773 protein-coding genes, 15 tRNA genes, 3 rRNA genes, 19 pseudogenes and 1 riboswitch (2 of these 811 only partly in view) are annotated in these 922,746 nt (G+C 61.0%); of the genes and pseudogenes, 359 read left to right on the forward strand and 451 right to left on the reverse strand.

The genetic code is table 11. The annotated features are described in order from the left end of the window. The 3 genes from aat to infA form a co-directional block, all read left to right on the forward strand. Positions 1 to 549: the 3' portion of a leucyl/phenylalanyl-tRNA--protein transferase gene (aat, locus tag NVB75_RS07785; protein WP_258346719.1), read on the forward strand. 132 nt of this gene lie to the left of the window's left edge; the window shows 549 of its 681 coding nt (coding positions 133-681); the start codon falls outside the window, past its left edge; it ends in the stop codon at positions 547 to 549. Between the two features lie 55 nt (positions 550 to 604). Continuing rightward, entirely contained in the window at positions 605 to 1,312 is a 708-nt protein-coding gene (locus NVB75_RS07790) for an arginyltransferase (protein ID WP_017479517.1), read from the forward strand. 100 nt (positions 1,313 to 1,412) lie between these two features. Further along, positions 1,413 to 1,631 (forward strand): translation initiation factor IF-1, encoded by a 219-nt coding sequence (gene infA, locus NVB75_RS07795; protein ID WP_002553999.1) that lies wholly within the window; start codon positions 1,413 to 1,415, stop codon positions 1,629 to 1,631. A gap of 236 nt (positions 1,632 to 1,867) precedes the next feature. Here infA and clpA read toward each other — a convergent pair whose 3' ends face one another. Both clpA and clpS read right to left on the reverse strand, forming a co-directional pair. Then, positions 1,868 to 4,138, reverse strand: a complete 2,271-nt coding sequence (gene clpA, locus NVB75_RS07805; protein ID WP_010172706.1) for an ATP-dependent Clp protease ATP-binding subunit ClpA — start codon at positions 4,136 to 4,138, stop codon at positions 1,868 to 1,870. Positions 4,139 to 4,167: 29 nt separating this feature from the next. Beyond that, entirely contained in the window at positions 4,168 to 4,557 is a 390-nt protein-coding gene (clpS, locus tag NVB75_RS07810) for an ATP-dependent Clp protease adapter ClpS (RefSeq protein ID WP_177048401.1), read from the reverse strand. Between the two features lie 224 nt (positions 4,558 to 4,781). On the opposite strand from clpS, the gene cspD reads away from it, so the two are divergent. Beyond that, positions 4,782 to 5,042: a cold shock domain-containing protein CspD gene (gene cspD / locus NVB75_RS07815; RefSeq protein ID WP_275712049.1), complete on the forward strand. Its 261-nt coding sequence runs from the start codon at positions 4,782 to 4,784 to the stop codon at positions 5,040 to 5,042. A 70-nt stretch (positions 5,043 to 5,112) separates the two neighbouring features. On the opposite strand, the gene icd is transcribed toward cspD, so the two are convergent. Beyond that, entirely contained in the window at positions 5,113 to 6,369 is a 1,257-nt protein-coding gene (gene icd / locus NVB75_RS07820) for an NADP-dependent isocitrate dehydrogenase (protein ID WP_003219599.1), read from the reverse strand. A 494-nt stretch (positions 6,370 to 6,863) separates the two neighbouring features. Here icd and NVB75_RS07825 point away from each other — a divergent pair, with 494 nt between their 5' ends. The 10 genes from NVB75_RS07825 (at position 6,864) to NVB75_RS07870 (ending at position 18,316) form a co-directional block, all read left to right on the forward strand. Beyond that, on the forward strand, positions 6,864 to 9,089 hold the full coding sequence (locus NVB75_RS07825; protein WP_258346720.1) for an NADP-dependent isocitrate dehydrogenase: 2,226 nt from the start codon (positions 6,864 to 6,866) through the stop codon (positions 9,087 to 9,089). Between the two features lie 228 nt (positions 9,090 to 9,317). Then, on the forward strand, positions 9,318 to 9,764 hold the full coding sequence (locus tag NVB75_RS07830) for an NUDIX hydrolase (RefSeq protein ID WP_258346721.1): 447 nt from the start codon (positions 9,318 to 9,320) through the stop codon (positions 9,762 to 9,764). 59 nt (positions 9,765 to 9,823) lie between these two features. Continuing rightward, positions 9,824 to 10,948 (forward strand): tRNA 2-thiouridine(34) synthase MnmA, encoded by a 1,125-nt coding sequence (gene mnmA, locus NVB75_RS07835; RefSeq protein ID WP_258346722.1) that lies wholly within the window; start codon positions 9,824 to 9,826, stop codon positions 10,946 to 10,948. After that, positions 10,945 to 11,568 (forward strand): high frequency lysogenization protein HflD, encoded by a 624-nt coding sequence (hflD, locus tag NVB75_RS07840; protein ID WP_010172715.1) that lies wholly within the window; start codon positions 10,945 to 10,947, stop codon positions 11,566 to 11,568. Before mnmA ends, hflD begins: the two co-directional genes overlap by 4 nt. A 124-nt stretch (positions 11,569 to 11,692) precedes the next feature. Further along, the gene (purB, locus tag NVB75_RS07845; RefSeq protein ID WP_017479511.1) at positions 11,693 to 13,063 is read left to right on the forward strand and encodes an adenylosuccinate lyase; all 1,371 of its coding nucleotides are present in this window, start codon (positions 11,693 to 11,695) and stop codon (positions 13,061 to 13,063) included. A gap of 84 nt (positions 13,064 to 13,147) precedes the next feature. Next, entirely contained in the window at positions 13,148 to 14,314 is a 1,167-nt protein-coding gene (locus tag NVB75_RS07850) for a cupin domain-containing protein (protein WP_258346723.1), read from the forward strand. Beyond that, complete coding sequence (locus tag NVB75_RS07855) at positions 14,307 to 14,729, forward strand: GNAT family N-acetyltransferase (protein ID WP_219273151.1); 423 nt, start codon at positions 14,307 to 14,309, stop codon at positions 14,727 to 14,729. Before NVB75_RS07850 ends, NVB75_RS07855 begins: the two co-directional genes overlap by 8 nt. A gap of 237 nt (positions 14,730 to 14,966) precedes the next feature. Then, positions 14,967 to 15,704 carry a secretin N-terminal domain-containing protein gene (locus tag NVB75_RS07860; protein WP_258346724.1) on the forward strand — a complete coding sequence of 246 codons (738 nt, stop codon included), beginning with the start codon at positions 14,967 to 14,969 and terminating at the stop codon, positions 15,702 to 15,704. 494 nt (positions 15,705 to 16,198) lie between these two features. After that, positions 16,199 to 17,524 (forward strand): isocitrate lyase, encoded by a 1,326-nt coding sequence (gene aceA, locus NVB75_RS07865; protein ID WP_003219577.1) that lies wholly within the window; start codon positions 16,199 to 16,201, stop codon positions 17,522 to 17,524. Positions 17,525 to 17,776: 252 nt separating this feature from the next. After that, positions 17,777 to 18,316 carry a DUF1523 family protein gene (locus tag NVB75_RS07870; protein ID WP_258346725.1) on the forward strand — a complete coding sequence of 180 codons (540 nt, stop codon included), beginning with the start codon at positions 17,777 to 17,779 and terminating at the stop codon, positions 18,314 to 18,316. Positions 18,317 to 18,393: 77 nt separating this feature from the next. On the opposite strand, the gene NVB75_RS07875 is transcribed toward NVB75_RS07870, so the two are convergent. The 12 genes from NVB75_RS07875 to NVB75_RS07930 form a co-directional block, all read right to left on the reverse strand. Beyond that, positions 18,394 to 18,972, reverse strand: a complete 579-nt coding sequence (locus NVB75_RS07875; RefSeq protein ID WP_258346726.1) for a TerD family protein — start codon at positions 18,970 to 18,972, stop codon at positions 18,394 to 18,396. Positions 18,973 to 19,001: 29 nt separating this feature from the next. Then, positions 19,002 to 19,577, reverse strand: a complete 576-nt coding sequence (locus tag NVB75_RS07880) for a TerD family protein (protein ID WP_076016769.1) — start codon at positions 19,575 to 19,577, stop codon at positions 19,002 to 19,004. 33 nt (positions 19,578 to 19,610) lie between these two features. Continuing rightward, entirely contained in the window at positions 19,611 to 20,645 is a 1,035-nt protein-coding gene (locus tag NVB75_RS07885; RefSeq protein WP_258346727.1) for a TerC/Alx family metal homeostasis membrane protein, read from the reverse strand. 12 nt (positions 20,646 to 20,657) lie between these two features. Beyond that, complete coding sequence (locus tag NVB75_RS07890) at positions 20,658 to 21,107, reverse strand: tellurite resistance TerB family protein (protein WP_076016767.1); 450 nt, start codon at positions 21,105 to 21,107, stop codon at positions 20,658 to 20,660. 63 nt (positions 21,108 to 21,170) lie between these two features. Next, a complete protein-coding gene (locus NVB75_RS07895) occupies positions 21,171 to 22,343 on the reverse strand; it encodes a TerD family protein (protein ID WP_258346728.1) in 1,173 nt (390 codons plus the stop codon). Continuing rightward, entirely contained in the window at positions 22,340 to 22,930 is a 591-nt protein-coding gene (locus tag NVB75_RS07900; RefSeq protein ID WP_258346729.1) for a TerD family protein, read from the reverse strand. The genes NVB75_RS07895 and NVB75_RS07900 overlap by 4 nt, the downstream gene beginning before the upstream one ends. A gap of 102 nt (positions 22,931 to 23,032) precedes the next feature. Then, positions 23,033 to 23,983, reverse strand: a complete 951-nt coding sequence (locus NVB75_RS07905) for an HpcH/HpaI aldolase/citrate lyase family protein (RefSeq protein ID WP_258346730.1) — start codon at positions 23,981 to 23,983, stop codon at positions 23,033 to 23,035. Then, the gene (locus tag NVB75_RS07910; protein WP_258346731.1) at positions 23,983 to 25,077 is read right to left on the reverse strand and encodes a cysteine protease StiP family protein; all 1,095 of its coding nucleotides are present in this window, start codon (positions 25,075 to 25,077) and stop codon (positions 23,983 to 23,985) included. Before NVB75_RS07910 ends, NVB75_RS07905 begins: the two co-directional genes overlap by 1 nt. Next, positions 25,070 to 25,828 carry a trehalose phosphatase gene (locus tag NVB75_RS07915; RefSeq protein WP_258346732.1) on the reverse strand — a complete coding sequence of 253 codons (759 nt, stop codon included), beginning with the start codon at positions 25,826 to 25,828 and terminating at the stop codon, positions 25,070 to 25,072. The genes NVB75_RS07910 and NVB75_RS07915 overlap by 8 nt, the downstream gene beginning before the upstream one ends. Next, entirely contained in the window at positions 25,818 to 26,954 is a 1,137-nt protein-coding gene (locus tag NVB75_RS07920) for a phosphoribosyltransferase domain-containing protein (RefSeq protein ID WP_258346733.1), read from the reverse strand. Before NVB75_RS07920 ends, NVB75_RS07915 begins: the two co-directional genes overlap by 11 nt. Positions 26,955 to 27,023: 69 nt before the next feature. Beyond that, positions 27,024 to 28,163, reverse strand: a complete 1,140-nt coding sequence (locus NVB75_RS07925) for a trypsin-like peptidase domain-containing protein (protein WP_258346734.1) — start codon at positions 28,161 to 28,163, stop codon at positions 27,024 to 27,026. A gap of 79 nt (positions 28,164 to 28,242) precedes the next feature. Further along, positions 28,243 to 29,241: an ATP-grasp domain-containing protein gene (locus NVB75_RS07930; RefSeq protein ID WP_258346735.1), complete on the reverse strand. Its 999-nt coding sequence runs from the start codon at positions 29,239 to 29,241 to the stop codon at positions 28,243 to 28,245. Positions 29,242 to 29,832: 591 nt separating this feature from the next. Here NVB75_RS07930 and NVB75_RS07935 point away from each other — a divergent pair. From NVB75_RS07935 to nuoN, 13 genes are all read left to right on the forward strand, one after another. Next, complete coding sequence (locus NVB75_RS07935) at positions 29,833 to 30,246, forward strand: NADH-quinone oxidoreductase subunit A (protein ID WP_003219575.1); 414 nt, start codon at positions 29,833 to 29,835, stop codon at positions 30,244 to 30,246. Positions 30,247 to 30,256: 10 nt separating this feature from the next. Beyond that, complete coding sequence (locus NVB75_RS07940) at positions 30,257 to 30,931, forward strand: NADH-quinone oxidoreductase subunit B family protein (RefSeq protein WP_003219572.1); 675 nt, start codon at positions 30,257 to 30,259, stop codon at positions 30,929 to 30,931. Between the two features lie 72 nt (positions 30,932 to 31,003). Beyond that, the gene (gene nuoC, locus NVB75_RS07945; RefSeq protein WP_258346736.1) at positions 31,004 to 32,788 is read left to right on the forward strand and encodes an NADH-quinone oxidoreductase subunit C/D; all 1,785 of its coding nucleotides are present in this window, start codon (positions 31,004 to 31,006) and stop codon (positions 32,786 to 32,788) included. A 2-nt stretch (positions 32,789 to 32,790) separates the two neighbouring features. Beyond that, positions 32,791 to 33,288 (forward strand): NADH-quinone oxidoreductase subunit NuoE, encoded by a 498-nt coding sequence (gene nuoE, locus NVB75_RS07950; protein ID WP_003219568.1) that lies wholly within the window; start codon positions 32,791 to 32,793, stop codon positions 33,286 to 33,288. Continuing rightward, positions 33,285 to 34,640 (forward strand): NADH-quinone oxidoreductase subunit NuoF, encoded by a 1,356-nt coding sequence (gene nuoF / locus NVB75_RS07955; RefSeq protein WP_258346737.1) that lies wholly within the window; start codon positions 33,285 to 33,287, stop codon positions 34,638 to 34,640. Before nuoE ends, nuoF begins: the two co-directional genes overlap by 4 nt. 135 nt (positions 34,641 to 34,775) lie before the next feature. Then, on the forward strand, positions 34,776 to 37,490 hold the full coding sequence (gene nuoG / locus NVB75_RS07960) for an NADH-quinone oxidoreductase subunit NuoG (RefSeq protein WP_258346738.1): 2,715 nt from the start codon (positions 34,776 to 34,778) through the stop codon (positions 37,488 to 37,490). After that, on the forward strand, positions 37,487 to 38,494 hold the full coding sequence (gene nuoH, locus NVB75_RS07965; protein ID WP_003219563.1) for an NADH-quinone oxidoreductase subunit NuoH: 1,008 nt from the start codon (positions 37,487 to 37,489) through the stop codon (positions 38,492 to 38,494). Before nuoG ends, nuoH begins: the two co-directional genes overlap by 4 nt. 11 nt (positions 38,495 to 38,505) lie before the next feature. Further along, positions 38,506 to 39,054: an NADH-quinone oxidoreductase subunit NuoI gene (gene nuoI, locus NVB75_RS07970; RefSeq protein ID WP_003174725.1), complete on the forward strand. Its 549-nt coding sequence runs from the start codon at positions 38,506 to 38,508 to the stop codon at positions 39,052 to 39,054. A gap of 9 nt (positions 39,055 to 39,063) precedes the next feature. Next, a complete protein-coding gene (gene nuoJ / locus NVB75_RS07975) occupies positions 39,064 to 39,567 on the forward strand; it encodes an NADH-quinone oxidoreductase subunit J (RefSeq protein ID WP_017476146.1) in 504 nt (167 codons plus the stop codon). Positions 39,568 to 39,569: 2 nt separating this feature from the next. Then, positions 39,570 to 39,878 (forward strand): NADH-quinone oxidoreductase subunit NuoK, encoded by a 309-nt coding sequence (gene nuoK, locus NVB75_RS07980; RefSeq protein WP_003219560.1) that lies wholly within the window; start codon positions 39,570 to 39,572, stop codon positions 39,876 to 39,878. Beyond that, a complete protein-coding gene (gene nuoL / locus NVB75_RS07985) occupies positions 39,875 to 41,728 on the forward strand; it encodes an NADH-quinone oxidoreductase subunit L (RefSeq protein ID WP_003219559.1) in 1,854 nt (617 codons plus the stop codon). Before nuoK ends, nuoL begins: the two co-directional genes overlap by 4 nt. Positions 41,729 to 41,777: 49 nt before the next feature. Beyond that, positions 41,778 to 43,310 (forward strand): NADH-quinone oxidoreductase subunit M, encoded by a 1,533-nt coding sequence (nuoM, locus tag NVB75_RS07990; protein ID WP_076016753.1) that lies wholly within the window; start codon positions 41,778 to 41,780, stop codon positions 43,308 to 43,310. A gap of 7 nt (positions 43,311 to 43,317) precedes the next feature. Further along, positions 43,318 to 44,781: an NADH-quinone oxidoreductase subunit NuoN gene (gene nuoN, locus NVB75_RS07995; RefSeq protein ID WP_017476148.1), complete on the forward strand. Its 1,464-nt coding sequence runs from the start codon at positions 43,318 to 43,320 to the stop codon at positions 44,779 to 44,781. Positions 44,782 to 45,020: 239 nt separating this feature from the next. Here the strand turns inward: nuoN and NVB75_RS33325 are convergent, their stop codons facing one another. From NVB75_RS33325 to NVB75_RS08005, 3 genes and pseudogenes are all read right to left on the reverse strand, one after another. Further along, the gene (locus tag NVB75_RS33325) at positions 45,021 to 45,842 is read right to left on the reverse strand and encodes a methyl-accepting chemotaxis protein (RefSeq protein WP_371132463.1); all 822 of its coding nucleotides are present in this window, start codon (positions 45,840 to 45,842) and stop codon (positions 45,021 to 45,023) included. Between the two features lie 36 nt (positions 45,843 to 45,878). Then, a pseudogene (locus tag NVB75_RS33330) lies at positions 45,879 to 46,700 on the reverse strand (cache domain-containing protein); the annotation flags it as partial. Between the two features lie 70 nt (positions 46,701 to 46,770). Next, the gene (locus NVB75_RS08005; protein ID WP_167410187.1) at positions 46,771 to 48,090 is read right to left on the reverse strand and encodes a Na+/H+ antiporter family protein; all 1,320 of its coding nucleotides are present in this window, start codon (positions 48,088 to 48,090) and stop codon (positions 46,771 to 46,773) included. A 1,390-nt stretch (positions 48,091 to 49,480) separates the two neighbouring features. Between NVB75_RS08005 and NVB75_RS33335 the strand changes: the two are divergent. After that, positions 49,481 to 49,627: pseudogene (locus NVB75_RS33335) on the forward strand (HAMP domain-containing protein); the annotation flags it as partial. Positions 49,628 to 49,729: 102 nt separating this feature from the next. Continuing rightward, positions 49,730 to 50,485 (forward strand): methyl-accepting chemotaxis protein, encoded by a 756-nt coding sequence (locus tag NVB75_RS33340; RefSeq protein WP_375378937.1) that lies wholly within the window; start codon positions 49,730 to 49,732, stop codon positions 50,483 to 50,485. A gap of 136 nt (positions 50,486 to 50,621) precedes the next feature. Here NVB75_RS33340 and NVB75_RS08015 read toward each other — a convergent pair whose 3' ends face one another. Genes NVB75_RS08015 through NVB75_RS08030 form a run of 4 tightly spaced genes read right to left on the reverse strand, consistent with a single transcriptional unit; the run spans position 50,622 to position 53,234 of the window. Beyond that, on the reverse strand, positions 50,622 to 51,938 hold the full coding sequence (locus tag NVB75_RS08015; protein WP_258346741.1) for a sensor histidine kinase: 1,317 nt from the start codon (positions 51,936 to 51,938) through the stop codon (positions 50,622 to 50,624). Next, positions 51,935 to 52,603 carry a response regulator transcription factor gene (locus tag NVB75_RS08020; RefSeq protein WP_076016748.1) on the reverse strand — a complete coding sequence of 223 codons (669 nt, stop codon included), beginning with the start codon at positions 52,601 to 52,603 and terminating at the stop codon, positions 51,935 to 51,937. Before NVB75_RS08020 ends, NVB75_RS08015 begins: the two co-directional genes overlap by 4 nt. Continuing rightward, on the reverse strand, positions 52,603 to 52,926 hold the full coding sequence (locus NVB75_RS08025; RefSeq protein WP_177029077.1) for a PepSY domain-containing protein: 324 nt from the start codon (positions 52,924 to 52,926) through the stop codon (positions 52,603 to 52,605). Before NVB75_RS08025 ends, NVB75_RS08020 begins: the two co-directional genes overlap by 1 nt. Next, positions 52,926 to 53,234, reverse strand: a complete 309-nt coding sequence (locus NVB75_RS08030) for a PepSY domain-containing protein (protein WP_258346742.1) — start codon at positions 53,232 to 53,234, stop codon at positions 52,926 to 52,928. The genes NVB75_RS08025 and NVB75_RS08030 overlap by 1 nt, the downstream gene beginning before the upstream one ends. A 159-nt stretch (positions 53,235 to 53,393) precedes the next feature. Between NVB75_RS08030 and NVB75_RS08035 the strand changes: the two genes are divergently transcribed. From NVB75_RS08035 to codA, 7 genes are all read left to right on the forward strand, one after another. After that, positions 53,394 to 54,473 carry a patatin-like phospholipase family protein gene (locus tag NVB75_RS08035; RefSeq protein ID WP_258346743.1) on the forward strand — a complete coding sequence of 360 codons (1,080 nt, stop codon included), beginning with the start codon at positions 53,394 to 53,396 and terminating at the stop codon, positions 54,471 to 54,473. A gap of 180 nt (positions 54,474 to 54,653) precedes the next feature. Continuing rightward, positions 54,654 to 55,010: a 6-carboxytetrahydropterin synthase QueD gene (queD, locus tag NVB75_RS08040; protein ID WP_003190259.1), complete on the forward strand. Its 357-nt coding sequence runs from the start codon at positions 54,654 to 54,656 to the stop codon at positions 55,008 to 55,010. Positions 55,011 to 55,103: 93 nt separating this feature from the next. Beyond that, the gene (locus NVB75_RS08045; protein ID WP_258346744.1) at positions 55,104 to 55,556 is read left to right on the forward strand and encodes a GNAT family N-acetyltransferase; all 453 of its coding nucleotides are present in this window, start codon (positions 55,104 to 55,106) and stop codon (positions 55,554 to 55,556) included. A gap of 10 nt (positions 55,557 to 55,566) precedes the next feature. Beyond that, on the forward strand, positions 55,567 to 56,190 hold the full coding sequence (locus NVB75_RS08050; RefSeq protein WP_258346745.1) for an NUDIX hydrolase: 624 nt from the start codon (positions 55,567 to 55,569) through the stop codon (positions 56,188 to 56,190). A 202-nt stretch (positions 56,191 to 56,392) separates the two neighbouring features. Beyond that, on the forward strand, positions 56,393 to 57,661 hold the full coding sequence (gene codB / locus NVB75_RS08055) for a cytosine permease (RefSeq protein WP_258346746.1): 1,269 nt from the start codon (positions 56,393 to 56,395) through the stop codon (positions 57,659 to 57,661). Continuing rightward, a complete protein-coding gene (locus tag NVB75_RS08060; RefSeq protein WP_258346747.1) occupies positions 57,658 to 58,875 on the forward strand; it encodes a PucR family transcriptional regulator ligand-binding domain-containing protein in 1,218 nt (405 codons plus the stop codon). Before codB ends, NVB75_RS08060 begins: the two co-directional genes overlap by 4 nt. 27 nt (positions 58,876 to 58,902) lie before the next feature. Further along, positions 58,903 to 60,138 (forward strand): cytosine deaminase, encoded by a 1,236-nt coding sequence (gene codA, locus NVB75_RS08065; RefSeq protein ID WP_258346749.1) that lies wholly within the window; start codon positions 58,903 to 58,905, stop codon positions 60,136 to 60,138. A gap of 2 nt (positions 60,139 to 60,140) precedes the next feature. Here codA and NVB75_RS08070 read toward each other — a convergent pair whose 3' ends face one another. From NVB75_RS08070 to NVB75_RS08095, 6 genes are all read right to left on the reverse strand, one after another. Continuing rightward, positions 60,141 to 62,291, reverse strand: a complete 2,151-nt coding sequence (locus NVB75_RS08070) for a lipase family protein (protein WP_258346750.1) — start codon at positions 62,289 to 62,291, stop codon at positions 60,141 to 60,143. Positions 62,292 to 62,302: 11 nt separating this feature from the next. Beyond that, entirely contained in the window at positions 62,303 to 63,097 is a 795-nt protein-coding gene (locus NVB75_RS08075) for a hypothetical protein (RefSeq protein WP_258346751.1), read from the reverse strand. Beyond that, the gene (locus NVB75_RS08080) at positions 63,090 to 63,932 is read right to left on the reverse strand and encodes a DUF4123 domain-containing protein (protein ID WP_258346752.1); all 843 of its coding nucleotides are present in this window, start codon (positions 63,930 to 63,932) and stop codon (positions 63,090 to 63,092) included. The genes NVB75_RS08075 and NVB75_RS08080 overlap by 8 nt, the downstream gene beginning before the upstream one ends. Beyond that, positions 63,932 to 65,974: a type VI secretion system tip protein TssI/VgrG gene (gene tssI / locus NVB75_RS08085; protein WP_258346753.1), complete on the reverse strand. Its 2,043-nt coding sequence runs from the start codon at positions 65,972 to 65,974 to the stop codon at positions 63,932 to 63,934. The genes NVB75_RS08080 and tssI overlap by 1 nt, the downstream gene beginning before the upstream one ends. 311 nt (positions 65,975 to 66,285) lie before the next feature. Continuing rightward, on the reverse strand, positions 66,286 to 67,275 hold the full coding sequence (locus NVB75_RS08090) for a diaminopimelate epimerase (RefSeq protein ID WP_258346754.1): 990 nt from the start codon (positions 67,273 to 67,275) through the stop codon (positions 66,286 to 66,288). Further along, positions 67,272 to 68,033 (reverse strand): FadR/GntR family transcriptional regulator, encoded by a 762-nt coding sequence (locus tag NVB75_RS08095; RefSeq protein ID WP_017476170.1) that lies wholly within the window; start codon positions 68,031 to 68,033, stop codon positions 67,272 to 67,274. Before NVB75_RS08095 ends, NVB75_RS08090 begins: the two co-directional genes overlap by 4 nt. 234 nt (positions 68,034 to 68,267) lie before the next feature. Between NVB75_RS08095 and NVB75_RS08100 the strand changes: the two genes are divergently transcribed. Genes NVB75_RS08100 through NVB75_RS08130 form a run of 7 tightly spaced genes read left to right on the forward strand, consistent with a single transcriptional unit; the run spans position 68,268 to position 74,465 of the window. Then, on the forward strand, positions 68,268 to 69,008 hold the full coding sequence (locus NVB75_RS08100; protein ID WP_258346755.1) for an SDR family oxidoreductase: 741 nt from the start codon (positions 68,268 to 68,270) through the stop codon (positions 69,006 to 69,008). A 28-nt stretch (positions 69,009 to 69,036) separates the two neighbouring features. Beyond that, entirely contained in the window at positions 69,037 to 69,882 is an 846-nt protein-coding gene (locus NVB75_RS08105) for an ureidoglycolate lyase (RefSeq protein ID WP_258346756.1), read from the forward strand. Positions 69,883 to 69,902: 20 nt separating this feature from the next. Further along, a complete protein-coding gene (locus NVB75_RS08110) occupies positions 69,903 to 71,180 on the forward strand; it encodes an L-fuconate dehydratase (RefSeq protein WP_258346757.1) in 1,278 nt (425 codons plus the stop codon). A 38-nt stretch (positions 71,181 to 71,218) separates the two neighbouring features. After that, the gene (locus NVB75_RS08115; protein WP_258346758.1) at positions 71,219 to 72,064 is read left to right on the forward strand and encodes an amidohydrolase; all 846 of its coding nucleotides are present in this window, start codon (positions 71,219 to 71,221) and stop codon (positions 72,062 to 72,064) included. 11 nt (positions 72,065 to 72,075) lie between these two features. Beyond that, positions 72,076 to 72,849 (forward strand): SDR family oxidoreductase, encoded by a 774-nt coding sequence (locus NVB75_RS08120; protein WP_063031471.1) that lies wholly within the window; start codon positions 72,076 to 72,078, stop codon positions 72,847 to 72,849. Then, complete coding sequence (locus NVB75_RS08125) at positions 72,846 to 73,193, forward strand: L-rhamnose mutarotase (RefSeq protein ID WP_258346759.1); 348 nt, start codon at positions 72,846 to 72,848, stop codon at positions 73,191 to 73,193. Before NVB75_RS08120 ends, NVB75_RS08125 begins: the two co-directional genes overlap by 4 nt. Before the next feature lie 51 nt (positions 73,194 to 73,244). Next, complete coding sequence (locus NVB75_RS08130) at positions 73,245 to 74,465, forward strand: sugar MFS transporter (RefSeq protein WP_258346760.1); 1,221 nt, start codon at positions 73,245 to 73,247, stop codon at positions 74,463 to 74,465. Here the strand turns inward: NVB75_RS08130 and NVB75_RS08135 are convergent. After that, a complete protein-coding gene (locus NVB75_RS08135; RefSeq protein WP_258346761.1) occupies positions 74,407 to 75,228 on the reverse strand; it encodes a helix-turn-helix domain-containing protein in 822 nt (273 codons plus the stop codon). The genes NVB75_RS08130 and NVB75_RS08135 overlap by 59 nt on opposite strands. Before the next feature lie 92 nt (positions 75,229 to 75,320). Here NVB75_RS08135 and NVB75_RS08140 point away from each other — a divergent pair, with 92 nt between their 5' ends. After that, positions 75,321 to 75,566, forward strand: coding sequence for a hypothetical protein (locus NVB75_RS08140; protein ID WP_258346762.1), 246 nt, complete (start codon positions 75,321 to 75,323; stop codon positions 75,564 to 75,566). 276 nt (positions 75,567 to 75,842) lie between these two features. Beyond that, the gene (locus NVB75_RS08145) at positions 75,843 to 76,994 is read left to right on the forward strand and encodes an MFS transporter (protein WP_258346763.1); all 1,152 of its coding nucleotides are present in this window, start codon (positions 75,843 to 75,845) and stop codon (positions 76,992 to 76,994) included. Between the two features lie 43 nt (positions 76,995 to 77,037). Here the strand turns inward: NVB75_RS08145 and NVB75_RS08150 are convergent, their stop codons facing one another. From NVB75_RS08150 to NVB75_RS08175, 6 genes are all read right to left on the reverse strand, one after another. Next, positions 77,038 to 77,652 (reverse strand): type III secretion effector protein, encoded by a 615-nt coding sequence (locus NVB75_RS08150; protein ID WP_258346764.1) that lies wholly within the window; start codon positions 77,650 to 77,652, stop codon positions 77,038 to 77,040. Positions 77,653 to 78,148: 496 nt separating this feature from the next. Further along, a complete protein-coding gene (locus tag NVB75_RS08155) occupies positions 78,149 to 78,346 on the reverse strand; it encodes a hypothetical protein (protein ID WP_258346765.1) in 198 nt (65 codons plus the stop codon). 214 nt (positions 78,347 to 78,560) lie between these two features. Next, positions 78,561 to 79,091, reverse strand: coding sequence for a hypothetical protein (locus NVB75_RS08160; RefSeq protein ID WP_258346766.1), 531 nt, complete (start codon positions 79,089 to 79,091; stop codon positions 78,561 to 78,563). 633 nt (positions 79,092 to 79,724) lie between these two features. Beyond that, positions 79,725 to 82,130 (reverse strand): TonB-dependent receptor, encoded by a 2,406-nt coding sequence (locus NVB75_RS08165; protein WP_258346767.1) that lies wholly within the window; start codon positions 82,128 to 82,130, stop codon positions 79,725 to 79,727. A gap of 96 nt (positions 82,131 to 82,226) precedes the next feature. Further along, on the reverse strand, positions 82,227 to 83,201 hold the full coding sequence (locus NVB75_RS08170) for a FecR family protein (protein ID WP_258348558.1): 975 nt from the start codon (positions 83,199 to 83,201) through the stop codon (positions 82,227 to 82,229). Between the two features lie 32 nt (positions 83,202 to 83,233). Next, complete coding sequence (locus tag NVB75_RS08175; protein ID WP_258346768.1) at positions 83,234 to 83,734, reverse strand: sigma-70 family RNA polymerase sigma factor; 501 nt, start codon at positions 83,732 to 83,734, stop codon at positions 83,234 to 83,236. A gap of 146 nt (positions 83,735 to 83,880) precedes the next feature. Here NVB75_RS08175 and NVB75_RS08180 point away from each other — a divergent pair, with 146 nt between their 5' ends. After that, positions 83,881 to 84,438: a GNAT family N-acetyltransferase gene (locus NVB75_RS08180; RefSeq protein WP_258346769.1), complete on the forward strand. Its 558-nt coding sequence runs from the start codon at positions 83,881 to 83,883 to the stop codon at positions 84,436 to 84,438. Here the strand turns inward: NVB75_RS08180 and NVB75_RS08185 are convergent. Further along, positions 84,416 to 85,300: an EamA family transporter gene (locus NVB75_RS08185; protein ID WP_258346770.1), complete on the reverse strand. Its 885-nt coding sequence runs from the start codon at positions 85,298 to 85,300 to the stop codon at positions 84,416 to 84,418. The genes NVB75_RS08180 and NVB75_RS08185 overlap by 23 nt on opposite strands. Positions 85,301 to 85,415: 115 nt before the next feature. Between NVB75_RS08185 and NVB75_RS08190 the strand changes: the two genes are divergently transcribed. Further along, a complete protein-coding gene (locus NVB75_RS08190) occupies positions 85,416 to 86,228 on the forward strand; it encodes a helix-turn-helix domain-containing protein (RefSeq protein ID WP_258346771.1) in 813 nt (270 codons plus the stop codon). Positions 86,229 to 86,358: 130 nt separating this feature from the next. Continuing rightward, positions 86,359 to 87,483, forward strand: coding sequence for an IS481 family transposase (locus tag NVB75_RS08195; protein ID WP_258346772.1), 1,125 nt, complete (start codon positions 86,359 to 86,361; stop codon positions 87,481 to 87,483). An 823-nt stretch (positions 87,484 to 88,306) separates the two neighbouring features. Here the strand turns inward: NVB75_RS08195 and NVB75_RS08200 are convergent. The 5 genes and pseudogenes from NVB75_RS08200 to NVB75_RS08220 form a co-directional block, all read right to left on the reverse strand. After that, on the reverse strand, positions 88,307 to 89,662 hold the full coding sequence (locus NVB75_RS08200; RefSeq protein ID WP_258346773.1) for an MATE family efflux transporter: 1,356 nt from the start codon (positions 89,660 to 89,662) through the stop codon (positions 88,307 to 88,309). A gap of 22 nt (positions 89,663 to 89,684) precedes the next feature. After that, the gene (locus tag NVB75_RS08205; protein WP_258346774.1) at positions 89,685 to 90,248 is read right to left on the reverse strand and encodes a DUF2239 family protein; all 564 of its coding nucleotides are present in this window, start codon (positions 90,246 to 90,248) and stop codon (positions 89,685 to 89,687) included. Between the two features lie 165 nt (positions 90,249 to 90,413). Further along, a pseudogene (locus NVB75_RS08210) lies at positions 90,414 to 90,536 on the reverse strand (acetamidase/formamidase family protein); the annotation flags it as partial. Between the two features lie 145 nt (positions 90,537 to 90,681). Continuing rightward, on the reverse strand, positions 90,682 to 91,806 hold the full coding sequence (locus NVB75_RS08215) for an IS481 family transposase (protein WP_258344060.1): 1,125 nt from the start codon (positions 91,804 to 91,806) through the stop codon (positions 90,682 to 90,684). A gap of 855 nt (positions 91,807 to 92,661) precedes the next feature. After that, positions 92,662 to 93,132 carry an Lrp/AsnC family transcriptional regulator gene (locus tag NVB75_RS08220; RefSeq protein WP_017479794.1) on the reverse strand — a complete coding sequence of 157 codons (471 nt, stop codon included), beginning with the start codon at positions 93,130 to 93,132 and terminating at the stop codon, positions 92,662 to 92,664. 124 nt (positions 93,133 to 93,256) lie between these two features. Between NVB75_RS08220 and NVB75_RS08225 the strand changes: the two genes are divergently transcribed. Continuing rightward, positions 93,257 to 94,501 carry a methionine gamma-lyase gene (locus NVB75_RS08225; protein WP_258346775.1) on the forward strand — a complete coding sequence of 415 codons (1,245 nt, stop codon included), beginning with the start codon at positions 93,257 to 93,259 and terminating at the stop codon, positions 94,499 to 94,501. A gap of 185 nt (positions 94,502 to 94,686) precedes the next feature. After that, the gene (locus tag NVB75_RS08230; protein WP_258346776.1) at positions 94,687 to 95,376 is read left to right on the forward strand and encodes a helix-turn-helix transcriptional regulator; all 690 of its coding nucleotides are present in this window, start codon (positions 94,687 to 94,689) and stop codon (positions 95,374 to 95,376) included. Positions 95,377 to 95,499: 123 nt separating this feature from the next. Here NVB75_RS08230 and NVB75_RS08235 read toward each other — a convergent pair whose 3' ends face one another. The 5 genes from NVB75_RS08235 to NVB75_RS08255 all read right to left on the reverse strand — a co-directional run bounded on the left by NVB75_RS08235 (position 95,500) and on the right by NVB75_RS08255 (position 130,608). Further along, positions 95,500 to 97,458 (reverse strand): MacB family efflux pump subunit, encoded by a 1,959-nt coding sequence (locus tag NVB75_RS08235; RefSeq protein ID WP_258346777.1) that lies wholly within the window; start codon positions 97,456 to 97,458, stop codon positions 95,500 to 95,502. A 3-nt stretch (positions 97,459 to 97,461) separates the two neighbouring features. Beyond that, a complete protein-coding gene (gene macA, locus NVB75_RS08240; RefSeq protein ID WP_258346778.1) occupies positions 97,462 to 98,613 on the reverse strand; it encodes a macrolide transporter subunit MacA in 1,152 nt (383 codons plus the stop codon). A 329-nt stretch (positions 98,614 to 98,942) separates the two neighbouring features. After that, positions 98,943 to 110,360, reverse strand: a complete 11,418-nt coding sequence (locus NVB75_RS08245) for a non-ribosomal peptide synthetase (RefSeq protein WP_258346780.1) — start codon at positions 110,358 to 110,360, stop codon at positions 98,943 to 98,945. Next, positions 110,357 to 123,280, reverse strand: a complete 12,924-nt coding sequence (locus tag NVB75_RS08250; protein ID WP_258346781.1) for a non-ribosomal peptide synthetase — start codon at positions 123,278 to 123,280, stop codon at positions 110,357 to 110,359. The genes NVB75_RS08245 and NVB75_RS08250 overlap by 4 nt, the downstream gene beginning before the upstream one ends. A 1,046-nt stretch (positions 123,281 to 124,326) precedes the next feature. After that, positions 124,327 to 130,608, reverse strand: a complete 6,282-nt coding sequence (locus NVB75_RS08255) for a non-ribosomal peptide synthetase (protein ID WP_258346782.1) — start codon at positions 130,606 to 130,608, stop codon at positions 124,327 to 124,329. A 487-nt stretch (positions 130,609 to 131,095) separates the two neighbouring features. Here NVB75_RS08255 and NVB75_RS08260 point away from each other — a divergent pair, with 487 nt between their 5' ends. Both NVB75_RS08260 and NVB75_RS08265 read left to right on the forward strand, forming a co-directional pair. Continuing rightward, positions 131,096 to 131,890, forward strand: a complete 795-nt coding sequence (locus tag NVB75_RS08260) for a helix-turn-helix transcriptional regulator (protein WP_258346783.1) — start codon at positions 131,096 to 131,098, stop codon at positions 131,888 to 131,890. Beyond that, a complete protein-coding gene (locus NVB75_RS08265; RefSeq protein WP_258346784.1) occupies positions 131,890 to 133,377 on the forward strand; it encodes an efflux transporter outer membrane subunit in 1,488 nt (495 codons plus the stop codon). Before NVB75_RS08260 ends, NVB75_RS08265 begins: the two co-directional genes overlap by 1 nt. Positions 133,378 to 134,146: 769 nt before the next feature. Here NVB75_RS08265 and NVB75_RS08270 read toward each other — a convergent pair. From NVB75_RS08270 to NVB75_RS08295, 6 genes are all read right to left on the reverse strand, one after another. Next, on the reverse strand, positions 134,147 to 135,487 hold the full coding sequence (locus NVB75_RS08270; protein ID WP_258346785.1) for a sorbosone dehydrogenase family protein: 1,341 nt from the start codon (positions 135,485 to 135,487) through the stop codon (positions 134,147 to 134,149). Positions 135,488 to 135,622: 135 nt separating this feature from the next. Further along, a complete protein-coding gene (locus NVB75_RS08275) occupies positions 135,623 to 136,588 on the reverse strand; it encodes a pyridoxamine 5'-phosphate oxidase family protein (RefSeq protein WP_258346786.1) in 966 nt (321 codons plus the stop codon). A 2-nt stretch (positions 136,589 to 136,590) separates the two neighbouring features. Next, positions 136,591 to 137,490, reverse strand: coding sequence for a LysR family transcriptional regulator (locus tag NVB75_RS08280; RefSeq protein ID WP_258346787.1), 900 nt, complete (start codon positions 137,488 to 137,490; stop codon positions 136,591 to 136,593). Next, on the reverse strand, positions 137,490 to 138,410 hold the full coding sequence (locus NVB75_RS08285; protein WP_258346788.1) for a LysR family transcriptional regulator: 921 nt from the start codon (positions 138,408 to 138,410) through the stop codon (positions 137,490 to 137,492). Before NVB75_RS08285 ends, NVB75_RS08280 begins: the two co-directional genes overlap by 1 nt. Positions 138,411 to 138,576: 166 nt before the next feature. Beyond that, entirely contained in the window at positions 138,577 to 139,197 is a 621-nt protein-coding gene (locus tag NVB75_RS08290) for a glutathione S-transferase family protein (protein WP_258346789.1), read from the reverse strand. A 124-nt stretch (positions 139,198 to 139,321) separates the two neighbouring features. Then, positions 139,322 to 140,194: a LysR family transcriptional regulator gene (locus tag NVB75_RS08295; RefSeq protein ID WP_258346790.1), complete on the reverse strand. Its 873-nt coding sequence runs from the start codon at positions 140,192 to 140,194 to the stop codon at positions 139,322 to 139,324. Between the two features lie 190 nt (positions 140,195 to 140,384). On the opposite strand from NVB75_RS08295, the gene NVB75_RS08300 reads away from it, so the two are divergent. After that, entirely contained in the window at positions 140,385 to 141,158 is a 774-nt protein-coding gene (locus NVB75_RS08300; RefSeq protein ID WP_258346791.1) for a glucose 1-dehydrogenase, read from the forward strand. Between the two features lie 13 nt (positions 141,159 to 141,171). Beyond that, positions 141,172 to 142,218, forward strand: a complete 1,047-nt coding sequence (locus tag NVB75_RS08305; protein WP_258346792.1) for an L-idonate 5-dehydrogenase — start codon at positions 141,172 to 141,174, stop codon at positions 142,216 to 142,218. A 101-nt stretch (positions 142,219 to 142,319) separates the two neighbouring features. Here the strand turns inward: NVB75_RS08305 and NVB75_RS08310 are convergent, their stop codons facing one another. The 5 genes from NVB75_RS08310 to NVB75_RS08330 form a co-directional block, all read right to left on the reverse strand. Beyond that, a complete protein-coding gene (locus NVB75_RS08310) occupies positions 142,320 to 143,627 on the reverse strand; it encodes an IS4 family transposase (RefSeq protein ID WP_258348560.1) in 1,308 nt (435 codons plus the stop codon). Between the two features lie 870 nt (positions 143,628 to 144,497). Beyond that, the gene (locus NVB75_RS08315; protein ID WP_258346772.1) at positions 144,498 to 145,622 is read right to left on the reverse strand and encodes an IS481 family transposase; all 1,125 of its coding nucleotides are present in this window, start codon (positions 145,620 to 145,622) and stop codon (positions 144,498 to 144,500) included. A gap of 190 nt (positions 145,623 to 145,812) precedes the next feature. After that, on the reverse strand, positions 145,813 to 146,607 hold the full coding sequence (gene fetB, locus NVB75_RS08320) for an ABC transporter permease (protein ID WP_258346793.1): 795 nt from the start codon (positions 146,605 to 146,607) through the stop codon (positions 145,813 to 145,815). Then, positions 146,604 to 147,281 carry an ATP-binding cassette domain-containing protein gene (locus tag NVB75_RS08325; RefSeq protein ID WP_258346794.1) on the reverse strand — a complete coding sequence of 226 codons (678 nt, stop codon included), beginning with the start codon at positions 147,279 to 147,281 and terminating at the stop codon, positions 146,604 to 146,606. The genes fetB and NVB75_RS08325 overlap by 4 nt, the downstream gene beginning before the upstream one ends. A 212-nt stretch (positions 147,282 to 147,493) precedes the next feature. Further along, on the reverse strand, positions 147,494 to 147,958 hold the full coding sequence (locus NVB75_RS08330; protein WP_258346795.1) for a metallophosphoesterase family protein: 465 nt from the start codon (positions 147,956 to 147,958) through the stop codon (positions 147,494 to 147,496). A gap of 192 nt (positions 147,959 to 148,150) precedes the next feature. Between NVB75_RS08330 and NVB75_RS08335 the strand changes: the two genes are divergently transcribed. Then, positions 148,151 to 149,356, forward strand: coding sequence for a DUF1835 domain-containing protein (locus tag NVB75_RS08335; RefSeq protein WP_258346796.1), 1,206 nt, complete (start codon positions 148,151 to 148,153; stop codon positions 149,354 to 149,356). A 249-nt stretch (positions 149,357 to 149,605) separates the two neighbouring features. On the opposite strand, the gene NVB75_RS08340 is transcribed toward NVB75_RS08335, so the two are convergent. Continuing rightward, entirely contained in the window at positions 149,606 to 150,094 is a 489-nt protein-coding gene (locus NVB75_RS08340; protein WP_258346798.1) for a type VI secretion system tube protein Hcp, read from the reverse strand. Between the two features lie 187 nt (positions 150,095 to 150,281). Between NVB75_RS08340 and NVB75_RS08345 the strand changes: the two genes are divergently transcribed. The 3 genes from NVB75_RS08345 to NVB75_RS08355 all read left to right on the forward strand — a co-directional run bounded on the left by NVB75_RS08345 (position 150,282) and on the right by NVB75_RS08355 (position 155,401). Further along, positions 150,282 to 151,196, forward strand: a complete 915-nt coding sequence (locus NVB75_RS08345) for an NAD synthetase (RefSeq protein ID WP_258346799.1) — start codon at positions 150,282 to 150,284, stop codon at positions 151,194 to 151,196. Further along, positions 151,193 to 151,753: a hypothetical protein gene (locus tag NVB75_RS08350; protein WP_258346800.1), complete on the forward strand. Its 561-nt coding sequence runs from the start codon at positions 151,193 to 151,195 to the stop codon at positions 151,751 to 151,753. The genes NVB75_RS08345 and NVB75_RS08350 overlap by 4 nt, the downstream gene beginning before the upstream one ends. A 177-nt stretch (positions 151,754 to 151,930) precedes the next feature. Then, on the forward strand, positions 151,931 to 155,401 hold the full coding sequence (locus NVB75_RS08355) for a hypothetical protein (RefSeq protein ID WP_258346801.1): 3,471 nt from the start codon (positions 151,931 to 151,933) through the stop codon (positions 155,399 to 155,401). A gap of 71 nt (positions 155,402 to 155,472) precedes the next feature. On the opposite strand, the gene NVB75_RS08360 is transcribed toward NVB75_RS08355, so the two are convergent. The 15 genes from NVB75_RS08360 to NVB75_RS08430 form a co-directional block, all read right to left on the reverse strand. Then, positions 155,473 to 156,225 carry a hypothetical protein gene (locus NVB75_RS08360; protein WP_258346802.1) on the reverse strand — a complete coding sequence of 251 codons (753 nt, stop codon included), beginning with the start codon at positions 156,223 to 156,225 and terminating at the stop codon, positions 155,473 to 155,475. Between the two features lie 121 nt (positions 156,226 to 156,346). Further along, positions 156,347 to 157,393 carry an EscU/YscU/HrcU family type III secretion system export apparatus switch protein gene (locus tag NVB75_RS08365; protein ID WP_258346803.1) on the reverse strand — a complete coding sequence of 349 codons (1,047 nt, stop codon included), beginning with the start codon at positions 157,391 to 157,393 and terminating at the stop codon, positions 156,347 to 156,349. 3 nt (positions 157,394 to 157,396) lie between these two features. Beyond that, positions 157,397 to 158,209, reverse strand: coding sequence for a type III secretion system export apparatus subunit SctT (gene sctT / locus NVB75_RS08370; protein WP_003208312.1), 813 nt, complete (start codon positions 158,207 to 158,209; stop codon positions 157,397 to 157,399). Positions 158,210 to 158,215: 6 nt separating this feature from the next. Further along, the gene (gene sctS / locus NVB75_RS08375; RefSeq protein ID WP_003208314.1) at positions 158,216 to 158,485 is read right to left on the reverse strand and encodes a type III secretion system export apparatus subunit SctS; all 270 of its coding nucleotides are present in this window, start codon (positions 158,483 to 158,485) and stop codon (positions 158,216 to 158,218) included. Positions 158,486 to 158,495: 10 nt separating this feature from the next. Next, positions 158,496 to 159,149 carry a type III secretion system export apparatus subunit SctR gene (sctR, locus tag NVB75_RS08380; RefSeq protein WP_003208316.1) on the reverse strand — a complete coding sequence of 218 codons (654 nt, stop codon included), beginning with the start codon at positions 159,147 to 159,149 and terminating at the stop codon, positions 158,496 to 158,498. Further along, positions 159,146 to 160,147 carry a type III secretion system cytoplasmic ring protein SctQ gene (sctQ, locus tag NVB75_RS08385; protein ID WP_258346805.1) on the reverse strand — a complete coding sequence of 334 codons (1,002 nt, stop codon included), beginning with the start codon at positions 160,145 to 160,147 and terminating at the stop codon, positions 159,146 to 159,148. Before sctQ ends, sctR begins: the two co-directional genes overlap by 4 nt. Then, entirely contained in the window at positions 160,144 to 160,593 is a 450-nt protein-coding gene (locus NVB75_RS08390) for a hypothetical protein (protein WP_258346806.1), read from the reverse strand. Before NVB75_RS08390 ends, sctQ begins: the two co-directional genes overlap by 4 nt. Continuing rightward, positions 160,583 to 161,137 (reverse strand): hypothetical protein, encoded by a 555-nt coding sequence (locus NVB75_RS08395; RefSeq protein WP_258346807.1) that lies wholly within the window; start codon positions 161,135 to 161,137, stop codon positions 160,583 to 160,585. Before NVB75_RS08395 ends, NVB75_RS08390 begins: the two co-directional genes overlap by 11 nt. 545 nt (positions 161,138 to 161,682) lie before the next feature. Beyond that, on the reverse strand, positions 161,683 to 163,005 hold the full coding sequence (locus NVB75_RS08400) for a FliI/YscN family ATPase (RefSeq protein WP_258346808.1): 1,323 nt from the start codon (positions 163,003 to 163,005) through the stop codon (positions 161,683 to 161,685). Beyond that, the gene (locus tag NVB75_RS08405; protein ID WP_258346809.1) at positions 163,002 to 163,580 is read right to left on the reverse strand and encodes a FliH/SctL family protein; all 579 of its coding nucleotides are present in this window, start codon (positions 163,578 to 163,580) and stop codon (positions 163,002 to 163,004) included. Before NVB75_RS08405 ends, NVB75_RS08400 begins: the two co-directional genes overlap by 4 nt. Then, positions 163,573 to 164,190, reverse strand: coding sequence for a type III secretion protein (locus NVB75_RS08410; protein ID WP_258346810.1), 618 nt, complete (start codon positions 164,188 to 164,190; stop codon positions 163,573 to 163,575). Before NVB75_RS08410 ends, NVB75_RS08405 begins: the two co-directional genes overlap by 8 nt. After that, complete coding sequence (gene sctJ, locus NVB75_RS08415) at positions 164,187 to 164,969, reverse strand: type III secretion system inner membrane ring lipoprotein SctJ (RefSeq protein ID WP_258346811.1); 783 nt, start codon at positions 164,967 to 164,969, stop codon at positions 164,187 to 164,189. Before sctJ ends, NVB75_RS08410 begins: the two co-directional genes overlap by 4 nt. Positions 164,970 to 164,973: 4 nt before the next feature. Then, on the reverse strand, positions 164,974 to 165,411 hold the full coding sequence (locus NVB75_RS08420) for a hypothetical protein (protein WP_258346812.1): 438 nt from the start codon (positions 165,409 to 165,411) through the stop codon (positions 164,974 to 164,976). A gap of 9 nt (positions 165,412 to 165,420) precedes the next feature. Next, positions 165,421 to 165,651 (reverse strand): hypothetical protein, encoded by a 231-nt coding sequence (locus NVB75_RS08425; protein WP_003208330.1) that lies wholly within the window; start codon positions 165,649 to 165,651, stop codon positions 165,421 to 165,423. 31 nt (positions 165,652 to 165,682) lie between these two features. Beyond that, positions 165,683 to 166,249 carry a type III secretion protein gene (locus tag NVB75_RS08430; protein ID WP_258346813.1) on the reverse strand — a complete coding sequence of 189 codons (567 nt, stop codon included), beginning with the start codon at positions 166,247 to 166,249 and terminating at the stop codon, positions 165,683 to 165,685. 48 nt (positions 166,250 to 166,297) lie between these two features. On the opposite strand from NVB75_RS08430, the gene NVB75_RS08435 reads away from it, so the two are divergent. After that, positions 166,298 to 167,062: a tetratricopeptide repeat protein gene (locus NVB75_RS08435; protein ID WP_258346814.1), complete on the forward strand. Its 765-nt coding sequence runs from the start codon at positions 166,298 to 166,300 to the stop codon at positions 167,060 to 167,062. A gap of 128 nt (positions 167,063 to 167,190) precedes the next feature. Here the strand turns inward: NVB75_RS08435 and NVB75_RS08440 are convergent, their stop codons facing one another. The 7 genes from NVB75_RS08440 to NVB75_RS08470 form a co-directional block, all read right to left on the reverse strand. After that, a complete protein-coding gene (locus tag NVB75_RS08440) occupies positions 167,191 to 167,571 on the reverse strand; it encodes a hypothetical protein (RefSeq protein WP_076014152.1) in 381 nt (126 codons plus the stop codon). Positions 167,572 to 167,585: 14 nt separating this feature from the next. Beyond that, the gene (locus tag NVB75_RS08445) at positions 167,586 to 168,866 is read right to left on the reverse strand and encodes a type II and III secretion system protein family protein (protein WP_076014153.1); all 1,281 of its coding nucleotides are present in this window, start codon (positions 168,864 to 168,866) and stop codon (positions 167,586 to 167,588) included. Then, entirely contained in the window at positions 168,863 to 171,001 is a 2,139-nt protein-coding gene (gene sctV, locus NVB75_RS08450) for a type III secretion system export apparatus subunit SctV (RefSeq protein WP_258346815.1), read from the reverse strand. Before sctV ends, NVB75_RS08445 begins: the two co-directional genes overlap by 4 nt. After that, on the reverse strand, positions 170,998 to 171,333 hold the full coding sequence (locus NVB75_RS08455) for a lipopolysaccharide assembly protein LapB (protein ID WP_017477037.1): 336 nt from the start codon (positions 171,331 to 171,333) through the stop codon (positions 170,998 to 171,000). The genes sctV and NVB75_RS08455 overlap by 4 nt, the downstream gene beginning before the upstream one ends. Beyond that, positions 171,333 to 171,689 carry a hypothetical protein gene (locus NVB75_RS08460; protein WP_218264571.1) on the reverse strand — a complete coding sequence of 119 codons (357 nt, stop codon included), beginning with the start codon at positions 171,687 to 171,689 and terminating at the stop codon, positions 171,333 to 171,335. Before NVB75_RS08460 ends, NVB75_RS08455 begins: the two co-directional genes overlap by 1 nt. Before the next feature lie 28 nt (positions 171,690 to 171,717). Beyond that, a complete protein-coding gene (locus tag NVB75_RS08465) occupies positions 171,718 to 172,611 on the reverse strand; it encodes an FHA domain-containing protein (RefSeq protein ID WP_258346816.1) in 894 nt (297 codons plus the stop codon). A 115-nt stretch (positions 172,612 to 172,726) separates the two neighbouring features. Further along, a complete protein-coding gene (locus tag NVB75_RS08470) occupies positions 172,727 to 172,888 on the reverse strand; it encodes a hypothetical protein (RefSeq protein WP_003207273.1) in 162 nt (53 codons plus the stop codon). Between the two features lie 563 nt (positions 172,889 to 173,451). Here NVB75_RS08470 and NVB75_RS08475 point away from each other — a divergent pair. Both NVB75_RS08475 and NVB75_RS08480 read left to right on the forward strand, forming a co-directional pair. Further along, on the forward strand, positions 173,452 to 176,670 hold the full coding sequence (locus NVB75_RS08475) for a type III effector HrpK domain-containing protein (RefSeq protein WP_258346817.1): 3,219 nt from the start codon (positions 173,452 to 173,454) through the stop codon (positions 176,668 to 176,670). 72 nt (positions 176,671 to 176,742) lie between these two features. Next, positions 176,743 to 177,189, forward strand: coding sequence for a winged helix-turn-helix domain-containing protein (locus NVB75_RS08480; protein WP_258346818.1), 447 nt, complete (start codon positions 176,743 to 176,745; stop codon positions 177,187 to 177,189). A gap of 799 nt (positions 177,190 to 177,988) precedes the next feature. Here the strand turns inward: NVB75_RS08480 and NVB75_RS08485 are convergent. Further along, a complete protein-coding gene (locus NVB75_RS08485) occupies positions 177,989 to 178,849 on the reverse strand; it encodes a Dyp-type peroxidase (protein ID WP_258346819.1) in 861 nt (286 codons plus the stop codon). 159 nt (positions 178,850 to 179,008) lie between these two features. Here NVB75_RS08485 and NVB75_RS08490 point away from each other — a divergent pair. Both NVB75_RS08490 and NVB75_RS08495 read left to right on the forward strand, forming a co-directional pair. Continuing rightward, positions 179,009 to 180,633 (forward strand): annotated as a pseudogene (locus tag NVB75_RS08490) (NADP-dependent glyceraldehyde-3-phosphate dehydrogenase). A 154-nt stretch (positions 180,634 to 180,787) separates the two neighbouring features. After that, positions 180,788 to 181,849, forward strand: a complete 1,062-nt coding sequence (locus tag NVB75_RS08495) for an FUSC family protein (protein WP_063028737.1) — start codon at positions 180,788 to 180,790, stop codon at positions 181,847 to 181,849. Here the strand turns inward: NVB75_RS08495 and NVB75_RS08500 are convergent, their stop codons facing one another. After that, a complete protein-coding gene (locus tag NVB75_RS08500; RefSeq protein ID WP_258346820.1) occupies positions 181,850 to 182,713 on the reverse strand; it encodes a LysR family transcriptional regulator in 864 nt (287 codons plus the stop codon). Between the two features lie 106 nt (positions 182,714 to 182,819). On the opposite strand from NVB75_RS08500, the gene NVB75_RS08505 reads away from it, so the two are divergent. Next, positions 182,820 to 183,665: an alpha/beta fold hydrolase gene (locus tag NVB75_RS08505; protein ID WP_258346821.1), complete on the forward strand. Its 846-nt coding sequence runs from the start codon at positions 182,820 to 182,822 to the stop codon at positions 183,663 to 183,665. 230 nt (positions 183,666 to 183,895) lie between these two features. Here the strand turns inward: NVB75_RS08505 and NVB75_RS08510 are convergent, their stop codons facing one another. Further along, positions 183,896 to 184,648: a TetR/AcrR family transcriptional regulator gene (locus NVB75_RS08510; protein ID WP_003211721.1), complete on the reverse strand. Its 753-nt coding sequence runs from the start codon at positions 184,646 to 184,648 to the stop codon at positions 183,896 to 183,898. A 363-nt stretch (positions 184,649 to 185,011) separates the two neighbouring features. Between NVB75_RS08510 and NVB75_RS08515 the strand changes: the two genes are divergently transcribed. The 4 genes from NVB75_RS08515 to NVB75_RS08530 are packed head-to-tail and all read left to right on the forward strand — an operon-like array spanning position 185,012 to position 189,644. Beyond that, positions 185,012 to 185,719 (forward strand): ABC transporter ATP-binding protein, encoded by a 708-nt coding sequence (locus tag NVB75_RS08515; RefSeq protein WP_258346822.1) that lies wholly within the window; start codon positions 185,012 to 185,014, stop codon positions 185,717 to 185,719. Beyond that, positions 185,716 to 186,915, forward strand: a complete 1,200-nt coding sequence (locus tag NVB75_RS08520; RefSeq protein WP_218264236.1) for an ABC transporter permease — start codon at positions 185,716 to 185,718, stop codon at positions 186,913 to 186,915. The genes NVB75_RS08515 and NVB75_RS08520 overlap by 4 nt, the downstream gene beginning before the upstream one ends. Then, positions 186,908 to 188,389 (forward strand): TolC family protein, encoded by a 1,482-nt coding sequence (locus NVB75_RS08525; protein WP_063028725.1) that lies wholly within the window; start codon positions 186,908 to 186,910, stop codon positions 188,387 to 188,389. Before NVB75_RS08520 ends, NVB75_RS08525 begins: the two co-directional genes overlap by 8 nt. Next, a complete protein-coding gene (locus NVB75_RS08530; protein ID WP_258346823.1) occupies positions 188,379 to 189,644 on the forward strand; it encodes an efflux RND transporter periplasmic adaptor subunit in 1,266 nt (421 codons plus the stop codon). Before NVB75_RS08525 ends, NVB75_RS08530 begins: the two co-directional genes overlap by 11 nt. 122 nt (positions 189,645 to 189,766) lie before the next feature. Here NVB75_RS08530 and NVB75_RS08535 read toward each other — a convergent pair whose 3' ends face one another. The 6 genes from NVB75_RS08535 to NVB75_RS08560 form a co-directional block, all read right to left on the reverse strand. After that, positions 189,767 to 191,185 carry an FAD/NAD(P)-binding protein gene (locus NVB75_RS08535; protein ID WP_258346824.1) on the reverse strand — a complete coding sequence of 473 codons (1,419 nt, stop codon included), beginning with the start codon at positions 191,183 to 191,185 and terminating at the stop codon, positions 189,767 to 189,769. An 86-nt stretch (positions 191,186 to 191,271) separates the two neighbouring features. After that, entirely contained in the window at positions 191,272 to 191,859 is a 588-nt protein-coding gene (locus NVB75_RS08540; RefSeq protein ID WP_258346825.1) for an AMP-binding protein, read from the reverse strand. A gap of 145 nt (positions 191,860 to 192,004) precedes the next feature. Then, positions 192,005 to 193,396, reverse strand: coding sequence for an LLM class flavin-dependent oxidoreductase (locus NVB75_RS08545; protein WP_258346826.1), 1,392 nt, complete (start codon positions 193,394 to 193,396; stop codon positions 192,005 to 192,007). Beyond that, positions 193,396 to 193,737: an acyl-CoA dehydrogenase gene (locus tag NVB75_RS08550; RefSeq protein WP_017477002.1), complete on the reverse strand. Its 342-nt coding sequence runs from the start codon at positions 193,735 to 193,737 to the stop codon at positions 193,396 to 193,398. The genes NVB75_RS08545 and NVB75_RS08550 overlap by 1 nt, the downstream gene beginning before the upstream one ends. Positions 193,738 to 193,749: 12 nt before the next feature. Next, positions 193,750 to 194,946, reverse strand: a complete 1,197-nt coding sequence (locus NVB75_RS08555) for an SfnB family sulfur acquisition oxidoreductase (protein ID WP_258346828.1) — start codon at positions 194,944 to 194,946, stop codon at positions 193,750 to 193,752. Positions 194,947 to 195,100: 154 nt separating this feature from the next. Next, entirely contained in the window at positions 195,101 to 195,664 is a 564-nt protein-coding gene (locus tag NVB75_RS08560) for a helix-turn-helix domain-containing protein (protein ID WP_258346829.1), read from the reverse strand. Between the two features lie 92 nt (positions 195,665 to 195,756). Here NVB75_RS08560 and NVB75_RS08565 point away from each other — a divergent pair, with 92 nt between their 5' ends. After that, positions 195,757 to 196,677 (forward strand): DMT family transporter, encoded by a 921-nt coding sequence (locus NVB75_RS08565; protein ID WP_258346830.1) that lies wholly within the window; start codon positions 195,757 to 195,759, stop codon positions 196,675 to 196,677. A gap of 5 nt (positions 196,678 to 196,682) precedes the next feature. On the opposite strand, the gene NVB75_RS08570 is transcribed toward NVB75_RS08565, so the two are convergent. Then, positions 196,683 to 198,260, reverse strand: a complete 1,578-nt coding sequence (locus NVB75_RS08570; RefSeq protein WP_258346831.1) for an ATP-binding cassette domain-containing protein — start codon at positions 198,258 to 198,260, stop codon at positions 196,683 to 196,685. A 186-nt stretch (positions 198,261 to 198,446) separates the two neighbouring features. Here NVB75_RS08570 and NVB75_RS08575 point away from each other — a divergent pair, with 186 nt between their 5' ends. The 9 genes from NVB75_RS08575 to NVB75_RS08615 all read left to right on the forward strand — a co-directional run bounded on the left by NVB75_RS08575 (position 198,447) and on the right by NVB75_RS08615 (position 207,038). Continuing rightward, complete coding sequence (locus tag NVB75_RS08575; RefSeq protein ID WP_258346832.1) at positions 198,447 to 201,368, forward strand: monovalent cation/H+ antiporter subunit A; 2,922 nt, start codon at positions 198,447 to 198,449, stop codon at positions 201,366 to 201,368. Continuing rightward, a complete protein-coding gene (locus NVB75_RS08580; protein ID WP_003192163.1) occupies positions 201,368 to 201,712 on the forward strand; it encodes a Na+/H+ antiporter subunit C in 345 nt (114 codons plus the stop codon). Before NVB75_RS08575 ends, NVB75_RS08580 begins: the two co-directional genes overlap by 1 nt. Then, on the forward strand, positions 201,709 to 203,391 hold the full coding sequence (locus NVB75_RS08585; protein ID WP_258346833.1) for a monovalent cation/H+ antiporter subunit D: 1,683 nt from the start codon (positions 201,709 to 201,711) through the stop codon (positions 203,389 to 203,391). The genes NVB75_RS08580 and NVB75_RS08585 overlap by 4 nt, the downstream gene beginning before the upstream one ends. Beyond that, positions 203,388 to 203,876: a Na+/H+ antiporter subunit E gene (locus NVB75_RS08590; RefSeq protein ID WP_177071035.1), complete on the forward strand. Its 489-nt coding sequence runs from the start codon at positions 203,388 to 203,390 to the stop codon at positions 203,874 to 203,876. The genes NVB75_RS08585 and NVB75_RS08590 overlap by 4 nt, the downstream gene beginning before the upstream one ends. Then, positions 203,873 to 204,151, forward strand: coding sequence for a K+/H+ antiporter subunit F (locus tag NVB75_RS08595; protein ID WP_003211751.1), 279 nt, complete (start codon positions 203,873 to 203,875; stop codon positions 204,149 to 204,151). The genes NVB75_RS08590 and NVB75_RS08595 overlap by 4 nt, the downstream gene beginning before the upstream one ends. Further along, positions 204,148 to 204,516 carry a Na+/H+ antiporter subunit G gene (locus NVB75_RS08600; protein WP_258346835.1) on the forward strand — a complete coding sequence of 123 codons (369 nt, stop codon included), beginning with the start codon at positions 204,148 to 204,150 and terminating at the stop codon, positions 204,514 to 204,516. Before NVB75_RS08595 ends, NVB75_RS08600 begins: the two co-directional genes overlap by 4 nt. Before the next feature lie 87 nt (positions 204,517 to 204,603). Next, complete coding sequence (locus tag NVB75_RS08605) at positions 204,604 to 205,533, forward strand: tetratricopeptide repeat protein (protein ID WP_258346836.1); 930 nt, start codon at positions 204,604 to 204,606, stop codon at positions 205,531 to 205,533. 133 nt (positions 205,534 to 205,666) lie between these two features. Beyond that, positions 205,667 to 206,419 (forward strand): 3-oxoacyl-ACP reductase family protein, encoded by a 753-nt coding sequence (locus NVB75_RS08610; RefSeq protein WP_258346837.1) that lies wholly within the window; start codon positions 205,667 to 205,669, stop codon positions 206,417 to 206,419. A gap of 31 nt (positions 206,420 to 206,450) precedes the next feature. Continuing rightward, positions 206,451 to 207,038 carry a TetR/AcrR family transcriptional regulator gene (locus tag NVB75_RS08615; protein WP_258346838.1) on the forward strand — a complete coding sequence of 196 codons (588 nt, stop codon included), beginning with the start codon at positions 206,451 to 206,453 and terminating at the stop codon, positions 207,036 to 207,038. Positions 207,039 to 207,241: 203 nt separating this feature from the next. On the opposite strand, the gene NVB75_RS08620 is transcribed toward NVB75_RS08615, so the two are convergent. Further along, positions 207,242 to 208,162, reverse strand: coding sequence for a LysR family transcriptional regulator (locus NVB75_RS08620; protein ID WP_026013300.1), 921 nt, complete (start codon positions 208,160 to 208,162; stop codon positions 207,242 to 207,244). A gap of 182 nt (positions 208,163 to 208,344) precedes the next feature. Between NVB75_RS08620 and NVB75_RS08625 the strand changes: the two genes are divergently transcribed. The 5 genes from NVB75_RS08625 (at position 208,345) to NVB75_RS08645 (ending at position 213,643) form a co-directional block, all read left to right on the forward strand. Further along, complete coding sequence (locus NVB75_RS08625) at positions 208,345 to 209,019, forward strand: epoxyqueuosine reductase QueH (RefSeq protein WP_026013301.1); 675 nt, start codon at positions 208,345 to 208,347, stop codon at positions 209,017 to 209,019. Between the two features lie 112 nt (positions 209,020 to 209,131). Next, entirely contained in the window at positions 209,132 to 210,595 is a 1,464-nt protein-coding gene (locus NVB75_RS08630; RefSeq protein ID WP_017133127.1) for a methylenetetrahydrofolate reductase C-terminal domain-containing protein, read from the forward strand. 489 nt (positions 210,596 to 211,084) lie between these two features. Further along, complete coding sequence (locus tag NVB75_RS08635; protein ID WP_017133129.1) at positions 211,085 to 212,068, forward strand: DUF1852 domain-containing protein; 984 nt, start codon at positions 211,085 to 211,087, stop codon at positions 212,066 to 212,068. Between the two features lie 27 nt (positions 212,069 to 212,095). Then, entirely contained in the window at positions 212,096 to 213,130 is a 1,035-nt protein-coding gene (locus tag NVB75_RS08640) for a methionine synthase (protein WP_258346840.1), read from the forward strand. 3 nt (positions 213,131 to 213,133) lie between these two features. Continuing rightward, on the forward strand, positions 213,134 to 213,643 hold the full coding sequence (locus tag NVB75_RS08645) for a flavin reductase family protein (protein ID WP_026013302.1): 510 nt from the start codon (positions 213,134 to 213,136) through the stop codon (positions 213,641 to 213,643). Positions 213,644 to 213,744: 101 nt separating this feature from the next. Here the strand turns inward: NVB75_RS08645 and NVB75_RS08650 are convergent, their stop codons facing one another. Together NVB75_RS08650 and NVB75_RS08655 are read right to left on the reverse strand one after the other, a co-directional pair. After that, entirely contained in the window at positions 213,745 to 214,476 is a 732-nt protein-coding gene (locus tag NVB75_RS08650; RefSeq protein WP_074862223.1) for a CbtA family protein, read from the reverse strand. 18 nt (positions 214,477 to 214,494) lie between these two features. Beyond that, positions 214,495 to 214,707 carry a CbtB-domain containing protein gene (locus NVB75_RS08655; protein ID WP_017133133.1) on the reverse strand — a complete coding sequence of 71 codons (213 nt, stop codon included), beginning with the start codon at positions 214,705 to 214,707 and terminating at the stop codon, positions 214,495 to 214,497. 1 nt (position 214,708) lies between these two features. Continuing rightward, positions 214,709 to 214,848: riboswitch (adenosylcobalamin (AdoCbl) riboswitch) on the reverse strand. A 290-nt stretch (positions 214,849 to 215,138) separates the two neighbouring features. Between NVB75_RS08655 and NVB75_RS08660 the strand changes: the two genes are divergently transcribed. Further along, the gene (locus NVB75_RS08660; protein WP_143013305.1) at positions 215,139 to 215,348 is read left to right on the forward strand and encodes a hypothetical protein; all 210 of its coding nucleotides are present in this window, start codon (positions 215,139 to 215,141) and stop codon (positions 215,346 to 215,348) included. A gap of 171 nt (positions 215,349 to 215,519) precedes the next feature. On the opposite strand, the gene istB is transcribed toward NVB75_RS08660, so the two are convergent. Together istB and istA are read right to left on the reverse strand one after the other, a co-directional pair. Next, a complete protein-coding gene (istB, locus tag NVB75_RS08665) occupies positions 215,520 to 216,266 on the reverse strand; it encodes an IS21-like element helper ATPase IstB (RefSeq protein ID WP_093385958.1) in 747 nt (248 codons plus the stop codon). Beyond that, positions 216,263 to 217,813 carry an IS21 family transposase gene (gene istA, locus NVB75_RS08670; RefSeq protein ID WP_017133136.1) on the reverse strand — a complete coding sequence of 517 codons (1,551 nt, stop codon included), beginning with the start codon at positions 217,811 to 217,813 and terminating at the stop codon, positions 216,263 to 216,265. Before istA ends, istB begins: the two co-directional genes overlap by 4 nt. A 615-nt stretch (positions 217,814 to 218,428) precedes the next feature. On the opposite strand from istA, the gene NVB75_RS08675 reads away from it, so the two are divergent. After that, entirely contained in the window at positions 218,429 to 219,469 is a 1,041-nt protein-coding gene (locus tag NVB75_RS08675) for a hypothetical protein (protein ID WP_017133138.1), read from the forward strand. Between the two features lie 129 nt (positions 219,470 to 219,598). Here the strand turns inward: NVB75_RS08675 and lepB are convergent, their stop codons facing one another. After that, complete coding sequence (gene lepB / locus NVB75_RS08680) at positions 219,599 to 220,267, reverse strand: signal peptidase I (protein WP_258346842.1); 669 nt, start codon at positions 220,265 to 220,267, stop codon at positions 219,599 to 219,601. Between the two features lie 161 nt (positions 220,268 to 220,428). Between lepB and NVB75_RS08685 the strand changes: the two genes are divergently transcribed. The 6 genes and pseudogenes from NVB75_RS08685 (at position 220,429) to NVB75_RS08710 (ending at position 223,975) form a co-directional block, all read left to right on the forward strand. After that, entirely contained in the window at positions 220,429 to 220,980 is a 552-nt protein-coding gene (locus NVB75_RS08685) for a dihydrofolate reductase family protein (protein ID WP_258346843.1), read from the forward strand. 311 nt (positions 220,981 to 221,291) lie between these two features. Next, entirely contained in the window at positions 221,292 to 221,633 is a 342-nt protein-coding gene (locus NVB75_RS08690) for a DUF6124 family protein (protein WP_258346844.1), read from the forward strand. 165 nt (positions 221,634 to 221,798) lie between these two features. Beyond that, the gene (locus NVB75_RS08695; protein WP_258346845.1) at positions 221,799 to 222,287 is read left to right on the forward strand and encodes an Hcp family type VI secretion system effector; all 489 of its coding nucleotides are present in this window, start codon (positions 221,799 to 221,801) and stop codon (positions 222,285 to 222,287) included. After that, positions 222,284 to 222,996: pseudogene (locus NVB75_RS08700) on the forward strand (DUF4225 domain-containing protein). Before NVB75_RS08695 ends, NVB75_RS08700 begins: the two are co-directional and overlap by 4 nt. 427 nt (positions 222,997 to 223,423) lie before the next feature. After that, positions 223,424 to 223,600 carry a DUF4225 domain-containing protein gene (locus tag NVB75_RS08705; protein ID WP_258346846.1) on the forward strand — a complete coding sequence of 59 codons (177 nt, stop codon included), beginning with the start codon at positions 223,424 to 223,426 and terminating at the stop codon, positions 223,598 to 223,600. A 51-nt stretch (positions 223,601 to 223,651) separates the two neighbouring features. Next, on the forward strand, positions 223,652 to 223,975 hold the full coding sequence (locus NVB75_RS08710; protein ID WP_258346847.1) for a hypothetical protein: 324 nt from the start codon (positions 223,652 to 223,654) through the stop codon (positions 223,973 to 223,975). 1,372 nt (positions 223,976 to 225,347) lie between these two features. Here the strand turns inward: NVB75_RS08710 and cysS are convergent. Together cysS and NVB75_RS08720 are read right to left on the reverse strand one after the other, a co-directional pair. After that, entirely contained in the window at positions 225,348 to 226,736 is a 1,389-nt protein-coding gene (cysS, locus tag NVB75_RS08715) for a cysteine--tRNA ligase (RefSeq protein ID WP_258346848.1), read from the reverse strand. A 20-nt stretch (positions 226,737 to 226,756) separates the two neighbouring features. Then, entirely contained in the window at positions 226,757 to 228,457 is a 1,701-nt protein-coding gene (locus NVB75_RS08720) for a glutamine--tRNA ligase/YqeY domain fusion protein (protein ID WP_258346849.1), read from the reverse strand. Between the two features lie 246 nt (positions 228,458 to 228,703). On the opposite strand from NVB75_RS08720, the gene NVB75_RS08725 reads away from it, so the two are divergent. Both NVB75_RS08725 and lpxH read left to right on the forward strand, forming a co-directional pair. After that, positions 228,704 to 229,207 carry a peptidylprolyl isomerase gene (locus NVB75_RS08725; RefSeq protein WP_258346850.1) on the forward strand — a complete coding sequence of 168 codons (504 nt, stop codon included), beginning with the start codon at positions 228,704 to 228,706 and terminating at the stop codon, positions 229,205 to 229,207. Next, a complete protein-coding gene (lpxH, locus tag NVB75_RS08730; protein WP_258346851.1) occupies positions 229,204 to 229,953 on the forward strand; it encodes a UDP-2,3-diacylglucosamine diphosphatase in 750 nt (249 codons plus the stop codon). Before NVB75_RS08725 ends, lpxH begins: the two co-directional genes overlap by 4 nt. Positions 229,954 to 230,121: 168 nt before the next feature. Here lpxH and NVB75_RS08735 read toward each other — a convergent pair whose 3' ends face one another. From NVB75_RS08735 to NVB75_RS08765, 7 genes are all read right to left on the reverse strand, one after another. Continuing rightward, on the reverse strand, positions 230,122 to 231,651 hold the full coding sequence (locus NVB75_RS08735) for a DHA2 family efflux MFS transporter permease subunit (protein ID WP_063028684.1): 1,530 nt from the start codon (positions 231,649 to 231,651) through the stop codon (positions 230,122 to 230,124). Next, positions 231,651 to 232,868 (reverse strand): efflux RND transporter periplasmic adaptor subunit, encoded by a 1,218-nt coding sequence (locus tag NVB75_RS08740; protein ID WP_258346852.1) that lies wholly within the window; start codon positions 232,866 to 232,868, stop codon positions 231,651 to 231,653. Before NVB75_RS08740 ends, NVB75_RS08735 begins: the two co-directional genes overlap by 1 nt. 15 nt (positions 232,869 to 232,883) lie before the next feature. Beyond that, a complete protein-coding gene (locus NVB75_RS08745) occupies positions 232,884 to 234,347 on the reverse strand; it encodes an efflux transporter outer membrane subunit (RefSeq protein WP_258346853.1) in 1,464 nt (487 codons plus the stop codon). Then, positions 234,344 to 234,817, reverse strand: a complete 474-nt coding sequence (locus NVB75_RS08750) for a MarR family winged helix-turn-helix transcriptional regulator (protein ID WP_063028678.1) — start codon at positions 234,815 to 234,817, stop codon at positions 234,344 to 234,346. The genes NVB75_RS08745 and NVB75_RS08750 overlap by 4 nt, the downstream gene beginning before the upstream one ends. A gap of 145 nt (positions 234,818 to 234,962) precedes the next feature. Further along, the gene (locus NVB75_RS08755; RefSeq protein ID WP_258346854.1) at positions 234,963 to 238,646 is read right to left on the reverse strand and encodes a translocation/assembly module TamB domain-containing protein; all 3,684 of its coding nucleotides are present in this window, start codon (positions 238,644 to 238,646) and stop codon (positions 234,963 to 234,965) included. Further along, positions 238,646 to 240,373: an autotransporter assembly complex family protein gene (locus tag NVB75_RS08760; protein WP_023658973.1), complete on the reverse strand. Its 1,728-nt coding sequence runs from the start codon at positions 240,371 to 240,373 to the stop codon at positions 238,646 to 238,648. Before NVB75_RS08760 ends, NVB75_RS08755 begins: the two co-directional genes overlap by 1 nt. Positions 240,374 to 240,437: 64 nt before the next feature. Further along, positions 240,438 to 241,088: an N-acetyltransferase gene (locus NVB75_RS08765; protein WP_003211798.1), complete on the reverse strand. Its 651-nt coding sequence runs from the start codon at positions 241,086 to 241,088 to the stop codon at positions 240,438 to 240,440. Positions 241,089 to 241,291: 203 nt separating this feature from the next. On the opposite strand from NVB75_RS08765, the gene xthA reads away from it, so the two are divergent. Continuing rightward, on the forward strand, positions 241,292 to 242,104 hold the full coding sequence (xthA, locus tag NVB75_RS08770; protein ID WP_003211800.1) for an exodeoxyribonuclease III: 813 nt from the start codon (positions 241,292 to 241,294) through the stop codon (positions 242,102 to 242,104). Positions 242,105 to 242,305: 201 nt separating this feature from the next. After that, positions 242,306 to 243,646: a phosphate ABC transporter substrate-binding/OmpA family protein gene (locus NVB75_RS08775; protein WP_258346855.1), complete on the forward strand. Its 1,341-nt coding sequence runs from the start codon at positions 242,306 to 242,308 to the stop codon at positions 243,644 to 243,646. A gap of 139 nt (positions 243,647 to 243,785) precedes the next feature. Here NVB75_RS08775 and NVB75_RS08780 read toward each other — a convergent pair whose 3' ends face one another. Further along, complete coding sequence (locus NVB75_RS08780; RefSeq protein WP_226476315.1) at positions 243,786 to 245,015, reverse strand: acyl-CoA dehydrogenase; 1,230 nt, start codon at positions 245,013 to 245,015, stop codon at positions 243,786 to 243,788. A gap of 150 nt (positions 245,016 to 245,165) precedes the next feature. Between NVB75_RS08780 and NVB75_RS08785 the strand changes: the two genes are divergently transcribed. From NVB75_RS08785 to NVB75_RS08800, 3 genes are all read left to right on the forward strand, one after another. Then, the gene (locus NVB75_RS08785) at positions 245,166 to 246,095 is read left to right on the forward strand and encodes a LysR family transcriptional regulator (protein ID WP_076014198.1); all 930 of its coding nucleotides are present in this window, start codon (positions 245,166 to 245,168) and stop codon (positions 246,093 to 246,095) included. Between the two features lie 167 nt (positions 246,096 to 246,262). Continuing rightward, positions 246,263 to 246,661, forward strand: a complete 399-nt coding sequence (locus NVB75_RS08795) for a MerR family DNA-binding transcriptional regulator (protein WP_003211806.1) — start codon at positions 246,263 to 246,265, stop codon at positions 246,659 to 246,661. Between the two features lie 12 nt (positions 246,662 to 246,673). Continuing rightward, a complete protein-coding gene (locus NVB75_RS08800; protein ID WP_177027202.1) occupies positions 246,674 to 247,573 on the forward strand; it encodes a hydroxymethylglutaryl-CoA lyase in 900 nt (299 codons plus the stop codon). A 1,381-nt stretch (positions 247,574 to 248,954) separates the two neighbouring features. On the opposite strand, the gene NVB75_RS08805 is transcribed toward NVB75_RS08800, so the two are convergent. Continuing rightward, the gene (locus tag NVB75_RS08805) at positions 248,955 to 250,586 is read right to left on the reverse strand and encodes an AMP-binding protein (RefSeq protein WP_258346856.1); all 1,632 of its coding nucleotides are present in this window, start codon (positions 250,584 to 250,586) and stop codon (positions 248,955 to 248,957) included. A 145-nt stretch (positions 250,587 to 250,731) separates the two neighbouring features. Between NVB75_RS08805 and NVB75_RS08810 the strand changes: the two genes are divergently transcribed. From NVB75_RS08810 to NVB75_RS08825, 4 genes are read left to right on the forward strand one after another with little or no spacing between them, the layout of a single operon-like run. After that, positions 250,732 to 251,895: an isovaleryl-CoA dehydrogenase gene (locus NVB75_RS08810; protein ID WP_258346857.1), complete on the forward strand. Its 1,164-nt coding sequence runs from the start codon at positions 250,732 to 250,734 to the stop codon at positions 251,893 to 251,895. A 14-nt stretch (positions 251,896 to 251,909) separates the two neighbouring features. Beyond that, positions 251,910 to 253,517, forward strand: coding sequence for a carboxyl transferase domain-containing protein (locus tag NVB75_RS08815; RefSeq protein WP_258346858.1), 1,608 nt, complete (start codon positions 251,910 to 251,912; stop codon positions 253,515 to 253,517). Positions 253,518 to 253,532: 15 nt separating this feature from the next. Further along, a complete protein-coding gene (locus tag NVB75_RS08820; protein WP_258346859.1) occupies positions 253,533 to 254,339 on the forward strand; it encodes a gamma-carboxygeranoyl-CoA hydratase in 807 nt (268 codons plus the stop codon). Further along, positions 254,336 to 256,273: an acetyl/propionyl/methylcrotonyl-CoA carboxylase subunit alpha gene (locus tag NVB75_RS08825; protein WP_258346861.1), complete on the forward strand. Its 1,938-nt coding sequence runs from the start codon at positions 254,336 to 254,338 to the stop codon at positions 256,271 to 256,273. Before NVB75_RS08820 ends, NVB75_RS08825 begins: the two co-directional genes overlap by 4 nt. On the opposite strand, the gene NVB75_RS08830 is transcribed toward NVB75_RS08825, so the two are convergent. Further along, a complete protein-coding gene (locus NVB75_RS08830; RefSeq protein WP_258346862.1) occupies positions 256,270 to 256,917 on the reverse strand; it encodes a LexA family transcriptional regulator in 648 nt (215 codons plus the stop codon). The genes NVB75_RS08825 and NVB75_RS08830 overlap by 4 nt on opposite strands. Before the next feature lie 130 nt (positions 256,918 to 257,047). On the opposite strand from NVB75_RS08830, the gene NVB75_RS08835 reads away from it, so the two are divergent. Further along, the gene (locus NVB75_RS08835) at positions 257,048 to 257,410 is read left to right on the forward strand and encodes a DUF3077 domain-containing protein (RefSeq protein ID WP_258346863.1); all 363 of its coding nucleotides are present in this window, start codon (positions 257,048 to 257,050) and stop codon (positions 257,408 to 257,410) included. Between the two features lie 466 nt (positions 257,411 to 257,876). Further along, positions 257,877 to 259,028, forward strand: a complete 1,152-nt coding sequence (locus NVB75_RS08840) for a M14-type cytosolic carboxypeptidase (RefSeq protein WP_258346864.1) — start codon at positions 257,877 to 257,879, stop codon at positions 259,026 to 259,028. A gap of 55 nt (positions 259,029 to 259,083) precedes the next feature. Here NVB75_RS08840 and NVB75_RS08845 read toward each other — a convergent pair whose 3' ends face one another. After that, positions 259,084 to 259,623: a cytochrome b gene (locus tag NVB75_RS08845; RefSeq protein ID WP_010166924.1), complete on the reverse strand. Its 540-nt coding sequence runs from the start codon at positions 259,621 to 259,623 to the stop codon at positions 259,084 to 259,086. Continuing rightward, positions 259,620 to 260,711 (reverse strand): catalase family peroxidase, encoded by a 1,092-nt coding sequence (locus tag NVB75_RS08850; RefSeq protein ID WP_258346865.1) that lies wholly within the window; start codon positions 260,709 to 260,711, stop codon positions 259,620 to 259,622. Before NVB75_RS08850 ends, NVB75_RS08845 begins: the two co-directional genes overlap by 4 nt. Before the next feature lie 171 nt (positions 260,712 to 260,882). On the opposite strand from NVB75_RS08850, the gene NVB75_RS08855 reads away from it, so the two are divergent. Both NVB75_RS08855 and NVB75_RS08860 read left to right on the forward strand, forming a co-directional pair. Then, a complete protein-coding gene (locus NVB75_RS08855; RefSeq protein ID WP_076014211.1) occupies positions 260,883 to 261,389 on the forward strand; it encodes a sigma-70 family RNA polymerase sigma factor in 507 nt (168 codons plus the stop codon). Further along, a complete protein-coding gene (locus NVB75_RS08860) occupies positions 261,386 to 262,138 on the forward strand; it encodes an anti-sigma factor (RefSeq protein WP_258346867.1) in 753 nt (250 codons plus the stop codon). Before NVB75_RS08855 ends, NVB75_RS08860 begins: the two co-directional genes overlap by 4 nt. Here NVB75_RS08860 and NVB75_RS08865 read toward each other — a convergent pair. The 7 genes from NVB75_RS08865 to NVB75_RS08895 form a co-directional block, all read right to left on the reverse strand. After that, entirely contained in the window at positions 262,135 to 263,136 is a 1,002-nt protein-coding gene (locus tag NVB75_RS08865) for a spore coat protein U domain-containing protein (RefSeq protein ID WP_375378914.1), read from the reverse strand. The two genes, NVB75_RS08860 and NVB75_RS08865, sit on opposite strands and share 4 nt — an antisense overlap. Before the next feature lie 10 nt (positions 263,137 to 263,146). Further along, positions 263,147 to 265,462, reverse strand: coding sequence for a fimbria/pilus outer membrane usher protein (locus tag NVB75_RS08870; RefSeq protein WP_375378915.1), 2,316 nt, complete (start codon positions 265,460 to 265,462; stop codon positions 263,147 to 263,149). A 119-nt stretch (positions 265,463 to 265,581) separates the two neighbouring features. After that, entirely contained in the window at positions 265,582 to 266,367 is a 786-nt protein-coding gene (locus NVB75_RS08875) for a molecular chaperone (RefSeq protein WP_258346869.1), read from the reverse strand. A 26-nt stretch (positions 266,368 to 266,393) separates the two neighbouring features. Beyond that, positions 266,394 to 266,894: a spore coat U domain-containing protein gene (locus tag NVB75_RS08880; RefSeq protein ID WP_258346870.1), complete on the reverse strand. Its 501-nt coding sequence runs from the start codon at positions 266,892 to 266,894 to the stop codon at positions 266,394 to 266,396. Positions 266,895 to 266,898: 4 nt separating this feature from the next. Beyond that, positions 266,899 to 267,435 (reverse strand): spore coat U domain-containing protein, encoded by a 537-nt coding sequence (locus tag NVB75_RS08885; RefSeq protein WP_258346871.1) that lies wholly within the window; start codon positions 267,433 to 267,435, stop codon positions 266,899 to 266,901. 18 nt (positions 267,436 to 267,453) lie between these two features. Next, positions 267,454 to 267,996, reverse strand: a complete 543-nt coding sequence (locus NVB75_RS08890; RefSeq protein WP_258346872.1) for a spore coat U domain-containing protein — start codon at positions 267,994 to 267,996, stop codon at positions 267,454 to 267,456. Then, positions 267,990 to 268,481, reverse strand: a complete 492-nt coding sequence (locus tag NVB75_RS08895; RefSeq protein ID WP_258348563.1) for a spore coat U domain-containing protein — start codon at positions 268,479 to 268,481, stop codon at positions 267,990 to 267,992. The genes NVB75_RS08890 and NVB75_RS08895 overlap by 7 nt, the downstream gene beginning before the upstream one ends. Positions 268,482 to 268,711: 230 nt before the next feature. Here NVB75_RS08895 and zapE point away from each other — a divergent pair, with 230 nt between their 5' ends. Both zapE and NVB75_RS08905 read left to right on the forward strand, forming a co-directional pair. Beyond that, positions 268,712 to 269,827 carry a cell division protein ZapE gene (zapE, locus tag NVB75_RS08900; protein WP_258346873.1) on the forward strand — a complete coding sequence of 372 codons (1,116 nt, stop codon included), beginning with the start codon at positions 268,712 to 268,714 and terminating at the stop codon, positions 269,825 to 269,827. Positions 269,828 to 269,837: 10 nt separating this feature from the next. After that, positions 269,838 to 271,160: a leucine-rich repeat-containing protein kinase family protein gene (locus tag NVB75_RS08905; RefSeq protein WP_258346874.1), complete on the forward strand. Its 1,323-nt coding sequence runs from the start codon at positions 269,838 to 269,840 to the stop codon at positions 271,158 to 271,160. Positions 271,161 to 271,282: 122 nt separating this feature from the next. Here NVB75_RS08905 and NVB75_RS08910 read toward each other — a convergent pair whose 3' ends face one another. Both NVB75_RS08910 and NVB75_RS08915 read right to left on the reverse strand, forming a co-directional pair. Then, the gene (locus NVB75_RS08910) at positions 271,283 to 271,990 is read right to left on the reverse strand and encodes a YebC/PmpR family DNA-binding transcriptional regulator (RefSeq protein ID WP_008431478.1); all 708 of its coding nucleotides are present in this window, start codon (positions 271,988 to 271,990) and stop codon (positions 271,283 to 271,285) included. A gap of 109 nt (positions 271,991 to 272,099) precedes the next feature. Beyond that, positions 272,100 to 273,413: an MFS transporter gene (locus tag NVB75_RS08915; protein WP_258346876.1), complete on the reverse strand. Its 1,314-nt coding sequence runs from the start codon at positions 273,411 to 273,413 to the stop codon at positions 272,100 to 272,102. Between the two features lie 266 nt (positions 273,414 to 273,679). Here NVB75_RS08915 and NVB75_RS08920 point away from each other — a divergent pair, with 266 nt between their 5' ends. Further along, positions 273,680 to 274,552, forward strand: coding sequence for a LysR substrate-binding domain-containing protein (locus NVB75_RS08920; protein ID WP_076014221.1), 873 nt, complete (start codon positions 273,680 to 273,682; stop codon positions 274,550 to 274,552). 115 nt (positions 274,553 to 274,667) lie between these two features. On the opposite strand, the gene NVB75_RS08925 is transcribed toward NVB75_RS08920, so the two are convergent. Beyond that, the gene (locus tag NVB75_RS08925) at positions 274,668 to 275,525 is read right to left on the reverse strand and encodes a LysR substrate-binding domain-containing protein (RefSeq protein WP_258346877.1); all 858 of its coding nucleotides are present in this window, start codon (positions 275,523 to 275,525) and stop codon (positions 274,668 to 274,670) included. Positions 275,526 to 275,637: 112 nt separating this feature from the next. Between NVB75_RS08925 and NVB75_RS08930 the strand changes: the two genes are divergently transcribed. From NVB75_RS08930 to NVB75_RS08940, 3 genes are all read left to right on the forward strand, one after another. Beyond that, complete coding sequence (locus NVB75_RS08930) at positions 275,638 to 276,747, forward strand: 2-aminoethylphosphonate--pyruvate transaminase (RefSeq protein WP_258346878.1); 1,110 nt, start codon at positions 275,638 to 275,640, stop codon at positions 276,745 to 276,747. A 143-nt stretch (positions 276,748 to 276,890) separates the two neighbouring features. Continuing rightward, positions 276,891 to 277,718 carry a phosphonoacetaldehyde hydrolase gene (gene phnX, locus NVB75_RS08935; protein ID WP_258346879.1) on the forward strand — a complete coding sequence of 276 codons (828 nt, stop codon included), beginning with the start codon at positions 276,891 to 276,893 and terminating at the stop codon, positions 277,716 to 277,718. Between the two features lie 122 nt (positions 277,719 to 277,840). After that, entirely contained in the window at positions 277,841 to 278,401 is a 561-nt protein-coding gene (locus NVB75_RS08940) for a cytochrome b (protein WP_178903537.1), read from the forward strand. An 86-nt stretch (positions 278,402 to 278,487) separates the two neighbouring features. On the opposite strand, the gene NVB75_RS08945 is transcribed toward NVB75_RS08940, so the two are convergent. After that, positions 278,488 to 279,393 (reverse strand): 1-aminocyclopropane-1-carboxylate deaminase/D-cysteine desulfhydrase, encoded by a 906-nt coding sequence (locus NVB75_RS08945; RefSeq protein WP_258346880.1) that lies wholly within the window; start codon positions 279,391 to 279,393, stop codon positions 278,488 to 278,490. Between the two features lie 57 nt (positions 279,394 to 279,450). After that, the gene (locus tag NVB75_RS08950) at positions 279,451 to 281,490 is read right to left on the reverse strand and encodes an NADPH-dependent 2,4-dienoyl-CoA reductase (RefSeq protein ID WP_258346881.1); all 2,040 of its coding nucleotides are present in this window, start codon (positions 281,488 to 281,490) and stop codon (positions 279,451 to 279,453) included. A gap of 211 nt (positions 281,491 to 281,701) precedes the next feature. Between NVB75_RS08950 and NVB75_RS08955 the strand changes: the two genes are divergently transcribed. From NVB75_RS08955 to NVB75_RS08965, 3 genes are all read left to right on the forward strand, one after another. Continuing rightward, on the forward strand, positions 281,702 to 282,832 hold the full coding sequence (locus tag NVB75_RS08955; protein ID WP_258346882.1) for a carbon-nitrogen hydrolase family protein: 1,131 nt from the start codon (positions 281,702 to 281,704) through the stop codon (positions 282,830 to 282,832). Between the two features lie 4 nt (positions 282,833 to 282,836). After that, positions 282,837 to 283,871: an AraC family transcriptional regulator gene (locus NVB75_RS08960; protein ID WP_258346883.1), complete on the forward strand. Its 1,035-nt coding sequence runs from the start codon at positions 282,837 to 282,839 to the stop codon at positions 283,869 to 283,871. 300 nt (positions 283,872 to 284,171) lie between these two features. Continuing rightward, the gene (locus NVB75_RS08965) at positions 284,172 to 285,191 is read left to right on the forward strand and encodes a pyruvate dehydrogenase (protein WP_258346884.1); all 1,020 of its coding nucleotides are present in this window, start codon (positions 284,172 to 284,174) and stop codon (positions 285,189 to 285,191) included. A gap of 144 nt (positions 285,192 to 285,335) precedes the next feature. Here the strand turns inward: NVB75_RS08965 and NVB75_RS08970 are convergent, their stop codons facing one another. Further along, entirely contained in the window at positions 285,336 to 285,806 is a 471-nt protein-coding gene (locus NVB75_RS08970) for a MarR family winged helix-turn-helix transcriptional regulator (protein ID WP_258346885.1), read from the reverse strand. 146 nt (positions 285,807 to 285,952) lie between these two features. On the opposite strand from NVB75_RS08970, the gene aceE reads away from it, so the two are divergent. Further along, on the forward strand, positions 285,953 to 288,622 hold the full coding sequence (aceE, locus tag NVB75_RS08975; RefSeq protein ID WP_258346886.1) for a pyruvate dehydrogenase (acetyl-transferring), homodimeric type: 2,670 nt from the start codon (positions 285,953 to 285,955) through the stop codon (positions 288,620 to 288,622). Here the strand turns inward: aceE and NVB75_RS08980 are convergent, their stop codons facing one another. Beyond that, positions 288,623 to 289,474, reverse strand: a complete 852-nt coding sequence (locus NVB75_RS08980) for a DUF2242 domain-containing protein (RefSeq protein ID WP_258346887.1) — start codon at positions 289,472 to 289,474, stop codon at positions 288,623 to 288,625. Between the two features lie 89 nt (positions 289,475 to 289,563). Beyond that, positions 289,564 to 290,463, reverse strand: a complete 900-nt coding sequence (locus NVB75_RS08985; RefSeq protein ID WP_258346888.1) for a LysR family transcriptional regulator — start codon at positions 290,461 to 290,463, stop codon at positions 289,564 to 289,566. Positions 290,464 to 290,590: 127 nt separating this feature from the next. On the opposite strand from NVB75_RS08985, the gene NVB75_RS08990 reads away from it, so the two are divergent. Further along, positions 290,591 to 291,769: an MFS transporter gene (locus tag NVB75_RS08990; protein WP_258346889.1), complete on the forward strand. Its 1,179-nt coding sequence runs from the start codon at positions 290,591 to 290,593 to the stop codon at positions 291,767 to 291,769. A 115-nt stretch (positions 291,770 to 291,884) separates the two neighbouring features. Then, positions 291,885 to 293,219, forward strand: a complete 1,335-nt coding sequence (nhaA, locus tag NVB75_RS08995) for a Na+/H+ antiporter NhaA (protein ID WP_258346890.1) — start codon at positions 291,885 to 291,887, stop codon at positions 293,217 to 293,219. Positions 293,220 to 293,309: 90 nt separating this feature from the next. Here nhaA and NVB75_RS09000 read toward each other — a convergent pair whose 3' ends face one another. The 10 genes from NVB75_RS09000 to NVB75_RS09045 form a co-directional block, all read right to left on the reverse strand. Continuing rightward, positions 293,310 to 295,184 carry a SurA N-terminal domain-containing protein gene (locus NVB75_RS09000; RefSeq protein WP_258346891.1) on the reverse strand — a complete coding sequence of 625 codons (1,875 nt, stop codon included), beginning with the start codon at positions 295,182 to 295,184 and terminating at the stop codon, positions 293,310 to 293,312. A 230-nt stretch (positions 295,185 to 295,414) separates the two neighbouring features. Further along, positions 295,415 to 295,687: an HU family DNA-binding protein gene (locus tag NVB75_RS09005; RefSeq protein WP_003174819.1), complete on the reverse strand. Its 273-nt coding sequence runs from the start codon at positions 295,685 to 295,687 to the stop codon at positions 295,415 to 295,417. A 146-nt stretch (positions 295,688 to 295,833) separates the two neighbouring features. Next, entirely contained in the window at positions 295,834 to 298,230 is a 2,397-nt protein-coding gene (gene lon, locus NVB75_RS09010) for an endopeptidase La (RefSeq protein WP_258346892.1), read from the reverse strand. A 151-nt stretch (positions 298,231 to 298,381) separates the two neighbouring features. After that, complete coding sequence (clpX, locus tag NVB75_RS09015; RefSeq protein WP_003207856.1) at positions 298,382 to 299,665, reverse strand: ATP-dependent Clp protease ATP-binding subunit ClpX; 1,284 nt, start codon at positions 299,663 to 299,665, stop codon at positions 298,382 to 298,384. A gap of 112 nt (positions 299,666 to 299,777) precedes the next feature. Then, the gene (clpP, locus tag NVB75_RS09020) at positions 299,778 to 300,413 is read right to left on the reverse strand and encodes an ATP-dependent Clp endopeptidase proteolytic subunit ClpP (protein WP_003174822.1); all 636 of its coding nucleotides are present in this window, start codon (positions 300,411 to 300,413) and stop codon (positions 299,778 to 299,780) included. Between the two features lie 92 nt (positions 300,414 to 300,505). Then, positions 300,506 to 301,816 carry a trigger factor gene (gene tig, locus NVB75_RS09025; RefSeq protein ID WP_076014238.1) on the reverse strand — a complete coding sequence of 437 codons (1,311 nt, stop codon included), beginning with the start codon at positions 301,814 to 301,816 and terminating at the stop codon, positions 300,506 to 300,508. Positions 301,817 to 302,218: 402 nt separating this feature from the next. Further along, a tRNA-His gene (locus tag NVB75_RS09030) sits at positions 302,219 to 302,294 on the reverse strand. A gap of 82 nt (positions 302,295 to 302,376) precedes the next feature. Beyond that, positions 302,377 to 302,461 (reverse strand) — tRNA-Leu (locus tag NVB75_RS09035). Between the two features lie 53 nt (positions 302,462 to 302,514). Further along, positions 302,515 to 302,590: transfer RNA gene (locus NVB75_RS09040), tRNA-His, on the reverse strand. 32 nt (positions 302,591 to 302,622) lie between these two features. Beyond that, positions 302,623 to 302,699 (reverse strand) — tRNA-Arg (locus NVB75_RS09045). A 230-nt stretch (positions 302,700 to 302,929) separates the two neighbouring features. On the opposite strand from NVB75_RS09045, the gene folD reads away from it, so the two are divergent. Beyond that, complete coding sequence (folD, locus tag NVB75_RS09050) at positions 302,930 to 303,784, forward strand: bifunctional methylenetetrahydrofolate dehydrogenase/methenyltetrahydrofolate cyclohydrolase FolD (protein WP_258346893.1); 855 nt, start codon at positions 302,930 to 302,932, stop codon at positions 303,782 to 303,784. A 208-nt stretch (positions 303,785 to 303,992) separates the two neighbouring features. Next, positions 303,993 to 304,925 carry a D-alanyl-D-alanine endopeptidase gene (pbpG, locus tag NVB75_RS09055; protein WP_258346894.1) on the forward strand — a complete coding sequence of 311 codons (933 nt, stop codon included), beginning with the start codon at positions 303,993 to 303,995 and terminating at the stop codon, positions 304,923 to 304,925. 47 nt (positions 304,926 to 304,972) lie between these two features. Here pbpG and NVB75_RS09060 read toward each other — a convergent pair whose 3' ends face one another. Then, complete coding sequence (locus NVB75_RS09060) at positions 304,973 to 305,602, reverse strand: peptidase C39 family protein (protein WP_258346895.1); 630 nt, start codon at positions 305,600 to 305,602, stop codon at positions 304,973 to 304,975. 263 nt (positions 305,603 to 305,865) lie between these two features. Here NVB75_RS09060 and NVB75_RS09065 point away from each other — a divergent pair, with 263 nt between their 5' ends. Beyond that, positions 305,866 to 306,027, forward strand: coding sequence for a hypothetical protein (locus NVB75_RS09065; protein WP_010166825.1), 162 nt, complete (start codon positions 305,866 to 305,868; stop codon positions 306,025 to 306,027). 4 nt (positions 306,028 to 306,031) lie between these two features. On the opposite strand, the gene NVB75_RS09070 is transcribed toward NVB75_RS09065, so the two are convergent. Continuing rightward, positions 306,032 to 306,442 (reverse strand): hypothetical protein, encoded by a 411-nt coding sequence (locus NVB75_RS09070; RefSeq protein WP_017476929.1) that lies wholly within the window; start codon positions 306,440 to 306,442, stop codon positions 306,032 to 306,034. 216 nt (positions 306,443 to 306,658) lie between these two features. Between NVB75_RS09070 and NVB75_RS09075 the strand changes: the two genes are divergently transcribed. From NVB75_RS09075 to NVB75_RS09085, 3 genes are read left to right on the forward strand one after another with little or no spacing between them, the layout of a single operon-like run. After that, complete coding sequence (locus NVB75_RS09075) at positions 306,659 to 309,880, forward strand: efflux RND transporter permease subunit (protein WP_258346896.1); 3,222 nt, start codon at positions 306,659 to 306,661, stop codon at positions 309,878 to 309,880. Then, positions 309,870 to 311,036, forward strand: coding sequence for an efflux RND transporter periplasmic adaptor subunit (locus NVB75_RS09080; RefSeq protein WP_258346897.1), 1,167 nt, complete (start codon positions 309,870 to 309,872; stop codon positions 311,034 to 311,036). The genes NVB75_RS09075 and NVB75_RS09080 overlap by 11 nt, the downstream gene beginning before the upstream one ends. Next, positions 311,020 to 312,438, forward strand: coding sequence for an efflux transporter outer membrane subunit (locus NVB75_RS09085; RefSeq protein WP_258346898.1), 1,419 nt, complete (start codon positions 311,020 to 311,022; stop codon positions 312,436 to 312,438). Before NVB75_RS09080 ends, NVB75_RS09085 begins: the two co-directional genes overlap by 17 nt. A gap of 220 nt (positions 312,439 to 312,658) precedes the next feature. Here NVB75_RS09085 and NVB75_RS09090 read toward each other — a convergent pair whose 3' ends face one another. Continuing rightward, positions 312,659 to 313,111 (reverse strand): hypothetical protein, encoded by a 453-nt coding sequence (locus NVB75_RS09090; RefSeq protein WP_258346899.1) that lies wholly within the window; start codon positions 313,109 to 313,111, stop codon positions 312,659 to 312,661. 469 nt (positions 313,112 to 313,580) lie between these two features. Here NVB75_RS09090 and NVB75_RS09095 point away from each other — a divergent pair, with 469 nt between their 5' ends. After that, positions 313,581 to 313,829 carry a DUF6124 family protein gene (locus NVB75_RS09095; RefSeq protein ID WP_258346900.1) on the forward strand — a complete coding sequence of 83 codons (249 nt, stop codon included), beginning with the start codon at positions 313,581 to 313,583 and terminating at the stop codon, positions 313,827 to 313,829. A 5-nt stretch (positions 313,830 to 313,834) separates the two neighbouring features. On the opposite strand, the pseudogene NVB75_RS09100 reads toward NVB75_RS09095, so the two are convergent. The 3 genes and pseudogenes from NVB75_RS09100 to NVB75_RS09110 form a co-directional block, all read right to left on the reverse strand. After that, positions 313,835 to 313,963, reverse strand: a pseudogene (locus NVB75_RS09100) (outer membrane lipoprotein carrier protein LolA); the annotation flags it as partial. Beyond that, positions 313,960 to 315,243 carry a Zn-dependent hydrolase gene (locus NVB75_RS09105; protein WP_258346901.1) on the reverse strand — a complete coding sequence of 428 codons (1,284 nt, stop codon included), beginning with the start codon at positions 315,241 to 315,243 and terminating at the stop codon, positions 313,960 to 313,962. The pseudogene NVB75_RS09100 and the gene NVB75_RS09105, both read right to left, overlap by 4 nt. A 178-nt stretch (positions 315,244 to 315,421) precedes the next feature. Further along, a complete protein-coding gene (locus NVB75_RS09110; protein ID WP_102369544.1) occupies positions 315,422 to 316,909 on the reverse strand; it encodes an NCS1 family nucleobase:cation symporter-1 in 1,488 nt (495 codons plus the stop codon). 600 nt (positions 316,910 to 317,509) lie between these two features. On the opposite strand from NVB75_RS09110, the gene hydA reads away from it, so the two are divergent. The 3 genes from hydA to preA all read left to right on the forward strand — a co-directional run bounded on the left by hydA (position 317,510) and on the right by preA (position 321,754). After that, on the forward strand, positions 317,510 to 318,949 hold the full coding sequence (gene hydA / locus NVB75_RS09115) for a dihydropyrimidinase (RefSeq protein ID WP_003207833.1): 1,440 nt from the start codon (positions 317,510 to 317,512) through the stop codon (positions 318,947 to 318,949). 163 nt (positions 318,950 to 319,112) lie between these two features. Next, positions 319,113 to 320,480 carry an NAD(P)-dependent oxidoreductase gene (locus NVB75_RS09120; protein ID WP_258346903.1) on the forward strand — a complete coding sequence of 456 codons (1,368 nt, stop codon included), beginning with the start codon at positions 319,113 to 319,115 and terminating at the stop codon, positions 320,478 to 320,480. Continuing rightward, the gene (gene preA / locus NVB75_RS09125) at positions 320,480 to 321,754 is read left to right on the forward strand and encodes an NAD-dependent dihydropyrimidine dehydrogenase subunit PreA (protein WP_258346904.1); all 1,275 of its coding nucleotides are present in this window, start codon (positions 320,480 to 320,482) and stop codon (positions 321,752 to 321,754) included. Before NVB75_RS09120 ends, preA begins: the two co-directional genes overlap by 1 nt. Before the next feature lie 137 nt (positions 321,755 to 321,891). On the opposite strand, the gene NVB75_RS09130 is transcribed toward preA, so the two are convergent. Further along, the gene (locus tag NVB75_RS09130) at positions 321,892 to 322,512 is read right to left on the reverse strand and encodes a TetR/AcrR family transcriptional regulator (protein ID WP_003207828.1); all 621 of its coding nucleotides are present in this window, start codon (positions 322,510 to 322,512) and stop codon (positions 321,892 to 321,894) included. Positions 322,513 to 322,741: 229 nt separating this feature from the next. On the opposite strand from NVB75_RS09130, the gene copC reads away from it, so the two are divergent. The 9 genes from copC to NVB75_RS09175 all read left to right on the forward strand — a co-directional run bounded on the left by copC (position 322,742) and on the right by NVB75_RS09175 (position 331,278). Further along, positions 322,742 to 323,107, forward strand: coding sequence for a copper homeostasis periplasmic binding protein CopC (copC, locus tag NVB75_RS09135; RefSeq protein WP_003207825.1), 366 nt, complete (start codon positions 322,742 to 322,744; stop codon positions 323,105 to 323,107). A 3-nt stretch (positions 323,108 to 323,110) separates the two neighbouring features. After that, positions 323,111 to 323,968: a copper homeostasis membrane protein CopD gene (copD, locus tag NVB75_RS09140; protein ID WP_258346905.1), complete on the forward strand. Its 858-nt coding sequence runs from the start codon at positions 323,111 to 323,113 to the stop codon at positions 323,966 to 323,968. Between the two features lie 148 nt (positions 323,969 to 324,116). Next, entirely contained in the window at positions 324,117 to 325,385 is a 1,269-nt protein-coding gene (locus NVB75_RS09145) for an OprD family porin (protein ID WP_258346906.1), read from the forward strand. 284 nt (positions 325,386 to 325,669) lie between these two features. Then, a complete protein-coding gene (locus tag NVB75_RS09150) occupies positions 325,670 to 326,491 on the forward strand; it encodes an NAD(P)-dependent oxidoreductase (RefSeq protein ID WP_093207960.1) in 822 nt (273 codons plus the stop codon). Between the two features lie 30 nt (positions 326,492 to 326,521). Further along, positions 326,522 to 327,397: an SMP-30/gluconolactonase/LRE family protein gene (locus tag NVB75_RS09155; RefSeq protein WP_258346907.1), complete on the forward strand. Its 876-nt coding sequence runs from the start codon at positions 326,522 to 326,524 to the stop codon at positions 327,395 to 327,397. Positions 327,398 to 327,448: 51 nt separating this feature from the next. Continuing rightward, entirely contained in the window at positions 327,449 to 328,420 is a 972-nt protein-coding gene (locus NVB75_RS09160; protein WP_258346908.1) for a TRAP transporter substrate-binding protein, read from the forward strand. Between the two features lie 63 nt (positions 328,421 to 328,483). Then, the gene (locus NVB75_RS09165) at positions 328,484 to 329,011 is read left to right on the forward strand and encodes a TRAP transporter small permease (protein WP_258346909.1); all 528 of its coding nucleotides are present in this window, start codon (positions 328,484 to 328,486) and stop codon (positions 329,009 to 329,011) included. Beyond that, on the forward strand, positions 329,012 to 330,292 hold the full coding sequence (locus tag NVB75_RS09170; RefSeq protein WP_010166793.1) for a TRAP transporter large permease: 1,281 nt from the start codon (positions 329,012 to 329,014) through the stop codon (positions 330,290 to 330,292). A 128-nt stretch (positions 330,293 to 330,420) separates the two neighbouring features. Then, positions 330,421 to 331,278: an aldose 1-epimerase gene (locus NVB75_RS09175; protein WP_258346910.1), complete on the forward strand. Its 858-nt coding sequence runs from the start codon at positions 330,421 to 330,423 to the stop codon at positions 331,276 to 331,278. 121 nt (positions 331,279 to 331,399) lie between these two features. Here the strand turns inward: NVB75_RS09175 and NVB75_RS09180 are convergent, their stop codons facing one another. The 7 genes from NVB75_RS09180 to ercA form a co-directional block, all read right to left on the reverse strand. Beyond that, positions 331,400 to 332,545, reverse strand: coding sequence for an HlyD family secretion protein (locus NVB75_RS09180; protein ID WP_076014258.1), 1,146 nt, complete (start codon positions 332,543 to 332,545; stop codon positions 331,400 to 331,402). Further along, entirely contained in the window at positions 332,542 to 334,200 is a 1,659-nt protein-coding gene (locus tag NVB75_RS09185; RefSeq protein ID WP_258346911.1) for an MFS transporter, read from the reverse strand. Before NVB75_RS09185 ends, NVB75_RS09180 begins: the two co-directional genes overlap by 4 nt. A gap of 134 nt (positions 334,201 to 334,334) precedes the next feature. Then, positions 334,335 to 334,688 (reverse strand): hypothetical protein, encoded by a 354-nt coding sequence (locus NVB75_RS09190; RefSeq protein WP_258346912.1) that lies wholly within the window; start codon positions 334,686 to 334,688, stop codon positions 334,335 to 334,337. Between the two features lie 2 nt (positions 334,689 to 334,690). Then, the gene (locus NVB75_RS09195) at positions 334,691 to 335,665 is read right to left on the reverse strand and encodes a hypothetical protein (protein WP_258346913.1); all 975 of its coding nucleotides are present in this window, start codon (positions 335,663 to 335,665) and stop codon (positions 334,691 to 334,693) included. A 135-nt stretch (positions 335,666 to 335,800) separates the two neighbouring features. Continuing rightward, positions 335,801 to 337,279, reverse strand: a complete 1,479-nt coding sequence (locus tag NVB75_RS09200) for an anion permease (RefSeq protein WP_258346914.1) — start codon at positions 337,277 to 337,279, stop codon at positions 335,801 to 335,803. A 79-nt stretch (positions 337,280 to 337,358) separates the two neighbouring features. Continuing rightward, the gene (locus NVB75_RS09205) at positions 337,359 to 338,729 is read right to left on the reverse strand and encodes a hybrid sensor histidine kinase/response regulator (RefSeq protein ID WP_258346916.1); all 1,371 of its coding nucleotides are present in this window, start codon (positions 338,727 to 338,729) and stop codon (positions 337,359 to 337,361) included. Next, entirely contained in the window at positions 338,713 to 339,876 is a 1,164-nt protein-coding gene (gene ercA, locus NVB75_RS09210) for an alcohol dehydrogenase-like regulatory protein ErcA (RefSeq protein ID WP_003207798.1), read from the reverse strand. Before ercA ends, NVB75_RS09205 begins: the two co-directional genes overlap by 17 nt. Before the next feature lie 237 nt (positions 339,877 to 340,113). Here ercA and NVB75_RS09215 point away from each other — a divergent pair, with 237 nt between their 5' ends. Then, positions 340,114 to 340,779: a response regulator transcription factor gene (locus NVB75_RS09215; protein WP_063028558.1), complete on the forward strand. Its 666-nt coding sequence runs from the start codon at positions 340,114 to 340,116 to the stop codon at positions 340,777 to 340,779. A gap of 30 nt (positions 340,780 to 340,809) precedes the next feature. On the opposite strand, the gene NVB75_RS09220 is transcribed toward NVB75_RS09215, so the two are convergent. From NVB75_RS09220 to NVB75_RS09230, 3 genes are read right to left on the reverse strand one after another with little or no spacing between them, the layout of a single operon-like run. After that, positions 340,810 to 341,625, reverse strand: a complete 816-nt coding sequence (locus NVB75_RS09220; RefSeq protein ID WP_258346917.1) for a sulfite exporter TauE/SafE family protein — start codon at positions 341,623 to 341,625, stop codon at positions 340,810 to 340,812. 9 nt (positions 341,626 to 341,634) lie between these two features. Beyond that, a complete protein-coding gene (locus NVB75_RS09225) occupies positions 341,635 to 342,879 on the reverse strand; it encodes an FAD/NAD(P)-binding oxidoreductase (protein WP_258346918.1) in 1,245 nt (414 codons plus the stop codon). 52 nt (positions 342,880 to 342,931) lie between these two features. Beyond that, positions 342,932 to 343,267 (reverse strand): helix-turn-helix transcriptional regulator, encoded by a 336-nt coding sequence (locus NVB75_RS09230; RefSeq protein ID WP_010166774.1) that lies wholly within the window; start codon positions 343,265 to 343,267, stop codon positions 342,932 to 342,934. 86 nt (positions 343,268 to 343,353) lie between these two features. On the opposite strand from NVB75_RS09230, the gene NVB75_RS09235 reads away from it, so the two are divergent. After that, positions 343,354 to 344,217 (forward strand): MBL fold metallo-hydrolase, encoded by an 864-nt coding sequence (locus tag NVB75_RS09235; protein ID WP_258346919.1) that lies wholly within the window; start codon positions 343,354 to 343,356, stop codon positions 344,215 to 344,217. A gap of 67 nt (positions 344,218 to 344,284) precedes the next feature. Here NVB75_RS09235 and NVB75_RS09240 read toward each other — a convergent pair whose 3' ends face one another. From NVB75_RS09240 to NVB75_RS09250, 3 genes are all read right to left on the reverse strand, one after another. Beyond that, positions 344,285 to 345,910 carry a methyl-accepting chemotaxis protein gene (locus NVB75_RS09240; protein WP_258346920.1) on the reverse strand — a complete coding sequence of 542 codons (1,626 nt, stop codon included), beginning with the start codon at positions 345,908 to 345,910 and terminating at the stop codon, positions 344,285 to 344,287. A 120-nt stretch (positions 345,911 to 346,030) separates the two neighbouring features. Continuing rightward, positions 346,031 to 346,261 (reverse strand): hypothetical protein, encoded by a 231-nt coding sequence (locus NVB75_RS09245; protein ID WP_258346921.1) that lies wholly within the window; start codon positions 346,259 to 346,261, stop codon positions 346,031 to 346,033. A gap of 140 nt (positions 346,262 to 346,401) precedes the next feature. Continuing rightward, positions 346,402 to 346,884, reverse strand: a complete 483-nt coding sequence (locus NVB75_RS09250; RefSeq protein WP_017476898.1) for an Lrp/AsnC family transcriptional regulator — start codon at positions 346,882 to 346,884, stop codon at positions 346,402 to 346,404. A 195-nt stretch (positions 346,885 to 347,079) separates the two neighbouring features. On the opposite strand from NVB75_RS09250, the gene NVB75_RS09255 reads away from it, so the two are divergent. The 5 genes from NVB75_RS09255 (at position 347,080) to NVB75_RS09275 (ending at position 353,289) form a co-directional block, all read left to right on the forward strand. Then, the gene (locus NVB75_RS09255; RefSeq protein ID WP_258346922.1) at positions 347,080 to 348,315 is read left to right on the forward strand and encodes a 3-methyl-2-oxobutanoate dehydrogenase (2-methylpropanoyl-transferring) subunit alpha; all 1,236 of its coding nucleotides are present in this window, start codon (positions 347,080 to 347,082) and stop codon (positions 348,313 to 348,315) included. Between the two features lies 1 nt (position 348,316). Continuing rightward, entirely contained in the window at positions 348,317 to 349,375 is a 1,059-nt protein-coding gene (locus NVB75_RS09260; RefSeq protein WP_010166768.1) for an alpha-ketoacid dehydrogenase subunit beta, read from the forward strand. Further along, positions 349,376 to 350,659 (forward strand): dihydrolipoamide acetyltransferase family protein, encoded by a 1,284-nt coding sequence (locus tag NVB75_RS09265; protein WP_258346923.1) that lies wholly within the window; start codon positions 349,376 to 349,378, stop codon positions 350,657 to 350,659. It abuts the gene before it with no gap. Between the two features lie 3 nt (positions 350,660 to 350,662). Continuing rightward, entirely contained in the window at positions 350,663 to 352,042 is a 1,380-nt protein-coding gene (gene lpdA / locus NVB75_RS09270; RefSeq protein WP_258346925.1) for a dihydrolipoyl dehydrogenase, read from the forward strand. A 227-nt stretch (positions 352,043 to 352,269) separates the two neighbouring features. Continuing rightward, on the forward strand, positions 352,270 to 353,289 hold the full coding sequence (locus NVB75_RS09275; protein WP_093207909.1) for a branched-chain amino acid aminotransferase: 1,020 nt from the start codon (positions 352,270 to 352,272) through the stop codon (positions 353,287 to 353,289). 139 nt (positions 353,290 to 353,428) lie between these two features. On the opposite strand, the gene NVB75_RS09280 is transcribed toward NVB75_RS09275, so the two are convergent. Then, complete coding sequence (locus NVB75_RS09280; protein WP_258346926.1) at positions 353,429 to 354,325, reverse strand: GNAT family acetyltransferase; 897 nt, start codon at positions 354,323 to 354,325, stop codon at positions 353,429 to 353,431. Positions 354,326 to 354,610: 285 nt separating this feature from the next. On the opposite strand from NVB75_RS09280, the gene ctlX reads away from it, so the two are divergent. The 7 genes from ctlX (at position 354,611) to NVB75_RS09315 (ending at position 360,691) form a co-directional block, all read left to right on the forward strand. Beyond that, positions 354,611 to 355,537, forward strand: coding sequence for a citrulline utilization hydrolase CtlX (ctlX, locus tag NVB75_RS09285; RefSeq protein ID WP_258346927.1), 927 nt, complete (start codon positions 354,611 to 354,613; stop codon positions 355,535 to 355,537). Between the two features lie 11 nt (positions 355,538 to 355,548). After that, complete coding sequence (locus NVB75_RS09290; protein WP_258346928.1) at positions 355,549 to 356,595, forward strand: ornithine cyclodeaminase; 1,047 nt, start codon at positions 355,549 to 355,551, stop codon at positions 356,593 to 356,595. Positions 356,596 to 356,968: 373 nt separating this feature from the next. Further along, on the forward strand, positions 356,969 to 357,748 hold the full coding sequence (locus tag NVB75_RS09295) for an ABC transporter substrate-binding protein (protein ID WP_167663064.1): 780 nt from the start codon (positions 356,969 to 356,971) through the stop codon (positions 357,746 to 357,748). Between the two features lie 172 nt (positions 357,749 to 357,920). Continuing rightward, the gene (locus NVB75_RS09300) at positions 357,921 to 358,622 is read left to right on the forward strand and encodes an ABC transporter permease (protein ID WP_076014275.1); all 702 of its coding nucleotides are present in this window, start codon (positions 357,921 to 357,923) and stop codon (positions 358,620 to 358,622) included. After that, the gene (locus NVB75_RS09305; RefSeq protein WP_258346930.1) at positions 358,619 to 359,332 is read left to right on the forward strand and encodes an ABC transporter permease; all 714 of its coding nucleotides are present in this window, start codon (positions 358,619 to 358,621) and stop codon (positions 359,330 to 359,332) included. The genes NVB75_RS09300 and NVB75_RS09305 overlap by 4 nt, the downstream gene beginning before the upstream one ends. Positions 359,333 to 359,335: 3 nt before the next feature. Continuing rightward, complete coding sequence (locus NVB75_RS09310) at positions 359,336 to 360,181, forward strand: ABC transporter ATP-binding protein (protein ID WP_207198363.1); 846 nt, start codon at positions 359,336 to 359,338, stop codon at positions 360,179 to 360,181. A 12-nt stretch (positions 360,182 to 360,193) separates the two neighbouring features. Further along, the gene (locus NVB75_RS09315; protein WP_003208571.1) at positions 360,194 to 360,691 is read left to right on the forward strand and encodes an Lrp/AsnC family transcriptional regulator; all 498 of its coding nucleotides are present in this window, start codon (positions 360,194 to 360,196) and stop codon (positions 360,689 to 360,691) included. Positions 360,692 to 360,805: 114 nt separating this feature from the next. Here the strand turns inward: NVB75_RS09315 and NVB75_RS09320 are convergent, their stop codons facing one another. From NVB75_RS09320 to NVB75_RS09340, 4 genes are all read right to left on the reverse strand, one after another. Beyond that, the gene (locus tag NVB75_RS09320) at positions 360,806 to 361,636 is read right to left on the reverse strand and encodes a TIGR03915 family putative DNA repair protein (protein ID WP_258346931.1); all 831 of its coding nucleotides are present in this window, start codon (positions 361,634 to 361,636) and stop codon (positions 360,806 to 360,808) included. Then, positions 361,633 to 362,853 (reverse strand): putative DNA modification/repair radical SAM protein, encoded by a 1,221-nt coding sequence (locus tag NVB75_RS09325; protein WP_017476886.1) that lies wholly within the window; start codon positions 362,851 to 362,853, stop codon positions 361,633 to 361,635. Before NVB75_RS09325 ends, NVB75_RS09320 begins: the two co-directional genes overlap by 4 nt. 184 nt (positions 362,854 to 363,037) lie before the next feature. Further along, positions 363,038 to 364,375 carry a lysine N(6)-hydroxylase/L-ornithine N(5)-oxygenase family protein gene (locus tag NVB75_RS09335; protein WP_258346932.1) on the reverse strand — a complete coding sequence of 446 codons (1,338 nt, stop codon included), beginning with the start codon at positions 364,373 to 364,375 and terminating at the stop codon, positions 363,038 to 363,040. A gap of 128 nt (positions 364,376 to 364,503) precedes the next feature. After that, positions 364,504 to 364,986, reverse strand: coding sequence for a sigma-70 family RNA polymerase sigma factor (locus NVB75_RS09340; protein WP_258346933.1), 483 nt, complete (start codon positions 364,984 to 364,986; stop codon positions 364,504 to 364,506). A 270-nt stretch (positions 364,987 to 365,256) separates the two neighbouring features. Here NVB75_RS09340 and NVB75_RS09345 point away from each other — a divergent pair, with 270 nt between their 5' ends. From NVB75_RS09345 to NVB75_RS09355, 3 genes are read left to right on the forward strand one after another with little or no spacing between them, the layout of a single operon-like run. Further along, positions 365,257 to 366,429 (forward strand): efflux RND transporter periplasmic adaptor subunit, encoded by a 1,173-nt coding sequence (locus NVB75_RS09345; protein ID WP_258346934.1) that lies wholly within the window; start codon positions 365,257 to 365,259, stop codon positions 366,427 to 366,429. Further along, positions 366,430 to 368,397, forward strand: a complete 1,968-nt coding sequence (locus tag NVB75_RS09350) for a MacB family efflux pump subunit (protein ID WP_258346935.1) — start codon at positions 366,430 to 366,432, stop codon at positions 368,395 to 368,397. Between the two features lie 7 nt (positions 368,398 to 368,404). After that, entirely contained in the window at positions 368,405 to 369,799 is a 1,395-nt protein-coding gene (locus NVB75_RS09355; RefSeq protein WP_258346936.1) for an efflux transporter outer membrane subunit, read from the forward strand. Positions 369,800 to 369,826: 27 nt separating this feature from the next. Here NVB75_RS09355 and NVB75_RS09360 read toward each other — a convergent pair whose 3' ends face one another. After that, complete coding sequence (locus NVB75_RS09360) at positions 369,827 to 371,455, reverse strand: PvdJ/PvdD/PvdP-like protein (protein ID WP_258346937.1); 1,629 nt, start codon at positions 371,453 to 371,455, stop codon at positions 369,827 to 369,829. A 172-nt stretch (positions 371,456 to 371,627) separates the two neighbouring features. Between NVB75_RS09360 and pvdM the strand changes: the two genes are divergently transcribed. The 5 genes from pvdM (at position 371,628) to NVB75_RS09385 (ending at position 379,617) form a co-directional block, all read left to right on the forward strand. Then, positions 371,628 to 372,974, forward strand: coding sequence for a pyoverdine-tailoring dipeptidase-like protein PvdM (gene pvdM / locus NVB75_RS09365; RefSeq protein ID WP_076014284.1), 1,347 nt, complete (start codon positions 371,628 to 371,630; stop codon positions 372,972 to 372,974). A 9-nt stretch (positions 372,975 to 372,983) separates the two neighbouring features. After that, positions 372,984 to 374,264: an aminotransferase class V-fold PLP-dependent enzyme gene (locus NVB75_RS09370; RefSeq protein ID WP_258346938.1), complete on the forward strand. Its 1,281-nt coding sequence runs from the start codon at positions 372,984 to 372,986 to the stop codon at positions 374,262 to 374,264. An 87-nt stretch (positions 374,265 to 374,351) separates the two neighbouring features. Continuing rightward, positions 374,352 to 375,200: a formylglycine-generating enzyme family protein gene (locus NVB75_RS09375; protein WP_258348564.1), complete on the forward strand. Its 849-nt coding sequence runs from the start codon at positions 374,352 to 374,354 to the stop codon at positions 375,198 to 375,200. 203 nt (positions 375,201 to 375,403) lie between these two features. Beyond that, a complete protein-coding gene (locus NVB75_RS09380) occupies positions 375,404 to 377,062 on the forward strand; it encodes a cyclic peptide export ABC transporter (protein ID WP_076014286.1) in 1,659 nt (552 codons plus the stop codon). A 95-nt stretch (positions 377,063 to 377,157) separates the two neighbouring features. After that, complete coding sequence (locus NVB75_RS09385) at positions 377,158 to 379,617, forward strand: TonB-dependent siderophore receptor (protein WP_258346939.1); 2,460 nt, start codon at positions 377,158 to 377,160, stop codon at positions 379,615 to 379,617. Between the two features lie 75 nt (positions 379,618 to 379,692). Here the strand turns inward: NVB75_RS09385 and NVB75_RS09390 are convergent, their stop codons facing one another. The 5 genes and pseudogenes from NVB75_RS09390 to NVB75_RS09410 all read right to left on the reverse strand — a co-directional run bounded on the left by NVB75_RS09390 (position 379,693) and on the right by NVB75_RS09410 (position 406,837). Beyond that, positions 379,693 to 380,652, reverse strand: a complete 960-nt coding sequence (locus tag NVB75_RS09390) for an alpha/beta hydrolase (protein ID WP_258346940.1) — start codon at positions 380,650 to 380,652, stop codon at positions 379,693 to 379,695. Positions 380,653 to 380,712: 60 nt separating this feature from the next. Continuing rightward, a pseudogene (locus NVB75_RS09395) lies at positions 380,713 to 391,104 on the reverse strand (amino acid adenylation domain-containing protein); the annotation flags it as partial. A 129-nt stretch (positions 391,105 to 391,233) separates the two neighbouring features. Further along, positions 391,234 to 399,150, reverse strand: a complete 7,917-nt coding sequence (locus NVB75_RS09400) for a non-ribosomal peptide synthetase (RefSeq protein ID WP_258346942.1) — start codon at positions 399,148 to 399,150, stop codon at positions 391,234 to 391,236. Between the two features lie 2 nt (positions 399,151 to 399,152). After that, a complete protein-coding gene (locus tag NVB75_RS09405; protein ID WP_258346943.1) occupies positions 399,153 to 405,698 on the reverse strand; it encodes a non-ribosomal peptide synthetase in 6,546 nt (2,181 codons plus the stop codon). Between the two features lie 155 nt (positions 405,699 to 405,853). After that, the gene (locus tag NVB75_RS09410) at positions 405,854 to 406,837 is read right to left on the reverse strand and encodes a TauD/TfdA family dioxygenase (RefSeq protein ID WP_258346944.1); all 984 of its coding nucleotides are present in this window, start codon (positions 406,835 to 406,837) and stop codon (positions 405,854 to 405,856) included. Positions 406,838 to 407,026: 189 nt separating this feature from the next. On the opposite strand from NVB75_RS09410, the gene NVB75_RS09415 reads away from it, so the two are divergent. Both NVB75_RS09415 and NVB75_RS09420 read left to right on the forward strand, forming a co-directional pair. After that, positions 407,027 to 407,278 carry a type II toxin-antitoxin system HicA family toxin gene (locus tag NVB75_RS09415; RefSeq protein WP_258346945.1) on the forward strand — a complete coding sequence of 84 codons (252 nt, stop codon included), beginning with the start codon at positions 407,027 to 407,029 and terminating at the stop codon, positions 407,276 to 407,278. Continuing rightward, entirely contained in the window at positions 407,275 to 407,631 is a 357-nt protein-coding gene (locus NVB75_RS09420) for a type II toxin-antitoxin system HicB family antitoxin (protein WP_258346946.1), read from the forward strand. The genes NVB75_RS09415 and NVB75_RS09420 overlap by 4 nt, the downstream gene beginning before the upstream one ends. Here NVB75_RS09420 and NVB75_RS09425 read toward each other — a convergent pair whose 3' ends face one another. Next, entirely contained in the window at positions 407,632 to 408,804 is a 1,173-nt protein-coding gene (locus NVB75_RS09425; RefSeq protein ID WP_258346947.1) for an MFS transporter, read from the reverse strand. Positions 408,805 to 408,939: 135 nt separating this feature from the next. Between NVB75_RS09425 and NVB75_RS09430 the strand changes: the two genes are divergently transcribed. Next, positions 408,940 to 409,524 carry a TetR/AcrR family transcriptional regulator gene (locus NVB75_RS09430; RefSeq protein ID WP_258346948.1) on the forward strand — a complete coding sequence of 195 codons (585 nt, stop codon included), beginning with the start codon at positions 408,940 to 408,942 and terminating at the stop codon, positions 409,522 to 409,524. A gap of 914 nt (positions 409,525 to 410,438) precedes the next feature. On the opposite strand, the gene NVB75_RS09435 is transcribed toward NVB75_RS09430, so the two are convergent. From NVB75_RS09435 to NVB75_RS09455, 5 genes are all read right to left on the reverse strand, one after another. Then, complete coding sequence (locus tag NVB75_RS09435) at positions 410,439 to 411,947, reverse strand: MDR family MFS transporter (protein ID WP_258346949.1); 1,509 nt, start codon at positions 411,945 to 411,947, stop codon at positions 410,439 to 410,441. After that, positions 411,937 to 413,067, reverse strand: a complete 1,131-nt coding sequence (locus NVB75_RS09440) for an HlyD family secretion protein (RefSeq protein WP_258346950.1) — start codon at positions 413,065 to 413,067, stop codon at positions 411,937 to 411,939. Before NVB75_RS09440 ends, NVB75_RS09435 begins: the two co-directional genes overlap by 11 nt. After that, a complete protein-coding gene (locus tag NVB75_RS09445; protein ID WP_258346951.1) occupies positions 413,064 to 414,512 on the reverse strand; it encodes an efflux transporter outer membrane subunit in 1,449 nt (482 codons plus the stop codon). Before NVB75_RS09445 ends, NVB75_RS09440 begins: the two co-directional genes overlap by 4 nt. A gap of 103 nt (positions 414,513 to 414,615) precedes the next feature. Beyond that, complete coding sequence (gene bglX, locus NVB75_RS09450; protein ID WP_258346952.1) at positions 414,616 to 416,877, reverse strand: beta-glucosidase BglX; 2,262 nt, start codon at positions 416,875 to 416,877, stop codon at positions 414,616 to 414,618. A 112-nt stretch (positions 416,878 to 416,989) separates the two neighbouring features. Then, a complete protein-coding gene (locus tag NVB75_RS09455; protein WP_258346953.1) occupies positions 416,990 to 417,733 on the reverse strand; it encodes a helix-turn-helix domain-containing protein in 744 nt (247 codons plus the stop codon). Between the two features lie 162 nt (positions 417,734 to 417,895). Here NVB75_RS09455 and NVB75_RS09460 point away from each other — a divergent pair. The 3 genes and pseudogenes from NVB75_RS09460 (at position 417,896) to NVB75_RS09470 (ending at position 421,115) form a co-directional block, all read left to right on the forward strand. Beyond that, positions 417,896 to 418,697: pseudogene (locus NVB75_RS09460) on the forward strand (SDR family oxidoreductase). Then, on the forward strand, positions 418,690 to 420,516 hold the full coding sequence (locus NVB75_RS09465) for a glycoside hydrolase family 15 protein (RefSeq protein ID WP_258346954.1): 1,827 nt from the start codon (positions 418,690 to 418,692) through the stop codon (positions 420,514 to 420,516). The pseudogene NVB75_RS09460 and the gene NVB75_RS09465 overlap by 8 nt, the downstream one beginning before the upstream one ends. 137 nt (positions 420,517 to 420,653) lie before the next feature. Then, positions 420,654 to 421,115 carry a cysteine hydrolase family protein gene (locus NVB75_RS09470; protein WP_258346955.1) on the forward strand — a complete coding sequence of 154 codons (462 nt, stop codon included), beginning with the start codon at positions 420,654 to 420,656 and terminating at the stop codon, positions 421,113 to 421,115. 660 nt (positions 421,116 to 421,775) lie between these two features. On the opposite strand, the gene NVB75_RS09475 is transcribed toward NVB75_RS09470, so the two are convergent. Beyond that, positions 421,776 to 421,910: a hypothetical protein gene (locus tag NVB75_RS09475; protein ID WP_258346956.1), complete on the reverse strand. Its 135-nt coding sequence runs from the start codon at positions 421,908 to 421,910 to the stop codon at positions 421,776 to 421,778. Between the two features lie 113 nt (positions 421,911 to 422,023). Between NVB75_RS09475 and NVB75_RS09480 the strand changes: the two genes are divergently transcribed. After that, positions 422,024 to 422,932 carry an alpha/beta fold hydrolase gene (locus NVB75_RS09480; RefSeq protein WP_258346957.1) on the forward strand — a complete coding sequence of 303 codons (909 nt, stop codon included), beginning with the start codon at positions 422,024 to 422,026 and terminating at the stop codon, positions 422,930 to 422,932. On the opposite strand, the gene NVB75_RS09485 is transcribed toward NVB75_RS09480, so the two are convergent. From NVB75_RS09485 to NVB75_RS09495, 3 genes are all read right to left on the reverse strand, one after another. Next, positions 422,910 to 425,105 carry an ATP-binding protein gene (locus tag NVB75_RS09485; RefSeq protein ID WP_258346958.1) on the reverse strand — a complete coding sequence of 732 codons (2,196 nt, stop codon included), beginning with the start codon at positions 425,103 to 425,105 and terminating at the stop codon, positions 422,910 to 422,912. The two genes, NVB75_RS09480 and NVB75_RS09485, sit on opposite strands and share 23 nt — an antisense overlap. Then, positions 425,102 to 425,689: a biliverdin-producing heme oxygenase gene (locus NVB75_RS09490; protein WP_258346959.1), complete on the reverse strand. Its 588-nt coding sequence runs from the start codon at positions 425,687 to 425,689 to the stop codon at positions 425,102 to 425,104. Before NVB75_RS09490 ends, NVB75_RS09485 begins: the two co-directional genes overlap by 4 nt. A 131-nt stretch (positions 425,690 to 425,820) precedes the next feature. Continuing rightward, a complete protein-coding gene (locus NVB75_RS09495; protein ID WP_177067867.1) occupies positions 425,821 to 426,789 on the reverse strand; it encodes a GlxA family transcriptional regulator in 969 nt (322 codons plus the stop codon). A 90-nt stretch (positions 426,790 to 426,879) separates the two neighbouring features. Between NVB75_RS09495 and inhA the strand changes: the two genes are divergently transcribed. Continuing rightward, positions 426,880 to 427,560: an isonitrile hydratase gene (gene inhA / locus NVB75_RS09500; RefSeq protein ID WP_258346960.1), complete on the forward strand. Its 681-nt coding sequence runs from the start codon at positions 426,880 to 426,882 to the stop codon at positions 427,558 to 427,560. Here the strand turns inward: inhA and NVB75_RS09505 are convergent. After that, positions 427,557 to 427,898 (reverse strand): antibiotic biosynthesis monooxygenase, encoded by a 342-nt coding sequence (locus NVB75_RS09505; RefSeq protein ID WP_093207817.1) that lies wholly within the window; start codon positions 427,896 to 427,898, stop codon positions 427,557 to 427,559. The two genes, inhA and NVB75_RS09505, sit on opposite strands and share 4 nt — an antisense overlap. A gap of 27 nt (positions 427,899 to 427,925) precedes the next feature. Further along, entirely contained in the window at positions 427,926 to 428,555 is a 630-nt protein-coding gene (locus tag NVB75_RS09510) for a LysE family translocator (protein WP_258346961.1), read from the reverse strand. A gap of 94 nt (positions 428,556 to 428,649) precedes the next feature. On the opposite strand from NVB75_RS09510, the gene NVB75_RS09515 reads away from it, so the two are divergent. From NVB75_RS09515 to NVB75_RS09525, 3 genes are all read left to right on the forward strand, one after another. After that, the gene (locus tag NVB75_RS09515) at positions 428,650 to 429,975 is read left to right on the forward strand and encodes a PLP-dependent aminotransferase family protein (protein WP_258346962.1); all 1,326 of its coding nucleotides are present in this window, start codon (positions 428,650 to 428,652) and stop codon (positions 429,973 to 429,975) included. Positions 429,976 to 430,278: 303 nt separating this feature from the next. Beyond that, the gene (locus tag NVB75_RS09520; protein WP_017476852.1) at positions 430,279 to 430,581 is read left to right on the forward strand and encodes a DUF6124 family protein; all 303 of its coding nucleotides are present in this window, start codon (positions 430,279 to 430,281) and stop codon (positions 430,579 to 430,581) included. Between the two features lie 204 nt (positions 430,582 to 430,785). Next, complete coding sequence (locus tag NVB75_RS09525; RefSeq protein WP_258346964.1) at positions 430,786 to 432,228, forward strand: PAAR domain-containing protein; 1,443 nt, start codon at positions 430,786 to 430,788, stop codon at positions 432,226 to 432,228. 64 nt (positions 432,229 to 432,292) lie between these two features. Here the strand turns inward: NVB75_RS09525 and NVB75_RS09530 are convergent. Beyond that, positions 432,293 to 432,439 (reverse strand): annotated as a pseudogene (locus NVB75_RS09530) (transposase domain-containing protein); the annotation flags it as partial. A gap of 111 nt (positions 432,440 to 432,550) precedes the next feature. Here NVB75_RS09530 and NVB75_RS09535 point away from each other — a divergent pair. From NVB75_RS09535 to NVB75_RS09605, 15 genes are all read left to right on the forward strand, one after another. Further along, positions 432,551 to 433,039 (forward strand): cell division protein, encoded by a 489-nt coding sequence (locus tag NVB75_RS09535; protein WP_258346965.1) that lies wholly within the window; start codon positions 432,551 to 432,553, stop codon positions 433,037 to 433,039. Further along, complete coding sequence (locus NVB75_RS09540) at positions 433,032 to 434,474, forward strand: TIGR01777 family oxidoreductase (protein WP_258346966.1); 1,443 nt, start codon at positions 433,032 to 433,034, stop codon at positions 434,472 to 434,474. Before NVB75_RS09535 ends, NVB75_RS09540 begins: the two co-directional genes overlap by 8 nt. 9 nt (positions 434,475 to 434,483) lie before the next feature. Continuing rightward, positions 434,484 to 436,919 carry a PEP-utilizing enzyme gene (locus NVB75_RS09545; RefSeq protein WP_258346967.1) on the forward strand — a complete coding sequence of 812 codons (2,436 nt, stop codon included), beginning with the start codon at positions 434,484 to 434,486 and terminating at the stop codon, positions 436,917 to 436,919. Positions 436,920 to 437,569: 650 nt separating this feature from the next. Beyond that, positions 437,570 to 439,009: an undecaprenyl-phosphate glucose phosphotransferase gene (locus NVB75_RS09550; RefSeq protein WP_258346968.1), complete on the forward strand. Its 1,440-nt coding sequence runs from the start codon at positions 437,570 to 437,572 to the stop codon at positions 439,007 to 439,009. Continuing rightward, positions 439,009 to 440,469, forward strand: a complete 1,461-nt coding sequence (locus NVB75_RS09555; RefSeq protein ID WP_258346969.1) for a mannose-1-phosphate guanylyltransferase/mannose-6-phosphate isomerase — start codon at positions 439,009 to 439,011, stop codon at positions 440,467 to 440,469. Before NVB75_RS09550 ends, NVB75_RS09555 begins: the two co-directional genes overlap by 1 nt. Beyond that, positions 440,469 to 441,380, forward strand: a complete 912-nt coding sequence (locus tag NVB75_RS09560; protein WP_063028458.1) for a glycosyltransferase family 2 protein — start codon at positions 440,469 to 440,471, stop codon at positions 441,378 to 441,380. The genes NVB75_RS09555 and NVB75_RS09560 overlap by 1 nt, the downstream gene beginning before the upstream one ends. Positions 441,381 to 441,409: 29 nt before the next feature. Further along, complete coding sequence (locus tag NVB75_RS09565; protein WP_258346971.1) at positions 441,410 to 442,174, forward strand: polysaccharide biosynthesis/export family protein; 765 nt, start codon at positions 441,410 to 441,412, stop codon at positions 442,172 to 442,174. A gap of 14 nt (positions 442,175 to 442,188) precedes the next feature. After that, entirely contained in the window at positions 442,189 to 444,180 is a 1,992-nt protein-coding gene (locus tag NVB75_RS09570) for an exopolysaccharide transport family protein (RefSeq protein WP_258346972.1), read from the forward strand. Then, a complete protein-coding gene (locus NVB75_RS09575; RefSeq protein ID WP_258346973.1) occupies positions 444,180 to 445,370 on the forward strand; it encodes a glycosyltransferase in 1,191 nt (396 codons plus the stop codon). Before NVB75_RS09570 ends, NVB75_RS09575 begins: the two co-directional genes overlap by 1 nt. Beyond that, positions 445,360 to 446,688: a cellulase family glycosylhydrolase gene (locus NVB75_RS09580; RefSeq protein WP_258346974.1), complete on the forward strand. Its 1,329-nt coding sequence runs from the start codon at positions 445,360 to 445,362 to the stop codon at positions 446,686 to 446,688. Before NVB75_RS09575 ends, NVB75_RS09580 begins: the two co-directional genes overlap by 11 nt. Positions 446,689 to 446,696: 8 nt before the next feature. Further along, the gene (locus tag NVB75_RS09585) at positions 446,697 to 447,914 is read left to right on the forward strand and encodes a glycosyltransferase family 4 protein (protein WP_258346975.1); all 1,218 of its coding nucleotides are present in this window, start codon (positions 446,697 to 446,699) and stop codon (positions 447,912 to 447,914) included. Beyond that, entirely contained in the window at positions 447,905 to 449,008 is a 1,104-nt protein-coding gene (locus tag NVB75_RS09590) for a glycosyltransferase family 1 protein (RefSeq protein WP_258346976.1), read from the forward strand. Before NVB75_RS09585 ends, NVB75_RS09590 begins: the two co-directional genes overlap by 10 nt. A 2-nt stretch (positions 449,009 to 449,010) precedes the next feature. After that, positions 449,011 to 450,438, forward strand: a complete 1,428-nt coding sequence (locus NVB75_RS09595) for an O-antigen ligase (protein ID WP_258348565.1) — start codon at positions 449,011 to 449,013, stop codon at positions 450,436 to 450,438. 2 nt (positions 450,439 to 450,440) lie between these two features. After that, the gene (gene murJ / locus NVB75_RS09600; protein ID WP_258346977.1) at positions 450,441 to 451,856 is read left to right on the forward strand and encodes a murein biosynthesis integral membrane protein MurJ; all 1,416 of its coding nucleotides are present in this window, start codon (positions 450,441 to 450,443) and stop codon (positions 451,854 to 451,856) included. Between the two features lie 15 nt (positions 451,857 to 451,871). Beyond that, positions 451,872 to 452,936, forward strand: coding sequence for an acyltransferase family protein (locus tag NVB75_RS09605; RefSeq protein ID WP_258346978.1), 1,065 nt, complete (start codon positions 451,872 to 451,874; stop codon positions 452,934 to 452,936). A 112-nt stretch (positions 452,937 to 453,048) separates the two neighbouring features. On the opposite strand, the gene NVB75_RS09610 is transcribed toward NVB75_RS09605, so the two are convergent. Then, positions 453,049 to 453,630 carry a DUF4174 domain-containing protein gene (locus tag NVB75_RS09610; RefSeq protein ID WP_258346979.1) on the reverse strand — a complete coding sequence of 194 codons (582 nt, stop codon included), beginning with the start codon at positions 453,628 to 453,630 and terminating at the stop codon, positions 453,049 to 453,051. A gap of 164 nt (positions 453,631 to 453,794) precedes the next feature. Continuing rightward, entirely contained in the window at positions 453,795 to 454,415 is a 621-nt protein-coding gene (locus NVB75_RS09615) for a glutathione S-transferase (RefSeq protein WP_258346980.1), read from the reverse strand. A 70-nt stretch (positions 454,416 to 454,485) separates the two neighbouring features. Here NVB75_RS09615 and NVB75_RS09620 point away from each other — a divergent pair, with 70 nt between their 5' ends. Beyond that, positions 454,486 to 454,701: an AbrB/MazE/SpoVT family DNA-binding domain-containing protein gene (locus NVB75_RS09620; protein ID WP_003208231.1), complete on the forward strand. Its 216-nt coding sequence runs from the start codon at positions 454,486 to 454,488 to the stop codon at positions 454,699 to 454,701. On the opposite strand, the gene NVB75_RS09625 is transcribed toward NVB75_RS09620, so the two are convergent. Both NVB75_RS09625 and NVB75_RS09630 read right to left on the reverse strand, forming a co-directional pair. Beyond that, positions 454,698 to 455,276 carry a GNAT family N-acetyltransferase gene (locus NVB75_RS09625; protein WP_258346981.1) on the reverse strand — a complete coding sequence of 193 codons (579 nt, stop codon included), beginning with the start codon at positions 455,274 to 455,276 and terminating at the stop codon, positions 454,698 to 454,700. The two genes, NVB75_RS09620 and NVB75_RS09625, sit on opposite strands and share 4 nt — an antisense overlap. A gap of 72 nt (positions 455,277 to 455,348) precedes the next feature. Beyond that, positions 455,349 to 457,706 carry a DNA polymerase II gene (locus tag NVB75_RS09630; protein ID WP_258346982.1) on the reverse strand — a complete coding sequence of 786 codons (2,358 nt, stop codon included), beginning with the start codon at positions 457,704 to 457,706 and terminating at the stop codon, positions 455,349 to 455,351. 230 nt (positions 457,707 to 457,936) lie between these two features. On the opposite strand from NVB75_RS09630, the gene NVB75_RS09635 reads away from it, so the two are divergent. The 6 genes from NVB75_RS09635 (at position 457,937) to NVB75_RS09660 (ending at position 465,716) form a co-directional block, all read left to right on the forward strand. Further along, positions 457,937 to 460,171, forward strand: a complete 2,235-nt coding sequence (locus tag NVB75_RS09635; protein WP_258346983.1) for a TonB-dependent siderophore receptor — start codon at positions 457,937 to 457,939, stop codon at positions 460,169 to 460,171. 195 nt (positions 460,172 to 460,366) lie between these two features. Continuing rightward, positions 460,367 to 461,248 carry a LysR family transcriptional regulator gene (locus NVB75_RS09640; protein ID WP_258346985.1) on the forward strand — a complete coding sequence of 294 codons (882 nt, stop codon included), beginning with the start codon at positions 460,367 to 460,369 and terminating at the stop codon, positions 461,246 to 461,248. Between the two features lie 120 nt (positions 461,249 to 461,368). Beyond that, complete coding sequence (locus NVB75_RS09645; RefSeq protein ID WP_258346986.1) at positions 461,369 to 462,475, forward strand: tartrate dehydrogenase; 1,107 nt, start codon at positions 461,369 to 461,371, stop codon at positions 462,473 to 462,475. Between the two features lie 2 nt (positions 462,476 to 462,477). Then, positions 462,478 to 463,926: an aldehyde dehydrogenase family protein gene (locus tag NVB75_RS09650; RefSeq protein WP_258346987.1), complete on the forward strand. Its 1,449-nt coding sequence runs from the start codon at positions 462,478 to 462,480 to the stop codon at positions 463,924 to 463,926. A gap of 32 nt (positions 463,927 to 463,958) precedes the next feature. After that, a complete protein-coding gene (locus NVB75_RS09655) occupies positions 463,959 to 464,717 on the forward strand; it encodes an SDR family oxidoreductase (protein ID WP_258346988.1) in 759 nt (252 codons plus the stop codon). 27 nt (positions 464,718 to 464,744) lie between these two features. Continuing rightward, positions 464,745 to 465,716: a cyclase family protein gene (locus NVB75_RS09660; RefSeq protein WP_063028426.1), complete on the forward strand. Its 972-nt coding sequence runs from the start codon at positions 464,745 to 464,747 to the stop codon at positions 465,714 to 465,716. 49 nt (positions 465,717 to 465,765) lie between these two features. Here NVB75_RS09660 and NVB75_RS09665 read toward each other — a convergent pair whose 3' ends face one another. The 3 genes from NVB75_RS09665 to NVB75_RS09675 all read right to left on the reverse strand — a co-directional run bounded on the left by NVB75_RS09665 (position 465,766) and on the right by NVB75_RS09675 (position 469,830). Then, positions 465,766 to 466,233: an SRPBCC family protein gene (locus tag NVB75_RS09665; RefSeq protein ID WP_258346989.1), complete on the reverse strand. Its 468-nt coding sequence runs from the start codon at positions 466,231 to 466,233 to the stop codon at positions 465,766 to 465,768. A gap of 92 nt (positions 466,234 to 466,325) precedes the next feature. Beyond that, entirely contained in the window at positions 466,326 to 468,218 is a 1,893-nt protein-coding gene (mrdA, locus tag NVB75_RS09670; protein ID WP_010166602.1) for a penicillin-binding protein 2, read from the reverse strand. Positions 468,219 to 468,414: 196 nt separating this feature from the next. Next, the gene (locus NVB75_RS09675) at positions 468,415 to 469,830 is read right to left on the reverse strand and encodes an aldehyde dehydrogenase family protein (RefSeq protein ID WP_258346990.1); all 1,416 of its coding nucleotides are present in this window, start codon (positions 469,828 to 469,830) and stop codon (positions 468,415 to 468,417) included. A 101-nt stretch (positions 469,831 to 469,931) separates the two neighbouring features. On the opposite strand from NVB75_RS09675, the gene NVB75_RS09680 reads away from it, so the two are divergent. Continuing rightward, complete coding sequence (locus NVB75_RS09680) at positions 469,932 to 470,822, forward strand: LysR family transcriptional regulator (protein WP_258346992.1); 891 nt, start codon at positions 469,932 to 469,934, stop codon at positions 470,820 to 470,822. Between the two features lie 77 nt (positions 470,823 to 470,899). On the opposite strand, the gene rrf is transcribed toward NVB75_RS09680, so the two are convergent. The 5 genes from rrf to NVB75_RS09705 all read right to left on the reverse strand — a co-directional run bounded on the left by rrf (position 470,900) and on the right by NVB75_RS09705 (position 476,117). Continuing rightward, positions 470,900 to 471,015 (reverse strand): 5S ribosomal RNA (gene rrf / locus NVB75_RS09685). A 172-nt stretch (positions 471,016 to 471,187) separates the two neighbouring features. Further along, positions 471,188 to 474,081: ribosomal RNA gene (locus NVB75_RS09690) — 23S ribosomal RNA — on the reverse strand. Between the two features lie 234 nt (positions 474,082 to 474,315). After that, positions 474,316 to 474,391, reverse strand: a tRNA-Ala gene (locus tag NVB75_RS09695). 30 nt (positions 474,392 to 474,421) lie between these two features. Then, positions 474,422 to 474,498 (reverse strand) — tRNA-Ile (locus tag NVB75_RS09700). Positions 474,499 to 474,580: 82 nt separating this feature from the next. Continuing rightward, positions 474,581 to 476,117, reverse strand: a 16S ribosomal RNA gene (locus tag NVB75_RS09705). The 16S, 23S and 5S rRNA genes sit together here with 2 tRNA genes alongside, the layout of an rRNA operon. Positions 476,118 to 476,816: 699 nt before the next feature. Here NVB75_RS09705 and rhtA point away from each other — a divergent pair. Then, positions 476,817 to 477,704 (forward strand): threonine/homoserine exporter RhtA, encoded by an 888-nt coding sequence (gene rhtA / locus NVB75_RS09710; RefSeq protein WP_167665788.1) that lies wholly within the window; start codon positions 476,817 to 476,819, stop codon positions 477,702 to 477,704. A 167-nt stretch (positions 477,705 to 477,871) separates the two neighbouring features. Next, entirely contained in the window at positions 477,872 to 478,153 is a 282-nt protein-coding gene (locus NVB75_RS09715) for a hypothetical protein (protein ID WP_076016657.1), read from the forward strand. Between the two features lie 12 nt (positions 478,154 to 478,165). Here the strand turns inward: NVB75_RS09715 and NVB75_RS09720 are convergent, their stop codons facing one another. Beyond that, positions 478,166 to 478,726, reverse strand: a complete 561-nt coding sequence (locus NVB75_RS09720; RefSeq protein WP_258346993.1) for a TetR/AcrR family transcriptional regulator — start codon at positions 478,724 to 478,726, stop codon at positions 478,166 to 478,168. Positions 478,727 to 478,813: 87 nt separating this feature from the next. Here NVB75_RS09720 and NVB75_RS09725 point away from each other — a divergent pair, with 87 nt between their 5' ends. Together NVB75_RS09725 and NVB75_RS09730 are read left to right on the forward strand one after the other, a co-directional pair. Continuing rightward, the gene (locus NVB75_RS09725; RefSeq protein WP_167665787.1) at positions 478,814 to 479,545 is read left to right on the forward strand and encodes an SDR family oxidoreductase; all 732 of its coding nucleotides are present in this window, start codon (positions 478,814 to 478,816) and stop codon (positions 479,543 to 479,545) included. A gap of 35 nt (positions 479,546 to 479,580) precedes the next feature. Continuing rightward, entirely contained in the window at positions 479,581 to 480,171 is a 591-nt protein-coding gene (locus tag NVB75_RS09730; protein WP_258346994.1) for a 2-hydroxychromene-2-carboxylate isomerase, read from the forward strand. Here NVB75_RS09730 and NVB75_RS09735 read toward each other — a convergent pair. From NVB75_RS09735 to NVB75_RS09745, 3 genes are all read right to left on the reverse strand, one after another. Next, on the reverse strand, positions 480,168 to 481,976 hold the full coding sequence (locus NVB75_RS09735) for an aminopeptidase P family protein (RefSeq protein ID WP_258346995.1): 1,809 nt from the start codon (positions 481,974 to 481,976) through the stop codon (positions 480,168 to 480,170). The two genes, NVB75_RS09730 and NVB75_RS09735, sit on opposite strands and share 4 nt — an antisense overlap. 36 nt (positions 481,977 to 482,012) lie before the next feature. Beyond that, on the reverse strand, positions 482,013 to 483,173 hold the full coding sequence (locus tag NVB75_RS09740) for a cysteine desulfurase family protein (RefSeq protein ID WP_076016650.1): 1,161 nt from the start codon (positions 483,171 to 483,173) through the stop codon (positions 482,013 to 482,015). 228 nt (positions 483,174 to 483,401) lie between these two features. Continuing rightward, entirely contained in the window at positions 483,402 to 483,671 is a 270-nt protein-coding gene (locus NVB75_RS09745) for a DUF547 domain-containing protein (protein WP_076016660.1), read from the reverse strand. A gap of 397 nt (positions 483,672 to 484,068) precedes the next feature. Between NVB75_RS09745 and msuE the strand changes: the two genes are divergently transcribed. From msuE to NVB75_RS09765, 4 genes are read left to right on the forward strand one after another with little or no spacing between them, the layout of a single operon-like run. Next, entirely contained in the window at positions 484,069 to 484,632 is a 564-nt protein-coding gene (gene msuE, locus NVB75_RS09750) for an FMN reductase (protein WP_063028405.1), read from the forward strand. Positions 484,633 to 484,641: 9 nt separating this feature from the next. Then, complete coding sequence (gene ssuD, locus NVB75_RS09755) at positions 484,642 to 485,787, forward strand: FMNH2-dependent alkanesulfonate monooxygenase (RefSeq protein WP_003210130.1); 1,146 nt, start codon at positions 484,642 to 484,644, stop codon at positions 485,785 to 485,787. A gap of 47 nt (positions 485,788 to 485,834) precedes the next feature. Continuing rightward, positions 485,835 to 487,022, forward strand: coding sequence for an acyl-CoA dehydrogenase family protein (locus NVB75_RS09760; protein ID WP_258346996.1), 1,188 nt, complete (start codon positions 485,835 to 485,837; stop codon positions 487,020 to 487,022). 11 nt (positions 487,023 to 487,033) lie between these two features. Further along, entirely contained in the window at positions 487,034 to 488,137 is a 1,104-nt protein-coding gene (locus tag NVB75_RS09765) for a sigma-54-dependent Fis family transcriptional regulator (RefSeq protein ID WP_010166567.1), read from the forward strand. Here the strand turns inward: NVB75_RS09765 and NVB75_RS09770 are convergent. Continuing rightward, on the reverse strand, positions 488,129 to 488,491 hold the full coding sequence (locus tag NVB75_RS09770; protein WP_258346997.1) for an antibiotic biosynthesis monooxygenase: 363 nt from the start codon (positions 488,489 to 488,491) through the stop codon (positions 488,129 to 488,131). The two genes, NVB75_RS09765 and NVB75_RS09770, sit on opposite strands and share 9 nt — an antisense overlap. Positions 488,492 to 488,581: 90 nt before the next feature. On the opposite strand from NVB75_RS09770, the gene soxR reads away from it, so the two are divergent. The 5 genes from soxR to NVB75_RS09795 all read left to right on the forward strand — a co-directional run bounded on the left by soxR (position 488,582) and on the right by NVB75_RS09795 (position 493,197). After that, positions 488,582 to 489,022, forward strand: a complete 441-nt coding sequence (gene soxR / locus NVB75_RS09775) for a redox-sensitive transcriptional activator SoxR (protein ID WP_258346998.1) — start codon at positions 488,582 to 488,584, stop codon at positions 489,020 to 489,022. A gap of 90 nt (positions 489,023 to 489,112) precedes the next feature. After that, a complete protein-coding gene (locus tag NVB75_RS09780) occupies positions 489,113 to 489,574 on the forward strand; it encodes a VOC family protein (RefSeq protein WP_258346999.1) in 462 nt (153 codons plus the stop codon). Between the two features lie 238 nt (positions 489,575 to 489,812). Beyond that, positions 489,813 to 490,688: an alpha/beta fold hydrolase gene (locus NVB75_RS09785; RefSeq protein ID WP_258347000.1), complete on the forward strand. Its 876-nt coding sequence runs from the start codon at positions 489,813 to 489,815 to the stop codon at positions 490,686 to 490,688. A gap of 98 nt (positions 490,689 to 490,786) precedes the next feature. Then, on the forward strand, positions 490,787 to 492,091 hold the full coding sequence (dctA, locus tag NVB75_RS09790) for a C4-dicarboxylate transporter DctA (RefSeq protein ID WP_003207293.1): 1,305 nt from the start codon (positions 490,787 to 490,789) through the stop codon (positions 492,089 to 492,091). Between the two features lie 191 nt (positions 492,092 to 492,282). Continuing rightward, entirely contained in the window at positions 492,283 to 493,197 is a 915-nt protein-coding gene (locus tag NVB75_RS09795; protein WP_226478050.1) for a LysR substrate-binding domain-containing protein, read from the forward strand. An 861-nt stretch (positions 493,198 to 494,058) separates the two neighbouring features. Here the strand turns inward: NVB75_RS09795 and leuD are convergent. Both leuD and leuC read right to left on the reverse strand, forming a co-directional pair. Continuing rightward, positions 494,059 to 494,673 carry a 3-isopropylmalate dehydratase small subunit gene (leuD, locus tag NVB75_RS09800; RefSeq protein WP_258347002.1) on the reverse strand — a complete coding sequence of 205 codons (615 nt, stop codon included), beginning with the start codon at positions 494,671 to 494,673 and terminating at the stop codon, positions 494,059 to 494,061. Beyond that, positions 494,670 to 496,091, reverse strand: coding sequence for a 3-isopropylmalate dehydratase large subunit (gene leuC, locus NVB75_RS09805; RefSeq protein WP_258347003.1), 1,422 nt, complete (start codon positions 496,089 to 496,091; stop codon positions 494,670 to 494,672). Before leuC ends, leuD begins: the two co-directional genes overlap by 4 nt. A gap of 251 nt (positions 496,092 to 496,342) precedes the next feature. Here leuC and NVB75_RS09810 point away from each other — a divergent pair, with 251 nt between their 5' ends. Genes NVB75_RS09810 through NVB75_RS09845 form a run of 8 tightly spaced genes read left to right on the forward strand, consistent with a single transcriptional unit; the run spans position 496,343 to position 502,496 of the window. Then, entirely contained in the window at positions 496,343 to 497,545 is a 1,203-nt protein-coding gene (locus NVB75_RS09810) for a PepSY domain-containing protein (protein WP_258347004.1), read from the forward strand. Beyond that, positions 497,542 to 498,081, forward strand: a complete 540-nt coding sequence (locus tag NVB75_RS09815) for a thiamine pyrophosphate-binding protein (protein WP_167663539.1) — start codon at positions 497,542 to 497,544, stop codon at positions 498,079 to 498,081. Before NVB75_RS09810 ends, NVB75_RS09815 begins: the two co-directional genes overlap by 4 nt. After that, the gene (locus tag NVB75_RS09820) at positions 498,078 to 498,407 is read left to right on the forward strand and encodes a hypothetical protein (protein WP_258347005.1); all 330 of its coding nucleotides are present in this window, start codon (positions 498,078 to 498,080) and stop codon (positions 498,405 to 498,407) included. The genes NVB75_RS09815 and NVB75_RS09820 overlap by 4 nt, the downstream gene beginning before the upstream one ends. Beyond that, complete coding sequence (locus NVB75_RS09825) at positions 498,404 to 498,964, forward strand: DUF6162 family protein (protein WP_258347006.1); 561 nt, start codon at positions 498,404 to 498,406, stop codon at positions 498,962 to 498,964. The genes NVB75_RS09820 and NVB75_RS09825 overlap by 4 nt, the downstream gene beginning before the upstream one ends. Before the next feature lie 25 nt (positions 498,965 to 498,989). Then, on the forward strand, positions 498,990 to 499,910 hold the full coding sequence (locus tag NVB75_RS09830; RefSeq protein WP_063028374.1) for a metal ABC transporter substrate-binding protein: 921 nt from the start codon (positions 498,990 to 498,992) through the stop codon (positions 499,908 to 499,910). After that, positions 499,907 to 500,653, forward strand: coding sequence for a metal ABC transporter ATP-binding protein (locus NVB75_RS09835; RefSeq protein WP_258347007.1), 747 nt, complete (start codon positions 499,907 to 499,909; stop codon positions 500,651 to 500,653). Before NVB75_RS09830 ends, NVB75_RS09835 begins: the two co-directional genes overlap by 4 nt. Further along, on the forward strand, positions 500,650 to 501,549 hold the full coding sequence (locus NVB75_RS09840) for a metal ABC transporter permease (protein WP_258347008.1): 900 nt from the start codon (positions 500,650 to 500,652) through the stop codon (positions 501,547 to 501,549). The genes NVB75_RS09835 and NVB75_RS09840 overlap by 4 nt, the downstream gene beginning before the upstream one ends. Next, positions 501,549 to 502,496 (forward strand): metal ABC transporter solute-binding protein, Zn/Mn family, encoded by a 948-nt coding sequence (locus NVB75_RS09845; protein ID WP_258347010.1) that lies wholly within the window; start codon positions 501,549 to 501,551, stop codon positions 502,494 to 502,496. Before NVB75_RS09840 ends, NVB75_RS09845 begins: the two co-directional genes overlap by 1 nt. Before the next feature lie 384 nt (positions 502,497 to 502,880). Here NVB75_RS09845 and NVB75_RS09850 read toward each other — a convergent pair whose 3' ends face one another. The 5 genes and pseudogenes from NVB75_RS09850 to NVB75_RS09870 form a co-directional block, all read right to left on the reverse strand. After that, positions 502,881 to 503,105 carry an MbtH family protein gene (locus tag NVB75_RS09850; RefSeq protein WP_003209001.1) on the reverse strand — a complete coding sequence of 75 codons (225 nt, stop codon included), beginning with the start codon at positions 503,103 to 503,105 and terminating at the stop codon, positions 502,881 to 502,883. An 80-nt stretch (positions 503,106 to 503,185) separates the two neighbouring features. Continuing rightward, positions 503,186 to 504,586: an aspartate aminotransferase family protein gene (locus NVB75_RS09855; protein ID WP_076015329.1), complete on the reverse strand. Its 1,401-nt coding sequence runs from the start codon at positions 504,584 to 504,586 to the stop codon at positions 503,186 to 503,188. A gap of 150 nt (positions 504,587 to 504,736) precedes the next feature. Then, positions 504,737 to 505,510: an N-acetylmuramoyl-L-alanine amidase gene (locus tag NVB75_RS09860; RefSeq protein WP_258347011.1), complete on the reverse strand. Its 774-nt coding sequence runs from the start codon at positions 505,508 to 505,510 to the stop codon at positions 504,737 to 504,739. Positions 505,511 to 505,632: 122 nt separating this feature from the next. Continuing rightward, positions 505,633 to 506,952: an ATP-binding protein gene (locus tag NVB75_RS09865; protein WP_017479473.1), complete on the reverse strand. Its 1,320-nt coding sequence runs from the start codon at positions 506,950 to 506,952 to the stop codon at positions 505,633 to 505,635. After that, positions 506,952 to 507,631, reverse strand: a pseudogene (locus NVB75_RS09870) (response regulator). Before NVB75_RS09870 ends, NVB75_RS09865 begins: the two are co-directional and overlap by 1 nt. A 175-nt stretch (positions 507,632 to 507,806) precedes the next feature. On the opposite strand from NVB75_RS09870, the gene dsbD reads away from it, so the two are divergent. The 4 genes from dsbD to NVB75_RS09890 all read left to right on the forward strand — a co-directional run bounded on the left by dsbD (position 507,807) and on the right by NVB75_RS09890 (position 511,711). After that, positions 507,807 to 509,537 carry a protein-disulfide reductase DsbD gene (gene dsbD, locus NVB75_RS09875; RefSeq protein ID WP_017479474.1) on the forward strand — a complete coding sequence of 577 codons (1,731 nt, stop codon included), beginning with the start codon at positions 507,807 to 507,809 and terminating at the stop codon, positions 509,535 to 509,537. Next, entirely contained in the window at positions 509,537 to 510,406 is an 870-nt protein-coding gene (locus NVB75_RS09880; protein WP_063028362.1) for a TlpA disulfide reductase family protein, read from the forward strand. The genes dsbD and NVB75_RS09880 overlap by 1 nt, the downstream gene beginning before the upstream one ends. Further along, complete coding sequence (dsbG, locus tag NVB75_RS09885; protein ID WP_258347012.1) at positions 510,382 to 511,143, forward strand: thiol:disulfide interchange protein DsbG; 762 nt, start codon at positions 510,382 to 510,384, stop codon at positions 511,141 to 511,143. The genes NVB75_RS09880 and dsbG overlap by 25 nt, the downstream gene beginning before the upstream one ends. A gap of 385 nt (positions 511,144 to 511,528) precedes the next feature. Continuing rightward, a complete protein-coding gene (locus tag NVB75_RS09890) occupies positions 511,529 to 511,711 on the forward strand; it encodes a hypothetical protein (protein ID WP_258347013.1) in 183 nt (60 codons plus the stop codon). Positions 511,712 to 511,990: 279 nt separating this feature from the next. Here the strand turns inward: NVB75_RS09890 and NVB75_RS09895 are convergent, their stop codons facing one another. Continuing rightward, on the reverse strand, positions 511,991 to 524,929 hold the full coding sequence (locus NVB75_RS09895; RefSeq protein ID WP_258347014.1) for a non-ribosomal peptide synthetase: 12,939 nt from the start codon (positions 524,927 to 524,929) through the stop codon (positions 511,991 to 511,993). Positions 524,930 to 524,990: 61 nt separating this feature from the next. Beyond that, entirely contained in the window at positions 524,991 to 525,749 is a 759-nt protein-coding gene (locus tag NVB75_RS09900) for a thioesterase II family protein (RefSeq protein ID WP_258347015.1), read from the reverse strand. Between the two features lie 277 nt (positions 525,750 to 526,026). Here NVB75_RS09900 and NVB75_RS09905 point away from each other — a divergent pair, with 277 nt between their 5' ends. Further along, entirely contained in the window at positions 526,027 to 526,578 is a 552-nt protein-coding gene (locus NVB75_RS09905; RefSeq protein ID WP_076953019.1) for an RNA polymerase factor sigma-70, read from the forward strand. Positions 526,579 to 527,414: 836 nt separating this feature from the next. Here NVB75_RS09905 and NVB75_RS09910 read toward each other — a convergent pair. The 3 genes from NVB75_RS09910 to NVB75_RS09920 form a co-directional block, all read right to left on the reverse strand. Continuing rightward, the gene (locus NVB75_RS09910; RefSeq protein ID WP_258347016.1) at positions 527,415 to 528,428 is read right to left on the reverse strand and encodes a GNAT family N-acetyltransferase; all 1,014 of its coding nucleotides are present in this window, start codon (positions 528,426 to 528,428) and stop codon (positions 527,415 to 527,417) included. Between the two features lie 66 nt (positions 528,429 to 528,494). Then, positions 528,495 to 529,283 carry an ABC transporter substrate-binding protein gene (locus tag NVB75_RS09915; protein WP_258347017.1) on the reverse strand — a complete coding sequence of 263 codons (789 nt, stop codon included), beginning with the start codon at positions 529,281 to 529,283 and terminating at the stop codon, positions 528,495 to 528,497. A 99-nt stretch (positions 529,284 to 529,382) separates the two neighbouring features. After that, the gene (locus NVB75_RS09920) at positions 529,383 to 530,006 is read right to left on the reverse strand and encodes a TetR/AcrR family transcriptional regulator (protein ID WP_258347018.1); all 624 of its coding nucleotides are present in this window, start codon (positions 530,004 to 530,006) and stop codon (positions 529,383 to 529,385) included. 154 nt (positions 530,007 to 530,160) lie between these two features. Between NVB75_RS09920 and NVB75_RS09925 the strand changes: the two genes are divergently transcribed. From NVB75_RS09925 to NVB75_RS09960, 8 genes are all read left to right on the forward strand, one after another. Next, entirely contained in the window at positions 530,161 to 531,939 is a 1,779-nt protein-coding gene (locus NVB75_RS09925; RefSeq protein WP_258347019.1) for an acyclic terpene utilization AtuA family protein, read from the forward strand. Positions 531,940 to 531,951: 12 nt separating this feature from the next. Continuing rightward, positions 531,952 to 532,824 (forward strand): SDR family oxidoreductase, encoded by an 873-nt coding sequence (locus tag NVB75_RS09930; protein ID WP_258347020.1) that lies wholly within the window; start codon positions 531,952 to 531,954, stop codon positions 532,822 to 532,824. A 3-nt stretch (positions 532,825 to 532,827) separates the two neighbouring features. Continuing rightward, positions 532,828 to 534,444: a geranyl-CoA carboxylase subunit beta gene (atuC, locus tag NVB75_RS09935; protein ID WP_258347021.1), complete on the forward strand. Its 1,617-nt coding sequence runs from the start codon at positions 532,828 to 532,830 to the stop codon at positions 534,442 to 534,444. A 70-nt stretch (positions 534,445 to 534,514) separates the two neighbouring features. Next, entirely contained in the window at positions 534,515 to 535,672 is a 1,158-nt protein-coding gene (gene atuD / locus NVB75_RS09940; RefSeq protein ID WP_003209038.1) for a citronellyl-CoA dehydrogenase, read from the forward strand. Then, the gene (locus tag NVB75_RS09945; protein WP_258347022.1) at positions 535,669 to 536,442 is read left to right on the forward strand and encodes an enoyl-CoA hydratase/isomerase family protein; all 774 of its coding nucleotides are present in this window, start codon (positions 535,669 to 535,671) and stop codon (positions 536,440 to 536,442) included. Before atuD ends, NVB75_RS09945 begins: the two co-directional genes overlap by 4 nt. A gap of 838 nt (positions 536,443 to 537,280) precedes the next feature. Beyond that, positions 537,281 to 539,215, forward strand: a complete 1,935-nt coding sequence (locus NVB75_RS09950) for an acetyl/propionyl/methylcrotonyl-CoA carboxylase subunit alpha (protein WP_258347023.1) — start codon at positions 537,281 to 537,283, stop codon at positions 539,213 to 539,215. Between the two features lie 71 nt (positions 539,216 to 539,286). Then, complete coding sequence (locus tag NVB75_RS09955; protein ID WP_017479491.1) at positions 539,287 to 539,829, forward strand: exonuclease domain-containing protein; 543 nt, start codon at positions 539,287 to 539,289, stop codon at positions 539,827 to 539,829. Positions 539,830 to 539,876: 47 nt separating this feature from the next. Continuing rightward, on the forward strand, positions 539,877 to 540,161 hold the full coding sequence (locus tag NVB75_RS09960; protein WP_014337306.1) for a pyrimidine/purine nucleoside phosphorylase: 285 nt from the start codon (positions 539,877 to 539,879) through the stop codon (positions 540,159 to 540,161). 65 nt (positions 540,162 to 540,226) lie between these two features. On the opposite strand, the gene NVB75_RS09965 is transcribed toward NVB75_RS09960, so the two are convergent. Both NVB75_RS09965 and NVB75_RS09970 read right to left on the reverse strand, forming a co-directional pair. Further along, the gene (locus tag NVB75_RS09965; RefSeq protein ID WP_258347024.1) at positions 540,227 to 541,033 is read right to left on the reverse strand and encodes an MOSC domain-containing protein; all 807 of its coding nucleotides are present in this window, start codon (positions 541,031 to 541,033) and stop codon (positions 540,227 to 540,229) included. A 39-nt stretch (positions 541,034 to 541,072) separates the two neighbouring features. After that, positions 541,073 to 542,008, reverse strand: coding sequence for a chemotaxis protein CheV (locus NVB75_RS09970; RefSeq protein ID WP_258347025.1), 936 nt, complete (start codon positions 542,006 to 542,008; stop codon positions 541,073 to 541,075). A 552-nt stretch (positions 542,009 to 542,560) separates the two neighbouring features. Here NVB75_RS09970 and NVB75_RS09975 point away from each other — a divergent pair. The 3 genes from NVB75_RS09975 (at position 542,561) to NVB75_RS09985 (ending at position 544,877) form a co-directional block, all read left to right on the forward strand. Next, entirely contained in the window at positions 542,561 to 543,007 is a 447-nt protein-coding gene (locus NVB75_RS09975) for a hypothetical protein (RefSeq protein WP_258348566.1), read from the forward strand. A 320-nt stretch (positions 543,008 to 543,327) separates the two neighbouring features. Next, complete coding sequence (locus NVB75_RS09980; RefSeq protein WP_258347026.1) at positions 543,328 to 544,221, forward strand: sensor histidine kinase; 894 nt, start codon at positions 543,328 to 543,330, stop codon at positions 544,219 to 544,221. Next, entirely contained in the window at positions 544,218 to 544,877 is a 660-nt protein-coding gene (locus tag NVB75_RS09985; protein WP_258347027.1) for a response regulator transcription factor, read from the forward strand. Before NVB75_RS09980 ends, NVB75_RS09985 begins: the two co-directional genes overlap by 4 nt. On the opposite strand, the pseudogene yegS reads toward NVB75_RS09985, so the two are convergent. Further along, a pseudogene (yegS, locus tag NVB75_RS09990) lies at positions 544,839 to 545,763 on the reverse strand (lipid kinase YegS); the annotation flags it as partial. The gene NVB75_RS09985 and the pseudogene yegS sit on opposite strands and share 39 nt — an antisense overlap. Positions 545,764 to 545,939: 176 nt before the next feature. Here yegS and NVB75_RS09995 point away from each other — a divergent pair. From NVB75_RS09995 to NVB75_RS10010, 4 genes are all read left to right on the forward strand, one after another. Then, complete coding sequence (locus NVB75_RS09995; protein WP_010166452.1) at positions 545,940 to 546,116, forward strand: hypothetical protein; 177 nt, start codon at positions 545,940 to 545,942, stop codon at positions 546,114 to 546,116. Between the two features lie 72 nt (positions 546,117 to 546,188). Beyond that, positions 546,189 to 548,348, forward strand: a complete 2,160-nt coding sequence (locus NVB75_RS10000; protein ID WP_258347030.1) for a mechanosensitive ion channel family protein — start codon at positions 546,189 to 546,191, stop codon at positions 548,346 to 548,348. Between the two features lie 51 nt (positions 548,349 to 548,399). After that, the gene (locus tag NVB75_RS10005; protein ID WP_258347031.1) at positions 548,400 to 549,746 is read left to right on the forward strand and encodes an amidohydrolase; all 1,347 of its coding nucleotides are present in this window, start codon (positions 548,400 to 548,402) and stop codon (positions 549,744 to 549,746) included. A gap of 162 nt (positions 549,747 to 549,908) precedes the next feature. Continuing rightward, positions 549,909 to 551,216: an IS4 family transposase gene (locus NVB75_RS10010; RefSeq protein ID WP_258348568.1), complete on the forward strand. Its 1,308-nt coding sequence runs from the start codon at positions 549,909 to 549,911 to the stop codon at positions 551,214 to 551,216. A gap of 126 nt (positions 551,217 to 551,342) precedes the next feature. Here the strand turns inward: NVB75_RS10010 and NVB75_RS10015 are convergent, their stop codons facing one another. Further along, the gene (locus tag NVB75_RS10015) at positions 551,343 to 552,467 is read right to left on the reverse strand and encodes an IS481 family transposase (RefSeq protein ID WP_258344060.1); all 1,125 of its coding nucleotides are present in this window, start codon (positions 552,465 to 552,467) and stop codon (positions 551,343 to 551,345) included. Between the two features lie 886 nt (positions 552,468 to 553,353). After that, the gene (locus NVB75_RS10020; protein ID WP_258347032.1) at positions 553,354 to 554,067 is read right to left on the reverse strand and encodes a UTRA domain-containing protein; all 714 of its coding nucleotides are present in this window, start codon (positions 554,065 to 554,067) and stop codon (positions 553,354 to 553,356) included. Between the two features lie 351 nt (positions 554,068 to 554,418). On the opposite strand from NVB75_RS10020, the gene NVB75_RS10025 reads away from it, so the two are divergent. From NVB75_RS10025 to NVB75_RS10050, 6 genes are all read left to right on the forward strand, one after another. Then, on the forward strand, positions 554,419 to 555,486 hold the full coding sequence (locus NVB75_RS10025; RefSeq protein WP_017479502.1) for an ABC transporter substrate-binding protein: 1,068 nt from the start codon (positions 554,419 to 554,421) through the stop codon (positions 555,484 to 555,486). 220 nt (positions 555,487 to 555,706) lie between these two features. Further along, on the forward strand, positions 555,707 to 556,513 hold the full coding sequence (locus tag NVB75_RS10030; protein WP_258347033.1) for an alkaline phosphatase family protein: 807 nt from the start codon (positions 555,707 to 555,709) through the stop codon (positions 556,511 to 556,513). Beyond that, positions 556,492 to 557,355, forward strand: a complete 864-nt coding sequence (locus NVB75_RS10035; RefSeq protein WP_258347034.1) for an ABC transporter permease subunit — start codon at positions 556,492 to 556,494, stop codon at positions 557,353 to 557,355. Before NVB75_RS10030 ends, NVB75_RS10035 begins: the two co-directional genes overlap by 22 nt. Next, on the forward strand, positions 557,342 to 558,142 hold the full coding sequence (locus tag NVB75_RS10040) for an ABC transporter permease (RefSeq protein WP_003219747.1): 801 nt from the start codon (positions 557,342 to 557,344) through the stop codon (positions 558,140 to 558,142). The genes NVB75_RS10035 and NVB75_RS10040 overlap by 14 nt, the downstream gene beginning before the upstream one ends. Further along, complete coding sequence (locus NVB75_RS10045) at positions 558,139 to 559,128, forward strand: ABC transporter ATP-binding protein (RefSeq protein WP_258347035.1); 990 nt, start codon at positions 558,139 to 558,141, stop codon at positions 559,126 to 559,128. Before NVB75_RS10040 ends, NVB75_RS10045 begins: the two co-directional genes overlap by 4 nt. A gap of 29 nt (positions 559,129 to 559,157) precedes the next feature. Continuing rightward, positions 559,158 to 559,811: an HAD family phosphatase gene (locus tag NVB75_RS10050; protein ID WP_076015301.1), complete on the forward strand. Its 654-nt coding sequence runs from the start codon at positions 559,158 to 559,160 to the stop codon at positions 559,809 to 559,811. 278 nt (positions 559,812 to 560,089) lie between these two features. Here the strand turns inward: NVB75_RS10050 and NVB75_RS10055 are convergent, their stop codons facing one another. From NVB75_RS10055 to NVB75_RS10065, 3 genes are all read right to left on the reverse strand, one after another. Continuing rightward, a complete protein-coding gene (locus tag NVB75_RS10055) occupies positions 560,090 to 560,263 on the reverse strand; it encodes a hypothetical protein (protein WP_258346372.1) in 174 nt (57 codons plus the stop codon). A gap of 375 nt (positions 560,264 to 560,638) precedes the next feature. Continuing rightward, a complete protein-coding gene (locus NVB75_RS10060) occupies positions 560,639 to 561,763 on the reverse strand; it encodes an IS481 family transposase (RefSeq protein ID WP_258346772.1) in 1,125 nt (374 codons plus the stop codon). Between the two features lie 192 nt (positions 561,764 to 561,955). After that, positions 561,956 to 562,918, reverse strand: coding sequence for a zinc-binding dehydrogenase (locus NVB75_RS10065; RefSeq protein WP_258347037.1), 963 nt, complete (start codon positions 562,916 to 562,918; stop codon positions 561,956 to 561,958). Positions 562,919 to 563,023: 105 nt separating this feature from the next. Between NVB75_RS10065 and NVB75_RS10070 the strand changes: the two genes are divergently transcribed. Both NVB75_RS10070 and NVB75_RS10075 read left to right on the forward strand, forming a co-directional pair. Next, positions 563,024 to 565,138: a carboxy terminal-processing peptidase gene (locus tag NVB75_RS10070; protein ID WP_258347038.1), complete on the forward strand. Its 2,115-nt coding sequence runs from the start codon at positions 563,024 to 563,026 to the stop codon at positions 565,136 to 565,138. A gap of 111 nt (positions 565,139 to 565,249) precedes the next feature. Then, positions 565,250 to 567,028, forward strand: coding sequence for a bifunctional diguanylate cyclase/phosphodiesterase (locus NVB75_RS10075; RefSeq protein ID WP_258347039.1), 1,779 nt, complete (start codon positions 565,250 to 565,252; stop codon positions 567,026 to 567,028). A 1-nt stretch (position 567,029) separates the two neighbouring features. Here the strand turns inward: NVB75_RS10075 and NVB75_RS10080 are convergent, their stop codons facing one another. The 5 genes from NVB75_RS10080 to NVB75_RS10100 form a co-directional block, all read right to left on the reverse strand. Further along, on the reverse strand, positions 567,030 to 567,416 hold the full coding sequence (locus NVB75_RS10080; protein ID WP_258347040.1) for a tetratricopeptide repeat protein: 387 nt from the start codon (positions 567,414 to 567,416) through the stop codon (positions 567,030 to 567,032). Beyond that, positions 567,416 to 567,787, reverse strand: coding sequence for a hypothetical protein (locus NVB75_RS10085; protein ID WP_010166435.1), 372 nt, complete (start codon positions 567,785 to 567,787; stop codon positions 567,416 to 567,418). The genes NVB75_RS10080 and NVB75_RS10085 overlap by 1 nt, the downstream gene beginning before the upstream one ends. After that, positions 567,784 to 568,122 (reverse strand): helix-turn-helix transcriptional regulator, encoded by a 339-nt coding sequence (locus NVB75_RS10090; RefSeq protein WP_258347041.1) that lies wholly within the window; start codon positions 568,120 to 568,122, stop codon positions 567,784 to 567,786. Before NVB75_RS10090 ends, NVB75_RS10085 begins: the two co-directional genes overlap by 4 nt. A 97-nt stretch (positions 568,123 to 568,219) precedes the next feature. Further along, positions 568,220 to 568,675, reverse strand: a complete 456-nt coding sequence (locus tag NVB75_RS10095) for a YkvA family protein (protein ID WP_258347042.1) — start codon at positions 568,673 to 568,675, stop codon at positions 568,220 to 568,222. Between the two features lie 482 nt (positions 568,676 to 569,157). Beyond that, positions 569,158 to 569,898 (reverse strand): FKBP-type peptidyl-prolyl cis-trans isomerase, encoded by a 741-nt coding sequence (locus tag NVB75_RS10100; protein WP_003211122.1) that lies wholly within the window; start codon positions 569,896 to 569,898, stop codon positions 569,158 to 569,160. A gap of 246 nt (positions 569,899 to 570,144) precedes the next feature. On the opposite strand from NVB75_RS10100, the gene NVB75_RS10105 reads away from it, so the two are divergent. The 8 genes from NVB75_RS10105 (at position 570,145) to NVB75_RS10140 (ending at position 582,524) form a co-directional block, all read left to right on the forward strand. Further along, a complete protein-coding gene (locus tag NVB75_RS10105; protein ID WP_258347043.1) occupies positions 570,145 to 571,956 on the forward strand; it encodes a cytochrome c in 1,812 nt (603 codons plus the stop codon). Between the two features lie 31 nt (positions 571,957 to 571,987). Next, on the forward strand, positions 571,988 to 573,118 hold the full coding sequence (locus NVB75_RS10110) for a catalase family protein (protein WP_258347044.1): 1,131 nt from the start codon (positions 571,988 to 571,990) through the stop codon (positions 573,116 to 573,118). A gap of 1,267 nt (positions 573,119 to 574,385) precedes the next feature. Further along, positions 574,386 to 574,484, forward strand: a complete 99-nt coding sequence (kdpF, locus tag NVB75_RS10115) for a K(+)-transporting ATPase subunit F (protein ID WP_003219423.1) — start codon at positions 574,386 to 574,388, stop codon at positions 574,482 to 574,484. A gap of 108 nt (positions 574,485 to 574,592) precedes the next feature. Next, positions 574,593 to 576,299: a potassium-transporting ATPase subunit KdpA gene (gene kdpA / locus NVB75_RS10120; RefSeq protein ID WP_076015290.1), complete on the forward strand. Its 1,707-nt coding sequence runs from the start codon at positions 574,593 to 574,595 to the stop codon at positions 576,297 to 576,299. A 10-nt stretch (positions 576,300 to 576,309) separates the two neighbouring features. Further along, complete coding sequence (gene kdpC / locus NVB75_RS10125) at positions 576,310 to 576,969, forward strand: K(+)-transporting ATPase subunit C (RefSeq protein WP_258347045.1); 660 nt, start codon at positions 576,310 to 576,312, stop codon at positions 576,967 to 576,969. An 11-nt stretch (positions 576,970 to 576,980) separates the two neighbouring features. Next, positions 576,981 to 579,053, forward strand: coding sequence for a potassium-transporting ATPase subunit KdpB (gene kdpB / locus NVB75_RS10130; protein WP_258347046.1), 2,073 nt, complete (start codon positions 576,981 to 576,983; stop codon positions 579,051 to 579,053). Between the two features lie 130 nt (positions 579,054 to 579,183). Continuing rightward, positions 579,184 to 581,835, forward strand: coding sequence for a sensor histidine kinase KdpD (locus NVB75_RS10135; RefSeq protein ID WP_258347047.1), 2,652 nt, complete (start codon positions 579,184 to 579,186; stop codon positions 581,833 to 581,835). Continuing rightward, positions 581,832 to 582,524, forward strand: coding sequence for a response regulator (locus NVB75_RS10140; RefSeq protein ID WP_010166411.1), 693 nt, complete (start codon positions 581,832 to 581,834; stop codon positions 582,522 to 582,524). Before NVB75_RS10135 ends, NVB75_RS10140 begins: the two co-directional genes overlap by 4 nt. Here NVB75_RS10140 and NVB75_RS10145 read toward each other — a convergent pair. Next, entirely contained in the window at positions 582,484 to 583,407 is a 924-nt protein-coding gene (locus tag NVB75_RS10145; protein ID WP_258347048.1) for a LysR family transcriptional regulator, read from the reverse strand. The two genes, NVB75_RS10140 and NVB75_RS10145, sit on opposite strands and share 41 nt — an antisense overlap. 105 nt (positions 583,408 to 583,512) lie before the next feature. On the opposite strand from NVB75_RS10145, the gene NVB75_RS10150 reads away from it, so the two are divergent. Beyond that, positions 583,513 to 585,027: an MFS transporter gene (locus tag NVB75_RS10150; protein WP_258347049.1), complete on the forward strand. Its 1,515-nt coding sequence runs from the start codon at positions 583,513 to 583,515 to the stop codon at positions 585,025 to 585,027. A 79-nt stretch (positions 585,028 to 585,106) separates the two neighbouring features. On the opposite strand, the gene NVB75_RS10155 is transcribed toward NVB75_RS10150, so the two are convergent. Both NVB75_RS10155 and NVB75_RS10160 read right to left on the reverse strand, forming a co-directional pair. Then, positions 585,107 to 585,183: transfer RNA gene (locus NVB75_RS10155), tRNA-Asp, on the reverse strand. Positions 585,184 to 585,202: 19 nt separating this feature from the next. Continuing rightward, positions 585,203 to 585,278 (reverse strand) — tRNA-Val (locus tag NVB75_RS10160). Between the two features lie 201 nt (positions 585,279 to 585,479). Between NVB75_RS10160 and NVB75_RS10165 the strand changes: the two genes are divergently transcribed. The 3 genes from NVB75_RS10165 (at position 585,480) to NVB75_RS10175 (ending at position 589,472) form a co-directional block, all read left to right on the forward strand. Continuing rightward, the gene (locus tag NVB75_RS10165) at positions 585,480 to 585,998 is read left to right on the forward strand and encodes a sigma-70 family RNA polymerase sigma factor (protein ID WP_258347050.1); all 519 of its coding nucleotides are present in this window, start codon (positions 585,480 to 585,482) and stop codon (positions 585,996 to 585,998) included. 7 nt (positions 585,999 to 586,005) lie between these two features. Beyond that, positions 586,006 to 586,986, forward strand: a complete 981-nt coding sequence (locus NVB75_RS10170; RefSeq protein WP_258347051.1) for a FecR family protein — start codon at positions 586,006 to 586,008, stop codon at positions 586,984 to 586,986. A 77-nt stretch (positions 586,987 to 587,063) separates the two neighbouring features. Continuing rightward, complete coding sequence (locus NVB75_RS10175) at positions 587,064 to 589,472, forward strand: TonB-dependent siderophore receptor (RefSeq protein ID WP_258347053.1); 2,409 nt, start codon at positions 587,064 to 587,066, stop codon at positions 589,470 to 589,472. A 148-nt stretch (positions 589,473 to 589,620) separates the two neighbouring features. Here NVB75_RS10175 and NVB75_RS10180 read toward each other — a convergent pair. Together NVB75_RS10180 and NVB75_RS10185 are read right to left on the reverse strand one after the other, a co-directional pair. Continuing rightward, positions 589,621 to 589,697 (reverse strand) — tRNA-Asp (locus NVB75_RS10180). 20 nt (positions 589,698 to 589,717) lie between these two features. Continuing rightward, positions 589,718 to 589,793 (reverse strand) — tRNA-Val (locus tag NVB75_RS10185). 161 nt (positions 589,794 to 589,954) lie between these two features. Here NVB75_RS10185 and rdgC point away from each other — a divergent pair. From rdgC to sugE, 3 genes are all read left to right on the forward strand, one after another. Further along, positions 589,955 to 590,875 (forward strand): recombination-associated protein RdgC, encoded by a 921-nt coding sequence (gene rdgC / locus NVB75_RS10190; protein WP_008430455.1) that lies wholly within the window; start codon positions 589,955 to 589,957, stop codon positions 590,873 to 590,875. A gap of 155 nt (positions 590,876 to 591,030) precedes the next feature. Beyond that, positions 591,031 to 591,996, forward strand: a complete 966-nt coding sequence (locus NVB75_RS10195) for a bile acid:sodium symporter family protein (protein WP_258347054.1) — start codon at positions 591,031 to 591,033, stop codon at positions 591,994 to 591,996. 105 nt (positions 591,997 to 592,101) lie between these two features. Next, positions 592,102 to 592,416, forward strand: a complete 315-nt coding sequence (sugE, locus tag NVB75_RS10200) for a quaternary ammonium compound efflux SMR transporter SugE (RefSeq protein ID WP_003190128.1) — start codon at positions 592,102 to 592,104, stop codon at positions 592,414 to 592,416. Between the two features lie 121 nt (positions 592,417 to 592,537). Here the strand turns inward: sugE and NVB75_RS10205 are convergent, their stop codons facing one another. The 4 genes from NVB75_RS10205 to NVB75_RS10220 all read right to left on the reverse strand — a co-directional run bounded on the left by NVB75_RS10205 (position 592,538) and on the right by NVB75_RS10220 (position 597,289). Further along, positions 592,538 to 594,412: an MFS transporter gene (locus tag NVB75_RS10205; RefSeq protein ID WP_258347057.1), complete on the reverse strand. Its 1,875-nt coding sequence runs from the start codon at positions 594,410 to 594,412 to the stop codon at positions 592,538 to 592,540. Positions 594,413 to 594,481: 69 nt separating this feature from the next. Then, positions 594,482 to 595,636, reverse strand: coding sequence for a TDT family transporter (locus tag NVB75_RS10210; RefSeq protein ID WP_258347058.1), 1,155 nt, complete (start codon positions 595,634 to 595,636; stop codon positions 594,482 to 594,484). A gap of 106 nt (positions 595,637 to 595,742) precedes the next feature. Beyond that, positions 595,743 to 596,054, reverse strand: coding sequence for a cupin (locus NVB75_RS10215; RefSeq protein WP_063028285.1), 312 nt, complete (start codon positions 596,052 to 596,054; stop codon positions 595,743 to 595,745). A gap of 41 nt (positions 596,055 to 596,095) precedes the next feature. Continuing rightward, a complete protein-coding gene (locus NVB75_RS10220; protein ID WP_258347059.1) occupies positions 596,096 to 597,289 on the reverse strand; it encodes an MFS transporter in 1,194 nt (397 codons plus the stop codon). Positions 597,290 to 597,380: 91 nt separating this feature from the next. On the opposite strand from NVB75_RS10220, the gene NVB75_RS10225 reads away from it, so the two are divergent. Beyond that, the gene (locus NVB75_RS10225; protein WP_258347060.1) at positions 597,381 to 597,926 is read left to right on the forward strand and encodes a TetR/AcrR family transcriptional regulator; all 546 of its coding nucleotides are present in this window, start codon (positions 597,381 to 597,383) and stop codon (positions 597,924 to 597,926) included. 893 nt (positions 597,927 to 598,819) lie between these two features. Here NVB75_RS10225 and NVB75_RS10230 read toward each other — a convergent pair. The 4 genes from NVB75_RS10230 to NVB75_RS10245 all read right to left on the reverse strand — a co-directional run bounded on the left by NVB75_RS10230 (position 598,820) and on the right by NVB75_RS10245 (position 602,004). Next, the gene (locus tag NVB75_RS10230; RefSeq protein ID WP_003217229.1) at positions 598,820 to 599,599 is read right to left on the reverse strand and encodes an ABC transporter permease; all 780 of its coding nucleotides are present in this window, start codon (positions 599,597 to 599,599) and stop codon (positions 598,820 to 598,822) included. Continuing rightward, a complete protein-coding gene (locus tag NVB75_RS10235; protein ID WP_017480239.1) occupies positions 599,596 to 600,528 on the reverse strand; it encodes an ABC transporter ATP-binding protein in 933 nt (310 codons plus the stop codon). The genes NVB75_RS10230 and NVB75_RS10235 overlap by 4 nt, the downstream gene beginning before the upstream one ends. Positions 600,529 to 600,663: 135 nt before the next feature. After that, positions 600,664 to 601,287 (reverse strand): glutathione S-transferase family protein, encoded by a 624-nt coding sequence (locus NVB75_RS10240; protein ID WP_258347061.1) that lies wholly within the window; start codon positions 601,285 to 601,287, stop codon positions 600,664 to 600,666. A 57-nt stretch (positions 601,288 to 601,344) separates the two neighbouring features. Beyond that, positions 601,345 to 602,004, reverse strand: coding sequence for a transglutaminase family protein (locus tag NVB75_RS10245; protein ID WP_258347062.1), 660 nt, complete (start codon positions 602,002 to 602,004; stop codon positions 601,345 to 601,347). A gap of 191 nt (positions 602,005 to 602,195) precedes the next feature. On the opposite strand from NVB75_RS10245, the gene NVB75_RS10250 reads away from it, so the two are divergent. Together NVB75_RS10250 and NVB75_RS10255 are read left to right on the forward strand one after the other, a co-directional pair. Beyond that, positions 602,196 to 604,643, forward strand: coding sequence for an acyl-CoA dehydrogenase (locus tag NVB75_RS10250; protein ID WP_258347063.1), 2,448 nt, complete (start codon positions 602,196 to 602,198; stop codon positions 604,641 to 604,643). Positions 604,644 to 604,717: 74 nt separating this feature from the next. Beyond that, positions 604,718 to 605,125 (forward strand): PA2817 family protein, encoded by a 408-nt coding sequence (locus NVB75_RS10255; protein WP_003217220.1) that lies wholly within the window; start codon positions 604,718 to 604,720, stop codon positions 605,123 to 605,125. A gap of 106 nt (positions 605,126 to 605,231) precedes the next feature. Here the strand turns inward: NVB75_RS10255 and NVB75_RS10260 are convergent, their stop codons facing one another. Continuing rightward, positions 605,232 to 606,164: a LysR family transcriptional regulator gene (locus NVB75_RS10260; RefSeq protein WP_258347064.1), complete on the reverse strand. Its 933-nt coding sequence runs from the start codon at positions 606,162 to 606,164 to the stop codon at positions 605,232 to 605,234. 91 nt (positions 606,165 to 606,255) lie between these two features. Between NVB75_RS10260 and NVB75_RS10265 the strand changes: the two genes are divergently transcribed. Continuing rightward, positions 606,256 to 606,882, forward strand: a complete 627-nt coding sequence (locus NVB75_RS10265; protein ID WP_258347065.1) for an alanyl-tRNA editing protein — start codon at positions 606,256 to 606,258, stop codon at positions 606,880 to 606,882. 177 nt (positions 606,883 to 607,059) lie between these two features. Here the strand turns inward: NVB75_RS10265 and NVB75_RS10270 are convergent, their stop codons facing one another. Together NVB75_RS10270 and NVB75_RS10275 are read right to left on the reverse strand one after the other, a co-directional pair. Continuing rightward, positions 607,060 to 608,628: an alkaline phosphatase gene (locus NVB75_RS10270; RefSeq protein ID WP_258347066.1), complete on the reverse strand. Its 1,569-nt coding sequence runs from the start codon at positions 608,626 to 608,628 to the stop codon at positions 607,060 to 607,062. Further along, complete coding sequence (locus NVB75_RS10275; RefSeq protein ID WP_258347067.1) at positions 608,628 to 609,182, reverse strand: GNAT family N-acetyltransferase; 555 nt, start codon at positions 609,180 to 609,182, stop codon at positions 608,628 to 608,630. Before NVB75_RS10275 ends, NVB75_RS10270 begins: the two co-directional genes overlap by 1 nt. Positions 609,183 to 609,371: 189 nt before the next feature. Here NVB75_RS10275 and NVB75_RS10280 point away from each other — a divergent pair, with 189 nt between their 5' ends. From NVB75_RS10280 to NVB75_RS10300, 5 genes are read left to right on the forward strand one after another with little or no spacing between them, the layout of a single operon-like run. Further along, a complete protein-coding gene (locus NVB75_RS10280) occupies positions 609,372 to 609,779 on the forward strand; it encodes a biopolymer transporter ExbD (protein ID WP_258347068.1) in 408 nt (135 codons plus the stop codon). Positions 609,780 to 609,781: 2 nt separating this feature from the next. After that, on the forward strand, positions 609,782 to 610,516 hold the full coding sequence (locus NVB75_RS10285) for an energy transducer TonB (RefSeq protein ID WP_258347069.1): 735 nt from the start codon (positions 609,782 to 609,784) through the stop codon (positions 610,514 to 610,516). Positions 610,517 to 610,540: 24 nt separating this feature from the next. After that, positions 610,541 to 612,823 (forward strand): TonB-dependent receptor, encoded by a 2,283-nt coding sequence (locus tag NVB75_RS10290; RefSeq protein WP_258347070.1) that lies wholly within the window; start codon positions 610,541 to 610,543, stop codon positions 612,821 to 612,823. A gap of 17 nt (positions 612,824 to 612,840) precedes the next feature. After that, positions 612,841 to 613,488, forward strand: a complete 648-nt coding sequence (locus tag NVB75_RS10295) for a MotA/TolQ/ExbB proton channel family protein (protein ID WP_258347071.1) — start codon at positions 612,841 to 612,843, stop codon at positions 613,486 to 613,488. A 55-nt stretch (positions 613,489 to 613,543) separates the two neighbouring features. Continuing rightward, positions 613,544 to 614,761, forward strand: a complete 1,218-nt coding sequence (locus NVB75_RS10300) for a phospholipase D-like domain-containing protein (protein ID WP_017480227.1) — start codon at positions 613,544 to 613,546, stop codon at positions 614,759 to 614,761. A 197-nt stretch (positions 614,762 to 614,958) separates the two neighbouring features. Here the strand turns inward: NVB75_RS10300 and NVB75_RS10305 are convergent, their stop codons facing one another. From NVB75_RS10305 to NVB75_RS10315, 3 genes are read right to left on the reverse strand one after another with little or no spacing between them, the layout of a single operon-like run. Continuing rightward, entirely contained in the window at positions 614,959 to 615,507 is a 549-nt protein-coding gene (locus tag NVB75_RS10305) for a hypothetical protein (protein WP_258347072.1), read from the reverse strand. Positions 615,508 to 615,527: 20 nt separating this feature from the next. Then, on the reverse strand, positions 615,528 to 615,845 hold the full coding sequence (locus tag NVB75_RS10310; RefSeq protein WP_258347073.1) for a hypothetical protein: 318 nt from the start codon (positions 615,843 to 615,845) through the stop codon (positions 615,528 to 615,530). Further along, the gene (locus tag NVB75_RS10315) at positions 615,842 to 616,000 is read right to left on the reverse strand and encodes a hypothetical protein (RefSeq protein WP_017480224.1); all 159 of its coding nucleotides are present in this window, start codon (positions 615,998 to 616,000) and stop codon (positions 615,842 to 615,844) included. Before NVB75_RS10315 ends, NVB75_RS10310 begins: the two co-directional genes overlap by 4 nt. A gap of 357 nt (positions 616,001 to 616,357) precedes the next feature. Between NVB75_RS10315 and icmH the strand changes: the two genes are divergently transcribed. From icmH to NVB75_RS10365, 11 genes are all read left to right on the forward strand, one after another. Next, on the forward strand, positions 616,358 to 617,176 hold the full coding sequence (gene icmH / locus NVB75_RS10320; protein WP_258347074.1) for a type IVB secretion system protein IcmH/DotU: 819 nt from the start codon (positions 616,358 to 616,360) through the stop codon (positions 617,174 to 617,176). Between the two features lie 29 nt (positions 617,177 to 617,205). Continuing rightward, a complete protein-coding gene (locus NVB75_RS10325; RefSeq protein WP_258347075.1) occupies positions 617,206 to 619,143 on the forward strand; it encodes a type VI secretion system Vgr family protein in 1,938 nt (645 codons plus the stop codon). Between the two features lie 46 nt (positions 619,144 to 619,189). Then, entirely contained in the window at positions 619,190 to 619,618 is a 429-nt protein-coding gene (locus NVB75_RS10330; protein ID WP_258346610.1) for a DUF1795 domain-containing protein, read from the forward strand. A gap of 55 nt (positions 619,619 to 619,673) precedes the next feature. Then, positions 619,674 to 624,299 carry an RHS repeat-associated core domain-containing protein gene (locus NVB75_RS10335; RefSeq protein WP_258347076.1) on the forward strand — a complete coding sequence of 1,542 codons (4,626 nt, stop codon included), beginning with the start codon at positions 619,674 to 619,676 and terminating at the stop codon, positions 624,297 to 624,299. After that, a complete protein-coding gene (locus NVB75_RS10340; RefSeq protein ID WP_258347077.1) occupies positions 624,296 to 624,778 on the forward strand; it encodes an immunity 26/phosphotriesterase HocA family protein in 483 nt (160 codons plus the stop codon). The genes NVB75_RS10335 and NVB75_RS10340 overlap by 4 nt, the downstream gene beginning before the upstream one ends. Before the next feature lie 171 nt (positions 624,779 to 624,949). Next, positions 624,950 to 625,336: an RHS repeat domain-containing protein gene (locus tag NVB75_RS10345; RefSeq protein WP_258347078.1), complete on the forward strand. Its 387-nt coding sequence runs from the start codon at positions 624,950 to 624,952 to the stop codon at positions 625,334 to 625,336. Then, a complete protein-coding gene (locus tag NVB75_RS10350; RefSeq protein WP_258347079.1) occupies positions 625,333 to 626,718 on the forward strand; it encodes an RHS repeat domain-containing protein in 1,386 nt (461 codons plus the stop codon). The genes NVB75_RS10345 and NVB75_RS10350 overlap by 4 nt, the downstream gene beginning before the upstream one ends. 82 nt (positions 626,719 to 626,800) lie before the next feature. After that, positions 626,801 to 627,235 (forward strand): hypothetical protein, encoded by a 435-nt coding sequence (locus NVB75_RS10355; RefSeq protein ID WP_258347081.1) that lies wholly within the window; start codon positions 626,801 to 626,803, stop codon positions 627,233 to 627,235. Positions 627,236 to 627,345: 110 nt separating this feature from the next. Beyond that, positions 627,346 to 627,453: a hypothetical protein gene (locus NVB75_RS33345; RefSeq protein WP_375378938.1), complete on the forward strand. Its 108-nt coding sequence runs from the start codon at positions 627,346 to 627,348 to the stop codon at positions 627,451 to 627,453. Next, positions 627,450 to 627,623: a hypothetical protein gene (locus NVB75_RS33350; RefSeq protein WP_375378939.1), complete on the forward strand. Its 174-nt coding sequence runs from the start codon at positions 627,450 to 627,452 to the stop codon at positions 627,621 to 627,623. The genes NVB75_RS33345 and NVB75_RS33350 overlap by 4 nt, the downstream gene beginning before the upstream one ends. Positions 627,624 to 627,810: 187 nt before the next feature. Beyond that, positions 627,811 to 629,370: a DUF3396 domain-containing protein gene (locus NVB75_RS10365; protein WP_258347083.1), complete on the forward strand. Its 1,560-nt coding sequence runs from the start codon at positions 627,811 to 627,813 to the stop codon at positions 629,368 to 629,370. Positions 629,371 to 629,449: 79 nt separating this feature from the next. Here NVB75_RS10365 and NVB75_RS10370 read toward each other — a convergent pair. The 4 genes from NVB75_RS10370 to NVB75_RS10385 all read right to left on the reverse strand — a co-directional run bounded on the left by NVB75_RS10370 (position 629,450) and on the right by NVB75_RS10385 (position 629,863). Beyond that, positions 629,450 to 629,525, reverse strand: a tRNA-Gly gene (locus tag NVB75_RS10370). 3 nt (positions 629,526 to 629,528) lie between these two features. Further along, positions 629,529 to 629,604, reverse strand: a tRNA-Glu gene (locus tag NVB75_RS10375). 104 nt (positions 629,605 to 629,708) lie between these two features. Beyond that, positions 629,709 to 629,784, reverse strand: a tRNA-Gly gene (locus NVB75_RS10380). A 3-nt stretch (positions 629,785 to 629,787) separates the two neighbouring features. Next, a tRNA-Glu gene (locus NVB75_RS10385) sits at positions 629,788 to 629,863 on the reverse strand. A 370-nt stretch (positions 629,864 to 630,233) separates the two neighbouring features. Here NVB75_RS10385 and NVB75_RS10390 point away from each other — a divergent pair. Beyond that, complete coding sequence (locus tag NVB75_RS10390; protein ID WP_258347084.1) at positions 630,234 to 630,992, forward strand: hypothetical protein; 759 nt, start codon at positions 630,234 to 630,236, stop codon at positions 630,990 to 630,992. A 121-nt stretch (positions 630,993 to 631,113) separates the two neighbouring features. Beyond that, a complete protein-coding gene (locus tag NVB75_RS10395; protein WP_258347085.1) occupies positions 631,114 to 631,926 on the forward strand; it encodes an alpha/beta fold hydrolase in 813 nt (270 codons plus the stop codon). A gap of 36 nt (positions 631,927 to 631,962) precedes the next feature. Here the strand turns inward: NVB75_RS10395 and NVB75_RS33355 are convergent, their stop codons facing one another. From NVB75_RS33355 to NVB75_RS10410, 4 genes and pseudogenes are all read right to left on the reverse strand, one after another. Continuing rightward, the gene (locus NVB75_RS33355) at positions 631,963 to 632,844 is read right to left on the reverse strand and encodes a methyl-accepting chemotaxis protein (RefSeq protein WP_375378940.1); all 882 of its coding nucleotides are present in this window, start codon (positions 632,842 to 632,844) and stop codon (positions 631,963 to 631,965) included. Next, a pseudogene (locus NVB75_RS33360) lies at positions 632,824 to 633,930 on the reverse strand (HAMP domain-containing protein); the annotation flags it as partial. The gene NVB75_RS33355 and the pseudogene NVB75_RS33360, both read right to left, overlap by 21 nt. A 115-nt stretch (positions 633,931 to 634,045) precedes the next feature. Continuing rightward, complete coding sequence (locus NVB75_RS10405) at positions 634,046 to 635,470, reverse strand: PLP-dependent aminotransferase family protein (protein WP_258347087.1); 1,425 nt, start codon at positions 635,468 to 635,470, stop codon at positions 634,046 to 634,048. A gap of 202 nt (positions 635,471 to 635,672) precedes the next feature. Then, positions 635,673 to 636,434 (reverse strand): SDR family oxidoreductase, encoded by a 762-nt coding sequence (locus NVB75_RS10410; protein ID WP_008431261.1) that lies wholly within the window; start codon positions 636,432 to 636,434, stop codon positions 635,673 to 635,675. 228 nt (positions 636,435 to 636,662) lie between these two features. Between NVB75_RS10410 and NVB75_RS10415 the strand changes: the two genes are divergently transcribed. Then, positions 636,663 to 637,670, forward strand: a complete 1,008-nt coding sequence (locus NVB75_RS10415; protein WP_258347089.1) for an NADP-dependent oxidoreductase — start codon at positions 636,663 to 636,665, stop codon at positions 637,668 to 637,670. Positions 637,671 to 637,809: 139 nt separating this feature from the next. On the opposite strand, the gene pyrF is transcribed toward NVB75_RS10415, so the two are convergent. Next, positions 637,810 to 638,508: an orotidine-5'-phosphate decarboxylase gene (gene pyrF, locus NVB75_RS10420; protein WP_258347090.1), complete on the reverse strand. Its 699-nt coding sequence runs from the start codon at positions 638,506 to 638,508 to the stop codon at positions 637,810 to 637,812. Positions 638,509 to 638,798: 290 nt separating this feature from the next. Here pyrF and NVB75_RS10425 point away from each other — a divergent pair, with 290 nt between their 5' ends. Both NVB75_RS10425 and NVB75_RS10430 read left to right on the forward strand, forming a co-directional pair. Beyond that, a complete protein-coding gene (locus NVB75_RS10425) occupies positions 638,799 to 639,563 on the forward strand; it encodes a response regulator (protein ID WP_076015347.1) in 765 nt (254 codons plus the stop codon). Next, positions 639,563 to 640,600, forward strand: coding sequence for a cell wall metabolism sensor histidine kinase WalK (locus NVB75_RS10430; protein ID WP_258347091.1), 1,038 nt, complete (start codon positions 639,563 to 639,565; stop codon positions 640,598 to 640,600). The genes NVB75_RS10425 and NVB75_RS10430 overlap by 1 nt, the downstream gene beginning before the upstream one ends. A gap of 28 nt (positions 640,601 to 640,628) precedes the next feature. On the opposite strand, the gene NVB75_RS10435 is transcribed toward NVB75_RS10430, so the two are convergent. The 9 genes from NVB75_RS10435 to NVB75_RS10475 all read right to left on the reverse strand — a co-directional run bounded on the left by NVB75_RS10435 (position 640,629) and on the right by NVB75_RS10475 (position 649,347). Beyond that, positions 640,629 to 641,693, reverse strand: a complete 1,065-nt coding sequence (locus NVB75_RS10435; protein ID WP_076015250.1) for an AI-2E family transporter — start codon at positions 641,691 to 641,693, stop codon at positions 640,629 to 640,631. A gap of 73 nt (positions 641,694 to 641,766) precedes the next feature. Then, positions 641,767 to 642,585 (reverse strand): DUF4892 domain-containing protein, encoded by an 819-nt coding sequence (locus NVB75_RS10440; RefSeq protein WP_258347092.1) that lies wholly within the window; start codon positions 642,583 to 642,585, stop codon positions 641,767 to 641,769. 102 nt (positions 642,586 to 642,687) lie between these two features. Then, a complete protein-coding gene (locus tag NVB75_RS10445) occupies positions 642,688 to 643,542 on the reverse strand; it encodes an alpha/beta hydrolase (RefSeq protein WP_258347093.1) in 855 nt (284 codons plus the stop codon). Beyond that, positions 643,539 to 644,348, reverse strand: coding sequence for an alpha/beta fold hydrolase (locus tag NVB75_RS10450; RefSeq protein ID WP_258347094.1), 810 nt, complete (start codon positions 644,346 to 644,348; stop codon positions 643,539 to 643,541). The genes NVB75_RS10445 and NVB75_RS10450 overlap by 4 nt, the downstream gene beginning before the upstream one ends. A 98-nt stretch (positions 644,349 to 644,446) precedes the next feature. Then, positions 644,447 to 644,890: a hotdog fold thioesterase gene (locus NVB75_RS10455; protein WP_076015246.1), complete on the reverse strand. Its 444-nt coding sequence runs from the start codon at positions 644,888 to 644,890 to the stop codon at positions 644,447 to 644,449. 31 nt (positions 644,891 to 644,921) lie between these two features. Further along, the gene (locus NVB75_RS10460; protein ID WP_258347095.1) at positions 644,922 to 646,589 is read right to left on the reverse strand and encodes an AMP-binding protein; all 1,668 of its coding nucleotides are present in this window, start codon (positions 646,587 to 646,589) and stop codon (positions 644,922 to 644,924) included. Between the two features lie 928 nt (positions 646,590 to 647,517). Then, positions 647,518 to 647,967 (reverse strand): phosphohistidine phosphatase SixA, encoded by a 450-nt coding sequence (gene sixA, locus NVB75_RS10465; RefSeq protein WP_102606228.1) that lies wholly within the window; start codon positions 647,965 to 647,967, stop codon positions 647,518 to 647,520. After that, positions 647,964 to 648,314 (reverse strand): DUF4389 domain-containing protein, encoded by a 351-nt coding sequence (locus NVB75_RS10470; RefSeq protein ID WP_177008480.1) that lies wholly within the window; start codon positions 648,312 to 648,314, stop codon positions 647,964 to 647,966. Before NVB75_RS10470 ends, sixA begins: the two co-directional genes overlap by 4 nt. Positions 648,315 to 648,321: 7 nt before the next feature. Beyond that, entirely contained in the window at positions 648,322 to 649,347 is a 1,026-nt protein-coding gene (locus NVB75_RS10475) for an NAD(P)H-dependent glycerol-3-phosphate dehydrogenase (RefSeq protein ID WP_258347096.1), read from the reverse strand. 195 nt (positions 649,348 to 649,542) lie between these two features. On the opposite strand from NVB75_RS10475, the gene NVB75_RS10480 reads away from it, so the two are divergent. The 5 genes from NVB75_RS10480 to fabB all read left to right on the forward strand — a co-directional run bounded on the left by NVB75_RS10480 (position 649,543) and on the right by fabB (position 656,501). Next, positions 649,543 to 651,675: a TonB-dependent siderophore receptor gene (locus NVB75_RS10480; protein ID WP_258347097.1), complete on the forward strand. Its 2,133-nt coding sequence runs from the start codon at positions 649,543 to 649,545 to the stop codon at positions 651,673 to 651,675. 20 nt (positions 651,676 to 651,695) lie between these two features. Beyond that, positions 651,696 to 652,607 carry an ABC transporter substrate-binding protein gene (locus NVB75_RS10485; protein ID WP_258347098.1) on the forward strand — a complete coding sequence of 304 codons (912 nt, stop codon included), beginning with the start codon at positions 651,696 to 651,698 and terminating at the stop codon, positions 652,605 to 652,607. Continuing rightward, on the forward strand, positions 652,604 to 654,505 hold the full coding sequence (locus NVB75_RS10490) for an ATP-binding protein (RefSeq protein WP_258347099.1): 1,902 nt from the start codon (positions 652,604 to 652,606) through the stop codon (positions 654,503 to 654,505). The genes NVB75_RS10485 and NVB75_RS10490 overlap by 4 nt, the downstream gene beginning before the upstream one ends. A gap of 248 nt (positions 654,506 to 654,753) precedes the next feature. After that, positions 654,754 to 655,269, forward strand: coding sequence for a 3-hydroxyacyl-[acyl-carrier-protein] dehydratase FabA (gene fabA / locus NVB75_RS10495; protein ID WP_003210552.1), 516 nt, complete (start codon positions 654,754 to 654,756; stop codon positions 655,267 to 655,269). 11 nt (positions 655,270 to 655,280) lie between these two features. Beyond that, complete coding sequence (fabB, locus tag NVB75_RS10500; RefSeq protein ID WP_258347100.1) at positions 655,281 to 656,501, forward strand: beta-ketoacyl-ACP synthase I; 1,221 nt, start codon at positions 655,281 to 655,283, stop codon at positions 656,499 to 656,501. 894 nt (positions 656,502 to 657,395) lie between these two features. Here the strand turns inward: fabB and NVB75_RS10505 are convergent. The 4 genes from NVB75_RS10505 to NVB75_RS10520 form a co-directional block, all read right to left on the reverse strand. Further along, positions 657,396 to 658,703 (reverse strand): IS4 family transposase, encoded by a 1,308-nt coding sequence (locus tag NVB75_RS10505; RefSeq protein WP_258348477.1) that lies wholly within the window; start codon positions 658,701 to 658,703, stop codon positions 657,396 to 657,398. A 185-nt stretch (positions 658,704 to 658,888) separates the two neighbouring features. Continuing rightward, positions 658,889 to 660,514, reverse strand: a complete 1,626-nt coding sequence (locus NVB75_RS10510) for a methyl-accepting chemotaxis protein (RefSeq protein ID WP_258347101.1) — start codon at positions 660,512 to 660,514, stop codon at positions 658,889 to 658,891. 135 nt (positions 660,515 to 660,649) lie between these two features. Then, the gene (locus NVB75_RS10515; RefSeq protein ID WP_258347102.1) at positions 660,650 to 661,114 is read right to left on the reverse strand and encodes a DUF3859 domain-containing protein; all 465 of its coding nucleotides are present in this window, start codon (positions 661,112 to 661,114) and stop codon (positions 660,650 to 660,652) included. A 67-nt stretch (positions 661,115 to 661,181) separates the two neighbouring features. After that, a complete protein-coding gene (locus NVB75_RS10520; RefSeq protein ID WP_258347103.1) occupies positions 661,182 to 662,186 on the reverse strand; it encodes an amidohydrolase family protein in 1,005 nt (334 codons plus the stop codon). Between the two features lie 140 nt (positions 662,187 to 662,326). Here NVB75_RS10520 and NVB75_RS10525 point away from each other — a divergent pair, with 140 nt between their 5' ends. Continuing rightward, the gene (locus NVB75_RS10525; RefSeq protein ID WP_017477540.1) at positions 662,327 to 662,743 is read left to right on the forward strand and encodes an OsmC family protein; all 417 of its coding nucleotides are present in this window, start codon (positions 662,327 to 662,329) and stop codon (positions 662,741 to 662,743) included. 64 nt (positions 662,744 to 662,807) lie between these two features. After that, the gene (locus NVB75_RS10530) at positions 662,808 to 663,680 is read left to right on the forward strand and encodes a pirin family protein (protein WP_258347104.1); all 873 of its coding nucleotides are present in this window, start codon (positions 662,808 to 662,810) and stop codon (positions 663,678 to 663,680) included. 135 nt (positions 663,681 to 663,815) lie between these two features. On the opposite strand, the gene NVB75_RS10535 is transcribed toward NVB75_RS10530, so the two are convergent. From NVB75_RS10535 to NVB75_RS10550, 4 genes are all read right to left on the reverse strand, one after another. Next, positions 663,816 to 664,544 carry a dienelactone hydrolase family protein gene (locus tag NVB75_RS10535; RefSeq protein ID WP_258347106.1) on the reverse strand — a complete coding sequence of 243 codons (729 nt, stop codon included), beginning with the start codon at positions 664,542 to 664,544 and terminating at the stop codon, positions 663,816 to 663,818. A gap of 66 nt (positions 664,545 to 664,610) precedes the next feature. Next, complete coding sequence (htpG, locus tag NVB75_RS10540; protein ID WP_026077971.1) at positions 664,611 to 666,515, reverse strand: molecular chaperone HtpG; 1,905 nt, start codon at positions 666,513 to 666,515, stop codon at positions 664,611 to 664,613. Between the two features lie 89 nt (positions 666,516 to 666,604). Then, positions 666,605 to 667,057 carry a PaaI family thioesterase gene (locus tag NVB75_RS10545; RefSeq protein WP_063028212.1) on the reverse strand — a complete coding sequence of 151 codons (453 nt, stop codon included), beginning with the start codon at positions 667,055 to 667,057 and terminating at the stop codon, positions 666,605 to 666,607. Continuing rightward, positions 667,054 to 667,530 (reverse strand): PaaI family thioesterase, encoded by a 477-nt coding sequence (locus NVB75_RS10550; protein ID WP_258347107.1) that lies wholly within the window; start codon positions 667,528 to 667,530, stop codon positions 667,054 to 667,056. The genes NVB75_RS10545 and NVB75_RS10550 overlap by 4 nt, the downstream gene beginning before the upstream one ends. Before the next feature lie 158 nt (positions 667,531 to 667,688). Between NVB75_RS10550 and NVB75_RS10555 the strand changes: the two genes are divergently transcribed. Both NVB75_RS10555 and NVB75_RS10560 read left to right on the forward strand, forming a co-directional pair. Continuing rightward, entirely contained in the window at positions 667,689 to 667,931 is a 243-nt protein-coding gene (locus tag NVB75_RS10555; RefSeq protein ID WP_017477534.1) for a hypothetical protein, read from the forward strand. A gap of 371 nt (positions 667,932 to 668,302) precedes the next feature. Further along, positions 668,303 to 671,710 carry a dermonecrotic toxin domain-containing protein gene (locus NVB75_RS10560; RefSeq protein WP_258347108.1) on the forward strand — a complete coding sequence of 1,136 codons (3,408 nt, stop codon included), beginning with the start codon at positions 668,303 to 668,305 and terminating at the stop codon, positions 671,708 to 671,710. Positions 671,711 to 671,797: 87 nt separating this feature from the next. Here the strand turns inward: NVB75_RS10560 and brnQ are convergent, their stop codons facing one another. From brnQ to sdhC, 10 genes are all read right to left on the reverse strand, one after another. Then, complete coding sequence (gene brnQ, locus NVB75_RS10565) at positions 671,798 to 673,111, reverse strand: branched-chain amino acid transport system II carrier protein (protein WP_258347109.1); 1,314 nt, start codon at positions 673,109 to 673,111, stop codon at positions 671,798 to 671,800. Between the two features lie 417 nt (positions 673,112 to 673,528). After that, positions 673,529 to 674,410: a succinate--CoA ligase subunit alpha gene (gene sucD, locus NVB75_RS10570; protein ID WP_003210566.1), complete on the reverse strand. Its 882-nt coding sequence runs from the start codon at positions 674,408 to 674,410 to the stop codon at positions 673,529 to 673,531. Next, a complete protein-coding gene (gene sucC / locus NVB75_RS10575) occupies positions 674,410 to 675,576 on the reverse strand; it encodes an ADP-forming succinate--CoA ligase subunit beta (RefSeq protein ID WP_003210567.1) in 1,167 nt (388 codons plus the stop codon). Before sucC ends, sucD begins: the two co-directional genes overlap by 1 nt. 214 nt (positions 675,577 to 675,790) lie before the next feature. Continuing rightward, positions 675,791 to 677,227 (reverse strand): dihydrolipoyl dehydrogenase, encoded by a 1,437-nt coding sequence (gene lpdA / locus NVB75_RS10580; RefSeq protein ID WP_258347111.1) that lies wholly within the window; start codon positions 677,225 to 677,227, stop codon positions 675,791 to 675,793. A 95-nt stretch (positions 677,228 to 677,322) separates the two neighbouring features. Continuing rightward, complete coding sequence (gene odhB, locus NVB75_RS10585) at positions 677,323 to 678,558, reverse strand: 2-oxoglutarate dehydrogenase complex dihydrolipoyllysine-residue succinyltransferase (RefSeq protein ID WP_017477530.1); 1,236 nt, start codon at positions 678,556 to 678,558, stop codon at positions 677,323 to 677,325. 44 nt (positions 678,559 to 678,602) lie between these two features. Continuing rightward, positions 678,603 to 681,434: a 2-oxoglutarate dehydrogenase E1 component gene (locus NVB75_RS10590; RefSeq protein ID WP_003210570.1), complete on the reverse strand. Its 2,832-nt coding sequence runs from the start codon at positions 681,432 to 681,434 to the stop codon at positions 678,603 to 678,605. 262 nt (positions 681,435 to 681,696) lie between these two features. Further along, complete coding sequence (locus NVB75_RS10595; RefSeq protein WP_003210571.1) at positions 681,697 to 682,401, reverse strand: succinate dehydrogenase iron-sulfur subunit; 705 nt, start codon at positions 682,399 to 682,401, stop codon at positions 681,697 to 681,699. A gap of 11 nt (positions 682,402 to 682,412) precedes the next feature. Then, positions 682,413 to 684,188 carry a succinate dehydrogenase flavoprotein subunit gene (gene sdhA / locus NVB75_RS10600; RefSeq protein WP_003210572.1) on the reverse strand — a complete coding sequence of 592 codons (1,776 nt, stop codon included), beginning with the start codon at positions 684,186 to 684,188 and terminating at the stop codon, positions 682,413 to 682,415. Positions 684,189 to 684,191: 3 nt separating this feature from the next. Beyond that, positions 684,192 to 684,560: a succinate dehydrogenase, hydrophobic membrane anchor protein gene (gene sdhD / locus NVB75_RS10605; protein ID WP_003210573.1), complete on the reverse strand. Its 369-nt coding sequence runs from the start codon at positions 684,558 to 684,560 to the stop codon at positions 684,192 to 684,194. After that, positions 684,554 to 684,928 carry a succinate dehydrogenase, cytochrome b556 subunit gene (gene sdhC, locus NVB75_RS10610; RefSeq protein ID WP_008433998.1) on the reverse strand — a complete coding sequence of 125 codons (375 nt, stop codon included), beginning with the start codon at positions 684,926 to 684,928 and terminating at the stop codon, positions 684,554 to 684,556. The genes sdhD and sdhC overlap by 7 nt, the downstream gene beginning before the upstream one ends. 363 nt (positions 684,929 to 685,291) lie before the next feature. On the opposite strand from sdhC, the gene gltA reads away from it, so the two are divergent. Further along, the gene (gene gltA, locus NVB75_RS10615) at positions 685,292 to 686,581 is read left to right on the forward strand and encodes a citrate synthase (RefSeq protein ID WP_003210575.1); all 1,290 of its coding nucleotides are present in this window, start codon (positions 685,292 to 685,294) and stop codon (positions 686,579 to 686,581) included. A gap of 162 nt (positions 686,582 to 686,743) precedes the next feature. Here gltA and NVB75_RS10620 read toward each other — a convergent pair whose 3' ends face one another. The 3 genes from NVB75_RS10620 to NVB75_RS10630 all read right to left on the reverse strand — a co-directional run bounded on the left by NVB75_RS10620 (position 686,744) and on the right by NVB75_RS10630 (position 689,802). Continuing rightward, positions 686,744 to 688,402, reverse strand: a complete 1,659-nt coding sequence (locus NVB75_RS10620; protein WP_003210576.1) for a cation acetate symporter — start codon at positions 688,400 to 688,402, stop codon at positions 686,744 to 686,746. Beyond that, the gene (locus tag NVB75_RS10625; protein ID WP_003210577.1) at positions 688,399 to 688,710 is read right to left on the reverse strand and encodes a DUF485 domain-containing protein; all 312 of its coding nucleotides are present in this window, start codon (positions 688,708 to 688,710) and stop codon (positions 688,399 to 688,401) included. The genes NVB75_RS10620 and NVB75_RS10625 overlap by 4 nt, the downstream gene beginning before the upstream one ends. A 240-nt stretch (positions 688,711 to 688,950) precedes the next feature. After that, positions 688,951 to 689,802, reverse strand: coding sequence for a glycine betaine ABC transporter substrate-binding protein (locus NVB75_RS10630; protein WP_258347113.1), 852 nt, complete (start codon positions 689,800 to 689,802; stop codon positions 688,951 to 688,953). 330 nt (positions 689,803 to 690,132) lie between these two features. Here NVB75_RS10630 and NVB75_RS10635 point away from each other — a divergent pair, with 330 nt between their 5' ends. Beyond that, a complete protein-coding gene (locus NVB75_RS10635) occupies positions 690,133 to 691,686 on the forward strand; it encodes a glycosyl hydrolase family 17 protein (RefSeq protein WP_258347114.1) in 1,554 nt (517 codons plus the stop codon). Positions 691,687 to 691,784: 98 nt separating this feature from the next. Here the strand turns inward: NVB75_RS10635 and NVB75_RS10640 are convergent, their stop codons facing one another. Next, entirely contained in the window at positions 691,785 to 692,153 is a 369-nt protein-coding gene (locus NVB75_RS10640) for a hypothetical protein (protein ID WP_258347115.1), read from the reverse strand. Between the two features lie 236 nt (positions 692,154 to 692,389). On the opposite strand from NVB75_RS10640, the gene NVB75_RS10645 reads away from it, so the two are divergent. Together NVB75_RS10645 and NVB75_RS10650 are read left to right on the forward strand one after the other, a co-directional pair. After that, positions 692,390 to 693,688, forward strand: a complete 1,299-nt coding sequence (locus NVB75_RS10645) for a serine protein kinase PrkA (RefSeq protein WP_010166231.1) — start codon at positions 692,390 to 692,392, stop codon at positions 693,686 to 693,688. After that, complete coding sequence (locus NVB75_RS10650; RefSeq protein ID WP_003210582.1) at positions 693,681 to 694,469, forward strand: VacJ family lipoprotein; 789 nt, start codon at positions 693,681 to 693,683, stop codon at positions 694,467 to 694,469. The genes NVB75_RS10645 and NVB75_RS10650 overlap by 8 nt, the downstream gene beginning before the upstream one ends. A 30-nt stretch (positions 694,470 to 694,499) precedes the next feature. Here the strand turns inward: NVB75_RS10650 and NVB75_RS10655 are convergent, their stop codons facing one another. From NVB75_RS10655 to NVB75_RS10665, 3 genes are all read right to left on the reverse strand, one after another. Next, positions 694,500 to 696,491, reverse strand: coding sequence for an FUSC family protein (locus NVB75_RS10655; RefSeq protein WP_258347117.1), 1,992 nt, complete (start codon positions 696,489 to 696,491; stop codon positions 694,500 to 694,502). Between the two features lie 72 nt (positions 696,492 to 696,563). Beyond that, positions 696,564 to 697,547, reverse strand: coding sequence for a GlxA family transcriptional regulator (locus NVB75_RS10660; RefSeq protein WP_258347118.1), 984 nt, complete (start codon positions 697,545 to 697,547; stop codon positions 696,564 to 696,566). 34 nt (positions 697,548 to 697,581) lie between these two features. Continuing rightward, positions 697,582 to 698,487: a DUF808 domain-containing protein gene (locus tag NVB75_RS10665; RefSeq protein WP_063028192.1), complete on the reverse strand. Its 906-nt coding sequence runs from the start codon at positions 698,485 to 698,487 to the stop codon at positions 697,582 to 697,584. A gap of 198 nt (positions 698,488 to 698,685) precedes the next feature. Between NVB75_RS10665 and NVB75_RS10670 the strand changes: the two genes are divergently transcribed. Beyond that, on the forward strand, positions 698,686 to 699,636 hold the full coding sequence (locus NVB75_RS10670) for a hypothetical protein (protein WP_258347119.1): 951 nt from the start codon (positions 698,686 to 698,688) through the stop codon (positions 699,634 to 699,636). 9 nt (positions 699,637 to 699,645) lie between these two features. Here the strand turns inward: NVB75_RS10670 and NVB75_RS10675 are convergent. The 4 genes and pseudogenes from NVB75_RS10675 to NVB75_RS10690 all read right to left on the reverse strand — a co-directional run bounded on the left by NVB75_RS10675 (position 699,646) and on the right by NVB75_RS10690 (position 708,397). After that, positions 699,646 to 701,066, reverse strand: a pseudogene (locus NVB75_RS10675) (efflux transporter outer membrane subunit). After that, positions 701,063 to 704,188 carry an efflux RND transporter permease subunit gene (locus tag NVB75_RS10680; protein ID WP_258348575.1) on the reverse strand — a complete coding sequence of 1,042 codons (3,126 nt, stop codon included), beginning with the start codon at positions 704,186 to 704,188 and terminating at the stop codon, positions 701,063 to 701,065. Before NVB75_RS10680 ends, NVB75_RS10675 begins: the two are co-directional and overlap by 4 nt. 5 nt (positions 704,189 to 704,193) lie before the next feature. Then, positions 704,194 to 707,256 carry an efflux RND transporter permease subunit gene (locus tag NVB75_RS10685; RefSeq protein WP_258347120.1) on the reverse strand — a complete coding sequence of 1,021 codons (3,063 nt, stop codon included), beginning with the start codon at positions 707,254 to 707,256 and terminating at the stop codon, positions 704,194 to 704,196. A gap of 13 nt (positions 707,257 to 707,269) precedes the next feature. Next, positions 707,270 to 708,397 (reverse strand): efflux RND transporter periplasmic adaptor subunit, encoded by a 1,128-nt coding sequence (locus NVB75_RS10690; protein ID WP_258348576.1) that lies wholly within the window; start codon positions 708,395 to 708,397, stop codon positions 707,270 to 707,272. A 240-nt stretch (positions 708,398 to 708,637) separates the two neighbouring features. Between NVB75_RS10690 and NVB75_RS10695 the strand changes: the two genes are divergently transcribed. Next, positions 708,638 to 709,243 carry a TetR/AcrR family transcriptional regulator gene (locus tag NVB75_RS10695; RefSeq protein WP_258347121.1) on the forward strand — a complete coding sequence of 202 codons (606 nt, stop codon included), beginning with the start codon at positions 708,638 to 708,640 and terminating at the stop codon, positions 709,241 to 709,243. A 211-nt stretch (positions 709,244 to 709,454) separates the two neighbouring features. After that, positions 709,455 to 709,913: pseudogene (locus NVB75_RS10700) on the forward strand (transposase). Between the two features lie 118 nt (positions 709,914 to 710,031). Here the strand turns inward: NVB75_RS10700 and NVB75_RS10705 are convergent. Continuing rightward, the gene (locus NVB75_RS10705; protein WP_258347122.1) at positions 710,032 to 710,472 is read right to left on the reverse strand and encodes a heme-binding protein; all 441 of its coding nucleotides are present in this window, start codon (positions 710,470 to 710,472) and stop codon (positions 710,032 to 710,034) included. Positions 710,473 to 710,739: 267 nt separating this feature from the next. On the opposite strand from NVB75_RS10705, the gene gcl reads away from it, so the two are divergent. From gcl to NVB75_RS10745, 8 genes are all read left to right on the forward strand, one after another. Next, on the forward strand, positions 710,740 to 712,515 hold the full coding sequence (gene gcl / locus NVB75_RS10710) for a glyoxylate carboligase (protein ID WP_063028181.1): 1,776 nt from the start codon (positions 710,740 to 710,742) through the stop codon (positions 712,513 to 712,515). Between the two features lie 10 nt (positions 712,516 to 712,525). Then, positions 712,526 to 713,308, forward strand: coding sequence for a hydroxypyruvate isomerase (gene hyi / locus NVB75_RS10715; protein WP_258347123.1), 783 nt, complete (start codon positions 712,526 to 712,528; stop codon positions 713,306 to 713,308). 87 nt (positions 713,309 to 713,395) lie between these two features. After that, positions 713,396 to 714,286: a 2-hydroxy-3-oxopropionate reductase gene (locus NVB75_RS10720; protein WP_017477510.1), complete on the forward strand. Its 891-nt coding sequence runs from the start codon at positions 713,396 to 713,398 to the stop codon at positions 714,284 to 714,286. A 152-nt stretch (positions 714,287 to 714,438) separates the two neighbouring features. Next, positions 714,439 to 715,734 (forward strand): glycerate kinase, encoded by a 1,296-nt coding sequence (locus tag NVB75_RS10725; RefSeq protein WP_258347124.1) that lies wholly within the window; start codon positions 714,439 to 714,441, stop codon positions 715,732 to 715,734. Beyond that, positions 715,724 to 717,139 carry a pyruvate kinase gene (gene pyk / locus NVB75_RS10730; protein WP_076015200.1) on the forward strand — a complete coding sequence of 472 codons (1,416 nt, stop codon included), beginning with the start codon at positions 715,724 to 715,726 and terminating at the stop codon, positions 717,137 to 717,139. The genes NVB75_RS10725 and pyk overlap by 11 nt, the downstream gene beginning before the upstream one ends. 131 nt (positions 717,140 to 717,270) lie before the next feature. Further along, positions 717,271 to 718,143, forward strand: a complete 873-nt coding sequence (locus NVB75_RS10735; RefSeq protein WP_258347125.1) for an urea transporter — start codon at positions 717,271 to 717,273, stop codon at positions 718,141 to 718,143. A 31-nt stretch (positions 718,144 to 718,174) separates the two neighbouring features. Continuing rightward, positions 718,175 to 718,999: an ion transporter gene (locus NVB75_RS10740; RefSeq protein WP_258347126.1), complete on the forward strand. Its 825-nt coding sequence runs from the start codon at positions 718,175 to 718,177 to the stop codon at positions 718,997 to 718,999. 105 nt (positions 719,000 to 719,104) lie between these two features. After that, a complete protein-coding gene (locus tag NVB75_RS10745) occupies positions 719,105 to 720,109 on the forward strand; it encodes a sulfate ABC transporter substrate-binding protein (protein WP_258347127.1) in 1,005 nt (334 codons plus the stop codon). A 157-nt stretch (positions 720,110 to 720,266) separates the two neighbouring features. On the opposite strand, the gene NVB75_RS10750 is transcribed toward NVB75_RS10745, so the two are convergent. Next, positions 720,267 to 720,881 carry a DUF5666 domain-containing protein gene (locus tag NVB75_RS10750; protein ID WP_258347128.1) on the reverse strand — a complete coding sequence of 205 codons (615 nt, stop codon included), beginning with the start codon at positions 720,879 to 720,881 and terminating at the stop codon, positions 720,267 to 720,269. Positions 720,882 to 721,059: 178 nt separating this feature from the next. Between NVB75_RS10750 and NVB75_RS10755 the strand changes: the two genes are divergently transcribed. Further along, on the forward strand, positions 721,060 to 722,256 hold the full coding sequence (locus NVB75_RS10755; RefSeq protein ID WP_167663625.1) for an MFS transporter: 1,197 nt from the start codon (positions 721,060 to 721,062) through the stop codon (positions 722,254 to 722,256). Here NVB75_RS10755 and NVB75_RS10760 read toward each other — a convergent pair whose 3' ends face one another. Together NVB75_RS10760 and NVB75_RS10765 are read right to left on the reverse strand one after the other, a co-directional pair. Next, positions 722,257 to 722,661: a type II toxin-antitoxin system HicB family antitoxin gene (locus tag NVB75_RS10760; protein WP_258347129.1), complete on the reverse strand. Its 405-nt coding sequence runs from the start codon at positions 722,659 to 722,661 to the stop codon at positions 722,257 to 722,259. A gap of 21 nt (positions 722,662 to 722,682) precedes the next feature. Next, positions 722,683 to 722,871 carry a type II toxin-antitoxin system HicA family toxin gene (locus NVB75_RS10765; protein ID WP_026077965.1) on the reverse strand — a complete coding sequence of 63 codons (189 nt, stop codon included), beginning with the start codon at positions 722,869 to 722,871 and terminating at the stop codon, positions 722,683 to 722,685. A gap of 215 nt (positions 722,872 to 723,086) precedes the next feature. On the opposite strand from NVB75_RS10765, the gene NVB75_RS10770 reads away from it, so the two are divergent. Next, the gene (locus NVB75_RS10770) at positions 723,087 to 723,965 is read left to right on the forward strand and encodes a LysR family transcriptional regulator (protein WP_258347130.1); all 879 of its coding nucleotides are present in this window, start codon (positions 723,087 to 723,089) and stop codon (positions 723,963 to 723,965) included. A gap of 82 nt (positions 723,966 to 724,047) precedes the next feature. On the opposite strand, the gene NVB75_RS10775 is transcribed toward NVB75_RS10770, so the two are convergent. The 14 genes from NVB75_RS10775 to phnC form a co-directional block, all read right to left on the reverse strand. Next, complete coding sequence (locus tag NVB75_RS10775; RefSeq protein ID WP_258347131.1) at positions 724,048 to 725,532, reverse strand: M10 family metallopeptidase C-terminal domain-containing protein; 1,485 nt, start codon at positions 725,530 to 725,532, stop codon at positions 724,048 to 724,050. A gap of 346 nt (positions 725,533 to 725,878) precedes the next feature. After that, positions 725,879 to 726,628 carry a phosphonate metabolism protein PhnP gene (gene phnP / locus NVB75_RS10780; protein WP_258347132.1) on the reverse strand — a complete coding sequence of 250 codons (750 nt, stop codon included), beginning with the start codon at positions 726,626 to 726,628 and terminating at the stop codon, positions 725,879 to 725,881. After that, positions 726,619 to 727,182: a phosphonate metabolism protein/1,5-bisphosphokinase (PRPP-forming) PhnN gene (gene phnN, locus NVB75_RS10785; RefSeq protein WP_258347133.1), complete on the reverse strand. Its 564-nt coding sequence runs from the start codon at positions 727,180 to 727,182 to the stop codon at positions 726,619 to 726,621. The genes phnP and phnN overlap by 10 nt, the downstream gene beginning before the upstream one ends. Next, positions 727,182 to 728,330, reverse strand: a complete 1,149-nt coding sequence (locus NVB75_RS10790; RefSeq protein WP_258347134.1) for an alpha-D-ribose 1-methylphosphonate 5-triphosphate diphosphatase — start codon at positions 728,328 to 728,330, stop codon at positions 727,182 to 727,184. Before NVB75_RS10790 ends, phnN begins: the two co-directional genes overlap by 1 nt. Next, the gene (gene phnL / locus NVB75_RS10795) at positions 728,320 to 729,039 is read right to left on the reverse strand and encodes a phosphonate C-P lyase system protein PhnL (RefSeq protein WP_063028155.1); all 720 of its coding nucleotides are present in this window, start codon (positions 729,037 to 729,039) and stop codon (positions 728,320 to 728,322) included. The genes NVB75_RS10790 and phnL overlap by 11 nt, the downstream gene beginning before the upstream one ends. Next, the gene (phnK, locus tag NVB75_RS10800; protein WP_275712443.1) at positions 729,039 to 729,848 is read right to left on the reverse strand and encodes a phosphonate C-P lyase system protein PhnK; all 810 of its coding nucleotides are present in this window, start codon (positions 729,846 to 729,848) and stop codon (positions 729,039 to 729,041) included. The genes phnL and phnK overlap by 1 nt, the downstream gene beginning before the upstream one ends. Continuing rightward, positions 729,809 to 730,675: an alpha-D-ribose 1-methylphosphonate 5-phosphate C-P-lyase PhnJ gene (locus tag NVB75_RS10805; protein WP_258347136.1), complete on the reverse strand. Its 867-nt coding sequence runs from the start codon at positions 730,673 to 730,675 to the stop codon at positions 729,809 to 729,811. The genes phnK and NVB75_RS10805 overlap by 40 nt, the downstream gene beginning before the upstream one ends. Continuing rightward, positions 730,668 to 731,744: a carbon-phosphorus lyase complex subunit PhnI gene (locus NVB75_RS10810; protein ID WP_258347137.1), complete on the reverse strand. Its 1,077-nt coding sequence runs from the start codon at positions 731,742 to 731,744 to the stop codon at positions 730,668 to 730,670. Before NVB75_RS10810 ends, NVB75_RS10805 begins: the two co-directional genes overlap by 8 nt. Next, complete coding sequence (gene phnH / locus NVB75_RS10815; RefSeq protein ID WP_063028147.1) at positions 731,744 to 732,334, reverse strand: phosphonate C-P lyase system protein PhnH; 591 nt, start codon at positions 732,332 to 732,334, stop codon at positions 731,744 to 731,746. Before phnH ends, NVB75_RS10810 begins: the two co-directional genes overlap by 1 nt. Further along, entirely contained in the window at positions 732,334 to 732,771 is a 438-nt protein-coding gene (gene phnG, locus NVB75_RS10820; RefSeq protein ID WP_017477491.1) for a phosphonate C-P lyase system protein PhnG, read from the reverse strand. Before phnG ends, phnH begins: the two co-directional genes overlap by 1 nt. An 11-nt stretch (positions 732,772 to 732,782) precedes the next feature. Continuing rightward, positions 732,783 to 733,487 carry a phosphonate metabolism transcriptional regulator PhnF gene (phnF, locus tag NVB75_RS10825; RefSeq protein WP_258347138.1) on the reverse strand — a complete coding sequence of 235 codons (705 nt, stop codon included), beginning with the start codon at positions 733,485 to 733,487 and terminating at the stop codon, positions 732,783 to 732,785. A 36-nt stretch (positions 733,488 to 733,523) separates the two neighbouring features. Then, a complete protein-coding gene (phnE, locus tag NVB75_RS10830) occupies positions 733,524 to 734,306 on the reverse strand; it encodes a phosphonate ABC transporter, permease protein PhnE (protein WP_003210621.1) in 783 nt (260 codons plus the stop codon). Positions 734,307 to 734,454: 148 nt separating this feature from the next. Beyond that, positions 734,455 to 735,456 carry a phosphonate ABC transporter substrate-binding protein gene (gene phnD, locus NVB75_RS10835; RefSeq protein WP_258347139.1) on the reverse strand — a complete coding sequence of 334 codons (1,002 nt, stop codon included), beginning with the start codon at positions 735,454 to 735,456 and terminating at the stop codon, positions 734,455 to 734,457. Positions 735,457 to 735,487: 31 nt separating this feature from the next. After that, positions 735,488 to 736,321: a phosphonate ABC transporter ATP-binding protein gene (gene phnC, locus NVB75_RS10840; RefSeq protein ID WP_258347140.1), complete on the reverse strand. Its 834-nt coding sequence runs from the start codon at positions 736,319 to 736,321 to the stop codon at positions 735,488 to 735,490. Positions 736,322 to 736,831: 510 nt separating this feature from the next. On the opposite strand from phnC, the gene NVB75_RS10845 reads away from it, so the two are divergent. Next, positions 736,832 to 737,242: an NUDIX domain-containing protein gene (locus NVB75_RS10845; RefSeq protein WP_258347141.1), complete on the forward strand. Its 411-nt coding sequence runs from the start codon at positions 736,832 to 736,834 to the stop codon at positions 737,240 to 737,242. A gap of 386 nt (positions 737,243 to 737,628) precedes the next feature. Next, on the forward strand, positions 737,629 to 738,087 hold the full coding sequence (locus NVB75_RS10850) for an HIT family protein (RefSeq protein ID WP_258347142.1): 459 nt from the start codon (positions 737,629 to 737,631) through the stop codon (positions 738,085 to 738,087). Positions 738,088 to 738,130: 43 nt separating this feature from the next. Here NVB75_RS10850 and NVB75_RS10855 read toward each other — a convergent pair whose 3' ends face one another. The 10 genes from NVB75_RS10855 to ccmA all read right to left on the reverse strand — a co-directional run bounded on the left by NVB75_RS10855 (position 738,131) and on the right by ccmA (position 745,444). Further along, a complete protein-coding gene (locus NVB75_RS10855; RefSeq protein ID WP_167663638.1) occupies positions 738,131 to 738,535 on the reverse strand; it encodes a hypothetical protein in 405 nt (134 codons plus the stop codon). 15 nt (positions 738,536 to 738,550) lie between these two features. After that, complete coding sequence (gene ccmI, locus NVB75_RS10860; protein ID WP_258347143.1) at positions 738,551 to 739,744, reverse strand: c-type cytochrome biogenesis protein CcmI; 1,194 nt, start codon at positions 739,742 to 739,744, stop codon at positions 738,551 to 738,553. After that, positions 739,737 to 740,210, reverse strand: coding sequence for a cytochrome c-type biogenesis protein (locus tag NVB75_RS10865; RefSeq protein ID WP_258347144.1), 474 nt, complete (start codon positions 740,208 to 740,210; stop codon positions 739,737 to 739,739). Before NVB75_RS10865 ends, ccmI begins: the two co-directional genes overlap by 8 nt. After that, positions 740,207 to 740,743, reverse strand: coding sequence for a DsbE family thiol:disulfide interchange protein (locus NVB75_RS10870; protein ID WP_008434782.1), 537 nt, complete (start codon positions 740,741 to 740,743; stop codon positions 740,207 to 740,209). Before NVB75_RS10870 ends, NVB75_RS10865 begins: the two co-directional genes overlap by 4 nt. Continuing rightward, positions 740,740 to 742,728 carry a heme lyase CcmF/NrfE family subunit gene (locus NVB75_RS10875; protein ID WP_003210631.1) on the reverse strand — a complete coding sequence of 663 codons (1,989 nt, stop codon included), beginning with the start codon at positions 742,726 to 742,728 and terminating at the stop codon, positions 740,740 to 740,742. The genes NVB75_RS10870 and NVB75_RS10875 overlap by 4 nt, the downstream gene beginning before the upstream one ends. Positions 742,729 to 742,731: 3 nt before the next feature. After that, the gene (ccmE, locus tag NVB75_RS10880) at positions 742,732 to 743,187 is read right to left on the reverse strand and encodes a cytochrome c maturation protein CcmE (RefSeq protein WP_008434786.1); all 456 of its coding nucleotides are present in this window, start codon (positions 743,185 to 743,187) and stop codon (positions 742,732 to 742,734) included. Further along, a complete protein-coding gene (gene ccmD, locus NVB75_RS10885) occupies positions 743,184 to 743,360 on the reverse strand; it encodes a heme exporter protein CcmD (protein WP_008434788.1) in 177 nt (58 codons plus the stop codon). Before ccmD ends, ccmE begins: the two co-directional genes overlap by 4 nt. After that, positions 743,357 to 744,112, reverse strand: coding sequence for a heme ABC transporter permease (locus NVB75_RS10890; protein WP_003210634.1), 756 nt, complete (start codon positions 744,110 to 744,112; stop codon positions 743,357 to 743,359). The genes ccmD and NVB75_RS10890 overlap by 4 nt, the downstream gene beginning before the upstream one ends. 85 nt (positions 744,113 to 744,197) lie before the next feature. Beyond that, complete coding sequence (gene ccmB, locus NVB75_RS10895) at positions 744,198 to 744,866, reverse strand: heme exporter protein CcmB (protein WP_093207517.1); 669 nt, start codon at positions 744,864 to 744,866, stop codon at positions 744,198 to 744,200. Next, positions 744,863 to 745,444: a cytochrome c biogenesis heme-transporting ATPase CcmA gene (gene ccmA, locus NVB75_RS10900; RefSeq protein WP_003210636.1), complete on the reverse strand. Its 582-nt coding sequence runs from the start codon at positions 745,442 to 745,444 to the stop codon at positions 744,863 to 744,865. The genes ccmB and ccmA overlap by 4 nt, the downstream gene beginning before the upstream one ends. A 252-nt stretch (positions 745,445 to 745,696) precedes the next feature. Between ccmA and NVB75_RS10905 the strand changes: the two genes are divergently transcribed. The 4 genes from NVB75_RS10905 to NVB75_RS10920 all read left to right on the forward strand — a co-directional run bounded on the left by NVB75_RS10905 (position 745,697) and on the right by NVB75_RS10920 (position 749,397). Continuing rightward, positions 745,697 to 747,280, forward strand: a complete 1,584-nt coding sequence (locus NVB75_RS10905) for a flagellar hook-length control protein FliK (protein ID WP_258347146.1) — start codon at positions 745,697 to 745,699, stop codon at positions 747,278 to 747,280. Then, on the forward strand, positions 747,277 to 747,606 hold the full coding sequence (locus NVB75_RS10910) for an EscU/YscU/HrcU family type III secretion system export apparatus switch protein (RefSeq protein ID WP_003210638.1): 330 nt from the start codon (positions 747,277 to 747,279) through the stop codon (positions 747,604 to 747,606). Before NVB75_RS10905 ends, NVB75_RS10910 begins: the two co-directional genes overlap by 4 nt. Positions 747,607 to 747,769: 163 nt before the next feature. Beyond that, complete coding sequence (locus tag NVB75_RS10915; RefSeq protein ID WP_258347147.1) at positions 747,770 to 748,150, forward strand: Rap1a/Tai family immunity protein; 381 nt, start codon at positions 747,770 to 747,772, stop codon at positions 748,148 to 748,150. Positions 748,151 to 748,233: 83 nt separating this feature from the next. Next, positions 748,234 to 749,397 (forward strand): hypothetical protein, encoded by a 1,164-nt coding sequence (locus NVB75_RS10920; RefSeq protein WP_258347148.1) that lies wholly within the window; start codon positions 748,234 to 748,236, stop codon positions 749,395 to 749,397. Positions 749,398 to 749,430: 33 nt separating this feature from the next. Here the strand turns inward: NVB75_RS10920 and NVB75_RS10925 are convergent, their stop codons facing one another. The 14 genes from NVB75_RS10925 to flhA form a co-directional block, all read right to left on the reverse strand. Further along, positions 749,431 to 749,826, reverse strand: coding sequence for a DUF2802 domain-containing protein (locus NVB75_RS10925; protein ID WP_076015167.1), 396 nt, complete (start codon positions 749,824 to 749,826; stop codon positions 749,431 to 749,433). Then, entirely contained in the window at positions 749,827 to 750,309 is a 483-nt protein-coding gene (locus NVB75_RS10930) for a chemotaxis protein CheW (protein ID WP_177023221.1), read from the reverse strand. It abuts the gene before it with no gap. Positions 750,310 to 750,382: 73 nt separating this feature from the next. Beyond that, a complete protein-coding gene (locus NVB75_RS10935; protein ID WP_258347149.1) occupies positions 750,383 to 751,177 on the reverse strand; it encodes a CheW domain-containing protein in 795 nt (264 codons plus the stop codon). Between the two features lie 142 nt (positions 751,178 to 751,319). Further along, complete coding sequence (locus NVB75_RS10940) at positions 751,320 to 752,108, reverse strand: ParA family protein (protein ID WP_076015165.1); 789 nt, start codon at positions 752,106 to 752,108, stop codon at positions 751,320 to 751,322. A 51-nt stretch (positions 752,109 to 752,159) separates the two neighbouring features. Continuing rightward, positions 752,160 to 753,047 (reverse strand): flagellar motor protein MotD, encoded by an 888-nt coding sequence (gene motD, locus NVB75_RS10945; protein ID WP_003210644.1) that lies wholly within the window; start codon positions 753,045 to 753,047, stop codon positions 752,160 to 752,162. A 142-nt stretch (positions 753,048 to 753,189) separates the two neighbouring features. Continuing rightward, the gene (locus tag NVB75_RS10950) at positions 753,190 to 753,930 is read right to left on the reverse strand and encodes a flagellar motor protein (RefSeq protein WP_017477474.1); all 741 of its coding nucleotides are present in this window, start codon (positions 753,928 to 753,930) and stop codon (positions 753,190 to 753,192) included. After that, positions 753,930 to 755,051 (reverse strand): chemotaxis response regulator protein-glutamate methylesterase, encoded by a 1,122-nt coding sequence (locus tag NVB75_RS10955; RefSeq protein WP_258347150.1) that lies wholly within the window; start codon positions 755,049 to 755,051, stop codon positions 753,930 to 753,932. The genes NVB75_RS10950 and NVB75_RS10955 overlap by 1 nt, the downstream gene beginning before the upstream one ends. A 49-nt stretch (positions 755,052 to 755,100) precedes the next feature. After that, complete coding sequence (locus NVB75_RS10960; protein ID WP_258347151.1) at positions 755,101 to 757,329, reverse strand: chemotaxis protein CheA; 2,229 nt, start codon at positions 757,327 to 757,329, stop codon at positions 755,101 to 755,103. A gap of 11 nt (positions 757,330 to 757,340) precedes the next feature. Then, positions 757,341 to 758,129, reverse strand: coding sequence for a protein phosphatase CheZ (locus NVB75_RS10965; RefSeq protein WP_017477471.1), 789 nt, complete (start codon positions 758,127 to 758,129; stop codon positions 757,341 to 757,343). Between the two features lie 18 nt (positions 758,130 to 758,147). Continuing rightward, on the reverse strand, positions 758,148 to 758,522 hold the full coding sequence (locus NVB75_RS10970; protein ID WP_005790040.1) for a chemotaxis response regulator CheY: 375 nt from the start codon (positions 758,520 to 758,522) through the stop codon (positions 758,148 to 758,150). A 170-nt stretch (positions 758,523 to 758,692) separates the two neighbouring features. Then, a complete protein-coding gene (fliA, locus tag NVB75_RS10975) occupies positions 758,693 to 759,433 on the reverse strand; it encodes an RNA polymerase sigma factor FliA (protein ID WP_003214541.1) in 741 nt (246 codons plus the stop codon). After that, positions 759,430 to 760,263: a flagellar synthesis regulator FleN gene (gene fleN, locus NVB75_RS10980; protein WP_003192912.1), complete on the reverse strand. Its 834-nt coding sequence runs from the start codon at positions 760,261 to 760,263 to the stop codon at positions 759,430 to 759,432. The genes fliA and fleN overlap by 4 nt, the downstream gene beginning before the upstream one ends. A gap of 105 nt (positions 760,264 to 760,368) precedes the next feature. Beyond that, positions 760,369 to 761,685 carry a flagellar biosynthesis protein FlhF gene (gene flhF / locus NVB75_RS10985; protein ID WP_017477470.1) on the reverse strand — a complete coding sequence of 439 codons (1,317 nt, stop codon included), beginning with the start codon at positions 761,683 to 761,685 and terminating at the stop codon, positions 760,369 to 760,371. 11 nt (positions 761,686 to 761,696) lie between these two features. Continuing rightward, the gene (flhA, locus tag NVB75_RS10990; protein ID WP_375378941.1) at positions 761,697 to 763,811 is read right to left on the reverse strand and encodes a flagellar biosynthesis protein FlhA; all 2,115 of its coding nucleotides are present in this window, start codon (positions 763,809 to 763,811) and stop codon (positions 761,697 to 761,699) included. 343 nt (positions 763,812 to 764,154) lie between these two features. Here flhA and NVB75_RS10995 point away from each other — a divergent pair, with 343 nt between their 5' ends. Beyond that, entirely contained in the window at positions 764,155 to 764,361 is a 207-nt protein-coding gene (locus tag NVB75_RS10995) for a DUF6124 family protein (protein WP_258347153.1), read from the forward strand. Between the two features lie 52 nt (positions 764,362 to 764,413). On the opposite strand, the gene NVB75_RS11000 is transcribed toward NVB75_RS10995, so the two are convergent. From NVB75_RS11000 to NVB75_RS11050, 11 genes and pseudogenes are all read right to left on the reverse strand, one after another. Next, complete coding sequence (locus NVB75_RS11000) at positions 764,414 to 764,620, reverse strand: cold-shock protein (RefSeq protein ID WP_258347154.1); 207 nt, start codon at positions 764,618 to 764,620, stop codon at positions 764,414 to 764,416. Between the two features lie 256 nt (positions 764,621 to 764,876). Continuing rightward, positions 764,877 to 765,155 (reverse strand): annotated as a pseudogene (locus NVB75_RS11005) (EscU/YscU/HrcU family type III secretion system export apparatus switch protein); the annotation flags it as partial. Between the two features lie 168 nt (positions 765,156 to 765,323). Then, positions 765,324 to 766,460 carry a flagellar biosynthesis protein FlhB gene (flhB, locus tag NVB75_RS11010; RefSeq protein WP_258347156.1) on the reverse strand — a complete coding sequence of 379 codons (1,137 nt, stop codon included), beginning with the start codon at positions 766,458 to 766,460 and terminating at the stop codon, positions 765,324 to 765,326. Between the two features lie 3 nt (positions 766,461 to 766,463). Then, a complete protein-coding gene (gene fliR / locus NVB75_RS11015) occupies positions 766,464 to 767,240 on the reverse strand; it encodes a flagellar biosynthetic protein FliR (protein ID WP_258348578.1) in 777 nt (258 codons plus the stop codon). A gap of 13 nt (positions 767,241 to 767,253) precedes the next feature. Continuing rightward, positions 767,254 to 767,523 (reverse strand): flagellar biosynthesis protein FliQ, encoded by a 270-nt coding sequence (gene fliQ / locus NVB75_RS11020; protein WP_003214552.1) that lies wholly within the window; start codon positions 767,521 to 767,523, stop codon positions 767,254 to 767,256. Positions 767,524 to 767,526: 3 nt separating this feature from the next. After that, a complete protein-coding gene (gene fliP / locus NVB75_RS11025; protein WP_003214554.1) occupies positions 767,527 to 768,270 on the reverse strand; it encodes a flagellar type III secretion system pore protein FliP in 744 nt (247 codons plus the stop codon). Next, positions 768,270 to 768,704 (reverse strand): flagellar biosynthetic protein FliO, encoded by a 435-nt coding sequence (gene fliO / locus NVB75_RS11030; protein WP_177070635.1) that lies wholly within the window; start codon positions 768,702 to 768,704, stop codon positions 768,270 to 768,272. Before fliO ends, fliP begins: the two co-directional genes overlap by 1 nt. A gap of 1 nt (position 768,705) precedes the next feature. After that, entirely contained in the window at positions 768,706 to 769,173 is a 468-nt protein-coding gene (gene fliN, locus NVB75_RS11035; protein ID WP_063028102.1) for a flagellar motor switch protein FliN, read from the reverse strand. Between the two features lie 34 nt (positions 769,174 to 769,207). Continuing rightward, complete coding sequence (gene fliM / locus NVB75_RS11040) at positions 769,208 to 770,176, reverse strand: flagellar motor switch protein FliM (protein WP_017477464.1); 969 nt, start codon at positions 770,174 to 770,176, stop codon at positions 769,208 to 769,210. A gap of 9 nt (positions 770,177 to 770,185) precedes the next feature. Next, a complete protein-coding gene (gene fliL, locus NVB75_RS11045; RefSeq protein ID WP_258347157.1) occupies positions 770,186 to 770,686 on the reverse strand; it encodes a flagellar basal body-associated protein FliL in 501 nt (166 codons plus the stop codon). 223 nt (positions 770,687 to 770,909) lie between these two features. After that, entirely contained in the window at positions 770,910 to 772,280 is a 1,371-nt protein-coding gene (locus tag NVB75_RS11050) for a flagellar hook-length control protein FliK (RefSeq protein WP_258347159.1), read from the reverse strand. 396 nt (positions 772,281 to 772,676) lie between these two features. On the opposite strand from NVB75_RS11050, the gene NVB75_RS11055 reads away from it, so the two are divergent. Next, a complete protein-coding gene (locus tag NVB75_RS11055) occupies positions 772,677 to 772,853 on the forward strand; it encodes a hypothetical protein (RefSeq protein WP_258347160.1) in 177 nt (58 codons plus the stop codon). A 335-nt stretch (positions 772,854 to 773,188) separates the two neighbouring features. On the opposite strand, the gene NVB75_RS11060 is transcribed toward NVB75_RS11055, so the two are convergent. From NVB75_RS11060 to NVB75_RS11185, 26 genes are all read right to left on the reverse strand, one after another. Further along, entirely contained in the window at positions 773,189 to 773,536 is a 348-nt protein-coding gene (locus tag NVB75_RS11060; protein ID WP_258347161.1) for an Hpt domain-containing protein, read from the reverse strand. A gap of 30 nt (positions 773,537 to 773,566) precedes the next feature. Then, entirely contained in the window at positions 773,567 to 775,285 is a 1,719-nt protein-coding gene (locus tag NVB75_RS11065) for a fused response regulator/phosphatase (RefSeq protein WP_258347162.1), read from the reverse strand. Next, positions 775,282 to 775,587 (reverse strand): STAS domain-containing protein, encoded by a 306-nt coding sequence (locus NVB75_RS11070; protein WP_017477460.1) that lies wholly within the window; start codon positions 775,585 to 775,587, stop codon positions 775,282 to 775,284. Before NVB75_RS11070 ends, NVB75_RS11065 begins: the two co-directional genes overlap by 4 nt. Before the next feature lie 186 nt (positions 775,588 to 775,773). Beyond that, positions 775,774 to 776,223 (reverse strand): flagellar export protein FliJ, encoded by a 450-nt coding sequence (fliJ, locus tag NVB75_RS11075; protein WP_008434833.1) that lies wholly within the window; start codon positions 776,221 to 776,223, stop codon positions 775,774 to 775,776. Positions 776,224 to 776,226: 3 nt separating this feature from the next. Then, positions 776,227 to 777,585 (reverse strand): flagellar protein export ATPase FliI, encoded by a 1,359-nt coding sequence (gene fliI / locus NVB75_RS11080; protein ID WP_258347163.1) that lies wholly within the window; start codon positions 777,583 to 777,585, stop codon positions 776,227 to 776,229. After that, complete coding sequence (gene fliH, locus NVB75_RS11085) at positions 777,575 to 778,339, reverse strand: flagellar assembly protein FliH (protein ID WP_063028094.1); 765 nt, start codon at positions 778,337 to 778,339, stop codon at positions 777,575 to 777,577. The genes fliI and fliH overlap by 11 nt, the downstream gene beginning before the upstream one ends. A gap of 10 nt (positions 778,340 to 778,349) precedes the next feature. After that, a complete protein-coding gene (gene fliG / locus NVB75_RS11090; RefSeq protein WP_017477457.1) occupies positions 778,350 to 779,369 on the reverse strand; it encodes a flagellar motor switch protein FliG in 1,020 nt (339 codons plus the stop codon). Then, entirely contained in the window at positions 779,362 to 781,137 is a 1,776-nt protein-coding gene (gene fliF, locus NVB75_RS11095) for a flagellar basal-body MS-ring/collar protein FliF (RefSeq protein ID WP_076015147.1), read from the reverse strand. The genes fliG and fliF overlap by 8 nt, the downstream gene beginning before the upstream one ends. A gap of 14 nt (positions 781,138 to 781,151) precedes the next feature. After that, on the reverse strand, positions 781,152 to 781,484 hold the full coding sequence (fliE, locus tag NVB75_RS11100; protein WP_076015146.1) for a flagellar hook-basal body complex protein FliE: 333 nt from the start codon (positions 781,482 to 781,484) through the stop codon (positions 781,152 to 781,154). A 130-nt stretch (positions 781,485 to 781,614) separates the two neighbouring features. After that, positions 781,615 to 782,997, reverse strand: a complete 1,383-nt coding sequence (locus tag NVB75_RS11105) for a sigma-54 dependent transcriptional regulator (protein ID WP_167663651.1) — start codon at positions 782,995 to 782,997, stop codon at positions 781,615 to 781,617. A gap of 6 nt (positions 782,998 to 783,003) precedes the next feature. Next, the gene (locus tag NVB75_RS11110; RefSeq protein ID WP_258348580.1) at positions 783,004 to 784,215 is read right to left on the reverse strand and encodes a PAS domain-containing sensor histidine kinase; all 1,212 of its coding nucleotides are present in this window, start codon (positions 784,213 to 784,215) and stop codon (positions 783,004 to 783,006) included. A 110-nt stretch (positions 784,216 to 784,325) separates the two neighbouring features. Continuing rightward, positions 784,326 to 785,801 (reverse strand): sigma-54 dependent transcriptional regulator, encoded by a 1,476-nt coding sequence (locus NVB75_RS11115; protein WP_258347164.1) that lies wholly within the window; start codon positions 785,799 to 785,801, stop codon positions 784,326 to 784,328. A 171-nt stretch (positions 785,802 to 785,972) separates the two neighbouring features. Then, complete coding sequence (locus tag NVB75_RS11120) at positions 785,973 to 786,269, reverse strand: flagellar protein FliT (protein WP_258347165.1); 297 nt, start codon at positions 786,267 to 786,269, stop codon at positions 785,973 to 785,975. 24 nt (positions 786,270 to 786,293) lie between these two features. After that, on the reverse strand, positions 786,294 to 786,683 hold the full coding sequence (fliS, locus tag NVB75_RS11125) for a flagellar export chaperone FliS (RefSeq protein ID WP_076015142.1): 390 nt from the start codon (positions 786,681 to 786,683) through the stop codon (positions 786,294 to 786,296). A 143-nt stretch (positions 786,684 to 786,826) separates the two neighbouring features. After that, the gene (fliD, locus tag NVB75_RS11130) at positions 786,827 to 788,227 is read right to left on the reverse strand and encodes a flagellar filament capping protein FliD (protein ID WP_258347166.1); all 1,401 of its coding nucleotides are present in this window, start codon (positions 788,225 to 788,227) and stop codon (positions 786,827 to 786,829) included. Between the two features lie 80 nt (positions 788,228 to 788,307). Further along, positions 788,308 to 788,670, reverse strand: a complete 363-nt coding sequence (locus tag NVB75_RS11135; protein ID WP_258347167.1) for a flagellar protein FlaG — start codon at positions 788,668 to 788,670, stop codon at positions 788,308 to 788,310. Between the two features lie 75 nt (positions 788,671 to 788,745). Next, positions 788,746 to 790,191 (reverse strand): flagellin, encoded by a 1,446-nt coding sequence (locus NVB75_RS11140; RefSeq protein ID WP_258347168.1) that lies wholly within the window; start codon positions 790,189 to 790,191, stop codon positions 788,746 to 788,748. A gap of 266 nt (positions 790,192 to 790,457) precedes the next feature. Beyond that, positions 790,458 to 791,387, reverse strand: coding sequence for a ketoacyl-ACP synthase III (locus NVB75_RS11145; RefSeq protein WP_258347169.1), 930 nt, complete (start codon positions 791,385 to 791,387; stop codon positions 790,458 to 790,460). 301 nt (positions 791,388 to 791,688) lie between these two features. Then, the gene (locus NVB75_RS11150) at positions 791,689 to 793,272 is read right to left on the reverse strand and encodes a flagellar hook-associated protein 3 (RefSeq protein WP_258347170.1); all 1,584 of its coding nucleotides are present in this window, start codon (positions 793,270 to 793,272) and stop codon (positions 791,689 to 791,691) included. Between the two features lie 14 nt (positions 793,273 to 793,286). Next, positions 793,287 to 795,320 carry a flagellar hook-associated protein FlgK gene (flgK, locus tag NVB75_RS11155; RefSeq protein WP_258347171.1) on the reverse strand — a complete coding sequence of 678 codons (2,034 nt, stop codon included), beginning with the start codon at positions 795,318 to 795,320 and terminating at the stop codon, positions 793,287 to 793,289. A 10-nt stretch (positions 795,321 to 795,330) separates the two neighbouring features. Continuing rightward, entirely contained in the window at positions 795,331 to 796,596 is a 1,266-nt protein-coding gene (flgJ, locus tag NVB75_RS11160; protein ID WP_258347172.1) for a flagellar assembly peptidoglycan hydrolase FlgJ, read from the reverse strand. Positions 796,597 to 796,600: 4 nt separating this feature from the next. Continuing rightward, complete coding sequence (locus tag NVB75_RS11165; RefSeq protein ID WP_258348581.1) at positions 796,601 to 797,689, reverse strand: flagellar basal body P-ring protein FlgI; 1,089 nt, start codon at positions 797,687 to 797,689, stop codon at positions 796,601 to 796,603. A gap of 27 nt (positions 797,690 to 797,716) precedes the next feature. After that, positions 797,717 to 798,412 carry a flagellar basal body L-ring protein FlgH gene (gene flgH, locus NVB75_RS11170; protein ID WP_076015134.1) on the reverse strand — a complete coding sequence of 232 codons (696 nt, stop codon included), beginning with the start codon at positions 798,410 to 798,412 and terminating at the stop codon, positions 797,717 to 797,719. A 53-nt stretch (positions 798,413 to 798,465) separates the two neighbouring features. Beyond that, the gene (gene flgG / locus NVB75_RS11175; protein WP_017477441.1) at positions 798,466 to 799,251 is read right to left on the reverse strand and encodes a flagellar basal-body rod protein FlgG; all 786 of its coding nucleotides are present in this window, start codon (positions 799,249 to 799,251) and stop codon (positions 798,466 to 798,468) included. Positions 799,252 to 799,313: 62 nt separating this feature from the next. Continuing rightward, positions 799,314 to 800,054 carry a flagellar basal body rod protein FlgF gene (locus NVB75_RS11180; protein ID WP_076015133.1) on the reverse strand — a complete coding sequence of 247 codons (741 nt, stop codon included), beginning with the start codon at positions 800,052 to 800,054 and terminating at the stop codon, positions 799,314 to 799,316. Between the two features lie 307 nt (positions 800,055 to 800,361). Then, positions 800,362 to 801,927 (reverse strand): sigma-54-dependent transcriptional regulator, encoded by a 1,566-nt coding sequence (locus NVB75_RS11185; protein ID WP_258347173.1) that lies wholly within the window; start codon positions 801,925 to 801,927, stop codon positions 800,362 to 800,364. Between the two features lie 266 nt (positions 801,928 to 802,193). On the opposite strand from NVB75_RS11185, the gene phhA reads away from it, so the two are divergent. The 3 genes from phhA (at position 802,194) to NVB75_RS11200 (ending at position 804,643) form a co-directional block, all read left to right on the forward strand. Then, positions 802,194 to 802,985, forward strand: a complete 792-nt coding sequence (gene phhA / locus NVB75_RS11190; RefSeq protein WP_063028067.1) for a phenylalanine 4-monooxygenase — start codon at positions 802,194 to 802,196, stop codon at positions 802,983 to 802,985. A gap of 105 nt (positions 802,986 to 803,090) precedes the next feature. Beyond that, positions 803,091 to 803,447 (forward strand): 4a-hydroxytetrahydrobiopterin dehydratase, encoded by a 357-nt coding sequence (locus NVB75_RS11195; RefSeq protein WP_003214616.1) that lies wholly within the window; start codon positions 803,091 to 803,093, stop codon positions 803,445 to 803,447. Then, positions 803,447 to 804,643 carry an amino acid aminotransferase gene (locus tag NVB75_RS11200; protein ID WP_258347174.1) on the forward strand — a complete coding sequence of 399 codons (1,197 nt, stop codon included), beginning with the start codon at positions 803,447 to 803,449 and terminating at the stop codon, positions 804,641 to 804,643. Before NVB75_RS11195 ends, NVB75_RS11200 begins: the two co-directional genes overlap by 1 nt. 141 nt (positions 804,644 to 804,784) lie before the next feature. On the opposite strand, the gene NVB75_RS11205 is transcribed toward NVB75_RS11200, so the two are convergent. Then, on the reverse strand, positions 804,785 to 805,594 hold the full coding sequence (locus NVB75_RS11205) for a UDP-2,3-diacylglucosamine diphosphatase (RefSeq protein ID WP_258347175.1): 810 nt from the start codon (positions 805,592 to 805,594) through the stop codon (positions 804,785 to 804,787). Between the two features lie 133 nt (positions 805,595 to 805,727). Here NVB75_RS11205 and NVB75_RS11210 point away from each other — a divergent pair, with 133 nt between their 5' ends. Together NVB75_RS11210 and NVB75_RS11215 are read left to right on the forward strand one after the other, a co-directional pair. Further along, the gene (locus NVB75_RS11210; protein WP_258347176.1) at positions 805,728 to 806,495 is read left to right on the forward strand and encodes an AraC family transcriptional regulator; all 768 of its coding nucleotides are present in this window, start codon (positions 805,728 to 805,730) and stop codon (positions 806,493 to 806,495) included. Between the two features lie 184 nt (positions 806,496 to 806,679). Continuing rightward, positions 806,680 to 807,570, forward strand: a complete 891-nt coding sequence (locus NVB75_RS11215; RefSeq protein WP_258347177.1) for a DMT family transporter — start codon at positions 806,680 to 806,682, stop codon at positions 807,568 to 807,570. On the opposite strand, the gene NVB75_RS11220 is transcribed toward NVB75_RS11215, so the two are convergent. Further along, positions 807,564 to 807,851, reverse strand: coding sequence for a SelT/SelW/SelH family protein (locus tag NVB75_RS11220; RefSeq protein WP_003214624.1), 288 nt, complete (start codon positions 807,849 to 807,851; stop codon positions 807,564 to 807,566). The two genes, NVB75_RS11215 and NVB75_RS11220, sit on opposite strands and share 7 nt — an antisense overlap. Before the next feature lie 83 nt (positions 807,852 to 807,934). Between NVB75_RS11220 and NVB75_RS11225 the strand changes: the two genes are divergently transcribed. After that, positions 807,935 to 810,124, forward strand: coding sequence for a patatin-like phospholipase family protein (locus tag NVB75_RS11225; RefSeq protein ID WP_258347178.1), 2,190 nt, complete (start codon positions 807,935 to 807,937; stop codon positions 810,122 to 810,124). 169 nt (positions 810,125 to 810,293) lie between these two features. Here NVB75_RS11225 and NVB75_RS11230 read toward each other — a convergent pair whose 3' ends face one another. Both NVB75_RS11230 and recQ read right to left on the reverse strand, forming a co-directional pair. Further along, positions 810,294 to 810,728 (reverse strand): MarR family transcriptional regulator, encoded by a 435-nt coding sequence (locus NVB75_RS11230; protein ID WP_258347179.1) that lies wholly within the window; start codon positions 810,726 to 810,728, stop codon positions 810,294 to 810,296. A gap of 121 nt (positions 810,729 to 810,849) precedes the next feature. Further along, positions 810,850 to 812,976, reverse strand: a complete 2,127-nt coding sequence (gene recQ, locus NVB75_RS11235) for a DNA helicase RecQ (RefSeq protein ID WP_258347180.1) — start codon at positions 812,974 to 812,976, stop codon at positions 810,850 to 810,852. A 330-nt stretch (positions 812,977 to 813,306) separates the two neighbouring features. Here recQ and NVB75_RS11240 point away from each other — a divergent pair, with 330 nt between their 5' ends. Both NVB75_RS11240 and NVB75_RS11245 read left to right on the forward strand, forming a co-directional pair. Beyond that, on the forward strand, positions 813,307 to 813,894 hold the full coding sequence (locus tag NVB75_RS11240) for a YecA family protein (protein ID WP_017477430.1): 588 nt from the start codon (positions 813,307 to 813,309) through the stop codon (positions 813,892 to 813,894). 20 nt (positions 813,895 to 813,914) lie between these two features. Beyond that, entirely contained in the window at positions 813,915 to 814,307 is a 393-nt protein-coding gene (locus tag NVB75_RS11245; RefSeq protein WP_258347181.1) for a YbaN family protein, read from the forward strand. Between the two features lie 117 nt (positions 814,308 to 814,424). On the opposite strand, the gene NVB75_RS11250 is transcribed toward NVB75_RS11245, so the two are convergent. Beyond that, entirely contained in the window at positions 814,425 to 815,111 is a 687-nt protein-coding gene (locus NVB75_RS11250; protein WP_177043010.1) for an HAD-IA family hydrolase, read from the reverse strand. A gap of 136 nt (positions 815,112 to 815,247) precedes the next feature. Here NVB75_RS11250 and NVB75_RS11255 point away from each other — a divergent pair, with 136 nt between their 5' ends. Further along, complete coding sequence (locus tag NVB75_RS11255) at positions 815,248 to 815,604, forward strand: DUF2784 domain-containing protein (RefSeq protein ID WP_258347182.1); 357 nt, start codon at positions 815,248 to 815,250, stop codon at positions 815,602 to 815,604. Here the strand turns inward: NVB75_RS11255 and NVB75_RS11260 are convergent. After that, positions 815,591 to 816,559 (reverse strand): SDR family oxidoreductase, encoded by a 969-nt coding sequence (locus NVB75_RS11260; RefSeq protein ID WP_258347184.1) that lies wholly within the window; start codon positions 816,557 to 816,559, stop codon positions 815,591 to 815,593. The genes NVB75_RS11255 and NVB75_RS11260 overlap by 14 nt on opposite strands. 96 nt (positions 816,560 to 816,655) lie before the next feature. On the opposite strand from NVB75_RS11260, the gene NVB75_RS11265 reads away from it, so the two are divergent. The 5 genes from NVB75_RS11265 (at position 816,656) to NVB75_RS11285 (ending at position 819,787) form a co-directional block, all read left to right on the forward strand. Beyond that, positions 816,656 to 817,540, forward strand: a complete 885-nt coding sequence (locus NVB75_RS11265; RefSeq protein ID WP_258347185.1) for a LysR family transcriptional regulator — start codon at positions 816,656 to 816,658, stop codon at positions 817,538 to 817,540. A 54-nt stretch (positions 817,541 to 817,594) separates the two neighbouring features. Next, positions 817,595 to 818,173, forward strand: a complete 579-nt coding sequence (locus NVB75_RS11270; RefSeq protein WP_102369684.1) for a DUF4337 domain-containing protein — start codon at positions 817,595 to 817,597, stop codon at positions 818,171 to 818,173. Positions 818,174 to 818,241: 68 nt separating this feature from the next. After that, positions 818,242 to 818,904, forward strand: coding sequence for an aminopeptidase P family protein (locus NVB75_RS11275; RefSeq protein ID WP_258347186.1), 663 nt, complete (start codon positions 818,242 to 818,244; stop codon positions 818,902 to 818,904). Between the two features lie 17 nt (positions 818,905 to 818,921). Next, a complete protein-coding gene (locus NVB75_RS11280) occupies positions 818,922 to 819,275 on the forward strand; it encodes a gamma-glutamylcyclotransferase family protein (RefSeq protein WP_017475765.1) in 354 nt (117 codons plus the stop codon). Positions 819,276 to 819,517: 242 nt separating this feature from the next. Next, positions 819,518 to 819,787, forward strand: a complete 270-nt coding sequence (locus NVB75_RS11285; RefSeq protein ID WP_087692753.1) for a short-chain dehydrogenase — start codon at positions 819,518 to 819,520, stop codon at positions 819,785 to 819,787. Positions 819,788 to 819,862: 75 nt separating this feature from the next. Here NVB75_RS11285 and NVB75_RS11290 read toward each other — a convergent pair whose 3' ends face one another. The 3 genes from NVB75_RS11290 to NVB75_RS11300 form a co-directional block, all read right to left on the reverse strand. Then, positions 819,863 to 820,321, reverse strand: a complete 459-nt coding sequence (locus NVB75_RS11290; protein ID WP_087692754.1) for a DUF2442 domain-containing protein — start codon at positions 820,319 to 820,321, stop codon at positions 819,863 to 819,865. Positions 820,322 to 820,324: 3 nt separating this feature from the next. Beyond that, positions 820,325 to 820,558: a DUF4160 domain-containing protein gene (locus tag NVB75_RS11295; RefSeq protein ID WP_169385986.1), complete on the reverse strand. Its 234-nt coding sequence runs from the start codon at positions 820,556 to 820,558 to the stop codon at positions 820,325 to 820,327. 110 nt (positions 820,559 to 820,668) lie between these two features. Next, positions 820,669 to 820,758: transfer RNA gene (locus NVB75_RS11300), tRNA-Ser, on the reverse strand. Between the two features lie 332 nt (positions 820,759 to 821,090). On the opposite strand from NVB75_RS11300, the gene NVB75_RS11305 reads away from it, so the two are divergent. The 3 genes from NVB75_RS11305 to NVB75_RS11315 all read left to right on the forward strand — a co-directional run bounded on the left by NVB75_RS11305 (position 821,091) and on the right by NVB75_RS11315 (position 823,852). Further along, positions 821,091 to 821,780 (forward strand): crotonase/enoyl-CoA hydratase family protein, encoded by a 690-nt coding sequence (locus NVB75_RS11305; protein WP_076015114.1) that lies wholly within the window; start codon positions 821,091 to 821,093, stop codon positions 821,778 to 821,780. Positions 821,781 to 821,996: 216 nt separating this feature from the next. Beyond that, positions 821,997 to 822,752, forward strand: a complete 756-nt coding sequence (locus tag NVB75_RS11310) for a 1-acyl-sn-glycerol-3-phosphate acyltransferase (protein WP_258347188.1) — start codon at positions 821,997 to 821,999, stop codon at positions 822,750 to 822,752. A 128-nt stretch (positions 822,753 to 822,880) separates the two neighbouring features. Further along, positions 822,881 to 823,852 carry a magnesium and cobalt transport protein CorA gene (locus tag NVB75_RS11315; RefSeq protein WP_017475769.1) on the forward strand — a complete coding sequence of 324 codons (972 nt, stop codon included), beginning with the start codon at positions 822,881 to 822,883 and terminating at the stop codon, positions 823,850 to 823,852. Positions 823,853 to 823,983: 131 nt separating this feature from the next. Here the strand turns inward: NVB75_RS11315 and NVB75_RS11320 are convergent, their stop codons facing one another. The 3 genes from NVB75_RS11320 to NVB75_RS11330 all read right to left on the reverse strand — a co-directional run bounded on the left by NVB75_RS11320 (position 823,984) and on the right by NVB75_RS11330 (position 828,270). Next, on the reverse strand, positions 823,984 to 824,712 hold the full coding sequence (locus NVB75_RS11320; protein ID WP_008434897.1) for an amidotransferase: 729 nt from the start codon (positions 824,710 to 824,712) through the stop codon (positions 823,984 to 823,986). A gap of 188 nt (positions 824,713 to 824,900) precedes the next feature. Further along, positions 824,901 to 827,048, reverse strand: coding sequence for a 3-hydroxyacyl-CoA dehydrogenase NAD-binding domain-containing protein (locus NVB75_RS11325; RefSeq protein ID WP_258347189.1), 2,148 nt, complete (start codon positions 827,046 to 827,048; stop codon positions 824,901 to 824,903). A 16-nt stretch (positions 827,049 to 827,064) separates the two neighbouring features. Beyond that, complete coding sequence (locus NVB75_RS11330) at positions 827,065 to 828,270, reverse strand: acetyl-CoA C-acetyltransferase (RefSeq protein ID WP_258347190.1); 1,206 nt, start codon at positions 828,268 to 828,270, stop codon at positions 827,065 to 827,067. A 680-nt stretch (positions 828,271 to 828,950) separates the two neighbouring features. On the opposite strand from NVB75_RS11330, the gene NVB75_RS11335 reads away from it, so the two are divergent. Further along, positions 828,951 to 829,754 (forward strand): cytochrome c, encoded by an 804-nt coding sequence (locus NVB75_RS11335; protein WP_258347191.1) that lies wholly within the window; start codon positions 828,951 to 828,953, stop codon positions 829,752 to 829,754. 106 nt (positions 829,755 to 829,860) lie between these two features. Here the strand turns inward: NVB75_RS11335 and NVB75_RS11340 are convergent, their stop codons facing one another. The 14 genes from NVB75_RS11340 to NVB75_RS11405 form a co-directional block, all read right to left on the reverse strand. After that, positions 829,861 to 830,664 carry a transglutaminase family protein gene (locus tag NVB75_RS11340; protein ID WP_010165966.1) on the reverse strand — a complete coding sequence of 268 codons (804 nt, stop codon included), beginning with the start codon at positions 830,662 to 830,664 and terminating at the stop codon, positions 829,861 to 829,863. Next, positions 830,661 to 831,611 carry an alpha-E domain-containing protein gene (locus NVB75_RS11345; RefSeq protein WP_177071199.1) on the reverse strand — a complete coding sequence of 317 codons (951 nt, stop codon included), beginning with the start codon at positions 831,609 to 831,611 and terminating at the stop codon, positions 830,661 to 830,663. Before NVB75_RS11345 ends, NVB75_RS11340 begins: the two co-directional genes overlap by 4 nt. Before the next feature lie 3 nt (positions 831,612 to 831,614). Further along, on the reverse strand, positions 831,615 to 833,024 hold the full coding sequence (locus NVB75_RS11350; RefSeq protein ID WP_017475776.1) for a circularly permuted type 2 ATP-grasp protein: 1,410 nt from the start codon (positions 833,022 to 833,024) through the stop codon (positions 831,615 to 831,617). 437 nt (positions 833,025 to 833,461) lie between these two features. Beyond that, positions 833,462 to 833,803: a ribonuclease E inhibitor RraB gene (locus NVB75_RS11355; protein WP_003193463.1), complete on the reverse strand. Its 342-nt coding sequence runs from the start codon at positions 833,801 to 833,803 to the stop codon at positions 833,462 to 833,464. A gap of 212 nt (positions 833,804 to 834,015) precedes the next feature. Further along, positions 834,016 to 834,276: a hypothetical protein gene (locus NVB75_RS11360; RefSeq protein ID WP_017475778.1), complete on the reverse strand. Its 261-nt coding sequence runs from the start codon at positions 834,274 to 834,276 to the stop codon at positions 834,016 to 834,018. Between the two features lie 79 nt (positions 834,277 to 834,355). Then, complete coding sequence (locus tag NVB75_RS11365; protein WP_063027992.1) at positions 834,356 to 834,961, reverse strand: START domain-containing protein; 606 nt, start codon at positions 834,959 to 834,961, stop codon at positions 834,356 to 834,358. Positions 834,962 to 835,005: 44 nt separating this feature from the next. Further along, positions 835,006 to 835,260, reverse strand: coding sequence for a YkgJ family cysteine cluster protein (locus tag NVB75_RS11370; RefSeq protein ID WP_026077765.1), 255 nt, complete (start codon positions 835,258 to 835,260; stop codon positions 835,006 to 835,008). Positions 835,261 to 835,421: 161 nt separating this feature from the next. After that, positions 835,422 to 835,904, reverse strand: a complete 483-nt coding sequence (locus tag NVB75_RS11375; RefSeq protein WP_258347192.1) for a translation initiation factor 2 — start codon at positions 835,902 to 835,904, stop codon at positions 835,422 to 835,424. Between the two features lie 104 nt (positions 835,905 to 836,008). Further along, positions 836,009 to 837,448 (reverse strand): PLP-dependent aminotransferase family protein, encoded by a 1,440-nt coding sequence (locus tag NVB75_RS11380; protein WP_076015100.1) that lies wholly within the window; start codon positions 837,446 to 837,448, stop codon positions 836,009 to 836,011. A gap of 314 nt (positions 837,449 to 837,762) precedes the next feature. After that, entirely contained in the window at positions 837,763 to 838,575 is an 813-nt protein-coding gene (locus NVB75_RS11385; protein WP_258347193.1) for an OmpA family protein, read from the reverse strand. After that, on the reverse strand, positions 838,572 to 838,934 hold the full coding sequence (locus tag NVB75_RS11390; protein WP_258347194.1) for a DUF4398 domain-containing protein: 363 nt from the start codon (positions 838,932 to 838,934) through the stop codon (positions 838,572 to 838,574). The genes NVB75_RS11385 and NVB75_RS11390 overlap by 4 nt, the downstream gene beginning before the upstream one ends. Positions 838,935 to 838,943: 9 nt before the next feature. Further along, entirely contained in the window at positions 838,944 to 839,759 is an 816-nt protein-coding gene (locus NVB75_RS11395) for an ABC transporter substrate-binding protein (RefSeq protein WP_258347195.1), read from the reverse strand. 83 nt (positions 839,760 to 839,842) lie between these two features. After that, positions 839,843 to 840,772, reverse strand: a complete 930-nt coding sequence (locus tag NVB75_RS11400) for an electron transfer flavoprotein subunit alpha/FixB family protein (RefSeq protein ID WP_004371223.1) — start codon at positions 840,770 to 840,772, stop codon at positions 839,843 to 839,845. A gap of 2 nt (positions 840,773 to 840,774) precedes the next feature. After that, positions 840,775 to 841,524 carry an electron transfer flavoprotein subunit beta/FixA family protein gene (locus tag NVB75_RS11405; protein ID WP_004371224.1) on the reverse strand — a complete coding sequence of 250 codons (750 nt, stop codon included), beginning with the start codon at positions 841,522 to 841,524 and terminating at the stop codon, positions 840,775 to 840,777. 554 nt (positions 841,525 to 842,078) lie between these two features. Here NVB75_RS11405 and NVB75_RS11410 point away from each other — a divergent pair. Next, positions 842,079 to 843,743, forward strand: a complete 1,665-nt coding sequence (locus tag NVB75_RS11410; protein WP_076015095.1) for an electron transfer flavoprotein-ubiquinone oxidoreductase — start codon at positions 842,079 to 842,081, stop codon at positions 843,741 to 843,743. Positions 843,744 to 843,914: 171 nt separating this feature from the next. On the opposite strand, the gene NVB75_RS11415 is transcribed toward NVB75_RS11410, so the two are convergent. After that, entirely contained in the window at positions 843,915 to 844,805 is an 891-nt protein-coding gene (locus NVB75_RS11415) for an AraC family transcriptional regulator (protein WP_017475788.1), read from the reverse strand. A gap of 181 nt (positions 844,806 to 844,986) precedes the next feature. Between NVB75_RS11415 and NVB75_RS11420 the strand changes: the two genes are divergently transcribed. After that, positions 844,987 to 846,039: an NAD(P)-dependent alcohol dehydrogenase gene (locus NVB75_RS11420; protein WP_258348583.1), complete on the forward strand. Its 1,053-nt coding sequence runs from the start codon at positions 844,987 to 844,989 to the stop codon at positions 846,037 to 846,039. A 137-nt stretch (positions 846,040 to 846,176) separates the two neighbouring features. On the opposite strand, the gene NVB75_RS11425 is transcribed toward NVB75_RS11420, so the two are convergent. From NVB75_RS11425 to NVB75_RS11450, 6 genes are all read right to left on the reverse strand, one after another. Continuing rightward, positions 846,177 to 846,980, reverse strand: a complete 804-nt coding sequence (locus NVB75_RS11425) for an IclR family transcriptional regulator (protein ID WP_258347197.1) — start codon at positions 846,978 to 846,980, stop codon at positions 846,177 to 846,179. A gap of 184 nt (positions 846,981 to 847,164) precedes the next feature. Then, positions 847,165 to 848,130: an L-arabinose ABC transporter permease AraH gene (araH, locus tag NVB75_RS11430; RefSeq protein WP_026077769.1), complete on the reverse strand. Its 966-nt coding sequence runs from the start codon at positions 848,128 to 848,130 to the stop codon at positions 847,165 to 847,167. 18 nt (positions 848,131 to 848,148) lie between these two features. Next, a complete protein-coding gene (gene araG / locus NVB75_RS11435; protein ID WP_258347198.1) occupies positions 848,149 to 849,657 on the reverse strand; it encodes an L-arabinose ABC transporter ATP-binding protein AraG in 1,509 nt (502 codons plus the stop codon). Continuing rightward, the gene (locus NVB75_RS11440) at positions 849,654 to 850,634 is read right to left on the reverse strand and encodes a substrate-binding domain-containing protein (protein ID WP_063027976.1); all 981 of its coding nucleotides are present in this window, start codon (positions 850,632 to 850,634) and stop codon (positions 849,654 to 849,656) included. Before NVB75_RS11440 ends, araG begins: the two co-directional genes overlap by 4 nt. Before the next feature lie 31 nt (positions 850,635 to 850,665). Then, on the reverse strand, positions 850,666 to 851,487 hold the full coding sequence (locus NVB75_RS11445; RefSeq protein ID WP_258347199.1) for an SDR family oxidoreductase: 822 nt from the start codon (positions 851,485 to 851,487) through the stop codon (positions 850,666 to 850,668). A 149-nt stretch (positions 851,488 to 851,636) separates the two neighbouring features. After that, entirely contained in the window at positions 851,637 to 852,116 is a 480-nt protein-coding gene (locus NVB75_RS11450) for a GNAT family N-acetyltransferase (protein WP_004371239.1), read from the reverse strand. A gap of 112 nt (positions 852,117 to 852,228) precedes the next feature. Here NVB75_RS11450 and NVB75_RS11455 point away from each other — a divergent pair, with 112 nt between their 5' ends. From NVB75_RS11455 to NVB75_RS11475, 5 genes are all read left to right on the forward strand, one after another. After that, positions 852,229 to 852,888: an HD domain-containing protein gene (locus NVB75_RS11455; RefSeq protein ID WP_258347200.1), complete on the forward strand. Its 660-nt coding sequence runs from the start codon at positions 852,229 to 852,231 to the stop codon at positions 852,886 to 852,888. An 86-nt stretch (positions 852,889 to 852,974) separates the two neighbouring features. Continuing rightward, positions 852,975 to 854,168 (forward strand): MFS transporter, encoded by a 1,194-nt coding sequence (locus NVB75_RS11460; RefSeq protein ID WP_258347201.1) that lies wholly within the window; start codon positions 852,975 to 852,977, stop codon positions 854,166 to 854,168. 85 nt (positions 854,169 to 854,253) lie between these two features. After that, complete coding sequence (locus tag NVB75_RS11465) at positions 854,254 to 854,601, forward strand: hypothetical protein (protein ID WP_063027966.1); 348 nt, start codon at positions 854,254 to 854,256, stop codon at positions 854,599 to 854,601. Between the two features lie 48 nt (positions 854,602 to 854,649). Continuing rightward, on the forward strand, positions 854,650 to 854,916 hold the full coding sequence (locus tag NVB75_RS11470) for a hypothetical protein (protein ID WP_017475797.1): 267 nt from the start codon (positions 854,650 to 854,652) through the stop codon (positions 854,914 to 854,916). A 56-nt stretch (positions 854,917 to 854,972) separates the two neighbouring features. Beyond that, entirely contained in the window at positions 854,973 to 855,353 is a 381-nt protein-coding gene (locus NVB75_RS11475; protein WP_258347202.1) for a Rho termination factor N-terminal domain-containing protein, read from the forward strand. A gap of 129 nt (positions 855,354 to 855,482) precedes the next feature. Here the strand turns inward: NVB75_RS11475 and NVB75_RS11480 are convergent, their stop codons facing one another. The 21 genes from NVB75_RS11480 to NVB75_RS11580 form a co-directional block, all read right to left on the reverse strand. After that, on the reverse strand, positions 855,483 to 856,211 hold the full coding sequence (locus NVB75_RS11480; protein WP_258347203.1) for a class I SAM-dependent methyltransferase: 729 nt from the start codon (positions 856,209 to 856,211) through the stop codon (positions 855,483 to 855,485). A 38-nt stretch (positions 856,212 to 856,249) separates the two neighbouring features. Further along, on the reverse strand, positions 856,250 to 857,170 hold the full coding sequence (locus NVB75_RS11485; RefSeq protein ID WP_258347204.1) for a PfkB family carbohydrate kinase: 921 nt from the start codon (positions 857,168 to 857,170) through the stop codon (positions 856,250 to 856,252). Then, positions 857,163 to 858,629, reverse strand: coding sequence for a cytosine permease (locus NVB75_RS11490; RefSeq protein ID WP_063027958.1), 1,467 nt, complete (start codon positions 858,627 to 858,629; stop codon positions 857,163 to 857,165). The genes NVB75_RS11485 and NVB75_RS11490 overlap by 8 nt, the downstream gene beginning before the upstream one ends. A gap of 198 nt (positions 858,630 to 858,827) precedes the next feature. Next, positions 858,828 to 859,829 (reverse strand): ADP-ribosylglycohydrolase family protein, encoded by a 1,002-nt coding sequence (locus tag NVB75_RS11495; protein WP_258347205.1) that lies wholly within the window; start codon positions 859,827 to 859,829, stop codon positions 858,828 to 858,830. Beyond that, on the reverse strand, positions 859,826 to 860,539 hold the full coding sequence (locus NVB75_RS11500; protein ID WP_258347206.1) for a GntR family transcriptional regulator: 714 nt from the start codon (positions 860,537 to 860,539) through the stop codon (positions 859,826 to 859,828). The genes NVB75_RS11495 and NVB75_RS11500 overlap by 4 nt, the downstream gene beginning before the upstream one ends. Positions 860,540 to 860,609: 70 nt before the next feature. Continuing rightward, positions 860,610 to 861,170, reverse strand: coding sequence for a DUF1285 domain-containing protein (locus NVB75_RS11505; RefSeq protein ID WP_258347207.1), 561 nt, complete (start codon positions 861,168 to 861,170; stop codon positions 860,610 to 860,612). A gap of 17 nt (positions 861,171 to 861,187) precedes the next feature. After that, positions 861,188 to 861,793 (reverse strand): DUF4823 domain-containing protein, encoded by a 606-nt coding sequence (locus tag NVB75_RS11510; protein WP_063027950.1) that lies wholly within the window; start codon positions 861,791 to 861,793, stop codon positions 861,188 to 861,190. A gap of 75 nt (positions 861,794 to 861,868) precedes the next feature. After that, the gene (locus NVB75_RS11515) at positions 861,869 to 862,837 is read right to left on the reverse strand and encodes a GTP 3',8-cyclase MoaA (RefSeq protein WP_258347208.1); all 969 of its coding nucleotides are present in this window, start codon (positions 862,835 to 862,837) and stop codon (positions 861,869 to 861,871) included. 139 nt (positions 862,838 to 862,976) lie between these two features. Next, on the reverse strand, positions 862,977 to 863,630 hold the full coding sequence (locus tag NVB75_RS11520; protein WP_004371278.1) for a TetR/AcrR family transcriptional regulator: 654 nt from the start codon (positions 863,628 to 863,630) through the stop codon (positions 862,977 to 862,979). Between the two features lie 437 nt (positions 863,631 to 864,067). Further along, the gene (locus NVB75_RS11525; protein ID WP_017475806.1) at positions 864,068 to 864,853 is read right to left on the reverse strand and encodes a TatD family hydrolase; all 786 of its coding nucleotides are present in this window, start codon (positions 864,851 to 864,853) and stop codon (positions 864,068 to 864,070) included. A 63-nt stretch (positions 864,854 to 864,916) separates the two neighbouring features. Then, positions 864,917 to 865,906 carry a DNA polymerase III subunit delta' gene (locus NVB75_RS11530; RefSeq protein WP_017475807.1) on the reverse strand — a complete coding sequence of 330 codons (990 nt, stop codon included), beginning with the start codon at positions 865,904 to 865,906 and terminating at the stop codon, positions 864,917 to 864,919. Continuing rightward, positions 865,899 to 866,531, reverse strand: a complete 633-nt coding sequence (tmk, locus tag NVB75_RS11535; RefSeq protein WP_258347210.1) for a dTMP kinase — start codon at positions 866,529 to 866,531, stop codon at positions 865,899 to 865,901. Before tmk ends, NVB75_RS11530 begins: the two co-directional genes overlap by 8 nt. A 19-nt stretch (positions 866,532 to 866,550) precedes the next feature. Beyond that, positions 866,551 to 867,681, reverse strand: a complete 1,131-nt coding sequence (mltG, locus tag NVB75_RS11540) for an endolytic transglycosylase MltG (RefSeq protein WP_258347211.1) — start codon at positions 867,679 to 867,681, stop codon at positions 866,551 to 866,553. Position 867,682: 1 nt separating this feature from the next. Next, on the reverse strand, positions 867,683 to 868,498 hold the full coding sequence (pabC, locus tag NVB75_RS11545; protein WP_258347212.1) for an aminodeoxychorismate lyase: 816 nt from the start codon (positions 868,496 to 868,498) through the stop codon (positions 867,683 to 867,685). Beyond that, the gene (gene fabF / locus NVB75_RS11550) at positions 868,498 to 869,742 is read right to left on the reverse strand and encodes a beta-ketoacyl-ACP synthase II (protein WP_258347213.1); all 1,245 of its coding nucleotides are present in this window, start codon (positions 869,740 to 869,742) and stop codon (positions 868,498 to 868,500) included. Before fabF ends, pabC begins: the two co-directional genes overlap by 1 nt. A 110-nt stretch (positions 869,743 to 869,852) precedes the next feature. Further along, a complete protein-coding gene (gene acpP / locus NVB75_RS11555) occupies positions 869,853 to 870,089 on the reverse strand; it encodes an acyl carrier protein (RefSeq protein ID WP_010165887.1) in 237 nt (78 codons plus the stop codon). A 192-nt stretch (positions 870,090 to 870,281) separates the two neighbouring features. After that, complete coding sequence (fabG, locus tag NVB75_RS11560) at positions 870,282 to 871,025, reverse strand: 3-oxoacyl-ACP reductase FabG (protein ID WP_177025745.1); 744 nt, start codon at positions 871,023 to 871,025, stop codon at positions 870,282 to 870,284. Between the two features lie 31 nt (positions 871,026 to 871,056). Then, the gene (gene fabD / locus NVB75_RS11565) at positions 871,057 to 871,995 is read right to left on the reverse strand and encodes an ACP S-malonyltransferase (RefSeq protein WP_258347214.1); all 939 of its coding nucleotides are present in this window, start codon (positions 871,993 to 871,995) and stop codon (positions 871,057 to 871,059) included. Between the two features lie 126 nt (positions 871,996 to 872,121). Continuing rightward, positions 872,122 to 873,132, reverse strand: a complete 1,011-nt coding sequence (plsX, locus tag NVB75_RS11570) for a phosphate acyltransferase PlsX (RefSeq protein ID WP_258347215.1) — start codon at positions 873,130 to 873,132, stop codon at positions 872,122 to 872,124. A 4-nt stretch (positions 873,133 to 873,136) separates the two neighbouring features. Further along, positions 873,137 to 873,319 (reverse strand): 50S ribosomal protein L32, encoded by a 183-nt coding sequence (rpmF, locus tag NVB75_RS11575; protein WP_004371305.1) that lies wholly within the window; start codon positions 873,317 to 873,319, stop codon positions 873,137 to 873,139. Positions 873,320 to 873,332: 13 nt separating this feature from the next. Further along, the gene (locus NVB75_RS11580) at positions 873,333 to 873,860 is read right to left on the reverse strand and encodes a YceD family protein (RefSeq protein ID WP_017475815.1); all 528 of its coding nucleotides are present in this window, start codon (positions 873,858 to 873,860) and stop codon (positions 873,333 to 873,335) included. 105 nt (positions 873,861 to 873,965) lie between these two features. Here NVB75_RS11580 and NVB75_RS11585 point away from each other — a divergent pair, with 105 nt between their 5' ends. After that, the gene (locus NVB75_RS11585) at positions 873,966 to 874,544 is read left to right on the forward strand and encodes a nucleoside triphosphate pyrophosphatase (protein ID WP_258347216.1); all 579 of its coding nucleotides are present in this window, start codon (positions 873,966 to 873,968) and stop codon (positions 874,542 to 874,544) included. 129 nt (positions 874,545 to 874,673) lie between these two features. Here NVB75_RS11585 and NVB75_RS11590 read toward each other — a convergent pair whose 3' ends face one another. From NVB75_RS11590 to rluC, 3 genes are read right to left on the reverse strand one after another with little or no spacing between them, the layout of a single operon-like run. Continuing rightward, the gene (locus NVB75_RS11590) at positions 874,674 to 875,666 is read right to left on the reverse strand and encodes a S49 family peptidase (RefSeq protein WP_258347217.1); all 993 of its coding nucleotides are present in this window, start codon (positions 875,664 to 875,666) and stop codon (positions 874,674 to 874,676) included. A 21-nt stretch (positions 875,667 to 875,687) separates the two neighbouring features. Further along, positions 875,688 to 876,350 (reverse strand): HAD-IA family hydrolase, encoded by a 663-nt coding sequence (locus tag NVB75_RS11595; RefSeq protein ID WP_258347218.1) that lies wholly within the window; start codon positions 876,348 to 876,350, stop codon positions 875,688 to 875,690. Further along, a complete protein-coding gene (gene rluC, locus NVB75_RS11600) occupies positions 876,337 to 877,296 on the reverse strand; it encodes a 23S rRNA pseudouridine(955/2504/2580) synthase RluC (protein WP_063027926.1) in 960 nt (319 codons plus the stop codon). Before rluC ends, NVB75_RS11595 begins: the two co-directional genes overlap by 14 nt. Before the next feature lie 747 nt (positions 877,297 to 878,043). Here rluC and rne point away from each other — a divergent pair. Then, positions 878,044 to 881,301 (forward strand): ribonuclease E, encoded by a 3,258-nt coding sequence (rne, locus tag NVB75_RS11605; protein ID WP_258347219.1) that lies wholly within the window; start codon positions 878,044 to 878,046, stop codon positions 881,299 to 881,301. Between the two features lie 67 nt (positions 881,302 to 881,368). Here the strand turns inward: rne and NVB75_RS11610 are convergent, their stop codons facing one another. From NVB75_RS11610 to NVB75_RS11655, 10 genes are all read right to left on the reverse strand, one after another. Further along, positions 881,369 to 881,956, reverse strand: coding sequence for an NTP transferase domain-containing protein (locus NVB75_RS11610; protein WP_258347220.1), 588 nt, complete (start codon positions 881,954 to 881,956; stop codon positions 881,369 to 881,371). Beyond that, positions 881,953 to 882,939, reverse strand: coding sequence for an XdhC family protein (locus NVB75_RS11615; RefSeq protein ID WP_258347221.1), 987 nt, complete (start codon positions 882,937 to 882,939; stop codon positions 881,953 to 881,955). Before NVB75_RS11615 ends, NVB75_RS11610 begins: the two co-directional genes overlap by 4 nt. Before the next feature lie 150 nt (positions 882,940 to 883,089). Beyond that, on the reverse strand, positions 883,090 to 884,109 hold the full coding sequence (murB, locus tag NVB75_RS11620) for a UDP-N-acetylmuramate dehydrogenase (protein WP_258347222.1): 1,020 nt from the start codon (positions 884,107 to 884,109) through the stop codon (positions 883,090 to 883,092). Further along, entirely contained in the window at positions 884,106 to 884,570 is a 465-nt protein-coding gene (locus NVB75_RS11625) for a low molecular weight protein-tyrosine-phosphatase (RefSeq protein WP_010165863.1), read from the reverse strand. Before NVB75_RS11625 ends, murB begins: the two co-directional genes overlap by 4 nt. After that, the gene (kdsB, locus tag NVB75_RS11630; protein WP_258347223.1) at positions 884,570 to 885,334 is read right to left on the reverse strand and encodes a 3-deoxy-manno-octulosonate cytidylyltransferase; all 765 of its coding nucleotides are present in this window, start codon (positions 885,332 to 885,334) and stop codon (positions 884,570 to 884,572) included. Before kdsB ends, NVB75_RS11625 begins: the two co-directional genes overlap by 1 nt. Beyond that, entirely contained in the window at positions 885,331 to 885,516 is a 186-nt protein-coding gene (locus tag NVB75_RS11635; protein WP_003174668.1) for a Trm112 family protein, read from the reverse strand. The genes kdsB and NVB75_RS11635 overlap by 4 nt, the downstream gene beginning before the upstream one ends. 24 nt (positions 885,517 to 885,540) lie before the next feature. Beyond that, on the reverse strand, positions 885,541 to 886,551 hold the full coding sequence (lpxK, locus tag NVB75_RS11640; protein ID WP_258347224.1) for a tetraacyldisaccharide 4'-kinase: 1,011 nt from the start codon (positions 886,549 to 886,551) through the stop codon (positions 885,541 to 885,543). Then, positions 886,551 to 886,979, reverse strand: coding sequence for a biopolymer transporter ExbD (locus tag NVB75_RS11645; protein ID WP_258347225.1), 429 nt, complete (start codon positions 886,977 to 886,979; stop codon positions 886,551 to 886,553). Before NVB75_RS11645 ends, lpxK begins: the two co-directional genes overlap by 1 nt. Next, a complete protein-coding gene (locus tag NVB75_RS11650) occupies positions 886,976 to 887,611 on the reverse strand; it encodes a MotA/TolQ/ExbB proton channel family protein (protein ID WP_063033914.1) in 636 nt (211 codons plus the stop codon). The genes NVB75_RS11645 and NVB75_RS11650 overlap by 4 nt, the downstream gene beginning before the upstream one ends. Before the next feature lie 109 nt (positions 887,612 to 887,720). Then, complete coding sequence (locus NVB75_RS11655; RefSeq protein ID WP_258347226.1) at positions 887,721 to 889,946, reverse strand: DNA internalization-related competence protein ComEC/Rec2; 2,226 nt, start codon at positions 889,944 to 889,946, stop codon at positions 887,721 to 887,723. A gap of 135 nt (positions 889,947 to 890,081) precedes the next feature. Here NVB75_RS11655 and NVB75_RS11660 point away from each other — a divergent pair, with 135 nt between their 5' ends. Then, entirely contained in the window at positions 890,082 to 890,597 is a 516-nt protein-coding gene (locus NVB75_RS11660; protein WP_258347227.1) for a DUF2062 domain-containing protein, read from the forward strand. Positions 890,598 to 890,600: 3 nt separating this feature from the next. On the opposite strand, the pseudogene NVB75_RS11665 reads toward NVB75_RS11660, so the two are convergent. Both NVB75_RS11665 and NVB75_RS11670 read right to left on the reverse strand, forming a co-directional pair. Beyond that, positions 890,601 to 891,971, reverse strand: a pseudogene (locus NVB75_RS11665) (histidine kinase sensor domain-containing protein). After that, positions 891,958 to 892,686 carry a response regulator transcription factor gene (locus NVB75_RS11670; protein ID WP_258347228.1) on the reverse strand — a complete coding sequence of 243 codons (729 nt, stop codon included), beginning with the start codon at positions 892,684 to 892,686 and terminating at the stop codon, positions 891,958 to 891,960. Before NVB75_RS11670 ends, NVB75_RS11665 begins: the two are co-directional and overlap by 14 nt. A gap of 204 nt (positions 892,687 to 892,890) precedes the next feature. On the opposite strand from NVB75_RS11670, the gene NVB75_RS11675 reads away from it, so the two are divergent. The 4 genes from NVB75_RS11675 to NVB75_RS11690 all read left to right on the forward strand — a co-directional run bounded on the left by NVB75_RS11675 (position 892,891) and on the right by NVB75_RS11690 (position 897,779). Beyond that, a complete protein-coding gene (locus NVB75_RS11675) occupies positions 892,891 to 895,644 on the forward strand; it encodes a response regulator (RefSeq protein WP_258347230.1) in 2,754 nt (917 codons plus the stop codon). A 232-nt stretch (positions 895,645 to 895,876) separates the two neighbouring features. Next, positions 895,877 to 896,866 carry a 2-hydroxyacid dehydrogenase gene (locus NVB75_RS11680; RefSeq protein WP_258347231.1) on the forward strand — a complete coding sequence of 330 codons (990 nt, stop codon included), beginning with the start codon at positions 895,877 to 895,879 and terminating at the stop codon, positions 896,864 to 896,866. Between the two features lie 71 nt (positions 896,867 to 896,937). Further along, positions 896,938 to 897,378 (forward strand): hypothetical protein, encoded by a 441-nt coding sequence (locus NVB75_RS11685; protein ID WP_093207240.1) that lies wholly within the window; start codon positions 896,938 to 896,940, stop codon positions 897,376 to 897,378. Further along, entirely contained in the window at positions 897,375 to 897,779 is a 405-nt protein-coding gene (locus tag NVB75_RS11690; RefSeq protein WP_258347232.1) for an META domain-containing protein, read from the forward strand. Before NVB75_RS11685 ends, NVB75_RS11690 begins: the two co-directional genes overlap by 4 nt. A gap of 117 nt (positions 897,780 to 897,896) precedes the next feature. Here NVB75_RS11690 and NVB75_RS11695 read toward each other — a convergent pair whose 3' ends face one another. Continuing rightward, complete coding sequence (locus NVB75_RS11695; RefSeq protein ID WP_004371382.1) at positions 897,897 to 898,358, reverse strand: TlpA disulfide reductase family protein; 462 nt, start codon at positions 898,356 to 898,358, stop codon at positions 897,897 to 897,899. 115 nt (positions 898,359 to 898,473) lie between these two features. On the opposite strand from NVB75_RS11695, the gene arsC reads away from it, so the two are divergent. From arsC to NVB75_RS11710, 3 genes are read left to right on the forward strand one after another with little or no spacing between them, the layout of a single operon-like run. Further along, positions 898,474 to 898,827, forward strand: coding sequence for an arsenate reductase (glutaredoxin) (gene arsC / locus NVB75_RS11700; protein WP_258347233.1), 354 nt, complete (start codon positions 898,474 to 898,476; stop codon positions 898,825 to 898,827). Then, positions 898,824 to 899,438: an NAD(P)H:quinone oxidoreductase gene (wrbA, locus tag NVB75_RS11705; protein WP_017475837.1), complete on the forward strand. Its 615-nt coding sequence runs from the start codon at positions 898,824 to 898,826 to the stop codon at positions 899,436 to 899,438. Before arsC ends, wrbA begins: the two co-directional genes overlap by 4 nt. Beyond that, complete coding sequence (locus NVB75_RS11710; protein ID WP_063027902.1) at positions 899,422 to 899,841, forward strand: DUF2069 domain-containing protein; 420 nt, start codon at positions 899,422 to 899,424, stop codon at positions 899,839 to 899,841. The genes wrbA and NVB75_RS11710 overlap by 17 nt, the downstream gene beginning before the upstream one ends. Positions 899,842 to 900,073: 232 nt before the next feature. Here the strand turns inward: NVB75_RS11710 and NVB75_RS11715 are convergent, their stop codons facing one another. Both NVB75_RS11715 and ttcA read right to left on the reverse strand, forming a co-directional pair. Continuing rightward, entirely contained in the window at positions 900,074 to 900,745 is a 672-nt protein-coding gene (locus NVB75_RS11715; RefSeq protein ID WP_258347234.1) for a DNA-3-methyladenine glycosylase I, read from the reverse strand. Positions 900,746 to 900,812: 67 nt separating this feature from the next. Beyond that, positions 900,813 to 901,637 carry a tRNA 2-thiocytidine(32) synthetase TtcA gene (gene ttcA / locus NVB75_RS11720; RefSeq protein WP_063027898.1) on the reverse strand — a complete coding sequence of 275 codons (825 nt, stop codon included), beginning with the start codon at positions 901,635 to 901,637 and terminating at the stop codon, positions 900,813 to 900,815. 362 nt (positions 901,638 to 901,999) lie between these two features. Here ttcA and NVB75_RS11725 point away from each other — a divergent pair, with 362 nt between their 5' ends. Together NVB75_RS11725 and NVB75_RS11730 are read left to right on the forward strand one after the other, a co-directional pair. After that, positions 902,000 to 902,602 (forward strand): Yip1 family protein, encoded by a 603-nt coding sequence (locus NVB75_RS11725; RefSeq protein ID WP_258347235.1) that lies wholly within the window; start codon positions 902,000 to 902,002, stop codon positions 902,600 to 902,602. 128 nt (positions 902,603 to 902,730) lie between these two features. Next, positions 902,731 to 903,225, forward strand: a complete 495-nt coding sequence (locus NVB75_RS11730; RefSeq protein WP_026077778.1) for a SprT family zinc-dependent metalloprotease — start codon at positions 902,731 to 902,733, stop codon at positions 903,223 to 903,225. Between the two features lie 123 nt (positions 903,226 to 903,348). Here the strand turns inward: NVB75_RS11730 and NVB75_RS11735 are convergent, their stop codons facing one another. Further along, positions 903,349 to 904,530: a CaiB/BaiF CoA-transferase family protein gene (locus NVB75_RS11735; RefSeq protein WP_258347236.1), complete on the reverse strand. Its 1,182-nt coding sequence runs from the start codon at positions 904,528 to 904,530 to the stop codon at positions 903,349 to 903,351. Between the two features lie 150 nt (positions 904,531 to 904,680). Further along, positions 904,681 to 906,015, reverse strand: a complete 1,335-nt coding sequence (locus tag NVB75_RS11740; RefSeq protein WP_258347237.1) for a dicarboxylate/amino acid:cation symporter — start codon at positions 906,013 to 906,015, stop codon at positions 904,681 to 904,683. 338 nt (positions 906,016 to 906,353) lie between these two features. Between NVB75_RS11740 and NVB75_RS11745 the strand changes: the two genes are divergently transcribed. Then, the gene (locus tag NVB75_RS11745; protein ID WP_258347238.1) at positions 906,354 to 907,352 is read left to right on the forward strand and encodes an AraC family transcriptional regulator; all 999 of its coding nucleotides are present in this window, start codon (positions 906,354 to 906,356) and stop codon (positions 907,350 to 907,352) included. 129 nt (positions 907,353 to 907,481) lie between these two features. Here NVB75_RS11745 and NVB75_RS11750 read toward each other — a convergent pair whose 3' ends face one another. The 3 genes from NVB75_RS11750 to NVB75_RS11760 are packed head-to-tail and all read right to left on the reverse strand — an operon-like array spanning position 907,482 to position 909,829. Next, entirely contained in the window at positions 907,482 to 908,828 is a 1,347-nt protein-coding gene (locus NVB75_RS11750) for an ATP-binding protein (protein ID WP_258347239.1), read from the reverse strand. Continuing rightward, positions 908,825 to 909,502 carry a response regulator transcription factor gene (locus tag NVB75_RS11755; protein ID WP_003214228.1) on the reverse strand — a complete coding sequence of 226 codons (678 nt, stop codon included), beginning with the start codon at positions 909,500 to 909,502 and terminating at the stop codon, positions 908,825 to 908,827. Before NVB75_RS11755 ends, NVB75_RS11750 begins: the two co-directional genes overlap by 4 nt. 18 nt (positions 909,503 to 909,520) lie before the next feature. Then, positions 909,521 to 909,829: a hypothetical protein gene (locus tag NVB75_RS11760; protein ID WP_017475848.1), complete on the reverse strand. Its 309-nt coding sequence runs from the start codon at positions 909,827 to 909,829 to the stop codon at positions 909,521 to 909,523. Positions 909,830 to 910,008: 179 nt separating this feature from the next. Between NVB75_RS11760 and NVB75_RS11765 the strand changes: the two genes are divergently transcribed. The 4 genes and pseudogenes from NVB75_RS11765 to NVB75_RS11785 form a co-directional block, all read left to right on the forward strand. Then, positions 910,009 to 910,734 (forward strand): 4'-phosphopantetheinyl transferase, encoded by a 726-nt coding sequence (locus tag NVB75_RS11765; protein ID WP_258347240.1) that lies wholly within the window; start codon positions 910,009 to 910,011, stop codon positions 910,732 to 910,734. Positions 910,735 to 910,962: 228 nt separating this feature from the next. Continuing rightward, positions 910,963 to 911,085, forward strand: a pseudogene (locus NVB75_RS11770) (4'-phosphopantetheinyl transferase); the annotation flags it as partial. Between the two features lie 181 nt (positions 911,086 to 911,266). Then, a pseudogene (locus NVB75_RS11775) lies at positions 911,267 to 911,371 on the forward strand (4'-phosphopantetheinyl transferase); the annotation flags it as partial. Positions 911,372 to 911,824: 453 nt separating this feature from the next. Next, a pseudogene (locus tag NVB75_RS11785) lies at positions 911,825 to 911,953 on the forward strand (4'-phosphopantetheinyl transferase); the annotation flags it as partial. Between the two features lie 87 nt (positions 911,954 to 912,040). On the opposite strand, the gene NVB75_RS11790 reads toward NVB75_RS11785, so the two are convergent. After that, positions 912,041 to 913,657 (reverse strand): ATP-binding protein, encoded by a 1,617-nt coding sequence (locus tag NVB75_RS11790; protein WP_258347241.1) that lies wholly within the window; start codon positions 913,655 to 913,657, stop codon positions 912,041 to 912,043. Then, positions 913,654 to 914,379 (reverse strand): response regulator, encoded by a 726-nt coding sequence (locus NVB75_RS11795; RefSeq protein ID WP_258347242.1) that lies wholly within the window; start codon positions 914,377 to 914,379, stop codon positions 913,654 to 913,656. The genes NVB75_RS11790 and NVB75_RS11795 overlap by 4 nt, the downstream gene beginning before the upstream one ends. 805 nt (positions 914,380 to 915,184) lie before the next feature. Between NVB75_RS11795 and NVB75_RS11800 the strand changes: the two genes are divergently transcribed. After that, a complete protein-coding gene (locus NVB75_RS11800; protein ID WP_258347243.1) occupies positions 915,185 to 918,082 on the forward strand; it encodes a ribonucleoside-diphosphate reductase subunit alpha in 2,898 nt (965 codons plus the stop codon). Between the two features lie 93 nt (positions 918,083 to 918,175). Here NVB75_RS11800 and NVB75_RS11805 read toward each other — a convergent pair whose 3' ends face one another. The 6 genes from NVB75_RS11805 to cheR form a co-directional block, all read right to left on the reverse strand. Further along, positions 918,176 to 919,228, reverse strand: coding sequence for a hypothetical protein (locus tag NVB75_RS11805; protein WP_258347244.1), 1,053 nt, complete (start codon positions 919,226 to 919,228; stop codon positions 918,176 to 918,178). A gap of 182 nt (positions 919,229 to 919,410) precedes the next feature. Beyond that, positions 919,411 to 920,733: a flagellar hook protein FlgE gene (gene flgE / locus NVB75_RS11810; RefSeq protein WP_258347245.1), complete on the reverse strand. Its 1,323-nt coding sequence runs from the start codon at positions 920,731 to 920,733 to the stop codon at positions 919,411 to 919,413. Between the two features lie 31 nt (positions 920,734 to 920,764). Then, entirely contained in the window at positions 920,765 to 921,493 is a 729-nt protein-coding gene (gene flgD / locus NVB75_RS11815; RefSeq protein WP_258347246.1) for a flagellar hook assembly protein FlgD, read from the reverse strand. Between the two features lie 16 nt (positions 921,494 to 921,509). Further along, complete coding sequence (gene flgC / locus NVB75_RS11820) at positions 921,510 to 921,962, reverse strand: flagellar basal body rod protein FlgC (protein WP_003214244.1); 453 nt, start codon at positions 921,960 to 921,962, stop codon at positions 921,510 to 921,512. A 3-nt stretch (positions 921,963 to 921,965) separates the two neighbouring features. Continuing rightward, complete coding sequence (gene flgB / locus NVB75_RS11825) at positions 921,966 to 922,373, reverse strand: flagellar basal body rod protein FlgB (RefSeq protein WP_003214246.1); 408 nt, start codon at positions 922,371 to 922,373, stop codon at positions 921,966 to 921,968. A gap of 235 nt (positions 922,374 to 922,608) precedes the next feature. Beyond that, positions 922,609 to 922,746: the final stretch of a protein-glutamate O-methyltransferase CheR gene (gene cheR / locus NVB75_RS11830; protein WP_258347247.1), read on the reverse strand. 690 nt of this gene lie beyond the right edge of the window; only the last 138 of its 828 coding nucleotides appear in the window; its start codon lies beyond the right edge, outside the window; it ends in the stop codon at positions 922,609 to 922,611.

A 922,746-nucleotide genomic window follows, 5' to 3' on the forward strand; every position in this document is an offset into this window, starting at 1 on the left:
TGCTTTCCCTGGTTCTCGGAAGGCCAGCCCATCCTCTGGTGGTCACCCGACCCACGCACCGTGCTGTTCCCCGACGAACTGCATGTGTCCCGCAGCCTCGGCAAACTGTTGCGCCAGCAGCGTTACACGGCGACCTTCGATCAGGATTTCGCCGCCGTCATTCAGGCATGTGCCGCACCGCGCAGTTATGCCGACGGCACCTGGATCACCGAAGCCATGCAGAGCGCCTACCTGCAACTGCACCAGCGCGGCTATGCGCACTCGGTGGAGGTGTGGGATCAAGGCGAACTGGTCGGCGGCCTGTATGGCTTGGCGATGGGCCAGTTGTTCTTCGGCGAATCCATGTTCAGTCGCGCCGACAACGCCTCGAAATTCGGCTTTGCCACCCTGGTCAGGCAATTGCAGGCATGGGGCTTTGTACTGATCGACTGCCAGATGCCCACCGACCACCTGCACAGCCTCGGCGCCCGCGCCATTCCTCGCAGCGACTTTGCCAACTACCTGCGCGACCATTTGGACCAAACCAGCTCTGCGCCATGGGTTTCCTAGGCGACTTTCCCGCACCTGGCTTACACTTATTTCAAAGCTTATCCGAGGGTTGATCATGACCGAGCTGGCGCGTTTGAAGTTTTATGCCACTCAACCCCACTCATGCAGCTATCTGCCCGATGAGCAGGCCACTACGCTGTTCCTCGACCCCAGCCAGCCGATGGACGTGCATGTGTATGCCGATTTGTCGGAAATGGGCTTCCGGCGCAGCGGCGACCACCTCTACCGGCCGCACTGCCAGAATTGCAACGCCTGCGTACCGGCGCGTATCCCGGTGGCGCAGTTCCTGCCGGACCGCAATCAGAAACGCATCCTCAAGCGCAATGCCGACCTGACCGTCACCGCTGCCAAACCGGGCTTCAGTGAAGAATATTTCGACCTCTACCAACGCTACATCGAACAGCGCCATGCCGATGGCGACATGTTCCCACCCAGTCGTGACCAGTTTTCCACCTTCCTGGTGCGCGACCTGCCCTTCTCGCGCTTCTACGAGTTCCGCCTTGAAGGACGCCTGGTCGCCGTAGCCGTCACTGACCTGCTGCCCAATGGCCTGTCGGCGGTCTACACCTTTTATGAGCCCGCCGAAGAGCGGCGCAGCCTGGGACGCTTTGCGATCCTGTGGCAAATCGGCGAAGCCTTGCGCATGGAATTGGAGGCGGTGTACCTCGGATACTGGATAAAAAACTGCAAAAAGATGAACTACAAGACCCAATATCGGCCCATTGAGCTGTTAATTAACCAAAGATGGGTCACCTTGAACTAGAACCTCTTGGCTTAAACACCCTTTTTCGGGCACAATGCACGCCGCTTTTGCCTGGCGCAGTTGCACCGGGCCATTCACTGGATACCGAGGGCTTTACTGCATGTCGAAAGAAGACAGCTTCGAAATGGAAGGCACTGTCGTCGACACCCTGCCCAACACCATGTTTCGTGTGGAGTTGGAAAATGGGCACGTCGTAACCGCGCATATCTCCGGCAAGATGCGCAAGAATTACATCCGTATTCTTACCGGTGACAAAGTGCGCGTCGAACTGACGCCCTATGACCTGAGTAAAGGGCGCATCACTTACCGCGCCCGTTAATCAAGTCAATACAAGACGCCCGGTTATGCCGGGCGTTTTTGTGCGCGCGCGATTTACCTGAAGCCAGAAATCCCTTGTGGGAGCGGGCTTGCTCGCGAATGCGGCGTATCAGTCACTGACTGTGTCGACTGGCACACCGCATTCGCGAGCAAGCCCGCTCCCACATTTGATCTGCATCGGTTTCAAGACAGCAAAAAGGCGCCTCTCGGCGCCTTTTTGTTTTGTTGCGTCAGCTATCAGGCCATTTCAGCCGTGGTCTCGAAGTCGAAGGTCAGCTCGCCGTCCTTCAGATCGATATGCACCACGCCACCGTGGTCTGCCAGTTCGCCGAACAGGATCTCTTCCGCCAGTGGGCGCTTGATCTTGTCCTGGATCAGGCGAGCCATTGGGCGAGCGCCCATTGCCGCGTCGTAGCCACCTTCCGCCAGCCAGTTGCGCGCCGCGTCCGTCACTTCCAGCTGCACGCGCTTGTCTTCCAACTGCGCCTGAAGCTCGGTGAGGAACTTGTCCACCACGCTTTTGATGACCTCATGGCTGAGGCGACCAAACTGGATAATGGTGTCCAGACGGTTGCGGAATTCCGGCGTGAAGCTCTTCTTGATCACTTCCATGGCGTCGGAAGAGTGATCCTGATGAGTAAAGCCAATGGAAGCCCGCGCGGCCGTTTCGGCACCGGCGTTGGTGGTCATGATCACGATCACGTTGCGGAAGTCCGCCTTGCGCCCGTTGTTGTCGGTCAGGGTACCGTGGTCCATCACCTGCAACAGCAGGTTGAAGACTTCCGGGTGCGCCTTCTCGATTTCATCGAGCAGCAGTACGCAATGTGGCTGCTTGGTGATCGCCTCGGTCAACAGGCCGCCCTGGTCGAAGCCGACATAGCCCGGAGGCGCACCGATCAGGCGCGACACGGTGTGACGCTCCATGTACTCGGACATGTCGAAACGCACCAGCTCGATACCCATAGCTTTGGCCAACTGCCGCGCCGCTTCGGTCTTGCCGACACCGGTAGGCCCGGCGAACAGGAACGAACCGACCGGCTTGTCCGGCGACTTGAGGCCCGCACGGGACAGCTTGATCGCGGTGGACAGCGAATCGATGGCCGCATCCTGACCAAACACGGTCAGCTTGAGGTCGCGCTCCAGGTTACGCAGCAGCTCCCTGTCGGAGGTGTTGACGTGTTTAGGTGGAATACGCGCGATCTTCGCCACGATGTCCTCGACCTGAGGCACGTCGATGCGTTTCACACGCTTCTCCACCGGCTGCAGGCGCTGGTAGGCACCCGCCTCGTCGATCACGTCGATAGCCTTGTCCGGCATGTGCCGGTCATTGATGTAACGCGACGCCAGCTCGGCAGCTGCACGCAGCGCCTCATCGGTGTACTCGATGCCATGGTGCGCTTCGAAACGCCCCTTGAGCCCACGCAGGATGCCGATGGTGTCCTCAACCGACGGCTCGGACACATCCACTTTCTGGAAGCGGCGCGCCAGGGCACGGTCTTTTTCGAAGATCCCGCGGAATTCCTGGAACGTGGTCGAACCGATGCAACGGATATCACCCGAAGACAGCAGCGGCTTGAGCAGGTTCGAGGCATCCATCACCCCACCGGAAGCTGCACCGGCACCGATGATGGTGTGGATTTCGTCAATGAACAGGATCGCCTGCGGGCGTTTTTTCAGCTCGCCGAGCAGCGCCTTGAAGCGCTTCTCGAAGTCACCACGGTACTTGGTCCCGGCGAGTAACGCGCCCAGGTCAAGGGAGTAGACGACGCTGTTGGCCAGCAGGTCTGGCACCTGGTTATCAACAATGCGTTTGGCCAGGCCTTCGGCTATCGCGGTTTTACCCACGCCTGCCTCACCGACCAACAGCGGGTTGTTTTTGCGACGACGCGCCAGGATCTGCGCCACGCGCTCAACTTCCAGCTCACGCCCTACCAGCGGATCGATCCGCCCTTGGCGCGCCAGTTCGTTGAGGTTGCTGGCATAGGCATCCAGCGGGTTGCTCGAAGAAGAAGACTCACCGCCCTCGTCATCCTGCATATCCTGCTCACCTTCTGAGTGATCGCCATGCCCTGGCACTTTGGAAATGCCATGGGCGATGTAGTTGACGACATCAATACGGGCAACGCTTTGCTGCTTTAGCAGGAATACGGCCTGGCTTTCCTGCTCGCTGAAGATCGCCACGAGCACATTGGCCCCTGTGACTTCGCGCTTGCCGGAGCTCTGTACGTGGAAAACGGCACGCTGCAGTACCCGCTGGAAGCCCAGGGTAGGTTGGGTCTCGCGGTCCTCGTCATGAACGGGGATCAACGGCGTGGTGGAGTCGATAAACTCCTGCAGGTCATGCTTGAGTTTGTCGAGATTGGCACCACACGCACGCAGTACGGTGGCGGCAGCTTCGTTATCCAAAAGTGCCAGCAGCAGGTGCTCGACGGTCATGAATTCATGACGCTTCGAACGGGCCTCCTTGAAGGCAAGATTGAGGGTGACTTCGAGCTCGCGGTTTAACATAGCTTCACCTCATACCCAAGTGGTCGGAGTTAACCGTCCTTCTCGATTTCACAGAGTAGCGGATGCTGGCTTTCCCTGGCGTACTGGTTGACCTGCATGGCCTTTGTCTCGGCGATGTCGCGGGTAAACACTCCACATACTGCCCGTCCTTCTGTGTGAACGGCCAGCATTACCTTGGTCGCCAACTCGCGGTTCAGGTTAAAAAACACCTCGAGCACTTCGACGACGAAATCCATCGGTGTGTAGTCATCATTGAACAAAACCACCTTGTACATCGGCGGCGCCTGTAAAGCAGGCTTGGCCTCCTGGACAGCAATGCCTGCAGAACCGTCGTCGTCTTCTTGACCATCCGGATGATCCTTATGGAGAGTCGGGCGATCCTGATTGAATGTTAGTCGAATCTGGCTGATTGCATGCATGGAAAGAAAGGTTCGTCAGTGGTTCAAATACAGTGGTGGGGGCGACCTGTCAGATTTTCAACTCTGACCGACTGGTCGCCTTGACTATCGGCAAATCAGTGTTACAACCAATAGAACCCACAGTGGGTAAAAAAGGTCCGCGCAGTCAACCTTATTTATTCGGGTTAGGACGGATAAACTGGATGATACTCCAGTGATGGAGTCTGGTGCAGAGGGATATGGGCATGGCGAGCGGTAAGGTCAAGTGGTTCAACAATGCCAAGGGTTACGGCTTCATCAACGAAGACGACAAGACTGACGACCTATTTGCGCATTACTCCGCCATCCAAATGGATGGCTACAAGACACTAAAGGCAGGGCAACCGGTTCTCTTCGATATCATTCAAGGACCCAAAGGCTTGCACGCGGTGAATATCAGCGCGGCAGCCAGCGCCAGCACAGCTATAGGAATCGTCGCTCAACAATCACAAGAACAGTCGGCCTGATCCGCCGCCGAGCAAACGTGCTAAAAAAAACCGGCCATCAGGGCCGGTTTTTTTATGCCTGCTTACAAGCCTACATATGCGAAATCAGCGCATCCCCGAACGCCGACGACGACAGCAACTTGGCGCCGTCCATCAAGCGATGGAAGTCATAGGTCACCGTCTTGGCCGAAATGGCGCCATTGGTGCCCTTGATGATCAGGTCCGCCGCTTCGGTCCAGCCCATGTGACGCAGCATCATTTCCGCCGACAGGATCAGCGAACCCGGGTTGACCTGGTCCTTGCCGGCATACTTCGGCGCGGTACCGTGGGTGGCTTCGAACATGGCCACGGTGTCGGACAGGTTGGCACCCGGCGCAATACCGATACCGCCGACTTCCGCCGCCAGGGCGTCGGACAGATAGTCACCGTTAAGGTTAAGGGTGGCGATCACGTCATATTCCGCCGGGCGCAGCAGGATCTGCTGGAGCATCGCGTCGGCAATCGCATCCTTGACCACCACATTCTTGCCGGTGCGCGGGTTCTTGAATTGCATCCACGGCCCGCCATCCAGCAGGGTCGCGCCGAACTCTTCGGCCGCCACTTCGTAGGCCCATTCCTTGAAGGCACCTTCGGTGAACTTCATGATGTTGCCTTTATGCACGATGGTCAGCGAGTCGCGGTCGTTATCCACAACATATTGCAGAGCTTTGCGCGCCAGGCGCTTGGTGCCTTCCAGGGACACCGGCTTGATGCCGATCCCACAGTTCTGGTCGAAACGGATCTTGGTGACACCCATCTCTTCTTTCAGGAACTTGATGACCTTGATGGCCTCCGGGGACCCGGCTTTCCACTCGATTCCGGCGTAAATATCCTCGGAGTTCTCGCGGAAGATGGTCATGTCCACATCGCCGGGCTTCTTGACCGGGCTTGGCACGCCTTCGAACCAGCGCACCGGGCGCAGGCACACATAAAGGTCGAGCTGTTGGCGCAGGGCCACGTTCAGCGAACGGATGCCGCCACCGACCGGAGTGGTCAGCGGGCCCTTGATGGAAACCACGTAATCCTTGACCGCATCCAGGGTTTCCTGGGGCAGCCAGGTGTCCTGGTCGTAAACTTGAGTGGCCTTTTCGCCGGCATAAACCTCCATCCAGGAGATCTTGCGCTTGCCGCCATAAGCCTTGTTAACAGCTGCATCGACAACCTTGATCATCACCGGGCTGATGTCGACGCCAATACCGTCACCCTCAATAAAAGGAATGATCGGGTTGTCAGGAACATTGAGAGAATGGTCTGCATTGACGGTGATTTTGTCGCCGACTGCCGGAACCTGAATCTTCTTGTATCCCATGCTGAACTCCATCTATGGATTAAACATCTGGCTGCGTTCGAGCCTACTCCAGATAAATGAGGACTGAAACCTCAGGCCCTGCACATTTGCGTCGAAAACAGCACATTTAGCGGCCTACAAGCTTGAAAGCAAAGGGAAAAGCGCCAATCTTGAGCACATCATGCGACTTTAGGCGTAACCCGCTGCCTGCGACCTTTAGACCAATGGACGACACACCTTTTGTATGAAGGCTCGGCGTAAGCATAGCGACCTATGTATAATGCCGCCGCTGACCAAAGAGTCACGACGGCCGACCGCTCTAGACAGACGCCCTCCGCCAGAAAAGCCGAGCTACTACAGTAGCTCACCCGCTTGACGCTCGACTGATGCAACCCAACATCACCGCGAAGAAACTTCGACATTTCGCTCATGGATGACTTTGAACGAACGCGCTTTACCCGGCGCATCTCGAGTTTCTGCGCATGCTTTCAGCAAAGAAGAGAGTTAATCCGAATATGCCCACCCGCTCGAAGATCATCTACACCTTCACCGACGAAGCACCAGCCCTCGCCACCTATTCACTGCTGCCTATCGTAGAGGCCTTCACCGCTTCCGCTGATATTGCCGTGGAAACCCGCGACATTTCCCTGGCCGCGCGCATCCTCGCAAGCTTCCCCGAGCAACTGGGCGCCAAGGCCGTGCCGGACCACCTCGCCGAACTGGGCGACCTGGCCGTAACCCCTGAAGCCAACATCATCAAGCTGCCGAACATCAGCGCTTCGACCCCTCAGCTGCAGGCCGCCATCAAGGAACTGCAAGCCCAGGGCTTCGACCTGCCGGACTACCCGGAAACCGTAACCACCGACGCGGAAAAAGAAACCCGTGCACGTTACGACAAGGTCAAGGGCAGCGCCGTGAACCCGGTACTGCGCGAAGGCAACTCCGATCGCCGCGCACCGCTGTCGGTCAAGAACTACGCACGCAAGCACCCGCACAAAATGGGCGCCTGGGCTGCCGACTCCAAGTCCCACGTTGCCCACATGAGCAACGGCGACTTCTACGGCAGCGAGAAAGCCGTACAGATCGAAGGCGCTGATGCCGTCAAGATCGAGCTGATCGCCAAGGACGGTACCGCTACCGTCCTGAAAGAAAAAACCAGCGTACAGGCTGGCGAGATCATCGACAGTGCCGTGCTGAGCAAAAAAGCCCTGCGCAGCTTCATCGCCGCTGAAATCGAAGACGCCAAGAAACAAGGCGTACTGCTGTCGGTTCACCTGAAAGCCACCATGATGAAGGTCTCCGATCCGATCATGTTCGGCCAGATCGTTGCCGAGTTCTATAAAGACGCACTGGCCAAGCACGCTGTGGTGCTGGAGCAGATCGGCTTCAACCTGAACAACGGCATCGGCGACCTGTACGCTCGCATCAAGGCCCTGCCGGCCGATCAGCAAGCGCAGATCGAAGCCGACATCCAGGCGGTATACGCCGCTCGCCCTTCCCTGGCGATGGTCAACTCCGACAAAGGCATCACCAACCTGCACGTGCCGAGCGACGTCATCGTCGACGCCTCGATGCCTGCCATGATCCGTGACTCCGGCAAAATGTGGGGCACCGACGGCCAGCTGCACGACACCAAGGCTGTGATCCCGGATCGCTGCTACGCCACCATCTACCAGGCAGTGATCGAAGACTGCAAGGCCAACGGCGCCTTCGACCCAACCACCATGGGCAGCGTGCCAAACGTTGGCCTGATGGCGAAAAAAGCCGAAGAGTACGGTTCTCACGACAAGACCTTCCAGATCAAGGCTGACGGCGTAGTCCGCGTCACCGACAGCAAGGGCAACCTGCTGATGGAACAGGCTGTTGAAGCCGGCGACATCTTCCGCATGTGCCAGACCAAAGACGCGCCGGTCCAGGACTGGGTCAAACTGGCCGTCAACCGTGCCCGCGCCAGCAACACCCCGGCCATTTTCTGGCTGGACCCACAGCGCGCACACGATGGCGTCGTGGTCGAGAAAGTTCAGGCTTACCTGAAAGACCACAACACCGAAGGCCTGGACATCCGCATCATGGCGCCGGTCGACGCGATGAAGTTCACCCTGGAGCGCACCCGCAAGGGCCTGGACACCATCTCGGTGACCGGCAACGTATTGCGCGACTACCTGACTGACCTGTTCCCGATCATGGAACTGGGTACCAGCGCGAAGATGCTGTCGATCGTGCCGCTGATGAACGGTGGCGGCCTGTTCGAAACCGGCGCCGGCGGTTCGGCTCCGAAGCACGTACAGCAACTGGTTGAAGAAAACTTCCTGCGCTGGGATTCCCTGGGTGAGTTCCTGGCCCTGGCCGCGTCCCTCGAGCATTTGGGTGTGAACTACAACAACCCGAAAGCCCTGGTACTGTCCAAGACCCTGGACCAGGCCACCGGCCAGTTCCTCGACAACAACAAGTCGCCATCGCGCAAAGTCGGCAACATCGACAACCGCGGCAGCCACTTCTACCTGGCGCTGTACTGGGCTCAAGCCCTGGCCGCCCAGACCGAAGACACTGCACTGCAAGCGCAGTTTGGCGAACTGGCCAAGACCCTGACTGCGAACGAGGCAAGCATTGTTGCCGAGCTCAACGCCGTCCAGGGCAAGCCAGTGGACATCGGTGGCTACTACGCACCGAACGCCGAGCTGACCAGCAAGGCCATGCGCCCAAGCGCCACCCTCAACGCGGCAATCGCTGCGCTGGTGTAAGGTTGTAAGGATGCAAAGAAGCCCCGGCCCTGTGCCGGGGTTTCTGTTTCTGGACATGGCGCTTTTATTGAAGAAACCCAATCAAAATGTGGGAGCGGGCTTGCTCGCGAAAGCAGTGGGTCAGTCAATATCTCTTTAACTGACACGCCGTATTCGCGAACAAGCCCGCTCCCACACTGAATGCAATCGCGCCTGAACACAGCGTTACACCTTGAATCGAGGCACTTTATGACTTGGCTACCTCACATCACCGTCGCCACCATCGTCGAAGACAACGGCCGCTTCCTGATGGTCGAAGAGCTCAAGGGCGGCCGCGCCGTGCTGAACCAGCCCGCCGGCCACCTCGACCCGAATGAAACCCTGACCGAGGCCGCCGTGCGCGAAACCCTCGAAGAAACCGGCTGGGACGTCGAAGCCACCGGGATTGTCGGGATTTACCTGTACACCGCTCCCAGCAATGGCGTGACCTATCAGCGCGTGTGCTTCACCGCCAAGGCCCTGAAACATCACCCGGACTACCCGCTGGACGAAGGTATCGTGCGCGCTCGCTGGCTGACTCGCGACGAATTGATAACCCTGCGCGAAGACTGGCGCAGCGAGCTGATTATCCGCTGCATCGACGATTATCTGGCCGGCCAACGCCACAGCCTCGAATTGATCCGCCCTTCTCTTTAGCCTTGCAGACGCGAGCCTGCTAGAATCGCGTCCTTTTTAAAGACTCCCGTTGAAATCCTATGCGTGATCCAGCCCCTTCTGACACACAAAAGAAGCGCGTCATCGTCGGTATGTCCGGCGGCGTGGATTCTTCCGTTTCCGCCGTTCTGCTCATGGAGCAGGGTTATGAGGTGGAAGGCCTGTTCATGAAGAACTGGGAAGAAGACGATGGAACGGAATATTGCACCGCCATGGACGACCTGGCGGATGCCCAGGCCGTCTGTGACAAAATCGGCATCAAGCTGCACACCGCGAACTTCGCCGCCGAGTACTGGGACAACGTGTTCGAGCACTTCCTGGCCGAATACAAGGCCGGTCGCACGCCGAACCCGGACATCCTGTGTAACCGCGAGATCAAGTTCAAAGCGTTCCTCGACTACGCGATGATCCTTGGCGCCGACCTGATTGCCACTGGCCACTACGTGCGCCGTCGCGACATCGATGGCCGCACCGAACTGCTCAAGGGCCTGGACGCCAACAAGGACCAGAGCTACTTCCTGCACGCCGTCGGCGGCGAACAGATCGCCAAGACCCTGTTCCCGGTGGGCGAGTTGGAAAAGCCCGAAGTACGCGCCATTGCCGAGAAACACGGCCTGGCCACCGCCAAGAAGAAGGATTCCACCGGAATCTGCTTTATCGGCGAGCGCCGTTTCAGCGACTTCCTCAAGCAGTACCTGCCGGCGCAACCGGGCGAGATCAAGACCACCGAAGGCGAGATCATCGGCCGTCACCACGGCTTGATGTACCACACCATCGGCCAGCGCCAGGGCCTCGGCATCGGCGGCCTGAAAGACGCGGGCGAAGAGCCGTGGTATGTGTTGGTCAAGGACCTGGAGCACAACGAGTTGATCGTGGGCCAGGGTAATGACCACCCATGGCTGTTCTCCCGCGCCCTGCTCGCTTCGGACATCTACTGGGTCAACCCGGTGGACCTCAGCAGCCCGCGCCGCCTGACCGCCAAGGTTCGCTATCGCCAGAGCGATCAGCCCTGCACCCTGGAAAAAACCGCCAGCGGCTATCGCGCCACCTTCGACGACCCGCAGCGCGCCGTAACGCCGGGCCAATCAGTAGTATTCTACGACGGAGAGATTTGCCTGGGGGGCGGCGTGATCGAAGTTGCCGAACCCTGGAGCAGCCAGGCATGAGCCCGACCCAGGAGCAATTGACGGCACTGGGCGGCGTGTTTCTCGCCGCGGTGCTGGTGGACAAGATCGCCAAGACCGGCCAGGTCACCGAGGCAGGCCTGACCTGCATGCTCGGCAGCCTGCTGATCCGCGACCCGAAGGACACCCTCGAAGTGTACGGCGGCGACGACCTGGCCCTGCGTGAAGGTTATCGCGCGCTGGTCGGCGCCCTGGAGCGCGACCCGAGCACCTTGCAGCGCGAGCCGCTGCGCTACGCGCTGTCGATGCTTGGCCTCGAGCGTCAATTGGCCAAGCGCGATGATTTGCTGGAAACCATCGGCAAGCGCCTGCCGCAGATTCAGTCTCAGGTCGAACATTTCGGCCCGGCCCACGAAAACGTGATCGCCGCCTGTGGCGCGCTGTACCAGGACACCCTGAGCACCTTGCGCCAGCGGATCCAGGTGCACGGTGACATGCGCAACCTGCAACAACCGAACAACGCCTCGAAAATCCGTGCCCTGCTGCTGGCCGGTATTCGTTCGGCGCGGTTGTGGCGCCAGTTGGGCGGTCATCGCTGGCAGTTGGTAATTAGCCGTCGCAAATTACTGAAAGAGCTTTACCCGTTGATGCGCAACGAATAAGTCGCAGCAACCGATTTTTTTATAGCCCCACGCGTAATACGCCGGTCAGTTGGCAACGGACCGGCGGATTTTTTCATGTATGATACGCGCCCCATTTCGTTGCCCGACTGTCCGAGAACACCCCATGCAGCTTTCTTCGCTCACTGCGGTTTCCCCTGTTGACGGCCGCTACGCCGGCAAAACCCAGGCCCTGCGCCCTATTTTCAGCGAATACGGTTTGATCCGTGCTCGTGTTCTGGTTGAAGTGCGCTGGCTCCAGCGCCTGGCCGCTCACCCTGGCATCAGCGAAGTGCCGGCGTTCTCCGCCGAAGCCAACGCGGTGCTGAACGCCCTGGCGGAAAACTTCGCTCTGGAGCACGCCGAGCGCGTCAAAGAGATCGAGCGCACCACCAACCACGACGTAAAAGCCATCGAGTACCTGCTCAAAGAGCAAGCGGCCAAGCTGCCGGAACTGGCCAAAGTCAGCGAGTTCATCCACTTTGCCTGCACCAGCGAGGACATCAACAACCTGTCCCACGCCCTGATGCTGCGCGAAGGCCGTGATGACGTGATGCTGCCACTGATGCGCCAGACTGCCGACGCTATCCGCGAACTGGCGATCCGTTTCGCCGACGTACCGATGCTGTCGCGCACCCACGGCCAGCCGGCTTCGCCGACCACGTTGGGCAAAGAACTGGCCAACGTGGTGTACCGCCTGGAGCGCCAGATCGCTCAAGTGGCCGCCGTGCCGCTGCTGGGCAAGATCAACGGCGCCGTAGGCAACTACAACGCCCACCTGTCGGCCTACCCTGAGATCGACTGGGAAGAAAACGCCCGCGCCTTCATCGAAGACGAGCTGGGCCTGGGCTTCAACCCGTACACCACGCAGATCGAACCCCACGACTACATCGCCGAGCTGTTCGACGCCATTGCGCGCTTCAACACCATCCTGATCGACTTCGATCGCGATATCTGGGGCTACATCTCCCTGGGCTACTTCAAGCAGCGCACCATCGCCGGTGAAATCGGTTCGTCGACCATGCCGCACAAGGTCAACCCGATCGACTTCGAAAACTCCGAAGGCAACCTCGGGATCGCCAACGCCCTGTTCCAGCACCTGGCCAGCAAGTTGCCGATCTCCCGCTGGCAGCGCGACCTGACCGACTCCACCGTACTGCGCAACCTCGGCGTGGGCTTTGCTCACAGCGTGATCGCGTACGAAGCCAGCCTCAAAGGCATCAGCAAACTGGAGCTCAACGCGCAGAAGATCGCCGCTGACCTGGACGCTTGCTGGGAAGTTTTGGCCGAGCCGATCCAGACCGTGATGCGCCGCTACAACATCGAAAACCCGTACGAGAAGCTCAAAGAGCTGACCCGCGGCAAGGGCATCACCTCTGAAGCGTTGCAAACTTTCATCGACGGCCTGGACATGCCAGCCGCCGCCAAGGCTGAGCTGAAACTGCTCACCCCGGCTAACTACATCGGCAACGCTGTGGCCCAAGCCAAACGCATCTGATAGCTGCTTGACCCTTTGAGACGCCCGGCAGCGCCGGGCGTTTTTATTCCCGTCTGAAAAGTGCTTTTTTTCAATAGGTTACACATGAATCCTGATATTCCTCTTCAACTTCTGGGCGGCATCACGGCACGCGAGTTTCTGCGCGACTACTGGCAGAAAAAACCGCTGCTGATCCGCCAGGCCATTCCTGATTTCGAAAGCCCGATCGACGCCGACGAACTGGCCGGCCTGGCGCTGGAAGAAGAAGTCGAGTCGCGCCTGATCATCGAACACGGCGAACGCCCGTGGGAGTTGCGTCGCGGCCCTTTCGCCGAAGATGCCTTCAGCACCCTGCCCGAGCGTGAGTGGACCCTGCTGGTGCAGGCCGTCGACCAGTTCGTGCCGGAAGTGGCTGAACTGCTGGAAAACTTCCGTTTCCTGCCGAGCTGGCGCATCGATGATGTGATGATCAGCTACGCCGCCCCGGGTGGCAGCGTGGGCCCGCACTTCGACAACTACGACGTGTTCCTGCTGCAAGGTTCCGGCAAGCGCAACTGGAAGATCGGCCAGATGTGCAACTCCGAAAGCCCGCTGCTGCAGCACGCCGACCTGCGCATCCTCGCCGAATTCGAAGAAATCGCCGAATGGGTGCTGGAACCGGGCGACATGCTCTACCTGCCGCCACGCCTGGCCCACTGCGGTGTGGCCGTGGATGACTGCATGACGTACTCCGTAGGCTTCCGCGCCCCGAGCGCGGCTGAAGTGCTGACCCACTTCACCGACTTCCTCAGCCAGTACCTGACTGACGAAGAGCGCTACACCGACGCCGACGCCCAGCCGGTCAGCGACCCGCACCAGATCCAGGCCGACGCCCTCGACCGCCTGAAGAGCCTGCTGGCCGAACACATGAGCGACGAGCGCATGCTGCTGACCTGGTTCGGCCAGTTCATGACCGAGCCGCGCTACCCGGAACTGGTCGCCGGCCCGGAAGTGGAAGAAGAAGACCTGCTGGGCAGCCTGCAAGACGGCGCCGTGCTGATCCGCAACCCAAGCGCACGCCTGGCCTGGTCCGAAGTGGACGACGACCTGCTGCTGTTCGCCAGCGGCCAGAGCCGCCTGTTGCCGGGCAAGCTGCGGGAACTGCTGAAGCTGGTGTGCGCCGCCGACGCACTGCACATCGACAATCTCGGCCCATGGCTGGCGGACGAAGATGGCTGCGCCCTGCTGTGGGAACTGGTCAAGCAAGGGAGCCTGGGGTTTGCCGATGAATAGAATTCACGTAAGTGTCGCGGACTGGCAAAAGGATATCGCCGAGATACGGCGCATTCGTGAAGCGGTATTTATCGCTGAACAATCGGTTCCACCGGAGCTGGAATGGGATGCTGACGACGCGGGTGCCGTGCATTTCCTGGCGTTCGAAGGCGACTTCCCCATCGGCACCGCCCGCCTGCTGCCTACCGGTGAGATCGGGCGTGTGTCGGTCCTCAAGGACTGGCGCGGCCTGAAGGTCGGCGACAAGCTGATGGAAGCCGTGATTGGCGAGGCCGAGAAACGCGGCCAGACCCGGCAGATCCTCAGTGCACAGGTCCACGCCGCGCCGTTTTATGAGCGCCTGGGCTTCAAGATTGTCAGCGATGAGTTCCTGGAAGTCGGGATTCCTCACGTTGATATGGTGCGCGAGGGCTGATCCGAGACCGCGCCGCGCCCTTCGCGAGCAAGCCCGCTCCCACATTTGATCGCATTCCAAGGATGTACTGGATCGAATGTGGGAGCGGGCTTGCTCGCGAAGGCGCCATCAGCAACACCTCAAAAGGCCCTGCCATCCACCGATGCCAGGGCCTTTTACCGTCTAGGATTCAACTTGCACCCCACCAGGCCGACAAACTGGCACTATCAAGCCTAATGACTCGCAGAGATAACGGACATGTCCCTACGCACCCTGCTCACCACTTTGCTCCTGGCCACCAGCTTCTCGGTGATGGCCGCCACCGAAGTCGTGCCCCTGAGTAACCGCACCAGCGCTGACCTGTTGCCCGTCGCGCAGAACTTTATCGGCAAGGACGGCACCGTCAGCGCCTACGGCAACCAACTGATCGTGAATGCCGAACCCGACAAGATCCAGGGCCTGCGCGCCTTGCTTGCGCAACTGGACACGCCTTCCAAACGCCTGCTGATCACCGTCGACACCAACGAGAACAACCAGCAAAGCAACGGCAACAATCAAACTCAGATCATCACCTACAGCACCGAGAGCCGCGACGGTGGGATCCAGCAAATCCAGGCCAGCGAAGGCGTGCCCGCGTTGATCCAGGTCGGCCAGAGCGTGCCGCTCACCACCACCCAGCCTGATGCCTACGGCCGCCCGCAGAACCAGACGCAGTATCGCAACGTGACTCAGGGCTTCTACGTCACCGCCAGCGTCACCGGTGAGACCGTTCACCTGAGCATCAGTACCAATCGTGACCGCATGAGCCAGGAACGTCCCGATGTAGTGAACGTACAAAGTACCGACACAACCGTCAGCGGACGCTTGGGCGAGTGGATCACTCTGGCCGGGGTCAATCGCCAGACCCAGGCCGACAAAACCACTACAACCCGCAGCTACTCTACTCAGGGGCGTGATGACCTGACCTTGCGGGTCAAAGTCGAGACCCTGAACTGAAGCACCAAAAACTGACTGGCAAGTCGTATTAGACTAAAGATGTAGTGCTTGAAAAAAAGCACTACAAAACATTTGACGATCCAAAAAAGCATGGGCATGATGGCCTCGCTCCCGCTAATCAGGGGCCCTGGCAAGGGCCTTCGGATCGTCGCTCTAAGCTACCCACCTGAGCCGATTCGTGTCTGTACCGCCCACAAGGTGTGTTTGACGAGGTTGCGACTGGAACGAAGTTGTCCCGAGGGACGGAAGCTAACCAGGTAACCCGGCAACACACTGATGGATCGTACAAAGGCCCACGATGCCTGAAGACCGTTCGCAGTTCGCCCTTACCTGCTCAACTCCCCCGCTCGATACTCGTTCATCCCGTCGCCTTCCCCGCCAAGCCTGACTTGACCGCCTAAGCTTCTGGTCAGCGAGCAGCCATTCCCACGCAACGATTGCGCGGCTGGCAAATGGAATTTTCCACCTAGACCTATGCGACGAGGTTTTTCCCCATGGCACTGACACGCGAACAGCAAATTGCAGCCCTTGAAAAAGATTGGGCTGAAAACCCACGCTGGAAAGGCGTGACCCGCGCTTATTCCGCTGCTGACGTCGTCCGCCTGCGTGGCTCGGTTCAACCTGAGCACACTTTTGCAAAACTCGGCGCCGAGAAGCTGTGGAAGCTGGTCACCCAGGGGGCCAAGCCGTCCTTCCGCCCAGAGAAAGATTTCGTCAACTGCATGGGTGCCCTGACCGGGGGCCAAGCGGTTCAACAGGTAAAAGCCGGTATCCAGGCGATCTACCTGTCCGGCTGGCAAGTGGCAGCGGACAACAACTCCGCTGAATCCATGTACCCCGACCAATCGCTGTACCCGGTGGACTCCGTGCCAACCGTGGTCAAGCGCATCAACAACTCGTTCCGCCGCGCCGACCAGATCCAGTGGAAAGCCGGTAAAGGCCCGGGCGACGAAGGCTACATCGACTACTTCGCTCCGATCGTTGCAGACGCTGAAGCAGGTTTCGGCGGCGTACTGAACGCCTACGAGCTGATGAAAAGCATGATCGAGGCAGGTGCTGCCGGCGTTCACTTCGAAGACCAGCTTGCATCGGTGAAGAAATGCGGCCACATGGGCGGCAAGGTACTGGTTCCAACCCAGGAAGCTGTTCAAAAGCTGACGGCTGCTCGTCTGGCTGCTGACGTTGCTGGCACTCCGACCATCATCCTGGCCCGTACCGATGCCAACGCGGCTGACCTGCTGACCTCGGATTGCGACCCGTACGACCAGCCGTTCGTGACTGGCGAACGTACCCAGGAAGGCTTCTATAAAGTGCGCGCCGGCCTCGACCAGGCGATCGCTCGCGGCCTGGCCTACGCGCCGTACGCCGACCTGATCTGGTGCGAAACTGCCAAGCCGGACCTGGACGAAGCTCGCCGCTTTGCCGAAGCCATCAAGAAGGAATACCCGGACCAACTGCTGTCCTACAACTGCTCGCCTTCTTTCAACTGGAAGAAGAACCTGGACGACGCGACCATCGCCAAGTTCCAGCGCGAACTGTCTGCCATGGGCTACAAGCACCAATTCATCACCCTGGCCGGCATTCACAACATGTGGCACAGCATGTTCAACCTGGCGCATGACTACGCCCGTAACGACATGACTGCCTACGTGAAGCTGCAGGAGCAGGAATTCGCTGACGCCGCCAAGGGTTACACCTTTGTGGCGCACCAGCAGGAAGTGGGCACCGGTTACTTCGACGACATGACCACCGTGATCCAGGGCGGCACCTCGTCCGTGACTGCGCTGACCGGTTCGACCGAAGAAGAGCAGTTCCACTAAGTACTGAGTACACGGCCACTGCGGCCCCAAGGAAGACCTAACCGCAGTGCCGCACGATCTGACGCCCCGACTGGTTCGGGGCGTTTTTTTTTGCAACAGTTTTATCCTGCACGGCATGACCGCCGTCAAACGGCACTGGGCAGGCAGATACGCCACTCTGCGCGCCCTGCAACGCTGAGTGACGACCAACTAAACATGCCCACCGGCGAAGAAAACGGGCAAAATTGCCACCTTATAGAATGGAGTGAAGGTATGAAGTTGCTCAAAGGCGTAATTCTGGGTGCAGCGCTGCTTATCGTCAGCGCCGGCGCGCTGGGGCTTTTCTACGTCCTCCCTCAACACGAGGTGGTGCTGATCACCGGAGGCGAGGTCAAGCGGGTCGATCACGATGGCGTGATCAATGCCGAGAACCCGGCTGATGGCCCGACCCGAGACGTTTACTTCATCAACACCGAGCACCCTGACACCAAAGACGTCATGGTCTACCGCAATGAAGACACCGGCTGGTCGTTCCCGTGGTATTTCAAGTTCGACTCTGCGGACATTCAGGCCAAGGCCCAGGGTTACTCTCGCAACGCTGAACAACTGGCGCTCATTCGGTACTACGGGTGGCGTATCAAGATATTGTCGGTGTTCCCGAACGTCACCGACATTGAAGCGACCAACAGCCGTGAAGAACCCTTCCCGCTGTTCAATACGGTGTTCCTGAGCCTCATTGCACTGGTGCTTATTGTCGTAGCGGTGTTCATCAAGCGCCGCCTGAAGCGGCGTCATCAGACGGTCGTTAGTTGACCCCAGTCCTGATTGCTTAAACGGCAGACAAGAAAAAGCCCCGCTCGAAAGACGGGGCTTTTTATTAACCCGATGGGTTAGCCAATGCTAACGCCATGGGCTTCAGCCAGAGGCTTCAGGCCACCAGCAAAACCCTGACCGATCGCCTTGAACTTGAACTCTTCGCCGCTGCGATAAAGCTCGCCGAAGATCATCGCCGTCTCAGTCGAAGCGTCTTCGCTCAAGTCGAAACGCGCCAGCTCTTTACCGTCAGCCTTGTTCACCACACGAATGAAGCTGTTGGCAACCTGACCGAAGGTCTGTTTGCGGGTTTCGGAGTCGTGAATGGTGACGGCAAATACCAGCTTCTTCACCAGCGGGGCCAGGGAAGTCAGTTTTACGGTCACTTGCTCATCGTCGCCTTCGCCGGCACCGGAGCGGTTATCGCCCATGTGCTCGACGGAACCGTCAGCCGACTTCTTGTTGTTGTAGAAAATGAAGCTGTTGTCGTCGAGCACCTTGCCGTTTTCACCTACGACGAAAACCGATGCATCGAGGTCGAACTCGGTGCCGTCCGTGACACGAGGGTCCCAGCCCAGACCTACAACTACTTCGGTCAACCCGGGGGCTTCTTTGGACAGCGATACGTTGCCGCCTTTGGAAAGACTTACAGCCATGATTAATTTCCTTGTTCTGGACGTGGGGGTTAGAAGCTCATGCCGTACGAGTTGGCCACTGCTTTCAGGCCACCTGCGAAGCCCGAACCAACGGCGCGGAATTTCCACTCGCCGTTGTTACGGTAAAGCTCGGCAAAGATCATCGCGGTTTCGGTAGAGGCATCTTCAGCAAGGTCATAACGAACAATTTCAGCACCGCTGATCTCGTTTACGACGCGAATGAACGAGCCGCCGACCTGACCGAAATTCTGCTTGCGAGCGTCTGCATCGTGAATCGTGACGGTGAACGCGATCTTGTCGATATCCGCAGGAACGCGGCTCAGATCAACTTTCAACACTTCATCGTCGCCATCGCCGGCACCGGTGCGGTTGTCGCCAGTGTGCTCGATGGAACCGTCAGCGCTTTTGAGCTGGTTGTAGAAAATAAAGTCGGCATCGCTGCGTACTTTGCCGTTGGCACCCAGCAGGAATGCGCTGGCGTCCAAGTCAAACTCAGTCCCGTCAGTCGCGCGCGGATCCCAGCCCAGACCGATCAGAATCTTGGTCAGTGTCGGGTCGGTCTTCGAAAGAGACAGGTTGCCGCCTTTTTGAAGGGTCAGTGCCATGAGTACAACTCCTTGTGGGTAATCTGTTTGAAATTACGATTTTTCGACTTCGACTTCTTCCTTTTGGGGGAAGATCACGCTGGCAAAAATACCGATGGCCAGTACAACGACAACAATGATCAAGCTGGTGTTCGGATCAATGTTGTAGCCGTGATGGAAAATATGGTCTGTCGCATTCAAGCCAAGTTTTACGGCAATGAAGAACAGCAGTGCGATGACCGCTTTTTCCAGGTGAACCAGGTAGCGCTTCAAGGCTTCCAGCACGAAGTACATGGTCCGCAGGCCGAGAATGGCGAAGAGCATTGCCGAGAACACGATCAATGGCTCACGGCTCACCGCGATAACTGCCGGTACAGAGTCAAACGCAAACAGCACGTCGGAGACTTCCATCACCACCAGGCAGAGGAACAGCGGGGTCGCGAACAAACCGCCTTTGGCGGCCAACGACATCCCGGCGTTTTCCGGTTTGGTCAGTTCGGCTTCCAGGGTCTTGCGACGTACAAAGAACGCATGACCGTGCAGTTTCGGCCACACCGGGAACAGTTTCTTGGCGAAACGGTAAGCGATGTGTTGGGAGTAATCCTCTTCTTCTTCGTCATCGCCGCCGCTGCGCAGCATCATGACGGCAGTCCAGCCGACGATGAGGGCGAAGACCACTTCGACCCACGGCCCCAGGGCCAACAGTCCGGTACCAATGGCAACGAAGATCAGGCGGAACACGATCGCGCCGAGGATGCCCCAGTACAGTACGCGGTGACGCAGACCATTGGGCACCTTGAACCAGGCAAAGATCGCCATGAACACGAACAGGTTGTCCACGCTCAGCACTTTTTCAAGGGCATAGCCGGTGATGAACAGCGTGGCGACTTCAGAACCGTGCTCGACGTACAGGAATCCTGCAAAAGCGAACGAGATGAGAATCCAGAATATCGACCAGGCCGACGCACGCGCCAGGCTGATGGGCTGGTCGCCACGGTGGGTAAACATGTCGAGTACCATCGCGCCAATCGCCAATGCTACAAACACGGCAATGGTCAGCGGGGGGAAACCCAGGTGGCTAACTTCCACAGTAATGTTCCTTTAGAGTTCAAAGTCAGCTGGGGGGAGACCCAGCTCGAGACAAATCAGGCGGCAAACGGCTTTTTCTTTTTCGTCGAAATCACCGTCCGACGCGCCAATGGCACAAGCGACACGAACGAGCAAACGACCGGCCCCGTCCTTGCCTTTGATCTTGCTGATGTTTTTCAGGGCTTCGGCCTGACCGATCTGGAAGTCGAATTCGAACTTGGCACACGCGTCGTTGAAGACCTTGATGACGTCGGTCAGGTTGAACACTTTCAGTTCGGGCGAGTTGCTGATGAACCCCGCCATCTTGGTTTTTTCTGCGGAGGTGACTTCACCATCGGCCGCCGCGACCATAGCGCAGCTGTTGGCGACAGCTTCCATGAACTCCCTGTTCTTGAACTTGCTCACCTCGGTGGTCAACTTCTCGCGGGCCAGCGCCGCATTCGTTTTCAGCCATGACAACATGTTGTTCACCTCAAGGGCGGGCCGGTCTGGCCCGCCGTATTCAATTGCAATTGGATAACCGGGTTACTTGGAACCTGCCGCCCAGCGCATACCCCAGCCGTAAGCCTTGTCCATCAGCGAATGACCCTTGTGGAAGTCAACGCGGCGGCTCACCTTGACGCTGCCACCGACGTTTTCCAGCAGGGCGATTGCACACATACCCAGGCGACCACCTTCTTCATTCAGGCGAACCTCGATAGGTGGTTGACCCGGGACATGGATAGTCACCACGCCATCGGTTTCCCGCCAGTTCGGGGCGCCTTCATAAATGAAGGCGAACACCAGGACCCGTCGAATCTCGCTCCAGTGCTTACCGTTGATGTGCAGCCATTCGCCATCGCTGACGGCGCCGGTACGGTCATCACCTTTGAGTTGAATGTAGGGGTCGTAATCCAGCTCGCCGAAGCAATTGCCCAGCGCCTGAACGACGCCCTTGGAACCGTCCTGCAACTCGTAAAGGCACCCGACATCCAGGTCAATGGCGTTGTTACGCGAGAAGAAACCGCCGCCCCCCTTGCCTTTGTTCCAGTTCAGGTTGACCTTGATTTCGCCAAAGCCGTCAGCGGTTTTTTCCAGGCTGATGGACGAGCGAGTCTTGTCGAGGGTAATTTTGCTGAGGCTGACCGATGGCTTCGGCGCCGCTGCCGGAGCAGGCACGGGTGCTGGCGCTGGAGTTGGAGCCGCGGGTGCAGGCGCCGCGACTTCAACACCAAAGTGCTGGGCCAACGGCTCCAGGCCACCTGCAAAACCCTGGGCTACACAGCGAAACTTCCACTCACCCTGGCGACGATAGAACTCACCCAGGATCAGTGCGGTTTCTTTCATGCCTGCGGTAGGTATCTGCGCCTCAATGCCGCCGGAAACAGTCAGCGCGAGATGAGAAACGCGGTCGAAGCTGGCCTTGTTCTCATAGATCGTTGCGGTCAACGCGACTTTCTCGACTGCCGCCTCAAGGCGCGACAGGTCAAGGGTGAACACTGCGCTACCGGCCGAGGACTCGGTCATTTGCACCGCGCCACCCAGCACATTGGTCTGCCCGTAGAAACACATATCGGTGTCGCCACGGACTTTTCCAGCGGCCCCAAGGACAAACGCAGACACGTCGATATCAGCGCCCGGAATGGCCGAGTAGCTGATATCCACCCGTACCTGGCCGGTGGCGACCGGCGCGTTTGCGCCTGGCCCCAAGGTCGTCATGACCGTACTGCCTGGATGGCCAGGTTGACCAGGTCGTCAGCTGTGCGGCCGTTGGTGACTTGACCGATAGCCTTGAATTCCCAGCCGCCGGCTTCGCGCACCAGGCTTGCCATGACCACACCGGTATGACTGCCCTTCTCGGACAGATTGAAGCGCGCCAGTTCGGTCTTGTTGCTCGCGTTGACGATACGGCAGTAGGCGTTGGCAATTTTTTCGAAGTTTTGCCCCGTGAAACTGTTCACGGTGAACACCAGCGATTTGACCGTGGCCGGCAGGCGCTGCAGGTCAACGTTGATGGTTTCATCGTCGCCATCGCCTTCGCCGGTACGGTTGTCGCCGGAATGCTTGATCGAGCCGTCGCGCGATTGCAATTGGCGGAACCACACCAGGTCCACTGGCTGAAGGTCTGCATCAAAAAGGATGCAGGAGGCATCCAGGTCGATCTCACCGCTGTTGCCCATCAACCGCCCCAGGAATCCGGCTTTCTCCGGATCCCAGCCCAGTCCGAGGCTGATCGCTGTAAGGCCGCCACCGCCCGCGGTTTTTTCCAGGGAGATTGTTTGGTTTTTAGTCAGAGTCAGGGCCATCGGTACGCTCCTTGTTAATCGTCGTTTTCTGGTGTGTACGGTTGTTGTCTTCAGCCACGCAGGCGGCCATTGGTTTCAGGACAAAAGCAGGTATGCCCTGAGTCATCGGCCGGCCTCGGCGAGACGAATCGGTTGTTCGGTGTGGCTGGTCTCCACATGCCTGACGCCATGCCATTTGGCACGCTCAAGGATATTGGTCGCCCATTTGAGATGAGTCGCTGGTTCGCACATCGCGTCATTGTGTTTGAAAACAGCGGGCGCGATCTCGTTCAGCATTAATTTGGCACAATTTAAATCCTCAACACTGACGCGCAGGCTGTCCTGGATAGTGTTGATCTGGCTCGGGTGAATCGCCGTCTTACCCACCAAACCATGAGCAATATCAAGGCCCAGCTCTTCCAGCAGCAGGTGCGGTGTGGCCAGTTGCTCGAACACCGGCGCCGTCAGGGCAAACCCTTGGGAGCCCATGACGCCGGCCAACATCGGGATCACATACCCCATGGGTGTGTTGTACAGCGTCATGTCCGGGTTACGCCTCAACCCCAGGCAACCCAGCAAGTCATTGCCGCCGATGCGCAGCGCGATGATGCGCTGCGCCAGTGTTTCGTTGAGCGCCGTCCCCAGCTCGACCATTGCCTGCGGATTGAAGACTTCCCGGGTTTCCAGGGTCGGCATCAGCAGCATCTGCGGGTTGGTAACCGCCAACTCCCACGCACGCAGGTTGGACAGGCTCAATTTGGGCACGACAAAGCCGTCGACATGAGCCATCAGCGGCCAATCGTTCAGCACCGCCGCCATCTGCCAGTCGCGCGGGCGCACAAACAGCATCGGCCCGTCTTCCGACCGGCCGCCCTGCTGCTCAATGGCGCTCAACAACCGATGCAGGTTGCGCAGGGCGGTGTCGACGTCGATTTCGGCAACCGCGTCCTCAAGACACACCACCATAGAGCGCAGTTGAGGCAGCTTCTTGCGAAACACTACCTCGAGAATGTCCTCACGGGTGGCCGGCATATAGAGCGTGGCACCCAGGGCGTAAGGCGATATTTTTTTCATCAGCTCAAGCTCCGGATGACGGTCACTGCACGGTAGGGGCCAAGGGCGGCCCCCACTTCCTCAACCGTCACACCGGCCCGTTCGGTCAGGTGCATCAGCAGTTGGACGTCCGGATCGCTGCGATCACGCACCAGCACCTGGTCCGGCACTCGGCGCAATACGGCGCGGGTAGCCTCGGCGATACCCGGCTTTACCCGGTTCAAATTGGTAATGCCAAAACGCTTGGCAATGACGTCGATCACGTCCAGCGCCGCCGACTGCAACTCAGTGCGCTGCGCTTGCGTCCATGCAGACGCTGGCGCGACGGCAGGCAATGCCCGGCGCGCGGCCTCGATCTGGTTCACAAAGTCGCGGGTCACATCGTGCTCATTCAGGTGGTCGTAGACCACGCACCCATGCAGCCCACCCTCGGCGGGCCAGATGGAGCGCGAGACCAGACCGGAAACCGTGGCGCCCAGGATGCCCGATGGAATCACCCAGTCTTCAGCGGACGCCGCCAGCCAGGCGCGCCCGCATGGATCGGCGAGTACCACAAGGCGTGGCTGCTCCGGGAACCGCGCATCGCCGTTGAGGCTGCGCTGGATTTCGCCGGAGATTGCGCCCTTTCCGGTCCAACCATCCACAAACACGATGTTTTCGGCGCCATGAGCGGCGATCACGGCCTCCAGGGCAACTTTGTCGATGCCACGGTCACGCACGATACTGATGCCGTAATGATGGGCATCACGCCCCAGATCCAGCAGAGCACGGCGCAGCAGCACGCCCAAGGGAAGGCCCGCGCGAACGAACGACACGAGCGCAATCGATGGCCCCTTGCAAGCCTGGTCCAGGGCCAGGGCCAAGGACTGAACGTCACTGGCCATCCTGCCCGCGTTTTGCTGCATCGCCCGCTGGTACAGCTCTTTGTGCACCTCGGTAGGCGCCGACTCCTGGCTGATCATCTCCGAGTAATGCTTTTGTCTGGTCTGGATCAGGCGCTCTTTCTCATGGACATCCGTCACTTCAATCTCGACGGGCTGCAGCAGGAACAGCACGTCTTCGGCCTGGTAGCTCCCGCTACCGACCGTGGTCAAATGGGCGAAGGCATCACGCATGGATCATCGCCTCCACGACTTTTGCCAGTTGGCTATTGGCCGGCGTTGCCCAGAAGTTGCATTCGTTCATAAAACCCAGGTCAGTCACGCTGTCGCCAAACCCCAACACCGGGCGTTCGCCGTGAGTGGCACGGTCTCGACGCAGCAGTTCCTGGACCGCATGGTGCTTGGCCAGGCCATTGGGCAGGAACGCGAGGTTGTTACCGTTGCCGTGAATATGCATGCCTTCCACAAGGCCGCGGGCCTGCACTTCTGCCAGTACCTTCTGCAGCACCGAGTCGTCGGACTCGTTGTGCTTGGTCACGACGTAGTTGAGCAGGCCTTGCTCTTCGACCACCCAGCCGCGCAGGGAAAAGCCCATTTCCTCGCCGATCGCCAAGGTTGCCGCGCTGAGCGCAGGCAATCGGCTTTGATAGGCGGCGAGCACCTCAGTCATCTGCCCATGCCAATCCCGGTCCAACGTCCCGTCGGGCTGAAGAATCACCCCACCGTGGGAGCACACTGCCCCTGCGACAAAGGGCAATTGCACGCGGCTGTAGGCTTCCACGCTGCGCGCGGTGACCGGAACCACATCGGCCGATTCCAGCAGCCACTCCACAAAACTTTTCTGCACTGCACTCATGTAACCGTTGGGCTGCCCATCGACATCCAGCGTCGCCGTATGCCGGGCACTGCCTTCGGGCATCTTGCGAGCCGTCTGGAACAACGTGTCATCCAGGTCTATGAGGATCAGGGGGCGCTTACTGCTCATCGACGATGACCTCTGCGTTCAATGCATCTATCAACGATTGCGGAACCGCCTGGGCAGGTGTTTCGCTACAGATCAACACCCGGTCGAATTGGCCCGGCCGCACGTTGTAAAGAAAATTGGGGATGCCCAGACCATAGTTGTCGGAGAACGACAACGCGTGGCCGATCTCATGCCCCAGGGCAATCGGCGAGCGGGTGGTGGAGCTGAAATGAACGTCGCCCCCCGCCTGTTCAAGGCGCTCGGCCAACAGGAACGGGCGCCACACGAATTCCCCGGTGCCTACCACGAGAATCCGTTCGCCCGGCTTCACCTGAATATCCGTTGCAAGCGTGTCATCCACATGACAAACGCCCAGACGCCCCCAATCGTTGCGCGGATCAATCGGCCAGTCGCCCACCGCCACCGCCCCGACATCCGGCATGTGCGGCAGCGGCGCGCTCACATCTTCAAGGAAGCGGTACGTGCCCTGAAGCAGCGACACCTCATCGGCCGTCTCGCCCAGAACCTTGCGCACGGCCCCTTGGGACCAATCGGTAAGCACGCACGTCACCACCCGCTCGACCTTGCTCAGCCCGGCCTCGATAAGCGCCCGGTGCAGATTGATAAACGTCTTGCCGGTTGAGGCCTCGTCGTCCACCAGCACCAGAGAACGCGCCTGATGCATCAGTTCGCGGATAGTGGGATCGGTTGGCTGATGGATCAAGTGCGCGCTGGCGTGGCTGTGCTCCTCTTCGAAGCGGGCGAACATTTCATCCCCCACCGGATGCCGGGTGCTCACCAGATAGACGGTGTCCTGGCGGGTCTTGCTGTACATGCGGTGCACGCCGGCGCCCAGGCCCACGGCGGTCTCGGCCATGCCGATCACCAGCACCGGCCCGGGCAAATCTGCGGGAATCTTCGCGGCGAGGCTTGCGTAACTGGCCTGCATGGCCGATGGGCGCACAGGGATATGCTTGCCCAGCACCCGCGATACAAACAGGAACGCGCGCTTTGGGTTGCGGCGTTCCGCGAATCCGAATAGTGATTCGGGTTCAAAGGCCGACTGGTCTATATCAACCTCCATCAACCCGCGCTTGAGCTGCGCGCTGAGTCGGCGTGTCGATGTTTTTAGTGCTGCGGATTCCATGTACGACATTCCTAAAAGAGGCGTTTAGTGAGTGCGATGCCCCTCACTTTTTCTTCAAACCGGGTGCCTCTACGGGTTTCTGGCTTCAATCCGCCAAAGCGAGGATTGAGCTTCACGGGCCATTTCCGAGGTTGAATACATTCGGCCCGTTGGGGATTTGGAAGGTGACACCTGGCAGGCATCCAGGAAGGCCAGGAGCAGGCCTGCCTTGACGGCAAAGTTCATGTTTTGCGCGTCCGGCAAGGTGGACGTCACCATGGCGATAACCCCGCCGCTGGTATCAAACAACGGGCTGCCACTGGACCCGGGCTGAATCGCGGCGGTGAATTGCAGCAAACTGGAATCGTTGTGCAGCCCGAACAAACTCGACACGCCTCCCTGGGTGACATGCACACCGCCTCCGGCCAGGCCCGCCATTGGAAAGCCCAGTGCAATCACTGATTCGCCCAGCGCACAACCGGCACCGTCCTTGAAGAGCACGGGCGATAACGTCGGGCAGTCCTGGACCCGCAACAGCGCGATATCGTTACGTTGATCGACCACGACCACTTCAGCGCGGTAACGGCCGGCAAAAGAAGAAATGTGCAGTTCCTGCATGCCCTCGATTACGTGGGCACATGTCATTACGTGACTGGGTGAAACGGCAAAACCGGTGCCCGTTGCAGAACCACGGTTTCTGGGAGAATCGCCGGAATAAGGGCGACGGTTTGGGTGTGCGTCATCGATGCTGATGCCCATGCGGCGCCCCATCGCGGCGAGGCCATAGGCGGAACCTTCGGCGAGCGCGCGGAACTTCCACTGATCGTTACGCTTGTAAAACTCGCCGATAACAATGGCCGATTCGCCGTTGTTACGCAAATCCAGGTGCAACTCGACCTGATTGTCGACCTGAAGACGCAACTCTTTGAGTTCACTGACAGGGCCTGCTGCGCCAAAGGTGTAAACGACCAGCAACACCCCTTCACTGCCGCCGGGCAACGCGGACAAATCAAGGGAACAACCGATCGAGGCTTGCTTGCCGCTCCACTCCATCCACTTCTGGGTGATTTGAAACAGCGCCGGATCGCCTGTTGGCAGGCGCTTCTCGGTCACCGGGAGCAATGCGACAGCAGCGTACTCACCGAAGGCGGTGGCGTTACCGGAGTCGAGTGTCCATGCAGTCTTTACACCTGAAATAGCGGTGTTTGCTCCGGGCGTAAGCGCCTTCATCCTAACCTTCCCTGATCGATGTGAGGGTGATTATGTCAAGACAGACACAATCATTCACTCTTTCTGTGGCGCGTTGATATCAATTAGAGGCGAGTACGGCGACCGTAATGGGCTTCACGCGTACGCCTTCGGCCCATTGACTCACCGGCTCCGGCAAACCCAGCCGACGAGTGGCGAAAATTCCGGCCAGGTTTACCCCGGTCGCGCGCGTATAGCCGATACCGCCGGAGTAGCGCGGATTGATCTCCAGCAGATAGGGAACGCCTTCAAGGTCGTCCCGCGTCTGCACGTTCACCAAGCCATCGCACTTGAAATGCGCCGCAGCCTTGAGGGCCAACTCCACCGCCGCTGATTCGCGCTCGAATGTCTGGTGAACGCCCTGCTTCCTCCTGCCCACGAATGCCACGGGTGTGCCCGCTTCGCACACCATGTCGACCGAACATTCGCTGCCGGCGAGATAAGGCATGACCAGCATCGGCGCACGCTCTGCGCCCGACCGGTAAATCTTCAGGTAAGTGTCGAAATCGATTTCCCGCGCATCCGGGTTTTGCAAACAGCGAAACGGGTCGACATCCGCCTTGAACCGCCAGAACCCCTGCCCGTAGATGCCGACCACAGGCTTGATGCAAACCTCGCCCTGCGCCGACAGCACCTCGTAGGCCGCCGCCAGTTCCTGGGCATTTGTGACTGTAATCGCCGGCGTGCAAGCGAGCCCCGCACGCTCGGCCTCAGCGGTGAACTGGCTTTTATCGTCCACCTTGTCAAAGGTCTCCATGGACATGCCGCCGGTGACAAGCCGCAAGCCGGCAGCCTCGAATCGCTCGCGGGCCGCCTCGTACTGGCTGCCAATACGTCCCGCGAGAATGACTTGGATACGGTGCTCAAGGGCCGTCTCAATCACCCAGTCGATACGTTCCTGGTTATCTTGAGGCTCTTGAAAGGCGACGTCGGCCTGCCCTGTGATCTCGGGCCGATCCTGGCGATGGGAGGCGAAGACCCTGACACCCGCCGGTAATGCTTCACGCGCACCTATAATAATGTCGCGCTGGCTGGATTGACCTTCAAGAAACCAGATCACGTGTAGCTCCTCAATGAACATCGGCGGAAATTGACGCACTCGTTGGGCTAACGCCCTCAACGCTGTGTAATTTTTCCGACACATTAACGAACATCAAGCAAAAGGCTATCTAAATCCTGTTTCGCCGTATCACAGACCGCAAACGCCCCACGCCTCGCCGAGGTCGCTTTCGCGCCTTTTTGGACCAAACATTGATCCAGAGCGGTATCCGCGTCGCCAAAGTCAGTTAAAAGATCCGCTTTACCAACTTGCGCCGCCCGCACAAGTAATAGCAACTTCCCCCGCTAAACGCCGAACAGTTGTTTAAAACCCACGCAAACAATATTCATTATCATTTAGAGCATGAAAACTTCGTTACCAGTTAAACAAAACACAATTCATTAAATGCGCGCTAATGCCCGCCCCACAAGGGCTACAGCCCCAAGAAGGTGCACTATGTCCTTATTCCATCGAATAATTTCGCTATAGGAATTTTACTTGCCCGGTGTTTAGCCATAAAATCACCGCGATTGATTGCGCTGCGACATATCGTCACTGCATCGTTACTTTTTCGAGCTCAGAGACCTTTGCTCTCTGTTAAGGATTTCCAGCATGACCGAAGCGACAGGACTCATGGCCCACAACTGGGGCTTTGCCATTTTCCTCCTCGGTGTTGTCGGCCTCTGCGCCTTCATGCTCGGTGTCTCCAGCCTCCTCGGGTCAAAAGCCTGGGGCCGCAGCAAAAATGAACCGTTCGAATCCGGCATGCTGCCTACAGGTGGCGCCCGCTTGCGGCTCTCAGCCAAATTCTATCTGGTCGCGATGCTCTTCGTGATCTTCGATATCGAAGCCCTTTTTCTCTTTGCCTGGTCTGTGTCCGTCCGCGAAAGCGGCTGGACCGGATTCGTCGAAGCCCTCGTTTTCATAGCAATTCTGTTGGCAGGCCTTGTCTACCTATTCCGAGTGGGCGCCCTTGACTGGGCTCCGGAAGCTCGTCGTAAGCGGCAAGCGAAGCTGAAACAATGAGGCTTTGGCGATGCAATACAATCTCACCAGGATCGACCCGGATGCTCCTAACGAGCAGTACCCCATCGGCGAACGGGAAACCGTTTCCGATCCGTTAGAAGACCAAGTCCACAAAAACATCTACATGGGCAAGCTGGAAGACGTGCTGAGTGGCGCGGTCAACTGGGGACGTAAGAACTCCCTGTGGCCGTACAACTTCGGTCTGTCCTGCTGCTACGTGGAAATGACCACCGCCTTCACGGCGCCCCACGACATCGCGCGCTTTGGCGCCGAAGTTATCCGGGCATCGCCGCGTCAGGCGGATTTCATGGTTATCGCCGGTACCTGCTTTATCAAGATGGCGCCGATCATTCAGCGTCTCTACGAGCAAATGCTCGAACCAAAGTGGGTTATCTCCATGGGTTCGTGCGCCAACTCCGGTGGCATGTACGACATCTACTCCGTGGTTCAGGGGGTGGACAAGTTCCTGCCCGTGGACGTCTACGTGCCTGGCTGCCCGCCCCGCCCTGAAGCATTTCTGCAAGGCTTGATGCTGTTGCAGGAATCGATTGGCAAGGAGCGTCGCCCACTTTCCTGGGTTGTCGGAGATCAAGGCGTATACCGCGCCGAGATGCCGTCACAAAAGGAACAGCGCCGCGAACAGCGTATTCAGGTAACCAACCTGCGCAGCCCCGACGAAGTCTGATCCAGAACCGCTTCTTTTATAGAACGAAAACCTGGCTTCATTCTTTACGTTGACCGAAAGCGATAAAAAACCATGACTACAGGCAGTGCTCTGTACATCCCGCCTTATAAGGCAGACGACCAGGATGTGGTCGTCGAACTCAATAACCGTTTTGGCCCTGACGCCTTCACCACCCAGGCCACACGCACCGGTATGCCGGTGCTGTGGGTGGCGCGTGCCAGGCTCGTCGAAGTCCTGAGCTTCCTGCGCAACCTGCCCAAGCCGTACGTCATGCTCTATGACCTGCATGGCGTGGACGAGCGCCTGCGCACCAAGCGCCAGGGACTGCCGAGCGGCGCCGATTTCACCGTGTTCTACCACCTGATGTCCCTGGAACGTAACAGCGACGTGATGATCAAGGTGGCCCTCTCCGAGAGCGACCTGAGCGTTCCGACCGTGACCGGTATCTGGCCCAACGCCAACTGGTACGAGCGTGAAGTGTGGGACATGTTCGGCATCGACTTCCCGGGCCACCCGCACCTGACGCGCATCATGATGCCGCCGACCTGGGAAGGTCACCCGCTGCGCAAGGACTTCCCTGCCCGCGCCACCGAATTCGATCCCTTCAGCCTGACCCTCGCCAAGCAGCAGCTTGAAGAAGAGGCTGCACGCTTCCGTCCGGAAGACTGGGGCATGAAGCGCTCCGGCACCAACGAGGACTACATGTTCCTCAACCTGGGCCCGAACCACCCTTCGGCTCACGGTGCCTTCCGCATCATCCTGCAACTGGACGGCGAAGAAATCGTCGACTGCGTGCCTGACATCGGCTACCACCACCGTGGTGCCGAGAAGATGGCCGAGCGTCAGTCGTGGCACAGCTTCATCCCGTACACCGACCGTATCGACTACCTCGGCGGCGTGATGAACAACCTGCCGTACGTGCTCTCGGTCGAGAAGCTGGCCGGCATCAAGGTGCCGGACAAGGTCGACACCATCCGCATCATGATGGCCGAGTTCTTCCGGATCACCAGCCACCTGCTGTTCCTGGGTACCTATATCCAGGACGTCGGCGCCATGACCCCGGTGTTCTTCACCTTCACCGACCGTCAGCGCGCCTACAAGGTCATCGAAGCCATCACCGGCTTCCGCCTGCACCCGGCCTGGTACCGCATCGGCGGTGTCGCCCACGACCTGCCGCGTGGCTGGGAACGCCTGGTCAAGGAATTCATCGACTGGATGCCCAAGCGTCTGGACGAGTACCAGAAAGCCGCCCTGGACAACAGCATCCTCAAGGGCCGGACCATCGGCGTCGCCCAGTACAACACCAAAGAGGCCCTGGAATGGGGCGTCACCGGTGCTGGCCTGCGTTCCACCGGTTGCGATTTCGACCTGCGTAAAGCGCGCCCGTATTCCGGCTACCAGAACTTCGAATTCGAAGTCCCGCTGGCGGCCAACGGCGATGCCTACGACCGCTGCATCGTGCGCGTCGAAGAAATGCGCCAGAGCCTGAAGATCATCGAACAGTGCATGCGCAACATGCCGGAAGGCCCGTACAAGGCGGATCACCCGCTGACCACGCCGCCGCCGAAAGAGCGCACGCTGCAACACATCGAAACCCTGATCACGCACTTCCTGCAAGTTTCGTGGGGCCCGGTGATGCCGGCCAACGAATCCTTCCAGATGATCGAAGCGACCAAGGGTATCAACAGTTATTACCTGACGAGCGATGGCGGCACCATGAGCTACCGCACCCGGATTCGTACGCCAAGCTTCCCGCACCTGCAGCAGATCCCTTCGGTGATCAAAGGTGAAATGGTCGCGGACTTGATTGCGTACCTGGGTAGTATCGATTTCGTTATGGCCGACGTGGACCGCTAAGCATGAATAGCACGCTTATCCAGACAGACCGTTTCACCTTGAGTGAAACCGAGCGCTCGGCCATCGAGCACGAGCTGCATCACTACGAAGACCCGCGCGCGGCGTCGATCGAAGCCTTGAAGATCGTCCAGAAGGAACGTGGCTGGGTGCCGGACGGCGCCCTCTACGCCATCGGCGAGATCCTCGGCATCCCCGCCAGCGACGTTGAAGGCGTGGCGACGTTCTACAGCCAGATCTTCCGCCAGCCGGTTGGCCGCCACATCATTCGCGTGTGCGACAGCATGGTCTGCTACATCGGTGGCCACGAGTCCGTGGTCAGCGAAATCCAGAGCAAGCTGGGCATCGGCCTGGGCCAAACCACTCCGGACGGCCGCTTCACGCTGCTGCCAGTGTGCTGCCTGGGCAACTGTGACAAGGCGCCGGCGTTGATGATCGACGACGACACATTCGGTGACGTGCAGCCTGCCGGCGTCACCCAATTGCTCGAGGGCTACCCATGACCCTGACTTCCTTCGGTCCAGCCAACCGCATCAAGCGCACGGCTGAGACTCACCCGCTGACCTGGCGCCTGCGTGACGACGGCGAAGCCGTTTGGCTCGACGAGTACCAGGCCAAGAACGGTTACGCGGCCGCGCGCAAATCCTTTGCCGACATGGCCCAGGACGACATCGTCCAGACCGTGAAAGACGCAGGCCTCAAAGGCCGCGGCGGTGCAGGCTTCCCCACCGGGGTTAAGTGGGGCCTGATGCCGAAAGACGAATCCATCAACATCCGCTACCTGCTGTGCAACGCGGATGAAATGGAGCCGAACACCTGGAAAGACCGCATGCTGATGGAGCAACTGCCCCATCTGCTGATCGAAGGCATGCTGATCAGCGCACGCGCGCTGAAGACCTACCGCGGCTACATCTTCCTGCGTGGCGAGTACACCACCGCTGCCAAGCACCTGAACCGTGCCGTGGAAGAAGCCAAGGCAGCCGGCCTCTTGGGCAAGAACATCCTCGGTTCGGGTTTCGACTTCGAACTGTTCGTGCACACCGGTGCCGGGCGTTATATCTGCGGTGAAGAAACCGCACTGATCAACTCCCTCGAAGGCCGCCGCGCCAACCCGCGTTCCAAGCCGCCCTTCCCTGCCGCCGTGGGCGTGTGGGGCAAGCCGACGTGCGTGAACAACGTTGAGACCCTGTGCAACGTGCCGGCAATCATCGGCGACGGCGTGGAGTGGTACAAATCGTTGGCCCGCGAAGGCAGCGAAGACATGGGCACCAAGCTCATGGGCTTCTCCGGCAAGGTCAAGAACCCGGGCCTGTGGGAACTGCCTTTCGGCGTGACCGCACGGGAGCTGTTCGAGGACTACGCCGGCGGCATGCGCGACGGCTACACCCTCAAGGCCTGGCAGCCAGGTGGCGCCGGTACCGGCTTCCTGCTGCCTGAGCACCTCGACGCACAAATGTACGCTGGCGGCATCGGCAAGGTGGGCACCCGTATGGGGACCGGCCTGGCCATGGCCGTGGACAACACCGTGAACATGGTGTCGTTGCTGCGCAACATGGAGCAGTTCTTCTCCCGTGAATCCTGTGGCTTCTGCACCCCGTGCCGCGACGGTTTGCCGTGGAGCGTCAAGCTGCTGATGGCCCTGGAAAACGGCGAAGGCCGTGAGGGTGACATCGAGACCCTGCTGGGTCTGGTCGGTTTCCTCGGCCCAGGCAAGACCTTCTGTGCTCACGCACCGGGCGCCGTGGAGCCATTGGGCAGCGCGATCAAATACTTCCGCTCGGAGTTCGAAGCCGGCATCGCGCCTACCAGCGCCGCCGTCCCGCCTCTGGCAAGGCCGATTGTAGTCGGCGCGTAACGCTTAACAAGGCGAAGGGTCCGTGCCCTTCGCCTTCTCATGTGCTGACGCCTTCATGGCTGTGTTGATGCACATGAATAACAAGATTCCATTAGCCACGCCCGCTGACACCGGGCCAACGAAGAACTTTGAACCATGGCCACTATCCACGTAGACGGCAAAGAGCTCGAAGTCGATGGGGCAGACAACCTGTTACAGGCGTGTCTGTCGCTAGGCCTCGACATTCCATATTTCTGCTGGCACCCCGCCCTTGGCAGCGTTGGCGCTTGCCGCCAGTGCGCGGTCAAGCAGTACACCGACGAGAACGACACCCGTGGTCGTATCGTGATGTCCTGCATGACCCCTGCCACCGACGGCAGCTGGATTTCCATCGAAGACGAGGAAGCGAAAGTATTTCGCGCCAGCGTCGTCGAATGGCTGATGACCAACCACCCGCACGACTGCCCTGTGTGTGAGGAAGGCGGCCACTGCCACCTGCAAGACATGACCGTGATGACCGGCCACAACGAGCGCCGGTATCGCTTCACCAAGCGTACTCACCAGAACCAGCAACTGGGCCCGTTCATCTCCCACGAGATGAACCGCTGCATCGCTTGCTACCGCTGCGTGCGCTTCTATAAGGACTACGCCGGCGGCACCGACCTCGGTGTGTTCGGCGCCCACGACAACGTGTACTTCGGTCGCGTTGAAGACGGCACCCTCGAAAGCGAGTTCTCCGGCAACCTCACCGAGGTCTGCCCGACCGGTGTGTTCACCGACAAGACTCACTCCGAGCGCTACAACCGCAAGTGGGACATGCAGTTCTCGCCGAGCATCTGCCATGGCTGCTCCAGCGGTTGCAACATCTCCCCGGGTGAGCGCTACGGCGAATTGCGTCGGATCGAAAACCGCTTCAACGGTTCGGTCAACCAGTACTTCCTGTGCGACCGTGGCCGTTTCGGCTATGGCTACGTCAACCGCGAAGACCGCCCACGTCAGCCACTGCTGGCCGACGGCGCCAAGTTGAGCCTCGACGAAGCACTGGATAAAGCCGCCGACCTGCTACGCGGTCGCAACATCGTCGGTATCGGTTCGCCCCGCGCCAGCCTCGAAAGCAACTATGCGTTGCGCGAGCTGGTAGGCGCCGAACACTTCTACTCGGGTATCGAAGCCGGTGAGCTGGAGCGTATCCGCCTCGTGCTGCAAGTTCTGAACGACAGCCCGCTGCCGGTTCCGAACATGCGCGACATCGAAGACCACGACGCGATCTTCGTCCTCGGTGAAGACCTGACCCAGACGGCTGCCCGTGTCGCCCTGTCCCTGCGCCAGTCGGTAAAAGGCAAGGCCGAAGACATGGCCGACGCCATGCGCGTCCAGCCTTGGCTCGACGCTGCGGTGAAAAACATCGGCCAGCACGCGCTGAACCCGCTGTTTATTGCATCCCTGGCTGAGACCAAGCTCGACGACATCGCTGAAGAATGCGTACACGCCGCGCCTGACGACCTGGCCCGCATCGGTTTCGCCGTGGCCCACGCCCTCGACGCCAGCGCGCCTGCCGTTGAAGGCCTGGACGCTGAAGCCGTTGAACTGGCCCAGCGCATCGCCGACGCCCTGCTGGCCGCCAAGCGTCCATTGATCATTGCCGGTACCTCGTTGGGTTCCAAGGCGCTGATCGAAGCCGCTGCCAACATTGCCAAAGCCTTGAAGCTGCGCGAGAAGAACGGTTCCATCAGCCTGATCGTGCCGGAAGCCAACAGCCTTGGCCTGGCCATGCTCGGTGGCGAGTCCCTCGACGCCGCTCTGCAAGCCGTGACCGACGGCAGTGCCGACGCGATCGTGGTGCTGGAAAACGACCTGTACACCCGCACTGATTCGGCCAAGGTCGACGCAGCGCTGAACGCGGCCAAAGTGGTGATCGTTGCGGACCACCAGAAAACCGCCACCAGCGACCGCGCCCACCTGGTACTGCCCGCCGCCAGCTTTGCTGAAGGCGACGGTACCCTGGTCAGCCAGGAAGGCCGCGCCCAGCGCTTCTTCCAGGTGTTCGATCCGAAGTACATGGACGCCAGCATCCTGGTTCACGAAGGCTGGCGCTGGCTGCATGCCCTGCGCGCCACCCTGCTGAACCAGCCGATCGACTGGACCCAGCTCGACCACGTGACTGCCGCCACAGCCGCAGCCGCACCGCAACTGGCGCGCATCGTCGACGCTGCACCGTCTGCCTCGTTCCGTATCAAGGGCATGAAACTCGCCCGTGAACCGCTGCGTTACTCCGGCCGTACCGCCATGCGTGCTGACATCAGCGTGCATGAGCCACGTACGCCACAAGACATCGACACCGCGTTCGCCTTCTCCATGGAAGGTTACTCGGGTTCGGTCGAGCCACGTCAGCAGGTGCCATTTGCCTGGTCGCCGGGCTGGAACTCGCCGCAAGCCTGGAACAAGTTCCAGGACGAAGTCGGTGGTCACATCCGCGCTGGCGACCCGGGCACCCGCCTGATCGAAAGCACCGGTGACTCGCTGAACTGGTTCACCAGTGTTCCGCGCCCGTTCAACCCGGCCCAGGGCACTTGGCAGGTTGTGCCGTTCTTCCACCTGTTCGGCAGCGAAGAAACTTCTTCCAAGGCCGCGCCGGTACAAGAGCGCATCCCTCAAGCCTACGTGTCTGTTGCCAAGTCCGAAGCCGATCGCCTGGGCGTCAATGACGGTGCCCTGCTCAGCTTGAACGTCGCCGGCAAGACCCTGCGTCTGCCACTGCGCATCAACGAAGAGTTGGGTGCTGGCCTGGTTGCATTGCCAAAAGGCCTCGCGGGGATTCCTCCGGCGATCTTCGGCCTCACCGTTGACGGTCTGCAGGAGGCAGCTCAATGACCTGGTTCACCCCTGAAGTGATCGACGTGATCATCGCGGTGGTCAAGGCCATCGTGATCCTGTTGGCCGTGGTCGTGGCGGGCGCCTTGCTCAGCTTCGTCGAACGTCGCCTGCTGGGCTGGTGGCAGGACCGTTACGGTCCGAACCGCGTTGGCCCGTTTGGTATGTTCCAGATCGCCGCCGACATGCTGAAAATGTTCTTCAAGGAAGACTGGACACCACCGTTTGCCGACAAGGTGATCTTCACCCTGGCACCGGTCGTGGCCATGAGCGCCTTGCTGATTGCCTTCGCAATCATCCCGATCACCCCGACCTGGGGCGTGGCGGACCTGAACATCGGCTTGCTGTTCTTCTTCGCCATGGCCGGCCTGTCGGTCTACGCGGTGCTGTTTGCCGGTTGGTCGAGCAACAACAAATTCGCCCTCCTGGGCAGCTTGCGGGCCTCGGCCCAGACCGTCTCCTACGAAGTGTTCATGGGCCTCGCGCTGATGGGCATCGTGGTGCAGGTGGGCTCGTTCAACATGCGCGACATCGTCGAGTACCAGGCGCAGAACCTGTGGTTCATCATTCCGCAGTTCTTCGGCTTCTGTACCTTCTTCATCGCTGGCGTCGCCGTGACTCACCGTCACCCGTTCGACCAGCCGGAAGCGGAGCAGGAACTGGCCGACGGTTACCACATTGAATACGCCGGCATGAAATGGGGCATGTTCTTCGTAGGTGAGTACATCGGCATCATCTTGATCTCGGCCCTGCTGGTCACGCTGTTCTTCGGCGGCTGGCACGGTCCGTTCGGCATCCTGCCGCAGCTGGCGTTCTTCTGGTTCTTCCTGAAGACCGCGTTCTTCATCATGTTGTTCATCCTGCTGCGCGCTTCCATCCCGCGTCCACGGTATGACCAGGTGATGGATTTCAGCTGGCGATTCTGCCTGCCGCTGACCCTGATCAATTTGCTGGTGACTGCTGCCGTTGTGTTGTTGAACACGCCAGCGGGCGCGGTTCAGTGAGGATTTGACCCATGTTCAAATATATTGGCGACATCGTTAAGGGTACCGGTACCCAGTTGCGAAGCCTGGTGATGGTGTTCGGTCACGGCTTTCGCAAACGCGACACCCTGCAATACCCGGAAGAGGCGGTGTACCTGCCGCCGCGTTATCGCGGCCGCATTGTCCTGACCCGCGACCCCGACGGCGAAGAGCGCTGCGTGGCCTGCAACCTGTGCGCCGTAGCGTGCCCGGTAGGTTGCATCTCGCTGCAGAAAGCTGAAACCGAAGACGGTCGCTGGTACCCGGACTTCTTCCGCATCAACTTCTCGCGCTGCATTTTCTGCGGCCTCTGCGAGGAAGCTTGCCCGACCACCGCGATCCAGCTGACACCGGATTTCGAGATGGCCGAGTTCAAACGTCAGGACCTGGTGTACGAGAAAGAAGATCTGCTGATCTCTGGTCCCGGTAAAAACCCTGATTACAACTTCTATCGTGTTGCAGGTATGGCCGTTGCCGGTAAGCCGAAAGGCGCCGCACAAAACGAAGCCGAGCCGATCAACGTGAAGAGCTTGCTGCCTTAAGGAAGAAAGATGGAATTCGCTTTCTATTTCGCATCGGGTATTGCAGTGGTGTCCACGCTTCGCGTGATCACCAACACTAACCCCGTGCACGCCCTGCTCTACCTGATCATTTCGCTGATCGCCGTGGCCATGACCTTCTTCAGCCTCGGCGCACCGTTCGCCGGTGTGCTGGAAGTGATCGCCTACGCCGGCGCCATCATGGTGCTGTTCGTGTTTGTGGTGATGATGCTCAACCTGGGGCCGGCCTCGGTCGCCCAGGAACGCGTCTGGCTCAAGCCCGGCATCTGGCTCGGCCCGGTGATCCTGGCAGCCCTGCTGCTGGCTGAACTGCTGTATGTGCTGTTCGCTCACCAGAGCGGCCAGGCCATCGGCCACACCACCGTAGACGCGAAAGCCGTGGGCATCAGCCTGTTTGGCCCGTACCTGCTGGTGGTCGAACTGGCTTCGATGCTGCTGCTCGCTGCAGCCATCACCGCCTTCCACTTGGGCCGCAACGAAGCCAAGGAGCAATGACGATGCCTGCTATCCCTTTGGAGCATGGTCTGGCGGTCGCCGGCATCCTGTTCTGCCTTGGCCTGGTCGGCCTGATGGTTCGCCGCAACATTCTGTTCGTGTTGATGAGCCTGGAAATCATGATGAACGCCGCGGCACTCGCGTTCATCGTGGCCGGTAGCCGTTGGGGCCAGCCGGATGGACAAGTGATGTTCATCCTGGTGATCAGCCTGGCAGCCGCCGAGGCCAGTATTGGCCTGGCGATCCTGCTGCAACTGTATCGTCGCTTCCACACGCTTGATATCGACGCTGCCAGTGAGATGCGCGGATGAACATGATCTTTCTGACTTTCGTATTTCCCCTGATCGGTTTCCTGCTGCTGTCGTTCTCCCGTGGACGCTGGTCGGAAAACCTCTCGGCCCTGGTGGGCGTGGGTTCCATTGGCCTGTCGGCAATTGTCGCCGCCTACGTCATCTGGCAATTCAACGTCGCACCGCCTGAAGGCGGCCACTACACCCTGGTGCTGTGGCAGTGGATGTCGGTGGAGGGCTTCAAGCCCAACTTCGCCCTCTACGTCGACGGCCTGTCGATCACCATGCTCGGCGTGGTGGTGGGTGTGGGCTTCCTGATCCACCTGTTCGCGTCCTGGTACATGCGCGGTGAAGCGGGTTACTCGCGCTTCTTCGCCTACACCAACCTGTTTATCGCGAGCATGCTGTTCCTGGTGCTGGGCGATAACCTGTTGTTCCTGTACTTCGGCTGGGAAGGCGTGGGCCTGTGCTCGTACCTGTTGATCGGTTTCTACTACAGCAACCGCAACAACGGTAACGCCGCACTCAAAGCCTTTATCGTGACCCGGATCGGCGACGTGTTCATGGCCATCGGCCTGTTCATCCTGTTCCAACAGGTGGGCACGCTGAACATCCAGGAACTGCTGGTGCTGGCACCGCAGAAATTCCAGGTCGGCGACTTCTGGATCACCCTGGCGACCCTGATGCTGCTGGGCGGCGCTGTCGGTAAATCCGCGCAACTGCCGCTGCAAACCTGGCTGGCGGATGCGATGGCCGGTCCTACCCCTGTTTCGGCACTGATTCACGCCGCCACCATGGTGACCGCCGGTGTCTACCTGATTGCCCGTACCCACGGCCTGTTCACCCTGGCGCCAGAGATTCTGCATCTGGTGGGCCTGGTGGGTGGCGTGACCCTGGTACTGGCCGGCTTCGCGGCCCTGGTTCAGACCGACATCAAGCGTATCCTCGCCTACTCGACCATGAGCCAGATCGGCTACATGTTCCTGGCCCTGGGCGTCGGTGCCTGGGACGGCGCGATCTTCCACCTGATGACCCATGCCTTCTTCAAGGCCCTGCTGTTCCTTGCTTCCGGTGCGGTGATCGTTGCCTGCCACCACGAGCAGAACATCTTCAAGATGGGCGGCCTGTGGAAGAAACTGCCGTTGGCCTACGCCAGCTTCATCGTCGGCGGCGCGGCCTTGTCGGCCCTGCCACTGGTGACCGCAGGTTTCTACTCCAAAGACGAAATCCTCTGGGAAGCCTTTGCCAGCGGTAACCACGGCCTGCTGTATGCCGGCCTGGTGGGTGCGTTCATGACCTCGCTGTACACCTTCCGCCTGATCTTCATCACGTTCCACGGTGAAGCCAAGACTGAAGCCCATGCAGGCCACGGCATTTCCCACTGGTTGCCACTGTCGGTGCTGATCATCCTGTCGACCTTCGTCGGTGCCATGATCACCCCGCCACTGGCCGGTGTTCTGCCGGAAAGTGCCGGCCATGCCGGTGGTGCAGCCAAGCACAGCCTGGAAATCGCCTCGGGTGCCATCGCCATCGCCGGCATCCTGTTGGCCGCCCTGCTGTTCCTCGGCAAGCGCCGCTTCGTCACCGCCATCGCCAACAGTGGCATTGGCCGCTTCCTTTCGGCCTGGTGGTTCGCTGCCTGGGGCTTCGACTGGATCTACGACAAACTGTTCGTCAAGCCGTACCTTGCGATCAGCCACGTTCTGCGCAAAGACCCGCTCGACCAGACCATCGGTTTGATCCCGCGCGCCGCCAAGGCCGGTCACACCGCCCTGAGCCGCAGCGAGACTGGCCAATTGCGCTGGTATGCAGCTTCCATGGCGGCCGGTGCCGTCCTGGTAATCGGCGCCATCATCGTGGTCGCGGTCTGACTATGCACATTGCGAACTTTGCGAACTTGCGAAAGGAAACGAGCCCGTCATGATTCTGCCCTGGCTAATCCTGATCCCTTTTATCGGCGGCCTGCTCTGCTGGATGGGTGAACGCTTCGGCGCCACCCTCCCCCGCTGGATTGCGTTGCTGACCATGTCCCTGGAACTCGCGCTCGGCCTCTGGCTGTGGGCCCACGGTGACTATTCATTTGCTCCGGCACCGGGTGTCGATCCAACCTTCGCGCTTGAATTCAAGCACGTGTGGATCCAGCGCTTCGGCATCAACGTGCACCTGGCCCTCGACGGCCTGTCACTGTTGATGATCCTGCTGACCGGCCTGCTGGGTATCCTCTCGGTACTCTGCTCCTGGAAAGAAATTCAGCGTCACGTGGGCTTCTTCCACCTGAACCTGATGTGGATCCTGGGCGGTGTTGTCGGCGTGTTCCTCGCCCTCGACCTGTTCATGTTCTTCTTCTTCTGGGAAATGATGCTGGTGCCGATGTACTTCCTCATCGCGCTCTGGGGTCACAGTTCTTCGGACGGCAAGAAAACCCGGATCTACGCGGCGACCAAGTTCTTCATCTTCACCCAGGCTTCCGGCCTGATCATGTTGGTGGCGATCCTGGGTCTGGTACTGGTCAACTTCAACAGCACGGGCGTGATCACGTTCAACTACGCCGATCTGTTGAAAACCAAGATGTCCCTGACCACCGAGTACATCCTGATGCTGGGCTTCTTCATCGCGTTCGCGGTGAAGCTGCCGGTGGTGCCGTTCCACTCCTGGTTGCCTGACGCTCACGCCCAGGCGCCGACCGCAGGTTCTGTGGACCTGGCCGGTATCCTGTTGAAGACGGCGGCCTACGGCCTGCTGCGTTTCGCCCTGCCGCTGTTCCCGAATGCCTCGGCCGAGTTCGCGCCGATCGCCATGACCCTCGGTCTGATCGGGATCTTCTACGGTGCGTTCCTGGCCTTCGCCCAAACCGACATCAAGCGTCTGATTGCCTTCTCGTCCGTTTCCCACATGGGCTTCGTACTGATCGGCATCTACTCCGGCAGCCAACTGGCGCTGCAAGGCGCGGTGATCCAGATGCTGGCGCACGGTGTGTCGGCAGCGGCACTGTTTATCCTCAGTGGCCAGCTGTACGAGCGCCTGCACACCCGTGACATGCGTGAGATGGGTGGCGTGTGGTCGCGTATCGCCTACCTGCCGGCCATCAGCCTGTTCTTCGCCGCCGCGTCCCTGGGCTTGCCGGGTACCGGTAACTTCATCGGCGAGTTCCTGATCCTGATGGGTGCCTTCGTGCATACACCGTGGATCAGTGCGATCGCGACTTCAGGCCTGGTGTTCGGTTCGGTCTACTCGCTGATCATGATCCACCGCGCGTACTTCGGTCCGGCCAAGTCCGACACCGTGCTGCACGGCATGGACGGTCGCGAACTGATCATGGTGCTCGGCCTTGCGGTACTGCTGATCTTTATCGGCGTGTACCCGCAACCGTTCCTGGATACCTCTGCCGCAACGATGCATGGCGTGCAGCAATGGTTCAGCACCGCCTTCACTCAACTCGCTTCGGCCCGGTAAGAGCGCTATGGAATTCACGATCCAACACTTTATCGCGCTTGCGCCGCTGCTGATCTCCAGCCTCACCGTTGTGGTGGTGATGCTGGCGATCGCATGGCGCCGCAACCACTCACAGACCTTCCTGATTTCCGTGGCAGGTTTGAACCTGGCCTTGCTGTCGATTATCCCGGCACTCAAGGTCGCACCGCTGGCGGTCACGCCGCTGTTGATGGTCGATGACTTCGCGCTGCTGTATATCGCGTTGATCCTCGTGGCCACCCTGGCCTGCGTTACCCTCGCCCACGCCTACCTCGGCGAAGGCGGCACGGGTTATCCGGGCAACCGCGAAGAGCTGTACCTGCTGATCCTGCTGGCTGCAACCGGCGGTATCGTGCTGGTCAGCGCGCAGCACCTGGCCGGCTTGTTCATCGGCCTGGAACTGCTGTCGATCCCGGTCTACGGCCTGGTGGCGTATGCCTTCTTCAACAAGCGCTCCCTGGAAGCCGGCATCAAGTACATGGTGCTGTCGGCTGCAGGTTCCGCGTTCCTGTTGTTCGGTATGGCCCTGCTCTACGCAGAAGCCGGCAGCCTGAGCTTCAGCGGTATCGGCCACGCCTTGGCAGCTTCCGGCAGCCCTGCGCCAATCGCCCAGCTGGGCCTGGCCATGATGCTGATCGGCCTGGCGTTCAAACTGTCGCTGGTGCCATTCCACCTGTGGACCCCGGACGTGTACGAAGGCGCCCCGGCGCCGGTAGCCGCGTTCCTGGCGACCGCGTCGAAAGTCGCGGTGTTTGCGGTGATGGTGCGTCTGTTCCAGATCTCCCCAGCGGCCAACACCGGTGTACTCAGCAACGTGCTGACCATCATCGCCATCGCCTCGATCCTGTTCGGTAACCTGCTGGCGCTGACCCAGAACAACCTCAAGCGTCTGCTGGGTTATTCGTCCATCGCGCACTTCGGTTACCTGCTGATCGCCCTGGTGGCGAGCAAGGGCCTGGCGATGGAAGCCATCGGCGTGTACCTGGTCACCTACGTGATCACCAGCCTCGGTGCCTTCGGCGTGATCACCCTGATGTCCTCGCCTTACAAAGGCCGTGACGCGGACGCCCTGTACGAATACCGCGGCCTGTTCTGGCGCCGTCCGTACCTGACTGCCGTGCTGACCGTGATGATGCTGTCCCTGGCCGGTATCCCGCTGACCGCTGGCTTCATCGGCAAGTTCTACATCGTGGCGACCGGTGTTGAAGCGCACGAATGGTGGCTGGTTGCTTCCCTGGTACTGGGCAGCGCCATCGGCGTTTTCTACTACCTGCGCGTGATGGTGACCTTGTACCTGATCGAGCCAAACCTGCGCCGTGTGGACGCCGAGTTGCACTGGGAACAGAAAGCGGGTGGCGTGATGCTGCTGGCAATCGCCCTGCTGGCGTTCTTCCTGGGTGTGTACCCACAACCGTTGCTCACCCTGGTGCAGCATGCGGTGATGGCGGGTTGATCGCTTAGTTAAACGCAGCAAGCAAAACGGCGCCTTAGGGCGCCGTTTTGCGTTTCTGGAGAAGATAATCTTGCCAGGTTGAAGAAGCTTGCCTCCCGTAGCAGCTGTCGAGCTCAAGCGAGGCTGCGTTGGCCACGCCGTCGTTATAGAGCCAGGCACAAGATCAAGTTGAGCCGACGCAGCCTCGCTTGAGCTCGACAGCTGCTACGGCATCTTCAGCAGTGGCGGTAAATCTGCAATCAAATCCTGAACTGCCCCACCAACTGCCCCAACCGCTGCCCCAGGTCCGCCAGGCTGCGGGAGGTCTGGGCGCCCTGTTGGGTTTCATCGGCCACGCTGTCCACCGCCACCGCAATCTGATGCACGCTGCGGTTGATCTCTTCGGCCACGGCGGTTTGTTCTTCCGCCGCGCTGGCGATCTGCGCGTTCATCGAGTTGATGGTGCCGATCAACTGCGCCATGGTGTCCAGGGACGCACCGGCTTCGTTGGCCTGGGCGGACGTGCCGTCGCCGGCATCGCTGGAGCGGCGCATGGATTCCACGGCGGCCTCGGTGCCTTTTTGCAGGCGGTCGATCATGCCCTGGATTTCCTGGGTGCTTTGCTGGGTGCGGCTGGCCAGCGCCCGTACTTCGTCGGCGACCACGGCAAAACCACGACCGGCCTCCCCTGCCCGCGCGGCTTCAATGGCGGCGTTGAGGGCGAGCAAGTTGGTCTGCTCGGCAATCGAGCGGATCACGCCAAGCACGCTGACAATCGACGACACGTCCTGCTGCAAGCTGTCCAGGGACACGCCGCTGCTGCGGATGTCGTTCACCAGCGCGTGAATCTGCGCGATGCTGCCGTCCACGACTTTTTTCGCAGCCTGGCCTTCGGCGTCAGTTTGCTGTGCCGCCACCGCTGCGCCTTGAGCACTGCGCGCTACTTCGTGGGCAGCAGAAGACATTTCGTTGATCGCGGTAGCCACCTGGTCCGTCTCGTGACGCTGGCGCTCCATGGCTTTTTCCGAGCGATTGGCTTGCTCGGCCACCTGACTCACCAGGCCGGTAAGCTGGGAGGTCATCTCGGTAATCTGCCGCACCAGGCCGTGGATCTTGTCGACAAAGCGGTTGAACGAACCGGCCAGTTCCCCCAGCTCGTCCTGGCTGGTGATGGCCAGGCGGCGAGTCAGGTCACCCTCACCGGCCGCGATGTCGTCGAGGTTGATCTTCATCAGGTGCAACGGCCGCAGGATGGTATTGGCCACCAGCATGCCCACGGCGGCGATCACCAGCAGCACCACCACGGCGATCCCGATAATACTCAGCACCACGCCTTCCATGCGCTTCTCGACCTTGGCCTGAACCTCGGCAACCTGTGCATCGATACCGTCCAGGTTCACCGACGTACCGATCACCATGTCCCATTTGGGCAGGTATTCGGTGTAGCCGAGCTTGGGCACCAGTTCGGTCTGGCCGGGCTGCGTCGAGCTGTATTGCAGGTAGTGGGTGCCGTCCTTGCCGACCTTCACCAGGTCGCGGTTGACGTAGACGCCATTCGGGTCGCGGTTGTCCTTGAAGCTTTTGCCGACGCCGTCCGGGCTGTTGCCCTTGAACAGGCGAATGGTCTCGGAGTCGTAGCCGAAGAAATAACCGTCCTTGCCGTAGCTGGTGTTGGACAGCAGCTTGACCACCTGTGCCCGCGCCGCCGTGTCGCCCTGGGCGGCAGCGTCGTACAGCGGCTTGATGGTGGTCATGGCCACCTCGACGTAACCGCGCAAGGTGGTCTTGGCGTCGTTGAGCAGGTTCTGACGGGTTTCTTCAACCTCGTTACGAGCCTGCTCCCGGAGGATCCAGACCGTGGTCAGGCTGATGATCACGGCAAACAACAACACGGGCAGGACACCAAGGGACAGTACTTTGGCCTTTAGACTCAGACGCATGGCTCTTCTCTCTTAAGGGACAACTTAAGAGGTTAACGGCTAGTTACAATAAATCTGTAGGACAATCCCGTCAGAGCGTCATCGCGGCAAACCAGCCAAACGCCAGCAGCGGAATGTTGTAGTGCAGGAACGTCGGCACCACGGTGTCCCAGATATGGTGATGCTGGCCGTCGATGTTCAAACCCGAAGTCGGGCCCAGGGTGGAGTCCGACGCCGGTGAGCCGGCATCACCCAATGCCCCGGCCGTGCCGACGATGCACACGATGGCCAGCGGGCTGAAGCCCAGCTGTACGCACAGCGGCACAAAGATCGCCGCGAGGATCGGCACCGTGGAAAACGACGAGCCGATACCCATGGTCACCAGCAGCCCCACCAGCAGCATCAGCAGTGCGCCCACACCGCGGCTATGGCCGATAAACGCCGCCGAGGCTTGCACCAGTGTCTGCACTTCGCCGGTGGCCTTGAGCACTTCGGCAAAGCCCGACGAGGCGATCATGATGAAGCCGATCATCGCCATCATCTTCATGCCTTCGGTGAACAGGTCATCGGTGTCGCGCCAGCGCACGATGCCCGACACCGAAAAGATCAGGAACCCGGCCAGGGCGCCGATGATCATCGAGTCCAGCCACAGCTGGATAATGAACGCAGCCGCAATCGCCAGGCCGGCCACCAACAGGGTCAGCGGGTTGTATTGCACCGCCACCTGCTCGACCCGCTCGATTTTCTCCAGGTCGTACACGCGCTTCTTGCGGTAGCTGATAAACACCGCCACCAGCAGGCCGACCACCATGCCCAGCGCCGGGAGGCCCATGGCATGGGTGACGTTGACGTGGCTGATGTCGACGCCGCTCTTGGCCACGTTGGCCAGCAGGATCTGATTCAGGAAGATATTGCCGAAGCCCACCGGCAGAAACATGTAGGGCGTGATCAGGCCGAAGGTCATGACGCAGGCGATCAGCCGACGGTCCAGCTGCAGCTTGGTCAGCACGTATAAAAGCGGCGGTACCAGCAACGGGATAAACGCGATGTGGATCGGCAGGATGTTTTGCGAGGCAATCGCGACTACCCAGAGCAGGCCGATCAACAGCCATTTGACGTGACTGCCGCCCGTGGCTTCCTGGCGATCCACCAGCAACAGGGCCTTGTCCGCCAGCGCATGGGCCAGGCCGGATTTGGCAATCGCCACGGCGAACGCGCCAAGCAACGCGTAGGACAACGCCACCGTCGCACCGCCACCCAGCCCGCTGTTGAACGCCTTGAGCGTTGCATCGATGCCCAGGCCGCCGGTCAGGCCACCCACCAGGGCGCCGACAATGATCGCGATCACCACATGCACGCGGGACAGGCTGAGCACCAGCATCGTGCCGACCGCGGCGATTACTGCATTAATCATCGTTACCTCAAGACAGAAAAACTAAAAAAAGCACACACCTGCCCGGGCTGCTGTCGGGAACGGCTGCCGCAAACCAGGTTTTAAGGGAGTTTTATTAGAGGGCGCGCACTTTGCAGCAGGTGGGCGGGCATGTCAAAGAACGGCGTCGCAAACGAGTTTAAATTGATCGTTTGAATAAAGAAAATTCTCCAGCGGCCGATACAGGCAGATCGTCTCTGTCGTATCGAAAGTTAAGGAAGGCTCCATGTCGCTCAGACAGCTGTCCATTCAATGGAAAATTACCCTGCTGGCAGGTCTTTGCCTGCTGGGCATCGTGACCTTGCTGGTAGGTCTCTCGCTGTACCGCATGGCGCAGAGCTCCGACCTGGTGAAAGCTTCCAGTATGGAAATGCTCGACGAAGCCGCCCAGGCGCGCATTGAAGCCCAGGGTGAAGTCCAGGCATTGGGCATTCGCCAGCAGTTCATGGACGCCTATCAATACGGCCACGGCTTTTCCCGGCAGGTGCTGTTCCTGCGCGAACAGGCCGAGAAACGCTTCCTGGATGCCTTCGACCTGCGCGAAGACCTGACCCGCCAGGTCAAGGCCGCGCTGCAAGCCAATCCGGAACTGCTGGGCTTGTCCTTGGTGTTCGAGGCCAACGCACTGGATGGCAAGGACGAGTTGTTCGCCAACCAGCAAGAGCTGGGCAGCAACGACAAAGGCCGTTTTGCGCTGTACTGGTCGCAGCCGACTGCCGGCAAGCTGACGTCGATGTCGCTGCCCGAAAGCGACATGTCCGACACCAGCGTCGGACCCAGCGGCGAAAAAGCCAACGCCTGGTTCACCTGCCCGCGTACCACCCTCAAGCCGTGCGTGATCGAACCCTACTTCTATGTGATCGACGGACAAAAGGTGCTGATGACCAGCATCGTCTTCCCGCTGATGGTCAACGGCAAAGTCATCGCCTCGCTGTCGGTGGACATCAACCTCAACAGCCTGCAAGCCGTCAGCCAGGGCGCCAGCCAGAAACTCTATGACGGCCAGACCAGCGTCAGCATCATCAGCCCGGTAGGCCTGCTGGCCGGCTACAGCCCGGACGCCGGCAAACTCAGCCAGCGCCTGGACGCCGTCGACACGGCCAACGGCGCGCAGTTGATCAGTTCGCTTTCCACCAGCACCCAGACCCGCAGCGTGCGCACCGACCATCAACTCAAGGTGCTGGCGCCATTCCAGCCGATCCCTGATGGCAAGCCGTGGGGCGTTTTGCTGGATGTACCGGAAAAAGTCCTGGTGGCCCCGGCTGAAGCCCTGAAGTCCAAACTGGATGCCGACAACGCCAAAGGCACCCTGCTGGAACTGAGCCTGGGCCTGCTGGCAGCAATAATCGGCCTGTTGCTGGTGTGGCTGATGGCCCGCAGCGTAACCCGGCCGATCCTCGGCGTGGCGCGCATGCTGGAAGACATCGCCAGTGGCGAAGGCGACCTGACCCGGCGCCTGGCCTACGACAAGCATGACGAACTCGGCGAGCTGGCCGGCTGGTTCAACCGTTTCCTCGACAAGCTGCAGCCGATCATTGCCCAGGTCAAACGCTCGGTGCAGGACGCCCGTGGCACGGCCGACCAGTCGGCGGCGATTGCCACTGAGACCAGTGCCGGCATGGAGCAGCAATACCGCCAGGTCGACCAGGTGGCCACCGCCTCCCACGAGATGAGCGCCACCGCTCAGGACGTTGCCCGCAGTGCAGCACAAGCCGCCCAGGCCGCCCGCGATGCCGATCAGGCCACCCGTGAAGGCTTGACCGTGATCGACCGCACCACCACCAGCATCGGCCACTTAGCCGCGGACATGAGCACCGCAATGACCCAGGTAGAAGGCCTGGCCGCCAACAGCGAGAAGATCGGTTCAGTACTGGAAGTGATTCGTGCGATTGCCGAGCAGACTAACCTGCTGGCGCTGAACGCCGCCATCGAAGCCGCCCGTGCGGGTGAAGCCGGTCGCGGTTTTGCGGTGGTCGCCGATGAAGTGCGCAACCTGGCGCAACGTACCCAGGAGTCGGTTGAAGAAACCCGCCTGGTAATCGAGCAACTGCAAAGCGGTACTCAGGAAGTTGTCGGCTCCATGAGCAACAGCCATCGCCAGGCCCAGGGCAGCGTCGAACAAGTGGGCCAGGCCGTGACCGCCTTGCGCCAGATCGGCGATGCGGTGACGGTGATCAGCGACATGAACCTGCAGATTGCCAGCGCCGCCGAAGAGCAAAGCGCGGTGGCCGAAGAGATCAACAACAATGTGGCGACGATTCGCGATGTGACGGAGTCGTTGTCCGAGCAGGCGAATGAGTCGGCGCGGGTCAGCCAGGCGTTGAACAGCTTGGCGAATCAGCAGCAGAGCTTGATGGATCAGTTCAAGGTTTGATGAGCCGCGGGATACTCTGGCGACAAGCCCGAGTATCCGTAGCAGCTGTCGAGCCTCGGCGAGGCTGCGTTGGCGGTATACCTGACACACCGCCAACGCAGCCTCGCCAAGGCTCGACAGCTGCTACGGTTTGTTTTCAATGGCGGCGTGGCAGGTCGATAACGACCTTTAACCCGCCCAGCTCGCTCTCCTGCAACAGAAGCACCCCGCCCCACACGTCGACGATATCCCGCACGATCCCCAGCCCAAGGCCGTGGCCGTCAGTCTGCTCATCCAACCGTGTGCCTCGGCTGAACACCTGGTCGCGCTGGCTCTCGGGAATCCCCGGCCCGTCATCTTCCACCACCAGCCGAAAGCCTTCCGGGGTTTCGCCGATGCTCAACACAATCTCCGCGTCCGCCCATTTACAGGCGTTGTCCAGCAGGTTGCCCAACAACTCCAGCAGGTCTTCGCGGTCCCACGGCAACTGCAAACCAGGTGGTACGCGGTAACTCAAATCCAGGTGTTCGCCATGGATCATGTTCAGGGTCGCCAGCAAGCCAGGCAATTCGCCATCGCAGTCAAACAGGGCGCCGGGCAGCGTCTCGCCGGCCAGGCGCGCACGATTGAGTTCGCGATTAAGCCGTTGTTGCACCTGCTCCAGCTGTTCGCGCAGCAGCTTGCTCAGTTGCGGATGGTCCTTGAGTTGTTCGCTGGATGCCACGCTCAGCAACACCGCCAGTGGGGTTTTCAAGGCATGGCCAAGATTGCCCAGGGCATTGCGCGAACGTTTGAGGCTGTCTTCGGTGTGGGCCAGCAAGTGGTTGATCTGCGCCACCAGCGGTTCCAGCTCTACTGGCACCTGGGTGTCCAGTTGCGAGCGCTGCCCCTGCTGCAGTTGCGCGATCTGGTTGCGTGCGGTCTCCAGCGGGCGCAAGGCGCGACGCACGGTGACCCGTTGCAGGAGCAGGATCAGCAACAGCGCCGCCAGTCCCAGCACCAGACCAATCTGGCGCATCAGGCGAAAGCTTTCCCTGACCGGGGTGTAGTCCTGGGCCACGCTGATGGAAATCGATTGGCCAAAACGCTTGTAGTCCGAACGCAGTACCAGCAACTGCTGGCCTTCCGGCCCCAATTGCAGGTTGCCCTTGAGCCCGGCTTGGGGAAGTTGTGGCAGTTCCTGGTCCCATAACGAGCGGGAACGCCAATGGGTGTCGGCGAAATCGATACGGAAATAGTGCCCGGAAAACGGCCGTTGATAGGCGGGAGACAGCCGCTGTTCATCCAGCTGCACGCCCATGGGCCCGCGCACCAACGCCACCAACAGGTTTTCGCTGTCGTTGCGCAAGCCCGATTCCAGGTAGCGTTGCAGGCCCATTTCGAACAGCCACAGGCTGGTCTGCGCCAGCACCAGACCGACGATCACCATTACGCTGATCAGCCCAAGGCTCAGGCGCCGCTGGATCGACTTCATGCAGGGCTGGCGCCGAAACGGTAACCCTGGCCGCGCCGGGTCTCGATCACGCTGCGGCCCAACTTGCGGCGCAGGTGATTGACGTGGACCTCCAGCACATTGGAATCACGCTCAGTCTCGCCATCATATAAATGTTCGGCCAAATGGCTTTTCGAAAGGATTTGTTCGGGGTGCAGCATGAAATAGCGCAGCAGCCGAAACTCGGCGGCCGTCAGTTGGATCTCCTCGCCATCGCGCATCACACACTGGCGGCCCTCATCCAGGTGCAAACCGGCAGCCTGCAAGGTGGGCTGATTGGCCTGGCCATGGGAACGGCGCAGCAAGGCCTGAACACGCAGGTGCAGCTCTTCGGGGTGAAAGGGTTTGCTCAGGTAATCGTCGGCGCCCGCCTTGAGCCCTTCGATACGCTCGGCCCACGAGTCGCGAGCGGTGAGGATCAGCACCGGTGTGGCCAGGCCGGCGGCACGCCACTGCGTCAACACTTCAAGCCCGGGCAAACCCGGCAGGCCGAGGTCAAGAATGATCAGGTCGTAGGGTTCGCTGCGCCCCTGATACACCGCGTCGCGCCCGTCTGCCAGCCAGTCCACGGCATAGCCCTGGCGATTGAGCCCGGCCATCAGCTCATCGGCCAGGGGTACGTGGTCTTCCACCAGAAGCAGGCGCATCAGTCGTCTTCCTTGTCTTTGAGCAGTTGACCGGTGTTGGCGTCGAGTTCGATCTCGCGCACCACGCCTTCCACCGTCAACAGTTCGATTTCATAGATAAACCGCACAGGGCGATCCTCGTGCTCTTCAAGCTCGGCATCCAGCAGTTTGGCGCCCGGGTAGCGCTCGAATGCCGGGCCCAGCAGATGCTCAAGCGGCGCGATCACGCCCTTCTGGCGCAGGCGCAGCGCTTCATCCTGGCCCAGATCCCGAGCGGCCAGGCCAGAGCAAAATGCCAGGAGCACCAGCGCCACTTGAACGCTGGTGCGTAGATTTACCTTCATTACGTATCCTGATGATCCTTGAGGACGGCGCCGGTGACGGCGTCCAGTTCCAGGTCCCACTCAACGCCCTGGGCATCGCGCAGTTCAACCTGATAAAGGTACTTGCCGTATTCCTCTTCAAGCTCGGTTTCATGCACGGTGGCATTGGGATGTTTGGCCAGTGCGATAGCATTGAGCTTCTCGAAAGACACAATGGTACCAGCGTCGCGCAACTTCAGTGCTTCGTCCGGCCCCAGGTCGCGAGCCTGGGCGACGCCAGCGGTGAGGGCGATGATACTGCTGGCGATCAAGGCTGTGAGGGTTTTCATGGTGAGTCTCCGTTTCAGGATATTTTGCCTACGGGGCTCACGGTACTGGACCCAACTTAACTGAAACTGAATTGCCACCATGGCAATTCTGCGCAATACCTTTGCCTGCAACCGCGCAAGATTTTCTATAATGCCCTGCTCGCGGTAAATGAGACCGGTATGACTGCTATCCACATGAAGTTCCCCGCCTTGACCCTCAAGGCCGGTAAACGCGCCTTCGCACGCATTCGTGAGCAGGGGCTTGCGCCTGCGGATGTCGGCATTCTTCCCGGCGCCGCTGGCGGCCCCAAGGCCCTCGGCATCCAAGGTCTGGACCTGGCGCTGTTCGGCGACTGGCTGCCACGCGCGCCACGGGAACGCTCGCTGATCGGCGCCTCGATTGGCTCCTGGCGGTTTGCCAGTGCGTGTCTGCCCGACCCGGTGCAAGGCCTGCTCGACCTGGGCCGGCTGTACAACGAACAGCGCTTTGCCAAAGGCGTGACCATGGCCGAAGTCAGCCAGAGTTGCGTGCGCATGCTCGATGATTTGCTGGCCGGCCGTGATGCCCGGGTGCTTGATAACCCGAACTACCGGCTGAATATCATGGTGGTCAAAAGCCACGGCCTGCTGGCGGACGATCATCGCGGTCGCCTTGGTCTGGGGCTGTCATCGGTGATCGCCGACAACCTGAGGGGCCGTGCGCGGCTGTCCCGGCACTTCGAACGGCTGATCGTCCACGACCCACGCCAGGCGCCTCCACTGCATGCGCTCAAGGATTTCCCCTCGAGGTTCCTGAATCTGGAACTGGGCAACCTGCGCCAGGCGTTGCTGGCGTCGGGTTCGATCCCCATGGTGATGCAAGGCGTGCGCGACCTGCCGGGCGCCGGTGCTGGCACCTATCGCGATGGCGGCTTGCTGGACTATCACCTCGACCTGCCCTACCACGGCGATGACATCGTGCTGTACCCGCATTTCACCGACCGGGTCATCCCCGGCTGGTTCGACAAGGGCTTGCCGTGGCGCCGCGCGAATCAACAGGGACTGCAGGATGTATTACTGCTGGCACCGTCGAAGGAATACCTGGCCCGCCTGCCCCACGGCAAACTGCCAGACCGCAGCGACTTCAAGCGCTTCATGGGCGACGACCCGGGCCGCAACAAGTACTGGCAAACCGCGATGAGCGAAAGCCAGCGGCTGGGGGACGAGTTTCTGCAACTCGCCGACACCGGCCAATTGGGCGAACGCCTGCTGGCCCTCTAGCGCCCTCTCCGTAGCAGCTGTCGAGCCCAAGCGAGGCTGCGTCGGCAGCCCCTCGGTTTGCCAGACAAACCGCAAACGCAGCCTCGCCAAGGCTCGACAGTTGCTACGCGGTATGCGCGCGGCCGCGACAAACTGTTAAACTCGCCGCCTGCCAGACACCTCACCGAGCTGAAAAACCCAGTGGAAATCTTCAAAGAGTTTACCTTCGAGTCCGCCCACCGCCTGCCCCACGTTCCGGAAGGCCACAAATGCGGGCGCCTGCATGGCCATTCGTTCAAGGTGGCGATCCACCTCAGCGGCGACCTCGACCCGCATACCGGCTGGATCCGTGACTTCTCGGAGATCAAGGCGATTTTCAAGCCGCTCTACGAGCGCCTCGACCACAACTACCTCAATGACATTCCGGGCCTTGAAAACCCCACCAGCGAAGTGCTGGCCAAGTGGATCTGGAATGAACTGAAACCGTTGTTGCCGGAACTCAGCGCGATTCGCATCCATGAGACCTGCACCAGCGGCTGCATCTATCGCGGCGAGTAAGCCGGCGATGTAAAAAACCACCCTTGCGGTGGTTTTTTTATGCCGGTGAGTCCCTTACAGTCAGGGCCTCTTGCACAGAAGGCGCACGCTGCGATGCCACCCCTTATCCGCCCCGCCACCGTCGACGATACCTCCGCCATCGAGGCCATCGTCCGCGCCGCCTACTCCCCGTACATCGAACGAATCGGGCGCAAGCCAGGGCCGATGCTGGATGACTATCGCCAGCAAGTTGCAGCCGGACGCGTGCATGTGCTGGAGCACGCAGGCCAGGTGCACGGCTTTGTCGTGCTGATCCATCACGAGAAGTACCTGCTGCTGGACAACCTGGCCGTCGATCCCGGCGCCCAGGGTTTGGGTTATGGCCGTTTATTGCTGGCGTTCACGGAAAGCCAAGCCAGGCAGGGCGCCATCCGTCTCTACACGAATGAGGCGATGAGCGAAAACATCGCGCTGTACACCCGCAAAGGCTATGTGGAAACCCATCGCGCCGAGGAAAACGGCCTGCGCCGGGTTTACATGCAAAAAGACCTCACCGCGTCGCACTGAAGGAGCTCCCATGGAAAACACCTGGCTGGCCCAAGCCAAGCGCCTGCAAGCATTGGCCTCCACGGGGCTGCATTTCTGCACCGATGACTTCGAGCGCGAGCGCCTTGAGGAAATCGCGCAGATCGCCCACAGCATGCTGGCGCAATTGGGCGAAGTGCCGCTGGAGCGCATCACCGGCCTGGTGCCGGATTTTGCCAAGCGCTATTCAACGCCGATGATTGATGTGCGGGGCGCGGTGATTGACGGCGACCGGATCCTGTTGGTGCGAGAGCTGACGGATGGCTGCTGGGCCTTGCCTGGTGGTTATGCGGATATTGGCCTGTCGGCGGCTGAAAACATCGTCAAGGAAATCCGCGAAGAGGCCGGGCTGACGGTCACCGCCCGGGCGCTGTACAGCGTCACCCACAAGGCCAAAGGCTTGTACCGGCCGGATATCCGCGACTTCTACAAACTCTACTTTCTGTGCGAACGGGTCGATCAACTGGCGCCCATGGCCGGTTTCGAAACCACGGAAGTCGGGTTCTTCAGCCTCGACGACCTGCCCCCGTTGTCCCGGGGCCGCACGATTGAAAGCGACCTTGAGGCCGCCTTCGCCTTTCATCGCGGGGAGATCACTCACACCCTGTTCGATTGAATAACCGGTGATCCAATTTGTATCACCCCTGCACTGCTTTCGCGCCTGACTGGGCAAAAAGACCAATCCCTCCTGCCCGCTGCCCCTGTTTGACTATAAATACTGTGCAACCTGCACAGTACTGACCGTGCGCCCGTCACTGCCTTGCACTTGGCACGACGGGTGCAATAGGCCTGCGTCACTCATTCAGGGAGAACGGCATATGACGCAGAACGAACCGGGCAATGACTACCCTCTCAGCGAGGTGCCCATGCATGCCCGCAAAGGCCTGGCCTCCACCGCCATGGTATTGCTGGGCTTCACCTTTTTTACCGCGACCATGTTCGCCGGCGGCAAGCTGGGGGTGGCCTTCAGCTTTACCCAGATGCTCGGCGTCGTGGCCCTGGGTAACCTGCTGTTGGGTATCTACGCCGCAGGCTTGGGTTACATCGCGTTCAAGAGCGGTTTGAACTCGGTGCTGATGGGGCGCTTCTGCTTCGGTGAAGTGGGGAGCAAGTTGAGCGACTTGATCCTCGGTTTCACCCAGATCGGCTGGTACGCCTGGGGCACCGCCACCGCTGCTGTGGTGCTGGGCAAGTATTTCGAGTTGAGCCAGGGCAGCGTACTGGGGTTGATGGTGCTGTTCGGCATGGTGTTCTGCGCGACGGCCTACGTGGGCTATCGCGGGTTGGAGATTCTGTCCTACATCGCCGTGCCGGCCATGGGCATTTTGCTGTGTCTGTCGATGTGGGTCGCCACGGTAAAAGTCGGCGGGTTGGAAGGGCTGCTGGCCGTGGTACCTACCGGTGAACTGGACATGTCCACCGCCATCACGCTGGTGTTCGGCACCTTCGTCAGCGGCGCGACCCAGGCCACCAACTGGACGCGGTTCTCGCGCTCGGCCAAGGTCGCGGTGCTCGCCAGCCTGATCGGCTTCTTTATCGGCAACGGCTTGATGGTGTTGATTGGGGCCTACGGCGCCATCGTCTACCAACAGCCCGACGTGGTCGAAGTGTTGCTGCTGCAAGGCTTTGCCATGGCAGCCATGGCAATGTTGCTGCTGAATATCTGGAGCACCCAGGACAACACCATCTACAACTTCGCCGTTGCCGGCTGCAACCTGCTGCGCACCAAGCGCCGCAAAACGGTGACCCTGGCCGGCGCGGTGATCGGCACCCTGCTGGCACTGCTGGGCATGTACGACATGCTGGTGCCCTACCTGATCCTGCTGGGCACGGTAATCCCACCGATTGGCGGGGTGATCATGGCGGACTTCTTCTATCGCTATCGCGGCCACTATCCGCGCCTGGCTGATACGCGCCTGCCGGCTTTCAACTGGCCGGGGCTGATCGCTTACGCCGTGGGTACGGTGCTGGCGTTTCACTCACCTTGGGTGGCGCCGTTAGTGGGGATTGTGGCGGCGTCGCTGACCTACATCGTGCTGACCAGTGTGCTACGGGTGCGGGCGCCCTTGGCTGACGTGCGGGCATGAGCCTGACGATAGCCGATGTGCTGGCCTTGCCTGGCCTTGAGTCGATGTGCCTGCGGGCCGGGGAAGCCGGCCTGGAGAACACGGTGCGCTGGCCCTATGTCGCAGAAAACAGCGGCATTGCAGAATGGGTGTTGGGCGGCGAACTGGTGTTTGTCACCGGCATCAATCACCCGCGGGACGAGGCCAACCTGCTGGTGTTGCTGGACGAAGCCTGTCAGCGCCAGGTCGCCGGCCTGGTGATCCTCACGGGGCCGGACTATATCCAGGCAATTCCCCAGCGTTTGCTGGAAGCGGCGCAAGAGGCGGGCATGCCGCTGATCGAACAGCCGTACTCGTTGAAGATGGTGCTGGTGACCCAGGCCATCGGCTCGGCGTTGATCCAGTCGCAACAGCTGGGGCGCTCGCGACATGATGTATTGGAACGCCTGCTGGCCGGTGATTACCAATCCCTGGATTTGCTGTTGCACCGCGCCGCGCAGTTGGGCATGCCGTTGGCCGGACACTGGCAGCTCGTCCAGCTGCAACTGGACGGCAGCGACGCGCTGTTTGCCCAAGGTGAAGCGCCGGAGGTGGAGGCACAGCTTGCCCGTCAGCACGATGCCATTTCCCGACGTTTGCGCCAGTTTTCGGCGCAGCACTCCTCGCGTTTGCCTGTGCTGGGGCGTGCCGGACAATGGACGTTGCTGTTGCCGGCGATGGACGCGGGTGCGGCATTGGCCAACCGCCAGTTGTTGGCCGGTTGGTTGAAAGCACTGAACCTGCGCCTGGCACCGTTGAAACTGTTTATCGGCCTGAGTGCTGCCGCGCAGCCTCCCGCGCGACTGGCTCAGGCCCTGGACGAGGCGCGCCAGGCGTTGGCCGCTGCACGACGGTTCAGTGAGCGCGCCGGGCTGTGTGTCTACGACGAGTTGGGGGTACTCAAATTGCTCAGCGGCGTACGTGATCGCGCCCTGCTCGACCAGTTTCTCAACGAACGCCTGGGGCCGCTGCTGCGGCACGACCTGCACCACGGCCCAAGCCTGATGCCGACCCTGGAGGCCTGGTTCCACGAGAATGGTAACCTTGTGGCCGCCGCCCAGCGGCTGGCGGTTCACCGTAACACCCTGACGCACCGCGTCCAGCGCATCGAAGCCCTGTGCGGGCTGACGCTGGACAATGCTTATGACCGCCTGGACATCGGCATCGCGCTGATGATCTGGCGGCTGTCTGCCTGACTGTTTTTTGCCAAGAGGAACTTGCCCATGCACATCATCAACGCCCGCCTGCGCAACCGTGAAGGCCTGCATGATCTGCACCTGGAACACGGCCGGATCGCCAGCATCACCCAACAAGGCGCGGCTCCCATAACAGGCCCCGACGACCTGGACGCCGCCGGCAACCTGGTGGTACCGCCCTTCGTCGAGCCGCACATTCACCTCGACGCCACCCTGACCGCCGGCGAGCCGCGTTGGAACATGAGCGGCACACTGTTTGAAGGCATCGAGTGCTGGGGTGAACGCAAGGCCACCATCACCCAGGAAGACACCAAGACCCGTGCCAAAAAAACCATCCAGACCCTGGCCGCCCATGGCATCCAGCATGTGCGCACCCACGTCGACGTCACTGACCCGGACCTCACCGCGCTCAAGGCCATGCTCGAAGTGCGCGAGGAAAGCGGCCACCTGATCGATCTGCAAATCGTCGCCTTCCCCCAGGAAGGCATCGAGTCCTACCGCAATGGCCGCGAGTTGATGGAAGAAGCCATTCGCCTGGGCGCCGACGTGATCGGGGGCATCCCGCACTTTGAATACACCCGCGACCAGGGAGTGAGTTCGGTGAAGTTTCTGATGGACCTGGCCGAGCGCACCGGTTGCCTGGTAGACGTGCACTGCGACGAAACCGATGACCCACACTCGCGCTTCCTCGAAGTGCTGGCCGAAGAGGCCCGCAGCCGCGACATGGGCGCCCGCGTGACCGCCAGCCACACCACGGCCATGGGCTCTTACGACAATGCCTACTGCGCCAAGCTCTTCCGCCTGCTGGGGCACTCGGGCATCAGCTTTGTCTCCTGCCCTACCGAAAGCATCCACCTGCAGGGCCGCTTCGACACCTTCCCCAAACGCCGCGGCGTGACCCGGGTCAACGAACTGCTGGAGGCCGGCATGAACGTCTGCTTCGGCCAGGACTCCATCGTCGACCCTTGGTATCCACTGGGTAACGGCAATATTTTGCGGGTGCTGGAAGCAGGGCTGCATATCTGCCACATGCTTGGCTACCGCACCCTGCAAAGCGCCCTCGACCTCGTCACCGATAACAGCGCCAAGGCCATGGCCCTGGGGGATCGTTATGGCCTGGAGCCAGGGCGTCCGGCGAACCTGTTGATTCTGTCTGCGGACAGCGACTATGAAGTGATTCGCAGCCAGGGATTGCCGTTGTATTCGATTCGTGGAGGCAAGGTGTTGATGAAACGCCGGCCGGCGCAGGTGGAGTTTTTGTAGGCTCATGTGATTGAGTCGATGTCGAGGGTTTGCGGCTTTCCCCAGCCGTCATCCGGTTGTGGCGGGATACTCGCCACTTGGGTGAGTTCGCGGTTTTGCGGGTGGGTGAACCAGCGTTTCAGGCTGGATTGCAGGGTTGGGGATGAAGCGTGGCTGCCATAGACGTCGCGGGCCTGGAGGTGGCGCCAGCGGAGGGTTGCCAGGCGGTCGCGACTGTCCTTCAGCCGGTCGACTTCCTGGCTCAAAGGGTCGTGGTGTTCGTAGCCACGCTGGTTGGCAGGACGATGCAGATCCAGCCTTTTTCGTTGTTCCCGTATCTGGTGCTGCATGGTGAACAAGGCTTTGTCGATCAGTTCAAATTCACGGGCAGTTACGAGGGTGCCATGGGTGTCCAGGGTTTGCTGCCAACGGCGCAACGTGGCCCAGGCGGCGGGGATGTAGCTGACGACCATGGAGTGATGGGTACTCTGAATAAGCTGTTTGATCAGGTTGGCGCGATCCGGCATATCGCCATTGAGCCTCAATGCGCGTTTGCAGGCCGCGTCCTCAATGGATTCACAGCCAGGGGTCCACAAGACGGAGGACTGTGTACCGTCCGGTAGCAGTATCGGCATGAAGTGCTGCTGCGCGCCGTGGTGCTGGTAAGGGTTGCCGGTCAGCCGTACCAGGCCCAAGGCAAACAGCAGGCCCCCGGGCGCAGGATTGCTGAATAGCACTACGGCGCCAGGGATCCAGAGTTTGGCGGTAGTGTTCATCCAGGGTGCGGGAACACTCGGGACAGGGTCGTTGTGGTTGACGATCCGGTGATGCACCAGAGCCGAGGCGCCGTCGGTGAATTCGGAGTCGGCAGCTCGGGGGGCTCCGTAGGTGTATAGGAGGATGTTGTAGTGGGTATCTTCGGTTCGACGTAATCCCTCAGCCAGTAACAAGGCAATCGCACCGCCGAGGCTGTGCCCGCAAATCACAATGCGCTGCCCTGTATAAAATTGGTCAAGGTAGCGCCGTACAAAATCATGCATGGCTTGATAAGCCTGGTAAAAGCCTTCATGAGCCTTGCCGACACCGTCAATGAAATTCACTTGATGGGCATTTGCATCCCTCAGTATGTCGACTCCGCTGGCCGTGCCCCTTACGGCAATAATGATCACTTCATCGTGATGACTGATAAATGCCTGGGTATCAGTGCCATCCTTTTCGTCGTCGAAAAAGTGCAGGCGTGCTGGATGCTCCTGCTCTTCACCCAACTCGGAGCGATTTTGCTGATATAACTCAGGATCGAAGGGCAAAATTTCGAAGCGCAGGGAATACGGTACCTCTTCCAATAACGGATAAAAGTGTTGTACTTGCTTAGCATCGACCTTCCAGGGTTCCTGATAGCCCGATAGTCTGTCGGCAAAGAAATGACCGACGCTAGGGTCCCGTTGAAAGCTGACTTGGTCTATGGGTTTTGCTGGGGGCTCCTGTCCAAAATCGCAATAGCTCAACGTGGACATAAGTGCCAACTGATAGAGGTTCAACGCACAGAATTGATCCTCGGTGGACAGCATAGGGCGCAGTGCTCGCAATGGGCGAACCTCAAGTACTGTGTGCCGGTTGGGAAATAAAACGACACCAACCAACGTCGGCTGGGGTGGCCCGAATCCAAGGTCGGCCATCATTTTTAGTGCATGTCGCGGGGGTCGATGAGTACGGGATACGATGCGTGGCAAGTGAGCGGCGTATCGGACCAGATCACGTACTTCGACCTGATAGAACAGGTCCGTCTGATTCTTCGAAAGGCTTCGTTCGATACGCTGGCCATCGGCCCGGAGAAAGCGGGTTTGTTCCGCACGAACCTGGAGCTCGGTGATGGGTAGCTTGTAAGCCAGACGCGTCATCAAATCGGTATAAGGCTTTTCTGAACCGGAGTAGCGTTCATCCAACTTAATGACGAGCGGACCACAGTAAAAATCATCTCGCCTGGCAAAGCCCTCACCATCCAAACGACCGAAGTACTCACGCCCCGCGCTGTCATACAATGTGTAAGGCAGACCGCCGTAGGCCTTTCCGTCCCCAAACTCATCTACTAGGCAGAAACTTGCCCAATGTCCTCTTAACGAACAAGCAGGTGCCTTGTCGCTAAAAAACGGTTGCTTCCATGCATCCTGTTTCATGAATAAGCTTCCTATTCTGTACACGTTGGATAGACGTCGCATACGCGTCCATCCGGCATTTTGATAGCTTTGAAATCAGTAGTATTCCCACGGCAATACGCAAACACATCGTCCAAGCTTTCCCCCATACAGCGTCTCCAGCCTCCCGGAACGGCAACCCAGTTGTCGTCTACAGCGGGTAGTTCCTCGTTTGCCACTGCCAGCACCATCCTCAGTGTTTTCCCCTCTAACTGATCCCGTTGTGCAAAGCCTCCTGCTCGTGACTTACTCGACTGTCCAATGGCGTCCAACGAATTACACATAAGGATTTTCCTGATCGCATGCAGCGGTCCGATCGTCCTGAAAAACCACTGACACCGCCCCTGTAACTCCTGAACACCCGACTCAGGCATTCCGGCCATACCGTCTTCCAACCGATCCCGCACATTAATAATTGCGAAATCCCCCCCGACATCCGCCGACCGCTCCCCCCACTTCGCGTACATATCAAACGTAATACTGCGCAACACCAACGGGCACCCATCCACCGTCTCCGTCAGCGGTACTTCAAAGCTCACCCGATTGGCCACTGGCTTCCCAAGGGTGTCAAAAACCTTGTCCTCCGGCCGCTTGCCCCGTCGTTTGGGCAGGGTGCAGGTCTCACCCGTTGCCGGCCGATAAGCCGCATCACTCTTGAAGCGAAAATTCGCCGGCAAATCGACTTCCAGGGTGAAACTGTCCGCCGGTTTCATCGCACAACCAGACGCAGCCAACACGCCACACACGAGCAACCCTCGCCACACGCTCAACATAAATCCTCTACGCATCCTGCTGCTCCCGCTCCACCCGACGCCACTCCCCAACCACCCGCTGAAAATGATCCTCCGGCACTTCCCCACGCATCGGCTGCCATCGAATAAACACATCCCCCGTGGCTTCCACCAACCGCCGCACCACCAAAAACTCCAGCTGTTCCGGCCTCTCCCATTGCCAAGCCCGCGCTTGTTCCAGCACCTGTTCCAGCCAGACTCTCGGGTCCTGAAATTCAGCCAGTTGACTGAGCGCCTCGCTGTACTCAGCCAGCAGATAACGCAGGATATTGGCCTGCAGAATCGCGCCCGCCTGTGGGTTCGGCACCTCCAGCCACGGCGCAGGATCGGGTACCGGATACGCCCCAGGAGCCGGGTTATCGACACAGCTCCAACGCTCACCCTGCCAGTAACACACGCTGATCAGCGGCCCGAGAAAAACAGGCCAGTCCCGAGCAGGCAGGTGAACCAACGCCCGCGCCAAGGTGCGGTTATCGTGGAAGCGGTACAGCGCCTGACTGCCCGCCGCTCCCACTACCAACCTGTCGCGCCAGTGCCGGCTAACACCCGATAAATCATCACCCGGCAGGCTGCCCAACCAGCCCCAATGACGCTGAGGGTTTTGCAACAAACCCACCAATCCGGGCTCGTTGACATGGTCGAGCAACAGGAGCATCGGCCCATCCGCCGCCATTTCCGTTGCGACGGTGTCACCATAGAGGCTGCGATACTCAGCGACCGTGCGTGTCGCCAGCAGTACCCCAAGCGCATCGCTTTCACCCTGTAGAACCAGGCACAGCCGGCGCCCTGCCTGCTGCTGTTCAGCCATCCACTGGCCAAGCGCGTTCTCCATCAAGCCGCCCTCCCGGTGGATTCGCACAGGCCTTCACGGCAGCGCTCGCACACTGGACAGAAGTCCGCATCCAGTCTTCTGGCCAGCTCCATGACTGCGCCTTGGATAACCGAAACCTTCGGCCCATCCGCTGCAAATGCGGACGCAGCAGCCACGTCACCCGGTCCAACTGGGCTGGCTGTTCGAGTCCCGGCAGGCACACCGCCCAGCGTGATGGGCCGACTGCTGAAAATCCCTCCGGCCTGAATCAGCAAATGCTCACCACCGGCCTTGAAGCTCAACTGCGCACCGGCATCGATAACCAGGTTGGCACCGGCCTTCAGATGGACCTGTTGCCCCGCTTCGATCACCAGGGTCTGGCCGACATGGGTCTGGCTGTTGCCCTGCACGTGCAAGTGATCATCAGCCCCAAGCCGAACCTTGCGGTCGCCGGCGATGCTGCGATGTTCCTCGTCTCCCAGGGTGGTCGTACTCAAGCCGTGGATGGTTTCCCGACGTTCGCCCACGACCTCCAGCCGACTGTCGTGGCCGACCTGCTGCTCCAGGTCGCGTTGGGCGCGCAGGTAGATGAGCTCGTGGCCGCTACGGTCCTCGAGGTGCAGCTCGTTGGCCCCCGCCCCGCCCGGCGAACTGCGGCTGCGCAGAACGCTACGGGTCTTGTGTTGCGGCAACGGATAGGCGACCGGTTGCAACGTGTTAGGCAGGCAACCGTTGATCACTGGCCGGTCCGGGTCGCCCTCCAGGAACGTCACCAAGACCTCCATGCCCACGCGCGGGATCATCACCGCGCCAAAGCTGTCGCCCGCCCAACCGGTTGCCACCCGCACCCAACAGCTGCTCTTGTCGTCGTTCTTGTCCAGGCGGTCCCAGTGAAAGCGAATTTTTACCCGCCCGTGTGCGTCGCAATGCACGTCCTCACCCACGGGGCCAGTGACCGTTGCGGTCTGACAGCCGCTGATACGCGGTTTGGGGTGCGTGAGCGGTGGGCGGTAAGCGGCGCGCCAAGGCGTTGCGGTAAATCGATTGCGATAGCCTTGGAATGCCTCGGCATCCACCACCGCCTCTTCCAGCACCTGCGGCTGATAGCCTTCGTGGCGCACGCTGGTGATCAACCACAAGTCATTGCAGGAGAGGTCCGGATGGTCGCGCAGCTCCAGGAAATGCCCACTGCGCAAAGCCGGCTGATCACTGCGGCCCAACGCCCGATGACGGTCCCGCTGATGACGTTCCAGGCTCCGTCGGGCCAACTGCGAACCTCGCAGGTGCCCCGTAAACCCCGCTGGATATTGATAGTCTTCAAGTACAGGCGAGGAACCGACCTGCTCCTGCAGGCGCAACGACGGATGTTCGAAGTCATAGTCACGCCGGACAACCTGAGTGCTGCGCGTGGCCAAGCGCACATCAAAACGCTGGATCACCAGTGCCTCGGCAGTTGGGCCACCGGCCGCACAAAAGTGCTGCGCCGGCAAACGACGAAACACCGTCTGATCATCACCAAGCACCAGTACATGGCCGTCCGTACTGTGGCGAAAGTGGTAGTGAATGCCCTCTTCCTCGCACAGCCGCTGGATAAAATGCAGATCGGTTTCCGCGTATTGCACACAGAACGTACGTGGCGGGTACACCACCGGCCCCAATTCAAAGGCATAGGCATCGGCGAAAATACCGTGCTGCTCAAGCACCGCCGCGATGATCTGCGGCACGCTGCGCTGCTGGAAAATCCGCTGGTCGCAACGATGGGCCAGATACGCCAAACGCGGAGCAAGGGTCAGGTTATAGCGGGTCAGCCGCCGGCCTGGGTCTTCCCGGCCAATGGCATAGATCTGCCCGTGAAGGCCTTCACCCGGCTCACCAAAATCCAGATAGGCCGGTTGGTGAAGCAGCTTCTCCAGATCAAGGCCGGGGTTTTCACTGACCCACTGCACTTCAATGAAAAAAGGCCGATCGATACTTTCGCTGCCTTTAAACGCCAGCACCTCAAGTTCCTGTTTTATTCCTGCGACGATCAGTTTGAAGCGTGACGAAACAAGCGTGTTGAACATCCGTTGTTACCCGCCATTCATTGTCGAGCTGAAATAGCTCCTCCACAAAACGCAGAGAACACCACTCAATTCGAAGCCGATAAAAAGTGCCTGAACCCCAGGAATACTAGCGATTTCAGGCGAAATTCGGCCGCTTCAAAATAAAAAAGAAGATTCGTACATCGATATTGGAAGGGTCTTTTATCAATTACAGAAATGCAGTTAAACAGCCATTACTCACTAACAGGAATACTCTTACGCCGCCATTCACCAAGACCGCTTATTTATAGAGAAGCAACTGACAAAGATAATTAAGCCAGCCACTCCGTTTTTCAAACTTCCTGCAGCCGCGCAGTCCCGAACAGGCTAACGCTCAGCAACTCACCCGCCTCTGTTTGCAACCGCACCGGTGCAGTACCGCCCGGCATCACCACCGCCACCTCGCCCGCCGTCACCCATCCTACAGACCACGCGGCGCAAGCCACGGCGCTTGCGCTGGTCCCGGAGGACGCCGTCGGCCCCTCACCACGTTCGAACACCCGCGCGATCACACGGTTACCTGAATCCCGGGCGACCCATTGCAGGTTGATCCCGGAAATACAAGGCTGTCCGGCCCCGACAGGTGGCGCAAAGGCAATCGCCCTCAGCGGATCGAACAACGCTGGCCGATGCATCTGCGCGTTGTCCGGTAACGCCGACGCTTCCTGTACCAACGTCACACAATGAGGGTTGCCCACCCGTACAAACTGGCTGTGGCGCCACTCAGGATTAAGTGCAGCCAGTGGCAAAACATGGCTCACCTCGGTTCCCTCAAGCGAGACCAAGCCAACGCCAACAGCCCCTACCGCCACAGGCCCGAACTCGGGACGCCCCAACGCCAGCCAGAAGCCCTGCACCTGTTCATACTCCGCAGGCTCAACCCGTGTAACCACTGGCGACAGCGCATCCGTCTTGTCGTGATGCACCCGCAGTTCGCAGCCTTGCGCCATCAATCCCTGGTCGGTCAACGACTGCGCAAAAATCGTCAGGCCGTTGCCACTGCGTTCCGCCAGGGAGCCATCCGTGTTAACGATCAACAGGTCAAAGGGCGGCGCTGCCTGAAACGGCCCCACCAACAAACCGTCACAACGATGCGCCTTGGCCTCTGCCGGGCGCGGCAAAGTACCCCAACCGCACTCGGCAGCAATCGCCGCCGATGCCCAGGCACCTCGGGTGCCAGCGGCCAAGTCGGCACGGTCCGGCACGTCGATACCCTTGCTGCGTAACTGCGCCGGGCTTACCACCCCGTAGATATTCCCGCGGGCGTCGTAGAACAGGGTCATTGCGCCGTCCGCATAAAGATCCGTACCACCTCTTCCAGGTGCTTGCGCATGGCCTGTCGCGCGCCCTCCGCGTCCCGTTGCTCCAGTGCATCGAGGATCTTGCGGTGCTCGTCTTCCGAGCGATGGGGCATGTCGTCCGAGGTGTAATGCGCCTGTAACCGCTGGAACATGCTGCCGTACCGATGCCCCAGCAGGTGCGCAATCATCAGCGCATAGGCCGGATTGCCCGAGGCCTGGGCGATACGGATGTGAAACAGGCGATCGCCCGGGTGGGTGTGGGAGCCTTCGCGATTGTCCTGCACGTTGCGCTCGAAGGCCTCACGGATACCCGCGAGTTCCTCGTCAGTGGCGTGTTTGGCCGCCAGGGCGGCGGCTTCCGGCTCAATCAGGCGCCGGGCCTGGAGCAGGGAAAACGGCGGAATCTCGGCGTTGAAATCCACATGCAGGTTGAGTTCCGGGTCGAACTCTTTCCATTGGTCCCGGGTGGCCTGGGCCATTACCGGTTCCTGGCTGACTTTCGGTTGCACCGGTTCACACACCAGCACGCCGTTACCCACCCGCACGTCCACCAGGCCGATCACCTCCAGGGCAATCATCGCTTCGCGAACGGAGGCGCGGCTCACGCCCAGCAGCTTGGCCAGCTCGCGTTCAGCCGGTAGACGACTGCCCGGCGGAAATTCTCCGCTGTCGATCAACGCCCGCAACTGGTCGGCAATCTGTCGATAAAGACGTTGGTTATCAATCACTTGAAATGGCATCTAGGCTCAGCTCGATTCATGCACGGCACGGTCCAGGTGATCAATCCGCAAAAAAGCCGCTTGTTGACCGCAAAGACCCATGCTAAAAATTGGATCAATGGCCTGACCATTGGATCGTTTCCAGTGTGCTGATCATAGCAAACCCACCACGGTTCGCTATGCCGCAGATGCAGGCGTTTCACGCCCTCAATGGCCTGACCATTGAGCCAATAATAACAATCAAGGGAGTCTGTCATGGACCTCACCGGTAAACGCGTGCTGATCACCGCCGCCGCCCAGGGCATTGGCCGCGCCAGCGCCGAAGCCTATCTGGCGGCCGGCGCCGAAGTGATTGCAGCCGACATCAATCAACAGGCGCTCGCTGACTTGTCGGGCGCGCAAACGGTCTTGCTCGACGTCACCGACGCCAGTGCTATTCAACGCCTTGCTGCCGAGATCGGCCCGCTCGATGTGCTGTTCAACTGCGCAGGCGTGGTGCACGCCGGCAATATTCTTGAATGCGCGGAAAGCGACTGGACGTTTGCCCTGGACCTGAACGTCACCGCCATGTACCGCATGATCCGCGCATTTCTACCGGGGATGCTGGCGGCGGGCGGCGGTTCGATCATCAATATGTCGTCGGTGGCCTCCAGCCTCAAGGGCGTGCCCAACCGCTTTGCCTACTGCGCCAGCAAGGCCGCCGTCATCGGCCTGACCAAATCCGTCGCGGCAGATTTTGTCACCCAACGCATTCGCTGCAACGCCATTTGCCCCGGCACCGTAGAGTCGCCTTCGCTGCAGCAACGCATCATCGAACAAGCCAGCCGTGAAGGCCGCCAGCAGGATGAGGTATACGCCGCCTTCACCGCCCGCCAGCCGATGGGACGCCTGGGTACGCCCCAGGAAATTGCCCAGTTGGCGCTATACCTTGGCTCCGATGCCAGCGCCTTTACCACCGGCACCACCCAGGTCATTGACGGCGGCTGGAGCAACTGACCGCCCACTTCCAATAAGAGGATTGCTCATGAAACTGCTGCGCTATGGTGAAAAAGGTCAGGAACGCCCGGCCCTGCTGGACGCTGATGGACGTCTGCGTGATTTGTCCGCTCACATCAGCGATGTCGCCGGTGACGCCCTGCTCCCGCAAAACCTCGCTCGCCTGCAAGAACTCGACCCCGCGAGCCTGCCCTTGGTACCGGGCAATCCGCGTTTGGGTGCCTGTGTCGGCCAAGTAGGAAAATTCATCTGTATCGGCCTGAACTACGCCGATCACGCCGCCGAAACCGGCGCCCCCATCCCTGACGAACCGATCATCTTCAACAAATGGACCAGCGCCATCGTCGGCCCCAACGACAATATCGAAATCCCCCGCCACTCCACCAAGACCGACTGGGAAGTCGAACTGGGGGTGGTGATCGGCCAGGGCGGTCGTTACATCGACGAACGCCAGGCCATGCAGCACGTGGCCGGCTACTGCGTGATCAACGATGTCTCCGAACGCGAATTCCAGCTGGAACGCGGCGGCACCTGGGACAAGGGCAAAGGCTGCGACACCTTCGGCCCGCTGGGCCCGTGGCTGGTCAGCCGGGATGAAATCGCCGACCCGCACCAACTGTCGATCTGGCTGGAAGTCGACGGCCATCGTTACCAGAACGGCAACACCCGCACGATGATTTTCCAGATTCCCAAACTGATCAGCTACCTCAGCCAGTTCATGAGCCTGCAACCGGGGGATGTGATTTCCACCGGCACCCCGCCCGGTGTCGGCCTGGGGATCAAGCCCACGCCGGTCTACCTCAAGCCAGGGCAAAAGATTCGCCTGGGCATCGAAGGCCTTGGGGAACAGAACCAGACCACGGTCGACGCCTGACAAGAACCAAGGAGCCGTTCATGACCACCATTACCGCGATTCGCGTCGAAGATATCCGCTTTCCTACGTCCCAGTCCCTGGACGGTTCCGATGCCATGAACCCGGACCCGGACTACTCGGCCGCCTATGTGATTTTGCAGACCGACAACCCGGCCCTTGAAGGCCATGGCCTGACCTTCACCATCGGCCGTGGCAACGAGATTTGCTGCGCGGCGATCCAGGCCATGCAACCGCTGCTGGTGGGCTTGACCCTGGAATGGATCGCCGAAGACATGGGCCGTTTCTGGCGGCATGTCACCAGCGACAGCCAGTTGCGCTGGATCGGCCCGGACAAGGGCGCCATCCACCTGGCCACCGGCGCGATCGTCAACGCCGCGTGGGATTTGTGGGCCAAGGCCGAAGGCAAACCCCTGTGGCGCCTGGTGGCCGACATGAGTCCGGAACAGCTGGTGCGGTGCATCGACTTCCGCTACATCACCGACTGCATCACCTCCAGCGAAGCCCTGGCCTTGCTGCGCCAACGCGCCGAAGGCAAGGCTGAACGCATGGCCGACCTGCAAGCCAATGGCTACCCCTGCTACACCACCTCGGCCGGCTGGCTCGGTTATGGCGACGAGAAGCTGCGCAGGCTGTGCCAGGAAGCGGTGGATGCCGGGTTCAACCACGTCAAGCTCAAGGTCGGCCACGACTTGCAGGACGACCTGCGCCGCGTGCGCATCGCCCGCGAAGTACTGGGCCCGGACCGCCAACTGATGATCGATGCGAACCAGGTGTGGGAAGTCGACACCGCCATCGATTGGGTGCGCGAGTTGGCGTTTGCCAAGCCGTGGTTTATCGAAGAGCCCACCAGCCCCGACGATATCGAAGGCCATCGCAAGATTCGCCTGGGTGTGGCGCCGGTCAAGGTCGCCACCGGTGAGATGTGCCAGAACCGGATCATGTTCAAGCAGTTGATCATGCGCGAAGCCATCGATGTGGTGCAGATTGACGCCTGCCGCCTGGGTGGGGTGAACGAGGTACTGGCAGTGATGCTGATGGCGGCCAAATATGGCCTGCCGGTTTGCCCCCATGCTGGTGGCGTAGGGCTTTGCGAGTACGTGCAGCATTTGTCGATGATCGATTACTTGTGCATCGCCGGCACTCACGAAGGCCGGGTGATCGAGTATGTCGACCACTTGCACGAGCATTTCGAGGAACCTTGCGTGGTGCGCGGCGCGGCCTATCTGCCGCCCAAGGCGCCAGGGTTCTCAATCCAGATGAAAGCCGCGTCCCGGGAGCAATTCCGCCACCGGCCGTGACCTGAAGCACACATTTGAATGGACGGAGCACAATAATAATGTCGTCCCCATCACCTTTGAGGCTCGATGCGCACCAGCATTTCTGGCGCTACCGGGCCGCTGATTATCCGTGGATCGGTGCGGCTGAGGCTGACCTGCGGCGGGACTTTCTCCCACAGAATTTGCGGCCGTTGCTCGACGCTGCCGGCCTGGACGGCTGCATTGCCGTGCAGGCCCGCGCCGGCGAGCAGGAAACCGACGCGCTGCTGGAAATGGCGCGGCAGCACCCGTGGATATTCGGCGTCGTCGGCTGGGTCGACCTGTGCGACCCAACTCTGGAATATCACCTGGAACAGTGGCAAGGCGCACCGAAACTGAAAGGCTTTCGCCATCAGATTCAAGACGAACCTACACCCGCCAGTTTCATGGCTGACCCGGGATTCTCCCGTGGCCTGCAGCACCTGCAACAACAAGGCTACGTCTATGAGGTGCTGATCCGCTGCGCCGACCTCGACGCCGCCACCGCCCTGTGCCAGCGCCACGACCAGCATCACCTGGTACTGGATCACCTCGGCAAACCCGACATCGCCAACGGCCCGGCCGCTTGGGCCGAACACCTGGCGCCCCTGGCCGCCCTGCCCCACGTCAGCTGCAAGCTGTCGGGCCTGCTCACCGAAGCCGGGGCCGACCAGCGCAACGCGCGTGCATTGCGCCCTTACATCGAACTGGCACTGGAACTGTTCGGCGCCGAGCGCTTGATGTTCGGCTCGGACTGGCCGGTGTGCCTGCTGGCTGGCGAATACCAGAGCACCTGCCAATTGCTGCAACAGACCCTCGGCCAGCTGTCGCCCAATGAACAGCAGGCCATCTGGGGCGGCACCGCCCAGCGGGTCTATCACCTTTAAGGAAACTGCCTATGAATCTGCATTTGCAGGACCGCGTGATCATCGTCACCGGCGGTGGCTCGGGGATTGGCGCCGCCATCTCCCTGGGGCTGATTGCCGAAGGCGCGATCCCGGTGATTTTCGGTCATCAACCGTTGTCGCCGGCCTTCGCGGCTGAGCTTGAACAGCAAGGCCAAAGCCACTTTATCCGCGTCGAGTTGCGCGATGAAGACGCCTGCCGCGCGGCCGTCAACGAGGTGTTGCAACGCTTCGGGCGCATCGACGGCCTGGTGAACAACGCCGGGGTCAACGACGGTGTGGGGCTGGACGCCGGGCGTGCCGCCTTCGTCGAGTCCCTGGAAAAGAACCTGATTCACTACTACTTGATGACCCATTTGTGCCTCGACGCCCTCAAGGCCAGTCGCGGGGCGATCGTGAATATCAGCTCCAAGACGGCCCTCACCGGCCAGGGAGGCACCAGCGGTTATACCGCCGCCAAAGGTGCGCAGCTGTCGCTGACCCGGGAATGGGCGGCGTCCTTGCTGGAGTTCGGCATCCGCGTCAATGCGGTGGTGCCTGCCGAGGTGCTGACACCGTTGTACCAACGCTGGATTGATGGCTTCGATAACCCCGAAGCCAAGCTCGCCGCCATCGTCGAAAAAATCCCCTTGGGCAAACGGATGACCACCCCCGAGGAAATTGCCGACAGCGTGTTGTTCCTGCTCTCACCTCGCGCGTCTCACACCACCGGGCAATGGCTGGTGGTGGACGGTGGCTACACCCATTTGGACCGGGCGCTGACATGAGCGGCCAACGTTACTGCCTGGCCCTGGACCTGGTCGACGACGAGGCATTGATCGTCGAGTACCAGCAGTTGCATCAACGCATCTGGCCCGCCGTGGCCGAACATCTGCGCAGCCAGCACATCGTGGAGATGCAGATCTGGCGCCTGGGCACACGGCTGTTCATGGTCATGGACACTGCGGCCGGGTTCAGCTTCGACGGGTTGGACCACGCCGCACGCGCCAACCCTGAAGTGCAAGCCTGGGAAACCCTGATGTGGCGTTTCCAGGTGCCCACGCCATGGACTGATCCTGGCGGCAAATGGCAGCCGCTGACGCAGATTTTCAGCCTCACCAATCAACCGTAGTACCCGCTGCATCGCACGCCTTGATCCCATAAAAACAACAGGAGAAGCGTCATGTTAAGCAAAGACACACACCTGCCTGGCACCCGCGCGGTGCCGACCTATCGCTGGGCGCTGATGCTGGTGACCAGCCTGTTCTTCCTCTGGGGCTTGTCCTACGGTTTGCTGGACGTCCTGAACAAGCATTTCCAGGAAGTCCTGCACGTCAGCAAGGCCCAGTCCGGGCTGTTGCAAGGTGCATATTTCGGCGCGTACTTCCTGATCGCCCTGCCGGCGGGGCTACTGATGGACCGCCACGGCTACAAGGCCGGGATCCTGTTGGGCTTGTGCCTGTATGCGGCGGGCGCGTTGCTGTTCATGCCGGCGGCAGCGGCAGCGAGTTTTCCGTTCTTCCTGTTCGCGCTGTTCGTCATCGCCTGCGGCCTGGGCTGCCTGGAGACTGCTGCCAACCCGTATGCCACGGTACTGGGCGAACCCCAGGGCGCCGAACGGCGGTTGAACCTGGCGCAATCCTTCAATGGCCTTGGTCAGTTCTTCGGGCCGCTGATTGGTGGCGCGATGTTTTTCAGCGCCGGCAGTACGCCGGCGTCGGACATGAATTCGTTGCAAACCACCTATGTAGTGATCGCCGTTCTGGTGTTGCTGGTGGCGCTGTTGATCGCCCGCACGCCGCTGCCGGATCTGCGCGCCCAGGAGCAAGCACTGCAACCGGTAGCCGGCAAGGGGCTGTGGCAATATCCGGAATTCGTCGGTGGGGTGATCACGCAGTTTTTCTATGTGGCGGCCCAGGTCGGAGTCGGTGCATTTTTCATCAACTACGTCACCGAACACTGGGCACAGATGGGCAGTCAGCAAGCGGCTTACCTGCTGTCGATCGCGATGCTGGCCTTCATGTTCGGGCGCTTTTTCAGCACCTGGTTGATGGGACGGGTCAGCGCGCAGAAGCTGCTGCTGATGTATGCGCTGATCAATATCGCCTTGTGTGCGCTGGTAGTGATTGGCGTCGAAGGCCTCTCGGTGATCGCGCTGATTGCGGTGTTCTTCTTCATGTCGATCATGTTCCCGACGCTGTTTGCCATGGGCGTGAAAAACCTTGGGCCGCATACCAAGCGCGGCAGTTCGTTCATGATCATGGCGATTGTCGGCGGTGCGCTGATGCCCTACTTGATGGGCAAGGTGGCGGATAACAGCACGGTGGCGCTGGCTTATTTGCTGCCTATGGGGTGTTTCGTGATTGTGGCGGTGTATGCCCGTAGTCGGTTGCGCCATCCATGAAGTAGCGCCCCGGCGTCGTTCCGAATGTGCGCCGGAACATGGCAATAAAGGCACTGACGTTTTCATAACCCAGATCCAGCGCAACCCGAGTGACCGGTGCATGCGCCGCCAGCAACTCCAACGCGCGCAACAATCGCGCGCGCTGGCGCCATTGGCTGAAGGTGAACCCGGTCTCGGCGACAAACCGCCGGGCCAGTGTGCGGGCAGAGACTCCGGCCCACTGCGCCCATTGTTCCAGCAGGCGGTTGTCGTCGGGGTTATCGGCCAGCGCCTGGGCGATGCGCAGCAAGCGCGGGTCCTGGGGCAGCGGCAAGCCGAACGGTTCCTGGGGCAAGCCGGCGATTTCATCAAGGATCACCTGGGCAATCCGGGCCTGTGTCGGCTGGAGCAGCGTCTGGCTCCAGGTTGCCGCGCGTCTGACAGCCTCCAGTAACAAGGCCGACGTGGCGATAACACACGTCTGTTGCGGCAGACCAGCACACGCCCGAGGGTCGACATACACACTCCAGCCATCAAACGGCCCGTGTGAACGCAAGGCGTGGGAACAACCGGGGGCAATCCACACCGCGTGAGTGGCCGGCACCACCCAATGCTGGTGCGCCGCCTGCACCGAGAGCAACCCGCGCTGGGCCCCGAGCAATTGCCCCCGGGCATGCTGATGGGGCGCGGTGCTGCGTTCGACGGGGCTGCTGCGCAACGTTGCCACCAGCAAGGGACCGCCGACTGCGTTAGCAAGTTGAGGTGCAACGAGGGTGGACGACATATGGCAGCTTTACCGCATTGAATGACCCGAATAAGGCAGTGTAGCCACATGTGCGCGCCTAGACTGCGGATTCATTCATTGAGGACTCCGTCATGCGTGCAGAAGACTTGCTTCCCGATCATCTCGACCAAGGCCAGTTCAATGGTGTGACAGTGCGTAAGGGCACGGTGGGGGCATTCCTTGTCAACGCCAGAACCTGGTGCGATCCGGCCACCCCGGATGAACAGCGATTACTGGCCGAACAGGACATGCTGCAAGCCCTGCCCGCCCTGAAAGCCCTGGGCTTGTTTGAGGTGCTACAGGTGCGGGATGCCGAATTGGCCCGGCTGCTGAAGTGAGAGGATCGGCCTGGAAGGTGGTAATCCACCGCAAGAATCCCGGGGTTCGCCAGTTCTCGCGGGGATTACACACCTTCCAGACCACCTCGCACATCAGACGATTACTCGTCCTACAGGCTGATAGTGGTTGGAAAGGCCAATCGCGTTCCATGATCCAGAAAAAATTGTTGCCCCGTGTTCAGGCACACCAAGGGAACCCGGCTCGCTCGATACGGCCTGATGTGCAAGGATGTTGCGCTGCACATCGTTCGTTGAACGCAAAACCAAGGATTTTTCATGACCGCCATCAGCACCCCAGCGCCCGTGGTACCCGGGCGGCTGGAACAAATGTCCACCCGCATCGCGTTTTTTATCGCCGGTTTCGGCATCGCCGCCTGGGCACCACTGGTGCCTTATGCCAAGGCCCGCGCCCAACTCAACGAGGGCACCCTGGGCCTGTTGCTGCTGTGCCTCGGCGTGGGGTCGATGATCGCAATGCCGGTCGCAGGGGCGCTGGCCTCACGCTACGGCATCCGGCGAGTGGCCACCGGCGGGACCCTTCTGATTTGCCTGGGCCTGCCGATGCTGGCAACGGTCACTTCGATTCCGCTGTTGGTGGCCGCGCTGTTCGTGTTTGGCGCCGGCCTCGGCACGGTGGACTCCACGGTCAACCTGCAAGCGGTGATGGTCGAACGGGCCAGCGGCAAGACCATGATGTCGGGCTTTCACGGGCTGTTCAGCCTGGGCGGGATTGTCGGCGCGGCAGGGGTCAGCGGGTTGCTGGGGCTGGGCTTGTCGCCATTGCAGGCCACCCTCGCCGTGATCGTGGTCATCGCGGTGGCCTTGCTCAAAGCCGGGCCGCACTTGCTGCCTTACGGCAGTGAAAGCTCCGGGCCGGCCTTTGCCATACCCCACGGCGTGGTGCTGTTTATTGGCTGCCTGTGCTGCATCGTGTTTCTTGCCGAAGGCGCCGTGCTGGACTGGAGCGCGGTATTCCTGAGCGCCGAGCGCGGCCTTGACGAAGCTTATGCAGGCCTCGGTTACGCAGCCTTTGCCTTGACGATGACCGTCGGACGCCTTACCGGCGACAGGATTGTTCGCCACCTTGGGGCAACCCGAGTGATTGTATTCGGCGGCGCCCTCGCCGCCGCCGGCATGCTGCTGGCGACACTCTTCCCGGCGTGGGAAACCGCTCTGCTGGGGTATGCATTGGTGGGTGCCGGGTGTTCGAACATCGTACCGGTGTTGTACACCGCCGTCGGCAAACAGACCGTCATGCCGGAACACATTGCCGTGCCCGCCATCACCACCCTGGGTTACACCGGCATTCTCGCCGGCCCTGCGGTGATTGGCTTTATCGCCCATGGCAGCAGCCTGAGCACGGCCTTTGTGCTGATTGCCGTGCTGCTGATCGGTGTGGCGATCAGTGGGAAAATATTGCGGGTTTGACGGGTAACCCCATAACGCCTCATTCGTAGAGGCGTTACCCGGGCTATCGGGTTTTATTGTGCTCGAGCCAACGATCAAGGGTTTTGTTACTGAGCCAACCCTCCTGGTGATGGCCGCCAAAAATACGCCGACCAGTGCCGTGGGCGTTTTCCAGGGACTGCAATAGCCCGGGGCGATCCACAATATTCTTCGCCATATACACCTGCTGCTCATCATATTTTTTTCGCGCCAGCCCCGTGGTGGGGTCCAGGACGGGTTCACCCTGGCTGTCGAGTTCGTCCGGGTCCTTGCTCATGGCCACCAGCAACTCGATGTTGACGTAGCCGATGTATTCAAAGAAGCCCTTACGGTCCCGGGATCTGTCACGCAACTCGGTGAACATCGCCTTGAATACCTGGACAAGCTCGGCGTTGCTCTTGGCGTGGAAAGGGTCCGGGCTGAAGGCACTGGGATCGCTGTTGCCGAACACCACACTTTCAGCCTTCGAAAGACTTTCCCGGGTGATGTAGCCGTCCTGATCGGTAATCGCATCGATCAGGCGCGGGCGCTGGACCAGTGCCTTGGCCAGCAAAATCGCACTGTCGAACTTCTGGTTATCGCCGATTTTTTTGCCGGCGATTCGTTGCAGCGAAGACAGCGTTAATCCGTCACTTTTCATGGAGTTCTTTCAGCATGGGAAAACTGACGTTCAGCGCTTTCACCAACTCGCTGTCTGGCAACTGAAGGTTGGGATTCGGTGACCCGGCGCGCGGGGCAACACCGTTTTGAAGCGTACGATGATGCGGCACCACCTCATAGGGCCTGGCCGACCGCAAAGGTGGCCTGTAACCGGAAGACCGAACAGCCGTAGCGCCAGGTTGATGATGGGCTTGCCGGCCAGCATCACCAGGTTCGATTGAAGCCGCCTTAGCGGTACGCCCCCCCTCACCCGCCGTCACATCAAGTGGGCCTGTACCACCGGGCTGCAGGTAGCCTGATCCGCGATCAATTCTCATGATTCATCTCCACCAATTTTAGATCCACGCTTGCCTGGACATCACCCCGGTAACGGCCGTATCGCTCGTGCGATTAACAAGCCAAAGGTGTGTGGTGCCCTGCAGACAATGGTTCCGCCGTAGCGAAGCGTTCCAATGACAACATGTAAAAAGCGAAAATCAGTTGGCTTTCCGGGAAGCCGGTTTCGTTTCCTGCCAAAGGCCTTTGATCGTGCCGACCACCGACCCCATCGCTGCGCAAAACTGGCGTAATGCAGAATTGTCAGCGGCAGGCAACTGACCATCGGGCAGCATACCCTTGATGAAATCATCGGCAGCCGGAGCCTGAAACGTGTGCTGCCCGGTGAAGTTCTTCACTCGCCGGGCCTCGGCACCCTGCTCGCGATTTATACCCTGCGGCAAAACATCACGACCCGCCGGCGGATTGGAGGCTGGCGGGGGGCCGGGATTGCGTGACCCAAACGACGTTGACGTCATGTCTAAGCCCTGCTGAGAAAGTGAGCGCAGCGGATTGATCAGGACAAGTCATCACGCCACGAAGCATTCGCAGCGCGATCAGGCCGTGACGGGTTTAGCGAGACAACCAGTCCAACGCGTCCTTGTGGATCCTGCCATCGTGGGGACGACTGCCAGTGTTATCCATTTTTTGGAGCAAATCGGAGCGCTGGGTGATTTCCCTCGCCAGTTGAATGAGTGCGTCCGTCTGCGGGCGACCGGTCAGAGGCTTCGCAGCACGTCGACGCAACCCATCGATTTCTATCGCGGGGTTCCAAAAGCCACTTTTCAAATCGCCAAACCGTTCAAGCATGGCTTGGGCAAGTTGCTTGTCGTCGTGGTATTTGAAAGGGTTTGTCGAGTTGATGATCATGGTAATTTTCAACTTGTCGATCAACCCATCCAACTGCCCCGTGGAACTGTGACGGTCAAGGGCGTCTACCAGTCCCGGTCGTTTCAGGATTTCCCTGGCCGCGCGGATGTTATGGTCGGTGGCGGCGTGACCCGTCAACGGTCTGCCCGCCATGTTCTCCAGGTTTTTCGGCGTGACGTATTGAGCCCCCCGTCCGCCAAAACTATCGAAATTGTCCAGAAGATGCTTGGCCAACTCTTCGTTAGTCTTGCCTGCATACAGCGGATCCGGCCTGCCGGAGACCGGGCCGCAATACCCAGGGTTCGGCTTTGGCGGTTTGCCGATACATGGCCGGCACGGCTCCGGGTCCGGCATCGGTGGCTTGCCGATACCTGGCCGGCAGGCTCCTGGGTCCGGCTTTGGCGGTTTGCCGATACCGGGTCGGCACGGCTCTGGATCCGGCAACGGTGGCCTGACGGGGACCGGGCCGCAATACCCAGGGTTCGGCTTTGGCGGTTTAACGATACCTGGGCGGCACGGTTCCGGGTCCGGCGTCGGTGGCCTGCCGATACCTGGCCGGCACGCTCCTGGGTTCGGTTTTGGCGGTTTAACGAAACAGGGGCGGCACGGAGGCGCAGTGTGGTTGTGAATTGAGGCAGTGGTCTGATTGGACACGGATACCGACATAGGTATCTCCTGTTCGGCTGGTTTTCAGGGAGCGCCTTATCCCCCAGAGCACCACGACGGAATGATCGTCCAGGCACTGAGTGAAAAGTGGGCAAACCTGTGTGGCCGAACGGTCGGATTCAGTTCCGGTGAAAGCGAGGAAAGGTCGCAGCCCGTGCCGACACTGCCGGAACAGGCTGCGACCGCTGAATCAACGGCGGGTCAAAATCCGACGCTGGCCTGCACAAAGAACGTGCGCGGCTGGCCCAGGTAGATCCCGGAGTTGTTGTCGCTGGAGCGGGTGTAGTGCTCCTGGTTGAAGACGTTTTTAACCCCGACGCCCAGCTTCAGGTTCGACAGCTGCGCGCCGAAGTCATAGCCGCTGCGCACGTTCACCGAGACATAGCCGGGAATGTCCCCGTACTGGCCATCGGCGGTCGGCTGAGTGATGTAAGTCGTGCCGGTACCCGGCGCACGCTGGCCGGACTGGGCGTAGACGTCCAGGTTGTGGGTCCAGTGGTTGATGTCGTAACGCAGCCCCAAGGTGGCCACTTCACGGGAGTACAGCGGCAAGTCGCGGCCCTTGAAGGCAACGTCGCCTTCGGAGGTGGCCTTGGTGTAGGTGAAGCCGGCGTTGGCGGTCAGGCCGTCCAGGCGCGGGTCCAGGTTCGACAGGTCGTAATGGGCCGACGCTTCGATGCCTTCGTGCTTGGTGGCACCGAGGTTGGTCCAGCCCACATCGTTGCTGACGTATTGCAGCTCGTCCGAGAAGTCGATGTAGAACAACGTCACTTCACCGCCCCAGACGTTGTCGTTGTAACGGGTACCGATCTCGTAGGTCTTGGCTTTTTCCGGGTTCAGGCCGTTCGCGGTCTGGTCGCCGTTACCGCCCTGGCCCAGCTGGAAGTACTGCAGGCTGCCGAAGGACGTTTCGTAGTTGGCGAACAGTTTCCAGGCATCGGAGACGTGGTACATCACGCTCAGGGCCGGCAGCGGTTCGTTGTTGTGAATCTCGCGGCGTTTCTCCTGGACCGTCGTGCCATTCAGGGCGACTACCGGACGGTCGTGCCATTCGGTACGGATCTGCTCAAAGCGAATGCCCGGGGTAACGGTCCACTTGCCGATATCAATCTTGTTATCGATGTAGAACGAGTTGGCCTCGGTGCCGCCGGTACGGTCCTGGTACACGTGGCCGTCATTCTGGCCTACCGGCGTCGGCACGTTATTGACCAGCGCCAGGCTGGTGGCCTGCTCATGCATGCCTTCCTTGAGGTAGCGATAACCGACGCTGACTTCCTGGGTACTCGGCCCCAGGTCAAACACGTGGGACACCCGCGGCTCGATGCCGAAGGTGTAGTAGGTGCGCGGGTAGGAACCCAGGGTTTTCAGGTCGCGGTTGGCAATGTTGCTGCCGCGGAAACTGTCGGAGTAATACGTCAGCACTTCAGCCTGGGTACGGTCGTCGATCTGCCGGATGTACTTGAAGGACATGTCCTTGCGCCGACCGCTGAAGTTGTCCCAGTCACGCACCGACTGATACGGGTTGGCGTCGTACTGCTTCTGGGTCAGGCCGCCGGGCATGTCGGCGCTGGCGTCGTAGTAGTGGAAGTTCAGCGAGAAATCGTCTTGATCGGTCGGCGCCCAGTGCGTCTTGAAGATCACGTCGTCGATGTCGTTGTCGTTGTTGCGGTCGCGGTAACCATCGCCCTTAGTCCCGGAATACAGCAACGCAGCGCCGATACCGTTGTCGGCGGTGCCACCGATGAAAGCGTTTTCAATATGCTTCCAGCCGCCGTGGGCTGCCGTTTCCAGGGTGGTGCCGACTTCACCGGAGAATTTTTCCGGGATGGCGCGAGTCACGAAGTTGATCACGCCACCAACGTTCTGTGGCCCATAACGCACGGAGCCCGCGCCGCGTACCACGTCGATGCTGTCGAGGTTGCCCGAGGAAATCGGCGCCATCGACAACTGCGGTTGACCGTAGGGGGCAAAGGCCGCCGGTACGCCGTCGATCAATACCGTGGAGCGTGGCGACAGGCGTGAGGTCAGGCCGCGCACGCCGACGTTGAGGGAAATATCACTGCCGCCGGTGCCGTTGGCCTCCTGCACCTGCACCCCGGGAATGCGCCGCAGCACATCGCCGACGCTCATCGCGCCCTGCTCCACCATGGCCTCACGACGGACCACGGTGCGCGCGCCGGGGTGGTTCTGCACCACTTCGGCATTCGCGTCGCCCAGCCAGTCGCCCACGACCTTGATGTCGGTGGCACCCAGCTCCAGCGGCGAACCGGCTTCGCCGGTGCCTTTGCCCAGCGGGCGTAAGGTCACGGAGCCGGCGTCGATCTGGTAATCCAGGCCGCTGCCTTGCAGCAATTGGCGCAGGGCTTGTTCTGGCGACAGCTTGCCGTCGACGGCCGGGGCTTGTTTGCCGGCCACCATGTCGGGGCTGAAGAACACTTGCAGCGACGTCTGCTGACCCAGCTGGCTCAATGCCGAACCCAGGGACTGAGCCTGGATATGAATCGTGTCGTCAGCATAGGCGGCCGGCAGTGCGGCGCTGACGGCCAGCGCCAGGGCGAGGGGTGCCCAACGGGATGATTTATTGTTTTTCACGGCGAGTTTTTTCACGTCGAACGGAGTCCTGTGATCGCAAGAGAGTGCGGCTGTTAATGCAAACCAGTTGCAGTTGCACAAGAAGACGAAGAACTCGGAAAAAACCTGAATCTATCGTGAAATTATTTCCTGGCTACCGTCCGGCAAGGTGCGCAAGGCCACCGGAAGAATGTGCGGCAAGGCCTTGAGCAAAGCGTCGGTGTCGGTGGATTTGAACACGCTGGTCAAGCGCAGGTTGCTCACCGCTGGTGCGCTGACCCGCAACGGTTGCTCGCGGTAACGTGAAACTTCCCGGGCCACTTCGCCAAGGGTGGCGTTGTTGAACACCAGCTTGCCGGTGCGCCAGGCCGTCAGTTCTTCGGGGTTGACGGCGTAGGCAGCCGCCACCTGGCCTTGGGTATCCACATGGGTGCCCCGGCCGGCCGTCAGCATCACGACGGCCTCGGATTGGCGTCCTTGTACCTTGACCGTACCGGCCTCGACCACCACACGGGTCTGGTCGTCATCGCGGCGCACGTCGAAACGCGTACCGGTGACCGTCACCTGCCCTGCCCCGGCCGACACCACAAAGGGCCGGCTGGTGTCATGCTCGACACTGAACATCGCCTCGCCCTGCTTGAGTTCGATACCGCGCTGGCCTTTTACGTAGTGCACCGCCACCACACTGCGGCTGTTCAAATCCATCAGCGAACCGTCGGGGAGCGCCACCTGCCGGCGCTCCCCCAGCGCGGTGCTGAATTCGGCGTTGTACGGCGCCGGATGATCCAGGCCACTGAACAACCCAAGGCCCAGGGCCACCGCCAGCACACTCGCCGCCACTGCATAACGCAGCACGGGCCGGCGCTTCGCACGCGGTTCCGGGGAATCGCACAGCGCTTGCAAGCGCGCCTTTGGCACCAGGTCAGTGGCACTCCACAAGCCTTGCAGCACATCGAACTCGTACTGGTGTTCGGCATGCTCAGCACGCCAGGCATCAAAACGCTCGCGTTCTTCGACGCTCAACGGGCCGTCCTGCACACGTACAAACCATTGCGCTGCTTCATCGCGGGCCGTCGCACTGCCGCAGGCACACTCACGGGTATCCATCATGGAAGGTCCTGTTTCAAAGCGGGCATTGGTCATGGCGCCATCGCGTCCAGGCGGTCACGTAGATGCCGCAGGGTGCGGATCATATACTTTTCCACCATGTTTTTAGACAGGCCCAGGCGCTCGGCGATTTCCTGCTGGGTCAGGCCTTCGATCTTTTGCCAGATGAAAATCTTGCGGCAATTAAGCGGCAGCTCGGCCAAGGCTCGCTCGATGGAGTCCGCCAACTGGATCGCGTGCATGAAATGCTCCGGGTCGCCACTGTGGGGCGAACGCTGATCAAAGGCCTCCAGCGTCAGCGCCTCCCGACGGTCTTCGCGACGATAGGCGTCAACTGCGATATTGCGCGCCGTTTGATGCAGATAGGCGCGAGGTTGCTCAACTGCGCTGGATTTGGACTCAAGCACCCGCACAAAGGTGTCGTGGGCCAGGTCCTCGGCCTGCTGACGGTTTCTCAGGCGGCGCGTCCAGGTCCCGATCAACTCTTCGTAGTGCTCGAAAAAGCCTGTTCTGCGGGGCGGCTGAGGAGTCATCAGGGTGCACTGGGGAGGCGGGGCGTGAATAGTAATGCTTCCTATTAAGTGGAGCAATTGCTTCCCGTCGTCCTCTTTCTCTGACCCTTGTACAACCCGCCCAATCCCGGCAGCATTCCCCCGTGACTTTCACGGACGACCACTTTATGACCCTGCCCTTTTTCGCCCCCGTACTCCTCACCACCCAGCGCCTGGGCCTGCGCCCGCCCCATCAGGATGATTGGCGCGCGCTGTTTGCCATCTGGTCCGACCCCGAGGCCATGCGCTACTTTTCCTTTCCCACCATGACCCGCGCCGAGCAGGCCGTTGAACGCTTCGGCCAATTGATGGAAGCCTCGATTGCCGGTGAAGACCTGGTGTGTATGGTGGAGTTGCTGGCCACCGGCGAGGTGATCGGCAGTTGCGACCTGTTCAATGTGGATGAGCAATGTGGTCGGGCCGAAATCGGCTTCACCCTGAACCGCCAGCACTGGGGCAAGGGCTACATGAGCGAAGCCGCCCACGCCGTGATCGACCACGGCTTCAACACCGTCGGGCTGCGCCGCCTTGAAGCCGATATCGACCCACGCAACCTGGGCTCCGCAAAATTGCTTGAGCGCCTGGGTTTTGTGCGCGAAGGCCTGTTGCGCGAGCGTTGGGTGGTGGGCGATGAGATCTCGGACAGCGCGCTGTATGGGCTGCTTAAGCGTGACCGCCCTGCCTGACCCACAACGGGCGTGCCTTCTTCATTCCCACGATCAAGGCCAACAGAATCAAGCCCATGGCCTGCCACTGCGAAACCCCGGGGCGCTCCCCCAGAATCAGCATCGAGCTGACGATACCAAACACCGGGATCAGCAGTGACAGGGGCGCCACCCGGGAAACCGGGTACTCGCGCAACAACAGGTTCCAGCCCCAATAGCAGAAGTGCGTCGCGCCATACACCTGGAACGCCAGCGAGAACAACGCCACGCCGTTCAACTGCCCCGGCAACGCGATAAAGGCTTGCGGGCCGTCCAGCAGCCACGTCAACAGCACCAGCGGCAACGGTGCAAACAGGCTGGCCCAGACCACGAAGGCAAAGATCTCCCGCACCCCGGAGACCTTGATGATGATATTGCCGATGCTCCAGGCCAACGCGCTGAACAGCACCAGGGCAAACCCCAGCATCGTGGCCGTGCCCTGCACACTCAACAGCATGCCCACCAAGCCCATGGCCGCCAGCGCCACGCTGATCAATTGCGGCAGGGACAGGCTTTCACGAAACAGCAGCACGCCCCAGCCCAGGGTGAAAAATGCGCTGAACTGGATCAGCAGAGACGCGCTGCCGGGAGGCACGCCCATGGCGATCCCGAGGTTGATCAAGGCCCACATCGCCACCCCGAAGATCAAGCCGTAGGCCGCCAGCCACTTCACGGCAACCTGGGGTCGTTTCACCAGAAACACCCAGGGCAACGCGGCCAGGGTGAAACGCAGTGCCGTGAGCAACAGGGGGTTGATCTCGGCCAGGCCCAGTTTGGTGATGGGGAAGTTGAATCCCCACACGGCCGTCACCAGGACGGCCAATAACAGGTGTTTGTGTTTCATGGTGACGGGTCCATTTGCGGGTTGGCACGACAAGAGGCCGTGCATCCGGCAGATTTTTTCGCAAACTGCGATGGCCCGCCTGCGTTTGTGGGTCAACAAAGGCTAGAATCAGGCCATGCCCGATATTCATCCCTACGAAAACACCCCACGTGACGTGGTCGTGACCGCCATCGACTATGCCGACGGTGAACTGTTCCCCGACCACGCGCACCCGCGCGGGCAGTTTGCGTATGCCAGCCGGGGTGTCATCACGGTCTACACCGCTACCGGCAACTGGGTGGTGCCGCCCCGCCGCGCGATCTGGGTGCCGCCGCATGTGTCCCACGCCATGCTGATGCGGGGGTCGGTGACGATGCTCAACACCTACATTCGCCCGCAGGCGGCGCGAAGGCTGGAGTTGCCGCAAACGTGCCAGGTACTGGATGTGTCGCCGTTGCTTGGGCAGTTGCTGGAAAAGGCCGTGGAGGTGCCTGCGCGTTATGCGATGGGGGGTCGCGATAGTTATCTGATGGGCTTGCTGCTGCATGAGATTGCCCAGATGCCGCTGTTGCCGCTTTGTGCGCCGTTGCCTGCCGAACCGCGATTGGCGAAGGCCTGCGAAGAGTTCCTGGCGGGGCCTTCGTTGGAGGTCAGCATTGATGCCATGGCGTTCGGCGCGGGGATGAGTCGCCGGACGTTTACCCGGCATTTTCGTCAGGCCACGGGTGTCAGTTACCTGCAGTGGCGCCAGCAAGCCTGCCTGCTGGCGGGGATTGTGCGGCTGGGCAATGGGGAACCGGTGACCAGGGTGGCGCTGGATTTGGGGTATAGCAGCCCGAGTGCGTTTGCTACGGTGTTCAAGCGAGTGTTGGGTGAGGTGCCGAGTCGTTATTTCGCCAAGGAGTTGCGGCGGGGGGTAGGTCGGGGTACATATCCGTTGTTTAGGTAACGGCTGCTTATGGTTCCGCTCTTACAGCGGCTCACTTTTGAACAGCGTGTACGGACCGGACACATGGTTGACGGATGTACGGGGACATGGTGGACACTTTTCGGCGAGCCAACTTCGCCGGAAATCCATCATGCCCTGGGACACGAGAGACGCCATGAGCCTGAAAGAAGAGTTCGTTGCCTTAGCCCGGCAACCCGGCAGTAATAAACGAGAGCTGTGTCGACGATTCGGGATCAGCCCCCAAACGGCGTATAAGTGGCTCAAACGCTACGAGGCCCAAGGCCGGTCGGGGCTGCAAGAGATGTCCCGCAAACCTATCACCAGCCCCAAGCTGACCGACCCTGCTCTAGAAACGGCGGTCATAGCGCTCAGGCAAGACCATCCCGCATGGGGTGGGCGCACGATCAGCAGCATTTTGAAAAAGCAGATTGCTCCCAGCACCGTCACCAATGTCCTGCATCGGCACGGGATGATTAAGCCTGCGCAGAAGGAACAATTGGCGAAGCTGAGGTTTGAGCACGATGCGCCTAACGATCTTTGGCAGATGGACTTCAAAGGGCATTTCCCGACGCAACAAGGCCGATGCCACCCCCTGACGTTGCTGGACGATCACTCGCGATTCAATTTGGCTATTCAAGCGTGTGATAACGAGCGTGGGGTTACGGTGAAGGAGAAGATGATCGAGGTATTCCAGCGTTTCGGATTACCGGCTCGCATCAACGTTGATAACGGCCCGCCATGGGGCTCTCCCCGCAACCCTGGAGAAATTACTGAGTTGAGTATCTGGTTGATTCGCTTAGGAATTCGGATCAGTTTCAGCCGCCCTTACCATCCGCAAACCAATGGAAAGATTGAGCGTTTCCATCGATCACTCAAGGCCGAAGTGCTTGATGGGCGCCAGTTTTCCACGATCAAGGAGGCTCAAACAGCGTTTGATCGATGGCGCGAGGTTTATAACCTGCAACGCCCCCATCAAGCATTGGACTACAAGGTGCCGATGGACCGGTATCGGGCCAGCCCCTGGGCTTATCCGCAGCAACTGCCAGAGTTTGAATACGGACCGGACGACCTATTGGCTAAGGTTTATGACAGTCGATTCCGCTTTCAGAAACGTTATTTCAGTATCGCCAAAGGCCTGGCTGGGCAGCACATCGCGATACGCCCAAAGCCTGAAAGTGAGGGGCTATTTGACGTCTACTTCTGCCATCACTTTTTGCGGACCATAGACGTGAATAAGCCTGATTACGGACCATAATGTGTCAACCATGTCCCCGCACATGTGTCCACCATGTGTCCGGTCCGTACAAACAGCGCAAAAGTAAGCAAAACGCTCTTGCCCCACCACTCGGCTCCTCGCCTAGGCTCGGAGTGCCCTCACTCCGGCTTTGGACCGTGGGCCGCCGTCATGGGCCATCCCTGGCCCAGGACGGCTAACCTGGCGTCCTGCCAGGTTACCCACGCTCCAAAGCCTGCGTTCGGCCAGCGTGGTTTAACGGGGCGCCTAAGATCAAAATCAAGATCAAAAGCACAGCGGCCTCCCGGCCGGCTTGAGTGTTGAAAAGCAAAATCAAAAGCTAAAGCGGGCACGGTCCAAATGTGGGAGCGGGCTTGCTCGCGAAGGTCGTTAACGATGACGCGGGCATTCTGGATGAACGCGGCGCTCTCAGGTTTTTCGCGAGCAAGCCCGCTCCCACAGAAAAGCAGATCTGTTTTCGCTCTGGTTTTTGCTTTTGCTTTTAACACTCAAGCCGGCCGGGAGGCCGCTGTGCCCTTGATCTGCTTTTGATTTTGATCTGACTGCCCCAATAAGCCCGAGGCCGAACGCAGGTATTGCGGAGCGGGTAAACCGGCAGGACGCCGGTTTAGCCGCGCCGGGCCATGGATGGCCCGTCGCGGCGGCCCGCGGAGCAATGCCGGAGTGAGGGAACGCCGAGCCACAGCGAGGCGCCGACAGGCGGGGCAGAGCGTTTTGGTTACTTTGCCGCTTTTGCAAAGTGACTCGCTGTAAGAGCGAAACCATAAGCGGCCGTTACCTAAATAACGGATATGTACTCCCCGCCCCCCCCCCCCAAAAAACCTCACACCAACCGCTTAATCTGCTTATGCCGCCAAACCAACCGGTAATACGCCGTCTGCAACCCCAGCATCGCCAGATACGTCACCGGAAACGCCATCCAAACCCCCTCCAACCCAAACCGCGCATTCAGCAGATAAGCCACCGGCAACTCCACCCCCAACACGCACACGATCGAAATCCCCACCGGCACCAGCACCACCCCGCTGGCCCGCATGATCCCGCCCACCACCGCCTGGAACCCAAACACCAAAATGCTCCAGAGCATGATATGCAACAGATGCTCAGCCTTGACCCGCGCATCCACGTCGGTAATGAACAACCCCAACAGCCAGTGCGACAACCCATACCCCAACACAATCAACCCACCCGTCAGGCACAGGTTGATCAAAATCCCCGTTCGCAGGATCGGCCCAATCCGCTCCAATCGCCCCGCCCCGATCGCCTGCGCCCCAAGAATCGACGCCGTGATCGCAATCGACAACGCCGGAAACTGCACATAGTTGACGATCTGCGTCACCGCCCCATACGCCGCCGTCGCCTGGGAACCATGGCTGTTGACCAGCGCCAGAATCACCAACTCCGACAACGACAACACCACCATCTGCAACCCGGTCGGCAGACCAATACGCAGCACCTTGCCCAAAATCACCCGGTCCAGCCGCAACGCCGCCATCAACTCGCGATCCGGCGCCATCACGTGTTTTTTATGCCGCAGCCGCAACACCAGAAACGTCATCGCCAGGGCATTACCCACCAGCCCCGCCACCACCGCGCTCTGAATACCCATTGGCGGCAAACCCAGCCAGCCCTTGATCAGTGCCGGAGTCAGCACCAGGCCCACGGTGGTCGACACCACCAGCGCCAGCAACGGCGACACCGTGTCACTCACGCCCCGCAGCAGTTGGGTGAACAGGATGAACACCAGCAGCAGCGGCATGATCAGCATCATCATCTGCGCATAACCCACCGCGTCATCCAGCACATCCACCGGTGTGCCCAGCGCCTGCATCGCCGGGCGCGCAAACACGCTGCCCAGCACCGCCGCGATCACCCCGATCAGGGCGCCAAGGGTCAGGGTGGCGCCGGTGATCGACTTGACCATCGAGGTTTCCTGCGCGCCCCACGCCTGGCCGATCAGCACCGAAGCGCCGGCCCCCAGGCCGATCACCAGGGCGATAAAGAAAAACACAATGGGGAACATCCCCGACACCGCCGCCAACGCCTGGGTACCGAGCATCTGCCCGACGTAGATACCGTTCAGCGTGCCGGAAAAGCTCTGGAGGAAATTGGACAGCACCATGGGTGCCAGAAAGATCAGATAGATCTGCCACAACGGTCGTTGCTGGGTGACTTCCATGGAGGTTCGGATCTCAATGCAATTAGGCAGGGAAAGCGTTGCGTGATAACCAGGCCAGGTACAACTTCACATCCACCGGCCAGTGCGCAATCTTGTTGGAAAAGTCAGCGCCGTCCTGGGCAAACAACGCCCGCGAGGCCTCTTCGAAACCCGGCAAGTCGCCGCCCAGGGCGCTCATGAAACGATAGCTGGATTCCTTGGCCTGGCGTTGCTCATCGTGCTCGGCATGGGCGTTGCGCGCTTCGTCCACCAGCCGGCGCAAGGCCGCCGAGGCGCCGCCGCGTTGTTGCCCCAGCCATTCCCAATGCCGTGGCAGCAGGGTCACTTCACGGGCGACCACGCCCAGCTTCGGTCGGCCTACGGTAGGTGACACTGGCACTTCGGCCTCCGTCACCGTGGCTGCCGGTTGTTGGGGCGTATAACCCGCGGGCCAGGGATAGTCGACTTGAACACCGCTGGCGTCATCAAACACCAACAAACTGCCGGTCGACAGGTCGAGACTTTTCAGGTTTTTGGCGACGTCGGCATAAGAGCCGGCGGCCACGCGTTGGTGGCCAAGGAAGGCGGTGCAGTGTGATGCGCTCATGACTTTTACCCGGAATATATTGTTTTACCCGGGTCATATTAGCCTGAATTTTATTTGTTGCAAGCCGCTCGATGCGAAACCACCAAACGATTACTGATGGCGGTCGCACCCATGGCGCCCACGCCCACGCCCAGGTCAAGCAACAGGCACTCGGCGGCCCTAGGCGCGGGCGCCGGTGGCAGCGGCGTCGTCACGGGCCGAGCCCTTGAGTTTGCCCATCTGTGCGGTGGCGGCCAGCGGGGCGTTGGCCAGGGGTGGGACGCGGGTTGGGTTGGTGTCGATCAGTTCCAGATGTATGCCGCTTTGGGTGGTGTACATATCCGTTTTTTGGGTGATGGCTGAAATGGGTTCCGCTCTTACAGCGGCTCACTTTTGAACAGCGTGTACGGACCGGACACATGGTGGACACATGTGCGGGGACATGGTTGACACATTATGGACCATAGTCTGGCTTGCTCACGTCGATTGTTCGTAGGAAGTGATGGCAAAAGTAGACGTCAAAAAGCCCATCACTTTCAGGATTAGGACGTATGGCAAGGTGATGCCCAGCCAGCCCCTTAGCTATGCTGAAATAGCGTTTCTGAAAGCGGAATCGGCTGTTATAAGCCTTGGCCAATACGTCGTCCGGTCCGTATTCAAACTCCGATAACTGCTGCGGATAAGCCCATGGGCTGGCTCGATACCGGTCCATCGGCACCTTGTAGCCCAACGCTTGATGAGGCCGTTGCAAGTTATAAATCTCACGCCATTGATCAAACGCTGTTTGAGCTTCCTTGATCGTGGAAAACTGACGCCCATTAAGCACTTCGGCCTTGAGTGACCGATGGAAACGCTCAATCTTTCCATTGGTTTGGGGGTGGTAAGGACGGCTGAAGCTGATCCGAATTCCTAAGCGAATCAACCAGATACTCAGCTCGGTGATTTCGCCAGGGTTGCGCGGCGAGCCCCAGGGCGGGCCGTTATCGACGTTGATGCGAGCCGGTAATCCGAAGCGCTGGAACACTTCAATCATTTTCTCTTTCACCGTGGTCCCACGCTCGTTATCACAAGCCTGAATCGCCAGGTTGAATCGCGAGTGGTCGTCCAGCAGGGTCAGGGGATGGCATCGGCCTTGTTGCGTCGGGAAATGCCCTTTGAAGTCCATCTGCCAAAGATCGTTAGGCGCATCGTGTTCAAATCTCAACTTTGCCGCTTGTTCCTTCTGAGCAGGCTGAATCAGCCCGTGTCGGTGCAGAACATTAGTAACGGTGCTGGGAGCGATTTGTTTTTTCAAAATGCTGCTGATCGTGCGCCCACCCCAGGCTGGATGGTCTTGCCTGAGCGCTATGACCGCCGTCTCTAGAGCGGTGTTGGTCAGCTTGGGGCTGGTGAGAGGTTTGCGGGACTTCTCTTGCAGCCCCGACCGGCCTTGCGTCTCGTAGCGATCGAGCCACTTGTACGCCGTTTGGGGGCTGATACCGAATCGTCGACACAGTTCTCGTTTATTACTGCCGGGTTGCCGCGCCAAGGCGACAAACTCTTCTTTCAGGCTCATGGCATCTCTCGTGTCCCAGGGCATGATGGTTTTCCGGCGAAGTTAGCTCGCCGAAAAGTGTCCACCATGTCCCCGCACACCCGTCAACCATGTGTCCGGTCCGTACAAACAGCGCAAAAGTAAGCAAAACGCTCTTGCCCCACCACTCGGCACCTCGCCTAGGCTCGGTGTGCCCTCACTCCGGCTTTGGACCGTGGGCCGCCGTCATGGGCCATCCCTGGCCCAGGACGGCTAACCTGGCGTCCTGCCAGGTTACCCACGCTCCAAAGCCTGCGTTCGGCCAGCGTGGTTTAACGGGGCGCCTAAGATCAAGATCAAAAGCAAAAGCACAGCGGCCTCCCGGCCGGCTTGAGTGTTGAAGAGCAAAAGCCAAATCAAAATCTAAAGCGGGCACGGTCAAAAATGTGGGAGCGGGCTTGCTCGCGAAGGTCGTTAACGATGACGTGGGCATTCTGGATGAACGCGGCGCTCTCAGGTTTTTCGCGAGCAAGCCCGCTCCCACAGAAAAGCAGATTTGTTTTCGCTCTGGCTTTTGATCTGGCTTTTAACACTCAAGCCGGCCGGGAGGCCGCTGTGCTCTGCTTTTGATCTGCTTTTGATTTTGATCTGCGGGCCCCGTCAACCACGATGGCCGCAAGCAGGCACGGTGGAGCGGGTAAATCGGCAGGGAAGCCGATTTAGCCGCGCCGGGCCATGGATGGCCCGTCGCGGCGGCCCGCGGAACCGGGCCGGAGTGCGGGCATGCCGAGCCTAAGCGAGGCACCGAGTGGTGGGGCAAAGACCTTTTGGTTACTTTTGGGGCGTTTGCCAAAAGTGACCCGCTGTAAGAGCGGAACCATAAGTGGCCGTTACCGAAGCAACGGATATGTACACCGTCAATCACTCAGGAAGCGGAATCACCCGCAACGGCCGCACCGACTTATAAGAAAAACTCGAATAAATCTCCTTAACACACGGCAACCCCTGCAACACTTCCCGCGCAAACTCCCCAAACGACTCCAGATCCTTCGCCACCACTTCCAACAAAAAATCATACCGCCCCGAAACGTTATGACACGCCACAATCTCGGGAATCTCCAGCAACCTTTGCTCAAACGCCCGAGCCACCTCGCGCGAGTGCGTGTCCATCATGATGCTGACAAACGCCGTCACCCCATACCCGAGCGCCTTGGGCGACAGGATCGCCTGATACCCCCCGATCACCCCGCTGTCCTCGAGGTTCTTCACCCGCCGCCAACACGGCGAAGTGGTCAGCGACACCCGCTCCGCCAACTCCGCCACCGTCAACCGCGCATTGCCCTGCAAGGCGTTTAAAAGCGCCTTGTCAGTCCGATCCAGATGAATAGGCATATCTTGCCTCAAAACGTCATTTTTATTGTTTTTCATCCCAATCTACCGGGTTTTCCCAGCAAACTATGGAACATTCGGCCGCAGTTATAAGCATAGCATTGTAGGAAATAAGGAGCGTCCGACCATGAAAAATAAACACAATACGTTCGGCTTTTCCACCCGTGCCATCCACCACGGCTACGACCCTCAAGACCACCACGGCGCCCTCGTGCCGCCCATCTATCTATCGGCCACCTTCGCCTTCCCCACCGCCGAATACGGCGCCGCCTGCTTTGCCGGGGAAGAGAGCGGGCACTTCTACACCCGCATCTCCAACCCCACCCTGGCCCTGCTGGAAGCGCGCATGGCCACCCTGGAAAACGGCGAAGCCGCCGTGGCCTTCAGCTCCGGCATGGGCGCGATTGCCGCGACGTTCTGGACCCTGTTGCGCCCCGGTGACGAAATCATCGTCAGCCAGACCCTCTACGGCTGCACCTTCGCCCTGCTGCATCACGGCATCGGCGAATTCGGCATCAAGGTGCGCCACGTCGACCTCACCGACCTGGCCGCCCTGCGCGAGGCCATCAACCCGGCCACGCGCATGATCTATTTCGAGACCCCAGCCAACCCCAACCTGCAACTGGTGGACATCGCCGCCGTCGCCGAAATCGCCCACCAACAACCCGGCATCACCGTGGTGGTGGACAACACCTACTGCACACCCTACCTGCAACGCCCGCTGGAAATGGGTGCCGACGTGGTGGTGCACTCGGCGACGAAATACCTCAGCGGCCACGGCGATATCACCGTCGGCATCGCTGTCAGCAGCCAGGCCCTGGCCCAGCGCATTCGCCTGCAAGGGCTCAAGGACCTGACCGGCGCGGTGATGTCGCCTCAGGATGCCGCCCTGCTGATGCGCGGCCTCAAGACCCTGGCTCTGCGCATGGACCGCCATTGCAGCAACGCCCTGACTATCGCCGAAGCCTTGCAGGCCCATCCCTTGGTGGAATGGGTGACCTACCCCGGCTTGCGCTCCTTCCCCCAATACGAATTGGCCGCCCGGCAGATGAAACAATCCGGCGGCATGATCGCGTTTGAACTCAAGGGCGGCATCGAGATGGGCCGGCGTTTCATGAATGCCCTCAAGCTGTTCACCCGGGCGGTGAGCCTGGGGGACGCCGAGTCACTGGCCCAGCACCCGGCCAGCATGACCCACTCCACCTACACCCCGGAACAACGCGCCCACCACGGGATTTCCGAGGGGCTGGTGCGGCTCTCGGCGGGCCTTGAGGATGTCGCCGATCTGTTGGCGGACGTTGAGCAGGCACTGCACGCCTGTGCCCCGAAACCGAAATCCAGGGTTGTGCAGCAAAACGTTCATCACGCTTGAGGTAAATTCACAACCAGGCGCGACGTTTACCAATAGCCCGGCCTGAAAAGGTCGGGCTTTTCCCGTTGAGCCCTGCACCGCAAAAAATTTGATCCATTCATTGGCCCGTTTGCGAAAGCCTGTACTAGCATACGAGGCGGCAGTCATGGAGATCACTGCCCTGTACGCCGCCCTCATTGAAACTCATGGATGAAATGATGAACTCACACCTGTTCCCCCACATTGGCAAAGTCATCGCCAGCACCGGCAGCCGACATTTCCCGCGCATGCTGCATGACCTGATCCTCACCCAACTGGCGGTCGATGCCACGCACATCACCCAAATGCCTGTGAGTTCACCGCGCAAGGGCGGCAGTTCGCGAATGACGGGGATCAGCCCGGTGTACACCGACCCGCTGCCAGGGCAGGAAGAGGCCCAGGCCGCCGCCCAACTGCACCTGACCCGGCGCAAGGATGACGTCAGCTACGTGCTCTCGGTGTATCGCTCGAACCCCTCCGAAAGCTTTTCCCAGCAGGAACGGATCATCCTGCAGGACTTCTCCTCCTTGCTGCTGCCGATGGTTGAAAAGCACATCAGCGCCCTGCAACCCAGCAGCCCGGACAGTGAAGCGCCGCAGCAACCAGGCATCGACACCTTGCGCCGGCGCTTCGAAGAACGCCTCGCGCAATCGGGGCTGGCCCTGTCCAGCCGTGAGCTGGAGGTGTGCGTGGGGTTGCTGGCCGGGCGTACCGCGCCGGAACTGGCGGAGCAGTTGGCGTTGAAGGTCAACACCATCGAGAGCTACCTCAAGCGGGCGGCGATCAAGATGGGCATCAGTGGCCGGCATTCGTTGATGCGGTGGATGTACGCCACAGAAGAAAACGCAACGCTCTAGAACACCGCAGGACAAATGTGGGAGCGGGCTTGCTCGCGAATGCGGTGTGTCAGTCAATACATGTGTGACTGATCCACCGCATTCGCGAGCAAGCCCGCTCCCAAATGTTGATCTCTACCCGGCTTAATCCCGGGCCAGGGCTTCAATCGGATCCAGCCGCGCCGCATTCCTCGCCGGCACAAACCCGAACACAATCCCGATCAGCGTCGAACACGCAAACGCCGTCACCACCGACCCCAGGGAAAACACCATTTCCCACTCTTTCACAAACAACGAAAACAGATAGCCAATGGCGAATGACAGCGAGATGCCGATCATCCCGCCAATCAGGCAGACCATCACCGCTTCCACCAGGAACTGCTGGCGAATATCCGATTGCCGCGCGCCCACGGCCATGCGAATCCCGATCTCGCGGGTGCGCTCGGTCACCGACACCAGCATGATATTCATCACCCCGATGCCCCCCACCAGCAACGAAATCACCGCGATCAACGACAGCAGCAACGCCAGGGAGCGGCTGGTTTTCTGCACCGTCTGCATGATGCTGTCGAGGTTGTTGGTAAAGAAATCCTTGGTGCCGTGGCGTTGCAACATCAGCTTGGTGACGTTCTCTTCCACCACCTTGCTCGGCTGACCGTCCTTGATCCGCACAGTGATGTTGTCCAGATGGCGCTGGCCCAACAGCCGCCCCGCCGCCGTCTCATACGGCACCCACACGTTCAGCGCCTTGCTGGCGGCAAACATGTTTTTGTTGTCCGCCGTCACCCCGATCACCGTGCAGGGCAGGTTGCCCACCAGGATCACCTGGCCCAACGGATCCACCCCGGGCCCGAACAACCGATGGCGCGTGTTGTGGTCGATCACCACCACCTGGGCCTGGCGCCGGGCGTCGCTTTCGCTGAAGGTAATCCCGGCTTCGAGCTTCAGGCCCTTGACCTGGAAGTAGCGGTCGCTGACACCATTGACCTGGGCATCCAGGTCGATGTTGCGGTAGCGCAACAACAGGTTGCGCCCCACCACCGGCGTGGCGCTGTCGACGTAATACAGCTGGTTCAGCGCCTCCACATCCGACGGCAACAATGTCTCGATGGCCGAGGCGCGGCTGTCACCGAAACTCTTGCCGGGAAAGATGTCGATGGTGTTGCTGCCAATGGCCTGGATGTCCTTGAGCACATAGCGCTTGGCACCTTCGCCAATGGCCGAGATCGACACCACCGAGGTGATGCCGATGACGATGCCGAGCATGGTCAGCAAGGTGCGCATGCGATGGGAAATCAGCGCCACCCAGGCCATGTTGAAAGCTTCCTTGAACAGCCCGAGGCTCGCCACCAACTTGCGTGCACCGCTGCGCTTGGGCTCGATGGGCGCTTCGGTGGGCAAGTCGAGGCCGACGCTCTCATTGTCGCGGTCACTGACGATCTCGCCATCGCGCACCTCAATGATCCGCTGGGCATTGGCCGCGACTTTCGGGTCATGGGTGACGATGATCACCGTGTGCCCGGCGGCGTGCAGCTCGGCCAGGATGCGCATCACTTCCTTGCCGCTATGGGTGTCGAGGGCGCCGGTGGGTTCGTCGGCGAGGATCACTTCCCCGCCATTCATCAAGGCCCTGGCGATACTCACCCGCTGTTGCTGGCCGCCGGATAGCTGGCTCGGCCGATGGGTCAAATGCCCCGACAAACCCAGTCGCGTCAGCAACTCCCCGGCCCGACTATGCCTGGCGGTTTCCGGCGTACCGGCATAAATCGCCGGCATTTCCACGTTATGCAACGCGCTCAAGTGCGCCAGCAAGTGGTAACGCTGAAAGATAAAACCGAAGTAGTCGCGGCGCAGTTCGGCCAGTTGCTCATCCCCCAGGGTGCGGGTTTCGATGCCATTGATCTTGTAGCTGCCGGCGGTGGCGTAGTCGAGGCCGCCGAGGATGTTCATCAGGGTCGATTTACCCGAACCCGAGGCCCCGGTGATCGCGACCATTTCTCCGGCATGGATGGTCAGGTCGATGCCCTTGAGGGCAATGAACTCGCGGTCACCGGCCATGAAACTGCGGACGATGCCTTTAAGTTCCAACAGTGGCTGAGTCATCAATCAGCCCCCCGCCACGGCGGGCGATGGATCACCGATCACCACCTTGTCGCCTTCGGCCAGGCCATCAAGGATCTGCACCTTGACGTTATTGTTGATGCCGGTCTTCACCTGTCGCGTGTTGGCCTTGCCCTTGGCGTCCAGCACCCGCACCGGGAAGCTGCCGTCGGCATTGCGCGGACCGAGTGCGGCCACCGGCACAGTCAGTGCGGCCTTGGCGGTGTCGAGCACGATCCGCACCTGGGCGGTCATGGCGATGCGCAGGCGGTGGTCGGGGTTGGGTACGTCGAACAGCGCGTTATAGAACACCGCGGTGTTTTGCTTCGGGGTGCCGGCGGTCTGGGTTTCGAGGAAGTTTTGCGGGGCGGGTTCAGTGCCGCGCAGTTTGGCGTAGTAGCGCTTGTCAGCCTCGCCGAGGATGGTGAAATACACCTGTTGGCCGGGGCTGATGTGGATCACGTCGGCCTCGGAGACCTGGGCCTTGACGGTCATGGTGTCCAGGTCGGCGAGCTTGAGCAGGACCGGCGCCAGTTGGCTGGCGATCACGGTCTGGCCTTCCTGGGTGACGATGCCCACCACGTCGCCGTCGATTGGCGCGACGATGCGGGTGTAGGCCAGGTTGATCTTGGCGGTGTCGATCTGGATGTGGGCGCTTTTGATCTGGGCGTCGAGGGACATCAGGTTGGCGCGCTGTACCTCGTAGTTGGATTCGGCGGTTTCGAAGTCCTGGCGGGACACGGATTCGTCCTCTTGCAGGCCCTGATAGCGTTCGTAGACGGATTTGGTTTCCTTGAGTTGCGCCGCGGTGGCGCGGCGTTGGGCCTGAAGGTTTTCTTCGTCGACCTGGGCTTTGCGCAGGGTGTTTTGCAGGATCAACGGGTCGATTTCGGCGAGCCATTGGCCCTTCTTGACCTTGTCGCCGACCTTTACCTTCAAGGATTTGAGCTGGCCGGAGACTTGGGCACCGACGTCGACCTGCTTGACGCCTTCGAGCAAACCGGTGGCCAGGACGGCGTTTTCGATGTCACTGCGTTCGGCGGTGGCGGTCAGGTATTGCGGCGCGTCTGCCGGGGCCTGCACGGTGTAGATGATCAGGCCCGCTGCGACGGTCAACACCAGGGCCAATCCTGCTTTTCGATACTTTGACTTTTCCATAAATGACCATAAGAGGTGTTGAAATGGGTCCGGCTTTTGGCTCGGAGTGCATATCCGTTTTTTGGGTAACGGCTGATATGGGTTCCGCTCTTACAGCGGCCAGCGTGGTTTAACGGGGCGCCTAAGATCGAAAGCTGAAGCGGGCACGGTCCAAATGTGGGAGCGGGCTTGCTCGCGAAGGTCGTTAACGATGACGTTGGCGTCCTGAATGAACGCGGCGCCCTCAGGTTTTTCGCGAGCAAGCTCGCTCCTACAGAAGGTTGCCCAAAATGACCCGCTGTAAGTGCGGGACACTAAGTGGCCGTTACTGCAGAAATGGATATGTACACTCACGAAACCCGCTCCCCAACCACAACCCCATCCCGCCACCAAGCCGCCAAACTAAAGACGTTGGGCGCCTTGAGTAGCGAAAAATGATTCCCCGGCCCATACCAAACCTCCAACACCCCCACGCACCCGCGCCACCCCTCAACCATCAACCCTTGCTCCCGCTGATTCCCCGCCGCATCCAGGGTCGGGTCCTCCGCCAACACCAACCGCACCACCCCCTCATACCGCCGGGCAGGCCGATAAACCGTACGCAACGCCGACGCATACGTGCGCGCCGGCCCATCCATCGCCTCCACCGAAGACCGCGCAGGCAACAACCCAACCCCCACCATCCCCCCATGCAACAACCGCCGCTGGGCCACCTCATCGCGCCCGGCAAAATCCACCGCATCAATCCCCAGGGACTTACCCGAAGCCACCTGCATCGACTCAATCAGCCGCAACAACGCCGCCGTCGTGGTATAGGGCCGACCCACCACCCCATTGCCCCCTGGCGCCTCGCTGTCGATCAAGGTCAACGACGCCACCTCACGCCCCTGGGCCTGCAACCGCGCGGCCATTTCAAACACCACCCAGCCGCCAAACGAATGCCCAACCAGATGCACCGGCCCCGAAGGACATTCCTGTTCCAGGGCCTGCAAATAACAGCGCGCCGCCGCCTCAACCTGGCTGTGCGGCACCGCTTCCCCATCCAGCCCGCGGGGCTGCAAGCCGAAGATCGGCCAGTCCCGGCCCAGCGCCTCGGTCAACCCCACAAACCCGGTCACGCTATCCCCCGCCCCCGGCACGCAGAAAATCGGCGCATGCCCGGCGCGTCCGCTCTGGATCCGCAACAACGGCTGATGCACCGGAACACTCGGCGCCTCGCTCAACGCCAGAGCCTCACCCAACGCCTGCCCCAACGCCTGGATATGCGGTGCCTGCATCATGCTCTGGTGATCCCCCGGCACTTCAACCTGGCGCAGTTGCCCAGGGGCCAACGCTTCATCCCAACCCAAATCCAGGCTGCGTCGCGACAGCTCCGTCGGCCGCTCTGCGGCGCTGAACAGGTGCACCGCCAACGGCATCGGGAACAGGCTGTAATGCGCCAGCGCATGCCCATGCCCGACTTCCCGCTCGATAAAACTCAACAGGTCCGCGTCCGAAGCCGCCGCCATCTGCGCGTACAACAAATGCCGATCGCGGCAGCGTTGCAGCAAACCAGCAAAGTCCAGCTGTCCAATCTGCGCTTCCAGTTGCTCAAGGCTCGCCAACTCATCCACACCTCCCTGTGCCTTCCAATACGCCGTGCACTGCAACAGCAAATGCCGCTTGAGGGCATCCGGCCCAGCCCAGCGCGCCTTGCCCTGGTCGGTCATGCGCGGCACGTAGCTGTCGATCAACCCGAGGAACGCCACCGGCTCGTCCAGGCCCTGCAGTTGCATCGCCACTTCATAAGCCAACACCCCACCAAACGACCAACCCGCCAGCCGATACGGCCCATGGGGTTGCACCGACCGAATGATCCCCACCAGCCGCGCCGCCAGGCCTTCCATGGTCTGCAACTGCGGTTCACCGAGGGGCGCACCGGGCAAGCCGTAGATCGGGTAATCCCCCGGCAGATGCCGGCCCAGCGCCGGGAAATACACGTCCATGCCGCTGAATTCATGCACCAGGAACAATGGCGGCTGGCTGCCGCTGGCGCGCACGGTGATCAGCGAGCTGTCGGCCTCCCGCGTCGTGCGTTGACCGAGCATCGAGGCGACCGAAGCGACGCTGGCGTGCTGGAACAGCTCGGCCAACGACACCTCAAGCCCCGCCTCTTCCATCAGGTTGACCAGCCGGATCGCCAGCAACGAGTGGCCGCCCAGTTCGAAGAAACTGTCGTGCCGACCGACCTGCTCCAGCCTCAACACCTCGGCCCAGAGGCGGGCCAGGGTCTGTTCCAGCTCATTGGCCGGGGCTTCAAACACGCGGCTTACCAGCGCTTCCATCGCAGGCACCGGCAGGGCCTTGCGGTCGACTTTGCCGTTGGCCGTCAGGGGCATTTTTTCCAGTGGCACATAGGCCGACGGCACCATGTAGTCCGGCAAATGCTGCAGCAGATGACTGCGCAGCACGTCGATGGCGAGCGGCTCGCCGGTGTAGTACGCCACCAGGCGCTTATCGCCAGGCGCATCTTCCCGCGCAAGCACCACCACATCCTTGATCCCGTTGCAGGTCGCCAGGCGCGCTTCGATTTCACCCAACTCGATGCGGAAGCCACGGATCTTCACCTGGTCGTCATTACGACCGATGCACTCCAGCAGCCCGTCCGCCGACCAGCGCCCAAGGTCGCCGGTGCGGTACAGCAAACCATCGCCAAATGGATCATCGACAAATTTTTCAGCCGTCAGCTCCGGCCGGTTCAGATACCCCTTGGCCACGCCGTGCCCGCCAATGCAGATTTCCCCGACCACACCCAGCGGCACCGGCTGCAAGTGCGCATCCAGCAAGTGGATTTGCGTGTTGGAAATCGGCCTGCCGATCGGCACGCTTTCAGCATCGGCGGCGATCGCCTGCACCTCATAGGTGGTGGCGTAGGTGGTGGTTTCCGTCGGGCCGTAGCAATGCACCAAGCGTAGCGTCGGCGCCCGGGCCAGCAGGCTGCGGAACGCCGCCGGGTCCGCTCGCTCGCCGCCGCACAACAGGATGCGCAGCCCGGCCAACGCGTCGGGAATCAGCTGCACGTACTGGTTGAACAGCGCGGTGGTGACGAACAGGATCGTCGCCCCGCCCGCCTTCAATACTCGGCCAAATGCCCCCCGGTCGAGCAAGGTGGCATGGTCGATCACCAGCACCTGGCCGCCGTTCAGCAGCGGCCCCCACACGTCCATGGTGCTCGCGTCGAACGCCGGGTTGGAGGCGAACACCACGCGATCATGGGCGCTGAAATCGGCATAGCCGTTGTTGATCACCAGCCGCGTGATGCCCCGGTGCGGCACCAGCACGCCTTTGGGGGTGCCGGTGGAGCCGGAGGTGTACATGATGTACGCCACCCGCTCCGAGGACTGCGACAGGTCCGGGTTGTGGCTCGGTTGCGGGTCCAGCGCCAGGGTGTCGAGGTCGATGCGTCGGGTCGGGTACTTGACGGACTCGCTGCTGTGGGTCAACAGCCAGACCGCGCCGCTGTCCTGCACCATAAAGGCCTGGCGCTCGGCCGGGGCGTTGATGTCCAGCGGCACGTAGGCCGCCGCGCATTTCAGGATTGCCAGTTGACTGAGCACCAGGTCAATCGAGCGCGGCAGCAGGATCGCCACATGGTCGCCAGGCTGCACGCCCAAGGTGCGCAGGTGATGGGCCAGTTGGTTGGCGCGGGTGTTCAGCGCGCCGTAACTCAGGCTGTCCTCGCCATGCGCCACAGCGATGGCGTTCGGGCGCGCCTGGGCCTGGGCTTCGAACAGGCGCTGCACGGTATGTTCGCGAGGGAACTCCCGTTGGGTGGCGTTGAACCCCACCCGCAGCTTTTCACGCTCCGCCGGCGGCAGAATCGACAGTTGGCTGATTGGGCCCGCTGCATTTTGCTCCAGGGCCTGCACCAGGTGTTCCAGGGCGACATGCAGGTACTCACAGAGGCGTGGCGCGCCCTGCCCCATGACATCAAAGCTAAACCCGTCACCCAGGTCATCGACACTCAGGGACAGGGCAAAGTTGGTGCGTTCCTCGGCCTTCAGCACGTGCATGCCCTGCCAGGCTTCAGCCACCCCACCGGCGTGCGGCGCACTGTGGCGATAGTTGAACAGCACGCTGAACAGCGGCGTATTGGCCGGCAACCCGCTGCAACGTTGGGCCAAGGCCAGTGGCGCATGCTCGTGACTGAGCAGTTGGGTCAGGCTGGCATGGGTCGCCATCAGCGCCGCGTGCACCGTGCGCTCACCCAGGTCGACCCGTAGCGGCAAGGTATTGATGAACACGCCCAATGCGCGCTCGGCGCCTTCACCGCCTTGCAACCGACCCAGCAATACGGTGCCGAACACCACCTGTTCACGGCCGGAAACCTTGCCCAATACCTGCGCCCAAGCCAAGTGCATCAGGCTAGCGGCACTTACCCCAAGATGACGCGCCAGGGTGCGCAGGCGCCCGTTCAACAGTGGGTCAACACTCAGGCGCGCCTGTTGCGCTTCACCCGGTGCATTCAACGCCAGCGTCGGCTCATCAATCTCCCCGAGCATCTCGCGGAAGAATGCTTCGTGCTCGTCCTCACGCATGCCCAAGCGCGTCTGCGCCACATAGTTGCGATACGGCACCGCCGCACCCAACTGCTCGCGACGGCCCAACAGACAGGCTTGCATCTCGTGCTGCAGGACTTCCAGCGCCACGTGGTCCATCACCAGATGATGGAACAGCAACAACGCAACCACCCGTTGGTTGGCCGGGTCTTCGGCGTACACCAGGCGCATCAACGGTGCCTGCCCCAGGTCCAGGCGGTGCTGATGGAAGCGCGCCTGCAAGTGCTCCAGCACATCGCCCGTCGCCTGAATCGCCTCGACCTGCAACGACGCCCGGCGCCACACCACTTGCACCGGTTCTTCCAGCCCGTCCCAGTGCATCGACGAGCGCAGGATGTCCTGCCGCTCGATCACCGCTTGCAACGCCTGGGCAAACGCTTCAAGGCGCTCGACGCTGGCGAAGGCAAACTGCGCCTGTAACAGGTACGCGTCACCCTGTTGCACGGCGCGATGGTGATACAGGATCCCGGCCTGCAATGGTGCCAACGGGTAGATGTCCTGCACGTTGGCCGCGCCGCCGGGAATGCTCGCGACAAGGCGGTCGATGACAGCCTGCTCCAGGTTCATCAGCGGGAGCATGTCCGGGGTGATCCGCGTGCAATCCGCAGCAATCCCATTGGCCGGCACCACCACTTCGCGACCACCACCCACGGCAGCCGCCAAGGCTGCAAGGGTGGGCTGACCAAACAACACTTTCACATCCGCCGACAACCCGACGCGACGCATGCGGCCGATCAGGCTGGCGGCCAGCAGCGAGTGGCCGCCCAGCTCGAAGAAATTGTCATGCCGACCGACCCGCTCCACCTTGAGCAAATCAGCCCAGAGGCCGGCTAGGGTGATTTCGGTCTCACCCACAGGCGCGACGTATTCCCGCGCGATCACCGATTCCAGGCCCGGTACCGGCAATGCCTTGCGGTCGAGCTTGCCGTTGGGACTCAGGGGCAAGGCCTCGAGGTGCATGAAGGTCGCCGGCACCATGTAGTCCGGCAACTGCTCCAGCAGATGGCTGCGCAGGGCGTCGATGTCGGCCTGCGTGCCGGTGTAGTAAGCCACCAGCCGTGAATCGCGGGCGACCACGGCGGCTTCGTTGATCTGCGGGTATTGCAGCAGTCGCGCCTGAATTTCACCCAGCTCGATGCGCAGCCCACGGATTTTCACCTGGTCATCGTTGCGGCCCAAATACTCGATAGTGCCGTCCGGCAGGTAGCGCCCGACGTCGCCGGTGCGATACATCCGGCCGTCACTGAACGGGTCCTTGAGGAAGCGTTCGGCCGTCAGCTCAGGACGGTGCAAGTAACCCCGCGCCACTTGCACGCCACCGATGAACAACTCGCCCACCACGCCCAATGGCACCGGCTGCAACTGCCCGTCCAGCAGGTACATGCGGGTGTTGGCAATCGGCTTGCCGATGGGGGTGTTGTCCGGCGTGACGGGGCCGGCGCAATCCCACGCCGTCACGTCCACCGCCGCTTCCGTCGGGCCGTAGAGGTTGTACAAACCGATGCCCGGCAACTGCTGCTTGAAACGGCGCACCAGGCTGCCGGGGAGCGCTTCACCGCTGCACATCACCCGCGCCAGCCCGGCGCTCTGGCTGACATCGCCGTGGGCCAGGAACACGTCCAGCATCGAAGGCACAAAGTGCAGCGTGGTGATCTGCTCGGCCTCGATCACATCACACAGGTAGGCCGGGTCTTTATGCCCGCCAGGGCGCGCCATCACCAACCGGGCGCCGGTGAACAGCGGCCAGAAAAACTCCCACACCGACACATCGAAGCTGAACGGGGTTTTCTGCAACACCCTGTCCTGGGCAGTCAGCCCGTACTCGTCCTGCATCCACAGCAGGCGGTTGACCACACCCGCGTGCTCGTTGATCACGCCTTTCGGTTGGCCGGTGGAACCCGAGGTGTAGATCACGTAGGCCTGATGCTGCGCGGTCAGCCCATCCACTCGTGGGTTGAACGTTGATTGGTGCTGCCAGGTGTTCCGGTCCAGGTCCACCACCGGCACCGTGACGTCGCCCAGCAGCGCACGGGTTTCGCCCTGTACCAGCACGGCGGCCGGTGCGCTGTCCTTGAGCATGTAGGCGATACGTTCCAGCGGATACGCCGGGTCCAGCGGCACATAACCGCCGCCCGCCTTGAGGATTGCGAACAGGCCAATGACCATCTCCAGGCCGCGCTCGACGCAAATCGCCACCCGCGAGTCCGGCTGCACACCCAGCTCCCGCAGATGGTGCGCCAACTGATTGGCCCGTTCGTTCAGCTCGCGATAGCTCAGGCACTCCGAGCCTGCCTTCACCGCCAGCGCATCCGGCGTTCTCGCCACCTGGGCTTCGAACATACCGTGCAGCGTCTGGTCGAGGTTGTAACCCACGGCGGTGTCGTTGAAGTCGAACAGCAGATGCTGGCGCTCTTGATCGTCCAGCAAGTCAGCCTGTTCCAGCACCGCCTGATCGTTATCCACCATGGCCTGCAGCACGCGGGTGAAATAGCCGACATAACGTTGCAGGGTCGACTCGTCGAACAACGCGATGGCGTATTCCAGGGTGCCGCGAATTTCGCCCCGGGTCTCGCCGAGGTTCAGGGACAGATCGAACTTGGCAAAGTGACTGTCCTCCACAATGCCTTCAAGGCTCAGGTCGCCGAGGGCCAGTACCGGCGCGTCACTGTCCTGCCAGGTCAACATTGTCTGGAACAGCGGGCTATGAGCCAGGCTGCGCAATGGCCGGGTGATTTCCACCACCTGCTCAAACGGCAGATCCTGATGAGCCTGGGCGTCCAGGGCCAGCCCCTTGACCCGCGCCAGCAGCGCCTCGGCGCTCAGCTCGCCCGAGGTATCAATGCGCACCGCCAGGGTGTTGACGAACAGCCCGATCAAGCCTTCCACCTCGGCCCGCTGGCGGTTGGCGACGGGCGAGCCAATCACCACTTCCTCCTGCCCGGCCAAGCGCGCGAGCAACGAGGCCCACGCCGTCATCATCACCATGTACAGCGTGGTGCCGTGGCGCTGGCTGAGGGCCTTGAGCCCGGCGGTCAGGCGCTCATCCAGATGCACGTCGACGCTGCTGCCGGCGTAGTCCTGCTGGGCCGGGCGTGGACGGTCGGTCGGCAACATCAGCAACGCCGGCGCACCGGCCAGGGTTTGCTGCCAATAGCTGCTCTGGCGATGCAACACTTCACCGCTGAGCCACAGGCGCTGCCACACGGCGAAGTCGCTGTACTGGATCGGCAATGGCGGCAAGGGATCAGCCTCACCGCGACTGAAGGCCTGATACAGCGCCATCAGTTCACGGGTCAGCACGCCCATGGACCAGCCATCGGACACGATGTGGTGGAGGGTCAGCAGCAACACGTGATGATCATCGGCCATGATCACCAGGCGCCCGCGCAACAACGGGCCGCGCTGCAAATCGAAAGGCGCCGAGGCTTCGCCCTGGACCAAGGCGTCCAGCACCTGCTGTGCTTCGGGGTGGCGGCGCAGGTCCTGCACTTGCAGGGGCATCACCTCTTCAGGCGGCACGATCAGCACCTGGGCGTCGTCATCCTGCTGGGCGAACCGGCTGCGCAAGGTTTCATGCCGCGCAACAATCCGCGCCAGGGCCCGTTGCAACGCATCGACGTGCAACTGCCCACGCAAGCGCAGGCCGATAGGAATGTTGTAGGCGGTGTTGGCACCTTCCATCAGCGCCAGAAACCACAGGCGTTGCTGGGCAAACGACAACGGCAACTCCGTGTCCCGCGCCGCCGGCAGAATATCCGGCAAGGTGCTGCGCCCCGCCTGGGCAAGCACCTGCGCCACGGCCGCCAGTTCGGCATTGGCGAACAACTCCCCCAGCGCCAGATCAACCCCAAGGCGCTGACGAACCTGGGACACCATGCGCATGGCCAGCAACGAATGGCCGCCCAACTCAAAGAAATGATCCTGGCGCCCAACACGTTCCACTTGCAGCACGTCGGCCCAGATCTGCGCGAGGACGGTTTCGATATCGCCATGAGGCGCCTCGTACTCGCGAGTGAAGACGGCGGCCAGGTCCGGTTTTGGCAGGGCCTTGCGGTCCAGCTTGCCGTTGGCGGTCAGGGGCAATGCATCGAGTTTTACGTAAGCCACCGGGACCATGTAGTCCGGCAGGTGCGCCACCAGATGCGCGCGAATATCGCCCACATCGAGGGGATCGAACTGCGGGTTTTCGGTGAAGTAAGCCACCAGCCGGGGCTGGCCGGGCTGGTCTTCACGGGCCAGCACCACCACTTCCTGAAGGCCAGGCAGTTGGTTGAGGCGGGTTTCGATTTCCCCCAGCTCGATGCGCACCCCACGGATTTTCACCTGGTCGTCGTTGCGGCCCAGGTACTCGATATTCCCGTCCGGCAACCAACGCGCGAGGTCGCCGGTGCGGTACATACGGCCCGGATTGAATGGGTCATCCAGAAAGCGTTCGGCAGTCATTTGCGGACGGTTCAGATAACCCCGCGCCACGCCCTTGCCGCCCACATACAGTTCACCGGCAACGCCCATGGGCACCGGGCGCTGCAGTTCGTCCAACAGGTAAACCCGGGCATTGGCGATGGGTTTGCCAATGTGCAGTGGCTGCCCGGGTTCAATTCGCCCGGAGGTGGCGACCACCGTGGCTTCGGTGGGGCCGTAGTTGTTGATCACCTCGAAACGCTGGGCGCGGGTGAACTGGCGCAGGCGGTCGCCGCCAATCAGCAAGGTGCGCAGGCTCGGGTGTTCGATGTTCTGGCTTAAGGCATATTCGGCCACCGGCGTGGGCAGGAAACACACGTCCAGCGGTCGCGCGCACCACCAGTCCAGCAGCGCGTCGATATCTTCCGCGCCGTCGTGGGCCGGCGGCAGGTGCAAGGTCGCGCCCACACACAGGGCCGGCCAGACTTCCCAGGCCATCGCATCAAAGCCAAAACCGGCAACGCTGGCAGTATGTCGGCCGGCGCACAGGTCAAACGCGGTGCAATGCCAGTCCACCAGGTTGGCCACGGTGTGGTGTTCCACCATCACACCTTTGGGCAGGCCGGTGGAGCCGGAGGTGTAGATCACGTAGGCCAGGTGGGACGGTGTGACAGCGACGTGCGGGTTGCTGGCCGTATGGTGATGCCAGGTAAAACGGTCCAGGTTGATCACCGGCACGTCGAGTGCAGGCAGGCGCTCCAGCAGGGCGTGTTGCGTCAGCACCGCGACCGGGGCGCTGTCGCTGAGCAGGTAGCTCAGGCGCTCGGCCGGGTGCGACGGGTCCACCGGTACATAGCAGGCACCGGCCTTGAGGATCGCCAGCAATCCGGCCAGGGTGTCCAGCCCGCGCCGGGCGACGATGGCCACGCGGTCGTCGGGTTTTACCCCCAACGCCAGCAGGTGATGGGCCAGCAGGTTGGCTTGTTGATTCAACTCGGCGTAGGTCAGCTGGCGGCCTTGATACACGGCAGCCACCGCGTCCGGAGTCAGCAGGGTTTGGGCCTCGATACGCCCGTGCAGGGTAGTACCTTGGGGGAAGTCGATGGCTGTCGCGTTGAACTGCTCCAGCAGCTGCCGCTGCTCAGCCTCGGGCAGCACCGACAAGCGATTCAAGGGTGTTTCGGGTGCCTGTTCCAGCGCCTGTACCAGGTTCCCCAGGGCAGTTTGCAGATAAGCGCACACCCGCTGCGGATCAACCTGGGCGCTGGCCAACAGGCTCAGGCTGAAGTCTTCGCCCAGGTCGTCGACGCTCAGGGTCAACGGGTAGTTGGTGCGTTCCTCGGAGCGCAACGCTTGAATACCCTGCCAGGCCGAGACCGCTTCGGCGCTCGCGCCACCTGCGCTATGGCGGTAGTTGAGCAACGCGCTGAACAGCGGCGTCGGCGCCACTACGCCACTGCAGCGCTGGGCCAGGGCCAGCGCCGCGTGTTCGTGACGCAGCAGGGTGGTCAGGCGGGCATGGGTCGCCTTGACTCCGGTGCGCACGTCTTCGGCACCCACATCCACCCGCAATGGCAAGGTGTTGATAAAGATCCCCAGGGCACGGTCAGTGTCGTGGCTGCCCTGCATACGGCCCATCAGCACCGTACCGAACACCACCTGCTCCTTGCCCGCCAGCACTCCCAGAACCTGGGCCCAGCCCATGTGGAACAGGCTCGCGGCGCTGACGCCCAACTGCCGGGCCTGGGCGCGCAAGCGCCGGCTCAGCTCCGGGGCCAGCGGCAGGCTGATCTCCTGAATGTTATCGCCATCGCCCTGCACATCCTGCAGGCCGTAGGGCAAGGTGGGTTCGCTGATGTCGCCGAGCATCTGCCGGAAGAACCCTTCGTGCTCCTGCTCGCTGATGCCCAGGCGCGCCTGGGCGACATAGTTGCGAAATGGCACCGCCTGGCCCAGTTCCCCCGCCCTGCCCAGCAGGCAGGCTTGCATCTCGTGGCAGACCACTTCCAGGGCGCTGTGGTCCAGTGCCATGTGGTGGAACAACAGCATGGCCACCACGCGCTGGCCGGCTTCATCCCAGGCCCGCACCAGGCGCAGCAGCGGCGCGCGGGTCACGTCCATGCGGTAATGGCGGCCATCGAACAGGCGATGCAACTGGGCGGCGATATCGCCGTCTGCCGGGTCCAGTTCAATCGCCTGCACCGGCAGGCGCGCCGTGCGCCAGACCACTTGCGACGGTTCTTCCAGGCCTTCCCACACCACGCCGGTCCGCAGGATGTCGTGACGGTCGATCACCTGTTGCAAGGCCTGGGCAAACCCCTCGAAACGCTCAAGGCTGTCGAAGGCAAACAGCGACTGCATGATGTACGGGTCGCCGTGCTCGGCACTCACATGGTGGTAGAGGATGCCCTCCTGCAACGGTGCCAGCGGGTAGATGTCCTGTACGTTGGCGACGCCACCCTCGACGGTCTCGAGGATGCGGTCGATGGACGCCTGGCTGAGGGTCGACAGGGTCAGCATCAGCGGGGTAATCGAGGTAGCGCCCGGCGCAATACCATTGGCCGGGACCTGTACCTCACCAGCCTTGGTGGCCGAGTATTCCCCCGCCTTGATCAGCTCGATCAGCGCCGGCTTGTGTTCCCGCAGCGAGGCCACCAATGCCGCGTCGCTCAGGGCCTGTTTGTTGCCTTGCACCGACAACTGATCGCCCTTGAGCGCCAGTTGCACATCCTTGGCCTTGAGTGTCGCCAACAGTTCGATGATGCTCACAGGACGATCTCCATTCGTTCGGTAATTGCGGCGTAGCCGGCCAGGGTCGGCTGTTCGAACAGGCCCCGCACATCGGCTTCCATGCCTTCCTGACGCAAGCGTCCGATCAAGCTGACGGCCAGCAACGAGTGCCCGCCCAGCTCGAAAAAGTTGTCGTGACGCCCTACCCGCTCTACCTTCAGCAGCTCGGCCCACAGCCGCGCCAGGGTGATTTCGGTATCGCCCACCGGGGCTTCGTACTCGCGCACGATCAGTGATTCCACACCCGGCGTCGGCAAGGCCTTGCGGTCGAGCTTGCCATTGGGGCTCAGGGGCAGAGCGTCCAGATGCACGAATACCGCAGGCACCATGAAGTCCGGCAAGCGCGCCAGCAGGTGCGCCCGCAACTGTTCGATATCGGCTGGCACGCCGGTGTAGTACGCCACCAGGCGTTCGTCCCGGGCCAACACCGCCGCTTCCTTCACCTGTGGGTACTCGGTCAGCCGCGCCTGGATTTCCCCCAGCTCGATGCGCAGGCCACGGATTTTCACCTGGTCGTCATTACGGCCCAGGTACTCGATATTGCCGTCCGGCAGGTAGCGCCCGACGTCACCGGTGCGGTACATCCGGCCTGGGTTGAACGGGTCCTTGAGGAAGCGCTCGGCCGTCAGTTCGGGACGGTGCAGGTAGCCGCGAGCCACTTGCACACCGGCGATAAACAGCTCACCCACCACGCCCAGCGGCACCGGTTGCAACCGGGCATCCAGCAAGTACATGCGGGTGTTGGCAATCGGCTTGCCGATAGGCGTGTTGTCCGGCACCACGGGCCTGGCGCAGTTCCAGGCGGTCACGTCCACCGCGGCTTCCGTCGGGCCATAGAGGTTGTACAAGCCGATGCCGGGCAATTGCTGCTTGAAACGCCGCACCAGGCTGCCGGGCAAGGCTTCGCCGCTGCACATCACCCGCAGCAGCCCTGCACTCTGGCTGACATCACCGTGGGCCAGGAACACATCGAGCATCGACGGCACAAAGTGCAAGGTGGTGATCCGTTCGGCTTGGATCACCTCGCACAGGTAAGCCGGGTCCTTGTGCCCGCCGGGGCGTGCCATGACCAACCGGGCACCGGTGAACAGCGGCCAGAAGAACTCCCATACCGACACATCGAAGCTGAACGGGGTTTTCTGCAGTACCGCGTCAGTGGCGTTCAGGCCGTAGGCGTCCTGCATCCACAGCAGGCGGTTGACCACACCGGCATGCTCGTTGATCACGCCCTTGGGCTGGCCGGTGGAGCCGGATGTATAGATCACGTAGGCCTGGTGCTGCGCGTTCAAGCCGGGAACCTGTGGGTTGGACACCGGCTGGTGCGACCAGGTGTTCTGGTCGAGACCCACCACCGGCACCGTCACGTCGCCCAGCAACGAACGGGTAGCGCCCTGCACCAGCAGCGCCGCGGGCTGGCTGTCTTGCAGCATGTAGGCCAGGCGATCCAGCGGGTATGCCGGGTCCAGCGGCACATAACCACCACCGGCCTTGAGGATCGCAAACAGACCAATGACCATCTCCAGACCACGCTCGACGCAAATCGCCACCCGCGAATCCGGCTGCACGCCCAGTTCACGCAGGTGATGCGCCAGTTGGTTGGCGCGCTGGTTCAGCTCGGCATAGGTCAGGCATTGCTCACCGTCCTTCACCGCCAATGCATCCGGCGTGCGCTCGACCTGGGCCTCGAAAAGACCGTGCAGGGTCTGCGCGAGGTCGTAATCAACCTCGGTGGCATTGAAATCAAACAGCAGTTGCTGACGCTCTGCATCCCCCAGGATCGGCAGGCGATCAAGGGCCTGGTGCGGGGCGTGCTCCAGGGCATTCACCAACTGGGTCAACGCCATCTGCATATAACCGCAGACCCGTTGTGCGCCCACCTGGGCCGGGGTCAACGCGGTGAAGTCATAACCGTCACCCAGGTCATCGACGTTCAGGGTCAACGGATAGTTGGTGCGCCCGTCATTAGTCAGGGTCTGCATGCCTTCCCAGGCGTGCTGCGCGTCCTGTGAACGGGTGGCGCCGCCCCGGTGGCGATAATTGAGCATCGAGCTGAACAGCGGCAGCGGCGCCGCCACCCCGCTGCAACGTTGGGCCAGGGCCAGGGAGGCATGTTCATGCCCCAGCAGCGCGGTGAGCCGGGCATGGGTGCTGCGCACGCTGTCGCGCACGCCTTGCCCGTCGATATCCAGACGCAACGGCAGAGTATTGATGAACACGCCAAGGGCCCGGTCCGCACCCTCGCCGCCCTGCATCCGGCCGACCAGCACCGTGCCAAACACCACGTTCGGCTTGCCCGACGTCACCGCCAACACCTGTGCCCATGCGAGGTGGAACAGGCTCGCGGTGCTCACGCCCAGCAGGCGCGCCTGGGCCCGCAAGCGACGGCTGACAGCCGCGTCCAGGTGATGCGTGAACGCTTCGATATCCCGACCATCACCCTGCACATCCTGCAAGCCAAACGGCAGCGTCGGCTCATGGATATCGCCGAGCATCTCGCGGAAGAACCCTTCATGCTCCTGCTCGCTGACACCCAGTCGCGCCTGCGCCACGTAATTGCGATAAGGCATTGGCGCGGCCTGCGGTGCGGTGTGCCCCAGCAGGTAGCCTTGCATTTCCCGCAGCACCACGTCGAACGCGGTGTGGTCGAGCACGATGTGGTGATACAGCAGCACCGCCACCACCCGCTGATTGACCGGGTCGTTGGCGTACATCAGGCGGATCAGCGGCGCCTGGGCGATGTCCAGCCGGTAGCGCCGGGCGTCGAAACGCTGATGCAGGCCGGCCAGCACATCACCGTCCAGATGCAGCGCTTCAACCTTCAATCGAGCCTTGCGCCATACCACTTGCACCGGCTGCGCCAAGCCTTCCCAGACCACGCCGGTACGCAGGATATCGTGGCGGTCGATCACCTGCTGCAAGGCCTGGGCGAAACTGTCCAGGCGCGCCTGGGTATCGAATGCCAGGTGCGATTGCAGCAGGTACGGATCGCCCTGCTCCGCCGTGAGGTAGTGGTAAAGAATGCCTTCCTGCAACGGCGCCAGCGGGTAGATGTCCTGCACATTGGCGGCGCCACCTGGCACGCTGGCGACGATCAGGTCGATGGTCGGCTGATCCAGCTCCACCAGGGACAGCATCGAAGGCGTGATGCGCTGGCAATCGGCAGCGATGCGATTGACCGGCACCACCACTTCCCGGCCACTGCCCACCGCCGCCGCCAATGCGGCCAATGTCGGCTGACTGAACAGCACCCGCACATCGGCGCTCAGGCCGACCTGGCGCATGCGCTCGATCAGACTCACCGCCAGCAATGAATGGCCACCCAGCTCAAAGAAATGGTCATGGCGGCCCACTTGCTCCACCTGCAACACCTCGGCCCAGATCCGCGCCAGGGTGGTTTCGACCTCGCCTTGCGGCGCTTCGTATTCACGGCTGAGCATGGCGGCCTGATCCGGCGCCGGCAGGGCCTTGCGGTCGAGCTTGCCGTTGGCGGTCAGAGGCCAGCTGTCGAGCTTCACGTAAGCCACCGGCACCATGGCCTCGGGCAGTTGGCTGTGCAGCTCGGCGCGCAGGGTTTCGATATCCAGCGGTTTTTGTTCGGTGAACCAGGCGACCAAGCGGCCGTCGCGCACCAGCACCACGGCTTCCTTGACGCCATCGACGGCGGCCAGGCGGGTTTCGATTTCCCCCAGCTCGATGCGCACACCCCGGACTTTTACCTGGTCGTCGTTGCGGCCCAAGTATTCAATATTCCCATCCGGCAGCCAGCGCGCCAGGTCGCCGGTGCGGTACATGCGGCCCGGGTTGAACGGGTCATCGAGGAAGCGTTGGGCGGTCAAGTCCGGGCGATTCAAATACCCACGGGCCACACCGCGACCGCCCACGTACAACTCGCCTGCCACACCCACCGACACCGGACGCTGTTGCTCATCAAGCAGGTACACCGTGGCATTGGTCATCGGCTTGCCGATATGCAGCGGCTGACCGGTGTGCACGGGGCCAGAGGTGGCGACCACCGTGGCTTCGGTCGGGCCGTAGTTGTTGATCACCGCGAAACGGCGCTCCTGATTGAACTGGCGCAGGCGATCACCGCCGATCAACAGGGTGCGTAGGCTTGGGTGTTCAAGCTCCTGGCTGAAGGCGTACTCAGCCACCGGCGTGGGCAGGAAGCTCACCTCCAGCGGTTGCGCCAGCCACCAGGCCAGTAGTTCGTCGATGTTTTCATTGCCCACCTGGGCCGGTGGCAGGTGCAGGGTCGCCCCTACGCACAACGCCGGCCAGACTTCCCAGGCCATGGCATCAAAGCCGAACCCGGCCACGCTGCTGGTGTGGCTATGGGCGTGCAGGTCAAAGGCTTCGCAGTGCCAGTGCACCAGGTTTTCCACAGTGCGGTGTTCCACCATCACCCCTTTGGGCTGGCCGGTGGAGCCGGAGGTGTAGATCACGTAGGCGAGGTTCGCCGGGGTCAGGCTGGCGATCTGGGGATTAGTCTCACCGGAATACGCGCCATGCAGGTCGACGATGGCCACCTCACCGAGCACGCCACGGGTGCTCTCCTCGGCCAGTACCGCGACCGGTGCGCTGTCTTGCAGCAGGTAAGCGATGCGCTCGGCCGGGTAAGCCGGGTCTACCGGGACGTAGGCCGCACCCGACTTGAGAATCGCCAGCAGGCCCACCAGCATCTGCGGGCCGCGTCGGCAGCAGATCGCCACGCGGTCGTCGGGCTGCACGCCCAACGCCAGCAGGTGATGAGCCAGCTGATTGGCACGTTGGTTGAGCTGTTGATACGTCAGGTGCTGGCCATCCTGGCTCACCGCAATCGCCTGCGGCAGGCGCTCGGCCTGGGCTTCAAAAGCCGCGTGCAGGGTGTGCCCTTGAGGGTAATCACGGGCGGTGGCGTTGAAGGTACGCAGGAGTTTTTCGCGCTCGGCAGCAGGCAGTACCGGCAACTGGTTCAGCGGCGTTTCCGGCGTTTGTTCAAGAGCGTCCACCAACTGTTCCAGCGCGCTGTGCATGTAGTCACACAGGCGTTGCGCACCGATGGACTCCAGGGCCAGCACCGTCAGGCCGAAGCCTGTGCCCAGGTCGTCCACGCTCAGGGTCAGCGGGTAATTGCTGCGTTCTTCGCCGCCCAGCAACTGCACGCCTTCCCAGATGCCGTGGCCGTCGCGGGCCATTTCGCCCGGGGTGCTGTGGCGGTAGTTGAGCAAGGCACTGAACAACGGCATCGAGGTCGGCACGCCGCTGCACCGCTGGGCCAGCGCCAGGGATGCATGCTCATGGCCCAGCAAGGCACTGAGCCGGGCATGAGTCGCCTTGACCCCGGCACGAACCGCGCTGGCGCCCACATCCACCCGCAGCGGCAAGGTGTTGATGAACATGCCCAGCGCCCGGTCGGCGCCTTCGCCGGCTTGCATGCGGCCCATTAATACGGTGCCGAATACCACGTCCTGACGGCCCGACGCGAGGCCGAGCACCTGGCCCCAGGCCAAGTGCATCAGGCTCGCAGCGCTGACCCCCAGTTGCCGCGCCTGTTCACGAATCCGCAGCGCCAACCCTGCATCGACGGGCAGTTCGGCCTCTTCGATATCCCGGCCATCGCCCTGCACATCCTGCACGCCAAAGGGCAGCGTGGGCTCGTCGATGTCGGCGAGCATTCCACGGAAGAACTGCTCGTGCTCCTGGGCGCTGACACCCAGGCGGGCCTGGGCCACGTAGTTGCGGAACGGTGCCGCGACCGGCAAGTCATCGGCCTGGTTGAACAGAAATGCACGCATTTCCTGGCCGACCACTTCCATGGCAGTGTGGTCCAGCGCCAGGTGATGGAACAGGAGGATCGCCGCGACCCGTTGGTTGGCCGGGTCCCGCGCATACACCATGCGCAACAGCGGTGCCTGGGTGATGTCCAGGCGATAGTGGCGGGCATCGAAGCGTGCGTGCAGCTGTTCAATCACGTCGCCATCGGCCGGGTCCAGCGGGATGTGCTGTACGACCAACTCGGCATGACGCCACACCACTTGCACCGGGCTGTCCAAGCCTTCCCACACCACGCCGGTGCGCAGGATATCGTGGCGCGCCACGACCTTTTGCAGCGCGCCCATAAAGGCCTGCAAACGCTCAACGCTGTCAAACGCCATGCGCGATTGCAGCAGGTACGGGTCGCCCTGTTCAGCGCTGATGTGGTGGTAAAGAATGCCTTCCTGCAACGGGGCCAGTGGGTAGATGTCCTGCACGTTGGCCGCACCGCCGGGCACCATGGCCACAATGCGGTCGATGGCCGCTTGATCCAGCGTGACCAGGGTCAGCATCGACGGCGTGATGCGCTGGCAATCCGGCGCAATGCCGTTGGCCGGTACCACGATCTCCCGGCCACTGCCCACTGCGGCCGCCAGCGCCGCCAGGCTTGGCTGGTTGAACAGCACCCGCACATCGGCGCTCAGGCCAGCCTGGCGCATGCGTTCGATCAGGCTGACCGCCAGCAATGAATGGCCGCCGAGTTCAAAGAAGTGATCAAAGCGCCCGACCCGTTCGACCTTCAAGACGTCCTGCCAGATCTGCGCCAGCAGCGTTTCCACCTCGCCCTCGGGGGCTTCGAAACCACGGCTGAGCAGCGACGCCTGATCCGGCGCCGGCAGGCCCTTGCGGTCCAGCTTGCCATTCGCGGTCAGCGGCAACAGTTCCAGCCAGACATAGGCCGACGGCACCATGTAGTCCGGCAGCCGGCTTTGCAGGTGCGCACGCAACGCTTCAATGCTCAACGGCGCCTGGGCGGTGTAGTAAGCCACCAGGCGCTTGTCGCCGGGTTCATCTTCGCGGGCCAGCACCACCGTGTCTTTCACGCCGGAATAGCTGGCCAGGCAACTTTCGATTTCGCCGGGTTCGATACGGAAACCCCGGAGTTTCAGCTGATGGTCGTTACGGCCCTGGTACAGCAAGGTGCCGTCCGCCTGCCAACTCGCCAGGTCGCCGGTGCGGTACAGCAGGCCGTCGCCGAACGGGTCGACGATAAACTTCTCGGCGGTCAGTTGCGGCTGGTTCAGGTACCCCTTGGCCACGCCCGCGCCACCGATGTACAGCTCGCCGACGACGCCCAGCGGCACCGGCTGCTGCCGCGCATCCAGCACGTAGGCACGGCTGTTGCCAATGGGTCGGCCAATCGGAATACCGCCCTCACCCACTGACGTGATCTCGAAGGTGGTGGAAAACGTGGTGGCTTCGGTGGGGCCGTAGCCATTCAACAGATGCTGCGGCGCGCCGTGCTTAAGCACCCGGCCGATCACCTGCGGGTCGAGCACATCGCCGCCGACGATCAGGTAGCGCAGCTGGCGGAACATCGGCATCAACCCATCGGCGTATTGGTGGAACAGCCCCGCCGTCATCCACAGAACGCTGACGGACTGCTCCTGCAGCAGGGCGGCGAAAGCAGCCTGGGACAGCAAGGTGGCGTGTTCGACCACCACCACACAGCCGCCATTGAGCAGCGGCGCCCACACGTCGAGGGTGCTGGCGTCGAACGCCGGGTTCGAGGCGAAGGCCACACGGTCACGCGAGTTGAAGTCGGCATAGCCATTGTTGATCACCAGCCGGGTGACCGCGCGATGGGGCACCTGCACACCTTTCGGTGCCCCGGTGGAGCCGGAGGTGTACATGATGTACGCCACGCTTTCCGCCGACTGGGCAAGGTTCGGGTTATGCCCAGGCTGCGTCCCGAGGTTCAGCGCAGCGAGGTCATTCAGCACGTGTTTGGCATGGCTGTCCTGCACCATAAATGCCTGGCGCTCTTCAGGCGCATTGACGTCCAGCGGCACATAGACCGCCGCACACTTGAGGATCGCCAACTGGCTCACCAACAAGTCGATGGAGCGTGGCAGCGCGATGACCACGCTGTCCCCCGGCTTTACGCCTTGATCGATCAAATAGTGGGCCAGGCGATTGGCCCGCAGGTTGAGATCGCGGTAACCCAGTGACGCATGGCCGTGCACCACCGCCACGGCGTCCGGGCTGGCCAGGGCCTGGGCTTCGAAGAGAGCGTGAACGGTTTCCCCGGCCGGGTAGTCGCGGGCGGTGGCGTTGAAACCCACGAGCACTTGTTGCCGCTCGGCAGGCGGCAGGATCGACACTTGATGCAGCGCAGTAGTCGGCGCCTGTTGCAGCGCCGTCACCAGGTTGCGCAAGGCACTGAGCATGTAGTCGCCGACACGTTGCACATCCACTTCGGCTACGCCTTGCACCGTCAGCGCAAAATCCACACCGAGGTCGTCGACGTTCAGCACCAGCGGGTAGTTGCTGCGTTCCTCGGAGCTGAGGATTTCGATCCCGGCGTCGGCGAACGGGCTGGCGCCTGGCGCTTCGCCCGGGGCACTGTGGCGATAGTTGAGCAAGGTGCTGAACAGCGGCAGCGCGCCGGACACGCCACTGCAACGCTGGGCCAGGGACAAGGACGCATGCTCGTGCCCCAGCAACTGCGCGAGCCGCGCGTGGGTGGCGCGTACGCCGGCCTGCACCCCCACCGCGCCGACGCTGACCCGCAGCGGCAAGGTATTGATGAACATCCCCAGCGCCCGGTCGGCACCCTCCCCGCCTTGCATACGGCCCAGCAATACCGTGCCAAATACCACCTCGTCCTGGCCCGATACCTGGCCGAGGACTTGCGCCCATGCCAGGTGCACCAGGCTGGCGGCGCTGACGCCGAGCTGCCGGGCTTGCTCCCGCAGGCCGAGGCTGAGGGCCGGGTCCACTGGCAAGTGCGCTTCACGCACACCGCTGCCGTCGCGATTCACATCGTGCAAACCGAAGGCCAGGGTCGGCTCGTCGATATCGCCGAGCATCTCACTGAAGAACGCTTCATGCTGCGCAGCGCTCACACCGAGGCGCGCCTGGGCCACGTAATGGCGGTATTGCACGGCGTCCGGCAGCAGGCCGGTTTCGCCTGCGAGGCTGGCGCTCATTTCTTCCACCAGCACCTGCAACGCGGTGTGGTCCAGCAGGATGTGGTGCAGCAGCAGGATGCCGACATGACGGCCCTGATCCTCGGCGTAGGCAAAGCGCATCAGCGAGGCGCGGGAGAGGTCGAGGCGATAGTGGCGTGGGTCGAAGCGTGCTTGCAGTTGTGCCAGAACCTCGCTGTGTGGATCCACGTCGACCTGCTCAACCACCAGCAGTGCCTGGCGCAGGACCACTTGCACCGGCTCGTCCAGGCCTTCCCACATGATGCCGGTGCGCAGAATATCGTTGCGCTCGATCACGCTTTGCAGCGCACGGATAAACGCCTCGACCGGCTCATGGCCGCTGAAGCTGAACTGCACCTGCAACACGTAGGGATCGCCCTCGGTGGTCGCCAGGTGGTGATAGAGGATGCCGGCCTGCAACGGGGCCAGACCGTAGATGTCCTGCACGTTACCGATACCGCCGGGCACGCTGGCGACGATATGGTCGATGGCCTGCTGGTCGAGGTCCACCAGCGGCAGCATATCGGGCGTGATGTGCCGGGTCGCTTCGCTGATCAGGTTGGCCGGGACCTGCACTTCCTGCTGCCCGCCCACCGCAGCGGCCAGCGCAGCCAAGGTCGGCTGGCCGAACAGCACCCGCACATCGGCGCTCAACTCCAGCTGGCGCATGCGCTCGATCAGTTTGACCGCCAGCAAGGAATGGCCACCCAGTTCGAAAAAGTTGTCCTGGCGCCCGACCCGGTCGATCTTCAGCAGGTCTTGCCAGAGGCTGGCAATCGCGGTTTCCACCGCGCCTTGTGGCGCGTCATAACCACGACGGGCCAGGGCGTCGGCATCGGGTGCCGGCAAGGCCTTGCGGTCGAGCTTGCCGTTGGTGGTGAGCGGGAACGTATCCAACAGCACGAAGGCGCTGGGCACCATGTATTCGGCCAGGGACAGCAGCAGGTGGTCCCGCAGCTCAGCGGCGGTGGGCGCGTGGTCCGGCTGGGCAATCACGTAGGCCACCAGACGCTTGTCGCCCGGCTCGTCTTCGCGGGCGATCACCACGGCCTCACGCACGCCTTCATAGGTCGCCAGGCGTGCTTCGATTTCCCCCAGTTCGATACGGAAACCGCGAATCTTCACCTGGTCATCGTTGCGCCCCAGGTACTCGACACTGCCGTCGGCCAGCAACCGGCCGAGGTCTCCGGTCTTGTACAGGCGCAGGCCGGTGACGGGGTCCGCCAGAAAGCGTTCGGCGGTCAGCTCATCACGGTTGAGATACCCCCGCGCCACCCCGGCACCGCCGACGTACAACTCGCCGACCACACCGCTCGGCACCGGTTCGCGGCGGGCGTCCAGCACATACAGTTGCAAGTCGGGAATGCGCACGCCAATCGGGCTCACGCCCACCAGCTGCGCGTCCGCCGCCTCCAGGGCACGATAGGTCACGTGCACGGTGGTTTCGGTGATGCCGTACATATTGACCAGGCGGGTCCCGGCGTTGGTCACCCGGGCGTACCACGGCTTGAGAATCCCGGGTTCCAGCGCTTCACCGCCGAAGATGACCTGACGCAGCGAGTGCAGCTGCTGGCTGCGGCCCTGTGCCGCGATCAATTGGCGGAACGCGCTCGGCGTCTGGTTGAGAATGCTGACACCGGCTTCACACAACAGTGCATAACACTCGTCCGGTGAACGGCTGACCAGCTGCGGCACCACCAGCAACTGCCCGCCGTGCATCAGCGCGCCCCAGATTTCCCACACGGAGAAGTCAAAGGCAAACGAGTGGAACAGCGCCCAGGTGTCATTGGCGTTGAACTTGAACCAGTGCTCGGTGGCACTGAACAACCGCGCGACGTTGCGGTGTTCGATCATCACCCCCTTGGGCAAGCCGGTGGAGCCGGAGGTGTAGATCACATAGGCGAGGCTGGACGAGCTGATCGCAACGTTGGGGTTAACGATGGGCTCGTGTTGCAGACTGTTGAGGTCGATCGACGTGACGTCGCCCACCAGATGACGGGTGTTGTCCTGCACCAGCACTGCCAGCGGCGCGCTGTCTTGCAGGGTGTAGGCGATGCGCTCCTGGGGGTAGGCCGGATCGATTGGTACGTAGCCCGCACCGGACTTGAGGATCCCCAGCAGGCCGATGATCATTTCCAGGCCGCGCTCGACGCAGATCGCCACCCGGTCGTCGGGGCGAATGCCATGCTTGAGCAGGCAGTGCGCGACCTGGTTGGCGCGTTCGTTCAGCTCGCGGTAGCTCAGATGTTGGTGTTCAAAGCGCAGCGCGACGGCCTCTGGATGGCTGGCGGCGTGGGCTTCGACTTGCTGGTGGATCAGGGCTGAATCGGCGTAGTGCTGGGTGCTGGCGTTAAGGCTGTGCAGCAGATGTTGGCGTTCGGCGGCAGGCAGGATGCCCAGACTGTGCAACGGTGCGTCTGGTGTTTGCTCCAGGGCCAGCACCAGGTTGTCCAGGGCGGTGTGCAGGTAATCGGCAATGCGCGCCGCGCCGATGGAGGCGTCCACCATCACGGTAAAGGCAAAGCCCTCGCCCAGGTCATCAACGTTGACCGTCAGCGGGTAGTTGGTGCGCTCTTCGGCGCCCAGCACCTGGATGCCTTCAGCGATATCGATCACCGCCTGGGTGTCCGAGGCATCGCTGTGACGGTAGTTGAGGATTGCACTGAACAACGGCGTGGGTGCGGCCACACCGCTGCAACGCTGGGCCAGGGCCAGGGAGGCGTGTTCGTGGTTGAGCAATTCGGTCAGGCGTTTGTGGGTGGTTTGCACCCCGTCGCGCACGCTTTGCTCGCCCACGTCCACCCGTAGCGGCAGGGTGTTGATGAACATGCCCAGGGCCTGATCGGAGCCTTCGCCCGCGCCCATGCGGCCGAGCATCACGCTGCCAAATACCACGGACTCGCGGGCGGAGACCTTGCCCAGCACCTGGGCCAGTGCCAGGTGCATCACGCTGGCGGGGCTGACACCCAACGGCCTGGCCTGGGCCCGTAGACGGCGACTTAGATCGCTGTCGACGGTGATTCGGGTTTCGTCGATGCCATGGCCGTCACCCTGCACATCCTGGAGGCCGAACGGCAGGGTGGGTTCATCGATGTCGGCGAGCATTTCGCGGAAGAACGCTTCGTGAGCCTGTTCGCTGACGCCGTGGCGGACCTGGGCGATGTAGTTGCGAAACGGTACCGGAGCGCCGGCCTGTTCGGTCTGGCCGGCGAGGTGCAGCTGGATCTCGCGGCGCACTACGTCGAGGGCGGTGTGGTCGAGGATGGTGTGATGAAACAGCAGCATGGCCACCACGCGCTGATTGCGCGGGTCTTCGGCGAACACCAGGCGCAGCAGCGGTGCCTGGCCGAGGTCCATGCGGTAGTTGCGGGCGTCGTAGAGGGCTTGCAGTTGGGTCATTGCATCGCCATCGAGGCGGGCTTCTTCGCAGACCAGGGAGGCTTTGCGCCAGACCACTTGCAGGGGTTCGTCGAGGCGTTCCCAGGCCATCGAGGTGCGCAGGATGTCGTGGCGGTCGATGACCCATTGCAGGGCCTGGGCGAAGGTTTCAAGACGGGCGCGGCTGTCGAACACGAACTGGGCGTGCAGCACGTAGGGGTCGCCCTGGTGGGCTGACAGGTGGTGGTAGAGCATGCCTTCCTGGAGTGGCGCCAGGGGGTAGATGTCTTGCACATTCGCCGCGCCGCCGGGGATGCTGGCGACGATGCGGTCGATGGCGGGTTGGTCGAGGTTGACCAGGGGCAGCATGTCCGGGGTGATGCGATAAGCCGGGCTGAGCCAGTCGCCGCCGTGTTGGGCGACGAGGTCGAGCAGTTGGGGTTTGTGGGCGATCAGTTGGTCCCATAGGGCGTCATCCAGCGCGTCGTCGTCACCCAGGATGATCAGGTCGCCTTCGTCCATTTGCAGGCGGATCGGGTGGGTGGAAAGAGCTGCCAGTAGTTTGCTGAACTGCATGGGGTAACCTGCTTTTTTGAGTCGGATACGGTTGAGGAGAAAGTCCGTTTTCAGCTGTCGCGTAAGTGCCTGGGAGGCCCGGGTTAAAGCGCGGGCGCGGTCGAGGATCGGGTGGCTTCCCGCAGGGTTTGGAAATTAGAGGATTCGGGGGGTGGGGGGTGACATGGGAAGCGGGGACAAAGCGGCTGGCTTGGGGGAACTTTCGTATTTGTTGGAGTGGGTTGGAGGGGGGGCATATCCGTTATTTGGGTGATGGCTTGTATTGGTTCCGCTCTTACAGCGGCTCACTTTTGAACAGCGCAAAAGTAAGCAAAACGCTCTTGCCCCACCACTCGGCACCTCGCCTAGGCTCGGTGTGCCCTCACTCCGGCTTTGGAGCGTGGGCCGCCGTCATGGGCCATCCCTGGCCCAGGACGGCTAACCTGGCGTCCTGCCAGGTTACCCACGCTCCAAAGCCTGCGTTCGGCCAGCGTGGTTTAACGGGGCGCCTAAGATCAAGATCAAAAGCAAAAGCACAGCGGCCTCCCGGCCGGCTTGAGTGTTAAAAGCAAAATCAAAATCTAAAGCGGGTACGGTCCAAATGTGGGAGCGGGCTTGCTCGCGAAGGTCGTTAACGATGACGCGGGCATTCTGGATGAACGCGGCGCCCTCAGGTTTTTCGCGAGCAAGCCCGCTCCCACAGAAAAGCAGATCTGTTTTCGCTCTGGCTTTTGATCTGGCTTTTAACACTCAAGCCGGCCGGTAGGCCGCTGTGCTTTTGCTTTTGATTTTGATCTGACTGCCCCAATAAGCCCGAGGCCGAACGCAGGTATTGCGGAGCGGGTAAACCGGCAGGACGCCGGTTTAGCCGCGCCGGGCCATGGATGGCCCGTCGCGGCGGCCCGCGGAGCAATGCCGGAGTGAGGGAACGCCGAGCCCCAGCGAGGCGCCGACAGGCGGGGCAGAGCCCTTTGCTTACTTTGGGGCTTTTCCAAAGTGAGCCGCTGTAAGAGCGGAACCATAGGTGGCCGTTACCTAAATAACGGATATACACACCACACCACCACTCAAATCCTACGTCTACGCCCCAACTGCGGAATCCCCAAAGCAGGCACCACCTCCACCCGCTCCACCCGCCTCCCAACCACCCCCGCCAACCCCACCACCGTCGGCTGACTGAACAACGAGCGCGCATCCACCTCCAACCCCGCCTTACGCATCCGCGCCACCACCCCCACGGCCAACAACGAATGCCCTCCCAACTCAAAAAAGTGATCCTGGCGCCCCACCCGATCCAGCTTCAACACCTCCGCCCAAACCCCCGCAATCACCGTCTCCACCTCCCCCCGAGGCGGTTCATAGGCACGACTCAAAACCGCCTCCACCCCAGGCTCCGGCAACCCCTTGCGGTCCAGCTTCCCCGCCGGATTAAGCGGCCACGCCTCCATGTGCACAAACGCCGAAGGCACCATGTACTCAGGCAACCCCTCCACCATGTAACTGCGCAACGCCTCAAGCCCCGGCACCGCATCACGCACGGTGAAATACGCCACCAACCGCTCATCCCGAATCAACACCGCCACCTCCCGCAACGCAGGATGCGCACCCAACCGCGCCTCAACCTCCCCCAGCTCCAGCCGCACCCCGCGCAGCTTCACCTGGAAGTCGTTACGCCCCAGAAACTCCAGATTCCCATCCGGCAAATACCGCACCAGGTCCCCAGTGCGATACAACCGATCCCCCACCACAAACGGGCTATCGATAAACCGCTCCGCCGTCATCTGCGCCAACCCCAGATACCCGCGAGCCACCCCCACCCCGCCGATGTGCAACTGCCCACTGCACCCCAGCGGCACCGGCCGGTCATGCTCGTCCAGCACATACAACCGGGTATTGCTGATCGCCCGCCCAATCGGCAACTGCAACGCAGGCACCGGCGCACCCGGTTCGAGGGTCCAGGCGCTGCTGTCCACCGTCGCCTCGGTCGGCCCATACACGTTGTGCAAACGCACCCCGGGCAACCGTGCCTGAACCCCACGAGCCAAGGCCTCGGTCAACTCGCCGCCGCCGCATAGGACGTCGGTAAGGCTGGTGCAGTCAGCGGACTCCTCCAGCTCCAGAAACTGCTGCAACATCGCCGGCACAAACTTGATCACGCTGATCTGTTGCTCACGAATCACCTGCGCCAGGTACGCCGGTTCACGGTGCCCATCGGGCCGCGCCAGGACCAGGCGCATGCCATTGGTCAGCGGCCAGAACAGCTCCCACACCGAACCGTCAAAACTGAACGGCGCCCGCTGCAACAACGCGCCCCCCTCGGCATTCGGGCACAGTTGCGAACCCCAGTGCATCAAGTTGCCCAGGCCGCGGTGTTCGATCATCACGCCCTTGGGCGTGCCGGTGGAGCCGGAGGTGTACATCACGTACGCCAGGTTGCCGACGCTCAACCCCGGCACCAGCGGATTACCTTCGGGCGCGTGCTGCCAGGCGCAGTGGTCGAAGTCGATCACCGGTATCGACACTTCCCCCGGCAAATCGCGGGTCGCGCCGTGTACCAGCAACGCCACCGGCGCGCTGTCTTGCAGCATGTAGGCGAGACGCTCGCGGGGGTAGCCCGGGTCCAGCGGCACATAGGCGCCGCCCGCCTTGAGGATGGCCAGCAAGCCCACCATCAGGTCCAACCCGCGCTCGACGCACAGGGCCACCCGCGAATCCGGCTGCACCCCGCGCTCGCGCAGGTGATAGGCCAGACGGTTGGCGCGCTGGTTGAGTTGGCGATAAGTCAGCTGTTGCTCACCGGCCTGCACCGCCACTGTATGGGGGGTGTGACGGGCATGGGCTTCGAACAGGGCGTGGACGGTCAGGTCCACGGGGTAGTCGGTTTCGCTGGCGTTGAAGTCCACCAGTTGCTGTTGCAGTTCGGTCGCGGGCAACACCTCCACGTCGAACAACCGCGCTTCAGGCGTCTCCACCAATCCCGTCAGCACCGTGCCGAGGTAGTCCAGCAGGCGCTGGGCACCGACCTTGCGGGGCGCCTTGGCCTTGAGCCGGAAACCGCTGGGCAGATCGTCCACCGTGAGCATCAGCGGGTAGCTGAGGATGTCTTCGCTGCTGAGCAATTCGATGCCGGGCTGCAGCGCCTGGAGTTCCTCGGCCGAGGCATGTCGGTAATTCAGCAGGCTGTTGAACAAGGGCGTGACGCCGCTGCAACGCTGGGCCAACGCCAGCGAGGCTTGCTCATGGGCGAGTAAGGCGCTGAGTTGCTGCTGCGTCTGCTTGATCGCCTCACGCACCGTCGACCCGGCCAGGCGTACCCGCAGCGGCAAGGTGTTGATGAACATGCCCAGGGCACGGTCGGCGCCCTCACCTGCTTGCAAACGTCCCAGCAGCACCGTGCCGAAGACCACATCGTCACGGCCCGAGACGCGCCCCAGCACCTGGGCCCAGGCCAGATGAAACAGGCTCGCCGCACTGACACCCAGGGTGCGCGCCTGCTCCCGCAGCCGCTGAACGAGTGCGTCGGAGAGCAGCACATCGGCCTCCTCGGTCGCGTGGCGATCCGCCTGGCGCTCCTGTAAACCAAAGGCCAGGGTCGGCTCGTCGACATCCGCCAGCCGCTCGCGGAAGAACGCTTCGTGTGCGGCCTGACGCTGCGGTGAACGGGTCTGGGCGACCACATTGCGATAGGGCACCGGCTCCGGCAGTTGCTGTTGCTGGCCGAGCAGATGTGCCTGGATTTCCGCCATCAGTACCTGAGTCGATGTGGCGTCGTTCACCAGATGATGGAAACGCAACATGCCCACCCAGCGGCGGTTCTGCGGGTCTTCGGCGTAATCCAGGGCCATCAGCGGCGCCTTGCGCAAGTCCAGTGGGCGCTGGCGTTCACGCAGCTGTTCGAGGATTGAATCCCCCTGAAGGGCCACCGGTTCCACGTCCAGAAGCGCCTTGCGCCACACCACTTGCATCGGTTGCTCGATGGCATCCCACGCCAGGCTGGTGCGCAGGATGTCATGGCGGTCGATCACCTGTTGCAGTGCCCGGGCGAAGGCATCCAGCTGTTCACGGCAAGCAAAGCTGAACATCGCGTGTTGCTGGTACGGATCGCGCTCGTCAGTGATGTGGTGATAGAGCAGGCCTTCCTGCAACGGCGCCAGCGGATAGATCTCCTGCACATTGGCGGCGCCGCCGGGGATGGCGGCGACGATGCGCTCGATCGTCGGCGGGTCCAGCTCGGCCAGTATCAGCAGGTCCGGGGTAATCAATGTGCAATCTGCAGGAACGCGGTTGGCCGGCACCTCAAGCTCGGTGCCCTGGCCGACCGCTGCCGCCAGCGCGGCCAATGTCGGTTGACCGAACAGCACCTGAACATCCGCCTGCAACCCGGCCTGACGCATGCGCTGTACCAGTTGCACCGCCAATAACGAATGGCCACCCAACTCAAAGAAGTGATCATGCCGCCCCACCTGCTCGACATGCAGCACCTCGGCCCAGATCTGCGCCAGAGTAATTTCCGTGGCGCCTTGGGGAGCTTCGTAGAGGCGGCTGACAAACGCATCGGCACCGGGTGCCGGCAAGGCCTTGCGGTCGAGCTTGCCGTTGGCGGTCAGGGGCAACGCGTCGAGTTTTACGTAGGCCTGCGGCACCATGTAATCCGGCAAGCGTGGCCTGAGATGGGCACGAAGCTGTTCAATCGCTACCAGCGCATGCTCGGTGTACCAGGCCAATAAATGCCCATCACGCACCAGGACCACCGCTTCAGTGACACCCTCATAACCCGCCAGGGCGGATTCGATTTCGCCCAGTTCGATACGCACGCCACGGATTTTCACCTGGTCGTCGTTGCGCCCCAGGTATTCGAGATTGCCGTCCGGCAGCCAGCGCCCCAGGTCGCCGGTGCGGTACATGCGGCCCGGATTGAAGGGATCATCAAGGAAACGCTCGGCGGTCATTTCCGGACGGTTCAAATAGCCGCGCGCCACGCCTTTACCGCCGACGTACAACTCGCCCGCGATGCCGATGGGTACCGGCCGCTGCTGCTCATCCAGCAGGTAGACCGTGGCGTTAGCGATGGGCTTGCCGATATGCAGCGGCTGCCCGACCTCAACCAGGCCAGAGGTGGCAACTACGGTGGCTTCAGTGGGACCGTAGTTGTTGATCACAGCGAAACTGCGTGCCTTGTTGAACTGGCGCAGGCGGTCGCCACCGATCAGCAAGGTGCGCAAGGTCGGGTGTTCGATGTTCTGGCTGAAGGCGTACTCGGCCACCGGCGTGGGCAGGAAGCACACGTCCAGCGGTTGAGCGCGCCACCAGTCCAGCAGCGCGTCGATGTCTTCGGCACCCTCGTGGGCTGGCGGCAAGTGCAAGGTCGCCCCCACGCACAACGCCGGCCAGACTTCCCAGGCCATGGCGTCAAACCCGAAACCGGCAACGCTGGCGGTGTGGCTGCCCGCGTGCAAGTCGAAGGCCTGGCAATGCCAGCCCACCAGATTGGCCACGGTGTGGTGTTCTACCATCACGCCCTTGGGCAGGCCGGTGGAGCCCGAGGTGTAGATCACATAGGCAAGATTGGCGGGTGTCATCGCTACTTGTGGGTTGCTCGCCAACTGCGCCGTGGCGTGGTCCAGATTGATCACCGGCACGCTCAATACCGGCAAGCGTTCGAGCAAATCCGTCTGCGTCAGCACCGCCACCGGCGCGCTGTCATCGAGCAGGTAGTTCAGGCGTTCGGCAGGATGGGCCGGGTCCACCGGCACATAGCAACCACCGGACTTGAGAACGCCCAGCAACCCCACCAGCGTTTCCAGGCCACGCCGGGCGACGATGGCCACCCGGTCGTCAGGCTTTACCCCAAGCACCAACAGCTGATGCGCCAGGGCATTGGCCCGTTGATTCAACTCGGCGTAGGTCAGTCGCTGGCCCTGGTATACCGCGGCTACCGCATGCGGGGCGAACGCGGCCTGGGTTTCGATGCGCCCGTGCAGGGTTTGCGCGGCCGGGTACGCGTGGGCGGTGGCATTCCAGCGTTGTAACTGCGCAGTTTCCTCAGGCGTGATCAATGAAAAATCAGCCAGGGCCAGCGCCGTATTTTCCAGGCCCTGTTCCAGCAGATACACCAGACGTTCCGCCAGGGCCTGCACCTCGTGTTGCTGGAAATACGCCTCGTTATAGACGCAGTGCAGGCACGCCGTGTCGTGGTAGCGATTGCTGCGCAGGTGGATCGCAAGCGGCAATGGCTCATGGTGATTGGAGACTTTGATCGCCCGGGCCGATGCCTGGCCGTAGCGAAATTCATGGTCGTCCTGTTCATAGGACACCGACAGGTCGAACAGCTGGCCACGGTCGGCGCGCAGCAAACCCAGCTCGCGATTCATCTCGCTCAGGGGAAAGCGCTGATGCCGAAAATCCTGCTTGAGTTGGTCGCGTACGCCACGCACTAACGCGCTGAACGGCAGGTCGTCGCAAAACTGCAAGCGCACGGCACTGACCTGAGTGAACAGTCCCAGGGTCGAACGAAAGCGCGCATTGGAACGGTTGAGAATCGGCAGCCCCACCACCCATTCCTGACGCTGGCCGGTGCGGCTGAAGTAGAGGTACATCGCAGCCAACAACACATGGAATGCCGATGCCTCGTAGTGGTTCGCCATGCGGGCCATGCGGTTGAGCAGCTTTGCCGGAAAGGGAGCCACGTAGGTGTTGCTCGGTGCCTGGCCCCTGGCAGGGTAACGGGGGCTCAGCAGCGGCTCGGGCAGCGCCTGATATTTGTCCAGCCAGTAGCTGCGGTCCCGGGCGTAACGGGCCGACTCACGATAGCGTTCATCGTTGTCGATGAAGTCGACATAGGACGGCGCCGACAGATCCGGTTGCCGGCCCTGCTCCAGGGCGCTGTAGATACCCGCGAGGGATTGCAGCATCTGGCCGAAACCCCAGCCATCGAGAATCAGGTGATGGGCCTGGGTGCCGAGGCGGTAATGCTGCTCATCGAGCTTGACCAGGAAGAAGCGGAACAACGGCTCGTCGACCAGCCCATAGGCCCGGGCCATTTGCGCCTGCAGCAAGGCCTCGGCCGCCGCCTCGGGGTCCGGCTGCCGCGAGACGTCATGCTGCGGCACCGATACCACCATCGCCTCGGCAAACGCCTGCCGGGGCAAGCCATCGGCGGCCACCTGCAACACCGTACGCAACGCGTCGTGCTTGGCCACCAGATGCTCAATGGCGCGCTGGATCAATGCGGGATTCACCGGGCCTGTGAGGTCGACATAACCGCCGATGTTGTACAGCGGCGAGTCGCCGAGGCGCAGTTGGTCCAGCCAGATATCCCGCTGGGCGGCGGTCAGAGGGAAATACGTCATAAGATCCTTCTCATGTGAGGTGTCGATAAGGCGCACAACGCCCCATTGAGGCGAAATCAATGGGATTTAAGCATCGCCCCAGAGGGCCGTATGTCACCCGAAACCCGGACAGCCGGATACCGCGCCGGGGTTGGCCGATGGTTCAGTGCTGAATCGATTAAATGGGTGTAGGACATTGGCTATCCCTGGCCGCTGCCTGACAGCCAAGCTTTTTCAAGAAAACAAATAAAAACGTTCTATATCAACTAGTTAATAAACTCTAAAACACCCTTCCTGTACGGCCCCACCTTATTTGTCCGTCAGAAATGACGAAATAATGGCGCGTTTTTTATGGCACGTTGTGTCCCTCGTTTCCGCTGCATACGTAGGACAAATCCCCGTGGCTAAATGAAGCCTCGAGCACCGACCCAGGTTCAAGGAGAACGGGAGGCCTGCAGACGAACGGGGGCAACCGTTGACGGTTTTCGACATCAAGGATGAGATGGCTATGAGTCTGACCAGCAGTATTCGGAATATGGAAAGTCCGCATTTTTATTTCGAGTTGGGGGAATTGATTTCAAGCACAGGCACTGAATACTTCGCAGCGAACATGCTGCAACTGGTCAACAAGTTGATACCGGTTCACCTGGTGGACCTCAGTGAATGGACCCTCGACGAGCACCAGGCCTGCGTGCTCGACATCACGTTACTCGGCAGCGATGGGTTGAAACAGGACTTGCCGCCACCGCGCACCCTGCATCATCGAGACGATCATCCGCTGCTGAAAAAAATGCTCGGCATGAACGACCCGCTGTTGATCCAGATGAATGCCAAGGCCAACAGTACCCACATCCGCGGCACCTCTCATCAGTGCAACCTGGTCTCGCGCCAGGCCAATCGACGTTGTGTGATTTCGTTCTATCGGCCCCATACCCAGCGCGCCTTTTCCCTGGCGGAGTTGTCGTTTCTCAAGAGCCTTTCGGAAACCTTGCTGCCCTTGATCGAGCGCCACGCGCAGATCAATCGACAGGCGCCGCTGGCGGCTCCCGAGCCCTCTAAAACCCTGTTGGAGCAGTCGCAATTGCAGCGCGAATTCTACAAACGCCTGTCACTCAGTGACATCACCTTATCGGCGCGGGAGCAAGAGGTGTGCCTGGGACTGTTGACCGGCGGAACCGTGCCGCAGATGGCCGAGAAACTCAGCGTGAAAAACAGCTCCATCGAAACCTACCTCAAGCGCGCGGCGGCCAAACTGGGCGTGAGTGGCCGCCATGGCCTGGCCAAGTGGATGGTTGGCGCGTGATGAAAAATCTGATGCTCGGCGTGGCGTGTGTGCTTGGTGGGTGTTCGCTGATCCCGGACTATCAGCGGCCCGAGGCGCCAACGCCGGCACAATACCCGGTGTACAACGCGGACAAGGTAGGCCCATCAGCCGCCGGGCCCGACTGGCAACAGTTGTTCCGTGACCCGGTGATGCGGCAGTTGATTGGCCAGGCACTGGTGAATAACCGTGACCTGCGGGTGGCGGCGCTGAATGTCGAAGCGTTCCAGGCGCAATACCGCATCCAGCGCGCGGACCTGTTCCCGGCGGTGTCTGCCACAGGTGCCGAAAACCGGCAGAAAGTCCCACGGCGCGCCACCAGTACCGGCAAGTCTGCGATCACCTCCACCTACTCTGCAACGCTGGGCGTGAGTGCTTATGAGCTGGATTTTTTCGGCCGCGTGCGCAGCCTCAGTGAACAGGCGATGCTGCAATACCTGGCCACTGAAGAAGCCCGGCGCAGTGCGCAACTGAGCCTGGTGGCCAACGTGGCCAACGCCTACCTGACCTGGCGCGCCGACCAGGAACTGCTGGCCCTGGCCCAGCAGACGCTGGCCTCGGACGAGCACAGTCTGCGCCTGACGTCGCGCAGCAAAACGGCGGGCAAGGCGACGTCGATCGATGTGATCCAGGCTCAGACCAGCGTCGAGAGCACGCGAGCAAGCATTGCCCGCTACCAGCGCCAGGTGGCCCAGGACCTCAACAGCCTGGCGTTGCTGGTGGGCGGGCCGGTGCCGGATTCTTTGCCGGCACAGCCGCTGTCCGCCGACCTGGTGGCGCGCGTGCCGGCCGGGTTGCCCTCGGACCTGCTGCAACGGCGGCCGGATATTGTTCAGGCCGAATATCAGTTGCAGGCGGCCAACGCCAATATTGGCGCGGCGCGGGCGGCGTTTTTTCCTTCGGTTACGCTGACGGCCAATGCGGGGACCTCCAGCAAGGATTTGTCGGGATTGTTCCAGGGGGGCTCGGGGAGTTGGGCGTTTCAGCCGCAGATCAACCTGCCGATCTTTAATGCGGGGAGTCTGAGGGCGAGTCTGGATTACGCGAAGATTCAGAAGAACATCTTTGTTGCGCAGTATGAGAAGTCGATTCAGACGGCGTTTCAGGAGGTCTCGAACGGGTTGGCGGCGCGCCAGACGTATAACGAGCAACTGGCGGCGCAGCGGGATTTTGTGCGGGCCAACCAGAAGTATTACGACCTGGCGCAGCACCGGTATCGCAGTGGGGTGGACAGTAATCTGGTGTTTCTGGATGCGCAGCGGTCGTTGTTCAGTTCGCAGCAGGCGTTGATTGTGGATCGGTTGGCGCAGTTGGTGGCGGAGGTGAATTTGTATACGGCGTTGGGTGGGGGGTGGGAATTGGGTTCCGCGGGGGTTGGGGTTGGGGTTGGGGGCATATCCGTTTCTTCCGTAACGGCCGCTTATGGTTCCGCTCTTACAGCGGCTCACTTTGGAAAAGCCCCAAAGTAAGCAAAGGGCTCTGCCCCGCCTGTCGGCACCTCGCCTAGGCTCGGTGTTCCCTCACTCCGGCATTGCTCCGCGGGCCGCCGCGACGGGCCATCCATGGCCCGGCGCGGCTAAACCGGCGTCCTGCCGGTTTACCCGCTCCGCAATACCTGCGTTCGGCCTCGGGCTTATTGGGGCAGTCAGATCAAGATCAAAAGCAAAAGCACAGCGGCCTCCCGGCCGGCTTGAGTGTTAAAAGCAAAGACAAAATCCAGAGCGAAAGCCAAATCTGAAGCTGATGCAGCTCTGCTTTTCTGTGGGAGCGGGCTTGCTCGCGAAAAACCTGAGAGCGCCGCGTTCATCCAGAATGCCCACGTCATCGTTAACGACCTTCGCGAGCAAGCCCGCTCCCACATTTTTTGGACCGTGCCCGCTTTAGCTTTTGATTTTGCTCTTCAACACTCAAGCCGGCCGGGAGGCCGCTGTGCTGTTGATCTGCTTTTGATCTTGATCTTAGGCGCCCCGTTAAACCACGCTGGCCGAACGCAGGCTTTGGAGCGTGGGTAACCTGGCAGGACGCCAGGTTAGCCGTCCTGGGCCAGGGATGGCCCATGACGGCGGCCCACGGTCCAAAGCCGGAGTGAGGGCACACCGAGCCTAGGCGAGGTGCCGAGTGGTGGGGCAAGAGCGTTTTGCTTACTTTTGCGCTCTTCAAAAGTGAGCCGCTGTAAGAGCGGAACCATAGGCGGCCGTTACCTAAATAACGGATATACCCCCAACATCAGCCACCCCCCTAAGGCCTCACCCACGCCACGCGCCACACCTTGTTCCCCACATCATCCGCCACCAGCAACGCCCCCTGCCCGTCCAGCGTCACACCCACCGGCCTACCCTGAGCCTCCCCATCGCCGTTCAAAAACCCAGTCAAAAAGTCAACAGGCTGACCCGAAGGCTTGCCATCCCGGAACGGAACAAACACCACCTTGTACCCCGCCTGCGGGTTACGGTTCCAAGACCCATGCTCCCCCACAAACACCCCATCGGCGAATCCCGCCGGCATCCCCCGCGCATCCGAAAAGGTCAGCCCCAACGGCGCCACGTGAGTCCCCAACGCGTAGTCTGGCGCAATAGCTTGGGCAACCTTGTCCGGACGCAGCGGCTGCACCCGCGTATCAACATGATCCCCGTAATAACTCCAAGGCCACCCGTAAAAAGCGCCCTCCCGCACCGAAGTCAGGTAATCCGGCACCAGATCACTGCCGATCTCATCGCGCTCATTCACCACCGTCCACAGTTGCGAGGAACCAGGCTTCCACGCCAGCCCATTGGGATTGCGCAACCCACTGGCGAACAGACGCTTCTGCCCACTGGCAAGATCCAACTCCCAGATCGCCGCACGCCCGTCCTCGGCTGCAAGCCCGTTCTCACCCACATTGCTGTTGGACCCCACGGTCACATAAAGCTTGGTGCCCTCAGGATTGGCCAGAACGTTCTTGGTCCAGTGATGATTGATCCCGGCCGGCAGATCGGTGACCTTCACCGGCGTGGCATCGATGTGAGTCTGGCCCGGAACATAAGGCACCTTGACCACCGCATCGGCATTGCCGATATACAAGGCATCACCCACCAGCGCCATGCCAAACGGCGACGTCAGCCCACTGAGAAACACGCTCTTCACCTCGGCATGCCCATCACCATCAGCGTCCCGCAGCAGCGTGATTCGGTCTGCGCTCGGCGTGTCGGCCCCCACCCGCCCCATCACAAACCCCATCGCCGCACGACGCGCCCAGGCAAGCAAGCCGGTGCCGCCATCCGTGGCGCCTTCAGACATGGGCGGATGGTTACTCTCGGCGACCAATACGTCGCCATTGGGCAAGGTGTACACCCAACGTGGATGGTCAAGGTTCTCGGCCAACGCCGTCACCGCAAACCCCTCCGGCGCCGTCGGTTGGGCATCGCCTGGCCAACCAACGGCCTTGGATACCTTGAGTGTCGGGATCAGCGATTCGGTGGCTTCGGGCAGTTGCGGGCTCGGCCCCACCCCGGCCTGAAACGGCAGTTTGGAGGATTCGCCACAGGCGCTCAGGGCAGCAGTGGCGGTGATCAGCAGCGCAAGGCGGCTTGGTGCATTCATCGGAAAACCTCGGGACAGCCCATCATTGGGCAGGCAAAATCCCGACGGAGTATTGCGTCATTCCCCGGCACCAAACACCGCCTCCCGCGCAATTGAGTTTTAACTCAGTCGCACGAGTGTGCTCGACAGCGCCCCTCAGACCCTCCATGGCCCCAATGACAGGCTGTAGGGAGAAAACGCTTCGAACTGCCAACGCAGCGCCAGCGCTGCCTCCCGCCGAACCAAATGCTCCACGGTCACCCGCCACAACCGTTCGGCGCCCTGGAACCCCGTCACCTCAGGCCCTTCAAGGATCACCTCGGCCCGCCCGGCAACCTGCAACACATCACCCGTAGCAAAATCCACAAACAACAACCCGGCAACCGGGTTGAGCTGCAAATTGCCCAAGGTGTTGAAAAACGAGTTGCCGGTAAAATCGGGAATCGTCAGCACGTCCCCGTCCACCCGCACAAACCCACGGTCGCCACCCCGGTGCGAAACGTCCACCGAACGCTTGGCCGCATCACCCTCCAGGTCCACATAACTGGCGACGAAGAACGTATCCGCGCTACGAATCAGCGCCCGGGCAGACTCATCGAGCGCGTTGGCGCGCTGCACCGCACTTTCAGCAGAACGCTGCCCCCGAGCACCCGGGTCCACCGCACGCAACTGGATGTACTTCGGACAATTGCCAAAAGTGTGCACCACGTCCACCGCAAAACCATCAGCGCCAGCCGTCCCCACAACCCCATTCATACGGTTGCGCCGCCGCGTATTCAGATCAATGCCCAACAGCCCCACCGCCGCACCTTTCTTCAGCCCCGCCCCGGCGGGATCAGCCACCGCAGGCAGGCTGTCGATACGCAAGCTGTAGGGGTCGGGCGAGTACACAAACCCCGGCGCGCCCTCCAGCAGCGTGGCCCACGGAAGCCCCTGATCATCCACGGCGCCCACCACCAGATAGAGCAACAACGCATAAAACGCCCGATGCTGCTCCGGCAAGTGATCCCGTATGACCTTGGCGCCGATCACCTCCATGCGCTCAGCCACGCCGGCACTTTGCTGCAATTGCCGCTCGCCGGCATGCCATGGCGAGACGGGGGACGCGTCCTGGTGGTTCATGATCAAGCCCTCTGTGGATGAAACGCCGGATGTTCACGCAATGCCGCCACCGTAAAATCAACAAAACTGCGCACCCGCATCGAAGCGTTGCGCCCTTCGCGGTAGACCACATGCACCGGCAGCGGCGGCGGTTCATGGGCCTGCAATACCCGACGCAATTGGCCGCTCGCCAAGTGCTCGTGGACCGGATAACTCAAGCACCGGATCAACCCTGCGCCCTGCACCGCCGCATTGATTGCGCCCTGCACCGTGGTGCAACCGAGGCGCGCGCGGGCCTTGATGCTGGAGGCCTGAAAATCCCATTGCACCCCGTCCGAATAGGCCTGGCTGGCGACCAGTCGATGCTGCTTGAGCGCTTCGGGTTGCAGTGGCTCGCCATGGGTTTCCAGGTAGCCAGGGCTGGCGCACACAATGTTGTGCACGTGGCCCACAGGCCGCGCAATCAGGGATGACCCGGGCAGTTCTCCCACCAGGATCGCCACGTCCAGGCCGTCTTCATTCAGGTTCGGATAATGGTCGTGGTAATGGGCAAACATCCGCACTCCGGGATAGCGCTCCAGGTAGTCGGCCAACAGCGGCGCCATCACATACCGGCTGAACAGAAACGGAAAAAACACCCGCAGATTCCCCTCGGCCTGCGCATGCGCACCCTGGGCAGACGCTTCGGCGGCGCTCACGCCATCAAGGATGCGTGAACAGTCCGCCATAAACCTCGCCCCGGCTTCGGTGAGGCGAATGCCCCGGGTGTTGCGCTCCAGTAACTGCACCCGCAAGCGCGTCTCCAGCCGGTCAATCGCGCGGATCACAGTGGGCCCCGAGATGCCCAGGCAGCGGGCAGCCGCAGCCAGGCTCGGCTGCCGGGACAGCGTCTGGAAAATCTGCATGTCGCGATAGCGGTCCATCAGGCCGGCCGCGGCATCGACGGGTTAAGCGCAGCATCCTGCCCCAGCCGGCTGACCAAAAAATCCACGAACGTGTTGACCTTCGCCGGTACCCGGGCGCTGTTCTGGAACACCACATGGATCGGCAACGCAGGCGGCTCGAAGTCTTGCAGGATGATCTCCAGTGCGCCTGCACGCACATCGCTGGCCACCTGATAAGACAGCACCCGCGTGACGCCCCAGCCCAGGCGCGCCAGGTTGATGGCGGCGTTGTTGGCCGTGACCACCAAGCGTGGCTCAACGGCCACGTTCAAAGGCTGGCCGCCTTCCATGAACTGCCATTCGCTGACCAACTGGCTGGAGGACGAGGTGACAATCTTCGCCTCCCGCAGTTGCCCGGGGTGCTGTGGCCGACCGTGCCGCTCAAGGTAAGCCGGCGCGGCGCATACCACGCGGCGCACTTCGCCGACCTTGATCGCCTGCTGGCCGGTTTCCTGCAAATGCCCGATGCGCACGGCCACGTCGACGCCTTCGTCGGTCATATTGACCACACGGTCCACCAGCAAGGCGTTGATGCTGACCTGAGCAAACTGGTCCAGGTACTCCCCCAGGATCGGCGCGACGAACAACTCACCGAACAACACGGGCGCGGTGACCGTCAGGTGCCCCCACGGGATCGAGAAGCTGCCGGCCGCTGCCTCTTCGGCCTCGGTCAGTTCGGCGAGGATGCGCCGGCAATCGTCCAGGTAACGCTGGCCAGCCTCGCTCAGGTGCAGGCTGCGGGTGGTGCGCGAGAGCAACTGCGTGCCGATACGCGCTTCCATCGCGGCAATGGCGCGGGTCACGCTGGGGGGCGAGATTTTCAGGCGCCGGGCCGCCGCGGCAAAGCCCTGTTCTTCGGCGACTGCGAGGAAAATCTGCATTTCCTGGAAACGGTCCATGAGCCCCCTTAATCGAATGTAGCCCACCAAACCAGTGGCTTGGGAGCGGTGGTGGCGAGGGAGCTTGCTCCCGCTGGGCTGCGTAGCGGCCCCAAAATGCTGGGAGCGCCGCGCACTGGAGCGCCAGCCCGGTCCAGCGGGAGCAAGCTCCCTCGCCACAAAATCTTCAAGCCTTCGCCAGGCCCACAGCGGTGCGTTGCATACCCACAAACCCCGGCAGCGCCTCGATACTGCCCAGCCAGGCGCGAACCTGCGGATAGTCGGCCAGCGAGACATTCCCTTCCGGCGCATGGGCGATGTAGGTGTAGTGCGCGATATCGGCAATCGTCGGCAGGTCACCGGTGAGAAAACGGCTCTGCCGCAACTGTTGCTCCACCACGTTGAGGAACCCATGGGAGCGGCTGATGGTCGCCTCGGCATCCAGTGCGGCACCGAACACGGTGATCAATCGAGCCGCGGCCGGACCGGTGTGCAGCGGCCCCGCCGCTGCCGAGAGCCAACGCTGCACTCGGGCCAACGCCAAAGGCTCGGTCGGCAGCCACTGGGTGTTGCCGTACTTACCGGCGAGGTACGCCAGGATCGCGTTGGAATCCGCCAGCACCACACCGTGGTCATCGATCACCGGCACCTGGCCGAAGCTGTTGAGGGTGGTCAGGAACTCGGAGGTTTTGTGGGCGCCTTGCTTCAGGTCCACCAACACCAGCTCGGCGGGCACGCCCAGCAGCGACAGCATCAGCTCGACCCGGTGGGAATGGCCAGACAAGGGGTAACGGTACAGTTTGATCATGACAGGCTCCGCGATGTGCCAGGGACTCGACCCGGTGATCGTGTCGATGGCGCTATCTTCCGCCGCTACGGCAGGTAGCAGAATAGCCAGTTTTTACAATCCAGCATTTCACCGGATGAAACAATCATTCACCGAACAACTCGCCGATCAGGTTGAACACGGTGGTTTTCACTGCGCTGTCGAGTTCGGTCCAGGCCAGGCCGGTCCTGGCCCGGAACGCTCCCAACTCCAGGTGCCTGGATACACAATTGGCCGGCAACGCCCGGGCCGCCTGCTGCGGCAACACCCCCACACCCAAACCGGCCGAGACCAGCGCCAGCATGGTGGTGAATTCGCCGAGTTCAGAGGCGATTTCCAGGGACACACCCACGGCCTGAACGAACTCGTCGTAGAACCCCGGGGCATACCGTCGGGCCAGGATAAACACCGGTACCTTGAGCAAGTCAGCCGGCTGAATGGCTGTCTGTGCCGCCAACGGATGATCGATGGGCAAGGCAACCACAAAGCTTTCCTGCAGCACCGCGCGGGTCTGCACGCCGGGATAGGCCGCCGGCAAACGCATCAGGCCGAAATCCAACTGACCGTTTTTCAGCGCCGCCGCCTGATCGGGGCCAGGCATGTCCTTGAGTTCCAGCTCAATTCGCGGATAGCGCTGATGCACCGCGCGAATCAACCCCGGCAGCAATTCCGGCAACACCGACGAGACAAATCCCAGGCGCACCCGGCCGATTTCCCCACGACTTGAAGCACGGGCGGCATCGGCGGCGCGAGTGGCCTGGTGCAGGGTGGCCTGGGCCTCGGGGAGAAACACCCGCCCGGCTTCAGTCAGCGTCACCGAGTGCCGGTTGCGGTCGAGCAGCCGCACACCCAGGCCGCTTTCGAGCAGCTTGATCTGCATGCTCAGCGCCGGTTGCACGATCGACAGCTGCGCGGCCGCCCGGCCGAAATGCAGTTCCTGGGCGAGCACGACAAAGGCGCGCAGGTGCTTGAGTTCCATCAGGAGGCTCCGGTTATTACAGTTTTTGATCACGGGATCACAAATGAAAATTGGACGCTGAACCCTGGCTGCGGTGAAGTTAGGTCCGTCATGCACGATATGACAGGGTTTGGTCTATCACAATAAGGACGGCACCTCGCACTCGGATTGTTAGTGTTGATCACCTGTCGCAGCCTCCGGAGATTGATCCATGCAAAGCGTTTTAGACAGCTTCCGCCTCGATGGCCGCCTGGCCTTGATCACCGGCTCCAGCGCCGGTATCGGTCTGGCCATCGCCCGTGGCCTGGCCCAGGCCGGCGCGCGGGTGGTGCTCAACGGGCGTAATCACAGCACCTTGCGCGACAGTGCCGCGTTGCTGGCGGCGGAAGGCCTGGAAGTCCATACCCAGGGGTTCGACGTCACCGACGGCGCAGCGGTAATGGCCGCCGTGGCAGATATCGAAGAGCGCCTGGGCCCGCTGGACATCCTCGTGAACAACGCCGGCATGCAGCGGCGCGGACCACTTGAGGATTACAGCGAAACCCACTGGCGCGAATTGATGAGCACCAACCTCGACAGCGCGTTCCTTGTCGGCCAGGCCGTGGCCCGCGCGATGATTCCGCGCAAGCGTGGGCGCATCATCAATATCTGCTCGGTACAGAGCGAACTGGGCCGCCCGGGCATCGCCCCGTATGCCGCCAGCAAAGGCGCGCTGAAGATGCTCACCAAAGGCATGGCCATCGATTGGGGCCCGCACGGGCTGACGGTCAATGGCATCGGCCCCGGCTATTTCAAGACCGAACTGAACGCCAACCTGGTGGCCAACCCCGAGTTCAGCGACTGGCTGGTGCAACGCACGCCGAGCCGGCGCTGGGGTGACGTCGCCGAACTGGCGGGCGCGGCCGTGTTCCTTGCCAGCGATGCGGCGAGTTTCGTTAACGGTCATATCCTGTACGTGGACGGTGGCATCACCGCCTCGCTGTAACCCGGAGAATTTCATGCACGCGATTGTCTGCCATGCCTCGAAAGACCTGCGGGTAGAACCGCAAACCGAACCCGTGGCGCTCGCCCCCGACCAGTTGCGGGTGCGCATTGCCCGGGGCGGAATTTGCGGCTCGGACCTGCACTACTACCAGCACGGCGGCTTCGGCACTGTGCGCCTGCGCGAGCCGATGGTGCTGGGCCATGAAGTGTCGGCGGTGATTGATGCCGTGGGCCGTGAGGACGGGCCGTTCAAAGTGGGCCAACGTTTGTCGGTCTCGCCATCGCGGCCTTGCGGGGGTTGCCGTTATTGCCATCAAGGGCTGCCGAACCATTGCCTGAACATGCGCTTTTACGGCAGTGCAATGCCCTTCCCCCATGTGCAAGGCGCGTTTCAACAGTCCCTGGTGATCGAGACGCACCAGGCGCATCTGTTGGCCGATCACGTCAGCCTTGCCGAAGGTGCGATGGCCGAACCCTTGTCTGTGGGTTTGCATGCGATCCAGCGCGCCGGAGCGATCTTCGGCAAGCGGGTGCTGGTGACCGGCTGCGGCCCTATCGGCAACCTGTTGATCGGCAGCCTGCGGGCCGCGGGTGCGGGAGAAATCGTCGCCGTGGACTTGGCCGCCGGGCCGTTGGCCTGCGCCGAGAAAATGGGTGCCAGCCGTACCCATAACCTGGCGGAAGACGCCGACGCGTTGAAGCGCTATACCGCCGAAAAAGGCTACTTCGACGTGATGTTCGAAGTCTCCGGCAGCGCCCAGGCCCTGCGCAACGGCTTGGAGTGCATGGCCCCGCGCAGCGTGCTGGTGACGGTCGGTTTGGGCGGTGAAGTTTCGCTGCCGCTGAATATGCTGGTGAGCCGTGAGATCGACTTGCGGGGTACCTTCCGCTTCCACTCGGAGTTTGCTCAGGCGGTGGATTTGCTGAATCGCCAGGTGATTGATGTGCGTCCGGTGATCTCCCACACCGTGCCGTTCAGCGAGGCGGTGAAGGCGTTTGAACTGGCGGCGGACAAGAGCCGGGCGATGAAGGTGATGCTGGATTTCGGTGTGGGTGACTGAACTGGGTGTATATCCGTTATTTGGGTAACGGCCGCCTAGGGTTCCGCTCTTACAGCCATCCCTTTCAAGGTCTGCGTTTAAAAGCCCGTTTAAGGCCATGTTTAAGTACGTTTATCCGACTTAGCCGCCTTAAGCACCCTAGCTGTTGAGACATGCGCCCGTGCCGCCTTACCTTCCAGCCACTCCTTGGGCTTGGCTACTTTGGGGCCACGAGGGCTTTTTGCTACGGACTTAGGTTTGATCATCCTTGCCAGGGCCAGCAATCGCTCTGCCAGCCCTTGCGGAGTCTTTTCAAGAGGGAAATTTTCCGCAGGCAATGCGATCTGCAAGCCTTGATAATCACTGCGAACATGCACCGCCAAATGGAAAATCGAAACCTCCCAACCCTCTGGCTGCGTTTCGCGGTGCGCCTGCTCAACGCTACGCTTGAGAACCGACAAAACGTTGTAAGCCAGGACCGCCGAGGCAAAGCCCAATAGCGCGGCTTTCGGGCTGCCAAGGCCTGTAATTTCACTGTCCAGTACCGACTCAAGGCGCTGAAACATTCCCTCGATACTCCAGCGATGACGGTATAAATCGGCTATCTGCCGGGCACCGATGGTGTCGGGCAAATTGCTCCAGAACCACATCACCAAATCACCTGAGTCATTCGCCGTTTGCAGGCTCAACTCAACACGTCGCCAGCGGCGGCCACCCTTAACTTCGATGATTTGTTCGCGAACGGTTCCGCTATCGACCGTCCCTGAGTCTTGCCACTGACTTTCCTGGACCAGGCGTGGATGCTTGCTGGGTTGGCGAACGATGAACGAAGCCCCCGTGTCCTCGCAGGCTTGCAGGACGGGCAGCGTGCAATAGAGCCGGTCAGCCATCCACAACTGGCCCGCGCATGCGCGGGCCAGTAGCGGTAAAACACTGACTCGCTCACTGGCGTAGGCATCTTCCCACGGCTGAAGATCAACGACTAAATCCAGGTCCGGATCGTAGGCAACTACTGAAAATCCTGGGCGCGCTGCGCCGCGCTCATTGCGCAGAGCGCCTAGACGTTTTTCAGTGGCCGGCAAGTGGTTGCCATCCACAATACGCAACTGCCAGCCGGGCAGGATCGATGAATGGCCGAGCGTTTCGACGGTTGGTATCAAACGCTCGGCACTGCCCGAAATGAGGGCGCGAAGCAGCTCGGGTTCGGTTCGCTTGATCTTGTCATAGAGTGCCGAAACACTGACCGAAAGGCCCTCCATCTTGCGCGCCGCCGCGTGTAACGACGGCCTCAAGCCCAATGAAACAAGGGACATCAGCTCCACAACGGTTGAAAACAAAAGCTCACGTGAGTACTGCCGTTGGCGGTGATCATCGAACACCTTGTCAACCCAAGCGGCATCTACTGCCTGCTCTAATATCAACTTGGTCATGACGCTGGCCGGCGCCTGTTTTTCAAACCGTTCTAAAACCTTTTCCCACATAGTTTCGTCGTCCTGACTGGATTGGTTAGGGGATTTTAAACCAAGACCTTGAAAGGGATGGCTCTTACAGCGGCTCACTTTTGAACAGCGCAAAAGTAAGCAAAACGCTCTTGCCCCACCACTCGGCACCTCGCTTAGGCTCGGTGTGCCCTCACTCCGGCTTTGGACCGTGGGCCGCCGTCATGGGCCATCCCTGGCCCAGGACGGCTAACCTGGCGTCCTGCCAGGTTACCCACGCTCCAAAGCCTGCGTTCGGCCAGCGTGGTTTAACGGGGCGCCTAAGATCAAGATCAAAAGCAAAAGCACAGCGGCCTACCGGCCGGCTTGAGTGTGGTGAAGCAAAAGCCAAATCAAAAGCTAAAGCGGGCACGGTCCAAATGTGGGAGCGGGCTTGCTCGCGAAGGTCGTTAACGATGACGCGGGCATTCTGAATGAACGCGGCGACCTCAGGTTTTTCGCGAGCAAGCCCGCTCCCACAGAAAAGCAGATTTGTTTTCGCTCTGGCTTTTGATCTGGCTTTTAACACTCAAGCCGGCCGGGAGGCCGCTGTGCTTTTGCTTTTGATTTTGATCTGACTGCCCCAATAAGCCCGAGGCCGAACGCAGGTATTGCGGAGCGGGTAAACCGGCAGGACGCCGGTTTAGCCGCGCCGGGCCATGGATGGCCCGGCGCGGCGGCCCGCGGAGCAATGCCGGAGTGAGGGAACGCCGAGCCTAGGCGAGGAGCCGAGTGGTGGGGCAAGAGCGTTTTGCTTACTTTTGCGCTGTTTGTACGGACCGGACACATGGTGGACACATGTGCGGGGACATGGTTGACACATTATGGTCCGTAATCAGGCTTATTCACGTCTATGGTCCGCAAAAAGTGATGGCAGAAGTAGACGTCAAATAGCCCCTCACTTTCAGGCTTTGGGCGTATCGCGATGTGCTGCCCAGCCAGGCCTTTGGCGATACTGAAATAACGTTTCTGAAAGCGGAATCGACTGTCATAAACCTTAGCCAATAGGTCGTCCGGTCCGTATTCAAACTCTGGCAGTTGCTGCGGATAAGCCCAGGGGCTGGCCCGATACCGGTCCATCGGCACCTTGTAGTCCAATGCTTGATGGGGGCGTTGCAGGTTATAAACCTCGCGCCATCGATCAAACGCTGTTTGAGCCTCCTTGATCGTGGAAAACTGGCGCCCATCAAGCACTTCGGCCTTGAGTGATCGATGGAAACGCTCAATCTTTCCATTGGTTTGCGGATGGTAAGGGCGGCTGAAACTGATCCGAATTCCTAAGCGAATCAACCAGATACTCAACTCAGTAATTTCTCCAGGGTTGCGGGGAGAGCCCCATGGCGGGCCGTTATCAACGTTGATGCGAGCCGGTAATCCGAAACGCTGGAATACCTCGATCATCTTCTCCTTCACCGTAACCCCACGCTCGTTATCACACGCTTGAATAGCCAAATTGAATCGCGAGTGATCGTCCAGCAACGTCAGGGGGTGGCATCGGCCTTGTTGCGTCGGGAAATGCCCTTTGAAGTCCATCTGCCAAAGATCGTTAGGCGCATCGTGCTCAAACCTCAGCTTCGCCAATTGTTCCTTCTGCGCAGGCTTAATCATCCCGTGCCGATGCAGGACATTGGTGACGGTGCTGGGAGCAATCTGCTTTTTCAAAATGCTGCTGATCGTGCGCCCACCCCATGCGGGATGGTCTTGCCTGAGCGCTATGACCGCCGTTTCTAGAGCAGGGTCGGTCAGCTTGGGGCTGGTGATAGGTTTGCGGGACATCTCTTGCAGCCCCGACCGGCCTTGGGCCTCGTAGCGTTTGAGCCACTTATACGCCGTTTGGGGGCTGATCCCGAATCGTCGACACAGCTCTCGTTTATTACTGCCGGGTTGCCGGGCTAAGGCAACGAACTCTTCTTTCAGGCTCATGGCGTCTCTCGTGTCCCAGGGCATGATGGATTTCCGGCGAAGTTGGCTCGCCGAAAAGTGTCCACCATGTCCCCGTACATCCGTCAACCATGTGTCCGGTCCGTACAGGCTTTTCCAAAGTGAGCCGCTGTAAGAGCGGAACCATAAGTAGCCGTTACCGCAGCAACGGATATGTACACAGTAGAGCCAACAAAAATACCTACCCCCCTCAGGGTCACACCCGCTCCTCAAGCCGATAGCGCAAAAACCGATGCCCCGGAGAAAACAACCGCCGGTAGGTAAGCAACACCGCACCTACCGTGCCCAGCGCCGACGCCGCAGCGATCAAAAACATAATCACGATCTGATAACGCACCGCGTCCACCGGGCTTTCTCCCGCCAGCACCTGACCCGTCATCATCCCCGGCAGGCTGACTATCCCCACCACCGTCATCTGGTTCAACGTCGGAATCATGCCCGCCCTGACCGCCTGGCGAATCGCATCCTGCGCCGCCTCCCAGCGTGAACCACCCAGAGCCAGGACCATCTCGATGGTGTTGCGCCCCGAGGTCAGCTCCTGGGTCATGCGCTCAATCCCCAGAGACACACCAGTGAGGGTATTACCAAGAATCATCCCGAGGATCGGAATCGCATACTGCGGCTCGTACCACGGGTGAATCCGAATGATCGCGAACAAGCCGACAGCCGTCACCAACCACGAACTGCCCCACACCGACACAATGCTGTCGGCCCGCTGGCCCGCATAGGTAAGCTTGCCGCGCCCGGCGGCCGAGAGCCCGGCGATCAGGGTCATCAGGCACATCAGCGGCAACACCACGTACCAGTAGGCGAACTCGAACACCCAACCCAACAGGTAACCAATCGCCAGCAACTGCACCACCGTGCGCACGGCAGCCCAGAACAGCTGACGTTCCAGGCCCAAACGCAACAGCAGTGACAGCGCGCCGTTGATCAGGATCAGCGAGGCGGCGATGGCCATGTCCAGTGCCGTGAGGTCGTGATAATTCATGGCTGCACGCCCCCCGTCAGCACGCCGGCGTCCATATGCAGGCGGGTGGTGCTCATGCGTTGTGCCTGCTCAAGGTCGTGGGACACCCAGATATAGGCGTGGTCGTGATCCGCTTCGACCCAGGCGTTGATCAGCGCCTCGACTTCCCGGGATGACGCCGGGTCGAGAGCGGCGGTGGGTTCGTCCAGCAGCAACACATCGGGATTGAGTTGCAGGGTACGGATCAGCGAAACCACCTGGGACTCACCGCCGGACAAGTCCCCGGCGTTTTTTGCCAGGAAGCCCGGTTCTTTCCCCGCGTGGGCCAGCAGTGCCTTGACGGCCTCCGCATCGAAACTGAGGTGGTGCAAGGCCTTGAGGCTGTAGGGGAAACGCAGGTTGTCTTCCACCGAGCCTTCGATCAGCGCCGGGCGCTGGGAGAGATAGCTGATACGGCTGCGGTACTGCGGGATTTGCGCGTTGGCGATGGGTTGGCCGTGCCAGAGGATTTCCCCTGAGCTGGGCGCGTCGAGCAAGGCAAGTGCCCGCAGGAATACGCTTTTGCCGGAGCCGGATGAGCCGGTAATAGAGATGCGATCGGCAGGGTGCAGTTGGAAGTTCGTGGGCTGCAGCAGTTGAAGCTGACGGCGCTCGTCCATACGCGTGAGCGCCCGGGTTTCTACTAATACGCTCATGGACTTGATGATCCCTGTTCCTGATTTAGACGCAATGGTAAGACAGGGCACGTCCCCAGTGGCGAGGGAGCTTGCTCCCGCTGGGCTGCGCAGCAGCCCCAAGAAATTAACGGTGTTTTTTCAGATGTATCACAGTGGCTTTATTGGGGCCGCTTCGCAGCCCAGCGGGAGCAAGCTCCCTCGCCACAACAAGCCCCCTGGCCACAAATGCTTCAGCGCTTGGGCTCAAGCGACACCAGCCGCGGCTTGAGGGATTTCTCCTGCACCTCAAGCAGCGCCAGGGTCACCGGCAATTTGAAGCGCCGCCGCCCTGCACTGCCGGGGTTGAGAAAAAGCCGGTCGCCGCGCCACTCAATCAGAGGCTTGTGAGAGTGTCCGGTAATCACCAGCCGGATGCCCGGCTCCAGCGCCTTCGGCACATCGGCGATGTCATGCACCAGCAGCGCCCGCCAGCCATTCAGCTCGAAATCCAGGCGGTCCGCCAGGTGCTCTGCCCAGGCTGCATCCAGGTCGTTATTGCCGCGCACCACATGCAACGGCGCAATCGAGGCCAGCAGCTCAAGAATTTCCGGGCTGCCAATATCCCCGGCGTGAACAATCTGCTCGCAGCCTTCCAGGGCCGCCAGGGCCTCGGCGCGGAGCAAGCCATGGGTATCGGAAATCACACCAACTTTCATGAACGTCTCCTGTGCACACACCGGCGCTCAACGCCGGGCGGCTTGCAATCAATCATTGCACTGCCTATATTTCCCGCATGGCGCCATCTACGCCACCCTCCGCGGAAAGGGCTGCGCCCAAGACCTTGACTGAATATCACATTTCTACGACTCCCAACCTTAAAGCGGACAAGGTTTGTGCAAGGAGATCGTATGTCGCAAGCATTCTCGTCCACTAACGGCCGTATCAACCTTGAGCAGCAACGCAAGCGCGCCAAGGAGCTGTTGCGCCGCCTGAAAAGCGCCGATGCCGCCGTTACTCCCACCTTATCCGAGGCTCAATGGCTGATCGCCAAGGAACTCGGGTTCCCCAGCTGGCCCAAGCTTAAAGCGCACGTCGATGCAGTGGATTTTGCCGCCCGCCACCCGGGTTTCGAAGCCAGCGATGAAGCCCGCACCACCCACTGGCGCTGCGGCAGTGACATTGCCCACAGCCTGGGCGTGGCGGGGTTCAAGGGGCACTTTCGGATGCTGATTGATCCGCTGTGCATGGGCCCGGTCCAGGACCTGCCAGCCGAGCAATACCAGGTCGTTCGCAGCCGCTATATCAGCCAGGTGTTTGCAATGGACGAGGCCGAAGTGACCCGCCGGCATGCAGACGAATACAAGCATCTGGAACAACTGGGCAACGCCGGTCATAGCGTGTTGTGGTGTGAGGCGGATGCTTACGACCAATTGTTCCTGATTCGGGCGCTGGCGGGGCTTGAGCGTTTGCCTGAAAAGCTCGAGCTGATCGAGGTCGACCGTATCCCCGGCGTGCAACGCTTTATCGGCATTGGCCAACTGGCGCCTGAAGTATTGGCGTGGCTGTGGCCACAGCGTCGGCGGGTCGATGAGGACATGCTGAAGCTGGCGCGGCAGGCCTGGCTGGCGTACTGCGACAGTTCGCCGATCAAGCTGGCGGAACTGGCCCGGGACAACCACACAGCCCTGCCCTTTTTGGCCCCGGCATTGCGCCGACAGTTGCAGGAGTTACCGGGTGTGCGGGACGGTTTGTCACTGACCGAGCGCCTTTCCCTGCACTACGTGGATGAGGCCGGGCCTGTGCCGTTTGGCAGGGTGTTTGCCGAGTTGATGGGCAAGCGCGAACCGCTGCCGTACCTGGGGGACATGATGTTCCATGCGCTGATGCGGCCACTGATTGATGGCGATAATCCACTGTTGATCGAGTCCGAGACTCAACTGCCGTGGCCTCAAGGTTTGTTGGCGTTGACTGCGTTGGGTCGTCAGGTTCTGAACGGCAAGGCTTACTGGCCGGACCATGCCAGCCAGGAACGCTGGCTCGGTGGCGTCTGTATCCAGCCCGGCCAACCTCACTGGGTGATTGACGAGGGTCTCGTTCCTCTCTGGCGCAGCTAAAATACAGAGCTACGTATGTCGCGCAGTAGCTGGCCTGTTGCGTGACTAAAGCGCTCGGTCAAGATATCCAGTAGGGCGCGCAAGGTCAGGCTGAAACAATCGGTACTTCCCACGCTTGCTCACGGATCCCGGCGTTTTTTGGAGAGTCTCGTCGACGACTGCGCGCGATTGTGTTCATCCCAATAGCACAAGGTCCGAGGAAAATAGAGGGTCGTCCTGACCTAAAGCAGTTCATGCCTGCTTCACCCCTCAAATCTTGACGTTCTGCCGGATGTTCCAACCAAACTTCACCGGGCCGCCTTCCTTGGCACCGTCGGCCTTTTGCGCCTGGTAGCTGACTTCCACGCTGGCAAAATTCAGAGCGATGTTTTCCTGAAGTCGTTCACTGTCATCTTCAGTACGGATGTCGTAGCCGCACACCAGCACCTCCTTCAAGGTGATGATCAAATACTCCACTGCGCTTGGGCCGCCCGCCTTGCGCACCACCAGACGCGCCTCCGGATAATGCTTGCCACTGGCACATGCCATCATCAGATTGGGGCTGGATTTATCCAGCGCTTTCTTGAGGTTCAGGTTGGCAATGCTGACCTTCCCCGCCCCACCACCCGTGCCGGCATGCATGGAACCCTCCTGGGACAAACCCCATGCCCAGCTGGCGATATCGATCTCGTCGCGATGGCTCTGGTCCCGCGACTCGCCCTTGATATCGCCCAGTTTCAAAAACATATCAGTGGCCATGCTTACTCCCTGTGTTGGTTTTCGCCGGTAGTGGCGAGGGGCGCACTCTTCCTTATGCGGCGTGGTGCTCACAAGACGCCCAAGCGGGATCGGGAAGTGCCTGTCTTGAAAAAGCGAACGCTCCTACATTCATGTGCGCCACGCCCTCTCTACTCTCTCGGCTCTCGCAAACTCCAGGAGTTAAGGAATGGCTGCTTCCCTGCTGAAAGACGGATTCCCTTCAGCCCATCTCACCACCCGCCAACGGATTGAAAGCAGCCTCGACCTGCACCGGTTGTTCTTCGCCATCGACAGCGATCCGGCGCTGATCGGCGCCGGCGTGGTGTACATCGATGAGCAGTTCAACGTAGTGACCCTGCGCGAATTCCAGCCGATTTGCAGCGTGGTGCCCAAGAAGGTGGTGTTGCGCGAGGCGCCCAGGTATGTGGGGCCTTCAGAGTTCAAGCGGATGCTGGCCCACGAACCTCGGGAGTCGAAACGGGTGGCCGAAGCGTTGAATACTGCAGTGACGTGCACGGGGGCGATACTGAGCTGGGTGGTGATTTCAAGTGGGATTGCGCTGATGCCATTTACGGCCGGGACCAGTGCGGTGATTACGTTTATTGGGAAAGCGGCTGCAACAGCGAGTATCGCGCAGTGCGTTGCGGGAGTGCTTCGAACTGGATTTGAAGTTGCGCTTCCTGCAGCTTATGACTACCTGGACAACGAAGCCTGGTATCGGGCCGTAATGGTTTTATTGGACAGCGTTGCCTTGCTGGGCATCGCGACCTCAACGTTGACCACGATAAAAGCGATCAATACGACCACAAAAGTAACCGGCAAGCCCTTACGACAAGTGCTGAGAGGACTTAACCGTCAAGAACGAGCGAAGCTGAATGATGAGCTGCTCAAGATCAGGGACCCGCGCCTGACACCGAAGCTACTCAAGTTAAAACAGGCTTCCGGTGCGGCCACCAAGCGCATCAGTGCAACACAAATGCAGAAAGCGACCACCAACCACATCAGAGATGCCTTGGCAGCAACGCTGGGTTTCACCAGCAGCGCCATGTCAGGAAACGTCAAGACACTGGCTATTGGTATCTATGAAGAGGTGAGCCAGTGAACAAGCATAAAAAGACAGCCCCCCAGGACAACCTGAGTGGCGACTTAAAAAACTGGAAAACAATGAGCGGGAAAGATCTTTATTACTCGGCTTTTTACATTGAAGACCCGCGCCCTCTGCTAAAGCGTTACATGCCGGTCATAGGGGGAGATCTTCTTGCTGGTTGTTTTTCGATTGCGATGGCCGCTCTCTTGGTGGCAGTAAGTTATCTCTCCGGACTCCAAATAGACGTGGTCACCAAAAGCGTTTTTTTCGGAGCGTTGGCGTTGAGCGTGGTGTTTTCTCTCGCCAAGGCGCAGGTGTTGGCCGGGCGAACTCATTGGGTCTGGATACATATAGGGGTTTATCTTATCTGCCTGCTGATATCGCTCCCTGCCATCACCTACCGCCCCAACACCTACCTCTACTCCATGGCCCTTCTTGGCCCACTCGTGGGCTTGCTGATCCTAAACAGCAACCGCTGCCGGGAAATGCGCCAGAAAATGCTTGAGATCCGGCACAAACGCGAAGCCATCATTGCGACGCTGAAAGAACAGGGAAGATGGAAGTGGTGGTGACCTGGACCTGATGTCGGGATGCATTGCCCACTGCGATGGAGACGCTGGGAGGCGTCGAGGACATTTCCGCGAATTCACACCCGTGAAAGCTTGTGACTTGTTGCCAACAAACCCGCTTTTACCCACTTGCAGCCCCTAGTATCGAGTCCTCGTGCGCCCCTCACATGGACTGAACCAATGATCACCCGTCCCGAAAAATCCGCCTCCCCCCGCGTCGATCAACCCAACGCTCCCCAGCGGGTTTTCGACGCCGTCCTGAACAAAGCCAAAATCCTTGCCAGCACCGGGCCGGGCGACAAAACCCTTAAGCCCGAGGACTACAAGGAAGTCACCGCCCTCCCGGCCAAGCTCGACATCGACAAGCTCAAGGTCATCTCCCAGGACAAAGACGCCGGGGTGATCTACTTCGAACAGGACGGCGTCAAATACAAGATCAGTGCCGAGGGTGCGGCGAACGCCCAGGACGGGTTCGACGTGCTGAAAAACCTGCGCTTCGGCCATGCCGTGGCCCCCGTCAACCAGGGCGGTCCCGACGAAGGCACGCCGCTGTACACCTTCCTCCAGACCCTGGCCGAAACCCAGGGTACCCCCGCCGGCAAGGCCATCGTCGAAAGCCTGAAGAACCCCGACCAGCAACTGCTGCGCGAGGACGGCGACGGCGTACGCCTGGCCAATATCAAATCCGTGGGCAAGGCCGAAGACGGCGTCCTCAAAGTGACCCTGGAAAACGGCCAGACCCTGGTCATCTCCGAATTGCTCACGCCCCAGGCCTTCAGCACCTACACCCAGGCCGGGGTGACCAAGGAGGCGCTCAATGACGGCAAAGCCAAGGGTTATGAAGAAGTCACCAGCCTGCCGGGAGACCTCGATTTCAGTCAGTTGAAGGTGGTGTCCGAAGACAGCAGCGCCGGGGTGATTCTGTTCGAACACCAGGGCCACAAGTACGCGATCAGCAAGTCCGAAGCCGACCTGCCGCAGCCCGGTGCCGACCTCAGCAACCCCAACCCCAACGCGGGCGGCACCTTCTACAACTTCCTCCACGCCGTGCACGCCAGCGAGGGTTCGCAGGCCTTCGACTACATCAAGAACGCCCAGTCCCTGCCCGGCCAGGCACTGCTGCGCAAGGACGAAGCCAGCCTGAAGCTGGGGGACATCAGCAAGGTCGACACGCCCATGGACGGCATTCTCGTGGTCAACCAGGCCGACGGCAAATTGCTGGTGGTGTCCAAGGACATCACCCCCGAAGCCTTTGCCACCTACACCACCCAGGGCCAAACCCTGGCCGGCATCGAAAAGGCCAAGGGCGACGGCTACACCCTCGCCGCTCCGGATGCGTACCTGCCCTCCACCGAAGACATCATGAGCGTCGGCGGCGCCGGTGATTATGGCCCCGGCCTGATCGCCTTCACTCAGCACAAGCCGGGGGGCAGCGAAGAGAAAATCGTGGTGTCGGAAGACAGCAACCCACAGCTGTTCGAGCAGATTTCCAGCTACCGCAGCGACATCGCCGCGCAGACCACCGACGTCGACAAGCTGCGCACCGACAACGGCCTGCCGCCCCTCAAGGATGTGTCCGTCGACAACCTGACCACCACCGAGAAAGATGAAAGCGGCAACCCGCTGTCGGTGCAGGACCTGTCGATGAAAACCCTGGTGGACAGCTACCGCGCCGGGGTCAAGGACGGCAGCATCGGCAAGGACGACCCACGCGCCAAGTTCCTGCGGGCGGTGGAAGCCCGAAGCATGGCCGACAATGGCATGTCGATCATCCCCGAGCACGGCTTCGGCAACCAGGGCATCGCCACAACGCCCATCGACGTGACCTCGCGGGACGTGCGCGACAACATCTTCGACACCAAGGCCATCGACCAGACCCTCAACGACCTGCTCGGCGACTCGACCATCCAGCACGACATCAAGGCCAATCACGACGCGGCGCTGGGTAAGGTCGACGGCGGCCAGGCCAAGGTCGACGAGACCCGGCAGAAACTGATCGACAGCACCTCCTCGGAGAATTTCACCAAGTACATCAAGTCCTTGCAGGACAGCGGCAAGACCGAACTGGCGACCCAGGAAATCCAGACCGCGTACACCGCCCTGGCCGATATCGACCCGGCCAAGGCCGACAACTTCCTGCAAAACCTGCAGATCGACGGCTACACCGACGCCGTTGAAAAGCTGATGGACGACCCGACCAAAATCTCCGACGACAACACCGCCCTGGCCACCACCGACAACACGATGGCGATCCTGTCGATGCTCAAGGGCGGCGCCGACGGTCTGCCGCGACAGGCGCTGGGGGTGTATTCGAAGTTCGTCGACCAGTTGCTCAAGGACAAAAACGCCGCCGCCGACTTCGGCAAGGCGATGATTTCCCTCGGCGATACCTGGCAGAAAAACGGCGTGATCAGCTTCAGCGACATCGACAAGGCGGTGAGCAAGGAAATCATGCCGGGCCTCAGCGAAGAGAACCGCAGTGCCTTCGTGAAGAACCTCAACTTCCTCAAGGACAACGGCGTACTCGGCTCGGTGGGCGGCGCGATCGGGATGGGCCGGATCGTCTACCAACTCGCAGGCCAGGGCGGCAAGCTCGCCGACACGCCGATGAAGCGCCTGGGCATCGCCAACGACTTCCTTGGCTTCCTCGGCACCGGCTCACACTTCGCCACGCTGGGCTTGAAGGTCTATGACAAGTTGCGCGGCACCAACGCCTACAAACTGATGGGCTTCGACCGTTCCCTGCCCGACCTGTGGGCCAAGCCCGGCGAGGGTTACCACGCGCTGCCCAAGGACGCCGAGGCGGTCCAGAAGAAGTACTTCGAGATCGTCGATCAGGCCATGGACGACGGCAAGGACGTGGGCAAGGCCCTCAACAGCGGCGGCTGGAGCGACGAAGGCGCGAAGAAGGTCCAGGAAGGCATCGAAAAAGGCATCGCCAGCCGCGGTGGCGTGGCCGGTGCAGGCTTTGGCGCGAAGTTCGCCAGCAGCGCGATCAAGGTGATCGGCATGGCCACCGACGTGGCGGGCGGCGTGATCAGTGTGGTCCAGGCGGCGTTTACCTTGCGTGACGGCGTGCGTGAGAAAGACCCGGTAAAAATCGCCTCCGGCTCACTGTCCATGGCCGGTGGCGTCAGCAGCCTGGTGGCGGCTGGCGGCGGCGTACTCACCACCCTGGGGGTAACCGGGCGGATCATTCCGTTCCTGGGGCCGGTGGGCTTTTTGATCTCCGGGGCGTTGTCGTTTGTCGGAGCGATCCTGAGCACGGTGCAGTCCCACAAACTGCACAAAATCTCGATGCAGAACTGGAATCAGATCCAGGACTTCAAGCAGGACGGGTTGCTCAAGCCCAACGGGGATGAGGCGTATGTGTGGTTGCAGACCTACCTGTCCGACTGGGGCCAGCGGGATGCGCCGCAGGACCAGAGTATTTTTGATTTCCGCAAGGAAGAGTGGGATGCCCGCTCGAGTATTCGTGGTGGCGACCATCGGCGGGACCATCCGGACTTTATCGGCGACGGAAATAACCGTAACTCAGAGGACTACAAGTACTCGCTGAAACCGTCGGAATGGACCAATGAAAACCACGACATCATTTGGCGGGTGGGGGATGGATATGGCGGTGAGTATCACGATGTAGACAAGCCCTGAGTGCCCCGGCACCCCGTAGAAACCCTGTGTGGCCGACCGGCCCCACAGGGTTCAGGATCAGGGTGGTGTGCTCAGCGGCGCGCCAGGTGAGCGGATGCCAGCTGTGCATTGCGATAACCGATAATGCCGTCCTGCCTGCCGTTGTCATCGATGGAATCCAATGCATGGCTCACATGAGGCCGCTTGACGATTTCCCGGGCAAGCAACGTCATGTTGTCCTGCGCCCAGTTGCCGCTCATCTCGCGCCCCGCCATTTTGAAGATCTGCCCAAGGTCTGCCACACCATTTCTTTGCGGGTTGCCGAACTCCTTGTAGTTATTGCCAAACGCCAGCGCCACGCTGGAGTCCGACATACTGCTATAAATATTGAACGGCGAAGAACCGCATGGCTTTGGCCTGCCAGGTTGCGGGCGGCAGGGTTTCGAGTAGCAAGGGTCAGGCGGCGGGCAGTCCGATAACTTGTTGGCAGCGTTCTTCGGATTATACCGGCCAATAATGCCGTCCCGATGACCGCCGTGGTCCACCGAGTCCAGCTCACTCATCACGTTATCGCGCTTGAGTACTTCCCTGGCCAGCATCGTCAGGTTATCCCGTTGTGGGTATCCCGTTAGTGGCCGCTCGGCAACCTCACGAATTTTTCCTTGTGTCGCATTGCTTGAACCCGACGGCCTGAAGGCATCGAAGTTCTTGTCAAACGCCAGGGCCAGGGCCGCGTCTGAATGCCGGGCATAGGCGTTGCCAGAGGGGCGATGCGCGTGCTGGGAGTGACCGTTGAGATACGAGTGCTGTGTGTGAGGCGTACTGAATGAATGGGTTAGCGTCATGATTGAATTTTCCTGGTCTGTTCGACATACCTGCCCTGCATGCCGTCGGAAAACGGAGTAGCGGCAGACTGTTGCTCTGTGGCGCAGCGGTCTGCTTCGGTTCCAGCGCTGCCCGCCGGCCTCAGATCAACCGTGCCGCCACCAACCAGTCCGCCACCGCCTGAAACGACGCATCCGGTACCGGGTCTCCCGGTACGGTCTTCCTGGCAATCGCCTGCGCCAGGTTTTTGTCCGGTGCCTGCGGGATGCCCAGGTCGAACGCCTCCTGCAACATCCCCAACGCCTCCTCCGGCGACGCCCGGCACACCACCACCGGCACCGGCGTTTCTCCACGCACATAGCGCACGCCAATCACCCAGCCGTCGGTGGTGCCGATCATCATCGACGCCCGACCCAACCCCAGCTTGGTGGCCAACGCCTGCATCTCCTGGCGCTGGCGCCGGCGCTCGCTCTTGATCAGCGGGTCGCCGTCAATGTCCTTGCGCTCGCGCTTGGTCTCGCTACGGGTCATTTTCATGTCGCGGCCGAACAGCCAGCGTTGCATCAACACGTCCACCCCGCCCACCAGGATGAAAGCGGCGAGTACGGTAAACACCAGCGGTTTGAGCACCAGAAAAAACGTCGATTCGATACACCCGGCGCCGCACCGCGAAGACTCCATCAATGCCTGCAACGCGTGCCGCCCCACCACGTAGAACGCCACGGCCAGCACATGTACCTTGATCAGGCCCTTGATGAATTCCACAAAATTGCGCAAGGCGAACAGCTTCTTGAAGCCTTCCGCCGGGTTGATGCGCTTGAACTCCGGCTTGATCGGCTCCACGGAAAACACAAAGCCGCGCATGGTGATGATATTGGTCAGGATCACCACCCCGGTGGTCACGGCCATCACCGGCAGGGTGATGCCGATCACCAGTTGCTCGGCATGGTCCAGCACCCGTGGCCACACCGTGGCGAAGGGTTCGATGTAGATCTGCGCGGTCAGGTCGATCAGCGCGGTGACCTGGGCCTGGGCCCGAGGTGCGAGGATGGAAATGCACAGGGTGCAAAACAGGATGACCATGCCCGAGACCAGGTCCTGGCTCTTGGCGACCTGGCCCTTCTTGCGCGCGTCCTTGAGCTTTTTGTCCGTGGCCGGTTGGGATTTTTCTTCGCTGGTATCGCCCATGCCTTACTCCATGCCCGCCAGGGTTTTCAGCAATTCTACGGTGCCGCGAAACTCTGCCAGTTGGTCCAGCATCAATGGAATCAGGAAGCCGATGTAGATCACCATCAGGATCGAGAAAAACAGGTTTTTCACCGGCAACGACAGGTCAAAAATGTGCAGGTTCGGCGCCATGCGCGACAGGTACGCGAGCATCAAGTCGGTGACCAGCAGCGAGATGATCAGCGGCGAGACCATCAGCACCCCGACGCGCATGATCTGGTCAAGGATCGACAGCACCGCCAGCAACGCCGAGCTGGCAAATACCGGGGTAAACGCGGTCACCGGCCAGAGCTGGTAGCTGTGGTAATAGCCGTCGACCATCAGGATAAAACCGCCGGACATGAAGAACAGCGTGATCAACATCACCGTCAGCAACGTGGACATCACACTTGATTCCCCGGTAGACAACGGGTCCACCAGTTGCGCCATGGTCGAGCCACGCTGCAGGTCGATCAACTCCCCCGCCACTTCCGCCGCCCAGAACGGTATGCCGAACAACAGGCCGATCAGGATGCCGATCAGGAATTCCTTGATCAGCAACCCGGCGATAAACAGGCTGCCGTGGTTGGGCATCGAGGTCATGGCGTCGAATACCGGCATGAACATCGGGATCGAAATCGCCACGGCCACGCAGCCGCGAATCATCCCGGTGAGCCCGAGGCGGTTGAACGCCGGGGTGATCACCACCACGCCCATGGCCCGGCAGGCGGCCAGCGAGGCCGAGCTGATCACCGGGTAGGCGACTTCGAGAAACTGTGCGGTAAGGCTGGCATCCATGGGGGGTCAGCGCGTCCACAGCGGGAAGTTGTCCAGCACCTGGCTGCCGAGTTCCGCCACTTGCCCCGCCAGCACCGGCCCCAGGAACACGATGGTCAGCAGCACCGCCACCAGCTTCACTACCTGGGGCAAGGTCTGGTCCTGAATCTGGGTCAGCGCCTGGAACAGGCCCACGCTCAAGCCGACGATAATCGCTACCCCCAGCGCCGGCGCAGAGAGCATCAGCACGGTCATCAGTGCCTGTTTCATCAATGACAGGAAAACGTCCTGGCCCATGGGTCGTGCCTCAGCCGTAACTCAGAATCAAACCGTGCATCAGGCGCGACCAGCCGCTCAATGACACGAACAGGAAGATTTTCAGCGGGATCGAAATCAGGTTCGGCGAGACCATCGACATGCCCATCGCCATCAGCACGTTGGACACCAGCAAATCCACCACCAGGAACGGGATGTACAGCAGGAACCCGATCTCGAAGGCCCGGGTCAGCTCCGAACTGACAAACGCCGGGATCAGCACCACCAGGTCGTCATCCCGCAGGTCGGCACGGGCTTCCGGCGACCAGATGGTCTCGGTGGCCTGCACGAAAAAGCCGCGCTCGGACTCGTTGGCAAAGCGCGCCAGGTGCGCCTGCAGCGGCGGGCGCAAGGCGTCGCCGAGGTCCTTGAGTTGCTCGACGTGCTCGATGTTCAGGTCGCGCCCTTCCACCTGGCGGTACATGTCGCCAATCAACGGCGTAGTCACGTACACCGAGAGAATCAGCGCGATGCCGTACAGCACCAGGTTCGGCGGCGTTTGCTGCACGCCCAGGGCGTTGCGGATCAGGAACAGCACCACCGAGATTTTCATGAAGCCGGTGAGGGTCACCACCGCCAGCGGGATCAACCCGATGGTGGCAACCACCAGGATGATCTCGATCAGGTTCGGCTGATAACCGGTCATGGGGTGGCGAAACTCAGCAGGCGCACACCCAGGCCATCACCGATCTTCACCAGTTGGCCCTGGCCGACGCGGCGGCCGTTGACCATCAGGTCCACGCCATCCACCGTTGGCGTGTTCAACTGCAGCAAGCTGCCCGCCCCCAGCTCCCGCAACTGCGCCAGGGTCAGTTCCAGGCTGCCGACCTGGCATACCAGCTTGAGGGGCAAATCGTCCAGAGCTGCGGCGGCATCGACATCAGTCATTGTGTTCTCCATGTCCAAAAGGGGCGATTTCAAAGGTTCCTGTAGCTGCAGCGATGAGCCGTCACGCCGGCAGCGGGCTTGCAGGCGGCCCTCAAGGTCCAGCAGCAGGCCGCTGCCGGCTTCGAGCATCAGCACATCGCCGGGCTGCAGGCTGCGCAACTCACCGAGGCTCAGCCATTGCTGCCCGGTAAGCACCGAGAGTGTCTGGCGCAGTGCGGGTAACGGGTCAGCCTGGACCTGACCGTGTTGCTCCAGCAACTGCGCCACCAGGAACGCAGCGCTTTCGCTCAGGTCAAGCTGAGCGGCCATTGGCGGGGTGTTGCCGAAGGTCAATGTCAGCGCCAGGTGCACGGGGTAAGACCGCGCCTCGTCACTGGCTTCGAGCAACTGCACGGGGTGGCCGAGCAACGGCTCCAGGCGCTCGATCAGATCCAGCACAGCCAGCTCCAGCAACAGCGAGCGCGGCAATGACGGCAGCACCTGCGCGTCAAACTGCAACGCCAGCGGCACCAGTACCTGTTCCAGGGCGGCAGCCGAAAGTCGCAGGCGCACCGGTGATTGCCCGAGCAGCAGTTGCACATCCCGGGGGTTTTTCAGTGGCTGAGGATCGGCGGCCCAGGCGACGCTCAAGTCCTGCCCGGCGCAGCGGCCCTGCCACGCATGGCGCCGGCGGTGCAGTTGGTTATGCACGGTGAGCAGCGCCGGGTCGTGGTGTTCGAGCCAAGGGCCCAGCGGGTCGGCAAGGGCGACGATCATGTGCCGAGCCCTTGTTCTTCACGCAGCTCGCCGGCCACTCGTTCGCTGCTTTCACGCCCGTCCAACAGGCTTTGCCAGGCGTCGGACTGACGCTGGCGGCTCAGGCGTTCCTGGCGAAACAGCTCACGCTCGCGCTCCTGGGTTTGCAGGGTGCTGGAGACTTGGCTGACGTCGCCTTCAAGCAAGCGCTCATCGTCGGACAAGCCTCGCAGGCGATCCTGGGCCGCTTGCCAACTGGCCACCGACAAGCCCTCTGTGAGTGAGGCGTAAATCTCGCCGGCTTCACGGGCAACGGCTTCACGGTGCAGGCGCAATTGCTCCTTGGCATCAGTCAGGGCGCCGTGGGTTTGCGCGCAGCGCTGCTGCTGCGCCGCCAACTGGCTCGCTGCCCGCTGTTCCCGCAGCACCCGCAGGGTTTGCAGGGTGCGCAGTTGTTCAGTCTTCATCGGTTCTTTTCTCCATCGTCATACCAACAGCGCACTCACTGAGTGCATGAAGATCGAATGTGGGAGCTGTAGAGTCCCGGCAACGCTGCAACATCGATGTCGGCTGTGCTGACGCCATCGCAGCCTCGCTAAAGCTCGACAGCTCCCACGCTGGATCTTGCTGTGCTTTCGGGTTCATGCCAGCACCTGGCGCATGCGAATCAAGGAGTGCATGAAGATCGAATGTAGGAGCTGTCGAGCCCCGGCGAGGCTGCGATAGCGGTGGGTCAGGCAGCATTGATGTTGGCTGTGCTGACGCCATCGCAGCCTCGCTGAAGCTCGACAGCTCCCACGCTGGATCGCGCTGTGCTTTCGGATTCATGCCAGCACCTGGCGCATACGGATCAAGGAGTGCATGAAGATCAAATGTGGGAGCTGTCGAGCCCCGGCGAGTCTGCGAAAGCGGTGGGTCAGGCAACATTGATGTTGGCTGTGCTGACGCCATCGCAGCCTCGCTGAAGCTCGACAGCTCCCACGCTGGATCTTGCTGTGCTTTCAGGCTCATGCCAGCACCTGGCGCATGCGAATCAAGGAGTGCATGAAGATCAAATGTGGGAGCTGTCGAGCCCCGGCGAGGCTGCGATAGCGGTGGGTCTGGCAGCATTGATGTCGGCTGTGCTGACGCCATCGCAGCCTCGCTGAAGCTCGACAGCTCCCACGCTGGATCTTGCTGTGCTTTCGGGTTCATGCCACCACCTGGCGCATGCGAATCAAGGAGTGCATGAAGATCAAATGTAGGAGCTGTCGAGCCCCGGCGAGGCTGCGATAGCGGTGGGTCAGGCAACATTGATATTGGCTGTGCTGACGCCATCGCAGCCTCGCTGAAGCTCGACAGCTCCCACGCTGGATCTTGCTGTGCTTTCAAGCTCATGCCAGCACCTGGCGCATGCGAATCAAGGAGTGCATGAAGATCAAATGTAGGAGCTGTCGAGCCCCGGCGAGGCTGCGATAGCGGAGGGTCAGGCAGCATTGATGTTGGCTGTGCTGACGCCATCGCAGCATCGCTGAAGCTCGACAGCTCCCACGCTGGATCTTGCTGCGCTTTCGGGTTCATGCGAGCACCTGGCGCATGCGGATCAAGGTGTGTTCGGGGCTGCTGGGTTCGTCGGCGTTTTGGCGCAGGAAGGCTTCGATCGCGGCATGGCGGGCGATCGCTTCGTCGGCCAGGGGGTCGCTGCCGGCGGAGTACTCGCCGACGCGGATCAGCATTTCGATTTCGCCGTAGCGCGCCATCAATTCACGGATGCGCATTGCCAGGCGCTTGTGTTCGTCACCCGCCACCTGCTCCATCAACCGGCTGCGACTGCGCAGCACGTCCACCGCCGGAAAGTAGTTGCGCTGGGCCAGTTCGGCGCTGAGGGCGATGTGCCCGTCGAGGATCGAACGCGCTTCCTCGGCCACCGGATCGCTGGCGGCGTCGCCTTCGGTGAGCACGGTGTAAAGCGCGGTGATGCTGCCGGTGGGCCCCGGGCCGGCACGCTCCAGCAACTTGGGTAAGGTGGCGAAAAACGACGGTGGATAGCCGCGACGTGTCGGTGGCTCACCCACCGCCAAGCCAATTTCGCGCTGGGCCCGGGCGAACCGCGTGAGGCTGTCCATCAGCAGCAGTACGTTGCGGCCCTGGTCGCGGTGGTACTCGGCCAGGGTGGTGGCGACAAACGCCGCACGTACTCGCTCGGCCGCCGGGCGGTCGGAGGTGGCGACTACCGCAACGGTCCGCGCGCGGGCCTGGGCGTCCAGTTGCACGTCCAGCAGTTCGCGCACTTCCCTGCCCCGCTCGCCGATCAGGCCGATGACAATCACATCGGCTTCACTGTTGCGGATGATGCTCGCCAACAATGAGGATTTGCCCACCCCGGGTTCGCCAAAGATGCCCATGCGCTGGCCCTGGGCAAGGGTCAGCAAACCATCGATGGAGCGAATGCCCAACGCCATGGAGCGTACGATCAGTTGCCGTGAGAACGGCGCCGGCGGCTCGGCGTGCAAGGGGTAAGTCTGCAAGTTCAAGGTCGGCGGTACACCGTCACCATCAAGAAACTCGCCCATGGGGCTGATCACCCGCCCCAGTTGCGCATCGCCTACCGCCACACCGAGGCTTTCGCCGGTGGCGATGATTTGCGTGCGGGTCGACAGGCCTTCCATGGAGCCGATGGGCGACAGGATCGCTTCATCACCATCAAACCCAATCACTTCGGCACTAAGGCTGCGGCCACTCACCGGATCGCGCAAATGACACAGCTCGCCGATGCTCGCCCCCGCCACGCTGGCCCGCAGCAACACCCCGCGAATACTCAGCACCGTGCCTTGCATCGGACGCAAACGGGCCTGAGACAGGCGATCGGTCAGGCGCGGCAGCAGTTGATTGAGGTTCATGCCACGCCCTCTTCGGCAAAGGGCAGCAGGCTGCGGCGCAGGGTTTGCAGCTGCGCTTCCAGCCCCAACTCAACCGAGCCCGCCGGGCTGCTGAGGCGGGCCTGGCCGGGGCTCAATTGCGCATCGGCCTCCACGGCAATGCCGTCCTTCAGCAACTGTTGGCGCAGGGCATTCACTTCGGCCGCTGGCACCCACAAGGTCAGCGCCTGGCCCTGACGAAACGCGCTCAACGCCTGCCGCGTGCAGCGCACCACCCGGTCGGTGTCGTCCAGCTCGCCGAGTACTTCACGCACGATGCCCAGGGCCAGGTCCGCCAGCGAAGCTTCAAGCCCGGCCAGGTAGTGCTGGACCTGGGCCTGGGTTTCCAGCAGCAGCTGCGCGACCTGTTCGGCGCCTTCCCGGCGGGCGCTCTCAAAGCCTTCGGCACGGGCGCTGTGCAGCCACTGGTCACTGTCGGCCTTGATCTGCTCGGCGTGTTCCTTGGCGGCTTGCACGAAGGCGAAACCATCGGTCCACAACGCCGCTTCATCGGCGCGCAAAATCCGCGCGGCGGGACGGCTGGGTAATTCACTCATGGGCAATCTCCTCCGAGAGCAACCGGGCAGCGACGGTCTGGACAATTTCCAGGTCGCGGGGCAAGCGCCCGCTATAACCCTTGGGGGCGACAAAACGCAGGGGCAACCAGCCCTGCAACTCGGCGGGCTGGGCCTGCAGCCAGGCGGCGACACAGGTGAGGCCATCGCGGTCGATAGCGTCGATCAACTCGGCGGGCTCCCGCAGCAGGTCGGCCGCGCCGCCCAACTGCCGGTTCGCCAGGGCCAGGGCAAAGGCTTCCTGACCGAGGCCTTCGCGCAATTCATTGACCACTTCGCGGCGGATCTCCCGGCTCAGGGTCGAGGCATGCCAGATCGCGCCACACAGCCTGGGCAATCGCTCAAATTGCCCCGGGTTCAGCAGCAACACCGGCAAATCGGCGGCGGGTGGCGTGACCAGATGCGCCAGCGGCGCCAGCTGATAATGGCTGGCCAGCAACTGCTCCAGGCGCGACCGAAAACGCGGATGCCCGTGCAAGGCTTGCAGCACCTCGACCGGCAGGCCTTCGCCGAAACACTCGCCGAGGCTTTGCTCGCGCACAAACTGCAACGGCTGGGCGATCAGGCCCTGCCAACGTTCAACCAGGCTCATTCACCCTCCTTGAGCACATACAACGCCTGGGACTGGCGCCGCGCCCAGTGCTGACGGGCCAACACGCCACACGCGCCGAGGGCGAGCAGCAGCAAACCGCCGACCAGCAACCGTGCCTGGTTGAGGTTGTCTTCCAACAGCCACAGGCCCATGAAGCGCGCCAATCGCGGTTGCGCCGGGTTCTGGCTGATGGACACGGCGGCCTTGATCGCCGTCACCGAAACGCCGTCGTAGCTCAGGCCGGAAATACCGTTGGCCACCAGGGTCTTGATCTGCGGGATCAGGGTATTGATATCGGTGCCCGGGTCGTAGCGCACCAGTACCGAGGCCGACGAGGGCGAGATCACTCGCTTGAGCAGGTCATTGTCCGGCAGCACCACATGCACCCGCGCCGAGACGATGCCGTCGATCTGCGACACCGAGTGGGACAGTTCTTCGCTCAAGGCATAGATCATCTGCGCCCGCTCCTGCACCGGCGACGACACCAGGCCGTTGCCCTTGAACACCTCGCCCATGTTGGAAAAGCTCTGCTGCGGCAGGCCGGCGTTGTCCAGCAGGGTCATGGCTTCGGCGAAGCGTTGTTCGTCGACCACCACTTTCAACTGGCCGTTGTCCTGCACCTTGCGCGTCGCCGGGATGCCGTCGCGCAGCAGCACCGCGACCATGGCGTTGGCGTCGCGCTCGCTGAGGTTGGTGTAGAGGTCCATGTCGCAGGCCTGCAAGAGGCTGGCGAGCAGGCCGATCAGCAGCAGGCGCAGGGCATGATTCGGGCTTGGCATGGCGTTATTGACCCTTGAGCAGCGTGTTGGCGGACCCGGAAATCTGCGTCGCACCGCGCACCACCATCTGGGTTTCGATGGAGTAGTCGAACATCTTGCCCAGTGAATGGACGATCTGGTCGACCTGCTGCTCGGCGACTTTCTTGCCAGGTTCTGCAGTGGGCGAGGCACCCGTGGTGCGAATATCCGCAGCGGCCACTTGGGGCGGCGCCGACGGGTTATTGGTAAGTAAATCGGCGCGCTCGGAAAAGGTCCGGGAGCGGTCGATAAAACTGTTCAGGCGCTCCATCAGGCCCGAGCCGATCTGATGGGGGCTGGCGCCCTCGGGCATGCCCTTGGCCGTATTGGCCATGTGCTCGAACAGATTCTGCGAGGCCCCGGCGGGCCCCGCGCCGGCGGACGGCGGCAAGGCCGTGGCGCTGGCAGCGAGAATGATGGTCATGGGTGCTCCCTACTCTTCGTCGTCATCGGACATGGCGTCATTCAGCATTTCCTGCGCCTTGGGCATGATGATGAATTGACCGCCGATGGTGACCGCCTGGGTGATCAGGGCATCGGTGAATTCGGCGTCGGTCATCTCCGGTTTGTCGGCGCTCTTGGCGTTATCCACCGCGGCGTTGAACTTGGCTTCAGGGCTGGCGCCACCGGGGGCGAGGTTGCTGTCTACGGCGGTTACGGACATGGTCATGCTCCTTTACTGGGGTTGGGGTGAATCAAGGGGTTTCGGTGCTCACCTGGGCACCGCGAAACACCCGCACGCCGTGCTCGCGCGCCACGACGGGCGCCGCGGCCTTGGGTTGCAGGTGATCCACATGCTGCTGAACCAGCGCCAGGTACGGCGGCGGCCCGGATACAAAGACTTCATCGCCCTCGGGGCCGTTGCGCATCGACAACTGTTGGCCGAACACATCGAGGTTGTTCAGATAGGCCTGCAACTGGTCCAGGTTCAGGGCGTTGGCCTTGAACAGCTTGGTGGTGATTTCGTCGCTGGCATTGAGGTACAGCAGGTTGCCGTCGAAGTACCAGGTCAGGCCGTTGGTGCTGCACAGCGTCTGCAAAAACTCCCCGGCGGTGGCGGCGCGCATGGTGCTGCGGGCCTTGCCACGCACCTTGTCCGAGAGCACCAGCGGGATGTCGAGGTTGTGGCCGAATTCTTCGAGGGCCGCGCGCACGTCCTGATCCACCAGTACGTAGGCGTAGGGTTTGGCAAACCATTCGGGCTCTTCATCGGCGTGGGCAATCGAGGCGCCAAACAGCACCGACAGACATAGGAGCGCCATGGAAAATATGCTTACATGACGTCCGCCTTCGCCCAACGAGTTGTGACGATGACCAAACACTTTTTGCTTGCCGGCAGCCTGTTGCTGGCCGCCTGTTCCAGTACTGCACCGAGCGATACCGATCGCTCGGTAAAGCTGGCCAACGATCTGAACCAACGCGGCGACTACGCCAGCGCGGCGGCGCTGTACGAACGGGCGGCCCAGCAACCGGGCGCCGGCATCGATTTGTGGCTCAAACTCGGCCAGGCGCGGCTCGACGGCAACGACGCGCCTGGTGCCGAACGCGCCTTCCAACAAGCCCTCGGCCTCCAGGCGCACAACGCCGACGCCTTGCTGGGCCTGGGCACCGCGCAACTGCGACTGGGCAAAACCCAACGCGCCGTGACGGCCCTGGGGCAAGCCGCAGAGGCCAGCCAGTCGCCGGTCGCGTACACCCGATTGGGCATCGCCCACGTGCTGAACGGCCAGGCGGTGACGGCACAAACCGCCTTCGCCAAAAGCCTGGGTCTGCAACCCGACGACCTCGACAGCCGCTGCAACCTGGCCCTGGCCTACGCCCTTGGCGGCCAGGCGCAACAGGCATTGGACACCATCGCCCCCGTCACCCAATCGCCCCGCGCGTTGCCACGGCATCAGCGAAATGAATTGTTGGTGCTGGTATTGGCGGGATACGAACAACGAGTGGCCAGCTTGCCGCTGGACGATATTCCGGCCGCTGAGCGCGCACGTCTGATCACCGAAGCCAACCGCATCAAAGCCATCAGCGATCCGATTGCGCAAGCGCGTGAATTGGGGCTGGTGGACACGCACTGACTGATCGTTCCCACGCTCTGCGTGGGAATGCATCCTGTGACGCTCCGCGTCACCTTGCATCCATCGCGGGACGCGGAGCGTCCGGGGCGGCATTCCCACGCAGAGCGTGGGAACGATCAGCGTGGGGTTCATTGCTCCGCTCCCGGAGCGCCCGCCTTGGCCTCTTGCTGAGCCTGACGCCGCTGCAACTGCTCCCGATCAAACCCCTCGATATACACCTGCGCCGCCCGCCCAACCGGCGCCGCCATCGCCGGCCCGGTGGCCCGCCCCTGATTCAAATCCTGCCGCTGCTCCACCATCTGCATCAAATTCAAATTGTTGGCACAGCCCAACGGCAAGGTCGCCTTGAAATCCTCATCCAGCCCAATCTCATCCTTGGCCGGCGGCTGCTGGCACTGGCTCGGCAACCCGTCCGCCTGATATTGCGGTGAGTAATACACCGGCGCCAGATGCGTCTTGCACCCCACCACCAACAGGGGCAAACACATCAACAAACGCGAAACTTTCATGACATGCCCCCTCATCAATTCATGTAAAAACCGAACGCCCCACCACTGCGTGGCCCCGCCGCTGCGGCGGTGGCAGGCTGCGCATCCAGCGGCGTGGCCAGGGTGCGACTGCGTACCGGCTCCACCAGGTACGGCGTGATCAAAATCACCAACTCGGTTTCATTGCGCTGGAAGCGCTTGGAGCGAAACAGGTTGCCCAGAATCGGCAAGTCACCCAGCAACGGCAGCTTCTCGATGTCCTGGCTGCTCTCACGCTGGAACAGCCCGGCAATCGCAAACGTCTGCCCGCTGCCCACTTCCACCCGCGTATCGGCGCGGCGCACGCTGAACGACGGCACATGGAAATTGCCGAAATCCACCGTTCCGCCACTCACCACACTGCTGACCTCCGGACGCACTTGCAGGGCGATCCGGCCGTTGGGCAGCAGCGTCGGGTTGAACAGCAGCGACACGCCGAACGACTTGTATTCGATCCCCACCAGGTCCCGATTCACCGGCACCGGAATCGCCACTTCGCCGCCCGCCAGGAAGCTCGCGGTCTGTCCGGTCATGGCGGTGATATTCGGCTCGGCCAGAATTTGCAGAATCCCGTTGGCCTGCAACGCGTCGAGCATGCCGTCGATATTGGTGTTGCCCGAACCGCTGCCCGCCGCCGCCAAGCCACCCGCGGTCGCCGCTGCCAGCGGCCCACCGGTGATCAGGCCGAAGGAAAACGTGCCGTTGCTGAACATGGCGTTCCAGTTCACGCCGTAGTGCAACAGCTCCGAGCGGGACACTTCAGCGAACCGCACGCGCAAATTGACCTGGGCCGCACCGGCATATTCAGTGGTGTTGACCGCGCTCTGAAAACCCTGGCCCTGGGGGTTGAGCAAGGCATTCAAATCCGTCGCCTCGCCCACGCTGCGCACCGTGCCCTTGGCGATCAAGCGGTTGCCGGCGCCGCTGATCTGCGCGCCATTGCCGGGATGCAATTCCTGCATCGGCGCGGTCACCGCCTGGGTGGCGCTGCTGACGGCCAGGGACAGGCTGGCGAGCTGTTTGCCGTCGCTGCCCAGGGCTATCAGGCTGGTATTGCCCGGGGCCTTGCCGAAGATATAGATCACACCGGGCGACACCACTTGCAGGTCGGCAATCCCCGGTTCGGCCACCAGCACCGACTCCACCGGGGCGACAAAATGCAGGATTCGGCCTTCACCGGAGGCGAGGCTGATGGAGCCTTGGGCCCCATTGGCAATGTCCTGGGCGCTGCACAAAAACGACGCCAACGTCAGCAACAACAGAGAAAAACGAATCATGAGGCAGACGCCAGGGAAGTGACGGAAGCCGCGGCAGGTGCACGGCGGTTGGAGGTATCGGTGAGGCTGATAGTCACCAGCGCTTGCAGGTTGTATTCAGTGGCCAGCTCGCGAAACGACAGCACCGCCAGCTCCAGTTCACCGCGCAGCACCAAGCGGCGCAGGCTGCGGCGCAATTCCGGATGCACCAGCAACACCGCGCTGTTGGCCTCGACGGTTTTGTCGCAGGCCTGGCGCAGTTGGGCGAGCAAGGCGCGGTTGACCTCTTCCGGGATCACTTCGCGGCTGGGCTCCTGGCGACGCAGGGACGCGCGCAGTTGGTCTTCCAAGCCCGGCGCCAATACCAGGGCACCAATCACCCGATTGCGGTCGGCATATTGATGGCTGATCTGCCGCGCCAACGCGGCACGCAGGTGTTCGGCGAGGCGGCCGGCGTCGGTTTCCCGGGCGCCCCACTCCACCATGGCTTCGAGCAAGGCCCGTTGATTGCGGATCGACACGCCCTCTCCCACCAGCAGGCGCAGGGTCTCGGCCACCCGCTGCAACGGCACCAGGCGCAAGGCTTCCTTGACCAGTTCGCCGTAGGTGGCTTCGGTGCGTTCAAGCAGCAGGCGGGTTTCCTGAATGCCAAGGAAGTCCGCGGCATAGCGGCGCAGGCTGCGCTCCAGCACGCCGCGCAGCACCTCATCCGGTAGCAGGAAACCGATGCCGGCGGTGCGCAACGCGTCTTCGTGCTGGCGCTCGATCCAGTGTGCGGCGCGGCCATTGAGGGGCGAATCGGCTTGCAGGGTGGCGATGTCCAGCAGTTGCACGTGCACCGGATCGTCCTGCAACAACAGGCAGTTGATCGGCATCTCGCCTTCGCTGACCGGCACGCCTTCCAGGGACACCCGGAAGCTGCCCGGCGTGGCCTTGGCGTCCATGTGAATGCCCGGCACCGGCATGTCGACGCCGAGGTCGCTGCGAATGTCGTGACACAGCGCTTCGATGCGCTGGCTCAACAGCTGGCGCGGTGCGCTGAGGGCCAAGGCGCTGCCGAGGGTCAGCAGCACCCGCGTGTCGGGGGCCACGCCGTAATCCTGCTCGGCCTGCACTTCCACCACCGGTTCCAGGGTCTCGATCAGCGCCTCGGGTTCCACCTGGTGTTCACGGGTATGACGGCGGTACATCACGAAGGCCGCGCCGCCGAACACCAGCGACAACCCGAGGAACACCCAGGTCGGAAAACCCGGGATCACGCTGACGCCGACCATGATCAATGCGGTCAGACCAAGGGCCCGGTAGCTGGCCCCCAACTGCTTGAGAATCTCGCTGCCGAGGTCACCCGACTCACCGTCGCTGTTGACCCGAGTCACCACGGTGCCCGCCGCTACCGAGATCAGCAGCGCCGGGATCTGTGCGATCAAACCGTCGCCTACGGTCAGCAGCGAATAGGTGTGCACCGCCGCGCCGAAGGTCATGTCGCGCTCGATCATGCCGATCAGCATGCCGCCCAGCAGGTTCACCGCGAGGATCACCAACCCGGCAATCGCATCGCCTTTGACGAACTTCATCGCCCCGTCCATCGCGCCGAACATCTGGCTCTCGCGCTCCAGGCGAGAGCGCCGGCGCCGGGCTTCGGCCTGGTCGATATCGCCGTTGCGCAGGTCGTTGTCGATGCTCATCTGTTTGCCGGGCATCGCGTCCAGGGTGAAGCGCGCCGCCACTTCCGCGACCCGCTCGGCGCCCTTGGTGATCACCACGAACTGCGCCACGGTGATGATCAGGAACACCACCATGCCCACCACCACCTGGCCGGCAATCACGAAGTCGCCGAAGGCCTTGACGATGTGGCCGGCGTCGCCGTGCAGCAGAATCAAGCGCGTGGTGGTGATGGACAGCGACAGGCGAAACAGGGTGCTGAGCAGAATCAGCGGCGGCAGCGCCGAGAATTCCACCGAGTGGCCGATGTAGAAAGCCACGATCAGGATCAGGATGCTCAGGGCGATGTTCAGGCCGATCAGCATGTCCACCAGGTAGGTGGGCAGCGGGATGATCATCATCACAATCGCCATCAGCATGAACGCGACGATGATCACGTCGGTACGCTGGGCGGCCATGCGCGCGATGCCGTTCAGGCGATTGAGCAGGTTCATGGCGCCACTCTCCGTGCAGCCAGGTAGCGTTTGAAGCACTGGCGCGCTTCGTCCTTGCGTTCGCCGTACCACAGCGCCCGGGCGCGTAGCAGCAACAGGCTGGCGGACTCGCCTTCCAGCGCCACCAGGCGGTCCAGGGCCGCGAGTGCGCGGGTAAAGTCGCCGCTGTCGGTAAACGCCAGCACCAGCGAGCGCAGCAGCAGGCCGTCGTCGGGCGCCACGCTCACGGCAATCAGCAACATCACCAGCGCACGCTGGGACTGGCCGTTGCGCCGGTACAGCTCGCCAATGCCCTTGAGCAATTGCACCGCGTCGTCGTTATTCCGGGACATCAGGCCTGGACCTCCGAGCGTTGTTGTTCGAGGGTGCGGCGCATCTCGATTTCCTCGCTGATCAGGTCATGGGCCAGCGCCTTGATCTCCGGCTCGGCGTCGAGGTTCGGCAACAGGTGCTGCATCACGTGATCCAGCAACTCCAGGGACCGTGCACTGCCGAACAGCAGCGAGTCGACGCCGGCGGCGCTGGTGAGTTCTTCCAGGTCACTGCGCAGGGAGCGGCGGGACTGGACCTTGCGGGTTTTCAGCACGGCCTCGAAGGCGGTGGCCTGGCGCGAATTGACCGGGCGGATCGCCTCCACCGGCGCGCTGCGCACATCACTGGGAATCAACGGACGGGGTTCGACTTTCATCCCGGGGCCTTAGCTGAAAAAAGCAGCGTCATAGGGTGAAGGTGAAGCGTTCTTCGCCACGGGCGAGGATCACCTGATTGTTCTCGATGCGTTCCAGTACCCAGTTGTCGGCCAGGGCCGCGCCGGGGTACAGGCGCTTGCCGCTGTCGTTGATCACATAGGGGTGGGTGCCGAACCACACGGCTTGAAAACGCACCCGGGGCCGGGCCGCATCCGCACGCACCGCGACCCGCGGGTTGAGCACGATCTGCTGGCCATAACGCTGGTCGAAGGCTTGTTGCAGGGCGATCCACTGAGGCTTTTGTGCACGCTCGAAGGAGCCGATGGCGTTGAGCTGGCCGTCGATGTCGTTGACCTTCACCGCGTCCAGGTGGGCGGCCTGCAATTGCCCTTCGAACCAGGCCTTGGCCTCGGCCCGGGAAGGCTTGACCACGGCTTTTTCGGCGACCGACTGTACGGCCTGCGCTTGCGGTGGATCGTTGCGAAAGGCCAAGGCACCGGCGCACACAAACAGCAAGGCGCTGGCAATGATCCACGGGGTGAAGGTGCGTGTGGCTACCGGCGGTTTTTCAGGGCTGCCCGGCAGCGCCAGGCTCACACCCGCCGTGCCGATGCGCAGTTGCAGCGGCAGCCGCGCGCGATGGCCGCTGCCTTGGGGGATACGGATATCACCGGCAGTGCCAGTGATCAGGACATCACCGCCAAGGGCTTCGACGGCCACCTGTGCACTTTCAAAACGCAGGCGCAGATGCAGTTCGGCGATTCCGGGATCGCTGAGCTGAAGGTCGGCTGCCAGGGCAGCGCCAAGGGTGTAGACCGGCTGGTCGAGCATCAGGGAACTGCCCTGGTGCAAACCGTGGGTCACGAGCAGGGTCGGCGCGCCGTTCGCGGCGGGCAGGCCCAGGGAAATCAAGGCTGTCATGGTTGGGTTTGCCCCCTTGAGAATCACAGGCAGCAACCACACCTGTGCCGATCAACAACGGTGCAACGGGGTCAGGCAGGTATACGGGCAGCGCCGGCGCCGCCCGTATGGCGAATCAGTTCTGCGGACGCTGTTTGGTGGCGTCGAGCTCTGCTTTTTTCGCGGTGCTGATCTCGGTGATCTTGGCCGACTTCTCGATGGCCATGTTGAAAGTTGCTTCCATCTTCGCGATAGCGTCGTCGGCGCCGCCTGCACTTACTGGTGGAGTAGTAGCCATGTTCAATCTCCTTGCATCGATAGGGAAGTTAAGCAGCATGCAAACCGAACCGAACTCCCCGCGTCAGACAGTGAGTTGGCAATGCAGCTGTCGGTTTGCATGGGAACCATACTACTCACGAATAAAACGCCTTCGCTGTGAAAGCTTGTGAAACGTTCAGGATGGGGGCTGTGAAAAATCCCGCTCAACCTGCCGTTGAGAAAATCTCATCCCCAGGCAGGCGCGGAACTTTTGTTGAAAATCCAATACATGACGAAACCCAATGATTACGGGGTCTTTCGCTTAAAGATGAACGGTTTTGAACAATGTAGAGGCCAATAACGCCTGGGCAAAAACGTTGACTACCCAACGATTCCTGAAAATAACGCAGACAACTTCACACTTTTAACTAATAGCCAATTGCCCAACTTTGCAGATATTGCCATTTGTAACAAAAGCGACTTGATCATCGCGTTTGATAGCTCGGCGCGGGCCTGCTCAATAACACTTCGCAACTTTCGCCCGCCCCAGTTAGTGCACTTGCACTAAATATCGATTGATATAAGACAACTTCCAGGTGATCTATGACTGCGATCCCGAATGGCCTTGATCCTGCCGATAACAAGGGCCCGGATGGCTCCCGGAGCACATTTGAAAAAGCCCTGTTCACGGCGGTCGACCGGCCGGTATTCGACCCCTCGAAAATCCGCGGCCCGTCCATCCCGCTGCCGTACCAGAACGTTCAGGCACCGGTGAACAACAGCATCACCTACACCCCGCTGGGCAGCGACAAACCGGTGACCCTCAAGCAGATCGACAACCCCAGGCTGTTTGAGCAATTGGTCAACCAGTACAACGCACAGCAAAGCGATGCGACCCTTGAGAAGAACCTGGCTGACAGCAAAAGCGCCGGCTACAAGGAGGCCGACGCCAGCACCGTGGCGCCCGGCTTGGGCAACTACAAGGCGATCGGCAGTACCACGGAATTGGGCCCGGGACTGATCCGCTACGAGACCAGTGCCGGCGACAAAATCGTGGTCAGCCAGAAGGAAACACCCGCGCTGTTCGCCCAGGTCAGCGGCGATTCGGCCAAGCTGTTCGCGATCAACGCCAGCCAGGCCGAGGGCTATCGCCTGGCCGGCCCCACCGAAACCATGGACCCCGCCGCGAATATCGGCCCACCCGAAGAAGTCGGCCCGGGTCTGATTCGCTATACCACGGCTTCGGGCGACAAAGTGATCGTGTCCCAGGACATCACTCCCGCGCTGTACGACCAGGTGGCCAAACTGTATGCCGGCAGCACCGGCGCCGCGGGCGCCTCGGACACGTCCTGGATCGACACCTCGTCGTTCGGCGTATCCGGCGCCAAGGACTGGGACACCATCACCGGCAACACCAGCGGCACGCCGACCAAGGAAGAACTGGACCTGAATCGGCCCAAGGCGGCCGCGCAATTGCTCTCGCAAAACTGGGATGCCTGGGGCCTGCACGGTGCGCCGATCGACTTCGCCAACCCGCCCACGACCCTGCCGCCCGAGGCCCAGGCCGTGCTCAAGTACGTCGCCAGCAGCCCGAGCCTGATGGCCGCGCTGGACACAGGCGGGCGTGGCAAGGCCGACAACGTGATCACCCATTCGGACGTCGACCATTTCATCGACAACGCCGGCAAGGACCTCGGCGCTGCGTCGAAATCCTATGGCAGCTTCCTCGGCAGCCACCCCGGCGACCTGGCCAAGGCCAATGCCAAGTCGGCGGCAATCCTGATGGCCAACGAGAGCCTGGCCGCCGGCGCCGGTTCAGCGATGCGCCCCGGTGACGCCAACCAGCGCAGCAACGACGGCATGCTGCGCACCGACAACCTGCAAGCCTTGGGCAGCGATTCGGCGCTGAGTACCGAGCTGACCGGCGCGGCGGCCATGTGGTCCAGACCCGGGATGTTCCATGCCCTGGAAACCGGTGGCGACAACCCGGCCACCGGCAAGTCGGACGGCATCGGCACCCGCGACAACATCGGCGCCTGGCTGGAAAAACAGGCGCCGAAAACCGACAGCGACACCCTGACCTTCCTCGACGGCGCCGCCACCCGTGATGCCGTCGCCGGCGTCGACACCTCGGGCCTGACCGCCGATATCCTGGCCAACCCGCAGAACTACAGCGGCGAGCAAAAAGCCGCAGTGCTGGTGCAACTCACCGACGCGCAAACCCGCCTGCTGGTGAGCGACTACGTGCCCCACGCCGGGCTGATGGACAAGTACACCTCGCCCCATTACGGCCTCAACCCCAACGAAGACAAGATCAAGGCGCAGCTGCAAAGCGGCATCGAAACCCTCTCGGCCGACCCGGATGTGCAAGGCTTCCTGCAAAACAATCGCGGCCCGGCACTGGCCGACATCGTCGACAGCAACCCGACGATGAAAGTCGCGATGCAGAACTACTACACCGACGACATCGAGACCGGCAAAAACCTTAACGACAACCTCAACGCCAAGGACCAGAACGGCAAGCAGATCGACATGGGCATAGGCCTGCAAAACGCGGCCAACGATACGACCATCGCCAACCTGGCGCTGGGGGGCAACGGCCATGTGGACCTGACCGGCATCGCCGCCAAGGCCGGGCAAAGTGACAACATCCAGCAGTACTACAAAAACCAACTGGTGACCGGCAAGGCCTTTACCGACGCGGTGGCCGGCGGCATGGACCCGACCGTGGCCGCCAGCAGCTTCGCCGCCAGCACCGCCTCGGCCCAGGCCTTCCTCGGCGACAAAGCCTCGGCGGATGACGCCGCCACCTTGCAGGTGAATTTCAACGAAGCGCTTGGCGACGCCCTGCTCGGCGGCGCCACCACCGACACCCTGAACATCACCCTGGGGGACGGCAAGGGCAACTTCGACGAAGCCAAGGTCACTGCCGCGATCAACGACGCCCAGCAAAAAGATCCAGAGATGTTTGTCACCTCGGACGGCGGCAAGATCGACCCGGCGCAAGTGGTGTCGATGCTGCGTTCGGTGTGGGACATCGGGCGTCAGGGCGACAAGATTGCGGACGCACTGCCCAAGGCCATCGAAGGCATGAAGTTCGGCGACGTCAGCCCGGCGTTCAAGCAAGGCCTGCTGCACATCGGCAGTGCGGTGTTGATGAGCGGCGTACTGATGGCCCGTTCCGCCAGCGGCAGCAACACGCCGGTGGCGGACGCGAACCGGGTATCCGCCGGGCTGCAATTTGCCGGGCTGTTGATGGAGGGCGGTACCAAATACGCCAAGGAAGCGGGTTACGGCATCACCTGGGTCAACCGCCCGGATGGCGGCACCATCGGTGACTTCCCCGGCAAGGTGCCGGTGGGCAAGGGTCCGCTGAGTCCGCAGCAAATCGCCAACCTCGGTGCGGCCGGCAAGATTATCGGCTCGGCGGGCGGGATTATCGGCGGTGTCATCGGGGTGATTGGCGGTGTCGACTCGTTGAAGAAAGGTGATTACCTGAGCGGCAGTTTCTCGGTGGCCACCGGTGTGCTGGGCACGGGTGCGGCGGTGGCCGGGCTGGTGGAGGCCGGGGCCGGGTTGTACGGTGCGACGGAAATCGGCGCGGTGGCCGGGACCATCAGCGGCATCCTTGGCGGGGCTACGGCGATTCTCGGCGGGATCGGCAGCGCCTTTCTGCCCTTCGCCCTGGCCGATGCTCACGGCAAGGCGCAGGACGCGTTCTACGGCGAGCTTGTGCCGGTGCTCAAACAATATGGTTTGACTGGCGGGCCTACGGAGCCGGGTGATTATCCGGAAGATCCGATCCCGGCGATCAACACCTGACCTTCCCTTGCAGCCTTGCGCGAAGGGAGCCGCGCGGGGTTGTGTTTTTGAACATGCACAAAGGTTAATCACATGACGTATTCACAACGCAGCCCTCTTGAAGACAGCGCTTTTGAAATTCACTTTGGGCCTTATCGACTGCTGCCCAGGCGTCATCTGCTGCTGAAAAACGGTGAGCCGGTGAGTTTGGGGAGTCGAGCCCTGACGTTGCTGATTGCCCTCGCTTCGCGGCCTGGTGAGCTGATGGAGAAGACCCAATTGCTGGACATCGCCTGGCCACGGTTGGTGGTGGAAGAGTGCAACCTGCGGGCGCAGATCAAGGCGATCCGCCGGGCGTTGGGGGATGATGATGCGGTCTATATCGCGACCGCGATGGGCCAGGGGTATCGGTTTTTTGCGCCGACCTGGGTTGAGCGTGGGGCTCGGAAAAAGCCGGTTGTGTTGGGGGTTTATAGTTGTCGGCGTTGTTTGGGGGGGGATTTGGATCGGGGGCATATCCATTATTTGGGTAACGGCTGAAATGGGTTCCGCTCTTACAGCGGCTCACTTTTGAAGAGCGCAAAAGTAAGCAAAACGCTCTTGCCCCACCACTCGGCTCCTCGCTTAGGCTCGGAGTGCCCTCACTCCGGCTTTGGACCGTGGGCCGCCGTCATGGGCCATCCCTGGCCCAGGACGGCTAACCCGGCGTCCTGCCGGGTTACCCACGCTCCAAAGCCTGCGTTCGGCCAGCGTGGTTTAACGGGGCGCCTAAGATCAAGATCAAGATCAAGATCAAAAGCAAGAGCACAGCGGCCTCCCGGCCGGCTTGAGTGTTAAAAGCAAAATCAAAATCTAAAGCGGGCACGGTCCAAATGTGGGAGCGGGCTTGCTCGCGAAGGTAGTTAACGAAGACGCGGGCATTCTGGATGAACGCGGCGCTCTCAGGTTTTTCGCGAGCAAGCCCGCTCCCACAGAAAAGCAGATTTGTTTTCGCTCTGGCTTTTGATCTGGCTTTTAACACTCAAGCCGGCCGGGAGGCCGCTGTGCTTTTGCTTTTGATCTTGATCTGACTGCCCCAATAAGCCCGAGGCCGAACGCAGGTATTGCGGAGCGGGTAAACCGGCAGGACGCCGGTTTAGCCGCGCCGGGCCATGGATGGCCCGTCGCGGCGGCCCGCGGAGCAATGCCGGAGTGAGGGAACACCGAGCCCTAGCGAGGTGCCGACAGGCGGGGCAGAGCGTTTTGGTTACTTTGCCGCTTTTGCAAAGTGACTCGCTGTAAGAGCGAAACCATAGGTGGCCGTTACCTAAATAACGGATATGCCCCCAAAACAAAACCCTCAGCGCACCAAGCTCAAATCCACCCGCCCATCAAGCACCGGCGGACACCAGTAATACCCCCCAGTCAACGGCTTACTAATGCGATACAACCCATCAACAATCCCATCCTCAAGCCCACTCATCCGCCGCAGTTGCGCTTCAAACGCATCAAACGAATGCCCAAACGCCAGGAACATCAACCCCGCCTGACCATTCTCGGCCCAAGGCATCGACCGCCGCACCACAAACGCCTCCGGGGTAAAACTCTCCTGGGCCGTACGCTTGGTGTGCGCCGACTCCGGCGCGTCCTCCAGCTCCTCGTTATCACCATGACGCCGACCAATAATGTGATCCCGCTCCAGAGCCGGCAACGCCGCAAACCCATCCAGATCATGCTGCCACTGCTGGATCGCCGCAAAGCTCGCACCACCCTGCGCCACCGCCGCATCCACCGCCGCATCATCATGCGGATTCTCAGTGCCATCCTCATAGTCGGTCAGGTCAAACCCGGTCTTGTAGCGAAACCCCTCGGTCATCTGCACCAGACCAAACCCCGGCGCCAGGGCCTTCTCGAACGCCCGGCTGCGCAACAGCAGCTCACCACGATCCACACCGTGCAACCAGACCCACAGCGCTTGCTGGGTCGATGGATTCTCCGCCCCCGGCCCGCTCACATGAGGGAACGCCCGCAACCCGTCAATCCGGGCGCCAAGGGCATTGACCAGCGGCTCACCAAAACCGACCACCGCACTGGCGTCCACCAACTGCACCAGCACATCCAGTGCGGCAGGCACGGCATCCAGCGACTCAATGGCAAAAAACAGATGGCGTGCCTGCAACGGCACCGGTGCGGCAAGAATGCCCGGCTGGTACTGACTCATGTGAACTCCTTCAAGAAAGCCGCGCAGTTTACCCGGCGAGCTCACGGTTGTGCTCAAGGTTTTCCAAGGTTCGCGGGTTAATGCGTCTAGCCCTTGCCACACGGGCCGTTGATGGGTGAATCTCTAGTCACGTTTTGCAACCATTCCAGGGGTAGCGACATGACCACCGACAACCTGCTCGCCCAGCTGTTTCCCACTGCCGCCGAGATTCCCGAGCAATTCCGGCTCGCGGCGCCCATTGAACAACGTGATTACCTGGTCGGCGGCCAGTTGCATGTGTGGAACGGCCCCTTGGCCGAAGTACGCAGCCCGGTGCAGTTGCGCGGCACCGACGGTGAGACGCCGGTGATCATCGGCAGCACCCCCTGCTGGACGCCGATACCGCCTTGACCGCCCTCGACGCTGCCGTGGCCGCCTACGACCGTGGCCAGGGCGCGTGGCCGACCATGCGTGTGGTGGATCGCATCCAGCACGTCGAAGCGTTTTTGCGGCGCATGCGTGAACAGCGGGACGCGGTGGTCAAGTTGCTGATGTGGGAGATCGGCAAGAACCTCAAGGACTCGCAGAAAGAGTTCGACCGCACCTGCGACTACATCACCGACACCATCAATGCCCTCAAGGAACTCGACCGCCGCTCCAGCCGCTTCGAGCTGGAACAGGACACCCTCGGGCAAATCCGTCGTGTACCGCTGGGCGTGGCGCTGTGCATGGGCCCCTACAACTACCCGCTGAATGAGACCTTCACCACGCTGATCCCGGCGCTGATCATGGGCAATACCGTGGTGTTCAAGCCGGCCAAGCTCGGCGTGCTGCTGATCCGTCCATTGCTGGAGGCGTTCCGTGACAGCTTCCCGGCCGGCGTGATCAATGTGATCTACGGCAGCGGCCGCGAGACCGTCAGCGCGCTGATGGCCAGCGGCAAGATCGATATCTTTGCGTTTATCGGCACCAACAAGGCCGCCAGTGACTTGAAGAAACTGCACCCGAAACCCCACCGCCTACGCGCGGCGCTGGGCCTGGATGCGAAGAACCCTGGGATCGTGCTGCCGCAGGTCGACCTGGACAATGCGGTCAACGAAGCCGTCACCGGTTCGCTCTCGTTCAACGGCCAGCGTTGCACCGCGTTGAAGATCCTGTTTGTGCATGAAGACGTGGTCGACAGCTTTATCGAGAAATTCAACCGCAAGCTGGCGACCCTCAAGCCTGGCATGCCGTGGGAAGACGGTGTGTCGCTGACGCCGCTGCCCGAGCAGGGCAAGGTCGATTACCTCGGCGGCCTGGTCACCGACGCACTGGCCCATGGCGCCAAGGTGGTGAACGAAAATGGCGGCGCCAGCCGTGGTTCGTTTTTCTACCCGGCGGTGCTGTACCCGGTGAACCCGCAGATGCGTGTGTACCACGAGGAGCAGTTTGGCCCGGTGGTGCCGATCGTGCCTTACCGCGACCTGGAGACGGTGATCGACTACGTACTGGAATCGGACTTCGGCCAGCAACTGAGTATCTTCGGCACCAGCCCGAGGGAAGTCGGGCGCCTGGTGGACGCGTTCGCCAACCAGGTGGGCCGGATCAATATCAATGCCCAGTGCCAGCGCGGGCCGGACAGTTTCCCGTTCAACGGGCGCAAGAACTCGGCCGAGGGCACGCTGTCGGTGCATGATGCGCTGCGGGTGTTTTCGATCCGTACCCTGGTGGCGACCAAGTTCCAGGCGAGCAACAAGGAACTGGTCAGCGATATCCTGCAGGAGCGCACGTCGAGCTTTCTGACCACTGACTATATTTTCTGAGCCCGACACCGATCTAAAAATGTGGGAGCGGGCTTGCTCGCGAAAGCGGTGGTTCAGTCGCCGGATGTATTGACTGACACGCCGCCTTCGCGAGCAAGCCCGCTCCCACATTGGAACTGAGTGAAGCCTGAACAACGAGGTTACCCTGATACCAATGAATCTCCCTCTCTTCGCCCGCCGCTTGCTGCGTCCGTTGCTGGACCCGTATCGGCGCTACCGTCACGCCAAATTGATCCACGCGGTACGGGTTTCCATTGGGTTGCTGGCCACGATCCTGCTGACCACCGGCATCAACCTGCCCCACGGTGAGTGGGCCTCGGTGACGATGTTGATCGTGATCGGCGGTTTGCAGCATCACGGCAATATCGGCAAGAAAGCCGTCGAGCGTGCATACGGCACGTTGATCGGCGCCAGCGTCGGTTTGCTGCTGGTGCTGCAACAGGCGTATCTGGGGCAGCCGCTGTTGACCTATTTGCTGATGTCGGTGGTGTGCGGGTTCTTTTCCTATCACGCCATCGGCAAGGGCGGATACATCGCGTTGCTGTCGGCCATCACCGTATTTATCGTCGCGGGCCATGGCGATAATCCGATATCGGACGGGCTGTGGCGCACGGTCGACATCCTGATCGGCATCGTCCTGGCCCTGGCGTTTTCCTTCGCCCTGCCGCTGTATGCGGTGTATTCCTGGCGCTACAACCTGGCCAGTGCCTTGCGCGATTGCGCGGCAATTTATAGCCGGATCATCAGCGGCCAATCGGTTACCGACGATGAACACCTCAAGCTGCTGAATCGCCTGAACGCCGCGATGCTGCAACTGCGTTCGTTGATGCCGTCGGTGTCCAAGGAAGTGCGGATTTCCATGACCGAGCTGGACACCCTGCAGCGGCATTTGCGGATGTGCATCAGCACCCTGGAGATCCTCGGCAACACCCGGCCCGACCCACGGGACAAGGAAGCCCTGGCGCGTATGCAAGTGGCCTTGAAGGCCGAGCATCGGCAGATCCGGGTGCAGTTGATCGGGATGGCGCGGGCACTGCAATCCGGGGCCACCGACCGGCTGGAACGGCCGAGCAACACGCCAACCCACGAGCAGACCTTTGAAGTGCCGGTGGTCAACGCTCTGGATGGCTACCGGTTACTGACCCTGCAACTGGCGGCGAACATTGATGGCATGCGCCAGCGCCTGGCCAAGAGCGCCAGCCACTGGAAAATCTGATCAGCCCCGGTGCAGCGCCTGTACCAACAGTTGCTGCAACGCCTGTAACCGGGGCTCGGGGCTGTCCTCGGCAAAGCGCAACACATTCGCCACTTCGGGCAGCGGCATCTGCTGCTCGAAAGGGCGATACACTTCCACGCGCTTGTCGAGATGGTCACTGCTGAGCAGGCCGATGCCCAACCCGGCGGCGATGGCCGATACCACACCCTCCACCGACCCACACTCCACCACCACCTGCCAGCGAATGCCCAAGGCGCTCAGGCGCTCCTGGGCCAGTTGCCGGTAAAAACAGCCGGGGCCGAAGGTGATCAGCCGCACGCTTTCGTCAGGCGCTGCCTGCCAGCCGGGCCGGGCGCACCAGTGCACCTGTTCGGTCCACAGCACCTGGTCCCGCGCTTCGATACGCGGGATGAAATCCTGGTGCAGCGCCAGGTCCAGCTCGCGGTCCACCAGGGCCTGGCGAAGTACGTGGCTCTGTTCCACCACAATCCGCACATCCAGTTGGCGGTGTTGCCGGGAAAACTGGCCGAGCAAGTTCGACAGCTCGGCCATCGGCACCTGTTCGGTGGCGCCCAGGCGGATGGAGCCTTGCAACTGCACCGGATTGAAATGCGCCAACGCTGCGTCGTGGGCCTCGATGATGCGCCGGGCGTGGACCAGCAGCTGCGCGCCGTCATCGCTGGCCACCAGGCGCTGGCCCTCGCGCTGGATCAATGGCCGTTCGAGTTGTTTCTCCAGGCGCTTGATCTTCCAGCTGACCGCCGACTGGCTGAGGTTCAGGCGCTCGGCCGCACGGGTGACACTGCCGGTTTCAACCACGGTTTGCAGGGCACGCAGCACATCAATGGGCAGTCGCTGGTTCATGATCAACACCTATGACAAAAACAGGATAGGTAGAGAGTAAGTTGTCATTGGTGTCATGACCAGCCGGGCTTTAGGGTAAAGCCTTCATTCACCGCGAGGATCTGTCATGACTGCCCTGCTTAACGAAACCGCACTGATCAACGGTTGGCGCATCGCCACTGGCCGCCATGGTGAAGGGCTGCCGGTGCTGTTGCTGCACGGCACGCCCGCCCATTCCATCATCTGGCGTAATGTGGTCCCGCACCTGACTGCCGCCGGCATGCAGGTCCATTTGTTCGACCTGTTGGGTTTTGGCGCTTCAGAGCGTCCACTCCAGGCCGATACTTCGGTGGCCGCACAAAGCCGCTTGATCGGCGATCTGCTGGACCACTGGGGGCTTGAGCGGGTGCACCTGGTGGGCCATGACATCGGCGGCGTCAACGCGCTGCTGTTCGCCCTTGACCATCCGCAGCGGGTGCACTCATTGACGATTGCCGACGCACCCAGCTATGACTCGTGGCCATCGCCCACCTGGCGCGGGATTCATCAGCGATTTGCCGAACATGCGCGCATGGCGCCCGACGAACACCGGGCGTTGATGATCCGACAACTGGCCATGGCCGTATTCGACAAGAGCGTGATGCAGGGCGCGCTGCTGGAGGAATACCTGGCGCCGATCAGTGGCGTGATCGGTCAGCCGGCGTTCTACCAGCATCAGGTGGCGCATTACGACTCGCGGTATACCGCCGATTTTGCGGAGCGCCTGCCGGGCATTGATTTGCCGGTGCAGATTTTGTGGGGCGCTGAAGATGAATGGCAGCCGCTGGCGTATGCACATCGCCTGCAAAACGACATTCGTGGGGCTGTGCTGCAGGTGGTGGAAAACGCCGGGCACTTTCTGATGGAGGATGCGCCGGAGCGGGTGAGTGAGTACCTTTTGGACTTTATTGGCCGGGTTCACGGTCAGCGCTGACCGCCATTTGTCGGGTATACACAAGCCAATAGACTTCACACTTTCTCTTACATATTTTTCACGTTTTATTCACATCTGGGAACGTAGTGTGAAGCCTCATCCGTTACAAACGCTGTAGTTAAAAACCCGCCGCCCCAGCGGGTTTTTTTTGCCCGGGATTTGAGTGTTTACACGGTTTCTGGAGAGAGGAGCCGAAGCAAACCGGCTCATTGCGAGCCGGTCTTGAGGGGTCAGCGAGCAACCTTGTTGACAGGCGACGCCGCTTGTTCACGTATCGCGCGCTGGGTATCGAGCACCCGCGCCAGGGCCGTTTCGGCTTCAGGGCTTTGCTGCGGCACACGAATCGCTGCCGACACCAGGGTAATCAGCTTGGCCATGACCTCGGCATCCGTAGCCGGGCGTCCCAGGCTCATGGAGTTCATCAGCAAGCGCAGCTCGGTACCGGCCATCACCCCGGAGATTGCCTTGAGGGCAAATTGCAAGCGAACCCCCAGTTCGTTGCGCGGCAGGTCTGGCAATGCCAGGGCGAACGCTTCAAAAAAGCGTTGGAACACCGGCTGGTAATGCACCTTGAGGTATTCCTGGATAAACGGCGAGGTGTCGCTGTATACCCGTCCCAGGAAACGGATGAAGGAACGCCCTTCCCCACTGGCCGGATCGCTGCGCTCCAGGCCCATGGCCGGGGCGAACAGCACACCCAGCAAGGTGTCGCAGTCCAGCGGGCCATCGGATTCGGCCTCGCACCTTGCCAGCAATTCCAGGCGCTGCTCGTTGAGCGGCTCCAGGCGCTGCATCAGCAGGGTCTTCATCAGGGAATCCTTGTCCCCGAAGTGGTAATTCACCGCAGCGAGATTGACCTGGGCCCTCTCGGTAATCTGCCGCAACAAAACGGCGTCATAGCCGTATTTGATGAAAAGAGCCTCTGTCGCATCCAGCAATCGAGTCTTGGTAACGTTTGGAGCGCTGAGTTTCTTCGCGACCATAGGGGGTGGGGTTCCACTGCGGAAATATTGTTTTAAAAATTAATTTGATTTTTTATACCGGGGCCGCTGCCTGAAAGCAAGTAGTGACACTGCGCCATACTATCCAAACCCAACAGAGCCGGGCTCATTCAGGGTAGCTGATGGACTTTTCAGGCGCCTGAAATGCCTCGTAGAAGAATCGTTTCAAGGGGTAAAACCGCTCTATATCCATGGCTGGCGGAACGGCGGGATCGCGGTTAGTATTCAAACAATATTTTAAAAACAAGAAATAAAACCAGTCCGTGACGTGTACCAGGCAGCCCCTGAACTTGTTACAAGAATTTTCGGGGGAAGCACGGCACTGTCGAGGCTGCAGGCGTAGTCATGATGACAGATATCCCCGCGCACTCAGGCTTCATTTCCCTGCAAGGCATCGGCAAAAGCTATCAGCTGGCCGGCCAGCACCTGTCGATTCTCAATGATGTATGCCTGGCCATCGAAACCGGTGACAGCTGCGGCATCCTCGGCGCATCCGGCTCCGGCAAAAGCACCCTGCTCAATATTCTCGGCCTGCTCGACCTGCCCGACTGCGGCCAGTACCGTTTTGCCGGCCATGACATTTTCAGCGCCAGCCCCGATCAACTGGCGTCGATCCGCAATCAGCAGATCGGTTTCGTCTTTCAAAGCTTCAACCTGCTGCCACGCCTCAGTGCCCTGGACAACGTCGCCCTGCCCCTGAGCTATCGCGGCGTGTCACGCCATGACTCGCTGGAACAGGCAATGCGCATGCTCCACCAGGTGGGCCTGGCCGAGCGCGCCCACCATCGCCCGGCCGACCTTTCCGGCGGCCAACGCCAACGGGTCGCCATCGCCCGCGCGTTAGTCGGCAACCCCTCGGTGATCCTTGCCGACGAGCCCACCGGCAACCTCGACAGCACCACCGCCCAGGAGATCATGGACCTGTTGCTGGCGCTCAACCGCGAGCAGCAGGTGACGCTGATCATCGTCACGCATGACCCGCACATTGCCGAACGCCTGAACCGCCAGATCCTGGTGCGCAATGGCGTGGTGCAAGAGGCCCGGCGCCTATGAGCCTGCGGGTCGAACAAAGCCTGAGCCAATTGCTGCATGAGGCATTTGTCAGCCTGCGCACCCTGGGCAAGCGCTCGATCCTGGCTTTGCTGGGCATCGTCATCGGCAGTTCCTCGGTAGTGGCGCTGATCAATATCGGGCACAACGCCGCCGAAGACGCGGCGATGATTTTCAAGGACATGGGCACTGACACGCTGGTGGCACAGTTCCCGCCCAAGGGCGCCAGCATTGCCCCTATGCCGGCCAGCCTGGACCTGGAGGCGGTGCGCCGCAGCGTGCCCGGCATCGCCCATATTGGCGCGATTTCGATGTTCAGCGGCCCGGTGGTGTTCCATGGCCGCACCTTCAATGGCAGCTTTGTCGGCAGTACGCCAGACCTCAAGGACGCCATGCGCCTGTCGGTGCGCGAGGGGCGTTTCCTGTCGACCTTCGACGCGGGGGAAACCTACGCGGTCGTCGGCGAACAGGTCGTCCAGGCCCTGAGTGCTCCCGGCGACCCGCTGCAACTGGGGGACCGGGTGCGCATCAATGACTACCTGTACCTGGTGGTGGGCATTCTTCAAAACCAGCCCCGGGCCATGCTGATCCCTGTACAGGCCAACGAATCGCTGTTCGTCCCAGCCCCGGGCATGCGCCGGATCTACTTCAGCCCGCAAATCGGCAATGTGGTAATCCGCGCCACTCCCGGCCAGGACATGGAGCGTGTCGCCCGGGATGCAGCCGTGGCGTTGCGAACCCAGCTCACCGACCACGATGTCGACATCCAGGTGCCCCAGCAAATGATCGACGGCATGACCCGCCAAAGCCGTACCTTCGCTTATCTGCTGCTGGCCCTGGGCGCGATTTCCCTGGTGGGCGGCGGCGTGGGGGTGATGAACGTGATGCTGATGAACGTCTCGGAGCGGCGTCGGGAAATCGGGATCCGCATGGCACTCGGTGCGCGCCAGCGGGACATTCGCAACCTGTTCCTGCTGGAGGCCGTCACCCTGACCGCTGTCGGCGCGTTATGCGGCGCGGTCGTGGGCATGACTGCCGCCTATCTGTATGCCTGGATGTCCGGCTGGCAGTTTTCCCTGGCGGTTGCCGCGCTGCCGCTCGGGGTCGGTAGCACCTTGCTGGTGGGGCTGTTTTTCGGGATCTATCCGGCCGTGTCGGCCTCGCGTCTGCAGCCGGTGGAGGCCCTGCGCGATGAATAAACGGCTGCTGTTGTTGACCGCCCTGGTGAGCCTGCACAGCGTGGCCGCCGACGTGGTGATTCGCCCGTCGGCGCCCAGCACCACCCGCAGCGGCTATGACCGCGGCGTGTCGTTGAATGCCCAGTCCACCACCCTGACCCTGGGCGACGCGGTGTACCTGGGCCTGCGCAACAACCCGGCGATTCGCAGCGCGTACCTGCAACGGGTGGCGCAGAAATTCGACCTGCGGGTGGCCGAAGACACGTTCAACCCCAAGCTGACCCTGAACAGCTACTACCGCGCCACCAAGGGCACCGACGACAGCGCCCGCAACGCCAACCTGGCGCCCAATGCCACCTTGCTCGGTGAGTACGGCACACGCCTGAGCATGAACTGGACCCAGCAACTGAACAACGCCGATCGCGCCGGGCGTTACCGCAGCGACGGCCTCGACCTGTCAGTGATCCAGCCTCTGATGCGCGGTGCCGGCTGGGACGCCACCACCGCCCCGCTGCGCCTGTCCCGCCTGTCGGAGCAGGCCAACCGCCTGAACCTCAAGGCCAACGTGGCGCAGACCATCAGCAACATCATCGCCACCTACCGCGAATTGCTGCGGGCCCAGGAACAGCTGACCATCGTGCAGGATGCCCTCAAGCGCTCCGGCACCTTGCTGGAAGTGAACAAGGCGCTGATCAGTGCCGGACGCATGGCCGAGTTCGAGATCGTGCAGACCGAAGCCGATATCGCCACCCAGCAACTGGGGGTGGAAGAAGCCCAGAACCAACTGGACACCAGCCGCCTGGCCCTGCTGCGCCTGCTGGCCCTTGACCTGTCGACGCCGATCCGCGCCACCGAGGCCCTGGAAGCCAAACCCATGGACATCGATAAACGCCAGGCCTTCATCCTGGCGCAGAACCAGCAGCCGGAATACCTCGCCACCCTGCTCGGCAGCCAGCAGGCCGACCTCAACCTGGTGATCGCCAAGGACTCCGGTCGCTGGCAGGTGGACCTGGTGGCCGGCGCCAACCAGATTCGGGCCGCCACCGACAACGACAACGGCTCTTCGAATAACCGGCGCTGGGACAGTTACGCCGGCGTGCAGGTGCAGATTCCCATCGGGGATATCAGCACCCGCCAGGCCGAGGTGCACGCGCGGGTCGATGTGGAAAACCAGGAGATCATCATCGCCGACGCCCGCCAGCAACTGGAGCGCAGCGTCAACGATGTGGTGCGCGACCTGGGCACCCGCTGGCGCCAGTATGAAATTTCCCAGCGGGCGGTGGAGCTGTCCAGGCGCAAGATCGAAATCGAGCGGGAAAAACTCAGCGCCGGGCGCTCCACGAACTTCCAGGTATTGAGTTTCGAAACCGACCTGCGCAACGCCGAGAACTCACGGCTCAATGCGCTGATTGCCTATTTGAACGCCCAGACTCAGCTCGACTTGACCCTGGGCATGACGCTGGAAAGCTGGGAAATCGCCCTCAATGACTACTAATCAGAAGCGCCTGTTGGGTGCCGTGTTGATTGTGCTGGTGGCCGCTGTCGGCATCACGCTGCTCAGCCGTCAAAGCCCGGCCGCCAATCAACCCGGCAACGCCGAACAATGGCTGGAGGTGAAGGTCGACCCACTGGTGCATCAGATCGGCCTGGTGGGCAAGATCGAGCCTGACACCACCTTCACCCTCACCGCGCCGTTCGACGGCAACGTGCAGGCCAACCTGGTGGAACAGGGCCAACGGGTGGAGGCCGGCCAGGTGCTGCTGCGCATGGACCCGGCCACCCTCGAAGTGCAACTGCGCGACGCCCTCTCCGCCCAGCTCAAGGCCCGGCGCACCGTGCAGGAAATGCAGGACTGGGACAGCGGCCAGCAAGTCGGTCGCGCCCGGCGCGGCCTGCGCACCGCCGAAATGACCGCCAGCAATACCCAGCGCAAACTCACCGAAAGCGAAAACCTGTTCAAGCGCGGCATCATCCCGCGCAACGAACTCGACGACCTGAAGCAACAGGCCACCCAGCAACAACTCGACCTGATAGCGGCCCGCAGCGAACTGCAACAGGCGATTGAACAAGGCAAGGGCGAATACCGGCAGATCGCCGATATGGAGCTGACTAATGCCACGGTGAAATATGAAGCACTGCGCACCTTGCTTGATGGCAAGGAGGTCAAGGCACCGTTCTCCGGCATCGTAGTGCCGGCGCCGGGCAGTAACTCATCGGCCCAGGGCGGCGGGAACACTAACGCGCCGGTGCAGGCCGGGAGCAAGGTCAGCCAGGGTCAGGTGCTGTTTGGACTGGCGAATATCGAGAAGCTGAAAATCGTCGCCAAGGTCTCGGAGCTGGATATCAACCAGTTGCACCAGGGGCAGGCGGTGGAGGTGCTGGGCGACGGGTTTGACGGGGAACGGCTGACGGGGTCGGTCAGCGTGGTCAGTGGCTTGGCGATTGCCAGCGACAGCCAGGGCAGCGCGCAATTTCCGGTCACCCTGTCGATTCCCAAGCTGACCCCGCAACAGTTGCAACGGGTAAGGTTGGGGATGAGTGCGCGGTTGACCATCGTGACCTACAACAATGACCAGGCGATTGTCGTACCGGCCCAGGCAATCAGTCGCGGGGACGGTGTGATGACGGTGGAATATCGGGCCGCGATGGACAAGCCAGTGGAGCGGGTGACCGTGACAACCGGGCAGTCGACGGCGCAGGGGGTGGAGGTGTTTGGGTTGAAGCCGGGGTTTGTGAAGGTCGGTTCCTGAATCGGCCCAAAGGCGAATGAAGATCAAAATGTGGGAGCGGGCTTGCTCGCGAATACGGAGTGTCCGTCAACCTATCAGTCGACTGATCCACCGCCTTCGCGAGCAAGCCCGCTCCCACATTATTAGATGCGTGCCAACCTTGCGGCGAGTGCCTTGGCCTGAATCGCCACATCCGTCACTGCGGTACTTTCCCACCACATCCCGCGCAACGGTGGGCCCATGGCAAACAGTCGCGGGCTCACCTGCCCGTTGGCATCCAGCACCGCCCCCGACACATCCGCCGCAATCCCCAACGCCAGCGGCCCGGGCTGAATCAACCCACGCTTGAGCAGTTGCCGGGGCAACGGCCGGGCCACGCGCCGCCAGTCGTATTCAATCCCGCTGGAGTTGATCAACGCAGCCCCCGACACCTGAACGATGGCCTGTTCGCCACGAGGACGCAGGCGAATCGTGACATCACCCTGCGACGGCACCAGCCCCTTGTACGAAGCTGCCCGAATCCGCAACCGCCCTTCCCCGTGCAACCGCGCCACCAACTCGGCACTCAAGGGCGGCGAGCGGTGGTGATGGCTTTCCCACCAGGGCCGAATATGCCGCACGAACTGGCGTTTCTCGGCCTCGCTGGCCTGGCTCCACAAACGCCCGATATGGGCGCGCACGGTGTCCAGCGGCGCTTGCCAGTCGATTCCCTGCTCCAGCGCCAGCTTGCATTGGCGGCGTACTTCCCGCAGCAATTGCCGAGGACTGCGCAGGCTGTGGTCTTCCCCCAGAAAGTCGACCCAGGCCGGTGGCTGCCGGCGCACGTGGGGCAGCAGGCCGTGGCGCGAAAAAATCTCGATGGGCCCGCGATGACCGGCCTGTTCCAGGGACACCACGGCGTCCACCATGGTCAGCCCGGAACCAATGATCAGCACCGTGGCTTGCGGGTCCAGTTGGGTCATGGCCTGCACATCCCACGGGTCGACCGCTGCCGCATTCAAGCCGCTGGATTCGGTCTGTGGTGTACGCGCTGCCGGGAACATGCCGGTGGCTAATACGGCAAACGTACCGCGCAGTTGCTGGCCGTCGCTCAAGGTCAACAGCGTGGAATGTTCGTCCACCTCAAGGTCTACCACTTCGGCGCGGACATGCTCGACGGTCGACGCCGATAACGCCTTGGCCTCCGCCAGCCGTTGTTGCGCGTACAAGCCAAAAATCCCACGGGGCGGGAACAGTTCACTGATGGGCACGTGCTGTTGATCCGACTCGGGCCAACCGCCGTCGGCGATGTAGGCGGTCAGCCACTGGGTCAGGTCATCGGCATTGTCCGGGTCGACGCTCATGCGGGCGGCGTTGCCGTTCAAGGTGTGCCCAAGCTCTACCGCACTGTAGGCCTCGCCGCGCCCCAGTTCCTGGCGCGGCTCGATCACCAGAATCTGCCGCTTGCCCGGCAGGCGCAGCAACTGCACCGCCAGCATCGTCCCGCTCAGGCCGCCGCCGACAATCAGCACATCGGCGTTGCGAATGGCGCTCGTCGCCTGTCCGCGTTCGGTTTCACTCATGAAATTGCGCCCTTACTGTCTGCCTGAATGGTTGTGGTAAACATCGCCCCGTGCAGTATCCAGCACATCGACAGGGGACGCCTAGTTCAGCTCGACTGTGGAAAGCCCAGGCTTTGGCCGCTCTTCAGCCATTGCTCAAGCACCGCCGCCAGGCCACCTTGCCAATGGGTACTCTCTTCGCTCCACAATTCGGTCTTGCCGGAAGGCTGCCACCAGCGGCAGAGCCGTTGTGAAGTGTCCACGGGGTCGATCCGTTGCACCACCGCCAACGGTTGAAACCCAGGGACATACGCATGGGTAGGCCGGATGCGCCACACCTGTTGCTGCAAGGCAGCAGGCTTCAGGTCATCCGCCAGGGTCAGGATCTGGCCACCGATTACCTGGGCGGCCAGGGCCAGCAGTAACAGACCGGGTTCGAAGGCACCGCTGAGGGCCAGCCGCGACTGTTCGGTAAAGCCCTGCTGACGCAAGCCATCAGCCAGGCGCTCGACATCTCGCAGCGCATCAATCCAGCGCCAGGCGTACCACTGGCCGTCACGCTTGTGGCGCAGGGCGCTGTGCAACGGGGTCACTTGTGCCCAATGGCGCAATTGCGCCAACGCCTCGGGCAGCACCGTGACCCGTTCGGCGGGCCATTCCACATCCAGCGGAAGTTCGAGTTCATGCACGCTCATAGGGTGATGCTCCTATTGGTGAAACAAGCATGCGGTGGTCCGCTGGCCGGGTTGACTCACGTAGCAGCTGCCGAGCCTTGGCGAGGTTGCGTTTGCGGTGTGTCAGGCAGGCCGCTGACGCAGCCTCGCCAAGGCTCGACAGCTGCTACGCGACGTTTGTCTTGCGCAAGGGACCAAGGTCACGATAGCTGGCCCCGGGATGGTTGTCCGCCAAGCGCGCGCCGTCTCCAAACAATTTCTCTCGCAGGGTGCCCTGGGCGTATTCAGTCTTGTACACGCCACGCTTCTGCAGCTCCGGCACCAGCAGCTCGACCGCGTCGATAAAGGTCTCGTGGGTCAGTGCATAGGCCAGGTTGAAGCCGTCCACATCGGTCTCCTCAACCCATTCCTGCAACAGATCGGCCACGGTTTCCGGGCCGCCGACAAACAACGGGCCAAAGCCACCGATGCCGACCCAGTCTGCCAGTTCGTTCGGGGTCCAGACCTTGTTCGGGTCGGCGGTGGAGAACGCTTCCACCGCCGATTGAATGGCGTTGGTGTGCACATGTTTGAGGGGTTCATCAGGCTTGAACTGGCTGAAATCGATACCGGTCCAGCCGGAGATCAGGGCCATTGCGCCTTCGTAGCTGACGTAGGATTTGTATTCCTCGAACTTGGCCTTGGCCTTGGCGTCGGTTTCGCCAACGATCACCGTCTGCAGGTTGAAGATCAGGATTTTCTTCGGATCACGGCCTGCCTCAGCCGCACGCCGACGGATGTCAGCAACGGTTTTCTTCAGCAGCACTTTCGACGGCGCGGCGACAAACACGCACTCGGCCTGCTCGGCGGCGAACTGTTTGCCTCGGCTGGAAGCGCCGGCCTGGTAAAGCACCGGCGTGCGTTGTGGCGAAGGCTCGCACAGGTGAATGCCGGGCACCTGGAAGTGTTTGCCGACGTGACGGATCTCGTGGATTTTGCTCGGGTCACTGAAGATCCGCCGCTCGCGGTCGCGCAACACGGCGCCCTCTTCCCAACTGCCTTCCCAGAGTTTGTAGCAAACCTCCAGGTATTCCTCGGCGTAGTCGTAGCGCGCATCGTGTTCGGTCTGGGCTTTCTGGCCGAGGTTCTTCGCGCCGCTTTCCAGATACGAGGTGACGATGTTCCAGCCGACGCGGCCCTTGGTCAGGTGGTCGAGGGTGGAAAGGCGCCGGGCGAACGGATACGGGTGTTCGAAGGACAGTGAAGCCGTCAGGCCAAAGCCCAGGTGTTCGGTGACCAGCGCCATGGGGGCGATCAGCGACAGCGGGTCGTTGACCGGCACTTGGGTGGCCTGGCGAATCGCCGCGTCACCGTTGCCGTTGTAGACGTCGTAGATACCCAGCACATCGGCGATAAACAGGCCGTCGAACTTGCCGCGCTCGAGGATTTTCGCCAGGTCGGTCCAGTACTCCAGGTCCTTGTACTGCCACGAGCGGTCACGCGGGTGCGCCCACAGGCCTGGCGACTGGTGGCCGACACAGTTCATGTCGAAGGCATTCAAGCGGATTTCACGAGGCATTAAACAGTACTCCGGGGGGCGACACCGTTGAGGTGGTAGTTGCCGACAATCTGGTATTTCCAGCGCAAGGGATCATCAAGGGTGGGTGGCAGTGCGGTGCGCTGGCCGGTGAGTTCGAATTCGGCGTTGCTGGCGGCAATAAGGGCTTCGGCGGCCGCGATCTGCGCTTCGGTGAGGGCAACCGGGCTGGGGTGGGTTTCGGCACGCTCGAACAAAGCGGCCGCGACCTCCACGCGAATCTGCAAATCGCCGAAGCGGCTGATCACGTAGGGGTCATCACTTTTCTCGACAAAGCGCCGGGTGCTTTCCAGCAGTTGGCGCGCCTGATTCAGTGCGGTCATGGATGCAGCTCCTCAGTTCCAGGCATGGCGTGCAGGCTTGACGCCGTTGAGCACAAAGTTGCCGATCAGGTGGTATTTCCAGCGGGCCGGGTCGTGCAGGGTGTGGGTACGTGCGTTGCGCCAGAAGCGGTCGAGGTTGTGCTTGCCGGATACCGAGCGGGTGCCGGCCAGTTCGAAGAGTTTGCTGCTGGCGAGCAACGCGGTTTCGGCTGACAACACCTTGGCCTGGGCGACCACCAGCGAGGCATTGGCCACGGTGTCTTCGTTGGGGTTGGCCAGGGCCTGGTCGACGGCAAGGCCGGCCTTGGCGAGGATCGCTTCGGTGCCGTGGACCCGCCATTCCAGGTCGCCGATGGCGGCGATGGTGAACGGGTCTTGCCAGCCGTGATCCTGCTGGCTGTCGATCCAGGGCCGGGCCTGGCGTGCATGGATTTTTGCTTGTTCCAGCGCGCCAAGGGCGATACCGGTGTCCACCGCTGCCTGGATGATCTGGGAAATCGGGCCGTTGGCGGTGGGTTGGTCGAAGGCCTGGTGGGCGGGGATCACCGCACTCAGCGGCACCTTCACACCGTCGAGGGTCACGCCGCCGCTGGCGGTGGTGCGCTGGCCGAAGCCGTCCCAGCTGTCGATCACTTGCAGGCCCGGCGCGTCCCGTTCGACAAAGGCGATGAACGCCTGGTCTTTTTCGTTGACGCCCACGGTCGGCACGATATGGGCGAACAGCGCACCCGTGCAGTAGAACTTCTCGCCATTGACGTACGCACTGTCACCGTCAAAGCGCACTTGCGTATCAAAGGTGCCGGCGTTCTTGCTCTTGGCTTCGGAGAAGGCGTTGCCGAAACGGTAGCCCTGCAAGACCTTGGCGAAGTAGTGCTGCTTTTGTTCCTCGCTGGCGGTTTGCAGGAGAATGTCGACAACGCCCAGGTGGTTCTGCGGAATTTGCCCCAGGGACGGGTCGGCGGCGGAGATCAGCTTGATCACCTCGGCCACCGTCACATAGGACACCCCGGCGCCACCGTAGGCCCTGGGAATGGTGATGCCCCACAGGCCGCTGGCGGAGAATTCATCCAGTTCGGCCACCGGCAGGCGTCGTTCGCGGTCACGCACACCGGCTTCGACGGCGAAACGCTTGGCCAACTCGGTGGCAACGGCAATGGCTTCGGCGTCTGAGCGAATGATGTGAGCAGGTTGCAGGGGTTGGGCTGACATGGGCCGACTCCAGGCTCCAGAGAGATACTGGGGTAATTGCAGGAGTCGTGCCTGAATCCAATGCTCAATAAAATCAGAGGGTTGCTTGTAAAACGGGGAAGTCGTCAGCGGTTCAAACTAGCAAAGTGTCCAACCACTGTTGCGCTGCCAACAGTTAGATCACCACGTTGCGCACAAACCGCACCGCCACGTCGCCGTCATTGCGATAGGCGTGAAGCTGGCGGCTGGCGAACATCAGGAACTCACCGGTGGCGACGTGTTTTTCCTCATCACCCAGCACCAGCGTCAGCGTGCCTTCGAACACGAACAGCTGCACGCTCCAGCCGTCGGGGTCCGGCTCGGGCATGTAGCGATCACCGGGCTCCAGGCGCATCTCCCATAGCTCCACCTCGCGGCGAGCGGTGGCTTTGGCCAGCAGCACGGCTTTGCTGCCGGCGATCTCACCGGCCCAGGCCAGTTCGTTGATACGGCTGTGGTCGGGGGCATCCGGGGCCTGGATCAGGTCGCTGAAGGCCACGTCCAGGGCTTCGGCCACCCGATCGAGGGTCGACAGGCTGACGTTCTTCTCCCCCGCCTCGATCGCCACCAGCATGCGCCGGCTGACGCCGGACTTTTCGGACAACGCCGTCTGGCTCAATTCGGCCGCATGGCGCAAACGCCGAACGTTCTGGCTGACGTGTTGCAGGACCGAGGCCCGTTGTGGATTTTCTTTGTGCACTATATTGCTCACAGGGTGGGGTTGCGCAGTATACTGCCCAGCTTGCGGCGCATTGTGCGGTCCGCGCCCCTACTGTGCAAGACCGAGCCGCCATGACCACCTCCCCGTTGTTTTCCCGTTTCAGCAAAGCCGAATGTGTATTGGTGGTGATCACCATGTTTTGGGGCGGCACCTTTTTGCTGGTGCAGCACGCCATGGCCGTGAGCGGCCCGATGTTTTTTGTCGGCCTGCGGTTTGCGGCGGCGGCTGTGATCGTCGGGGCGTTTTCATTGCGCAGCCTGCGAGGCCTGACGCTGTTTGAGTTGAAGGCCGGGTGCTTTATCGGTGTGACGATCATGTTTGGCTACGGTTTGCAGACCATTGGCTTGCAGACGATCCTGAGCAGCCAGTCGGCGTTTATCACCGCGCTGTATGTGCCGTTCGTGCCGCTGCTGCAATGGCTGGTACTGGGACGGCGGCCGGGGTTGATGCCGAGCATCGGCATCATGCTCGCGTTTACCGGGCTGATGCTGTTGACCGGCCCGGCCGGGGCATCACTGAATTTCAGTCCCGGTGAAATCGCCACGCTGATCGGTGCGGTGGCGATTGCCGCCGAGATCATCCTGATCAGCGCCTTTGCCGGGCAGGTGGATGTACGTCGGGTGACGGTGGTGCAATTGGCCACGGCTTCAGTGCTGTCGTTCCTGATGGTGGTGCCGATGGGCGAGGCGCTGCCGGCGTTTTCCTGGTTGCTGCTGTTCAGCGCGGTGGGCCTGGGGCTGACCAGCGCGGTGATTCAGGTGGCGATGAACTGGGCGCAGAAAAGCGTCTCACCGACTCGCGCCACGCTGATTTATGCCGGGGAGCCGGTGTGGGCCGGCGTGGTCGGGCGGATTGCCGGCGAGCGCTTCCCGCCGATTGCCATGGTGGGCGCAGCGTTGATTGTGGCGGCGGTGATTGTCAGCGAAATGAAAACCCGTCGGCAGCGGCTCGCCGAGCCCCAGATCGAACTGGAACACGAAAAGCAGGGTTAGACACCTCAGAGGCGCAACTCGCCGTCCAGGTTAATGGCTTGCAGAAACGCCTCGTCATGGGACACCACGATCAATGCACCCTGGTATTGATTGAGCATTTGCTCCAGGGCAATCCGGCTGGGCAAGTCCAGATGGTTATCGGGTTCGTCCAACAACAGCAATTGCGGCGGACGTTGGGCGTAGAGCTGCGCGGCCAGGGCAATTTTCAGGCGCTCGCCACCGCTCAGTTGGCAGGTGTCGAGCATCGCGCGGTCAGCATCAATGCCCATTTGCGCCAGCCGGGTACGCGCTTCGCTTTGCGGCAATAGCGGATTACTTTCGTAGAGCCATTGCACCGCCGTGCGTTGGGGGTGCTCCAGCCCGGCGTGTTGGTCCAGCCAGCCAATATGACAACTGCGCGCCAACTCACCGTCAGCCACCGGCAACTGGCCGGCAATCACCCGCAGCAGGGTCGACTTGCCACTGCCATTGGCCCCCAGGATCGCCATGCGCATCGGGCCGGTCAGGGTGAGATTGATCGGTGCGCGGCTGCCAAACGGCAGCACCACCTCGTTGAGTTGCAACACCAGCTTGCCCTGGGGCACCACGCTTTCCGGCGACAGCATCATGCGCTGGATCTCGGGCGCACATCGTGCACGCGCCTCGGCGATCCGCTGCTGTTGCTGCTCACGCGCCAGCTGCTGATTGAGGCGCAACTTGCCCTGGCTGTTTTCACTGCGCTCTTTCTGGGCGTTGGTGATCAGTTTGGTCTGATTGCCATCCCGGGCCTGGCGGTCGCCCCGGGCATTGCGGCGCTGCTGACGCTCCATCTGGATGACCGCTTCACGCTGCTCACGTCTGGCGTGCGCGCGCTCCCCCTGCAACGCCGACTGGAACGCTTGCTGCTCCTGCTCCCGTGTCGCCGCATAGTGGCTGTAATTACCGCCGTACACCGCCAAGCCCTTGGGCGACAGTTCGACAATCTCGTCCATGTGCTCCAGCAATCCACGATCATGGCTGATCAGCACCAGGCCGCCGGACCAGCGATCAATCTGCTGGGCAAGCTTGTGTTGCTGATCAATGTCCAGGTGGTTGCTGGGCTCATCGAGGATCAACCAGTCTGCCCTGGACAACCAGGCGCCCAGCAAGGCGACACGCTGGCGTTCGCCCCCACTGAGGGCCGCGGTAGGCGAGTCGGCAGCCAAGTGCCCCAGACCGATGTGTTCCAGGGCCGCCGCCAGTCGCGGCGCGCAATCCCATTGATCGACCGCCAGTGCATGGTCGTGCTCGTCCAGACTGCCCTCGGTGATACGCGCCAACGCCGCCAGCACTTGGTCGACACCTGCCAGCGCCGCTACGGTGGGATAGCGCTCTGGCTCCAGCAGTTGCGTCACCGCGTATACACTGCCCTCACGGCGCACATGCCCGCGGGTGGGCTGCAAGGTGCCCGCGAGCATTGCGCCCAACAAGGACTTGCCAGTGCCATTGGCCCCCACGAGGCCGGTCGCCCGGGCGCTGAAGGCATTGTTCAGGTTGTCAAACAGCATGCGTCCGTCCGGCAGGCTGTAGGCGACATGGTCAAGGTGTAGCAATCGCTGGGTCATCACACGTCCTTATGCAACAGGCTGAAAAAAACCTGTTAACAGCATACCTGCCCTGAATACAGGCATTGAAACAATGCCAAACAGTCTTTTTCAGCCTACCTTGTAGGATCCTGCCACATCTTGCCGTTTGGTGATCAAGATTCCGGCACGTATGATGCATCCCAAACTCCCGCAGATTAGAAGCCTATGTCCCTGATAGTTCTACTGCTTCTGCCCTTTATCGGCAGCTGTCTCGCGGCCTTGCTGCCGCACAACGCACGTAATACAGAGTCCCTGCTGGCCGGCCTCGTTGCCCTGGTCGGGACGGTTCAAGTCGCCCTGCTCTACCCCCAGATCGCCCATGGTGGCGTGATACGTGAAGAATTCATGTGGTTGCCCAGCCTCGGGCTGAACTTCGTATTGCGCATGGACGGTTTTGCCTGGTTGTTCTCGATGCTTGTACTGGGCATCGGGACGTTGGTGTCGCTGTACGCCCGTTATTACATGTCGCCGGAAGACCCGGTGCCGCGTTTCTTCGCATTTTTCCTGGCGTTTATGGGCGCCATGCTTGGCCTGGTGATTTCCGGCAACCTGATCCAGATCGTGTTTTTCTGGGAACTCACCAGCCTGTTCTCGTTCCTGTTGATCGGCTACTGGCACCACCGCGCCGATGCCCGGCGTGGCGCCTATATGGCGCTGATGGTCACCGGCGCAGGCGGCTTGTGCCTGCTGGCAGGGGTGATGCTGCTCGGGCATATCGTCGGCAGCTACGACCTGGACCAGGTCCTGGCTGCCGGTGATCAGATCCGTGCCCATTCGCTGTACCCGATCATGCTCGCCCTGGTGCTGATCGGCGCGCTGAGCAAAAGCGCGCAATTCCCCTTCCACTTCTGGCTGCCCCACGCCATGGCTGCACCGACGCCGGTGTCGGCCTACCTGCACTCGGCGACGATGGTGAAGGCCGGCGTGTTCCTGCTGGCCCGCCTGTGGCCGTCGTTGTCCGGCAGCGAAGAGTGGTTCTGGATTGTCGGCGGTGCCGGCGCCATTACCCTGCTGCTCGGCGCTTATTGCGCCATGTTCCAGAACGATCTCAAGGGCCTTTTGGCCTACTCCACCATCAGCCACCTCGGGCTGATCACCTTGCTGCTGGGCCTCAACAGCCCGCTGGCCGCCGTCGCCGCGGTGTTCCATATCCTCAACCACGCCACCTTCAAGGCATCGCTGTTCATGGCAGCGGGGATCATCGACCACGAAAGCGGCACCCGTGACATTCGCAAGCTCAGCGGCCTGGTGAAGCTGATTCCGTTTACCGCGACGCTGGCGATGGTCGCCAGTGCGTCCATGGCCGGCGTACCGCTGCTCAACGGCTTCCTGTCCAAGGAAATGTTCTTCGCCGAAACCGTGTTTATCTCCGCCACTGCCTGGGTGGAAATCGCCCTGCCGGTCATCGCGACTATCGCCGGTACCTTCAGCGTGGCCTATGCCCTGCGCTTTACCGTGGATGTGTTCTTCGGCCCTAAAGCCACCAACCTGCCTCACACTCCGCACGAGCCACCACGCTGGATGCGCGCGCCGGTGGAGTTGCTGGTGTTTACCTGCCTGCTGGTGGGGATTTTCCCCGCCCAGGTGGTCGGTTCGATCCTCGCCGCTGCCGCCTTGCCGGTGGTCGGCGGCGAGCTGCCGGAGTACAGCCTCGCCATCTGGCATGGCTGGAACGCGCCGATGATCATGAGCCTGGTGGCCATGTCCGGCGGTGTCGTGCTCTATCTGCTACTGCGCAAACAACTCAAGTTGGGCCGCTTCAAATATCCGCCGATCATCAGCTACTTCAACGGCAAGCGCGGCTTCGAGCGCTGCCTGGTGGTGATGATGCGCGGGGTGCGCAAGATCGAAAAACGCATCAGCACCAAGCGCCTGCAAACCCAGTTGTTCCTGCTGGTGCTGGCGGCGGTGATCGCCGGGTTGATCCCGATGCTCTACAGCGGTATCAGTTGGGGCGACCGGCCGAAGATCCCGGGTTCCATCGTGTTCGTCACCCTGTGGCTGCTGGCGATCGCCTGTGCCCTGGGCGCCGCCTGGCAAGCCAAGTACCACCGGCTGGCGGCCCTGACCATGGTCAGCGTGTGCGGCCTGATGACCTGCGTGACTTTCGTCTGGTTCTCCGCGCCGGACCTGGCGCTGACCCAACTGGTGGTGGAAGTGGTCACCACCGTGCTGATCCTGCTGGGCCTGCGCTGGCTGCCACGGCGGATCGAAGAAGTTTCGCCACTGCCCAGCTCGTTGCGCAAGGCACGCGTCCGCCGCCTGCGTGACTTGCTGTTGTCTACCGTGGTCGGCGGCGGCATGGCGCTGCTCTCGTACGCGATGCTGACTCGCCAGACTCCCAACGACATCTCCTCGTTCTACCTCAGCCGCGCCCTGCCCGAAGGCGGTGGCAGCAATGTGGTAAACGTGATGCTGGTGGACTTCCGCGGGTTCGACACTCTGGGAGAAATTACCGTGCTCGGTGCCGTGGCGCTGACCGTCTACGCCCTGCTGCGCCGCTTCCGCCCTTCGAAAGAAAGCATGGAGCTGCCCGCGCAGCAGCGCCAGCTCGCACCCGATGTAGCCACCGACCTGGTCAACCCGCGCCAGGCCAGCGACACCGCCCTGGGCTTCATGATGGTGCCGGCCGTGCTGGTGCGCCTGCTGCTGCCGATTGCCCTGGTTGTCTCGTTCTATTTGTTCATGCGTGGCCACAACCAACCGGGCGGCGGGTTTGTCGCCGGGCTGGTGATGTCCGTCGCGTTCATCCTGCAATACATGGTCGCCGGTACCCAGTGGGTCGAGGCGCAGATGAGCCTGCGGCCGATGCGCTGGATGGGCTTTGGCTTGCTGTCGGCAACGTTGACCGGGCTTGGCGCACTGTTTGCCGGCTACCCGTTCCTCACCACCCACACCTGGCACTTCAGCCTGCCGGTGCTGGGGGACATCCACGTCGCCAGCGCGCTGTTCTTTGACGTCGGCGTATACGCCATGGTGGTCGGCTCGACCTTGCTGATGCTTACCGCCCTGGGCCACCAATCGGTGCGTGCCCATAAACCCAGCAACCAGGCGAAAGCCGTTGCCAGCCAAGGAGGAGCCGCCTGATGGAAGAAGTCATCGCAATTGCCATTGGGGTCCTGGCGGCCTCCGGCGTCTGGCTGATCCTGCGGCCACGGACGTTCCAGGTGGTGATGGGCCTGTGCCTGCTCTCCTACGGGGTCAACCTGTTCATCTTCAGCATGGGCAGCCTGTTTATCGGTAAAGAGCCAATCATCAAGGACGGCGTGCCGCAAGACTTGCTCAACTACACCGACCCGCTGCCCCAGGCCCTGGTGCTGACGGCGATCGTGATCAGCTTCGCCATGACCGCGCTGTTCCTGGTGGTGCTGCTGGCGTCCCGGGGCCTGACCGGCACTGACCATGTGGACGGCCGGGAGCCCAAGGAATGAGCTGGATGAATCAACTGATCATCGCACCGATCCTGCTGCCGTTGCTGACCGCCGCGCTGATGCTGATGCTCGGCGAGAAACACCGCCCGCTCAAGGCACGGATCAACCTGTTCTCCAGCATGGTCGGCCTCGGCATCGCCGTGCTGTTGCTGTACTGGACCCAGAAAGGCGGCCCCGGCTCCATCGGCGTGTACCTGCCGGGCAACTGGCAGGTGCCATTCGGCATCGTGCTGGTGGTGGACCAACTGTCGGCGATGATGCTGGTGCTCACCGGGATCATCGGCGTCAGCGCGCTGTTGTTTGCCATGGCCCGTTGGGACCGTGCCGGCACCAGCTTCCATGCACTGTTCCAGATTCAGTTGATGGGCCTGTATGGCGCCTTCCTGACCGCCGACCTGTTCAACCTGTTCGTGTTTTTCGAGGTGCTGCTGGCGGCGTCCTACGGCTTGATGCTCCACGGCTCCGGTCGGGCGCGGGTGTCATCGGGGCTGCATTACATTTCGATCAACCTGCTGGCTTCGACCTTGTTCCTGATTGGCGCGGCGCTGATCTACGGCGTCACCGGCACCCTGAACTTTGCCGACCTGGCCCTGAAAATCCCGTTGGTACCGGAGGCCGATCGCGGCCTGCTGCACGCCGGTGCAGGTATCCTCGCCGTCGCCTTCCTGGCCAAGGCCGGCATGTGGCCGCTGAACTTCTGGCTGGCACCCGCCTACTCCTCGGCGAGTGCGCCGGTGGCGGCGATGTTTGCGATCATGACCAAGGTCGGCGTGTACACCGTGCTGCGCCTGTGGAACCTGCTGTTCTCCGGCCAGGCCGGGGCCTCGGCGCTGTTTGGCGGCGACTGGCTGATCTACGGCGGCATGGCGACCATCGTCTGCGCGGCGCTGGCGATGATCGCCGCGCAACGCCTGGAACGCATGGCCAGCCTGAGCATTCTGGTGTCCGCCGGGATCCTGCTGTCGGCGGTGGGGTTTGCCCAGCCAAGCCTGACGGCCGGGGCGCTGTTTTACCTGGTCAGTTCCACCCTGGCGCTGAGCGCACTGTTCCTGCTGGCCGAGCTGATCGAGCGTTCGCGCTCGGCCAACGACATGCCCCTGGACGACGAAATCGAAGCCCTGCCCAAGGCCATGGAATCCTTGCATCCACCGCCCGGCACCAACCTCGACGATGAGCAGAAAGCCGTCGTAGGCCAGGTCATTCCCTGGACGGTGGCCTTCCTCGGCCTGAGCTTTATCGCCTGTGCCCTGCTGATCATCGGCATGCCGCCGCTGTCCGGGTTTATCGGCAAGCTCAGCCTTCTCAGCGCGTTGATCAACCCGATGGGCCTGGGCAACGCCATCGACGAACCGGTACGCCCGGCGGCGTGGGGCCTGGTGGCGCTGTTGATCTTCTCCGGCCTGGCCTCGCTGATCGCCTTCGCCCGCCTTGGCATCCAGCGCTTCTGGACCCCGGAAGAACGCCCGTCGCCGCTGTTGCGCCGCTTCGAGTGTGTGCCGATTTTCTTCCTGCTGGGCCTGAGCATCGCCCTGACCTTCAAGGCAGAGCCGCTGATGCGCTACACCCAGGCCGCCGCCGAAAGCCTGAACAACCCGGAGCATTATGTGATGGCGGTCATGGCGACGCGGCCGGTGCCAAGCCCTGAAGCCAAGGCCGCCGCATTGGAGATGCAGCCATGAAGCGTCTGTTCCCTGCCCCGTGGCTATCGTTGGCACTGTGGTTGTTGTGGCTGGTGTTGAACCTGTCCGTCAGCCCCGGCAACCTGCTGCTGGGTGCGATTCTCGGTTTTGCCGCACCGCTGATGATGGCGCCATTGCGCCCGTTGCCGATCCGCATCCGCCGCCCGGGGGTGATCATCCGTTTGTTCTTCCTGGTAGGGCGTGACGTGATCATCTCCAACCTTGCCGTGGCCTGGGGCATCCTGACCTGCGGCTCGCGCCCGCCGCGTTCGCGCTTTATCAAGATCCCGCTGGACCTGCGGGATGCAAACGGCCTGGCCGTGCTGGCGATGATTACCAGCGTGACGCCGGGCACCGTGTGGTCGGAACTGGCCCTGGACCGCAGCATCCTGCTGATCCACGTGTTCGACCTGGATGACGAAGCGCAGTTTATCGAGCACTTCAAACACGCCTACGAACGGCCCCTGATGGAGATCTTCGAATGAGCGCCCTGCTCTCCAATGCGATCCTGTTCAGCCTGTTCCTGTTTTCCCTGGCCATGGTGCTGACCCTGGTGCGCCTGTTCAAAGGCCCGTCGGCCCAGGACCGGGTCCTGGCGCTGGACTACCTGTACATCCTGGCGATGTTGATGATGCTGGTGCTGGGCATTCGGTATGCCAGTGACACTTATTTTGAAGCGGCATTGTTGATTGCGCTGTTTGGCTTTGTGGGGTCGTTTGCCCTGGCGAAATTCCTGCTGCGTGGGGAGGTGATCGAATGATCAATGTTGGTGTGTTGCCGCTGTGGGTTGAAGTGATCGTCGCGGTGTTATTGGTGCTTAGCAGCCTGTTTGCGCTGATTGGCGCGATTGGGCTGTTGCGGATGAAGGACTTTTTCCAGCGCATGCACCCGCCGGCATTGGCCTCGACATTGGGTGCGTGGTGTGTGGCGTTGGCGTCGATTGTCTACTTTTCGGTGCTCAAGTCCGGGCCGGTGTTGCACGGTTGGTTGATTCCGATCCTGCTGTCGATCACGGTACCGGTGACCACCTTGTTGCTGGCCAGGACCGCGTTGTTTCGCAAGCGTATGGCCGGGGACGATGTGCCGGCTGAGGTCAGTAGCCGTCGGAACGACAGCGATAGCTGAAAATGCCGATAATTATCTGTCACCCCACCCCTTTCCACTCTACTTACCTTTATCGGACAACCTACCTTCCCGATACAGGTAATGACCATGTATACCCATTCCGATGCACTGACCACGCTGTTTGATTTGCTCAACTCGCTGAACGCGCTGATTTCACACTTGACGAGCCAGCAACAGGCAGCCAAGCAGCGGGGTCTCGAGTTGTATCAACTCGGTGAATTCGAAGAGTGCGAAACCCATTTGACCATCTCCGCCTCGGCCGGCGATGCCCCATCCCAATACGCCCTGGGCGAAGCCATCCGGCGCCGGGTCGGCAGTGTCGGCCCCGAGGCCAAGGCGTGGTACCGCCTGGCCGCCGCCCAGGATCATGTGTACGCCCTGATGCGCCTGGGTGGCGAAACCAACCTGGCCAAGGCCAAGACCCTCGCCCAGGCGCGTGCCGATGCTGGCGACGGCGAGGCGATGCTGCAGCTGTATGAATTGACCAAAGACCGCTCGTGGCTGAGAAAGGCAGGCGATGCAGGCTGTGCCGAGGCCTATTACATTGCGGCGCTGCTGTACGACAAAAACCCGGAAGCCAGTGACAACCGTGACTCCATGCTCAGGTACGCAGCCTTCAAGGGCTTCCCGCCGGCGATGAAGTGGCTGGCCAACATGCAGACCTATTACCGCAACCTCTCCTACCAACGCATCCACCTGGAAAAACGGCTGGCGCTGAATGACCTCGATGGCGTCATGACCTATGCCGGCGCACTCGGTGGGTTCGATATCGATGAAAGTGGCACCAACCGCTATCACTACCCCGAGAACAAAATCCACGCCTATGGGCTCTACTGGCTGGTCATGGACAGTACCCGGCAAAACCCACGGCATGCCGATGCCGCAGGCTACCTGCAACAGCTGGACAGCACGCTGACTGCCGAAGAAATGGAAACAGCCAAGGCGTATGGCCGCCAGTGGAAAACCGAGCACCCGGCGCTGTCGGAGTTCAGGTTGACCTATAGCGACCTGAAATGACCGACCGCTGATCACGGATTCGAGAGCACGCCCGGCAGTTAAAGATTAATTAATCCAAAAATAGCTTGGCTAAGCATTTCCAGGCTGATACGGTTTAGTGGATTATTTAATCCACTAAACCTCAGGCCTTCCCATGACAGCTCACACCCCTCGCTTTAACCAAAAAGTCGCCTTGGTCACCGGCGGTTCCCGCGGTATTGGCGAAGCCATCGTCCGTCGGCTTTCTGCTGAAGGTGCAGCGGTCGCGTTTACCTATTCCTCTTCTGCCGACAAGGCGCAAGCGCTGGTTGGCCTGATCGAAAGCAAGGGCGGAAAAGCCTTGGCGATTCAGGCCGACAGCGCTGATGTGGTGGCGATAGAACGGGCGGTCGCGACCACCGTCGAGCGCTTCGGCGCGTTGAATATCCTGGTGAACAACGCCGGGATCCTGCTGATGGGCACCGTCGACACCTTCAGCCTGGAAGACTTCGACCGGATGTTTGCGGTCAACGTGCGGGCCACGTTTGCGGCGGCCAAGGCGAGCTCGGCGGTGATGCACAAGGGTGACCGGATCATCACCGTCGGCAGCGTGGTCGCTCAACGTTCGGGCTTCCCGGGCTCCAGCGTCTACAGCATGACGAAGTCGGCGATCGCCGGTATGATCCGCGGCCTGGCGATTGATTTCGCCCCGCGCGGCATCACCGTCAACAACGTGCAGCCGGGCCCGACCAGCACCGACATGAACCCGGCAGATGGGCCCCATGCGGACATGATCAAAAGCCTGATCCCCTTGGGCCGCGTGGGCACCGCCGATGATGTTGCCGGTATGGTTGCTTATCTTGCGTCCGAAGACGCGGCATTTGTCACCGGCGCCAGCATGACCATCGACGGTGGTTACCTGGCCTGATCCATCACCTGCAATTTCCCCCGAGGTAACCATGGCAAGACCCAGAGCATTCGACCGCGACCAGGTGCTGCGCGAGGCCATTCGGGTTTTCTGCGACAAGGGGTTTGCCGCGGCCTCGACTGAAGAACTGATGCAGGCCATGGGACTGAGCCGCCAGAGCATGTACAACACCTTTGGCGACAAACGCCAGTTGTACCTGCTGGCGATGGCCGAGTATCAGCGCACCGGCGTCGATGATTTGATCGAGCGCCTGAACCAGGGCCCGACGCCGTTGCAGGCACTGCACGACACCCTGCAATCCTTCGCCACCCGCGCCCTGCGGGAAGGAACCGCGGGTTGCATGGGGGTCAATGCCATCTGCGAGTTCGGCATGGGTGATGAAGAAATCAATCAACTCACCGCCCACAGCGCCGACCGCTTGCGCAATGCATTCGAACAGACCCTTGAGCGTGCGCAGGAACAAGGCGAATTGGCCGCCGACACCAACCTGCCGGGCGCGTGTGATTTTCTGATGGCCACCCTCAGCGGCATGAAAGTCGCCAGCAAGGGCGGCGCAACGGTTGAGCAACTGGAGCGCATTGCGGGGTTTGCACTGCGGGCGCTCAGCGCAAACGCGTGATCTGCGTAATTGCATGGATTTGACCACCCATTTGCACTCGACTTGACCAGTTGTTTGCATCCTATTTGACCAGCGCACGCGTATGCCTTGACCCGCAGAAATCGACCCATTGCTGACACCTGAATGATGAGAAACCCCGATGCATCAGCGTATCCAGGCCATGCCCCAGATACCCTTTTGTTTCCAGCCTTGGTTGTATCCCACTATTCCCGAACCGCACTGATCCCCGCGAGCGTTGAGAAGGACGTGTCTTTCGCAGTCAGCAGAAAATCGCTCATATAAGGCGTAGCCAGCATGTCTGAGCGCACTGCCGCGAAAAGCGTGGGAAACAACCCCTTGTTACCCAGGCGCCGGGCAGTGACATATCCGCGCGAGGTGTATTCGTGAAGCGCCCAGTTGGGCAGGCAGCAAACGCCTCTGCCGGAAGCCACCAATTGCATCATCATCACCGTCATCTCGGAAGTTCGAACGTTGAGCGGTTCTATATCGGCGGGATCAAGAAAACGGGTGAAGATATCGAGCCTGTCTCGTTCGATTGGATAGGTGATCAGCGTGAGTGGCTTCAAGTCTTTTGGCTCGATGACGCTCTTCTCCACCAACGGATGGTGATTGTCCACAGCCAGCAATGCTTCATAGGTGAACAGCGGCACATAGGTGATCCCGTTCAGGTTGATCGGATCGGACGTCACGACTAAATCCAGATCTCCACGGGCCAAGGCAGGTAGCGGTGCGAACGAGAATCCGGATGCCAGATCCATCTCGACCTCCGGCCATGATGTCCTGAAAGCGTCAATGGCTGGCATCAGCCACTGGAAGCAGCTGTGGCACTCGATCGCGAGATGCAACCGCCCAGCCGAACCACCTGCTAACCGGCTGAAATCACGCTCGGCTTCGCGCAGCAATGGCAGCACTTCGTCGGCCAATCTCAGCAATCTCAGGCCTGCGCTGGTGAAGCGCATCGGCTTTGATTTACGAGTAAAAAGCGTCATCCCCATCCGTTCTTCCAGCTCTTTGAGCTGGTGGGAAATGGCTGACTGGGTCAGGTTCAGACGCTCAGCCGTTTCCACCAGACTGCTGGTGTCCCGCATGGCTTGTACGGTTTTAAGATGACGAATATCGATCATGACTATGAATAAAATTTGAGTTTGTGAGCAATAAAATTAGTTTGTCTCACCATAGATCAAGCGCCGACAATTGGTCTACTAGATAAACGGATTGGAAACACACTGATGGCTTTGGCCCAAACCTTCGAATTTCCCCACATTGGACGCATAGCTGGCGCGGAGATAAGCGAGGGACGTTCGCGATGACAGCAGTAAAGCGCCCCCTGCTCACCCTGCCCAACGGCGCCGACAAACTGCTCCTGCACTCCTGCTGCGCGCCATGCTCGGGAGAGGTGATGGAGGCGATCACGGCGTCGGGGATCGACTACACGATCTTTTTCTACAACCCGAACATTCACCCTGAGCGCGAATACCTGCTGCGCAAGGATGAAAACATCCGTTTTGCCGAAGACCATAACGTGCCGTTTGTCGATGCCGACTACGACACCGATAACTGGTTTGCGCGTGCCAAGGGCATGGAGCATGAACCGGAACGCGGTGTGCGCTGCACCATGTGCTTCGATATGCGCTTCGAACGGACGGCGCTTTATGCTTTCGAGCACGGCTTCAGCACGATCAGCAGCTCGCTGGGTATTTCCCGCTGGAAAGACATGAAGCAGATCACGGACAGCGGCATTCGCAGCGCGCAGAAATACCCCGGTGTCACCTACTGGGACTACAACTGGCGCAAGGGTGGTGGCTCGACACGAATGATCGAGATCAGCAAGCGCGAGCGTTTCTATCAGCAAGAGTACTGCGGCTGCATCTACTCGTTGCGAGACACAAATCACCATCGCAAGGATCAGGGGCGAGACATCATCCGGATCGGCGTGAAGTATTACGGGGATGAGGACGAAGACAGTTCAGCTCAGTCGTGATCTTCGAGAAACCGTACTCATAGGCATGAGGAAAACTCCTCACTTTATTTTGTGGTTGGAAGCGATGAGGATGCCCGGCTGAGTGTTCAGATCCCGTCGATACGGATAAAAAATGAGTGTGTTGAAAAAGGCGCTGCTAGATGGCGTGTTTACGTGCGTCGTTGAGTATGTGCCCAAACCTTCGTCGGAGCGCTTTACCGCTTTTGAAGCGCTGATGGAGCAATCGCGCCTTCACGAATGGCCGCTCGTTCCTGCTGTCGCAGATCGCGTCGGTGGCAAATTCGATATTGCTCCCGTAGATGCATGCGCTGCCCTCAAGGGGCCAACTCCAGCACTCATCCACTTTTCTGGCAAAGACCGTGAGCGTTCCGACCTGTTGTCTGAGTTGGACAGAATGGATCGCCTGGGTGTAAATCAGCTCTTGCTCATCAGTGGCGACCGGTTGCCAGGTCATCAGCCCGGCCAGCACCCGGTGCGTTATCTGGAGTCGGTGCCTGCCTTGCAAATCGCACGCGCGGCTCGCCCGGACTGGCTGTTGGGGGCTGCACTCAATCCATTTAAATATCGAGAAGAGGAAGGCTGCGCCCAGTATCTCAAAGCGCATAAGAAGCTTGCTGCCGGTGCAGATTTTCTCACACTCCAGTTGGGTTTCGATGCCAAGAAGCATATCGAGGCGATTACTTGGATGACCAGGCAGAAAACGGCCAAGCCTCTGCTGGCTTGCGTGATGGGGCTAACCGAGAAGCGCGCATCCTTGCTGAAAAGTGTGCCAGGCATCGTGGTCAGCCCTCCAATGCTTGGTGTACTTGCGGCTGAAGCAGCTGTTTCCAAGGAGCATGCTCGGTCACGCTGCACGGATCGCCTGGCCCTCCAGATCGTTGGCTTGCGATTGATGGGGTATGCGGGAATTCATCTGTCTGGCATCCATACCGCGCAAGAGCTTGAGGCTCTGGAGCAGAGAATTGCCATTTGGGAGAAGAACATCGGCTCGCTGGAACACTGGTCAGCAGCCTGGGCGGACAGCTGGCAGCCGCCAGGCCAGTTGGCAGTCACATTCAATCCGCCTGGAGCAAGCTGGTATCTGGGTGAGTCCAGCGTAAAGGCGACGTCGAAAGAAACGCTGCGCTATCACGTGTTGGCGGGCTTTCATTCGAGTCTGTTCAGCCGCACCAAATTGCTCGGCAAGGCTTTGGGGTGGGCCGTCCGCCGCCCGGTATGGTCGTCATACAGAGGGGCGTCTTTACTGCGCCAGTTGGAGCGGAGCCTAAAACGCCCGTTGGTAGGCTGCGACACTTGTGGGCAGTGTCGACTAGAGGACACGCTGTATATCTGCCCTGAGACATGCCCGAAAGGCTTGTCCAATGGCCCCTGCGGCGGCACTCACCTCAACAGGTGCGAGTTTGGGGATCGCGAGTGCATCCACAGCGTGAAGTACCGGACTGCCAAATCGGTTCGCCAAATTCAGATTCTCACGGATCGACTGATTCCTTGCGTTGAACAGGGCAGCCGTCACAGCAGCTCCTGGCCACGGTGGTTTGAAGCTGACGCTAGCCAGACCAGAGGGACATCCGATTGACGTCGAACTCACGGCAGGCACTGAGCCAGGAAAGTAACGGCTCGATGCCGCAGAAGCAGTCGATAGCGCCTCCGGTCATCGAATCAGTCAGGCGAACCCGCTACAAGGTTGCACGCAGGTATGGCCGGGTCACCATTGCCGAGCACGAATACTTTTACGTACGAGCCCAGGACATTCTGGTACGCAGCGATATTTTTCAAGGTTATCGAAAAGAGGGATTACAGCGATTCCTCTCGGCAAACGCAGCGGTAACCCCAGACTGAGATTCCACAATCCCCTTGGCGCCGCTCCGCTGCGCAATCATGAGCGTTCCTAATACTTTATTGAAATCAATTCGTTTTTATTCATACAGGCACCCCGCATAAAATGCGCCCAGCTCTTCACGACCGGCGATTTAAAGGCTGTGGCGTGAGAAAACGGAACGATGGCCACATCTGAAAGGCAATCAGCAAATTCAGGTCTGGCGCGACGAACAGGGTGTCAGGCACGATGAACAAAGAATTCACTTTTTCCATCAACAGCATCAGCTTTGATGAGCATTACACTCCTTCCGACAATACTCGGATCACGACCAACTTCGCCAATCTGGCCAGAGGTGCGAGCCGTGAGGAGAATTTGCGCAACACGCTCAAGATGATTGATAACCGCTTCAACGCTCTGGCGCATTGGGATAACCCTAAGGGGGATCGTTACACGGTCAAGTTGGATATCATTTCCGCTGAAATGAATATCGATGCTGAAAGTCGAGACCACACCATACCGCTGATTGAGGTGCTGAAAACGACGATTGTTGATCAAAAAACCGGCGAGCGTATCAACGGCATCGTGGGCAACAACTTCTCGTCCTACGTGCGGGACTACGATTTCAGCGTGCGCTTGCTGGAGCACAACAAGAACCAGGCCGGTTTCAGCACGCCAGAAGATTTTGGCGATTTGCACGGCAAGCTGTTCAAGTCGTTCGTCAATTCAAGTGCCTACAAAGAGCATTTTGCCAAGCCGCCTGTGATCTGCCTCAGTGTGTCGAGCACCAGAACCTACCATCGAACCGAGAACCAGCATCCTGTGCTGGGCTTTGAGTACGAGCAGGACGCGTACTCGTTGACCGACGAGTATTTTAAGAAGATGGGCTTGCAGGTTCGTTACTTCATGCCGCCCAACAGCGCCGCACCATTGGCCTTTTACTTCTCGGGTGATCTGCTGGGTGACTACACCAATCTGGAACTGATTGGCACCATCAGCACCATGGACACCTTCCAGAAAATCTACCGGCCTGAGATCTACAACGCGAATTCGGCGGCTGGAAAATCCTATCAGCCTAGTCTGAAGAACCAGGATTACTCGCTGACTCGCATCGTGTATGACCGAGAAGAGCGTAGTCGGCTGGCAGTCGAGCAAGGCAAGTTTGCCGAAGAACAATTCATCAAGCCCTATCAAGCCGTGCTTGAGCAATGGTCCGTTAGCTGCGCTTTCTGATTATTTAGAACATTAAGGTTATCCCCCATGAAAAAACTGTTGCCCACGTCGACGGCTGGTAGCTTGCCCAAACCTTCCTGGCTGGCCCAACCCGAGACACTTTGGTCACCCTGGAAACTGCAGGACGATGAGCTGGTCGAGGGTAAGCAAGACGCGTTGCGCCTTTCTCTGCATGAACAACAGCTGGCCGGCATCGATATCGTCAGTGACGGTGAGCAGACTCGCCAGCATTTCGTGACGACTTTCATTGAGCACCTCGACGGCGTTGATTTCGAGAAGCGCGAAACGGTCAGGATTCGTGATCGTTACGACGCGAGCGTGCCGACAGTGGTGGGCGCCGTTGCTCGGAAAAAGCCTGTGTTCGTTGAAGACGCAAAATTCCTGCGTCAGCAAACTGGGCAGCCTATCAAGTGGGCTCTGCCAGGGCCGATGACGATGATCGACACCCTTTACGACGCTCATTACAAGAGCCGTGAAAAACTGGCTTGGGAATTCGCCAAGATCCTCAACCAGGAGGCCAAAGAGCTGGAGGCTGCCGGAGTCGACATCATTCAGTTCGATGAACCTGCATTTAACGTGTTTTTCGATGAGGTCAATGACTGGGGTGTTGCCACCCTTGAAAGGGCCATTGAAGGACTTAAATGCGAAACCGCCGTGCACATCTGCTACGGCTACGGCATCAAGGCGAATACCGACTGGAAGAAGACGCTGGGCTCGGAGTGGCGACAATACGAAGAAGCGTTTCCGAAGCTGCAAAAGTCCAGCATCGATATCGTCTCTCTGGAGTGTCACAACTCCCATGTGCCGATGGATCTGATCGAACTCATTCGCGGCAAGAAAGTAATGGTCGGTGCAATCGACGTGGCTAACCATGCTATTGAAACGCCTGAAGAAGTTGCCAATACCCTGCGCAAGGCACTCCAGTTCGTCGATGCGGACAAACTCTATCCCTGCACCAACTGCGGCATGGCGCCGTTGCCTCGTCGAGTGGCCAGCGGCAAGTTGAACGCGTTGAATGCCGGCGCAGAGATCGTGCGCAGAGAACTTTCGAACGGGCGTTGAGCGATGTCACTTCCTGGTCAATCAATCGAGCCCTTGGGCTTTCGCGAAGCGCTCGGGCACTACGCATCGGGTATTACGGTTATTTCATCGCACGTTGATGGCGAGCCGATTGGCTTCACCTGTCAGTCGTTCTACAGCGTGTCGATGAGTCCGCCACTGGTGTCATTCAGCGTCATGTCCAGTTCGGCGAGCTATCCCAGGATTCGCCGGGCAGGACGATTCGCAGTCAATATCCTGTCGGGCGAGCAGGTGGATATTTCCAACCAGTTCGCTCGGCGGGGTACGGACAAATGGCTCGGGGTGGACTGGCAGGAATCGCCTCTGGGTAATCCGATCATCGCTGGCAGTTTGCACTGGCTGGATTGCGAAATTCACGCAGAGCACGTGGCAGGTGATCACGTGATCGTGATTGGTGAAGTGAAAGCGATGAACCTGCAACAAGCTACTGCGGGACAGCCGTTGCTGTACTTCAAAGGGCAATACCGCAACCTCGCCACACATAGCACGGTTTGAGCCGTTACGTGCGCAGGTTCGGGGACTTGGATGTTACAAAGGATCTGCCGCCACGTCGGTAACGGAATAATCAACGCTCCGCTACCGACGTGACCGCTGGCTTAAACGCGAGAAGCCTGTAGGGAGGGGTAAAGCGCATGCTCGGCCACTTTGCCGAAAATCAGACCCAGGCTCGTCCAGAGTACGACCTGAATGCCCAACGACGCTGTACGGAATTTCCACAACAGTACGGCAGAGAAGTTCTCCGGCACCTCATTGATGGTCGGAAACAGGTACGCGGCGACCGAGACGATCACCAGATAAAGCGCGACCCCACTGATGGCGCCACTCCAAGTGCCGTTTCGGGCCATCAGCTTGCGTCCGACATTGACCGAAATCACGGCAGCGATCAACGACACCAACATGATCAGGAAGAACAGCTGGGTGCGCAGCCCGATGGTGTCCGGGTTACCCACGGATGGCGGGTTCGGTGGATATTTCAGGCCCGGGATCAGGAACACCACCACGAACGCGGCCAGTGCCAGTAGCGCCGCGAGCCCACGAGGGCCAATGCGACCAATTCGGCCCAGCGCGTAGGCGAATACAAGCGAGAAAATGCCGCCCAGCGATACGCTGTAAACGACGACGCCGGTCAGTAGCCCCACGCTGCCTTGCATGTCGCGGCTCACCAGTTCTTCCTCTTCGTCGGCGTCACCGTGCATGTGCGCCATGCTTTCTTCGAAGGCAATCGCCTTGTCCACTTGCGGCTCACCGAACACCTTGGCGAACCCGAATGCCAGCAGGCCCGCAATCAGACCGACGAGCATGCCCCTGACGAGTAAACGACCAGTCATGTGAAAGACCTCAAATAATCAGTGGCAGGGGAAACCCAGAAGATGACGACCGTCGTGCACGAACTCATGAACGTAGGCACCGGAGAAAATCGCAGTAGCACCTTGTTCGGCACCGACAAAGTAGATTGCCAACATCAGCAACAGCCCACCGAAGATCGCCCACGGAAGCACTTCGCCAAGAGGGATCGTCGGGATGGAGATGTCTGTATCAGTAGTAGCGGTATAAGCCATGAGTACCTCTTGGGATTTCGCGTCCCGGTAATGGTGAGGAGGGTCGAAGAAAGGTCTGGCTTTCGGCGTGGAGCCGATCACAGTGGCGCGACCGCGTCGGATTTTGACCGACTTCTTGCTTCGTAACATAAAGATACAACTCGGTTAGTGTAGCCCTTCTGCGATGAGGCTTACATGAATTCTCACCAAGCTTTCGCGACGCTGATCGGGCGTAAATAAGGTTGCGCAGGATTTAAAGGAATGCTGTTAGCGACACTTCCCATGCAAGAGTGCCCGCTATTCTCCGATTTCTATCTGTGACCGCTGTCAACTTTGAGACGAGAACTGCCGACTCTTCATTCATGGGCGTGGATACCCCCAACGCCCTATGGTCGAGATGAGTGGCTGCTTGAGCTATCGTATCGAGATCATCCCAGCTTGAAGGCCATCTGATGAGCATCGACAAGACAACTCAACTGATCAGCACCCGCAATGAAGAAAATGCCAATCTGCTGCTCCGGGTCGGATGGACGCTGTTGCTCGTAGCTGACCGCCAAGAAGGTGCGTATCAGTGGCTGCATTATCAATTCGGGTGGCAGCGAACAGGCGTACCTCCTGAGATCACGTTTACCGGCGTCGAGGGTGGCCCCGATCCCTTCTGACAGCGTCGCTTCAGTGGCGTTGGCTCGTAAGCACCCCAAAATGATTGAGCCTTTACGGAACACGCCAAAAGTGCTCTGAATTCAGAAGATTGCATTGCACTTGACCACCCGTTTGCATTCGACGTGACCAATTGCATTCGACCTGACCAGCCCAGGCGCGAACAGTGTCCTTCAAGCGCGTCGGCGGCTTTTCACCCTACGCATTGAGTCACCTTTCAACTCGATGAAGTGGGATTTGTGAACGATTCTGTCGAGAATCGCGTCCGCGATTGTGGGGTCGGAAAATAAGTCATACCATTTTTCTTTCGGATACTGGCTAGTGATCAGCAATGAACCATTTTGTGACTGCTGATCAATTACGTCTAGCAGAAACGGGCCGAGCTGAGCATCGATGCCGCCTATGCCCAAGTCGTCGATGACCAGCAGCTCTGCGCGAATCAATTGCCGTCGTAGTTTCGGCATGGTGTGATCCGCGTAAGACAGGGAGATTTCTTCAAAGAGTTTGGTTGCTGTGCGATACAGCGTTGGTCGTCCAAGGCGGCAGGCTTGGTTCGCCAGGGCACAAGCCAGCCAAGTCTTTCCGGTGCCAGTTGCCCCCGTTATGATTACGTTCTGCCGCCGTATCAACCAGTCGCACTCCCCGAGAGCCATTACGGTATTCCGGTCTAGGCCACGGGATGATTTGAATTCAATCGTGTCCATCGTGGCCTCGCTCTCACGAAGCCTTGCAGCTTTCAACAGACGCGCAATCTTCCTGCTTTCTCGTTCGCTGTTTTCGGCGTCAACCATCAATCCGAGCCTTGTGTCGAACGCCTCTTTCAATAATGCCGGGGTTTCCAGTTGACGCTCGTAAGCCACGGCCATGCCGTGCAGCCCAAGGCTCACCAAATTCTGAACAGTGTTGAATACCGGTTTCATAGCGGCTCATCTCCTTGTGTTGCGTAATATTCGGCGCCACGAATGTTGGCGTGTTCGACCAAAGGGGCGGATCGTTGGGGGCTGGGCCGCAGATCGGACTCGTTACGAATGATTGCCCGCAGGCGCTCTGAACTGAGGATGTTCAGGTTATTAGCATACGCACAGGCTGATTCCAGCCGGGAGGCGGAGATGTCCCCTTTGCGTACATCTTGCTTCAAGCCTATGACTGCCTTCATGCCAGTCGCAAAGTCTCGGCGCAGAGCGAGATTGTCTTTCACGTACCGCAACGTCTCCTGGCCTATAGATTCAGCCCAGGCCATCAGTGCGTCTGGTTGCGAGTCTTGGTACCGACTATGGTTGGGTGCCAAGTGCTCGCTCAAAGTGCTGAATCCTCGTTGTCTGTTGACCTTATGCGAGGCTATGACGCGGCGCTGGTACACGATGTCCAGCCAATCGTCGCGCACGCGCAAATCAACTAGCAGGTTCGCAAAGTGATAGGGGACTGAGTAGCTGTGATCTTCAAATGCGACGTGGTAGTCAGTGCCCACGCGAATCTGGTAGACCCACTGACTGTAGCTGTACCGCTGTTCTGGGAGAGAGCCGAGCGCGGGGTAGTCGAGTTCAAGATACCGAGTGGCCCTGCTCTTAGGGTACGTTCGAGTCACCCGGTTGTTGAGCTGATCGACCCAGTATCCAATCTGTTCGTTTAGCTCTTCCAGCGAGAAGAATGTCCTGGTTCTCAGCCTTGCCAGCACAAACCGCTGTACGATTTGCACAGCAATTTCACCTAGCGATTTGTCTTTCGGTTTGCGAGGCCTGGCCGGAAATATCTTGAATCCGTAGTGCTCGGAAAGCTCGGAGTATGCACGGTTCAGAACGACCTGATCCCGAGTGTTTTTTGTGATCGCCGATTTCAAGTTGTCGGGGACAATGAAGCGTGGAACCCCGTCGAAATACTCAAGCGCCAGAACATTGCACCTGAGCCAATTCGGCGTCGTCTGATTGTCCACTGCCGTGGCGAATATGTAGCCGGAAGCTCCTAGCGTAGCCACGAATACCTGAGCCTGGGCAATTTCTCCTGTGTCCGGGTTTGTCACAGGCATAGTCCGTCCGCAGAAGTCCACGAAGCACTTGTCGCCGGGAAGGTGGATCTGCCTCATGCTTAGCTTTTGCTTATTCAGCCACTCACGATAAACCCTTGTAAATTGGGCGTATGAGGGGCCATCTGGCTCCGTTTCCCGAAACTCTTGCCAAAGCAATTCAAGGGTGATGTCTGGCAGTTTCAGTTGTTCGTGAATGGCGACCCAAGATGGGTACACTTTTCTCTGCGCTGTGGGCCTGCGCTGAGTATGTAGGCATTCCGCAAGCGCTTTATCGTCCAGGTGTCGCAGCTGTTCCCAGGTTTGTCCGCACAACTTCAACTGATCGCGCATAGTGCGAACTGTATTATGGGAAACTTTGGCCAAGCGACCGATTGATCTGTTTGACAAGCTGGCGTCGCATGCGAGACGCAGCACCTCGCGCTGCGATTGTACTGGCAGCCTCATGTGTCCTCCTCGCGATAGGCGTGTCGAAGCCTCACAAATCGCGCCGTGTGAATATTGCAGACAAACGGAAGGTGGCCGACTTGACGTCGAACGGGAGGGAACACAGAATGGTGGTGCGTAGGGCTCAAAACCTAACACCATCAAAAAAGCCTAGGGCTCCACCCCTGGGCTTTTTTGTGTCCCAATTCCACCGGCTAACTCCTAGCCTGGGCTCATTGTGAAACTCCTATTTGTTTGATTTATACGGCTTGCTGTCTAGCGCAGCGATGCGTGGCTATCCAGCAGGCGACTTCTTTGGACAGGGCGAAAAAGCCTCGACGACTAGGCACTTCAAAAAGTGGCACTTCGATAGTTCCACGCTGCTTGGCTTTTCGGAACGCGTCATACGAGGCGTATCCCAGCTCTCTCCACAACGCACTGCCTCCCACCATCAGGCCATATCGATCTTTGAGATCAAGCTCTAATTCGGATGCCAGGTTGTGGATTTCAAGAGGCTCGCGCATCGCACTTAATGTCCGGTTTGGTCACAGTTAATAGTAATAAACGACGTTCTTGCACTCCAGCCGTAAGGCTTCTACATTTTTTACGGTACAAACATTAGCTGGAAATTTGTAAGTGACTGACTTCAAACGAATTGCGAAAATTTATTCGGATTTCGCAGATAATGTGCGCGAACAAGTACCGGAAAATACCAACCCCCGCAGTAACACTGTGGAAATGCTCGCCGTGGGCTATTGGTTCGAGGGGCTGAGGCAGCGGACAGGTCTCAAAACGGCCTACGCGCTTGAGCTGCATTTCGAAGCGGATTCGTTTCGAAGGAATAGCAATGGCACGATTCGGCATTACCGAAGCAAGTGGTCAAGGTACGAGCAAAAAACGGTATCGCCCAAGGCCAAGACCTTGGCCAAGGTAGAGCTTCAGGCACCGGGATCTTCTCGCGATCTGAATCATCCGTTATGGACACTGCTCAAGCTAAGCATCAAGCAAGAGGAAATCGATTTCGACCATTTTTTTGGAACGTTGAATGCCGAAGTACAGGGGGTGTTGTTCCGAACCGCCAGCGACACGGCGTGGGGCAATTTACAGCGCGAATTGGTCACTCAAAACCTGCTAGAAAAGCTTGAGCGCAGGGCGAGTTTAGATAGCCTAGCGGCGCTGGTAGCCATAGTGATGGAAGCAGATCAGATGGGCCGTCGTGCCTTGGCTATCAAAGCAGCAGATTCGTTGCACAAAGTGCTTTTGATGCTCGCCATGGAGCTACAAGCACGCGGGGTCGCAGTGGTCTTGATCGACTGGCTAGTCTTCAATGTGTTGCCCCTTGGTGTACCTGCCCACTTAGAGGTTTGGATGAGTAGCACTGACTACATTCACGCGTCAGCTCATCTGAACGCCATGGTCTTCCATCATCCGGAACGACGTGGAAAGAGCCTTCCTTGGAAGCTACGCACCAGATTGATGTGCAAGCTTCTAGCCGGCGATATGGGATTGGACGTCATGTACGCGATGCGTCCGCAGTTTGCCTTGCGAGACGACGTCGGCGAGATCGCGGGGGACTTAGTGAAAGAGTTCCACAAAACGTCAGCACTCAGAACCTGGGGATGGATGTGCATCGTTGACGGCGAGCCTCAAAAGGTGCCACCCACATCGCTTTTTTAGCTTTCCACCACTGCGTGCTTTGGGTGGTCAAATCCAATGCAAACGGCTGGTCAAATCCGATGCAAACAGGTGGTCAAGTGGAATGCAAACGCTTGGTCAAGTGAGGTGCAATTTCCCATGATCAGCCCACTAGAGTATCGGCGCGCCAAATCGACCCAATCGTGGCATCCAATGGTTCAGGATCTGCGCTGACGCCAGGATATGGTGCGCATGCCCGATCAACAGCCGACGCGGCACGAACCCGATATAGCGAGAGTCATCGCTGTTGTCGCGATTGTCGCCCAGCATGAAGTAACTGTCGGCAGGCACCACCACCGGGCCGAAATCGCGTAACGCCCGTACCGTCGGCATGAACTGAATCGTGCGCTGGCTGTTGTTCGCACGCTCGGTCAGCTTTATCCCCGGGACCGTGTGGCCCGGAGCGATGGGCTCGCTGATGTCCTGCCCATTACTGTAGGTGGCCGGCGTACCGTTGACCCACAACACCTCGTCGCGCATTTCCAGGGTATCGCCGGGGATGCCGACAATGCGTTTGATCAAGCGCGTGCCGTCCTTGGGCGAAGAGAACGTGACGACATCGCCGCGCTGGGGGTTATCCAGTTTGGCCAGGGAAATATCGGTGAGGGGCAACTTGAGGTCATACGCCACGCGATTGACCAGCACCACATCACCTTCAAGCAATGTCGGGCGCATGGAGCCGGATGGAATGGGGTTCCAATCGGCCAGGGACGTACGGAAAACCCCGAAGCACAGCCAGAAAATGATCGCGTAACGGTAGCGGATTAACCAACGGCGCATAGATCCTCGCACTACAAAAAGGGATGCCAGCGTCCGCCAGGCAACCCGTGGTTATTTTTGGTAATACTCGCTTATTGCACCGGAAGATTAAATTAACATTAGCGTTACTGCCCCATGACAGTCGGTATTTTCAAGCACACAGAAAAGGAGTTTCACGCCCCATGGATAGCAAATGTTCGGTCTTTATCGCAGCCAGCGTCGACGGCTTTATCGCCCGGCCAGACGGTGATATCGAGTGGCTTCATCGCCCTGAGTACGAAGGCGCCGAATTGAACGGCGTGACCTATGAACACTTCATCACCACCGTGGATGCGCTGGTGATGGGCCGCAAGACCCTGGAAAAAGTGTTGTCCTTTCCGGAGTGGCCCTATGAGGGTTTTCCGGTGTTTGCGCTCTCTCATCAGTCGCTTGAGCTACCTGAGCATTTGAAGAGCAAGGTTGAGGTCGTGAGCCAGGATGTGACCGCCCTCGTGGCCGAGTTAGCCGAGCGCGGGATGAAACACCTGTATATCGACGGAGGCCAGACGATTCAGCAGTTTCTTGAGGCGGGTTTGATCGACGAGATGATCATCACCCGTATTCCAGTTGTGCTGGGCCAGGGAATTCCCTTGTTCAGCCAGTTGGGCAGTGGGCATGAACTTCGGCATATCGGCACGTATGCATCGGATAACGGGTTTGTTCAAAGCCGGTATGAGGTGAGTGGCAAGCGCTGATGGTCGCGGGTTAACACCCGGAAATTTCCGACAGCTTTTTAGGGTTGTCGCTCAGAAGATGGCTCCCTACTCTTCGGTGGTCGCTGCAAATTCAGCGACCGGGTTTCGCAGCCCGGGTAAACTCTAGACGCACAGCGTCCACCACAAGATAGCGGGCGCTTTTTTATGCCTGATGTTATGGCGGCTGTGCGCGGGATACCTTCGGGTATGCCGGGTGCCTAGAGTCCCGGTCTGCGAACCTGCGTACAGCTGCCACCCGATTGTCGTTTCGCAGCGATGGGTGGCGGCTCCATTACTCTAGGAGCGTCGTCATGATCAAAGACAGTCCAAACCCGCCACTCGATTCACCCTCGCTTCACGCGGCTACTCATCGGGCGATTAATCATTATCTGAATCCCTCTTCTGAACCTGATTCGCCTGACGAGAGCTCCAGGCTTTTTGTCGTGCGTGAAGGGTTGGACGCGGAGACGTTGTTGGTCAATGCATCGGAGGACTTGGCGTCGGTGCAGGTGTTAGCTACGAATCTGGCATTTGAAATCGATGGGCCGTCCCGGAGTGTCGCGTTGGGGATTTGCCGGATGTTGGAGGGGATTCAGTTATTGGTCGATAGCACCCTTGATCAATACGATGCACCACACAACCAACTACGTTAAAGAGGAAAAAACACAACGGGGTGGATCTATTCGATTTCAACTAGACCCGCCCCTCCATTAGAGAATAATCCTACATATTGCTCACACACTTCAAAGAGAATCTTCCGATATTTCCTATTTGCCATTTTTTGTATTCTGAAAACCAATAGATCAGGATGCTTCTTTATGGCTAACCACGGTTACATGACTATCAACGGAAAAAGCCAGGGTCTTATTTCCGCAGGCTGCTCTACACAAGACTCTATCGGCAACAAATGCCAGGAAGGGCATCGCGACGAAATAATGGTGATGTCCTATAACCACAACATGCTCAATGAAGGGAATGTCAGAGCTGCGACTCATGGGCCAGTGGTCATTACAAAAAACGTCGATAAAGCTTCACCTCTGTTGGCGGTGGCACTTTCCAAAAGAGAAGAGCTTAACTGCATCATCCATTTCTACCGTATTTCTCAGTTTGGCCAACACCAGAAGTACTACACCGTCGACCTACGGGGTTGCATCATCGCGGACCTTTCCCTTGACGTGCCCCACGCGGTACTGATGCACGATATAGATGCACAAGAGCATCTCTCCATCCGGTATCGGGAAATCATCTGGACTCACCATCTGGCCGGCACCAGTGGCTACAGTTCATGGCCCGAGACCGATCTATGAAACTAAATCAAGAACCATCAACGCCAACGTTTCATGAACTGTGGGAAGTCAGTCAAGCCGCAGCAAAGCTGACAAATCACGCCTGTGCGATCAGTGCGCGGCATCTCAAGGATGGAATTACACGGTCCATATTCAACCGGGAGGTTGCTTATTACGCGCGCAGTATTGTCAGGGATGTTGACAAGGTAAGAAGACTATTGCGCAAGGGTTGATGGAGATAAAGACAGAGCAGCGCAATCTCATAAATCAGTCAATTGAGATTGGCCAAAAAGGAATAGGTGTAGTCGCGGGTGCACTTCAAGTAGCGACAGGCGCTGGAATTTGCTACGCGTCAGTTGGTACTCTTTGCCTGATTGCAGGTATACCCTTGATGGCCCATGGTGCAAATAATGTCTACGAAAGTGGACACAATCTGATGACCGGACAATCAGATGCCGTTGGCCCAGTTCGCAGCGCTTATAAGTCTGCAGCATCCGCTATCGGATATGATGAGCGAGAAGCAAACATGGCCTATGGCGCTGTTGATATTGGGCTGTCTACCTACAGCGTCGTGAGGCACGTACTAAAACCTGATGCCTGGCGCTTATTCAGATATCTAAACACAGACCGCGTACGAGCATATAAAACCATGCACCCTGTTTCACTAGCAGCTGAGGCGGCGATAGACGGCCTGACACTAAAGCAGATATATGACGAGTCACAAAGATGATCGTATGGGCTTATCCGACATTTTCAATCTTGGGATTGGTATTCGCTTACTGCATGAAAGTGATCATCTCCAATAAAGACCTCAGCCACACAAAATTCCTACTTGGATTCGCGATAAATATATTTCTTATGATCACACACCTAGAGGCCGTCAAACTCGACAAATATTTATACTTTGGGACTTGCCCAGAACTCATCAACACTTACCCTCTCATCGGCTGGTTTGCTCTCGTGTGCTTCCTACTACATACATTAGCACTCCCAGTTAAACGCGACTTGAATTGGTGGTGGAAACGCCCCCAAAGAAATACTTAATAACGAACTAAAATTCAGAAAACAAAAACTTAGATTGCTTGGACATTCCTAGTGACGGAAAATCCGATACGAGTGACCCTCTACGCAAGGGGTATCACTCGGCGTCATCTACGATGGTAGATGGCGAGCGTGATGCAAACATGGCATATGGCTCTGTTGATATTGGGCTTTCTGTCTACGGCGTTACAAGACGTGTATTAAAACCAGATGCCTGGCGTTTATTTAGGTATCTCAATACGGACAAAATACGAGCATACAAGACCATTGGGTCCAACTTCATTGGCATTTGAAGCAGTTGCAGACGTCTTAACGCTAAAAAATTCGTATCAAGAGACAAAAAATTGATTATTTTAGCTTTCTTGATTTTTTCGGTATTCGGCATTCTATTTGCGTACAGCCTCAAAGTGATTCTTTCCAGCAAAAGCATTGGTTACACCAAGCTCCTGCTAGGCCTGGGGGTAAACATGCTTTTTATGAGCGTACACATGGACATCGTTAAATTTGATAATTTTTTGTACTTCGGACATCACCCGGAAATCATTAATAACTACGAGTCGGTTGGTTGGCTCGCATTTATCTGTCTTTTCCTGCATGCCTTAGCACTTCCCGTCAAACGTGACTTGAAGTGGTGGTGGCAGCGCTTACCCGGAGAGCCCCAAAGATGATCACCTGGACGTTTGATTGTTCCCATGCTCTGCGTAGGAATGCATACCGTGACGCCCCGCATCAACTCGTGCAGAACTTCAACCTCACATTGGCGGCGGGACGCAGAGCGTCCGGGGCGACATTCCCACGCGAAGCGTGGGAACAATCGATAAAGATGAAAATGAACACAACCTTGTGACAGCCCCAATCCGATACGACTGGCTTTCTTCACTCTGCATCCTCTGCGATAGGTTATGGCAAACAGGAACAAGCATGGCATATGGCTCTTTTGATATTTGGTTCTGTCTATATCCTTACAAGACATGTATTCGAACCAGATACCTAGCGTTTATTCAGGCATATCAGCACGAACAAGACATGAGTGGGACAACCAACTTCATTGGCATTTAAGACGATATTAGACAACATAACGCCAGAACAGCTTTTTCAAGAGATAAAAAGTGATTACTTTTAGTTTTCTTATATTTTCGTTACTTGGGATTTTATTTGCGCACTACCTTAAAGTGGTACTCTCCAGTAAAACCCTCGGATACACCAAATTTTTTATAGGGCTTGTGGTAAATATGTTTTTTATGAGAGCACATATGAATATCGTTAAATTTGATAATTTCTTATACTTCGGACATCACCCGGAAATCATTAATAACTACGAGTCTGTTGGTTGGCTCGCATTTATGTGTCTTTTCCTGCATGCGTTAGCACTTCCTGTCAAACGTGACTTGAAGTGGTGGTGGCAGCGCTTACCCGGAAAGTCCCAAAGATGATCACCTGGACGTTTGATTGTTCCCATGCTCTGCGTAGGAATGCATACCGTGACGCCCCGCATCAACTCGTGCAGAACTTCAACCTCGCATTGATGGCGGGACGCAGAGCGTCCGGGGCGGCATTCCCACGCGGAGCATGGAAACAATCGATAACGCTCTTGCCCCACCACTCGGCACTTCGCTTAGGCTCGGCGTGCCCTCACTGCGGCCAGCGTGGTTTAACGGGGCGCCTAAGATCAAGATCAAAAGCAGATCAAGAGCACAGCGGCCTACCGGCCGGCTTGAGTGTGGTGAAGCAACAGCAAAATCAGAAGCGGGCACGGTTTAAATGTGGGAGCGGGCTTGCTCGCGAAGGTCGTTAACGATGACGTGGGCGTCCTGATTCAACGCGGCGCCCTCATGTTCTTCGCGAGCAAGCCCGCTCCCACATTAAGCAGCTCTGCGCTTGATCTTGAGATGGCTTGCTCGCCCCTCGATGTGTCAACCATGTCCCCGCACAGGTGTCCCGTCCAAGACATGCTGTAAGAATCGCCACCCGAATAACGGATAGATAGGCAAAAAAACAGCCCCGAACCAGTCGGGGCGTTTTTTATTCAGCATTCACTCATCAAGCCTGATCAGCCAACCGCCACGTCGTCCCGCCCTTCCCGTCTTCCAACACCACACCCATCACGGTCAGTTGGTCACGGATACGGTCAGACTCCGCCCAGTCCTTGTTGGCCCGGGCAGTCAAACGTGCCTGAATCAGCGCATCAACTTCAGCGGCGTCCACACGCCCTTCAGCGCCTGCCTGCAGGAAGTCATCGGCTTCCATCTGCAGCACGCCCAGCACGCTTGCCAGCTCTTTCAAACGTGCGGCAAGCCCCGCCGCTGCGTCGAGATCGCTCTCGCGCAGGCGGTTGATCTCGCGCACCATTTCAAACAGCACCGCGCAGGCTTCCGGCGTACCGAAGTCGTCGTTCATTACTTCGGTAAACCGCGCAACAAACGCTTCGCCGCCCGCAGGCGCCACGGAGGGCAGGCCTTTCAACGCGTGGTAGAAACGCTCCAGGGCGCCTTTGGCATCCTTGAGGTTGTCTTCCGAGTAGTTGATCGCGCTGCGGTAATGGCTGGACACCAACAGGTACCGCACCACTTCCGGGTGATACTTTTCCAGCACGTCGCGAATGGTGAAGAAGTTGTTCAAGGACTTGGACATCTTCTCGCCATTGATGCGAATCATGCCGCAGTGCATCCAGGCATTGGCGTAGGTCTTGCCGGTGGCCGCTTCGCTTTGGGCGATTTCGTTTTCGTGGTGCGGGAACTCAAGGTCGCTGCCGCCGCCATGAATGTCGAAGGTCTCGCCCAGGCAGCAGGTGGACATTACCGAGCATTCGATGTGCCAGCCCGGACGCCCGGCGCCCCATGGCGACTCCCAGCTCGGCTCGCCGGGCTTGGTGCCTTTCCACAGCACGAAGTCCAGCGGGTCTTGCTTGGCTTCGTCGACTTCGATCCGTGCACCAATGCGCAGGTCTTCGATTTTCTTGCGCGACAGCTTGCCGTAGCCCATGAACTTGGCGACACGGTAGTACACGTCGCCATTGCCCGGGGCGTAGGCGTATCCCTTGTCGATAAGGGTCTGGATCATCGCGTGCATGCCCGGGATATGGTCCGTGGCGCGCGGCTCCATGTCCGGCTTGAGGATGTTGAGGCGCGCCTCGTCCTCGTGCATCGCAGCAATCATGCGCTCGGTCAGCGCGTCGAACGAATCGCCGTTTTCGTTGGCGCGATTGATGATCTTGTCGTCGATGTCGGTGATGTTGCGCACATACGTCAGGTCATAACCACTGAAACGCAACCAGCGGGTCACCAGGTCGAAGGCCACCATGCTGCGGCCGTGGCCGATGTGGCAGTAGTCGTACACGGTCATGCCGCACACGTACATGCGCACCTTGTTGCCATCCAGCGGCTTGAAGACTTCTTTGGTCTTGCTGAGTGTGTTGTAAATCGTTAGCACGACAGTTCCTTAAAACAGAATCACTGGCCCCACGAATCACGCAAGGTCACGGTACGGTTGAATACCGGAGCACCGGGTTTCGAGTCCTTGATATCCGCGCAGAAGTAACCTTCGCGCTCGAACTGGAAACGGTCTTCCGGCTGTGCGTCGCCAAGCGATGGCTCGGCACGACAACCAGTGAGTACTTGCAGGGAGTCAGGGTTGATGTTGTCCAGGAAGCTGGCGCTGTCCTCGGCCTTTTCAGGATTCGGCGAGCGGAACAGGCGATCGTACAGGCGCACTTCGCACTCGATGCTGGCCGCGGCCGGCACCCAGTGGACCACGCCCTTGACCTTGCGGCCTTCCGGGTTCTTGCCCAGGGTTTCCGGGTCGTAGGAGCAACGCAGTTCGACGATGTTGCCATCGGCGTCCTTGATCGCTTCGTCGGCACGGATCACGTAGCTGCCGCGAAGGCGCACTTCGCCGTTCGGCTCCAGGCGCTTGTAGCCTTTTGGCGGCTCTTCCATGAAGTCATCGCGGTCGATGTAGATTTCACGGGCGAACGGCAGCTTGCGCACGCCGAGTTCTTCTTTCTGCGGATGACGCGGCAGTTCGAGGTTTTCGACCTGGCCTTCCGGGTAGTTGGTGATCACGACTTTCAACGGACGCAGCACGCACATGGCGCGCGGGGCGTTCGCGTCGAGGTCCTGACGGATGCTGAACTCGAGCATGCCGTAGTCGACTACGCCGTCGGAGCGGTTGGTGCCGACCATCTCGCAGAAATTGCGGATCGACGCCGGGGTGTAGCCACGACGGCGGAAGCCCGACAGCGTCGACATGCGCGGGTCGTCCCAGCCGAACACGTGCTTTTCATCAACCAGCTGCTTGAGCTTGCGCTTGCTGGTGATGGTGTAGTTCAGGTTCAGGCGGCTGAACTCGTACTGACGCGGGTGCGCCGGTACCGGCAGGCTGTCCAGGAACCATTCGTACAGCGGACGGTGGCTTTCGAACTCCAGGGTGCAGATGGAGTGGGTGATGCCTTCGATGGCGTCCGACTGGCCGTGGGTGAAGTCGTAGTTCGGGTAGATGCACCACTTGTCACCGGTCTGGTGGTGATGGGCGTGGCGGATGCGGTACATGATCGGGTCGCGCAGGTTCATGTTCGGCGAGGCCATGTCGATCTTGGCCCGCAGTACACGGGCGCCGTCCGGGAACTCGCCGGCGCGCATGCGGTTGAACCAGTCCAGGTTTTCTTCCACCGAACGGTCGCGGAACGGGCTGTTCTTGCCCGGCTCGGTCAGGGTGCCACGGTATTCCTTGGCTTGCTCCGGGGTCAGGTCGTCGACGTAGGCCTTGCCGGCCTTGATCAACTCGACGGCCCAGTCGAACAACTGGTCGAAATACTTGGAGGCATAGCGCACTTCACCAGACCATTCGAAGCCCAGCCACTTGATGTCGCTTTCGATGGCGTCGATGTATTCCTGGTCTTCCTTGGCCGGGTTGGTGTCGTCGAAACGCAGGTGCGTGACGCCACCGAACTCCTGGGCCAGGCCGAAGTTCACACAGATCGACTTGGCGTGGCCGATGTGCAGGTAACCGTTGGGCTCAGGCGGGAAGCGGGTGACGATCTGCGTGTGCTTGCCCGAATCCAGGTCCGCCTGGATGATCGGGCGCAGGAAATTGACCGGGACGGCAGGTCCGGCCTTGGAATTCGAGGTAGGGTCGACAGTGGGCTTGCTCATAGGATCCTTGAACAGACGAAGTACTTGGCCGGGTGAGGCCGACAAACAAAGGGCTTATCATAGCCGATGCTGTCAAGGCCCTGACAGAGCGTGGCCAAAAACTGCTGCATTTATTGCATGGGCGGTAAAAAACCACCTCGAAATTCCCGCAGGTCACGCTAAACTGCGCGCCTTGGCTGCCGTTTTTGCCAAGCAGGTAAGGCGCAAAACGCCCAAACCCACGAATTCCTTGAAAGAGTAGTGAACATGACTCAAGTCAAACTGACCACCAACCACGGTGACATCGTCATCGAGCTGAACGCCGAGAAAGCGCCGATCACCGTCGCCAACTTCATCGAGTACGTTAAAGCCGGCCACTACGAAAACACTGTTTTCCACCGTGTCATCGGCAACTTCATGGTCCAGGGCGGCGGTTTCGAGCCGGGCATGAAAGAAAAGAAAGACAAGCGTCCAAGCATCCAGAACGAAGCGGACAACGGCCTTTCCAACGACAAGTACACCGTCGCCATGGCCCGTACCATGGAGCCGCATTCGGCCTCCGCGCAGTTCTTCATCAACGTCGCCGACAACACCTTCCTGAACCACAGCGGCAAGAACGTGCAGGGCTGGGGCTACGCGGTATTCGGTAAAGTCACCGCAGGCCAGGACGTTGTCGACAAGATCAAGGGTGTGCAAACCACCGGCAAGGCAGGTCACCAGGACGTACCGGTAGAAGACGTTATCGTCGAGAAAGCCGAGATCGTTGAGTGATATTGCTGATTTCAGATTTGCATCTGGAAGAGGAGCGCCCGGACATAACCCGGGCGTTTCTGGATTTACTGAACGGCCGCGCCCGTTCCGCCCAGGCGTTGTACATTCTGGGGGACTTCTTCGAAGCCTGGATTGGCGACGATGGGATGACGCCCTTCCAGCGTTCGATTTGCCAGGCTCTGCGCGAGCTGAGCGACAGCGGCACCCAGATATTCATCATGCATGGCAATCGGGATTTCCTGATCGGCAAGGCGTTCTGCAAAGCCGCAGGCGCAACCTTGCTCAAGGACCCGAGTGTGGTGCAGTTTTACGGCGAGCCCGTGCTGTTGATGCACGGCGACAGCCTGTGTACCCGCGACCTTGGCTATATGAAGCTGCGGCGCATCCTGCGTAACCCCATCACCCTGTTCATCCTGCGCCACCTGCCCTTGGGCACGCGGCACAAGCTGGCGCGCAAGCTGCGCAGCGAAAGCAGCGCCCAGGTGCGGATGAAGGCCAACGATATTGTCGATGTGACGCCTGAGGAAGTGCCGAGGGTGATGCAGCAGTTCGGCGTGCGTACGTTGGTGCATGGCCACACCCACCGCCCGGCGATTCACAAGCTGCAGATTGGCGAGCAAGCGGCCAAGCGCATTGTGCTGGGGGATTGGGACAAGCAAGGGTGGGCGTTGCAGGTGGATGAGCAAGGGTTTCAACTGGCGGCGTTTGACTTCGTCAACCCGCAGTTGGCACTGCCCGGCGCTTGACCCAGATCGTTCCCACGCTCTGCGTGGGAATGCATCCTGTGAGGCTCTGCGTCACGACCTTCAAAAGCGGACGCAGAGCGTCCAGAGCGGCGTTCCCACGCAGAGCGTGGGAACGATCATCAAAGCGGCGTTCCCACGCGGAGCGTGGGAACGATCATGGATTGAGGCTTAGTGGCCCGAAGCCTCCGGCCCGGCCTTCGCCGCAAACGGCGGTTTCGCCAGCCATACAATCACGATCAACGCCATGAACATCCACCCCAGCAACGTGAAGTAATCCACGGTGGACATCATGTACGCCTGGCTCGTCAGTATCTGATCAAGCTGCGCGTACGCCTTGTGCCCTGCCCCGCCGAGCGCCTGTAAGGCGTCCCGGGTGGCCGAGTCGTAGGTGGTCATGTTTTCGCTCATGTAGGCATGGTGCTGGTCCGCCCGGCGAATCCAGATCCAGGTGGTCAACGAGGCCGCAAAGCTGCCGCCCAGAGTCCGCAGGAAGGTCGCCAGGCCCGCGCCGTCGGCGATTTGCGCCGGTGGCAGGTCGGACATCAGGATGCTCAAGGTCGGCATGAAGAACAACGCCACGCCGATACCCATGAACAGCTGCACCAGGGCGATGTGCGTGAAGTCGACTTCATTGGTGAAGCCAGCCCGCATGAAGCAACTCAAGCCAATCGCCAGGAACGCCAGGCCAGCCAGCAAGCGCAGGTCGAACTTGTGCGCATACTTGCCCACAAACGGCGACATCAACACTGGCAGAATCCCGATCGGCGCCACCGCCAGGCCCGCCCAGGTCGCGGTGTAGCCCATCTGGGTTTGCAGCCATTGCGGCAGGATCAGGTTGATCCCGAAGAAGCCCGCGTACCCGAGCACCAACACAATCGTGCCGATGCGAAAGTTGCGGTAGGCAAACAGCCGCAGGTTGACCACCGGGTGCTCGTCGGTCATTTCCCAGATCACGAACACCGCCAGGGCAATCGCCGAGATCACCGCGCCGATGATGATGAAGTTCGACTCGAACCAGTCCAGGTCGTTGCCCTTGTCGAGGATGATCTGCAAGGCGCCGACGCCCACGATCAGGCTCAGCAAACCGACGTAGTCCATCGGCTGGTAGCTGGTGACCACCGGGCGTTTCTTCAGCTGCGAACGCACCACCATCACCGCAAAGATGCCGATGGGGACGTTGATAAAGAAGATCCACGGCCAGCTGTAGCTGTCGGTAATCCAGCCGCCGAGGATCGGCCCGGCAATCGGCGCCACCACCGTGACCATCGCCAGCAACGCCAGGGCCATGCCGCGCCTGGCGGGGGGATAGACCGCGATGAGCAGCGTCTGGGTCATCGGGTACAGCGGGCCGGCCACCAGGCCTTGCAGCACCCGAAAGCCGATCAGCTCAGGCATCGAGGTGGAGATACCGCAGAGAAACGAGGCCAGCACAAACAGGATGGTGGCCCACAGAAACAGCTTCACCTCGCCGAAGCGACGGCTCAGCCAGCCGGTCAGCGGCAGCGCAATGGCGTTGCTCACCGCAAACGAGGTGATGACCCAGGTGCCCTGCTCCGAACTCACGCCGAGGTTGCCGGAAATCGTCGGCAACGCCACGTTGGCAATGGTGGTGTCGAGCACCTGCATAAAGGTCGCCAGGGACAAGCCGATGGTGGCCATCAGCAAGCTGGGCGGCGTGAACGAGGCGTTATTGCTCATTAGCGTTGCGCAGCCTTTGGAGCGGCGACGCTGTTGTCATGAATCAACTGAGTGATCATGGCGTCAGCTTCGGCCAGTTGGCGGTCGTAGACGTTGGTGCTGAACGAGGCCTTTTGCGGGGCCTGCTGGGCCAGTACCGGGCCACTCTGGTCGTGCAGGTCGACGTTGACCACGGTGGACAAGCCCACACGCAGCGGGTGCTTGGCCAACTCTTCGGCGTTCACATGGATACGCACCGGCACCCGTTGCACGATCTTGATCCAGTTACCGGTGGCGTTCTGCGCCGGCAGCAAGGCAAACGCACTGCCGGTGCCCGCGCCGAGGCTGTCCACGGTGCCGCTGAACTTCACGTCGCTGCCGTAGATGTCAGATTCGATGTCCACCGGCTGGCCGATACGCATATCCCGCAGTTGGGTTTCCTTGAAGTTGGCGTCGATCCACAGCTGATCCAGCGGAATCACGGCCATCAACGCAGTGCCCGGCTGAACCCGCTGGCCCAGTTGCACGGTACGTTTGGCCACATAGCCGGTCACCGGTGCGATCAGGGTGCTGCGGGCGTTGGTCAGGTAAGCCTGGCGCAACTGCGCGGCGGCAGCCTGCACGTCCGGGTGGGACGAAATCACGGTGTCATCCACCAGGGCGCTGCTGGTCTTGAACTGTTGCTGCACGTTGGCCAAGGCGTTTTGCGCCGAGGTCAGGTCGTCACGGGCGTGGGACAGTTCTTCCTGGGAAATCGCGCCGCCAGCGGCGAGGTTCTTGCGTCGGTTGTAGTTGTCCTGGGCCTTTTGCACGTTGGCTTGTTGCGCCAGCACCTGGGCCTTCATGCCATCGACGTTGCTGTACAAGCCACGCACCTGGCGCACGGTGCGGGCCAGGTTGGCCTGGGCACTTTGCAGGCCGACGGCCGCGTCATTGGGGTCGAAGTTGATCAACACCTGGCCTTCATGGACCAGGTCGCCGTCGTCGGCCCCGATGCTCACCACGGTGCCGGTGACCAGCGGGGTGATTTCCACCACGTTGCCGTTGACGTAGGCGTCGTCGGTGCTTTCGCTGAAGCGGCCATACAGTTCGTACCAACCCCACACGCCCAGGGCGCCGAGGATGACGATCAACGCCAGGACAAACAGCATGACTTTGCGTTTGCGCGGGTTGCTGGTGGACGGTTGTTCAGGCTTTTTTGTTTCAGGAGCGTTGTTGCTGGTTTCGGCAGTGGCCATGACAAGTACCTTGAATTATTCAGTGCGCGTGGCTGGGGTGGTCGAGGCCACGTTATCGGCGTGGAAACCGCCGCCCAGGGCCTGCATCAGTTGAATCGAAAGATCGATTTGCTCGGCATTCAGGGTGGCCAACTGGCGTTGGGCCTGGAGTAATTGCTGTTCGATGCTGAGCACGTCCAGGTAATTACCGATACCTGAGCTGTACCGCTGGACGCCGGTGTCGTAGGACTGCTGGGCAATGTCAGCGGCGTGTTGCTGGGCCTGGATCTGCCGGCCGGTCTCGCGCAATTGCGAAAGTGTGTTGCCGATATCGCCCAAGGCTTGCACCAGGGTTTTGTTGTACTGGGCCACGGCCAGGTCGTAGTCGGCGTCGCGAGCGTCGAGGTCGGCGCGCAGGCGGCCGCCGTCGAAGATCGGCAGCGAGAGGGTCGGCGCTATGCTGAAGAAGCGGCTGGCCGAACCAAACATCGCATCCCCCAGCAACGACTCGGCCCCGGCGCTCGCGCTCAGGTTGAGGTTGGGGTAGAAACGGGTCTTGCTGGCATCGATGTTCTTGCTTGCAGCCTCGACACGCCAGCGTGCGGCGATCAGGTCCGGACGACGGCCCACCAGCTCGGCAGGCAACACCGAAGGCACGGCAACCGCGCTGGGCTTGAGCACGTTGGGGCGCACCAGTTCGCTGCCACGGTCCGGGCCTTTGCCGAGCAACACGGCGAGGGCGATCTTGGCGCTCTGCAGTTGTTTTTCCGCATCGATCAGTTGCGACTGGGAGCTGGCTTCCAGGCTCTCGGTTTGCTGGTACTGATACTGGCTGTCGATCCCGGAGTTCAGGCGACGCTGGCCCAGTTCGAGCATTTGCCGGGTGCGTTTGAGGTCATCGTTGGCCAGGTCGCGCACGATATGGGCCTGGCCCAGGTCGCTATAGGCCTTGGCGACGTTGGCTGCGAGGGTCAGGCGCGCGGCCTGTTGGTCGACTTCGGCGGCGCGGGCCTGGCCCAGCGCGGCTTCCCAGGCGGCACGCTGGCCGCCCCACAGGTCGAAGTTGTAATTGAAGCTGGCACCGATGTTGCGCACGGTGGCGTAGGCATCGCCCTCGCCCCGCGGGTCCTGGTCCTTGGCCAGGCGCGAACGGCTGACCCCGGCGCTGGCATCCAGGGTCGGCATGCGATCGGCGTCGGCGGCATAGGCTGCTGCTTCGGCCTGGTGGGCACGGGCGCTGGCCACTTGCATGTCGGGGCTGTTCTGCAGGGCTTCCTGGATCAGGCCGTCGAGCTGAGGGTCACCAAGGCCCTTCCACCAGTCGGCAGTCGGCCAGGCGGCGGTGGACAGGGTCACGCCGCTGAGGGATTTGCCGGTTTGCAGGTTATTGGCTTCGAGGCGTTTGCCTTCTGTGTTCAAGCCACTGAAATTGGCACAACCGGCCATAGTCATGGCCACCAGCACAAGGCTGAGGCCGGCACGCAAGGAGCGATTGTTCATGCACCACCTACCCGCTGAATGGTGATGGGGTCACCCGCAGCTATCAGAATTTTCTTCAAGATTTTTTCCAGGGTTTGCAATTCACCCGGCTCCAGCGCGCCTGCCAGTTGGTTCAAGGCCTGGGCACCGATGTGCGGCAGCATGTCGGCCACGCGCTGGCCTTCCGCGGTCAGCACCAACTGCACCTGGCGCCGGTCCTGCTCGGAGCGCTTGCGCGCCAGCAGGTCCTTCTGTTCCAGGCGGTCGAGCATGCGGGTCATGGAGCCGCTGTCCAGGGACAGGTTGCGGCACAGTTCGGCCGGGGTGTCGACGCCGTACTGGGCCATGATGATCAACACCTTGAACTGCGCGGCGGTGATACCGTGGGGTTCCATGTGGGTGTCGATGATCTTGTCTTTAAGCAGCGCAGCCCGGCCCAGCAGCAAGCCGAGGTGGCAGTTGTGAAAGTTTTCGGGGGTGAAGTGCTTCATCGTGACCAGCCTATTAACTGCCTAAGCAGTGAATGTGTGACACGATGTTACTGCCTAGGCAGCGAATGTCAAACGAATAGTTAGGTTGCTTGGTAATTAGCCGATAAAGGGTGGGAGCCGGGCTCCCACCCTTAACGTGTACGGATCAGAAATCGCGCTTGTAGAAAATATCCAGGGAGCTGGCGACGCCACTGGCCACTTCCAGGTACACCTTCTTGCTCAGCAGGTAGCGCAAGGCAATGGTGTTGGCCGGTTCAAAAACCCCGACGCCATAACGCAGGCTGAGCTTCTCCGAAATCTTGCCGCTGGCCACCACGGCGGTATTGGTGCCGCTGCCCTGGGTGTCCAGTTCAAAGTCCTGGATGCCCAGGTTCTTGGCGATGTCCGAAGTGACCCCGGCACTGCCCATCAAACCAAGACCCAGCGCCGCTTCTGCCAGCATGTTGTTGTCCTCACCGTTGGTGGTGCGTGATCGCCCCAACACCAGGTACGACAAGGCATCTTCCTGGGCCATGGCCGGCTCCGAGAAGATTTGCGTCGTCGGCTGCTCGGCACTGCCGCTCAGACGAATACCCGCGGTGACGGTCCGGGACGGCTCGGTGGTTATCCGCACCGCTTCGATATCCAGGAACGGCTGGTCAAGCGGCCCGGCGAACAGTAGCCGCGCACGACGCACTGTGAGGCGCTGGCCATAGGCGCGGTAGCGACCGTCGTTGAGCCACAGTTCGCCACGGGTGTCCATGTTGTCGCCGATGTGCACGTGGCCTTGCAGGTTGGCGGTGAGGCCAAACCCGGCGAAGCTCAGCTTGTCCTTGCCGACCTCCACGTCGATGTCCATCGCCATGGCCATCGGCGGTTTGCCCTCTTCGGTCTGGCTGCCGACGATCACCGTGTCATCCGAGACCTTGACCGTCGACGGCGGCAGTTCGCGCACAGTGATCTCGCCCCTGGGAATTTGCACCTTGCCGGAGATCGCCAGCTTGTCGTTCTTCATGCTGATTTTCAGGTCGGGTTCCACTTCCAGGGCCGCGTACGGCTCCACAGTAACCGGCAGTTGCGTGCCTTGCAGGGCGATGTCCACCGCCAGGGCCTGGCCCCAATCGATCTGGCCCTTGATAGTGCCCTGCCCGGCCTTGCCGCTGCGCCATCCGCCGCTGAGTTGCACGCTTTCGCCGGCAATCACCGCCTGGATATTCAGGCCTTCGAAACTGGTGGGCAGTTCCGGGCCGGAGATTTCGCCGCCGACCAGGTTGACGCTGCCGTTGACCTGAGGCGCCAGCAGGCTGCCGCCGATTCGCCCGTTACCGTTGAGCTTGCCGTTGAGTTTCTCGACCATGGGTACAAAGGGTCGGGCGACGGCGAGATCGAGGCCGGTCAGGCTGAAATTGCCGGTGACCGGTTTGTTCTTCGCCAGCGGATTGATCTGCGCCTGCAACAGCAACTCGCCGAGCTTGCCACCACGGAAGTTGAGCTGGGTGTCGATGCGCGTGGGGTTGAGGGTGGTTTCCAGCTTCAGCGTGTCGTACGGAAAATCCAGCCACTGATCCTTGTCCTTGACCCGCAGGGTGCCGCCGCTGGCATCCACCGAAACCACGCCTTTAGGGCCGCTGGCCGGCAGGTCAAGCTGTACGTCGGCATTGAGCTTGCCCTGCCAGGCGAAATCCTTGGGCAACCACTGGGCCAGGCTGTCGATGGGGAACTGCTTGAGGTGGTAACGCAGCTTCGGCTCAGGCATCAGGCGCTGGTCTTCGCCGCACAGGCTCGCCGGGCCGGAGACCCAGCAATGGGCAGCAAAGGTCAGCTTGCCGTCGGCCAGGCGTTCGATTTTCGCCGGTGCTTGCAGCTTCCAGTCCTGGCCACCGGCTTGCACATCGCCGCTGGCCAGGCGCCCGCGCCAGTTGCCTTTGTCGAGATTGCCGTCCAGGGCCAGGGCCAGCTTGAGCAAGGGGCCGGCCAGGTCGAGCTGGACTTTCTGGCTCTTGATATCGCCCTGGGCGCTGGCGGTGAAGGTGCCGAGCTGGGTTTCACCGGCCTGGATGCCACTGCCCTTCAAGTCGATTCTGGCGCGCTGGGCGGTATCGAGGTTTGCGTCCAGGGTCAGGTTTTGCAGACGATTGTCTTCAAAGGCCAGTTGTTGACCCACCAGGTTGAGCTTGCCTTGGGGGGCGTGCAGGGTGCCGGCGACGTCGAGGCGGCCGTTCATCTGCCCGCGCAGTTGCGGCCAGAGTTGGGCGAGGCGCGTCAGTTTGATGTCGATCTGCCCAGCCAGCCGTTGTTGCAGGCTGCCGCTGCCATAGATGCGGTTGTCGCCGAGGCGGATGTCGAGGGCACCGAGGGTCCACTGCTCGCCTGCGCCTTCGGCTTTGGCCTGAAGCACGGCGGGTTGGCCGCGCAAACGGCCCTTGAGGTCGAGGTCGGCATTGAGCTTGAGTTGCTCGTTCTTGATTTCACCCTTGCTGCGCAACGGGCCGGCCAGAGTACCCGGCAGTTCCGCGACCCAGTACGCCGGATTGATGGCCGACAGGTCCAGCGCAGTATCCCAGGCGATGCCATCGGCAAATTGCAGGTTCAGGTAGCCTTCGGCCTTGCCCTGGCCGGCGGCGAGTTTCAGCTCGGGGAGGAACACTTGCTTGAGGTCGCCGCTGAACGGGCTGGCCAGGCTGAACTTGCCCGCCGGGCCGTCGAGGTCGGCCTTGAAGTTGCCCAGGTAGTTGCCGTCCTTGTAGGAGACTTCGCCATTGAAGGTACGCAAGGCGACTTGGGGTTCGTCGATCACCGGGTACAGGCGATGCCAGGGGAAATCCAGCCAGTCGATTTTCGCGTCGGCGCTGAAGCCTTGCTGCCAGTCCAGATTGGCACTGAGCTTTAGGCTTTGCTTGTCGCCGGCATTCAGGTCCAGCCCGGCGATCTGCGCGCCCTTGGCGTCGACCTTGCCTTGCAGCAGCAGGTCCACCGGACCTTTTTCCGCCGGCAGGACGGCTTTGCCGAGCAGTTGGTAACCGTTGCTCAGGTCGCCCTTGGCGGTCAGGTCCAGCTGATTGAGTTGCAGGGTATCGGGCAGATCGGCGCTGGGTTTGAAGCCGTCGGCGGTGATGCGCAGCTGCGCCGGCAGGTTTTCCACCAGCGGTTGCAGTTCGCCGCTGAGTTTGGCCGGCAGGTAGCCGCTGCTGTCGGCGTCGAGCTTGAGGGTCTTGAGCAAATCACCATCGACCTTGAGCGCCAGCGTCCAAGGCGCACCGCCCGGCGCGTAAGGCAGGCTCAGGTTGCCGCTGGCGGCCAGCGGCCAATTGCCGGTGGGTTGCAGCAGGCCGGACAGGTCAAGGACCAAACCGTCCCGTTGCAGGTGCACCGAGTCGATCTGCATCCCGGCGGTGGTCCAGTGCGCCGCCAGTTGCAGGCCCTGAAGCTCTTCGCTGCCATTGAACAGCAGGCTGCCGATGCGGATGTCGCCCAACTGAATGGCGACTGGCAGTTTCAGGTCCGGCAGAGTAATCGGGCCGCTGCTTTCTTCGGTGCTGGGCGGAAATTGCAGGTTCACCTGCTCCACATCCAGCTGGTTGATGCACAAGGTCATGCGCATCAAACAGGCCGGCGACCAGTCGAACTTCGGTGCCTGCAGCTCCACGCGGCTGCTGTCTTGCTGCCACAACAGGTGGTCGGCACTCCACTGCCCGCCAAGGCGACCCTGGAAATTCTCCAGGGTCAAACCCGGCACCTGGCCCAGCACCCAACGGCTGCCGGCTTGGGTGCCCAGCACCGTCCACAGTGCCAGCACGATCACCACGAGGACCGCCAGAATGGCCAGCCCCGCTATTTTCAAACCACGCATCACAGCTCAGGCCCCATGGAAAAGTGCAAACGAATGCCGCCCGGATCTTCGAGGGCATGGGCCAGGTCGAGGCGGATCGGGCCGACCGGCGACACCCAGCGCACGCCCACACCCACACCGGTTTTCAGGCTCGGCATTTCCAGGGTGTTGAACGAGTTGCCTTGGTCGATAAAGGTCGCGATCCGCCATTTTTCGGCGATGGAATATTGATACTCGGCGCTAAGGGCCACCATGTAGCGGCCCCCAATGCGGTCGCCACGGTCGTTTTCCGGGGACAGGGTCTGGTACTCGTAACCCCGTACGCTCTGGTCACCACCGGCAAAAAACCGCAACGACGGCGGCACGGATTTGTAGCCGTTGGTGGCACTGCCGCCAAACTGCGCCCGGGCCAGGAAACGGTGGTTGTCCCACAGGGTGGTCAAGCCCTTGATTGTCGCCGTGCCGTAAAGCAGGTTGGTGTCGGAACCCAGGCCTTCCTTGGCGACCTTCGCGTCGAACAGCAGGCGATAGCCGTTGTGCGGGTCGATGCGGTTGTCGCTGCGCAGGTAGGAGTAACTGATGCCCGGCATCAGCAGCGTACTCAGGCCCGAGTCGTTGCCCAGGCGATATTCTTCGCGCTGCCATTTGAGCGAGATCACCCGCGTCCAGCCGCTGGGCAACTTGCTGTGCCACTCGGGGCCGAGGGTGAGCAGTTTACTCAGGGTGTCGGTGTTGGCGATTTCTTCATTCTGGTAGCCGCCGGCGAAACGCAGTTTGTCGGTGAGCGGCGGGTCCATGGGAATGTCGTACCACAGCCCGACGTTCTGCCGGGGCGCCGACAATTCGGCTTCCCAGCCATAACTGTGGCCCTGGGGGTTGACCCAGTGGCGCGTCCAGTTGGCCTTGCCCCGTGGACCGACGTCGGTCGAGTAGCCAAGGCCCAGGCCCATGGTGCGGGGCTTGCGGGTTTCGAGTTGCACGGCCACCGGGATCACGTCATTGGTCGAGGCGGCCGGGGCAGCGTCCACCCGCACGCCCTCGAAAAAGCCGCTGGATTGCAGGTTCTGGTTGAGTTCGGCGATCAGTTCGGAGTCGTAAGGCGCGCCGCTCTTGAACGGCACCATGCGTTGCAGCAAGTCTTCATCAAACGGCGTGTCGCCGGCAAAGCTGACCTTGCCCAAGGTGTAGCGTGGGCCGCTGTCATAAATGAGTTCGATATCGGCCACGCCCGCCTTGGGGTCGACCGAGAGTTTCTGGCTGGTAAAGCGCCCGCTGAAAAAGCCGTAGCGTGACGCCTGGTTCTGGATGACGCGCTTGGCGTCTTCGTAGTTGCCGTGGTTGAGCACGGCGCCGGATTTGAGTTGGTCGCTGGCGGGCACGCGAAAGGCTTTGAGGTCGGCGGCCTGGCCATCGACCCGAATCGTCACATTGCGCAAATGCACCGGTTCGCCGGGGTCGATGGTGAGGATCAGGCGCGGGTTCTTGCCGCCCTTCACATCGCTGGCAATCTGCGGTTGATAGTAGCCCAACGCCTGGGCAGCCTTGCGGGCCTGCTCCTCGGCGCCACGGCTGAACCGCAGCAGGGCTTCTTCGTCACGATCGCCGACCCCGCCGATATAGCCTTCGATGTTGGCTTTCAACGCGTCGTTTGAAGGCTTGATGCGCACATCCAATTCGCTTTGCGCCAAGGCGCCGCAGCTCGTGAACAGCAGAATCAAGCCGCTGGTAAATCTTCCTGGAAACTTCATAGGCCGGGATGCTACACGAGCTTGGGAGCGGGTTAGAACCCGGATTTGTCTGAATAATTCTGTCTCAAACCGTTGCAGCCTGTAACACCTGCGGATTTGCGTGAAAGAACACGTGTTCCAGAACAGGTCCTACAGCCACCTCGCCAATCTCTTCGTAGCCCTGGCGCTTATAGAACTCCAGATAGCGAGAATTCCCCGTATCCAGCACCACGCCAGAGGAATGCGGGTCTTCGGCGCACCAGTTGTGCACCGCTTCCAGCAATTGCTCACCGTAGTGTTTGCCCTGGAATTGCGGGTGAATCCCCAGCAACGGCAGCACATGCACCGAATCCGAGGGCAGGCACGCCAGCACCGCCTGATGGTATTCCAGGTAGCGCCGGGTGCCGCGCACACCGGTGCTCAGCCACATCCGTAACTGCCAGGCCCAGCTTTCGGTGATGCCCAGGCGGCGTGTCGGTGGCGCGATCAGGGCGATGCCGATCAGCCGGTCGTTGACCAACAGGCCAATGGCCGGCAGTTTCTGGAAGAAGTGTTGCTTGACCAGTTCACGCACCGTAGCGCGGACTCGCTGTTCGTAGCCGGGACGTTCGGCTTCGAAGATATAGGCGAACGTCGGCTCATGGCGATAGGCCTGGTACAACAGCGAACGGGCTTCGCGAGAATAGCCGCTGTCGAGCATGTGGATCTGGGCGATGGCAGTCGAGGTGTCAGGCATAACAGTGAATCTCCCCTGGGCGCTGACTCAAAAGGTTGCGCTCTTGTTATTACGAACGTCTGCGGCACTGTTTCGTTCAGTGTAGCCACCGGGCGTCGCTTCGCAGCCCAACGCAGCCTTGTGCCTCGGCAGCGGCTACAAGACTGGCTCCCGTCCTGCATTGTCGGCTAGCATCGCCCTTTTGCCAGACTGGACCGCCGACCATGAAAATCGTGTCTTTCAATATCAACGGGCTGCGTGCCCGCCCTCATCAGCTGGCGGCACTGATCGAGAAACATCAGCCGGACGTGATCGGCCTGCAGGAAACCAAGGTCCACGACGACCAGTTCCCGCTGGATGAGATCAAGGCCCTGGGCTATCACGTGTATTACCACGGGCAGAAAGGCCACTACGGTGTCGCCCTGCTCTCGCGCCAGGAACCGCTGGCGCTGCACAAAGGCTTTGCCAGTGACGAAGAAGACGCCCAGCGCCGCTTTATCTGGGGCACCTTCGCCGACGCCAATGGCAACCCGATTACCATCATGAACGGCTATTTCCCACAGGGCGAAAGCCGCGACCACCCCACCAAGTTCCCGGCCAAGCAGCGCTTCTACGAGGACCTGCAAACCTTGCTGGAGTCGCAGTTCAGCAATGACCAGGCCGTGGTGGTGATGGGCGACGTGAACATTTCCCCGGAAGACTGCGACATCGGTATCGGCGCCGACAACGCCAAGCGCTGGTTGAAAACCGGCAAATGCAGCTTCCTGCCGGAAGAACGCGAGTGGATGGCGCGCCTGAAGAACTGGGGCCTGGTGGACAGCTTCCGTCACCTCAACCCGGACGTGGCGGACCGCTTCAGCTGGTTCGATTACCGCAGCCGTGGTTTTGAAGACGAGCCAAAGCGCGGGCTGCGGATCGACGTGATCCTGGCCTCCCAAGGGCTGCTGCCCCGGGTGAAGGATGCCGGTGTGGATTACGACCTGCGTGGCATGGAAAAACCCTCCGATCATGCGCCGATCTGGCTGGAACTGAGCTGATTTCTTAACAGCAGCGCCGTTAAATGTGGGAGCGGGCTTGCTCGCGAATACGGTGTGTCAGTCACCGGATACGTCGACTGACACACCGTATTCGCGAGCAAGCCCGCTCCCACACTTTTTGACGGCGTGATGCCGGTCATATTGCTGAAACCTCTCTGACTTAATCTCGCGGCACTCCCTTTGGCTTGAGAAGGTGCCGGCATGATGCTGCGCGTTCTATCCCTGCTGGCACTGTTCAGCGCATTTCCCCTCGCCGCTTTTTCCACCCCACTGCCCTTCCCCGAATATGGCCCGGCCTTGCGCATCCAGGGTTCCAACACCATCGGCGCGGCGCTTGGTCCGGCGCTGGTCAAGGGGCTGATGGAGCAACAGGGGTTGCAAGCGGTGCACAGCGAGCCATCGGACCAAGCCAACGAACAACACATCATCGGCAAGACTCGCCAGGGCCAGCGGGTGACGGTGGAAGTGGCCGCCCATGGTTCCAGCACCGGCTTTAGTGCACTGAAAAAAGCCAGCGCCGACCTTGCGGCGTCTTCCCGGCCGATCAAGGACAGTGAATTGGTGGACCTGGAATCCCTCGGCGACCTGAAGAGCCCGGATGCTGAACAAGTCATCGCCATTGATGGCCTGGCGATCATCCTCAACCCGCGCAACCCGTTGGGTACGTTGAACACCGAGCAACTGGCGCAGATTTTCAGCGGCGAGGTTTCGACCTGGGAGCAAATTGGCGGCATCGGCGGCCAGATTCACCTGTACGCGCGAGATGATCAGTCCGGCACCTACGATACCTTCAAGGAGCTGGTGCTCAGCCGTCGCGGCAAAGCATTGGATGGCAGCGCCAAGCGGTTCGAGTCCAGCGAGGCGTTGTCGGATGCCGTCAGCCATGACCCGCAGGGGATCGGTTTTATTGGCTTGCCTTATGTGCGCCAGGCCAAGGCAGTCGCCATTGTCGATGGCGACTCACAGCCCATGCTGCCGTCGAACAGCCTGATTGCCACCGAGGATTACCCGCTGTCACGCCGGTTGTTTTTCTATCTGCCGCCGGCTGGGCACAACCCCTGGGCCAAGGCCTTGGTGGACTTTGCGCAAAGCAGCAAGGGCCAGGCGATTGTGGCCGCCAACGGCTTTATCGCCCAACAGGTACAGGCCATGACCGTGGAACCGCGAGCGCCGATGCCCGAGGATTACCAGGCGATTGCCCGGCAGGCGCAGCGGCTGACCGTGAATTTCCGGTTTGAGGAAGGCAGCGCCAGCCTCGACAACAAGGCGCGCCAGGACTTGGTGCGGGTGGTGGCTTATATAAAGCGCCACGGCAAGCTGGACAAGCAGGTGACGCTGGTGGGGTTTGGGGATGCCAAGAGTGATGCGCAACGGGCGGCGCTATTGTCGAAGTTGCGGGCGATGGCGGTGCGGCGGGAGTTGGTCAAGAGCGGCGTGGTGCTGAGGGATATTCGCGGATTTGGCGCGCAGATGCCGGTAGCGGCGAATACGGCGGATGAGGGACGGATCAAGAATCGGCGGGTGGAGGTTTGGGTGTATTGAGGACGCGGAGCGTCCGGGGCAGCATTCCCACGTAGAGCGTGGGCACGATCAACTGGCCTCATCGCGGGCAAGCCCGGCTCCCACAGTGACTGCATTCCCCTGTGGGAGCTGGCTTGCCTGCGATGAAGACGCCTCGGTGTTACTGGCCGCTGCGCATCATCTCCCGTGGCACATACTTGCCGATTTCGAACTTGCCGATCGCCGCGCGGTGCACTTCGTCCGGGCCGTCGGCCAGGCGCAGGGTGCGCTGCATGGCGTACATGTAGGCCAGCGGGAAGTCGTTGGAGACGCCGGCGCCACCGTGGATCTGGATCGCACGGTCGATCACCTTCAACGCCACGTTCGGCGCCACTACCTTGATCTGGGCGATTTCGCTTTTCGCGACCTTGTTGCCCACGGTGTCCATCATATAGGCGGCTTTCAGGGTCAGCAGGCGCGCCATGTCGATTTCCATCCGCGAGTCGGCGATCTTGTCGATATTGCCCCCCAGACGAGCCAGCGGTTTGCCGAAAGCGGTGCGGCTGACGGAACGCTTGCACATCAATTCCAGCGCGCGTTCGGCCATGCCGATGGAGCGCATGCAGTGGTGGATACGGCCAGGGCCAAGCCGACCTTGTGCGATTTCAAAGCCCCGGCCTTCGCCCAGCAGGACGTTTTCGTACGGCACCCGGACGTTTTCGAAGTGCACTTCCGCGTGGCCATGGGGCGCGTCGTCGTAGCCGAACACCGGCAGCGGGCGCACGATTTTCACACCCGGTGCATCCACCGGTACCAGGATCATCGAGTGCTGCTGGTGGCGCGGCGCATCCGGGTTGCTCAGGCCCATGAAGATCAGGATCTTGCAACGCGGGTCGCAGGCGCCGGAGGTCCACCATTTTTTACCATTGATCACCCACTCGTCGCCGTCACGTACCGCACGGGCCGCCATGTTGGTGGCATCGGAGGACGCCACGTCCGGCTCGGTCATGGCGAATGCCGAGCGGATCTCGCCACGCAGCAAGGGCTCCAACCAGCGCTGTTTCTGTTCTTCGTTGGCGTAGCGCACCAGCACTTCCATGTTGCCGGTATCCGGGGCCGAGCAGTTGAACGGCTCGGGCCCCAGCAAGGAGCGGCCCATGATTTCCGCCAGGGGGGCGTATTCCAGGTTGGTCAGCCCTGCGCCCAGTTCGGACTCCGGCAGGAACAGGTTCCACAGGCCTTCGGCTTTAGCCTTGGCTTTCAACTCTTCCATGATCGCGGTGGGCTGCCAGCGGTCACCTTCGGCAACCTGGCGTTCGAATACAGGCTCGGCCGGGTAAACGTAAGCGTCCATGAACGCGGTGACGCGTTCACGCAGTTCCTGAACCTTGGGCGAATAGGCGAAATCCATGGGCAGCACCTTCTCAATGGAGGTTGTTGAGGTCATGAATCGATGCTAGAACAGCGTTGATAATTTACCTAGCCTATTCTCGGCGTGTATTAACATTCATCACCGATATATGATCGGCGTATGGACACCTAACAATAAGAGCGCAGCGAAATGAATTTGAGCAAGGTCGACCTCAACCTCTTCATCGTCTTTGACGCGATCTACACCGAAGCCAACCTGACCCGTGCCGGGCAGATTGTCGGGATTACCCAGCCGGCGGTGTCGAACGCTCTGGCCCGCCTGCGGGAGACGTTCAACGACCCGCTGTTCGTGCGTACCGCCCAAGGCATGGTGCCCACGCCCATGGCCCAGAACATCATCGGCCCGGTGCGTAATGCCCTGTCGCTGCTGCGGGTATCGGTGCAGGAAAGCCGGATTTTCAACCCGCAACAGGCCGCCAAGACCTACCGCATCAGCATGACCGACCTCACCGAAGCGGTGATCTTGCCCGCACTGTTCCAGCGTTTGCGCCGCCTGGCGCCGACGGTAGTGATCGAGAGCTTTCTGTCCAAACGCCGGGAAACCACCAAGGAACTGGCGGCCGGTCGCCTGGACTTTGCGGTGGATGCGCCGCTCAACACCGACCCGCAAGTGCGCCATGTAAAGCTGATGGAAGACCGCTACGTGTGCGCCATGCGCAAGGGGCATCCGATGGCGGGCAAGGACAAGCTCACGCTGGATGACTACCTGTCGCTGACCCACATTCATATCTCCAGCCGGCGCAACGGCCTGGGCCACGTCGACCTGGCGCTGGGCAAGATGGGCCTGCAGCGCAAGATCGCCCTGCGCTCCCAGCACTACCTGATGGCCTCGCAAGTGTTGCAGCAGACCGACATGGTGATGACCGTGCCGGAGCGCTTTGCCCGGCGCCATGAACTGCACTGGTTCAACCTGCCGGTGAATGATGTGCCCATGGTGGAAACCCACCTGTACTGGCACGAAAGCACCGACCAGGACCCGGCCAACCGCTGGATGCGCGAGCAAATGATCGAGTTATGCCAGCAAGTGACGGCCCATGAGAAGAAGCTGGATAAACTGTAGGAGCGAGCTTGCTCGCGAAAAACCCGAGAGCGCCGCGTTGAACCAGACAGCCCGCGTTATCGTTAGCGTTTTTCGCGAGCAAGCTCGCTCCTGCAGTGGGTAATGCGCTTGACGTTAACGTCAACCAGCCATTAGCTTAACGCTCAAGACACTCCTTGAGCGCCCCCATGAGCACGACCTACAGCATCTCCGACCTCGCCCGCGAGCTCGACATCACCACCCGCGCCATTCGCTTCTATGAAGAACAAGGCCTGCTGTCCCCGGAACGCCGGGGCCAGGAGCGCATTTATTCGCCCCGGGACAAGGTCAGCCTGAAGTTGATCCTGCGGGGCAAGCGCATCGGCTTCTCCCTGGCCGAGTGCCGGGAGCTGATCGAACTCTACGACCCCACCAGCGGCAACCAGAAACAGCTGCACAGCATGCTGGCGAAAATCGCCGAGCGCCGCGAGCAGCTGGAGCAACAGTTGCTGGACATCGAACAGATGAAGCTGGAACTGGACACCGCCGAAGAGCGTTGCACCCAGGCGCTGGAACAGACCATTCAGGGCCAGGTTGGCCATTCATAAAAGGTAGCTGCCATGTCCCTTCCCTCTCATGTGCGCCTGGTGGAAGTCGGTCCGCGCGACGGCCTGCAGAATGAAGCGCAACCCATCAGCGTCGCCGACAAGGTGCAATTGGTGGACGCCCTGAGCGCCGCCGGCCTGGGTTACATCGAAGTCGGCAGTTTTGTGTCGCCCAAGTGGGTGCCGCAGATGGCCGGGTCGGCCGAGGTGTTTGCGCAGATCCAGCGCAAGCCGGGCGTGACCTATGGCGCACTGGCGCCGAACCTGCGGGGTTTTGAAGATGCGCTGGCGGCGGGCGTTAAGGAAGTCGCGGTGTTTGCGGCGGCGTCCGAGGCGTTTTCCCAGCGCAATATCAACTGCTCCATCAGTGAAAGCCTGGAGCGCTTCGTGCCGATCATGGACGCGGCCAGGCAGCATGGCGTGAGCGTGCGGGGTTATGTGTCGTGTGTGTTGGGTTGCCCCTATGAAGGTCAGGTCGCACCGGAACACGTCGCGGTAGTCGCTCGCGAGCTGTTTGCCATGGGCTGCTATGAAGTGTCCCTGGGCGATACGATCGGCACGGGCACCGCAGGCGCCACGCGGCGGATGTTCGAGGTGGTCGGCGCGCAGGTGCCACGGGACAAGCTGGCCGGTCACTTCCATGACACCTATGGCCAGGCCATTGCCAATATCTACGCCAGCCTGGAGGAAGGTATCCAGGTGTTCGACAGCTCTATTGCGGGCCTCGGCGGGTGCCCCTATGCCAAGGGTGCCAGCGGTAACGTCGCGACCGAAGATGTGCTGTACCTGCTCAATGGCCTGGGCATCGAGACGGGTATCGACATGGACAAGCTGATTCTGGCGGGCCAGCAGATTTGTACGGTCCTCGGGCGCCCCACGGGTTCGCGTGTGGCGAAGGCTCGCAGCGCGGGTTGAGTAGCGCGCCTGTGACGATGTGTTACCTCGCGGCTACACATCGGGTAACACGGGAACATATCTTGTCGCATTTCCTGAAGGAAATTTCTCACCAAAAAATTAAGCCATTGATTTTAAAGGACTTTAAAAAGTTGGCACGGCTTCTGCTATCTCTATTGCATAACAAGAATAAAAAGCACCAAACCTAATAAAAATAAGACGTAACGACTCTGACATAACAAAAACAACACGGCAGAGACGCAGCTAACAGATTTTTTTGGAGAAGATGTGCTTCGCAGGGTACGGCTAGCCGAAACCCGCAACCGGATAGAGAAGAACAAAAAACTACCTTCAGGTAGCTACCCTCTGGTTGGATCGCGTGCGAAGAAGCAGATCAGCGCTCAAAAAAATACGTTTGCTCTTGACCCCGGATGGGGGTCGCCAAAAACAGCGGTAAAGGGCCACGGTTGCCAAAAACAACAACAGACCGCCCCTCAATAATAAAAAAGAGCACGCAACGACAAATTAAAGGGGACCTTCGGGTCCCCTTTGTGCTTTCTCGGGGAAGGTGATTTGGGTGTATATCCGTTTTTTGGGTGATGGCTGAAATGGGTTCCGCTCTTACAGCGGCTCACTTTTGAAAAGCGCAAAAGTAAGCAAAACGCTCTTGCCCCACCACTCGGCACCTCGCCTAGGCTCGGTGTGCCCTCACTCCGGCTTTGGACCGTGGGCCGCCGTCATGGGCCATCCCTGGCCCAGGACGGCTAACCTGGCGTCCTGCCAGGTTACCCACGCTCCAAAGCCTGCGTTCGGCCAGCGTGGTTTAACGGGGCGCCTAAGATCAAGATCAAAAGCAGATCAACAGCACAGCGGCCTACCGGCCGGCTTGAGTGTTAAAAGCAAAATCAAAATCTAAAGCGGGCACGGTCCAAATGTGGGAGCGGGCTTGCTCGCGAAGGTCGTTAACGATGACGTGGGCATTCTGGATGAACGCGGCGCTCTCAGGTTTTTCGCGAGCAAGCCCGCTCCCACAGAAAAGCAGATCTGTTTTCGCTCTGGTTTTTGCTTTGGCTGTTAACACTCAAGCCGGCCGGGAGGCCGCTGTGCTTTTGCTTTTGCTTTTGATCTTGATCTGACTGCCCCAATAAGCCCGAGGCCGAACGCAGGTATTGCGGAGCGGGTAAACCGGCAGGACGCCGGTTTAGCCGCGCCGGGCCATGGATGGCCCGTCGCGGCGGCCCGCTTCGCGGTGCCGGAGTGAGGGAACACCGAGCCTAGGCGAGGTGCCGACAGGCGGGGCAGAGCCCTTTGCTTACTTTGGGGCTTTTCCAAAGTGAGCCGCTGTAAGAGCGGAACCATAAGTAGCCGTTACCTAAATAACGGATATACACCCAGAGCCCCCTCACCCCCTCCCCAACTCCTCAATCATAATTTCCCGCATCCGAAACTTCTGAATCTTCCCCGTCACCGTCATCGGAAACTCATCCACAAATTTAAAATGCTTGGGCATCTTGAAGTGCGCAATCCGCCCCTTGCACCACGTCTGCAGCTCAAGCTCATTAGCCACATGCCCCGGATGAAACTTGATCCATGCCACAATCGCCTCACCATAACGCTCATCCGGAATCCCGATCACCTGCACATCCGCCACCGCCGGATGAGTAAAGAAAAACTCCTCCAACTCCCGCGGGTACACGTTCTCGCCACCACGAATGATCATGTCCTTATTACGCCCGGCGATGCACACATACCCATGTTCATCCATGGTCGCCAGGTCGCCGGTGTGCATCCAGCCCGCCTCGTCGATAGCCTCACGAGTGCTGTCAGGATTGTTCCAGTAACCCAGCATCACACTGTAGCCACGAGTACACAGCTCACCTATCTGGCCCCGCGCAACCGTGTTACCCGCCTCGTCGATGATCTTGCTTTCCAGCTGTGGCTGGGTACGACCGACGGTGGTCACCCGCCGCTCTAGGTCGTCATCCGGCCCGGTCTGCAACGACACCGGGCTGGTTTCAGTCATCCCATAGGCAATCTGCACCTCACTCATGTGCATCTCGCTGATGACCCGGCGCATCACTTCGATCGGGCAGGTGGCGCCGGCCATGATCCCGGTGCGCAGGTGCGACAGGTCGAATTCAGCGCGGCGCGGGTGATCAAGCATGGCGATAAACATGGTGGGCACGCCGTAAAGCCCCGTGGCCCGTTCTTCAGCAACGGCGCTCAGGGTCAGCAGCGGGTCGAAACCGTCATTCGGATAGATCATTGTGGTGCCATGGGTGATACAGCCCAGGTTGCCCATCACCATGCCAAAGCAGTGATACAGCGGCACCGAGATCACCAGGCGGTCTTGCGCGGTCAATCCCAGGCTTTCGCCAACCATGTAGCCGTTATTGAGGATGTTGTGGTGACTGAGGGTGGCGCCTTTGGGAAAGCCGGTGGTGCCGGAGGTGTACTGAATGTTGACGGGTTGATCGAAGTGCAGGCTGGCCTGGCGGGTTTGCAGTTGCTCGGGCGGAATGCCTGCGCCGAGCGCCGCCAATTGCGACCAGGGCGTGAACCCCGGGGGCGGGCTGGGATCCAGGCTGACGATGCCGCGCAGGTCGGGCTTCAATTCCTGCAGCATGCCGTGGTAATCGGAGGTCTTGAACGACCCGGCGCACACCAGCCACTGGCAACCGGATTGCTTGAGTACGTACTCCAGTTCACTGCTGCGATACGCCGGGTTGATGTTGACCAGAATCACGCCGAGCTTGGCGCTGGCGATCTGGCTGATGCACCACTCGGCGCAATTCGGGGCCCAGATGCCCAGGCGGTCGCCGGTTTGCATCCCCATGGCCAGGAACGCACGTGCATGCAAATCAACCGTCTCTGCCAGTTGCCGCCAGGTGTAGCGACGCTGTTGATGGGCCACGACCAACGCTTCGCCGTCGGGGTAGCGCGAAACCGTTTGATCAAAGGCTTGGCCGATAGTCATGGCCAGCAAGGCCTTGTCTTGAGAGCCACGGCTGTAGCTCAGATTCGATTGAACCATAACGACCCCTGTTGTCTTTTTTGTAGGTTGACGTAAACGTAAACTACGATTGACAGGCCTGCAACGCAAGTTTACGTTAACGTAAAGGTGATCGCCCTACCCGGCGCATTGGCCACACAAAAACAACGCTAGAAGGTGCCCGTCCATGAGTTACCCCTCCCTGAACTTCGCCCTCGGTGAAACCATCGACATGCTGCGCGACCAGGTGCAGTCCTTCGTGGCCAAGGAGCTGGCGCCACGGGCTGCGCAGATCGATATCGACAACCTGTTCCCCGCCGACATGTGGCGCAAGTTCGGCGACATGGGCCTGCTGGGCATCACCGTACCGGAAGAATACGGCGGCGCCGGCCTGGGCTACCTGGCCCACGTGGTGGCGATGGAAGAGATCAGCCGGGGTTCGGCTTCGGTGGCGTTGTCCTACGGCGCGCACTCCAACCTCTGTGTCAACCAGATCAACCGCAACGGCACCCACGAGCAAAAACTCAAGTACCTGCCCAAGCTGATCAGCGGCGAGAACGTTGGCGCCCTGGCGATGAGCGAACCGAACGCCGGTTCCGACGTGGTCTCCATGAAGCTGCGCGCCGATAAACGCGGCAGTGTGTATGTGCTCAACGGCAGCAAGACCTGGATCACCAACGGCCCCGACGCCAACACCTACGTGATCTACGCCAAGACTGACCTCGAAAAAGGTGCCCACGGCATCACCGCGTTTATCGTCGAGCGCGACTCGAAAGGCTTCAGCCGCAGCAACAAGTTCGACAAGCTCGGCATGCGCGGCTCCAACACCTGCGAGCTGTTTTTCGATGACGTCGAAGTGCCGGAAGAAAACATCCTCGGCGCATTGAATGGCGGCGTGAAAGTGCTGATGAGCGGCCTTGATTACGAACGCGTGGTGCTCTCCGGGGGCCCGACCGGAATCATGCAGGCCTGCATGGACCTGATCGTGCCCTACATCCACGACCGCAAGCAGTTCGGCCAGAGCATCGGCGAGTTCCAGCTGATCCAGGGCAAGGTCGCCGACATGTATACCCAACTCAACGCCAGCCGCGCCTACCTGTACGCGGTGGCCCAGGCCTGCGAGCGCGGCGAAACCACGCGCAAGGATGCCGCCGGGGTGATCCTGTACAGCGCCGAACGTGCTACCCAGATGGCCCTCGACGCGATCCAGATTCTCGGCGGCAATGGCTATATCAATGAATTCCCGGCGGGCCGTCTGCTGCGTGACGCCAAGCTGTATGAAATCGGTGCCGGCACCAGTGAGATCCGGCGCATGTTGATCGGTCGCGAACTGTTTAACGAAACCCGCTGAACGGAGCGCGCACCATGGCTACCCTGCACACCCAGCTCAACCCGCGCTCGGCGGAATTCGCCGCCAACAGCGCGGCGATGCTCCAACAGGTCGACGCCCTGCATACGCTGCTCGCCCAAGTGCAGCAAGGCGGCGGCGCCAAGGCTCAGGAGCGGCATACATCCCGAGGCAAACTGTTGCCGCGCGAGCGGATCAATCGCTTGCTCGATCCTGGCTCGCCGTTCCTTGAACTCAGCCAACTGGCCGCTTACCAGGTGTATGGCGAAGACGTGCCGGCGGCCGGGGTGATTGCCGGGATTGGTCGGGTGGAAGGCGTCGAGTGCATGATCGTCGCCAATGACGCCACGGTGAAAGGCGGTTCGTACTACCCGCTGACAGTCAAAAAACACCTGCGCGCCCAGACCATCGCCGAACAGAACCGCCTGCCGTGCATCTACCTGGTGGACTCCGGCGGCGCCAACCTGCCGCGCCAGGACGAAGTGTTCCCGGACCGCGAACACTTCGGGCGGATCTTCTTCAACCAGGCCAACATGAGCGCCCAGGGCATTCCGCAGATCGCCGTGGTGATGGGCTCCTGCACCGCCGGTGGCGCCTATGTGCCGGCCATGGCGGACGAAGCAATCATGGTGCGCCAGCAAGCCACCATCTTCCTCGCCGGCCCGCCGCTGGTGAAGGCGGCGACCGGTGAAGTGGTCAGCGCCGAAGACCTGGGCGGTGCCGATGTGCACTGCAAGATTTCCGGCGTCGCCGACCACTATGCCGACAGCGACGAACATGCGCTGGCCCTGGCCCGGCGCAGTGTGGCCAACCTCAACTGGCGCAAGCTGGGGCAATTGCAACAACGCACGCCGCTGGCACCGCTTTATAGCAGCGAAGAGCTGTACGGCGTGATCCCGGCCGACGCCAAGCAACCGTTCGACGTGCGCGAGGTGATCGCGCGGCTGGTGGACGGCTCGGTGTTCGATGAGTTCAAGGCACTGTTCGGCACCACTCTGGTGTGCGGCTTTGCGCACCTGCACGGCTACCCGATTGCGATCCTGGCCAACAACGGCATCCTCTTCGCCGAAGCTGCGCAGAAAGGTGCGCACTTTATCGAGCTGGCCTGCCAGCGCGGGATTCCACTGTTGTTCCTGCAAAACATCACCGGGTTTATGGTCGGCCAGAAGTACGAAGCCGGCGGCATCGCCAAGCACGGTGCCAAGCTGGTGACGGCGGTGGCGTGCGCCAAGGTGCCGAAGTTCACCGTGATCATCGGCGGCAGCTTCGGCGCCGGTAACTACGGCATGTGTGGCCGTGCCTATGACCCGCGTTTCTTGTGGATGTGGCCCAACGCACGCATCGGCGTGATGGGCGCCGAGCAGGCGGCCGGCGTGCTGGTACAGGTCAAGCGTGAGCAGGCCGAGCGCGCGGGCCAGGGTTTCAGCAGCGACGAGGAAGCCGCGATCAAGCAGCCGATCCTCGACCAGTACGAAACCCAGGGCCACCCCTACTACTCCAGCGCACGGCTGTGGGACGACGGCGTCATCGACCCGTTGCAGACCCGCGACGTGCTGGCCCTGGCCTTGTCCGCTTCGCTGAACGCCCCCATCGAGCCGAGCCGCTTCGGCGTGTTCCGCATGTAAATGGAGCTGCACCCCATGACCGATTTCAACACCCTCGAACTGATCACCGACCCCCGTGGCTTTGCCACCCTGTGGCTCAGTCGTGAAGCCAAGAACAACGCGTTCAACGCCGAAATGATCCGCGAATTGATCATTGCCCTGGACCAGGTACAAGGCGACCCGGCCCTGCGGTTCCTGGTACTGCGTGGGCGCGGCAAACACTTCAGCGCCGGTGCCGACCTGGCCTGGATGCAGCAGTCGGCCGAGCTGGATTACCACACCAACCTGGACGATGCCCGTGAACTGGCGGAGCTGATGTACAACCTCGCCAAGCTGAAGATCCCGACGCTGGCGGTGGTTCAGGGCGCGGCCTACGGCGGTGCCCTTGGGTTGATCAGTTGCTGCGACATGGCGATTGGTGCCGATGATGCGCAGTTCTGCCTCTCGGAAGTACGCATTGGCCTGGCGCCGGCGGTGATCAGCCCATTCGTGGTGCAGGCGATCGGTGAGCGGGCTGCCCGCCGCTATGCCCTGACGGCGGATCGCTTTGGCGGTCAGCGGGCGCGGGAAATCGGTTTGCTGGCGGAAAGTTATCCCGCTGATGATTTGGACATCCACGTCGAAGTGTGGATTACCAACCTGCTGCTCAACAGCCCGGCAGCCATGCGCGCCAGCAAGGACCTGCTACGGGAAGTCGGCCACGGGGCGCTGACGCCCGCGCTGCGTCGCTATTGCGAAAACTCCATCGCCCGGATCCGCGTCAGCGCCGAAGGCCAGGAAGGCTTGCGCGCCTTTCTGCAAAAACGCGCGCCCAACTGGCAGCCTCAGGAGCCGCGTTCATGAAGACGCTTACCACTGTATTGGTGGCCAATCGCGGCGAAATCGCCTGCCGGGTGATGCGCACCGCCAAGGCCATGGGTTTGAGCACTGTGGCCGTGCACAGCGCCACGGACCGCGACGCGCGGCATGCCCGCGAGGCGGATATTCGTGTGGACCTGGGCGGCAGCAAGGCCGCCGACAGTTACCTGCAAATCGACAAATTGATCGCCGCGGCCAAAGCCAGCGGTGCCCAGGCGATTCACCCGGGTTATGGGTTTCTTTCCGAGAACGCCGGGTTTGCCCGCGCGATTGAAGCGGCCGGGTTAATCTTCCTCGGCCCGCCCGCCTCGGCCATTGATGCCATGGGCAGCAAATCTGCGGCCAAGGCGCTGATGGAAACCGCTGGCGTGCCGTTGGTGCCCGGTTACCACGGTGACGCCCAGGACCTGGAGACCTTCCGCCAGGCGGCCGAGCGCATCGGTTACCCGGTGCTGCTCAAGGCCACGGCAGGCGGTGGCGGCAAGGGTATGAAAGTGGTCGAGGACGTCAGCCAGTTGGCCGAAGCGTTGGCCTCCGCACAGCGTGAAGCGCTTTCATCCTTCGGCAACGCGCAGATGCTGGTGGAGAAATACCTGCTCAAGCCACGCCATGTGGAAATCCAGGTGTTCGCCGACCAGCACGGCCATTGCCTGTACCTCAACGAGCGCGATTGTTCGATCCAGCGCCGCCATCAAAAAGTCGTCGAAGAAGCCCCCGCGCCGGGCCTGAGTGCCGAGCAGCGCAAAGCCATGGGCGAAGCAGCGGTGCGTGCCGCACAGGCCATCGGTTACGTGGGCGCGGGCACGGTAGAGTTTCTGCTGGATGCCCGGGGCGAGTTTTTCTTCATGGAAATGAACACCCGGCTGCAGGTGGAACACCCGGTAACCGAAGCCATCACCGGCCTGGACCTGGTGGCCTGGCAGATCCGTGTGGCTCAGGGCGAGCCACTGCCGATGACTCAGGAGCAAGTGCCGCTGCAGGGGCATGCGATTGAAGTACGTTTGTACGCCGAAGACCCGGCCAATGATTTCCTGCCGGCCACCGGGCACCTGGCGCTGTACCGCGAATCCACGCCAGGGCCGGGGCGCCGGGTGGACAGCGGTGTCGAGCAAGGCGACAGCGTCTCACCGTTCTACGACCCGATGCTGGGCAAGCTGATTGCCTGGGGCGAGGACCGCGAGCAGGCGCGCCTGCGGCTGCTGAGTATGCTCGATGAGTTTGCCGTGGGTGGCCTGAAGACCAACCTGGGCTTTTTGCGGCGCATCATCGGCCATCCGGCGTTTGCGGCTGCCGAGCTGGATACCGGATTTATCCCGCGTTATCAGGGTGAGCTGCTACCTGCGCCAGGCGATCTGAGCGATGAGTTCTGGCAGGCCGCCGGCCAGACGTTCATGCAGACCCAACCGAGCAGTGATTCCAGTTCGCCTTGGGCAGACACGCGCGGCTTTCGCGCCGGCTTGCCGGCCGAGGTTTCCCTGCATTTGAGCTGCAACGGCCAGGATCGGCTGGTGACGCTGCAAGCCGGCGTTAACCCGCCACAGGTGCGTGGCGAGCAGTTGCTGGTCGACCAGCAAGGCGTGCGCCGCGCCCATCTGGCGGTACGCGAGGGTGGCAGTGTGTTTTTGCGTTGGGATGGCGAGGTGCATAGCGTCAGCCTGTTCGACCCGATTGCCGCCGTGGACGCCAGCCAGTCCCATCAGGGCGGCCTGACCGCGCCGATGAATGGCAGCATCGTGCGGGTGCTGGTGGAGGTTGGGCAATCGGTTGAAGCCGGTACGCAACTGGTGGTGCTGGAAGCCATGAAGATGGAACACAGCATCCGCGCGCCCCATGCCGGGGTGGTCAAGGCGCTGTACTGCCAGGAAGGGGAAATGGTCGGTGAAGGCAGCGCATTGGTGGAGCTGGAAGCCGCGAGCTAACACCTCGTGACCGCCTGCACCACCACGCCGATGATCCGGCATTCTTCGCTGAAGAGCATTTTCGGGTAGGTCGGGTTGAGCGGTACCAGGTAAAGCTGGCCGCTTTGCTTCACCAGTTTGCGCAAGGTCGCCTGGGGATTGAATGCCCATTGGGCCACCACCAGTTTGCCGGGCTCGGCCTTGATGGCCGGGTCCACCAGAACCATCATGCCCTCGGTGATGCTCAAGCCGCTGGGGGCAGCCATGGCATCCCCAATCACCCGCATCCAGAATGCCTTGCCACGGGCGTGGTAGTCGCTCATCTGGAAACGAGTCGCGCCATATGGCCGAGGTTCTTCCTGCAATGGGTACCCTCCCTTCCCTTCGCTCACCGGATAACGGTAATTCGGGTTGTAGTGCGGCGTCAGTTCCAGTTCCTCAGGAGATGGCGCAACCGCTTTTTCGCGAATCACCAGCGCCACCTCGAGGTCATCGAGGCCGAGCTCCTGCATCACCCGGTTCATGTCGGCCAGGCTCGGCACCCGACGCTTGTTCAGCCAATGGCCGACCCCGCCCTGGGACATGCCCAGGCGCGACGCCAGTTGATCCTGTGTGACCTTGAGGTCTTTCATGCTGGCCTTGACCAGCGCTATCCACTTATCCATGGGGCCTGACAATACGTTGTGTACTCCCAACGACAATAAACAGTTTGTAGTAATCAATAAAACGCCATAAATACGATTAGTACTAATATCGGTGGCAGGCTTTCGACATCCACCCAGAGCACCGACCTTTATGACGACAATCCCGTATTCCCTGCCCGAAATCTGCGATGAAGACGAGCTGCTGTTCATGCGCAGCAGTGGCGCCGCCCAACGCGCGCTGGACTATTACCTGAAAGAGGAGGGTACGCCACCCTCCGTTGACGACACCTTGTTCGAGGTCAAGCCCGGCATCAGCGACGAAGAAGCCCTGGTCCACGCTTCCGACCTGCTGCGCAGCGCGGCGGCCACCGCGTACGAATCGGCGAACAGCGCCCACGGCAATAGCCGGGACCTGGCATTTTCAGTGGTCTATTTGATTGATATGGCGAAGGTGATGGTGGAGCGGTCGCTGCGGGTTTCGGCAAGGGACACCGAACAGTCGGCCAGGATGTAACAGGCGGGAAGGAAAAATATTTCTATCCGAGGGATAAAAACATTTGACTTGCAAATGATAATGATTATTATTGGACCCAGCTGATCGCGAGATCAGTCGATAGACCAAGAGACCTTAGGTCGGACTCTTGGAATATCTCCTCATCAGGCTAATCACGGTTTTTGACCCGGCTCTTTGGCCGGGTCTTTTTTTTGCCAGTTTTTCCTGGCGTGGCTTCAGGCTAATGAAGACTGTGTGTTGCTTGATGGCGCGCATGGTAGCAAAAGACTATCGCCAAAAGAAAGTCGATCGAGCGCTCTAGGCCGGTTCTTCCCAAAATAGCACTTGAGAATCAATCTCATAGATTCTAAGCTGCTGCGGCGTCAAGGAGGACGCCCCCTCTTTACGCTGCAAAAATTGCATCCAGGCTTTACCCCGCTCCGGTGTAAAATGCCCGCCACAACACTCATATTCAGGCAACCAGACTATGACCGTGGCCTTGACCTCTATCAAGATCAGCACCGACTTCGACAGCGGCAATATCCAGGTACTCGACGCCAGTGATGCCCACCAGTTGCTGCTGGCCATCAAGCCCGATACGCGCAGCCAACACTTCCAGTGGTTCCACTTCAAGGCCGAGGGCATGCACGTGGGGCACACCCACACTTTCCGCCTGAGCAACGCGGGCCATTCTTCCTACAAGCATGCCTGGAGCGGCTACAACGCCGTGGCGTCCTACGACCATATCAACTGGTTTCGGGTGCCCACCCGCTTTGACGGCGAGACGCTGCACATCACCCTCGAAACCCGTGAAAAACAAGCCTGGTTCGCCTACTTCGAACCCTATAGCCGCGAGCGCCACGACTGGCTGATCGACCAGGCGCTGAACCGCGCCGGCACGCAATTGCTGGCCACCGGCAAAAGTGTCGAAGGCCGGGATATCCAACTGCTGCGCCGTGGCAAAGGCGAAGCCGGCAAGCGCAAGGTCTGGATCATCGCCCAGCAGCACCCCGGCGAGCACATGGCCGAATGGTTTATGGAAGGCATCATCGAACGCCTGCAGCAGGACGGTGACGCCGAGCTGAAAAAACTCCTGGCCGCTGCCGACCTGTACCTGGTGCCGAACATGAACCCTGATGGCGCCTTCCATGGGCATCTGCGCACCAACGCCATGGGCCAGGACCTCAACCGCGCCTGGCAGAGTGCGAGCCAGGAGATCAGCCCGGAAGTGCTGTTCGTGCAGCAGCAAATGGAAAAATACGGCGTCGACCTGTTCCTGGATATCCACGGCGACGAGGAAATTCCCTACGTGTTCACCGCCGGTTGTGAAGGCAACCCCGGCTACACACCGCGTATCGAGCAGTTGGAGAAACACTTCCGCAGCCACTTGAGTGGCCTCACCCGCGACTTCCAGACCGTGCACGGCTACACCCGCGACCTGCCGGGCGAAGCCAACATGACCTTGGCGTGCAACAGCGTTGGTGAGAAGTTCGATTGCCTGTCCCTGACCCTGGAAATGCCCTTCAAGGACAACGACGACGCGCCCAACCCGCACACTGGCTGGTCGGGCAAACGCTCGATGCAGCTGGGCAAGGATGTGTTGAGCAGCGTGGCGGATATCGTCGGCGTACTGCGCTAGGAATCCACCCTCCCCGGCGACGGCTGCACCACGGCAGCCGTCGCCGGGCAAGGCCTCAGTCCTTGGTCCCGGTCATGCTTTGCAGCACGCCGTCACGCCGGATCAAACCGTGGAACAGCGCCGCCGCCAGGTGCAACAGCACCGTCAGAAACAGCAAATACGCCAGATAACCGTGAGCCTTGCGCAACACCGCAAACAGTGGCGCATTCGCCCCCACCAGCGCCGGCAACTGCACCGAACTGCTGAGCATCACCGGATCGCCGGCCGCAGAAATCATCGCCCAACCCAGCAGCGGCAGCACCAGCATCAACGCATACAGCACCACGTGGGAGGCCTTGGCCGCCAACGCTTGCCACAGCGGCAAGTCCGCCGGAAGCGGCGGCTGACGGGTGGAAAACCGCACCACCAGGCGCACGATCACCAGTGCCAGGATCGCAATCCCCAACGGCTTGTGCAGGTGGATCAGCCACTCGTGGCGTTCCGATACCGAGGCCACCATGCCCGCGCCGATAAACAGCATGGCGATGATCATCAACGCCATCAGCCAATGCAGCAGCCGCGCCAGTGGAGCGAAAAACCGGGGTTGGGCATTCATGGCTTCGACTCCTTAGGGGCGCTGTGCAACTGGCTGACTTCGCTGGTGCGACGCAGGTAGGAACTGGCGTACGCCGCCGAACGGGCGGCCAGCAGTGGGTCATTCGAGGCTTCGATGCCGCTCGGCAGAACCAGTGGATCAAAGTTGATATCGCGGCAATCGCCGTCCATTTGCGGCTGGCTGCTTTCCAGCACCAGGGTCCCGGCATTCAGCACCTTGTGCTCACCGGTCCAGGTCTTGCTGGCGTCATCCACCGGGTCGCCCGGGTCGCCCGGGTTGGCCAGGGTGAGGTTCAACTGCCAGCGCAACGGCCCGGCCACCAGGCGCTGGGCCAGGTCTTTTTCGAGGAAGTCGCTGCCGGCGGGCGCCGTGGCCCCGGCAGCATCCTGGCTTTGGGGCACGACGCCCCAGCGCACGGCCTGGCGTTGGCCGCTGGCGTTTACCAGGTAAAACGCGTTGATGCCGTTATAGGTCTCAGTGGCGTAGCTGGCGGAAGGCTTGGCGGTCTTGACCCAGGCCAGGAAGGGCGCGGTCTCGGGGTGCGCCGCGAAAAACGCCGGCATACCTGCCGGGTTCGGCTTGCCAGTGGCCGGGTCAGGTGCGCCAGCCTTGAGCATCTCAAAGAAGGCTTCAGGCGTGCCCACCGGGAACACCGGCATGCTGTTCATCCCGGTGCGCCATTGCTGGCCGTTGGCCAAGCTGAATTGCAGGGCAAAACTGCGGATCGGCACGCTGCTGTCCGGCGCATACGGGTTACCGCTGGGCAGCGCAAAGCGCCCGATCACCGGGGTGCGCGCTTCGCTGAATACCTGGGCACTGGAGTACTGCCGCGCCTCGGGGCTGCTCTCGAAATAACCGGCCACGCACACGCCTTTGGCATGGTTGCGACGGTAGCCAGGGTGCAAACCGTTGTTGGTCTCCAGGGCGTTGACCAAGGTTTTGGGGCGCAACCGCTGTGGGTCGAGACTACCGTTGACGTAGGCAAACGCGCCGGCCACAACCGCAACCACCACGCCGATGCTGGCCAACCGAATTATCAGGCTTGCGGTGCTCAGCGGCGGACGGGGCGGTGATGAGTGATCTACCATGAAATAACTCCAGGGCCAGGGGCCTTGAGTGGGTGAAACATAAGGTCGGAACACTTGGGACGAACGCCAGCGCACTCTATTCCCTGGCCTGCTGTTTATTTTTATCGGCCTGGAATAACCTTCAACGCCGGACGTCTTCCTAGTCCCAGCGTAGTGACTAGCCAGAACCCCATGCACGAACTCGACGAACAGTTACGTGAACTCATCCCCAGGTTGCGGCGTTTTGCCGTGTCCCTGACGCGTAACACCAGCAGCGCCGACGACCTGGTGCAGGCAAGCCTTGAGCGCGCAATCATCAGTTGGGCCGACAAACGCCTCGAAGGCGACTTGCGCGCCTGGCTGTTCTCGATCCTCTACCGGCAGTTTCTCGATGCCCATCGGCGTTCCCGGCGGTACACGCGCATGTTGGAATTTTTCACCGGCCGCGATGATTCGCAGCCGTCGGTCGAGCGCACCGTCATCGCGCAATCGACCCTGCAAGCCTTCGATAAATTGAACACCGAGCAACGTGCCCTGTTGCTGTGGGTCTCGGTGGAAGGCTTGAGCTACAAAGAAGTCGCCGACATCCTTGAGGTGCCCCTGGGCACCGTGATGTCTCGCCTGTCCCGTGCGCGCCAGGCCCTGCGCCAGCTCAGCGACGGCGAAATCACCAGCCCTGCCCTGCGGATACTCAAATGATCAGCCTGCCTCCCAGCGAACGCGATTTGCATGCCTACGTCGATCACCAGCTCCTGGACGCTGACCGCCGCCAGCTCGAAACCTGGCTGGCAGCCCACCCGGACGTCGCCGCCCAGGTGCACGCCTGGCAACAGGACGCGCAGCACCTGCGGGCGTCCTTGAGCGGCGTGCTGCAACAGCCGGCCAACCCCGAGCTGGACCCGGCCCTGATTCGTCAGCGGGTCAAACGCCAGTCACGCCGCCATCTCGCAACCGCCGCCATGCTGTTGATTGCCGTCAGTGTCGGCGGCCTCGGTGGCTGGCAGGCCCGCCAGGCCACCCTTCTCGAGAGCATGGCGCCCATGAGCGACGCGATGCAGGCCTACCGCCTGTTTGCCCAGGACGGCATCTTGCCCGCCGACTACCACGTGCAGAGCGGTGGCGACATGCAAGGCTGGCTCGACCGTTACTTCAACCAGGCCTACCGCCTGCCAGACCTGAGCCAGGCCGGGTTCAAGGCGGTCAGCGGGCGCCTGCTCAGCACCGAACAAGGTGCTGCGGCCATGGTGCTGTATGAAGACCCCCAAGGGCGACGCATCAGTTTCTATATCCGTCCGCCAGGCCCGGAAAACAAATTCCTGCCCCGTGGCAGCCGCAGTGCTGACGGTCTGCAGGCCGAATACTGGTCGGGCGCGGGCTACAACTATGCGATGGTCAGCCCGCAAGACCCGTCGACCACGCAGATGCTCAAGCAGACGATGCGGTTCTAGAAGGCCACATCCAGCACCACGTTATCGACGTAGGTGCCGGCCGGCGGTGTGGTCTGGTTGGTATAGATCGCGGCGTTGTAGTTGAACACCTGGCTACCGGTACCCAAGCCATTCCCGGGATTCACCTCAGCCGTGGAGCTGGCGCGCCGGGCGGTGCTCACGCTGCCCCAGCGGGTGGTGGTGGCGCTTTTGAAAATGTCGTAATTCAGGAAATTGCTGCCAGAAACCATCCGCCGCTGCCCACCCACATTCACCGGGTTCTGGCCGTCGCTGATGCCCACGGTGTAGGCGCTGCCCTTGGTGCAGGCAATGGTGGCCTGCCCGTTCACGCTGGAAAAACCACTGACTACCGGCGCACTGCCGAAGGCGATGTTGGGTGCAGAGATTGTGCAGTCGTTGGCCACGGTCATGCTGACGGTCAGGGAAGCCGTGCCACTGCCGGTGTCCCGTATGACACAGAGAGAACCCACACCGAGGACCGAGCAATAATTCCAGGTCCAGGCAATGCTTAGTGTCTCAGTGTAAAGGCCGGCCGCCACATTGCTGCCGATGATGGAACTCAGATAAAGCGGCACGGTTTTCGTGCCCGGCCCGGATACCAGCCCCAGGCTTTGGGCGATGCCGGTAGCACCGAAATCGAATTGGGTACCACGGGTGATCGGGTAACTGGTGCTGTTATTGCCGTAGATCGTATAGCTGATGATATCCCCAGTGGGGCCGACCATGCCGCTGGTGGCCGACGTGATGGTTGCATAGAAGTGATCATTGGCTGCCAGCAACGAGATCAGCGTGGCCCCACAATTCAAGCCGGCATTGGTGGTGGAACTGGTCTGGGGAGCGGTGCGCACCGTCATCGAACTGATCGAGCCAAAGCCGGCCGGCGAGGTGGTTCCCGGCACCGAGCACGCGGCCATCACCTGTGTCGAAAAGCCCAGCCCCGCCAGCACCAGCACCAGCACCAGCAGCCCCACTATGCATTCCTTGCCCCGCACACCCACACTCCTTATCTCATTGGCAAACCAGCGGCCCGAGCAGCGGCACCTGTGCTTCGTTGATATCCAGATCGAACGTTGCCTGGCAGGTACGGCCCTCACCCACAGTGACTTGCAAGGTGTTGTGGGCCGCCAGGTTCTCCAGGTACACCAGGCCGTCCCAACCCACCACCGCCCGCGCGCCGGTTTGCTCGTGACGCACCTGGCTGCCCAGGGGCAGCTCCTGATGCCGGGCATCCACCAGGGTGATACTGGCCGCGATCACCCGGCGCACCGGGAATTCCAGCAAATAGCCGCTGCCGCGACGCACCGCCACCCGCTGCTCGACATTCGGCGTCTGCACGGTGACCGGCAGGTTCAGCGGGTCGATTTCATATTTGCCGCGGTAATAAGCACTGCTCCACGGCACCAGCAGATGCCCGTTGCGATCGGTTTCACCCACTAGCTGGTTTTCGTAAAGCACCGGCACCCCGGCATAACCATCGGTGCTCACCACCACAAACGCGTCATTCACCCGATTAGCCGCGAACACTTGCTTGTCCATCCACACCAACGAGCCGCTGGCATCCGCCCAGCGGGTCTCGGCGTCGCTGCTGCCATAGACGCCCGCCTGCAATTGCACCGACTGCATGCGCCAGGTCAGGTCGGCCTGGCGATAGGCCGGGCCGTCGCCACTGGCATACCCCAGGTTGTAGCCCACGCCGCCTTCGGACGGCACCGCCCGGCTATAGTTGACCCGCTGGCGACTCTCGCCCGCCTGGCTGCGCTCGTTGCTCAGTGCCAGGCTGCCGTAGATGTCGAACGGGATGACCAACTGCGCCTGCATGGCCCAGTTGCTGTCACCGACCTCGCGGTTGGCCGACAGGTAGAAACTGGTGTTGCGCCACAGCTGTTTGCTCCAGGTGAGATTCATCAGCCGGGTGCGGGAGTCATCGGCCGCCTGCACATCGAAATAGCCGGCACCGATGCTGCCGAAATCGTTGAGGTTCAGGCTCAGGGTCACCTGCTCGCTGCGTTTGCTGAGGCTCGCATAAGGGGTGTCGACCAGGGTCAGGTCGGCGTACTGGTCGCGACGCTCTACCCGTTGGTAAGACAGGCTGTAGCGCTGGTTGCTGTATTGATAACCGAAGCTCAGTTGCTGGCCGGTCTCGCCGTCAAACTGGCTTTGGCTGAGGGCTGTGTTGAGCACCCCGAAGTTGCCCAGCCGCACGTTGCCGCCGAGTCCGCCCAAGGTCAGGTCGCCTGCGGCTTCGGCATGGCTTTCCAGGGTGAAGTAGTCCGATACCCCGTAACGAAACGTGCCGCTGGCCACACCGGCGCCGTAGCCAAAATCCCGAAGGGTATAGTCCCGGCGCAAATTACCGGCCGCTACCGAAAAGTCCGACAGGCCTTTTTGCAATAACGTACTGGTGACGTAGAACGGCACCGTGGTTGAAACCTGCCGACCCAACGCATCGGTGGTGACCACCACGGCTTCGCCGGCACCGTTGATAAACGGCACGTTGGTCAGGGTGTAAGGGCCCGGCTGCAGGTCGGCACTGCTGGATTTGTAGCCGTTGATAAACAGGTCCACCGACGACGGCACCGCCGCCTCGCCGGCAAATTGTGGCAAGGGGTAAGTCACCAGGTCCGGGCGTACACCGAAGTCTCGCGACACTTGCACCCCGCCCAGGCGCACCGAACTGCTCCACGGCAACGCGCCGCTGATCACGTCGCCCGCCTCGTAGGTCAGCAGGCGTTCATCGTCGGAAAAGCGCCAGGTGGTGTCATAGCGCCGGTAGCCATTGTCCAGGGTACTGCCGCTGGTCTGGCCGCCAAAGGTGGTGCGGTACTGGCCGGTATTGGACAGCGTGCCCCACGTGTCGAACAGCCGCACTTCGTTGAAGATGCCCAGGTAAGTGCCCGCATCATCGGTGTCATTCAAGTAGGCGTCGTAGTTGAGCAACGCACCAAAACTGGTGAGTGCCTGGGTGCGAGGGTAGTTATCGCGGTTGCCGATGAACTGCACCGGCAACCATGCCGGCGGTACCGTCAGCATGAGGCGCTGGCCCTGGCTGTCGTAATCGGTGTGCAGGTCGGGCACGTGGTCCAGTGCGACCTCGGTGGTGATGCCGGCCGGCAGTTTCATGCCGATATCCCGCAAGGTCGCCGCCGGCAAAAACAAGCCGCCGGCGCGTTGATCCACGGCGACCACCCGGCCGGTGTCCAATTGGTTGACCACCAGTTCGAGGAACAACTGTGCATCGGCAACAGCCTCCATGTTGCTGGGGGGCGGCGGCAGCGGCGCGGCCATGCAAAGCGGCGCAAGCGCCAGGCCAGACAGGCCTCCCATCACCCACACCGTTCGCCATCGACTACGAGCCCGATCTTGGCTCACCAAGGCATTGTGTCCATCAATGGACATCTCCATCCGTTAAGACCCAGGGCGACTCCATGCCCTATTCCATTGCGTCAGCGTCCCGGTGCAAGGTTCTCCAGTTGCGTTGCGCCATTGACCCGTACCTGCAACGGCTGGTCGCCCGCGACACCTTCCGGCACCGGCCAGCGCATGGTTGCGCCCGGCAGTACATAGCCCAGCAAGCCGTCCACCAGCGGCCGGGTTTGCCCGCCCTGCTTGAACGCCACATCGGTGAGCCGCGCATGCACCGCGCCCTGGTTGCGCATCTCCACATAGTTGCGCCCGCCCACCGTGACCTTCTTCCAGCTCAGGTCAGGTTTGCCCGCGCCCTTGGGGTCGCGCTGGCGGGTCGCGTCGTCCTTGCTCCACAGGCCTGCGCCGTAGGCGAACAAGGGCACCGAATAGCGCATTTGAAAGCGGATTGCGGCGGCCGTCTTGCCATCGGCGGCAGGTGTTTCAGGAACGGCGCCAGGAATTTCGTCGATGATGATCCGATACGCCAGCTCCTGGCCCGGCGGTACTTCGCGGGTGCGGGTCAGGCGCACCAGTTGCTTCTGCCCCGGCTCGATCTTCGCCACCGGCGGGCTGCCGATCACGTCGCGCTGGTTCTGGTATTGCTCGTCGAAACCGCCCTGGCTCCAGGCAAATACCCGGATCTGCAGGTTGGCGGTCTCTGTACCGCGGTTCTCCAACCACAAGGCACTGGCCTGTTGATCGGCTTCCAGCACCGGATCGATGGGCCAGATCAGCACCGAGCTGGCGGCCTGGACCTGCCCGGCGCCCAATGCCAACAAGCCGATAAAACCCGCGACCCAATACCGCCGGGAAGCTGCACACATAGATTTCACTCCTCATGCCAATCGCCTTACCAGGACAGCTGCACCTGCAGCACGTCGCTGTACGTCCCCCCAGGCTGGTTACCCGGTAACACCACCCGGCCGTAAATCGGCAGGGTGATAGTGTTTGCATTGCTATAGGCCACGCTGACGCTTTGGCTGATCCCCAGGCTCTGACTGAACGCCGCGTCCCGAAACAGCTGATACGCCACTTGGGCACTGCCGCTGTTGAGCTGCATGCGCCGGCCACTGACGTTGTGCAAGCCACCATCCACGGTCATGTTCAAGGTGACTCCCGGCGTGCACTGCAGCGTCACCCCGCCGCTCAGCGCCACCGACACCGTGCTGGTGGACAACGATGAATAGCTGCCGAACGCCAGGCTGCCGTAATTCGTGCCACCGCCCACCACCAGGCAGCCTGCGGCAATCGTCGCGCTGACCTGGATGGTCTGGGTGGTCACCGCCAGCAACGACAACGGCATCCCCCAACCTGCGATGACCGCCAGCGCCGCCCAGCAGGCCCGTTTCATGGCACTAGAACGTCAGTTGCACGGACACCGTATCGGTATAGGTACCGGCCGGCAGCCCCGCCTTGCCCACGGCCTGGCCGTAGATATTCACGGTTTGCGCAACGCCCGTGCTCGCGCCTACGTTGATGGTTCCGTTGATCGCCAGGAGCGTCGAATGCCCGGTGTCGGTGTAGAAGTCATACGGCACATAGTTGGCAACGCCGTCGTACAGCGCCCGGGTGCCGCCGGTGGACTGGCCGTCATGGGAGCCGGCGCCCACGGTGATCACCGGCGAGGTGCCCGACGAGCACTGGATCGACAACGCACCCCCGCCGCCGCCCAGCACTTGCCCGGACTGGGTGGTGAACTGGCTGTTGGTGGTGCCGAAATTGATCGTACCGAAGTTCAAACCGGTGGTGCCGCCCACGCCGTTGACCAGGCAACTGTTGGTCAGGATCAACGTGGAGCTGATCTGCCCGGTGACCGTGGTCGCCGCCTGGGCGCCCGACACCCACACCAGTGCGACTAATGGAAAAACTGCTTTCGATACAAGTGCATGCATGATGTCCATCCTCATGGTTTACCAATCCAGAGTCACCGTCAGGGTGTCTGTGTAGATGCCGGCCGGTAGGGCCCTGGTATTCGCCACCACCGAGCCGAATACCGGGATTGGTACCTGTGTGCCCTGGGTCACGACGAAATTGCGTTGCTGGCCGATGCTGTAGGTGCTCCGGCCTGCGGGGTCGGCCGACAGCCGATACGGTATGGTTTGCCGGCCATTGCTCAGGCGCCGGGTGACGCCATCGCCATGGGCGCCACCGTCGATGGTCACGGTGAAACTGCTCACCACCGAAGGGTTGCAGGACACCGCCAGCGCGGCCTTGTCGCCATCGCTGATGCCGGCGCCCAGACCCTTGTCCCAGGTGGGCCCGTGGCTGCCGAAGTCCAGCAAGGCCGAGCCGCCATCCGGGCTCACCGGCGCGCTTTCGGTGCCCTTGCTTACCTGGCAACTGGCGGTGATCACCAGCCGTGCATGAATCTGCCCGGCCACCGCCGCCTGGGCGTCCTCGGCCAGCAGCAACAGGCCGCCCAGCGCGATGCAGGCCAGGGCGCGGCTTACCATGTCACCGTCACTTTGAGCAGGTCGGAATAACGCCCCACCGCCGGGATTTCCTTGAGCGGCTCGATGCGTCCGTAAAGTGGCAAGTCCACCGTGCCGGAGTCGGGCACGCGGCCGCTCACCGGCACGTCCACGGCCAAAGGGATGCGGCGCGCGGCGTCGGCATAAATTCGGTAGGGAATGGGTTTGATCGAAGGGGCGGCGGCGCCCAGGTAACGCACTTCTCCGACGCCGCCATGCAGGCCGCCGTCGACACGCATCTGATACGGCGTGTCCGGGTTGCACTCCAGGCGTGGCTGGCGCTGGCTGATCAACGCTGCACTCAACGGGCCTGCCGGGTCATCCAGGCGGGCGCCGCTGCCAAAATCCAGCACACCGAGCTGCTCGATGCCGGCCTCACGCGTGGTGCCGACCAACTGGCACCCCCGCTGCACGTCGATACGCACCTCAACCTGGAGCTGTGCACCATTCACCGTGTTGCAGAGCATCGCGCTCATGATTGCCAAGACTGCCTGTCCCTTCACGGCCCCAAATCCTTATACAGGGGTGACTACTGTGTATGAGGTTAGTCACTTGAAGAGAATCCGCCAGTCAGGTCATCCGTTTGGATCCGATCCAGCCATGCCTTTTCCAGATAGCTGGCGGTGTGCTTCTCTATTGGTCAAACCGCAACCGGCGCTCTAAAGTGAGCGACCACCGACATACAGAGTGACTGACATTGGCTGCTTTACCGCCCCTGCTCAAACGGTTGCTGGGTAAACCTGCGGCGACCGACACCGACCCCGGCATCGCGGCTTTTTTTCAAGGCAAGGCCCGTCAACAGGGCTACACCCTCAGCCCCAGCCAGTTGCAGGTCATCGAGGCCATGGCCCGACAAACCGCGCACCTGCTGGCCGGGCGTCCCACCCGCAGCCTGTACCTGCACGGCGCCGTGGGCCGGGGCAAAAGCTGGCTGCTGGACGGGTTTTTCCAGGCACTGCCGATGGCCGAGAAGCAGCGCGTGCACTTCCACGACTTTTTCGCCCGACTGCACCAGGGGATGTTTACCCATCGCCAGCAGCGCGATGCCCTGGGCGTAACCCTGGACGAGCTGCTCGATGGCTGCCGCGTGCTGTGCTTCGACGAGTTTCATGTGCACGACATCGGCGACGCGATGCTGATCAGCCGCCTGTTCAAGGCGCTGTTCCGGCGCGGAGTGTGGGTACTGGTGACCTCCAATTACCCGCCTGCCGGGTTGTTGCCGAATCCGTTGTACCACCAGCGATTCAAGCCGGTAATTGAGCTGATCAGTGCGCGCATGGACGTGATGGAAGTCAGCGCGCCCCAGGATTATCGCGGCCTGGCCCAGGCCCATGGCGATCAGCGTTTCACCGCTGGGCAGTTCGTCTGGCCGGGCACTTCCGTGCAACGCGAGGCCTTGGGGTTGCTCTCAGCGGATCACGCCCCCATCAGCCTGACCGTCGGAGCCCGGCAGTTGACTGCCCGCTGGCATCAGGGCCGCAGCATCGCCTTCACCTTCAGCGATCTGTGCGAACAACCGACCGCGGTCATGGACTACCTGCAACTGTGCCGCGACTATGACCATTGGATCATCGATGGCCTGCCGCATCTGGCGGAGTGCCCGATTGCCACCCAGCAACGGTTCATCAACCTGGTAGACGTGCTCTACGACCAGGACAAACACCTGGTGCTGATCGGCGAGCAGCCGCTGGAACAATCCCTCAGCGGCCAGGCCATCGACTTGGCCCGCACCGCCAGCCGCCTGGGGCAGTTGCAGAAGATCGGGCCGCAACCCGCTATCATGAGCGCCATTCACGCCCCTATTGCCGAGTGACACGCCGTTCATGGATACCCTTGCCCAACTCAAGGCCGGCCAATTGGCCGGCATCAAACGCCTGGACCTGCGCTGCGGGCTGACCGAGTTCCCCCGGGAGATCTTCGACCTGGCTGACTCCCTGGAAATCCTCAACCTTACCGGCAATGCCCTGAGCAGCCTGCCGGACGACCTGCACCGCCTGCCGCATTTGCGCGTGCTGTTCTGTTCGGAAAACGCCTTTACCGAAGTGCCGGAATGCCTGGGCCAATGCGCGCAGTTGAGCATGATCGGCTTCAAGTCGAACCAGATCAGCAGCGTCCCGGCCGCATCGCTACCGCCACTGCTGCGCTGGCTGATCCTCACCGATAACCGTATCAGCCAGTTGCCGAGCGAGCTGGGTGAACGGCCCTTGCTGCAAAAGCTGATGCTGGCCGGCAACCAGCTGGAGCAGTTGCCGCCAAGCCTGGCCCAGTGCAAAAACCTCGAACTGATCCGCATCGCCTCCAACCGCCTGACCCGTCTGCCCGACTGGCTGCTGACCTTGCCGAGCCTGACCTGGCTGGCCTACGCCGGCAACCCGGTAGAGATGGCCGTGGAAGAGGCCCGACATGACGCGACGCCAAACATTCCCTGGTCCGAGCTGGAATTGGGCGAAGTGCTGGGGGAAGGCGCTTCCGGGATCATCCGCAAAGCGTTCTGGACCCCGCCAACCGCGCCGGCCAAGGCGGTCGCGGTCAAACTCTATAAAGGCAGCATTACCAGCGACGGCTCGCCCCTGCACGAAATGCACGCCTGCATCGCTGCCGGACTGCATGCCAACCTGATCAAGGTAGAAGGCCGTGTCGTCGACCACCCGGAAGGCCAGGCGGCGCTGGTGATGCAACTGATCGAACCGAGCTACCGCAACCTCGCGGCCCTGCCGAGCCTGGCGTCGTGCACCCGGGATATCTACGAGCCCACCACCCGTTTCAGTGCGGACGTGGCGCTGCGCATGGCACGAGGCATCGCTTCGGTGGCGGCGCACCTGCACGCGCAAGGCATCACCCACGGCGACCTGTACGGCCATAACATTCTGTGGAATGAAGCCGGTGCATGTTTACTGGGGGACTTTGGTGCCGCGTCGTTTCACGCCACGGTCGACAGCCAGGAAACCCGCGCGTTGCAGCGTATAGAAGTGCGCGCGTTCGGCGTGTTGCTGGGGGAGTTGCTGGAAAGGATTGATACGGGGTTAAGCGAGGAAAAGCACGTGGCACTGGAAGCCTTGCGGGATAACTGCTGCCAGCCGGATGTGCTGGCCCGGCCCGAGTTCGAGGAAATCACAAGCTTGTTGCAGTCTTCCAAACTCCGCTAAACCCATGTGGGAGCGGGCTTGCTCGCGAATGCGGTGTGTCAGTCAATACATGCTTGGCTGGTACACCGTATTCGCGAGCAAGCCCGCTCCCACATTTGGACCGAGTTCACATCCGATTCGAATTAACCCGCCAACCCGACGAACATGTCCTGCACGTCGTCATGGTTGTCCAAGCCTTCCAGGAAGGCTTCGACTTCAGCCATCTGCTCATCGCTCAAACCGCTTACCGGGTTCTTCGCGATGTAACCCAGCTTGGCCGACAACACGGTGAAACCCTGCTCCGGCAAGGCTTTCTGCACGGCGTCCAGGTCGGTGGTCTCGGTGATGAACAGGGTGGTGCCCTCTTCTTCGCCTTCTTCGAAATCCTGGGCACCGGCTTCAATCGCGGCCATTTCCGGATCGGCGTCCGGGCTGTCCGGAGAAGCTTCGATCAGGCCCACATGGTTGAAGTCCCAGGCCACAGAGCCCGAAGCACCCAGCTGCCCCTTGCGGAACGCCACACGGATTTCCGCCACGGTGCGGTTGATGTTGTCGGTCACGCATTCAACGATCAGCGGCACCTGGTGCGGGGCAAAACCTTCGTAGGTCACGCGGTGGTATTGCACGGTCTCACCGAGCAGACCGGCGCCTTTCTTGATCGCGCGTTCCAGGGTTTCCTTGGGCATCGAGGCCTTTTTGGCCTGCTCCACCACCAGGCGCAAATGTGCGTTGGTGGCAGTGTCGGCACCGTTGCGGGCAGCAATGGTGATCTCTTTCACCAACTTGCCGAAGATCTTGCCCTTGGCATTGGATGCCGCTTCTTTATGTTTGACTTTCCACTGTGCGCCCATGACTCACTCTCTTCTGTCCATCGCGCCGAGACGTCTACTGGCCGGCGCTTTGGGGGCAGAGTTTATAGCGCTGAAACACTCTAATCCACCAAAAAACCGGCCATGCCCCTCAGGTCCGCAAGGGATTGATGGCGCGCTCACGGTCGGGCACGAAGTCGCCCACCTGCGCCAGCACCGCGGGCCTGGCGTTCCAGTACGGCATCAACACCAGCGAGGAAAACAGCGCGGCACCGGCAAACACAATGAACACCGTGACCGTGTCGAAGTAGCCCGGCAGCAAGCCGCCAAGGATCGCCCCCACCGAACCGCAGCCGTTGACGAACCCCGCCGCCGTCGCGCCGGCCTTGGCGGTACCAAAGTCGATGGCGGCGGTGCTGCTGATCATCGAGTCCGGCCCGTACAGGGTCAGGCCCATCACAAACAGCAGCGCCATCACCAGCGCCACACTGCCGGTGTGCAAGGCGCCCATGAACAACGCCAGGGCCACGGTCAGCGCCAACAGGCTGAGGACACAGGCCGGCATGCGCCGGGCGCCGAACAGTTTGTCGGACGCCATGCCGATCATGATCGGCCCCAGCAACCCCGCCAGCTCGAACGCCGTGGGCACAATCGCCGCACCGACCTTGCCCACCGACGGCATCTGCTCATACACAATCACCGGCCCCCACAACAGGATCGCGTAACGCGCCGGTTTCAACAGAAAGTACGCCAGCCCCAGGGTCAACACCGTACGGTTGCGCAAAATGGCACGCAGCGGCTCCAGCATACTGGCGTTCTTTTCAGCAGCCGTCTGTTCCGGCTCCGGCTCCACTGCCGGCAAGCCCACATCCTGTGGCGTGTTGCGCTGAAAAATGAAAAACAGCACCGCGACCACAAAGACCACAGCCGCACTGGAGATAAATGCCGCATGCCAGGTGCCGATCAGCGTATACGCCCACCATCCGGCAAACGGCGACGCCACCAGGCCACCAAAGGCGTAGCACGAACTCCACAAGCCCAGCACCCGGCCACGCTGCTGCGCCGGGAAGAAACTGCCAAGGTTCTTGCACAGCCCGGACCAGCCGGTGGACTGGGCCAGGCCCTGGATCAACATGCACGTGACAAAGATCGGCAAGGTGGCAAACGTGCCCATCACCAGGGCGGCGGCGGCGGAAATCAGCAACCCGCCGAGTACCACCACACGTGGCCCGAAACGGTCGGCGAGCATGCCCCAGGTGAACTGGCCAACGGCGTAGGCCGCGAGGTAGATGCCATCCAGGTTGGCCATCATCATCTTGTCCAGCGGGAAACTCGGGTCATCGACGATCCCCAGTTTGGCCACCGAAAACGCTTTGCGGGTGAAGTAGAAGGCCGCGTACGCCAGCCAGGTGATGGCAAAAATCTGCACGCGCCAACGCTTGATGTGACTCAAGGGAGTATTCATGGTGGTTCTGACCTCGGGTGTGAGTGTGCCGGCAGAATGAAAAGCAAACGCCTGTATTTTTATTGTTGAGCACTGCAGTACCGGCGCTTGGAGGGGCGCGGTATTGGTCAGATGAGTCCCGCTGGTAAGCACGCAGAAGACCCATGGCCGCCGAAGGTGTAGGACTCGACCCACGGCGACTGGGGCTATCAAAGCAATGGCTGACTAATAGGTAAAATCGATTTATCGTATTTCAAATATAAGCTGAGCTTGTAAGAGGATTCGCGATGTCGGTGTCCCACGCCCAACTCAAAGCCTTCCATGCGGTGGCCGTACACGGCAGCTTTACCCACGCCGCCGAGCGCTTGTTCCTCAGCCAGCCGGCCATTTCCGACCAGGTGCGCAAGCTCGAAGAACGCTTCGGCGTGCTGCTGTTTCATCGCAACAAACGCTCGGTGCGGTTGACCGACCTTGGCGAGCGCCTGTTGAGCATCACCCAGCGCCTGTTTGCGGTCGCGGCGGAGGCCGAAGAACTGTTGCAGGATTCCCGGGCCTTGCAAACCGGCACCCTGACACTCGCGGTGGATGCGCCCGTGCATGTACTGCCGCAGATCGCGCGCTTTTGCCAGCTGTACCCGGGCATCAGCGTGAAGATCGAAACCGGCAACACCGATGAATCGCTGTTTCGCCTCTACAACTACCAGGCCGACCTCGCGCTGCTGGGGCGAGACGTGGACGACGAGCGACTGCTGTCACTGCGCTTGCCCGATGATCAGTTGCTCGCGTTTGTCGCCCGCAACCACCCGTGGGCGGGCCGTGAGTCGATCTGCCTGGCGGACCTGGACGATACGCCGCTGGTGTTGCGGGAAATCGGCTCGGTGACCCGCCAGACCCTGGAGCAGGAAATGCACCAGGCCGGGCTGCGGATTCGCCCGGCGATCCAGGTGGAAGGCCGCGAAGCCGCGCGGGAGGCGGTGGTGGTGGGGATTGGCGTGGGGGTGGTGTCGGCTGCGGAGTTTGGGGCCGATTCGCGGGTGTATGCGATGCCGATCCGTGACTGTACGCAGCGGATGAAGGAAACCCTGGTGTGTTTGAAAGAGCAGAGTTCGCGGCGGGTGGTGGCGACTTTTCTGGAGATTGTGCGGGAGAGTTTGCGGTGAATTTGAGGGCCCCTTCGCGAGCAGGCCCGCTCCCACAGTTGACCGAGTTCTACCGATGGAATGTGGGAGCGGGCTCGCTCGCGAAGGGGCCAACTAGACCTTGAGCCAACACCCTCTAAGGCGCCAACTCGAAAAACGCCTGAATCAACCGCAACTCCCGCCGCCGCTCCATGCACCCGATCACATGCCGGTTCACCAGCCCCTCACCCTGGATCGGAATCGCATGCACCCGCGGGTCCCGACTGACCTCCATCGACGACACCACCCCAACCCCCAATTCCGCCGCCACTGCTTCCGTCACCGCCTCACGGCTGTCCAGCTCCAGCAACACCTTAGGCTGCACCCCGGCCTGGGCGCAGGCATCGTCAAAGGTGCGCCGGGTGATTGAGCTGGGCTCACGCAACACCATGATCACCTGATCCAACTGCTCCAACCGAATCCCCGCAGGCTCCGCCAACCACGGATGGCCGGCAGGCACCAACGCGCAAATCCGGGACTCGATCAACGGCTGCAAATGCAAACCCTTGCGCGGCTCCACCTCCGTCAACACCGCCACATCGGCGCGTTCCGACAACAGCGCCGAGAGGGTTTCCTGAGCGTTGCCCAGGCGCAAATTGACGGTGATCCCCGGATACCGCTGCCGCAGGCTGGCCAACATCGGCATGACCATGTGCGGCCCGTCCGCCGCCACTTCCAGGCGCCCGGTGAGCAGTTGCCGGTTGGCCTCCAGCAAGGTCTGCGCCTCCTCCACCAGGCCGAAGATCGCCCGGGTGATCGCCGCCAGCTTGGTGCCCTCCTCGGTCAACTCCACCCGCCGCGCGGTACGCCGCAGCAGGGCAATCTGGTAGTGCTCCTCCAGCGCCTTGATATGCCCGGTCACCGCCGGCTGGCTGATGAACAGGCGCTCGGCCGCCCGGGTAAAACTGCCCTCGCGGGCCACCGCATCAAACGCACGCAGTTGAAACAGGTTCATAGCTATCGGCCTCACTGATAGCTCGCATAACAACAAACAATTTGATTGATGACAAGCCAAACTGCAATTTAGGCGCCGTAAGTTCATCCCATTGTTTTGTGAGGACACACGAATGAGCACTGCCGCGCCGATCCTGCTGACCCCCGGGCCCTTGACCACCTCGGCCCGCACCCGCCAGGCCATGATGGTCGACTGGGGTTCATGGGATGACCGCTTCAACCAACTGACCGCCAGCCTCTGCGAGCAGCTGCTGGTGATCGTCAACGGCACCGCCAGCCACCATTGCGTGCCGTTGCAAGGCAGCGGCACCTTTGCCGTGGAAGCGGCCATCGGCACCCTCGTGCCACGGGACGGCAAGGTGCTGGTGCTGATCAACGGCGCCTACGGCAAACGCCTGGCGAAGATTTGCGAAGTGCTCGGCCGCGAGTTCAGTACCTTTGAAACCGCCGAAGACGAACCCACCACCGCCGCCGACGTCGACCGCCTGTTGCACGCCGACAAGGGCATCACCCACGTCGCACTGATCCATTGCGAAACCAGCACCGGGATTCTCAACCCGCTGCCCGAGATCGCCCAGGTTATCGCCCGCCACGGCAAGCGCCTGATCATCGACGCCATGAGTTCCTTCGGCGCGCTGCCGATCGACGCCCGCGAGGTGCCATTCGACGCACTGATCGCCGCCTCCGGCAAGTGCCTGGAAGGCGTACCGGGGATGGGTTTTGTGTTCGCTGAAAAGCAGGCGCTGGCCGCTGCCCAAGGCAACAGCCATTCCCTGGCGATGGACCTGTTCGACCAGCACAGCTACATGGCCAAGACCGGCCAGTGGCGCTTCACTCCGCCAACCCACGTGGTGGCTGCGCTGCACGAAGCGCTGCTGCAATACAACGAAGAAGGCGGCCTGCCCGCCCGGCACCAGCGCTACGCCAACAACTGCCAGGCGCTGCTGGACGGCATGGCCGAGCTGGGCCTGCGCAGCTTTCTGCCTGCCGCGATCCAGGCGCCGATCATCGTTACCTTCCATGCGCCGAAAGATCCGCGCTACCAGTTCAAAGAGTTTTACGAACGGGTCAAGGCCAAGGGTTTCATTCTGTATCCGGGCAAATTGACCCAGGTGGAAACCTTCCGCGTGGGCTGCATCGGCCATGTAAATCAGGCCGAGATGCAAGCCGCCGTCGCCGCGGTGGCCGAGGTGCTGCAAGAAATGAACGTGCTCGACATATAAGACTGAATTGCCCCCTGTAGGAGCGAGCTTGCTCGCGAAAAACCCGAGGGCGCCGCGCTCATCCAGCATGCCAGCGTCATCGTTAACGACCTTCGCGAGCAAGCGCACGCCTACATAAATCCCCTTTAAACAGGATCTGAACCATGAACTACGCAAACCCCACCCAGCTTCAAGCCGCGATCCTCGACTGGGCCGGTACCGTGGTCGATTTCGGCTCGTTCGCCCCCACGCAGATTTTTGTCGAAGCCTTCGCTGAATTCGACGTGCAGGTTTCCATCGAAGAAGCCCGTGGCCCGATGGGCATGGGCAAGTGGGACCACATCCGCACCTTGTGTGACCAGCCGCAAGTGGCCGAGCGCTATCGCAAGGCCTTTGGCCGCACACCGACTGACGATGACGTGACCGCCATCTACCAGCGCTTCATGCCGCTGCAGATCGAGAAAATCGCCGAGCACTCGGCGTTGATCCCCGGCGCCCTGGAGACCATCGCCAACCTGCGCAAGCAAGGGATCAAGATCGGCTCGTGCTCCGGCTACCCCAAGCAGGTGATGGACAAAGTCGTCGAACTGGCCGCCACCAACGGCTACGTCGCCGACCACGTGGTCGCCACCGACGAAGTACCCAACGGCCGCCCATGGCCAGCCCAGGCCCTGGCCAACGTGATCGCCCTCGGAATTGATGATGTCGCGGCCTGCGTGAAGATCGACGACACCGTGCCGGGCATTCTCGAAGGCCGTCGCGCCGGAATGTGGACCGTGGCGCTGACCTGTTCGGGCAACGCCCTGGGCCTGACCTACGAGCAGTTCCGCGCCCTGGACGCCGGCACACTCGCCAGCGAACGCACGCGCATCGAGGCCATGTTCGAAGGCTCGCGCCCGCACTACATGATCGACACCATCACCGACCTGCCTGCGGTGATCGCCGACATCAACCAGCGCCTGGCACGGGGTGAAATGCCGCAGGGCAACTGATCGAGATCAAAAGATCGCCTATACACCCTCCTCTCACGGGCAAACCTCGTAAAACAGGCTTACATTGAAAGGACTCCGTCGCAAAGAACGGAGGTTTGCCCTGATGAGTGAGGAAGAAAGCGATGCCCTGGAAAAATTCCGATACGCGTTACAGCACCATGTCGATTGCGTTGCACTGGCTGATGGTGGTGCTGCTGGCGGTGGTCTACGCCTGCATTGAGTTACGCGGGCAGTTTCCCAAAGGCAGCGGCGCACGTACGTTGATCGTGGAAATGCACTTCATGTTCGGCCTGACGGTGTTTGTGCTGGTATGGCTACGGTTGTTCGCCCGCAGCCTGGGGGTGGCGCCGAAGATCGTGCCGGCCCCGCCGCAATGGCAATCCTTCCTGGCTACCCTGATGCACATGGCGCTGTATGCCTTGATGATCGGCATGCCCATCGCCGGCTGGCTGATCGTCAGCGCCGAGGGACATTCGGTGATGTTCTACGGCATCGAGCTGCCACCGCTGATTGCCGAAAACAAGGCGTTGGCCAAGGAGATTGAAAGCTGGCATGTGCTGTTCGGCAAGGTCGGTTACTGGCTGATCGGGCTGCATGCGTTGGCCGGGTTGGCCCATCACTATGTGCTGCGCGACAACACTGCGTTGCGGATGATGCCCGGCAAGAGAGGGAACCTTCAGTAACCGTGGGAGCTGTCGAGCCCCAGCGAGGCTGCGATGGGATCACCGCGCAGTACCTGCCAGACCGCAGCGCCTGCATCGCAGCCTCGCTAAAGCTCGACAGCTCCTACAGGGAATCCCCGGCGGCCCTGCAGGCCACCGGTGTGGACGAAGATCAGGCGGGTGCCGGGGGAAAATCTCCCGGCTTCAATCTGCTGCTTCAATGCCAATAACGCCTTGCCGGTGTACAGCGGCTCCAGGGGCAGGCCACAGGCTTGCTCGGTGGTGTCGATAAAGGCCAGCAACTCGGGATCAACCTTGGCAAAGCCGCCCCGGCTGGCCTCCAGCAATTCATAACCCTCCTGCACAAGCGTGTGTACCTGCTGCGCTACCCCATGGTCGTCGGGCACCGCCAGCGCGCCATACACCGGATGCGCGCCCGCCTCGGCCAGCACCAATCCCGCCAGCGTGGTGCCGGTGCCTGCTGCCAGCCACCAACCGTGATAGTCCGCCCAGCCCAGGCCGCCTAACTGCGCCTGCGCCTGACTGACCAGCACCCCGCAGCCCAAGGCACCGGCCAATCCACCACCGCCTTCAGGCACCGGGTGCAGATGCGGGTACTGCTTGCGCCAGGGCAGCCAGAAGTCCGGCTCATTGCGCGCGCGATAGCCGCCATACCCCAGCCAATGCAGCTGCATGCCGAAGGCCTTGAGGTCGAGCACCGTGGGCGTGTCTTGTGGATGGCCACGCAGCAAGCCAACGGTAGGAAAGCCGAAGCGTTTCCCGGCCGCCGCCAGTGCATGCAAATGATTGGAGTAAGCCCCGCCCAGGCTGATGATCCCGCTGGCACCCGCCGCCCGGCCTTGCGCCAGGTGTTCGGTGAGCTTGAACCACTTGTTGCCGCTGATCAGCGGGTCGATGCGATCCAGGCGCAGCACGGCGACTTCCACCGGCCCCATCCAGTCCAGCTTCAGGGGTTCAAGGGGCGCGTGGGGAAGCCAGTCGAAAGGACCCATAAGGGCGGTTCTGCACAAGAAAAGGGGCGGTAGTCTACCACCGCCCCTTTTGCGTGTTTACAGCTCGGCCGCCAGGCGCGAACCCTGGTTGATGGCGCGCTTGGCATCCAGCTCGGCCGCCACGTCCGCACCGCCGATCAGGTGCACGTTCTGCCCGGCTGCGACCAGGCCATCCTGCAGTTCCCGCAGCGGGTCCTGGCCGGCACAGATGACGATATTGTCCACCGCCAGCACCTGCGGTTCACCCTCGGCGCCAATGCGGATATGCAGGCCTTCGTCATCGATCTTCAGGTACTCGACGCTGTTGAGCATCTGCACCTGTTTGTTCTTCAGGCCGGTGCGATGAATCCAGCCGGTGGTCTTGCCCAGGCCGTCGCCGACCTTGGACGTCTTGCGCTGCAGCAGGAACACTTCACGCGCCGGCGCATGGCACTCGGGCTTGATCCCGGCCACACCGCCGCGGGCTTCAAGCTGGGTGTCGATGCCCCACTCTTTCCAGAACGCCTCGCGGTCCAGGCTGGTGGACACGCCCTGGTGCACGAGGAATTCCGACACGTCAAACCCGATACCGCCGGCACCGATCACCGCCACGCGATGGCCCACCGGCTTGCGCTCCAGGATCACGTCCAGGTAGCTCAGCACCTTGGCATTTTCCACGCCCGGGATAGCCGGCGTGCGCGGCGCGATGCCGGTGGCGAGAATGATCTCGTCGTAGCCGCCCGCAACGAGCTGCTCAACGTCGACCCGAGTGTTCAGGCACAGCTCGACGTGGGTGGTCTGCAACTTGCGTTTGAAGTAGCGCAGGGTCTCGAAAAACTCTTCTTTGCCCGGCACGCGCTTGGCGATGTTGAACTGGCCGCCGATCTCGCTGGCCGAATCAAACAGCGTCACCTGATGCCCGCGCTCGGCGGCAACGGTGGCGGCCGCCAGGCCCGCAGGACCGGCACCCACCACAGCGATTTTCTTGATCTGCTTGACCGGCAGGTAGTTGAGCTCGGTCTCGTAGCACGCACGCGGGTTGACCAGGCAGGTGGTCAGCTTGCCGCCGAAGGTGTGGTCCAGGCACGCCTGGTTGCAGCCGATGCAGGTGTTGATTTCATCGGCGCGGCCTTCGGCGGCCTTGTTGACGAAGTCCGGGTCGGCGAGGAATGGGCGGGCCATCGAGACCATGTCGGCATCGCCTTCAGCCAGGATCTGCTCGGCAATTTCCGGGGTGTTGATCCGGTTGGTGGTGATCAACGGAATCTGCACCGCACCGCGCAACTTGGCGGTGACCTTGCTGAACGCGCCGCGCGGCACCTTGGTGGCGATGGTCGGGATGCGCGCTTCGTGCCAGCCGATGCCGGTGTTGATGATGGTTGCACCCGCCTGCTCGATGGCCTTGGCCAACTGCACGATTTCTTCCCAGGTGCTGCCGCCTTCCACCAGGTCGAGCATCGACAGGCGGAAGATAATGATGAAATTCGGGCCTACGGCTTCCCGCACCCGGCGCACGATTTCCACCGGCAGGCGCATGCGGTTTTCGTAGCTGCCACCCCAACGGTCGGTGCGGTGGTTGGTGTGGGCCGCGAGGAACTGGTTAATGAAGTAGCCTTCGGAGCCCATGATTTCCACGCCGTCGTACTCGGCGACCTGGGCCAGCAGTGAACAGGTGACGAAATCGCTGATCTGCTTTTCGATGCCTTCTTCGTCCAGTTCTTTGGGCTTGAAAGGGTTGATCGGCGCCTGGATTGCGCTTGGCGCGACCTGTTTCGGGCTATAGGCATAACGCCCGGCGTGGAGGATCTGCATGCAGATCTTGCCGCCGGCCTCGTGCACCGCTTTCGTGACGATCTTGTGCTTCTGCGCTTCTTCGTCGGTGGTCAGCTTGGCCGCACCGCCATACACCCCGCCTTCATCGTTCGGGCCAATGCCGCCGGTGACCATCAGGCCCACGCCGCCACGGGCGCGCTCGGCAAAATAAGCCGCCATGCGCTCAAAGCCGCCGGGTTTCTCTTCAAGGCCGGTGTGCATCGAGCCCATCAGGGTGCGGTTACGCAGGGTGGTGAAACCCAGGTCCAACGGGGCCAGCAGGTGCGGGTAGGCAGCAGCGGTCATGGTACAGCTCCACAACGGATCATCACGGGACGTGGAGCGCTCGAATGGCACTCCATCGGTTTATGTCCCACAGACTAAGAGGCTGCCGGTTGCCGCTCAATGACTGTAACTGACAAGTTATTGATCCAAATGCGCAGCGCCCCTTGGCAACCGCGTACATGAGCCCTACCCTAGGTACCGAACCCTGCACCCGGTCCGTTGTCTTTTTCCCATGCGTAAACTTCTTGGCTTCACCCTCATCATGGCCCTGGTCGCCGCCGTTTCCGCCTATCTGGTCTGGACCCAGGAGCGCCCCGTGGGCCATTACCTGTCCGACCTGCGGATCAACCTGGCCGTCGACCAAGGCGTGCCCGCCGACCGCGGCAACCTGCTGGGCATCCAGCCGGAACTGTTCCCCGCCGACTACCAGAGCCTGGAACGCCTGCACCTGAAGCTGGCGGCCTATCTGCAAAAGGCCCGCGACCAGGGCTTGATCAACGACAAAACCATCGTGGTGCTGCCGGAACATATCGGCACCTGGCTGATGGTCAGTGGCGAAAAGAACGAGCTGTATCAGGCCACCAACCTCAAGGAAGCGATGAACTGGCTGTCGGCGAGCAACCCCTTGTTGTTCCTGCGGGCACTGATCAGCGCCAAGGGTGATGACCGCATCGACGACGCCTACCTGCGCATGAAAGCCCCGGCCATGGCCCGCGACTATCAAGTGCTGTTCGGCGGCCTGGCCAAGGAGTTCGGCGTGACCCTGGTGGCCGGCTCCATTGCTCTGCCCAACCCGAGCGTCAGCCAGGGCCAACTGCAGATCGGCCATGGTGCGCTGTACAACACCAGCGTGGTATTCGACCGTGATGGCTTGGCAGTGGGCCAGCCGCAACGCCAGCTGTACCCGATTTTCGATGAGCGCGGTTTTATTGAGCCGGGCGACGAAAACAGCGTCAGCGTGGTCGAAACCCCGGCCGGGCGCCTGGGCATCCTGATCGGCAGCGACAGTTGGTACCCGGACAATTACCGCAAGCTCAACGAGCAAGGCGCCCAGTTGGTGGCCGTCCCGGCCTTCGTGATTGGCCGCGAGACTTGGGACAAGCCGTGGCGCGGCTTCAAAAGCGTGTCGACGCCGCCGGAAATCAGCCTCAAGCCCGAAGAACTCAGCGAAGGCGAAGCCTGGCACCGCCTGACCCTGATCAGCCAACAACCCATCAGCCAGGCCACCGCCGGCATGAGCGTGTTCCTGCGCGGGCAGTTCTTTGACATGGGCAGCGCCGGGCAAAGCTTCCTCAGCAGCAACGGCCAGGTGTTCGCCGACGGCAATGCCCGTGGCGCGCGCCTGCTGAACGTGTGGCTGTAACACGATGAAACCGGTGCGGCTTGGGGATTTGTCGGTGGGCTTCGTCCACACCTTGGCCGATGCGATCCACAGCCATGGCCTGGACCCGCAACCGTTGCTGCTGCAATACGGCCTCGACCCGGCCCGCTTGGCCGAGGCCGGTGCACGCTTGTCGATCCCGCGCTATATGCGCCTGGGCCACGCCGCCATCCAGCTGACCGGCGACCCTAGCCTGGGCCTGCGCATGGGCCAGCTCAGCCGCTTGAGCCAGGCCGGCCTCGCCGGTGTCACCGCCGCCCAGGCCCCCACCGTGCGCGAAGCCGCCCGCACCCTGACACGCTTCGAAGCGTTGTACGGCTCCAACTATCGTGGCCAGTCGAGCTTTCACGAGGACACGGATGGCGCCTGGTTGCGCTTCTATTCCATCAGCCCCTACAACGCCTACAACCGCTTTGTGGTGGATTCGATCATCGCCGGGTGGCTGCATCAGTTGTCGAGCCTGAGCCTGCAACCGGTGCAGGCGCAACGCATCGAAATCGAATTCGAAGCACCGGACTACAGCGAGCGCTACAGCGTGCTGGGAGACTGCCCGATCCAGTTTGGCGCCGACCACAACCAACTGCGCCTGAGCCAGCAAACCCTGGCCATGCGCAACCCGGAACATTGCCCGAGTACCTGGCAATTACTGGTGCAATTGTGTGAACGGGAACTGGAGCAGTTGACGCGCACCCGCAGCCTGCGCGAGCGCATTACCCGGTTGCTCGGGCCGATGCTCAATGGTGGCCGGGAACCCGACCTGGAAGAAGTGGCGTCACGCTTGAAACTGCCGACCTGGACCTTGCGGCGCAAGCTGGCGGAAGAAGGGACTCAGTTCCGGGCGATTCTCAATGACACTCGCCGCGACCTGGCCATGACCTACATTCGCGATACCGAACTGGCGTTCGGTGAAATTGCCTATTTGCTCGGCTTTGCTTCAGCAGAAGCCTTTCAACGCGCCTTCAAACGCTGGAACAGCCAGACCCCAGGGGAATTTCGCCGCAGTCAGCGGCATTCCGCCTGACGTCTGTCTTACAGCTCGGTGGCATCATCGGTCGGATCCAGCGGATCCAGTTCAAAGGCCTGGTACTCCAACAGTTCTTCCTGGTAATCGTCCATGGTTGACTCCTTGTTTTATGAAAAGGGGTTGCTTAATGACCTGCACAACCAGCCTAAAGTGCCGCCATGACGAAAAAATGTCCGTGGCATGACGTTCCTGCACTTCAAGATTAAACGTAGCAGTGTTGGGTTGATTTAGCCGGATGAATTTTAGATGCAACTGCAATCATTGCAATTGCAATCACAAGCGGAATTCCATTAGGGTATGGGCACCCGTTGCCAAGCGACCCTGCTCATGACTGCCAGCACCGAACGCTCTGCCCTGATCTGTATCGACGCCCTGAATGCAATGCAGCAGCCCCGCTGTTCGCCGCTGTATAGCGTGATGACCATGGCCAACACCCTGGAGTCCAGCCGGCAGGCGTGGGTGATTCGCGGCCAGTCGCGCTCGCGCCGGGCGATGAGCTGGCCCACCTGGTTTGCGCGCAACACCGGGGAAAAGCCCATGTTGTACCTGCACACGGCCGCCTCATCGGCGCAGTTGCGCGCATTGTCCAGCGAGACCCGCCAGCGGGGCATCTTGTGCAACGACAATGAAACCGGGCCTTCCCCTTCATTGCCCTTGTGGTTGGCCAGCAATCCCCACTGCACACCTTATGACCCGGCCTCCGGCGAGGAAGCCCGGGCGATTGTACTGGCGGGTTTGCAGGCGCTGTATGTCGACGGCGAGCCGGGGTTTTATTACCTGGCACTGCACGATCAACACGACGGGCCAGGGCCGAGCCCGCAGGATCGTGACCATGCGCTCAGGGGCATGTACCGGGTCCGGCGCTCATACACGAGTGAATTGAGGGTGCGGTTGCTGGGTGCGGGTCGAGCGTTTGAAGAAGTCGTGCACGCCGCGCAGTTGCTCGAAACGGACTGGAACGTCGAGGCACAACTGTGGAGCTGCCCCAGCTACACACGGCTGGCCCGCGAGGCGGAGGCGGCGCAACGCTGGAATCGCCTGCACCCGTTGGCACCGAAGCGCAGTTGTCATCTACGGGATTGCCTGGCTGGGGATGGCGCGCCGGTGGTCGCGGTTACCGGGTATCCGCAGCCGATCGTTGATCAGTTGGCGGGGCATGTGGATGCGCGGTTTGTAGCGTTGGGCGCGGGGTCGGTGGAAACGTCACCACCCAGTCGATATTGGGTAGCGGTGCTGGCATTGAAGGCGTTGGCGGACGACGGCCTTATCGAAGTAGAACAGGTAGAAGCCGCCCTGCATCGATATCACCTGAAATGACGATCTGTCATCCATCACAGATCAAATGTGGGAGCGGGCTTGCTCGCGAAGGCGGTGTATCTGCTGATATTCCTTTTGCTGACACATCGCTTTCGCGAGCAAGCCCGCTCCCACACTGGATCGTCGTCGCCTGGAGTCTTTGCTTCAGGGCTTACGCCTTCCACGGGTCTGCACGCCCGCCTCCACCGCCAGCCCCGCCGTGCGCTCCAGCGCCTCGGCAAAGCCCCGGCGCTGCTCGCTGTCGAGCTGCGACAAAAACAACTCTTCCACACTGCTTTCGTAGATTTTCCACATCTTTTTGCGCAACACCCGCCCCGCGTCGGTGATTGAGACAAAGGCTGCACGCCCATCACCGTCGGAGCGCGAACGCACCACCAGGCCGTCCTTTTCCAAACGGTCCACCAGGCGCGTCAGGTTGTAGCGCTCGATGGCCAGTACATCGGCCAATTCGTGCATGCGCCGGGTGCCATCGGGGCCACTTTCCAGGCCCCACAAAGCGTCGTACCAGGCATACGGCGGCAGACCGGCATCGGCCAGGCGCCGTTCGATTTCACGGATGACCGTCCTGTGGGCCCGAACAAAACGGAACCAGACATCAGGCTCTTTCGACGACATGTAACACCAATCCGGGGAATTTCAAGAAGGTTGCAATAGTAGCTCATCCCGCGCTAGATTCAGTCATGTAGTTGCAATTGCAACTACATTCGCAAAGCTCCCACAAGGAGCCCACACGCTGAAACCCGTCCACCCTGGAGCCTGACATGACCCCGAACACTGCAGTACGCCTCGACGACGATCCACAGGAAACCCGCGAATGGCTGGAGTCCATCGAATCGGTGCTGACCACCGAAGGCCGCCCGCGTGCGCATTACCTGATTGATCAGTTGCTGGATTTCGACGTGGCGCGGCATGGCGACTTCTACGGGCGGGTGACCACGCCCTACGTCAACACCATCCCGGTAGACCGCCAGTTGTCCTACCCCGGCAACCTGGCCACCGAGCGCCGGCTGAATGCGTTTATCCGCTGGAACGCGATGGCCATGGTGCTGCGCGCCGGCAAACATTCCGGCGTGGGTGGGCATATCGCGACCTACGCGTCGGCTGCCGTGCTGTATGACGTAGGCTTCGACCATTTCTTCCGTGGCCGAACTGACAGCTTCGATGGCGACCTGGTGTACATCCAGGGCCACTCGGCACCGGGCATTTACGGGCGGGCGTACCTCGAAGGCCGAATCAGCGAAGCACAATTGGACAACTTTCGTCGGGAGGCCGGTGGCGACGGTTTATCGTCCTATCCACACCCTCGCCTCATGCCGGACTTCTGGCAGTTTCCTACGGTGTCCATGGGTCTCGGACCGATCACCGCCGCCTACCAGGCGCGCTTCATGCGCTACCTCGAGTTCCGCGACCTCAAGCAACACCAGGGCCGCAAGGTGTGGGCGTTCCTCGGTGATGGCGAGATGGATCAGCCGGAATCCCTGGCGGCCATTTCCCTGGCCGGGCGCGAGAAACTCGACAACCTGATCTTCGTGGTCAACTGCAACCTGCAACGCCTCGATGGTCCGGTGCGCGGCAATGCGAAGGTGATCCAGGAATTCGAAAGCCTGTACCGCGCCGCCGGCTGGAACGTGATCAAGGTGATCTGGGGTGGCGGCTGGGATGCGCTGCTGGAAAAGGACAAAAGCGGCTTGCTGCGCCAGCGCATGATGGAATGTGTGGACGGCGACTATCAGAACTACAAATCGCAAAACGGCGCCTACGTGCGGGAACACTTCTTCGGCAAATACCCGGAGTTGCTTGCGCTGGTGGCGGACATGTCCGACGACGATATCTGGAAACTCTCACGGGGCGGCCATGACCCGGACAAGGTCTACAACGCCTACGCCGCCGCCGTCCGCCACAGTGGCCAGCCGACGGTGATCCTCGCGAAAACTGTCAAGGGCTTCGGCATGGGCGAGGCCGGCGAAGGCCAGAACATCAACCACCAGTTGAAAAAGATGGGCGCTGAAGCCGTCAAAGCCTTCCGCGATCGCTTCGGGCTGGAAGTGGCCGACGACCAACTGGCCGAAATCCCGTATCTCAAACCGGCCGCCGACAGCGAAGAAGCACGCTATTTCGCGGCTCGCCGCCAGTCGCTGGGGGGTTACGTACCGGCTCGCCACAGCGCGGTCGAGTCGTTGAAGATCCCCGAACTGGACGCCTTCGCCACCCAACTCAAGGACACTGGCGAGCGCGCGATTTCCACCACCATGGCCTTCGTGCGCATCCTCGGCACGCTGCTCAAGGACCCGAACCTGGGCAAGTTGATCGTGCCCATCGTGCCGGACGAGTCCCGCACCTTCGGCATGGAAAGCCTGTTCCGCCAGATCGGCATTCACTCCGCGGTCGGCCAGCTCTACACCCCACAGGATGCCGGTCAGCTTTCCTACTACAAGGAAAGCAAGGACGGACAGATCATGCAGGAAGGCCTGAATGAATCCGGCGCCATTTCCTCATGGATTGCTGCGAGTACGTCCTACGCCAACCACGGGTTGATGACCGTTCCGTTCTACATCTTCTATTCGATGTTCGGCTTCCAGCGAGTGGGCGACCTGGCCTGGGCCGCGGGCGATGCGCGGGCGCGGGGCTTCCTGCTGGGAGCGACCGCCGGGCGCACCACACTGATGGGCGAAGGCCTGCAGCATGACGATGGCCATAGCCATGTGCTGTCGTCGGTGATCCCGTGCTGCATTTCCTACGACCCGACCTTCGCCTTCGAGCTGGCAGTGATCATTCGCGAGGGCATGCGCCGGATGTATGTCGAGCAAGAGGACATCTACTACTACATCACCCTGCTCAACGAAAACTACCCGCACCCGGCGATGCCCGACGGTGTCGAGGATGGGATTCTCAAGGGCATGTATCGGTTGAAGGCGGCTGAAGACACCGCGCAACCACGGGTACAGCTGATGGGCAGCGGTTCGATCCTGCGGGAGGTCATCGCCGCTGCTGATTTGCTGCGGGATGACTTCGCCGTGGCCAGCGACGTGTGGAGCGTCACCAGCCTCACCGAGCTGCGCCGGGAAGGCCATGCCGTGGAACGCTGGAACCTGCTGCACCCGGAAAGCGAACCGCGTACCAGCTATGTCGAGCAGTGCCTGGAGGGCCAGGCCGGGCCCGTGGTGGTCGCCACCGACTACATGAAAATTTTTGCCGACCAGATCCGCCCGTTCGTGCCAGGCCGGCGCTTTGTCGCGCTGGGCACTGATGGCTTCGGACAATCGGATACCCGCGAAACCTTGCGCGAGTTCTTTGAGGTGGACCGTTACTTCATTGCACTGGCGGCCTTGAAGGCGCTGGCGGATGACGGCCTGATCAGCCGCGCCAAGGTGGCGGAGGCGATCAGCCGCTACGGGATCAACGTCGACAAGGCCAACCCCGTAGCGGTGTAGTTACTGCGCAGGCGTCGGCAGGGGCGGAATCGCTTCGGTCGGCGCCGGCAGCGTCGGGGTGGTTGCCTCTGGCGCTGGTGCCGGGGTTTCCTTGGGAGCAATCGGCGCTGGTTCTGCCGGCGGTACAACCGGCTCCGATGCCGCAGGCTCCACCGCCGGCGTCACCGGGGCTGCCGGTGTGGCTGGTGTGGCTGGTGCATCTTTCGGCACTTCTTTCGGGGATTCCTTAGGCGCCTCAACCTTATCGGCCGCCGGAGCTGCCTTTGGTTCCGGAATGCCCAGGTCAGCCTTGGGCTTCTCTGGAATGTGCGCAGCCTTTTTCACTTCCTGGGGCAGGAAAACATCCACCAGCGCGAAATAACGCTCATAGAACTTTGGCGCAGACACCGTCTCGCTGGCCACCTTGACCATCGAATCATCGGTGGAGCCAATCGGCATCGATACCGAACCCAACACACCCACACCGAGACTGGCGGAGTTGTTGACCTTCTTCAGCGCGTAGCGGTCCTGCAAGGCGTTGGCGAACATCGTCGAGTGATGATTACCACTGCCATCGTCGGCACAGACCACGTTGAAGCTGATCTGCAGGTGAGTTTCGCCGGTCTGCTGGAAGCTCTTGTTACCCGCCACCAGCTTTGGATCGCTGCTGGTAATGATGTAACCCTGGCTCAACAGCGCACGCCGCGCCGCTTCGCAGGCAGCGGTGTCACTGACCGGGTAATCACGGGAAAACGTACCGGAGTCGTCGAAATTCTCATGTTCATAAATAGCGGTCTTGGGTGACGAGCAGCCCGCAGCGCCCGCCAGCACCAGCGCCAACCCGAGGCTACGCAAGTGAAATGATGTCGACATCGAAAATCCTGAAGAAAACAGTCAGGGCGGTATTGTGCAACAGAACGTGGCCTTGGCGCGCGAATTCCTGTCGGTAAAACGTCACAGCCTTACGGGACGGTGTCTGCAGGAAAAAGCCGCTCGCCCATATGGTCGATAAACACGCGCAATTTCGCCGAGGCATGGCGACTTGATGGCCAGAGCATCCAGAAACTGCCGCTGTGTTCCAGGTAATAGTCCAGCACCCGCTGCAACCGGCCCTGCTCCACCGATTCGCGGACCATGAAGTCCGGCAGGCAGGCAATCCCCAGGCCTGCATGGGCCACATGCATCAACGATTCGATGGTGGTGGAGACCAGCGGCGCACGCAGGACCGGCTCCGGCAAGCCGGGTTCGGGGCGCAATGGCCAGGCTTCCAGCTTGCCGGTGGCGCAGAACTTGTGGCGCAGGCAGGCGTGGTCGTTCAAGTCCCGAGGCTGACGCGGCGTGCCATGCGAGCGCAGGTATTCCGGGGACGCCACCAGCACCAGACGGTAATACCCGAGGTGGCGCGCCATCAAGCGTGAGTCCTCGGGTTTGCCGGTGCGGATCACCGCGTCGAAGCCTTCCTCGATCACGTCCACCATGCGGTCGGAGAAGTCCACATCCAGCTCGATCTCGGGATAGGCCCGCATGAAATCCGTCAGCACCGGCATCAACAGGCCGCGCACTTGGGGCAGGCTCACACGCAGCTTGCCTCTGGGTGTGGCGGATGCCTGACTCAGTTCCTGTTCTGCGGCCTCGACTTCGGCCAGGATCCGTCGGGAGCGTTCGAGAAACAGCGCGCCCTCGCTGGTCAACGTGATACTGCGGGTGCTGCGATGGAACAGCCGCACACCCAGGCGCTCTTCGATGCGTGCGATGCTTTTGCCAATCGCCGAGGACGACACCCCCAGCAGACGCCCGGCCTCGGTAAAGCTGCGGGTTTCCGCCACCTGCACAAACACTGAAATACTGCCGAGGCTGTCCATCGTCCCGCTCCCAAGGATTGCGGACGTTGGCGTCCGATAAGTTCGGAACCTTAGCCTGTTTTTCTCCAGCGTGCAGCACCCTACTCTGGCTCCCTGCCCTTACATCTGAACACCGGAGCCACCCACCATGAGCGACAGCGCCTTACCTTCCCCGCCCCTTTCGGCCAGCCGTGAACGCCTGCCCCTGGGCGGCCTGCTGGCATTGGCTACCGCCGGCTTCATCACCATCCTCACCGAAGCCATGCCAGCGGGCCTGCTCCCGCAAATGGGCGCCGGCCTCGGGGTGTCCGACGCCTTGGTGGGCCAGTTGGTGACCCTTTACGCCCTTGGTTCGCTGCTGGCCGCGATTCCCCTGACCATCGCCACCCGGGGCTGGCGCAGGCGGCCGTTGCTGATGATTGCCATCGGCGGGTTTGCCTTGGTCAACAGTGTGACGGCGTTTTCCAGCGATTACCTGCTGACCCTGGTGGCGAGGTTCTTCGCCGGGGTGTTCGCGGGATTGCTTTGGGCGCTGCTCGCCGGTTACGCCAGCCGCATGGTCGCACCGCACTTGCAAGGCCGGGCAATTGCCGTGGCCATGCTCGGCGCGCCATTGGCGCTGTCACTCGGCGTGCCAGCCGGGACATTCCTGGGCACCACGGTAGGCTGGCGCCTGAGCTTTGCGATCATGACCGGCTTGACGGTTGTGCTGCTGGCCTGGGTGCGCTGGCAGGTCCCGGACTTTGCCGGGCAGCGAGCGGAAAAACGCCTGGGACTGCGTCAGGTTCTGGCACTGCCGGGGATTCGTCCGGTGCTGTTTGTGACCTTCACCTACGTGCTGGCCCATAACATTCTCTACACCTATATCGCGCCGTTCCTGGTACCCGCCGGGATGGCAGCGGACATTGATCAGGTACTGCTGGTGTTTGGCCTGGCAGCACTGCTGGGCATCTGGATGGTCGGCGCGCTGATTGATCAACGGCTGCGGGCCTTGTTGGTGCTCAGTTGCGGGATGTTCGCACTGTCAGCATTGGCGCTGGCGTTCTGGATTAGCTCGCCGGCCGTGATCTACACCACGGTAGCGTTATGGGGGCTGGCGTTTGGCGGCCTACCGGCATTGCTGCAAACGGCGCTGGCCAAATCGGCCGGGGATTCAGCCGATGCCGCGCAGTCGATGTTGGTGACAGTATGGAACCTGGGCATCGCCGGCGGAGGGCTGCTCGGCGGCATGTTGCTGCAAGGTTGGGGAGTGACATCGTTTCCATGGGCGGTCGCTGCGTTGGTCGTGCTGGCTCTGATGGCAACGTTGCGTTTAACCGATGTCTAAACGAAACGTGACGTGATGTTTCTTAACTCTTATGATCGCCCTGGGTGCGCTGCTGCATACGGCACAGCGCAGGTTAAAGGATAAGCATTGGTCGGGCCGCCAATGGAGACTTGTCGTGCCTGATAAACACCCTGCTATTCCTCGCCCCCAGGTTTTGGTCGAAGGCGCCCTGTCTGCGTTGGAGCGGTTTTCACGCATTGAGGCCGTCAGCGGCATCGTGTTGCTGCTGGCGGCGATTGTCGCGCTGATCTGGGCCAACAGCCCGGTCGCCGATTCCTACGAACACTTCTGGAATACCCCACTCACTATCGGGTTGGGAGACTTCACGGTCTCGCGCTCGTTGCACTTCCTGGTGAACGACGGGTTGATGACCATCTTCTTCCTGGTGGTGGGCGCCGAGATTCGCCAGGAGATCAGGGACGGCGCACTCGCCAACCTGAAACTCGCTACCCTGCCCTTGGGCGCTGCGCTGGGTGGCGTGCTGATGCCGGCCCTGATTTACACCCTGCTCAATCATGGCACCGAAGCGGCCAGCGGCTGGGCCGTGCCCACCGCTACCGACATCGCGTTTGCCGTAGGCGTGCTGGCGCTGCTGGGTAAATCGATTCCGGCTGGCGTGCGCATCTTGCTCCTGGCGCTGGCGATCATTGATGACATCGTCGCCATCCTGATCATCGCGATCTTCTACACCGCAAGCCTTGACTACATGGGCCTGGTGATCGCGGCCTGTGGGTTGGCGCTGGTGCTGATTTTCCAGCGGATGGGCATCGGCAAGGCCGTTGTGTACCTGTTGCCAGGGGCGATTGTCTGGTTTGGCCTGCTCAAGACCGGCGTCCATCCGACGCTCGCGGGCGTAATGCTTGGCCTGATAACGCCCGTGACTTCCAGACCGACTCGGGAACGCCCTCTGGACACCATCGGACGCACATTTAACGAACTGATGGACCGGCTTTCGCATCCATCAGAAAGTGCCCATCAGGTCGCCAAACCATTGAAGCAGTTGAGACAGGCCCAACGGGAAATGTTGCCGCCGGTGCAGCGGATTCAAGCCGGGTTACACCCATGGGTGGCCTTCGGCGTCATGCCACTGTTTGCCCTGGCCAACGCGGGGGTGAGCCTGCAAGGGTTCAACCTGGACGACCCGCTGCCCCACGGTGTGTTCATGGGGGTCATCCTGGCGTTGGTGCTCGGCAAGCCGCTGGGGGTGATGCTGGCGAGTTTCGTGCTGGTCAAACTGAATATCTGCAAACTGCCGGAGGGCGTGACCTGGAACGGCGTCGCCCTGGTGGGCCTGCTGGCGGGAATTGGTTTCACCATGTCGATTTTCATCTCGTCGCTGGCCTTCTCCGATCCGACGCTGCTGTCGGCTGCCAAGCTGAGTGTGCTGAGCGCTTCGACCCTGGCGGCTGTGATTGGCCTGAGTTGGGGCACGTTCAAGTTTGCGCGTTGAATCAACGGCTGGTTGAGTCAGCTGATTAGTGGATAAAAAAAGACCCCGGTCTCTTCAGGCCGGGGTCTTTTTATTCAGGCAGTAACGCGATCAGAACTTCTTGATCTCAGCCTTGGTTTCCAGCTGCTTGCGATAGGCAGCGAAGTCTTGCTGACCGATACGCGAAGCGAGGAAGCGGCGGTACTGAGCCTTCTCGTCATCGGTCGGGGCAGCGGCTTCGTTGACCGCGTTCAAGCGCACGATCACCAGGCTACCGTCTGGCAGGGTCACGCTGGTGAAGGTCGGCTTGTCCTTGGCCGCAGGCTTTGGCATGCGGAACAGGGCTTGCAGCACGGCTGGCTCGACGCCTTCCTGGCCACGAGTGGCCGCTTCGGTGACTTTCCAGGCCTGGCCATCCACCGGCTGGTTCAGCGGTGTCTTGCCATCACGCAGGTTGGCAATCAGCTCGTCCGCGTGAGTCTTCGCCGCAGCGCTTGCGCGCTCCTTGGTCAACTGGGCACGGATGGCCGTGGCAACGCTTTCCAGCGGCAGCTGGGTAGGCTTCAGGTGCTCTTTGGCACGCAGCACCACGATGGTTTCCGGATCCAGCTCGATGGCGGTGCTGTTGGCACCTTCATCCAGTACTTCAGGGCTGAATGCAGCGGTCACCACGGCACGGTTGGCAGCAATGCCTTCGCCACCTTCACGGCCAAACGGCGCGGAGGTGTGCACGGTCAGCTTCAGGTCCGACGCCGGCTGAGCCAGGTCGGAAGCTTCGAATGCAGCGTCTTCCAGTTGCTTGGTCGCGTCGACGAAACGCTGTTCAACCTGCTGGGTCTTGAGCTCGCGGGTCAGCTTGTCTTTCAGGCTGGCGAACGATGGCACTTCTGGTGCTTCAACGCCCAACAGCTTGATCAGGTGCCAGCCGAAGCTCGAACGCACCGGTGCCGAGACCTGGTCCTTGTTCAACGCATACAGCGCTGTTTCAAAGGCAGGGTCGTAGACGCCAGGGCCGGCGAAACCGAGGTCACCGCCGTTGTTCGCAGAACCTGGATCCTGGGAGAACTCTTTGGCCAGGGCTTCGAACTTCTCGCCTTTGGCCAGGCGTGCCTGGATCTCTTCGATCTTGGCCTTGGCCTGCTCGTCAGTGGTCTTGTCGTTGACTTCAATCAGGATGTGCGCCGCGCGACGCTGTTCAGCGAGGTTGGCTGTTTCTTTCTGATAGAGGGCTTGCAGCTCATCGTCCTTGACCGCGACCTGGTCGAAGAAGGAAGCCTTCTTCAGCTCCAGATAGTCGATGACCACCTGGTCCGGGGTCATGAACTCTTTGGCGTGCTGGTCGTAGTAAGCCTTGACCTCGTCGTCAGTGATCTTCACTGCCGCAGGGTCGGCCTTGACGCTGACGGTGGCGAAATCGCGGGTCTGTTTTTCCAGACGGGCGAAAGCGAGCACTTCGGCATCAGTCACAAAACCGCTGCCGGCAATACCCGCACGAACCTGGCCGATCAGCATTTCCTGGCTCAGCATCTGACGGAATTGCATACGGCTGTAGCCCAGCTGACGGATCACCTGGTCGAAACGCTCAGCGTTGAACTGGCCATCCACCTGGAATTCCGGCGTCTGCAGGATCACTTGATCCAGCGCAGCTTCGGAGAAAGCGAATTTCGAATCGGCAGCGCCTTGCAGCAGCAGCTTGCGGTCGATCAGGCTTTTGAGAGCGGCGTCGCGCAACAGCTTTTCGTCCAGCAAGGAAGCATCGAAGTCCTTGCCCAGCTGTTGCATCAGCTGGCGACGTTGCATGTCGACGGCCTGGCCCAGTTCGCTTTGGGTGATTTCCTCACCGTTGACCTTGGCCACGTCCTGCTTGTTGTTGGTCGAAGCCTGAAAAATAGCCTCGATACCGGTGAACGCCATCAATGCGACGATGATCCCGATAATAGTTTTGGCAATCCAGCCTTGTGAATTGTCCCTGATATTCTGCAGCATGCGTCCCCCAGAAACGGTTGAACTTCAAAATTAGGCAACCGTGGAGCGTGGGTAGAGTCCGGATAGAAGAAAGGCGCATCCGAGGATGCGCCTTCTCGTAACTGGCGGAGCGGACGGGGGTTTGAACCCACACCCCCGGCGTGGCGACCCGATGGATACTTGGGTCAGCTGCCGCTCCGCTGCCAGGTCAGACCTGCGTCCGACCCGGATGGGTAAGGCTTGAGCGAAGCTTAGTTAACGGCTTCTTTCAGGGCTTTACCGGCTTTGAAACCTGGTTTTTTGGCAGCGGCGATTTGCAGAGCCTTGCCAGTCTGTGGGTTACGACCAGTGCGAGCTGGGCGATCGGTCACAGAGAAAGTACCGAAACCAACCAGTACCACAGAGTCGCCGGCCTTGAGAGCGCCAGTGACGGATTCGATTACTGCGTCCAGCGCACGGCCAGCAGCGGCTTTCGGGATATCAGCAGATGCAGCGATAGCATCAATCAGTTCCGACTTGTTCACTCTAAGTCCCCTTTTATCTATTGAGTATGATTCTAAGTTTTTTGGTGAAAGCAAAAACCAGTGCTGAATGGCCTACAGACACTTAAGAGCCGCTTTATAACAAGGGCTCTAAAAAGCTGTCAAGGAAGCCCCCAGGCTTAAACGTATTAATGCGTGCTAATTCTTTCCTTAGAGTCAGACTCGCGTTTTTCATCCTTTGCAACTATCTCCGGAGCCACATCCGGCAAGGGCTCCGGCGCGTATTGCAGCGCAATTTGCAGGACCTCGTCAATCCATTTAACCGGTTTAATCTGCAGATCCTGCTTGATATTGTCAGGAATCTCCTTCAAGTCGCGAACATTCTCTTCAGGAATGATCACGGTCTTGATACCACCGCGGTGTGCAGCCAGCAATTTCTCTTTGAGGCCACCAATGGCCAGTACCTGACCACGCAGGGTGATTTCCCCGGTCATGGCGACATCCGCGCGCACCGGAATGCCGGTCAGGGCTGATACCAGTGCCGTGCACATGCCTACGCCTGCGCTAGGGCCGTCTTTCGGGGTCGCCCCTTCCGGCATGTGGATGTGGGTGTCGTGCTTCTCGTGGAAGTCCAGGGGAATCCCCAGGCTCTTGGCGCGGCTGCGCACCACGGTCTGCGCGGCAGTGATGGATTCGACCATCACATCACCCAGGGAACCGGTCTTGATCAGTTGCCCTTTGCCCGGGATAACAGCGGCCTCGATGGTCAGCAATTCGCCGCCCACTTGAGTCCACGCCAGGCCAGTGACCTGACCCACCTGGTCCTGCTGCTCAGCCAGGCCGTAGCGGAATTTGCGCACGCCCAGGAAGTGTTCCAACAGGTCAGCGGTGACCTTCACCGAGAAGCGTTTTTCCAGCGCATGTTCCTTCACGGCCTTGCGGCAGATCTTCGCCAGTTGACGCTCAAGCCCCCGTACACCGGCCTCGCGGGTGTAGAAACGAATGATGTCGCGGATCGCGTCGGCATCAAATTCGATCTCGCCTTTTTTCAGGCCGTTGGCCGCAATCTGCTTGGGCGAGAGGTATTTGACAGCGATGTTGATCTTCTCGTCTTCGGTGTAACCCGGCAGACGAATCACCTCCATCCGGTCCAGCAACGCTGGCGGAATATTCATCGAGTTGGAGGTGCACAGGAACATTACGTCGGACAGGTCGTAGTCGACTTCCAGGTAATGGTCGTTGAAATTGTGGTTCTGCTCGGGGTCGAGCACTTCCAGCAAAGCCGAGGCCGGATCGCCACGCATGTCGCTGCCCATTTTGTCGATTTCATCGAGCAGGAACAGCGGGTTGCGCACACCCACCTTTGTCATCTTTTGAATCAATCTTCCTGGCATCGAACCGATATAAGTCCGGCGATGACCACGGATTTCCGCTTCATCCCGCACGCCACCCAAGGCCATGCGTACGAATTTACGGTTTGTTGCGTGAGCAATCGACTCCGCCAGCGAGGTTTTACCCACACCAGGAGGACCGACCAGGCACAACACCGGGCCGCGAATCTTCTTCACGCGCTTTTGCACGGCGAGGTATTCGAGGATGCGTTCTTTGACTTCTTCGAGGCCGTAGTGATCGGCGTCCAGAATATCTTCGGCGCGGGCCAGGTCCAGGCGCACCTTGGTCTGGGCCTTCCACGGCACCTGCACCAGCCAGTCGATATACGAGCGAACCACGGTGGCTTCGGCCGACATCGGCGACATCTGCTTGAGCTTGTTCAGCTCGGCAGTGGCTTTGGTCAATGCGTCTTTCGGCAGGCCGGCGGCATCGATGCGCTTTTTCAGCTCTTCGATTTCGTTATGGCCTTCCTCGCTGTCGCCGAGCTCTTTCTGAATGGCCTTCATCTGCTCATTCAGGTAGTACTCGCGCTGACTGCGCTCCATTTGCTTTTTGACACGGCCGCGAATGCGCTTCTCGACCTGCAGCAGGTCGATTTCGGCATCCAGCAGCGCCAGGACGTGTTCGACCCTGGCCGACAAATCGATGATTTCGAGAATGTCCTGCTTCTGCTCGATTTTCAGCGCCATGTGCGCGGCCATGGTGTCGACCAGGCGGCTTGGCTCATCAATGCTGTTGAGGGAAGAGAGGACTTCTGCAGGAACTTTCTTGCCCAGCTGCACGTATTGCTCGAACTGGGACAGCAGGCTGCGCACGAACACTTCGGATTCGCGCTCAGGGGCGTCGACTTCGTCGATCAGCGTCACTTCGGCACGCAGGTGGCCGTCCACTTCCATGAAGCGCTCGACCGCACCACGCTGCTCGCCTTCCACCAGCACCTTGACGGTGCCATCAGGCAGCTTGAGCAGTTGCAGGACCGTTGCAACGGTACCGACGCGATACAGGGCATCTTCGCCCGGATCATCGTCAGCAGGATTTCTCTGGGCCAGCAGCAGGATCTGCTTGTCGCCCGTCATCGCGGCCTCGAGGGCTTCGATAGACTTCTCGCGCCCCACGAACAGCGGGATAACCATGTGCGGATAGACGACGACATCACGCAACGGCAGGAGAGGCAATTCGATGGTTGTCTTCATGATTTCGCCTCTATGACAGATGAAAGTAAGCTTGAAACCAAGATGGGGGCTGCCTGCAAAAAAAACAAGCGTAATGGCATCAGTTAAACGCAGTAAAAACAAAGGGGCCCGTCAAGGCCCCTTTATTTTGTACAGCTCGGCGGCGAAACGCTTACGCGTCTGGCGCAGCCTTGGCAGCCGGCTCACTGTTTTCGTAGATATACAGTGGCTTGGACTTGCCTTCTATAACGCTTTCGTCGATCACCACTTTACTCACCTCGGACTGCGAGGGGATTTCGTACATGGTGTCGAGCAGTACGCCTTCGAGGATCGAGCGCAAACCACGGGCGCCGGTCTTGCGCTCCAGTGCCCGCTTGGCCACCGATTTGAGCGCGTCAGCACGGAACTCGAGGTCCACACCTTCCATCTCGAACAGCTTGGCGTATTGCTTGGTCAGGGCGTTTTTCGGCTCGGTGAGGATCTGCATCAACGCAGCCTCATCCAGCTCGTCCAACGTCGCCAGCACTGGCAGACGGCCAACGAATTCCGGGATCAGACCGAACTTGACCAAATCGTCAGGCTCGACTTCACGCAGGGATTCACCGACTTTCTTGCCTTCTTCCTTGCTGCGTACTTCTGCACTGAAGCCAATGCCACCACGGGTGGAACGGTTTTGAATAACCTTTTCCAGACCGGAGAACGCACCGCCACAGATGAACAGGATGTTGCGCGTATCAACCTGAAGGAATTCCTGCTGTGGATGCTTGCGGCCGCCTTGTGGCGGTACGGAAGCAACAGTACCTTCGATCAGCTTCAACAGCGCCTGCTGCACGCCTTCACCGGAAACATCCCGGGTGATCGACGGGTTGTCGGATTTGCGCGAAATCTTGTCGATTTCATCGATGTAGACAATGCCCATCTGGGCCTTTTCCACGTCGTAGTCGCATTTCTGCAGCAGCTTCTGAATGATGTTCTCGACGTCTTCACCTACGTAACCGGCCTCGGTAAGAGTGGTTGCGTCGGCGATGGTGAAGGGAACGTTCAACAGGCGAGCCAGGGTTTCTGCAAGCAGGGTTTTACCCGAGCCTGTAGGACCGATCAGCAAGATGTTGCTTTTGCCGAGCTCGACATCGTCACTTTTCTTGTCACGCTGGTTCAGACGCTTGTAGTGGTTGTACACCGCTACGGCCAGAACCTTCTTTGCACGCTCTTGACCAATCACATACTGATCAAGGATGCCGCTGATTTCTTTAGGCGAAGGCAATTTATGCGCGCTGCTTTCGGCCTGGGCTTCCTGCACCTCCTCACGGATGATGTCATTGCACAGGTCGACGCACTCGTCGCAGATAAAGACCGAGGGGCCGGCAATCAACTTGCGTACTTCATGCTGGCTTTTGCCACAGAAGGAGCAATAGAGCAGCTTGCCGTTGTCCTCGCCGTTGCGGGTGTCAGTCATTCGTTCGATCCAAATCCGATAGGCTTGCAACACAAGATGAAGGCTATTGAGGGCTTTTTCAAGCCCACTGGTGGTCGGACCTGCCGACCAGCCCTATTTTGAGCTGCTTATATTAAGCGGGGCGCTTTTCGATCACTGCGTCGATCAACCCGTATTCACGAGCCGCTTCGGCGCTCATGAAATTGTCACGGTTGGTGTCGCGCTCGATCTCTTCCAGGGTATGCCCGCTATGTTTGGCCATCAGCGTGTTGAGACGCTCACGAATAAAGAGGATTTCCTTGGCATGGATTTCGATGTCCGATGCCTGGCCCTGGAAACCGCCCAGTGGCTGGTGAATCATCACGCGAGAGTTCGGCAGGCAGTAACGCTTGCCCTCAGCACCAGCGGTCAGCAGGAAAGCACCCATGCTGCACGCCTGACCGATACAGGTGGTCGATACGTTCGGCTTGATGAACTGCATGGTGTCGTAGATCGACATGCCAGCTGTTACCGAACCGCCCGGGGAGTTGATGTAGAGATGGATGTCCTTGTCCGGGTTTTCCGCTTCAAGGAACAGCAGCTGCGCACAGATCAGGTTGGCCATGTAGTCCTCTACCGGACCAACCAGAAAGATCACTCGCTCCTTGAGCAGGCGCGAGTAGATGTCATAGGCGCGTTCGCCACGAGCAGATTGCTCGACAACCATCGGGACCAGGCCGCCAGCGGCCTGGATATCAGAGTTCTGCTGAATATACGAATTACGGAACATGCTCTGCAGTTACTCCCAAATAGTCATGTCTTGAATACGCATAAGCCAGCGCGAGGCTGGCTTATGGGTGTATTTTCAAACGAGTTGAGCGATCAGTCGGCTTGTGCTGCTTCAGCCGGCTTGACTGCTTCTTCGTAAGAGACCGCTTTATCGGTCACCTTAGCCTTCTGCAGAACAGTATCCACAACTTGCTCTTCCAGCACAACCGAACGCACTTCGTTCAGCTGCTGGTCGTTCTTGTAGTACCAGGACACAACAGCCTCAGGCTCCTGGTAGGCCGAAGCCATTTCCTGGATCATTTCGCGAACGCGGGTTTCGTCTGGCTTGAGGTCGAATTGCTTGACCACTTCAGCCACGATCAGACCCAGAACAACGCGACGCTTGGCTTGTTCTTCGAACAGCTCGGCCGGCAGTTGGTCAGGCTTGATGTTGCCACCGAACTGCTGAACAGCCTGCACACGCAGACGATCAACTTCGTTGGACAGCAGAGCCTTCGGCACTTCGATCGGGTTGGCGGCCAGCAGACCGTCCATCACCTGGTTCTTGACCTTGGATTTGATCGCCTGACGCAGCTCACGCTCCATGTTCTTGCGAACTTCGGTGCGGAAACCTTCGATGCCGGTTTCCTTGATACCGAACTGGTTGAAGAACTCTTCGTTCAGTTCTGGCAGCTTGGGCTCGGAAACGGTGTTGACGGTCACGGTGAACTCGGCGGCTTTGCCAGCCAGGTCCAGGTTCTGGTAGTCAGCCGGGAAAGTCAGGTTCAGAACGCGCTCTTCGCCGGCTTTGGCGCCAACCAGGCCGTCTTCGAAACCAGGGATCATGCGGTTGGAACCCAATACCAACTGGGTGCCTTTGGCGGAGCCGCCAGCGAACACTTCGCCGTCAACCTTGCCAACGAAATCGATGTTCAGCTGGTCTTCGTTCTGGGCAGCGCGATCGGCCACTTCAAAACGAGTGTTCTGCTTGCGCAGGATTTCCAGCATGTTGTCCAGATCGGAGTCAGCAACATCAGCGCTCAGGCGCTCGATGGCGATCGAATCGAAACCGGCAACTTCGAATTCAGGGAACACTTCGAAGATTGCAACGTATTCCAGATCCTTGCCTGCTTCCAGGGACTTAGGCTCGATGGAAGGCGAGCCAGCCGGGTTCAGCTTTTGCTCGACAACGGCTTCGTAGAAGGAAGCCTGGATCACGTCACCTACCGCTTCCTGACGTGCATCAGCACCGAAGCGGCGCTTGATTTCGCTCATTGGCACTTTGCCTGGACGGAAACCAGCGATCTTGGCCTTTTGGGCAGTCTGCTGCAGACGCTTGTTGACCTGGGTCTCGATGCGCTCGGCCGGCACGGTGATGCTCATGCGGCGCTCAAGAGCAGAAGTATTTTCAACAGAAACTTGCATGGATATTCCTCGTTGCACAGACGTTAGCTGGCCGTTTCCGACCCCAGAATCAAGGGCATGCATTCTAGTGGGTCAAACTCAAGAAGTCACCCTACTGAAAACGGGTAAAAAAACAGCAGGCAATTTATAGGTACGAATGCACGAGTGCAGCTCGCCCCGGTAGCAAATACATCCCATCACGCCAGGGCTCTGCGCCAACCCTTCTATATATAGAAGCAGCTGCCAATCATCTCCCTGACAACCGACCCTGCGGACAAGGCCAGCGAGCAGTGCGGCATCATCGCGAAACATAAATACGACGAAACGCCCTGCCCTTGCAGCCCAGCACCTGCGACTGCGTTGAAACTCAAACCGCTGAAACAAAAAAGGCGCCAGACTATTAATCTGGCGCCTTTCGAAATATGGGGTGGACGAAGGGGATCGAACCCTCGACAACGGGAGTCACAATCCCGTGCTCTACCAACTGAGCTACGCCCACCATATTGCGTGACCAAAAAGCCCGTCAAAATGGCTATTTGTTGAGCCTCGCGACGACCATACGGCCTTCACGAAACTTTATTTGGTGCGGATGAAGAGACTCGAACTCTTACACCTTGCGGCGCTGGAACCTAAATCCAGTGTGTCTACCAATTCCACCACATCCGCATGAAGCTCTTAAAGCAAAGGCGCCAGACTGTTAATCTGGCGCCCTTTAAATATGGGGTGGACGAAGGGGATCGAACCCTCGACAACGGGAGTCACAATCCCGTGCTCTACCAACTGAGCTACGCCCACCATATTGCGCTACTTGTGCCAAAGCTGCCTAATGGCGCACCCGGCAGGACTCGAACCTGCGACCATCCGCTTAGAAGGCGGATGCTCTATCCAGCTGAGCTACGGGCGCCTTATTAATCTGTACTCTTGGAGGATTACAAACTAACCAGTGCTAGGCTGTGCCCGACAAGTGCGACGAATAGTATAGATGCACCCGAAACCCGTCAAATCCTTTTTATAAAAAATTCATTTTATTTAAGGGGTTAGGGGAATTTGCAGACCAAGCGCCTTTGCCCTTGCGCCATGGCATGCGAGAATGCGCGCACTTTTCTTCCCCCTCTCGATGGTTAATCACGCGTAATGACTGCACAACTTATCGACGGCAAATCAATCGCCGCCAGCCTGCGCCAGCAGATCGCCAAACGAGTCGCCGAGCGCAGCCAACAAGGCCTGCGCACGCCGGGCCTCGCGGTGATCCTGGTCGGCAGCGATCCTGCCTCTCAGGTTTATGTCTCGCACAAGCGTAAAGACTGTGAAGAGGTCGGCTTTATTTCCAAAGCCTACGACTTGGATTCCGACACCACCCAACAGGCCCTCACCGACCTGATCGACAGCCTCAATGACAATCCGGCCATCGACGGCATCCTGCTGCAGCTGCCCTTGCCCGAGCACCTGGACGCGTCGAAACTGCTCGAACGCATCCGCCCGGACAAAGACGTCGACGGCTTCCACCCTTATAACGTCGGCCGCCTGGCCCAGCGTATTCCGCTGCTGCGCCCATGCACCCCGAAGGGCATCATGACCCTGCTGGAAAGCACCGGCGTCGATCTGTACGGCCTGGATGCCGTCGTCGTTGGCGCCTCGAACATCGTCGGTCGCCCGATGGCCATGGAGCTGCTGCTGGCCGGCTGCACCGTGACCGTCACCCACCGCTTCACCAAGGACCTGGCCGGCCACGTTGGCCGCGCTGACCTGGTAGTGGTCGCCGCCGGCAAGCCGGGCCTGGTCAAGGGTGAGTGGATCAAGGAAGGCGCCATCGTCATCGACGTAGGCATCAACCGCCAGGACGACGGCAAGCTGGTGGGCGACGTGGTGTACGAAACCGCCCTGCCCCGCGCCGGCTGGATCACCCCGGTCCCGGGCGGCGTTGGCCCGATGACCCGTGCCTGCCTGCTGGAAAATACCTTGTACGCAGCCGAAACCCTGCACAGCTAATAACCAGCTGCTCTGAAAAAGCCCTGCCTTATCGCAGGGCTTTTTATTGGCCGGATAAAAAGTACTTTTTTCTTTGTTTTTAAGGGCTTTCATCTGTTTTCAGAAGAACATTCGACAGTTTCTGATCCATACTCCTAAAATGTAACGGCATTTATCAGAAAGTCCGTGCAAAACGGTATATCCCTACTTTTTTAGCGAGTTCATCCGCGTGAAAATTCATCTTTCCATCATCAGCCTATTTTTTGCATTTACAGGCACCTTCGCGAGCGCCAGCGAAACCACCATGGCCCCCCGCGACATGTCTACCCTGCACATCGCTTCCGGCAGTGCGATGGTGGTAGACCTGCAAACCAACAAAGTCATCTATGCCAGCAACCCGGATGTCATCGTGCCGATCGCTTCAGTGAGCAAACTGATGACCGGCCTGATCGTGCTGGAAGCCAAGCAAAACATGGATGAATACATCGACATCAACATCAAGGACACGCCAGAGATGAAAGGCGTGTTCTCCCGGGTCAAGATCGGCAGCGAGATGCCGCGCAAAGAGATGCTCCTGATTGCCCTGATGTCCTCGGAAAACCGCGCCGCCGCCAGCCTGGCCCACCACTATCCGGGCGGCTACCCGGCCTTTATCGCGGCGATGAACGCCAAGGCCAAGGCGCTGGGCATGACCAGCACCCACTATGTAGAGCCCACCGGCCTGTCGATCCACAACGTGTCCACCGCCCGCGACCTGAGCAAACTGCTGGCCGCCGCACGCAAGTACCCGATGCTCAGCCAGTTGAGTACCACCAAGGAAAAGACCGTCTCGTTCCGCAAACCCAACTACACCTTGGGTTTCTCCAACACTGACCACCTGATCAACCGCGCCAACTGGGACATCAAGCTGACAAAGACCGGCTTTACCAACCAGGCCGGCCACTGCCTGGTGCTGGTGACCAGCATGGGTAATCGCCCGGTGTCGCTGGTGATCCTCGACGCTTTCGGCAAGTTCACCCACTTTGCCGATGCCAGTCGTATCCGCAGCTGGGTCGAAACCGGCAAGAGCGGCTCGGTGCCAGATGTCGCATTGCGCTACAAGGCTGACAAAAACCTGAAGAACCGTCCGCGGGCGAATGTTCAGGTCACCGAGTCCCGCTGAGTCGTCAATGGCGACAATAAAAAACGGCGCCCTTGAGCGCCGTTTTTTTATTTGGCCTGACTGGCCAGTGTCTTGACCGCCTGGGCCGCGGCCTGTTCCTGGCCCGCCTGGGCCGTGGCGCTGGCAGCCTGCTGCCAGCGCTGGGCGTCGACCTTGACCGGCAACTGGGTGGGCCGCTGAATCAGTACCGCCCACTTGCCGCCGTCTTTCCATGCCGACTCAAACGCGCTGAAATCCATCGGCATGCGTCGCTCCAAGCCCGAACGCAGCAACACCATGCTCTTCTGCTTGTTGTAACCCACCACCACGACATACCGCGGCCCGGCCCAGAAGGTCGAGCCCTGGGTAATACGCGCCATCACCGGGTACCCGGCCGCGACCTGTGCCAGCAGCGCCGGCAATTGATCTTGCAGCGGATACACCAACATCCCGTATTCACGGGCCAGCACCTGCATGTTGCGCTCAAGGTCCGCTTCAGCGCCCGGCAAATGCAGTGGCTTATCCAATAGCCCCGGTGTAATCACAATGCCTTGTTGGGACAGCATGCTGGCTAGAGCGGCCGGGCCACCGAGGTAAGTCTCGCCGCGAAACGCCGGTACGCCCTTGAGCTCGACACTCTCCGGCAGGCCCGGGATGCTCGTGGGTTTTGGGTGCGAGGTGCAGGCCGCCAGCCCCATGAAACAGGCTGCGACCCACCAGGAGGTTTTAATGTTCGAGGGAAACCGCAACTTCTTCACTCACTTGATCAACTGCCGACGTGGGCCCTGATCATAGGATGCTCCGGGGCGCGGGTATAGCCTTGTGCCGCAGTAAAAGGTCCGCCATAGAGCAAACAAGTTGGACTCACACGACCATTGGTCAATAGCAGGCAACCTGCGGATAGCTAGACTGTCCATTGAGAAGACAGTGTGTGCCCGGTACCGGGCGAAAGGAGGCACTTATGAGCCTGACAACAACGATTCTGCTTTTAATCTGTGGCTGGTTGGCCGTCGCCGCCGCCATGCTCTGGGGCGTGATGCGCGTCACCCGCCGGCACCATCACCCACAGGTAAAACCCGCAGCACCCGGCAAGCTGCACAAACCCGCCGGGCACCACGCCTGACGCCTTAACCAGGCATGCAACTGAAGTCATCGGTCTGCGCCAACTCCTTGCCGTGGCTATCCTTCAACTCGGCACGCACCGTCGTACCCAGGCTGGATTCCACCAGGGTGTAATGCTCGCCAGCCTTGAAGTTGCCGTAGGTCACATGCCCGCGACAATCCTGCTGGTTGTCATCCCCCGCCTCTTCTTCAAACAAGGTGACATCCAGGCGATGCGCGCCGGGTTTCACTTCGAAGTAGCGGCCATCATTAATATTTTTACCGTCTACCCGCTCGGCCATCAGGTCGTTGGGCGCCTCCTCTTGCAGGCCGATCCAGGCTTCGCTCGGGTCCGCTTTCGGCATCGGGCCGGCGCACGCCGACAACAGCAGGACCGCACTCAGGGCCGGGATCAACAACAAGGGTTTAAGAGACATGGCAGAACTCCAAATGGATAAAGAGTGAACGGGCAAAACCGCTCCCGTTCGATCGGTATCCAGCTTGGTACTGTCACCATTGTTGAACAAATGAATACATATGAAACGATCTTCAGCCGTTAACTAAATCTTCCTTCACCTGGCTGAAAGGTGCGTGTTAGGTGGGTCGGGCAAGACTGCCGGGGTTTGCAATCCCACTCCTTTGGAGGTTAAGGCATGCTCGGGCTGGTAAAGACCGCACTGCTCAAGCCCTACACGTTTATCGTGCTGGCAATATTCATCTGCATCATTGGGCCCATGGCGGCCTTGCGTACCCCCACTGACGTATTTCCCGATATTGGCATCCCCGTCGTCGCGGTGGTTTGGCAGTACAACGGCCTGTCCCCGGACGCCATGGCCGGTCGCGTGATCTACACCTACGAACGCTCCCTGAGTACCACCGTCAACGACATCGAACACATTGAATCGCAGTCGTTACCCGGCATGGGCATCGTGAAGATTTTCTTCCAGCCCGGCGTGGATATCCGCACCGCCAACGCCCAGGTAACAGCGGTGTCACAAACCGTGCTCAAGCAGATGCCACCGGGCATCACCCCACCGCTGATCCTTAACTACAGCGCCTCCACGGTGCCGATCCTGCAGATGGCGTTCTCCAGCCCCAGCCTGTCGGAAGCGAAGATCCGCGACCTGGTGCAGAACAATATCCGCCTGCCCCTGAGTGCCCTGCCCGGCCTGGCCATGCCCACGCCAATGGGCGGCAAGCAACGCCAGATCACCCTCGACCTTGACCCGCAGGCGCTGGCCGCCAAAGGCCTCTCGGCACAGGACGTGGGCAACGCCCTGGCCCTGCAAAACCAGATCATCCCGGTGGGTACCGCCAAACTCGGCCCCAACGAATACACGATCTTGCTCAACAACAGCCCCAAGGCGATTGATGAGCTCAACGACCTGCCGATCAAGACTGTCGACGGCGCGATCATCACCATCGGCCAAGTGGCCCATGTGCGTGACGGCTCGCCGCCGCAGACCAACATCGTGCGCGTCGACGGCCACCGTGCGGTGCTGATGCCGGCCCTGAAAAACGGCAGCATCTCTACGCTCTCGATCATCGACGGCATCCGCCAGATGCTGCCGCGCATCAATGAAACGTTGCCACCGTCACTGAAGACCTCACTGCTCGGCGACGCCTCGGTGTTCGTCAAACAGTCGGTGGGCAGCGTCGCCCAGGAAGGCATCATCGCGGCGTTGCTGACCAGTGCGATGATCCTGCTGTTCCTCGGCAGCTGGCGCTCGACCCTCATCATCGCCGCGTCGATTCCCCTGGCGGTGCTGTCAGCCATCGCGCTGCTGGCCGCTACCGGGCAAACCCTTAACGTCATGACCCTCGGCGGGCTGGCGTTGGCGGTGGGGATTCTGGTGGACGACGCCACGGTGACCATCGAGAACATCAACTGGCACCTGGAACAAGGCAAGGCGGTGAAAGACGCGATCCTCGACGGCGCCAAGCAGATTGTCGGCCCGGCATTCGTGTCCCTGCTGTGTATTTGCATCGTGTTTGTGCCGATGTTCATGCTGCAAGGTATCGCCGGTTATCTGTTCCGCCCGATGGCGTTAGCGGTGATCTTTGCGATGGCCAGCTCGTTCATCCTGTCACGGACTCTGGTGCCGACCCTGGCGATGTTCCTGCTCAAGCCGCACGTGCCGGAGCAAGGCCAGGGTCATCACCCGGAAGATGAATTCATCAATCATCACGAGGGCGACCAGCACAAACCCCAGCGCAACGCCGTGCTGCAATCGGTGCTGAATTTCCAGCAGGGTTTCGAGCGGCACTTCTCCAACGTGCGCGACGTTTACCACAGCCTGCTGACCCTCGCCCTGGGTGCACGCAAGCGATTCATCGTGGGTTTTCTGGCGTGCATCCTCGCCTCGTTCCTGCTGCTGCCAAGCCTGGGCCAGGACTTCTTCCCGGCCACCGACGCCGGGGCCATGGCCCTGCACGTGCGCTTGCCGCTGGGCACGCGGATCGAAGAAAGCGCCGCCGCGTTTGACCGGATCGAAGCGCGGATTCGCGAGATCGTTCCGGCCGATGAACTCGACACCATCGTCGACAACATTGGCATCCCGCTGAGTGGCATCGACATGGCCTACAGCAGCAGCGGCACCATCGGCCCACAGGACGGTGACATCCAGGTCACCCTGAAAAAAGACCACGCGCCGACCGCCGACTACGTGAAAAAGCTGCGTGAAGCCCTGCCCGAAAGTTTCCCTGGCAGCCAATTCGCCTTCCTGCCGGCCGACATCAGCAGCCAGATCCTCAACTTCGGTTCACCGGCCCCGCTGGATGTGAAAATCTCCGGGCGCAGCGATGAAGAAAACCGCGCCTACGCCGTGGAACTGGAGCGTCGCCTGAAACATGTGCCGGGCATTGCCGACTTGCGTATCCAGCAGTCCACTGGCTACCCCTCTCTGCAAGTCAACGTGGACCGGATGCGCGCCAACGGCCTGGGCATCACCGAGCGTGACGTGACCAACAGCATGGTTGCGTCCCTGGCCGGCAGCTCGCAAACCGCGCCGACGTTCTGGCTCAACCCGGCCAACGGCGTGTCGTATTCGATCGTGGCCGCCACCCCGCAGTACCGCCTCGACAGCTTGCCTTCCCTGGAAGCATTGCCGGTGACCGGTGCCGATGGCCAGTCGCAGATCCTCGGCGGCGTGGCGACCATTTCGCGGGTACAAAGCCCGGCGGTGGTGACCCACTACAACATCGAACCGACCCTGGACCTGTACGCCAACGTGCAAGGCCGCGACCTCGGCGGCGTCGCCAGCGATGTGCAAACGGTGCTGAATGACATGGCCCCGATGCGCCCCAAAGGCGCGACCATCAGCCTGCACGGGCAGATCGATGCGCTGCATGAAGCGTTCAACGGCTTGAGCTTCGGCCTGCTCGGCGCGGTGGTGCTGATCTACCTGCTGATCGTGGTCAACTTCCAGTCGTGGACCGACCCGTTCGTGATCATCACCGCGCTGCCGGCGGCCCTCGCGGGCATCGTGTGGATGCTGTTCCTCAGCGGCACCTCATTGTCGGTGCCCGCACTCACGGGGGCCATCCTCTGCATGGGCGTGGCCACCGCCAACTCGATCCTGGTGGTGAGCTTCTGCCGAGAGCGCCTGGCCGAACATGGCGACGCACTCAAGGCCGCACTGGAAGCCGGCTACACCCGTTTCCGCCCGGTCTGCATGACTGCCCTGGCGATGATCATCGGCATGTTGCCGCTGGCCTTGTCCGAAGAACAAAACGCGCCGCTGGGACGTGCCGTGATCGGCGGCCTGATCCTCGCCACCACTGCCACTTTGCTGTTTGTACCCGTGGTCTTCAGTTTGGTCCACGGTCGTCACCCTACTCGCGCTGCTGCTGGAGAAACCCCACATGTCGTCTGATCACAAACCCTCGCGCAAGCGTCTGATGCTCATGGGTGTCGGCGGCCTGACACTGGCTGCCCTGTTGGTCGCCAACGGCCTGCACGCCCGTACGATGCATGAAAAATCCGTCACCGCCTGGACCGAAACCGCCGCCGTGCCCCAGGTGCTGGTGTTCCAGCCGAAGCAGAATGCGGCCGGCGACACCCTGCGCCTGCCCGCGCACCTGGAAGCCTGGAGCAAGGCGCCGATTCATGCGCGGGTCAGCGGTTACTTGAAAGACTGGAAAGTCGACATCGGCAGCCAGGTCAAGGCCGGGCAGATTCTCGCCGAGATCGACAGCCCCGACCTCGACCAGCAGGTAGCACAAACCCACGCCCGCATGGTGCAGGAACAGGCCAACGCACGCCTGGCGCAAACCACCGCCACCCGCTGGAAAAACCTGCTGGACAGCCATTCGGTATCGCGTCAGGAGGCCGATGAGAAAACCTCCAACGCGCTGGCTGCCAAGGCCAACGCCCAGGCCGCCGAGGCTGACTATGCGCGATTGTCGGCCCTGGAAGACTACAAGACCATTCGCGCGCCATTCGCCGGTGTGATCACCGCGCGCAACACCGACATCGGCCAGTTGATCAAGGCCGACAGCGACAGCGATCCGGAGCTGTTCGACATCGCCGACACCCACCAACTGCGCCTCTATGTGCCGGTGCCGCAGAACTATGCAGCGGTGATTCATCCCGGACTGGCCGCCCAACTGACGGTACCCGAGCACCCCGGCGAACACTTCAGCGCGAAGCTGATGGGCGACTCCACCGCCATCGACCGCCGCTCCGGCACCCTGCTCGCACAGTTCGTGGCCGACAACCCGGACGGCAAGTTGCTGCCCGGCGACTACGCAGAAGCCACCCTGGCGATTCCGGCGGACACCCATGGTGTGAGCATCCCGGCCAGCGCCCTGATCTTCCGCGCCCAAGGCACCCAGGTCGCGGTGCTGGACGCCAAGAACCATGTACACCTGCAAGACATCCATATCGGCCTCGACCTCGGCGAACGCCTGGTGATCGATCAAGGCCTGAAACCCGCCGACCGCGTAGTCGACAACCCACCCGACGCCCTGCGCGAAGGCGACGCCGTGCAACTGGCCGACGCCGGAGGTGCCCATGCGCCCAAGGCTTAAACCCCTCGCGGCCTTGGTGTTGCTGGCGCTGCACGGTTGCTCGCTGGCGCCCACCTACAAGGCACCGACCCTCGACCTGCCGGCCAAGTACCGCGAACAGACCAGCGACGGCCCATGGCACAGCGCACAACCGTCGGACCAACTGGCACCGAAGTGGTGGCAGCTGTATCAGGACCCGCGCTTGAACGGCCTGCAGGAACAACTGCTCAAGGCCAACCCGGACCTGGCCGCAGCGCTGGCGCATTTCGATGCGTCCCAGGCGTATGCCAGCCAGTTGCACGCCGGGTTGTTCCCGCAAATCACCGCCAGCGCGCAGCCGTTGCGTCAGCGCCAATCGGATTCTCGGCCGCTGCGGGGCGATACCCAGCCGTCGGTGTACAACAGCAACACGGCGGGGTTTGCGCTGAGTTTTGACCTGGATCTGTGGGGCAAAATCCGCAACCAGGTGGCGGCTGGCGATGCACAGGCCCAAGCCTCCGGAGATGACTTGGCGGTGGCGCGCCTGAGCCTGCAGCATCAGTTGGCGACGCTGTACGTGCAGCTCAACGGGCTGGATGCCCAGAGCCGGATTCTCAGCAGTTCGCTGGATGATTTTAGCCAGGCACTGAAACTGACCCGCAGCCGGTACGAAGGCCAGATCGCTTCGGAACTGGACCTGACCCGCGCACAGAATCAGCTGGCTGAAGCCGAGGCCCAGCTTGACGATGTACGCGGTCAGCGCAATCTCACCGAGCATGCGATTGGGGAACTGGTGGGCGTGTCGGCCAGCGAGTTCCAGCTGCCGCCGAGCCAGCAATTGATCGCCTTGCCGGGAATTCCACAGCAGTTGCCGAGCCAGTTGCTGCAACGTCGGCCGGATATTGCGGCGGCGGAACGGCGGGTGTTTGCAGCCAACGCGAATATCGGCGTGGCCAAGGCCGCGTGGTACCCGGATTTCAGTTTGACCGGCTTGATTGGCGGCCAGACCCAAGGTGTGGGCAACTTGTTCTCGGCAGCCAATCGGTACTGGGCGCTGGGGCCGCTGGTGAATCTGCCGATCTTTGATGGCGGGCGGTTGAGCGCCAACGAGCGCCAGGCCAAGGCGGAGTTTGAAGAGGCTTCGGCGCACTATCGCAGCCAGGTGTTAAGAGCCGTGCGTGAGGTGGAAGACAACCTTGGGCAACTGCGTGATTTGCAGCAGGAAGCAATGGATGAACAAGCCGCCGCAAATGCTGCGGAGCACACCCAGGCGCTGGCGATGAACAGTTATCAGGCGGGGGCTGTGAGCTATCTGGATGTGGTGACGGCACAGACCGCAGCGTTGCAGGCACAGCGCACGTTGCAAGCGGTGCAAACGCGGCAGTTGCAGGCAAGTGTAGGGTTGGTGACGGCGCTGGGCGGAGGCTGGAAGCCCGACGCCTGATACCTGTCTCAAGAACGACAGTGATCAACTGTGGGAGCGGGCTTGCTCGCGAAGGCGGTGGGTCAGCACCGGATATGCTGGCTGACACACCGCCTTCGCGAGCAAGCCCGCTCCCACATTTTATCGCAGTGACTGGACGTACTCAGGCAGCCAGTTTGCCGCTGGCAATCGCCACCGACGTGGATCAGTCAAACATCTCTAGACTGAGCCACCGCCAATTTCAATCTTCCGGCCGACTATTCAGAAAAACACTCACTGCTGTGTAATCGCTGCCATTGGCATGTCGATACAGCGTACTGCTGTGATAGTCGGATACATCCCCCGCCACCGACACATTGATCGTAAGGCCCTGAACATCAACTTTTGCCGATGCGTCACGCGCAATTAGAAATGGGCTGGCATCCCTCAACGCAGCCAATACTTCACTGTCGTCCTCCAAGGCGCGGTAAACGTAATATCGATAGCTGAACGGAACAGTTGCCCCTCCACGGTCATCCTTGACGCCATAGATGGCCCCGTCAGTGCCAAGTGGCACTCGAAGCACAACTTCTGTCAATTGTGGGCGATCCGGCGAAAGCAGCCAATGACCACCGATATACACCAGGCAACACGCCAATAGGATCGTAGTGACAACTGAGTAAACCGTCTTTCTCGTAGTTCCTGAACCTGGCATACCTGATTCCTTCCTTGATCCAATATTGGTCGACTCTCGTCGAGCAATTTCCCCGCATTAGATACTTACGTGGCGGAAGCTAACACTGGAAGGCCGAGATGATGAGAGACCGACGAACAAAGGAGACTTCGTACAAAGGAGCAGGACATGCCTTACAACCCATCCTCGAAACGACATATTTCCTACGCTTCTTTCGGGTTGCTGGTCGGAACGGGCACCACTAGCCTTCGCCAGTCGCTGCCAATTCAGCGACCGGACGTGAGAAATCCGAAGACTCCATTGGCGCAAAAGCGCCCGCCGTATACAGTGCAGGCGCTTTTTCTGTGCTCGCTGTTATGGCGGCTGTGCGCGGGCACGCTTCGGCGTGGCCAAGCTCCTGGGGTCTTGGTTTTCTCACTCCGCGTACAGCTGCCACCTTCGTTCGTGAGAAAAACCTGGTGGTAGTCTCTAACTCTCCAGGAACCGCATCATGATCAAAGACAGTCCAAATCCTCCTTCCGATTCAAACCTGCTCTTCACCCTCCGTCCTGGGCTCGATACCGAAACCCTGCTGCTTAATGCCTCTCAGGATCTGGAATCCATCAATGCCATCGCCGCGCACTTGGCCTTTGAGGTTGATGGTTCACAGCGCAGTGTGGTGCTGGGGATGTATCGGATGCTGGAGGGCGTGCAGTTGCTTGTAGATCGGGTGGTGGATGCGACGGTAGCCGTGCGCTGACCCATAACTGTAGGAGCGAGCTTGCTCGCGAAAAACCTGAGGGCGCCGCGTACATCCAGGCTGTACGCGTAATCGTTGACGTTTTTCGCGAGCAAGCTCGCTCCTACAGTGGGTTTGGAGGGACCGTGATTTATGCAGCCAACTTGCCGCTAGCAATCGCCACCGACGCCGCCACCATCGCCCGCAGCAACACCGCACACCCCGCCGCCAGATCATCCGGCGCGGCATTCTCGATTTCGTTATGGCTGATGCCGCCTTCGCACGGCACAAAGATCATCCCCGCCGGCCCCAGCTCCGCAACGAAAATCGCGTCATGCCCTGCCCCGCTCACAATGTCCATGTTCGACAACCCCAACCCATTGGCCGCATCACGCACGGCATCCACGCAGCCTTTGTCGAAGTACAGCGGCGGGAAGTCAGCGGTGGGTGTCATCTCGAACGTGAGGCCGTGCTTGGCGCAGGTCTCGTCGATCACCTTGCGCACCTGGGCAATCATTGAATCCAGTCGTGCCGGTTCCAGATGACGGAAATCCAGGGTCATGCGCACTTCGCCAGGAATGACGTTGCGTGAGCCCGGATACGCTTGCAGGCAACCGACGGTGCCGCAGGCGTGAGGCTGATGACCCAACGCAGCCGCATTGACAGCGGCGACCACAGCAGCGGCACCTACCAATGCGTCTTTGCGCAGGTGCATGGGCGTTGGGCCCGCGTGCGCCTCAACTCCGCGCAATTTCAGGTCGAACCATTTCTGGCCAAGGGCGCCCAGCACGACGCCGATGGTTTTCTTTTCATCCTCAAGAATCGGGCCTTGCTCGATATGCGCTTCAAAATATGCGCCCACCTTGTGCCCGCTCACGGGACGTGATCCGGCATACCCAATGGCATTCAGCGCATCGCCCACGGTCACGCCGTCGGCATCCGTCTTGGCCAGCGTATCGGCCAGGGTGAATTTCTCGGCAAACACCCCGGACCCCATCATGCACGGCGGAAAGCGCGAGCCTTCTTCGTTGGTCCACACCACCACTTCCAGCGGCGCTTCGGTTTCCACTTTCAGGTCATTGAGTGTGCGCAACACCTCAACACCTGCCAGCACACCAAAACAACCATCAAACTTGCCGCCGGTGGGTTGGGTGTCGATATGGCTGCCGGTCATCACCGGCGGCAACTTGGGATTGCGTCCCGGCCGGCGGGCGAAGATATTACCGACGCCATCGATGGTCACGGTACAGCCCGCCTCCTCGCACCACTTCACAAACAGGTCGCGGGCCTGGCGATCGAGGTCGGTCAGGGCCAGGCGGCAGACGCCGCCCTTGGGGGTGGCGCCGAGCTTGGCGAGTTCCATCAGGGACAGCCACAGGCGATCGCGGTTGATGTGCTGATGGGTGGATTGCAGAACGTCTATGGCAGCGTTCATGGGGATCTCCTCAGGCAGTAGTTCTTATGAATTTGCCAGACTCTCACTGGCGGACCGCGATCAAAAATGTGGGAGCGGGCTTGCTCGCGAATACGGTGTGCCAGTCGCCAGATGTGTTAGCTGAATCACCGCCTTCGCGAGCAAGCCCGCTCCCACATGTGATCGCATTCCACATCGATTAAAGCGGTGTTTTTACGGCGACTACGCGGGCGCCGCGTTTCATGCACAGGGCGTAATACAGCAACCCGCCGAGCGCCGAGCCGGTGAACCAGCCATAGCTGTAGAACCAGCTGAACGCGTCGCTGCCCAGGGACAACAGCGTCAGCACCACCGGCACGCCAAAGGCCAGGAAGCCATGCCAGTTCCACGCCGGGTAGACGTCATCGCGGTACAAGCCGGCAAGGTCCAGTTGCTGTTTCTTGATGATGAAATAGTCCACCACCATGATCCCGGCAATCGGTCCCAACAGGCTTGAGTAACCCAGCAGCCAGTTGGAATACACGGTTTCCAGGCTTACGTCGGAGATGATCAGCCCGAGCTTTTTCAGCAGTTCATGGGCCATCAGCGCCAGACCCACCAGGCCGGTGAGGACCACCGCCGTGGTGCGGTTGATCAGCTTGGGCGCGATGTTCTGGAAGTCGTTGGTGGGCGAGACGATATTGGCCGCGGTATTGGTGGACAAGGTGGCGATGATGATCAGCGCCATGGCCACGGCTACCCACACCGGGCTCTGGATATGGCCGATCAGGGTCACCGGATCGGAGACGCTGACGCCCACCAGTTTTACCGAGGCAGCGGTCATGATCACGCCTAGGGCGGCGAACAGGAACATGGTCAGCGGCAGGCCGAAAATCTGCCCGAGGATCTGGTCTTTCTGGCTCTTGGCGTAGCGGCTGAAGTCGGGGATGTTCAATGACAAGGTGGCCCAGAAACCCACCATCGCCGTCAGGCCTGCCATGAAGTAGCCGGTGAGGCTGGCGCCTTCGGGACGCTTGGGCGGGATCGCCATCAACTCGGTCAGCGACACATTCGGCAGCGCCCACACCAACAGCCCGATTCCCACAGCCACCAGCAGCGGTGCCGACAGGGTTTCCAGCCATTTGATCGACTCGGCGCCACGCAGTACCACCCACAGGTTCAGGGTCCAGAAGATCATGAAGCCGATCACTTCACCGGTGCCGCCAAGGGATTTCCAACCCTCGAAAACCGAGCCCAGGAACAGGTGAATCGCCAACCCGCCAAACATCGTCTGGATGCCGAACCAGCCGCACGCCACCAGGGCGCGAATCAGGCACGGCACGTTGGAGCCAAGCACGCCGAAGGACGAGCGCAGCAACACCGGGAACGGAATACCGTACTTGGTGCCGGGGAAGGCGTTGAGGGTCAGCGGGATCAGCACCACGATATTGGCCAGCAGGATCGCCATCAGCGCCTCGCCCACCGACAACCCGAAGTACGCGGTGAGCACGCCGCCCAGGGTGTAGGTCGGCACGCACACCGACATGCCGATCCACAGCGCGGTGATGTGCCACTTGTTCCAAGTGCGTTCGCGCACCTTGGTCGGTGCCATGTCGTGGTTGTAGCGGGGGCTGTCGAGGACGTCGGGGCCGGCGTCGAGTTCGTACAGGCCGTTGCGTTCAATGACTTGCGATCTGTTCTGTTGCATGGCCGCTCCACGGTTTTTTCGAATTATTTTTGCTCACCCCGTGACGTGCACGGGGTGGCCGGAGTACCTCGTTGACAACATGACATCCGGGACCCGGCCAACCGCCACCGCACTCAATAACCGTGCCGTAAACCGTTGCCCTTCCCGCACCGCTTATATAACTCGCTGATGTTTATCAGCTTTATTGTCTCGACCGAAGAGCCCCTCGTTACTTTCAGCGTTACTCAGGCCAACTAACGCAGAAGTTGTCCGAACCCTCAGGACTCAATCTGGTGCAACACAATTATTTTTATTTACCGGCCCCGTCAAGAGGCATGTCTCAAGCGTCTGATTTGCAATAGGAAATGTTGCTCATATTGGGAACCTGTCAAGTGCGTCAAAATGGTGAGAGGCCGCTACATTTTGGTGATTTTGATTTTTTATCCTTAAAATTCAATAACTTAATATCGATATATGCTTATAAAAAATATTCTTGCTCATTCGAAAAACTCGGGCTAGTTTCTATTCCTGTCACCGCTGACAGGAATTAACTTGAAGCGGCGCGATGCATGACAACACTTAGAACTGGCACAAGCCGGTCAAGCCTGTGAGGAACTCGACATGTCGCTGTTGATCCGTGGCGCTACCGTTATTACCCATGATGAAAGTTACCGAGCCGATGTTTTATGCGCAGACGGTCTAATCCGCGCCATTGGCACTGATCTGGATATTCCCGCCGGCACCGAGATACTCGATGGCAGCGGTCAATACCTGATGCCCGGCGGCATCGATCCCCATACCCATATGCAATTGCCCTTCATGGGCACCGTGGCCAGTGAAGACTTTTTCAGTGGCACGGCCGCCGGGTTGGCGGGCGGCACCACGTCGATCATCGACTTCGTGATTCCCAACCCGCAGCAATCCCTGCTGGAAGCCTTCCACCAGTGGCGCGGCTGGGCCGAGAAGTCGGCGTCCGACTATGGCTTTCACGTCGCGATTACCTGGTGGAGCGAGCAGGTCCGCGAGGAAATGGCCGAGCTGGTGAGCCAACACGGCATCAACAGCTTCAAGCACTTCATGGCGTACAAAAACGCAATCATGGCCGCTGACGACACCCTGGTGGCGAGCTTCGAACGCTGCCTGGAACTGGGTGCGGTGCCGACGGTGCATGCCGAAAACGGCGAACTGGTGTATCACCTGCAACGCAAACTGATGGCCCAGGGCATTACCGGGCCTGAAGCGCACCCGCTGTCGCGGCCTTCGCAGGTGGAAGGCGAAGCCGCCAGCCGGGCGATCCGGATTGCCGAAACCATCGGCACGCCGCTGTACCTGGTGCACGTGTCCACCAAGGAAGCGCTGGATGAAATCACCTACGCTCGGAGCAAGGGCCAGCCAGTGTACGGCGAAGTATTGGCCGGGCATCTGCTGCTGGACGACAGCGTGTATCAACACCCCGACTGGCAGACCGCTGCCGGCTATGTGATGAGCCCGCCCTTCCGCCCACGCGGGCATCAGGAGGCGCTGTGGCATGGCCTGCAATCCGGCAACCTGCACACCACCGCCACCGACCATTGCTGCTTCTGCGCCGAGCAAAAAGCTGCCGGGCGGGATGACTTCAGCAAGATTCCCAATGGCACCGCCGGTATCGAAGACCGCATGGCGCTGTTGTGGGATGAAGGCGTGAACACCGGGCGCTTGTCGATGCAGGAGTTCGTTGCGCTGACGTCTACCAACACGGCGAAGATCTTCAACCTGTACCCGCGTAAAGGGGCGATCCGCGTGGGGGCCGATGCTGATCTGGTGCTGTGGGACCCGCAAGGCACGCGGACCATTTCCGCGAAGACTCACCACCAGAAAGTCGACTTCAACATCTTCGAAGGCAAGACCGTGCGCGGCGTGCCGAGCCATACCATCAGCCAGGGCAAGCTGGTCTGGGCAGATGGGGATTTGCGCGCCGAGCGTGGTGCGGGGCGGTATATCGAACGGCCGACGTATCCGCCGGTGTTTGAGCAGTTGAGCAAGCGGGCGGAGCGTTCCAGGCCGGTTGCTGTGAAACGCTGAGGCCGCCATTCGCGAGCAAGCCCGCTCCCACATTCGCCCCCATTCCAACAGGATAAATGCAGTCGAATGTGGGAGCGGGCTTGCTCGCGAAGAGGCCGGTACCGGCAACAAAAAAACCACTGCCCACCAGAGGCAGCACCTCAAAAACCGTGAGGCCAATACCGTGATCCAGACTCTGAACCATCTTCCCCACCCCCATGAAGATGCGGCAGCCCTCGCCGCGCATTTCACCGACCTGGCGCCGCCGCTCAATGCCCGGCAAGCCCAACTGGAAGCGTCGCGCTGCCTCTACTGCTACGACGCGCCGTGTGTTAACGCGTGCCCCAGCGAGATCGATATCCCGTCGTTCATCCGCAATATCCACACGGAGAACGTCCAGGGCGCCGCGCAGAAGATTCTTTCGGCGAATATCCTCGGCGGCAGTTGCGCCCGGGTCTGCCCGACGGAAATCCTCTGCCAGCAAGCCTGCGTGCGCAACAACGCCGAGGAATGCGCCCCGGTGCTGATCGGTCTGTTGCAGCGTTACGCGGTGGACAACGCACACTTCAGCGAACACCCGTTCCAGCGCGCCGCCCCCACTGGCAAACGCATCGCGGTGGTCGGCGCCGGGCCTGCGGGGTTGTCCTGCGCCCATCGCAGCGCCCTGCACGGCCATGACGTGGTGATTTTCGAAGCCCGGGAAAAAGCCGGCGGCCTGAATGAATACGGGATCGCCAAGTACAAACTGGTGGATGACTTCGCACAAAAGGAACTGGATTTCCTCCTGCAAATTGGCGGCATCGAAATCCGTCATGGCCAGCGCCTCGGCGACAACCTGACCTTGAGCGAGCTGCACCAGCAGTTCGATGCGGTGTTCCTCGGCCTCGGCCTGGCCGCCAGCAAACAGCTCGGCCTGCCTCACGAGGACGCCCCCGGCCTGCTCGCCGCCACCGACTACATCCGTGAACTGCGCCAGGCCGACGACCTCAGCCAACTGCCCCTGGCCGACCGCTGCATTGTCCTCGGCGCCGGCAACACGGCCATCGACATGGCCGTGCAAATGGCCCGTCTCGGTGCCCGCGACGTCAACCTGGTGTACCGCCGGGGCCTGAGTGAAATGGGCGCCACCGGCCACGAGCAAGATATCGCCAAGGCCAACCAGGTACGCCTGTTGACCTGGGCCCAACCGGAGGAAGTATTGCTCGATGATCAGGGCCATGTGCGCGGCATGCGTTTCGCCCGCACCCGCATGGTCGATGGCCGCCTGCAGGCTACCGGTGAAACCTTCGAACTGGCCGCCGACGCGATCTTCAAGGCCATCGGCCAAGGCTTCGAAGACGCGGCGCTGCACGACCCGCTGGCCCACCAACTGCAACGCCAGGGCGATCGCATCTTCGTCAACGAACAGCTACGCACCAGCATCCCCGGTGTGTATGCCGGCGGTGATTGCGTCAGCCTCGGCCAGGACCTCACCGTCCAGGCCGTGCAACACGGCAAGCTGGCCGCGCAAGCCATACACGCTCAACTCATGCTGAAAGTGGAGGCTGCGTAATGGCCGATCTCTCGATTGTATTCGCCGGCATCAAAGCCCCCAATCCGTTCTGGCTGGCCTCCGCGCCGCCTACCGACAAGGCCTACAACGTGGTCCGCGCCTTTGAAGCAGGCTGGGGCGGTGTGGTCTGGAAAACCCTCGGCGAAGACCCGGCAGCGGTCAACGTCTCATCGCGCTACTCGGCGCACTTTGGCGCCAACCGTGAAGTGCTCGGCATCAACAATATCGAGCTGATTACCGATAGGTCCCTGGAGATCAACCTGCGGGAAATCACCCAGGTGAAAAAAGACTGGCCCGACCGCGCACTGATCGTGTCGCTGATGGTGCCCTGTGTAGAAGAGTCGTGGAAAAACATCCTGCCGCTGGTGGAAGCCACCGGCTGCGACGGCATCGAGCTGAACTTCGGCTGCCCCCACGGCATGCCGGAACGCGGCATGGGCGCGGCAGTGGGCCAGGTGCCGGAGTACGTGGAACAGGTGACACGCTGGTGCAAGACCTATTGCTCGCTGCCGGTGATCGTCAAGCTCACACCGAACATCACCGACATTCGCGTGGCAGCGCGGGCGGCCTATCGCGGGGGCGCGGATGCGGTGTCGCTGATCAACACCATCAACTCCATCACCAGTGTCGACCTGGAGCGCATGGTCGCCCTGCCGATGGTGGGCACCCAAAGCACCCACGGTGGTTACTGCGGCTCGGCGGTGAAACCCATCGCGCTGAACATGGTGGCGGAGATTGCCCGGGATCCACAGACACAGGGTTTGCCGATCTGCGGCATTGGCGGGATTGGCAACTGGCGCGATGCGGCGGAATTCGTCGCACTGGGCTGCGGCGCGGTGCAGGTGTGCACGGCGGCAATGCTGCATGGGTTTCGGATTGTCGAGGAAATGAAGGATGGGCTGTCGCGATGGATGGACAGCCAGGGTTACAACAGCCTGCAGGAATTTTCCGGGCGAGCGGTGGGCAATACGACGGATTGGAAGTACCTGGATATCAATTACCAGGTGATCGCCAAGATCGACCAGGAGGCGTGTATTGGTTGTGGGCGTTGCCATATTGCTTGCGAAGATACGTCGCACCAGGCGATTGCCAGCTTGAGGCAAGCGGATGGGACGCATAAGTACGAGGTGATTGATGATGAGTGCGTGGGGTGCAACTTGTGCCAGATCACCTGCCCGGTGGCGGACTGCATCGAGATGGTGCCGGTTGATACCGGGAAGCCGTTTTTGAACTGGACGCAGGATCCGAGGAATCCCTACCGGGAAGCGGTATAACCTTCCAAACAGACGCCCTATGAATGATCGTTCCCACGCTCCGCGTGGGAATGCATCCGTTGACGCTCCGCGTCACGACCTCAAGAGCGGACGCAGAGCGTCCAGGGCGGCATTCCCACGCGGAGCGTGGGAACGATCTAGGGCTCCAACCCAATCCCCCGCAAGATCACACTCGTCACCGTCTGCACTGCCCGTTCAAACTGCATGTCCGACAACGGCTGATGGTCATTCAGGATCTTCACCTGATGATCAAAGTCGGCATAGTGCTGGGTCGACGCCCAGATCATATACAGCAGGCTCGACGGTTCCACCGGCAAAATCCGCTTGTCCTCCACCCACTGGCGAATCTTCGCTTCTTTCATCTTGGCCCAGTCGTACAGGCTCACGTCCAGCGCCTCACCCAGGGTCGGTGCGCCGTGGATGATTTCGTTGGCCCAGACTTTGGAACCATAGGGCCGACTGCGGGAATGCTGCATCTTGGCGCGGATGTAGCTGCTGAGCACCACCCGCGGGTCGTCGAACATCTCGAAGCACAAGGCGTCCTGCTTCCACACTTCCAGCAGGTCGAACAACACCGCGCTGTACAGCTCGCTCTTGGTGCTGAAGTAGTAATGCAGGTTGGAGCGCGGCAGTTGCACTTCTTCGGCGATGTCGGCCATGGCGGTGCTGCCATAGCCCTTCTCGGCGAAAACCTTTTCCGCCGCCAGCAGAATCTTTTCGACGTTGACCCGACGAATACCGATCTTGTGATTGCCCATAAGGGCTCCCTGACAACAACATGGCTTCAAGACTACCATCCGCTCTAGATCGCGGCGACACGCCACTGTGAAACTTCGTACAAGAACCTTCCCCGTGGATAGCGGATTGGTTAGCATCGCCATCCCCTCGAAGGATCGTCTTCATGACTATTCGACTGCGAGACGCGTGCGACGACCCGGTGCTTGCGGCTCTGCCGAACAACTGACTCTCACCTGAAGGTATTGAACAATGTTGATCAAGAAAACCCTCACCACCGTCGCCCTGCTCGCCTCCCTGCTGGGCGCCTCGGCCGCCTTTGCCCACGCCCACCTGAAAAGCTCGGAGCCTGCCGCCGACAGCAGCGTCGCCGCGCCCAAGGACCTGCGCCTGACGTTCTCCGAAGGCGTTGAAGCGACCTTCACCAAGGTGTCCCTGAGCAAGGACGGCACCGAAGTCGCGATCAAAGGCCTGGAAACCCCGGACGCCGACAAAAAGGTTCTGGTGGTGACGCCGGCCGCTCCATTGGCCGCCGGCACCTACAAAGTGGTGTGGAACGCGGTCTCGGTGGATACCCATAAGAGCAACGGTGAATACAGCTTCAAGGTCGGCCAATAATTCATGGCCACCCTGCTGGTGCTGTGCCGCTTCCTGCATTTCATCGTGGTGTTGTTGATGTTCGGGGCCTGTGTGTTCAGGCCCTGGTTGCTGGGAGCAGGACCGCAACCGGTGCTGGACCGCCAACTGTCGCGCATCACCCAAGGCTTGGCGTGGCTGGCATTGGTGTCGGGGGTGGCATGGTTGTTGTTGATCAGCGCGAGCATGGCCGGGGTCGGGCTGGGCGCGCTGGAGCTGTCGACGGTGCAGTTGGTGCTGGGTAAAACCTTCTTCGGCCAGGTCTGGACCTGGCACCTGGTGCTGAACGTGCTGCTGGTGCTCGGCCTGATGACGCCGTGGAAGGCCGTACGCCTGCCGCTCTGTGCATTGCTGCTGGCGACGCTGGCACCGGTGGGCCATGGCGCCATGCTCAATGGCGTGGCCGGGCAACTGCTGATCCTCAATCAGGTGGTGCACCTGGTGTGTGTCGGTGCCTGGCTGGGTGGCTTGCTCCTGCTGGTGCTGATCCTCAGGCAATCGCCCCGCTATCCACTGGAACCGATCCTCAAGCGTTTCAGCGGCATCGGTTACGGCCTGGTGACGGGATTGCTGGTGACAGGCCTGATCAACGTGCGGGTGCTCACCGGGCAGTTCTGGCCGACGCCATTGTTCACAGGCTTCGCCCTGATCCTGCTGATCAAGGTGCTGCTGGTGTTTGGCATGCTCGCCCTGGCACTGTTGAATCGCCTGCGGATTCACAACTGTGAGCAGCGGTTGCCTGCGTTGAAGGCCAGCGTGACGATTGAATGGTTACTAGGTATTTCAGCGGTGGCCGCCGTTTCGCTGCTTGGCACCTTGCCGCCCATGGTTGCAGCAGGATAATCCCTCCTCCACTGGCTCCCTTCATACAGGGAGTCATCGTATAACTTTCGATTGACAACCCCCTAAAACCTCGCAAATATCGCCTCCAATGTTGTACGACAACGTATAACAGAAAATAAAAACAACAAGAAGACAAGGGAGCGTCACTGTGAGCCAACACGTCCGCCATTTCTCCTGCACCACCCGTTTCGCCGCCATCGGTTTGAGCAGCCTGGCCCTTACCCTCCCCGTCACCGCCTCGGCAGAAGGCTTCATCGACGACGCCACCGCCACGCTTAACCTGCGCAACGCCTACTTCAATCGCAACTTCACCAACCCCGCTTATCCTCAGGGCAAGGCCGAGGAGTGGACGCAAAACTTCATCCTCGATGCCCGGTCCGGCTTCACCCAAGGCACTGTCGGTTTCGGCCTGGACGTGCTGGGGCTGTATTCGCAAAAGCTCGACGGAGGCAAAGGCACCTCCGGCACCCAATTGCTGCCGACCCGCAGCGATGGCCGCCCCGCCGACAATTTCGGGCGTCTGGGCGTGGCGCTGAAAACCAAACTGTCGAACACCGAATTGAAAGTCGGCGAATGGATGCCGGTGCTGCCGATCCTGCGCTCGGATGACGGTCGCTCCCTGCCGCAGACCTTCCGCGGCGGCCAGGTAACGTCCAAGGAAATCGCCGGCCTGACCTTGTATGGCGGCCAGTTCCGCGGCAACAGCCCGCGCAACGACGCGAGCATGGATGACATGTTTCTCAACGGCAAAGCCGCATTCACTTCGGACCGCTTCAACTTCGGCGGCGGCGAATACACCTTCAACGACAAGCGCACCCAAGTGGGCGTGTGGTACGCCGAACTCAGCGACATCTACCAGCAGCAGTATTTCAACCTGACCCACAGCCAGCCCGTGGGCGACTGGACCCTGGGCGCCAACCTCGGGTTCTTCACCGGCAAGGAAGACGGCAAGGCCCTGGCCGGCGACCTCGACAACAAAACCGCGTTCGCCCTGCTCTCAGCCAAATACAAAGGCAACAGCTTCTATATCGGCCTGCAGAAACTCACCGGCGACAGCGCCTGGATGCGGGTCAACGGCACCAGCGGCGGCACCCTGGCCAACGACAGCTACAACGCCAGCTACGACAACGCCAAGGAAAAATCCTGGCAGGTGCGGCACGACTTCAACTTCGTGGTGCTGGGCATTCCTGGCCTGACCATGATGAACCGCTATATCAGCGGCGATAACGTGCACACCGGGGTGATCACCAACGGCAAGGAATGGGGGCGCGAGTCGGAACTGGCCTACACCGTGCAGAGCGGCGCGCTGAAGGACCTGAATCTGCGGTGGCGCAACGCAACAATGCGCCGGGATTTCAGTACCAACGAGTTTGATGAAAACCGGATATTCATCAGTTACCCGCTGTCGTTGTTATAGCGGTAAACACCAGGAAAGGCTTTTGTGGTGAGGGAGATTGCTGGAGTGAGGGAGATTGCTGTGGCGAGGGAGCTTGCTCCCGCTGGGCTGCGCAGCGGCCCAAAAATCTTGGGAGCGCTTCGCACTCCAGCGGGAGCAAGCTCCCTCACCACAGCAAGCTCCCTCGCCACAGGACAGCGATGACCCTCTATCAACTTCGACCAATAGCGCGTTGACAAGTGTAGGAAAGCCTAACGATACTTCGGATTAGTCATACGACAACCTACAACAATAACGGGACCACCATGACCACCACAACCGCCCCTACCCCGTTCAACCGCTTGCTGCTCACCGGCGCCGCCGGTGGCCTGGGCAAAGTCTTGCGTGAACGCCTGCGCCCTTACGCCAAGGTACTGCGCCTGTCGGACATCGCCGACATGGCCCCGGCCGCTGACGACGGCGAAGAAGTGCTGCCTTGCGATCTTTCCGACAAACAGGCCGTGCACCACTTGGTGGAAGGCGTCGATGCGATCCTGCATTTCGGCGGCGTGTCGGTGGAGCGCTCGTTCGAGGAAGTGCTGGGCGCAAACATCTGCGGGATCTTCCACATCTACGAAGCCGCCCGCCGCCATGGGGTCAAGCGCGTCATCTTCGCCAGCTCCAACCACGTCATCGGCTTCTACAAACAGGACGAAGCCCTCGACGCCCACTCCCCGCGCCGCCCGGACAGTTACTACGGCCTGTCCAAATCCTACGGCGAGGACATGGCCAGTTTCTACTTTGATCGCTATGGCATCGAAACCGTCAGCATCCGCATCGGCTCCTCGTTCCCGGAACCACAGAACCGCCGGATGATGCACACCTGGCTGAGCTTCGACGACCTCACCCAACTGCTCGAACGTGCGCTGTACACACCGAATGTCGGCCACACCGTGGTCTACGGCATGTCGGATAACCTCGATGTCTGGTGGGACAACCGCTTCGCCGCCCACCTGGGTTTCACCCCGCGCGACACCTCCGAAGTGTTCCGCAAACAGGTGGAAGCCCAGCCGCTGCCCGCCATTGACGACCCGGCGCGGGTGTACCAGGGCGGCGCGTTTTGCGCCGCCGGCCCATTCGGTGACTGACCACAGACCAACCCAAGGGAATGAGTGGCCATGCAAGCAGAACTGATTGTCGACGCCCGCAACGCCGTAGGTGAATGCCCGGTGTGGGTGCCCGAGGAAAACGCCCTGTACTGGGTGGATATTCCCAACGCCGAGCTACAGCGCTGGAGTGCCAGCAGCGGCCAGGTGCAAGCCTGGAAAACCCCGCAGATGCTGGCCTGCATCGCCCGCACCACGACGGGCAACTGGGTCGCGGGCATGGAAACCGGGTTTTTCCAGCTGACGCCCTGCAACGACGGCATGCTCGACACCGCGCCGTTGGCCAGCGTCGAGCACGCCCGACCGGATATGCGCCTGAACGATGGCCGCTGTGATCGCCAGGGTCGGTTCTGGGCCGGCAGCATGGTGCTGAACATGGGCGCGAATGCGGCTGAGGGTGTGCTTTATCGCTATCAAGCCGGCCAACCCGTTCACACGGAACTCAACGGTTTCATCACCCCCAACGGCCTGGCCTTCAGCCCCGACGGGCGCACGATGTACCTCTCGGACTCGCACCCGCTGGTGCAGCAAATCTGGGCCTTCGACTACGACATCGACAGCGGCACGCCGTCCAATCGGCGGCTGTTTGTGGACATGCACCACTTCCTTGGCCGCCCTGACGGAGCCGCCGTGGATGCCGAAGGCTGCTACTGGATCTGCGCCAACGATGCCGGGCTGGTCCACCGCTTTACCCCCGACGGTCGCCTCGACCGTTCACTGACCGTACCGGTAAAAAAACCCACCATGTGCGCCTTCGGCGGCAGCCGCCTGGACACCTTGTTCGTCACCTCGATCCGCGACGACCACAGCCCGCACTCCCTCGCCGGCGGCGTCTTTGCCCTGAACCCTGGCGTACAGGGAATGCCCGAACCGCAGTTCATCCTCTAGCTGCATCGCTGTGCCTTGAACAAAACAATAACAAGACTGGAGAGACACCCCATGGACTTCAAACGCACCTTGCTCGCCGCTGCACTCCCGTTCGTGTTTACCCTCGGCAGCGCCGCCCACGCGCTGGAAATCAAATTCGCCGACATACACCCCGCCGGCTACCCAACCGTCGTCGCCGAAGAACAGCTGGGTAAAACCCTGGTCGCCGAAAGCAACGGCGGCCTGACCTTCAAGATGTTCCCCGGCGGCGTGCTGGGCTCGGAAAAGGAAGTGGTAGAACAAGCCCAGGTCGGGGCGATCCAGATGGCCCGAGTCAGCCTCGGCATCGTCGGCCCGGTGGTGCCGGACGTGAACGTGTTCAACATGCCGTTCGTGTTCCGCGACCAGGTGCATATGCGCAAGGTGATCGACGGCGAGATCGGCGATGAAATCCTCGCCAAAATCACCGACTCCGAATTCAACCTGGTGGCCCTGGCCTGGATGGACGGCGGCACGCGCAACATCTACACCAAGAAACCGGTGCGCAAGATCGAAGACCTCAAGGGCATGAAGATCCGCGTGCAGGGCAACCCAATCTTCATCGAAACCATCAACGCCATGGGCGGCAACGGCATTGCCATGGACACCGGCGAGATCTTCAGCGCCCTGCAGACCGGGGTGATCGACGGCGCGGAAAACAACCCGCCCACCCTGCTGGAACACAATCACTACCAGAACGCCAAGTTCTACAGCCTGACCGGCCACCTGATCCTGCCCGAGCCCATCGTGATGTCGAAAATCACCTGGAACAAGCTCACCCCGGAGCAACAGGTGCTGGTGAAAAACACCGCCAAGGCCGCGCAGATCCAGGAGCGCGAGCTGTGGGACGCCAAGTCCGCCAGCAGTGAAGCCAAGCTCAAGGCCGCCGGTGTGGAGTTCATCGACATCGACAAGAAACCGTTCTATGAGGCCACCGCTTCGATCCGCGACAAGTACGGCGCCCCCTACGCCGACCTGATCAAACGCATCGAAGCCGTCGAGTAACCCCCCTCTCATAGAAAAGGCCCGGCGCGGTCGATATCGACGCGCCCGGTCACGGTGAACGCCATGAAGAATTTACTGCTGCGCATCAACGACCGCATTTACATGAGCTGCATCTGGGTCGCCGGCCTCGCCGTTCTCGGCGTCGCGCTGATCATCCCCTGGGGCATCTTCGCCCGCTACGTCCTCGGCACCGGCTCCAGCTGGCCGGAGCCCACCGCCATCCTGCTGATGCTGGTGTTCACCTTTGTCGGCGCCGCCGCCAGTTACCGCGCCGGGGCGCATATGTCGGTGGCCATGGTCACCGACCGCCTGCCGCCCGACCAACGCCGAATCGTCGGCATCGCCTCGCAATTGCTGATGGGCACCATCTGCCTGTTCATGACGATCTGGGGCAGCAAATTGTGCCTGTCCACCTGGAACCAGTTCATGAGCGCCATGCCGACCTTGCGGGTGGGCATCACCTATATGCCGATCCCGATTGGCGGCTTGCTGACGCTGATTTTTGTGCTGGAAAAACTCCTGCTGGGTGACCAGAGCAACCGTCGGGTCGTGCGCTTCGACCTGGTTGAAGAAAGTGAAGGGGCTGCCTGAATGGACGCATTGATTCTGTTGGGCAGCTTTATCGCCTTGATCCTGATTGGCATGCCGGTGGCTTACGCCCTGGGGCTTTCTGCGCTGATCGGCGCGTGGTGGATCGACATTCCATTCCAGGCCCTGATGATTCAGGTGGCCGGCGGAGTGAACAAGTTTTCGCTGATGGCGATTCCGTTCTTCGTGCTGGCCGGGGCGATCATGGCCGAGGGTGGCATGTCCCGACGGCTGGTGGCGTTTGCCGGGGTGCTGGTGGGCTTTGTACGCGGCGGCCTGTCCCTGGTGAACATCATGGCCTCGACGTTTTTTGGCGCGATCTCCGGCTCGTCGGTGGCCGATACGGCCTCCGTCGGTTCGGTGCTGATTCCGGAAATGGAACGCCAGGGCTATCCCCGTGAATTCGCCACCGCCGTCACCGTGAGCGGATCGGTTCAGGCGTTGCTGACGCCCCCCAGCCACAACTCGGTGCTCTACTCCCTGGCGGCCGGCGGCACCGTGTCCATCGCCTCGCTGTTCATGGCCGGCGTGGTCCCGGGCCTACTGATGAGCGCGTGTCTGATGGTGCTGTGCCTGATCTTCGCGAAAAAACGCAACTACCCCAAAGGCGAAGTGATTCCCCTGAAACAGGCACTGAAAATCTGCGCCGATGCACTGTGGGGCCTGATGGCCATGGTGATCATTCTTGGCGGGATTCTGTCGGGTATCTTCACCGCCACCGAGTCGGCGGCCATTGCCGTGTTGTGGGCGTTCTTCGTGACCATGTTCATCTACCGCGACTACAAATGGAGCGAGCTGCCCAAGCTGATGCACCGCACGGTGCGCACCATTTCCATCGTGATGATCCTGATCGCGTTCGCCGCCAGCTTCGGCTACATCATGACCCTGATGCAGATCCCGGCGAAGATCACCACGATGTTCCTGACCCTGTCGGACAACCGCTACGTGATCCTGATGTGCATCAACGCCATGCTGCTGTTGCTGGGCACGGTGATGGACATGGCGCCGCTGATTTTGATCCTCACGCCGATCCTGTTGCCGGTCGTGCTGGGCATCGGCGTCGACCCGGTGCACTTCGGCATGATCATGCTGGTGAACCTCGGGATCGGCCTGATCACCCCGCCGGTGGGCGCGGTGCTGTTTGTGGGGGCGGCGGTGGGCAAGGTCAGTATTGAGAAGACCGTGAAGGCACTGCTGCCGTTTTATGGCGTGTTGTTTTTGGTGCTGATGGCCGTGACCTACATTCCGGCGTTGTCGTTGTGGTTGCCTGGGCTGGTGTTATGAACTGATCGTTCCCACGCTCTGCGTGGGAACGCCGCCATGGACGCTCTGCGTCCGCTCTTAAAACCGTGACGCAGAGCGTCACAGGATGAATTCCCACGCAGAGCGTGGGAACGATCAAGGGTGCGCTGATGCTTGAACTCGAAGACAACCTCACCCACCTGACGCTGGCCCCAGCGTTGGGTGGCAGCCTCGTCAACTGGACCGTGCGCAGCAATGGCCACCCCTTGCTGCGCCCTGCTGAACAACAAGCACTGGCCACCGGTTTGCCGGGCAAGCTGGGGTGTTTCCCACTGGCGCCCTGGTCGAACCGGGTGGCCGAGGGTGGCTTTGATAACCCGTCTGGGTGGTTGGCACTCGAACCCAACAGCCCGCTGGACCCGCTGCCGATTCATGGCAGCGCCTGGCAGCAGGCGTGGCACGTGGTCAGCCAGTCGGTGGATGAGGTGGTGCTGCAACTGGACAGCAGAACACCCTTTGCGTATCGCGCCGAGCAGCGGGTTCAGTTGAAGGACGGCAGGTTGAGCATCACCTTGCGCGTCACCCATCTGGCGGAAAAAGCGGCGTGGCATGGGCTGGGATTGCATCCGTATCTGCCCCGCAGGCCCGGCACGCAATTGCAGGCCAAGGCTGGGCAAGTATGGATGAGTGATGTATCGAAATTGCCGATAGGCCTGGCTGCCGTGCCCGCCGAGTGGGATTTCCAACAACTCAAGTCGTTGCCCGAGGCGCTGGTGGACAACGGTTTTTGCCAGTGGGACGGGCGCTGCGTCATCCAGCAGCCAGACTTGGGTTACACCCTGGAATGCCAGGCCACCGGCAGCGACTACTACCTGCTGTACTGCCCGCCGGGGCTGGATTTTTTCTGCTTCGAGCCGGTGAGTCATCCGGTGAATGCCCATCACCTGCCGGGCAGGCCGGGGTTGAAGCTGTTGGAACAAGGCCAGTCGGCAGAACTCAATTTCAGCCTGCAATACAAAACCCTCTAACAACACAAAACCCATGTGGGAGCGGGCTTGCTCGCGAATGCGGTGGATCAGTCAACACATCTGCGACTGACACTCCGCATTCGCGAGCAAGCCCGCTCCCACATTTTTGATCTCGATTGTCTTAGGGTGGGGTGTTTTTCAGGCGCCCCGCCGTGTCGATACTCACCACCACCGACAACCCCGGCCGCAGCCGCTCACTCTGCTCCTGCCCCGGGTCGACCGTGATCCGCACCGGCACCCGCTGGGCGATCTTCACGAAGTTGCCGGTGGCATTATCCGCCTGCAACAGGCTGAACTCCGACCCGGTGGCCGGGGAAATACGCTGCACCGTGCCGTGAAACTTACGGTGGTCCAAAGCATCCACAGTGAAGGTCACCGGCTGGCCGACCTGCACGTTGTCCATCTGAGTTTCTTTCATGTTGGCAATCACCCACAACTGGTTCGGCACCAGCGCCATCAACTGTGCGCCGCTGTTGACGTAGGCCCCGAGGCGCACGCCAATCTGCCCCAGTTGCCCGTCACGCGGGGCGATGATGCGAGTGTTCGACAGGTCGATACGCGCCAGCTCCACCGCCGCATCCGCATTGGCCACCGCTGCTTCCAACGAACCGCGATTGACGATCACTGTCTGCAAATCCTGCCGGGCGATTTCCAGGCTGGCCTGGGCCTGGGCCACGGCTGCGATGGTTTGCGCATTGGCGGCGCGGGTCACGTCCAGCTCGCGCTTGGACACCGAGCCATCGCTGATCAATTCTTCGTTGCGGCGCAGGTCAGCGGTGCTCTTGCGCGCCTGGGCCTGACTGTCGGCCAAGGCGGCCTGACGCAGCTTGATGGTCGCCTCGGCACTGTTGCGTTGCTGCACCACATTGGCCAGGGACGCCTGTTGCACCGCCAACTGCGCCAGGGCTTGGTCCAACCGCTGCTTGTAGATGCGGTCATCGAGGCGCACCAGCAAATCCCCGGCCTTGACGTACTGGAAGTCCGTCACCGGCACTTCATACACGTAGCCGCTGAGCTGTGGCCCGATGATCGTCACCTGGCCACGCACCAGGGCGTTCTCGGTGGTTTCCACGGCGCTGCTGAAGGGCGGCAACTGCCAGGCGTAGAGCACGATCAGCACGCCGATAATCGCAATCGCGGCAAAGCCCATGGAAGAGATGATGCGCACCCGCAAGGAGCGCGGTTCGGTGGCCGGCATGCTCGGCGGCGCGGTGCCTTCCGGCGTGGAAGCGATGGCGTTGGTGGTGGTCGTCGTCGGTTCGGTCATGAAGAAAGTGCGCCGCTGGGTTGAACGGGAGGCGCTGCACTGGCGGCAGCTTTAGTGGTACTCATCAGCCAGAGGCTGCGGATAAAAATCCAGATCATGGTGAGTATGGCGATGATCGCGATCAGCATGAATACATCGTTATAGGCCATCACATTCGCCTCGCGAGTGGCCGCGGTGGCCAGGCTGCGAATGCCCATCAGGTTACGCAACTCGGGGTCGGCGATCACCCCGCCATAGGCCGAGCCGCCACTGGCTACACGCGCTGCCACACGCGGGTCGAGCAAGGTCAGGTGTTCGACGATCATGCTGGAATGGAATTTTTCCCGCACGATCTGGAACGTGCCCAGCAATGCCGCGCCGATCAGGCCGCCGAGGTTCTGGCAGATCCCGAACAGCACCGAGAAACTCACCAGGTTCCTGGGGTTGGTCAGCACGTTTTTCGTGCCTAAAACCATGGTCGGCCCAAGAAAGAACGTGCCGCCAAAGCCTAGCAGGAACTGGCTGATGTACATGTTTTGCGGGCGCGTGAGGTTGCTGGAGAAACTGTCCATCACCGAGCCTGTGGCCATGAAAGCCAGGGAGATGACCAATGGCATCAACAGGTGCGCCGGGTTGATGGTCAACGCGCTGACGGCCAGTCCGGCAATCGCCCCCGCGAGCATCACCCAATACAGCGTGCGCATCTGCTCGTTGCTCATGTTGAGCATCTGCATGAACCCCACGGCGCCGGTGGACTGCTCCGAAAGCACCATGCGAATCAGCACCACCGCCAACGCCAGGCGAATCATTGCCCCGCTGCCCAGCCAGCGGGTCATCAGCAACGGGTTGGAGCGGTTATGCTCGATGGCCAGGCCGGCCATGATCAGCACCAGCGAGCAGGCCGAGGCGATACCGATCCACGGCGCTTCCAGCCACCAGTCGATACGGCCCAGGGACAGCACCGCGCAGAGCAAGGCGACGCCGGTGGCGAGGATGGCGAAGGTCAGGAAGTCGAGTTTTTCGAAAGTCTTGAAGCGGTCGCCCGGGGGCAACTTGAGCAGGAATACGCAGCCCAGGCAGGTCAGGGCCATGCCCAGTTCGAACAGGTACAGGCCACGCCATTCGGCGATTTGCAGCAGGTCTTCGGAAAATAATCGGGCCAGGGGTAATGCCAGTTGCGCAGTGCCGAGGCCGAGCACCAGGGCTTTCATCCGCCACTTTGCGGGAAAGGCCTGGATCATGTAGTACAGGCCCAGGGAACTGAGGGCGGCGCCGACCATGCCGTGGGCCGCGCGTACGGCGATGGCCGAGCTGAGGTCGTTGACGAACAGGTGGCCGAAGGTGACCAGGGCGTAGAGCACCAGGAACACTTCGGTGAACGCACGCAGGCCGAATTGCTGGCGGAATTTTACCAGCAGCAGGTTCATGGAGACGTTGGTCATGACGTAGGCGGCGGGGAGCCAGGCCATCTCGGCCGTCGTGGCCCCCAGGGCGCCCTGGAGGTACACAAGGTTGGCGATCACCAGCGAGTTGCCGAGGCCACCGGTGATTGCCACGAGTACGCCGACGAGGGCGTAGGCCCAGCGTTTGCGGGTGGAATGCAGCGGCGTCGACGGCGAGCCCGGCAGGCTCGGGCGCTCGTGGGGCTGCCAGGTGTGGGGGGTGTATTTGTCCATTCGGTGGCCTTGATGAACCGACGTGCAAAGTCGGCAAAACGCTTACTCAGGGACTAGTAAACCTGAGCAGCGTTCATCTTGCCATGTCGGGATGTCAAAACGGCGCGGGATGGTCCGCCGTTGGAACAATAGGCCTAAGGTTTCAGGCAGTACCACAGACCTGCGCACACGACCAATTGAAGCCCCAAATAACCTGGCCATGTGGCCCAGCGTTTGAGGTTACGCGGGATGGAGTTATATTCTTCCTCTGTTATTTCGCCGTCTCTTATGTATCTCCTCGGCATCGTCAACAGGTTTGAAATAAAGACCATCCGCATCATTTTGTCGTAGGGCATTTTTCCAGGCCAATATCGCTTATTTTGCTGAACGGCTTCGTTTTTAATGAAGTAACGTTCCAACTCATCGAGCTTCATGTAATTCGCATAAGTCATCAGGCTCGCGACGGCGACTGACTCAAGAACCAACGTGGAGGTAATAAGTTTATACATGGCTATATCCAAGGATCATCACCTACATACAGAGCCTCGCCCCACTCAGCGCCATACCCGCCCAAGACAGTTCCGCCCGCGTATCCACCAGCCGCCCCACCAATCACCGAGCAAATGAGTTTTTCTTTCCCTTTTGTAGCAAAACCCAACACAACGTTGCAGGCGACACTCGCGGCACGTGCCCCGACCGCACCAAAAGACGCCGCTCCTGAGACGCCCCCAATCAACTTCCCGGCCTCAACAAACTGCGCCTTGCGACACTCATCCTCCCTTCCCGATGTGCACGCCTCTTTCACCTGCAAACCCGCGGCACTCACATCCAACATCAATCCGATATACGTTCCCTTGCGCAAATGCCGGGAAATAGCGGTAATCCGTTCGATGCGCTGCGCGTACCCCTTGATTTCCCTCTTGTGCAAAAAGCTCTTGGTGGATATGCCTAGAATCCGTCTCAACGAACCGTGACTGCGCAATCCCGTGCCAAACCTTGCCGCCCCGTGAAGTTGAATGTTAAGTTTTTTCAGCAGTACTTCACGCTGTTTGAAAAACTCCTCTCTATCCACGGTGCCCTGCTTCAAACGGCCATACGCCTGCTCGATTTCATCCAGGGTGCGCGTGACCTCATTCAAGTGCGTACTCCAGGTAGAGGTTGCGCTGCCAATTCCCAAGGAGCTGTAGCCCAGCACGCTCTGTAACAAATCATAGTTATTGACCACCGCCTCTCCCGCCTCGGGGTCGCGGTCCAGCACCCGACTGATGGCTTCGGCCTGGCTCATTAGCCAAGCCTCGTCGGCGGTGCTTTCATTGAGGGTGTTACCGGGCACAATAACCATATACCCCGGCCTCACAAACGGACCGGGCAGATGGACATTGAGGGCATCGAATTTGCTCTGCGCAATCGGCGAAGCGCCGTTTAGAACCCTTCGTTTCAAGCTGTCGTAGTCAATCAGCCGTTGGTTGATGTAAGCCGTCGCCATTCCCTGATTCCTGCTCCAAAAGAAGAGCTCGAAATATAAAATCGGGAGTGGCTTAACTTGCAGAAAATCAGACGGTAAAAATGGATTTTCAGAAAAGGGCTACAAGCGAGTTAATCAGCACCTACAGCAATCACTTCAAATCCACCCCAACCAACTCCAATACGTAGCCGCAAACACCAACATCAACCCATACCCCACCAGCGTCACCAAAATCCCCACCTTGGCAAACTGCCGCGCGGTAAACGTGCCGGTCCCCAAACACACCATGTTCTGTGGCGCATTGATGGGCAGGATAAACCCGTAGCTCATCACAAACCCCAGCAACATCGTCATCCCCAGCCGACTGAACTCCCCGGGCAACGTCTGCAACACCGCAATCAAAATCGGCAACAACGCCGACGTCAACGCCGTGGCACTGGCAAACCCCAAATGAATCACGATCAAAAACGCCCCCAGAATCGCAAACACCCCCAGCGGCCCCACCTGGTCCAAACCGGTATGCGCCACCACCTGCGACCCCAGCCACTGCCCCGCCTGGGTCGTCAGCAACGCCGTACCCAAGCTAATGCCAACCCCGAACACAATCACCGTGCCCCACGGAATCCGCGACTGCACATCCTTCCAGGTCATCACCCCAATCCCCGGCATCAGCAAAAACACCAACCCGGCGTAGGTCGTCGAAGTCGTATCAAAGCTGTGCAGTCGTCCCTCGGTGGCCCACGCCAGCAAGAGCAATACCGACACCGTCAGCAACCGCTTCTGCGGCCCCGTCATCGGCCCGATATCCACCAGCGATTGCGCCACCGCCTCCTTGCCCCCGGGAATGCTGTCACTCTCCGGCGGCAGCAGCTTCAACACCAAAAACAACAACACCGCCGACATGATCACTGCCCACGGCGCCCCGGCGATCAGCCAGTCGATCCACGACACTCGCTGCCCGAGCATCTTGTCCATAAAGCCAACCGTCAGCAGGTTCTGCGCCGCCGCCGTCTGAATCCCGACGTTCCAGATGCTCGTGCCCTGAGCCACGACGATCATGATCCCGGCCGCGATATTGGAGCGTTTGTCCACGCCGAACGCCGCAATCACCCCCATCATGATCGGCACCACACACGCACTGCGGGCCGTCGCGCTGGGTACCACCAGGCTGAGGAGGATGGTCACGGCAATTGCCCCGACGAGAATTCCCCGCGTGCTGGTACCCACGCGGGTCAGGGTGACCAACGCGATGCGCCGGTCCAGGCCGGTATGGGTCATGGCTGCCGCAATAAACAACGCACCCGCCACCAACGCCAATGCCGGGTTGGAAAACCCCGTCAACGCCATGCTGATGGCTGGGCTGGACCCGATCAGGTGCGTGGGGTCTTGCAGCGACGGCGCAGTGCCGAGCAAAAAAGCCATCAATGAGGTAATCATGATCGCGCTGGCCTCATAGGAGACCGCTTCGGTGATCCACACCACCACCGCAAACGCGAGGATCGCCAGCATCCGGTGCCCGGCCACCGGCAAATCGGCCGGCAGCGGCAACAGCAGCACGCCGACCATCACCAGTACGCCGACCACCAGGCCCAGGGGCAACTTGAATGAAGCAGCAGTTGTTGCGGGGGCGCTCATGGGGTTCTCCGTCGGCCTTTAAATCAGGCCCACAGCATGAGGCAAAGCGTCACGACCGGTGTTGACGGGTATCAAGTGGCTAGGCCAATAACTGGGTCAACACCGCCCGCAACTTGCCGGGCTTGACCGGCTTGTTGAGCAATGGCACGTCCAGGCGCTGCAATGCACGGCGGCATTGGTCGGTGCGGTCGGCGGTGATAATCACTGCCGGAATCCTGCAGCCAAAATGCTCGCGCAACTGGCCCACTACCTCACAGCCCACCACGCCATGGTCCAGGTGATAGTCCGCGAGAATCAGCTCCGGTGCCCTGCCCTGCAACGCAACCAGTGCGCCGGCCTGGTCGGTCGCAGTGACCACCTCGCAGCCCCACTGCCCAAGCAGCGCGCTCATGCTGTCGAGGATGCTGACTTCGTTATCCAGCACCAGCAGCCGCCTCCCCGGCAGCGGGTTGCCGGTGCTCGGTTGCGCGGCCACCACACTGATGGGCAGCGGCATGTCCTCGCTGATGGGGACTTCGATGCTGAACATCGAACCGCGCCCCGGCCACGAACGCACCGCCACCGGATAACCGAGGACCTCGGCGATACGCTCGACAATCGCCAACCCCAGTCCCACGCCCTTGCGGTCGGCAGCGCGGCCCACATCCAGTTGATTGAACTCCAGAAAGATGGCGTCCAGACGATCCGCCGCAATTCCGCGCCCGGTGTCCCACACCTCCAGGCGCAACCGCTCACCCCGGCGGCGGGCGCCCAGCAGGATGGAGCCCGCGCTCGTGTAGCGGCAGGCGTTGCTGAGGAAATTGCGCAGGATCCGCGTCATCAGCCGCAGGTCGGTGTTGATTGCGTAATGGCCTGTACGCGCCCGCAGGTTCAGCCCGGACGCCGCGGCCACCGACTGGAATTCCGAGACCAGCGGTGCGAACAGTTCGTCGAGACGGTACAGGGCGATGTCCGGCTTGACCGCCGCTTGATCGAGTCGGGAAATGTCCAGCAAGTCGGTGAGCAAATCCTCGGCGCCTTCCAGGGCCTGATGGGTGCGCTCCACCAACACGTGTTCGACGCTGGGCAAGTTGCGCTCGCGCAGGGTGGAGATCAGCAAGCGCGCGGCGTTGAGGGGTTGCAGCAGGTCATGACTGGCGGCGGCAAGGTATTTGTCCTTGCTGCGGTTGGCGGCCTGGGCGGCATCCCGGGCATCGCGCAGGTCCTGCTCGATCTTCTCGCGCTGGGCGATTTGCTGTTGCAGGTTGCGGTTGGCTTCCAGCAATTCGTCGGTACGCGCCGCGACCCGCTGCTCCAATTCGTCGTTGAGGCGGATGTAGCGATTGCGCTCGGCTTCCAACTCGTCGAGGCGCGCGGTCAGTTCGGGGTAATGGCTCTTGCGCGCCGAGTGGTTGCCCAGCCCCAGCAGCCCCGCGAGTGCCCGTTGCTGATCGTCAGAGAGCTTCGCCATAGACGACCTCGACGTCACGCTGGCTGGATTCACGCGGGTTGGTAAGGATGCACGGGTCGTGCATGGCGTGCTGCGACAGAAAGGGAATGTCCGCCACTCGAATTCCATGCAGGCCGAGGGTTTCATGGAAGCCGATCGCATGCTTCAAGGCGATCAAATGGTCCACCAGCCGGCCGCAGATTTGCCGGTGGTTGAGGCCCCGGCAATCAATGCCGAAGGTCTCGGCAATCACCTTGAAACGCTCCGGTGCCGCGCTGTAGTTGAACGCCACCACATGTTCCACCAGCACCGCGTTGCACAGGCCATGGGGCAGGTCGAGAAAGCCGCCAAGGCTGTGGGACATGGCATGCACCGCGCCGAGGATCGCGTTGGAAAACGCCAGCCCGGCCTGCATGCTGCCCAGCATGATTTTCTCCCGCAGGGCGATGTCGCCGGGGTTGGCGATCATCTGCACCAGGTTGCCATTGATAAGACGCATGGCTTCCAGCGCGTGGGGGTCGGTCAGCGGGCCGTGGCCGGTGGACACGAAGGCCTCGATGGCATGCACCAGCGCGTCGATGCCGGTACAGGCCGAGAGAAACGGGTCCATGCTCGCCGTGGTTTCCGGGTCGATCAGTGAGACATCGGGCACCACCGCCTTGCTGACGATGGAGAACTTCATGCGCTCCTGCTGGTTGGAAATGATCACGAACTGCGAGACATCCGCCGAGGAGCCCGCGGTGGTCGGGATCAGGATCAGCGGCGGGCTCGGCACGCGGATGGTGTCGACGCCTTCGAAGTCGAGGATGCTGCAGCCATGGGCGACCACGATGCCGATGGCCTTGCCGCAGTCCATCGGGCTGCCGCCGCCGACGGCGACGATCACGTCGCAATGGTTCTCACGGTAGACCTCGGCGCCGAGCATCACCTCTTCAACCCGGGGGTTGGGCGAAACGGCGGTGTACAGGCAGTAGTCGATGCCGATGGCTTGCAGGCTGGCCTCGACATCGGCCACCCAGCCGACAGCAACCACGCCGGGATCACTCACCACCAGCACCTTGCGCGCGCCAAAGGTCTTGGCGTAGTTGCCTACGTTGTGCCGGCAGCCGGCGCCAAAGATGATTTCAGGGGAAACGAATTTACGCAGGAGACTCAGGTTCGGGCTCATTGGTAAGCCTGTTTTTATTATTCTGGAAGATGCGCTCCACACTAACCCATCCGGCACTGAATGCAATCAGACCAATGGGTAGCGCTGAAACCGCGACGTAGGGCACGATCTACTACTTTGGTACTGATTCCCCTCTCTATCGTCGCATTCCCAAGGCATCGAGACTGGCATGTAATGGGCGCATGACCCTATGGATCGGACCTGCTTGAATAAGCAAAAATAATAAGGCGAACGTCCATGTACAAAATTCTGATAGCCGACGATCACCCACTGTTTCGCGAGGCGATCCACAACGTCATCAGCGACGGGTTCCCGGGCAGCGAAGTGATGGAAACCGGCGACCTGGACAGCGCCCTGGCCCTGAGCCAGGAGCACGACGACCTGGATCTGATCCTGCTGGACCTGAACATGCCGGGCATGCACGGCCTCAATGGCCTGATCAACCTGCGCAACGAGTCGCCGACGATTCCGGTGGTGATCGTGTCTGCCGAGCAGGACAAGCAGGTCGTGCTGCAAGCCATCACCTATGGCGCGGTGGGGTTTATCACCAAGTCCTCGCCCAGGCTGCAGATGACCGAGGCGATCCAACAGATTCTCAACGGCAATGTGTATTTGCCGCCGGAGATTATTCGCAGCCAGAAAATCGGCGGGCAACGGCGCATGAATGATTGCCTGGGGCTTGCGCCGGAGCTGCTGCAAGCCCTGACCCGCAAGCAATTGCTGGTGCTGGAGCGAATGACCAAGGGTGACTCGAACAAGCAAATCGCCTATAGCCTGGAGATTGCCGAGACCACGGTGAAGGCTCATGTCTCGGCGATCCTGCGCAAGTTGAACGTGCACAATCGGGTGCAGGCGATTCTCAGCGCCGGGGACATCGACTTCGGTGCCTACCTGCGGCGCTGATACCCGTAGGGGCGGGATGCTGACCGCATTTCAAGGCACCTGCATGAGCGCCCGAAACAACATGCCCGCCGCCACCAGTACACACAGGGTGGCAAAACCCACCTGCAAGGTGCGCGCCTTGATCACCGAGCACAGGCGCCGCCCCGCCAACATGCCGACAATGCTCGAACCGATAAACACCCAGCCCATCGGCTCGATACTGACCCCGGCATGAAACGCGCCGATCACGCCGATCAACGAGATCAAGCTGATCACCATCAGCGAGGTGGCGACGATGCCTCGCATCTGCACATCGGTCAGTTGCTTGAACGCCGGTACGATCAGGAAGCCGCCGCCCACGCCGAGCAAGCCCGATACCGCACCGGTCACTGCGCCGAGGGCCGCCAGGGTGGCGGTGCATTTGGCGGTCCAGGAAAAGCGCCCGGTCTGTTGATCGAGCATGCAGTTCTTCTGGCCCCACGATGCGGTGCCGTGGTCGCTCGGCCCGGCCTCAAGCTTCTCCCGTTGCAGCATGCGCCAGGCCACCAGCACCATCAGCGCGCTGAACAGGCCCATCAGGACTTTCTCCGACATCTGATGGGCGAAGAACACCCCCAGCGGCGAAAACAGCGCGCCAAGCAGCGCAATCAGCAGCGCCGCGCGGTAACGCACCAGGCCATGGCGCAAGCCATCCAGCGCACCTACTGCGGCGGCCGCGCCGACGGCGAACAAAGACACCGGCGCGGCCTGGGTCATGGTCAAACCCAACCCCAATACCAACGCCGGGACGCCCAGAATGCCGCCCCCGGCGCCGGTCAGGCCCATGACCAACCCCATCAACACGCCCAGAAAACTTGCCAGCAGCATAGGGTTGCCTCAATCCACCTTGGCCAGACGGGTCAGCCACTCGCGGCCCTTGAGCATGCCGTTCCAGTAGAACCACGGCAGGAAGCTCGCCTTGAGAAACCACGCCGAACGCCGTGCCACAGTTGGGTCGAGGGGAAAGGTCGGCAGCAACTTGCCGCCATAGCCGAACTCGGCCAGCACCACCTTGCCCTTCTCCACCGTCAGCGGGCAGGAGCCATAGCCGTCGTACTTGAGGGGCAAAGGCGCCTGTTTGCGCAGGGCCAGCAGGTTTTCCGCGACCACCACGATTTGCTTGCGCACGGCCGCTGCGGTCTTGGCGTTGGTGGTGGAGCACACATCGCCGAGGCCGAAGATGTGCGGGTAGCGCAGGTGTTGCAGGCTCTGGGGATTCACTTCGCACCAGCCGGCGGCATCGGCCAAGGGGCTGTTGCGGATAAAGTCCGGGGCGACCTGCGGCGGGACGACGTGCAGCAGGTCGAAGGTTTTCTCTTCGACGCGCACATTGCCTTCGGCGTCCTTGGTTTCGAACCAGGCCTTGCGCGCGGGGCCGTCGACCTTGACCAGGTTGGAGTTGAACGCCAGTTGGGCGGCGTACTTTTCAACGTACTTCATCAGCGGCGGGACGAAGGTCGCCACGCCAAACAAGGCGGCACCGGCCAGGTTGAATTCGACCTTGATGTTTTTCAGGTCACCCTGCTTGAGCCAGTGATCGCACGACAGGTACATGGCCTTTTGCGGGGCGCCGGCGCATTTGATCGGCATGGCCGGCTGGGTAAAGATCGCCTTGCCATGCTTGAGTTGCTGCACCAGTTGCCAAGTGTAGGCAGCGTGCTCGTAGCTGTAGTTGGACGTTACGCCATGCTGGCCAAGGGTCTCTGGCAAACCTTCGATTTTTTCCCAGGCCAGGCGCAGGCCCGGGCACACAATCAGGTTTTTCCAGGTCACGCGCTGGCCGCTGTCGAGCGCCAGGGTGTGCTCGTCGGGCAGTAATTCGCTGACCGCCGCCTGGATCCAGGTGACGCCGTTGGGCAGCACGTCGGCCATGGGGCGCACGGTCTTTTTAACGTCGTAGGCGCCGCCGCCCACCAAGGTCCAGGCCGGTTGGTAGTAGTGGTGGTCGCTGGGTTCGATCAGGATGATGTTCAGGTGCGGGTCGCGCTTGAGCAGGCTGGCCAGCAGGCCGATGCCTGCCGAGCCGCCACCGATGACAACGATATCGCCACTGATGGTAGGTCCCCAGTGTTGGTCGTTCATGGTCTATGGCCTTTCTTTTAAAAGTGCACACAAGGGTCGTTGCCGTACGGCGTCACGCCCAGCTTTTTATCACGGCGCCGCAATACAGCCCGGACAGCGTCTTCATCACTTGAATCACTTCGTGGCTGGCCAGCCCGTAGAAAATGTATTTGCCTTCCCGACGGGTGGCCACCAGCCCTTCGTCCCGCAGGATGCCCAATTGTTGCGACAGGGTTGGCTGGCGCACGCCGGTCATGGTTTCCAGCTCGCCGACGTTGCGTTCACCCTGGGTCAACTGGCAGAGAATCAACAGCCGGTCTTCATTGGCCAGGGCCTTGAGCAAGGCGCAGGCCTTGGACGCGGAAGCACGCAATTGCGCGACTTCGCCTTCACTCAGGTTCGATTCCATTTGCGTGGGGCTCTCTCTGTCACTTAAGCTCAAAACATTATGTGTAAACGTAAAGTGATTGTAACTACTTATTTGGGACAACCGTCATGCCAGCGTTGATTCAATCCTTTCTGGACGAGGCGTCGTCGACCTACACCTACGTCGTCTATGAAACGGACGGTGGCCCGTGCGCCATCGTTGATTCGGTGCTCAATTACGACCCGGCCTCCGGACGCACCGGCACCGGCCAGGCGGACAAGGTAATCGCGTTTGTGCACGAGCATGGCCTACAGGTGCAGTGGTTGCTGGAAACCCATGCCCATGCCGATCACTTGTCGGCGGCGCCGTATTTGCGTCGGCAGCTGGGGGGCAAGATCGCGATTGGCGAGTCCATCAGCAAGGTGCAGGGGGTGTTCAAGAACCTGTTCAACCTGGAGCCGGAGTTTCGCGTGGATGGGTCGCAGTTCGACCATCTGTTTGCGCCGGATGAGGTGTTTCACATCGGCAACCTGAAGGCCCAGGCACTGCATGTGCCGGGGCATACACCGGCGGACATGGCTTACCTGATTGATGACCAGTTGATTCTGGTGGGCGACACGCTGTTCATGCCGGATGTGGGGACGGCGCGCTGCGATTTCCCCGGTGGGGATGCGCGCCAGCTGTATGCGTCGATGCGCAAGTTGCTGGCGTTCCCGCCGCAGACCCGGTTGTACGTGTGCCATGACTACCCGCCTGAGGGACGCGCCGCCAAGTGCCTGACCACAGTGGCTGAGCAACGGGCAGGCAATATTCATGTGCATGACGGGGTAGATGAGGCGGCGTTTGTCCAGATGCGCACCACTCGGGATGCCGGGTTGGGCATGCCGACGCTGTTGCTGCCGGCGATCCAGGTGAATGTGCGGGCCGGGGTGATGCCGCCGGCGGAGGACAATGGCGTCGTTTACCTGAAGATTCCGCTCAACCAGCTTTGAGCGGGCACTTCAGGCCTGGCCAAAATGCGCTGTCGGCCAGGCGAAGTCCTGCAACACACGCCCTCGATCAACTCACGGAAAACTTCGAAACGATCTGCTTGAGGTCAACGGCCAACTTGGACAGTTCATGACTGGCGATGGACGTCTGCCCCGCCGCCGATGAACTCTGGATGGACAAGTCACGAATGCTGATCAGGTTCTGGTCCACGGAGCGCGCCACGTGTGCCTGCTCTTCCGAGGCTGTGGCAATCAGCAGGTTTCGTTCATTGATATCGGAAATGGCCTCGGTGATCTGGGTAATGGCCAGGCCCGCTTCATGGGCGATTTTCAACGATTCCACCGCTTCACTGCGGTTAAGCACCATGGAAGACACCGCCTCGCTGGAGCAGGTCTGGATTTTCGCAATCATCTGCTCGATTTCCTGCGTGGACGTTTGCGTGCGATGGGCCAGTGCTCTCACTTCGTCAGCCACTACCGCAAAGCCCCTTCCTTGCTCACCAGCCCTGGCGGCTTCAATGGCGGCGTTCAACGCGAGCAGGTTGGTTTGCTCGGCAATGGAACGGATAACCTCGACCACCCGTGCAATATCCTGTGCCTGCATCGCCAAGCCTTCGACCTCCAGCCCGGTCTGCTGCACTGTGGCACTCAACTTTTCAATCGAAGCAATGGTTTGCGTGACGCGCTCCTGGCCGACTTTCGCAGCGCGTTGGGAGTCCTGGGTAGAGTGAGAGGCGGAAACAGCATTCCTGGCCACTTCCTCTACGGCGGCAGTCATCTGATTGACGGCAGTCGCCGCCTGGTCAGTCTCCATACTCTGACGTTCAATACCCGCAGTAGATTCCCGGGTGATTGAACTCATTTCTTCTGCCGCAGAGGCCAACTGCCCGGAGGCTTCGGAGATATGCAGCAAGGTAGTTTTCAGGTTCATTTGCATGGCAGCGGTGGATTGCTGCAGCGCTGTCAGTTCATCCTTGCCGCTGATAGCGATGGCCACTCGCAAATCACCTTCGGCAATCTTGGTGGTCGATACCAACAGCTCACGCACCGGAATAATAACGCTCTGGGAAAACAGGCGCGCCACTACCACTGTCAACAACACAGCCCCCACCATCAATCCCCAGGTAAACAAACGGGTCATATGCACCTCATCGGATGCCCTTTGCGCCGCTTCCTTCGCTCCTTTCTCATTGATCGCGATCAAATCGGTAATGGAGCCCTGCACCTTGAGAGCGATGGGAGTATTAACTTCACGCAAGTACGCCGCAAACTCATCGATAGACAGCGTGCCGGCACGGGCGATCAAGTCCTCGACTTTTTCGTTGTAAACTCGCATACCGTCTAACATTTCAGTGTATTTGGACTGTTCTTCAGGTGTCGATGCAAAGGGTGCATAGCTCCCCGCGAGTTTGATGGTTTGTAAACTGAAATCCCTTAACCTTTGGACTGACGCTGGTTCCTGACGAGCACGGTCGATGGCAAAACGACGCAAGTCCAGACGAAGATTGTAAAAGCTCGAATTTATACTTCCCGCCAAACTAACACTGGGCAGCCAATTAGTTCCAACGTCCACGGTTGACGAATAAATCTTCTCAACTTTAACCAGCGTCACGCCTCCTTGCATTAACAAGAAAATACAAATCACACCAAAACAAAGTGTGGTGCGAACACTCAACGTCAAGGATCTCATGAACATTCGGCTTACCCTTCTTCAGCCCAACAGCGCAACGTCTTATGACGTTAATATGTTTAATCGTTGTAAAAAATGCTCAACTTGAAGCACAACCTTTCTTTAAAAACAGAAAGAGTCCCAACGTCAGTCGGGCATTTCTGCTTTCAGGGTAACCAGAGCGTACATCGCCTCACACGAGCGGTCGCAATTGCGTCCGACGGTTTCAAGATGACGATTCAAGGAGTCGACAACTTCCGGCGACAGATAGGAAACCTTCCCAACTAACGCCGTCATGTCCTCGAGTGCGGCCACAATAGATAGTTGGGTTAAGTTGAACTCGTAGAGCGCGCGGCATACCAGATCCTGATTTTCCATGACACCGCTCCCATTTAAAATAGGAGCTTAGCAGTTGCCCGAATCTGCGCACTGAAGATCAAATTTATAAATAGCCCCTCAGCACTAATGAATGAGATGAGAGCCCATTTATATCTAAACGGATAGCCTTGGCAGGTTTATCAGACCATCAATCCACCTGGCGGCAACGGCAACGCCGTTTTATAACGTACTTGCTTGAGGGCAAAACTGGAGCGGATGTTGGCGACACCCGGGACTTTGGTCAAAAAGTCCATCATGAAGCGCTCCAAAGACTGGATGGTCGGCACCAGTACTCGAATCAAATAGTCGGGATCTCCGGCCATCAGGTAGCACTCCATCACTTCGGGGCGATCCGAAATCGCCCCTTCAAATTGCTGCAACGCCAGCTCGTTCTGCTTTTCCAGGCTGACGTGGATGAACACATTGACGTGCAGCCCCAGCAGGTCGGCGTCCAGCAGTGTCACCTGGTCGCGAATCAGCCCCAATTCTTCCATCGCCTTGACCCGGTTGAAACATGGCGTGGGCGACAGGTTGACCGAGCGGGCCAGGTCGGCGTTGGTGATGCGGGCGTTCTCCTGAAGGGCGTTCAGAATGCCGATATCGATACGGTCCAGTTTGCGCATGAGACAAAACCACCTGTTTATTATGTTTATGCAGTTTTTTTATCCCCAAATGATCTCCAACGCAACGAAACAGAGATAAATATTCTCCTGCCGCGAGCCTATGATTGTTGTAGGACAAGATTTCTTCTACCCGAAGACGGACTGTCAGCTACCGCGCCCACTACAAGAAATTCACAAGATAGAGCGTAGAAAGCCATGACTCAGCAGTATGAACCACTGCGCCTGCACGTCCCTGAACCCTCAGGCCGACCAGGCTGCAAGACCGACTTTACCTACCTGCGCCTGACTGACGCAGGCACGGTGCGCAAACCCCCAATTGACGTGGAACCCGCCGACACCGCCGACCTGGCCAAGGGCCTGATTCGCGTGCTCGACGATCAGGGCCAGGCCCTCGGCCCGTGGGCTGAAGGTGTGCCGGTGGAAATTCTGCGCAAGGGCATGCGCGCCATGCTCAAGACGCGGATCTTCGACAACCGCATGGTGGTCGCCCAGCGTCAGAAAAAGATGTCGTTCTATATGCAAAGCCTTGGCGAAGAAGCCATCGGCAGCGCCCAGGCCCTGGCCTTGAACATCGACGACATGTGTTTCCCCACCTACCGTCAGCAAAGCATCCTGATGGCCCGCGAAGTGCCGCTGGTGGACCTGATCTGCCAACTGCTGTCCAACGAGCGCGATCCGCTCAAGGGCCGTCAGTTGCCGATCATGTACTCGGTAAAAGACTTCGGCTTCTTCACGATTTCCGGCAACCTCGCCACCCAGTTCGTCCAGGGCGTGGGCTGGGGAATGGCCTCGGCGATCAAGGGCGATACCAAGATTGCCTCGGCCTGGATCGGCGACGGCGCCACCGCTGAATCCGACTTCCACACCGCCCTCACCTTCGCCCACGTGTACCGGGCGCCGGTCATCCTTAACGTAGTGAACAACCAGTGGGCGATCTCCACCTTCCAGGCCATCGCCGGCGGTGAAGCCACGACCTTTGCCGGACGCGGCGTAGGTTGCGGCATCGCCTCCCTGCGGGTGGACGGCAACGATTTTGTCGCGGTGTACGCGGCCTCCGCCTGGGCCGCCGAACGCGCCCGCCGCAACCTGGGGCCAACCCTGATCGAGTGGGTGACCTACCGCGCCGGCCCGCACTCCACTTCCGATGACCCGTCCAAATACCGTCCCGCCGACGACTGGAGCCACTTCCCGCTGGGCGACCCGATTGCCCGCCTCAAGCAGCACCTGATCAAGATGGGTCAGTGGTCCGAAGAGGAACACGCGGCGGTCAGTGCCGAACTTGAAGCCGAAGTGATCAAGGCCCAGAAAGAAGCCGAACAGTACGGCACCCTGGCCGGTGGCCAGATTCCAAGCGCCGCGACCATGTTCGAAGACGTTTATAAAGAGATGCCGGAGCACTTGAAGCGCCAGCGTCAAGAGTTGGGGATCTGACATGAACGATCACAACAACAATATCCAGCTGGAAACCGCCATGACCACCACGACCATGACCATGATCCAGGCCTTGCGCTCGGCCATGGATGTGATGCTTGAGCGAGACGACAATGTGGTGGTGTTCGGCCAGGACGTCGGTTACTTCGGCGGCGTGTTCCGTTGCACCGAAGGCTTGCAGAACAAATACGGCACCTCGCGGGTGTTTGACGCACCGATCTCCGAAAGCGGGATCGTCGGCGTGGCGGTCGGCATGGGCGCCTATGGCCTGCGGCCGGTGGCCGAGATTCAGTTCGCCGACTACGTATACCCCGCCACCGACCAGATCATTTCCGAAGCGGCCCGCCTGCGTTATCGCTCGGCCGGCCAGTTCACTGCGCCCCTGACCATGCGCATGCCCTGCGGCGGCGGCATCTACGGCGGCCAGACCCACAGCCAGAGTATTGAAGCGGTGTTCACCCAGGTCTGCGGCCTGCGCACGGTGATGCCGTCCAACCCGTACGACGCCAAGGGCCTGCTGATCGCCTCTATCGAAAACGATGACCCGGTGATCTTCCTCGAACCCAAGCGCCTGTATAACGGCCCGTTCGACGGCCACCACGACCGCCCGGTAACCCCGTGGTCGAAGCATCCGCAAGCGCAAGTGCCGGACGGTTACTACACCGTGCCGCTGGACGTGGCCGCCATCGCCCGCCCGGGCAAGGACGTGACCATCCTCACCTACGGCACCACCGTGTATGTCTCGCAAGTCGCCGCTGAAGAAACCGGCATCGATGCTGAAGTCATCGACCTGCGCAGCCTGTGGCCGCTGGACCTGGAAACCATCGTCAATTCCGTGAAGAAAACCCGCCGCTGCGTGATCGTTCACGAAGCCACCCGTACCTGCGGGTTCGGCGCCGAGCTGGTGGCGCTGGTGCAGGAGCACTGCTTCCACTACCTGGAAGCGCCAATCGAGCGCGTCACCGGTTGGGACACCCCCTACCCGCACGCGCAAGAGTGGGCGTATTTCCCTGGCCCGACCCGAGTGGGCGCGGCTTTGCATCGGGTTATGGAGGTCTGAATGGGCACGCACGTTATCAAGATGCCGGACATTGGCGAAGGCATCGCAGAAGTTGAATTGTCGGTATGGCACGTCAAGGTCGGCGACCTGGTGGTAGAAGACCAGGTGCTGGCGGACGTGATGACCGACAAGGCCATGGTGGACATTCCTTCGCCGGTGCACGGCAAGGTGATTTCCCTCGGCGGCGAGCCGGGCGAAGTCATGGCGGTGGGCAGTATTTTGATCAGTATCGAAGTGGAAGGCGCAGGCAATACCAGGGAGTCGGCGTTGTCGGCGGTGGTTGAAGAGGTCGCGCCTGCACCGGCTCCTGCACCGAAAGTCGAAGCCAATGCCGCGCCGGTAGTTGAGCCCAAGCCGGCAGCCAAACCTGCGGTGGCGGCTGCGCAAGCGCCCGTGGCTCGCGAGGCCGATGACCGCCCGCTGGCCTCCCCGGCCGTGCGCAAACATGCGCTGGATGCTGGCATCCAGCTACGACTGGTCCAGGGCTCAGGCCCGGCCGGCCGGATTCTGCATGAAGATCTGGACGCTTACTTGCTCCAGGGTCCGGCGAAAAATTCCGGTGCGTCCAACCCGTACGCCGAACGCAACGACGAGCAGCAAATCCCGGTGATCGGCATGCGCCGCAAGATCGCCCAGCGCATGCAGGACGCCACCCGGCGCGCCGCGCATTTCAGCTACGTGGAAGAGATCGACGTCACGGCCCTCGACGAGTTGCGCGTGCACCTCAACGAGAAACACGGCGCCACCCGCGGCAAGCTGACCCTGCTGCCGTTCCTGGTGCGCGCCATGGTCGTCGCATTGCGCGACTACCCGCAAATCAATGCGCGTTATGACGACGAAGCCCAGGTCATCACCCGCCTCGGCGCGGTGCATGTGGGCGTCGCCACCCAGAGCGATGTCGGCCTGATGGTGCCGGTGGTGCGTCACGCCGAAGCCCGCAACCTGTGGGGCACGGCGGAAGAAATCAATCGGCTGGCGAATGCTGCGCGCAATGGCAAGGCCAGTCGCGATGAGCTGTCGGGTTCGAGCATTACCCTGACCAGCCTGGGCGCATTGGGCGGGATCGTCAGCACCCCGGTGCTGAACCTGCCCGAAGTGGCCATCATCGGGGTCAACCGCATCGTCGAGCGGCCGATGGTGATCAAGGGCCAGATCGTGATCCGCAAGATGATGAACCTCTCCAGTTCCTTCGATCACCGGGTGGTCGATGGCATGGACGCGGCGCAATTCATCCAGGCCATCCGTGGCCTGCTCGAACAACCCGCCAGCCTGTTCCTGGAGTAACCCATGTCTCAAACATTGCACACCACCCTACTGATTATCGGCGGCGGGCCTGGCGGTTACGTGGCAGCGATTCGCGCCGGCCAGCTGGGCATCCCGACCATCCTGGTGGAAGGTCAATCGCTGGGCGGTACCTGCCTGAATATCGGCTGCATTCCGTCCAAGGCACTGATCCATGTTGCCGAACAGTTCCAGCAAACCGTGCACCACAGCCAGGGCTCGCCGTTGGGTATCGAGGTCGATGTGCCGACCCTGGACATCAGTAAAAGCGTGGAATGGAAAGACGGGATCGTTGACCGCCTGACCACCGGCGTTGCCGCGCTGCTGAAAAAACACAAGGTCCAGGTCATTCATGGCTGGGCCAAGGTTGTCGATGGCAAGACCGTCGACGTCGGCGACCAGCGCATCCAGTGCGAACACCTGTTGCTGGCCACCGGCTCGAAAAGCGTCAACCTGCCGATGCTGCCGATTGGCGGGCCGATCATCTCCTCCACCGAAGCCCTGGCGCCGAAACGCATCCCTAAACGCTTGATCGTGGTGGGCGGTGGCTATATCGGCCTGGAGCTGGGGATTGCCTATCGCAAGCTCGGTGCAGACGTCAGCGTGGTTGAGGCGCAAGACCGGATACTGCCGGCCTACGACGCCGAACTGACCCAGCCGGTGGCCGAATCCCTCAAGCAGTTGGGGGTGAAGGTGTTCCTGAAACACAGCGTCACCGGCTTTGAACACAACACCCTGCAAGTGCGTGATCCCAACGGCGAGACGCTGTCGCTGGAAACCGACCAGGTGCTGGTTGCCGTTGGTCGCAAACCCAACACCCAGGGCTGGAACCTCGAAGCCTTGAACCTGGACATGAACGGCTCGGCGATCAAGATCGACAGCCGCTGCCAGACCAGCATGCGTAATGTGTGGGCCATCGGCGACCTCAGCGGTGAGCCGATGCTCGCCCACCGCGCCATGGCCCAGGGCGAAATGGTGGCCGAACTGATCAGCGGTAAATCCCGCGAATTCAACCCGGCCGCGATCCCGGCGGTGTGCTTCACCGACCCGGAACTGGTGGTGGTCGGCAAGACCCCGGACGAGGCCAAGGCCGCCGGGCTGGACTGCATCGTGTCGAGCTTCCCGTTCGCCGCCAATGGCCGGGCCATGACCCTGGAGTCGAAAACCGGCTTCGTGCGGGTAGTGGCGCGCCGCGACAACCACCTGATCGTCGGCTGGCAGGCGGTAGGCGTGGGCGTCTCGGAATTGTCCACGGCCTTCGGCCTGAGCCTGGAAATGGGATCACGCCTGGAAGACGTGGCGGGCACGATTCACGCCCACCCAACCCTCGGCGAAGCGGTACAGGAAGCGGCACTGCGGGCCCTGGGGCATGCATTGCATATGTAATCGGCGATCACACCCAACTCCCAACTGTAGGAGCGAGCTTGCTCGCGAAAAACCCGAGAACACCGCTGGGCAGCAGGTTTCCAGCGTCATCGTTCACGACCTTCGCGAGCAAGCTCGCTCCTACAGGGGGTGCGAACGCACCGGGGAATGAAGTATTGTTGCGCCCATCCAGAAATAAACCATAAGCCTGCCTTCGACCAGGCGGTTGACAAAAGATAGAGGGTGTCATGGGTAACGAAAGCATCAATTGGGACAAGCTGGGTTTTGACTACATCAAGACCGACAAGCGTTTCCTCCAGACCTGGAAGGACGGCGCCTGGCAAGAAGGCACCCTGACCGACGACAACGTGCTGCACATCAGCGAGGGCTCCACCGCCCTGCACTACGGCCAGCAATGCTTTGAAGGCCTCAAGGCCTATCGCTGCAAGGACGGTTCGATCAACCTGTTCCGTCCGGACCAGAACGCCGCGCGCATGCAGCGCAGCTGTGGTCGCCTGCTGATGCCACAAGTGCCGACCGACGCCTTTATCGAAGCCTGCAAAGCAGTAGTCCGTGCCAACGAGCGGTTCATCCCGCCGTACGGCACCGGCGGCGCGCTGTACCTGCGCCCGTTCGTGATCGGCACCGGTGACAACATCGGCGTGCGCACCGCACCAGAGTTCATCTTCTCGATCTTCTGCATCCCGGTGGGCGCCTACTTCAAGGGCGGCCTGACCCCGCACAACTTCCTGATCTCCGGTTACGACCGTGCCGCACCGAACGGCACCGGCGCCGCCAAGGTCGGTGGCAACTACGCCGCCAGCCTGATGCCCGGTTCCCTGGCGAAAAAAGCCAACTTCGCCGACTGCATCTACCTCGACCCGGCCACCCACTCGAAAATCGAAGAAGTCGGCTCGGCCAACTTCTTCGGGATCACCCACGACAACAAGTTCGTCACCCCGAACTCGCCGTCGGTGTTGCCAGGCATCACCCGCCTGTCGCTGATCGAACTGGCCAAATCCCGCCTGGGCCTGGAAGTGGTTGAAGGCGACGTGCTGATCGACAAGCTGTCGGACTTCAAGGAAGCCGGCGCCTGCGGCACCGCCGCCGTGATCACCCCGATCGGCGGCATCGAGTACAAAGACAAGCTGCACGTGTTCTACAGCGAAAAAGAAGTCGGCCCGGTCACCCAGAAGCTCTACAAAGAGCTGACCGGCGTGCAGTCCGGCGACGTTGAAGCGCCTGCAGGCTGGATCGTCAAGGTCTAAGCAACACTGCAAAACCAAACTGTGGGAGCGGGCTTGCTCGCGAATACGGAGTGTCAGTCGACAGATTTATTGACTGATCCACCGGATTCGCGAGCAAGCCCGCTCCCACATTTGATTTCAGCGTTTGGAAAACCGACGTTCAGGCTTTATCCGTCGGGATGTTTTCCAGGATCTTCTTGCCCATGCTGATCCGCGGCTCGACGCCATAACCCAGCGCCTCATAAAACCCCATCACCGCATCATTGCCGCTGGTGATCTGCAGGTTGATCTTCATGCAGCCCAACGCCGTCAACGCCTGCTCCGCATGCCGCACCAGCGAAGCGCCCAGGCCCTGGCGACGATAATCGTGATGCACCGCCACCGAATACAGCCAGCCGCGATGCCCGTCGTAGCCGGCGAGGATGGTGCCGATCACCGCTTTCTTGTCGGTAGCCACAAAGAACAACCCATCGTTGACCGCCAGCTTCTTGTCGATCGCCAAGCCCGGCAGGTTGTGAGCTGCGTCATAACCAAACGCCGCCTGCCACAGCGCTACCACCTGCGCCCGATGCGCACGGTCCCGATAGGCGCCGATGGGATGACGGGATGACAACCCCTTCTCCATCACCAGCGTGCGCTCATTGCCATGGTAGACATCGCGCACCGTGTGGAACCCCAGCTTGGTGTAGAACGGCTCGGCGGTCAGGGAAGATGGCACATGCAGCGTCGTCACTCCCGCTTCCCGGGCGCGCAGCTCGATTTCAATCATCAACAAACGCCCGATGCCCTGCCCTTGCAGCGCCGGATTGACGAACACCGAACGCACCACGTTGCCATCGAGAGCCGCTGTCGCGACGATGACTTTATCTTGCGTCGCCACCAGCACTGTTCGGCGAGCGAGCAGCCCCAGCACCGCCTCGGGGGTAAAGTTGCTCGCCACCCGCGCAATCACATCAGCCGGATAATCCCGGGCATTGCTGTCATGCAGGGCCGCCAGAATGACCTGGCTGATGCCCTCGGCATCGGTGGTTTGGGCGAGACGAACTTCAGTGGGCATGGTTTCTCCATCCAGACAAAAATACCTCAGGCAACACAATACCAATGTGGGAGCGGGCTTGCTCGCGAAGGCGGTGTATCAGCCACCGAATTTATTAACTGACCCACCGCTTTCGCGAGCAAGCCCGCTCCCACATTTTGATCTCCACTCACCCCTACAGCCGATTCGGCTGCCCCACCCCACTTTTCAGCTTTCCCGGCTGAGCCACCCCCTCAGTTCAGCCGGGATTCTTCCTTCACCCCGCACAAAATAGCCTCACTGCCCAACCCATGGACCCGTGCACCCATGCAAACCACCAACACCGTCCTGATGATCCGCCCGGCGCACTTCGCCTTTAACCCGGACACCGCGATCAACAACCGCTTCCAGCGCGCGCCCCTCGACCCATTGGCCGCACAGCAGAAAGCGCTGGAAGAGTTCGACGGCTACGTCGACACCCTGCGCCATCACGGCGTGGAAGTGCTGGTGGTACAAGACACCCCCGCGCCCCATACCCCGGATTCGATCTTCCCCAACAACTGGTGGAGCAGCCACGCCGATGGCAGCCTGGTGCTGTACCCGATGGAAGGCCGGAACCGACGACTGGAACGCGACAAAGGCGTGCTGCAAGTACTGGAGCAGCGCTTCGCGATCAAAAACACCATCGACCTCAGCCACCTCGAACAACAGAACATGTTCCTCGAAGGCACCGGCAGCATGGTCCTCGACCGCCAGCACCGCATCAGCTACGCCTGCCATTCCGGACGGACCCATCAGGATGCCCTGCGCCAGTTCGCCGAACGCCTGGACTACCAGGTCTGCGTATTCCACGCCGTCGACCGTCACCACGCGCCGATCTACCACAGCAACGTAATGATGAGTGTCGGCCGCGACCTCTCCGTGGTGTGCCTGCAAGCCCTGCCCGATGACCACGAGCGCCAGGCCCTGGAACGCTCCCTGCGGGACACCGGCAAAGACATCGTCGCCCTGGACTTCGACCAACTGGAAGCCTTCGCCGGCAACATGCTCGAAGTCCATGACCGCGACGGCCAGCCGCTGCTGGTGATGTCGGCCAGTGCCTGGGGCTCCCTCAAGCCCGCCCAGCGCCAGCACGTGGAACGCCACACCCGGCCGGTGGTGGTGAACATCGACAACATCGAACGCATCGGCGGCGGCAGTGCCCGCTGCATGTTGGCGGAAGTACATCTGCCCGCCCGCCCCTCATTTCAATAAGGAGTCTTCCCATGACCCGCTATATCGACGTCAACGACTTGAGCTACCTGGTTTCGCAAAAAGGCCTGCAAACCTGCATTACCGAGATGGCCGAGTACATCCGCGCCGACTACCTGCGCTGGCAGGACTTTGAAAAATGCGCACGCCTGGCCAACCATTCCCCCGAGGGCGTGATCGAGCTGATGCCGGTGTCCGACGCGTCGCTGTACGCCTTCAAATACGTGAATGGCCACCCGAAAAACACTCAGAGCGGCATGCTCACCGTCATGGCCTTCGGCGCCCTGGGTGATGTGGACACCGGCAAACCGGTGCTGCTGGCGGAAATGACCCTGTCCACCGCGATCCGCACGGCCGCCACCTCGGCCCTGGTGGCGCGCTACCTGGCCCGGGACAACAGCCGCAGCATGGCGCTGATCGGCAACGGCTCCCAGAGCGAGTTCCAGGCCCTGGCCTTCCACGCGATGCTGGGCATCACTGAAATCCGCCTGTTCGACATCGACGCCAAGGCCACCGCCAAACTGGCCGCCAACCTCAAAGCCTTCCCGGCGATCAAGGTGATCCTGGCAGGCAGCGTGGCCGAAGCCGTGAAAGGTGCCGACATTGTCACCACCGTCACCGCCGACAAGGCCTACGCCACCATCCTCACGGACGAGATGATCGAGCCGGGCATGCACCTTAATGCCGTCGGCGGCGACTGCCCGGGCAAGACCGAGCTGGACCGACGAATCGTCGAACGTGCCCGTGTGATCGTCGAGTACGAACCTCAAAGCCGCATCGAAGGCGAAATCCAGCACATGCCGGAAGATTCGCCGGTCACCGAACTGTGGCAAGTGATCAACGGCCAGGCCCCGGGCCGTGAAAATGCGCGCCAGGTCACCCTGTTCGACTCGGTGGGTTTTGCCATCGAAGACTACTCCGCCCTGCGCTACGTACTGGATGTGGCCAAGGCGCTGGACGTGGGCAGCGAACTGGAACTGGTGCCGGACCTGGCCGACCCCAAGGACCTGTTTGCCCGCCTGGCACAAGCACCGGCCGCACAGCAGAAAAAGCGCGCCTGAGACCGCTCTGGCCTGCTGCTTTGCGTGAGGGGCAGGCCGGAAAAACCTCACCGACAAGCCGATTTAGCGGGTGCGACAGCCGTTTCCGCTGTAGTGCGCGTTTTAACAGCACATTCCGCGCGCCGCGGCAGGGGTAAACGACACAAAAAACGCACCATCTTGAAGCATTCTCTCTGACCACAAACAGCCCAATGTGGTGAGGCAGCCCAATGTGGCGAGGAGCTTGCTCCCGCTGGAGTGCGTAGCGCTCCCAGGATTTTGAGGCCGCTACGCAACTCAGCGGGATCAACCTCCCTCACCACAAAAAGCCTATTCACCTTAGCGTTCAGTTTTCTACTGCCCTGACATCAATTACAAAATATAGGGAATACACATGACTCCGCTCCGATCACTTTTCGCTGCGCTGCTCCTGCCATTGGCCGCCACCGCTGCCCAGGCTCAGGAATGGAAAGAAATCCGCTTTGGGGTCTTCCCCGAATACCCACCGTTTGAATCCGTCGCCGCCGACGGCAGCCTGCAAGGTTTCGACATCGACCTGGGCAACGCCATCTGCGCCAAGCTTGAAGTCAAATGCGTGTGGGTCCACAACGAATTCGACGGCATGATCCCGGCCCTGCGCGCCCGCAAGTTCGACGCCATCATGTCCTCCATGGCCGTGACCCCGGCCCGCCAGAAAGTCATCGACTTCAGCGACCGCCTGTTCCTCAGCCCGACCTCGGTGATCACCCGCAAAAGCGCCGACTTCGGCGACACCCCGGAATCCCTGAAAGGCAAACAGGTCGGCGTGCTGCAAGGCTCGCTGCAGGAAGCCTACGCCCGTGCACACCTGGCCAAGCTGGGCGCGCAGATCAAGGCTTACCAGTCCCAGGAGCAGAACTACGCCGACCTGCAAAACGGTCGCCTGGACGCTACCCTGACCGACAAGCTCGAAGCCCAACTCAACTTCCTGTCCAAGCCTGAAGGCGCCGACTTCAAGACCGGCCCGGCCTTCAAGGACCCGACCCTGCCGCTCGACATCGCCATGGGCCTGCGCAAGAACGACAAGGAGTTGGTGGAGCTGATCAACAAGGGCATCGCCGCCGTCCAGGCCGATGGCACCTACACACAGATCCAGAAGAAATACTTCGGCGATCAGGACATCTACAACGAGTAAAAACAACGTTCCCTCCGTAGCAGCTGTCGAGCCCCAGCGAGGCTGCGTCGGCCACGCCGCCGTTCTCGAGCCAGGCTGGGCACCGAGGCGCGCCTGACGCAGCCTCGCTGGGGCTCGACAGCTGCTACCGGGGGGCCGTGATGCGTTGTTCCACACCACAGAGATCTCCCCCGTGAATGAATTCCTCAACTTGCAAGGCTTCGGCCCGTTGCTGGCTCAGGGTGCCTGGATGACGGTCAAGCTGGCGTTCCTGGCGCTGCTGCTGAGCCTGTCCCTGGGCCTGATCGCCGCCGCTGCCAAGCTCTCCAGCGTCAAGCTGCTGCGGGTTCCGGCCACGCTCTACACCACGCTGATTCGCAGCGTGCCGGACCTGGTGCTGATCCTGCTGATTTTCTACAGCCTGCAACTGTGGCTCAACGACCTGAGTGAAATGCTCGGCTGGGCTTACTTCGAAATCGACCCGTTCACCGCTGGTGTCATCACCCTCGGGTTTATCTACGGTGCGTATTTCACTGAGAACTTTCGCGGGGCAATTCTCAGCGTACCCGCCGGCCAACTGGAAGCCGCGACCGCCTACGGCCTGAGCCGCTGGCAGCGCTTTCGCCTGGTGTTGTTCCCGCAACTGATGCGCTTTGCCCTGCCGGGCCTGGGCAATAACTGGCTGGTGCTGCTCAAGTCCACGGCGCTGGTGTCGATCATCGGCCTGTCGGACCTGGTCAAGGCCGCGCAAAACGCTGGCAAGACCACCAACGACCCGCTGTATTTCCTGATCCTCGCGGGCCTGGTGTACCTGGTGATCACCACCCTCTCCAACCGCATCTTCAAACGCCTGGAACGGCGCTACAACGTGGGCATCAAGGGGATGGCGCGATGATCGAACTGATCCAGCAATACGGCCTCGCCTACCTGTTCACCGACGGCAATGGCCTCTCCGGAGTGGCCATGACCCTGTGGCTGTTCATTATCTCGGTGGTGTTGGGCTTCTTCCTGTCGATCCCGCTGGCGATCGCCCGGGTCTCGGAACACTTCTGGGTTCGCTGGCCGGTGGAGGTATACACCTACCTGTTTCGCGGCACGCCGCTGTATATCCAGTTGCTGATTTGCTACACCGGCCTCTATGGCCTGGAGGTGGTGCAGGACAACGCCCTGCTCAACCAGTTTTTCCGCAATGCGCTGAACTGCACGCTGCTGGCGTTTGTGCTGAACACCTGCGCCTACACCGTGGAGATCTTTGCCGGGGCGATCCGCAACATTCCCCACGGCGAGATCGAAGCTGCCAAGGCCTACGGCCTGCACGGCTGGCGCCTGAACCTGTTCGTGGTGGTGCCCGCCGCACTGCGCCGTGCACTGCCGGCCTACAGCAACGAAATGATCCTGATGCTGCACGCGACCTCCCTGGCGTTTACCGCCACCATCGCCGACATCCTCAAGGTGGCCCGCGATGCCAACGCCGAGACGTTCCTGACGTTCCAGGCCTTCGGCATCGCGGCCCTGTTGTACATGCTGCTGTCCTTTGCACTGGTGGGCCTGTTTCGACTGGCCGAACGTCGCTGGATGCGTTTTCTTGTTCCTACCCGAGGCTAACCCATGAATCAGTCCGCGCAGGCCCTGGCCGCTTATCCCACCGATGTACGCCCTGCTACCCAACCGGTCGCCGTGGCAGAAAACGCCAACGTCAAACTCCAGGTCGAAGGTCTGCACAAACGCTATGGCGAGCATGAGGTGCTCAAGGGCGTCTCACTGAACGCGCGCAATGGCGACGTGATCAGCCTGATCGGTGCCAGCGGCTCCGGTAAAAGCACGATGCTGCGCTGCATCAACTTCCTCGAACAGCCGGACGCCGGGGTCATCACCCTCGACGGCATCAGCATCGAAATGCAGCCAGGCCGCGCCGGCACCCGCGCGCCGCACCAGGCGCAATTGCAGAACCTGCGCACCCGCCTGGCCATGGTGTTCCAGCACTTCAACCTGTGGAGCCACATGACCGTGCTGGAAAACATCACCATGGCCCCGCGCCGGGTGCTCGGCGTAAGCGCCGCCGAGGCGGAAAAACGCGCCCGCCTGTACCTCGACAAGGTCGGCCTGCCGGGCCGGGTGGCGGATCAATATCCGGCCTTCCTCTCCGGTGGCCAGCAACAGCGCGTGGCCATCGCCCGGGCCCTGGCGATGGAACCGGAGATTATTCTGTTCGACGAACCCACCTCGGCCCTCGACCCTGAACTTGTAGGAGAAGTCCTTAAAGTCATACAGACGTTGGCGGAGGAAGGTCGTACCATGCTCATGGTCACCCACGAAATGGGCTTTGCCCGCCAGGTGTCCAGCCAAGTGCTGTTCCTGCACCAGGGCCGCGTCGAGGAACAAGGCGGAGCCGAAATCCTCGACCAGCCGAACAGCGAACGCTTGCAGCAATTTCTTTCCAACCGATTGAAGTGAACACCACACACCATGGATACCAAGGCCACCGGACCGAACGCCTCACCTGTGCTGGACCGCATCGATGAAGCCATCATCGACGTGTTACGGCACCAGGGACGCATCACCTACGAAAAACTCTCGTCGCTGGTGCACCTGACGCCCAGGCCGTGCCTGGAACGGGTGCGCAAGCTGGAGCGACGCGGGGTCATCCGGGGTTATGGCGCGATCATCGACGTGCAGATGGTTTCGCCGGGGCTGTCGTTGCTGGTACTGGTGGCCCTCTCCAACCAGAGCGGGCGCTCGGCGCAGAAGGCATTCGAGGCATGCGTCAAAGCCTGCCCGCAAGTGTTCGAATGCCAACTGATCAGCGGGCCGTTCGACTACAGCCTGCGCATGCGCTGCCGGGACATGGAGCACTACCGCGTGCTGACGGAAACCTGGCTCAACAACGATGAATTGCACATTGATAAGTTGGTGGCGCATCCGGAGTTGGCGGTCGTCAAAAACACCGCCACCGAACTGGCCTGAATAGATCGTTCCCACGCTCCGCGTGGGAACGCATCCTGTGACGCTCCGCGTCACGACTTTAAAAGCAGACGCGGAGCGTCCAGGGCGGCGTTCCCACGCGGAGCGTGGGAACGATCATTGCCCGCTTGAAATCCGCTTGCCTGGACGCGCCCCAATCATCTTCGCCTGCCCATCCCGCTGCTTGCCCGTACGCGCCTCGCTGATCAACCCTGGAATCAACTTGCCCTCCGGCAGATTCTTCCAGAACCGGCTCGGCAAATGCCCTTCCATCACCTTGGGGTTCAACCGCGCCGGGTTAAAGATATGGCTGTAGTACGTCAGCCACATCGCACTGTGGGGATCCTCGACATTCTGCGCCAACGCCTGCCATTCCACCGGGCATTGCCGCCGATGAATCAACTGCTCCCCGTCGTAATAAACCCCGTCCAGCGGCGTGGCGATCATCCAGCGATGACGCCCCATGCGCCCGACAAAATGCTGACTGGCCACCTTCAAGATATCGTGGGCCGGCTCATGCCACGCCACGTACTCGGGCAACTCCGGCCCCGCCTCTGCCGGCAACGCGATAAACCGCACAAACGCATGCAGATGATGAGCCTCGCGCTGCACCTGCTTGATCCGTCGCTGCAACTCGCTGCCCAGTTTGTCCCCGGACATCATCGCCGTGCGGTCCCCATGGCTGACGCGCCACAACACCTCATACAACAAGCTCCAGCGCTGTTCACCGTGATAACACGCGGCGGACTCCAGCAGCTCCAGCAACGCCTTGGGAATCCGTGCCTGGAACGGCCCGCATTCGGCCGGGTACCGCTCGTCCGTGGCAAACAGGTCCGCCACCTCGGCCACGCCCCAACTCACATGGCTGGGGTCAATCTGATGGCTGAGCAACCAGCGCGCCTGCTCGCGCCAGGTGCTGAACAGGTTGTCGCATTCCAGGCTGATCATCCCCATAGCCCCATTTGCTGCGGCTGCGGACGGTCGCGCAGTTGTTCGCGCAGCAGCACGCTGGTGCTTTCCGCCTGTTGCGGATGGTAGTCACTGGTGATGAAAAACGGCTTGGCCTTGGCCAGCACGCAACGCATGCGCGCCAGGTCCTCGAAGCGGATCTTGCGCTGTCGGCGCAGGTCCACCAGCCGTTGGGTGGTGCGCAGGCCAATCCCGGGAATGCGCGCGATCAAGGTCGGCTCGGCGCGGTTCAAGTCCAGCGGGAACACCTCGCGGTGCTCCAAAGCCCAGGCCAGTTTCGGGTCGATATCCAGGGCCAGGTCACCCGGCCCTTCAAACAGCTCATTGGCACTGAACCCGTAGCTGCGCAACAGGAAATCCGCCTGATACAAGCGGTGCTCGCGCATGAGCGGCGGCGCAGCCAGGGGCACGCTTTTCGGGCTGTTGGGAATCGGGCTGAATGCCGAGTAATACACCCGGCGCAATTTGAAATTGCCATACAACGCCTCGGCACTGTGGAGGATGGTGCTGTCGTCGGTGTCATCGGCGCCGACGATCATTTGCGTGCTCTGCCCGGCCGGCGCGAAACGCGGCGCGCGGGGTTCGTTGAGCACGGTCTGTTCACCGGTGTAGATGGTCTGCATCGCCTGCTTGATCGAGACGATCTGCTTCTCCGGCGCCAGGGTTTGCAGGCTCTTGTCCGTCGGCAACTCGATATTCACGCTGAGGCGATCGGCATACCGCCCCGCCTCGGCAATCAGCGCCGGGTCGGCTTCGGGAATGGTCTTGAGGTGGATATAGCCACGGAAGTCATGCTCTTCCCGCAGGAGCTTGGCGACCCGCACCAACTGCTCCATGGTGTAGTCGGCCGAACGGATGATGCCGGAGCTGAGAAACAGCCCGCTCACGCAATTACGCCGGTAGAAATCCAGGGTCAGGGTCACCACCTCCTCCGGGCTGAAGCGTGCACGGGGCACGTCGCTGGAGCGGCGGTTAACGCAGTATTGGCAGTCGTAGAGACAGAAGTTGGTCAGCAATACCTTGAGTAACGACACACAGCGACCGTCGGGCGTATAGCTGTGGCAGATGCCCATGCCATCGGTGGAACCCAGCCCCGCCTTGCCCTCCGAGCTGCGCTTGGGCGCGCCACTGCTGGCGCAGGAGGCGTCGTACTTGGCGGCGTCGGCAAGGATGCTGAGTTTTTCGATCAACTGCATGGGGCTTCTACCGATACTGGTTTTTTGTACAGTATCAGCAGCAAGCCCCGGGGTTCAAGTGCCGTCTGTAGGAGCGAGCTTGCGCGCGATAAACCTGAGAGCGCTGCGGGGTATCAGGTTTCCATCGTCATCGTTGACGACCTTCGCGAGCAAGCTCGCTCCTACAATGGGCAGCGGGCGGTCCTCAGCTAGCGGTCGCGAACAAGAGATCCTGCACTGAACGGCCCTTGCCGCGGGTGCGGTCGTGTTCGTACAGCGACGCGGCAATCTCGTCGGCACGGATCGGCAGGATCGACAGCAAGGTGTCGCTCAAGCCATGGCTGGCCTGGCTGAAACCCTGCATATAGATGCCAGCCTTGCAGCGCTCGTCAGTGACAATGCGGTAGTCGCGGCTGACTTCGAAGTCGCCCATGTATTCGGCCAACGGTGCCAGCAACTGGCGGTGCATCTGGCGCTCGTAGCCGGTGGCCAGCACCACGGCGTCGTAATGATTGAGGCTGGTCTCGCCGGTGGCGTTGTTGCGCAATGCCAACTCGACACCCAACGGCCCGGCAGTGGCTTTTTCCACGGTGGTCAGGGTACGGAACGCGTGACGGGCAATGCCGGAGACTTTCTGCCGGTAGAAGATCCCGTAGATGCGCTCGATCAGGTCCAGGTCCACCACCGAATAGTTGGTGTTGTGATACTCGTTGACCAGGCGCTCGCGCTCACTGCCGTTCTGCTGGAATACCAGGTCGGTGAACTCCGGCGAGAACACTTCGTTGACGAACGGGCTGTCATCGGCAGGTTTTAGCGCCGAACCCCGCAGGATCATGTCGACTTGCACCGAAGGGAAACTGTCGTTGAGGTCGATAAACGCCTCGGCCGCGCTCTGGCCGCCGCCGATAATCGCGATGCGCATCGGTTTACCGTCGACACACGGCTGCTGGGCCATGCGCGCCAGGTACTGGGAGTGATGGAACACCCGCCCGTCATCCTTGAGCGCCTTGAACGACGCCGGAATACGCGGCGTACCACCGGCGCTGACCACCACCGAGCGGGTCGTACGTACGTGCTGCTCACCCTGGGCATCCCGTGAGATCACCCGCAATGCCTCGACCTGCTGTTGATGCAGGATCGGCTCGATGGCCAGCACTTCCTCGCCATAACGGCTTTGCGCCTGGAACTGGCCGGAGACCCAGCGCAGGTAGTCGTTGTACTCCATGCGGCACGGATAGAAGGTGCCCAGGTTGATGAAATCCACCAGGCGCCCGTGGGCTTTCAGGTAATTGACGAAAGAATACGGACTGGTGGGGTTGCGCAGGGTCACCAGGTCCTTGAGGAAGGAAATCTGCAACTCACTCTGGGCCACCAGGGTGTTGCCGTGCCAGCGGTAGTCGGCCTGCTTGTCGAGAAACAGCACGTCCAGCTTGCCCTGGGCTTTCTCGCGCTCTTGCAAGGCAATGGCCAGCGCCAGATTCGAAGGGCCGAAACCGATACCGATCAGGTCGTGAACCGCGGGCGATGCAATTGCCTGTGTCATTCCAGTGTCCTCTGGATAAGCCCCGTGGCGTTGGGGGCGGGAAAGCCTCAGCGACCTGAAGGCAGTACAACAGGTCATGTGTTGATAGAAGACGAGGACAATGAAAAAAAATTTAGCTACCGCTGGAATCAGTGCGCATCCCACTCACGCATACGTGCCCGGCAATGCTTCATGGCATTGACGATATGTTTTTCCACCAGCGCGCGGGAAATACCCAGGCGTTCGGCGATTTGCAGGTGGGACATGCCTTCGAGCTTGCGCAGCAGGAAGCTGTCACGGCAGAGCGGCGGCAATTCGGCCAGGGCGCGCTCGAGCATCTCCAGGCGCTGGCCGTGATCCAGGCTGTGGTGGGGCGAGGACAGCGAAAAACGCTCTTCGCTGTCGAGTACTTCCAGGGGTTCATCCTGATGCAGGGCGTTGCGCCGATGACCGTCAATCACTAGGTTCAGCGCCGTGCGATAAAGAAACGCCCGGGGCTGCTCGATCGGGACCTCACTGGCGCGCCCCAGCACCCGCACATAAGCGTCATGCACCACATCTTCGGCCACCTGACGGTTGCCCAGCCTGGCATTGAGGAAACACACCAGCTCGCGATAGTAGTTTTCCAACATGACTCCCAACCGCCTGGAGAGCGGCATTAGGTCCTTGAAATCGAAGATAACCGCCGTTTCGGTGACGCTGCTCGATGATGGCAGTTTGAGGCGTGTGTAATTTATAGTAATTCTCATCTAGTTTTAAAGAAGTCTTGCATCGACGGGCCATTTTTTCTTCGACAAGAGCTGTAACCACATATGTAACGGCCTAAATCTTCGGCCAATTCTCTCGTTTACCTGACAGCTTCCCGCACCTGCGGCCCGATCTTTCCTGGCTGGAACCTAAGCATGAAACGCCCTCGACCTGCCCGACGCGCCCTGCTTGTGGTCGCGTGCCTGATTCCTGTTATTGCTGTCGCTGCCTGGCAGGTCCTGCCACCGGGTCGGGACCGTCTGACGACCGTCACCGTGACCCGGGGCGATATCGAAAGCAGTGTGACCGCGCTAGGCACCCTTCAGCCCCGGCGCTATGTAGACGTGGGTGCCCAGGCGTCCGGACAGATCCAGAAGATCCACGTCGAGGCGGGTGACGAGGTCAAGGAAGGCCAACTGCTGGTGGAGATCGACCCGTCCACGCAAAAAGCCAAGCTGGACGCCAGTCGCTATGCGATTGAAAACCTGCAGGCCCAGTTGCAGGAGCAACGGGCCCAGCACGAACTGGCGCGACAGAAGTATCAGCGCCAGCAACGGCTGGTGACCAGTAACGCCACGCGCGAGGAAGACGTCCAGACCGCCAAGGCCGAACTGAGCGCCACCCAGGCGCGGGTCGACATGTTCCAGGCACAGATCCGCCAGGCTCAGGCCAGCCTGCGCAGCGACGAAGCCGAACTGGGCTACACCCGCATCTACGCACCGATGTCGGGCACAGTGGTGGCCGTGGATGCTCGCGTTGGCCAGACCCTCAACGCTCAGCAACAGACGCCGCTTATCATGCGTATCGCCAAGCTTTCGCCCATGACCGTCTGGGCCGAGGTGTCGGAGGCCGATATCGGCCACGTCAAACCCGGCATGAGCGCCTACTTCACCACCTTGAGTGGTGGAGCACGGCGCTGGACCAGCACGGTTCGGCAGATCCTGCCGATCCCGCCAAAGCCACTCAACGAAACCAGCCAGGGCGGCGGCAGCCCTGCCAGTTCAAGCAAAAGCGGCAGCGGCCGGGTGGTGCTCTATACGGTGTTGCTGGATGTCGAAAACACCGACCATGCACTGATGGCCGAAATGACCACCCAGGTATTTTTTGTCGCCAGTGCGGCCCGCAATACCCTCACGGCGCCCATCGCAGCATTGCGCAGCGGCCCCACCCCAGACCGGCACATCGCCCAGGTGGTGGCGGCCAATGGCACGATCAAACGCCTCGAAGTGCGCACCGGTATCAGCGACCGGCGCCACATTCAGGTACTGGAGGGTTTGAACGAAGGCGATCACCTGCTGACCGGCACATCCGATGGCAAGGACGGCTGAATGCAAACGCCTCTGATCGAACTGCGCGATATCCGCAAATCCTACGGCGGTGACGACAGCCCCAAGGTCGACGTGCTGCGAGGCATTGACCTGTCGATTCATGCGGGCGAGTTTGTCGCGATTGTCGGCACCTCGGGCTCCGGCAAATCGACCCTGATGAATATCCTTGGCTGCCTGGACCGACCCAGTCAGGGTGACTACCTGTTCGCCGGCGAAAACGTCGCCCAACTCGACAGCGATGAGCTGGCCTGGTTGCGCAGGGAAGCTTTCGGTTTTGTATTCCAGGGCTATCACCTGATCCCGTCGGGCTCGGCCCAGGAAAACGTCGAGATGCCAGCCATCTACGCCGGCCTGCCGGCAGCCGAGCGTCACACCCGTGCCGCTGCCCTGCTGGACCGCCTGGGCCTGGCCAGCCGCACCGGCAACCGCCCCCATCAATTGTCCGGCGGCCAACAGCAACGGGTGTCCATTGCACGAGCCTTGATGAACGGCGGGCACATCATCCTCGCCGACGAGCCCACCGGCGCCCTCGACAGCCAGAGCGGCGCGGAGGTCATGGCCCTGCTGGATGAGCTGGCAGGCCAGGGACATGTGGTCATTCTCATTACCCACGACCGGGAAGTCGCCGCCCGCGCCAAGCGCATCATTGAAATCCGCGACGGCCAGATCATCAGCGATACCGCCCGACACGCCACCGCGGCCGATGCCCCCACAGGTGCCCTTCAGGCGGTGGACCTGCGCCAGCGCCTGGCCCTGGGCAGCGAGCACACCGGCGCCTGGAAAGGTGAACTGCTGGACGCGGTCCGCGCAGCCTGGCGGGTGATGTGGATCAACCGGTTTCGCACGGCGCTGACGTTGCTGGGGATCGTCATCGGCGTGGCCTCAGTGGTGGTGATGCTGGCCGTGGGTGAAGGCAGCAAGCGCCAGGTCATGGCACAGATGGGCGCCTTCGGCTCCAACATTATTTACCTCAGCGGCCACACGCCGAACCCACGCTCACCGCCTGGCATCATCACCCTGGATGACGTGGCCGCCCTTGCCGACTTGCCGCAGGTGCAACGCATCATGCCCGTCAACGGCGCACGGGCAACGGTACGTTTCGGCAACCTGGACCATGCAGCCTACGTGGGTGGCAACGACACCAACTTCCCGACTATTTTCAACTGGCCGGTGGTCGAAGGCAGCTACTTTACCGAGGCGGACGAACAAGCAGCCTCGGCCGTGGCGGTGATCGGCAAGAAGGTCCGGGACACCCTGCTCAAAGACGTTGCCGACCCCATCGGCCAGTACATCCTGATTGAAAACGTGCCCTTCCAGGTGGTCGGCGTACTGGCCGGCAAGGGCGCAAGCTCTGGCGACCAGGACAGCGACGACCGGATTGCCGTGCCCTATTCCGCCGCCAGCATCCGACTGTTCGGCAGCCGCAATCCCGAATACGTGGCCATCGCCGCCGCCGATGCGCGCAATGTCAAAGACGCTGAACAGGCCATCGACCAATTGATGCTGCACCTGCATGACGGCAAGCGCGATTACGAGCTGACCAACAACGCCGCAATGATTCAGGCCGAAGCCCGCACCCAGAACACCCTGTCGCTGATGCTGGGTGCGATTGCCGCCATCTCCCTGCTGGTGGGTGGCATCGGCGTGATGAACATCATGCTGATGACCGTACGGGAACGCACCCGGGAAATCGGCATCCGCATGGCCACCGGCGCCCGCCAGCGGGACATCCTGCGTCAGTTCCTGACTGAAGCCGTGATGCTTTCACTGGTGGGCGGCGTGACCGGCATTGCCCTGGCCCTGCTCATCGGCGGGGTCTTGATCCTCAGCGATATCGCCGTTGCATTTTCCTTCCCGGCGGGCCTCGGCGCGTTCGCCTGCGCGTTGGTGACGGGTGTCGTTTTCGGCTTTATGCCAGCCCGCAAAGCCGCTCGCCTTGACCCGGTCACGGCCCTTACCAGTGAATGATCGCCCCATGAAAGCGCAATTGTCCCTCCTCGCCGTCAGCCTGATGCTGGCGGCCTGCAGCAACCTGGCTCCCCCCGTCGGCAGTGGTGTGCACGCGCCCGCCGCCTGGCAGTCACCCAACCCCGACACCACACGCCAGGACACCCGAAAATGGTGGAGCGCCTTCGGCAGCCCGGCCCTTGACCGGCTGGTGACCCAAGCCCAGCTTGGCAGTTACGACCTGGCGGCCGCGATTGCCCGGGTACACCAGGCGCAAGCCAGTGCCGTGATCGCTGGTGCACCGTTGCTGCCCTCCCTGGTGGGCGGCGTCAATGCCAGCCGCCAGAAACTGTTGCGCGGCAAGGGCTACAGCCAACTGGATGTCGACGATGACAACAAGGCCGTGGACAGCTTTGGCGCGAGCCTCACCGCCAGCTACGAAGTGGATTTCTGGGGTGGCCGCCGCGCCGCCCGCGACAGCGCAACACTTGGGGTGCGTGCCAGCGAATTCGATCAAGCCACAGTAGAACTGACCCTGCTCAGCGGCGTGGCCAACAGCTACACGCAAGCGCTGGCACTCCAGGAACAAAACCGGATCGCCGCGCTGAACCTGGCCAACGCGCGCAACGTGCTTGACCTGGTCCAGGCACGCTACACCGCAGGTTCGGCCACCGCCCTGGAGCTGGCCCAGCAAAAGAGTCTGGTGGCGGCACAGCAAAGGCAATTGCCACAGGTACAGCAACAGGCGCAGGAGGCTGTAATCACCCTGGCGGCCCTGCTCGGTGTACCGGTGCAGCAGCTCGACCTGGGACAACAACGCTTCGAACACCTCAACTGGCCGGGCATCGCCGCCGGGATTCCCAGTGAACTGCTCAGCCGCCGCCCCGACATTGCCAGTGCCGAGGCCAGACTTGCCGCCGCCCAGGCCGACGTGGTCGTGGCCCGTGCGGCCATGTTGCCCACCGTCCTGCTGGGGGCCAGCGTCGGCTCGGGCGCCAGCACCGCGTCAGACATTCTGCGCAGCCCGTTCTACAACCTCACCGCCGGGCTCACCGCGCCCATCTTCGACAACGGCCGCCTGGGGGCCGAGCGCGACAAAACCCTGGCCCGCCAGGATGAGCTCCTGCAACTCTACCGGGGCGCGATCATCAACGGGTTTGCCGACGTTGAAAAAGCCCTCAACAGCATCCACGGCCTCGACGAGCAGCGGCAGTGGCAGCGTGAAGAGCTGGAACAGGCGCAGAGCGCGTTTGAGATTGCCCAGAGTCGCTATGAAGCAGGTGCCGAGGATTTGCTGACGGTGCTGGAGACTCAACGCACACTGTATGCAGCGCAGGACCTGAACGTGCAATTACGACTGGCGCGCATGCAGGCGAGTATCGCGCTGTACAAGGCTCTGGGGGGAGGCTGGCAGGCACAGTGAAGCCCTGCCAGCCGCAAGGCTAACCGGTCAGTCCCAGAAGGACCGTCCGAGGGACAGGTGCCGTGCATACCATGGGCGTTGCGGCACCCGACGGAACAGGTCTTTCATACTCTCATCCGCCTCGAAAATGATGCGCAGTGCCAGCTTCATGGTCTCCGGATCCATTTCTACCGAGGTGCCCACCTGCAGCCCGGGTGTCGTGCTGCACCCGTGCGTGGTGGGGCCGAGCCAAGGGTCACCCGCTTCGACCCAGCGCCCCGGCGCAAACCAGGGCACGCCATTGACCTCCATGCGCGTCAGTTCACCGGGATGAAAGCGCTCGTGAGCGCGAAACCAATCTTCCAGCCGATCGTCGATCCATCCGTGAAAATGCCAGAACACCGGATTCACATGGGAAGAAAAAGGATCCCCCAGGAAGTCGTTTTCGGCGATATACCAGCGCGGCGAGAAATCGGCCTGCCCCCTGGCAAAGGGTACCGGCGCGTTGTTGGACGGGTCACGCGGCACCGAGGCCCAGCGCATGTGCAACCAATCGTGCAGGCCCAACTCGATTTCGGAGCCGAACTGGCCAAGGGTCAGTTTCGACAAATAACGGGGGTCCCGGTACTGAGATTCCCAGACCTGAAAGTTGCTGTGGTAGGTCTCGGCGGACTTGATGTCACTGACCCACTGGCTATAGGTGTCGTCCCCTTCCGCCAGCCAGGTTGGCGGTAACGCGAACCCGTCATGGTTATCGAAATAGCGGGCAAACCCCAGTCGATCGCGCAACAACTCAGGCTGCGGCAAAGGAAAGTGGCGCCAGGAGGGCAGCGCCTGCATCGAACGCGCCGTGGCAAGCATGTGCCGGTGCATGAAAAAAAAGTCGATCCCGGAGCCGTTTCGGTCCTTGTCCGGCCCGCGTGCGCCACGCTCCTGATCCCTGGGCCCCGGCTGCCAGCCGATACCGCGCAGGGCACCGCGCTTGTCCTCCGGCAACTTGTGCCATTTGTCCCGCGAGGCGTGCCACAACTGGTGGAACAGCCGATGCTGCGGCGCGATCAGCCAGGCGAGCAAGGTATCGTTCAGCCCGATCCGCTCACGGGCCTCGGGAAAGCGGCGTTTGACGGCCACAAAGCGCAGGTCCAGCTCGGGCAGCGCCAGGGCGCGATCCAATCGCTGTACAGATCCGCTGAGGGTGCCGGGCCCGGCGTTGCCATAGGCTGCCCATACTTCGTCCAGGCTCGCCTTGAACTCGTAGCCCGGTGCGCCATCGGCCGCATCGCTGCGCCCCACTCGCCAATACAGTTGGGCCGCGTTGCCCGGAGCCAGGTCGCCGACCACCTGGTAACGCGGCTCGGCATCACTGCGCAACGCCTCGGCGGTGTCGAGGACGCCTACCAGGCCACGCCCGCGCGGGGCAATGTCGAGAAACAGTTCCAATCCCTCGACCGGCAAACCCTCCAGGCCACCATCGGCACCGATAAACTGAATGTCCCAGACCCCGCGCAGGCTATTGGCCAAATGCTGGCCGGCGGTGTCCGCCAACTCGACCGTCGCCTCTCCCGGGGTTTCGGGATGCGCCTGGCGCAATAGCTCGCGACGCCCATAGAACGCTGCCGGAACGGCTGCTCCGGTCAGCGCCAGACCCGCCATGAACCATCGTCGAGAAATCGTCATTGCCCTACCTGTGTCAGCCCTGAAGCAGGCTTTATCCAAGCTAGAACGTTCATGGTGCGGGAAAATTTAAGCCGCGCCCCTGTGGCTAAATTTTTTCGCCCGCGGCTCGTTCTTCCCAGATAGCAAAGGCCCCTGCGCCTGCATTTCGACGGTAGACCTGACTGAGATGGCGATGATTAAACCTCGTTCGAAAAAAGCCCTGTATATCGGCCTTCCGCTGCTGGTAGCCGTGGCCGCCGGCGCGGCCTGGCTTGTCTGGAGCTACTCCTCCGGCTATCCCGTCAAGGTGATGAAGCAGGCGACGGAGTTGCAGGACCGCATCATTTCCTTCGACAGCCATATCACCGTGCCCTTGACGTTCGGCACCGAGGGCAACGAGGCCGACAAGGACGGCCCACGGCAATTCGACCTCGCCAAGGCCAACCGTGGACGCCTGTCGGGTGCTGCACTGACCATATTTGGCTGGCCCGAAATGTGGAACGGCAACAACGCCCCCCATAAGCCCACCGCCGGGTTCGTCGATGAGGCCCGCAACCAACAGGAAGTGCGCTACAAAATCATCACGGGCATGGTTCGCGACTTTCCCAACCAGGTGGGCATCGCCTACACCCCGGACGATTTCCGGCGCCTGCACGGTGAAGGCAAGTTCGCAATCTTCATCAGCATGCTCAACGCCTATCCCCTGGGCGATGACCTCGACCAACTGAACCTGTGGACGGCCCGTGGCATGCGCATGTTCGGGTTCAGCTATGTCGGCAACAACAGCTGGTCCGACTCATCCCGCCCGCTGCCCTTCTTCAATGACTCACCGGACGCGCTCGATGGCCTGTCGGATATCGGCAAGCAGGCCGTGCAGCGCCTCAACGATCTGGGGGTGATCATTGATGTGTCGCAGATGTCGACCAAGGCCCTGGAGCAGGTTGCACAACTGAGCCGCACGCCGATGGTTGCCTCCCACTCCGCGCCCCGGGCGGCCGTGGATATTCCACGCAACCTCAGCGACAAGGAAATGCAACTGATCAAGCAAAGCGGCGGCGTCGTGCAGGTGGTCGGGTTCGGCACCTACCTGCGCCCGCTGACGCAAAAGACCCAGGACAAACTCAATGCCCTGCGCGCACGGTTCGACCTGCCTCCCCTGCCTAACCTGCATGTCGCACTGATGCCCGGCGACCCGATAATCGCCGCCTGGCCCGAGCAGAAATTCGGCCAGTACGCCAGCAGCCTGTACGCGATCCTCGACGAGGAGCCCAAGGCAACCCTCAAGGACCTGGGAGATGCCATCGACTACACCGTGCGCAAGATCGGTATCGATCACGTCGGTATTGCTTCGGACTTCAACGACGGCGGCGGCGTGCAGGGCTGGGACAACGTCAGCGAAATTCGTAACGTCACCGCTGAACTGTTGCAGCGAGGCTACTCGGAAGCGGACATCGCCAAACTGTGGGGCGGCAACTTCCTGCGGGTCTGGGACCAGGTCCAACAAGCAGCCAAACCCGTCGCCTCCCTTTCTGCCAAGTGAACCGCCGCCATGACTGATCGCCGCACCTTTCTCAAACATGCAGGCATTCTGGCTGCCAGCCTGCCCCTGGGCGCAGCCCTCGAGGCCCGGGCCGGCACAGCACCCGTGCCCGCCGCCAATCCCGATAAATGGGCGCAACTGCGCCAACTATTTACCCAGGACCCGGACTACCTGCACTTCTCCAACTTCCTGATCACGTCCCATCCCAAACCCGTGCGCGAGGCCATTGAACGCCACCGGGCCGAGCTGGACCGCAACCCCGCGCTGGCCATGGACTGGGACCTGCAGCACACCTGGAAATGCGAAGCCCACGTGCGGGACTGGGCCGGGCGCTATCTGCAGGCCAAGCCCGGGCAGATCGCACTCACCGGCAGCACCACCGAAGGCCTGGCGATGATTTATGGCGGTATTCATGTACGGCCTGACCAGGAGATTCTGACCACCGTTCATGAACACTATTCGACCCGCAACAGCTTGCAGTTCCGTGTCGAGAAACAGGGCACCCAGGTGCGCAAGATCAAACTCTTCGATGACGCCCACCAGGTGTCGGCGGATGAAGTGCTTGGCTCGATTGCCAAGGGCATTCGCCCCAACACCCGCGTGCTGGGCATGACCTGGGTGCAGTCGGGCAGCGGCGTGAAGCTGCCCATCGGCGAGATCGGCAAACTGGTGGATGAGCACAACCGCGATCGCGATGAAAAGGATCGCATCCTCTACGTAGTCGACGGCGTGCATGGATTTGGCGTCGAAGACGTGGCGTTCCCGGACATGCACTGCGACTTTTTCATCGCCGGCACCCATAAATGGATGTTTGGCCCCCGAGGCACGGGGATTATTTGTGCCCGGTCCGAGGAGCTCAAGGACGTCACCCCCACCGAGCCGACCTTTTCCCAGGACACGGATTTCGCCACCACCATGACACCCGGCGGTTATCACGCCTTCGAACACCGCTGGGCCCTGGACGAAGCCTTCAAATTGCATTTGCAGCTGGGCAAGGCTCAAGTCCAGGCCCGCATCCATGAACTCAATGACTACCTCAAAAGCCGCCTGCAGGCCCACTCGTCCATCGAGCTGGTCACGCCCCGCAGCCCTGAGCTGTCAGCCGGGTTTACGTTTTTCCGGGTCAAGGGCCAGGACAGCGACAAGGTCGCCGCCTACCTGATGCACAACCGCGTCGTGGTCGATGCCGTGGACCGCGACGCCGGCCCGGTGGTGCGCAGCGCTCCCGGGCTGCTGAACAATGAAGGCGAGATTGATCGCTTCATGGCCGTGCTCGAAAAGACCCTGTAACCCGCCACTTCCCTTCCCCTATAGAGACGACACATGAACAGTGCCCCGCTCCCTACCCGCCAGCCCCGCTCGTTGCGAGCGCTGCTGATGCTGTGCCTGGCGACCCTGCTCGCCAACCTGGCGCCCCTGACTGCACACGCGGCAACCGCGCCAGCCCCAGGCAAGGTGTTCAAGGACTGCAAGAATTGCCCGGAAATGGTGGTGCTGCCCGCCGGCAGCTACCTGATGGGCACGCCGGAAGACGAGATCGGCCGTGAAGGCGACGAAGGCCCGCAGCACACCGTAACGTTCGCCAAGCCCTTTGCCATGAGCCGCTTCCATGTCACCGCCGCCGAACTGGACGCCTACATCCGCGAAACCGGCGTGGTGATCAAGGACGGTGATACGCGCCCGGGCCGCCTGTGCAAGGCCAGCAAGCCCAGCTACAAACAGGGGCCGCGCCAGCCGGCGGTGTGTATCGACTACTTCGAGGTCCAGGCCTACACCGAATGGTTGTCGAAAAAAACCGGGCAGAAATACCGCATGGTCAGCGAGGCCGAGCGTGAGTATGCCGCTCGCGCCGGCAGCACCGGATCATTCCCCTTCCCGTTCGATGACGAGGGCGAATACCAGATCAGCAAACATGCCAACACCTACGGCCCCAAGGATGGCTATACCTATAGCGCACCGGTAGGCAGCTACCCGCCCAACGCGTTCGGCATGTACGACATGCACGGCAACGTCTATGAGTGGGTTGCCGACTGCTGGCACCCCAACTACGAAGGGGCTCCTGCCGACGGCAGCGCCTGGTTGACCGGTGGTGACTGCAACGACGCCCACATCCGGGGCAACGACTGGGGCGAGGCGCCGGTATTCTCCCGATCGGGAAACCGTAACAGCCGCGAGAAAAATGTAAGAGGTGATTTCCTGGGGTTCCGCGTCGCACGGGAACTCTGACCCTCAAAACCCTGTGGTGAGGGCTCCCGCCCCTCACCCCTGCGCGTCCGCCGCGCGATGCTGCCCTAAATCCCGCACCACTCCCTTCGTCTATTCGCTAAGAACCCAGCAGGCCAGAAGCCTCCAGGCTTGCCTTGCGGATCGTTCGTGCCTGCCCGTTTCGGCCCGCAATTGCCGGGCATCCCCACACACAGGAAGATTTCATGACCAGCCAACCACGCGGCGCCATCAGCGAACTGTTCGCCCTGCTCAAACCCTTCTGGCCCATTGTGACGCTCTCGATTGTGCTGGGCATGGTAGGTGGCCTCGCCATCACGACCCTGCTGGCGACCATCAACACCTCGCTGCACTCGGACGAAGGCTTGACCCAAGGCGTGGTCCTGCTGTTCGCCGGCCTGTGTGTACTGGCGCTGACCAGCTCGATCTTTTCCGATATCGGCACCAACTATGTGGGCCAGAAAATCATCGCGCGGCTGCGCAAGGAGCTCGGCGAAAAAGTCCTGTCGGCGCCCATCGAACAGATCGAACGCTACCGTAATCACCGGCTCATACCGGTACTGACCCACGACATCGACACCATCAGCGACTTCTCCTTCGCCTTTGCGCCCCTGGCCATTTCCCTGACGGTCACCCTCGGTTGCCTGGGTTACCTGGCAATGCTCTCGTGGCCAATGTTCCTGATCATGCTGATTGCCATCGTCATCGGCAGCGTTGCCCAGTACATCGCCCGGGCCCGCGGCATGAGTGGTTTCTACGCAGCACGGGAGCAGGAAGAAGAGCTGCAGAAGCACTACACCGCGATTGCTTCCGGCGCCAAGGAGCTGCGCATTCACCGCCCCCGTCGCCATCGCATGAACGTGGACGGCATCCAGGCGGCGGCCAATAGCATCTGCGACACCCAGGTACGTTCGGTCAATATCTTCATCATTGCCAAGACCTTCGGCTCGATGCTGTTTTTCGTGGTCATCGGTCTCGCCCTGGCCTTGCAGGCTTACTGGCCGAGTGCCGACAAGACCGTCATGAGCGGTTTCGTCCTCGTGCTGCTGTACATGAAAGGCCCGCTTGAGCACTTGATCGGCACACTGCCCATCGTCAGCCGCGCTCAAATTGCCTTCCGGCGCATTGCCGACCTCTCGGAGCGTTTCTCTTCGCCGGAGCCGCACCTGTTGCTCAGCGACGCCGAAGCACCGAAAACCGTGGTGCACAACCTTGAGCTGAATAACGTGCGCTTTGATTTCCCTCCCGTGGAAGGCAGCGAACCCTTCCGCCTGGGCCCGGTGAACCTGAACATCAAGCAAGGCGACATCATTTTTATCGTCGGCGAGAACGGTTGCGGCAAGACCACGCTGATCAAACTGTTGCTGGGGCTCTACGCACCACAACAGGGTGAGGTGCGCCTCAACGGCCACGCCATCACAGCCGAGAACCGCGACGACTATCGCCAACTGTTCACCACGATCTTCGCCGACTACTACCTGTTCGATGACCTGGTACGCGACGACCTGCACATCCCCGACACCGCCAACCAATACCTGCAACGCCTGGAGATCGCCCACAAGGTCAGCATCAAGGACGGCGCTTTCACCACCACCGACCTCTCCACCGGCCAGCGCAAACGCCTGGCCCTGGTCAATGCCTGGCTTGAGGAACGGCCGGTGCTGGTGTTTGACGAATGGGCGGCTGACCAGGACCCGACCTTCCGCCGGATTTTCTATACCGAACTGCTGCCGGACCTCAAGCGCCTGGGCAAAACCATCATCGTCATCAGCCATGACGACCGCTATTTCGACGTCGCCGACCAACTGGTGCACATGCGCTCAGGCAAGGTCACGGCGCAACAGCAGGAAATTGCCGAGGTTTAATTTCCGGTTTTGCCGATGACGTGCGTCTCACTTGGTAACTGAGAAGTAATCTCACTAAGATCTCTCGTTCGTTGACCCTTAAGAGCACTCCAATAATGCCTGCACATCGACTTCGCCCCCACGTTCTGGCCATGATGATTCGCCACGCGCTCACGCCAAATCTGCGCGTTTGCGCGGCTGGCCTGGCAGGGCTTCTGCCCATGCTGGTACACGCCCAGGAAATGCCCTTCAACATTCCGGCGCAGTCGTTGAGCAGTGCGTTGCAGGCTTTCGGTACCCAATCCAACCTGCAAGTGCTGTATAGCCCGCAGGACCTTGAAGGCAAGCGCAGCACCGCCGTGCATGGCAACCTCGCCCCTTCTGCCGCCATCGCCACCTTGCTGCAAGGCAGCGGCGTGCATTTCCAGGTGCAAGGCTCTGCGGTGACCGTCAGTGCCTCGGCGGGCGGCGCGCTGGAACTGGGTGCGACCACCATCAATGGCCAGACACTGGGGTCGACCACTGAAAACAGCGGCTCCTACACCACCGGCGCGATGCAGACGGCCACCAAGTTACCCTTGTCCCTGCGTGAAACCCCGCAGGCGGTGACGGTGATCACTCGCCAGCGCATGGACGACCAGGGCATGCGCAGCCTCGACGATGTGGTCCAGGCAGCACCAGGCCTGCGCCTGTCCGCAGCGCGACCGGCCAACAGCGAGTTCTTCGCCCGCGGCTTCCCCATCAACAACCTGATGTTCGATGGCCTGCCCACGACCTATTCCGCCGACTGGGTCGCCACCGCCGACCTGGCCCCGTATGACCGTGTCGAAGTGGTACGCGGTGCCACGGGCATGATGCAAGGCGCCGGCGATCCTTCGGCCGCCATCAACATGGTGCGCAAGCGTCCTACCAAGGAGTTCCAGGCGAGCGTCACCGGCAGCGCCGGCAGTTGGGACAACTACCGCAGCGAGCTGGATGTGTCGGGGCCGGTCAATGACAGCGGCACCGTACGTGGTCGCTTCGTCGGCGCCTACCAGGACAAGGACAGCTACCAGGACTACGCCGGTCGCGAGCGCGGCGTGTTCTACGGCATCACCGAATTTGACCTCAACGACAGCACCACCCTGACCGTGGGCGCGTCTGATCAGAATGACAATAACAACATCAACTGGGGCGGTTTACCGGTGAACCCCGACGGCAGCAGCATGGGCTTCTCGCGCTCCAAGACGTTCGGCTACAACTGGTCGCACCAGGACATCGACAACAAAACCGTGTTCGCCGAACTGGATCACCGCCTCGACAACGACTGGCGCCTGCACTTTGGCGCGTCGAAAAACTGGTCCGACTTCAAGCTGCTGGGTGCAGTGCTGGAACGCAACAGTGACTACTCCTACCGGCAACGTGTGTTCAACCAGAGCCGCGACTACGACCAGTCCACCTATGACTTCTTCGCCAGTGGCCCGTTTGCCCTGTTCGGCCGCCAGCATGAACTGGTGGTGGGTGCCAGCAAGCGCCAACTCAAGACCGAGGCCACCGGCGGCACGATCTTCTTCAACAACGTCGACATCAACAATTTCAACCCCAAGGGTCAGCCGAAACCCACCGTTCCCGACGTTTACTCCCTCAGCGAAAAGGTCAACCAGGAAGGCCTCTACGTTACGACTCGCTGGAATGTGGCCGATCCGCTGAAGGTGATTCTCGGCGCGCGCCTGGACTGGTACGACTCCGATGATGTCTACAACCAGATCAGCGACCAGTACTACACCTCGGGCAAAACCAAGGTGGTGCGTAACCTGACCCGCTATGCCGGCGTCATCTATGACCTGGACGACACCTACTCGCTCTATGCCAGCTACACCGATATCTTCCAGCCACAGAGCGAGAAGGACGAGCTCGGTGCCAGTATCAAGCCCATCACCGGCAAGAACTATGAAGTGGGTATCAAGGGCGAATACTTTGACGGTGCGTTGAACGCCAGCGCCTCGTTGTTCCAGATCGACCAACTCAACCGCGCCGCTGAAGTGGCTGACTACAACAGCTGCAAGGTCATCCCGACCGGCAGCTACGCTTGCTATGAAGCCGCGGGCAAGGTCAGGAGCCGGGGTATCGAGCTGGAGATCAACGGCGCGCTGACGCCGAACTGGCAAGTGGGTGCCGGTTACACCTACGCCCAGGCGCTGTACGAGAAAGATGCCGACAAGAACAAGGAAGGCACCCTGTTCGACACCGACGTACCACGCCACCTGTTCAAGGCCAATACCACGTACCACCTGCAGGGTGACCTGAACAAACTGCGTATCGGTGCCAACGTCTATAGCCAAAGCGGTACCTATAACAAAGGCGTCAGCACCTTCAACGGCCAGCGTCAAAACTTTCACGTCGAGCAGGACGCCTATGCCATCGTCGGTTTGATGGCCGGCTACCAGGTCACCAAAAACCTGGACACCCAGCTGAACGTCAACAACGTGTTCGACAAAAAGTACTACCAGGGCATCGCCAGCAACTCCACCTGGAGCCCGTATGACGTCTACGGTGACCCGCGCAACTTCACCGTGACCGCCAAGTACACCTTCTGATAACGGTTAAACGGCGTTAAAAAAAACCGCATCCCTGAGATGCGGTTTTTTTATGCCCACCGTAAAACCGGTGTGTCAGCCCAGGCGCTCGGCCAACGCCAGGACAATACGCTCCCGCGCTACATCGGCCTCATCAACGATAGAGCCCATGCGCAGGAAATCATGGGACATGCCCTCGAACACCTCCAGTTGCACCTGCACGCCCCCCGCCTCGAGATGCCGGGCGTAGGCCACCGCTTCATCATGCAGCGGGTCGCACTCGGCCACGACCAGCAAGGCCGGCGCCACGTGAGCATTCACCTCGCCGAGCAGCGGCGAGAAACGCGGGTCCAGGCGGTCGGCCGGATCGTTCTGATACTGCTGGTAGAACCACTCCAGGGTGTCTTTTTCCAACAAGTGCCCAACCCCGTAGCGCTCCACCGAAGCACTGATGCGGCTGGCATCGGTCACCGGGTAAATCAGCACCTGCAGACACGGGCGCGGCAGCGCCTCCTGGCCAGCGAGGCTGCTGGCAAGCACCGTCGCCAGGCTACCGCCCACGCTGTCGCCAACCACCGCCATGCGCTCAGCATCGATACCCAATTCCCGCGCATTGAGCGCCAGCCATTGCCACGCGTCCTGGGCATCATTGAATGCCGTCGGAAACCGCCACTGCGGGGCCAGCCGGTAACCCACCGACAACACCGGCAACCCGCACTCCTGAGCCAGGTTCCAACACAGGGCGTCGTGGGAGTCGAGACTGCCCACCACATAACCCCCGCCATGCAGGTAAAGCACGGCGCCACTCAGTTGGCTAGCGTCCAGTTCGGGCGGCCGGTACAACCGGGCCTCTACACGGTGACCATCGCGGGCCGTGAACGTACGCGACTCGATAAAGGCCGGCTCATCGGCACCCGGGTCCATCAGTGCCGAGGATTGATCGAACTGGCGACGGGCTTCTTCCGGTTGCAGTTGGTGCATCGGCAGCGCTTTTCCGCTGCGGCGGCCGCTTTCCACCAACTGGAGGTAAGCGGCGAGGTCAGGATTAAGGGGCATGGGCAAGGTTTCTCCAGACAGGCGCCGCCGGTGGCGGCGCCTGTCGACACAGGTCAAGGTTCAGGAAGGCTCGGCGACGATGGTCAAACCATCCAGGGCGTCTTCCAGTTCAAGCAACACCGACAGCTCCCTGGGCACCTGAAAGTGCCCGCAGGTCAGCGGGAGGCCAGGCAGGTCGGGGCAACCGATCTGCCGGGCCAGCTCACGTTGTTCATCTTCACGCCCCGCCACCCACCAGCTCAGGGGGCGCGCCGCGACTTTCGGGCAATAATCCAGCTCGCGGGACAGCCGCTTGAGGGTACGGGCGCAGGCAAATACCTGCACCAGCTCATCCCCCCCCAGGCCTTGCGTGGCCGGCCGTTGGCTGAGGGCCTCACTGATCAGGGCACGCGCAAGCTGCGGGCTTTCCTGGCGGGTATCGCTGACATCCACGGCCCCCGCATCGGGAACCGTCGCCCGCAACAGCTCGCTCAAATCATCCAGCCAGTGGTCCTGCTGTTCGGCGTTGGCGGGTGACGGCACGAAGCTGTCGAGCAACGCGACAAACTCGACCGTCTGCCCCTGCTGCTCCAGCTCAGCGGCCATCAGCAGACTCAAGGTGCCGCCCAGCGACCAGCCCAACAAGCGATAAGGGCCTTGGGGCTGTTTGTCCCGCATGTAACCGACATAGTCCCGGGCCATGGCCACCAGCGATTGATCCTGCCAGCTCGGGTCCAGCAGTTGCCGGGCCTGGATACCGATCACCGAGCACTTGCCGTTCAGACGGCGTGCGAGCGGTTCATAGTCGAATACCGTGCCGAAACCGGCATGTACACAGAACAACGCAGGCGTGGCACCGAGCTCGGCATTGAGGGCCAGCAGCGGCACGTTCTTGCCAGGCACCGCGGTGAGCTGCGCAATGCTCGGCTTCTGGATCAGGTCCCGCAGGCGCAGGGTGAAACCGAACTTCTTCAGGCTGCGGGACTTGGCCACCACTTGCATGCTGAGGATCGAATCACCCCCCAGCTCAAAGAAGTTATCCGTTACCCCGACCCGCTCCACTTTGAGAATGCTTTGCCAGATATCCGCCATGGCCTGTTCCAGCTCGTTGCGCGGTGCCACATATTCACTGCGCGCATCCGGCATCGGCAGGGCGTTGCGGTCCAGCTTGCCGTTGGGGTTGAGCGGCAGCCGGTCGAGCACGATCAATTGCGCCGGAACCATGTACTCCGGCAGCGCCTGCTTCAAGCGCTCGCGCAGTTGCTCAACGATTCCTCCGCCCTCATCGCCGTTAAGCGTGACGTACCCAAACAGTTGATTGCCGCCAGGCCCCTCGCGCACCACGACGGCGGCATGCCCGACCTCTCGCATCTCATTGAGGCGGGCCTCGATCTCTCCAAGCTCGATACGGAACCCGCGGATTTTCACCTGATTATCCAGGCGACCGAGGTAGTCGAAGGTACCGCTCTCGCGCTGGCGCACCAGGTCGCCGGTGCGGTACAGGCGGCCGCCCGGGGTAAACGGATCGGCCACGAAGCGCTCGGCCGTGAGCGCGGCACGGTTCAGATAGCCCCGTGCAACACCCTCCCCGCCCAGGTACAACTCGCCCGCGATACCCGCCGGCAGCGGGTTGAGGTCGATGTCGAGGACGTAGGCACTGCGTTGGCCCACACATTCGCCGATCGGCGCATAGATCGCCCCGCACGCCTGGCCTTCGGCAGCCTTCCAGATCAGTGGCGTGACCACGGTTTCGGTCGGCCCGTAGCCATTGATGATGTACTGCGGCTTCAGCGCCTCACGGGCCAGGGCATAACTGGCCTCTGGCACCGCGTCACCGCCAAAGCAGTAGATCCGCACCGGCGGCGGGTTGCCATCGAGCCGTGCGTGTTCGGCCAACTGCAACAGGTACACCGGTGGGAACGCTGCCACAGTGACGCCGTGTTGGTGCATGGCCTCGTAGGTCTGCTCGGGGGTCCAGAGCTCGTCGTCACGCAGCAACAGGCAACCGCCGTGCGTGAGCGTCGTGAGCCAGCGCTCGTGGGCACCGTCGAAGGCGAATGACATAAACAGCAACTCGCAGTCGGCGGGACTCATTTCGTAGCGCTCGCCCACCGCACGGCAATGCATCGCCAACGGTCCATGACTGACCACCACGCCTTTGGGCTGCCCGGTAGAACCGGAGGTGTAGATCACGTAGGCGAGGTTTTCCTCGTGCACCCGATGGGCTGGCGCGGTAACAGGCCACTGGCTGCCGTCCAGGCGGTCAAGCTCCAGCACATGCAACGCCGGGCTGATCGGCAGGCTGGCGGCGAGCCGCGAGTCGGTCAACAGTAACGCGATGCCGGAGTCCTGGATCAAATAGCTCAGGCGCTCACGCGGGTAAGCGGCGTCGATAGGCACATAGGCGGCACCCGCCTTGAGCACCGCGAGCAAGGCCACGATCATGGTTTCGCTACGAGGCAACGCCACGCCGACCCGTACTTCCGGCCCCACGCCTTCGGCGATCAGTCGATGGGCCAGTTGGTTAGCGCGGGATTCCAGCTCGGCGAACGACAGGCTTTGGTTGCCGACCTTGACCGCCGTTGCGCTGCCCTGGTGCTCGGCCCAGTACTGGATGCGTTGGTGGACCAAAGGCTGCGGCAGGTTCTGGACTGGGCTCGGGGCGTACACGGCCGGCGTGTGCAGCAGGCCGAGATTGCCGACACGCTGGTCGGCGTTCGCGGACAGTGCCAGCAGCAACGCTTCCATGTTGGCCCGGATCCCTTCCACCGCCACGTCGCTGAAGCATTGGCGCAGGTACATGTACTCAATGGCCAGGTAGTCTTCCAGGGTCACCATCAGGTCCATCGGGAAGTCTGTCAGGCCGGCCCCGCCGACATCGCCAAAGCGCAGCGAATCATCCTTCCACTCCCGCAAAGTGCGATCCAGCGGTTGGTTTTCAAAGACGATGATGCTGTCGAACAAAGCCTGCCCGGAACGCCCGGCCCAACGCTGGATATCCCCCAGCGGGGTGTATTCATGGTCGCGCAGCTCCAGATTGACCCGCTGCACAGCCTGCAGCCACTGGCCCACACGGGCTTGCGGATCGACGTCGTGGATCACCGGTAACGTGTTGATGAACAGCCCCAACATGCTCTGCGCGCCCGGCAAGGCACTCGGACGCCCGGCCACGGTAGCCCCGAAGCACACACTGCGCTGGCCACTGTAACGGCTGAGCAACAACAGCCATGCGCCCTGTACCAATGTGTTCAGGGTGATGCGCTGCGCGGCGGCAAACGCCTTCAAACCCTGGGTCACCTGGGGTGTAAAGCGGCTGTACAGCGCTTTGTGCCCATGCTCGCGCTCGCCGCTGGCGAAGGCATCCGCCAGGTAAGTCGGCTCCTGGAACTCGGCCAACTGGCGACGCCAGAAGGTTTCGCTGATCACGCGGTCCTGCTGGCGCAACCAGCCAATGTAATTGCGATACGGCACCACAGGGTCCAGGGTTTGCCCGGAATATCGGGCCAACACTTCGCCCATCAACTGGGACGTGCTCCACCCGTCCAGCAGGATATGGTGGTAGGTCCAGATCAGTTGATAACGGTCATCCGCCAGGCGGATCAGCACCACACGCTGCAACGGCGCTTGGTCGAGGTTGAAGCCCCGCAGGCGCTCCTCCCGTGCCATGTCCTTGATCAACCCGTCCGTGGCCGCCTCATGGCGCCAGTCGAGTTCCGTCATCGGCAGGGCGACGTCGCGCAGGACGAATTGCAGCGGCTCGTCCAGGTCCTGCCAGAGGAACCCGGTGCGCAATACGTCATGCCGTTGCGCCACGTCGGCCCAGGCCTGGCGCAAGCGCTCCACGTGCAAGCCGTCGACCGACACGTTGAGCTGGTTGATGTACAGCTCGTCTTCAGGGTTGCTGTTCAGCCCCAGGAACAACATGCCCTGCTGCATCGGTGAAAGGCTGTACACGGCCTCGACCTGCCCATGAGGAAGGGGCAAGGCTTGCACCTGCTGCTCGCTCAACCCATGCAGGGTGACCGGTTGCGTATTGGCCTGGGCATGAACCGGGGTCACGTTGGCGGCCAGTTTCTCGATGGTCTGTTGCAGGAACAGATCCTTGGGCGCCATCTGCAAACCCGACTGCCGGGCCTGACTGACCACCTGGATGGAGATGATGGAATCCCCGCCCAAGGCGAAGAAGTTATCGGTGATCCCTACCCGGGGCAGGTTCAGCACGTCTTGCCAGATATCCGCCAATTGGCGCTCGATCGCCGAACGCGGGGCAACGTAGTCAACCAATGCCTGGCTGACATCCGGCGCCGGCAACAGGTTGCGGGCGAGCTTGCCGTTGGCCGTGACGGGCATGCCATCAAGGCTGATCAGGTGCGCAGGCACCATATAGTCCGGCAGCCCCTGGCCGAGGAAGCTTGCCAGCTCGCTGCGCAACGCATCGCCAGCCTGGCCCGGGGCACTGGTCACCGGTACAAAATAGCCAACCAGTTGCGTGCCCAATGGCCCGTCTACCGCCAGCACCACCGCTTCGCGAACCTGCGGATGCTCCATCAACCGCGCCTCGATCTCACCCAATTCAATGCGCAGGCCACGGATTTTCACCTGGTGGTCAATACGCCCGACGTAGTCAATGACGCCCTCCTCCCGGTAACGCGCCAGATCGCCGGTGCGGTACAGGCGGCCACCGCCCACCGGGTCGAAAGGGTCGGGTACAAAGCGCTCGGCGGTCAGGGCCGCACGTTGGTGATAGCCCCGGGCAAGGCCAATGCCCCCCAGGTACAGCTCACCGCTGACACCGCGTGCTGCGGGGTTCAGGCTCGACTCAAGAATATGGGTCTTGAGGTTATCGATCGGCCTGCCGATCGGCACGCTGACCCCATGCTCTTCGCCGCAGGTCCAGTGGGTGACGTCGATGGCTGCTTCGGTCGGACCATAGAGGTTGTACAAGGCTGCGCCAGGCAGACGGGCACGGGTCTGCTCCGACAGAGCCTTGGACAGCGCCTCGCCGCTGCAGATTACGCGGCGGATGCCACGACAGGCTTCCACCCCCTCACACGCCATGAAGGCCTGCAACATCGAAGGCACGAAATGCAGGGTGCTGACCTGGTAACGCACGATTGCATCGCGCAGGCGTTCCGGGTCGCGGTGTTCTCCTGGCTGGGCAACGGCCAGCCGCGCGCCGGCCATCAGCGGCCAGAAGAACTCCCAAACCGAGACGTCGAAACTGAAAGGGGTCTTTTGCAGCACCGTGTCATCGGCGTGCAAGGCGTAGGCCTTCTGCATCCAGTTGAGCCGATTCAGCAACGCCTCATGGGTATTGCCTGCTCCCTTTGGCCGGCCCGTGGAGCCCGAGGTGTAGATCACATAGGCCAGGTTGCCCGGTGCCAGCGACGGCTCGGGGTTACGGTCGCTGTAGCCCTCCAGCCAGTCTCCGTCCTGATCCAGGCAGACGGTGCGCACCGACTCGGGGACCGGTAATTGTTGCAGTAACGCGCTCTGGGTCAACAGCAAGCCCACCCCGCTGTCGGCCAACATATAGGCCAGGCGGTCCGACGGGTAATCCGGGTCGAGGGGCACGTAGGCGCCCCCCGCCTTGAGAACCGCCAGCAAGCCGATCACCATCTCCAGGCTACGCTCCAGGGCCACCCCCACCAACACTTCCGGGCCGACCCCCAGCGCCTGCAGTTTGTGCGCCAGGCGGTTAGCCTTCTGGTTGAGTTGCGCGTAGCTCAGGGTTTGCTCGGCAAACAGCAATGCCGTGGCGTGAGGCTGCTGGCGTGCCTGATGCTCAAACAGGCGATGGACATAGCGTTCACCGGGGTAGACGGCTTCGGTGCGGTTCCAGGTGCGAACAATTTTGCGGCGCTGTGCATCGTCCAGCAGCGCCAGGTCTTCAACCCGTTGCGAGGGTTGCTCGATGACCGCCAGCAGCACGTTGCGCCAATGCTGCGCCAACTGCTCGATGGTGCCGGCGTCGAACAGTTCGCTGGCGTAGGTGAACGCTGCCGACAGGCCATCCTGATGCTCGACGGTGTCCAGCGTCAGGTCGAACTGCGTGCTGTGGGCTTGCCAGTCGAGGCCTTCGACGGTAAGCCCCGGCAATGGCTGACGGCTGCTTTTGGCATCGGTCTGGTGGTTGAACATCACTTGGAACAACGGGCTGTGATTCAGGCTGCGCTCGGGCTGCAACACATCGACCAATTGCTCGAAGGGCAAGTCCTGATGGGCCTGGGCCTCCAGCGCTGTCTGTTTGACCTGTTGCAATACCTGGGCAAAGCTCACCAACGGTTCGAATTCGGCCTTGAGCACCTGGGTGTTGACGAAGAACCCGATCAATCGCTCGATATCACCCCGTGTACGGTTGGCCACCGGCACGCCGACACGCACCTCGGCCTGCCCCGAATAGCGGTGCAGCAAGGTCTGGAACGAGGCCAGCAACAGCATGAACAGCGTGACACCCTGGCGCTGGGCCAGGGCCTTCAGGTCATTGATCAACGCAGGTTCGAGGGTGACCGCCACTTGGGCGCCGGCACGACTGGGCGATGCCGGGCGCGCACGGTCGGTGGGCAACTCCAGCACCGGCTGCTCGCCGCCAAGTTTTTGCGTCCAGTACGCCAGCTGCCGGTCGCGTTCGCCGGCCTCCATCCATTGGCGCTGCCAGGCGGCGTAGTCGGCGTACTGGATCGGCAACGGGGCCAGGTCCACCGCCTGGCCCTGGCTGAAGCCGGCGTAGAGTTGCACCAGTTCGTCCACCAGGATCGGTGTCGACCAACCGTCAGTCACGATGTGGTGCAGGGTCAATACCAGCACCTGCTCCTCGTCGCTCAAGTGCAGCAAGCGTGCCTGCAGCAACGGCCCGTGCTCCAGGTCGAACGGCTGCTGCACCAGGGCCTGAACCCGCGCGGCCAACTGCGCCTGCCCGGCCAGGCTCTCCTTTTGCAGCACAAACTCGCCGGCCGGATGAATGACCTGCAACGGCGTATTGCCGTGCTGGGTAAACGTGGTACGCAGGGTTTCGTGGCGGCCGATCAATGCTTCGAACGCACGACGCAGCGCTTCGCTGTCCAGGTGCCCGCTCAGGCGCAAGGCCGCGCTGATGTTGTAGGCGGCGCTGGTGGGTTCCAGTTGCCAAAGAACCCACTGCCGTTGCTGTGCGTAAGACACCGCAATGGGTTGGCTGCGGTCGACCGGGGTAATCGCCTGCACGCTGGCAGCGCTCGCTGCCCGCCCCGCCAGTTCGGCAAAGCCGGCCAGGTCCTGGGCCTCGAACAGCCGGCGCAGCGGCACTTCCAGGCCCAGGCGCTGACGGATACGGCCGATCATCTGCGTTGCCAGAAGGGAATGGCCACCCCGCTCAAAAAAGTTATCACCCAGGCCAACTTGCTCGACCTTCAGCACCTGCGCCCAGATCTCAGCCAGCGCCATTTGCAGCGGGGTGTGCGGCGCCACATAACTCGCTGGCGGGGCACTGCTGGCGTCCAGCCGCGGCAAGGCCTTGCGGTCCAGTTTGCCGTTGGGTGTCAGCGGCATCTTTTCTACAAAGGCCAGGTAGGTCGGCACCATGTAGTCTGGCAGCTGTTGTTTCAGGCAGGTTTTCAGGGTTTGTCGCCAGGCATTCTGGGTCTCATCATCGGCCTGGTGGGCGCCAGGGTCGTGGCTGACCAGATAAGCCACCAACTGCTTGCCCAACGGCCCGTCGATGTCGATGACCACCGCTTCGCGCACGTATTCGTGGGCCTGCAGGCGCGCTTCGATTTCGCCGAGCTCGATACGGAACCCGCGAATCTTCAACTGGTGGTCGAGACGGCCGATGTACTCAAGCACGCCCTCCTGACGGTAGCGCACCAGGTCACCCGTGCGATAAAGACGGCCGTTGCCGAACGGGTCCGGCACAAAGCGCTCGGCGGTCAACCCGGGACGTTGCAGATACCCGCGGGCCAAGCCCTCGCCGCCGATGTACAACTCACCACTGACGCCCACCGGGACAGCGTCGAAGTTGCCATCCAGCACATGGAACGTGGTGTTGCCGACAGGGCGTCCCAGCCAGACGTCGCTGCTGCGCTGCACATAGTGCACGCCCGACCAGATGGTGGTTTCCGTCGGGCCATACAGGTTCCACACATGGCCCGCCTGGGCGATCAGGCGTTCGGCCAGCTCGGCAGTCAGGGCTTCGCCGCCGCTGAGGACTTTCTTGCCAGCCAGTGCCTGCGGGGGAGCGGCATCCAGCAGCATGCGCCAGGTGGAGGGGGTGGCCTGGATCACGCTGACGGCTTGCTCGTCGATCACCTTGAGCAGCGCGTGGGGGTCCTGGTTCTGCTGGTCTTGCAGCAGCACCACACAGGCACCCCGCAGCAGCGGCAGGTACAGCTCAAGGCCTGCGATGTCGAAGGATAACGAGGTCAGGGACAGCACACGGTCGCCGGCGTCGACGCCCGGACGTTCAGCCATGGTCCAGAGGAAATTCACCAAGGCGTCGTGGCGAATCGTCACGCCCTTGGGCAAACCCGTGGAGCCGGAGGTGTAGATCACATAGGCCAGGTTCGCCGGCAACGCCAGCACCGGGAGATTTTCTTCGCTGTAGTCACCCAACCAGCCGGGAGCCTGGTCCAGGCACAGACTGCTGACCGTGGCCGGCACCGCCAGTTGTTCCACCAGGCTGCCCTGAGTCAACAGCAGCTTCAGGCCGCTGTCGTTCATCATGTGCGCCAGGCGTTCACGAGGGTAGTTCGGGTCCAGGGGCACATAGGCACCGCCGGCCTTGAGGATCGCCAACAGGCCGACAATCATCTCCAGCCCGCGCTCCAAAGCCACGCCCACCAGCACCTCCGGGCCGACACCCATGTCGCGCAGCTTGTGCGCCAGTTGGTTGGCCTGTCGATTGAGCTGCCGGTAGGTCAGCGACTGCCCGGCAAAGATGAGTGCACAGGCATCCGGAGTGGCTTGAACCTGCGCTTCAAACAGTTGCGGCACACAGTGTTCGCGGGGATAGGACGCCGCAGTGCGGTTCCAGTCCTCAACGATGCGCTGGCGCTCGTCGGCGGAAAGTAGCGGCAACTCGTTGATCCGCTGCGCAGGCTGTTGGCAAATGGCAGTCAACAGGTTGTGCCAGTGCCGACCGAGCTGCTCGATGGTACGGGCATCGAACAGGTCGACGGCGTAGGTCAGGGAGGCCGACAGGCCGGCAGCGTGCTCGGTGGTATCGAGGGTCAGGTCGAACTGGGTGGTATGACTTTGCCAGTCCAGCCCACTGACCGTCAGGCCCGGCAAGTTACGGCTGGCATTGGCAACCTGGGTCTGGTGGTTGAACATCACCTGGAACAACGGGCTGTGGCTCATGCTGCGCTCGGGTTGCAGTGCCTCCACCAGTTGTTCGAAGGGCAGGTCCTGATGGGACTGGGCATCCAACGCGGTTTGCCGGACCTGTTGCAGCAAGTCACTGAATCGCAGCTGCGGATCGAATTCGGCCTTCAACACCTGGGTGTTGACGAAGAAGCCGATCAGGCCTTCGGTTTCACTGCGGGCACGGTTGGCAATGGGTACGCCGACCCTGATTTCGCGCTGCCCGGAATAGCGATGCAACAGCGCCTGGAAGGACGCCAGCAGCACCATGAACAAGGTCACGCCGTGTTGCTGCGCCAAGCCCTTGAGCGATCCAAGCAACGCCACGTCCAGATCCATCGCCACGCGCGCACCGGCGCCGCTGGGCACCGTCGGGCGCATGCGGTCGGCGGGCAGTTCCAGCACCGGCTGCTCGCCCCCCAGCTTCTCCAGCCAATACGCCAATTGACGCTCACGCTCGCCGGCTTCCATCCAGTTGCGCTGCCACAGGGCATAGTCGGCGTACTGGATCGGCAACTCAGGCAGCGTGACCGCCTGGCCTTGGCAGTGGCCGGCGTAAAACTGCACCAGGTCGTTGACCAGAATCGGCATCGACCAGCCGTCAGCAACAATGTGATGCACCGTCAATACCAGCACATGGTCCTGCTCACTCACCCGCAGCAAGTTCATGCGCAGCAGCGGGCCTTGCTCCAGGTCGAACGGCTGGGCGGTCTGTGCCTGCACGTACGCTTTGATCTGCCGGTCGAGGTCGGCGCCCGCCAACGGATCGACCTGCAAAGTGAAGCCTCCCGTCGGATGCACCACCTGCACGGTCTGGTCGTCTTCCTGGCGAAAGGTGGTGCGCAGCACTTCATGGCGCTCCACCAATGCCTGGCAACTGGCGCGCAGGGCCTCCACATCCAGCACACCTTCAAGGCGCAGCGCGGCACAAATGTTGTAGGCGCTGCTGTCCGGTGCCAGTTGCCAGAGAAACCATTGGCGCTGCTGCGCGTAGGAAAGCAAAGGAAGCTCGGCACTGGCCCTTTTGAATATCGGGGTGAGCCCATAGAGGTTGACGCCCTGTCGCTTGAGCAAGGTGGCCAGCGCCTTGCGTTCCTTGGGTGACAGTGACTCTACGGAATCGAGCAATGCTTGCACTTGAACCTCTCCTACACCAATACCGGCTCAACGCCCGGGGGCACGCGGGGGTGTTGAACACATGAAAGAGCCGGACAATGTCCGGCTCCTTGAATGCTGCAATGTGGGAGTCAGGTGTCCCTCTCCCTCCTACAAAGTCAGCTCATCAATTTCCTCTGTAGTAAGACGTTTGAGGGCCTCCAAAGATTTAGCCAATTCGCTGTGAATCGTCTGACTCTGGTCCTGCTTGCCGGCGGCCACCTTGCTGAACGCCGCCAGGGTCGGATGTTCGAACAGTTCGCGCAGGCTGACCTCGATCGATAACTGCTCGCGCACACGCACCACCACTTGCACCACCAGCAGCGAGTGGCCACCCAGTTCGAAGAAGTTGTCACCCAGGCCTGCCTGCGGCACTTTCAACACATCGGCCCAGATGGCGGCCATCTGTTGCTCCAGCTCGGTCACCGGCGCTATATAGTCCGCCTGCAACTGGCTGGCCGAGGGCTGCGGCAGTGCCTTGCGGTCCAGCTTGCCGTTGGCGGTCAACGGCAAGGCAGGCAGCATCACCCACTGCGCTGGCACCATGTAGCCCGGCAGGCTGGCACGTACATGCTCCGCCAGCGCGGTACGCAGCTCGCCCAGCACCTGCGGGCCGGCCTCGATCAGCGCCGAGTCGCGAGGCACGCAGTACGCAACCAATTGCTTGCCACCGACACCTTCGACATCCACAACCACCACGCCCAGCAGCGCCTCGTGAGCCTGCAGGCGCGCCTCGATCTCTCCGAGCTCAATGCGATAACCGCGAATCTTCACCTGGAAATCGGCTCGGCCAATGTACTCCAGCACCTCACTGCCAGGCTGTTGCCGGGCCAGGTCGCCGCTGCGGTACAAGCGCCCGCCGGGACGGCTGCTGAATGGGTCAGGAACGAAACTCAGGGCGGTGCGCACCGGGTCACCCAGGTAGCCGCGCCCTACTCCCACACCGGCAATGTGCAGCTCACCCGTGGCCCGTGCCGGCATCGGCTCGAGCAAATCATTCAGCACATACAAACGGTTGTGGTCGGTGCGCGTGCCAATCGGCAAGTGCGTTTGCCCAGCGGGCTCCCGGACGCGGTACAGGGCCACGTCGTCAGAGCATTCCGCGGGACCATAGGCGTTGATCAACTCGATCTGCGGGTAGCGTTCCAGCCAGCGTGCAGCGAGTGCGGGCGGCATGGCTTCCCCGGTGGTCAGCAGGTAACGCAAGGCGGGCAACGCAACTGCGGGCAACTCCAATACCGCCTGAATCATCGCGGGGACGCACTCCAGTACGCTCACGCCGGTGGTGCGTGCATGCTCCAGCAACTGTTGTGGATCCTGGGCAATGGCATCCGGGATGATTTGCACCCTGGCCCCGCACAAGGTGGCGGTCAGCAATTGCCACACACTGATGTCGAAACTCTGGGACGCCGTCTGGGCAATCACATCCGCCGCACTCAAGCCCAGGTAAGGGATTTTGCTCAATTGGTTATTGAGCATACCGGCCTGTTCCACCATGACGCCCTTGGGCACACCGGTGGAGCCCGACGTGAAGATCACGTACGCCAGCAGGCGCCCGGCTTCCAACGGCAGTGCACGCAACGGGCTGGTCTGCGGCGGTTGCGCCTGCACCTGCTCCCAGACGAGCAAGGCCGGTGGCTGCTCAAGCTCCTCGAGCAGCTGCCGGGCAAGGGTGTGGCACGCGCTGTCGCACACCAGCACCGACGCACGGCTCAGGCCCAGTACATCCGTCAGGCGTTTCAGCGGCAGGTTCGGGTCCAGGGACAAATAGCCCGCACCCGCCTTGAAGGTACCGATCACCATGCCCAGCAACGGCAGGTCGCGTTCACCCAGCACAGCGACCAGGCCATCGGCCTGGACGCCTGCCGATTGCAGGACCCGGGCCAATTGGGTGGACTGCACGTCCAGCTGATCATAGGTCCAGCTACGGCCCTGGCAACTGGCGGCGATACGCTGGCGGTTGTCCGCGGCGGTTGCGCCGAACAACCGGGCATAGCCCTCATTGAGTGACGCCGGCAGTTGATCGACTTCGGACACGCCGTGGCTCAGGCCCGGCAGTTGATGGAACGGTTGATCCAGACCCTCGGCCAGCGCCAGCAACGTGGCCTGGAAATCAGCCAGCAAGGTTTCGATGGTCGCCGCGTCGAACAGGCGCTGGTCATAGGACAAATGCAGGCCCAGCACTTCACCCGGGTACACCACCACCGTGATCGGGTAGTTGGTGTGGGTGCGAGAGGTCCCGGCCTGGACTTTCATGCTCGCCGCCTGCACCCCCACGCTGGATTCCACCGGAGCGTTTTCGAACACGAACAGGCTGTCGAACAGTGGTTGCCCGGCACCGATTTCACTGCAACCCTGGACAGTCACCAACGGCAGGTGTTCATGCTCGCGCAACCCCAGGTTATGTTCGAACAGTGACTGCAACCACGCCCTGGCACTCTGCGTGGCCCCCGCTCCCGGCACGGCTACCCGCAGTGGAATACTGTTGATGAACAGCCCTACCGTCGCCTGCATTTCCGGGAACTCGATGGGCCGCCCCGCCACAGTGATGCCGAACAGTACGTCCCGTTCGCCGCTGTAACGTTGCAACAGCATCGCCCAGGCACCTTGCACTAAAGTATTGACCGTCAGTTGCGCGCTCTGCGCCTTCTGAGCCAATGCGGCACTCTGCTCGCGGCTGAAGTAGACGATCCGGTCGTCCACCGTCGCCTCGCCTTGTTCACGGTTGACGGTGTGGTCGAACGGCAACGGCGTCGGCCGCTCGAAGCCACGCAGGTTGTCCGTCCAGAATTGCTTGGAAGCACCCTGGTCCCACCCTTCGAGCAAGGCAATAAAATCACGGTAGCGCGAAGGCACCGGCAGTTGCACCGGCACGCCCTTGAGCAGCCCGTCATAGATTTTGAAGAACTCATCCACAATGCCCATTCGGCACCAGGCGTCCAACAGCACGTGGTGGTTGCTGAAGACGAAACCGAAGCGCTCCGGCGCCAACTGGATCAGGCGCAGGCGGAACGGTACTTCCCTGGCCAGATCGAAGCCCTGGTGCAACTCCTCCGCCAGCTCGGCAGCCAGCTTGCTTTCGTAATCGGCACTGTCGACGTGCTGCCAATCGTAGAAACGAATGGCCGGCTCCGGTCGCCGGTGAACGATCTGCACCATGCGCTCGCTGACATCCCAGCAGAATGAGGTACGCAGCACTTCGTGGCGTCCGACGACGAGCTTCCAGGCCTGCATAAAGGCCGGCACGTCAATGCCATGCTCCACCAGGTAGCAGTACTGCATCATGTAAATGCCCGAACCGGGCTCCAGCAAGGTGTGCAATAACAGACCTTCCTGCATCGGCGACAGCGGGTAAATGTCCTCGATGTCCCGCGCAGCCACCGGCAGGCGGTCCAACTGCTGCTGGGTCAGGCCGGCCAACGGGAAGTCCCCCGGCGTGACGCCTTGGCTGGTCTCGTCAAGGCAGTGTTCGATCACTTCCTTGAGTGCCTGCTCGTAGGCACTGGCCAGGCGCTGCACCGTGTCCTCGCGGAACATCTCGCGGCTGAAGGTCCAGTCCAGGGTCAGCTCGCCGTCATACACCTGGCCATTGATGCTCAGCCAGTTACCCAACGGCGCATCGTCGCTCTGACGCTTGCCGGTGCCTTCGCTGGCCGGCACGAACAGCGCGCCCTGGTCCCGGGCGAAACTGCCGTCGAATTGCCCGAGGTAATTGAAGGTCACCCGGGCTTCGGGCAGCGCGCGCAGTTGAGCGGCAAACGCCTCGGCACCGAGGTAACGCAGCACGCCGTAGCCGATCCCCTTGTTGGGCACCTGCCACAGTTGCTGCTTGATGTGTTTGATGCTCTCGCCGACCGAAGCCTGGGGCGTGAGCTTGACCGGGAACAAGCTGGTGAACCAACCGACGGTACGGCTCAGGTCGACGTCGTCGAACAGGTCTTCGCGACCATGACCTTCCAGGGCAATGCTCACCGCCGGCTGCCCGCTCCACTGGCACAGCACGCGGGCCAGGGCAGTCAACAACAAGTCGTTGACCTGGGTGCGATACGCCACGGGCGCCAGCTTGAGCAGTTTGTGGGTCAGGTCCTTGTCCAGGCGTGAAGAGACGCTGGCTGCGTGACGATTGGTCAACGCACCGTCGACGAAGTCACAAGGCAACGCCGCGCTCCCCTGATCCAGCGCGTTGAGCCAGTAATCACGTTCAGCCGCCAGGGCTTCATCGCCGGCATAGCGCTGCAGATTCGCGGCCCACAGTTTGAGCGAACTGGTCTTGGCGTCCAGGGTGATGGCGACGCCCTGGTTAGCCTGTTGATAGGCGGCTTGCAGGTCCTCCAGCAGCACACGCCAGGAAACACCGTCCACCACCAGATGGTGAATCACCAGCAGTAGACGTTGCTGGCCGTCCGGCAGATCGAACAGCACCGCGCGCACCAACGGGCCCTCGTTCAGGTCGAGGCTGCCTTGGGCTTCATCGGCTGCATTGGGCAGGTGCGCAAGGTCATCCAGGGTGTTTTGCCAAAGGATAGGCTGAGGCGCACGGGCCCGGAGTTCCGCACGCCATTGGCCTTGCTGTTCGCTGAAACTCATGCGCAACGCGTCATGGGCCTGCACCAGCGCCTGCAATGCGGCTTCCAGGGCAGCCGGGGCCAGGCGTTCGGCGGGGGTCAGCAGCACTGACTGGTTCCAGCGCTGCCGCTGATCGACAGGCGTCTGGAAAAACCGCGCCTGAATCGGCAACAACGGGACGCTGCCATTCACTTCCTGCAGCGGCCGTGGTGCCGAGGTGCGAGGTTTTTCCTCAACCAATTTGGCCACTTGCGCCAACAGACCGACGGTCTGCTTTTCGAACAATTGCTTGGGCGTAATCTTGATGCCCTGGCGTTTAGCCCGGGCAATGATTTGCAGGCTGAGGATTGAATCGCCGCCCAACGCGAAGAAGTTATCCGTGGTGCCCACCTGCTCAAGCTTGAGCACATCAGCCCACACACTCGCGAGCTTCTCTTCAATCTCGCCCACCGGTGCCACGTACTCGCGACTGACCACTTCAGGCTGGGGCAAGGCACGCTTGTCGAGCTTGCCATTGAGGGTCAGCGGCAAGCGCTCGAGCAGCAGGAGATGGGCCGGGACCATGTAGTCCGGCAAGCGTGCCTGCAACTGCGGGGCCAGTGTCGCAGCACTGATGCCCGGGGCCGCCACACAATAGGCAACCAGTTGCAGTCGGCTCGGATCGCTTTCCAGGGCTTGCGCCAGGACCACCGCGTCCTGCACACCTTCAAGGGTGCGTAACAGCTCGGCGATTTCCCCAGGCTCAACCCGGTAACCGCGAATTTTGACTTGCTCATCGGCACGGCCCAAAAACTCCACCCGGCCCTGTTCGACACGTGCCCGGTCGCCCGCCCGATACAGGCGCTCGCCGTGACGCGCCTGCGGGTCTGGCACAAAACGCTCGGCGGTCAGTGCCGCACGGCCCAGGTAACCCTGGGCAACGCCCTGCCCGCCCAGGTACAACTCACCCGCCACCCGTTCAGGCACGGGGTTCAACCCGCTATCCAGCACCCGCACCCGGCTGTTGGCCAGCGGCCGGCCCACCGGCACGGTGCGATAACCCTCGAGGTTTTCCAGCACTTCATGACTGAGAATCCCCACGGTGGTTTCCGTTGGCCCGTAATGGTTGACCACGCGGCAATCCGGATGCAGTTGACGCACCTTGTCGACCAATGACCAAGGGCACGCCTCGCCACCGACAATCAGCAGGCGCCGAGGCAGCACAGCACCCGCGTCGGCGGCCTGCAGCAGCCCCTGCAAGTGACTGGGCACAATTTTCAGCACATCCACCTGATGCTCGTTCATGTAGCTGGCAAAACTGTCCGGGTCGAAAGCATGGTCCTTGGTCAGCAGGTGCAACAGCCGGCCGCTGGCCAGTGCGCCAAACAGCATGGTGTGACCCAAATCCGCCGCCACGGTCGATGCCATGGCCATGCTTGCCCCCGCCGGTACCTGCAAGCGCTCCAGGACACCTTGCATATAGTTGGCCAGCATTTGGTGGCTGAGTACCACGCCCTTGGGTTGGCCGGTGGAGCCCGAGGTGTAGATCACATAGGCGGTGTGCTGGGGCAATACGTCGCGGCTCACGGCCGCGTCATTGCAGTGACTCCAGGTAGCCGGTTCGAAGGCCAATACCGGGCAGGCGTCCAGTTGCGCCAACCGCTCATCGCCAGAAGGACGAATCAGCAAGGCCGCAGCGCTGTCGACCAATAGCGTTTGCAGGCGTTCGGTTGGCTGGGCGCCGTCCAGCGGCAAAAAGGCCGCACCGGTTTTCAGCACCGCAAGAATGCTGATGACCCACTCAACAGAGCGCTCCTGGCACAAGGCAACCAGGCTGCCGGCGCCGATCCGCTGCTGACGCAGGTAAGCCGCCAACTGGTTCGACTGGCGCTCCAGCTGCGGGTAAGTGAGCATTTGCTTGCCACACCGCACCGCTGGCGTGTCACCCGCCATTTCCAGCGATTGCTGCCACTGGCTGAGAAAATCGGTGTGCGCAAACGCGAGCACGTCGCCTTCCAGGGAAGCCGGGGCGGCGGGTGGATGGTCGAGCAAGCGACTGTTCGGGGCCTGTGCCAATTGCTGCAGCAACTGCTGCAATGACTGGGCGATACGCGCAATGGTCGGCGCTTCGAACAGGTCTGTGGCATAGGTGAACCAGGCTTCGATACCGTTGGGGCCATCGCTGAAGTCAAACGCCAGGTCAAAACGTGCGTCAGCACCGCTCAAGGGGAACTCTTCGACGCTCAACCCGCTCAGCGTCTTGCGCGCGCCTGCGCTGCTGGCTTCGCCCGCGACGTTCTGGTTGAGCTTGAACTGGAACAGCGGGTTGTGGCTCAGGTTGCGCTCCGGCGCCAGGGCATCCACCAGTTGCTCGAAGGGCAATTCCTGATGGGATTGTGCGCCACCCACCACGTGTTTTACCTGCTCAAGCAGAGCCTGGAAGGTGGTGTATTCATCAACCTGAACCCGCATGACCTGGGTGTTGATGAAGAAGCCGATCAGCCCCTCCAGGTCCTTGCGATTGCGCCCGGCGTTCGGCACGCCGATGCGGATATCTGACTGCCCGCTGTAACGCGACAGCACCACGGCCAATGCCGAGAGCATCAGCATGAACAGGGTCTGGCCGTTTTTCTGCGCCAGCGCCTTGAGGCTTGCCGACAGGGCCGGCGCAATATCCGCCCGCAGCACGGCGCCCTTGTAGCTGGCCTGGGCTGGACGCGGATGGTCCAGAGGCAACTCAAGCACCGGTTGCTCACTGCCCAGTTGTTGTTGCCAATACTGCAACTGACGCTCGCCCTCGCCCGCTTCCAGCCAGGCGCGCTGCCAGATGGCATAGTCGGCGTATTGGATCGGCAACGGCGGCAGGTTTATCGCCTGCCCGGTCACCAGGCTGTCATAGCACTGCACGAAGGTCTCGACCATCAGTTCGCTGGACCAGCCGTCACTGACGATGTGGTGCATGCACACCGTCAACACATGCTCGTGCGCATCCAGGCGGAACAGTTTAACCCGCAGCAGCGGGTCGTTGAGCAGGTCGAACGGACGGCTCAGCTCCTGCTTGACCAGGGTGTCGAGCGTTGCACGGTCGTCCACGGTTTCGTATTCCAGGGCAACGCTTGGGTGTTCGAGGATCTCCTGATAAAACTCGCCGTCCTGAGAGACCAGGCGCGTGCGCAGGGTTTCGTGGCGCTGCACCAGTTGGCTTAACGCCTGGTTTAGCGCGTCGAGGCTCAGCTCGCCCTTGAGGCTCACGGCCATCGGGATGTTGTAGAAGGAGCTGTCGGGTTCCAGTTGCCACAGGAACATCATGCGCTGTTGCGCATACGACAGCGGGATGCGTGCCACGTCATGACGGGTAGCCGCAATCGGCAACAGCTTGAAGCTCTGGCCGGTGGCCTGCATTTTTTCCAGGATCTGGCGGCGCTGCTCCAATGGCAGGCCAACGAAGCGCTTGGCAATCCGTTCAGCTGTAGTCTTATCCATGTTCAAGCCTCCGTCATTTCGTTCATCAGTTGCTCGATATCGGACAAGCCCGCTTCCGTCAGCGATTGGCCGGCACTTTCCAGGGTTCGTGAAAACTCACTCAAGACAGGCGTCTCGAAGATCTGGCGAATTGGCATATCGATGCCCAGTTGGGTGTTGATTCGGGAAATCGCCTGGGCCGCCAGCAAGGAGTGGCCGCCCAGCTCAAAGAAGTTGTCGTGCATGCCGACCCGCTCGATGCGCAGCACCGTGGCCCAGATGTCACACAGCTGTTGCTCAAGGTCCGTGGCCGGGGCCACGTAGTGGGCCTGCATCTGACGGGCATCCGGGGCCGGCAAGGCCTTGCGGTCGAGCTTGCCGTTGGGGGTCAGGGGCAGCTCGGCCATCCACATCAGGTGCGCGGGCACCATGTAGTCCGGCAGGCTGCTTCTCAAGTCCTCGCGAATGCGCCCCAGCAACGCGGCCTGGACCTCGGCGTCGGCATGCAGGATGGCCGCATCGGTCGGCACCAGGTAGCCCACCAGTTGCTTGCCGAGCACGCCATCGATATCGATGACCAGGGCGTCGCCCAGCGCCGGGTGCTCCAACAGCCGCGCACTGATTTCCCCGAGTTCGATGCGAAAGCCACGAATCTTCACCTGATGATCAATGCGCCCGACGTATTCAATTACGCCGTCTTCAACGTAGCGTGCCAGGTCGCCCGTGCGGTACAGGCGACCTCCAGGGTGTTCGCTGAACGGGTCGGGGATAAAACGTTCCGCCGTCAGCGCAGGGCGATGGTGGTAGCCGCGCGCCAACAGGCCGCCGCCGATCTGCAGCTCACCAATGGCGCCGGGAGCGGTCAGGCCCGCGCTGTTATCCAACAGGTAAATCGAGCGCCCGCCCAAGGCCTTGCCGATAGGCATCAACGCCGGCGGTGCCGAACTGTCTGGCGCCGCGAACGCCGTGCAGTCATGAGCGGTGACCGTAACGGTGGCTTCGGTCGGCCCATAGGTATTGAGCAACCGCACATGGCCCAGGCCTGCCTGTTTCCACGCCACCACACCTTCCGGTGGCATGGCTTCACCACCTGCGTGCAACTGATGCAGGCGCCCGTAATCGCGCGGCCCCTTGGCGGCGAAATCCTTGGCCAACATGAACCAGTAGGCAGTGGTCAGGTCGACCACGCTGATGTCCTTGTCGATCAATTCACGGTAGAACGTTTCGCTGTCCCACAACGCCGGCCCGCGTATCACCACCGAGGCGCCGCACGTGAGTGCGGGGTACAACTGCTCGACAAACCCATCGAAGTTGAAGGTGGCGAATTGCAGAATCCGGTCGCTCGCCGACAGGTTGAAAAACCCCAGCGAGACCTGGGCGTGCAGGCTCAGGGAACCCTGATTAATCGCCACGCCCTTGGGCCGCCCGGTGGAGCCCGAGGTGTACATCACATACGCCAGGGACTGCGGGTCAACAGGCACCGCCAGATTGTCGCTACTGTAGGCGGCCAGCCAATCGTCCGGCTGGTCGAGGCACAGGCTGGGCAGCCCCGGCGGAATCGGCAGCCGGGACTGCAGGGCCGTCTGGGTCAGCAGCAGGACAATCGCGCTGTCTTCCATCATGTAGGCCAGGCGCTCACGGGGGTAGTCCGGGTCCAGCGGTACGTAGGCGCCGCCGGCCTTGAGGATGGCCAGCAGGCCGATCACCATGTCCAGGCTGCGCTCAACGGCAACCCCAACCAACACTTCCGGCCCCACACCCAGTTCACGCAGCTTATGGGCCAGGCGGTTGGCCTGGCGATTCAGTTCGGCGTAGCTCAGTTGCTCATCACCCATCAGCAGCGCCGGTGCCTGGGGCTGCTCGTGCACACGCGCTTCGAACAGGCGCGCCACGGCGGTATCGGCCAAGTGGGTGGTCTGTGTACCCTGGCACCAGTCGCGCTCAAGGCGTACCTGTTCCGGCGGCGAGAACAACGGCAACCGGTCGACGCTCACTTGGGGTTGTGCAGCCAGGGCGTGCAACAGGTTCAACCAATGTTCAGCCATGCGTTCGATGCGGGCGTGGTCAAACAGGTCGCTGGCATACACGAACGTCGCCAGTACACCGTCCGAACGCTCCACGGTATCGAGCGACAAATCAAACTGCGAGGTGCCTTCGATCAGGTCGAGTTCCTGCACATCCGCACCGATCAGACTTTGCCCCGTAACCTGTTCGCCCAGGTCGCGCATGTGGTTGTACATCACCTGGAACAACGGGTTATGGCCAAGGCCACGCTCCGGCGCCAACTCCTCCACCAGCACGTCGAAGGGGATGTCCTTGTTGGCCTGGGCCTGCAGGCTGGTTTCCTTGACCTGGGCCAACAGCTGATTGAAGGTCGCGGTAAAATCCACTCCGACCCGCACCACCAGGGTGTTGACGAAAAAGCCAATCAGGCCTTCCAGTTCCAGGCGGTTACGGTTGGTCACCGGCACGCCGACGTTGATCTTTTCAGTGGCACTGTAACGCGCCAGCAGCAAGCCGAAAGAAGCCAGGAAAATATGGAACAAGGTGGCATTGGCGCTCACCGCCAAGCGGCGCAAACCGGCCGCCAGTTCAGCGGGCAGGCGCACGTCAATACGCCCGCCACGGTAGCTCTGGACCTGCGGCCGAACGCGGTCGGCGGGCAGTTCCAGCACGCTGAAGTCATCTTCAAGGCGGGCTTTCCAGTAGTCCAGTTGGGCCTGCATCTGCCCGTCGTTGAGGCGCTCGCGCTGCCACGTGGCATAGTCCGCGTATTGCACAGCCAGCGGCGCAAGCGCGACAGGCGCCTGCCCCGAAACCCGGGCGTTGTAGCTGGCGATGCACTCACGCACCATCACACTCATGGACCAGCCATCGGAAACGATGTGGTGCAGCGTCAGCAACAGCAAATGCTCCTCGGCCCCGACTTGCAGCAGCTTGATACGCAGCAACGGGCCGTTCGCCAGGTCAAAGGGGCGCTGGATCTCCTCCTGCAACTTGAGCTCCAAAGCCTGGCCCTGCAACGCACCGATGAACTCCTCGGCGAGGGGCACCGAAAGGCTCGGCAGGACTTTCAGACAGGGCACGCCCTGCTCTTCGACAAACACCGTGCGCAGGCTTTCATGGCGCGCCACCAGCGCATCGAATGCCGCGCACAGCGCCAGCTTGTCCAGGGAACCGCTGACTCGCACGGCCATGGGCGTGTTGTAGGCGGAGCTCTGCGGGTGAATTTTCCAGAACAACCATTGCCGGTGCTGGGCATGGGACACCGCGAGGTTCTGCTGGCGATCGAGGATTCGAAACGGCGCGTCATCCGCGCCGGCCTGGCCGGTGATCTCGGCGCAGAAACTGCGCAAGTCCTGGGTGTCGAACAGCAATCGCAACGGGATATCCAGGCCCAACTGGCGGCGCGCCCGGGAGACGATTTGCGTGGCCAGCAACGAGTGACCGCCCAGTGCAAAGAAGTTGTCGCCCAACCCCACACGCTCGACCCCGAGCACCTCTGCCCAGATGTTGGCCATGAGTTTTTCATCGTCGGTGACGGGAGCCTCGTACTGCCGCTCATCACCCGCAGCGCCTGGGGCCGGCAGACGGCTGGCGTCGACCTTGCCGTTGGCAGTGAGGGGCATTTCATCAAGAAAAACGATCTGCCCAGGGATCATGTGCTCGGGCATAAAGCCCCTGAGCGCCTGTTGCAGCTCGACGCCTGAAGCTTTCAGGGCCGCCTCGTCCTGTGGCGCCTGGCTGGCAACCACGTACGCAACCAATTGCAGCGCATCGGGCACACCGGTGACCCGGACCAGCGCCTTCCTGACGCCCGGCAGCGCTTGCAGACGCTGCTCGACCTCGCCTGGCTCGACCCGATAGCCACGAATTTTCACCTGATGGTCCATGCGCCCGATAAACCGCAAAGTGCCAGTCGGGTCACGCCGCACAAAGTCGCCGGTGCGATACATCCGTGAGCCCGCCGGGCCATTCGGGTCCGGCACGAAGCGCTCGGCCGTCAGCCCCGGACGAGCAATGTAACCGCGCGCGAGGCCAACGCCCGCGATGTGCAATTCACCCTTGGCGCCGCCGAGTGTTGGCAGCAGGCTCGCGTCCAGTACCTGTACCCGCACGCTGTCCAGCGGGTCACCCAAATGAAGCGGTTGCCCGGCGACCAGCGGCGCCGTCAGCGCGCCCACCGTAGCTTCGGTCGGTCCGTAGTGATTGATGACCGCAAGCGCTGGAGAGAGCCCGGCAATCCGCGCCAGCAAAGCCTCGGAGCAGGCTTCGCCACCGAGAACCAGACACTCGCGAGGCAACACTGCACCGCTGCCGCTGGCCGAAAGCATGGCATCCAGGTGCGACGGCACGATCTTCAGCGCATCGATCCGGTGTTCGGTCATATAGGCCGCCAATGCATCCGCATCCAGCACCCGCTCCTTGCTCAACAGGTGCACGGTCTTGCCATTGCACAGCGCACCGTAAAATACCGTGTGCCCAAGGTCCGCAGCCGGGGTGGAAGTCATCGCCAGGTTGTGGATGTCGGCCATCGGCAAGCGCCGCGAAACAGCCTGCACGTAGTTGACCAGTGCACCATGGGAAACCGTGACGCCCTTGGGTGTGCCAGTGGTACCGGAGGTGTAGATGATGTAAGCCAGATTACCCGGCGCAACCTCAACGCAAGGTGCCGTACCCGGCAGATCCGCGATGCGATCGAAGGCGATCGACTGTACGCCCACCGGCAACGCTTGCGCCCAATTCGAGGGGGCGAGGACGTGAACAATGCCCGCATCTTCAAGCATAAAGGCCAGGCGCTGGGCCGGCTGGTCAGGCTCGAGGGGCACATAGGCTGCACCGCACTTGAGGATCGCCAGCATGCCCACCAGCATGCCCGGTGACCGGTCGGCCACCACACCCACTGCCTGCTCAGGCACAACCCCTGCCGCCTGCAACTGCTGCTGCAACTGCCCGGCCTGGCGGTTCAGTTCACCGTAGCTGATGGCATGGCCCTCATGGACCGCTGCCACACGCTCGGGAAAATCCCGGGCAACCTGTTCGATCAGGCTGTGCACGCAGGTGTCCGGCTCGGCGGCAAGCCCGTCCTGAGCCCGCGATTGCTCACCCAAGGGCCATTCACCGATGGGCAGTACGGTTTCCTGCGCCAGACCCCGCAGCACCTGCACCCAATGCTCAGCCAGACGGGCAATGGTCGCCCGGTCAAACAGGTCGACAGCAAAGGTAAACGCCGCCTGCAACTGCCCGTCACTTTCAACGGTATCGAGGGCCAGGTCGAAGCGCGCGGTGGTCTTGGGCTGGGCGGATTTTTCCAGTACCAGCCCGGAGCGGGTCTTGATGGTCTGGACGTCCGTCACGTTCGCCTGGTGGTTGAACAACACTTGGAACAAAGGACTGTGGGCGGTGCTGCGGTCAAGGTTGAGCACCTCCACCAGTTTCTCGAACGGCAGGTCCTGAAAGGACTGCGCCTCCAGCGCGCTGGCCTTGACCCGGCGCAACAGCTCAGCCGTATCGATCAATGGGTCAATGTGGGTGTGCAGCACTTGGGTATTGATAAAACACCCGATCAAGCCCTCGACCTCAGTACGCTGCCGATTGGCTACCGGCACCCCTACGCGCTGAATGTTTTGCCCGCTGTAGCGGTACAACAACACACTGAAGGAAGCCAGCATCAGCATAAACAGGGTGACATTGTGTTTTCTGGCGACGCCCCTCAGTTGGGCCGCCAATTGCGGATCGATACCCACGGCGTACTGCTCGCCACGATGCCCCGGCACCGCAGGCCGTGGACGGTCGGCCGGTAATTCGAGGACCGGATGCTCGTCACCGAGCTTGTCCAGCCAATACGTCAGTTGCCGCGCCTGCTCACCTGCTTCCAGCCAACTGCGCTGCCACAGTGCGTAATCGCGGTACTGAATGGGCAAGGCCGGCAAGGTTGCCGTTTCACCCGAACTGGCAGCATCGTAGAGCCGCACCAGTTCATCGATCAGAACCCCCATCGACCAACCGTCGGCGACGATGTGGTGCAACGTCACCAGCAACAGGTGTTCGTCATGGTTTTTTTTCAGCAACTTGATACGCAGCAAAGGCCCTTGAATCAGATCGAACGGGGCAAGGGCTTCGGCACGGGTGACCGTGTCGATCCGCCCGTCGCGCTCAGCGTCTTCGAGCGCTGAAAAGTCGATGAATTCGACCCTGACCTCCCCGGCATCAAGGACGTGCTGAAGCACCTGGTCATCCTGCTCGCGAAACACCGTACGCAAGGTTTCGTGACGGCCCAGCAGACTATCGACAGCCTGCTGCAACGCTTGCCGATCCACCTCACCCAGCAACTTCACGGCCATGGGCAGGTTGTAGGCACTGCCGCGCGGGTCCAATTGCCAGGCAAACCACATACGCTGTTGCGCATAGGACAAGGCGTCCCGCCCTGCCACCTGAACATCGGACGCAATGGGAAAAAGCGAAAAGTCGACGTTCTCCGCTTTCAAGGCTTCAAGAAACAAATGCCGCTTCTGCGCAGGCAACTCGATAAAACGACGAGCGAGTCTAAGTGAATCTTGAGCGTTCATGCATTCCGTCCTTACTGATCTGCGGCCTGGCCTGCGGGCCAAGGCGTTTCCAGTAGAACGAGCAAGGGAGGGGCTAATTTAGACAGTAAAGCCGCTGGCCGATCACCTGCACGCAACGCCGCACGGCGCTGCGCCTGGGCTCGCCAAGTCAGGGTTCAGCGAGGTTGCTCGCTATAACCTTGCGCCATCGCCACGACCACCTTCCGGGGCCCGGTAAAGGGCGAACGCGCGTGAGCGGCGAGCATGTTGTCGAGCATCAGCACATCCCCTGCCTGCCAGGGAAAACTGATAGCGCACTCGTCCAGCACCCGACGCACCTCATCCAGCACCTCGGTTTCGATGGGCGAGCCGTCACCGTAATAAACGTTACGGGGCAGATCCTCTTCATCGACGATATCCAGCAAGGTTTCCCGCACTTCCTCCGGCAGGTTGGAGACATGGAACAAATGCGCCTGGTTGAACCACACCCAATCGCCGGTCGACGGGTGCCGGGCCACCGCCTGGCAGGTCTGGCGCGTGCGCAGCTCGCCATCGTCTTTCCACTCCCACTCGATGGAGTGCGCTTGGCAATAGGCCTCTACCACACCCCGATCTTCGGTGTTGAACACCTGCTCCCACCCCACATCCAGGCCATTGCCATAATTGCGCACATACATCAGGCCCTTCTCGATAAAACGCTGGCGAACGTACTCCGGCATTCGGCGGTACACCTCACGACTGTCGGCAATCGGCGTTTCGCCGCCGGTCTGCGCGGCAATCACGCTGTAGAACCAGATTTTCATTGGCCATTCAAGGGTGTAGGCCTGCTCGTTGTGCAGCGGAATGCTTTGATGCGCGGGGTACTCGGTAGAGGTGTACACACCTTGGGTGACGTTGCTGCGTGGCGTGGAGCCAAACTCATAGTTGAGCAACGGGTGACCGAATGCCTGGGCAAACTGGCGAAACGCGTCGACACCACCCACCTCAAAACCGCGAAACAAAATGCCGCCGGCCGTTGGCAGATGCCGTTCAACCAATGGTTGCAATTCGTTGAACACATCCATCAGTGCGAGACCGGGCTCCGGGGCCTCGATCAACAATGGCAAGCTGCCCCGCTCACTCAACAGAGGGGAGGCATTCAATTCCAGCAATAGGTCCATGTGGCTCTGCTCCAAAGGCACGTCGTCCCTATAAAACGAATCCGGAGGGGAAAAATTAGCGGGGAATTTGGGGCGCAGGCAGCGGTGTCATCAAGGGTTACATCAAACACCGAGCGGCTCGGCGAGGCTGTCCTATCATTGACGCAACCCATCAATTGCAACTACATTTAGTTACAGGCAAGGATCGCCGTGTCGAAAAATGAAAAGCTGCTGGCCAAACTGCTCAATGAACAATCGGCTTTTACCTGGGCCGAACGGGTAACGCTGCTGCGGCGACTGGGCTACACGCAAATCGAAGGCGCGGGTAGCCGAGTCAGGTTCGACATAGGCGACCCCAGTGCAATGATCACCTTGCACAAGCCTCACCCCGGCAACGAACTGAAACACTACATTCGGCGCCAAATCATCGAACAATTGAAATCAGGAGAACTGATTCAGTGAACAACCAGCTGAAACACAAAGGCTACATCGGCTCCATCGAAGCCAGCCTCGAAGACAACTGCCTCTTCGGAAAGCTGCTTTTCATCAAGGCCCTGGTCAGCTACGAGGGGAAAACCGTCGCCGAACTGGATACGGCCTTTTGCACCGCCGTGGACGACTACATCGAGACCTGCATGGCCCTTGGGCAAACACCGGAAAAGCCCTGCAAGGGCTCGTTCAACGTCCGTGTCGGCCATGACCTCCATTTGGCCGCCGCCCTCGCGGCGACCCGGCAAAAAGTCACGCTGAACGACCTCACACGGCAAGCGCTGAACGAATTCCTGCAACATCGCGGCGCACTCGTTGCCGGGTAATCAGCCCAATCGCCGATACCCCAACACCGCCGCCCCCAGCACCACCGACCCCGCCGCCAGCGCCACCCAGAACCCACTGGGGGCGCCGAAGCGGTCGATCATCCAGCCGGAACTGGCGGCGCCAATGGCCACGCCGATGCTCAGGCCGGTGATCAGCCAGGTCATGCCTTCGGTCAAACGGCTCGGCGGGACGATTTGCTCCACCAGGGCCATGGATACGATCAATGTCGGGGCGAAGAACAGCCCGGAGATGAAGATCGCCGCCGCCAACCCGGGAATGTTCGTCACCAGCAGCAACGGCAACGTGGTGATCGCCGTGGCCACGCCGCAGTACAGGAACTGGCGCGGCAACGGCGCTTTCAACTTGAGTGCACCAAACGCCAGCCCGGCCAGGCACGACCCGATGGCGTACACCGACAGCACAATGCTCGCGGCGGCTGGCTGGCCTTGATGCTGGGCGAAGGCGACGCTGACCACATCCACCACGCCGACGATAACGCCCATGGCCATCAACAGCACCATCAGGATCAACACCGAGGGCGAGGCGATCAGCCAACGGCCGTGTTCGGCGTGGTGTTCATGCACCGGTGGTTCGGTCTGGCGTTGCAGCACAAAGGCGGTCACGCCCACTGCCAAAAACAGCGCGGCAATCAACGGCCCGGCTTCGGGGAACAACAGCACGCACAAGCCCACCGACACCGGCGGGCCGATAATGAACACCACCTCGTCGAGCACCGACTCCAGGGCAAACGCGGTTTGCAACTTGGGCTGGCCGCGATACAACTCGGTCCAGCGCGCCCGCACCATGGCCGACATATTGGGCATGCAACCGGCCAGGGCAGCGAAGATGAACAGCGTCCACGTCGGCGCCTGCATGCGGGTGCAGAGCAACAGCAGCAACAGCGCGCCGCCGCCGATGGAAGCGGCCATCGGCAGCACCCTGCCCTGGCCGTAACGGTCCACCAGTCGCGAGACCTGGGGCGCACAAAACGCGGTGGCCAGGGCGAAGGTGGCCGTCACTGCACCTGCCAATCCGTAACCGCCGTGCACTTGCGACAGCATGGTGATCAAGCCGATCCCGGTCATGGAGATCGGCATGCGGGCGAGCATGCCCGCCAATACAAAAGCCCTGGAACCTGGCGCCTGGAACAGCTCGGCGTAGGGGTTTGCCATGGTGTGTAACCTCTTCCTGAGCGCCCTGAAACTTGCTATTCGAGGTATTCGGGGCAAAAATACATACGGTGCGTATGTGACAAATCATGCGTAACATACGCGTCGTATGTCAATCACCTATTGCGAGCCTTACCCATGAGCCGAGCCCGTGCCGACATGATCGAAGACACCCGCGCCCGCCTGATCGCCAGTGCGCGCCAGGCCTTCGCCACGCAAGGCTATGCCCAAACGTCGATGGATGATTTCACCGCGCGCGCCGGCTTGACCCGGGGAGCGTTGTACCATCATTTTGGCGACAAGAAAGGCTTGCTGGCGGCGGTGGTTGCGCAGCTCGACGGTGAAATGGATGCGAGCCTGCAGCGTATCTCGGAACAGGCTGATAACCCTTGGGAAGGGTTTTGCGAGCGCTGTCGGGTGTATTTGCGTATGGCTCAGGATCCCGAGGTCCAGCGCATCGTATTGCAGGATGCCCCGGCGGTGCTGGGCGCCACCGACCAGCAGCAATGCGTGGACTCGCTGCGCCAGTTGCTCGATGACTTGATGCAAGCGGGCCTCATCGAGCAGGCGTGCAGTCAGGCGCTGGCGAGGCTGATCAATGGCAGCCTGGTGAGCGCATCGTTGTGGATCGCCCAGGATGGAGACTCGGGTGTGCGGCTGGAAGAGGCTTTGCGAGGGCTGGAGTTGTTGTTGCGCGGGTTGAAGCCCAATGCCGTGTGCTGAACGAGTGCGGCGGGGGTGGTCAGGATCCAGGGGGGCATATCCGTTATTTAGGTAACGGCGGCTTATGGTTCCGCTCTTACAGCGGCTCACTTTGGAAAAGCCCCAAAGTAAGCAAAGGGCTCTGCCCCGCCTGTCGGCGCCTCGCTGTGGCTCGGCGTTCCCTCACTCCGGCATTGCTCCGCGGGCCGCCGCGACGGGCCATCCATGGCCCGGCGCGGCTAAACCGGCGTCCTGCCGGTTTACCCGCTCCGCAATACCTGCGTTCGGCCTCGGGCTTATTGGGGCAGTCAGATCAAGATCAAAAGCAAAAGCACAGCGGCCTCCCGGCCGGCTTGAGTGTTAAGAGCAAAAGCAAAGACCAGAGCGAAAACAGAGCTGCTTTTCTGTGGGAGCGGGCTTGCTCGCGAAAAACCTGAGGTCGCCGCGTTCATCCAGGATTCCCGCGTCATCGTTAACGACCTTCGCGAGCAAGCCCGCTCCCACATTTTTTGGACCGTGCCCGCTTTAGATTTTGATTTTGCTTTTAACACTCAAGCCGGCCGGGAGGCCGCTGTGCTTTTGATCTGCTTTTGATTTTGATCTTAGGCGCCCCGTTAAACCACGCTGGCCGAACGCAGGCTTTGGAGCGTGGGTAACCTGGCAGGACGCCAGGTTAGCCGTCCTGGGCCAGGGATGGCCCATGACGGCGGCCCACGGTCCAAAGCCGGAGTGAGGGCACTCCGAGCCTAGGCGAGGAGCCGAGTGGTGGGGCAAGAGCGTTTTGCTTACTTTTGCGCTCTTCAAAAGTGAGCCGCTGTAAGAGCGGAACCATAGGCGGCCGTTACCTAAATAACGGATATGTACCCAGCCCCCCCAAAACCATAAAAAACACACCTGAACCATTGCGCTAACTTGAATCCCCCACAGCACTGCCCCTAGATCCGCCGCAACATCAACGCCGCCACCGCACACGCTGCCAACGCCACACACGCCAGAAAGAACGCATCACTGTAGGCCATCAAAAACGCCTGATGGCGCACACTCTGATCCAGCAGGTCCAACACCACCTGATGCTCCGGCAACTGCTCCTGCAGCACCCCACCAGGCAAGCGCTGTTGCAGCACCGGGTCAAACAGCGTCACCGCCTCCCCGATCCGCGCCGAATGCACCCGCTCACGCACCACCACCAACTGCGCCAGTAACGCCGTTCCAACGGCGCCCCCCAGATTGCGCAGCATCGAAAACACCGCCGACGCCGACCCCGCCTGCACCTTGGCCAGCCCATGCACAGCGAGCACCGACAACGCCACCATGATCAACGGCTGACCAATCCCGCGCACCACAATCGAGGGCACGATCACATTGCTGGCGCTGTCCGCCGACAGGTGCGCGCCCATCCAGCAGCCCAAGGCCATGATCGCGAACCCCGACGCCACCAGCATTTTGGCACTGACCCACTTCATCAAGCGCGGCAAAAACGGCGCCATGATCAATTGCACCAGCCCATACGCAATCAAGCTCACGCCAATTTCACTGGCGTTGTAGTGCTGCAATTGCGACAGGTAATTGGGCACCAGAAACACCAGCCCATAGGTGCTCGCGCCAAAGATAAACATCGCCACGCTGGCCACGCCAAAGTTGTAGTGCCCCAACAGCCGCAAGTTGATAAAGGCATGCTTGCCCCATAACTGACGGGCCACGAAGCCGATCAATCCCACCACCGCCAACAGCGTCATCCACACGATAAAGGGCGAGCCGAACCAGTCCTTGCGCCCGCCCTCCTCCAGTACGATCTGCAACGCGCCCAGCCCCAGCACCATGCAGCCGATGCCCAGCCAGTCGCCCTGGCGCAACAGGCCGAGTTTCATCGGTTGGCGGTCGATCGACCAGGCCACCGCCGCCAACAACGCAATCCCGGGGAACAGTTGCAGGTAGAAGATCCAGCGCCAGGAATACGCGTCGGTCAGCCAGCCGCCAATCGATGGCCCGGCGGCCTGGGCCACACTGTTGGCCAGGCTGAACAAGGCCATGCCCAGCGGGATTTTGCTGGGCGGCAGCTCGGTGATGATCAGCTGGAATGACAAGGGAATCAGCACCGCCCCGGCCGCGCCCTGCACCACCCGGATCAGGATCATCACTTGCAGGTTGGGCGACAGCGAACACGCCACCGACGCCACCAGGAATATCCCCGAGCCCCACAGCATCACCCGGCGCAGGGAAAACACCTGCACCAGCCACGCGGTGAGGGGAATCATGATGATTTCCGCCACCAGGTAAGCCGTGGAAATCCACGAACCCTCCTCAAAAGTCGCGCCCAGTGCGCCTTCGATTTCCGGCAGCGCGGCGCTGGTGACGTGCACGTTCATCCCGGCCATGAAGCAGCCGAACAGCCCGCCGATCACCGCGACCCAGGCGCGAAACGGCACACGCCCTTCAGCCTCCATGAACGTGCTCCTGGCTCACGGCAGGACGGGTGTCGACCGTGGCGATGACCGACATGCCCGGCAGAACCCGCGATTCGCCGGGCTCCAGACGGATCTTCACCGGAAACCGCTGGACGATCTTGGTGAAGTTGCCAGTGGCGTTGTCCGGCGGCAGTAATGCGAATACGGCACCGGAGCCAGGGGCGATGCTTTCCACTTGGCCGTGCCAGTGCGCGCCGGCAAAGCTATCCACCGCGATCTCCACCGACTGCCCCGGCGCCATGTGCTGCAACTGGGTTTCCTTGTAGTTGGCAATCACATAGGCCTGTTCCACCGGCACCACCGCCAGCAGTGGCAGGCCGGGCATCACATACTGCTGGCGACGAACCTTGCGCTGGCCCACCACGCCGTCGAAAGGCGCGCGAATCTCGGTGTCCTTCAACGCATTACCGGCCAGGGCGAGATTGGCCTGGGCCTCGCCGATGCGCGCCTGATGCTCGACAATTTGCGCCTGCGCCTGTTGCCGACGCGCCTGCAACACCTGCAACTGCGCTTGCTGGCGCGCGACCTGGGCGCTGGCCTGTGCCAGGGCCGCCTGGGCCTTGGCCTGGCTGGCGCTGACAGTTTCCAGGTGCTGGGCGCTGGCCACCTGTTGTGCGACCAACTCGCGATATCGCTGGTAATCGAGCCTAGCGCGCCGGGCCTCGGCCTCGCCGCTGCTCAACGCTGCCTTTGCCTGGGCAATGCGTTGCTGCTGCTCGCCCATTTGCGCGTCGAGGGTTTGCAGCGAGGCCTGTTGCGCCGTCGCTGCCGCCTGCGCCTGTTGCAGTTGCGCCTGGGCGCTGTTCAGGCGCTCGGTGAAATCCCGGTCGTCGATACGCACCAGCACATCGCCGGCCTTGACCGGCTGGTTGTCTTCCACCAGCACCTGGGCCACATACCCGGCGATCCGTGGGCTGATGGCGACCCAATCGGCGCGTACATAGGCATCATCGGTTTCTTCCAGAAAACGCCCCCACTGCCACCAATACCCGGCAACGGCTGCCAGCCCCAGCAACGTAGCAAGTGATGCAGTGGTCACCAGGGCGCGACGATGGCGTTGCATAACGGTCAGGCGAATGGGTTCAACAGCCTGGTTCATGGTTTGGCTCCATTGACAGCGACAGATAAGGGGGCGGTTGGATCGTCACGCTGCCAGCCGCCACCGAGGGCCTGGAACAGGTCGATCTGGCGATTGATCAGGCGCAGGTCGGACTCGGCCACGCGGGCCTCAAGGCCCACCAGGCTGCGCTCGCTGTCCAGCAATTGCAGGGCGTCCAGCGCGCCGGCGTGGTAGCCACGGGAGGCCAGGTCGAAGGCGCGGCGGTTGTTGTCCAGCGCGGCGGCCAGGGCCTCGCGCCGCTGCTGTTCGCCCTGGTACAAGGCCATGGCCTGCTCGACCTGCTTCAACGCGTTGAGCACCGTGCCGTCAAACTGCGCCAGGGCCTGGCGTGCTTCGGCCTGGCTCTGCTTGACCCGCGCCTGGGCGATCTGCCGATTGGGAAAGCGCCACGACACCAGCGGCCCGACGGAATACACCGTCGCGTAGCGGTCACCGAGTTTGCCCAGGCTGCTGGCGGATGAACCGAGCATCGCGCCAAAGGTAATCCTCGGGTAAAGCTCTGCCCGGGACAGACCCACCGTCGAGGTCGCCGAGCGCAGTTGCCCCTCGGCACGGCGAATATCCGGCCGCCGTTGCACCAGCGCCCACCCCTCGCCCACCGGCAACGGCGCCTGCAACTGCGGGCTGTGGGCACAGCTGCGCGGTGTGACCTGCTCCGGCGGCAACCCGCTGAGCACGGCCAACTCATACAACGCACTGCTGCGCCGGGCCTTGAACATCGGCAGCGGTGCACGGGTTTCTTCCAGCAGGCCTTGCAGGCGAGTCAGGTCCAGGTCCGTCGCCGCGCCAGCCTTCTGCAGCTTTTGCGTGACCGCGACGCTCTGCTCCAGCAACTGCACCGAGTGCGCCTGCACCTGCTCCTGCACTCCATACACACAGGCCTGGGCATACGCGCGGGCCGTCTGCGCGGCGACTGTCACCCGTAACTCGTCTTCCAGCGCCCGCGCCACCTGGGCATCCGCCCGTGCGGCGGCAATGCGATAACGCACCTCGCCCCACAGGTCGAGGGTGTAGCTCAGGGAAAACTCAGGTGTGTGGCTCCATTCGGCACCGGCATGACGGTGGGTGGCCTGGGCCAGGGTCTGGTCATCCCGGCTGCGACCGTAGGCCAGGCCATAGTCCAGAGAGGTAGACGGCAGGCGCTCGCCGTCGACCTGTTCCAGCCGCGCCAGCAAGGCGTCGACGTGGGCGGCAGCGGCTTCAAGGTCTTTATTCTGGCGCAAGGCCCGCGCCACCAGGGCGTCCAGTTGCGGGTCGCGGTACAGCTGCCACCAGCGGGCGGGTAATGGCTCGGCCGACTCGGCGGATAGCCGCGGCGAGGGCTGCGCGGTGACGGTCGACGGCTGGCCGGACACGCCACTGCACCCGGCCAGCACACTCAACAGGGCGATGGGCATCCATGGATGAAAAGAAGGGCTGTGCATCACAAGGCTCGCTCAAGAAGGAGCCTTGCAGATTAGGCAGGTGGTCTGTCCGATTCGCCCGCGTCAGGGCCATGTATCGTCGCTAACCGGACAATATGTTTGCTTAACGCAACTCGAAGCTTTGCTCCTGTACGTCCTGGGAGTCCAAGCCGATCTGCACCTTGAACTCGCCGGGCTCGGCAACGTAGTCCAGCTGGGCGTTGTAGAACTTCAGGTCGTTCTCATCCAGGGTGAATTCAATGATCCTGCGCTCACCGGCCTTGAGCATGATTTTCTCGAAACCCTTGAGCTCCTTGACCGGCCGGCTGACCGAGGCGACCAGATCACGGATATACAACTGGACAACCGTTTCACCGTCACGCGGGCCGGCATTGGCCAGCGTGATACGCGCCTTGAGTTGCTCTCCCACGCGCAATACCGACGTTGACAACTGCAGGTCGGAAAGCTCAAACCGGGTGTAGCTCAACCCATAGCCGAAGGGATAAAGCGGGCCGTCGGGTTCATCGATGTATTGGCTCATGTATTTCCAGGGCGCAGCAGAATCAAACGGGCGCCCTGTATTCAGGTGGTTGTAATAGAGGGGGATTTGCCCGACCGACCGAGGAAACGTCATCGGCAACTTGCCTGACGGGTTGTAGTCGCCGAACAGCACATCAGCGACCGCATTGCCGCCCTCCGTACCACTGAACCACGTTTCCAGCAGGGCGTCGGCCTGTGCCTGCTCCCGGGTCAGGTCCAAAGGCCGGCCATTCACCAGCACGATCACCAACGGCTTATTCAGCGATTTCAGCGTACTGAGCAATCGCCGCTGACTGGCGGGCAGGTTGATACGCGCGCGACTGATGGACTCATCGTTGACGCTCCAGGGTTCGCCGACAACCGCCACGATGACCTTGGCCCGACGCGCCACCTCCAGCGCCTCGTCCAGCAGCGCCTCAGGCGAACGCGAGTCCAGATCCAACGGCGTGTTGTAGTGTTTCAGGCGTTCGGACAACTGTGTGTCCGTGGTGAAATTCGCGCCCTTGGCATAGAGCAGCGGTGCCTTGCCTTCAACCGCACGAGCCAGGCCTTCGTAGATACTGACCACGTTCCGCTCGTCACAATCACCGCAATAACTGCCCAGCAGGTCGCGCCGGCTTTTGGCAAAGGGACCGATCAGCGCAATGCTGTCCTGCTTGTTCAACGGCAGCGTCTGATGGGCGTTTTTTAATAGCACGAAGGTCTTGCGAGCAATGTCCCGGGCGGCGTCTCGCTGCAGGCGCGTTGCAATGGGAGGCAACTCTGTGCGGTTGAGATTTCGATACGGGTTGTCGAACAGCCCCAAGTCATACTTCAGGCCCAGCACATTCCGGACAGCCTCATCCAGCACCCCGACATCAACTTCCCCCGATGCAACCAATCCAGGCAAATACCTGGCATACGCGTCATCGCAGAGTTCCATGTCGACACCTGAGCGCACCGCCAACGCCGCAGCCTGCCTGACATCACGGGCAACACCATGAAAAACCAGCCCCTCAATTGCCCGGCAATCACCCAATGTCACGCCGTCAAACCCCCACGCCTGCCGCAGTACATCCTTGATCAGCCACCGATTGGCGGCAGCCGGAACACCATCGATGGTATTGAACGCAATCATTGCCATGCCCGCTCCGGCTTCGACCGCGGCGCGATACGGCGCAAAGTAAAACTGGTACATGTTCGCCGTACTCATATCGACGCTGTTGTAATCCTTGCCACCCTCGACCGCACCGTACAACGCGAAGTGCTTGATGCCGGCCTTGAGGCTATCGGTTGTGCGAGGATCATCCCCTCGATACGCCTTGACCATGACACCCGCGATACGAGAGGCCAGGAATGGATCCTCCCCGTAACCTTCCGAGACTCTGCCCCAGCGAGGGTCGCGGGTAATGTCCACCGATGGGCCAAACGTCAAATGCACACCCTCGGCGCTTGCCTCCTGGGCGCTGATGCGTCCCGCAAGGGCAATCGCCGACAGGTCCCAACTGGCCGCGAGCGCCAGGCTCACCGGGAATATCGTATGCAAGCCATGAATCACATCCGCCGCAAAGAACAGCGGGATTTTCAACCGGCTACGCTCCATCGCCACTTGCTGCAACGCCCATCCATAAGGTGGCGAAGGCGTGCCACTAATGCCACCTACCAAACCACTGGCAATCCCCTCCCGAATGCTGGCTCCGGTCCGCTCCCGGTCAATGCCAATCAGCTCCAGCTGGCCGACTTTCTCGGCAACGGTCATCTGCCCGAGCAAATGCTCAATGAACCCAGCCTTGTCGAGCGGCGCCCGCGCCATGACGTGGCTGCCAGACAGGCTGACAAGCAGGAACAGCAGCAGGATCTTTCCCATGAGGCCCATCCTCTGGACACATCAGTGACTGCCTGCAGCGTTGAGCATTGGAGCATGGGTGTCTACTGTCAGAATTCACAGGTAGGTTGCCTTTCCACAACGGCAGGAAAACTTACCCAGCCGGCCGAAAATGACTCGGCGGATAACCCAACGACTTGCGAAACATCGCACTGAACGCACTCGGGCTCTGATACCCGTGCTCCAACGCCACCTCCAGAATTGATACGCCCTGGGCCAACAGCTTCAAGCTCAAGGCCAACCGCGCGCGCTTGCGCCATTCACCGAAACTCATGCCCAACTCCCGCTGGAACACTCGGCTCAGGGTGCGGGCGCTCATGTTCAGGCTGTCGGCCCAGGATTCCAGGCTGCTGTCGTCAGAGGGGTTGCGGATGAAATGCGTGCACAGCCTGGCGAGCCGTGCTTCGCCAGGCACCGGCACGTGCATCGCCACTACCGGCGCGGCGAGCAGTTCCATGCGGATCAACTCGATCATGGCCTGCAGACGCGGGCTGTGGTGCCCGGCAATCTGCGTGGCGGCGACGATCAGCTCCCGCAGCAACGCCGACACTTCGATCACCTGACAGGTGCGCCCCAGCCCCGGCTCGGCCTCGGGCATCAGGAACAGCGTGCGCATATGCACCTCGCCGGCCATGCGGATCTCGTGCGGGGTTCCGGCCGGCACCCACAGCGCATGCCCGGACGGCACCAGCCAACTGCCCTGGGCGGTGCTGACCACCATCACCCCGGACACGCCATGGATCAGTTGCGCCTGGGCATGGCAATGGGGGTGCACCACGTCGTCGTTGCGGTAATTGTCGGCATAGGCTTCAAGCCAGGGGCGGGGTGGGCGGTTCATCGGCTCAGGTCTCGCATCAATCAGGCGTTGATTCTAGCGAAAAGCCCTGTGGCAAAAACGATAGATATAGACAGCCATCGTCGCATTCCAGACAGCCGGTGAACTTGTGGCCCACGCCATCAGTCAGCTAATTGGGCACTCTGAAAAAGGTTGGGTGGGGCAATGCGCATTTCGTTGGAGCAACAAGTGGCGCTGGTCACCGGCGCGAGTTCCGGGATCGGCGCGGGGGCCGCCAAGGCCCTGGCGGAGGCTGGAGCTGCCGTGGTGTTGAACTACAACGCCCAGGCGGCGCCGGGCTGAAGCACTGGCGGCGCAGATCAATGCCAACGGCGGCCGGGCGATTGCAATTGGCGCCGATGTGTCGAAAGAGGCGGATGTCGAACGCCTGTTTGCGCAAACCCTTGAGGCGTTTGGGCACCTGGACATTCTGGTGGCCAACTCGGGCATGCAGAAAGACGCCGCTGCCGTCGACATGACCCTCGACGACTGGAACGCCGTGATCGGCGTCAACCTCACCGGCCAGTTCCTCTGCGCCCGCGCCGCCTTGCGCATCTTCAATCGCCAGGGCATCCGCGAAGGCGTTTCCCGGGCCGCCGGGAAGATTATCCACATGAGTTCGGTGCATCAGGTGATTCCCTGGGCCGGCCACGTGAATTACGCCGCTTCCAAGGGCGGCGTGGAAATGCTGATGCGCACCCTGGCTCAGGAAGTCAGCCAGCAGCGCATCCGCATCAACGGCGTTGCGCCGGGGGCGATTCGCACGGCCATCAACCGCGCCGCCACCGAAGGCGCGGCCGAGGTGGAGCTTCTCAAGTTGATTCCCTATGGCCGCGTGGGTGACGTCGAAGATGTCGCCAATGCGGTGGTGTGGCTGGCCAGTGATGCCTCCGACTACGTGGTGGGCAGCACCTTGTTTATTGACGGCGGCATGAGCCTTTATCCGGAGTTTCGTGGCAATGGTTGATCTGAAAAACGAACCACAAAGTGCCATTGATGCCCACGGCATCATCGGCGACATGCGCAGCGCGGCCCTGGTGAATGACAAGGGCAGCATCGATTTTTTCTGCTGGCCGGAGTTCGACAGCCCGTCCATCTTTTGCTCATTGCTGGACTCCCCCGCCGCCGGGATCTTCCAGCTCACGCCGGACCTGCCCGACGCCCGCCGCGAGCAGATTTACCTGCCGGACACCAACGTGCTGCAAACCCGCTGGTTGAGTAATGATGCGGTGGTGGAAATTACCGATTTCTTGACCGTCAGCGAAGAAGTCGACGACCTGCCGATCCTGATTCGCCGGGTGCGGGTGGTCAGCGGCAAAGCGAGCATCCATATGCGCTGCGCAGTGCGTCATGACTACGCCCGCGCCCAGACCCGGGCCACTCAAGATGGTGGCGACGTGTTGTTTGAGGCCGCAGACCAACCCGGCCTGCGTCTGACCAGCAGCCACCCCCTGCAGCTGGATGGCGACGCTGCCGTAGCGTCCTTTGAACTGGGCCAGGAAGAAGGCGCCGAATTTGTCCTCGGCGGGCTGGAAGATCCCCGAGTCAAAAACGACTGCACCGACCTGTGCCTGGATCGCACCCTGAAGTTCTGGCGCGGCTGGATTTCCCAATCCAACTACCGTGGGCGCTGGCGCGAGATGGTCAATCGTTCGGCCCTGGCCTTGAAGCTTTTGACCTCGCGCAAACACGGCGCCATCCTCGCCGCCGCCACCTTCGGCCTGCCGGAAACACCCGGCGGCGAGCGCAACTGGGACTACCGCTACACCTGGATCCGCGACGCCTCGTTCACCGTCTACGCGTTTATGCGCCTGGGGTTTATCGAGGAAGCCAACGGCTACATGCGCTGGTTGAAAGGCCGGGTGGGTGACTGCTGCGATCAGCCGATGAAAATCAACATCCTGTACGGCATCGACGGCCGCCAGGAATTGCCGGAAACCGAGCTGAGCCACCTCAGCGGCCACGGCGGTGCGCAACCGGTGCGCATCGGCAATGAGGCCTACGACCAGGTGCAACTGGACATCTACGGCGAGCTGATGGACGCCGTATACCTGGTCAACAAATACGGCGAAGCCATCTCCCACGAGGGCTGGAAACACACGGTGGAAGTGGCCGACCAGGTCTGCGAAACCTGGAACCACAAAGACGTCGGCATCTGGGAAATGCGCGGCGAGCAGCATCACTTCCTGCACTCAAGGCTGATGTGCTGGGTGGCGCTGGACCGGGCGATTCGCCTGGCGTCCAAGCGCTCGCTGCCGGCTCCGTTTGCCCGCTGGGACCAGACCCGCCAGGCGATTTACGCGGATATCTGGAGCAACTTCTGGAATGAAGAACGCGGCCACTTTGTGCAGCATATCGGCAGCACGGCACTGGACGGCTCGATGCTGTTGATGCCACTGGTACGCTTCGTCGCGGCGACGGACCCGCGCTGGTTGTCAACGCTGGAAGCGATCCAGAAAAGCCTGGTGCGCGATGGGATGGTGTATCGCTACCGCAACGACGACAGCCAGATTGACGGCTTGCAAGGCACCGAAGGCGCGTTCGCAGCGTGCTCGTTCTGGTACGTGGAATGCCTGGCCCGGGCCGGGCAAGTGGAGAAGGCGCATCTGGAGTTTGAACAGTTGCTGCGCTATGCCAACCCGCTGGGGTTATATGCCGAAGAGTTCGATAACCAGGCAAGGCATTTGGGGAATACGCCACAGGCGTTGAGCCATTTGGCGCTGATCAGCGCGGCAACGTTCCTGGACCGGAAGTTGAGTGGGGTGAAGACGGTTTGGCAGCCTTGAGCCCGAGCACAATCTAAAGGCAGATGAGTAACCCTGTGGGAGCTGGCTTGCCAGCTCCCACCTAGACCGCGCCAGACTTGGAGACGAGGTGCACCCGGTGCACAATGCGGGGTCCTTCGATCCCTGCCAGGATTCCAATGCACCAGGTTCTGCTGATCATCGACGTACAACCCTCTTTCAACCCGCCGAGCTGGCTGGTGGACGGCATCAACACCCTGCTGGCCCGCATGCCCTCAGTGGCCACCGTAGAGCGCCACGACGAAAGCATCACCCCGTTCGCCCGCCAACTCGGCTGGCAGCCGGCGCCCGACGACAACAGCCTGATCGCCGCCGACCACATCTTCATCAAACACGGCTACACGCCCACGCCCGAGACCATCAGCCACCTCAAAAGCCTCGCGCCGGACCGAGTGCTGGTGTGTGGCATCCAGACTGATACCTGCGTACTCGCGGCTGGGTTTGCGTTGTTCGACGCGGGCTTGCAGCCAACGCTGATCAGCGATTTGACCGTGGGTTCGTCGCTGGATCGCTCGGGGAAACTGGGCGCGGATTTGTGGCGGCATCACTTCAAACACGTCATCAGCCACGCAGAGATTTAAGTCAGCCCCTCACTGTGGCGAGGGAGCTTGCTCCCGCTGGGTCGCGAAGCGGCCCCAAAAAGCTCAACGCCATCTAACTCAAAGAACACAGTCAACAAAACCTGGGGCTGCTGCGCAGCCCAACGGGAGCAAGCTCCCTCGCCACAGGGTATTCGGCAAAAAACACAAGATATGTGTATATCGGTCCCACCGTTTACGACACCGCTAAATATTCAAGGAAGGAATATGACCGCAATACCTGTGGCGAGGGAGCTTGCTCCCGCTGGGTCGCGAAGCGGCCCCAAAAAGCTCATCGCCATCTAACTCAAAGAACACAGTTAACAAAACCTGGGGCTGCTGAGCAGCCCAACGGGAGCAAGCTCCCTCGCCACAGGGTATTTGGCAAAAAACACAAGATATGTGTATATCGGTCCCACCGTTTACGACACCGCTAAATATTCAAGGAAGGAATATGACCGCAGTACCTGTGGCGAGGGAGCTTGCTCCCGCTGGGTCGCGAAGCGGCCCCAAAAAGCTCAACGCCATCTAACTCAAAGAACACAGTCAACAAAACCTGGGGCTGCTGCGCAGCCCAACGGGAGCAAGCTCCCTCGCCACAGGTTATTGGGCAAACATCATCGTTACCACAAGGCGCATATTGATCGGCGCTCTGCCGACGCATTACCCGGCGTCACTGCCGGCTTGGTCGCCGACGGAAACATCAGTCACGTTAGGCACCACGTTGTATCGCGGGCCAATGGAAGTCGAGGGTGGCGAGTGGATGTGCCAGGTGCGCGACCCTTGGGGCAACTGCATCGGCTTGCGCCAGGCCGGTCTAGACAAGTCAAGCAATTGCAGCCTTTCGAACCACACTCGGTAACCGGTTTGGTCTACAGTTCCAACACGTTCCCTCCACCCTCGGAGCCTCCATGCCCACCCTCAAAATCCGCACGCCCATGCTCGATATCGCCTACGAAACCCATGGCCCGGAAGGCGGTGAGGTGGTGATTCTGCTGCACGGCTTTCCCTATGATCCTCGCGGTTATGACGAGATCGCCCCAGTGGTCGCCGCACGGGGCTACCGGGTATTGGTGCCGTACCTGCGCGGTTATGGACCCACGCGTTTTATCAACGATCAGGTGATGCGCTCCGGCCAACAAGCGGCGCTGGCCAAGGATTTGCTGGATTTCATGGATGCCCTGTCCATCGAAAAAGCCACGCTGGTGGGCTATGACTGGGGCGGACGCGCGGCGTGTATTGTTGCGGCGCTATGGCCTGGACGGGTGCGAGGCCTGGTGACGGGCGATGGCTACAACATTCAGGATATCGCTGCGTCGATCAAGCCTCGGGCGCCGGAAACAGAGCATCGGCTGTGGTATCAGTTTTACCTTCATACCCAACGGGGTGTCGACGGACTGACCGCCAACCGGCGTGAGTTCTGCCAGTTGCTGTGGGCGCTCTGGTCGCCGTCATGGGCCGAGGGGCCAAGCCTGTATGGCAAGACGGCACCTTCGTTTGATAACCCGGATTTTGTCGAGGTGGTGGTCCACTCTTACCGTCATCGCTTCATGTACGCGCCGGGTGATCCGGCGCTGGAAAGCATCGAGCAGGCCCTGGTGCAGCCACCGCCGATTTCGGTGCCGAGCATCTCGTTGTGCGGCGCTGATGACGGCGTAGGTCCGGCTCCGGTTGAAGATGACGACCTGGAAAATTTCAGCGGGTTTTATCGGCGCGAAGTGTTGGCCGGCGTGGGCCACAACATTCCCCAGGAAGCGCCCCAAGCGACCCTTGAGGCGATATTCGAGCTGCTGAGCCTCAGCCCCCAGCCGAAATCCTGAAGCTGAACACGCTGCCCTGCCCCAACACGCTTTCAGCCCACAAGGTGCCGCCGTGGGCCTCGATGATGCCGTGGGAAATGTACAACCCCAGCCCGCTGCCGGTGGGGTTGCCCACGCGGGAGGTCCAGTAGCGTTCGAAGATATACGGCAACTGCGCCGGGTCGATGCCGACACCGTTGTCGCACACCCGGAACAGCACCTCATCGCCCGCGGCCTCGGCAATCACCTCGATCACACCGCCCACCGGGGTGAATTTCAGGGCGTTGCCCAGCAGGTTGGAAAACACCTGGAACAGTCGCTCAGGGTCGGCCTGCACACACAGCCCGGGCGCGGCGCTCCAGCTCAGGTCGACACCCTTGGCTGCCGCCAGCGGCTGCCACATCGAGCAAATCTGTTCCTGAGTCGCCGCCACATCGAGCGATTGCAGCGAAACGCTATAGCGCCCGGCCTCGATACGCGAGATATCCATCAGGTCTTCCAGCAGGGTGTTCATGCGGGACGTCGCGTTTTGCATGGTTTCAATCGCGGTGGCGAGGCGATGATTGGCCTTGCTGCCGTCAGCGGGCACCAGGCTGCGCATCATGCCGCATTGCATCAGCAGGATCGTCAGCGGGCTGCGCAGGTCATGGGAGACCACTGCCACCAGTTCATCACGCGCCCGTAAGGCTTCATGTTCACGCTGGACCTGGCGCGCGAGGTCATGCTCCAGGGCATTGCGCCGCAGGCTCTCCACCGCCAGCAACGCCGAGCGTGACCAGTACAGGGCCTTGCCGTCGACCTGCTGTTTCCACAGCTCGAACGACAGGCGCGGGCTCAAGGTCGTGCCACCCGGTTCCTGATGTTTGACCGGCTGGCCGCTCCACTCCACGGTGGACTTGACCTCCGGGCGAAACCACATCACGGCGTTGTCTACCGGCTTGGGCAGGCAGAATGCCAACAGGCCGCTGGCGTGGGCCTGATAGGCCGCCGCCGGGGGGAAATCCACAGACAGTTGATGGCTGTGCACCACGCCTTTGCCCTGCCCACGCACCCACTGGTACAAGGCGTGGATTTCAGCCCGTTTGGGGCAGACGCCGAACACATGCAGGCGCTCTTCCACCAGGATCGCCAGGCCACCGGCGGCGGTCAGGCTCAGCAGCGTTTGCGCATGCGGCAACAGGCTTTCCATCACATCGCACTGCACCCCCGTCATGGCAGCAACCAACGCTTCGACCATGGCGGCCTTGTCGCGTTGTTGGCGGCGCTCCTGCTGTTCCTGGAGCAACGTGATCTGCATCGACAACAGCTGGCCGATGCTGGTGCAGGCGGTGCGCAGTTCATGGGGCACACGCAACGGCTCACGGTGACCACAGGTGATCAGGCCCCAGAGCTGGTCGTCCTTGAGCAGCGAAATGCTCATGGAGGAACGCACGCCCATGTTTTTCAGATAGTGGCAGTGCACCGGCGACACGCTGCGCAATACGGCGAAGCTGAGGTCCAGGGGCTGGCCGGTGTCGGGGCGCAGGGCCGGCAGGATCGGCACCGGCTGGTACTCGGCGTCGGGAATCACGCGGATCCAGTTCAGCCGGTACAACTCGCGAGCCTGGGGCGGGATGTCCGAAGCGGGGAAACATAATCCCAGGTACGGATGCATGCCCTCGCTGAGGGCCTCACCGATGACCTTGCCATGGCCTTCCTGCTCGAAGCGGTACAAGGTGACCCGGTCATACCCGGTGAGGCTGCGAATCTCGGTGACGCAGGTCTGGTACAAACTCTCGAGCGTCTTGGCGGACTGCAAGCGGCGCATCGTGCGGGCGAGTTGCCCGACGGCGCGGTGCTCAAGGGTCATGGCCCGCTCCAGCTCGAGAAACAGCAGGCCCTGATGACGATGCAGAAGGATGTCGTAGGCGTACCCGTCAAGCGTCAGTTGATGCATCTCATCTTCGTCGGCGTCCAGGTCTGCCAGGGCACGGCTCACCTGCGCTGCGGCCTTGCTACCCAGCACGCTGGCCAGCGCCTGGCCCGACGCACTTTCCGCGCCCAGGCCCAGGGCGACGGTCAGGTTGCTGCTGGCTTGCAGTACCTCAAGCGCCGGCTCACTCAGCGTCAACAACAAGCCGTGGGGCTGGATCGATCCGGGAATGTGGATGGGCTCGTTGGCGCAGTCGTCTATCAGCGTATCGACCGTGCTCATCGCAGCACTCCGCAATGGTCCAGCCACTGCTCGAAACAAGTAAAAGTCGACTCGGCGACGCTCACCGCCTCCAGGCGTTCGGTCGAAATTTGCAGGGGGTAAAGGCACTCGAGGAAGCGCTGCCACAGAGCGCTGGTTTGCGCGCCGTACACATTCATGAATGCGCCGCCATTGGTGGAGCCTACGCCAATCTTGATCTCGATCAGGTCACGCAACACCTGGCCGCCGAGGGTTGCGCCTTCCAGCACGTAGAGGGCGCCCAAGGCCTGGGCCACGTTGGTAATGGCGGGCAGTTCGGAGCACAACGGCAAGGCGTCGATCTGCGAGTTTTCCAGGCCCAGCGCCCGCAAATCAGCCTGCAAGTACGGGGTTTTGCTGCGCCGTCCCCATTCCAGGTCAGGGATGATTTCACCCCACGGCGCCAGGGCTCGCTCCAGCGGCTGATAGAAGCCGTAATAGGCGCTCATCAGCTCGCGGTACAGCGCCAGGTCCATGCGGGAAAACGGCAGACGGGTATCGAGGCGTCGGTGCAGCGCAGCGGTCGCCGCGCGTAGTTCGACAAGGACAGGAGGTAGTGAATTCATGAGCTGTGCGCACGCCGGGAAGGTTCAAAACCGCGACGTAGAGGCCTGGGATCAAGACACTGCGCAATGGACTGTGAGTAACATAGCACCTTGATACAAAAACGTACCTATTCGTTCAAACAGGCTTCGCTTCAACCGGGTGAGGAAAACCGTTCGCGGTAGGCCTGGGGCGTGATCGACACCGCCCGCAGGAAGCTGCGGCGCATGGTTTCTTCGCAGCCAAAGCCGCAGTGCACGGCGATACGTTTGATCGACGCGCTGCTGTCGGCCAGTTGCCGGCGGGCGGTTTCCACACGGATCAATTCGACGGCCCGCGCCGGCGTCTGGCCGGTTTCGGCGCGGTAGTGGCGCACGAAACTGCGCTCGCTCATGCCCGCCTGGGCGGCCAGTGTGGCAACGTTCAAATCGAGGGTCAGGTGTTCAGCGATCCAGGCGTGCAGCTCCGCAAAACGGCTACCGCCCTTTTGCAGGGACAACGTCACGCTGAACTGCGACTGCCCACCGGGGCGCTTGAGAAACACCACCAGGTGCCGCGCCACTTCCAGGGCCACGGCGCGGCCCAGGTCCTCTTCCACCAGTGCCAGGCACAAGTCGATGCCGGCAGTCACGCCGGCGGAGGTCCACAGGTTGCCCTGCTGGATGAAAATCGGGTTGGCCTCCACCGTCAGTTGTGGGTATTTGCGCGCGAGCTCTTCGCAGCGGGTCCAGTGGGTCGCCACGCGGCAGCCGTCGAGCAAACCACTGGCGGCCAGCAGAAAGGCGCCGGTGCACACCGAGGTGATGCGTCTGGCCTGGGTGGCTTTTTGCCGAACCCAGTCCACCAGCGCCGGATCTTCGGCGGCCCCGTACACGCCCCACCCGCCCGCGATCACCAGCGTGTCGCACGGCGCATCGGCGGCCGGCAACGGCTCGGCCACCAGGGCCAGGCCCGCCGAGGTCATCACCGGCTCGGCCTGGGCGGCAATCACACTGACCGCATAGGGCAACGGCAAACCCTGCTGGCGCGCCAGGTCATTGGCCGAAGCAAATACTTGCAAGGGCCCGGTGACATCGAGGACCTGCACATTGGCAAAGGCGAGCACGTTGATGATTCTGGGCATGATTGGCGTAATTCGTGGGCTCAATGGCGTATGCGCCAAAGCCTAGGTGACTAGAGTGAAGCCGTCCATCCCTTTTTCAGGCGTATTCCCATGACCTTGCAGATCGGCTTTTTGTTGTTCCCCGGCATCCAGCAACTCGACCTCACCGGCCCCTACGACGTGCTGGGTTCCCTGCCGGACGTGAAACTGCACCTGGTGTGGAAGGACCTGGCGCCGGTCGCCTCCAGCACCGGGTTAGTGTTTACCCCCAGCACCACCTACGACGAGTGCCCGACGCTGGATGTGATCTGCGTGCCCGGCGGCTCGGGGGTTGGGGCGCTGATGGAAGATGAGCAAACCCTGGCGTTTCTCAAGGCACAAGCCCAGACCGCACGTTACGTGACCTCGGTGTGCACCGGCTCCCTGGTACTGGGTGCGGCGGGCTTGTTGCGCGGGCGTCGGGCAACCACTCACTGGGCCTACCACGACATGCTCGCCCCGCTGGGCGCGATCCCGGTGCAGGAGCGCGTGGTGCGTGACGGCAACCTGTTGACCGGTGGCGGGATCACCGCCGGGATCGACTTTGCCCTGACCCTGGCGGCCGAGCTGTACAGCGAAGCGGCGGCGCAACTGGTGCAGCTGCAGATTGAATACGCCCCGGCGCCGCCGTTCAATGCAGGCCGGCCGGAAACCGCGCCGCCGCATGTGCTGGAGGAAGCCCGCAAGCGCACCGCCGAGTCGCGCAAGACTCGGGGTGAAATCGTGGCACGGGCGGCGGCGCGGTTGAGTTAAGCATTCGCATGCCCGTGGCGGTCGGCAGGCACCAGATGCCCGATCGTTCCATCCCCATAGGCCCGCTCCACTTTGGAAATCACCACGTGATAGCCGCCGTACCACCGGCGGTACAGACGCTTGGCTTCCAGATGGGTCGGGTGGCTGGCAAAGGCGCGGATTGACGCTTCATCACGCCAGTAATAACTGGCGTTGATCAAACGCCCATCCGCCGAGCGCCACGACTCGGCCCCCACGTATCCCGGCAGCCTTGCCGCCAGCGCGTCGATCAAATCCGTGAGGCGCTGGAACTCGTCATCCCGTTCGCCGGGCTTGTAGATAAAGGCTGCGATGTACATGGGTAACGTCCTTTTATAAGTGGGATTTCACGTCGGGCGAGACATCAATGCCAACCGTACGGCCAGCACCATCAGCACGGTTGCCAGGCCCCATTTCTGTAAGCCTGCGCTGCCCGACTTGCCGGCAAAAAACCGGCTGAGCGCCCCGCCGAAGATCCCCAGCACGGCATGAAATACACCGCTGATCAATGTCAGGATGATCCCCAGCACCACCAGTTGCAGCGCAATGGGCCCCGCCTTGGGGCTGACGAACTGCGGCAGGAACACCATGAAAAACAGCAACGCCTTGGGGTTGAGCAAACTGTTGAGCATCGCCCGCACAAACACGCGGCCCAGCGGCACGCGGGTGACGTGGGACGTGTCCAGGGCGGGTGTTTTTTGCAGGGTCTTGAACACCAGCCACAGCAGGTACAACACCCCGGCGTAGCGAATCAGGTCGAAGGCCGGCGGCCAACTGGCGACCAGTGCGGTCACGCCGGTCGCGGTCAATGCCGTGAGCAGCAGGTCCGCCACGCTGATGCCCAACCCGGACGCCACGCCGCCACGCCAGCCATAGGTCACGCCGTGGCTGATGACGAAAGCCATGTTCGGCCCCGGGGATAACAACAGCAGCAGGACTGCACCAGAGAAAACAGCCAGGGTTGCGAGGTCGATCATGCTCAAGCCATCCATCGGGAAAGCCTGTAGATTAATCAGCTCACCTGATACAAACAAAAAATTGATCTAGATACGCTTTGCACGGGAACGCACCATGGCTCAGGTCCGCTACAAACTGATCGTCGATGAACTGGCCATGCGGATTCGCGCCGGAAAATTGCCGCCGGGCACCCAGTTGCCGACCGTGCGCAGCCTGATGAACAGCCATCGCATTGCTCTGGCGACGGCGTTGCGGGTGTACAGCGAGCTGGAGGCCAGTGGTCTGGTAGTGGGTGAACCAGGGCGCGGCACGTTTGTGCGCGACACCACCCTGTTGCGAGGCATGGGCCTGGTTCAACAACCGCTGCAACCGGGCACCGTGGACCTGAGCCTGAACTACCCTTCGCTGCCCGGCCAGGCCGAAATGCTGCGAGACGGTTTGCGCGCCATCGCCGCCTCGGGCGACCTCGATGCCCTGCTGCATTCGGCCCCTCAGGGTGGCCGCGCCCATGAGCGGCAGACGGCGGCGCGGCACCTGCGTAATCGGCAGATTCGCGTGGGTGGCGAGCAGGTGCTGATCGTCAACGGGGCGCAGCAAGGTCTCTCTGTCAGCCTGATGGCGTTGCTGCAGCCGGGGGATGTGTTGGCGGTTGATGCACTGACGTATCCCGGGTTGAAAACCCTGGCCCAGTCCCAGCGCATAGACCTGGAGCCTCTGCCGCAACCGGCTGGCCATACTGATCTGGATGCGCTGGAGGCCTTGTGCAAACGGCGCCCGGTACGGGCGTTTTACTGCATGCCTACCCTGCACAATCCGCTGGGCACGGTGATGAGCGAAACCGACCGCCAACGCCTTGCAGTGTTGGCTGAGCGCTACGATTTTCTACTGATCGAAGACGGCGCCTACGCCTTTCTCGCCGAGCCCGCCCCCAAGCCGTTGTTCACCTATGCGCCGTTGCGCACGGTGTATGTGTCCGGCCTGTCGAAGAGCGTAGCGTCGGGGTTGCGGGTAGGGTTTATCGTGGCGCCCAAAGCGTGGGTACCGACGCTGGAGCAAGCGATTCGCGTCTCGACCTGGAGCACACCGACGCTCACGGTGAACCTGGCGTGCCGTTGGATCGAGTCCGGCGCGGTGGATACGCTGGAGGAACAGAAGCGTCAGGATGCGCGCCAACGCCAGGCGCTGGCCCGGGAGGTATTGCGAGGGTGTGAGGTGATTGCGCATCCGGCGTCGTATTACCTGTGGCTGGTGTTGCCCGAAGGTCTGCGGGCGGATGCTGTGGTGGCCGCGCTGGAGGGCCAGGGTGTACGCGTCACCAGTGCAGAGCCGTTCGCCTGTACGGCCCATGTGCCGCATGCGTTGCGGGTGGCGTTGGGGTCGATTGATTTGGCGACGTTGAGATTAGCCTTGGGGAAAATTCGCGAGGCCATTCGGATATGAATAAAGGGCCAGCAGGCTAAATCCCTTTGATTTGCGGGACGTTTCCGAGACAATCTTTCGGCCTTGTGCCTGTCGGAACCGGTGGCTAGTCTTCGCCCCGTCACTGCTCATCAGTGATCGGGTTTAGTCGCCCGGATCCGAAAAGGCGCATGTCCCATCATGAGGTTTTATGGTGGCTGTGCGCAGGGCACCTTCGGGTGCGCCGGGTTTTTCCTTTTCGGCCGGTCGACTAACCTGCGTACAGCCGCCACCCTACGTTTAGTCGCGAAGGGGTCGGCTCCTTAACCGAAAAGGAGCTACACCATGAATAAAGCCGTCCCCGACCCACCCAGCGACCTGCTGAAAAACCGCGCCGCGTTCAATCGCGCACTCGAACACTACCTGCCTTCCCAGGGCTTCCACACCGTCAACGAAGACCTGAGTTTCGAAGACGCCCTGCTCTACACCGCCAGCCTGCTCAGCAGCGCCTCGGCCACCGCCCTCGACTGTGGCGAACTGCTGCAAAGCCCCGAGCGGGCGAAGTTGCTGGCGGTGTGGCATTTGCTGGAAATTGCCAAGACCACCGTCGACCGCTCGATTGAGTGTTTGCACCTGCGCAAGGCTTAGCCCCAACGCGCTCAACATTGTGGGAGCGGGCTTGCTCGCGAAAGCGGCGTATCCGTCAGCACATAGCTTGACTGGAAAACCGCTTTCACGAGCGACCTTGATCCAGAACCGACCTACACCAAAGTAAGAAGCATCCGACTACTCACTTCTCCTCCGCTCCCCTAGCGTGCCGTGTCCTGAACATTACAAAAGGACACATCAGGGATGAAGCGTTATCACATCACGGTAGGCGCAAAAACCACCGCCGACGGCACCGTGCGCACCGGCAACGGGGGTTGCAGAATCGATGGTATGGCCCAGTCTGTCGAAGGTGACGAGGTCTATTGCCCGGCCTGCGAAAGCACCGGGGTGATCGTCTGCGACGGCCCACGCCAGGTGGACAGGATCAACGGGCGAAACGCCGCGTTGGACGACGATCTCTGCCACTGCAAATGTGATCCGCCGCCCCGCTTAATAACCAACCAGACCCGCAGCTCACAAATCATTGAGGTTCACACGTCATCCAACGCCAAGGCCGAAACACTGACCGTTACCGCGCCCAAAGGCACCGCGGTGCGGTCGACGCAAAGTCATCCCACGCAATTCTTTACCCCGCAACACGTACCCACCTGTGAAAACACCTGGCGCAGATACCAGGACCAGGCCGAAGCCATCGTGGCGCCGGGCGGCACGCTGATTGCCGATCCCAAGGCGCGCAACCGGGCGATCAACGCGGCTTATGCACAGCTGTGGCGACTGGATAACCGCTTTCAGTGGGCGGGGCTCGCGGCGTTCGCGTCCAAGCAAGTGGGGTGTGGTTTGTTGCATGCGTCTGAATCGATGGAAAAGATTCAGGCCGAGCATGAAGCGGCGCAAGCGCTGCGCAAAGGTGCGAGGGACGGGTTCTGGAGCTTGTTCAACCCCCTTGAGACGCAGCGGCAGGCGAAGTTGCTGGAGTACGAACAAAGGCAGCTTGAGTATGAACGGGCCATTCGCAACAACCCCTTGCCCGGCATTGATTGGCGGCCTGACGGCGAGCCGTTTTCAGCAGTGCAGCAGCTTTACCAGCATGTGTACGAGATGATGGCGATGGGGAATACGACGTTGTTTTTGGATGTGTATCCGTTGCATGTTTTTTATATGGAGCGGGGGTTGAAGCTGTTTGAGAGTTGTTTGTCTTCGCGCCGGAACATTTATGGGGATGGCCGCCCTTCAGTGTTGTGGCCGGTAGGGCATGAGCAGTTGAGATTTGGCACTGATCACGAGGAAATCCTGCAAGCCTTCGAGGCCATCAACGCTGGCAATATCGCCGGAAGTGTTGAGTATCTCGCTGACCACGAACAACGAAATATCCTTCAACCAACAATGTACCGTGACTCAAAACTGGTAGCCCTACTTCGTGGCAACCATCTCTCCTACGTCACCGGCATGCCGTCCGGTGCAGCCCAAGCCATTGAGCTGACGCTGGCAAACCAATGCCGCCCCGTTGAAGACGGCCGAACCATTGAATTCAGCAAAAATCCCATCGCCAATTTGGCCGATATCGACCAACGCATGACCTTCGTCCTGAGAGCTGCGGCGCAGTTTGATACGCTGCTGCGTAGCAATGAGCGACAGCGAATCGAACAGGCCCTAGAAGATATCGCTGAAGGCCGGGGTGTCCAATGAGCCGGATCACGCAGATCAATTGTAAGCGTCCGCCGAAGTCACCTTGCATGACTCAGCTGGATACCTACTGATGCGGCAGCAGTGGGTCGATCTCACTCGCTCGCTGCGTCGGCACGTATTTGAGATAAGCGCACGGATCATGCCCATTCATGCGCGCCGGCTGGATCAGACTCATGATCGCCGCCGCTCGCATGCCGCTGCGAAGCGACCCGATTAATGTGAGATCACGGGTAGCGTCAGTCGCAGTTAATCTGAGTCGAAAATCGCGTTGATTGCGAGCACGGCTGTTTTCGATCGCAAGCCCTTACACTTAGGAAACGGTATGCCAGCCCCATCAAACGCCCTTCGCGCTGCACTAGTGCTTTGGTTGTACGCCGCGGCCCTGGTGCATCTACTAGTCAGCCTCGCGCTGACCTGGGTCGGCCATTCGGGATTACTCGACGGTTACCTACAAACCATCGAACAAGCCTTCTGGGCAATCGACGCCGTACCCACCGCCGCCCGCGCCCAACAAGTCTGGTGGGTCGCCTTGTTCGGCGCCACGCTGCAAAGCTACTCCCTCTACATGCTCGCCCTCGTGCGCATCGGTCATCGACTGAGAAGTCCCATGGCCTGGGGCTGGTTAATCGCCGGCATCGTGCTGTGGGCACCGCAAGACATGTGGGTCTCCGCCCAGGCTCGTGTCTGGTCACACCTGTGGTTCGACAGCCTCGCGCTGCTCATCCTGCTGCCGCCGCTGTTCTGGCTCTATCGCCATGACCGCCGCACCGCCCCTTCAAACAACACGCCGAGTGACGCCAACCATGTCTGATTTTTCTCTCCTGGATTGGGCGGTCGCGCTGCTTGTTGCCCAAGCCATTCTCGGGGCGCTGGATACCCTCTATCACCATGAATTCACTGTCGCGTTGCCTTATCGGCACAGCGCTCGGCTGGAGTTGTCGATCCACGCGCTGCGGTCGTGTTTCTACGGGATTCTGTTTCTGGGCATGGCGCATCTGGCGTTTCAGGGCACGTGGGCGATTGTGATTGCGTTGCTGTTCGCACTGGAGATCGGCCTGACTCTGTGGGATTTCGTGGTCGAGGATCGCAGCCGCAAACTGCCGGCCATCGAGCGGATCATGCACACCGTGTTGGCGGTGAATGGCGGGGCGTTTTTTGCCTTGTACGGGGTGCAACTGGCGCAGTGGGCGAGTCTGCCGACGGGCCTGAGCGCGATCGATTTCGGCTGGCGCGGCTGGTTGCTGACGTTGTTCGCTGTCGGCGTGACGGCCTCGGGCATTCGCGATGGATTGGCGGCGCTGCGCATGCAGCGCGAAGGCAAGCCGTCGAACCCGTTCGCGGGCGGCGCTTATAAGCGCGTGCTGGTGACCGGTGGCACCGGGTTTATCGGTGAAGTGCTGGTCAATCAATTGCTCGACGCCGGTCACACCGTCAGCGTGCTGGCTCGCGATCCGCTGAAAGCGGCGTACCTGTTTGATGGCCGCGCCCGGTGCCTGCGTTCGCTGAGCAAACTGGGGTACAACGAAACCTTCGACGTGGTGATCAATTTGGCCGGTGCGCCGGTGGCGGGGCCACGCTGGAGTGCCAAGCGCCAGGCGCAACTGATCGCCAGTCGGGTCAACACCACTGAAACATTGATCAGCTGGCTGAAGAACGTCCGGCGTAAACCGGCGCTGTGGGTTCAGGCCTCGGCCATTGGTTTTTACGGCGTGCGCGATGCTAGCGAAAGTCTTGATGAACGCGCCAGCAAGGGTGATGGATTCATGGCTGAGTTGTGCGCAAAATGGGAGGCCGCCGCGCAACCGGCCATCGAACTCGGCGTGCGTCAGGTGGTGCTGCGTCTGGGGGTGGTGTTCGGCCCCGGCGGCGCGTTGTTGCCGTTGCTGATTCCGTTCCGCCTGGGGTTTGGCGGGAGGATGGGCGATGGCCAACAGATCATGAGTTGGGTGCACCGCGATGATGTGATTCAAGTGATCGCCCGCGCATTCGCCGACGACAACCTGAGCGGCACCTACAACCTGGTGGCGCCGGACGCGGTCAGTCAGGCGGTGTTCGCCGAGCGTGTCGGTAAAGTGTTGAAGCGCCCGGTGTGGTTCCACATTCCGGCCACGCCGGTACGCGCACTGGCCGGCGAAATGGCGCAGTTGTTCTTCGACGGTCAGCGCGTAGTGCCCAGCCGTCTGACCGAGGCGGGTTACACGTTCCGTTACCCGACCCTCGACGCCGCTCTGCGCGATCTAGCCTGAGGACAACCCATGAGCAAGCCCCTGATGTACCTGCTGGCCGGCAACGGCGGTGCCGCCGATTGGTGGGATGACGCGTTGCCGCACTTTCAGCGCTATCAGGTGGTACCACTGGAACTACCAGGCTTCGGCAATAATCCTCAAGCCCCGTGCGAAGACCTTGCCGCCTACGCTCAGGCCCTGGTGACGGCGACCGTCAAAGCCAGCGCGATCATGGCGGTCGGGGTGAACGCGTTGCTGGTGTTGCATGCGCTACAACGTCAGCCGGGACACTTTTGCCGCAGTGTTTTGTTGGCGCCGGTGGGGGCTTTTTTGTGGCAACGACGGCTGCCGGCATTGATGTCGCCGCTGCCCATTCGCAAAACCATTCACTGGCTACTGTCGAACAAGTCCGCGCTGTTTGCGCGCAAGTTTTCCAACCAGACCTGGACGCCCGCGCAGTACCAGCGCATGGGCGCCGGCTATGCACGCTGCCGCGCATTTGTGCCGCACTGGGACCTGGTGCGGGCAGACACCGCGTTGCCATTGCTGGAGTGGATCACCGATCCGGTCGAGTTGGTCTGGGGCGATCAGGACAATGTGCTGGGCATCGAGCAGGCTGCCGCTTGGTCGGCGATTCTGGCTCGCGCGGATCTGACTATCAGCCTGAAAACCGGTTGGGGGCATTACCCATGGATCGACTCGCCGGCCGAGTTCGCTGAGTGGCTGGAGTCGGGTGAGTGCGGATTCGTCGCTCACACCAAGGGCGGTCGGTTGCGTCTGGCCGAGTTGGCCGGGCAAGCGGTGCCGCCAGCGCTGTCACTCAATGACTGCGATGATTCACGCTTGCCGGCGTTCCTCGCCAGCCAACCGGGCGCCACGTGGGCGGTGCGTTCCTCCAGTTACGGCGAGGATCAGGCCGATGCGGCGAATGCGGGTTTGAGCACTACGTTCCTGCGCGAATCGACTTCGAACGTGCCGGCTCGTATTACCGAATTGAGCGCCGCGGGTGTTGAAGAAGTGGTGGTGCAGCGTTTCATCACACCGCAGCTGTCCGGCATCGCTTTCGTGCGTCACCTGTCGGTGGAACTGGAATGGGTGGAAGGGCATCTTGAGTCACTGGCCGATGGTCAAGTGAGTCCCGAGCGCGCAATCATTTCCCGCCTCGGCGCCTCCTGGAGCAGCGACACCTTCAAGCCGTCACTCGGCTTGACCGCTGACCTGTTGTGGCGCTTTTTACAGGACGTTTTGCGGGTCTTTCACTACGTGCCTGGCGACGTTGAATGGGCCTGGGACGGTACGAAGCTATGGCTGTTGCAATACCGGCCGATCAGCGACTACGGTTGGCGTCGTCACCTGACGGCCGCCAACATCGCCGAAATCCTGCCACCACAACCGAGCGTTTTCGTGGAGTACGCCCAGCGACGTGCGGCGGCGAGTATTCCGGCGATCATGGCGCGTTGGGATTCGCGGGTGTTGCAGGATAACGAGCCGTTCACCGCTGTGTTTGACGGCGCGTCGTACATCAACAATGATCTGTTCCTCGCCCGATTGGCCGACTGGGGGATCTCTGCCAGCAGCTACGCCGGTGAAGTCGGCGGCGCGACCCCGCATCTGCCTTGGCGACCGCTGCGAATGCTGCGCTCGTTGCCGTTGTTCCTGCGTATGCAGCGTACCGCGCGCGGGCATTTGCTGACGTTAGAAAAGCGCTTGCGCCGTTTCGACGAAGAACTGTCCGAGCTGATCGCCCAAGGCGCTGACGGCCAACAACTGGCCGACTGGTTCACCCGGTTTTATGTGTTCGTGGTGCAAGGCAACTTGTGCATCGCCACCTCACTGGCCAGCAGCGGCGGCGACCTGCTGGGCCGGCCGCCGACGGCTTATGACGACCTTGAAAACAGCCCGCATCGACTGCCCTGGGAAACCGATCCGGCCAAGCCGCGCCCGGCCCCAACGGATCTGCCATTACAGGCCTTCCCCCAATGGCCGGGGTTTATCCGCTTAGCCCATTCGACCGGCTTGCCGGGCCTGCGTGGTTACTACCTGCAAGTGCGCGAATGGTATCGCGACAACCTGATGCGGATCTTTTTTCGCCTGCACCACGCCATGCCGATGGCGGATCGAGCGCATTGGTTTGCGCCTCATCCACACATTCGCAGCCGCGACGGCAGCTTCTGGCAGGACGGTCGCGAAGGCACCGAACAAGCCACCGGTTTCATGATTTATCCAGGGCAGGTGCAAGGGGTTCTGGGCGACGACATTTTACTCGAAGACACCCTCGATCCGGGGCAACATGCACACTACCAAGCGGCGCGGGCGGTGATTGCGCGGATGGGCGGGCGCTTGTCCCACGGCTCGACGTTGTTGCGCGAGTTGCGCAAACCTTCAGCGATACTGCCTCAAGTAGATGTGGCGTGGTTAGGGTGTGAGGTGCTGTATCGCGATGGTGAGTTGACGTTGGTGAAGTAGGGGGCTATCCGTCATGTTGCCCGGACGGTTACCTATTGGCGAGCAAGTGACAAGTATCAAGTAATGCTGGTGGTTAATCACTTCAAGGATCACCGTAATCCTGAGCAAGAGCGCTACCTCATCAAACTACAGCTGGCTGAACCGTGGGTGCAGCCATGACCCGCTCCACCTTCCGGGCGACCCAATTTTGAAAAGTAATCCTCAAGCTTAGTACCACTCAAAAGAGGTGTCGGACTCAAATCCTCACCACTCGTCGCTTGTCCCCGAAAAACCCCGCGTCCTACCTCCGTCAAAAAAAGGTTTTCCTCCCCGGCAGGAAATTTCCCAAATTTGTTCCTACACTCCAAAACGCCAGCATTTTGTTCTCGAAAACCCCAAGAGCCTGACCAAGACAGTCAACAATCTGTCACGTCGAGCAGTAGATAATGTTTCTAAACCGATACGCTTATAAAAAAGTCAAAACCTTGACGAACAGAGAAAAGAGAACCATCATTTAGCCATTACCCCGCAAATTCCCTGCAAATAGATAGGTAATTGCGTATTACCCAGCGAAGCAAGCCGTTCGTCTGGCGCCACTTATAAAGCAAGCCCTGCCTTTATGGATGAGCAGCCGAACAAGGAAGCCCTGGTGTGCAATGAGGGATGTTTTTATGCGCGAGAAGTCGTCAGTCGACAGCCTGTTTTTGACCCGGGCCGGTTTTATTGAATTTTTTGTCGTTTTCGTAAAATTGATGCACGGTCTCACCGCTGTTTTTCCGGCACTGATCCTGCTGTTTTATCCGGAACCGATGGCCACTGAACTGCGCGCCCATTTTCTCGGCTTGCTGCTGTTCTTCGCAATCATGACGATTATTTTGTTCCAGGCCATTGGGGTGTACTCCGAGGAGTTGTTCAGTAACCGCCTGCGGTTTCGCACCATGCTGGTGGCCTGGTCTTCGGCGTTTTGCATCCTGCTGTTCATGTACCAGATTCTGCTGATGTTCCCGCAGTTGAGCCCGCGCAACCTGGCGTTCTGGTTTATCACCAGCCTGGCGTTGTTCGGGCTGGAGCGGATCGTGATGCTGCGCCTGTTTCGCAACCTGATGGCCAACGGCAAATACCTGCAACGCACGGTGATCCTCGGCTTCACCGACACCGCCGTGCACGTGGCGGACCACTTGCAACGCAACGGTGATATCCGCTCCGGCCTGATCGGTTTTATCGACGACCGCACCGAGCGCATCCCCAAGGAATTGAGCAACCTGCCGCTGCTGGGCAACACCCGCGACCTGGAAAAACTGATCCGCTCCGAGCAGGTCAACCAGGTGATGATCACCCTGCCCTGGGCCGCCGAACAGCGGATCAACGGGCTGGTGAAGCGCCTGCGGCAGATGTCGGTCAACGTGATGCTGGTGCCCGACATGGCCGCCCTGCGTTATGGCCACAGCCGCATCACCGATGTCGGCGGCATCTTGATGTTCAACACTTCCCACGTGCCTTTGCGGGGTTGGTCGCCGTTTATCAAGCGCTGCGAAGACCTGATTCTGGCGACCCTGGGCCTGGTGGCGTTGTCGCCGATCATGCTGATCACGGCGATTGCCATCAAGCTCGACTCCAAGGGCCCGGTGCTGTTTCGCCAGAACCGTTTTGGCTACAACGACAACGTGATCCGGGTGTTCAAGTTCCGTTCGATGTACGCCGAGATGAGCGACTTCAACGCCGACCGCCAGACCACCCGTGGCGACCCGCGCATCACCCGCGTGGGCCGGATCATTCGCAAGACCAGCATCGATGAGCTGCCGCAGTTGTTCAACGTGCTGCTGGGCAACATGTCGATGGTCGGCCCGCGCCCCCACGCCACCGCGACCAAGGCCGCCGGCGTGCCCTACGAAGTCGCCGTCAGCGAGTACAGCTCACGGCACCGGGTGAAACCGGGCATCACGGGCTGGGCGCAAATCAACGGCTATCGTGGTGAAACCGACACCCTGTTCAAGATTCAGAAACGCGTTGAGTACGACCTGGAGTACATCTCGAAGTGGTCGGTGTGGTTCGACTTGTACATCGTTTTCATGACGGTCCCAGCCGTCCTTTCGACCAAGGAAGTCTATTGATGAGCACCCTCAACGGCTTGATTCCCTGCATTATTTCCGGTGGCTCGGGCACCCGGCTGTGGCCGGTGTCGCGGCAGAACATGCCCAAGCCCTTCATGCGCATGCGTGACGACCAGAGCCTGTTGCAGAAGACCTTCCTGCGGGCCAGTCACTTGCCGGGCGTGGAAAGCGTGCTGACGGTGACCAACCGCGAGATGCTGTTTCGCACCCTGGATGACTACCGCGTGGTCAACAAGACCCACCTGGCCCTCGACCTGCTGCTGGAGCCATTCGGGCGCAACACCGCCGCTGCGATCGCCGTGGCCGCCCTGCACGTGCAGGAGAATTTCGGCGGCGAGGCGCAGTTGCTGGTGATGCCTGCCGACCATCTGATCCTCGATGAAAGCGCCTTCGCCGATGCCGTCACCCAGGCCCGCGAATTGGCAGAGGCCGGCTACCTGGTGACATTCGGCATCCAGCCCGACCACCCTGAAACCGGCTTCGGCTATATCGAACAAGGCGACGCACTGGGCCAGGGTTTCCGGGTCAAGCGTTTCGTCGAGAAGCCCGACCTGGCCACCGCCCAGGGGTATCTGGACGGCGGCAAGCACCTGTGGAATGCCGGGATGTTCTGCTTCAAGGCAAGCACATTGCTCGACGAGCTTGCGCTGCACGCCCCCGCCGTACTGGACGCCGCGAAAGCCGCCCTCGACCACAGCCACAGCCTGAATAACAACAACTGCCGCCAGCGCGAATTGAACGCTGAAGGCTTCGGGTCGGCGCCGGATATATCGATTGACGTGGCGCTGATGGAAAAATCCGCGCAAGTGGCCGTGGTGCCCTGCGACATCGGCTGGAGTGATATCGGTTCCTGGGACGCAGTGCGCCAGCTCACCCCGAGCGACGCCAATGGCAACCAGGTCAATGGCGAAGCCATCCTGCACGACGTGCACAACTGCTACATCGACTCGCCCAAACGCGTATTGGGCGCAGTGGGCGTGAGCGACCTGATCATCGTCGACACCCCGGACGCCATCCTGATTGCCGACGCCAACCGCAGCCAGGACGTGCGCTACATCGTCGCCGAGCTCAAGCGCCAGAACCATCCGGCCTTCAGCCTGCACCGCACCGTTACCCGGCCGTGGGGCACCTACACCGTGCTGGAAGAAAGCAGCCGCTTCAAGATCAAGCGCATCGTGGTCAAGCCACGCGCCTCGCTGTCGCTGCAGATGCACCATCACCGCAGCGAACACTGGGTAGTGGTCAGCGGCGCGGCGATGATTACCAACGGCGACCGTGAATTCCTGATCAACGCCAACGAGTCCACCTACATTCCGGCCGGGCACAAACACCGTCTGACCAACCCCGGCATCATTGATCTGGTGATGATCGAGGTGCAGAGCGGCGAGTACCTCGGGGAAGACGACATTGTGCGTTTTGACGACATCTACGGCCGGGCTCCGGCCGAAGTGAAGCAGTGATGCGTACCGCCCTGATCATCCCGACCCGCAACGCAGCCAGCCACCTCGACCGGCTGCTGCCGGCGCTGCGCATGCAAACCCTGCAACCGGACGAAACCCTGGTGGTCGACAGCGCCTCCAGCGATGACACCGTGGCGCGCTTTCGCGAGTTCGGCGTACGGGTCGAAGTGATCGATGCCAAGGATTTCAACCATGGCGGCACCCGCCGCTGGGCCAGCGAGCAAGTCGACGGCGACGCGCTGATCGTGATGACTCAGGATGCGATCCCTGCCGAGCCCGAGACCTTCGCCAACCTGGTGGGCGAGCTGGAACTGGACCCGCTCAACGGCGTCGCTTACGGCCGCCAGTTGCCGCACCCGGATGCCGGTGTGCTGGGCGCCCAGTCACGCCACTTCAACTACCCGCCGCAAAGCCGCAGCAAAAGCCTGGCAGATGCGCCGGAGTTGGGGATCAAGACCTGCTTCAGTTCGGATTCTTTTTCGGTGTACCGGCGCAGCGCCCTGCAAGCCGTCGGTGGCTTCCCCGCGGATGTGATCGGCAGCGAGGACGCCTACGTCGCCGCCCGCATGCTGCTGGAAGGCTACAAGGTGCGCTACGCCGCCACCGCCCTGGTCTATCACTCCCACGATTACCGTCTCATGGATGAGTTTCACCGCTACTTCGACATTGGCGTGTTCTACGGCCGCGAGCCGTGGATCCGCCAGGCTTTTGGCGATGCCGGCGGTGAAGGTAAACGCTATGTACTGGCTGAGCTTCGAGCATTACGCGAAGCCGGTGCATTGCACCGCGTACCCGAAGTACTGGTGCGCAGCGCGTTCAAATTGCTCGGCTACCGGCTGGGCCATCTGGAGCGCCAGCTCCCCCTCGCCCTCAAGCGGCGCATCAGCATGTTCCCCGGTTATTGGAGGTGAGCATCATGACCTACAGGAAGACCCCTTTGATGAAACGAACCTTGCTCGTCCTGGCCATGATGGCATTGGCCGCCTGCAATACGCCCGCGCGGATCGTCGCGCCCGATGGCAAGACAGTGGACGAGGGCAAGCAGGCCCTCGATCGCATGGCCCAGTTGCCGCCGGCGGTGGAGCGGATCCGCATCGGCGACCAGCTGCGGATCGTCCGCGATGCCGGGGAAATGCCGACCCTGTCGGCGTTCAACGTCAGCACGATTTATGAGCTGACGCTGTACACCGTGCAGAACGACGGCAAGATCAACTACCCCTTCCTGGGCCCGATCCAGGTGGCGCGGCGCACGCCGGCGGAAGTCGCCGCCGAGCTGAGCCAGAAACTCGCACCGGTGTATCGCGAGCCTCGGGTGACAGTGAATATCAACCAGGCGCCGGGTAACACGGTGATCGTCGGCGGCGCGGTGTTCAACCCGTCGGCGATCTCCATCGCCACGGCCCCGACCATGGAGCAGGCGATTCTCGGTGCCGGCGGCGTCAGCCCGGTGGGCAACGCGAGCATGGTCGCCCTGCTGCGTGAAGATGGCCAAGGTATCTATCACGCTTACTTCCTGGATTTCAGCCAGTACCTGAAGAACGGCGCACTGGGCCGCAAGCCCGTGGCGCTGCAACGCGGTGACGTGGTGTTTGTACCCAAGTCCAACGTCGGCGAACGGATCCAAGGCGTGGACACTTACCTGAACCAGCTGATTCCCTTCACCAAATCCATTGGTGTGGGCTACAGCTACACCACGAACCACTAAAGGAGCGACATCCCATGATCGAGATCCGTTCTTTTCGTGATCTTCTGCGTCTGTTCTTCATCTTCAAGCACGAGTTCAAACTGGCGGCGATTGCCGCGCTGGTGATCATTTTGCTGGGGGCGTTCCTGCTGCCGGCCAAGTATGAATCCACTGCGCGGTTGCTGGTAAAACCGGGGCGTGACTCGACGATGCCGATCGAGGTCGACAACCGTCAGCCGATCGTCATGCCGAGCACCCAGCGCGACCCGATTGTCGACGAAGAGCGCTTGCTGACCGGGCGCCCCATCGTGCGTGCAGTGGCCGAGCATTACCTGGAAGTGATGGACAAGATGCAGCCGCCGGAAGGCGTGTGGAAACGCACCAAGTGGTACGTCAAAAAAGGCATCAGCGCCGTGTTTGACGGTGTGCGAGTGGTGCTGGAAACCGTTGGTATCGTCGAAGAAACCACCCCGGTGGAACGCCTGGCGAAAAGCCTGGAGAAAAACTTCGAAGTGACCCACGCCATCGGCTCTACGGTGATGGACATCAGCTTCCGTTGGGATGATCCGCAGATCGCCCAGGCGGTGGTCAAGGATTGGGTCGAGACCTACATCGACGAGCGCACCCAGGCGTTGGGCCGCAAGAGCCTGTACGCGTTCTATGAAGGCCAGGTGTCTTCAAGCGCTGCCCAGATCAAGAGCTACAAGGACCAGATCCTCACGCACTTGAACCAGATCGGCGCGTCGAGCATCACTGATCGCCTGGAAGACTTGTCCGAGCGGATCAACGTGCTGCGTGGCGAAGTGTTCAACTCCACCCGCCTGATTGCCTCGTCTGACAGCGCCATCGAAAGCACCCGCAATCAACTCAAGGGCCAGCCCAAAGAGGTGACCACGGTTCGCCAGATCGCGTTGAACCCGCAGCAACAAGACTTGCGTCGCCTGCTGAACCAGAAGCTCCTGGAAAAAGCCGACATGATGCGTACCTACACGGATAACGCGCCGCCGGTCAAAGCCCTGGACGCCTCGATCCGTGCCATGCAGGCTCAGGTCGCCGGTGAAAGCGACACGGTGCAAAGCTCGGAAAACCGTGCGCCGAACACCCTGGAAATCCACCTGCAACGGGTACTGCTGGATGAGACCAGCAACAACCTGGCGCTGCGCACTCAACTGACGCAACAGCAAAAGCAACTGACGGAACTGGAAGCGCAACGCAAGGACGCCCTGGCCATTGAGCCGGAACTGGCGCGCCTGGCCCGTGAGCTGAGCGGCACCGAGAAAAACTACGCGCTGTATGTCGACAGCCTGGAGAAGTCGCGGATCGACCGTGAACTGGACAAGAGCCAAATCAGTAACATCGCGGTGATCGAAGAAGCCACCCTCAACCCTGGGCGCGTCTTCCCGAAAACCCTGTTGATGCTGTTGCTGGCAATCCCGTTCTCCATCGTGGTCGGGCTGCTGGTGATCTACCTGTGCTACCTGCTGGATCAGCGGATCCACGACGGCGGCCTGGTGGAAGGCAAGTTCGGCCTGCCACTGTGGACCACCCTGCCGGAACTGGACACCAGTACCGCGCAAAGCACCAACGCCTTCAACGCGAGCATTTATCGCCTGTATGGCTTGCTGCCGCTGGAGCGTATTGCCGAGCAGGGCCTGACCCTGGGGCTGACCTCCGCGCGACACGGTGAAGGGGTGAGTTTTGTGGTCGAGCAGTTGCGCCAGTTGCTGGAAGAGAACGGCGTGCGGGTACGGGTCGGCGGGATTGAGCCGGCCGTTCCGGGCGAAGTGGTGTTGCTGGATGCCTCGGCACTGCTGGACAACCGCGATGCGTTCATCAACCTGCGCCGTGCCGACCTGATTGCGCTGGTGGTGGAAGCGCAAAAAAGCACGGTACCGGTGGTGGAGCATGCACTGTCGATCCTCACCACGGCGTTCGGCAAGGTCGATGGCATCATCATCAACCGCCGCAAGTTCGAGGTGCCGGTCAAGGTGCTGAAAACCATCGCCAAATACCGGGGTTCGTTCTGATGCGCATCGCCCTGCTCGCTCCCCTGCCGCCGGAAAAGAATGGGATCGCTGACTACGCGAACCATTTCAAGACGGCACTGGAGCAATTGGGCGTCGATGTGATCACGCCCTTGACGGGCGTGGTCAGCAGCACGGCGTCGATCAAACAGGCGATTGCCGGTTTCGACTGGCAACGTGTTGACCTGGTCCACGCCGAGCTGGGCGGTGGGCGCCTGGGGGAATTTTTGGCCCTGCGCGAATTGCGCAAGGCCTACCCTGCGTTGCCACTGACTGCCACGGTGCATGACCCGGAACGCATGGTCTGGCGGCGCGAGCAATTGCCCTTTCCGCTGAACCTGCTGGCATCCTTGCCCAGCCCATTGCCGCAGGCGGCGGTGGTGCTGGCCGATCCCTTGACCCTGCGCGAAGAACGTCACGTCGCCCAGGGCCTGACCCGGCTGGTGACCCTCACCCGCCTGGGCGCCGACTGCCTGACGGCGCGCATGCAATTGCCCGCCGGCAAGGTGGCGGTGATCAACCACGCCAACCTGGATATCCCGCCCGTGGCCTTGCCGCCACTGGACACGCTGCACCTGCTGTATTTTGGTTTTATCTACCGTGGCAAAGGCATCGAAGACCTGTTGCAGGCCCTGGCCGCCGTCTTTGAAAAAGCCCCCGAATTGCGTGACCGTGTGCGCCTGACCCTGGCCGGTGGCACTGCCGCCGAAATGGCGTTTGGCGCGGGCGGCAATTACCTGGAGCAGTTGAACAGCCAGATCGCCGAACTCGGCCTGGCCGGCTCCATCGACTGGCGGCTGAATTTGCCGGCCAGCGAGATCCCGCAGACGATCCAGGCGCACCATGTGATGGTGCTGCCGTATCGCGAATCGAAAAAGCTCGGCCTGTTGGGCCGCCAGCGTGGCACCAGCGGTGCATTGTCATGGGCTGCCGCCTGCGGGCGCGGCGCGATCACCTCCGATGCCCGGGCGTTTGCCGAGGAAGTCGCCAGCGGCAACGGCGCCATCTATCCGCAAGGCGATGTAGCCGCCTTGAGCGAGCAACTGCTCCTGCTCGCGCGCAATCCGCAAATGGCCAGGGACTGGGCCGAGCGCGCCGCAGCGATTGGTCGTGAACGGCTGTGGCCGTTGACGGCGCAGAAGTTCGCGACACTGTTTAGTAAAGCCATTGCAGGAGGCAACCATGGCACGTAAACGGACTTACCTGGCGACCCTCGTGGTCGTCGCCGCACTGGGCCTGACCGCCTTTCTCTGGGGCCGCCCGGCGGATGCCGAGAGCCATGTGCTCAAGGGCAACAAAGAGATCGTGTGGAAAGATTTTCTGGGGGTGAACGCGCAGTTCCTGTGGTTCAGCCCCGAGCGTTATCAGAAGCAGATCGACCGCCTCAAGGCCCTGGGCCTGGAATGGGTGCGCCTGGACCTGCACTGGGACCAGCTGGAAACCGCCGAGAACCAGTACAACGTGGCGCCACTCGATGAGCTGGTGAACAAGCTGCAGCAGAACCAGATCAAGTCGGTGTTCTACCTGGTGGGTTCGGCGAAGTTCATCACCACCGCACCGGCCTCTTCGCCCTACCAGGACCAGTTCCCGCCCAAGGACCCGGCCGTTTTCGCCCACCGCATGGCGTTGCTGGCCCAGCGTTACCCCAGCGTGGACGCATGGCAGGTGTGGAACGAGCCGAACCTGTTGGGTTTCTGGCGCCCCGTCGCCGACCCGGCCGGCTATGCGAATCTCTTGCAAGTCACCGCTGCCGCGCTGCGGGTGGTGAACCCGAACAAACCGGTGGTGACGGCCGGCATGGCGTTCTTCAGCGAAATGCCCAACGGCCAGAATATGCTCGACGGGCTGCTGCAACTGGGCCTGCCGAGCCTGAACACCGTGGTGTCTTATCACCCCTACACCCAATTGCCCGAAGGCAACACCCCGTCGAAACTCGACTTTGTCGAAAAGACCAGCGCCCTCAACCAGAAACTGCGGGCGGCCGGGGTCAAGACCCTGTGGAGCACCGAGTGGGGCTGGTCGAACTATAAAGGCCCGAAAGAGGTGCAGGACTTCATCACCCCTCAAGGCCAGGCCGACTACATCGTGCGCCGCATCGCACTGATGAGCGCGCTGGATTTCGACAAGATTTTCCTGTTCACCCTGAGTGACCTGGACCAGCGCGCCAGCGTGCGCGACCAGAGTTATGGCTTGCTCGACATCGACACCAATCCCAAGCCGTCGTATACCGCCTTGAAGAATTTCCTGCAGGTGAGCGGGCCCAAATTGACCCCGAGCGATCCGCCCACCGCCGACCAATTGCCCGACGGCCTGTTCAGCATCGGCTGGACCCGTGCCGACGGGCGCAAGGTGTGGTTCTTCTGGTCGGCCCGTGGCGGCAGCGCACACTTGCCGGGCCTGACCACCGCCACCTTGTACGACCCATTGCGCAGCACCGAAACACCGTTGAGTGGCACCAATGGACTGGATGTACCGGTCAAGCCCAACCTGCAAATTCTGTTATGGGATTGAAGCCACCCATGCGCATCCTCTGGATCCTGCCCTACTCGCCTTGGCCCGCTACCAGCGGTGGCAAGACGCGCCAGTTTCATTTGCTGCGCAGCCTGGCTGCGCGCGGGCACCGGATCACCTTGCTGCTGCACGACAAACATGCGGTTTCGCTGACGGATCGCCAGGTGCTGGAAGCCTTTCTGGAACAGCTGATCATCCTGCCGCGCCGCCCGCTGCGCAGCCTGAAGACCTTGCTGGCCGGGCTGTTTGCGCCCTACCCGCTGCTGGCCAGTGTGAATGGTTTGTCGGGTGAACTGCAGGACACCTTCGAGCGATTGCTGACCGAGCATTGGGACGTGGTGCAAATCGAACACACCTACACCTTCCAGCCTTACGAAGCGGCATTGGCCCGTCGCTCCCAGCCGTTTGTGCTGACCGAACACAATGTGGAATCGTCCCTCGGCGCCGCGACTTACGATCGCCTGCCGGGCTGGGCGCTGCCGTTTATTCGCTACGATCAATGGCGCTACGGCCGCTGGGAACGTCGGGTGATGCGCCAGGCTGCGCAAGTGGTCGCGGTGACTGACGCCGATGCCCAGACCCTGGCGCAGATTGCCGGCAAACCGGTGCCGGTGGTGGTCAACGGCGTGGATTGCGCGCACTTCGCCGCCGCCCGCCCTGACCCCGCGACCCGCCGCGTGCTGTTTCTCGGCAACTACGAATACGCGCCCAACGTGGATGCCATCGAGTGGGCACTGGATGAAATCCTGCCGAAGGTCTGGGCCCGCTGCCCCGACGCACGCATGAGTGTCTGCGGCTTCGGCATGCCGGAAAGCTGGCGTGAACGCTGGAAGGATGGGCGCATCGAGTGGCAAGGCTTTGTGCCCAACCTGCTGGCCCTGCAGTCGAGCTGCTCGGTGTTTTTGGCGCCGTTGCGCCATGGTGGAGGCTCCAAGCTCAAGGTGCTTGAAGCCTTGGCCGCCGGCCTGCCGCTGGTGAGTACCGACCAGGGCGTGTCCGGGCTGGATGTGGTGGAAGGCCTGGACTACCTCGGCGGCCAGACCGCCGACAGCCTGGCCGACGCCGTGGTGCGCCTGCTGCAACAGCCTGAAGTCGCAGCGCCGATGGGCGAAGCCGGTCGCGCCTATGTGCGCCGCGCCCACGACTGGAGCGTCGCTGCCAGCCAGCTGGAGCAGGTGTACGCCCAACTGTCGCCCCTGAACCAAAAGGAGCCGGCATGCGCGTAGGCCTCGATTACCGTACCGTCGGCACCTCGCCGCAATCAGGCATCAGTCGCCAGGTATACGCCCTGGAAGATGCCCTGCGTGCCATGCCCGGCATCGAGCTGGAACGCTTTACCGTCGCGCCGCTTGGCGATGAACTGCGCCTGAACGCCCATTGCCCGGACTGGGGCTGCGCCAAGACCGCCATGCATCAACCCCATCAGCGCCTGCGTTTCGAGGCGGGATTCTTGCCCAAGGCCCTGCGCGATGAGCGCATTGATGTGTACATCAGCACCTTCAATATGGGCCTGCCGCTGCCACCCAAACCCAAAGGCCTGCGTACCGTGGTGCTGCTGCATGACCTGTTTCAGATCACCCTGGACAACTACCACGCCAATCGCCTGAAGGCGATGATCTACAAGGCCAGTGATCGCCTGTCCATCACCTATGCGGTGCACACGGCCGACCGGGTGTGGACGCCTTCGCAGTACAGTGCCGATGAAACGGCGCGGCTGTTTCCCAAGGCGGCCGGCAAGATTCGGGTGTTGCCCAATCAGGTGGTCGGGTTTGCCGGACTGCCGGCAGACCTTTCGGCCCGGCAACTGCCCGAGCGCTATTGGCTGCTGGTGGGCACCCGGGAATTGCGCAAGAACGTGCCCTTCCTGGTGGACGCCTGGCAGCAGGCGCGCAGCCAATCGCCGAGCGTGCCGGAACTGGTGCTGGTGGGCAGCCTGGAGCATTTGCCCGAAGCACAGCGCAACTACCCCGGCATACGCGCGTTGAGCGGCGTTTCCGATGCCGAATTGCACGGGCTCTATCGCAACGCCTCGCGCCTGTGGCAGCCTTCTTATGCCGAAGGCTTTGGCTTGCCGGTGATTGAAGCCCTGAGCGTCGGCACCCCGGTCGCGGTAGCCAGCGGTACCTCGCTGGACGAAATCACCCCGCCCCTGGCGCCACGGTTTTCACCCACCGACGGTGCGGCGCTGGTGCAATTGATGCTGCACCTGGCCGACCAACCCGTCGAACAACCGCCTGAACAGTTACGCAGCTGGGCCGAACGTTTCAACCACCAGGCCTACCGTCGGCGCCTGGCCGAACTGATCGAGGAATTGAATTGAGAATCTCACTGGGTAGCCTCGTCGCCATCGTCTTCGGCCTGCTGTTTGGTGGGTTGATCCTGTTCCTTTCCCCGGCCAAGGCCGTGCTGGCGGTGATCGGCCTGGCCGCTGCCGTGACGATTCTGCGGTTCCCGTTCTGGGGACTGCTGCTGTTCGCCCTGGTGGCGACGTTCATGCCCTACTCCACCCTCAACCTGGGGATTCGCAGTACGGTCAGCGAGGCGTTGATTGCCCTGACGTGGGCCGCGGTGATCTGGCATGGCTTCCTCTCGCGCCTGCCGGCTGCGCCACCGCTGTCCCGGCGCCCCACCGACCGCATGTTGATGTGGCTGATGATCTTCACGGTGGTGCCGTTTATCGTCGGCCAGGTGAGCATTACCGCCGAGGCCAGCGGCCTGGCGAACTGGTTGCGCTGGTTGCTGAACCTGTCGGTGCTGTTCCTCGCCGCCAAGCTGCTGGTTGAGCAGAAGAACCGCGAAGCGCTGGTGATTGCGCTGTTGCTGGGCACCCTGGCGATGCTGGTGATGTCCATCGGCGTGTTTATCCGCTCACGCTCGGCCTCGGGCATGTTGCCGATCCTGACCCTGATGAATTACGGCAGCCTCGACACCCTGTCCCTGGGCCTGGGCGCCATGGCCTCGCGGATGGGTTCGCCGTGGATGCACCCGAACGCCACCGGCGGGATCATGGCCTTGCTGCTGCCGTTGGCGTTCTGCTACGGCATCACCAACACCGGCTGGAAACGCGGCCTCGGCCTGGGTGTTGCCTGCCTGGGCGCGGCGGCCTTGCTGTTGGCCAGTAGCCGGGGCGCGATGGTCAGCCTGGCGCTGGTGCTGATCTGGATGGCGTCGCGGCGGGTGCCATATACCGGGCGTTTGCTGATGATCGGCGTGGCATTGGCCGTGGCGCTGGTGCTGTCGTATCCACCGTTGCAGGAACGTCTGGCAACGATCTTTTCGACCCAGAATGCGAGTACCGAAGTGCGCTTCGACGAATACCGGATGTTCCCCCAGGCCGTGGCCAGTTACCCACTGGGCATTGGCTTCAAGGTTGACCCGCCGGTGCCGGGCACGCACCTGCTGGGGATCTCCAACCTGTGGCTGAACTTCGTCTACAAGACCGGCGTGATCAGCATGCTGCTGTTTATCGCGGTGACGTGGCGCTGGTGGCGTGAGTCCCGGCCGGAAATCGGCCCGATCCGCCTGACCAAGGACAACGCGATCTGGCTGGGCAGCACGGCGGGGATTCTGTCGGCACTGGTCAGCGGCTTTTTTGACCACTACTTCAGCTTCGCCCTGGTGATGATTGCGCTGTTCTGGCTGATGGTGGGGATCAACGTGCTGGAGGCGCGGCGACTGTTTCCGGCGCGGCTGCCACGGGCCAAGACCGTGTCATATCGCAAGCCCGTACTCGATAGCGTCGGACCCTAGGCATGCTCGGATCGGCGTTCTGGTTGACCCTGGCAACCCTGCTGGGGCTGTGCCTCGGGTTTGCCCGTGAGTGGTTGCTGGTAGCCGCGTGGGGCGCGGGCGAGCGCAGTGATGCGTTTCTGATCGCGCTGTTTTTGCCGGAGGCGTTGCGCATGTCGCTGGCCGGTGGCGTGCTGAGCGCCGCCGCCCTGCCGCTGTACCTGCAACGCAAGGAAGGCGAGCGCCTGGACTGGCTGGCGGTGCTGTTCCCCGCACTGCTGCTGATTGCCCTGGTGACTAGCCTGCTGTTGACGCTGCTGGCGCCGTGGCTGGTGCAACTGCTCGGCCCGGGTCTGGCGGCAACGGCTACCAGCCTTGCCAGCAGCAACTTGCAGATCCTCGCCTGGAGCGTGCCGGGGTTGATGCTGCATGCGCTGTTCAGTATTCCGTTGCAGGCCAGCGAGCGCTTTGTGGTCGCGGGGCTCGGTTCGTTGCTGTTCAACCTGCCGCCGGTGACCTACCTGGCCCTCGCCGGCACCGCCACGCAACCGCACTCGCTGGCGTTGGCCTGCCTCACGGGCAGTTTGCTGATGCCCCTGGCGCTGTTGCCGTCGATGGTGCGCCTGGGCTGGCGGCCTTGGCGGCTGCGGGCTTCGACCCTGGAATTGCGCGAGCTGGGTGGGCGCATCGGCCCGTTGCTGCTGAGCAATGGCGCCAGCCAGGGTTTGGCATTGATTGAACGGTTGGTGGCGTCGTTGCTGGGCGAAGGCGCCGTGACCTGGGTCAACCTGGCCCGCAAGCTGATGAACTTGCCACTGATTGCGCTGATGAGCCTCAACCAGGTGCTGCTGGGCATGATGAGCCGGCGCCAGGGCGACGAGCGCCTGGCCCTGCTCAAGCGTGGCCTGGAAACCGCCAGCCTGCTGACCCTGCCCGCAGGCGTCGGCCTGGTAGCCGCGGCGCCGAGCCTGGTGGCGTTGCTGCTGCCCAAGCAGTCGGTGGATTCGCCGTTGCCGCTGCTGCTGGCCTGGTTTGCCGTTCCGCTGGTGTTCGGCGCCTGGAACGCTTTGTTGGCGCGTTATGCCTACGCCGCCGGCGACACCCGCCAGCCGCTGCGCTGCGAGTTGCTGGGCAGCCTGGTGAACGTGTTGCTGCTGGGTGTGCTGCCGTTTGTGTTTGGCCTGGCGGGCATCCCGCTGGCCGCCCTCGCCGGCGTGCTGTGCACCGCGTTGCTGCTGATGCAACGCCAGGCCTTGCTCGGCGCCCTGCCCTGGAAGGGGCACTGGTTGCTGAGTGGGCTGGTGATGGGCGTGGCGGCGTTGGTGCTGTTTCGGGTTCAAGGTATTTGGCTGCAGTTGGGGTTGAGCACCCTGGCTGGGGCCGTGGTGTTGCTGGGCATGGGCCTGTGGCTCAAGCCGTGGCGCAAGGCAGATTTATAGAGTGGGAGCAGTCAGGTGAAAAAACGCTGGATTCAAATGGATATTGCCAAGGGCATTGGCATCCTGATCATTGTGTTCGGGCATGGTTGGTTCGTGGAGCATTCCCCGAATTTGCTGTACCCGATACTCGCGGTCTTTATCCTGCCGCTGTTCTTCTTCCTGTCCGGAGTGTTCTTCAAGCCCGAGCAGCCCTTCGTCGAAATGGCGGTGCGCAAGGCCGATGCCCTGCTCAAGCCGTTCTTCACCACGATGCTGGCGTACGTATTGGTGCGCGATATCCTGCGCGGCCAACCGCTGCTGCCCGACATTGGCGGCGTGCTGTACGCCTCGGTGGATACCCTGCCCTGGCAGGCCTTGTGGTTCTTGCCACACTTCTGGGCGGCGATACTGTTTGCCTGGGTGATGCTGCGGCTGATGCAACGCCTGGGCCTGTCTCTGGTGTGGAGTTGCGTGGTGGTGGGCGTGCAGTTGCTGCTGGGGGTCTGGACCCTGGACTGGTTCTGGCAGGTACCGATCACCGTCGGCGGCCAGACCTGGACGATGCCGGGGCTGCCCTTCAGCCTGGATGTCACGTTGATCAGCAGTACCTATTTCATCCTCGGTTATCTGCTGCGGGACGTGCTGCGCAAACACCAGAGCTCACTGCTGAGCATGGTGGTGGCGCTGGTGGTGTACTTCGCGATTTTCATCCCGACCTGGGACACCATGGACCTGGCCCAACGGCGCTATGACCATTGGTTCTGGACCAGTGCACTGGCGGTGATCGGTGTGTACGTCTGCTGGGCGCTGGCCGGGTTGATGATGACCTCTGCGGTATTGACCCGCGCGATGACCTACATCGGCCAATCGACCCTGATCCTGTTGATTTTCCATGGCGAGATCCAGCACAAAACCATCGCCCTGCTGCAGCACCTGGGCCTGCCGGATGTGGCGGCGGCGTTTATCGGGCTGGTGGTGGCGGTGGTGGTGCCGTTGATGATCGGCGAGGTGATCAAGCGGGTGGCGTTCCTGCGGTTCTTCTACTTCCCGTTCCCGGTGCGCAAGGCGCCGGCCGTGGCCGGTGAAAAGCCTGGAGTTTGAGACCTGATGTGGGAGCTGTCGAGCTTTAGCGAGGCTGCGATGGCATCACCGCGGTGTGCCTGAATTACCGAGGTGATGCTATCGCAGGCAAGCAGCTCCTACAGAAAAACGCTCAATCATCCAGTGCCGGTTGTGGCGCTGGATGCTTGGTGTTTTTGCCCGCCTTGGCGCCAGGCTTGCCAGCTGCAGGGGCAGCCGGTTCCGGTTCGGCCGGGGCGGCAAGCTCCTTTTCAGCCTGGGGCATCTGATCAATCGCGCTGAAGAAATCCGCCAGGTTGAGGGTATCCGGTGGCACGGTCTTCTCGAGTTTTTTCTCGCCGTCCTTGCCCACCAGAATCACTTTGGTGCCACTGCCGGCACCCAACTTGAGTGCGCGGATCAGCGCGTTGGTTTCAGGCGGGGCGAGCTTCTTGTTGTCCTTCGGGTCCTTGGCGAACTTCTCGCCTTCGGCGCCGATGCTGCCGAAGGACACGGTGTAGAGCACCATGCTGCGCTCTTCAAAGGACTGCTTGTTGGCAGGCTCCTCCAACTGTTTCTTGAGGGTGGCCAACGTCGGGTTGCCGGAGTCGAGTTCCACCACCACCAACGGGCGTGACTTGCCCAGGTCCTGCTTGAGCGGATTGATATCATCCGCGGCCAGCAGCGGCCCCGTAAAAGCCATCAAGGTAGCCAGGGTCAGCGACCGGATGAGCATGCACACCTCCTTTGAATTCCATGCAGGGTTCTTGAGTTTCATGTCTGCGACAGTCAAATTCAAGGATGATTCCTACGCCAGCTTCAGAAAGCGTAGGTCAGGACGCCCGCGACGCAAGGCGTTTAGCCACCTCAGGCGTCATTGTTTCTTCTGATTGCGAAGGCTTACAGCGGCCAATGCCGGGCAAACACCGGTGCCACGATGGGGTCGGCATCCACCTGCGCCAACCTCCGGGAAAATTCAGGCCGAGACTGTTGTATCGCCTCACGTCCTCCCGCCCATCGCGACACCGCCGCAGCCATGACCCCCAGCGCATTGGGAACCTGTTGCGAGGTAACCAGCTGGTCGGCAAATTGATCGGCAAACACCTCCCAGGCTCCATGCAGGCGGCGACGGGTGCCGCTGATCAACTGTTCATGCTGTTGCGCATCGGCGCTGTCAGTCCAGCGTTCCGGGTAGTCGATGATGCCAATCGCCGAATAACAGTTCGCGGCGATGTACACCAGGCCGCGAATGACCTGGGCGGGCTCCTCGGGTAACAACTCTGAGGCGGGAAATTGCAGGCCCAGGTGAATCAGGATCGCCGCGCTTTCGGTCAACACGCTGTCGTCCGGCCGTTGCAGGGTGGGGATTTGTTTGAGCGGATTGATCTGCGCCAGAGCCTCGCTGCCCGCGCTGTCTTCCCAGGAGCAGGCGTCGACCTGGCGCCATTCGACACCGCAACGCTGCAGGGCGATTTCGATGATGCACGAGCCGGTGCCTTGGGTTCCGTAAAGGGTGTACACAGTGCTGAGCCTCCTGGCAGTGGGTTGAGGTGTTAGGCTAGGCCGTTCAATCGTTCAACGGGAAGCCATCATGCACAGTAAACGCGTCACGATCGAAGACTGGGACGGCGACGGCGCCATTCGCCTGCCGGATGAAGCCTTGCAGGAATTGGGGCTGGATGTGGGCGACACGCTGTACATCGTCGAGACCTATGTGGGCACGCAGAAAGGGTTCGTGTTGTCGACCACACCGAAAATTGCCGACCGGATGGATGAGCTGGTGGAAGAGCTGAGCCACAAGCCCTAGCGAGCCAGCCTGGCCAGCAACCCCGCCTTCACCTGCGGCCATTCCGGATCAATGATGCTGAAGCGCACCGAGTTGCGCTTGCGGCCATCGGGCATGATGCGCTCGTGGCGCACGATCCCTTCCTGTACCGCGCCAAGGCGAAGGATCGCGGCCCGGGACTTTTCATTCAGTTCATCCGTCGTGAATTGCACCCGCACACAGTCCATGACTTCAAACGCATGGGTCAGCAGCAACAGCTTGGCCTCGGTGTTGACCCCGGATTTCTGCACCGACTGGCTGATAAACGTGTGGCCGATCTCCAGCTTGCGGTTGACCCGGTCGACCTTCCAGAACCGGGTGCTGCCCACCACTTCACCGGTGTCACGGCGCACGATCACAAACGGAATCATGGTGCCCGCTTCACGCCCGGCCAGGGCAATGTCCACGTACTTTTCGACGGTGTCGGGGCCCGGCACGTTGGTCACCTTGAGGTTCCACAGTTGCCCGTCGGCGGCGGCCTGTACCAAGGCGGCCGAGTGTTCGCGTTGCAGGGGGCGGAGTTCGACCGTGGTGCCGGTCAGGATGATTTCAGTCATGGGAGTGCTGCGCCGTCTGGTGGTCGTCAGTGGCCAAGATTGCAGGCTCTGGCCACTGCAAGGCAAGCCGTTTTAGAACAAGCCCATCTGGCCACCCACCAGGGTGCCGAAGTCGTCATTCACAAACGGCAGGATCGCATCCGCCACCGGTTGCAGTTGCCGGGTGACGTAGTGGTCATAGTCGATCGGTGCCTGGCGCACTTCCAGCGGTTCGGGGCCGTTGACGCTGATCACGTAGCTGATCCAGCCACCGTTCTGGTACTGGCGCGGGCGACCCTGGCGGTCGTTGTATTCGTCGGCCAGCCGCGCGGCACGCACGTGGGGCGGCACGTTGCGTTCGTAGTCGCCCAATTGCCGGCGCAGGCGTTTGCGGTAGATCAGCAGTTCGTCGAGCTCACCGCTCAAGGTCCGGCGTACGTAGTCACGTACGTAATCTTGATGAGGCTGGCGGTGGAAGATCCGCTGGTAAAGCTCCTGCTGGAATTGCCGAGCCAGGGGCGACCAGTCGCTGCGCACGGTTTCCAGGCCTTTGTAGATCATTTCTTCGCTGCCGTCGGCACGGGTGACCAGCCCGGCGTAGCGCTTCTTGCTGCCCTCCTCCGCGCCGCGAATGGTCGGCATCAGGAAGCGGCTGAAGTGGGTTTCGTATTGCAGTTCCAGGGCGCTTTGCAGACCGAACTCATTCTGCAGGCGTTCACGCCACCAGGTGTTGACGTGCTGCACCAGGTCCAGGCCGATGCGCGTGGCGTCTTCCTGGGAGTGGGCGCTGCCGAGCCAGACGAAGGTGGAGTCGGTGTCGCCGTAGATCACTTCATAGCCGCGAGCCTCGACCAGTTCGCGGGTCTGGCGCATGATCTGGTGGCCACGCAAGGTGATGGACGACGCCAGTCGCGTGTCAAAGAAGCGGCAACCGCTGGAACCGAGCACGCCATAGAAGGCGTTCATGATGATCTTCAGTGCCTGTGACAGCGGCGCGTTGTGTTCGCGCTTGGCCACTTCGCGGCCTTCGGAAACCCGCGCGACAATCGACGGCAGGCAATGCCGGGTGCGGGAAAACCGCGCGCCGCGAAAGCCTTCTACCGACTCGCTGTCTTCCGGGTGGCGCAAGCCTTCAATCAGGCCCACCGGGTCGATCAGAAAGCTGCGGATGATCGACGGGTAAAGGCTTTTGTAGTCGAGCACCAGCACCGATTCGTAGAGGCCCGGGCGCGAGTCCATGACAAACCCACCGGGGCTGGCCTGGGGTGGTTTGTCGCCCAGGTTCGGCGCGACAAAACCCTGGCGGTGCATCAGCGGCATATACAGGTGGGTGAACGCCGCCACCGAACCACCGTTGCGGTCCGCTGGCAGGCCGGTGACGCTGGCTCGTTCGAGGAGGAATTTCAGCAGTTCGGTCTTCTCGAAAATCCGCGTCACCAGTTCGCAGTCCTTGAGGTTGTAGCGCGCCAGTGCGGGCTTGTCCTCGGCAAACATGCGGTTGATTTCGTCCATGCGCTGGTACGGCGTGGAGATCGATTTACCTTCGCCAAGCAAGGTCTGTGCGACGTTTTCCAGGCTGAAGGATTCGAAACTCCAGGTGGCCGAGCGCAAGGCTTCGATGCCGTCGATGATCAACCGTCCGGCTGCCGCCGCGAAGTAGTGATTGCGGCTGCCATGCTCGCGCCAGCCCATGGCATCGCCACCACGGCCCAGCAGCAGCGGCACGTTCAGGCGCTGCGCATGTTCGTGCAGCACGCGAAGGTCGAACTGCACCAGGTTCCAGCCGATGATCGCGTCGGGGTCATGGGTGGCGAGCCACAGGTTCAGGCGTTCGAGCAGTTCGGCGCGGGTGTCGCAGTAGTCGAGCTTGAAGTCCACTGCGTCAGTTTTGTTGGGCGGTCCGAGCATGTACACCTGGCGCTCGCCGCAACCTTCCAGGGCGATGGAATACAGGTCGCCCTGGGCGGTGGTCTCGATGTCCAGAGACACCAGCTTGAGTGGCGGGCGATAATCCGGCGCGGGTTTCATCTGCGCCTCCACCAGCATGCCGCCCTCGCCCGCCGTACCGCCAAACCACACTGGCGCGGTGATGAAGCGTTCCATCATGTAGCGATCAGGTGGGCGCACATCGCCTTCGTAGACGTCGATGCCGGTTTTGCGCAGGCGCTTTTCCAGGTCCATCAATTGGCGATGTTGTTTGGTGTAGAGGCCGAGCACCGGGCGATGGTGAAAGTCGCACAGCGCCAGATCGCGCAACTCGATACCGCGCTCGCCCTTGAGCTGCAGCTCGGCGCGCTTGCGATGGGCCTGGGGGATGAACATCACGGAGGTCTGCACCGGCAAGCGCACACACCTGGGGCCCTGATCGGTGGCCAGCCAGAAACTGACCTCCGTGCCCGCCGGGGTGTCGCGCCAATGCCGGGTCAGGACAAACCCCTGCTGTAAATCCACCTTGCCGCACCTCAAGAATCGCTTTCAGGGCGTGATTCTACTCGGCCTGTGACAAGGCGCGGCGATTTAACCGAAATCGCCTACGAACCCGCAGACAACAATCTCACAAACTTGTTGCAGAACATTAATGACAATTACTATCATTCGCACCGGAGTCGTATCCGCGCAGCGAGGACGCGCAACGTTGTTGCCCTTTTCCTCAAATTGACGGTTCGCCGTCAGGATCGACCATGCCCACCTCCACCCGTTTTGCTGTGCCGTTTCGCCCGACCTTGCTCGCCCTTTGCTGCTCCCTGGGCCTCACCGCTCACGCCGCCACTCCAGAAACCACGCAGGATGCGAACAACAGTCAGGACGGCAAGGCTCTGGAATTGGGTGCTACCACCATCAGCGCCGACGCACCTACGCCCAACGCCCTGCCCCCGGTGTACTCCGGCGGCCAGGTCGCTCGCGGCGGGCAACTGGGGGTGCTGGGCAATCAGGACATCATGGACGTGCCCTTCAGCATGTCGTCCTATACCGAAAAACTGATTCGTGACCAGCAGGCCGAAAACGTCGGCGATGTGCTGCTCAACGATTCGTCCGTGCGCCAGGCATCAGGTTACGCCAACCAGGCCCAGGCCTTTGTGATCCGTGGCCTGCCGCTGAACGGCGACGACATTTCGTTCAACGGTTTGTACGGCATCCTGCCGCGCCAGATCATGTCCACCGACGCCCTGGAACGGGTTGAAGTGTTCAAGGGCCCCAACGCCTTTATCAACGGCGTGACGCCCGGCGGCTCCGGGATTGGCGGCGGTGTGAACCTGCAACCCAAGCGCGCCGATGATGTTCCATTGCGTCGCTTCAGCACCGACATCAGCAGCGACGGCCGGGTCGGCGAGCACCTGGATATCGGCCAGCGCTTTGGCGAAGACAATCGCTTCGGCGCGCGGGTGAATATCTCCCAGCGTGAGGGTGATACCGGTATTGATGACGAGAACCAGCGCTCGAAACTGTTTGCGGTCGGCCTGGATTATCGCGGCGATGCACTGCGTTTGTCGGGGGATTTTGTCTACTCGAAACAGCAGATCAATGGCGGGCGCAACACCGTGCTGCTTGGCCAGAACCTGACCCATATCCCCAACGCACCTTCGGCCGACACCAACTACGCGCCGAGCTGGGGCACCAGCAGCCTGGAAGACACCTTCGGCATGTTGCGCGCCGAGTACGACCTCAACGACAACTGGACGGCTTATGTCGCCGGCGGTGCCAAGCACACCAACGAGATTGGCCGTTACTCCTCGGTCACGTTGAATGACGCCCTGGGCAATGCCACCGTCAGCGGCTCGCGCATCGCCCACCAGGAAGACAACACCAGCCTGATGGCAGGCTTGAACGGCAAGTTCCAGACCGGCTCGGTCAGCCACAAGCTGAACCTCGGGTTGACCGGGATCTGGGCCCAGACCCGCAATGCCTATGACTTTGACTTCACCGGCCACGCCAGCAATATCTATAACCCGGTGGACGTTGCCGAGCCGGTCAAAGGCAGTTTCGTGGGCGGCGACCTGAACGACCCGGGCATCACCGCCAAGACCTTCGCTCGCAGTGCAGCGGTCTCCGACACCCTGGGCTTTATGGATGATCGTTTGCTGGTGACCGCCGGCTTGCGTCGCCAGGAACTGGTGGTTCAGGGCTTCGCCTACGGCACGGGTACTCGCACCGCCAATTACGACAAGTCGATCACTACACCGGTGTACGGCCTGGTGTTCAAGCCGTGGGACCATGTGTCGTTCTATGCCAACCATATCGAAGGCCTGGCCCAGGGCCCGACCGCTCCCCAGACAGCCGGCACAGCCCCCATCAGCAACGCCGGCCAGGCCTACGCCCCGGCGCGCTCGAAACAGACCGAGGCCGGGGTCAAGGTCGACATGGGCACCTACGGCGCAACCCTGGGTGTGTACCGCATCGAGCAACCCACCGATGGCTACTCACAACTCAGCGCCGACGGTTTAAGCGCCACCTATGTTCGCCAGGGCGAGCAAGTCAACAAAGGCGTGGAGCTTAACGTGTTCGGCGAGCCTATCGCAGGGCTGCGCCTGTTGGGCGGTGCAACCATCATCCACACCGAAGTCAACGGCACCCAGAACGGTGCCAACGACGGCAATCGTGCCATCGGCGTACCGAGCTTCCAACTGAATGCCGGCGTGGACTGGGATGTACCGGGCCTGCAAGGCGTGACGGTGAACGGTCGGATGCTACGCACCGGCGGCCAATACGCCGACGCGGCCAACAACCTCAGCCTGCCCGCCTGGAACCGCTTCGATGTGGGCGCCCGCTACACCTTCAAGGTGAACCAGCGTGACGTCACCCTCGGCGCTACTGTGGAGAACGTCGCCAATACCAAATACTGGGAATCGGCCCTCGGCGGTTACTTGACTCAAGGCGACCCGCGCGTGGCCAAGTTGTCGGCCAGCATCGACTTCTAACCCCAGTCAATGGGAGAGCTGGCTTGCCTGCGATGCAGGCACCTCGGTGCGTCAGATGCACCTCGGTGATGCGATCGCAGGCAAGCCAGCTCCCACAGAAAAGCAGATCTGCCTTCATCCGTGTTGTTTGCCGGACATTGGACAGCCGGACGCCAACTGCGTAGTTTCCCAACCACTGCGCACAAGGACTCCGGCATGTCCCCCGACCTCACTTCCATCGAGCTGTTCCTCAAGGCGGTCAAGCTGGGCAACCTGTCCCGGGCGGCCGAGCAATCCCATCTCTCCCTCTCTGCCGCCAGCCGACGCCTGTCGCTGCTGGAGCAGCACTTCAAGGTCGCCCTGCTGACCCGCACCTCCACCGGCGTTTCACCGACGGCGGCCGGCGAAGTATTGGCCCAGCATGCGCAGTCGATCCTGCGGGCGGTGGACGGCATGCACGCCGATCTCGCCGACTACGCCAAGGGCGCCACCGGCCGGGTTTGCCTGTACGCCAACAGTTCGGCGATGAGCCAGGAACTGCCGCGCCAGCTGACCCAGTGGAACACGCTGCACCCGGGCATCCGCCTGGATATTCGCGAGGAGCGCAGCCGGGAAATTCTCCAGGCCGTACGTGACGGCGTGGCGGATGTCGGCATCGTCACGACCCGGCCCAGCGAAGAGTTGCGCTTTGTACCCTACTGCCAGGACCGCCTGTGCCTGATCGTGCCCCATGATCATCCGTTGAAAATGCGCCATGCGCCCTTCGAGGATTTGCTCGGCTATGACTTCGTCGGGCTGGAGGACAACGCCGCCATCACGCCGCTGATTACCGAAGCCGCCGCTGCGATTGGCATGCCGTTGCGGTTGCGGATGCAGGTGCGCAGTTTCGAAGCGGTGTGCCGCTTGATCGCTGCCGGCCAGGGCGTGGGCGTGCTGCCACAGGGCGCCGTGCAGATTTTCCGCAAGGAGATGGCCTTGCGCTTTATCGAAATCGATGACGCCTGGGCCGACCGCCAGATGTACCTGTGCATGCGCAAGGAGCAGCCTTCGCTGACCAGCCTGGCGTTGTTCGACTACCTGAGCGCTAACCCTGCATGAACCTTCGGCCTTCGAATTTTGCGAAGGCCGATTCCACAATGAGCAATTCCCCTGTTGTAACAGCTGTGCCAAGAATGCCCTCGCCAGACCTTCCTATAAAAACAAGACAGGAGACACGGCGTGTCCCAATCCCACACCCGCCCCACCCACCGCATCGCCGTGATTCCCGGCGACGGCATCGGCCGCGAAGTGGTCCCCGAAGGCCTGCGGGTACTTGAGGCCGTCAGCCGGCGGTTCGGTATTCACTTTCACTTCGACCACTTTGCCTGGTGCAGCGAGCATTTCCTGGCCCACGGTACGATGATGCCCGACGACTGGGCCGAACAGATCGGCAGCCATGACGCGATCTTCTTCGGCGCTGTCGGCGCGCCGGACATCATTGCCGACCACACTGCCGTGTGGGAGTCGCTGCTGAAGATCCGCCGCCAGTTCGATCAATACGTGAATATCCGCCCGGTGCGTCTGATGCCTGGCGTGCCCTGTCCGCTGGCCGGCCGCGTGCCGGGTGACATCGACTTTATCGTGGTGCGGGAAAACACCGAAGGCGAATACTCCAGTGTCGGCGGGCGCATGTGGGAAGGCACCTCGCGGGAAATCGCAGTGCAAGAGTCGATCTTCTCCCGGGAAGGCGTGGACCGCGTGGTGGATTACGCCTTCAAACTGGCGCAACAGCGGCCCCGGAAAAACCTGGTGGCGGCGACCAAATCCAATGGCATCTCGATCACCATGCCGTTCTGGGACGAGCGGGTGAACGAGATCGCCCGGCGCTACCCGGACGTGAAGACGGCCAAGTTCCACATCGACATTCTGTGTGCGCACTTCGTGCAGCACCCCGACTGGTTCGATGTGGTGGTGGCGTCCAACCTGTTCGGCGACATCCTTTCCGACCTTGGCCCGGCGTGCACCGGCACCATTGGCATTGCGCCGTCGGCCAACCTGAATCCGCAGCGGCGTTACCCTTCGCTGTTCGAGCCGGTGCACGGCTCGGCGCCGGACATCGCCGGGCTGGGCGTGGCCAATCCTATCGGGCAGATCTGGTCGGCCGCGCTGATGATCGAGCACTTGGGCGACGGTCATACGCTTTACCAGGAAGCTGCGGCGGCGATCGTATCCGCCATCGAAACCGTGCTTGCCGAAGGCCCGCGCACCCGGGAAATGGGCGGCAGCGCCAGCACCGTCGAAGTGGGCCGCGCCATCGCCGAATGCGTCGCAGGGAACAGGAGTTGAACATGACCAACGCACATTACATCGCCAATCAATGGCTGGCATCGACCTCGCTGGAAGACATTCCCGTGATCGACCCGAGCACCGGCGAAACCTACTCGAGCATCGCCCGTGGCACGGCCGCCGATATCGATGCGGCGATCCGCGCGGCGCGCCTGGCACTCGGGGAAACCTTCGATGGGCCGTGGGGTACGTTATCTGCCGTGGAGCGCAGCCGCCTGCTGGCGAAGCTCGGCGTGGCAGTGTTGGACCATCATGAAGAGCTGGCGCAGATCGAAGCGCGGGACACCGGCAAGGCATTGAAAGTCGCCCGCGCTGATGCCACTGCCCTCGCACGCTACTTCGAGTACTACGCCGGCGCCGCCGACAAACTGCACGGCGAAACCCTGCCGTATCAGGCTGGCTACACCGTATTGACCGTACGCGAACCTCATGGCGTGACCGGGCATATCATCCCGTGGAATTACCCGATGCAGATTTTCGGTCGCAGCGTCGGCGCTGCGTTGGCGGCGGGCAATGCGTGTGTGGTCAAGCCGGCGGAAGATGCCAGCCTGTCGTTACTGCGCCTGGCGGAGATCGCTGCCGAGGTGGGCTTTCCGGCTGGCGCGATCAATGTGGTGACCGGTTATGGTTATGAAGCCGGTGCAGCGTTGTGCGCACACCCGGGCATCGATCACATCTCGTTTACCGGTTCCACTGCCACCGGCACCGCCGTATCGAAAGCCGCCGCCGAGCGCCACTGCCCGGTGACGTTGGAACTGGGCGGCAAGTCGCCGCAACTGGTGTTCGCCGATGCCGATCTGGATGAAGCGTTGCCGGTGCTGGTCAATGCCATCATTCAGAACTGCGGGCAAACCTGCTCAGCCGGCAGCCGCTTGCTGGTGGAGCGCAGCATCTACGAAAGCCTGCTCGCGCGCCTCAGCCAGCGTTTTTCCGAGTTGCGTGCCGGGCCTTCAGCGCTGGACCTGGACATGGGCCCGCTGATCAATCAGAAGCAGCAACGCCTGGTGCGGGAGTTTATTCGCGAGGCCGAACTGGCCGGGATCACCGTCGCCGCACGTGGCACGGTGGTGGCCGAGGCTGGCAGCGGCGGGTATTTCCAGGAGGCGGTGCTGTTCCGCGATGTGCCACCAGACAGCCGCCTGGCGCAACAGGAAGTGTTCGGCCCGGTACTGGCCGTGATGCCTTTCGATGATGAAGCCGAAGCGATTCGCCTGGCCAACGGCACCGAGTTCGGCCTGGTGGCCGGCGTGTGGACCCGCGACGGCGCGCGGCAAATGCGCCTGGCGCGCACGCTGCGTTGTGGCCAGGTATTCATCAACAACTACGGAGCCGGTGGCGGCGTCGAACTGCCATTCGGCGGCGTGAAGGCCAGCGGTTATGGCCGGGAAAAAGGCTTCGAAGCGCTGCTGGGCTTTACCACCTTGAAGACTATTGCGATCAAACACGGTTGATTCCTCACAACAACAAGAACGGAGAACACACCATGCGTTTAGCCAATAAAGTCGCGATCGTCACCGGCGCCGGCTCGGGGTTTGGCGAGGGCATCGCCAAGACATTTGCCCGCCAGGGTGCCAAGGTCATCGTTGCGGACATGAACGCCGTGGGCGGTCAGCGAGTGGTCAATGAGATTGCCGAAAGCGGCAGCCATGCGCACTTTATCGAGGTCAACGTGGCCAACGATGAAAGCATGGGCGCGCTGCTGCGCGGCACACTGGAGCAATTCGGTGGGCTGGACATCGTCATCAACAACGCCGGTACCACCCACCGCAACCGGCCGATGCTGGAGGTCGATGAGGCCGAGTTCGACCGGGTGTTTGCGGTCAACGTCAAAAGCATCTTCTTGAGCGCCAAGCATTTTGTGCCGCACTTTCGCGGCCAGGGCGGCGGCGTGTTCGTCAACATTGCCTCGACGGCAGCGATCCGCCCACGCCCGGGACTGGTCTGGTATAACGGCAGCAAGGGCGCAGTGGTGGTCATGAGCAAGACCATGGCGGCAGAGTTGGGGCCGGACAATATCCGCGTCAACTGCGTGAATCCGGTGGTGGGTGCCACGGCATTGCTCAGCGAATTCATGGGCGTGCCGGACACCCCGGAAAACCGCCAGAAGTTCATGGCGACCATTCCCCTGGGGCGCTTTTCCACCCCGCAAGATGTGGCCAACGCCTGCTTGTACCTGGCGTCGGACGAAGCGGCGTTCATCACCGGCACCTGCCTGGAAGTCGATGGCGGGCGCTGCGTGTAACTCACTCTCACAGGGACCGGAATTGCTATGTGTGATCTTCATAATAAGAACGAGCCGAACACCCGGGAATTGCTTGAAGGCCTGCCAAAGAACTGGGGTAAATGGGGACCGGACGACGAAGTCGGTGCCCTCAATTACCTGACTGAAGCCGAAGTGCTGCGGGGCGTCGCCTCGGTGCGACAGGGCAAGACCTTTACCCTGCAAGTGCAGATCGGCCACCCGGGCGGTGACCCGATGTGGCCCGCGCGCAACCCGTCGATGCGCTTCAACACCCTCGACCACAGTCATTACCACTTCGGCAAACAGCCGCACATGACCGGTGGCGCGGCGTATTCCGACGACGTGATCTTCATGCAGTTGCAAGGCTCGACCCAGTACGACGCCCTCGGCCACGCCTGGTACGACAATCAACTGTGGAACGGCTACGACGCCCAGACCACCGTCGGCGGCATGGCCAAGGCCAGCGTGCTGGCCATCGCCGAACGCGGCGTGGTGGGCCGTGCCGTGCTGATCGATATGGCCCGCCATCGCGGCAAGAAATGCCTGGGCCGTGGCGAAACCTTCAACCACCTGGACCTGCTCGACGCCGCCAAGGCCCAGGGCGTGACCATTGAAAAGCGCGACATCCTGATCATCCGCACCGGTTCCATGGGGGCGTTTTATGAGCTGGGCAAGACCGAGTTCTTCAAAGACCTGATGGAGCCGGGGCTGACCTACAGCCGCGAGCTGGTGGAATGGTTTCACGAAATGGAAATCCCCAACCTGGTGACCGACACCATCGCCAACGAAGTGATCACCGACCCGGTGTCCGGGGTGCAGATTCCGCTGCATTGCGCGCTGATGCGCAACCTGGGAATCGCCTTCACCGAGATTGTGTTGCTGGAGGAACTGGCCGCCGATTGTGCGGACGACGGCCAGTGGAAATTCCTCTACACCGCCGCCCCGCTGAAGATTGTCGGGGGCAGTGGCGCACCGGTGAATCCGGTGGTGATCAAGTAGACGCTCAATCTCAGTGGCGAATTTGCGAATCGCGAACTCGCCACTGGACTCAAGGCCGATGGGATTTCGCCAGGTACTCTTCGATGTTATTCATCTGATCATCCCAGCCTCGGGAGTTCTTCTTGTAGGCCTTCTGGCGGCGAGCGTCCGGGATCGCATCGAAACCTGACTCCACCACCCGCAACAAGATGCCTTCGGCGTGATCCTCAAGGGTGAACTCCACCAGTGTGGGCGTTTCGGCGTCGTAATCGACATCCTTGTCTACGGCGTAGGGATGCCAACTGAAAGAGAAGCGTGTTTGTGGCTCAAGGCGCTCGATTTTGGCCTTCCACACCACATGCTCGTAACCGGGATAAGTAATTTGGGCTTCAAGGGCCCGGCCCTGGGCAAACTGCTTGCCCTTGAGAGCGATGCCAAACCAATTGCCGAATTGCTCGGCGTCGGTCAGTGCTTCCCAGACGCGTTGACGTGGAGCGTTGAGCAGGACTTTACGTTTGATTTCATTTGATTCGTGCATGAGACACCTCCTGTATTGACAGTAGGCGACATCGACCAATGCGCAACCTTTGACAAGGTATAAGGCATGAACAGCGTCATGCCCTGAAGACCTCAGACGTGGGGATCACCCGGCGCCTTACTGGGCGTCGCGTATTGCGGCTTCAAATGGCCTTCCTGATCGAGCAACCAGGCATCCATGATCTGCCGCACCACCGGGCCCGCCACCCGGCCACCAGCCTCGCCGTTTTCAATCATCACCGAAATCACGATCCGCGGGTGCTCCGCCGGGGCGAAACCGACGAACAAGGCGTTGTCACGGTTGCGTTCCAGGGTCTTGAGACGGTTGTAACGCTCGCCCTGCTTGATCGCCACCACCTGTGCGGTACCACTCTTGCCGGCAATCCGGTATTGCGCACCGGCTGCAGCCGCCCGGGCGATACCTCGTGGGTCGTGCATGACCAGTTGCATGCCGTGGTTGACCTGCTCCCAGTCGCGCGGGTCTTTGAGGACAACGTTGGGCATCGGATTTTCATCCACTGGCGCCACGCCATTGATGGTCTTGGCCAGGTGCGGGCGGTTCCATACGCCTTTGTTGGCGATCAACGCAGTGGCCTGGGCCAGTTGCAGCGGGGTGACCTGCATGTAGCCCTGGCCGATGCCGAGGATCACGGTTTCACCCGGGAACCACGGTTGGCGTCGGGTGGCGCGCTTCCAGGCCTGGGACGGCATCAAGCCGGCCGACTCTTCGAACATGTCGAGGGAGACTTTCTGGCCAAGGCCGAATTCAGCCAGGTAGTCGTGCAGGCGGTCGATGCCCAGCTTGTGGGCAAGGTCGTAGAAGTAGGTGTCGTTGGAGCGCATGATCGCCGCGTCCATGTCCACCCAGCCGTCGCCGCTGTGGTTCCAGTTGCGGTATTTATGGTCGAAATCCGGGAGTTGGTAGTAACCCGGGTCGAACACGCGGGTCTGGGCGGTGACTACACCGCTGTCGAGGCCGGCGATGGCGACTTCCGGCTTGATCGTCGAGCCTGGCGCGTAGAGCCCGCGCAGCACGCGGTTAAACAGCGGACGATCAAGAGAGTCGTGAAGCGCTGCGTACTCCTTGAAGCTGATACCGGTGACGAACAAGTTCGGGTCAAAGCTTGGCTTGCTGACCATCGCCAGGACTTCGCCGGTTGCCGGGTCGAGAGCGACCACCGAGCCGCGACGGTCGCCGAGGGCTTCTTCGGCAGCTTCCTGGAGTTTGACGTCCAGGCTCAGGACAATGTTTTTGCCGGGGATCGGGTCGGTGTGCTTGAGCACTCGCAGGACGCGGCCCTGGGCGTTGGTTTCAACTTCTTCATAGCCCACGTGGCCATGCAGCTCGGACTCGTAGAAACGCTCGATCCCGGTTTTACCGATGGACTGCGTGCCCCGGTATTCCACTGAATCGAGGGCCTTGGATTCTTTTTCGTTGATCCGGCCTACGTAGCCAATGGAGTGGGCAAAGTGCGCACCCAGCGGGTAATGGCGGACGAATTGCGGCTCGACATCCACGCCAGGCAGGCGGAATTCGTTGACGGCAAGCACGGCGATCTGTTCTTCGGTCAGCTCATAAAACAGCGTGACGGGGACGAAGGGATGACGCGCTTGCTTGAGCGCTTTATCAAATACGCCACGGTCCTCGGCAGGCAAATGCAGGAGGCTGACGATGGCGTCCAGCTCACCCTTGAGATCGGTTGTACGTTCGCGGGTGATGGTCAGGTTGTAACTGGGACGGTTGTCGGCAAGTACTACACCATTGCGGTCATAGATCAGGCCGCGCGTCGGTGTAATCGGTAGGACGTGGACGCGATTGTTTTCGGAAATGGTGGAGTGGTAGTCGTACTGCACCACCTGCAGGAAGTACATCCGGCCTACCAGGGCGCAGGTGATGCCGATGACCAGCAGCGCGCAGGCCAGCAGCCGCTTGTTGACCAGGCGGTTTTCTTTTTCGTGGTCCTTGATCGGTATCGGTTCAGGCATTTCTACAGCATCTCGTTGAAATAAGGTCGACGCCGCTTCCTGCGGAGAATAATCAGTCCCTGTGAAAATGTGCTGCACCATACCAAAAATGCGGAAACACTTTGCATCGATTTCCCTGAACGGTGTGCTTATAGAGCCTGTTCATGCCCTTTGGTTTGGGACGTGGACCTTATTCATACATTTTCATGCTGAGGAATCAGCTGAGGATCGATTTGGGTTCCAGGAATGCTTCCAAGCCGAATGTGCCGTACTCGCGGCCAATGCCCGATTGTTTGAAACCGCCAAACGGTGCGAATGGCTCATGGGCGAGGGTATTGATCAGGACTCGGCCGGCATCGATACGGCTGGCCAGATTGCGGGCGCGTTCGGGATTTGAAGACAGAATGTACGCCTGGAGGCCGTAGGGGGTGTCGTTGGCTATCGTCAGTGCTTCCTCCTCGGTCGCGTAGGTAATGATCGATAGCACCGGGCCGAAAATCTCCTCGCGAGCGATGGTCATTTGATTGGTCACGCGGCTGAATACGGTGGGTCTCACAAACCAGCCCGCCGTGATGCCTTCTGGCAGACCGGGGCCTCCCGCTAGCAGGTGAGCGCCCTCCTCGATCCCGATCTGAATGTAGCGCTGCACGCGCTCCCATTGTTTAAGGCTGACCATGGGGCCCACGGCCGTGGCTGGATCACGAGGATTACCGGCTTGTACTTTGGTCACTTCCTCGATCATCAGCGCTTCGATTTCAGCCAGGCGACTTTGAGGTACCAGGATTCGGGTGCCGGCGATGCAGGCCTGACCACTGTTCATGAAGCCGGCCTGGAGAGCCAGGGGCACGGCGGTTTTGAGATCCGCATCATCGAGAATCAGCACCGGTGATTTGCCGCCTAGTTCCAGAGTGACGCGCTTCAAGGTCTCGGCGCCGGTACGCAGGATGGTTTTGCCGACAGCCGTTGAGCCGGTGAAGGAGACTTTTGCGATGTCGGGATGGGCGCTCAACACGGCACCTACGGTTTCACCACGGCCGGTGACGATGTTGAACACGCCCGCGGGCAGCCCCGCTTCATGGAGTGCGCGGGTGACAATGGAGGTCTGGATTGCGCTCATTTCACTGGGTTTGATCACCGCAGTACAGCCGGCGGCCAGCGCTGCAGCGAGCTTGCCGCAGATAAAACCGGCGTTGCTGTTCCAGGGCGTGATCAAACCGGCCACACCCAACGGCTGCATGACCACCTCGGCAATGCCGATACGTCGGGAGAAGTTGTAGTTCTCCAGAACCGAAGCGACATCCTGCAGGACGCTGGCCGCGTGCTTGGCCATCCATCGCGCACGTGAAACCGGAGCACCATACTCCTCGATAATCGCGTCGGTGAGTTCGTCCTCGATGGATTCAACGGCAGCGTGCATGCGTTTTAGATAGCCAATGCGTACATCTTTCGAGCTGTGGGAAAACTCGATAAACGCTCGCTTGGCGGCGGCGATGGCATCCAGGGCGTCCTGTTCATTGGCCAATTGAACCTGGCCGATACCCTGGCCTGTGGCGGGATTGAACAGGTCAAAAAGCTCTTCGCCATGGGGAGTTACAAAAGCGCCGTTGATATAGATCTGGTTGATGCGTTGCATAGGTCCTCCGGGACGCTGAGCTAGTGCGTCATACGGTAAGTCACTATGATTGAGCTGATAAGCCGTACAATTCTGCATGAGTTGATGAGTGATTCAGGACAATGAATACATCCGGACTGAACGAACTGGAAGCCGTATTGGCAGTGGCGCGGCATCGAAGTTTTCGTGCGGCGGCGACTGAGTTGAATGTGTCGACGTCGGCGCTAAGTCACTCTATTGCAGGCCTTGAAGCGCGGATGGGGGTGAGGTTGTTCAATCGCACAACGCGCAGTGTGTCGTTGTCTGAAGTGGGCGCAGAGTTTGTCGAGACAATTACGCCGGCACTGTTGAGCATCCGCACAGCCTTGGAGCAGGCGGGAAATCGCAGCGCAGAACCCAGCGGTACCTTGCGCCTGAATACCTCAGCAGGTGCCGCAAAGCAGGTGATGCCGCTGCTGCTGGAGTATTTGCGGCGCTATCCGCGGATGAAACTGGATATCGTCACTGAAGGGCGTCTGGTGGATATCGTTGCGCAGGGGTTTGATGCGGGGATTCGTCTGGGCGACACGGTTCCTCAAGACATGATCGCGGTCGATATCAGCCAGGCTCAGCGTTTTGCGGTATTGGGCAGCCCGGAGTATTTTGCCAACCACCCAGTCCCCGTCAGCCCGACAGATCTACGGGCCCATCAGTGTATTCGCAGCCGAATGCCTGGCGGTGCGATCTACCACTGGGAGTTTGAGCGTCATGGCGAAGCACTTGCTATTGAGGTACAGGGGGCTTTAACCCTGGATAATCCGAGTCTGATGCTTGAGGCTGCCAGAGCGGGACTGGGCTTGACCTATCTTACGGAATGGAATGCCGCCGCTGATTTAGCGAAGGGGACGTTAGTGCGGGTGCTGGAAGAGTGGACGCCATCTTTTGAACGTCTGTGCCTCTATTATCCAGGAAGACGTCATGTGCCGGCTGGATTAAGGGCGCTGATCGAATTGATCAGAGAGAAAGGATTTTAAACGGCAACGCAGTGAGTTTTCGACCGCCCAAAACAAAACCCCTGATTGCGTTAGCAATCAGGGGTTTCGGAATTTAATCTTGACGATGACCTACTCTCACATGGGGAAACCCCACACTACCATCGGCGATGCATCGTTTCACTGCTGAGTTCGGGATGGGATCAGGTGGTTCCAATGCTCTATGGTCGTCAAGAAATTCGGGTACTGAGTCGTGACCAGCTGGCCTCGCTTCAGCAAATTGGGTATGTGATAGCTTTCGGTGTTTTGTGAGTATCTCGAACTTTCGGTTCGTTTCGTCTTCACACACCGCAATCTGGTGCTCTTTCGCTTTTCAGCTTGAAGCATGCAAATTGCTTGGGTGTTATATGGTCAAGCCTCACGGGCAATTAGTATTGGTTAGCTCAACGCCTCACAGCGCTTACACACCCAACCTATCAACGTCGTAGTCTTCGACGGCCCTTCAGGGAACTCAAGGTTCCAGTGAGATCTCATCTTGAGGCTAGTTTCCCGCTTAGATGCTTTCAGCGGTTATCTATTCCGAACATAGCTACCCGGCAATGCCACTGGCGTGACAACCGGAACACCAGAGGTTCGTCCACTCCGGTCCTCTCGTACTAGGAGCAGCCCCTCTCAAATCTCAAACGTCCACGGCAGATAGGGACCGAACTGTCTCACGACGTTCTAAACCCAGCTCGCGTACCACTTTAAATGGCGAACAGCCATACCCTTGGGACCGGCTTCAGCCCCAGGATGTGATGAGCCGACATCGAGGTGCCAAACACCGCCGTCGATATGAACTCTTGGGCGGTATCAGCCTGTTATCCCCGGAGTACCTTTTATCCGTTGAGCGATGGCCCTTCCATACAGAACCACCGGATCACTAAGACCTACTTTCGTACCTGCTCGACGTGTCTGTCTCGCAGTCAAGCGCGCTTTTGCCTTTATACTCTACGACCGATTTCCGACCGGTCTGAGCGCACCTTCGTACTCCTCCGTTACTCTTTAGGAGGAGACCGCCCCAGTCAAACTACCCACCATACACTGTCCTCGATCCGGATAACGGACCTGAGTTAGAACCTCAAAGTTGCCAGGGTGGTATTTCAAGGTTGGCTCCACGCGAACTGGCGTCCACGCTTCAAAGCCTCCCACCTATCCTACACAAGCAAATTCAAAGTCCAGTGCAAAGCTATAGTAAAGGTTCACGGGGTCTTTCCGTCTAGCCGCGGATACACTGCATCTTCACAGCGATTTCAATTTCACTGAGTCTCGGGTGGAGACAGCGCCGCCATCGTTACGCCATTCGTGCAGGTCGGAACTTACCCGACAAGGAATTTCGCTACCTTAGGACCGTTATAGTTACGGCCGCCGTTTACCGGGGCTTCGATCAAGAGCTTCGCGTTAGCTAACCCCATCAATTAACCTTCCGGCACCGGGCAGGCGTCACACCCTATACGTCCACTTTCGTGTTTGCAGAGTGCTGTGTTTTTAATAAACAGTCGCAGCGGCCTGGTATCTTCGACCGGCATGAGCTTACGGAGCAAGTCCTTCACCCTCACCGGCGCACCTTCTCCCGAAGTTACGGTGCCATTTTGCCTAGTTCCTTCACCCGAGTTCTCTCAAGCGCCTTGGTATTCTCTACCCAACCACCTGTGTCGGTTTGGGGTACGGTTCCTGGTTACCTGAAGCTTAGAAGCTTTTCTTGGAAGCATGGCATCAACCACTTCGTCATCTAAAAGATAACTCGTCATCAGCTCTCGGCCTTAGAATCCCGGATTTACCTAAGATTCCAGCCTACCACCTTAAACTTGGACAACCAACGCCAAGCTGGCCTAGCCTTCTCCGTCCCTCCATCGCAATAACCAGAAGTACAGGAATATTAACCTGTTTTCCATCGACTACGCTTTTCAGCCTCGCCTTAGGGACCGACTAACCCTGCGTCGATTAACGTTGCGCAGGAAACCTTGGTCTTTCGGCGTGGGTGTTTTTCACACCCATTATCGTTACTCATGTCAGCATTCGCACTTCTGATACCTCCAGCAAGCTTCTCAACTCACCTTCACAGGCTTACAGAACGCTCCTCTACCGCATCACCCGAAGGTGATACCCGTAGCTTCGGTGTATGGTTTGAGCCCCGTTACATCTTCCGCGCAGGCCGACTCGACTAGTGAGCTATTACGCTTTCTTTAAAGGGTGGCTGCTTCTAAGCCAACCTCCTAGCTGTCTAAGCCTTCCCACATCGTTTCCCACTTAACCATAACTTTGGGACCTTAGCTGACGGTCTGGGTTGTTTCCCTTTTCACGACGGACGTTAGCACCCGCCGTGTGTCTCCCATGCTCGGCACTTGTAGGTATTCGGAGTTTGCATCGGTTTGGTAAGTCGGGATGACCCCCTAGCCGAAACAGTGCTCTACCCCCTACAGTGATACATGAGGCGCTACCTAAATAGCTTTCGAGGAGAACCAGCTATCTCCGAGCTTGATTAGCCTTTCACTCCGATCCACAGGTCATCCGCTAACTTTTCAACGGTAGTCGGTTCGGTCCTCCAGTTAGTGTTACCCAACCTTCAACCTGCCCATGGATAGATCGCCCGGTTTCGGGTCTATTCCCAGCGACTAGACGCCCTATTAAGACTCGCTTTCGCTACGCCTCCCCTATTCGGTTAAGCTCGCCACTGAAAATAAGTCGCTGACCCATTATACAAAAGGTACGCAGTCACAGAACAAAGTCTGCTCCCACTGCTTGTACGCATACGGTTTCAGGATCTATTTCACTCCCCTCTCCGGGGTTCTTTTCGCCTTTCCCTCACGGTACTAGTTCACTATCGGTCAGTCAGTAGTATTTAGCCTTGGAGGATGGTCCCCCCATATTCAGACAAAGTTTCTCGTGCTCCGTCCTACTCGATTTCATGACTAAGAGATTTTCGCGTACAGGGCTATCACCCACTATGGCCGCACTTTCCAGAGCGTTCCGCTAATCTCAAAGCCACTTAAGGGCTAGTCCCCGTTCGCTCGCCACTACTAAGGGAATCTCGGTTGATTTCTTTTCCTCAGGGTACTTAGATGTTTCAGTTCCCCTGGTTCGCTCCATACACCTATGTATTCAGTGTAAGGTAACCATCTTATGATGGCTGGGTTCCCCCATTCAGACATCTCCGGATCAAAGTCTGTTTGCCGACTCCCCGAAGCTTTTCGCAGGCTACCACGTCTTTCATCGCCTCTGACTGCCAAGGCATCCACCGTATGCGCTTCTTCACTTGACCATATAACCCCAAGCAATCTGGTTATACTGTGAAGACGACATTCGCCGAAAATTCGCAATTACTTACAAATTTTACCTTAGCCTGATCCGTTACCAGTGAAAGTAACGTTCAGTCTATCTTTCTATCACATACCCAAATTTTTAAAGAACGATCTAATCAAAGACTAGAAATCAACATTCACCATCACAACGATGGAATGCTCATTTCTAAGCTTTCATAACGTAGAAGCAGTAGTGGTGGAGCCAAACGGGATCGAACCGTTGACCTCCTGCGTGCAAGGCAGGCGCTCTCCCAGCTGAGCTATGGCCCCGTATTTCTACAGGCGTTTCCCACACAAAATTGGTGGGTCTGGGCAGATTCGAACTGCCGACCTCACCCTTATCAGGGGTGCGCTCTAACCAACTGAGCTACAGACCCAATTTCGGGCTGCTTCTTATCGTCTTCTTCAATGAATCAAGCAATTCGTGTGGGAACTTATGGAGCAGCTGATGTCGTCGATTAAGGAGGTGATCCAGCCGCAGGTTCCCCTACGGCTACCTTGTTACGACTTCACCCCAGTCATGAATCACACCGTGGTAACCGTCCTCCCGAAGGTTAGACTAGCTACTTCTGGTGCAACCCACTCCCATGGTGTGACGGGCGGTGTGTACAAGGCCCGGGAACGTATTCACCGCGACATTCTGATTCGCGATTACTAGCGATTCCGACTTCACGCAGTCGAGTTGCAGACTGCGATCCGGACTACGATCGGTTTTCTGGGATTAGCTCCACCTCGCGGCTTGGCAACCCTCTGTACCGACCATTGTAGCACGTGTGTAGCCCAGGCCGTAAGGGCCATGATGACTTGACGTCATCCCCACCTTCCTCCGGTTTGTCACCGGCAGTCTCCTTAGAGTGCCCACCATTACGTGCTGGTAACTAAGGACAAGGGTTGCGCTCGTTACGGGACTTAACCCAACATCTCACGACACGAGCTGACGACAGCCATGCAGCACCTGTCTCAATGTTCCCGAAGGCACCAATCTATCTCTAGAAAGTTCATTGGATGTCAAGGCCTGGTAAGGTTCTTCGCGTTGCTTCGAATTAAACCACATGCTCCACCGCTTGTGCGGGCCCCCGTCAATTCATTTGAGTTTTAACCTTGCGGCCGTACTCCCCAGGCGGTCAACTTAATGCGTTAGCTGCGCCACTAAGAGCTCAAGGCTCCCAACGGCTAGTTGACATCGTTTACGGCGTGGACTACCAGGGTATCTAATCCTGTTTGCTCCCCACGCTTTCGCACCTCAGTGTCAGTATCAGTCCAGGTGGTCGCCTTCGCCACTGGTGTTCCTTCCTATATCTACGCATTTCACCGCTACACAGGAAATTCCACCACCCTCTACCATACTCTAGCTCGTCAGTTTTGAATGCAGTTCCCAGGTTGAGCCCGGGGATTTCACATCCAACTTAACGAACCACCTACGCGCGCTTTACGCCCAGTAATTCCGATTAACGCTTGCACCCTCTGTATTACCGCGGCTGCTGGCACAGAGTTAGCCGGTGCTTATTCTGTCGGTAACGTCAAAACAGCAAAGTATTAATTTACTGCCCTTCCTCCCAACTTAAAGTGCTTTACAATCCGAAGACCTTCTTCACACACGCGGCATGGCTGGATCAGGCTTTCGCCCATTGTCCAATATTCCCCACTGCTGCCTCCCGTAGGAGTCTGGACCGTGTCTCAGTTCCAGTGTGACTGATCATCCTCTCAGACCAGTTACGGATCGTCGCCTTGGTGAGCCATTACCCCACCAACTAGCTAATCCGACCTAGGCTCATCTGATAGCGCAAGGCCCGAAGGTCCCCTGCTTTCTCCCGTAGGACGTATGCGGTATTAGCGTCCGTTTCCGAACGTTATCCCCCACTACCAGGCAGATTCCTAGGCATTACTCACCCGTCCGCCGCTCTCAAGAGAAGCAAGCTTCTCTCTACCGCTCGACTTGCATGTGTTAGGCCTGCCGCCAGCGTTCAATCTGAGCCATGATCAAACTCTTCAGTTCAAACATCTTTGGGTTTTTAAGAAACCCTAAACTTGGCTCAGCAATCGTTGGTTACATCTTTGATTTCTCGCGGAGTAACTTGTGATGCTGATAATCTTGTTGACTATCAGTCTGACTCCACAAGAACCCACACGAATTGCTTGATTCAGTTGTTAAAGAGCGGTTGGTTAAGATCTTTCGTCTCAACCGAGGCGCACATTCTACAGCAGCCTCTGTTGCTGTCAAGCGGTTTTTTTAAGAAGCTTTCAAAGTTTCCTTTGTAACTTCAACCACTTGCGCTTCCGATCTCTCGTTAGCGGGAGGCGAATTCTACAGCGTTACACGCTGCTGTCAACACCTCTTTTTCTCCGCTTTCGACCGAGAAGATCGAGCCGTTAATAGGGCTAAACAACACCGCCTTACTAACTCCTTCTGGGCTTCGATGATCTGAAGCAGCTCGCTGTCGAATCCTACATAACTCTTTGTTTACCAAGGAGTTTTCCGTTTCGACTGCGCCGGAAGTGGGGCGAATTATAGACTTCCAGAATCTGCCGTCAACACTTAATTTAGCTTTTCTATCAATCAATCCCGACAACCACAAAATCCTCCTATATATAGAGGAATACTGAGCAAGCTGAGCAATATATTGCTCATTCCTAAACAGTTAAGCATCATAGCCACTTCTGCTTCTTAAAATACGATCTCGGACGAACACCCTCAATGACCACTTCCCCCCGTAGCCTGGCCTCGACATTGTTTCCGGTCGGCCTGCTACTCATTGCCATGGCCTCCATCCAATCAGGCGCGTCACTCGCCAAAAGCATGTTCCCTATTGTGGGTGCCCAAGGCACCACCACTCTGCGCCTGATTTTCGCCAGCGTGATCATGCTGCTTCTATTACGTCCCTGGCGCGCCAAGCTCACTGCCAAGTCGCTCCAGACCGTGGTCGTATACGGCATGGCCTTGGGCGGAATGAACTTCCTCTTCTATATGTCGCTGCGGACCGTTCCGCTAGGCATCGCAGTAGCCCTGGAATTCACCGGTCCACTGGCCGTCGCCATTTATGCATCGCGGCGCGCTGTGGACTTTCTCTGGATAGCCCTGGCTATCATTGGCCTTCTGTTGCTGATCCCCATGGGAGAGGCCAGCAACGGCATTGACCTGACAGGCGCCGCGTACGCACTGGGCGCAGGTGTGTGCTGGGCACTCTATATATTGTTCGGCCAAAAGGCCGGCGCTGACAACGGCGTTCAGACTGCGGCCCTCGGTGTAATGATTGCCGCACTGTTTGTCGCGCCGATCGGAATCGTCCACGCGGGCGCGGCATTACTCACTCCCTCCCTGATCCCGATTGCTATTGGTGTCGCCATTTTATCCACCGCCCTGCCCTACACCCTGGAGATGGTCGCCCTGACTCGCCTGCCCGCCCGTACATTCGGAACCTTGATGAGTATCGAGCCCGCGTTCGGCGCCCTGTCCGGCCTGTTTTTCCTTCAAGAACACTTGTCCCTGGCACAGTGGCTGGCGATCACCTGCATCATCCTGGCCTCCGTTGGCGCAACCCTGACCATGCGTAACGAATCAAAGCCACTCGTTCCTGCAGATTAATTCAGGATTTGACGTAGCTCTGGCATTTGCCGCTCAATTAGGCCATGTTTAGACCGTAACCCAATGTCAGTCATGGAGAATTTAGATAAGGACATCATGAACGCTACAGTCGAGAGCGAGCAAAGCCAGCTTCGTGCTGTTAAGCGAGGCGGCTATTAAGGATAGGAATGAAGCGAATTTTGATGCTGTTGATGATTGTGGCGATTGCAGGTTGTGCCGCGACCACCAAGACCGAAGTGAAACGGGGAAAAAAGGGCCTGCATATCAACTGCTCGGGACTGTCCTCCTCCTGGGACAAGTGCTACGCCAGCGCAGCTAACTCATGTGGAGCCAAAGGCTATAAGGTCATCGCCAAGTCAGGCGACAACGCCGAAGACCCGGGCGACTACCCATTCGGCCTCAACCCCGCCGGCTACACCAGCCGAAGCATGATCGTCATCTGCAAATAGCTGTCGACGCTCTCACGACCTCGACAGCTGTTGACTGAGCACATCGTAGTTCGATGACAGAACCTGCGCCTGTACCTGTGGGCTGACCATCATCCGTGCCACTACCAGGGCGCCGATGCATTGCGACAGAATCGACCACGCCAGGTCCTCGCTGCCCAACGTTGCAGCCCAGCCCGCCTGCAATCGGCAAATCCAGTCCTGCGCCTGTTGGCGTACCGCCACATCAGACCGCGCAATCTCCGCACCCAGGCTCGGCAACGCACAGCCCGCCTCCGACTGCTCCACATGGGCCATGCTCAAATAGAACTTCAGACAGCGATCCAGCCGTTCCCGACTCTGCACACCATTGCCATTCAAGCGCTCAAGGCTATGGCTCAATTCACGTTCGACAATCGAGCTGAACAATTCGTCCTTTGAGGCGAAGTGGCTATAAAAGGCACCGCCACTCAAGCCAATGGCTTTCATCAAGCCATCCACCCCGACGCTGGCAAACCCTTCTTTCTTCGCCAAGGCCGCACTGCTATCCAGCAGCTTCTCTTTGGTTTCCTGCTTATGACTGGCCGAATATCGCATCACTTCCCTCTCTGCTGTCTGCTTGACGCCTGTCGGATCGTAGCATAACGTTCGTTTGGCAAACGATCGTTTACTAAAGGATCCCCCATGACGAACAACAAGAAAATCGTACTGGTAGTGGGTGCCGGCGATGCCACCGGTGGCGCCATCGCCAAGCGCTTCGCCCGAGAGGGTTATGTCGCCTGCGTTACCCGGCGCAGCGCCGATAAACTGCAACCCTTGGTGGAAAGCATCCACGCGGCAGGTGGAGAAGCGCATGGCTTTGCCTGCGATGCCCGCAAGGAAGAGGACGTTATCGCCCTGATCGAACAGATTGAAACCGAGTTGGGGCCCATAGAAGCCTTTGTCTTCAACATTGGCGCCAACGTGCCGTGCAGCATCCTCGAAGAAACCGCCCGCAAGTACTTCAAAATTTGGGAGATGGCCTGTTTCTCAGGCTTCCTCAACGCCAGGGAAGTGGCCAAGCGCATGGTCACCCGTAATCGCGGGACCATCCTGTTTACCGGTGCCACCGCCGGCTTGCGTGGCGCCGCCGGCTTTGCTGCATTTGCTGGAGCCAAACACGGGATCCGCGCGCTGGCGCAAAGCATGGCCCGCGAATTGGGCCCGCGGAATATCCACGTCGCCCACGTGGTCGTGGATGGCGCCATCGACACCGATTTCATCCGCGACAACTTCCCGCAAAAATATGCCCTCAAGGATCAGGACGGTATTCTCAACCCCGAGCACATCGCCGATAACTACTGGTACCTGCATAGCCAGCCACGGGACGCCTGGACCTTCGAGCTGGACCTGCGCCCCTGGAATGAACCCTGGTAAGAACGCCCCATAACAATAAACAGCGAGTACCCAGCATGCGTAAAACAGTGGAATTTTTCTTCGATCTCGGCAGCCCTGCCACCTATTTGGCCTATACCCAGCTTCCAGACCTATGCGCGGCAACCGGCGCCCAACTGATTTATAAACCAATGCTGCTGGGCGGCGTGTTCAAGGCCACCGGCAATGCGTCACCGGCCACTGTTCCCGCCAAAGGCCGCTACATGTTCCAGGACCTGGCGCGCTATGCCCAGCGCTACAACGTCCCGCTCAAGTTCAATCCGCACTTTCCCATCAACACCTTGCTGCTGATGCGTGCAGTCACCGGCATTCAAATGCGCCAGCCCGAGCGTTTTCTCGACTTCATCGACTGTCTGTTCCGCGCTCTTTGGGTAGAGGGCCGTCACTTGGGAGACATGTCAGTGGTGGCCGCAGTGCTGGCCGAACATGGCTTTGATCCCGAAGAAATCCTGGCGCTGACCAATGACGACGAGGTCAAGGCCGCCCTCAAGGACAACACCGAACACGCCATCCAACGTGGCGTGTTCGGTGCCCCCAGCCTGTTTGTCGGCAACCAGCTGTTCTTTGGCCAGGATCGCCTGGATTTTGTGCGTGAAGCGCTGAGCTAGATCGCGGCCGTCCGCACCTGCAACCACTCCAGCGCAGCGCCACTGAGCAGCGGACTCAGGCGCTCGCGCACTTGCGCATGGTAGTCGTTGAACCACTGGCGCTCTTCCACCGTCAGCAGCGACGGCTCAAGGCAACGGGTATCGATCGGGCACAAGGTGAGTGTCTCGAACTTGAGGAACTCGCCAAACTCGGTCTTGCCCGCCTCACGGTTCAACACCAGGTTCTCGATGCGCACGCCCCAACGGCCCGGACGATAAGTGCCCGGTTCGATGGACGTAATCATGCCCGCCTGCATCGCCGTTTGCGGCGCAGCGACGGCTTGGTAGGCGATTACCTGTGGACCTTCATGCACATTCAGGAAATAACCTACGCCATGGCCAGTGCCGTGGCCGTAGTCCACGCCTTCCGCCCAGATCGGAGCCCGGGCGATGGCGTCCAGCAGCGGCGAAAGAATCCCCTTGGGGAAATGCGCGCGGGACAACGCGATCACACCCTTGAGTACACGCGTGCAGTCGCGCTTCTGCTCTTCGCTTGGCGTGCCGATAGGCACCATCCGCGTGATATCGGTCGTGCCGCCCAGGTACTGGCCACCGGAGTCGATCAGCAGCAAGCCATCGCCTTCGATCAGCGCGTGCTCTTCTTCAGTCGCGTGATAGTGCGGCATCGCGCCATTGGCGTTGAACGCGGCAATCGTGTTGAAGCTCAACGACACATAACCCGGACGACGGGTACGGGCCGCGGTCAGGTGCTCATCAATGGTCAGCTCGGTGATGCGTTCGCGACCCAACGCGCTGTCGAGCCAGGCGAAGAATTCACACAGGGCTGCGCCATCCTGCTCCATCGCCTGGCGAATATGCTCGGCGTCCGCCAGGCTTTTGCGCGACTTGGCCAAGGTAGTAGGGTTCAGGCCTTCGATCAGCGTCACGCCACTGCCGAGGTTTTCCAGCAAGCCGGCGGTCACCCGTGCCGGGTCGACCTGCACACTGGCGCCCGAAGGGATGTCCTGCAACGCCGCCGCAACTTCGCTGTAATCCCGCAGGGTCACGCCATCCTGTTCCAGCACGGCGCGAAGCTCGGCGTCGACCTTGCTCAAGGCCACGAACAGTGTCGCCTGGTGCTGGCCAATCAAGGCAAAGGATACAAACACCGGGTTGAACGAAACGTCGCCGCCGCGCAGGTTAAACAGCCAGGCAATGTCGTCCAGGGTCGCGATGAAATGCCAATCGGCGCCCTTCTCCTTCAAGCTGGCTCGCAGGGCTGCGAGCTTCTCGCTGCGGCTGACGGTGGCCTGAGGCGGCAGATGCTGGTAGATCGGCTGGTTCGGCAAGGTCGGACGGTCTTGCCAGACTTCATTCAACAGGTCGATGTCCGTACGCAAGCGTGCACCACGTGCCTCCAGCTTGCTGCCCAAGGTACGTGCCGATGCAACGGCCATGACCGCGCCATCCACGGCCACCACACCGCCTTCCGGCGTCTGTTCCGCCAGCCACTCCAGCGGCCCGGGCTGACCGGGTTGCAGCTTGACCAACTCGATACCACTGCCTTTGAGCTCCTTGGTCGCCTGTTCCCAGTAACGGCTGTCTGCCCACACACCGGCGAAATCAGCGGTGACAATCAGCGTGCCCACCGACCCATGAAAACCCGACAACCACTGACGGCCCTGCCAATAACCCGGCAGGTATTCGGACAAGTGCGGGTCGGCCGACGGCACCAACAGGGCATGAATGCCCTCGCGGCTCATCAGTTCGCGGGTGTGCGCCAGGCGCTGGGGAACCGTTCCATGGGTCAAAGGCTGTGTGCTCATCGTGTCTCCTGCTAACCACTAATAATTGTTATGGGGTCAAACGGCCCAGAAAGCCGGTGCGCTGGCCAGTGCGGCCTTGATCAGCTGTACCGCCTGATCGATGTCCTGCTCGGTGGTAAACCGCCCGAGGCTCAAGCGAATGGTGCGACCTGCGCTGCGGGCATCATGGCCCAGCGCCAGAAGCACATGTGATGGTGCATTGCTCGCCGAATTGCAGGCCGACGTGGCCGAAAAGGCAATGCCCGCGCTCAACGCGGCGGAATTGAACTCGCCCTCGCTGAACGTCAGGCTCAAGGTGTGGGGAATACGCTGGGTAAGGCTGCCATTGAGGCGCACCCCGGCAATCGTATTCAGCTGTTCCAGCAGGCGCTCGCGCAGGGCAACAATGGTCGCCTTCTCTTCGGCAAAGGACGCTGCCGCCAGTGCGAACGCAGTGCCCATACCGGCAATCTGGTGAGTCGCCAGGGTGCCGGAACGCAAGCCGCCTTCATGGCCACCGCCGTGAATCTGCGCCAGCACTTTCTGCTGCGCACGTGGGCCGACGTACAGCGCGCCGATGCCCTTGGGGCCATAGAGTTTGTGTGCGGAAAATGACATCAGGTCCACCGGCCACTCAGCCAGGTCAATCGCGACCTTACCCGCGCCCTGCGCCGCATCCACGTGAAACAACGCACCGTGCTCACGCACTCGTGCGCCAATCGCCTGGATATCGTTAAGAGTGCCCAGCTCGTTGTTCACCAGCATCAGCGACACGAGGAAGGTGTCCTCACGCAATGCTTCGCTCACCGCCTCGACGCTGATCAAACCTTCGGCGTCCGGCACCAGGTACGTCACGGCAACCCCGGCTTCCTGCAACTGGCGGGCGGTGTCGAGCGTGGCCTTGTGTTCAATCTGGCTGGTGATGATATGCCCACCGGCCACGCCCCGCGCCTGGGCGACGCCCTTGATGGCGAGGTTGTTGGACTCGGTGGCACCGGAGGTCCAGACGATCTGTGCCGGCTCGGCGCCGACCAGTTCAGCCACCTGGCCCCGCGCCTGCTCAACCGTTTGCCGGGCCTGTTGGCCGAACGCGTGGGAACTGGACGCAGGGTTACCGAAGTTGGCGTTGAAGCCCAGACACTCGACCATCACCTGGATGACCCGCTCATCCACCGGCGTGGTGGCGGCGTAGTCGAAATACAGCGGACGTTTATTCATGACGTTAAAGACTCGCAGAGCATGTTCCCGAGAACAACGTCTCAGGGGCAGCGATCAGGAAGGAAGATGGTTTACCTGATTCCGTGCCGTGAAAGAAAGACCACTTTATTTAAAAGTGCGTAGGAACGCTCCTGAAATTCAGCTTAACAGGCTCCGGGAAACGGATGGCAAACAAAAAGCCCGAGATTCCTGTGGGAAACCTCGGGCTTTTCAGACCTGGCCACTGACTCAACTGGGGCGACCGTGCAGCGTCATACCGCGCTCGGCATTCATTTCACCCTGACGGTCGAAACCAAAGGTTTTCTGTGGCTGGCCGGTCAGTTCGGCTTTCTTCTGTTGGTATTCATCAAACGACAGGCCTCGACGGCTCAGGGCTTCCAGCGCCAGCTCCTTGCTCTCTTCCGCCGAGTAGGCACGCAGTTCAGGCGACGAATGTGTCGCGCAACCGGCAAGGACTGAGGTGACAAGCAATACGGAGATGGCGAGAAAACGGTTCATGGCGAAGGTCCTGCGAAACGGGTTGAAGTCAATGAGCACAGGCTACTCCCGCCCCTGCACGGTGAAAAATCATCAGCCGTGATAGTCGCTATCAACCCTTGCGACACCTGTGATAGCCACGTCTTATATTCCATGCAGATCTATAAATATGGAAATACGTTCATTTACGGAATAAACACAACCCTCTATAAATGGCTTCAACGCTCACGCCACTGTTCGCCTGGCAACTGTTGCCCAGGCAACAGTCATTCAACAAAACACCAGGCAGACAACACCGTCATTTTCCAACACCTGGCCCACGACCCGCGCCAGTCAAGGCCTGCGCAGCTTGGTACAGCTCTTGCTCAAGTCCTGCTACTGCTCTTGCCCTGAGCGACTGTTGAAAAAGGAACTGTTGATGACCCGTCCACTGAATGTCGTTGCCCTCTCCGGCGGAACCTGGCGCCCATCCCGCACCCTGGTGTTGACCCAGGCGGTGCTGGCCGAACTGGCCACTCAATTGCCGATCCAGACCACCCTGATTGAACTGGGCGACATTGCCCGGCCACTGGGCGGCGCACTGTCCCGCCAGGAGTTGCCCGCCGACGTCGAGGCGCAACTGCACGCCATCGAACAGGCCGACCTGCTGATCGTCGCCGCCCCGGTGTATCGCGGTTCGTACCCAGGCCTGCTCAAGCATCTTTTCGACCTGGTCGACCTCAACGCCCTGATCAACACCCCAGTGTTGCTGGCGGCTACCGGCGGCAGCGAACGCCACGCTCTGGTACTCGATCACCAGTTGCGCCCGCTGTTCAGTTTCTTCCAGGCCCTGACCTTGCCGATTGGCGTGTACGCCACCGAGGCCGACTTCACCGACTACCAAATAACCAGTGAGCCCTTGAAGGCCCGCATTCGCCTTGCTGCAGAACGCGCCGCGCCGTTGTTTGCCGCGCATCCCACCTCTCTGCTGAAAATCGCTTAAGGATTTGTCATGGATGTTTTCTGGTTTCTGCCTACACACGGTGACGGTCATTACCTGGGCACCACCCAGGGCGCTCGCCCGGTCACCCTCAACTATTTGAAACAAGTCGCCCAAGCCGCAGATAACCTCGGCTACCACGGCGTGCTGATCCCCACCGGCCGCTCCTGCGAAGACTCCTGGGTCATCGCCTCGGCGCTGGTGCCACTGACCGAACGCCTGCGCTACCTGGTAGCGATTCGCCCGGGGATCATCTCGCCGACCGTATCTGCACGTATGGCCGCCACCCTCGACCGCCTGTCCAATGGCCGCCTGTTGATCAACGTGGTGACCGGCGGTGACCCCGACGAAAACCGCGGCGACGGCAGCTTCCTCGATCACAGCGAACGCTACGAAGTGACCGACGAATTCCTTAAGATCTGGCGCCGCGTGTTGCAGGGCGAATCGGTGGACTTCGAAGGCAAACACCTGCGGGTGCAGAACGCCAAGGCCCTTTACCCACCGGTGCAGAAGCCATATCCGCCCTTGTACTTCGGCGGCTCCTCCGACGCTGCCCACGACCTCGCCGCCGAACAAGTCGACGTATACCTGACCTGGGGTGAACCACCGGCCGCCGTCGCGGAAAAACTCGCCGACGTGCGTGAGCGCGCCGCCCGCCACGGGCGCACCGTCAAGTTCGGGATTCGCCTGCATGTGATCGTGCGGGAAACCGAGGAAGACGCCTGGAAAGCCGCGGCCAAACTGATCGAGCACATCAGCGACGAAACCATCGCCGCCGCGCAAAAGTCTTTCTCACGCTTTGACTCCGAAGGCCAGCGGCGCATGGCCGCGCTGCACGACGGGCGCCGCGACAACCTGGAAATCGCCCCTAACCTGTGGGCCGGCGTCGGCCTGGTGCGCGGCGGCGCGGGCACGGCCTTGGTGGGCAACCCTCAGCAAGTTGCCGAGCGGATCAAGGAATACGCGGACCTGGGCATCGAAAGCTTCATCTTCTCCGGTTACCCGCACCTGGAAGAGGCGTATCGCTTTGCCGAACTGGTGTTCCCGCTGCTGCCGGAACCTTATGCGAGCCTGGCCGGGCGCGGCGTCACCAACCTCACCGGACCGTTCGGCGAAATGATTGCCAACGACGTCCTGCCGGCAAAAGCCAAGGCCTGACTTGCCGTCTGCCGGGGCACGCCCCGGCACACCATGAGGAATCCCGTGTGACAGCCAAACCCAACAGCGTCCTGCCCTCACCGTTGCAGACCGCCAAACTGCTGGCCGCCGAATTCGCCCTCACCGCCGTCGAACGGGACGAGCGCGGCGGCACACCCAAGACCGAACGTGACGCCCTGCGCCAAAGCGGCTTGCTGGCCCTGAGTATTCCCACCCAATACGGCGGCCTCGGCGCTCGCTGGAGCGAGACCCTGGAGATCGTTCGCGAGTTCGCCAAGGTCGACAGCTCCATCGCCCACGTCTTCGGCTTTCATCACCTGATGCTCGCTACCGTGCGGCTGTTCTCCCGCCCGGAACAATGGCAACCCTGGTTCGAACAAACCGCGCGCAAAAACTGGTTCTGGGGCAACGCCCTCAACCCCTTGGACACACGCACAGTGGTCAAGGCCTACAAGGGCTGGCGCGAATTCTCCGGCAAGAAGAGTTTTTGCTCCGGCGCCAGCGACTCGGAAATGCTGATCGCCTCAGCGGTGGATGAAAGCGCCGGCGGCAAGCTGCTGATCGCCGCCATCCCCAGCGGGCGCAGCGGCATCACGTTGCACAATGACTGGAACAACATTGGCCAGCGCCAGACCGACAGCGGCAGCGCCAGCTTCGAACGGGTACGCGTGGAGGAGTCGGAATTGCTCCTCGATCCCGGCCCGCTGAGCACACCCTTCGCCTGTCTGCGCCCGCTGATCGCCCAGTTGACCTTCACCCACATGTTCCTCGGCATCGCCGAGGGTGCTTTCGAAGAAGCAAGAAATTACACCCTGACCGAAACCCGGCCCTGGCATAAATCCACAGTGCAGGACATTCGTCAGGACCCGTATGTACTCAACCACTACGGCGAATTCTGGGTCGCCCTTGAAGGCGTGCGCCTGCTGGTGGAACGTGCCGCCGAGCTGCTGGACCAGGCCTGGGCCAGGGGCCCGAGCCTCAGCGAAAGTGAGCGCGGCGAACTGGCCATCGCCATCGCCACCGCCAAGGTCGCCGCCACCCGCAACGGCCTGGAACTGTGCAGCCGCCTGTTCGAAGTCACCGGCGCGCGTTCCACCCACGCCTCCCTGCGCCTGGACCGACACTGGCGCAACCTGCGCACGCAAACCCTGCACGATCCGGTGGACTACAAACTCCACGAACTGGGGGACTGGGCGTTGAACCAGTCCCTGCCGATTCCCACGTTCTACTCCTAGAAGAGGTGCCCATGCAGCTTTTAACCTTACCGCCCTCGCCCGCTCTTGCGACCTCGATCCGCGCCACGGCCCAGGTCTTCGAAGACCCGAAATCCCAGGCGCTGCTGGCGCACATCCAGCAAGTCGCGCCCAGCGAAGCCAGCGTGCTGATCATCGGCGAAACCGGCACCGGTAAAGAGCTGGTGGCGCGCCATATCCACAATCTCAGCGCGCGGCGCAATCGGCCGTTCGTGGCGGTGAACTGCGGCGCGTTTTCCGAATCTCTGGTGGAAGCCGAGTTGTTCGGCCATGAAAAAGGCGCCTTCACCGGCGCCCTCAGCGCCAAGGCCGGCTGGTTCGAGGAAGCCGACGGCGGCACCCTGTTCCTCGATGAAATCGGTGATTTGCCGATGGCAATTCAGGTCAAGCTGCTGCGGGTACTCCAGGAGCGCGAAGTGGTGCGCCTGGGCTCACGCAAAAGCATTCCCATCGACGTGCGGGTACTGGCGGCCACCAACGTTCAATTGGAAAAAGCCATCAACGCCGGGCATTTCCGCGAAGACCTGTACTACCGCCTTGACGTGGTCAGCCTCGAACTCAGCCCATTGCGGGATCGGCCCGGCGATATCCTGCCACTGACCCGGCACTTTATCGAAGCCTACAGCCAGCGCCTGGGTTACGGCCCGATCACCATCAGCCGCGAGGCCGAGCAGAAACTCAAAAGCTACAGCTGGCCGGGCAACATCCGCGAGCTGGAAAACGTGATTCATCACACCCTGCTGATCTGCCGCAACGGCGTGATCGAACGCGACGACCTGCGTCTGTCGAACATGCGCATCGAGCGTCAGGACGACAGCCAGCATGGCATCGACAACAGCGCAGAAGCCCTGCTGGAACGCGCCTTTCAAAAACTCTTCGAGGAACAGGCCGGGGCCTTGCACGAAAAGGTCGAGGATGCGCTGCTGCGCGCTGCCTACCGCTTCAGCCATTACAACCAGGTGCACACCGCCAACCTGCTGGGCCTGAGCCGCAACGTGACGCGTACCCGCTTGATCAAGATCGGCGAGCTGGCCGTGAACAAGCGCCGCCCCGGCGAGAACGTGCAGGGCGAGCGCATGTTGCACCTGTCAATTTAGGCGGCAGTGCAAAGCGTTGTCATGGCTGCGCTCGATACTGCGCAGCACCTGGAACGAACCGAAGGTCACCGCCGTGGCTTGATGGGCGCGTATCAGCGTCCAGAAATCTTCTTCACCGTGCTCAAAACACTTAAAGGCCGCCTCACCGTCCTCGCGTGAGCGCCATTGCAAGTAGCTGAGCACCCGGCGTCCATCATCGCTGACCTGCACGCTGGCATTGATAAAGCCGCCATGACCCTGGGCCAAACGCTCGCTTTGGGATGACAGGGCCGCTACCAACGCGGATTGCTGCTGAGGTTCGATCTGGAACTCGACCATCTGGGTAAAACTCAGACTCTTCTCTAATACCTGCATGAACATTCCCCTCTCACTGTAGGCACAATCTTGCGATTCGATGCCACGCAGGGTAAAACCTCTAGTTAAGTCAAGGTCAAGGGCTTTTTTATGGTCACCAAAGAACTCACCGTCGGCCAATTGGCGGCTCGCAGCGGCGTGGCCGTAACCGCCCTGCACTTCTACGAAACCAAGGGTTTGATCAAGAGCAGCCGCAACGCCGGCAATCAGCGGCGCTACTCACGGGACGTGTTGCGCCGGGTAGTGGTGATCAAGATTGCCCAGCGTTTGGGCATCCCGCTGGCGACGATCCATGAGGCACTGCAAACCCTGCCCGATGGCCGCACGCCTAACGCTGCCGATTGGGAGCGCCTGTCTGCGCTGTGGCGTGAGGACCTGGACCAGCGCATCGACAAGCTGATGCTGCTGCGGGACAAGCTCAATGGCTGCATTGGCTGCGGTTGTCTGTCGCTGGAGGCGTGCCCGCTGCGCAATCAGGACGACGTACTCGGTGAGCGCGGGCCTGGCGCTCAGCTGTTGGAGCCCAGCTGAACGCCCCTCGTCGGCATCGCTAAAACCCTTGATTGGCGTGGCCTATAGTGAAAAGGCCGTCCCTCCATAACCACAATCAAGGAGAACGATATGAGCGTTAAACCCATTCCCGAGGGCTATCACAGCATCACGCCGTACCTGGGTATCGAAAAAGCCGCTGAGGCCATCGAGTTCTACAAGAGAGCCTTCGGCGCCACCGAAGTCATGCGCCTGGACATGCCCGACGGCAAGATCGGCCATGCCGAACTGCGCATTGGAGATTCGGCGATCATGATGGCCTCACCCTGTGGCGAGATGTCTTTTGGCAGCCCGGGAAAAGAACACCCCAGCGTGTGCCTGCATCTGTATGTGCAGGACGTCGACCAACAGTTCGCCCAGGCCATCAAGGCCGGCGGCACCGCGATTTCAGAACCCAAGGATCAGTTCTACGGTGACCGCTCCGGGACGCTGAAAGACCCGTTCGGGCATGTGTGGTTTTTGGCTACGCGCAAGGAGGATTTGACCGAGGCGCAGGTTCGCCAGCGTGCCGAGGCGTTGTTCAAGCAAGGATGAAGTCGCCTGGGTGATACAACCCAACTGTGGGAGCTGGCTTGCCTGCGATGGCATCACCTCGGTGCGACTGATACATCGAGTTGCCTGCATCGCAGGCAAGCCAGCTCCCACAGTTGGCCTGCACTGCCTGAAAGATCGGGCTTCAACACACTTCATGAACAACCCCTCCACGCTTTCCCCCTTGCCCCAGGCGCCGTGTGATTTCAGGATGCAGGCAATCATCACAAGGAGTCATTCCATGTTCGCCGGATTCCAAAAAGACCAGCGCCACGTCAACGGCGTGGACATCTGCTACCGCAAAGGCGGCACAGGTCCCGGCCTGCTCCTGCTGCACGGGCACCCGCAGACCCACGTCATCTGGCACAAAGTCGCCGAGCAACTGGCCGAACACTTCACCGTGGTCGCCGCCGACCTGCGCGGTTACGGCGACAGCAGCAAGCCCGCCGCCAATGACCATCACACCCACTATTCCAAACGCGAAATGGCCCGCGACGGCGTCGAATTGATGAAGGCCCTGGGCTTCGATGAGTTCTCGGTACTGGCCCACGACCGTGGCGCCCGCGTCGCCCATCGCCTGGCCCTGGACCACCCCAAGGCTGTACAGCGCATGGTCCTGCTGGACATCGCACCGACCCTGGCCATGTACGCCCAGACCGACGAAGCCTTCGCCCGCGCCTACTGGCACTGGTTCTTCCTGATTCGCCCCGCGCCGCTGCCCGAGAGCCTGATCGAAGGCAATCCGGAACTGTACCTGCGCAGCGTCATGGGCAGCCGCAGTGCCGGGCTCAAGCCGTTCACCGACGAAGCCTTCGCCGAATACCTGCGCTGCCTGAAACTGCCCGGCACCGTCACCGGCATCTGCGAAGACTACCGCGCCGCTGCCGGCATCGACCTTGAGCACGACCGCGCCGATATCGACAAAGGCAATCACCTGGAACTGCCATTGCTGGTGATGTGGGGCGCCGAAGGCACCGTCGGCCGCTGCTTCGAACCTCTCAAGGAATGGCAGAAAGTCGCTACCGACGTACGTGGTAAGGCCCTGCCGGCCGGCCACTACATCGCTGAAGAAGTCCCTGAGCTGTTGCTCGGCGAAGTCCTGACCTTCCTTCGCTGAGCCTTGATGCACCGCTGATCTGACCGTTCCCGCCCCGCAGGCTTGAAACAGCCTGCGACGGGAGCGGCTTGCCCAAAAAACGTCTCGAGATAATAAAAATGACAATCAGAAAACTGCTGGGAACCCTGTATGTGCAAGTGATCATCGCCATTGTGCTGGGCGTGTTGATCGGCAACCACTGGCCCCAGGTGGGCATCGACCTCAAGCCCTTGGGCGACGGTTTTATCAAGCTGATCAAGATGATCATCGGCCCGATCATCTTCTGCACGGTGGTCTCCGGCATCACCAGCATGCACGACGTGAAGCAGGTGGGCCGCGTCGGCGGCAAGGCGTTGCTGTACTTCGAGATCGTCTCCAGCATTGCCCTCGTGATCGGCATCCTGGCCGCGCACCTGCTGCACCCGGGTGTAGGCTTCAACATTGATGTGAAGACCCTCGACACCTCGGCCATCGCCGGTTTTGTCGGCCAGGCCGAACACGGCGAAGGCGTCACCGGGTTCCTGATGCATGTGATCCCGACGACCTTCTTCGATGCCTTCTCCAAAGGCGAAATCCTGCCGGTACTGTTTGTGTCAGTGCTGTTTGGTCTCGGGCTGGTGATGATCGGCGAGAAGGGCCGGCCCCTGGTGGGCGTGATCAACCAGGCCAGCGAAGTGTTCTTCCGCATCGTCGGGATGATCAGCCGCGTTGCGCCGATCGGGGCCTTCGGGGCCATCGCCTTCACCATCGGCAAATACGGCCTGGGCTCGCTGCTGCCGCTGTTGAAACTGGTGGGCACGTTTTACGTCACCGCGTTTTTCTTCGTCGCCGTGGTGCTGGGCAGCATTGCCCGGTATGTGGGGTTCAGCATCTTCAAGCTGCTGACCTACATCAAGGCCGAACTGTTGATCGTGCTGGGCACCAGTTCATCCGAATCGGCCCTGCCGCAACTGATCCAGAAACTCGAAAGCCTCGGCGCGTCCAAAGGCGTGGTGGGGATCGTGGTGCCCACTGGCTACACCTTCAACCTGGATGGCACCAACATCTATATGACCCTGGCGGTGCTGTTCCTGGCCCAGGCGACCAATATCGACCTGACACTGGAGCAACAGCTGACCCTGCTGGCAGTGGCGATGCTTACCTCCAAAGGTGCCGGTGCGGTGGTGGGTGCAGGTTTTGTCGCATTGGCCGCCAGCCTCGCGGTGGTGCCCACGGTGCCGGTGGCGGCGATGGTGCTGATCCTGGGTGTCGACCGCTTTATGGCCGAGTGCCGTTCGCTGACCAATATCATCGGCAACGCCGTGGCGGCGCTGGTGGTGGCAGCGTGGGAAGGTGAATTGGATCGCGAGAAAATGGCCCCCATCGCCCTCAAGCATGGCCGTCATGCACGGGCCGCCGCCCAGGCGAAGATCGCCGCCGAGTAACCCTTAAACACCAATCCCCTGTGGCGAGGGAGCTTGCTCCCGCTGGGCCGCGTAGCGGCCCCAAAAAAGATGGGAGCGCTGCGCACTCCAGCGGGAGCAAGCTCCCTCGCCACAGCAAGCTCCCTCACCACAGAAGCTCCCTCGCCACACCGGTGCTATTCTGGCGGTTCATGCCGCCACGCCTGTTTCTGATGAACAACAAGAAAGATACCGTGCCCCTACCTGAAGACCTGCGGGTATTCCTGACCGTGATCCGCAAGGCCGGCTTTGCTGCGGCTGCCGACGAGCTGGGGTTGTCCCCGGCCTACGTCAGCAAGCGTATCCAGATTCTCGAAACCACCCTGGCCACTCGCCTGCTGCACCGCACCAGCCGCCGCATTGCCCTAACGGAAGACGGTGAACGGGTGCAGCGTTGGGCCGTGCGTATTCTCGAAGACTTCCAGCAACTGTCCGACGAGCTTTCCGACGCCCACGACAGCCCGCGCGGTCACCTGCATTTGTGCAGCAGCTTCGGTTTCGGCCGTAACCATGTGGCGCCAGCCTTGTCGCTATTGGCCGAACAATACCCGGACCTGGAGATTCGCCTGGACCTGTTCGACCGGGTGGTGGATATCGTCAGCGAAGGTTTCGACCTGGAGATTCGCGTGGGCGACGACATCCCTGGGCAACACATCGGTCGCCGGCTGGTGAGTAACCGGCGGGTGCTGTGTGCGGCGCCCGCCTACCTTGAACGCCGTGGCACACCGCAGCACTTGAGTGACCTGGAACAGCACGATTGCCTGGTGCTCAAGGAGCGGGATAACGCCTTTGGCATCTGGCACCTGGAGCGTGATGGCGTGCAGGACAGCGTGCGTGTGCGGGGACCGCTGTCGTCCAACAATGGCGAAATTGTTTTGCAATGGGCACTTGATGGGCGTGGGGTGTTGCTGCGTTCGATGTGGGATGTGAAGCCGCTGCTGGAACAAGGGAAACTGGTGCAGGTGCTGCACGACTACACCCAGAGCGCCAACGTGTGGGCGGTGTACCCGACGCGGTTGGCCTACTCCGGAAAGTTGCGGGCGTGTGTGGAGTTTTTGCAGGAGCACTTCAAGGGGTTGTCGATTTAGCGTGTCGGGGTTGGGTGCATATCCGTTGCTGCGGTAACGGCCGCTGATGGTTCCGCTCTTACAGCGGCTCACTTTTGAAGAGCGCAAAAGTAAGCAAAACGCTCTTGCCCCACCACTCGGCACCTCGCCTAGGCTCGGTGTGCCCTCACTCCGGCTTTGGACCGTGGGCCGCCGTCATGGGCCATCCCTGGCCCAGGACGGCTAACCTGGCGTCCTGCCAGGTTACCCACGCTCCAAAGCCTGCGTTCGGCCAGCGTGGTTTAACGGGGCGCCTAAGATCAAGATCAAGATCAAGATCAAAAGCAAAAGCAAAAGCACAGCGGCCTCCCGGCCGGCTTGAGTGTTGAAGAGCACAAGCCAAATCAAAATCTAAAGCGGGCACGGTCAAAAATGTGGGAGCGGGCTTGCTCGCGAAGGTCGTTAACGATGACGCGGGCATTCTGGATGAACGCGGCGCTCTCAGGTTTTTCGCGAGCAAGCCCGCTCCCACAGAAAAGCAGATCTGCGTCCGCTCTGGATCTTGCCTCGGCTTTTAACACTCAAGCCGGCCGGTAGGCCGCTGTGCTTTTGCTTTTGCTTTTGATCTTGATCTGACTGCCCCAATAAGCCCGAGGCCGAACGCAGGTATTGCGGAGCGGGTAAACCGGCAGGACGCCGGTTTAGCCGCGCTGGGCCAGGGATGGCCCATCGCGGCGGCCCGCGGAGCAATGCCGGAGTGAGGGAACGCCGAGCCCTAGCGAGGCGCCGACAGGCGGGGCAGAGCCCTTTGCTTACTTTGGGGCTTTTCCAAAGTGAGTCGCTGTAAGAGCGAAACCATAAGTGGCCGTTACCTAACTAACGGATATGTACGCAATTTCACTATCACCCCAGCCAAGGATTGGCCGCCAAATGCCCCCGCTCAAACACCTTGATCTGCTCACTGCGCTGCAACGTCGTGCCGATAGCATCCAACCCCAACAACAACGCAGTCTTGCGCAACGTATCAATCTGAAACCCAATCACCTGCCCGTCCGCCAAAAGAATTTCCTGCGCCTCAAGATCCACACTGATCAGCGCCTGTTCAGGCTGACTCACCATCTGCCCCAACCGCTGCAACACCGCCTCCTCCAGCGTGATCAACAACACCCCGTTACGCTGGCAGTTGTCATAGAAAATCCCCGCAAAGCTACTGCCGATCAGCGCGCGAATCCCCATCTGCTTCAACCCCCACACCGCATGCTCCCGGCTGGAACCACAGCCAAAATTCGGTCCCACCACCATAAAGCTCGCGCCCTGCCAGGCCGACTGGTTCAGCACAAACTCCGGATTTGGTTCACCCGACGCCAAAAAGCGCAAATCAAAGAACAACCCACGATCCAGCCCGTTACGGTCGATGCCCTTGAGAAACTGCTTGGGCATGATCACGTCGGTGTCGATGTTGGCCGCCAGCATCGGCGCGGCCTTGCCGGTGACCCGCGTGAAAGGTTGCAAGCTCATGTGCGCTCTCCAAAATGGCGAATATCCGTCAGGCGCCCAGTGATCGCGGCGGCGGCAACCATGGCCGGGCTCATCAGATGTGTGCGGGCTCCCGCACCCTGGCGGCCTTCGAAGTTGCGGTTGGTGCTGGAGGCGCAGCGGTCGCCCGCCTCCAGCACGTCGTTGTTCATTGCCAGGCACATCGAGCACCCGGACTGACGCCATTCAAACCCGGCCTCGATAAAGATCGCAGCAAGGCCTTCGGCTTCGGCCTGGTCACGCACTTCGGTGGAGCCCGGCACGATCATCGCCCGCACATGGTCGGCCACGTGTTTGCCGCGCACCACGCTGGCCGCATCCCGCAGGTCTTCGATGCGGGCATTGGTGCAGGAGCCGATAAACGCATGGCTGATGACGATCTCGCTCAGGGGCATGCCGGCTTCCAGGCCCATGTAGTTCAGGGCGCGGCGCATGTCCTGGCGCAGGATCAGGTCGCTGACGTCTTGCGGGTCCGGCACGCGGGCGCCGATGGGCGCGGCCTGGTCAGGGCTGGTGCCCCAGGTGACCATCGGTTCCAGGGCGGTGGCGTCCAGTTGCACTTCGAGGTCGAACACCGCGTCGGCATCCGAGTGCAATTGGCGCCAGCCCACCAGGGCGTGCTCCCACAACTCGCCCTTCGGCGCGCGGGGTTTGCCCTTGAGGTAGGTGAACACTTTTTCGTCCGGCGCCATGAAGGCACCGCGGGCGCCCGCCTCCACCGCCATGTTGCAGATGGTCATGCGCGCCTCGACGCTCAGGGCATCGATGGTCGAACCGCAAAACTCAATGGCGTAGCCGGTGGCTCCCGAAGCGCCGATCTTGCCGATCAGCGCCATGATTACGTCTTTGGAAGTCAGGCCGTGGGCCAGTTCGCCGTCCACGGTCACGCGCAGGCTTTTCAAGCGCTTGTAGACCAGGGTTTGCGAAGCCAGCAAATGCTCGATTTCCGAGGTGCCAATGCCAAAGCCGAACGCGCCCAAGGCACCGTAAGTGGTGGTGTGGCTGTCGCCGGCGGCAATCACCATGCCTGGCAGGATAAAACCCTGCTCCGGGGCGATCACGTGTTCGATGCCTTGGCGCTTGTCGAGAATATCCAGCAGCTCAATCCCGAAGTCCCGGCAGTTTTCCGCCAGGTACGACACTTGGCGCGCGCCGCCCGCATCCGGCATGGTCGCGATGCGCTTGGGCGTGGTGGGGTTCACATGGTCGACCACCGCCAGCGCCGTGCCGGGGCGCCATACGCCACGGTCTGCCTCACGCAAGCCGCTGAAGGCTTGCGGGCTGGTGTATTCATTGATGACCTGGCGGTCGATATACAGCAGCACATGGCCCTGGTCATCCAGGCGGCACACCGTGTGGGAATCGATGTGTTTGTCGTAGAGGGTTCTGGCAGAAGTCATTATGGGGCTCGCTCAACGGTATGGCTCCATCATAGGCAGCGCCCCCGCCCCATCAATCCCGCCTTGGTGATGACTCGGAACATGTTTCGTGTTGCATGAATGGCTATTCGAAACATTTGCTTTCATATCCGCCTTAGGGTTTTGCATTTCTCATCCGTCTTAACTTAGATACAGCCGCTCGCGTCAGCAAAAGCTACGGGTGGCGTTTTCCGGGCCTTTACTGCCCCCCTCCGATCAAGACCCTCATTCACATGTCGAAGAAGTCACGCTCAAAACTCTGGTTTCTCGTGCACAGCTGGCTGGCATTGCCCATCTGGTTCTTTGTGCTGATCGTCTGTGTCACTGGCACCCTGGCGGTGGTCAGCCAGGAAATCGTCTGGCTGGCCAACCCGGACATCCGCGCCAGCAAGCCATCGGACGACGCCGAACTGCTCAGCTACGAACAAGTCATCAAGGCCATGAACCGCGCCGAGCCGCAGACCATCGTCAAATCCCTGAGCCGCCCCGACGAGTCGCATTTCGCCCTGACGTCGAACGTGGCCTATCCCGACGGGCGAACCGTAGAAGTGTTCGTCAACCCCTATACCGGGGTGATCCAGGGGATCGCCCCGGCGTTCGACTTCCAACAATTTACCCGCGCACTGCACGGCTGGTGGCTGGTGCCGTTCACCAACGGTTTCAGCTGGGGCTGGTACCTGGTCTCGTTGCTGGGTTTGCCGCTGCTGGCCTCGCTGGTGACGGGCCTGGTGGTCTACAAGCGTTTCTGGAAAGGCTTCTTCAAGCCAACCTTGCGCTTTAACCACGGTGCGCGAATCTTCTGGGGCGACTTTCACCGATTGAGCGGCATCTGGTCGATCTGGTTTATTGCCGTCATTTCCATAACCGGCACCTGGTTTCTGATTCAGGCGATTCTTTTCGATAATCAGATCTCGATTTCCAGTGAGCCAATTGTCCCGGTGATCACCCGGGACAAGGTGCCACTGTCCAGCCCAGGCGTGCGCGCGCCGATGATTCCCCTGGATGAGGCAATCGACATCGCCACCCAGCGCATTCCAGGCCTGGAAGCCAGTTTCGTCAGCCTGCCGGCGACGGCCTATAGCCATTTGATGATTGGAGGCAGGGGCTGGTACCCACTGATGTACCAAACCGCGCAAATCAACCCTTACAACGGCGAAATCGCCGCCTCGCACCTGCTGTCCGACCGCTCCGGCCTGGAGTTCGTCACCGAATCCATGCGCCCGCTGCACACCGGGGATTTCGGCGGACTGTGGATCAAGATGATCTGGTTCTTCTTCGGTCTGGTACTGAGCATGATGGTCTTGAGCGGTCTGCTGATCTGGAGCAAACGCACGGCGCTGGCCACGCTCAACGCACTCAAGCGTAGCGCCAAGGTGCGCCGGCAACCGCAGGAAAATCCGCTTGGACTGGCTGAAACCACGGAGGGCAACCGATGAACAAGGCCACGACGATTAACCCGCCCTCTCCCCTGCGCGCCTTCTGGCTCAAGTGGCGCTTCCACATCAATATCCTGCTGATTCTGGTGCCCCTGGGCTTTATGCCCAAGTACTTTGCCGACGCCGCGCTGTTTCGCGGTGACAGCGGTCTTGGCGAGCGGGAGATCGGCGAAGTGCAGGTCGGCCCGTGGAGCGTGAAGCTCGCCGAACTGCGTAACGAGGCCCCGCGCCCCGACCCGGCGGGCCCGATGAAATCCTTCAATGCCGCCCTGTGCGCCACTTGTATCGACCAGGTCAAGGCCACCTACCTGCGCATCGGCAAGCCTCGCAGCCTGCGGGCCGCCGGGGTGATCTTCTTCGGCACACCGTATCGCATGGGCGCCATGCTGCCGATCCCCGAACGCACCCCACTGGACGCCGAAGTGTGGATCACCATGGAAGGCTGGGACGGCGCCATGCACCAGGCGTCCGTTCCCTTGAGCCAGGCATCGCCGGCCACCATCGACTGGCTGAAAAAACGAGGAGTTAAACCATGACTTTGCCGCAACTGGCCCGCATTGTTGGCGCGCTGATCCTCAGTGCCGGTTTCAGTACCGTTGCCCTGGCCCACAACCCGATGTGCGAATGCAAGGAAATCCCCGGCGAGCAGATCCAGTGCACCGGCGGTTTCTCCGATGGCAGCGGCGCCCCAGGCGTGACCCTGGATGTGATCGGCTATGACGAAACCATCCTGGTGCCCGGCAAGCTGGGTGAAGACTCGACGCTGACCTTCAAGAAACCCTCCGCCGAGTTCTACGTGTTGTTTGACGCGGGCCCCGGCCACGTGGTGGAAATCGACCAAGCGGATATCCAGCCCCAATGAGCCGCACAACCCAAGTCGTGCGCCCTGCCGGTGCCGGCCACGAAACCCTGTATGTCCTGCTGTTGTGCCTGATCATCCTCGCCGTTGCCGGCACCGTGGTGGCCTTGCGCGGTGAAAGCCAGGAGATCGCCGCCGTGCCCAGTCACCAACTGGACGCCCGCCGCGACCTCAGCGCCGCCGAGCAAGGCATCTACGCCGACCTGCGGGTGACCCTGGATGAAATCCACTTGCTGCAGGAAGAACACAGCGCCCTGCCAACGCCTGAGCAACTGGCCGAGGAAGGTTTTGCGCCCTTCGCCCAGGACGCCAGCTCGGTGAGCCGCGGCGACCACCGCTGGCAGTTGCTGGACGCGGCCTACCTGGGCCTGAGCCAGACACCGGACCTCAGCGGTTCGTTGTTGATGCGCGTCCGTGGTGCCGAGCCGGATATCTGGCTCAACCGCAGCGCCAACCTCACCGCCCCCACCGACCTCACTGACCAGGCGCTGATCAACGCGGGCTGGCAGCAAGTGGTCGCGCAATTCGATGCCGGTGTCACCCGCCAGCATCGCCATTGAATTCACGCTGTAGCGAGAGAAGACCATGTCTATTTCATCTCCATTATTACGCCTGCTGCTGGTCGGCCTGATCACCGTGCTGCTGGCCCCGTTCGCCAGTGCCGACCCTGCCAAACGCCTGCGCATCGGCATCACCCTGCATCCTTATTACAGCTACGTGGCCAATATCGTCGGCGACAAAGCTGAAGTCGTGCCATTGATTCCGGCCGGCTTCAACCCCCACGCCTACGAGCCCCGTGCCGAAGACATCAAGCGCATCGGCACCCTGGATGTGATCGTGCTCAATGGTGTCGGCCATGACGATTTCGCCGACCGCATGATCGCCACCAGTGAGCGCCCGGACATCCCGGTGATCGAAGCCAACGCCAACGTGCCGCTGCTGGCCGCCACCGGCAACGCCGCGCGCGGTGCCGGCAAGGTGGTCAACCCGCACACCTTCCTGTCCATCAGCGCCTCGATTGCCCAGGTGAATAACATCGCCCGGGAACTGGGCAAGCTCGACCCGGACAACGCCAAGACCTACACCCAGAACGCCCGGGCCTACGGCAAGCGCCTGCGCCAGATGCGCGCCGACGCCCTGGCCAAACTCACCAGCGCACCCAACCCTGACCTGCGGGTGGCCACGGTGCACGCGGCGTATGACTACCTGCTGCGAGAGTTCGGCCTGGAAGTCACTGCCGTGGTGGAACCGGCCCACGGCATCGAGCCAAGTCCCAGCCAGTTGAAGAAAACCATCGACCAACTGCGGGAGCTGGACGTGAAAGTGATCTTCTCGGAGATGGATTTCCCGTCCAGCTACGTCGACACCATCCAGCGTGAATCCGGCGTGAAACTGTACCCGCTGTCGCACATCTCCTATGGCGACTACAGCGCAGAAAAGTACGAAGTGGAAATGACCGGCAACCTCAATACCGTGGTGCGGGCGATTCAGGAGTCCGGGGCATGACGGCGGCTGAACACTTGAGCGTGGCCAGCGTTGGCCCGACCCTCGACTTCAAAAATGTGGCACTGACCCTGGGCCGTACCGTGATCCTCGACGCGGTGAGCTTCCAGGTCCAGCCTGGCAGTATTCATGCGCTGGTGGGGCCCAACGGCGGCGGCAAAAGCTCGCTGATCAAGACCCTGCTGGGGCAAACGCCGCACCTGGGCCAGTTGAGCCTGCACTGGCCGGACGCACCCGGCACCATCGGCTACGTGCCCCAGGCGCTGGAGTTCGACCGGGGCTTGCCGATGACCGTCGACGATTTCATGGCTGCGATGTGCCAGCGGCGTCCGGCGTTTCTCGGTTTGTCCAAGCACTACGCTGCCGCGATTGGCGACGCACTGGAGCGGGTCGGCATGCAGGACAAGCGCAAACGGCGCATGGGCGCGTTGTCTGGCGGTGAACGCCAGCGGGTGCTGCTGGCCCAGGGCTTGATCCCGGCGCCGCAATTGCTGGTGCTGGACGAACCGATGTCGGCGCTGGATGAAGCCGGCATCCAGGTGTTCGAGCGCCTGCTGAACGACTGGCGCCAGGCCGGGATCACCGTGCTGTGGATCGAACACGATCTGGAAGCCGTCGGCCGCCTGGCTGACCGCGTTACCGGCCTGAACCGCCGCGTGCTGTTCGACGCCACGCCCAAGGAGGCGCTGACCCCGGACCGCCTGCTGACCCTGTTCTCCACCCACCCACGGAGCCCGGCCTTATGAGCTACGAAGCCTTTCGCTTGACGGTCCAGGGCTGGGCGTCTTCCGGGTATTTGCCGGAAGCACTGGCCTATGGGTTTGTGGTCAACGCGCTGCTGGCCGGGCTGCTGATCGGCCCGGTGCTGGGCGGTTTGGGCACCCTGGTGGTGGTCAAGCGCTTTGCGTTCTTTTCCGAAGCGGTGGGCCATGCCGCCTTGACCGGCGTGGCCGTGGGCATTCTGCTGGGTGAACCCTACACCGGGCCTTACGGCAGCCTGTTTGGCTACTGCCTGTTGTTCGGGATCCTGCTCAACTACTTGCGCAACCGCACCGGCCTGGCGCCCGACACCTTGATCGGCGTGTTCCTGTCGGTGTCCCTGGCCCTGGGCGCGAGCCTGCTGCTGATTCTGGCGGGCAAGATCAACGTGCACATCCTGGAAAACGTATTGTTCGGCTCGGTGCTGACAGTGAACGGTAATGACCTGCTGGTGCTGGCGATTGTCGGCTCACTGGTGATGGCCCTGGCCCTGCCGCTGTACAACCGCATCATGCTGGCCAGCTTCAACCCGCAACTGGCGGCGGTGCGCGGGGTAGCGGTGAAGACTCTGGATTATCTGTTCGTGATCCTGGTGACGCTGATCACCGTCGCGGCAGTCAAGGTCATCGGCGCGATCCTGGTGGGTGCGTTGCTGGTGATTCCGGCGGCCGCCGCACGCCTGTTGAGCCAGTCGCTCAAGGGTTTCTTCTGGATCTCGGTGGTGATCGCCACCGTCAGCACCCTGTGCGGGATCCTGCTGCCAATCATCTTCGACCTGCCGATTCCGTCCGGTGCCGCAATCATTCTGGTAGCCGGTATCGCCTTCGCCCTCGCCGCCATCGCTCGCGGCACGGTCCCCAGCCTGAAAGGGAATTTTGGATAATGCGCCCGATTTTTCGACCACTGCTGCTGGCCCTGGCAATCGCCACACCGGCGTTCGCTGCCGACGGCGTCAAGCCGTTGCAGACCACCGCCAACCAAGGCGTTGGCCATGCTGCCCTGAACAACGCCCACGGGTTAAAGCCGGTGAAAGTACTGGCGGCGCTGCCGATTACTTACGGCCTGGCGCAGGTGCTGCTCAAAGGTACCGATGTGCAACTTGAACGCGCGGCACCGGCCAACCTGCCCGGCTCGCGCCAAGTCGCCTATTTCACCGGGCGCGGTGCACAGGCATTGAATACCCTGGCCCTGGACGCCGACGCGGCCATCGGCCTGCGCTCGTTGTGGCCCGACGACCCGCTGTACCCGGTGGCCCGGCGCAGTAACATCCGCATCGTCGAAGTCGACGCTGCCCGCCCGGTGGACGGTGGTTTGCCGGGGATTGCCGTACAACCGGGCGCCATTGACGGTTTGAACAGCCAGCCGTGGCAAGCGAGCAACAACATGGGCCGCATGGCCGATGTGATGGCCGCCGACCTGAGTCGTCTGGCCCCCGAGGCCAAGCCGCAGATCGAGGCCAACCTGGCCAGCCTCAAGCAACGCCTGCTCAAGCTCACCGCCGACAGCGAGGCGCGACTGGCCAAGGCCGACAACCTGACGGTGGTCAGCCTGAGCGATCATTTTGGTTATCTCGTCAGTGGCTTGAACCTGGAACTGGTCAGCACCGATGCGCGGGCTGATACCGAATGGACACCCGAGGCGTTGCAACAACTGACTGCAAGCTTGAAGGAAAATGAAGTAGCAGTGGTGTTGCATCATCGCCAGCCAAGCGATGCAGTGCAGGCAGCTGTTGCGGCGGGCGGGACGAAGTTGCTGGTGCTGGACACCGATGGCGCCGACCCGGTGGCAGAGCTGGAAAGCAATGTGGATCAGGTGATCAAGGCGCTATAACGCGCCTCTCACAGACGAAATACAGTAAATGTGGGAGCGGGCTTGCTCGCGAAAGCGGTATGACAGTCAACACATACAGTGACTGACACGACGCCTTCGCGAGCAAGCCCGCTCCCACATTAGGATCTGTGTTGTGCCCGAGGTCTGGGTCAGCCCGCGAACCCGCAAGCCAAGCGATGCGGTGCAGGCGGCAGAGCTGGAAGGCCATGTGGATCAGGTGATCAAGGCGCTATAACGCGCCTCTCACAGACGAAACACAGCAAATGTGGGAGCGGGCTTGCTCGCGAAAGCGGTGTGACAGTCAACACATACAGTGACTGACACGGCGCCTTCGCGAGCAAGCCCGCTCCCACATTTGGATCTGTGTTGTGCCCGAGGTCTGGATCAGCCCGCCAACGCCTGGCTGTCCATCTTCTGGCGCAGGCTCAGCGGGCGCATGTCGGTCCACACTTCTTCGATGTAGGCCAGGCACTCTTTCTTCATCCCGCTCTTGCCCACGGTGCGCCAGCCTTCCGGCACGGCCTTGTAGTCGGGCCAGATGGAATATTGTTCTTCATGGTTGACCACTACCTGAAACAGGATGTCTTCGCGGTCGAATACTGAGGTCATTGCTGTTCTCCGTCGGTGTAAGGCTGGCTGCGCACCACGCACAGCTGATGTAAGAAAGAACGTGCCAGCCCGGTAAAAAATTAGAGGCTGGCGACCGCTGCCGCCAGGGCGCGACCAAAGATCTCGGCCACACGGTCGATTTCTGCGGCGGTAATCACCAGCGGCGGCAGGAAACGCACAACGCTGCCATGGCGACCGCCCAGTTCAAGGATCAGCCCGCGCTTGAGGCATTCACGCTGTACCAGTGGCGCCAATTGACGATGCACCGGCGGGTGGCCCTGAGTGTCCGGGGCGCCTGCGGGATCCACCAGCTCCACGCCGAGCATCAGCCCACGACCACGAATGTCCCCCAACTGCGGGAAGTCGCGCTGCAGGATGCGCAGGTGCTCCCCAAGGCGCTCGCCCATGGCGGCCGCGTGGGCGGGAATATCGTGGTCTTTAAGGTAGCGCATCACTGCCGACCCGGCGGCCATGGCCATCTGATTGCCACGGAAGGTCCCGGCATGGGCGCCCGGCAACCAAGTGTCGAGCCAGTCGCGATACACCACCACCGCCAGCGGCAGGCTGCCGCCGATAGCCTTGGACAGCACCACCACGTCCGGGACGATGCCGGCATGTTCGAAAGCAAACATCTTGCCGGTACGACCAAAGCCGCTCTGGATTTCGTCAACGATCAACGCCACTCCGGCTTGTTCGGTAATACGGCGCAGGCCACGCAGCCAGTCGAGATCGGCCGGGATCACGCCGCCCTCGCCCTGCACCACTTCAACAATCACGGCTGCCGGCAGCAAAACACCGGCCTCGGGGTCGTTGAGCAGGTTTTCCAGGTAATGCAGGTTGACCTTGACCCCTTCCGCCCCACCCAGCCCGAACGGGCAACGGTAGTCGTAGGGAAACGGCAGGAATTGCACGCCATTACTGAGCAAGGCACCCAGCGGCTTTTTCGGCCCCAGGCTGCCCATCAGGCTCAGGGCGCCCTGGCTCATGCCGTGATAACCGCCCTGGAATGACAACACCGTGCTGCGTCCGGTGGCGGTGCGCACCAGTTTCAGCGCAGCTTCTACTGCATCGGTACCGGTTGGGCCGCAGAACTGGATCTTGGCTTCCCGCGCCAGCGCCGACGGCAACAGGCCGAACAGGTCCTGCACGAACTGATCCTTGACCGGTGTGGTCAGGTCCAGGGTGTGCAACGGCAATTCATCGCTCAACACCTGGCGAATGGCCTCGATCACCACCGGGTGGTTATGCCCCAGCGCCAGGGTGCCAGCGCCGGCCAGGCAGTCGATAAAGCTGCGGCCTTCGACGTCCTCGACGTAGATCCCGCGGGCACGCTTGAGCGCCAGGGGTATGCGCCGAGGATAGCTGCGGGCATTGGATTCCTGCTGGCGCTGGCGGGCCAGCAGCGGGGTTTCGTCGAACTGGTAGAGCGTTTCCGCAGGGACCGCTTGGGTCTCTTCAATACGGCTGGTAGCGACTGACATTTCCAGATCCCTCAATACGCTGATGATGGTGACCAAACTGCCAACCCGTTGGCGTCTGGCCCAAGGGCAACGCACGGATTTCCTGTTCTGGAAACGCATCAGCGAGCAGAGGATTTACACCTGTGGTCGTTAAAAACCGCTTTAGCGGATTTACCCGGCAACCCCGGTGTATTTTTCATTCAACGCATACAGGATTGCGCAGGTCTCTGCATCCAGCCGCCCGCTGTAGTCACTGGGACGAAAATGCATCTGAAACGCACGGACGCGCTGCTGAAAACCCAGGCGATTTTTCGCTGGGGCATAACCGTAGCGCTGAAACGCCCGTTCGGCTTCAACCTCCAGCGGCAGGCCGATATCGAACCGGCGTTGATAGGCCATCTTGGCCGACTCATCGAACCAGGCCCCCACCCCCGCCTCGAACAGGCAACGCCAAGGCAGCCGAGGGCCGGGATCGCTCTTGCGCCAATAGGCAATATCCGAATGCCCGAGGATATCGGTAGGACCGATCGCCGGGTAACGTCCCTGAATGTCGCGAATCAGCGCAATCAACACGTCGATCTGTTCAGGGCCATACGCGGGAAAGGTAAACACACCGGCGTCATCCCGGGCCTGATTGACGATTTCAATCCCGATCGAGCGGCTATTCAGGTTATCGCGCCCGGCCCAATGGCTCGCGCCGGCATGCCAGGCGCGCTGCGCTTCGTCCACCAGGCGGAACACCCGCAGTTCATCGTAGCCGGCGGCGCGGTAGCTGGCGTCATGGGGGTCAACCAACAGGTAATGAGCACTGACACCCTCGCGGGTCAGCGTACGCAATGACGAAGCAAAAGGCGCGGCGGTGTAATGCACAATCACCTGGCGCACGGCTTCGCCATTGCGTTGGTTGAAGTCTTTGGCGGGAAACGTGGAATCGATGACCAACATAGGCGCTGTCCTTTTCAACACAGGCTGAGTCATTCAGCCCGTTCAAACACAAAAAAATGACCGCCATCCTGAAGCGTTGCGCTTGAGGGTGGCGGTAGCTATTTGTGCCGTGAAAAGAAAGTTCAGCGACGCAACGGCATGCCCAGGTCGACGCGCATGCCGTCCGCCTGGCTGTCGAATTTCAAGGAGCACGAGCAGCGCTGCACAATCGCCTGGACAATCGCCAACCCCAGGCCGCATCCCGGGCTGTTGCCATTGCGCCAGAAGCGCTGGGTCAGGTGTTGCAAGTCTTCGCTGGAGATCGGCGCGCCGTGGTCACGCACCCGGAACACCACATTATCGCCAGCGCTCGACACACTCAGCTCCACCCGGGTATCAGGCGGTGTGTGGCGCAAGGCGTTGTCCAGCAGGTTGCGCAAGGCGGCGACGGCCAGGCCCACCGGCATTTCCACCGGCTTTTCGGACAGACCGTCTGCCAGGATCAGGTCTATGCGCTGATTGTCGCCGCCATTGGCGTCCTGGATCGCCAGTTGTGCGACTTGTTCGGCACTCGATTGCAGGCCGTCATCAAACGACAGGCTGCCTTCGACCCGCGCCAGCAGCAGTAACTGCTCAAGGGTGCGGTGCAAGCGATCGGCGCCTTCCTCGGCGTGGGCCAGGGACTGGTCACGGGCAGCGCCTTCGGTCATGCGTGCCACTTGCAGGTGGGTCTTGATCGCCGTCAGCGGGCTGCGCAGTTCGTGGGCCGCGTCGCCGGTCAAGCGGCGTTCGCGCTCGATGGTCTTGGCGATGCGTTGCAGCAGTTGGTTCTGAGTGTCGAGCAGCGGTTTAAGCTCGCTGGGCAGCGGGCTGATCTGCAAGGGTTCGAGGGAGTCGGCACTGCGGCGCATCAAGGCGTCACGCATGCGGTTGAGCGGCAACAGGCTTTGGCCGATCCCCAGCCACAGCAGGCACAGGCAGCCCAACAGCGCCACACCCACCGGCACCGAAGCCGCCAGCAGGATCGACAGGTTCAAGGCTTCACGCTCCACCTGCCGGTCGGCGGTGGTGATAAACAAATCGCCACGGGACAGGGTGAAGCTGCGCCAGCCCACGCCATCAATCATCTGGTCGCGAAAGCCGCTTTTGCGCGACTCCAGGCCCTGGTCCGGGGTGGTGTGGCTGCGGGCGAGCACCACCCCGCGCAACGAGCTGACCTGGCACGCCATGCCACCCGGTACATTCAATTGTTCGGCGCTGAAGTGCGCGCCCTCACCCGTGCTGGACAGCCCAGGCATCTGTTCCATCAACCCGGCGACCATGCGCGCCGACGCCACCAGGCGCTGGTCGAGGGAGAACATCATCTGGTTGCGCAGGTCGTTAAGCATCCACGCGGCGGCCAGGGCCCAGATCAGCACAAAGGCCGCGCCGAGCTTGAAGGTCAGCCGCAGGCGCAGGCTCATCACGAAGCGTCCTCTCCACCGTCAGCCGGGCCCAGGCGATAACCCAGGCCGCGCACGGTTTCGACGATGCCGTTACCGAGTTTGCGCCGCAAGTGGTGGATGTGCACGTTGAGGGCGTTGCTTTCCAGTTCGTCGTTAAGCCCGTAGACGCTGTCCTTGAGCTGTTCGCTGGACAGCACCCGGCCGCGGTTTTGCAGCAGGGCCTGCAACAACGCCTGCTCGCGGCGGGACAGGTCAACCGACTCCCCCCCAGCAACGTTTCGCGGCTGCTGGGGTTGTAGGTCAGGCGCCCGTGTTCGATCAGGTTGACGCTGCGCCCGGCCACCCGACGCAACAAGGTGTGCAGGCGCGCGGCGAGTTCGCGAAGGTCGAAGGGTTTCAGCAGGTAATCGTCGGCACCGGCCTGCAGGCCATCGACCCGGTTGGTCACCGAATCCCGTGCAGTAAGGATCAGCACCGGGATCTCCAGGCCCTGGCTGCGCAATTGCTGCAGCAGCTTCAAGCCGTCTTCATCCGGCAGGCCGAGGTCGAGTACCATCACGTCGAATTCCGCCACCTTGAGCATCGCCCGGGCAGCGGCGGCGGTGCCGACGCGCTCGACGGTCAGCCCCTGGGCGCTGAGCCCGGCAACAATGCCGCTGGCGATCAGTTCGTCGTCTTCACAGACCAGTACGTGCATGGTGAACCCTTTGCAAAATGTGAGGGTGATTAAAAAGGCAGTGGATTAAGCGCGCATTATGCCGCCAGCCCGCGTAAACCCGGATAATCCCTGCTGTCTAGGATAGCCCGGTTAATCATCGGTTAATCAACACCACACATTGTGTGTCCCACTTGCTTCGAACTAAGGCTTGATCATGCGGCATCTGTTTATCTTTCTGCTGGTAGTGTTTGCTGGATTCGCCCAGGCCGCGCCGGGCAACAATCCTTTCGAGACCAAACCCGACTTCCTCCCGGTGGGCAAAGCCTTCACCTTTACCTCCGAGCGTCTGGCCTCCGGCGAAACCCAGCTGTATTGGCAGATTGCCGATGGTTATTACCTGTACCAGCAGCGCATGAAATTCGATGGCCTGGCCGAAAAACCGACGCTGCCTCAAGGCGAAGCCCACAGCGACGAGTTCTTCGGTGAACAGCAAGTCTATCGCCAGGGCCTGGAAGTGAAGATTCCCGCTGGCGCTACCGGACAGATCAAGCTCGGCTGGCAAGGCTGCGCCGATGCCGGCCTGTGTTACCCACCGCAATCGATCACCGTAGATCTGGGCGGCAACCCCGCCGTAGCCGCCACCGGCCAGGCCCAGGACCAAAGCTTGGCGAGTGGCCTGCAACAACGCAGCCTGGGCTGGAGCCTGCTGGTGTTCTTCGGCCTGGGCCTGCTGCTGGCCTTTGCCCCGTGTTCCTTGCCGATGCTGCCGATCCTCGCTGGCCTTGTGGTCGGCAGCGGCGCCAGCCCACGGCGCGGCTTTGCCCTGGCCGCCAGCTATGTGGTGTGCATGGCGCTGGTGTATGCCGCCCTCGGTGTATTGGCCGCACTGCTCGGCGGCAACCTCGCCGCCCTGCTGCAAACTCCCTGGATCCTCGGCAGCTTCGCCGCGTTGTTCGTGATCCTGGCCCTGCCGATGTTCGGCTTCTTTGAACTGCAACTGCCCGCCTTCCTGCGGGACCGCCTCGACAACGTCAGCCGCAACCAAAGCGGCGGCAGCCTGGTGGGTGCCGGCGTGCTCGGCGCCTTGTCCGGCTTGCTGGTGGGCCCGTGCATGACCGCGCCCCTGGCCGGCGCCCTGCTCTACATCGCCCAAAGCGGCAACGCCCTGCATGGCGGCCTGATCCTGTTTGCCATGGGCATCGGCATCGGCGTGCCGCTGTTGCTGCTGGTGACCGTGGGCAACCGCTTCCTGCCCAAACCTGGCACCTGGATGAACATCCTCAAGGGCATCTTCGGCTTCCTGTTCCTCGCCACCGCCGTGCTGATGATTCGCCCGGTGGTCGGTGAAACCCTGTGGCTCGGCCTGTGGGGTGTGCTTGCGCTGGTCATGGCTTACTGCGGCTGGCGCCTGGCCCAGGATTTCGGGCGCACCGCCATGCTGTTCGGTGCCGGCTCGCTGGTGCTGGGCCTCTGGGGCAGCGTATTGGTGATCGGCGCGGCCGGCGGCAGCGACGACCTGTGGCAACCGCTGAAGGTCTACAGCGGCTCGCGGGTAGCCGGTGCTCCCAGCGCCCACGAAGCCTTCATGACCATCAACGACCCGGCCGTGCTGCAAAGCCAGCTCGACAGCGCCAAGGCCCAGGGCCAATGGGTGCTGGTGGACTACTACGCTGACTGGTGCGTGTCGTGCAAGATCATGGAAAAACAGGTGTTCGGCAAACCCGAAGTCATGGACGCTCTCAAGGATGTGCGCCTGCTGCGCCTCGACGTCACCGCCGATAACGCCGCCAGCCGCGAGCTGCTGGGCCGCTATAAAGTCCCGGGGCCGCCGAGCTTCGTCTGGATCGGCCCCGACGGTGAAGAGCGCCGCGCCCAGCGCATCACCGGCGAAGTCGACGCCGCCGCCTTCCTGCAACGCTGGACCCAAGCCCGGGAAGCCCTCTGATGCTGACACTGACCATCGGCACCTTCGCCATCGCCCTGAATCACTTGCTGCTGATCACGGCGTTGATCCTCGCCACCCTGGTGGGCTGGCGGGTGGCCAAGCGCGGCGGCGAGAACCCGGAGTCGGTGCTGTTCACCCTGTTTCTGGTGGGCATGCTCGCCGCACGTGTCAGCTTCGTGCTGATGTACTGGTCGTATTACCAGAATGACCCGCTGCAGATCGTCGACCTGCGGGACGGCGGTTTTCTCGCCTGGCCCGGCGTTATCGCGCTGATCCTCGGCGCCTTGATCTACGGCTGGCGCCGCCCGCTGCTGCGCAAGCCACTGAGCGCCGGCGTGATCACCGGCCTGGCGTTCTGGGCACTGACCAGCCTGTCCCTGACCCTTTACGAAAAAGGCACACACCTGCCGGACATCACCCTGCGCAACGCCAATGGCGAAACTGTGCAACTGGCCGACTACAAGGGCGGCCCGCTGGTGATCAACCTCTGGGCCACCTGGTGCCCGCCGTGCCGTCGCGAAATGCCGGTACTGGAAAGTGCCCAGCGCCAACGCCCGGACGTGACCTTCCTGTTCGTCAACCAGGCCGAAAGCATGCAAAGCGTCGCCACCTACCTGGCGACCCAGGGCCTCAACCTGGACAACGTGCTGTTCGACGCCAGCGGCCGCCTGGGCCAGGCCGTCGGCTCCATGGCCTTGCCCACCACCCTGTTCTATCAACCGGACGGTCGCCTGATCAACAGCCACCTGGGCGAGTTGTCCCAGGCCAGCCTGGCCCGCGCCATGGAGCGCTTCGAGCCGACCACCGCTAAACCGGCCCAGCCGGCTACCACAAGGAATTCGCCATGCTCCGCCTCCGCCACCTGCTGACCCTGTTGCCCCTGACACTGGCTGCCACCCTCGTCCAGGCTGAAGACTGGCCGGCGCCGATCAAAAACATCGAGGCCAAGGGGGCCAAGATTATCGGCAAGTTCGATGCCCCCAGCGGCCTCACGGGTTATGCGGCGCAATACCACAACCGTGGCATGGCGTTGTACCTGACTGCCGACGGTAAAAGTGTGATCGCCGGCAATCTGTACGACGCCGACGGCAATGACCTGAGCACTGCGCCCCTGGAAAAGCTGGTGTATGCGCCGATGGCCAAGGAGGTGTGGGCCAAGATGGAACACAGCAACTGGATCCAGGATGGCAACAAGGATGCGCCGCGCATCGTCTATTTGTTCAGTGATCCGAACTGCCCGTACTGCAATATGTTCTGGGAACAGGCGCGGCCATGGGTGAAGTCGGGCAAGGTGCAGCTGCGGCATATCATGGTGGGGATTATTCGTGAGGACAGCCCCGGCAAGTCGGCGGCGCTGTTTGCAGCCAAGGATCCGCAGCAGGCCCTTGAAACCCATGAGGCTGCGGGTAAGGGCAGCAAGTTGCAGGCACTGGAGAAGATTCCGGCGGATATCCAGGCCAAGCTTGATTCGAATATGAAGCTGATGGATGAGCTGGAGTTGTCGGCCACGCCGGCGATTTTCTATCTGGATGACAAGGGTGGGTTGCAGCAACAGCAAGGGGCGCCTTCGCCGGATAAGTTGGTGAAGATTCTGGGGCCGAAATAGGCTCTGGCTGGGTTGGGGGGCATATCCGTTATTTGGGTGATGGCTGATATGGGTTCCGCTCTTACAGCGGCTCACTTTTGAAAAGCGCAAAAGTAAGCAAAACGCTCTTGCCCCACCACTCGGCACCTCGCCTAGGCTCGGTGTGCCCTCACTCCGGCTTTGGACCGTGGGCCGCCGTCATGGGCCATCCCTGGCCCAGGACGGCTAACCTGGCGTCCTGCCAGGTTACCCACGCTCCAAAGCCTGCGTTCGGCCAGCGTGGTTTAACGGGGCGCCTAAGATCAAGATCAAAAGCAAAAGCACAGCGGCCTCCCGGCCGGCTTGAGTGTTGAAGAGCAAAATCAAAATCTAAAGCGGGCACGGTCCAAAAAATGTGGGAGCGGGCTTGCTCGCGAAGGTCGCTAACGATGACGCGGGCATTCTGGATGAACGCGGCGCTCTCAGGTTCTTCGCGAGCAAGCCCGCTCCCACAGAAAAGCAGATCTGTTTTCGCTCTGGTTTTGCTTTTGCTTTTAACACTCAAGCCGGCCGGGAGGCCGCTGTGCTTTTGCTTTTGATCTTGATCTGACTGCCCCAATAAGCCCGAGGCCGAACGCAGGTATTGCGGAGCGGGTAAACCGGCAGGACGCCGGTTTAGCCGCGCCGGGCCATGGATGGCCCGTCGCGGCGGCCCGCGGAGTAATGCCGGAGTGAGGGAACACCGAGCCTAAGCGAGGTGCCGACAGGCGGGGCAGAGCCCTTTGCTTACTTTGGGGCTTTTCCAAAGTGAGTCGCTGTAAGAGCGAAACCATAGGTAGCCGTTACCTAAATAACGGATATGTACGCAAACCAATGCCACCTACAACCCCTACAACCCCTCCAACTCCGCCATCAAATCACTCAACCGATCCACCTTCTGCGCACTGATCTCATTCGCCGCAAGCCCGTCGATATACACCGCCAACTCCTCCACCGTGCTGCACTCGAACATCGCCCGCAACGGCACATCCCGCTGCAGCGTCTTCTGCACCCGCGAAGCAATCTGCGTGGCCAGCAACGAATGCCCGCCCAGCTCAAAGAAATTATCCTGCACCCCCACGCGCTCAACTTTCAGCACCTCGGCCCAAATCCCGGCCAATGTCTGCTCCAGCTCATTACGCGGTGCCAGATAATCCTGGCTGTGCAACTGGCCAATCTCCAAAGCAGGCAAAGCCTTGCGATCCAGCTTGCCGTTGGCATTCAGCGGCAACCGGTCAAGCCATAGCCAATGCAGCGGCACCATGTACTCCGGCAGCTCCGCACGCAGGCGTTGCTTGATCCGATCAAGACGCTCACCGGGATTCAACAGCGCATCCGCCGCCACCAGGTACCCCACCAGATGCTTACCGTTGACACCCTCCTGCACGCCCACCGCCGCATCCCGCACTTCCGGTTGCTCATGCAGGCGCGCTTCGATTTCCCCGAGCTCAATCCGGTAACCGCGAATCTTCACCTGATGGTCGATGCGACCGACATATTCCAATACCCCATCACTGCGACGGCGCGCCAAATCCCCTGTTCGATACAACCGGTCCGCACCAAATGGATTCGGCACAAACGCTTGCGCCGTGCGCACCGGATCGCTGACATAACCACGGCCCACGCCGGTCCCCGCGACGCACAGTTCACCGACCGCACCTTGGGGCACCAACTCCAAAGCCCCATCCAGCAGGTACAACCGGTTGTTGTCGGTCGGCGTACCAATCGGCAGATAAGTGCCACGGGTCGATGCCAGGTCAACGCGGAAGAACGCCACGTCGTCCGAACATTCCGCCGGGCCATACGCGTTGACCAGGCCAATCTCCGGATAGCGCAACAACCACTGATGCGCCAGCTCCGGGGGCATGGCTTCGCCGGTCGGCAGCATCCAGCGCAAGCCGTCCAGGGTCATGCGTTCCTGGGCAAGCATGCCCTGGATCAGCGACGGCACGCTTTCCAGCACGGTGATGCCTTGGGCCTGGACATGCGCCAGCAAGCCTTGGGGGTCATGGGCAATCGTATTCGGCACAATATCCACCCGCGCGCCGAACAGCGGCGCCGCGAGGAACTGCCATACCGAGATATCGAAACTTTGCGAGGCGGTTTGAGCGATCACATCGTGCTCGGTCAGCTGCAGATACGGCACCTTGCTCAGCTGGTTATTGAGCATGCCGCGCTGCTCCACCATCACGCCCTTGGGCAAGCCCGTAGAGCCCGAGGTGTAGATCACGTAGGCAAGGTTGTCCGGCGCGCTGTAGATCCCGGGGTTTTCGTCAGAGCCGGCCAAGGCATCCCAAACCAGTAGCTTCGGCCGACCGGAGCAGGCGAACTCTTCCAGCAACACCTGCGCCTGCTCAAGGCACGCCTCGGTGCACACCAGCAATGGCGTGCGGCTCAGGTCAATGATGCGGCTCAGGCGCTGCGTCGGCAGCCCCGGGTCCAGCGGCAGGTAACCGGCACCGGCCTTGAAGCTGCCGATGATCATGCCCAGCAAATCCAGATTACGTTCGGCCAGCAACGCCACCGGTTGATCCGGCCCGACACCGGCCGCGATCAATGCATGGCCCAGGCGGTTACTGCGCCGGTTCAGTTCGGCATAGCTCCATTGCTGATCCAGGCAACTGGCGGCAATCCGCTGTGGATGCTGCTGCACCTGGGCTTCGAACAGCTCAACGTAGCTGCGCTCCAACGGATACGCCTGCTCGCTCTGGTTGCAACCTTCCACCAGGAACTCACGCTCCTGCTCACCAATCAGCGGCAAGTCGGCCATGTCGCCATGGAAGCCCTGTACCAGCGCCAGCAGCAGGCGCTTGAATTCACCGAGCATGCCTTGCACGGTGGTTTCATCGAAATAGCGCTGGTCGTAGGACAGGTGCAGGCCCAGGTCATCGCCCGGATAGCACACGGCGGTCAGCGGGAAGTTGGTGTGGGTACGCCCGGAATCCGAGGTGGCATTCAGGCTTTGCGCACGGTCCAGCACCGAGACTTCCACCGGGGCGTTTTCGAACACAAAGAGGCTGTCGAACAGCGGCTGGCCCTTGGGCAGTTCGCTGTTTTCCTGGATGGTCACCAGCGGCAGGTACTCGTACTCGCGCAACTGCATATTGCTGTCGAGCAGCCCGCTCAACCATTGGCGCACGCTGCACTGCTGATCGTCCTCCGGCAGCTTGACCCGCAAGGCGATGCTGTTGATAAACAGCCCGACGGTGCGCTGCATCTCGGGCATTTCCACCGGGCGCCCGGCCACGGTGACGCCGAACAGCACGTCGCGATCGCCACTCAAGCGTCGTAGCACTAGGGCCCACGCGGCCTGGGCAAACGTGTTCACCGTCAGTTGATGGGCCTGGGCCAGCTCGCGCAATTGCGCACCGTCGCGCACATCCAAGCGGGTATAGCAGTCGCCCACCACCATGCCGCCGCTATGGCCGGCATGTTCCCGCAGGAACGGCCGGTCACTCGGAATCGGCGTGGTGCGCTCAAACCCTTGCAGGTTCTGCTGCCACCACTGGCGCGCCTCGGCGAGGTTCTGGCGTTGCAGCCAGGCGATGTAGTCGCGATAACGCGGTGGCGTCGCCAACTGCGCGTCGCGGCCTTCGCCGAGGGCCGTGTAGATGTCGAAGAAATCGTTCATCAGCAGCGAGCGGCACCAGGCATCGATCAGGATGTGGTGGTTGCTCATCATGAACCAGTAGCGGGCTTCGCCCACGCGGATCAACCGCAGGTGGAACGGTGCCTGATTGAGCAGATCGAAGCCGGCCTCACGCTCGCTTTTCAGCAACGCTTGCAGACGCGGTTCCTGTTCGCTTTCCGGCTCCTGACTCCAGTCGAGGTACTCGATCGGCGTGCTGCCGGGCTTGTGGATAACCTGCAGCATGTCTTCGCCGACGTTCCAGCAGAACGAGGCGCGCAAGGCTTCGTGACGGGCGATCACCGCCTGCCAGGCCAGGGCGAAACGCTCGGGGTCCAAGGCGCTGTTGATGCGGTAGCGGTCCTGCATGTAGTACAGGCCGGTGCCCGGTTCCAGCAAGGTGTGCAGCAGCAAGCCTTCCTGCATCGGGGTCAGTGGGTACACGTCTTCGATGACATTGGCCGGCACCGGCAGCGCGTCGAGTTGCCCTTGGGTGAGGTGCGCCAGCGGGAAGTCCGACGGCGTGAGACCGCCCGCGTCTTCCTTGAGGCAATGTTCGATCAGGCTTTGCAGTTCCGCCAGGTAAGCGTCCGCCAGTTCAGCGATGGTCTGGCTGTCGTGACGTTCGCGGCTGAAGGTCCAGCGCAGCACCAATTCACCGCCGTACACCTGGCTGTCGACGCTCAGCTCGCTGGGCAGCGGCGCGTCCGGGTCATGGGCGATCCCGGCGGACTCGTCCAGCGGGTGAAAGAGTGCGTCAGCGCCAAAGCTCTGGTCGAACTGGCCGAGGTAGTTGAAGGTGATACTGGCGCTCGGCAACGCGGCCATGGTCTGGCGGCACAGGTCGTCAGCCAGGTAGCGCAGCACACCGTAACCCAACCCTTTGTGGGGCACGCCGCGCAGTTGCTCCTTGATCGCCTTGATCGAGGCGCCCTGCCCGGCGGCTTCTTCGATATGCAGCGGGGTCAGGCGCAATGGGTAGGCGCTGGTGAACCAGCCGACGCTGCGGGTCAGGTCGATCTCGTCGAACAGGGTTTCGCGGCCGTGGCCTTCCAGCTGGATCAGTGCCGATTCATGGCCACTCCAGCGGCACAAGACTCGGGCCAAGGCGGTCAGCAACAAGTCGTTGACCTGGGTGCGGTAAGCACTCGGCGCCTGCTGCAACAGCTGGCGGGTACGCTCGGCATCCAGGCGCACGCTGACGGTATCGGCGTCGCGATTGCGCAGCGAACCTTGCGGACGATCCACCGGCAGTTCAACGGCGGGACCGGCCAACTGCTGCTGCCACACGTCCAGTTCTTCACGCAGGGATTCGCTGCCGGCATAGGCCTGCAAGCGTGCGGCCCAGTCGCGCAATGCACTGGTCTTGGCCGGCAGGCTGACGGGTTGGCCGTCGCTCAACTGGCGATACACGGTCTGCAAATCTTCCAGCAATACGCGCCAGGAAACGCCGTCCACCACCAGGTGATGGATCGCGATCAGCAGCCGGCGCTGGCCTTGCGGGCCGTCCACCAGCAGCGCGCGCAACAGCGGGCCGTGGGCAAGGTTGAGGCTGCGTTGAGTGTCGGTGAACAGCGCGATGCACTGCTCCATATCCGCCACCTGGGCTTGCAACAGCAGGCCACCTTGCGGCACTGCCAGGTGTTCGGCGTGCCATTGGGCGTCGCGCTGGGTGAAGCTCAGGCGCAGGGCGTCGTGGTGTTCGAGCACTGCCAGCAACGCTTGTTCCAGGCGATGGGGTTCGAGGGCCTGAACCGGCTCCAACAGCAGCGCCTGGTTCCAGTGTTGGCGCTCGGGGATGTCGGTGTCGAAGAACCAGTGCTGGATCGGGGTCAGCCCGGATGCGCCGGTCAGCACGCCTTGTTCGGCGATAACCTGCTCGGTGCGGGTCGCCACGGCGGCCAGGGTTTGCACGGTCTGGTGCTGGAACAAATCACGCGGGCTGAAATGAATCCCCGCCTGCCGTGCCCGGCTGACCACCTGGATCGACAGGATCGAGTCGCCGCCCAGTTCAAAGAAGTTATCGTCGAGGCCCACCTGCTGCACGTTCAGTACCGCACACCAGATCGCCGCCAGGGTTTGCTCCAGTTCGTTGCGCGGCGCCACGTATTGCTGACGATTCGCCTCGGGATCCGGCTGCGGTAAGGCGCGGCGGTCGAGTTTGCCGTTGGCGGTCAGCGGCATGCTGTCGAGGACGATCAGGTGCGCGGGCACCATGTAGTCCGGCAGCTGCGCTTTCAAATGCGCCTTGAGGGATTCACGCAGTGCACCGTGTTCTTCGTCGCTGACCAGGTAGGCCACCAACTGTTTGCCGCTCGGGGAATCCAGCGCCAACACCACTGCCTCACGCACCGCCTGGTGTTCCAGCAGGCGGGTTTCAATTTCCCCCAGCTCGATGCGGAACCCGCGAATCTTCACTTGATGGTCAATACGGCCAAGGTACTCCACCAGGCCATCGGCACGCTGGCGCACCAGGTCGCCGGTGCGATACAGACGACCGCCGTTCGTGGCAAACGGATCCGCGACAAACCGCTCCGCCGTCATCCCCGGACGCTGGTGATACCCCTGGGCCAGGCCGGCACCGCCGACGTACAGCTCACCCGTCGCGCCTTGCGGCACCAGCGCCAAATCCGCATCCAGGATGTAGGCCACACGCGCGCCGATGATGCTGCCGATCGGCACGCTGCCTGCGCCCTCTTCCAGCATTTCCGGAGCAAGGCTGGCCAGCGGCATCACCACCGTTTCAGTCGGGCCATAGGCGTTGAAAAACAGCGCCGGCTTGAATGCCGCGCGAATACGCTGCAAGTGCTCGCCGGTCAGGGCTTCACCGCCGGTGATGCACATGCGCACCGGCAAGGTCTGGTGTTGCGTGGCCAGCCATTGCGCCAACTGGCTGCCGTAGCTCGGGGTGAAACCGAGGATGTTGATGCGGTGCTGACGAATCAGCCCACAGATTTCTTCCGCATCCCATTGGCCCTGGGCCCGCAACACCACCTGGGCACCACTGAGCAACGGCACCAGCAAACGCTCGGTGGCGGCGTCGAAGTTGATGGAATAGAAGTGCAGCTCGCAGTCATCCGGGCGCATGCCGAAGCGTTCGATCACCGCCTGGCAATGCATGGCGATTTCACCGTGGGACACCACCACGCCCTTGGGCTTGCCGGTCGAGCCAGAGGTATAGATCAGATAGGCCTGGTGTTGCGGCAGACTGATAAAGGGCAACTCACCAGCCGGGTAGTCGGCCAGGGTCGGCAGGTCATCTTCCAGGCACCAGCGGCCGACGCTGGCGGGCAGCTCGCCCAGCGCGTCGAACATCGCAGCGTCGCTGAGCAGCAGGCCGATGCCACTGTCTTCGATCATATAGTGCAGGCGGTCCAGCGGGTATTCCGGGTCCAGCGGCACATAGGCGCCGCCGGCCTTGAGGATTGCCAGCAGGCCGACGACCATTTCCAGCGAACGCGGCAGCGCCAGGCCGACCCGCACCTGCGGGCCCACGCCGCGCTCGCGGAGCATCCAGGCCAGGCGATTGGCGCGGCTGTCGAGTTCGCTGTAGCTCAAGGTTTGCCCGGCGAAGGTCAAGGCCGGGGCGTCGGGGCGGGCCAGGGCTTGCTCGCTGAAGAGGTGGTGAATGCACTGGTCGAGACGATGCTCGCCGGCCTCCATGCCAAGGCTGTCTTGCAACGAGCGCTGCTCGGCCGCTTCCAGCAGCGGCAACTCACTCAGGCGCTGTTGCGGATCGGCAAGCAAGGCTTCCAGCAGGTTTTGCCAATGGGCGGCCATGCGCGCAATGCGCGGCTCGTCGAACAGGTCGGTGCTGTAGGTCAGGCAGCAACCCAGGCGATGGTCGAGGTCGGTGACTTCCAGGTTGAGATCGAACTTGGTGGCGCGGGCATCGTTGGCCAGGTACTCGACGGTCATCCCGGCCAGAGTGCGGCTTTGCTGGAACTCCCAGCGCTGCACGTTACACATCACCTGGAACAGCGGGTTGTACGCAGCGCTGCGGGGTGGTTGCAGGGCTTCCACCAAGTGGTCGAACGGCAGGTCTTGATGGGACTGGCCTTCGATCACGGTGTGGCGCACCTGGTCGAACAATTCGCCGACGCTCATCTGCCCGTTGAGCTGGCAGCGCAGCACCTGGGTGTTGAGGAACGCACCGATCAGCCCTTCGCTTTCCGGACGAATCCGGTTGGCCACTGGCGCACCGATACGCAGGTCGGTCTGGCCGCTGTAGCGGTAGAGCAATACCGCGAGGGTGGCGGTCATGGTCATGAACAGGGTCAGGCCGCGTTGGGCGTTGAAGGCCCGCACGCGGGCGGCAAGGTCATCGCTCAAATCGAAACGGTACAGCTCGCCCTGGTGACTTTGCACCGGTGGTCGCGGACGGTCGCCCGGCAGTTCCAGCAGCGGGTGTTCAGTACCCAGTTGCGCGGTCCAGTAATCCAGTTGGCGCTGGCGCTCGCCGGATTCCAGCCACTGGCGCTGCCACACGCTGTAGTCGAGGTACTGCACCGGCAGCGGCGCCAGCGGCGATTCGCGGTCATCGATAAAGGCTTCGTACAACGCACTGAGCTCACGGGCAAAAATGTCCATGGCCCAGCCTTCGGTGACGATATGGTGCAGGGTCAGCACCAGGTAATGTTCCTGCTCGCCGGCCTTGACCAGGCAGGCGCGCAGCAGTGGACCGGTCTCCAGATTGAACGGCGTGTGGGCTTCATGATCGGCCAGTTGCTGCACACGCTGTTGGCGCTCGGCCTCACTGAACGCCGAGAAATCCTGCCAATCCATGCGCACGCCGGTTTGCGCTGCAACCTTCTGCTGCGCCACGCCATCAATGCTCGGGAACGTGGTGCGCAGGGTTTCGTGACGCATGATCAAGGCCTGCAACGCCGCCTCGAAACGCCCCACGTCCAGCACCCCACGAAAGCGCGCCATGCCGCCGACGTTATACGCCGGGCTGTCGGGTTCCATCTGCCAGAGGAACCACATGCGCTGTTGGGAATAGGACAGCGGCACCGGCTGGCTGCGGTCGACCTTGCCGATCGCCAGTTGTTGGTTGCGCTGGCCGGAGGCCTGGATCAGGCGGACCTGCTCGGCGAAAGCCCCCAACTCGCTGGCTTCGAACAATGTGCGCAGCGGCAGCTCGACATCGCAGGCCTGACGGGTGCGGGAGATGATTTGCGTGGCCAGCAGCGAATGGCCGCCGAGGGCGAAGAAGTCGTCCCGCAGGCCGATCCGTGGCAGGGCCAGGACTTCGCGCCAGATCGCGGCGATTTGCTGCTCCAGCGCTGTTTCAGGTTCGACGTGTTCACGTACCTGCCACACCGGTTCCGGCAAGGCACGGCGATCCAGTTTGCCGCTGGGACTCAGGGGCATCGCGTCCAGGCGCATCAATTGCGCCGGGACCATGTACTCCGGCAGCTCAGCGGCCAGGGCGGTTTTTACATCCTGCTCATCCAGCGGTTCGTTGGCGGTGTAGTAACCGATCAACTGCGCCCCGGCAGCGGTTTCACGCACCAGCACCACCGCTTGGGCGATGCCATCAAGGGCCAATAGACGGGCTTCGATTTCTTCAGGCTCGACACGGAAGCCCCGCAACTTGACCTGCTGATCCAGGCGCCCGAGGTATTCCAGCACACCGTCGCCGCTCCAGCGCACACGGTCACCGGTGCGATACAAGCGTGCACCCGCCTCGCCCAATGGGTCGGCGACAAACCGTTCAGCGGTCAGCCCCGCCCGCCCGAGGTAACCCCGGGCCAGGCCGATACCGCCGATGCACAGCTCACCCGGCACACCCGCCGGCAGCGGATTGAACTGATCATCCAGCACCCGGCAGATCACATTGCCCAGCGGCCGGCCAATCGGTGAACGCTCGCCGTCCTCAGCCTGGCAGTGCCAGTGCGTCACGTTGATCGCGGTTTCAGTCGGGCCGTAGCGGTTGTGCAACTGCACTGCCGGCAACTGAGCCAACACCCGGTTGCGCAGCTCGGCAGGCAGCGCTTCACCGCCGGAGAACAGACGACGCAGGCTGGTGCATTCGGCGGCCAACGGCTCGTCGACAAACAGCTGCAACAACGGCGGCACAAAGTGCAGCGTGGTCACGCCGTGTTCCTGCACCAGTTGGGCAATGCGATGGGGGTCGCGATGCTCGCCGGGGCCCGCCAGTACCAGGCGGCAACCGGTGATCAGCGGCCAGAAACACTCCCACACCGACACGTCGAAACTGATGGGCGCCTTTTGCATCAACACATCGGTTTCATCAAGCGTGTAGGTGGCTTGCATCCACTGCAAACGCTCGGCCAGCGCGGCATGGGTGTTGCCCACACCTTTGGGCTGGCCGGTGGAGCCGGAGGTGTAGATCACGTAGGCGAGGTTGTCGCCGTTCAGGTGCAGGCCCGGCGCGTGGGTCGGCCAGCTTTCCAGCTTGAGGCTATCCATGGCGATGACGCAGACACCTTCAGCCGTGGGCAGTTGCTCCAGCAGCGAAGTCTGGGTCAGCAGCAGTTGCACGCCGCTGTCCTTGAGCATGTAGGCCAGGCGTTCGGCCGGGTAATCCGGATCCAGCGGTACATAGGCACCGCCGGCCTTGATGATTGCCAGCAGGCCGATCAGCAGTTGCGGCGAACGCTCGGCGGCGATGGCCACGCACACGTCCGGGCCGACGCCCTTGTCTCGCAGGTAGTGGGCCAGGCGGTTGGCCTGGGTGTGCAGTTGGGCGAAGGTCAGGCTGCCGTCCTGCCACACCAGTGCGGTGCGCTCCGAGACCTGTTGGTTAAGTTGTTCCGGCAGCCAGCTCTGCGCCGGTGTGCACGGCGCGGCGCTCCACTGGCGTTGTTGGGTGTGTTCGTCGGCGTGCAGCAGTTTTAAGTCGCCGATGGCCTGCTGCGGTTGCTCGCAGGCGGCTTGCAGCAGGTTGATGAAGTGTTCGGCCAGCCGCTCGATGGTGGCGGCGTCGAACAGTTCGTCGGCGTAGTCGAAGGACAGGCTCAGGCGGCCGTTGCGGTCTTCTTCCGAGTGCAGTTGCAGGTCGAACTTGGCTTCGCGGCTGTGCCACGCCAACTCGTCGGCAAGCAGGCCAGGCAGGCGGCGCAAGGCACTGAGGTCGCGTTGCTGATGGTTGAACATCACCTGGAACAGGCCCTGCTCACGGGCTTGCGGGAAGGCTTCCAACAATTGCTCGAACGGCAAGTCCTGATGGGCCTGGGCGCCCAGGGCAGCGGTTCGCGTCGCGGTCAGCAAGTCGGCGAATGGCAGGCGCGCATCCAGTTCGGCACGCAGCACCAGGGTGTTGATAAAGAACCCGATCAGGCCTTGGGTTTCCTGGCGCGGACGGTTGGCGTTGGGCACGCCGATGCGTATATCCCGTTGGCCGCTGTAGCGATAGAGCAGGCTCTGGAGCGCTGCGAGCAACAGCATGAACGGCGTGGATTCGTGGGTTTGGGCGGTCTTGCGAATGGCTTCACTGAGGCTCGCGTTCACCCGCACACTGTGGCGTGAAGCACTGCGCACATGCTGCGCCGAGCGCGGGTGATCGGTGGCCAGGCTCAGGGTTGGGTGGTCGTCACCCAGCTGTTGTTTCCAGTAAGCCAGTTGTCGCTGGCCCTCGCCCTCGGCCAGCCACTGGCGCTGCCAGCTGCCGTAGTCGGCGTATTGCAGGGCCAGCGCTGGCAACTCCAGGGTTTGGCCTTGGGACGCTGCGGCGTAGAGGCGAGAGAATTCGTCGATCAACACGTTGAGCGACCAGCCGTCCGCGATGATGTGGTGCATCGTCACCAGCAGTTGGTGGTCTTCGTCATCCAGGCGCACCAGCGTTACCCACAGCAGCGGGCCTTTCTCCAGGTCGAACTGGGTGCGGGCTTCGTCTTCGCGGATCTGGTTGGCCCGGGCTTCGCGCTCGGCGGCGGGCAGGTCGCTGAGGTCGATGACTTGCAGGTCGAAATCAGCCTGGGCGTCGACCCGCTGGAAGCCTTGGCCATCGCGTTCAAAGAAGCGCGTGCGCAGGGACTCGTGGCGCTGGATCAGTTGCTGGAAGCTTGCGCGCACCGCGTCTTCATCCAGCTCGCCGCGCAAGCGCAGGGCGCCGGGGATGGTGTAGGCGCTGCTCTGCGGGTCGAGTTGCCAGGTGATCCACAGGCGGTTTTGCGCGAGGGATTGCGGCAGGTCTTCCTGGCGTGACAGCGCATGGATCGCGCCTTGGGCCACGCCGCCGTCCTGTTGCAATTGCGCGACGCTGGTGGCGAAGGCAGCCAGGGTGGGCGCTTCGAACAACAGGCGCAGGTTCAATTCCAGGCCGAGGGTTTCCCGCAGGCGGGCGACGACCTGGGTGGCGCTGATGGAGTTGCCGCCCAGCAGGAAGAAGTGATCGTCGACGGCGACCTGCGTCACCTGCAATTGCTCGCACCAGATCGCGGCAATCTGGTTTTGCAGTTCGGATTGCAGGGCAGCATCGCCGACCGGCGCTTGCACGCCGGGGAACTGCGCATAACTGTCGAGGCTGCCATCCGCCAACCGCGTGCGACAGGCCGAACGCTGCACCTTGCCGCTGGACGTTTTCGGCAAGCCGCCGGGGTTGAGCAATACCACCACGCTCGGCGCTTCCTGGCAGGCCTCGGCCACTGCTTGGCGAATCGCCTTGATCAGCGCTTCAGGCGGCAGGATTTTCTGCACGCTGCGGCTGATTTCGGCGGCGATGCCGATGCCTTCCAGGCCCTGGTCATTCACCGCAAACGCGGCGACCCGACCCTTGCGCACCACTTCCACTTCACGCTCGATGGCTTGCTCGATGTCTTGGGGGTACAGGTTGTGGCCCCGCACGATCAGCAGGTCTTTCAGCCGGCCGGTGATGAACACTTCACCTTCGCGGATAAATCCGAGGTCGCCGGTCCGCAGCCAGGTACGGCCTTCGTGCTGGACGAAAGTCTTGGCGGTGGCTTCAGGGTTGCGCCAGTAGCCGTGGGCGATGCTCGGGCCAGTAGCCCAGATTTCACCAACGGCATTGTCGGGGAGCGTCGCCAGGGTGGCGGGTTCGGCAATCAGCACCGCGTGTTCGGGCTGGCTGGTGCCGCAACTCATGATCGCCGCGCCCTGCCCTGGCTCGGCGCGATTGGCGGCCAGAGCCTGATCGTCCAGGCGCAGGGCCGGGATGCCGTGGCCACGGGTGCCGCCGGCAACGAACAAGGTGGCCTCCGCCAGGCCATAGGATGCGAAGAAATTATTCGAGGTAAAACCGCAGGTGGCGAACTTCTCGGCAAAGCGTTCCAGGGTGTCGAGGCGGATCGGCTCGGAACCGGAATACGCCACGCGCCACTTGCTCAAATCCAGGCGATCCAATGCCGATTCACTGACCCGCTCGCTGCACAGCCGATAGGCAAAATCCGGCCCGCCGCTGATGGTACCGCCGTATTCGCTGATCGCTTCCAGCCAGCGCAAAGGCCGGCCGAGGAAGTATGCCGGCGACATCAACACACACGGCACACCACTGAAGATCGGTTGCAGCAGGCCGCCGATCAGGCCCATGTCGTGGTACAGCGGCAGCCAGCTGACGATCACGTCGTCGGGGTTCAGGTCGATGCCGAAACCCCGGCGGATCAGCAACTCGTTGGCCACCAGGTTGCCGTGGGTGACTTGCACGCCCTTGGGCAACGCGGTAGAGCCAGAGGTGTATTGCAGGAAGGCGATGTCATCGTCTTGCAAGTTGGGCGCAACCCAATGGCTCGCGATTTCGGCATTGAGGCTGTCGACGCACAGCAACTGCGGTGCACCTTCGAGTTGCAGCAACGAATCCCCGAGGCTGGAGGTAGTGAGCAGCAACCGCGGCTCGGCGTCCGCGATGATCGACAGCAGGCGCTCCTGATGATGACGGCGGGTGGACTCCGGCGGGTAAGCCGGTACTGCAATGACACCGGCATACAGGCAACCGAAGAACGCCGCGACATAATCCGGCCCGCTAGGGAACAGCAGCACCGCGCGGTCGCCCAGGTTTGCGTTGGCCTGCAAGGCGGCGGCGATGGTGCGGGCGCGCAGGTCGAGGTCGCGGTAACTGAGGACGACGCTTTGCTCGGCCGTCTCGGCCAGGAAGCGCAACGCCAGTTGATCCGGGGTTTGTGCGGCGCGGCGTTGAAGGGACTGGACCAGGGTGCGGGGAAGTTCGAAGGCGTCCATCATGGGGTTCCTGCCTGAAATCGGCTTACTGGGAAATCGGGGAATGTGTGGCCGGGGGGCTTGTTCAGCCGGCGGCCCGGGCCATCTGCCGCGCGGCGTCATTGCGCCAGCGGGCCAAGTGTTCGTCGGCGTAACGCCGCATACAGCGCAGTACAGAACTCTCGTGCTGCACCAGGAAGAAATGGTGACCGTCGAACATGTCGAGGGAGAAACCGCTGGCGGTGTCTTGCTGCCAGTCCAGCAGTTGGTCGGCACGCACACTGTCCTGCTTACCGCCAAAGACATGGATCGGCAGGGGCAGCGGCTCGCGCTCGCCATACTCGAAACTGCCGCAAAGAAGGAAGTCGGCCCGCAGGATCGGCAACATCAACTGCATCAGTTCGGCATTGGCCAACACCTCTTCGCCGGTGCCCTTGAGCTCACGCAGGCGGGCGATCAGTTGCTCGTCGTTTTTCTCGATGGCGTATTCGCTGACATCGCGACGGGCCGGGCCGGCGGTACCCGACGCAAACAGCGCCAGTGGCTGCGGCACACCGCGCTCACGAAGGGCATGGGCCAGCTCGAACGCCAGCAGACCGCCGAGGCTGTGGCCAAACAAGGCGTAAGGCTCGTCCAGTTCCGCGCTGATCTCATCAGCCAGTTGCGCGGCCAATGCCTTGATATCGCGCTGCAACGGCTCGTCCATGCGCATGCCGCGCCCGGGCAGTTCCAGCGGCCGCACCTGCAACCACTCGGGCAGCGCCCGCCGCCAACGGCTGTAGACCATGGCGCTGGCGCCGGAATACGGCAGGCAAAACAGGCGTAATCGAGCCGGCGTGTTCATTTCAGACCACTCCCGCTCACACGATAAAAACCCATTTTGTCCTCCTCCAGGCGCTGATCCTTGGCCGGTTTGTTAACTGGCCTGTCACCCATGAGAACGGATGGCCCCTGGAAATAATTAGTCAGCGAGACGCGGTTCACACCTATCGATAAAGCATAAGATTAGTTCGTCTTCTCATTTGACAATCATTATCATTAAGCATAATTTGTTGCCCGATGTGTAGGAGGCCTCAGCAAGGACGCCCTCCCCCAACCTCTTTTGCAGCAAGGTGATTTCCATGACGGAACAAGTATCCACAGGCAGGTGCGACTCACCCCTACTCCAGGCCTTCGTCGATAACCGACTGATCCTGGTCAAGATCGCAGCACGCATTACCGGCTGCCGCTCCCGCGCCGAAGACGTGGTGCAAGACGCGTACTTCCGGTTGCAATCGGCACCCACCATTACCTCGTCGTTCAAGGCGCAGCTGAGTTACCTGTTTCAGATCGTGCGTAACCTGGCCATTGATCACTACCGTAAGCAGGCGCTTGAGTTGAAATACTCCGGCACTGAAGAGGAAGGCTTGAATGTGGTTATTCACGGGGCTTCGCCTGAGACATCGCACATCAACTTTTCGACGCTGGAAAATATCGCGGATGCGTTGACGGAATTGCCTCAACGCACGCGTTATGCGTTTGAGATGTACCGGTTGCATGGGGTGCCGCAGAAGGATATTGCCAAGGAGCTGGGGGTTTCGCCGACGCTGGTGAACTTCATGATTCGGGATGCGCTGGTGCATTGCCGGAAGGTTTCCGGGACTCATAGCGACACGTTTGCGCGGCGGGTTTGATTGGGTCTGGCGCTGGGTACATATCCGTTATTTGGGTGATGGCGGGTATTGGTTCCGCTCTTACAGCGGCTCACTTTTGAAGAGCGCAAAAGTAAGCAAAACGCTCTTGCCCCACCACTCGGCTCCTCGCCTAGGCTCGGAGTGCCCTCACTCCGGCTTTGGACCGTGGGCCGCCGTCATGGGCCATCCCTGGCCCAGGACGGCTAACCTGGCGTCCTGCCAGGTTACCCACGCTCCAAAGCCTGCGTTCGGCCAGCGTGGTTTAACGGGGCGCCTAAGATCAAAATCAAAAGCAGATCAAGAGCACAGCGGCCTACCGGCCGGCTTGAGTGTTGAAGAGCACAAGCCAAATCAAAATCTAAAGCGGGCACGGTCAAAAATGTGGGAGCGGGCTTGCTCGCGAAGGTCGTTAACGATGACGTGGGCATCCTGAATGAACGCGGCGCTCTCAGGTTTTTCGCGAGCAAGCCCGCTCCCACAGAAAAGCAGATTTGTTTTCGCTCTGGTTTTTGCTTTTGCTGTTAACACTCAAGCCGGCCTGTAGGCCGCTGTGCTTTTGCTTTTGATCTTGATCTGACTGCCCCAATCAGCCCGAGGCCGAACGCAGGTATTGCGGAGCGGGTAAACCGGCAGGACGCCGGTTTAGCCGCGCCGGGCCATGGATGGCCCGTCGCGGCGGCCCGCGGAGCAATGCCGGAGTGAGGGAACACCGAGCCCTAGCGAGGTGCCGACAGGCGGGGCAGAGCCCTTTGCTTACTTTGGGGCTTTTCCAAAGTGAGCCGCTGTAAGAGCGGAACCATAAGTAGCCGTGACCCAAATAACGGATATGCCCCCGATCAAACCAACCCACACCGCTCAAAAAACCGCTCCCGCCCCAGGATCATCAACGCCGCCCGCTTATGCGGAAAATCAAACTCCTTCTCACAGTGGAAACACTGATTCTGCATATGCCCAATCATCTTCCCGTTATCCGCCCGAGGCTCCGCCACCACACGCTGCGTACGCGGATCATCAAGAAACAGGTAATGCACCAACGCCGACAACCAACTCGCCACCTTATGCGGCCCCCGGTGATGCTCCTCACCCACCAACATATGAATCCCGCGATCGTAATCCGCCACGTCATAGAACGGCGCAATCCGATCCTCCTTGGCCCAATACGCCTCGAAATACGCAAACGGCTCATCATCAAAACAGCCAATCAACGTCAACGCATGGGGATCCGCGTCCAGCTTGTCCAGATACTCCCGATGCTGCTCCAGGCTGCCGGCCTCCTGCCAGAAATTCGCCACCCGCGTACTGTTCTGCCAACGATTGAATCGCGCCAGATCAACATCAATCTCAACCGTTCGCAGCGAAATCCATGCCCCCAACCGCGCATCAAACCGCCGATAAACCTCGCCCCGCGGCTTCGGCGCACGAGCGGGATGACGCTTGCCCCCACTGATGATCATCTGCTGCGGATAAGTCCCCGTCACCGACTGCCCCAGCCAAGGTTGCGGCAACTGCCAAAACAACGTGCGCTCACAATAAAACTGCCCGGCAACCTCGGTCGCCACCAGCAACCCACTGCGCAACGCATCCTCAGGCGCATGCTCAAGTCGCCAAACCAGCCGCTGACGCCCGGGCTCCCTGGCAAACAACCAGTAACAGGCCGCCCACAACGCCCGGGCAGCCGGCACACTGGCGGGTTCCTGCAAATGCACCTGCAGTTCATCGCCACGCTCAAGGCGCAAGCGAATCAGCGGCTGCCCCTCAAGGGTCAGGCTCAGACGGCTGTCAGTTTCATCAGCATTCAGGGCAGGCCCCGCCGGCAACGGCAGGACAGACAGGTCATTCAGATTGGACATGGGATGGGCTCACGAATCGTCGACAGTTCAACAAGTGACGTGAGCCAAGGGCAAAAATTTAGACGATCACGGCACCGGCATCACATCGATGCGGTAAGGCTCGAAGATCTTCAGCAACTGGCCATTGTCCCGCAACTGCTTGAGCAGCCCGGCGAACACCGGCCCCGTGATCGGCGCCTTGGGCCGCAGCAGCGCGTAATGGTGGTACACCTGGTCAATCCGCTCGGACACCAGGAACTGCCCCGCCGTCTCGGTGTTGCGCACCAGGAAATCGCTGAGGTAGGAGCGTGTTACCAAGGCGATGTCGGCGCGGCCGCGGGCGACCATCAGCAGGTTGCTGTCGTGGGAATAGGTCAAGGTGGCGTTGAAGTGCTCCACCAGGTACTTGGGGTCGGGGTTGAAGTTGGCGAATGCGTAGTGATAGCCGCTGAACACCGCCAACCGCTTGCCGGTCAGGTCGGTGAAATACCCTTGGTCGCGGCCAGGCTCACGCTGGGCGACGAAGATTTCGGCATCTTCCAGGCCCATGTCCACTGCCGTATGGGGAATATCCTGCCAACCCCAGTTCGGATTTTCGAAGATCGCCATATCCACCCGGCCTTGCTGGAAGTCACGAAAACGCCGGGGAATCGAGGTGGGTACCAGCACAAACTGGTAATCGGTTTGCAGGGCATTCAGGGCTTCAACCAGTTGCGGCAGCAACCCGGTGTCGGCACCCTGCTCCGGGCGCACGGTGTACGGCGGAAAATGCGCAGCACCGACCCTCACCAATTGGGCGGCCGAAGCGGGCATCAGCCACAGTGCGCCAAGTGCCAATATTGAGAGTCCTGCAGCCAATCGCCAGGGCGAAAACATCAAGGCACACACCGTCGAAAACTTTGATCCCGCTAAGCTAGGCGTTTTTGTCTAGCGAGACAACTTTCTGCCACACAATTAATAGCTTGCGCGAACGAACTAGTCAGCTTTCAAAACCATCAGCAAAGCTTCATCGGCCAGTTGCTCCAGGGTCATGCTGCCCTGGGCACGAAACCAGGTGGTGGTCCAGGATAATGCGCCGGTCAGGAAGCGCCGGGTGATAAATACATCGCCCTTGATATAACCGGCCTCCTTGGCCTCCCCCAGCACCTGCAGCCAGATGTCTTCGTAAATATCCCGCAAGGCCAGTACCTGGGCCTGGCCCTCGGCCGACAATGAACGCCATTCATACACCAGCACCGCCATGGCCTCGCCGCTGCCGCCCATGATCGACTGCAATTCGCAGCGAATCAGCGCCAACACCCGCTCGCGCACGTTGATCGCCTCGGCCAGGGAAGCGCGCATCAGGGCGGTGTTGTAGTGGATGGTTTCCTCCATCACCGCCCGCAGGATTTCGTCCTTGCTCTTGAAGTGATGAAAGATGCTGCCGGACTGGATCCCGACCGCGCCGGCCAGGTCACGCACCGTTGTGCGCTCAAAGCCCTTGTTGCGAAACAGGTGGGCCGCGGTTTGCAGCAACTTGCCACGGGCACTGTCGGGGTCGGTCAATTGACCGGCGTCGACCATGGTGCGCATCACCCGCAGGGCTTTTTGCTCATCCATGCTGCTCTCCTTAACTTCTGGTTACGTCTTGGGCGGCAATTTAGGCCGTGGCAGCCAACCAAGCAAGCGCTTGGGGCAAAGTTGTGACCAGAGTTTACAAACCAAGCGCTTGCTTGGTAGTGTGAGTGCCAGCAAACCAGAGGAAGGACGCCCCATGAACAAGACGGTACGCATCGGCTGCGCCAGCGCCTTCTGGGGCGACACCTGCACCGCCGCTGCGCAGTTGGTAGAAGGCGGCGCGCTGGATTACCTGGTGTTCGACTACCTGGCGGAAGTCACCCTGTCGATCCTCGCCGGGGCACGAATGAAGGATCCCCAGGCCGGCTATGCCACGGATTTCGTCGAGGTGCTGACGCCACTGCTGGCGGATATCCAGCGCCAGGGCATCCGCGTGATCAGCAATGCCGGCGGGATCAATCCCCAGGCCTGCGCCGCCGCGTTGCAGGCGGCCTGCGACCAGGCGCAAATCCCGTTGAAGATCGCCGTGCTGCTGGGGGATGATCTGCAACCGCAGTTCAAGCAACTGCACGGCATCACCGACATGTTCAGCGGCGCGCCTTTGCCGCCGATGTGCGTGTCCACCAACGCTTACCTCGGCGCGCCCGGTATCGTGCAGGCGCTCAAGCTGGGTGCCGATATCGTCATCACCGGCCGTGTGGTCGACAGCGCCGTGGTCAGCGCAGCGCTGGTGCATGAATTCGACTGGTCCTGGCAGGACTACGACCGCCTGGCCCAGGCGGCTTTGGCCGGGCATATCATCGAGTGTGGCGCCCAATGCACCGGCGGCAACTTCACCGATTGGCGCGAGGTGCCGGACTACGAACACATCGGCTTCCCGATTGTGGAGGTCAGCGCCGACGGCCAGTTCACCGTCAGTAAAGTCGACGGCACCGGCGGGCTGATCAGCGAACTGAGCGTCGCCGAGCAACTGCTGTATGAAATCGGCGACCCGCGCGCCTACCTGTTGCCCGACGTGATCTGCGATTTCAGCCACGTAAAGCTCCAGCAACAAGGCAAAAACCGCGTGCACCTGCACGGCGCCAAAGGCCTGCCGCCCACCGACCAGTACAAGGTCAGCGCCACCTATCCGGACGGCTTTCGCTGCACCGCCAGCTGCCTGATTGCCGGGATCGACGCGGTGGCCAAGGCCGAGCGGGTCAGCCAGGCGATCATCAACAAGACCTCAGAGCTGTTCAGCCAGCGCGGTTGGGCGCCCTACACCGACGTCAACATCGAACTGCTGGGCAGCGAAGCCACCTACGGCTCCCACGCCCAACGCCAGGACTGCCGCGAAGTGGTGGTGAAACTGGCGGTGCGTCACCCGAGCAAACAGGCGCTGGTGCTGTTCGCCCGGGAGATCGCCCAGGCGGCCACCGGCATGGCGCCGGGGCTCACCGGGATCGTCGGCGGGCGGCCCACGGTGTACCCGCTGATTCGGCTGTTTTCGTTCCTGATCGATAAAAGCGCCTGCCAGTTGCAGGTCGATTTTCTTGGCGAACGGCATGCCTGCGAACTGCCCGTCGCCAAACCGCTGAACACCTCGATCGCATTGATCGACCCGCCCAAACCCCAAGGCCGTGCGGACGCCAACGTGCCGCTGGTCAAACTGGCGGTGGCCCGCTCCGGCGACAAGGGCAACCACAGCAACATCGGCGTGATCGCCCGCGAGCCCGAATATCTGCCGTGGATCGCCGAAGCGCTGACCCTCGAAGTGATCGTCGACTGGATGAGCCACGTGCTCGACCCGATCCACGGCCGCGTCGAACGCTGGTACTTGCCCGGCAGCCACAGCCTGAACTTCCTGCTGGAAAACGCCTTGGGCGGCGGCGGGATTGCCAGCCTGCGCATCGACCCCCAAGGCAAGGCCTTCGCCCAGCAACTGCTGGAAATCCCGATTGCCGTGCCGCAGCACATTGCCGATCAATTCACTTAAAGGACCCACGCCGTGGCCTTCGACTCGATCTTCAAAGCCGACTTGTTCCAGGGGCAAACCATCATCGTTACCGGCGGCGGCAGTGGCATTGGCCGCTGTACCGCACACGAGCTGGCGGCCCTCGGCGCCCATGTGATTCTGGTGGGGCGCAAGCCGGAAAAACTGCAAACGGTCGCGGCGGAGATCACTGAAGACGGCGGCCGCGCCAGTTGGCAGGCCTGCGATATTCGTGATGAAGAAGCGGTGAAGGCGCTGGTCGGCCAGATCCTCCAGGAACACGGCCCGATTCACGGTCTGGTGAACAACGCCGGCGGCCAGTACCCCTCGCCGCTCGCGTCGATCAACCAGAAGGGTTTCGAAACCGTGCTGCGCACCAACCTGGTGGGCGGTTTCCTGATGGCCCGGGAAGTGTTCAACCAGTGTATGAGCAAACACGGCGGGGCCATCGTCAACATGCTCGCCGACATGTGGGGCGGCATGCCCGGCATGGGCCACTCCGGCGCGGCGCGTTCGGGCATGGACAACTTCACCAAGACCGCCGCCTTCGAATGGGGTTACGCCGGGGTGCGGGTCAACGCCGTCGCGCCGGGCTGGATTGCCTCCAGCGGCATGGACACCTACGAAGGCGCGTTCAAGGCGGTGATCCCGACCTTGCGCGAACACGTGCCGCTCAAGCGTATCGGCACCGAATCGGAAGTCAGCGCGGCGATTGTGTTTTTGCTCAGCCCCGCCGCCGCGTTCGTCAGCGGCAGCACCTTGCGCATCGACGGCGCGGCCAGCCTCGGCAGCCGCGCCTGGCCGCTGCACAAGGCGCAACCGCCGAGCGTGTCCTTTAATGGTTTCCACCGGGCTTATTTGCCGGACGTGCTCAAGGAGGAGAAATAAGCCATGCCGGTGATCGACTCGCAACTCGACGCCCACAGCCCGCAATTCGCGCAGAACCGCGAGGCGATGCTCACAGGCGTCAATCAACTGCTCCAGCTGGAGCAAAACCTGCTGAGCAAGGCCGCCGAAGCCAAGGCCAAGTTCGACAAGCGCGGGCAACTGCTGCCACGGGAACGCCTGAATTTGCTGCTGGACCCTGGCGCGCCGTTCCTCGAACTGGCGAGCCTGGCCGGCTACAAACTGCACGACGACAAGGACGGCAGCGCTGCCGGTGGCGGGTTGATCGCCGGCATCGGCTACGTCAGCGGCGTGCGCATGCTGGTGGTGGCCAACAACAGCGCCATCAAAGGTGGGACCATTTCCCCCTCAGGCCTGAAAAAATCCCTGCGCCTGCAACAGATCGCCATGGAAAACAAACTGCCAGTGGTGACGCTGGCAGAAAGCGGCGGCGCCAACCTCAACTACGCGGCGGAGATTTTCGTCGAAGGCGCCCGCAGCTTCGCCAACCAGGCGCGGATGTCGGCCATGGGCCTGCCGCAGATCACCGTGGTGCATGGCTCGGCCACGGCGGGCGGCGCGTATCAGCCGGGCCTTTCGGATTACGTGGTGGTGGTGCGTGGCAAGGCCAAGCTGTTCCTGGCCGGCCCGCCGCTGCTCAAGGCCGCGACCGGCGAAGTCGCCACCGATGAAGAACTGGGCGGCGCCGAGATGCACGCGCAAACCGCCGGCACCGCCGAATACCTGGCGGAAAACGACGCTGACGGTGTGCGCATCGTGCGCGAAATTGTCAGCCTGTTGCCGTGGGATGACCGCTTGCCGCCTGTGCCAAAGCGCGCTTATAGCGAGCCGCTGTACCCGATTGAAGAGCTGTTGGGGCTGATCCCCGACGATCCGAAAAAGCCCTACGATGTGCGCGAAATCCTCGCGCGACTGGCGGACGGTTCCAACTTCCTGGAATTCAAGGGCGAGTTCGACCCGCACACCGTCTGCGGCCATTTGCATATCCAGGGTCGCGCCTGTGGTTTTATCGGCAACAACGGGCCGATCACCCCGAAGGGCGCGAGCAAGGCCGCACAATTTATCCAACTGTGCGACCAGAGCCAGACACCGCTGCTGTTCTTCCACAACACCACCGGTTTCATGGTCGGCACCGAGTCGGAGCAGCAAGGCGTGATCAAGCATGGCGCGAAGATGATCCAGGCGGTGGCCAATGCCCGGGTGCCGAAATTGACCATCGTCGTCGGCGGCTCCTACGGCGCCGGCAACTACGCAATGTGCGGCCGCGGCCTCGACCCACGTTTCATCTTCGCCTGGCCCAACAGCCGCACCGCCGTGATGGGCGGCGCCCAGGCGGGCAAGGTGCTGCGAATCGTCACCGAAGCCAAGCAACTGAAAGACGGCCTGGTGCCCGACCCCAAGGTGCTCGACATGCTCGAACAGGTCACCGCACAGAAACTCGACAGCCAGTCCACCGCCCTCTACGGCAGCGCAAACCTGTGGGACGACGGGCTGATTGATCCACGTGATACACGAACCCTGCTCGGGTTTCTGCTGGACATCTGCCACGAGGCCGAAGTGCGGCAACTACAGCCCAACAGCTTTGGTGCAGCGCGGTTTTGATGATCGTTCCCACGCCCCGCGTGGGAATGCAGCCCGGACGCTCCGCGTCCCCATAGGGAGAACAATAAAAATGATCTTCACCCAGGAACACGAAGCACTGCGTCGCACCGTCCGTGGCTTTGTCGAGCGCGAGATCAACCCCCACGTCGACGAATGGGAAAAGGCCGGACGCTTCCCGATCCACGAGATCTTCCGCAAGGCCGGCGACCTCGGTTTGCTGGGCATCTCCAAACCGGAAAAGTTCGGCGGCATGGGCCTCGACTACAGCTACTCCATCGTCGCCGCCGAAGAATTCGGCAGCATCCGTTGCGGCGGTATCCCGATGTCCATCGGCGTGCAAACCGACATGTGCACCCCGGCCCTGGCCCGTTTCGGCTCGGATGAGTTACGCGAAGAATTCCTGCGCCCGGCCATCAGCGGCGAACAAGTGGGCTGCATCGGCGTTTCGGAAACCGGCGCCGGCTCCGACGTGGCCGGGCTGAAAACCCATGCCCGCAAGGACGGTACCGACTATGTGATCAACGGCAGCAAGATGTGGATCACCAACTCCCCGAGCGCCGACTTTATCTGCCTTTTGGCCAACACCTCGGACGACAAGCCGCACATCAACAAGTCGCTGATCATGGTGCCGATGAACACCCCTGGCATCAGCGTCAGCCCGCCCCTGGAAAAGCTCGGCATGCACAGCTCGGAAACCGCCCAGGTGTTTTTCGACGACGTGCGCATCCCCCAGCGCAACCGCATCGGCCATGAAGGCGCGGGGTTCATGATGCAGATGCTGCAGTTCCAGGAAGAACGTCTGTTCGGCGCGGCCAATATGGTCAAGGGCCTGGAGTACTGCATCGACAGCACCATCGACTACTGCAAGGAGCGCAAGACCTTCGGCAAGGCGTTGATCGACAACCAGGTGATCCACTTCCGCCTGGCCGAACTGTCCACCGAAATCGAATGCCTGCGGGCGCTGGTGTACCAGGCCACCGAGCAGTACATCAAGGGCCAGGACGTGACGCGCCTGGCCTCCATGGCCAAGCTCAAGGCCGGGCGCCTGGGGCGCGAAGTCAGCGACAGTTGCCTGCAATATTGGGGCGGCATGGGGTTCATGTGGGACAACCCGGTGGCCCGGGCTTACCGGGATGTGCGGCTGGTGTCGATTGGCGGTGGGGCGGACGAGATCATGCTGGGGATCATCTGCAAATTGATGGGCACCCTGCCGGGGAAAAAGTCGTGAATACCTTGCTGCTGGAACCGCATAACGGGGTGTTGCATGTGACGCTCAATCGGCCTGACAGCCGCAATGCCATGAGCCTTGAGATGGTGACCGAGTTGCGTTCGGTACTGGCCGATGTGGCAAGGGATAAAGCCTTGCGGGCGGTGGTTATCAGTGGCGCCGGTGGGCATTTTTCGGCCGGCGGGGATGTGAAGGACATGGCGCGCGCGGGGGCCACGGGTGGGTTGCAGGCGTTGAACCGGGCGTTTGGCACGCTGTTGCAGGAGGTTGAAGCGCTGCCGCAGGTGGTGATTGTGGTGCTCCAGGGTGCGGTGCTGGGGGGCGGGTTGGGGTTGGTGTGTGTCAGTGATGTGGCGATTGCGGATCATCAGGCGCAGTTTGGGTTGCCGGAGACCAGCCTTGGGCTGTTGCCGGCGCAGATTGCGCCGTTTGTGGTGAAGCGTATCGGGTTGACTCAGGCGCGGCGGTTGGCTTTGACGGCGGCGCGGTTTGATGGGGTTGAGGCGCTGCGGTTGGGGTTGGTGCATTTTGTGGAGCACGATCCCCAGGCGTTGGCGGAGCGGGTGGATGAGGTGTTGGGGCAGGTTTTGCGTTGTGCTCCGGGGGCTAATGCGCGGACCAAGGCGTTGGTCTTGGCCAGTGGTGAGCAGGCTTTGGGGCCGTTGCTGGATCAGGCGGCTGAGTGGTTTGCCGAGGCGGTTTGTGGGGAGGAAGGGATTGAGGGGACTCAGGCTTTTGTGCAGAAGCGGACGCCTCGGTGGGCGCGATGAATTGGGGGCATATCCGTTTCTGCGGTGATGGCCGCTATGGGTTCCGCTCTTACAGCGGGTCACTTTTGAAAAGCGCAAAAGTAACCAAAACGCTCTTGCCCCACCACTCGGCACCTCGCCTAGGCTCGGTGTGCCCTCACTCCGGCTTTGGACCGTGGGCCGCCGTCATGGGCCATCCTTGGCCCAGGACGGCTAACCTGGCGTCCTGCCAGGTTACCCACGCTCCAAAGCCTGCGTTCGGCCAGCGTGGTTTAACGGGGCGCCTAAGATCAAGATCAAAAGCAGTTCAAGAGCACAGCGGCCTACCGGCCGGCTTGAGTGTTGAAGAGCAAAATCAAAAGCTAAAGCGGGCACGGTCCAAATGTGGGAGCGGGCTTGCTCGCGAAGGTCGTTAACGATGACGCGGGCATTCTGAATGAACGCGGCGACCTCAGGTTTTTCGCGAGCAAGCCCGCTCCCACAGAAAAGCAGATTTGTTTTCGCTCTGGTTTTTGCTTTTGCTCTTTAACACTCAAGCCGGCCGGGAGGCCGCTGTGCTTTTGCTTTTGATTTTGATCTGACTGCCCCAATAAGCCCGAGGCCGAACGCAGGCAGTGCGGAGCGGGTAAACCGGCAGGACGCCGGTTTAGCCGCGCCGGGCCATGGATGGCCCGTCGCGGCGGCCCGCGGAGCAATGCCGGAGTGAGGGGACACCGAGCCTAGGCGAGGTGCCGACAGGCGGGGCAGAGCCCTTTGCTTACTTTGGGGCTTTTCCAAAGTGAGCCGCTGTAAGAGCGGAACCATAAGCAGCCGTTACCGAAGAAACGGATATGTACCCGACAAGCCAAGGACCACCACCATGCCGATGTTCAACAAAATCCTCATAGCCAACCGTGGCGAAATCGCCTGCCGCATCCAGCGCACCGCCCAATCCCTGGGCTACCGCACGGTAGCGATCTACAGCGACCCCGACGCCAACGCCCTGCACGTCCAGATGGCCGACGAAGCCATCAACATCGGCCCCGCCCCGGTCACCCAGTCCTACCTGAACATCGAAGCCATCCTCAACGCCGCCCACCGCACCGGCGCCGACGCCATCCACCCCGGCTACGGCTTCCTCTCCGAAAACCCCGACTTCGCCCGCGCCTGCGCAAACGCCGGCCTGACCTTCATCGGCCCCAGCCCCGAAGCCATCGAACTGATGGGCAGCAAACGCCTTTCAAAAGTCGCCATGCTCAATGCCGGCGTCCCCTGCATCAAAGGCTACCAAGGCCCCGACCAGGACGACCCAACCCTGCAACAGCAAGCCGACCAAATCGGCTACCCGCTGATGATCAAGGCAAGCGCCGGCGGCGGCGGTCGCGGCATGCGCCTGGTGCACAGCCCCGACACCCTGCTGGAACACCTGCGCACCGCCCGCTCCGAAGCACAAAACGCCTTCGGCAGCGCCGAACTGATCCTCGAACAAGCCCTGATCGCCCCCCGCCACGTCGAAATCCAACTGTTCGGCGACACCCACGGCAACCTGATCTACCTCGGCGAACGCGACTGCTCGATCCAGCGCCGCCATCAAAAAATCATCGAAGAAGCCCCCTGCCCCGTCATGACCGACGAGCTACGCCAAGCCATGGGCGAAGCCGCCCTCAAGGCCGCCCGCGCTGTCAATTACGTCGGCGCCGGCACCGTCGAATTCCTCCTCGACCGCAACGGCAACTTCTACTTCCTGGAAATGAACACCCGCCTCCAGGTCGAACACCCGGTCACCGAACTGATCACCGGCCTCGACCTCGTCGCCTGGCAACTGCAGATCGCCGCCGGCCAGCCGCTTCCCCTGAGTCAGGCCCAAGTAACCCTGAGCGGCCACGCCATGGAAGTACGCCTGTACGCCGAAGACCCGGCCCAGGGCTTCCTGCCGCAAACCGGCGACGTGCTGCGCTGGGAACCGGCGCCGGGGGTGCGCATCGATCATGGCGTGCTGGAAGGCCAACGCATCACACCGTTCTACGACCCGATGCTGGGCAAGATCATCGCCCACGGCGCCACCCGTGAAGAGGCTCGGCGCAAATTGGTCAGGGCCGTGGAAGACAGCGTACTCCTGGGTGTATCCACCAATCAGCGCCTGCTGGCCAGCCTGCTCAAGCATCCCCGGTTTGCCGCCGCTGACTTCAGCACCGGCTTTATCGCCGAGCATTTCAACGACATCGCCCGAACCCACGCGACCCACGAAGAATTGGCATTGGCCGCCGCGCTGTTTTACCAGCACAGCGCCAGCGCTCATTCCAAGCCGTTATCCGGCTGGCGCAACAACGCCAGCGTGCCGTGGAGTTATCAACTCGCCGAACAGGATGAGCCCCGGACAATCAGCCTCAGTGTGCTGGCGGACCATTGCCTGCAGGTCGACATTGATCAGCACGCCGTCGAAATACGCGACCTCACCACCGACGGACGCTGGGCTATCGCCGTGGTCAATGGTATCCGCCGTCGCATCGCCTACCACCTGCAAGGCACTCGGCTCTGGCTGCCTGGCGTGTGCATCGATGATCGAACCCAAACCGTTGCCACCCGCCAGACCGAGGCCAGCGACGGCACGGTCAAGGCGCCGATGGATGGGGCAATTGTCGAGGTACGGGTCAGCGAAGGCGATTCGGTCAGCAAGGGCCAGCTATTGCTGGTGCTGGAAGCGATGAAAATGGAGCACCCCCTCAAGGCCGGCATGAGTGGTGTGGTCAAGCGAATCCAGGCGGTTGCAGGAGATCAGGTCAGGATCCGTCAGATTTTGCTGGAGATCGAGTAAGCCCTGGGCGGAACTAGCAGGCTTGGCTACGCTCTATCCCCATCAGGACGGGAAGAGTACGGGAACCTGCGATGCCTCATTGGCTGATTATTGATCTTGAAGCCACAACGGATGAAGGCGGCTGGCCCGTGACCGAGATGGAAATCATCGAAATCGGCGTGAGCCTGGTCAACCGCCAGGGCCGTGAGCTGGACCATTTCCAGCGTTTCGTGCGGCCGTTGCGCAGGCCGTTGCTGACGCCGTTCTGCCGCCAGTTGACCCACATCACCCAAGCGAACATCGATGCTGCCGCGCCGTTGAATGAGGTGTGGCCGCTGTTCGAACGCTGGCTCGGTCAACACCAGGCACGCCTGGAAGGCTGGGCGAGCTGGGGCGATTACGACCGCCAGCAACTGGAGCTGGAGTGGCAGCGCCATGGCTTGAGCAGTGTGCTGGGCCAGACGCCCCACGTGAACCTCAAGCAGCGCTTCGCCAAGGCCCGGCGCCTGGACAAGCCCCTGGGGCTCAACGGCGCACTGCAACTGGCGGGCATGCAGTTCCATGGCCAACAGCATCGGGCGCTGGAAGATGCGCGCAACACCGCACGGCTGCTGCCGTTGATTTTGCCCGTGTAGAAGGCATACTGGCCGACCTTTCTTGACCCTTTTCCGAGGATTCGCCCATGTTTAAAGTCAACGAGTACTTCGACGGCACCGTCAAGTCGATCGCTTTCGGCACTGCAGAAGGTCCGGCGACCATCGGCGTCATGGCCCCGGGTGAATACGAGTTCGGCACCGCCCAGCGTGAAATCATGCACGTGGTGTCGGGCGCGCTGACCGTCAAGCTGCCAGACAGCACAGACTGGGAAACCTTCGAGGCCGGTAGCCAGTTCAACGTGCCAGCCAACAGCAAGTTCCAGCTGAAGGTCGCGGTCGACACGGCTTACCTGTGCGAATACCGCGGCTGATCTTTGCGCCGGCCGTAAAAAATGCCCGTCTCGCAAGAGACGGGCATTTTTCATTTCAGGGTGGCTTACTCCAGGATCGTCACCGGCATACCGACTTCCAGGCGGCCCACCCCATCGTTGACCAGGTTCTGACCGAACATCACATCGCCCTCGTGCTCACGATAGGTCTTGAGGGTGGCCAGCGGTTCGCGGTCGGCACTGCGTTCGCCGCTTGCCGGGTCGATGGTGGTCAGGATGCAGCGTGAGCAGGACTTGACCACGCGAAACTCCACGTCGCCAATCCGTACCCGCTTCCAGCCGTCCTCGGCAAACGCCTCGCTGCCTTCGATCACCAGGTTGGGACGGAAACGCAGCATTTCCATGGGTCGGCCGACCCGTTGGGACAAGTCATCCAGGGACGCCTGGCCGATCAGCAGCAACGGAAAACCATCGGCAAATGCAACCTTGTCATCGTCCTTGCCGTAGCCGGCCTCGGTAGTGCGCGCACGCGCCAGTGGCACTTGCACCAGGCGCGTGGGTTTGCCGATGAACTCGCTGACCCAGGCGCCCGCTTCATCACCGGCGTCGGGCACGCGCAAGGTGTCGCGCCAGATGGTCACGCCGCGCAACTCGGCATCGCTGCCGGGCAGTGGCACGTCAAGGGCAGGTTGGCCTTCAGCGCTCAAGGTCAGGCCACCGGCGCTATTCCACAGCGCCGACAGCTGGCTCATCTTGGCCACGGCCCGCTGGGTCAGGAAACGCCCGCTGGCCTCGTCCACCAACATCCAGCGTCGATCCCCGTCGAGCCCGAGTGTGTCCAGGCCAATCTGCTGCAAGGTTTCACCCTTACCGGACTTCAAGGGGTATCGGTACAACGCGCTGAGACGAAGCATGGGCCTGCATTCCTGAGGGGTAAAGCCGTCACCCTAAGCTCAAGCCGGTACTTCGTCCAGCATCAGGCGCTGACGCACCACGTCCACCAACTTGTCGGGCTGGAACTTGGAGAGGAAGTTGTCGCAACCGACCTTCTTCACCATCGAATCGTTGAAGCTGCCGGACAACGACGTGTGCAACACCACGTACAGGCCACGCAGGCGCGGGTCGTTGCGAATCTCGGTGGTCAAGCGGTAGCCGTCCATCTCGGGCATTTCGGCGTCGGTGAAGATCATCAACAGTTTGTCGGTCATCACCTGGCCGCTGTCGGCCCAACCCTTGAGCATGTTCAGGGCCTTGAGGCCATCGCTGGCGATGTGCATCTTCACCCCCAACTGGCCGAGGGTGTCACGCAGTTGCGAGAGGGCGACGTTGGAGTCATCCACCAGCAGCACTTCACGGCCGCGGGCGCGTTCCAGCACCGGGTCTTCGAGTTTCTCGCGGGAAACCTTGGCGTTGTAGGGCACGATTTCGGCGAGGACTTTTTCCACGTCGATGATTTCCACCAACTGGTCGTCGACCTTGCTGATGGCCGTCAGGTAATGCTGGCGCCCGGCACTCGCCGGAGGTGGCAGGATCGCCTCCCAGTTCATGTTGACGATGCGGTCGACGCCGCCCACCAGGAATGCCTGCACAGAACGGTTGTACTCGGTGACGATAATGGTGCTGTTGGGCCCCGGAATCAGCGGGCGCATGCCAATCGCCTGGGACAGGTCGATCACCGGCAACGTCTGGCCACGCAGGTTGACCACGCCGCAGACAAACGGATGGCGCTGGGGCATCAGGGTCAACTTGGGCATTTGCAGCACTTCCTGCACCTTGAACACGTTGATCGCGAACAGCTGCCGCCCGGCCAGGCGAAACATGAGGATCTCCAGGCGATTCTCACCCACCAATTGTGTGCGTTGATCTACCGTGTCGAGAATGCCGGCCATTAAAGACTCCTGGGTTTAGCGGATGGATAGTGCTGGTCACTGAAGAGGGTTATCGGCGGCAATCGCCGGACCTTGACCCCCCACTAAAATGCCATGCAAATCCATTGATGTCACACTGACATCATGCTTTACTGAGCCAGCTTCACCACAACGCCCATCACCGCCGCCGCGTGACCGTAAAGTCAGCGCGAGGTTCCCCTATGTAAGGGATTCCCCTATCCACAATCAGGACCAACCTGATATTCGCGATATCTAATAGCCATTAATGTGACGCCATTCTCATTGCATGAATGGAGTCAGGCTTTTGTTTGCTATCGCAAGCCCGCGGCCCAGGGGTCGTCCAGAGACTTACGTCTTGGCAACCGAAGAAGTTGTGCGAACAACCCTGGAGATTATGGGGGGCCCGGACGAGCCCGATCGTTATTCAAATAAATGTCCTACGGAAAAGTCGGATCCGACCTACAGATCTTCGTCATATTTCAGCGGTAGTTTTACGCCATTCACCCGGTACGACATCTCATCATCCGACGGTATGTTATGGAGACTTGCATGATGAACGACGGCAAAGAGTGGCAACTTGCACTTCCCGAGTTCCTGCTCGAAGCGGAGATGTTGCTGGCCAAGTCTGAAGAATGCTTGAGCCACCTGCATTTGATCCGCAACGACAGCGACGCCATCGACTGCATGAAAGCCAGCCTGATCAAGCTCTCGGAAAAGTCAGAAGCCTTGGCCCTGCGGGCGATCAGCGAGTTTTCACGGCATATCCAGTACCTGATCAGCAATGCCGCCAGCCCCTTGCAGTTACATGATGAAGCACTTGATGCATTGCACAACTGCCTCACATTGCTGGCCTGGCAACTGGAATTGATCGACACCAAAACCGGCAAACTCAGCCTGGATGAAACCGAACAAACCGTGTTGATTGCCACCGTCGTGCAACACATCCCGCAAAGCGACTTTGGCTACACACAACAGCAACGCATGCCCTCCGCCTTTTGAGTCCTCTTCGCATTTATCCGGCAAAAATGTCGCAATCAATCACTCATTTATCCAAAAACGACAGCCACAACTAATCACAAATGACGTAGTCGTTAGCCGAAAAATATCAATAAGCCACTAACGACAATACCGATACAAAACAACTTCAATGATACAACTCCCCCACTCTTTGAACTCCGGGACTACCTCCCGAGGCGCAGCCGTGATTAATACGCCTCATCACGCTCGGCGAAAGGCGACCAACGGTAATAGTGGTGGTACCATGCCCCGCTCGAAGTGACTCAACTTCATGATGCATATAAACGTGAAATGCGCCTCCTATGTACGCCAGCCTGAAGTCACTCATCGCAAGGTCCGTGTCCCGAAGCAATGCACGCAGGATGACCCTCGCGCTATGCCTGTGTTCGTGCCTGCTTAGCCTGTGGGCTTATGCACGCTCGGCCGAGCTTCCTTTAGCCCTGCTGTTATTGAACCTGGCCACCCTGTTGGTGGTGGGCCTGCAACAGTGGCGCTCACGCAAGTCCATCAAGTTCCAGCCCCAGGAACTGGCCGAACGTCTGTTGCAGGTCCAGGAAAACGAACGGCATCGCCTGAGCCGTGAATTGCATGACGATATCGGCCAACTGTTGACCGCCGCCAAGCTGCAAAGTGAATGGCTCAAACGCCGCCTGCCGGAAGACCTGCAAGGCCATTGCGCAGTGCTGTGCAACACCCTGAACGAAACCCTGGCCAAGGTGCAGGACGTGTCGGCCATCCTCAATCCCCGGCAGTTGGCGAGCCTGGGGCTGGAGGCGAGCCTGCGGGCGCACCTGCTCAAGACCCTGGAAAACACGCAGGTAAACTGGAGCCTGGAATGCCATCAACGGCTCACCGGCATCCCGGAAGAAATGGCCGTTGCCGCCTTTCGCATTACCCAGGAAGCCGTTACCAACATGTTGCGCCATGCCGAGGCACGCAACCTGCTGGTGCGCCTGCAACGCCTGCCGGAAGGCCTGTCACTGTCTATCAGCGATGATGGCCAGGGCTTTTCGCCCGCCATCAACCCCGCCCAGGAAGGTCAACGGGGCATGGCCGGGATGTCCGAGCGGATTGATCAACTGGGCGGCACATTGTCTGTCAATAGCCGGCCAGGCTTTGGCACACGGATCGAAGCGCTTTTCCCCTGGGCGCCCCGCGCCCTCGAACGGGCCAACCCCCATAAGGTTCTAGAGTGACGTGCAACTTACTCCTGGTGGATGACCACTCCCTGATCAGGGCCGGCGTGCGTGCGCTGGTCATGGATATTCCCGGCTACGCGGTGATCGGCGAAGCGAGCGACGGCGCCCAGTTGCTGGAGCGCTTCGATGCGCTGCAACCCGACATCGTGCTGCTCGACCTGTCGATGAAACACACCGGCGGGCTCGATGCCTTGAAGAACCTCAAGCAGGCTTATCCGAAGAGCAAAGTGCTGATCCTGTCGATGCACACCGACCCGGAACTGATCATGTGCGCCCTGGAATCCGGCGCCCATGGCTACCTGCTCAAGGACACCACGGCCAACGAGCTGGAGCACGCGCTGCTGGCCTTGCGCAACAACGAACGCTACCTGAGCCCGGCCATCGCCCACACGGTGATCAACCAGGCGCTGATCCGCAATCAGGCCCAGGCCAACCCGCCGCCCCACAGCCATAACCTGACCGCGCGCCAACTGGAAATCCTCCGGTTGATCGTGCGCGGCAAGTCCACCCGGGAAATCGCCCATGGCCTGGGCTTGAGCATCAAGACCGTGGAAGCCCACCGCTCGCAAATCATGAAGCGCTTGCAGATTTTCGATGTGGCGGGCCTGGTGTTGTTTGCGGTGCGCGAACAGATCATCAGCCTGGACGATTAGTCAGCAACGGCGAATCCGTCGGCAAATGCACCCGCAGCGCCTGGGGCAAGGCCGAAAAGTGCAAGTCATCACCCTGGAGCGGCTCGCCGTCGAGGTTGATCGCCAGCCCTTCGGCCACCTTGATTTCGACCCACGGCAAACGCGCCCGCACAAACATGTTGTCCAGGCCCCAACCGTCCGTCATCAGGCTACGCAGGGTGCCGACCACTTCCTGAGGCGCCGGCAGAATGCTGATATCCAGCAAACCATCATCGGCCAGGGCATCGGGGCACAGCACATGCCCGCCACCGGCCTGGCGCCCGTTGCCAATGCCCAGGGCCAGCAGCTCGCCGCGCCAGTGGAAGTCGGGGCCCTGCAATTCACCGTAGGCCGCACGCAACTCGCTGAAACGTGACAGGCCGGTAAACAGATAGGCTGCGCCGCCGAGGACCTTCTTCAGGTCTTCGGAGGTGTTGGCGGTGACTTGGCTGCCAAATCCGCCGGTGGCCATATTAAGGAAGATCTGCCCACCCACTTCGCCCAGGTCGATGGCACGGGCCGGCACATCCAGCAGGTCCAACGCCTGCTCAGGCTCCAGCGGCACACCGGCGGCGCGGGCAAAATCGTTGGCGGTGCCGAGGGGCATCAGCACCAGGCTGGCCTCGGTCTTGGCCCGGGCCATGGCCTCGGCCACATCCCGCAGCGTGCCGTCACCGCCGCCGGCAATCAGCCGCGTGTAGCCATCGGCGAGGGCCTGATCGACAAACCGCTGGGCATCGCCACCCTCCCATGTCACCCGCACGGCCAACTCCCAACCCTGTTCGCGCTTGCCCTGCACTGCCGCCCGCACCTCTTCGTTGAGGGCTTGCTTGCCGTGCAGAATCAACAGTGCCTTGGGTGTGCTCATGGATGAATGCTCCTGGGTTTAAGGTTCCTGAGAGATGTTGACCGTGGCCAATCGAAAAAAAGCCATTGGCTTTGGAAATTAACCCGGGTTTGTGGCGTTTCTGACACGGATCAACTCGCATTTCGCAAAATCCGCCTAGACTTGCACCCATTCTCATCCGACAAGGCCGTCGCACCATGATCACCATGTCCGCCTTCCACTCCATGCTCATCCCGATCCTGACCGGCATGATCCTCCTGGCCATAGGCTTCAACTTTCGCGACAAAGCCATCGGCGTATTCGGCATGTGGATCGGCATGCTGCTGATCCTCGGCACCGTGGTTTACAAGATCCTCGCCAAACTCGCGGAATGACAATCACACTCGCATTGCGCAGGACGGCCTCGTACACTCGGCCAATTCGTCGTTTTTAAGGTTGACCGCCTCGTGCTTGCCCGTCTGTTTGCCCTGCCCTGTTGCCTGTTTATCTGCCTGCTGTCCCTGCTGCCCATGGCGCCTGCCCACGCCGTGAGCCTGCCGGGGCTGCTGGGCAGCAACACCAAAGCCCAACCGCAAGCCGACGTCCCGTTGGGCCAGTCCCTGGACGAGGTGATCAAGACCCTGGAAAACGACCAGCAGCGCACCAAGCTGCTGAGCGACCTGAAAAAGCTCCGGGAAACCACACAAAAAGCCCAGCCCGCCGCCGAACTCGGTGTACTCGGTTTGATCGGCGGCACCCTGTCCAGCCTGGAGCAACAGTTCTCTGGCGCCGACAGCCCGATCAATCGCTGGTCCAACGAGTTTGACCTGGCCAAGGACGAACTCACTGCATTGATGCTGCCGGCCAGCGAATGGCTGCCGATCATCTTTGCCTTTGCCATGATCCTGATGCTCTGGAGCCTGCTGGCCGCCGTGCTGATCTGGCTCAGCCATCGGGTGCGCGAGCGTTTCGGCCTGACCGAAGAACTGCCCCAACACCCCAAGACCTGGGACCTGTTGCGCTTCGCCCTGCGCAAGCTCGGGCCATGGCTGATCGCGTTGGTGATCACCGTCTACATGAGCTACGCACTGCCCTCGTCCCTGGGCAAATCCCTGGCGATGGTGCTGGCCTATGCGCTGGTAGTGGGCACCTGCTTCTCGGCGATCTGCGTGGTCGCGTTTTCCGTGCTGGACGGCCCGCACCGCCACCGCGCGCTGTACATCCTGCGCCACCAGGCCTTTCGCCCGCTGTGGCTGATCGGCAGCTTTGCCGCCTTTGGCGAAGCCGTCAGCGACCCGCGCCTGGCCGAGAGCCTGGGCCAGCACTTGTCCCATGTCGCCGCGACCATCGCCAATGTCATGGCCGCGCTCTCCACTGGCGTGTTCATCCTGCGTTTCCGCCGACCCATTGCGCACCTGATCCGCAACCAGCCGCTGTCCCGCCGCCTGACCCGCCGCGCCCTGAGCGACACCATCGAGATCGTCGGCACGTTCTGGTACCTGCCGGCGTTGCTGCTGGTGGGCATCTCGCTGTTCGCCACTTTCGTCTCCGCCGGTGACACCAGCACCGCCCTGCGCCAGTCGTTGTTGTGCACGGTGTTGCTGGTGCTGTGCATGGTGATCAACGGCCTGGTGCGCCGCCATTCACTCAAGACTCAGCGTGGGCACAAGCGCCATGCGCTGTACTCCGATCGCCTGAAAAGCTTCGTCTACACCCTCGCCCACCTGGTGGTGTGGCTGGTGTTTATCGAACTGGGCCTGCGGGTCTGGGGGCTGTCGCTGATTCGCTTTACCGAAGGCGACGGCCATGAAATCAGCGTCAAGCTGTTCGGCCTTGCCGGCACGTTATTGTTCGCCTGGCTGATCTGGATCCTCAGCGACACCGCGATCCACCACGCCCTCACCCGCTCGCGCAAAGGCCTGGCCAACGCGCGTGCGCAGACGATGATGCCGCTGATTCGCAACGTGCTGTTCGTGACCATTTTCATCATTGCCGCCATCGTCGCCCTGGCGAACATGGGCATGAACGTCACGCCACTGCTGGCGGGTGCCGGTGTGATCGGCCTGGCCATCGGTTTTGGTGCGCAGTCGCTGGTGGCGGATTTGATCACCGGCCTGTTCATCATTATCGAAGACTCCCTGGCGATTGATGACTATGTGGATGTCGGCGGTCACCTGGGTACGGTCGAAGGCTTGACCATCCGTACCGTGCGTCTGCGGGACATCGACGGGATTGTGCACACCATCCCGTTCAGTGAGATCAAAAGCATCAAGAACTACTCCCGGGAATTCGGCTACGCGATCTTCCGGGTGGCGATTCCCTACAACATGGAAATCGACGACGCCATCAAGCTGATGCGCGACGTCGGGCAGAAGATGCGCAACGACCCGTTGCAGCGGCGCAATATCTGGTCGCCGCTGGAGATTCAGGGTGTAGAAAGTTTCGAGTCCGGCAGTGCGATTCTTCGCGCCCGCTTCAAGACCGCGCCGATCAAGCAGTGGGAGGTTTCGCGAGCGTTCAACTTGTCGCTCAAGCGTCACCTCGATGAAGCCGGGCTGGACCTGGCCACCCCGCGCCTGAGCGTGCAAGTAGTGACAGCGGCGGGAGGCGTGCAGGAGAAAGAATAAGCGCTGCCCGGATGACGTCAGGATCAACAACAATAATCATGGAGAGTCCTTATGCGTTTGACCGGTCTTACACACCAATGGGTACTCGGCCTGCTGTGCGGTGTCGCCAGCAGTGCGGTCATCGCCGCCAGCAGCGGCCAGGACAGTGCCCGCGAAGAAATCGCCGCCCAGGCGAAAGTGCTGGAACCGGCCCTGCTGGAAACCCGGCGCGACATCCACGCCCATCCTGAACTGGGCAACACCGAAAAGCGCACCGCGGAACTGGTGGCCAAGCAATTGCGGGAGATGGGGCTTGAGGTCAAGACCGGCGTCGCCCGCACGGGTGTCGTCGCAATCCTCAAAGGCGCCCTGCCCGGCCCGACCGTTGCCTTGCGCGCCGACATGGATGCGCTGCCGGTCAAGGAAGTGTCCGACCTGCCCTTTGCCTCGAAGGCCAAGGGGGTGTACCTCGATAAAGAAGTCGACGTGATGCACGCCTGCGGCCACGACGCCCACACCGCCATCCTGCTGAGCACGGCAAAAATTCTGACGGGCATGCGCGATCGTCTGCCGGGCACCGTGGTGTTTTATTTCCAGCCGGCTGAAGAAGGCCCGAGCGACTTTATCCCCGATGGCAAGAACACCTGGGGCGCGAAGATGATGGTGCAGGAAGGGGTGATGAAATCGCCCAAGCCGGATGCGGTGTTCGGGCTGCATGTGTGGGCGGGTGTGCCTGCGGGGCAGATTGCGTATCGGCCGGGGCCTACCCTGGCGAGTTCGGATGACCTGCGGATCAAGATCCTGGGCAAGCAGACCCATGCGGGGCGGCCGTGGGATGGGATTGATCCGATTACCGTGGGGGCGCAGGCCATCGTTGGGTTGCAGACGGTGGTGAGCCGGCGCACCGACATTTCTTCGTTTCCGGCGGTGGTGAGTATTGGCACCATCAACGGGGGGACGCGGTACAACATCATTCCTGAGTCGGTGGATATGAGTGGGACCATTCGCTCTTACGACTATGGCATTCGCCAGAAGCTGCATGCGGATGTGCGGCAGACCGTCGAGAAGATTGCCGAGAGTGGTGGGGCGAAGGCTGAGGTGACGATCATTGAGAAGTACGATCCGACCATCAATAACCCGGCGTTGACCGAGAAAATGCTGCCGAGTTTGCGTTGGGCGGCAAAGGGGGATGTGGTCAACGCCCCGTTGGTGGGTGGGGCTGAAGACTTCTCGTTTTATGCCAAGGAAGCGCCGGGGTTGTTTGTGTTTCTGGGGGTGACGCCTAGGGATCAGGATATGAGCAAGGCGGCACCGAATCATAATCCGGGGTTCTTTGTGGATGAGTCGGCGTTGGTGGTTGGGGTACGGACGTTGGCTTCGTTGGCGACTGACTATTTGTATGCCAATGCGGGGGATTGAGGGTATATCCGTTATTTGGGTAACGGCGGCTTATGGTTCCGCTCTTACAGCCATCCCTTTCAAGGTCTTGGTTTAAAATCCCCTAACCAATCCAGTCAGGACGACGAAACTATGTGGGAAAAGGTTTTAGAACGGTTTGAAAAACAGGCGCCGGCCAGCGTCATGACCAAGTTGATATTAGAGCAGGCAGTAGATGCCGCTTGGGTTGACAAGGTGTTCGATGATCACCGCCAACGGCAGTACTCACGTGAGCTTTTGTTTTCAACCGTTGTTGAGCTGATGTCCCTTGTTTCATTGGGCTTGAGGCCGTCGTTACACGCGGCGGCGCGCAAGATGGAGGGCCTTTCGGTCAGTGTTTCGGCACTCTATGACAAGATCAAGCGAACCGAACCCGAGCTGCTTCGCGCCCTCATTTCGGGCAGTGCCGAGCGTTTGATACCGACCGTCGAAACGCTCGGCCATTCATCGATCCTGCCCGGCTGGCAGTTGCGTATTGTGGATGGCAACCACCTGCCGGCCACTGAAAAACGTCTAGGCGCTCTGCGCAATGAGCGCGGCGCAGCGCGCCCAGGATTTTCAGTAGTTGCCTACGATCCGGATCTGGATTTAGTCGTTGATCTTCAGCCGTGGGAAGATGCCTACGCCAGTGAGCGAGTCAGTGTTTTACCGCTGCTGGCCCGCGCATGCGCGGGCCAGTTGTGGATGGCTGACCGGCTCTATTGCACGCTCCCCGTCCTGCAAGCCTGCGAGGACACGGGGGCTTCGTTCATCGTTCGCCAACCCAGCAAGCATCCACGCCTGGTCCAGGAAAGTGAGTGGCAAGACTCAGGGACGGTCGATAGCGGAACCGTTCGCGAACAAATCATCGAAGTGAAGGGTGGCCGCCGCTGGCGACGTGTTGAGTTGAACCTGCAAACGGCGAATGACTCAGGTGATTTGGTGATGTGGTTCTGGAGCAATTTGCCCGACACCATCGGTGCCCGGCAGATAGCCGATTTATACCGTCATTGCTGGAGTATCGAGGGAATGTTTCAGCGCCTTGAGTCGGTACTGGACAGTGAAATTACAGGCCTTGGCAGCCCGAAAGCCGCGCTATTGGGCTTTGCCTCGGCGGTCCTGGCTTACAACGTTTTGTCGGTTCTCAAGCGTAGCGTTGAGCAGGCGCACCGCGAAACGCAGCCAGAGGGTTGGGAGGTTTCGATTTTCCATTTGGCGGTGCATGTTCGCAGTGATTATCAAGGCTTGCAGATCGCATTGCCTGCGGAAAATTTCCCTCTTGAAAAGACTCCGCAAGGGCTGGCAGAGCGATTGCTGGCCCTGGCAAGGATGATCAAACCTAAGTCCGTAGCAAAAAGCCCTCGTGGCCCCAAAGTAGCCAAGCCCAAGGAGTGGCTGGAAGGTAAGGCGGTACGGGCGCATGTCTCAACAGCTAGGGTGCTTAAGGCGGCTAAGTCGGATAAACGTACTTAAACACGGCCTTAAACGGGCTTTTAAACGCAGACCTTGAAAGGGATGGCTCTTACAGCGGCTCACTTTTGAACAGCGTGTACGGACCGGACACATGGTGGACACATGTGCGGGGACATGGTTGACACATTATGGACCATAGTCTGGCTTGCTCACGTCGATTGTTCGTAGGAAGTGATGGCAAAAGTAGACGTCAAAAAGCCCATCACTTTCAGGATTAGGACGTATGGCAAGGTGATGCCCAGCCAGCCCCTTAGCTATGCTGAAATAGCGTTTCTGAAAGCGGAATCGGCTGTTATAAGCCTTGGCCAATACGTCGTCCGGTCCGTATTCAAACTCCGATAACTGCTGCGGATAAGCCCATGGGCTGGCTCGATACCGGTCCATCGGCACCTTGTAGCCCAACGCTTGATGAGGCCGTTGCAAGTTATAAATCTCACGCCATTGATCAAACGCTGTTTGAGCTTCCTTGATCGTGGAAAACTGACGCCCATTAAGCACTTCGGCCTTGAGTGACCGATGGAAACGCTCAATCTTTCCATTGGTTTGGGGGTGGTAAGGACGGCTGAAGCTGATCCGAATTCCTAAGCGAATCAACCAGATACTCAGCTCGGTGATTTCGCCAGGGTTGCGCGGCGAGCCCCAGGGCGGGCCGTTATCGACGTTGATGCGAGCCGGTAATCCGAAGCGCTGGAACACTTCAATCATTTTCTCTTTCACCGTGGTCCCACGCTCGTTATCACAAGCCTGAATCGCCAGGTTGAATCGCGAGTGGTCGTCCAGCAGGGTCAGGGGATGGCATCGGCCTTGTTGCGTCGGGAAATGCCCTTTGAAGTCCATCTGCCAAAGATCGTTAGGCGCATCGTGTTCAAATCTCAACTTTGCCGCTTGTTCCTTCTGAGCAGGCTGAATCAGCCCGTGTCGGTGCAGAACATTAGTAACGGTGCTGGGAGCGATTTGTTTTTTCAAAATGCTGCTGATCGTGCGCCCACCCCAGGCTGGATGGTCTTGCCTGAGCGCTATGACCGCCGTCTCTAGAGCGGTGTTGGTCAGCTTGGGGCTGGTGAGAGGTTTGCGGGACTTCTCTTGCAGCCCCGACCGGCCTTGCGTCTCGTAGCGATCGAGCCACTTGTACGCCGTTTGGGGGCTGATACCGAATCGTCGACACAGTTCTCGTTTATTACTGCCGGGTTGCCGCGCCAAGGCGACAAACTCTTCTTTCAGGCTCATGGCATCTCTCGTGTCCCAGGGCATGATGGTTTTCCGGCGAAGTTAGCTCGCCGAAAAGTGTCCACCATGTCCCCGCACACCCGTCAACCATGTGTCCGGTCCGTACAAACAGCGCAAAAGTAAGCAAAACGCTCTTGCCCCACCACTCGGCTCCTCGCCTAGGCTCGGAGTGCCCTCACTCCGGCTTTGGACCGTGGGCCGCCGTCATGGGCCATCCTTGGCCCAGGACGGCTAACCTGGCGTCCTGCCAGGTTACCCACGCTCCAAAGCCTGCGTTCGGCCAGCGTGGTTTAACGGGGCGCCTAAGATCAAAAGCAAGAGCACAGCGGCCTACCGGCCGGCTTGAGTGTTGAAGAGCAAAAGCCAAATCAAAATCTAAAGCGGGCACGGTCCAAAAAATGTGGGAGCGGGCTTGCTCGCGAAGGTCGTTAACGATGACGCTGGCATCCTGAATGAACGCGGCGCTCTCAGGTTTTTCGCGAGCAAGCCCGCTCCCACAGAAAAGCAGATCTGTTTTCGCTCTGGTCTTTGCTTTTGCTTTTAACACTCAAGCCGGCCGGGAGGCCGCTGTGCTCTGCTTTTGATCTGCTTTTGATTTTGATCTGCGGGCCCCGTTAACCACGATGGCCGCAAGTAGGCACGGTGGAGCGGGTAAATCGGCAGGGATGCCGATTTAGCCGCGCCGGGCCATGGATGGCCCGTCGCGGCGGCCCGCGGAACCGGGCCGGAGTGCGGGCATGCCGAGCCTAGGCGAGGCACCGAGTGGTGGGGCGAAGACCTTTTGGTTACTTTTGGGGCGTTTGCCAAAAGTGACCCGCTGTAAGAGCGGAACCCTAAGTGGCCGTTACCGCAGCAACGGATATGTACACCGTCAAACCATCAAACCATCAACGCATCCCACGTCACCCCGTCAAACCACATCCACCCCCACATGAATCGCATCATGCCGCCAAAACTCCAGATCACAATCAATCAACCGCTCATGCTGATCATAATTAACCCGAGCAATCCGCAACCCCGGGCTCCCCACCGACACCCTCAACGCCGCAGCCGCCTCAACCTGCAATGACGTCGGCACAATCTCAAACCGCACCCGCCCGTAATGCAAGTCATACACCCGCGCATACAACTCCGTAATCGACTGATTCAAATCACACTCCAGAATCCCCGGAAAATACTGCGGGTTCAGATAGTGCTCCACATACAACACCAACCGCCCATCAATCCTGCGCCCCCGGCAAATCTGAATCACACTGGACAACGCCGGCAACTGCAACCACGCACACACCGCCGCCGAAGCCGGCTGCAACCGCGCCGAAATCACCTCGGTCGACGGCATCCGCCCCTGCGCACTCACCATCGCGTGAAAATGGCTGCGCTGCATCAAGTTGTAGGCAAGCCTGGGCGGCGACACAAACCACCCCCGCCGCTCCTCGCGATAAATCTGCCCTTGTGCCTCAAGTTGTAACAAGGCTTCCCGCACCGTAATGCGGGTGGTACCAAACAACTCGCTCAGCTTGCGCTCGGCCGGCAGCTTACTGCCAGGCGCCAACAAGCCATGGTCGATCTGCTCTTGCAGCGCCAGGCCAATGGTTGTCACCGCCTTGGTTGCCTCATCACGCATCAACGTTACCTATCTGGACTAGACCAGCACTACTCAGGTGCACAAAACGCCCGCTAAACGCGCCTCTGCTATTGCGTGCAAGCCTAGGCATTACACATGACCGACAGATGACAGCGCCTCGCGACGTTCTGCCACAAGACCTGCAATACATCGGCCAAGTCCAAGGCTTCCGGGCGGTTTGGCATGGTCTACGCTTACCCGGCAACCCCTCGTCCAGGCCAACAAAAAACGACATCGACATGAAACTGTCATCCGGCACGCCTAAATTGGCTCGTGTATTGCTGACCTAGACCAACACCTTCGCAATCGTTCATAAAAACGCAGCGTTGAAAACGCCCAAAGGAGCTTCGGATGAAACAGCTTTTCCTGGCATCACTGTTAGGCTCGACCATTGCCATGTGCACCGCCGCCATGGCTGCTGATACCGATTTGAAAACGCTCGAAGCCGCCGCGAAAGCGGAAGGCGCCGTCAACAGCGTCGGCATGCCCGATGACTGGGCCAACTGGAAAGGCACCTGGGACGACCTGGCCAAGATCTATGGCCTCAAGCACATCGACACCGACATGAGCTCGGCCCAGGAAGTCGCCAAGTTTGCGGCAGAAAAAGACAACGCCAGCGCCGACATCGGCGACGTCGGTGCAGCCTTCGGCCCGATAGCGGTGAAACAGGGCGTTACTCAACCGTACAAGCCGACTACCTGGGCACAAGTCCCGGATTGGGCGAAAGACAAAGACGGTAACTGGGCACTGGCCTACACCGGCACCATCGCCTTTATCGTCAACAAAAAGCTGCTGCACGGCTCCGAAGCCCCAAAGAGCTGGGCTGACCTGAAGACCGGCAAATACAAGGTGTCCATCGGTGACGTGAGCACCGCCGCCCAGGCTGCCAACGGCGTACTCGCCGCTGCACTGGCCAACGGTGGTGACGAGAAGAACATTCAGCCTGCATTGCTGATGTTCGCCGACATCGCCAAGCAAGGCCGCCTGTCGCTGGCCAACCCGACCATCGCCACCATGGAAAAAGGCGAAGTGGAAGTGGGCGTGGTCTGGGACTTCAACGGCCTGAGCTACAAAGCCAAGATGGCCAACCCGGATGACTACGTGGTGCTGATCCCGTCGGACGGCTCGGTGATTTCCGGCTACACCACCATCATCAACAAATACGCCAAGCACCCGAACGCCGCCAAGCTGACCCGCGAATACATCTTCAGCGATGCCGGCCAGACCAACCTGGCCCGTGGCAACGCGCGTCCGATTCGTGCCGAACACCTGACCTTGCCAGCCGACGTACAGGCCAAGCTGCTGCCTAACGAGCAGTACAAGAAAGTCACGCCGATCAAAGACGCCGACGCTTGGGAGAAGACCTCCAAGGCACTGCCGCAGAAGTGGCAGGAAGAAGTCATCATCAATATGCAATAAGGCTGTAACCCACATTGGAGATCCGCTGGAGATCCAATGTGTGAGCGGGCTTGGGTGGGAGCGGGCTTGCTCGCGAAAGCGCAGTGTCAGTCAATACATGTGTGACTGACCCACCGTCTTCGCGAGCAAGCCCGCTCCCACAAAAGCCCACTCCCACACTTAACTGCGTTCCCTCAGGGGAAATTGAGTCAAGCCTATTTGTTGCGGAGCCCCAGCCCCTATGAAGCACAACGTCATCCTTGTCGTGCTCGACGGCCTGAATTACGAGGTTGCCCGACACGCCATGGGGCACTTGCAGGCCTATATCGGCGCAGGACGCGCAGCACTGTACAAACTGGAATGTGAACTACCGGCCCTGTCCCGGCCCCTGTACGAATGCATCCTCACCGGCGTCCCGCCGATCGAAAGCGGCATCGTCCACAACAACATCTCGCGCCTGTCCAACCAGCGCAGCATTTTCCATTACTCCACCGACGCCGGTTTATCCACAGCGGCGGCGGCTTATCACTGGGTCAGCGAGTTGTATAACCGCAGTCCCTTCATCGCCGCCCGCGATCGTCATACCAACGACCCGGCGCTGCCGATCCAGCATGGGCATTTCTACTGGAATGACCATTACCCGGACTCGCACCTGTTTGCCGACGCGGAAAGCCTGCGCCTCAAACACGCGCCGAATTTCCTGGTGGTGCACCCGATGAACATCGACGACGCCGGCCACAAGCACGGCCTCGACACCCCGCAATACCGCAACAGCGCACGCTCGGCCGACATCATCCTCGCCGACTACCTGCAAGGCTGGCTCGACGCCGGTTACCAGGTGCTGGTGACGGCCGACCACGGCATGAACAACGACCGCTCCCACAACGGCCTGCTGCCGGAAGAACGGGAAGTGCCGCTGTTTGTGCTGGGTGATGCGTTCAGCCTCGACACCCATGCCACACCCAAGCAAACCGAGCTGTGCGGCACCGTCTGCGAGCTGCTCGGTGTGCCCCACGACAAGCCTGTATGCCGGGAGCTGTTGAAGTGAATTCAGTGATCCGCGGCAAATGGCTGGCTGCCTTGTGCCTGGTGCCCTTCGCCCTCTTCTTTATCGTGTTCGAGATCGCCCCGCTGGTGTGGGTGATGATCAGCAGCGTCCAGTCGGAAGAATTCGGCTGGGGCCTGGCCAACTTCAGCAAGATCTTCAGTTCGAAGTTCTATATGCAGGCGATCCAGTACAGCCTGGAGATCAGTTTCTATTCCAGCGTATTCGGGATCATCATCGCCGTGCTGGGCAGCTACTCGCTGCGCCGGGTGGACGGACGGCTGCGTAATTTCGTGACCGCATTCGCCAACATGACCAGCAACTTTGCCGGCGTGCCATTGGCCTTCGCGTTCATCATCCTGCTGGGGTTCAACGGCAGCATTACCATCATGCTCAAGCAGGCCGGGATCATTCAGGACTTCAACCTGTACTCCAAGACCGGCCTGATCATCCTTTATACCTACTTCCAGATTCCCCTCGGCGTGCTGCTGCTCTACCCGGCCTTCGACGCGTTGCGCGAAGACTGGCGCGAGTCTGCTTCATTGCTGGGCGCGGACGGTTGGCAGTACTGGCGGCACATCGGTCTGCCGGTGCTGACCCCGGCGCTGCTGGGCACCTTCGTGATCCTGCTGGCCAACGCCCTCGGCGCCTACGCCACGGTGTACGCGCTGACTACCGGCAACTTCAACGTGCTGCCGATCCGTATCGCGGCGATGGTCTCCGGCGACATCTCCCTGGACCCGAACATGGCCAGCGCCCTGGCCGTGGTGCTGGTGGCGCTGATGACCGTGGTGACCGTGGTCCATCAACTGCTGCTCAAGAGGAGCTACCATGTCTCGCGCTGAACCTGGCTCGGCCGCCCTCTACCACCGCGTAGTGGTGTACCTGTTGTTTGCGATCCTGGTGCTGCCGTTGCTCGGCACCCTGGTCTACTCCATCGCCAGCAGTTGGTCGGCGACCATCCTGCCGTCCGGTTTTACCTTCAAGTGGTACATCCAGCTGTGGAGTGACCCGCGCTTCCTGAATGCCTTCGGCCAATCGCTGCTGGTGTGTGTCGGTGCGCTTATCTTGTCGGTGGTACTGATCCTGCCGCTGCTGTTTGTGGTGCATTACCACTTTCCAAAACTCGACGCGCTGATGAACATCCTGATCCTGCTGCCCTTCGCGGTGCCGCCGGTGGTGTCGTCGGTGGGACTGTTGCAGCTCTACGGCTCGGGGCCGTTTGCAATGGTGGGTACGCCGTGGATCCTGATCGGCTGCTACTTCACCGTGGCGCTGCCGTTCATGTACCGCGCGATCACCAACAACCTGCAAGCGATCAACCTGCGGGACCTGATGGACGCCGCCCAACTGCTTGGCGCCAGCACCTTCCAGGCTGCGTTCCTGGTGGTACTGCCCAACCTGCGCAAGGGCTTGATGGTGGCGTTGCTGCTGTCGTTCTCGTTCCTGTTCGGCGAGTTCGTGTTCGCCAACATCCTGGTGGGCACCCGCTACGAAACCCTGCAGGTGTACCTCAACAATATGCGTAACAGCAGCGGCCACTTCACCAGTGCCCTGGTGATCTCCTATTTCTTCTTTGTGCTGGTGCTGACCTGGGCCGCCAACATCTTGAACAAGGACAAAAGCCAATGAGCTTCGTCAGCGTCCAACACCTGCAAAAAGGCTACGCCGGCACGCCGGTCTTCAGTGACATCAACTGCGAAATCGCCAAGGGCGAATTCGTCACCCTGCTCGGCCCGTCAGGCTGCGGCAAGTCGACCCTGCTGCGCTGCATCGCCGGCCTGACCTCGGTAGACAGCGGGAAAATCCTGCTGGACGGCCAGGACATCGTTCCGCTGAGCCCGCAGAAACGGCATATCGGCATGGTGTTCCAGAGCTACGCGCTGTTCCCCAACATGACCGTGGAACAGAACGTCGCTTTCGGCCTGCGCATGCAGAAGGTCAATGCCGACGACAGCCACAAACGCGTGCAGGAAGTGCTGCAACTGGTGGAGCTGAAAGAACTCGCCGGCCGCTACCCGCACCAGATGTCCGGCGGTCAGTGCCAGCGCGTGGCCCTCGCCCGCTCCCTGGTGACGCGCCCGCGCCTGTTGCTGCTGGATGAGCCGCTGTCGGCCCTCGACGCACGGATTCGCAAGCACCTGCGCGAACAGATTCGCCAGATCCAGCGCGAGCTGGGCCTGACCACCATCTTCGTGACCCATGATCAGGAAGAAGCCCTGACCATGTCCGACCGGATCTTCCTGATGAACCAGGGCAAGGTCGTGCAGAGCGGCGATGCCGAGACCCTCTACACCGCGCCGGTGGATGTGTTCGCCGCCGGCTTTATCGGCAACTACAACCTGCTGGACGCCGACAAGGCCAGCAAACTGTTGCAGCGCCCGATCACCGGGCGCATCGCCATTCGCCCGGAAGCCATCGAACTCAGCCGCAGCGGCGAACTGGACGCGCTGGTGCGCAGCCACAGCCTGTTGGGCAACGTGATTCGCTATCGCATCGAAGCCCGTGGGGTGGAATTGGTGGTGGACGTGCTCAACCGCTCGGCTGACGATCTGCACCCGGACGGTCAGCGATTGGCACTTTCCATCGACCCAAGTGCGTTGTGTGAAGTAGCCTGACGCACGATTTATTTGAGAGAGCGTGACAGATGGCATTGGTAATTTTTGATCTGGACGACACCCTGATCCACGGCGACTGCGCCACCCTGTGGAGCGAGCAGATGGGCCGCCTGGGCTGGGTGGATGGCGAGTCGTTCATGCGCAAGAACGACGAACTGATGGCGGCCTACAGCCGTGGTGAACTGGCCATGGAGGACTACATGGACTTCAGCCTGGAGCCGATGATCGGGCGCACGCCGGAAGAGATCGAGCACCTTGTTGAGCCGTGGGTGGAAGACGTTATCGAGCCGCTGATCTACAGCGAAGCTACCCGGACTATCGCCCGGCACCGCCAGAATGGTGACCGGATTCTGGTGATCTCGGCGTCGGGGACGCACCTGGTGAAGCCGATTGCGGCGCGTATCGGCATTGATGAAGTGTTGGGGATCGAGTTGGACGTTGCTCATGGGGTGTACAGCGGCAAGACCACGGGTGTATTGACGTACCGCGAAGGCAAGATCACCCGCCTGATGGAATGGCTGGAGCAGGAAGGTGAGCACCTTGATGGGGCGTACTTCTACTCGGATTCGCGCAATGACTTGCCGCTGTTGCTGAAGGTGGAGAACCCGCAAGTGGTGAATCCGGACCCGGTGTTGCGGGCGCATGCTGAGAAGGCTGGGTGGCCGATTCATCATTGGGTTTGACGTTTTGCGCAGGTTTGAGGTGAGTACATATCCGTTATTTAGGTAACGGCCGCCTATGGTTTCGCTCTTACAGCGACTCACTTTGGAAAAGCCCCAAAGTAAGCAAAGGGCTCTGCCCCGCCTGTCGGCACCTCGCCTAGGCTCGGTGTTCCCTCACTCCGGCATTGCTCCGCGGGCCGCCGCGATGGGCCATCCATGGCCCAGCGCGGCTAAACCGGCGTCCTGCCGGTTTACCCGCTCCGCACTGCCTGCGTTCGGCCTCGGGCTTATTGGGGCAGTCAGATCAAAATCAAAAGCAAAAGCACAGCGGCCTCCCGGCCGGCTTGAGTGTTAAAAGCCAGATCAAAAGCAAAAGCAAAAACCAGAGCGAAAACAAAGCTGCTTTTCTGTGGGAGCGGGCTTGCTCGCGAAAAACCTGAGAGCGCCGCGTTCATCCAGAATGCCAGCGTCATCGTTAACGACCTTCGCGAGCAAGCCCGCTCCCACATTTTTGACCGTGCCCGCTTTAGCTTTTGATTTGGCTTTTAACACTCAAGCCGGCCGGGAGGCCGCTGTGCTTTTGATCTTGATTTTGATCTTAGGCGCCCCGTTAAACCACGCTGGCCGAACGCAGGCTTTGGAGCGTGGGTAACCTGGCAGGACGCCAGGTTAGCCGTCCTGGGCCAAGGATGGCCCATGACGGCGGCCCACGGTCCAAAGCCGGAGTGAGGGCACTCCGAGCCTAGGCGAGGAGCCGAGTGGTGGGGCAAGAGCGTTTTGCTTACTTTTGCGCTCTTTGTACGGACCGGACACATGGTGGACACATGTGCGGGGACATGGTTGACACATTATGGTCCGTAATCAGGCTTATTCACGTCTATGGTCCGCAAAAAGTGATGGCAGAAGTAGACGTCAAATAGCCCCTCACTTTCAGGCTTTGGGCGTATCGCGATGTGCTGCCCAGCCAGGCCTTTGGCGATACTGAAATAACGTTTCTGAAAGCGGAATCGACTGTCATAAACCTTAGCCAATAGGTCGTCCGGTCCGTATTCAAACTCTGGCAGTTGCTGCGGATAAGCCCAGGGGCTGGCCCGATACCGGTCCATCGGCACCTTGTAGTCCAATGCTTGATGGGGGCGTTGCAGGTTATAAACCTCGCGCCATCGATCAAACGCTGTTTGAGCCTCCTTGATCGTGGAAAACTGGCGCCCATCAAGCACTTCGGCCTTGAGTGATCGATGGAAACGCTCAATCTTTCCATTGGTTTGCGGATGGTAAGGGCGGCTGAAACTGATCCGAATTCCTAAGCGAATCAACCAGATACTCAACTCAGTAATTTCTCCAGGGTTGCGGGGAGAGCCCCATGGCGGGCCGTTATCAACGTTGATGCGAGCCGGTAATCCGAAACGCTGGAATACCTCGATCATCTTCTCCTTCACCGTAACCCCACGCTCGTTATCACACGCTTGAATAGCCAAATTGAATCGCGAGTGATCGTCCAGCAACGTCAGGGGGTGGCATCGGCCTTGTTGCGTCGGGAAATGCCCTTTGAAGTCCATCTGCCAAAGATCGTTAGGCGCATCGTGCTCAAACCTCAGCTTCGCCAATTGTTCCTTCTGCGCAGGCTTAATCATCCCGTGCCGATGCAGGACATTGGTGACGGTGCTGGGAGCAATCTGCTTTTTCAAAATGCTGCTGATCGTGCGCCCACCCCATGCGGGATGGTCTTGCCTGAGCGCTATGACCGCCGTTTCTAGAGCAGGGTCGGTCAGCTTGGGGCTGGTGATAGGTTTGCGGGACATCTCTTGCAGCCCCGACCGGCCTTGGGCCTCGTAGCGTTTGAGCCACTTATACGCCGTTTGGGGGCTGATCCCGAATCGTCGACACAGCTCTCGTTTATTACTGCCGGGTTGCCGGGCTAAGGCAACGAACTCTTCTTTCAGGCTCATGGCGTCTCTCGTGTCCCAGGGCATGATGGATTTCCGGCGAAGTTGGCTCGCCGAAAAGTGTCCACCATGTCCCCGTACATCCGTCAACCATGTGTCCGGTCCGTACACGCTCTTCAAAAGTGAGCCGCTGTAAGAGCGGAACCAATCTCAGCCATCACCCAAATAACGGATATACACCCAGCCAACTCCCCCCCAACACAAATGTCGCATCGGAAATCAGGTCAGACTCTCGTCAATCACCAACACCAGCTTCCCGGAAATCCGATTAGTCGCCAGTTCCGCAAACGCAGCCTCAGCATCCTTGATCGGAAACGTCTTCGCCAATTGCGGACTCAAACGGCCCTCGGCAAACAACGGCCACACATGCTGGCTCAAGTCACTGAACAGGTCAGCCTTGAACTGATCATCCCGGCTACGCAACGTCGACCCCAACACCTGCACACGCTTGGCCAACACCTGCGCCAGATCGATCTGCGCCTCACGGCCGCCCATCAACCCGATCAACACCCAGCGCCCATCACGCGCCGCCAGCTTGAGATTCAGCGCCGCGTAATTCCCCCCCACCGGGTCAAGAATCACATCGAACGGTCCAAAATCCCTCAAGCCCTCGATGCCGTCAGTACGTACCACACCCCCCTGAGCCCCCAGCGCCTCACAGTACGCCAGGCGATCCGCCGACCCCACGCTGACCCAACACGGGCTACCAAACGCCTTGCACAACTGAATCGCCGCCGAGCCCACCCCACTGGCGCCAGCATGCAACAACACCTTCTCCCCAGGCTTGAGGCCCGCCAGCTGGAACAGATTCAGCCACGCAGTGCTGTACACCTCGGGCAACCCGGCCGCTTCCACCAGCGACACGCCCTCCGGCACCGGCAGTACATGCCGCGCATCCACCACCACTTCTTCAGCCATCCCGCCACCAGCGAGCAAGGCGCAAACGCGATCACCCACCTGCCACGACGAACCGGCGCCGACTTCGCTGATCACCCCGGAACACTCCAGGCCCAACACCTGACTGGCGCCAGGAGGCGGTGGATAGAGCCCTGAACGCTGTAATAAATCCGCCCGATTCAGGCCCGCAGCCGCCACACGAATGCGAACTTGGCCTACATCACATGTAGGACTCGGCTCGTCTTGCCACTCCACATGACCTTCAACGCCTTGCAATGCTTTCACAGTGCCTCCATAGTGAGTCTGGACTGAGCCCGTTGCTGTAGCGCCGGGCTTTTTGCATTATGCGACCGGCCCATATGGAACCGGCGACTTCAAAGACGGCCTAATATGCGTTATCAATTGCCCCCGCGTCGAATCAGCATGAAGCATCTGTTCCCCAGCACCGCCCTCGCTCTTTTTATTGGTATCGGCCTTCTGCCGCTATCGAGCAATACGTTCGCAGCCAACAGCTGGGACAATCTTCAGCCTGATCGCGATGAGGTGATTGCCAGCCTCAACGTCGTTGAGTTGCTCAAGCGCCACCATTACAGCAAGCCGCCGCTGGACGACGCTCGCTCGGTGATCATTTACGACAGCTACCTCAAGCTGTTGGATCCCTCGCGCAGCTATTTCCTGGCCAGTGACATCACCGAGTTCGACAAGTGGAAGACGCAGTTCGACGACTTCCTCAAGAGCGGTGATTTGCAGCCCGGCTTCACCATCTACAAGCGTTACCTGGACCGCGTCAAAGCGCGTCTGGACTTCGCCATTGGTGAGCTGAACAAGGGCGTCGACCAGTTCGACTTCACCAAGAAAGAGACCTTGCTGGTTGACCGCAAGGACGCTCCTTGGCTGACCACCGAAGCCGAACTGGACGACCTGTGGCGCAAACGCGTCAAGGACGAAGTCCTGCGCTACAAGATCTCAGGCAAAGAGCCGAAGGCCATTCAGGAACTGTTGACCAAGCGCTACAAGAATCAGTTGGCACGTCTGGATCAGACCCGTGCCGAAGATATCTTCCAGGCCTACATCAACACCTTCGCAATGTCCTACGACCCGCATACCAATTATCTGTCACCAGATAACGCGGAAAATTTCGATATCAACATGAGTCTGTCGCTGGAAGGCATCGGTGCCGTCCTGCAAAGCGATAACGACCAGGTGAAAATCGTGCGTCTGGTGCCGGCAGGTCCGGCCGACAAGACCAAGCAGGTTGCTCCGGCCGACAAGATCATCGGTGTGGCCCAGGCCGACAAAGAGATGGTCGATGTGGTCGGCTGGCGTCTGGATGAAGTGGTCAAGCTGATCCGCGGTCCGAAAGGCAGCGTGGTGCGCCTGGAAGTGATTCCGCACACCAACGCACCGAACGACCAGACCAGCAAGATCGTGTCCATCACCCGTGAAGCGGTGAAGCTCGAAGACCAGGCCGTCCAGAAGCAAGTCCTCAACCTCAAGCAGGATGGCAAGGACTACAAGCTGGGCGTGGTGGTGATCCCGGCGTTCTACCTGGACTTCAAAGCGTTCCGCGCCGGTGATCCGGACTACAAGAGCACCACCCGCGACGTTAAGAAAATCCTGACAGAACTGCAGAAGGAAAAAGTCGACGGCGTGGTCATCGACCTGCGCAACAACGGCGGCGGTTCCCTGCAGGAAGCCACCGAGCTGACCAGTCTGTTTATCGACAAGGGTCCGACCGTGCTGGTGCGTAACGCCGACGGCCGTGTGGACGTGCTGGAAGACGAGAACCCGGGTGCCTTCTACAAAGGGCCAATGGCGTTGCTGGTCAACCGCCTCTCGGCATCCGCTTCGGAGATTTTTGCCGGCGCGATGCAGGACTACCACCGTGCGCTGATCATCGGCGGCCAGACCTTCGGCAAAGGCACCGTGCAGACCATCCAGCCGCTGAACCATGGCGAGCTGAAACTGACCCTGGCCAAGTTCTACCGGGTTTCCGGGCAGAGCACCCAGCATCAGGGCGTACTGCCGGATGTCGATTTCCCGTCGATCATCGACACCAAGGAAATCGGCGAGAGCGCACTGCCTGAGGCCATGCCGTGGGACACCATCCGTCCTGCGATCAAGCCGGCGGTAGACCCGTTCAAACCGTACATCGCACAGCTGAAAGCTGATCACGAAGCCCGCTCCGCCAAGGATGCCGAGTTCATCTTCATCCGCGACAAGCTGGCCCTGGCCAAGAAGTTGATGGAAGAGAAAACCGTCAGCCTCAACGAAGCCGACCGTCGTGCGCAGCACACCGACATCGAGAATCAGCAACTGGTGCTGGAGAACGCCCGCCGCAAGGCTAAAGGCGAAGCCCCACTCAAGGAACTGAAGAAAGAAGACGAAGACGCGATCGCCGCCGAGCCTGATAAAACCAAGCCGGAAGATGATGCCTACCTGAGCGAGACCGGGCGCATCCTGCTGGACTACTTGAAAATCAGTAAGACGGTGGCCAAGCAGTAAATGATGGCAATTTAATGTGAACGCTCTCCGGAGTGTCATCAAATAGACATCATTCTGTCGTGAAATGAAGGACCTGCCCAAGCAGGTCCTTTTTTTTCGACCGAGAAAATCATGACCATGACCGAACAGCTGAATGCATTGGGCTCAATCCTGGCTCAAGGCAGTTTGCACAGCCTGTTCCAACCGATCATTTCTCTGTCCGAGCGACGCGTGGTCGGTTACGAGGCCCTCAGCCGTGGCCCGTCCAACAGCCCGCTGCACTCCCCTATCGCGCTGTTCTCCGTAGCCCGCCACGCCGGGCGCCTCAGCGAGCTGGAGATGGTCTGCCGGGAAAGCGCCTGCCGGCGGTTCAGCGAACAGAAACTGCCAGGCAAGCTGTTCCTCAACGTCTCACCCGAATCCCTGCTGGAAACCGCCCATCAACCTGGCCGCACCCTGCAACTGCTCAGCGACTTCGGCATCCCGCCCAGCCAGGTGGTGATCGAACTGACCGAGCAAACCCCGACCGACGACTTTCAACTGCTGCAAACCGCGCTGCATCATTACCGCGACATGGGCTTTTCGATTGCCCTGGATGACCTGGGCGCCGGCTATTCCAGCCTGCGTCTATGGTCGGAATTGCGCCCGGACTACGTGAAGATCGACCGGCATTTTATCGACGGCATCCACCAGGACGCCCTCAAGCGCGAGTTTGTCGGCTCCATCCTGCAAATTGCCAAGGCCTCCCGAGCCCAAGTCATCGCCGAAGGTATCGAATTGCCGGAAGAGTTGGCGGTGCTCACCGAGATGGGCGTCGACCTGGTGCAGGGTTACCTGCTCTGCCGCCCCCAGGAACAACCGCCGCAGGAGGCGCGGTTGATGTTGCCCAAACCTGACAGCGCCAACGTCGCACTGAACGACGAAGGCAGCGACCTCAGCGCCCTGCTCAACGAACAACCAGCCGTGGGCCAGCACACCGCCACGGCGCAGGTGCTGGAAGCCTTTCGGCGCCAGGCCAACCTCAATTCCCTGGCGGTGCTGGATGAGCGTGGCCATCCAATTGGCATCGTGCACCGGCACTCGCTGTCGGACGCCCTGCTCAAGCCGTTCGCCACCGACCTGTTCGCCCGCAAGCCCATCAGCCGCTTGATGAGTGATGACTTCCTCGCGGTGGAACTGAGCCAGTCCCTGCAGCAAGTCAGCCGCCTGCTCACCAGCCGCGCGCGCCAGCGGATCGAGGAAGATTTCATCATCACCCTCAACGGCGATTACCTGGGGCTGGGTCGGGTGATCGACGTGCTCAAGCTGATTACCGAGCTGAAAATCCAGCAGGCACGCTACGCCAACCCGCTGACCCTGCTGCCGGGCAACGTGCCGATCCAGCAGTGCCTGACGCGGTTGTTGCAGCAACAGCGTGAGTCCGTGATCTGCTACGTCGATATCGACAGTTTCAAACCGTTCAACGATATCTACGGCTATGGCCGGGGCGATGAAGTGTTGCTGTGCCTGGCGCAATGCCTGAACGACCGGGTAGACCCCAGCCGCGACTTTGTCGGGCATATCGGCGGTGACGACTTTTTGCTGGTGCTGGGGCCGCAGGATTGGCGCAAGCGGCTTAACCAGTTGCTGGACGACTTCCACACTCAATGCCGGCGCTTCTATCGCAGCGAGCATCTGGACGCAGGCTGTTTCGTTGCACTGAACCGCCAGGGCGTGCGCCAGGAGTTTGCGCTGCTGTCGCTGTCCATCGGCGTGGTGCATTTGTATCCACAGGCCTGTGGACAACTCGATGCCAGCCAGTTGGCGGAACTGGCCTCGCAAGCCAAGCACCACGCAAAGAACGTGGCGGGCTACAGCATTCATGTGATCGACAGTCTGGAGTTGGGCCAGGCAGAAGCGGAGCCGCTCTAGATCAGAGTTGTTCCAGACGCATCTGCGCCAACGGGTGCCCGGCCCGGGCGGCGATTTTCCACCAGCGTGCCGCTTCCAGCGGATCCGGCGCCTTGCCAAGGCTGCCCGCGAGGCTCAACACCCCAATCTGGTAGGCCGCCTTGCCATCTCCGGCCTGGGCCGCCAGCCGCAACAGCCGCACGCCCTCTTCACGGGCGCCAAGGCCCTTGCCGCGAAACGCCAGGATATGTCCGTAGAAACTCTGGGCCCCTACGTCGCCCAGATTGGCCATGCGTGCGAACTGACCTTCAAGCCATTGCCAGCAACGTGGCTGGCGCATGAACCAGGACCAATGAAACAATTTGCGCGCCAGCCAATAACTGACATACGCCTTAAGCTTCCAAAACACTAAGCCTCCGCTGACTCGGGATAATCGTACTCAAATACTCGCACCACTTCGGATGCGTGCCATGACGCTGCAGCCACGCCATCGGACGGCCCGCAGAAGCGTCCAAGACGCTCCACACATTCAAAGAAGCCGGTGCGTGGCAGGCGGCTGGCGCCCTGGCTGATCACCAGGGAACTGCGCAGCGGCTGGTCGGCCTTGGCATCCAGCGCCGCCAGGTGCTCCAGCGCAGCCGTCAGGGTTTGCATGGCCGGCGTGGGAAATTGCAGGCGCTCCAGCAATGCGCGGTAGGTCAAGAGGTGGCGCTGTCGGCGCGCCTGGTCCAGCTCGTTGATTAACCCATCCCAATGCTGACGGCTGATGCGTACGCTCACGTTTCTTCCCTCCAACCTGCGACGCCCAGTTCCCAGGCCAGGCTGCGGCGGATGGCTGCGTCCGGCTGGCGTTCACCACTTTCGATCAAGCCCAGGTAAGACGGGCTGATGCCCACTGTGCGCGCAAGAGCCTCGATGGCCAGGCCCTTGGCCTCGCGCAGGCTTCGCAGCTGCTCCAGGGGGCGCAGATCCGGTTCGGCAGTGGCTTGGCGAATGTTCGAAGCAGGAGATGTCGGCTGCTGCTGACCGGCGGCTTTTAACAGCGCCTGATACTGAGCCCAAGGCAGAACCGCATATTCGGGTTCGCCATCCTTTGTAATTATCTGAATATCCATGACCGCCCCGTAGGATCACAACACTTACTTCGTAAGCACTTTCCTTAGGAGTGTAATCCTAACAGCCACAAAGAGCGCAGGGGGATATTCGCAAGGTTCAGTTTTTTTTCAGTTGTTCCTGCTCAAGCAGCAGAGGCGTCGCTGGCAGGCGCTCAACCACCGCAAGCTTCTCCGGGACCTGACGCTCGCGCCAGGCACGAAAAGCGCTCAGTTCGCCGTCCAGGGTCTTCATGACCCATGCCAGCACGGCGATGTCGTCGAGCATGCCGAACACCGGAATAAAATCCGGGATCGCATCAATCGGACTGAGGAAGTACATCAGCCCCGCCACCACCGAAATCAGCGCCTTGGGGCTGATGGCCCGGTACTCGCCGCGCCAATAGGCCAGGCACAAGGCCTGGAGCAGCTTGAGGTCGTCCTTGAGTTTACCCAACCGGTTGCCCTGGCTCGAGCCTTTGGCGGCAACGGCGAACAGCAACGTAGGCAAGCGGCCTCGGCCCAGCAGGCGGGCGGCCATGGGCAGGAAGCGGGTGAAATTAAACGGTGCTTTCATCGTCACTCCAGTTCCAGGCGACAGAAAAGGTTATCCACACAAATTGTGGATAACCTTGTGAACAGAGCCTGTTTTCCAGGCTGAAAGCCACGTAATACAAGGCCTACAGTCAGATCGGGCGTTTTTTGCGCACATAAAAAAAACCCAAGAATTCATTGACTTGGAGATTATCTGCGTCTACCCGTGCTCGGGTCTTTTATCAGACTGCTCTAGCCCGCATGGGTTCGGTTGAATTTGCCCTGGATTCAACTGATCGTTCCCAGGCTCTGCGTGGGAATGCCGCCTGTGGCGCTCCGCGCTCGCTGTTAGCGCTAGGCTTGAGCAATGCGCAATGGTGACGCAGAGCGTCACGGGATGCATTCCCACGCAGAGCGTGGGAACGATCGCAGAGCGTGGGAACGATCGCAGAGCGTGGGAACGATCGCATAGGCCAGAAACAACAACGCCCCGTCGAAACGGGGCGTTGTGTGTTCAGGTGCTGATTACTTCTTGGCAGCAGGAGCCGCCGGTGCGTCAGGAGCGTCCGCCTTGGACGGGTCCTTGATGGCCAGCAGTTCCAGGTCGAATACCAGCACGGAGTTGGCTGGAATCGCCGGGCTCGGGCTCTGCGCGCCGTAGGCCAGGTCGGACGGGATGTACAACTCGACCTTCTCGCCAACGTGCATCAGTTGCAGGCCTTCGACCCAACCTGGAATCACGCCGCTGACCGGCAGGTCAATCGGGCTGCCGCGGTCCACGGAGCTGTCAAAGGTGGTGCCGTTAGTGAGCTTGCCGGTGTAGTGAACAGTCACTACGTCGGTTGGCTTGGGTTGAGCACCGTCCGCTTTCTTCACGATCTTGTATTGCAGACCGGAAGCAGTGGTGACAACGCCGTCTTTCTTGGCGTTTTCTTCGAGGAATTTCTTGCCGGCGGTTGCCGACTCTTCGCTCATCTTGGCCATACGCTCTTCAGCACGTTTTTGCAGTGCGGCGAAGGCTTCGACCAGCTCGTCGTCTTTCAGCTTCTGTTCTTTCTTGCCGACGGCATCTTCGATGCCTTGGGCTACCGCTTTGGAGTCCAGGTCATCCATACCTTCTTGAGCAAGGCTTTTGCCCATGTTCAGGCCGATACCGTAGGAAGCTTTTTGCGCCGGGGTTTTCAGCTCTACGCTGGTTTGCGAATCACAACCCGCAAGTACCAGGCTAACCAGGGCCACCGCCGCCGCCAACCGATGCTGTTTCATGCTATTTCCTTGTTCGTGTGCCAAAAGGGCATTCGAGTAAAGTCGCGAGCTTATCAGGCGGCCACGACCAATGGCTACCGGCATGTGAGCAGGAAACTTCTGATAAGTTCACGTGTTTAAAAGCATTTTCATTCAATCCAGGGCCCTGCAACGGACAGCAGCAGCACTGGAACGAAGCTCATGGCCACTTGCCGCACTGCTGGCCTGATGGCATAAGAACGCTAGAACTCGACAAGGATAGTTATCTTGCGCATTTTTTCCCGTGTTTTGCTGATGATTTTCATACTGCTGGGCCTGATCCTGGCGGTGGTGCTCTATTACGTGGTCAACCCGAAGCTGCCGGTTTACGTGCCGGTGGAACAGGTGCATTACCAGGACCAATGGAGCGCCGCAGATCGCCAGACCTATTACTTCACACCCCAGGGCACCCAGGTCAAGGGCCTGCGGTACGCCTGGTTTACCGCCCTGGAACTGCCGTTTTCCGAGCAGCGTTTCGCCACGCCCGAGTACCTGGCGCGCTTTGGTTTTCTGGTAGACCCCAAGCAGGTGCCCACCGCGCAGAACCCCGGCAACCTGCCGGTGGGTTTCGCCCGGCATAAAAATGCTGGCAGCAATGATGAGTTTCTCGACATCACTTGCGCCGCCTGCCACACCGGCCAGTTGAACTTCAAAGGCCAGGGCCTGCGGGTCGACGGTGGCCCGGCGCAACATGTGCTGCCGTCCAGCGTGCCGACCCTGCGCGGCGGCAGCTTCGGCCAGGCACTGGTTGCCAGCCTGGCCTCGACCTACTACAACCCGTGGAAATTCGAGCGTTTTGCCCACACCGTGCTGGGCCACGACTACAACGACCAGAACGTCGCGCAACTGCGTCAGGACTTCAAGAAGTCCCTGAACAACTTTCTGAAAGTCGCCTGGAACGACACCCACCGCGGCCTCTACCCCACCGAAGAAGGCCCGGGGCGTACCGACGCCTTTGGCCGTATCGCCAACGCCAGCTTCGGCGACGCCATTTCCCCCGACAACTACCGCATCGCCAACGCCCCGGTGGACTACCCGCAACTGTGGGACATCTGGACCTTCGACTGGGTGCAATGGAACGGCTCGGCCCAGCAACCCATGGCCCGCAATATCGGCGAAGCCCTGGGCGTCGGCGCCACCCTGGACTTCTTCGACAGCGCCGGCCAGCCGCTTCAGGGCGACGCGCGCTACGCCTCCAGCGTGCGGGTGCGCGACCTGAATACCATCGAAGAAACCCTGCAACGGCTCAAGCCACCCACCTGGCCTGAAGACCTGTTCGGCGCCATCGACAAACCGTTGGCCGCCCAAGGCCGCGCGTTGTTCACCGAAAACTGCGCCGGCTGCCACGTACCGGCAGTTTCCCAAGTCGATGGCCGCCCGGTGCGCCAGTTGAAAATGCTTCCGGTGGAAGTCATCGGCACCGACCCGACTACCGCCAACAATATCGCTGACCACCGCTTCGACCTCAGCGCCCTGCAATGGGACCCGGCGGAGTTGGCGAAAATGAACGTCGAACTGCACCCCACCCCCACCGAGCCGCTGGACCTGCGCAGCATTTCTTCAGCCAAAGGCCTGGCGTACATCACCGCCTTTGTCGAAGACCACGCCTACCGTGCCGCCGGCGTGACACCTGCCGAACGTCCGCGCCTGGACGGCTTCGGCCTACCGATCGGCGTGCGCGAATTGCGTGCCTACAAGGCACGGCCACTGGCCGGGGTATGGGCGACACCGCCGTTCCTGCACAACGGTTCGGTGCCGACGATCTATCAATTGCTCTCGCCCCAGGACGAGCGCAGCCCGAGCTTCTATAAAGGCACCTTCGAATACGACCCGCGCCACCTGGGCTATCAAACCGCTGCATTCCCCAACGCGTTCCTGTTCGATACGCGCATCACCGGCAACCACAACAGCGGCCACGAATTCCGTGCCGGGCAGCGTGGCAACGGGGTGATCGGCCGAGGCTTGCTGCCTCAGGAACGCTGGGCGCTGCTGGAATATTTGAAAGTGCTGGGTGGCCCGCTGGAACAGCAACTGCCCTGACCCAACCGACTTCGCAGAAAAGGATTTTTAAATGCTCGCTCGACTTTGGCTGCGCCTCGGCGCGTTTCTTGGCAAGACCCTGTTGTGGCTGGTAGGCCTGGGCCTGCTGGGTTGGTTGCTGTCCACCCTGTGGTTCGCCTGGCAACACAGCGGCCCGGTGTCGCCGGATGAACAGATCCCGCCGGGTGAGGCCGCCATGACCCAAGGCATCATCCAGACTGCGGTACGCATTGTCGATCAACACCGCGAGGGCACGCGTTACCTGCGGGACGCGCATGCCAAGGCCCATGGCTGCGTGAAAGCCGAGGTCAGCGTATTGCCGGACCTCGACCCAGCCTTGCGCCAGGGCGTGTTCGCCGAGCCGGGCAAGACCTGGCAGGCGATGATGCGCCTGTCCAACGGCAATGCGTACCCGCAGTTCGACAGCATCCGGGATGCCCGGGGGATGGCGATCAAGTTGCTGGACGTGCCGGGCAAGCAGTTGCTGGCGGATCAGCAGGCGCGGGGTGAGCAGGACTTTGTGATGTTCAGCCATCCGAACTTTTTCGTCAGTGATGTGGCGGAGTATGCGCAGAACGTTTCGGCTCAGGCGGATGGCAAGAAGGTCCTGGCGTTCTTCCCCGGGGTGGATCCGCGCAGTTGGCAGGTACGGCATTTGTTTATCGCGCTGGCGACATTGGCGCCGCCGCCGGTGAGTCCTACGCAGACGACGTATTTCTCGGTGTCGCCGTATAAGTTTGGCGCGGCGAATGCGAAGTTTCGGGTGGCGCCGGATCCCCAGGGGTGTCCGGCGTATGTGCTGCCCAAGCAGAATCAGGACCTGCCGAACTTTTTGCGCAGTGCGTTGAATCAGCAACTGTCGACGGACCGGGTGGCGGCGTGTTTTGTGTTGCAGATTCAGCGGCAGAATCCGCAGAAGTTTATGCCGATCGAAGACACCAGCGTTGAGTGGAAAGAGAGTGATGCGCCGTTTGAGACGGTGGCCAAGGTGGTGATTCCGGCGCAGGATTTTGATACGCCGGCGTTGAACCTGGCTTGTGATAATCAGTCGTTTAATCCGTGGTTTGGGGTGGAGGCGCATCGGCCGATTGGGGGGATTAATCGGTTGCGTAAGGCGGTGTATGAGGCGGTCAGTGATTACCGGCATAGCCGGAATTTGTAGCTCCGCCGTATTGGGTGCATATCCGTTGCTGCGGTTATGGCCGCTATTGGTTCCGCTCTTACAGCGGCTCACTTTTGAACAGCGCAAAAGTAAGCAAAACGCTCTTGCCCCACCACTCGGCTCCTCGCCTAGGCTCGGAGTGCCCTCACTCCGGCTTTGGACCGTGGGCCGCCGCGATGGGCCATCCTTGGCCCAGCGCGGCTAACCCGGCGTCCTGCCGGGTTACCCACGCTCCAAAGCCTGCGTTCGGCCAGCGTGGTTTAACGGGGCGCCTAAGATCAAGATCAAAAGCAAAAGCACAGCGGCCTACCGGCCGGCTTGAGTGTTGAAAAGCAAAATCAAAAGCTAAAGCGGGCACGGTCCAAAAAATGTGGGAGCGGGCTTGCTCGCGAAGGTCGTTAACGATGACGTGGGCATTCTGGATGAACGCGGCGCTCTCAGGTTTTTCGCGAGCAAGCCCGCTCCCACAGAAAAGCAGCTCTGCTTTCGCTCTGGTTTTTGCTTTTGCTGTTAACACTCAAGCCGGCCGGGAGGCCGCTGTGCTTTTGCTTTTGATCTTGATCTGACTGCCCCAATAAGCCCGAGGCCGAACGCAGGTATTGCGGAGCGGGTAAACCGGCAGGACGCCGGTTTAGCCGCGCCGGGCCATGGATGGCCCGTCGCGGCGGCCCGCGGAGCAATGCCGGAGTGAGGGAACACCGAGCCCTAGCGAGGTGCCGACAGGCGGGGCAGAGCGTTTTGGTTACTTTGCCGCTTTTGCAAAGTGACTCGCTGTAAGAGCGAAACCATAAGTAGCCGTTACCTAAAAAACGGATATACACACAACAGCCACGTAAAGATTCCGTATAGATTCAACCCCAGCCATAACGTTTACGTCGTCTCTATTGAGCAACTAATCCCCCCTCCACTACTGTGACCTCCACCCCAATCACCCCGTAGGAAGTCATCGTGGAAAGTTCAACTTTAGGCATGATCGTCCTCTCAATGATCGCCCTGTTCGGCGCCGCCGCCTTTTGCTTCGAACAACTCGCCACCCGCGATTCAAAGAAAAAGAAAGCCAAATAAGCTGATCATCAAAAGCAGCAGAACCCCAGTGTTTCAAGGGATACCCCACCCCCGGGCTATCCCTTTTTTCCGTTCGCCCGCCCTAACCCTCTCTATACACCGTCTTAATACCCGCCCCCGTAATCAGTGCCCGAACTTGATACCCAACCTCTTAACCTCCCCGCGTCCGCAATCGCGGCTTATTAATCAGGGGAGTTCCACCGTGCTCACACTCAAGTTCATCTATATCGCCAGCGGCCTATGCGCCGTCGGGCTGTTCGCTTATCTGGGCTATGCCCTCATTCGCGCCGAAAAGTTCTAGGGAGCCCCACCATGTACGACATGATTTTTGTAGGCCTCTCCCTGGTGTTTTTCGCCACGACAGCCATGGCCATTGTCGCCATGGGCAAGATTTGAACGGAGCCTCGACATGCTAAGCACTTTGCTGGAATTTGCGCTGGTCCTGGGGTTGATGACCGGGCTCGCCGTGCTGATGGGCAAGTGGCTGACCCGGGTGTTTACCGGAACCCGCCACGCCCTGCCGGAACGTTATACCTATCGCCTGCTGGGCATCGACCCGCTGGAAACCATGGGCTGGGCACGCTACGGTTCGGCCCTGCTGCTGTCGAACGCGGCGATGATGCTGCTCGGCTATATCATCCTGCGGCTGCAAGCCGTCATGCCGATCAACCCGCTCGGGCTGGCCGCGCAAACCCCGGACCTGGCGTTCAATACCGCCGCGTCCTTTATCACCAACACCAACTGGCAGGCGTACTCGGGCGAAACCAGCCTGTCGAACTTCAGCCAGATGGCGGTGATTACGTTCCTGATGTTTGTCGGCGCCACCTCGGGCGTGGTCGCCGCAGCGGGTTTTATCCGTGGCTTGAGCCGCTCAAGCTCGGCGGATATCGGCAACTTCTGGGTCGACTTCACCCGCACCCTGTACCGCGTGATGCTGCCGCTGTGCGTGGGCATGGCCCTGGTGTATGTGTGGCAAGGCATGCCGCAGACCTTTTCCTCCCAAGCCCTGGCCACCACCCTGGAAGGCGCGCAGCAACAACTGATTGTCGGCGCCGTGGCGAGCTTTGAATCGATCAAGCATATCGGCACCAACGGCGGCGGCTTCTTCAGCATGAACGCCGCGCACCCGTTCGAAAACCCGACACCGCTGACCAACGCCCTGCACATCCTCAGCATGTTGCTGATCCCGTCGGCGCTGACCTACACCTTCGGCAGCATGCTGCTGCAACGCCGTCAGGGCTGGGTGTTTTTCGGCACCTTCCTGGTGATGTTCATCGGCTTTCTCGCTCTGGTGTATGGCGCCGAGCAAAACGGCAACCCGCTGCTGACCCAGGCCGGTGCCAACCAGACGCTGTCCATCGAGCAAAGCGGCGGCAATATGGAAGGCAAGGAGCTGCGTTTCGGCATCGCCGACAGCAGCCTGTTTATCGCCACCACCACCGCGGCCACTACCGGCTCGGTCAACGCGATGCATGACTCATTGACCCCCATGGGCGGCTTCGTGCCCCTGGCGCAGATGATGCTCAACTGCGTGTTCGGCGGCGACGGCGTGGGCTTTATCAACCTGATCCAGTACGCGCTGCTGACGGTGTTTCTGGTGGGCATGATGATCGGCCGCAGCCCGGAATTCCTCGGCAAGAAGATCGAGGCCCGGGAGATGAAACTGGTGATGCTCTCGGTGCTCGCGCACCCCATCAGCATCCTCGGGTTCACCGCCCTCGCCGCCCTGTGGCCCGACACTATGGCCAGCCTGAATAACCTCGGCCCCCACGGTTTCAGCGAAGTGCTCTACGCCTACACCTCGGGCACCGCCAACAACGGTTCGGCGTTCGCCGGGCTGAACGCCAACACGCCGTTTTTCAACACCACCATTGGCCTCGCGATGCTGGTCGGGCGCTTCTTCACCATGCTGCCGATGCTCGCTGTGGCCGGTTCCCTGGCGATGAAAAAGACCGTGCCTGCCGGCGCCGGCACCATCCCCACCGCAACCCCGCTGTTCATGGTGCTGGTGGTGTTTGTGGTGCTGGTAGTCGGTGGCCTGACTTTCCTGCCGGCCCTCGCGCTCGGCCCGCTGGTGGAGCAACTGCAGTTGCTGTCCGGCCAGACGTACAACTAAGGACACGTTGATGACGACTCAATCGATATTCAAAGGGCTGTTGCGCCCGGTGCTGGTTTCGGCAGTGTTTTTCATGGCGCTGACCGGCCTCGCCTACCCGATTTTCACCACCTTTGCCGCGCAGTTGCTGTTCCCGTTCCAGGCCCAGGGTTCGCTGATTGAACGCGACGGTTTAGTGATCGGCTCGGCGTTGATCGGCCAGGACTTCACCAAGCCCGGCTACTTCCACGGCCGCCCGAGCATGACCCTAGGCGCAGACCCGCAAGACCCGAGCAAAAGCGTGTCGCAGCCTTACAACGCTGGCTCCAGCGGCGCCAGCAACCTGGGCCCTACCAGCCAGAAACTGGTCGACCAGGTCGCAGCCCGAGTTAAAGCCTACCGCCAGGACAACGGCCTCGCCGCCGACGCCCAGGTGCCGGTGGATGCGGTCACCGCTTCCGCCTCCGGTCTGGACCCGCATATCTCCGTGGCTAACGCGCGCATCCAGCTGGCCCGGGTCGCCCGCCAGCGGCAGATCCCCGAAGCCGAACTGCTGCAACTGGTGAACGAAAACACCGCCGCCCGCACCCTCGGTTTGCTCGGCGAACCACGAGTCAATGTGCTGCAACTCAACCTCGCGCTGGACGCCCGCCTGCCTTCGCGCCAGCCCCCCATTGCGGCCAGTGAGTAAGAGATTCCCCCATGATCAAGAATGCTCGTTTACCTCTGTTTGACCGCGCCATCGTGCTCACCGCCTGCGGGGACGCGTTCAAGAAACTGCTGCCCCAGGCGCAGTGGAAAAACCCGGTGATGTTCGTGGTGTACCTGGGCAGCCTCCTCACCACGCTGCTGTGGTTCCAGTCCCTCGGCGGCCAGGGTGAAGCCCCCAGCGGGTTTATCCTGAGCATCAGCTTGTGGCTGTGGTTCACCGTGCTGTTCGCCAACTTCGCCGAGGCCCTGGCCGAGGGTCGCAGCCGCGCCCAGGCCGCCAGCCTGCGGGGGATGAAACGCCAGACCCTGGCCAAGCTGCTGCAGCAACCCAAGCACGGCGCGGCGTGGCTGCCGACCGAAGCGACGCTGTTGCGCAAGGACCAGGTGGTGCTGATCGAAGCCGGCGACCTGGTGCCGCTCGATGGCGTAGTGATCGAAGGCGTGGCCTCGGTGGATGAAAGCGCAATCACCGGCGAATCGGCACCGGTAATACGTGAAGCCGGCGGCGACTTTTCCTCGGTCACCGGCGGCACGCGGGTGTTGTCGGACTGGCTGGTGGTGCGCATCAGCGTCAACCCGGGTGAGTCGTTCCTCGACCGCATGATCTCGATGGTCGAATCCGCCAAGCGTCAGAAAACGCCCAACGAAGTCGCCCTGACGATTTTGCTGGTGGGCCTGACGCTGTTGTTCCTGCTGGTGATCGCCACGCTGAGCCCGTACTCGATCTTCGCCGTGGCCATGAGCGGCAGCGGCAGCGTGGTCAGCGCCACGGTATTGGTGGCGTTGCTGGTGTGCCTGATCCCCACCACTATCGGCGGCCTGCTCTCGGCCATCGGCGTGGCGGGCATGAGCCGCATGATGTCGGCCAATGTGATCGCCACCTCTGGTCGTGCGGTAGAGGCGGCGGGTGACATCGACGTGTTGCTGCTGGACAAGACCGGCACCATCACCCTGGGCAACCGCCAGGCCAGCAGCTTCCTGCCGGCACCAGGGGTCAAGGAAGCCGAGTTGGCCGATGCAGCGCAACTTGCGTCCCTGGCCGACGAAACCCCGGAAGGCCGCAGCATTGTGGTGCTGGCCAAGCAGAAGTTCGACATCCGTGCGCGGGACATCAACGCCCTTGGCGCAAGCTTTGTGCACTTCACTGCACAGACCCGCATGAGCGGCGTCGACCTGCCCGAAGGCCGTGGTATTCGCAAGGGCGCGGCGGATGCCATCCGCAGTCATATCGAAGCGTTGGGCGGGAGTTTTCCGGCAGCCTTGCAGGCCAAGGTCGACGAAGTGTCGCGACGCGGCAGCACCCCGCTGGTGGTGTCCGACGGTTCAAAAGCACTCGGCGTGGTAGAGCTAAAGGACGTGGTCAAGGGCGGCATCAAGGAGCGCTTCGCCGAACTGCGGCGCATGGGTATCAAGACCGTGATGATCACCGGCGACAACCGCCTGACCGCCGCCGCGATTGCCGTGGAAGCCGGCGTGGATGACTTCCTCGCCGAGGCGCGCCCGGAAGACAAGCTGCAACTGATCCGCGACTACCAGGCCCAGGGCAAGCTTGTGGCCATGACCGGCGACGGCACCAACGACGCCCCGGCATTGGCCCAGGCCGACGTGGCGGTGGCGATGAACAGCGGCACCCAGGCGGCGAAAGAGGCCGGCAACATGGTCGACCTCGACAGCAACCCGACCAAGCTGATCGAAGTGGTCGAGGTGGGCAAACAAATGCTGATGACTCGCGGCGCGCTCACCACCTTCAGCGTGGCGAACGACGTGGCGAAGTATTTCGCGATCATCCCGGCGGCGTTTGTCGCGACCTATCCGCAGCTCGGCGCGCTGAACGTGATGCACCTGACCAGCCCCAACTCGGCGATTCTCAGCGCGGTGATTTTCAACGCGTTGATCATCGTGGCGCTGATTCCGCTGGCCCTGCGCGGCGTGACGTACCGGGCGATTGGCGCGGCGGCATTGCTCAATCGCAACCTGCTGATCTATGGCCTGGGCGGGGTGCTGGTGCCGTTTGCCGGGATCAAGCTGATTGACATGGTGCTGACCGGGCTGGGTCTCGTGTAGCACCCCACCCACTGTAGGAGCGAGCTTGCTCACGAAGGGCGTCAACGATAACGCGGGAAACCTGACACCCAACGGCGCTCTCCGGTTTTTCGCGAGCAAGCTCGCTCCTACAGTCCATTTGAGGAATGACATGCCCGCATCAAACGAAGAACGCCCCGACCCCGACGCCCTCCTCGCCCGGGTCCAGCAGGAAGAACAGGCCGCCTTGCGCGGCAAACTACGTATCTACTTCGGCTCCAACGCCGGGGTGGGCAAGACCTGCGCCATGCTTGACGCGGCGCAACGGGAAGTCAGCCTGGGCCGCGACGTTCTTGCCGGCGTAGTGGAAACCCACGGCCGCCAGGAAACCGCCGACCTCCTCAACGGCCTCGAACAACTGCCCCGCGCCCACCGTGTGCACCGCGACTTTGCCCTCACCGAATTCGACCTCGACGCCGCCCTGCAACGCCATCCCGCCGTGGTGCTGGTGGATGAACTGGCCCACAGCAACGTGCCCGGCTCACGCCACCCGAAACGCTGGCAAGACGTGGAGGAACTGCTCAGCGCCGGTATCGATGTGTGGACCACCCTCAACGTCCAGCACCTGGAAAGCCTTAACGATCTGGTGAGTGGGATCATCGGCATTCGCGTGCGGGAAACCGTACCGGACCATGTGTTCGACAACGCCCACGAAGTGGTCGTCGTCGACCTGCCGCCGGATGATCTGCTGCAACGCTTGAAGGACGGCAAGGTGTACCTGGGCCCCCAAGCCGAGCGCGCTTCGCGGCACTTTTTCCGCAAGGGCAACCTGTTGGCCCTGCGGGAACTGGCCCTGCGCCGCACCGCCGACCGGGTCGACACGCAGATGCGCGTGTACCGCCGCGAACAGTCGATCAAGACCCTGTGGCCCGCCCGCGAGCGATTACTGGTAGGCGTGGCCGGTGACGCCGGCGATGAGCGACTGGTGCGTGAAGCCGCGCGCCTGGCGCAAAAGCTCGAGGCGGACTGGATCGTGGTGCACGTCGCCTCCGCCCAGGGTCGCGGTGCCAAGCGTTATCTTACGGCGATGAAAACCCTGGCCCTGGCCAGCGAATTCGGCGCCGACACCGCTACGCTGCCGGGCATGGACGTCGCCGAAGCACTGGCCGCCTGCGCCCGGGAACACAACGCCAATCGCCTGGTACTCGGCCATCACCCGCGCCGGGCATGGCGGTTCTGGCACCAGTCGGTGGGCGACCGGATCAGCCGGCACCATCCGCAGATCGACCAGATCGTGATCGCCCATGGCGTACTGCCGGGCACTGTCCCGGTCATTGAAAAATCCGCGCCCGCCCCCGGCCGGAAGCTCGCCTACCTCTGGGCCACCCTCGCCTGTTTCACCGCCAGCGCCATCGCCGCGCTGCTACTGCAGGTGTTCGACCTGGCCAACGTGGTGATGCTGTTCCTGCTCACGGTGGTGCTGGTGGCCCTGCGGTTTGGACGCGGCCCCGGCGTGTGGGCGGCGATGCTGGCGGTGCTGTGTTTCGACTTCTTTTTCGTCCAGCCGCGCTACTCGTTTACCGTCAACGACACCCAGTATTTCTTCACCTTCGCGTTGATGCTCGGCATCGCCCTGATCACCGGGCAACTCACCGCGCGCCTGCGCCACGAAGCGCGCACCGCCGCCGCGCGAGAACGCCGCGCCACATCTCTGGCACGCCTGGCCCGGGACCTGTCGGCCGCGTTGACCGTGGAGCAGATCAGTGAAGTGGCGCTGCGCACCTTCAGCGGCGTGTTCGAGGCACGGGTCGGCCTGGCCTTGCCGGACGCCGCCGACGGCGTGCACAGCGTGGGCGCAGGTGGGCTGCCGATCGACGACAGCATCGCCCAATGGACCTACGACCACGGCCAGTCCGCCGGCCAGGGCACCGACACCTTGTCCGCCGCCAAGGGGTGCTATCTGCCGCTCAAGGCACCGATGCGCGTGCGCGGCGTGCTGGTGCTGGAACTGGCGCAAAGCGAACGCCTCAACGAGCCCGAAGAACGCCGCCTGCTGGAAGCCTGCATGAGCCAGCTGGCAATTGCCCTGGAGCGCGTGCACTTCGTTGAAGTGGCGCAAAGCACGTTGGTGCAGATGGAAGGCGAGAAGATGCGCAACACCTTGCTCGCGGCGATTTCCCACGACTTGCGCACGCCCTTGACCACCCTGATCGGCGCCGCCGACACCGCCCTGCCCCATGCGCCGCCGGGCCCGCTGACCGAGTTGCTGCACGGTATTCATGAGCAGGCGACCTCGATGCAACGCCTGATCGAAAACCTGCTGGACATGGCCCGCATGCAGGAGCGCGGCGTGCGGCTCAACCGGCAATGGCATTTGCTGGAAGAGATCGTCGGCAGCGCCCTGCGCCAATTGCGCGAACCACTAGCCCGGCATGTGGTGAATACGACGCTGGACCCGCAATTACCGCTGGTGGAAGTCGACGCGCTGTTGATCGAACGGGTGTTGGTCAACCTGCTGGATAACGCCGCCAAGTACACCCCGCCGGGCACGGTCATTACCGTGGCCGCCCGCGCCGTTTCGGACAACATCCTGCTGGAAGTCAGCGACACCGGCCCGGGCAGCGCGCCGGCCAATCTGTTCGAACCGTTTGCCCGTGGCCAGCAGGAGTCCTCGGTCGCCGGGATCGGCCTGGGGCTGGCCCTGGCCAAACGCATCGTCGAAGCCCACGGCGGGCGCATCGAAGCCAAACCCGGCCGCGAGTGCGGCATGCATTTCGTCATCACTTTACCGGCGGGCACCCCGCCCTCAATGGACGCCCTATGAGCACTGCACGCATTCTGATTGTTGAAGACGAGGCCAATATCCGCCGTTTTGTCGGCATCGCCCTGCAGGACGAGGGCTTCCAGGTGTTCGAGGCCGACAGCGTCAAGCGCGCGCTGATCCACGCGTCCAGTCGCCAGCCAGACCTGGTGATCGTCGACCTCGGCCTGCCGGACGGCGACGGCAAACAGTTGATCAGCGAACTGCGGGGATGGCTGGCGGTGCCGATCCTGGTGTTGTCGGCACGGGATCGCGAAGAGGAAAAAGTCGCCGCCCTGGATGCCGGTGCCGATGACTACCTGACCAAGCCCTTCGGCGTGCCCGAGTTGCTCGCGCGCATCCGTGCGCAACTGCGTCGGCACGGGCAAACCGGCACCGTGGCGGCCACCAGCAAGGTGGCGTTTGGCGAGATTGAGGTGGACCTGGCGACCCATGAAGTGTGGCGCCAAGGCCTGCCGGTGCACCTGACACCCATCGAATACCGCCTGCTGTGCGCGATGATTCGCGGGCAGAGCCGGGTGCTCACCCATCGGCAGTTATTGCTGGAAGTGTGGGGCCTGGACTACGTAGACCGCGCCCACTATCTGCGGGTGCATATGGCGCATCTGCGGCAGAAGCTGGAGGCCGACCCAGCCCAGCCGCAGTACTTCATTACCGAGTTGCAGGTGGGCTACCGACTGGTGGGTTTGTGAACAGGTGCGCGGCGGCGAAATCGACAAACACCCGGATCTTCGGCGAGAGGTGCCGGCTGGACGGCCACAGGGCCCAGAACTGACCCTGGTCGTCGGAGTGGCCGTCGAGTACGGTTTCCAGCTGGCCTTGGGCGAGTGCTTCCCGGGCCAGGAAGTCCGGCACGTAGGCAATGCCATGGCCATCCACCGCGGCGCGGAGCATGGCTTCCATGTTGTTCAAGGTCAGGGCGGTGGGCAGGCGCAACTGGGTAATGGCCGGGTTGGCGGATAAGGTCCAGTCCATGATTTTCCCGGTGGTGGCGAAGCGGTAACGCAAACACGGGTGATGCTCCAAATCGCTCAGGGACTCTGGCCGACCGTTGGCCCGCAGGTACTCGGGTGATGCGCACAGCACAAACCTGAACGGTCCCAGTTTGCGGGCCATCAGGGTCGAATCCGCCAGGCCGCCGCTGCGGATGACCACGTCGAAGCCCTCTTCGATCACGTCCACCAAGTGGTCGTTGAAATCCAGCTCCAGCTCGATCTCCGGGTAGGCTTTGCGGAACGCCATCATGTGGGGAAAGAGGAAGCGATAGCCGATGGTGGGCAGGCTGACCCGCAGCTTGCCCCGAGGCGCCTGCATCGCATGGGAAAGCATGGCGCGGGCGTCTTGCAGGTCGTCGAGAATTTTCCGACTGCGCTCGTAGAACAGTTGGCCTTCGGCGGTGAGGCTGACCTTGCGCGTGCTGCGGTGCAACAGCCGTACATTCAGTGAAGCCTCAAGCTTGGCGACATTCTTGCCCACCGCCGACGCGGAAATCCCCATTGCCCGGGCCGCGCCGGTGAAGCTCAGGGCCTCTGCCGTTTTCACGAAGGCGATCACACCGCTCAGGTTATCGGTCACGTCATTGCATCCATCTAGTCCTCTATGAACGGAATGTAAGCCCGTTTATCCGTGATTGCATCCTGATTAGAGTCTTTTAGTCTTCAGACTCACGGGAATGCCCCTATGAACACTACAACCGAATCTGTGGCCGCCCATGGCCGATATTCCATCCTGGCCGCGATTTGCCTGGCCGCCCTGGTATTGCCCATGAGCTTCACCGGCGGTGCTGTCGCCACGCCTTTTATCGGCCAGGCATTCGCTGCCCAGCCCAGCCAGCTGGCGTGGATCACCAACGCGTTCATGCTGAGTTTCGGCAGCCTGTTGATGGCCGCCGGCACCCTCGCCGACCTGTATGGGAGAAAGCGTCTGTTCTTGTGTGGCATGGCGCTGTTTACCCTGGTCTCCCTGCTGCTGGCAGTGGCACCGGGGATTTTCTGGCTGGATGTATTGCGTGGCGTCCAGGGCGTCGCGGCAGCTACGGCACTGGCCAGTGGCTGTGCGGCGCTGGCCCAGGAGTTTGACGGCCATGCCCGCACCCGCGCCTTCAGCTTGCTGGGCACTACGTTTGGTGCAGGCCTGGCGTTTGGGCCATTGCTGTCGGGGGTGCTGATCGAGCACTGGGGCTGGCGCTCGATTTTTCTCGGCACCGCGCTGTTGGCCGGTATTTCGCTGCTGTTTGCCGCGCCCAAAATGCGCGAAAGCCGCGACCCGCAAGCGCTGCGGCTGGACACCCCGGGCGTGCTGACGTTCTCGGCCATGCTGGTTGCCCTGACCACGGCGGTGATCCTCGCCCCGGAGCACGGCTGGTCATCGCCGCTGGTTGATGCCCTGCTGATCGCAGCGGCAGTGTTTTTGCTGGTGTTTATCCTCGTCGAAAACCGCTCAAGCCAACCGATGCTGGAGCTGCGGCTGTTTCGCTTCCCGCGTTTTATTGGCGTGCAGCTCCTGCCGATCGGTACCTGTTACTGCTACATCGTGCTGATCGTGTTGCTGCCCCTGCGGTTTATCGGTGTGGAAGGCGCCAGCGCGCTGGACGCGGGTTTGATGATGCTCGCGCTATCAGCACCGATGCTGGTGGTGCCGATGATCGCCGCGTCGCTGACCCGCTGGCTGCCGGCGGGTGTGTTGTGTGCCATTGGCTTGCTGATCGCGGCGTTGGGCCTGTGGGGATTAAGCCTGGCCGACCAGCCTGGGCAGACTGTCGCTGCGATGCTGGTCATCGGAATCGGCACCGGGCTGCCGTGGGGCTTGATGGATGGTTTGGCGATCAGCGTGGTGCCCAAGGAGCGTGCGGGAATGGCGGCGGGGATTTTCAATACCACCCGCGTGGCCAGTGAAGGCGTGGCGCTGGCGATTACGATGGCTGTGTTGGGGGCATTGGTGGCGCATCACCTGAAGGGGCGCGCAGGGGCCGACGTTTCAGTGATTGCCCAAGGCCTGGTCATGGGCAACGTGCAACTGGCCTCGGCCGCCCTCCCGCTGGAAGCACTGCGCAGCGCCTACATCGCGGCGTTCAATACGTTGCTGCAACTGCTCGCGGGATTCACCGTGCTGACGGCGTTGGTGGTCATGGCCTTCATGGGGCGAAACAGCATTGCGCCCGTACAAACCGAACCCGGCATTCACTCGCTGAGCTGAATCCCAGGCACAAAAAAAGCCCGCTCAATGAGCGGGCTTTCCGTGGTACCTGGCGTTCAGCGTTCCAGGTGACCGAATATGGCGCAGCGGACGGGACTCGAACCCGCGACCCCCGGCGTGACAGGCCGGTATTCTAACCGACTGAACTACCGCTGCGCGTAACACATAAAGCGAATGGTGGGTGATGACGGGATCGAACCGCCGACATTCTGCTTGTAAGGCAGACGCTCTCCCAGCTGAGCTAATCACCCTTCACTTTCGGTGTGGGGCGCATTCTATAGCATTTTTCCGTAATGTCATGATTTAAATGCAATTTATTCAAAATATTTTGCCTTCGACCCTGCAAACCCCGCAAAACCGGCGTTTTGGGCGCAAACGAGAGTCTATTGCGTTTGCACAAGCCTTGGCCCCACAATTAACAATTATTCTCAATAACACCTGAGTCGCGCCTTATGTCTGTGGGTGAACCGCCGTTCCAACGGGAGATTACCGAGCTGTACAGCGAGCATCACGGCTGGCTGTTCACTTGGTTGCGCCGAAAACTGGGCTGTACCCACAACGCCGCCGACGTGGCGCAGGACACCTTTGCACGGATTCTGCACGCACGGGAGTCAGTGACCGGCATCCGCGAGCCCCGCGCCTATTTGAGCACCACCGCCAGACGGCTGATCATCGACCAGGCCCGGCGCAGGCAAATTGAGCATGCCTACCTTCAGGAACTGATGCTGACGGTGGAAACCCTGGAAGGCTTTCAGTCGCCGGAACAGATCCACACTACCCTGGAAGCCCTTGAGCACATCGCCTTCATTCTTGAAGGCATGCACGACAATGTGCGTCAGGCGTTCGTGCTGTATTACCTCGAAGACCTGACCCAGCAGCAAATCGCCCGTCAGCTGAAATTGTCGGAGCGTACGGTACGCAAGTATTTGATCCAGGCCCTGCTGCATTGCAGCCACAGCGTGGATATCTGAACCGCACATGCCCGCCTCCCGCCAACAGATCGACGAACAAGCCGCCGAATGGATGATTCGTCTGCACGAAGGCGAATTGACCGAGGCCCAGCGGCAGGCGTTCGAGCGCTGGAAGCAGCAAAGCCCGCAACACGCGGCTTCAGCGGCGCGCATGGAAGACGTGATTGCGCGAGTGCAGGCCCTGCGTGGGCGAAAAGCACCGGCCCGGGCGGCCTTGAGTGCGGCCTTTCCTCGGCAGGGGAAAGCCCGCAAGAATTACGTCCGCGCGCTGGTATTGGCCTGCAGCCTGGCCCTTCCCGCCTCCGCTCTGCTCTACAGCCCTTACCCGCAACAGTGGATGGCCGATGTGCACAACGGCCCCGGCGAATGGAAAACCCTGCGCCTGGCGGACGGTTCCACACTGACCTTGAACGGCATCAGTGCGGCGAACCTGTATTTCGACAGCCGGCAGCGGCGCATTGAACTGCTGCAAGGCGAGATCCTGGTGGAAGTGGCCCACGACGGCGACCGTCCGTTTGTGGTGCAGACGGCCCAGGGCACCCTGCGTGCGTTGGGTACGCGGTTTGTGGTCCGGCGCGAAGATGACGTCACTGTGCTGAGCATGCTCGAATCCCGCGTTGCCGCCCAAAGCGCGAATGGCCAGCAGACGCTGGAAGTGGACGCAGGCTCGCAGGCGCGGCTCAGCAAGGATGCCGTGCGCCTCTCCGGCAGTATCGATACGGCGAGCATCAATGGGGCCTGGCGCCGCCATCAACTGGTGGTGGATAACCGACCGTTGCCGGAAGTGCTGGATGAGATCGCCCGGCACCGTTCGGGCCGCTTGCAATTCGATCGAGCTGCGCTGGCGAATCTAAAGGTCTCGGCCGTGCTTCCACTGGATGACACCGACCGCACTTTGCAGATGCTGGCTCAAACCCTGCCGATCACCCTGAAAACCTTTACGCCGTGGCTGATGATCGTCAGCCCGGATACCGAGAACAAAAAATAATTAACCAAATTGTTTCCGCTTTGTTTAAAGCTACCCGTCAAGGAAGGTATATCGATAACTAAAGGACTGCCATCGTCATGCCGCTCCCTTCCAAACCCCGCAGACGCCTGCTGAGCAGCGCGCCGCTGACCCTCACACTGCTCGCGACGACGTTGTTGAATATCCACGTGGCACAGGCCGACACGGTAAACGTTGCCGCCCAAGCCTACGACATACCTGCAGGGCCGCTGGGCGCAACACTTAACCAGTTTGCCCAGCAAGCGGGTGTGGCCATTGTGTTCCAGTCCCAGAACCTGCAGGGGCTCGCGGGCCCGGGACTCAAAGGCACTTATAGCGTAGAGGCCGGGTTTGAAAAGCTGCTGCGTGGCAGTGGTTATCGGGCAGTCAAAGGTGATCAGGTCTACGCACTGGAAGCCAACCCTACACCCACTGGCGCCGTGGAGCTGGGGGCGACGCAGATCAGCGCCAACCAACTCGGCACCATTACCGAAGGCTCCGGCTCTTATACCCCCGGCACCATCGCCACCGCTACCCGCCTGGTGCTGACGCCACGGGAAACTCCGCAATCGATCTCGGTGGTCACCCGCCAGGCCATGGATGACTTTGGCCTAAACTCCATCGACGACGTGATGCGCCATACCCCGGGCATCACCGTGGCAACGTATGACAGCGACCGTACCAGCTATTACTCCCGTGGCTTCGCGATTCGCAACTTCCAGTACGACGGTATTCCTATCCTGCAAGACCCGCAGTATTCGTCCGGCCATACCCTCACCGACATGGTGATCTATGACCGGGTAGAAATCCTCAAGGGCGCCACCGGCCTGCTCACTGGCGCCGGTGGCCCTGGTGGCACCATCAACATGATCCGCAAAAAACCTACCCAGGAATTCAAGGGCCATATCGACCTTGGCGCCGGCTCCTGGGACAACTACCGATCGGAAGTTGACGTCAGCGGCCCCTTGACCGAAACCGGGAACATTCGCGGCCGGGCCGTGGCGGCCTATCAAGACAAACATTCCTTCATGGACCATTACCAACGCAAAACCAGCGTCTACTACGGCATCCTGGAGGCGGACCTGTCGCCGGATACCCTGCTGACCGTGGGCGCGGACTATCAGGATAATGACCCCAAAGGCTCAAGCTGGACCGGCAGCGCCTCGCTGTATGACGAATCCGGCAATCGCATTGGCTCCAAGCGCTCATTCAACAACGGGCCACGGTGGAGCAGTTGGCAGCAGTACACGCGCACCGCCTTTGCCACCCTTGAACACAGCTTCGAAAATGGCTGGGTCGCCAAAGGTCAGTACAACCATCAAATCAACGGTTACAACGCCCCCCTGGGCTTCGTGAGCCCAGGTTTGCCCTCAGTGCTGGCGCGCAAATACACAGGTGAAACCGTCAGCGACAGCGCCGACCTTTACACCTCCGGCCCCTTCGATCTGTTTGGCCGAGAACACCAGTTGGTGGTCGGCACCTCGGTTTCCCGCTCCCACTGGAAAGGCAAGGACTACACCAACGCCAGCCTGCCCAACAATAACTTCGACTATTACAACTGGAACGGCGACATCCCGAAGCCGGACTGGGGCGAAGTCACCAACAAAAACGATGAAATCACCCGTCAGACCGGCAGCTACATGACCGCTCGCTTCAGCCTCACGGACGATCTGTCGCTGCTGCTGGGCACGCGCGTTGCAGACTTCCAGGTCACCGGCACCAGCGATACGAAAAAAAGCGGCAAGGTCTTGCCCTATGCGGGCCTGGTATACGACCTCAACGACAACGTGTCGGCCTACGCCAGTTACACGGAAATTTTTCTGCCGCAGTCGTTCAACCGTGATCGCAACAACAAATTGCTGGAGCCGGATGAAGGCAAAAACTATGAAGTGGGGCTCAAGGGTGAATTCTTCGAAGGACGCCTGAATTCCAGCATCGCCTACTTCGAGGTTCACGAAGAAAACCGCCCCGAGGAAGATACGGAGTACAACGCCAACCCAACCAACCCCGCTCGCGACTACGCCTATAAGCCGATCACTTCGAAAACCAAGGGTTATGAGGCGGAAATCTCTGGCGAACTGGCACCCGGCTGGCAGTTGCAGGCAGGCTACACCCACAAGATCGCCCGTGATGAGAGCGGCAAGAAGGTGTCGACCTGGGAGCCGGAAGATCAGGTAAATCTCTATACCAGCTACAAGCTGACCGGCAGCCTCGACAAACTCACCCTCGGCGGCGGCGCGCGTTGGCAGGGTCAAGGCTGGCAGGTACTGAGCAACTGGGCCAAGGGCGGCGCTCAAGAAAAATTTGCCCAGGATCCCTACTGGCTGGTGGACCTGATGGCCCGTTATCAGATCACCGACAGCGTGTCGGCGACCATCAACGTCAACAACGTGTTCGACAAGTCGTATTACACCAACATCGGCTTCTATAACTCGTCGTACTACGGCGACCCTCGCAACGTAATGGTCAGTACCCGCTGGGATTTCTAAACCCCATAAAAAACGCCCCCGATCACGGCACATGATCGGGGGCGTTTTTTAGACCGGCGGTTTCTTGCAAACCCCAGACAGCAAAAAGCCCGCTCAATGAGCGGGCTTCCTGTGGTACCTGGCGTTCAGCGTTCCAGGTGACCGAATATGGCGCAGCGGACGGGACTCGAACCCGCGACCCCCGGCGTGACAGGCCGGTATTCTAACCGACTGAACTACCGCTGCGCGTAACACTAAAAAGCGAATGGTGGGTGATGACGGGATCGAACCGCCGACATTCTGCTTGTAAGGCAGACGCTCTCCCAGCTGAGCTAATCACCCTTCACTTTCGGTGTGGCGCGCATTCTACGGAGCGACCCATGGTCTGGCAAGCACTTTCTTAAATAATTTTTTTCAGGCCTTCCAATGGCTTAGCGAGGGTTGGCCTATGACGCCATGAGGAGAATAATGCCCCCCTTTGTATATAAGGAGAGACTCACCCCATGTGGTTCAAAAACCTGCTTATCTATCGCCTGACCCAAGATCTGCCTGTTGATGCCGAGGCGTTGGAAACTGCACTGGCCACCAAACTGGCGCGCCCTTGTGCAAGCCAGGAGTTGACCACTTACGGTTTCGTCGCCCCTTTCGGTAAAGGCGAAGACGCGCCACTGGTGCACGTCAGCGGTGATTTCCTGCTGATCGCTGCGCGCAAGGAAGAACGTATCCTGCCGGGTAGCGTGGTGCGTGATGCGGTGAAGGAAAAGGTCGAAGAGATCGAAGCCGAGCAAATGCGCAAGGTCTACAAAAAGGAACGCGACCAGATCAAGGATGAAATCATCCAGGCCTTCCTGCCGCGCGCGTTCATCCGTCGCTCGTCGACCTTCGCCGCCATCGCGCCGAAACAGGGCCTGATCCTGGTGAACTCCGCCAGCCCGAAACGTGCCGAAGACCTGCTGTCCACCCTGCGCGAAGTGATCGGCACCCTGCCGGTACGTCCGCTGACCGTGAAAACCGCGCCAACCGCCATCATGACCGACTGGGTCACCACCCAGAAACCGGCCGATGACTTCTTCGTCCTCGACGAATGCGAATTGCGCGACACCCACGAAGACGGCGGCATCGTGCGCTGCAAACGCCAGGACCTGACCGGCGAAGAGATCCAGCTGCACCTGACCACCGGCAAAGTCGTGACCCAATTGTCCCTGGCCTGGCAGGACAAGCTGTCCTTCATGCTGGACGACAAAATGACCGTCAAGCGCCTGAAGTTCGAAGACCTGCTGCAGGATCAGGCGGAACAGGACGGCGGCGACGAAGCACTGGGTCAGCAGGACGCCAGCTTTACCCTGATGATGCTGACGTTTGGCGACTTCCTGCCGGCGTTGGTGGAAGCACTGGGTGGCGAAGAAACCCCACAAGGCATCTAAAGCCTTGTGAAGATCAAAATGTGGGAGCGGGCTTGCTCGCGAAAGCGTCCTTTCAGTTGATATCTTCCTGGCTGACACACCGCATTCGCGAGCAAGCCCGCTCCCACATTTGATCGCATGCGCACTTCCAAAATCGAATAACAAGGACCAACCCCATGCGCGCACTCGCCGCCTTGAGCCGTTTCGTCGGCAATACCTTCGCCTACTGGGTGCTGATTTTTGCCGTGGTTGCGTTCCTGCAACCCGCCTGGTTTATCGGCCTGAAAGGCGCCATCGTGCCGCTGTTGGGCCTGGTGATGTTCGGCATGGGGCTGACCCTCAAACTTGAAGATTTCGCTGAAGTCGCGCGCCACCCGTGGCGCGTGGCATTGGGTGTGGTCGCGCACTTCGTGATCATGCCCGGCGTGGCCTGGCTGCTGTGCCAGGTCTTTCACCTGCCGCCGGAAATTGCCGTCGGCGTGATCCTCGTCGGCTGCTGCCCGAGCGGTACATCCTCCAACGTCATGACCTGGCTGGCCCGGGGCGACCTGGCGCTGTCAGTGGCCATCGCCGCCGTCACCACCCTCCTCGCCCCGCTGCTGACGCCGGCTCTGATCTGGCTGCTGGCCTCGGCCTGGTTGCCGGTGTCGTTCATGGAGTTGTTCTGGTCGATCCTGCAAGTGGTGCTGTTGCCGATCGTGCTCGGTGTGTTGGCGCAGCGCTTGCTGGGTACCCGGGTACGGCACGCGGTGGAGGTATTGCCGCTGGTGTCGGTGGTCAGCATCGTGGCAATCGTCGCCGCCGTGGTGGCGGCCAGCCAGGCGAAAATCGCCGAGTCGGGCCTGCTGATCATGGCGGTGGTGATCCTGCATAACACCTTTGGCTTTCTGCTGGGCTATTTCACCGGCCGCGTGTTCGGCCTGCCGCTGGCGCAACGCAAATCCCTGTCGCTGGAAGTGGGCATGCAGAACTCCGGCCTGGGCGCCGCGCTGGCGAGTGCGCATTTTTCGCCGCTGGCGGCGGTGCCCAGCGCGCTGTTCAGCGTCTGGCACAATATTTCCGGGGCGTTGTTGGCGACGTACTTCCGGCGGATGAGCGAAAAGGAAGATCGCGAACTGTTGGCGAGCAAGTCTGAAACTTGATCACCTGATCAATATTCGGCACTCTACCGGGCTTCGCGGGGACGACCTCGCGACGCAATCAAGCGATTAATCCGGGGACGACCCCACCTAAGAAGGGAGGTCATCATGTCCTGGATCATTCTGTTTTTTGCCGGACTGTTTGAAGTCGGCTGGGCCGTCGGACTGAAATACACCGATGGTTTCAGCAAGCCACTGCCCACGGCCCTGACGATTGCCGCCATGGCCGTCAGCCTCGGACTGTTGGGGCTGGCCATGAAGGAACTGCCGCTGGGCACCGCCTATGCCATCTGGACCGGAGTCGGTGCGGTGGGCACGGTGATTGCCGGGATTATCCTGTTCGGGGAGTCCATGGCGTTGTTTCGACTGGCCAGTGTGGCGTTGATTATCTGCGGGCTCATTGGGCTCAAGATCAGCGCTTAGGCACCAGATCGTTCCCACGCTCTGCGTGGGAACGCATCCTGTGACGCTCCGCGTCACGACTCTAAAAGCGGACGCAGAGCGTCCACGGCGGCATTCCCACGCAGAGCGTGGGAACGATCAACTACCTGACACCCCCGCGCAATTCCCCCACCACCCCATGCAACGCCTCGGGCGTCGCCGCCTCTACCGTCACCGGCGCGCCGGCCACCAAGGTCACCCGTGACCAGATCCGGTGAAAGAAGCCCTTGTTCGGATCGCGACTGAAGAAACTCCCCCACAACCCCTGCAACGCCATCGGAATCACCGGCACCGGCGTCTCTGCAAGAATTCGCGTCACCCCTCCGCGGAACTCGTTCATCTCGCCATCGGAGGTCAGCTTGCCTTCCGGAAAGATGCACACCAGTTCACCGTCTTTCAAGTAGTGGGCAATCCGCTGGAACGCCTTTTCGTAGATCTGGATGTCCTCATGCCGCCCGGCAATCGGAATCGCCCCGGCAGTGCGGAAGATAAAGTTCAGCACCGGCAAGTTGTAGATCTTGTAGTACATGACAAAGCGAATCGGCCGACGCACCGAACCGGCAATCAACAGCGCATCGACAAATGACACGTGATTGCACACCAGCAATGCCGCGCCCTCGTCCGGGATCAGCTCCAGGTTCTTATGCTCGACTCGGTACATGGAGTGGCCGAGCAGCCAGATCATGAAACGCATGGTGAACTCGGGCACGATCTTGAAGATGTAGGCGTTGACCGCGATGTTCAGCAGCGACACCACCAGGAACAGCTCGGGGATCGACAGCTTGGCCATGCTCAGCAAGACGATCGACACAATTGCCGAGACCACCATGAACAGCGCGTTGAGGATGTTGTTGGCCGCGATCACCCGCGCCCGTTCGTTCTCGGCGGTACGCGACTGGATCAGTGCGTACAGCGGCACGATATAGAAGCCGCCGAATACGCCGAGGCCGAGGATATCGAACAACACCCACCACGCCTGGCCGTAGCTCAGCACCGCGATCCAATCGTTGGCCTGGACGTTCTGCGGGAACCCGCCGGAATGCCACCACAGCAGCAGGCCGAACACGGTCAAACCGAACGAGCCGAACGGCACCAGGCCGATCTCGACTTTGCGCCCGGAGAGCTTTTCGCACAGCATCGAACCCAGAGCGATGCCCACCGAGAACACCGTGAGGATCAGCGTAACCACGGTTTCGTCGCCGTACATCCATTCCTTGGCGTAGGCCGGGATTTGGGTCAGGTAGATCGCGCCGACAAACCAGAACCACGAGTTGCCGACAATCGAGCGCGACACCGCCGGCGTCTGCCCCAGGCCCAGCTTGAGGGTAGCCCAGGACTGGCTGAAGATGTTCCAGTTCAGGCGCATCTCTGGGCTGGACGCCGCCGCGCGCGGAATGCTGCGGCTGGCCAGGTAACCCAGCACCGCGATGCCGACGATGGCGGTGGAAACCACCGGCGCGTAATGGGTGGAAGACATCATGATCCCGGCGCCGATGGTGCCGGCCAGGATGGCGAGGAACGTGCCCATCTCCACCAGACCGTTGCCGCCCACCAGCTCATCTTCGTGCAGGGCCTGGGGCATGATCGAGTACTTCACCGGCCCGAACAGCGCCGAGTGCGTACCCATGGCAAACAGCGCCAGCAACATCAGTTCCAGGTGGTTGAACATGAAGCCCACCGCGCCGACGGACATGATCACGATCTCGCCGATCTTGATCACCCGGATCAGCGCGTCCTTATTGAACTTCTCGCCAAACTGCCCGGCCAGGGCCGAGAACAGGAAGAACGGCAGGATAAACAGCAAGGCGCAGAGGTTGACCCAGATCGAGCGATCACCGTCGATGGTCAGCTTGTAGAGAATCGCCAGGATCAACGACTGCTTGAAGATATTGTCGTTGAACGCCCCAAGGGACTGGGTAATGAAGAACGGCAGGAAACGCCGTTTGCGCAGCAATGTGAATTGCGAGGGGTGGCTCATCGTCCGTGTTCCTGCGTGGCCTGAAGACTGTTATTGGTTTTTCCAGGCCACGACTTTACCTAATCCCGCTTACTTATTCGCTAGTCCTGCAATACACGGCGATACAAAAAGCTCGCCTTTATAGGCACCTTGCACCGTGCGCTTGGCAACGATCAGCCACATCAACGCCAGCGCCGCCACCAGCACACTGCCGACAATACTGAAGAAACCCAGGTGCAAGGTGCTCGCCAGTTTCAACGTGGCCAGCGAGTACACACCCAACGGGAAGGTGAAACCCCACCAGCCAAGGTTGAACGGAATGCCCGCCCGCAGGTAACGCACGGTGATCAGCACCGCGATCAGCATCCACCACAAGCCGAAGCCCCACAGGGTGATCCCCGCCACCAGGCCAATGCCGTTGGCCATCTCGCCAACACCGGGCAAGCCATTTGCTGCAAAGATGGCTGGAGCATCACCGCCCAACACCAGCATGCCCAGGGCGCCGGTACCGATGGGGCCGAGGGCCAGCCAGCTCGACGCGGCCATATTGGCGTGAGGCAGTTTATGCAGGGCCATGCGCAGCATCAGGATGGTCAGGATGCTGAACGCTACCGGCAGGGAAAACGCCCACAGCACGTAGCTGGTCACCAGCATCACCAGTTGCGAATGGGCATCGGCCAGGTGCGGCGCGAGCAGGCCGCCACTGGCAGCGGCGACTTCAGCGGCCACCACCGGCAAAAGCCATACGGCGGTCATCTGGTCGATGCTGTGTTCCTGGCGGGTGAACATCATGAACGGGATCAATACCCCGCAGGCCAGGGCCATCGCCACGTCCAGCCACCACAGCACTTCGGCCAGTTGCACCACGCCATCACCCCAGCGCGGCAGGCCGAACACCAGGAAGCCGTTGATAATGGTCGCCAGGCCCATGGGAATGGTGCCGAAGAACATCGACACCGTGGAGTGCCCGAAAATGCGCTGCGCCTCGTGGAAAAACATCACCCAGCGCGCCGCGTACAGCACGCTGAACAGCACAAACAGGCCGATAGTAAACAGCCACAGCCCTTCGGCGACGGCATGCAACCCCGATACGCTGACCGGCAATTGCGCCAGCGCCAACGCCAGCACCCCGGTGCCCATGGTGGCGGCAAACCAGTTGGGGGTGAACTGGCGAATCACTTCCCGGGGACGGGTCAGGTGACTGAAAGGTTTCAAGCTGCTTTGGAGCGTATTGGGACAAGTCATGGTGAATTCCTCTTCCTCGTATGAGGTTGAGACCATGGTAGAACCCAATCGAATATCTATATAACGGGTAATATCTCTAACTGTTATCTGTTTTGCAGATATACCGTTAAACACTGCCCTCGGATTCAATCACCAGAATCCGTGCGGGGCCCTGCGGATGGGCCACATGCTCGGTGCCGACACTGGCGTAGAAGATGTCGCCTACTTGAAGCAAGGCCATCTGTTCGGTGCCGTTTTCGCGGTAGTGCATCTGCACCTGGCCGTCGAGCACCACGAACACTTCTTCCCCATCATTCACGTGCCAGCGGTACGGCTGGTCGGTCCAGTGCAACCGGGTGGTGATGCCGTTCATGTTGGCGATGTCCAGCGCCTCCCAGGCGCGGCTGCCGGTGAAGTCCTTGCTGCGGATGATCTTCATGTGTGAATCCCATGGCGTACGGTTGGCGGATTATTACCGAATCAATTACCCGCCGTCGCCCTGCTCCGCGCCAAATCCTGCAATAGCAACGCCACCAACGCACCAAGCGCCAATACGATCAGCACCACGCCGTAACCATCGGTCGTGGCGATCAAACCGAAGGTGCGCGTCAAGTTGCCCGCCAACAGCGACGGCACGCAGAACGCCAGGTAACTCAGCACATAGAACGCCGACATCAAGCCGGCCCGCTCATGGGGCAAGGCCAACGGCAAGACGCTGCGCAGTGCACCGAGGAATCCCGAACCAAAGCCTGCGCCGGCGATCAGCGTGGCCATGAAGAACAGCGGCAGGCTGGCGCTGTGGACGGCCGTGAGGATCAGCGCAACTCCCACCGCCAACAGCACGGCGCCCAATCGCAGGACCTTGTCTGCCGGGCGGTTGCGCAGACTGAAAATCATCACCGCGCCGCTCAGCGTCAACACCGCCACCAGCCCGCCGCCGATCAGGTTCGAGGTGGACCCGGTGGCCGCCCGCACCAGCGAGGGCGCCAGGGACAGGTAAAAGCCGCCCATGGCCCACACCGCTACATCCACCGGCAGCGAGATCCACAATGCACGGCGCGCCTGGGGCGGCACATGCAAGGTGGGCCACAGCGAGGCCAGCGCGCCCGGAATCCGGCTGACTGTTTCCGGCAGGCGCCAGACGTACAGCGCTTGCAGGATCATCAACACGAGCAGGGTCCAGTAAATCAACGTGGTCGGCATCGGCGCGAACTCCACCAGAAGGCTGCAGCCCATGGCGCCACAAGCCATGCCCAACAAAGGCGCTACGCTGTTGATCAGCGGGCCTTGCTGGCGGTCGGTGTCGAGCAGCGCGGCGCCCAACACGGCGGTGGCCATGCCGGTGGCAAAGCCTTGTACCGTGCGGGCGGCAATCAGCCAGCCGACGCTGTCGGCATTGATAAACAGCAGCATCGCCAGCATATCGAGGAACAGCGCGGCAAAAATTACCGGTTTGCGTCCCAGGTGGTCCGACAACGAACCTACGGTCAGCAAGGCCGCCAGCAGGCTCAAGGCGTAGACGCCGAACACCAGGGTCAGCATTGCTGCCGAAAAATGCAGGCCTTCCTGATAGAGGTGGTACAACGGCGTGGGCGCGCTGGAGGCGGCGAGGAACGTGAGCAAGGTGATCGCGAGGAACACCAGGCTGGAACGGTGGGAAGTAACGCTGGACATGGGCACGCTCCGCTAAAGCTAATATTTTGCTTTTGCGGAGTGTGCTACTGGATGGCGCTTAAAGCAAATTCTTTGTGTTAAGGTTTTACGCATGGCGATAAAAGAAGGGCTCCGCCCGGGGGGCCGTAGTGCCCGGGTTCAGGAATCAGTGCATTCGGCGGTGCGTGAATTGCTCGACGAGCAGGACCGTTCCAGCGTGACCGTGCCGCAGATAGCCACGCGCGCCGGGGTTACGCCCTCGACTATCTACCGCCGTTGGGGTGACCTTGCTGCGCTGTTGGCGGATGTCGCCATGGCTCGGCTGCGGCCGGACAGTGAGCCGGCCAACACTGGCAGCCTGCGCGGCGACCTGCGGGCTTGGGGTGAGCAGTATCGCGATGAAATGAGCTCGGATCTTGGTCGGGAGATGATGCGCGATGTGCAATGCAGTCAGGCGCCGGGGTATTGCGTGGGGATTCTCACCGGGCAGTTGGAGACGATCCTGGATCGTTATTCCAGCGACGCCGAAATTGTGCCCAGCGTGGATCGGCTGATCAACCTGATCGTTGCGCCCACCGTGTTTCGCAGTTTGTTTTCTACTGTACCGTTGGAGGTTGAGGAGCTGCATGAGCTGATTGAGTTGGCGTTGGGGGGGTGAGGTGGTTTTTGGGTTTGGGTGTATATCCGTTGCTGCGGTAACGGCCACTTATGGTTCCGCTCTTACAGCGGCTCACTTTTGAAGAGCGCAAAAGTAAGCAAAACGCTCTTGCCCCACCACTCGGCACCTCGCTTAGGCTCGGTGTGCCCTCACTCCGGCTTTGGACCGTGGGCCGCCGCGATGGGCCATCCTTGGCCCAGCGCGGCTAACCTGGCGTCCTGCCAGGTTACCCACGCTCCAAAGCCTGCGTTCGGCCAGCGTGGTTTAACGGGGCGCCTAAGATCAAAATCAAGATCAAAAGCACAGCGGCCTCCCGGCCGGCTTGAGTGTTGAAGAGCAAAAGCCAAATCAAAATCTAAAGCGGGCACGGTCCAAAAAATGTGGGAGCGGGCTTGCTCGCGAAGGTCGTTAACGATGACGCGGGCATTCTGGATGAACGCGGCGCTCTCAGGTTTTTCGCGAGCAAGCCCGCTCCCACAGAAAAGCAGATCTGTTTTCGCTCTGGTCTTTGCTTTTGCTTTTAACACTCAAGCCGGCCGGGAGGCCGCTTTGCTTTTGCTTTTGATCTTGATCTGACTGCCCCAATAAGCCCGAGGCCGAACGCAGGTATTGCGGAGCGGGTAAACCGGCAGGACGCCGGTTTAGCCGCGCCGGGCCATGGATGGCCCGTCGCGGCGGCCCGCTTCGCGGTGCCGGAGTGAGGGAACGCCGAGCCTAAGCGAGGCGCCGACAGGCGGGGCAGAGCCCTTTGCTTACTTTGGGGCTTTTCCAAAGTGAGCCGCTGTAAGAGCGGAACCATAGGTGGCCGTTACCGAAAAAACGGATATGTACTCAAACCAACCCCCAAAAAAAACGACCTCATCTGGAGGCCGTTTCTCATTACATCTAAACGCTTAGGTGCGCATCCCACGCCCACTCACCAGCAACCGCGCGCACCCCACATAAAGCACCACAGTCGCCACCAGCATAAACGTGATCGCCACACTGATCTTGATATCCGAAACGCCCAGGATCCCATAGCGAAACGCGTTAACCATATGCAAAACCGGGTTAGCCAACGACACCGTCTGCCAGAACGGCGGCAGCAAGGTGATCGAATAAAACACCCCACCCAGGTACGTCAACGGCGTCAGCACAAAGGTCGGAATAATCGAAATATCATCAAAGTTGCGCGCAAACACCGCGTTGATGAACCCCAGCAACGAAAAGATCGTCGCCGTCAGCACCACCACCAGCAAGGTGATCCCCAGGTGATGCACCTGCAAATGGGTAAAGAACAACGACAGCAGCGTCACAATCACCCCAACCATCAACCCGCGCAGCACACCGCCCAATGTGTAGCCGATCAAAATCGTATGAGGCGACACCGGCGACACCATCAATTCCTCGATGGACCGCTGGAACTTGCTGCCAAAAAAGCTCGACACCACGTTGCCGTAGGAGTTGGTAATCACCGACATCATGATCAACCCCGGCACGATGTACTCCATATAGGTGAAACCACCCATATCACCAATCTGCCGACCAATCAGGTTACCGAAGATCACAAAGTACAAAACCATGGTGATCGCCGGCGGCAGCAGGGTTTGCGGCCAGATCCGGGTAAAGCGCTTCACTTCGCGGTAGACGATGGTCTGCAGCGCGACAAGGTTGGGTTGCAGTTCCGAACTCATACCGCCACCTTCGCCAGATTTTTCTCCACCAGGGACACGAACAACTCCTCAAGGCGATTGGTTTTGTTACGCAGGCTCAGCACTTCGATGTTCTGGGTGGCCAACTGGCCGAACAACGCGGTGATGCCCACGGCTTTATCCACCTGGACTTCCAGGGTGTGGCTGTCCACCAGGCGATTCGGGTAGCCGATCAACTGGGGCGCAACCGTCATGTCGTTTTTCAGGTCGAGCAGGAAGGTCTCAACGTGCAACTGGCTCAGCAAGTTACGCATGCTGGTGTTTTCGACGATGGTGCCGTGGTCGATGATGCCGATGTTGCGGCACAGCTGCTCAGCCTCTTCCAGGTAGTGGGTGGTGAGGATGATAGTGATGCCTTTCTGGTTCAGCTCGGTGAGGAAGGTCCACATCGAGCGACGCAGTTCGATGTCCACACCCGCCGTCGGTTCGTCGAGGATCAGCAGGCGCGGTTCGTGAACCAGGGCGCGGGCGATCATCAGGCGGCGCTTCATGCCGCCAGACAGGGAGCGGGAAGGCACGTCGCGCTTGTCCCACAACCCCAGTTGGGTGAGGTATTGCTCGGCGCGCTCCTTGGCGATCTTCGGCGGGATGCCGTAGTAACCGGCTTGGGTCACGACGATATCGAAGGTCTTTTCGAACTGGTTGAAGTTGAACTCCTGGGGCACCACGCCGATGCTGCGCTTGAGCGCCGCAGGGGATTTATCCAGGTCGTGGCCAAAGATGTTCACCGTACCGGTGGTCTTGTTGACCAGGGTCGAGAGAATGCCGATGGTGGTGGATTTGCCGGCGCCGTTAGGGCCGAGCAAGGCGAAGAAATCACCTTCGGCGACGTCCAGATCGATACCACTCAGGGCCTGGAAACCGTTGCCGTAGGTTTTGGTTAGCTGCCGGATGGACAGAGCGGAACTCATATCGGATTACGCACCAAAGAAGAGGAATAGAATTGTTACATGAGGGCAGACCGCACGGAATACAACGGCTGCGCGTGACAAGCATGGTGCTTGTCCGCGCCGCACAAGTACAGTCACCCGTATTAATAGTGGGTATCAGGTCAACGCGGTCATGACCGCTTTTTGATAGGCCGGGCGCTGGCGCAGGCGCTGGTACCAGGCCTCCAGGTTCGGCATCGAGGGGCGTTCGATGGGCATCTCGAACCAGGCATAGATGAAACAGCCCAAGGGAATATCACCCATGCCGATCTCTTTGCCGGAGAGGTAAGGTTGCGTCGCCAAGGCCTGATCCACCGTCTGCAATACGTCGATGCAAACCTGGCGACCGGCGTTGATGGTGTCCCAGTTCTGCTTTTCAGCAGGGGTACGCAATACGCCCCAGAACACGGTTTTGAAGGGTTCGGCCAGGGTCGAGGTGGTCCAGTCCATCCACTTTTCGGCGTTGGCGCGGGCTTGCAGGTCGCCGGGGTACCAGTTCGAATCCGGCGCATGCCTGGCAGCCAGATAGCGCACGATGGTGTTGGATTCCCACAGCACAAAGTCGCCATCTTCAATCATCGGCACGCGGCCATTGGGATTCAGTGAGCGGTATTGCGGTGTGTCGACCACACCAAAAGCCCCGCCCGCATCAATTGCCTCATAGTCCAGGCCGAGCTCCTCGGCGCACCACAGTGCTTTCCTGACATTTGACGAATTTTTACGACCCCAGATTTTCAGCATGACCGCCCCGATTTTGAAAAAGATGGTTGGATGAATGCCGGGGCAGCATACGCCGGATCACGTCCGGCTTAAATCACTCTGCATGTCCCCCATCAGGATCGGCATCTGCTCGCCAAACAGGTGGGGGTAACATTTCTGAATGTGGGCGAAGAAGAATTCCTCGGGCACCTCGGCAAATTGCCCATGGTCCACCACGTACTCCATGGAACGCTGGCCCTTGCGGTTGAAGGCGTGGAAAACACTGTCGTGGATGCCGTCGAACTCCAGGGGTGGCACGTCGAACAGTTCACACAGTTGCTGGTTGAATGCGGGCGTGGCCTTGACCCAACGGCCATCCAGATACAGCTCGGTGTAGCCGTGCATGGCAAATACGTCACTTCTTAGCAGCTCGATCAAACGAGGCGTCGAGAGGTGGTTGCGCACGTCGGCCAGGCCGATGCGTGCCGGAATCCCGCAGTGCCTTGCGCACGCCGCCAATAGCGTCGCCTTGGGCACGCAATAACTCTCGCCGGCCGCCAGTGCGAAGCTGCCGCTGAGGGTTTGCGGGTCGCGGCTGAAGGTGTAGGGGTTGTAGCGCACGGCCTCGCGAACGGCGTAGTAAAGACTGACTGCCTGGTCACGGGGCGCGGCACTCGAACCGCGATGTTTTTCGGCGAACTCCACCACCGCAGGGTGGTCACTATCGATGAAGCGGCCGGGATTCAAGTACGCATTCATGAGGTTAATCTCCGAGGCAAGCCCTGAGTCTAACCACAGGCCTGCACCTGGGATAACGACGATTCGGCCAAATGTCGGCGCCTGGTGCTGATCTTTGCCGGCACACCACGTAACACCCTCGTCACCCCGCTTGTTCGGATGCCGACTAAGCTCTGAGGTGATTTCGCACCTGGTTTCACGGAGGATTGAATATGCTGTTGTTGTGGATACTGGTTCTGGTGGTGGGCATTGCCTACCTGGCGCACCGGCGCATCGCGCCCCTGCCCGCCATCGGCGTGGTCGCCGTCTACCTCTTGGCGATGGGCGCCTTCAGCCATGCTCCAGGCTGGTTGCTGTTGATCTTCTGGGTGCTGATTGCCGTGGTGGCCGCCCCGCTGCTGCTGCCGGACCTGCGTCGCAAGTACTTCACCGCGCCGCTGTTCAACTGGTTTCAGAAAGTCCTGCCGCCGATGTCCGAGACCGAGCGCGACGCCATCGACGCCGGCACCGTGTGGTGGGACGGCGAGCTGTTCAGCGGCCGCCCCGACTGGGACAAGTTGCTGGCCTATCCCAAAGTGCAACTGACCGAGGAAGAACAAGCCTTCATCGACGGGCCCACCGAAGAACTGTGCGCCATGGTCACCGACTGGGAAATCGGCCAGGCCATGGACCTGCCGCCCGCCGCCTGGGAACACATCAAGCAGCATGGCTTTTTTGCCCTGATCATCCCCAAGGAATTCGGCGGCAAGGGCTTCTCCGCCTATGCCCACTCCCAGGTCGCGATGAAGCTGGCAACCCGCAGCGGCGACCTCGCCTCCACGGTCATGGTGCCCAACTCCCTCGGCCCGGCCGAATTGCTGCTGCACTACGGCACCGATGAACAACGCAACCATTACTTGCCACGCCTGGCCCGTGGCGACGATATCCCGTGTTTTGCCCTGACCGGCCCGCTGGCGGGCTCCGATGCCGGCTCCATGCCCGACACCGGGGTGATCTGCAAAGGCGAATGGGAAGGCAAGGAAACCCTCGGCCTGCGCCTGAACTGGGAAAAACGCTACATCACCCTCGGCCCGGTGGCGACTCTGCTTGGCCTGGCCTTCAAGGCCCACGACCCGGACCATCTGCTGGGCGATAAAGAAGACCTCGGCATCAGCCTCGCGCTGATCCCCACCGACACCCCGGGCGTTGAAATTGGCCGCCGTCACCTGCCGCTGGGTGCCGCATTCATGAACGGCCCCAACTCCGGCAAGGACGTGTTCATTCCCCTGGAGTTCCTGATCGGCGGCCAGGAAATGCTCGGCAAGGGCTGGATGATGCTGATGAACTGCCTGTCGGTGGGCCGTTCGATTTCCCTGCCTGCGGTCGGCACCGGCGCGGCCAAGTTCACCAGCCTGGTGACCGGCCAATATGCCCAGGTGCGCGAGCAGTTCAACGTACCGTTGTCAGCCTTTGAAGGTATCCAGGAAGCCCTGGCCCGTATCGGCGGCAACGCGTGGCTGATGGACAGCGCGCGAATGCTCACCGCCAATGCCGTCGACCTGGGAGAAAAACCCTCGGTGCTGTCGGCGATCCTCAAGTATCACCTGACCGAACGCGGCCGCGAGTGCATCAGCCATGCGATGGACGTGCACGGCGGCAAGGGCATCATCATGGGGCCCAACAACTACCTGGGCCGCAGCTGGCAAGGTGCGCCGATCTTCATCACCGTGGAAGGCGCGAATATCCTCTCGCGCAATCTGATGATCTTCGGCCAGGGTGCGATTCGTTGCCATCCGTTCGTGCTCAAGGAAATGGCCCTGGCCGGTCGCGAAGACCATGACCAGGCCCTTAAGGAATTCGACGGACTGCTGCTGCAGCACATCGGGTTTGCCGTGAGCAACGCCGCCAGCACCCTGGTGCTGAACCTCGGTTTCGGCCACTTCGAGAAAGCCCCGGGCAATCGCTTGAGCCAGGGCTACTTCCGCGCACTCAACCGTCAGGCTGCTGCATTTGCGATGCTGGCGGACCTGAGCATGATGCTGCTGGGCGGCGAGTTGAAACGTCGCGAACGCCTGTCGGCACGTCTCGGTGATGTGCTGAGCCATATGTACCTGGCGTCGGCAGCGCTCAAGCGTTATCACGACCTGGACTCGCCAGACCACCTGGAACCGCTGTTCGCCTGGGCTATGGAAGAAAGCCTTGGCCACTCCGAGCGTGCACTGGATGAACTGCTGACCAACTTCCCGAGCAAGGTGCTGGGTTGTCTGTTGCGGGTGATCGTGTTCCCGTTCGGTCGTCGCCATAAGGGCCCGTCCGATGCGCTGGATGCAGAAGTGGCCGCGGTGATTGGGCGCGCCAAGGGAGACCCGGCCCTGGAGGCAGTGCTGGCGGGCTGCTATCGCCCACAGTCCGCAGAAGATCCGGTGGGCGCCCTGCAACATGCCTACGACCTGTTGGCCGACAGCCACCCGTTGCAGAAAAAACTCCACGAAGGCCTCAAGAGCGGCCAGGTCAAACCGACCGCAGGCGAACACGCCATCGACGCCGCGCTGCATGCCGGCGTGCTGCAACCGGCCGAGGCGCAAACCCTGCGTGACGCCGAAGCGGCGCGACGCAAGGTGATCGACGTGGATGATTTCAGCAAGGAAGAGCTGAGCCAGGCTGAGGGAAAAGTCCGCTGATCCGAGCGGTCATATAAAAACGGGCGCTTGAGCTATATACTCTCGCGCCCGTTTTGCTCTTGAGGACTTATCTCGTGTCCAATGTCGTTGCCGATCATCTCGTCTTGCTCGACCACCTGCGCAGCATCCTGGTTGCCGTCGGCGAGGCCGAACAGGTTCCCGAGGAAAGCCACCTTCTGTTCCTGGAGCGCTTCGATGAACTGCGCGCCCTGCTGCCCATCGACCCGATCGAAAGCCAGTACCTGGGCCAGGACATGATGAGCCAGGTCATCCTGCGCTACCCGCAAATTGCCCACCTGGTGCCGCGTGACTTGCTGTGGTTCTTTGGTGGCGACTGCCTGCACTTCATGCCCGACGACGAACTGGACCTGTACCAGGCCCTGGAAGAGCGTCGCTTCGAAGCTGAACAGAACGACGAACCGTTCGACTGGAACCAGGAAAAGCAGTTGTTGGCCATGTCCAATGACCAGCCCAAGCACTAACACGGACCAACTGTAGGAGCGAGCTTGCTCGCGAAGGACTCAAAGGCGCCGCGTGCATTCAGGATGCACGCGTTATCGTTAACGTCCATCGCGAGCAAGCTCGCTCCTACAGTTTCTTCAGCGTCGGCTCTTTAGCCATGCACTCCACCAGATAATCAATAAACACCCGCAACTTCGGCGGCAGATACCGCGTCGGCGAATGCAGCAACCAGGCATCCCCGTGGTACGACGCAATAAAATCCCACCCTGGCAACACCTGCACCACCTCCCCCGCTTCCAGCGCATGCCGCGCCGTGAAATACGGCAAGCTACCAATCCCTACATGTTGCAACACCGCATCCAGTCGCACCCCGGTGTGATTGGCCACATACCGCCCGCGCACCCCGACCGTCACTGCCTTGCTGCCCTGGCGAAACTTCCAGCGTGCATCCCCCGGCGTCTCGCCCAGGTAGATGCAACTGTGCTCGAGCAAATCATGGGTATGCTGCGGCGAACCGTGCTCGGCCAAGTACTGCGGCGTGGCGCAGATCAAGTGTTCGATAGGTAGTAATTGGCGCCCCACCAGGCCCGGCGGCGGGCTGTCGGTGATGCGGATGCTCAGGTCGACATTGTCATCAATCAGGTCAACATGCCGGTCCTCAAGGATCAATTGCACATCGACCTTGGGATAACGCCGCAGAAACTCCGGCATATGCGGATGCACCACAAACCGCCCCACCGCCTTGGGCACGCTGACCCGCACCAGCCCTTCGGCTTCATGGGTGTACTGCCCGCTGATTTCCATCACCGAACGCGCGGCGCTGACCATTTCCTGGCAGCGCTTGAATACCTCTTCGCCCCCTTCGCTGAGGCGCAACTTGCGCGTGGTGCGTTGCAGCAGGCGAGTCGCCAGGGCTTTTTCCAGGCGCGAGATGCTGCGGCTCACGGAGGACGGCGATGCCCCCATCTGGCGGGCGGCCTCGGAGAAGCTGCCGGTTTCCACCACCTTGACGAAAATCGCCATTTCGCCGAGCAGTGGCAAGGGAAGATTGATGCTCATGACGCACAAGTCCATTGAGATTTGAACGGATTATCACCCATTGGCGCACTTCTTATACTGCCGGATAGAAACCCTGATGCGGATGTAGATGATGACCCAGCGCCTGTTTTTTACCCATGACCACCTGAATGCCGAACTTGAAGTGCTGGGATGCACACCTTTTGATAACCAATTTGCGGTAATCCTGCAGTCAACGATCTTCCACCCCCAAGGTGGCGGCCAGCCTTGCGACACCGGCTGGCTGGGGGACAGCCAAGTGTTGAAGGTGGTGCAGGAAGGTGATCATGTCGTGCATTACGTCGACCGCCCTGTAGGGCCCGGCGCGATCCTGGCACGCGTCGACGAAGACCGCCGTAACCTGCACACGCGCCTGCATTCAGCCGGGCACCTGATCGGCAATGCCGGCGAGACCCTGGGCTGGATGCCAATCAAGGCCCATCACTGGCCGGGCGAAGGCAAGATCACCTTTATTCGCGGGACTTCGGCTCACCCCATGGACGCCGAGGCGATTCAGCGACAAGTCGACCAATGGATCGCCGCTAACCTGCCACGCCATATGGCACTGGATGAAGGCACGCGGGAAGTGGGTTTTGGCGAGCTGCCGGCCTATGCCTGCGGCGGTACGCATGTGCAGGCATTGGGGGACGTGGGCCAAGTGACGATCCTGGCCCTCTCCGAGAAAAAGGGTGCGTTGTCGGTGCGCTATACCCTGGATTGAGAAACATCTTCAGGCTGGCAAACAACCTGTGGTGAGGGGGTTTGTCCCCGTTGGGCTGCGAAGCGGACCCAGAAGGTAATCACCTTTCCACAGGAGAACTCGACATGAGATTTTTGGGGCCGCTTCGCAGCCCAACGGGGGACAAGCCCCCTCGCCACGAAAGCCCTCCTCAGCGAGTCAAACCGCAATCGCTCCCGCCCTGCCCGGCTCCACCACAAACGACTTGAGGGTCGAGACACTGGCATTCGGATCCTTGGGATCAGAAATCACCCGGAAGTGCGTCAGCATGCTCTTCTCTTCAAGCGCCACCGACACATAGCCGCGCTGGCGGCTGTCGAAAAACTTCACATGGGGATTGAGGGGCAGAATCGCACTGAACGCCTCAAACGGCGGCCCGTCAGAGGTCACCGAGGTGCCGACAAATTCGGTCGCGACCACCGGCGAATCCAGGTTTCCTCCGTCAGCGTGCAGGTCCGTCGCCCAGAACGAGTGAATATCGCCACCCCAGAACACCGGGTTATTCACCTTCCTGCGCACCATCGAAGCAAGCATCCGTTCACGGTTGGCCATGTAACCATCCCAGCCATCGGTCCAGCGGCCAGGCTTGTGGTTGGTCAGGTCTCGTTGTGTGAGCGGCGCGACCAACAGGTCCTGGGCGATCACGTTCCATTGCGCCCGGGACTCGGCAAAGCCCTGATCCAGCCACGCTTCCTGATCCCAGCCGAGCATGGTGCGACGGGGATCGCGCAGGTCGGCACAGGTATTCGCGGCCACATGGCCCTTGTGGCTGCCATTGGCCAGAATGCACGGCTGTTCGGAGCGGTACTGACGACCGTCCAGTACATGGAAACACGCCAGTCGGCCGTAGTCCAAACGCCGATAAATGCGCATGTCCGGCCCTCGCGGCAGGCTGCTCGTCCGCAGCGGCATGTGTTCGTAGAACGCCTGGTAGGCCGCCGCCCGCTGCTTGAGAAAACTCGCCACCGGGATCTTCGGGTCTTGGGACCACTGATTGGCATAGTCGTTTTGCACTTCGTGATCGTCCCAGGTGACCACACTCGGCGCCGCGGCATGCAGTGCCTGCAAATCCGGATCGGTCTTGTACAGGGCGTAACGGTTGCGGTAATCCACCAGGTTCAGCGCATTGCCGCTGCCGTGGGGGCGGATAATCTTGCCGGAGTCGGCCGCGTAGGAACTGTCATAGATGTAATCACCGAGGAAAAACACCAGGTCGGGCTGCTCGGCCGCCAAGTGACGATAGGCGCTGAAGTAGCCTCGCTCCCAATGGGAGCAGGAGACAAAACCCAACTGCGCCGACGCCATGGCATGCACCGCCGGGGCCGTACGCGACTGCCCCACCGGGCTTTGCGCGCCGAGACCTTCAAACTGGTACCAGTACGGTCGACCCGCTTCCAGCCCGGCGACTTCCACATGCACCGAATGGGCGAAACGCTCGCTGGCCATCACCTCGCCCTGGCGCACAACCCGCGTCATCGCCGCATCGCTGGCCACCTTCCAGCGCACCGGCACTGCTCGGTTCAATCCGCCGCGACCGTCTGCGGCATTGAACAACGGCGCGAGGCGCGTCCAGATCACGAAACCATCGGGCAGTGGGTCGCCTGAAGCTACGCCGAGGGTGAAGGGATAGTCGATACCGGCACTGCGGGCAAAAGGACTGAGGATCGAAAACGCGGTGGCAATCGCCAGCCCGCCCAGTACGCGACGGCGGTCGTGATCCACACTCATCAACCGCGCTCCGTCCAGTCGGCACGCACCAGGCCGTACAACAACATGTCCTCGTGGACCCCGTTCTTGAGGAAGGCGCCCTTCATGCACCCTTCGTAACCCAAGCCGATTTTTTCCATGACCCGAGCGGACGCTTTGTTACGGGCAAAGCACTGGCTGCCCACACGCTGCAGCGCCAATTCCCTAAACCCAAACGCCATGATCTGCGCCGCTGCTTCGGCGGCATAACCCTGGCGTCGACAATGGGCGGCCACCCAATACCCGAGGTGCCCACTCCTATGAGCCGCAGACAACCTGAGGCTGATCACGCCGATCAATTCGCCGGTTTCCCGCAGGTGAATACCCAGTCCCAGTGAATGCCCCGAGCGGTAATTCTCTGCCTGACCATCAATAAAGACGTGTGCGGTTTCCAAGGTGTAAGGCGATGGAATCGCAGCCGTGTTGTTCGCAATATCGGGATCGTTGGCCAGCACCGACAACGTCTCGGCCTGCTCCTTTTGCAGAGGCTTCAACAGCAGGCGCGGGGTAGATAAATGCGGCAGTGCAATGCTCATGCAGAGGGACTCGCGAAATAAATTCTCCAAGAATGTACCCGCGTCGTGTCAGTTTCATTACGTAGATAAATAGACCCACGAGTCGTCTGTAAGACGCGTCCTAGAGCCTTAAAAGCTTAAATTAAAGTTAACCATTCGGTCATTTTTGGTTGCTAGCGTGTCGCCCCTAATCAACGGTGGGGTAGCGGAATGAGAACTTGGGATGAACCCAAAAAGCGCAAGGCACACATCGAACTGATCCCGATGATCGACGTGATGATGTTCCTGTTGGTGTTTTTTGTACTGGTGAGTTTGAACGTGATTCCGGCCCTGGGCATGAAGACTCAGTTGCCGAGCGCCAGCAGTTCACAACAGCTCAAGCCGCAGAATAAATTCATCCTGACCCTGGGCCTGGAAGGCCAGCTGCAGCTCGATGGCAAGGACATGAGCGTCGAGGCGTTGGTGCCGGCACTCAAGGCGGCCGAGAAGCCTGATACCAAGTCGACGATCATCGTCAACAGCGACAAAGGCGTAGAAGTGTCGCGCCTGGTCGAGGTGATGGACACCCTGCGCCTGGGTGGCTTTACCTCTGTCTCCATCGCCACGAAAAAGTCCTGATCATGTATGCCTTGTTTCGTGCGCGTCGGCTGCTGGGCAGTGTCCCGGCCCTGATCGCCCTGGTGCTGATTGCACTGGGTATCCAGTCCCAACCCCTGAAGATCCAGCCGCAGTACGACGAGTCGGCGGTTGAACTTGCCCTGGTGGAGCCCGAGCCGGAAGTGGTCCCCGAGCCCGTGGTGGAGCAAGAGCCACCGCCGCCGGTGATCGAAGACGAGGAGGCCGAACCTGCCCCACCGCCTCCGCCGCCCAAGCCGATACCCAAACCACTGCCAAAGCCTGAGCCCAAGCCAAAACCGGTGCCCAAGCCCGTGGCCGCCAAGCCAACGCCTGTGCCTGCGCCAGCTCCGGTTGCCGCCAAGCCGGTGCAAGCCGCTCCCGCCCCCACGCCAGCACCCGCCGCGCCACCGGCGCCGCCGAAAGTCGACGGTCAGGCGCTGGAAAGCGGCTACCTCAAGGGTTTGCGCAACGAGCTGGACACCTACAAGCAATACCCCACCGGACGCCAGGCGTCCCTCGAACGCCCCAGTGGCGAGGTGGTGGTCTGGTTAATGGTGGACCGCCAAGGCCGCGTTCTCGATTCCGGGATCCAGACCCCGGCGCCGAGCATGCTGCTCAACCGGGCCGCCACCAACAGCCTGCGCCGTATCAAGCAGGTGAAACCGTTCCCCGAACAAGCCTTCGGTGGACGTAACGAGCAGCGCTTCACCGCCACCTTCAACTACAGCGTGCAATAAGCACACACCACCAGGACGACAGTGATGAAGTTCACCCGGATTCATCTGGCACTCGTTGCCGCGACGAGCATGACCCATGGAGTGGTCATGGCAGACACCAGCGACAGTGACGTCGGGACCATTGGGGTACAGGGCAAGGCAACCGCGGGGGGCGGTTACATGGTCCAGGAAGAGAGCGCCAAGGGCCGCTCGACCATCACCAAGGAAGCGCTGGACAAACAGACGGCCACCGGCAACGCCATCGACAAGCTCAAGTACACCCCGGGCCTGAACATCTCCAGTGAAGACAACACCGGCCTCTCGGGTTTTCGCTTCACCATGCGCGGCATGAACTCCGACCAGGTGGGCATGTCGGTGGACGGCATGCCGATCAACGACTCCGGCAACTATGCGTTGTACTCCAACCTGCTGGGCGACCCGGAAAACATCGACCAGATTTTCGTCACCCAGGGCTCGTCGGAAGCCGACGGCCCGCACATCGGTTCCAGCGGCGGCAACATCGGTATCGTGACCATTCGCCCCACCAAGGAAACCGGTGCCTTCGTCAAGCAAGTGGTCGGCAGCAACGCCACCCGCAAGACCTTCGCCCGCCTCAATACCGGTGAAGTCAACGGCCTGAGCAACTGGCTGTCGGCCTCCCACACCGAAGGCCAGATGTGGCGCGGCTCGGGTGCCGTGCGCGCAGACAAGGTCGAGTGGAACAGCTTCTTCGACGCCGGCAACGGCAACACCGCCAACCTGATCCTCAAGTACCACGAGCAGGACAACAACAGTTACAGCCAGTTGACCAAGGCACAGTTCCAGCAGTACGGCCGCAAGTACGACCCGTACCCGGCGAAACCGGCGGTGGGCGCCAACGGCAAGGTCAGCAGCTACTACGACCTGGCGCAGAATCCGTTCCAGACCTTCACCGCCGTGCTCAACACCCAGTACAAACTGAGCGACAACCTGTCCCTCTCGGTGATCCCGTATTACTACTACGGCAACGGCAGCGGCGTGGGCTCCTCGGCCTATGCGCTGAACAGCGGCTCGAACAAGGGCGGCGTTTTCGACCTCGGCAACCTGCCGACACAAGCTCAATACAACGCCGACGGTTCCGCGACCACCGGCGTCTACTACCGCCCTTCGCGCACCCAGACCTGGCGCCCGGGCATCACCACCAAGCTGAACTGGGACCTGGGCGACCACAGCCTGCAATTCGGCTATTGGTACGAACGCGCTCGCCAAAGCCAGACCCAACCGTTCATTGCCCTGAAGAACAACGGCAAGCCGAGCGACACCTGGCCCGACGGCAACTCCGTGGTCGACGCCAACGGCAACACCGTGCAGGGTCGCGACCGCTACACCGTGACCCCGGCGCAAAAAGTCTGGACCCAGGACACCTGGTACATCAACTCGGACTGGACGTTGATCGCGGGCATTGCCTACATGAACGTCGAGCGTGACGGCACCAACCACGGCAGCCTCACCGAACAACCGGGCAAGGCCAGCCAGACCTACAACAAACTGCTGCCCAACGCCGGCCTGAAGTACCAGATCGACGAGCGTGATCAACTGTTCTACAGCCTGTCGCGCAACATGCGGATTCCACAGAACTACGTGCTGTACGACAAAGGCGTCGGCTCCCTCGACTCCAAGCCGGAGCTCAGCTGGAACCAGGAACTGGGCTGGCGCTACACCGGCGAAGACAGCACCCTCGCCGCCACCCTGTTCTACATGCAGTTCAAGAATCGCCAGCTCACCTCCCTGGACAGCAATGGTGATTCCGCCGACATCAACGCCGGCACCGTCATCAACAAAGGCCTGGAACTGGAGTGGAGCGGCAAGCTGCCGCACAACTTCAACTACTACACCTCCTACACCTACACCAGTTCCAAGCAGCAGGATGACCTGACGGTGTACAGCGCCGGCAAGCCGATCGTGCTGCCCACCAGCGGCAAGCAATTCGCCAACGTGCCGACCAACATGCTGGCAGCCAACGTCGGCTATGACGACGGGCGCTTCTACGGCACCTTCGGCGGCAAGTTCACCAGCAAGCTCTACGGCGACCTGACCAACGACGAAGCCATCTCCGCCCGCACCGTTTTCAACCTCGGCGCCGGTATCTACCTGCCGGTGGACAAGAAAGTCGTCAAGGACGCAACCCTGCGCCTGAACGTCGACAACCTGTTCGACAAGAAGTACCTGGACGGCGTGTACACCACCAAGACCAACTCGGCGAGCTACAGCGGTTTCCGCGACGGCGACCCGGCTTACATCGTTGGGCTTGACCGCACCGTCACCGTTTCCCTGGAAGCCAATTTCTAACTGCGAGGCTCAGCATCATGGACATGAACCTGCTTCACCAAATCACCTTTTATGTGATGTACGCCGCCCTGGCGATTGCGATCTTCATCACCATTGAACGTGGCATCTACTTCGCCTACGTGCGCCGTCAGGCCCGTGCGTTGACTGAAGTGCTGGGCGCCCATGTGCACAGCGAACGCGACCTGCCGGAAAACCTGACCCGCCGTGACAGCCTGCCGCTGAGCATGGTGCTGCCGATCCTGGCGCAGAAGGCTTCCCATGGTTCGCGCAAGGACCTGGACGACGAGATCGAAACCCAGTACCTCAAGACCCGCGCGCCGCTGTCCCGCAGCCTGTGGATCATCGAAACCATCACCACCGCCGCGCCGCTGCTCGGCCTGCTGGGCACCATTCTCGGCATCATCGACACCTTCAAGGCGCTGGCCACTGCCGGCGTGTCCGACCCGGGCCAGATTTCCGGTGGTATCGGTACGGCCTTGTTCGCCACGGGTTTGGGTATCGCCATCGCGCTGTTCTGCGTGGTGTTCCACAACTTCTTCCAGGACAGCCTGGAGCGCATCAACGACCAGCTGAAAATCCTGCTGATCCGCGCGGCAACCGGTGCCCGCGTGCAGGGTGAGGTGCCGCACCTGGTGTCGACCCCGCTGCATACCCGCACAGCATGACCTTCAAGGCGGGCGCGTGATGCGCCCGCCTTTCTTTTTGCCCGATGAGACGCCTATGTCCCTCTCGATGAAGTTGCGTATCGCAGGCCTGACCGGCCTGCTCCTCAGTCCGCTTGCCCAGGCGGACTTTTCAATTCCGGGATTTGAGTTGGTACACACCGTGCCGGTGGATACCACGTTGGGCACGGCCGATTTGCGTCAGCCGGGCCCGGTGTGGATCGAGTTGTTTGACGGTGCAAAAAACAGCATTGATATCGGCCAGTTCTACGCGGCCGACCATCCCGGCTCGGTGATGGACACGGTCATCGAACACCTGGAAGCCGCCGGCAAGCGCGGTGTGAAAATTCGCTTTCTGTTGGAAGAAAAAGGTATTCGGTTGTCGGAAGCGTCGACCCTGGAGCGCTTGCGCGCGATTCCCAACCTGACCTTCCGCGTACTTTCGTACGGGCAACTGAGTGGCGGGATCATCCACGCGAAATACCTGGTGGTGGACGGCAAGCAGGCTTTTATCGGCAGCCAGAACTTCGACTGGCGTTCGCTGGAGCATATCCACGAAACCGGGCTGTTGATCAGTGATGCAACCGTCGTCGCCCAGACCCAGGCCATTTTTGAACAGGACTGGCAGGCCCAGGCTGCGTTGGCCGACAACAAGCCTGTTGCCCTGCCCGCCACAGGCGCCACACCGGCACGCACCGGCAACTACCTGGTGGCCAGCCCCCAACGCTACAACCCGCCGGGCGTGGGTGATTCACAGCTGGAGCTGCCACGCCTGCTGGGCGAGGCGAAAAAGGAAGTGCGCGTACAACTGCTGGACTACGCGCCGCTGTCCTATGGACCTGACAGAACCCGGCCTTACTACGCGATGATCGACAATGCAGTGCGTGCAGCGGCAGCGCGCGGGGTCTCGATCAAGCTGATGGTGTCCAACTGGAACACTGAAGCGCTGGAGTTGCCGTACCTGAAAAGCCTGGCCGTGCTGCCGAATGTCGAGGTCAAGATCGTGACGCTGCCCGAGGCCAAGCAGGGATTTATTCCCTATGCGCGGGTGATTCACAGCAAAACCATGGAGATCGATGGGCAAGTGGCCTGGGTGGGAACCAGTAACTGGCTGGGTGGTTACTTCGATAACTCGCGCAACCTGGAAGTGGTGATGCATGACGCGGCGATGGCCAAACGTGTGGGAGAGCTGCATGCGCAATTGTGGGATGGGCCGTATGCCAAGGCACTGGATGTAGCGGCGCAGTACCCGGAGCCGCATCCTGGCAAGCCTTGATAACCCATTTCAAACTTCACCGAAAAACTCTGTGGGAGCGGGCTTGCTCGCGAAGGCGGTGTGTCAGTCACAGCCTACTTGGACTGACACACCGCCTTCGCGCAACACCTGCGCCGAACAAAGCACGACCGTTATCAAACGTTTCGACGCCGATCAACGTTGATCGGCGTTGAGGTTAACCAGGTCGTGCTTACGGCCTAGAACATATCCATCGCATTGCACAGCTTGGCCTTCTCCACCGGCACGTTCTCCGGTTTCCCCGTCGGGTCCAAGCGCTGCAATGCAACGAAGCACTGGCTACCCTCCAGCAGGATCAGCTCGTAATCCTCCCCGGCCTTAGGGGTAAAGCGAAAGCTTTGCTTGCAGCTGTAGGAATAGCCGGCAGAAACGTGGCCCTCACTCTGGAAGTTCATGGCGAAAGGTTTGTTTGCCGGCACCTTCAGTTCGGTACGCGCCAACGCTTGCGCCTCCACCCGGCGGTTGCTCTCGGGCATGCCCAGGCTGCGACCATTATTCTGACCCGCAAAGCCGGATTCGGACACGGCCATCACCCCGGAGCCAGGCACACGCCAGTCGATGCAATCACGGCCAGGCACGCCGCGTGCCATGCCATTGGTGATCACGCGCAGACGTGCGGTGTCACCCGCTGCGGGTTCAACATAGGGCGTGTTGTAAGCACGGATATTGGAAATGTTGCCGCAGCCACTCACGGCAAGTGCCAGGCCCGCTATCAGAAATGCTCTCATGGAAATCCTTTTTTTGAGGTTTAACGGCAGTGATAAGGGCTTTCGCTGCGCAGCTCCTCGCCGGTTCTGGCATCACGAATGATGACAGTAGCTCCCGGCGCGTTGAGGCAGAACGCATTGCGTATGGGATAAATATTGTGCCCCTGGGTGGTGTAGCTGCCGAGCTCTTTTAACGGGGCGCCGGAGGCGTCCTGAGCCATCACGGTGTATTCACCCGACATGGTCAGACAGCCGCTCAGTAACAGCAGCACAGTGGCGCAGATTGCATTTTTCACAGGTGATGTCCCTATCGCGTTGAATGACGACCTCTTGAAAAAGGCCGTTTTGGGAGATTTCATTGCGCCGACTCACAGGCCTTCAACGGCTCCTTGGGGTGCAATGCACAGATGTCGAAACCGTCACGCCGGGTATACACCGGCACCAGCACGGTAACGGGCGAGTACAACGTGCAGAAACGGGCCAAACACCGCCCTGGCCGAAAAAACACTTCCATTTCGCTTCCCTGTGAAATTTTCCTGCTGGCGCATCAAGCGCAGAACAGCACTTGAACAGCAAGCATTGCCTTGATTGGCATTGCCTGTGTGAGCGGACATCGCTCATAGAGTTCATGAAAAACCGGGAAACCTCCTATCAAGACAGTCGAGAAGTGCCTTGGAAAAGAGCCCGCCAAAGACAGTCAAAACTGACAGCCTGTTACATCAGCAATTGTAGGACGGCTCTTGATCGTCCACGCCCTATTGAGGCGCCAAATCTTGTCAGCCTAGAGTGGCGCCAGCAGCGAACTTCCATACAGGACTGGCGTTGCAAGTCTGCAACCAACCTAGATCCTAGATAGAGAAGAGTGCACGCGATGAGTGACGCCATACCGAACACAGCCACCCACACGGCACCAACATCTGTCGCCTCGCCCGAAAACACCCTTGAACCGACGCCTACTGGCACCACACCTGAACCGCTGCTCGCAGATCCCGAATTCGACATGCGCGGCTTGGCGTGGAACCCGCTGTGCGATGCCGCCACGCCGCTGATCGGCCTAGTGATTCGCCTGCGTCGTTTAGACCGGCACGACAATGTGCCCGCGCTGTACCAAAGCGTCAGCAACCAGATCACCACGATCATGGAAGAAGTCAGTCAGCTCGACTACGACGCTGGCATGCTCAAGGCCTACTCCTACAGCCTGTGCCTGTTGTTGGATGAGGTAGTCATGAGCACTACCTGGGGCAAGTCCTCCACTTGGAGTGCACGCTCACTGCTCAGTCAGTTTCATGAGGAGACGTGGGGCGGCGAAAAATTCTTTACCGTCATGAACAACATGATTCCCGAAGCGGCCAGGTACCAGCATGTGCTGGAGTTCATGTACCAATGTCTGGTCTCCGGTCTCAAAGGCAAATACGGCGCCCATGCCAAGGGCGATGACGAAATACAGAAGATCATCAACCAACTGCACGGCCTGTTGCGCCCGCTGCGCGGCGAGACACCCAAACGCCTGACTGATCCACTGAAAAATGTCGCGCCGCGCAATTACCGGATCAAACGTGCCTGGCCGTTGTGGACACCGTGGGCACTGGCCGCCGTCGTACTGGTCACCGCGTACTCGATCTACACCATGCGTTTGAACGCCATCACGCGAGAGGTACTTACCTCACTGGACAAAATCCTCAAGCTATAACCCCTGCGCGAAAACCATCAGGAGACCTTATGCCCCGCCAAAGCGACCTGCGCTACACCTTCGAACCGCTGCGGGGCGATCCCTTCGAAGTGGTCTCGTTCACCCTTGAGGAGGGCCTGTCTCAGCCGTTCAAACTCACGCTGGAACTGGTCAGCCATCACCCGGCCATCGACTTCTACCGCGTGCTCGACCTGGCCGCGCTGTTCACCATCTGGCGCGGCGACTCGCCGGTACGCTACGTCCACGGACTGGTCAGCCTATTCACCCAAGGCGACACCGGCTTTCGCCGTACCCGCTACACCGCCGTGATCGAACCGACCCTGGCGCGCTTCGACCTGCGCTCCAACTGGCGCATCTTCCAGGGCCCGACCGTGCCCGACATCATCATCAGCATGCTGGCCGAACAGAAACTGACCGACGTCAAAACCTACCTCTGCTTCGATCATCAACCTCGCGAGTACTGCGTACAAGCTGGCGAAACCGACCTTGATTTCATCGCTCGCCTGGCTGCCGAAGAAGGCCTGCTCTATACCTTCGAACACCGCGCCGATGGCCACACCCTATGGCTCACCGACCGCGTCGGCGGCTTGGGCACCATCGGCACCCACACCGACTGCCCGGTGATCTACCAGCCCATGAGCGGCGGCGACGCCATGGAACCGGCCCTGAACCGCTTCCACTACACCGAACAAGTGCGCACCGCCGTGCAGGTGCAGCGCGACTACACCTTCACCCATCCGCGCTACAACCAGCAGCACACCGCCACCGGCGACCAGGACCTGAACAACCAGCACAAGGACTACGAACGCTACGACTACCCCGGCCGCTACAAGCGTGATATCGCCGGCAAGCCCTTCACCAAGACACGCCTGGCCGCGCTGCGCAACGACGCCAAGCTGGCGCACCTGGAAGGCGACGATGCACGCCTGCAACCCGGGTTAGCCTTCGATCTGAACGAGCATCCCCGCGAAGACTTCAACGACCGCTGGCGCACCATCGCTATCAAGCACGAAGGCAAGCAGCACACCAGCTTGCAGGAAGAAGCGTTCGGCAGCGGCCACGGCACGTCTTATGAGCTGAAGGCCAGCGCCATTCGCTGGACCTCTGACTGGAAAGCGCCACTTCGCGCAAAACCCTGCATCGACGGCCCGCAGATCGCCACGGTGGTCGGCCCTCCCGGCGAGGAGATCTATTGCGATGAATGGGGCCGGGTCAAGGTGCAGTTTCCGTGGGATCGCTCGGACAAAAACAACGACTACAGCTCGTGCTGGATCCGCGTCACCCAGGGCTGGGCCGGGGCGACATGGGGCTCCATGGCCATCCCGCGTGTGGGTCAGGAGCTGGTGATCAGCTATCTGGACGGGGATCCCGACCAGCCGATCGCCACGGGGACCGCATACCGGCAGACCAACCTGCCGCCCTACCCGCTGCCCAAACACAAGACACGAATGACCATCAAGAGCCGAACCCATAAGGGCGAAGGCTTCAATGAACTGCGTTTTGAGGATGAGCTGGGCCAGGAGGAAGTGTTTATCCATGCCCAGAAAGACCAGAACACGGTGGTCAAGAACAATCAGACCCAATCGATTGGCGCTGACCGAAGCAGCCAGGTCGGCCAGGACGAAACCATCACCGTGGGCCGTACGCGCATGCGGGTGGTGAAGGCCAATGACACGTTGAAGGTGGGCGGCAGCAAACGTGACTCCGTCGCTAACGAATACACCGTCGAAGTGGGCAGCGCGTTACGCCTGAAATGCGGCAAGACAGTGATCGAGTTGCAGGCCAACGGCACGCTGAATATCACGTGCGAGAACTTCAATATCACTGGCCTGAAGTCCGGCCAGATCAACACCCCCGACGGCATGCTGGATCTCAATGTGGAAGGCGGCACCGCGGCCGTTACCGCTGACGGGCAAGATGCCAGTGCGCTCCAAGACGAAGCCGATAGCCACTTTCAGCAGGACTGAGCCCGTTGATGACTGACCTGCATTTCTCCAAACAAGGAACGCCTGAATGGCCGAATACCTGACCCAGGATCTCACCGTCGACCTCGGCGATGAAATGCCTGAAGACACGACATTGAACATGCTGCAATTTCGCGAGCGGCAAACCACCTTGGTCATTGCCCGCAGCGCATTGCCTGCTCAGCAGACGTTAGATGAGGCCTACGCTTTTCAACTTGATCTGCTGCACAAACGGCTCACTGCGTTGACCTGTACTGGTGCCGTGACCGTTTTTATTGGGAAAGACAAACAAGTCGAAGGCCGTGAAGCAGCCCTCCAGTTCACCCACGCAAATCAGCCTATGTACCAGCTCCAGTTGGCCTGCCAACTGCCCGGGCAACAACGCCTGTTGGTCCTGAACTACAGCAAGCACAGCGCACTGACCGAAGCGGATATCAACCATTGGCGCGCGATCAAAGACAGCCTGCTTTTTGCCTGATCAGGCCACTCACCCCATTTGCATATACGCCAGTTCAGCAAGGAGCACACACCAAATGGCGCAGAACGTACACGCCGCCAGGGAAGGAGACGCGATCCTTCACCCACCACTGGCTGCCGAGCTGATGAGTGCATTGGCCGAAGCGGTTGTCTACGCCGCCGCTACCGCTCTGGTTGCAGCGGCTATCGCTGGCACCGTTGTCGCGGTGGTGGGCACGGGCGGTGCGGCAGCGGTGCTTGTCCCTGTGATTGCTGGAGCCCTGGTAGGCGGTGCAAGCATGATTCCCGTAGGCGATAGGAGCATCGGTGAAGCCATCACCGACGGGTGTGATTCTCTCGCCAACTGGGCGTTCCCGGCAGAGCCATTCGGCAAGATTGAAAGCGGTTCACAAAATACCCACGTCAACGGAAAGCCCGCTGCCCGGGCTGCAGGGCGCCGCTCGGGAGGTGACGGTGCGAACGCTTCCGAAGAGGAGGCAGCGCCGTCATTTCTGGAGAATATCGGCGCAATGGCGATGAGCGCCGTTCCCATACTCTTACCTGTGCTCGGACTGGGGATGGCGATCGACGACATCTTCAATCCGCCCGTCACGACACCAGCAGCCCCAGGAACGGAGCCGGCGGAGCAGGATAAGGTCACCTGCGAACGCCATCCGCCCATGCCCGATACCTACATCGCGCAAGGCTCCAGCAAGGTTTTCATCAACGGGCAGCCCGCAGCACGAGCTGGCGACAAGACCACGTGCGATGCTGCCATCGACAGCGATGCCAATGTTTCTCCTAACGTTCGCATAGGTGGCGAGCCACTGACCGTGCGGGATATCCGCAATGGCAAAAGCAAGATTGCGCAGTTCACCGGCATGGTGGCCGGTATGTTGATCTCGCGCAAAATCAAGCTTCGGCCGCGACCGAAAGGTAGCCCCAAACCGTGGTGGCGCATTGGGGGATGCAAGGGCAACCCTGTGTTTGTCTCAACCGGCGGCAAAATTCTTGGAGGCCCCGAAGACCTCGACTTCACCTTGCCGGGCCTGCTTCCCATCGAATGGGCCAGAGGTTACGACAGCAACGACCTGCGCCGCGACGGCCTGTTCGGCATGGGCTGGAGCGTACCCTATGAAGTGGAAATCCTGCGCGTGCCTCATCCCGAGGGTGGCGAATTGTGGATCTATGTCGACGAAGAAGGCACCCGCCTGGAACTGGGTCGGTTACAGGCAGGTGATGCCTTCGTCAGCGTGCTCGATGGGTTGGCGTTCTTTCAATTGGAGGACGGGCAGACCGAGGTCGAGGACATCTACACCGGCCTCTACCAGGTCTTCCAGACCGACCCGCACAACCCGAAACGCTCACGCCTGGCCCGGCTCGGTGATCGCAACCTGAATACGTTGGGGCTTCTCTACGATCAAACAGGCCGGCTGCACTACGTATGCGACGATTTGAGCAAAACCACCGTTCGGCTGAGCTATGACACCCAGCACCCGAAGCGGGTCAGCCAGGTGGACCGACTCTACATCAGGCTTGGCGATAATCCGCAGATCGAACACACCGAAGTCCTTGCCAGTTACCGCTACACCCAAAGCGGCCAGCTGCAAGACGTGCTCAATGCCACCGACCAAGTCCTGCGTAGCTTCACCTACACGGCGCAAGGTTACCTCGACAGCCACACCTTACCCAGCGGTGCGATTCGGCAGTATCAATGGCAACGCTTCGAAGTTCCTGCACAACGTCCTCAATCGGTGCGCGCAGACGGCAGCCTCTGCAAATTTCCGCCCCTGCTCGAACCTCAGCCTGACCACGAATGGCGAGTCATCCGCCATTGGGGCAGTGATGGCGAGGACTATCGCTTCGAGTATGACCTGGAAAAAGGCGAGACCCGGGTCACCGACAGCCTCGGTCGCCAGGACCATTACTACTGGGGGCCCTTCTACGAGATCTACAAACACATCGACCCCATGGGCCACTGTTGGCAGGAAGATGTGCTCAGTGGCCAACTGCTCAAGAGCATCGACCCGCAAGGCGGCGAATGGCAATACGGCTACGACGAACTCGGCCGCCTGATCGAAACCCGCGACCCGTTGGGCCGCTGCGAACGGATCCGCTACACCCGTCACTGGGCGTTACCCCTGAGCGTCACCGATGGCGCCGGGCGCACCCAACGCTTCGGCTATGACAGCCAGGGCAATCTGCTTTGGGAGCAAGACCCCCTCGGTAGAAAGACCCACTACCGGTACAACGCCCAGGGCCAAGCCGATTGCATCACCGACCCGCTGGACAAGCACAAGTACCTGCGCTGGAACGTCCATGGACAGTTACTCAGCTACCGCGACTGCTCCAACGCCGAGACCCACTACCGCTATGACCGGCGAGGCCTGCTCAGCGAAGCCATCAACGCGCGTGGCGAGCACACTCATTACCGCTACGACGCCCGTGGTTATCTGATCGAAAGCCAGCGCCCGGACGGCCGAATCGACCGCTATGACATCGACGCCGCCGGCCAGCTCATCGCCTACACCGACCCGGCCCAGCGCATCACTCGCCTGCGTTACGACCGCAGTGGCCGACTGATCCAGCGGGTTGAGGCCCTCGGCCATAGCGTCGAGTTTGGCTACGACGCCTATGGTCGCCTACAGCACCTGAGCAATGAAAACCACGAACGCTACCGCTTCGAGTGGGACGCGCTGGACCGCCTGTTGGCCCAGCAGGACCTGGATGGCAGCGGACGCATTTACCAGTACAACCCGTTGGGCGACGTCACCGGCATCTGCCATGTGCCCGCGCCGCTCGCGGAGCCTGATCTGGACGGCAAGGACAGCGCCGAACCGCACACCCCGCTGGAGCATCATTTTGAACGCGACGCCGTCGGCCGCTTGGTCCGTAAACGCACCGACGATGGCGTCACCGAATATGCCTATGACAAGGCCGACAACCTGCTGGCGATCAGTTTTATCGACAATCAGGGCGAGGAGCAGCGGCTCAATTACAGCTACGACGCCCTTGGCCAACTGCTCAGCGAGACCAACAGCGCCGGCTTGCTGCAGTACAGCTACAACGAGCTAGGCAATCTTGAAACCCTGACCCTGCCCGATCAGCGCCAGCTCAACCACCTTTACTACGGCAGCGGCCACCTGCACCAGCTCAACCTTGATGGCCGGGTGATCAGCGACTTCGAGCGCGACGCACTGCACGACGAAGTGCTGCGCACTCAGGGCGCTCTGCTTACCCGCACCCGCTACGACCGCAACGGTCGCCTCAGCCAGAAGGCGCTGCACTACCAGCAGGTTGCCCGCGAGGTGCTGCCGTTGTTGCAGAAGGACTATCAGTACGATGCCAGTGACAATCTGGTGGCCGAGATACTGACCCAGACCCAGCGCCCAGGTACTAACCGCCCGAGCACAGCGGCCAATGACGACTGCCTGATTGGGCGATTTCACAATCAGACAACAACCGGCAAGTCCTACCAAGGCAGCGCCCGCTATGGCTACAACCCCGTCGAGCAGATCCAAAGTGTGCACAGGGGCCAGCATATTGAGAGCCTCAACTACGACGCAGCCGGCAACCTGTTCGACGGCTACCGGGTCAACGGCCTGATCAAGCACAACCGCGTGCACGTGTATCAGGACAAGCGTTATCGCTATGACCGCTTTGGACGGCTGAGCGAAAAGCGCATTGGCAGCAGCCGCATCCAGCGCTTCGAGTATGACGCCGAACACAGACTGATCTGTATCCACCAGCAGCAGGGATCAATGGCCCAGCGCATCGTGTTCAACTACGACCCGCTGGGGCGGCGCATCAGCAAGCAGGTGTACAACGGCGACGCCAGCGAAGCGAACAACCGTACCTTGTTTCATTGGCAAGGCTTGCGAATGCTCGAAGAGGTACAGGATGGCCGGCCAAGCCTGTACGTGTATGCCGATCCGGGCAGCTACGAACCCTTGGCGCGCATTGACGGCAAACCGGGCAGCGAGGCGATCTTCTACTTCCACACCAACCTGGCTGGGCTGCCGGAACAGCTGACCGACACAAACGGCAACACCGTGTGGCACAGCGAATACCAGGCCTGGGGCAAGACGCGAGACGAATGGCTTGACCGGCAGGCGGGAGGTGAGCAGAACCTGCGTTTTCAAGGGCAGTACCTTGACCGCGAAACCGGGCTGCACTACAACACCTTCAGGTTTTTTGATCCGGAGGTGGGGCGGTTTACTCAGCCGGATCCGATTGGTTTAGCGGGAGGGTTGAACCTCTATCAGTATGCGCCGAATCCGATTGGGTGGATTGATCCGCTTGGGCTAGTTGCAGTCGATACTCCTGGTTACATTGTATATGGGTTATATGATGGAAATCCGCTAGATACAAAACCGTACTATGTTGGCATCACTAACGACATGGAAAGAAGGGCTACTGAACACAGAAGCATACAAAGAATGACTCCTGGCTCCAGAATTGAGCCTATCGATAGAAATCTCACCTACGGACAGGCCAGAGGTCACGAACAATATTATATTGAAAAATACAAAACAAAAACAGGCATTATCGGAGAACCAACTTCCGCAACAAATCGAGGAAACAAACACAACTCGTTTAACCTCGCACGAAGTGACCCTAGGGCTATGTACTTTAAAGCAGCCTATGAAAAACTTAGAACACAATTTAAAAAGTCAAAACAGAAGAAAAGGGGATGCGGATGAGCACCATTAAAATTTGGGGCTGGGATAAAAAGCCTAGAACAATGTTGCGCTTCATCAAGCCAGGAGATATTTTTTGCTTAAAATTAGACCAGCACAAATACAGTTTCGGCATAATAGTTTCAAAGATCTTCAGCGGCCATGTAGCAGAGTTTTTTGACAAAACTCTTACGACGCCAAAAATAACCGAATCACAATTATTCGATTTAAAAATATCACTACCACCACAGCTAATTGATACATACGCCCTATTTGATAAAAAGATAGAAAGTGGTAGTGACTGGAGGATCATTGGACACCATGACAATTACAACCCTGAAAATATGAAAGATGTTTATTTTGTCTACGGCTTAGAGGGCTCCAGCAAAAAGATAGATATCTTTGACAATGAGACGAACGCCTCAACGGCAGACTCAGAAAAATACCCTCGCCTTAATCCTCTAGGGGACTATGATATAAAACTACTTCTAAAACACATGTAAATATCAGTCAGTGGCCCGGAGTGAAAGACACAACAAAGTTCTTACTCTCCCTCACTAACCCTAGAACCGCACAGTATCGCTGAAGACGACCACCGCTACGTCCTGCCAAAAATTTGTTGGCAGCAGCTTTACCAGTACACCCAACTGGGCGAGGCCACCGGCATCTGCCATGTGCCTGCGCCGCTGGCCGAGCCAGTTCTGGACGGCAAGGAAAGCGCCGAACCGCACACCCCGCTGGAGCATCATTTTGAACGCGACGCCGTCGGCCGCTTGGTCCGTAAACGTACCGACGATGGCGTCACCGAATATGCCTATGACAAGGCCGACAACCTGCTGGCGATCAGTTTTATCGACAATCAGGGCGAGGAGCAGCGGCTCAATTACAGCTACGACGCCCTTGGCCAACTGCTCAGCGAGACCAACAGCGCCGGCTTGCTGCAGTACAGCTACGACGAGCTAGGCAATCTTGAAACCCTGACCTGCCCGATCAGCGCCAGCTCAACCATCTCTATTACGGCAGCGGCCATCTGCATCAGATCAACCTTGATGGTCGGGTGATCAGCGACTTCGAGCGCGACGCACTGCACGACGAAGTGCTGCGCACTCAGGGCGCCCTGCTTACCCGCACGCGTTACGACCGCAACGGTCGCCTTAGCCAGAAGGCGCTGCACTACCAGCAGGTTGCCCGCGAGGTGCTGCCGTTGTTGCAGAAGGACTATCAGTACGATGCCAGTGACAATCTGGTGGCCGAGATACTGACCCAGACCCAGCGCCCAGGTGCTAACCGCCCGAGCACAGCGGCCAATGACGACAGCCTGATTGGGCGTTTTCACAACCAGACAACAACCGGCAAGTCCTACCAGGGCAGCGCCCGCTATGGCTACAACCCCGCCGAGCAGATCCAGAGTGTGCACAGGGGCCAGCATATTGAGAGCCTCAACTACGACGCAGCCGGCAACCTGTTCGATGGTTATAGGGTCAACGGCCTGATCAAGCACAACCGCGTGCATGTGTATCAGGACAAGCGTTATCGCTATGACCGCTTTGGGCGGCTGAGCGAAAAGCGTATCGGCAGCAGCCGCATCCAGCGTTTCGAGTATGACGCCGAGCACAGGCTGATCTGTATCCGCCAGCAGCAGGGGTCAATGGCCCAGCGCATCGTGTTCAACTACGACCCGCTGGGGCGGCGCATCAGCAAACAGGTGTACAACGGCGACGCCAGCGAACCGAACAACCGTACCCTGTTTCATTGGCAAGGCTTGCGAATGCTCGAAGAGGTACAGGATGGCCGGCCAAGCCTGTACGTGTATGCCGATCCGGGCAGCTACGAACCCTTGGCGCGCATTGACGGCAAACCGGGCAGCGAGGCGATCTTCTACTTCCACACCAACCTGGCTGGGCTGCCGGAACAGCTGACCGACACAAACGGCAACACCGTGTGGCACAGCGAATACCAGGCCTGGGGCAAGACGCGAGACGAATGGCTTGACCGGCAGGCGGGAGGTGAGCAGAACCTGCGTTTTCAAGGGCAGTACCTTGACCGCGAAACCGGGCTGCACTACAACACCTTCAGGTTTTTTGATCCGGAGGTGGGGCGGTTTACTCAGCCGGATCCGATTGGTTTAGCGGGAGGGTTGAACCTCTATCAGTATGCGCCGAATCCGATTGGGTGGATTGATCCGTGGGGCTTAGCAAATCTGAACTCAAACACCTCAACAGGAAATTTCGGTGTCTATAAAATAGAAATAAATGGAGATCTTTACAAATATGGCAAGGCGGACTTGAATCGAATTACAAAATCCTCCGGCCTTCCAACTCGCCTTCACCAGCAAGTCAGGGCGCACCAAAAAACACACGGAATCGAAAACGTAGTGGGCAGAGTTATTGAGACAGACCATCCCTCTACAGCAGCAGCAAAAAAAGCGGAAACCGCAGACTAGATGACCATCACAAAAAAACCAATACGGTTCCAGAAGGAAATAGAAAAAGCTACAAACCAAAATCAAATACTGGATGCCCAATATGAATATTGGTTTTGGACAAATATATCCTGAAATCGACACTGACTTCAGCCTCACAAACACCGTTCTTATAGAGTTAAAAACCAGAATAAACAGCATCAACCAGAGCTTCCAAACTTACGAAAGCATATTCAACACAAGGGATTTCTCCACAAACTTTATAGTTTCAGCAACGAGAAAAAACGACATACTTATAGTTGACGGCCCCACTATTCTCAAAAAAAATAAAACTATAGAGTTCGTATTGCACATACCGTATAAAAAACTCAGCAATTTTACTGAAGAAATGAATTACGTGCTTGACTTTATCGGAGAGGGACTTCACCTCACATTCAAAAAAAATCACGCAGACTCAGAAGAAATAAACACCATGATCGATAATATAAAGAAATTAATTATCACAGATCCTGATAAATATAAAAAATGGACGAAATAGGGCATATAAGCTTGGAAATTTAGACCGTAGAGCAACGGCCGCTACACCGTATTGATTGCTACAACATCTCCGCCGGCCAACTGACCACCTACACCGACCCGGCCCAGCGCATCACCCGTCTGCGCTACGACCCCAGTGGCCGGTTGATCAAGCGGGTGATGCCCTCGGCCACAGCGTCGATTTCAGCTATGACACCTGTGGCCGCCTGCAGCACCTGAGCAATGAAAACCACGAACGCTACCGCTTCGAGTGGGGTGGGCTGGGCCGCCTGTTGGCCCAGCAGGACCTGGATGGCAGCGGGCGTATTTACCAATACAACCCGTTGGGCGACATCACCGGCATCTGCCATGTGCCTGCTGCTCTCGCGGCCCCTGATCTGGATGGCTAAGACAGCGTCGAGCCGCACATGCCACTGGAGCATCATTTCGAGCGAGTAGAACTTTCTGATGAAACGTCACGAATCATCCGCATTAATTAGAAGTTGCGCTGTTGCGGGTGCCGGAGGATTGCACTGGCTTTGAAGGAGATGGAAAGAAACCTACACCAAGTGAACAGGCGAGGAAGAAGAAATAGCTATGAGTACAACTCACCAAATGTTTACCGTAAAAGAACGTGATCTATTTATCGAACTACTGAAAGAATGGCCCAATTCCGAATCCGGAACAGAGGAAGCGTCCCACAGCGTCAGCCCCTTCATCAGCTTCTATTTTCCGTCCACCCCTGGCACTCATCGCGATGTCGCCCTGCTGATGGTAGATATCCACGAAGCCTTCGAGAAAATGCTTGGTCACCCTTACACCATGACCATGCACGAAGACACGGATCGCCCTCATCCTTACCCTGAGGAGGAGCCTGATCTTCGCAGGCAGGCCATGGATGCCCATCCACACGAGCACTTCGTGTTCTGGTTTTCCGACGAAACAAACCATGCAAGCTCACCTACGACATCGGGCGACTTCTGGCTCAGTTGGTATCGGCTTGACGGATCCAGAACAGAATATTCCTCAATCGTATTTTATTACCGCTGGCAATGGTGGCTGGATAACCGCGATGCCTGGCGCGAGTTTGTCCTCAAGACCATTGACCTGCTCAAGGCCCATCAGGTCTATAGCGGTTTCGCCATGGCTAATCCGATGGAATACGGCACGCGTGCGGAGGTTACAACGTGGGAAAGAGCGTTGACTCCGGCGTTCTATGGACTCGATATCGACTACGAGTTTGCGATGCGAGACGAGTTGCTCAACGGTATTCGCCCTCCCACCTGGGCCTTCCTGCTGGCCGACCACTGGCGCGAAAAGCTTGACCTGACCCGCGAACAGGTACGTACGGCAATGTCTCACCCACGCATCAGCATCATCGAATTACAAAGCGGCCAATGGATCGAACTGGGCGAACAGCCGGAGTTGTACCCCGTCGAACAAGGCGTGCCCGAACTGCCCATGCTCTTGAACAAACTGCTCAAGCCTATCCGCTACGACAATTTGGGATTGCTGGGCTTCGGCCAATGGGACGGCGACCCCAACGAGCGTTTCACTGACCCAGACAGTCGGCGCTGGATGGCGCGCTTTGACACCGACAGCGATTGGCCGACGCCCGCAATGCGCTTCACCGCCCCACCGCCCATGCCCTCTGGCCAAGCCTCTACACCAATGCCTCTTTGCAGCGTAGCGGGTACTGCCTGTATTCAGGCTGGATGGTGGCTGGTTCCGGGACAGGCGCAAACCCGGCGAGCCTTCAAACAGGGCGAACTGATGCCGAACCTCGAAGGAGAGTCCGCAGATGGTTGGGTGATATGGCAACGTGACCCGGATCAAACACCACCAGAACCTGCCCGCTATGCCAACACCCACGACCCGGCGCCTCGCGCAGGCCGCTGGGAAGTTGAATCCGACCGATTCGCCTCGTGCGATATCCAGCTGAACGAGCGACTGCCTGCCCATGAAGGGCGCGTCGTTCGCTGGCACTGGACGGTCAGCGGCATGCGCGCGAATAGTGGCCAACCGTGTCCATATCCGGGTGCCTGGGTCTGCGAATACAAGCCAGAGAGCAAGCAAATTCTGGAGTATGGGGCTCCAATGCCAACCGTGGAGGGTGAGGCTGTCGTCTGGCTTTGGACAGGATTGGAGCCGGTCTGAAAGTAGCTTTGCGCCCCATCCCATAAAAAACCCACAAACAAAAACGCCGATCATTGCTGATCGGCGTTTTCGTTAAATATGGAGCGGGAAACGAGACTCGAACTCGCGACCCCGACCTTGGCAAGGTCGTGCTCTACCAACTGAGCTATTCCCGCAAATGGCGTCCCCTAGGGGACTCGAACCCCTGTTACCGCCGTGAAAGGGCGGTGTCCTAGGCCACTAGACGAAGGGGACACGCTACTGAAACACATGGTGTGTATTTCAGTGCCCAGAGATTAAATCCGAAGATTATGCCCTGGTTTCACTCAGTGTCGCCCGAAAGCAACACTGCTTAAATTTGGAGCGGGAAACGAGACTCGAACTCGCGACCCCGACCTTGGCAAGGTCGTGCTCTACCAACTGAGCTATTCCCGCATATGGCGTCCCCTAGGGGACTCGAACCCCTGTTACCGCCGTGAAAGGGCGGTGTCCTAGGCCACTAGACGAAGGGGACACACGTACAACATTCACTCCCTACCGCGTTTCGCTGTGTGCTTTACGCTGTAAGTGGCGCGCATTCTATGGATGGATTGGGAGGTCGTCAACCCCCAAGGATAAATTTATTTAAATCAATGACTTCGCCGTGGTTTACGGGGGTTGCAAGGGTTTCTCGCCGTCCAGGCTTTGGCGCCTATATTCTGGCGTTCCACAAGACGCTATAGTTGGCCACAGCAAATGATGGCAATGTGCATCCACACAGGTACTGCCCAGCTATATAGAAGAAACTACTGACGCAACTGGTCGCTCAGTCCTATCCGGCCACTGCACCAGTCACTACACTTCAACGCAAACCCCATAAAGAGGTCACACCGGTGACACCACTCATGATCACCCTGCTGGTAATAGCCGGGATCGTAATACTGATCGCCATTGGCTACATGAACCACGTGGTGGAAAACAATAAGCTGGAAAAGAACCGGACCCGGATCGAACTCAATGACCGGCTGCGTCGCTGCGGTGAAATCACCGAGACCTTTCCAGGCCAATTGATGACGCCGCGACTCAAGTTGCTGCTGACCCGCCTGGAGCTCAACGTCAACCAGCGCCTGTTGAACCTGGACAAGTCGAATGCGGCGCTCAAGGCACGCATCGCCGAACTCAACGCGCTGGTGGCCCAGGGCGAATCGATTCCGGTGAACAACCCGCCCGGCCCGATCCAGACCGAAGCCAAGGCCAAGGACGTACGGTTCCTGCTGGAAGCCCTGCATGGCCAGGTGACCCGTGCGGCCCAGGACGGTTTCCTGCCGACCAATGAAGCCAAGCACTGGATCAAGGAAATCCGCCACATTCTGGTGTTGCTGCACATCGAGTTCTTCAACAACCTGGGCCAGCACGCGCTGCAACAGAGCCAGCCGGGCCAGGCACGCCTGGCGTTCGAACGCGGCGTGCAGTACTTGCGCAAACAGCCGGAGCCGGTGGTGTACAGCCAGCAACTGCAATTGCTGGAGAAACAACTGGCGCGCGCCAACTCCATGGTGCTGACCAACCTCGAGCCGGCTGAAGACGAGGTCAACGAATTGACCGAAGGCTTGAAAGAGGTGGATGCGGACGCGGACTGGAAGAAGAAAGCCATCTACGACTGATCCCCTGCCATTGTGGTGGGCGGCAAACCCGCTCGCCACATGCCATCACTCTGCACCTATCCCCTTCCCCCCGAATAGCGTAAAAAAGGCCCCTCTCTCCGTTAACGAAAAGGGCCCCGCCATGCCTGTCGTGATCATCGATGGACAACCGCTGCACTACCTCGACCAGGGCACCGGCCCGGCCGTTCTCCTCGGTTCCAGCTACCTGTGGGACAGCCAGATGTGGGCACCGCAGATCGAAGCCCTTTCCCAACAATACCGAGTGATCGTCCCTGAGTTATGGGGCCACGGCGAGTCCGGCCCACTGCCTGCAAACACCGCGTCCCTGGACGACCTCGCACGCCAGCACCTGGCCCTGCTGGATCATCTGGACATCGCCCAGGTCAACCTCGTAGGTTTGTCGGTCGGCGGCATGTGGGGCGCACGCCTGGCGCTGCTGGCACCCGAGCGGGTCAACAGCCTGGTACTGATGGACACGCACCTGGGTGCCGAGCCGGAAGCCACTCGCCAGTATTATTTTTCGCTGTTCAAGATGATCGAAGATGCCGGCGCCATTCCGGAGCCGCTGCTGGATGTGGTGGCGCCGATCTTCTTCCGCCCCGGCATCGACCGGGAATCGGCCTTGTACCAGGAGTTTCGCAATGCACTGAAGGCCTTCCCCAAAGAGCGCCTGCTGCAAAGCATCGTGCCCCTGGGCCGGATTATCTTCAGCCGCACCGATGTGTTGCAGCAGCTTTCGCGCCTCGACGCCGACACCACCCTGGTGATGTGCGGGGAGCAAGACAAGCCGCGCCCACCGGCCGAATCAGAAGAAATGGCGACCTCGATCGGCTGCACACTGACGTTGATTCCGGACGCCGGGCATATCTCCAGCCGGGAGAACCCCGACTACGTCAACGAAGCGCTGCTGACCTTCCTGGTCAACAACGCCTGACGCCCCTGCCCTTTGATCGCCGCAGGCCTGCGGTGATCAAAGGCGGAAGTGCCCGACCATCCCCTTAAGTTCCGTACCCAACTGCGCCAGCTCGATGCTCGACGCGGCGTTGCCCTGCATGCTCAACGCCGACTGATCGGCACTGGCACGGATGCTGGTGACGCTGCGGTTGATTTCCTCGGCCACCGAACTCTGCTCTTCGGCCGCCGCGGCAATCTGCTGGTTCATTTGCTGGATCAGCGACACCGCCGCCGCAATGCTGCCCAAGGCACTTTCAGTTTCAAGGGCGTCACTGACCGCCAGCTTCACCAGTTCCCCACTCTGCTTGATCTGCTGCACCGAAGATTGTGCTGCGCTGCGCAAGGTGCTCACCAGTCGCTCGATCTCCTCGGTCGATTGCTGGGTACGCTTGGCCAGTGCCCGAACCTCATCGGCCACCACTGCAAAACCACGGCCCTGCTCGCCCGCCCGGGCCGCTTCGATGGCCGCATTCAGGGCGAGCAAGTTGGTTTGTTCGGCCACGCTTTTGATTACCTCAAGTACGGTGCCGATATGCTGGATTTCCGCACTCAGGCTTTCGATGCTGGTACTGGCAGAGGTCGCAGAACTGGCCAGCAATTCGATGCGCTGCAAGCTCTGGCGCACCACCTGCTGGCCGCTGTCGACCTTGTCATCCGCCGTCTGCGCAGCCTGGGCCGCTTGTTCGGCGTTACGCGCCACGTCGTGCACGGTGGCAGTCATCTGGTTCATCGCCGTGGCGACCTGCTCGGTCTCCTCCTTCTGGCTGCTGACCTCGACATTGGTCTGCTCAGTCACGCTGGACAGCGAATGGGCCGAGCTGGCGAGTTGCTCGATACCGGCCTGCAAGCCGCTGACCATATTGCTCAGGCCACTGCTCATCTGCTGCATCGCCAGCATCAACTGGCCCATTTCGTCCCGACGGCTGACGTCCATGCGGCCACTGAGATCACCGGCGGCAATCTGCTGGGCCACTGCAATCACGCTGCGCAGCGGGGCTACGATTAACCGGGTGATGATCCACGCGGCAATCAGCCCCACCAGCAAGGCCAGGGCTGAAGAGCCGATGATCAGCAACGCGCTTTTTTTCAACTGTGCCTGCATCGACAGGTCTTCTGCGTCATAGGCCTGATTGACCCGGGTAACCACCTCGGCAGCGCGCTCGTGCAGTTGCTTATAGACGACCTTTTCCTGGGCCAGCAGGCCGGTGTACTCACCGAGTTTTTCGCTGAAAGCCGCGATATGCCCCGACACTTCGTTAAGCACGGTTTGATAACCGGGATCCTTGACCGTGGTTTTCAGCTGTTCGACCTGGGCCAGGGCCTGATCGGCCTGCTCGATCTTGCCTTGCTCGGTGCTCTCGTCATCGCCCTTGCGGCTCTGATCCAGACGCACGTGCGCTTCGTTCATGGCTTGCAGCATCAGGCGCGAGACCTGGCTGACCTGCCCCGCCTGCTCGATAAATTCGGCGCCTTCCTTGCCCTGGCTTTCCTTGAGGCCATAGGCCCCGTCGTCCGCCAGCCCGGCCTGCAACACATCGAGGTTGTTGGCGACACTGGAGACCGACCAACTGGCCATTTCCAGGGCCAGGTCCTTGGTCTGGGTCAGCTCGACAAATTCATCGAACGCCTTGCGATAGGCCGCCAGCGCCTGCTCCACGTCGGTCATCACCGGGACGTTGGCGGGCGACTGGCCCTTGAGAACCGTGGCCTGGGCGGCCAATGCGTCGACGCTTTCGTGCAAGGCGTCCACGGACTTGGGGTCGGCATGCAGCGCGTAGCCCTGCTCGATCAAGCGCACCTTGAGCAGGCCGCTGTTGAGCGCCGACATGGCTTTAAGGCCCTCAAAGCGCTGACCGACGGTTTGCAGCGACCACACGCCAATCGCCGCCACCAGCGCCGTCAACAGCAACACCAAGGCGAAGCCCAAGCCCAGTTTCTTTGCCATACCGAGGTTGGCAAAACGTCGTTGCACGGCAGAAATCATTGCACTTGAGTCCTCTTGCAATGGCGAATGCCATCAGGCCCGGTTTCGATGCAGCGAGATTCGCAACCCCGGGGCACTGAACACAAGCGTTTGGCGCCACAATAATGGCAAAAAGCTACATCCTCGTCGTTTTCAGAATGGTAGAGGTCGATCCTGCCGGTCCCATGGCTTTGAACAGCGCGAGGGCGCGTTGATCAGAAGCATAGGCCACGTTGATGCGCAGCCAGTCACTGTGTTCGCCCGTCGGGCTGAAAAGTGCCCCCGGCGAGAGCAACACCCCAAGCCGGCGAGCCTGCGCGTGCAACGTCGAACAGTCACCCACGCCAGGGCGCGCCCACACAAACATGCCTCCCGCAGGCACCGCAAACACCTCCCACTCCTCGTCTTCCAGCACCTGCAGCGTGACGGCCATTTCTGTGCTCAAGCGCCGGCGCAGACGCTGCACCCACTTGCGGTAAGTACCATTGGCCAGCAACGTGGCCACCACCGCTTCGGCGAACCGCGAGGTGCCGATACCGGTCATGGTCTTGACCTTGGACAACTGCGCGATGATCGCCCCGCTGGCCGTGAGATAGCCCACGCGCAAAGCGCTGCTGAGGGTCTTGGAAAAACTCGAGATATAGATCACCCGGTCCTCGTGGGGCAACGCCGACAGCCGGGTGCAGGTGGCATGTTGCAGGTCGCCATAGACGTCTTCCTCCACGATGAAGAAGTCCCGGGAATGAGCCAGTTGCAACAAGCGCTCGGCCACCGCCTGGGACAGGCTGGTGCCGGTGGGGTTGTGATACAGGCTGTTGATGAACAGGCACTTGGGCCGATGCCCGTGCAACAGCGCCTCCAGTGCAGGCATGTCCGGGCCACTGCGTGTGCGCGGCACCTCCAGCAGCTTGATACCGTGAAAGGCCAGCTGGCGGTAGAGGTTGCCGTAGCCCGGGCTTTCCACCACCACCGTGTCGCCGGCCTTGAGCAGTGTGCGGATCAACAGGTCCTGGGCATGGCTCGCACCTTGGGTGATGAGGATATGGTCGACCCGGGCCGCCACATGAATGTGGGACAGGCGCTTGAGCAACTGTTCCCGTAGCGCCGGCAGACCCAGCGGCGTGCTGTAATTGAAGACGGCGGCGGTATCGGTACGGGTGACTTCACGAATCGCGTAGCTGATGTCGTCGCTTTCGCGCCAGGTGTCCGGCAGCCAGCCGCATCCCAGTTTCAGTTCACCCAGTTGATTGTCGACAAAGGCGCCCCACCCGGACTCGGCGCCCTCATACCATTGGTTTTCGCAGCGAAGGCCACGTTCGGCGGGTGGCTGGGCCACGCAGAAACCCGCGCCTTGCCTTGAGGCCAGCACGCCTTGGGCAACCATCCGCTCAAACGCCTCGATCACGCTGGACTGGCTGAGCAGGTTCTCGTGGGCCAGTTGCCGAACCGAAGGCAACCGCGTCCCGGGGCTGGCTCCGCTTTCGCGAATCCAGGCGGCCAACGCGCTGACGATTTGCTGCACTACCGGTACAAGGGCTTGTCGATCGATCCCTAAATCCATGAGCCACTCACTTAACTGTTGTCATTTAACCCAAACCAGTTAAGCACAGAAGCCCAATGACAGCCGTGGTGAAGATTTATTAAATCATTGATTTAATTGAATTATTTACCTACTGATACACATTCGGCCAAGGCATCTGGCCACCTGCAGAAAAGCCTCACAGCGCCGCCAACGCTTTTCTGAATGGCATCAGCATCCGTTCCTAAATCGCGGTCGCACCACCGTCCACCGCCAATGCCTGGCCCGTGGTAAAGGCAGCGCCGTCGCTGCACAGATAAAGCACCGCGCTGGCGATTTCCTCGACTTTGCCGATACGCCCCACCGGGTGCATGGCGGCAGCAAATTCAGCTTTGCGCGGGTCGGCCTCATAGGCACGGCGGAACATATCGGTGTCGATCACCGCCGGGCACACCGCGTTGACGCGGATTTTCTTTTTCGCGTACTCGATCGCCGCCGACTTGGTCAGGCCGATCACCGCGTGTTTGGACGCGGCATAGATGCTCATCTTCGGCGCCGCCCCAAGCCCGGCCACCGAGGCCGTGTTAACGATGGCACCACCGCCCTGGGCCAGCAGCAACGGCAGTTGATACTTCATGCACAGCCACACGCCCTTGACGTTGACCCCCATGATGGCGTCGAACTCATCCAGGCTGCCATCGGCCAACTTGCCCTTTTCGATCTCGATCCCGGCGTTGTTGAACGCATAGTCCAGCCGGCCATAGGTGGCCACGGTCTGCTGCATCAACTGCTGTACATCCGCTTCGAGGGTGACATTGCAGCGTACAAACACCGCTTCGCCACCGGCCTGATGAATCAGCGCCACGGTGCCCTCGCCGCCCGCCGCGTCCAGGTCAGCGACTACAACCTTCAAGCCTTCAGCAGCAAACGCCAGCGCAGTGGCGCGGCCAATGCCCGCGGCCGCGCCGGTCACCAGGGCGACCTGGCCGGAAAATGTCATGCTCATGGTGATGTCCTTCGATGGGGATGCTCGATGACCCCCAGTCTAGCCAGAGCGGCCATGGGCACGTCAGCACTATCAAACGCCCGGTTGGCTGACCATGAGCGGCAGTGATAAGGGCACCGGCTTCATTATCATTGCAGTGGATCGACGGGCATTCGCAGGTGCCGCGCACCTTGCCGGTGCGGGCCGAAGGGTCTATCACTCAAGGTCCACTTCTCAAGAGTCCGTGCCATGACTGCCCAGACCAACCGCCAATTCCTGCTCGCCAAACGCCCGGTCGGCGCTGCCACGCGGGACACCTTCACCTACCAGGAAGTGCCGGTGGGCACGCCCCAGGACGGGCAGGTGCTGGTGCACAACGAATACCTGTCCCTGGACCCGGCCATGCGTGGCTGGATGAACGAGGGCAAATCCTACATTCCGCCGGTAGGTATCGGGGAAGTCATGCGCGCCTTGGGCGTAGGCCAGGTCATCGCCTCGAACAACCCGAAATTTGCCGTGGGGGACTACGTCAACGGTGCTTTGGGCGTGCAGGATTACTTCCTTGGCGAGCCACGGGGTTTCTACAAGGTCGATCCGAAACTCGCACCGTTACCGCGTTATCTGTCGGCGCTGGGGATGACCGGCATGACCGCTTACTTCGCCCTGCTGGACACTGGCGCGCCCAAGGCCGGCGAGACCGTGGTGATTTCCGGCGCGGCCGGCGCAGTGGGCAGCATTGCCGGGCAGATCGCCAAGATCAAAGGCTGCCGCGTGGTGGGTATCGCCGGCGGGGCCGACAAATGCAAATTCCTGGTGGATGAGTTGGGTTTTGATGCAGCCATCGACTACAAGAACGAAGACGTACACGCCGGCCTCAAGCGCGAGTGCCCGAAAGGTGTGGACGTGTATTTCGATAACGTCGGCGGGGACATTCTCGATGCTGTGCTCAGCCGCCTGGCATTGAAAGCCCGCGTGGTGATCTGCGGCGCCATCAGCCAGTACAACAATAAGGAAGCCGTCAAAGGGCCGGCCAACTACCTGTCATTGCTGGTCAATCGTGCGCGTATGGAAGGGTTTGTGGTGATGGACCACGCGGCGAACTTTGCCGCTGCCGGGCAGGAAATGGCCGGCTGGATGGCTCAGGGCAAGCTCAAGAGCAAGGAAGATATCGTCGAAGGGCTGGAGACGTTCCCGGAAACGCTGATGAAACTGTTCAACGGCGAGAACTTTGGGAAGTTGGTACTGAAAGTCAGCTGACACACCGCAGAACCCAATGTGGGAGCGGGCTTGCTCGCGAAGGCGGTAGATCAGTCAAGAAATCCAGTGACTGACACCCCGCCTTCGCGAGCAAGCCCGCTCCCACATTTTTTACCGTGCCCGCTTCAGATCGGGTAGATCAGGCGATCTCGGCAACTACCGCTGCCAGCGCCTTGGCCGGGTCGGTCGCCTGGCTGATCGGGCGACCGATCACCAGGTAATCGGAACCGGCGTCCAGGGCCTGGCGCGGGGTCAGGATGCGACGCTGATCGTCCTGGGCGCTGCCCGCCGGGCGAATCCCCGGGGTCACGAGTTGCAGCGACGGGTGGGCGGTCTTCAACGCCTGGGCTTCCAGCGCCGAGCACACCAGGCCGTCCAGGCCGGCCTTTTGCGCCAGGGCGGCAAGGCGCAGCACTTGTTCCTGCGGCTCGATGTCCAGGCCGATGCCGGCCAGGTCTTCACGCTCCATGCTGGTCAGCACGGTTACGCCAATCAACAATGGCTTGGGGCCGGTGCGCTGATCGAGCACTTCACGGCACGCGGCCATCATGCGCAAACCGCCGGAGCAGTGCACGTTGACCATCCACACGCCCATCTCGGCGGCGGCCTTGACCGCCATCGCGGTGGTATTGGGGATATCGTGGAATTTCAGGTCGAGGAACACCTCGAAGCCTTTGTCACGCAAGGTGCCGACAATTTCTGCCGCACAACTGGTGAACAATTCCTTGCCGACCTTGACCCTGCAAAGCTTGGGGTCCAACTGGTCAGCCAGCTTCAGTGCGGCGTCACGGGTGGGGTAATCCAGGGCGACGATGATAGGAGTCTGGCAGACGGACATTGGAATGGGCTCTCAGGCAAGTCGAAATCGGCGCGGATTGTAGCGCAAGCAGCGCGTTTGCGGGATCCGATGATCGGTAATTCGCGATTTAGCCGCCAGATTGCGGGCTTCCGGGCAATTGTGTCGAAACCGATACATTCCCGACATGCCTGCAATACCCCCGAAGATTAGCCTCGCACACGTGAACCACCGTACAGAACTTCCAGCCCCGGGGCTGGGCGCCTATGCTGAACGCAACAACCTCGCCGCCGATCTTCGGCCCGGCGGCCCACCAGGTAGATGATCGCACCATGCAAACCCTGACTCCTGCGCTGAATGACGATCAAAAAGGCTCGCTTGTGGGTGAAGACAAGCGCTGGAACACCCGCGCGCTGATCGTCGACGACGACGTGCCGATCCGTGAACTGCTGATCGATTACCTGGCGCGCTTCAATATCCTCGCCAGCGGCGTGACCGATGGCGCGGCCATGCGCCAGGCCATGCAAGCCGAAACCTTCGACGTGGTGGTGCTCGACCTGATGCTGCCGGGCGAAGATGGCCTGTCGCTGTGCCGCTGGCTGCGGGCTGAATCGGACATCCCGATCCTGATGCTCACTGCCCGTTGCGAACCCACCGACCGCATCATCGGCCTGGAACTGGGGGCCGACGATTACATGTCCAAGCCCTTCGAGCCCCGCGAACTGGTCGCCCGTATCCAGACCATCCTGCGTCGCGTGCGGGATGACCGCACTGAGCAACGGGCGAATATCCGCTTCGACAACTGGCGCCTCAACAGCGTACTGCGCCAATTGGTGGCCGACGATGGCCTGGTGGTGCCGCTGTCCAACGCCGAATTCCGCTTGCTGTGGGTGTTTATCGAGCGCCCGCGCCGAGTGTTGAGCCGCGAGCAATTGCTGGACGCGGCCCGTGGCCGTTCCATCGAAGCCTTTGATCGCAGCATTGACCTGCTGGTCTCACGCCTGCGCCAAAAACTCGGGGATGACCCCAAGGCCCCGCAGTTGATCAAGACCGTACGCGGTGAAGGCTACCTGTTCGACGCGCGGGATATCGGCTGATGCGCAACGCCTTCAACACCCTGTTCGGGCGGCTGTTCGGTGTGTTGCTGGTGGCGATTGTGCTGGCCCACGTGCTGGCATTTTTCTGGTTTCACCACTATGGCCCACCGCCGCCACCGCCACACGAAACCTTTATCGAAGAACCGGATGGCACCCTGACGCCAATGCCCAAGGAGCATCGCCGTCCCTGGTTCGGCGGGCCTGTGGTGCCGCTGACCTTCCAGTTTATCTCGCTGATCATCGCCGCCTGGTACGGCGCCAAGCTGCTCAGCCGGCCGATCCAGCGCTTGAGCGCCGCAGCCGAACGCTTGAGCCTGGACCTCGACAGCCCGCCGCTGAACGAGTCCGGCCCACGGGAAGCACGGCAGGCGGCGTCGACCTTTAACCTGATGCAAAAGCGCATCCGCGAACAAGTCACCCAGCGTGCGCGGATGCTCGGCGCCGTGTCCCACGACCTGCGCACGCCGCTGTCACGGCTCAAGCTGCGCCTGGAACAGATCGAAGACACCAAGCTGCAGGGCCAGATGCGCCAGGACCTGGACGACATGATCGGCATGCTCGACGCCACCCTGAGCTACCTGCACGAACAACGCACCAGCGAAACCCGGCATTGGCTGGATGTGCAGGCGCTGGTGGAATCCCTGAGTGAAAACGCCCAGGACCGCGGCTCCGACGTGCAATGCAGTGGTGAATGCGCGCCGCTGCAGGTGCAACCGATGGCCCTGCGCTCGTGCCTGAACAACCTGATCGACAACGCCCTGCGCTATGCCGGCACCGCGCGCATCGAATTGGCGGACAGCCCCCAGGCGCTGGTGGTCAAGGTGATCGACCATGGGCTGGGGATTGCGGCGGATAAACGCGAGGCGGTATTTGAGCCGTTCTATCGGCTGGAAGGCTCGCGCAATCGAAACTCCGGCGGCGTGGGCTTGGGGATGACCATTGCCAAGGAAGCGGTTGAACGCCTCGGTGGGCGGCTGAGCCTGGAGGAAACGCCAGGCGGCGGTCTGACGGCCGTGATGTGGCTGCCGAGGGCGTAGGAATGGTTCCTACGCCCTGCATGAACCTTTACTGCCCGGCTTTATCGTCCCGCCGTACCTGAGCCTGGCTGGCGCTCCAGTCCGTCAGCAGACTATAGGCCACTGCCAGCAGCGTCGGACCGATGAACAGGCCGATGAAACCGAACGCAATCAACCCGCCAAACACCCCCAGCAACACGATCACCAGCGGCAAGTTGCCGCCACGACTGATCAGGTAGGGCTTGAGCACGTTGTCCACGCCGCTGATGATGAACGTGCCCCACACGCCCAGGAATACCGCGTAGGTGTAGTCGCCTTTCCACGCCAGCCAGGCGGTGGCCGGGATCCAGATCAGCGGCGGGCCCATGGGAATCAGGCTCAGCAGGAACGTGACGATGCCCAGCACCAATGCCCCCGGCACCCCGGCAATCCAGAAGCCGATCAGCGCCAGCAGGGCTTGGGCGGCAGCGGTGCCGATCACACCGTTGACCACCCGCTGCACCGTACCCGCGACCAGTTCGATGTAGTAACCCGCACGGTCGCCGATCAACCGCTCCAGCAGACGATGGACAAACATCGCCAGGCGCGGCCCGTCCCGATAGAAAAAGAACACGAACACCAGGCTCAGGGTCAGCTCCAGAATCCCGCCGCCAATCTGCGCGCTTCGGGCCAGTAACCAGTTGCCCACCTGCCCCAGGTACGGCTTGAGGGTGACCATCAACGCCGCGCCTTGCTGGTCGATGCTGTCCCACATCGCCACCAACCGCTCGCCGACAAAAGGAATGGAGCCGAGCCAGGTCGGTGCCTCGGGCAAGCCATCCACCTGAATATCCTTGATCAGGCCAACGGCGTCGCGCACATGGTCAGCCAGGTTGAACCCCAGCCAAACCAGCGGCAACGCCACCAGGAGCATCCAGACCAGGGTGAGGATTCCGGCCGCCAGGGATTCGCGCCCACCCAGCCAGCGGGTGAGCAGGCGCATCACCGGCCAACTGGCAAACGCCAGCACCGCGCCCCAGAACAGCGCCGACCAGAACGGCGCCATCACCCAGAAGCTGGCACCAAACAACACCAGCAGCAGGATCTGCACCAGCAGGCGATCGTTATTGAGCATGTGGTTTCTCGAAATGAAGTCTGTAAGAGGAAGAGCTTAGGCGAACGGCGCGGGTCCGTTCGCCCTGGAACGGTCAGCGTATCAGATGCAGGTGCAAACCCTTCGCCTCGGCGGTGCCGGTTTCCAGCCGGGCCGCACGTACGCCCTGATCAATCAGGCCCTGGCGCCATGCTTCGGCGGTGGGGCCGGTCAAACTGACCCGCAGGGTGGCATCCAGGTTCAATCCACGGGAAATAAGCGTGAGCCAGGTGGCGTCAGGTTCGGCGCCCAGCTTGGGGAGGTCCAGTTCACCAGTGTTTTTCAGCTCCCGCAGCAGGGTGGCGGAAGTCGGCAGCAAGTCGCCCAGCGGTGCGCTGGCGTCCAGTTGCTCTACATGCAGATACGCCCGGCGATTACCCCGGGTGATGCCGTACAGCGCGACCAGGGAGTTGTCCTGAGGTGCTGCCAGGCGTAGCAACAGGTATTCCTGTTGGCCGTCGGCGCCCACCAGCTTGGCGTTGCCAAAGACTTCATTGGCCCACAGGCTGCTTTCGCCGCAATCGCGGGCCTGGCACCAGAACAGCAACTGCGCGCCCTGGGCCTGCAAGGCTTCGCGGGTGGCGGTAAAGGCGGCACTGGAGGTGTGTTCAGCGGGCAGTTCGTAGGTGATGGCCGTGTTTAGCCCACGGGCGGTGGCCTGGCCTTCATAGCGCAACTGGCCGCTGATCTTGCGGATAGAACCCAGCGGGTAGATGCGTTCTTTATCTTCGGCAGGGCGGTAGTCGACGATCTGCGCGTCGACCTGACGGGCCACCGCGGGCAAGTCCTGGCTACCCGGTACGTCGGCGGCAAACGCCAGCGGGCTGAAACAGCACAGCCCCAGAATACGGATAAATCCCTTCGGCATACTCATCGGATGAGCGCGCCCTGGCCATTGGGGTGCGCTGCGGTGTTGAGATCGTTCATGGTTGACTCCCTTTCGATCCGCCCAGCCTCGGCAGTTGACCCCGCCAAGTCAAGGCATGGAGAAGAACCGATTGAAACAGTCTGCAACAAGGGTAGCCCCTGCCTCGTCGTTCAGGTGCAAATGATGGCCACCGGGCAAGGTGGTCACCTGGAACGGAAGCCCGGAAAGCAATTCGGAATGTTTCGCCAGCATGCCGTCTTCAGCGACCACCAGCTGTGTCGGACAGCCGACTCGACGGACGAAAGCCATCGCCTGTTCTTCTGTCAGACGCATGGGGGAAGCCAGGGTCAGCCGGCTGTCGCTGCGCCAGGTATACCCGCCCGGAACGGGCATAAGGCCGCGCTGGGCCAGCAGTTCGGCGGCTTCGCGACTGACTGCCACCACGCCTTTCATCCGCGCTTCCACCGCCCGATCGAGGGTGCTGTACACCGGTTTGCGCTTGTCCTGCAGGTTCAATTGCGCTTGCAACGCCATGCCGAGGCGCTCGGCGGCGTTGTCTGCGGTGCCGGTCGGCGGGATCACGCCATCAATCAATCCCAGGTGCGTGACGCGCTCCGGCAAGGCGCCGGCCAACACCAGGGAAACGATGGCGCCGAGGGAGTGGCCAAGTAATGCAAAACGTTTCCATCCCAGTTGTTCGGCGACTTGCAGCACATCGTGGATGTAATCCCACAGGGAGTAACCGGCACCGACGGGGCGATGGGCCGAATGACCATGGCCGGCCATGTCCAGCGCGACGATGCGCAGGCCATGGAGTTTCGGCGCTAGGCGCGCGAAGCTGTTGGCATTGTCCAGCCAACCATGCAGAGCGATCACCGGCAGGCCGTCCTCGGGGCCGAACAGATGCGCCGCCAACTCGATGTGCGGCAGCGCCAGGCGGACTTCTTCGACAGGCGCAGTCATGCGCAACTGCGCTCGCGCTGGCGAGCTTCCCAGCGGGCAAACAGGTTCTTGATCAAGGCGGCGGTGTCCTGGGGGCGCTCAAGGGGAAACATGTGGCCGCCGGGCATGGTCAGCATTTCGCCCATGGGCATGCGCCCCACGCCGCTGGCATGGTGACGCATCACTACCCGGCTCTGGCGGCCACGCACCACCGCCAGCGGCACTTTCAGTTGCCGGGCCTGGCCGGGGCTGGTGTGGGGCACGCCACGGTAGATACTGATCTCGGTGGCCGGATCAAAGCGCAGACGCAGGCGGTCGCCCACCGGCTCCAGGCCGTGTTGCAGGTAGGCGTCAAAACAGTCGGGATCAAAGCCACGAAACAGGGTCTTGCCGGCGAAGTACTGGCGCGCTGCCGCCAGGTCGGCGAACTCTTCACGACGGCCCAGGGTACGACCCGCCGGGGTCAGCCGGTCGATAAAACCGAAGCGCTTGGCCGCGCGGATCACCCAGCGATCCGCCAGGGTCAGCACCGGGGAATCGAGCATCACCACCCCGCGATACAACTGCGGGCAACGCATGGCCGCGTGCAAGTGCAGCACGCCACCCAACGAATGGCCCACGCCCCACACCGGCTCGGGTTGTTGCTCAAGGTGGTGGATCAGTTCGTCCACCAGGTTCTGCCAGTTGTCATCCACCGGAAACCTGGGATCGTGACCGTGCTGCGGCAAATGCGCGACGGCGTACTCCGGGGCCAGGGCGGCAAACAATTTGCCGTAGGTCGCTGAAGGAAAGCCATTGGCGTGAGCGAAAAACACGTGCTGCGACATACCTGATCCATCACCATAAACAGAGCGTTGATTCTCCCCAGACCGGGCAGTCACGGCAATGACTGTAACTGCCAGGAATGATGACACTCACGCCACGCCTATCGGGCCGGCGGGTTCTCGCCCAGCGGCACCACGGCCATGGTCAGGCGCGATACGCAGCTGGCCTTGCCCTCATCGCTGGTCAGGCGTATGTCCCACACGTGGGTGGTGCGCCCGATATGAATCGGCTTGGCCACCGCCGTCACCCGCCCGCTACGCAAACCGCGCAAGTGGTTGGCATTGATTTCCAGCCCCACGCAATAGAACTTGCTGGCGTCGATGCACAGGTAACTGGCCATGGAGCCCACGGTTTCGGCGAGTACCACCGACGCGCCGCCGTGCAGCAGGCCGTAGGGTTGATGGGTGCGGTGGTCGATCACCATGCTGGCGGTCAGGGACTCGTCGTCAAAGCTTTCGAAGCGGATATCCAGCACTTCACCGATGGTGTTTTTCTGGATTGCATTGAGTTGTTCGATATTCGGTTGGGTGCGCCACAGGCTCATTGATCGGTCCTTATTGGTTTTATGTCAGTGCTCAATCCTGCCACAGCACGGCTTCGGAGCGCGCGCTCCAGTCGAGGAACTGTGGCCCGTAGACGGCTTCAATCACGTTACGCTTGATCTTCAAGGTGGGCGTGAGGAAACCGTTTTCCACCGCCCAACTGTCTTTTACCACCACCAGCTGGCGCAAGCGCTCATGTTTATCCAGCGTCTGGTTGACCTCTTCCAGCAGGCGCTCGAGGCTGCCCTGCAATGCCTGCCGCCCCTGTCCATCGGCATCTTGCAGCCCCACCACCGATAACACGCACAGGCCCATGGGCGCGCTCAAGCCATCGCCCACCACGCACACCTGTTCGATACGCGCATGTTCGGCCAGGCGGTTTTCAATCGGCGCCGGGGCCACGTATTTGCCTTTACTGGTCTTGAAGATTTCCTTTAGGCGTCCAGTCAGTCGCAGTCGGCCATCGGCGCCCTGCTCGCCCTTGTCGCCCGTGCGCAGGAAGCCGTCGGCGGTGATGGTTTCGGCGGTTTTCACCGGGTCCTTGAAATAACCGAGCATGGTCGCGCCGCTGCGCACCTGGACTTCGCCGTCATCACCGATGCGCACTTCAACGTCCGGGCATGGCGGGCCGATCCAGCCGATTTTCTGCTCGCCGGGGCGGCACACGTGGGAATAGCCGCAGCTTTCGGTCATGCCGTAGACCTCCAGCACATCCAGGCCGAGCCTGCGGTACCAGACCAACAGGGCTTCGGGCACGGGGGCTGCGCCGGAGAGCGCCACGCGCACAGCGTCCAGACCCAACCCGGCGAGCACTTGGTGGCCGACCCGTTTGCCGATGAACGGCAGGCGCAGCAAGGTATCGAGGCGGCTTGCGGGGATTTTGCTGTAGACGCCCATCTGGAATTTGGTCCAGATGCGCGGTACGCCGAACAGTGCTGTCGGCCTGGCCCGCTTGAGGTCTGTCAGAAACGTGTCGAGGCTCTCGGCGAAAAATACGGTTTGCCCGGTGTAGATCGAGGCCATTTCCACAAACATGCGCTCGGCCACGTGGCACAGCGGCAGGTAGGACAGCAGGCGATCGCCCTCCCCCAGGCCGAACAATTCGGTGCCGCGAGTGGCCGCGAAAGCGAGGGCGCCGAAGCTGTGCATCACGCCCTTGGGCAGGCCGGTGGTGCCGGAGGTGTAGATGATGGTGGCCAGGTCTGAAGCGGCTGGCGCGGGATTGTCCTGAATGGGTGAGCAGGCTTGCAGGTCGGCCCAGGTGAAGTCGAATTCGCCTTCGGGGCACAGCGGCAGGCTGATGGTGGGCAGGTCGGCCTTTACTCCGGCGGACATGGCGGGCCAGTCGTCCAGTTTGCCAATGAACGCCAGCGCCGCTTCGGAGTGCTCGAGTACGTGGGCGACGGAGTCGGCGGTGAGGTTGGGGTAGAGCGGCACGGAGACATGGCCGGCCATCCAGATGGCGAGGTCGGCGATGATCCAGTGGGCGCAGTTTTTCGAGATCAGGGCGATGTGGGAGCCCTGGGGCAGGTCGCGGGCGCGCAGCCAGTGAGCGGCGCAGCGGGCTTGGTGGCCGGCTTCGGCCCAGGTGAGGGTTTGGACCTCGCCGCCTTTGATGGGCTGAACCAGGAATCGTTGCCGTGGGTGGCGGGCTTCGCGGTCGAAGAAGACTTGCAGCGGCAAACGAATAGCGACAGACATGGACGCGCTCCTTTGTGTTCCGATGGTAGCCAACCAAGCACTTGCTTGGCTGACTATTTCATGGGAGCGCGGGGGGTGCAAGTTCTGCTGGTTTGGGGGCATATCCGTTATTCAGGTAACGGCCGCTTATGGTTCCGCTCTTACAGCGGCTCACTTTGGAAAAGCCCCAAAGTAAGCAAAGGGCTCTGCCCCGCCTGTCGGCGCCTCGCTGGGGCTCGGCGTTCCCTCACTCCGGCATTGCTCCGCGGGCCGCCGCGACGGGCCATCCATGGCCCGGCGCGGCTAAACCGGCGTCCTGCCGGTTTACCCGCTCCGCAATACCTGCGTTCGGCCTCGGGCTTATTGGGGCAGTCAGATCAAAATCAAAAGCAGATCAAGGGCACAGCGGCCTCCCGGCCGGCTTGAGTGTTAAAAGCAAAAGCAAAGACCAGAGCGAAAACAGAGCTGCTTTTCTGTGGGAGCGGGCTTGCTCGCGAAAAACCTGAGAGCGCCGCGTTCATCCAGAATGCCCGCGTCATCGTTAACGACCTTCGCGAGCAAGCCCGCTCCCACATTTGGACCGTGCCCGCTTTAGATTTTGCTTTTAACACTCAAGCCGGCCGGGAGGCCGCTGTGCTCTGCTTTTGATCTGCTTTTGATTTTGATCTTAGGCGCCCCGTCAACCACGATGGCCGCAAGCAGGCACGGTGGAGCGGGTAAATCGGCAGGGAAGCCGATTTAGCCGCGCCGGGCCATGGATGGCCCGTCGCGGCGGCCCGCGGAAGCGGGCCGGAGTGCGGGCATGCCGAGCCTAAGCGAGGCACCGAGTGGTGGGGCAAAGACCTTTTGGTTACTTTTGGGGCGTTTGCCAAAAGTGACCCGCTGTAAGAGCGGAACCCTAAGTGGCCGTTACCGAAGAAACGGATATGTACCCAAACCCAAACCCAACCTAAGGATTCCGAACACTCAAAAGACTCATCAACCCCGCCAACGGAAAATCCCCCTCCAACTCCGCCAAACTCGCCGTACTCATAGCCTGCGGCTGCCGAAAATGCCCATGCTGCAAATAACTGATCAGCCCCCCCACAAACGGCTGATGACTGACCAACAACACATCATCGTCATTATCCAGATGCTTGAGCACCTCCAGCGGATTACTCTCGGGCGTCAACCAAGGCACAGTGCGGATCTCAGGCTCAAACCCCAACGCCTCCCGCACCAACTGCGCCGTCTGCTGCGCCCGCACATACGGACTGGCAATAATCGCCCGCACAGGCTGCCCAATCAAATGCCCCGCACTGCGCAAAACCTCATCACGCCCATGGGCCGTCAAATTACGCTCAGCATCCGTACGCGCATGCCCCTCGGCCTCACCGTGACGCAACACCCACACCTTCATAGCTTGGGTTCCTCATCACGCACAGGATGCGGCGCCGGCGGCACACTGTGGGCAGCCTCACCTTCCGGCGCACGCGGCGTCGGCCAATCAGCAAACGGCCAAGGCTTCTGATCACTGTGAAAGCTGCCAAACCGCCCAATCTGCGCCAAAAACTGACTCAAACTGTCACCAAAATTCATCAGCCCCAGGTTCGGCGCGCCGTACACCAACCGGTAAACCAGCTGCACTACCACCAGCGCCCCCAGCAGAAACTGCGCCACTTGCCACACCAGGGCAAACACCAGCATCCACAGCACACGCAGGCCAATGGATTCGTACTTGGGAGCTGCTTTCGGATCATTCATGATGCGTTCCTCAGTTGAAACCACTGGTGGAAATAAAGTCGACATCGGTCTTCGGCTCGGCCCGCATCAGCAACTCGATGACCTGGTTCAAGGTGCGCCCTTCAAACAGGATCGCGTGCAAACCGGCGACCAGCGGCATGTATACGCCGACTTCCTGAGCCTTGGCCTTCAGCACCTTCAGGGTGTTGACGCCTTCGGCCACTTCGCCCAAACGCGTGACCGCGTCTTCCAGGCTCAGGCCCTGGCCGAGGGCGAAACCCACCTGATAATTGCGGCTTTTCGGTGACGAGCAGGTGACGATCAGGTCGCCCACGCCAGCAAGCCCGAGGAAGGTCATCGGGTTGGCACCCTGGTTGACCGCAAACCGGGTCATCTCGGCCAAGGCACGGGTGATCAGCATGCTCTTGGTGTTTTCACCCATGCCCAGCGCAACCGCCATACCGGCGATGATCGCGTAGACGTTTTTCAACGCCCCGCCCAACTCGACGCCAAAGCGGTCGGCACTGGCGTAAACGCGGAAGGTGCGACCGTGCAGCACTGCCTGCACCCGTTCGCAGAGCTCTTCGTCTTCACTGGCAATCACGGTGGCGGTCAGGGCGTGCTCAGCCACTTCCCGCGCCAGGTTCGGGCCGGACAACACGCCAATGCGTGCCTCGGGGGCGATATCTTCAAGGATTTCGCTCATCAACTTGAAGGTGTGCGCCTCGATGCCCTTGGTCAGGCTGACCAGCAGCTTGCCCGCCAACCGCTCGGCGTGGGGCGCGAGCACCGAACGCAAGGCGCTGGATGGCAGTGCGACGAAGCACAGGTCGCACTCGGTCAGCATCGCCTGCAAATCAGTCACCGGCTCTACGGCCGGCAGAATCTTGATGCCTTTAAGGTAACGGGGGTTTTCCCGGTTGACCCGGATGGCCTCGGCTTGCTCGGGGTCACGCATCCATTGACGCACCCGGTGACCATTTTCAGCCAGCAGATTAGCCACGGCGGTACCAAAACTTCCGCCTCCCAGGACCGCAATAGGGCGCTGTTCAGTCATATGCAATCCGTTAATCCATAGCAGTGGCGATGGCCGCATTATACGGAGCGACCCGCTTGCGGCCAGCCCCCGCGTCAATTCAAACGCTGGTCGGAAAATGCGACATTTGTGCGAAGTAATTACAGGGCCGACGACTGGCAAAAGGCCCCACCTCAGTTAACATGGGCGGCTATCCGTAATTATCAAGGCCGTGCCGTGTATTTGGGCCCTCCTCCTCGCTCATCCCTGTTGCTGACGCTGTTGTGCATGCCATGGTGCAGTGCGCCGTTGCTGGCCGACGATCTGTTCCTCGACAGCCAACCGCTGCCGCAGGTACTGACCGCTACGCGGCTCAAGCAATCGGCCGCCGCCGTGCCCGGCAGCATGACGGTGATCGACAGCGAGTTGATCAAGGCCAGCGGTGCGCGGGATATCCCGGAACTGCTGAGGTTGGTGCCCGGAATGATGGTCGGCTACACCACCGGCAACCAGGCGGCCGTGAATTACCACGGCACCCAGGCCGGCGACGCCCGGCGCATGCAGGTGCTGATCGATGGTCGTTCGGTGTACCGCGCGGGCCTGGCGACGGTGGACTGGAGCGATATTCCGGTGGCCCTGGAAGACATCGATCGCATCGAAGTCTTCCGCGGCCCCAACACCGTCAGCTACGGTGCCAACGCGCTGATGGCGGTGGTCAACATCCTTACCCGCTCGCCAGCCAACAGCCACGGCACCCGGATGAAGCTCACCCAGGGCGGCCGCGGAATCAACGACTGGTACGCCAGCCAGGGCATGGGCTGGGAAACCGGCGACTTGCGCCTGTCACTGTCCGGCCAGCAGGACGATGGTTTTGACAGCGACCGCGTGGGCGCCGACCGCCGCGACAGTCGCCGCCTGAGCCGCTTCAGCCTGGCCGTGAGCCAGACCCTGAACGCGCAACAAAGCATCGACTGGCAACTGGACGCCAAGGAAGGCACCAACCAACGCCCGTACACCTACCAACCGGTGTTCGACGGTATTACCGAAGGCGGTACAAATTCTGACGTCAGCGCCAAGGATTACGCCGGTTCCCTGCGCTGGAACTTCGACTTCAATCCCGATCACAGTCTGTATATCCAGGGTTCGGCCCAGCAGTGGGATCGTCGGCAGATCTGGCGCGCCTGCGATGCCAAGGTCTCCTTCAGCCCGGAGCTGACCCAACTGTGGCAGCTCAATCCCAACTATGCCGAGCGGCTGGCCCGGCACATGAACAACTTCAACCCCGGCAACCTTCCGCCCGGCAGCCCCGCCGAACAGGCGCTGGCCCGGCAGGTGCTCCAGCAATGGGGTAACGGCGGCAAGGACCCGGTTTGCGGCAACATCGACCAAAGCACCAAGGAAAGCCGCTACGACCTGGAGATTCAGGACACCCTCAGCCTGTCCGACAGCCTGCGCCTGGTCAGCGGCATGAACTACCGCTACGACCGCGCCGACTCCGACACCTACTTCAACGGCACCCTGGACGACACCACCTGGCGCATGTTCGGCCACCTGGAATGGCGCGCCAGCGAACACTGGCTGCTGCAGGGCGGCGCAATGTATGAAGACACCCACCTGAGCGGCAACTCGCTGACGCCCCGGGTGGCCGTCAACTACCTGATCAACCCGCGCCACGGCCTGCGCGCGGTGTACTCCGAAGCCATCCGCTCGCCGGACATGTTCGAGAACAACGTCAACTGGAGCTACCGGGTCACCAACCTCAGCTCACCGGTCTACGGCCAGAATTCCGGTCAATATTTCGTGGTGACTCGCGGCCCGGGCAACCTCAATAAAGAGCTGATGCGCTCCCGGGAACTGGGCTACAACGGCTTTTTTGCGGATATCGGGCTGAACGTGGACGTGAAGCTGTTCTACGACGAAATCAGCGACATGGTCAGCGAGCCGCTACGCAACAACCAGTACATCGCCAGCAACACCAACAGCTCGCGCTTTACCGGCACTGAAACCCAGCTCGACTGGCACATGAGCACCGCCGACCGGCTACGGCTGACCTATGCTTACGTAGACGCCAGCGCCACCAACCCTCTGGACAGACAGCAAACCGCCCGCAACAGCGGCTCGGCCGGCTGGATGCGGGAATGGGGCCATGGCTGGTCCAGCGCGGTGTTCTACTATGGCGACGATGCGCTCAACCAGTATCGCTTCGAACGGGTCGACCTGCGGGTGGCCAAGCGCATTGCCTTGGGCAAAGCCAACGTGGAGCTGGCCGGCATGTTGCAACAACGGCTCGACAATCAACCCACCACCTGGCCCGACAACAACTATGACCAACGCCACGTGCTCTACTTCAGTGCGGAGTTAGAGTTCTAGTGGACAGCGACTTGTCACGGATGACCCTCTCCTTTACCGCCCGACTCTGGCGGCGCTGTGTGTTGTTTGGGGTTTTACTGTTTGCCGCACCTACATGGGCGGCGGAAATCCTGCTGACCGCCGACGAAGACGGCCCGGGGGTACAAACATTCGTCCAGGCCCTGAGCGAACAGCGCCCCGAAGACCATGTGAAGTTCACCCCGCTCAAAGACCTTCCCGCCCCCGCGCACTTGCCGGCCAGTACCCGCCTGATCCTGCTGGACCTGCCCAGCCTCGACTGGCGCCTGCAGGACACCCAGGGCCCGCCGACCCTGGTGCTGCGCATCAGCCGCCTGCAGGCCCGCCAGCGCCTGGGGGACAGCGTGCCCTCGAAGATCAGCCTGTTGTGGAGCGACCCGCCACTGGACCGCCAACTGCGCCTGATCACCGGCATCCTGCCCCAGGCCCGGCGCATCGGTGTGCTCTATGGGATCGACAGCGAATTCCTGCTCCGCGAGCTGCGCCAGCATGCGGCGCCGATGGGGCTGGAGATCGTGCCCCAGCTCTGGGACAACACTAACGACAGTCGTCCGCTGCAAAACCTGTTCAAGAGCAGCGATGTCTTGCTGGGGCTGGATGATCCCCAGCTGTACAACCCGAAAACCGCGAAAAACCTGCTGCTCAGCAGCTACGCCAGGCAATTGCCACTGGTCGGGCCCAACGCCGGGTTCGTCAAGGCCGGCAGCCTGGCCAGCACCTACAGCGATCAGGCCGACTGGCTGGATGTACTCGACCGGCTACTGGACCATGCGCCCGCCAACTGGCCGCGCTCGTTGTACCCGGAACGTTTCAAAGTCGTGGGCAACCCGCAGGTTGCGCGCTCACTGGGGATCGAACAGGTGGACGAAACCAACGTCGCCGTCCGCCTGGCCGAAGGAGAAAAACGCCCATGACATTTCGTCGCCGTTGGGACATCAACACCCGAACCCAGCTCATCACCCTGGGCCCGGCACTCCTGTTGACGCTGCTGTTGATCAGCTTCTTTACCTTCGTGCGGATCCAGGACTTGCGCCAGGAGCTGGACCACACCGGCCAATTGATCGCCAACCAACTGGCACCGGCCACCGAATACGGGGTTATTTCCGGCAACAACGACGTGCTCGAAAGCCTGTTGCGGGCCACCCTGGCCACGCCCCATGTGCGCTTTCTCGAGATACAGGACAGCACGGAAAACATTCTGGTGTATGTCGAACAACCGTCGGAAAAGCACGACCGTTCGCTGTCGGTGAAAGTGTTTCAGGCGCCGATTCGCCTGCAACATATCCAGCTGGGCAATGACTTCTTCCAGGACAACATCGCCGAGCCCAAGGCACCCCGTGCGGATTACTTGGGCCGGGTGATTGTGGGTATGTCCAACGATGCGTTCAGCCAGCGCCAGCAGGAAATCCTGTTCAAGGCCGGGATTCTCGCGCTGTTCGCCCTGTTGTTTACCTTCTTATTGGCACGGCGCCTGGCCGCCAGCCTGTCGCAGCCGATCAGTGCCATGGGCAATGCGGTCAAGGCAATCCAACAGGGCGATTACCAGACGCCACTGCCCATTGTCGATGACTCGGAACTGGGCGACCTGTCGCGCCACATCAATAACCTCGCCGACGGCTTGAACCAGGCCAGTCGCGAACAGCACCAGGCCATGGCCCAGTTGATCCAGACCCGTGAAGAAGCCGAGCGGGCGAACAATGCCAAGTCGGATTTCCTGGCAATGATGAGCCATGAACTGCGCACGCCGATGAACGGGGTGCTGGGCATGCTGCAGTTGCTGGAAACCACCGACATGACCGAGGAGCAGACCGAATACGCGGCGCTGGCTTCGGAGTCCACCGAACACCTGCTCAAAGTGATCAACGATATCCTCGACTTCTCACGCATCGAGCGCGCGGCCCTGGAGCTGGAGCACATTCCGTTCGACCTGATGGAGCTGATCAGCAGCTGCGCCCAGGCCTTCCAGCATGCCGCCCAGCAACGCGGGCTGGCGCTTGAAGTGCCGATCCCGCAGGGCCTGGACTCACTGCAGGTGCAGGGTGACCCGACGCGTATCCGCCAGATTCTGGTGAACCTGATCGGCAATGCCCTCAAGTTCACCGAGCACGGCACCGTCACCGTCGAACCGCACTGGCAGACCCTGGACCATGAACTGTTGTGGTTCACCTGCACCGTGCGCGACAGCGGGATTGGCATCTCGGCCGAGCGCCTGGAATTGATGTTCGATGCGTTCCAGCAAGCTGACAGTTCCATTTCAAGACGTTACGGCGGCACCGGGCTGGGCCTGCCTATTGCACGCACCCTGGCCGAACGCATGGGCGGCACCCTTCGCGCCCAGAGTGAAGAAGGCCAAGGCTCGGTATTCACCCTGGAAATTCCGCTGGCGATCTACCAGCAGAGCTTGCCGGTGATCGTGCCGAACACCGAAGGCAGTGCCAGTGCGGGCGAAGGCCGTAACGTGTTGCTGGTGGAGGACAACCCGGTCAATCGCACCGTGGTTGAAGCCATGCTGCGCAGCCTCGGATTTGAAGTCAGCATTGCCACCGACGGCGCCGAAGCGATTCGCAGTGCCGAGAGCCTGATTTTTACCGCGATCCTGATGGATTGCCGACTGCCGGGCATCGACGGTTACGAGGCCACCCGGCAGATTCGCCAGTTGCCCGGGTGCGCCGACCTGCCGATCATTGCCTTGACCGCCAATGCCTTACAGGGCGACCGCGAAGCCTGTCTGGCAGCCGGAATGAACGATTACCTGGCAAAGCCGTTCAAACGCACGGATTTACAGCAAATCCTGCAGCGATGGGTGCAGTAACAGGGTGCCATCGGCCAACTGCGACTGGCGTGAAAGACGAAAGTGCGGCAGTCTTAGGCACCCGAACGGGCCCGTAAACCGGCCCGGTTTATAATTTCAGTGCACAAGTGTACATTCATGACCTTGACGCTGTGACTTTCACTACAACGCAATAGTCTATGTGTAGGCTGCCGATATGAGGCATGAACGCTTCAGTCGGCCGGGAAGATTTGCCCTGCCCTGCCGCATGGGATTATTGAGGAGCTCGCATGACCAAACAAAACGCCTTTACTCGGGAAGACCTGCTGCGCTGCAGTCGCGGTGAGCTGTTCGGCCCAGGTAACGCGCAACTGCCCGCCCCGAACATGCTGATGGTGGATCGCATCACCCATATCAGTGAAGAGGGTGGCAAGTACGGCAAAGGTGAATTGGTCGCCGAGCTGGATATCACCCCTGACCTGTGGTTTTTTGCCTGCCATTTCGAAGGCGATCCGGTGATGCCGGGCTGCCTGGGCCTCGACGCCATGTGGCAGCTGGTCGGTTTCTACCTGGGCTGGCAAGGCCTGCCGGGCCGCGGTCGCGCCCTGGGTTCGGGCGAAGTGAAGTTCTTTGGCCAGGTCTTGCCGACCGCCAAGAAAGTCACCTACAACATTCAAATCAAGCGCGTCCTCAAGGGCAAGCTGAACCTGGCCATTGCCGATGGTTCGGTGACTGTCGACGGTCGCGAGATTTATACTGCCGAAGGCCTTCGGGTCGGCGTATTCACTTCCACTGACAACTTTTAAGGGTTATCCGCATGCGCCGCGTCGTTATCACTGGTCTGGGCATCGTTTCGTGCCTGGGCAATGACAAAGAGACCGTCTCCGCTAACCTGCGTGCAAGTCGCCCTGGCATCCGCTTCAACCCGGAATATGCCGAAATGGGTCTGCGTAGCCAGGTTTCCGGCTCCATCGACCTGCCCCTCGAAGAGCTGATTGATCGCAAGATCTATCGCTTCGTCGGCCACGCAGCCGCTTACGCCTACCTGGCCATGAAGGACGCGATCACCGATTCCGGCCTGAGCGAAGACCAGGTGTCCAACGTACGCACCGGCCTGATCGCCGGTTCCGGTGGCGCGTCAACCTTGAACCAGATGGAAGCGCTGGACATCCTGCGCGAGAAAGGCGTCAAGCGTGTTGGCCCGTACCGCGTCACGCGGACCATGGGCAGCACCGTTTCCGCCTGCCTGGCCACGCCGTTCAAGATCAAGGGTGTGAACTACTCGATCTCCTCCGCGTGCGCCACCAGTGCTCACTGCATCGGTACCGCTGTAGAGCAGATCCAGCTGGGCAAGCAAGACATCGTGTTTGCCGGTGGCGGTGAAGAAGAACATTGGAGCCAGTCGTTCCTGTTCGACGCCATGGGTGCCCTGTCGACCCAGTACAACGAAACCCCGGAAAAAGCCTCCCGCGCCTATGACAAAAACCGTGATGGTTTCGTCATTGCCGGCGGTGGCGGCATGGTGGTGGTCGAGGAGCTGGAACACGCCCTGGCCCGTGGCGCGAAGATCTATGCGGAAATCGTCGGCTACGGCGCGACGTCCGACGGCTACGACATGGTTGCGCCAAGCGGCGAAGGCGCCATCCGCTGCATGCAGATGGCCATGGCTACCGTTGATACCCCGATCGACTACCTGAACACCCACGGTACTTCGACTCCGGTCGGCGACTCCAAGGAAATGGAAGGCGTGCGTGCGGTATTCGGCGACAAGGCACCGGCGATCAGCTCTACCAAGAGCCTGTCGGGCCACTCCCTGGGCGCCGCTGGCGTTCACGAAGCGATCTACTGCCTGCTGATGATGGAAGGCAACTTCATGGCAGGTTCTGCCAACATCGAGGAACTGGATCCGGACGTGGCTGACATGCCGATCCTGACCAAGACTCGTGAAGATGCGACCATCAACACTGTGATGAGCAACAGCTTTGGCTTTGGTGGCACTAACGCTACCTTGGTGCTGAAACGCTGGCAGGGTAAGTAAAAGCCCTCGCGGCTGATCGTCTGAAAACGCCCCGACTGGTTCGGGGCGTTTTTTTTTGCGTTGGTTGTTGGGTGTATATCCATTATTTGGGTGATGGCCGCTTAGGGTTCCGCTCTTACAGCGGCTCACTTTTGAAGAGCGCAAAAGTAAGCAAAACGCTCTTGCCCCACCACTCGGCACCTCGCCTAGGCTCGGTGTGCCCTCACTCCGGCTTTGGACCGTGGGCCGCCGTCATGGGCCATCCCTGGCCCAGGACGGCTAACCTGGCGTCCTGCCAGGTTACCCACGCTCCAAAGCCTGCGTTCGGCCAGCGTGGTTTAACGGGGCGCCTAAGATCAAGATCAAAAGCCAGATCAAAAGCAAGAGCACAGCGGCCTCCCGGCCGGCTTGAGTGTTAAAAGCCAAATCAAAATCTAAAGCGGGCACGGTCCAAAAAATGTGGGAGCGGGCTTGCTCGCGAAGGTCGTTAACGATGACGCGGGCATTCTGAATGAACGCGGCGCTCTCAGGTTTTTCGCGAGCAAGCCCGCTCCCACATAAAAGCAGCTCTGCTTTCGCTCTGGTCTTTGCTTTTGCTTTTAACACTCAAGCCGGCCGGTAGGCCGCTGTGCTTTTGCTTTTGATTTTGATCTGACTGCCCCAATAAGCCCGAGGCCGAACGCAGGTATTGCGGAGCGGGTAAACCGGCAGGACGCCGGTTTAGCCGCGCCGGGCCATGGATGGCCCGTCGCGGCGGCCCGCGGAGCAATGCCGGAGTGAGGGAACACCGAGCCTAGGCGAGGTGCCGACAGGCGGGGCAGAGCCCTTTGCTTACTTTGGGGCTTTTCCAAAGTGAGCCGCTGTAAGAGCCATCCCTTTCAAGGTCTGCGTTTAAAAGTCCGTTTAAGGCCATGTTTAAGTACGTTTATCCGACTTAGCCGCCTTAAGCACCCTAGCTGTTGAGACATGCACCCGTGCCGCCTTACCTTCCAGCCACTCCTTGGGCTTGGCTACTTTGGGGCCACGAGGGCTTTTGGCTACGGACTTAGGTTTGATCATCCTTGCCAGGGCCAGCAATCGCTCTGCCAGCCCTTGCGGAGTCTTTTCAAGAGGGAAATTTTCCGCAGGCAATGCGATCTGCAAGCCTTGATAATCACTGCGAACATGCACCGCCAAATGGAAAATCGAAACCTCCCAACCCTCTGGCTGCGTTTCGCGGTGCGCCTGCTCAACGCTACGCTTGAGAACCGACAAAACGTTGTAAGCCAGGACCGCCGAGGCAAAGCCCAATAGCGCGGCTTTCGGGCTGCCAAGGCCTGTAATTTCACTGTCCAGTACCGACTCAAGGCGCTGAAACATTCCCTCGATACTCCAGCGATGACGGTATAAATCGGCTATCTGCCGGGCACCGATGGTGTCGGGCAAATTGCTCCAGAACCACATCACCAAATCACCTGAGTCATTCGCCGTTTGCAGGCTCAACTCAACACGTCGCCAGCGGCGGCCACCCTTCACTTCGATGATTTGTTCGCGAACGGTTCCGCTATCGACCGTCCCTGAGTCTTGCCACTCACTTTCCTGGACCAGGCGTGGATGCTTGCTGGGTTGGCGAACGATGAACGAAGCCCCCGTGTCCTCGCAGGCTTGCAGGACGGGCAGCGTGCAATAGAGCCGGTCAGCCATCCACAACTGGCCCGCGCATGCGCGGGCCAGCAGCGGTAAAACACTGACTCGCTCACTGGCGTAGGCATCTTCCCACGGCTGAAGATCAACGACTAAATCCAGGTCCGGATCGTAGGCAACTACTGAAAATCCTGGGCGCGCTGCGCCGCGCTCATTGCGCAGAGCGCCTAGACGTTTTTCAGTGGCCGGCAAGTGGTTGCCATCCACAATACGCAACTGCCAGCCAGGCAGGATCGATGAATGGCCGAGCGTTTCGACGGTCGGTATCAAACGCTCGGCACTGCCCGAAATGAGGGCGCGAAGCAGCTCGGGTTCGGTTCGCTTGATCTTGTCATAGAGTGCCGAAACACTGACCGAAAGGCCCTCCATCTTGCGCGCCGCCGCGTGTAACGACGGCCTCAAGCCCAATGAAACAAGGGACATCAGCTCAACAACGGTTGAAAACAAAAGCTCACGTGAGTACTGCCGTTGGCGGTGATCATCGAACACCTTGTCAACCCAAGCGGCATCTACTGCCTGCTCTAATATCAACTTGGTCATGACGCTGGCCGGCGCCTGTTTTTCAAACCGTTCTAAAACCTTTTCCCACATAGTTTCGTCGTCCTGACTGGATTGGTTAGGGGATTTTAAACCAAGACCTTGAAAGGGATGGCTGTAAGAGCGGAACCATAGGCGGCCGTTACCTAAATAACGGATATACACCCCACGCCCAAAAAAACACGGGCCTACACCGAAAACCTAGCCACCATCGTATTGAGATCCACCGCCAACCGCGACAACTCCTGGCTCGCCGCACTGGTCTGATTCGCCCCCGCCGAAGTCTGCTGCGCCAAATCGCGAATATTCATCAAATTGCGATCCACCTCCCGCGCCACCGCCGCCTGCTCTTCCGAGGCACTGGCGATCACCAGGTTACGCTCGTTGATCAGCGTAAAAGCCGAAGCAATCTCCTCCAGCGCCGTCCCAGCCGACTTGGCGATATCCAGCGTCGACCGCGCCCGAGTATTGCTCTGCTGCATAGAGCTCACCGCCTGATCAGTCCCCTGCTGAATCCCACTGATCATCTGCTCGATTTCCTGGGTCGACTGCTGCGTGCGATGGGCCAGCGCCCGCACCTCATCCGCCACCACCGCAAACCCACGCCCGGCATCCCCGGCCCGCGCGGCTTCAATGGCAGCATTCAACGCAAGTAAATTGGTCTGCTCGGCAATCGAGCGAATCACATCCAGCACCTTGCTGATGCCATACACCTTCTGCGCCAGGTCCTCCACCTGCGTCGCATTGGCCGTCACATCATCCGCCAGGGACTCAATCGACAACACCGTCTGATGCACCTGCTCGCGACCATGCTGGGCAATACGGTCCGACTCACGGGACGCCTGTGACGTGGCCACCGCATTGCTCGCCACCTCCTCCACCGCCGCCGTCATCTGGTTCACCGCAGTAGCCGCCTGCTCAATTTCCTGACTTTGCTGATGCAGCCCACGGGTGGCATCTTCAGTCACACAACTGAGTTCTTCCGAAGCCGACGCCAACTGGCTCGACGAATCAGAAATACGCCGAATGGTTTCCCTCAGACTCTCCTGCATGCTTTTCAGCGCCTGCTGCAAACGCGCCGGTTCATCCTTGCCGTTGACGGTAATCACGCCGGTAAGATCGCCACTGGCCACGCCCTGGGCGACTTTCAGCGACTGGGATAACGGCAGCACGATGCTGCGGGTCAGCAGCAACGCCAGGCCAATGGTGATCAGCGCCGTCACGGCTATCATGCCCACCACCCAACTGCGCGATTGGGTGAACACGCTTTGCGCCAGGCTCGCCGCCTGATTGGCGCTGAACTTGTTCAGCGTCACCAGCTCACGCAGGGTGCCGGCCAACACATCGGCCAACTGGTTCATCTCGCCGTTGACGACCTTGATCGCGTCTTCCAGCTGATTGGCCCGGGAAAAGGCCAGCACTTGCTCTTGGCGTTGCAGGTAACGCGCTTCCTCGGTCTTGAAGCGATCAAACAGCACCCGCTCTTCCGGCAGCACAATCAAGCTTTCATAGAGCGACTGAGCCTTATGCAGGCCGTTTTTCAGTTCGGTGATTTTCTGTTCATTCTGCGTGATCGCCTGGGGGTCGCGGTTAAGCAGCAGGCGCAGCGTCAGGGCCCGCACCCGCAGCAGGTCCTGATTCATCTCGCCGACCGCCATCACGCTGGGCAACCAGTTGTTTTCCACCTGGTCCGACTGCTGGCGCATATTGCCCATCTGCGACAAGGCAAACCCGCCCAGGGCAAACACCATCAGCGCCAGCAAACCAAACCCCAGGCCGGCGCGAGGGGCGATATTCAGACTTCTGATATTCATGTTCGGAATCCTTCCAAAAGCGCTGCATCCACCTGCAGCGGGCTCTTGAAAGGTATCGGCGAAGAACGAAGTTTGCCTAAGACGAAAACGCGATATCAAAACGCCTTATGATCGCCTCGCCCCTGCTATAGCGATTCAGCGAACGGTAAAGCTCTTTTGCGTGAGCAGACGATCACCCTGGAACACCATGAAACGCCATTCGCCCGGCACCACTTCGTGGTTTTCGGTGAACTCATAAGCCATCACGTCCTGTGGGGCACCGGGCACCAGCTTCTGGGTTACCTCGAATTTGTCATGGCGCACGCCATCCGGCGTACGAACGCCCGGGGTGAAGTAGAGCAAGGTCAGCGGCGTACCTTCGGCGGCTTTGCCGAGCAGTTGATAACGCAGGCCGAATTTGGTGCCCAGCTTCGCCGGCACCAGGGTGGTGGGCTGAATCTGTTCGTTGCTGCGGCGCAGCACGCGCTCTCCGGCCTGCAACTCGGCTTTCGGGCCATCAAACACGCCGTACTCCACCGGGCCTTCAATACGCACTTCGGCACTGGCCAGGCTGCTGATCATCATCAGCGCCGCCAAGGCGCCTGAACGGGTGAATTGCATGCTGCACTCCTTGTTTGAGAAGGCCGCAGCTTATGACGCAGGGATGACGACAGGATGACAAAAGCCATCACCTGGGCTTGGGCAGAATCGCCAGGAAATTGTCCCGTGCGACCTTTCTGGCCACGTCTTCAGGCAGCGCATCAAGGAACGGGTCAAAGCTGCGCATTTCCTTACCCAGCTTGTTGAAGCGTCCTACCACGTCTGAGCCAAGCATGAAGCGGTCCGGAAAGCGCTCTACCAGCTTTACCCATTCAGAGCGTGGCTTTCCCGCCTCATCCAGCAAGTAAGGCGTGAGCACGCTCCAGGACAGGTCGACGTACAGGTTCGGATAAGCCTCCAGCATGCGCGCCAGGGTCGGCAGCAAAAAATCCATCTGCGTCTGGTGCCGATGGATTTCCATGCTGCTGCCCGCGTGGGCCCAGATAAACCGAGTGTGCGGATGGTTGCGCAGTGGCTCTTCCATTTCTGCCAGGTACAGCGGATTTTTCTCACGCTTGGAGGTGATGTTGGAATGCACCATCACCGGCAGATCGTTCTCCGCCGCCAAGTGATAGATGCGCGTCATCGCCTCGTTGTTGGCTCTTGGGGTGTCGCCGGAGGTCAGTGCCGTCAGGTCGTCGTGACGGGTGAAGACTTCACCGATGCCTTGCCACAGTCCCGGATTGAGGTCGAGCATGCGCTGGATGTGGGACGCGGCGTTTTTATCGTTGGGGTTGAAACCGCTGAGGAACGGGTGAAAGCGCTGGCGTTGTTCAGGGGCGAGCTTATTCACCGCATCGGCGACAAACACGTCAGTGGCGCTGTACCAATACGCGTCCGCATCGTCGCCGGCGTAATAACGCGGGCGCTTGGGCTCGTCTTCGTGCCATTTCTTGGCCACGGGGATGCCGGAAATCATCACGTGTTCAATCCGATTATCGGCCATGGCCTTGAGCAACTTGTCCATGCCCGCCGACTCCTGGAAGAAGTCGACGTAATGCAGGTGCGCGTCGCTGTAGGCATAGTCGCGGGCCTGCGCGGCAAGGCTCGCGGCGGCCAGTAACAGGGCAATAGTCAGGTGGGTCCGGCGCACGGTGGCATCTCAAACAAAGGCTAATGAAGGTAGACCTCACGCCGCGCCTGCGGGTTCAGCGGTAAACAATGGGGAACACCCAGGTGCCAGCATGCTCTATAACTGCATGAGCTTCTTCCTGCCACCGTGTGAGGTTTGCCATGCCTGTTACCGTGAATACGCTGAACGCCGAAAACTTTCGCCACAGCGTCAACATCAATAACCATGAGCTGTTTACCGACCTGCCCAAGAGCCTGGGCGGCGACGATTCGGCGCCCTCTCCCCACGATTACTTCGATGCCGCGCTGGCATCATGCAAGGCGCTGACGGTTAAACTCTATGCGCAGAAAAAAGATATTCCGCTGACCGGCGTCACCGTGGAAGTCACCCACGACAGCACCGAAGAGCAAAAGGGCAAATACAAGCTCAGCGTGAAACTCACCCTCAAGGGCGTACTCACCGACGAGCAGCGCGATGAACTGCACCGCGTGGCGGATCGCTGCCCGGTGCACAAGCTGATGACCACCGCCGAAGTCACCATCGAGACCAAACTCTCGGAAGGCGCCTTCAGCCAGTAGCGGCAACCTCCCGTCGAGCGGGTTATGCTCACTGCCATCTAACCCGCTCAGACTGGGATGCACCATGACCACAACGACCGTGATTCGCCCGCGTGCCGAAGATGTGGAAGGCCAACCGATCCTGCGCCCGCTGCCGTCCAGGCAATGCCGCAGCGTCGGGCCATTCGTGTTTTTCGACCATATGCTGCAAACCCGCTATGCCCCGGGCACCGGCATGAATATTCGCCAGCATCCGCATATCGGCCTTTCCACCCTGACCTACCTGTTTGAAGGCGAACTCCTGCACAAGGACAGCCTCGGCTCCGACCAGGTGGTCAAGGCGGGGGACGTCAGTTGGATGACCGCCGGCAGCGCCATTGCCCACGTTGAACGCAGCCCTGAGGCGTTGAAGGCCAGTGGCTTCAGCCTGCACGGGTTGCAAGTGTGGCTGGCCTCGCCCAGGGAACATGAACAAGGACCTGGGCATTACAGCCATCACCCCGCCGCCAGCTTGCCGGTGAGTGACAACCTGGGCGTGCAGATTCGACTGATTGCCGGCACCGGCTTTTGCCTGGAATCTCCGGTGCCGGTGTTGTCGCCCACCTTGTATGCCGAGGTGCGGATGCAGACGGCTACGACGCTGCTGATCCCGGATGAGCATGCGGAACGGGCGGTGTATGTGCTGGAGGGTGAGGCGCAGTTGGATGGCGAGGTGCTGGAGGTGCATAGCCTGGTGGTGTTGCCGGCAGGCGAAAGCATGGCGCTGTTTGCCGAGACCGATTGCCATCTGGTGGTATTCGGCGGCGCGGCGCTGGATGGGCCGCGGCGGATTAACTGGAATTTTGTGGCGAGTGATCCGGCGTTGATCGAGCAGGCTCGGCAGCGTTGGGCGGCTGGGGATTGGCCGACAGTGCCGGGGGAAAGTGAGCGGATTGAGTTGCCTGGAGGCGAGGCTTAAGCGCTTTATTGCCGATGAAATAGCCTTCGCGAGCAAGCCCGCTCCCACATTTTGACCGCGTTCCTTCGAGGCGTACACGGTCAAAATGTGGGAGCGGACTTGCTCGCGAAGGGGCCAGCTCAGGCAACCGAACTATCAGCCCTTGAACACTTCATCCAGCAAGTTATGCATCGACTGGAAGGCCCGTGCAGCGGTCTTCGCGTCATACATCATCTTGCCCGGCACGTTCGCGTGCGGATCGGTAAACGAGTGCACCGCACCGCCGTAGCTCAGCAATTGCCAATCCACACCGGCCGCGTTCATTTCATCTTCAAACGCCGGCAGTTGCTCTTTCGGCACCAGCGGGTCGGAAGCGCCGTGCAACACCAGCACTGAACCCTTGATGTTTTTCGCATCGGCCGGGTTCGGTGTGTCGAGGCTGCCGTGGAACGAAACCGCCGCTTTCAACGGCGCACCGGTACGCGCCAGCTCCAGGGAGCAGCAACCACCGAAGCAGAAACCGAAGGTTGCCAGCTTCGAGGTATCCACCGCGGCTTCGGTTTGGGTTTTCAAGTGATCAAGCGCGACCTGCATGCGCTTGTTCAGCAGCACCCGGTCATTCTTCAACGGCATCATCGCCGCACCCGCTTCATCGCCATTCGAGGGGCGAACCGTTTGCCCGTACAGGTCGGCGAGCAGCACCACGTAGCCCTTGCTGGCCACGCTCTTGGCGATCTCTTCAGCGCCGGCACTGACACCCATCCAGTTCGGCGCCATCAACAACCCTGGCAGCGGGCCCTTATGACTGGCATCAAATGCCAGGCGACTTTCATAAGACTGGCCATCAATCTGATAGACCACGGAACGCACGGTGATTTGGCTCATCATTTACTCCAGGTGAAAGGCTCTAAAACGAAAAAACCCGCCGAAGCGGGTTTTTCTACAACGGTGTTAAACCGACAGTTCAACCAACAGCTTGTTCAGTCGGCGCACATAGGCGGCCGGGTCTTTCAGGCTGTCGCCGGCAGCCAGGGCTGCCTGGTCGAAGAGGATGTGCGACAGGTCGCCAAACCGCTCTTCGCTCTGCTCGCCGTCGAGTTTCTCGATCAGCGGGTGAGCCGGGTTGAATTCGAAGATCGGCTTGGAGTCCGGAACCTTCTGACCGCTTGCTTCCAGGATCTGACGCATCTGCATGCCCAGGTCCTGCTCGCCGATGGCCAGGATCGCCGGGGAATCGGTCAGACGGTGGGAAACCCGCACTTCGCTGACGGCATCGCCCAAGGCGGTCTTGATTCGCTCAACCAGGCCCTCTTTGGACTTGGCCACTTCTTCGGCAGCTTTCTTGTCTTCTTCGGAATCCAGGTTGCCCAGGTCCAGGTCGCCACGGGCGACGTCAACAAAGCTCTTGCCGTCGAAGTCGCTGAGGTAGCTCATCAGCCACTCATCGATCCGGTCGGTCAGCAGCAGCACTTCGATGCCTTTCTTGCGGAAGACTTCCAGGTGCGGGCTGTTCTTGACCTGAGCGTAGGTTTCGCCGGTCAGGTAGTAGATCTTGTCCTGACCTTCCTTGGCGCGCGCCAGATAGTCGGCCAGGGAAACGGTCTGCTCACCGTCGTCACCGTGGGTCGATGCGAAACGCAGCAGGCCGGCGATCTTTTCCTTGTTGGCAAAATCTTCTGCCGGGCCTTCTTTCATGACCTGGCCGAAGTTTTTCCAGAAGCCCTTGTATTGCTCAGGCTCGTTCTTCGCCAGTTTTTCCAGCATGTCGAGGACACGCTTGGTCAGCGCCGACTTCATCGAGTCGATGATCGGGTCTTTCTGCAGGATTTCCCGCGACACGTTCAGCGACAGGTCGTTGGAGTCGACCACGCCTTTGATAAAGCGCAGGTACAACGGCAGGAACGATTCCGCCTGGTCCATCACGAACACGCGCTGCACGTACAGCTTCAGGCCTTTCGGCGCTTCACGCTGGTACAGGTCGAACGGAGCACGGGCCGGTACGTAGAGCAGCGAGCTGTATTCCAGCTTGCCTTCGACCTTGTTGTGGCTCCAGCTCAGCGGGTTCTCGTAGTCATGGGCGATGTGCTTGTAGAACTCCTGGTATTCCTCGTCTTTGACTTCAGTACGAGGACGGGTCCACAGAGCGCTGGCACGGTTGACCACTTCCCATTCCTGGGCAGGCGCCTCTTCGCCTTCGGCCGCCGCTTGTTCTTTCGGCAGTTCGATCGGCAAAGCGATGTGGTCGGAGTACTTCTTGATGATATTGCGCAGGCGCCAGCCATCGGCGAACTCGTCTTCACCGGACTTCAGGTGCAGCACGATGCGGGTACCACGGTCAGCCTTGTCGACGGTGGCGATTTCAAATTCGCCCTCGCCTTTGGACGACCAGTGCACGCCTTCACTGGCCGCAAGGCCGGCGCGGCGGCTGAAGACTTCAACCTTGTCGGCAACGATGAAGGCCGAGTAGAAGCCCACGCCGAACTGGCCGATCAGGTGCGAATCTTTCTTCTGATCGCCCGACAGGTTTTTCATGAAATCGGCGGTGCCGGATTTGGCGATGGTCCCCAGGTGGGTGATCGCATCGTCGCGGCTCATGCCGATACCGTTGTCTTCGAGGGTGACGGTTTTCGCGTCCTTGTCGAAGCTCACACGGATTTTCAGTTCCGCGCCGCCTTCCAGCAACTCAGGCTTGGACAGGGCTTCGAAACGTAATTTGTCGACAGCGTCAGAGGCGTTCGAGATCAATTCGCGAAGGAAAATTTCCTTGTTGGAATACAGCGAATGGATCATGAGGTGCAGCAGTTGCTTCACCTCGGTCTGGAAGCCCAGGGTTTCCTTTTGAGTTTCCACACTCATGGTCATCAAACTCCAATTGGATGGCAGTGGCCGCGCCCTTGAGGGTTGGCGGCGGGTTGTCATCAAAGTTGGGGGCTAAGACCAGGATTTCAAGGGCGGGCCGGTTCCTCAATCTTGAAATGCGCGCGGGCGGTGGCAATCGGTTCGGCCGGGGTGCTTTGCCAGGCGGTAATCGCCACATTGGCCACCCGTCGGCCCTGGCGCCACACCTGGCATTTGGCGTAGGTGTCGCGAAACTGGCCGGCGCGCAGGTAATCCAGTGAGAAGTCGATGATTTTGGGGACGCCAGGCGCACCGGTAAAAACCAGCAAATGCAAGGCTGCGGACAGCTCCATAAAGCCTGCGATCACCCCACCATGGATCGCCGGTAATATCGGGTTACCAATGTTGTCCTTGTTGGCCGGCATGCGAAACAGCAATTCATCCCCCAGCCGCGTGCATTCGATGCCAATCAGCTTGGCGTAGGGAATCAGGTTGAGCAGCGCCTCATAGTTGCCCCGTTCGTGGGCTTGCTGCAGACGGGTCTTGAACTGATGTTTCATGCCTGTTCTCCCTTGATTGCATTGCCCAGGCCCTGGCTGCCCTTGAGGCGCTTGCCCATGCGCATGAACGTGCCCACCACATGGGCAATCGGTTGCTGTGGATCGTCCTGATAGGCGAAGCCGCGGGTGAAGATCACGTCGGTGGTCACCCGGTAGCACTGGGCAAAACCGAATACCGGCTTGTGGGGCTCGGCCGGGTGCATGTAGTCGACACGCAGGTCCAGGGTCGGGCAGACCTCGAACTCCGGCAGCACACACAAGGTGGCCATGCCGCAGGCGGTATCCATCAAGGACGTGAGCGCGCCGCCATGGATCACCCCGGTCAGCGGATCCCCCACGATATGCGGACCATAAGGCAGCATCAGGGTCATGCCGTCTTCACTGGCAGCATGGACCTGGATACCCAGCACCTGGCAGTGGCGCAAGGCTGAAACGAAGCGCGTGGCACGGGATAAAAGAGGATTTTCGGTCATTCAGTCTGGACTCTTATTAGTGTTGACCCGCGGTGTAGACAGTGCGGGTGAAAGTTCCTTGGCGGCTGTGGTTTATATATCTGTGTAATAAAAGGAACTAATGCTGAACCCCTATGCTCGAAAGGCCAGTAGATATCTTCAATAAGGAGAAACACCCCATGCGCAAGACTTTAGCTATTTCCATGATGCTGGCCGCTGCCCTCGGTCTGGCTGCCTGCGACAAGAAATCCGAAGACAAAGCCCAAGATGCCGCGGCACATTCTGAGCAAGCTCAGAAAGACATGGCGAAGGCTCAGGATAAAGTGAATGACGCTGCGAAAGAAAACGCCGATGCTGCCAAAGCTCAGGCCGAATCGAACGAAGCCGCTGCAAAAGAAGCAGCACCTGCAACCGGTTCTTGAGTCTGACGACTTGAACACCGTGGCTTGAAAAGCCCATGTTGCAAAGTAAAGCCCGCCAAGTGCGGGCTTTACTTTGCCTGCTGTTTTTATCCGCGCAGTAAAGTGCAAAAGGTTGGACTAAGCCTCAATTGGCCCGAGGAACCAGCCCCACACTTTGAATCACTCAATGGACGCCCCGAAGGTACGGAGCTCCGCCATCGCTGGAATAGAAGGGAACACCATGCTACGTCAGAGATAGAACCCTCATGCTCCCGCCCTCCAAACTCTCCAGCCCGGCCTCCACCCCACTCCTTGCCCCGCCACCCACCCACAAACCAACGGCGCCCGCTCGGCCGCCCGCGCGACACATTACGCAGCCTCATACAACGGGCTTGAATCACAATGATTTCGTCACCCCCACAGTGCGCGGCATAACGCCGGTCGTCGCGAATACCAACCGCCCCGCCACCGTCACCGCCCAATCCCAATTGATTGATCAGCACCGGAAACTGAACAAACAAATCACTGACCTGCTAAGCCACCAGACAACATTTCATCGATTTATCCAGGTCCAGTTGAAAAAAGCCTTTCCCGAGCTCGACTCAATTGATCCGAATTCCATTCACGTCAAAACCTACGGTCAAAAGCCCGGCGCAGAGCGCATCCTGACGTCGACACAAACGCTGTCCCAGGCACTGTTTGACAAGATCATGGAAGTGAACCTGAACGCGCTCACCGGTTCGCGTGACAAAGAAGTTGAGGCCGCCTTTTACGTTGATGCACCAGACGGTGGTGCTCAGCGCAAGCTCGAACCCCATGGTTCATTGCTCACGATCGCCCAAAATATTGCGACCCGGCTTCCCATCGCGCTCAGCAGCTATTGGAAAAAACCACCCTCAGGCCCCGGCTCCCAAGCCCCACGACAAGAACAGTTGCTGGCCTTGCACCGGCAGATGCTTTCCACCGAGGCGGCGCTACGCGTTGAAGACGGGACACTCAGCCACCCCGGCAAACAGCTGATTGACGCGGCGTTTCAGTACCCCACCCTCGCAGCACGCGAAGCTGCATTTGCATCAGGCAGTCGCCCCGGGGTGTACCCCATCAGGATTGATGACAATAGCCCCAATGGGGCCCTGCTAGCCGGCTGCTTCCTTATCACCCGCAAAGACGGATCGTCGGCTGAAGCGCCCTACTCAGCAACGGACATCCGAAATATAGGGCTCGATGCGCCTAACGGGCCCGTTGTGCTTTACACCCCCTGCGACGGTTTCGAGGAGTTCGCGACCCCGGCTGACGCCCGTGAAGCCTTGTTACGCAGGATCAACGGTGATGATGAGAAAGCAAACGCACTGCTCAAAAGCTTGCCGCTGTCGGTGCAGCACAGTCGCAATCCACAATGGGGCGACGACTTGATGCTGGGGTTCGCGCCGGTATCGGGAGACGTGGTGGCCCAGGCACTGCCCTTGTTGCTGAAGCGTCAGGCAGATGAGGTCAAGGAAACACTACAGTTCGCCTTCACCGCCGAGCCCGGCAAATATGGCACCGGGAATTTGCTGGATCCCGCAATCGCCACGGGCATCAATGACGCCGCCGACCTGTCGCTGCAATTTGATGGCAGCAATGCGATGCTCGCACGCAACGAAAAGCTAATGGAACAACGCCAGCCGCAATGGCTAAAAGAACTGACCCCGGAGCAGGAAGCCCGCTACCGGGAGCTTGAGCAGGCGGAGCAGACCAGTTTCTCCCGCCTGCAACCGCTGCTGGAGAAACTGCCCTCCCTGGGAGATTTTGCAAAAAAGCTGCTGCGCCAGGCACTGAAAGACAAACTGCAAAAGCGCTACCCGAAGGATGACGTCGACCCCGACAAACTGATGGTCCGGGTCACGACAGAAAAATCCATAAACCTTCGTCAAATTGTGTTGCCCCGTATCCCTTTACCGCCTACCACCGAACTGGTATCGCTGACCGACCTGGCCCTGCGGAACACCTCGGCCTGGGACTCTGGCGTCTCACTGCTGTCCGCCAAAACAACCTGGGAAGCACACTTGGTCGGCGCTGACGGAAAACGCGTGACCCTGGATACGCAATGGATTGAGGAGCTGATCAAGCCAGCCGATGTGGGTGGCAAATACCTGAGGCTGCTCGGTGAAAAGCTGGACCCGAGCGCCCCATCGGGAGAAGCTGCGGCGTTGCGCAACGCTTGGAAGCATAACCAACAGGCGAGGCTGGCCAAGGACGCTTTTTTGACATCCCTCGATCCGGATGCCTATCTGAACAGGCAAAAAATCGCCGAGCAGTGGATCAACGCATCGATAGCGCATGCCGATTCCACCACATGGCCGGTTGTGAATGGGTCCTCCATCATCTCCCACCGTGTCGCAAGGGATGGAAAACCGGTTCAAGGCATGCTGGTCATCAAGCCGGCCGACCATCCATCGTTGGTGCTATACAGCCCCGACGCCCCCGACGGACGTCCCTTCAGGGAAATAGTCGGCCAGGGCCAACTGGACACTCTGCTGGCCAAACCTGAGTGGCAAACCTATATGGACCAGCGGGTTTCACCTGCAGATAAGTACTCGATTCACGACAAACTCTTCATACACCCGGTCAACAGGATTCTGAAGCAGCTGGCAGTCGACCATGAAGCCGGTATCGCGCTCAAACCGATCAAAGGCTCCATCGGCGACCATCTCTACGCGCAAAACGTGGCCTTGGTGGCCGCCAAAGCCGGTGCCCAATTCATCACGAGCACTGAAGTAGCGGCCCAAAGCGCCACCAACCAGCTGATATTTGCCGGTGAGGTGGCCATGCTGGTACTGGACTTGATCCCTGTCACCAAAGGACTGTCCGCCGTCAGCAGGCTCTCAAAGGCCGCCTTGAAGGCCTTGCGCGCTCCCGAGCGAAGCTTGCCTAAGCTACTCACCCAGCCAGGCCAATGGGGCGCCGTCTATTCGGACTTTTCCATGGCCGCGGCAGGCCTTCCATTGCTTAGAAGAACACCGTTACGCCCGGTGTTCAGAGCGCCTGCGCACGCACCTCAACAGCGCCTGCCAACCGCGGCTGGCAAAGCTACTGGGCCAAGCCGTCCCGTCTCGCCGGCTCCGAGTACGTCACTCTCGGCGGGGCGCCCCTCCAGCCTCCCTACCCCGTTGCCAAACCCGGCCCGCCCCCCACAGCCATTGAACCGTGGGAATCTAGTCGCGCATGCGCTGGATAATCAACTACAGGCAGGAAAACCGCTGAACGCCACCGGGCCACAGCAAGTCGGTAAAAACGGGTTGATCCGTTACACCGATAACTCAGGCGCGAGCAGCACGTCCAACTCCGGTAGTCGGCAATCAACGCCGTCGGGGCAAAAACCACATCCCGTGCTGGTCAATACCAAAGCTCGTGACCTGAATGCCGAGAAACACCTGGCCGGCGCGGCATTGAACCCCAGGGCTCCTCGAGCGGAACTGGTGTCGATCACAAAGCCGGAGGACCTGAACGTGGTATCGAAACCCAATACCGTCAGCAAGTTCGTGTTCACCCAAGACAAGCGATTGATCGTCGGCAACATCGACAAAGATGCACCGCCAAAATGGTTATCCCATCCTGCCATCGCGGAAATCGGTGCCGGCAGTGGTCAATCAGGACAGGTGGTCAGCGCAGGCTACATCAGGAAAGACATCATGGGGAAAATCCACCTTTCCAATGTATCTGGACACTATCTACCTAAACAAAACGATTTGAAGCCTGCCCAGGAATATTTGAAGAACCTGGGCGTGGATTCGACAAAGAGCATGTTGCCGATCCCCTGAAACAGGCAGCTTGTCCTGACTACGCGCATAAAAAAGCCCCGGAGCATTTGATCCGGGGCTTTTCGATTACCGCGTAGACCGAAAGCTTTAAGCGATCGCTTCGCTGCGCTTGCCCAGCACGCGGTCAACCACCACAGCCACCACCAGGGTCATCACCGAAGGCACCAGCCACGCCAGGCCCTGCTCGCTCAGCGGCAGGTGAGCCAGTTGCGATGGCATCCAGTCCGCCAGACCAGCGCCCTTCAGCGCGTCAATGCAGCCGAAGATGAACGACACCAGCATCACCGGGCCGACGATCCGGCCCTGTTCCTGCCAGAAGTCCTTACAGAAGCTCAGGGCCACCAGCACGATGCACGGCGGGTAGATCGCGGTGAGTACCGGGATCGAGAACGCGATCAACTTGGTCAGGCCCAGGTTGGACACAAACAGCGAGAACACCGCCAGGATCACTACCAGAGTCTTGTAGGACAGCGGCAACACACGGCTGAAGTACTCGGCGCAGGCGCAGGTCAGGCCTACGGCGGTCACCAGGCACGCCAGGGAAATCAGCACGGCGAGGAAGCCGCTGCCCAGGGAGCCGAAAGTGTGCTGGACGTAAGCGTGCAATACGGCCGCGCCGTTGGCAGCACCGGCGGCCACTTCATGGCTGCCCGAACCCAGGCGGAACAGGCTGATGTACACCAGCGCCAGGCCCACGCCGGCAATCAGCCCGGCAATGATCGCGTAGCGGGTGATCAGCTTCGGCGACTCGACGCCACGGGAGCGAATCGCGTTGACGATCACGATGCCGAACACCAGAGCGCCAAGGGTATCCATGGTCAGGTAACCATTGATAAAGCCTTGGGAGAACGGTGCAGTCACGTATTCAGGAGTGGCAACACCCACATCACCTGCCGGCAAGGCAAAGGCGGCAATGCCCAATACGGCCAGGGCGATGATCTTCAACGGTGCCAGGAAGCGACCAACCGTATCCAGCAGACGGCCTGGGTACAGGGAGATGAAGAACACCAACAGGAAGTACACCGAGCTGTAGAGGAACAGCGCCAGCGGGCTTTCACCGGTCAGGGGCGCCAGGCCCACTTCAAACGACACGGTCGCGGTTCGCGGGGTAGCAAACAACGGGCCGACTGCCAGGTAGGCCGCCGCTGCCAGCAAGCCACCGGCGATCTTGCCGATCGGGCTGCTCAACGCGTCCATGCCGCCACCGACCTTGGCCAGGGCAACAACGGTGATCACCGGCAAACCGACGGCGGTGATCAGGAAGCCCAGCGCCGCCATCCAGACATGAGGCCCGGACTGCAAACCGACGATAGGCGGGAAGATGATGTTGCCGGCGCCCACGAACAGGGCAAAGGTCATAAAGCCCAACGCCAGGATGTCCTGGCTTTTCAACACTTTCATTTGAGGAAATACCACACTACTGAATCGGAATTTAGAGAGGGCTTCCCTATGGATGAGGGAAATACTGCCGGTCCTGATGGGGACCGACCGGTCTGGCGCGAGGCTTCCTTTTGGGATGCGTACGCATAAAGAGGCGGCTAGCCTAACGAATTTGCGGGTCAAACGCACTGTTGCGGGGCGAACTGTCCGATAAGCGACATTTTTATGTCGCGTTTTTATATTTAAATTTTGAAATGCGATGGAATGTGGGAGCGGGCTTGCTCGCGAAAGCGGTGTATCAGCCACTCATGAGCTGACTGACACACCGCTTTCGCGAGCAAGCCCGCTCCCACAAGTTGATCTCCATCGAACTGCAGAATGCACAAAGGCCACCCGAAGGTGGCCTTTGTGGGGTGAAGCGTCAGTTAAGCGCGAGGCTTACTTGACAGCCCAACCGGTCAGCTCGGACAAAGCCTTGCCGATGTCTGCCAGCGAACGCACGGTTTTAACGCCTGCGTCTTCCAGGGCAGCAAACTTCTCGTCTGCAGTGCCCTTGCCGCCAGAGATGATTGCGCCAGCATGGCCCATGCGCTTGCCAGCAGGGGCAGTCACACCAGCGATGTAGGAAACAACCGGCTTGGTCACGTGTGCCTTGATGTAGGCAGCCGCTTCTTCTTCAGCCGAACCGCCGATCTCACCGATCATTACGATCGCTTCGGTCTTCGGGTCTTCCTGGAACAGCTTCAGGATGTCGATGAAGTTCGAACCCGGGATCGGGTCACCGCCGATGCCGACGCAAGTCGACTGACCGAAACCGGCGTCAGTAGTCTGCTTGACAGCTTCGTAGGTCAGGGTGCCGGAACGGGAAACGATACCGACTTTACCTGGCAAGTGAATGTGACCTGGCATGATGCCGATCTTGCATTCGCCTGGAGTGATCACGCCTGGGCAGTTAGGGCCGATCAGGACTACGCCCAGCTCGTCGCACTTAACTTTAGCGTCCAGCATGTCCAGGGTAGGAATGCCTTCGGTGATGCAAACGATCAGCTTGATGCCGCCGAATGCTGCTTCCAGGATGGAGTCCTTGCAGAAAGGAGCTGGAACGTAGATCACGCTGGCGGTGGCGCCAGTGGCAGCTACAGCATCTTTCACGGTGTTGAACACTGGCAGACCCAGGTGCTCGGTGCCGCCTTTACCAGGCGTAACGCCACCGACCATCTTGGTGCCGTATTCGATGGCTTGCTGGGTGTGGAAACTACCTTGCGAACCGGTAATACCCTGGCAGATAACCTTGGTGTCTTTATTGATCAGGACGCTCATTATTTGCCCTCCGCAGCTTTGACGACTTGTTGAGCAGCGTCGGTCAGGCTGGTAGCAGCGATGATGTTCAAACCGCTTTCTGCCAGTACTTTAGCGCCCAGTTCAGCGTTGTTACCTTCAAGGCGCACAACAACCGGGATTTTAACGCCGACTTCTTTCACTGCACCGATGATGCCTTCGGCAATCATGTCGCAACGAACGATGCCGCCGAAGATGTTGACCAGTACTGCAGCGACGTTGGAGTCGGACAGAATGATCTTGAACGCTTCGGTAACGCGTTCTTTGGTGGCACCGCCGCCTACGTCGAGGAAGTTGGCTGGTTTGCCGCCATGCAGGTTGACGATGTCCATGGTACCCATGGCCAGGCCAGCACCGTTGACCATGCAACCGATGTTACCTTCCAGGGCTACGTAGTTCAGTTCGAACTTGGCAGCGTGCGCTTCGCGCGGATCGTCTTGCGACGGATCGTGGAAAGTCTTCAGCTTAGGCTGACGGTACATGGCGTTGGCGTCGATGTTGATCTTGGCGTCGAGGCAGTGCAGATCGCCGTCAGCCTTGATCACCAGCGGGTTCACTTCCAGCAGGGCCAGATCGTGATCCTGGAACAGTTTGGCCAGACCTACGAAGATCTTGGCGAACTGGGCAACTTGCTTGCCTTCCAGACCCAACTGGAACGCCAGCTCGCGACCCTGGAATGGCTGAGCGCCAACCAGTGGATCGATAGTGGCTTTCAGAATTTTTTCTGGGGTTTCTTCGGCGATCTTCTCAATGTCCACGCCACCTTCGGTGGAGGCCATGAACACGATGCGACGGCTCGAACGGTCAACGACAGCGCCCAGGTACAGCTCTTTAGCGATATCAGTGCACGATTCAACCAGGATCTTGGTGACTGGCTGGCCATTGGCATCAGTCTGGTAAGTCACCAGACGCTTGCCCAGCCACTGCTGAGCGAAGGCTTTGGCGTCTTCTTTGCTGCGAACCAGCTTAACGCCGCCCGCTTTACCGCGACCACCAGCGTGAACCTGGGCTTTTACAACCCACTCGGTGCCGCCGATTTTGTCGCAAGCTTCTGCTGCTGCTTCCGGGGTGTCTACTGCGTAACCCTTGGATACTGGCAGGCCGTATTCAGCGAACAGCTGCTTACCCTGATACTCGTGAAGATTCATGCTTATTACCGTCTTCGTTAGGTACTGCGCATTCGGCGCTGCGCTCTTTATTGAGTGCCGCGCCACCTGTGACTGCTGCTTGCACAGTCAAACCACCAAAGGCCTGAACCCTGGGTGGTGAAACTGCGCAAGACTGCGTCCAGCGGATATTCCGCGGTGAGTCTTGCGCACAAGGCTCACGACGGGCAACCGCCGTGGTTTCTTATTATCTCGCTTAGCGCTTCTTCTTGTTGGCGATGTGGATGGCATGGCCATTCACTGCCAACGCGGCTTCGTGCAGCGCTTCAGACAGGGTTGGATGGGAGAAAACCATCATGCCGATGTCTTCGGCGCTGGTGCCGAATTCCATACCGATTGCGCCTTGCTGAACCAGTTCTGCTGCGCCTGGGCCAATCACGTGGACGCCCAATACGCGGTCAGTCTTGGCATCAGCGATGACTTTGACAAAACCACCGGTGTCGTTGGCTGCCATGGCACGGCCAGAAGCGGCAAACGGGAAGGTGCCGACGTTAACTTCAACGCCTTCAGCTTTCAACTGCTGTTCGTTCTTGCCGACCCATGCAATTTCCGGGTGGGTGTAGATAACAGACGGGATCAGGTCGTAGTTCATCTGGGTCTTGTGACCCTTGATGCGCTCGACAACCATGATGCCTTCTTCGGAAGCCTTGTGCGCCAGCATCATGCCGCGAACCACGTCGCCAATGGCATACACGCCCGGCACGGTGGTAGCGCAGTGATCGTCAACGTGGATGAAACCACGCTCGTCGATGTTCACGCCGCTGTCGGAAGCCAGCAGATCAGTGGTCACTGGACGGCGACCAACGGCTACGATCAGCTTGTCGAAAGTGATGGTTTTTTCGCCATCCTTGTCGGTGTACGTCACGACGACTTCTTCGCCGTTAACCTTGGAACCGGTAACGCGAGCGCCCAACTTGATGTCCAGACCTTGTTTGGTCAGGGTTTTCAACGCTTCTTTGGACACTGCGGTGTCGGCAGCCAGCAGGAACGTATCCAGGGCTTCCAGCACGGTCACTTCGGAACCCAGACGGGACCAGACCGAACCCAGTTCCAGGCCGATCACGCCAGCGCCGATCACGCCCAGACGTTTTGGAACCGATTGGAATTCCAGAGCGCCGGTCGAATCGACGATCACGTTCTGGTCAACTGGAGCCGGTGGAATGTCGATTGGACGCGAACCTGGAGCCAGGATCACGTTCTCGGCTTCGATGACTTCTACCGAACCGTCAGGCTTGGTGATTTCAACTTTCTTGCCGACCAGCAGTTTGCCGTGACCTTGCAGGGAAGTTACGCCGTTGGCCTTGAACAGGGTTGCAACACCGGAAGTCAGGCCTTTAACGATGTTGGCCTTGCGGCCGACCATTGCTGGCACGTCCATGGTCACGCCAGCGTGGTTGATGCCGTGGATGGCAAAACCGTCTTGCGCCTCGTGGAATTTCCAGGAGCTGTCCAGCAGCGCCTTGGAAGGAATGCAACCAACGTTCAGGCAAGTACCGCCCAGCGCCAGTTTGCCTTCCTTGTCGGTATATTTTTCGATGCAAGCAGTCGAGAGGCCCAGTTGTGCGGCCTTGATGGCGGCAACGTAGCCGCCAGGGCCTGCGCCAATCACTACAACGTCAAATTTCTGCGACATGAAAAAAAATCCTCTTTAGCTAAAAGCTTCAAGCCGTGAGCCGCACTCCGGCCTGCCTTGCGGCAGACCGGGTGGTACGGCGCACCGCCGCTTTATCAGATATCCAGCAGCAGACGAGCCGGGTCTTCCAGCAGGTTCTTGATGGTCACCAGGAAAGTCACGGCTTCTTTACCATCGATCAGGCGGTGATCGTACGACAGCGCCAGGTACATCATCGGGCGGATAACCACTTGGCCGTTGATCGCCATAGGACGCTGCAGAATGTTGTGCATGCCCAGGATCGCAGCTTGTGGCGGGTTGACGATCGGAGTCGACATCATCGAACCGAAAGTACCACCGTTAGTGATCGTGAAGGTACCACCGGTCATCTCGTCGATGGTCAGCTTGCCGTCACGGGCTTTCTTGCCGAAGTTGGCAATGCCGCCTTCGATCTCAGCCAGGCTCATCAGTTCGGCGTTACGCAGAACCGGTACCACCAGGCCACGGTCGCTGGATACGGCAACGCCGACGTCAGCATAACCGTGGTAAACGATGTCGCCGCCGTCGATGGAAGCGTTGACTGCCGGGAAGCGTTTCAGCGCTTCGGTGGCCGCTTTCACGAAGAACGACATGAAGCCCAGGCGCACGCCGTTGTGGGACTTCTCGAACAGATCCTTGTACTTCGAACGCAGGGCCATGACTTCGGTCATGTCGACTTCGTTGAACGTGGTCAGCATCGCCATGTTCGATTGTGCTTCAACCAGGCGCTTGGCCACGGTGGCACGCACGCGGGTCATCGGTACGCGCTTCTCGGTGCGGTCGCCAGCGGCGAACACAGGAGCAGCGGCAGCCGGGGCAGCAGCCTTGGCAGGTGCGGCGGCTGGAGCGTTTTTCTTGGCTTCAACAGCGGCAACCACGTCTTCCTTGGTCACACGGCCGTCTTTGCCGGTGCCCTTGATGGAAGCCAGGTTGATGCCGTTTTCGTCAGCCAGCTGGCGTGCAGCCGGTGCAGCGATTGGATCTTCGCCGCCCGCAGCCGGTGCAGCAGCTGGAGCTGCGGCAGCAGCAGCGGCCGGTGCAGGAGCGGCGGCAGCAGGAGCAGCGGCAGCAGCGCCGCCCTCTTCGATCGAGCCCAGAACCTGGTTCGACAGAACGGTAGCGCCTTCTTCGGCAACGATTGCGCCCAGCACGCCGTCAGCTTCAGCCAACACTTCGAGCACGACCTTGTCGGTTTCGATGTCGACGATCAGGTCGTCACGCTTGACGGCCTCGCCTGGTTTCTTGTGCCAGGTGGCAACGGTGCCATCGGCAACCGATTCCGGGAATGACGGGGCTTTGATTTCGATAGCCATTATCTGTGGGTCCTTAAAATTCGGTTTCAGTCAGCGCGAAGGCGTTAAACAGTGAAAGCATCTTGCAGCAGTTTTTCCTGCTGTTCGGCGTGCATCGACGCATAACCACACGCAGGTGCAGCAGAAGCATCACGACCGGCGTACTCCAGGCCCAGGGCCTGTTTGTGGTTGCCGATGCTGCGACGCAGATGATGCTGACTGCTGTACCAAGCGCCCTGGTTCATCGGTTCTTCCTGACACCACACCACGTTGGTGAGGTTGGTGTAAGGCGCGATGGCCTCCATCAGGTCGTCTTCCGGGAACGGGTAAAGCTGCTCGATCCGCACGATGGCGATGTCTTCGCGGCCTTCGGCACGGCGTTTTTCCAGCAAGTCGTAGTAAACCTTGCCGCTGCACAGGATCAGGCGAGTGACCTTGGCCGCGTCCAGGGTGTCGATTTCTGAAATAACGGTCTGGAACGAACCATCCGCCAGATCTTCCAGGGTCGAGATGGCCAATTTATGACGCAACAGCGATTTCGGGGTGAGCACTACCAGCGGCTTGCGCAGCGGGCGGATCACCTGGCGACGCAGCAAGTGGTAGATCTGGGCCGGGGTAGTCGGCACGCACACCTGGATGTTGTGCTCGGCGCACAATTGCAGGTAACGCTCCAGACGGGCCGAGGAGTGCTCCGGACCCTGACCTTCATAACCGTGTGGCAGCAGCATGGTCAGACCGCACAGACGGCCCCACTTGTGCTCGCCGCTGGTGATGAACTGGTCGATAACCACCTGGGCACCGTTGGCGAAGTCGCCGAACTGGGCTTCCCAGATTACCAGCGCCTGAGGCGTGGTGGTCGAGTAACCGTATTCGAACGCCAGTACGGCTTCTTCGGACAGGAACGAATCGTACAGGTCGAAACGTGGCTGGCCTTCGTACAGGTTCTGCAACGGGATGTAGGTGCCCGCGTCTTTCTGGTTGTGCAACACAGCGTGACGGTGCGAGAACGTACCGCGGCCGATGTCCTGGCCGGTCATGCGAATCGGGTGACCTTCGAACGCCAGGGTCGCGTACGCCATGGTTTCAGCGTAACCCCAGTTGATCGGCAGGCCGCCGGCTTGCATCTTCTGACGGTCTTCGTAGATCTTCGCAACCTGGCGCTGTACGACGAAACCGTCTGGGATTTCCAGCAGCTTGGCCGACAGTTCCTGCAGGGTTTTCAGATCGAACGAGGTGTCGTGACGCGCCGTCCAGGCGTGGCCCAGGTACGGACGCCAGTCAACGAACAGCTCTTTGTTCGGCTCTTTAACCAGGCTTTTTACGACATGCAGGCCGTTGTCCAGCGCGTTGCGGTATTCATCGATCTTCGCCTGAACACGTGCATCGTCCACCACGCCGGCCTTGATCAGGCTATCGGCATACAGCTCACGGGTGGTGCGCTGCTTGGTGATTTGCTGGTACATCAACGGTTGGGTGCCGCTAGGCTCATCCGCTTCGTTGTGACCGCGACGACGGTAGCAGACCAGGTCGATGACCACGTCACGCTTGAACTGCATGCGGTAATCGATGGCCAACTGGGTCACGAACAACACGGCTTCCGGATCATCACCATTCACATGGAGGATCGGCGCCTGGATCATCTTGGCAACGTCGGTCGCGTACTCGGTAGAGCGCGCGTCCAGCGGGTTGCTGATGGTGAAGCCCACCTGGTTGTTGATGACGATGTGAACCGTACCGCCAGTCTTGAAGCCGCGAGTCTGCGACATCTGGAAGGTTTCCAGGACCACGCCCTGACCGGCGAATGCCGCGTCACCGTGGATGGAAATCGGCAGGACCTTCTCACCGGTGGAATCGTTACGACGATCCTGGCGCGCACGTACCGACCCCTCGACCACTGGAGAAACGATTTCCAGGTGGGATGGGTTGAACGCCATGGCCAGGTGAACTTCACCGCCGGTGGTCATTACGTTGGACGAGAAGCCCTGGTGATATTTAACGTCACCGGAACCCAGCTCGACCTTCTTCTTGCCTTCGAACTCGTCGAACAGCTCACGCGGGTTCTTGCCGAAGGTGTTGACCAGTACGTTCAAGCGGCCACGGTGGGCCATGCCGATCACGATTTCCTTGGTGCCGTAGGAACCGGAACGCTGGATCAGCTCGTCGAGCATCGGGATCAGGCTTTCGCCGCCTTCCAGGCCGAAACGCTTGGTGCCCGGGTATTTGGTGCCCAGGTATTTTTCCAGGCCTTCCGCTGCAGTGACGCGCTCGAGCAAGTGGCTCTTGACGTCCGCAGACAGCACCGGGCGACCACGCACGCCTTCAAGGCGGTGCTGGAACCAGTGGCGCTGCTCGGAATCAGTGATGTGCGTAAATTCGGCACCGATGGTGCGGCAATATGTCTGCTGCAACGCTTCGTGAATTTCGCGTAGGCTCGCTTCCTCTTTGCCGATGAACAGGTCGCCGGCACGGAAGGTCGTATCAAGATCGGCATTGGTCAAGCCGTAATGATTGATCGACAGGTCTGCAGGTGCAGGACGCTGCCACAGCCCCAGCGGGTCAAGCTGGGCTGCCTGGTGGCCACGCATACGGTAGGCCTGGATCAGTCGCAATACTTCAACTTGCTTCTTCTCGTGCTCACTGCTCACGCTTGCGGCAGAAACCGGCTGGGCGCGGCGCTGGTTCTTTGCCAGCAGCACGAACTGATCGCGAATTGTTGCGTGCGATACATCGGTGGCAGCGTTGCCGTCTGAAGACAACGTCTGAAATTTGGTGCGCCATTCTTCTGGCACAGCGTTAGGGTCGTGCAGGTAGAGCTCATAAAGCTCTTCCACATAGGCAGCGTTACCACCTGAAAGATAGCCGCTGTTCCACATGCGCTGCATCACGCTTTCTTGCATGCTTGGTCACCCTCGATTTGGGGACACCACCGGCGAAAACACCGAGTTTGCTTGCAAAAGGCCAAGTGCAGCGACCAAAACAAGCCACTTAGGATCACGCTGATAGTTCGGGTACCAACCCGAATGCCCCTGCTTGTCTCATTTCTTCAAAATAAGAGCCGCGTCTTTGTAAGTCGCTGCTCAAGTTAAAACTACGGCGCCGGTTGAAGCCTGCGCCGTAGCATCTACGGGCACAACGGTCCTGCTTTTACTACAACGTCGGTTACACGCCGCTTTGCAGCAGCATGCTACGTACGTGACCAATGGCCTTAGTCGGGTTCAGGCCTTTGGGACATACGTTGACGCAGTTCATGATCCCGCGGCAGCGGAATACGCTGAACGGGTCATCCAGCGAAGCCAGACGCTCGGCAGTCTTGGTGTCACGGCTGTCTGCCAGGAAGCGGTACGCTTGCAGCAGGGCAGCTGGGCCCAGGAACTTGTCGGGGTTCCACCAGAAGGACGGGCAGGAAGTCGAGCAGCAAGCGCACAGGATGCACTCGTACAGACCGTCCAGCTTCTCGCGCTCTTCCGGAGTCTGCAGACGCTCGATGGCCGGAGCCGGCGTGTCGTTCTGCAGGAATGGCTTAACCTTCTCGTATTGCTTGTAGAAGATGCTCATATCGACGACCAGGTCACGGATAACCGGCAAACCTGGCAGCGGACGAACAACCAACTTGTTGCCTTTCACCACGGAAGACAGCGGCGTGATGCACGCCAGGCCGTTTTTGCCGTTGATGTTCATGCCGTCGGAGCCGCAGACACCCTCACGGCAAGAGCGACGATAGGAGAAACCCTCGTCCTGCTCTTTAACCAGGGCCAGCACGTCCAGCACCATCAGGTCTTTACCACCGGTATCGACCTGGAATTCCTGCATGAACGGCGCAGCGTCCTGATCAGGGTTGTAGCGATAAACACTGACTTTCAACATGGCAGCCACCCTTAGTAAGTCCGAATCTTCGGTTCAAACGTCGGAACCGTCTTCGGCGAGAAGTTCACGGCACGCTTGGTTACGCGCTTGTCACCCGGGAAGTACAGGGTGTGGCACAACCAGTTTTCGTCGTCGCGGTCTTCATAGTCTTCACGAGCGTGAGCACCACGGGATTCTTTACGAACCTCGGCGGCGATCGCAGTCGCTTCAGCCACTTCCAGCAGGTTTTGCAGCTCAAGGGCTTCGATTCGAGCGGTGTTGAACGCCTGGCTCTTGTCGTTGATCTTGACGTTGGCGATGCGCGTACGCAGGTCAGCCAGCTGGGCGATACCTTTCTGCATGTATTCGCCGGTACGGAACACACCGAAGTAGTTCTGCATGCAGCTTTGCAGCTCTTTGCGCAGGGAGGCGACGTCTTCGCCATCGGTACGCGAGTTCAGGCCATCCAGACGTGCCAGGGCAGCGTCGATGTCGGACTGGCGTGGACGCGCGTAATCAACGCCTTCCTTCAGGGTCTGCTCCAGGAACAGGCCGGCGGCGCGACCGAATACCACCAGGTCGAGCAGCGAGTTGCCGCCCAGACGGTTGGCACCGTGAACCGATACGCAAGCCACTTCACCTACCGCGAACAGACCAGGGATGATCTGGTCAACGCCGTCGGCGTCCTGGGTGATCGCCTGGCCATGAATGTTGGTGGCAACGCCGCCCATCATATAGTGGCAAGTTGGAACAACCGGGATCGGCGCAACAGCCGGGTCAACGTGGGCAAAGGTCTTGGACAGCTCCATGATGCCTGGCAGACGGCTGTGCAGCACTTCTTCACCGAGGTGATCGAGCTTCAGCATTACGTGGTCGCCATCGGGACCACAGCCGTTACCGGCGATGATCTCTTTAACCATGGAACGGGCTACAACGTCACGACCGGCAAGGTCTTTGGCGTTCGGAGCATAACGCTCCATGAAGCGCTCGCCGTTCTTGTTGATCAGGTAACCACCTTCACCACGGCAACCTTCTGTAACCAGTACACCGGCGCCGGCGATGCCGGTCGGGTGGAACTGCCACATTTCGATGTCTTGTACCGGGACGCCTGCACGCAGGGCCATGCCGATACCGTCACCGGTGTTGATCAGGGCGTTGGTAGTCGAAGAGTAGATACGGCCTGCACCGCCGGTCGCCAATACGGTGGCGTTAGCCCGCACGTAAGAGGTTTCGCCGGTTTCGATGCAGATAACGATCATGCCTACAAAGGCACCGTCTTCGTTCTTCACCAGGTCGACGCCGTAGTATTCGTTGAGGAATACGGTGCCGGCCTTCAGGTTGGCCTGGTACAGGGTGTGCAACAGCGCGTGACCGGTACGGTCGGCTGCGGCACAGGTACGAGCGGCCTGGCCACCCTTACCGAAGTCTTTCGACTGACCGCCGAACGGACGCTGGTAGATGCGACCCTGTTCGGTACGGGAGAACGGCAGACCCATGTGCTCCAGCTCGAAGACCGCTTCCGGGCCTACGGAGCACATGTATTCGATAGCGTCCTGGTCACCGATATAGTCGGAACCCTTGACGGTATCGTACATGTGCCAGCGCCAGTCATCGTTTGGATCGGCGGAGGCGATGGCGCAGGTGATGCCACCCTGGGCCGAAACGGTGTGGGAACGGGTCGGGAACACCTTGGTGATCACGGCAGTCTTGTGACCGCCTTGGGCCAGTTGCAGCGCAGCGCGCATGCCGGCACCGCCGCCGCCAATGATGATGGCGTCGAATGAAAGCGTATTAACTGTGTTAGCCATGAATCAGATACCCCAAAGAATCTGCACACCCCAGACGAAGTAAGCGAACATCGCGACGCCGCATACTGCCTGGAAGAGAAACCGTACTGCTGTCGCGGACTTGCCCAGCGCCATCGGCGTCAGGTAGTCGGTCGCGATGGTCCACATGCCAACCCAGGCGTGAGCGCCCAGGGCTACAAGGGCCAGCAGACTGAAGATGCGCATCCCGTTATGAGCGAACAGGCCGTGCCATTGGGCGTAGCCAATGCCAGGGTTCGCCGCGAGGTACCCGATCAGGAAGATGAAATAAGCCGCGAGAACAACCGCAGACACACGTTGCGCCATCCAGTCATAGAGGCCCGAACGCGACAGGTTCGTAACGCTGGTTACCATATCCAAACTCCCGCCAGAACGATCAGCACCACGGAAATGGCGATGACGATTTTCGAGCCCAGCTTGCCGCCTTCCAGCGTCTCACCGATACCCATGTCCATGATCAAGTGGCGAATACCGGCCACAAGGTGATAAAGCAGAGCGGACAGGAGGCCCCAGGCGACGAATTTGGCCAGCGGACTGGTCAAGCATGCCTTCACCTCGGCGTACCCTTCTTCCGAACCCAGGGATTTGCTCAATGCATAAAGCATGATGCCCAGGCCAAGAAACAGGATGATGCCGGATACACGGTGCAGGAATGACGTTACGCCGGTGATGGGGAGTTTGATGGTCCTTAGGTCTAGGTTTACAGGTCGTTGGCTATTCACGGCTTTTTTTCACACTGAAGAGCCCCTAACAATCAGGGCAAAGTTGTTGGGGAGTGCACTGGTCAGGTAACCACCACCCAGGGAGTGCGACCCCCATCAAAACGGGCCCAAAAGCCCCTGGCGGTCGGAGGCCGAGTATAGACAGTTAGGCAACTAATGACAACGCGCACTCCTCACCCTAATAGCGCATTGCGCTGGCGGCATAAAAGGCGTAAACGGCAGGTAATTTCGAGGAAAAAGTACGGTTAAAGCCTTCTGGAGCAAGACTTTAGGCAAATTGACATCTGAATTTATCTCACTATAGTGGTGCGGGCCCTGCGTGGGGGGTCTGTCTGATGATTTGAAGCATAAATAGGAGGCCACATGGCTGACAAAAAAGCGCAGTTGATCATCGAGGGCGCAGCCCCCGTCGAGCTGCCCATTTTAACCGGCACCGTTGGTCCCGATGTTATCGACGTACGGGGCCTGACGGCCACGGGCCGTTTTACATTTGACCCAGGCTTCATGTCGACCGCCTCTTGCGAGTCGAAGATCACCTATATCGACGGTGATAACGGTATCTTGCTGCACCGCGGCTACCCGATCGAACAGCTTGCTGAACAGTCGGACTACCTGGAAACCTGCTACCTGCTGCTTAATGGCGAATTGCCAACAGCTGAGCAAAAGGCCCAGTTTGTCAGCACCGTGAAGAACCACACCATGGTTCACGAGCAGTTGAAGACCTTCTTCAACGGCTTCCGTCGCGACGCCCACCCAATGGCCGTCATGTGCGGCGTAGTCGGCGCCCTGTCGGCCTTCTATCACGACTCCCTGGACATCAATAACCCGCAGCATCGCGAAATCTCCGCGATCCGCCTGGTTGCCAAGATGCCTACCCTGGCCGCAATGGTTTACAAGTACTCCATGGGTCAACCCATGATGTACCCGCGCAACGACCTGACGTACGCGGAAAACTTCCTGCACATGATGTTCAACACCCCGTGCGAGATCAAACCGATCAGCCCGGTGCTGGCCGCCGCGATGGACAAGATCTTCATCCTCCACGCCGACCACGAACAGAACGCCTCGACGTCTACCGTGCGCCTGGCGGGCTCTTCGGGTGCCAACCCGTTCGCCTGTATCGCCGCCGGCATCGCCGCACTGTGGGGCCCTGCCCACGGCGGTGCGAACGAAGCCGTATTGACCATGCTCGATGAAATCGGCGATGTGTCCAACATCGACAAGTTCATCGCCAAGGCCAAGGACAAGAACGATCCGTTCAAGTTGATGGGCTTCGGTCACCGGGTCTACAAGAACCGCGACCCGCGCGCCACCGTGATGAAGAAAACCTGCGACGAAGTGCTGAAGGAACTGGGGATCAAGAACGATCCGCAACTCGAACTGGCCATGCGCCTGGAAGAGATCGCCCTGACCGACCCGTACTTCATCGAGCGCTCGCTGTACCCGAACGTCGACTTCTACTCGGGGATCATCCTCAAGGCGATCGGCATTCCAACCAGCATGTTCACCGTGATCTTCGCCCTGGCGCGGACCGTGGGCTGGATCTCCCACTGGAAAGAAATGCTCTCCAGCCCGTACAAGATTGGCCGTCCGCGCCAGCTGTACACCGGCTACGAGTCGCGTGACATCACCAAGCTGGAAGACCGCAAGTAAGCTGATCGCTACTTGGCTACACCGAAAACGGCCTCCCTTGATAGAGAGGCCGTTTTTATTTGTGCCGGATTTGAGAAACAGTTTTGTCGTATCTGTTACCAATAAAGGCAAAAAAAAGCCCCGATCTCACGACCGGGGCATTTTTTTGTAACTGTTACAGGCTTAGTGGCTAACCGCCCCACTCGCCCCCAGGCCAGTCTGCGAACGCACAAACTGCGGGAAGTACAGCGCACGTTCCTTCTCTGCCGCCGCCGACTTGTCGGTGATGGAGAAGAACCAGATGCCGATGAACGCAATGATCATCGAGAACAGCGCCGGGTACTCGTAAGGGAAGATCGCCTTCTCATGGTGCAGGATCGAGACCCAGATGGTTGGGCCGAGGATCATCAGGCCAACGGCACTGATCAAGCCCAGCCAGCCACCAATCATCGCACCGCGGGTGGTGAGGTTTTTCCAGTACATGGAAAGCAGCAGCACCGGGAAGTTACAGCTGGCCGCAATGGAGAACGCCAGGCCCACCATGAACGCGATGTTCTGGCTTTCAAACAGGATGCCCAAGCCAATCGCCAGTACTGCCAGGGCGATGGTGGTGATCTTCGATACGCGAATCTCATCCTTCTCGTTGGCCTTGCCTTTCTTGATCACGCTGGCGTACAGGTCATGGGACACCGCCGAAGCACCCGCGAGGGTCAAACCGGCAACCACTGCCAGGATGGTGGCAAACGCCACGGCCGAGATGAAGCCCAGGAAGATACTGCCGCCCACCGCGTTGGCCAGGTGCACCGCCGCCATGTTGTTACCGCCGAGCAAGGCACCTGCAGCATCCTTGAACGCCGGGTTGGTGCTGACCAGCAGGATCGCGCCGAAGCCGATGATGAAGGTCAGGATATAGAAGTAGCCGATGAAGCCAGTGGCATACAGCACGCTCTTGCGCGCTTCCTTTGCGTCACTCACGGTGAAGAAGCGCATCAGGATGTGCGGCAGGCCAGCGGTACCGAACATCAGTGCCAGGCCGAGGGAGAACGCCGAAATCGGGTCTTTCACCAGGCCGCCCGGGCTCATGATCGCTTCACCTTTAGGGTGAACCTTGATCGCCTCGGCAAACAGCATGTTGAAGTCGAAGTTGACGTGTTTCATCACCATCAGCGCCATGAACGAGGCACCGGACAGCAGCAGCACTGCCTTGATGATCTGTACCCAGGTGGTCGCCAGCATGCCGCCGAACAACACATAGAGGCACATCAGGATGCCTACCAGGATCACCGCGACGTGATAATCCAGGCCGAACAGCAGCTGGATCAGCTTGCCCGCGCCAACCATCTGCGCGATCAGGTAGAACGCCACCACCACCAAAGAGCCGCACGCCGACAGGCTGCGGATCTGGGTTTGCCCCAGGCGATAGGACGCCACGTCGGCAAAGGTGTATTTGCCCAGGTTACGCAGGCGCTCGGCGATCAGGAACAGAATGATCGGCCAGCCCACCAGGAAGCCGATCGAGTAGATCAGGCCATCGTAGCCGGAGGTGAACACCAGCGCGGAAATCCCCAGGAAGGAGGCTGCCGACATGTAGTCACCGGCAATCGCCAGACCGTTCTGGAACCCGGTGATCTTGCCGCCGGCCGCATAGTAGTCGGCCGCCGACTTGTTGCGCTTGGACGCCCAGTAGGTGATGCACAAGGTCGCGCCGACGAAGGCCACGAACATCAGGATCGCTGCGATATTCAGCGGTTGTTTATGCACTTCGCCGGTCAGTGCATCGGCCGCCCAAACGGCAGGTGCAAAGGCCGAAGCGCCGAGTACAGCCAATAGACGACGGATCATTGCGCAGCCTCCTTGAGAATCGCATTGTTCAGGTCGTCGAATTCGCCGTTGGCGCGTCGTACATAGATGCCGGTGAGGACGAAGGCCGAGACAATCAGCCCGACCCCGATAGGGATCCCCCACGTGATGGACGAACCGGGGCTGATCTTGGCCCCCAGTATTTGCGGCCCATAGGCAATCAGAAGAATGAAAGCGGAGTACAGCCCAAGCATGATTGCCGAGAGAATCCAGGCGAATCTTTCCCTTTTACTAACCAGCTCCTTGAAACGCGGGCTGTTTTGAATCGAGAGGTAAATGCTGTCGTTCATTGTTTTTATCCTCGCAGCACAGCTTTTTATTATTGGAACATATCCACTGTATGCGGCTGAGGAACAGGTTCCAGACGACCTTAGTAGTAGAAGGAGTGTAGCGAGGGATTGCGAAGGTGCAGAAACAATTGTAGGAGCGAGCTTGCTCGCGAAAAACGTCAACGATAACGCGTTCATTCTGGATGATCGCGGTGCCCTTGCGTTCTTCGCGAGCAAGCTCGCTCCTACAGTTTTAACGCCTTATTTAGCGGTCCACTCGGCGACACGTTCAGGGTGCTTGGCCACCCAGTCCTTGGCCGCAGCTTCAGGCTTGGCGCCCTCTTGGATCGCCAGCATGACTTCGCCGATTTCATCCTTGGAGGCCCACTGGAATTTCTTCAGGAACGCCGCGACTTCCGGGGCTTTCTTTTCCAGGCCTTTGCTGCCGATGCTGTTGACGGTTTCAGCAGCACCATAAATTCCTTTTGGGTCGTCCAGGAAACGCAGTTTCCACTTGGCGAACATCCAGTGTGGCACCCAACCGGTGACCGCAATGGATTCCTGTTTGTCTTCGGCACGGGTCAGCTCGGCGATCATCGCCGCGCCCGAACTGGCTTGCAGCTTGTAGTCCAGGCCATAGGCCTTGATCGCTTCATCGGTCTTGAGCATCACGCCTGAACCGGCGTCGATGCCGACGATCTTGTTCTTGAAGGTGGTGTCGGTCTTGAGGTCTTCGATGGATTTGGCTTTCACGTACTCAGGCACGATCAGGCCGATCTTGGCGTCCTTGAAGTTGGGGCCGTAGTCGACCACCTTGTCCTTGTTCTTGGTCCAGTATTCACCGTGAGTCACCGGCAGCCAGGCGGAGAGCATGGCGTCGAGTTTGCCGGTGGCCACGCCTTGCCACATGATCCCGGTGGCGACCGCTTGCAGTTTCACGTCATAACCGAGCTTTTGCTTGATCACTTCTGCCGCCACGTGGGTGGTGGCGACACTGTCCGACCAGCCATCCACATAGCCGATGCTCAGGGTTTTGCTGTCGGCGCTGGCCAGTGTGGAGCTCATCGCAACTACCAGAGTGGCAGCTGCGCCCAAGAGTCGTCGCATCTTCATAGTGCTTCCCCGAAAGTGCTGCGCCCGACGGATGCCGAGCGACGTCAACCTGTTGTTATGTGGTGCACCGCGCCCCCTTCACGCGCATCGATCACGTGGGTGCCTCATCAGTGGAGGGCTGACACTTCGATCATCAACCTGCTGCCGCAAGCGACCTGCTCTGACTGCGACCTCAGGTAAGCAAGAAACGACATCACATCGCCAGCAGGACGATTTGTAGGATATTCACCGACGATCCCGCCCGAACTTTGCATGTCAAAACTATGCGGCTCCACTGGGACGCCACAAATCCGGGTAAGATGCGCGCCTTTGCCCCCAGACGGCCTGATCATGCCCGCGACTGCCCGCTTCCCGCTCCTGCCCTATTTATTTGCCCTGATCCTCGGTGTGTTGGCCCTCGGCGGCTATTGGTATGGCCTTGGCCAACCGGTGGTGCTGCCGGACGTGGCGAGCGCCAGCCACAAGCTGCAATGTGCGTCCTACACGCCCTTTGACAAAGACCAATCGCCATTCGACCAGCCGTTCAAACTGCGCCCCGAGCGCATGGACGCTGACCTGGCGTTGCTGGCCACCCGTTTTGAGTGCATCCGCACCTACTCCCAGACCGGCCTTGAAGCTTTGCCGGAACTGGCGCGCAAACACGGCCTGAAGCTGATGAGCGGCGCGTGGGTCAGCAGTGATCCGGTGGCGACGGCCAAGGAGGTCGATGCGCTGATCGCTTCGGCCAACGCCAACCCCGACGTCATCACGTCGGTGATCGTGGGTAACGAAACCCTGCTGCGCAAGGAAGTTACCGCGGCGCAGTTGGTCAGGCTGATCCAGCAGGTTAAAAGCCAGATCAAGCAGCCGGTCACTTATGCCGATGTCTGGGAGTTCTGGTTGCAACACCCGGAAATCGCTCCGGCGGTGGACTTCCTGACCATTCACTTGCTGCCTTACTGGGAAGATGACCCGTCGGGCATCGACCAGGCGCTCAAGCATGTGGGCGATGTTCGCCAGACCTTCGGCAACAAGTTTGCGCCCAAGGACGTGATGATCGGCGAGACCGGCTGGCCGAGCGAAGGCCGCCAGCGGGAAACCGCGGTGCCGAGCCGGGTCAACGAAGCCAAGTTCATGCGCGGGTTCGTGGCCATGGCTGAAGCCAATGGCTGGCACTACAACCTGATCGAAGCGTTTGACCAGCCGTGGAAACGCGCCAGTGAGGGTGCTGTGGGGGGTTACTGGGGTCTGTTCGATGCGGATCGCCAGGACAAAGGCGTGCTGGCAGGGCCGGTGACCAATGTGCCGTACTGGCCGGTTTGGCTGGGGGTTGGCGGGATTATCCTGCTGGGTACGCTGCTGTTGGGCGGCCGCGTACGCACCACCCGTGCGGCGTTTGTGTTGCCGTTGCTCGGCGCCGTGGCTGCCTGCTCGATCGGCACCTGGGCCGAATTGAACCGGGTTACAGCGCGCTTCGCCGATGAGTGGGTTTGGGCTGGATTGCTGGTGGCCTTGAACCTTGCGGTGCTGGCTCACGCCGCCCTGGCGTTGAGTGCACGTGAAAGCTGGCGTGAACGCGCCTTCAACTGGATCGAGCAACGCGCTGGCTGGCTGGTGGCAATCGCCGGGTTCGCCGGTGCGGTCATGATGCTGGCGCTGGTGTTTGACCCGCGTTATCGCAGCTTCCCGAGTGCCGCGCTGGTGCTGCCGGCGCTGGTGTACCTGGTGCGTCCGGTGAGCGGGCTGCGGCGGGAGATTGCATTGCTGGCGTTCATCATCGGTGCCGGTATTGCGCCGCAGCTGTTCCGTGAAGGGTTGATGAACCAGCAGGCGTGGGGTTGGGCGGTGGTTAGCCTGCTCATGGTCGCAGCATTGTGGCGTTGCTTGCGGGTGCGCAAGGCTTAAGACCGCTTTCGCGAGCAAGCCCGCTCCCACACTCGACCGCATTCCAAGGGATGTACTCGGTCAAATGTGGGAGCGGGCTTGCTCGCGAAGAGGCCCCATCAGGCGACGCGAGACTTACGGACCAACCGCAACCCCGCAATCACCACCGCAAACACCGCAAAGGTCGTGTTGTACAACGCCAACGCCGGAAACCCGAACACCAGTGCCAACACCGCCAATCCCCACCCGGCCGGGCCCGGCACAAAAAACGCCAGCACCGACGTGATCAACGCCGCCCAGCCCAGCACCTTGAAGTGAATCATCAACCCCAGATTGGAACGCACCTGGCATTCCCAGCGGCTGGCCTCATCAGCACAAATGCCCACCCAGCGGCCATCCTCCATGAATCCATAACGCGCGCCATAACTGGCGGCCAGCCAAAGCGGCAGGGCAATAAGCAACAGAATCAGCGGAAAACGGCGGGACATGGGGCACTCCGATAGGCGAAAACGGCGCCCAGCTTAATCCCCCGGTGGCCGTTGGCAAGTTTTGCACACAGATAAGTATTCATTAAGGCGTGGCAAAGTGTATCGTCTCGCTACTATTACCCCGATTCCGACGTTTTTTCCGACTTTTAGTGCCGAAGGCTGGCACTTCGGCAGCAACGCGGTGGTCATAGCCTGCGAACTCCACTTCAGCACGTTTTCCTCTTAGGGATTTAGTCATGCTCCGTTCCTTGCGCTGTGCGGCCCTGTTGGGCAGCCTTTTTCTGAGTGCGTCAGCACTGGCGGTCGATATCGACCAGGCCAGCTATGGCTACCCTTTGACCAACCCGTTTGAAGCGACCATCGCGACCACCCCGCCGAACCTGCGGCCGGAACTGCCGTCCGACGATGAAATCAATCAATCCGACTACACCCTGACGATGCGCCCCGAGCGCGAGTTCAGCCTGCCCGACAACTTCTGGGCAGTGAAGAAACTCACCTACCGCATCGCCAAGCAAGACCGTGCCGCACCGCTGATCTTCCTGATCGCCGGCACTGGTGCACGCTTTGACAGCACCATCAACGAATACCTGAAAAAGCTGTACTACAAGGCCGGTTACCACGTCGTCCAGCTGTCGTCCCCCACCAGCTTCGACTTCATCGCCGCCGCCTCGCGCTTCGCCACGCCCGGCATCAGCCAGGAAGACGCCGAAGACATGTACCGCGTGATGCAGGCCGTACGCGCGCAAAACCCCACGCTGCCCGTAACCGACTTCTACCTCACTGGCTACAGCCTCGGCGCCCTCGACGCAGCCTTTGTCAGCAAACTGGACGAAACCCGTCGCAGCTTCAACTTCAAGAAAGTCCTGCTGCTGAACCCGCCGGTCAACCTCTATACCTCGATCACCAACCTCGACAAGCTGGTGCAGACCGAGGTCAAGGGCATCAACAACAGCACCACCTTTTATGAGCTGGTGTTGAACAAGCTGACCCGCTACTTCCAGCAAAAGGGCTACATCGACCTCAACGATGCCCTGCTGTACGACTTCCAGAACTCCAAGGAACACCTGACCAACGAACAGATGGCGATGCTGATCGGCACCTCGTTCCGCTTCTCGGCGGCCGACATCGCCTTCACCTCGGACCTGATCAACCGCCGCGGCCTGATCATCCCGCCCAAGTACCCGATCAGCGAAGGCACCAGCCTCACCCCATTCCTCAAGCGTGCGCTGCAGTGCGACTTCGACTGCTACCTCACCGAACAGGTGATCCCGATGTGGCGCGCCCGTTCCGACGGTGGCAGCCTGTTGCAACTGGTTGACCAGGTCAGCCTGTATGCCCTCAAGGACTACCTGCACGACAGCCCGAAAATCGCCGTCATGCACAACGCCGACGACGTGATCCTGGGCCCGGGCGACCTTGGCTTCCTGCGTAAAACCTTCGGCGATCGCTTGACCGTCTACCCCTTGGGCGGCCATTGCGGCAACCTCAATTACCGCGTCAACGCCGACGCCATGCTGGAGTTCTTCCGTGGCTAAATATCTTCTGCTGCTCGCCGCCCTGATGTGCGCGGGCGTGGCCAATGCCGACAACAGCAAGGCTCACACGCCGACCGTAGTGGACTCCGACGGCTTCAAGGAGCCACTGAGCCATCTCAAGTTCAACCCCGGCCTGGACCAGCGTGAGTTTGAGCGTTCGTCGGTCAACGCCCTGAATGTCTACGACCCGCTGGAGTCGTGGAACCGCCGGGTCTACCACTTCAACTACCGCTTCGACCAGTGGGTGTTCCTGCCGGTGGTGGACGGTTACCGTTATGTCACCCCAAGCTTCCTGCGTACCGGCGTCAGCAACTTCTTCAACAACCTGGGAGATGTGCCCAACCTGTTGAACAGCCTGCTGCAACTCAAGGGCCATCGTTCCCTGGAAACCACCGGGCGCCTGCTGCTCAACACCACCATCGGCATCGCCGGTCTGTGGGACCCAGCCACCGCCATGGGCCTGCCGCGCCAAAGCGAAGACTTCGGCCAGACCCTGGGCTTCTACGGTGTACCGGGCGGCGCCTACCTGGTGCTGCCGCTGTTTGGTCCGTCGAACCTGCGGGACACCACCGGCCTGCTGGTGGACTACGGCGCCGAGACCGAGATCAATTTCCTGAACGTGTCCAAGGTCAGCGAAAACCACCCGGAAATCTGGGCCCTGCGCGCGGTCGACAAGCGCTACCAGACCAGCTTCCGCTACGGCCAGATGAACTCGCCGTTCGAGTATGAAAAGGTGCGCTACGTGTACACCGAGGCGCGCAAGTTGCAGATCGCCGAGTAATGCCTCCTGTAGGCGCTGGCTTGCCAGCGCCTACATCCCCCGCCGACACCACTTACGCCACGTAAACCGCAATTGCAGCACGGCCGCCCTGGCCATTTCCCGATCCTGTTCCGTCAATGCCGAGGGCTGCTCAAGCGCCTCAAGCATCGCAACGCTGGCCGCGTCCATCAGCGACTCATTCGCCACGCTCGGTCCACCCTCCTCCAGCGCCGCCTCCAACGCCCGCAAATAGCGATCGCGTTCAATCGCCAACGCCCCCCGGCTGCCCGCCAGGCAGGCACGCAATTCCAGCAACTCATCCCCCAGGTCCAGCCCGAGCAATCCATTGTCCCAATGCGCGCGGCGATCAGCAGGCAAGGTTTCGCTGTAGCGCGACAAGCGAATCAGCCGGTCCGCCGTGCGCCCGCCAAACCAGCTTTCAGCCTGTTCCAGCGGGCGCGAGGTCAATTGCGCCAGGTCGAACAACGACGCCTTGAACATCCGCCGATAGTGATGCTCACCCGGATTGAGCTGGATCAGCCGAAACACCACCACGGCAATCCCGACACCCACCAGCGTCGCGATGGCCTTGTTGAGGAAGGCGGCGAAGTCGTAGGTCATTACATTGCTGGGCCCGACATTGTTGACGAAAAAGATGCAGAACGCCGAGGCCGTGGCCGCCAGTTTGAGGCGGCTCATGCACAGCGAGGCAAAAAACAGCGGTACCCCCAACGCCAGGCACAACAAGGGAAAGCCATCGAAGCCGGGCAACAGCACGAAGCACACAAACCCCGCCACCGGGATCGAAAGCGCAATGCCCTTGAGGAAATTCAGGCTTGAAGCCGACGGGTTTTCCCGTGCCGCAAACAGGCTCAGCACCACGCCACAAATGGACACCGCGCCCAAACCTGAAGGCCATGCTGTAAAGATCCAGAACGCCGCGACCGCCAGGAACGCCAAGGCACTGCGCAACCCACCGAGCACACCCTGCTCAATATCCCGATGCCAGGACATCGCCCCCGGCGCGCCGGGCGGTACCCTGCCCTGTTCGACCGCGACCAGGGTCAATCCCCCCAGTTCAATCAAACGCAGTACTCGAGCCAGTTGCATCAGGCAAAAGTGCACCTCCTGGCCAAGATGCGGAGCCTGCAACGCCAGGCCAAGCCGCCGCGACAAGTCAGGCAGGTCATGGAGACGCTCCTGCTGCAACGCAGCCGCCACCTCTTCAATCAATGGCACCACCGCTGCCGTCTCATCGAGCATCATCCGCTGGCGCGCCACACCCCGCGCCGCCCGCAGCAGGCTGAGCAGGTCACGGCTGAGCACGCGCAAGGCCTGGGAACGGCGTCGGCCCTTGGGCCCTTCAAACCAGGCGTGGTCGCGCTGGCTGTCCACCGCCACCAGGCGGCTCAACGCTTCGAGCAACCCCTTACGCTGATCATTACCCAACAGCTCCGAAGCCGCAGCGCGCACCCCGGCCTGCCACGCGGCCCGCGCTTGAACCGCCAGCACCTGCTCGACCCGGCGTGGCCATAAAATCGTACTGGCGATGGAAGCGCAGAGGATCCCCAGGCTGATCTCCTGACAGCGCGCCACCGCCTCATCGAACACTCCCAGCGGTGCCGCCGTAGCGGGCAGCGCAATAATCGCCGTGGTGTAACCCGCCAGCACAAAACCATAGGACGCGTGATTGCGCAGCAACGAAGCCCCGGTGGTACAGAACGCCAGCCACAGCGCCATGCACAGCAGGAACAACAACGGTGCCTGGCCAAACACGCCGATCATCGCGATGGAGACCATGGCCCCGACAAACGTACCCACCAGCCGATACGCGCCTTTAGCCAGGACCATCCCGCTGGTGGACTGGCCAACGATGAACACAGTGGTCAGGGCCCATTGCGGCTGCTGCAAGTCGAAACAGAAGGCCAGGTACAACGCGACCCCGCCGGCGATCATGTTGCGCAAGGCAAACAGCAGATCGTTGCGGGAAGGGGTCAGCGTCGCTTGCCAGAAATCAGGGAGCTGAAAGGTGGAGGATTTCATGGAACCCGCATATAGATAGCAAGCTAATGATTAGCATCGTATCTATATTTCTCGCGAATGCCAATGTCGCGGTTATTTGACCAACCGCTTTTCCTTGGACGGCCTGTAGCCAAAGTACGCGCTGTAGCACTTGCTGAAATGGCTCGGCGAGACAAACCCGCAGGCCACCAGCACGTCCACCTGGGACAGCTCGGTGTGTTGCAGCAGCCGGCGGGCCTCGGTAATGCGCAGCTCCAGGTAATAACGCTGGGGCGTGGTGCCAAGCTGCTCTTTGAACAAACGCTCCAACTGGCGCCGGGAACGGCCGGCGTACACCGCCAGTTGTTCAAGCTCCAGGGGCTCTTCGAGATTGGCATCCATCAGGTTGACCACCTCGCGCAACGGCGCGCTCAAGCAGATGTTCTCAGTCGGTTTCACCCGTCGGTAGCGCGACTCCTCAAACGCCAGGATGTCCTCGATCCCCTCCACCAACGCTTTGCCGTACAGCCCCTTGATCCAGTCCAGCGCCATATGAAACGCACCGGAAGGGCTCGATGCCGTCAGCCGGTCGCGATCAATCACATAGGGTTCGCTGCTGACCTGCGTCGCCTTGCAGAAGTCCGCCAGGGCCGGGCGATGTTCCGGGTGCACGGCGCAGCGGTAGCCGCCCAGCAAACCCGCACGCCCGAGGAACCAAGCACCATTCCACAAACCGGCGAGGCTCACACCCTGCTCCGCAGCGCTTTTCAGCAGATGGATGAACTCGTCGCAGGCCTTCAGCTCGGTGCGGTAACCACCGCAAATCACCAGCAGGTCCAACTCTTTAAGCACCGAAGACTCAAGCCGCGCATCGGGCCGGATCACCAGCCCCAGGTCGCTGGTCACCTCGCCTTCCTGCAAGCCGAAGGTCGAGGTAGAAAACGACGCGGGACGCAGCAGGTTCGCGGTGATCAGCGTATCCAGCGCCTGGGTAAACGCCGGCAGCGAAAAATGTTCGAGCAACACAAATCCCGCACGCACCGTCTGACGGGCCTCGCCGGGGTTTTCATTCAGGTAACGGAGGTTCTTGCCTTTCATGCCCCCGCTGAACTGCCGTCGCTCGATCAATTGCCTACGCCCTCGCCCGCTTCCAGAGGTTACCCACCACGCTGACCACCGCCAACACCACGGCCCCGGCAATGATCCCCGCTACCGCATTGAGCAACGTCGGCATCAACCACGCCAGCCCGCCGGTGCTCTGGCTCACCGTCTCGATCCAGTGATGCACCACCGGCACACCGTGGGTCAGGATCCCACCGCCGACCATGAACATCGCCGCCGTGCCGATCACCGACAGGCTTTTCATCATGTACGGTGCCGCCCGCAAGATCGCCCCGCCAATGCTGCGCGCCGCCTGGCCGGGCTTCTGGGTGAGCCACAGGCCCAGGTCATCGAGTTTGACGATACCGGCCACCAGGCCGTAGACGCCGATGGTCATGACGATGGCGATACCCGACAACACGATCACTTGCTGCATCAGCGGCGCATCGGCCACGGTGCCGAGGGTGATGGCGATGATTTCGGCGGAGAGGATGAAATCGGTACGGATCGCGCCCTTGATCTTGTCCTTCTCGAAGGCCACCAGGTCCGTGGCCGGATCCGCCACGGCTTCCACCAGGTGCGCCTGCTCTTCGGTGCGCTTGTGGAAGAAGCTATGGGCAAGTTTTTCGAAGCCCTCAAAACACAAATAAGCGCCGCCCAGCATCAACAGCGGTGTCACCGCCCACGGCGCAAATGCGCTGATCAGCAACGCAGCCGGCACCAAAATCAGCTTGTTGACGAACGAGCCCTTGGCCACCGCCCACACCACCGGGATTTCCCGCTCGGCGCGCACCCCGGAGACTTGCTGGGCATTCAACGCCAGGTCATCCCCCAACACGCCGGCGGTTTTCTTCGCGGCCATCTTGGTCATCAACGCTACATCGTCGAGCACCGCAGCGATGTCGTCGATCAATACCAGCAAACTGCTTCCTGCCATGGCTCAGGCTTCCCGTGATTCAAAGTGTGCCGAGAATAACGCGGCGGACACCGGGTTAGCGAGCCGTTCAGTGCTGCGGCGCTAACCCGCCGTTGCAACTGACGGGCACGGAACTCGTAGTACGGTCCGGGCCACTCATGAGTGTTTTATGCCAAACCGCCCCCCTTGAAACCACACAACTTATTGGATGGAAGCCTGATGCTAATCACCACACCCGTAATCACCCATATAGCACCTAAAAGAGAAGAGCCAATATCAGGCAATAAAGCATCTTCCCTCAACTCAGAGACGGAGCAAGGACCGACACTTACCCAGGAAAAAGACATCTTCTTCGCGCCTAACCAGGCAACCGGCCGACCACAGGGTGACCACAGGACAGCAGAGCAAATCATCACCGCGAATCGTATTTTTAATAACCTGCCGTCGTCGATCCCCAAGGAAAACCTTTACAAGCATCTGGGCGACTGGACGAGTAACAACCCCGACCCGCAAAAGCGCGCCGACGCGGCGTATAACGCCGCACGCGTGTTCAACTACATAGACGGAATCAACGTGAAGGAGTCAGCCCGGACCGACAACACGAAAGGTAACGGAAGAATAGAGGGCGAATATGAGTCTCCCCTACCGCCACCCTTTGATGAGGTCACGATAGATGAGAACTCGGAGGCAGCCCTTCTGAAAAAATTCAGCGAGGAAGGCTACGGGGTGCTCGATAACCACGGAACACCGCTCGCCTCAGATAATGAAAAGATCACAACAAACAAACCGGTTTACCCCACCGGTAGACCAAATGGGGATACACGAAGTGCAGAACAGATTTTTAACGCCAACCCTATCGTCAACCGCTTTGTCGAATCCCTTGCAGAACACCCCTACCGGGACAGCATCTTAAACAATCTCAAGGCACTTACCGGGGACTGGACAGAAGACAATAAAGACGACGATTCTCGTGCGGACGCGGCTTACAACATATCCTCAGTCGCCAATTACATAGACGCACACCCCGGCTTCTCCAGGCTTGACGAGGGCTATGACAACATCGGCCCGGGTCATCTGACGGGATTCTCGCGAACCGGAACCAATCCAAACACAGAAGCCAGCGCCCTTATCGATTTCAGTCAAAACGGCTACCGCACATTGCCTGACTAAGTGAGTCAGTCAGTCGTCATTGACCTGCCAGCCACCACCCAGGCTCTGGATCAACGCCACACTCCCCTGGCTGAGCTGGCCCTGGGTGTCGCGAAGATTCTGCTCGGCTTGCAGCAACACCAGTTGCTGGGTCAGCACGGCCTCCTGGCTGACAGTGCCGGCGCGCAGTTGCGCTTCCTGGCTGCCGAACAGTTGCTGATTGCGCTGGAACACCTGCTGGAACGCATCGGCCTGGGTTTGCAGATGGTTGATCGCCGAGAGGTTGTCTTCGACGTTCTGCAAGGCGCTGAGCACGGTGCCACGGTAGTTGGCGGCGATCTGGTCGTAGCTGGCCTCGGCCTGCCTGACCGCCGCTTCACGGGCGCCGCCGTCGAACAGGGTTTCCGCCAGGGCCGGGCCCAGGGTCCAGATGCGATTGGGCAGCGAGAATAGCCCGCCAAGGGCGCTGCCCCGATAGCCGGCCTCAGCGGTGAGGTCCAGGGTCGGGAAGAATGCGGCTTCAGCCACGCCGATTTTCGCGTTGGCCGCCGCTGCCGAACGCTCCGCCGCGACCACATCGGGACGCCGTTGCAGCAAGGTCGAAGGCAAGGTCAAAGGGGGCGCGGCAGGACGAAGCGGTAGTCCTCCCGCACCGCCACGGCAAACTCACTCGGCGCCACGCCCACCAGCACCGCCAGCGCATGTTCGTATTGCTCGCGGTCGCGCAGCGAGGTCTGCAAGTCGGCAATCGAAGTGGTCAGTTGATCCTGAGCCACCAGCAACTGGTCGTTGGTGGCGACGCCCTGGGTGAACTGCACCTGGATCATGTCCAGCAGTTGCTGGTTGATCTTCTGCTGTTGCTGCAACAAGCGCACGTCGATATCCATCTGCCGCAGGGCGAGGTAGTTACTCGCCACGCTGGAGCTGATGGACAACCGCACCCCGGCCAGCAATGCGTCGGATTGCTGGGCCGTGGCCTGGCTGGACTCTATTCCGCGCCGCACCAAGCCCCACAGGTCCGGCTCCCAACTGGCGGTCAAGGTTGCGCTGACGCTGTTCGCGACGCCGCCCGTCGTGGTGCCGGTAGTCGACGTACCGCTGCCGCTGCCCGCCGTTCCCCGCGAACCCGACAACCCTACGCCGACAGTAGGCCACAACCCGGCCCGACTGGACGCCACCTGCGCCTGGGCCAGACGATAAGCCGCCTCCGCCGCGATGATCGACTGGTTGGCCTTGGCCGAGCGCGCCACCAAATCGTTCAGTACCGGATCCTGATAAGCCAGCCACCACTGACTGTTCATCGCCCCTTGGGGGTTGGCCGCCGCGCGCTGCCACTGCGCGCCTTCCTTGAACGACTGCGGCAGCTCCATGGCGGGCTTCTGGTAATCGGGCCCGACCATGCAGCCACCGAGCAGCAGGCTGATGCAAAGCACGCTGTGTTTCACGTTCATAACCTTGCTTCCTTACGCCGACCCAGGCGCTGTGACGCCCGGTCGAGCCACAGGTAGATCACCGGGGTGGTGTACAGCGTCAGCACCTGGCTGAACAGCAGGCCACCAATAATCGAAATCCCCAACGGCCGGCGCAGCTCCGAACCGTAGCCGGTGCCCAGCACCAGCGGCAGCGCGCCAAGAATCGCCGCCAGGGTGGTCATCATGATCGGCCGGAAACGGATCAGGCACGCCCGGCGAATCGCTTCCTTGGCCGTGAGGCCAAACTCCCGCCGCTCGGTGATCGCGAAGTCGATCATCATGATCGCGTTCTTCTTCACGATGCCAATCAACAGAATCACCCCCACCAGCGCGATGATCGACAGCTCGGTGCCCGTCAGCAACAAGGCGATCAACGCACCGACACCGGCCGAGGGCAAGGTCGAGAGGATGGTCAGCGGGTGCATCAGGTTTTCGTAGAGGATGCCCAGCACGATATACACCGAGAGCAGCGCGGCAACGATCAGCAACGGTTCGCTGGCCACCGACGACTGGAACACCTGGGCCGTACCGGCAAACTGGCCCACCACACTGGCGGGCATGCGCAGCTGCTTCACTGCATCGTCCACCATCGCCGTCGCCTGGCCGATGGACGTGCCGGGTGCCAGATTGAACGAGACCGTCACCGCCGGGAACGTGCCCTGGTGACTGATGGAAATCGCCGTGCGCGCCACCGTGTTGTCCGCCAGGGCCGACAGCGGCACCAGGGTCTGTTCGGTGGTCAGATTGGGCGCTGCCGTGGTGCCTTTGGTGGTCGTGGCCTGGGTGCCCGTCGGCACGTAAATGCCCTTGAGCGCTGAAGGGTCGGTCCAGTATTCCGGGGCGATTTCCATCACCACGTGGTACTGGTTGGCCGCGCGATACAGGGTGGCGACCTGGCGCTGGCCAAAGGCGTCGTACAGCGCCTGGTCGACCGCCGAGATACTCACCCCGAGGCGCGCCGCTGTGTCGCGGTTGATCTGCACATTGGCCAGCAGGCTGTTGTCCTGCTGATCGGTATTGAGGTCGGTGAGCTGCGGCAACTTGTGCAGCACCGCCACCACCTTGGGCACCCATTCATCCAGGGATGCCTGGTCATCGGCGGTCAGGGTGTATTGGTACTGCGCGCCACTTTGCCGGCCACCCACGGTGATGTCCTGGGCCGACTGCAAATACAGCTTGGTGCCGGGCAGGTCGCCGAGGCTGCGACGGATTTGCCCGATGACTTCAGTAGCGCTGTCCTTGCGCTCCCCCAGCGGCTTGAGCAAGACAAACATCTGCGCGCTGTTGACCGCCCCGCCGCCACCTCCGCCACCACCAACAAAGCCGGCCACGGTTTCGATATTCGGGTTCTTCATCACCTTGCGGTTGATCTCGGTGAAGTCCTTCTGCATCGCCCCGTAGGAAATGCTCTGGTTCGCCAGGATGCTGCCTTGCAAGCGCCCGGTGTCTTCCTGGGGAAAGAAGCCCTTGGGCATCAGTACATACAGGACGCCAGCGAGGACGATCACCAACATCGTGACGAACCCCATCAGCACCGTATGCTCGATCACCCAGCCGAGGGTGCGATCGTAGAAGCGGTGAAATCGCGAATCCGGGTGTTCGTTGCCTTGGTGAATCTCCTTCGGCGCCCGCAGCAGCACGCTGGCCAGCATCGGCGTGACCGTCAAGGAGATCAGCATCGAGATCACGATGGCCACCGACAACGACACCGAAAACTCACGGAACAGCCGCCCGACAATCCCGCCCATCAGCAGCAGCGGAATAAACACCGCCACCAGGGATACGCTGATGGTCAGTACCGTAAAGCCGACTTCACGGGCCCCTTCCAGCGCGGCCTCCACCCGGGTCTTGCCGCGTTCCAGGTGGCGCATGATGTTTTCCACCACCACGATGGCATCGTCCACCACAAAGCCGGTGGAAATGGTCAGCGCCATAAGGGACAGGTTGTTCAGGCTGTAGCCGAGGAAGTACATCGCGCCGAAGGTGCCAAGCAACGACAGCGGCACCACAATCGCCGGCACCAGGGTGCTACGCCAGTCGCGGAAGAAGCCGAATGTCACCAGGGTCACCAGCAGGATCGACACCAGCAACGTGATCTCGACGTCATGCAACGAGGCGCGAATGGTGGTGGTGCGGTCCATCAGCAGGTTGAGCTTGATCGTCGCCGGAATCGAGCTTTGCAAAAACGGCAGCGAGGCTTTCACCGCGTCCACCGTTTCGATCACGTTGGCCCCCGGCTGCTTGAACACCACCAGCAGCACCGCCGGCTTGCCGTTGGACAGGCCGAAGTTGCGCAGGTCCTGCACGTCTTCACGCACGTAGCCCAGGTCGGAGATATGGATCAGGTCGCCGTTGTGGGCCTTGACGACCAGCGGCCCGTAGTCCTCTTCGTTGAGCAACTGGTCGTTGGCGGCAATGCCGTAGTTACGGTCGCCGATGGCCACGTTGCCCTTGGGCAGGTTGACGTTGGAGGCGTTGATCACCTGGCGCACCTGCTCCAGGCTGACGCCGTACTGGTTGAGCCGGTCGGGGTTCAATTCCACCCGCACCGCCGGCAGCGCGCCGCCGCCCACCGTCACGTCACCGACGCCGGTGGTCTCCAACAACTTCTGCTCCAGCAGGGTCGAGGCCACGTCATACATCTGCCCCGGCGTGGCGCTGTCGGAGGTCAGGCTGATAATCAGAATCGGCGAGTCGGCCGGGTTGACCTTGCGGTACGTCGGGTTGCCTGACAGGTCACTGGGCAGGTTGCTGCGGGCGGCGTTGATCGCGGCCTGCACGTCCCGGGCGGCGCCGTCGATGTCGCGGTTCAGGTCGAACTGCAGGATGATCCGCGCCGAGCCAAGGCTGCTGGACGAGGTCATCTGCGTGACCCCGGCGATCTGCCCGAACTGGCGCTCCAGGGGCGTGGCCACCGAACTGGCAACCGTAGTGGGATCGGCTCCCGGCAACGAGGCGCTGACGCTGATGGTGGGGAAATCCACCTCCGGCAGCGGCGCCACCGGCAGCAGCATGAAGGCCAGCGCGCCAAATAGCGCGAGGCCGGCCGCCATCAAGGTGGTTGCAATCGGGCGGCGAACAAACGGCGCGCTGAGGTTCATCGCCATCAGACCGCTTCAGCCGGATGGCGGCTGAAGCGCTGCCCCAGGCTGTGCATGGCAAGAAAGATCACCGGCGTGGAAAACAGCGTCAACAGTTGGCTGAGCAACAACCCGCCGATAATCGCGATGCCCAGCGGATGCCGCAGCTCCGAGCCAATCCCCGTCCCCAGCGCCAGCGGCACCGCGCCGAACAGCGAGGCCATGCTGGTCATCAGGATCGGCCGGAACCGTAACTCCGCCGCCTGGCGGATGGCAGCCGTCGGGCTCAGGCCCCCCTCACGTAATAACTCCAGGGCAAAGTCGACCATCATGATGCCGTTTTTCATCACGATGCCGATCAGCAACACAATGCCGATCAATCCGATAATGTCGAACTGCGTGCCGGTCACCAGCAGCGCCAGCAAGGCCCCGAGCGCCGCCGAGAGCAGCGTCGAAAGGATCGTCACCGGGTGCACGAAGCTCTCGTACAGAATCCCCAGCATCAGGTACACCACCACAATCGCCGCCACCACCAGGAACACCTGGTTGGACAGCGACTGCTCGAACGTCGCCGCCGCACCTTCGAGGTTGGCCTGCACCGACAGCGGCAAACCGACCTTGGCCTCGATGTCCTTGAGCCGCGTGACCGCCGCGCCAAGGGTCTGGCCGGGGGCGAGGTTGAACGACACGTCGGCATACGGAAACTGGCCCAGCCGGTTGATGGTCACGGGCGCCCGCACTACCTGCAGGGTCGCCATGCTCGACAGCGGCGCGACGCCGCCACCCGGGATGTCCACGTACAAGCCCGTGAGCAGGTCAGGCAAGTTGCGCGGCGGATGGTCGGTGGCGATTACCACGTGGTACTGGTTGAGCTGGGTGTAGATGGTCGAGACCTGGCGCTGGCCGAAGGCGTCGTACAGCACGTCATCGATTGCCTGGGGCGTGATGCCCAGCCGCGAGGCCGTGGCGCGGTCGAACGTCAGCTGGATCTGGTTGCCGAACTGCATCGCCTGGCTTTGCACATCGGTGAACATCGGGTCTTGCTTGATCGCCGCCAGCAGCTTGGTGGTCCACTGTTCCAACTCGTCCGGGTCGGTGGCTTGCAGGCCCAAGCGGTAACTGGTGGTGGACACCGTAGCGTCGAGGGTCAGGTCCTGTACCGAGTGCAGGTACAGGCGGATGCCGGCGTCATCGGCGTTGGCATCGGAGAGCCGGCGGATCACTTCGGTGGCGCTGTCACGTTCACCCCGCGGCTTGAGGTTGATCAGCAGGTTGCCCTGGTTGATGGTCGGGTTGGTCTGGTCGATCCCGACAAAGGACGACAGGCTTTGTACGGCCGGATCCTTGAGGATTCGGGCGGCGAGACGTTGTTGTTCGGTCTGCATCTGCTGGAACGAAACCGTCGGCGCCGCCTGGGAAATGCCCTGGATCAGGCCGGTGTCCTGGTCGGGGAAAAAGCCCTTGGGCATGATCACCAGAATCATCAGGGTCAGCGCGGCGGTGAGCGCTATCGAGATCAGCGTCAACGTGCGGTGCGCCAGTACCCAGTCGAGGCCACGCACGTAGTGGGTGTTGATACGGTCGAAGAAATCCGCGCGGCGCTCCTGGTGCTTATTCTTCAGCATCCGCGCGCACATCATCGGCGTCAGGGTCAGCGAAATGAAGGCTGAGATAACAATGGTCACGGCCACGGTCATGGCGAATTCGCGGAACAACCGGCCGACCACATCACCCATGAACAGCAGCGGGATCATCACCGCAATCAGGGCAATCGACAGCGAAATAATCGTGAAACCAATCTGCTCCGAGCCCTTGAGCGCCGCCTCCAGCGGTGAGTCGCCGGCCTCGATATAGCGCGTGATGTTTTCGATCATCACGATGGCATCATCCACCACAAAGCCGATAGCGATGGTCAACGCCATCAGCGTCAAATTGTTCAGGGAGAAACCCAACGCATAGGCCACCGCCAGGGTACCCACCAGCGTCAACGGAATGGTGACGGCGGGAATGATCGTAGCCGGCACATTGCGCAGGAACGCAAAAATCACGATCACCACCAGCCCGATGGCCATGGCCAACTCGTACTGCACATCAGTGACCGAGGCGCGGATGGTTTGCGTGCGGTCGGTCAGCACATCGACCTTCAAGGTACCCGGCAAACTGGCCCGCAGCTTGGGCAGCAATTGCTGCACGCGGTCGACCACTTGAATCACGTTGGCGCCGGGTTGGCGCTGGATATTCAGCACAATCGACGGCGTGCTGTTGGTCCACGCGGCCTGGCGCGGGTTCTCCGGGCCCTGGGTAGAAGTGGCGATCTGCGACAGGCGAATCGGCGCGCCGTTTTTATAGGCGATCACCAGGTCGCGGTATTCCTCGGCCGATTGCAGCTGGTCGTTGGCGCCGATGGAATACGCCTGGAACTTGCCGTCGATATTGCCCTTGGCCTGGTTGACGTTGGCGGTGCCGAGGGAAGTGCGCAGGTCATCAATGGATAGGCCAAGAGTGTTGAGCGCCGAAGTATTCGCCTCGACCCGCACCGCCGGGCGCTGGCCGCCGCTGATGGTCACCAGGCCGACGCCGGTGATCTGCGAGATCTTCTGCGCCAGCCGTGTATCCGCCAGGTCTTCGACCTTGGTCAGCGGCAATACGTCGGAGGTCAGGGACAGGGTCAGCACCGGCGCATCCGCCGGGTTGACCTTGCTGTACACCGGCGGGTACGGCAGGTTGGCCGGCAGGAAGGTACCGGCGGCGTTGATCGCGGCCTGCACTTCCTGTTCGGCGACGTCCAGGGACAGCGACAGGTCGAATTGCAGGGTCACCACCGAAGCGCCGTCGGAGCTGGTGGAGTTCATGGATTTGAGGCCCGGCATCTCACCGAGTTGGCGTTCCAGCGGCGCGGTAATCGACGAGCTGACCACGTCCGGGCTCGCGCCGGGGTATTGGGTGAAGACCTGGATGGTCGGGTAATCGACTTCGGGCAAGGCCGACACCGACAGCAAGTGATACCCCAACAGGCCGAGCAACAGCACCGCCACCATCATCAAGGTGGTGGCGACGGGTCGTTCGATAAAGGGCCGCGAAATGTTCATGCTCGGCAGCTCCTCACTGGGCGACGACCTTCACAGCCGAACCGTCATCCAGTTTGTCGGCGCCTTCGGTGATCACCTGCTCCCCCGGCTTGACCCCGTTCTCGAGCACCGCCGACACATCGCCCATGGACGGGCCGGTCTTGATAGTGCGCAGGCTGGCCTTGTCGCCATTTACCACGAACACGAAATCCCCCTTGCTGCCATGCTGGATCGCCCGAGTGGGCACCACGGCAACCTGGGTCAAGGTGTCGGCCTTCAGGCGCGCATTGACGAACTGGTTGGGGAATAGCGCATTGCCCGAATCATCGAACTGCGCCTTGACCTTGATGGTGCCGGTGGTGGTGTCTACCTGGTTGTCCAGGGCCAACAGGCTGCCGGTGGCCAGCAGGGCTTTCTTGTTGCGGTCGTAGGCCAGCACCGTCACGGCGCCATGGCCCAGGGCCTGGTTGATAGCGCCCAAGTCGTCCTCGGGCACCGCGAACACCACGGTGGCCGGGTTCATCTGGGTAATGACCACAATGCCGGTGGTGCTGGTGGTGGTGACGTAGTTGCCCGGGTCTACCAGACGCAGGCCCACCACGCCGTCGACCGGCGAGGTGATGGTGCAGTAGCCGACCTGCACTTCAAGGTTCTGCACATTGCCCTGGTCGGCGGCCACGGTGCCCAGCTGTTGCTGGACCAACGAGGCCTGGGTATCGACGGTTTGCTGGCTGGTGGAGCCGGCCTTGACCAGTTCGCGGTAGCGCACCAGATCGCGCTGGGCATTGCTCAATACAGCCTGGTCGTGGGCCAGGTTGCCCTTGGCCACGGCCAGTTGGGCCTTGAGGGCACGGTCATCGATCCGCGCAATCACCTGGCCTTTGCTGACGTGCTGACCTTCCTTGAATTCCACGCTGCTGAGGATGCCATCGACCTGGGTGACCACCGTCACACTGCGGGTGGGGGTGACGGTGCCGAGGGCATCGATGTAGACCGGCACGTCCTGCAAGGCGACCGGCACCACGGCGACCGGTTCGCCGGGTGCGGGTGGCTTGCCTTTATGCCCACCTGCAAAGAAGTGCAAACCCAGGACAATCAACAACGCTAGCAGTAACAACGTGCCAACTGCCCAGGCGAACGTACGTCGTCTGCTGTTCTCCACGGTTTCTCTCTCGAACGCCGAAATCAGGATGGGACGAGCCACCTGATCGGCCGCTCGCTGCCCTGAACTCTAGCAGCGCGCCCGGCCTGTGCCTGTACGACCGTGAATGCGTTCAGCATCAAGACAGACAAAGTCAGCTGAGCGCCCGCAGAGCAAGGGCTACAGCGGGATTCTTGAGCCCTGCGCAAAGCCGGTGCTACCATGCCCGACCGCCTGTCTTGGCAAGGAACCTCCTGGTCTATGAGCACCATTCGCGAGCGCAACAAAGAACTGATCCTGCGGGCTGCCAGTGAGGAGTTTGCCGACAAGGGCTTCGCCGCGACCAAAACCAGCGACATCGCCGCCAAGGCCGGGCTGCCCAAGCCCAACGTCTATTACTACTTCAAGTCCAAGGACAACCTCTACCGCGAGGTCCTCGAAAGCATCATCGAGCCGATCCTGGCGGCCTCCACCCCGTTCAATCCCGATGGCGACCCCAAGGAAGTGCTGAGCGGGTACATCCGCTCGAAAATCTGCATTTCCCGGGATCTGCCGTTTGCCTCCAAAGTGTTCGCCAGCGAAATCATGCACGGCGCCCCGCACCTGAGTGCCGAACAGGTGGAACAGCTGAATGCCCAGGCCAAGCACAACATCGACTGCATTCAGAGCTGGGTGGACCGGGGGCTGATTGCAGAGATTGACCCGCATCATTTGATGTTCAGTATCTGGGCGGCGACGCAGACCTATGCGGATTTTGACTGGCAGATTTCGGCGGTGACCGGGAAGGCGAAGCTGGATGAAGCGGATTATGAGGCGGCGGCGCAGACGATTATTCGGTTGGTGCTTAAAGGGTGTGAGCCGGGCTGATAGACCCCAGCGTCCTCAAGATTCGCGAGCAAGCCCGCTCCCACATTTGGATTTGTGCCAGACATAAATTGTTTAAACGCCGCAGATCCAATGTGGGAGCGGGCTTGCTCGCGAAAGCGCCCTCCCAGACACATCCAGCACCAAGCCAGACCATCATCCCCAGATTCCCCGACCTAGCCTCTCAGGACACTTTCTGAAGAGAGGCAAAGGAATGCCTGATCCAGCTGCTTCACATCGCCTGCGTATCGGGCGATTCAGCGAATCCAACCGCATTTACCTGATCACCACCAACACCCATGAACGCGTGCCACTATTCAGTGACTTTTATCTGGGTCGGCTGGTGGTCTGGCAATTCAGGCTCGCCCAATACCAAGGATTGGCGAGCTCCCTGGCCTGGGTGGTCATGCCCGACCACTTTCACTGATTGATTGAGCTGAAAAAAGGGTCATTGGGAGACCTGATGTGCCAGGTGAAGTCCAAAAGCACTCGAACCGTTAATGGCGCTACCGGCCGTAAGGGTCGGCTTTGGCAAACCAGTTTTCATGATCGGGCGCTGCGCAAGGACGATGACTTGGTGAAGATGGCTCGGTATGTGGTGGCTAACCCGTTAAGAGCCGGGTTGGTGGAGCGGATTGGCGACTATCCGTTGTGGGATGCGGTTTGGGTTTAAGTCCGGGACCGAGTTGCCGCTTTCGCGAGCAAGCCCGCTCCCACATTTTTGACCGCGTTCACAGGTCAAAATGTGGGAGCGGGCTTGCTCGCGAAGAGGCCCTGACAGTCACCTCAAATCAAGCAGACACCCCCGCATCCGCCCACAACCCCTGCCCCTCGATCGCACTGATCGCACACTGCTCATCAATATCCGACGTATCCCCGCTGATCCCGATTGCCCCCAGCACCACGCCCGCCTGATCCCGAATCAACACCCCGCCCGGCGCCGGCACCACGCTGCCCTGCCCCAAACTATTCAACGCCGCAATAAACGCCGGCCGCTGCTGCGCATCCAGCGCCAGCAGCCGCGAGCCCTTGCCCAGGGCAATCGCGCCCCAGGCCTTGCCGATCGCAATCTGCGGGCGCAACAGGCTCGCGCCATCTTCGCGCTGCAACGTAATCAAATGCCCGCCGCTGTCGAGTACCGCAATGGTCAGCGGCGCTGACGAAATAGTTCGGCCTGCCGCGATGGCATGACTGGCCAGGTTGACTGCGACTTTCAAGGTTAAAGCGCTCATGGGTGCCGTCCTTATCTTGTTATGGGAAAGCCGTGGGGCTCTGTTTGATCAGAAGCCGGATCAAACAAATAGAACACAATAGATTTATTTTTTGTATACAATATTTCGAAACATACGCACCACACGTCGAAATATTCCTGTCCAGAAGCCTTCCGACGAACGTAAAGGCCACCCAAGAAAATGGATTGACCTGCCCCGCTCGCCGTGAATACACTTCGGACCAACACCACTTGTATACAATTACAAAACGCAAGAGGCACCAAAACCATGAGCAAAATGAGAGCAATCGAAGCCGCTGTCCTGGTGATGCGCCGTGAAGGGGTCGACACCGCCTTCGGTATCCCGGGCGCCGCGATCAACCCGCTGTATTCGGCCTTGCAGAAGGTCGGTGGCATCGATCACGTCCTTGCTCGCCACGTTGAAGGCGCCTCGCACATGGCCGAGGGCTACACCCGCACCAAGGCCGGCAATATCGGCGTGTGCATCGGCACATCGGGCCCGGCGGGCACCGACATGGTCACCGGCCTGTACAGCGCTTCGGCCGACTCGATCCCGATCCTGTGCATCACCGGCCAGGCGCCCCGTGCACGGATGCACAAGGAAGACTTCCAGGCCGTCGACATCACCAGCATCGTCAAGCCGGTGACCAAGTGGGCCACCACCGTCCTGGAGCCGGGCCAGGTGCCGTATGCCTTCCAGAAAGCCTTCTATGAAATGCGCTCCGGCCGCCCTGGCCCGGTGCTGATCGACCTGCCATTCGACGTACAAATGGCCGAAATCGAATTCGACATCGACGCCTACCAGCCGCTGCCCCTGGCCAAGCCGTTGGCAACCCGCATCCAGGTGGAAAAAGCCCTGGCCCTGCTGGACCAGGCCGAACGTCCATTGCTGGTGAGCGGTGGTGGCGTGATCAACGCCGACGCCAGCGAGCTGCTGGTGGAGTTCGCCGAATTGACCGGCATCCCGGTGATCCCGACCCTGATGGGCTGGGGCACAATCCCGGACGATCACCCGCAGATGGTGGGCATGGTCGGCCTGCAAACGTCCCACCGTTATGGCAACGCGACGATGCTGAAATCGGACGTGGTGCTGGGCATCGGTAACCGCTGGGCCAACCGTCACACCGGTTCGGTGGAGGTGTACACCGAAGGTCGAAAATTCATTCACGTGGACATCGAGCCGACGCAAATCGGCCGCGTATTCACCCCGGACCTGGGCATCGTTTCCGACGCCGGTTCTGCCCTGACCATGTTCATAGAAGTGGCCCGTGAGTGGAAAGCCGCCGGCAAGCTCAAGGACCGCAGCGCCTGGCTGCACGACTGCCAGCAACGCAAGGCCACCCTGCACCGCAAGACCCACTTCGACAACGTGCCGGTGAAACCACAACGGGTATACGAAGAGATGAACCAGGTGTTCGGCAAAGACACCTGCTACGTCAGCACCATCGGCCTGTCGCAGATTGCCGGCGCGCAGTTCCTGCACGTCTACAAACCCCGCCACTGGATCAACTGCGGCCAGGCCGGCCCGCTCGGCTGGACCATTCCGGCGGCGCTGGGTGTGGTCAAGGCTGATCCGACCCGCAAAGTCGTGGCGCTGTCGGGCGACTATGACTTCCAGTTCATGATCGAAGAACTGGCGGTGGGTGCGCAGTTCAAGCTGCCGTACATCCACGTGGTGGTGAACAACTCCTACCTGGGCCTGATCCGCCAGGCCCAGCGCGGGTTTGAAATGGACTACTGCGTGCAGCTGTCCTTCGACAACCTCAATGCTCCGGAACTCAACGGTTATGGCGTCGACCACGTGGCCGTGGCCGAAGGCCTGGGTTGCAAGGCCCTGCGCGTGTTCGAACCAGGTCAGATCCAGCCTGCACTGCGCAAGGCTCAGGAGATGATCGAGGAGTTCAAGGTGCCGGTGATCGTTGAAATCATTCTGGAGCGGGTGACCAATATTTCCATGGGCACCGAGATCAACGCCGTCAACGAATTCGAAGATCTGGCACTGGTGGGCAACGACGCACCGACTGCCATTTCACTGCTCGATTAAGGAGAACCCCATGCCGCGTTTTGCCGCCAACCTGTCCATGCTGTTTACCGAACAGGATTTTCTTGCCCGTTTCAAAGCCGCCGCCGACGCGGGGTTCAGTGGTGTGGAATACCTGTTTCCCTATGAGTTCAGCTCGGCTGAAATCAAGGCGCAACTCGATGCACACGGCCTGACCCAAGTGCTGTTCAACCTGCCGGCCGGTGACTGGGCCAAGGGCGAACGCGGCCTGGCGTGCCACCCGGACCGGGTCGAGGAGTTCCGTGCCGGGGTCAACCTGGCCATCGCCTACGCCCAGGTGCTGGGCAACACCCAGATCAACTGCCTGGCGGGGATTCGTCCTGCCGGCGTGGATGACGCCACCCTGGAAAAAACCTTCGTCGCCAACCTCAAGTACGCCGCCGACAAGCTGCAAGCGGTGGGCATCCGGCTGGTGATGGAGATGATCAACACCCGCGACATTCCGGGCTTCTACCTCAACAACACGGCCCAGGCTCTGTCGATTCGGGAGCAGGTGGGCAGTGCCAACCTGTTCCTGCAATACGACATCTATCACATGCAAATCATGGAAGGCGACCTGGCCCGCACCATGGCCGCGCACCTGGGTGAGATCAACCACATCCAGCTGGCGGACAACCCGGGGCGCAACGAGCCGGGCACGGGTGAGATCAACTACCGCTTCCTGTTCGAACATTTGGACCGCATTGGTTACCAGGGTTGGGTCGGCTGTGAGTACAAGCCGTTGACCACCACTGAAGCCGGGCTGGGATGGCTCAAAAGCCACAACGCGGTCTAACTGAACACACACAGCTCCCACAGTGGATCTCCTGTGTTTAGCAGGCCGCGCCAGGCCTGCACACCTAACAATAAGAGGATGTTCATCATGGCTAAAATCGGATTTATCGGCACCGGCATCATGGGCCAACCCATGGCCGCCAACCTGCAAAAGGCCGGTCACCAACTGTTCCTGTCCGAGCACCACGGCAAGGCGCCAGCTGAGTTGATCGACGCTGGCGCGGTGGCCCTGGCCAACCCGCAGCAAGTGGCTCAGGAAGCCGAGTTCATCATCGTCATGGTGCCCGACACCCCGCAGGTCGATGACGTGCTGTTCCGTGCCGACGGCGTTGCCGCAGGCCTGGGCCCGAACAAAGTAGTGATCGACATGAGCTCGATCTCGCCCACCGCCACCAAAGCCTTCGCCGCGAAGATCAACGAGACCGGCGCGCGCTACCTCGATGCTCCGGTGTCCGGCGGTGAAGTCGGTGCCAAGGCCGGCACCCTGAGCATCATGATCGGCGGCGACCCGCACACCTTCGAACGCGCCCTGCCGCTGTTCCAGGCCATGGGCAAGAACATCACCCTGGTGGGCGGCAATGGCGATGGCCAGACCGCCAAAGTGGCCAACCAGATCATCGTTGCCCTGAACATCCAGGCGGTGGCCGAAGCGCTGCTGTTCGCCTCGAAGAACGGCGCCGACCCGGCCAAGGTGCGTGAAGCGCTGATGGGCGGTTTTGCCTCCTCGAAAATCCTCGAAGTGCATGGCGAGCGGATGATCAAGGGCACCTTCGACCCGGGCTTCCGTATCAGCCTGCACCAGAAGGATTTGAACCTGGCGCTGGCCGGTGCCAAGGAGCTGGGGATCAACCTGCCGAACACCGCCGGCACCCAGCAGGTGTTCAGCACCTGCACCGCCATCGGCGGCGGCAACTGGGACCACTCGGCGCTGATCAAGGGCCTGGAGCATATGGCGAATTTTTCGATTCGCGATAAATAACGCCCTGATCGTTCCCACGCTCTGCGTGGGAATGCAGCCCGTGACGCTCCGCGTCACACAGCGGACGCAGAGCGTCCAGTGATTCATTCCCACGCGGAGCGTGGGAACGATCTGATGCATACCTAATAACAAGAATCCCCGGGAGCCCGCTTATGTCGGTCGATCCGCAACACCTGCTTCGCGAGCTGTTTGCCACAGCCATCGACGCCGCCCACCCCCGGCAAGTCCTCGAACCTTATCTGCCCGCCGACCGCAGCGGCCGCGTCATCGTAATCGGCGCCGGCAAAGCCGCCGCGGCCATGGCGCTGGTGGTGGAAAACTGCTGGCAAGGCGAAGTCACAGGCCTGGTGGTGACCCGCTACGGCCACGGTGCGCCCTGCAAGAAAATCGAAGTGGTCGAAGCCGCGCACCCGGTGCCGGATGCCGCAGGCCAGGCCGTCGCCAAGCGTGTGCTGGAGCTGATCAGTAACCTCAGCGAAGACGACCGCGTGATCTTCCTGCTCTCCGGCGGTGGCTCTGCGCTGCTCGCCCTTCCGGCCGCCGGCATCACCCTGGCAGACAAGCAAGCGATCAACAAAGCCCTGCTCAAATCCGGCGCTGCCATTGACGAGATGAACTGCGTACGCAAGCACCTCTCGGCGATCAAGGGCGGTCGCCTGGCCAAGGCCAGCTGGCCGGCCACGGTCTACACCTATGCGATTTCCGATGTGCCGGGTGACCAGGCCACCGTCATCGCTTCGGGGCCCACCGTCGGTGACCCGAGCACCTCGCAACAGGCGTTGGCGATTCTCAAGCGCTACCAGATTGAAATCCCGGCGTCCGTACGCACTTGGCTGCAAAGCCCGGAGTCGGAAACCGTCAAGCCCGGTGACCCGGTGCTCGCCCGCAGCCATTTCCAGCTGATCGCGCGCCCGCAGCAATCCCTGGAAGCGGTGGCGGTGAAAGTCCGCCAGGCCGGTTTCAGCCCGCTGATCCTCGGCGACCTGGAAGGCGAAGCCCGAGACGTGGCCAAGGTGCACGCCGGCATAGCCCGCCAGATCATCCAGCACGGCCAACCGCTCGCGGCGCCTTGCGTGATCCTTTCCGGCGGTGAAACCACCGTGACCGTGCGCGGCAATGGCCGTGGCGGGCGCAATGCCGAATTCCTGCTGAGCCTCACCGACAGTCTCAAGGGCCTGCCCGGCGTCTACGCCCTGGCGGGTGACACCGACGGCATCGACGGTTCCGAAGACAACGCCGGCGCAATCATGACACCCACCAGCTACGCCCGCGCCGAAGCCCTGGGCTTGAGCGCCCGCGATGAGCTGGACAACAACAATGGCTACGGCTACTTCGCGGCCCTCGACGGCTTGATCATCACCGAGCCGACCCGCACCAACGTCAACGATTTTCGCGCCATTCTGATTCTTGAGAGCCCTGAAAGAGAGTCCCCTGAACATGACGCCTGACAAGAAGGTCAAGATCCTCGCCACGCTGGGCCCCGCCACCGACAGCATCGACGACATCCGCGAGCTGGTGGAAGCCGGGGTGAATATCTTCCGGCTGAACTTCAGCCATGGCGATCATGCCGACCACGCCCAGCGCTACCAGTGGATTCGCCAGGTGGAGCGCCAGCTCAACTATCCCCTCGGCATCCTCATGGACCTGCAAGGCCCGAAGCTGCGGGTCGGGCGTTTCGCCGAAGGCAAGGTGCAACTGATTCGCGGCCAGGCCCTGCGCCTGGACCTCGACCCCACGCCCGGTGACCAGCGGCGGGTCAACCTGCCGCACCCGGAAATCATCGCCGCCCTCAAGCCCGGCATGGACCTGCTGCTGGACGACGGCAAACTGCGCCTGCGGGTGATCACCAAGCACGCCGATGCCATCGACACCACCGTGCTCAATGGCGGCGAACTGTCGGACCGCAAAGGCGTGAACGTGCCCCAGGCGTTGCTGGAACTCAGCCCGCTGACCCCCAAGGACCGCCGCGACCTGAGCTTCGGCCTGGAACTGGGCGTGGACTGGGTGGCGCTGTCGTTTGTGCAACGCCCGGAAGATATTCGCGAAGCCCGCGAATTGATCGGCGACAAGGCGTTCCTGATGGCCAAGATCGAGAAACCGTCGGCGGTGCAGCGCCTGCGGGAAATCGCCGAGTTGAGCGACGCGATCATGGTCGCCAGAGGGGACCTGGGGGTGGAAGTGCCGGCGGAGAGCGTGCCGCAAATCCAGAAGGACATCATTGGCGTCTGCCGTCAGTTGGGTAAACCGGTGGTGGTGGCCACACAGATGCTCGAGTCCATGCGCTTCTCCCCGGCGCCGACCCGTGCCGAGGTCACTGACGTGGCCAACGCGGTGGCGGAAGGCGCGGATGCGGTGATGCTCTCGGCAGAAACCGCTTCCGGCGAATACCCGCTGGAAGCGGTGTTGATGATGAGCAAGATCATTCGCCAGGTGGAAAACGGCCCGGACTACCAGACGCAACTGGACGTCAGCCGGCCCAAGGCGGACGCCACGGTGTCGGACGCCATCAGCTGCGCGATTCGCCGTATCAGCAGCATTTTGCCGGTGGCGGTGCTGGTGAACTACAGCGAGTCGGGCAGCTCCAGCCTGCGGGCGGCGCGGGAACGGCCGGCGGTGCCGATTCTGAACCTGACGCCGAACCTGTCGACGGCACGGCGCTTGAGCGTGGCGTGGGGTGTGCATTCGGTGGTGAATGATCGGCTGCGGCAGGTCGACGAGGTGTGTTCCACGGCGCTGGAAATTGCCCAGGCACAGGGTATGGCCCAGCGTGGGGATACATTGGTGATTACCGCGGGGGTGCCGTTTGGGCAGCCGGGGTCGACCAATTCCTTGCGGATCGAGACATTGATCTAGCGCCTGTAAGGGCCCCTTCGCGAGCAAGCCCGCTCCCACATTTTGATCACTGTTCGACATGACAACTCGGTCGAATGTGGGAGCGGGCTTGCTCGCGAAGGGGGCAACTCGGTCCCTCAGACTCACTCACCATGCCCAACCAATCCTGCCCCGACTGGGCCGAAGCCCTGCTCAACGGTTTCAGCCAGATTTTCCTCCAGCGCCACCCGCTGTGTGGCCTGCTCTGCCTGCTGGCGATCCTGATCGGCGCCCCGACCCTGCTGGGCGGCGCACTGCTGGGCGGTGTCGCCGGTTTGCTGACCGCCCAACGCCGCGGCTATCCCAAGGCCGAACGCCAGGCTGGCCTTTATAGCTATAACGGCGTGCTACTCGGCTTGCTGATCAGCCAGCATTTCACTGGGTCCGCACTGTTGCCGCCGCTGATCCTCGCCTGCGGTGGCCTCAGCGCAATCCTCACCCGCCAGTGGCTCAAACGTGCCGCCAACCCCGACGACCTGCCCGCCTACACCGCACCGTTTGTGGTACTCGGCTGGCTGCTGGGCACCACCGCGCCCGCCGCATTTGCCGCCAGCGAACCCGGCACCTGGGCGCTACTCTGCGCGCCGTTCAGAGGCCTGGCCCAAGTCATCCTGATGGACCAACCCCTCGCCGGCCTGTTGCTCGCCCTCGGCCTTTTAACAGCCAGCCGCCGCGCGGCCTCGTGGGCGCTGACCGGTGCGAGCCTCGGCGTGCTGGTCGCCCTGCTGCTGGACGAGCCCGCCAGCGCCCTGCTCGGCCTGCACAGCTACAACCCGGCGCTGGCAGCATTGGCCCTCAGCCAGCATCGCCGCCAACCCTGGCTGCCGCTGATCGGCATCCTGCTGGCGATCATCCTCACGCCTGGCTTCACCGGCCTGAACCTGCCCGCGCTGACCGCGCCGTTTATCCTCGCCACCTGGCTGGTGCGCGCCAGCCATCGGGTGATGCACAAAGCCCGCATGGACAGCCCCTTCGAATCCCCCTAGGCTTGCTCGACATTCGATTCAGGCGGGTTTTATGGACAGCAACAACGACTGGCGTCAGCGGCTCTACGTCATGGTATTCCAAAGCGACACCGTCGCCGGGCGGCGCTTCGATGGCATCCTGCTGCTGATCATTCTCGCCAGCCTGGTGATCGTGATGCTCGACAGCATCGATCAGATACACCAGAACTACGCTGATGTGCTGGCCTATATCGAGTGGGGCTTCACGCTGATCTTTCTGATCGAGTACGGGTTGCGTCTGTACTGCTCACCCAAACCCTTGCGCTATGCCTTCAGCTTCTATGGTCTGGTGGACTTGCTGGCCATTGTCCCCGGCATCCTGGCGCTGTATTACAGCGACGCGCAGTACCTGCTGATCATCCGGATCATTCGGATGCTGCGAATTTTCCGTGTGCTCAAGCTCAGCCCGTACCTCAAGCAAGCCAACTACCTGATGGCGGCGCTGCGGGGCAGCAAGCAGAAGATCGTGGTGTTCCTGGTCAGCGTCTGCACCCTGGTCACGGTGTTCGGCACCTTGATGTACGTGATCGAAGGCCCGGAACACGGCTTTACCAGTATTCCCAAGGGCATCTACTGGGCGATCGTGACCCTGACCACCGTGGGCTTTGGCGATATCGTGCCGAAGACCCCGTTGGGCCAGGTGATTTCGTCATTGGTGATGATCACCGGTTACTCGATCATCGCCGTGCCCACCGGGATCTTCACCGCCGAACTGGCCACTGCCATGCGGGGTGAAGTGCTGCAAACCGATTGCCCGGTGTGCAAGAAAAACAGCCACGAGCCAAACGCCGCGTTTTGCTCACGCTGTGGTAACGGGCTTTTCAAAAAACTGGAATAAGCAAAGTTCTTTTTAATCTTTAAGCGACTATGCGCCCCCCGTTATAGTCGCTGGCATATTGCCCCTACATCGTCGACAACCTTCTCGAACAACAAGGAATGAGCAGTGAAAAAACTCGTTAGCGCCTCTCTCCTGGCCGCCGGCCTTGCACTGGCTGGCGTCGTCCAGGCCGCCCCGGTCACCCTGCTCAACGTCTCCTACGACGTGATGCGCGACTTCTACAAAGACTACAACGCCGCCTTCCAGAAGCACTGGGCCGCCGAGCATCCAGGCGACAAGCTGACGCTGCAGATGTCCTTTGGTGGTTCGAGCAAACAGGCGCGCTCGGTGATCGACGGCCTGCCGGCTGACGTGATCACCATGAACATGGCCACCGACATCAACGCCCTGGCCGACAACGGCAAGCTGGTGCCGGACAACTGGGTTACCCGCCTGCCGAACAACAGCGCGCCCTTCACCTCGGCCACGGTGTTCATCGTGCGCAAAGGCAACCCGAAAGCCCTGAAAGACTGGCCGGATCTGGTCAAGGACGGCGTACAAGTCATCGTGCCGAACCCGAAGACTTCCGGTAACGGCCGCTATACCTACCTGTCGGCCTGGGGTTATGTGCTGAAGAACGGCGGTGACGAAGAGAAAGCCAAGAAGTTTGTGGGCGACCTGTTCAAACACGCCCCCGTGCTGGACACCGGTGGCCGTGCCGCTACCACCACGTTCATGACCAACCAGATCGGCGACGTACTGGTGACGTTTGAGAACGAAGCAGAAATGATCGCCCGTGAATTTGGCCGTGATCAGTTCGAAGTGATCTACCCGAGCGTTTCCGCAGAAGCTGAGCCGCCGGTGTCGATCGTCGACAAAGTGGTCGAGAAAAAAGGCACCAAAGAGGCTGCCGAGGAATACCTGAAGTACCTGTGGTCGCCAGAAGGCCAGGAAATTGCCGCCAACAACTACCTGCGTCCACGTGACCCGAAAGTACTGGCCAAGTACACCGACCGCTTCCCGAAAGTCGATTTCCTGTCGGTAGAGAAGACCTTTGGTGACTGGCGCACCGTGCAGAAGACCCACTTCAATGATGGTGGGGTTTTTGACCAGATCTACTCCGGCCAGTAATCCGCACCCTGATCGTTCCCACGCTCCGCGTGGGAATGCCTCATAGGACGCTCCGCGTCCAGGCCGCGCCGCAAGACCTGGACCGTGCGCAATGTTGACGCAGAGCGTCACTGGATGTATTCCCACGCGGAGCGTGGGAACGATCTATCTACAGCGGTTACATCGGCGGTGTCACGCCATCCTTGCCCGCAGAAATCGCCTGGGCCGTCACGCTCCCATCCTCGCCCTTCGCCGCAAACATCACCACTTTCACCCCCGGCTTCAGCAAGCTGCGATCACCCGGCTCCAGGTTGACGATCGGCACATCATCCGGCACCACGATCTTCTGCTCGCCACCCTTGTACTTGACGGTCAACGTCCGGCCCTTGCTCACCACCAGGTCACCCACGGTGCCGTTGGTCATGCTGCTGCCTTCCTTCAGGTCGAACGCCCGATGCCCGTCGCCGGTACCCGCCATGGCCGGTGGAAACACATGCACTTCCAGCGCCGTCAGGGTGCCATCCGCGTTCGGCATGGCCGCCGAGCCGATGTAACTGCCCGGCTTGATGTCTTCGATCTTGGCCAAAGTGACTGCACGCACCAGCGTGTCCTTGGTCAGGTGCACGGTGACGTCTTCACCGCTGTTGACCTTGACCTGCATCGCGTCGCCGTCCATCGCGGTAATCGCACCCCGTACGCCGACACGCGGGGCATCGGCGGCCTGGGCGATGCCCACGGTCATCAGCGCGGCCAGGCTTGAGGCCAGGAGCATCTGGTTGAATGTCATCTTCATGGCAGTGGATTTCCTGTTTATGCAGTTGTGACTGAATGTATCATCGACCTTCAGCCCGAAAGTTAACGTTTCAGTCATTAATTCCCGGCATGAGTGTTATCACCGCAGACGGGCTACTCCCGCTCCGGCTCAATCATTATTCTCGCTCGCCTCTTTCCTTCGCTTTTATGAGAACACCATGAACGCCACGCCCCACGCTACAAACACCATGACCCGAGGCATGGTGATGCTGTTTGCGTTCTGTTGCGGCGCCATCGTCGCCAACATCTACTACGCCCAACCGATCATCGAACTGATCGCCCCGGACATCGGCCTCACGCCGGCCATGGCCAGCCTGATCGTGTCCCTGACCCAGATCGGCTATGCCCTGGGCCTGTTCTTCCTGGTGCCGTTGGGCGACCTGCTGGAAAACCGCCGGCTGATGATCACCACCACCGTGGTGGCCATCGCCAGCCTGCTGGGTGCGGCGTTCACCGAACAGCCGAACCTGTTCCTGCTGGTGTCGCTGCTGATCGGCTTCAGTTCGGTGTCGGTACAAATCCTGATTCCGCTGGCGGCGCACCTGGCGCCGGCCGAATCCCGTGGCCGGGTGGTCGGCAGCATCATGGGCGGTTTGCTGCTGGGTATCCTGCTGGCCCGGCCGGTGTCCAGCGTGGTGGCCGACCACTTCGGCTGGCGCGCCATGTTCATGGCCGCCGCGGCCCTGATGGCGTTTATCAGCGTGGTGCTGATGCTGACCATCCCCAAGCGTCAGCCGGATCACGCCGCCAGCTATGGTCAGTTGCTGGGCTCGCTGGGCACTCTGCTGCGCCGCCAGCCGGTGCTGCGCCAGCGAGCGTTTTACCAGGGCTGCATGTTCGCTACCTTCAGCCTGTTCTGGACCGCCGCCCCGCTGGAACTGTCCCGCAACCATGGCCTGAGCCAGAGCCAGATCGCCCTGTTTGCCCTGGTCGGTGCCCTGGGCGCCATCGCCGCCCCCATCGCCGGGCGCCTGGCAGATGCCGGCCACACCCACCGCGCCTCATTGCTGGCCATGCTGTTTGCCGCGCTGAGTTTCCTGCCGGCCTTCGTGCACCCGTTGTACAGCGTGATTGGCCTGGCGGTGACCGGCGTGGTCCTGGACTTCTGCGTGCAGATGAACATGGTCCTCGGCCAACGTGCCATCTACGCCCTCGACGCCAACAGCCGCAGCCGCCTGAACGCGTTGTACATGACCAGCATCTTCATCGGCGGCGCCTTCGGCTCGGCGATTGCCAGCAGCGTGTACGAACACGGCGGCTGGCTGGGGGTGATGCTGGTGGGCAGCGCCTTCCCGCTGGTGGCGTTGCTGCGGTTCCTGAGTGCATCGCGGCAAGGCGCGGTAGCAACCGCCTAGTTACAACCGCACCAACTTCTCCAAAGCCGCATCGGCCAGAAATGACGAGCGGCTTTTCACTTTGTGCTCCCGCACATAACGGTCGATACGCTGGATCACGTAGCCGGGCAAGGTCACATTGACCTTCTCGGTCTTGCCCAGATACGGCGAGATGTCGAGCTCCAACATCCCCCAGCCCATGCCGGCGTAATCCTCATTATCGTGATGGGCCGCCACCGACGTTGGCATCGGAATCGCCCGGCCTTCTGCGGCGATCTCTTGCAGCATGATGTGCGCCACTTCGACCGCCGCGTTGTAAGCCTCTTCAAAACTGTCCCCGGCGGTCACCGCACCTGGAATGTCGGGGATCTGGATACCGGTGGCGACAAAGTCATCGCCCCATTCGATACAGATTGGGTATTGCATGGAAAATCTCCTTAAACCGTCCTAAAACGAAAACAGCCCGGCACGTTTCCTGATACTTCGCACGGTGCCCATCGGCAGGTCCTTCTTGGGATGGGGCACCGGTATCGTGTACGGGTTATAGCGATGGGTGAAAAGATGATGGCTGCCCGTCACCCGATCCAGCACCCAACCTGCCTCTTGCAGCTCTTTGATCAATAGCCTGCTTTGCACCACAGCCTCCTTGCTCCGGCTCGAATAAAGGTAACTCCAGAGTTATCTTTACTCAAGCACAGAATTGATCAGGCTGACTGGCGGCTGTTTTACCGGATGTTGGAAAAACACCGAATCTATTCCCTTAAGGAATAAGTTCTATGCACCCGAATTGACTTCCACGCTTTTCCGAAAGGCCCCATGATTCCCGAAACGCCACGCCACAAGGACACCCGATGGACCGCCTCACTGCCATGGAAACCTTCGTCCACGTCGTCGAGACCGGCTCGTTTTCCGCTGCCGCAACACGCATGGGAATCGGCCAGCCCGCCGTTTCCAAAGGCATTGCGCAACTGGAAGCCCGGTTGGCGGTCAGCTTGCTGATGCGCTCCACCCGGGGCCTGACGCCCACCGAGGCCGGGCTGGTATTTTTTGAAAAGGCCAAACGCGCGGTCGACGAAGCCAACGGTGCCGAAGACGCCGCCCGCGACGCCGGCAACGGCCTCTCGGGCACCCTGCGCGTCAGCGCGGGCGTGACCTTTTCCCGCTTGCAAATCATCCCCAACCTGGGCCCGTTCTTGGAGCAACACCCCGCCCTGAACGTCGACGTCGTACTCGACGACCGCCTGCTAAATCTGGTGGAAGAAGGCATTGATGTCGCCCTGCGCATCGGAAACCTGAGTGACTCCGGCCTGACCGCCCGCAAGATCGGCCAAAGCCCCAGCCGGGTTTTCGGCACGCCGGCCTATTTCGAACGCCATGGCGAACCCCGTTCCCCGACAGACCTCCTGCACCACCAGGCGGTGATCTATAGCTTGAGCGAAAGCACCTGCTGGACCTTCAATCAAGGTGCGCATCAATACCCGGTGGTCGCTCACGGGCGCCTGCGCGTCACGTCCTCCGAGGGCATCCGCGCAGGGGTGCTGTCCCACCAGGGCGTGGCCATGACCGCCGAATGGATGTTCATGCCGGAGATCGCCAGTGGCGAGGTCAAGGCGGTGCTGACCGACTGGGAACTGCCGCCCCGGGACTTGTGGGCCGTATTACCCACAGGCCGTATGGTCAGTGCCAAAGCCCGGGCGTTTATCGAGTTTGTGGAGGGCGTGTTGCGCTGATGACCCAGGCCCTTGATAGCCGTGCCCTTGGACTCACACCCAAGGGTCGAAAGGAACTGGCTTGCCGATTTGGCCTTACCGCTCAAGACGGTTTGGCAAGGCGTTGAAACAACTGCAGCAAGGCTGACAACGTCTTCGCGACCATCTCGCTTAGCTGTGAAAGTATGTCCGGCTTCACATCAACCGGCGGCGTCGGCGAAGGCTCCGGAACCGGTTGCGGCACTACGTTCGGCACTGGCTGCACATTGGTTTTTTGCCCTTGCCACTGCACATCCGCAGGCTTGATCTCGCCAATGCCCCTGACCAGAAAATCGCCAGTGCCACTGCCCTTCAGGTCGATCTCCAGGCTTGAACGCCCCGTCGCAGCATCATGCTTGAGTATCGCCTCGCCTGCCCGCCCACTGAACCGATCAGTAAACACAAGGCCGCTGACGCCCGCCTCTTTCAAAACGCCCGAGACCTCTATTTTGTCGGTGCCACTGGTAAAGTTCTCGATCAGGTCAGGATTCTGCGGCGTGGAATCACTGGCCTTGTCGTAGGTACAAACGTCCGCCCCGCCGCCGCCGCGCAACGTGTCGCCACCCGCGCCACCCTTGAGCCGACAGCCGCCCTGATTCGCGATCAGCAAATCGTTTCCCGAACCGCCTATGGCGTTCTCAACCAAACAGCCCTTGGCGATGGAAACATTGCCCTTCAAACCACCCACATCCGAGAACGACTCGGCGTTCAAATTGATTGTCTGGTTTTGGGAAAACCCGGAGAAATCCAGCGTATCGTCGCCGCCGCCATCCCAAACACAGAAGATGGGTTTGTCGCTGGCGCTCTTGAGGGTCATTGCCTCGCGCTCGGTATTGGAATTAAAACCGTAGGTCGTGTCGGTATTACGGGTTTGGTGATTGGCCCCGTAAAGCCGTTGGGCCGCCGCAATATCATCCATCATCGGCGCGGACGGGTTCAGCGACCGGAAGTCGTGACCGGATTGGTTCTTCTCCGACCAGTAACTCATCACACTGCGCGCCTTGGTATCTCCGGCATACACCGCGCCACTGTTGTAACTGGAGCCACCACCGTTGTAGTTACCCGGATGTTGCAGGCCGATGGCGTGGCCGATTTCATGCACGGTGGTCACCGAAAAGTGGCTGCCCAGCGCAGGTGAACCACCGGCCCTCATCGTGCCGATGGTCGCTGACGTGCTGGTAGTGGAGCGTGTGGGCAAGGTGGCGACGCCACTGTCACCGCGACGGTTGTTTTTGATGTTTACCGTGCCGTCCACCCCGGAGGCCCGCTCCTTGAAGGTGATGTTTGCAACATCCTGCCAGGACTGCACCGCGTCACGTACACGTCGCTGCTGCTGAGGGGTGAAGCTCGGATCCACGGTGTAGGACAGATCGACTTTCTTGTCACCGTTGCGGTCGTGAAACCGCCGGTTGTCCCGCGAGATCTGTTTCGCGGCCTGATCCGTGGTGTACGTCGGCTTTGTGTAGGCGCCGAAGCCCATCGGACCAGGATCGGACTCCGGCAAGCTTTGAAGGATGGGCCTGATGGAAACCGCGTCAGAAGTATTCATGAGACAGAGCACTCTTTTAATTAATAAACGAGCCGGAACAATCGGCATCAGCTATTAAATTCCCATGCATAAAAAGCTCGGGACAGCGCTTATTTGGTTCTCACTGAAACACTTTAAAGCGGTGAAACACCCCTTAAGACATTCAATAAATTACTTGCAATTTAAACAATTCAACACACACGCGCACCGTAAGAACCGGATTGGTTTATCAGGAAAAAAATAAATTCCTACAAAGTGGCGCCCAGTTGAATACGCTAAATCAGTACTAACAAAGACACATCCCTTCAAACTTTTCGTCCAAATGCCCTTGTGATCAGGACTTCACCGCTTGACATAACTTCCCACGCTAAAGCACACGCCCGTCCCACCCTACCGTCACATGGCGCGGCAACTCCCGCCGATGCTGCAACAACCAGGCATCCAGCGTATGCCCCACATGGGTCAGCACACCCAACTGCGCCTTCACCTCGTCAATACACTGCAACGCCAACGTCAGGTCATTGTGATTACGCGGTGCCTGGGGTTGCGGCGGCATGGAGCAGTCGAGCACCAGCACATCCAACGGTTCACGCTGCAGCCAGTCGCGGGTAGCGGGTGGCAGGCCAACGGTGTCGGTGAGGTAAGCGATGCGCCTGCCCTCGCCTTCCAGCAGATAACCCAAGGTGGGTTTGGAATGCACCAACGGTAACGCAGTGACGCTCAGCTCACCCAGCCGGCGGGTTTCAAACTCGGCAAACGGCTGGCTGAAATCGAGGATGCCGGGGTGCTTGTACAGGTCGGACAACCCTTCCGGATCCACCGGACCATGCACCGGAATCACCAGCCCTTGCCCCCACCGCAAATGCAGCAGGCCTTGGGCGTGATCGGCATGGTAGTGGGTCTGGAGAATCCCGTTGAAACTGCGGGGCGGGAAGCGTTCGGTGAGGTCGGGCAACCCGCTGTCGATCAGCCAGCGCTGGTCGCCGCACTCGATCAACGCGCTGCATGGGCGACGCCGCAGGCTCTCATCACGGCGGGCCAAATCACAGGCCGCGCACTCACAGCCATACACCGGGACTTGCCGCGCATCGCCGGTGCCCAGCAGGGTCAGGCGCATGCCGGTTGCCCGTCGAGGCAGCCCAGCAGGCGCTCGACCGTGTGCGCCAGTTGGCCGGAGTTGTCGAGCAGAAAGACATCCGGTGCCGTGCTCAAACCTTCGGCGAATCGTGCATTGCGTGCCAGCCGCTGATCAATCTCCGCCACGGATTCGCGGCCCCGCGCCAGCAAACGCTGGCGCAAAACGCCTTGATCCACCGTCAGCAATACCACCAGCAGGTTCGGGTAACGCAAGCGGGTTTGCGCCAGGTGGCCGCGAGAGCCGTTGACCAGCACGTCGTCTCCCGCCGCCAACCACCCATCGATTTCCCGGGGGATGCCGTAGGACAAGCCGTTGGCGTGCCAACTGAGGGCAAAGGCGCCCTCGGCCTCCATCGCGGCAAACTGCGCGGGGCTCACACCCTGCGCGGCTTCGCCCACCGCTTCCGCCGAGCGGGTGATGACCCGCCGCACAATGCGGCAGCCACGCTCGGCCAAACGCGGTCGTGCGGCATCCAGCAGGCTGTCCTTGCCCGAACCCGATGGTCCGATGAGATAGATCAACCTGCCTGCCATCAAAACACCCTCTTCGCTTGTCGCCAGACTTGTTGGACCACGGGCAGTCCGTCTTGGCTTTTTTTGGCTTGCACCAGGTCGGCCCGCAGACCGATAGCGATTTCACCGCGATCACTCAGGCCCGCCGCGTGTGCGGGCGCCAGGCTGATCATCTTGACCGCCCGGGAAAGGTCGCCGCCGTCCTGTTGGTTGGCCAGCACGAACGCCGCCTGCAGCAGGCTGGCCGGGTAGTAGTCACTGGAAAGTATATCCAGCAATCCTTCGGCAGCCAGGCCGGCGGCGGCCACATTACCCGAGTGGGACCCGCCACGCACCACGTTCGGCGCGCCCATCAGAACTTTCATGTTCAGTTGCTGGCAGCCACGTGCCGCTTCCAGGGTGGTGGGGAATTCGGCGATGGTCATGCCATAGCGCGCCGACTCCTCCACATGCGCCAACGTCGCATCGTCATGGCTGGCCACCGACAGCCCGCGCGCCAGGCAATGCTCGACGATCGCGGCGCGGTAGCGGTCGCTGTATTCCTTCGAGTTGGCCATCTGCAGCTTGATGAACGCGTCCATGGTCTCGTCGTTCAGGTGGTACTTGCCCATGTAGTACTCACGGTACTTGGATTCGAGCACGAACTGGCGCTGGCCCGGCGAGTGGTCCATCACCGACACCAACTGCACCAGCGGGTTTTCCACCAGGTCACGAAACACGCTCAAGGTGTCGGGATGGCACAGCTCGCAGCGCAGGTGCAGGCGGTGTTCGGCGCGAGTCAGGCCGGCGCTTTCTGCCGAGACGATGGCGTTGAGCATCGCCGGCAGTTTCTGCATGCGGTTGCCCTTGGGGTTCACATCGCCGATGGACACCGCGTCGAACACCGTGGTGATGCCGGCCGCAATGATCTGCGCGTCATGGCTGAGTACCGCCGAAGTCGACGGCCAGTCCACGCCGGGGCGCGGGGTCATGTGTTTTTCCAGGTTGTCGGTGTGCAGTTCCACCAGCCCCGGCAGCAGGAAATCACCGTCCAGATCCTGGGCCTGGGGCAACCGGCTGCGGCCTTCGGCGATGTCGACGATCAGTCCGTCCCGCAGCACTACGCTGCCAAGGAACATGCGATCAGCCGTCACCAGCCGGGCATTACTGAGGATCTGTTCAGCGGGCATGGGCGTATTCCTCTTGGGCAACAGGCGCAGGGGTCATGTCGAAATGGCGGTCGGCAACCGCTTCACGGGCGGCGCGGTCGTGGAAGATGCCGATCAGTGCGGCACCGCCGGCCTTGGCTTCGTTCATCAGTTCCAGCACCACCTGGCGGTTGCTGTCGTCGAGGGACGCGGTGGGTTCGTCCAGCAGCATCACCGGCCAGTCCACCATGAAGCCACGGGCGATGTTGACCCGCTGCTGCTCGCCACCGGAGAACGTGCCGGGTGCCAACTGCCATAGGCGCTGGGGAATATTCAGGCGGGTCAGCAGATGCTCGGCGCGGGACTGTGCATTGGCCTTCGACCAGCCACGGGCCAGGGCCGGTTCCATCACCACATCCAGGCAGGCCACACGCGGAATTACCCGCAGAAACTGGCTGACGTAGCCCAGGGTCTGCTGGCGCACTTGCAACACCTCCCGAGGCTCGGCACCGACCAGCTCCAGCCATTCGCCGAGATGCTGTACCCGAATGCTGCCACCCGCCGGCAGATAGTTACCGTACAAGGTGCGCAGCAACGTACTTTTACCGGCGCCGGACTGGCCATGCAGCACCAGGCACTCACCGCCTTTCACGCTGAACTCCACCCCGCGCAGCACGTTCAGCACCACGCCGTTCTGCTGGTGCAGGGTGAAGGTTTTCGAGAGGTCACGGACCTCGATCAAGGCATTCATCATGGCTGCAATACCGAAGACACCAGCAATTGAGAGTAAGGGTGCTGTGGATCGTCGAGGACCTGGTCCGTCAGCCCGGTTTCCACCACGCGGGAACGGCGCATCACCATCAGGCGGTCGGCCAGCAGGCGTGCCACGGCGAGGTCGTGGGTCACGATCACCACCGCCAGATCCAGCTCGCGAACGAGGCCGCGCAGCAGGTCGAGCAAGCGCGCCTGTACCGACACGTCCAGGCCGCCGGTGGGTTCGTCCATAAACACAAGGCGCGGGCTGGAGACCAGGTTGCGGGCGATTTGCAGGCGTTGTTGCATGCCGCCGGAGAAGGTCCGGGGCAAGTCGTCGATGCGCTGCGGGTCGATTTCCACCTGGCCGAGCCAGTCGAGACCGGCACCGCGCAGTTGCTGATAATTGCGCACGCCCTGGGCCATCAGGCGCTCGCCGATGTTGGCGCCGGCCGACACGCCCATGCGCAAACCGTCCCGTGGGTTTTGCTCGACAAAGCCCCACTCGGTGCGCAGCAAGGTGCGGCGCTCGGCTTCGCTGGCGCTGTACAAATCCAGCCATTCGCCGTCCTTGCCGCGATAGCCGATGTTCCCGGCCTGCGGCGGCAAACGTCCACTGAGCAACGAGAGCAAGGTGGACTTGCCCGAGCCGGATTCGCCGACAATCCCCAGCACTTCGCCGGGGTACAAATCAAAGCTGACGTCCTGGCAGCCCTTCTCTTCGCCGTATAACAACGACAAATCCCGCACTTGCAAAAGAGGCTGGCTCACTGGTTGTTCTCCTTCACCCGTTGGGCGCAGTACCAGGTGTCGGAACACACAAAACTCTGGGTACCGGCATCGTCCAGAATCAGCTCATCGAGGAACGATTCATGGCTGCCGCAGATCGCGCAGTCGTGTTCCCACTTCTGCACTTCGAACGGATGGTCTTCAAAGTCCAGGCTGGTGACCTGGGTGTACGGCGGCACCGCGTACAAGCGCTTTTCGCGACCGGCACCGAACAGCATCAGCGCCGGGCTCATGTCGAGTTTCGGGTTGTCGAATTTAGGAATTGGCGAGGGGTCCATCACGTAGCGTTCATCCACCATCACCGGGTAGGCATAGCTGGTGGCGATATGGCCGAAGGTCGCGATGTCCTCGTAGAGTTTGACGTGCATCACCCCATAATCATTGAGGGCGTGCATGGTGCGGGTCTCGGTTTCCGACGGTTCGATAAAGCGCAGCGGCTCGGGAATTGGCACCTGGTAGACCATGATCTGATCGGCGTGCAGCGGGGTTTCCGGGATGCGGTGGCGGGTCTGGATCACCGTGGCGTCCGGGGTGCTTTCGGTGGTGGCGACGCCGGCGGTGCGCGCGAAAAAGCGGCGGATCGAGACGGCGTTGGTAGTGTCGTCGGCGCCCTGGTCAATGACCTTGAGCACGTCATCGGCCCCCAGAATCGCGGCGGTCAGTTGCATGCCGCCGGTGCCCCAACCGTAAGGCAGCGGCATCTCGCGGCCACCGAATGGCACCTGGTAACCGGGGATCGCCACGGCCTTGAGCAAGGCCCGGCGGATCATGCGTTTGGTCTGCTCGTCGAGGTAGGCGAAGTTGTACGCCGGGTCACGCGCAGGTGTTTGGGTCAGGTCATTCATGGCGCGTGCCCTCGGCCGGTTGGCGCAGTTTGCGGATCAGTTCCAGCTCGGACTGGAAGTCCACGTAGTGAGGCAATTTGAGGTGGGAAACGAAGCCCGCCGCCTCGACGTTGTCGCAGTGGGACAGCACGAATTCTTCCTGCTGGGCCGGCGAGACGATTTCTTCGTTGAACTCATTGGCGCGCAACGAGCGGTCCACCAGCGCCATGCCCATCGCCTTGCGCTCGGCATGCCCAAAGGCCAGGCCGTAGCCCCGGGTGAACTGCGCCAGCTCGGTGGCCGAGCCGACGAACTGGTTGACCATCTCGCACTCGGTGACTTCGATGCTGCCCAGGCAGATCGGGAAACCCAGCTCTTCCGGGTCGATCCACACCTCGACGTCACCGATGCGAATCTCACCGGCAAACGGGTGGTTGCGGCCGTAGCCGCGCTGGGTCGAGTAACCCAGCGCCAGCAGGAAACCTTCATCGCCACGGGCCAGGGCTTGCAGGCGCTGGGCGCGGTTGGCCGGGTATTCCAGCGGGTCGCGGGTGATGTCGGCGACGCTGCCGGTGTCGTCGGATTCGTTCTTGATCAGGCCTTCCTTGGCCAGCAAGCCGAGTACCCGAGGGCATGGTTCAAGGGCAGCATCCGGCGTGGTTTGCGGGCCTGGGTATTCACCTTCGGCCAGCAGCGCGAAGTCCAGCAGACGGTGGGTGTAATCGAAGGTCGGGCCCAGCAGTTGCCCGCCCGGCACGTCCTTGAAGGTGGCCGACAACCGCCGGCTCAGTGACATCTGCGCGGTATCGATCGGCAGGCTCGGGCTGAAGCGCGGCAACGTGGTGCGGTAAGCCCGCAACAGGAAGATCGCTTCCACCAGATCCCCCGCCGCCTGCTTGATCGCCAGCGCGGCCAGCTCTGTGTCGTACAGCGAGCCTTCGCTCATCACTCGCGCGACCGCCAACGGCAGTTGCTCGCGAATCTGCTCCACACTCAGTTCCGGAATGGAGGTATCACCCCGGCGTTTTTTCGCCAGCAGGCGGTGGGCATTGTCGATGGCCTGTTCGCCACCCTTGACGGCTACGTACATCAGGCATGCTCCTGTGCAATTCGGGTGCTGCGTGGCAGGCCTATCAGGTGATGGCCGGCGGCGAACAACACGTCCAGGCCACGGGGAAACGTCTCGCGGCGTTGACGTTCGAGCCAGAATGCTTGAGGCACCGGCAGGTTGACCTGACGCTGGGTCTTGATCCCCGGACCGCGCCAGTTCAAGGCGCGACCGGCTTCCAGGTCGGTCAACTGGACCAGCAAGGTGCAGGACTGATCGGGGTAACGGTCATTGCCGTGGTCGAAGCCGCTGAGGTCGAGCAAGTCCTGCTCACCGAGCAAGGCGAACGCGGCCTCTTCACGGTTGGCGGTCAGCGGGCAGCCGCAGTGGAACGCCAGGTTGGCGCGAATCAGCGGTGTGTCGAAGCACGGCGCGAGCCACAGCGGCGTGTCCATATCCAGCAGCGCCAGGCACAGTGCGTAGGTGGCCGGCGCCAGGCCTTCAAGGCTGGGGGCGGCGGGCAAGGACTGGATCAGGCCGGGCTCGGCGAGGGCCTTGAGGGCGCCGCGAAAACCGCGCTGGGCATCCAGCACCGGGTCTACAAAGGCCGGTTGCAAGCGTTGGGCATTCATCAGTTTTCTCCTCGAACCAGGGTGAAGAACTCGACCTTGGTGGCGGCGGTGTCGGCCTCTTTGTGCGCCCGGCGCTCGGCCTGGGCGTTGGCCAGTGAGCCGATCAGGTCGCTGAGCCAGGGGCTCGGGTGCGCGCCCTGCAAATGCGCATCCGCCAGGGCCGCCAGTTCGGCATGGACCTTGTCGCGCCCGGCCAGGTAGCTGTAGCCGGTGCGCCCGTCAGCCAGGCGCACCACGCAGCGGGTCACGCTCATTTCGCCGAGGTTGAACGGCGCGCCATTGCCGCCCATGCGGCCACGCACCAGGGTCATGCCGATTTCCGGGGCGCGGATCAGTTGGTAATCCACGTCGCGCAGGGCGTCTTCATGGGGCAGCAATTCACTGCGAAAGGCGCGGGCGAGCACGCCGATCCAGTGTTGACGCGGGGACAGGTTCATCGAGGTCTCCATCAGGTCACCACTTGGTACTGGAAGCGATCCGAACGGCTGGTGGACTGCGCCAGCTCCACCGGGCGGCCGTCGCGATCGCGGGAAAGAGTGAATACGGTCAGCGCCGGCAAGTGCCGGGGCATCATCAGCAGTGCGGCTTCGTCGCGGTTTGGCAAACGCGCGCCGATGAGGCTTTGGGTGCGGGTCAACGGCAGGTCGCGTTCACGCAGGTACTGGCGCAGGGAGCCGCCGTTGTAATCCGCCAGCAACGGTGCATGGCTGGCGCAGTAACGATGGCGGATCAGGCTGACCGGCTGGTGGTCGAGCTTGCGCAAGGTCTGCAGCTCGATCATTGGCGCCATCTCGGCGATGCCCAATTGCTGCGCCTCTTCGTGGCTCGCGAAGCAGTAGCGGCGCTTGAGCAGCAACGCTTCCACGCCCACGCCTTGGGCCGACAACGACTGGCTGTAGGAGGTCTCGGCGCCCATCGGGTAAATCAGCGGGCGGTCCAGCACTTGGGTGCCCTTGCCCTGGCGGCGCAACAGGCTGCCTTCGAACACCAGCTCATCGATGGCGCGGCGCAGGGTGTGGCGGTTGACACCAAAGCGTTCAGCCAACTGCACCTCGCCCGGCAGGAACTCACCGGCCTGATAGCTGCTCAGCTCGCGGCGCAGGATATCGGCGAGTTCGCGGTACACCGGCTCATCTTGTCTAGACAACTGCATGCTTAAAAAAAAGCGCCCTGGGGCACCCCTCCGACGTCAGATGAACTGCTTGCGCAGGCGTTGGGACAGCACGTCGATACAGCTCACCACCACGATGATCACCAGCAGCACCGCGCAGGTCTGCACGAACTGGAAGGCGCGGATGTTCTCCCAGAGGATCACGCCGATCCCGCCGGCACCGACCATCCCCACCACCGTCGCCGAGCGCACGTTGGCTTCGAAGCGGTAGAGCGCGTAGGACACCCACAGCGGCATCACTTGCGGGATCACGCCGTAGATCACTTCCTGCAAGGCACTCGCGCCGGTGGCTCGCACACCTTCAACGGGGCCCGGATCGATGGCTTCGACGGCTTCGGCAAACAGCTTGGCGAGGACGCCGGTGGTGCTGATCCACAAGGCCAGGACACCCGCGAAAGGACCGAGGCCCACCGCGACCACGAACAACATGGCGAACACCATTTCGTTGATCGAGCGGAAGGCATCCATCACCCGGCGCAGTGGCTGGTGAATCCACCACGGCGTGATGTTGTCGGCGCACAGAATGCCCAGCGGCACCGAGCAGACAATCGCCAGCACCGTGCCCCAGAGGGCAATTTGCACGGTGACGATCATCTCCTTGAGGTAGGAGCGCCATTCGTGGAAGTCCGGCGGGAAGAAGTCGGCGGCGAAGGTCGCCATGTTTCCGGAATCGCGGTACAGCGCCAGCGGGTTCATCTCGGCGCCGTGCCAGGCCCAGGCCAGCAGGATCAGGAACAGGCCCCAGCCCAGGTATTGCGGCCAAGTCCTTTTGCCCACTGCTTCAGCATGCAAGGTAGTCATGGGTCACTCTCGGTGTAGGGTTGGAACTGGGCTTAATGTGGGAGCGGGCTTGCTCGCGAATGCGGTGACTCAGTCGCCGGATGCGTTGAATGACACACCGTATTCGCGAGCAAGCCCGCTCCCACATGAACCCGATTCCTACAGGGGGTTAGCCGTTGGCTGCGGTCTTCTTGTCCAGTTCGGTGATGCGCTGTTGCAGCTTCGCGAGGTCGGCGTCGATATCCGCGAGCTTCCTGGCCTTGTCAGCCGCTTCCAGCTTGTCGTCGGCGCTGATGGTGGTGCGCTGCTTGAACAGCTCCAGTTGGCGGATCGGCAACAACTGGTCGTCGCTGGACTTGAGGAACTTGCCCAGTTGCATGTTCTTCAGCACGGCCTTCTCTTCGTCGGTGTCACCGTAGTTGGCGAAGAAGTCGCGGATCTTGGTCTTCTCGCTGTCGCTCAGGGCCTTGCTCCACACCATCGGGTCGGCCGGAATCAGCGGCGACTTCCAGATCACCTTGAGCATCGCGGCTTTGTCCGGCTGGGTAACTTCCAGGCGGTCCCAGCTTTCGGTGTTGAAGGTGGCAACGTCCAACTGCCCTTTGGCCACGCTCAGTGCGTTGACTTCATGGCTGGAGTTGAGGGTGCGCTTGAAGGCGGTGGCGGCGTCGACGTGGTTCTTGGCGAACACGTAGTAGCCGGGTACCAGGTAGCCCGAGGTGGAGTTCGGGTCACCGTTGCCGAAGGTCAGGTTCTTGGCGTTCTTGAGCATGTCTTCAACGTTGTTGATCGGGCTGTCCTTGCGCACGATCAGCACGCTCCAGTAACCGGCAGCCCCGTTGGCGGCGGCGGTCTGGGCGAAGATTTCGCCGTTGGAACGGTCCACCGCTTCCATCGCGGCCTTGTTGCCCAGCCAGGCTACGTCGACCTTGTTGAAGCGCATGCCCTGGATCAGGCCGGCGTAGTCAGAGGCGAAGGTGGCGTTGATGGTCAGGCCGGTCTTCTTGTGCATGTCATCCAGAAAGGGCTGCCAGATGCTCTTGAGGTTCTGCGAAGACTCGGTGGACATGATGCCGAAATTGATCGCCTTGTCGGCGGCCTGGGCATTGCCCATGGCCACGCTGGCTAACAGCACGGCGGACAGAAACACATGACCGATACGGTTCAACATGGAGAGGATTCCTGTGGGTCGTTGGAGGGTTTCAAGCGCGGGCCAGGGCCAACCGTGCGGGGACGACGGGTGTGCGGGTCTGGTCGGAAAACATCAGGCTGGTGTCGACATCGGCACCGTACAAATCGTTGAGGAACTGGCTGCTCAGCTCGCTGGCGTGGCCATCGAAGTGAATCCGCCCGCCCTTGAGGGCCACGGCGCGGGGGCAATAACGCATGGCGTAATCCACCTGGTGCAGGGTGACCACCACGGTCTTGCCGTCGCGGCCGTTGATGTCGGCGAGGATCTCCATGACCTTGCGTGCCGACTCCGGGTCCAGGGAGGCGATGGGTTCATCGGCCAGGATCACTTCGGCGCGTTGCGTCAAAGCGCGGGCAATGGCTACGCGTTGCTGCTGGCCGCCGGACAAGGTAGAGGCGCGTTGCGCGGCGAGGTCAGCCAGGCCGACGCGGGCCAGGGATTCCATGGCGAATTGTTTTTCCTCGGCATTGAACAAACCGAGGTTGCCACGCCAGCGCGGCATGCGGCCCAGGCAACCGAGCAGTACGTTGTCGAGCACGCTCAGGCGGTTGACCAGGTTGAACTGCTGGAAGATGTAGCCGATGTCGGCGCGCAGGCGCCGCACCTTGCCATTCAACCGCCCGCTGGCCTGCACTTCCCGGCCCAGCACCTTGACGCTGCCGCCGTTGCTCTTGTCGCAACAGGCCAGGCCCGCGAGGTGGCGCAGCAAGGTGGACTTGCCGGAGCCGGAAGCGCCAATCAGCGCGACCATCTCACCGGTGGCGACGGTGAGTTCGAGGTCGACCAATGCGGATTTTTTCGCAAAGGTCTTGTTCAGATGATCGACATGGATAGCTGGAGTCATGGGCTTCTCTGTCTGGTTGAACAGCCGTCCGTGGCTGCGTTTGAGTTCAAACGACAGTAGGCGCGGGCTGTGTCAGCCCTATGACTTGCACATGACTGGAGTAAAACCGTTTGATGAAGGTTTGATGAAAGGTTGGAAGTAGCTGTAGGACGTTGATCGTTCCCACGCTCTGGGTGGGAATGCCGCCTCGGACGCTCTGCGTCCAGCTGGGGATGGAAGGTTGAAGTCTTGCGCAGTGATGACGCGGAGCGTCACGGGATGCATTCCCACGCAGAGCGTGGGAACGATCCATACCTAACCTGTGGCGAGGGAGCTTGCTCCCGCTGGGCTGCGCAGCGGCCCCAAGCCTGGGTGACACGGTCTGTCAGATGTACTGAAGTGGCTGACTTGGGCCTGCTTCGCAGTCCAGCGGGAGCAAGCTCCCTCGCCACAAGGTCTTCGCCCGGCATTGGAAATGTGCCGGACTGTGGTGCAATAGCTGGCCGCCAATATGTGCAAAAGGACAACGTGATGGGAAAAGACAAGGCATGTCCGGTCATCTTGCGAACCCGCCAATCCCTGGAAATCCTCGCCTTCAAACACCCACTGGCAGGTCTTCAACTGGTCAAGGGCAGCTTGGAGCCTGGCGAAAGTACCGAGGCTGCGGCAGTTAGAGAGTTGCTTGAAGAGGCCGGGATAACCGGCAAGGTGATACGTGACCTGGGCACTTGGCACTCAGCGTCCACGGGGCATACTTGGGCCTTTCACCAATGCCTGCCCCCCGAAGACCTGCCAGATACCTGGACCCATTTTGCGGAGGATGATGGCGGCCACGAGTTCCAGTTCTTCTGGCACCCGCTGGCGAGCGAACCGTCAGAAGAGTGGCATCAGGTGTTTAAAGATGCCCTGGAGTTTCTAAAGCCGCGCCTTGCCGAGATCTAACTGGCAACGTAAATCCAATGTGGGAGCGGGCTTGCTCGCGAAGGCGGTGTATCAGTGCCGGATTTGTTGGCTGAGACGCCGCTTTCGCGAGCAAGCCCGCTCCCACATTTTTGATCCTGTCACCTTGGTATTCCTGCTGCTGGGGGGATTGCCGGGGTGATCCATTGGCTCAGCGCCCCGCACCGCGCAAGGGAACGGGCCTGACGCTATCGCGGGAGTAATCCGATAACGACGTATGAAAAACCGCGAATAACAGTAAACACCTGACTTATCCGGTGCCCGTCCTAGGAAACTTCGGAAATTTTCTGTTTATTTTGCCTGGCTAGAACAACCGGGCTATATCTCATCACGAAGTACTATTCCGACCCATGAGAGAGATAGACAGAATGAGCTGTATTTTTTGCGACATCGTTCAAGGAGTATCCCCTTCGCATGTCATATGGGAAGACGACAGGCACATGTCGTTCCTATCAATCTTCCCAAACACGCAGGGCTTTACGGTAGTCATCCCAAAAATTCATCATGACAGTTACGCCTTCAAGCAGTCGGACTCGACGCTGTGCGAACTCATTGTTGCAGCCAAGAAAACCGCGCTACTGATAGATAAATCCCTGCCAGATGTCGCCCGCACCGGGTTGATCCTGGAGGGATACGGGGTTGACCATCTACACGCGAAGTTGTTTCCAATGCATGGCACCGGCCAAGACAGCACATTCAAAAAGATCAGCTCACGGGTAAACAAGTTCTATGAGGTGTATGAGGGTTATATTTCCTCACACGACTCAAACAGGGCAGATGACGGGGAGCTCGCTGAACTCGCCGCACATATAAGGTCGTTTAAATAAACGACCTTATAGGGCCACTATCAGTCCCGATAAACAGCCAAATTCATTGCGCGTACTGCTTGCTCAACCCCGGCGGTACGCCATGGACATCGGTCTCTTCCCAAGGCCCGTTTGGGCTGATGGAGCGGCTCCAGCCGTTGCTCCAGCGGTAGTAGGTGCGCTGGCGGTAGAACGTATCGGCCTGCTCATCCAGCACGTACACCTGCATCTTGCCGTCCCAGTGGCTGGCCGCGCCCGGTGGCGGAGCGAAGGTCGGCGAGGAGCTCGGCACTGGCTTCGACGGTTTGATCACCGGGCCCGAAGGTTGGGTGCCCGGCTGTGTGCTCGGCTGGGTCGACGGACCTGTCGGTGGAATGGTCGGCCCGGTGGGCGACGGAGGCCGATGGACCGCACAAGCACTCAACCCCAATACCAGGCTGAGCAGGGTGATACGTGCGATAGCGGTCATGGGCATTTCCTCGAATTATTTATCCGGACTGTCGATGGTCAGCTGCTGCAGCGCAGTGGTGCTGCTGGCCAAGGGTTGGCTGCGGCCGATCCACTCGCCAGTTGTCGGAACACCAGCCCGGGATATGCGCGCAACCAGTTGGACTTCGGGAAAGTTGGACAGTTTCAACTGCGGCATCATCGCGTCGCTGTCGCCCAGTTCGACGGTAATCGGCAGGTCGGCCACGGTCACGCGCTTGGCCGCCAATGGCGCCGGCGGGCCTTTGACGGCACGGGCGAAGATGAACACGCTGTCGGTCGGCAAGGCCTTGGCCTTCACATCCGCCGCCAGGTCCACACGCACTTGCATCTGCTTTTGTGCTTTCACGGGCGCCACGCTGCCGCCGCTCTCTCTGAGCTTCTCGGCCGCCCGGTCAATCCCGCCTTGCAGTGCGACACGGGAGTTGTCTTCCGGCGGCAGTTGCGCCAGCAGGCGGTTCCAGTAGTCGATCGCTTCCTGGTAACGCTGGCCTTCAAAGGCGGCGATACCCAGCAGGCCGAGGCTGGTGACTTCTTTCGGATCGAGTTTCAGTGCTTCGTCGGTCAGGGCCTGGACCTTGGGCGACCACTGTTTGTTGTCGGCAAAGTACTGGGCCTGGGCCCATTGGCCGAGCAACTCCGGCTGGCGACCGGCCAAAGCCACGGTGCGCTCGAAGACTTTGGCCGCATCGGCGGAACGGTCCTGGGCCATGTAGGCGCGACCGAGGAAGTACAGGCCTTCCGGCGAATCCGGTTGGGCGGCAGCGGCGCGCTCAAGGCGGCGGGTCATGTCTTCCATAGACACCGGCGGCTGGGAGAATTCGCGGGTCAGTTCCACCTTGTCGCTGGCCCCGTAATGCAGGTACAGCGCCACGCCCAGTACCGGCACCAGAAAGGCCGCGAGCAACGGCAACGGTTTGCCGAGGCGCGATTCCCGGGGCTTTTCCACACCTTCGGTATCCGCCAGCAACTCACGGGCCGCTTCAGCGCGACCGCTGTCCAGTTGGGCCGCATCCAGCACGCCTTCGGACTGCTGGGTTTGCAGTTCCGCCACACGTTCTTGATACAGCGCCACGTTCAGCGCGGTACGATCCTCTTCACGCTGGGCGCGGCGGCCGCGTAACACCGGGATCAGCAGGAAACTCAAGGCAATCAGAAGCAGCAGACCGGCTGCGAGCCAGAAATCAATCATCAGTTTTTTTGTCCAGCAGTTGGTCGAGGCGTTGACGCTCTTCGACGGAAAGCGAGTCCGAGCCATCGGCCGGGGCGACACGACGGCGGCGCACAATCACCGCCATCACCACGACACCGGCGAGCAACAAACCGGCCGGGCCGAACCACAGCAACGCGGTCTTGCCGGTGAGCGCCGGCTTGTAGCGCACGAAGTCACCGTAGCGGTCGACCATGAAGTCGATGATCTGCTGATTGTCCTTGCCCTCGCCGAGCATGCGGAAAATCTCTTTGCGCAGGTCGGCGGCGATCGGCGCGTTGGAGTCGGCGATGTCCTGGTTCTGGCACTTGGGGCAGCGCAGTTCCTTGGTCAGTTCGCGAAAACGCTCGCGGTCACCGTCCTTGGCAAATTCGTAAGTGTCGATGGCTGCGTGAGCCACGCCGACCATGCTCAAGCCCAATACAGCGGCGGCTAACCAACGCTTCATGGCTTGGCCTCATCCACCAGCGCCTGGTACTTGGCGGCCAGTTGCTCGCGCCACACCACTTCGTCGATCACGCCTACGTACTTGTCGCGGATCACGCCCTTGGCGTCGATGAAGAAGGTTTCCGGGGCGCCGTATACGCCGAGGTTCAGGCCGAGGTTGCCGTCTTCGTCGCGGATATCCAACTGGTACGGGTTGTGGAATTCCGCCAGCCACTTCAGGGCGGCAGCGTTGTCGTCCTTGTAGTTGATGCCGTAGATCACCACGCCCTTCTCCGCCAGCTTGTTCAGCACCGGATGCTCCACGCGGCAGGAAATGCACCAGGTGCCCCACACATTGACCAGCGCCGGTTTGCCCAGCAAGTCAGCCTGGGTCAGGGTTTTGTCGCCCTGCACCGTCGGCAGCGAGAACGCCGGGAATGGCTTGCCGATCATGGCCGACGGCAACTCGGCCGGGTCCAGGTACAGCCCGCGATACAGGAACACCGCCACCACCAAAAACGCCGCCAGCGGTAACACCATCAACCAACGCTTCATACCGCCGCTCCTTGCAGACCGAGGGCTTCACGCACCCGGCTCTTGACCTTGACCCGGTAGCGCCGGTCCATCGCTGCCAGCAAACCACCGAACCCGGTGAGCAAGCCACCGAACCAGATCCAGCGCACAAACGGTTTGACGTGGACCCGCACGGCCCAGGCGCCATCGCCCAGTGGTTCACCCAGGGCGACGTAAAGGTCGCGGGTGAAACCGGCGTCGATCCCGGCTTCGGTCATCATCGAGCTTTGCACGGTGTACAGGCGTTTTTCCGGGTGCAACACCGCGATTTCCTTACCGTTGCGCACGACGCGTACGGTGCCTTTGTCGGAGGTGAAGTTCGGCCCTTCGAAGTGCTTGGCGCCTTCGAAAATGAAGTGGTAACCGGCCAGGTCCATGGACTCGCCGGGTGCCAGGCGCAGGTCGCGCTCGGCACTGTTCTGGCTGGACAACACCACGCCCAACGCACACACGGCGATGCCGATATGGGCGACCTGCATGCCCCAGTAGCTGCGGGTCATGGTCGGCAGGCCTTTGATCAAACCTTTGTGGCGGGTCTTGTCGATCAGGTCACGCACGCCGGCCAGCAATACCCAGGCAGCCAGCATGAAGGTGGCGAGCACGGCCCAGTTGAAGTCGCCGTAGGCAATACCGGCGATCACGGCCAGCGCGGCGCTGCCGAGCAGTACCGGGGTGAGCATGCCCACCAGCCATTTCACCGGGGTGTCTTTCCAGCGCACCAGGACGCCGACCGCCATCACTACCATCAACAGCGCCATCAACGGGATGAACAGTGCGTTGAAGTACGGCGGGCCGACGGACAGTTTGGCGCCGCTCAGGGCATCCAGCACCAGCGGGTACAGGGTGCCCAGCAGGATCATCGAAGCCGCCACCACCAACACCAGGTTATTGCCCAGCAGCAGGGTTTCCCGGGACCAGAGGTTGAAGCCGACATGGCTCTTGACCACTGGCGCGCGCAACGCAAACAACGTCAACGAGCCGCCGACCACAAACAACAGGAAGATCAGGATGAACACGCCGCGCTCCGGGTCGGAGGCAAACGCGTGAACCGACGTCAGTACGCCCGAACGCACGAGGAACGTACCCAGCAGGCTCAGGGAAAACGCGGCGATGGCCAGCAACACGGTCCAGCTTTTGAACACGCCGCGTTTTTCCGTGACTGCCAGCGAGTGAATCAGCGCCGTGCCCACCAGCCAGGGCATGAAGGAGGCGTTTTCCACCGGGTCCCAGAACCACCAGCCGCCCCAGCCGAGTTCGTAGTAGGCCCACCACGAGCCCAGGGTGATGCCGATGCCGAGGAACGCCCAGGCGACGATGGTCCATGGCCGCGACCAGCGCGCCCAGGCGGCATCGAGACGCCCGCCGAGCAAGGCGGCGATGGCGAAGGCGAAGGCGACCGAGAAACCGACATACCCCATGTAGAGCATCGGCGGGTGCACGATCAGGCCGATGTCTTGCAGCAGCGGGTTGAGGTCATGGCCGTCTACCGGGATCTGCGGCAGGATGCGGGTGAACGGGTTGGAGGTCATGATCAGGAACAGCAGGAAGCCGATGCTGATCATGCCCATCACCGCCAGCACCCGGGCCAGCATGACTTGCGGCAGTTGGCGGGAGAAGATCGAGACAGCAAAGGTCCAGCCGCCGAGGATCAACGCCCACAGCAGCAACGAACCTTCGTGGGCACCCCACACGGCGCTGAACTTGTAGTACCAGGGCAAGGCGCTGTTGGAGTTGTTGGCGACGTAGGCGACGGAAAAGTCGTCGGTCATGAAGGCGTAGGTCAGGCAACCGAAGGCGAACACCAGAAAGGCGAACTGGCCCCAGGCGGCCGGCTGAGCCAGGCTCATCCACAAACGGTCACCACGCCAGGCACCCAGCAACGGGACCACGGCCTGGACGATGGCAAAGCACAGGGCGAGGATCATCGCCAACTGGCCCAGCTCTGGAATAAACAATGCGGACGTCATGACTTAGCCCTCCTTGGCGGGGGTCGGGGCGGATTGGCCGCTGTCTTTGAGGGCCTTGGTGACTTCCGGCGGCATGTATTTTTCATCGTGCTTGGCCAGCACTTCGTCAGCCACTACCACGCCGTCGGCGTTGAGCTTGCCGAGGGCGACGATGCCCTGCCCTTCGCGGAACAGGTCCGGGAGGATGCCGCGGTAGGTGATGGTCACGGATTTGTTGAAGTCGGTGACGATGAATTTCACGTCCAGGGAGTCGCCGGAACGTTGCAGCGAGCCCTTCTCGACCATGCCACCGGCGCGGATTCGCGTGTCCAGCGGCGCTTCGCCGTTGGCGATCTGGGTCGGGGTGTAGAACAGGTTGATGTTCTCCCGCAGGGCGCTCAGGGCCAGGGTCACGGCAATGCCGACACCGGCCATGATGGCCAGGATGATCAACAGACGCTTTCTACGCAGCGGATTCACTTTTCGGTCTCCCGGCGCAAACGACGCGCCTCTTGTTGCAGGTAACGCTTGCGGGCCAGGATCGGCGCGGCGACGTTGAGGGCCAGCACCGCCAGGCAGATGCCATAGGCCGTCCAGACATACAGGGCGTGATGGCCCATGGCGAGAAAATCACTGAAAGAGTTGAAGCTCATCCACGGGCTCCCAGGCTGTTTTGCACTTCGGCCTTGACCCAACTGGTGCGGGCTTCACGCTTGAGCACTTCGAGGCGCATGCGCAGCAGCAGCACCGCGCCGAAAAAGCAGTAGAACCCCAACACCATCAGCAGCAGCGGCGCCCACATTTCCACGGGCATTGCCGGCTTTTCGGTGAGGGTGAAGGTGGCGCCCTGGTGCAGGGTGTTCCACCACTCCACCGAGTATTTGATGATCGGGATGTTGATCACGCCGACAATCGCCAGCACCGCGCAGGCCTTGGCGGCGCTGTCACGGTTGCTGATGGCGTTGCCCAGGGCAATCAGGCCGAAATACAGGAACAGCAGGATCAGCATCGAGGTGAGGCGCGCGTCCCAGACCCACCACGAACCCCAGGTCGGCTTGCCCCAGATCGCGCCGGTGACCAGCGCCACGGCGGTCATCCAGGCACCGATGGGCGCGGCGCATTGCAGGGCGACGTCCGCCAGCTTCATCTTCCACACCAGGCCGACGATGCCGCACACCGCCAGCATCACGTAGCAGGACTGGGCCAGCATCGCGGCAGGCACGTGGATGTAGATGATGCGAAAGCTGTTGCCTTGCTGATAGTCCGGCGGCGCGAAGGCCAGGCCCCAGACCAGGCCGATGCCGATCAGCAATACGGCGGCGATGCTCAACCACGGCAGCAGTTTGCCACTGATGCCGTAAAACCATTTGGGCGAGCCGAGCTTGTGAAACCAGGTCCAGTTCATGCTGTTTCCATCACGGTTGCTTCTCGTCGTTGCGAGAAGCTTAGGGTCTTTACTGGTTAAGGTTCTATCGCTTAACCAGACCTCATTATTCGCCGACGCTGATCTTCAGGCCAGCCGCTATAGCAAAGGGTGTCAGGGTTACCGCCAGGGCGGCCAGGCTGCCAAGCCACAGGAGGTAACCGGTCGCCGGCATGCCCTGGAGCGCGGCTTGCAAAGCACCGCTGCCCAGGATCAACACCGGGATATACAAAGGCAAAATCAGCAGGGCCAACAACAGGCCGCCGCGTTTCAAACCGACCGTCAGCGCCGCACCCACGGCGCCCAGTAGACTGAGTACCGGCGTGCCAAGCAACAAGGAAAGGAGCAACACCGGCAGGCACTCGGTGGGCAATCCCAGCATCATCGCCAGCAACGGCGCGAGCAATACCAGCGCCAGGCCGGAAAACACCCAGTGTGCCAGTACCTTGGCCAATACCAGAAGTGGCAGGGGGTGCGACGAAAGGACCCACTGCTCAAGGGAACCATCTTCAAAATCACTGCGAAACAGCCCGTCCAGCGAGAGCAGGACCGACAAAAGCGCCGCCACCCAGACCAGTCCCGGAGACAAGGTTTGCAACAGTTTAGTCTCGGGGCCCACCGCCAACGGGAACAGCGCGATCACAATTGCGAAGAACACCAGCGGGTTGGCCAATTCGGCCGGGCGGCGACAGAGTAACCGCGCTTCGCGGGCAACCAACAGGGCAAAAACACTCATACCGCCCACCGGCCCAGGTCGAGGTCGCGGTAACCGGCGGGCATGCGCGTCAACGTGTGGTGAGTGGTCAGGACCACCATGCCGCCCTGCTCGCAGTGCGCGGCAAGGTGTTCTTCCAACTGGGCGACGCCTTGTTTGTCGAGGGCGGTGAAGGGTTCGTCGAGAATCCATAGCGGCGGGCCGTCCAGATACAAACGGGCCAGGGCCACGCGGCGCTGCTGGCCGGCGGACAGGGTGTGGCAGGGAACGTCTTCGAAACCCTTCAGGCCAACGGCGGCGAGGGCCTGCCAGATCGCCTCGCGGCTTGCGGGATGATGCAGGGCGCTGAGCCAGCTGAGGTTTTCTTCGGCGGTGAGCACATCCTTGATGCCGGCGGCGTGGCCGATCCAGATCAGGTTGCGCGCCAGCTCGGTGCGTTGCTCGTGCAATGGTTTGCCGTTGAGCCGCACTTCCCCCGCCGTCGGCTGCATCAGGCCGGCCAACAGGCGCAACAGGCTGGTCTTGCCGCTGCCGTTGGGGCCGCTGACCTGCACCATGTCGCCGCCCGCCAGACGCAGTTCGAGGTGTTCGAACAGCATCCGCAGGTCACGTTCACAGGCGAGCGCTACGGCTTCTAGAAGAGGGCTGGTCAAGAGATCGCGGGCCTTTACGGTTCAAGTCGGCGGTGGAACGGCCGTTAAAGAGATGCACATTAACTGCTTTGGCGACCGTTTTTAGAGAGCTGGATCAATCAGTTGTGTTGTTTTTAACGCTCTCTTTGAAGACGGGCGGCATTATACATGTGATGCCCTACTCTAAAGAGGGCAATTTCCCTTGAGACGGCGCGCACGATGACCGGTGAGATCAATCTTCCCACGCTTCCCCCGACGCTGCCGGCCGGGCCTGCGCCCGCGCCTGCGACGGGGGAGTTGCTGAAACTGCTGGAGCCGCAGACCGGCCTGATTGACCCCGGAAAAACCGTGAATGCCGAGGTGCTGGCGCTGAAACAAGGCGGCGATGCCTTTCAGTTGCTGCTCAAGCTGACCCTGGAAGGCGGCCGGCAAACCCTGGTGCAGGCCAGCAGCAGCCAGCCGCTGCCGTTGGGCGCCCAGGTGGAAGTCAGCCAGACGTCGTCGGGCAACTTGTCCATCAGCCTTCAGCAGGCGTTGAGTTCCAGCGTGGCCGCGCTGACACGCATCGACACCTCCCAATTGCCGGTGGGCACCCTGCTGCAAGGCAAGGTGCTGACCACCCAGGCGCTGCCCCAGGGCGCCAACCAGCCGGTGGTGTATCGCTCGCTGGTGTCGGTGCTCAATAACGTCCTCAGCGGCGCGACCCTGACCGTCGAAAGCCCGCAGCCATTGCGCATCGGCAGCCTGCTCAGCGCCGTGGTGCAAAGTGCCCAGACCTTGAGCTTTGTGCCCCTGAGCGGGCGCCAGGACCAACTGGTCGTGGCCCAGCAACTCTCCACCCAACAAAGCCGCCAGGGTTCGCTGGACGTGGTGTTCACCGCGCTGCAAAGCCTGCCGGCGACCAGCAGCGACAGCACCTCGGTCGATTTGCGTGCCGCCGCCGAGCGATTGCTGGCGAGCCTGCCCGACCTGGCCCAAGCCAGTAATCCGAAGGTACTGGCGCAACTGATCCAGAACAGCGGCACATTCCTCGAAGCCAAGCTGCTCGCCGGGCAAAACCCGCAGATACCGCCGCTGGACATGAAAGGTGCCCTGCTGCGCTTCGTCGCCGACCTGCTGCCGGCCCTGCCCGCCAACACCAATCTCAATGCGATCCTGGCGTCCAACACCCTGGCGCAACTGTTGCCCAGCTTCGTGCGCAGCCCGTTGGGCACCCTCGGCCAGGTCGGCGCCCGCCAAGCGCCCGCCGGCTTTCCGCTGCCGGATCGGCTGATGCAACGCCTGGAAGGTGAGAGCGACCTGGAAAACCTGCTGCGCCTGGCCGCCGGCGCGATTTCCCGCCTGCAAAGCCATCAGCTGTCGAGCCTGGAACAAACCGGCACCACCGCCGATGGCAAGCTCTTGACCACCTGGCAGTTGGAAATCCCGATGCGTACCTTGCAGGACATCGTGCCGTTGCAGGTCAAGTTCCAGCGTGAAGAACCCGCCCCCGACAAGGATCAGCCGGAACGCAAGGACACCAAGGACCCCAAGCAAATGCTCTGGCGCGTGGAGATGGCCCTCGACATGGAGCCCCTGGGCCCGTTGCAGGTCCAGGCGCAACTGAGCCAGGGCAAACTGTCGAGCCAGCTGTGGGCGACCCGTCCGTTCACCGCCAGCCTGATCGAAAGCCACTTGGGCAGCCTGCGCGAGCGCCTGGTGTCGTCGGGGCTCAACGTCGGCGACCTGGACTGCCACCTCGGCACCCCGCCGCACGGCCCGAAAACCGGACTGGAACAACGCTGGGTGGATGAAACCGCATGAAAAACCCCAACCCGCCGCGCCAGGCCATTGCCCTCAAATACGACGGGCAACAAGCACCGACCCTGACAGCCAAGGGCGACGACGCCCTGGCCGAAGCCATCCTCAAGCTGGCCCGTGAAAACGAAGTGCCGATCTACGAAAATGCCGAGCTGGTCAAATTACTGGCGCGCATGGAGTTGGGCGATAGCATCCCGGAAGAGCTGTACCGCACCGTCGCCGAGATCATCGCGTTTGCCTGGACGCTGAAGGGCAAGTTCCCGGTGGGCTACGACCCGGACGCGGGGCCGGTGGAGCGGGATGTGACGGAAAGAGGCGACGATTATTAATGTGGGAGCGGGCTTGCTCGCGAATGCAGCGTATCAGTCAATACATCTGAGACTGATCCAGCGCTTTCGCGAGCAAGCCCGCTCCCACACTTGATTTGCCCACATTAAGCCGTAACAACGGCGGATTAATCTGTCGCGAACCCTTAATCCCGGAGCGCGGCAGTTGAAACGGATTTCAATCCTGGTGGCACTGAGTCTTTGTGTGTTTTCCCTGACGGCAACGGCCAGCAACGAGGCCCATGACTACCTCACGGCCTGTCGCGAAGCCAGGAAGCAATCGCCGGATGCACCACCGTCCTACCAGGCCGCCTATTGCCTCGGCATCACCACGGGCGTGCTGAGGACGCTGGAATACAAAGATGAATTCACCCGCAGAAACCGCCGCCTTTGCCAGCCGGAAAACCTGGAGCCAGGGCATTTGGTAGAGATGGTTCTGGAGTACAGCAAGAAATACCCTGCGGCAGAGCGAAGTGGCACGACCCGGCTGGTGAGGGGCGCAATTACCGAGCGCTATCCGTGCCCGAAGAGAAACAACACGCTCTAGCGGAAGCCGCAGCCGCTGATGTATAGCAATTATATCTTTCAAGGTATAGATTATCCCGAACTCGATAGTTCAGGATAAAACCCATGAGCCCTACCCGCCCGATCCTCAGTCGAAAGCTACTCGCCGAAGCGCTCGCCCGTGATTTGGCGGGCGAGTCATTTGCCGATTACAGCTCCGGCATGTTCCTCGCGGCCCCCCGGCGTACGGGCAAGAGTACATTCCTGCGCAACGACCTCATCCCCGAATGCAAGGCCCGAGGCTGGCTGCCGGTGTACGTGGACCTCTGGATGAACCGCGAAATCGACCCCGCCGAGCTGATCTCCGGTGCCATCGGCAAAGCCCTGGGCGAGTTCGAAAGCGCGGTGAGCAAGGCGGCCAAGAAAGCCGGTATCGAGAAGATCAGCCTGCTGCGCACCTTGAGCTGGGATTTCACCAAGCCTCAATTGCCCGCCGGCACCACGCTCACCCATGCGCTGGACGTGCTGCACCAGGTCTCGGGGCAAATGATCGTGCTGATCGTCGACGAAGCCCAGCACGCCCTCAACAGCGAGGGTGGCGTGAACGCAATGTTCGCGCTCAAGGCTGCACGAGACCATCTCAACGGCAGCAGCACCACAGATGGCCTGCGCCTGGTCTTCACCGGGTCCAGCCGGGACAAACTGGCCAACCTGGTCCTCAAGAGCAAACAACCGTTTTTCGGCGCCCACATCACGCCATTCCCGTTGCTGAGCCGCGACTTTGTGGAGTTCGTGACGGACCTGTGGAACCAGCGCCTGGCCGCGACCAACCAGTTCAACCTTGAGGATATGGACTACGCGTTCCAGCTCGTCGGCCGGCGCCCGGAGATGCTCAACAAACTGTTGACCGAAGTCAGCGTGGGTCTTGGCGAAGCCAGCAATCTTGGCGAGTTGCTGAGGACGGGAGCACTGAATCACCAGGCCGGAATCTGGAGCGACTACGAGAGCGCCTACAACGACCTGTCACCCTTGCAACAAGCGGTGCTGGAAGTGATGGGCGAACGAACCCTGAGCAAGCAAGCGTTCTCGCCGTTTGCGGAAAAAACCTTCCAGGATGTGAACCGCAAGCTGGAGCAGGCCCAGGTCGAGCCGAATGCGAGCACGCCAAACGTTCAAAAAGCGCTGGAAGTACTGCGGGAGAAGGAGTTGGTCTGGAAAGCCAACCGTGGTGAATATGCGCTCGAAGACTCGACCATGGCCGAATGGCTGAGCAACCGGCACCAGCTATAAGCGGCAAGCCAACCCGCTTGCCGCTCTTAGCCGTCAGCTGTCCTTGTGCAACCGGCTCATCAACTGCGCTTCAGCCTGGGTCAACCCACAGGACTGGGTCAACTCATCCACCGTCGCGCCCATGCCCACCAGCTTCGCCGCCTGGGCGAATGACAGGCTCGACGGGTCACGCTGCTCCAGTGCCGACAGCTTGTCCGGCAACGGCGCCAGCACCGAACGCAACTCGTGCACTTCATCCCCTACACGCACCGCGCTCTGCTGGAAGTGGTCGACGCGCTTGACCAGTTCCAGGATGCGCCGGTCGCGCACGGCGTCGCGCTCGGCCTGTTGCATGGCCAATTCCCGTTGCTGGCGCACGTAGCGCAGCAGGAAGCCCAAGGTCCCGGCCCACAAGATGGCCAGGACGATCACCGCTACCTCAAGGAACAATCAGATATTCTCCAGATCCTGCCATTCTTCTTCGCTCATCATCTTGTCCAGCTCAACCAGAATCAGCAGCTCGCCGTTCTTGTTGCAGACACCCTGGATGAACTTGGCCGACTCTTCGTTGCCGACGTTCGGCGCGGTCTCGACTTCAGATTGGCGCAGGTAAACCACTTCCGCCACGCTGTCGACCATGATCCCGACCACTTGCTTGTCGGCTTCGATGATCACAATGCGGGTGTTGTCGTTGACCTCGGTCGGCACCAGGCCAAAACGCTGGCGAGTGTCGATCACGGTCACCACGTTGCCGCGCAGGTTGATGATGCCCAGCACGTAGCTTGGGGCACCCGGCACCGGAGCGATTTCGGTGTAGCGCAGCACTTCCTGCACGCGCATCACGTTGATGCCGTAGGACTCGTTGTCCAGCTTGAAGGTGACCCATTGCAGGATTGGATCATCCATACCTTGTGCGGACACTGACTTGTTCATACTCCAGACCCCTTCAAATACCGTTGGTTACGGTGTGTGTTCTTGGGCAGCGCTATAGCGCTGCTGCTTGTTATCAAGTGCGTTTGTTGAGCGGCATCGCTTTTACCGCGCCGCTGGCAATCAACTCCGCCAGTTCGGCGACGTCCAGCAATGCGCACATGTGTTCGATCACAGTGCCCGCCAGCCATGGCCGCTGGCCCCGGTGGCTGCGCCATTTGATTTCGTTCGGGTCCAGGCGCAATGAGCGGCTGACCTGATGCACTGCGAGCCCCCACTCGTAGCCCTGGACCGAAATAACGTATTGCAGGCCCTGGCGGAAATCATCCCGATAGCGATCGGGCATTACCCAACGCGCGGTGTCCAGTACCTTCAAGTTGCCCTGCTGGCTCGGCAGGATCCCGAGGAACCATTCCGGCTGGCCGAACAGCGGCGTCAACTCCTGGCCTTCCAGGGAGTAGATCGAGCCCAGGCACACCAGCGGCACCGCCAGGGTCAGCCCGGCGACGTCGAACAGCAAACATTCGAACGGCTCGGCGGCCCACGCCGGCCGACCATCGCCCTGTACCGGCGGCGGGGTAATGCTCGGCGGAAGGTGAACCTCAACCACCGGCGCGATCACCACAGGCGCAACAGGCTCCGGCACGGCCACCGGTTCCGGCACCGCTACGGGAACCACCAACGCATCACGGGCCTGCTCTTCCAGGACCGCCAGTTGAAACTCGTCCAGGGCCGCGGGTGTTGGCTCGATGACTTCATCGAGGATCAGAATCGGCTCCGGCATTTCCTCGGTCGCTTCCTGGAGCAAGGCGTCCAGGTAGGACTCCAGCGCCAGTTGCGGCCGGGTCTTGAAATCAACGGGACGGTTCATCTGTATGCCCACGCGCAAGCCCCACCAACCCTGTACTCAAAGGTTATCGGCCTGTAAGTGTCCGGACTTGAATCGAGAGCCGGTTTTGTCGCGAAAACTGCGGCGTCTGCATCGCTGGCAAGCCAGGCTCCTACAATGATCATCACGCCACCTGCGCCACAAGTTGCTGGGACAACAGGTGCTTGAGCAACGCCCGATACGCCAGCACGCCACGGCTCTTGCCGTCGAATTGCGAAGGCGTCAGCCCTGCCCGGCTCGCATCCCGCAGGCGCGTGTCCACCGGGATGTAGCCTTGCCAGATGGTGTCCGGATAGGCGTCGCGCAATACCCGCAAGGTGCCGAGGGACGCCTGGGTACGGCGGTCAAACAGGGTCGGCACGATGCTGAACGGCAACGCCTGTTTGCGCGAGCGATTGATCATCGCCAGGGTGCTGACCATGCGCTCCAGGCCTTTGACGGCCAGGTGCTCGGTCTGCACCGGAATCACCAGCTGTTGGCTGGCGGCCAGGGCGTTGACCATCAGCACACCCAGCAACGGCGGGCTGTCGATGATCGCGTAGTCGAAGTCCTGCCACAGCTGCGCCAGGGTCTTGGCGATCACCAGGCCCAGGCCGCTCTGCCCCGGCGACTGGCGCTCAAGGGTGGCCAGGGCGGTGCTGGACGGCAGCAACGAGATCTTTTCATTGCTGGTAGGCAGCATCAGTTGGCCCGGCAAATCCGCCGGCACACTGCCCTTGTGCAGGAACAGGTCGTAGCAACTGTGCTCCAAGGCATCCGGGTCGTAGCCGAAATAGCTGGTCATGGAGCCGTGGGGGTCCAGGTCGACCACGACCACACGCTTGCCGGCCTCTGCCAGCAAGCCGGCCAAGGCGATGGACGTGGTGGTTTTACCGACACCACCCTTTTGATTGGCAACTGCCCAGACTCTCATTCGGATTGTTCCTCCCGGCAGGCACAGGCTCGACCGAGAAATGGCATAGGGTTATAGAGCCGGTGACGGAGAATTGACGGCACTCCCGCGAACCGGCGCCTTTACGGGCGCTGGTGCAGTTTGTGTGCCAGCCCGCTTCAACGCGGCATCCGGTGTTGCATTGGCGGTGCCGGTACCGGTCAGGCTGCGGCGCACATCCAGGTTGCGCGACACCACCAGCACCACCCGACGGTTACGCGCACGGCCTTCCGCCGTGGCGTTATTGGCCACCGGCTGGAACTCGCCATACCCCACAGACGCCAGGCGCCCGGGGTTCACGCCCTGCATCGCCAGCATCCGCACAATACTCGCCGCGCGGGCCGAAGACAGCTCCCAGTTGGTCGGATACTGCGCCGTGCTGATCGGCAGGTTATCGGTGAACCCTTCAACGTGGACCGGGTTTTCAAACGGCTTCAGGATCGCCGCCACCTTGTCGATGATGGTGAACGCCTGGTCGCTGGGCATCGCATCGGCGCTGGCGAACAGCAGGCTGGAATTCAGCTCGATTTCCACCCACAACTCATTGCCGCGCACGGTCATCTGGTTGGAGCTGATCAAGTCGCCAAAGGCTGCACTGATGTTATCGGCGATGCTTTTCAGCGGGTCACTGGTGCCACCGATGCCGGCGGCGGTTTCATCGCTGTCGTTGACCAGCGGTTTGGCCGGGGTCACGGTCTTGGGGCGTTCTTCGCCGATGGGAATCGGCTTGAGGGCGCGGTCAGCGTCGTTGAACACGCCGATCAGCGCCTGGGAAATGACTTTGTACTTGCCTTCGTTGATCGAGGAAATGGAGTACATCACCACAAAAAACGCGAACAACAGCGTAATGAAGTCGGCGTAGGACACCAGCCAGCGTTCATGGTTGACGTGTTCTTCAGGCTCGCGGCGGCGACGGCTCACAGGCGACTCCCTCGACCAAACGAATCACCTGTAGGAGCGAGCTTGCTCGCGAAAAACCCAAGAGCAACGCGTTCCTCCAGGAAGCCCGCGTTATCGTTGACCATTTTCGCGAGCAAGCTCGCTCCTACACGGTTCATGTACATCAATCCATGAAGCCCTGGAGCTTCAATTCGATGGAGCGCGGGTTTTCACCCTCGGCAATCGAGAGGATACCTTCCAGCAACATCTCGCGATAACGCGACTGGCGCATGGCGATCGACTTGAGCTTGCTGGCCACCGGCAACAACACCAGGTTGGCACTGGCCACACCGTAGATGGTGGCGACGAACGCCACGGCGATCCCGCTGCCCAGTTGCGACGGATCGGCCAGGTTGCCCATCACGTGGATCAAGCCCATCACCGCACCGATGATGCCGATGGTCGGCGCATAGCCGCCCATGCTTTCAAAGACCTTGGCGGCATTGATGTCGCGGCTTTCCTGGGTGTAGAAATCCACTTCCAGGATGCTGCGAATCGCTTCCGGCTCGGCGCCGTCCACCAGCAATTGCAGGCCTTTGCGTGCGTAGCTGTCGGGCTCGGCATCGGCCACGCCTTCCAGGCCCAGCAGGCCTTCCTTGCGCGCCGTGAGGCTCCAGTTGACCACCCGGTCGACGCCGCCCGGCAGGTCGACACGTGGCGGGAAGATGATCCAGATAAGGATCTGCATCGCGCGTTTGAACGAACTCATGGGCGACTGCAGCAAGGCTGCGCCCACGGTGCCGCCGATCACAATCAACGCTGCCGGGCCGTTGGCCAGGGCACCCAGATGGCCGCCTTCGAGGTAGTTGCCGCCGATAATCGCGACAAACGCCATGATGATGCCAATCAGGCTCAATACATCCATTACAGGCAGGCCTCCACCAGGTGCTTGCCGATGTCGTCGAGGCTGTAGACGGCGTCGGCCAGGTCGGCTTTGACGATGGCCATGGGCATGCCATAGATCACGCAGCTGGCTTCATCCTGGGCCCAGATCGCGCTGCCGCCCTGCTTGAGCAGGCGTGCGCCTTCGCGACCGTCGGCGCCCATGCCGGTCAACACCACCGCCAGAACTTTGTCGCCGTAGGACTTGGCCGCTGAACCGAAGGTGATATCCACACACGGTTTGTAGTTCAGGCGCTCGTCACCCGGCAGGATTTTGATCGCACCACGGCCATCGACCATCATCTGCTTGCCGCCAGGGGCCAGCAGCGCGAGGCCCGGGCGCAGGATGTCGCCATCCTCGGCTTCCTTGACGCTGATGCGGCACAGCTTGTCCAGGCGCTCGGCGAAGGCCTTGGTGAACGCGGCCGGCATGTGCTGGATCAACACGATCGGCGCCGGGAAGTTGGCCGGCAACTGGGTCAACACCCGCTGCAAGGCAACCGGGCCGCCGGTGGAGGTACCGATGGCCACCAGCTTGTAGGCTTTGCGCTTGGGTGCTGGCGAATGCGCGGTGGGCGCAGCCGTACGCACAGGCGCTGCGGCCGGGCGCGCAACCGGCGCAGGCGCCGGGCGACCAAAGGTGCTCGGGGCGGCCGGTGGCGGTGTAACAGGTGCCGGTGCCGGCGCACTGAACAGGCTGCGACGGTTACTGCGGGAGATGCTGTGCACCTTCTCGCAGAGCATCTGCTTGACCTTCTCGGGATTGCGCGAGATGTCTTCGAAATTTTTCGGCAGGAAGTCCACCGCGCCGGCGTCCAGCGCATCCAGGGTGACCCGGGCGCCTTCGTGGGTCAGCGAGGAGAACATCAACACCGGAGTCGGGCAGCGCTGCATGATGTGCCGCACCGCCGTGATGCCGTCCATCATCGGCATCTCGTAGTCCATGGTGATCACGTCTGGCTTGAGGGCCATGGCCTGATCGATCGCCTCTTTGCCGTTGGTGGCCGTGCCGACCACCTGGATATTGGAATCCGATGAAAGAATTTCCGAGACGCGGCGGCGGAAGAAACCTGAATCGTCCACCACCAGGACCTTGACTACCATAAACACTCCGTTAGGCCGGGCGAGGGACAACCGCCCTGCCCGGGCCGAATCAAATACGCCGTGCGGCGTAACGCTTGAGCATGCTCGGAACATCCAGAATCAGCGCGATCCGACCGTCACCGGTAATGGTCGCACCCGACATGCCCGGGGTTCCCTGCAGCATTTTGCCCAAAGGCTTGATGACCACTTCTTCCTGGCCCACCAGTTGATCGACCACGAAGCCGATACGCTGGGTGCCCACGGAAAGAATCACCACATGGCCTTCGCGCTGCTCTTCATGCTTGGCCGAAGCCACCAGCCAGCGCTTGAGGTAGAACAGTGGCAGCGCCTTGTCGCGCACGATCACCACTTCCTGGCCGTCCACCACGTTGGTGCGCGACAGGTCGAGGTGGAAGATTTCGTTGACGTTGACCAGCGGGAAGGCAAACGCCTGGTTGCCCAGCATCACCATCAGGGTCGGCATGATCGCCAGGGTCAACGGCACCTTGATGACGATCTTCGAGCCCTGGCCCTTGGTCGAGTAGATGTTGATCGAGCCGTTGAGCTGGCTGATCTTGGTCTTCACCACGTCCATGCCCACGCCACGGCCCGACACGTCGGAAATCTCGGTCTTGGTGGAGAAGCCCGGGGCGAAGATCAGGTTGTAGCACTCGGTGTCGGTGAGACGGTCGGCGGCGTCCTTGTCCATCACGCCGCGCTTGACCGCGATGCCCCGCAGGATATTCGGGTCCATACCTTTGCCGTCATCGGTAATCGACAGCAGGATATGGTCGCCTTCCTGTTCGGCCGCCAGGATCACTTTGCCCAGGCGGTTCTTGCCCGAGGCTTCACGTTCTTCCGGGGACTCGATGCCGTGGTCGACTGCGTTGCGCACCAAGTGGACCAGCGGGTCGGCCAGGGCCTCGACAAGGTTTTTGTCGAGGTCGGTTTCTTCACCCACCAGTTCCAGGTTGATCTCTTTCTTGAGCTGGCGTGCCAGGTCGCGAACCAGACGCGGGAAGCGGCCGAAGACTTTCTTGATCGGCTGCATCCGGGTCTTCATGACGGCGGTTTGCAGGTCGGCGGTGACCACGTCGAGGTTCGACACGGCCTTTTGCATGGCCTCATCGCCGCTGTTCAGGCCCAGGCGCACCAGGCGGTTACGCACCAGCACCAGTTCGCCGACCATGTTCATGATGTCGTCCAGGCGCGCGGTATCAACCCGCACGGTGGTTTCGGCTTCACTGGCCGGTTGCTTATCCGGGGCCGGGGCAGCAGCGGCACGCGCGGGTGCCGGGGCAGGTTTTGCAGCCACTGGTGCAGCGGCCTTGGCGGCCACCGGGGCTGGCGTTGCCACCGCAGCGGCAGCTGTAGCAGCCGGTGCAGCAGCGCCGACCACTTCGGTGAACTTGCCCTTGCCGTGCAGTTCATCCAGCAGGGCTTCGAATTCGTGATCGGAGATCAGTCCATCGGCGGCCGGTGCAGCGGCAGCAGTAGCAGCAGCGGGTGCTGCAGGAGCGGCGGCGGTTGCGGCGGTCGCGGCGACTTCCGGCAGTGCATCGGCAGCAAACGAGCCTTTGCCATGCAACTGGTCCAGCAGCGCTTCAAATTCGTCGTCGGTGATTTCGTTGCTGGCAGGCGCCGCGGCTTCCGTAGGCGCTGGCGCTGCGGCCACCGCGTCCGGGGCAAACTGGCCCTTGCCGTGCAACTGGTCGAGCAACGACTCGAACTCGGCGTCGGTAATGTCTTCAGTGGTCGGCACCATGGCCGGCGTACTGGCCGCCGGAGCTTCGGCTTCGGCCTTGACGGCGTTCAGCGAGTCCAGCAGTTGTTCAAATTCGCTGTCGGTCACGTCGCCCGCGGGCTCGGCGACAGGCTCAGCCACCGCTTCGACCACCGGCGCATTGGCCGCAGGTTCCGCCAGGCGCGCCAGGGCGGCCAGCAGTTCCGGAGTGGCGGCCGTGATCGGTGCACGTTCGCGCACTTCACTGAACATGCCGTTGACCGCGTCCAGCGCTTCCAGGATCACGTCCATCAGTTCCGAGTCGACGTGTCGCTCACCCTTGCGCAGGATGTCGAACACGTTCTCGGCGATGTGACAGCACTCCACCAGCTCGTGGAGCTGGAGGAAGCCGGCGCCCCCTTTTACAGTGTGAAAACCGCGAAAAATTGCATTGAGCAGGTTCGCATCATCCGGTCGGCTTTCCAGCTCGACCAGTTGTTCCGACAGTTGCTCTAAAATTTCGCCGGCCTCTACAAGGAAATCCTGAAGGATTTCTTCATCGGCGCCGAAGCTCATGGGTGTGCTCCTTAGAAGCCTAAACTGGACAGCAAATCGTCTACGTCGTCTTGCCCGGATACAACGTCTTCACGTTTATCGGCATGAATCTGCGGACCTTCACCCTTGGCGAGGTGTTTTTGTGGATCTTTTTCAGAAAGGATCGCTTCGCGGTCATGTTCGATGCCGGCAAACCGGTCAACTTGACCCGCCATCAACACCAGTTTGAGCAGGTTGCTCTCCACTTCGGTGACCAGTTGGGTCACGCGTTTGATCACCTGACCGGTGAGATCCTGGTAGTCCTGGGCCAGCAGAATGTCATTCAGGTTGCTGGAAACCGTGCGGTTTTCCTGCTCACTGCGGGACAAAAAGCCTTCAACCCGACGCGCCAGCTCACGAAACTCTTCAGCGCCCACTTCCCGACGCATGAACCGGCCCCAGTCAGTGCTCAGGGCCTTGGCTTCACTGGCCATACCGTTGACCAGAGGCGTGGCGTTTTCCACCAGGTCCATGGTGCGGTTGGCCGCCGCCTCAGTCAGCCTGACCACATAGGACAGGCGTTCGGTGGCATCCGTGATCTGCGAGATTTCTTCGGCCTGGGGCATGTGCGGGTCAATCTGAAAATTGACAATCGCACTGTGCAACTCACGCGTGAGCTTGCCCACTTCCTGGTACAGGCCGCGGTCACGGGTCTGGTTGAGCTCATGGATCAACTGCACCGCGTCACCGAAATGGCCTTTTTCAAGGCTTTCGACAAGTTGGTGAGCATGTTTTTTCAGGGTCGACTCAAAGTCGGCCTGCGATGATTCTTTATGCTCCATAGCTCCCCCGTGGCAGCATCAATGACCGATGCGTTCGAAGATCTTTTCGATCTTCTCTTTCAAGGCCAGTGCAGTGAATGGCTTGACCACGTAGCCGTTAACCCCGGCTTGGGCGGCTTCGATGATCTGTTCACGCTTGGCTTCAGCGGTCACCATCAGCACAGGCAGGCTGCGCAGTTTTTCATCAGCGCGCACGTGGCGCAGCAGATCGATACCGGTCATGCCCGGCATGTTCCAGTCTGTTACCAGAAAGTCGATGCTCCCGCTGTTGAGGATCGGAATCGCCGTAATGCCGTCATCCGCCTCGACCGTGTTAGTGAACCCAAGGTCACGCAACAGGTTTTTTATGATCCGCCGCATCGTTGAGAAGTCATCAACGATGAGGATTTTCATGTTCTTGTCCAATTCGACCTCCAAGCAGTCTTAAACGCGCCCAGCACCTGGGCGCGCCATATCAATCAACAGGCGTTACACAAAAAGGACTACCGGGGGCGCACCACGGGCCAAGCCCGTCCGGGCGCAGAGCCTGGACGGTATCGTTCGCAGTGTCCCCACACTGCCTGTCAGCGCGCTCGCCACTCTCCCAAACGCCCCCGCAAGCGGGCCGCGCACTGGCTGTGTAACTGGCTGACTCGCGATTCGCTGACCCCCAGGACCTCACCGATTTCCTTGAGGTTCAGCTCTTCGTCGTAGTACAGCGCCAACACCAGTCGCTCACGCTCCGGCAAATTGGCAATCGCGTCCGCCAGCGCACGCTGGAAGCGTTCATCTTCCAGATCGCGTGACGGTTCGAGATGAGCACTCGCGCCGTCCTCGTGCAGCCCTTCATGTTCGCCGTCCTGCAAAAGGTCGTCGAAACTGAACAGGCGGCTGCCCAAGGTATCGTTCAAAATCCCGTAATAATCGTCGAGACTCAATTGGAGTTCGGCCGCAACTTCGTGATCTTTAGCGTCGCGACCGGTTTTTGCTTCAATTGAGCGAATTGCGTCACTCACCATCCGCGTATTGCGGTGTACCGAACGCGGCGCCCAATCACCTTTACGCACTTCATCGAGCATGGCTCCACGGATACGAATCCCCGCGTAGGTCTCGAAACTCGCGCCCTTGCTCGCGTCGTATTTGGTCGACACTTCGAGCAAGCCGATCATCCCGGCCTGGATCAAGTCTTCGACCTGGACACTGGCGGGCAAGCGCGCCAGCAAGTGATAGGCAATGCGCTTGACCAGGGGCGCATAGCGCTCGATCAATTCGACCTGACTGTCACGTGCCGACTTCTTGTAAAGGTTGTAGCCGCTGGCTGTCATAGCACCGGTCCTGCGCTCGTCTGATGCACCAATCGCTCGACGAAAAACTCCAGATGCCCCCGAGGGTTGGCGGGCAACGGCCAGGTATCGACCTTCTGGGCAATAGCCTTGAACGCCAATGCGCACTTCGAACGAGGGAACGCTTCATAGACCGCACGCTGCTTTTGCACGGCCTTGCGTACGCACTCGTCGTAGGGAACTGCACCAACGTATTGTAAGGCGACATCGAGGAAGCGATCTGTGACCTTGGTCAACTTGGCGAACAGATTGCGCCCTTCCTGCGGGCTTTGGGCCATGTTGGCCAGCACGCGGAAGCGGTTCATGCCGTAGTCGCGGTTGAGCAGCTTGATCAGGGCGTAGGCGTCGGTGATCGAGGTTGGTTCATCGCACACCACCAGCAATACTTCCTGGGCTGCGCGCACGAAGCTGACCACGGATTCGCCGATCCCGGCGGCGGTGTCGATCACCAGCACGTCGAGGTTGTCGCCGATGTCGCTGAACGCCTGAATCAGGCCGGCATGCTGCGCCGGGCTCAGGTGCACCATGCTCTGGGTGCCGGAAGCGGCCGGCACGATGCGAATCCCGCCAGGGCCTTGCAACAGTACGTCGCGCAGCTCACAGCGGCCTTCGATCACATCGGCCAGGGTATGTTTGGGCGTCAGTCCCAGCAGAACGTCAACGTTCGCCAGACCCAGGTCAGCATCCAGCAGCATGACGCGACGGCCAAGCTCTGCCAGAGCCAGGGACAAATTCACTGACACGTTAGTTTTCCCGACGCCACCTTTGCCGCCGGTCACCGCGATCACCTGTACGGGATGCATGCTGCCCATTTTATTTCTTTACCTTGTCTTGCTTAGACGCAGGCTACATAAGTTGGCCGCGTGAACTGCTGGCAGGCCATCGATGTAGATACTTTGCAATGTGTTCATATTGCCTCAGCCGACACGCTTGTTCGGGCTGTGGTAGAGGTCAGCAAACATGTCAGCCATCGCTTCCTCACTCGGTTCTTCCTGCATTTGCACGCTGACAGCCCGGCTGACCAACTGATGACGGCGCGGCAGATGTAAATCATCCGGGATCCGCGGCCCGTCGGTCAGGTAAGCAACCGGTAATTCATGACTGATGGCCAGGCTCAATACTTCGCCCAGGCTCGCCGTCTCATCCAGTTTAGTCAGGATGCAGCCCGCCAGCCCACAGCGCTTGTAGCTGTGATAGGCGGCGGTCAATACCTGCTTCTGGCTGGTAGTGGCCAGTACCAAATAGTTTCGGGATTTGATCCCGCGCCCGGCCAGGCTTTCCAGCTGCATGCGCAGGGCCGGGTCGCTGGCTTGCAGGCCGGCGGTGTCGATCAGCACTACGCGCTTGCGCAGCAGCGGGTCGAGGGCGTTGGCCAGGGACTGGCCCGGGTCGACGTGGGTCACCGGCACATTGAGGATGCGGCCCAGGGTCTTGAGTTGCTCCTGGGCGCCAATGCGGTAGCTGTCCATGCTCACCAGCGCGATGTTCTGTGCGCCGTACTTGAGCACGTAACGTGCGGCCAGCTTGGCCAGGGTGGTGGTCTTGCCCATGCCGGCAGGGCCGACCATGGCAATCACGCCGCCTTCTTCCAGGGGTTCGATTTCCGGGGTGACGATCATCCGCGCCAGGTGGGCCAGAAGCATGCGCCAGGCCTGGCGAGGTTCTTCAATTTGCGTGGTCAGTTGCAGCAGGTCGCGGGACAACGGGCCGGACAGGCCGATGCGTTGCAGGCGACGCCACAGGTTGGCCTGTTGCGGCTGGCTGCCCTGCAACTGGTTCCAGGCCAGCGAGCCCAGCTGCACTTCCAGCAGTTCACGCAGGCCGTTGAGTTCGAAACGCATCGAGTCGAATACCCGCTGGTCTACCGCTGCCGCCGGGGCGGGCGCAGCAGGACGCGGCGGTTCAACAAAAGTCGGCTCTACCAGCGGCTCGGACGCCGTCAGCGGCAACCCGGCAAACAGCTGGCGATTGGTGGAAGCGTCGCTGTCGCCACGCATGCTCAGTTCAGCCTGGGCCGAGACAATGCGCGAAGCGGTCTTGCGCAGCTCGTCTTCCAGTTCCATGTTCGGCACACGCGGCGCCAGGGCCGAGGGCTTGTAATCCAGGGCAGCCGTCAGCTCGACACCGCCGGCAATACGACGGTTACCGATAATCGCAGCGTCGGCGCCCAACTCATCACGTACCAGTTTCATGGCCTGACGCATATCGGCGGCGAAAAAACGCTTCACTTGCATATCCCACTACCTCAGCCGTTGGGCCCTACTGTCGCGACGATAGTCACTTGCTTATTGTCAGGAATTTCCTGGTAAGCCAATACATGCAAATTCGGTATAGCCAGGCGTCCAAACCGCGACAACATCGCCCGGACGGGGCCAGCCACCAGCAGGATCACCGGATGGCCTTCCATTTCCTGGCGCTGCGCGGCCTCAATCAACGAACGCTGCAGCTTCTCAGCCATGCTTGGCTCCAGCAACACGCCTTCATCAGCGCCCTGCCCAGCCTTCTGAATACTATTGAGCAATATTTGTTCCAACCTTGGTTCCAAGGTGATCACAGGCAGCTCGGAGTCAAGCCCTACAATGCTTTGGACGATTGCACGCGACAATCCGACGCGCACCGCAGCCACCAGAGCGGCAGTATCTTGACTCTTGGCGGCATTGTTGGCGATAGCTTCGGCAATGCTGCGAATGTCCCGTACCGGCACCTGCTCGGCCAACAGCGCCTGCAGCACCTTGAGCAGTTGCGAAGTAGACAGCACGCCCGGCACCAGCTCTTCGGCCAGCTTTGGCGAGGCTTTGGCCAGCAATTGCAAGAGTTGCTGGACTTCTTCGTGGCCAATCAGCTCGTGGGAGTGCTTGTACAGAATCTGGTTGAGGTGCGTCGCGACCACGGTGCTGGCGTCGACCACGGTGTAGCCGAGCGACTGCGCCTGGCTGCGCTGACTGATTTCGATCCAGACCGCTTCCAGGCCAAAAGCCGGATCTTTGGCGGTAATCCCGTTTAGGGTACCGAACACCTGGCCCGGGTTGATCGCCAGTTCGCGGTCCGGGTAGATCTCGGCTTCGGCCAGGATCACCCCCATCAGGGTCAGGCGGTAGGCACTGGGGGCCAGGTCTAGGTTGTCGCGGATGTGCACGGTAGGCATCAGGAAGCCCAGGTCCTGGGACAGCTTCTTGCGCACACCCTTGATCCGCGCCAGCAATTGACCGCCCTGGTTGCGATCCACCAGGGGAATCAGGCGGTAGCCGACTTCCAGGCCGATCATGTCGATCGGGGTCACGTCGTCCCAGCCCAACTCCTTGGTTTCCTGGGCCCGGGCCGGGGATGGCAGCAGTTCCTGCTGGCGTGCCACTTCCTGTTGGGCAATCACTTTGATGTTGTTTTGCTTTTTCCAGAACAGGTAAGCGCCACCAGCGGCCATCGCGGCCATGCTCAGGAACGAGACGTGAGGCATGCCCGGCACAATGCCCATGATGGCCATGATGCCCGCCGCCACGGCCAGCGCCTTGGGCGAGGCAAACATCTGCCGGCTGATCTGCTTGCCCATGTCTTCGGAGCCCGAAGCACGGGTCACCATGATCGCCGCTGCTGTAGATAACAACAGTGATGGCAATTGCGCCACTAAACCGTCACCGATGGTCAGCAGGGCGTAAACCTTGCCGGCGTCGCCGAAGGTCATGCCGTGCTGGAAGATGCCGACCGCCATGCCTCCGATCAGGTTGATAAACAGAATCAACAGGCCGGCGATGGCGTCACCGCGCACGAATTTGCTGGCACCGTCCATGGAACCGTAGAACTCGGCTTCCTGGGCGACTTCAAGACGACGGGATTTGGCCTGGTTCTGATCGATGAGGCCGGCGTTGAGGTCGGCGTCGATGGCCATCTGTTTGCCGGGCATCGCATCGAGGGTGAAACGTGCGCTCACCTCGGAAATCCGCCCGGCGCCCTTGGTCACTACCACGAAGTTGATGATCATCAAGATCGCAAAAACCACGATACCGACCACGTAGTTACCGCCGATCACCACCTCACCGAAGGCCTGGATCACCTTGCCCGCGGCGGCGTGACCGTCCTGGCCGTGGAGCATCACCACCCGGGTGGAGGCCACGTTAAGCGCCAGCCGCAGCAGCGTGGCGATCAGCAGAATCGTCGGAAACACCGCGAAATCCAGCGGCCGCAGGGCGTACACACACACCAGCAGCACGACCACGGACAGCGCGATGTTGAAAGTGAAGAACACGTCCAGCAGGAAAGGCGGCATTGGCAACATCATCATTGCCAGCATCACCAGCAACAACAACGGCACACCCAGATTGCCTCGCGAGAGGTCAGTCAGGGTGCCACGGGCCGTGCTGAGCATTTGAGAACGATCCACCGGTATTCCTCGTTTCCTTGAAGCAAACTTTTGACGCCGGGAGGCGTCCTGGAGGCGGTATTGCAAGAAGCCTTCCAACTTTTGCTTGAGGGCGCAGATCGGTCTCACGGACAGCGGAGCGCTAGCGCCGTACACACATCACCTGTGGCGAGGGAGCTTGCTCCCGTTGGGCTGCGCAGCAGCCCCGGAACGGCTTACGCGGTTTTGCCTGAATAACCGCGATAGCTTCATTGGGGGCGCTTCGCACCCCAGCGGGAGCAAGCTCCCTCGCCACACCAGCTCGTTCGCGGGAGATGGCGAAACGTCCGACAGGTATTTAGGGTTGCTGGTGGGAAAGTCGATCTCTAGTCTTCGGGCATCGCTGCACCTCACCGAAACACTGGCTTCAGCCCATGCGCTGACCTGCGACTTTGCCTTTGAGCTGGAAGGATCGCGACGGGAAGGCGCGCTGGGGATTGCGCAGTTGATTGAAGTGGCGCGGTTGCTGGCTGATCGGGCACTGGACCAGGCAGAGCAGTCAACGCCGATGCCTTAGGCATTGCCGTCAAAGGCTGATCGCTCTCTGCGCGGGAACGATCAGTCCATGCCTAGACCAGACGAACCTTTTCCGCTTGCAGTCCTTCTGGACCTTGCACCACCTCGAACTCAACGGCCTGGCCTTCTTCAAGCGTCTTGAAACCGTCGCTCTGAATGGCCGAGAAGTGGACAAAAAGATCTTCGCCGCTTTCTTGCTTGATAAAGCCAAAGCCCTTTTCTGTGTTGAACCATTTGACCGTGCCTGTAACCCTTGCCATTGCCGTTCTCCCGACATCTCGTGCGCAGACTGCATAGCGCAGCCAGCCTATCACCTCAATCAAACCGCTAAAGGCAGGGGGATGGCTACTGTCAAAGTTGACAGGTAGAGGGGGTTGGCTGGAGGGATAAGGTGGCTGTCAGGACGCCTTCGCGAGCAAGCCCGCTCCCACATTTGACCGCGTTTCTACAGGCTGTACACGGTCAAATGTGGGAGCGGGCTTGCTCGCGAATAGGCCAGCAGAGGCACTACAACACTCAGGAATCCCGACGCAAATCCGGCGGAATCGGCAGGTCTTTGAGCGGATCCGGCCGCTTGCCCTTGCCCGCGCGGTACTGGCGGATCTGATACACGTACGCCGCCTCCGACGACTCCACCAGCAGAATGTCATTGGCCACCGCAATCTCACGGATTTTCAACGCGGTGAAATCACTGCCTTTGGCCAGCAACATCGGCGCTCCACCCTTCTCCGGGTCGTACTTGAGCGCCACGGCATAGTGAGTCGGGTTGGCGATAACTACGTCGGTTTCGGGCAGGCCTTCCTGGTCCTTGGGGCGCCGCGTTTACCCAGCAAGCACGCGTTATCGTTAACGAACTTCGCGAGCAAGCCCGCTCCCACATTCGACCGCGTTTCTACAGGCTGTACACGGTCAAATGTGGGAGCGGGCTTGCTCGCGAAGAGGCCAGGAGAGGCGCTACAACACTCAGGAATCCCGACGCAAATCCGGCGGAATCGGCAGGTCTTTGAGCGGATCCGGCCGCTTGCCCTTGCCCGCGCGGTACTGACGGATCTGATACACGTACGCCAACACCTGAGCCACCGCCAGGTACAACCCGGCCGGGATCTCTTGGTCGAGGTCGGTGGAGTAGAAGATCGACCGCGCCAGCTCCGGCGATTCCAGCAGCAGGATGTCGTTGGCCACGGCAATCTCACGGATTTTCAACGCGGTGAAATCACTGCCCTTGGCCAGCAACATCGGCGCTCCACCCTTCTCCGGGTCGTACTTGAGCGCCACGGCATAGTGAGTCGGGTTGGTGATAACCACGTCGGCGTCGGGAACGGCAGCCATCATCTTGCGCTGGGACATCTCCCGCTGCAGCTGGCGAATCCGCTGTTTGACCTCGGGCCGGCCTTCCTGGTCCTTGTGTTCGTCGCGCACTTCCTGCTTGGTCATCAGCAGTTTCTTGTGGCTTTCCCACAGCTGGATCGGCGCATCCACCGCAGCAATGATGATCAACCCACACGCCATCCACAGCGAACTCCAGCCCACCACTTGCACGCTGTGGATGATCGCCAGTTCGATCGGCTCGTGGGCGATGCGCAGCAGGTCGTCGATGTCGGACGACAACACCGTCAGCGCCACAAACAGGATCAGGATGAACTTGGCCAACGCCTTGAGCAGTTCCACCAGGGCCTTGGTGGAAAACATCCGCTTGAGCCCAGGGCCCGGGTTCATCCGGCTGAATTTGGGCGCCATGCTGCCGGCGGCAAACAGCCAGCCACCGAGGGAAATCGGGCCGATCAGTGCGGCCAGCAGCAAGGTAATCAGGATCGGCTGCACCGCCAGGATCGCGATCTTGCCGGAGTGCAGCAGGTACAAGCCCATGGCGCCCGGACTGAGCAGCACCTCACGGGGCAGGGAGAAATTCAGGCGCATCAACTCCATCAGGTCCAGGGCCAGGCCACCGCCGTAGATCAGCAGGGCACCGGAGCCGGCGAGCATGATGGCCAGCGTGTTGAGCTCTTTGGAGCGGGCAATCTCGCCCTTTTCCCGGGAGTCCTTTTTACGTTTCTCCGTGGGGTCTTCTGTTTTGTCCTGGCCACTCTCGCTCTCAGCCATGGCTTACCGCGCCCGCGCCAAGTCACGTAAGAACTGCAAGGCGTCAGTCGCCAGCGGTTGATACTGATTGAGAATGTCAGCCATGCCGACCCAGAAAATCCCCATGCCCAGCACCAGGGTCAACGGGAAACCGATAGAGAAGATGTTCAACTGCGGCGCCGCCCGGGTCATCACGCCAAAGGCGATGTTGACCACCAGCAACGCGGTGATCGCCGGCAATACCAGCAGCAACGAGGCACCGAGCACCCAGCTCAGTCGCCCCACCAGCTCCCAGAAATGATTGACCACCAACCCGCTGCCCACCGGCAAGGTGGTAAAGCTTTCGGTCATGACCTCGAACACCACCAGGTGGCCGTTCATGGCCAGGAACACCAAGGTCACCAGCATCGTCAGGAACTGCCCGATCACCGCCACCGAGACGCCGTTGGTGGGGTCGACCATGGACGCGAAGCCCATGCCCATCTGGATCGAGATGATTTGCCCGGCAATCACGAAAGCCTGGAAGAACAGCGTCAGGGAGAAGCCCATCAAGGCGCCGATGATGATTTGCTCGGCGATCAGCAGCAGCGCACTGAGGTCCAGGGCATTCACCGGCGGCATCGGCGGCAACGCCGGCACAATCACCACGGTAATTGCCACCGCGAAATACAGGCGAATGCGCCGCGGCACCAGGGTGGTACCGAACACCGGCATGGTCATCAGCACTGCCGTGACCCGGAACAACGGCAGGATGAACGAGGCCACCCAGGTGCTGATCTGGGTGTCGGTCAACGCCAGCATCGAATTCACGGGGTCAGCCGATCAACTGCGGAATACTGCCGTACAGCTGCAGGATGTATTCCATGAAGGTTTGCACCAGCCACGGGCCGGCAACGATCAAGGTGATCAGCATCACCAGCAGGCGCGGCAGGAAGCTCAGGGTCTGTTCGTTGATCTGGGTCGCGGCCTGGAACATCGCCACCAGCAGGCCCACCAACAGGCTCGGCACCACCAGCACGGCGACCATCATGGTGGTCAGCCACAGGGCTTCACGAAACAGGTCGACCGCTACTTCTGGCGTCATCGTCTACACCCCACCGAAACTGCCGGCCAGGGTGCCGATAATCAGCGCCCACCCGTCCACCAACACAAACAGCATGATCTTGAACGGCAACGAAATAATCAGCGGCGACAGCATCATCATACCCATGGCCATCAGCACACTCGCCACGACGAGGTCGATGATCAGGAACGGAATGAAGATCATGAAGCCGATCTGGAACGCGGTCTTCAGCTCCGAGGTCACGAACGCCGGCACCAGGATGGTCAGCGGCGCCATGTCGGGGCTGGCGATGTCGGTACGCTTGGACAGCCGCACGAACAGTTCAAGATCGCTGGAACGGGTCTGCGACAGCATGAAATCCTTGATCGGGCCCTGGGCTTTGTCGATCGCATCCTGGGCGGTCATTTTCTCCGCCAGGTACGGTTGCAGGGCTTGCTGGTTCACCTTGTCGAACACCGGCGCCATGATGAACAGCGTCAGGAACAGCGCCATGCCGGTCAGGATCTGGTTCGACGGCGTCTGTTGCAGGCCGAGGGCCTGACGCAGAATCGAGAACACGATGATGATCCGGGTGAAGCTGGTCATCAGCATCACGAACGCCGGGATGAAGCTCAGCGCGGTCATGATCAGCAGGATCTGCAGGCTGACCGAATACTCCTGCGCGCCCGCTGCGTTGGTGCCCAGGGTGATCGCCGGGATCGACAACGGGTCTGCCGCGTACGCCAGCGGCGCTGCCAGCAACAGCATGAGCGTCAATAAAACGCGCATTACTTCTTATCCTTCTGATCCTTGCCCAGCAACTCCATGAGGCGCTGGGCGAATTCCGGCGTGGCCGCTTGGGTCTGGGCCACTTCCACAGGCTGCTTGAGCACGTGCAATGGGGTGATGCGGCCGGGGGTGATGCCCAGCAGAATCTGCTCGTCGCCCACCTGCACCAGCACCAGCCGGTCCCGCGGGCCAAGGGCGCGCGAACCCACCAGTTCAATCACCTGAGCATTGCCCGGGCCGATGCGCTGTACACGGCGCAACACCCAGGCGAGCACGAAGATCAGCCCCACCACCAGCAACAAACCCAACACCAGCTGGGTCAACTGCCCACCCACACCACTGCCGAGCGCCGGCGCGGCTGCCTGGGCGACCGGTTCTGCTGCCATTACGCTCAAGGGCAGCGTCGATAACAGTCCTACCAATGAGCGCTTCATATCAACGCAACTTCTTGATGCGTTCGCTTGGGCTGATCACGTCGGTCAGGCGGATGCCGAACTTCTCGTTGACCACCACCACTTCGCCGTGGGCGATCAGCGTGCCGTTGACCAGCACGTCCAGCGGCTCACCGGCCAGGCGGTCCAGCTCGATCACCGAACCCTGGTTGAGTTGCAGAAGGTTGCGGATGTTGATTTCGGTGCTGCCGACTTCCATGGAGATCGACACCGGAATGTCGAGGATCACGTCCAGGTTCGGACCGTCCAGGGTCACCGGCTCGTTGTTCTTCGGCACGCTGCCGAACTCTTCCATGGGAAGGCGATTGCCCACCGGGGCGGTGGCCGCATCGGCCGCCAGCAGCGCGTCGATATCGTCCTGGCCGACATCGCCGGTTTCTTCCAGGGCAGCCGCCCACTCGTCAGCCAGGGCCTGGTCTTCGGCGGAAGTGTTTTCGTGTTCGGTAGCCATTACATGTCCTCGGCGGAGCAGAAATTAAGGTGGATCAGCGGCGGTTGATCGGTTCAATCACTTGCAACGCGAGGTTGCCTTTGTGAGAACCCAGCTTGACCTTGAACGACGGCACGCCGTTGGCGCGCATGATCAGTTCTTCCGGCAGCTCGACGGGAATCACATCCCCCGGCTGCATGTGCAAAATATCCCGCAAACGCAACTGGCGACGGGCCACGGTGGCGGTCAGGGGTACGTCGACGTCCAGCAGGTCTTCGCGCAGGGCCTTGACCCAGCGTTCGTCCTGGTCGTCGAGGTCGGACTGGAAGCCGGCATCGAGCATTTCGCGCACCGGCTCGATCATCGAGTACGGCATGGTCACGTGCAGGTCGCCGCCACCGCCATCGAGTTCGATGTGGAAGGTGGAGACCACAATGGCTTCGCTGGGGCCGACGATGTTGGCCATGGCCGGGTTCACTTCCGAGTTGATGTACTCGAAATTGACTTCCATGATCGCCTGCCAGGCTTCCTTCAAGTCGATGAAGGCCTGTTCCAGCACCATGCGCACCACGCGCAATTCAGTCGGGGTGAATTCACGGCCTTCGATCTTGGCGTGACGGCCGTCACCGCCGAAGAAGTTGTCCACCAGCTTGAACACCAGCTTGGCGTCGAGGATGAACAACGCGGTGCCGCGCAGCGGCTTGATCTTCACCAGGTTGAGGCTGGTGGGCACGTACAGCGAGTGCACGTATTCACCGAACTTCATCACCTGCACACCGCCCACCGCCACGTCCGCCGAGCGGCGCAGCATGTTGAACATGCTGATGCGGGTGTAACGGGCGAAACGCTCGTTGATCATCTCCAGGGTCGGCATGCGTCCACGGACGATGCGATCCTGGCTGGTCAGGTCGTAGCTTTTGACGCTGCCGGGCTCGGCAGCCATTTCGGTCTGTACCAGACCATCGTCGACGCCATGGAGCAGCGCATCGATTTCATCCTGGGACAGCAGGTCCTGCACGGCCATGTCGTGATCCTACTGCAATACGAAATTAGTGAAGAGCACCTGCTCGATCACCGGTTTGCCGACTTCCTTCTGGGCCACTTCCTGCACGCTGGCAGTGACCTTCTGGCGCAGCATTTCCTGACCCACCGGGGTGGCGAGGGTGTCGAAGGGCTGGGCGGAAAACAGCATCACCAGGTTGTTGCGGATCACTGGCATGTGCACCTTGAGGGCATCCAGGTCTGCCTGGTTACGCGCCAGCAGGGTAATGCTCACCTGCAGGTAGCGTTGACGGCCGTTCTGATTGAAGTTGGCGACAAACGCCGGCAGCATCGGCTCGAAGATTGCCGGTTGCTTGACGTTAGGGTTGACCTCGGCCGTCGCGGCCGGTTTGCTCTGGGCACTGTGCATGAAGTACCAGGTAGCCCCCACGGACAAGCCGATCGCCAGGAACAAGGCCAGGACAATCACCAGGATAAGCTTGAGCTTGCCCTTGCCTGCGGGTGGTGTTGCTACGTCGTCGCTCTTCGCCATGCCAATAATCCGTCACTATTCAGGGATTCATAGTTCTGGGGAAAGGCAAGAGCAAGTGTTATGCCAGAGTTGTCAGTTCGGTCACGGTTTCGCCGACACTGCAAAACCAATGTGGGAGCGGGCTTGCTCGCGAAAGCGGTGGATCAGCACCTGTAACGGTAACTGACACTCCGTATTCGCGAGCAAGCCCGCTCCCACATTTTGATCATCGCCAGGCCCTGGATCAGGCGTAATAGTCCACGGCGCTGGAGCCGATCACCGACTGCACCACCGGTGCGGCAACTTCAGCCACCTCACCGATACCGCCGCCATCAACCCCATCACCCCGCCCGCCACTGCCACTGACGCCGCGTGCCTGGTTCTGCTGTTGTGGGTCCTGGCCCTGCTGACCCTGCCAGCCACGGGACTGGTCCGACACGTTAACGTCGACCTGGCCCATGCCCTGCTGGGCAAACATCTCCCGCAGACGGCCCGACTGGCTTTCCAACGCTTCACGAACCACCGCGTGGCCACTCATGAAAGTGACCTGCGCCTGTTGGTCAGCGGACATTTTCACGCTGATATCCAGGCGGCCCAGTTCAGCGGGTTGCAGCTGGATCTCTGCCGATTTGAGGTTGGCGCTGGACAGGTACATGACCCGGTTCACCACCTCGTCGGTCCAGCCGCTCTGGTGCATGGCCAGTGGTGCGTTGGCCACCGGTGGCAGGGCATTCGCGGTTTTCGGCGTGGCGGCCTGGGTCAGCGCGGCGAGGCGGTTGGCGAAATCGTCGACACGGGTGTCGCTGCGGGCATCTTTCAGGTCCTTGAGACCGCCATCGATCAGGCCGCTGAAGGCTTTGTCGCCGCCCTGGTCGGTGCTGTCCTTGGACGCTTGCTGATCGACCATGCTGGCCAGGCCAGTGGCAAAGTTTTGCGCGGCCGTTGGCTGATCCTGGGTCGGGGCCGGCGTGCCTTTGGCTGGGGTCTGGCTGCTGGCGGACACGTGACCGCCCTGCTCCATGGCCAGGCGTACGGCGGGCATCGCATCCAGCGGGTCGGCTTCGGGGTCGAAGGCGGGCTTGGCGTCGTCGGTGGCAGCCACGGGTGGCGCTACCACTGGCTGGGCCTTATCGTCTTTCGCCGCGACCGGTGCCGGTGTTTCGACGGGCGCTGGCGTTGCCGGGACGGGAACGGGGACTACCGCGGCCATCAGCGCCGGGTCGACGGCGGGGTCGACCGGGGGTTGCTGGGCCAGGGTGGGGTCGTCTGCCGGGGCCGGGTCGTCGGTCTTGGCGGTGGTGTCCGGGGTGTCGGGCTTGGCCGGCGGGGTGGCAGGCAAATTCTTGCCGTTATCGGCAACCGATGGAGTGCCGGCGGCAGGCTTGTCGTTGTTGGCGGCGGGCTTGGTGCTGGCGTCCGCAGGCTTGTCGCGGGTCGACCGGGTGGTGGTGTCAGAGGGTTTTGCCGAGGGCGCGGGGGCTTGCTTGGCGAACACCTGAGCGAAGCCCGGGGCCTTGTCCCGCGGGTCCGCAGCCACTGCCGGTGGATTGGCAGCGGGCGCTTGAGGCTTGGCCGCGGGGGCCGCCTGAAGAAGCGAATTCGGGGTGATTGCCATAGATAAGAGTCTCCGCCGCACAGGGGTCGAGGGTGCGGTTACAGGAGGTAGAGCAAGAGTTGGGCCAGGTTTTGGTTTTGGGTGTATATCCGTTATTTGGGTGATGGCTTCTATTGGTTCCGCTCTTACAGCGGGTCACTTTTGAAAGGAGCCCAAAAGTAACCAAAAGGCTCTTGCCCCACCACTCGGCTCCTCGCCTAGGCTCGGAGTGCCCGAGCTCCGGCTTTGGACCGTGGGCCGCCGTCATGGGCCATCCCTGGCCCAGGACGGCTAACCTGGCGTCCTGCCAGGTTACCCACGCTCCAAAGCCTGCGTTCGGCCAGCGTGGTTTAACGGGGCGCCTAAGATCAAGATCAAAAGCAGATCAAGAGCACAGCGGCCTACAGGCCGGCTTGAGTGTTAAAAGCAAAAGCAAAAACCAGAGCGAAAACAGATCTGCTTTTCTGTGGGAGCGGGCTTGCTCGCGAAAAACCTGAGAGCGCCGCGTTCATCCAGGATGCCAGCGTCATCGTTAACGACCTTCGCGAGCAAGCCCGCTCCCACATTTTTGACCGTGCCCGCTTTAGCTTTTGATTTGCTTTTCAACACTCAAGCCGGCCGGGAGGCCGCTGTGCTTTTGCTTTTGATCTTGATTTTGATCTGACTGCCCCATTCAGCCCGAGGCCGAACGCAGGCAGTGCGGAGCGGGTAAACCGGCAGGACGCCGGTTTAGCCGCGCCGGGCCATGGATGGCCCGTCGCGGCGGCCCGCTTCGCGGTGCCGGAGTGAGGGAACACCGAGCCTAGGCGAGGTGCCGACAGGCGGGGCAGAGCCCTTTGGTTACTTTGGGGCTTTTCCAAAGTGACCCGCTGTAAGAGCGGAACCATAGGCGGCCGTTACCTAAATAACGGATATACACACCAAAAGCGTCAAAGCTGAAACCGCTCCCGCTCATGCTCATACAACGGCCGCACCAGCGAAAACTCCTGGTCAATCTCGTCCACCAACCCCCCAAGGTCAGCATGCACAGGCTTGGCCGACGTATCCTCAAGCAACTGACAAAGCTCAGCCAACCGCACCGCCCCAAGGTTACCGCTACTCCCCTTAAAGCTATGCGCAATCCGCCCCAACGCCTTGGCATCATCCCGAGCCCGGCGCAGCGCCTCCACCCGCTTCTGCGAGTCATCAAGAAAAGTGTCGAGCAACTTCGGATACTCGCCCTCCATGACCTCCTGCAAGCCAGTCAGCACATCGGGGTCCAGATGAATCTCTGCCACTTGTTCGCTCCTTGATCAAGAATCGGCGGATTATGCCAGAGCCTTCCATGAAAACTCCACGCGCACACACCGCCCGCCGTCAGACCAGCCTACATCGCTGCTCAACTGCCGCACCAGGCTCAACCCCCGACCAGACAGACGGTCAACATCCAGCGGCCTGGCCAGCACCTTCTCCACATCAAATCCCGACCCACTGTCCTCGATCCGCAAAGTCAGACACCCACCCTCCCCGGTCGGCACCACATCCAGATGCACCCGCACAAACCCACTGTCCAACCGCGCCAGCCGCTCATTACGCTCGCGGTAATACGCCGCAAACCCCTGGGCATCACGCTTGAGCCGCGAATCCAACCCCAGCACCCCATGCTCCAGGGCGTTGGAATACAACTCCGCCATCACGCTATACAACGCCCCGCTATGCTCCCGCAGCCCATGAACCTCCAACAGCAATTGCAACAAATACGGCAACGGGTTGTAGGACTTGAGCGTCTCGGCACGAAACTCAAAGCTCACCGACCAATCCAGCGGCGACGACTGGCCGCTGTCGGAATACACCATCGACGGCGAACGCAACGCCTCCCCCGCCTGCAAGCTGATCTCCACCATGCTGACGTCATCACGCACTTCGCCGCGAAAAGCCGCCAGGGCCTGCTCGATCTCCTCGAATAAACGGTCCGGCTCACGGTTGGCCGCAAACACCTGCTGCAAACGCTCGGCGCCAAACAGCTGCTCCTGAGCATCCGCAGTATCCAGTACACCATCCGACAGCAAAAACACCCGGTCGCCCAGCGCCATCGGCCAGACTTCAGTGCGGTCATCAAACGCCTCGGCCGTCAGCACACCCAATGGCAAATGCCGCGACACCAGCGGCGTGCGCTTGCCGGTGGCGAGGTCATGCACATACCCCTCAGGCATGCCGCCGTTCCACACTTCCACCACCCGGCGTTGCGCGCTGAGGCACAGCAAGGTGGCGCAGCAGAACATGTCCACCGGCAGGATGCGCTTGAGCTTGGCGTTCATCTCCCGCAGGGTCTGCGCCAGGCCGTAGCCCTTGGCCGTCATGCCGTAGAACACTTCCGCCAGCGGCATCGCGCCGACCGCCGCCGGCAAACCATGACCGGTAAAGTCCCCCAGCAGCACATGCATATCGCCCGACGGCGTGTAGGCCGCCAGCAACAGGTCACCGTTGAACAGCGCGTAGGGCGATTGCACGTAGCGAATATTCGGCGCGGCGTTGATGCAGCCGGAATGCGCGACCTTGTCGAATACCGCCTTTGCCACCCGCTGCTCCTGCAGCAGGTAGTCGTGGTGCCGGGCGATCAGGTCGCGCTGCTGCAACACCGTGGCCTGCAAGCGGCGCAAGCGGTCCATGGCGTTAATCTTCGCCGCCAGGATCACCTGGTTATAGGGTTTGGCCAGGAAGTCGTCGCCGCCGGCATCCAGGCACTGGGCCAGGGCTTCGCTCTCGCGCAGGGAGGTGAGGAAGATGATCGGCACCAGCGCCTCCCCCGCCAGTTGCTTGATCTGCCGGGCCGCCTCGAAGCCGTCCATGACCGGCATCAGGGCGTCCATCAACACCAGTTGCGGCCGCTCGCGGATGAACACGTCCACAGCTTCCTCACCGTTGCTGGCGGTCAGTACCTGGTGGCCCTGACGGCGCACGATGCTCGACAGCAACAAAAGGTCGGCGGCGCTGTCTTCGGCGATCAATACCGTCAGCGCTTCGAGGACCGGGGCCAGGACGCTCAACTGAGGTCGAACAGTTTGTCGAAGTTGGAGATGGCGAGGATCTTGCGCACGTCGGAGTTGCTGTTGACCACCTGCACTTCGGCATCGTCGCCGCCGGCATGGTCCCGCAGCAGCAGGAGCATGCCCAGTGCCGAGCTGTCCATGTAGGTGGTTTCCTTCAAGTCCACCACGTAGATCTCGGGCACCTTGTAGAACTTTTCGTAGGCATCACGAAAAGCCTGGTGACTACCGAAATCGAATCGACCCTTGACGGTGATCGTCGCTTTCTTCCCATCCAGGGACACTTCTGATTCGACTGACATTCGACTGCTTCCTTGTCATTGGCAATGTGCAACAAGGTTTAGCAGGTGATGGGCAAGTGGGCAAATCCACGTAGGAGCGAGCTTGCTCGCGAAGAACGCAAGACCAGCGCGTAAATTCTGATTGCCCCGCGTTATCGTTGATGACCTTCGCGAGCAAGCTCGCTCCTACAGGGGGCGGCGGCGTGCTTAATAGGGGTTTTGGCGGGGCAGACGCTGGGACAATTCATCGAGCAACTTCTGCTCGCGCTTGTCTTCCAGAGCGCGGGCTTCGTCGATGTAGCGTTGCACCAGCTTGCGCAGGCCTTCGACCCGGGCGTAGGCCTGTTGCCAGCTGTCGCGGGCCTTGTCGACATTGGCCTGGTGCCAGGCCAGGCTCTGGCGCTGCTGGCCGACGGCGGTTTCCAGCTGGTTGAGAAAGCCCTGGTAGCCCATCAGCCATTGGCCGGAGACGCCCTTGCTGCCGCGCTCGATCCACTGTTGCTGGTACTCGCCGCGAAAGCGCTCCAAATCCCCCAGCTTGCTTTCCGCCAGGCGAACCTGGCCCTGGAAGTAACCCAGGCGCTGGACGGCGGTCTTTTCAGCTTTTTCGGCCATGTCCACCACCGGGGCAAGGCGTGCGGCTCGGGTATTGGCCATGGTTTATCCGCCGGGTGCCGGAGCGAAGATACTACCCAGGTGCGCCTCGCTCTCACCCATGCTGATCTTGTCGTTGAGGCCTTGGCGCAGGTAGGTCACCAGTTGCGGTTGCAGGGCGATCGCCAGGTCGGTCTCGCGATCACCGCCGGCCACGTAGGCGCCCACGCTGATCAGGTCGCGGCTCTGTTGATAACGCGACCACAGCTGCTTGAAGTGCTGCGCCCGCAGCATGTGCTCAGGCGTGACCACCGACGGCATCACCCGGCTGATGGACGCTTCGATGTCGATGGCCGGGTAATGCCCTTCCTCGGCCAAGCGCCGGGACAGCACGATGTGCCCGTCGAGCACGCCCCGCGCCGAGTCGGCAATCGGGTCCTGCTGGTCATCGCCCTCGGAGAGTACGGTGTAGAACGCAGTGATCGACCCCCCGCCAGCTTCAGCGTTACCGGCACGCTCCACCAGCTTGGGCAGCTTGGCGAATACCGACGGCGGATAGCCCTTGGTGGCCGGCGGCTCGCCGATGGCCAGGGCGATTTCCCGCTGGGCCTGGGCGAAACGGGTCAGGGAGTCCATCAGCAACAGGACGTTCTTGCCCTTGTCGCGAAAATATTCGGCGATGCGTGTGCAGTACATCGCGGCACGCAGGCGCATCAGCGGCGCGTCATCCGCCGGTGAGGCGACCACCACTGAACGCTTGAGGCCTTCTTCGCCGAGGCTGTGCTCGATGAATTCCTTCACCTCGCGACCCCGCTCGCCGATCAGCCCCACCACAATAATGTCGGCCTCGGTAAAGCGGGTCATCATGCCCAGCAGCACCGACTTACCGACGCCGGTACCGGCGAACAGGCCCAGGCGCTGGCCGCGGCCCACCGTCAATAAACCGTTGATGCTGCGAATGCCCACGTCCAGCGGCACGCTGATGGGGTTGCGCTTGAGCGGGTTGATGGTCGGGCCGTCCATCGGCACCCAGTCTTCGGCCTTCATCCCGCCCTTGCCGTCGAGGGCGCGACCGGCACCATCCAGCACCCGGCCGAGCATGCTCATGCCCATGGGCAGGCGGCCGGTATCCGCCAGGGGCACCACTCGGGCGCCGGGGGCGATGCCGGCAACGCTGCCGACGGGCATCAGAAATACTTTGCTGCCGGAAAAGCCCATCACTTCGGCTTCGACCTGCACCGGGTGGTAGCTGTCGTCATTGATCACCATGCAGCGGCTGCCCATGGCGGCGCGCAGGCCTTCGGCTTCCAGAGTCAGGCCGACCATGCGCAGCAGGCGGCCCTCCAGGATCGGCTGGCCCGGCAACTCGGTGGCTTCGGCATAGGCACCCAGGCGCTTGGCGAAGCTGGTGCGATCAAGGCGCATCGGGGGTGTCCAGCTCGACGCTCAAGTCCGGCTCGGCCGGGTGCAGCGCCTGCTCGTGCAACTGGTCAAACAGCTTGGCCATGATCTGGGTGATGCGCGTCTCCACCGTGGCGTCGATGCGGCTGTGTTCGGTCTCGACCCGGCAACCACCGGGCAGCAGCGCAGCGTCTTCGACGATGCGCCAGGTTTCTTCATGGCGCTCGCGCAGGGCTTTGACCTGTTCGAAATCCTGAGGGTTGATGTACAGCCGCACGTTGCCGACGCCCAGGGGCAGGAGCTTGAGGGCTTCGCGCATCACGCTTTCGATTTGCGTGGAATCCAGGGCCAATTCGCGCTGAATCACCTGGCGGGTGATGTGCTCCACCAGCCCGACCATGGCTTTTTCGATCTGCGAGTCCTGCTCGGCGATGGGCTCGAACAGGCTGCCCATCAGGGTTTCCAGGCTGGCCAGCTTGACGCTCAGCGCCGCCTCGGCTTCCTGACGGACCTTGAGGGTGGTGCTGCGAAAACCGTCTTTCTCACCGGTGGAAAAACCTTCGTTGTAGGCTTCCTGACGAATGCTTTCGAGCTCTTCCAGGGTCAGTGGCTGGACTTCTTCCAGCGGCACTTCTTCCATCTCGGCCGGAGCTTCTTCTACCGGCTCGGGTTCTGGCTCCGGGCGATGCGGGTCGAAACTGGGCAGCGACCAGACGTCGAACCCTCCGACGTCCCGTGCGCGAATCAGATCGCTGGGCGTCTCATCTTTGTTCGACATGCGTGGCGCCTTAAATCATTTCTTCGCCGCCCTTCCCACCGAGAACGATTTCTCCGGCTTCGGCCATACGGCGGGCAATGGTGAGGATTTCTTTCTGCGCAGTCTCCACGTCGCTGACGCGCACCGGGCCCTTGGCCTCGAGGTCGTCGCGCAACAGTTCGGAAGCCCGCTTGGACATGTTCTTGAAGATCTTTTCCTTGACGCCTTCGTCCGAACCCTTGAGGGCCAGCACCAGCACGTCGGAGGAGACTTCACGCAGCAACGCCTGGATGCCACGGTCGTCGACATCGGAGAGGTTGTTGAACACGAACATGAGGTCTTCGATCTGCACCGACAGGGTATCGTCGATCTCGCGGATCGAGTCCATCAACTGGCCTTCCACCGAGCTGTCGAGGAAGTTCATGATGTCGGCCGCACGCTTGATGCCGCCCAACGTGGTACGCGAAGCGTTGGAGTTACCCGAGAACTGCTTCTCGAGAATCGTGTTCAATTCTTTCAGGGCCGCCGGCTGTACGGTGTTCAACGACGAGACGCGCAGGATGATGTCCAGGCGCACTTTGTGGTCGAAATGGCCGAGCACTTCGCCGGCCTGGTCGGGGTCGAGATACGCCACCACGATTGCCTGGATCTGCGGGTGTTCGTAGCGGATCACGTCGGCCACGGCCCGCGGTTCCATCCACTTCAGGCTGTCGAGGCCGCTGGTGTTGCCACCCAGCAGGATGCGGTCGATCAGGCCGTTGGCCTTGTCTTCGCCCAGGGCCGAGGTGAGCATCTTGCGAATGTAGCTGTCGGAGCCGACGCCCAGGCTGGTCTGGTCGCCGACGATCTCGACGAACTCGCTCATCACCTGCTCGACTTGCTCGCGGTGCACATTGCGCATTTGCGCCATGGCCACGCCGACACGCTGAACCTCTTTGGGCCCCATGTGGCGCAGCACTTGGGCGGCGTCGGTTTCTCCAAGGGACAGCAACAGCACGGCGGCTTTGTCGACCCGGGAGAGTTTGGCTACTGCAGCTCGGCTATCACTCATCTGCGTTAATCCACTCTTTCACGACCTGGGCCACACGACCCGGGTCTTCGGCCACCAGGCTCTTGATTGCGTTCAACTGAGCGTCATAACCCTCGCTCGGGCTCGGCAACAGAATGCTTTGCGGGCCACCAAGGCTCACGCGGTCGTTGGCCAGTTCGCCATCCAGGCCGCCCATGCCACCCAACTCGACGTCGCCACCGGCCAGGGCCAGTTGTTTTTTGCCGTGGCCGGTGATGTTGTTGAGCACCGGACGCAGCACGCCGAACACCAGCACCAGGATGAACAACACACCCAGCACTTGCTTGACGATGTCCCAGAACCACGGCTGAGTATAGAACGCGGCCTCGGCAATCACCTCGCCCCGCTCGGCGGAAAACGGCATGTTGATCACGCTGACGCTGTCGCCACGGCTGGCATCGAAGCCCACTGCGTCCTGTACCAGGCGAGTGAAGCGCGCCAATTCGTCGGCGCTCCACGGGGCACGGGTGACGGCGCCGTCGGCGGCGTTGATCTTGACCTGGTCATCCACGACCACCGACACCGACAGGCGATTGATCCGGCCCTGCTGCTGCTTGGTGTGGCTGATGGAGCGGTCGAGCTCGAAGTTCTTGGTGGACTGGTTGCGCTTGTCGGCCGGGTACGGCGCGAGCATTGGCTGGCCGGTGGCCGGGTCCATGATCTGCTGACCGTTGGCGTCCAGCAGCGGCTGGCCAGGTTGCACCGCGCCTGCGGTGGCAGCGGCGCCACCGGTGGTTTGCGGAGCGGTGGCCGGGGTTGGCGGCTGGTTGCTCAGGGCACCCGGCACGCCTTGCGGGCCATTGCTGGCGGTGCGTTGTTCAGTGGTCGATTGCTCGCTGCGCAGGGCCGGCTGGTCCGGGTTGAACTGCTCGGAAGTCGATTCGACCGCGCTGAAGTCCACGTCGGCAGACACTTCAGCCTTGTAGCGATCATTGCCCAACACCGGTTGCAGGATGTTGTGCACGCGCTGGGTCAGCATGCTTTCCATGCGACGGCTGTAGTCGAACTGCTTGCCGGCCATGGTCAGCGAGGAGTTTTCCGCGAGGTCCGACAGCAGGTTGCCCTTCTGGTCGACCACGGTGATTTGCGACTTGCTCAATTCGGGAACGCTGGTGGCCACCAGGTTAATGATCGCCAACACCTGGCCAGGCTCCAGGGAGCGGCCAGCAAACAATTCGACCAGTACCGAGGCGCTGGGCTTGCGTTCATCGCGCACAAACACCGAGCTTTTCGGAATCGCCAGGTGCACCCGGGCGCCCTTGACGTTGTTCAACGCGGAAATGGTGCGCGCCAGTTCGCCTTCCAGGCCACGACGGTAGCGGGTGGCCTCCATGAACTGGCTGGTACCCAGGCCTTGGTCCTTGTCGAGGATTTCAAAGCCGATATTGGCGTCGGACGGGGTGACGCCGGCTGCCGCCAGTTTCATCCGTGCACGGGCCACATCATCGGCCTTGACCAACAAGGCACCGGAATTCGGTTCGACGGTGTAGGCAATGTCTGCCGCCGCCAGGGTTTCCATGATCTGCTTGGAATCCATGCCCGCGAGGCTGCCGTACAGCGGGCGGTAATCCGGTTGCTGGGACCACAGCACCACGGCAAAACCAATCGCCACGCTGGCAGCCAGGCCGACCATCAGGCCCACCTGACGCAGCATGGTCATCTCGGAGAGGTTTTCCAGGAACGACAGGCCGAACAGCGGCGGCTTGCCGTCTGCCTTGGCGGGTGCGTTATCCACGACTGCTTCTGCCATGACTCAAATCGTCCTTAAACCGGCATCTGCATGATGTCTTGATAGGCTTGAACCAGCTTGTTGCGTACCTGAGTCAAGGCCTGGAATGAAACGCTGGCTTTTTGCGAGGCGACCATCACGTCGGTGAGGTCCACGCCGCTCTTGCCGATCTCGAAGGCAGTCGCCAACTGACTGGATGCCTGCTGGGTATCGCTGACTTTATTGATGGCCTGGCCGAGCATGTCGGCAAAGCTGCTCTGGCCCAATTCCGGCACGGCTTGCGCGGCGGATTTCGGTTGGGCCATGGCATCCATTTGCATGGACCGCATATCCAACATCAACCGATTGAACTCAACACCTTGGCTCATGACCTTCTCTCTCCGACGACCCGCAATTTTTTGACACTACACAGCGATTACAGGGGTGGTAGCAACAAGGGTGCCAGCTCCGTGGCATTCTGTAAGAAAAGGCGACTGGCCCTGTCGGCTTTGAGAATATTCAGGTGGCGTAGAGGTAGGCTTCCACGTCCATCCCGGCATCGCGCATCTGCGCCAGCTTGTAGCGCAGGGTGCGCGGGCTGATGCCCAGGCGCTCGGCGGCCTCTTTGCGGCGGCCGCGCTCGGAACGCAAGGTGTCGATGATCATCTGGAATTCGCGGCGGCGCAGGTCGTCGCCCAAGGCACCGGCCGACTCGGCAGGCGCGGCTTCGATCTGTGGCGCGGCCGCCAGGCTCGGCAACGGCGCTGCGCCGCTGCCCATGGCCAGGCAGAAGTCCTGGGGCTGGATCAAGCCGCCCTGCTGCAAAATCAACGCACGCTGGATCGCATTGTCCAGTTCCCGCACGTTGCCGGGCCATGGGTAGCTGATCAGGCAGGCCTGAGCGTCGGCCGACAGGCGCGCCTGGGCATGCTTCATTTTATTGACGTGCTTGCTCAGCAGGCGCTCGGCCAGCGGAATGATGTCTGCCGGGCGCTCGCGCAACGGGCGCCAGGCCAACGGGAACACCGAGAGGCGGTAGAACAGATCCTCACGGAAGCGCCCCGCCGCCACTTCGCCCGCCAGGTCGCGGTTGGTGGTGGCCACCACACGGATGTCCAGCTGGATCGGCTTGCGTGCCCCCACCCGCTCCACTTCGCGCTCCTGCAACACCCGCAGCAATTTGGCTTGCAGGCCCAGGGGCATTTCGGAGATTTCGTCGAGCAGGATGGTGCCGCCGTCGGCCTGTTCGAACTTGCCGGCCTGAGCGGCGATGGCGCCGGTGAACGAGCCTTTCTCATGGCCGAACAAGGTGGCTTCGAGCATGTTGTCGGGGATGGCCGCGCAGTTGATCGCAATGAACGGCTGGCTGGCACGATGGGATTGCTGGTGGATGTAGCGCGCCAGTACTTCCTTGCCGGTGCCGGACTCGCCGGAGATCAATACGGTGGAATCGCTGCGGGCGACCCGGGCCGCCAGCTCCAGCAATTGCGCACTGGCCGGCTCGAAGGCAATCGGGCCTTCGCCGTCGGCGGCGCCCAGAGTGCCGAGGGCATGGCGCGCGACCAGTTCGATCAAGGCTTTGGGTTCGAAGGGTTTGACCAGGTAATCCGCAGCGCCCTGGCGCATGGCGTCAACCGCGCGCTCCACGGCACCGTGGGCGGTCATCAACAGCACCGGCAACTGCGGCTGGCGCGCACGCAATAGGCCGAGCAACTGATGGCCGTCCATGCCCGGCATGTTCACGTCGCTGACCACCAGGCTGAAGGACTCCTGCTCCACGGCCTCCAAGGCTTCTTCGGCAGAACCGACCGCACGGTAGTCATGGCCCGCCAGCAACAGCGTGTCAGCCAATGCTTCACGCAGGGCGCGATCGTCTTCAACCAATAAAACCTTGATAGCCATGACCTTTTACTCCGCGCTGACGGCGCATGAAAACAGCGGCAGCGTAATCAACGCGCACGTGCCGCGACCCAACCGGGAACGCAGCTGCAATTCTCCCTGATGGGCACGGGCGACTGCCTTGACCACGGTCAGGCCCAGGCCGGTACCGTTGGTTTTGGTGGTGAAAAAAGGTTCGCCGAGGCGTTGCAGCACCACCGGGTCAATCCCGCTGCCGCCGTCGCTGATGCTCAGGCGCAGGGTGTCGCCACGGTTGTACAGGTGAACCTTGAGCCGCGCCCCGGGGCCGCTGGCCTGGGTCGCGTTTTCGATCAGGTTGAGCAGCGCGCCCACCAGCGTGTCGCGGTTGCACAGCAACTCGCCGTGATGGCTGTCGCACTGCCAACGGACTGACGCTTCCAGGATGTGGGTGGCGGCGGCGGCTTGCAGGGACTGCATCAATACCGCCGGGGTGACGCGATCGGTCAGCGGCAATTCGCCGCGGGCGAACACCAGCATGTCGCGCACTTGATGCTCCAGCTCGTGCAAACGCTCCTTCAGGCGACCGGCAAAACGCTGGTGAGTGGCTGCCGGCAACTGTTCATCAGTCAAATGACTGGCGTAAATCAGCGCAGCGGACAACGGCGTACGAATCTGATGCGCCAGGGAAGCGACCATCCGCCCCAGGGATGACAGGCGCTCGTGGCGTGCCAATTGGTCTTGCAGGTGACGGGTTTCAGTCAGGTCGTTGAGCAACACCAACTGGCCGGGTTCGGCGTCCAGGGAACGGGTGGCAATGGACAAGCGGCGCCCGTCCTTGAGAGAGATTTCGTGGCCATCGTCTTCCCGCGGCGCGAAGCAGCGGGTGATGACCTCGCGCCACAGCTCGCCGTCCAGCGGCAGGCCCAGCATGTCGCAGGCCGCCGGGTTGGCTTCGCGCACGCGGCCCTGGTCGTCGATGACGATCACGCCACCGGGCAACAGGTCGAGGAGGTTTTGCAGACGGTTGGCCAGGCGCTCTTTCTCGGCCAGCTCTTCCATGCGCTGGGCACTGACCACCGCCAACTCGCCTTTAAGCTCGGAAACCCGTGCTTCCAACAGGCTGTAGGAGTCAGTCAACTGGCTCGACATCTGGCTGAACAGGGAAAATGCCTGTTCAAGCCCGAGACGGCTGATCTGCTCTACGGAGGGGACAGGCCCCTGAGTGTCAGGGACCGAAGATAATTGGGCGGCGTGGGGCATCATGCTCTCTCGCTTGGCTGACCGTCAGTTAAACGGAACGTTGCGAGTGCTGTAGCAATACCCGTGCCGAAAAAAAACCGCTGATAAATCAGCGGCTTGAAAAACAGGCGTCAATCATCCGCCTGTTCATCACCTTCTTTGCGGCTCATGCCGTACTTGCGCATCTTCTCCACCAGGGTGGTGCGGCGGATGCGCAGGCGTTCGGCGGCACGGGCGACGATGCCGTTGGCGTCGTCGAGGGCCTGCTGGATCAGGCCTTGCTCCAGGCTACCGAGGTAGTCTTTCAAGTCCAGGCCTTCCGGCGGCAGCATGGCCGTGGAACCGAGGTCCGGCGCATGGCCGTTGATGGCCACACGCTCTTCCAGGTCGCTGCGCAGGCTGTCTACCAGTTGCTCGTCTTCATCGTCGACGTAGCGGAATTTCTTCGGCAACTCGACCACGCCGATCACCCCGTACGGGTGCATGATCGCCATGCGCTCCACCAGGTTGGCCAGCTCGCGGACGTTGCCCGGCCAGCCGTGGCGGCACAGGGACATGATCGCCGCCGAGTTGAAACGGATCGAACCGCGCTTTTCGTGCTCCATGCGCGAGATCAGCTCGTTCATCAGCAGCGGGATGTCTTCGACGCGCTCACGCAGGGGCGCCATTTCGATCGGGAATACATTGAGGCGGTAGTACAGGTCTTCGCGGAAGCTGCCGACCTCGATCATGCTTTCGAGGTTCTTGTGGGTGGCGGCAATGATGCGCACGTCGACGCTTTGCGTCTTGTTGCTGCCCACGCGCTCGAAGGTGCGCTCCTGCAGAACCCGCAGCAGCTTGACCTGCATCGGCAGCGGCATGTCGCCGATTTCGTCGAGGAACAGGGTGCCGCCGTTGGCCAGTTCAAAACGCCCGGCACGGCTGGTGATCGCCCCGGTAAAGGCGCCCTTCTCGTGGCCGAACAGTTCGCTTTCCAGCAGCTCTGCCGGGATCGCCCCGCAGTTGACCGGCACAAATGGCCCGTCGCGGCGCTTGGAGTGGTAATGCAGGTTGCGCGCGACCACTTCCTTGCCGGTGCCGGACTCGCCAAGGATCAGTACGCTGGCGTCGGTGTCGGCGACTTGCTGCATCATCTGGCGCACGTGCTGGATCGCACGGCTGGTGCCGACGAGGCTGCGAAACAGGTTGGGTTCGCGGTGACGGCCGCGCTCGCGGGCCTGGTCGTACATCTCGCGGTAGACCTGGGCACGGTGCAGGGAGTCGAGCAATTTGCTGTAGCTGGGCGGCATTTCGAGGGTGGAAAGGACTCGACGGCGCTGGTCTTCCGGAAGGTCCACAGAAGAAATATCGCCCATCAGCAACACAGGAAGGAACTCATCCCAGGTTGACAGTGTCTTTAACAAGCCCAAAACGGCACCAGGAGCATTTACCGTACCGATCAGCACACAAATGACTTCACGGCTCGACGACAAAGAGCTGACCGCCTGCTGCCAGTCGTGGCTGCCGCAGGGTAGATTTTCTTCCCCAAGAAAATTCAGGATCACCGCCAGATCGCGGCGCCGAACGCTATCGTCATCGATCAGCAGGATTTTGGTTTCACGCCACATGCAATAGCAACTTCCCTAGTAAAACTCTAATGCCCTCGAGTTGGGGCAATCTAGATAGCTGTAGGCATTTTCTGCGCTACAGCTTTCTGACGTCTGAAAATAGCACTAGTTAAGTCAAAAATATGTGCACGGTCAAATTAATGACGCGCCTTGTTCGGATTAACTGAGCCTTCAGCCGAACAGATGGTAAACCTTTGACGCACTTTCCGCTCGGTTGATCTGCGACATCTCCTCGAAAATCGCCTGACGCTCCCCGGTCGTCACCTCAAGCAACTGCTGATACACCTCCAGCAAACTCTCCAGTTTTTCCCGCAGGGCATCCTCGTCCACCGGCGCATTGCTCAGCGCGTCGTCAATTACCGCACGACATCCCAGGTCCAGTTCGCCAATGGCATCCCAGTTGCGGGCAACCAATGCATCCATCAAGGCTTCGCGGGTTTCGTCAATCCGTTGCAGGGCGTGACTCATGACATCTTCCTCAGGCCAGCAGGCCTACAGTGTTGCAATACCGTCCCAGCCTTCCTTGAGCGTAATCATCAAGCCGGCCACTTCGTCGATCATCTCGACATCGTTCTTGGTATTGGCTTCAAGCAAACGCGTCGTCATGTAGGCGTACAGGTTATCCAATTGTTGCAAGGCGGCCGGATCATCGGTTTTTTCCGGGTTCAGGCCGTCGCGCAGACCAATCAGGATATCGATCGCCTTGCCCAGCAACAGGCCCTTTTGCGCGATGTCACCACGAGCCATGGCGCCCTTGGCCTGGGCCATGCGGTCCAGCGCGCCTTCCATCAACATCTGGACCAGGCGATGGGGGCTGGCCTCGGAGACCTGGGCATGGGAATTGACCTTCTGGTATTGGCGAAGGGCTCTCATGGGATTCATGTTTCTACCTCGTGACAGGCAACAGCTAAAAAGAATGGGCTCTGACTATTATGTCGACGGTGTCGCAAAAAACTTTAAGCCGGCGGTCTGCTGAAGGTGCGCCCGGGGAAAGTTTTCACGTCACCGGGCGGCTTCATTGAGGATCAATCGGTCTTCGGATTGTTCAGCGCATTGAGCGTAGTCATTACGCTCGATCGTTGAGCGGTGAGCTGCGCCACCAGGCTGTTCATCGTAGTGTACTTGGCAGTCAGGCTCGTCTTGAGTGCAGCCATGCGCGCGGTCAGGCTGTCCTGCTGCACTTGCAGGTCCTTGATGTTCGCCGTCAGCGTCGAGGAACGCGAGGCCAGAACCCCGGTACCGCTCAACGCATAGCTGTCGGTCGCCGTTTTCATACGCGCAAGCAGGCCATTATCGCCGTTGAAAATGCCGCCGATGTCAGTGGGGTTGGTGGCAATGGCCGCACCGAACACCTTGTCATCGATGCTCAACTTACCGGTTGTCTGGTCAGTGTTTACACCAAACTGAGCCAGGGACTTCAACGTACCCGAGCCCGCCAATGAGTTCAGCTCGTTACGCAGGGCCGACTGCAAGGAACGCATCGTGGCATCGCCCGTCAGCGCCGCAGACGTGGTAGAACCATCGGCGTTAGTGGTGACTTTGGTCTCAGTGCCGATCGCTGTCATCAAGGCGTTATAGGTGTCGACAAACCCCTTTACCGAACTCTTCAGCGTGTCGTTACTGCGGGTGACCGTAATGGTCGAGGCGACTCGCGCAGCACTAGTGTCAGTGACACCCGAGGGCAGTGGCGATACGGCGGTCAACTTGATAGTCACGCCGCTGATCGCGTCGTTCAGGGTATTGCTCTTGGACTCCTGAGCGGTACCGTCAATGGTGTATTTCGCATTCACCGGCGGGCCGCCGACAACGGTAGTACCGGTTTCCAGCCCGGTGTTACCACCCAGGGTAATGTCTGTACCGGCGCCGGTATTGGTCGACGTCACCACCAGCCGGGAACCGGTTGCGTCAGTCAGGATGTTGGCACTCAGGCCTGCGCTGCTGTATTGCGCGTTGATCGAGTCGCGCACTTGCTGCAACGTCGCGCCCGGCGCGACGCTGACACCATAGCTCTTACCTGACTGGGAAATCTCCAGGGTCGTAGCCGTAGAGCCACTATTGACGACGCTCTTCGCCCCACCCGGGAAGTTCTGGGTAGCAATCTTCGAGGCGGTCGCCAATTGGTTGACCACCAACAGGTAGCTCCCCGCAGAAGCACCGGAACCCAGGGTGACGGTGGACACGTTGGCATCGGTGGTCGCCGCCGTCAGGCCGCCGATACTGGCGTCCTTGGTCATCGTGTCCATCGCGCCGCGGAACGCATCGAGTGCCGCTTGAATCTTGCCGATCGAGGACAACTGGGCGGTCTGCGTCTGCGACTGCTTGTTGATCTGCGACTGCTTGGGCGCCTGCTCAGCGTTCACCAAGGCCGTAACGATAGACTGGGTATCAATGCCCGTTACCGGGCCGCTGACGGATATATCACCCATGATGTTTCTCCTGATACGGGGCTGGCGCTTTCTTGACGGACGGCGCCTCAAGCAGCTACAGCAACAAAATTCATGCCAGCTCAGACTTTAGCGTCAAACAACACATTGCTGGCGTCGTGAAGACTTTGTGCGAGTTTCAATGCGGTTTCCGACGGGATCTGACGAATCACCTCGCCACTGTCGGTCGCAATGACCTTGACCACCACCTGATGGGTTGAGTCATCAATGGAAAAATCCAGGTTGCGCTGGGCAGCCTGGACGAATTTGCGAATATCGTTGACGGCCTTTTCCAGGTCGTCGGGTTTCGTTTCTTGCTTGGGTGTTGCTGCTGCGACGGTCGCATCAACCTTGGGGGTCTGCGAGTCGGCAGTCACAGGGGCGGGTGCACTCTGTGGCGCTGGGGCAGCAGGATAAGACAGGTTCAACTTGACGCTCATGTCCATGTCCACTCTCCTCATCACGCAAAAGACAAAAGGGCACGTAAACGCGCCCTTCCGTCAGTCAGCTACCGATGGCTATTACTGAAGCAGCTTCAGTACAGCGGATGGCAGTTGGTTGGCCTGAGACAGGATCGCAGTGGAAGCCTGTTGCAGGGTTTGTTGCTTGGTCAACTGAGCAGTTTCAGCAGCGTAGTCAACGTCCTGGATCTGACCGCGAGCGGCGCTGGAGTTGTCCGAGATGCTCTGCAGGTTGGCAACGGTGTTGTCGAAACGGTTTTGTACAGCACCGAGACCGGCACGCTGGGAGTCGATGTCCGAGATCGCCTGGGTGATCACGTCGATCGAGTTCTGTGCGTTGGCAGCAGTGGTGATGTCAGTGTTGTTGACGGTGGTTTTGGTGGAGTTGGCAGCAGTACCGGTAGCTGCGAACAGACCCGTCACACCAGCGCCGCTCAGGGAGTAGCTGCTGGAGGAGTTCAGGGACACTGCACCCGTGGCGATGATCGCGGTGGCAGCCAGGGCAACGGCAGTGCCGGCAGTACCGGTACCATCCAGGGTGGCAACCTTGACGCCTGCGATAGCACCGGCGTCGCCAGCGTTGAAGGTCAGGTTCTCACCGGTATCGGACTTGACCGACAGCGCTTGAGTGGTCGAATCGTAGTTAACGGTGATGCCCAGCTTGGCAGCGTTGGACTTCAGTTGGTCAGCCAGGTCAGAAGCGCTGGTCACGCCAGTGAACTGAACCGCAGTACCGCTACCGACTTTCAAGGTGAAGTTGGCGCTGGCTGGAGATGCAGCAGCGATTGCAGTGGAGTCAACGGTGAACTGAGCAACAGTGCTGGCAGTAGCAGCCAGGCCGCCTACAGCGCCGTTCATTTGCGCAGCGATCTGCTTGGCCGAAGCACCGGCAGCGATGGTCAGGCTCTTGGACTGGCCGCCACCGGTAACGGTGAGTGCGCCGCCGACAACGCCTGTTGCGCTTGGAGCAACGCCTTGAGATTTCAGCTGCTGCGAACCAATGTTGTTGGCTGCAACGTTACCGATGCTCATGTCGATGGTCTGGTTGGCGTTGGCGCCGACCTGGAACGAAGTAGTACCGAAAGAACCGTCCAGCAGGTTCTTGCCACCGAAAGTAGTGGTGGTAGCGATACGGGTCAATTCAGCAGTCAGTGCTGCGTATTGAGCCTGGTTCGACTTACGGTCGTCAGCGCTTGGCGAGCCGTTGGCGGATTGCAGAGCCAGGGTACGCATGCTTTGCAGGATGTTGGTGGACTGCTGCATCGCGCCTTCAGCGGTCTGAGCAATCGAGCTGCCGTCGTTGGCGTTCTTGATTGCAACGCCCAGGCCGTTGATCTGGCTGGTCAGACGGTTGGAGATTTGCAGGCCGGCCGCATCGTCTTTGGCGCTGTTGATACGCAGGCCGGAGGACAGACGCTGCATGGAAGTTTGCAGGGCGCCGGAAGCCTTGTTCAGGTTGTTCTGAACGTTCAACGAAGCAAGGTTAGTGTTTACTGTTAATGCCATGACGAAATCCTCGTGGGTTGTTTACTGCGGCTTCCGGCCCTGGCAACCGCCGGGTGTGGCCTAGAGAACCTTCGTAATAGTTATCGTCGTGAAAGCAGGTTGCTTGAGGACTTTTTTGATTTTTTTTACTAGCACGATGCCACCCCTTGTAATTCAAGCATTTACGATAGCCCGAACCCCAGCATTTGCTGGCTTTTTGGCGCCAAATAAAAAACGCCCATGATCTTTCGATCATGGGCGTTTTTTTGTGCAGCGCCTTTAAGGCCTCAAGGGCGATGCAAAATCGCCGAGCCCCAGGACAAGCCCACGCCAAAACCACTGATGGCGACGCGCTTCCAGGTGGAGTCGAGCATGTGCTTTTCCAGCAGCAGCGGAATGCTCGATGAAACGGTGTTGCCGGTCTCGACCATGTCCTTGATGAACTTGTCCACCGGCGCATCTTCGAAACGCCGGGCCACGGCGTCGACAATCGCCGCACTGCCCTGGTGAATGCAGAACGCGTCAATCTGGTCAGCCTTGAGGTCCGACTCGCTGAGCAGCTCGTGCAAATGGGCCGGCACCTTGAGCAAGGCGAAGTTGAACACCTGGCGGCCGTTCATGAAGAACACGCCATCGCTGACCTTCAAGTGCGGCGCACCGGAACCGTCAGTGCCGAACTTGGCCTTGCCCAACTGCCAGGGCGCGTCTTCGCCCATCCAGGTGGCCGTCGCGGCATCACCGAACAGCATGGTGGTGTTGCGGTCTTCCGGGTCGACAATCTTCGAGTACGGATCGGCGGTCACCAGCAGGCCGTTTTTCAGGCCAGTGGCTTCCATGAAGCCCTTCATCGCATAGATGCCGTAGACATAGCCCGAGCAGCCCAGGGAAATATCAAAGGCCGCCACGTGAGTCGGCAGGCCCAGTTTGTCCTGGACGATGGCGGCGGTGTGAGGCAAGCCCTCTTCGTCGCCGTTCTGGGTGACGACGATCAGCGCATCAATGGATTCGCGCTTCAAATCCGGGTTGTTGGCAAACAAGGCGTTAACCGCCTCGACGCACAGATCGGAGGTTTCCTGTACAGCATCCTTGCGCGGCAGGAACGCCGAACCGATCTTGCCAATGATGAATTCTTCATCCTTGGCGAATTTGGCACCCTGGGCGTAGTTATCGATCCCGTCTGCCGGCACGTAACTGGCGATGCTTTTTATGCCAATCATTGTGGCTTCCCAATACTAAATAGCTGGAGAACACCCCGCGGAACACATCGCCGGGTGCTGACAATAATGGGGATAACCCCGCAAAAAACTCGCCGAAAACCGCCTTTAACCCTGGCGGCAGGCCCTCGCAGAGACCTGGCGACGACCTATCCTTTTCACACGATACAGTGAAGATGCGCTTTATGACTCACAGGTCACTCAATTTTCTGCGCTTTGTGCGAAACACGGGGACATACAAGCGCCAGAAACAACAACGGCCCACCCCGTTTCCAGGGTGAGCCGCAGGTTTACAGCCGCCGAATCACATCTTGCTGAACAGGCTCAGCTGGGAGATTTTCACGAACGCCAGTTGCGAGGCCTGCAGCATGGTCTGCTGCAAAGTCAGGTCAATCGCCGCCTGCCCCATATCAACGTTGGCCAGGGACGACATGGTGGAAGTATTGGCCAGGCCCAGGCTGGTGTTTTCCGCACTCTGGATATCCATGGCGTTCTGCCGCGCACCAATGGCGCCGCGTACCTGGTCGATCTGCGCCGAAGCGTTGCCCAGGTTGCCAATGCTCGTGGCGACCACGTCCTTGAGGTTATTCAAGGCAACCGTATCGCCTTCCGCCGGGGTTTCCAGGGCCTTGCGCAACTGACCCAAGGTATCCAGGGCATTCATGTTCTTGTTGCTGGTGGCACCAACCGAGAACTGGTCACCGGCTCCGGGTGTACCACTCACACCAAAGGTCAGGCCCGCCGTGGTGATCGACGTCGCGCCGGCGGCCATGGTGCCGCTGGCGATGGCCTTGCTGTCGGCGGAATACGGCTGGGCGAACACCTGGTAATCGGTGCCACTGGTGAACCTGATCACCGCACCCGAGTTGGGAAAGGTGCTGGTATAGGCCGCCGGGTCCGTGACGCTGCCGCCGGTCAACTGCGCGGTGGACGGATTGCTGGCCGTACGGGAAATACTGAAGCTGTCGGGCTTGGTTGCCAGGGAGAATTCCTTGCCCGCCACCAGCGCATCGGATGCCGGGCCCGACGCGACGTCTTTGCCCAGGTTCAGCCGGATGTCGAACGTGACGCCCCGCAGGCTGACGCTGGAGGAGCCTTCCTTGGTGGAGTCAAACGTACCGTTACCGGTGATCTCCGACGTGACGTCGTTGCCGTCTTTGTCGGTCACGCTGTATTGGGTGCTGCTGGCGAAGGTCAACTTGTACGGCTGGCCATCGGAAAAGCTGTTGGCAAACTTCGTGCTCGACGTGACCAGGCCCGCCGAGATCCCCACCTTGCCGTCATTCACGGATGGCGGCAGCAACGTGGCCTGAGTGCGACCGGTGTTGGACGAGCTTTCCAGCAGCGCCTTGCCGGTATCGCCCATGGAGATGGAAAGGTTGTTCGAAATCTGCAGGCTCAGGGGCGTCTCGTCACCCTGGTAGCTGTAGGTGCCGTCATTGTTGCGGATGTACGGCGGCGTATCGGTCTTGGCACCGGAGAACATGTAGTTGCCGCTGGAGTCCTTGGAGTTGAGCAAGCCCAACACCTGGTCCTCAAGCGCACCCACCTGGGCGGCAATCGCCTTGCGATCGTCATCGCTCTTGGCGATGTTACCGGCCTGCTGCGCCAAGCCCTGGGCCGTCTGCAACGCGGTGTTGATGCTCTGCAGCACGCTCTCTTCGTTGGTCAGGGAGTTTTGCAGGGTGGTGATGTTAGTGTTGTATTGCCCCAACATATCCTTCTGCTGTTGCAGCATCAGCAACTGGGCAGCGGCCACCGGGTCATCGGAGGCGGTTTGTACCCGGACGCCGGAACTCGCCTGGTCCTGGGCCTTCACCACACCGGAATAGTTGTCCTGGTATTTGGCGGAGCTGGTGTCGAAATACTGCTGTGTAGAAATGCGCATCGTCCCAGACTCCCTTAAAGTGCGTTGATCAGTGTGCTGAAGGTTTCCTGCGCCGCCTTGATAATCTGCGACGACGCGGTGTAGTACTGCTGGAACTTGATCATGTCGCCCGCCTCTTCATCCAGGTTGACCTGGGACACCGAGTTGGCAGCCGCCTTGTTCGCCGTCAGCAGCGCGCCCGTCGCGGTGCTGTCGGTATTGGCCTGGGCGGCCTTGGAACCGACTTGGGACACCAGGCGGCTGTTGGCACTGACCAGGCTCACGCCCCCGTTGCCGTCCGTCACGCCGACAGTTGCCTTGGTTTGCAGCGCCAGCAGCGACTGGGCGTTGCGGCCGTCGGAGGTGGCGCCACTGTTGAAGGAGAAGGTGGTGCTGTCGTTATTGGCCGGCGAGCCGCCAACGGTGGTATCAAAACTGAAGCTCTTGCCGGTGATCACGGCACCGCTGGCATCGCGCATCGGTACATTGATGGTGATCTTGTTGCCCTGGCCCGGAATGATGCTGCCGGTGCCGATCTTGAAGCCTTGGGCGTCGGTGACGGTGTACGGCTGGGTGCCGTCCGCGGCCTTGTCGCCAAACACCATTTTCACCGGCATCGAGTTTTCGATCCCGGTGCGCAATTGGGCGGTATCGGCACCGCCGTGAATATCCAGCGGCACCGTCAATTGCGGCGGCGTGAACGTGCCGGTGCCGGTGTTCTTGCCGGCAACGCCCGCCAATGGACCGGCGAATGCGAGTTTATTCGGGTCCGTCAGGTCGACGCCGATCCCGCTGGCGCCATTGCTGGTGGGGCTGACCTTGAAGCTGTCACCCGCCGCCATCGGCCCCTTGCCATCCAGCGCCAGGGTGAAACCGTCAATCACCGGTGGCGGCGTGGTGGTGGTATCGAACGAGCCCATGGCCTTGCCGTCCGAACGCACCACGTTGTACTGGTTGCCGCTGGTGAACGTGACCTTGTAGTCGTAGGTGGTCAGCTTGCTGCTGTCGGCAATCGACACATTCAGGTTGCCGGAGCCGGCGCTGTTACCCGCTGTCCCCTGGCTACGCTGGGAGATGGCCGCCGCACTGTTGATATCGCTGAACAGCGAAGAGCCGAAATCACCATTCAGATCCAGGCCCTGGCCCAACTGATTGTTGATGGTATCGGCGGTGACGATGGCCAGTCGGCCAAGGTCATTGATCGCGGGCATCAGCACATCACTGCGATAACGCATCAGGCCGCCAATGCTGCCACCGCTGACCACCGAACCGATGTCCATGGACGTGCTGCCCATGTTGATCTGGATGGTGTACTGGCTGCTGTCGTTCTTGCTCGGCACGGCCGAAATGGTATTGGCGACATCGCCGTCTACCAGCGACTGCCCGGTGCCGGTGGTGATGTTGACCTGGCCGTCCTTTTCAGTGGCCGTGACACCGATCAGCTCATTGAGGGAGCGCACCGCTTCGTTACGCGCATCCAGCAGGTTGGCGGGCGCATTGCTCGTCGAGCCCTGGACCTGGGAAATCTGTTTGTTCAACGACGCAATCGAGGAGGTCAGCTTGTTGACCTGATCACTCATGGTGCTCAACTGGCCGTTGATACTTTCTTTCTGTTGGGTCAACTGCGAGGAAATCGCGTTGAACCGGTTGCTCAAGGTCTGGGCACTGGTCACCAGCAATTGCCGGGCGGACACGTCACTGGGGGTGGCCGCAGCAGTCTGCGCTGCCGCGAAAAAGGCGCTGAGCACGGCCGACATGCCGGTGCTCTTGTCCGACAGGGTCTTGTCGATCGCACTGGCCTGGCCCAGGTAAGCGTTGGCGTCGCTATTGAGGGCGGTGCTGTTCTGGTAAGCGGTGTTCAAGAAGTCGTTGTACACCCGGCGCACATCCGCCAGGGTCGTACCGGTGCCGATGAACACGCCGCCGAACGCATTCGACGCACTGGCGTTCTGGGTGGTCTGCTGACGCGAGTATCCCGGGGTGTTGACGTTGGCGATGTTGTTACTTAAGACCGACAACGATCCTTGGGCGGCGTTGAGCCCCGACATCCCGATATTGAGCAAACTCATGATTCAGACCTTATAAATGAGTGGAAGCGCCCGCGGCAGCGTAGTTCTGGTAGCTGTTCATCGTTTTTGCGATCTGCGAAATCTTGCTGGCGTAATCCGGGTCGGTTGCATAACCGGCTTTTTGCAACTCGCGCACAAACTGTTCCGGGTTGTCGGCTGATTTCACAACTTCTTTATAGCGATCATTGCTTTGCAGCAACGTCACCAGGTCATGGAAGCTGTCCTGGTAGGAGTTGTAGGAACGGAACTGCGCCGTCTCCTTGACCATCGCACCATCGCGAAACTCGCTGGTGATCGCCCGGGCCTTTTCGCCCTGCCAACTCTGGCCGGCCTTGATGCCGAACAGGTTGTGGCTGCTGGTGCCGTCTTCGGCACGCATCACCGATTTACCCCAACCGGTTTCCAAAGCGGCCTGGGCCACCAGGTAACGTGGGTCGATGCCAATCCGTGCGGCGGCCTGCTTGGCCATCGGCAACATGGTGGCGACAAATTCGTCCTGCGAGCTGAAGGCTTTTTTCGCTGGTGCCAGCGGCGGTTGGGCCACGGCGCGACCGTAAACCTGCATCTGCCCACGAGGGGGTAGTGCGGCAAGGCTGCGGGCGGAACTGTTGATCACACCGTCATCGGCGGCGCTGTTACGCAGCGGCGCGGCCTTGGCGACAGTGGTGGTGGCATCGGCACCCGGCACGATGCCGGCCAGCAGACGATCCGTCAGCTTGCTCGGCAACGAGATGCGGCGCTGGTTCATCAGCGCCATGTCGTTGGCGTGGGAGTGGGTGCCCTCAGGCACCGCCACGCGGTACGCCCACAATGGCCGCTGACCATTGCTGCGGCCCAGCGGGCCATCGGCCTGGGTACCGGCGGCAATTTCGGTCGGCACATCCACTTTCTTCGCGGGAGCTGCCGGGCCTTGCAAGGTGGCCGCCTGGGCGTCCACCGGCTTGTTCTTCTGCATCTGGCGCAGCAGCACGTCCGCCAGGCCAATACCACCGCCCTCACGAGACAAGGAGACCGCCAACTGCTGGTCGTACATTTCCTGGTACTGCTTGGCCGCCGGCGTATTCAGCGGGTTGTCCTTGCCCAGGGCTTCGGTGGCCGAGCGCATGGACTTGAGCATCTCGCCGAGAAACAGCGACTCGAATTCCTGCGCGACCTTGCGCATGTTGCCGTCGCTGTTCTTGTCGCCGAACTTCAACTGGTTCAGCCGGTTGAGGTCGGAATAGGAACCCGAGTCCGCCGTGCTGGTCAGGCCGCTTTTGCGCATGTCCATGGCCATGGCGTCAGATCACGATCAGGTCGGCTTGCAAGGCGCCGGCCTGTTTCAATGCTTCGAGGATCGCCATCAAGTCGCCGGGGGCTGCGCCCACCTGGTTCACCGCGCGGACAATCTCGTCCAGGGTGGTACCGGGGCCGAACTTGAACATCGGCTTGGCTTCTTGCTGGGCATTCACCCGCGAACGGGGGACCACGGCAGTCTGGCCGTTGGACAGCGGGCCGGGCTGGCTGACGATCGGGTCTTCGGTGATGGTCACGGTCAGGCTGCCGTGGGTCACGGCCGCTGGCGAAACCTTGACGTTCTGGCCAATCACGATGGTGCCGGTCCGCGAGTTGATGATGACTTTCGCCACCGCCTGGCCCGGGTCAACCTCAAGGTTTTCCAGCAACGACAGGTAGTCCACACGCTGGCTTGGGTCCAGCGGTGCGGTGACACGCACCGAACCACCGTCGATGGCCTGGGCCACGCCCGGGCCGAGCAGCTCATTGATCTTGTCGACCACGCGCTTGGCGGTGGTGAAGTCGGAACGGTTGAGGTTCAGGGTCAGGCTGTTGCCCTGGTTGAAGCCGCTGGGCACAGTGCGCTCCACGGAGGCACCGCCGGGAATCCGGCCGGCCGACGGCACGTTGACGGTGATCTTCGAACCGTCACGGCCTTCGGCGTCAAAGCCGCCCACCACCAGGTTGCCCTGGGCAATCGCGTAGACGTTGCCGTCGATACCTTTGAGCGGGGTCATCAGCAAGGTGCCGCCCCGCAGGCTTTTCGAGTTACCCATGGACGAGACGGTGATGTCGACCACCTGCCCCGGCTTGGCGAACGGCGGCAAGTCAGCACTGATGGACACCGCCGCAACGTTCTTCAACTGCACGTTGCCCGAACCCGGCGGTACCTTGATGCCGAACTGCGAGAGCATGTTGTTGAAGGTCTGCAGGGTGAACGGGGTCTGGGTGGTCTGGTCACCGGTGCCGTTAAGCCCCACCACCAGGCCGTAGCCGATCAACTGGTTGGACCGTACGCCGGAAATGCTCGCGATGTCTTTCAAGCGCTCAGCCTGGGCGCCTGCGCTCAGGGTCAGCAGCAACATCGCAGCCATCAGCTGTTTGAAGTTCAAAGTGATCACCTAGAAAGGGAACAGCGGGCTAAGGAAGAAACGGTCAAACCAACCCGGCTGACTGGCGTCAGCAAACGAACCCGTACCCGAGTAGGTAATGCGTGCATCGGCAATCCGTGTCGACGGCACGGTGTTGTCGGTGGATATATCGTCGGCGCGAACCATGCCCGCAATGCGCACCAGTTCGTCACCGGTGTTGAGGGTCATCCACTTCTCGCCACGCACGGCAATGATGCCGTTGGGCAGCACGTCGGCCACGGTCACGGTGATCGAGCCGGTCAGGCTGTTGCCCTGCCCCGCCGCACTTTTGCCGTTGGTGGCGCGGTCGCCGCTGTAGCCGGCGTCGAGGCTCAAGTCGCCGCTGCCTACCGGGTTGTTGGTATTGAGGCCACCGCCAAACAACGAGGTCAGGCCGATGCTGGTCTTGCTGGTCTTGCCGATCTGCGAGTTGGCGTTCTTGCTCGCCTGAGTCTTCTCGTTCAGCGTGATGGTGATGATGTCACCCACCCGGAAGGCCTTGCGGTCGCTGTACAGGTTCTGCTCGAAACCGGCCTGGTAGATCGAGCCATTGTTGGCGGCCGCCGGCAGCGGCGTGCGCGGCAACACCGGCGCATAGTACGGGTCATTGGGTTTTGGCGTCGGGGCGACACAGCCCGCGAGCACAGCAATCCCACTCAATGCCAGAACAGAAACATAGCGATTCATGACCCATACCTCACGGTGTTGCAGGCGCCTTCAAGGAGGCCCCATAGACTTGATTACAGATTCTGCGTTACGAACGAAAGCATCTGGTCGGCGGTGGAAATCACCTTGGAGTTCATCTCGTAGGCGCGTTGAGTGGTGATCATGTTGACCATCTCTTCAACGGTACTGACGTTGGATGTTTCCAGGGTGCTTTGCAGGGTGGTACCAAAACCGTTGAGGCCAGGGGTGCCGATCTGCGGCGCGCCGCTGGACGCGGTTTCCAGGAACAGGTTATTACCAATCGCCTGCAGGCCGGCCGGGTTGATGAAGTCGGCGGTTTGCAGGTTGCCGATCACCTGGGAGGCCGGGTTGCCGGCCACGGTGATCGACACGGTGCCGTCGTTGCCGACGGTGAAGGTCTGGGCGTTGTTCGGCACCACAATCGCCGGCTCCAGTGCGAAGCCGTTGGCCGTCACGACCTGGCCGTTGGCGTCCAGGTGGAAGGTACCGTCGCGGGTGTAGGTGGTGGTGCCGTCCGGCTGCAGGATCTGGAAGAAGCCCTTGCCGTTGACCGCCAGGTCCAGCGGCTGACCGGTTTGCTGCAAGTTACCGGCGCTGAAGTTTTTCTGGGTGCCAACAATCGCCACACCGGTACCCAGTTGCAGGCCCGACGGTAATTCGCTGTCCTGGGTCGACTGGGCGCCAGGCTGCTTCTTGATCTGATAGAGCAAGTCCTGGAACTCAGCGCGGTCACGTTTGAAACCCGTGGTCGACACGTTGGCCAGGTTGTTGGAAATGGTGGTCAGGTTGGTGTCCTGGGCGGACAAACCGGTTTTGGCAACGTATAGAGCCGGAAGCATGTTCTTCTCCTTCGTGCGCCTGTTTTATGGCGCCGCGCTACAAAATTAGTGTGTGGCTGCTATCAGCTCATTGCCAGGACGCGGGTCATGGCCTGATCGTCTTCTTTGGCGCTGTTCATCATCTTGATGTGCAATTCGAACTGCTTGGACAGAGCCAGTACCGCCGTCATTTCTTCAACCGCGTTCACGTTGCTCGCCTGCAGGAAGCCCGACGTCAGCTTGACGTTGGCATTGGCTTGCGCCGGCTGGCCATCTTTGGTGTGGATGGTGCCGTCGAGGCCCTTGGTCATGTTCTTGAGGTCGGGCTGCACCAGCTTGATCCGGTCCACTTCAGCCATCACCCGCGGGCCTTCGCCCATGGCGCGGATGCTGATGGTGCCGTCCTGGCCGACTTCGATCTGTTGCTGGGGCGGCACGGCAATCGGACCACCGTTGCCCATGATCGGCATCCCGTTGCCGGCCCGCAGCACGCCCAGTGCATCAACGTTCATGCTGGCGCTGCGCACGTAGGACTCACCGCCATCCGGGGTTTGCACGGCCATCCAGCCATCGCCGCTGACGGCCACGTCGAGGTCACGGCCGGTTTCAATCATCGCGCCAGGGGAAAAGTCCGTGCCTGGGCGCTCGGTCAAGGCAAAGGCCCGCGCCGGAAAGCTGTCACCGAACACCGGCATCGAACGCGCCTGTTCCAGGTCACGCTGAAAACCATTTGTGGAAACGTTCGCCAAGTTGTTGGCGTGGGCCTTCTGCGCCAGTGCATTCTGGCTGGCGCCGGTCATTGCCACGTAAAGGTACTTATCCACGCTCTTTCCTCTTTCTGACGGACGCTTGCCGTCCACCGCTGTACTGATGAGGCTTAAGCAATTTGCGAACCAACTTTTGCAAATGCGCAAAAGTCCAGGCGGGGCGGGGGTTTGCGGTTTGAGTTGCGCAAATGACGGCTGGAGGAGAGTCGAAAAAACGGCGGACTTATGCCGCTAACGGCAAGTACAGGTATCAAGACCGACAAAGAACCCATGTGGGAGCGGGCTTGCTCGCGAATGCGGTGTGACAGTCACCCTATGTATCGACTGACCTACCGCATTCGCGAGCAAGCCCGCTCCCACAGGTTTAACCGCGTTCGGCCTTGAGCACTTCGTAGTCCCGCAACTTGTTGGCGATGGTGGTGTGGGATACGCCCAGCCGCTTGCCCAATAGACGGCTGCTGGGATGCTCGGCATACAACTGCTCCAGCACCGCCTTCTCGAAGCGTCCGACAATCTCCTCCAACCCGCCTTCCAGGGAAAAATCCCCCAGCGGCTGGCGCACGCCATAATCCGGCAGGCGAATGTGCTCGGCCTTGACGGTGCCACCCTCACACAGCGAAACCGCCTGGAACAGCACGTTCTCCAACTGCCGCACATTCCCCGGCCAGTGGTAATGGCTGAGGCGATCCATCGCCGCCGGCGCCAGCTTGGGCAGCGGGCAGCCGATCTGCCGGCTGGCCTGATCCAGAAAGTGCTCCACCAGCGGCGGCAACCCATCCAGGCACTCGCGCAGGGGCGGGATATGCAGCGAGAGCACATTGAGACGATGGTAAAGGTCCTGGCGAAATTCGCCCCGGGCGCACAGTTCGGAAAGGTCCACCTGGGTCGCGCAGATCACCCGCACATCCAGGTACACCTCTTCATCACTGCCTACCCGGCGAAAGCAGCCGTCCTGCAGAAAGCGCAGCAACTTCACCTGCAACCGCGCGCTCATTTCACCGACGCCGTCGAGAAACAACGTGCCGCCCGCCGTCAGCTCCAGCAGCCCCAACTTGCCCTCCGCCCTCGCCCCTTCAAACGCACCAGGCCCGTAACCAAACAACTCGGTCTCGGCCATGGACTCCGGCAAACCAGCGCAGTTGAGCGCCATCAATGGCGACTGCCCGCGCGGGCTGGCCAAGTGGCAGGCGCGGGCCAGCAACTCTTTACCGGTGCCGGTTTCGCCTTCTATTAATAGAGGGGCATCCAACGGTGCCATGCGCCGGGCTTCACGCACCACGGCGGCCATGACTTTGGAGCTTTGGAAAATGCTGTCGAAGCCCCGCAGTTCCTGCTTGCGCACATTGTAGATACGCTCACCCACGCGGTCGGCACGGTGCAAGGTCAGCACGGCGCCGGCCATGGCTTCGCTGTCGTCATGTTCAGAGGATTGCAGCGGGGCGATATCGGCCAGGAACACGTCGCCTTTGACCTTGACCCGCAAGCCATTGATCCGCGATTTGCTGGCCCGCACCAGTTCCGGCAAATCGAAGTCTTCGGCGTAGCGCGACAACGGAATGCCCGGCACCTCATCCACCCGCACCCCGAGCAACTGCGCCGCCGCGCGGTTGGCGGCAACGATGGAGCCGCCCATGTCGATGGACAGCACCGGAAACTCCAGCGCCCCCAGCAGCGCATTCAGTTCCATGTGCCGACGCTCACTGGGCATCAGCCCTACCCGCTTGACGCCAAACACCCCGGCAATCGCTTCGAACTGCGGGCGCAATGCCTGGAATTGCAGGTTCACCAGATTCGGGCAGAACAGGTAAATGGCGTTGCCGTGTTCACCACCGACTTCGCCCTTGGCGACGTTCACGCCGTACTCCACCAGCAGGTTGAGGATGTCCCGCAGGATGCCGATGCGGTTCTGGCAATGCACTTTGATACGCATGAGAAGGCCCGAAGAGGTGGAGGCGCTGCGTCTTTTTGCCGCTGGGCGCAGATAATCGTCAAGATTATGTGACAGTCGCGAGGCGATTCACACCCAAAACACGCCACATACACAACGAGACGCCCCAACCGTAACGAAAACTTTACGAATTCCAGTAACTTTTCCTACAGATCCGTGCCGCATGAGGATAGCTTCCTGGCCCAGGCGGCGTATCAATAGGCTCATCCCAGGACATAACAAGAACGAATGCCTAGCAGGAGAGCAGTATGAAGCAGACGCAGTACGTGGCCCGCGAGCCCGACGCGAACGGTTTTATCGACTACCCGCCCGAAGAACATGCGGTGTGGAACACCCTGATCACGCGCCAACTGAAAGTGATCGAGGGCCGCGCCTGCCAGGAATACCTGGATGGCATCGACAAGCTCGGCCTGCCCCATGACCGCATTCCGCAACTGGCGGAAGTCAACAAAGTGCTGGCCGAGACCACCGGCTGGCAAGTCGCCCGGGTGCCGGCACTGATCCCCTTCCAGACCTTCTTCGAACTGCTCGCCAACAAGCAGTTTCCGGTGGCGACGTTTATTCGTACCCGTGAAGAGCTGGATTACCTGCAGGAACCGGACATTTTTCACGAGATCTTCGGCCACTGCCCACTGCTGACCAACCCCTGGTTCGCGGAATTCACCCACACTTACGGCAAGCTCGGCCTGGCCGCCACCAAGGAACAGCGCGTGTACCTGGCGCGCCTGTACTGGATGACCATCGAGTTCGGCCTGGTGGATACGCCCGAAGGCCGGCGCATCTACGGCGGCGGCATTCTGTCTTCGCCCAAGGAGACCGTGTACTGCCTCTCGGACGAACCCGAGCACCAAGCCTTCGACCCGCTGGAAGCGATGCGCACGCCGTACCGCATCGACATCCTGCAACCGCTGTACTTCGCCCTGCCCAACCTCAAGCGCCTGTTCGAAGTGGCGCAGGAAGACATCATGGGCATGGTTGAACGCGGGATGCAGCTGGGTCTGCACGCACCGAAGTTTCCGCCCAAGCCAAAAGCGGCTTGAGCTGCGGCTTTTCGGGCCAGGTGAGTCTGTTCCCTGGCCCCGCGTTGCTTTAGGGTGACGCCACTGACGACCGTTTTCCAAACACTCGATTTCAGGAATCCTTACATGACCACCTTGAACCAAGCCCACTGCGAAGCCTGCCGCGCCGACGCCCCGCAAGTCAGCGACGAAGAGTTGCCGGTGCTGATCAAACAGATCCCCGACTGGAACATCGAAGTACGCGATGGCGTGATGCAGCTGGAAAAGGTCTTCCTGTTCAAGAATTTCAAATTCGCCCTGGCCTTCACCAACGCCGTGGGCGTGATCTCCGAAGCTGAAGGCCATCACCCGGGCCTGCTCACCGAATGGGGCAAAGTCACCGTGACCTGGTGGAGCCACTCCATCAAGGGCCTGCACCGCAACGACTTCATCATGGCCGCGCGCACCGACGAAGTGGCCAAGGATGCCGAGGGCCGCAAGTAATGCATTTTGACGCGATTGGCCGGGTGCCCGGAGACCCGATCCTCGGGCTCATGGAGTTGTACGCCCAGGACCCAAACCCGAACAAGTTCGACCTCGGCGTGGGCGTGTACAAGGACGACCAGGGCCTGACGCCGATCCCGTACTCGGTGAAACTGGCCGAACAGCGCCTGGTGGAGCGACAAACCACCAAGACGTACATCGGCGGCCATGGCAATGCCGCGTTCGGCACGCTGATCAGTGAATTGGTGCTAGGCGCTGGTTCGCCGCTGCTGAGTGAACGCCGCGCCGGCGCCACCCAGACGCCTGGCGGCACCGGCGCGCTGCGCCTGAGCGCCGACTTTATCGCCCACAGCCTGCCTGGCCGCGGCGTGTGGCTGAGCAACCCGACCTGGCCGATTCACGAAACCATCTTCGCCAAGGCCGGGCTCAAGGTCAGCCATTACCCGTATGTGGGCAGCGACAATCGCCTGGATGTAGCGGCGATGCTGGCCACGCTGTCCACGGTGCCCAAGGGCGATGTGGTGCTGCTGCACGCCTGCTGCCACAACCCCACCGGCTTCGACCTGTCCCAGGATGACTGGCGCCAGGTGCTGAAAATCGTCAAAGAGCGCGAGCTGCTGCCGCTGATCGACTTTGCCTATCAGGGTTTTGGCGATGGCCTGGAGCAGGATGCATGGGCGGTGCGGCTGTTTGCGGCTGAGCTGCCTGAAGTGCTGATCACCAGTTCCTGCTCGAAGAACTTCGGCCTGTACAGCGACCGTGTGGGCGCGCTGATTGTGTGCGCCGCGAACGCCGAGAAGCTGACGGATGTGCGCAGCCAACTGGCGTTTATTGCGCGGAACTTGTGGTCGACGCCGCCGGATCATGGTGCGGCAGTGGTGGCGACGATTCTCGGTGATGCTGAGCTGAAAAAGCGCTGGGCTGACGAAGTTGAAGGAATGCGGGCGCGGATTGCGCAGTTGCGTTCCGGGCTGGTGGAGGCGCTGGCGCCCCACGGGTTGTCGGAGCGGTTTGCGCATATCGCGGCGCAACGCGGAATGTTTTCCTATACCGGGTTGAGTGCGGAACAGGTGAAGCAACTGCGGGAGAAGCACAGCGTGTATATGGTCAATTCCGGGCGCGCGAACGTGGCGGGGATTGATGCGACGCGGTTGACGCTGTTGGCCGAAGCCATCGCGGATGTTTCCCACACCTGACTGAAGAAACCGGCTCCAAATGTGGGAGCGGGCTTGCTCGCGAAGGCGGTGGGTCAGTCGAATTATCTGGTGACTGACACTCCGCATTCGCGAGCAAGCCCGCTCCCACATTTAGACTGAGTGAGTCTGTGGGTTTGAGGCTCAGCCCGCCACCATTTCGGCCTTTAGTTGCGCCTCTTTCGCCTGGGCATCCGCCAACCGATACAACTCGATATGCCCATCCCAGTGTTCGATCAGCGCCGTGCACGACTCCACCCAATCCCCGCAATTGAGGTAATCCACCTCGCCCACCTTGCGAATCTCCGCATGGTGAATATGCCCGCACACTACGCCGTGCAATTCGCGCTTGGTCACTTCATGGGCAATCGCTTCTTCAAAATCACTGATAAAGCTGACCGCCGTCTTGACCTTGTGCTTGAGGTACGCCGACAACGACCAGTACCCGTAGCCATACCGCGCCCGCCAGTGGTTCAACCAGCGGTTGAGCGTCAGGGTGAACTCGTAGGCCGAATCGCCGAGGAACGCCAGCCAGCGGTGATAGCGGGTGATCACGTCGAACTGGTCGCCATGGATCACCAGTAGATGCCGGCCATCGGCAGTCACATGCACCGCTTCGTCCACCAGTTGGATATTGCCGAGGATCAGCTTCGAATAGCGCCGCAGAAACTCATCGTGGTTGCCGGTGACGTAGATCACCTCAGTGCCGCGTTTGCTCATGGTCAGCAAGCGGCGGATCACGTTGGTATGGGCCTGGGGCCAATACATGCCGCTGCGCAGCTTCCAGCCGTCGATGATATCGCCCACCAGGTAGACCTTGTCGGCGTGGTAGCCCTTGAGGAAGTGCGAGAGGTGTTCCGCCTGACAATCCCGTGTGCCCAAATGCACATCGGAAATCCACAGGGTACGCACGCGTTGCTTGCGGCTGGGTCTGGCGAGTTCGGCGCTGGTCATGGGCATGCCTCACGGGGTTTTCGCGAGCTTGCGCCCACGGGATTAATAGCCCATGACAGTGTTGCGTCAGTCTGATGACAGCGCCCAAGGCCGGTGAAGCGATGTAAACTGCGGGCCTGCCCAGGAGACTGCGATGAGACCCACCCTCACGCTACGCCACTACGTCGAAGAGCCTATCGCCCACAGCCATGACCACGCGCAGCTGGTGTTTGGCCTGTCCGGGCATCTGGACTTCGAGGTGGATGGTCGTGGCAGCCAGGTGCAACACAGCAGCGTGATGGTGCTGCCCTACGCCGCTCATCACGCGTGTATCAGCCGCGATGGCAGCCGCTGCCTGGTGCTGGACGTGCCCGATGAGCACTGGTTGGCGCAGTCCCTGGGGGAGCACGCCGACGCCAGCCGGCGCTTGCTCGACCGGTCCGCTCACCTGACCCTCGACAATCGCCAAAGCCAACTGGTGCAGTGGCTGGCGAGCAGCCCGGTGGACGACCCGCTGATCGCCCAACAAGGCGCCGTGTTATTGCTCGCCAGCCTGAATTTCGTACAGCCGCTGGCGATCAAGCGCCTGCCCTATGCCGCGTTCGATGCGCACATCCAGCGGCACGCCGCACACCCACTGCAAGTGGCCGACCTGGCGAAGATCGCCGACCTGTCCGCCGCCCGCCTGCATGCACGGTTTATGGCGGAATGCGGGCAGACGCCGATGGACTACCTCCGTACCCGGCGTTTGCAGATGGCGCGCGGCCTGTTGCGCGACAGCCAATTGCCCATCGGCGAGATTGCCGTGCGGGTTGGCTACGCTTCGCAAAGTGCGTTTGCTGCGGCGATGTTGCGCGAGTTTGGCCTTTCGCCCCGAGCCTTCAGACGAGCACCGCCCGGCGTAGGAGCTGTCGAGCCTTAGCGAAGCTGCGATGCAGGCGCCGCGGTCCAGCAGGCACACCGTGGCGATCCCTTCGCAGCCTCGCCAAGGCTCGACAGCTCCTACAGCAAGAGCCCTGCGACAAAACCCGCGAGCCCAACGACAGACGCAAATGCCTGCAACCCTCTAGACTGCGATCCTGTAAACCCGTTGTCTAAGGATCGCAATGACTCCCCGCACAGCCCTCGGCGCCCTGCATATCGGCGCATTGATGTTTGGCCTCACTGGCGTGTTCGGCAAGCTGGCGGCCGCCTCGCCGGCAATTATCGTGTTCGGTCGCGCCACGTTCGCGGTGCTTGCCCTGGCGATCTTTGCGCGTTTCGCCAGCAATACCCCCTGGCAGAAGCTGCAAGCCCGCGACTGGCGCCGCCTGCTGGTCAGCGGCCTGTTGCTGGCGGGGCATTGGGTGAGTTTTTTTATTGCGGTGAAGGTCGCCGGTGTGGCCATCGCCACCTTGGGCTTCGCCACCTTCCCAGCCTTTACGGTGATTCTCGAAGGCCTGATGTTCCGCGAGCGGATTCGCGCCAATGAAATCCTGCTGGTGGTGCTGGTGAGCATCGGTCTGGTGCTGGTCACGCCGGACTTCAATCTCGCCAGCCAAGCCACCAGTGGCCTGTTGTGGGCGGTCGGTTCCGGCTTGCTGTTCTCGCTGCTCTCACTGAACAACCGCGCCAGCGGGCGTATTCCACCGGTGCAGGCGGCCTTGTACCAGAACGTGGTGGTCGCGCTGTGCCTGTTGTCGGTGGCTACGCCCGGGCTGGCGGAGGTGCGCGCATTGGACTGGCTATGGATCGGCCTGCTGGGTGTGTTTTGCACGGGCCTCGCCCACAGCCTGTTTGTCGCCAGCCTCGCAGTGCTCAAGGCGCGCACCGCCGCGGTGGTGTTCGCCATGGAGCCGGTGTACGGCATCACGATGGCCTGGCTGCTGTTTGCCGAAACCCCGACCCTGCGCATGCTGATGGGCGGCGCGCTGATCATCGTCGCCATCGTGGTGTCCGGCCTGATGGGCAGCGCCAAACCGGCCAAGCAGCCGGCCGCCACAGCCGAGGTTCATTGAGTACGGTCGTTGTGCCCCAGGTCCCGCTGCGGGTCGATCTGGTCCCGCACCCGTTGCTTGAGCACCTTGGCTTCCGGGAAGCCGCCGTCCGCTTTGCGCTCCCAGATCTGCACGCCATCGCAAGTGATGCGAAACGCGCCGCCAGTGGCCGGCTCCAGGGCCACTTTGCCGAGGTCATCGGCGAAGGTACTCAACAGCTCCTGGGCCAGCCAGGCGGCGCGCAGCAACCACTGACATTGGGTGCAATAAGTGATGACAATCTCGGGTTTGGCCGCTGACATGAATTGACTGGCTCCTGCTTGGCGGATTGAAAGGATCGAGTGGCTATAATACCGGCCTTTATCGTCCAGCCTTGAGATTGATGATGCGCCGCCTGTTGTCCTGCCTGTTGCTGTGCCTGTTCCCTGTCCTCGTCCAAGCCGTCGAAAACCCACGTCCGAAGATCGGCTTGGTGCTCTCCGGCGGCGCCGCCCGTGGCCTGGCGCACATTGGCGTGCTCAAGGCCCTTGAGGAGCAAGGCATCCACATCGATGCGATTGCCGGCACCAGCATGGGCGCGGTGATCGGCGGGCTGTATGCCTCGGGCTACAAGATCGATGAGCTGGAAAAACTCGCACTGAATATCGACTGGAAGCTCGCCCTGTCCGACGCGCCGCCACGGGAAGATGTGCCGTTCCGGCGCAAGCAGGATGACCGGGATTTCCTGGTCAAACAGAAACTCAGCTTCCGCGACGACGGCAGCCTGGGCCTGCCACTGGGGGTGATCCAGGGCCAGAACCTGGCCTTGCTGCTGGAAAGCATGTTTGCCCACACCAGTAACGTACGGGATTTCGACAAGCTGCCCATCCCCTTCCGCGCCGTGGCCACCGACATTACCAGCGGTGAAAAGGTGGTGTTCCGCAAAGGCCACCTGCCCCAGGTGATCCGCGCCAGCATGTCGATCCCGGCAGTATTTGCCCCGGTAGAGCTGGATGGCCGGCTGCTGGTGGACGGCGGCATGACCGATAACATCCCGCTGGATGTGGCGCGGGAAATGGGGGTCGACATTGCCATCGTCGTCGACATCGGCACCCCGCTGCGCTCGCGCAAGCAACTCAACACCGTGGTGGACGTGCTCAACCAGTCCATCACCCTGATGACCCGGCGCAACTCCGAAGAACAACTCAAGGCCCTGGCCCCCCGCGACGTACTGATCCAGCCGTCGTTGGCCGCCTACGGCGTGACGGATTTCGGCCGCGCCAAGGACATGATCGACGCCGGCTACCGCGCCACCCGCGCCCTCGACGTCCGCCTGGCACACTTGCGCCCGGCCGAGCCGGTGGATCCGTCACTGGTGGCCGCCCGCACACCCGGCGAGCGCAACCCGGTGATCACCGCGATCAAGGTGGAGAACGACTCCAAGGTGGGCGACGAGGTGATCCGCTACTACATCCGCCAGAACCTCGGCGAGCCTCTGGACATGGCCCGCCTGCAAACCGACATGGGCACCCTGTACGGCCTGGATTACTTCGAGCAGGTGCAATACCGCGTGGTGAAAAAGGGCAAGGACAACACCCTGGTCATCAGCGCCCGGGGCAAACGCAGCGGCACCGATTACCTGCGTCTGGGCCTTAACCTGTCGGATGACATGCGCGGCGACAGCGCCTTCAACCTCGGCGCCAGCTACCGCATGAACGGCATCAACCGCCTCGGCGCCGAATGGCTGACGCGGGTGCAGATCGGTGACAAGCAGGAGCTTTACAGCGAGTTCTATCAGCCGATGGACACCGGCTCGCGCTACTTCGTCGCGCCCTATATCAGTGCCCAGGCGCAAAACGTTGAGCTGATCGAAGACAACAACCCGATCTCCGAGTACCGCCTGGAACGCTACGGCTTCGGCCTGAACGTGGGCCGGCAGATCGGCAACAGCGGCGAGATTCGTTTCGGCGTCGGCGAGGCCTGGGGCAAGGCGGATGTGCGCATTGGTGACCGGGATTCGCCGAGCATCAACTTCAGCGAAGGCTTCTATGAGCTGAAGTACTCCTTCGATTCGTTCGACAACGTGTACTTCCCTCATACCGGCGAAGACATCGGCTTGGCCTTCCGGGAGTTCGAACCGGGGCTGGGTTCGGATCAGCGCTATCGCCAGTGGGAATTCAAGCTGGACAAGGCCATGAGCAGCGGCCCGGACACACTGATCCTCGGCGGGCGTTATGGGCGCACCCTGGATAAGTCGGACGTGGTGATTTCCAGCTTCCTGCTGGGGGGCGCACGGCAGTTGTCGGGCTTTCGCGAGGATGCGATTGCCGGGCAGAACATCAGCCTGATGCGTGCGGTCTACTATCGCCGACTGACACCGCGATCCTATTTGCCGCTGGACTTCCCGTTGTACCTGGGCGCGTCACTGGAGCGCGGGCGGGCGTGGAACAACGACAATGAATACGACAGCGGGTACATCAACGCCGCCAGTATTTTCCTGGGGTTTGATACGCCGCTGGGGCCGTTGAATTTCAGTTACGGGTTTAACGATGACAATCAGCAGGCGGTGTACCTGAACCTGGGGCAGACGTTCTAACCAAAAGCCTCCCCCCGTAGCAGCTGTCGAGCTTTAGCGAGGCTGCGTCAGCCGCGCCACGTTATTAGACCGAGGCGCGGCTCACGCAGCCTCGCTAAAGCTCGACAGCTGCTACGAAAGGCAAGGCGCAAGGTACGAAAGGCAAGGCGCAAGGCAATCGAAACGGGGATCAGGACTTCTCGAGATTTCCGAGGATGTGTTCATGCACCCGCATGCACACCCGCAGATCCTCTTCATCGACGCCCAAAAACAGCTCATGGCGCAAGGCCGTGGCAATGGTTTCAATCTGTTCGATCAACGGCTTCGCGGTGTCGCACAGCACGATACGCTTGGCGCGGCGGTCTTCCACCACGGCCTGGCGTTGCACCAAGCCTTGGCTTTCCAGGCTATCGAGCAAACGCGCCAATGTAGGCCCTTCTACCCCGACACTTTGCGCCAGCTCACGCTGGGTCGGCGGTTCGGTAAAGCGGGCTAGATGCAGTAGCACCAGCCAGCGAGCCTGGGACAGGCCCAGACCGGCCAAACGACGATCCAGCTCGGCACGCCAACCTCGGGACATCTGCGCCAACTGCATGCCAAAACGGTGTTGATCGGTTAACGGCATAAAAAACTCATGGATTAGACTGAAAATAAAGTGTGGCTAATTATTAGTCAGCTAAGCATGACCCATGCCAGTAGGCAAGACCCGGTATGTACTGATTCGTTACATTGTCGTAATTGGCACATCAAATCTCGAATTCCGACTGCAAAGCGGCCCTGACGCAGTACAAAACGCCTTCAGGCACACGCCCGGCAAACAGCGGCGCAATCTCGGAAACCGGTGGCAATTCGCCTTCTCCATCCAGGAATGCATCCTGGATTTCGCCAAGCAAATCTTCCGGCAAATCAAGGGCCTGCTCCAACGACAACTGCTGCTTGCCGATGGACTCGGCCAGCAAGGTGTAGACGTTCTTTTCCGAACACTGCAACTGCCCGGCGATCTGGACTGGGGTCATGCCGGCACGGGCCAGGCTGATCAGCTCGTGGCGGATATCGGCGACCTCTTTCGGCGCCTCGACCTGGCCGCCGAGCACTTCGAGGAACGCCTGGCCGTAACGCTCCAGCTTGCGCGCACCCACGCCGCTGACCCTGGCCATCTCGCCCAAGGTGGTGGGATGCTCGCGGAGCATTTCCAGCAAGGTGGAGTCGGGGAAGATGACGTACGGCGGAACGCTGTGTTCCTGCGCCAGCTTCTTACGCAGCGCGCGCAAGGCTTCCCACTGTTCGCGCTCTTCGAAGCGCACCAGTTGGCTGGCCGGGCTGGTGCTGGTTTTGGGGGTGGTTTGCGGCTTGAGGTCGCGGCGCAGCTCCAGGCTGACTTCGCCCTTGAGCAGCGGCCGGCAACTGTCGTTCAGGCGCAGGCCGCCGTAGCCTTCCAGGTCGATGTCCACCAGACCACGGGCGACCATCTGCCGGAACAGCGAGCGCCATTCACCTTCGGCGCGGTCCTTGCCCACGCCGTAGACCGAGAGTTTTTCGTGGCCGAAGCTGCGAATCTTCTCGTTGTCCTTGCCCAGCAGCACGTCCACCAGATGGCCGACACCATAACGCTGGCCGGTACGGTAGATCGCCGACAACGCCTGACGCGCCGGTTCGGTGGCGTCCCAGGTCTGCACGCCATCCACGCAGTTGTCGCAGTGGCCGCAGGGTTGGGGCATGTCTTCGTCGAAGTAGGCGAGCAAGGTCTGGCGACGGCAGCGGGTTTCTTCACACAGCGAGAGCATGGCGTCGAGCTTGTGCTGTTCCAGGCGCTTGTGGCGCTCGTCGCCTTCGGAGTTCTGCAGCATCTGCTTGAGCATCACCACGTCTTGCAGGCCGTAGACCATCCAGGCATCCGCCGGCAGGCCATCACGGCCGGCACGTCCGGTTTCCTGGTAGTACGCCTCGAGGGATTTGGGCAGGTCCATGTGGGCCACGAAACGCACGTTGGATTTGTCGATGCCCATGCCGAACGCGATGGTGGCGACCATGATCAAGCCTTCCTCGTTGAGGAAGCGCTTCTGGTGGTACGCCCGCAGCTCGTTGGGCAGGCCCGCGTGATACGGCAGCGCCGGGTAGCCTTGCTCACTGAGGAATGCGGCGACCTCGTCGACTTTTTTGCGCGACAGGCAGTAGACGATGCCGGCGTCACTGCGCCGATCGGAAAGGAACGCCAGCAACTGCTTGCGCGGCTGTTCCTTGGGCACGATGCGGTAAAAAATATTCGGCCGGTCGAAGCTCGAGAGAAACCGCTCAGCGTTTTGCAGGTGCAGACGCTCGACGATTTCTTCGCGGGTACGTTTGTCGGCGGTGGCGGTCAGGGCGATGCGCGGGACGTTGGGGAACAGCTCCGCCAATTGGCCCAGTTGCAGGTATTCGCGACGGAAATCGTGGCCCCATTGGGACACGCAGTGGGCTTCGTCGATGGCGAACAGGGAAATTTCCAGGCTCTGCAGGAACGCCAGCATGCGCGGCTGCACCAGGCGCTCGGGGGCGAGGTAAAGCATCTTCACTTCGCCGCGCTTGATGCGGGCGGCGAGGTCGCGTTGCTGTTCGGCGCTGAGGGTGGAGTTCAACGCGGCAGCCGCCACGCCGAGCTCTTCCAGGGTGGCCACCTGATCGTCCATCAAGGCGATCAACGGCGACACCACCACTGCAAGCCCCTCACGCAGGAGTGCCGGCACCTGGAAACACAGCGACTTGCCGCCGCCGGTAGGCATCAGTACCAGGGCGTCACCGCCGTTGGCCACGCGCTCAATGATTGCACCCTGGCGGCCACGAAAACTGTCGTAGCCGAAGATGTCCTTGAGGACGCGTTGAGCCTGCTCGAGCATGAAAAACTCCAAATATCGCCGAAATCCCTCTGTACAGGCTGGTCGAAAAAGCACGCTTGAGCGGGAAATAATCCGTAAGCGAACTTTTCCCGCGACTGGCGCTTGGCCTGTAGGGGCATCACAAAACGCGGCAGTATACCCGAGGGTCACCCGGCAAAGGGTGCCGTTGGTGAATTGCACAGGCCCATTAAATGGCCCGAAATGCTGGGAATTCATTCCGTCAGGCAGACCCAATTGTCCCCTTCGCGAGCAAGCCCGCTCCCACAAGCTGGCCTGGGCGCTCAAGAAAGCCTAGAATTGCCCATCGTTTATTCCCAAGGTAGTCCGTCAATGTCCTTCGCTGAGCAACTAACCCGCCTGCAAGCCTTCCTCGATGCCGATGAGCTGCACGACGAGGCGCTGGACTACGTGGCCGCCCACGGCTATCTGACCGCGCTGTCGATCTGCTCCGATGTCGTGCCTGATCGTGAATGGATCGACGCACTGTTCTCTGAAGAGCCTCACTACAGTGATGCCGCCCAGCGCGAAGAAATCGAATCCACCCTGCTGGCCCTCAAGGCTCACATTGGCCGCCAACTGGCTTCCGATGAAGAGTTCGAACTGCCTTGCGACCTGGACCTCGGTGAAGACCCGGACGATTCCGAACTGCGCGGCTGGTGCATCGGCTTCATGGAAGGCGTGTTCCTGCGTGAAGAGGCCTGGTTCGAAACGGCTGAAGAAGAAGTCAGCGAAATGCTGCTGCCGATCATGGTCGGTTCCGGCCTGTTCGACGAGCAACCTGAGTTCTCCGACATCGCCTCCGACGCCAACCTGATGGACGACATGATCGTTCAGATACCGGAAGCGCTGACCGCCCTTTACCTGCTGTGCAACGCACCTGACGAAAAGCCGGCGATCCTCAAGCCTCGCCACCACTAAGACCGTTGCCCGTGGCGCCCATGGGCAATCGCTCTGTGATCACGCGTTACGTTCTGCTGGCCATCGGCTGGCTGAGCGTAGTGTTTGGGGTGATCGGCATTTTCCTGCCGGTGCTGCCCACGACTCCCTTCCTTCTGCTGGCTGCCGCCTGCTTCGCCCGTAGCTCCCCGCGCTTCTACCACTGGCTGGTGGAACACCCGCGCCTGGGGCCGTGGATTCGTGACTATCTGGATGGCAACGGGATTCCGCTCAAGGGCAAGGTGTATGCCATTGGGTTGATGTGGGTGAGTATCGGTTTTTCCTGCTACCTGGTGCCGCTGATCTGGGCGCGAGGGTTCATGCTGACCAGTGCGGTGTTGGTGACGGTTTATATTTTGCGACAGAAGACATTGCCCAAGGCACCGCAGGACTAAATGTGGGAGCGGGCTTGCTCGCGAATACGGTGGATCAGTCAGCACATGTATCGGCTGACACACCGTATTCGCGAGCAAGCCCGCTCCCACATTTTTGATCCAGTGGCTTCAGAGGGATCAACGCATCGGCGGCAAGCCATACGCCGCCAGATCAAACTCCGCCAACTTGCGAATAATCTGGTCAGCATGGTGATACTTGCTGTCCGCCATCGCCTCATCCGGCACCGCAATCGCGGTCATGTGTGCAGCCTTGGCCGCCGTCACGCCAAACGGCGAATCCTCAAACACCAGGCAATCCTCTGGTGCCACACCCAACCGACGCGCCGCCGTGAGGAAGATATCCGGCGCAGGCTTCGCAGCTCCCACTTCCGGGTCATCCGCGGTCACGATAGTGTCGAACAGCCCAAACCATTCACGGTGCAACGTGGTTTTATGACCAAACGAATTACGTGACGAACTGGTGCCCACGGCAATCGGAATGTTATGCGCCTTCAAGTGCCGCACCAGCGCTTCAGCGCCCGGCATGCCCAACGCCTTGGGGAAACGCTCGCTCATCAACGGCTCGCGGATCACCAGGAATTCGGCGGGCGTAATCGGCAGGTCCAAAGCCTTGACCACGTAGTCGGCCAGGTCCTGGGCGCCGCGACCAATGATGTGCTGCTTGATCCCCCAGTCATAAGTACGGCCGTAGCGTTCGGCGATGATCTGTGTAACTTCGGTGTAGATGCCTTCTGTGTCCAGCAACAACCCGTCCATATCGAAAATGACAGCCTTGATCGGGACAGCGGTACGCGGTGCATTCATCACTACAGATCCGTGGGCAAAAGGACTAAAAGGATTCAGCACAATAACGGCCCGCCTTGCCTGCAAGCAACCGTTAAGCTTCCGACCGACAGTACTGCCCTTTAGAATATCTGCCTTACCCATGGAAGTGCCCCCAATGCTCTACCGCCTTTGCGCCGATGGCCTGGTGCTGTTTCATTTGTCGTTCATTCTGTTCGTGCTGTTTGGCGGTTTGCTCGCCCTCAAATGGCGGCCCGTGATGTGGCTGCACTTGCCCGCGGCTGCCTGGGGCGTTGCGGTGGAAGTGTTCCACCTGCCCTGCCCGCTGACCCGCTGGGAAAACCTGTTTCGTCATTTGGCCGGGCAGGATGGTTATGGGGGTGGCTTCATCGAGCATTACATCCTGACCCTGATCTATCCGGCCGGGCTGACGCCGCAGATTCAATTGGGGCTGGGCGCGCTGGTGCTGTTGATCAACATCGCGGTGTATGTGCGGTTGATCAAGCGCCGCTAGGCAGACAGCCGATGCCCTCCAATGTCGCCTCAACCGCTTCATCCAGAGGCGTGTGCGGTTCGCTGCCTAGCACCTGTACCAGGCGGCGGTTATCCATGCGTACCTCGGTTTGCCACAGGTAGCGCATCTCCTGCATCTCGCGGAAGGTGGTGACAAAGGGCGCGGCCAGTTTCAGCAGCCACCATGGGAAGGCCCTGACAGAAGGCTGGCGGCCGGTCCTGCGTGACACCACCCGCTGAATCGCCTGGCTCATCTGCCGACCGTCCGCATCAACATGCCCCGCCATATGAAAACGGGCGAAGGCATCAAGGGTGTCGCGGCGTGCAATCAACTCGACCATGGTTCTCGCCACGTCAGGCAGGTAAGCCCACTGATGCCCCACGCCTGGCGCCCCTGGATAGCTCACGTTGGCCACCGGCTTTGCGGGTTTGACCAGGCCTTGGGAAAACCAGCTGCTGCCGGCCTTGGCGCCGAAAAAATCGCCTGCCCGCACGATCAACACCCGGGCGCCCTGCTGGGTCGCCTCAAGCAAACGCTGCTCCATCTCCACCCGGATCGCGCCCTTGCGGGTAAGTGGATGCTGCGGCGAATCTTCCTCCAACCGCGCAAAGGCATCCGGCCCGAAGTTGTACACCGTGCCCGGCAGGACAATCGTCGCCCCTTCAGCGATTGCCGCCGCGATGCTGTTGTCGATCATCGGCAACACCCGTTCTGCCCAGTGCTGATAACCGGGCGGGTTGACCGCATGCACGATCACCGAACACCCCTTGGCCGCCGCGATGACTTCCTCACGGTTCAGCGCATCACCTTTTATCCAGGTGAAATCGACGTTCTGCTTGTGGGCCTTATCCACATCTCTCGTCAGGGCGCACACCTGCCAGCCCGCAGCGAACAACTGCCGTGCCACCTCACCACCAATCCCGCCCGTCGCACCCAAAACCAGAACCTTGTTCATGCCTTTTCCCCTGAGGGTTGTTGGATGGGACGATTCTGTTCGTCGGCGAGCTATAGAGGAATTGCCGAAGATGATGCAGACGCTATACATTTATGCATGGCATCAAATATTGGCTGGGAGCTTTACCGGTCATTCCTCGGGGTACTCAAGGAAGGATCGTTGTCGGGGGCCGCACGGCAGCTCGGCATCACTCAACCCACGGTCGGGCGGCACATCGCTGCGCTGGAGAAATCCCTGAACATGGTGCTGTTCACCCGTTCCGCCAGCGGCCTGCTGCCCACGGCCGTCGCCCTCACCCTGCGCACCCACGCCGAAACCATGGAAACCACCGCCGCCGCACTCGAACGTGCAGCCTCGCCCCAAGGCCCCGAAGTACGCGGCGTGGTGCGGGTGTCCGCCAGCGAAGTGATCGGCGTGGAAGTCCTGCCGCCGATCATCACCCGCCTGCGCCGGCAGCACCCGCACCTCAAGGTCGAACTGGTGCTGAGCAATCGCCTGCTCGACCTGCTGCAACTGGAGGCCGACATCGCCGTGCGAATGGTCCGACCCAGCCAGGAGCAACTGCTGGCGAAACGTATCGGCGTTATCGAAGTCGGCCTGCACGCACGCAACGACTACCTGCAACAACACGGCACGCCTCAGAGCCTAAATGATCTCGCAGCCCATTCAGTCATCGGCTACGACCAGGAAAGCGCCTTCATCCGCAGCCTGGCCGTCAAAGGCTTCGAGCGCAGCGCCTTTTCCCTCAGCAGCGACAGCGACCTCGCACAACTGGCCCTGATCCGCGCCGGCGCCGGTATCGGTGGCTGCCAGGTCAAACTGGCCCGGCAAGACGCCCGCCTGAGCCGAGTCCTGCCGGACGCATTTGCCCTGCAACTGGACACCTGGGTCACCATGCACGAAGACCTGCGCAACAGCCCGCGTTGCCGCGTCACCTTTGATGCCCTGGTGGCCGGTTTGCAGCATTACGTACAGGATTGAGACAGCTTCGCTGGTGAAGAATCAGAGTCCCTCAAACCCTTCATAGACGCCCCCATGTCCGAAGCCTTCGAAGTCCCCAGCCCCCACGAAAAACACGTTGAACATGCGACCGAACATGCCCACCGCAGCGGGGACAATTTCGCCAGCCGCATCGCCGTGATGACCGCCATCATGGCCACCGTCGGCGCCATGCTCAGCTACCAGGCCGGCTCAACCGAAAGCGAAGCGGCGATGGACAAAAACAACGCCGCCATCTTCAAGACCGAAGCCGCCAACCAATGGAACTACTACCAGGCCAAATCCAGCCGGCAGAACCTCGCCGAGCTGGCGACCCATATTCCGGGGGTTGATGCCAAGCACTACACCGACGAGATCGAGCGTTACAAAACCCAGAAGGAAGACGTGCGCAAACAAGCCGAAAAGCTTGAAGCCACCTCGAAAGAATGGGATGAAAAGTCCGAACAGGCACTGCACCAACATCACCGCTGGGCACAGGCGATGACCGCGATTCAGATCGCGATTTCGTTGGCGGCGATCACGTTGCTGACAAGGAAGGAATGGTTGAAGCGCATGGCATACACCGCTGGCAGTGTGAGCGTGGTGCTCGGCGGGATGGCCTGGCTGCATATTTAAGCTTCACCCCGGCATCGCTATATAGTAAAACGCATAACGCCTGACACTATAAAGCCGAGGAAAAGCCGGTGACCGCACAATCATCCAAGGAAGCTGTGGGCGTCGCCTACAGCATCGAGTCAATGCGCTACGCACAGGCCATGACCTGGCGCGCCATCGAAGCGCTGTCCAGGCTCATCCGCCCCGGCATGCTCGAATCCGAAGCCCGCGAACTCGGCAAAAAAGTCCTCGCCGACCTCGACATGCAGCGCATCTGGCACCCCCTGCTGGTGCGCTTTGGCGCCAACACCCTCAAGACCTTCAAGGAACGCTCCGACGGCGACCCGGTGCCGGGGGAAAACGACATCTACTTCATCGACATGGGCGCCGTGTGGCAAGGCCATGAAGGTGATGCGGGGGCGACATTCAGCACCGGCAACGACCCAGAGATGGCCGCGTGTGCGAGCGCGGCAAAAGCGTTGTTTGATCGGGTTGAGCAGCGCTGGAGGAACGACAAAGTCGTCGGCCTGGAGCTGTATCGTTTTGCCGAAGAACAAGCGAAGGAAATGGGTTGGGTGCTGAACCTGGACATCAAAGGGCACCGCGTCAGCGATTTCCCCCATGCGATTTATCGTGGCGGTGACCTTGGGGATTTTGACCAGTATCCCAATGAAGGGCTGTGGATCCTGGAGATACAGATCGCGCACCCGAGCGGGGCTTATGGTGCGTTTTACGAAGATTTGCTGGCTTAACTTTTCAAGGAATAAAGATGGAACGCTCGACCGAATTTCCCGTGCTGTTGTTTTCCTACGGCACGTTGCAGGACAAGGCTGTGCAGTTGGCCAACTTTGGGCGGGAGTTGGTGGGCCAGCGGGATGCGATGCTGGGGTATTCGACAAGCTGGGTGGAGATTACCGATCCTGAAGTGTTGGCTGCGAGTGGCAAGACCCATCATCCGATTGTTTCGCCGAGCGGGCGGAATGAGGACAGTGTTGAAGGGATGGTATTTCAGATTACCGAGCAGGAACTGGCGGCGGCGGATGCGTATGAAGTGTCGGACTATAAGCGGGTTTCGGTGGGGTTGGCTTCGGGGTTGACGGCTTGGGTGTATGTGCAGGCTTGAGAGCGTGCAGTTGGTCAATCGGAGTGATTTCCTACAGATCAATCTGAAAGTATGCCCTGCCCGCTTCGTAATGCCAGGTCTATAGTCTTTCGGTCGCCGTCATGGCGACCGAGTTTGGCGACTCGAAGACAAATCTGAAAACTAAAACTCTGCGATCCAGTTTTTCAGGCGACGGCTGTTTTATGAAGGTCTAACTTGAAAAAGGTTAGCTATTTTTCTATTTGTCTCAGATGGACTCCCGCATGAATCAATATATGGCACTCACCAGCAACGACTGCACCACACCCGCCCTTTTCGTAGACACCACAGCACCGCTGGATGTCCTGCTTGATGCTGCAAACTATCGGATTCGCGCCGTAACCCAAGTTCTAGAAAACCTGGCGCTGCGTGCAGAAATCAGTAGTGATACGGTCGTGCTGGGCGACTTTTCCTTGCTCTGCGCAATTCCGTTACGCGATGGATGCGATCTGCTGGATGTCATAGGTCGGAGGATGGCAGCGCAGTATTCCTGAACCCATTGGCTTGACCCCGCAAAAACGAAAAAGGGACGACCTCTCAATCATCCCTTTTTGCGAACATTACCCAACCTAAACGCAACGTGTGCCACGAGCCTTATGCTCGTACTCCCACCCCTTACACGCCAACCCTACATGCTTGGGAATCAGAGCGGCCCCGCTGCTGTAGGAAGTAATGGTCCTACGAGTGAAGCCTAGTTCCACAGCCGCAGCGGAGAGCGACAGATTGTTGCTGAGCATCCACTTTCTGAAGTCCTGCGTCAGCATGACCTCGCCGGACTGTTCCAGCGCCAAACGATGCAAGGTGACGGAGGACAACTCCAGGTCATTGCCCCAAGTCACGTCAAAGCCCCACTCACCGACTTCAACCCGACCAAATAGAGCCAAGTCCTGAAGGGGTTTTAGAATCGGGAAGGTATTTATGTGATCAGTGAGATCAACGGTGTGCCGTTTACCGTTATTCCACTCAATTTCGATGGCATGCTTGCCGGCAACTGGTTGCACAGCAGAGATGCGAAGCTTGCTGGTCATAAGTCAGTTCCTCCGGTTTTGTTCATTCCATACGCGCCAAAGATCAGTGGTATGGACTCTTGCCCAAAGCAGGGCAGCTTTCAAGGCCTTGGTTTCGGCACCTTTGCCGAGAACCACCAGCCCTTCTATCTGAACCAACGACTCTCCGTCCGGCGTTTGCACGTGAAAGTGCGGCGGCGCGTGGTCGTCGGGATAGATTTTTATTTTCCAGTTTCGTTCACTGTGAAGGGTAGCCATGGGGACAGATGCTAGAGAAAATTTTTCTCTAGCACAACCTGTATTCAAACCCCAGAAACCACAAAACCCCTGATCTCTTTCGAAATCAGGGGTTTTGTTTACATCGAATTTGGCGGTGAAGGAGAGATTCGAACTCTCGATACAATTTCTTGTATACACACTTTCCAGGCGTGCTCCTTAAGCCACTCGGACACTTCACCGTATCTCGTCAAACTGATTCAGTCTGTCGAGGCGCGCTAATGTAGTCGAAAGCTTTTCCGATGGCAAAGGTTTTTTTCAGAATTTTCATGCGCTTAGGCGGTTATGCCGTTCCAGACCTCTCCGGCTCCGTGCACACCACGGCGATTCTGCCATTCTCGGGCACTCGCGGCGCTTGTCTATAGTAGCTGCTGCGCCCTGCCGAAGGCCGCCTGCGGGCGGGCATGGAGGAAAAGTCTGACTGGGTAGTCAGTCATGGCGCTTTACCAGGGCGGGCGCGGTGGGTAACGTCTGCCGTCTGTCCTCTATTACAAGCATTACAAGGAATCGCGTCATGAGTGAGTTGATTGCCTACCACCTCGAAGACGGTATCGCGACCCTGACCCTGAGCAACGGCAAGGTGAATGCCATTTCGCCGGCAGTGGTCAGTGCGTTTAATGAAGCGCTGGATCAGGCCGAGAAAGATCGGGCGGTGGTGATCATCACGGGCACGCCGGGGATTTTGTCCGGTGGCTATGATTTGAAGGTGATGACCGCCGGCCCTAAAGAAGCGGTGAGTCTGGTGACGTCAGGTTCGACCCTGGCCCGTCGCCTGTTGTCACACCCGTTCCCGGTGATCGTGGCGTGCCCTGGGCACGCGGTGGCCAAGGGCGCGTTCCTGTTGCTGTCGGCAGATTACCGGATCGGTGTGGATGGGCCTTTCAGTATTGGCCTGAATGAAGTGATGATCGGCATGACCATGCACCACGCCGGGATCGAGCTGGCGCGGGATCGTCTGCGTAAGTCGGCCTTCCACCGCTCGGTGATCAATGCCGAGATGTTCAACCCGCAGGACGCGTTGAGCGCCGGGTTCCTGGATAAGGTGGTCGCGCCGGAAGAATTGCAGGCAGCCGCGCTGGAAGCGGCTCGCCAATTGAAGAAGATCAATATGAACGCCCACAAGCACACCAAGCTGAAGGTGCGTAAGGCGCTGCTGGAAGCCCTGGATGACGCGATCATTCAGGACCAAGGCCACTTGGGTTAAATAAAACCTACGCCTGCTGAATCGAAGCCCGACCTTGAGTCGGGCTTTTTCTTACAAAGAATTCCGGTTTGCCTACAACCGCTCTAGACAGTGTCTGTCACGGCACGTTGAAACATGCGCTTAAACATCGCCTATCTTCCGACTCTATAGGGGCAATTGCCGAATACAGTGCACATCCGTACACTGCGCCACCTTTTGTCCCGATGGGCTGTGTCGATGCTTTTTTTGTTACGCATGTTGTTGATGGGCCTGCATTTTATGATCGCCGGCGTGCTGGGCGTGCTGCTGGGGATCTGTCGGCCGTTCAATCCGGACAACAGCCGTTACTGCGCACGCCTGTATGCCGTGCCGGCGATGTGGCTGTTGCGCCTGCGGGTGAAGGCTGAGGTCGACTCGCTGCGCAACAAGCCCAGCAGTTGCGTGATCATCGCCAACCATCAGTCCAACTATGACCTGTTTGTGTTCGGCACGGTGGTGCCCTACCGCACGGTGTGTATCGGCAAGAAGAGCCTGAAGTGGGTGCCGTTGTTTGGGCAACTGTTCTGGCTGGCGGGCAATGTGTTGATTGACCGGGGCAATGCGCACAAGGCGCGGCGCTCGATGCTGACCACCACACACACCTTGCAGCATGCAGACACCTCGATCTGGGTGTTCCCGGAGGGCACGCGCAATTTCGGCGAAACCCTGCTGCCATTCAAGAAAGGCGCGTTCCAGATGGCGATCGCCGCGGGTGTGCCGATTGTGCAGGTGTGTGTCAGTACCTATGTGAAACAGATGAAGCTCAACCGCTGGAACAGTGGCGATATTCTGATTCGCTCGCTGCCGCCGATTCCTACGAAGGGGCTGACGATGGATGACATGCCGCTGTTAATGCAGACCTGCCGCGAGCAAATGAAAGATTGTATTGAAGCAATGGACCGAGAGTTGGAAATCGCCCCCCGTAGGAGCGAGCTTGCTCGCGAAGGACGTTAACGACTACGCGCTCATTCTGGATTAACCCGCCGCTCTCAGGTTTTTCGCGAGCAAGCTCGCCCCTACAGAGGGCGCGTTCAGGCTAAGCTGCGCAACAACTGTCATCCAATAAAGAAGCGATCAGCACTATGGGTAGAGTTGTTGCGGCCGCCGTCTATAGCGCCGGAAAGAAAGTCACTGATATCACCCTCGACGAAGGCGCCGCCTGGGCCGCCAAGCCCGACCACTTTGTGTGGATCGGCCTGGAAGAGCCCAGCGCCCTGGAACTGGCCAACCTGCAACGCCAGTTCAACCTGCACGAACTGGCCATCGAAGACGCCCTGGAAAAACATAGCCGCCCCAAGCTTGAAACCTTCGGCGACGCGCTGTTTATCGTGACCTATTCGCCGGTGCGCGATAACGGCAAGCTGGAGTTTATCGAGACCCATATCTTTGCCGGCAGCGGCTATATCATCACCGCCCGCAACGGCCACTCGGCGTCCTACGGCTACGTGCGCCAACGTTGTGAGGCGCGGCCACTGTTACTGGAGCATGGGGAAGATTTCGTACTCTATGCGCTGCTGGATTTTGTTACCGAGAACTACCAGCCAGTGAGCGAGGCGATTCATGCCGAGGTCGATGAGCTGGAACGCAACGTGTTGTGCAACTCCCTGAGTGAAGCGGATATCCAGAAGCTCCACGGTCTGCGCCGCGATGTGCTGCGGCTGAAGCGCTACGTGGCGCCAATGGTGGAGATCAGCCAGGAGTTGCAGAAACTGAGCTTCCCGTTTATCGACAAGAACATGCGCCCGTACTTTCGCGATGTGCAGATTCACGTCACGCGGCAGATGGAAGACCTGACCACCCTGCGGGATATCGCCAGCCAGACCATCGAGATTGGGGTGTTGCTGGAAGCCTCACGCCAGAGCGTGGTGCAACGCAAGTTTGCCGCATGGGCAGCGATTCTGGCATTCCCGACGGCGGTGGCCGGGATCTACGGGATGAACTTCCAGAACATGCCGGAGCTGCAATGGCACTACGGCTATTTTGCGGTGCTGGGGTTTATTGCGGTGGGGTGTACGAGTTTGTGGGCCAGCTTCAAGCGTTCAGGCTGGCTATAGGAAAACTGCTGTTGTGGCGAGGGAGCTTGCTCCCGCTGGGGTGCGAAGCGCCCCCAAGGCTTGCGACTGCTGCGCAGCCGAACGGGAGCAAGCTCCCTCGCCACAAAAAGCTCGTCAATCAACCCGATTCGTTAGGCCACGTCCGCTTTTGGTTTGTGCGCCACAAACCGCATCATCCATTCCGCCACGGTCACGCCGTGGTGGTCTCGCTCCAGGCTGGCCACACCATTGGTGTAGACCTTCTCCCCCAGGGTTGTCTGAAGAATCTCCAGCAGTTCGCGGGAATAGTCGTGGATAAATTCCGGGTGGCCCTGGAAGCACAGCACCTGGTCTTCGATGTGGTACGCCGCAAACGGGCAGAATTCGCTGGAAGCGATCACTGTGGCGTTTTCCGGCAAGGTGGTGACCTGATCTTGGTGGCTGATCAACAGCGTCAATTCTTCCACCACCGGGCTCATCCACGGTGCCTTGGCGTTCAGTTTGTAGTCATGGATGCCCATGCCCCAGCCCTTGGTCGCCCGCTCGGTCTTGCCGCCCAACAGCAGCGCCAGCAACTGGTGGCCGAAGCAGATGCCGATCAGTTTGTCGCCGCGGGCATGGCGGTCCAGCAGGTAGGTCTTGAGGGTCTGGATCCAGGGATCGGTGCCGAAGGAGTCGGCCTTGCTGCCCGTCACCAGGTACGCGTCGAACACTTCTTCATCCGCCGGGTATTCACCCTGCACCACGTTATAGATGACGAACTCGGCGGCAATCGGCTGTTTGGAAAACAGGCGCTTGAACATCTGCCCGTACCCTTGGTACTGATCGATCAGTCCAGGACGCAGGATATCGGTTTCCAGGATGCACACGCGTAACGACATAAAAAATACCTGACACGGCGATGGGAATAATGAACACCCTCAGAGCCTGCCTTGAAATACCCTTCCAAGGCAAGCCCCATCGCCATGTTCAACGTGGGAGCGGGTTTGCTCGCGAATGCGGTGGATCAGTTAACGAGTGTGGTGACTGACACACCGCTTTCGCGAGCAAGCCCGCTCCCACATTTCGATCACCGAAACGCTTCACCCTGTGCGGCTTTCTCCAACAGCAGCGCCGGTGGTGTGAAGCGCTCACCGTATTGCTCGGCCAGGTAACGGGCGCGGGCGATGAAGTCGTTCAGGCCGTACTGGTTGATGAACTGCAGCGCCCCGCCGCTCCAGGCGGCAAAGCCGATACCGAAGATCGAGCCGACGTTGGCATCCGCCGTCGACATCAGCACGCCCTCCTCCACACAGCGCACGGTTTCAATGGCCTGGATGAACAGCAAGCGGTCACGTACGTCCTGGGCCGAGATCCGTTGCTCAGGCTTTTCAAAGCGGTTTTTCAGCTCAGGCCACAGGTGTTTCTGCCCGCCCGCCGGGTAATCGTAGAAGCCGCCCCCAGCGGCCTTGCCCGGGCGTTTGTATTCGTTGAGCAACAGGTCGATCACGGCAAATGCCGGATGCTGGGGTAACGGCTTGCCCTCGGCCTGTAGGTCCTTGGCCGTCTGCTGGCGGATATGGCTCATCAGGCTGAGGGAAACTTCGTCAGAGACCGCCAGCGGTCCCACAGGCATGCCGGCCTTGCGCGCCTCGGTCTCGATCATCGGCGCCGCCACGCCTTCGCCGAGCATGGCGATGCCTTCGTTGGTGAAGGTGCCGAACACACGCGAGGTGAAGAAGCCGCGACTGTCGTTGACCACAATCGGGGTTTTCTTGATTTGCAGGACGAAATCGAAACCTCGGGCCAGGGTTTCGTCGCTGGTGTGGGTACCTTTGATGATTTCCACCAAGGGCATTTTGTCCACCGGGCTGAAGAAGTGCAGGCCGATAAACTTGCTCTGGTCGGGCACCGCCATGGCCAGGCCGCTGATGGGCAGGGTGGAAGTGTTGGAGGCAATGACTGCGTCGGCCCCCACCACGCTTTGCGCAGCAGCCGAGACTTTGGCCTTGAGTTCCCGATCTTCGAAGACGGCTTCGATGATCAGGTCGCAGCCGGCGAGGTCGGCATCGGATTCGGTAGGAATAATCCGCGCAAGGATGGTTTCCCGCTGCTCTGTGGTCAATTGCCCACGGCCGACCTTCTTGTCGAGCAAGGCTGCCGAGTGGGCCTTGCCCTTCTCCGCCGCCGCCAGGCTGACGTCCTTCAGCACTACTTCAACGCCCGCCGAGGCGCTGACGTAAGCAATGCCCGCGCCCATCATCCCGGCGCCAAGCACACCGACCTTGCGTGTCACATACGGCGCAAAGCCCTTGGGTCGCGAGCTGCCGGCGTTAATTTCGTTAAGCTGGAACCAGAAGGTGCCAATCATGTTTTTCGCCACTTGCCCGGTAACCAGCTCGGTGAAGTAGCGGGTTTCGATCAGGTGCGCGGTGTCGAAATCCACTTGGGCGCCTTCCACGGCGGCGCAGAGGATTTTCTCCGGGGCCGGGAAGCAGCCGTTGGTTTTGGCGCGCAGGATCGATGGCGCAATGGCGAGCATTTGCGCGACTTTGGGGTTGGACGGCGTACCGCCCGGGATCTGATACCCCTTGATGTCCCAACGCTGTTTCGCCTCGGGGTTGGCCAGAATCCATGCCTGGGACTTGGCCAGCAGCTCGTCACGATCTGCCGCCAGCTCGTCAATCAATCCAGCTTGCAGCGCCTGTTGCGGCGTAGTCTTTTTGCCTTCCAGCAAGTAAGGCAAAGCCTTTTCCAGCCCGAGCATACGCACCATGCGTACGACACCGCCGCCACCCGGCAGCAGGCCAAGGGTGACTTCCGGCAGGCCGATCTGTACCGACTTGTGGTCCAGCGCCACGCGGTGCTGGCACGCCAGGCAAATCTCCCAGCCACCGCCCAGTGCCGCGCCGTTGATGGCGGCCACTACCGGTTTGCCGAGGGTTTCCAGGGCGCGCAGTTGCGCCTTCAGCACCAGCACGCTGGCGTAGAAATCCTTGGCGTGGGGCTTGTCGACCTTGATCAGTTCATTGAGGTCACCGCCGGCAAAGAAGGTCTTTTTCGCCGAGGTGATGATCACGCCCGCAATCGAATCCTTTTCGGCCTCCAGGCGGGCAACGGTGGCCGCCATGACCTCGCGGTACACCCCGTTCATGGTGTTGGCGCTCTGGCCGGGCATATCGATGGTCAGCACCACGATCTGGTCCTGGCCTTTTTCGTAACGAATGGCATCGGTCATAACTGATTCCTTAGGCTCAGAGGCGTTCGATGATGGTGGCGATACCCATGCCGCCGCCGACACACAGGGTGGCCAGGCCATACCGCTGCTGGCGCACCTCCAGTTCGTCGAGCAAGGTGCCGAGAATCGCGCAGCCGGTGGCGCCCAGCGGATGCCCCATGGCGATGGAGCCGCCGTTGACGTTGACCCGGGCGGCGTCGATGCCCATGTCCTTGATGAACTTGAGCACCACCGACGCGAACGCCTCGTTAACCTCGAACAGGTCGATGTCTTCAACCCGAAGGCCAGCCTTGGCCAGGGCCTTGCGGGTGGCCGGTGCGGGGCCGGTGAGCATGATGGTGGGGTCAGTGCTGGTGACCGCCGTGGCGACGATGCGCGCCCGGGGTTGCAGGCCGAGTTCGCGGCCTTTTGCTTCAGAACCGATCAGCATCAGCGCCGCGCCATCGACGATCCCGGAACTGTTGCCCGGTGTGTGCACGTGGTGGATACGCTCGACGTGGCTGTAGACCCGCAAGGCCGTGGCGTCGAAGCCCATCTGGCCCATCATTTCGAAGCTGGTTTTGAGTTTGCCCAGGCCTTCGAGGGTGGAATCGCCACGGATGAATTCGTCCTGGTCCAGCAGCACGATGCCATTCTGGTCCTGCACGGCGATCAGCGACTTGTTGAAGGAGCCGTCTGATCTGGCCCGCGCCGCTTTCTGCTGTGAGTGTAAGGCAAAGGCATCGACGTCCTGGCGGGTGAAGCCTTCCAACGTGGCAATCAGATCGGCGCCGATGCCCTGCGGGGTGAAGTGGCTGTGCATATTGGTTTGCGGGTCCAACACCCAGGCGCCGCCGTCGCTGCCCATGGGCACGCGGGACATGGACTCGACGCCGCCCACCACCACCAGGTCTTCAAAGCCGGAGCGCACTTTCATCGCGCCAAGGTTCACGGCTTCCAGGCCCGAGGCGCAAAACCGGTTGATCTGCACACCGGCGACGCTGACGTCCCAGTCCGCCACCAACGCGGCGGTCTTGGCGATGTCGGCGCCTTGATCCCCCACCGGCGTGACGCATCCCAGGACGATGTCATCCACTTGCCGGGTATCGAGGTCGGTGCGCTGTTGCAGCGCGGTCAGCAACCCGGCCACCAGGTTCACCGGCTTGACGCTGTGCAAGGCGCCATCCGCCTTGCCTTTGCCACGGGGCGTGCGTATCGCATCAAAGATCAAAGCTTGGGTCATGACGTCCTCGAATCACTGGGCAACGAATCGTGCTCTTACCTTAGGCGCCGGGGCGCCGGATTCAATGACCGAACCGCTCATTGACCTTGACGCACACGCTCAGACGAACGGTAGGAGGCTATGGGATTTGGCTGATTAATCGTTTTAGCTGTCTAGCCCTAGGGCTGGCGTCTGGCTGGCACTTGGCCTCATGCCTTTTTAATAAGTTTTCTTCAGGTAATGAGATGAAATGGATCTAAGCCAAGCAGAACGAGGGCTCTAAGGTTGAATCTGTAGGAGAAGTAAAAGGTTGCTGCCGGGTTTTGCTGGGGCACCTGTAAGAACTGTAAGAAAAGAGTCATGTAGCACCGTCATAGTTGAATCGACCGGCACGCATTTGACGCTCAGGAATAACAACAAAAGGCAGTCAGCCATGTTCAAGCATTCGAAAGTACGTCAGGCGGGACTTATTCTTTTCGCCACCACACTGATTCTGATCTTGCCCAACCTCACCAAGGTAATTGGGTGACCTCTCACACCCCACATTCTGCGCAGACACAGCGCCAGGATCGCAGCCTTTGGCAGCGCCTTTCGGGATATTGCGTATAGCGATCCCGTCAGGGGCTGCCGTTTTGCGCGCCGGTTTCAGGGGATTTTGCGGTATCGTGAACCCGCATTGCCACTCAAACACGGGCCACTCCTTGAAACAGATCATCGTCCTCCTGAGCCTGCTGCTCGCCTTGCCGGCGTCTGCCGCACAGCTGACCATCGAGCTGGACCACACCAGCAAAACCTGGGAAACCGCCGAGCTGCTCAAGCGCCCGGATGCGCAGACGGTGCAGATCGTTGATGACGTTTCCTACAAGCGCAACATGACGTATCGCGCGGTACCGTTGGCAGCGCTGTTGCCGGGCATCACGCCGGAAAATCATCTACAGGCGGTGGCGCTTGACGGCTTTGCCGCAGAACTGACGGCGGCACCGCTGCTATCAAAAAGCGGCGCGCGGGCCTGGCTGGCGGTAGAAGACCCGGCGCATCCGTGGCCACCACTGGCGGACGGCAAGCCCAGTGCCGGGCCGTTTTATCTGGTGTGGACGGACCCGCAGGCCGGGCCTATCAGCCCTGAGCAATGGCCGTTCCAGATCTCCGGGATCAAACAAATGAAGACGGTTGCGGAGCGCTTTCCGGCATTGTTACCAGACCCGAAACTGGCGGCGAATGATCCGGTGAATCAAGGCTTCGCGCTGTTCCAGAAAAACTGCCTGGCGTGTCATCGCCTCAACGGGGCCGGCGATGCGCAGGTGGGGCCGGACCTGAATATTCCTTACAACCCCACTGAATATTTTGCCGGGGATTTCCTCAAGCGCTACATCCGCGACCCGCAAAGCATGCGGCATTGGCCGCAGGCGAAGATGCCGGCGTTTGCCACCAGCGTGCTGCCGGATGCGGACCTGGATCTGCTGGTGGGGTATTTGAAGCATATGGCAGGCAGAAAGCAGCCTTAAGGCTCGGGTAAATCTGTGGAGAGGGAGCTTGCTCCCTCTCCACAAAAAGCTTTCCTGGCACAGAGAGATTTCCTGCTACACAAAGCTCCCTCTCTCTCCCGGATTCCTACTGCTGCTGCACCGAAATCACCGGTGTCGGCGCCACAAATACCTTGGCATGCATCTGCTCATGCCCTCCCCCACGGCGCATGCCCCGCACCGGGCAGGCGTCCAGGTAATCCAGGCCCACCGCCAGCTTCAAATGCCGTTCCGGCCGGGCCAGTTGATTGGTCACGTCAAAGCTGTACCAGGCGTCATCCAGCCAGGCTTCGGCCCAGGCATGGCTGGCCAGGTGCTCGCAGTCTTCGCTGTACAAATACCCCGACACATACCGCGCCGGAATACCCAGGCTGCGGGCACAGGCGAGGAAGGCGTGGGTGTGGTCCTGGCACACCCCGGCACGCCCGGCAAACGCCTTGGCCGCACAGGTGTCGACTTCAGTAGAGCCCGGCGAGTAGGTCATGTACTGGTTCAGCGCATGCATTAAATCAATCAACGCACTGCGGTCGCGGCGCTGGTGGCAATGCTTTTCGGCAAAGCTGCGCAGGGCATCGTCCGGCTCGGTCAAACGGGTGCAGCGCAGGAACGGAAACGCCGATTGGCTTTCATGTTCGGCCTCGCGCAATTCATCGATATCCACCTGGCCACGGGCGCCGATGATGATGGCTTCGTGGGGCTCATCCAGGGTCAGCACGTGCAGGATGTTGCCGAACGGGTCCAGTTGCGCCCGCACCGGCCGGGGCAGGTCCAGTTGCCAGCTAAGGACGTGCTGGCGCTCGCTGTCGTGGGGCGTGAGACGCAGGTACTGGATGCTGGCACGCACCTGGTCTTCGTAGTGGTAGGTGGTTTCGTGGCTGATGGAAAGTCTCATGCCGCCTCCAGGTAGGAACTGTAAATAGCATCGCCCAGCTCGCGTACGAGCGGGATGAAGTCGGTCAGCCAAGCGTGCAGGCCTTCCTCGAGAATTTCGTCGATCGCGGTAAAGCGCAAGCGTGCATCCATTTCAGCCGCCAGGCGCTGGGCCGGGCGACCGTTGATGCCGGGCAGGCTGCCAAGGATCTGGTCGATCTCTTCACTGCACGCCCGCAGCGAACGCGGCACATCGGCGCGGAGCAGCAGCAGCTCGGCGACTTGCCGGGCGCCTGGGGCGTCGCGGTAGATCTCGGTGTAGGCCTCGAAAGAGGACAAGGCCCTTAATAGCGCACTCCACTGATAGTAGGCATGGGCGGTGCCATCGGTGACCGCTTCGGCCTGGTCACCGGCCATTTCATAGCGGGCATCCAGCAGGCGCAGGGTGTTGTCAGCCCGTTCGATAAAGGTGCCGAGGCGGATAAAACGGAAAGCGTCGTTACGCATGATGGTGCCGTAGGTGGCACCACGGAACAGGTGGGAGCGTTCCTTGACCCACTCGCAGAACCGACTCATGCCGTAACGGCTTAAGCCTTGCTGGGCGATGTCGCGAATTTCCAGCCAGGTGGCGTTGATGTTTTCCCACATGTCGGCGGTAATTCGCCCACGTACCGCATGAGCACTAGCCCGAGCAGAACCCAGGCAGCTGTAAATGCTCGCCGGGTTGGCCGCATCCAGAGCGAAGAAGTGCAGCAGGCGCTCGGCGTGCAGCTCACCGTGACGCTCGCGGTAATCGTCGAGGGTACCGGTGATCAACAGTGGCATTGCCAGTTCATGCAGGCCGTCGCCGCGTCCGTCCTGAGGCATCAGCGACAGCGAATAACTGACGTCGAGCATCCGTGCAAGGTTTTCCGCACGCTCCAGATAGCGCGACATCCAATACAAATCCGAGGCAGTTCTACTCAACATATTTCAATCCTCGACCACCCAGGTGTCTTTGGTGCCGCCGCCCTGGGACGAGTTGACCACCAGCGAACCTTCCCGCAGTGCTACGCGTGTCAGGCCGCCGGGCACCACACGGGTTTCCTTGCCTTGCAGCACGAACGGGCGCAGGTCGATATGGCGTGGGGCGATGCCGTTTTCGACGAAGGTCGGGCACGTCGACAGGCACAGGGTTGGCTGCGCGATATAGGCGTGGGGCTTGGCCTTGATGCGTGCGCGGAAGGCTTCGATTTCCGCCGCCGAGGCGGCCGGGCCGACCAACATGCCGTAGCCACCGGAGCCCTGAGTTTCCTTCACCACCAGCTCCGGAAGGTTGGCCAGCACGTGGGACAGTTCACTGGGATTACGGCACTGGAACGTCGGAACATTCTTCAGGATCGGTTCTTCATCCAGGTAAAAACGGATCATCTCGGTAACGAAGGGGTACACCGACTTGTCATCCGCCACCCCGGTGCCGATGGCGTTCGCCAGCACCACATTGCCCGAGCGGTAAGCCGCCAGCAGGCCCGGCACGCCGAGCATGGAATCCGGGTTGAAGGCCAGCGGGTCGAGGAACGCGTCGTCGAGGCGGCGGTAAATGACATCCACCGCCTTGGGGCCGTCGGTGGTGCGCATGAACACGCGGTCATCGCGTACAAACAGATCGGCACCTTCCACCAATTCCACGCCCATTTCACGGGCCAGGAACGCATGCTCGAAGAACGCACTGTTAAAACGCCCCGGGGTGAGTACCACCACACTGGGGTTATCCAATGGGCTGGAGCTTTTCAGGGTGTCGAGCAGCAGGTTGGGGTAGTGATCGATGGGCGCGATGCGCTGGGCGGCGAACAGTTCGGGGAACAGGCGCATCATCATCTTGCGGTCTTCGAGCATGTAGCTGACACCGCTGGGGGTGCGCAGGTTGTCTTCGAGGACGTAGTAAGTACCGTCGCCATCGCGTACGAGGTCGACGCCGGAGATGTGGGAATAGATATCGCGGTGCAGGTCCAGGCCCTGCATCGCCAACTGGTATTGCTCGTTGGCCAGCACTTGCTCGGCAGGGATGATCCCGGCCTTGATGATCCGTTGTTCGTGGTACAGGTCGGCGAGAAACATGTTCAGCGCCTTGACCCGCTGAATGCAGCCGCGCTCGACGATCCGCCATTCGCTGGCCGGGATGCTGCGGGGAATCGTGTCGAAGGGAATCAGGCGCTCGGTGCCTTGCTCATCGCCGTACAGCGTGAAGGTGATACCGGCCCGGTGAAACAGCAAATCGGCCTCACGGCGGCGCTGGGCCAGCAGCTCGGCAGGCGTCTCGGCCAACCAGCGGGCGAACTCGCGGTAATGGGGGCGCACCTGCCCTGCCCCGTCGTACATCTCATCATAATAAGTGCGGATCATGCCGTACTCCTTGTCACCCGGACGCCAGAACCATCGCAAGGCCCGTGCCAGCGGCATAAACACTTAAGTATCAATCAGTTGGAGATAGGCGCAGGTCTCACCGCACCGTCCCGGTGCAGCAAATGCCCGCTGTCATGGGCGGCGCCTCATTGCAATGCAGGCCATGACTATCACCAGCATAGTCAGAGTTGATTTCACCGCGCGGCAAACCCTGCGGATAATCACCTCCATCGGCTGAACAGGACATGTCCTACAGCCTGAACCTTTGCTTGATGGGTAACGTGATACGGCATGTACCGATCGGTTCCCCTTCGCTCCGATCTTCCCTTTGGCCACCCTGCTCGGGTGGTTTTTTTTTGCGCCGGATTTTTCCTGCACCAGAAACAAAAACGGCCGACCCAAAGGTCAGCCGATACGCTGTGTTATTGCTCATGCCGCTACATGGGTAACCCACGCACCTCCTGTTTCACGCCCCAACCCTCGATGATCCCGCCCAAAGGCTCGACCACCGCCTCAAAGTCCTGCTCGAAGTCTCCTATGCCGTCGTAGGTGGCGAACATGATTTTGCTCAGTTCCAGGTACCAGGCGCCGTCATCCCGCGCGCTGACCTGGGCATTCAGGGATTCCCCACGAAACCGACCCGCAGCCCGGCGCGCACGTTCCTCATCCGGGAAAATGGCGTAGAACTCGATGGGGTGGAAACGTGAGAAGTCAAAGCCGCCCTCTTTCATGCGGCGCAACACGTTGGTGCTGATGTCTTCTTGATAGGCTGTGCTCATGAAACGTCCTCCTCAAACCGATGGATAGACTTTCCGTGCTTCCCAAGCCCGCGCTGTAACGGCGCGGGTGTTACGGCAATGACGTCGCCGCTGGGAGACAAGCATGTAGCTGACAAGACCAGACCTTAGCGATTCATTCGCTGATCTCGATTGCAGAGTAGCGCGAAGCTTTCAGCTCCACCAGAGTCTGTTTAAGGGCGTACAGGGAATGTTCAGGCGGCGGGGTCGACCTTGAGGTCTTTAATGCTGTTTTGATCTTTCAGGATCTTCACCGTGGGCTCGGCAACACGCCCTTCAAGATCGTTGAGATCCAATTCCTTCAGCACCGGAGACACGCGAGCGCGAACCAGGCGCGCAGCCTCTTCAAGGGTCGGTTTTTGCTCGCATTCGAATTGCTCGACTACCGACTCACCATGATCATCAGTGAAGGAAACGTTCCACTTTGGCATCAGAGCCTCCTCGATAAAACCCATGAGTGGGCTTACTTCTATCTGGACCTTGAGGGCTTGGAAATCGTTCCACTCAAGGCAGGAGGCACCTGATCAGCTGCAGTTACTTCTCAGCGTGTTCTTTCAGGGCTTTCAAGGTGTTGAACGGTGCGTCCACCACAAACTTGTTGGCCAACCACGACGGCACGCTGCCACCTGGCTCGGTGTGCACCTGGTAGGTCACTTCGGTCAGGTTGTCGCCTTTAGGCACCAGCTTCCAGTAACCGTCAACCTGGGCTACGCGCACATAGCCTTTGACTTCGGGCTGGTAGGTCGGCACTTCCAACAGCTTGCGGGTCACGCTGCCGTCGGCGGCCTTGGTGGTGGTGATTTCCAGGATCGAGTCACGGTCGGTGACCGGGAACGGGGCCTTGAACTGGGTGTAGGTCCAGCTCTTGTCACCTTCTTGCTTCAGCAGCTTTTGCGATTTGCATTCGTGGATCCAGGAACAGGCCCCCGCCACGTCTTCCTGCAACGCCTGGATCTTGGCCAGCGGCGCCTTGATGGTGGTCACACCGCGATAAGCCTTGTATTTGGAGCCGGCAATTTCACTCAACGACACTTTGATGCCGTCTTCATCCTTGGCAGTCTGCCAGTCTTCAGCGTGCGCTGCGGCAGCAAACATCACGGTAAAACCGCACAACACAGCAATTCGTTTCAGTGAACCCATGGTCTTATTCCTTATTGTTGAAGTTCAGTACTTTGAACAGCCCACTAAGCCGCGGTCATCTGTTCCCACCAGCCGATCAACTTGATCGCTTCTGCCTGGCTGTTGCCACACACCTCAATATCCGGCTGGAACGAACTGCACACCGCCGGCCGCTCCGGCTGACCAAACAACTGGCACAGTTGTTCGACCGAAAGATGCAGGCAGCGTTCGCCCGCAGGTTTGCCGGCAGGCATTCCCGGCAGCGGAGAACTGATGGAGGGGGCAATGCAGCAAGCGCCACAGCCTTCACGGCATTTCACGACGAACAGATCCTCGACAACTCAGGGTTGATGGCCACGTAAGACTACGCCCTTAAACAGACGTTTTAAATTGGCCTAATAGGGGTTTTTCACCGAAAACAAAAGTGACTGGCCAGTCTGCGACAGAAGGTCAGGCGTGCGCGTCACTTTACTCGTCGGGTTTATTGCTTGAATTCGAAATCCAGCGCTGCGCCTTCCACATCGCGCCGTTCTTCGTTGCGCAGTTGCAGCTGCATTTCATTGCTGAGCAGGCGCCCGTTGATCTGGAACGCACTATTGTCGGTAGGCTTTTCAGCGAACATCGGCGGTAGCAATGGCACGTTCTTCGGCTGCGGCATGGTGCCCAGAGGTTGCAGGTGGCGGACCATGTTAGACGGCAAGCTCAAATCCAGCTGGGCTGGCGGCAGCGGCGTCTTGGCCACTTCATGGGCGGATTTTGATTTGCTCGCGATTGGGGCACGCTTTTTAGCCGGCGCTGCTTTTTTCGCGGGCGCCTTCTTTGCTGGAACCACTTTTTTTGCCGGGGCCTTTTGCTGAGTGCTGGCAGCAGGCGCTGCTCCACCGGCGGGAGCCGCCAGTACAACACCCGCGTTCCCCAGGCTTAACAGGCAAATCAGCAACGCAGCAGGAAAGGTATAAGTCATATCGCCAGCAGCATTAACGGCAGAAGGCCATATGCTCGCTTGTTGAGGCCTGCATGACAAGCATAGTAATTAGTCAGCTACCCTTCGTGTCCCCTTTCCATGCCTCATAAACCCGCTGCAGTCTCCTGGCATAACTGGCTTGCCAGCATGCCAAGGGTCATCAACGCGCGCTCGGCCTCGCGGTTCCACGGCGTGCCGCAGTTCAGGCGAATACAGTGGTTGAACTGTTCCGTATTACTGAAGATCAGCCCTGGTGCAATGCTGATGCCTTGCTGCAAGGCACGCACGTGCAGTTCCTGGGTATTGACCCTTCCCGGCAAACTGACCCACAGGATAAAGCCGCCGGTCGGCCGGGTCATCTGGGTGCCTTCGGGGAAATACTGTTGCACTGCCAGCTGGAACGCGCTGAGGTTCTTGCGGTATTCCTGGCGGATATAGCGCAAGTGCCGGTCGTAACCGCCGTTTTCCAGGTACGCCGCCGTGCCCATCTGGGTGACGCTGCAGGCCGAATGGGTGCTGAACATTTGCAGGCGCTGGATTTCCTGCTGGTACTTGCCGGCAATCATCCAGCCGATGCGGATGCCCGGTGACAAGGTCTTGGAGAAACTCGAGCAGTAGATCACCCGGTCCAGGCGGTCGTAGGCTTTGAGCGCCTTGGTGCGGCCCAGTTCGAACATCAGTTCGCCGTAGATATCGTCCTCGACCACCTGGATATCGAAATCCGAGGCCAGGCGCAGCAACTGTTTCTGCCGCTCTTCGGGCATGGTGCCGCCCAGCGGATTGCTCAGGCGCGTGGTCAGCACCAGGGCCTTGATCGACCATTGGTTGGCGGCCAGTTGCAGGGCTTCCAGGCTCATGCCGGTGGCCGGGTCGCTGGGGATTTCGATGACCTTCAGGCCGAGCAAATCCGCCAGTTGCAGCAAGCCGTAATAGGTCGGCGATTCGGCGGCGATCAAGTCGCCGGGACGGGTCAGGACCCGTAGCGACATCTGCAAAGCGTCGACACACCCGTGGGTAATCACCACTTCAGACGGATCCACCACCACCCCGGCATCCCGCATACGGATTGCCACCTGGCGCCGCAGCGGTTCAAAACCCGGGCTGAACATGTAGCTGAACGCCCGCGGGCTCTGGAAGCGCGTGACCTTGGCCAGTTGCTGGTGCAACGCACGCACCGGCAAGTAGTCGACACTCGGCACGGCGGCCCCCAGCGGGAACACACCTTCGCGGCGGGATTCGACCAACACCTGTTGAATAATGCTGCTGCGGGTGACCAACCCTGGACGCTCGACCCGGGCAATGTCCGGCGTAGGCGCGGTGAGCGCCGGCGTCTGGTGCACGTAATACCCGGACTGCGGCCGTGCGCGAATCAAGCCCTGGTCTTCCAGGTTCGCGTAGGCCTGCAACACGGTGGCGTGGCTGACGTTGAGCTGGGAGCTCATTTTGCGCACCGAAGGCACGCGCTCGCCCGGTTGATAGACACCGCGGCGGATATCCTCAGCCAGTTGCTGGGCGATACGTTGGTAGAGCAACAGATTGGTCATGACGCAGCACTCGATTTCACGGGTATTTTATTTTTGTGTGAAACATACCGGCACAGTTTAGAAGTGTACGGGGACAGTTGCCACAATAGTCGAGCGCGGGCGGCAGTGATAGAAAAAACTGTAAGGGTGGTGAACTGGATGGTGGGTGTAAAAAAGCCCGATCACTGATCGGGCTTTTGTGGGAGCTGTTGAGCTTTAGCGAGGCGGCGATGCAGGCGCTGCGGTCTCGCAGGTCCACCGAGGCGATCCTATCGCAGCCTCGCTGGGGCTCGACAGCTCCTACAGGAATCACCCCTCCATCTTAAACAACAGGTTTAGCGAGCAGCGCCCAGTTGGCCTTTCTCGTCGGAGAACACAATCTCTACCCGGCGGTTCTGCGCCCGGCCACGCTCCGAAGCGTTGACGTCAACCGGGTACTGGTCGCCGTAGCCTTCGACCTGGATGCGTTTTTCATCGATACCCAGGTCGCTCAGCACATCCGCCACCGCTTGGGCGCGGTCCCGGGACAGTTTGAGGTTTTCCTGCTCGCCACCGGTATTGTCGGTGTAACCCTCGATACGCACCACGCGCTTGGGGTTCAACTGCAGGAACTGTACGACTTTGAGCACCGTGCGGTTGGCCGAGTTTTGCAGCTCGGCCTCGCCAGTGTCGAACAGCACGTCACCCAGTGTCATCACCAGCCCACGATCAGGCTGGACGGTGGTCAGGCTGGAAATCTGCGCCTCAATCCATTTGCCCTGTTGCTGCACGCTGGCCAGCTTGGCTTCACGCAGGGCCAGTTGCAGGCGCTGGCGCTCCAGCTCCAGCTTGACCCCGCGCTCCTGATTGAGTGCCTGCTCGGTGTGTTCCCGGGCAATCGCGCTGTAGCGCTGGCTCAGGTAGGCGTAGTGCGCCACATCGGCGCCGCTGCCCCAGAAGCTGGAGAACCGGTCGGCACGGGCCAGGGACTCACCGGCGCGAATCACGTCCTTGGGCGCGATACGCAGCACGTTCGAGTCTTCCTTGACCTTCTGGAAGTCAGTGCTGGCCTGTTGCAAGGCGAGGTTACTGTCGGGGTGCGTCGCACAACCACCGAGCGCACTGCCCAGCAACACCACACAGCTCAACCCACGAATCAACGGGCTCATTGGGCGTCTCCCAACTGCAACTGCTTGCGCAGGCGGGTGATACGGGTGTTGAGCACGTTCAGTTGCTCCTGACTTTTGCGGGTCAGCACCCGCGCTTCCGCCAGGCGGGCGTCCAGCTCGGCTTCTTCAGCCTGCATGCGGGCGTCCTTGTAGGATTCATCGGCCATGTCGGCCTTGGCCTGGGTGAATTTGTCTTCAGCCAGCTTCAGCTCGGGCGAGTCATCGGCCACGGCGCCCACGGCGTTGGCTTGCTCCAGGGCTTGCTGGGTCAGGCGCATTTGTTCATTCGGCGCAGGATCGGCTGCACATCCCGCCAGAGCTACAACGGCGAGGGCCGCGAAAAGAGGTCGAATAGTCACTGAAAATCCCTACTTTGTTGGGGTGCCGACGGGTTGCTGCAACTGCGCTTTCCAGCGCTCGAGATTGCGCTGCAGCGCGGTTTCCGCCAGACCGGACGCGGGCAATTCTGTCATCTTTTTGGCGAGCTGTCCGCGCAACCACGGATCGTTGCAGGCGGAGTTGTGGGAAATGGCCAGGTACAGGCCCGGTTGGTCGATGGGTATTTCCCGCGCCACCAGGTCGTTGCTCATGCCCAGGGTCTGGGCCATGGCCATGCCGGAGTAACGTCCGGCGAGTACGTAGTCCACTTCCCCCAGCAGCAGCTTCTGGAACGCCGGGGTCAGGCTGGGCAAGCGTTGCAAGGTCAGTTGCTCGGCGGCCAAGGTTTCAAAGTCGCGGCTCAGGCGTGCCCTTTCCGACACCGCGCCCTTGTGGCCATGCAGGTCGCTGGGCTGGTGGTAGGCCAAGGTCGAATCCTTGCGGGTCCAGACCAGGTAATCGGTTTGCACCAATGCCGGGTGGATGTAATCGAGGGCGTCCAGGGCGTCGAGGGTCAATGGCGCGTCGGCGAGGATGTCCATGCGCCCACTGCGCACTTCGTCCAGGGCCACGGAGCGCTTGCCGCCGTACAGCAGGTCGATTTTCACCCCAATATCTTTGGCGACTTGCTGCAACATGTCGGCGGTGGCGCCGATCAAGTGCGTGGGGTCCTGGGGATCACGCCACAGATAAGGCGGTGCGTCCGGGCTGCCGGTGATCACCAGGCGATCACATTTGCCAGCCGCCAGAGACACCGCCGGCAGCAGTGACAGGGCCAGCAGTACAGTCCAGGAACGCAATTCCATGGCAGGGTTCTCCCATTCAAAAATTACCGGGCAAAAAAAAGCCCGGTCAAAAGACCGGGCTCTTTATAAGTGAAGCGGCTGGATTAGACCAGCTTCTCCAACTCGGGTACGGCTTCGAACAAGTCCGCCACCAGGCCGTAATCAGCCACCTGGAAGATCGGCGCTTCTTCGTCCTTGTTGATCGCAACGATCACCTTGGAGTCTTTCATACCGGCCAAATGCTGGATTGCGCCGGAGATACCGACGGCGATGTACAGCTGTGGCGCCACGATTTTGCCGGTCTGGCCGACCTGCATGTCGTTCGGTACAAAACCTGCGTCGACGGCAGCGCGGGAAGCGCCGACCGCAGCGCCCAGCTTGTCAGCCAGGGCGTACAGGTGCTTGAAGTTGTCACCGTTCTGCATGCCACGACCGCCGGAAACGACGATCTTGGCAGCGGTCAGTTCCGGACGATCGGACTTGGCCAGTTCTTCGCCAACAAAGCTGGAAGTGCCAGCGTCGTGAGCAGCAGCCACAGCTTCAACCGCAGCCGAACCACCTTCAGCAGCAACCGGGTCGAAACCGGTGGCACGCACGGTGATGACTTTTACCGAGGCAGTGGACTGCACGGTAGCGATGGCGTTACCGGCGTAGATCGGACGCTTGAAGGTGTCGGCGCTTTCAACCGAAACGATCTCGGAGATCTGGTCAACGTCCAGCTGCGCGGCAACGCGCGGCAGGATGTTTTTGCCGTTGGAAGTGGCGGCAGCCAGGATGTGGCTGTAGCCAGCGCCCAGCTCTGCAACCAGCGGGGCAACGTTTTCCGGCAATTGGTGAGCGTAGGCTGCGTTGTCGGCAACCAGTACTTTGCTCACGCCAGCGATTTTTGCAGCGGCTTCAGCCACGGCGCCAACGTTTTGGCCGGCGACCAGCACGTGGATATCACCACCGATTTTGGCGGCGGCGGCAACAGTGTTCAGGGTGGCCGGGGCCACAACCTTGTTGTCGTGTTCTGCGATTACCAAGATAGTCATGGTTAGATTACCTTCGCTTCGTTTTTCAGTTTCTCGACCAGTTCAGCCACCGACTTGACCTTGATGCCCGCGCTGCGTGCAGCCGGCGCTTCGACTTTGACGGTCTTGTTGGTGGAGGCGGTGGAAACGCCCAAAGCGTCCGGAGTCAGCACTTCGAGAGGCTTCTTCTTGGCTTTCATGATGTTTGGCAGGGACGCGTAGCGCGGCTCGTTCAAACGCAGGTCGGTGGTGACGATGGCGGGCAGTTTCAGGGAAACGGTTTGCGCGCCGCCGTCGATTTCGCGGGTCACGGCAACCTTGTCGCCGCTCACTTCGACTTTCGAGGCGAAGGTGCCCTGGCCGTAACCGGTCAGTGCAGCCAGCATCTGGCCAGTCTGGTTGTTATCGCTGTCGATGGCTTGTTTGCCGAGGATCACCAGCGATGGCTGTTCCTTGTCGACAACAGCTTTCAACAACTTGGCAACGGCCAGGGAAGTCAGCTCTTCAGCGGATTCGACGAGGATGGCGCGATCGGCACCCAGCGCCAGGGCGGTACGCAGCTGCTCTTGAGCAGTGGTCGGACCGATGGAAACGACGACGATTTCAGTCGCAACGCCTTTCTCTTTCAGGCGTACGGCTTCTTCCACGGCGATTTCGCAGAAAGGGTTCATCGACATCTTGACGTTAGCGAGGTCGACGCCGGAATTGTCCGCCTTGACGCGAACTTTCACGTTGTAATCGACAACGCGTTTGACAGCTACAAGAACCTTCATGGATTCCTCGTTACTCTCCGGTGAAAAGAAAGTCGCCTAGGCGAACCTGGCGGTTTGATGCTCATCGGCACACAAGGGCACCTCCAAAAACACCGGCAATCGTCGGCGGGGGACCTTGCTCACGGGAGTGATGACCGTTCGTCAGCGGTGACTGAGAGGTCATTCATTATCGTGGCGTGTAAACTGCGCGCCATCGTGGCTCGCGCGTCACCCTTATTTGCCTTCAGCCTGTCTTTCGAGGTGGCCTTGAAACCCACAGTCTGCCTACGGGATGCGCAAAACCGACCGTATATTGACCGGAACGCCTATTCCGGTCAATACGGCAAAATGGTCAGTTATAAGCCGCGTTGCTTTGATTTACCTAGCTTGCGGGCAATTCAAACAAACGTTTGTATTGGACGCTGCGAGTGGTGTAGATATAATGCGCCACCTAGAGAGAAAGGTGGGTCGTCCCCTGCCCCTTGCATGAGATTTGTGCAGGCATTGTGGGACGGATTACCGAACCTCCACCCATTAGAAAAAAAAGCCGTTGAGCCTTGAGTAGGAGATAGCCTGTGGAACGCGAATACATGGAATTCGACGTGGTCATCGTCGGCGCTGGCCCGGCAGGCCTGTCTGCCGCCTGCCGATTGAAGCAGAAGGCCGCCGAAGCCGGTAAGGAAATCAGCGTCTGCGTGGTCGAAAAAGGCTCCGAAGTCGGCGCTCACATCCTGTCCGGTGCCGTGTTTGAACCCCGTGCGCTGAACGAATTGTTCCCGGACTGGAAAGAACTCGGTGCACCGCTCAACACCCCTGTTGTGCGTGATGACATCTATGTACTGCGCTCCAGCGAAGCGGCCACCAAGGTGCCTGACTTCTTTGTGCCCAAGACCATGCACAACGAAGGCAACTACATTATCTCCCTGGGCAACCTGTGCCGCTGGCTCGCCCAGCAGGCCGAGAACCTGGGGGTGGAAGTCTACCCGGGCTTCGCCGCCCAGGAAGCACTGTTCGACGAAAACGGCGTGGTGCGCGGGATCATCACCGGTGACCTAGGCGTCGACCGTGAAGGCCAGCCAAAAGAAGGCGTCTACACCCCGGGCATGGAACTGCGTGGCAAGTACACGCTGTTCGCCGAAGGTTGCCGTGGGCACATCGGCAAGCAACTGATCCAGCGCTTCAACCTGGACAGCGACGCCGACGCCCAGCACTACGGCATCGGTCTGAAAGAAATCTGGGAAATCGACCCGGCCAAACATCAGCCAGGCCTGGTGGTGCACACCGCCGGTTGGCCGCTGGACATCATGAGCAACGAGAACACCGGCGGCTCGTTCCTCTATCACCTGGAAAACAACCAGGTTGTAGTGGGTTTGATCGTCGACCTGTCCTACAGCAACACTTTCCTGTCGCCGTTCGACGAGTTCCAGCGCCTCAAGCATCACCCGGTGCTGGCCCAGTACCTGGAAGGCGGCAAACGCATCAGCTACGGTGCCCGCGCGCTGGCCAAAGGTGGCATCAACTCGCTGCCTAAAATGGTATTCAAGGGTGGCGCATTGATCGGCTGCGACCTGGGCACCATGAACGTGGCCAAGATCAAGGGCAGCCACACCGCCATGAAGTCCGGCATGCTCGCCGCTGACGCGGTGGCCGAGCGCCTGTTCGCCGAATCCGAAGGCGGCGACGAGCTGACCAACTACGTCGACAGCTTCAAGAACAGCTGGCTCTACGAAGAACTGTTCGCCAGCCGCAACTTCGGCCCGGCGATGCACAAGTTCGGCCCGATCCTGGGTGCCGGCTTCAACTGGTTCGACCAGAACATCCTCGGCGGCAAAATGCCGTTCACCCTGCACGACACCAAGCCGGACTACGCCTGCCTCAAGCTGGCCAAGGACAGCAAGAAAATCGACTACCCGAAACCCGACGGCAAGCTGAGCTTCGACAAGCTGAGCTCGGTGTTCATCTCCGGTACCAACCACGAAGAAGAACAGCCGTGCCACTTGAAGCTGAAAGACCCGAGCATCCCGATCGGCACCAACTTGCCGCTCTACGATGAACCGGCTCAGCGCTACTGCCCGGCCGGCGTGTATGAAGTGATCACCAAGGAAGACGGCGAGAAGCGCTTCCAGATCAACGCCCAGAACTGCGTGCACTGCAAGACCTGTGACATCAAGGACCCTTCGCAGAACATTACGTGGGTGACGCCGGAAGGTGCGGGTGGGCCGACTTACCCGAATATGTAATCCGCTGCTTGAACAGAAGGCCCCCAAATGGGGGCCTTTTTTGTAGCCCATTGTTCGTAGCAGCTGTCGAGCCCCAGCGAGGCTGCGTCGGGCGCGCCACTGATCTGGAACCGCGTCGCGGCTGACGCAGCCTCGCTAAGGCTCGACAGCTGCTACGGGAATCAACAAGAGTTATGCCGCCCGCTCATCACCGGGGCTGCGCTCGAAGTAGCGCTTGTACTCCCGGCTGAACTGCGACGTACTCTGATAGCCCACACTGTGGGCCGCCTGCGCCACGCTCATGCCCTCCACCAACAGCAACTGCTGCGCCTTGAGCAACCGCAACCGCTTGAGGTACTGCACCGGCGACAACAGCGTGCAGCGCTTGAAGTGTTCGTGGAAGGTCGACGCGCTCATGTGCGCATAACCCGCCAAGGTCTCGATATTCAGCGGCTCGGCGTAATGGGCATGCAGGTGATTCAACGAGGTCGCCACTCGGGAAAACTGCCCCTGCTGCTCCACCAGCGCGCGCAACACATCCGCCTGTGGCCCGCGCAACGCGGTGAACAACAATTCCCGAACCCGCGCCGGGCCCATGATCCGACTCTCCAGCGGATCGTGCAGGCACTGCAACAGCCGTTCGACACAGCCACGCATGGCGTCATCCAGCACCACTGAACTCATGGACTCCAACGTCTGGGCTGCCGGCGGTGGCCCGGACTGGATCCCCATCGCCATCACCAACTCACCCAGCACCACCCGATCAATGCCCACCGTCACCCCCAACAGCGGCGCATTGGGCATGGCAAAGGTCTCGCATTCGAACGGCACCGGCATCGCCTGGATCAGGTAATGCCCGGCACCGTACTCCAGGGTTCGCGGGCCCAGATACGCGACCTTGCTGCCCTGGGCGACGATCATCAGGCTCGGCTCATAAATCTGCGGGCCGCGCGCCACATCGCAACTGGCGCGTAATACCTGCACGCCGGGCAGGTTCGTGGGGGAAAAACCATCACGGGGTGTCAGGGGTTCGATCAGGGCAACCAACGCGGCATTGGCGTCGACATGGCGGGTCAACAACATGGCAAAAACTTCGCGAAAAAGGGGATGACACCATCATCGCAGGTCTGGCGCCACAGTGATCCAATCCAGGGGCACTCCCGGACGAATAGGCATGAGACTCGGAGCAATCGCCATGGCCGCCCCAGGCCTCGGCGCGGAGAATGCGCCACCTCACCTGTCACTGCACCTGCGAGGTTTCTCCATGTATACCGCCATCGGTTATGCCGCTCAATCGGCCACCACTCCCCTCGCCCCCATGTCCTTCGAACGCCGCAGCCCGCGCGCCGATGACGTGGCGATTGAAATCCTCTACTGCGGCGTCTGCCACTCCGACATCCACCAGGCACGCAACGAATGGGGCATTGCCGTGTACCCGCTGATGCCGGGCCACGAGATCGTCGGCAAAGTCACCGCCGTCGGCGCCAGCGTCACTGCGCATAAAGTCGGCGACCTGGTGGGTGTTGGCTGCATGGTCGACTCATGCCGCCAATGCAACGCCTGCCACGCCGACCTCGAGCAATACTGCCTCGAAGGCCCGACCATGACCTACGCCACGCCAGACCGGGTCGATGGCAGCAACACCATGGGCGGCTACTCCGACAGCATCGTGGTCAGCGAGCACTTCGTGGTGAAGATCCCGGCCAAGCTCGACCTGGCCAGCGCCGCGCCGATCCTCTGCGCCGGCATCACCACCTACTCGCCACTCAAGCACTATGGCGTGAAGGCTGGCGACAAAGTGGGTGTTCTGGGCATGGGCGGTTTGGGCCATATGGGCATCAAGTTCGCCAAGGCCATGGGCGCGGAAGTGACGTTGTTCACCCGCTCCGCGAGCAAGGCTGAAGAAGGCCGTCGCCAGGGTGCCGATCACGTGATCGTGTCCACCGATGCTGAACAGATGAAAGCCGCTGCTGGGCATTTCGACTTCCTGCTGGACACCATTCCGGTGCAGCACGACTTGAACCCCTACCTCGATGTGCTGCGCTTTGACGGCGTGCACATCCTGGTAGGTTTGATCGAGCCGGTCGACCCGCCCGTCAATGCCGCCAAGCTGGTGATGGGCCGCAAGGTGCTGGCCGGTTCGTTGATCGGTGGGATTGCCGAAACCCAGGAAGTCCTGGATTTCTGTGCCGAGCACGGCATCACCTGCGACATCGAAATGCTCGACATCCGCCAGATCAACGAAGCCTACACCCGCATGATTGCCGGGGATGTGAAGTACCGCTTCGTGATCGACATGGCGACCCTGAAGGCCTGACCAAGATCGTTCCCACGCTCTGCGTGGGAACGCATGCCGTGACGCTCTGCGTCACCGTTACGCAGGGCTCAAGTCCTGCTGGACGCGGAGCGTCCGAAGCGGCATTCCCACGCGGAGCGCGGGAACAATCACGGCTATCAGGCCTTCGCGCCCAACTCCGCTGACAGCCGCGCTGCGACCTGTTTGATCACAGGGATCAGCTCGGCCATTTTCTCCAGCGGCATGTAGGGCACGGTACTGGCGATGCTGATGCCGGCGACGATTCGCCGGCTGGCATCGCGCACCGGTGCCGCGACACAACGGATCGACGGTTCGTTGTCTTCCAGATCAAACGCATAACCGCCCGCCACGTATTCCTGCATGCGCTGTTCAAACTGCGCCCAGGATTGCTCGGGGTGCTGCGGCCACTGCAAGTTTTTCCCGCCCGTGGGCAGGCTGACCTGATACAGGCGCTGCCACTCTTCCACCGTGTCATCCAGCAACAACGCCTTGCCGATCCCGGTGCGCGCCAGCGGCATGCGATGGCCGACGCGCGAGCGCATTTCCGGGCCGTTGCGACCAGGGTTCTTGTGCAGATACAGCACGTCGTCGTATTCGCGGATCGCCAGATGGATGGTGTCGCCGGTGAGCGCCGACAACTCATCCAGGTACGGCACCGCCAGACTCACCAGCGGCAATTCCTCGCGCGCCTGAAAACCCAACTCGATCAACTTGGGACCCAGCAGGTAGCCGACTTGCGGCACCACACGCAGGTAGCGCTCTTCCACCAGGCAACTGGCCAGGCGGTGAGTGGTGCTGCGGGTGGTGCCGATGCGCTTGGCGATTTCCTTCAGATCCCGCGCACCGGCCGCCACCGCCTGCACCACGCCCAGGCCACGAAGCAGGGTTTGAGTGCCGGTGGGGGCGGCGTCTTTGACGGGAGTGTGGGCGTTTTCCTGCATATCGGGCCTATTGGGAAGTACGAAAACGGCGAGCATTATGGCAAATGCGGACCAGCAAAACAGAGGAGATCAACATGTGGGAGCGGGCTTGCTCGCGAATGCGGTTTTCCAGTGAGTGCATAGCTGACTGACACACCGCTTTCGCGAGCAAGCCCGCTCCCACATTAGTCTTGTGGCGCCCTTTTTATCGTTGCTTCATGCGGTCGATAATCACCGCCAACAGCAGGATCGAGCCGCGAATCACGTATTGGTAGAAGGTGTCGATGTTCTTCAGGTTCATCGCGTTCTCGATGATCGCCAGAATCAGCACCCCGGCAATCACATGCCGGATCATCCCGATCCCGCCGCTCAGCGACACCCCGCCCAGTACGCACGCCGAGATCACCGTCAACTCGAACCCCTGGCCAATCATCGGTTGCCCCGAGGTCATCCGCGACGCCAGGATCACCCCGGCCAACGCACCGATTACCCCGTGCACGGCAAAGATGATGATCTTGGTGCGGTCGACATTCACCCCGGCCAACAGCGCCGCTTCCTGGTTGCCGCCGATGGCCATGGTGTTGCGCCCGTAGGTGGTGTAGTTCAGCAGCCAGCCAAAAAACACAAAGCACAGCACGGTGATGATGATCGGCACCGGCACGCCAAACAGCTGGCCGTTACCAAAGACGAAGAAGTTTTCGTCCATCACGCCCACCGCCTTGCCGTTGGAAAAGATATACGCCAGCCCACGCACGATCTGCATCGTCGCCAGCGTCGTGATCAATGCATTGATCCGCAGCTTGGCGATCACGATGCCGTTGATCAGCCCCACCACCAGGCCCATGGCCAACGCCGCCGACACGCCGAAGAACACGCTGTCGGTGTCGCGAATCACGATCCCCGCCACCACGCCCGAACAGGCGATCACCGAGCCCACCGACAAGTCGAAGTGCCCGGACGCCAGGCAAAACAGCATGGTGCAGGCTGCAATGCCCACGGTGGAAATCGCCAGCCCCAGGCCGCGCATGTTCAGCGGCGAGAGGAAGTTGTCGATGAAAATGGCGCTGAGCACAAAGATGCTCAAGGCCGCCAGCAGCATGACCCAATCATCAAGAAACTTGCGCTGGTTGAACCCCGGCCAGAAGCTTCTTGCAGTTTTTACCTGTGACATACCTACCCCTCGTATTCTTCAGTCCCGCGTACGCGGAAGAGCCAGTTGCAGCAGTCGTGCTTCGTCCGCTTGATCGCGGGTCAATTCGCCGGTCAGGGCGCCTTCGCTCATCACCAGGATGCGGTCGGAGATGCCCATCACTTCCATCAGGTCGCTGGACACCACAATCACCGCAATGCCACTGGCCGCCAGGTTGTGGATGATCTGGTAGATCTCCGACTTGGCACCGATATCAATGCCGCGCGTCGGCTCGTCCAGCAGCAACACTTTCATCGGCATCGACAGCCAGCGACCGAGAATCGCCTTCTGTTGATTGCCGCCCGACAGGAACAAAATCGGTTGGTCGGCAGACGGCGTGCGCACGTTCAACGCGCTGATCTGCCGCTGGGCGTTGGTGCGTTCCCAGCCGCCCTGGATCAGCCAGCCGAAGCGCGCATGGTCGCGCCGCGCACTGATATTGATGTTCTCCGCGACACTGGCGCGGGGCACGATGCCTTCCTTCTTGCGGTCCTCGGGGCAGAGCAACACGCCCGCCGCAATCGCATCCCGTGGCGTCTTGAACGCCTGCGCCTGGCCATGCAGCACCAGTGCACCCTGGGTACTGCGCGACAGCCCGGCGAGCAGGCGCAACAACTCGGTACGCCCTGCCCCGACCAGGCCAAACAGCCCAAGAATCTCGCCCTTGCTTACCTGCAGACTCACCGGCTCCTGCAAGCCTGGCCCGAGCAAACCTTCGACTCGCAGCGCTTCACCGGAGTGCTCACGCGGCCTGTAGTCATAGATGTCCTGGATATCGCGCCCGACCATGCAGTTGACCAACTGGTCGACGTTCAACTGCGCCATGTCCTCGAAGGTGCGCACGAAGCGCCCGTCCTTGAACACCGTGACCGCATCGCAAATCCTGAACACTTCTTCCATGCGGTGCGACACGTAGAGGATCACCCGGCCTTCATCCCGCAGCCGGGCGATGATCACCATCAGCCGCTCGATCTCACGGGCCGAGAGGCTGCTGGTGGGCTCATCGAACGCAATCACATGGGCATTGCGCGACATGGCCTTGGCGATTTCCACCAGTTGCCGCTGGCCGAGGGACAGGCTGCCCAGGCGCATGTTCGGATCGATTTCATCCGCCAGGCCCTTGAGCAGCTCCCGCGCCTTGCGCACCATCGCGCCGCGATTGACCACGCCAAAGCGCGACGGCATATGCCCCAGCAACAGGTTCTCGGCGACGGTCATTTCCGGCACCAGTTGCAGCTCCTGGTGAATCACCGCGATGCCGCTGGCGATGCTGTCGGCCGCCGATTTGAAACTCACGCTGCGTTCGCCCAACTGCAAACTGCCGCTGTTAGGCGGATAAAAACCGCCAAGGATTTTCAGCAAGGTCGACTTGCCCGCGCCGTTCTCGCCCATCAACGCATGCACCGAGTGGGGCCGCGCTTCAAAGCTGATCTGCGCCAGGGCCTTCACCCCGGGAAACTCCTTGCCGATGCCGTTGAAGCGCAGGCTCTCTGCGGCGGCGCTGTTCATTTCCACAGACCGATCTTGCTCAACTCTTCCTTGAAGTTGGCGCGGGTGATCAGGGTCACGTTATCCAGGGCGGTGAACTTGGCCGGCTCGGTGCCTTTGGTCACCCACTCGAACATCGCGGTAGCGGTTTTGTAGCCGGACGCATCGGGGCTGAGCAGCATCGAGCCGTAGAAACCGGTGTCGGATTTTTTCAGCTCTTCGATGGCGTCGGTGCCGTTGATGCCCACGCCGATGACATTCGGCGCCTTGAAGCCGGCGCTTTCGGTGGCGCGTACGCCGCCCAGTACGGTGCTGTCGTTCATGCCGCCAATCAGCAGGTTTTTCGCGCCGCTGGGCAGTTTCACCAGGGCCGAGTTGGTGGAGTCCATGGCGCCCGGCACGTCGAGGGTTTTCTGTGCGGTAAACAAGATGTGGTCAACCGGCAGGCCGGCGGCCTTGAGGCCTTCTACCGAACCGTCGGTGCGTTTCTTGCCGGTCTCCAGCTCGTCAAACGTATTGATGACGGCGTAGGTGTCCTTCCAGTCCCAGTTGCGATGCTTGGCTTCGGTGGCCATGGCTTCGCCTTGTTTCTGGCCGATTTTGTAGGCGTCCAGGCCGACGTAAGGCACGTCTTCCATGGGCTTGCCCTTGGCGTCGACGAAGCGGTCGTCCACCGCCAGCACTTTCAGGTTATTCAGCTTGGCCTTGGCCATGATCGCCGGGCCCAGGGACACGTCCGGCGGGCAGATGACGAAGCCCTTGGCGCCGTTGGCAGCGAGGGTGTCGATGGCGGAAAGGGTTTTCTCGCCGTCGGGCACGGCGATCTTGATCACGGTGAAACCATGGTCCTTGCCGGCTTTTTCAGCGAACGCCCATTCGGTCTGGAACCAAGGCTCTTCCGCCTGCTTGACCAGAAAGCCGATCTTTACTTCTTCGGCAGAGGCCAGGCCGCTGAGCGCCATCGTGAGTGCAAGGGTGCCTAGTGTCTTCTTGAGCATGAACCACCTCTTCTTGTTATTTGGAAACGTGTTAATCGTGGTACATCACCGACCGCCCGCCATCGATCATCAGGCAGGTGGCATTGATAAAGGGCGCCTCATCGGTCGCAAGAAACAGTGCCGTCATCGCCACTTCAATCGGCTGGCCGATGCGCTTGGGCGGGTGCAGGTCGAAGGCACGCTGACGCTCGGCGTGGGGGTCGGCAAAGCCGTTCCAGTAATCGACGTTGAGTTGGGTTTCGATATAGCCCGGTGCGATGGCATTTACGCGGATGCCCTTGGGCGCGTATTCGATGCCCAGTGCGCGGGTCAGCCCCAGCAGGCCGTGCTTGGCCACCGGGTACGGGAAGCAACCGGGAATGATGTGGCTGGAATGGGTGGAGGCGATGTTGATGATGTTGCCGATGCCCTGCTCGATCATGTGCGGCAACACAGTGCGGCAGCCGTACCAGGCGCCGTCGAGGTCGATGGCGAAACAGCGGCGCCAGTCTTCGTCGGTCATTTCCAGCGGGTCGCGGAACACGTTGACGCCGGCGCAGTTGACCAGCACATCCACCCGGCCAAAGCGTTCGATGGCCACGTCCACCAAGGCGCGCCACTGATCCTTGGACGTGATGTCGACGGCTTGCGCGTAGATCTCGGCGCCGCGTTCGCGCCAGTGGGCCGCAACTTTCTCGACCTTCTCACCCTGGATATCACCGATTACCAGGCGCGCCTGCTGGGCCTGGAAGCAAGCGACGATGGCCTCGCCAATGCCTTGGGCGGCGCCGGTAATGACCACGACTTTGTTCTTCAGTCGCTCGCCGTAAGTCGGCTCGGGCACCGGAGGTAAGGACAACGGTTGTGCCTGCATCGCTTCACCTGTTTTGTTTTTGGTAGTGAGTGCTGATGCGCAAGACTATAAACCCAGAAACCAAAACATCTCAATATATAAATTATCATCCCATATAGTGAGAAAACGTATAAAAAAACCGGCCTCGATGGCCGGTTGTTTATGCGCCGTTAACCCTGCGCGAAATCCCTTAACGCGTCACCTTCCATACGGTAGCGCACCCACTCTTCCTGGGGCTGGGCGCCGATGGATTTGTAGAACGCAATGGCCGGCTCGTTCCAGTCCAGCACGCTCCACTCGAAACGCCCACAGCCGTTATCGCAGGCGATTTTCGCGAGGTGGCGCAGCAACTTCTTGCCCGCCCCGCCGCCGCGTTGCTCAGGGTTGATGTACAGGTCTTCGAGGTACAGGCAGTTGCTGCCGAGCCAGGTGGAGTAACTGAAAAAGAACACCGCAAAGCCGATCGGCAAACCGTCCCGCAGGCAGATCAAGCCGTGGGCGGTGGCGCCTTCGCTGAACAGGCTGCGCTCGATGTCCACCACGCTGGCGATCACTTCGTGCCGGGCTTTTTCGTAGTCGGCCAGCTCGGTGATAAAGGTCAGGATCTGCGCAGCATCGCTGGGCACGGCGGGGCGAATCTCGATGGTCATGGGCAGGCCTTGTCAGGGAAAGAGAGCACACATACTAAGGCGCTTTAATGACCGATTGCAGTGCAATTTCATTCGCGGCTAACCTGCAGGCTATCGACCTTTGAGAATCCCCATGCCCTTCACGCCCTTGACCGACCTCGCCGCGACGTTATTGCCTCACGCCCTTGAGCCCTCGGAAGACGGCGCCCACGACCTGTCCCATTTGCAACGGGTGTGGCACAACGTGCGCTCGATCCAGGCCGAGGAAGGCGGCGAGCTTGAGGTGCTGCTGGCAGCGGTGCTGCTCCATGACTGCGTCGCGGTAGAGAAGAATTCGCCGTTGCGGTCCAAGGCCTCAACATTGGCGGCGGACAAGGCTGGGGAAATTTTGCGGAGGCTGGCGTGGCAGCCCGAGACGATTGCAGCGGTGACGCATGCCATCGAGACCCACAGCTTTTCGGCGGGCCTTACTCCGGTGACGCTTGAAGCAAAGATTATGCAGGATGCCGACCGCCTGGACTCCCTGGGCATGATCGGCGTGGCCCGCACGTTTTACATCGCCGGGCGCATGGGCAGCGGGCTGTATGACCCGGCAGACCCAACGGCTAAGCATCGCGAGTACGACGACAAGCGCTTCTGCCTCGACCATTTCCAGACCAAGCTGCTGCATCTGGCGGGCGGATTTCAGACGCCGACGGGGCAACGCATGGCCCTGGCGCGCCATGAGCGGTTGAAGGGTTTCATGGACCTGTTCATCGAAGAAATCGGCACGCCATACTCCGCTGCGGGCTAACGCAAGCACCGCGAACCACAGAACAATCCCACGTGCCGTGCATGGTAAAAAGTTGGGCATAAATCCAACAGACGCAAGGCTCTTCCATGCACGCCTCACCTGCGGTTGGCGGAAAACTGTTCGCCCTTTTCTGCCTCGCCAGCTATTTGCTTTCCCTGTCCTATGGCTCGACATTCTTGCTGTCGCTGCTGATCCATTCCCGCGGCGGCAACGAACACGACGCCGGCAGCGTGATCTCCATGGCGATGCTCAGCACCTTTGTGGCGGTGCTGGTTTCCGGGCATCTGGCCGACCTGTTGGGGGCCGCCAGATCGATCGCCCTGCTCGGCCTGTTGCTGATGGTGGCGTGCCTGGGCTTTGCGCTGACACCGGGATTTGGCGAGGGCTTTATGCTTTTTGGCTTGTCGTTGGGGTTGGGCTGGGGCGTGTTCTATACGCTGGGGCCGATCATCGTGGCGATGCTGGTGGAGCCGGCACAGCGGGCCAAATATTTCGCCCTGCTGTCGGGCAGCATGATGACCGGGATCGGCTCCGGGCCGTTGCTGGGACGGGCGGCAAGTGCGCTGGATTTTTCGCTGACGGCGGCATTTTTTATCGCGGCGCTGGCGAGCCTGGCGGGCGTGTTGATTTTCTGGCGGCTGGGTCGCGCCCTCAGTCAACACACTGCGCCGGTGTCGAAGATTTCCTGGTCGGCCACGCGCCAGGTGCTGTCATCGAAAGCGGTGTTCGCGATCATCATGGTGGGCCTCGGCGGTTGCGTGTTTGGCGGGCTGTCGAGTTTCCAGACCAGCTACGCGGCGCTGCACGGGCTGGACTATTCGCTGTTCTTCCTGGGTTTCATGAGTGCGGCGATTACCAGCCGCCTGCTGATCGCCGGCATCGTGGTCAAGCGTGATCCGTATTGGGCGGCGTGTGTGTTGTCCGGGTTGACGCTGGTGTCGATTTTCCTGTTCGGCTTCAGGGTCAGTGGCAACTACAGCTACTTGCTGGCGGCCGTCACCCTGGGCATCGGTTATGGCCTGACGTATTCGGTGATCAATGGTTTGGCCGCCAACGAGGCACCCGCCGGCACCACCTCCCAGGCGTTGCTGTTGTTCAGCCTGGCGTACTTTATCGGGGTGTTCGGTTTCCCGTTGCTGGCGGGCAAGGTCATCGTCGAATACGGCATGCCGACCCTGTTGATGAGCGTGCTGGCCGTGGCGCTGCTCAATTGGCTGATCACAGTGGCGCGGTTGATCTGGCGCCGAATCTCGTCACACAAAATCTTACAAGCGACCTAAGACCGTTCGTCGGTATCGAGGCACGAATCGCAAACAGGGGCGGACCAATATCAGGTAAGGACATTAATCATATGGAGACACCATCATGACGACTTCCAAATTTGCCGCCCTCGCCCTCACTGGTTTGCTGTCTGCGGTTTCACTGAGCAGCTTTGCCGCCTCCACAGGTTCCAGCACCGGCCCGACCGACCCTGTCGGCAGCCCGCCCAACCCGGCCACTCAAGAGTCGAAAGACTCGATGGGCACCGGCATGGACACCAACGGCGGCGCCATCATCGACAACAGCAGAGACCCACGCACCCAGGGCGACGACACCAATCGCAACAGCGGTGCGGTGCCTAACGGCAAAATGGGCCCTGGCGCCACTTCGCCTTCGATCAATAAAGGCGATGACTCCAACATCCCTGGTGCGCCAAAACAGCCAGCGCCTTAATCCGCAAGAAAGACGAACACCCAACCATTTCCCAGTGAAGAGGTATGCATGAACGTCGATCACAACCTTGAAAAAGAAGTCCTCACCCGTCTGCTCCACGCTCATCCCAGTGGGTTGGGCAAAGAAGTGCTGGACAACTACCGAGGTGAAAAAGTGGTGGCCAGCGCCTTGGCCACCTTGCAGGACCGCGGGTGGATCAAGGAAGGCCATGTGACCTGCAACGATGCCGGGGAACACGCGCTGAACCTGCCGATCAAGCTCACCGCGTCCGGCGTGGAAGCGGCTCGCAAGCTAGAAAGCGAAGCGGGCCAGTAACGCACTTTGTCTGGCCTGGCCCTTCGCGAAGGGCCAGAACCAGGAGGAGTATCGCAATGCCTCGTGGAAGCAAAGCCAAATACACCACCGAACAGAAACGCAAGGCCGCTCATATCGAAGCGAGTTATGAGCACCAGGGCTTGTCGAAAGAAGAAGCCGAGGCCCGGGCCTGGGCCACCGTCAACAAGCAGTCCGGTGGCGGCGAAAAGGCTGGCGGTTCAGGCCAGCGCAAGGCCCCAGCGAAGAAGTCCCAGGACCGGCATGAGTCGGCCAAGCGGGCTGCGGCCAGTCGTGAAGGGCATCCGCGTAACAGCAGGGTTTCGCTGAGTACACAGACCAAGGAAAGCTTGCTGAATGAAGCGCGCGCCAGGGACATTCCCGGCCGCTCGACCATGCGCAAGGATGAATTGATTGAGGCGCTGAAAAAGGCCGGTTAACGCGGATCAAAATGTGGGAGCGGGCTTGCTCGCGAAGGCGGTGTATCAGGGCCAGATTTATTGGCTGACCCACCGCATTCGCGAGCAAGCCCGCTCCCACATTTTTTGATCGGTTTTTCAACCTCAGGATCAGCGGTGGGCGGCCACCAGTAGCATCATTGGGCGCTCAAGCTCTTCTGCCAGTGCGGGACGGGCCTTGAGGTCCGCTTCGCTGGGGCCCCACTCGTCGACATGGCTCAGGGTGAACCCCGCCTGGATCAACAGCGTCAGCAACGTGCCCACGGTGCGATGTTGCTTGATCACACCCTCCGCCAACCAGTTTGTCACCCGTGGCCCTTCCAACTGATAGCTGTCCACCGGCCAGCTCTTGCGCCCTTGCTCATCAATCAGCCAGCCCGGTTGCCGGGGTGCCATGAAGATCGGGTGTTCGATGGAAAACACCAACCGCCCGCCCGGGACCAGCGCTTGATGGATGCGCGCGAACAGGCCTTTCAGATCGACGATGTAATGAAACGCCAATGAGCTGTAGGCCAGGTCGAAAGCGGCATCCGGAAGGTCGAGTTTTTCCAGGTCGGCGATGCCGTAGGTGATGGCCGAAGAGGACGTCATCTCCTTCGCCCGCGCCAGCATCTTTTGCGAGACATCCAGCCCCAGCACCTGTTCGGCGCCCTGCTCCTGGGCCCAGCGACTGAACCAGCCGTAGCCGCAACCCAGGTCCACCACTTTCAACCCCGGCACCGGCGGTAGCATGGCTTGCAAAGCCGGCCACTCCGGAGCGCCGGCGAGGCCTTCTACCGAGCGGCCCATTTTGCTGTAGCCCTCGAAGAAAACCTCGGTGTCGTAGATGTTCTGGGTCATGACGCTGCTCCGTGCTGAATGGCGACTATTCTGCCGAATCAGCCTCCGCTCAACAACGCATCCACTTCAGCCGTGCCCGGTGAGGTGGCCGGCCCCCAGCGCGTGACCGCCAATGCCGCCGCCGCATTCGCGCGACGTGCCGCGACAGCTGGCGCCAAGCCATTGGCCAGCCCGGCGATAAACACTCCGGCGTGAGCATCACCCGCACCGTTGCTGTCCACCGCCTTGACCTTGAATCCCGGCACATGTTCGGCCTGGCCATTACGGCCGACCCAACAGCCATTCGGCCCATCGCGCACCACCAGCAAGGAGTCGGCGGGCAGGTGCTCGTTGAGCTTGAGCAATGCCCCCGCCAGATCGCTCGCGCCGGTGAAGGCCAGCGCTTCCGGACCGTTGCTGGTCCAGATGTCGATACGCGGCAACAGGGCGACCATCAAGGCCGAGTCCGGTGCCTTCACCAGCGGACCCGGATCGAACACCACCGTGATCTCGCGCGGCAACGCCAACAGCCAATCGAGCAACGCTTGCGCCTTGCCTTCCAGCAGCAGGCTGTAGCCGCTGACGTACACATAGTCGTCGTCGCGTGGTACCGCATTGGCCAGGTCTTGCGCGAGCAAATCACCTTCGGCGCCGATATGGGAGATGAAAGTGCGCTCGGTGGTGGCTTCGGTCAGGGACACACACAGGCCGGTGTCCTTGTCGTCGCTGGCAGCCAGGGCCATTTCAATGCCTTCGGCTTGCATTGCCGCACGTGCCAGCTCGCCGAAGCGGCCGGTGCCATGGCGGCCCAGATAGACCACCGGCAAGCCGTTGCGCCGGGCGGCGGCCATCACGTTGAAGCCGCCGCCGGCTTCGAAGCTGGCGGAGCTGGCCAATACATCGCCGCCGGTGGCGGGCAATGTGTCGAGGGACATGACCAGGTCGACGATGACCTGGCCGCTGTGCAGCAATCTAGACATTAGCGCTCTCTACCAAAGCCGGGCGACGATCAGCCGCGCCACCCAGTACCGCGTAAATCCCGCCGGCCACCAGGAAGGTGACGATCCAGCCCAGGCCGTTATGGCCCAGCCACGAATCGGACAGCGGCCCAGCGAACCAGATATTTTCGGCCGTGGTGCCGATGGTGGTGAAGCTGAAACCCAGCACAATCGCAATCGCCCAGGCGCCGAACGCACGCCATTCAACCCCGCCGCGGTACCAGTAGGCGCTGCTTGGCGTTACGTCCAGCAGGTCTTTGGGGCTGTAGTAATGGCGATGGATCAGGTCGACCACAAAGATCCCGACCCAAGCGGTGATTGGCACCGCCAGCAGCGAGATGAAGGTGATGAACGGACCATAGAAACTGTCGGCGATCAGCATGAAGTAGATCGAACCGGCGAAGATCGCAACGATGTCGACGATCACCGCGTGTACGCGCTTGACCTTCAAGCCGAGGGTCAAGGTGGTGAGGCCCGCCGAGTACACCGACAGGTTATTCGACAGCAACAGCCCGCCAAACGCGGTGATCAGGTACGGCACGGCCATCCAGGTCGGCAGCATGTCGCGGATTGCAATGATCGGGTCAGTGGCCGACGCCAGGTCATTGTTGCCCACCGACAGCAAGCCGCCGAGGGTGATCAACAGCACCAGCGGAATCCCCGCACCGAAGGCGGCAGAGGCCACCAGGCGCACGGCCTTGACGCTGCGGTGCTGGTAGCGCGACATGTCGGCACCGGCGTTGGCCCAGCCGATACCCGTACCGGCCGCCATAGTGCCGATGCCAATGATCATCGCGCTCAACGGCGCAGGCGTGGCATTGAACACCGCGCTCCAGTCGATGGTGGCGCAGAGGAAACCGCCCACCAGGATATTCAGCGCGCCGAACACGTAGGTGGCCCACTTCTGGATCACCAGCAAGGTGGCGTGGCCCAGGCCCGATACGGCGAGGGTCAGCAGCACGAAGATGCCGATGAACAACAGGGTCAGTACCGGCGCGCTTTTGGCGGCAACCGGCGAGTTGAACAGGATCGAGCACAACGACAGCAACACAAACGCCGCCGTGGTGGTGTTGACGGTTTCCCAGCCCAGGCGCGACATCAGTGACACCAGGGTCGGGCCGATATTGCCGCGCACGCCGAAGATCGCCCGGGACAGAGTCAGGCTCGGCGCACGGCCACGACGGCCGGCGATGGAGATGATACCGACCACCGCAAACGAACCGGCGGCACCGAGGATTGCGACGATGATCGCCTGCCAGATCGCCAGGCCGCGAAACGCCACGAGGGTTGCGCCCAAGGGCAAGCCGAGGATGCTGATGTTGGCCGCAAACCAGACCCAGAACAGTTGCAGCGGATGGCCGTTGCACTCGCCTTCCGGGACCGGCTCGATGCCGCGTGTTTCCAATTGCCCGGCGCTTTGGCCGGAAGAGGACGTACTCATGGTGGGGTGCTCCTGATGCCTGTTTTTTTGTGGTTGTGGCAGGTTGGCAAGTTGAATCTGTGTTCCGGTCTTCCTGACTCGACTGGATCAATGTGGGAGCTGGCTTGCTCGCGAAAGCGGTGTGTCAGGCAACGCATGTGTCACTGATGCACCGCTTTCGCGAGCAAGCCCGCTCCCACATTTTTTGATCTGCGGTGCTCAGCGCAGATCGAGCAGGCCTTGGACCAAGGGTTCCAGGTCCAGGCCGTTCACCTGCTTGACCTGCTCGATCATCGCCTCAGGCCAGCACTGCATCCCCAGGCATGCACCGAGCATCGCGCCGAGAATCGCGGCGATGGTGTCGGTGTCGCCACCAAGACTGGCGGCCATGCATAAGGCTTCGAAGGCGTTCACTTCACCCACCGCAACTTGCTGCGCGAGGGCAAACGACACCACCACCGATTCCTGGGACGCCACAGAGGTGCCGATCAATTCATAGAGCAGGTCGGTAAACAGCGCCTTGTCGCCGCTGTCGACGCTCAAGGTGCGCGCCCAACTGATGCGGGTGGCGATGCGCCCACCGGCAATCCAGTGGCCATGGTTTTCCGCCTGCTGGGCGATCTGGGTGCCGATGTTCAGCGCTTCGCCCAGGTCGACACCGTTGATCCCGGCGGAAACCACCGCCGCCACGGCTGCCGCGCTGGAGATGCCGAGGTTGGTGTTGTGGGTGACCTGGCATGCCTGGATCACCGCCTGGATAAACCGCGCAGGGTCGTTGACGTTCGCCGCGATGCCCACAGGGGTGATGCGCATGGCGGCGCCGTTGGTGGTGCCGAAGCGCCCGGATTCTTCCGGAGTATGGCCTGCCAGGATCATGTCGATCGCCCGCTTGGTCGACGGGCCCAGCAAATCCTGGGAACCCTTGGCGCGCATCACCGCTTCCCAGTCGATCAGGCGCCGGGCCAGCTCGGTGGGTTCGATCTTGCCTTGGCCGTCTACCAGCAACTGGCCGACGAGAATCGCCTGTTCGGTATCATCGGTGATCGAGCCCTTGGGCATGTTCGGCGCGATCGGCTGATCGGCGTCGGCATCTTCCAGGGCGGTGATCGCGCCGAAACGCGCCTTGACCTGCTCGCGGCTCAGGGACTGGGTGGGCATGCCCAACGCATCGCCCAGGGCCAGGCCGTAGAAGGCGCCGAGAGCGCGGGTGGTGGCGGTCATGTCGGTGTTCCAAATTGAAGGTGCAGGCGAAAGTGCAGAGGGTCGAGCAGGCTTTCGACGGATTCCATGAAGCGGTCTTGCCGGTCGTAGGTGGTGCGCAGAGCCTTGAGGAACACTGTGCCCACCGGGCGACCCAGCAACTGGGCGTCTTCTTCGTTCAATGGCTCGGCACCGATCCATTGGTTGCCGGTAGCGCCGACATAGCCATAGGCGGCCAGGGTGATGGTCAGGGAGTTATCGATCAGGCCGACTTGCGGCAGGCTTTCGAGGCCACCGGAGGCCGGCATCAGCGAGCGCTCCAGGGACACGAACGTGCCGTCGGCGGCGCGACGGCGGCGATCGAGGGCGATAAATTGGTCACTGCCGTGACGGCTGAGCAGATCCTGGCGGGTGACCGCTTCCAGACGCAGGATTTCGGAGGTGACCACGGCGCCGGTGTCGGCGAGGGCCTGGGCCCAGCCGCTGCGCTGGTCGAGCACCATGCCGTCGAAGGTGACGATGGAGCCCACACCGCTTTGGGTGGCGATGTAGCTGCGGCGCTTGAGCTCGGCCAGGGCCTCACGCAGGGTGCCGCGGCTGACGGAAAACTCTTCGGCCAGCTGGTGCTCGCCCGGCAACAGGACACCGTCAGCCATCACTCCGCCCTCGATACGGCGGATGAGCTCGTCGACGACGCGTTTTTTCTTATCAAATCGGACATGTCTAATCATGTACAAATTGATAACCGAAAGCGCCCGGCTACAGCAAGCGAATTATTTCAGGGGAAAGGAGAAATCAGCCTCAAGGCTCCAGGCCGATGGGGAAAAACACCCCGCCGCTCCAGACGCCAAGCCAGTTCTTACCGTTGATCGGACGGGTCACCGCCAACTCCACCAACTGATAGAACGCATTGCGGTGGACCAGGGCTTCAAGGTTGGTGCGCACCCGCAGGTATGGCGAAGGTTCCTGGGTTTGCGGGTCAATCACCACCCGCAGTGGATGTTCGATACCGGCCTCGACCTGTTCATCGACATTGGTGGTAAAGCGCAGCACCTGGCTTTCGCCCTGCCCTTCGACTTCCAGGGTGACGGCGACAAAGGGCGCGTCATCGACCTTGATCCCGACCTTTTCCACCGGGGTGATCAGGAAGTAATCATCGCCATCGCGGCGGATGATATTGGAGAACAGCTTGACCATCGGCTTGCGGCCAATCGGCGTGCCCATATAGAACCAGGTACCGTCGCGGGCAATGCGCATGTCGATATCGCCGCAAAACGCCGGATTCCACAGATGCACCGGTGCAGGTCCCTTGCCCTTGGGCAATTGCGCCAACAGGTCATTGGCCTTGGCCGAATCGGTCATGCTGTACTCCTTGTGTCTTACTGATCGCTCATGCCCAACAGGCTGCGCGCGTAGTGCGCCAGGGGCTTGCCGATCAGATCATCAGGCTTGTTGTCGTGGAACGTCAGTAAACCGCCACGGCTGTGAATCCGCACAGTATCAATCAAATACTGGGTGCTGGTCTCGATCAACATGACCTGAATGGTGCCGGTGTCGATACCCAGGCGATCCACCGCCTCCTGGTCAGACCATTCATCGGCGTTGCCGATCCGGTCATCCGCCTGGGCAAAGCGGCAGTACAGCAGGTAATGCGCACCGGCCGCGCGGGCTTCAGACATCGCCTGTTCCAGGCCTTCGGGTTTGCGGGCGCGGCGGACCATCGGGAAGTATTCGACAAAGCCGTTGAAGGCTTCCTCGGCCACTACGTTAGGCCGTGGATAGGCGCTGCCCGGCGGGGTGAAGGCGCCCTGGGCGATGAAGACGAAGGAGTCCGGCTGTATGCGGACCGAATTGACGCGTCGGGTATCGCTATGGTCCAGCAGCCCGGCATCGCTCATCTGATAGCGCGTGCCTTCGGCCATATCACTGACGGTCATGCAGCCACCCAGCGCGAGTGACGCCAGCACCAAAACCAGACTACGCATCCTAATTCTCCAAAGGCCGGTGACGGAAAACCGGCGAATGGGCACGAGATGCAGATTTTGCGCCAGCTTGCGGGACTAGCCGCCGATGATCTTCATGATGGTGGCGCCGCCGGAGAATGCCACTTCCTGCTTGTCGCCCAAGGCCTTGACCAACAAGCGCTGCAAGGCCGGCAGAGCCTGGTGGCGGGGTTTGTCCAGCAGGTCGCCGACGTAGTGGCGGTTGCTCGACGACAGGCAGCCATGCAGCCAGCCGGTGGACGACAGGCGCAGACGCGAGCAGGTCCGGCAGAACGGCACACTTTCATTGGCGATGACACCGAAGAAGCCTTTGCCGGGCACTTCGTAGCGCACGGCAGTGGCGTCCACCGGAGCGTTGGCTTGCAGGTATTCGTGCTGTTCGCCGATCAGGCTGAGCAGTTGCTGGAGGCTGACGAATTGCTGCAGGAACGCGTTGGAATCGTTGGCCAGGTGGCCCATGCGCATCAATTCGATAAAGCGCAGCTCGTAGCCACGCTCCAGGCAGTAGTCGAGCAGCGGCATCACCTGGTCGAGGTTCTGGCCGCGCAACGGCACCATGTTGACCTTGATCTTGATTCCCGCGGCGCTGGCCTGGTCCATGCCATCAAGCACGGTGGCCAGGTCGCCACCGCGAGCGATGCTGCGGAAGGCGTCGGCGTCCAGGGTATCGAGGGAGACGTTGATCCGGCGAATGCCTGCCTCCACCAGCAGCGGCAGTTTGCGCGCCAGCAGTTGGCCGTTGGTGGTCAGGCTGATGTCACTGAGGCCCATCTGCCCCACTGCGCCCATGAAGGCTTCCAGCTTGGGACTGACCAATGGTTCACCACCGGTAATGCGCAGGCGTTCAATGCCAGCAGCCTCGATCAGGTACTCGACGCCACGAGCCATTGCCTCGGCCGACAGTTCGTCCTGCGCAGCCACCAGCCGCTTGCCGTTGGGCACGCAGTAGGTACAGGCGTAATTGCAGGCTGAGGTCAGGCTGATCCGCAAATTGCGGAATCGCCTGCCTTGACGATCAACGATCATGGATCACTCCGGCAGAGGATAATTCGGGCACGCCAAAACCTGACTGAAAAATCAAGTTTTAGCAAGGTCCTTGCCTGAGTATATTCCTGGGTTACTGCGCTGGGCAGGAAATCATATCGCCATCACGCTGGCGAATGATTCAAGTGGCCGGCGTTTCAGCGTTCGGCAAATCGGTGCTGTGCTTGCGCTTGTTGCCCATGCGCACGCCGATGTCCATCAGGAATTGGAAGAAACCTTCCTGGTCTTCCAGCACATTGCTCCAGAACGGTGAGTGGTACAGCGCCACGGCGCCGTGCACCAACGCCCAGGCGGCGCAGTAGTGGAAATACGGCGGCACGTCTTCGAGCTTGCCTTCGCTGATGCGGCCCTTGATGAGCAGGGTCAGGCGCTCGAAGTTTGAGGCGCGGATCTTGTGCAGCTCCTCGACCATTTCCGGCACCTGATGGCCTTTCACCACTTTCTCTTCCAGGCGATCAAACAGGCGGTAGCGCTGCGGGTCACGCATGCGGAACTCGAAGTAGGCGCGGGACAGCGCTTCCTTGTCCTTGTCGACATCGGCCGAGTGCAGCAGCTCGTTCAGGTCGCGCTCGTAGTCGAGCATCAGGCGCAGGTAGATCTCGGCCTTGGACTTGAAGTGCTTGTAGATGGTGCCTTTGCCGATACCCACGGCATCCGCAATCATCTCGACGGTGACGCTGTCTTCACCCTGGTCGAGGAACAGCTTGAGTGCGGTGTCGAGAATTTCCTGCTCGCGGCGGCGAAACTCACGGACCTTGCGGGGTTCTTTGTGCATAAGAAAAAGGTCTGCAGAGGTGGATATTGGGAGGGTGGCGTGCCCCAAGCCGTGCTTGTCGGAACGTTTTACCCGGTGCGCGGGATTATCCCGACTGAACGGTCGTTGGGCAACGCCTATATGAACAACCTTTGCACTTAACTTACAGCGCGCCAACGAATCAACCGATTTGAGTCAGAAATAAAACAGGTGATTGCCACCCGTGCATCGCAACCCATGAGAACTCAACCGAAGCGGGCGTATTCCAAATCTGTTTAAAAAACGATCAGATGCGGCTGGACTGAATCGGATACTGATCAATACTTGAACTGTCGGCGTGGCATCTCCCCCAAGTGACGCGTCGACCTGGGTACCGACGGACTGCGTACCCTTGTTTTACTCCTAATGGTCTTAACCCGGATTCACCCCCCAGAACCCGGGTTTTTTTTGCCTGCGATTCAGTGGCCGACGTGGGCCAGCGGGAACAGACGCTTGAAGTTCTCGGTGGTCTGTTCGGCGAAGCGCTCGTAGGACTCGCCCCGCAGCATCGCCAGGTAATCCGCCACATCCCGTACGTATTCCGGCAGGTTGGGTTTGCCGCGATGAGGGATGGGTGCCAGGTACGGCGAATCGGTTTCCACCAGCAGGCGGTCTGCCGGTACCTGGCGCGCGACATCCCGCAGGGCGTCGGCGTTGCGGAAGGTCACGATGCCCGACAAGGAAATGTAGAAGCCGAGGTCGAGAGCGGCCTTGGCCATGTCCCAGTCTTCAGTGAAGCAATGCAGCACACCGGCCTGGGGCAGCGCGGCCTCGCGCAGCAGGGTCAGGGTGTCGGCACGGGCGCCACGGGTGTGGACGATCACGGGTTTGCCAGTCTGCTGGGCGGCTTGCAGGTGCAGACGGAACGACGCCTGCTGCAACTCGGCGGCTTCCGGTTCGTAGTGGTAATCCAGGCCGGTCTCGCCGATGGCCACCACGCGTGGGTGATTGAGTTCGCCGAGCAGCCAGTCAAGGGCCGGGGCTTCGCCGGGCTTCAGGTCCAGCGGGTGAATGCCCACCGAGCAATCGACGTCGGCATAACGATCGGCCAGGGCTTTAACGTCGGCGGCGTTTTCCGCGCTGACGCCGATGCACAGGAAGTGCCCTACCCCGCGCTGGCGCGCAGCTTCGAGGGCGGCGTCGAGGGAGCCGCCGTGCTGGGCCAGGTCGAGGCGATCAAGGTGGCAATGGGAATCTACGAGCATAGGGATCTACAACTTGAGTCACGGAAAGTGTCTGGCCAACGATACACCCGTCGGCCACTGAAATTAACGCCGGCCGAGCAAGCCGACCCATTGCACCAGCAAGGCCTCAAGCAACAGCACGCGGTTGAGGTTGGCCTTGCCCAGGACCTTCTGGCGTTGGGCGAGGATCCAGTCCTGAATGTTCAGGACCTTGTCCTGGGCACTTTTCTGCGCGAGGTATTGCACCACCTTGCGCATGTCCGCCAGGCCCAGGCCGTTTTCGTCCTGGGTCAGCTGGTAGCGCAGGATCAGGCTCGACCAGTCGCAGAACCAGTCGAACAGCAGCAGCAAGGGAATGTCTTTCCAGGCGCTTTCGGCCAGTTGCGTGGCAGACAGTTCCTGCTTGAGCAGCTTCTTCACGCCATCCACCACCAACGCGCGCTGTTCCCGCACGCCCTGGGCCTGGAGTTTGACCGCCGCCAAGGGCGAGCCGGCCGCCAGGGTCAGCAACTCGACGCGCTCTGCCTCGCCACACTCCGGCAGTGCCTGGGCCAGCCATTGCAGGCTCATGGCTTCGCTCGGCAACGGGCAGGCCTGTTGCACGCAGCGGCTGCGGATGGTCGGCAGCAGGCGGCTGGACTGGTGGCTGACCAGCAGCAACACGGTATCGCCGGAAGGTTCTTCCAGGCTCTTGAGCAAAGCGTTGGCCGCGTTGATGTTCATCGATTCCACCGGCTCGATCAGCACCACTTTGCGCCCGCCCATCTGCGCGGTCTGCACCACGAAGCTGACCAGATCACGCACCTGGTCGACTTTGATTGCCTTGTCGGCTTCTTCCGGTTCCAGCAGGTAGTTGTCGGGGTGGCTGCCGGCCTTGAGCAGCATGCAGGATTTACATTCCCCACAGGCTTCCAGGCCGTTGGGCCGCTGGCATAACAAGCTGGCCATCAACCGCTCGGCCAGGGCGCGCTTGCCGATGCCCGCTGGGCCGTGTAGCAGGTAGGCGTGGGCGTGCTGGGCACGGCCCGCCAATTGCTGCCAGAGGCTGTCCTGCCACGGATAGGCTTCAGCCACGGACACGCTCCACAAGCTTCGGCAACAGGTCGTCGATACACTGCTGAACCTGAGTCAGCGGTTGTGCGGCGTCCAACAGGTAGTAACGGGCGGGGTCGGCTTCGGCGCGCTTGAGGAACGCGCTGCGCACAGCTTCAAAAAAGACTCGGGTTTCCAGTTCGAAACGATCGAGGCGACCCCGGGCGGTGGCACGGGCCATGCCGACTTCCACCGGGAGATCGAACACCAGGGTCAGGTCGGGCCGCAAATCGCCCTGGACGAAGGTTTCCAGCGTCGCAATGCGCTCAAGGGACAAGCCACGACCGCCGCCCTGATAGGCATAGGTGGAGTCGGTGAACCGGTCGCAAATCACCACCGCGCCACGGGCCAGGGCCGGGCGAATGACTTCGGCCAGGTGCTGGGCGCGCGCGGCAAACACCAGCAGCAGCTCGGTGTCGGGGTTCATCTGTTCGTCGCCCGGGGTCAGCAGCACTTCACGGATGCGCTCGGCCAGCGGCGTGCCGCCGGGCTCGCGGGTCAGCAGCACCTCGATACCTTCGGCGCGCAGACGCTCGGCCAGGTATTCGCGGTTGGTGCTTTTGCCGGCGCCTTCCGGGCCTTCCAGGGTAATAAACAAGCCAGTCACAGGCAGTCCTTAGTCAGAGTCATTGCGAGCTTTGCGGCGCGGTGTCATCGGGTGCGGGAGACGGCTCGGCGGGCGTATCAACCGGTGCGTCTTCGGGTTTTACCGCCGGTGCGGGCGCGGGTGCCGGGCTGGACCGGTAATCGGCACGACGCTTCATCTGAAACTCACGCACCGCAGCGTTATGCGCATCCAGGTTATCCGAGAAAATATGGCTGCCGTCGCCTCGGGCAACAAAATACAGGCTGCTACCGGCCACCGGGTTCAGCGCGGCATGAATCGCCTCACGTCCGACCATGGCAATCGGCGTCGGCGGCAGGCCGGCGATCACGTAGGTGTTGTAGGGCGTGGCTTCCTTGAGGTGCGCTCGGGTCAGCTTGCCGGTGTAGCGCTCGCCGAGGCCGTAGATCACCGTCGGGTCGGTTTGCAGCAGCATGCCGATCTTCATGCGTCGCACGAACACCCCGGCGATCTGGCCGCGCTCTTCCGGCACGCCGGTTTCTTTCTCCACCAGCGAGGCCATGATCAGCGCTTGATAGGGGTCAGTGTACGGCGCATCGGCCGCGCGCTTGCTCCATTCCTGGGCAAGGACATCGTCCAAGCGGTTGTAGGACTTTTTCAGCAATTCGACGTCGCTCATGCCACGCACGAAGCGGTAGGTGTCGGGGAAAAAGCGGCCTTCAGGGAAGACACCAGGGTGGCCGAGTTTTTCCATCAGCTCACTGTCACTCAGGCCCGACAAGGTTTGCTCGATCTTTTCATGCTTGGCCAGGGCGGCGCGCACTTGGCGGAAGTTCCAGCCTTCCACCAGCGTGATGCTGTACTGCACCACTTCGCCACGCTGCCACAAACCGATCAGGCCCTCGGCGGTGAGGCCCGGGGTCATGCGGTATTCGCCGCTGTGCAGCGGTTGGCCGTCGAGGTTGAAGCGCCAGTAAAGACGCAACCAGAACGCATCCTTGAGCACGCCGTCGTTTTCCAGACGATTGAAGGTGCCGGTGGGCGTCGCGCCGGCCGGTACGTCCAGCAATTGCTCCTGGGTCAGATTCAGGGGCTGCTCAAGGGCCGAGTTCAGCTTCCAGGCCGAAGCGCCCAGCAGCAAACCCGCCAGGACCAGACCGATCTCCAGCAACAATACAAATTTACGTCTCAAATCAAATATCCAATAGTGCGCGAACAATGCCCTGCAGTTTACGGGTGAGCGGCCCAACCGACCAGCTCATCGCAGCACATCCGCGCACCGGCCAAATGCCATATACGCTGTTGCACACAAAGACTTCGTCGGCCCGGTGCAGCTGTTCAAGGCGGATATCGGCCACGCTGGTCGGAATGCCCAACGCCTGCGCCTGGGCCAACACCTCGGCCCGCATGACGCCGGCGACGCCGCAGCGTTTCAGATCAGCGGTCAGCAACACGCCGTCACACACCAGGAACAGGTTGCTGAACACGCCTTCGATGACTCGACCGGACATATCCAGCATCAAACCTTCGGCGTGATCGGCATCCTGCCACTCGGCGCGGGCGAATACCTGTTCCAGGCGATTGAGGTGCTTGAGGCCGGCAAGCAAAGGTTGCTCGGACAAACGGGTGGTACACGCAAACAGGCGAATGCCTGACGCTGCATGTTCCGGGGGATAAGTGGCAGGTGGACTGCCTTGCAGAATGCGTCGCGGGGGAGCGCCGACGCTGATGCCGTAACCGCGCTGGCTGTCGCCACGGGTCAGGATCAATTTGAGTACACCCTCGCCCAAGGCGGTGGCATAGGCCAGCAATTCGCTGCGGATCAACGGCTGATCCGCAACAATCGCCAACCGCCTGCAACCCTCATCGAGGCGCTGCAGGTGGCGGTCGAGCAACACAGGCTGCCCGGCCTTGACGGCAATGGTCTCGAACAGTCCATCACCGTACGCCAGGCCACGGTCTTTCAGGGGCACTGTGCCCGCCGGCTGACCGTCAACCCAGCTTTCCATCACTCGGCGAACCGGCGGAACACCAGGGAACCGTTGGTACCACCAAAACCGAACGAGTTGGACAACACTACGTCGATCGGCATCTTCTGCGCTTCATGCGGTACGAAGTTCAGGTCGCAGCCCTCATCCGGCTCATCGAGGTTGATGGTCGGCGGTGCGACCTGATCCTTGATGGCCAGCACGCTGAAGATCGCCTCGACCGCGCCCGCCGCACCCAACAGGTGGCCGGTCATGGACTTGGTGGAGCTGACCGCCAGCTTGTAGGCGTGCTCGCCGAACACCGACTTGATGGCTTCGGCTTCCGCCAGGTCGCCCGTCGGCGTCGAAGTGCCGTGGGCGTTGATGTACTGCACCTGGTCAGCATTGACCTTGGCATCACGCAACGCATTGGTAATGCAGCGCGCAGCCCCTGCACCGTCAGCCGGCGGCGAGGTCATGTGGTACGCATCACCGCTCATGCCGAAGCCAATCAGCTCGGCGTAGATGGTGGCGCCACGGGCCTTCGCGTGCTCCAGCTCTTCGAGGACCAGCGCACCGGCACCGTCGGCCAGTACAAAGCCATCACGGCCCTTGTCCCATGGACGGCTGGCACGGGTCGGCTCGTCATTGCGGGTCGACAGTGCACGGGACGCGCCGAAGCCCCCCATGCCCAGGCCGCAGGCAGCCATTTCGGCGCCGCCAGCGATCATCACGTCGGCTTCGTCGTAGGCGATATTGCGCGCCGCCATGCCGATGCAGTGAGTGCCGGTGGTGCACGCCGTGGAGATGGCGTAGTTAGGTCCCTGGGCCCCCAAGTGGATGGACAGGAAACCGGAAATCATATTGATGATCGAGCCAGGCACGAAGAACGGTGAAATTCGGCGGGGACCGGACTCGTGCAACGTGCGGCTGGTTTCTTCGATATTGGTCAGACCGCCAATACCCGAACCCATGGCCACGCCGATGCGCTCACGGTTGGCGTCGGTGACTTCCAGGCCGGCATTACGCACCGCCTGAAAACCGGCTGCCAGGCCGTATTGAATGAACAGGTCGAGTTTGCGGGACTCTTTGACCGAGAGATATTCCTCGACATTAAAGTCCTTTACCGAGCCGCCAAAACGGGTGGAATAGGCAGAAAGGTCCGTGTGTTCGATCAGACCAATACCACTGCGGCCAGCCAGAATGCCCTGCCAACTGCTCGGCACATCCGTACCCAGTGGCGACAACATACCCATACCGGTGACTACGACGCGTCTACGCGACACAGCACTCTCCTTTTTCTAATGACGACACTTTGCATCAGGCTTAAAGGAAAAAACCGCACGCCGTAGGGCAGTGCGGTTTTTCCATCACAGCAAGCGACGATTACAAACTATTACGCCTGGTGGCTAGTAACGTAGTCGATGGCAGCTTGAACGGTAGTGATTTTTTCAGCTTCTTCGTCCGGGATTTCGGTCTCGAATTCCTCTTCCAGAGCCATCACCAGCTCAACGGTGTCAAGGGAGTCGGCACCCAGGTCTTCAACGAAGGAAGCAGTGTTGGTCACTTCTTCTTCTTTAACGCCCAGTTGCTCAGCAACGATTTTCTTGACGCGCTCTTCGATGGTGCTCATACCGTGTTTTCACTCCTAATGGACAAATTCAGGCAGCTGGCCAGTGGGTAAGTGTATAGAAAGACTTTTCAGCTTTTCAACTGAAAGCTTCACCCTCGTACCCTATTGGCCATCTGCCTATAAATAGATTGCAGCTTTATAACGGATTTTAGACAGCTCGTATGACATTTTTTTGAAGCGATCCGTCACAATTTAACTCATGTACATCCCGCCGTTCACCGGGATTGTAGCCCCAGTCACGTATGCCGCACCGTCGGATGCCAGGAAAGTGACCACATTCGCGATCTCTTGAGCCTGGCCCAGACGGCCCAGCGGAATCTGCGTCAGCAGCGCTTCACGCTGCGCTTCAGGCAATTCGCGGGTCATATCGGTATCGATGAACCCTGGAGCCACCGAGTTGACCGTAATCGACCGCGAGCCCACTTCACGCGCCAGTGCACGGCTGAAACCTTCCAGACCGGCCTTGGCGGCTGCGTAGTTTACTTGGCCTGCGTTGCCCATGGCACCCACAACAGAGCCAATATTGATAATTCGACCCCAACGAGCCTTGGTCATGCCACGCAAAACACCCTTGGACAGGCGAAATAGACTGTTCAGGTTGGTATCAACGACGTCATGCCACTCGTCGTCTTTCATGCGCATCATCAGGTTATCGCGGGTGATACCGGCATTGTTCACCAGAATAGCCGGTGCACCGAATTTCGCCGTGATTTCAGCCAGGACGGCAGCCACGGACTCATCGCTGGTCACGTTCAGTTCAAGGCCGGTGCCCTGAACGCCGTTTTCCTTCAACGTCGCGGCAATACGCTCGGCGCCGGCGGCGGAGGTTGCGGTACCGATGACCACAGCGCCCAGACGGCCCAGCTCCAGGGCGATCGCCTGGCCAATGCCACGGCTAGCGCCGGTGACCAGTGCAACTTTACCTTGCAGACTCATGCAGGCTTCTCCTAGGTTCGGAAATTAAAGGTCAGGCCAGGGCTGCGCGAGCAGCAGCAAAGGCATCCGGAGTATTGAGGTTGGAAGTCGACACGCCCTCGGCGCAACGCTTGTTCAGGCCAGCCAGGACTTTGCCCGGGCCGCACTCTACCAATTGGGTGACGCCGTTGGCAGCCAGGGTCTGCACCGACTCAACCCAGCGAACCGGCTTGTACAACTGCTCCAGCAGGTCGCGCTTGAGGGTTTCCAGGTCGGGAGCAACTGCGGCGCTGACGTTCTGTACCAGCGGAATCTGAGGCGCCTGCCAGTTGATCGCAGCGATCGACTCGGCAAAACGCTCGGCAGCCGGGCGCATCAGCTCGCAGTGGGACGGCACGCTGACCGGCAGCGGCAATGCACGCTTGGCGCCACGGGCCTTGCAGCCTTCAATGGCGCGCTCTACTGCGGCCTTGGCACCAGCGATCACCACCTGGCCAGGGGAGTTGAAGTTCACCGCGCTGACCACTTCGCCCTGGGCCGCTTCGGCACAGGCAGCAATCACGTCAGCATCTTCCAGGCCGAGAATGGCGGCCATGCCACCCTGCCCGGCCGGAACGGCTTCCTGCATCAGCTGGCCACGACGCTCGACCAACTTGACTGCTTCACCGAGGGTCAGGCTGCCAGCGGCCACCAGGGCGCTGTATTCGCCCAGGCTATGACCGGCAACGTAAGCCGGGCGCGCACCACCTTCAGCCAACCACAGGCGCCACAGGGCGATGGAGGCGGTCAGGATGGCCGGTTGGGTCTTGTCGGTTTGGTTGAGCAGCGCTTCCGGCCCTTGCTGGGTCAGTGCCCACAGGTCGTAACCCAGGGCATCGGAAGCTTCCTTGAAAGTTTCCAGGACCAGCGGATGTTCCGCGCCCAGCTCGGCCAACATGCCGAGGGACTGCGAACCCTGCCCTGGAAAGACGAATGCGAGGGATGTAGACATGTAACAAGCCCCTAATGATCTGGTCGTCGGAAATTGACGCCCCACAGGTGGGAGCGCAAGAAACTGACAGATTGGATGGTCAATTGAACTGGCCGGTCACATTTAAGCATTTCCGGCCCGATTCGCCTAAGGCAACAGATCCTCAAGGCGGCCGTGCAAGCGTTGCGGCAGGTTTTCCTGGATCTCGATCAAGGCGCGCTGGATGGCACTTTGAAAACCCTGCACCCCCGCCGAGCCGTGACTTTTCACCACGATGCCCTGCAACCCCAGGAAACTCGCGCCATTGTGCCGCGCCGGTGCCAGGTCCGCCTGCAGGCGCCGCATCAAGGGCAGCGCCAGGGCGCCCACCACACGTGACGCGAGGTTGCGCTTGAACAAGGCCTCGATGCGCGCAGCAATCATCGTCGCCAGGCCTTCGCTGGATTTGAGCAGGATATTGCCGACAAACCCGTCGCACACCACCACATCCGCTTCGCCGCGGTACAACCCGTCACCTTCGACAAAGCCGATGTAGTTCAAGCCTCGCGCGCTTTGCAACAGCGTCGCCGCCAGCTTGACCTGCTGATTACCCTTGATGTCCTCGGTGCCGATATTCAGCAATGCCACCCGAGGCCGGGCCACGCCCAGCGCTTCGGCCGCCACCGAGCCCATCAACGCAAAGTGCAGCAGATGCTCGGCACTGCAATCGACGTTTGCCCCCAGGTCCAGCAACTGGCAATAGCCTTGCTGGGTCGGGATCGCCGCGACCATCGCCGGCCGATCAATGCCCGGCAGGGTCTTCAGCACATGCCGGGACAACGCCATCAACGCCCCGGTATTGCCGGCACTGACACAGGCCTGGGCCTTGCCGTCACGCACCAGCTCCAGGGCCACCCGCATCGAAGAATCAGGCTTGCCGCGCAACGCCTGTGCAGGCTTTTCATCCATGGTGATGGTTTCGCTGGCCGGCGTAATAGTCAGGCGCGTGCGATCCACAGCCGGATGGCTGGCAATCAGTTCTTCAAGTAAGGAGGGTTGACCGACGAGGGTCAGGTGCAGCGAGGGCGTGGCAGACAGGCAAGCAATGCAGGCCTGAACAATGCTGCGGGGACCGAAGTCCCCGCCCATTGCGTCAATCGCGATGACTTGAGCAGACAAGTGATTACTCGTCAGCGCCCTTGTCGATCACTTTACGGCCACGGTATACGCCTTCTGGCGATACGTGGTGACGCAGGTGAACTTCACCGGTGGTTTTTTCTACAGACAGAGTGCTCGCCGTCAGGGCGTCGTGGGAACGACGCATGTCACGGGCAGAGCGGGATTTTTTGTTCTGCTGAACAGCCATAATTGATTAACTCCTAAACGTTTGGGTCACGCTTTAACTGCGCCAATACACTGAACGGGTTGGACCGCGTTACCTCGTCCTCGCTCGGTTCGGGCTCATCGAGACCCGCCGGCTGCTGGCATTCTTCCGGATGATGAGCAGGCACAATGGGCAAGGCGAGCAAAAGCTCCTCCTCGATCAGTGACTGCAGATCCAAAGGATCTTCGCCCAGTTCCAGCACGTCATAACCTTTCGGCAACGACTGGGTATTCGCACCCTCTTTCACCACAGCATAACTGCATTCGCTGTGGATCGGCAGGGTGACCAGCTCAAGACAACGCTGGCAAACCATTTTGACTTCGGTGTCGATAAAGCTGTGGATTACCACAGACTTACGTTCATCTCGTTCAAAAACGAATTTAGCCTGCACCGTACCGACAGTGTCGGAAAGCGGGTCGCAGAGTCTCTCCAAATCGGCCAGCAGCACTTCACCTTGAAGGGTAGTGCCACGATCAGCCAATTTGCGCGGGTCAACGTGAGGTGGAATCGGGTCATTCAACATAGGCGCAGCATTATAGGGATGCACCCAGCCATGTCAAAGGAAATTCAGCCCTGTCCGTCACCGGGCCTCCCCGCTAGAATCCGCGACTGCCTTGAGGAGACGCCCATGCTGCCTTTATTACTCGCTTCCAGCTCGGTTTATCGCCGGGAATTGCTGAACCGCCTGCACCTGCCGTTCATCTGCAGTTCGCCGGATATCGACGAAAGCCACCGCCCGGACGAGTCTGCCGTGGAACTGGTGAAGCGCCTCGCCGAAGAAAAGGCTCGCGCCCTCGCCGGCAGTCATCCAGGGCATCTGATTATCGGCTCGGACCAGGTCGCAGCGCTCGACGGCCAGATCATCGGCAAGCCCCACACCTTCGAGAAGGCCCGCGAGCAACTGCTGGCGGCCAGTGGCAAGCGGGTCAGCTTCCTCACCGGCCTGGCCGTGCTGAACAGCACCACCGGCCACTGCCAGGTCGACTGCATCACCTTCACCGTACATATGCGCACGCTGGACACGGCACGCATCGAACGCTACTTGCGCATCGAGCAGCCCTACGACTGCGCTGGCAGCTTCAAGGCCGAAGGCCTGGGGGTGAGCCTGTTTCAAAGCACTGAAGGACCGGACGCTACCAGCCTGGTCGGCCTGCCATTGATCCGACTGGTGGACATGCTGCTGGCCGAAGGCGTGCAGATTCCCTGAGAACACCACAAACAAATGTGGGAGCTGGCCTGCCTGCGATGCAGACACCTCGGTACATCAGTTGCACCGAGGTGATGCTATCGCAGGCAAGCCAGCTCCCACACGTTGAGCCATGTCGCGCTCAAGGTCTCAGCGCAGAGTCGGCCCCTGGAAGCCCATCCACATCGCCAACTGCTCAGCCACACTGGCGCCGAGCTTCTTCGAGAAGCGGTCAAACGGCGATTCCTGAACAGTGAAATCCACCAGTTCTTTCTCGCCAATCACATCCCGCGCCACCGAACTGGCACTGCCCAGGCCGTCGATCAAGCCCAGCGGCAGTGCTTGCTCACCGGACCAGACCAAGCCGGAGAACAGCTCCGGATGTTCTTTATCCTTGAGCCGGTCACCGCGCCCTTGCTTGACGCTGGCAATAAACTGCCGATGAGTGGTATCGAGCACGCCCTGCCAGAACTGGGTCTCGTCAGCCTTTTGCGGCTGGAATGGATCCAGGAACGACTTGTGCTCGCCAGATGTGTAGGTACGCCGCTCAACCCCAAGTTTCTCCATGGTGCCGACAAAGCCGTAACCGGCCGCCGTCACACCAATGGAACCCACCAGACTGGCCTTGTCGGCATAGATCTGGTCGGCAGCGCTGGCGATGTAATAGGCACCCGAGGCCCCCAGGTCGGAAATCACAGCATAGAGCTTGATGTCCGGGTGCAACGCGCGCAGACGACGAATCTCGTCATACACATAACCCGATTGCACCGGACTGCCGCCCGGGCTGTTAATGCGCAGAATCACAGCCTTGACCTTGGAATCCTCGAAGGCCGCCCGCAGGCTGCTGACAATATTGTCGGCACTGGCAGACTCCTTGTCGGCAATCACTCCGCGCACTTCGATCAATGCCGTGTAGTTACCGCTTCGGGTGGCGCTCTTCTCCATGTCCATCAGCGGACTGAACAGCGCCAGCATACCCAGCAGATAAATAAAGGTCAGGAGCTTGAAAAAGATCCCCCAACGCCGGGAGCGACGCTGCTCCTGGACACTGGCCAGCAGGGTCTTCTCCAGCAACTTCCAGCTTCTGTCATCGCCATTGTTATCGGCATTAGCCTTTTCAGGCGCCTTCCACTCATCGGTCATGCCATCTACCCCAGCAAAGACTTAATGGGCCCGGCTGAGCCAGGCCTGCAGTTCAGAAAAACGGTCAATCGTCAGTCTCGGCTCGTACGCTTGCAACGCCTCGGCAGACTGGGCGCCGTAGCTGACCGCCACAGAGTCCATGCCAGCATTGCGCGCCATCATCAGATCGAACGACGCATCACCCACCATCAACGCTTGCCGAGGCGACACACCACATTGAGCGAGAATCTGCTCGAGCATCAGAGGATGGGGTTTGCTGGCGGTTTCATCCGCCGCACGGGTGGCGTCGAAATAATTTTCCCAACCGTGGGCTTTGAGCACCCGGTCCAGGCCGCGACGGGCCTTGCCGGTCGCCACCGCGAGGTGATAGCCGTCGGCACGAAACGCTTCCATGGCCTGTGCCACCCCTTCAAACAGCGGCGATGGCTGGGCATCAAGCGCCATGTAGTGATCGGCGTAGTGCTGACGAAACGCTATCAACTCGTCATCGCCAATCTCCGGATACAGGGTACGGATCGCTTCCGGCAGGCCCAGGCCGATAATGCCCTTGACCGCCAAGTCGTCGCACAACGCATAGCCGGCTCGGGTCGACGCGGCGTGCATCGAGTCAACAATCCGACCAATGGAGTTACACAGCGTGCCATCCCAATCAAAGATCAGCAGCTTGTAGTCAAGGTGCGACACTCAGGCGCTCCACGGTCTTGGCCCACATCTCATCGACAGGCGCCTGCAGCTTCAATTCGCCGCCATCCGGCAGCGGCACGGTGAGCATGTAGGCGTGCAGGAACAGGCGTTTGCCGCCCAGGTCGCGGATTTCCTTGGAGAAATCCTCGTCGCCGTATTTGGTATCGCCGGCGATGCAGTGGCCAGCGTGCAGGGTATGCACACGAATCTGGTGGGTACGGCCAGTCACAGGCTTGGCCTCGACCATGGTGGCAAAGTCACCAAAGCGACGCAGCACCTTGAACAGGGTCAGCGCCTCCTTGCCCTCCTCGTCCACCTCAACCATACGTTCGCCGGAGCGCAGATTGCTCTTCTGCAACGGCGCGCGGACGCTCTTGATCGAGGTTGCCCAGTTGCCACGCACCAGGGCCATGTAGCGCTTGTCCACGCCATCACCGCGCAGGGCGGCATGCAGGTGACGCAACATGCTGCGTTTTTTGGCAATCATCAGCAGGCCGGAGGTGTCACGGTCCAGACGGTGGACCAGCTCCAGCTCCTTGGCATCCGGGCGCAACTGACGAAAGGCTTCAATCACCCCGTAGTTCAGGCCACTGCCACCATGAACGGCGATACCGCAAGGCTTGTTGATCACGATCAGCTTGTTGTCTTCAAAGACAATCGACGCTTCGAGGCGCTGCAACAGGCCTTGAGCCAGAGGGACCGGCTCGTCCCGCTCAGGCACCCGCACCGGCGGCACACGGACGATATCGCCCGCCTGCAGCTTGTACTCGGGCTTGATCCGGCCCTTGTTCACGCGCACTTCGCCTTTACGCAAAATGCGGTAAATCAAGGTCTTGGGCACGCCTTTGAGCCTGGCAAGAAGAAAGTTGTCGATGCGTTGGCCGGCATATTCCGGCGAGACCTCGAGCAGCTGGACGCTGGGGGTCTGGGGGGCGGTAGTCGTCATGGCGGCGATGATAACAATTTTTTATGGAATTGAAGCACTTAATCATTGCTGCTATAGTCGCGAACGCCGCCAAAAGCGGCCTGGACAGAGGACTAGCGGCAAACTGCCGGCCCTGACCATCGCAATTCATCAGGACGCGAGGCCGTCCTACGGGGCTTTCGCCACCTTGGAAGGCTCGAGATTGTAACAAGCGCAGGTGACATGAGGCCTGAAGCGAGTGCAAAAAGCAGAGTGATTACTCGCCTTTTGCGCCGATATTTACGGCCAGTTCACAAAGTGCAGTCAGTCTTGAGCCAGACCACGGCGAATGCTTCGGAAACAACGCCTGTTACGAGCTGAGTGAGAGCACAGTCGCCCACACCCGGTCTTGTTTAGCCATGAGCGTGTTCTCCCCATTGGAGAACACGGTAAATGCCAACCCGCTGCGGATTCTGCGCGCGGCAGCACCCGAATTATCAGGGATACGTGTAGGGTGGAGATGCACAACCGTCGGACTGTGTAGCACTAGGCTTATATTTAGACGCTTCATCTCGTCCACAGTCGCCGGTTGATTCCTCCTCCTGACTGAGTGCTTAAGTCACCACAGCAAGCAGGAAGCGTACGTCGCGATACCGCCCATTTTGGCGGGTATTGCTGGACACTGGAGTGGCCAACCACTCTTGACGCACCTGACACCGACCGTGAGAAGTCGTGTGTGCCGAACGCCGTTTCCGGCAGCCCGGAAACCGACGGTACAACATGAAAAGAATGCTGATTAACGCAACTCAACCCGAAGAGTTGCGTGTTGCACTGGTAGACGGCCAACGCCTCTACGACCTGGACATCGAGTCCGGTGCACGCGAGCAAAAGAAGGCCAACATCTATAAAGGCCGGATTACTCGTATCGAACCAAGCCTTGAGGCTGCCTTTGTCGATTTTGGCTCCGAGCGCCATGGCTTCCTGCCCCTCAAAGAAATCTCCCGCGAATACTTCAAGAAAGCCCCAGAAGGCCGCGTGAACATCAAGGACGTCCTGAGCGAAGGCCAGGAAGTCATCGTTCAGGTGGAAAAAGAAGAACGTGGCAACAAGGGCGCAGCCCTCACCACCTTCATCAGCCTGGCTGGCCGCTACCTGGTCCTGATGCCGAACAACCCGCGTGCCGGCGGTATTTCCCGTCGCATCGAAGGCGAAGAGCGCAACGAACTGCGTGAAGCGCTGAACGGCCTGATCGCTCCGGCCGACATGGGCCTGATCGTGCGCACTGCCGGCCTGGGCCGCAGCAGCGAAGAAATGCAGTGGGACCTCGATTACCTGCTGCAACTCTGGACCGCCATCAAAGAAGCGTCCCTGGATCGCTCCGCGCCGTTCCTGATCTATCAGGAAAGCAACGTGATCATCCGCGCCATCCGCGACTACCTGCGCCAGGACATCGGCGAAGTGCTGATCGACAGCGTTGAAGCCCAGGACGAAGCCCTGACCTTCATCCGCCAGGTGATGCCGCAGTACGCCAGCAAGATCAAGCTCTACGAAGACAGCGTTCCGCTGTTCAACCGTTTCCAGATCGAAAGCCAGATCGAAACCGCTTTCCAGCGCGTAGTCGAACTGCCTTCCGGCGGCTCCATCGTGATCGACCCGACCGAAGCCCTGGTGTCCATCGACATCAACTCGGCGCGCGCCACGAAGGGTAGCGACATCGAAGAAACCGCCCTGCAGACCAACCTGGAAGCGGCTGAAGAAATCGCCCGCCAGCTGCGCCTGCGTGACATCGGCGGCCTGATCGTGATCGACTTCATCGACATGACCCCCGCCAAGAACCAGCGCGCCGTGGAAGAGAAAGTCCGCGAATGCCTGGAAGCTGACCGAGCCCGCGTACAGGTCGGCCGCATCTCGCGCTTCGGCCTGCTGGAAATGTCCCGTCAGCGCCTGCGTCCATCCCTGGGCGAAAGCAGCGGCATCGTTTGCCCGCGTTGCAACGGCACCGGCATCATCCGTGACGTTGAATCGCTGTCCCTGGCGATCCTGCGCCTGATCGAAGAAGAAGCCCTGAAAGACCGCACTGCCGAAGTGCGCGCCCAGGTGCCGATCCCGGTGGCGGCGTTCCTGCTCAACGAAAAACGCAACTCGATCACCAAGATCGAACTGCGCACCCGTGCCCGTATCGTGATCCTGCCGAACGATCACCTCGAAACGCCGCACTTCGAAGTGCAGCGCCTGCGTGATGACAGCCCGGAAGCCCACGTCAACCAGTCCAGCTACGAAATCGCTGCTGCCGCTGCCGAAGTGGAAGAAGTCCAGCCAGCCGCCGCGACCCGTACCCTGGTTCGCCAGGAAGCCGCCGTCAAGACCGCGCCTGCCCGTGCCAACGCACCGGTTCCGGTTGAAGCCGCTGCTCCGGTTACCGCGCCTGCCGCCCTGCCTGAGCCAAGCCTGTTCAAGGGCCTGGTGAAGTCGCTGGTCAGCCTGTTCGCCACCAAGGAAGAGCCAGTGGCTCCAGTTGTGGTCGAGAAGCCTGCCGCTGAACGCCCTGCACGCAATGAAGAGCGTCGCAACGGTCGCCAGCAGAGCCGCAATCGCAACGGTCGCCGTGACGAAGAGCGCAAGCCTCGTGAAGAACGTGCGCCACGCGAAGATCGCGCCCCACGTGAAGAGCGCCAGCCGCGCGAAGCCCGTGAAGAAACGCCAACCGTAGCCCGTGAAGAGCGTGCACCACGCGAAGAACGTGCGCCGCGCGCTCCACGCGCCCCGCGTGAAGATCGCAAGCCACGTGGCGAGCGTGAAGAACGCGTGCGTGAACTGCGCGAGCCGTTGGATGCCGCTCCAGCCGTAGCCGCTGCTGCTGCCACCGCTGCCACTGCTGAAGAGCGTCCAGCTCGTCAGCCCCGTGAAGAACGCGCGCCACGCCCTCCTCGTGAAGAGCGTCAACCACGTGCCGAGCAAGCGGCTCCAGCCGGTGAAGAAGAAGAGCTGCTGTCCAACGAAGATCAGCAACAGGAAGACGGTCAGGACAACGCCGAAGGCGATCGTCCACGCCGCCGCTCCCGTGGCCAGCGTCGTCGCAGCAACCGTCGTGAGCGTCAACGTGATGCCAACGGCAATGAAATCGAAGGCTCGGAAGAGACCGGCGAAGCTACCGCTACTGGCGAACCGACGGGCGCCGAACTGGCTGCCGGCCTGGCCGTTACCGCGGCTGTTGCCAGCTCGGTCATCAGCGCACCTGCTGAAGCCCAGGCCAACGAGCAAGCTGAAGCCGCTACCGCTGCCATCCAGGAAACCCCTGCTGTAGAGACGCCAGCCGTCGAAGCACCTGTGGTTGAAGCGACGACGCCAGTCGAAGCCCCGGTTGTTCCGGAAGTGGAAGTAGCGCCAGCTCGTCACGTGCGTGAAGTTCGTGAAGTTCGTGAAGTTCGCGAGCCTAAGCCTGAAGCTGAAGTGGTTGCCGAGCGTGCCGCTGTTGTTGAACAACAGCCCGTGGTTGAAGCCGCCGTTGAAGCACCGGTTGCCGAGCCGACCCCTGAAGTGCGTGAAGTTCGCGAAGAACAGACCGCCTTCCAGTGGACTGCCGAACCTGCCCCAGTGGTCGAAGCGGTTGAAGCACCAGCGCCTGCTCCAGTGGTCGAAGAAGCTCCAGCGCCAGTCGCTGAAGTGGTTGTCGCCCCTGAACCTGTGGCCGTGGTTGCCGAGCCTGCCCCTGTGGTTGAAGCGCCAGTGGTTGCCGAAGTGGCAGCACCGGTGGTTGAAGCCGCTCCGGCCAGCGCCCTGACCGAAAATGGCCGTGCGCCGAACGACCCGCGTGAAGTGCGTCGTCGTCGCAAGGAAGCTGAAGCGGCCGCCGCTGCTGCCAAGGCCGCTGCCGAAGCCGCTCCAGCCGTCGCTGAAGTGGTCGAAGCAGCCCCTGCTCCGGTCACCGAAGCCGTGGTTGAGCACACTGCCCCTGCTATCGACGAGAACCAACGTTCCGTTGAAGAAGTGGTAGAGCACCACCCTAAGGCCCTGGAAGAAGAACACGAGCCTAAACCCCTCGTCTGATTCCATCGGCCACTAAAAAGCCCCGCCTGAGTGATCAGGCGGGGCTTTTTTATGCCTGCGCTATCCGCTAGCGGAAGTTCAACAACGCCGGCACATCCACATCCCACAACACGCCGGGATCATCGACTGCCACTTCCTGCACCGAAGCCAGGGCAAACAATGGCTTTGCTCCACGATCTCCCGTCAGCGCCATCAAGGCAGGACCGAATGAACGGCCAAACCCCACAGGATGCCCATACTGACCGGCATGCACCGGGACGCTGATACCGTCGATCTCAAGGCCTGCCATCACCTGCTCGATACTCGCAGGCAGGATGAATGGCATATCCCCCAGCACCACCAGCCAGCTATCGGACGAGCCACTAGCCGCCACTGCCGCCGCGATGCTGTCACCCATTCCAGGCGAGCACAGCAAGAGCACTTCACAGCCATGCAACTGCGCCAGCCGAATGACTTCGGTGCGATCCGGCGACGTCACCACCCAGCGCCTGGCAACCGCCGCTGGCAAATTCACCAATACCTGTTCGATCACTGGCCGCGTGATGCCATCCCGGCCCACGCAGGGCGCCAGCAACTTATCCTGATCCGCCCCAGCCTCAGCCCGAAAACGACTGCCCTGCCCCGCCGCCAGGATGATCGCGGTGATGCCCGTCAACTGACCGCTGCCTGCAACGGTTTTTTCTGCAACAGATCAATCCCGTTCTTGATGGCGACGATTTCCGCCATCAACGACAGGGCGATCTCCGCTGGCGTATGGCTACCGATATGCAGGCCAATCGGCCCATGCAGCCGCGCAATGGCCTCCGCACTCAACCCCAGCGCCGCGAGGTTTTCCCGGCGCTTCTGGCTGTTGACCCGCGATCCCAGGGCGCCAATGTAGAACGCCTTGGAATTGAGAGCCGTCAGCAGCGCCATGTCATCCAGACGCGGGTCATGGGTGAGCGCGACAATAGCCGTGCGTTCATCGGTCTGGATATTCAGCACGGCCTCATCGGGCATGCCCGGCACAAAGCGCCCGTGCTGTTCTTCCCAGCCGTAGACAAACTCCTGGCGCGGGTCGCAGATCAGCACTTCGAAATCCAGCAACCGGGCCATTTCCGCCACATAGCGTGACAACTGGCCGGCGCCGATCAGCAGCAGGCGCCAGCGCGGGCCATAAATCGCCCGCAAGCGCTCGCCGTCAAAACTGACCACATCGGTCTTGCTCGCACCGCTCAACACCACTTCACCGGTGGCCAGGTCCAACTCACGGGCGACAATCTCGTGGGCTTCGCAGCGCGCCAGCAATTCAGCGACCCAATCGGGATCACCCACCCGCTCTTCGGTCAGGCGCAAGGTGCCGCCGCACGGCAGACCAAAACGCGCCGCTTCGTCCCGGGTGACGCCGTAGGTGACAAGCTGCACCGGCGGCCCGTCTTCAGGCAACCGGCCATCCTGCAAACGGGCGATCAAGTCGTCCTCGATACAGCCCCCAGACACCGAGCCAATTACCACGCCGTCGCCGCGCAAGGCCAGCATGGCCCCCGGCGGACGCGGCGCACTGCCCCAGGTCTGGACCACGCTGTAGAGCACCACCCGCTGCCCGGCGCGGCGCCATTCCAGCACGCTGCGCAACACATTCAGATCAACACTGTCCATCAGGCCTTCGCCTCCTGCCAAACACGTAGCTGGTTTTGATAAACAGCATCTATGAGATGATAAAAAATATCGGTAGTCAGCTAAGTTAACTCAGCGACAATAAAAAAGCCCCGCTATGCAGGGCTTGGTGCGTCAAAAAACGAGCTTAGTTCAATAGCGGTTGGGCTCCATTTCCAGCACAACCTTGAAACGCTTTTCGATGTCCTGCTGGATGCGAAGCGCGAGACCGGCAATGTCCTGGCCGGTGGCGGCGCCATAGTTGACCAACACCAGCGCCTGCAAGCGATGCACGCCGGCATCGCCGTCACGAAAGCCTTTCCAGCCCGCCTTGTCGATCAGCCAGCCAGCGGCCAGTTTCATCTGCCCGTCAGCCTGGGGGTAAGCCACCAGGTCCGGGTATTGCAGCTGCAACTCGGCGGCCAGCGCCTGGGACACCAGCGGGTTCTTGAAGAAACTGCCGGCATTGCCGAGCACCGCCGGGTCGGGCAGCTTCTCGCTACGAATGCTGCAAATCGCCCGACTGACATCGCTGGGAGTGGCCTGAACGATGCCTTGCTCAGTCAGGCGCTGTTGCACCGGCCCGTATTCAAGCTTCAGGTGCACGGCGCGACTCAGGGAAAAACGCACCCGCAGGATCAGCCAGCGCCCGACTTCGTGCTTGAACAGGCTGTCGCGGTAGGCAAAGTTGCATTCGCCCAGGCTGAAATCCCGCAGCTCGCCGGTGTGGCGATCAAGGGCGGTCAGGCCGGCGAACACGTCCTTGATCTCCACACCGTAGGCGCCAATGTTTTGCATCGGTGCGGCGCCGACCGTGCCAGGAATCAGACTGAGGTTTTCCAGGCCGGAAAAACCCTGGGCCAAGGTCCACAGCACAAACGGATGCCAGGCCTCGCCAGCTTCGGCCTCCACCACCACAATCACGCCATCATCACGCACTACCCGAATGCCCTGGCTGGCCATGCGCAGCACCAGCGCGTCGATGTCCTGGGTCAGCAACAAATTGCTGCCGCCACCAATCACCAGCAACGGCAGTTGTTGCTCGGCGGCATAGGCTAATGCCTCACGCACGTCGGCGTCGTTGTGGGCCTCGGCAAACAGCCGGGCTCGCACGTCGATGCCAAAGCTGTTGAACGGTTTGAGCGAAACCTGTGCCTGCACCTGCAAAGTCATAACCGGCCCTTCAATTCAATCACCAACAGGTCACAGGCGCGTTCGATCAGGTCGAGTACGGTTTCAAAGCCCTGGTCGCCTTCGTAATACGGGTCCGGCACTTCATCCACCACCGAGTCGTAACGGCGCAGGAACAGGTCCAGGTCCGCCTTGCCCTGTGCTGGTTGCATGGCCTTGAGGTTGCGCAGGTTGCTCTGGTCCATGGCGAGGATCAGGTCGTAGCGGGAGAAGTCGGCACGGGACACTTGTTGCGCACGCTGGGCCGACAAGTCGTAACCCCGTTGCAGCGCCGCCCGCTGGCTGCGCTTGTCCGGTGGATTGCCAACGTGCCATTCACCGGTACCCGCGGAGGCTACTTCAACCTGATCAGCCAGGCCGGCTTCACGCAGTTTGTGGCGCAACACCCCTTCTGCGGTCGGTGAGCGGCAGATATTGCCCAGGCAGACGAACAGAACCTGCATCAGGCCCCCAGCAGGCGACGGACGCGCTCGAGGTCTTCAGGCGTGTCGACACCAGCCGGTGGCGCTTCCAGGGCATCGCCCACATGGATGCGCACGCCGTGCCACAGGGCACGCAGCTGTTCCAGGGATTCGGTGTTTTCCAGCCAGCATGGGCCCCAACTGACGAAGTCATGCAGGAACCCGGCACGGTAGGCGTAGATGCCGATGTGGCGGCGGTAAGGCACGCCCGCTGGCAACACGTCGGGCTGCTTGGCGAACGCATCCCGCGCCCACGGCAAGGTGGAACGGCTGAAGGTCAGCGCCAGGCCATTGATATCACTGACCACTTTCACCACGTTGGGGTTGAACAGGGTCTGGATGTCTTCAATCGGCTCAGCCAGGGTCGCCATGCGGGCTTCGCCATGGGCCGCCAGGTTGGCCGCTACCTGGTCGATCACGCAGGGCGGAATCAACGGCTCGTCACCTTGCACGTTGACCACGATGGCGTCCGCCGCCAGCCCCAGCTGGGTGGCCACTTCGGCCAGGCGGTCGGTGCCGGAATTGTGGTCTTCACGGGTCAGCACCGCTTCGGCGCCAAAGCCTTTGCAGGCCTCGATAATGCGCGGATCATCGGTGGCCACCACCACCCGTTCGGCGCTGCTTTTACAGGCCTGTTCCCACACCAGCTGGATCATCGGCTTGTTGCCGATCAGTTGCAGCGGTTTGCCGGGCAGACGGGTGGAAGCGTAGCGGGACGGGATGACGACGGTGAAGGCGGTGGTCATTTATCCAGGCGCTCGTCGGTAGTCAGGGTGCGGGCTTCGCTTTCAAGCATTACCGGAATGCCATCACGGATCGGGTACGCCAGGCCGGCGCCCTTGCTGATCAGCTCGGTTTTGTCGGCGCTGAGCTTGAGCGGACCTTTGCAGATCGGGCAAGCGAGGATATCGAGCAATTTGGTGTCCATGAGTATGTCCTGGAGAGCAGCGTTTTAAGGCAAAAGGCGAGCGGGCAGCAAGCGCATCAACTGCGTGTCGAACCAGGCGGTAAACGCCGGTGACGGTGCCGCGTCCACCGCAAGGTACCACCAGTCGGGCCTGGCAAAGGCGCGGCACTTCACCGCGTCCTTTTCAGTCATGACCAACGGCAGTGCCGGTGTGAAATTCAAGACCTCGGCACTGTAGGGCGCGTGGTCGGCAAAAGCATGGGGTATTGGGCGCCAGTGTAGCGTCTCAAGGGTGTTGAAGAAACGTTGCGGGTTGCCGATGCCTGCCACCGCATGCACCTGCTGACCTACCGGGAAGTGGTCGACAGGCTGGCGCTCGCCGGTGTGCAGATTAACCAATGCGGTGGGCAGCAGACGGAAGGCAAAGCCATCCTCACGGTCTGAACCGGCGCCGTTATAAAGCAGCGCATCGACGCTATGCAAACGCTCGACCGGTTCGCGCAACGGCCCCGCCGGCAGACAGCGGCGGTTGCCAAGCCCTCGGGCAGCATCAATCAATACCAGTTCCAGGTCACGGGCCAGGCGGTAATGTTGCAGGCCGTCGTCGGAGAGAATCAGGTCCAGGGGTTCGCTGGCCAGCAACGCCTTTACGGCGCGGCTGCGGTCGGGGTCGATCATCAGCGGCACGCCGCTGCGTTGCACGATCAGCAGAGGTTCATCCCCCGCAACGGCGGCGGTGTGACTGGCTTCGACGCGCCATGGAAACGCTGGCGGCTTGGCACCATAACCTCGGCTGACCACACCGACGCGCAAACCGCTGCGCTGGCAATGGTCGATCAGCCAGAGAATCAAGGGAGTCTTCCCGGTGCCCCCGACGGTGATGTTACCGACGACCACGACCGGTACCGGCGACTGGTAGATCTCGCCCTCGCCCGCCAGGAACCGCGCGCGTTTGCGCTGCACAACCCGGCGATAGAGGGATTCCAGCGGCTGCAACAACGCGAGCGCCGGATGGCCTTCGTACCAGGCCTTGAGCAAACGATCAGTCATGGCCATCAGGGTTGGCTCGCCGCCTCGACGGTGGTCATGCGCAAATGGCTGAAGCCGAGCTTGCCGGCAGCGTCCATCGCAGTGATGACGGCCTGGTGCTTGGTGTTGCCGTCGGCGCTGATGGACAGTGGCAAGTTAGTGTCACCACCGGACTCTTTCTGCAACGCCTCCATCAGGCTGGCCAGGTCGTTTTTCTCCAGCAACTGGTTATTCACCGAGAACACGCCATCGGCGCTGATGGCGATGTCCAGTTGCTTGACCTGCTGGTCTTCCGCCGGAGAGCCGCTGACGGCTTCCGGCAAGTCGACCCGCAGCTGGGTTTCCCGGGTAAAGGTGGTGGTGACGACAAAAAACAGCAGCAGGATAAACACCACGTCAATCAACGACGCCAGGTTGATATCGACGTTTTCCCGTTGCTTGCGGCGAAATTTCACGCTTTGCCCTCAACCAGGTCTACGTCACGGTCGCCCTGCACCACTTCCACCAACTTGATGGCTTCCTGCTCCATGCCCACCACCAGCTCGTCGATGCGCCGTTGCAGGAAGCGGTGGAAGAACACCGACGGAATACCGACCATCAGGCCCGCCGCCGTGGTGATCAAGGCCTTGGAAATACCACCGGCCAGCACGGCGGCGTTGGTGGTCATGCCCGAGCCCATGAAGGAGCTGAAGATATCGATCATGCCCAGTACCGTACCGAGCAAACCGAGCAATGGCGCCATGGCGGCAATGGTGCCCAGGGCATTGATGTAGCGCTCCAGCTCATGGATGACCCGGGCAGCGGCCTCTTCGATGCATTCCTTCATGATCTCGCGACCATGCTTGGAGTTGGCGAGGCCGGCGGCGAGGATTTCACCCAGGGGCGAGTTGGCGCGCAGCTCCTTGAGTTTTGCCTTGTCCAGTTGCTTGTTCTTGATCCAGCCCCAGACCTGGCCCAGCAGGTGGTCAGGTGTTACACGGCTGGCACGCAGGGTCCACAGGCGTTCGGCGATGATGCCGAGTGCGGCGATGGAACTCAAAATGATCGGCAACATCATCCAGCCGCCGGATTTGACCAATTCCCACACAGTGAATGTCCCCTCGAAAAAGTGCGCCACTTTACCATAAGGGTCTGGCGGAAGCGCTGGCCTGCCCCAGAGCATCCTGTCGCAGAGGCCGGTCTTTGGTAACGCTGTTTTACGGCGGGGGCTCGCGCCAGAAGCGGCGCTGGCTGCGCGCGGCCTCCGGCGGCTGGAAAGTGCCCAGTTGCAGGCGGAGCGCGCCGTGTTCGGCACTGTCATAAATCAGGCTGCCCAAGGCCTGGTAACGCTCCAACACCTGGGGATGCGGATGGCCGAAGGCATTGCTGCGGCCTCGGGAAATCAACACAGCCTTGGGGGCGAGGCGCTGAAGAAACGGCCATGACGACGAGCTGCGGCTGCCATGATGGGGCGCTTGCAGCCAATCGACAGGTGCCCCGAGGGGTGTGGCCAGCAATGCCCGCTCGGCTTCACGGTCAATGTCACCGGTCAGCAGCAACCGTTCGCCATTCGCCTGCACCAGCAACACACAGGACATCTGGTTACCGTCCGTCGCATCCGGCCATTGCCATAGCTCGAAGGTCACGCCATCCCATTCCCACCACTCGCCACTGACACAGGCTTGAGTACCGAGCGTTGACGATAGCCGTGCTGTCTCGCCGCCCACCACGCGTTTGATCGGCAACCCTTGAGCAACGGCCAACGCACCACCGGCATGATCGGCATCGGCATGACTGAGCAGCATCATGTCCAGCCCCGCAACCCCCAACTTGCGCAGCGCAGGCAGCACGACGCGCGCGCCAAGGTCGAACTCCCCGGAGCGCGGCCCGGCGTCATAGAGCAGAACGTGGTTGCGGGTACGCAGGATGATCGCCAATCCTTGGCCGACATCCAGTTGCACCACCTCGACCCGCCCGTGAGGGATAGATTCCCGAGGCGGAAACACCGCCAGCAGCAACATCGGCCAGCCCAGCAGCCGAAAGGGCACGCCCTTGGGCAGCAATAACAGGACCGCCCCCAGCAGGCTCACCAGCCAATAGCCCATGGGCACTTGCGCCGGTATCCAGGCCGGCAAGTGTTGCGCCAGCAACGCCAAGGCCTTGAACAGCCAGTCCAGTGTGCCGCCCGCCAGCCATAACAAACCTTCACCTATATAAGGCAGCGGCAATAACACCGTACCCAGCAAGGCCAGGGGCAACACCACCAGGCTGATCCACGGCACCGCGAACAGGTTGGCCAGCGGCCCGCTCAGGCTGATGGGCAAACCGAGCACCAGCAGCAGCGGAAACAGGCCGATGGCAATCAACCACTGGGCCCGGGTCCAGGCCTGCCAGGCACTCCAGGGACCCAGCCTGCCACTGAACGCCAGGATCAGCACCGCCACCGCCCCAAAGGACAACCAGAACCCCGGTTGCAGGCTGGCCAGTGGCTCGAGGATCAGCACGGCGTTCAGCGCCAGCAACAGCGGCCACCAGATCCCCAGGTGACGAAACCGCAGGCGCCACAGCAGGACCAATCCCACCATCACGCAGGCCCGTTGCACCGGCACTTCGAAACCCGCCAGCAAGCCATAGCCCAGCGCCGCAGCAAACCCCAGGCCGCAGGCCCAGGGCAACCACGGCAAGGGTTTCGGCCAACACCCGAAGCGTGCCAAGCCGGCGACCAGGCCATAGATCAACCCTGCCAGCAGCCCAATGTGCTGCCCGGAAATCACCAATAAATGCACGGTACCGGTGTCTTGCAGAACCCGCCAATCCTCGGCGGCCAGCCCGGAACCATCCCCGAGCACCAGCGCCGCCAGGCCCGCCTCTCGCCCTTGGGCATCCACCGCCAACAGCCGCTGCCGAATCCCTTCGCGCCAGGCATGCCGCGCAGGCGCCAGCTTCTGGCCATCCTTGACCGAACCCGTGGCGCCAATGCGCTGGGCCAGCAGCCAGGCTTCATAGTCAAACCCCTCGGCATTGAGCAAACCGGAGGGACGCTTGAGGGTGACGGCCAACCGCCAGCGCTCACCGCTCTGAACCGCTGGCCCGCCACGCCAGGACACACGGATGCGCTTCGGAAGCAGGTCCTTGCGTGACCGGCTGTCGGTCAGCTCAAAGCGCACACCGTCACCTGTCTGCTGCGGTAACCCGGTAACTCGCCCCTCCACCCAGCGGGTCTGGCCATCCAGACGCGGTGCCAACCGGTCATCCAGCGCCCACTGCGCACTCAGGCACGCCCAGCCCAGGCCAAGCAGGAAAAACGCCAGCGGATAGGTGCGAAAAGGCAGCAGCATCAGGGCCAACACCGGCATCAGCAGCAGCCAGCCGCTGGACGGTAACGCCGGTAAAAAACGCAGGGCGAGCAGCCCCAGCGCGAGTGCAAACATCCCGGTTCTCATGGATCGTTCCTTGAAAGCGACCCACTGAGTCTTAGTCGGGCTCCCGATGCGGCCTATTATTATTTGTCACAAAGTCTGAATTTCCCGTTCGTAGAATGCGGGCATACTTGCCCCTCGAACTGACCTGGACCCCTTATGCCACGGCGCTTATTCAAACGGTACATGCCCGATCCGACCAGCATCCGGGAACACAAGTCCTTACGCTTTCTCGGCAAGTTGCTGCATGACCCGAACCTCTGGCACCTCAATCGGCACTCGGTCGCCCGGGCGATGGCCGTTGGTCTGTTCGCGGCATTTATCCCCATTCCCTTGCAGATGCTGCTGGCGGCGATCCTCGCCATCAGCGTGCGCGGCAATATGCCGATTGCCGTCAGCCTGGTGTGGCTGACCAACCCGATCACCATGCCGCCGGTGTTCTTCTGCACTTACATGACCGGCGCCTGGCTGATGAACGTGCCGCCCCGCAGCCTGCCCGACGAGTTGACCTGGGAATGGATCAGCGGGCAATTATCGACGCTGTGGCAGCCGTTCCTGCTGGGCTCTGTTGTATTGGGGTTGGTGATGGCGGCGCTGGGCTATTGCCTGACCATGGGCTATTGGCGCTGGTGGGTGGCCCGCCAGTGGAAAAAACGCAAACAGCGCCGGTTGTAACCGTTAGCGGGCCAGCAAGCGCATGTGCACGCGCAAACCCAGGCCGGTATTTTCCGCCCACAAGCTGCCGTCCTGACGCTGCACAGCGTTGCGCGCAATGCTCAAGCCCAGGCCAAAGCCGCCGTCGCCGGGCCGTGAACCGTCCAGCCGGGTGAATGGCGCAAAGATCCGCTCCAACTCCATCTCATCAATCCCGCCGCCCTGGTCTTCCAGCCACAAGTGCCAGTGATCCCCCTCACGCTGCCCACCCAATTGCACCGTTCCGTCTTGCGGAGAGTGCCGGATGGCATTGCGCAGGATGTTCTCCAATGCCTGGGCCAGCAGGTTCAGATGCCCGCGCACCCAGCAGTCAGCCCCAAGCTCGCACTGCAAGCGTGAAGCCGGCCAGCCACTTTCAAAACAGGCGTTTTCCCGCAGCATGTCCCACAGTGCCTGCACCTGGATGTCTTCCTTGGGCAGCGGCGCACGTTCAGTGTCGAGCCAGGCCAGTTGCAGGGTGTCTTCCACCAAGCGCTGCATGCCGTCGATTTCCCTCCCCAGGCGCTCGCGCAGCTGGGTCAGGTCTTGCTCGCTGTCGCAGGCAACGCGCAAACGGCTCAGCGGCGTGCGCAGCTCATGGGACAAATCCCGCAGCAGTTGCTGTTGCAGGGCTACGGTGCCTTGCAGGCGTTCCGACATCTGGTCAAACGCTCGGCCCAACTCCCCCAGTTCATCCGGGCGGCTGGTGGTATCACGGGAAAGCCGGGTGCTCAGTTGATCGGCGCGCCAGGCGTTGGCCTGCTCCCGCAGATGATTGAGGGGCATGATCAACAGCCGGTAAAGGCCGATGCAGAGCAACAGGGTGAACAGGCCGGGAATCAAGCCATTGGTGACGATGCGCCAGAGCAGCTGGTTTTGCCCGGGCATGAAACGCCGGGGCAATTCGATTACCAGGGAACCCGCGCCCGGGTCGAGCGGGAACGGGATTTTCAACTACGGCAAGCCCTTGGCGTGCCGGCTGACGGGCCAGTCCAGGCCGCGCAGGAAGGTCAGACGCTGGCTTTCCTTGTCCGTCAGCGGGTAGCTGCTCAGGGATTGCAGGTCGTTACCGATGACACCCACCCAGGTGCGCTCGCGCTGGCCCAGGGTGTGCAGCCATTCGTCCACACCGGCGTTTCCGCCTTTGTTCCAGGCCAGTTCCGCACCGGCTGCATAACCGCTCAAGGTGGCGCGAGCCTCGTTGGACAGAAAGGCATTCTGCTCTTCCATGTACCGGCCCCAGGACCAACTGAGCCAGATCATCAGCAAGCAGAACGCGATCAGCAGGCAGGCCAGTTTCCAGAATAACGAATGCTTGCCCGGCAGCCGTGTGAGGGCGGCCTTAAAGCCTGTCATCGTGACCGCTCAACACATAGCCCTTGCCCCACACCGTACGCACTTCCCGCTCGCTGTAGCCAATGGCCTTGAGCTTGCGACGAATCTGGCTGATGTGCATGTCCAGGCTGCGGTCGTGGGGCGCGTAGCCGCGTTGAAAGACATGCTGATAGAGGAAGGCTTTGCTGAGGACTTCTTCGCCGTTGCGGTGCAGGGTTTCCAGCAAGCGGTATTCGCTGCGGGTCAGGCCGGCCCACTGTCCCCGGTGAAACACATCACACCGCTCATCATCGAAACGCAGGCTACGGGCATCGTCGCGCACCGCCGCCAGGGCCGGCAAAGGCCGCCGGTCCAGGGCGACCCGGCGCAGGATCGCCTCGATGCGCACCCGCAATTCCGCCATGCTGAACGGCTTGGGCAGGTAATCGTCGGCCCCCAGGCGAAAGCCGCTGATGCGGTCGGCTTCAGCACCCAAAGCCGACATCAGGATCACCGGGATCGAATGGCTCTGGCGCAAATGCGTGAGCACCGACAAACCGTCCATGCCCGGCAACAGGATATCCATCAACACCACGTCGAAACGTTGATCGCGGGCCATTTGCAGGCCCTGCTGGCCGTTCTGGCACCAGGTCACCTGGAAGCCACAGCGGCCCAACTGCTCATGGACATAGGCTCCGAGCACAGGATCGTCTTCAATCGCCAGGATACTGGGTAAGCCGGGTGCTACAGGATTCATTAGCGTCTGCAAGTCATTCTCAATGACTGATTATTCAAGATTGCCCCCCCACGAGCAACTGCCGTCGGGCGTCCAGGGGCCCGAGGTTTGCCTCAGGTCATTAATTTGCAAGATTCCACGCCGCGCAAATGGCTACACTGCGCAGGTGGCGCGGGCCGGATGCCTGCGTGGAATTCGACAACAGTGTGGTAGCAGGAGAGTGGCGTGCTTACGAAAATGGGAATAAAAGGCCGCGTACTGTTGCTGACCTTATTGCCTACCAGCCTGATGGCGTTGCTGCTGGGCGGCTATTTCACCTGGATGCAGCTGTCGGAGTTGCAGTCGCAGTTGCTGCAACGGGGCGAGATGATCGCCGAGCAACTGGCACCGTTGGTCGCCCCGGCCCTGGGCACCAAAAACACCGACCTGCTGGAACGCATCGCCACCCAGTCCCTGGAGCAAACCGACGTACGCGCCGTGTCATTCCTGGGGCCTGACCGCACACCGCTGGCCCACGCCGGCCCAACCATGCTCAATCAGCCGCCGATCGGCAACAGTTCGCACCTGTTGCAGCGCACCGGCAATGACGCAACCCGCTATTTGCTGCCGGTATTCGGCCGCCATCGCAACCTCGCCGGCGAACTCATCCCGGACGAATCCGACCGCCTGCTGGGTTGGGTCGAGCTGGAACTGTCCCACAACGGCATGTTGCTGCGGGGCTACCGCAGCCTGTTCGCCAGCCTGCTGCTGATCGCCATCGGCCTGATCTGCACGGCTGCCCTCGCCTTGCGCATCAGCCGTACGATCAACTCACCGATTGGCCTGATCAAACAGGCCGTGGCGCAGCTCAAGGACGGCAATCTGGAAACCCGCCTGCCACCCCTGGGCAGCCAGGAACTGGATCACCTGGCCTCGGGCATCAACCGCATGGCCGAGACCCTGCAAAACGCCCAGGAAGAATTGCAACACAGCATCGACCAGGCCACCGAAGACGTGCGGCAAAACCTGGAAACCATCGAGATCCAGAACATCGAGTTGGACCTCGCCCGCAAGGAAGCCCTGGAGGCCAGCCGTATCAAGTCGGAGTTTCTGGCCAACATGAGCCATGAGATCCGCACGCCGCTGAATGGCATCCTGGGCTTCACCCATTTGTTGCAGAAAAGCGAGCTGTCACCCCGGCAGCTGGATTACCTGGGCACCATCGAAAAGTCCGCCGACAACCTGTTGGGCATCATCAACGAAATTCTCGACTTCTCGAAAATCGAGGCCGGCAAGCTGGTGCTCGACAGCATCCCGTTCAACCTGCGGGACTTGCTGCAAGACACCCTGACCATCCTCGCCCCGGCCGCCCACGCCAAACAGCTGGAGCTGGTAAGCCTGGTCTACCGCGATACACCGCTGTCCCTGGTGGGTGACCCGCTGCGGCTCAAGCAGATCCTCACGAACCTGGTGAGCAACGCGATCAAGTTCACCCGCGAAGGCACCATCGTTGCCCGCGCCATGATTGAAGACGAACAGGAAGACAGCGTGCAACTGCGCATCAGCGTGCAGGACACCGGCATCGGCCTGTCGAACCAGGATGTGCGGGCGCTGTTCCAGGCCTTCAGCCAGGCGGACAACTCGCTGTCCCGCCAACCCGGTGGCACCGGCCTGGGCCTGGTGATTTCCAAGCGCCTGATCGAACAGATGGGCGGTGAGATTGGCGTCGACAGCACGCCGGGAGAAGGCTCGGAATTCTGGATCAGCCTGAACCTGCCAAAAACCCGTGACGATATCGAAGACCTGCCCTCCGCGCCGCTGCTGGGCCGGCGCGTGGCCGTGCTGGAAAACCACGAGCTGGCGCGCCAGGCCCTGCAACATCAGTTGGAAGACTGCGGCCTGGAAGTCACGCCGTTCAACAGCCTGGAAAGCCTGACCAACGGCATTACCAGCGCCCACCAGACCGAGCAGGCCATTGACCTGGCGGTACTGGGCATCACCGCCAACGACATCCCGCCGGAGCGTTTGAACCAACACCTGTGGGACCTCGAACACCTGGGCTGCAAGGTACTGGTGCTGTGCCCGACCACCGAACAGCTGCTGTTCAACCAGTCGGTGCCCAACCCCAACAGTCAGTTGCAGGCCAAACCCGCCTGCACCCGCAAACTGCGCCGCGCCCTGGCCGACCTGATCAGCCCGCGCCCATCGCGCAGCGAACCCGGCGAGCCACTGTCCAGCCGCGCGCCGCGGGTGCTGTGTGTCGACGACAACCCGGCCAACCTGCTGTTGGTGCAAACCCTGCTGGAGGACATGGGCGCCAAGGTCCAGGCGGTGGAAAGCGGTTACTCGGCCGTCGAAGCGGTGAAGCAGGAAGCCTTCGACCTGGTGCTGATGGACGTGCAGATGCCCGGGATGGACGGCCGCCAGAGCACCGAGGCGATCCGCACATGGGAAAGCGAACGCCATGGCACGCCGCTGCCCATCGTCGCGCTGACGGCCCATGCGATGGCCAACGAAAAACGCGCCCTGCTGCAAAGCGGCATGGATGACTACCTGACCAAACCCATCAGCGAACGGCAACTGGCCCAGGTGGTGTTGAAATGGACCGGGCTGGCCCTGCGCAACCAAGGCCCGGACCGTGGCACCGAAAACTTCGGGCACGCCACGCAATTGCCGGTGCTGGACCACGAAGAAGGTTTGCGCCTGGCGGCCGGCAAGGCGGATCTGGCAGCGGACATGCTGGCGATGCTGCTGGCGTCACTTGAGGCCGACCGCGAAGCGATTCGCGTCGCCCGGGACGCCAACGACCGCAACGCCCTGATCGAACGGGTGCACCGCTTGCACGGCGCCACCCGGTATTGCGGCGTGCCGCAACTGCGCGCGGCCTGCCAACGGGCCGAGACCCTGCTCAAACAGGACGACGCCAAGGCCATGCCGGCCCTGGATGAACTGGACATGGCGATTGCCCGGCTGGCCAGCGAGGCGCGGGTCAGCGCGTAAACTTTCGGGGCAATGTGGCGAGGGCGCTTGTTGTGGCGAGGGAGCTTGTTGTGGCGAGGGAGCTTGCTCCCGCTGGGCTGCGCAGCGGCCCAAAAATCATGGGAGCGCTTCGCACTCCAGCGGGAGCAAGCTCCCTCGCCACAGCAAGCTCCCTCACCACAACAAGCGCCCTCGCCACAGACAAGCCCCCTGGCCACAAAAGCAGCTTTCCATCATCAAGAAGGAATATTTGATGCGCATCATCCTCTTCAGCAGCCAGACCTACGACCGCGAGAGCTTTCTCGCCCAACCGTTGCCCGAAGGCATGCAGCTGCAATTCCAGCCGGCCCGGCTGAACCTCGACACCGTGGCCCTGGCCGAACACCACGAAGTGGTCTGCGCCTTTATCAACGACGACCTCAGCGCCCCGGTGCTGGAACAACTGGCCAACGGCGGCACCCGTCTGATCGCCCTGCGCTCGGCCGGTTATAACCATGTCGACCTGCCCGCCGCCAAACGCCTGGGCCTGACCATCGTGCGGGTGCCGGCCTATTCGCCCCATGCGGTGGCCGAACATGCGGTCGCGCTGATCCTCGCCCTCAATCGCCGCCTGCACCGCGCCTACAACCGTACTCGCGACGGCGACTTCAGCCTGCATGGCCTGACCGGTTTCGACCTGGTGGGCAAGACGGTCGGTGTGGTCGGTACCGGGCAGATCGGCGCTACGTTCGCCAAGATCATGGCCGGGTTCGGCTGCCAGTTGCTGGCCTACGATCCTTACCCCAACCCGCAGGTCGAAGCCCTGGGTGCGCGGTATGTGAGCCTGCCGCAGTTGCTCAGCGAATCGCAGATCATCAGCCTGCATTGCCCGCTGACGGCGGACAGCAAACACCTGATCAACGCCCAAAGCCTGGCCCATATGCAGCCCGGCGCGATGCTGATCAATACCGGACGCGGCGGCCTGGTAGACACCCCGGCGCTGATCGACGCGCTCAAGGACGGCCAGCTCGGCTATCTGGGGCTGGATGTGTATGAAGAAGAGGCCCAGCTGTTTTTCGAAGACCGCTCGGACTTGCCCCTGCAAGACGACGTATTGGCGCGCCTGCTGACCTTCCCCAACGTGATCATCACCGCCCACCAGGCCTTCCTGACCCGCGAGGCCCTGGGGGCGATTGCCGGCACGACCCTGGCCAACATCGCGGCGTGGGCTGGCGGGCAGGCGCAAAACCTCGTCGAAGGATGATCAGCGGTCACATAGCCGCGCCATGATGGGTGGCGGCCCGTGATAGGATGCCGCGCCTATTTGGAGGATCCATGGCCGAACACGATTTCCGCTTCAGCTTGCTGAGCCCGCAACACACCCTGATCGAATGCCGCGCCCTGGTGCCGGGCCGTTATCAAGTCACCGGCAACGGTGGCTCGATCAAGAACGGCGACGTTCTGATCGTCACCCTGCGCGGCAGCAAAACCCTGTCGATGCGCCTGACCGTCGAAGGCGATGCACGCTACTCCATCCGCCCGGCGGGCCAGTGGGTCGCCATGGCCCAGGGGCCGAAGTTCGGCGAGTTGGAAATTCACACCTGGAAGGTCAACTGCGACAGCTGCGACACCGTGCTGGAATTTGAATTCGCGGTGGAAACCAAGCTGACCAAGGAACCGCTGCAACCGGCCGCCACTGCGCGCGTCACCGAGTTGGGCTGGGCCACCCTGGGTGACAAGCACCGTTGCCCGAAATGCCAGCAGGCCGCGCAATGAAAGCCCTGCTGATGCTGGCCATGCTGGGTGCAGGCCTTGCGGGCTGCGCCAGCGACGAGGTCAAGCTCAAGCAGGATCACAGCTACGTGGTGGAATGGATCGGTGAGCGGCCGCTGATGGATTACGCGCACCTGACCGTGACCCTCGGCGCCGATGGCCGGGCCTACGGCAATGGTGGCTGCAACCATTGGTTCGCGCCCTACACCCTGAATGGCGACAAGCTGAGCTTCGGCAAGGTCGGCAGCACCCGCAAACTCTGCGCGGAAGCGCTGATGGAGCAGGAGCACCGCTTCTTCCAGGCCCTGCAAGGCGTGCAACGCTGGGACATCTCGCCGATCGAACAGACCCGTTTCTGGCCGGCGGATGGCAAGCCGTTGCGATTGTGGCTGGAAGAAGGCTGATCTGAAGGCGCAACACATCTAAATGTGGGAGCGGGCTTGCTCGCGAAAGCGGTGGATCAGTCAATGTATCTGGTGACTGTCACACCGCATTCGCGAGCAAGCCCGCTCCCACATTTTTTATCCGCGCAACGCTTTGAGCTTGGCCAACACCCCTTCCGCCGTCTGCTCACCCATCAGTTGCTCGCGCACCTTGCCCTTGTCATCAATGATGTAGGTCACCGGCAGGGCTTCACTGCGGGGAATGTCGAAGATCCCGTCCGGGTTCTGCGCCAATACGGTGAACTTGATGCCCAGCTTCTCACTGGCGCTCTTGAGTTCTTCACCCTGGACGTTGTCGAAGTTCACGCCGAACACTCCCACCGATTGGCCCTTGAGCTGTTCAGCCAAAGCATTGAGTTCAGGGATTTCGGTACGGCACGGGCCACACCATTCGGCCCAGTAGTTAACCACCAGCCATTGCTTGTCCAGGCGCTCGGCGGCCACTTTCTGACCGTATTGGTCAACGCCATAATCATTGCCACAGCCGCTGAGCAGCAGTGTGCCGATGATTGCCAATGCGCCTAACAGTCGCCTCGTCATGGGGTAATCCTTCGTAAAAATGAACATTGGCTGCGGCCTATCGCCTCTCATGGTTTAAGGACGTGGCACAGCGCGGGTAGAATACCCGCCACCTTACGCAAGATGCGACCCGCACATGACCGATCTGACGCTTTATCACAACCCGCGCTGCTCGAAATCCCGCGGTGCGCTCGAATTGCTGGAAGCCCGTGGCCTGACACCGAACGTGGTGCGCTACCTGGAAACCCCGCTCGACGCCGCGCAATTGCAGGCCTTGCTGGGCAAGCTGAAGCTCAGCGCGCGGCAACTGCTGCGTACCGGCGAAGACGAATACAAAACCCTCAATCTGGCTGACACCAGCCTCAGCGAAGCGCAACTGATTGCCGCCATCACCGCTCATCCGAAACTGATGGAACGCCCGATCCTCGAAACCGCCGACAAGGCTGTGATTGGCCGCCCGCCAGAGAACATTCTGGAGCTGGTTTCGTGAGTGCGCCGTATGTGCTGGTGTTGTATTACAGCCGCAACGGCTCGGTGAGCGAAATGGCCCGGCAAATTGCCCGGGGCGTCGAGCAAGCCGGGCTTGAGGCGCGCTTGCGCACTGTGCCGGCCATCTCCAGCGAGTGCGAAGCCGTGGCGCCGGACATTCCGGTGGACGGCCCGCTGTACTGCAGCCTCGACGACCTGAAGAACTGCGCCGGCCTGGCACTGGGCAGCCCGACCCGCTTCGGCAACATGGCCGCGCCGCTCAAGTACTTCCTCGATGGCACCAGCAACCTGTGGCTGACCGGCGCCCTGGTCGGCAAGCCGGCGGGTGTATTCACCTCCACCGCCAGCCTGCACGGTGGCCAGGAGACCACGCTGATGTCGATGCTGCTGCCGCTGCTGCACCACGGCATGCTGATCACCGGCCTGCCCTATAGCGAACAAGCCCTGCTCGACACCAAGGGCGGCGGTACGCCTTATGGCGCCAGCCACCATTCCGGTGCCGACGGCAAGCGCGCACTGGATCAACATGAGATCGCCCTGTGCCGCGCCCTCGGCCTGCGCCTGGCGAAGACTGCCGCGCTACTGGAGAACGGCCGTGGCCAGGAAGCCTAAGGTACTGCCACCCCAAGCGTGGCTGGAGCCACGGGTCAAAGCGGCGCGGGTGTTGAGCCTGCTGGCGTTTTTGGGTTTGGTGGGACTGCTGTGTGCCTACTACCTGGTGTTCGCCGACCTGCACGGCGCACGGCCGTGGGTGATTCTGCTGATCGAGCTGGTGCCGCTGCTGTTGCTGGCGCCGGGGATGATCCTGGGCAGCGCGCGCGGGCATTCGTGGATGTGCTTTGTGGTGAACTTGTACTTCATCAAGGGCGCACTGGCGGCGTATGACCCGAACCGGCAGTGGTTTGGTGTGCTGGAGATGCTGGCGAGCCTGGCGGTGTTCTGCACGGCGCTGATGTATGTGCGGTACCGGCACCAGTTGAATCGGCGGTTGGCGGGGGAAGGTTTGCCTGCCTGAATACACTTTTCAGGCAAAGCCACAATCGATGTGGCTGGTGGAGCTTGTTGTGAAGAGGGAGCTTGCTGTGGCGAGGGAGCTTGCTCCCGCTGGGCTGCGTAGCGGCCCCAAAATCCTGGGAGCGCTTCGCACTCCAGCGGGAGCAAGCTCCCTCGCCACAGCAAGCCCCCCCTCGCCACAATGGGCTCCCTCTCCATCGCAAGCTCCCTCGCCACAGGGTAATTAGTCGGGCTTAGTGGTTGACGGTGTAAGCCAACATCATCGACAACTGGCACATCGGCCGCCCGCTCTCGGCATGCCACTGGTTGAACGCACCTTGCACCGTGGCCAGGTCCCGCAGGCTGGTGGGTGCCTTGTCGACAATCTTCTGCGCATTCAGCGCCGCCACCACGTCATAGCTCGGCACGAACGTATCCTTGCCCACCATCCGCAAAAAGCGCGGCGCCGACAGCCCGCCCAACTGGTGGCCGTGCTTGCTCAGGTACTTCCACAGGCCGACGATATCGGTCACCGGCCAGTCGGCAATAAACGCGCCGAAGCTGCCTTTTTCCTTCTCGATATCCAGAATCATCTGCGCATTGCGCGGCACGCTCTTGAGCTTGCCCAGGTGGCGGATGATGCGCGTGTCCTGCATCAGTCGCTCCAGGTGCTCGGCGCCCATCAGCACGACTTTTTCTGGGTCAAAGCCGAAGAACACTTGCTCGAACGCCGGCCACTTGGCGTCCACCACGCTGTGTTTGAGCCCGGCGCGAAACACCCGCAGCGACAGGGTCGACAGATAGCGGTCATCGCTGATCTTGCGCAGTTTCGCCGGGGTCAGGGGCACAGGCAGATGGGCTTCCAGCTCGGCCGCCGAACCAAACCGGTTCAGACAATATTCGTGCAGCCACTTGTAATCGCGCATGCCCTCTCCTAAGGATTGAAATGAAAACGGCGCCCAGGAGCGCCGTCTGTCAGAGCGGTGAAATGGCTCAGAGGTTCACTACGTTGACGAAGCGCGACGCCGCACTTTCGTCGATACGCAGGCTGGTGAAGTCGAACAGGTTACGGTCAGCCAACTGCGACGGCTGCACGTTCTGCAGACTGCGGAAGATGCTGTCGACGCGGCCCGGGGTCTTGCGGTCCCAGTCCTGGAGCATGTCCTTGACCACCTGGCGCTGCAGGTTTTCCTGGGAGCCGCAGAGGTTGCACGGGATGATCGGGAATTGCTTGAGGTCGGAGTACGCCTGGATGTCCTTCTCATGGCAGTACGCCAACGGACGGATCACCACGTTGCGCCCGTCGTCGGCCCGCAGCTTGGGCGGCATGGCCTTGAGGCTGCCGTTGAAGAACATGTTGAGGAAGAAGGTTTCGACGATGTCGTCGCGGTGGTGACCCAGGGCCATCTTGGTCGCGCCGATTTCGTCGGCAAAGGTGTAGAGCGTGCCACGGCGCAGGCGCGAGCACAGTGAGCAGGTGGTCTTGCCTTCCGGGACCAGTTCCTTGACCACCGAGTAAGTGTCTTTCTCGACGATGTGGTACTCGATCCCCAATTCCTTGAGGTAGGCCGGCAGCACATGCTCGGGAAAGCCCGGCTGCTTCTGGTCCATGTTTACGGCGACAATGTCGAACTTGATCGGCGCGACCTTTTGCAGGTGCATCAGCACGTCGAGCATGGTGTAACTGTCTTTGCCGCCAGACAGGCAGACCATGACCTTGTCGCCCTCTTCGATCATGTTGAAATCGGCGACTGCCTCACCGGCCTGGCGACGCAGGCGTTTTTGCAGCTTGTTCTGGTTGACCGTAAGAGTGCCCATGGCGCTTGGATCCGCGAAAGGTGTGTGACGAAAAGCCGGGTATTTTACCGGGATGGACGACCGAGTTCCAATGTGGGAGCGGGCTTGCTCGCGAATGCGTGGGGTCAGTCGCCAGGCGTTTAGCTGACCCACCGCATTCGCGGGCAAGCCCGCTCCCACAGTTGACCGCATTCCAGTCAACAGACCCCGCCGCGATTAAGCCCAATGTTTACAGCGCAATTTGCTCTAAAGCCCCACAGTTTTTCCGGTCATCACTTCCTATACTGCGACATAAGGTCGCACACATATCCAGACCTTTCAGGCCAATTGGCCCGTGGGCGCTCCACTGGGGGGCGATGGTAATAACGACAGGAGTGACTGGCATGATCCATCACGTCGTGGGACTTTTCACCCACCCCGATCAGGAATGGCGGGAAATTCGTGGCGATAAAGAAGAAAGCATCAGCCACATGTACCTCACCCACACGCTGATTCTCGCGGCGATCCCCGCTGTATCAGCCTTTATCGGTACCACTCAGGTCGGTTGGGTCATCGGCAGCCGCGCACCGGTGATGCTGACGGTGGAAAGCGCGCTGTGGATGACCATCATGTCCTACGCGGCGATGCTCGGCGGCGTGGCGGTGATGGGCGCTTTCATTCACTGGATGGCACGCACCTATGACGCCAACCCCAGCATGGCGCGCTGCGTGGCGTTTGCCACCTATACCGCGACACCGCTGTTTGTCGGCGGGCTGGCGGCCCTGTACCCGCACATGTGGCTGGGGATGGTCGTTGGCACGGCCGCCATTTGCTACACGGTGTACCTGCTGTACGTAGGATTGCCGACCTTCATGAACATCCACCCGGACGAGGGCTTCCTGTTCTCCAGCTCGGTGCTGGCTGTAGGCCTGGTGGTGCTGGTGGCGATCATGGCCTTTACCGTGATCGTCTGGGGGCTGGGCGTAGGCCCGATCTACACCAACTGACGCGGTTTACCCGCAGGAAAAGCCACCGCAAGGTGGCTTTGTGCGTTATGCATGACCATTCGGCGCCTGACAGATTCGGATACACCCTTGTTTGCGGCATACTGGACATCTCTGGAGATATGTACAGCATGCCCGAGCAACTCAATACCCGCGTCGAAGATTGTTTCCTGCAAGCCGAATCCTTTTTCAAACGAAGCTTCAAACGCCCCCAGGTCAGCCTCAAGCTGCGGGGCCAGAAGGCCGGTGTCGCGCATTTGCACGAGAACCTGCTGCGCTTCAACCCGCAGTTGTACCGTGAAAACAGCCAACACTTCCTTAAACAGACCGTCGCCCATGAAGTGGCGCACCTGATTGCCCACCAATTGTTCGGCGAGCGCATCCAGCCCCATGGCGAGGAATGGCAGTTGATCATGCGTGGGGTTTACGAACTGCCGCCGGACCGCTGCCACACCTATGAAATCCAGCGACGGCGCGTGACGCGGTATATCTACCGCTGCCCGTGTGCCGACAGTGACTTCCCGTTTTCGCCACAGCGTCATGGGCTGGTGAGCCAGGGGCGGCGGTATTTGTGTCGCAGGTGTCGGCAAACTTTGGTGTTTACCGGGGAAACTCGCGTCGAGTGAGGTTTGTGGTGCTTGTAAGGCCCTCTTCGCGAGCAAGCCCGCTCCCACATTTGATCGCATTCCAACGATGGAACTCGGTCGAATGTGGGAGCGGGCTTGCTCGCGAAGGGGCCGGCCCAGGCGCTACTGAATCACCTTGGCACGCCGCAGATCATCTATCTGCTGAGCACTGAAGCCCAACTCCGCCAACACCTCATCGCTGTGAGCGCCCACCGCCGCACCTATGTGCCTGGCCGCCGGCAAACCCTCGGAAAACTTCAGCGGGCAGGCGATTTGCGCCTGGCTGGAACCATCGCCCCGCGGCACCTGGCTGACCAGCTCCCGGGCTTTCAACTGCGGATGCTCAACGGCCTCGCTCAGGTTCAGCACCGGCTCGACACACGCATCAATCCCGGCAAACAGCTCACACAGCTCATCAAAGCTGCGTTTCTCGAACTCGACCTGCAACGCCAGCTTGAGGGCTTTCTGCTGCTCGGGTTTGGGCGACAAGCCCTGCGCCGCCAACTCGGGGCACCCAAGGGCCGTACACAGCTGCTGCATAAAGGCCGGCTCCAGGCTGCCCACCGATAACCAGCGCCCTTCCCGCGAGCGGTAATAGTCATAGAAGCTGCCACCATTGAGCACCTGGTTCTCCCACGCCGGCTCCACGCCGCACGCCAGGTAACCCGCGCCGGCCATGGCATTCAGGCTGAAGGCGCAATCGGTCATGCTCACGTCGAGGTATTGCCCCACCCCGCTCTGCTGCCGGGCAATCACCGCCGCCAGCAAGCCGATCACCGCGTGCAACGAACCTCCGCCCACATCTGCCAACTGCACGCCCAGAGGCAACGGCCCGCTGTCCTGGCGCCCGGTGTAACTGGCGACACCCGCCAGGGCCAGGTAGTTGATGTCATGGCCGGCGCGGTCCTTGTAGGGGCCGGTCTGGCCGTAGCCGGTGATGGAGACGTAGATCAGCTTCGGATTGATCGCCTTCAACGCCTCGTAACCCAGGCCCAGGCGCTCCATCACTCCGGGCCGGAACTGCTCGAGGACGATGTCATGGTCCGCCACCAACTGCCGCACGATCTCCACCGCCTCGGCTTGCTTGAGGTCCAGGGCCAGGCTGCGTTTGTTGCGGTTCAGATAGGCATGGCTGGCCGATACGCCCTGGTCATGGGGCGGCAATACCCGCAGCAGGTCCATGCGCGTGGGGGATTCGATGCGCAATACCTCGGCGCCCATGTCAGCCAGCAGCAACGAGGCGAACGGCCCCGGCAACAAGGTGGAAAAATCCAGTACTTTGAGGGACGCCAAGGGACCTGACATGGGGACTCCGATTCCGATTCGATTGGCCACAGAGTAGGCAAACCTGGCGGTCAGCAGCAATCACATAAACCATCATCCGGAGTGACTGATGTTTCGCGCAGGCATAAAAAAACCCATCCGAAGATGGGTTTTTTCACAAACGATACAGCCTTACTTGACGGCAGTTGGAGCCGGGCCTTCGGCCACGCCCAGGTCGTCTTCTTCGCGGGTGTCGGAGATACCACGACCACCGGAAGCCAGTTCGACTTGCAGCTTGTCTTCGTCCAGTTCCTTGACCCACTTGGCCACAACCAGGGTGGCAACCGCGTTGCCTACCAAGTTGGTCAGTGCGCGGGCTTCGGACATGAAGCGGTCGATACCCAGGATCAGCGCCAAGCCGGCAACCGGCAGGTGGCCAACAGCCGACAGGGTAGCGGCCAGTACGATGAAGCCACTACCGGTCACGCCAGCAGCGCCTTTGGAGGACAGCAGCAGTACCAGCAACAGGGTGATCTGGTGGGTAATGTCCATGTGGGTGTCAGTCGCCTGGGCGATGAACACGGCGGCCATGGTCAGGTAGATCGAAGTACCGTCCAGGTTGAAGGAGTAGCCAGTCGGGATAACCAGGCCGACGACCGACTTCTTGGCGCCCAGGCGTTCCATCTTGATCAGCATGCGTGGCAGTGCGGATTCGGACGAGGAAGTACCCAGTACGATCAGCAGTTCTTCACGGATGTAGCGGATCAGTTTCAGGACGCTGAAGCCGTGTGCGCGGCAGATGGCGCCCAGTACCAGGACCACGAACAGGATGCAGGTGATGTAGAAGCAGATCATCAATTGACCGAGCTGCACCAGCGAACCTACACCGTAGGCACCGATGGTGAACGCCATGGCGCCCAGGGCACCGATTGGCGCGAGCTTCATGATCATGTTGATGATGTTGAACATCACGTGGGCGAAGCGATCGATGAAGTCCAGCACCGGCTTGCCGTAGGCACCCAGGCGATGCAGGGCAAAACCGAAGATCACCGAGAACATCAGCACTTGCAGGATGTCACCGGTGGCGAACGCGCCGACGATGGTGTTCGGGATCACGTTCAGCAGGAAGCCAACGATGCTCTGGTCTGCACCGGCAGTCACGTAGGCAGCGACTTTAGAGGCGTCCAGGGTAGCCACGTCGATGTGCATGCCGGCGCCCGGTTGCACAACGTTGACCACGATCAGGCCGATCAGCAGGGCGATGGTGGAGACGACTTCGAAGTACAGCAGCGCGTAGCCGCCGGTTTTGCCGACCGATTTCATGTTTTGCATGCCAGCGATACCGCTGACAACGGTGCAGAAGATGATGGGGGCGATGACCATTTTGATCAGCTTGATAAAGCCGTCACCCAGTGGCTTGAGGGCCACGCCGGTCTGCGGGTAGAAGTGGCCGAGCAAAATACCGATAACGATTGCAACGATCACCTGGAAATACAGGGATTTGTACAGTGGCTGACGAGTCGTCATTGCAAAGTTCCTCAATCGTCCCGTGTGGCAAATATCCGCCATTGCCCACGACACTTGAATTGCGAACCCTCCTGCACTGGAGGGATTTGTTGTTTGAGAGCCCGCTCAAGGCCGGTCTCCCTGCGCTCTCTATCGCAAGCGTCGTGCCACTTTTACTGAAAACCGCTGAAGGCCTTTAGACATCAGCTCTTGGGTGGTTTTCGGCTTCAGACACCGCCTACGCAAGGTGGCGGATTTCCGCCTCACCTCCCGATCTCGTCCTACAATTTGGCGGATATCCGCCTTGTTGCCCTCACACAGGATGGCTAACATCCGCCACTCAATGGACGAGGCCCCTCATGCGTGAACGTACCATCGCCAGTCACTACGCCCGGGCCGCTTTAGGCGGTGCTCGTCGAGCCGGCTACGACTATTCGGGCCTGCTGCAGCAAGTGGGCATTACCCCGGAACTGCTGAGCGAACCCCGCGCCCGCATCGCCCCGGAGCAATTCACCCGGCTGCTGCAGATGCTGTGGCTGGCGCTGGATGACGAATACCTGGGTTTCGCCGAAGGCCCGAGCAAGCGCGGCACCTTCGCCATGATGTGCCACGCGCTGATTCACTGCCGCACCCTGGAGAAGGCTCTGGAACGCGGCTTATTATTTTATAGCCTATTCCCGCAAGGTCCGCGCTGGCGTCTGACACGCGAAGGGGAAATGGCCCGCTTGAGCCTGGACGATTCGCAGCTGTGGGACCCGGATCACTTCCTCAGCGAATGCCTGCTGGTGATCTGGCATCGCCTCGGCAGCTGGCTGATCGGCCAGCGCATCCGCCTGGACCAGGCCACCTTCAGTTACCCGATGCCGCCCCATGCCGGTGAGTACGACTTGCTGTTCCCCTGCCCGCAGGTGTTCGCCGCGCCCAGCAGCAGCCTGGTGTTTCCCAGCCGCTACCTGAGCCTGCCGCTGTTGCAGGATGAACGCACCCTCAAGCACTTCCTCGAACGCTCACCGGCCGACCTGCTGTCACGGCCGGATGAGGGCGACAGCCTGAGCAGTCAATTGCGCCGCTTATTGAGCCGCGACCGCACGCCGTGGCCCGACCTGGAAGCCGTCGCCCAGCACCTGCATATCAGCCCGCAGACCCTGCGTCGGCATTTGCGGGAGGAAGGCACCAGCTTTCAGGCACTCAAGGATGAATTACGCCGGGACATTGCGATTTATCATTTGGGGCGGGCGGATTTGTCGTTGCAGGAGATCGCCGAACAGCTGGGGTTTTCCGAGCCGTCGGCGTTTCATCGGGCGTTCAAAAAGTGGACCGGGCTGACCCCGGGGGCTTATAGAGCACAAGAAACCTAGCCGTAGCAGCTGTCGAGCCTTGGCGAGGCTGCGTCGGGAGCGCCGCCGATGTAGGGCCAGGCGCAAAACCGAGTTGGGGCCAACGCAGCCTCGCCAGGGCTCGACAGCTGCTACGGGGAGGTAGCGGAATCAGACCGCCGGGAAATGGATCTTGAACGCCGCGCCACCCAGCGGTGAATCCCCAAGGGTCAACCGTGCGCTGTAGCTTTCGATGATGTCCTTGACCACCGCCAGGCCGATGCCCTGTCCCGGATGCTGGCGGTCCAGCCGCTCACCCCTTTGCAGGATCCGCGCACGCTGGTCCGGTGGCACGCCAGGGCCGTCATCTTCGATACACAACTCAGTGCCTTCCAGGCTTTCATGCAGGGTGATGCGCACTTCGCTCAGGCACAGGCGATAGGCGTTTTCCAGCAGGTTGCCGAGCAGTTCCAGCAAGGCGCCCTTCTCGATCGGCACGTCGCATTCTTCCGGCAAATCGAAGGAGACCTTCACGCCTTTATCGCGATAGACCTTGTTCAGCGTGTCGCACAGGCTTTGCAGCACCGGCTCCAGGCGCACCTGGTGACGCACCAGGCCGCTTTTACGCAGGCTGGCGCGCTGCAATTGGTAGCTGATCTGCTGGCTCATGCGCTCGATCTGCGATTGCAGCACCCGGGCCTGGTCGCGATCTTCGGGGCGCTGGGCCATGTCTTCGCTCACGCCTTGCAGCACTGCCAGCGGGGTTTTCAGGCTGTGGGCCAAGTCATCCAGGGAGTCGCGGTAACGGGTGCGTTGCTCACGTTCACTGTGGAGCAGACGGTTGAGGGAGCCGGTCAGACGCAAAAGTTCGCGAGGATGTTGTTCACTGAGACTTTCACGGGTACCGCCTTCGATTTCATCCAGCTCCTGGCTCAGCCGACGCAGCGCTTGCAGGCCCCAGGTCAGGCCCAGCCACAGCAGGGTCAGCAGCACCAGCAAGGCCGCGCCGAAGCCCAGGTAGAGGTTTTCCCGCAGGCCTTCGAGGGTCAGCTGGTATTCGCGCACCGGTTGCAGGGCGACAATACTGAATGCCGCGCTCTTGCCGCCCAGCAACTTGACCTCGACGTCATAGACGAAAAATTCCTGGCCGTTGGCTTCGCGAATCCGCGCAAACTCGTTGCCGCGCCCGTCATAGCGCGGCTTGTAGTTGATGTTCTCTTCCTGGGTCGCGCGCGAACGCCAGACCAGATGGCCTTCGCGGTCATAGATGTAGCCCAGCAGGCGGCTGTCGGTGAGGTTGAAGCGCTCATCCGGCAACTGCGCGGGCATCAGCAGGCGATTGTTTTCAACCCGGGCAGCCGAAATCAGCGTGGTGACATCCGACGCCAGCCGCTGCTCGATGGAATCCTGCAGGGCCAAGCTGAAGGCGCCCTGCATGGCGGGCAACAAGGCCAGCATAAACAGCACGGCCAGGGTGGTGGCCGCGAGCATCAAACGCACACGTAACGAGCGAATCAACGGCAGCGCTCATTAAACAGGTAGCCCAGACCGCGCACGGTGTCGATCGGCTTGAACCCCGCCGGACCTTCCAGCTTGCGGCGCAGGCGGCCTACCAGCACTTCGATGACGTTCGGATCGCGCTCGTCGTCATCGGGGTAGAGCTGTTCCATCAGGCGGTCCTTGGCAACCACCTGCTGATGGTGACGCATGAGGTATTCGAGGATGCGGTATTCGTAGGCGGTCAGCGCCAGCGGCTGTTCGTCGAGGGACGCCTGCTTACGATTGAGGTCCAGCAGCAAGGGCCCGGCGACAATGGTCGACTGAGTGAAACCGCTGGAGCGGCGCAGCAGTGCGTTCATCCGCGCTTCCAGCTCTTCGAACTGGAACGGCTTGACCACATAGTCGTCGGCACCCGCAGCCAGGCCTTCGACCTTGTCCTGCCAGTTGCCGCGTGCGGTCAGGATCAGGATCGGGAACGTCTTGGCCTGGGCGCGCAGTTGGCGGATCAGGTCCAGGCCGCCCATGCCGGGCAGGCCCAGGTCGATGATCGCCAGGTCGTGGTTGAATTGCCCGGTCTGGTACAGCGCCTCTTCGGCGTTGGCGACGGCCTCGACCACGTGACCGCTGTCGGTAAGGCGGGTCAACAGGTGATGACGCAGCAACGCCTCATCTTCGACAACCAGCAATTTCATAAAGCTCTCCAAGGCAAATCAACTTTCCAACTGGGGTATATCATAGCGGCCTTGCAGGTCTTGCTGGCGCAGTTTACTGCCGTTGAAGTGACCTGACAGGTTTTCATTGCCTACGCGATAGTCCGACTGCGGGGTGTGCTGGCCCAGGGACTGGCCCCATGGAGCCGCCTGTTCGCCGGCATCCTCGAAGCTTACCCGCTGGAGAAGGCTGTAGGGCTTTTTGCTCTTCTCTTTGGAGAAACCCGCGAAGCTGGCATCAGAGGCCTGGACGCCAGCAGTGGCGCTGAGCATGGTTAACGCCAACATCAGCTTCTTGATCGCAGTCATGGTCTACCTCACACGCTTTGGCTTTGAGTACGGGGCCAGACTACGCAGCCCCCGCTGAACTCCCCCTGAACACTCTCTGAACCTGGGCTGAACCGAGGCCGGCTACTGTGTAAAGAGTTATTTACGTATCCCCGGCCACAGGCTATCCAGCGGCCCTTCAACTCGGCAAAATACCCGGCATGAACTCCCTACCCGCCTGCTGCACCCCACTTGATGCCCATTGGCCGTTGCCCGTTGCCTTGCCCGGCACGGTCTTGCTGAGCACCCGTTTTGACCCGTCCCTGCTGGCCGTCGGCGACTTCCAGCGCAGCGCCGTGCCGCCGCCCGCGAGCATCCAGCGCTCGGTAGCCAAGCGCCAGGCGGAGTTTCTGGCCGGTCGCCTGTGTGCCCGCGCGGCCTTGCAAAAGCTGGATGGGCTGGATTGCGTGCCGGCAATTGGCGAGGACCGCGCGCCGGTCTGGCCCGCGCATATCAGCGGCTCTATCACCCACAGCACCGGCCACGCAGCGGCCATCGTTGCCCACAAGACACAATGGCGCGGGCTGGGAATGGACCTGGAGAACCTGCTGACACTGGAGCGCGCGGAGCGCCTGGCCGGGGAAATCCTGACACCGGACGAATTGCAGCGCATGGCCGCCGGGCCGCGGGAGCAGATCGCGCAGTGGGTGACGCTGACGTTTTCGGCGAAAGAGAGCCTGTTCAAGGCGCTCTACCCGATCGTGCAGAAGCGCTTCTATTTTGAGCATGCCGAGTTGCTGGAATGGTCGGATACCGGCCATGCGCGGCTGCGGTTGCTGACGGACCTGTCGGCTGAGTGGTGTCATGGCAAGGAGCTGGAGGCGCAGTTTGCGGTGGATGATGGGCAATTATTGACCCTGGTGGCCGTAGCAGCTGTCGAGCTTTAGCGAGGCTGCGTCGAGAGCGCCGCCGATGTCGAGCCAGGCGCAAAACCGAGTGGGGGCCAACGCAGCCTCGCCAGGGCTCGACAGCTGCTACGCGGGCGGGGTTTTCTTGGTCCCGTGGCCAACTCAGGCTGAAACACGCGCCGCCCAGGTTGTTGCTCTTGCTGATCAACGCCCGGCCGCCGTGCCAATGTGCCCGCCCTACGCGCGAGTACGGCTGTCATCCAGGCGCGGCTGCGGTTGCTGACGGGCCTGTCAGCAGAGTGGTGCCATGGCAAGGAGCTCGAGGCGCAGTTTGCGGTGGATGAAGGGCAATTATTGACCTTGGTGGCCGTAGCAGCTGTCGAGCCTTAGCGAGGCTGCGTCGGGAGCGCCGCCGATGTCGAGCCAGGCGCGAAACCGAGTTGGGGCCAACGCAGCCTCGCCAGGGCTCGACAGCTGCTACGCGGGCGGGGTTTTTCTTGGTCCCGTGGCCAGCTCAGGCTGAAACACGCGCCGCCCCGCCCGAAGCGCGCGTACGGCTGTCATCCAGGCGCGGCTGCGGTTGCTGACGGACCTGTCGGCTGAGTGGTGTCGTGGCAAGGAGCTGGAGGCGCAGTTTGCGGTGAATGACGGACAATTATTGACCGTAGCAGCTGTCGAGCCAGGCGCGAAACCGAGTGGGGGCCAACGCAGCCTCGCCAGGGCTCGACAGCTGCTACGCGGGCGGGGTTTCTCTTGGTCCCGTGGCCAGCTCAGGCTGAAACACGCGCCGCCCGCCCGACGCGCCGCCCGCCCGACGCGCGTACGGCTGTCGTCCAGGCGCGGCTGCGGTTGAAGACGGACCTGTCGGCTGAGTGGTGCCATGGCAAGGAGCTCGAGGCGCAGTTTGCGGTGGATGACGGGCAATTATTGACCGTAGCAGCTGTCGAGCCTTAGCGAGGCTGCGTCGGGAGCGCCGCCGATGTCGAGCCAGGCGCGAAACCGAGTTGGGGCCAACGCAGCCTCGCCAGGGCTCGACAGCTGCTACGCGGGCGGGGTTTTTCTTGGTCCCGTGGCCAGCTCAGGCTGAAACACGCACCGCCCCGCCCGACGCGCGAGTACGGCTGTCGTCCAGGCGCGGCTGCGGTTGCTGACGGACCTGTCGGCAGAGTGGTGCCATGGCAAGGAGCTGGAGGCGCAGTTTGCGGTGGATGACGGGCAATTATTGACCCTGGTGGCCGTAGCAGCTGTCGAGCCTTAGCGAGGCTGCGTCGGGAGCGCCGCCGATGTAGAGCCAGGCGCAAAACAGAGTGGGGGCCATCGCAGCCTCGCCAGGGCTCGACAGCTGCTACGGGCGGGGTTTTTCTTGGTCCCGTGGCCAGCTCAGGCTGAAACACGCGCCACCCAGGTTGTTGCTCTTGCTGATCAACGCCCGGCCGCCGTGCCAATAGATGATCCGCCGCACAATCGACAATCCCAACCCGTGCCCGCCCGACGCGCGCGTACGGCTGTCGTCCAGGCGCAGGAACGGGGTGAAGATCCGCTCCCAGGCACTTTCCGGTACGCCCGGGCCGTCGTCTTCCACGTCGATGCGGCAACGCACCTGGCCCACCTGATAACTGATCAGCACTCGCCCCTGGGCATGACGCATGGCGTTGCTCACCAGGTTTTGCAGGGCCCGATGCAGGTAACGCGGTTCGGCCTCCACCCACGCATCGTCCCAATGGGCAGAAGACAGGCAGATGCCCCGCGCCACGTTGATTTCCGGGCGCAGCGGCGACAGTTCATCAATCACCTGATCGAGCAACGCGCTGAGGTCGACCCGCTGGAAATTCAGCGCCGGCGAACCCTGCTCCAGTCGCGCATAAGTCAGCATTTCGTCCACCAGGCCATCAAGGTCCTGGATGTCGCTGTCCATGCCTTCCATATACTTGCGCCGCGCCTCAGGCGTGGCCGCGTCGCCAATCATCTCCAGGCCGAACCGCAGGCGCGCCACCGGGGTGCGCAGTTCGTGGGACACCGCACGCACCAGTTCGCGCTGGATCGCCAGCAGCCGTTGAAGATGTTCGGCCATGCCATTGAACGCCGCCGCCAGGCGCCCCACCGAATCGGCACCCCGGGCCGGCACTCGCACTTCCAGGCTGCCCTTGGCGATGCGCGTGGCGGCAGCTTCCAGGCCACTCAAGCGCCGTTCCAGTTGGCGTACCAATAAATAGACGATCAAGCCGATCAGGGTCAGGCTGATCAACGCGATCAGGATCAACCACTGCGGGGGATACGGGTTCATTTGGTACAGCGGGCCGATTTCCAGGACCCACGGCGTGCCGACCATGCCCGCAAACACCCGGATCGAATCACCGCCCTTGCCCAGGGCCATCACTGTGTCGCCCTCGGACACGCGGCGGCGCTGGTCTTCGTCCATATCAGCCTGGTCGAGCATCACCAGGTGCATCTCGAATCCAAAGCCTTTGGCCTCTTTCAGGTCGGCGAGTTTTTGCGGTTGCTCGGCCACCGGGAAACGCACCAGCTCATCGGCCAGCAGGTAAATGGTCGCGCGGGCCAGTTGTTCGCTGATTTGCTGCACTTCGCCGGTGAGCAACAGTTGCTCCTGGTCGCTGACCAGCCGCAGTACCCTGGCCGCATGGGGGCCGGTTTGCTCCACCAACACCTGGCCGCGTTGCAGGCGGGTGCGCTGGCTCAGGTCCAGATGCGCCTCGGCCACGGTCTGCAATTCCAGCGGAATGCCCAGCAAGCGCTCCCATACCGCCAGGGCACGGCGGCGTTCGATGGCACTCATGGGTTGCAGGTTGTCGCCCATCAGCGCGAAGGTGCCATGGGCCAGGCGCTCGCGGTACTGGCCGCTGCGCACTTCATTGAGCAGGTGCAGGGCCAGTACGCCGAGCAACGCCACCAGAATCAGCGCCGCGCACATGCCGCCGTAGATGCGCAGGAAGATCGAGTTCACGGCGTAAGTTCAGCAGCGGCTTCGGGGACGAACAGGTAGCCTTTGCTGCGAATGGTCTTGATCAGGCGCGGGTGGATCGGGTCGTCGCCGATTTTCGGGCGAATCCGCGAGATGCGCACGTCGATGGAGCGGTCCTGGCCGTCGTAGCCAATACCGCGCAAGGCAGTGAAGATTTCCTCCCGGGACAGAATTCGCCCGGCATTCGCCACCAGCAGCCACAGCAGATCGAATTCGGCGCTGGTCAGTTCGATGCCGCCGTCGTGCAGCCAGGCTTCACGCAGGGCGTTGTCCACCACCAGTGGGCCGAATTGCAGGCGCCGCTGTTTTTCGGGGATGGGCAGCTCGACGCTTTCGCTGCGCCGCAGCAGGGCCTGGATGCGCGCCAGCAGCAGGCGTGGGCGTACGGGTTTGCACACGTAGTCGTCGGCGCCCATGTCCAGGCCCAGCACCTGGTCCATGTCGTCGGTGCGTGCAGTCAGCATCAGGATCACCCCGTCGTAGTCCGCGCGCACCTTGCGGCAGATGCTCAGGCCGTCTTCGCCGGGCAACATCAGGTCGAGGATCACCAGGTCCGGCTGTTCGGCGATGATCCGCGCCGCCGCCAACGCCCCGTTGCCCTCCACCGACACCCGCAGGCCGTTGCTCTCCAGGTAGTCACGGGTCAACTCGGCCAGTCGCTCGTCGTCCTCGACAATCAATACCTGCCAGGCTTCATGCTCCATGCGTTACCTCGGTTCTAATTATTGTAGGAGCGGGCTTGCCCGCGAAAAACTCTAGGGTGCCGCGTTTATTCAGGTTTCCAGCGTCATCGTTGACGTCCTTCGCGGGCAAGCCCGCTCCTACAGTTGTCATGTAGGCGAGGCATAAACTGTATGAATAACTGCCGATTGTAGCAACGGGCCAGCCCTCTGGCACAAGCGCGCAAATGCGTTCGGACATCGTGTTTTTTTGTGATAGGGTTCGCGCCCGCAAAAATCCAACCGGATGTTTTTACCTCGGAATATTCGGTGACAAACGGCGCGATGCAGCAGTACTGCGGCCTACACGCCTGTTCCACGTTTCATACACATTTTACCCACAGCGTTATCCACAGGTAGTGCGTTGCCATACCCCCGAAAACGCATTATCTTGTAGGTCGTCGCCAAAAAAACCCTACATGTAGGGTTTTTGAGCGAAAAGACCAAACACAAATCAGACAAGAAACTCAAGTCCTTTCTTGCTCCTGTTTGGTTGAACTTAAGCCTTTTTCAGAAGACCAAACCGCGCACGCGGATGGCAGCCGTTTTTAGCCCCGATCAGGCACAAACGGTACGGGTGTTGCAGTACGAAGCAGTCACCCACCAGGAATACGGTAAAGAGCCCCAAGCTTGTACCGAAGACTTCGGCATGGAAGCGGCGCGAACAGCTCCCTTCCTCCTGTCCCGAAGTTGTTATGCCAGGCCCTTGGCCTGTTGTAAGTGCTTCAGGACGGAACGGTGGGCACCGTGATGGTGCCCAAATAAATATAGAATGTGGAGACAACCCCCCATGCAAACCGACACAACTCGCGAGAACCCGCAGGGCTCCGTGCCGCAGGCCGCTGATTCGAATCTGGATCTGTCCGCCACCGCGCCCGGCCAATTGCGTGTGATCAAGCGTAACGGGACTGTCGTTCCTTACACCGATGACAAAATCACCGTCGCGATCACCAAAGCGTTTCTTGCAGTTGAAGGCGGCACCGCTGCTGCCTCGTCGCGCATCCACGACACCGTAGCGCGCCTGACCGAACAGGTCACCGCAACGTTCAAGCGTCGCATGCCATCGGGCGGCACCATCCACATCGAAGAAATCCAGGACCAGGTCGAACTGGCCCTGATGCGTGCCGGCGAGCAGAAAGTTGCCCGCGACTACGTGATCTACCGTGACTCCCGCGCCAAGGAACGTGCCGTACGCTCCCCGGCCGAAGAAGCGGCTGTACAAGCTCACCCGTCGATCCGCATCACCCTGGCCGACGGTACGTTTGCACCGCTGGACCTGGGCCGCCTGAACACCATCATCACCGAGGCCTGCGAAGGCCTGGAAGAAGTCGATGGTGACCTGATCCAGCGCGAAACCCTGAAGAACCTGTACGACGGCGTGGCCCTGACCGACGTCAACACCGCCCTGGTAATGACCGCCCGTACTCTGGTTGAACGTGAGCCGAACTACTCGTTCGTGACCGCGCGCCTGCTGATGGACACTCTGCGTGCCGAAGGCCTGGGCTTCCTGGGCGTGGCCGACAGCGCCACGCACCACGAAATGGTCGACCTGTACGCCAAGGCCCTGCCTGCCTACATCGCCAAGGGTATCGAATTCGAATTGCTGAACCCGATCCTGGCCACCTTCGACCTGGAAAAACTCGGCAAGGCAATCAACCACGAGCGCGACCAGCAGTTCACCTACCTGGGCCTGCAAACCCTGTACGACCGTTACTTCATCCACAAGGACGGGATCCGCTTCGAACTGCCGCAAGTGTTCTTCATGCGCGTGGCCATGGGCCTGGCGATCGAAGAGAAGCAGAAAGAAGACCGTGCCATCGAGTTCTACAACCTGTTGTCGTCCTTCGACTACATGTCGTCGACCCCGACCCTGTTCAACGCCGGCACCCTGCGTCCACAGCTGTCCAGCTGCTACCTGACCACCGTGCCGGATGACCTGTCGGGCATCTACCACGCGATCCACGACAACGCCATGTTGTCCAAATTCGCGGGCGGCCTGGGTAACGACTGGACGCCGGTGCGTGCACTGGGTTCGTATATCAAGGGCACCAACGGCAAGTCCCAAGGCGTTGTACCGTTCCTCAAAGTAGTGAACGACACCGCTGTAGCCGTGAACCAGGGTGGCAAGCGCAAAGGCGCTGTCTGTGCTTACCTGGAAACTTGGCACATGGACATCGAAGAGTTCATCGAACTGCGCAAGAACACCGGTGATGATCGTCGTCGTACCCACGACATGAACACCGCCAACTGGATCCCTGACCTGTTCATGAAGCGTGTCTTCGATGACGGCCCGTGGACCCTGTTCTCGCCATCCGAAGTGCCCGACCTGCACGACCTGACCGGCAAGGCCTTCGAAGAACGTTACGAGTACTACGAAGCCCTGTCCCAGTACCCGGGCAAGATCAAGCTGTTCAAGACCATCCAGGCCAAAGACCTGTGGCGCAAAATGCTGTCCATGCTGTTTGAAACCGGCCACCCATGGCTGACCTTCAAAGACCCGTGCAACCTGCGCAGCCCGCAGCAGCACGTGGGCGTGGTCCACAGTTCGAACCTGTGCACCGAGATCACCTTGAACACCAACAAGGACGAGATCGCCGTTTGCAACCTGGGCTCGATCAACCTGCCGAACCACATCGTCAACGGCAAGCTGGACACCGCCAAGCTGGAACGCACCGTGAACACCGCCGTTCGCATGCTCGATAACGTTATCGACATCAACTACTACTCGGTACCACAGGCGCAGAACTCCAACTTCAAGCACCGTCCGGTGGGCCTGGGCATCATGGGCTTCCAGGACGCGCTGTACCTGCAGCACATTCCTTACGGTTCGGACGCTGCGGTCGAGTTCGCCGACAAGTCCATGGAAGCGGTCAGCTACTACGCGATCCAGGCTTCCTGCGACCTGGCCGACGAGCGCGGCGCCTACGAGACGTTCCAGGGTTCGCTGTGGTCCAAAGGCATCCTGCCGCTGGACTCGCAACAGATCCTGATCGAGCAGCGTGGCCAGAAGTACATCGACGTTGACCTGAACGAATCCCTGGACTGGGCACCGGTACGTGCCCGTGTGCAGAAAGGCATTCGTAACTCCAACATCATGGCCATCGCACCGACCGCCACCATCGCCAACATCACCGGCGTGTCGCAGTCGATCGAACCGACTTATCAGAACCTGTATGTGAAATCGAACCTGTCGGGCGAATTCACCGTGATCAACCCGTACCTGGTTCGCGACCTGAAAGCCCGCGGCCTGTGGGACTCGGTGATGATCAACGACCTGAAGTACTACGACGGTTCGGTGCAGCAGATCGAGCGCATCCCGCAAGAACTCAAAGAGCTCTACGCGACCGCCTTCGAAGTGGACACCAAGTGGATCGTCGACGCCGCCAGCCGTCGCCAGAAGTGGATCGACCAGGCTCAGTCGCTGAACCTGTACATCGCCGGCGCATCGGGCAAGAAGCTGGACGTGACCTACCGCATGGCGTGGTACCGTGGCCTGAAAACCACTTACTACCTCCGTGCCCTGGCCGCTACCAGCACCGAGAAGTCGACCATCAACACCGGCAAGCTGAACGCTGTTTCCAGCGGCGGCAACCATGGTGATGATTCGGTTCTCGCGGCACCTGCCGGTCCAGCGCCAGTGCCAAAAGCCTGCGCGATCGACGAGCCGGATTGCGAAGCTTGCCAATAAGCTGAGCCGGTCCCGGGTTTGAACACCCGGGATTGAGAAGCCCGATAAACCCCGACTGTATAGGGTTTATCGGGCTTTTTTCGTTTCACGCCCTTAAATGAAAGCGTACGCAACACCGTGCTTTGGCGAACCGCCTCGCTGCCCCCATAACTCGATTCGCCCACCAATCACCGCCATTGAGTGAGCATCATAGGCGACGACACCCAGCTTGCCGCTCGCCAGCTCACTGCTTGAAGAGTTCCTATAGAGCCCCTTCAGCCCAAGGCGATCCAGTGCTTCGTGGGGCACTTCGCCGTTGTTCAGGCTCTGCATCGCATGGGCAAAACTTTTTTGCGCCTCACCTGGCTTGTCATCCAGACCATTTCCTTCGATCTGTGCCCGCTTGGCACTCACTGCAAACATGAAATTTGCATCGGTCATCATCGCCGGATCATCGCCTTTAAACTGTGCGTAACTGGCCGCCTGCGCGAGTTCGTGCTTAGGCAGATAAAGCTCGAACCCATCTCGCATTTTCACGTGATAGCCGCCGCCCACCTCGTTCACCTCTTTGAAGACGTCAGTGGGTTTCTGGCCAAACTGCATCATCGCCGCCTTAATCGCTGAAACGGTGACGCAATTGCCGTCAGGCCCCTGACTAAAGCCACTCCAGATATTGTCTGGCTTTTTCCCGGGGTTGCTGTTGTCCGGCTTGTAGTTGTAGTGATAGGCGCCTTCGGTGAGCAGCTTGTTACTCATAGGCTCGGAGGGGCCAAACCCACCACCACCACCACCACCACTACGAACAGCACCACCGCCACCGCCGCCTGGCAACACGGTGGAGTACCACTCAGGAAACAGCGCTTTTAATAGCTCCAGCCACCGCTGAGTCTCTTCGATCAGTTGCTCGAGCAGCTTGTCGAACTCACCTTCGGCGAACGCCTGTTTTAGATTGTGCAGGTCGTCACTCAGCTTCTGGGCCAGTGCGCCCTTCGATTCGCGATTGGCGCTCTCAATTTCCTTAAGCAGCTTGGTGACAGCATCCTTACCGGAAACCGCATCCAGCTTGGCGTCCGAGGCCCGGTCAGTGTCGTTCTGATTCAGCCCTGAAGCGTCGGGGCGACAGTGCCCGCCGCCGACCCCATGGATAGCCTGTGCACAAATCTCCATCCCCTTCCCCCCACTCAATGATCATGGGGCCCCACGGCTCCCGACCAGTGAGTGATGAAAGAGGCGTAGCCCGTTCCGGCAGACACGTGTCCTCCTGTGACCGGCAAGGCGGCAGGAAAAAACGGCAAAAAAAAGCCCCTCATTCGAGGGGCTTTCCGGTAACGCGGCTTAAAGCGACAACATCAGGTCATCTGAATGATGGTCTGCATAATGGTGCTTTGGGTGGAGATGGTCTTGGCGTTCGCCTGATAGTTGCTCTGGGCCTTGATCAGGTCCACCAGCTCGTTGGTCAGGTTGACGTTGGAGTTCTCCAGGGAGTTGGCCACGATCGAACCCAGGGTCCCGACTTGCGGGGTATCAAAACCCGGCTGGCCCGACGCGAAGGTTTCTTTCCAGGTGGTGCCGCCGGCTGGCTGCAGGCCCTGCTCGTTGTTGAAGCTGGCCAGGGAGATCTGGCCGATGGCCTTGCTCTGCTGGTTGCTGAAAGTAGCGAACATTACACCGCTGCCGTCGATTTTCAGCCCGGTGATTTGGCCGGTAGCGTAACCGTCGGTGGTGGGCGGGTTGCGGTAGGTAGCCGAGTTGAACTGGGTGATGTTCGCCATGTTGACGGCCACGCCGTCTGTGTTGGCGGCCGCGCCGTTAGACGTCCAGACGCCATTGACCAGGGCGCCGGGCTTCCAGTCGGAAATGGTCAGGGTGGTGTTCGAAGCAGTGGCTGGCGGGGTGATGATGCCCGAGAGCTTGCCGGCGGTGTCAAACGACAGCGTCGAGGCAACAGGCGCCTTCACGTCAGTACCGGTGCCACTGATCGGCGAACCGTCAGGGTTGCGCCCATCGATCAGGGTGTAGGACTTCCAGGTGTTGGAGTCTGTCTTCACCAGGTACTGCACCATCGGATGCGAGTTGCCCTGGGTATCGTAGAGCGTGGTGGAGTATTGAGTGGTAAAGGTCTCCGACTTGGTCGGATCAAACGGGGTCTTGGTCTGGTCGATCACCGGCGAGGACGAGTTCAGGTTACTGGTGGAATCCACCTTGCTCGAAGCCTTCGGCGGCAGGTACGACAGGTTGAGCTGAAGGTCGGTCAAGCCGCCCTTCTGGATGTTGCCATCAGCGTCCGCCGCGTAGCCTTGCAGGCGCGAGGTGCCGGTGTTGTTGGTGATGTAGCCGTCCTTGTCGGCGCGGAAGGCACCGTTACGGGTGTACTCCAGCGAACCGTCGCTGCCTTTCTGCACGAAGAAGCCGCCGCCCTGGATCGCCATGTCCAGCGTGCCGCCGCTGTTGTTGACGTCACCCTGGGTGAACTGCTGGGACACTGCCGCCAGGTTCACGCCGTTGCCGATGCTGTTCTGGCCGGTGCCCAGCTTGGACGCCGCGTAGATATCCGAGAATTCGGCACGGGACGACTTGAAGCCGGTGGTCGCGACGTTGGCGATGTTGTTGCCGGTCACGTCCAGTTGTTTGTTGGCCGCATAGAGGCCGCTAAGGCCGATGTTAAAAGACATTGTTCTCTCCTTTTGCCGTATTTAGCCGGCTCTATGTACCGATAGTCTGAATTTGCGACAGCTTGATACTGCCCATGCCGCCCGCCAGGTTGAGCAGCATTTCGCCGCCGGTCTGGCTCAGGGTCACGCTGGTCACCGTTGCCGGCAGCGAGGTGAGCAGGGCAACCGAGTCGCCCTTGTCATTCTTGGTAGTGGCATTGAAGGTGTAGGTGCCGGGTGGCGCCGTCTCGCCCGCCTCGTTCTTGCCGTCCCAGACAAAGCTGGAATTGCCGGCACTCTGGGCGCCCATGTCGATGGTACGAACGACGTTGCCGTCCTTGTCGGTGATCTTGACCGAGACGTTGCCCGTCGCCGCCGTCACCGCCACGGAACCGGTCATGCTCTTGCTCGTGTCGACCATGGCCTTGTCGGTCTGGGTGATCACCGAGCGGCCCACCAGCGACGACGCCTGCAGTGCCTGCGAGGAGCTGAAGTTGCTGGAGATCGCATTCACCGAGTCGTTCAGGGTGTTGATGCCTTCCAGGCTGCTGAACTGAGCCAGCTGTGCCACGAACGCGCCGTTGTCCTGGGGCGACAGCGGGTTCTGGTTTTTCAGCTGGGTGACCAGCAGTTGCAGGAACGCGTCCTTGCCCAACGACTGGTTGCCCGTCGCCGACTTGGCTGCATCGCCGACGCTGCTGTTATCTGTCGCCGTCTTGACCTTGGAATTGAAAAGGTCCTGGACCGCCGTGTTCGTCGAACTGGTATCAACAATGGCCATTATTTGGCGCCCCTTATCACTGACCCAGGGTCAGGACCTTCTGCATCATGGTTTTGGCGGTGTTCATCATTTCCGCGTTGGTCTGGAACGAGCGGCTGGCGGAAATCATGTCTGCCATTTCCTCGACCACGTTGACGTTGGGGTAGTACACGTACCCTTTTTCGTTCGCAGCGGGATGGTTCGGTTCGTAGCGGGCTTCGAGGTTGCTCTGGTCTTCGACCACACCGAGCACCTGCACGCCCTGGCCTGCGGCATCCTGGTTCTGGAACAGCGAATCGCCGCTACCACTCTGGCCGCCTTGGCCGCCCTGGAACATGGTGGCGAACACCGGGTGCCGGGCACGGTAGGTCTGGTCAATGCTCGAGGACACGGTCTCGGCGTTGGCGATGTTACTGGCGACGGTGTTGAGGCGCGTGGTCTGGGCGCTCATGCCACTACCGGCAATATTGAAAACACTGGCGAGGGACATGGCTTATTCTCCACGCAGGGCTGACATCAGCCCTTTGAATTTGCTGTTGAGCAGGGTGAAGCTGGCCTGGAAGTTCACCGAGTTCTCGGCGTAGGCCGATTGCTCCAGCTGAGCGTCCACGGTGTTCTGGTCGATCGACGGTTGCATCGGCGTGCGATACAGCAGCGACTCGTCACCATTGCCCAGGCCTTGCGCTTCGATATGACGGCTGTTGGTCATGTTCAGGGCGAAGGTGCCGTTCTTGGTCTTGTCTTGCTGTGCAGCGAGCACGGCAGAGAAGTCCAGATCCCGAGCCTTGTAGTTCGGGGTGTCGGCGTTGGCGATGTTGTTAGCCAGGACTTCGGCACGCTGGGCGCGGAAGCCCAGGGCTTGTTCGTGGATACCGAGCGCTTTATCGAAGCTGATGCTCATGGCGGAGACCTATAGGGGCTGACCTGCTTTTCGTAACTAGGATTTAGCAAGGGCCATGCCAAGTTGCTGGAGCGCCGTAAATCAAGGGTTTGCGGGGCAATTGCCGGCGGCAATGCCAGAAAAGCGGCAAAGGGTTTCCGCGAAACGCCAGTAAAGCGGCAATGAGGGCTTGCCGCTTTGCGGCCATAAAAAAAGGGAGGCCTGTGCAGGCCTCCCTTTTTTGTTCAAGCATTCATCACTTGGCCTGGTAAATGATCCCAGGGCTGCACTGCACCATCTGGTAATGATCCGGCAAACCGTTCAACGCCTCGGAAGCGCCCAGAAACAGATAACCACCGCGTTTGAGGGTGCCGTGGATGCGCAACAGAATGTC

The sequence above is a fragment of the Pseudomonas sp. CBS genome, assembly GCF_024734645.1.
In the GTDB taxonomy this organism is placed as follows: Bacteria; Pseudomonadota; Gammaproteobacteria; order Pseudomonadales; family Pseudomonadaceae; genus Aquipseudomonas.

Coding starts and splice junctions, on each gene's coding strand:
- rdgC (WP_008430455.1), top strand. CDS start 589,955: ATGTGGTTCAAAAACCTGCTTATCTATCGCCTGACCCAAGATCTGCCT.
- infA (WP_002553999.1), top strand. CDS start 1,413: ATGTCGAAAGAAGACAGCTTCGAAATGGAAGGCACTGTCGTCGACACC.
- NVB75_RS09260 (WP_010166768.1), top strand. CDS start 348,317: ATGAACGATCACAACAACAATATCCAGCTGGAAACCGCCATGACCACC.
- folD (WP_258346893.1), top strand. CDS start 302,930: ATGACTGCACAACTTATCGACGGCAAATCAATCGCCGCCAGCCTGCGC.
- murJ (WP_258346977.1), top strand. CDS start 450,441: ATGCTCGGATCGGCGTTCTGGTTGACCCTGGCAACCCTGCTGGGGCTG.
- NVB75_RS09320 (WP_258346931.1), bottom strand. CDS start 361,636: ATGATCAGCCTGGAATGCGACAACCTGTTCAGCACCTGGCGCGAGCAG.
- NVB75_RS08270 (WP_258346785.1), bottom strand. CDS start 135,487: ATGAATGCACCAAGCCGCCTTGCGCTGCTGATCACCGCCACTGCTGCC.
- ccmA (WP_003210636.1), bottom strand. CDS start 745,444: ATGCTGTTCGAACACCTCGAACTGCGTCTGGCGGGCGGCGACATGGTG.
- NVB75_RS10525 (WP_017477540.1), top strand. CDS start 662,327: ATGCCTGTTACCGTGAATACGCTGAACGCCGAAAACTTTCGCCACAGC.
- leuC (WP_258347003.1), bottom strand. CDS start 496,091: ATGACTTCTGCCAGAACCCTCTACGACAAACACATCGATTCCCACACG.
- NVB75_RS09380 (WP_076014286.1), top strand. CDS start 375,404: ATGACCAGCCAACCACGCGGCGCCATCAGCGAACTGTTCGCCCTGCTC.
- NVB75_RS08970 (WP_258346885.1), bottom strand. CDS start 285,806: ATGTCGTCGAAAGAGCCTGATGTCTGGTTCCGTTTTGTTCGGGCCCAC.
- NVB75_RS08650 (WP_074862223.1), bottom strand. CDS start 214,476: ATGACTGGTCGTTTACTCGTCAGGGGCATGCTCGTCGGTCTGATTGCG.
- NVB75_RS09165 (WP_258346909.1), top strand. CDS start 328,484: ATGAAGAATTTACTGCTGCGCATCAACGACCGCATTTACATGAGCTGC.
- NVB75_RS11285 (WP_087692753.1), top strand. CDS start 819,518: ATGAATCAATATATGGCACTCACCAGCAACGACTGCACCACACCCGCC.
- NVB75_RS08780 (WP_226476315.1), bottom strand. CDS start 245,015: ATGGATTTCGCCTATTCGCCCAAGGTTCAGGAACTGCGTGAACGCGTC.
- NVB75_RS11755 (WP_003214228.1), bottom strand. CDS start 909,502: ATGAAATTGCTGGTTGTCGAAGATGAGGCGTTGCTGCGTCATCACCTG.
- NVB75_RS09555 (WP_258346969.1), top strand. CDS start 439,009: ATGAGCACCCTCAACGGCTTGATTCCCTGCATTATTTCCGGTGGCTCG.
- sctR (WP_003208316.1), bottom strand. CDS start 159,149: ATGACCGGTTATCAGCCGAACCTGATCGAGATCATCCTGGTGGTTGCC.
- sucD (WP_003210566.1), bottom strand. CDS start 674,410: ATGAGCGTCCTGATCAATAAAGACACCAAGGTTATCTGCCAGGGTATT.
- NVB75_RS10965 (WP_017477471.1), bottom strand. CDS start 758,129: ATGGAGCATAAAGAATCATCGCAGGCCGACTTTGAGTCGACCCTGAAA.
- flgB (WP_003214246.1), bottom strand. CDS start 922,373: ATGAGCATCAGCTTCGATAAAGCGCTCGGTATCCACGAACAAGCCCTG.
- fliA (WP_003214541.1), bottom strand. CDS start 759,433: ATGACAGCCAGCGGCTACAACCTTTACAAGAAGTCGGCACGTGACAGT.
- NVB75_RS08175 (WP_258346768.1), bottom strand. CDS start 83,734: ATGACTCCTCAGCCGCCCCGCAGAACAGGCTTTTTCGAGCACTACGAA.
- NVB75_RS08600 (WP_258346835.1), top strand. CDS start 204,148: ATGATCAATGTTGGTGTGTTGCCGCTGTGGGTTGAAGTGATCGTCGCG.
- clpP (WP_003174822.1), bottom strand. CDS start 300,413: ATGTTCCGTAATTCGTATATTCAGCAGAACTCTGATATCCAGGCCGCT.
- NVB75_RS11320 (WP_008434897.1), bottom strand. CDS start 824,712: ATGTCGTTACGCGTGTGCATCCTGGAAACCGATATCCTGCGTCCTGGA.
- NVB75_RS08095 (WP_017476170.1), bottom strand. CDS start 68,033: ATGCCATTTCAAGTGATTGATAACCAACGTCTTTATCGACAGATTGCC.
- ttcA (WP_063027898.1), bottom strand. CDS start 901,637: ATGGGCACTCTTACGGTCAACCAGAACAAGCTGCAAAAACGCCTGCGT.
- NVB75_RS08310 (WP_258348560.1), bottom strand. CDS start 143,627: ATGACCAAGTTGATATTAGAGCAGGCAGTAGATGCCGCTTGGGTTGAC.
- recQ (WP_258347180.1), bottom strand. CDS start 812,976: ATGCTCGAGCAGGCTCAACGCGTCCTCAAGGACATCTTCGGCTACGAC.
- NVB75_RS09955 (WP_017479491.1), top strand. CDS start 539,287: ATGCCTCATTGGCTGATTATTGATCTTGAAGCCACAACGGATGAAGGC.
- NVB75_RS08305 (WP_258346792.1), top strand. CDS start 141,172: ATGCACGCGATTGTCTGCCATGCCTCGAAAGACCTGCGGGTAGAACCG.
- NVB75_RS09910 (WP_258347016.1), bottom strand. CDS start 528,428: ATGTCCAATCTGAATGACCTGTCTGTCCTGCCGTTGCCGGCGGGGCCT.
- fliE (WP_076015146.1), bottom strand. CDS start 781,484: ATGAGCCAAGGTGTTGAGTTCAATCGGTTGATGTTGGATATGCGGTCC.
- NVB75_RS08340 (WP_258346798.1), bottom strand. CDS start 150,094: ATGGCCACTGATATGTTTTTGAAACTGGGCGATATCAAGGGCGAGTCG.
- NVB75_RS09435 (WP_258346949.1), bottom strand. CDS start 411,947: ATGGAGGCTGAAGGGCGTGTGCCGTTTCGCGCCTGGGTCGCGGTGATC.
- NVB75_RS08300 (WP_258346791.1), top strand. CDS start 140,385: ATGCAAAGCGTTTTAGACAGCTTCCGCCTCGATGGCCGCCTGGCCTTG.
- phnF (WP_258347138.1), bottom strand. CDS start 733,487: ATGCAGTTGTCTAGACAAGATGAGCCGGTGTACCGCGAACTCGCCGAT.
- NVB75_RS08420 (WP_258346812.1), bottom strand. CDS start 165,411: ATGACCATCATTCTCGCTGCCAGCGCCACGGCCTTGCCGCCGTCCGCC.
- nuoF (WP_258346737.1), top strand. CDS start 33,285: ATGACCCTGACTTCCTTCGGTCCAGCCAACCGCATCAAGCGCACGGCT.
- NVB75_RS08505 (WP_258346821.1), top strand. CDS start 182,820: ATGACTGCCCTGCTTAACGAAACCGCACTGATCAACGGTTGGCGCATC.
- NVB75_RS07855 (WP_219273151.1), top strand. CDS start 14,307: ATGAATAGAATTCACGTAAGTGTCGCGGACTGGCAAAAGGATATCGCC.
- nuoJ (WP_017476146.1), top strand. CDS start 39,064: ATGGAATTCGCTTTCTATTTCGCATCGGGTATTGCAGTGGTGTCCACG.
- NVB75_RS08910 (WP_008431478.1), bottom strand. CDS start 271,990: ATGGGCGCACAGTGGAAAGTCAAACATAAAGAAGCGGCATCCAATGCC.
- NVB75_RS08295 (WP_258346790.1), bottom strand. CDS start 140,194: ATGGAACTCAAGCACCTGCGCGCCTTTGTCGTGCTCGCCCAGGAACTG.
- odhB (WP_017477530.1), bottom strand. CDS start 678,558: ATGGCTATCGAAATCAAAGCCCCGTCATTCCCGGAATCGGTTGCCGAT.
- NVB75_RS09675 (WP_258346990.1), bottom strand. CDS start 469,830: ATGCAACGCATCAACCAGATCTATATCAACGGCGCTTTTGTAACTCCC.
- araG (WP_258347198.1), bottom strand. CDS start 849,657: ATGAACAGCGCCGCCGCAGAGAGCCTGCGCTTCAACGGCATCGGCAAG.
- NVB75_RS10335 (WP_258347076.1), top strand. CDS start 619,674: ATGGCGCAGAACGTACACGCCGCCAGGGAAGGAGACGCGATCCTTCAC.
- NVB75_RS10290 (WP_258347070.1), top strand. CDS start 610,541: ATGAAGTTCACCCGGATTCATCTGGCACTCGTTGCCGCGACGAGCATG.
- NVB75_RS07875 (WP_258346726.1), bottom strand. CDS start 18,972: ATGGCTGTAAGTCTTTCCAAAGGCGGCAACGTATCGCTGTCCAAAGAA.
- NVB75_RS08390 (WP_258346806.1), bottom strand. CDS start 160,593: ATGAAGACTGAACAACTGCGCACCCTGCAAACCCTGCGGGTGCTGCGG.
- phnH (WP_063028147.1), bottom strand. CDS start 732,334: ATGAATGCCCAACGCTTGCAACCGGCCTTTGTAGACCCGGTGCTGGAT.
- NVB75_RS11105 (WP_167663651.1), bottom strand. CDS start 782,997: ATGGCTATCAAGGTTTTATTGGTTGAAGACGATCGCGCCCTGCGTGAA.
- NVB75_RS08060 (WP_258346747.1), top strand. CDS start 57,658: ATGAGCCTGACGATAGCCGATGTGCTGGCCTTGCCTGGCCTTGAGTCG.
- NVB75_RS08510 (WP_003211721.1), bottom strand. CDS start 184,648: ATGGTCGCGAAGAAACTCAGCGCTCCAAACGTTACCAAGACTCGATTG.
- NVB75_RS10265 (WP_258347065.1), top strand. CDS start 606,256: ATGACCCAGCGCCTGTTTTTTACCCATGACCACCTGAATGCCGAACTT.
- NVB75_RS11480 (WP_258347203.1), bottom strand. CDS start 856,211: ATGACCCAGAACATCTACGACACCGAGGTTTTCTTCGAGGGCTACAGC.
- NVB75_RS10310 (WP_258347073.1), bottom strand. CDS start 615,845: ATGAAATCTCCCAAAACGGCCTTTTTCAAGAGGTCGTCATTCAACGCG.
- NVB75_RS11660 (WP_258347227.1), top strand. CDS start 890,082: ATGCCACGGCGCTTATTCAAACGGTACATGCCCGATCCGACCAGCATC.
- NVB75_RS10590 (WP_003210570.1), bottom strand. CDS start 681,434: ATGCAAGAAAGCGTGATGCAGCGCATGTGGAACAGCGGCTATCTTTCA.
- NVB75_RS08475 (WP_258346817.1), top strand. CDS start 173,452: ATGACTGCGATCCCGAATGGCCTTGATCCTGCCGATAACAAGGGCCCG.
- NVB75_RS08500 (WP_258346820.1), bottom strand. CDS start 182,713: ATGAACCAGCGACTGCCCATTGATGTGCTGCGTGCCCTGCAAACCGTG.
- NVB75_RS09230 (WP_010166774.1), bottom strand. CDS start 343,267: ATGGAATCGAACCTGAGTGAAGGCGAAGTCGCGCAATTGCGTGCTTCC.
- NVB75_RS10665 (WP_063028192.1), bottom strand. CDS start 698,487: ATGGCAGGAAGCAGTTTGCTGGTATTGATCGACGACATCGCTGCGGTG.
- NVB75_RS07790 (WP_017479517.1), top strand. CDS start 605: ATGACCGAGCTGGCGCGTTTGAAGTTTTATGCCACTCAACCCCACTCA.
- NVB75_RS09640 (WP_258346985.1), top strand. CDS start 460,367: ATGTCCCCCGACCTCACTTCCATCGAGCTGTTCCTCAAGGCGGTCAAG.
- pyrF (WP_258347090.1), bottom strand. CDS start 638,508: ATGTCCGTCTGCCAGACTCCTATCATCGTCGCCCTGGATTACCCCACC.
- NVB75_RS11580 (WP_017475815.1), bottom strand. CDS start 873,860: ATGTTGAATGACCCGATTCCACCTCACGTTGACCCGCGCAAATTGGCT.
- NVB75_RS09075 (WP_258346896.1), top strand. CDS start 306,659: ATGCTCGGGCTGGTAAAGACCGCACTGCTCAAGCCCTACACGTTTATC.
- NVB75_RS09470 (WP_258346955.1), top strand. CDS start 420,654: ATGCACCAGGTTCTGCTGATCATCGACGTACAACCCTCTTTCAACCCG.
- NVB75_RS11205 (WP_258347175.1), bottom strand. CDS start 805,594: ATGACCAGCGCCGAACTCGCCAGACCCAGCCGCAAGCAACGCGTGCGT.
- NVB75_RS08840 (WP_258346864.1), top strand. CDS start 257,877: ATGACCGTGGCCTTGACCTCTATCAAGATCAGCACCGACTTCGACAGC.
- phnG (WP_017477491.1), bottom strand. CDS start 732,771: ATGAACCTGTCCCCGCGTCAACACTGGATCGGCGTGCTCGCCCGCGCC.
- NVB75_RS10660 (WP_258347118.1), bottom strand. CDS start 697,547: ATGAAAGGCAAGAACCTCCGTTACCTGAATGAAAACCCCGGCGAGGCC.
- NVB75_RS08580 (WP_003192163.1), top strand. CDS start 201,368: ATGGAAGAAGTCATCGCAATTGCCATTGGGGTCCTGGCGGCCTCCGGC.
- NVB75_RS11500 (WP_258347206.1), bottom strand. CDS start 860,539: ATGATTAGACATGTCCGATTTGATAAGAAAAAACGCGTCGTCGACGAG.
- NVB75_RS11760 (WP_017475848.1), bottom strand. CDS start 909,829: ATGACTGCGATCAAGAAGCTGATGTTGGCGTTAACCATGCTCAGCGCC.
- NVB75_RS09440 (WP_258346950.1), bottom strand. CDS start 413,067: ATGAACCAGGCTGTTGAACCCATTCGCCTGACCGTTATGCAACGCCAT.
- ssuD (WP_003210130.1), top strand. CDS start 484,642: ATGGATGTTTTCTGGTTTCTGCCTACACACGGTGACGGTCATTACCTG.
- NVB75_RS08755 (WP_258346854.1), bottom strand. CDS start 238,646: ATGCGTGGTTTGAAAATAGCGGGGCTGGCCATTCTGGCGGTCCTCGTG.
- sctS (WP_003208314.1), bottom strand. CDS start 158,485: ATGGGCCAGGACGTTTTCCTGTCATTGATGAAACAGGCACTGATGACC.
- NVB75_RS09770 (WP_258346997.1), bottom strand. CDS start 488,491: ATGCAGGTATTAGAGAAGAGTCTGAGTTTTACCCAGATGGTCGAGTTC.
- NVB75_RS09410 (WP_258346944.1), bottom strand. CDS start 406,837: ATGGACCTATTGCTGGAATTGAATGCCTCCCCTCTGTTGAGTGAGCGG.
- NVB75_RS08520 (WP_218264236.1), top strand. CDS start 185,716: ATGAGCCTGCGGGTCGAACAAAGCCTGAGCCAATTGCTGCATGAGGCA.
- kdpA (WP_076015290.1), top strand. CDS start 574,593: ATGCTAAGCACTTTGCTGGAATTTGCGCTGGTCCTGGGGTTGATGACC.
- NVB75_RS09200 (WP_258346914.1), bottom strand. CDS start 337,279: ATGAGCGCCCCCGCAACAACTGCTGCTTCATTCAAGTTGCCCCTGGGC.
- NVB75_RS10315 (WP_017480224.1), bottom strand. CDS start 616,000: ATGGAAGTGTTTTTTCGGCCAGGGCGGTGTTTGGCCCGTTTCTGCACG.
- atuD (WP_003209038.1), top strand. CDS start 534,515: ATGATCTTCACCCAGGAACACGAAGCACTGCGTCGCACCGTCCGTGGC.
- NVB75_RS08435 (WP_258346814.1), top strand. CDS start 166,298: ATGACCAAACACTTTTTGCTTGCCGGCAGCCTGTTGCTGGCCGCCTGT.
- NVB75_RS08725 (WP_258346850.1), top strand. CDS start 228,704: ATGACTCAAGTCAAACTGACCACCAACCACGGTGACATCGTCATCGAG.
- NVB75_RS08195 (WP_258346772.1), top strand. CDS start 86,359: ATGCCCTGGGACACGAGAGACGCCATGAGCCTGAAAGAAGAGTTCGTT.
- NVB75_RS10460 (WP_258347095.1), bottom strand. CDS start 646,589: ATGTCTGTCGCTATTCGTTTGCCGCTGCAAGTCTTCTTCGACCGCGAA.
- NVB75_RS08535 (WP_258346824.1), bottom strand. CDS start 191,185: ATGAGTGAAACCGAACGCGGACAGGCGACGAGCGCCATTCGCAACGCC.
- NVB75_RS09960 (WP_014337306.1), top strand. CDS start 539,877: ATGTTTAAAGTCAACGAGTACTTCGACGGCACCGTCAAGTCGATCGCT.
- NVB75_RS11350 (WP_017475776.1), bottom strand. CDS start 833,024: ATGATCCGCACTTATTATGATGAGATGTACGACGGGGCAGGGCAGGTG.
- NVB75_RS08870 (WP_375378915.1), bottom strand. CDS start 265,462: ATGGGAGGCCTGTCTGGCCTGGCGCTTGCGCCGCTTTGCATGGCCGCG.
- NVB75_RS09225 (WP_258346918.1), bottom strand. CDS start 342,879: ATGAACGACCAACACTGGGGACCTACCATCAGTGGCGATATCGTTGTC.
- NVB75_RS09980 (WP_258347026.1), top strand. CDS start 543,328: ATGTACGCCAGCCTGAAGTCACTCATCGCAAGGTCCGTGTCCCGAAGC.
- NVB75_RS10535 (WP_258347106.1), bottom strand. CDS start 664,544: ATGAGCCAAATCACCGTGCGTTCCGTGGTCTATCAGATTGATGGCCAG.
- NVB75_RS11795 (WP_258347242.1), bottom strand. CDS start 914,379: ATGGAGCATGAAGCCTGGCAGGTATTGATTGTCGAGGACGACGAGCGA.
- nuoE (WP_003219568.1), top strand. CDS start 32,791: ATGAATAGCACGCTTATCCAGACAGACCGTTTCACCTTGAGTGAAACC.
- dsbD (WP_017479474.1), top strand. CDS start 507,807: ATGCGGCATCTGTTTATCTTTCTGCTGGTAGTGTTTGCTGGATTCGCC.
- NVB75_RS10250 (WP_258347063.1), top strand. CDS start 602,196: ATGCTGTTGTTGTGGATACTGGTTCTGGTGGTGGGCATTGCCTACCTG.
- fliO (WP_177070635.1), bottom strand. CDS start 768,704: ATGAAGCGCTCATTGGTAGGACTGTTATCGACGCTGCCCTTGAGCGTA.
- NVB75_RS10355 (WP_258347081.1), top strand. CDS start 626,801: ATGAATATTGGTTTTGGACAAATATATCCTGAAATCGACACTGACTTC.
- NVB75_RS08100 (WP_258346755.1), top strand. CDS start 68,268: ATGGACCTCACCGGTAAACGCGTGCTGATCACCGCCGCCGCCCAGGGC.
- NVB75_RS11670 (WP_258347228.1), bottom strand. CDS start 892,686: ATGAATCCTGTAGCACCCGGCTTACCCAGTATCCTGGCGATTGAAGAC.
- NVB75_RS11000 (WP_258347154.1), bottom strand. CDS start 764,620: ATGGCAAGGGTTACAGGCACGGTCAAATGGTTCAACACAGAAAAGGGC.
- NVB75_RS08860 (WP_258346867.1), top strand. CDS start 261,386: ATGATCAGCCTGCCTCCCAGCGAACGCGATTTGCATGCCTACGTCGAT.
- NVB75_RS09070 (WP_017476929.1), bottom strand. CDS start 306,442: ATGTCTCTTAAACCCTTGTTGTTGATCCCGGCCCTGAGTGCGGTCCTG.
- NVB75_RS09845 (WP_258347010.1), top strand. CDS start 501,549: ATGCGCCCGATTTTTCGACCACTGCTGCTGGCCCTGGCAATCGCCACA.
- NVB75_RS11495 (WP_258347205.1), bottom strand. CDS start 859,829: ATGACCGCCACCACCCGCGCTCTCGGCGCCTTCTACGGCCTGGCCCTG.
- flgC (WP_003214244.1), bottom strand. CDS start 921,962: ATGTCCCTCGCCAGTGTTTTCAATATTGCCGGTAGTGGCATGAGCGCC.
- NVB75_RS09345 (WP_258346934.1), top strand. CDS start 365,257: ATGAAACGCCCTCGACCTGCCCGACGCGCCCTGCTTGTGGTCGCGTGC.
- NVB75_RS09155 (WP_258346907.1), top strand. CDS start 326,522: ATGCAAGCAGAACTGATTGTCGACGCCCGCAACGCCGTAGGTGAATGC.
- sixA (WP_102606228.1), bottom strand. CDS start 647,967: ATGAAGGTGTGGGTGTTGCGTCACGGTGAGGCCGAGGGGCATGCGCGT.
- NVB75_RS10640 (WP_258347115.1), bottom strand. CDS start 692,153: ATGTCCCGCCGTTTTCCGCTGATTCTGTTGCTTATTGCCCTGCCGCTT.
- NVB75_RS08905 (WP_258346874.1), top strand. CDS start 269,838: ATGGATACCCTTGCCCAACTCAAGGCCGGCCAATTGGCCGGCATCAAA.
- tssI (WP_258346753.1), bottom strand. CDS start 65,974: ATGTTCAACACGCTTGTTTCGTCACGCTTCAAACTGATCGTCGCAGGA.
- NVB75_RS10490 (WP_258347099.1), top strand. CDS start 652,604: ATGACATTTCGTCGCCGTTGGGACATCAACACCCGAACCCAGCTCATC.
- NVB75_RS08610 (WP_258346837.1), top strand. CDS start 205,667: ATGACAGCTCACACCCCTCGCTTTAACCAAAAAGTCGCCTTGGTCACC.
- NVB75_RS11135 (WP_258347167.1), bottom strand. CDS start 788,670: ATGGACATGAGCGTCAAGTTGAACCTGTCTTATCCTGCTGCCCCAGCG.
- NVB75_RS08760 (WP_023658973.1), bottom strand. CDS start 240,373: ATGAAGTTTCCAGGAAGATTTACCAGCGGCTTGATTCTGCTGTTCACG.
- NVB75_RS10450 (WP_258347094.1), bottom strand. CDS start 644,348: ATGTCGCAGCACGTGTTTTTCGCTCACGCCAATGGCTTTCCTTCAGCG.
- NVB75_RS09715 (WP_076016657.1), top strand. CDS start 477,872: ATGAAGCGAATTTTGATGCTGTTGATGATTGTGGCGATTGCAGGTTGT.
- NVB75_RS11470 (WP_017475797.1), top strand. CDS start 854,650: ATGAACGTCGATCACAACCTTGAAAAAGAAGTCCTCACCCGTCTGCTC.
- NVB75_RS08830 (WP_258346862.1), bottom strand. CDS start 256,917: ATGGATAAGTGGATAGCGCTGGTCAAGGCCAGCATGAAAGACCTCAAG.
- NVB75_RS11355 (WP_003193463.1), bottom strand. CDS start 833,803: ATGAGCACAGCCTATCAAGAAGACATCAGCACCAACGTGTTGCGCCGC.
- NVB75_RS10790 (WP_258347134.1), bottom strand. CDS start 728,330: ATGCCCGCTGAACAGATCCTCAGTAATGCCCGGCTGGTGACGGCTGAT.
- NVB75_RS10140 (WP_010166411.1), top strand. CDS start 581,832: ATGAGCACTGCACGCATTCTGATTGTTGAAGACGAGGCCAATATCCGC.
- NVB75_RS10910 (WP_003210638.1), top strand. CDS start 747,277: ATGAAAAACCCCAACCCGCCGCGCCAGGCCATTGCCCTCAAATACGAC.
- NVB75_RS09185 (WP_258346911.1), bottom strand. CDS start 334,200: ATGGACAAATACACCCCCCACACCTGGCAGCCCCACGAGCGCCCGAGC.
- fetB (WP_258346793.1), bottom strand. CDS start 146,607: ATGAATTATCACGACCTCACGGCACTGGACATGGCCATCGCCGCCTCG.
- NVB75_RS10630 (WP_258347113.1), bottom strand. CDS start 689,802: ATGAAGATGCGACGACTCTTGGGCGCAGCTGCCACTCTGGTAGTTGCG.
- NVB75_RS10025 (WP_017479502.1), top strand. CDS start 554,419: ATGAAACAGCTTTTCCTGGCATCACTGTTAGGCTCGACCATTGCCATG.
- NVB75_RS10935 (WP_258347149.1), bottom strand. CDS start 751,177: ATGAACCGTCCCGTTGATTTCAAGACCCGGCCGCAACTGGCGCTGGAG.
- NVB75_RS11745 (WP_258347238.1), top strand. CDS start 906,354: ATGCGTGAACGTACCATCGCCAGTCACTACGCCCGGGCCGCTTTAGGC.
- NVB75_RS09095 (WP_258346900.1), top strand. CDS start 313,581: ATGATCAAAGACAGTCCAAATCCTCCTTCCGATTCAAACCTGCTCTTC.
- NVB75_RS09400 (WP_258346942.1), bottom strand. CDS start 399,150: ATGGATAAGACTACAGCTGAACGGATTGCCAAGCGCTTCGTTGGCCTG.
- ccmB (WP_093207517.1), bottom strand. CDS start 744,866: ATGAGTGTTTTTGCCCTGTTGGTTGCCCGCGAAGCGCGGTTACTCTGT.
- flhA (WP_375378941.1), bottom strand. CDS start 763,811: ATGCTCAGCACGGCCCGTGGCACCCTGACTGACCTCTCGCGAGGCAAT.
- nuoC (WP_258346736.1), top strand. CDS start 31,004: ATGACTACAGGCAGTGCTCTGTACATCCCGCCTTATAAGGCAGACGAC.
- NVB75_RS08130 (WP_258346760.1), top strand. CDS start 73,245: ATGTTAAGCAAAGACACACACCTGCCTGGCACCCGCGCGGTGCCGACC.
- NVB75_RS08810 (WP_258346857.1), top strand. CDS start 250,732: ATGAGTTACCCCTCCCTGAACTTCGCCCTCGGTGAAACCATCGACATG.
- NVB75_RS10240 (WP_258347061.1), bottom strand. CDS start 601,287: ATGCTGAAAATCTGGGGTCGTAAAAATTCGTCAAATGTCAGGAAAGCA.
- NVB75_RS08445 (WP_076014153.1), bottom strand. CDS start 168,866: ATGATTCGTTTTTCTCTGTTGTTGCTGACGTTGGCGTCGTTTTTGTGC.
- NVB75_RS09515 (WP_258346962.1), top strand. CDS start 428,650: ATGGCTCAGGTCCGCTACAAACTGATCGTCGATGAACTGGCCATGCGG.
- NVB75_RS11730 (WP_026077778.1), top strand. CDS start 902,731: ATGCCCGAGCAACTCAATACCCGCGTCGAAGATTGTTTCCTGCAAGCC.
- NVB75_RS10725 (WP_258347124.1), top strand. CDS start 714,439: ATGTCGGTCGATCCGCAACACCTGCTTCGCGAGCTGTTTGCCACAGCC.
- NVB75_RS08080 (WP_258346752.1), bottom strand. CDS start 63,932: ATGGAGAACGCGCTTGGCCAGTGGATGGCTGAACAGCAGCAGGCAGGG.
- NVB75_RS07850 (WP_258346723.1), top strand. CDS start 13,148: ATGAATCCTGATATTCCTCTTCAACTTCTGGGCGGCATCACGGCACGC.
- kdpB (WP_258347046.1), top strand. CDS start 576,981: ATGATCAAGAATGCTCGTTTACCTCTGTTTGACCGCGCCATCGTGCTC.
- NVB75_RS10045 (WP_258347035.1), top strand. CDS start 558,139: ATGAGCTTCGTCAGCGTCCAACACCTGCAAAAAGGCTACGCCGGCACG.
- NVB75_RS09740 (WP_076016650.1), bottom strand. CDS start 483,173: ATGAATAAACGTCCGCTGTATTTCGACTACGCCGCCACCACGCCGGTG.
- NVB75_RS09375 (WP_258348564.1), top strand. CDS start 374,352: ATGCTGTGCCTGGCGACCCTGCTCGCCAACCTGGCGCCCCTGACTGCA.
- NVB75_RS09250 (WP_017476898.1), bottom strand. CDS start 346,884: ATGCGCAAACTGGACCGTATCGATATCGGCATTCTGAACGCCCTTCAG.
- NVB75_RS11345 (WP_177071199.1), bottom strand. CDS start 831,611: ATGTTGAGTAGAACTGCCTCGGATTTGTATTGGATGTCGCGCTATCTG.
- NVB75_RS09590 (WP_258346976.1), top strand. CDS start 447,905: ATGCGCGTAGGCCTCGATTACCGTACCGTCGGCACCTCGCCGCAATCA.
- tig (WP_076014238.1), bottom strand. CDS start 301,816: ATGCAAGTTTCTGTTGAAAATACTTCTGCTCTTGAGCGCCGCATGAGC.
- NVB75_RS10365 (WP_258347083.1), top strand. CDS start 627,811: ATGAGTACAACTCACCAAATGTTTACCGTAAAAGAACGTGATCTATTT.
- nuoL (WP_003219559.1), top strand. CDS start 39,875: ATGAACATGATCTTTCTGACTTTCGTATTTCCCCTGATCGGTTTCCTG.
- NVB75_RS07830 (WP_258346721.1), top strand. CDS start 9,318: ATGACTTGGCTACCTCACATCACCGTCGCCACCATCGTCGAAGACAAC.
- NVB75_RS10435 (WP_076015250.1), bottom strand. CDS start 641,693: ATGCTCAATAACGATCGCCTGCTGGTGCAGATCCTGCTGCTGGTGTTG.
- NVB75_RS09545 (WP_258346967.1), top strand. CDS start 434,484: ATGAGCAAGCCCCTGATGTACCTGCTGGCCGGCAACGGCGGTGCCGCC.
- pabC (WP_258347212.1), bottom strand. CDS start 868,498: ATGGAAAGCTGGGTTGACGGTCAGCCGGCGGGCACAGTGCCCCTGAAA.
- sdhD (WP_003210573.1), bottom strand. CDS start 684,560: ATGGTAACCAGCGTTACGAACCTGTCGCGTTCGGGCCTCTATGACTGG.
- NVB75_RS08620 (WP_026013300.1), bottom strand. CDS start 208,162: ATGATCGATATTCGTCATCTTAAAACCGTACAAGCCATGCGGGACACC.
- NVB75_RS09995 (WP_010166452.1), top strand. CDS start 545,940: ATGATCACCATGTCCGCCTTCCACTCCATGCTCATCCCGATCCTGACC.
- NVB75_RS10530 (WP_258347104.1), top strand. CDS start 662,808: ATGACCACAACGACCGTGATTCGCCCGCGTGCCGAAGATGTGGAAGGC.
- NVB75_RS11655 (WP_258347226.1), bottom strand. CDS start 889,946: ATGAGAACCGGGATGTTTGCACTCGCGCTGGGGCTGCTCGCCCTGCGT.
- NVB75_RS10905 (WP_258347146.1), top strand. CDS start 745,697: ATGACCGGTGAGATCAATCTTCCCACGCTTCCCCCGACGCTGCCGGCC.
- fabA (WP_003210552.1), top strand. CDS start 654,754: ATGACCAAACAAAACGCCTTTACTCGGGAAGACCTGCTGCGCTGCAGT.
- NVB75_RS09495 (WP_177067867.1), bottom strand. CDS start 426,789: ATGCCCAGAATCATCAACGTGCTCGCCTTTGCCAATGTGCAGGTCCTC.
- NVB75_RS11520 (WP_004371278.1), bottom strand. CDS start 863,630: ATGCACAAAGAACCCCGCAAGGTCCGTGAGTTTCGCCGCCGCGAGCAG.
- NVB75_RS09370 (WP_258346938.1), top strand. CDS start 372,984: ATGACTGATCGCCGCACCTTTCTCAAACATGCAGGCATTCTGGCTGCC.
- NVB75_RS08255 (WP_258346782.1), bottom strand. CDS start 130,608: ATGACGTATTTCCCTCTGACCGCCGCCCAGCGGGATATCTGGCTGGAC.
- NVB75_RS10020 (WP_258347032.1), bottom strand. CDS start 554,067: ATGCGTGATGAGGCAACCAAGGCGGTGACAACCATTGGCCTGGCGCTG.
- fabB (WP_258347100.1), top strand. CDS start 655,281: ATGCGCCGCGTCGTTATCACTGGTCTGGGCATCGTTTCGTGCCTGGGC.
- NVB75_RS10850 (WP_258347142.1), top strand. CDS start 737,629: ATGAGCTGTATTTTTTGCGACATCGTTCAAGGAGTATCCCCTTCGCAT.
- NVB75_RS10620 (WP_003210576.1), bottom strand. CDS start 688,402: ATGATCCGTCGTCTATTGGCTGTACTCGGCGCTTCGGCCTTTGCACCT.
- NVB75_RS08325 (WP_258346794.1), bottom strand. CDS start 147,281: ATGAGCGTATTAGTAGAAACCCGGGCGCTCACGCGTATGGACGAGCGC.
- NVB75_RS10485 (WP_258347098.1), top strand. CDS start 651,696: ATGACCCTCTCCTTTACCGCCCGACTCTGGCGGCGCTGTGTGTTGTTT.
- NVB75_RS08545 (WP_258346826.1), bottom strand. CDS start 193,396: ATGCCTCGTGAAATCCGCTTGAATGCCTTCGACATGAACTGTGTCGGC.
- NVB75_RS11400 (WP_004371223.1), bottom strand. CDS start 840,772: ATGACTATCTTGGTAATCGCAGAACACGACAACAAGGTTGTGGCCCCG.
- NVB75_RS10100 (WP_003211122.1), bottom strand. CDS start 569,898: ATGAAACAGCATCGGTTGGCGGCGGCGGTGGCCCTGGTTAGCCTGGTA.
- NVB75_RS08980 (WP_258346887.1), bottom strand. CDS start 289,474: ATGTCGACATCATTTCACTTGCGTAGCCTCGGGTTGGCGCTGGTGCTG.
- NVB75_RS11735 (WP_258347236.1), bottom strand. CDS start 904,530: ATGTCAGGTCCCTTGGCGTCCCTCAAAGTACTGGATTTTTCCACCTTG.
- NVB75_RS08630 (WP_017133127.1), top strand. CDS start 209,132: ATGAGTGTGTTGAAAAAGGCGCTGCTAGATGGCGTGTTTACGTGCGTC.
- NVB75_RS08200 (WP_258346773.1), bottom strand. CDS start 89,662: ATGGAAGTCACCCAGCAACGACCGTTGTGGCAGATCTATCTGATCTTT.
- fliR (WP_258348578.1), bottom strand. CDS start 767,240: ATGCTGGCGTTGACCGACACCCAGATCAGCACCTGGGTGGCCTCGTTC.
- NVB75_RS07880 (WP_076016769.1), bottom strand. CDS start 19,577: ATGGCACTGACCCTTCAAAAAGGCGGCAACCTGTCTCTTTCGAAGACC.
- NVB75_RS10950 (WP_017477474.1), bottom strand. CDS start 753,930: ATGGATGTATTGAGCCTGATTGGCATCATCATGGCGTTTGTCGCGATT.
- NVB75_RS08585 (WP_258346833.1), top strand. CDS start 201,709: ATGAGCTGGATGAATCAACTGATCATCGCACCGATCCTGCTGCCGTTG.
- fliJ (WP_008434833.1), bottom strand. CDS start 776,223: ATGGCCAATACCCGAGCCGCACGCCTTGCCCCGGTGGTGGACATGGCC.
- NVB75_RS08795 (WP_003211806.1), top strand. CDS start 246,263: ATGAGCACGACCTACAGCATCTCCGACCTCGCCCGCGAGCTCGACATC.
- NVB75_RS10595 (WP_003210571.1), bottom strand. CDS start 682,401: ATGTTGAAAGTCAGTGTTTATCGCTACAACCCTGATCAGGACGCTGCG.
- NVB75_RS09290 (WP_258346928.1), top strand. CDS start 355,549: ATGACCCGCTATATCGACGTCAACGACTTGAGCTACCTGGTTTCGCAA.
- NVB75_RS09245 (WP_258346921.1), bottom strand. CDS start 346,261: ATGGAAAATCAGGATCTGGTATGCCGCGCGCTCTACGAGTTCAACTTA.
- NVB75_RS09235 (WP_258346919.1), top strand. CDS start 343,354: ATGCCAGCGTTGATTCAATCCTTTCTGGACGAGGCGTCGTCGACCTAC.
- sctT (WP_003208312.1), bottom strand. CDS start 158,209: ATGGATGCCAGCCTTACCGCACAGTTTCTCGAAGTCGCCTACCCGGTG.
- NVB75_RS11375 (WP_258347192.1), bottom strand. CDS start 835,904: ATGACTTATACCTTTCCTGCTGCGTTGCTGATTTGCCTGTTAAGCCTG.
- fleN (WP_003192912.1), bottom strand. CDS start 760,263: ATGGGCAGCATGCATCCCGTACAGGTGATCGCGGTGACCGGCGGCAAA.
- NVB75_RS08550 (WP_017477002.1), bottom strand. CDS start 193,737: ATGACCGCACTGAATCAGGCGCGCCAACTGCTGGAAAGCACCCGGCGC.
- NVB75_RS11280 (WP_017475765.1), top strand. CDS start 818,922: ATGGAACGCTCGACCGAATTTCCCGTGCTGTTGTTTTCCTACGGCACG.
- NVB75_RS09880 (WP_063028362.1), top strand. CDS start 509,537: ATGCTGACACTGACCATCGGCACCTTCGCCATCGCCCTGAATCACTTG.
- NVB75_RS11805 (WP_258347244.1), bottom strand. CDS start 919,228: ATGGAGATTTGTGCACAGGCTATCCATGGGGTCGGCGGCGGGCACTGT.
- soxR (WP_258346998.1), top strand. CDS start 488,582: ATGGTCACCAAAGAACTCACCGTCGGCCAATTGGCGGCTCGCAGCGGC.
- NVB75_RS11585 (WP_258347216.1), top strand. CDS start 873,966: ATGCTGCCTTTATTACTCGCTTCCAGCTCGGTTTATCGCCGGGAATTG.
- NVB75_RS08045 (WP_258346744.1), top strand. CDS start 55,104: ATGCCACCCCTTATCCGCCCCGCCACCGTCGACGATACCTCCGCCATC.
- NVB75_RS08335 (WP_258346796.1), top strand. CDS start 148,151: ATGTCGCAAGCATTCTCGTCCACTAACGGCCGTATCAACCTTGAGCAG.
- NVB75_RS10750 (WP_258347128.1), bottom strand. CDS start 720,881: ATGAAGATGACATTCAACCAGATGCTCCTGGCCTCAAGCCTGGCCGCG.
- NVB75_RS08290 (WP_258346789.1), bottom strand. CDS start 139,197: ATGATCAAACTGTACCGTTACCCCTTGTCTGGCCATTCCCACCGGGTC.
- pvdM (WP_076014284.1), top strand. CDS start 371,628: ATGATTAAACCTCGTTCGAAAAAAGCCCTGTATATCGGCCTTCCGCTG.
- NVB75_RS10220 (WP_258347059.1), bottom strand. CDS start 597,289: ATGTCCAGCGTTACTTCCCACCGTTCCAGCCTGGTGTTCCTCGCGATC.
- NVB75_RS10875 (WP_003210631.1), bottom strand. CDS start 742,728: ATGACGTCCGCATTGTTTATTCCAGAGCTGGGCCAGTTGGCGATGATC.
- NVB75_RS08625 (WP_026013301.1), top strand. CDS start 208,345: ATGACAGCAGTAAAGCGCCCCCTGCTCACCCTGCCCAACGGCGCCGAC.
- flhF (WP_017477470.1), bottom strand. CDS start 761,685: ATGCAAGTGAAGCGTTTTTTCGCCGCCGATATGCGTCAGGCCATGAAA.
- NVB75_RS09925 (WP_258347019.1), top strand. CDS start 530,161: ATGAACAAGACGGTACGCATCGGCTGCGCCAGCGCCTTCTGGGGCGAC.
- NVB75_RS10070 (WP_258347038.1), top strand. CDS start 563,024: ATGCGTTATCAATTGCCCCCGCGTCGAATCAGCATGAAGCATCTGTTC.
- NVB75_RS10040 (WP_003219747.1), top strand. CDS start 557,342: ATGTCTCGCGCTGAACCTGGCTCGGCCGCCCTCTACCACCGCGTAGTG.
- NVB75_RS10545 (WP_063028212.1), bottom strand. CDS start 667,057: ATGAAACATCAGTTCAAGACCCGTCTGCAGCAAGCCCACGAACGGGGC.
- NVB75_RS08220 (WP_017479794.1), bottom strand. CDS start 93,132: ATGCCTATTCATCTGGATCGGACTGACAAGGCGCTTTTAAACGCCTTG.
- NVB75_RS10005 (WP_258347031.1), top strand. CDS start 548,400: ATGCGTTTGACCGGTCTTACACACCAATGGGTACTCGGCCTGCTGTGC.
- NVB75_RS08915 (WP_258346876.1), bottom strand. CDS start 273,413: ATGAATACTCCCTTGAGTCACATCAAGCGTTGGCGCGTGCAGATTTTT.
- NVB75_RS09160 (WP_258346908.1), top strand. CDS start 327,449: ATGGACTTCAAACGCACCTTGCTCGCCGCTGCACTCCCGTTCGTGTTT.
- NVB75_RS10890 (WP_003210634.1), bottom strand. CDS start 744,112: ATGAACTGGACCTGGTTTCACAAGCTCGGCTCGCCCAAATGGTTTTAC.
- phnP (WP_258347132.1), bottom strand. CDS start 726,628: ATGCGCCTGACCCTGCTGGGCACCGGCGATGCGCGGCAAGTCCCGGTG.
- NVB75_RS11295 (WP_169385986.1), bottom strand. CDS start 820,558: ATGGCTACCCTTCACAGTGAACGAAACTGGAAAATAAAAATCTATCCC.
- araH (WP_026077769.1), bottom strand. CDS start 848,130: ATGTCACAGGTAAAAACTGCAAGAAGCTTCTGGCCGGGGTTCAACCAG.
- NVB75_RS10445 (WP_258347093.1), bottom strand. CDS start 643,542: ATGACTGCGCCTGTCGAAGAAGTCCGCCTGGCGCTGCCGCACATCGAG.
- NVB75_RS08250 (WP_258346781.1), bottom strand. CDS start 123,280: ATGCAGTTCAGCAAACTACTGGCAGCTCTTTCCACCCACCCGATCCGC.
- NVB75_RS09650 (WP_258346987.1), top strand. CDS start 462,478: ATGACCAACGCACATTACATCGCCAATCAATGGCTGGCATCGACCTCG.
- NVB75_RS09355 (WP_258346936.1), top strand. CDS start 368,405: ATGAAAGCGCAATTGTCCCTCCTCGCCGTCAGCCTGATGCTGGCGGCC.
- nuoI (WP_003174725.1), top strand. CDS start 38,506: ATGTTCAAATATATTGGCGACATCGTTAAGGGTACCGGTACCCAGTTG.
- NVB75_RS10760 (WP_258347129.1), bottom strand. CDS start 722,661: ATGCAATACCCAATCTGTATCGAATGGGGCGATGACTTTGTCGCCACC.
- NVB75_RS09085 (WP_258346898.1), top strand. CDS start 311,020: ATGCGCCCAAGGCTTAAACCCCTCGCGGCCTTGGTGTTGCTGGCGCTG.
- NVB75_RS11240 (WP_017477430.1), top strand. CDS start 813,307: ATGTCCTTCGCTGAGCAACTAACCCGCCTGCAAGCCTTCCTCGATGCC.
- NVB75_RS08745 (WP_258346853.1), bottom strand. CDS start 234,347: ATGAACAATCGCTCCTTGCGTGCCGGCCTCAGCCTTGTGCTGGTGGCC.
- NVB75_RS10110 (WP_258347044.1), top strand. CDS start 571,988: ATGCTCGCTCGACTTTGGCTGCGCCTCGGCGCGTTTCTTGGCAAGACC.
- NVB75_RS09490 (WP_258346959.1), bottom strand. CDS start 425,689: ATGAATTCACTACCTCCTGTCCTTGTCGAACTACGCGCGGCGACCGCT.
- dctA (WP_003207293.1), top strand. CDS start 490,787: ATGACAATCAGAAAACTGCTGGGAACCCTGTATGTGCAAGTGATCATC.
- macA (WP_258346778.1), bottom strand. CDS start 98,613: ATGGAAAAGTCAAAGTATCGAAAAGCAGGATTGGCCCTGGTGTTGACC.
- NVB75_RS11800 (WP_258347243.1), top strand. CDS start 915,185: ATGCAAACCGACACAACTCGCGAGAACCCGCAGGGCTCCGTGCCGCAG.
- aceA (WP_003219577.1), top strand. CDS start 16,199: ATGGCACTGACACGCGAACAGCAAATTGCAGCCCTTGAAAAAGATTGG.
- NVB75_RS09220 (WP_258346917.1), bottom strand. CDS start 341,625: ATGCTGCTGGCAAGTTTTCTGGGCGTGTTGATGGGGTTGGTCATGGGC.
- NVB75_RS08185 (WP_258346770.1), bottom strand. CDS start 85,300: ATGAAACACAAACACCTGTTATTGGCCGTCCTGGTGACGGCCGTGTGG.
- NVB75_RS08925 (WP_258346877.1), bottom strand. CDS start 275,525: ATGAACCTGTTTCAACTGCGTGCGTTTGATGCGGTGGCCCGCGAGGGC.
- NVB75_RS08260 (WP_258346783.1), top strand. CDS start 131,096: ATGAGTCTGACCAGCAGTATTCGGAATATGGAAAGTCCGCATTTTTAT.
- NVB75_RS10245 (WP_258347062.1), bottom strand. CDS start 602,004: ATGAATGCGTACTTGAATCCCGGCCGCTTCATCGATAGTGACCACCCT.
- NVB75_RS08110 (WP_258346757.1), top strand. CDS start 69,903: ATGACCACCATTACCGCGATTCGCGTCGAAGATATCCGCTTTCCTACG.
- phnC (WP_258347140.1), bottom strand. CDS start 736,321: ATGACTCCAGCTATCCATGTCGATCATCTGAACAAGACCTTTGCGAAA.
- NVB75_RS10395 (WP_258347085.1), top strand. CDS start 631,114: ATGCCTGTCGTGATCATCGATGGACAACCGCTGCACTACCTCGACCAG.
- NVB75_RS11385 (WP_258347193.1), bottom strand. CDS start 838,575: ATGAGCCCGTTGATTCGTGGGTTGAGCTGTGTGGTGTTGCTGGGCAGT.
- acpP (WP_010165887.1), bottom strand. CDS start 870,089: ATGAGCACCATCGAAGAGCGCGTCAAGAAAATCGTTGCTGAGCAACTG.
- NVB75_RS09825 (WP_258347006.1), top strand. CDS start 498,404: ATGAGCCGCACAACCCAAGTCGTGCGCCCTGCCGGTGCCGGCCACGAA.
- NVB75_RS09735 (WP_258346995.1), bottom strand. CDS start 481,976: ATGAGCACACAGCCTTTGACCCATGGAACGGTTCCCCAGCGCCTGGCG.
- NVB75_RS09240 (WP_258346920.1), bottom strand. CDS start 345,910: ATGTTCATGAGATCCTTGACGTTGAGTGTTCGCACCACACTTTGTTTT.
- lpxK (WP_258347224.1), bottom strand. CDS start 886,551: ATGGCCATGACTGATCGTTTGCTCAAGGCCTGGTACGAAGGCCATCCG.
- NVB75_RS08330 (WP_258346795.1), bottom strand. CDS start 147,958: ATGAAAGTTGGTGTGATTTCCGATACCCATGGCTTGCTCCGCGCCGAG.
- NVB75_RS08960 (WP_258346883.1), top strand. CDS start 282,837: ATGAAACCGGTGCGGCTTGGGGATTTGTCGGTGGGCTTCGTCCACACC.
- NVB75_RS08140 (WP_258346762.1), top strand. CDS start 75,321: ATGCGTGCAGAAGACTTGCTTCCCGATCATCTCGACCAAGGCCAGTTC.
- copC (WP_003207825.1), top strand. CDS start 322,742: ATGTTGATCAAGAAAACCCTCACCACCGTCGCCCTGCTCGCCTCCCTG.
- NVB75_RS08365 (WP_258346803.1), bottom strand. CDS start 157,393: ATGGGCGATACCAGCGAAGAAAAATCCCAACCGGCCACGGACAAAAAG.
- NVB75_RS11485 (WP_258347204.1), bottom strand. CDS start 857,170: ATGTCTAGATTGCTGCACAGCGGCCAGGTCATCGTCGACCTGGTCATG.
- NVB75_RS08125 (WP_258346759.1), top strand. CDS start 72,846: ATGAGCGGCCAACGTTACTGCCTGGCCCTGGACCTGGTCGACGACGAG.
- NVB75_RS11450 (WP_004371239.1), bottom strand. CDS start 852,116: ATGACCATCGAGATTCGCCCCGCCGTGCCCAGCGATGCTGCGCAGATC.
- NVB75_RS08590 (WP_177071035.1), top strand. CDS start 203,388: ATGAAGCGTCTGTTCCCTGCCCCGTGGCTATCGTTGGCACTGTGGTTG.
- NVB75_RS09780 (WP_258346999.1), top strand. CDS start 489,113: ATGAGCGTTAAACCCATTCCCGAGGGCTATCACAGCATCACGCCGTAC.
- NVB75_RS08615 (WP_258346838.1), top strand. CDS start 206,451: ATGGCAAGACCCAGAGCATTCGACCGCGACCAGGTGCTGCGCGAGGCC.
- NVB75_RS09430 (WP_258346948.1), top strand. CDS start 408,940: ATGAGCCGAGCCCGTGCCGACATGATCGAAGACACCCGCGCCCGCCTG.
- rhtA (WP_167665788.1), top strand. CDS start 476,817: ATGACCACTTCCCCCCGTAGCCTGGCCTCGACATTGTTTCCGGTCGGC.
- rpmF (WP_004371305.1), bottom strand. CDS start 873,319: ATGGCTGTTCAGCAGAACAAAAAATCCCGCTCTGCCCGTGACATGCGT.
- NVB75_RS10260 (WP_258347064.1), bottom strand. CDS start 606,164: ATGAGCATCAATCTTCCCTTGCCACTGCTCGGCGAAATGGCGATTTTC.
- NVB75_RS11740 (WP_258347237.1), bottom strand. CDS start 906,015: ATGACGACTCGTCAGCCACTGTACAAATCCCTGTATTTCCAGGTGATC.
- NVB75_RS07915 (WP_258346732.1), bottom strand. CDS start 25,828: ATGAGCAGTAAGCGCCCCCTGATCCTCATAGACCTGGATGACACGTTG.
- NVB75_RS08015 (WP_258346741.1), bottom strand. CDS start 51,938: ATGAAGTCGATCCAGCGGCGCCTGAGCCTTGGGCTGATCAGCGTAATG.
- NVB75_RS11230 (WP_258347179.1), bottom strand. CDS start 810,728: ATGCCGTTAACCGATCAACACCGTTTTGGCATGCAGTTGGCGCAGATG.
- mrdA (WP_010166602.1), bottom strand. CDS start 468,218: ATGCCTGAACCGATACCGATCAAGGACCACGAAAAAGAAAACCGCCTG.
- NVB75_RS08820 (WP_258346859.1), top strand. CDS start 253,533: ATGACCGATTTCAACACCCTCGAACTGATCACCGACCCCCGTGGCTTT.
- NVB75_RS08985 (WP_258346888.1), bottom strand. CDS start 290,463: ATGGACAGCCTCGGCAGTATTTCAGTGTTTGTGCAGGTGGCGGAAACC.
- NVB75_RS08230 (WP_258346776.1), top strand. CDS start 94,687: ATGGATGAAATGATGAACTCACACCTGTTCCCCCACATTGGCAAAGTC.
- aceE (WP_258346886.1), top strand. CDS start 285,953: ATGACCCCGAACACTGCAGTACGCCTCGACGACGATCCACAGGAAACC.
- NVB75_RS09360 (WP_258346937.1), bottom strand. CDS start 371,455: ATGACGATTTCTCGACGATGGTTCATGGCGGGTCTGGCGCTGACCGGA.
- NVB75_RS11270 (WP_102369684.1), top strand. CDS start 817,595: ATGTCCGAAGCCTTCGAAGTCCCCAGCCCCCACGAAAAACACGTTGAA.
- fliQ (WP_003214552.1), bottom strand. CDS start 767,523: ATGACGCCAGAAGTAGCGGTCGACCTGTTTCGTGAAGCCCTGTGGCTG.
- phnX (WP_258346879.1), top strand. CDS start 276,891: ATGAACTACGCAAACCCCACCCAGCTTCAAGCCGCGATCCTCGACTGG.
- NVB75_RS08525 (WP_063028725.1), top strand. CDS start 186,908: ATGAATAAACGGCTGCTGTTGTTGACCGCCCTGGTGAGCCTGCACAGC.
- copD (WP_258346905.1), top strand. CDS start 323,111: ATGGCCACCCTGCTGGTGCTGTGCCGCTTCCTGCATTTCATCGTGGTG.
- NVB75_RS10325 (WP_258347075.1), top strand. CDS start 617,206: ATGCCCCGCCAAAGCGACCTGCGCTACACCTTCGAACCGCTGCGGGGC.
- fliM (WP_017477464.1), bottom strand. CDS start 770,176: ATGGCCGTGCAGGACCTGCTGTCCCAGGATGAAATCGATGCGCTGCTC.
- NVB75_RS09865 (WP_017479473.1), bottom strand. CDS start 506,952: ATGAGCCTGCGCCTGCGGCTGACCTTCAAGCTCGGCGCGGCCTTTGTG.
- NVB75_RS11690 (WP_258347232.1), top strand. CDS start 897,375: ATGAAAGCCCTGCTGATGCTGGCCATGCTGGGTGCAGGCCTTGCGGGC.
- NVB75_RS11525 (WP_017475806.1), bottom strand. CDS start 864,853: ATGCTCGTAGATTCCCATTGCCACCTTGATCGCCTCGACCTGGCCCAG.
- NVB75_RS09180 (WP_076014258.1), bottom strand. CDS start 332,545: ATGACCGAACCGACGACGACCACCACCAACGCCATCGCTTCCACGCCG.
- ccmD (WP_008434788.1), bottom strand. CDS start 743,360: ATGAGCTTCAACTCTTTCAGTGATTTTCTCGCCATGGGCCATCACGCC.
- NVB75_RS10970 (WP_005790040.1), bottom strand. CDS start 758,522: ATGAAAATCCTCATCGTTGATGACTTCTCAACGATGCGGCGGATCATA.
- dsbG (WP_258347012.1), top strand. CDS start 510,382: ATGCTCCGCCTCCGCCACCTGCTGACCCTGTTGCCCCTGACACTGGCT.
- flhB (WP_258347156.1), bottom strand. CDS start 766,460: ATGGCTGAGAGCGAGAGTGGCCAGGACAAAACAGAAGACCCCACGGAG.
- NVB75_RS09305 (WP_258346930.1), top strand. CDS start 358,619: ATGATCGAACTGATCCAGCAATACGGCCTCGCCTACCTGTTCACCGAC.
- NVB75_RS11440 (WP_063027976.1), bottom strand. CDS start 850,634: ATGCTCAAGAAGACACTAGGCACCCTTGCACTCACGATGGCGCTCAGC.
- NVB75_RS10475 (WP_258347096.1), bottom strand. CDS start 649,347: ATGACTGAACAGCGCCCTATTGCGGTCCTGGGAGGCGGAAGTTTTGGT.
- NVB75_RS08180 (WP_258346769.1), top strand. CDS start 83,881: ATGACCCTGCCCTTTTTCGCCCCCGTACTCCTCACCACCCAGCGCCTG.
- NVB75_RS11505 (WP_258347207.1), bottom strand. CDS start 861,170: ATGACCGATTCGGCCAAGGCCAATGACCTGTTGGCGCAATTGCCCAAG.
- NVB75_RS09390 (WP_258346940.1), bottom strand. CDS start 380,652: ATGCCCCTTAATCCTGACCTCGCCGCTTACCTCCAGTTGGTGGAAAGC.
- NVB75_RS08835 (WP_258346863.1), top strand. CDS start 257,048: ATGACGACAATCCCGTATTCCCTGCCCGAAATCTGCGATGAAGACGAG.
- lepB (WP_258346842.1), bottom strand. CDS start 220,267: ATGCGCCGTTGGTTAATCCGCTACCGTTACGCGATCATTTTCTGGCTG.
- NVB75_RS08765 (WP_003211798.1), bottom strand. CDS start 241,088: ATGCCTGACACCTCGACTGCCATCGCCCAGATCCACATGCTCGACAGC.
- NVB75_RS09585 (WP_258346975.1), top strand. CDS start 446,697: ATGCGCATCCTCTGGATCCTGCCCTACTCGCCTTGGCCCGCTACCAGC.
- NVB75_RS11215 (WP_258347177.1), top strand. CDS start 806,680: ATGACTCCCCGCACAGCCCTCGGCGCCCTGCATATCGGCGCATTGATG.
- NVB75_RS10305 (WP_258347072.1), bottom strand. CDS start 615,507: ATGAGAGCATTTCTGATAGCGGGCCTGGCACTTGCCGTGAGTGGCTGC.
- phnD (WP_258347139.1), bottom strand. CDS start 735,456: ATGTTGAACCGTATCGGTCATGTGTTTCTGTCCGCCGTGCTGTTAGCC.
- NVB75_RS10940 (WP_076015165.1), bottom strand. CDS start 752,108: ATGAGAGTCTGGGCAGTTGCCAATCAAAAGGGTGGTGTCGGTAAAACC.
- flgD (WP_258347246.1), bottom strand. CDS start 921,493: ATGGCCATTGTTGATACCAGTTCGACGAACACGGCGGTCCAGGACCTT.
- NVB75_RS08695 (WP_258346845.1), top strand. CDS start 221,799: ATGGCTAACCACGGTTACATGACTATCAACGGAAAAAGCCAGGGTCTT.
- NVB75_RS11195 (WP_003214616.1), top strand. CDS start 803,091: ATGACCACCTTGAACCAAGCCCACTGCGAAGCCTGCCGCGCCGACGCC.
- NVB75_RS10635 (WP_258347114.1), top strand. CDS start 690,133: ATGCCCGCGACTGCCCGCTTCCCGCTCCTGCCCTATTTATTTGCCCTG.
- NVB75_RS11070 (WP_017477460.1), bottom strand. CDS start 775,587: ATGTCAGTCGAATCAGAAGTGTCCCTGGATGGGAAGAAAGCGACGATC.
- NVB75_RS10680 (WP_258348575.1), bottom strand. CDS start 704,188: ATGAACCTCAGCGCGCCGTTTGTTCGCCGCCCGATTGCAACCACCTTG.
- NVB75_RS09080 (WP_258346897.1), top strand. CDS start 309,870: ATGTCGTCTGATCACAAACCCTCGCGCAAGCGTCTGATGCTCATGGGT.
- ctlX (WP_258346927.1), top strand. CDS start 354,611: ATGCAAACCACCAACACCGTCCTGATGATCCGCCCGGCGCACTTCGCC.
- NVB75_RS08235 (WP_258346777.1), bottom strand. CDS start 97,458: ATGACTCAGCCACTGTTGGAACTTAAAGGCATCGTCCGCAGTTTCATG.
- NVB75_RS09835 (WP_258347007.1), top strand. CDS start 499,907: ATGACGGCGGCTGAACACTTGAGCGTGGCCAGCGTTGGCCCGACCCTC.
- NVB75_RS08225 (WP_258346775.1), top strand. CDS start 93,257: ATGAAAAATAAACACAATACGTTCGGCTTTTCCACCCGTGCCATCCAC.
- NVB75_RS11490 (WP_063027958.1), bottom strand. CDS start 858,629: ATGAGTACGTCCTCTTCCGGCCAAAGCGCCGGGCAATTGGAAACACGC.
- NVB75_RS11305 (WP_076015114.1), top strand. CDS start 821,091: ATGAGTGAGTTGATTGCCTACCACCTCGAAGACGGTATCGCGACCCTG.
- NVB75_RS11250 (WP_177043010.1), bottom strand. CDS start 815,111: ATGAATGCACCGCGTACCGCTGTCCCGATCAAGGCTGTCATTTTCGAT.
- nuoN (WP_017476148.1), top strand. CDS start 43,318: ATGGAATTCACGATCCAACACTTTATCGCGCTTGCGCCGCTGCTGATC.
- NVB75_RS08170 (WP_258348558.1), bottom strand. CDS start 83,201: ATGGATACCCGTGAGTGTGCCTGCGGCAGTGCGACGGCCCGCGATGAA.
- NVB75_RS08145 (WP_258346763.1), top strand. CDS start 75,843: ATGACCGCCATCAGCACCCCAGCGCCCGTGGTACCCGGGCGGCTGGAA.
- NVB75_RS11765 (WP_258347240.1), top strand. CDS start 910,009: ATGAACTCCCTACCCGCCTGCTGCACCCCACTTGATGCCCATTGGCCG.
- phnN (WP_258347133.1), bottom strand. CDS start 727,182: ATGGCAGGCAGGTTGATCTATCTCATCGGACCATCGGGTTCGGGCAAG.
- NVB75_RS08050 (WP_258346745.1), top strand. CDS start 55,567: ATGGAAAACACCTGGCTGGCCCAAGCCAAGCGCCTGCAAGCATTGGCC.
- NVB75_RS10390 (WP_258347084.1), top strand. CDS start 630,234: ATGATCACCCTGCTGGTAATAGCCGGGATCGTAATACTGATCGCCATT.
- clpA (WP_010172706.1), bottom strand. CDS start 4,138: ATGTTAAACCGCGAGCTCGAAGTCACCCTCAATCTTGCCTTCAAGGAG.
- NVB75_RS08805 (WP_258346856.1), bottom strand. CDS start 250,586: ATGGTTCAATCGAATCTGAGCTACAGCCGTGGCTCTCAAGACAAGGCC.
- NVB75_RS08940 (WP_178903537.1), top strand. CDS start 277,841: ATGCCCTGGAAAAATTCCGATACGCGTTACAGCACCATGTCGATTGCG.
- NVB75_RS09465 (WP_258346954.1), top strand. CDS start 418,690: ATGGTTGATCTGAAAAACGAACCACAAAGTGCCATTGATGCCCACGGC.
- NVB75_RS08605 (WP_258346836.1), top strand. CDS start 204,604: ATGTATACCCATTCCGATGCACTGACCACGCTGTTTGATTTGCTCAAC.
- NVB75_RS07925 (WP_258346734.1), bottom strand. CDS start 28,163: ATGAAGGCGCTTACGCCCGGAGCAAACACCGCTATTTCAGGTGTAAAG.
- NVB75_RS10270 (WP_258347066.1), bottom strand. CDS start 608,628: ATGAGTGTGGATCACGACCGCCGTCGCGTACTGGGCGGGCTGGCGATT.
- NVB75_RS10805 (WP_258347136.1), bottom strand. CDS start 730,675: ATGAATGACCTGACCCAAACACCTGCGCGTGACCCGGCGTACAACTTC.
- NVB75_RS09655 (WP_258346988.1), top strand. CDS start 463,959: ATGCGTTTAGCCAATAAAGTCGCGATCGTCACCGGCGCCGGCTCGGGG.
- codA (WP_258346749.1), top strand. CDS start 58,903: ATGCACATCATCAACGCCCGCCTGCGCAACCGTGAAGGCCTGCATGAT.
- NVB75_RS09485 (WP_258346958.1), bottom strand. CDS start 425,105: ATGAGCACGGTCGATACGCTGATAGACGACTGCGCCAACGAGCCCATC.
- NVB75_RS08030 (WP_258346742.1), bottom strand. CDS start 53,234: ATGAAAACCCTCACAGCCTTGATCGCCAGCAGTATCATCGCCCTCACC.
- NVB75_RS09455 (WP_258346953.1), bottom strand. CDS start 417,733: ATGAACCGCCCACCCCGCCCCTGGCTTGAAGCCTATGCCGACAATTAC.
- NVB75_RS08685 (WP_258346843.1), top strand. CDS start 220,429: ATGGATAGCAAATGTTCGGTCTTTATCGCAGCCAGCGTCGACGGCTTT.
- sctQ (WP_258346805.1), bottom strand. CDS start 160,147: ATGATCGTCGCCCTTGCCGACCCGCTGGGCCCTTGGCTCGAACACCAC.
- sctV (WP_258346815.1), bottom strand. CDS start 171,001: ATGAACCTGCTCAATCGCCTGAACGGCATCGCGCGCATGGCCGCCCAG.
- sucC (WP_003210567.1), bottom strand. CDS start 675,576: ATGAATCTTCACGAGTATCAGGGTAAGCAGCTGTTCGCTGAATACGGC.
- NVB75_RS10775 (WP_258347131.1), bottom strand. CDS start 725,532: ATGAATACTTCTGACGCGGTTTCCATCAGGCCCATCCTTCAAAGCTTG.
- sdhA (WP_003210572.1), bottom strand. CDS start 684,188: ATGGCTAACACAGTTAATACGCTTTCATTCGACGCCATCATCATTGGC.
- NVB75_RS08655 (WP_017133133.1), bottom strand. CDS start 214,707: ATGGCTTATACCGCTACTACTGATACAGACATCTCCATCCCGACGATC.
- NVB75_RS09970 (WP_258347025.1), bottom strand. CDS start 542,008: ATGGCCGGCATTCTCGACACGGTAGATCAACGCACACAATTGGTGGGT.
- NVB75_RS08440 (WP_076014152.1), bottom strand. CDS start 167,571: ATGAAAGTTTCGCGTTTGTTGATGTGTTTGCCCCTGTTGGTGGTGGGG.
- NVB75_RS10300 (WP_017480227.1), top strand. CDS start 613,544: ATGTCCCTCTCGATGAAGTTGCGTATCGCAGGCCTGACCGGCCTGCTC.
- NVB75_RS09350 (WP_258346935.1), top strand. CDS start 366,430: ATGCAAACGCCTCTGATCGAACTGCGCGATATCCGCAAATCCTACGGC.
- flgE (WP_258347245.1), bottom strand. CDS start 920,733: ATGTCTTTTAACATCGGCCTTAGCGGCCTCTATGCGGCCAACAAACAA.
- NVB75_RS09170 (WP_010166793.1), top strand. CDS start 329,012: ATGGACGCATTGATTCTGTTGGGCAGCTTTATCGCCTTGATCCTGATT.
- NVB75_RS10930 (WP_177023221.1), bottom strand. CDS start 750,309: ATGAACAAGTCAGTGTCCGCACAAGGTATGGATGATCCAATCCTGCAA.
- NVB75_RS11475 (WP_258347202.1), top strand. CDS start 854,973: ATGCCTCGTGGAAGCAAAGCCAAATACACCACCGAACAGAAACGCAAG.
- gcl (WP_063028181.1), top strand. CDS start 710,740: ATGAGCAAAATGAGAGCAATCGAAGCCGCTGTCCTGGTGATGCGCCGT.
- NVB75_RS08425 (WP_003208330.1), bottom strand. CDS start 165,651: ATGTCCGTAACCGCCGTAGACAGCAACCTCGCCCCCGGTGGCGCCAGC.
- NVB75_RS08705 (WP_258346846.1), top strand. CDS start 223,424: ATGGTAGATGGCGAGCGTGATGCAAACATGGCATATGGCTCTGTTGAT.
- NVB75_RS33355 (WP_375378940.1), bottom strand. CDS start 632,844: ATGCTGGCGATGCAGCAGATGAGCAGTGGCCTGAGCAATATGGTCAGC.
- fliP (WP_003214554.1), bottom strand. CDS start 768,270: ATGCGCGTTTTATTGACGCTCATGCTGTTGCTGGCAGCGCCGCTGGCG.
- NVB75_RS09090 (WP_258346899.1), bottom strand. CDS start 313,111: ATGCCAGGTTCAGGAACTACGAGAAAGACGGTTTACTCAGTTGTCACT.
- NVB75_RS10955 (WP_258347150.1), bottom strand. CDS start 755,051: ATGGTAGTCAAGGTCCTGGTGGTGGACGATTCAGGTTTCTTCCGCCGC.
- NVB75_RS07920 (WP_258346733.1), bottom strand. CDS start 26,954: ATGGAATCCGCAGCACTAAAAACATCGACACGCCGACTCAGCGCGCAG.
- msuE (WP_063028405.1), top strand. CDS start 484,069: ATGACCCGTCCACTGAATGTCGTTGCCCTCTCCGGCGGAACCTGGCGC.
- NVB75_RS08895 (WP_258348563.1), bottom strand. CDS start 268,481: ATGCTCTGCAACACGGTGAATGGTGCACAGCTCCAGGTTGAGGTGCGT.
- NVB75_RS09425 (WP_258346947.1), bottom strand. CDS start 408,804: ATGGCAAACCCCTACGCCGAGCTGTTCCAGGCGCCAGGTTCCAGGGCT.
- NVB75_RS10225 (WP_258347060.1), top strand. CDS start 597,381: ATGGCGATAAAAGAAGGGCTCCGCCCGGGGGGCCGTAGTGCCCGGGTT.
- NVB75_RS09560 (WP_063028458.1), top strand. CDS start 440,469: ATGCGTACCGCCCTGATCATCCCGACCCGCAACGCAGCCAGCCACCTC.
- NVB75_RS11685 (WP_093207240.1), top strand. CDS start 896,938: ATGGCCGAACACGATTTCCGCTTCAGCTTGCTGAGCCCGCAACACACC.
- NVB75_RS09895 (WP_258347014.1), bottom strand. CDS start 524,929: ATGATGGACGCCTTCGAACTTCCCCGCACCCTGGTCCAGTCCCTTCAA.
- bglX (WP_258346952.1), bottom strand. CDS start 416,877: ATGGGAAAGATCCTGCTGCTGTTCCTGCTTGTCAGCCTGTCTGGCAGC.
- NVB75_RS09405 (WP_258346943.1), bottom strand. CDS start 405,698: ATGAACGCTCAAGATTCACTTAGACTCGCTCGTCGTTTTATCGAGTTG.
- NVB75_RS09510 (WP_258346961.1), bottom strand. CDS start 428,555: ATGATCGACCTCGCAACCCTGGCTGTTTTCTCTGGTGCAGTCCTGCTG.
- NVB75_RS09625 (WP_258346981.1), bottom strand. CDS start 455,276: ATGACTGAAATCATCCTGACCGGCACCACGGTCGAACTCCGCCCCCTG.
- NVB75_RS09190 (WP_258346912.1), bottom strand. CDS start 334,688: ATGTATAAACTTATTACCTCCACGTTGGTTCTTGAGTCAGTCGCCGTC.
- NVB75_RS08515 (WP_258346822.1), top strand. CDS start 185,012: ATGATGACAGATATCCCCGCGCACTCAGGCTTCATTTCCCTGCAAGGC.
- NVB75_RS08090 (WP_258346754.1), bottom strand. CDS start 67,275: ATGACCCTGTTCTACGACGCCCGCGGGAATATCTACGGGGTGGTAAGC.
- NVB75_RS11165 (WP_258348581.1), bottom strand. CDS start 797,689: ATGGCTGCGATGTTGCTGCTGACCCTGAGCGCAGGCGCCCAGGCTGAG.
- NVB75_RS08150 (WP_258346764.1), bottom strand. CDS start 77,652: ATGAAAAGTGACGGATTAACGCTGTCTTCGCTGCAACGAATCGCCGGC.
- NVB75_RS07895 (WP_258346728.1), bottom strand. CDS start 22,343: ATGACGACCTTGGGGCCAGGCGCAAACGCGCCGGTCGCCACCGGCCAG.
- NVB75_RS09275 (WP_093207909.1), top strand. CDS start 352,270: ATGGGTAACGAAAGCATCAATTGGGACAAGCTGGGTTTTGACTACATC.
- NVB75_RS10205 (WP_258347057.1), bottom strand. CDS start 594,412: ATGAGCCACCCCTCGCAATTCACATTGCTGCGCAAACGGCGTTTCCTG.
- NVB75_RS10275 (WP_258347067.1), bottom strand. CDS start 609,182: ATGAGCATTGCACTGCCGCATTTATCTACCCCGCGCCTGCTGTTGAAG.
- hydA (WP_003207833.1), top strand. CDS start 317,510: ATGTCGCTGTTGATCCGTGGCGCTACCGTTATTACCCATGATGAAAGT.
- NVB75_RS08890 (WP_258346872.1), bottom strand. CDS start 267,996: ATGGTAAGCCGCGCCCTGGCCTGCATCGCGCTGGGCGGCCTGTTGCTG.
- NVB75_RS08785 (WP_076014198.1), top strand. CDS start 245,166: ATGAATTTGAGCAAGGTCGACCTCAACCTCTTCATCGTCTTTGACGCG.
- preA (WP_258346904.1), top strand. CDS start 320,480: ATGGCCGATCTCTCGATTGTATTCGCCGGCATCAAAGCCCCCAATCCG.
- NVB75_RS08540 (WP_258346825.1), bottom strand. CDS start 191,859: ATGAGCGTGCATGAACTCGAACTTCCGCTGGATGTGGAATGGCCCGCC.
- NVB75_RS08495 (WP_063028737.1), top strand. CDS start 180,788: ATGAATCTCCCTCTCTTCGCCCGCCGCTTGCTGCGTCCGTTGCTGGAC.
- NVB75_RS11120 (WP_258347165.1), bottom strand. CDS start 786,269: ATGAGTCACGCCCTGCAACGGATTGACGAAACCCGCGAAGCCTTGATG.
- NVB75_RS08945 (WP_258346880.1), bottom strand. CDS start 279,393: ATGGGTCCTTTCGACTGGCTTCCCCACGCGCCCCTTGAACCCCTGAAG.
- NVB75_RS09265 (WP_258346923.1), top strand. CDS start 349,376: ATGGGCACGCACGTTATCAAGATGCCGGACATTGGCGAAGGCATCGCA.
- NVB75_RS08720 (WP_258346849.1), bottom strand. CDS start 228,457: ATGAGCAAGCCCACTGTCGACCCTACCTCGAATTCCAAGGCCGGACCT.
- NVB75_RS08025 (WP_177029077.1), bottom strand. CDS start 52,926: ATGAAGGTAAATCTACGCACCAGCGTTCAAGTGGCGCTGGTGCTCCTG.
- fliD (WP_258347166.1), bottom strand. CDS start 788,227: ATGGGTGATATATCCGTCAGCGGCCCGGTAACGGGCATTGATACCCAG.
- NVB75_RS09860 (WP_258347011.1), bottom strand. CDS start 505,510: ATGTTGGTCATCGATTCCACGTTTCCCGCCAAAGACTTCAACCAACGC.
- NVB75_RS11115 (WP_258347164.1), bottom strand. CDS start 785,801: ATGTGGCGTGAAACCAAAATCCTGCTGATCGATGACGATAGCGTTCGG.
- NVB75_RS08920 (WP_076014221.1), top strand. CDS start 273,680: ATGTCGGTGTCCCACGCCCAACTCAAAGCCTTCCATGCGGTGGCCGTA.
- NVB75_RS10555 (WP_017477534.1), top strand. CDS start 667,689: ATGCGCAAGACTTTAGCTATTTCCATGATGCTGGCCGCTGCCCTCGGT.
- icmH (WP_258347074.1), top strand. CDS start 616,358: ATGAGTGACGCCATACCGAACACAGCCACCCACACGGCACCAACATCT.
- atuC (WP_258347021.1), top strand. CDS start 532,828: ATGCCGGTGATCGACTCGCAACTCGACGCCCACAGCCCGCAATTCGCG.
- NVB75_RS11455 (WP_258347200.1), top strand. CDS start 852,229: ATGCCCTTCACGCCCTTGACCGACCTCGCCGCGACGTTATTGCCTCAC.
- NVB75_RS08275 (WP_258346786.1), bottom strand. CDS start 136,588: ATGAACCACCAGGACGCGTCCCCCGTCTCGCCATGGCATGCCGGCGAG.
- NVB75_RS08660 (WP_143013305.1), top strand. CDS start 215,139: ATGAGCATCGACAAGACAACTCAACTGATCAGCACCCGCAATGAAGAA.
- NVB75_RS11420 (WP_258348583.1), top strand. CDS start 844,987: ATGTATACCGCCATCGGTTATGCCGCTCAATCGGCCACCACTCCCCTC.
- NVB75_RS09295 (WP_167663064.1), top strand. CDS start 356,969: ATGACTCCGCTCCGATCACTTTTCGCTGCGCTGCTCCTGCCATTGGCC.
- NVB75_RS10655 (WP_258347117.1), bottom strand. CDS start 696,491: ATGAAATCCTCCACCTTTCAGCTCCCTGATTTCTGGCAAGCGACGCTG.
- NVB75_RS08460 (WP_218264571.1), bottom strand. CDS start 171,689: ATGAAAGTCGAACCCCGTCCGTTGATTCCCAGTGATGTGCGCAGCGCG.
- NVB75_RS10090 (WP_258347041.1), bottom strand. CDS start 568,122: ATGGATATTCAGATAATTACAAAGGATGGCGAACCCGAATATGCGGTT.
- NVB75_RS11515 (WP_258347208.1), bottom strand. CDS start 862,837: ATGATCGTTGATCGTCAAGGCAGGCGATTCCGCAATTTGCGGATCAGC.
- NVB75_RS10095 (WP_258347042.1), bottom strand. CDS start 568,675: ATGAAAGCACCGTTTAATTTCACCCGCTTCCTGCCCATGGCCGCCCGC.
- fliL (WP_258347157.1), bottom strand. CDS start 770,686: ATGGCGAAGAGCGACGACGTAGCAACACCACCCGCAGGCAAGGGCAAG.
- NVB75_RS09550 (WP_258346968.1), top strand. CDS start 437,570: ATGCGCGAGAAGTCGTCAGTCGACAGCCTGTTTTTGACCCGGGCCGGT.
- NVB75_RS11260 (WP_258347184.1), bottom strand. CDS start 816,559: ATGAACAAGGTTCTGGTTTTGGGTGCGACGGGCGGGATTGGTGGTGAG.
- pyk (WP_076015200.1), top strand. CDS start 715,724: ATGACGCCTGACAAGAAGGTCAAGATCCTCGCCACGCTGGGCCCCGCC.
- gltA (WP_003210575.1), top strand. CDS start 685,292: ATGGCTGACAAAAAAGCGCAGTTGATCATCGAGGGCGCAGCCCCCGTC.
- NVB75_RS08800 (WP_177027202.1), top strand. CDS start 246,674: ATGTCCCTTCCCTCTCATGTGCGCCTGGTGGAAGTCGGTCCGCGCGAC.
- kdpC (WP_258347045.1), top strand. CDS start 576,310: ATGACGACTCAATCGATATTCAAAGGGCTGTTGCGCCCGGTGCTGGTT.
- cspD (WP_275712049.1), top strand. CDS start 4,782: ATGGCGAGCGGTAAGGTCAAGTGGTTCAACAATGCCAAGGGTTACGGC.
- NVB75_RS11200 (WP_258347174.1), top strand. CDS start 803,447: ATGCATTTTGACGCGATTGGCCGGGTGCCCGGAGACCCGATCCTCGGG.
- NVB75_RS09850 (WP_003209001.1), bottom strand. CDS start 503,105: ATGACCTCAGTATTCGACCGCGAAGACATCCTGTTTCAGGTAGTGGTC.
- NVB75_RS08640 (WP_258346840.1), top strand. CDS start 212,096: ATGAAAAAACTGTTGCCCACGTCGACGGCTGGTAGCTTGCCCAAACCT.
- nuoH (WP_003219563.1), top strand. CDS start 37,487: ATGACCTGGTTCACCCCTGAAGTGATCGACGTGATCATCGCGGTGGTC.
- NVB75_RS07940 (WP_003219572.1), top strand. CDS start 30,257: ATGCAATACAATCTCACCAGGATCGACCCGGATGCTCCTAACGAGCAG.
- NVB75_RS10055 (WP_258346372.1), bottom strand. CDS start 560,263: ATGACGCTGGCATTCTGGATGAACGCGGCGCTCTCAGGTTTTTCGCGA.
- codB (WP_258346746.1), top strand. CDS start 56,393: ATGACGCAGAACGAACCGGGCAATGACTACCCTCTCAGCGAGGTGCCC.
- NVB75_RS10340 (WP_258347077.1), top strand. CDS start 624,296: ATGAGCACCATTAAAATTTGGGGCTGGGATAAAAAGCCTAGAACAATG.
- NVB75_RS08345 (WP_258346799.1), top strand. CDS start 150,282: ATGGCTGCTTCCCTGCTGAAAGACGGATTCCCTTCAGCCCATCTCACC.
- NVB75_RS10855 (WP_167663638.1), bottom strand. CDS start 738,535: ATGACCGCTATCGCACGTATCACCCTGCTCAGCCTGGTATTGGGGTTG.
- NVB75_RS11695 (WP_004371382.1), bottom strand. CDS start 898,358: ATGACGAGGCGACTGTTAGGCGCATTGGCAATCATCGGCACACTGCTG.
- NVB75_RS09570 (WP_258346972.1), top strand. CDS start 442,189: ATGATCGAGATCCGTTCTTTTCGTGATCTTCTGCGTCTGTTCTTCATC.
- NVB75_RS10865 (WP_258347144.1), bottom strand. CDS start 740,210: ATGAAGCGTTGGTTAGCCGCCGCTGTATTGGGCTTGAGCATGGTCGGC.
- NVB75_RS09480 (WP_258346957.1), top strand. CDS start 422,024: ATGCCCACCCTCAAAATCCGCACGCCCATGCTCGATATCGCCTACGAA.
- NVB75_RS09815 (WP_167663539.1), top strand. CDS start 497,542: ATGAACAAGGCCACGACGATTAACCCGCCCTCTCCCCTGCGCGCCTTC.
- purB (WP_017479511.1), top strand. CDS start 11,693: ATGCAGCTTTCTTCGCTCACTGCGGTTTCCCCTGTTGACGGCCGCTAC.
- NVB75_RS09785 (WP_258347000.1), top strand. CDS start 489,813: ATGTTCGCCGGATTCCAAAAAGACCAGCGCCACGTCAACGGCGTGGAC.
- NVB75_RS08215 (WP_258344060.1), bottom strand. CDS start 91,806: ATGCCCTGGGACACGAGAGATGCCATGAGCCTGAAAGAAGAGTTTGTC.
- NVB75_RS08105 (WP_258346756.1), top strand. CDS start 69,037: ATGAAACTGCTGCGCTATGGTGAAAAAGGTCAGGAACGCCCGGCCCTG.
- kdsB (WP_258347223.1), bottom strand. CDS start 885,334: ATGACCACCGCCTTCACCGTCGTCATCCCGTCCCGCTACGCTTCCACC.
- NVB75_RS11405 (WP_004371224.1), bottom strand. CDS start 841,524: ATGAAGGTTCTTGTAGCTGTCAAACGCGTTGTCGATTACAACGTGAAA.
- NVB75_RS11510 (WP_063027950.1), bottom strand. CDS start 861,793: ATGCGTAGTCTGGTTTTGGTGCTGGCGTCACTCGCGCTGGGTGGCTGC.
- NVB75_RS08880 (WP_258346870.1), bottom strand. CDS start 266,894: ATGAAACGGGCCTGCTGGGCGGCGCTGGCGGTCATCGCAGGTTGGGGG.
- NVB75_RS09105 (WP_258346901.1), bottom strand. CDS start 315,243: ATGAACGCTGCCATAGACGTTCTGCAATCCACCCATCAGCACATCAAC.
- NVB75_RS08850 (WP_258346865.1), bottom strand. CDS start 260,711: ATGGTAGATCACTCATCACCGCCCCGTCCGCCGCTGAGCACCGCAAGC.
- NVB75_RS08875 (WP_258346869.1), bottom strand. CDS start 266,367: ATGTGTGCAGCTTCCCGGCGGTATTGGGTCGCGGGTTTTATCGGCTTG.
- NVB75_RS08570 (WP_258346831.1), bottom strand. CDS start 198,260: ATGACCCAGCGATTGCTACACCTTGACCATGTCGCCTACAGCCTGCCG.
- NVB75_RS11415 (WP_017475788.1), bottom strand. CDS start 844,805: ATGTTGTTGACCCGCCATGTCGACGCCAATGCCGCGTTGGTTGCCCTG.
- NVB75_RS08845 (WP_010166924.1), bottom strand. CDS start 259,623: ATGAATGCCCAACCCCGGTTTTTCGCTCCACTGGCGCGGCTGCTGCAT.
- NVB75_RS09150 (WP_093207960.1), top strand. CDS start 325,670: ATGACCACCACAACCGCCCCTACCCCGTTCAACCGCTTGCTGCTCACC.
- NVB75_RS09610 (WP_258346979.1), bottom strand. CDS start 453,630: ATGCTCATCCGGTCGCTGACCCTGGCTACCTTGATGGCTTTTACGGGG.
- NVB75_RS09195 (WP_258346913.1), bottom strand. CDS start 335,665: ATGGCGACGGCTTACATCAACCAACGGCTGATTGACTACGACAGCTTG.
- NVB75_RS10645 (WP_010166231.1), top strand. CDS start 692,390: ATGCTCCGTTCCTTGCGCTGTGCGGCCCTGTTGGGCAGCCTTTTTCTG.
- NVB75_RS10430 (WP_258347091.1), top strand. CDS start 639,563: ATGCGCAACGCCTTCAACACCCTGTTCGGGCGGCTGTTCGGTGTGTTG.
- phnE (WP_003210621.1), bottom strand. CDS start 734,306: ATGACTACCTTGCATGCTGAAGCAGTGGGCAAAAGGACTTGGCCGCAA.
- NVB75_RS10960 (WP_258347151.1), bottom strand. CDS start 757,329: ATGAGCTTCGGCGCCGATGAAGAAATCCTTCAGGATTTCCTTGTAGAG.
- rluC (WP_063027926.1), bottom strand. CDS start 877,296: ATGACGACTACCGCCCCCCAGACCCCCAGCGTCCAGCTGCTCGAGGTC.
- NVB75_RS09765 (WP_010166567.1), top strand. CDS start 487,034: ATGCAGCTTTTAACCTTACCGCCCTCGCCCGCTCTTGCGACCTCGATC.
- NVB75_RS09575 (WP_258346973.1), top strand. CDS start 444,180: ATGCGCATCGCCCTGCTCGCTCCCCTGCCGCCGGAAAAGAATGGGATC.
- NVB75_RS10670 (WP_258347119.1), top strand. CDS start 698,686: ATGCTAATCACCACACCCGTAATCACCCATATAGCACCTAAAAGAGAA.
- NVB75_RS08035 (WP_258346743.1), top strand. CDS start 53,394: ATGACTGCTATCCACATGAAGTTCCCCGCCTTGACCCTCAAGGCCGGT.
- NVB75_RS08400 (WP_258346808.1), bottom strand. CDS start 163,005: ATGAACCTCAATCAACTGCTGCCGCGCCTGACCGATCGCCTGTCTCAG.
- hflD (WP_010172715.1), top strand. CDS start 10,945: ATGAGCCCGACCCAGGAGCAATTGACGGCACTGGGCGGCGTGTTTCTC.
- NVB75_RS09335 (WP_258346932.1), bottom strand. CDS start 364,375: ATGACACAGGCAATTGCATCGCCCGCGGTTCACGACCTGATCGGTATC.
- NVB75_RS08410 (WP_258346810.1), bottom strand. CDS start 164,190: ATGAGCCTGGTTGAACGTTGGCAGGGCCTGATCGCCCAGCCGTTGCAG.
- NVB75_RS11150 (WP_258347170.1), bottom strand. CDS start 793,272: ATGCGCATTTCTACACAGCAGTATTTCGACACCAGCTCCGCCAAATAC.
- NVB75_RS10410 (WP_008431261.1), bottom strand. CDS start 636,434: ATGAGCATGACATTTTCCGGCCAGGTCGCCCTGGTGACCGGCGCGGCC.
- NVB75_RS11330 (WP_258347190.1), bottom strand. CDS start 828,270: ATGACCCAAGCTTTGATCTTTGATGCGATACGCACGCCCCGTGGCAAA.
- NVB75_RS11425 (WP_258347197.1), bottom strand. CDS start 846,980: ATGCAGGAAAACGCCCACACTCCCGTCAAAGACGCCGCCCCCACCGGC.
- NVB75_RS09255 (WP_258346922.1), top strand. CDS start 347,080: ATGACTCAGCAGTATGAACCACTGCGCCTGCACGTCCCTGAACCCTCA.
- NVB75_RS11625 (WP_010165863.1), bottom strand. CDS start 884,570: ATGCAGGTTCTGTTCGTCTGCCTGGGCAATATCTGCCGCTCACCGACC.
- NVB75_RS10770 (WP_258347130.1), top strand. CDS start 723,087: ATGGACCGCCTCACTGCCATGGAAACCTTCGTCCACGTCGTCGAGACC.
- NVB75_RS09820 (WP_258347005.1), top strand. CDS start 498,078: ATGACTTTGCCGCAACTGGCCCGCATTGTTGGCGCGCTGATCCTCAGT.
- NVB75_RS08405 (WP_258346809.1), bottom strand. CDS start 163,580: ATGAGTGAATTACCCAGCCGTCCCGCCGCGCGGATTTTGCGCGCCGAT.
- NVB75_RS09665 (WP_258346989.1), bottom strand. CDS start 466,233: ATGCACGAATCAAATGAAATCAAACGTAAAGTCCTGCTCAACGCTCCA.
- NVB75_RS11590 (WP_258347217.1), bottom strand. CDS start 875,666: ATGACCGATGAGTGGAAGGCGCCTGAAAAGGCTAATGCCGATAACAAT.
- NVB75_RS11265 (WP_258347185.1), top strand. CDS start 816,656: ATGGCATCAAATATTGGCTGGGAGCTTTACCGGTCATTCCTCGGGGTA.
- NVB75_RS09215 (WP_063028558.1), top strand. CDS start 340,114: ATGTACAAAATTCTGATAGCCGACGATCACCCACTGTTTCGCGAGGCG.
- NVB75_RS10215 (WP_063028285.1), bottom strand. CDS start 596,054: ATGAAGATCATCCGCAGCAAGGACTTCACCGGCAGCCGCGCCTGGGAG.
- flgH (WP_076015134.1), bottom strand. CDS start 798,412: ATGAATCGCTATGTTTCTGTTCTGGCATTGAGTGGGATTGCTGTGCTC.
- mnmA (WP_258346722.1), top strand. CDS start 9,824: ATGCGTGATCCAGCCCCTTCTGACACACAAAAGAAGCGCGTCATCGTC.
- NVB75_RS09565 (WP_258346971.1), top strand. CDS start 441,410: ATGAAACGAACCTTGCTCGTCCTGGCCATGATGGCATTGGCCGCCTGC.
- NVB75_RS09795 (WP_226478050.1), top strand. CDS start 492,283: ATGAACAACAAGAAAGATACCGTGCCCCTACCTGAAGACCTGCGGGTA.
- sugE (WP_003190128.1), top strand. CDS start 592,102: ATGTCCTGGATCATTCTGTTTTTTGCCGGACTGTTTGAAGTCGGCTGG.
- NVB75_RS09315 (WP_003208571.1), top strand. CDS start 360,194: ATGGATACCAAGGCCACCGGACCGAACGCCTCACCTGTGCTGGACCGC.
- NVB75_RS11255 (WP_258347182.1), top strand. CDS start 815,248: ATGCTCTACCGCCTTTGCGCCGATGGCCTGGTGCTGTTTCATTTGTCG.
- NVB75_RS08750 (WP_063028678.1), bottom strand. CDS start 234,817: ATGAAGCACTTCACCCCCGAAAACTTTCACAACTGCCACCTCGGCTTG.
- NVB75_RS11325 (WP_258347189.1), bottom strand. CDS start 827,048: ATGACCGATGCCATTCGTTACGAAAAAGGCCAGGACCAGATCGTGGTG.
- fliG (WP_017477457.1), bottom strand. CDS start 779,369: ATGAGTGATAGCCGAGCTGCAGTAGCCAAACTCTCCCGGGTCGACAAA.
- NVB75_RS08775 (WP_258346855.1), top strand. CDS start 242,306: ATGATGCTGCGCGTTCTATCCCTGCTGGCACTGTTCAGCGCATTTCCC.
- fabG (WP_177025745.1), bottom strand. CDS start 871,025: ATGAGTCTGCAAGGTAAAGTTGCACTGGTCACCGGCGCTAGCCGTGGC.
- clpS (WP_177048401.1), bottom strand. CDS start 4,557: ATGCATGCAATCAGCCAGATTCGACTAACATTCAATCAGGATCGCCCG.
- NVB75_RS11185 (WP_258347173.1), bottom strand. CDS start 801,927: ATGCGTATCAAAGTGCATTGCCAGAACCGCATCGGCATCCTGCGGGAC.
- NVB75_RS10210 (WP_258347058.1), bottom strand. CDS start 595,636: ATGACTTGTCCCAATACGCTCCAAAGCAGCTTGAAACCTTTCAGTCAC.
- NVB75_RS08855 (WP_076014211.1), top strand. CDS start 260,883: ATGCACGAACTCGACGAACAGTTACGTGAACTCATCCCCAGGTTGCGG.
- NVB75_RS08815 (WP_258346858.1), top strand. CDS start 251,910: ATGGCTACCCTGCACACCCAGCTCAACCCGCGCTCGGCGGAATTCGCC.
- NVB75_RS08115 (WP_258346758.1), top strand. CDS start 71,219: ATGTCGTCCCCATCACCTTTGAGGCTCGATGCGCACCAGCATTTCTGG.
- fliN (WP_063028102.1), bottom strand. CDS start 769,173: ATGGCTACCGAACACGAAAACACTTCCGCCGAAGACCAGGCCCTGGCT.
- rne (WP_258347219.1), top strand. CDS start 878,044: ATGCTGATTAACGCAACTCAACCCGAAGAGTTGCGTGTTGCACTGGTA.
- NVB75_RS09205 (WP_258346916.1), bottom strand. CDS start 338,729: ATGGCGAAGCTCTCTGACGATCAGCAACGGGCACTCGCGGGGCTGCTG.
- NVB75_RS08690 (WP_258346844.1), top strand. CDS start 221,292: ATGATCAAAGACAGTCCAAACCCGCCACTCGATTCACCCTCGCTTCAC.
- NVB75_RS10515 (WP_258347102.1), bottom strand. CDS start 661,114: ATGCAATTCACCCGTTCAGGCGCCTTGGCGGCGCTGATGATGATCAGC.
- NVB75_RS10280 (WP_258347068.1), top strand. CDS start 609,372: ATGAGAACTTGGGATGAACCCAAAAAGCGCAAGGCACACATCGAACTG.
- NVB75_RS11635 (WP_003174668.1), bottom strand. CDS start 885,516: ATGGACACCAAATTGCTCGATATCCTCGCTTGCCCGATCTGCAAAGGT.
- NVB75_RS09540 (WP_258346966.1), top strand. CDS start 433,032: ATGTCTGATTTTTCTCTCCTGGATTGGGCGGTCGCGCTGCTTGTTGCC.
- NVB75_RS08990 (WP_258346889.1), top strand. CDS start 290,591: ATGAGCGACAGCGCCTTACCTTCCCCGCCCCTTTCGGCCAGCCGTGAA.
- NVB75_RS10195 (WP_258347054.1), top strand. CDS start 591,031: ATGCGCGCACTCGCCGCCTTGAGCCGTTTCGTCGGCAATACCTTCGCC.
- NVB75_RS11210 (WP_258347176.1), top strand. CDS start 805,728: ATGAGACCCACCCTCACGCTACGCCACTACGTCGAAGAGCCTATCGCC.
- inhA (WP_258346960.1), top strand. CDS start 426,880: ATGACCTTGCAGATCGGCTTTTTGTTGTTCCCCGGCATCCAGCAACTC.
- icd (WP_003219599.1), bottom strand. CDS start 6,369: ATGGGATACAAGAAGATTCAGGTTCCGGCAGTCGGCGACAAAATCACC.
- NVB75_RS10330 (WP_258346610.1), top strand. CDS start 619,190: ATGGCCGAATACCTGACCCAGGATCTCACCGTCGACCTCGGCGATGAA.
- NVB75_RS07825 (WP_258346720.1), top strand. CDS start 6,864: ATGCCCACCCGCTCGAAGATCATCTACACCTTCACCGACGAAGCACCA.
- NVB75_RS10035 (WP_258347034.1), top strand. CDS start 556,492: ATGCCGGGAGCTGTTGAAGTGAATTCAGTGATCCGCGGCAAATGGCTG.
- NVB75_RS10920 (WP_258347148.1), top strand. CDS start 748,234: ATGAGCCCTACCCGCCCGATCCTCAGTCGAAAGCTACTCGCCGAAGCG.
- NVB75_RS10455 (WP_076015246.1), bottom strand. CDS start 644,890: ATGAGCCTGTGGCGCACCCAACCGAATATCGAACAACTCAATGCAATC.
- NVB75_RS10175 (WP_258347053.1), top strand. CDS start 587,064: ATGCCGCTCCCTTCCAAACCCCGCAGACGCCTGCTGAGCAGCGCGCCG.
- NVB75_RS11310 (WP_258347188.1), top strand. CDS start 821,997: ATGCTTTTTTTGTTACGCATGTTGTTGATGGGCCTGCATTTTATGATC.
- NVB75_RS08480 (WP_258346818.1), top strand. CDS start 176,743: ATGACGTATTCACAACGCAGCCCTCTTGAAGACAGCGCTTTTGAAATT.
- NVB75_RS11140 (WP_258347168.1), bottom strand. CDS start 790,191: ATGGCATTAACAGTAAACACTAACCTTGCTTCGTTGAACGTTCAGAAC.
- leuD (WP_258347002.1), bottom strand. CDS start 494,673: ATGAGCTTGCAACCTTTCACGCGGGTCACCGGCAAGGCCGCGCCGATG.
- NVB75_RS09475 (WP_258346956.1), bottom strand. CDS start 421,910: ATGCAGTTGCCCCAAGGGTCGCGCACCTGGCACATCCACTCGCCACCC.
- NVB75_RS09000 (WP_258346891.1), bottom strand. CDS start 295,184: ATGCTGCAGAATATCAGGGACAATTCACAAGGCTGGATTGCCAAAACT.
- NVB75_RS08635 (WP_017133129.1), top strand. CDS start 211,085: ATGAACAAAGAATTCACTTTTTCCATCAACAGCATCAGCTTTGATGAG.
- NVB75_RS09520 (WP_017476852.1), top strand. CDS start 430,279: ATGAATAAAGCCGTCCCCGACCCACCCAGCGACCTGCTGAAAAACCGC.
- NVB75_RS08965 (WP_258346884.1), top strand. CDS start 284,172: ATGGGCACCCGTTGCCAAGCGACCCTGCTCATGACTGCCAGCACCGAA.
- NVB75_RS11445 (WP_258347199.1), bottom strand. CDS start 851,487: ATGCAGGCACAACCGTTGTCCTTACCTCCGGTGCCCGAGCCGACTTAC.
- NVB75_RS09525 (WP_258346964.1), top strand. CDS start 430,786: ATGAAGCGTTATCACATCACGGTAGGCGCAAAAACCACCGCCGACGGC.
- NVB75_RS11110 (WP_258348580.1), bottom strand. CDS start 784,215: ATGCCCCACGCCGCCCAATTATCTTCGGTCCCTGACACTCAGGGGCCT.
- NVB75_RS08740 (WP_258346852.1), bottom strand. CDS start 232,868: ATGGCCACTGCCGAAACCAGCAACAACGCTCCTGAAACAAAAAAGCCT.
- NVB75_RS08555 (WP_258346828.1), bottom strand. CDS start 194,946: ATGTCAGCCCAACCCCTGCAACCTGCTCACATCATTCGCTCAGACGCC.
- NVB75_RS08265 (WP_258346784.1), top strand. CDS start 131,890: ATGAAAAATCTGATGCTCGGCGTGGCGTGTGTGCTTGGTGGGTGTTCG.
- NVB75_RS07890 (WP_076016767.1), bottom strand. CDS start 21,107: ATGTTGTCATGGCTGAAAACGAATGCGGCGCTGGCCCGCGAGAAGTTG.
- fliS (WP_076015142.1), bottom strand. CDS start 786,683: ATGAATCCCATGAGAGCCCTTCGCCAATACCAGAAGGTCAATTCCCAT.
- NVB75_RS08735 (WP_063028684.1), bottom strand. CDS start 231,651: ATGAGCAATAACGCCTCGTTCACGCCGCCCAGCTTGCTGATGGCCACC.
- hyi (WP_258347123.1), top strand. CDS start 712,526: ATGCCGCGTTTTGCCGCCAACCTGTCCATGCTGTTTACCGAACAGGAT.
- NVB75_RS09535 (WP_258346965.1), top strand. CDS start 432,551: ATGCCAGCCCCATCAAACGCCCTTCGCGCTGCACTAGTGCTTTGGTTG.
- NVB75_RS10030 (WP_258347033.1), top strand. CDS start 555,707: ATGAAGCACAACGTCATCCTTGTCGTGCTCGACGGCCTGAATTACGAG.
- lpdA (WP_258347111.1), bottom strand. CDS start 677,227: ATGTCGCAGAAATTTGACGTTGTAGTGATTGGCGCAGGCCCTGGCGGC.
- NVB75_RS09635 (WP_258346983.1), top strand. CDS start 457,937: ATGCCCACCTCCACCCGTTTTGCTGTGCCGTTTCGCCCGACCTTGCTC.
- NVB75_RS10405 (WP_258347087.1), bottom strand. CDS start 635,470: ATGGATTTAGGGATCGATCGACAAGCCCTTGTACCGGTAGTGCAGCAA.
- NVB75_RS09915 (WP_258347017.1), bottom strand. CDS start 529,283: ATGTTTTCGCCCTGGCGATTGGCTGCAGGACTCTCAATATTGGCACTT.
- NVB75_RS09965 (WP_258347024.1), bottom strand. CDS start 541,033: ATGCTTCGTCTCAGCGCGTTGTACCGATACCCCTTGAAGTCCGGTAAG.
- NVB75_RS08465 (WP_258346816.1), bottom strand. CDS start 172,611: ATGACAGCCTTGATTTCCCTGGGCCTGCCCGCCGCGAACGGCGCGCCG.
- flgJ (WP_258347172.1), bottom strand. CDS start 796,596: ATGGCCATGGACATGCGCAAAAGCGGCCTGACCAGCACGGCGGACTCG.
- NVB75_RS10755 (WP_167663625.1), top strand. CDS start 721,060: ATGAACGCCACGCCCCACGCTACAAACACCATGACCCGAGGCATGGTG.
- NVB75_RS09745 (WP_076016660.1), bottom strand. CDS start 483,671: ATGAACCGTTTTCTCGCCATCTCCGTATTGCTTGTCACCTCAGTCCTT.
- NVB75_RS10845 (WP_258347141.1), top strand. CDS start 736,832: ATGGGAAAAGACAAGGCATGTCCGGTCATCTTGCGAACCCGCCAATCC.
- NVB75_RS11680 (WP_258347231.1), top strand. CDS start 895,877: ATGCGCATCATCCTCTTCAGCAGCCAGACCTACGACCGCGAGAGCTTT.
- lpdA (WP_258346925.1), top strand. CDS start 350,663: ATGTCTCAAACATTGCACACCACCCTACTGATTATCGGCGGCGGGCCT.
- fliI (WP_258347163.1), bottom strand. CDS start 777,585: ATGCGCCTTGATCGCACCAGCTTCGCCAAGCGCCTGGGTGCCTATGCC.
- NVB75_RS11145 (WP_258347169.1), bottom strand. CDS start 791,387: ATGATTGGCATAAAAAGCATCGCCAGTTACGTGCCGGCAGACGGGATC.
- NVB75_RS11715 (WP_258347234.1), bottom strand. CDS start 900,745: ATGCGCGATTACAAGTGGCTGCACGAATATTGTCTGAACCGGTTTGGT.
- NVB75_RS09725 (WP_167665787.1), top strand. CDS start 478,814: ATGACGAACAACAAGAAAATCGTACTGGTAGTGGGTGCCGGCGATGCC.
- sctJ (WP_258346811.1), bottom strand. CDS start 164,969: ATGCCAAGCCCGAATCATGCCCTGCGCCTGCTGCTGATCGGCCTGCTC.
- NVB75_RS09830 (WP_063028374.1), top strand. CDS start 498,990: ATGTCTATTTCATCTCCATTATTACGCCTGCTGCTGGTCGGCCTGATC.
- NVB75_RS10720 (WP_017477510.1), top strand. CDS start 713,396: ATGGCTAAAATCGGATTTATCGGCACCGGCATCATGGGCCAACCCATG.
- NVB75_RS10235 (WP_017480239.1), bottom strand. CDS start 600,528: ATGAGTTCCGCTCTGTCCATCCGGCAGCTAACCAAAACCTACGGCAAC.
- NVB75_RS08280 (WP_258346787.1), bottom strand. CDS start 137,490: ATGGACCGCTATCGCGACATGCAGATTTTCCAGACGCTGTCCCGGCAG.
- NVB75_RS10015 (WP_258344060.1), bottom strand. CDS start 552,467: ATGCCCTGGGACACGAGAGATGCCATGAGCCTGAAAGAAGAGTTTGTC.
- NVB75_RS07910 (WP_258346731.1), bottom strand. CDS start 25,077: ATGCGTGATGCCTTCGCCCATTTGACCACGGTCGGTAGCGGGAGCTAC.
- NVB75_RS09900 (WP_258347015.1), bottom strand. CDS start 525,749: ATGAACACGCCGGCTCGATTACGCCTGTTTTGCCTGCCGTATTCCGGC.
- NVB75_RS08595 (WP_003211751.1), top strand. CDS start 203,873: ATGAGCGCCCTGCTCTCCAATGCGATCCTGTTCAGCCTGTTCCTGTTT.
- NVB75_RS09505 (WP_093207817.1), bottom strand. CDS start 427,898: ATGTACATCGCAGCCTTTATCTACAAGCCCGGCGAACGGGATGACGAG.
- NVB75_RS08395 (WP_258346807.1), bottom strand. CDS start 161,137: ATGAGCCTGAAAGCACAGCAAGATCCAGCGTGGGAGCTGTCGAGCTTC.
- NVB75_RS09340 (WP_258346933.1), bottom strand. CDS start 364,986: ATGTTGGAAAACTACTATCGCGAGCTGGTGTGTTTCCTCAATGCCAGG.
- NVB75_RS09720 (WP_258346993.1), bottom strand. CDS start 478,726: ATGCGATATTCGGCCAGTCATAAGCAGGAAACCAAAGAGAAGCTGCTG.
- NVB75_RS09975 (WP_258348566.1), top strand. CDS start 542,561: ATGAACGACGGCAAAGAGTGGCAACTTGCACTTCCCGAGTTCCTGCTC.
- NVB75_RS10510 (WP_258347101.1), bottom strand. CDS start 660,514: ATGAATATCAGAAGTCTGAATATCGCCCCTCGCGCCGGCCTGGGGTTT.
- NVB75_RS08530 (WP_258346823.1), top strand. CDS start 188,379: ATGACTACTAATCAGAAGCGCCTGTTGGGTGCCGTGTTGATTGTGCTG.
- NVB75_RS08205 (WP_258346774.1), bottom strand. CDS start 90,248: ATGAGCGCATCACACTGCACCGCCTTCCTTGGCCACCAACGCGTGGCC.
- NVB75_RS10705 (WP_258347122.1), bottom strand. CDS start 710,472: ATGAGCGCTTTAACCTTGAAAGTCGCAGTCAACCTGGCCAGTCATGCC.
- NVB75_RS08070 (WP_258346750.1), bottom strand. CDS start 62,291: ATGAAACAGGATGCATGGAAGCAACCGTTTTTTAGCGACAAGGCACCT.
- NVB75_RS08285 (WP_258346788.1), bottom strand. CDS start 138,410: ATGGACCGTTTCCAGGAAATGCAGATTTTCCTCGCAGTCGCCGAAGAA.
- NVB75_RS08455 (WP_017477037.1), bottom strand. CDS start 171,333: ATGTCCCGGAATAACGACGACGCGGTGCAATTGCTCAAGGGCATTGGC.
- NVB75_RS08470 (WP_003207273.1), bottom strand. CDS start 172,888: ATGGCTACTACTCCACCAGTAAGTGCAGGCGGCGCCGACGACGCTATC.
- NVB75_RS11380 (WP_076015100.1), bottom strand. CDS start 837,448: ATGACCAATCTGTTGCTCTACCAACGTATCGCCCAGCAACTGGCTGAG.
- NVB75_RS09065 (WP_010166825.1), top strand. CDS start 305,866: ATGAGCCTGACAACAACGATTCTGCTTTTAATCTGTGGCTGGTTGGCC.
- NVB75_RS08190 (WP_258346771.1), top strand. CDS start 85,416: ATGCCCGATATTCATCCCTACGAAAACACCCCACGTGACGTGGTCGTG.
- NVB75_RS08485 (WP_258346819.1), bottom strand. CDS start 178,849: ATGAGTCAGTACCAGCCGGGCATTCTTGCCGCACCGGTGCCGTTGCAG.
- NVB75_RS11315 (WP_017475769.1), top strand. CDS start 822,881: ATGGGTAGAGTTGTTGCGGCCGCCGTCTATAGCGCCGGAAAGAAAGTC.
- NVB75_RS08885 (WP_258346871.1), bottom strand. CDS start 267,435: ATGCATGCACTTGTATCGAAAGCAGTTTTTCCATTAGTCGCACTGGTG.
- NVB75_RS09730 (WP_258346994.1), top strand. CDS start 479,581: ATGCGTAAAACAGTGGAATTTTTCTTCGATCTCGGCAGCCCTGCCACC.
- NVB75_RS11245 (WP_258347181.1), top strand. CDS start 813,915: ATGGGCAATCGCTCTGTGATCACGCGTTACGTTCTGCTGGCCATCGGC.
- NVB75_RS11725 (WP_258347235.1), top strand. CDS start 902,000: ATGATCCATCACGTCGTGGGACTTTTCACCCACCCCGATCAGGAATGG.
- NVB75_RS10740 (WP_258347126.1), top strand. CDS start 718,175: ATGGACAGCAACAACGACTGGCGTCAGCGGCTCTACGTCATGGTATTC.
- NVB75_RS08565 (WP_258346830.1), top strand. CDS start 195,757: ATGACCACCTCCCCGTTGTTTTCCCGTTTCAGCAAAGCCGAATGTGTA.
- NVB75_RS09855 (WP_076015329.1), bottom strand. CDS start 504,586: ATGTCAGTCGCTACCAGCCGTATTGAAGAGACCCAAGCGGTCCCTGCG.
- ccmI (WP_258347143.1), bottom strand. CDS start 739,744: ATGATTGATTTCTGGCTCGCAGCCGGTCTGCTGCTTCTGATTGCCTTG.
- htpG (WP_026077971.1), bottom strand. CDS start 666,515: ATGAGTGTGGAAACTCAAAAGGAAACCCTGGGCTTCCAGACCGAGGTG.
- NVB75_RS09905 (WP_076953019.1), top strand. CDS start 526,027: ATGACGGAACAAGTATCCACAGGCAGGTGCGACTCACCCCTACTCCAG.
- NVB75_RS33325 (WP_371132463.1), bottom strand. CDS start 45,842: ATGACCTCCCAGCTTACCGGCCTGGTGAGTCAGGTGGCCGAGCAAGCC.
- NVB75_RS10050 (WP_076015301.1), top strand. CDS start 559,158: ATGGCATTGGTAATTTTTGATCTGGACGACACCCTGATCCACGGCGAC.
- NVB75_RS10810 (WP_258347137.1), bottom strand. CDS start 731,744: ATGTACGTAGCCGTCAAGGGTGGCGAACAGGCCATCGACAATGCCCAC.
- NVB75_RS08575 (WP_258346832.1), top strand. CDS start 198,447: ATGTCCCTGATAGTTCTACTGCTTCTGCCCTTTATCGGCAGCTGTCTC.
- fliH (WP_063028094.1), bottom strand. CDS start 778,339: ATGTCGAACAAAGATGAGACGCCCAGCGATCTGATTCGCGCACGGGAC.
- arsC (WP_258347233.1), top strand. CDS start 898,474: ATGACCGATCTGACGCTTTATCACAACCCGCGCTGCTCGAAATCCCGC.
- NVB75_RS10695 (WP_258347121.1), top strand. CDS start 708,638: ATGAGCACCATTCGCGAGCGCAACAAAGAACTGATCCTGCGGGCTGCC.
- NVB75_RS09620 (WP_003208231.1), top strand. CDS start 454,486: ATGCACAGTAAACGCGTCACGATCGAAGACTGGGACGGCGACGGCGCC.
- istB (WP_093385958.1), bottom strand. CDS start 216,266: ATGAAACCGGTATTCAACACTGTTCAGAATTTGGTGAGCCTTGGGCTG.
- NVB75_RS08075 (WP_258346751.1), bottom strand. CDS start 63,097: ATGCGTAGAGGATTTATGTTGAGCGTGTGGCGAGGGTTGCTCGTGTGT.
- NVB75_RS09840 (WP_258347008.1), top strand. CDS start 500,650: ATGAGCTACGAAGCCTTTCGCTTGACGGTCCAGGGCTGGGCGTCTTCC.
- xthA (WP_003211800.1), top strand. CDS start 241,292: ATGAAAATCGTGTCTTTCAATATCAACGGGCTGCGTGCCCGCCCTCAT.
- NVB75_RS09920 (WP_258347018.1), bottom strand. CDS start 530,006: ATGGATGAGCAAAAAGCCCTGCGGGTGATGCGCACCATGGTCGACGCC.
- NVB75_RS33340 (WP_375378937.1), top strand. CDS start 49,730: ATGGAGCAGCAATACCGCCAGGTCGACCAGGTGGCCACCGCCTCCCAC.
- fliF (WP_076015147.1), bottom strand. CDS start 781,137: ATGGCAGAAGCAGTCGTGGATAACGCACCCGCCAAGGCAGACGGCAAG.
- NVB75_RS10505 (WP_258348477.1), bottom strand. CDS start 658,703: ATGACCAAGTTGATATTAGAGCAGGCAGTAGATGCCGCTTGGGTTGAC.
- NVB75_RS10735 (WP_258347125.1), top strand. CDS start 717,271: ATGCCCAACCAATCCTGCCCCGACTGGGCCGAAGCCCTGCTCAACGGT.
- NVB75_RS11225 (WP_258347178.1), top strand. CDS start 807,935: ATGCGCCGCCTGTTGTCCTGCCTGTTGCTGTGCCTGTTCCCTGTCCTC.
- nuoK (WP_003219560.1), top strand. CDS start 39,570: ATGCCTGCTATCCCTTTGGAGCATGGTCTGGCGGTCGCCGGCATCCTG.
- NVB75_RS10685 (WP_258347120.1), bottom strand. CDS start 707,256: ATGAACATTTCGCGGCCCTTTATCGAACGACCCGTCGCCACCACCTTG.
- NVB75_RS10165 (WP_258347050.1), top strand. CDS start 585,480: ATGTCTGTGGGTGAACCGCCGTTCCAACGGGAGATTACCGAGCTGTAC.
- brnQ (WP_258347109.1), bottom strand. CDS start 673,111: ATGAAAGTGTTGAAAAGCCAGGACATCCTGGCGTTGGGCTTTATGACC.
- NVB75_RS08360 (WP_258346802.1), bottom strand. CDS start 156,225: ATGACGCTAACCCATTCATTCAGTACGCCTCACACACAGCACTCGTAT.
- NVB75_RS10285 (WP_258347069.1), top strand. CDS start 609,782: ATGTATGCCTTGTTTCGTGCGCGTCGGCTGCTGGGCAGTGTCCCGGCC.
- NVB75_RS10150 (WP_258347049.1), top strand. CDS start 583,513: ATGAACACTACAACCGAATCTGTGGCCGCCCATGGCCGATATTCCATC.
- NVB75_RS09060 (WP_258346895.1), bottom strand. CDS start 305,602: ATGGGGCTGGCGGCCTGCACCTCGCACCCAAAACCCACGAGCATCCCG.
- NVB75_RS07870 (WP_258346725.1), top strand. CDS start 17,777: ATGAAGTTGCTCAAAGGCGTAATTCTGGGTGCAGCGCTGCTTATCGTC.
- NVB75_RS09445 (WP_258346951.1), bottom strand. CDS start 414,512: ATGCACAGCCCTTCTTTTCATCCATGGATGCCCATCGCCCTGTTGAGT.
- NVB75_RS07900 (WP_258346729.1), bottom strand. CDS start 22,930: ATGGCCCTGACTCTGACTAAAAACCAAACAATCTCCCTGGAAAAAACC.
- NVB75_RS10060 (WP_258346772.1), bottom strand. CDS start 561,763: ATGCCCTGGGACACGAGAGACGCCATGAGCCTGAAAGAAGAGTTCGTT.
- NVB75_RS08020 (WP_076016748.1), bottom strand. CDS start 52,603: ATGCGCCTGCTTCTGGTGGAAGACCACGTACCCCTGGCCGATGAGCTG.
- NVB75_RS11220 (WP_003214624.1), bottom strand. CDS start 807,851: ATGTCAGCGGCCAAACCCGAGATTGTCATCACTTATTGCACCCAATGT.
- NVB75_RS09175 (WP_258346910.1), top strand. CDS start 330,421: ATGCTTGAACTCGAAGACAACCTCACCCACCTGACGCTGGCCCCAGCG.
- NVB75_RS10230 (WP_003217229.1), bottom strand. CDS start 599,599: ATGAGTTCGGAACTGCAACCCAACCTTGTCGCGCTGCAGACCATCGTC.
- NVB75_RS11365 (WP_063027992.1), bottom strand. CDS start 834,961: ATGGGTTCACTGAAACGAATTGCTGTGTTGTGCGGTTTTACCGTGATG.
- NVB75_RS08315 (WP_258346772.1), bottom strand. CDS start 145,622: ATGCCCTGGGACACGAGAGACGCCATGAGCCTGAAAGAAGAGTTCGTT.
- NVB75_RS07935 (WP_003219575.1), top strand. CDS start 29,833: ATGACCGAAGCGACAGGACTCATGGCCCACAACTGGGGCTTTGCCATT.
- NVB75_RS09810 (WP_258347004.1), top strand. CDS start 496,343: ATGTCGAAGAAGTCACGCTCAAAACTCTGGTTTCTCGTGCACAGCTGG.
- NVB75_RS10415 (WP_258347089.1), top strand. CDS start 636,663: ATGACTGCCCAGACCAACCGCCAATTCCTGCTCGCCAAACGCCCGGTC.
- NVB75_RS11615 (WP_258347221.1), bottom strand. CDS start 882,939: ATGGACAGTGTTGATCTGAATGTGTTGCGCAGCGTGCTGGAATGGCGC.
- NVB75_RS09325 (WP_017476886.1), bottom strand. CDS start 362,853: ATGCAGTTGATCGAAAAACTCAGCATCCTTGCCGACGCCGCCAAGTAC.
- NVB75_RS11340 (WP_010165966.1), bottom strand. CDS start 830,664: ATGAGACTTTCCATCAGCCACGAAACCACCTACCACTACGAAGACCAG.
- phnL (WP_063028155.1), bottom strand. CDS start 729,039: ATGAATGCCTTGATCGAGGTCCGTGACCTCTCGAAAACCTTCACCCTG.
- fabD (WP_258347214.1), bottom strand. CDS start 871,995: ATGTCTACATCCCTCGCATTCGTCTTTCCAGGGCAGGGTTCGCAGTCC.
- murB (WP_258347222.1), bottom strand. CDS start 884,109: ATGACTTTGCAGGTGCAGGCACAGGTTTCGCTCAAACCGTTCAACAGC.
- NVB75_RS11460 (WP_258347201.1), top strand. CDS start 852,975: ATGCACGCCTCACCTGCGGTTGGCGGAAAACTGTTCGCCCTTTTCTGC.
- NVB75_RS09660 (WP_063028426.1), top strand. CDS start 464,745: ATGTGTGATCTTCATAATAAGAACGAGCCGAACACCCGGGAATTGCTT.
- NVB75_RS11290 (WP_087692754.1), bottom strand. CDS start 820,321: ATGACCAGCAAGCTTCGCATCTCTGCTGTGCAACCAGTTGCCGGCAAG.
- NVB75_RS10550 (WP_258347107.1), bottom strand. CDS start 667,530: ATGACCGAAAATCCTCTTTTATCCCGTGCCACGCGCTTCGTTTCAGCC.
- lon (WP_258346892.1), bottom strand. CDS start 298,230: ATGAAGACAACCATCGAATTGCCTCTCCTGCCGTTGCGTGATGTCGTC.
- nuoM (WP_076016753.1), top strand. CDS start 41,778: ATGATTCTGCCCTGGCTAATCCTGATCCCTTTTATCGGCGGCCTGCTC.
- NVB75_RS10075 (WP_258347039.1), top strand. CDS start 565,250: ATGACCATGACCGAACAGCTGAATGCATTGGGCTCAATCCTGGCTCAA.
- NVB75_RS08120 (WP_063031471.1), top strand. CDS start 72,076: ATGAATCTGCATTTGCAGGACCGCGTGATCATCGTCACCGGCGGTGGC.
- NVB75_RS10870 (WP_008434782.1), bottom strand. CDS start 740,743: ATGAAGCGTTGGTTGATGGTGTTACCGCTGGCGGCGTTTTTGGTGGTG.
- NVB75_RS09110 (WP_102369544.1), bottom strand. CDS start 316,909: ATGCAACAGAACAGATCGCAAGTCATTGAACGCAACGGCCTGTACGAA.
- NVB75_RS10295 (WP_258347071.1), top strand. CDS start 612,841: ATGGACATGAACCTGCTTCACCAAATCACCTTTTATGTGATGTACGCC.
- NVB75_RS10135 (WP_258347047.1), top strand. CDS start 579,184: ATGCCCGCATCAAACGAAGAACGCCCCGACCCCGACGCCCTCCTCGCC.
- NVB75_RS09580 (WP_258346974.1), top strand. CDS start 445,360: ATGGCACGTAAACGGACTTACCTGGCGACCCTCGTGGTCGTCGCCGCA.
- NVB75_RS09310 (WP_207198363.1), top strand. CDS start 359,336: ATGAATCAGTCCGCGCAGGCCCTGGCCGCTTATCCCACCGATGTACGC.
- flgK (WP_258347171.1), bottom strand. CDS start 795,320: ATGAGTTTGCTCAATATCGGGATGTCGGGGCTCAACGCCGCCCAAGGA.
- NVB75_RS08645 (WP_026013302.1), top strand. CDS start 213,134: ATGTCACTTCCTGGTCAATCAATCGAGCCCTTGGGCTTTCGCGAAGCG.
- NVB75_RS10440 (WP_258347092.1), bottom strand. CDS start 642,585: ATGAGTATGCCGAAGGGATTTATCCGTATTCTGGGGCTGTGCTGTTTC.
- NVB75_RS09680 (WP_258346992.1), top strand. CDS start 469,932: ATGAATACATCCGGACTGAACGAACTGGAAGCCGTATTGGCAGTGGCG.
- NVB75_RS10425 (WP_076015347.1), top strand. CDS start 638,799: ATGCAAACCCTGACTCCTGCGCTGAATGACGATCAAAAAGGCTCGCTT.
- NVB75_RS11050 (WP_258347159.1), bottom strand. CDS start 772,280: ATGGCAATCACCCCGAATTCGCTTCTTCAGGCGGCCCCCGCGGCCAAG.
- NVB75_RS09385 (WP_258346939.1), top strand. CDS start 377,158: ATGCCTGCACATCGACTTCGCCCCCACGTTCTGGCCATGATGATTCGC.
- NVB75_RS09280 (WP_258346926.1), bottom strand. CDS start 354,325: ATGCCCACTGAAGTTCGTCTCGCCCAAACCACCGATGCCGAGGGCATC.
- NVB75_RS08955 (WP_258346882.1), top strand. CDS start 281,702: ATGCGTAAACTTCTTGGCTTCACCCTCATCATGGCCCTGGTCGCCGCC.
- NVB75_RS11360 (WP_017475778.1), bottom strand. CDS start 834,276: ATGGGTTTTATCGAGGAGGCTCTGATGCCAAAGTGGAACGTTTCCTTC.
- NVB75_RS10010 (WP_258348568.1), top strand. CDS start 549,909: ATGACCAAGTTGATATTAGAGCAGGCAGTAGATGCCGCTTGGGTTGAC.
- NVB75_RS10170 (WP_258347051.1), top strand. CDS start 586,006: ATGCCCGCCTCCCGCCAACAGATCGACGAACAAGCCGCCGAATGGATG.
- ercA (WP_003207798.1), bottom strand. CDS start 339,876: ATGAGCCCGAACCTGAGTCTCCTGCGTAAATTCGTTTCCCCTGAAATC.
- NVB75_RS08355 (WP_258346801.1), top strand. CDS start 151,931: ATGATCACCCGTCCCGAAAAATCCGCCTCCCCCCGCGTCGATCAACCC.
- NVB75_RS07905 (WP_258346730.1), bottom strand. CDS start 23,983: ATGAAAAAAATATCGCCTTACGCCCTGGGTGCCACGCTCTATATGCCG.
- nuoG (WP_258346738.1), top strand. CDS start 34,776: ATGGCCACTATCCACGTAGACGGCAAAGAGCTCGAAGTCGATGGGGCA.
- NVB75_RS08135 (WP_258346761.1), bottom strand. CDS start 75,228: ATGTCGTCCACCCTCGTTGCACCTCAACTTGCTAACGCAGTCGGCGGT.
- NVB75_RS08950 (WP_258346881.1), bottom strand. CDS start 281,490: ATGACCGCTGCTGCCTACCCGCACCTGCTGGCCCCGTTGGACCTGGGT.
- NVB75_RS09130 (WP_003207828.1), bottom strand. CDS start 322,512: ATGGGCAATCACAAGATCGGTATTCGTCGGGTCAACGTCGAAAAGATT.
- NVB75_RS11395 (WP_258347195.1), bottom strand. CDS start 839,759: ATGGAATTGCGTTCCTGGACTGTACTGCTGGCCCTGTCACTGCTGCCG.
- NVB75_RS07860 (WP_258346724.1), top strand. CDS start 14,967: ATGTCCCTACGCACCCTGCTCACCACTTTGCTCCTGGCCACCAGCTTC.
- clpX (WP_003207856.1), bottom strand. CDS start 299,665: ATGACTGACACCCGCAACGGCGAGGACAACGGCAAGCTGCTCTATTGC.
- phhA (WP_063028067.1), top strand. CDS start 802,194: ATGAAGCAGACGCAGTACGTGGCCCGCGAGCCCGACGCGAACGGTTTT.
- NVB75_RS08930 (WP_258346878.1), top strand. CDS start 275,638: ATGAGCACTGCCGCGCCGATCCTGCTGACCCCCGGGCCCTTGACCACC.
- NVB75_RS11465 (WP_063027966.1), top strand. CDS start 854,254: ATGACGACTTCCAAATTTGCCGCCCTCGCCCTCACTGGTTTGCTGTCT.
- NVB75_RS08430 (WP_258346813.1), bottom strand. CDS start 166,249: ATGGCGCTCCTATGTCTGTCGGTGCTGTTTGGCGCCTCGATTGCCCAC.
- NVB75_RS10625 (WP_003210577.1), bottom strand. CDS start 688,710: ATGAACGACAGCATTTACCTCTCGATTCAAAACAGCCCGCGTTTCAAG.
- flgG (WP_017477441.1), bottom strand. CDS start 799,251: ATGCTTCCGGCTCTATACGTTGCCAAAACCGGTTTGTCCGCCCAGGAC.
- NVB75_RS08825 (WP_258346861.1), top strand. CDS start 254,336: ATGAAGACGCTTACCACTGTATTGGTGGCCAATCGCGGCGAAATCGCC.
- NVB75_RS09950 (WP_258347023.1), top strand. CDS start 537,281: ATGCCGATGTTCAACAAAATCCTCATAGCCAACCGTGGCGAAATCGCC.
- istA (WP_017133136.1), bottom strand. CDS start 217,813: ATGAGGCTGCCAGTACAATCGCAGCGCGAGGTGCTGCGTCTCGCATGC.